Origin of the sequence: Chryseobacterium lactis, from assembly GCF_003815875.1 — a bacterium.
In the GTDB taxonomy this organism is placed as follows: Bacteria; Bacteroidota; Bacteroidia; order Flavobacteriales; family Weeksellaceae; genus Chryseobacterium; species Chryseobacterium lactis.
This window is the reverse complement of sequence record NZ_CP033924.1, coordinates 2,883,341-3,806,086: the sequence shown is the minus strand read 5'-3', so window position 1 is coordinate 3,806,086 and position 922,746 is coordinate 2,883,341. Positions and strand designations below refer to the sequence as shown.

Genomic DNA, 922,746 nt, shown 5'->3' with positions numbered 1-922,746 from the left:
GCTTACGATCCTGTTGGCCAGTATTATGTCGTTTGGAGAATTTGGAGAACGCTACGAGCTTGCCGCCATGAAAGCAGCAGGAATCCCTTTGACAAGAGTTATGACTCCTTTGCTGGGAATTGCCACAATACTTGCAATCATGCTTTTCTTTTTCTCAAACAATATCATTCCTGACTTTCAGAAAAAGGCAAAAAACATGCTTTTTAATATTGCTCAGACCAAACCGGCGATTAACTTTACTCCCGGTCAGTTTATCGATCAGATCCCCGGTTATATGGTGAAGTTTGATAAAATCTACGGTGAAAACGGTGAAAATATCGAAGGGGTTTTTGTCCATAAAAAAGCAAGCAGTTATGAAAACCAACAGTCTGTCGTTGCAGAAAAAGGAAAATTTGTACCTGCAGCGAATAAAAGTTTCCTGAAGCTTGTTCTGTACAACGGATATGTATTTGAGGATAATTTTGCAGGAAAAGGAGATAATGTAAGACAAAAGCAACCTGATCAGGCGATCAAGTTTGATACTCTGGTTTCCCATTTTGACATCAGTGAAATTATTGACAAAGCCATCGAAAAAGAACAGATTACCGATGACTACCGTTTCCAGACCTATAATCAGTTGAATGAAACCATTTCGAAAAGCAAAAAGGAAAATGAGTTATTTTTCACCAATGTGGGTACCGACGTTTTAAGCCAGACCAATTCAGTAATCAGCTATATGGATAAGGGTAACAAGCCTAAAGTTACCCCAAAAAATCAGATGAAGCTGGACACCGTGAAAGGTGATAAGAAGCTGGACATGATCTATAACTCTTATAACAGGCTGGATAATCTGAAAACAACTCTGGAATCTAAAAAGAATGAATTCAGTAATAATGTAAAATATTTCAGTAAAATTGTCATTTACCAGCAGAGGATTGTTTCCTATTCTGTGACTTGTATTATCTTTTTCCTGATTGGAGCCAGCTTAGGATCCATCATCAGAAAAGGAGGAATGGGACTTCCGGTGATCATAGCCATCATTATTTTCATTGTCTTTTATGTATTGAATGTAGGAGTTGAAAACATGTCATGGAGCGGAAAAATGAACCCTTATCTTGCGGCATGGCTTCCTAACCTTATCCTTCTTCCGTTTGGAGTCTGGATGACTTTTAAAGCACTTACCGATTCACAATTATTTGATGCTGAAAAATACAAGGCATTCTTTAAACCGGTTATCAAACTGTTTGTTAAGAATAAAGAACATCAACGATATCAGTAATTGTCATTTAAATTTCAAAATTGAAATAAATTATAAAAAAAGATTCAGAGTTTTTCTGGATCTTTTTTATTGATTTTTGTTAAATTTTTATACTTATTATAATTTTCAATATAAAAAATTATCTTTGCGAAGATTAAAAAAATAACCATGAAGAAATTACTACTTATTGCCTTTTTCGGGCTTGTTTCTTTGAACATCTACGGTCAGGAAGAAACAGATACTTATAATGGTCAGAAATTCGGATATATCATTGATAAAGCAGGAAAGAAAATTGAAGGTGTTGTTCGTCTGCACGGAAGCTCATATAGCCCTTGGCAGAACCAGCTAAAAGTGAAATTCGGAGCTGCTTCGGATATTGATAAAGTAAAAAACAAAGTAAAATTTAAAACCTTCGATGCAGATGATATTAAAGAATATATGGTGTATGAAGGAGATACTCCACGAATTTTCCAGGCTGTAAAATACTCAAATATGAGAGAAGCCCTGAACAGCTCGGAAACGTCAACCGGATTAAGTGCAGGTTTCAAAGCCCTTAATAATCTTTCAAGAACTTCTCAGTTTGCAGAAGTTGTAACAGAAGGAAAAATTATGGTGTACAAAATCTATGGATATCCTACTGCCGTAACAGCAAATTCAGCCAACGGAATTTCCCAGGCAGAATCCGACAGACTCCGCAATAACCCGGAATATATTTATTCAAAAAAAGGAGGAAAAGCAGAAGAATTGACACCCGCAAAAGCAAAAATCATTATCGCAGATTGTCCTTACACAAAAGCTAAAATGACCAAAGGCGAATATGGTTCTTTAAAAAATGAAGCGAAAAAGAGAACGGGTCTTGGAAAATTCATCAGAGATGAAATTACCAATTCTACAACAGACAAACTTTCATTGGTCAATGAGGTGATCTACGATTATAATGAAAACTGTAAATAAAATATACTGAAGGCTTTCGATTGAAAGCCTTTTTTCGGCTCATTATTTATTTTATATTTTTGCCATTCACCAAACCATCTGTTTTATGAAAGCAATATTCTTCGCAGTCAGTCTGCTTTTCATTTTTTCATGCGAAAAAGAAAAAACACATCAAAACAAATCTGATGCGGCAAACAAAAGTATTGTCAGAAATGATCCACAGCAAAATATTACAACAAGCTCCATTGATCAGATTAAAAAAGATTATGCTTTTCTCCAGACCCAATTAGAATTGAAAAAACTAAGTTCTTCAAAATTCACTTATGACTGTAACGAAGAACCTTCCGGTGAAGTTGTTTTTTATTCAGATCAAGATGAAATTAAAGTTATAGAGCATTTTTTCGCAGAGCATAGCCACTTCTCAGGTTCTGAAAAATATTTTATTAAAGATGGAAAGCTATTTTTTATTTTCAGACAGGAAACCGTATGGAATTTTGATGGTGGAACTCCGGAAAAGCCAATTACCAAAGATGATATCACAGAAACACGTATTTACATTCACAATGATAAACCATTGAAATGCATCGAAAAAAAATACAGTATACAATCAAATCAAAAAGAAAAAACTGTTCCTGATAATATTCCCGGTAAAGAGGTTCAATGTAACATTAATGAGCTTCTAAAAACCTATCAATCCTTACTAAGACATAAAGACCAGAAAGGAGCCATACAATGTCTTTAAAAATAGAAAATGTCTCCTGCATATGAGGAGACATTTTGTTTTTTAATGTATGGAAATCAGTTATCTTTTAAAACTTATAGACAAAGGCGTTAATATTCATACCGGCACCCACTGAGGCAAATAAAGCCACATCTCCTTTATTAATCTTATGATGTTCCAGCTCATCCTGTAGAATCATCGTTAACAAAGACGGAATTGTTGCTACACTGCTATTTCCCAGCTTGTGAATAACCATGGGCATAATATTTTCCGGCATTGGAGTGTCATATAGTTGATAAAAGCGATCCACAATGGCTTCATCCATTTTTTCATTAGCCTGATGAATAATGATTTTACTAAGCTCATGAATAGAATATCCACTGTTGTCCAAGCATTTTTTCATAGCGTCAGGAACATTCAAAAGGGCAAATTCATAGATCTTCCTTCCATCCATTTTAATGTATCTTGTATTCTGACATCTGTCATTATTATAAGACTTCCCGAAATACAAATAATCTTTTTCATTAAGGGTGTATGAAGCTGATAAATGAGACTTAATCCCCGAATCATCATCATTGTTCACTTCCAAAATAGCAGCTCCTGCTCCATCGGCATAGATCATACTGTCTCTGTCATGTATATCCACTACACGGGACAATGTTTCAGCACCGATGACCAAACAACGTTTAGCAATACCTGCCTTTATAAAAGCATTTGCCTGTATTACTCCTTCAATCCATCCGGGACATCCGAACAGAACGTCATATGCCACGCAGAAATTATTTTTAATCCCTAATAAATGTTTTACCCTTGCTGCCAGACTGGGAACCGTATCTGACTGAACCGTTCCAAAAGGAACATCCCCAAAATTGTGGGCAAATATAACATAGTCTAATGTTTCAGGATCTATTCCTGCATTTTCTATGGCAGCACGGGCTGCAATGAAACCTAAGTCGGAAGTTACCTCTGTAGAATGAGCATATCTCCTTTCTTCAATACCGGTAATTTTTTTTAATTTATCAGTAATGGACGTATTATCTTCTTTTAATAATACCCCTTTCTCGTTAAGAAAAACATGTTTATCAAAAAATAAGTTGGTAATCGTTTCAGAGGGTATATAATTTCCTACCCCAATAATTTTAGTCATCTCTCTTTAATGTTTTTAATTTCTTCTTTTTATGTAATAATTTCATCAACATAATGGAGTAACGTTAATAGCCACCTATATATTATTATTACGAGCATACTATTATAAAGAAATTTAAATAATTCACTAAACAAGTATGCTTTTTAAAGATAGAAAAGGTATGATTCTGAGTTATAAAAGCAAAAAGAGGTTTCCCATTGAAACCTCTTTTATATATTTCAAAAACTTAAAATTATACTTTCATAATTTCAGCTTCCTTTGTTTTAAGATGCTCTTCGCAAAGCTTTACATATTTATCAGTATACGTCTGAATTTCTTCTTCAACACCTTTTACAACATCTTCAGAAACTCCTTCCAGTTTTTTAAGTTCTTTTAATCCGTCTTGTCTTGCGTTTCTTATCGTTACTTTAGTTTGCTCAGCTTCTCCTTTAGCCTGCTTTGCCAATTCTCTTCTTCTCTCTTCTGTTAAAGGCGGAACATTAAGGATAATGTTTTCTCCGTTGTTAGAAGGTGCAAAACCCAAGTTTGAATTGATAATTGCTTTTTCAATCGCATTGATTGCTGTTCTGTCCCAAGGTTGAATAGAAATAGTCATTGCATCTGGAACGGAAACATTAGCCACCTGGTTGATAGGAGTTGGAGCTCCATAATATTCCACCATTACATCCTGCACCATACTTGTAGAAGCACGTCCTGCTCTAATTCTTTGAAATGCGTGATCCAAGTGCTTTACAGCTGCGTCCATGTCCTGTCTTACAGACTCTAATATAAGTTCTAATTCTTCCATTATTATTTGATAGTTTGATAAATTACACATTAATTGTTATAAATGATGATTGATCAATGATAAATGATTAGTATTGAATAATAAACAATAGTAATTTAACCTAAATTTTATACCTCTTGCTATTATATAATACCTTTCACTGATTACAAATCAACTAAAGTACCAACATTTTCCCCTTCTACAATTCTTTCTAAATTCCCAGCTTTATTCATATCGAATACAATAATAGGCAATTTATTTTCATGACTCAAAGTAAAAGCTGTCATATCCATTACTTTCAGGTTTTTTGCATACACTTCGTCAAAAGATAGTGAGTTGTACTTTACAGCATCTGCGTTCTTTTCAGGGTCACTGTCGTAGATTCCGTCTACTCTTGTTCCTTTTAAGATTACATCAGCATCAATCTCGATCGCTCTCAATGTTGCTGCAGTATCGGTTGTAAAATAAGGATTTCCGGTTCCAGCTCCGAAGATCACGACTCTTCCTTTCTCAAGGTGTCTTACCGCTCTTCTTTTAATGAAAGGCTCTGCTACTTTATCCATTTCAATAGCAGATTGAAGTCTGGTTTTGATTCCTGCATCTTCCAATGCTCCCTGTAATGCCATACCGTTGATTACAGTAGCCAGCATTCCCATATAATCTCCCTGCACTCTATCCATTCCTTTTGCAGCTCCGGCAACCCCACGGAAAATATTTCCTCCTCCAATAACGATTGCAACCTCGCAACCTTTCTCAACTACCGTTTTGATCTCTGCAGCATATTCCTGCAGTCTTTCGTTGTCAATACCATATTGTCTGTTTCCCATTAAGGCCTCACCACTCAGTTTCAAAAGGATTCTTTTATATTTCATCTTTTATTTTTAATAGCTTTTTAGTAAAATTGATTTCCCAAAAATTTGATTTTGCAAATATAATCATTAAAAATATTGATAGCGGAAAAATATTTAATTACAAATAATGTCAGAAATATTTTGAAAAGTACGAAAAAGGATTATTTTTGCATTAATTATAAACTGAATTGAAGAAAATTATCATTTTTTCATTATTTCTATCTGGAATTGTTTCTTATGCGCAAACAGGAACAAATGTTTATCCGTTCTTAAATGTACCTGTTTCTGCAAGACAAGCTGCCCTTGGAGGTGATGCAATTTCTATAAGAGATTATGATGTTTCCTTTGCTATTGCAAACCCGGCCCTGTTAAATAAAGATTCTGATAAACAGCTTTCTGTAAATGCTACGGCTTACCTTGCGGATTCAAAATACGGTACCATTGCCTATGCCAAAGACTTTGAAAACGGTCATATGGCAACCATCAATGCCCGTTATATGAGTTACGGAAGTATTCCAAGGACAGATGAAAGTGGTTTTCAGAACGGAGATTTCAAAGCTTCCGATGTTGCCATTGGTGCAGGCTATGCCTACCAATTTGAAGAAGACTGGACTATTGGTGGAGGGTTGAACTTTGTGACATCAAAAATTGATAATTATACTTCTTCTGCTATTTCCGGAACTGCCGGGGTTACCTATCACAATAAAAAAAATAAAGAAGTTCTCTCCCTTGTCATGAGAAATTTCGGGTTCCAGCTAAAGTCCTTCAATGGAGTGCGGGAAAACCTTCCTTTCAGAATTGACCTTGGATACACCAAAATATTAAAGAACTTCCCATTGGCTATTACCGTTACGGCACACGATCTTCAGAAGTTTGATATTTCTTCAGAATATAATGTAAACGGACAAAAGGTAAATGCGGGAAGAAAGATTATTGACCACTTTTCTTTAGGAGCAGAATTATTTCCGGAAAAAAGCTTCAACATCAGATTGGGATATAACGTAAAAAGAGGAAATGAGCTTGCAGTAGCTGATCAGAGAAACTTTTCAGGATTATCCGCAGGATTTGGAATTAAAGTTTCAAGATTCCGTATCGACTACGCACATGTAAGATATCATAACTCCTCCAATGTCAATCAGATAGGGGTTTCCATGGATCTTTCAAGCCACGCAGGAGAATAATCTATCTCTTTGATAATCTTATAGTAAGCAAGAAATTTCATGGCTTGTCTTGATTTTTAAAAAAAAATCTTGAAATTTGCAATATGAAAAAACCTGTAATAGCGATCGATGGGTACTCGTCTACCGGAAAAAGTTCTATCTCCAAAATCATTGCTGATAAGTTGGGACTTATTCATATGGATACAGGGGCACTGTACAGAGGCGTTACCTGGTATGCACTGCAACATTGTGTGAGTCAAAACGGTCAAATTGATCTGAATCTTTTGTTTTCTTCTTTAGACAAAATCAACCTTGAATTTAAAACTCATGAAGGAACACTGGTTCTTTATATGAATCATACAGATATTTCCAAAGAAATTCGTACCAATCAGGTTTCTGAGAATGTAAGCCTTGTTGCCAAACAAAAAGAAGTAAGAGATTTCTTGCTGCTATCACAGCGCACTTTGGCAGAAAAAGGAGGCGTCATTATGGATGGACGTGACATAGGGACAGTAGTTCTGCCAAATGCGGACTATAAATTCTTCCTTACTGCCAGCATTGACGAACGCACAAACAGAAGATTCCTGGAGCTGAAAGGCTTAGGAATTGAAGCTGACAAAGACCAAGTAAAGCATAATCTCGTTGAAAGAGATAAGATCGACAGTGAACGGGAAATAGCACCATTGAAGCAGGCAGAAGATGCAATCGTCATTGATAATTCTGAATTAACGAAAGAGGAAACCATCGAACTTATTCTATCTCACATTCAAAAGATTTAACAATTTTTAATAGGCTAAAAGCCTCCTTTGGTATACAAATTGTAAGTTTTATTACTGTAAAAAACTAATCTATTATTAATATTAAAAAACTTAAAATGTCTAGAAACGGAAAAAATACAGCAGGTATATTGGCAGGACTTCTTGCAGGTGCTGCAGCAGGTGTAATCTTAGGAATATTATATGCACCTGAGGAAGGAAAAGAAACCAGAAAAAAAATCAAGAACAAAACCAATGATTTAAAAGATCAGGCTAAAAATAAGTACGGAGAGGTTTCTGAAAAAGTGAAAGACCAGTATGGCAATATTTCTTCTACTTTCAAAGAAACTGCAAACAACGTAGCACATACTGTGAAAGACGGATACGACAAGTATAAAGATCAGATTGTTTCTAAAACAGCAGATGTAGTAAAGGATGTGGAAGCAGAATTAAACGATCTTAAAAAATAAGTAATTTATCTTCTTTTAAGTAAATTACAAGAAGGAACTTTTGGACGAAAGTTCCTTTTTTTGTAACTTTAAAAAAAAACAATGATAGAAACTATTAAAGAATACGCCTCGAAGAGAATAGATCTTCTGAAAATTGAAGCTACTGAAAAGTCTTCTCTTTCCGCCGGGCTCATTACCTACTTTGTAGTACTGCTTGTTGCTTTTGCTTTTTTTATTATCCTTTTCAATTTCGGAATTGCCTTCCTTATAGGTAAAGCACTGGATAATTATTCCTACGGATTCTTAATTGTCGCCGCATTTTATGCTTTGGTAATGGCTTTTGTTATTGCCTTCAAAAATAAAATCGTCAATGCTGTTGCAGATCAGGTTATTAAATTTTTAAATCATTAAACTATGAGCAGAAAATACGAAAGCATAGAAGAATTAAGAAGAAAGAAAAAACTGCTTCAGAGTGAAATACATGACCTGGAGAACCTTCTTACTTTTAAAAATACAAAAGAAAGTCTGAGTGCATTTACAAATGGTTTAAGTGACCAATACCTTCAGGAAAAGATAGATGAAGACGGTGACGAAAAAGTTGTTTTAAGAAAAGATGTCATTGCCAAACAGCTTACCTCTGAAGTTAAAGACTTACTGATCAGTAAAAATACGGCAGTAGGAATTGCCAGTTCAGCTTTTAAAGGTGGTAATGTGACCGACAGCCTTATAAAGTTGGGAGTAACGGCATTGGTTGGAAACTACGCCAAAAAAAATATGAAAAGCTCCAACTGGAAGAAAAAACTCATTGGTGCTGCTTTGATATACCTCGCTCCTATTGCGTTGAAGTATGTCAGAAAAAAAATGGAAGTATACCAGAAAAACAAAAGTGTTTCCAGTCTGGAACAGTTAATATAAGGGAATAAAGATTAGGATTTAGGAAATATTTTTTTACTCCCTAAGTCCTAATTTTTAATCTCTGTTTTCTATTTCGAAAATAATTGTCCTAAAATAATTCCTGCAGCCATTGAGACATTCAGGCTTTCTGTGGATTGTGATTTTCCGAACCTCGGGATACTGATCCTTTTTTGAAGAAGTTTTTCTGTTTCCGGTCTCATCCCATTTCCTTCATTCCCTAAAATCAGATTGATCTTTTGAGGTTTCTCAAAGGTGTAGATATTCTCCCCTTCCATATCAGTTCCGATATTAACATTTTCTGTCTTAGAAAGATATTCTACAAGATCCGTATATACAACATTGACTCTTGTGAAAGATCCCATTGTAGCCTGAATCACTTTCGGGTTATAAAAATCCACCGTATCTTCACTGCAAATGATCTGTTCTATCCCAAACCAATCTGCCAGTCTGATAATCGTTCCCAAATTTCCGGGATCCTGAATTCCATCCAAAACCAGTTGTATATTCTTGTCTTCCCTCTTTTCTTCTTCTGCCAGATAACATACGGCAACGGAATCTTTCGGGGTTTTCAGAAAACTGATTTTTTTTAACTCATTTTCAGAGATATGGGTAACAGGGATATCGCTACGGTCCAATTTTTGTGGATCGGTTGATAATATTTCTTTAACTTTAAAGTTAGAATTAAAAAGTTCACAAATGATTTTATTACCTTCAACCAAAAACAAATTGTATTTTTGTCTGAACTTCTTTTTATCTAAAGATTGTAAAACTTTTATTGTATGAGCTGTAAGCATTATAAGAATTCTCCTCAAAAATATTATAAAATTATCTCATTTGCAACATTTGTTGGTCTCCTTTATGCTTGTAGTACGACAAAAAAAGTTCCGAACGGTGAATATCTCCTTACTAAGAACAACTTTGAGTTCGAAGATAAGAGAGAATTTTTTGATGAGGAACTAAAAGATTATGTGCAGCAGAAGCCGAATAAGAAGCAGCTTCTTTTCATGCCTCTCACTTTGGCTTTTTACAATATGGCCAATCCCAAGTATGATACGATCCTGAATGAATACATGACCTACCCCAACGAAATGAGAAATCAAAAATTAAGAGATTCTTTATTTCTCAGGTACAATATGAAAAGCAGCGTGGGAAAAAGTCTTTTATTTGACCGTCTTCTACATAATTGGGGCACTCCTCCTGTTATTCTTGATCAGGCAAGAAGTGAAAAAAGTGCAGAATCTATTAAAAAAAGACTTATTTATAGAGGATTTTGGGATGCAGATGTAAAATTTAAACATAAGCTGGATTCCGCTTCGAAAAAAGCTACTGTAGATTATTTTGTTAAGCATAACGATCCAACCTATATTAAAGACTATTATTTTAATATTCCGGATCAGGGGATAAAACAGATTTATAACGATCATATTGATAAAACACTCGTCAGAGCCGGTAAGGTACTGGACCAAACTGCACTTGAAAAAGAAGTGACCAGGATTACAGATTTAATGAAAGAATCCGGGTACTATAAATTCAATAATACCAATGACGAAATCTATTTTGTAGCAGATTCCCTGAAAAACAAAAAGCAGATTCCGCTTACTTTGGAAATTCACAAAGATTCTCTTGATCGTCCTTATAAGAAAGCTACTTTCGGAAATATTGATGTCGCTATTATAGAAGAAAACGGAGATTATCCTAAAAAAACCGTTAAAGACAGTTTACGAAGAGTAAGGTTCCACAAGATGAATGATAAATATAAGTCATCTTCCTTATGGAGAGCTATTATTGTGGATAATAAGCAGCTTTTTGATCAGCAGAAACTGGACGTGACCAAGAGAAACCTGATGACAATGAACAATTTCAGTATTGTAAAAGCTAGGGATTCCCTGAGACAAGGTGGTATAAGTTCCCCTAATGACAGTATTGTAGATGTTTTATATGTATTGAAACCTCTTCCTAAGTATGAACTTAAAGTAGGAACGGATGTCAATTATTCTCAGATTTTAAATCTTGGAATCTCGCCTTCTGTGGATCTTACAACAAGAAATATTTTCAGAGGGGCTGAAAACCTTTCTACGAGTCTCTCCGGAACATTTGGTTCTATCAAAAGTACAGAGAATATTGATAAAAGAACATTAGCTTATGAAATATCAGCTCAGGCATCACTGAATTTCCCAAGGCTATTGTTGCCTTTTAATTATTATAAATTTATCCCCAAAAGATACACGCCTACTTCATCTATTTTGTTGGGAGCCTCTATCCAGAATAATATTGGTTTGGGAAGAGTAAACTTCAATACCGGACTGAATTATCAGGCTAATGTAAATGAGCAGGTATATCATAAACTGACGCTATTCAATACACAGATCAGTTTAACAAAGAATAAAAATGCCTACTATGATTATTTTGTCAATGACGGAGTGATCAGAGATGAAATGTTTGCAAATTATTTTGCAGCCAGGCCTGCAATAGGAACAGACTATTACAACGGTATACTTACCAGTGATGCTGTTTCAGAAAGACTTCTGGCTGATACGGGGTTTTTACAAGGTCTTAATCAACAAGGCAATGATCTTCTGACGACCTTCAGAGGGAGTCTTATTAATAAAGAGAGACAAACGCAGGATGCCTTAATTTCATCAATGATCTACAATTTTGTATATAACGAAATTGGTAAAAAAGAATATCCAAATGCTTTTTATTTTAACGGAAAAGTTGAGCTTGCCGGGAATATTTTAAGTTTATTCAATAAGAGAAGTAATGACGGAGGAGTCGTTAGCGGTCCACAGAAAACAATCTTCGGAATTCCCTATGCACAATTTGTAAAATTTGATATTGACACCAGAAAATATTTCAAATTCAATGGAAATCAGACCTTGGTACTTCGTCAGTTTATAGGAGTAGGTGTACCTTATGGAAACTCTCAGGATATGCCCATTATCAAATCTTATTTCAATGGAGGATCTAATGACATCAGAGCCTGGGTTGCATTTGGAGGATTAGGCCCTGCAGATTCTCAGGTAGATGAAAGAGTAAGAGCTTACATGACCAGTGATATAAAGCTTACCACCAACATTGAATATAGAATTCCGTTTACCAGCATGTATGAAGGAGCTCTGTTTACAGATATTGGAAATACCTGGAGCCTTCGTAATCATAATGATGCTCATCAGGATGAGTTCAGATTCAATAAATTCTTAGGACAAATGGGGGTTGGTAGTGGATTTGGATTAAGAGTAAACATTGCTTATATCACATTCAGATTAGATTTTGCTTATAAGATCTACGATCCTAACAAACCTGAGGGAGATCGTTGGAGAATCAAGAATATTCAACCTTTCAAACCAACTCTTAATATCGCGTTCGGATATCCTTTCTAGTCCGGAGAAACGCCTAAAATAAAATAAACTACAGCAATCACACGGGCGAGGATTTCCCTCGCCTGATTTCTGTAAAAACTCTCCGGTTTTGTGACATCCTGTGCATCAAAACCTAAAGCATTCATATCATTATTTCTGGCAAAGAATAAAGCACGGAGATTATGAAAGCCCTGAGATACAATAATCACATTTTTCTTTTTGTAAACATCTTTACAACGAAGAATACTCTTATAAGTATTAAAACCTTTAGGATCTTCTATAATAATATCTTCTGGCACTCCTTCCTGGTACACCAGATAATTTTTCATCGCAGCCGGTTCATTATAGCCTTTGCTCTTTTCCCCACTCACAATGATTTTCTTAATTTTCCCATGGTGATAAAGGAGAGCTGCAGCATCCATTCTTTTAGTAAAATAGGGATTGGATAGCCCTGATCTCATTTTTGGAGATGTTCCTAATACCAATGCAATTTCTCTTGGAGGTATTTTGGATATTTTAGTGTAGGTACGTCCGTTAGTCAGCCCGAAAACCCACACATTGCAGAAACATATCATTAAAATTCCCAATTCCAATGATATAAAGCCCAGGTTAAATATGTTCCTAATAATTCTCAACTAAGATCAAAGTTAAGCTTTATTTTTCTACTTTTCACTATCGACATACAAGCCAATATATGCCCCTGTGCTTCTTCTTTTTCGGTAAGATATTCATTTTCCAGCAGTTCCACCTCTCCTTCTTCCAGAGAACATTCACAGCTTCCACAAATTCCCGATTTACAGGAATAAGGGACGGGAAATTTCTGAATCAGGAGCTGCTGCAGAAGTTTCTCCCGGTTATCAGGAAGTTGCGTAGTATATTTCTGCCCCAACATAGTAAACTCAACTTCAATATTTTCAATAAGTGGAAATTCTTTCTCTACAGGATAAATATCATCATTATATTCTTCAAAAAGTTCAAAATGAATGTTCTTTTTAGGAATCCCGTGGTGATAGCAGGCGTTGGCTAATGTTTTTATCATTTCCCCTTTTCCGCAAATCAAAACTTCATCTACCGCATCCCAGATTGTAGACTCTTCATCCGTATCATCGAGATGCAGAATCTGATTGATGATCAGGTTTAATTTCTTTCCATCCAGCCTGCCATAGAAAAACTGATCAGCTGTTTTCTCTTGCGAAAAAAAGTAAAAAATCTGAAGCCTGTCTCCACATGTTCTGGCAAGATTATCCAACAGATCCCGATAAATCAATTCTTCAGAGCTTTTATTTCCAAAAAAAAGAAACAATCTTGTCCTGGGTTCAGTATGCAGAATATTTTTGAAGTGACTTAAAATCGGAGTAATACCAATACCAGCGGCAAAAGCAACAATGGTCCTGAACTCACTCGGCTTGGAAACCAATGTAAACCTTCCACTGGGCTCACCAACCAGCAGCTCATCTCCTGCATTATAATTCTGAAATAACTGTGAAGTGGCTCCATCAGCGGAATTCACTTTTATCCCCAAACATATCTTACCTTCATACGGTGCAGAAGTCATTGAATAATCATTAATAACCTCTTTGCCATGGGATTGAAATTTTACACTTACGAACTGCCCTGCCTCAAACTTAAAATTTTCCTTTAAATTCTCCGGAATTTCAAACTCCAGAGAAAAAGTATTTTTGGTCAGCTCTTCCTTTTTCGCTATTTTTAACGGATGAAACTGTATCAGTTTCCCTTTGTAGATTTGTTGTTCCATACTTCAATTCAAAAATAGATAAAAAATAATTTATGAAGAAGATAATTTTATCCACGTTGATTTTAACAGCTCTTTACAGCTGCAAAAAAGAAGGTCAGAAAACTGACAGCAACACAACGACTGATTCCCTTTCTGTAACTCAGAATACAAATACTGAAGGTACTTCCTATGTTCCGAAAGAACTTTCTCCGGAAAGTGTTGGACAGCATTTAGCTAAAAATAATGACACCTTATATGTTACTAATTTTTTTGCAACGTGGTGTGGTCCGTGCATAAGAGAAATTCCGAGTTTTAAAAATAAAATGCAGGAATTAAAAGGAAAGCCTGTAAAATTTACTTTCGTGAATCTTGATGATAAAGCAGAATGGAATACTGCAGTTAAAGATTTTGTGGTAAAAAATAACCTTGGAAACGATGTGATTTTATTAGACGGCCAAAAGTTGGATCAAAACTTCTTCACTAGCAATTTCAAACAATGGGATGGTGGTTCTATTCCTTTTACGTTTATGAGAAAAGGAAGTCAAACTGACGAATATCTGGGAATGATGACTGAAGAAGTATTGAATTCAAAGATCAATTCTTTTTTAAAATAAAATAACAGACTCTTTCTGAATCATGTCAAAAAGATTTAAGGTCCTGTGTTTATTGTTAATCATTGCTATCCTTATTGGTGCAGTTATTAATCTGAACACAGGATTTTTGAGCTTAGGTTTTCTGGATTTCTTCCAGGATTCTTCAAACAGCCAAATTGCAGAAATCCGCATCAATAGAGTTTTAGTAATGCTATTGGCTGGAATTTCAATTCCTACATCCGGTTTTCTGATGCAGGAATATTTTCAGAATCCATTAGCAGGACCAGATATATTGGGAATTACTTCGGTAGCCAGTTTATCTGTTGCTTTTTACATTTTCTTTTCACATGATATTCTGCTTCCGGAATTTATTCAAAACAGCTTCTTAAGCTTGTCGGCTATTGGAGGAAGTCTACTGCTGATGCTTATCCTTCTCTCAATGTCCAATAAATTTCAGGATAAATCATATCTCATCATTTTTGGTTTTCTGGTATCAGCATTTGCAGGCGCCATTGTTTCTCTTCTTCAGTTTTATGCTGAAAATCAAAGTCTGAAAAATTATATTCTATGGTCTTTTGGAGCGAATAATATGGTCAGTAGAAATCAGATTTATGTGTTATCGATATTAGTTTTGATCGGATTATTTTTCTGTTTTAAAACCATAAAACCACTGATCGGAAACTCTTTGGGGACCTCGTACGCACAGAGCTTAGGGGTAAACCTGAAGCAATTGAAACTATTGATCATTGTAGCGTCTTCGCTGCTTTCCGCTTCCATTACAGCCTTTTTAGGCCCTATTCTATTCATCGGAATTATCGTTCCGCATTTTTGCAGACTGGTGTATAATCCATCCAAATTATGGCAGCAATGGATATTGAATATGTTCCTGGGAATGCTGATCATGCTGTTTTTCTCCATTATTGCAGAAAAAACACAAATTCCTTTGAATGTGATCAGTTCTGTATTTGGTATTCCTGTGATCCTCCTGATGCTTTTAAAACAGAATAAAGTATAAACTTTTGTTGGAAACGCAAAGACGCCAGTTTTCAACTACATTACGCTTTAAGACGCTAGGATTTTATCTCCGATAAAATTGAATGCGTATACCAAAATATAATACAAAGTTATAAATATACCCTTGCTTAAAATCTTGGATTTTCTTGCGCCATAAAAAATATACGTAATGTATGATAAATCTTTGCGCCTTTGCGATTATCCAACAATAGACTTTGAATTAAAGTATATTTAAACACAAAAGATATTCTCACAATTGCTAAAAATCTATAATTTCTATTTTTTTTAACCTCTGTATTTCACCAACAATCCTTATATTTATCTGTATAAAACACTACAAATGACAGAAAATGAAATATCAAGAATTGTTTTTGATGCAGGCTTAAAAATTCACAAAAAGCTTGGGGCAGGATTATTTGAACATGTTTACGAAGAATGCATGTTTTATGAACTTAAGAGATCAGGATATCTGGTAGAAAAACAAAAATTACTTCCGATTATATACGAAGATTTAAAAGTTGAAAATGCTTTCAGACTAGATATGCTGATAGAAAATAAAGTTATATTAGAAATAAAAACAGTTGATTATATCAGCCCCATTCATAAAGCTCAGCTTTTAACATATTTGAAAATGACTGGATGCAAATTAGGAATGCTACTTAATTTTCAATCAGATATTTTCAAAAATGGAGTTACCCGAATTGTCAATCATTTATAAATTAAAAACAAAATAAAATTTGACAAAGTCAAATTCCTTGCACCTTAAAACTGTATTTTTGTAAAACAATTTGCGCCATTGCGTTTTAGCTAACTTCAGACATGCACCTACAAATCAAACAAGCCAACATCGGTTACAACAAAACACTCATTTCAAATGCAAATGCAGATCTGAAACTTGATGATGTATGCTTATTGATCGGGAATAACGGTGTAGGTAAAACCACTTTAATCAAGTCTGTTTTACATCAGATTCCTTTATTAAACGGGGAGATTTTAATCAATGGAAAAAATGTAAAGCAACTTTCTGTAAAGGAAATCGCGGAGAATATTGCGATTGTCTTCTCAAAATCCGTTGTTCCGCAGCATTATACTGTTGAAGATCTTATTTCATTAGGAAAATACATCTACTACCCTTTTTATTTTGAATTAAAAAAAGAGGACCGTGAAGAAGTAGGCCATATCATTCATGAGCTGGAACTTACTCAATATAGATATACCCTTCTTAAAAATCTTTCGGATGGTAATCTTCAAAAAGCATTTATTGGACGGGCTATCACTCAAAACGCTCCTGTTATTATTCTGGATGAGCCAACGACCCATTTGGATGAAAAAAATAAGATCATCATTCTTAAAACCCTCAGAAAACTAGCCAAAGAACAAAATAAACTGATACTGTTCTCCTCTCACGACTGGAGATTGGCCAAAGAATTTGCGGACAAAATATGGTATATAAAAGACACCCAACTATATGCAGGAATTGTTGAAGATATTTTACTCCAACATGATGAACTGATCAACCCTGCTCTATTTCAGGTGAACGAATATTTTATTCCTCCAAAAATTTCGGCACCACAAGTTAACAAAGAAATGTTGTATTCCTTACTTCAAAAAAACTTCCAAAAAGACCTTTCTTTACTTAATTTTGAATATCAGAGCGATTTTTGGGTAGTCACTACTGAATCCTCCAAACATCAATGCGAATCTTTTGAAGAAATCATTAATTTCGTTGGAAACATTTATTAATCAACAGTTTTCTTTACATATTTCATATACTATGCATGCATAGTATTATGCTAATCATACAATTTAACCTGTTTATTACCAGCTTATTAACAAAATTTAACGTTAATAAATATTATGCATGCATAATATTTATTAAATTTGGGTAAAACCATTGGCGCAAAAAATGATGGATAATAATAAGGAAAAAATAGAAAACGTAGATTTAATTTTGAAGCAAACCTGGCTGGCTGTTTCAAAGATGTACACAGAATTGGCTCAAGAGCATGATTCTACAGCTGTACAAGCCCTTACCCTTCTTAAAATTGATCCCAAAGAAGGTACACGAAGTACAAATCTTGGCCCTAAGATGGCTATAGAACCCACCTCTTTAACGAGAATCATCAAACTTCTGGAAGACAACGGATATATCTATAAGGAAAAGACCACCACCGATAAACGGGAGGTGATCATTAAGCTTACAGATAAAGGACTCAATTCAAGGAATATGTCTAAAGAAGTCGTTGTTAACTTTAATAAAAAGGTGATGGAAAAAATCGCTCCTGAAAAAATGGAAACATTTAAAGATGTGATGGCTGAAATCATGAAAATTGCAAACGAATTATTAAATAACAGAAAATAAATTATCATGAACCCAAACGGTTCATATAATCTCAAAAAATAAAATTTTACATATGAAAAGAAGAATCAAACACGTAACGGTTCTTGGTTCAGGAATTATGGGTAGCGGTATCGCAGCTCACTTCGCCAATATCGGTGTAGAGGTGTCACTTTTGGATATCGTTCCTTTTGAACTGACTGAAGCTGAACAGAAAAAAGGTTTGACCAAAGATGATAAGGTAGTAAGAAACAGAATTGCTACTGAAAACTTTGAAAAACTTAAAAAAGCAAGTCCTGCACTTCTTTATTCTCCGAAGTTTGCAGATAGAATCAAAGTGGGAAACTTCGATGATGATTTACCGAAAATAAAAAATACAGACTGGATCATTGAAGTAGTAGTAGAAAGACTTGATATTAAAAAATCAGTCTATGAAAAGATTGAACAGTTCAGAAAACCGGGAACATTAATTTCTTCTAATACATCCGGAATTCCTATTCATTTCTTAACAGAGGGAAGAAGTGATGACTTCAAGAAATATTTTGCAGGAACCCATTTTTTCAATCCTGTACGATACCTTCCTCTTTTAGAGATTATCCCTACCAACGATACTGATCCTGAGATTATCGATTTCTATATGAACTACGGAGCTAAATTCTTGGGTAAAACAACTGTTTTAGCTAAAGATACGCCTGCATTCATTGCCAACAGAATCGGAGTATTCTCCATGATGGATCTTCTTCATAATGTACAGAAACTGGGACTTACTGTTTCTGATGTAGATAAATTAACCGGTCCTGTAATCGGGCGTCCAAAATCAGCAACTTTCAGAACGGCAGATGTTGTAGGTCTTGATACCTTAGTAATGGTCGCCAACGGTGTTCGCCAAAGCGGTGCTGAAGCGAATGATTTCAACGACGTATTTGCTCTTCCCGGCTATATCCAGAAAATGATGGATAACAAATGGCTGGGTTCAAAAACAGAACAAGGCTTCTATAAAAAAGTAAAAAATGCAGAAGGTAAATCTGAAATTCATGGATTAAATCTGGATACTTTAGAATATGAACTTCAGGGAAAATCCTCATTCCCGACTCTGGAATTAACAAAAGCTATTGATAAACCAATTGACAGATTCAAAGTTTTAATTGGTGGTAAAGATAAAGCCGGTGAACTATACAGAAAATCGTTAGGAGCTTTATTCGCTTATGTTTCTCATAAAGTACCTGAAATTTCTGACGAAGTTTATAAAATTGATGATGCCATGAGAGCCGGTTTCGGATGGGAAAACGGACCTTTTGAAATCTGGGATGCCGTAGGCGTTCAAAAAGGTATTGAATTGGCTAAAGATGCAGGATATGAAGTTTCAGACTGGGTGAAAAATGTAGAAACTTTCTATAAAGTAAATGATGAAGGACAAAGCATTTATGTTGATAAAAATTCAGGTGAATACAACAAAATTCCTGGACAGGATGCTTTCATTATTCTCGATAATATCAGAAAAAACAAAACGCTTTGGAGCAACTCGGGAGCTTCTATCGAAGATCTTGGTGACGGAATCATCAACTTCGAGATTCGTTCAAAAATGAACTCCCTTGGAGGCGAAGTTCTTGACGGATTAAACAGAGCTATCGACTTAGCAGAAAAAGAATACGACGGATTGGTTGTAGGAAATCAGGGTACCAACTTCTCTGTAGGTGCCAACCTTGCCATGATCCTTATGATGGCTATTGAGCAGGATTGGGATGATTTGAATATGGCTATCGCTTACTTCCAGAAATCAATGATGAGAGTAAGATACTCCTCTATTCCTGTAGTTGTAGCTCCTCACGGAATGACTTTAGGCGGTGGATGTGAAATGACAATGCACGCCGACCGTGTAGTGGCAGCCGCAGAAACTTATATCGGACTTGTTGAGACCGGAGTGGGCGTAATTCCTGGTGGTGGTGGAACTAAAGAGCTTACTCTTAGAACTTCCAGAGAATTCCATAGTGATGATGTTAAAAATAACAGACTTCGTGAAGCATTCATGAATATCGCAATGGGTAAAGTGGCCACTTCAGCATACGAAGCATATGATATGGGAATCCTTGAAAAAGGGAAAGATATTGTTTCAGTAAGCAAAAACAGACAGATTGCAGAAGCTAAAAAAGTAGCCAAACTATTAGCAGAGCAAGGATACACTCAACCTATCGAGCAAAAGGTAAAAGTTTTAGGTAAAGATGCACTGGGAATGTTCTACGTAGGAACAGATCAGATGTTAACAGGAAACTTCATCTCTGAACATGACAAGAAAATCGCTGATAAGCTTGCCAACGTAATGGTAGGTGGAAATCTTTCTGAACCAACTGTTGTCACCGAGCAATACTTACTAAACCTTGAAAGAGAAACCTTCCTTCAACTTTGTGGTGAAAGAAAAACGTTAGAGAGAATTCAGTACATGCTACAGAATGGTAAACCGCTAAGAAACTAACGGGAAGCTCCGTAGGAGCGAACTGTTAATAGCTATGAATAATTTTAAAAGATTAGAGAGCCTCGTAGAGGCGACCTGTTAGTTAGTTTTAATGGCAAATACCTATACACAAATTTATATTCAAATTGTCTTTGCAGTTAAAGGAAGACAAAATCTGATTTCAAAAGAAAACAGAGAAGAATTACATAAATTGATTACAGGTATTGTTTCCAATAGAAATCAAAAATTATTCGCAGTTTTTGCAATGCCTGACCATGTTCACATTCTCGTAAGTATGAATCCGACAATGTCAGTTTCTGATTTAGTAAGAGATATTAAAGCAGGGTCTTCAAAATTCATTAATGAAAAAGGATGGATAAATGGAAAATTCAATTGGCAGGAAGGATACGGAGCTTTTTCTTATTCTAAAAGCAGTGTTGATCCGGTGGTAAAATATATTTTAAACCAGGAGGAACATCATCAAAGCAAAACTTTTAGAGAAGAATATCTGGAATTTATGTCAAAATTTGAAATTGAATATGATCCAAAATATTTATTTGAATGGATTGAAGAGTAACAGGTCGCTCCTACGGAGCTCCGCAAAAAAGCATAAACAAATATCTATAAACAGTTTACCTCTGTGAGGCAAAAAATCTTTCAAAAATAATTTAATTCAACAAAAAATATGAAAACAGCATATATAGTAAAAGGGTTTAGATCAGCCGTAGGAAAAGCACCAAAGGGTTCCCTGCGATTCACCAGACCCGATGTAATGGCAGCTACTGTGATTGAAAAATTAATGGCAGAGCTTCCGCAATTAGATAAAAACAGAATTGATGACCTTATCGTAGGAAATGCAATGCCTGAGGCTGAGCAAGGATTAAACGTAGCTCGTTTAATTTCCCTGATGGGTTTAAATACAGATAAAGTTCCGGGAGTAACAGTCAACAGATACTGTGCTTCAGGAAGTGAGGCCATCGCTATTGCTTCAGCAAAAATCCAGGCTGGAATGGCAGATTGTATTATTGCCGGTGGTACAGAATCAATGTCTTACATTCCGATGGGAGGTTATAAGCCTGTTCCGGAAACTGATATTGCAAAAACAAACCCCGATTATTACTGGGGAATGGGTTACACTGCAGAAGAGGTAGCCAAACAATATAATATTACAAGAGAAGAACAGGATCAGTTTGCTTTTGAATCCCATATGAAAGCGTTAAAAGCTAATCAGGAAGGTAAATTTGCCAATCAGATTGTTCCCATTCCTGTAGAATATAACTTCCTTGACGAAAATCAAAAGATGCAAACTAAAAAGTTTGATTTCTCTGTAGATGAAGGGCCAAGAGCTGATACTTCTTTAGCAGGACTTGCGAAACTTAGACCTGTATTTGCCAACGGAGGGAGCGTAACTGCCGGAAATTCATCTCAGATGAGTGACGGAGCTGCTTTTGTAATGGTAATGAGTGAGGAAATGGTAAAAGAATTAGGATTGCAGCCGGAAGCACGATTAGTTGCTTATGCAGCAGCCGGACTTGAACCAAGAATCATGGGAATGGGTCCAGTGTATGCTATTCCAAAAGCGCTTAAACAAGCAGGTTTAGAATTAAAAGACATTGAATTAATTGAATTAAATGAAGCTTTTGCTTCTCAATCAGTTGCTATCAAAAAAGAATTAGGTTTAAATCCTGACATCTTAAACGTAAACGGAGGAGCTATTGCATTAGGTCACCCGCTTGGATGTACAGGGACAAAACTAACTGTTCAGTTACTTGATGAAATGAGAAAACGTGGTAATAAATACGGAATGGTTTCTATGTGTGTAGGAACAGGACAGGGAGCTGCGAGTATTTTTGAACTACTATAAAAAAAGAGATGAAGAGATAATAGACAGATAGATAATAGACAATGTTCAACATCTATCATCTATCCGTCTATTATCTGAACAGTCTCAAAAAAAATTAAAAAATAAAATAATATATGGCTACATTAAAAGGCGGGGAATTCCTAATCAAACAAATTCCTGCAAACGAAATTTTCAGTATTGAAGAATTGAACGAAGAGCAAAAAATGCTTCGTGATTCAGCAAAAGAATTTATTGACAGAGAGGTAGTTCCTCAAAGAGAACGTTTTGAAAAGAAAGATTATGCATTCACTGAAGAAACCATGCGTAAGCTTGGTGACATGGGAATGCTGGGAATCGCTGTACCAGAAGAATACGGTGGTCTTGGAATGGGCTTCGTAACAACAATGCTTGCTTGTGATTATATTTCAGGAACTACAGGTTCATTGGCAACTGCTTATGGAGCGCACACTGGAATCGGTACCCTTCCTATCGTTCTTTATGGAACTGAAGAGCAAAAGAAAAAATATCTTCCGGACCTGGCAACAGGTACAAAATTTGGTGCGTATTGCCTAACTGAGCCGGATGCAGGTTCTGATGCCAACTCAGGAAAAACAAAAGCCAAACTTTCCGAAGACGGAAAACATTATATCATTAATGGTCAGAAAATGTGGATCTCCAATGCAGGATTTGCAGATACATTCACTTTATTCGCTAAAATTGATGATGATAAAAATATCACAGGTTTTGTAATCAACCGTTCTGAGCTTGAAAATCCTGGAAGCTTAACTTTCGGAGAAGAAGAGCACAAATTAGGTATTCGTGCCTCTTCTACACGTCAGGTATTCTTCAATGATATGAAGATTCCTGTAGAAAATCTTTTGGGTGAAAGAAATAACGGTTTTAAAATCGCCTTAAATGCGTTGAACGTTGGCCGTATTAAATTAGCAGCTGCTTGCTTAGATGCTCAAAGAAGAATCTTAAACCACTCTATTCAGTATTCTAACGAAAGAAAACAGTTTGGAGTTTCTATCGCAACTTTCGGAGCAATCAGAAAGAAGTTAGCAGAAATGGCAACCGGAGTTTTCGTAAGTGAAGCAGGATCTTACAGAGCGGCAAAAAATGTTGAAGATAAAATCAATGAATTAGTAGCTGGTGGATTAAGCCATCAGGAAGCAGAACTGAAAGGTGTTGAGGAATTCGCTGTGGAATGTTCAATCCTAAAAGTATTCGTTTCTGATCTTGCACAGCACACTGCTGATGAAGGAATCCAGGTTTACGGTGGTATGGGATTCTCTGAAGATACTCCGATGGAAGCTGCATGGAGAGATTCAAGAATTTCAAGAATTTATGAAGGAACTAACGAAATCAACAGATTATTAGCTGTAGGAATGCTGATCAAGAGAGCTATGAAAGGTGAATTGGATCTTTTATCTCCTGCAATGGCAATCAGCAAAGAATTGATGGGTATTCCTTCATTTGAAGTTCCCGATTATTCAGAATTTATGAGTGAAGAAAAAGCTATTATCGCAAATCTTAAGAAAGTATTCCTTATGGTTTCCGGAGCTGCTCTTCAGAAATACATGATGGATATTGAAAAACAACAGCATTTATTATTGAATGCTTCTGAAATCCTTAACCAGATCTATATGGCAGAATCTGCTATATTAAGAGCTGAGAAACATTTCTCTCCTGATTCTGTGGAAGCAGCAATGGCACAGTTGAACCTTTACAAAGCAGTAGAGAAAATCACTGTTGCCGCTAAGGAAGGAATCATTTCTTTCGCTGAAGGAGATGAGCAGAGAATGATGCTTTCAGGATTAAGAAGATTCACAAAATATACGAATCATCCAAATGTAGTGGCATTAACGGAAAAAGTTGCAGCTCATTATATTGAAAAAGGAACTTATTAGTCTTTTATAACATAAAATTGAATCAGGCGTCTCATTATTGAGACGCTTTTTTATTGACACCCGGCAATATGATGATATTCATATTGTTGACTCGTTTTTGAATGATGAATATTCAAAAAAAATTATTAATTTTATTTAAAATAGAAACACATATGAAAAAATAATCAGTCCCTCCTACCTGTATATTTTTTCATTTTAATGAATAGAAAAATGTAAATCTTTTTTAAATACCAATAATTACAAAACAATAATCTTAAAACAATTACTATGGGAAAATTTATTATTTCAAAAAGAACAAATGGTGACCATCAGTTTAATCTTAAAGCAGGAAACGGCCAGGTCATTTTAACCAGCCAGGGATACAATTCAAAATCTTCCTGTGAAAACGGAATTAGCTCTGTGAAAACCAATTCTCAGGATGATGCAAAGTTCGAAAGAAACACAGCCAAAGATGGCAGATGTTATTTTAACCTTAAGGCAGGAAATGGCCAGATCATAGGCACCAGCCAGATGTATGAATCGGATAACGGCATGGAAAACGGGATAGAATCCGTCAAAAACAATGCTCCTAATGCATCTGTAGAGGACGAATCGAATCTGTAAATAAATCTGAAATAATTTGAAAAAAAATGTCTTATATTTTTAGGGCATTTTTTATTTTTGTACTCTATTTTCATAGAAAATGACAAAAGAAGAATTACTCAATAAAGCTATAAAAATTGCCGACAAGGCACATAAAGGACAAACCGATAAATACCATGCACCCTACATTGCTCATGTGATGCGTGTCATGGAATACGGTAAAACAATGGATGAAAAGATAGTAGGCGTCCTCCACGATGTGGTGGAAGATCATCCTCTTGAATTCAGTCTGGATTATCTAAGAACTGAAGGTTTTCCGGAATATATCATTTTTGCAATCAGCTGCCTCACTAAGTTTGATCCGGAAGAAGACTACGATGAATTTGTAAAAAGGACGGAAAGGTCTCCTTTGGCAGTCGCGGTAAAATTAAATGACCTCCGTGATAATATGGATCTTAGAAGAGTAAACAGAGAGCTTACTCCTAAAGATATTAAAAGGTTCAACAAATACCTGAAAGCATATCGCTATCTGATCGAGAAATATTAATCCGCTCCCGGGAAATCAAAGGTTTTAACATGGTGATCCGTATCATCGATGTTGATGTTCAAAGCAAGGTAAACAAAATGTAAATTTTTGTTTCCTTTTGCTTCGAATTCACGCTGCCAGAGATATCCTGCAAGAACTCCGAAATGTTCGTCAATCTGATAACCAAATCCGCCGTAAACTCTGTTTCTGGCAAAGCTTGGTTTCATTGGAGTAACTACGAAAACTTCGTCATATACATTGGCAAAGACAGTTCCTTTCTTTATAGTTTTTGAATTTAAAGGAACACTCACATTCAAACGATAACGGTAACGCATTCTTTGGGATGTATTATCTGTTTGCGGTTCATAAAACCAGCTTTTTTCGACCCTGAAACGGTTCTCAAACTTCACAATCCCTTTTTTAAGATCAATGACATCCTGAAGCCATACCCTGAACTCTTCTCTGCTTAAACGATGGTCTTTATAATTGACATATCTGCCGAGTCCGACAAAAGGTTTATGATTTTTGGTAAGATTATACCCTAATCCTCCCTTTATCTCATAATAATCGGGGTAGGTATAATCTTCGTTACCACGCAGCTGCCCTTCTGCATAAAGGAAAAATTTTGGATGAAACTTATAGGTCAGGGTCACTGCATTGAAGCTGGAAACATGTTCCTGTGCTTTAAAAAAAGAAAAACCAAGTAGTAAACTTAAACCTAAAAGACGTTTCATAAAAAATTTTTGCAAATGTAAATGTTTTAACAATTTGTTAATATTAACTTTACTTAATATCAAATTAACATCTACTTAATATTAATTGTATAAGAAAACCCAATGTGGAACCACCTTTGCGGCATTTTCACACCAAAAGCTTCTGTATATTTTGTATTGGTAATATTGTTAATCAACACATACACAGAATAGTCCTTTTTAGCAAAGCTTAATTTCTCATCCAAAAGATTGTAGCTTCCTAAATTAACCCTTTGATTATATCGGTACACCAATTCATTGGTAAAATTTCCCAGGAATTTTGTTTCCAGTTTTGAAATAAACTGGTGCTTCAGGTTATCTAAAATGTATCTTGAAATATATTCATTAGACTCCTGATATTGGCTGTCCAGGTAAGTATATCCTACCATATATCTCAGCCAGTCGGTCACTTTGTGATTTACTTCAGCCTCTATTCCTCTGACTTTAATATCTCCAACATTTTGGGCATACCAAACCGTACCGTTCGGATCCTTTTTAACCCAGTCTATAGAATTGTTTGAATTCCTTAAAAATCCGCTTACTTTAGCCAAAATCCTGTTATTCTGATACTGATATCCAACTTCAGATGAAATGGCATTTTCAGGCGTCAGATCAGGATTTCCAACTTCAGTCGGACTTACATAATAAAGCTCTGTAAAGGTCGGAATGCGGTGTACTTTGGCAATATTTCCGTAGATTTTATTATTTCCGTTAAAATTATATCCTACGTCAAGACCCGGATAAAAGAAGTTCCCTTCTTTGGCATAATTAGCCCAAGAAATTCCCGGACTGATGTTTAATTTTTTATCAAATAACGAAAAATGATGTTCAAAGAAAACCTGTGATACAAAACGGTTTGGATTGCCTAAATTACTGCTTACCAACAACTCTTTTCTCAGTTCAACACCCACTCCGGTTGTCCCCAGGCCCCATTGATAGCTGGAGTTTACTTCTCCACCTACATTATTTCCGATATGCATATTTCTGTAGACCTCAGGTTTTTGACGGTTAAAAAGATACATATCCTGTCCTCTTCGCCAATATACGTTAGAATTCACCTTCAGTTTCCCAAAGGTCTGCTGATGAGCCAGACTTACGATTGAAGCCTGCATTTCTTCATATTGCTCGGTAGCCTTGCTGGAAGAATAAAATCCGTTAGCCCCGAATTTCTTTTCCGAAAAACCTGCCTGAAGTCGCAGATCTCCGTTTTTAATATTTAGTTTTCCCTGATAGAATGCACTTCTGATCTCATAATCCGTGTTATACATATACCCTTGTGAAGAGGATGTATTGGCTTGAAGACTGTTTGAGAACTTTTCATTGCCTATCTGAGCGTTCATTCCCAATCCGTAAGATCCGTAATCGCCTCCGTCAGCACTTATTTCCACTCTTTTTCCGGGAGTTGTTTTGGTAATGATATTGATAACACCTGCATAGGCATTTTGGCCAAAACGTCTGGCTGCCGGCCCTTTGATCACCTCAATCTTTTCTACATCATCAAGATCTACCGGCATATTCATATTATTGTGTCCCGTCTGGGAGTCATTCATTCTGATTCCGTTCAACAACAATAAAACCTGTTCAAAAGAACTTCCACGGAACGTAATGTCACTCTGTACTCCATTTGCTCCTCTCCTTCTTATATCCATTCCGGAAACCTGCTGAAGGATTTCATCAATACTTTTAGCCGGAGAATTAATGATATCTTCTCTGGTAATAACGGTGATATTCTGGTTAGCACTTTTATAAGGAGTAGAAATGAATTTCCCCTGAAATTCAACATTCTCAATATCTGTGGTCTTTTCCTGTGCATTTACCCAAAGCAAAGAGCCCAGAAAAAAAACACTTCCTATCTTTTTGATCATAATCGTTTCCGTAGTTTCTTAATAACAGGGATCAAAAGTAAGAGAGTTCATCAAGACAGGCAAATGATACTTGTCATAAAAAAAGATGTAACATTGAAATGCTACATCCTGTGTCTGAGGGAGAATTTTACCTTTTTCTCATTAAATGTGTAACTAGATCTCTGAATAATTTTCTCATTTCTATATTACATATTTATGAATACAATTTTAAATAATTTTAAAACATAAAACAATACCCTCACATAAAAACGCAATGAAAATTCTAAAATTACTTCTGTCACAATAAAAATAAACAGTAAATACAAAATAAGTCTAAAAAATATATACTATTTTCTTTGATACACATTCCCTATTTAGGATTCGACTGCGTATGATATAGGTTAATTCTATAATATTTTGAAAAAGAATTGATAGATATTTTTCACTAAAAATTCGTAATTTTGTGGGTCTTAATTTTACGTTGAAAGTATTCTTTTTCAACTGTGTTTTGGAGCATCATTTTTTAATGTTCGTTTCTCTGGCTCAGGTGAATTCAGGAATATATTAATACGTTCAATTGATGGCAAATCTTGAAAATTTCAAGATAAAACACCAGTTACTGACAGCTTATAATATGACTCAGTAGCTTTTATGAACAAACAAAATATGGCTAATACGACAGAAATAGATATAAAAAAACAGATTTACGTTAAGAATGCACATCTTAATAATCTGAAACATATAGACGTCCTGATTCCTAAAAATAAACTTATTGTTATTACCGGAGTTTCAGGAAGTGGAAAATCATCTCTGGCTTTTGATACTATTTACGCAGAAGGCCAGCGAAGGTATGTGGAAAGTTTGAGTTCTTATGCACGTCAGTTTTTAGGCAAATTAGAAAAGCCTAAAGTAGATGACATCAAAGGACTGGCTCCTTCTATTGCCATACAACAGAAAGTAATTTCTTCCAATCCGCGATCTACAGTAGGAACTTCTACTGAGATCTATGATTATATGAAGCTTTTATTTGCCAGAATCGGGAAAACATATTCTCCGATTTCGGGGGAAGAAGTTAAAAAAGATTCGGTTTCCGATGTGGTAGATTTTATTAAAGCTTCCAAAAAAGACAGTTCTTTTCTACTGACTGCGCCGTTAGAATATGATGCAGACAATTTCAAGGAAAATTTAAATATTTTAAAGCTTGCAGGTTTCACAAGACTTGAAATCAATGGAAATGTGGCTGGAATTGAAGATTTGGAAAGCTTCGGATTTGTTCCTGAAAAAGGGATGATGATCAATCTTGTCATTGACCGTTTTTCTTATGAAGAAGATGAAAGTTTCTTACAGCGTTTAGCAGATTCTATTCAAATGGCATTCTATGAAGGTCGTGGCTATTGTTCTCTGAAGAATACAGATACAGGAAAAACAAAAGAGTTTTCCAATAAATTTGAACTTGACGGCATGGAGTTTCTTGAGCCAAACGTTCATTTTTTCAGTTTCAACAATCCTTATGGAGCGTGTCCGGCTTGCGAAGGATATGGAAAGGTAATCGGAATAGATGAAGATCTTGTAGTTCCGAACAAAACATTATCTGTATATGAAGATGCCGTAGTTTCCTGGAGAGGAGAAACGATGAGCGAATGGAAGAAGGATTTCATTAAAAAAGCAGGTGATTTCCCGATTCATAAACCTTATCATCAGTTGACAAAGGAGCAGAAAAATTTTCTTTGGAAAGGTGACGGGAAAAACAATTTCCCTTCTATTAATAATTTCTTCAAAATGCTTGAAGAAAACTTATACAAAATCCAATACCGTGTAATGCTGTCCCGCTACAGAGGGAAAACCCTTTGCTCTACCTGTGAAGGCTTAAGACTGCGCGAGGAAACGAGCTGGGTAAAGATAGACGGCCACAATATTCAATCCATGATTGAACTTCCTTTGGATGAACTGGCACCGGTAATTAACGGATTACAATTGTCTGACCACGATAAAGAAGTTGCCAAACGATTGTTGTATGAAATTACCACCCGTCTAGAGTTTTTATTAAAAGTAGGATTAGGATATTTAACACTCAACAGAACTTCAAATACATTGTCCGGAGGTGAAAGCCAGAGAATTAATCTTGCAACGAGTTTAGGAAGCTCTTTGGTCGGTTCCATCTATATTTTGGATGAACCTTCTATCGGTCTTCATTCTAAGGATACTGAAAATCTGATTGAAGTATTAAAAAATCTTCGTGATCTTGGCAACACCGTAATCGTTGTAGAGCATGATGAAGATGTAATGAGAGCCGCAGATTATATTATAGACATCGGGCCGGAAGCCGGTTATCTTGGTGGCGAGCTTGTATTTGCAGGAGATTATAAAGATCTTAAAAAAGCCAATACGCTTACTTCAGAATATCTTACCGGAAGATTGGAAATCAAAGTACCGGAAAAACGTAGAAAAGCAAAAGAATGGATTCATATTAAAGGAGCCCGTCAGAATAATCTTAAAAATATCGATGTTGATATTCCATTGGAAAACCTTGTGGTGATCTCCGGAGTTTCAGGAAGTGGAAAATCTACATTGATGAAAGAGATTTTAACCAATGATATCCAGATTCAACTGGGAATGGGAGGTAAAAAGGGAGATTATGATTCGGTAGAGTTTCCAAAAAAACTGATCAAGAATATTGAATTAATCGATCAGAATCCTATCGGAAAATCTTCACGCTCCAACCCGGTAACCTATCTGAAAGCTTACGACGACATCCGTGATCTTTTTGCCAAGCAGAAAGTAGCAAAAATGATGGGCTATAAGCCGAAACATTTCTCCTTCAATGTTGATGGCGGAAGATGTGATGAATGTAAAGGAGAAGGCGTCATCAATGTTTCCATGCAGTTTATGGCAGATATTGAACTGGAGTGTGAAGTTTGTAAAGGAACTCGTTTCAAAAGTGAAATTCTGGAGGTGAAATTTGATGAAAAAAGCATCTCTGATATCCTTCACATGACTGTGGACGAAGCATTGGCATTCTTTAAAGATAATAATGAAGAGAAAATTGTAACCAAACTGAGACCTTTACAGGAAGTTGGATTAGGTTACCTACAACTGGGACAAAGCTCCTCTACCCTTTCCGGTGGTGAAGCGCAACGTGTGAAACTGGCATCATTCCTGGTAAAAGGGGTAACAACGGATAAAACGCTGTTTATTTTTGACGAACCTTCTACCGGTCTTCACTTCCATGATATTCAGAAATTACTGAAGTCATTACAAGCATTGATTGATCTGGGTCATTCTGTTATCGTTATCGAGCATCAGCCTGATATTATTAAATCTGCAGACTTTATCATTGATATTGGTCCCGAGGCAGGAAAACACGGTGGTGAAGTTGTTTTTGCCGGAACTCCGGAAGATTTAACAAAAAACAAAAAGTCGTACACCGCAAAATATATCAAGGAAAAACTTGAAAATTAAAATACAAACAGAGAGCCATTGAGCTCTCTGTTTTTTCTTCAATGACCTGATGAAGCTGGGTACTTGAACAACGCCAGTAGCTATCATCACATCTTATCCATGGTATACCGGGATTTTTCAATAATTCTCCTGTTCACTATATAATTTAAAATCCATCAATCTGATTATATTATTTATGATCATGATTAAGCTGCCTGAAATTTTAAGTTCTCCTGTCTCAAGACACTTATCAAAAAAAAAACTTTTTAATAAAAATAATCAATACATAGAAGATATATCACTCGTAAACCATTATTTCACTCAATATCATTCATATAAATAGAATAATTAATTAAAATATTTCAAATAATTGAAAATGAATCAAGTACACATAACCTCACCTTAAAAAAAGAAGAAAATAAACCAATATATTTGCCTTTACAAACATGTTATTTAACTGTAAAGCAATAATGAAAAACACAATTATTTCTGTATTTTTTTTATTTGGGATAACTATGCGCGCCCAAGTAGGGATTAACACAATCAACCCTGATCCAAGCGCAGTTTTAGATATTAAGCATTCCAACAAAGGATTGCTCATCCCAAGGGTAAGTCTACAAAACAAGACCGATCTTTCAACTATTCCTAACCCTGCAAATGGCTTAATTGTATATAATTTAACGAGTTCAACAGGAACTGGTAATAATGTAATTGCAGATAACTTCTATGTTTTTTCTGCCACCACCAATTCATGGGATCTGTTGGTAACAGATACTGTGCTGAACACAGCAATCGAAGGGCTTGGCGTTCCGCAATTACAGGTAGTAGCCAATGTTTCATCCGGCAGCAACGACACATCTTATATAGGTAATGATCTTGGAGCAAATATTAGAAGACTCTATTTTAACACTAAGGTTTTTGATAAAAACAATACCTACGATGCCGTAAATTCGGAGTTCAAAGCCCCTAAAAACGGATATTATCAAATAGATGCGTCTGTATTGCTGAAAAGTTATCAGGCACAAAGTACCACGAATATTGTGCGGCTGGGAGTAAGCAAACCCTATACAACATTTGTGTATAACGGAAATGCAACATTTGCTTTTCTAAATCAGCCGTTAAATGCAGTTACTGATGATCAGCAACCATTAACGATTAAGGTTTCCGGGGTTATCTATATGAACAAAGATGAAAAGATATGTTTTCTTACCCGATACATTACTCCCGGTACTACTGCAGGTAACAATATCTATTCAATCGATACGGAAAGTTTGGGATACAACAGATCACAAGTGAACAATATAACAATAGTATATCTCCCAATCGTAAATTAATACTATGAAAGCTTACCTATTATCAGCCTTGTGTTTCGGAACATTTTATTATTCACAAGTTGGGATCAATACAGGCTCCAATCTGGACAAAAGTGCTGCCCTTCATATTAATTCAGCTCATAAAGGATTGTTGATACCAAGAGTTTCATTATCCGGAGTTACGGATGTTACCACCATCAATAACCCGGCAAATGGATTATTGGTATTTAATCTTATGGATGGAAACAATGGGACTCCATTGAATACAAATGATGATGTTCTAAAAAACAGACTCTATTCTTTCAGCAATGGAAAATGGAATATTTTTGTCAGTGGTGAGGAATTGAATCAGAAAATAAATAATATCCTTTTAAACAAGTTGATTACTTTAGTCAATATGAAACTTTCAGGAAATGATCTAAGTTTCGTAAGCAATGATTTAGGAAATAATATTAGAAAGTTTATATTTGACAATAAAGCCACCGACAAGCTCAATACTTTTAATGTATCAACAGGGGAATTTACAGCTCCTTATACCGGATATTACTTAGTCAATATGAATATCCTTCTTAAACCATGGGGAAATAATTATAATCCTAACAGTAATATAAAAACACCACTTCGTCTGGGTTTATCTAAACCCTATACAGGATCATTCCCTTCCAATGGATTAACAGATCTGATTTTTTATGATGCCACTGAAATTCTGGATTCTGCACAGGGAAGCAATTTCATCACATATCTCAATCTAAAAAGCATTATCTATCTACAATCAGGAGAGAAAACAGTACCCCTCGTGAAATATATTACACCGGGAACAGCAGGAAATCAATACAATCTGAATACAGAAGCTAATAATTATAACAGAAGTCTTACCAATACTATTTCAATCATTTATTTGCCTACATCATAATTAGTAACGATAAATTAAATAAAACAGAGGACTATGGAGCTCTCTGTTTTATTTTGAACCATTATCATGGAATTTTCATTTTGAAATAAATAATAGGATTTCTTTATGGTAGAATATATTTTAAAATTTTGATTTCGTGAGCAAAGTAGAAGATAACAACAAGTTAAAAAAGTGTAAAATATCGCTTTATAAATTTGACTTTCAAAATTGAAAAATGTTGTTTCTGATTCTTTTAGTTAATTATGGCTGCATAATAATCGCTTTATCAAGTTGAATATTATTAAATCTATCTCAAAAAATAAACCTACTTACGTTATCTTAAATTAAATCACAATAACCAAGGCAATTTTAGTATTTTAGTTATTTAATTAAAAATAAATTTATGATACATCGAATTCTATTAATATTGTTTATTTTTCTTTCTTCTCAAATGATATATTCTCAAACCTTCGACGATTCAAGCTGCTGGGAATATTTCAAATTAACAGAAAATTTAAAAAAAGACAAGCCTCTTGACAAGAAAGTATGGAATCAGTTTTTAGAAAATAAAGCCATACAGGTTTATCTGAAAGATCAGGGTGTTGACAGTACTTTTACAGATAATTACAGAAAGATTATGGAGATCGTTTATATGCCAAAAAACGCTGCCATCTTACAGGAAAGATTAAAAGAACCAATGAAAAACTGGTGGTTTTATAATATTAATGAGTATAAAGTGAATGAGGACAACATGAAGAAATATCTCACTGATATTAAGAAAGATCCTGAAAGGTATTTTGATGCTTGTTATCAGTACACCTATGCGATGCTTCCCAAAAAATATCAGAAAAAAGCCCCGGAATATAACGTCAGCATTATCCCTATTCACAATGATGCCCATGTAGAGAATGGCTGGATGGTGTTCACGCTGATCGCAGCATATTTTCACGATGCCAATAAAATGGGAGCTATGGGCGGCCATGAGTTTCATCACGTTCTGCGTCCACAGCTTGTATTTGAGGTGGAAAACCAGGATAAAGTCCTGATAAGCCTGCTTAAAAAAATACTGAATGAGGGAAGCGCTGATCTTACAGATAAGATTTATGAAGGGAAAAATGCAATGAAGCTGCTGGAATTTCAGAGAGAAGCTGGCCCCGAATTCCTTGCAGACGGCGCAAAAGTCATTAAAAATATAGATTCCCTATTGTCTATAAAACCTTTGGACCGATCGAGTTTGAAAATCAACAAATTGATTAATAACTGGAACACCAGCGGTCACGTTCCCGGATATTATATGTCGGACATTATAGCAAAAGCAGGGTATAAAAAAGAATTAATCAAACATATTGATGATCCTTTTCAATTTGTATATCTGTATGATAAAGCATCGAAAAAAAATAAAGAAGCGTACATACTGTCATCAACTACGATGGATCTTGTTCGTGAGCTAGATAAAAAGTATAGAGCTAAAGCAAGCATTGAACAGCATCAATAAGTCTTATATTTTTCATATTTTAGTCAATAACTAATTAAAAATCAATTACTATGAAAAACTTAAAAAAATTAAAAAGAAGCCATCTGATATCGATCAATGGCGGCGATTATGCTTATGCAGACTGTGATATTGAAGGAAACTGTCCTGCTGTTTCGGGTTCATATTACTGCAGTGGCGGAACCTGCTACAGATCTACCGGCGGAGGTAACCCTGGTGGTGGCACCTGTCATGAACCTCAACGTGATTGCATGCCATGGGAAACCGGCTGCGGATGTGTATATTAATAATATATTTTGTAAAATACATTACAGAGTGGCTTTTGGCTGCTCTTTCTTATGTATAAAATTATTTTAAAAGCTTCTCATCTCACAGAAAATTCAGATTTTTGTGATAAGCTCATCTCACTATGAATTATAAAAAAATATGTTGCTTCCTTCCCGTTTTCGCCCTTTTTATTGCCTGTTCAGTAAAGAAAAATGTAACCTCATCCGGTAATTATCAAGTAAAATTGGATACTTTAACTTTATTTGATCAGAGTAGAAACCGGAGAATCCCCATTGCTGTTTATAAACCTCAGGCAGAACAAAAAATTCCCAACCAGCAGGTTGTTATTTTCAATCATGGCTATGGTCTTAACAAAGGCGGAGATTATTTTGTATATTCTTATCTGACTGAAAAACTGGCTTCCAAAGGATATGTTACAGTAAGTATTCAGCATGAGCTTCCTACCGATGCCCTTTTACCTACAGAAGGAAATTTACAACTGGTAAGAAGGCCTTTCTGGCAAAACGGCTCTGATAATATTTTATTTGTTTTAAATGAGCTTAAGAAAATACAACCTGATCTCGATTACAAGCATCTGACTATCATCGGACATTCTAATGGTGGTGATATGGCAGCATTATTTGGAAATCAACATCCTAATCTGGTCTACAAAATTATTACCATGGATAACAGGAGAATGTTTCTTCCAAGAACTTCTGTTCCTAAGATTTATTCATTGCGCTCCAATGATTATCCTGCTGATGAAGGCGTTTTACCTACGGAAGACGAACAGAAAAAATATCATATGATCATACAGCCAACCTCCATCAATCATGGACATATGGATAACAAAGGCAGCGATGAAGAAAAAAAGACGCTTAATGATTTTATCCTTACATATCTTGAAGAACATTAATTTTTCTAACTCTTTAAACAGGAATCACCATGAATGTGAATAATGACAGGTATCAAAAACGCCCGGCAGTAGCAGCTTGACAGACTTATCCACAATAAAATGTGGATAACTTGTGAATTTTAACATTTAATTCATACATCGTATTAAAAATATCGCTACATTTACTATGTAATAATAATCGAAGTGGAAACTTTATTTGCTTTTCTTACTACTATTGAAATTGCAATTAAATTTGAAATAAAAATTTAAGCACAGCATTGTCGGCTGTGCTTTTTATTGTTGTCTAATTAAAAAAATGAGATGTTTTATCTACTGAATCTGCTCCTAAAGAGCAGATTCTTTTATTGTTATCGGTTTAAAATAATGTGTAAATTTATTCCTTTAAAGGCCTCATAGTTCAATGGATAGAATAAGAGTTTCCTAAACTTTAGATCCAGGTTCGATCCCTGGTGAGGCTACAACTTTCCCTTCATTAAAAAAGCCTATAGAACATGTACCCCATTTTTACCCCCGAAACATAAAAATAATTTCTGAAGTTTAGGCTTAAGTAATAGGAATCAGTTGCATCTGCCCTATATTCACATGGAATTTTCACTTTGCTATTGATAATTAAATTATATTGTAATGAAAGCTAAGACTTTAAATACTTGCAAACATAAAATAAATTTCCATACTGCAAAATCTTTTCTTTACACTTAAAGGGAAAGGTCTTAAAATTACATATTATGGATAACCGTAATAATTTATAAGGAAAAGATTTAATTTTGGAATAACAAATATTAATTAAAACTAATAACATGAAAATAGTATTACTATCTACGGAAATTAACAAGTTAGAGATTGCAATTGCAGAAATTGATTTTCCAACAGATCCTTTGGTTGGAGATTTTATTGACATTATTGACTTTATGAGTGAAGAGCAAAAACTTATTTACAGGGCTTATTGTCAAAACGAAGGCAAAAGTGAATTTGCAAACATTAAAAGGAGGTCTTGGCATGTAAAAAAAGGAGACGTTGTAATGTATCTACATTTAGAACATATAAATGCTTAAAAATTAAATTAGTATAGTATAGCCTCTACAAATGAGGCTAATACAACTAAATTTCGTCCAGTTCTTGTCTCATATTTTTAATGAGATTTTCTTTTATGATTTCAGCTTCTGCGGCTTGCTTTATTAAATCTTGTTGATTTAAGGTCATTAAGTTAGAGTCTCCTGATAGAATAATAGTCGGCATCTTCTGAATAAGTAGATTACCCTCTTGTATTATTCTTTCATATACATATTCTAATTTATTTAGCCCGTCAATGATTTGAGAACTTGCGTGTAGTTTAATTTCGGATGTCTCATGCTTAAGTTTATTAATATCTTGCTGAGATTCCATTAATATAGATTGTGTAGCTAATTGATACTGAAGTATCCCTTCATTGTTCTCTTCATCTGACTGAGCATAGAGACAACTTTCAGTGAACTTTTGTGTCATTTCCTGCATTTTTGCTACACTCTTGACGGTCATTTCTGCATTTAATTGGTCTAATTTCTGAAAAAAACCTATATATGAGGCTTTTTTACTTTCATACCGATACTTTCTTTTCGATATATCCAACTCATAATCTCTTTTTAACCCTTCTAATTTTCTGTTAAAATCCGCTTTGATTTTTTCTGTTTCTTCAACCAATCTTTTATTATCATTCAGTAAGGCTCTTCGTTTAGATTTCTCATTTAAATAAACTACAATTCCAGAAATAACAGCACCAACAACACCAGTAAAAACCCCTTTATATATATCAGGCAAAACAGACAAATGTTCAATCATAATTATTATGTTTCTCACAAATATAACAAAAAGCCCTCTCAAAGAGAAGGCTTTAAAATATTTTCAGTTTAACTATCTGTATCTATTTCTAATCTAACAATCATTGTCGGTTTAAATTCTAAATTTAGATTCGCCCCGTAACTTGTGTGTCGATTACCCCCTCCTGTTCCAGTTGATATAAATGGGAGCTTCATTGTTAAAACATTTGGCAATCGATCGGCAATTTCTGCAAAGGGGTTTGTTAATTTGGTTAAACTGTTGGAAAGTTCCATTCCGTAATTGCTTAATTCATTCCCAATATTGACAAGCATCTCAATTTTAAATGTAATCATTGACTCTTTAACTTGTTTCATAATTTCAATCTGACATGTGAGTCATTATCTCTAATATAATGAATTAAAGTTAAATATGGAATAACTACACAGGTTTTTTGAAATTCACTTACAGAGGTTGAGCGTACAATCTGATTATTTCAACCTTCTTACCGTAACCTGAGATACAGGGCCGGAACCGGTTGTTCCGCCGCTGAGCTGTTTAATGGTATAGTTCGCCGTGTTTTGTGCTCTGAAGGAATAAGTTCTTGAGGCGAACATAGGAACTGAGGTAATAATGGTATAAGACTGAAAATTACCGGCAATAAAAAGATCATTAACATTCGTTACCCAACTTCCCGTTGTATCATCCCAAATGCCAATCATAGGATATGTATTGGCCGTTGTGGTAAGTTGCATGTTTACATAAATCTGGTATACCCCATCAGCAACTACCTGAAATGAGTTGGAGGTGGCGCTTCCGGAATAGGTGTTATTATTATCCAGTATTTCATTATTCAGATTACCGATAGGCAATGGAATTGCTGTATTGGCTGAAGCCTGCCCGGAATAGTCGGCGCTGATCTGTACCGTAATTTCCTGAGCAATTAAAAACTGCCCGTTAACAACAATCACTGTTCCCGGCTGATCAGGAGCCAGGGAGATATCTTTCCACACTGGTGGTTGCCCTGGGCCATTGGATACCAATGTTTGTCCCGCAAGTCCTGAATCTCCTGCTGTCTGTGCATCGCCGCCAACACTAATTTCATTATCGACTTCCAAATCTCCATTTACATGAAGGGTCTTTTGGGGAGTGGTTGTGTTGATTCCGAATTGGGAATACATATCTGTAGAAACACATACGAAAAAGGAGCAGCTCACTATATATAATATTCTAATCATATTCTTTGGTTTTTGGTAAGTTAAAATCGGGAAAGTCATTTTAAGCGTTTCACGGATACCTCAGAAACAGGTCCTGATCCGGTGGCTCCGGAGCTTAAAGCCTTAATTGTATAAGCAACAGTATTAGCCGCCCGGAAAGAATAATCCTTCCCGGCAGCCAAGAACAGTGAGGTCATTAAAGTATATGTTTGAAAACCGTTTGTTGGCGCTGCAAACACATCGTTTACCCTGGCTACCCACAGATTTGTAGTGTTGTCCCAAATACCAACGACAGGATATGTATTGTTAGTGGTCGACAGCTGCATATTCATAATTACTTTATATACTCCGTCTGCTGAAACCTGAAAGGTATTGGATGATCCGTTTCCAGAATATCGGTTTTCATTATCAATCACTTCATCTGTTAAACTCCCGATATTGGTTGCTATGGTTGCTCCGGGAACTGCGGGTCCGGCAAAATCTGAAGCCATGTTTACAGTGATCTCCTGGGCTACCACATACTTTCCTCCTACAACCATTACGGTTCCTGTAGAGTTAAGGCCACCCGCCATATTTTCCCATGTCGCAGGTTGTCCCGGGCCGTTTGATCTTAAAATTTGCCCCGAAGTACCGGAACTTCCGCCCAAATTAATTTCATTGGTAACCTGTAATGTCCCGTTGACATGGAGTGTCTTTTGTGGTGTCTGCGTATTGATACCAATCTGTGAGAAACAGACAGAAAAAAATAGCATATGGATTAAAAAGAAAAAGTATTTACTCATAATCATGGTTTATTATTTTTAAAATTGCCTATCAAACTCTACCTATCTTCATTTCACCCGCTTAACCGATATCTGAGAGAGCGGAAATGCTCCGCTACCTCCTTTTCTTATCGTATAATTTGTAGTGTTGGATGATCGAAACGAATAATTTCTGCCCGCCAACATATCAATAGAAGTTATCAGAGTATAAGTCTGTAATGTTCCGTTCGTAGCAGAATAAGTATCATTTACCCTCGCTACCCATTGATTATCCTGATTATCCCACACTCCTATCACCGGGAGGTTCCCCTTCGTCGCTGAAAGCTGCATATTCATAATGATCTGATAGGTTCCGTCAGCAACCACCTGAAAAGAATTGGTGGTAGCGTCGGCAATGTATTTATTTTCATTATCGATAATCTCAGTAGTAAGATTACCAATCATCGTGGTAGAATTACCTGAATTATAATCTGCTGATAATTGCACGGTAATTTCCTGAGCCACAAAAAGCTGTCCGTTTACTGCGATGAGAGTACCCACGGAATTGGGCGCTTGTAATATTTTCTGCCATGAAGGCGCCTGTCCTGAACCATTGGATTTTAAAACCTGACCGGCAATACCGGCACTTCCAGCTGTTGAAGCATTACCACCAACATTAAGCTCATTGGTAATTTGTAATGAGCCATTAACATGAAGGGTCTTTTGAGGGGTTGTCGTATTGATTCCTACTTGAGGGAAAGCCCAGAGAGAAAGAAGCATACAACTACTGAGTAGTGATCTTTTTCGCATACATTTATTTTTTACGATTTGGTTTAATCTAATTCAAAAAAGACTTTAAAAAGAATATTTACTTACGCTCTGAGATTAATAGAATAAGCCCATAATCTCTCATAAATCATAGTCTGGAAAATCAAAAAAAAAGACAATAAGATGAACTTAACCGGGTACAACAGAAAAGAACTCAATGCAAAGATTCAACCGGTTTTTGCATTCGTTCTATCACAAATTTATAGAATATATCGCCTTGTGTTTTGAACTAAATTATCACATTAGTTGTTGAAATTATAAGAAGTAATGAATATTTAAAAAGAGAAGTATATCTCTCCTATTAAAATTACCAATCGCAATCCTGACCTATTATAAGAATTAAATAAATTGTCTGGTATTATCTATAAAAATTCCTGACCTTTGTCCGATATTTTTATTGCGCTAAAAAATTAATGGAAGAATTTGAAATACCTGTAACTTATAAAGGCAAGGACCTGCTTTTCAACGGACGACTTGCAACATTCAGCTATGGTTACAAGCTCTATGTAGATATCGATGGAAATGAAGTTGTTTTTGAACGGGATGATGAAGGAAATTTGAGAGCTATTGTTCCCGAAATCTCCTCAAATCCAGCCATAGAAAAAGAACTTATTGAGTCTATTATTGAAGTCTTCAATGACCTTTAGTCTTTATAAAGGATAATATAAAGAGTAAAAAGGCGTTTGCCTTTCTTCACAAAAGATAAATAAATGCAGAAAAGGAGGCCTCAAAGGTCTCCTCTATTCTATCTATAATTAATGAAGTTCGACGAATAATTCTTCCGATGATCTTCGTATTTTTTTTAATTTCCCCCACCAGTCTTTATCTTCATCTTTATATCCCAAAGCCATCATAACAGAACTTCTTAAGCCTTGTTCAGGAAGATTAAGCAATTCATCTACCGCCTGATTATCGAAACCTTCCAAAGGTGTGGCATCAATTTTCAGATCGGCAGCTGCTAGTAATCCAAACCCTAATGCGAGGTAAGCTTGTCTGGATGCATTGGCAAAATGTTCTTCAGTGGTCTTTTTGTCCAGCATATCCAATAAATTAAGACGATAATCATCGGTGGCACTTGATGGGAGATCCCTTTCCTTATTACTAAATTCAAAGAAAGAATCTACTCTCTCCGTGGTATATTGATCCCACGCAGCAAATACCAGAATATGTGAAGCCTGTACAATTTGCTGTTGCTGGTAAGATATAGGCTGTAGCTTTTCTCTAAGTTCTTTATTTGTGATAACGAAAACTTTAAAAGGCTGCAATCCTGAACTTGTAGGTGCCAGGCGAATCGCTTCCAATATTTGTTCTATCTTGTCCTTTTCTATGGCTTTTCCGTTATAGCTTTTTGTTGCTGATCTCCAGTTCAATGCTTCTTGTAATGACATAATTGTATTATTTTTATATTTATGTTTTGAAGAAAGTATACTTCTTTTTACTTTCTTTTTACACTGCAAAGTTACTACGTTTATAGTATCAAAAAGCCACCTGTTACCCTTAAGTAACCAGTTACCTCGAAGTAACCAGATGATTTTAAATCGCTTTTTATCAACTGATTTTCTTACTTTTGAAACATTATTTTTTATCTATGAAAAAAGAAAAAATAGAACTTGACATAGAATGTAAAAACCATATCCGCGGTGTACGGGATACAATCTATCTTTTGGATGGAAAGTGGAAAACCATTATCATCAGCCATCTGTACTATACCGGAAAATTGCGTTTTATGGATTTGAAACGTCAAGTAGAAGGAATTGCATCAAAAACACTTTCCAAAGAACTTAAGGTTCTGGAGATGAACAATCTGGTAAAGCGAACTCAAAATAATACGATGCCGGTATCTGTTGATTATGAATTAACTGAGTTTGGTAAAAGCCTGCATACCATTATTGATACCATGGGTGAATGGGGAATAAAATACAGAAAGCAATTACTGCAACAGAACTGAAAAATCCGATTTTAACTTATAATATTTTAGATGACTATATTTTAAAATTCTATTACAATGGTAACTTACAAGAGCCTTAAGTAGATTTTGATTATAAATTTAAAAGTCAAAAGCAGTGCTGTTTTCGACTTTTATTTCTGTAAATAGTAACAAGTAAAGTTCCGGTTTTTCAAACTTATTTTTGCTTTTTCCTGTACGCTCCGGGAGTTAGTCCTCTATGTTTTTTGAAAAGTTTAGACAAATGACTTTCATCGCTGAACTGCAGTTCATAAGCAATTTCACTCAATCGGATACTGCTGTATTTTAAATACGTTTCAACGAGTTTAAGCCGGTAATCCAGCAGATAGTCCTGATAAGAAATCCCGGTTTGCTGTTTAAAATACTCTCCGAAATAATTCCCCGAAATTCCAAAATGTTCTGCAATAGCCTGAATTCCGGTCTTTTCTCTGTCTTTGATATGTTGCTGGATATACGTAATAATCTTCATGATGGAGAAAGCTTTTCTATTTTCCTGCAAATCTGAAGTTTCACTTTTTATGATATTGCGGGCAATGAGGTTTAACAGAATGGATATACAGTTCCGGATAATAAGATAATCTTCTGCCTTATTTTTGAATTCCTTTGCAATCTGCAAAACAAGCATTTCTGCAAAATCTTCATCGCTCTTACTGCGAAATACACATCCTGCCCTTGCATGATAATTATTGCTGATGTATTGAAGTTTGTATAGATTTTCGCAGCTTTCAATACGGTCTGCTTCCAGACGGATCTTATCAATGAATTCTATGGGACATTGTATGGAGATCAGTGAAGCATTGTCACTTTCAAAACGGTAAAGCTCCTGCTGCGGAATGATGAAAAGCTTCCCTTCTGTAAAGTCAATACAACGTTCATCATAGATAAGGCTTCCCTTCCCTTTTACTACGTAGACAAAAGAGAGAAAAGAATTTGTTTTAAGAACAATCTCTTCGCCTTTCAGTTGTATTTCTTTTACTTCGATACCTTCCAAATGTAATCCTTTCATCAGTACACCCTTATTTTTCCTCCAAAAGTACAATTTTACCAGAACATAAAGAGGTTAATTTTGCATAAAAAAATATGAACACCTATTCGAAACGATGGCCGGCACTCAATTTTCTGATTACCGGTGCATTTCTTTCACCATTGGATTATTTTATTGTCAACATGGCATTACCTTCTATAAAAAAGGCCTTCAATGCAAGTGATCATCAGTTGCAGATGGTGGTTGCCATTTACGGACTTACCTATGCTGCTCTGGTGGTATGCGGCGGAAGACTTGGTGACCTTTATGGGCGAAAGAAGATCTTTACTCTGGGATTGTATACTTTCTTAATTTCATCTCTTGGTTGTGCTTTTTCGCCTCATATTACCTGGTTAATTATCTTCAGGCTCTTTCAAGGTGTAGGGGCATCACTTCTTGCACCTCAGGTACTGGCTTCTATCAAGGTTTTGTTCAGTAGTGAAGAACAGCCTAAGGCGGTGAGTCTCTTCAGTTCTGTATTTGGACTGGCGGCGGTGCTTGGTCAGCTGCTTGGTGGCTTGCTTCTCAGCATGCATTGGGGAAGCTTTTCCTGGGAAATGGTATTTCTTGTCAATGTCCCGATAACTCTGATCTGCATTATTGGTATTCATTTTACAATGGAGAATAGTCATAAGGAAACAAATTCAGGGATTGACTTCATCGGATCTCTGCTATTAATTTTTGCTTTACTTTTATTGATTTGTCCTCTTATTTTCGGGCAGAAATATCAATGGGAATGGTGGATCTTCGGTATTCTGCTGACGGGAATAGCTTTATTAATAGTTTTTTTTAAATATGAAATGTATTTGCTAAAAAAAGGCAAACCTATCCTTATAGATCCTACCCTTTTACAGCACAAACCTTTTGCCTTAAGCCTTCTGATTATCTTTTTCTACAATTTTACAGCCGGTTTATTTATTTGTTATCCGTATTATCTGCAACAGTTTCTTCATCAGAGTTCTATGCAGACGGGAATCGCCATTGTTCCATATGGTGTAGCTTTCTTCTTGGGACCACTCATCGTGTCTAAAATTAAACTGGCTCCGCAAACGATGATCTATACCGGTTTAGGTCTGTTACTGGCAGGCTTTATTTTCAGTGCATTAGCCTTTTATACACACGAAAAACCTTCTTTGGTAACGCATATCACCTTATTTATGGCTGGATTAGGACATGGTACTATTATGCCAGTTATGATGCGTACTGCGATCACTTTTACCACCAAAGAAAAAGCAGGACAAGCCTCAGGTCTTGTAAGTATCGGAATGCAGGTCGGTAGTGTGGTGGGTGGTGTTATTGTGGGAACGCTATTTTTTAATCTGATTCATATCATTGGATTTCCGGCGGCTTTTTCAGCAGCGATTTGTACCATCGGACTCGTTCAATTAGTGGGAATAGGAATGAGCCGAAGATTACAACAATACATTTAATCTGATCCTTTAAAAAATTAAAATACTTAATATTTACATTTATGAACAATACAGAAAAAGTAACCGAAGAGTTACAGGAGTTTTGTGAAAACATCGAAAAATGGTTTCGTGGCAGTGAACAACAGGAAATATTATGTAATAAAATCCTTTCCGGTTTTGCTCCTGAATTTACAATGATCAATGGTGATGGAAATTCCGCAACTTTATCCATGTTTTCGGAATGGCTTCCCACGGTCTTTGGAAAATTCCCGGATCGCAGCGTGAAGATTGAAAATATAGAAATTGAGCATTCTGATCATCATGCTCTTGCTACTTATATTGAAATCCAGACAACCGGAGACATTGCCAACAGAAGAAAGTCATCCGCAGTCTTTCTGATAGGTGAAGAAAAAGCATTGTGGTTCCATCTGGTAGAAAACTGGATGTAAAACCAACTCAACCGAGATTGACTATAGCCCAATAATAATCCGATATTGGGCTATTTTCTTTTAAAAAAGTTTCAAGATTTTGATTCTAAATGCTTTATCAGTTTTTATTTCGGAATACCTCCATTTGTCTTGCCATGATGGCCAATAAAATTCCGAAGCAGGCAAAAAGACCGTAAGAATACCTGAGATCAAAAGCTTCCGCAACATATCCGATAAGCGGCGGTCCCATCAAAAATCCTAAAAAGGAAATACTGGACACAAATGACAGCGCAATGCTGGGAGCCACTTTACTTACTTTACCAACCGTGCTGTACACAGAAGGTACGCTTAATGAGCTTCCTAAACCAATAATCATGAAAGCAATGATACAAATCCATAACTCAGGGAAGAAAACACTTAGAAAAAGTCCGCTGCTCATCAAAATACCACAACATTGAAGAACGATTCTTTTCCCATACTTTTCGATCACACGATTGCCGATAAATCTACCTAAAGTCATCATTAAAATAAAACTTGTATACCCCAATATAACAAGCTTTTCCGGAGCTTTCACTATGGTTTGAAAATATACCCCGCTCCAGTCGAACATTGCTCCTTCAATAGCCATACTTAAAAATCCGATGATTCCCAATCCCACCAAGGTAGGATTAATGTTTTTAAAAACAGATTGCCTTTGTGGTTCAACTTTATGAATAATATTGGTTAAATTCCTTCTACTATACAACCAAAGTCCTGACACAAGCATGAAAGTCAATATAAAATGATAAAAGGTTCCGACATTCAGGGTAATCATCAGTAAGCCGAGAAGTGCACCTGCCAGTCCGGCAAAGCACCAGGCACCGTGATAAGAAGATAAAAGTGTTCTTTTTGTAATCGATTCTATTTCAATAGCCTGGGTATTGATTGCGATGTTGCACAAATTCCCTGATACACCAAAGAAAAAAAGAACAGCCGCCAGTATCCAATATGACGGAGCAAGCCCGATCAGCAAAAGAAAAACAGGATAAAACAAGAAGCACGTTTTAATAATCCGGCTGCTTCCGTATCTGCTGATGAGCTTTCCTGCCAAAACCATAGTTGAAAGCTGCCCGATCGGCATCAGAAGCAAAAGGGTTCCTAGCTGTGCTTCATTGATGGAAAGTGCCGTTTTAATGATAGGAATACGGCTCGCCCATGAGGAAAAAACAAGCCCATGGGCAAAGAAAAGTAAAAAGCAGGCTGCAGGCATTTTCGCATTATAAGATTCTCTATCTGGCATTATAACAGTGTTGGATTAAAATTTCTGCCGCAAAGTTAGTCACAGTCACCCAATAAAATATATTCCATTTTTGTCATTTTATATTCCATTTTAAACAAGATATGCAAAAAGAAAAATTAACTGACTACATTTGTCCGGAAAACAGAATATACTCATAAGCATTAAAATATTCGCCTAATCTCAGGAATAATCAGCCTTTGTCATGATAGATATTAAACCAAATTTTGAAGGGTTATGTATTGAAAAATATAAAGCAAGTACGTTAACGGACTTTCACCGGAGCGCCAATAAGCTTAATAAGCTCCTGCTTTGTTTTGTATCCCGCGGTGAACTGAAACTTCAGATCAATGGTCTTTATTTTCATAATAAAAAAGATTCGGTTATCATGTTGTTGCCCGATACCACTCTTGCAGATCTGTCCGGCAGTGATGATCTGGATCTGAATGTGTTTTTCATTTCACTAGACTTTATAAGCTCTTATAGTTTTCTGACCGTACTTTTGGCAAGTACAGAAATCAAGTTTAATCCGGGTATACAGGTAGAAAGTTCTGCCAGAAAACTGATTTGGTCTACTGTTAAGCTCATTCAGGATTATCATTCAAATACAAAAGAAGAAAGCACATTAGAATCTGTACAATATCTACTTTATGCCTTGCTGGAGCTGGTTTCTAAACTTTATTTACCGGTCATTAAAAACAACAGTCTTTTGCAAACCAGAAGCCAGGACATTATAGAACATTTTTTTGAATTGTTAAATAAACACGGCCATCTCCAGAGAAGCGTTTTATTTTATTCTGACCAACTCCATCTTTCACCTCAATATTTAAGCAGTTTAATCAAAAAAGAAACAGGAAAACCAATTAAGCAATGGATCAGTTACATGGTTATCAAACATGCAAAAGAGCTTTTAAAAACCACTTCACTTTCCATTAAAGAGGTCAGCAATCAATTACAGTTTGTAGATTCCTCTCTCTTTTGCAGATACTTCAGACGTTGTACGGGAATTACGGCCAATACCTACAGAGAAGATTATAAAATTAAAAAACAGATCCGGAGGTAAAGCTATATTTTAATTGACTTTGATTCATTTTTGTTCATTAAACATGCAAAAACAACTATACTATGATTAAAAAATTAATATTGATATCCGCCACATTACCATTATTCATTCATTGTAAAAAGGATGATACCAAGAAACAACTACAACAGGACAATCCAAGAAAACATGATGGGATATCCCTTTCAAAAAAACAAGATGAATTCCAAATTGAAACCGTCAAAAAATTTCTAAGTTGGTATCGGGACAACGAAAATCATATCTATAGTTTTAATACCGTAAAAGGAGGATCCCAGGGTGAAAATGAAGTTCCTGCCAATTACTATATTGACTTTAATCAGGTTGAAAAAGAGTTGGAATTTCTAAAAAACAGTGGCTTTTTTTCTGAAAAATTTCTGGCTGACTACAAAAACAGATATACAGAAGGAAATGAATATTTTAGACAAAATCCCGCCAATGATGGCCCACCTGTGAATTTTGATTATAATTATTTTTTTCTTACTCAGGAAGATTATGAATCTGATTTAAAGAATATTGATGGGATAAAATTTGATGTAAAATCCGTTACTGCAAAATTATGTTACGTAGAATTTTATTTAAAAAATTGCGGAATGACCTTACGTTACACACTTACAAAAAGGGAACAATGGCAAATTGATTCTATTGAAAATATAAGTAAATAAAAATACCGCACCATCATCACCATGAAAAAAAATCTTTTAACCACAGAAGCCTCTGATTCCATTATAACAAGAGTTAAAAATCTGTCTGTCAATCATCAGCCGCAATGGGGAGAAATGACTGCCAGTGAAATGCTTCTTCATTGTAACTCATGCAACAGACAAATTTTACAGGAAAGTGGAGAAAATAAGAAAACGACTTTAAAACAATACCTATTGAGGATTCTTGCCCTGTATATCGCTTCTGATTTTAAAAAGAATATTCTGGGTGAATCCAGACATGACACCAAAGGAAAGATCAACAGTGCTGAATTTGAAAAGCAGAGAACTGAGTTTATTCACCTGATCACCCAATTCCCCGCCAATACACATTCATTAACACTTCCCCATCCTGCTTTTGGTAATATCTCAACCCACGAATGGGGAATCGCCGCTTATAAACATATGGATCATCACCTAAGACAATTTGGAGTGTAAAACCATCTGCTATTTTTTAATAATTTTCTTAGAAATTGAACTTCCATTTTTTAATTCGCCCTGAAGGATATACACGCCTTTAGGAAGTTTTGATATATTAATATTGCTGGCATTCCATGTTGTCAAAACAACTTTACCGTCAAGGGAGGTAATCGTAATTTTTTTAAGGTCTTCTTTTGAGGTTAAAGTAATAAGATCTGCACTCGGGTTCGGGAATACGGAGATTCCTTCTTTTTGACCCTCCAAATCAACGGTAGAGAGCGATCCCGCCTCCGGATAAGAAATACTTTTCACAACCGTTGTATTGCCGTTTATGGTAAAAGTATTGATGGCAAAGTTGAACACAATACCAGCACTAGGGCTTACCCACATATAAGATTCATTGGTATAATTGAACGGTCCGGGTGTTTGAGTTGCCGTCCGCATTCTTTTTATTCTCAGAACATTAGGGTAAGTTCCTGTAGGCGTTGTTATCGTTCCGTAGGCATCTACCATATAATCCACCTGTCCCGTTTCTGTTGAATTTCCTACTCCTCCAGAAGCACTGTTGAATTGGTAGTTATCCGTATACTGCTGAAGATAGGTAATCGGAAACTTGAAGTTAATCAACGGATCAGTGTAGGTTATTGTCATGTCTCCGGGATTAGCGTAGGTTCCCAGCATCAGAGCCTCCGTATCAGACATAGAGCTAAAATCATAAACATCGGACAATGTCGGTCTGGCAATCCTGTTTGCTCCCGGAAATCTGAAACAATTAGCTTGTCCCGGACAAACATTTACAGTACTTGTTGATACATTGACTCCTGTATACGCAGAAAAATTCCACGAGGCATTCGCTCCTGAAGCACCGGCAGTTGTCGTTGATGCCACATCTCCGGCCCTGAAGGTAACCGGTATATTGATTTTGTCAATCGCTGCTCTTGTTACCGAAGGCTGTGCATAAGTCATGATTCCGGCAACAAAAAATAACAAAGAGTTTAGCTTTTTCATATTGTTTGATTTTAAATTTGGGTTCATATTATTGTACTACAAATCTATTTTTAGTTTCAAAAGCTATCAATCCTGAAAAAGAAGTATTTTTTTATACCTAAAATCAGGTATTTTTTATGGCGGAGTAAAATCTTATTTCCTTTGCATTCAAAAAAAAATACCCGGCATAAAGCCGGGTACTATCTAAGATTAATTTAGTTAAATGACTGTCGGTAGCTCAGAGGCGTCTCATCCGTTTTCTTTTTAAAAAGCTTATTGAACGACTGCGGATGCTCAAATCCCAGAGCATAGGCAACTTCCGATACTGAAAAACTGGTAGATGTCAAATATTCTTTGGCTTTTTCAATCAGCTTCTCATGAATATGCTGCTGTGCATTCTGGCCGGTCAGGTTTCGAAGCATATCACTCAGATAATGAGGTGATAAATGTAATGAAGAAGCCAGAAATTCTACCGTAGGAAGTCCGCTGGTTAGTGTTTCCTGTTGATTAAAATACTTTTCCAGTATCGTATCCATTTTGGTTAACAGATCATTATTGACCGCTTTTCTGGTGATAAACTGTCTTTTGTAAAATCGATTGCTGTAATTGAGAAGCACTTCAATATAAGAGATAATTACATCCTGGGTAACTTCATCGATGGCAGTGTCCAGTTCATTGCTGATATTGTCCAGAAGTCCGGTTACCATTGTTTTTTCCTGATCAGACAGATGCAGGGCTTCATTTGTATCATAGGAAAAGAATCCAAAATTCTTCATATTCTTTGCCAGAGGATATCCACGGATAAAATCAGGATGTATCAGCAATGTATAGCCACAGTATTCTGCATTTTCATCCGTGGAAAGAATTTGTCCCGGTGAAGTAAACATCATACCTCCCTCATTAAAATCGTAATATCCCTGGCCATATCCCATTTTTCCGATGGTAGAATATTTGTAGGAAATTTTATAAAAATTCAGCAGAAAGCTTCTGGTTAAGAACTCTTTATTAATCTTCATCTTCGTATTATCCACCAGACTTACCAGCGGATGAAGAGGTTTTGGAAGCTGCAACAGATCATGAAGTTCCGATATCGATGAAATTTTCAGGGGAAGATTTTCTTTCTTTTCCATGATATAAATGTATAAATTATTTAGATGAAAAGACAGCATAACACGATGTATATTACACTGTCTTTTCCTGAAGGATTAAATAAATTGCTGGCCAAACTGTTCTCTGAAAGCCTCATCACCCAATTCAATACGTTGAGCATACAATGCTTTGGCATCTTCACCCGCTACATATCTCAACTGTTTTTTACCGTCCATAGCAGCTTCATATACCACTTCTGCAATCTGTTCCGGCGTAGAGGCAGCATCCATCATTCCTTCCATTTTCGAGAACAGAGAATTGGTCATCTCTTCGTAAGCAGGACTTGATGCAGAATCCAGAGAACGGCTTACAAAATCAGTTTTGATTCCTCCCGGTGATACAGTTTTCACTTTGATTCCGAACTTATTAAGCTCAAAAGCCAGACTTTCACTCCATCCTTCCAATGCCCATTTTGTAGCGTGGTAAGTAGATCCCAAAGGAAATGCAATCAATCCTCCGATTGAAGTGGTTGATATAAAAGTTCCATTTCCTTTTTCTCTGAAATAAGGAATAAATGCCTGTGTAGCCCGAAGTACTCCCAATAAATTGGTATTAACCTGTTTTACGATCTGCTCATCTGTTAATGCTTCCAAAGGTCCGATTAGACCATATCCGGCATTGTTAAACACAACATCTATATCACCCGATTCAAGGGCTTTATGAACTGTCGTCTGTATTTGGTTAAGATCTGTTACATCCAGCGGAAGTACCATCACATTTTCTAAGGCAGCAAGTTCTGCTCCTGCCTCAGGATTTCTCATTGTTGCAATTACTTTCCATCCTTTGCTTTGAAATAATTGGGCAGTTGCTTTTCCTAATCCTGTTGAAGCACCTGTTATAAAAATTGTTTTCATTTTTTCTTTGTTTAAAAATTACAAGACAAAGGTCAGCATTAGAAAAAAGGACTGAGTTGCCAAAACGGATGAACATGTAGCCAAAATGGATTGGTATAAAAAACAGATGAAATTCTTTTATATTTTGATTTAAAAAACATTTTTTCCATCTTTTCAGCGTTAAACAACTTGCATTTTTTGTAAGTTTGCTTTCAATTGTTATGGCCGAATATATTCTTGAAAACATCAATATCAGTACACTTTCCGTATATGACCTTTTGAAGCATACTTCAGAAAGTCCCTTTATTGGGATGAAAGATTTTCATGAAATTTATCCTGTTACCATCGAAAACAATACCGGGATATTCACAAAAAAATCATCTCTTTCTGAATTTCCCATCATTACCATCAGCAGGATAGGAAATTCTCTGTTGTGTTCCTGTACCTGCGATCACTCTAAGGCTGAGCTTTGCTCCCATCAGACAGAAATTATCCATTCTGTAATCGAAGAAAAAAATTATCGTATTTTCTTTGATGATAGTCTCAGAAGAAAAATATTGTTTCCAAAGGCTAAAGCATATGGTTTAGAAAACGAACCTGATCTTGATGCTTATTTTCACCTGGAATATTCTGATGGGAAGCTTGATATCGTACCCAGCATCAAAGAAATGTTTCCTATAGATGACCTGACGCTTCAAAGAGAACTTTTGCCCCAACATCCTTCCAAACTGGATAAACTAGCTGCATCAGAAACGGACAAAAAACAAATATTGGTCATCGGTAAGCACCGTTACTACAATCATTTGATATTTTCCCTGATGGAAGCAGAAATGACACAAGCAGGAAAAATTAAAAATCCGATCACCTCTGTTGATTCAATGGATCTCATCTGGAAGGCAGAAAAGCCTTCGGAAATAAAATTCTATACTGCGATTTTAGCATTCCAGAACAATTATAACGAAGATTATAATGCTGCAGAACTTGAAGCTTTAAAGCTTATTGTACAGAATCCGCTTCATCTGAAATCGTATTATCACGACCTGGAAATCGCAGAATCTGTTTCGGCAAAGTCTCTTGTCCCAGTTGAAATTAATACTTTAGATGCCGAGGTTCAATTATCTGTATTTAAGAAAGATCCTTTTTATGAAATAAGAGGAGAACTGCAATTTGATGACCTTTCTGTTCCGTTTAAGAACGTCATACTCAGAAATGAATACTTTGTCTGTAACCGTAACACATTCAGCTTTGTAGACGATCCGGATCTATTAAGAATCATCAAATTTTTTAAAGCCAATAATGAAATTTTGCTCGTTCATGCATCAAAATACGAGGATTTCATGCAGAATATCCTATCTGTCCTTGAAGAACGTATACACATAAATTACAGCTACATACAACCTGCAACGGAAGTACAGCTTGAAGATAAAAAATATAAGACAGAAAAGGTAGTTTACCTACGCCAACAGGACAATTACATCGGGATCACCCCTGTCATGAAATACGGAGAGGTTGAAGTCCCGGTCTATTCCAGGAAGCAGATATTTGATACGGACCAAAATGGAAATATATTCAAGATCGAGAGGAATGAAGCTGCAGAGGCACGTTTTACCTCTTTAATTATGCAGCAACATCCGGATTTTGAGGAACAGATGGATGGATATCAATATTTTTATCTTCACAGAGATAAGTTCCTGGATAACAACTGGTTTCTTGAAGCATTTGAAATATGGCGAAGTGAAGGAGTGATTATTCTTGGCTTTAGTGAACTTAAGAATAATAAACTCAATGCCCACCGTGCAAAGATCAACATCCAGATTACCAGCGGACTGGATTGGTTTAATGCTAAGCTGAAAGTCAATTTTGGTCAAAAAGAAGCCACCCTGAAACAGCTTCACAGAGCAATCCGTAATAAAAGTAAATTCGTTCAACTGGATGATGGAAGTCTGGGAATCCTTCCTGAAGAATGGATCAACAAAATCACGGCTTATTTTCAGGCAGGAGAAATTGATGAAGAATTACTTAAAATTCCCAAAATCAATTTCACAGAAATATCTTCGCTTTTCGATAAAGAAATCCTGAGTAAGGAAATTCAGGATGAACTCACCTCTTATACAGCGCAGTTTTCATCCGTTAAAGACATTCCTGAAGTGAGCATTCCTGCTGAGTTAAAAGCCGAATTAAGAGATTACCAGCATGATGGACTGAACTGGTTGAATTTCCTTGACACCTTCAATTTCGGAGGCTGCCTGGCAGATGATATGGGACTTGGAAAAACGCTTCAGATTATCGCTTTCATTCTGTCACAGAGAGAGAAACGAGGTTTCGCAACCCATCTTGTTGTGGTTCCTACTTCCCTTCTTTTCAACTGGCAGGAAGAGATTAAAAAATTTGCTCCTTCCATAAAAGTCCTGCTGCATTATGGTGCCAACAGACAAAAAAACATTAGTCATTTTTCTGATTATGAAGTTGTTATTACAAGTTATGGAATGATCCTTTCCGATGTCCGTTTTCTGAAAACATTCAATTTCAGTTATATTTTTCTTGACGAATCCCAAATTATCAAGAATCCGAATTCCGAAAGGTATAAAGCTGTACGCCTCCTGCAATCCAGAAATAGAATTGTACTGACCGGAACTCCCGTCGAAAACAGTACTTTCGACCTGTACAGCCAGCTTTCTTTTGCCTGTCCCGGATTACTGGGAAGTAAACAATACTTCAAGGATATCTACGCAATACCTATTGATAAATTCGAATATAGTAAACGTGCTGTAGAACTTCAGCAGAAAATAAAACCATTCATTCTCCGAAGAACCAAGAAACAGGTTGCCAAAGAGCTTCCGGAAAAAACGGAAACAGTAATTTACTGTGAAATGAATGCTGAACAACGCCGGATATATGATGCTTACGAAACGGAACTTCGCGAATTTATCGCAGCAAATGATGATGAGCTCAACAAAAACAGCATGCACGTGCTTACGGGACTTACCAGACTTAGACAGATCTGCAACTCTCCCGTTCTACTGAAAGAAGGTTATTCCGGTGAACATTCGGTTAAAATTGAGATTCTGATGGAACAGATTCTCGGTAAATCAAAGGATCATAAAATTCTTGTATTTTCGCAGTTTGTCGGGATGCTTGATCTTATAAAGGCTGAACTAGAGAGTCATAAAATATCATTTGAGTACCTTACCGGACAAACCAAAAATCGGGGCGAAAAAGTCAACAATTTTCAGGAAAACGATGATATCCGGGTATTTTTAATTAGTTTAAAAGCCGGCGGTGTGGGATTAAATCTTACAGAAGCTGATTATATTTATCTGGTAGATCCATGGTGGAATCCTGCTACTGAAAATCAAGCGATCGACCGAAGCTACCGGATAGGACAAACTAAAAATGTGATTGCAGTGCGCATGATTTGTTCCAATACGGTGGAAGAAAAAATACTGACCCTTCAGAACAAGAAAAAGCAACTAGCTCAAAATCTGCTTACCACAGATAAAACAAAGCTCCAGGGTCTCTCAAAACAAGACCTTTTAGAAATCCTGGAATCAGATTAAACCATTCGTATTGTTCATATACAAATAAAAAAACCGACAGATAGTGATCTGTCGATTAAAAAACAAAAATTGATATGGATATGATTAGATATGTGTTTATTTTTTAATAATTTTTTCTGTTTGAATTTGTTTGTCTTTTGTCAGGATCTTAATCAGATAAGTTCCAGAAGTAAAATGATCTAAAGAAATTGTATTGGAATTCCCTTCCAGTAGTTTTTGTCCTGAAATATTGTAAATCTCATACTTCTCCAGCCCTTTTAACGCCTTGATAGTTAACGAGCCGGTAGTCGGATTCGGATAAATTCCAACTGACGAACTTTTAGACACTTCTCTTGTTGAAAGATTTTCCGGCTGGATATTGATTGTGTAATCTTCTGCCTGACCGATAAACCATCCGGAAGGACATGGTAAGTTTTGCAATATTCCCATCCACGAATTTGATTCATACGCTTTTACCAATCTGAAACGGGTATTTCCAAGCATTGCATTCACAGGAATCATGATAGGAGCTGATGTAATACCGGATTGCTGTCCCGAAACAGGATCAGAATTGTCCAAATATCCAAGATTAAAGATCTCGTCAGTATCAAACACATTATTATGATTAAAATCGATATAAGCATATGCTGAGACCGTTGTTTGACCATGAGTACCGCCTGTAACGGTAATGGGATACTCGTTTCCTCTGCTGACGTTAAAAACAGTCCCTGTAAAGTCTTCAATCACATCTGAGCCACCGTTAATAGAACTATCATTTGTAATTCCTGCAAATTCCACTTTACTGATCTCGCTTACCGTAAGACTGGTTATATTTTCAGATCCGCAATAAGGAAATGGAAAAACGGCATTGTTTCCTGAAATCATAACCGTATAATCTTCAGCCTGCCCTGCTCTTAAACCTGTATCGCAGGCCGTGTTGATTGAGCTTGCAGCATTAGGATCCGAATAGGCATTAACATTGGAATTTTTAAGAACTCTCATTCTTGTTTTTCCAGAGGCTGCATTGGCAGGTACTGCAATGGTTCCGTTGATGGTAAAGGCATTTGCCGGTGTAGCTGCCTCGAGCCTTCCTATATAAAAACTCTCTCCTGCATCATCAAAGCTTCCGTTTCGGTTAAAGTCTATAAAAACCTTTACATCACTCGGAAATGTTCCGGAAGGCCCTTTTACGGAAATTGTATAATTATTTCCCGCCTGCAGGTCTGTTGACAGTGATGTAAAATCTTCGTAAGTAGTAGTTGACCCCGACTGAAACGGTGAGGTATTATTAATATTTCCAAAAGTGACATTGGTAATCATGTTGCTGTCTGCACCATATTGAAAGGAAGGCATACAGTATTGCGCATCCATTAATGACGCCAAAATGACAGTAGAAAGAGTAGTTATTCTTTTCATTAAGTTTTTATTTTTGCTGAGACAAATTTATATTTATTTAGAATCAATAAAAATAAGAATCTAATGATTTTTATCAGTTTATTACTATTTGCCTGAAAACAATTTAACAAACATCTAATAATCAACGTTTAATTAAACTTTTAAAAATAAAAAAACTGTCTCCAATTTCATTATGAAGACAGCTGTGTGTATTTTACGGTTTCCGGGGTCAGAATTGCTAATAATTCGCGATGATTTCTCTGGACTTTCGGATGTACTCATCATATTTCTCCGTATACGCTTTGATCTTATCCACGGCAGTGGGACTTCCGAGCTTTATTCTTCCTTCTCCTCTGCCAAGCAGACTTACATAGCCTTTATCAGGATGGTCTTTATTACTATAGAGAGGCCAGGACAATTCACCTTCAAAGCCTTTCTTTGCATGAGGCAATGCGGTCTCCAGCAATGCATATTCTGCAGTATCCAGTGTTCCGATCCCAATTCGTAATTCTTTAATTTTTTTTAATTTTAAAACGGAATTAAAAGCAGGAAAAGGAGTTTTATTCATGATCGATACCAGGGTCAGAATTTCAAGATCAGGAAGTTCTTCCAGAAATGGAAAACTATCAATAGGCTGTTTCCAGTCTAATGTTCCGGTAATAAGCAGATATCTCAAATTTTCAATTCCCCGCAGACCATCAAAATCGGATACTTTTCTTAAGTTTTCGAGATGAAGGGATTGTAAAACCGGGAGGTATTGCAGTGGAGAAAGATCAGAAAACCCGGAGACATATTCAAGTGCAACTTCCTCCAAATGAATCATCGTTTTTATAAACTCCAAATTTTTAACACGTAATGATTTAATTCTTAATCTTTTAATATGCTTTAATTCACTGATCGCTTGAACCTGCTCATTACTCGGCTGATCCAAGTTTAATTCTTCAAGATGAGGACAATCAAATATTCTTTTCCAGTTTTGATGGTTTTTGCTTATTGTTAAAACCTTAACCGACGTAGTATCTGGAATTTCCTTATCTACGGAATAAACCGGTGTATGGTGAGTTGGTACCATTTCCCAATAGTCTTTTAAATTACCATAAAGGCCGTCCGGCTCTTCTTCATACTTCATATTTTCAGATGTTGGATTTGTCGTTAAAGGTAGATTTTTTACTTTATATTTTCGATAAGAATGGCAGAAGCACCTCCACCACCATTACAAATAGACGCAATACCATACCGCCCTCCTTCCTGACGCAACACATTAACCAGCGTTACTAAAATCCTTGCTCCTGAAGCCCCGATCGGATGTCCTAAAGCTACCGCACCTCCATAGACATTCACTTTATCAAGATCATATCCTAAAATCTGCTGGTTGGATAAAATGACAGAAGAATACGCTTCATTAATTTCAAAATAATCGATATCTGATAATGCCAGCCCCGATTGTTCCAGAACTTTGTTGATGGCAAGAGAAGGAGAAGTGGTAAACCATTCCGGTGATTGTGCTGCGTCTGCATATGCAATAATTTTAGCCAGAGGCTTAAGGTGATGTTGCAATACCGCTTCTTCCGATCCCATTAATATTGCTGCCGCACCATCATTCAAATTACTTGAATTGGCAGCAGTTAAATAACCGTCAGCTTCAAAAGCAGGTTGTAATAATGAAATTTTCTCAGGAATAAGTTTATCAATATCTTCGTCTTTAGTGATTACAGTGTCTCCTTTCTTCCCTTGAACAGCTATAGAAATTAACTCATTGCTAAATTTGTTGTTTGCCGTTGCCTCCTGAGCTCTTTTGTAAGACCGTAAGGCATAATCATCCAGCTGCTGTCTTGTATGACCATATTTTTTCACGCCTAATTCTGCTGCACTTCCCATATGAAAATCATGATAAACATCCCATAAACCGTCTTTAATTAAACCGTCAATAAGTGTTGTATCACCTAGTTTCTTTCCGTGACGAAGATGAGCATAGTGAGGTACATTACTCATACTTTCCATTCCTCCGGTCATGACTATATTTTCTAAACCAAGCTGGATTTGCTGAGCCCCGATCATTGCGGCTTTCATTCCGGAAGCACAGACTTTATTGATCGTTGTAGCATCTTTATCAACAGGAATTTTTGAAAAAACAGCAGCCTGCCTTGCGGGTGACTGCCCTACTCCAGCTCCAAGAACATTTCCCATATATACGCTGTTTATATGATCGGGAGAAACGGCATCGCCCTGATAAGAGTCCTGTATCACAAGAGCTCCCAGTTGCGGGGCTGTAAATCCGGACAAACTTCCCATAAAACCTCCTATTGGAGTACGCTTTGCAGCAATTATAAATACGTCTTTCATGATATTATGTATTAAAATATACCAATCGGTATATTTATATTTAAAAATTTTTATGCTCTTACCATTAAGAAACATTACAAATATAACAAAAATACCGATTGGTATATTCTTGCACATGAAAAAATCTCACTTATAAAGTAAGATTTATATTTGATTTTATGATCTGCTTAGCTGATCAAGTTTCTTTAATAAGGTAGGAATTCTATATTCTCCGTGCATCTGCTTTAGCATCTCCTGCACTTCATCCACATCAATTCCTTTGGCTGTTAAATATAGTGGTGTTTTACTTTCCCCACGATGTACATCTCTTCTTTGAGAGTCGGGTGTAGCAAATCCGTTCTTTGCAATTCCTACAATTGCATATTGTTCGTCTAAAGCTTTATACAGATGACCGCCTAAGCCAATTTTCCCATCATTATCAAGGGTAACGTAACCATCAACAATAATGACATCGCCTTTTTTTAAAACTATTTTATTCAATAAACTCAGGATACACGGCAATTCTCTTTTATAAAAAGCGCCACTTTCGTACTCTGAACTTACCGGAGTCTGTTCGGTAAAAACTTCTACTTCTTTTTCAGACATCCAGTTTTCGAATGCAATGCAAACCGTATTGGCATAGTCCTCATAATAGTAGGTATCAAATGCGTAAATCATATTTTTTATATTAAAAAAATTCACCAAAATGCCACAAAATACCAGACGGATCATGTACAAAACATTCTTTTCCCCATTCCATAGTTCGAATGGGTGTAAATTTTACATTTTCGTATTTATCCTTTAAATCTAAAGACAATATTTCCTTCCAGAACTCATCGGTATCTGCCACTTCCATAAAGATCATGGTATTTTCGATCCAGTCTTTGGTATAATAGTCCTGAAGATAAAAGCCTATTTCTTCTCTTTTAAACAGAGAAAGTCTGGGTTCAAGAATAATCTCTTCAAATCCGAGATCTTTATAAAAGCTTCTGCTTATGTTAAAATCCTGAGCTCCAACAAACGGTCTGATTGATTTAATATGTTTTGTCATTTTTTCCAGTTGTTCAAGGTTCTTTACGCTTTTATTAGTAATTGAAAAAGTGCAATTTCTAAAACCTTATCACAGATCATATAAAAATTGCACCTTTGTTGTATTGTTATTTAATTAAGATTATTTCTTATCCACCACAATCCTTTCTGCTCTGTTGGCAATATCCCAGGCTGTAGTGAAAACAAGTTGCGTTCTTTTTTCCAATAGCTGATAATCAATCTTATCCGGTTTATCTGTCGGCTTGTGATAATCTTCATGAATTCCGTCAAAGAAAAAGGCAACCGGAATATTATGCTTGGCAAAATTATAATGATCTGAACGGTAGTACAATTGCTCTGGATCATTAAGATCATCATATTTATAATTCAATTCAAGATTGTTGGTTCTCTTATTGGCTGCTTCATTAATAACTTTCAATTGAGAGCTTAACATTTCAGAACCAATGACATACACATACTGCTTTCCTCTGTTGGCAGGATCATCACGTCCAATCATGTCAATATTTAGGTCAACCACAGTATTTGCCAATGGGAAAACAGGATTTTCAGAATAATATTCAGATCCGAACAAACCATGCTCTTCCCCTGTTACATGGAGAAACAACATCGATCGCTTAGGTCCGTTTCCTGCTTTCTTAGCCTCCTGAAAAGCTTTTGCAATTTCCATTACGGCCACAGTTCCGCTACCGTCATCATCAGCTCCATTGTAAACCACACCATTTTTAACTCCTACGTGGTCATAGTGAGCTGATACGACTACAATTTCCTCAGGTTTTTCACTTCCTTCTATAAAAGCCAGAATATTTTCAGAATCGGGAAGATTTCCTCCACCTCTTTTCTTCATGAAATCAGATGGAACTTTCTGATAATAAGAACTTAAAGCCTTGGGATGAGAAATTCCCAGATTTTTATAATAGTTGGTAATATATACGCCTGCTCTTTTCTGTCCCGGACTTCCTGTATCTCTTCCTTCCATATCATCGGCAGCAATCACATACAAGTTCTTTTTTAAATCTTCAGCTTTAATGGCTTTATAAGCATTAGTAAAGGCCTTGTCATGTTTTGTAGAAACAGGAGGTGATGCATTTCCATCAGACACTTTTGCTGTTGCACAACTGGAAAGCAAAACAATAGAAAATAGCGGTATAAGTAGTTTTTTCATGTGGAATAAATTTCTTAAAAATAACAATTTTTATTTAAATCCCCATGAAATGTTATTTTCATTATATTTGGTTTAAATGCAAAAGATGAAAAGAATAAACAGTTTTACTCATTATTCCTTTTTTACGGAAATGTCTGAGCTGGCCCAAAGGCATGGGAGCTTTGATCTGTCTTTAGGTCTTCCGGATTTTGATATTGATGAAAGACTGAGATTGTTTTTAAAAGAGTCTGCGGATCTTGATACCCACCATTATGAACCTCTTTCCGGCAATCCGTTATTGATAGAAAATATTATCAGATTTAATGCAAAAAGAGAAAACAGCATCTTCCTTACCAGGCAAGAAGTGACAGTGGTTCCCTGTGCAACTTTTGCTTTACATACGGCACTTAAATCAGTTTTAAATCAAGGAGATGAAGTGATCATCATACAACCTTCCTATTATACTTATGCTCCATCAGTCGTGATGAATGGTGGGGTTCCGGTGTATTGTGATCTTGATGATAACTTTCTTATCAATTGGGAAAATTTAGAAAGCTGTATCTCTGAAAAGACAAAGGCTATTATTATCAATTCTCCCCAAAATCCAACAGGAAAAATATGGAAGCAAAGCGATTGGAATACATTATATGAGTTGATTAAAAACCAAGAAATCTATCTGATTTCAGAAGAAATTTACGATATGTATTGCTATGACGGTGTTGAACATTACAGTTCATTTATCCATCCGGGTCTTAAAGACAGAACATTTTGTATTTTTTCATTTGGAAAGATGTTTCATACTTCGGGATGGAAAGTCAGTTACATGCTTGCATCCAAAGATTTAACATCTTTATTTCAATGTCATCAGCAATATATTTCTTACAGTGCCAATGCTCCGGCGCAATATGCTTTAGCAAGATATCTTGAGGTATTTGATCCTTCTGTCAATAAGGAAATGATGCAGAGAAAAAGGAATATTTTCAATGAACTGATTAAAGATACGCCATTGGAGGTTGAACAACAGGCAGAGGGCAGTGTTTTTCAGATCGTTAATTTCCGGAATATTTCAAAAACAATGACTGATGTCGAGTTCTCAAAATGGCTGACAATCGAAAAAAAAGTAGCCTGTCTTCCACTTTCTGCATTTTATAATGAAAGACAAGATTCAGATTATATCAGGTTCAGTTTTGCCAAAAAAGATGAATTGATTATCCAGGCTTTGGAGCATCTTAGAAAAAATCTTTGACTTTAAATATTTTACGTTCTAAATACAAAAAAGCACCGCTATTGCAGTGCTTTACTTATTTTTTTGGATTGATTTTTAAAGTGCTAAAACTCTTACGTCAATTCTTCTGTTTTTGGCCTTACATTCGTCGGTGTCATTGGCCTCACAGATCGGATGTTGTGAGCCATAGCCTTCAGCTTCTACCCTGTCTGCAGAGATTCCAAGTTCAAGCAACTTAAGTTTTGCTGTCTGGGCTCTCAGATTCGATAATTTCTGATTGCTTTCTTCATTTCCGCTGTTGTCTGTATATCCGCCCAGTTTTATTTTTAAATCAGGATAAGCATTTAAAATTTCTGCCAGGTTGTTCAGCTGCATTTCATAGCCGGCTTTCAGATCACTGGATCCGGTTTCGAAATAAAGATTTTGGATGGTATACCATTTATTGGGATCAACAATGGTCTGATCTTTTTTGTTCACAGCGTTGTATAACTGGTATATCTGACTTCCTTCGCCAATCGCAATTGTTTTTCCGCCGGCGAGTTTAATTTTCTGAATAGTCCCGGTTTCATATACAAAATCACCATTTTCATTAAGATGTCCTTTCACTTCATTTGGAGTGAGTGCTAAAGAGGATTGATCAACGCTTCCTGTAGCAGAGTGATCGGTAGAAACCCCGGTTAAAGCTTCAATTTTTGCCTTTCTGTTGGCTTCAATTTTATCTTTATGCAAAACCGCTAACGTTGGCGCAATAACCAATGAAACGATTGACATTAATTTGATCAGAATGTTCATTGACGGTCCTGAAGTATCTTTAAACGGATCTCCCACAGTATCTCCGGTTACAGAAGCTTTATGAGGTTCGGATCCTTTGTAATAAGTCTGGCCATTAATATCCACTCCTTTTTCAAAAGATTTCTTGGCATTATCCCAGGCACCTCCGGCATTATTCTGAAACATTCCCATCAAAACACCGGTTACTGTTGCTCCCGCTAAAAATCCACCCAATACTTCAGGTCCGAAAATAAATCCGATCAGTAAAGGTGATATGATAGCAATAGCTCCCGGTAACATCATTTTTCTAATGGAAGCGTCTGTAGAAATAGCAACGCATTTTTCATATTCGGGCTGAGCTTTTCCTTCCAATATCCCCGGAATCTCACGGAATTGTCTTCTTACTTCTTCTACCATAGCCATAGCAGCCTGTCCCACTGCCGTTATTGCTAAAGAGGAGAAAATAAACGGAATCATTCCGCCTACGAATAATCCTGCCAGAACATCTGCTCTGTAGATATCAATACCGTCAATCCCTGCAATACCTACAAAGGCAGCGAACAAAGCTAAGGCAGTTAATGCTGCTGAAGCAATAGCAAAACCTTTTCCGGTTGCAGCGGTTGTATTTCCTACAGCATCGAGAATGTCTGTTTTTTCACGTACTTCTTTAGGAAGTTCACTCATTTCGGCAATTCCTCCTGCATTGTCTGCAATAGGTCCGAAAGCGTCAATAGCCAGCTGCATTGCTGTAGTTGCCATCATCCCTGCAGCAGCAATAGCCACTCCGTACAGTCCGGCGCATAAATAAGAACCATAGATTCCTCCTGCCAATACAATAATTGGAAGTAAGGTGGATTCCATCCCTACAGAAAGCCCACCGATAATATTGGTTGCATGGCCGGTTGAAGATTGTCTCACAATACTGGAAACAGGTCTTTTGCCCATGGCTGTATAATATTCAGTAATAATACTCATTAACGTTCCTACGACCAATCCAACCATGATTGCTCCGAAAACGCCCATTTTGGTGAATTCATGGCCTCTGAGAATCATTTTATCAGGAAGAATATAGGTTACCAGAAAATAGGAAGCTATAGCAGTAATAACAATACTTCCCCAGTTTCCTAAGTTTAATGCATTCTGTACACTGGATGTGGATGAACCCTCATTATCATTAATTTTCACAAATAAAGTTCCTATCATGGAAAAAATAATTCCTGTTCCTGCTATAAGCATAGGTAACAAAATGGGTGCAAAGCCACCGAATGAATCTACCGAAATTGTTTCTCTTCCCAACACCATTGTTGCCAGAACAGTTGCCACATAGGATCCAAAAAGGTCAGCACCCATCCCTGCAACGTCTCCTACGTTATCTCCTACATTGTCTGCAATGGTAGCGGGATTTCTGGGATCATCTTCAGGAATACCGGCCTCTACTTTCCCTACTAAGTCGGCTCCTACATCTGCTGCTTTTGTATAAATACCACCACCTACTCTGGCAAAAAGAGCGATAGATTCAGCACCCAGGGAAAACCCGGTAAGAATTTCAATCGTCTTTTCCATTTCATGGGAATCTACAGTAGCATCCGGTGCAAAAATCTGTTTAATAATCAGGAAAAGTGCTCCTAATCCTAAAACCGCTAATCCTGCCACACCCATTCCCATCACTGATCCTCCGGTAAAAGAGACTTTCAATGCTTTTGATAGGGATGTTCTTGCGGCTTCTGCAGTTCTTACATTAGCCTTTGTGGCGATTTTCATTCCTATAAAACCTGCCGAGGCAGAAAATATAGCTCCAACAGCAAAGGCGATTCCTATACTCCAATGGGAGTTGGCATTGGTGGAACCCATCACTGCCAATAGAATGGCTACAATGACCACAAAGTAGGTTAAAATTTTGTATTCAGCTTTTAAAAAAGCCATGGCACCATCAGCAATGTGACCGCTGATTATCTTCATTTTTTCATTTCCTGCATTCTGTTTGGTAACCCAGTTACTCTGAAAAAAAGTATACAGTAAAGCGATGACACCAAAAACTGGCACTAACATAAATAGATCCATAGTTTAATATTTTTTTGGTAATAGAAAATTAAATATAATAAATAATTACCATGAAAGTATTAAAAAATTTGAGAGTTCGGCGCTTATCAGTAAAAAAAAGATGGCAGAATAAAAAATATTATCATTAATAATAAGGGCTCGGAAGTTGTCAAAAAGCAACTGTAAACAGGAATATACAAAGAATTTTAACCCATTATAGATTAAATAAAGTGACAAGGATATTGAGGAAACTTTTCCCCTAAATACTACCAATAACAGGATTGATTATCAACAAAAAAGGATAAACAGTTTCCCGTTTACCCTTTGTATTGTATATCATTCTGAGAATATTATCCTCCGAATTTTTCAGCATAATCAGCCTGAGAAGCTTTGATTACTTTTCTGGCATGTTCTGCACCATATACTTCCTGGATTCTGCATTTTGCAGGCTCATCCGGTAAGTTTTTATAGGTTAAGAAGTAGTGCATCAATCTTTTTACTTCTGCTTCAGGTAATTCAGTAATATCTCTGAAATGTCCAAATGCATGGTCATTGATCATTACAGCAACAATTTTATCATCAGCTTCACCACCGTCGATCATTTTAAACCCTCCGATTGGAATAGCTTCCATCAATAAACCTCCTGCATGGATATTGTGAGAGCTTAATACACAGATATCAAGCGGATCATGATCTCCCATTGTTACATCATCAGCTCCTGCTTCTATTGCAAGTTTCATCACTTCATTATGACAATATGTTCTTGGAACAAAACCATATAAAGCCGGAATAATGTTAGAAAACTTCTGTGGCCTGTCTACCTTTAAATATCCTGTCTCTTTATCTACTTCATATTTGATAGTATCTGAAGGTACGATTTCCACAAATACGTTGACAACATTCGGTGCATCCTCTCCTGCAGAAATCCCGTGCCATGGATGTGCTTTAAAATTTGGAATCATTATTTTATCTGTTATTTTTTAAGTTATTATTAAAATTTCTTTTCTTAAATCTTCTATGGTTTCTGCAATATAATCATTGCTTTCCATGTAATTCATGATGAAAATGGTCTTGAATTCATCCAGTTCCACATTTCCTTTCACTCCGTCATAGGTTCTGTGAAGTAGCTCTATAACGGCATTTTTGGAGTCTACAATATTCTTCCAGGAATGTTTTGTAATATACAGTTGTTGTGACGAATTGTACTCAAACTCCTCATTGATAGACTTTTCCGTCAGGAAGATAAACTCATGCACTGCCAAATTTCTGTCAAATTTCTGAATAAGATTGGAAGGCTTTATCCTGTCAAGAAATAAAGTCATCCTTTCATAAGAATGGGCTTTATTTTCTGAATTTGACTTCACGGTAAGAAGTTTGATTTCCTGATTTTTAAGGGTAATATATGAATGTACAAATTGTCTGAGCAAAACCAAAAAAGGGATTGCAATTATCAATGCAAATGCATACGGTAGATATCCTGAAAAACTTGCCATAATTTTAGACTGCAAAATTACTAATTATTTTCCGTGTTCTAAAGAGTTTTTAAACATATCCACTTTAGAATTCTGTATATAGACCATAGACAGTATAATTAAAAGGTAAAAGCCTATCATCATCCTGTTGACCAAAGACGGAAAAATTAAAAATCTTAAAAAAACAGAAGCATAAATAATCACAAAAAACAAACACTGAATCTGATTTTTTCTATTTCGGAGAGAAAAATTATGAGCTAGAATAATAACAATGAAGATCAGCAAAAGCGGAAAATAAGAAGAATTGAACTCCAGCATTATATTCCTTTTAATAAACTGAAAATAGTCGGAGAAATAAAACTGATCCGGTTGTGAGATAGGATAAATCTGAACTTTTGTAAATTGATTCATGAACAACACGGACCACGAGACCTGATTAAAAAACTGAATCAGGAAAAAAGATGCAAACAGGTATCCATACGATAGAAATAATGTCTTCTTTCCGATTTGAAATCTATCACTATAAAAGTACATAAGAATATACAGAAATGAATAAAAGATAAAATACTCAGGTCTGGTTAAGATGCATAATACCGCGAAGATCGTTGCCGAAAAAAAAATCCTCTTTATTAATAGTGTATAAAAGCTTGCCAGCAATAACAGACATGATAATGAATCGGGAGAGGCATGTCTGCTCGATTCTAAAAGTGGTTTGAATAGTGAAATCAAAACCGTGATGATGAGAGCAAGGGTATGATTTTTTAGGATTTTTAATAAAAAACAAAATATTAAAATAAGAATCAGTGCATAGGAAATGACTGAAATCAGAAATGTCGCGGCAGACGCATCCAATCCAAGTTTGAAAAATAACCAATTCATAAAGTTATAGAATGGTTTTACAGCAAAAAGCGGCAATTCCTCTTCATATGCTTTAGGATTTTCAGATAGGATCTTATAGTAGGTGCTCTCCCCTTTTGCCACCTCTTCTACCATTGGATCCACTGGCCCTAATCCTGCAAAATCAGGATTCTTTTCCTTCAATTCGGAATAGACCTTATGATGAATCTCTTCAATCTTCATATCGGGATATTCTGTTTTGTAGATCAATCCCATATACGCTTCCATATCTGTATTGTAATACTGGTGGGTATACAAATAGTACGACATGATGCATACATAGATTGAAAATATAAAAACAAAAATGTTTTCCCTTTTTTTCATATTACTTTTTTAAGGTTATGTCTGGACATATATTTCCTTTCCACAGAAACAGCTCCTTTAATTATAAAAAACTCTTCCCAGTCAAAAAAAAGTAGCCTAATTTTTTCAACAGATTTTCCTTCGAATTTTCAATCACCCCATAAGGTTTAAGCTCCGGCCGAAAACCTCTGAAAAACTCTTCAATATTAGGAAGTTCACTGCCTTCAAAATCAAAGATACAGGTTTCAATTGTTTCTTGTATTACCTTATCGATCAGTATGGATGCTCCTGATAATTTCACATAGTTTTTATCGTTAAAAGTTCCCAAAAGAGCTACTGTATTGCAGTCAGAATAGGTAGCAACAGCATTGATGATTTCGTTATTATAATAAAATGCTGAAAATCTCAGACGATTTAATTCATAAAAACGCTCATAAATTCTGATAAACTCAGGTAAATCCTCATCTTTAGTTGCTCCTATAACATGAGTTTTTATAAATGTACTAATGTCACCGTAAGTAACTGCTCTGATATCCACTTTGTCTAAAGAATCTTCATCAAGCCGTAATTTTCTTTTTCTTTTAGGAGAATATCTCGCAAATACATTGTCGTAAATATCAGGATAAATCAAAAAATTCTTCTTGGTTCTGATTTCTCTTTGAAACCTGTTGGAATCATTAAATTGATATAGACTGATCAAATAATTCTTTTCCAGATAATCTAAAAAAATCTCATTGAGTTCCACATGATCTTGCTCAGAAAAAACGCCCAGCTGCTGGCAGAGTTTCGGATTATGGACTATTTTGACGCCATATTTTCTGATGAAAGGAACCGGCATTACCGCTTCGTAATCTTTATATACCAGAACTTCCCATTGTTTCTTCGAAGTAATATCTAAAAAATGTCGGGTTGCCGTATATTTTCTCTGTTCAGAACGATCCAAACATTGAGTATATTTTACAAAATCAATTTCATGGTATTTCAATCTTCTAATCATAATAATCCGGCGTCCGAGAAACTAAAGTATGAATTTTGTGTAACAATAATGTGATCTAAAAGCTGAATACTTAATATTTTTCCTGCTTCCTTAATTTTTTGAGTAATGTTGATGTCTTCCTTACTTGGTTTTAAGCTTCCGGAAGGATGATTGTGGGCAATAATAACGCCTGTTGAAAAATGGTCGAAAGCTGTTTTAAATAAGATTCTTACATCCACAATTGCCTGGCTTATTCCACCCTGAGTCAGTTGTGAAATATGGATTACCTTATTGTTGTTATTTAGAAAAATAGCCCAAAATTCTTCAGTTCTCAAATCAGACAACTGGTTTTTAAGAATAGAATACGCGTCATGACTATTGCCGATAACTGATTTTTCCGGGATCTCCTGCCCTGCTCTTCTCCTTCCGATTTCCAACGCTGCGGCAATTGAAATAGCCTTTACTTCACCAATTCCTTTAAATTTCATCAAATCTTTAACAGAAAGAAGGCTCAGCTGATGCCAGCTGTTGTCTACAGAATTGAGAATTTTTCTCGCCAGTTCTATAGCACTCTCTTCTTTATTCCCACTTCCCATAATAATAGCCAGCAGTTCTGAATCGGAAAGTGAGTTCTTGCCTTTCTGCAAAAACTTTTCTCTTGGTCTGTCATCTTCCGCTAGAAACTTTATAGGCATGGAAATAAATTATAGGTTATAAATGATGAATTAGTAAAATGCATATAAAATCATAGGCTGCTTTGATTGATCTATATACTTTGACGTTTGATTGAATGCATTCAAAGAAAGCATGGGGCAACCTAAGCTTAAACATGCAGGATTTTGAGACTCCGTATCGGGAATACATCCAAAAGAATGGAGAACGATCGCTCTCTGCATTGCATTGCTGTTGGTTTCATCAAGCCCTTTTAAACGGTACGCTTTTCCGAATTTACCAACATAACTTCCTCCAATGGCATATTTCCCAAGAGAAGACTGGTAAGAACCTTCTATATTACTAAACTGTAATGCATCAGAACGGGGAACTACAGAACCAGAACCATGAGATACAACAGCTTTCTGTAGTACTTTATCATTCTTCAAATCATAGATGAAATATCTGTATTTTCCGGAAGGAATTTTAAAATTGATAAAAACAGCCAGTTCCTGATTGTAGTCTTTTCCTTTGATATAGTTTTTAATTTCCGAAATCCTGGATTGAGGCACTCCAAAGGTATTCAACTGCTGTGATTCAGCTTTTGAGCAGGAAATAAGAATTATAAAAAGGAAAATAAAGTGTTTCATCATCTGGTTGTATGTGCTACTCTATGATCATTCCGTCTTTCATGATAAGCTTTCGGTCTGTAATTTCTGCAAGGTTCGGATTGTGCGTTACAATTACAAATGTTTGATTGTATTTATCTCTCAGGTCGAAAAACAACCTGTGAAGATCATCCGCATTCTTAGAATCCAGGTTACCTGTTGGCTCATCCGCAAAGATAATTTTTGGTGAATTGATTAAAGCTCTTGCTACAGCAACTCTTTGTGCTTCACCACCTGAAAGCTGATTAGGCTTATGATTCAATCTTTGTTCTATCTTTAAATCTTCAAATAAAGCATGTGCTTTTTCCATCGCTTCTCTTTCGTTAGCTCCGGCAATTCTTGTAGGAAGCAAAACATTTTCCAATGCCGTAAATTCAGGAAGAAGCTGGTGAAACTGAAATACAAAACCGATATTCTGATTTCTGAATTTAGAAAGCTGCTTATCATTCATATTAATAAATGATTCTCCTGCAATGGCAATTTCTGTATCATATTTATTGGATTGCGTCGGATGATCCAGAGTTCCTAAAATCTGCAGTAAAGTAGATTTACCTGCCCCGGATTCTCCTACAATAGAAACAACTTCGCCCATTTTGATATGAATATCAACACCTTTCAGTACTTCTAAATTCCCATAAGACTTATGGATATTTCTTGCTTTAATCATGATTCAAAAATAGTAACATATTGTTGATTTTACAACAAATTGTGAGAACATTATTGGCACAAAAACAAAAAACCTCCCAAATTGGGAGGTTTGCTTATTATTCAATTCAGAAAATTACAGTAACAACGTTAATGGACTTTCTAAATATGTTCTTAATGTTTGTAAGAATTGAGCACCTGTAGCACCGTCTACCACTCTGTGATCACACGCCAATGAAAGTTTCATGGTGTTTCCAACTACGATCTGACCGTCTTTAACGATTGGCTTCTCGATAATTGCTCCTACTGAAAGGATAGCAGAGTTTGGCTGGTTGATGATACTTGTAAATGTTTCAATACCGAACATTCCAAGGTTAGAAATAGAGAATGTAGATCCTTCCATTTCGTTTGCCTTAAGACCTTTGCTCTTAGCTCTTGAAGCCATATCTTTTACAGATGCAGAGATCTGAGTATAGGTCATCTGATCTGTATTCTTCAATACAGGAACTACTAATCCGTCAGGAATTGCTACCGCTACACCAACATTGATATTCCCTCTGTGGATGATCTTATCACCTGCCCAGCTTGAATTTACCTGAGGGTGTTTTCTTAAAGCAATTGCGGTTGCCTTAATGATCATATCGTTGAAAGAAATTTTTGTATCCGGTAAAGAATTGATTTCTTTTCTTGCCTCAATCGCCTTATCCATGTTGATTTCAACCATCAGATAATAGTGAGGGGCAGAGAATTTACTTTCAGCAAGACGTTTTGCAATTATATTTCTTACCTGTGAGTTTGGAGTCTCTGTATCTTCTCCCTGAACAAAGTTTACCGCAACCTGAGCAGCAGCACTTGCAGCCGGAGCTGAAGCAGCCGGTTTTGCAGATGGCTGATAATTCTCAATATCTTTTTTCACGATTCTTCCGTTTTCTCCGGAACCTTGAACGCTATTGATATCAACTCCTTTATCCTGAGCCATTTTTTTAGCTAATGGAGAAATTGCTACTCTATCAGAAGATGAAGAGTTGGTAGCCGGAGCAGCCTTTTCTTCAGTTTTAGCTTCAACTTTTTGTTCAGCCGGTTTCTCTGATGCCGGAGCAGCAGATTTTGCAGCACCCACAGCAGAAACATCTGTTCCTTCAGGGCCAATGATTGCTAATACTGAATCAACAGGAGCAGCACCTCCCTCTTCAACACCTTGCTTCAATAATACTCCATTGAATTCAGATTCAAAATCCTGAACTGCTTTATCTGTTTCGATTTCAGCAAGAAGATCTCCTTCTTTTACTGTATCGCCTACATTTTTATGCCATTTCGCCACTTTACCTTCTGTCATTGTATCAGAAAGTCTTGGCATCGTAATAACTTCTACTCCTGCAGGAACTTCTGCACCCACAGTTTCAGCAGCCGGAGTTTCTGTTTTAGGTTGTTCTTCAGATTTTTTCTCTTCAGAAGCCGCAGCCGGAGCAGCTGCCCCACCTGTCAATCCTGAAATATCTTCCCCTTCATTACCGATAATTGCCAAAACAGAGTCTACAGCAGCAGCACTTCCTTCTTCTACACCAATGTATAAAAGAGTTCCTTCTACTTCAGATTCGAAATCCTGAACTGCTTTATCAGTTTCAATTTCAGCTAAAATATCTCCTTCTTTTACTTTATCTCCTACTTTTTTATGCCATTTCGCCACTTTCCCTTCCGTCATAGTGTCCGAAAGGCGGGGCATCGTGATAACTTCTGCCATAATTTATTTTAATTTGAAAATTTAGCAATTTGAAAATCTGAAAATTAAAAAAGGATATACTATCACATTCTCAAATTTTCAAATTGTCAAATTAACTCATTATCTTTTAGTTTTCTAATTTGTCTAAGAATGGATAATCTTCCTGAGCATACACATATTCATAGATTTTTTCTGCTTCAGGATAAGGAGAGTTTTCCATGAATTCGATACACTCGTCAACGAAATCTCTTGATTTGTTATCCATAACTTCCAATTCAGCTTCTGTAGCCCATCCATTCTCCAAAATTCTGTGTTTTACCAATTCAATTGGGTCATCATTTTTGTGAACAGCTACTTCTTCTTTAGATCTGTATGGCTCAGCATCAGACATAGAGTGTCCTCTGTAACGGTAAGTTCTTGCTTCGATGAATGTTGGTCCGTCTCCTCTTCTTGCTCTTTCAATTGCTTCATAAGCAGCTTCTGCTACTTTTTCAGGATCCATTGCATCTACAGCTAGACAAGGCATTTCATATCCTAGTCCTAATTTATAGATATCTTCGTGGTTGGCTGTTCTTTTTACTGAAGTTCCCATCGCATATTGGTTGTTTTCAACAACAAATACTACAGGAAGTTTCCAGTTCATCGCCATGTTGAAAGTTTCATGTAAAGAACCTTGTCTTGCAGCTCCATCTCCGAAGAAACAGATGTTTACAGCTTTTCTATCGAAATATTTATCTGCGAAAGCAATACCTGCTCCCAAAGGAATCTGTCCTCCTACGATACCATGCCCTCCATAGAAACGGTGTTCTTTACTGAAAATGTGCATAGATCCACCCATACCTCCGGATGTTCCGGTAGCTTTACCACAAAGTTCAGCCATGATTCTCTTAGGATCTACTCCCATCGCCATTGGATGGATGTGGCATCTGTAAGCAGTAATCATACTGTCTTTGGTAAGGTCCATTGCATGTGTGAATCCGGCAGGAATAGCTTCCTGACCGTTATACAAATGTAAAAATCCTCTGATCTTTTGTTTTAGATAAAGAGAACGGCATTTGTCTTCAAACCTTCTCCACATTGTCATATCTTCATACCACTTCAGGTATACCTCTTTAGAAAATTCTTTCATGTGTTAGCTCTTGCTTTTTTATTATGAAATAGTTGAGCAAAATTATGAAAAAAACTTTGTTTTTATTGTATGCATAAGTAACTTTTCGTTTTTTCTGTGAAATCTACTTGCAGGCCAAGGTGATTATTCTTAATTTTCGAACCATAAGAGCACTCATATATCAACAGCTTATCTGTTATTTTATACGTTCAATATATAAGGAATCATCCTGTTTGTATGGCTTCTCTGAATAATGAATAAGACAGGAATCTCAAAAATATATCACATTTTATTCCTGTTCTTATTTTACCTTTAATTATTGTTAACATGCTTTTTGGTTATTTTACCAGCTGCTTTTGAGGAGAAAATTCTGTAAGTTTCAACGTTCTGTCTTCAATATTATTAACAAAATTACCATGCAGTTTTGCGGTTTGGGCTTTAATATCTTTCCATTCCTGATCTGACATAAATCCTTCCCATGCTTTTTTCATAGAAACCTCATTCTTCCATTCAAGCAAATAGACAAACTCTGCTTTATCCTTATACTCTGACTCCCAAATGGATACAATGGTAAAACCATACTTTTTCATAATTTTCAGGGCGTGGTCTCTGAAACGATCCAGGAAAACCTGCCTGTTTTCTTTGGGAATTTCATAAATCCTTAATTGGTGGATTGGAGGTTTCCCGGAAGAAGAGTCTTTTGAAGAAATCGTTTGTCCGAGAGTAATACCAGAAAGAATAATCAAGAATATGATAAATAGTTTTTTCATTGTAGTATTGGAATTTATGAGTAAAGCTTCTGTATTTAAAATTAAAAATATTAGTATACAAAACAATACAATTCTTCCAAAATCATCTTCTTATGTCATAAGAACGTACTAACATCAATCCCTCAGCCTCATTTGTTTTTTGGGGTTATAATCTTATATTTGACTTTTAAACTTGAATATGGAAGAAAAACAGTCTTCATTGTTGCACAAAATTTCAAAAATTATTTCTGATTTTTTTAATCCTTTGGTTTCTCTCATTATCTTTTTTATATACATGAGTGTCAGAGAATACACCCTTAAAGAGTCTCTTCTTTATTTTCTTCCCGTATTATTAATGGTTGTTGTTCCTGTTGTCATATGGCTGATATGGAATGTAAAAACGGGAAGGTACACCAATATGGATGTCTCCAACCGTGTTCAGAGAAAGACATTATATATATTTATTGCCGCTTGTGTCATTATTTATCTTGCTTTTAATTATATAAAAAATGGGTATGTTGACCTGGTCATGTTATTTATATTAATTCTGCTTTTTGCTCTTCAGATCAGTAATCTATTTATTAAAAGCTCCATGCACACTGCCTTTAATTTATTTGTAGCAGCATTATTTTTCACACTCGACTGGAGAATGGGAATCCTATGGTTCGGAATTGCCGTTCTGGTCGGAATTACAAGAATTATTTTAAAAAGACACACCGTAAAAGAAGTATTTATGGGCGCTGGAATAGCTTTTATGGTATCTTTTATCTATCTTTATTGCAATATTCAATTTCAACATTAAGAAATTCTATGAAAATCAATCATCTTACTGCCGCAGAGGAAAATTTTATGAAGCTGTTTTGGAAAATGGAATCGTTCTATTTGAAGGACATTATGGAGCAGCACCCGGAACCAAAACCACACCAGAACACGGTTTCCACTTATTTGAAAATATTGGTAGAGAAGGGTTACCTGTCTACTGTAAAAGAAGGAAGAATCTTTAAGTATACCGTAATTGTTCCTTTTGAAGACTATAAAAAGTTTTTATTAAAAGAACTTTCACATCATTTTTTTAATGATTCCGGAAAAGAAATCCTGGAGTTTTTATTCAGTGAAAAGTTATTATCACAGGATGATTTAAAGGGATATTTTGATCTGAAGATTGAAATTAAGCCAGCAAAACCGGCCAAGTCCGAAGAACCAAAATTCGAATACGCTGAAGAAATCCTTAATCCGAAAAAAGAAAAGGAGAAGAAAGGAAAAACTAAGGAGAAGGAGAAGGAAAAAGAAAAGGACAAGAAGAAAAAGAAGAAAAAAGAATAAATCAAAGAAACACCAAATCATGAAAACAAAATTTCGGGAAACCTTAAGCCGGACAAATGAAATCATTTTCCGTTACCCGATCGTACTTGTCATGGCTTTACTAGCTGCAGTCTCGGCCATTTGTATGATTGAAAGCAGCAATGAATCGGAATTATTTATTGTTTATTCAAAATTCACCATTTGTACATGCCTGGGAATTTCTTTGATGTTTGCTTTAAAAATGCTTTCTCAAAGAATCGGAAGAGAGCTGTTGTTGCAACTTTTGGGGATCGCTTTTCTTGTGGGCTTCTATTATATTCTACCGGATAAAAAAAACAATTTCACAGAAGTTTACGGGTACATCATTGTTATTACCGCAATCCTTAGCCACCTGCTGGTTTCGTTTATTCCATTTTTGGATAAAAATAAAGAACCCGGATTTTGGCAATACAACAAAAACCTGTTTGTCAATATTTTTCTTACGGCCGTCTTTACAGGCGTTCTTACAGGAGGAGTTGAACTAGCTATTTTAGCCGTTGATAAACTTTTCGATTTCAATTTTAAAGACAAACTGTACACAGATACCTTTTTTGTTCTTGCCATTTTTGGAAGCTCCTTTATCTTTCTTTTATTTAATGAAAAAGGATTGAGTACTCTTGAAAAAGACGGAACCTACCCCGTTGTTTTAAAGTTCTTCACACAGTTTATTTTAATTCCGCTTTTGTTAATTTATGCTGTTATTCTTTACTTCTACTCTTTTAAAATTTTGATTAACTGGCAACTTCCGAGAGGTTGGGTTTCGTATCTTATTTTAGCATATAGTGTTGTCGGAATATTAGCGCTCTTGCTTGTTCATCCTTTAAAAGAACAAAATACAAAATCATGGGTTAAAATATTCTCTAAAGCATTTTATTATACGATCATACCTTTGGTAGTCCTTCTCTTCATCGCAATTTTTACCAGAATTTTAGAATATGGATATACGGAGCCTAGGTATTTTGTTTTGCTTTTGGCAATATGGTTACTCAGTATTGTTACTTATTTTATTCTCAATAAAAAAGCATCCATAAAATTTATCCCGATCAGCTTATTTACTTTTGGAATTTTTGCACTGATCTTTCCTTATCTAAATGCATTCAGTGTTGCCAAAAGAAGTCAGAAAACTGAACTTTTGAAGATTCTGAGTGAACAACAAACGTTGGATAAAGGCTCCATAAACTTTCAAAAGAAAATTACAGATACCATCAGCAATGAAATAGCTGATAAATTTGAATTTTTGGCAACAAGAAAACAGGAAAACTTTTTATATGATTTACTCAATAAAGAGGATCGCGCTGACCTGGCAAAAAATATAAATGAAGGAGATTTCTATCTGACGCGATATACTATCCAGAAGAAATTTGTCAACCTTAATAAAACTTCAAAAGATAATACAACTGAAATAGACAGGCTTGTTATTCTTTCCGAACAGCAGGCAATAGAAATTGGCGACTACCGGTACCTGATTTCCTTTCCCCGTTATAATAACCAGGAGGCGCAAAACTTACAGGAAGATCAGTTTAAATTAACCGACGAGTTGGATCAGAAATCATCTTTAAAATTAAATTTAAATTCAAAGGATGAAGTAGATTTCGGGCCTCAGATTATGGCATTGTTTAAAGAAAATCAAGGAAAAACAGGAACAGTAAAAGTTCCGCATATTGAAATGACTGCCAATCTTGGAAAATATCGTATTAAACTTATTTTCAAACAGATTACAAAAGAGAAAGACTCTTATAATAATAAAGATTACATTTATTTCGAAGATGCTTATCTCCTGATTAAATAAAATAACAAGAGGCTGTTTCATTAAGAAACAGCCTCTTGTTATATATACAAACTTTGTATTTTTTATTTTTTAGCGTTGGGTTCCCGTACTCCAAACCGGATTAAGATTTCTACCATAAATTACCAGATTCCCGTCATTCTGTACCATAAGTTTTTCGGCTCCTTTTCCGAAAGTATTTGAACTCCAGATTGATTTATTGTATCTGTCATAAATAACGAGATTTCCATCATTCTGAAATTCTGCTCTGTCTCCTCTCCTTTCTGTTCCTGCGCCCCATATTGCATTTCCGTTACGATTTGAAAGAACCAGGTTTCCGTCATTTTGGAAAATCAGGTAATAGTTACCATTAGAAGAATAAAGTTTTTCGCCCCCACGGAGCTTATATCCTTTATTTACATAATCTCTTCTAAAACCATAATCGTTGCGGGAATTATTATTGATGGGTTTACCTCCGCTTTTAGAGGCCCATAAAGGATTTGATCCATTGTAGATAACCAAATTTCCATCATCCTGAACAGTTAATCTGTCTGCTCCTTTACCATACGTATTAGAAGTAAACGCTACTCCATTTGCAGGTGTGTATACTACCAAATTTCCATCTTCCTGAAATACAGCTTTCACCCCTCTGTCTGTTGTTTTCGTATCCCAGACCGGAGAACCATCTCTTGTATACAATACCAGATTTCCGTCGTTTTGAAACATCAGATAATATCCGTTATCTGTTCCCCAATACTTTCTATTTTGTTGCAGCGTCTGGCCGTTATAAATATTTTGCGCATTCAATAAGAATCCACTAAACACCATTACTAATGATAATAAATGTCTTTTCATTACTATTATTTTTTTGATGAATTAAAAATTCTAAAATTATGCCAAAAAATTATAAACCTACCATCACAATTACTAATCAAGTGATTCACTGAAAATTAAATTTTGATCAAAAATAGTAATCTCAATAATACTATTCGTTTTAAAATTTACTATTTCAGATGCAGATACTATATTTGTAAAAAAAAATGCATAAAAAAAGCGGCTTAAAAAGCCGCTTCATATTTTTACCAACGATTTCCGCCTCCACTACGGTTGTTGTTACCACCACCATAGCCTCCGCCTCTGTTGTTGTTGTTACCATAACCACCACCACTTCTGTTGTTATCGAAGCTTCTTCTTGGCTTCTCTTCTCTTGGCTTAGCTTCTGATACGTTCAGTGTTTTTCCGTTGAATTCTTTTTGATTAAGAGCTTCAATAGCCTGCTTCCCTTCTTCATCACCCATTTCTACGAAACCGAAACCTCTGGAACGACCAGTTTCTCTGTCTGTAACGATTTTGGCAGATGATACATCTCCAAATTCTGCGAATAGATCGTGCAACTCATACTCTTTAGTTGCGTAATTGATGTTTGAAACAAAAATGTTCATTTTAAAATAAATTAAAAAATTAATAAAAATTTGGTATATAAAAGAAAAGCAACATAAATTAATGAACAAATATTGATTCCAAATATAAACGTATGCAAGATACAATTAATAATTTCAAATCAAAGCTTTTTTTAAACATTTCTCACATTATGTTGAATCGAAAAAAGCTATTTAATCGAAAAAAAGCAAATATTTATTGTTTTTCAATAAATAATTATTGATATTTGCATCAAATTAAAATATAATTAATATGAAAACAACAAAAATTATTTCCGTACTCAACGTTATAGCCTGGATTATATTTATCGGCTCATGTGTAAAAGCTGGCGCACTTGCCTTTTCATTTATCGTAACCATCGTAAACCCTGATGGAGCAAAGAATCTTTACGAAGGACTTAATCTCTATGAACTGTATCAATATAATATCAATTCATATAAACTGATGATGTCAAGTACTATATTTTTAGCGGGATACAAAGCTTATCTGGCGTTTCTTGTTGTTCAGATCTTTCAGAAGATTAATCTGGCAGCTCCTTTCAGTGAAACGGTAATGCGACTCATTACAAAAATCAGCTATTCTGCATTAGCTATCGGCATCCTTTCTTTACTAGCAATGTCTTACAGCGAAGATTTTATTAAAAAAGGAATTCAGCTAAGCAACATCAATGATTTTATAGGATTTGGAAGTGAATATTTGTTTTTTGGAGGAATCATTTTTATCATTGCACAAGTATTTAAAAGAGGAATAGAAATACAATCTGAAAACGATTTAACAATATAGATTATGCCGATTATAGTAAATTTAGATGTGATAATGGCCAAAAGAAAAATGTCATTGAATGAGCTGTCAGAAAAAGTAGATCTTACACTATCTAATCTTTCTATTTTAAAAACCGGCAAAGCAAAGGCAGTGCGCTTTAGCACCCTGGAAGCTATATGTAAAGCTTTGGATTGCCAACCCGGCGAAATTTTAGAATATAAAGAATAATATTTATCATTAAAAAATCTGGATCTTTGTGATTCAGATTTTTAATTTTTAATAACCATCTCATTTAAATTGAAATGAAACTTCATACCACCAATTATACAAATACTCTTATTCAGGTTGCAGAAGATTGTCCCGTTTCTCAATCACAGATTCCTCCTGAAAAGAAAGAAAAGACATTAGCTCTTCTTCAATATGAAAAAATCGTTAAAAATCCTTATCAATACTCTTCTGACGATATTATCTTTGAATGTTATGCTATAAAAAACGACATATCGGAAGGTGATAAAAAGGAAGAAAGAGAAAAGTTTTTTTCCAAGGGCCAGGCGTGCCTTCGCTCTTCACCTCTTGCCAAGAGATACGGATTCGGATTCCATCATAACTTGGAAGGAAAAGTGGCTTTATTACCGGTAGAAAGTGAAGAATATCAAAAACTGCTCAATGACCTGTCTGTTGAAAAAACAAAAGCCATGCGTTCCAAAAGAAAATGATTGAGAAAATGAATAATTCTCTTTTGATCAATAAATACTATTCTTTTGATAACATCAGCTTTTAACCTTAAATTTGTACTACAAATTATTAAAAAATGAACTACCATACCAGAAAATGGGTAAAACCAGAAGATTTAAATCCCAATCATTCTCTTTTTGGAGGAAGATTGCTTCAATGGATCGATGAAGAAGCAGCGTTGTATGCAATCATCCAATTAGAAAACACAAAAGTAGTTACCAAATTCATCTCCGAAATCAATTTCGTAAGTTCTGCCAAACAAGGTGATATTATAGAAATCGGAATTGAGGCGACCCATTTCGGTTCCTCTTCCGTTACGTTAAAGTGTGATGTCAGAAACAAAATGACCCATCAGACCATTATTACCGTTGATAAAATTGTGATGGTTAATCTTGATAATGAAGGAAACCCTTCTCCTCATGGTAAAACCCAGATCGAATTTGTAAAAGATAGGTTAAACGGCAGCCTATGAAAATTTTCATAAAAAATATGGTCTGCAACCGATGTATTGCAGCTGTTGAAAATATTTTCAATACCACAGGTGTGCAGACCGACTCAATTATATTAGGAGAAGTAGAAACGAAATCTGAAATCCCTGCCGAAAAGATTCAGATCATTGAAAAACAACTGCTCGAAAACGGCTTTGAAAGAATTATGGATTCTGCGCACCAATTGATTGAGAAAATAAAAAACCTGATCATTGTAAAAGTCAGTGAACTGGATATTGATGAAGATTTTTTGCTTTCTGAATTTTTAAGCTCAAAGCTTCATAAAGATTACAGTTCTCTTTCAAAAACCTTTTCACAAAACGAAAACATTACGTTAGAACAATTCTTTATCCTGCAAAAAATTGAAAAAGTAAAAGAACTTCTTTTATATAATGAGTTCAACTTAACGGAAATTGCTGGAAAGCTTGGTTATAAAAGTGTTCAGCACTTATCTACCCAATTTCGTAATGTGACCGGATTTACCCCAACAGAATTTAAAAAACTCAAAGATCATCACAGAAAACCGCTAGACAGTCTATAGTTATCTGAAAGGTGTGAGAGTCGGAGAGTTAGTTGTACATTATAATCAACTCTCCCACTCTAATACTCTAATACACTCCCACCCTTAACCTTATCAATCTAAATTTTATAACTATTATCCTTAAATTTATAACAACCTTAGAAGTTCATTTTGGAACTTTGTAGTATAAATTTAAGAATCATGGTACAACAGTATAAAATACTCGGAATGACCTGCTCAGGCTGTCAGAAAAAGATTTCCAATCAACTGAACAGTCTTCAGGGTGTAGAAGCCGATGTCAATCTGGAAAACAATACTGCAACGATCACTTCCGATCAGAAAGTAGAACTTTCAACACTTAATAATGCTTTAGCAGAAATAGGAAAATACAGACTTGAAGATCCGAATACTCCTGAAAAATCTTTTATAAAGCCTCAGGATCGCGTATCTCCGTCATCCGTATATTATTGTCCTATGGAATGTGAGGGTGATAAAGTATACTTCAAACAGGGAGAAAGATGCCCGGTGTGCAATATGTATCTGGTTCCCATTGAAGAAAAACTGGCGAAAGATCCTCATTATAAACCAACCTACTCTTCTACTCATCTTCCTGAGAATTTTAAAGATAATATTGGAAAACATTATTGTCCGATGTTTTGTGAAGGTGATAAGGTCTATGAAGAAAAAGGCGATTGCCCGGTTTGTCATATGCATCTGGAGGAAATCACTCAAGATCTTGTCAACAATGCAGATACAACTCATCAACATTCACATTCACACCATCATGACCATAGCCATCATCATGAAGCTCCCAAAGTTACTGATGAAATGGCCGGTAAGTATTACTGCCCAATGTATTGTGAGGGAGACAAAACTTATGATTCAAATGTAGGCTGTCCGGTTTGCGGGATGGATCTTGTTAAATATCCTGAAAAGAAAACAGCCAAATACACCTGCCCGATGCATCCTGAAATCATTCGCGATGAACCTGGAGACTGTCCTATTTGTGGAATGGATTTAGTAAGAATGCCTGACAGCGGTGATGATGATGAAGATGAAACCTATAATATATTAAAAAGGAAATTTATTATTTCCCTCGCATTTACCGTTCCGGTTTTTATCCTTTCCATGGGTGGAATGTTTATCAATTTTCCTTTTTCTCATCAGGTTCAGGGATTTATCGAGCTTGCTTTAACACTTCCGGTGATGTTTTACTCCGGTTGGTTCTTATTAAAAAGAGGCTGGGTTTCTTTTAAAACATGGAACCTCAATATGTTCAGTCTCATTGCTCTTGGTGTAGCTGCAGCATTTATTTTCAGTATTGTAGCGTTGGCTTTCCCGGACATTATTCCTCATGAAATCCGGGGACATAATCATGAAATCCCATTATACTTCGAAGCAGTCTGTGTGATTCTGACACTTGTTATCCTGGGACAATTGATGGAAGCTGCAGCCCATAAAAAGACAGGCAATGCCATCAAGGAATTAATGAATCTTTCACCTGACGAAGCCAATCTTATGATAAATGGTGAAGAAAAGAAAGTATTGCTTTCTCAGGTTAAAATCGGAGATCTTCTAAAAGTAAAACCGGGTGAGAAAATTCCGGTGGACGGGAAAATAACTGAAGGAAATTCAATAGTAGACGAAAGTATGATTACCGGAGAGCCTGTTCCTGTTGAAAAAAGTGTAGATGATAAAGTTTCTTCAGGAACGATCAACGGCAATCAGGTATTTATTATGAAGGCTGAAAAGGTAGGTGATGAAACCTTGCTTTCACAGATCATCAAAATGGTAAATGAAGCCAGCCGAAGCAAAGCTCCTATTCAGAAATTAACGGATAAAGTCTCAAAAGTTTTTGTCCCTGTCGTTATTCTTATCGCAGCACTGACTTTCGTTTTATGGCAATTTTTTGGCCCGGAAGGAAAAAGAAGTTTATTTGCTTTTGTAAATGCTGTTGCTGTTTTAATCGTCGCTTGTCCTTGTGCTTTAGGACTTGCTACTCCGATGTCTTTAATGGTAGGAATCGGAAAAGGTGCTAAAAACGGTATTCTGATCAAAAACGCAGAAGCTCTTGAACAAATGAACAAAGTCAATGTTTTAATTACCGATAAAACAGGAACCTTAACGGAAGGCAAGCCGTCTGTAGAATACATTGAAACAGTGAACAGTGAAGATAAAAATCAAATCTTAAAACTAGCCTACTCTTTAAATCAAAACTCAGAGCACCCTCTATCCAATGCCGTAATCAAAAGAGCGAAAGAAGAAAATATTACTTCTGAAAAAGTAGATCAGTTTGAAAATATTTCAGGAAAGGGAGTTAAAGGAAATATTAATGGAAAAACAGCTTACCTGGGGAATGAAAGCCTGCTAACCTCCCATCAGATTCAAATCCCTGAAGACTTAAAGCAGAAAGCCATAGAAGTACAATCAAAGGCACATACCATTTCTTATATTGCACAGGATCAGCAGGTATTAGGATTCATCAGCTTTACAGATAAAATTAAGGAAAGTTCTAAAAAAGCGGTTACACAACTGATGAGTGAAGGAATTGATGTTATGATGATGACCGGTGACAATGAACATACAGCAAAAGCTGTTGCAGATGAGCTGGGAATAAAACATTTTAAAGCAAATTGTCTTCCTGAAGATAAATTGAATGAAGTAAAAAAACTTCAGCAGCAAGGTAAAATCGTGGCCATGACCGGAGACGGCATCAACGACTCCCCTGCATTGGCTCAATCGAATGTAGGAATCGCTATGGGAACCGGGACCGATGTCGCCATTGAAAGCGCAGAAATCACATTACTGAAAGGAGATATTTTAGGTGTTGCAAAAGCGAAATTATTAAGTGAGAAGCTTCTTAAAAATATTAAAGAGAATTTATTCTTCGCTTTTATTTACAATGTTTTGGGAGTTCCTGTTGCGGCAGGATTATTGTATCCATTCTTTGGAATTCTATTATCCCCGATGATTGCTGCTGCGGCGATGAGCATCAGTTCTTTATCAGTAATTTTGAATTCATTACGATTAAATTCCGTTGATTTGGATATAAAATAATACGATGAAAAAAGAAAATCTTTACATTGGATGTTCAGGATTTTATAATAACGACTGGAAAGGGTCTTTATATCCTGAGAATGCCCCAAGTAAAGATTTTCTTTCTTTATATGCAAAGACTTTTAATACCGTTGAAATTAATTCAACATTTTATAGAAAACCTACCGCCAAAACACTTCTGAAATGGTATGATGAAACGCCTGACTCATTCAGATTCTTTATTAAAATTCCTAAATCCATTACCCACCAAAGCCGGCTTTTGGATTCAAAAGAAGAAATTACAAGCTTCTGCAATCATATTCAAACTCACCTCAGAGATAAGCTTTCCGGGTTTTTGTACCAGTTTCCGCCTTCTTTCAAAAATACTCAGGAAAATATAGACCGTATTAAGGAAAACCTTGATTTTAACTATATTAATGTGATTGAATTCCGGGATGAATCCTGGTGGAGGCAAGATATATTTGACCTTTTAAAAGATATCAATATTGTTTTTTCCGGGGTAAGCTTTCCAGGTAACCTTCCGGAAGAACCTGTTACTAATCATCCTGAAATATTTTACTACAGACTTCACGGCAAGCCTGTTCTTTATAAATCTTTATACAGTAAAGATTTTTTAAACGATCTCTCCGAAAAGATTAAGCACCATCCACAAAAAATTTTTATTTTCTTTAATAACACCTGGGGAACATCGGCAATCGAAAATGCGATCTATTTAAAAGAAATTTTAGAATAAGACTAATTTACTTTAAAACGTTCATCATTCATTTGTTAAATTAAAATAATTCCCCAAAACAGGAAGAATAAGGAAATATCAATAAATATAGAGAACAACTATCGTTTTACTATTTATAAATGTTAATGATTACCGAAAACAAAATCATATCATCACAATCAATAGATCAATAAAAAACCCCTTTAGAATAAAGTTCTTAAAATAATCTTAAAAAGGAAAAATTAAAGAAATATGGCATATAATTTGTTAACATTCAAATGTTATTTTTAACAATTTTTAACAATTAAATTCCATTATCTTTTATGAAAAAAAATTTTGCGGGAAAGGCAAAAAATAAGACTTTTCTCGGGATGTTTGCATTGATGAGTGCAACTTCAGTTTTATTGAACAGCTGTAATTTCAAGAATGAAGTGAATGAAAAAGTGAATTCACAAGAACATCCTACCGCAGAAATGGTCCCCAGAATAGATGATGAGAATGTAGATCCTGATAAAAGAGTGATCTACCTTACTTTTGATGACGGCCCGAATCAGGGAACAGAAAACCTCTTAAGAATATTAAACAAAAGGAATGTGTGTGCTACCGCCTTTCTGGTTGGAAAGCATACTTATGGAAGCAAAAGACAAAAAGATGACTTTCAACTCTTAAAACAAAGTCCTCTGGTTGAACTTGCGAACCATAGCTTTTCTCATGCTCATAATAAATACACGGATTTTTATAAAAATGCTGAAGCTGTAGTTCATGATTTTGATGTTGCGAAAGACAGTCTTAAGCTTTCTGATAAAATCGCCAGGACTCCCGGAAGAAATATCTGGAGGCTCAATAATATTAATGTGACCGACATCAAAAGCTCCACTGCCGCAGCAAATGGTCTGAAAAATGCCGGCTACAAGGTAATCGGATGGGATCTGGAATGGAGACCAACCCACAAAATGACTTTGAAAGGGAGCCATGAAGCGATGCTTAAAAAAGTAGACAGTATCTTCCTTAATGATCTGGAGAAAACTTCAAGACATCTTGTTTTCCTTACGCATGATCAATACCTTAGAGACACAGACTCTATCAATGAGCTGGATCTGTTTATTGAGAAACTACAGAAAAGCAACAAATTTGTGTTTAGAAAGATTTCTCAATATCCGAAAATCAATGAGGTGCTGAATTAATTTTATAAAAAGTAAAATCAGCTCACAGCTGGTAACTGTCAACTAATTTTCGGAAATTTGCATTTATGAGTAGTAAAGAAAATTATCAGAATATAAAAAATCAACTTCCAAATGATGTACAACTGGTTGCTGTTTCAAAAACGCATCCGGTTTCTGCAATACAGGAGGTTTATGATCTGGGACAAAGAGTTTTTGGAGAAAACAAGGTTCAGGAACTGATGGAGAAATCCCCTCTTCTGCCTAAAGATATTCAATGGCACCTTATTGGCCATTTGCAGACCAACAAAGTCAAGTATATCGCTTCTTTCATCGATACGATTCAAAGTGTAGATTCAGAAAAACTATTAGCTGAGATCAATAAAGAATCCGGAAAAAACGAAAGAATCATCAAGGTTTTGCTTCAGGTAAAAATAGCAGCTGAAGATACAAAGTTCGGGCTTGAAATTTCAGAAGCTAAAAATCTGTTTCAACAGTATATCGACGGCAATTTTCCCCATGTTGAAATTACAGGCCTGATGGGAATGGCAACTTTTACAGAAGATGAGCAACAGGTCAGAAAAGAATTTTTAACTTTAAAAAGCCTTTTTGATGAATTAAATCAACTAAAAACATTAAATACCTTATCAATGGGAATGAGTGATGATTTCCCGGTAGCGATTGAATGTGGTGCTAATTCTGTAAGAGTTGGATCGGCAATTTTCGGGAGGAGAGATTATTCAAAATAGTTTTTTTAGGTACGATTTTTGCTAATAATTGAAACAAAAAATTTAAATTTGCAACTATGCAAAAAATCCTTATAGTAGAAGACGAAAAAGCAATATCGGGAGTACTTCACAGTATTCTTTCTGATGAACTGACAGATTATGAATTTGTTATCGCCGAAGACGGCCTTGAAGGCTACAAACAGGTAGAAAAAGAAGATTTCGCTTTAGTGATTTCTGACATTAAAATGCCTAAACTTTCAGGAACTGAGCTTCTAAAGCAAAGTCTTGTATTAAAGCCTGAAACTACTTTTATCATGATCTCAGGTCACGCAGACATCGATTCTGCTGTTTCTTGTTTGAAGGATGGCGCATATGATTTTATTTCCAAGCCTATTGACATCAACAGACTGATCACCAGTGTAAAGAATGCTCTGGTAAAGGAAACGCTGAAAAAAGAAAACAAAAATCTTCAGACTGAAAATAAAACGCTAAAGAAAAAAGTAAACAAAAAATACCAGATGATCGGTACTTCTCCTGCGTTGCAGAAGATTCAGGATATGATCGAAAAGGTAGCTGTTTCTGATGCGAGAGTTTTAATTACAGGACCAAATGGTGCCGGAAAAGAATTGGTAGCCCACGCTATTCATAATCAAAGTGAACGTGCAAGAGGCCCGATGATTGAGGTAAACTGTGCTGCAATTCCATCTGAACTGATTGAATCTGAACTTTTCGGACACGTAAAAGGGTCTTTTACGGGTGCTATTAAAGACAAACAGGGAAAATTCGAGCAGGCTAACGGCGGTACTATCTTCCTTGATGAAATTGGTGATATGAGCCTTATCGCTCAGGCTAAAGTATTGAGAGCCCTTCAGGAAAGTAAAGTTTCTCCAGTAGGTAGTGATAAAGAAATAAAGGTTGACGTAAGAGTTATTGCGGCGACCAATAAGAATATGCAGAAGGAAATTGAGGAAGGAAAGTTCAGAGAAGATCTTTACCACAGACTTTCTGTAATTGAAATTTATGTTCCACCATTGGATGAAAGAAAAGAAGACATCAAATTGCTGGTTGAACATTTCTCAGGTATGATTGCTGATGAGCATGGTACTGCGGTGAAAAAGTTTGATGATAAAGCTATTGATGCTTTAAAAGTGCTTTCATGGACTGGAAATATCAGAGAACTAAGGAATGTTGTGGAGAGATTGATCATTCTTGGTGGAAACACTGTTTCTGAAAGTGACGTTGCAAGTTTTGTAAGGAAATAATAAAGCTATTATTTACAATATTATAAAAATTTGCAGTGATCACTGCAAATTTTTTTTTGCGTCAATTTGAATTATAAACTATATGAATCTTAAAATATTATGAACTTTTTAAACAAAAACTATACGAAAGAATGCCTGACGTTGGCTCTACCTGTGATGCTTACCCAGGTGGGGCAAGTTTCAGTCAATTTATTCGACAATATTATTGTCGGACAACTTTTAGGTGCTGATGCTCTGGCATCGGTATCATTAGGAAATGCGGTATTTTTCTCTATATTCGTTTTGGCATTGGGATTCTCATTTGCCATTCCGCCGCTGGTTTCGGAGGCTCATTCCAAACAGGACCATGCGACGATTAATTCCGTATTCACTCATGGGTTTGTGATCAATATGTCTGTGGGAATCATTCTGATGGTCGTTCTGTTATTGGGAATGCCACTACTCTATCATTCCGGACAGCCGGCAAAAATCATTCCGGATACCGTTGGTTTTTTAAGCATTATGGTGGTGAGTATGGTACCATTTATGGCCTTTCAGACGCTTCGTGAGGTTTCAGAAGGCCTTTCCTATACCATAGGTGTTACGAAGGCTACCATTATTGCCAATATCATTAATATTGTTTTAAATTATGTATTTATCAAAGGGCTTTGGGGAATTCCGCCAATGGGTGTTAAAGGATCGGCTTTAGCGACTTTAATTTCCAGAATTTTCATGGTTGTTTTCCTTTATTTTGTCTTGCTTAAAGAGGAAAGAACGAGACGTTATATCAAAGATTTCTCTTTAAAAATGCAGGATTTCTCTAAAAAAATGTTTGATAAAATGGTAAAACTGGGATTACCAACTGCTTTACAGATGTTCTTTGAAGTTACAGCATTTGCAGGTGCGGCATTTATCTGCGGACTTATTTCTGCTCATGATATTGCTTCACACCAGATTGCGTTAAGTATGGCTTCCTTTACTTTTAACTTATGTGTTGGCTTCAGTGTAGCCTCTACGGTAATGATCGGAAGAAAACTTGGGGAACAAAACTTTGTTGAACTAAGAAAGGTTGGAATTAACAATTTGAAAATTGCATTTATATTCATGTGTATCTGCGGATTTGTTTTCATTTTGGGCAGAAACATATTACCCACTTTCTTTACTAAAAAAGAAGAGGTAGAAGTAATCACTTTAGCTTCAAAACTGATGATTATCGCTGCTTTATTCCAACTTTCAGACGGAATTCAGGTTACAGCTTTAGGAATGTTGAGAGGTTTGCAGGATGTTAAAATACCCTCTATTTACACTTTCATCGCCTACTGGGTGATCACCATTCCATTAGGGTATTTCTTCTGTGTAACACTGAAAATGGGAGCTTTCGGAATGTGGATTGCGCTCGGACTAGGGTTAACGGTGTCAGCTGTATTCCTGGTGAAACGATTTTTAAATATGTCTGCGAAACGAATCAAGCAGAATATAGAGGTGAAAGCCCCTTAATATATTAACGCAGAGTTTTGAGCTCTGCGTTTTTTTATTATTTTTGGCTGCTTTAAATAATAAACATGAAAAAAACACTAATCTTACTCGCTTTATACGCAGGATCTCTATATCAATCTCAAACCAACCGGTTTACTTACGAACTTCAATATCGAAAAGATTCGTCAAAAGAATACAGAACAGATTTAATGAATTTAGACATCAGCCCTAAGTCGGTTAAATTTTATGACAGAAAATTTGCAGATTTTGATATCAAAAATAAGGAAGCCAATCAATCGATATCCCATTATAGTACAAAGACAGATCAAGTTATAGAAAGGAAACCGGATTCTTTTAAAAACAACTGGTACAGAGATTTTTTTGATTATTTTGTGGTGAAAACAAATGATGAAATGAGCTGGAAGGTCCTTCAGGAAACCAAAGAATACAATGGTTATAAACTTCAAAAAGCCACAACAGATTTCGCCGGCAGAAGCTGGAATGCATGGTTTTCTAATGAGATTAATATCAAAGAAGGTCCTTATAAATTCAGAGGGCTTCCCGGGCTAATTTTTATACTGGAAGATAAAGATCAAAATTTTGTGTATAAGTTGGTTAACAATGAAAAACTCAGTGCAGATTATGACACCAAAGATTTTGTAGAAACTCACTATGGTAAATCAGCTATTCCGATTAGTAATGAAAAATTCAATACATATATTGAAGAAATTTACCAAAATCCTACCAGGATGTTTGCAGAAGGAATAAAGAATGGCAATAAAGCTACCTTTAAAAATGAAACCGTAGAATCTGTTGAAGAGCTAAACAAGAAAAAAGAAATGCTTCAGAATGGTATCAAGGGGCGATTTATTTATATTGAAAAGGATAAAGAGCCTGTTTTCAAAAATTAAATAAGAAGAAAACAAGAAAAGCGGTCTTAGAGGCCGCTTTTGTATTTTTAACTGATTCTCTTTCCTAAGATCTTCAGACTTCTTTCAATGCCATCCAAAACAGCAACATCCGGTAATGTTCCCCAGTCTTCAAATCCAAAATGCCTGAACAACTTTAAACTTGGCTCATTGTGAAGAAAGATAAGTGCTACCAGATTATTAACCCCGAATTTTCCTGCGTTGTCGATACAATATTGGAGAATTGTTTTTCCATATCCTTTACCCCGGCAAATTTCATCCAGATAAATACTTACCTCTACCGTTCCGCTATAAGCCGCCCTTTCATGGAATGAGCTGAAACTCACCCATCCTACTGTCTGATCTTCAGCATCTTCAACCACCCACAGCGGTCTTGTTTCAGGATTATGTTCATCAAACCACTGCTGTTTACTTTCTACTGAAACTTCTTCAACATCCGCTGTCACCATTCTTGAAGCGATTGTAGAATTGTATATTTCTACGATTTTCTTTAAATCACTTAACTCAGCATTTCTGAACTTTAATTCTCCCATTGAAACCATAATTATTCTATTGCAAAAATAACAAATTTACAAAGCACCCCCTTAAAAAGAATAAAATTTTGATTTTAGCAATAAAATAAATACCACCGCCTAAAAAATCTACATCAAAAACCTACAAACCATCATTTATCCATTACTTTTTGTAAAATTGAAATTTCAAAATGGGTTTATTTAGTAATGCTATTTGACTTTAATTATATTCAACATCCAACTTAGATTGGAAAAAAAATATTAAAATGTCTTTTCTCTTTTAAAAAAAACTCAAAATATTAAAATTACAAGAACATAATAGAGTGATCTCCTCATAAGTATTGCTTTAAGTTGGCGTAAACGCTATTTTTGATCAGAACACAATTGAAATGTAACCACACACAAATATGAAAAAAAATACCTTTTTACTTGTATTGATATAAGTGATAAGGAGAGTTGGGAAAGTATTATTAAAGGTTGTCACTTTTATGATATATACCACACTCACTTTTATCATTGCGTGGAAAGCTATTTCCCTGCCATCCTGATAGTTTCCCGGTACAATAACGAGATTATTGCTCTCCCATTTAAAATTCGTAAAATAGAAAATTCTGAATATTCTGATCTTACCTCTGTGTACGGATATTGCGGACCCATATCTAATTTATGCTTTAAAGAAATTTCAAAAGAACACTTTACATTATTAAGAAATTTCTTTTTAGATTTCTGTAAAACAAATAAAATAGTTTCTGTTTTTAGTCGTCTGCATCCAATTGTAGATTATGGTTCTTTTTTTAGTGAATTTGGAGAAATCTCAATTCTAAATAAAACTGTCGTTATTAACTTGCGGCAATCTCATGAAAAGCAATATGAATGCTATCGAAAATCTACAAAATATGAAATTAGGCGTCTTGCAAAACAAGGATACACGATTACTGAAGCCCACAAACCTGAGGAGGTTGATGATTTTATTAAAATCTATTATAAAACTATGTCAAAAGTAAATGCCTTCGAACGTTATTATTATGACAAAAATTATTTTTATAAATTTCTAAATAATATTGATTATCGCATAATGTTACTTCTAGCAAAAAAAGACAATAAGCTGGTAGCAGGAGCAATTTTCACAATAGTTGGTGACATTATGCAATATCATCTGGCAGCTACAATGGATGAATATATTAAAGATTCACCAATGAAACTAATTATTAATGAGGCTAGAAAAAAAGCGAATTCTTACAATCTTAAATATCTTCACTTAGGCGGAGGTTTCGGAGGAAAGGACAACGATAATTTATTTTTATTTAAATCCGGATTCTCTAAAGATTTTCGCCAGTTTTCAATTTGGAAACTCATTGTAAATGATACACAATATAATAAACTTGTACTCATCAGAAATCTACATCAAACAAAAAACAATTTTTTTCCTCTATATAGATTGTAATTAGCATTTAATTCAAAAAATTTCATCAGATATAAATTTTATTTGTCTATTCTAAATCCTTTAAAATCCTGTTCAAACTTCTCACAGTAATTCCCAGATACGCAGCCATATCTTCTTTTGATATCTGAATACCCTGTTTAACCTGCATTTTAAGAAGCTGCAATAAGGTATGTTCCGTTGTATACAGCTGTTGATAAGAAGCCCTGCTGGAAGTATTAATGATCCGGTCCGCAAAGACATCCAACAATAGATTATTTAACGCAATATCATTTTGAATTAAATCCTTAAAGTAAGGGATAGATACTGCATAGACAGACACTTCAGTAATTGCTTCAATACTGCACAAACAGTTGATGCTTTTAATCAATTCCACTTCGCCGATAATTTCACCGCTTCCCAGAAATTCAACGATGTATTCTTTCCCGTTTTCTTCTTCAAAATAACATTTGGTGATGCCTTCTTTTATCAGCATTACCTTCGAAGATTTTTGATTCTGCACCAATAGTTGTTCGCCTTTATCAAATGATTGTATGGCAATATCACCCTGGTGACTACCCTTTTGATAAAGTTCTTGGAAATAATTTAAAAATGTTTGGTTCGTCCGTAACATATTTACCCGGGACAAATGTCCTTGTCTGATTTATTTTTTATCATGAATTTTGCGAGTAGAAAATTACAAAACAAAAATGAATAATCATATCACCACCATTGCTTTTGATGCAGATGACACGCTTTGGATCAACGAACCTTATTTTCAGGAAGCTGAAAAGGAATTCTGTATACTGCTGGAAGATTATCTACCCCAGCACTCCGTATCACAGGAATTATTTAAAACCGAAATGCAAAATCTTCATTTATACGGATATGGTGTAAAAGGATTTATGCTTTGTATGATAGAAACAATCAACAGGGTTTCAGATGGTACAGCTTCTCTTCAGCTTGTTGGAAAAGCCATTGAATTAGGCCAGGACCTTCTTCAAAAACCTATTGAACTTTTAGAAGGCGTCACGGAAACCCTTGAAAGTTTAAAAGGAAGATACAGACTGGTAGTCGCAACCAAAGGTGATCTGCTGGATCAGGAAAGAAAACTCAAGAATTCAGGATTACAGGAATATTTTCATCATATTGAAATCATGAGTGATAAGAAAGAACATGATTATAAAAAGCTACTAAAACACCTTGACTGCCAGCCGGAAAACTTCCTGATGCTTGGAAACTCTATAAAGTCAGACATTTTACCGGTACTGGAAATTGGAGGATCTGCGGCACATATTCCGTATCATGTGACCTGGACTCATGAGCAACATGAACATCATTTGGAACATGAAAATTTTATGGAACTAAAGCATATTAATGAGATCTTAAACCACCTATAAATCAAAACTTCCCTATTATATTTTTGAATTAAAATAGGCTGTTTACGAATAAACAGCCTATTTAATTATTATTTTTTCAGACACTTTTCAAGGAACTGATCCTGTTCCCATAGAAGATGTAGAATATTTTCTTTAGCCTGATAACCGTGGGCTTCTTTTGGAAGAAGAACCATTTTTACCGGTGCACCCAGATTTTTCAATGCCTGGAAATATCTTTCCGTCTGCAGGGTAAAAGTTCCCGGATTGTTATCTGCATCACCATGTATCAGCAGCAGTGGAGTTTTCATTTTGTCAGCATGCATAAACGGAGACATAGTATTGTAAATCTCCGGAACATCCCAATAATTTCTTTGCTCCGTCTGGAACCCGAAAGGAGTCAATGTTCTGTTATAAGCCCCGCTTCTTGCGATACCACAAGCAAAAAGATTAGAATGGGTCAGAAGATTAGCTGTCATGAAAGCACCATAAGAATGCCCTCCTACAGCCACTTTCTTTTTATCGATATATCCCAACTGATCTACGGCATCAATAGCCGCCGCCGCATTAGCCACGAGCTGAGTAATGAACGTATCATTCGGTTCTGTTTTTCCTTCGCCGATAATTGGGAAAGCTGCGTCATCCAACACCGCATATCCCTTGGTCGTCCAGTAGATAAAAGATCCATAAGAAGGGAATGTGAAGTCGTTTGGATTTTGGGTATTCTGTCCTGCTGTATTTTTATCTTTGTATTCCGTAGGATAAGCCCAGATTAGCAAAGGAAGCTTTTCTTTCTTCGCCTTTCTATCATAATTTGCAGGAAGATAAAGCGTTCCTGTTAATGTAACACCATCATTTCTTTTATAGGTTATTACTTCTTTATAAACATCTTTTATACTTTCAAACGGATTTGCAAAAGCCGTCACAGCTTCTGTTTTGTTTGATTTGATATTCTTTTTAAAATAATTCGGATATTGACTTGAAGACTGCTGGGTTGTTAAAATTTCACCTTTTGAAGGGTTTAAAATATCAACAATTGCTTCTTTGCCATTTTTCAGATTAGAAGTATAGAGCCTTTTCTTTTTCAACGATGTAATATCCATTTCATCAATGAACGGATGCTGGCCATCTTTCGTAAAGCCATCTCCAATCAGGTAGGCCTTCCCTCCTTTCATGTCAATAACCATTCTTCCATACTGGTTTTTAACTGTATTAAAATGTCCCGGGTCGCTATACACATCCTGAGAATTTCTATCGTCTATAACCTTTGATTGTCCATTTTTAAGGTCTACGAGAAAAGATTTTTTATTTCTTGTATCATACCATTCTTCAGAAACCACAGCGTAATGATCATTGGTCCAATCTACATCTTCATATCGTTGTTTTGTCTTAAAAAAAGACTTTGGTGCAGCAGTGAACGGAGCTTCCCATGTAAAGATTTCATCTCTGTATTCTGCTGTTTTATGTTGGTCACCGCCGTCCAGAGCTTCAGCAAAAACTAATGTTGCCGGAGCATCGCTTCTCCATGTCATGTCTCTTTTCCCTGTTCTTACTGATGAAAACCCTTTTGGCATGATCTCATTCAAAGGAACTTCATTGATTACCTTTACAGCATTTCCTTTCATGTCATATACCGTAGTTGTCATTGGAAATCGATTCAATGGAACAATATAAGAGAATGGTTTTTTAATAACAGTGGTCATTAAATAATTCCCGTCCGGAGAAAGACTTAATCCGGCATACATATCCTGATCTTTCACTTTTTTCAAAGTTCCGTTAAGATCAACGTTTTGAATTTCAGAAGCGGTAAGAACTTCAAAATTTTTCTCATCCTGAGGATTCTTTAAAAGGTCCTGATACGTTCTGTTTTGTGAAACTTTTCCATCCGCTGTTGAGACAATTGGCCCTGTCGGAAGGTCTTTACTGGAATCAATAAGTCCCGGTCTGTTCTGAGGAAGTGTTTTAATCAATAAGCTTTGAGAATCATTATACCACAGATAAGGCATTCCTAAGTTGGCATTCAGATTATCATTCGTTATTTTCTTAGCAACAGCGGTTTCAAGATCTATTATCCAAAGCTCTACTCCTTTATTTGTCGTATTGGTAAAGGCCAGTTTCTTTTCGTCCGGCGAGAATGAAACATACGTAATCTTTGCTCCTGAAGGAAGATTTTTTACCTGTATTTCATTTTTATCATTGATTTTTCTGATTTTTAAATCATTAAAATAGGTAACAGTACTTGCAATATTGGTAATAGGATTGATTCTTAATCCTCCCAGCTTCATTTCCTGTTGGCTAAGGTCCTGCAGTGTCTTATAGGTCGGACGGTAAGTGAAAACGACCCAATCTTTTTTATTGTTCATCAAGACACTTGGTGGTCTTTGATAATCTGCCAGTTTTAAGATTTCTACAGAGGGTTTTTGATACGTAATATTCTCCTGTGCATCATAAAAATTGAGAAATGCCAAAAGGCAAATAGTCAGTTTTATCTTCATATAAATTCATTTTCCACGAATTTAGTGAATTTTAGAAGATTTATAAAATTCAAAAAAATAACACACCTAATAGTGTCATATTATATTTTTTTACTACTTTTATATAACAAAATTAAAGCAATATGAAAAATTTAAGAAAATTATCAAAGGGAAACCTAAAAACAATTCTTGGAGGAAGTGCTCCACTATGTGATTCAGGCTATATGGCTTGCAGAGTAAGAGACGAAAACGGAGCTCTGATCTGGGAATGCTTACCTAATTGCAATTATTAAAACAGAAAAAGGCACCTTAAAGGTGCCTTTCATTTATTGTTGCATCTGTGTTACCAGTCTGAAGCTCTTTTTCTTCTTTCTATCATATGATCTACAGAGAACTTTCCGGCTCCGCATGCCATCAGCAGCAGATAAACGGAAAGATATACAAGGCTTAATTCTATTTTATCAAAAGGATCTGCACCATGCACTACAAAAGCTGCCATTACCATTGTAAAAATCAGGAAGCCTAAGGAAACTCTTGTAAAAAGTCCCAATATAAGTAAAATAGAACATACAAATTCTGCAAACACTGTAAGAATCAAAGAAATCTGGGGTCCAAGTCCCATAAAATCAAAAAACTCGATTTTACCGCCTGCCAGTAACATTTGAAGTTTTGGAAACCCATGAGAAAGCATTGCAAAACCTACAAACACTCTCACGACCAATAAAACAATATCTTTAAGTATTGAGCTCGAATTTGAATTATTATAGTTCATTTACTAAAAAATTTAGACTAAGGTAATAAAAATCTTTTAATACAAAGGGGTTTACAGCATTTTTAGTTTATCTGTAACCAAAATTTTTCAAGTCACGATCGTTCTTTCTCCAGTCCTTTTTCACTTTTACAAATAGGTTCAGGTGAATTTTTTTAGAAAAGAACTTTTCCAGGTCCATTCTGGCTTCAGTTCCTACTTTTTTGATAGCCTCACCTTTATGACCGATGATAATTCCTTTCTGAGTATCTCTTTCCACGTAAATGATAGAATCTATAAAGATAATTCCCTCCTTTTCCTTAAACTGTTCGGTCACGACTTCTACAGAATACGGAATTTCTTTATCATAATTCAAAAGAATTTTTTCACGAATTGCTTCATTGACGAAGAATCTTTCCGGTTTATCCGTATACTGGTCTTTATCATAGTATGGCGGATTTTCCGGAAGTAAAGATTTTATTTTAGGTAAGATAATTTCTGTATTAAAAGCATTCAATGCTGAAATAGGAAGAATCTCTGCCTTTGGAATTTTATTGTGCCAGTCTTCTACCAGTTTTTCCAGACCAGGCTGATCGGTTTGGTCTACCTTATTTAAAAGAAGAAGTACAGGAACAGGAATTTTATTTAATTTATCAATCAGGAATTCTGAAGGTTCTGCTTTATCGGTTACATCTACAATAAACAGGAATACGTCAGCATCCTGTAAAGAATCTTTTACAAAATCCATCATCTTCTCCTGAAGACCATATTTTGGATCCAATACTCCCGGAGTATCTGAAAATACGATCTGAAGATCTTCTTCATTATAAATCCCAAAAATTCTGTGGCGGGTTGTCTGAGCTTTCTGCGTTACAATCGCTAACTTCTCACCCATTAATTGGTTAAGAAGTGTTGATTTTCCGGCATTGGGCTTTCCAACTATATTTACAAATCCAGCTTTGTGCATAAAAATAATGTTACGAACTGCAAAGTTAGTAAAACAAAATTGGTCTTTCATCTTAATCTCAATATTTAAAAGAAAAAAGAGAGTTATTGATCTCTGTAATGCATTACAAAAGGAAAATACATTATATAATTTTATGACAAATTCGCAATTTCTGAAACATTTTATTTGTCTTCCTATAAAAGATCTAAACAATTTGAAACAGATCAAATATTTTGTTGAAATTCCTTCGGAATGAAAAACCTGGTGTATAATTTTGTTCCGTACATTCTACCATGATTTTATTTTTTTCAAACTAAAGATTTATTTTCCTGCAAAAACCACAGAATTATTTTGTATTGCATTACCTAAAACTGATACTTTTGACTATTAGAATTTATCTTTATGGACATAGACCAGATTCTTGATCAGATTTACCTTCTGCCCGAAGCCTCTAAAGCAAGTTTAAAAGAACACATCACTGAAGTTTCTTATCCAAAAGGTTTTTGCCTGATGGAAGCCGACAAAGTAATACCATACGTTTATTTTATTCGTAAAGGAATCGCCCGTGCCTACAAATCTACTTCAGATAACGATATTACGTTTTGGTTCGGAAGTGAGGGACAATCTGTACTTTCTATGAAAAGTTACGTGGAAGATAAACCCGGCTATGAAAGTATTGAACTTTTGGAAGATTGTGACCTTTACAGGCTGGAAACGGAGAATCTTAAGAAGTTTTTCAACGAAGATATTCATATTGCCAACTGGGGACGAAAACTGGCTGAAGCAGAAATGATAAAATCTGAAGAGCTGATTATCTCAAGGCAATTCAAAACTTCTTTGGAACGTTATAAGGACATTATCCGATACCAGCCGGATCTTCTTAAGAGAGTTCAACTTGGACACATTGCTTCCTATCTTGGAATTACGCAGGTAAGCTTAAGCAGAATCCGTGCGGAAATTAAATAAGCGATGTTTAAGGCTGAAAGCTGGAAGTCCTTGCAGTCTATAAAATCTTATACCATCCTATTAATTAATGTAAAGTATTTTTTAAGTTTTGGCTAAAGCCAATGGAATTGTTATTTATATTGAAAGCGGACTAAAGTCCGCTCCTATTGATATTGTAGCGTAAATACTATTGACAAATTATTCATTAAGGAACAATTAATAACCAGCTCCTAACTACTTCCCCAACAATAGTTTCTTCCTGATAAAATTTCAGGATATCACACCTGCAGATTAACACAACTTCCTTACTACACTATCATTTTTTAACAATTGTAAAATTTTTTCTCCTTTAAAATCCTGAAATTTGCTGTAGAAAAATTTACAAAATGAATTGGATAATATTAGTTATCGCGGGATTATTTGAAGTAGCGTTCGCTTCTTGTCTGGGAAAGGCTAAAGAAACGTCAGGAACAGAGATGTACCTTTGGTACACAGGATTTCTGATAACGATGACTATCAGTATGCTTTTGCTTATCAAAGCTACTCAGACACTACCTATTGGTACTGCATATGCTGTATGGACGGGTATTGGAGCGGTAGGAACTGCTTTAATGGGAATTTTCTTCTTTAAAGATCCTGTAAGCTTCTGGAGAATATTTTTTATTGTAACGTTAATTGGTTCGGTAGTCGGATTAAAAGCTGTTTCGTCGTCACATTAAAAACCCTGAATAAGGCATAAACATCTATCTATATTTAAAAATGAAACCGTCTTCAGCGTGAAGGCGGTTTTGCTATTTAAAACCTTTTTATATCTTTGCGCAAATTTTTAACCATGAAAAAAACTCTACTTCTTTTACTGGCTGGAGGCTTACTCACAGCTCAGCAAACTTCCGAATTATTAGGTACTAACTGGTACATCTCCAAAATGGTAACAAGCAGCGGGCAAACTACCAATACCCCTTTAATTGATAACGGAGTTCCCGCAACCACAATTAGCTCTGCAGGTGGAACAAGCTATGTTATTAATTCCAAGTATTACAATACAGCCACGATGCTCTTTTCAATAATGCCCGGCAGTAATAACCTTATCAAAACAGCTCAATCGTTTACCCAGCTATTTTATAACGGAGGAAATGCAGGTGCTGTACGAAACTATGACCAGAAAAATGTTGATATTTATGTCAACGGAGGTTATGCATCCCTATATAATTACCAGATTACAACCAATGGCAACGTGAAGACGCTGGTTATTACAGACCCTTCCGGAAATAAGATTTTTTATAATAACACAGCTAACTTGAGTACTAAGGAAGTGGAAGCTGTAAAGAAAACATTCAAAGCTTATCCAAATCCGGTAAAGGAAATTTTATATATTGAAAATGTAGAAAGAAATCTTCCGATAAAGATCTATGATTTGTCAGGAAAGCTTGTCCTTGAAACGAAAACGAGTGACAGAAAAATGTCTGTTGATACGAACAACCTTCAAAAAGGTCAGTACATCTTAACAATAGAAAACTATCAGTCTTTTAATTTCACAAAAGAATAAATCGTAAAAGTATTTACTGTATAATAAAAACACGTCTTCAGAATCTGAAGACGTGTTTTGCTTTTATTTTTTCGAAACTATAGGTAAGATTTCATTTTGTCTTAACCCATATTTTCTTATTTCTTCTTCTGTAAATTTTTGCGAATAGAAATTCTGATCGACTTCAAAACCGGTTTTTCTTAAGCGGTCAAAATAGTCCATTCCGTACCAACGAACATGATCGTATTGCCCGAAATGTTTTTGACGCTCTTTCGGATCCTTGATGGTGAAATCTTCGTAGGTTTTTTCCAGAGAGTTTTTCATCGGAACCTGAAGAATTCCCCAGCCACCCGGTTTCATTACTCTGTACAACTCGCTCATTGCTTTTGCATCATCTTCAATATGTTCCAGAACATGATTACAAAATATAATGTCGAAGGTTTCATCTTCAAATGGCAGATCCAGAATATCAGCCTTTACATCTACGATAGGAGAATATAAATCGGCAGAAATATAATTCAGATTGCTCATTCTCTTAAATTTCCTAAGAAATTCCTGTTCAGGAGCAATATGCAGGACTTTATAATTTTTGATGAAAAAATCAGTCTCATTCTGAAGATACAACCACATCTGGCGGTGTCTTTCCAGGCTTAAAGTTCCCGGAGAAAGTGCATTTTCTCTCTGTTTCCCATATCCATACGGAAGAAACTTACGGTAAGATCTTCCATCAATTGGATCATAGAAGTCTTCGCCTTTGAAAAACTGATAGATCAAAGGTCTTGCCCAGATACTTAGTTTAATAAGCATCGGACGTGGAATTTTATTCAGTAAAAGCTTCGTGATCTTTTTCATTAAAAATCCAGTTGGAACTGCTTTTCTTCATCACTTACAATTCCCAATGCTTCATATACATATTCAAATGTGGAAAGCAATACCGGTTTACCATTGATAACAGCTACATCATGTTCAAAGTGAGCAGAAGGCATATTATCCAACGTAGTCACCGTCCATCCGTCATTATGGAATTTTACTTTTTCAGTACCCATGTTAACCATCGGTTCGATAGCAATTGCTAAACCGTCTTTGATGATTTTTCCACTTCCTTGTCTTCCATAGTTGGGTACTTGAGGATCTTCGTGCATCTTTCTTCCTAATCCGTGTCCTACAAGTTCTCTTACCACTCCGTATCCTTCTTTTTCACAATGTGCCTGGATAGCGTGAGAAATATCTCCGATTCTTTTTCCTCTGATACACTGCTCAATTCCTTTATAAAGGGATTCTTTAGTAACCTGTAATAGTTTTTTAACCTCCGGTTTTACTTCACCAATTTCAAAAGTGTAGGCATGGTCTCCTACAAATCCGTTTAAAATAACTCCACAGTCTACAGAAAGAACATCTCCTTCTTTTACCACATCGTTATTAGGAAAACCATGAACAACCTGATCGTTTGGAGAAATACACAAAGAGTTCGGGAAGCCTCCGTATCCTAAAAATGCAGGTTCAGCGCCATGATCTTTGATAAAATCATGTGCCAGTTTATCTAAATATAAAGTTGTAATCCCCGGTTTAATTTCTTTCGCCAACATTCCCAATGTTTTAGATACTAATCGGGCACTCTCCTTCATCAGACGTAATTCGTCTATCGTTTTTAATTGAATCATTGTATTAATCTTACCAATGTATTAGTGTATAAGTGTAACAATAGGTGTTGATCAATCGGTACACTTTTAAATTGTTATATTTTCTACCAGAAAAGACCTTTTTTCTTTTCCTTTTTTAGTTTTGAATAGGCAAGAACTTCTTTTCCTTCCACACGGAATTCTATTCTTTCCTGAATAATATTATAGATTTCGCCCCATCCCGGAAACCCTCCAAGGTTTCTGTCATCAATGAACCAATCTGCATCTAATTTTCTGGATTGATTTTCGGAATCAAAAACCTCTCCTTCAAAACTTGAATTCACGGCATAAAATTCTATTCCGTTTTGCTTGCAGAATTCTACAGCTTCATCTAACGTTTTTCCATGTCTATATGTCCAAAGAATGAGTCTGTACCCTTCTGTTTGCAGTCTTCTTAAAGTTTCGAAAGCGAAAATTTTAGCCTTCCCAATTGCCGGATAAGCATCATCAACAATAGTTCCGTCAAAGTCAACAGCAATCTTTTTATTATTTAACATTTTGTTCTTTTTTTAGCTTTGCAAAGATAAGAAATAAAAAAGAGTGCCAAAAAGAAAGGCACTCAATACTTTTATAATTTAAATAATAATATGAACTACTAGCTCTTCACCCAGCTAAACTGGAACTGAAGATCCGGAGTAGAAACTCTGTCGGTGATTTTCTGTAATCTTCCCGGAAGCTTCATCAGATACTCCTGAGCTTTTTCTGCTTTTTCTGTAAGACCTTTTACATGTTCAATCTTCCATTCGTCCAACAGATCTTTCATAATATTAATATAATCTTGTCCTGTATACACCATACATCTCTGTGCAGCGTCTGAAAAATGTCCCCAAAGTTCTCCTGCTTTCTGCCCTGATTGTCTCATCAGGTGAGCCGGCATTACGATTTTCTTACGCATCATATCTTCAAATGCAAGAATCATTTCTGAAGGATCAATTTCAAGGATTTTAGCAACAAAATGCTTGTAAGCTTTGGCGTGTCTTGCCTCATCTGCAGCAATTACCCCACACATTTTAGCAAGTTTTCCGTTTCCGGACTGTTTTGCCAATGTACCTACTCTTCTGTGAGAAATATTGGTTGCTGTTTCCTGAAAACTTGTATAGATAAAGTTTCTGTAAGGATCCATACTGGTTCCCAGATCAAAACCATCGTTGATTAAATATTGAGTGGTAATTTCAACTTCTCTCATGTTGACTCTTCCACACAGATAAAGATATTTGTTTAATAAATCTCCGTGTCTGTTTTCTTCTGCTGTCCATGCTCTTACCCAATTTGACCAACCTAATCTTTCTTCCTGATTGATCCCATCAACTCCCATTAGCCAAGACTCATAAGAAGGAAGAGCTTCTTCGGTAATACAGTCTCCGATCAGGGTTACAAAAAGGTCGTAAGGCATTTCACGTGCAAAAGTCTGAATTTCTTCTAAATCGTATTTAAATTCATTGCTTGAAGGATCTGGTAAATAATCGGAAGGCTGCCAGATCTTTTCGATTGGCGTTAAAAATTTCTCAAGAAAAGAACCTACTTCCTTTTCCAATATTCCCATTACTTCTTTCCTAACAAGCTTTTGATACATTTTACTATTCAGTTTTAATTAACAAAGATATGATTTATTTATTATTTGGCGCATAATAAAGTATGCAACTCATACCTTATCTGACATAAATCATAAAAAAATGCTGATCTATAAGTATAACGGCATTTTTTTAACAATATTATTGAATTTTAGTTAGCTAAAATCTCTCCGGTCATCGTATCTGGTATTTGCACACCCATTACTTTTAAGATTGTAGGCGCTACATCGCCCAGTTTGCCGGGCTTCAGGCTCCATGTATGATCTTTATCCATTACAATAAAAGGAACCAGATTCGTAGAGTGCTGAGTATTTGGAGTTCCATCTGCATTAATCATGACATCAGAATTTCCGTGGTCAGCAAGAATGAATACTGCATATCCGTTTTCATAAGCTGCGGTCGCTACTTTTTCAATGCATTGATCTACCACTTCGGCAGCTTTTACAGCAGCCTCAAAAACACCTGTATGCCCTACCATATCTGTATTGGCAAAATTTAAACATACAAAATCAGCGGTTCCCTGCTCTAATTCAGGTACAATCGCATTGGTAATGTCGTATGCTGACATTTCAGGTTTTAAATCATAGGTAGGAACATCCTTCGGACTTGGGCACAATAATCTCTTTTCTCCGTTGAACTCCTCTTCTCTTCCTCCTGAAAAGAAAAAGGTAACGTGAGGATATTTTTCGGTTTCGGCGATTCTGATTTGTGTTTTTCCGTTTCTTTCCAGTACTTCACCCATTGTTTCTGTCAAAACATTTTCGTCAAAAACAACCTGAACATTCTGGAATGTTTTGTCATAATTGGTTAATGTAACATAGTAAAGGTTCAGTTTACGCATTCCAAATTCAGGAAAGTCTTTTTGTGAAAGCACTTCTGTAATTTCTCTTCCTCTGTCGGTACGGAAATTAAAACAGATCACCACATCATTGTCAATGATCTTTGCAACCGACACTATATTTCCTGTTTCTGTGGTATGAACTAAAATAACAGGCTTTAAGAATTCGTCGGTTACATTATTATCATAAGAAGTCTTGATGGCATCCAATGCATCAGTTGTTTCAAATCCAATTCCCTCAACCAGTGCATCGTAAGCCAATTTTACACGTTCCCATCTCTTGTCTCTGTCCATCGCATAATACCTTCCTATCACTGTTGCCAGTTTTCCTGTTGTAGCATCCATATGCTTCTGAAGCTCATCAATGAATCCCAATCCTGAATGTGGATCACAATCTCTACCATCTGTGAATGCGTGTACAAAAACGTTTTCATTCAGTCCAAATTCTTTGGCAGCAGTTAATAATCCTTTTAAATGATTGATATGTGAGTGTACTCCTCCATTGGAAACCAATCCGATGAAATGTATTTTTTTATTTTCTCTTTTAGCATATTCAAAAGCATCCTGAATCACTTTTTCCTGACCCAGCGTTCCGTTTTCCACTGCCATATTCAGTTTAACCAGATTTTGGTAAACCACTCTTCCTGCTCCAAGGTTCATGTGACCTACTTCGGAATTCCCCATTTGTCCCGCAGGAAGCCCTACAGCCAGGCCGCTTGCTTCCAATGTGGTGTGCGGAAATTTTTGATAACAGCTATCTATAAATGGTGTATTGGCTTTGTCTATGGCAGAAACGTTTGGGTTTGTTCCCAATCCCCATCCGTCAAGAATTGCTAATATTGCTTTTTTTGACATTTTGTAAAACTTTTGTTATACAAATTTACCTAATTTCCGACGAACAGAAGAATTTGAGGTCCTTAATTTTATTGATTGGTGATCAACAAGCAGCTTCTCTTAAAGTCATCGACTTTAACCCTGTCAAAGTTTAAAACCTTGACAGGGGTTAAAAATTGAAATTTCGTTGATTATTTCAGTTCATTAATCAGTAAATCTTTTTAATTTTGCGGTATGGATTTACGAGATCAATTGAAGAACCTTTTTCCTGAACATGAAGAGCAGGATTTTGAAATGCCTGAAGAACAATTCAAGCAGAAGGAGCCTTTGGTATGCAAATTTGAGAAAAAAGGCAGAAACGGTAAGCCTGTAACTATTGTTGAAGGCTGGGAAGGCAGTGAGGAAGATTTGAAGAAAATATCAAAAAAAATAAAAACCACCTTAGGAATAGGCGGCTCTGAGAAGGATGGAACGATCATCATTCAAGGGGATAACCGTGACAAAATAATGAATATCCTTAAAGAAATGGGATACAAAACCAAACGTGTTGGCGGGTAGATTTAGAAATAAATCTGGGTCTCCGGCAGTAAGGTTTTCAACTTTTCAATAGTAGATTTTTCTATAGGATTTCCTGTAAGAATTAAAGTTTTCAGCTTTTTAAGGTGTTTGATTTCTACAGGAATATCTTTTAAATTATTGTTGGCCAAATTCATACTGGCTACATTTTTCAGGCCTTTGATGGCAGGAGAAATTTCTGTGATATTATTTCCACTTACGTTCAGAAATTCAAGATTCCGGGCTTTAAAAAGGTTTTCGGGAAGTTTTATAATGGCATTCTGCTGTAGTTCGAGATATTTTAAATATGTTGGAAAAGATAAATTCCCCAAATCATTAATCTGATTATCCGCCAGGTTTAAAAACTTAAGGTTTTTGATCTGATCAAGTCCATTGCTGATAAAACTGATCTGATTTCCCTGAAGATTAATTTCTTCCAAAGCAGGAATCTCCATGAGTGCCTCAGGAAAAACATTCAAATTGTTAGCATCAAAATGAACGACTTTTAAATTCTGAAGTTTTGCAATATTGGGATTAATATGGCTAAGGCTATTGAGATTCATAGAGAATGTCGTCAGTTTTGTAAGTTGACTTATTTCATCCGGAATATATGTAATGCTGTTTTCATTGATATTTAAAATCTGAAGATCTTTTAGCGCAAATATCTCCTTATCCATTTTCTCCAGTTTATTAGCCATAATATTCAAAAAGAATATCGAATTGAGCTTCACAATCTGAGGAGGCAGATTGAATAATCCTTTCTCTCTGAAACTCATACTGTAAACAGTTTTTGTACTGCTCAATGCTTCGTCAATATTAGTATACGTAGGATATTTTACAGGATCAATCTGAGCCTTGGCCAGGGAAAGAGAGGCAATACCAATGAGTACAAAAAGTTTTTTCATAAAGAGAAAAGTTCCTGCGGCAACGAAGTTGCCGCAGGAACTGATGTATTAATAGTTTATTTCTTTAAAAGTTTCACGGTCTTTTGGAAACCTCCTTCTGCTTCAATATTTAAAATTAAAACTCTGGATGATTCCAATTGCTGCGTGAAGTCAAGGCTCAATGCTTTGTTTACACCGGTAAACTTGTTTGTGTAAACAATTTTCCCATCGATACTGTAAGCCGTTACAGCAATGTTTTTCAATCCTTTTTCTGAATTGATTTTCACCATTCCTGAAGTTGGATTCGGTGCTACCGTTACGGTACTTTCTGCTGTTTTGCTTTCAATAGTTCCTAAAGAACCTTCAATTCCCAAGTTATTTTTAAGTGCAATCACGATTGTTGCTGATTTTCCTCTGTAGTCGATTGTATTACCTGTAGCATCAACATCTGTAGCAATTGTTGAGTCAGGATGCTGGATAGAGAAGAAACCGAATTTGTGATCTGGTGTAAATGTAAGCCCTGTAGGCTCTGATCCTGCCGGCATAGAGGCAAATAGTCTTACTTTTGGATTAGCTTGTGTATGATCCGGAGCGATTACCCAGATATAATTTTTACCACCATCCTGGAGAACCCAAAGGTTTCCAAGTTCATCAAAAGTAAGGTTATCATTTCCATCTCCCCATGCTTCAGATTTCATCCCTTGTGGAGTATTGAAAGAATACACAGAATTACTTCCTCCCACAAATGTTTCTACCTGTGAAGCGGTAGTTCCCTCATCTTTTAATCGGTATACTTTATCCAGACCTTTTGCTGTAAAATAGATTTTTCCATCCAATGGGCTGATATCTACATCTTCTACTCCATTGAATTTTGTACCTCCTAATGACAAAGCATTTGTTGTGGTATTATTTTGATCTGCCTGAATTTTATTAGGAACCTTTACCCATGTTGCAGTAGTTCCTGCCGGATCTCCTCCTGTCGTTAGTCCCTGATCTAGTTTCAGCACATATAAATCTCCTGAAGAAAGGTTATTTGGAGTATCCATTACATATTTATATACCATATGAGTTCCTCCGTCTTCACCGTAGTACGCTATAGTTCCAGCACTATTAATCACCACGTTTTCGTGGTTCATAATTCCCATCTGCCAAAGCTTCCCCTTAGAACCATTTGGATTTTTAGAAATCACCTGAGCAGTTGCCGGATCAATTTCAACCAGCCATCCGTAATCTTTGTATCCATCACCATTCACATCATTCGAGGTCACAGACTCTTCTGCCGTTACTACAGTTCCCCATGGAGTAATTCCCCCTGAACAGTTTCTGATAGTTTGTACCAAACTAGGATCTGAGAAACTTACCGCCCTTGATCTTGTTAACTGCCAAAGCTTTGTTGAAGCATTATAATTAATTTCCGCCATGGTAACCCCACCAGGATTTGTTTCATGGTTTACAGAAAGATATCCGTTTGTGCTGCTTCCTGATTTGGCGACGTATCCTGTAAAGTCGTTTTGTCCTCCTACTAATCCGCCACCTTCAGTGTAATTATCACCTTCTTTCAGGATAAGCTGGTATTTGTGTTCTGCCGGGATGATCAGTTTGTTGGTTTGCGCTGTAGGTACAATTGAAGTAAAACAGCTGATGTGAGTCGAATTACAAGCTACCGGTGTAGTTGTGTTAGGTGCTGTTTTCAGGTAAGCATCAATTCTAAGATCTGAACTGGTAACACTTCTGTTATGAAGTTCAACAGAAATTCTGTTAACTCCGTTTACAAATTTTGATTTTGGAATAGAAAAGATGTTATACACATTCTCCGCAGCTCCGTCAATTGTTGTGCTGGACAATGTGCTGAACGTAATTGTTCCTGCAGGCATATTGTCTCTTATCACTTCTTCTCCGTTCAGATAAACCACGATACCATCATCTCTCATCACTCCCAATTCCATATTATCGGAAAGAGTGGATAAATCTACCGTGAAATCTTTTGCAAAATAAGCTGTAATAAGCCCGGAGTTGATCGTCGTTGTTACAGGATCGCCATATCCTAACGGTCCGTTTCCGGTAGCCCAGGAAGAGACATCATAGGTTTTACCTTTCCATCCATCCGGTTGTGCCTGGTTGTTGTCTTTGTAGCTCCAGGATGTTCCTTTATCAAAGATTAAGGTTTGTGCATGCATGGTAGTGCCTGCAAATAGAGCCAAAGCTCCAATTGTTAGTAGTTTTTTCTTCATTTTACTTCTATTTTTAATACCCTGCAAAACTATTTTTTTCAGGCTGCTACTCTGTTAATTGGATTTTAAATATAGATCGGGGAATATTAATTAATTTCAAACCTAATGTTAAGGGGATTAAGTTTCTGTTAAATAATAAGAGTTTATTCTTATGTAAGGACAGAAAGAATGTTGATTATTGAGAATACCCCATTTCGTGTACAAATATAAACCTAACAGGTTTTAGAAACCTGTTAGGTTTAATTAGATATCGTAGAAAAAGCTATAGCTCAACTTCTTTGGCCCATAAACTCTCCTACTTCGCTTTACTCACATCAGTAAGTGCATTCAGGAAAGCTATAATCTGCCTGATTTCTGTTTGTGTAAGATTAAGCTTGTCCGGTGCAAGGGTCTGATTTTTCATTTTTAATCCTAATCCTTCTCCTCCACCTTCATTATAAAAGTCAAGCACTTCTTCCAACGTGTTGAATGCTCCATTGTGGAAGTAAGGTTTTGTAAGGGCTATATTTCTCACGGTAACCGTTTTGAAAGAGTAATCATATATCCAGGACTTTTCTTTTTTAACAGGGCTGTTTCCTCTTCCAAGGTCTTGATCCAACTCAACCGGAAGCTGTGCAATTGGTTTTTTCGTTATTCCCAGTACTTCAGATTCATTTTCATTGAAAAACGGAGGTACTAATCCTGAAAAATGAGGTGCAAAGTGACAGGTTGCGCAACTGGCTTTTCCCATAAACAGATTGAATCCTTTTTTTACCTCATCAGAAACATTCTTTTCATTTCTCATGAAGCGGTCAAAATCACTGTCGAAGGAATATAGTGAAGCCACGTAGGAACTCAGGGCTTTTGAAAAGTTTTCTTTACTAATCTTTCCGTCTGTGAAAGCCTTCCGGAATGCTTTTTTATATTCAGGTTTAGTCTTCAGTTTTTTAATAATCGCCTCATAGCTTGTATTGAATTCTTCTTCATTATAAATCACATGCTCAGCTTGCTGTTCCAGGTAAAAAGCCCGAAGATCGTAAAAGAATCTTTTAGCAAAAACAGCATTATAAAGACTGGGTGAATTTCTCAGAACGGTTTTCCCTTCTACATTGCTTTGAGATTTTGTTTTAAGATCCGTAAATGCATTTTCCGGAAGATGACAGGTTGCACAGCTCATTTTACCATTGCCACTTACATTTTGATCATAAAATATAGATTTTCCAAGATTGCGGAGTTCGGCATTATCTTCTGAAGGCTTCAGCAATGTGTAAAAATAAGGATCAAAAAAATCACTACTGAAGAAATTTTTATTTCCTACATTCCACCCTGAAAACTCTTTAAGATCATCAGGTCTTCCATCCCATTTTCCGAATTCTTCATAGAGTGGCTGGATATATCTTTTGTAAAATTCAATTCTGTCAAAAGTTTCAAAGTTGGTATTTTTTGAAAGATATTGGATTGCTTCTGTCAAGGTTTGATCGACCTTATTGATGTTATAATTCTTAAAATAAGGATCATCATTAATATATTTTTGGATTCCGGAAAGCGCATGACTCGTTTCTTCTGATATATTGAGTGATCCCGGAGTATCAAAACCCGTTACTCCCAGTGAATAGATTCTGACAAGTTCTATACGCAAAGGCAAGGTCTTATTGTTTCCTTTACTTAAACCGTTTTTAACCGAACTTAAGTAGAAAACTGAATAGCTGTTGTATAAAAAATCTGTAATCGTTTTGATCTTTTCTTTCTCATCACCTGCTTCCTCTGAGAAAATAAGTTCATCCAAAACCTGCAGTCCTTCCGGGGGAAGAGTGTATGCTGATGTTCCTGCTGCTTCAATATGAAATAATGGAGCGGCATTAAGATGTGTTTTGGTAAATTCAGGATAGTGATAGGCTACATAAAATTCTATTTCTTTAAATGAATTTCTTGTATTGTTCAATGATTTCTGTAATTCTTCAAGAGAAATCTGATCTTCAGAAAACCGGTAAACATCGGATTTTAGCCGTTCAAGTTTAGTTTTAAAATCGACTAACCCCTTATTTACAAATGTATTTTCACTTTCTTTTCCTTTATAAACAGGATTAAAAGACATTACTGCAAATCCTATCAGAAGGATGACAACCAGCAGTGGATAAGATCTCATGAATTTTTAGCGGCAAAAGTATTAATCAGATATTATCTCAACTTTAAGGGGAGATTAAATAATGTTTATATTTATGATATCATATTTTTCACTAATTTTAAGCCCCGAAATCAAATTCATTATTCTTAAAGAACCGGTTTATTCTTATGACCGGTAAAATAATGTAGCGAGGTTATTGGGAGAGGATTTTTTTAAATTAAATTCAAAACATCAAAAAAACTAAAATAGTATTATGAAAACAAAACTATTGTTTGCTTTTGCGGCAAGTTTCCTTTCTATAACTGCATTTACGCAAAAGAAAAAGCAACAGGAAAAACAGCCTGTAAAGCAGCAGGAAATGGCCGTTTATGCAGAGAAAAAAGGCAATGATTATTATTTGATCCGTTTGGAAAAAGACAAGAACGTTCCCAATGTATATGTTTACTCCAATGGAGAAACAAAGCCATATAAAAATTATACAGACCTGAAAGATATTGTTCTTGAATTTCCGGGAATGATGTCGTCTAACAATTCTACCAAAGAAGAATTGGTTTCAATTCTTAAAAAAGATAATCATTTCTACGAGATCACTTCACAGAGGAAAGATCCTAAGAATTTCGAAAAAACAACAGTTACCGTATATGAAGTAATGGGTGGCCAAAGAAGAATTGTAGAAGAATACGACTCTATCATCCAGGTAATGGCCTCTCCTTATAAAGAAGCAATTTTCATTAATTAAAAAACAAAAAATATACATATTATGCTCAATAAACTTGCAGCCTCAGAACTTATTCTGAATGAAGACGGAAGTGTATACCATCTTAACCTTTTGCCTGAAGATATCGCCGATAAAATTATCCTTGTAGGTGATCCGGACAGAGTGGCAAAAGTTTCAAAATACTTTGATACAGTTGAAATCAAAAAAAATAAAAGAGAATTCTACACACACACAGGAACTCTTCGTGGGGAAAGAATTACAGTAATGTCAACCGGTATCGGTACTGAGAACATCGATATTGTAATGAACGAGCTGGATGCTTTGGTAAACATCGATCTTAAAAACAAAGAGTTTAAAACTGAACACAAAGCACTTGAATTGTTCCGTATGGGAACTTGCGGAAGCGTAAACCCTGATGTACAGGTTGACAACATGCTGGTAACGCAGAATGTAGTTGGATTAGACGGTCTGATGCATTTTTACCAGGATTATAAATTCGAGAATGAGTTTTCAAAAAGCTTTGTAGAAAGATTCCCTTACGAGAAAATAAAGCCTATGTTGTACTTCTCAGAATGGGATGAACAAATGGGTGAATATTATAAGGATGCCAAATACCACGGAAATACCGCTACATTCCCGGGGTTCTATGCTCCACAGGGAAGACAGCTTCGTCTTAAGGCAGTAGATGACAAATTCCTGGAAACATTGAACGATCTTGGAATCACCAATTTTGAAATGGAAACTTCTGCGATTTATGCCTTTTCAAAATTATTAGGTCATAAGGCGATTACCGTAAATAATGTAATTGCCAACAGAAGACGTGGAGAATTCTCTTCAGACCATTATGCTTCTGAGAAAAACCTGATTACATGGGTTCTTGACAGAATTATTAAGTAATAAGTTTAATATAACTTTATAAAACAGTAAAAGCTATTCTCACTTAGGATAGCTTTTATTTTTTATAGGTTAATCTAAGCTTGTTGCTATTGATTATTTCATCCCAAATGAAACTCCCTTGGATCAGGATATTGAAAGGTAAAGTCCAATCCCGATTCTATTTTTGAAGACGAGATCGTCTTTCCCATTACTTCTCCTTCGTCAATATTTGCTTCATTATTTTGCGCATCAATAACCTGTTTTTTTTGAGGGATGAATTGAAACTGCTACATTATAAACGTCCATTATTGTTCCTTTTTGTATCATTAAAGAAATCATACGACAGATATCGGTATAATGTAGGTGATTAATAGCATGATCAGGATTGGATACCTTATAATTTTTCAAAAGTCTGTTATCACCCATTAACCCGCTTAGCCTTAATTCTATTTAAAATATTAATTAAATGATGATCTTCAAAATTGCTAATACTCTAAAAAACCACTACACTTTAGTGTATATTTTCTATCTATCATCCATTTTTTTCATCAATTCGAGTTGCTGATTTAACATTTTTTTTAAATTCGCCAAACAATAACCTTTTAAAATTAACTACCCATGAAAAACACTAAGCTATCTGATTTATCTATTGATGAATTGCACAAAGAAGAAAAAAAGCGTTCAGGCATCCATATTACATTTTGCATTCTTATCGGATTTATGGTTGGGGTTTCCATATATGCTATTGTGAAACACGGCTTTACTTTTGCCAGCTTGTTACCCCTATTTTTTATTCCGATGTATACTTTTGCGTGGAAAAGCAAAAAGGATGTCAGTAAAGAAATCATGTCCCGCAAATCCAATTAAAAATCATTTTCGGAATGCAAAGCACATGTTTAAACTGCAGCCACACACTTACCGCCGAATATTGTGGTAAGTGTGGGCAAAAAGCCAGTACACACAGATATTCTTTAAGACATTTTATCGAACATGATTTTATTCATGGAGTCTGGCATGTAGACAAAGGCGCTCTCTTTACCGTAAAAGAATTGTTTACAAGACCGGGAAACAGCGTCCGTGAATATATTTTGGGTAAAAGAGCTAAGTACTTTAGCTTTATCACCTTGTTGATCCTCACGGCTTCTATTTCTGCCATTGTTTCTCATTATTTCCCTATTGATTTCAAAGCTCTGGTACCTCAAAACGGTAGAGATTCAATAAATTCATTTGAGAAACTAATGACCTCCTATCCCAAAATAGTTTTGCTGATCTCCATACCGGTTAATTCTATTTTCAGCTATCTCTGGTTTCGGAAAGCCGGATTTAATTATTCTGAACATCTTGTTTTAAACTCATACAAAACAGCCGCAGAAATCTTAGTCGGGTTAATATTTACTGTGATCACCTTGTTTTCCGATCATGCAGCAGTAGTAGCGTCTCTATATTTACTATGTGTCTTTATGGTCAGTATACTCTATGGAACCTGGTTTTACGCTCAATTTTTTTCCCAATCAGGATATTCCAAAGGGTCTTTACTTTTCAGGAGTATTATGATTCCTGTATCATATCTGTTTTGCACGATGATTATCGGATTTCTTTGGGGTATTTTTAGTGTATTATTACGTTAAAAATAAAATGACACCCATATCATTGATGTTTTTAACAAAATAAAAAGAGCTTCCAAAAACGGAAGCCCTTAACACCATATCAACTATAATAAAACTTATTATTCTAATTAAAACTCATTAATCATGACATAAAAATGACCTGAATTCAAGCTTCCTGCACTTCCTGAAATATTGGTAAGATTAATGGTAATAGTGGAAGTTGAGGTCATTCTTGGATTGGAAATAGAGAATGTAGAGTTACCGGCAAAATCTCCGGCCGGCGAAACAACTACCACAGCTCTTGTTGAAGCTGGCTGAAATCCTGCAGGAACAGTGATGTCCAACGTTACAGATTTACCGGGAGGCATATTATTGATAGATACTCCCGGCCAGACTTCAAAACTGATTTGATTCTTTTGTACACTTCCCTTTTCACCCAATTTAAACTGTCCGTTTACATCCAGTTTTGCTGAAATATTTGGAGCCCCGGTACCAATACCTACATTTACATTATTATTCCCCAGCACAATGGTATTGGCCTGTGAGGTAGTTGCTCCATATCCTATTGCTGTTGAATATTGTCCTAAAGCATTTGCTCCGGAACCTAATGCAGTTGAATTTTCACTATTCGTAACCGCATTGTATCCTACAGCTGTTTCACTGTTTGAATTTGTTTTTGCATTGTATCCCAATGCTATAGATTGAAATCCTCCCGCAGAAGATTGATTACCTATAGCGGTGGATTCATTTTTACTTGTTTGTGCACCATATCCGATTGCCGTAGATTTGAATGCACCTGCAGATGATTTATTTCCGATAGCCAAAGCGTCATTCGCAGAAACAGATGCTGCACTACCAATAGAGACTCCCTGAAACGCTGAACTTGAACTTCCTATGGCGATTCCGTTTTGACCTGCATTGGCTCCCAATCCAAGACTTACCGAATTATCTACTCCCAATCTTCCCGCAGTAGTAGAATTTACTTTAAAAATAAGATCGTCACGCGTTTTTGTTCCTAATGATAAATTCGTATCTGCTCCACTATAATTTCCGGAATTTGTTCCGGTGGTATTCCAGCCTGTAACTGCATCACCGTCACCTTTGCTGGTTTCTGAAGTATTGGTTGAAAGCCTGTTCCATTTGGAGGTAAACCAATAATAAAATCCTGTTTCTTTTAAACTTCCACTTCCATTATTCCAAACGATCAATCCATCCGCCGGATTGGAAACTGTTGTATTATCGGTTACTGATGCCAAAGCAACACTTGGCAGCAATACGCCTTTATTTGCTGAACTCACCTGAAGCATCGCAGAACGATCCGGATCAGGTAAACCAATCCCCACCTGAGCATAGGTAAAGATATTGAGCAGTAAAAAGAGCAGGCCAAGCTGAAGTTTATAATTTCTTTGCATCACTTATGTTTTTTGCGGATGCAAATATACAAACTTTTTAATAAATCAATAAATAAATTAGTAAATTCATAATTAAAAACACTTATTTGTGAGTAATGCAATTTTTACTCACCAAACAATGAAAAGTGTTTAAATATCAACCAGTTATTAATCATAGTATTTATGAGCATTTTCAAATACACGTCTCCGAATGATTAACAACAAATTGCAGTATCACTATAAAACATCACCAAAAATTGAATAATTTAAAACGAATTATTTTCTAGTGAAACAGCTTTTAAGATGGTCATTTACCATTCCGGTAGCCTGCATATGAGCATAAACCACTGTCGAACCCACAAATTTAAACCCTCTTTTTTTCAAATCTTTTGAAATGATATCTGAAATTTCGGTTGTAGCAGGAATGTCTGCTAAAGTTTGAGGATTATTGTCTACAGGCTTTCCGTCTGTAAAACCCCAGATATATTTTGAAAAGCTTCCAAATTCCTTTTGCACTTCCATAAATTTCTGTGCATTGGTAACAGCAGCCAATATTTTAAGTCTGTTTCTGATAATTCCGGAATTATTCATGAGTTCTTCGATCTTTTGATCACCATAAGCAGCCATTTTTTTATAGTTAAAATGATCAAAGGCTTTTCTGAAGTGATCTCTTTTTGATAAAATAGTATACCAGCTCAATCCCGCCTGAAAACTTTCAAGGATCAGAAATTCAAATATAGTTTCATCATCGTATACAGGTCTTCCCCACTCTTCATCATGATATTTCCTGTACAGATCGTCTTTTTCGCACCAGCCACAGCGTATTTTTTCCATAATTACCACATTTTAAAAGATAAATTTACTACTGATTTAGAAATCTATAACAAAAGATTGTGAAAAATTTAACAGAACAACCTGATTTTAGGAATGGTTATTGTTTATTTATCTGTACCAAATTAAATTTAGAGTATTATGAACAATTCAGATTATAACAAAGCGGAAAATGCAGTGAATAATGTAGAAAACTCTTTACAGAATGCGGCAGAAAATGCAAAATGGAAAATCAATGAATTGGCAGACAGAGCCAAAGATTATATTAATGAAAAGAAGAATAATGATCAGGAAGCTAATCAGGAAGACTGGTTCGACAGGGTAAAAGCTAATGTATCCGACACCTGGGAAGACATCAAAGATAAAGCCGATGACGCCTGGGAAAAAACTAAGGACGCTGCAGAGGACGTAAAAGCAGAATGGAACAAGAAAACCAATTAAAAATTCAGTCATATAAATATTTTCAAGAAAATGGAGTCTTAAATTGATAAGGCTCCATTTTTATTATGTCATAACCACAATTATTGCTACATTTGTATCATAATAAACATTAAAAAATTATGTCATACGGTTTACTTAAAGGCAAAAAGGGAATTATTTTTGGAGCCCTTAATGAACAATCCATCGCATGGAAAGTTGCTGAAAGATGCCATGAAGAAGGTGCAGAATTCATCTTATCTAATGCGCCTATTGCTTTAAGAATGGGAGAATTGAATGGTTTAGCAGAAAAAACAGGTTCTGAAGTGATTGCTGCTGACGCTACTTCTATAGAAGATCTTGAAAAACTTTTTGATGCAGCGACCGCAAAATTTGGAAAAATAGATTTTATTCTTCACTCTATCGGTATGTCTATCAACGTAAGAAAAGGAAAGCACTATACTGAAATGAATTATGATTGGTTGGAAAAAGGCTGGGATATTTCAGCGGTTTCTTTCCATAAGGTAATGCGTGTAGCGTGGGAAAAAGACTGTATGAACGAATGGGGAAGTATTTTGGCACTTACTTATATCGCAGCGCAAAGAACATTCCCGGACTATAATGACATGTCTGATAATAAAGCATATCTGGAAAGTATCGCAAGAACTTTCGGAAATTATTGGGGAGAAAGAAAAGTACGTGTAAATACGGTTTCTCAGTCTCCTACAATGACGACTGCCGGAAGCGGTGTGAAAGGTTTCGGAGGATTCCTTGGTTATGCAGAAGATATGTCTCCTCTTGGAAATGCAACGGCCCTTGAATGTGCAGATTATTGTGTTACCCTTTTCTCTGATCTTACTAAAAAAGTGACTATGCAGAATCTTTTCCATGATGGAGGTTTCAGCAGCTCAGGAGTTACTCAGAAAGTAATCAGCAAATATGATCTTGAAAAATAGTCTCTCATCAAATTAATAAATTTGACGATCTGATTCGTTTTTTAAATAAATAAAAGCCTGTGGGATACTAGTATTTCACAGGCTTTCTTTTTCTGCTTCGATCTTTCATCTTTTGCAGGTTATATAAGATGAAATGATCAACAAACAAAATGTCCTCAAACGAATCGGCGGCCTCTTCGAGGCCGCCGATTCTCTTACAAAATAATATTAATATGATATTATAAAACTACAGTCTGTATAGAGTGTGCGGGAGCTGTTAATTTGGCAGCCATCCCTTCGATCCAAAGGTTGGCTTCAATATCACTATCCGAGTCATTCATGATTACTGTTACCAATTGTCCGTTGTCATTCATGAAAGCACTGGAGGTAAGGGCGGCTCTGTTGGAGGAGCTACCTATTCTCTGGGCATTGGGTTTGATATATTTTGAAACATGACCGATATAATAGTATTCGTAGGTGTAAAATACTTCGCCTGTTTTCGTATCTGCGATAATGGGAGCGAAACAGAAATTCCCTTTATGATTTGGGCCTCCGGTTTCATCCAGAAGAATATTCCAGTCTGTCCATAATGCATTTCCCTTATTAAAATCGTTCAGCATATTTTTACCATAAAGTTCTCCCAGGCTTACGTCATAGATTTTATCCATTTTAAACTGCTCCTTACAGCCTTCGGTAAAAGCAAGGAACTTATCCGGGAAAGCTCGATGTGTTTCTGCAAGATTATCAAAAAGCTGGGTTTTGTTATTCCAGGTTTCATACCAGTGGTAGCCGATTCCGTGAGCATATTTTGAAGTCTCCGGATCGCCTAAAGTCGTGGTAGCTCTTTGATAGATTAAATCTCTGTTGTGATCCCAGATCATTACTTTTTTATCTTTATAACCGTTTTTCCAAAGCGTTGGTCCCAGGTTATTTTTCAGGAAATCGCCTTCTTCTTCGGCGGTGTAGATGCATGACTCCCAACTCTGTGTGGCCATAGGTTCATTCTGAACGGTTAATCCCCAGATATTAATTCCCCTTTTTTCGTATTCTTTGATAAATTTAATATAATAGTCTGCCCACGTTTGGTAGTATTCATTTTCAAGTCTTCCTCCTTTGTATAAGCTCTTATTCGACTTCATCCAGGCCGGTGGGCTCCATGGAGAAAAATAGAAAGTGAAATTATTTCCTATCGCTTTCTGAGCTTCTTTAATCATCGGGATCTTATACTTTTCATCATGAGCAACATTGAATGTCTTCAGAGAAGTATCATTATCCTCAACATAAGTATAAGAATCGCTGGAAAAATCACAAGAGTTCATATTCGTACGAACTACGGTGTATCCTAATCCGTTTTTACCAAAATAGGCCTCAAGAATTTCTTTCTGCTTATTCTTGGGCATTTTATAGAATGTTTCTGCTGAAGCATCGGTGATGGCCCCTCCTATTCCGATTAATTTCTGGTATTTAAAGTTGGGCGCCACAAAAATGCAGGCTTCCGTTTCTTTAGGTTGTCCAAACTGTTCAAACTTTACGGCACCCATATCCACCATTTTCTCATTTGCTTTAGAGTTGGTAAGAATTACCTTAGCTGTTTTTCCTGCATTCTTTTTCCAATAATTCTGGGCATTAACATTCACTGCAATACCTATTACAAAACAACTTACAATTAGTTTTCTCATGATTTTTTCTGTTTTTGGACAAACTTGTCCTCTTTTTCATTATTTATTTTGATAGACCCTTACATAGTCTATATAATATTTCTGTGGAAAAATGTGGTCATCAATTCCTTCCTTTCCGCCCCAGAAACCGCCTACTGCCAGATTTAAAATAATAAAATAAGGCTGGTCAAAAGGCCATGCTTCATAGGTTTTTTCTTTATTTTCGTACGTGAAAAATTTCCGGTCATCAATATAAACATCAATTTTTTCCGGGGTCCAGTCTGCTTTATACACGTGAAACGTATCACTTGCATCCTTTACCAGCAAAGTATCCGTTTTCTGTGTTCCCTGAATATGATTGTATTTTTTGGTGTGAACAGAAGCATGGACATACCCAGGATTAAAGCCCACATGTTCCATAATATCCAGTTCACCATCATCCGGCCACTTATTCATCTTTTCACTCATCATCCAGATAGCCGGCCAGGTTCCGCGACCTTTGGGAAGTTTTGCTCTTACTTCAATTGTTCCATATTGAAAAGAGAATTTTCCTTTGGTTAAAAGTCTTGCAGAAGTATATTTACTTTTCTCCCAGTTTTCCTTTTTAGCTTCAATGATAAGGTTTCCGTTTTCCATTCGGGCATTTTCAAGCCTGTTTTTGGTGTAAAACTGAGCTTCATTATTTCCATAGCCATCACCTCCTTCATCATAATTCCATTTGGATGAGTCCGGAAGACCTTTTCCGTTAAATTCATCACTCCAGATCAGTTTTTTACCTGAATGACCTTTGGTCGAAGTACAGTTTGTCGCCGACACGGCTACTAGTATAACTGCACACAACTGAATGATATTTTTGGATTTTAAATTCATACAATGTCTATGATCATTAGGTTTTGGCAAAAGCTGTTTTATATTTTATAACTATTTCACCCAATTAATTCTTTTTGTCTGCAGATTTTGAGAATCCGTTCCGATCATGATATCAAACTCGCCTCCTTCCCAATCGAAGTTTAATTCATCATCAAAAAACTTCAGATCTTCAGTGGTAATTTTAAAATCAACCATTTTACTTTCTCCTTTTTTGACGAATATTTTCTCAAAGCCTTTCAATTCTTTTACAGGTCGTACCACTTTGCCAAAAAGATCTCTGACATACAACTGCACCACTTCTTCCCCATCATATTTTCCGGTATTGGAAACAGTTACACTCACATTCAAAGTCTGGTTTCCTTTAAGATCTGAAGAGCTTACCATCATGTCAGAATATTTGAAATCAGTGTAGCTTAAACCAAACCCAAAAGGAAATTTCGGATCATTATCAAGATCGATATAAGCTGAAACATAATTTCTGTCCGTATTATTCTTCGCCGGTCTTCCCGTATTATAATGATTGTAGTACACCGGAATCTGGCCTTCAGTTCTTGGAAAAGTCATCGGAAGTTTCCCTCCCGGATTCACGGTTCCGAACAAAACGTCTGCAATCGAATTACCGGCTTCAGTTCCCAGCCACCAGGTATATAAAATTGTGGGAATATTGTCCGCTGCCCAGTTGAATATCAAAGGCCTTCCCGCATTAATCATCAGAACAATAGGTTTTCCCGTTTTGGCAATTTCTTTCAACAAATCTTCCTGAACTCCTGAAAAACCAATATTACTCCTGCTCTTTGCTTCACCACTCATCGCATGCCCCTCACCGAGAGTCATAATTACAACATCTGCTTTTTTAGCAGTTTCGATTGCTTCTGTAAACAGAGTTTTATCCTGATCATCTACATTACAACCCTTTGCATACAATAAAGTTGAGCTTTTATCCAGTTGATTTTTAATTCCGTCAAACTGAGAAATGATTCTTTGGTTGTCATCTTTAAATGCAACAGACCAGAATCCGTGGTTGGCAACCGTTTCTTTTCCAAAAGGGCCAATTAAAGCAACTGTTTTTACTGTTTTTGAAAGAGGAAGAATATTCCCTTTATTTTTGAGAAGAACGATACTTTTAGAACCGAAAGATCTTCCGAACTTCCGGTTTTCCTGATTATTGGTCTGTTCTTTCTGTCTTTTTTCATTACTGTATCTGTAGGGATCATCAAAAAGACCAATCTCGAATTTCTTGGCTAAAATTCTTCCCGTTGCATCATCTACCCATTTAACATCTACTTTTCCGTCTTTAACGAGTTTTGGAAGTTCTGCCATATACACCCTGCTTTCCATATCCATATCACTTCCTCCAAGCACGGCTTTTTCAGCAGCTTCACCGGCATCCTTAGCATATCCGTGAGGAATCATCTCCCCGATACTTCCCCAGTCTGATACCACAAAACCTTTATAATTCCACTTTCCTTTCAAGAGATTTCTTTGAATATACCCGTTGGCCGTTGCCGGAATTCCGTTGATATCATTAAAAGAATTCATAAATGTGGCTACTCCGGCCTCTGCCGCAGCTTTAAAAGGAGGAAGATAGGTTTCGTTCAGCTGCCTGAGGCTCATATCTACAGAATTGTAATCTCTTCCGCCTACTGCCGCACCATACGCTGCAAAATGTTTTGCACAGGCCATTACCGCATCAATATTTCCTAAGCCTTTGCCTTGAAATCCTTTAATTCTTGCTAATCCTATTTTTGTACCCAGATAAGTATCTTCTCCCGAACCTTCCATGACTCTTCCCCATCTCGGATCCCTGGCAATATCTACCATCGGAGCAAAAGTCCAGTGAATACCATAGGCAGAAGCTTCTGTAGCAGCAATTCTTTCAGATTTTTCGATCATATTCAGATCCCAGCTTGCGGCTTGTCCCAGGTTGACCGGAAAAGTTGTACGGTAACCATGAATAACATCCTGACCGAATAATAAAGGAATTTTCATCCTCGACTGCATGGCCAGTTGCTGGAATGCTTTCGTTTCTTCGGCTCCCGCTACATTCAGCATCGAACCAACTTTTCCTTTTTTTATTTCATCAAGAACCGTAGCCGAATTAGAATGCTGTGGTCCCGTGGCATATTCAAAGCCACTGTATTGAATCATCTGCCCTACTTTTTCTTCCAGCGTCATTTTAGATAATAACTCCGCAACTTTCTGATCCACTGTTTTCTGTCCATAGGCAGTCATTGCAAATGCTGAGCATGCCAGTAAGAAATACACTTTTTTCATAATCTTCAATTAAAAATATAGGTTGCGGCTGATTGTCCGGAAATTGTTACAGCAGCGGTTTTACCGGCAAATTTAATATTAAAATTCTCATCTTCTTTATTGTCATTCTGAACAATTACAACTATTTTCCCAGATTGAGTCATAAAGGCTGCTGTAGAGAGATGAGCCGTTTGTGTAGAAGCAATTCTTTGTGAACCGGCCGGAACAAATTTAGAAGCATGGGCAATAATATAGTAGGACACATTTCTGGTGAAATTTTCACTATCGGAAACCGTGATGGCTCCTTTGCATTCCGTGCATCCGCCATCTGTGTGAGGACCGTACTTTGGATCATTAGCCAGATTCCATTCTAAAGCTGTTTTGCTCCAGTTTCGCATAGAACCAATGATAACATTTTTTGTATGCCAGTTCAGATCTCCATCGAAACTTCCTTTTGAACCTGTCCATTGTTCGGTAAAATAGAGATTTTTATCAGGGAAGGCATTATGAACTGTACTTAAGGCAGAAATTTCACCTTCATATAAATGGAATGCCGATCCATCTATATATTGATTCGCATCAGCATCTTTCAAAATATCAATCGCATATTCCGGTTTATTGCAGTTATGGTCATACACTACAATTTTGGTTTTGATTCCTTTTGCTTTAAAAGCCGGACCTAAGTGATTTTTGATAAAATCTCCCTGTTGAGCAGAAGGCATATATAAACTTGGATTATTTCCTGGATGTAAAGGCTCATTTTGAGGAGTAACGGCATCAATCATGATTCCTTCTTTTTGCATTCCCTGGATATATTTAACAAAATAATCGGCATATGCTCCATAAAACTCAGGTTTAAGACTTCCTCCTTTTGACTTCCCGTTATCCTTCATCCAAACCGGTGGCGACCATGGGGCTGCCATCATTTTAATGTGAGGATTAATGGTTAGAATTTCCTTGAGCATGGCGATCAGGTTCTTTTCTTTTGCCAGACTGAATTTTGAAAGAGAGGGGTCTGTCTGCCCTTCCGGTAAATCATCGTACGAAAAAACTTCTCCGTCAAGATCGGATGCTCCGATACTTAATCGTAAATAGCTGATGGAAATTGAGTTTTTATCATTTCCAAAAAGTTCATGAAGTAAAGCTTTCCTTTTTGAAGGTGACAAGCGGTTAATTACTTCCACACTTCCTCCTGTCAATGTATATCCGAAACCATCAACATATTGAAACTTTTGAGAGGCATCAATTTCAATATTCTGAAAGTTATTGGAACTATTTACAAATCTAACCGGACTTTGAGGTTGTAATTTTACACTTTCATCTCCTTTAGTAAGCCAATACTGAACTTCATTTCCTTTATTTTGAGCAACAGAGCTGCATGATAAAGGAAAAAGTACCACACCGCATAGCAGTGCAGTACCTTTAAAGAAACTATATAAGTTGTGAAACTTCATGTTTTAGTAGCCTGGATTTTGTTTTAAAGAGGTATTGGGCAATTCATTAAACGGAATTGGTAAAATTTCATTTTTGTTTGCTTTAAATCCTTTAAATGCAAGCTTTGAAGGAGCATCTCCCCATCTTACGAGATCAAACCATCGGTGTCCTTCTCCTGCAAGCTCTCTTCTTCTTTCATCTTTAACAGCTTGTAAAGACACAGGAACTGATGCCAGTCCTACTCTTGCTCTTACGGCATCCAGCAATGCCTGAGCTCTTCCTCCTGCCGCTCCTAAGGCTTCTGCTTCCATCAGATAAGTATCTGCTAATCTTATGGCAACGTAATTCTGTCTGAAATTAAGTTCTGCAGGTCCCGGAAGTGAACTTTTCAAAGCATTCGTAGGCAGATATTTATTTAAAAAATATCCGGTATCTGCAAATGCAGGACTGTAAGAAATTTTACCGTCAGTTACCAATTGTTTCGCATTAAAAACCGTTACATTTAGCCTCGGGTCTCCCTGCATAAAATTAACATAGTCATCTGTTACCGTATTAAAAGCCCATCCTGAAAAGATATCCGGAGCATCGTTATTCGGAATATTTTTTAAAGAATAGGAACGCGGACATACCATTACATTGATAGAATTTCCTTCATCTTTTCCTTGTCCCCAGAATCCCCAATCGGAGTTTCCTTTGTTGGTATGCATCACTTCAAGGATAGATTCTGTAGAAAATTTATACGGATCCGATGTTTCCGGACCCACTTTAAACAAGTCTGCATAATTGGCCACCAGTTTATATCCATACTGACTGGTTCCTCCTGGAGTACCATTCACTTCTGCAAATTGTGCTGCCGCTTCCGGCATCTTTCTATCATAAAGATATATTTTACCCAGGATGGCTCTGGCTGTTCCCTGAGTAATTCTCCCTTTATCATTGCCACTCGCCGTCATCATTAAATCAGGAATAGCAGCGGTGATATCACTTTCTATCTGTGCATACACTTTGCTTGGGTCTGCCTGTGGAATGTGCCAGTAATCATCATTTGAGTTGAAAGTTTTCAGAATTACCGGGATATTTCCAAACATTCTTACCAGTTCAAAATAGTATAAAGACCGAAGGACCTTTGCCTCGCCAATATATCTCTTTTTAAGATCATCGCTCATAGAAGCACCGGGAACTCTTTCTATTACAAGGTTAGCTCGTGCTACCCCCTGATAAAAATCCTTCCAGTAGCTGGCAGGCATGGTATTGGGATTAATCATATAATTATTGATTCCCTGGATCCCCGCACCATCACTGGAACTTCCACCACCGGAATAAAAATCATCAGACCCGGCATTAAAAAAAGTAACCGTATTTTCAAATCCGCCGGAATATTTTCTTAAAACATCATATACGGAAACCAGTGCACTAAATGACTGCTGTTCGTTCTGGAAATACAAATCAGTATTAAAAGCACCAGAATTCTGTACATCATCCAAATAGGAATCACTGCAACCCATATTTGTAAAACTTAGACCTGTAAAAAAAACAACGGCAAGTCCTTTATATAAAAATTTCTTATTTTTCATGTTGTTGATAATTAAAATTGAATATTAGCACCTATCAAAAAAGTTCTTGCTTGCGGATAGTATGCTCTGTCCACCCCTATAATGTCTTGTTCAGAATTATTTCTTCCCGCAATCTCAGGATCATATCCTGTGTATTTTGTGAAAGTGAAAACATTTTCACCGGTGATGTACAGTCTTACTTTACTCATTCCGAAACGGCTTGTAACATCGTGAGGAAGAGTATAGCCTACCTGGATAATTTTCAAACGAACATAGTCTCCTTTTTGAAGATAATAGTTTGACATCCATGAATAGTTATGGTTAGGGTCATTTCGGGTAATTCTAGGATTATCATTGGTAGAACCTTCTCCTGTCCATCGATCTAAAATCTTTGTCTGGTAATTGGCATCCGGTAAATCCAATCTTCTTAAGCCCTGAAAAATCTTGTTACCGGCCTGCCCTTGGGCAAACATCATGAAATCGAAGTTTTTATAATTTAAATTAACGGTCAGTCCAAAAGTGTATTTTGGAATAGAGCTTCCCAGATTCACTTTATCTTCTTCGTCAATTTTACCATCTCCGTTATTGTCCTGCCAGATAAAATCTCCCGGTTTTGCATCGGGTAATAGTTTGGTTCCATTGGAATTAACATAAGCATCAATTTGTGCCTGATTTTGGAACACCCCGCTGTATGTCTGACCATAGAATGATCCGTAAGGCTGTCCCACAGCAACTCTGGATACAGCTCCCATGGTCTGGAAAGAAGCAAGGTTGAAATAATTGATATCATCCTCCAGTCGAAGAACTTTGTTTTTTATCGTCGCAAAATTTCCGTTAATGGAAATACCAAAGTCGTCCCAATTCTTTTTATATCCCAGCTCAAGTTCAAAACCTGTATTTTCCATATCCCCAACATTGGCCCACGGTAAATTAGGAACTCCTACATAACCCGGAATATTAACCTGTCGCAGAATATCAACTGTTTTCTTTTTGTACCAATCTGCAGTTAGAGTGAAATTGCTGAATAATTTCAAATCTGCAGCAATATTCAGCTGACTGGTTTGTTCCCATTTCAGATTGGGGTTTTCCAGTGTACTTGGTGCATATCCTATGATGATGTTATTTCCTGAATTGGTATAGTTGCTTCCAGAAACCATAAAACTTGCAAACTTGAAGTTATCCATTTCATCATTCCCCAGTACTCCATAGCCTCCTCTAAGTTTCAAATTGTTGATCACTTTGTTTTCAGGCCAAAAGTTCTCTTTATGTACATTCCATCCTAAAGACAGGGACGGGAAAGTTCCCCAATGCTTATTGGTAGCAAATTTTGAAGAACCATCTCTACGAATTGTTCCGGTAAACAAATATTTATCTGCATAATCATAAATAACTCTACCAAAATAAGATGCCTTACGGGTCTGGATACCATCCCAACCAGTAGCTGTAATATCATCCTGCGGAATATTAAAATTAAAAGAGGCATCCTGCCAACGTTCAATAGGCAGATTACTATACGTTAAACTGGTACCACCCGCTATATTATATCGATACACTCCCTGTCCTACCAATATGTTGATGCTATGATCTCCGAATTTATTTTGATAGGTTAACGTATTCTCCATACTCCATTCAAACTTGTTTTCGTCTATCTTATTCAGGCTGTTAAAGCTTGTATTATTGTAGTTTGGACTTAAATAATATTTCGGAGTAAAGGTGCGGCTTCCCCAATATGATTTCTTACCATTTAAACTTGATTTAAAAGTAAAGTTTTTAAGAAACTTAAGCTCTGCAAAAACATTTCCCACAAAATCATCGGACCAGTTGTAATTTCCCTGCTGAATCCGGCGAAAAGCCTGAGGGTTTGTCATTTCATTGTTTACATAACGTGAAATTCCATAAGGATTACCATTAGGATCACGAATGATATAAGGGTTGGTATAGCCACTCGGATCTACTGCAGACCAATCCGTTACCACTACCGGAGTGGTAGGATCCAGATTCACTGCGGAAGCTAGAGGGCCACCATATTCTTCGTTGGCACTTATTCCCTGAGACTTGGTATGAGTATAAGCAAAGGTTTGCCCTATCGTTAAATAGTCTGTTACTTTATGCGTCGAGTTAAATCTGGCATTGATCCTTTTATAATTGGAAATATCAGTCATTACGATACCCGTCTGATCAAAATACCCAAAGGATGTATAATAACTGGACTTGTCATTGCCTCCGGTAATACTTACTTCATGTGAAGATTTTTCACCGGTTCCGAAAATAGTATCCTGCCAGTTGGTTCCTTTCCCCAATGATCCGGGGTTGGAAAATCTTGGTGCTCCTCCATCATTTACCAAACCTTCATTAATGATTTGCGCATATTGGGAAGCATTCAGAAGGTCAATTTTTTTTGCAGTGTTTGAAACGCCGTAAAAACCATTATAAGAAAGGGTTAACTTTCCTTTTTTCCCTTTTTTAGTAGTAACCAGAATTACTCCCTTTGCCGCAGAAACACCATAAATTGCTGATGATGCACCATCCTTCAGGACTTCAATACTTTCGATATCCGACTGGTTAAGCCATCCGATATTGTCTACCACAATACCGTCTACCACCCATAACGGACTATTACTTCCGGCTCCGAAACTGGTAATTCCCCTTACACGTACCGTCGCTGCAGCACCGGGTTGCCCGGAATTTGTAACTACAGAAACACCGGCGGCTCTTCCCTGTAATACCTGTTCCGGTTTACCGGCAGGAATATTTTCGATATCGCTGGCTTTAATACTTGCAATCGCTCCCGTTACATTACTCTTTTTCTGAGTACCATAACCAATGACTACAATCTCATCTATTTTGTTTTCTTTAGAAAGCGTGTCCTTCACATTGGTCTGGGCACTGAAGTTGGCCGTAAAATAGAGAACAGCCACCAATCCTAAGCTTCTTGATATTGTTACATTCATATACAGTTATTGTTTAATTCTCAAATTGAGACAATAAAAATATATTTTTTTCCAATTAATTAACATTATATTCATAAATATTTTAATTTTTCTTTTATTTTTGAGGGTTAGAAGCCCTATCTTCGCACTAATATTTCTTAAAAAATTAGAAAAACATAAAAAAGTTAATCCCCAAAATGACCTCCAAGCTTTCTCATATTTCACTTCCGCTCAAACTTAGTTTTCTTATTTTTTCGATGGTTTTAAACTGTATGGGCCTTGTCATTTTGCAGCTTGCTGAGGCCAAAATCACTTATAGTGAACTGGGATTTTTAGAATCATTCAAAGATTTACCTATTGCTTTTATTTCTCTTTTTGCGGTAAGCTTCATTAATAAAACGGGAACCAAAAAAGCACTTATCTTGGCATTAATCATTGTCGGATTTTGTTCCTGTCTCCTTCCCTTCATCGCTGACTTTTGGTTTTATAAAGTCTGGTTTGCTATTATTGGAGCTTGTTTTGCCATCGGTAAAATTTGTGTATTCGGGATTATCCGGAATAATATTTCGGATGAAAAATCACTGGCAAAAACAATGAGCAATGTTGAAGCGTCATTCATGATTGGAATTTTTGTAGTGAATACCGGCTTTGGCTGGGTGATTTCCAGTCAATATGCCGAATTCTGGAAATTCGGATTTTTAATGATTGCCGTTTTATCTGCTGTAACGATATTTTTGCTTGTAAAGGCTGACATTTCAGAATCTAAGCCACTGGAAAATAAAAACATCATTTCTGAACTATCGGGATTTACCAAACCTGCCGTACTCCTGTTTCTGGCCGTTATTTTTTCCATTGTTTTTGTTGAACAGGGATTCAATTCATGGCTTCCTTCTTTTTATAAAAATCATCTGAAGGTCAATTCATTTTTTGCTTTGCAGGCGACTTCTTTTTTAGCATTATTTTCTTATGCAGGAAGGACCATTACAGCAAATGTTATCCGTAGATTTCCATTACATGGCTATTATATTTCATGTATGTCTTTCATTGTAACTTTACTGATTATTATTGTTGGTATACAATATTTTGAGTCGGAAGACTCCAGGTTAATTCTCTTTTTATTTCCGGTAATTGGATTATTTTTATCACCGCTCTATCCGGTCATCAACTCCAAAATGATTGCACAGGTTGATAAGGATAAAATTAATCTTTTCACCTCCCTGATTGTCATTTTTTCATCTTTAGGTAGCTCTGTCAGTTCTATTATTATGGCAATTTTATTTGAAAAACAACTTTTACACCTATATCCTTTATACATTTTATCTTCTGTAATTCTACTATTTGTGATTAGTTTGATATATTTTAATGTATCGAAAAAGAAAATATAGAAAATAGTTTTATTTTTACTGCCATGAAAATCAAAGACACAAAAAGCAAAGAAACACTTCGGGAACTGATCGACACCAAAGATTTTGTCGCCCATATATCAGTGGACTGCACCATATTCGGGTTTCATAATAATATTTTGAAGGTATTGCTTTTGAAATATCATGACCTTGATTTGTGGTCGCTTCCGGGTGGTTTTGTTTTCAATGATGAAGATCTGCGGGAAGCTGCGGAGAGAGTTCTGTATGAAAGAACCCAACTTAAAGACTTATTTTTAAAACAATTTCATACGTTTGGAAGAATAGACCGTACCGAAAACAATGTTCACCAGATTCTTCTTAAAAATAAGGGAATTGAAGTTCCCGGGGAGCACTGGATTTTTCAGCGATTCGTTACAGTCGGCTATTGCAGTCTGATCGATTTCTCGTTGGCCAATACTTTTCCGGACGCATTCAATGAAAGCTGTGAATGGTTTGAAGTGAGCAAACTGCCTAAAATGGCATTTGATCACGACAGAATTATAGAAACTGGTCTTGAATATTTAAGAATGAATATCAACACTGAAGTTGCAGCCAGCAACCTTCTTCCTGAAAAGTTTACGATGAAAGACCTTCAGTCTCTTTATGAAACTATTTTAGGACAAAAATTCAGAAGAAATAATTTCCAGCGAAAAATTTTAAGTTTAAATATTCTGGACCGGTTAGAAAAGCTCTATGACGGTTCTGCCAATAAGGCTCCTTACCTGTATAAATTCAAAACTAAAGTTCACAATGCTACCAATCAGTACCCTATCTCAAATGATGAGGAAGTCTGAAATGATGCAACAAAGCACTAAAATGGCTTCGGAAGGCGTTATATAATTGAAAACCAACATCAATATAAGTTTTCAAAAAAATTTTCAGAACACCACGAAAAATGTTATTTTTAACAAAATCAAAAAATCATGTCATATTATCCTCTTACAAGCATCCCTGATTATTATGGAATTGATGCTTTACTTACTGAAGAACACAAACTGATTCGCCAATCTGTAAGAGACTGGGTTGAAAGTTTTGTAATGCCGCAGATTGACCAGGCTGCTCAAAATCATACAGATATTCCCGGACTTATGAGAGAATTAGGGAAAATCGGAGCATTAGGTCCTTATATTCCAGTGGAGTATGGAGGTTCAGGATTAGACCAGATTTCTTACGGTTTGATTATGCAGGAATTGGAAAGAGGAGATTCTGCAGTACGTTCTGCTGCTTCCGTACAGAGTTCTTTGGTGATGTTCCCAATTAATGAATTCGGTTCCGAAGAACAGAAAAAGAAATACCTTCCTAAGCTTGCTGCGGGAGAAATGATCGGATCTTTTGGATTGACAGAGCCTAACCATGGTTCCGACCCAAGTTCTATGGAAACTTATTTTAAAGATATGGGAGATCATTATCTTTTAAATGGAGCTAAAATGTGGATCACCAACTCTCCAGTTTGCGATATTGCAGTAGTTTGGGCAAAAAATGAGGAAGGAAAAGTACAGGGATTGATCGTTGAAAGAGGAATGGAAGGCTTCACAACTCCGGAAACTCATAATAAATGGAGCTTAAGAGCTTCTAAAACAGGAGAATTGGTATTCAACGATGTAAAAGTTCCTAAAGAAAATCTTCTACCGGGAGTTACAGGGTTGAAAGGACCTTTATCTTGTCTGAATTCTGCCAGATACGGAATTTCATGGGGCGTAATCGGTGCTGCTATTGATTGCTATTGCACGGCAGTTCAATATTCTAAAGAAAGAAAGCAGTTTGGTAAGCCGATTGGTTCTTATCAGCTTCAACAGAAAAAATTAGCTGAATTTTTAACTGAAATTACAAAGGCTCAGTTGCTATGTCTTCAGTTAGGAAATCTTAAAAATGATCACAAAGCTACTCCTGCTCAGATTTCAATGGCAAAACGCAATAACGTGAAAATGGCTATTGACATTGCAAGAGAATCAAGACAGATTCTTGGAGGTATGGGTATCATGGGTGAATTCCCAATGATGAGACACGCAGCCAATTTAGAATCAGTAATTACTTATGAGGGAACTCATGACGTTCATTTGTTAATCACCGGTTTAGATATTACAGGAATCAACGCTTTTTAGATAAAGCAAAAATATATTGAAAGAGTCTGGTCAGGTGATCAGACTCTTTTATTTTACTCACTTTCCAGAGAATTGATATTCATTGAATAATTATTAATGTCGCAATTTTATTATATTTTCATTAAATACATTACTTTAATACCATTAAAAAAATGAAAATATGAAAAAAAATTACGACTTTTTTATTAGGCCTGGCTGCCCCGCTGTACTTTGCCCAGCAAGCAGGTGATCTTATAAGTGCCGAGCAAAAACTTGACCTAACCCCGCAAGGAGTTGCTAATTTCATTGCCAATAATCTGGGGGAACAAAATGCTCCGGATTTTGTAAGTTATCTCAACAACTTCAATGTAGGATTAAAAGGATATAAAATCACTTATTACACCAAAAATGAATTTAACAATCTTGTAAAAGCTACGGGAATGCTTATGTTTCCTAACGTAGGTTTTAAGCTTTCAACCGTAGTATCGGATCACGGTACAACAGACAGCAGGGAAAATGTTCCTTCAAATTTTAAGGGAACTATGACAGCAGGTTTTGTTGTTGAACTTTCTTATGTCCTCAATGGTTATATTTTGATGGCTCCTGACTACGTTGGGATGGGAACCGGAGACGGCGTTCATCCATATGTAGATTATGCTACTGAAGCAGGAGCTACGATTGACTTTGTGAGTGCAGCCAATAGAGTCCTTGCCCAGTTGGGAGTGAAACGCTACGATGAATATTTTATAGCCGGATATTCGCAGGGAGCTCATGCGGCAATGTCTACCATCAAAAGGTTAAGTGTATCCAACCCCAACAACTTAAAATTCAAATATGCCTACATGGGAGACGGACCTTACGATTTCTCTGATGTCACCCTCAATAAAGGAGTTCTTCAGAAAGATATTTATCCTTTTACCGCCTTCCTGGCCAATGTTCTTAACAGCTGCAACACAACGGGATATAAAACGTATACGAATGATATTTCGGAAGTAATTTCTGCAGAATATCTGGATCGGTACAACTATCATGTTGTCCAGGATAATGGAGGTTTATTATGGGGGCCTTTTATATGGAGAAAATTATTTACCGACAATTTCATCAAAGATGTCACCAATAATCCCAATAATAATCTCAGAAAATGCATGAAGCAGAAAGATGTGTATGACTGGTACAATAAAATGCCAATGACATTGGGACATTCTACTGTAGATCTGGCCATTCCGCCGGAAAACACTTCCAAAACCATTGATGTACAACGTGGTTATTATTCCTGGTGGGATTTGAATAAATATAAATTAGAAGCCTTTTATTGGGGACCATTAGGCCATGTAGGCGGCATTGTACCTTTCGTGATTGCGTCTAATGCCAAATTCAATACGTTGAGAAGCGGAGGACTCCTTAACCAATGGGCTATTGCTGGTTCTATTTTTGGCAAAAAGGCTCCAGGCAATGTTGCATCAGAAATCAATCCTTTGTCTTCTTCCCAGATTAAACCGGATCTTGGAAATATTCAGCTGGTGGAGATTACAGATTTTAATAAAGAAAAAGCTGCCGGCAGATCGGCTGTTGCGCAGAATCTATCTTCTTTAAAAGACGGGGTGTATCTATTGAAGGTCTCAGAAAACAATGAAAATAAAATGATTCCTTACATTAAAAACACACCTAAAGAAGTCGCTGAAAATGAGATTGTACAGTCAGAGAATAACTCTGTTTTAAAATTAAAAATTGACCAGGATGAACTTTCCTCTGTTAATATTTTCGATAGCAATAAAAATCTGATCAGAACCATTTCCAAAGAACAATATCAGGAAAACGGAGGAATTAATCTACAGAATCTTGATCATCAGAACTATACATTTGAAGTCGTTACCTCTTATTATAATCTTCAGTTTAATAAAGTTTCCGGCAATGAAACCCGTTTATCAGGAAACGATGCAGCTATTTTTGCCGAGAACCGACAGGTTAAGGTGAAAGCAGACAGTGGTATAAAAAACATCAGTATCTACAGTATTTCCGGAGCTTTAGTTCAGCAGCAGGAGGTAAATCAGCCCCGCTTTGAATCGGGAAGCTTAGAGTCGGGAATTTATTTGGTACAGATCACACTTTCTAATGGGAAGACAGTCAATAAGAAAGTAAAATTGTAACATCTAATCCATTCTATAAATATCATTTCAAGTTAATTTTTGGCGCTTCAGCAATGGAGTGCCTTTTTTATTCAATTAAACAAAATAACTCTAAAAAATACAAAGGGAAATAATCAACATATAAAAACGGAACAATCTGTTAAAAAGCCTTATGGATAAAGATTATTTCAAAACAAAACACTTATTAAAGTTAGTACATATCTCTCCTATTCTCTTCAATTTTTAAAATGATTTTCGTCATTTATTTTAAATTATTCTAAATAAAATTAGCAAACTTATTCTGAGGCTCCTAACTTTGCCGAAAGAATAATGCCAGATGGTAGATAATGATCCTCAATTTCCTTTTAAATTTCAATTTTTCACTCTTTTCTTTTTCTTTATCGGTCTTACAACAGTCAAGTCGCAGGACAGATTGATTGTCATTACTTTTGAGATTAAAGACAATCAATCTGACCTGATTAAAGACTCGGAGATACAAATATTTTCCACTGAAAATAAATATTCTGTTAAAACCAATGACAAGGGAATCGCAACTCTATCTGTTGTTTCGGGCAGCTATCAGGTAGAAGTTCACAAGAATGGCATCGTTGAGCATTCTGCCAGCATATCTGTTACAAAAGCAAAAACATATACCCTTTCTCTGTCACAAAAGGTAAACAACATTGAAGAAGTTGTGATTACTGCCAAAGAAGGTAAAGGCCTTACCTCTTCCTCATTGATCAATCAGCGTGCGATGCAACACTTACAACCTTCGAGTTTTACTGATCTTTTGGAATTACTTCCTGGAGGAAGATCCGGGGATCCCGTTTTGAATCAGGTCAATAAGATCAGTCTTCGTGAAACAGGAAATCCCGGCAGCGATTACAACACCTCTGCCATGGGAACGATGTTTCTTGTAGATGGTGCTCCGTTGAACTCGGGAGCCAATCTTCAGTATACCTATGATTTTTTAGACAAAACCAATAACGGATTAAAAAGAAGGTTAAATATCACGAGCGGCGTAGATATGCGAACCATTTCTACAGATCAGATTGAAAAGGTAGAAATCCTTCGAGGAATTCCGTCTGTCATTTATGGAAATCTGACCTCAGGAATTGTAAAAATCACCAATAAATCAGGGTATACAAGATGGAAAGCCAGGTTCAAAGCAGATGGGTACAGTAAGCTTTTTGCGGTGAATAAAGGTTTTGAAAATAAAGAGAAAGATCTGAAAATCAATGTCGGAATCGATTACCTGAATGCCAAATCCGACCCGAGAGACAGGTTGGAAAATTATAAAAGAATAACCACCAATTTTGCTTTAGTAAAGGAAAAAAAGCATGATCACGGAAATTCCAGGTGGCAAACAAGCTTTAGTTATACCGGATCTCTGGATGGCTCAAAGTCTGATCCTGATGCCGACCTTTCGGATTTGAATTCATATAAAGTGAATAACCATCTGATAAGTCTTTCCAACTCATATACTTACACAAGAGAGAAATCTTCATTTTTCAAATCCACAGAAATTCAGGCAACTGTTAATCAGAGATTTGATAAAATAAAGCAAACCAAGTTTATACAGCTTGAAAATGCAACGGCTTTTCCTTTATCCAGAACTGAGGGAGAACATGACGGCTACTATCCTGAAGCACAATACATTTCCGATTATATTGTGGATGGAAAACCACTTGATGTATTCGTAAAGATGGTGAATAATTTCCAGCTCAATTGTAAGCCTTTCAAAACAGATATCAACGCAGGATTTGATTGGCAATTGAGTAAAAACTGGGGCCATGGACAACAGTTTGACGTTGTAAGGCCGATAGATCCGAAGGCTACTTTCAGACCTCGTCCTTATCGGAATATTCCTGCTTACATTACGTCAGCATTATTTCTGGAAACCATCAGCTCGACAGATATCGGAAGGCATCAACTGACCCTGGCGCTGGGAGTGAGAGGGAATATGATGATGAACCTTCCGTCCGGATTCACCATGAATGGAAAGATGTATGCAGATCCGCGGGCCAATCTTCAATGGAATCTTCCCTCATTTAACATCATTAACAAAAGGGCACAACTTGCATTAACATTGGGTTATGGAAGACAAAGTTTATTCCCTGATCTTAATCTGCTCTATCCGGAACTGATTTATAAAGACCTTCAGCAGCTGAATTATTTCCACAATAACCCGGATTACAGAAGGGTTAATTATAAAACGATGATTTATAATCCACAGAACCCGGAAATAGAACCTGCTATCAATGAGAAGTTGGAAGCAAGAATCGATTTCAGCCTTGGATTGCACCAGTTATCGGTTACTGTCTTTAAGGAAAACATGCGTAACGCTTTCCGTTCAATGAATGAATACGCGGTATATCAGTACAAAAAGTATGATACTTCAAACCTTGACCACAATACCCTGACCTCTCCACCGGATGTAAACAAACTGCCTTATCAGAATATTAATGAAAATTTCACCTATTCAACGCAGCGAAATGGCAGTAAAATAGATAAGGAAGGAGTAGAATTTCAATATTCATCCAACCGGATTCCGGTAATAAACACCAGGTTTACCATCAATGGCGCCTGGTTCCGTACAAAATACGGAAATAGCCTTCCGGTCTACAGGGGACGTGATCTGGTGATCAATGGAAGACCTTACCCTTATCTCGGGCTCTATGAAGGCATGGAACCGAGCTCAGTGAACGAAGTGCTGAACACCAACCTGATGCTAGATACTTATATTCCAAAACTGGATCTTATATTTTCCTCTTCTTTTCAGTTTTCATGGTATTCTATGAGAAAATTAGATCCGATGAGCGGAATTCCCAGCCAGTATGTAGATCAGGACGGTAATATTTTCCCTTTTAACGCTGATGCAGCACGGGGAGCAATCCTCGAAAATCTGATTATCGCTCAGAATAACGATTGGTATAATGCGTCCAGAAGGCCTATGGAGATGAACCTTAACCTTAAGGTGACTAAAAGTTTCAGAAATAAAGCGATTGTCATTTCCATGTTTGCAAACAGGCTTTTCAGTTATTATACGCCTTACAATATCAATGGATTTACGATCAACAGAAAAGGTGCTTATGATCCTTATTTCGGAATGGAAATCAATTTTAATTTATAACAATTTCAATTTAATATATTATGCTAAAACATTTATTAAGAACACTATTGGTATGGTGTGCTTTCATCAGCTTTGCATCATGTTCGTCTGATTCCGACAGCCCGGAATCACAAGCACAAACCACTTTAAAACTGGAACTGAAACTGGTTCCGGAAACGATTCAGGTTAAAGAATATAAAAACCTTACGGTAAACTTTAAAGAACTGAACACCGGTTTTACGACAACCCGCGAACTAAAAAATACAAATTCTTTAACGACTGTTCTTCCTACCGGAACTTATCAGATCTTCGTGGAAGGAAGTATTATATATTCTGATACTACCGGATCTACAGAAGCCAAAGTCGGCGGAGCACAAACCGGAGTAGTTATCAACGGTACCGAACAGTCCAAAACCATTGACATTGCTTTGAAAGCAGGAAGTGGAGATCTTATTTTAGAAGAAGTATTTTTTACCGGTTCTAAAACACCACAGGGAGCGATGTACTTTGGAGATCAATATTTTAAGATTACCAACAATACAGATCAAACTCTCTATGCTGACGGAATGCTATTGATTCAGTCCAGCTTTATGACTAACGAAAAACAGGATTATAGCCCCAATATCATGGGAACTACTTTTTCTGCCGGTGCTATTATCAGAATTCCGGGAACAGGAAATACATATCCTGTAAAACCGGGAGAATCTATTATCATTGCTGAAGATGCAATTAATCATAAAGAATTCAATCCGTCATCCATCAATCTTTCACACGCTAACTTCCAGATATTTAAGGAAGATTCTGATGACATTGATAACCCTTCAGTTCCAAAAATGATTAATGTTTTTGAAAAAATGGTCATTCATACACAGGGATATTATGCTTATGCTCTGGCTCGTATGCCACAGGGAATGACGGACACCACCCTGATCACTCAGAATACTTACACCTATACTTATCATCTTAGTTTTGGAGGAGATGTGTATCCTATGGACGGTACAGCCATCAAAATCCCGAATGAATGGATCACCGATGCTGTAAATCTCAGTGTACAGGATTCTTTCCAATGGCTGGTGACATCTCCTGCCATAGATATGGGCTGGACTTCTGTGGCTTCTTTTGACGGAGATAAAAACCGTTTCGGAAAAGCTGTTCGTAGAAGAGTTGTTGGAAAAACAATGGAGGGCAAAAATATTTTAAAAGACACCAACAATTCAACCGCGGATTTTGAACATGGAGTCAAACCTTCATTATTCAATTAAAATGAAATATTTTCTATCCTTATCCACTTTGTTTCTATTTCTATCAGGGACTTATCTTCACGCTCAGACTAATGATACAATCGTTGAAAAGATTCGTGAAGAATACAGCTATGAAAGGCTGCTTAAAAAAGAAATTACTGTAAATCCTGCTAGTATGCAGGGAGCAAGAAAATACAGTATTACCACCATGGCTTTGTTTACCCAAAACAATGATACACCTAATGAAATACAACAAAAAGGTAAAGGAAAAAATTTGTGGGGTGCGGAAGCCCGTACCCTGCAAATAATAGATCCCAAAACAACAGTGTGGGGCAATGCATCTTATACTCAGGGTAAAAATAAGCAGGTTCTATGGAACGAAAATTCAGATTATGATATCATCTACCCTTTTGTAGCTGCAGACAGCGTAGGCGGAGATATGAAGTTTGAAAATTATGCATTCTCCGGAGGATATTCTAAAAAACTGAATTCTTTCACTATCGGTGTGGCTGGAAGTTATAAAGCAAGTTTGAGTTATCGTGATGTGGATCCTCGCCCCAAAAACACAACAGCCAGTTTTTCACTGGCATTGGGAGCTGATAAATTGATGTTTGGAAAATTTAGAATAGGTGCCTTTGCAGATGCTGAAAAATATACCCAAAAGCATTATTTAAGTTTTGTCAGCAATCAGGGATTTCCTATGATCTACAATATGAGCGGGTTGGGAAATTACAACGAATTACTTTCGGGAAAACTTCGTCAGGCTTATTATGAAGGTTGGTCTTACGAAGTTGGTTTACAGGTATTTGAAGCGGAAAGCAGAAACTGGTATTTTAATGTTGGATTTAAAAAGTTTAATCTTGATAAACTTCTGACGGAATATATGGATCTCAATGCTTCCAGGATTGATGAACAGCAGTTTAATTTTTCATTGGGAAAGCTTTTTACTACTAATAAAATTTCCTGGGGACTTTTCATTGATGGAAATCATACAATGAGAAAAGGTACTGAAAACCTGTTTTTAAATGATAATTCCAGAAATTATATACAAATAGGTTCTGTAGAAAAGTACAATCATGAGAGTACGAATATGATATTCAAAGGGCTTTTGCAGCGAGAAAATGGAAATGTAAAATCATCGTTACTGCCTTATTTCGGTTTGATCCAGGGAAAAGAGAAATACGCCAACCCTCTTTCTGTAATAGAACTCAACAAAATTGTATATGGCGCAGATTACCAGTGGTTCAAAACATTTGATCCTGATCTGGCTCTTTCTGTTTCTCTTGGCTTTTCGGTGACGGATGTGTATAGGAAAAATGCAGTTTTCAACAATTCGGGAAAGCCCTCAATTAATCAGATGTTGCAGGACAATTACAGGTATCAGTCTTCGGATTTCTGGCAGGCAAAGCTTGATATCAATTTTCACTTCTCCTTTCCTGTGATAAAAAATGCCTATGTGGGAGGCAAAATGATGTATAGTAACTTCCAAAATAGTAGTAATGTATTATTTGCAGCTACTATCGGGGGTATTTTTTAAATGTAAAAAATAAGATGAAATTTTCAGATTTTAAATTAATAGCATTGCTCGGAATTATCGCACTGTTTTTTATGCAATACACCGTACAGAAATACAGTGTAGACTATGGCGAAGTAGCAGAACAGTATAAAAAACCTGTAAAATACTGGCCTAAGCCTTCCATAGATTCTGATGTTAACTGGAAGGAATTTGAAGCTATAGAATGGGATTCCAATTATTATGATACCCAGGAACTTCCTGAGGTGATGCTTGGAAAAAAACTATTTTTTGATCCTAAACTCTCTTCATCCAGCCAGATCTCCTGCAGCAGCTGTCATAATCCTGAACTAGGCTGGAGCGATGGTCAGGAGGTTGCTTTAGGGAATGACCACTTGCAAGGTAAGAGAAACACACAGTCCCTTTACAATATTGCAGAACGCAAATCATATTTCTGGGATGGAAGGGCAAAAACATTGGAAGAACAAATGCTAGGACCGATCTCAGCGCATAACGAAATGAATATGAAGCCGGAAAAGCTGGCCGGAAAACTATCAAAATTAAAAGAATACAAGCAACTTTTTAAAGAAGTATATCAAACAGACAAAATCACTTTTGACGAAATTGCCCGGGCACTGGCTACCTTTCAAAAAACCATAAGAAGTCAGCCAAGTAAGCTGGATAAATTCATCAAAGGAAATTATAATGCAATGAGTGATAAGGAGCTGTACGGAATGCATCTGTTCCGTACCAAAGCGCGCTGCATGAATTGCCACTATGGAAAATATCTGACGGATGAATCTTTCCATAATATTGGATTAACGTATTACAAACGTGAATATGAAGATCTTGGTTTGTATCACATAACGAAAAAGTCCGGAGATGTCGGAAAATTCAAAACTCCGTCTTTAAGGGATCTTGACTACACTGCCCCATGGATGCATAACGGCCTGATGGATGATATGCACGGCATTGTCAATTTATACAACAGCGGAATGCAGATGATTAACCCAACTGACGATGAAAAGAAGGCGGACCCTAATTTCCCTGTAACGGATCCACTGATGAGACCTCTGCGCCTCACTGAACAGGAAACCGATGCTATTGTCGCTTTTTTAAAAAGTATGTCAGGAAGTTATTACAAGATGCCACGTCCGGAAATCCCGAGAAAATAAGAAGTTCTGGCTGGAAGATAGAAGATTTCATCCAACAATCCAGTTCTCTCTTCCAGCTTGTTACTTGATTAAAATTTAAATCCGACGCTAAGGTATATCCTTGAAAAATCGAGCTGATTATTCCTGGAAACATTAATATTAATAGGCCCTATCAGAGATTCATATCCCAGGTTCAGACCATAGCCAAACATATTAAAAGTGTTTGTAAAAGGAGAAAATTCATCACTGATCTTACCATAACTGAAAGAAGGTGCCAGATATAGTCTTTTCATGATTCTGTACTGTAATGATACGCCCATTTTAGCTATTGAATTTGTAGGTAATTCTTTCTGCCGAAGTCCGTTGAATTCAGGATTCATCAGATCACTATTGTATTCACTGCCACCGATATTGTACTTTTCATTAAGAAAAAGATAAGGGATCTGATCTTCTTTTACTGAGCCAAAACTTGCTCCTAAAAACAGATTAATTTTAGCTGCCAGCCTTCTTGTAATAGGATATGCAAAATTTTCATTTAACGTAAATGAAACCAGATTTCTGGGTTTAAAATAGTAGCTCTGTTCAGGATTTAATATAGAATACAGTAATGGCTGCACCGTATCCAGATCATATAATTTGTAAGTATCACCGTAATAAACACGTGTATTGACCTGAAGGTGATTTCCTTTTGTAAAGTAATATTTCTTATTAAGATTATTCTGTTCAAATTTCAAAAAAGTATTGAAATTACTATGATTGTATAATTTTTTATTAAAGTTTTCCGTTTTTGCCTGATCGATCTTATCCAGTAAAGTGTACATTCTTTCTGAGTTGAATTCGGTTCCCAAAGAAAAAAATGCATTGGGTGAAATGTTATAATTTAATGCAATTTTGCCGGTTATATTCCTGTACATATGGTTTGGAAATCTCGTGCTGCTATCGTCATCACTAACGCTATTCAACCTGAAAGTTAAATCATTACTTTTAAGATGACTCATTTTCGCTTCAACATCAAACCACCAACGATCACCTTTACCCAAAAACTGCTGATATGCCAATCTGGCTTTGAAACGTTCTGAAATATCCACCGTTGCCAGAAATCTTGATCTGTTCAAAAGAATGTTCCTGTAGGTATAGTTAACAATAATCCCTACCGATTGTTCATTATCATAGTGAAGCGCAAGCTTGAAAGCGCCCTTTTTTGCTCTCTTAACAAAAATATTCATCACCAGGCCATCTCCAACATTAGTGTACGTATAATATACTTTTACATACTGACGCATACCGAATACTCTGTCTATAGCTGCATTCACGGTCTTTACATCATAGTACTTCCCTTCTGTAAGCTCCAGCTGACGCTTTATGACTTCAATTTCAACTTCATCTTTAATGGGGGTACCATCTTCTTCATTAAATGTAAACTTTGTAGTGGGTAGTTTTACTTCCTCAATCATTTTATGATCGTATATAATACCCAATTTCCTTTGAGTTTCCGCCAATGCTACGAATTCAGGAAGGTGTTTTTTAGCTTCTTTTTCACCGATTTTAATAATCCTTCTATATCTGGCAAAATCCTTCGTTGTAATATCTCCCAGAGGGTCTACAAAATCTACAAGAATATCAGATAAAGCTTTTTGATGTTTAAAATCTTCTACAGAACGGATGGCATGGGTCTGATAAATCATTTTCATCGGATTTTCCATTTCTTTTTTCGTAAATAACCTGAAACCCGTGTAGCCGCCAATAACGAAATCTGCACCCATCTGATGGACTTCATTAGCCGGGAAATTCCGATCCAGCCCACCATCTACCAAAAGTTTTCCATCAATATAAACCGGAGCAAAAGCAGCCGGTATTGCCAAAGTAGCGCGAATAGCCAGAGGTAAAGATCCTTTCTTTTGCATAATAAGGCCTCCGTTTTCAATATCAGAAGAAGTAAGTTGCACAGGTATACGCAACTTACTGAAGTCATTGATATGCTTTGCGTTAAAGGTAAGCGTATTCAATACCTCACCCATATATTGTCCTTCAATGTACGAACTGGGAAGCGTAGGAATTCCTTTTACGACAGGGAATTCCAGAATATATTTATCATATTCGTCTTTTTCGCTGATATTAACTTTACTGTAAGGAACTTTATTACTCAGAATTCTGTTCCAATCTACTTTATAGACGGTTTGTTTCAGCTGATCAGCATTATATCCCATTGCATACAATCCACCTAAAATTCCTCCCATACTTGTTCCTGTAATATAATCCACCTTTATTCCTAAAGAGTCAATCATTTTCAGAATTCCGATATGAGCAAAACCTTTTGCTCCGCCTCCACTCAGTGCAAGACCAAATTTAGTGTCTTTGGTTACGTTTTGCAGTGCGATATTCAGAGAATCGTTTCTTTGCTGGGATTTAATAATAAAAGAGAAAACTATACCTAAAAGGATCAGAAGCTTTTTCATGAGGCAAGCCAATTTATAAAGTAAAAAATGAAAAAAAATTTACGGTAAATATACGATTATGCCTTAGAAATCAGCAAAAAACACATTTTATTTTACTGTTAAAGAAAGATTAAAAAAAATATTCATTATCAGAGTTGTTCAGAATTTTTCAAAATAATTAATTTCTTCTTCTTTCAAATATCTTAGTTGATTGTAAAAAAGACTCTTAATAAGCTTTTATACTTTCCACAAAATTAACATCAGGGTTCAGAATTTCCTGAATAAGACTCTTCACAGACCTCATCGCGTCATCAATATTTCCTTTATCAAACTGTAAAGACACCATTCCTTTTTTAGCATCTGCAAAACTCCAGATTCCTGTTTCAATCGGAAAGCCCCAAAACTCTGGAAGATGCTGCACCACATAATGGTAAATACAAAGCTGAAGAGCCTGCTTTCTTTCACTGTTGTGAAAATATTCTGCTACATTATCCTCATCAATTTTCACATTGAGATTTTTAATCTTGGCTGTTTTATAGTCGATAATTCTTAGCGTTCCATTCAACTTATCAATCCTGTCTATGAAGCCGAAGAAAGAAATTTTGTCATTTCCATCCAGATAAAAATCAATATTTTCGAAACGTCTTTCTATATCAATTATTTCTAATTTATTCCCTTGTCTGATCAGTTCAAGATCATGATTAAGGACATTCTCAATCACCTTTTTAGCAATAGCTTTATGAATGTAGTTCATGCCTTTTTCATAAAATTCAGGCTGATGTTTCAGTTTCTCAATGGCAATATTTATGTATTGATCTATAGCTTTAACTGAAGCCTCCAAATCACTTTCTTTTAAAACCTTACCCTTAAGTATCTCATATACTTCTTGAAGTGAATAATGCACAAGATTTCCGTAATTTTTCACAGACAGCTCTTCTTCAATTTCATCCGTCTCGGAAGTATTTAAAATCTTGGAAAGATAAAAATCAATAGGATTATACAGGTAGCTCGTCAAGTGAGAAGCAGATACTTTTTCTTTCCATTTTAAAAGGCGTTCCTGTACAATTTTGGTCTTGGTAATTTCTATCGGTTTACTTACAATGGGTTCAGAAGAATTCTCAATAATCAAGTGCTCAATGTCGTGAGAACTTTCCATTTCAATCTGTGTAATAAACCTGCTCTTCTCTCCGGTATTTACCCCTGAGCTTAAAGCATTGTACAGCAAATGAACATTCTTTGCATCCTGAATCAACCGGTAAAAATGGTAGGCATAAATACTGTCGTTTTCCAGAAAGGTATGGAGATCAAAAAATCTTCTGATATCAAAAGGAATATAAGTATTCTGAGAATTCCCCAATGGCAGCTTGCCTTCGTTCACAGAAAGCAGGATAACGTTCTCAAAATTTAAAAGACGTGTTTCCAATAATCCCATGATCTGAAGCCCTCGTAAAGGTTCTCCTTGGAAGTCTATACTTTCTGAATTAATATGCTGATTGATAAGAATTTCAAGCGTCTCCATCCTGATCTCAATTTGGTATGGAGTGAGCTGATTTTTAATAATTCTAAAGGCATTCTCAAAGTGGGAAATATTCTCATACTGAATATCATCTATTTCAAGCCATTTTACATCCCGGCAAAACTGAATAAGCATATCCAGGTAAACGCCGGTATTCACAGCTTTCTGAAGAAGTGCAAAATAAGACAGCCCGCCTAGCAATTCATCCAGCAACTTTTTAGAGATATAAACAATGTTTCGTTCTTCTACTTTTGCTTTAAAGTCATTGATCAGCTGTTCATCTTCGGCAGATTTTGGAAGTTCCTCCAGAATTGGAAAAATATCCCTGTAATAGTAAGAAGACTTATTTTTTTCCAATTGTTTTTGCAGATAAAACAGTCGTTTCACTGCATTTGAAAAGGATAGATTTTTCAGCGGAAAACCCATCGTAATATTCAGATTTTCAACTTCATGCATGACATCAAGGCTTGCAGGAAGGAGATTTTCATCCAGCAGTACAACCGCCGTATTGGAATAGGTTTTATTATTGATTTCTTTAAAGATTTCCGGTAAAACTTTTGTTTGCGTTACATTTCCGGAAACTTCATATACTTTGATCTTTTTAGGCTGGTTAAAATCATCTTCAATCCATTGAAAAGCTCTGTTGTCATCAAACTCTTTCCACATTTTGTGGCTTCTGAGAAACTTTCCGGCTTCCTGTCGTTCGTCATTGAAATAATACCGATCTGCCTGGAAGAAACACTGCGCTTTATTCCATTGCAAAAGACTTCTCACAAGCTTTTCTTCAACGGGTGTAAAGGCGTTAAAACCACAAAATACAAATTGTTCTGAAGCATTTTTAGCAAAATCATTAATCTTAGCTTTCGCTGCTTCATGGATCATTCCTGAAGTTGCCCAGTTTTTCTCTTGTAACTTTTCCTTTAAAACCGGCAGGAAAACGTTCATATTCTGCCAGAAATTAAGAAACTTTTTACGTGGCACATCATCCTCCTCTCCTAGGTCCTGAGCCCATTCTTTGATCCTCTCTTCGTCAAACATATATTGCAGAACCGCCACATCACTATCTGAAAACTTCAGAATATCATCCCAATCTTTCTGCAAGGTTGGAAACCACTTTAAAAAATCTGAGAAATCATCTCTGGGAATAAGATTTAAACTTCTGTATACATCAAAAGAAAAAAGCCATAGCGGAATTCCCTGAATAGGCTGTTTATCAGCAATCGTATTGATAAGTTCCTCAACGGTAAAAAAATTGGGAAGAAATCCCGAATAATTATTCTCCTCCAGAATCTCCCTGATAAATACAATCGGCCGTTTCCCGGGCAGAATAATATTAAACGCAGAAAGATCCGGGTTTTGCGCTAAGAGTTCGTGAATGATCTTGTTGAGAAATTTCAAGGGGCTTTATAGCTTTTTAAATGTTCTAATTCTTCAGAAATGGCAGCATTATATTCTGCCTGTTTTTCTTTATTCATCCCATGTTGAGTATCTCTGTCATAGGACATCTGATAGTTTTTATACTCGTTGTGTATCCCGTTATTAATGGTTTTAAATAATCGGTCATAGTCTCCTGAATTTTTTATTTTTTCAGAAACAGCTTTTCTGAATTTCCTTACAAACAACTCGGCAATATCAAAGTGCTTTTGCTCGTGTAAAAGAATATAATCATTGATTTTTTTTACATCCTTCCAGGATTTATCTTCACTGAAAAAAGTCTTTATTTCAAAGGTGACAGGAGATTTTGGGTTAGTCGATTTTACAATAGAATATTCCCACCCGCAATGGGTATACGCGGCAACATCCGCATTGTTTTTTCTATTGACCGGACTTTTAAAATTATCCCAAATCAATTTTTGATTTTCTTTCCAGATAATTTTTTGCCCCGATACCATTTGTAAAGCCAGTAAGCAGAAAACAACGATTAATTTCATTATTGAACTACGATTGTTTTGGTGATCCAATTATCTCCACCGTTCCAGAATTTAAAAGTATAAGTACCTTTCTTTTGCGGATTGAAATTAATCTGGCTGGCTCCTACTGTATTTTTCTGAGCACAAGGCCCGTTGGTAATATATTTATAAGCGGTCACCTGTCTTTGAAGGTTATCATTGTAAACATAATCGTACCCGTAAAACCCTTCACAGTTGGATGGATAAGTCGAATAGGTCTTTATACTCTGAATCCCGAGGACATCCATCGTATCACTGACCACCTTTACGCTATCTATCTTAATTTTATCTATGGATTCAACGGTTTGATATTCGTCATCATTACATGAAACCAGAAATAAACCTAGCGACAACATCAAAAATCCAATATTTAAAACTTTTTTCATGACCTTTGATTTTCCGATTATTAACAAATAATTAGCAAAAATTATTCCTTATTCATACTAAATCAGGAATTGAAATTACCTTTTGATACATAAACTACTTTTTTAGTATCAAAAAATTCTTCATCAAAATAGCTTTTAAGATTATAAATTTCACATTTAAGTCCGGCAAGCTCCTCTGCAAGGTCTCCCCCTTTTAAATATAAAATTCCGTTATGTTTGGGATTAAACTGTTCTTTTTCAAATTTCCCTTTCAGCCATCTTAAAAATTCCGGCATCTGGGTAACTGCTCTGCTGACTATAAAATGGAATTTTTCTTTCAATTTTTCAGCTCTTCCGTGAATACCCGTAACATTGGTAAGTCCTATCCCTTCTGCTACTGCATTCACTACACTGATTTTCTTTCCGATAGAATCAATCAATGTAAATTCTGTTTCAGGAAACAAAATAGCTAAAGGAATTCCGGGAAAACCACCACCGGTTCCGATATCCAACACCTTTGTTCCGGGAGCAAACTCCATTACTTTCGCAATTCCCAATGAGTGCAGAATATGTTTTTCATACAACGATTCCATATCTTTTCTGGAAATTACGTTGATCTTTTCATTCCATTCATTATACAGGCTTTCCAGTTGTGCAAACTGTTCTAACTGCTTTTCTGTAAGATCCGGAAAGTATTTTAATAGTAACGATGTAGACATGTGAATTATTATAATCCGCAAAAATAAGTTTTATTTCTTTTGTATTCAAATCTACTTTTTCCAAGCAGAGCCTGAATCCATCTTTCAACAGACCTATTTTTTTGCAATTCCAGGAATTACAGGTACACTTAAGTTTCCTGATTTACTGACTGTTTGTACTGCAAAAATATAATTATCCTTTGAAAGCGGAATTTTGATTGAAAGACCTGCAGTAAATATTTTTTTCTGCCAAACTGCACTATCCGTTTCTCTTACCAGCACATAGTATCCTACCGGAGTTCCTGATTTTGGCTTTTGCCAATGAAGACTTGTAGAGTTAGTAAGCTCTTTAACATCCATTTCTACCTGTTCAGGTTTTGAAGTTGATTTTGCAAGATTGGCCAGCACCGCAATGTTAGCCGCAACATTTTTCTTCAGATATTTAAAATCTATAAATTCAGGCAGATCACCATATTGTTTATTGCCTTCCATTCTAACATCCTGATGCTGATGATCATAGTTTTCATAATACTCAGTAAGCCTCACGGACGGAAATCCGTTGTTAACAAAGCTGGTATGATCTCCGCCTCGTAGAAACCTGTCATTTCTGTAGATTAATTTTACACTGAGTCCTTTCACATACTCCTCAACAGTTTCTTTAATATACCGTGCCAGTTGTCTGGACTCGCTATCATTTTCATAACCCAAATTCCTTATAGTCATTGCCTTTTTGTCAAGATCAACGAATGGCAGCCCTTCACTAAATACACGAAGTACCCGGGTATTTATTTCCCCGGTTTCACCTGCTTTGGGATTTCCGATCATATCATTATTCAAAACGGCTTCCAGTTGTACATTTTCTTTTTTGATTTTATCTGAAAGGAGCTTAGATCCCAACAAAGACTGCTCTTCCCCGGAAAAGGCTACAAAGATTATCGATGCCGGAAACGAAGACTTGCTTATTATTCTCGCAGCTTCTATTACAGCGCTTACTCCACTGCCATCATCATTAGCACCGGGAGCTACAGAAGTTCTGTTCATTACATCTGTAACCCTTGAATCAAGATGTCCTCCAATCAGGAAAACTCTTTTATCATTAGGATCGGTACCTTTTAGAAAGGCTACGGCATTTCCAATATTGACCACTTTATCAATACGTTTACCATCCGGTTGAAGATCTTCTTGCTGCAGGTACACTTCCATTCTTCCACCGGAATTTTTAGCGTAATCTTTAAACTTTTTTAGCACCCAGTTTCTGGCGGCTCCGATGCCATGCTCTGAATCGTCTGCAGCACTCAAAGTATGCCGGGTTTGAAAACTTACAAGTTGGGTGATATAGGATTTTAAAGAATCTTCATTAACCTGCGAAACATATTTCTTTACTTCAGCATCCTTTGAATGTGTTTGAGAAAAAACAGCACAGGAAATCAGTAATAAGAAGACAGAAAATTTCATAGAATGGATCTTTGGTTTAAAGATACAAAACCTTCAGTTTTATCTGATCATTTTCTTCTTTATACAATATAGACCACCTTTAAAAGCATCAGATTATCCAATTTTTCACAAAAAAGCTTATTATTCCAAGTGAGGTAATTTCCTAAAAACCTGACAAAAATCTTTAAAGCAACCTCGTTTTTATTGCTTCCGGAAGACGTTTTTATTTTATATTTGTTAAAATTCAAAAAATACATGGATAAACTTTCGGATAGAGTAAAAAGATTAGGATACTCGCAGACTTTTGTAATGTCTAACAAAGCCAGAGAAATGAAAGCCAACGGAATTGACGTGATCAGCTTAACTCTTGGTGAACCGGATTTTGATGTTCCGGATAATATCAAACAGGCAGCTTTCGATGCTATCAATGAAAACTACAGCCACTACTCTCCGGTTCCGGGATTCCTTGAATTACGTGAGGCGATAACATATAAATTAAAAAGAGATAATAATCTTGAATATAAACCTACACAAATTTGTGTTTCAAACGGCGCAAAACAGGCTATTTTAAATGTACTGGCAGCTATTATCAATGACGGAGATGAAGTACTTCTTCCTGCTCCTTACTGGGTAAGCTATGACGAAATGGTAAAAATGATGGGAGGAAATTCTGTAATGCTTCCCACTTCTTATGTAACCGACTTTAAAATTACAGCCGAACAGCTTGAAGAGGCGATCACCGATAAGACTAAAGCTATACTTTTTAGTTCGCCATGTAATCCTTCCGGAGGTTATTATACGTATGACGAATTGAAATCTTTAGCCAAAGTTATTGCAAAATATCCTCAGGTTACTATTATTTCAGATGAAATCTATGAATTCATCAATTATGAGACAAAAACGACCTCTATCGCACAATTTCCTGAAGTATACGAGCAGACTGCGGTAATCAACGGAATGTCAAAAGCCTTCGCTATGACGGGATGGAGAATCGGATATTCTGCATGTCCTGAATGGCTGGCAAAAGCTTGTGAAAAAGTGCAGGGCCAAATGACAAGCGGTGCCAATACGGTAGCTCAAAGAGCATCTATCACCGCGTTAAAAACAGACCCATCGGAATACAGATATATGATTGATGCCTTTAAAGAAAGAAGAAATCTTATGTATGAACTGATTCAGGAAATTCCTGGATTTAAAGTTTTACTTCCTAAAGCAGCATTTTACTTCTTCCCGGATATTTCATATTATATCGGAAAGACTTTAAATGGAACTACAATCAACAACTCTGACGACTTTGCCATGTTCCTGCTGGAAAATGCTCAGGTAGGATGTGTTGGAGGATTCTCTTTTGGAAGTCCGGAATGCATCAGATTCTCATATGCAGCTTCTGAGCAGGAGTTAAGAGAAGCAATGAGAAGAATTAAAGAATTACTGGAAAAATTTAATTAATACTAATAACTAAAATAAAACACAACAACATGAATTTGTTAAAAAAGCTAACCATTGCTACCAGCATTGCCGCAGCAAGCTTTGCAGGCTATGCATACGGACAGGATTTCCAATGGAAGGAAGCAACTTCCAACGGTTACCAGTACAAGTACGTAACCAATGATCCTACTTCAGCAAGGTATTATACTTTAAAAAACGGATTAACGGTTATTCTGAGTCCCACAAAAAAGGATCCGAGAATTCAGACGTATATTGCCACGAAAGCCGGAAGCAAAACAGATCCTGCTGATCATACGGGTCTTGCCCACTATCTGGAACATATGCTTTTTAAAGGAACGGATCAATTCGGTTCTAAAGACTGGGCTAAAGAAAAGCCTCTTTTGGATCAGATTGATGCTTTGTACGAAAAGTACAATCAGACCAAAGATGAGGCGAAAAGAAAAGAAATCTATAAAGAAATTGACAGAGTATCCGGAGAAGCAGCCAAATTCGCCATTGCCAACGAGTATGATAAGATGATGGCCGGTATGGGCGCAGACGGATCAAATGCCTTCACTTCTTTTGAGCAAACTGTTTACACCGAAGACATCCCTTCTAATGTTATCGACAAATTTCTGGCTTTGCAGTCAGAAAGATTCAGAGAACCGATTCTGAGGTTATTCCACACAGAACTGGAAGCGGTATACGAGGAGAAAAACAGATCACTTGATGACGATGGAGATAAAGTTTATGATACCATGTTTGCCAATCTTTTCCCTAATAATAATTATGGAAAACAGACGACCATCGGGACCATTGAACACTTAAAAAATCCATCTCTGCATGCCATCAGAGATTATTATAACAATTATTATGTTCCCAACAATATGGGAATCATCATGTCAGGAGATTTTAATCCGGACGAAGTCATTGCTAAGGTTGACAAAGCCTTCTCTTACATGAAGTCCAAACCGGTTCCTGAATATATCGTTGGTCAGGAAAAAGCTATTGCTTCTCCGGTAATAAAAGAAGTCGTTGGTCCTGATTCAGAAAGTGTAATGCTTGGCTTTAGATTTCCCGGCGCTTCGACAAAAGATGCAAGATTGTTAAATTTCGTTGGAAGCATGCTTACCAACGGACAAGCCGGATTGATTGATCTGGATCTGGTAAAAAAACAGAAGTTACTGGCAGCTTATGCCTTTCCTTATACTTTAAAAGATTATTCCGTTTTACTTTTGCAAGGGAAACCTACTGAAGGACAATCTTTAGATGAAGTGAAAAATCTTCTTCTTCAGGAAATCGAGAAATTAAGAAAAGGAGAATTCTCTGATGATCTTATTCAATCTATCGTAAACAACGAAAAGAAGAATACCATTCAAAAGGATGAAAAATACTCTTCAAGAGCAAGCATTTTAATGGATGAATTCACTTCTGATGTTGACCACAAAGCCAACCTGGAGTATATTGAAGAAATTTCCAAGCTGACTAAGAAAGATATCATGGATTTTGTTTCTAAATATCTTCAAAACAATAATTATGTAGCGGTTTATAAGAAAAAAGGAGAAGACAAGAACATTGTAAAGGTTGATAAACCAACCATCACTCCTGTTTCTGTAAACAGAGAAGATCAATCTTCTTTCCTTAAAAAGATTGACGAGATGCCTGAAAAAGCAATTGCTCCGGTATGGTTAAACTATGACAAAGACATTGCTAAAAACAAATTGGGAGATGTAGATGTACTTTCTGTGAAAAATACGGACAATGCATTGTTCAGAATGTATTATCATTTTGATTCCGGAAAATGGAACAACAAAATGCTTCCGCTTGCAGCAGAATATCTGCAGTACTTAGGAACAAACAATAAGTCGTCAGAAATCATCAGCAGAGAATTCTATAAACTGGCATCAAGCTTTAAAGTAAGTGCAGGCAATGAAGAAACTTATGTTTCACTGGAAGGTTTGAATGAAAACTTCGATAAAACAATTGCTTTATTTGAAGATCTGATTAAAAACTGCAAAGCTGACCAAACTGCCCTAGATGCTTACAAAGCAAGATTAAAAAAAGCCAGAGCAAATGCCAAGCAAAACAAAGCAAGCATCATGGCCGGGCTAAGAAGTTATGCGCAATATGGCACACAAAACCCATTCAACAATGTTTTGAGTGATGCTGAACTTGATGCATTAAAAGCTGAAGACCTGGTGAACATCCTTCATGATCTATTCAACTTTAAACATAAAGCACTTTATTATGGGCCAAAAACAGGAACTGAAGTCGTAGCTTCATTAAAACCTGTACATAAGCTACCTGCAACGCTTAAAGAGCTTCCAAAGACAAAAACCTTTACACAGATTCCGACAGATAAGAATAAAGTATTATTTGCCCATTATGACATGGTACAGGCTGAGATCTTCTGGGCAAGAAACTCAGAACAATATAGTCCTACGATTGCTCCTACGGTAAGTTTATTCAACAACTACTTCGGAGGCGGAATGGGATCTATTGTTTTCCAGACCATCAGAGAATCCAAAGCATTGGCTTATTCTACCTATTCTTATTTTGCGCTTCCAAGTAAAAAGGAGGACAAAAATAGCATTATGGCTTATGTGGGAACCCAGGCAGATAAATTCAATGAAGCTTCTTTTGCAATGAATGAACTTCTGACTACCTTACCAAAGTCTGAACAATTGTTTGAGACTGCAAAAAGTGGTTTGAAAAAAACGATCGCTTCTGAAAGGATCACTCAGGATGGCATTATCTTCTCTTATCTTAAATCCCAACGACTTGGAAACAATTTCGATATGAGAAAGAACGTCTATGAACAGGCGCCTAAACTATCCTTTGCAGACATCAATGCATTCCATGATAAGGAAATGAAAAACAAGAACTACACCTATTGTCTTGTGGCCTCTCAAGATAAAGTAAGTGAGGCAGATATGCAGAAACTGGGAGAAGTAAAAAAACTCAACTTAACTGAAATATTCGGTTATTAAATAAACAAGAAAGCCCTGAATTCAGGGCTTTTTAATTGATAACACATCAAAAACAATTATAGATTTTATTTATCAATATTCATTTGTTCGATAGATAAATCTTTCTATATTTGCATTAGAAATTTAAATATAAAAACAAGAAAATTATGTCTTTAGTAGGAAAAAAATTCCCGAATTTAACAATTGACGCAATGTCTGAAATGGGTGACGATTTAAGAATCAACATCCTTGATGAAGCAGTAAACAACCAGCAAAAAGTTCTTTTATTCTGGTATCCAAAAGATTTCACGTTCGTTTGCCCTACTGAGCTTCATGCTTTCCAGGAGGCTTTAGGTGAATTTGAAAAAAGAAACACTAAAGTAATCGGTGCATCTTGCGATACAAACGAAGTACACTTTGCTTGGTTAAACACTCCAAAAGACAATGGAGGTATCGAAGGAGTAACTTATCCGCTTTTAGCTGATACTCACAGACAATTAGCAAATACTTTAGGAATTGTAGATCAGGATTTCGAATACAATGAAGAAGGAGAAGAAGTTTTCACAGGTTCTAACGTAACTTACAGAGCGACTTACCTTATCGACGAAACTGGAAAAATCTTCCACGAAGCGGTAAACGATATGCCTCTAGGTAGAAACGTAAAAGAATTCTTAAGATTAATCGACGCTTACACTCACGTTCAAAAACACGGTGAAGTATGTCCTGCAAACTGGGAAGAAGGTAAAGATGCTATGAAAGCAGACAGAACTTCTACAGCAGAATACTTAGCGAAGAACTAATGTAATATGTTAATTTGAAAATGAGATAATTGGAGAATTATCAAAAGTTATCTCATTTTCTTCTTTACAAAGCATTTTCAAATTAATAAATTTTCAAATTACAATCATGTACACAGAATTAACCGAAGATACATTACAAAATATCGTAAATGACAACGAAAAAGTAGTTGTTCAATACGGCGCAACATGGTGCGGAAACTGCAGAATCATGAAGCCGAAATTCAAAAAATTAGCGTCTGAAAATGACTCAATTCCATTTTTATATGTAGATGCTGAGAAACTTCCTGAAAGCAGAAAATTAGCAAAAGTAGATAACCTTCCCACTTTCGCCATCTTTAAAAACGGTGAATTGGTAAACCAGGTTCAATCTAACCAGGCAGATAGTTTAATTAACCTTTTTAACGAATTAGCATAATGAAATTACCGGTAATCAGACAATTTTATCAGAATCAAACTCCTGAAAATCTTGAAAAAACATTGGAAGTTCTGGAAAGTTTCAGCGAGTTCAGAGGAACAAGTGAAGAAGACCTTAACGTAGCAGGAGAATTAATTACAAATATTTGCGGAGCTCTAGAAGTTCATGCCAATGTACAAAACGGAATGAGCGAAAAAGATGCCTTAAACTCTTTTGCCCAAAAGGTTTTAGGATCTATCGACAAGTAAGTTTTTAGCATAAAAACACAAGATATCTGAGGTTTTCCTCATTACTATATTTTTTCCCTATTCTTTAATACATTATATTTTTTCAACATCTATATGACTTCAAAAAGCTATTAAAGCTTATCTGAAGCTGGTTGTTGCATGGTTACATATTAAAGAATATCCAATAAAATCCCGGTGGAATGTCATCAGGATTTTTTGGGTTTAATTGATAAGCGGACTAAAGCCCGCTCCTATTGATGCTAGTTTGTGTCATTCGTGCAATCATTAGCGTTATTTGTGGTTAAAAAAAGCGATCTGTGTGAGAAATAAAAAATCCCGATGAACATATCACCGGGACTATTATTAAAAAGACAAGATCAACTTATCATTAGTTTCTTCTGCTCATCAATATATTCAGGATATACCAGAATAAAAGCATAATTGATGCAAAAAGCTGTAATGCTGCTCCCACGTACTGATTGGTACCATAAGAATCTTTTAGCTTACTTGTTTGATATAAAATCGTTGCTGAGGCCAGAATAACCATTCCTACAGAGAACCATAGCCCTAAGTTGAAACCGAATAACATCCCGCCAACAATTAATCCGATGGAAATAAATCCTCCGATTACGATGATATTTCGTAAAAAAGAAAAATCTCTCTTAGAAGTAAAAGCAACCGCAGAAATCCCGGCAAACATAGCAACCGTTAAAGTAGCAGCCTGAAAAATCACATTAGGCCCACCGGTCATATTCACAGCGATAAAAAGCAAAGGCATAAAGATTACCGCCTCCAGAACGATATAAAATCCAAGTCCTAAATATTGTGTTGACTTACTTTGTGAAAGTGACCATTTGGAAGCTAAAATTGAAGCCAGCCAAAATACACCAATAATCAGTAACCAGATATATCTTTGTCCGAACATCATGGCAATAAGCTCCGCCGGAACTATCTTCAGTAAAATGGTTTCAACGCCAATAAACGCAAGAATTGATAAGGCAACGTGCAAATACGTTTTCTTGTAAAAATTCGCTTTATCCACTTCCGAGGATTTAGCGACTAAAACATCTGTCATCATAGTTAATATTTTTTGTTAATCGAAAATAAATTTATTTATCCTTCTTGGCCGGCAATACTCCCAGAATCTTACCATCCTCCTCAAATACAGCCGTAATAACCTCTTTCGAAGAGTTCTCTCCTGCATATTTATATCTGATACTAGGGTGATTGACTCCGTCCATTGTTTTATAATATCCTGCCTTCAAAACCTCAAGCTTTTTATTTGAATCAATACCTGCTTTTACTTTTTTAAGGACATCATCTGTGACAATCTCCTTTACTTTATCAGAAAGCAACCCGTCAATCGTTTTGCGGTCTGATGATTGCAGAGCAGCCATGAACGCCTGGAAATTATCATTATACAAATTGACTTTTTCCGTGCTTATGGTAGCCTGTTGTTCTTTTTTCTGAGGTTTCTCAACTTGAAGACCCACCACTTTCTGAGCAAACATAAAATGCGCTCCGATAACAGCGAGTCCTAAAAATAATTTTTTCATAATCCATTTTTGTTATTAGTGAAATAAGTCATGGAAGATACGAAAATCAGACCAGTTCCAAAAATTTCATGGTATCAACATTATCAGCATAAGTATCAAGGCCTGGATTCTGAGCTTCGCCAAATTCTATAGAGTTCAGTTCCAGCTCATTTTTGGCAACAATACACTGAATATCCTCTTCGTTTTCAGCCATAAAGTTTTTAACATCGTCCAATGATTCATACCTGCTGAAATTAATTACAGAAAGCGGACTGAACAATTTTTCATCTTCCTTCAGCATCACAAAATTATTATCCCAGAACTTATCCTGGTTCAAAAGATAAACCGCTCTGTTATAATCATAATTATTCGCATACTTATTGTGGTTGATAATATCCTGGAAATTCAGGAAATTTTCAAATAATCGGTCGATGACAAAATCCTGAGGAATAAAAATTCTCGTTACATTTCTACATCCCAGTCCAAAATACTGGAAAATATCATTGGCCAACAACTGTAATTCTTCATTTGTCTCATCACCCTTTAAAACAGCCACAGAAGTTCTGTTTTTGCGGATAATATTGAGATGATTTTTAAAATAATACTCCAGATATCGGGCAGTATTGTTACTTCCAGTAGCGATTACGGCATCAAAATTTTCTAATTTTTCTACAAATTCAAATGCTACATTGTCATCAGAAAACTCCTTCCATTTATTTAACAGAAAAGGAATCAGTCGTTTATCTTTTGAAGACAGCTTAATCACAGGAATATGGTTACTTAAAACCACAGAAATAACGTCATGAAATCCTACTAAAGGAATATTTCCCGCTAAAATCAGTCCTACTCTTTTCGAAATCTTCGAGATGGAATAATTTTTCAACCAGTTTTTAATATTCTCTTCAGTCAGAAGATCAGACCATTGCAATAAAGCAAATTTCTGATTATCAACTGTAAACCACGGATTCTCTATTTCAGACTTCTTTAATAATAATTCAATATTAACATCATCTTCATTCTGTTCTTTCGGTTTTTTCGCTAAAAACGCTTTTATATAGTCACTTAATTTAATAAGTCCTAAAACTTGATTTTCGGTATTCATAATTACTTTAAAATTGGGGAATATTTTGTAATTTTGTGCAAATTTAAAAAAAATTAGCGATGGCTATTAAAATAACTGATGAATGCATTAACTGTGGGGCCTGTGAACCGGAATGCCCAAATAATGCAATATATGAAGGAGCCGTAGATTGGAAAGCTTCAGAAGGCACTGCCCTTCAGGGTACAATAACTCTTCCTTCAGGACTTACTGTAGATGCTGAGGCGCCTCAGGAGCCGGTAAGTGATGACGTATATTTTATTGTAACCGATAAATGTACAGAATGTAAAGGATTCCATGAAGAACCACAATGTGCCGCTGTATGTCCTGTAGACTGCTGTGTGCCTGATGAAGATCATGTAGAATCAGAAGAAGCACTGCTTAATAAAAAAGCATTCTTACACGGCGAATAAACAAAACACCGTCTCATGCTCTGTGAGGCGGATTTTTTTGACCAAAAGCTTAATAATTTTAATTGAAAATCAAAATAAGGCTAAAAGAATAAAATAATTCCGGCAGCTACCAAAAAATAAAAATATGAACAAAAAGCACAACTTCAGCGCAGGGCCATGTATTTTACCACAAGAAGTATTTGAAAAATCGGCACAGGCTATCTTAGATTTTAACGGAATCGGACTATCTCTTCTTGAAATTTCTCACAGAAGTAAAGATTTCGTTGCTGTAATGGACGAAGCACGTGCGATTGTAAAAAGATTAATGAATCTTGGAGATGACTATGAAGTTCTTTATTTAGGAGGTGGTGCAAGCCTGCAATTTGCAATGGTTCCTTACAACCTGATGAAAGTAGGTGGAAAAGCAGCTTACCTGGATACAGGTACATGGGCAGCCGGAGCTATTAAAGAAGCAAAAAAAGTAGGAACAGTAGATGTAGTAGGATCTTCAAAAGAAGAAAACTATTCTTTTATTCCTAAAAATTATACTGTTGGTGCAGAATACGATTATTTCCACTGTACTTCCAACAACACAATTTACGGAACTCAAATGAAATCTTTCCCTGAAGTAGATACCCTGATGGTTTGTGATATGAGTTCTGATATTTTCTCAAGACAGCTGGATTTCTCTAAATTTGATTTGATCTATGCCGGAGCTCAGAAAAATATGGGACCTGCAGGGGTAACTTTAGTGGTGATTAAAAAAGAGATTTTGGGTAAAACAGGAAGAGAAAACATGTTCTCTATATTGGATTATTCTCAGCATATTGCTAAAGAATCAATGTACAATACTCCACCTGTATTCCCGGTATATGCATCTTTACTGACTCTTCAGCATCTTGAAAATAATGGTGGCATTGTTGCTGCAGAACAAAGAAATGAAGCTAAAGCAAAGCTTCTGTATGGTGAAATCGACAGCAATCCGCTATTCGAAACATTCTGTGTGGAGGAAGATCGTTCTTTAATGAATGTTTCTTTCAAAATTACGGATGAAAGTAAAAAAGAAGAATTTGATAACGCATGGAAAGCTGCTGGTATCAGTGGATTAAACGGACACAGAAGCTTAGGCGGATACAGAGCCAGCCTATACAATGCCTTGCCAATTGAAAGCGTACAGGTTTTGGTGGATGTCATGAAATCTATCAAATAATTTAAACAGTAAAAAATTCAAAGATTGGAAGATTTAAAAGCAGTTAATTTAAATTCATTAATTTGCACCCTAGTTTTAAAATGTTGAAATATTTAAATTTTTCAATCTTTAAATCAAATAACACATGAAAGTTTTAGCAAACGATGGAATTTCAAAAGCAGGAGAACGGGTTTTAAAAGAAGCCGGAATTAATATCCTGGACAATAGAGTGGCCCAGGATCACGTTATTAATTTTATCAACGATAATAATGTGGACGTTCTCCTTGTAAGAAGTGCAACGAAAGTAAGACAAGATCTGATCGATGCATGTCCAGGCCTTAAAATCATCGGAAGAGGTGGTATCGGAATGGATAATATTGATGTTGAATATGCAAAAAGCAAAGGAATAAAAGTAATCAATACCCCTACTGCATCTTCAAAATCAGTTGCAGAATTGGTATTCGGACATTTCCTTTCCCTGGCAAGATTCCTTCACGAATCAAACAGACTTATGCCATTGGAAGGAGAAACCCATTTCAATGCCATGAAAAAGTCATTCAGCAATGCATATGAGCTTTCAGGAAAAACATTAGGAGTAATCGGCTTTGGAAGTATTGGCCAGGAAGTCTTGAAAATAGGAATCGCTTTAGGAATGAAAGTAAAAGTTCTGACAAGAAATCCAAAAACAAAAGTTCTCACGCTGAACTTTTTTGATGGACAGGCTGTCAATTTTGAAATCAATTCTACCAATGATATGGATGAATTTCTCAAAGACACGGACTTCATCAGTATCAATACTCCTAAAACGACTGGATATATTATAGATACCCCTCAGTTTGAAAAAATGAAAGACGGTGTGTATATTGTCAATACTGCAAGAGGCGGAGTAATCAATGAAGTAACGCTGATCGATTTTATCGAATCAGGAAAAGTGGCCGGAGCTGCCCTGGATGTTTTTGAAAATGAACCCAGCCCGGAACTTCCTCTGTTGATGAATCCGGCATTGTCCCTATCCCCTCATGTAGGAGGAAATACGGTGGATGCGCAAGAGAAAATCGGTATCGAACTTGCAGAACAAATTATTAAGCTACAAAAAGAAACTATAAGATAAATATGCCTGTTTTTAAACCTTTCCGTGGAATAAGACCTCATAGAGATATTGAGAGTACCTTCCCTACCCATCCACTGGATAATTTTACCCAGGAAGAGATTGCTGAGAAGGCTCAAGTCGAAAATACTTACATCAACATGATTAAGCCATACGTTGTGAGTAAATCTAAAGATATTGACCGGAACTTACGAAAGATCCGATCTACATTTGAAGAACTTCTGGAGGAAAAAAAATTAGTCCAGGACAATTCTGCCTACTATCTTTATGAGCAGATCTACCCCAACAAACAGGTTTTCAGAGGACTTCTGGGATTAGCAAGCATCGAAGATTTCTGGAATGGAAAAATTAAAAGGCACGAAAGTACCATTCCCCAGAAAAAAGAAAATCTGGCTCATTACCTTGAAAAAGTAAATCTTCAGGCAGAACCTGTATTGCTTACTTATCCCGCCAATTCAAAAATTGAATTGCTGATGAACCATGAGGAAAAAAATGTTCCTATTTTCAATCACACAGACTCTATCGGGATCAGACACAAAATCTGGAGAATAGACAACCGTTTGAAACTACAACAGTTTAAAGAAGTAATTGACCAGATTGATTCATTTTATATTGCAGACGGACACCATAGAATCGGATCTACAGCATTGAATGCAAAACGTCATAAAGACAAAAACAAGAGACATAACGGCACGGAGCTTTACAACTTTGTATACAGTTTTATTGTTTCTAACCAGTCTATTAAAATTCATGACTACAACAGGATTTTACATGACCTGAACGGTCTTTCCACTGAAGAGTTCCTAAAAAAACTTGATCACTACTTCCTGATCCATGAAAAAGGAGAAACTCCTTATTATCCATCTCAGAAATTCCATATTTCAATGTATATGGACGGTAAGTTCTACTCACTACACGTAAAACATGACCTTCGTTCCAAAGAAATGTCTCTGGATAATCTGGATCACCACCTTTTAGACAAATATATTTTTAAAGATATCTTAAAAATTGAAGATCCGGACAGTTCGGAACAAATATCTTACGTAAAAGGAACTTCCAACCTTAACGGAATCAATCTTTTAAAAGAAAAAATCGATAGTGGTGAAGGTAAGGTAGGCTTTGGGATTTATCCTGTGAGTTTTAATGATATGATTAAAATTTCAGATTTAAAATTAAGTATGCCGCCAAAATGTACATTTATTGAACCAAAATTGATTACAGCACTGTTAATGTACGACATGAAACCTTAATAAATTCCTATTTTTTCCCTACTTTTATCATCGGAAAAAGAAAGGTAAATAATAAATGAAAAAGATATTCATTATACTTCCACTCTTTTTGAGTGGATTTTTATTTTCTCAAAAAAAAGCCCAGAAAAAGCCTGCCGGAAGAGCAGCAATTCCTGTAAAATTAAATTATCACAAAGAATTTGAAAATATCTCGGACGAGATTATGGTCAACGGCAAGGCCTATGATAACCTTGGAGAACTCACGAAAGGCATTGGTTCCCGTTTCAGTGCAACTCCCGGTTATGCAAAAGCAGTAGAATGGGCAGAAAAAAAGTTCAAGGAAATAGGTATCAACATGATCTGGCGTCAGGAAGCTAAAGCTCCCGTCTGGATCAGAGGAAAAGAATCTTTACAAATAAAATCCGGAAACGGAGACTGGAAGAACATAAGAATGTTATCCTTCGGAAACTCTGAAGGAACAGGCGGAAAAGACCTGGTAGGTGATATTGTTTTAATTAATACCACTTCCGAGCTTAATGCGATGTCAATAGGCCAGTTAAAAGACAAAATAGTTTTCGTAAATGTTCCTATGGATCCGAAAATTATTAACACCAGTGATTCCTATCTATTGACGGCAAAATCAAAATTAATTTCGGCTTCTGTGATCTCTAAAACAGGTGCAAAAGCATTAATTATAAGATCACTAACCACCGCTAATGACGATACTCCTCATGCTAAAATGATTTATTACGAACCGGATGATAAAGTTAAAATTCCTGCTTTATCAATAGGCGTAAAATCAGCGGATGAATTGGAAAAAATACTTAAAAAACAAAAAGTTACCGCTAAAATCAACATGACTGCCGAATCAAAAGGCGACACTACAAATCCAAATATTATTGCTGAAATCCAGGGTAAAAAAGATTCTAAAGTGATTGTTTTGGGTGCTCAGCTTGATTCCTGGGATATTGGTGAAGGCGCTATTGATGACGGAACAGGAGTTGTCCAGTGCATCGAGGTTTTAAGAACATTGAAAGCACTCGGATACGAAAATAACCACACCATCCGGGTCGTATTGTACGCCAACAGTGAAAACGGAGGACAGGGACGCGAAATGTATGCCGCCTACGTGAAAAAGAAAGACGAAAAGCACGTATTCGCCTTAGGTACAGATGCCGGAGGTTATTCTCCACGAGGATTTTCTTTGGATATGTCGCCTCAAAGAAGAAGATTGATTAATCCCTGGAAAGAATATTTTCTTCCCTATGGAATTTATGATTTTGATCAAACCGATGCAATTCAGGATATTTCACCTTTAAAAAAACTTGATATCCCTCTGGCAGAGCTTGTTGTAGATACACAAAGATATTTCGATTACCATCATTCCGAACAGGATACTTTTGATAAAGTAAACAAAAGAGAGCTTTTGTTAGGAGCGGTGGCAATGACTCAATTAATTTTTATGATTGATAAAAACTGGTAGTATGAAGAAGATTGCAAACTTATCGTTATTAATTTTAGGAGTAACCTTTTTATCCGGTCAGGCCAAAGAAGACTCTGTACAATTCAAAAGAATTTCTACCGAAATCCTGAATAACGGAAAGGGATACCACGAACTGAAAGAGCTTACAAAAGGCATCGGAAACCGTTTAAGCGGTTCAGAAGCTTATGAAAAATCCGTACAATGGGCAGCTCAGAAACTTCGTGATGCCGGAGCTGATAAAGTATGGCTTCAGGAAGTGATGATCCCGGTCTGGATAAGAGGAAAAGAATCCTTACACATCAAAACTTCCGGTGGTAACTGGAAAAATATAAAAATGCTTTCCCTTGGAAATTCTGAGGGAACCGGCGGAAAAGATGTTTCAGGCGAAATCATCATGGTAAAGTCATTGGAAGAATATGACAAACTTCCCGCAGAAAGGGTGAAAAATAAAATTGTTTTCTTCAACTATCCTTTTAACCAGGAACATGTGCAGACTTTCATTGCCTATCGTGAAGCCGGCGCTTACAGAAGAACCGCAGCTTCTCTGACGGCCAAAAAAGGTGGAAAATTTGCCATTATAAGATCTCTTTCTTCCGCATTTGACGATGTTCCCCATACCGGAAATATGCGTTATGATGAAAATATTTCTAAAATACCTGCCATCACCATCGGAAATACTTCAGCTGATGAACTGGAAGCGATATTAAAGACTCAGCAGGTCACTGCAAAGCTCAATTCCAACTGTGGAATGAAAGGTGAAAAAAGCTCCCATTCTGTGATTGGTGAAATTACAGGCAAAAAAGACCAAAGCGTCATTGTTGTAGGAGGTCATTTGGATTCATGGGACGTTGGTGAAGGAGCGCATGATGATGGTGCCGGAATAGTTCAGAGCATTGAAGTCATCAGAACTTTTAAAAAATTAGGATTACAAAATAACCATACGATCAGAGCTGTTTGTTTTGCCAATGAAGAAAATGGAACAAAAGGTGGCAAACAATATGGAAAAGTCGCTAAAGAAAATAACGAAAAACATCTTTTTGCTATAGAATCAGATGCAGGCGGATTTTCTCCGCGAGGCATTTCCCTTGAAATGGATGATCCCCAAAGGAAACAGATCCAAAGCTGGGGTAATCTGTTTTTACCTTATGGTGTTTATAATTTTGAAGGAAAATATTCAGGCTCGGATATTGCGCCACTTCACGAAATGGGTGTACCAGCAGCAGAGCTTGTACCGGATCCGCAGCGTTATTTTGATATTCATCACACGGCTGAAGATACTTTTGAAAAAGTCAACCGGAGAGAATTGCTCCTGGGCTCAACTGTGATGACACAACTTATTTATATGATTGATAAAAATTGGTAACAATGAAAAAGATATTAGGAACCTCCTTATTAGTTTTTGGTATGGCTGTTTTTGGTCAGACTAAAGAAGATTCTATTCAATTTAAAAAAATTTCCACCGAAATTTTAAACAACGGAAAAGGATATAATGAACTACGCGAACTCACCAAAAATATTGGGCATCGTTTAAGCGGTTCAGAAGCTTATGAAAAATCCGTAAAATGGGCGGAACAAAAACTTCGTGATGCCGGAGCTGATAAAGTCTGGCTTCAGGAAGTGATGATTCCAGTGTGGGAAAGAGGAAAAGAATCCCTACACATTAAAACCTCCAATGGAAGTTGGAAAAGCCTTAAAATGCTTTCCCTTGGAAACTCTGAAGGCACAGGCGGAAAAGATGTTTCCGGAGAGATTATTATGGTAAAGTCCATGGAAGAATATGACAAACTTCCGGCAGAAAAGGTAAAAGATAAAATTATATTCTTTAATTATCCTTTCAATCAATCCTTTATCGAAACTTTTAAAGGATATAGTGATGCAGCGAAGTACAGAACGACAGCTGCTTCTTTAACTGCCAAAAAAGGCGGAAAGTTTGCGATTATCAGATCTCTTTCTTCAGCTTTTGATGATGTTCCTCACACCGGAGCCATGCGGTATGAAGACAAAGTATCCAAAGTTCCTGCGGTAGCCGTTGGAAGCACTACTGCCGATGAACTGGAAGCTCTATTAAAGAATCAAAAGATTACGGCAAAACTTAATTCAAATTGTGGAATGAAGGGCGAGAAGCTCTCCCACTCTGTAATTGGTGAGATTACCGGTAAAAAAGACCAGAGTGTAATCGTTGTAGGTGGCCACCTAGATTCCTGGGACGTAGGTGAAGGTGCTCATGACGACGGAGCAGGAATTGTACAAAGTATTGAAGTATTGAGAACCTTCAGGAAATTGGGAATTCAGAATAACCATACGATCAGAGTGGTTTGTTTTGCCAACGAAGAAAATGGAGTAAAAGGTGGTATTCAATATGGTAAAGTTGCTAAAGAAAAGAATGAAAAACATCTTTTTGCCATAGAATCTGATGCCGGCGGTTTTGCGCCGAGAGGGATCGCTTTAGATATGGACGATGTCAAAAGAAAGGAAATCCAGGGTTGGTCGAAACTTTTCCTGCCTTATGGAGTATATAACTTCCAGGAAAAATTTTCGGGAACAGATCTATATCCTTTGCATGATATGGGAGTTCCCGCTGCTGAGCTGATGCCGGATTCACAACGTTATTTTGATATTCACCATACGGAAGAAGATACTTTTGATAAAGTAAACCGAAGAGAGCTTTTATTGGGAGCTACAACATTGACTCATATTATTTATATGATTGATAAAAATTGGTAACATCATAGATAAGTATCAACTTTAAAAAAGAGCCCGTGGAAATCTTGAGAAATCAGAATTTTTATGGGCTTTTCTAAACACAAATGCCACAAATGATTTCACAAATAACACTAATTAATTCAATAGAAACGGACTAAAGTCCGTTTCTCTAATAGATATTATCCAACGGCTTTAGCCTAAACCTGAATTATTCGTTAAACTTTTTCCCTCTGACTTTACGTTTGTATATAAAGCTTTTAAACAAAAAATTCTACCATGCATGATTAAATCCTCCACCCGATTCCCAATTGACATCAAATTTAATAGCTTCTTCTGCATAAATAGGCATAGTAATTTTGGAATGAAACATCGGCGGAGTATCTTTAACCAAAGCAAAATAATCTGGATCAAAATTCGATTTCCTATAAAACCGGATTTCTATAATAGTTTCTCTTTTAAATGATCTGAAAATATATAAATTAACATCATAGAGATCAGAGTATTCCTTACTTAACAGCTCTGCTGCCGAGTCCAAATCAAGCAGTTCTTTGGAGTTATTAATTCTTTTTCTGAACTCATCCCGTTCTTTGAGATTTTCTCCGGTAAGTTCGTTAGAGTCGGACAAAATATAAAATACATTTGTTGGAAGTGGTATTCCGACAATATATTTTTACCAACTGCATGAGATTATCAGTACAGCATACAATATTTTCTTTCAAATCCGCCATCTTCTTACGATAAAGTTTATTTGGTTTTTTAAGAATAACTTCGTTAATACTTGTTCTAAAATACCATTTTTTTCTGCGTTTAATGAAATAATTTCTTTAGCCAACTAAAAAACAACGACTTACACCCTTCAAAAACGAAGTGTTAATCGCAAAAATATCACTTTGGCATGATATTGGCATGTTCTTTTTCGAGAAAAAATTAAAAAAAGCACTAAGGATGAGAAAAAAGGTTTTCTGTGGATTTTCAGTTTTCCACTGATTCAAGTTCATATTGATGTATATGAATCCTTTTTTTTCTACGATGCCGTAACAGATACGGGAATGTGATCAATTAACCCTCGGTTGATTTTTCACAGCAGTTTTATGCCCCGTATCTAACAGGTATCATCTACCCTCGAATCATGTAGCAGTGATTCAAAAGATTGTGAATATATCCGGATATTGTATCCGGTATACTATATTGAATAAATGGCAATGCCATCACGAACCTTAGCCCAGTAGGAGAATATGCCATTCTTTTTACCGTGATGAGTATGCTTATTTATTCTGTCGAATTAATTAATGTATAACCCTTAAAATGTTAGTAATGATGAGAGCCTTTTTTGAAATGATTTTTAAGAGAAATGAAGATGCTGCAAAAATGCATATCTGGAGCTTGCTTTTGGTATTAAGTTTTGCTGCCTTTTCGGTATTGGTATACACCTTAAAACCAAGCTTTAACAGCTTAATAATATATCTGACCGCATTTGCCGCTTATATCGGCTTTGGTCTTGTATTCATCAGTTCCCTTGCAGGAACCAGTATGAAGAACAGATCCGGCAGAAACATATAACTTTTAATTCTTTCTTTTACTGAAAAACCGCCTGAAATGGGCGGTTTTTTTGTAATAACCACAATAATATAATAAATCTTATTATCAACAGTTAACGTTTATTTTGTTGTATTTGTAGATCTATTAATTCATTTATAAGTTTAATCCTATAATTCTGGACTTCAGATGAATCACGTTTATTCATTTTCCGCAGAAGATTTTGATACTTATTCATAAGTGGATTGATTTCATTATTAACTTTTGTGCTTGACAACTCTTTCGTAACACCCTTCTTCACCCAGCTTTGCACATTATTCAAAATAATCACCGCTTCATCTTTTTTAATTTTACTTGAATCCGTAATAGCAATTACTTCTGCCCTATCACTCTTTTCTTTCTGATTACAAGCAACCAGTAAACTATATGCGATTAAAATAATCATTTTCTTTATCATAACTTTTTGATTTAATATTTTTTTAAATCTAATCAATGTAGTAGTCCATCTCCTTACGGAAAACCGTAGAAATTATTTATTCACAAAAAAGCCACCTCTTTCGAAGCAGCTCTATTGATAACAACAGGTCATTATCATTATCACATCGTACAAAATTTATTCTTTAAATATATCTCTCATCATCTGATCAAGCATCCTGGTGGTTTCTTCTTCAATCATCTTTTCAGATTTCTGAACCAATTCTATCCTGAAAGGATCACAACATGCTTTTATTCCGAATCCTTCATCTGTTTTAACAAATTCAGGATGCAGACCATGTTCTTTGCATACCTCTGCTTCAACTTCTTGTTTTATCGCATTATAATTCAGATCAAACATATTTTTTATTGTATTACTTGTAAAGAATATAAAGATATGAGTTATAAGACATTGCGAAAATCCGTATTTATACGGTATTTTACACCAACAAAAAAACCACCTCTTTTAAGGCAGTTTTTTATATAAGATTCTAAAGCCTGAAAAAATTATGCTTCAGTGTTGGCTTTAAATAATATATCCTAGAGTTTTTCAAGAATTTTTTTCGGCAAAATTTGAGCGAGTTCGGATTTATAATTATTTTCAATAATGACAAATTTCCAATCTTTTTTATCTCTTGAAACAGCACATGCTTTCATATGAGCATTGATCATATACTCATCTTCATTACTAGAATAGGTAACATTATCTTTTCCATACCTGGAAATTACCGCCTCATTCATTTTTTGTTTTACAGATTCTGCATCATGAATAACTTTCCAATCCACTTTAAATTTCATGATAAATGAATAATCAACTATTGAAAAGTATTCACCATCGATCAACTCAGGTTTTTCAATATGATCAACTTTAAATTTTTGAATATCCGTTGTAAAAGCAGGATTATTGTAAGAAAGATTCAGGATGGTAATCATTTTCTCACGTGTTATCGCGGCCAGATATTTCGGATAAATAAAGTTGGCGGCCTTTTCAGTATCCTTTACTTTTATATTTTCAAAAAAATGGGTAAAATCTTTTTCTACCCCAACTTCATGATCTACTTTTTTCGCCTGACCAAAGGACAAAGCTGAAAAAAGCGACAGCATACATACGATTAATTTTATTTTCATCTCTTAGCATTAAAATCATTCACAAAAAAACCACCCCTATCCGGGGCGGCTATATATCTTAAAAAAGATTCAATTATTTCACTTTTACAAGCTCAACATCGAAAACTAACCAGGAATTTGGCGGGATCACCCCTCCTGCTCCTCTTTCTCCGTAACCCATTGCAGGCGGGATCAATAATGTAGCAGTTTCACCTTCCTTCAATAACAGGATACCTTCATCCCATCCTTTGATAACTCTTCCCATTCCGATTGGAATTTCGATCGGCTCATTTCTTTTGAATGAAGAGTCGAATTCAGTTCCGTCCACTAACTTACCTGCATAGTGTACAGATACGTTATCACCAGCTTTTGGAGCTTTACCGTCAGCTGTCTTTGTAATTTTATAATAAAGACCTGATTCAGTTTTCTGCATTCCAGCTTTTAAGTTTTCAACTAATTTTTCCTGGTTTGCTTTGAATTCTTCTTCTTTTTTCTTTTTTTCCGCTTCTTCTTTAGCAATAATAGCTTTATTGTTTTCTGCGATTTTACCCTTTCCTTCGTTGAAAGTCTTGGCAGCATCGTAGTTCTTGTACTCATCACCTTTACCGAAAATAGAAACTTTTTCTAAAACGATATCTGTTTTAGGCTTGTCCTGAGCTCCTTTTTCAACATTAGCAATGGCATCAATTACATCATTACCTTTTACTACTTTTCCGAAGATCGTGTGTCTACCGTCTAACCAAGGAGTCGCAACTTCAGTGATGAAGAATTGTGAACCATTGGTATTTGGTCCTGAATTCGCCATAGAAAGGATTCCTTTCCCTGTATGCTTAAGGTCATTCTTCTCATCCTCGAATTTATATCCAGGATCTCCCATTCCTGTTCCCTGAGGATCACCTCCCTGGATCATGAAATCTTTGATTACTCTGTGGAAAATAGTTCCGTCATAATAAGGAACTCCCTTAGCCTTAGCTTTGTTGTCGATTTTCCCTTCCGCAAGACCGATAAAGTTGGCTACAGTTACTGGTGCTTTCTTGTCTTCAAACTTCACGATCAGGTTTCCTTTAGTGGTTTGAAGATTTGCATAAAGTCCGTCATTAAGACCTTCGTAAGTTTCTTTGTCTACGTTCATTTTTTTATAAATTGGGGTACAACTCATCAGCGAAATACTTGCCGCTGCCAGAATTATATTCTTGTTAAACAATTTCATTTGTTATAAAGCTTTTAATTTGATGATTAATGGGATATCGTTGTCTATTTTCTTTTCGTCTCCAAAAGTTCCATACGCTAAAGAAGATGGCACCAAAAGCGTCACTTCCTCCCCATCATGTATAAAACGCAAAGCATTTTCTACAGCCTTCAGTTCATCAAAGTGTCCAAACTTAGCATCTCTTCTTTCAATCGGCTGATTGTAGATTTTGGTTTGATCAAAATCATACAGATCGTAAGAATAAGAAATCGGACTGTTATCTGCCCTTCTTTCTCTCTGATCATAGCCGTCAACATTTACCCAATAATTAAGTTGTGTAGGAGAATACTTTACAGACTGACCATTGATCCAATCCTGGATTTGTCCCCTTTCTATGGTATTCAGATTTTTCATCCTGTTCCTGGAAACATCAAGATCTTGCTGGCTCAAAACACCACCCACCGGAGGGTGTACCGTCTGTGTATTCCTGTTACAACTCAACAGGCATATTGCTGATATGAAGACTAATTTTCTCATAAACATTTGCGAAAATACACATTTCAAGAATCAATTACAAAACTTATATAGGATTTACAATAACAATTTACAGATAATAAAAAGACAAGCCTCTACTTCCGCAAATTGATTTAAAATATTAATTTGAATTTAAGCTTTTAAGAAAATTGGAAAATCCTTCCGTTCTTATTCATTTACCAATCATCTTTGCATAAAAAAAGCCGGGAATTATTTCCCGACTTTAGTATAGTTTATTTAATGTAATCTTAAACTGTTTCCAATTGGTGATCAACAACTACTCTCCATCCGAACGGATCTTCAGATAGGTTGTTTTGAAGATCTACAAGGTCTTTCTTAAGAATAGCTGCAAAGCTTTCTTCTTCAGATAATCTTGGAAGCTCCAATTTTTCACCCTGGAATCCTAAAGCCTGGAACTGAGTAGTTACAACTGCAGTACCAACTCCCCATACTTCTTTAAGAGAACCGCTCTTTAACGCTTCAATTACTGTTTTCACAGCGATAGCCTCAATTTTTACTTCAATCCCTCTTTTCTTAGCCAATTGAATAAAGCTGTCTCTTGTAACTCCGTCAAGGATTTTCTCAGAAGTCGGAGGTGTATAAATAGTATCGTTAATTCTTACAAATACGTTCATAGTACCACTTTCTTCAAAATACTCGTGTGTAGCATCATCAGTCCAGATAATTTGCTCATATCCTTCTTCGATAGCTAGCTGTGTAGGATAGAAAGAAGCGGCATAGTTTCCAGCTGCTTTAGCAGAACCTACTCCTCCGTTAGCTGCTCTTGAGTAATGATCAGAGATTTTTACAGAAACCGGCTCAGAATAATAGCTCTTAGCTGGTGTTGCAACGATGGCGAACATATATTTATTAGAAACTCTTGCTTTCAAAGCTTCCTCTGTAGCAAAAATCAATGGTCTGATATATAATGACATTCCTTCTCCCTGTGGGATCCAGTCTCTGTCAAGATCTACTAATGCTTTTAATCCGTCTAAAAACATTTCCTCAGTCACTTCAGGCATAGCTAGACGCGTCGCTGACTTATTGATACGTTCAAAATTCTTTTCAGGCCTGAAAAGGAAAACCTGCCCGTCTTTGTCTTTATAGGCTTTCATACCTTCAAAACAAGCTTGTCCATAGTTTACTCCCATCATAGCGGGTGTAAATGGAATCGGACCGTAAGGAACTAATTTTACATCACCCCATTTTCCGTTTTCATACTCACAAATAATCATATGATCAATGAAAGTACCACCAAATGAAAAATTGTTTGGGTCAAATGTAGAAATTCTGGAGTTTTCAGTTTTTTGAATTATCATTTTTAAAAATTTTTACGATGTTCTACAAATTTAACATAATTTTCTAAATATAAAAATTTTAGAGTAAATTTGACAAAAAAATAGCTTGAAAAGAGAAATTAAGACCACAAACGACGGTAGTAAAACATTGTTTATCAATGATTTAAATGAAAATTACCATTCTCACCATGGAGCACTCCAGGAAGCAGAACATGTGTTTATCAAAAATGGACTAAATTTAGTTAATGATTACGAAATTAATATTTTAGAACTCGGTTTTGGAACAGGTTTGAATGTTTTAGTAACAATTAATGAATATTTAAAAACTGACAAAAATCATGTCATTAATTATTTTTCACTCGAAAAATATCCCATAAATGAATCTGAAGTTAACGATTTGGCTTATTTTGAACTTTTTGATAACCCGGAGTTAAAAAATATTTATCAGAAAATTCATCTGGCAGATTGGGAAAAACCAGTTGAAATCATTAGTGGATTCAACTTAAAAAAGATAGAATGTGACTTTTTCGACCTAAAGGCCATTGATCTCCCTAAAATAAACCTTGTATACTTCGACTGTTTCGGAGCCAGAGTACAGCCTGATCTTTGGGAAAAGCCGCTGTTTGAAATGGTTTCTGACAAAATGGCCATTAACGGATTATTAACTACCTACTCTTCTAAAGGCAGCGTCAGAAGAATCCTGCAGGAACTCAATTTCCAGGTGGAGAAAAAGCAAGGACCTCCAGGGAAAAGAGAGATGATTAATGCCGTGAAATTATAAGAGAACACTGAGAAAATTAAGAAAGCAATCTCATTTTGCATTCTTAACCTTCTTACGTTTGCCTCACAAAAATTCCTTACATTAGCTATACAAAATATTATACATTATATATATGATAGACAAGATCAACATTAGAGTGTATGCTTGTGCAGTAAAAGATAAAAAAGTCCTTACTCTGTTTGAGGAATATGCCGGAGAACATTTAGTGAAATTCCCGGGTGGTGGATTAGAATATGGAGAAGGAGTATTAGAATGCCTGCACCGCGAATTTGATGAAGAACTGAATGTGAAAATAGATGTTATAGAACATTTTTATACCCAGGAGAACTTTCTTGTTTCCCGATTCAGAGAGAATGAACAACTTCTTACCATATATTATATAGTCAATATTACCAACGAAGAAGACTTCCTTATTATGGATCCTTGTATCGAAAAAACGGAATGGATGGAGATTGACAGACCAGACAATCCTTTTCCGCTTCCAGTAGACAAAATAGTATTTGATAAATTAAAAGAAAAATACCTGTAAGAAGACTTACAGGTATTTTTATATTTTAAATTTTATTTTTTAACTTTAAAATCACTTGCACCCGGATAAGGTTTTAAATAACCGGAATTCCAATTGGACTGAAGTAGTGATTCTACAAATTCATCTGTTCTGTTTTTATGCGGATCATATTGTTCTTTCAAATCAATATCAGCCATCTTTCCTTTTACATTCCACCAGAAAGCACTCCATCCACCTCGTAGTTCCTTGATAATTTCATAGACATTCTTCCCGGTAGCCCTATTCATAAGTTTTGCAAATACTTGCCCTTCCGTTGTGGTAAGATCTCTTAATTGTTTTTCATACTGATCAGCAAGCATATTTTGTCTTTCTCTCACAAATTTTCGTTTTGCTTTGCTATCCATATCATTCATATCCTTCTGAATATCTCTGTACTGCTGTAGTGCCGTTACAAACAAAGGATAAACCCTATACAATTTCTTATTGAGAAAATAATAGTAATTCTTATCCAGCTGATTGTTGAACCTCGGTTTATTGACCAGAACCAGCTCATCTAATACAACGACCGGCTCTCCATTGACTTCATAAATCTTGACCTTCTGCTGCTCGTCGTAATAATATTTATTGCCAAATTCATCCACTTTCAAAGATTCAGGTGGGTATTGGTTGAGAGGTTTTGCCACGATAGTATCCTGCTGACCAAAAACACTGACCCCAAAAAAGAAAATAAAAAGACAGATAATCTTACTAAAATTCATTATTTTTACACTTATAAGAACAAAAATTGAACGCAAAAATCATTCCTTTTTATGAAATTTGAAAAGAAATCTTTGAAATTTTTAGAAAAATATTTAAACACATCATCACCAACAGGTTACGAACACAAGGGACAGGAGGTCTGGATGGACTACATCAGGCCATATGTTGATAAAATAGAAGTAGATCATTACGGAACCTGCTACGGTATCATTAACCCCGAAGCTGAATTTAAAGTAGTGATTGAAGCCCATGCAGATGAAATTTCATGGTATGTAAATTATATTACTGATGACGGATTAATCTACGTCATCAGAAACGGAGGTTCAGATCAGACGATTGCTCCCTCAAAAGTAGTTCACATCCACGGAGAAAATGGCATTGTAAAAGGAGTATTCGGATGGCCGGCTATTCACACAAGAACCAATCAGAATGAGCCTACTCCTAAAATTGAGAATATTTTCATCGACTGTGGTGCTACCACGAAAAAAGAGGTGGAAGAAATGGGCATCTATGTAGGTTGCATGATTACTTATCCGGACGAGTTCTTTGAAATGAATGACCGATATTTTGTTTGCAGAGCCCTGGATAACAGAATCGGTGGTTTTATGATTGCTGAAGTTGCAAGACTTTTAAAAGAAAATAAAAAATCTATTCCGTTTGGATTGTATATTACCAATTCTGTACAGGAAGAAGTAGGTTTATACGGAGCTGATATGATTGCTGACACCATCAAACCTAATATCGCCATTGTAACTGATGTTACCCACGACACCACTACCCCAATGATCGAAAAGAAAAAGGAAGGTGATCAAAAATGTGGTGCAGGGCCGGTTGTATTCTTCGCGCCAAGTGTACATCACACCATCAGAGAATTGATTATTGATACCGCTAAAGCAAAAAAGATCCCTTACCAAAGAGCCGCAGCCAGCAGAGCTACAGGAACTGATACTGACGCATTTGCCCACTCCAACGGCGGGGTACCAAGTGCCTTGATTTCCTTACCTTTGCGTTACATGCATACAACGGTAGAAATGGTATCTAAAGAAGATGTAGCCAATGTCATCAAGCTGATCTATGAAACAGTTCTGAAGATTAAGCCGGAAATGAAACTGAAATATCATTAAAAATGAACTCAATTTCTGATTTAGTTAGAAAACCAACTTTCATCTCTGTCATATGCATTATACTGGCCGTAATTGGAATTCCTTTAATTGTTTATCAATTCTTTACAATTCCTGAAAGCGGAAGTCTTGGAATTACAATTGAGGTAATATTTCTTTTAATTATGGTTGGATTTTTAGTGATTGACAGGTTTTTAGTCAGAAATATTGATAATAAAAAATTATCTGTCATAGAAGCAGTTTTAGTAACTGGATATTTAACCTACTATTACTTCACTAATGATCGTTCATTTTCAATAGGATAATATTAAGTAAAAGTATAAAAAGTAAAAATGAAAACGAAGCTTATTGCTCCATCCCTTTTATCTGCAGACTTTGGGAATCTGCAAAGAGATATTGAAATGCTAAACAGATCTCAGGCCGACTGGTTCCATATTGATGTAATGGACGGAAGATTTGTGCCTAACATTTCATTTGGTTTCCCTGTGATGAAAACTGTTCAGCAGCACGCTAAAAAATTCGTCGATGTTCACCTGATGATCGTTGAGCCGGAAAAATACGTTGATGAATTCATCAACCACGGAGCAGATCTTATTTCTATCCATTATGAGGCTTGTACGCATCTTCACAGAACCATTCATCATATCCAAAGTAAGGGAGCGAAAGCTGGGGTTGTTTTAAATCCTTCTACGCCTGTTTTAATGCTTGAAGATATTATTGCTGATGTGGATCTTGTATTATTAATGAGTGTAAACCCGGGATTTGGGGGACAGAAATTCATTGAGAATACCTACAAAAAGATTGCTGAGACCAAAGATCTTATTTTAAGTAACAATTCTACCGCTTTAATCGAAGTAGACGGTGGTGTCAATCTTGATAATGCCAATAAACTTTTTGAAGCCGGAGCTGATGTTTTAGTTGCCGGAAATGCAGTATTCTCTGCAGAAAGCCCGGAAAGAACAATTGAATTATTAAAAATATAATCCTGATTTTGGATTCATATACAAGACAGCTTATTCAGGCTGTCTTTTTCTTTTAAAAAATAAAAAAGACAGCACTTGGGGAGCTGTCTTTTTCTCGTCGGAATGTGAGTCGCCGTGGTTATTATCTTTTTAAAAAAAATCTTTAAATGTCTTAATTTCCCTTTGCTAACTACACAAAGATCTGAATAAAATCACATTGCATGCATCAGTAGAAATACTGAATTTAATGATAAGTATTTCCACTTATCATTCTGTTTTTTAAACCTCTTTATTCCAAATACAGGCGCAGACCACCAGAACGATTGTCACTACTGAGAAGGCTGTTCTTATATTATTCAGAAAATTCCATCTGTTCTCAAAATTATCACGCATTTGTTTCAGAGCTTCTGCAGAAGAACCGGAAATATCGAATTTATCAAGTATATCATTCATAGGAACATTTCCTCCTGTTGTTACACCAAAAACACCGATGAGATAGGTTAAAGAAGCCAGTAAAAGGAAAATAAAAGCCGGTTGCTGGCCACGGAATACAAAAGTAGATACCGGGAGAAGAATCGCAGTTCCCATGAAACTCATAAAAAATATAGGATTAAGAATTTCCCGGTTGATATTCTGCATCGCTTTCAGGTATTCTACATCAGATAATTTACCCAATCCCAGGACTACGGAACATGAATACGCATAGAATAAGCCGGCTATCAGAGCTGTAAGTACAGCAGTAATAATTAATAATAAAGTTGCCATTTTCATATAATTTGATTTGTGGTTATCAGAATAGTTTTTTTAATAGGGATTCCATTTTTTAATGATATTTTGAGCGGTCAGTATCATTTCCGGATCCCAATTTTTAGTATTAAAATAATGAAAATCCTGGTCTTTGACAGTCTCAATCTCTGCACTATCAAATAAGAGCTTTGTAAGTTTTGATTGTTCTTCATACAAAAGCAAATCTTCAACAGGAGCATCCAAAAGGTTGTTTTCTTTCTTTACCCAATCTCTTTTCTGTAAGTAACAACCCTCCAAAGAGCCAATTATTGATTTTACTTTCATAAAATCATTAAAAAAAGATCTCTTTTCTTCATCTGACTTTAGCGTATGACCAAGCCTTTCAATAATGATGTATTCCAGATTCGGACAGAGCGATACTACAGCAGGCAAAACGGCAAAAATTTCTTCAGGGATCACATCATCATGTGTATCTCTCCGGATCAATCTTTTTCCATACACACTCTCCTGCCAGCTACCGCCTGAAAGATGAATTTCTTTAACTTTTTCCAACGGATACAACCCGATGATTTCGTGCATATCTATTCCAAAATTACAGGCCTGGCAATATATATTATGAAGATCAAGAATTAAAAAGCCATCAATATCTTCAATTAACCGATCAAGAAAAACACCTTGTTCCTTCACATCATCAATTGAAAAAGAAAAAGCCAGATTCTCTATTCCCACAGGGATCTCCACAGCATCCTGAAGTCTGGATAATCTATCTTTCCCAATTTTTAAAGTCGTTGGATGCAATGATACAGGCAACGGTATACCCTGATGAAAATTCTCAGTATTCATAAAACCAAAGTGTTCCGTAATATGATTATATTTCCTTTTACAAACTTCTTCTTTTAATTTTTTAAGCCAGATTTCCTGCCTCCCGGTCCATTTTGCATCCAATAAAGAATAGTAAACTCCATGACCGATCAATCGATTATTTTTAGCAAAAAAATTAAGCAAATCACAGAGCCAATCCGGCTCATCAGTTTGATATAAGCTATCAAAAGACCATTCCAGCACTGCAACCTCTTCATTTTGTAACAAAGGTAAAATAGCAGAAACAAACTCTGCTTCCGCCATCATTGATAGTCCAACTAACGGTTTTCCCATATTTTACCCCATTCCGCAGGCCGGGCAATTAAAAGGAGCCCGTACAAGGGTATCTTTTTTGGTCAGTACTTTAGGAGTAGTAGGCTTTGGCTTAGCTGGTGTTTCAGGATCCGCTGCTTTTCTTACTTTCTTAACAGGCTTCTTGGTCTTAGAGACAGGCTTGGTAGTTTGCGCCGACACTCCTACTGCCAACAAGCTCGCCATTATTATTACTGGAATTTTCATAATCGAATTTTCATTTAAAATTTACAATAAACGTTCCATTATTTTCACCATAAAAATACAATTTATTATCACCAACACTATATAAACCTTGTATCAATAAAAAATCGTGAAATTAAAACCTTCTAATATTAAGCAAATTCATCTTATTTGAATAAAAAAATTCATCGTTTTCAATTATGTTTAAAAAATTGCAATTTCGAAACTTTAAATAACAAAATTTAGTTCCTGTACTGAAAAAATAGATATTCTTTAGTTATATTTAACATTAAAAAATAAAAATGAAAAACAAGCTGTTCAAAGCAGTTTTCCTTGGATTAGCATTATCAACATACAGCATACCTGTGCAAGCTCAATCTGTTCCCAATAATCAGAAAATGGAATGGTTTAAAGATGCCAAGCTGGGGATTTTTATCCATTGGGGAATTTACTCTGTCAATGGAATTTCCGAGTCTTGGTCATTCTTCAACAATTATATCAATCATGAAAATTATATGAAGCAGCTGAACGGTTTTTCTGCTTCCAAATATCACCCGGAGCAATGGGTAGATCTGATTAAAGAATCGGGAGCGAAATATGCCGTTATTACCACCAAACATCATGACGGTGTTGCCTTATGGGATTCAAAGGCTCAAAATGCGATCACTGTTCCCAATAATACCCTGGCAAAGAAGGATGTTTTGAGTCCTTTTGTTTCTACGCTTAAAAATTCAGGATTAAAGACCGGACTTTATTTTTCGCTTCCGGACTGGAGCCATCCTTATTACGACGTTAATACCAGAACAAAAAAAAGGTACGAAATTAAAAATGACCAAAAACGCTGGCAAAATTTTGTCAACTACTATCAGACCCAGCTCACCGAACTCTCCTCTCAATATCATCCGGATTTATTATGGTTTGACGGTGATTGGGAACACACCTCTGATGAATGGCAGGCACCAAAGACATTAAGCCTTTTAAAAAAATATAATTCTAACATTATCATCAACTCGAGGCTCAATACTCACGGTGATTACGAAACTCCTGAGCAAGGCGTTCCCGTAATTTCTCCCACTACTCCATTTTGGGAGCTGTGTTATACAATGAATGATTCGTGGGGATATCAACCTTATGACCTGAACTACAAAACGCCTAATATGATCGTCCGGACCCTGGCCGATGTGATTAGTATGGGAGGTAATTTATTATTGGATATTGACCCCACATCGGACGGAAGTATTCCGGAAAAACAGGTTGAGATCCTTAAAAACCTGGGAAGGTGGACTTCAAAGAATACAAAGGCAATCTATGAAACGGATCATGGAATTCCTTTTGAGAATTACAAAGGAAAATCGGCACTTTCTAAAGATAAAAAATCACTTTTCCTTTATCTGGAAGAAGCAAAAAGCCTGACGAAAATATATGGTCTTGAACAAAAACCCAAATCTGTAAAAATTCTGGGAGACAATCAGGCGGTCATCACCATGGACTATAATCAGGACAAAACTTTGACCTTAAATTTTTCTAATGTAAAGTTTGATAAAGATGTCACTGTTGCTGAACTGATCTTTGAAACTCCACCCACATTGGTCAAGAATCTTAAGAAAGAAGAATATTCCTTAACCGGACTATTAGAAAATAAAAGTTCCCAGCTCGCAGCTTATGACATCGCAAACGCTTTACATTATGGCAATAACATCATGACCAATTCGGGACTAACAAGTGATGGCCTTACTATGACAATTAAGAAAACGGCAAAAACCAATCCCGAAACGATCAACTGGATCAGTAAGCATGCCGAAGCTCTATTCGAAACAGAGAAAGGATTGCCCGACGGACATTATTCAGGGATGAGTGCTCTTTCAAAAGATAAACAAACTTTATATCTTTTTGTGGAAGGAACACCAACCGGTCCCGTTGCTTTAAAAGGAATTAAAAATGAGATCGCCAGAATAAGGATCGTAGGTGAAGGCACTTTACTTGATCATAAAATTTATAATAAACTGTACTGGAGTGAAAGACCCGGCATTATTTATATCGATATTCCGAAAGACAGGCTTGATAAAAACATGACCGTAATAGCAGTATTGCTTAATAAACCCATTGAACTATACAGAGAGAAAGTTGGAGCAATTGAAAACAACCTTTAGACTGATCTGATCATGCTATAAAAAACAAAATCCGGAGAACAGTCTCCGGATTTTTATTTTGTAAGATGATTTTCTTAGAAAATCTCTCTTCCTGAAAAATGGAATTGAGCTTCGATCAATGCATTCTCGTCAGAATCTGAACCGTGAACTGCATTTTCTCCGATGCTTCTTGCAAACATTTTTCTGATAGTACCTTCTGCAGCTTCTGCAGGATTAGTAGCACCGATCAATGTTCTGAAGTCTTCCACTGCGTTGTCTTTTTCTAAAACAGCAGCAACGATAGGACCAGAGCTCATAAATTCTACCAATTCTCCGTAGAAAGGTCTTTCAGCATGTACTTCATAGAATTTTTTTGCGTCAGCAACTGTAAGCTGAGTTAATTTTAAAGCTTTGATTTTAAAACCTCCTTCAGCGATCTTACCTAATATAGCACCGATATGTCCGTCAGCAACAGCATCAGGCTTAATCATAGTGAATGTAATGTTAGACATAAATGTATATTTTTTTAATGGCGCAAAATTACAAAAAATATCTTTGATTTTTATTTTAATTTTTTTTTAACATAAAAATAACTTTTATTAAGAAATCGTGAACCAAACTTTGGCACAGTAATTGTTAATTCTATTACGATTCTCATGTTTAATTTGAGTTTTCATGGTTATTAGTTTTTACCCAGCTTCGGCTGGGTTTTTTATTTGTAAAAAATCAACCAATTTGTTACGAATTTGATAAAATAAAAAAGCATCTAAAAGTATATTAACAGATTATTGCTTCTATTTCAATCAATGAAATAATGAGATTTTTTTGATATTTTTTTTCTGAATACTATTTTATATCAAAAAAGACGGATTTCCACTTAAAATCATGATGACAAAAGACAAAATATTCTACAATCCGACTCTTATATCTGAAGAAAGTAAAAATTCGTTTGTACGAGAAATGAATTGGAAATAGGTATGAAATTCAAGGGCCTTAAAAAAACACTTCTTCTTTCCTAAAATGACCTTTCGATTATAATAAGGATAGAAAAGTTCTTAACCGGCTGCAATTTTTATTAAAAATAGATCTTTTGCCATTTTGGCAGGAATTTATATGACAAACAGAAAAGCTTTTGGCCTCAAAATATATGACAAAATGTACCATTACTCTCTGTGTTGAGTAATTAAAATATTTTACCGGTGTGTATTTTGATTATTTGTGAGCAGCTTCTTCTGCCTCGTCCATTAATTTGATATAGGTAGAATATCTGGAATCTTGAATCTCTCCTGTTTCAAGAGCATCAATTACAGCACACTTAGGCTCATTAATATGAAGACAGTTATGGAACTTACATTCTTCTCTTTTTTTGAAAATCTCCGGGAAATAGTGCTGAACTTCTTCTTTTTGAATATCAATCATGGCAAATTCACGGACACCGGGAGTATCGATTACATTTCCGCCAAAGTCCCAGAAATGCATTTGCGCAAAAGTTGTGGTATGTTTTCCTTTTAAGTGAGTATCGGAAATCTCAGAGGTTTTAATATTTAATCCCGGCTGTAATGCATTAACCAAAGTAGATTTCCCACAACCTGAATGCCCGAAGAAGACCGATGTTCTATCTTTCAGCAATTCCTGTAGTTGATCTAGGTTTAATCTTGAATACGATGAAATTTCCAAGGTATCATAACCTATCTGTTGATAAAGAAACTCAACATCTTTTACAATTTCAATCTCTTCTTCATGCAGAACATCTATTTTATTGAAAAGAATCAACGGTGTAATATTATATGCTTCGCAGCATGCCAAAAACCGATCCAGAAATCCTAAAGATGTTTCCGGGTGCTTCAGGGTAAATATAAAACAGGCGAGATCAATATTGGAAGCAATAATATGCGCTTCCTTTGAAAGGTTCACTGATTTTCGGATCAGGTAGTTTCTTCGCGGATCTATTTTTGTAATCCACGCAATATCATCCTGCTCAAGCTGAAACTCGACAAAATCTCCTACAGCAAGCGGATTGGTAAGTCTTGTTTTGATCAATTTGAATTTCCCCCTGATTCTGGCTTCGAAAATTTTATTTGTTTCCAATTCCAAAACCTGGTACCAACTGCCTGTAGATTTAATGATTTTTCCTTTCATAGATAATACTGGTGCAAATATAAGCAATTAGGGCTTAGCATTCAGGAAATAGGTTCAAAAACAAATGTTTCAAGCCCTTCAAACCCTAAATGCCAAGCCCTATTACTATGATCTTCCGGCTGTAAAATTATCTTTCGATCATAATACTGTTCTGAACCTCAATAGATTCTTCGTGGATCGCCTTAAATATTTTTTCAATAAACTCCTGAGACATTCCTGTTTCTGTAGCTTTCTGACTTGCGTATTCTGTGATCACTTTCCAACGTTCAGGCTGGAAGATGGCAATATCATTCTCTTTTTTAAGCTTACCAATCTTTTCAGAAATTTTCATTCTTTGAGAAAGAAGTTCTATTAATTGGAAATCAAGGTCAGAAATTAATGTTCTGTGTCTTCCCATTTCTCCTTCGAAACCTGCAAGATTAGAGTTTCTTACTTTCAGGTTGCCAATAAGGTCTGCAAGAACTTCCGGTGTAATCTGCTGAGAAGCATCACTCCAGGCTTCATCAGGGTTGCAGTGTGATTCAATAATAGCTCCCTGGTAACCTACGTTAAGGGCTTCCTGAGTAATATCTGCAAGACCAGTTCTGTTTCCACAGATGTGAGAAGGGTCGATTAACATTGGAATATTAGGAAACTGGCTTTTGAAATCCAAAGCAATTTGCCAGTTCGGGTTATTTCTGTATTTCGTTTTCTGGTAGGTTGAGAATCCTCTGTGGATCGCTCCAAGGTTTTTAATGTCCTGTCCCAAAAGTCTTTCTAAAGCTCCGATCCATAATGCAAGATCCGGATTTACAGGGTTTTTAACGAAAACCGGCTTATCAGTACCTCTTAATGCCATTGCAATTTCCTGGACTGTAAAAGGGTTTACTGTAGAGCGAGCTCCAATCCAAAGGACATCAACATCAGCTTCTAAAGCAGCGAATACGTGGTGTGCATTGGCAACCTCTGTAGCTGTTTTAAAACCGTATTCTTCTTTTACTTTTTTCAGCCAGTTCAAACCGATTACTCCTACTCCTTCGAAACCATTCGGTTTTGTACGTGGCTTCCAGATTCCTGCACGGAATACCGATACCTGAGCATTGGATTCTTTAATTCTTTTAGCCGTTTCAAGCATCTGAGCTTCACTCTCTGCACTACACGGACCAGCGATCATTAATGGTTGTGTAAGCTCATTGATCCACTCGTTTTTTAAATCTTTTAAATTCATATTCTAAATTTTATTGTTTTTTTAATTTATTCTAAAGTTCACAGCACAGCCCTTTCATTATAAAATTTATTTTATAATTCTTTTCAAAAAATGCCGTTCAAAGTCTTTTAAAGGAATCAGGAGAATAAAAGGGCTTTACTCCTCCTGTATTTTTTGGAAAGAAATTCAGTTAACAGTACCAGTAAAATCGGTAATACGTTCTGAAATTTCTATAATAAGAAGCAGAAAAGCTAAAATAACCGCTAAAATAATTAGCGGGTGTAAAATAAGACAGATATGTAGTAAATAAATTTTCCATTTTTCTTCTGGAAATGTCTTGTTTTAGCGTTTCTGATTACGATTTGTTTTTGTCAAAAAGATTTTTTCAACAAAAATATTTGACAAATATATAAAAATTATGTCAAATCAAACTTCATTAAATCATCAAGATCTTTTAAAAGTGGATTTTTTTCAATAAATTTTTCGAATATTTTTCTTTTGGTAACGACCTCAATCTTCAGATTTTCAACATCTCTCACGTATTCTACCTCAATACTATGGTTCTGAACTTTTCTTCTGAAATGATTTAAAAATTCTCCACTTATTTTATCAAATTCCACTTTTGCAGAATCAGACGGGAATAAAACCTTGATTTTATGCTCATCCGTTTTTTCGAGTTTAAAGGTTTTCACAGCATTAAAAACGAAGTTGTCTTTTACCTGCAATTGTTTAAGCATAATCTTCCACTCCACCTGCAGATCTGTATCGGTAAAATGGTTCTGAGGCAGATTTTCAGTTTTCACAGAGACATTTTCTGCGACTTCTACTTTTTCTTCTTTATTTAAGAAAGAATTAATGCTGAATCCGGAAGAGATTCCCGGTCTGGATAATGGCTTGGTTGTTTTTGCGATGCTTGCTTCCTGCACATTCACGGAAGTTGTTGTAGGTTGCTCTGTTTTAACTTCTTTTTTCTCAGGAGCTTTTTCAGGAATTTTCACTTCCTGCTTCTCACTGAGAAACGGAGCCAGTATTAAGAATTTTTTTTTTTAGTATCGCCTGAATTAGCTGTCAGAGAAGACAGCTGCATCAATGCAATTTCAACCGTAAGTCTTGGATTCTTGGAATTCTTATAATTGATATCGGCATGGTTACAGATCTCAATGGCATCAATCAGTTGCTGAGCGACCCATTTCTGCCCTTGCTCTATAAATTTCGATTTTGTTTTCTCTCCTACTTCGATCAGATCAATGGTTGAAGTATTCTGAGCCATCATTAAATCCCTGAAGTGATTTCCTAACCCTGCAATGAAAATATGAGGATCGAAGCCTTTTCTCACAATATCATTAAAGGCGGATAGCACCTCCGGTATTTTATTATCTTTAGCAAGATCAACAATATTCAGATATTGATCATAGTCTAATATATTTAATACTTCGGCTGCTTTGGCTAATGTGATATTCTTTTGGGAAAATGTAGAAAGCCTGTCAAAAATTGAAAGTGCATCTCTCAACGCTCCGTCTGCTTTTTGAGCAATCAGGTACAAAGCATCATCTTCGTATTGAATATTTTCTTTATGAGCAATATTCTTTAAATGTCCCTGGATATCTTCAATGGTAATTCTCTTGAAGTCATAGATCTGGCAACGCGATAAAATAGTAGGAATAATTTTATGCTTTTCTGTGGTTGCCAAAATAAAGATGGCATGTGCAGGCGGCTCTTCCAGAGTTTTCAGGAAAGCATTGAAAGCGGCAGAAGACAGCATATGTACCTCATCGATAATGTATACTTTATATTGACCTACCTGAGGTGCAAAGCGTACCTGATCGATCAGTTCCCTAATATCATCTACAGAGTTATTGGATGCAGCATCCAACTCGTAGATATTATAGGCAAAACCGTCTTCTGAAACCGAGCCATCTTTTTCATTGATCTTCCTTGCCAGAATTCTGGCACAAGTAGTCTTACCTACTCCACGAGGACCGCAAAAAAGTAATGCCTGAGCCAATTGACTCTCTTCAATCGCATGTTCTAAAGTATCCGTAATATGAGATTGCCCTACAACTGTATCAAACTCTTGAGGACGATATTTTCTTGCAGATACTATAAAATTTTCCATTGGCCAAAAGTAAGAAATATAGTTTTAATTTGAAAATTAAAAGTTTTCAAATTATCAAAAAAAGTCTTATTTCTGGACAAATCGGAAAACTTCTAACGATGATTATTTCTGATAAGCAAAATCGATGATTTCTACAATTGCTTTTTCAATTTCGGATCTACCTTCCTCACTCTTCATATCTAAACCACAGAAAGTACTTCCGTTAGCCGCTGTATGAATGTTCAGATAATAAGCTCCTGAAATCATCAATGCCATTATAGCCCTGAATCTTTTAGCTTTATCTTCTCCGAAATAAGGATCTGTAATATTTTTAAACATTACGTCTCCCATTTCTTCACGCTCATCAGCCAGTCTTCTAAGGATCGGTTTAGGTTCTGAAAGTTCCCAAAGAATAATTTTCTGAAGTTCCTTATTCTTTTTTAAGCTTTCAAATTGATTGATTAAAGCAATTTTAGACAGTTCTTTTCCTCCATCTGAAAGATCGATTTCAGCACTACTGCCTGCAAGGTTATTACTCCAGTAATCCTGAGATTTGATATACTCATCAATCAACTTATCAGTACTTCCAAAGTACTCGTAGATTAATTTTTTATCAAAACCAGCTACTGCTGCAATTTTGCTTACTTTTAGGCCAGAGTAACCTTTTACTCTTAAAATCTTACCAACTGCGGCCAACAGTTTCTGTTTGGTCTTCTCCTTATCTCTGATAGGACCTTGTACAACTTTCCTAGGCATGGTTGTTATTAAATTTTTTTGCAATATGCAATTTATTATTGATATCTTCAAATGCATTTAGCGTTTTGTCTAAATGTTTTCTCTCATGAGTGGCCATTACAGCCATTCTGATTCTAGCATCTTTCCTCGCTACTGCAGGATACAGGATGGGATTGGTATATACTCCGTGCCCTATTAGAAGCTTTCCTACATCTCCGGTTATATTGGGATCTCCAATTTTTACCGGAACAATTGCAGAACAGGTATTTCCCGTGTCTAATCCTATATCGTTTAATCCTTTTTTAAAATAATTTATATTTTCCCAAAGCTTCATGCGCCACATAGGCTCTTCATCTACAAGCTCGATAGCTTTTGTAATTCCCATTACAGAAGGTGGTGCTGTGGCAGAAAATATTTGCTGACGGGACTGAAACCTTATAAATGCAGCCATCTTTTTGTCGCAAATCACATATCCTCCTATATTCCCAAATGTTTTACTAAATGTTCCTGTAATGAAGTCTACCTTATCCATCAGTCCAGCTTCTTCCAGCGCTCCCCGCCCTGTTTCTCCTAAAATACCAACACCATGAGCATCATCTACCATTAAATAGGCATTGTATTTTTTTACCAGGTTATAGATCTCTTTTAAAGGAGATACATCACCATCCTGGGAATAGATACCGTCGATAATGACTAGCTTTGTACGGAATTTACTTTCAGATGTCTTCAAAATGTGTTCCAAAGCATCAAGACTGTTATGAGGAAATGTTTTTGTATTGGTAAAAACGCATCCTTCATGTACACTTGTGTGCACTGCCATGTCTATAATAGCGATATCTTCTTTTTGCAATAAAATCTGAAGAGTTGCACTATTAGCCGTATATCCCGTAGTAAATATTACTGCTTCTTCTTGTTTCCTTCCAAAAAAAGACGAAATTTTCTTTTCCAGGTCATCATGAAAAACAAAATGTCCTCCGATTAGCGGAGACGCTCCTGCTCCTGTACCATATTTCTGGATTCCCTCAATAGCAGCCTGTTTCACTTTCGGATGTTGGGTAAATCCAAGATAATCATTGGATACAAAACTTACATAATCCTTCTGTGTATTCTCTATATCTACATTCATTACAGAGTTGCATCCTGAATTATTTTTCAATCTGTAATTCATATGCCCGTTAGACTTCATATAACCCAAAAAATCATAAAAAATTTCTGCTCTCTGGGTCATATCATATTCAGGAATATTCTCGAAATCCCTGAATGTTGCTGTTGTGAAATTGATGCTCATCCTTAATCTTGTTTGTTGTGGTTCGAAGAAACAAATATATAACTATTTAAAGGCCTTAAGCTCCCTTATCTGATTAAATGTTATTAACGGCACAGTAATTACATTGTTACCCATTAGAAACTAAACTTTTTAAATATTTCCCTTACTTTTAACTTATATTTTTCTATTGAGTTATTAGTTTTTGTTTACCTAAATTTAATAAAAAAAAGTAAACAATAAAGAAATATTTATAAATAAATAATAAAAAAAGACGGTTATTTTGCACAACCATCTCATTTATAAAAGATTATTTTTTCCATTTCCTCATTTACAGTAAATAAAAATAATCTTATTCCTATTATTTTTAATAAAATTACAGTGTAAAATAGTGAATAATCTTTGCAAAAATACCGATAAATACTGAGTTTATAAAACAATATTTCACAAAACAGTATTATTTTTTATCAGAAAGTCTGAACTCTCCCGGAGTAAAGCCTGTCATCTTCTTAAAGAATTTTGAAAAATTGGAAGGATCATAAGTAAATATGCGGGCAATTTCCGCGATTGATTTATCTGAAGTGAGAAGCATCTGTTGCGCTTCCCGGATAATTTTCTGATCATAGAAATAACATGGATGTTGTCCTGTTTCTTTTTTAACAGTATCTGTAAGGTGCTTATGGGAAACGGCAAGTTCTCCTGCAATTTCATTGACTTCCATAAATTCAGGAACTATTCCCGAAATTACATCATGAATATGTTTCTCCAAATAGGCAAAATATTGGTTGGTAATTTCCTCGCTTCTTTTCATTGTGTTTTATTCTAAATTGATTTAATCTATAAATTTAAATATAAGAATTAAAACAAGATGGTGAACTTTTCGGATTTATTCAGAAAAACACTAGTGAAAACTATCTTTAAATGCCTGGGTAGAATTTTTAACTTTTAATTTTTCAAGGATATTCTGGCGATGTCTGCTTACGGTATTGATGCTTATTGAAAGAAGATCTGCAATTTGTTTACTGGCATACCCTTCCCCCACAAACTTTAACACTTCAAGTTCCCGCGGGCTCAAAATATTTTTATAATCTAACTTATCTTTTACCACAACTTCTCCTTTAATCGTATTGATAATCAAAAAATCGGAAGCTACAGATTGCGTCAGTGAAATATTATAAAGACAAAGCGCAAATCTTAACCTGCCGTTATCCGGAGAATACATATAGAACATACGATGTTTTACCCATTTATATTCGTCATTTTTATCTTTCATCCTGATTTTAGACAAAACACTGTAATCAGGACGTTGCTCTTGCTGTATTGAATTTAATAATTTGAAAAAGCGAAGTTCATGGATGTATTTTTTCACCCTGTCATCGGGATGTATTTTCATTAACATTTCTTCCTCCCAGATGGTATCAATCTCTGCTGGATTTTCGTTAAGGCTCAACCCGAGTTCTACAGCTGCCATAGATTTGTAAATGTAACTCTTATTAGCCTGCATATCACTAAGCACAGAAACCGATCCTTCCATTTGAGAATAGGTAAGCGCTCTCTGTTTATACGTTTCAATATCGAGCGTACATTTTTTTGAGCTATTGTCCAATAATTTATGACTCAGTTCTTCCCGGATTTCCATAATGGTTATTTATCAGTATTGACGTGAAATGTCTTTAATTATACATTTGCTAAAATAATAATTTACCCTTAGAATTTATCCGAAAAAGAATGAAGAAGCTGATTTTAAGTTTTTGTGTATTATCTCTTATTCAGAAGATTTCTGCTCAGACACTGGAAAAAATGACCTGGTTTAACGAACCCCAAAAATGGGAAGTCAAAAATAACAGTTTATCTATGTTTGTTACTCCACAAAGTGATTACTGGAGAGTTTCACATTATGGATTTACAGTAGATGATGCTCCTTTTTATTACACCACTTACGGTGGTGAGTTTGAAGCAAAGGTGAAAATAACAGGCAGTTATAAAGCCCGATTTGATCAGATGGGCCTGATGCTCCGGACTGACAAAGACCACTATATCAAAGCGGGTGTTGAATTTGTAGACGGAAAATACAACCTCAGCACCGTGGTAACCCACCAGAAAAGTGATTGGAGCGTCATTACATTAGACAAGACACCTTCTTCAATTTGGATAAAAGCAGTCAGAAGACTGGATGCGGTTGAAATATTTTATTCTTTTGATGATAAAAATTATATCATGATGAGAAATGCTCCGTTCCAGGACAATACTCCTGTAATGGTTGGATTAATGGCTGCATGCCCTGATGGAGAAGGATTTAATGCTGTTTTTGAAAATTTTAAAGTCAAGCATCTTCCTGATCAACGAAGGCTGAATTGGCTTGAAAACAACAAATGATTGAATTACTTCAATATACAGTCAATTTTATTCGCCTCCCACTTTGGGAGGTTTTTTTACAATAAAAAAGAGCTATGATAAAGCTCTTTTGTATTTTAGTTATTATCCGAAAAATTGTTTGTATTTGGAATCTTAACAGAGATTGGGATCAGCTGCGGTTAAAAGTTTTATACAAATCTATACCTGCAACGTTTCCATCTTTAAAATGTAAGGCTAAAATAATCCTTCTTCCTATCCAGGTCCTCCCTAATTGGTAAGTCCAGGTATCATCGGTAAAAAAATTGAAGCCGTCACCCAATTCTTTTTTAATCTCATGACGAGTCTTCCCCATCAGATGATTGAAGTTTTCCTTTTTCATAACTCTTGTGTTTTATTTTAATCAACAAAATTGAGGCCATTAGTGTGGTATCAATTTCGGTTTAATCATCATGACAAGCAGATTTTTATTCAAAAAGAAAAAAAACACTTACAATAATAACCAAGTTTTTAGTGGTAAGATAGTAAAGGTTATAAAAGCAAAAAAAAGACCTCGTTGAAGAGATCTTTGTTTCCGAGGCAAAATCTTTTGTGTTTTCAGAATCCTAATTTTAGCTAAAAGGCCTCTTCATCGCGGTTGGGAATTATTTTGCAAAAGTAGGAATATGCTTTAATCCGATCAATATTTCACTGTAGAATTAACCTCATATTTTTGTACAACTTTTACTACAAACAAGGTGCAAAATCATAATAAGTGTGAAAAACCTAATAAATCAATAGCTCGTGAAAATCAAACACTTCCGACGCCCTACACATCCGACAGGTGCGTAAAAGCTCTTTCCAGCAACGTTTCCTGATCTTTTGCAACTTAGAAACAATATGATGCCATCATCATTATAAAGCCTTTTTATTGAAGAATAATTTTTCACATATAAATGAAATATTTTAACAAAAAAGCAGCTATATCTGATTCAGAATCAATAAATACAGATAATATTCACATGAAAAGAAATTAAAAAATACTGGTTTATGTGCAGAATTTCATTATTTTTACAGCATCAAACAAATCTGTTTAACGCTAAAACACAATGACCAAAAAGCTTAATGATAAAAATTTATTTTCAATCGTTCCTACCCTTTAAAAAAACTTCGGCTTGTACACAAACTATTATTAACCGTTTTTTGCAATAGTGCAAAGAACACAGATCAGTTTTGCACATATGAGAGTTTGGGCATTTTTTTTTGCTTTCTTGTATTTAAACATTTACGGGCAACGTCATACTTCTACCTGGTATAATATTGACAACGGATTACCGCAAAGCAGCGCTAAAGCCATTGTTAAGGACAAGTATGGATTTATCTGGATTTCTACAGAAAACGGACTTGTACGGTACGATGGTGTTTCGTTTGTGACCTTCAATGATTTTAAGGTTAATAATCTACGTTTTGGAGAATTCAATGGGAATCCTCTTGTGGATAGCATTACTGTGTTGAATAATTTTCAGGAAAATAAAATTATTATTAAAAACAGATTTCCAAGGTTGACGAAGCTTCAGAGCAGTGATAAAATAACTTTTTCAAAAGGAAATGATGTCGTATACAGAATTGCCAACAATATAATCTCGTCCAATTTTTATGATGACATCCATTATTTTATCCAACTCGAAAACTCTACCTATCGTTTTACAGAGAAGAATGCAATTATTTACAGGGATGAAAAAGGAAACGACACAAAAATCAGCATTCCTTTCTCTAACAGAGATCTGAATAATATTTTTATTTGTAATGATATTCTGTTTGTAAATAATCTCAGGACCAGAAAAACGTATTCTATCGACAAAGGAAAGTTAACCGTTTTTGAAAAACCAACTTTATTCAACGATCCCGAAACAAGAATATACTGGCAGCAGATTACCGATCAAACCTTTATTATCAATCGTAATAATATTTATCTTGTTGAAGGTAAGGGCAATGAACTTTCCCTAAAATTCCTTGTAAAATACAATGAAATAGGCAGCCATTCTTATTGCTCGATGTATTACGGCAAGAGTTTTAATAAACTGTATTTAGGTACACTCAACAATGGGCTTAATGTACTTCGGCTCTCTAACTTTTACGTCGCAAAAAAGGAAACTGATTTTTCAAATAATGTGTATTACAACTCCCTTCCATCGGGTAAAAACACAATCATTGCAGAAGATGGATCAGAGTTTGGAAAAGACGGTATTATCAATCAGTATGCTTTCGGAAATAATGATAATTATCCCATGATGTATGACAATTCCGGGAATATTTTAATTCGAAAAAGAAATAGCATTGTCAGATTTTATAAAGATTCCAATTACAGAAAAAAAGATTCTACTTTTATAAAAAAAGGATTCGATGCTTTCATAAAAAGTGGAACCCTTTACGGATCAACATTTTCAGGCCCTTCCGGTACACAGCTCAATATTTTCAAGAAAGATTTGTTTTCAAAACCGGATTTTGTTTATCCTTTTAAAAGTTTTGTTACAACTTTTTTCCAATATGGTAAAGATGAAATTTTAATGGGCGCCAGTGATGGACTTTATTCAATTGTTTTGGGAAAGAAGGCGATTACTCCTATTTTTAAAAATATTCATGTTAAGACTATTCTCAAAACGAAAGATGATTTAATCTGGATTACGACCAACAACAGTGGCTTTTACCTTTTCAAAAACCAGAAGCTTATTAAAATGCCGACTGACAGGAACAATTATCTTCAATCGGCTCATTATATCCTTGAAGATCAACAGGAATCTTACTGGATATCTTCAAACAACGGTTTATTTAAAGTACCAAAAAAGCAACTTTTGCAATATGCGGAAAATAAGAAAAGTCCTGTTTTTTATTACCGTTTCACAAAACGGGATGGATTTCTGACCAATGAATTCAATGGGAGTTCCCAGCCTAATGCTTTTGCCCTGGAGAATGGTGAATTTGTATTCCCGTCAATGGATGGATTTGTATTTTTTAATCCCAAGGATATTAAAACTTATTACCCCGATAAAAATAAGATTTATATTGAAAGAGTAAAAATTGGAAATTCTGATACTCAATATTTTCATGGCACTCTTGATTTAAAGAATGATTATAAAGCGGCAGATATTTATATTGACCTTCCTTACTTTTCTAATCTGGAAAATCTTTACATAGCTACCAGAATTTCGGGCCATGAGAGTTCTGACTGGGAACAGATTCCTGCAGGAAAAGAATTGAAGTATACGATCAGTAATCTTTCGCCCGGAGAGTATATTCTCAGTGTAAGGATGCTGATATCTCCGGATGGAAAATTTCAAGAAAAATCTGTACGATTCAAAATCGAACCGTTTTTTTATCAAACCTTATTATTCAGGGTAATTGTTTCCATTATTATTCTGATTGTCATTATCTTAATCGTTCAGCTGACAACCAATTTTTTACGGATAAAAAATAAAGCATTAAAACAGATTGTTCACAATAAAAATTCGGAACTCAAGGAAACCTCTTTGAATCTTGAAGTGGTAAAAAGTGATTTGCAAAAAGAAACAGAGTACCAGAAAAAGTTGGTAGAAACGATCAGCCATGATATTACTACTCCTATCCGATTTATTGCGATGCTTTCTCAAAAGCTTTATGAATCGGATGATCTGGAACTTCAGAAAAAATATTTTGACAGTATTTATAAGTCTTCTGAACAATTGTATCAGTTTACCCTTAATTTAAAGGAATATACAGAGCTTTACAAGGCTAAAAACATTGTTGAGGAAAAAGAATATGTCCTTAACGGGATTCTGGAAATTAAGAAAAAATTATTCTGTGAAATCGCAAAGGAAAAAGGTACTCTTATTACCAATGCAGCTGCAGAAGAAGTTCGTTCAAAAGTAAATGAAAGTATTGTTACAGCGATTATTCATAATGTGCTTGATAATGCGGTAAAAAATACTTTTGACGGAGAAATCATCCTCAATATCAAAGAAAATAAATATACGACCATACTTACAATAGCCGACACAGGAGCCGGAATGTCTGATGAGCAGATTACCATTTACATGAATTTATTCAAAAACCCCAGGCTGGAGACCCCAAGCTTTAAAGGAAGAGGATTGGGATTGCATATGGTTATTCACTTAATTAAAAAAATTAAAGCAGAAATACATTTTAAACAAAATTATCCTACAGGAACTATTGTGGAGATAACGCTCAATAAAAACTAACTTCTATGAACGAAAGAATCTTAATAGCTGATGATCATTATGTTGTAAGAGCAGGAACAGCTCTCGTGCTGGAATCAGCGTATCCGGCACTTACGATAGACTTTGCAGAGGACTATAATCAGGTCACCAAGATGTTGAGTGCCCAGCGTTACGGGCTTCTTATTTTGGATATTGATATGCCGGGGACTCAGTATAAAAAAATGATCTCTGAGCTTAAAAGCATACAGAAAGACTTAAAAATCCTTGTCTTCTCCGGATACGACAAAGATGTTGCCATTCAATACATCAGAGAAGGAGCGGAAGGTTATCTCAACAAGCAAAGCAGTGAGGAAGAAATCAAAAATGCCGTGAAAACGGTTATTGAAAAAGGGTATTTTTATCCGGCAGAATTAATAGGCCTTATTATCCAGAATAAAAGAGACAATCCCGCGGAGAAACTTTCGTCCAGAGAATATGAAATTTTCAAGCTTCTGGCCGATGGAAACGGTAATCTTGAAATAGCCAACAGACTCAATATACAAATGTCTACGGTAAGCACCTACAAAAAAAGAATTTTTCAAAAGCTTGATGTCACCAATATAGCAGAACTGATTAAGGTCTATGAAATGATGCATTAACTATGGATCCGGAGGTTAATTGAGTTTTCAATTTCTAACTTCGTTTGATAAAGATGAGGGTGAATTTTGATTTTTACTTTCCGGATAGGCCTTCATTCCTAATAACCGACACCTATTATAACCATTGAGATAATGATTTTTAAATTCAAAAAATAATCAGGAAATTTACAGAACCTAAGATTTCTATAAACCACAGCATTGCAAATTGCGAAAATCATGAATCAATCTGAAAAAGCAGATCAGGGAAGCCGACGTTTCCGATATATAAAACTTTGTATTTTCTTTTCCGGGCTTTCGGTATTTGCACAGCTCTATCTTTTTCAGCCTATGTTGCCCATGGCAGCGGAGTATTTTAAAGTATCGGTTGGTGATACTTCCCTGCTCGTGTCTTCATCAACAATCGGTATGGCATTGGGATTATTATTTTTCGCTTTTAAAGCAGACAGCTATTCGAGAAAGGCATTGATGACCTTTTCTTTACTTTCTTCAGCATTGCTCACAATTATTTCTACCTGGATTCCCAGCTTAAGTTTATTAATTGCGATCGGAATCTTCAAAGGGTTTGTTGTTTCCGGCGTTTCGGCTGTGGCTCTCGCCTATCTTACCGAAGAAGTACACACAGCGGTCATAGGATCTGCTATCAGTATGTATCTGAGTGGAAATACAATCGGAGGAATGAGTGGAAGAATACTGGCTACGATTTTTGCGGGAGAATTCGGATGGCGAAATGCCGTTTTGCTGATCGGGATAGAAAGCTTACTCCTTGGGATTATCTTCTGGAAACTATTTCCGGAATCAAAATTCTTTAATCCCCAGAAAACGGATTATCACCTTAAAGTAAAACAAATGAAGTTCTTTCTGACGAATCCATACATGCTTCGTTTATATTTCATTGCCGCTTTATTAATGGGTGTTTTTGTAAGTGTCTACAATTATCTCACATTCAGGTTAGAAGCTCAGCCATTTTCTTTAAGTCATTTTATCATCGCATTTATATTCCTAATGTATATTTTCGGAGTTTTTGGAACTATGATCGTAGGACGGCTGTCCAAAAGATTCCGTATGAATGATATTTTGAAAGGTTCTATTTTGTTTATGCTGATAGGAGCATCTTTATTGCTTTCAGAAAATATTTACATTCTTATTTTCGGGCTTGGTCTTTTTACCTTATCCTTTTTTGCAGCCCACACCATGGCAAGTCAGATGACTGCCCTTTATGCAAAACGCGGAAAATCTTCGGCAACTTCTATTTACTGGCTGTTTTATTATTTCGGATCCAGTATTTTAGGAAGCGGCACAGGATATCTTCTTCATGCTTATGCATGGACCAGTTTCATTGCTGTTCTTCTTTTTTCCATTATAATTGCCCTTTTATTAGCCACTGCCAATTCTTCTTCGCAAGAAAAAAAAGCTTTCTGATACCACACCGATACCATGTTTTTAAATACCAACAAATGACTGCAGCCTGCTGTACCTCGGTATTTTAACATAATATTAAATATTATATGTAAAAAATTAACCTAATCTTCACTGAAACACCCTCTTACACTTCGATGCAAGGCATAGTATTTGCTATTTTATAGACTACCATATCATCCTTAAAACATCAAAATATTATGAACGTTGCAGATCTTAAAATCAAAAACTTAGTCGAGTACAAAAATCAGATTTATACGATCACTGAAATTTTTCAGAGTATAGAACAGGCATATTTTGTTCAAATTGAAAATGATATTCACAGTATCTCAGTTCCGGCAGATACTATTAAACCCATTAAAATAACGGAAGAATGGCTTGAAAAGCTTGGGTTTTCAAGAACATACAGTTCGGATCAGAGAATACGATACGAAAGACCGGAAGCATTCATCAAGTATGATATAGACCTAAGCTCCAGAAAAATACTGGAAGGATTGAAAATATACGGGAATGCTATCAAATGTAAATATATTCACGAGTTTCAGAACATCTTCTCGTGTTTGTTCGGAAAAGAACCGGCTTTGCATTTTGGTTATCTGAAGACAGAATCGTAATTAAATAGTTCTTAGTTATTGTGGAAAACCACAGCTTATTCAATAGGCTGTGGTTTTCTTTTTACCATGGTAATGAGAAATACACAATAGGATAAGAACTTCCGAAAAATTCACCATTCATACGTCATTCATTTCGTGCATATTTGTATAGATAAATATTTTTTTAAAGTACCACTGAGTGCAATAAAGAAATAAACCACATAAAAAACATTCAAAATGATTATAAAGATTATTAACTCCATACTAATACTGATCGCTGTTTTCATGGGCTTTAAGCAAGGGATTGCTATGTTTTCCGGAAAACCTGAAATGACTGAAATGTTTGGAAAATGGGGTTTTGACAAAACAGGACTGATGATTAACGGCGCTGTTACAATCCTTGCATCCATCCTGATTTTATTTCCTAAAACATTTATCTGGGGAAATTTTTTAATGGCTGCCGGAATCTTATTAATTATCTGTTTTCATCTCATGAATAAAGATATCAAAGGAGCTATGATTGAACTGCCATTTCTCTGTTTAAACTTGCTTATCATTTATCTTCAACACCCTCTTAAAAACTAACCGCGTATGAAGAAATACAGCATCATCACAATATGTACCATAAGCCTTTCATCTTTGGCTTGTGGACAAAATACAGGTAAAGAACAAAAAAAATCAATTCAAATCTCAAAAAAACAACACAATATGGATCTATCAAAAATCACAGATACTACAGTACAACAAGCCATAGAAGCACTTCAAAGCGGAGACAAAAGCTGGTACAGTTTCTTCATTGACAGTCCAGCTATGACTGATGACGGCAATACAGTTGATTTTAAGTCTTTTTTTGCTAAAGCGTTAGGCAAAGAGATGTTTCTCACCATAGACAGGGTAGAAAATAACGGAAAAGATGTTTATGGAGATTTTAAGGCAGGACAATGGGGTACATTTCCTGTATTTTTCAAATTTCACAAAAATTTTGAAGGGAAATTTGAAAGGCTCGACATAGGACAGGCAAAGTGACAATATGCTTCTAAAGCCAGTTTATTTAAAAAAGAGAACAAAAACAAAGAGAGACTATGAGGGAGTCTCTCTTCTTTTATGCACGAAAATAAACAAATCGTGTCGTAATGCTAATGAAGATTGCTTTACTTATTACTTTTAGCTTTTGAAGACCAGCTTATTGGCTAGTTTTAAAGTGTAAGAGTTTTTTACTTTAGTTAAATGATATTTTCCTTTCTTATACACTACCGCTTTCTTTGAATTTACTTTATCCAGTATAAGACTTCCTTCTGATGAAGGTAAAAATAATTCTGCTTTCTGCTCATCTTCACTAAAGATTACCGTAGCGTTAGAAGTATATGATTTTTTAGAGTCTACTTCTTTCAATTGGATTTTTTGCTCAAAAAGACGAATACAATCATTTTTCAATACTGAAAACGTAAAGCCTGCAGATCCTTTACATCCATGCTTATCTTTATCAGAACCTACTCCACCTTTAGGGACAAGCTGAGCAGAAACTGTTGATGAGAACAAGACAACAGTCATTGCTGTGATTAATAATTTTGCGTTTTTCATATGTTTAATGTATTTTAAATAATTACTAAATATAAGCTTATTTCCCTCTTCTAAGAACTATTTTTCAATTAAATTATTTCTCTTTTCATCACTTACTTTTATCATGAATCTTTTACAATAAAGAGGGGTCAAATCATTGTGTGTTTTTAGAATCTTTAGTTTTTGGTATATATTTTTTTGCCCCTCTTTTGATTTTGCAAATTTTAAAAACTTATCATAAATAACAACAACATCATCATACTACATACATACCTCATTTGCTGCTACATTGATAAAAAGGGCTTTTAAGCAGTATTTTACTATTATAATAACGTAAGGCTGTATTGTAATCTTTTACTGCGTAATAATAGTCTCCATAAGTAAGGTATACAAAGCCACTCTGAACATTCACCTTTCCGGTATTAACAATTCTGGCCGAAGCTTTCTGAAGATAGATCAGAGCCGAATCTAATCTTTTCGTATAGGATAAATGATGTTTAGCCAAAAGTGTGTTCAACAAAACTCCCTGACTATCAACCATTTTTCCTTTTTGCAAATAAATATAAGCAGAATCCGGATTGTTTGCCTTGTATAAAAATTCAGCTCTATTCGCATATAACCTATATAAATAAAACTTTCTTCTCTCCTGATCAGAGGTACTTTTCAGATAATATAATCCTTTTGCATTGAACTCAAGGGCACTTTTATACAAACCAATGACACCATTTAACTGGCCGTGTTCCTGATAAAGTCTGGCTTTTAATACAGGATTGTTTATTGTTTTCAGTTCTTTCTCCGCTAAAGAAAGGTAAGATAAGCCCCTTTTATAGTTGCCGATCGTTGCTGAAATATTGGAAATATTGATATAGCAAAGAATAATACCTTCCTTGTATTTTTTTTCTTCCGCTATGTTTAAATAATCTTTATTAAGTCTTACTAAATTTTCATAATCCCCCTGAATACGAAGCGATTCGGTTTTTTTGAGTAACAGACTGTCGAATTGTTTGGGAGAGAAAGAACCCTGTCCATATAATCCGGTAATGAAAATACTGCATGACAGAAGTGTAAAAAGTCTATAAAATAAATGGTAGAGTTTGTTTAATTGAGATTGAGGGGGGAACATGTTTTTATAATTTTTTAATATGGTAATTACTTTTAAATTTTAAATCTTTTGTCATTCAGATATTCATATTTGACTGTTAATAAATTTTCTCATCAGAATTTCAATATTGCATTACAAATAGTATTCCAATTCTTTTAAAAAGATCCTTTTCAACTGAAAAAGAAGCAGATACATCATTTTAAAACGTTAAAATTCTATTAAAAGTATGAGATTCAAAAGAATAAACAAAAGGTCACCTCAACATTGAAATAACATTTTTTCTCCTTTTTACCTGATCTTATGTTTTAATTACATAATTATTAAAAATGTTACTATTTTATTTTTTTAAATTCAACATTATAAAGACTTACGCCTGATAACAAAAATTCTGTCATTTTGTTGTTTTTGTCATATTTGAATAGCTGAAATAACAAATGGTTATCTTCCATTAAGAAATCATTGAATACTGCTTGGGATTCAGTCCAAAATGTTCTTTAAAAACTTTTGAAAAATGGCTTAAATTGGTAAATCCCATCAAATATCCCACTTCAGAAACCGCATATTTTTTTTCTTTCAATAAAAAAGCAGCTTCCTTCATTCTAAACTCTTGATAGTAGCTGAAAATACTACTTCCAAAGATCTGTTTGAACAGACGTTTCAGCTTTGTAGGACTCATTCCTGCTTCGGTTGCCAGATTTTGAATAATCGGAGGTATCTCAAGATGTTCGAGAATTTTTTCCTTCACTTTGTACATAGCTTCAACATCCTTACTATTCAGCGCATACAGACGTTTTTCCTCCCGTTTTTCCAGTTCCATCAATAAGTTGCAAATCAACTCTTCAGCTTTTACCCTTAGAAAAAACAGTTTAAAAGTCTCATCTACCTGCTCAGAAATAATCTCATCTACAATACGTTGTAAAGAGGGATATATCATTTGTTCAAAAAGAAAAGGCTGTGTATTCTGTAGAAGACTTTGTAAAAGCGGTGATTGCTCCGATGTCTGAAACAATCCGTTAAGATACGAAGCGTCTGTTTCTATATTAATGGTAGCGGTATTGCTGTGAATCGAAATAACTTCGTCAGTGTTGATACGGCTGGTTCCTATTAATACTGAAGGTAGTGCTGATATATATCTTCCTTGCTGTAATGTTTCAGTATCAGGAAACACATTCTGAAACTTAAAAAATATCATTTTCTTCGCTGTAGTAAGATCAGAATTCTTAATCTGTATATCTTCATTTAATTCATAATTACTGATCAACATTCTCATGTGTTGATTAAAAATGAATCCCGAGCAGTATCCGCTTCCAAACTGAGAAGGAATGATCAGTTTTCTGTCTTTTATTTCTGTTCCCAGTAAACCGGCCAGTTTCTTTAAAACATCCGGAACTGTTTGATCATCTTTTTCCATAAAAGTCTTTTACAGCTATTTTTAGGTCTAATATAATTATTTTATTCCTAAAATGTCTCGCAATTTTGTACTCATCAACAACATTATAAAAATTATGATCTTAAAAGATAAAAAAGTGGCTATTATCGGAGCCGGTCCGGTTGGACTGACAATGGCCAGATTGCTTCAACAGCAAAATGTGGATGTTACCGTTTACGAAAGAGATGAAAATCCTTCCGCCAGAATTTTTGGAGGAACATTGGACCTTCACAAAACCTCCGGTCAGAAAGCTATGAAAAAGGCCGGATTACTGGATTCTTATTACAAAATGGCAGTACCAATGGGCATCATTATGACCGATCAACACCTTAACATTCTTTCTACGAAACAAATAACTCCGGAAAATCAGTTTGATAATCCTGAAATCAACAGAAACAATCTTAGAAAAATATTACTGAACAGTTTGGCAGAAAATACAGTGGTCTGGGATTGGAAATGTACTGAACTTGAAGTGGGCGACGACAAATGGCTTTTATCTTTTGAAAATGGTTCACAAGCTTCTGCCGACCTTATCATAGTAGCTAATGGCGGAATGTCCGGCATCAGAAAGTACGTTACGGATACAGTGGTTGAAGATACCGGAACCCTAATTATTCAGGGCGATATTCCAAATCCTGAAACGGATTGTCCTGAATGGTATGCATTATGTGACGGCAAAAGATTAATGACCGCTTATCAAGGCAATCTGATTGTAATCAATCCCAATAACAATGGTGCTTTGACTTATGGTATTATTCTAAAAAAAGATGAAAACTATCCATTTAATCCAAAAGACACCAATACTATCCATGAATTTCTATTGGAACAATTTTCACAGTGGGATCCTCGCTATAAAGATTTATTTCAATCCACCTCAACTTTCTGGAGCTTGCCCACAAGAAAACTACCGTTGAGTACACCGTGGAAGCATAACCGCCCTTTACCCATTACACTGATAGGAGATGCCGCTCACCTGATGCCACCTTTTGCCGGCCAAGGCGTCAATATCGGATTATTGGATGCTTTAATTTTATCCAACAATTTAACGGACGGGAAGTACACCTCTCTTCAGGATGCCATTGCCAATTACGAACAGCAAATGTTTGTCTATGCTACCGAAGCTCAACTTTCATCATCCAAAAACGAAACAGAGATGCATGATCCTGGCTTTTCTTTTCAACAATTGATTCATTAATGACAAGCAGAAGAACTTATTCTGATGCCAGCCAAAAGCTATTCAGTATATTTAATTTTAAAATCTGTCCCTTTCTTAAAAAGTCAGTCGTTATGATTATGAATTAAAAATTGAATACAATGAAAGAATTCTTATTAGTCTTCAGAGCAGACTACAAATCTATACCTAAGACATCACCTGAACAAATGCAGGCTAATACCCAAAAATGGATGAACTGGATCGCCAGTATCGCTGCACAAAATAAATTGTCAGACAAAGGTAACCGCTTGGAAGCTTCTGGACAGGTTTTAAAATCGGGAGGGATATTGTCAGACGGCCCATACACAGAAATCAAAGAATCCATAATGGGCTATACTCTGATCAACGCAGATTCCCTTGAGGAAGCAACGAATTTATGTAAAGAATGTCCGATTCTTGTTTTTGGCGGAAGTGTTGAGATCAGAGAAATTAGTACATTATAAAATTGTACGTTTCGGAAGATGTAAGGCTAAAAAGGATTTTATATATTTGATTTTATCCTCAAATTTTGATAGGGTCTATTTATTATTGTTATGAATCCGAATGAAATAACTCCACATTTATTCAGAACTGAGTACAGTAAGATTGTTGCTGTACTTTGTAAAACCTTTGATATAAAACATATTGAAATTGCAGAAGATATTGCCAGTGAAACCTTTCTCAAAGCATCAGAATATTGGGCTATCCACGGGTTGCCTGAAAATCCGACGGCATGGCTTTATACGGTTGCAAAAAATAAAGTAAAAGATTACTTTAAGCATCTTGCCGTCATTGAAAAGAATATCAAAACTGAATTAAAAACAATAAAATCAGAACAAGAACAAATAATAGAATTTGACACCAAAAACATATCCGACAGCCAGCTGGAAATGATTTTTACGATCTGCAACCCTATTAATTCCCGGGAAACACAAATATGTCTCGCACTTCAGATTCTTTGCGGATTCAGTGTAGACGAGATTGCCAATGCATTTCTTTCAAAGCCTGAAACTATAAAGAAGCGTTTACAACGGGGGAAAGACGCGCTCAGGGCATATCATTTTAAAATAGAATCATTACAAGAAAAGGACATTCTTCTTCGTCTGGAAACGGTATTGAAAACATTATATTTATTATTTAATGAAGGTTATTTTTCCCGGACCCATCCTCTTTTAATCCGAAAAGATCTTTGTCTGGAAGCCATTCGACTGACACTGATTTTGATAGATCATTCCATTACCGATACGCCAGATACTAATGCTTTGCTTGCTCTGATGTGTTTTCAAAGTTCGCGGCTGGAGGCAAGAATAAATAATCAGGGTGAAGCCATTCTTTTTGATGAACAGGATGAAAGTCTGTGGGATCAGACATTAATAGAAAAAGGAAATTATTATCTCGTACGGGCTTGTGACACGAGCAATACCCAAGTCTCAAAATATCATCTGGAAGCCGCTATTGCCTATTGGCACACCTCATCATTAAGTCCCGATAAATGGCATGCTATTTTAGACCTGTACAATCAGCTTGTTATTATGGAGTACTCCCCTATTACTGTATTAAACCGAACCTTTGTATTTTCAAAAGTATATGGAAATAAGAAAGCCATTATTGAAGCTAAAAAGCTGAATCTAACTGAAAATGAGTATTATCATGGATTGTTGGGTTATTTATATACAGAAATAAATAAGGAGCTGGCGATGAAACATTTTGAAGAAGCTATTCGTCTTACGTCATCAAAATCAGAAAAGCAAACTTTGCAAAAACAGATCAATGGCTTAAAACAAACCATGTAACAAAGCCTCCAATATCTTTAATTTGGAGGCTTTTAATAATCACTAAATAACTTTTTGCACTATCTTATATCTTGATATAGCCGTCTTAATTGTTCAGCATTCACCTGAACAATATCACCATTTCTAACTCTATGTTTCTTTTGCAAAGCTCTTCCATCAACGGAAATGGCTTCTTCATTAATTAACCGATCCAGTGTACTTGAAGAAATCTTCAGACATGTTCTGATAACAGATGAGATTCTAAGATTAAAATCAAAAAGGTTTTTAATGGTAAATGTTATCATTTCATTACCGGAACAAATCGTGTCTTCTGTCCAAGTATCATCATACAGTATTTCATATTCAACGCTTTCCAGATCAGCGTCTACATTATTTTTCCGTCTTGTTTCATGGGAAAACGCATATTCCCAGGCTGTATTTGCATCATTTTCTGAAAGTTGATTAAACAATTCTTTGCTTATAGATTCTGTTCTGATCCTGGAAAACAAAGTCATATTATATCGGTTGTTACATTGTACACATCTGTAAATTAACCAAATATCTATATTTTTTTTCTGGGCATTTAATCTGAATTTATCGCTGCAACGGAATCTACTGCTATCACAGTGATTGCATTTCTTTTTTAGAAGAGGGGTATTTTTCACTTTCACCTCCCATATATGTTGACTCATGACTTATTATCGTGCTTAGTATTCTTTATTAAGTTTTAGATATTATGAGTGCTTTCCAGTTTATAATCAAAAAATTGTTACAACTGGACTCGCTAAAGCAATTCCTTTTTCAAGCAATGCAATTCATAATATGATTCAATGAAAACCTGTTCAGGTAGAATTACCTGAACAAAAGAATGATTAGCCTGTGGTTTCTGAGGCTAATACTAAGCTATAATAAGTTTAAGAGTCGTTCTCAAAACGAGTTATTTACTTGGTTAGTGTAAAAATAAACAATTTTATATTATGTATTTAAATTTACGTTTGGAAATTGTCTTTTCCATTTTGTTACAGAGTTTCTGCTTAGCGAAAAATATTGAGCCAGTTCTGTATTATTTAATTGATTTTTTCTCTGATAATCCAACATTTGCAAAATGTCAGACTCTGTATACGAACGATATTTCTGACTGCACTTCTTGGTAGAACCAAATATCCTCTGGTTTAGTTCAATTACTTCTAAAACTGATAAATGCTGTTTTTCCAACAAGTATTCACAGACATCTTTTTTATCAGGATATTTTTTGTTGATAATATCAGAGTAAATTTTCTGATAATCCGGGCCTATTTTTTGTTTCTGCTTATCCATTTGTGAAGGGTGGTTTTAGGGATTCTATATTCTTTTATAATCTGATATTTGTCTTTTTCTCCTGTCTCGATCAACTCTAATATAAATTCGATGATTTCCTGAGTATAAATGTTTTTTCTAAAGCTTGGTTGCAGTAATGGTCCTTCTGGACTTTTTTTATTGCCCATACAAGCCGATAATGAGGCATGTACGATCAAATGCTGAGTATATATCCTAAAGAAGTCATATTTTAGTAATTTGCTCCAACGCAGCAAGATTTCCGTATCTAGACTTTGAGCCTCATACATCACTTCTATTTCTTCTTCAGTACATTTAAAAAAATTACAGATTCGGGATATTTTCATTTCACTTTCTAAAACTTTTTGTTTTATGAAAGTGCCAATGTGTATATTTTTAAAGTTCATCATGTGTTCATTTTTTCAATTAGTATAAAAAGTTCAATAGAAAGAATTGTAAGCACGGGATAGTAGTATCCCGTACTACAAATCTTCTATCTTGTGTTTTTGTTTTTTATTTGTATATTTCGCAGAGTGAATCCTCATCACTCCATTTGTTCCTAAAGATCCAATCATTTTATATTCATATATTTAAGAATACCACTGTCCCTGATAACAGGATTGTTGCATTTATTCTACAGGTGCCTGAATTTTTTAGATAAGAATGGATATATGTACCCTCATCTTTTACCCTCAAATTTCGTTTAATAGTGAATTAATAAATAATTTAGACAACAACAATTTATATACATATGAAAATTTTAATATATACAAAACGTTTACAAAACAGACTTCACTACACAAAATAAGGCTTTGTGATAGATAATAATTAAGTAAACAAAGAATATTCTATCTTTCGATTATTATAAATCTTAAATTAGGAATAAACTATATTTTATATTTAAACAAACACAAACAATAGATAATTTTAAATCAATCTCTGAAAATGAAAAGGTATATTTCAATATTAATTTTGCTCCTTCTACCCGTCTTTTCTTTGGCTCAAAGTGATGTCGACAAAGATCAGCAAGAGTTGTACTCGTATTTATATAGTGGACAATTAGACAAGGCTAAAATGCTGATTGAAAACAATTTTTTGAAATCCGGGAATAAATCACGACAAATTATTGGTTACGCTTATCTTACACAATATTATACATTGACTGACGCAAGGAATAAAGATATCGAAGTAATAAATTCCATAAAGAAGGCAAAAAAAATTGCGACCGAAACCGGAAAGGAAATTGATGAAGCTTATGTTGAGTATGCTAATACTATGTATTATGCTAAGATCAATAAGTGGGATTTGTATGTTAAATCATTTGTAAAAAGCGTAAATATATTTAAGAAAAATCCCCATGAGAATTTTGTGCTTGCTGTACTTTATATAGGAAAGGTTAAAAACACCTCTATGAATCGTCTTGAAACTGTTAATCTTTCTGATTGTATTTTAGCCAATAAATTTGCTCTTCTATCTGGAAATAGTTTGCTGATTAGCGCTACCTATTATGACATAGGTACTTTCTACAATACCTTTGCTCCTAAACAGAAACACGTTGATTCCACCATTGCAGCTTATAACAAAGGCTTTGAAGTATCTTTAAAAATAAAAGACATTGAGGTACGGAAAAAAGTACAGTTCTATTATTATAATAATGTGGGAATAACTTACGCTAACAACAAAGAATATTCGAAAACACTACAAATTTTCAACAAGGGACTACAAACTTATGATTATAAAGATAAATTCTACATATGGAGTTTACTTACTAACATAGGTTACCTTTATGTTCTTATGCAGGATAATGATACGGCATTGAAATATTATCAAAAAGCGGAAATAGTGAGTACAGACAAACAAGTTACTGATCAAAATAGAATTGGACTCTACTTGAATATATCAAAATTATATGAAAAAATGCATCTTTTCGATAAGGCTTTAGTTTATGACAAAAAAGCCAGAGAAACTATTATCAAAGAAGATAAACGGCTCTATGAAAATAATACTAGATCTTTGGATACCTTTTACCAGACAGAGCAAGAAAAAAATATTCTGGAAGAGAAAAACAAATCTTATAAGAAGTATGAAATATGGTATATAAGCGCTATTATCTCTATAGTTTTAGGACTTATTTTGCTTTTCTTTACTCTCGATTATAGACAGAAACTCAACAAAAAAACAACCAGCCTTTTAGAATCAGAGAAACAAAAATTAAAAATGGAAAATGAACTTTTTATCATGAAACAGGAGCAGCTTCAGAGGCAAGCTCTGGCCACATCCATCCAACTGGAGCATAAAAATACGTTCATCAATGAACTGAAAGTAAATTTGCCAAAGGACAAAAAATTCAATCATTTGCTAAAGGATGAACAACTGATGGACAATAATTTCAACACGATCCGGGACATTATACAGGAAACTCATCCTAATTTTTTTAAACGTCTCAACGAACTTGCTAAAAACAGATTAACCAATCTTGATCTGAAATATGTCGCTTATATTTATCTGAATATGGATAACATCCAGATTGCAACCGCTTTAAAAGTAGATCCTAAAACCGTCAGCGTTACAAAATATAGATTAAAACAAAAACTAGGCGTCAGGAAAGGACAAGATTTGAATACCTTCATTCGTACCATGAACTATTAATTCCCAACGCATAAAAATCAAAATCCATCTTATAAGAAAGAAATTTTTTCATTTTTTACTCGCATACAAGCTACCTGAATTTTATCTTAACAAAATATTATATTAAAAAAAACAATTTATAGATAGTCTAAATTTAATCCGAGAAAATGAAAAGGTATATTTCAATATTAATTTTGCTTCTGCTTCCTGTCTTTTCTTTAGCTCAAAGTGATACAGACAAAGATCAGCAAGACTTGTATTCGCTTTTATTTGTAAGAAAATTGCCAGAAGCTAAAATTTTTATAGATAGTAGGTTTCTTAAATCTGAAAGCAGATCCAGGCAAATCATTGGCTACGTCTATCTCATACTTTATTATAAAATTAATGATGAGCAAGATGGTAATGATCAACTACTGAAAACCTTACAGAAAGCACAAGATATTGCAAAGGAAACTGGGAATGAGATTGATGAAGCTTATGTGGAGTACGCTAACACAATATACTATCAAAAAATAAATAAGTGGGACTTGTATATTAAATCATTACAAAAAAGTATAAGCATTTTTAAAAAGCGCCCCCATGAAAACTTCATGTTAACGCTACTTTATTATTCAAAACTTATGAATACGGAAGCCAACCCTCTTGAGAACAGGAATGTTACTGACTATACTTTAGCTTTAAAATATGCCCTGCAGTCTAAAAATAAATTTCTCATAAGTTCAGGCTATAATTTTTTAGGAGGCTTTTATGCCTATCAAAATAATACCGCAAAAAAATATAAAGATTCCGCAATAACTGCTTTTAACCAAAGCCTCAAAATAGCTCAGCAGGTGCAAAATTCTTATGTAAGCAAAAAACTGCAGTTTTTTTATTATACCAATATCGGATCAATTTATACCAATGATCGGGAATATTCCAAAGCTTTAGCAAACTATAATAAGGGATTACAGTTGTATAATAATGACAAAGACAAGTTTTATTTATGGAGCTTATTTAATAATATAGGCTATACCTATGCACTTATGCAGGATAACAACCTGGCATTAAAATACTATTTAAAGGCAGAGTCAATGAATGCGGACAAACAAATTACAGATAAATATAAAGTTAAACTGTATTTAAATATATCTGAAGCGTACGAAAAATTGCGGATGTTGGATAAAGCTTTAGAATATGAAAAAAAATGTAAGGAAACAATTATCGCATTAGATAAGCGACTATACGACGACAACAGCAAATCTCTGGACACTTTTTATCAGACTGAACAGGAAAAAAATATTCTGAAAGAAAAAAACATAGCTTACAAGAAGTATGAAATGTGGTATATCAGCGCCATCATTTCTACAGTTTTAGGACTTATTTTACTTTTCTTTACCCTCGATTATCGCAAGAAGCTCAACAAAAGAACAACCAGCCTTTTAGAATCGGAGAAAGAAAAATTACACATGGAAAATGAACTCTCTATCATGAAACAGGAGCAACTCCAAAGGCAGGCCCTGGCCACATCTATTCAGCTCCAACATAAAAACACATTTATTAATGAACTGAAAGTAAATATGCCTAAAGACAAAAAACTCAATCATTTATTAAAAGATGAACAACTGATAGACAATAATTTCAATACCATCCGAGATATCATACAGGAAACCCATCCTAATTTTTTTAAACGCTTGAATGAGCTTGCCAAAAACAGATTAACCAATCTGGACCTGAAATATGCAGCCTATATTTACCTGAATATGGATAATATGCAGATTTCAACAGCCCTAAAAGTAGATCCCAAAACCGTTAGCGTCACAAAATATCGGTTAAAACAAAAGCTTGGTGTTGGGAAAGGGCAAGATTTAAATACCTTCATTCGTACTATGAAATACTAATTTCTATCACATAAAAATCAAAATCCATCTCTTAAGAGGTGGATTTTATTGTATTTACACTCAAACCTTCCTATAATTTTTTTTAATTAAAAAAAGAACATTTTATTTTATAAATTAACTTTGATTTTGTATTAGTAAAATATTATATTTAAGAAACACAAATTATAGATAATATTTAAATTTAATTCCCAAAAATGAAAAGGTCCATTTTAGTCTTTATTTTATTGATATTCCCCATTTTTTCTTTGGCTCAAAGTGATACCGATAAAGACCAACAAGAATTATATGCGCTTCTTTTCAGTAACAAATTGGAGGAAGCTAAGATATTTACAGAAAATAGATTTTTAAAATCTGAAAACAAATCCCGACAAGTTATTGGCTACATTTATCTTGCCTATTATTATAAGCTTATGGATGAAAAGGATAGTAATGCTCAGTTGTTAAAGATGATTCAGAAAGCAAAAGACATAGCTGGTAAAACAGGAAATGAAATTGACGAAGCTTATGTAGAGTACGGCAATACCATCTATTATCAGGCAATCAATAAGTGGGATTTGTATATTAAATCTTTTGCTAAAAGTGTTACTATTTTCAAAAAGCATCCTCATGAAAATTTTATGCTTGCAATGCTTTATCACGCAAAATTTATTGCTTTAAGGAAAAATCATTTTGAAAAGAGAAATATTGCAGAATTTAGGTCAGCCATTAAGTTTGCTGAAGAATCAAAAAGCGGCCTTTTACTAAGTATAATTAATACTGATACAGGTAATTTTTATATTGATCAATCCGTCAGTACTCAAGATACAAAGTATAGTGATTCTGCCAAAGTTGTCTTTAACAAAGCTTTTGCGGCAACTTCACAAATGCCAGACTCTGACATCAAAAAAAGATTACAGTTGCTGTATTATTGCAATATAGGAGCTACCTACCTCAATCATCAGGATTACAACAAAGCCTTAGAATATTACAATAAAGGATTCCCTTTATATGAGGATGTTAAAGATAAGCGTTATTTATATACCCTTCTCAATAATATTGGCTGCGCCTACTCTCTTATGGGAGATAGCACTACTGCATTAGAATATTATTTAAAGACTGAAGCTTTTATTAATGATAAACAAATTCCTGCAGCATACAAAATTACGTTGTACAGAAATATAGCTGATGCCTATGAGAAATTACACAAGTTGGATAAAGCCTTAGCCTATCAAAAAAAATTGAGAGAGACCATTACAGAAGAGGATAAGCGATTATATGAAAACAATACAACGTCTTTGGATACTTTTTACAAGACTGAACAGGAAAAAAACATTCTGGAGGAAAAAAATAACGCTTACAAAAAGTATGAAATATGGTATATCGGGGCCATCATTTCTACAATTCTGGGACTTATTTTTCTTTTTTTCACCCTTCATTACCGTCAGAAACTTAACAAAAGAACAACAAAATTTTTAGAATCTGAAAAGGAAAAATTGAAAATAGAAAATGAGCTTTCTATGATGAAACAGGAACAACTCCAAAAGCAAGCTCTCGCTACATCTATCCAGTTGGAACATAAAAATACTTTTATCAATGAGTTGAAAGTAAATATACCTAAAGATAAAAAAATCGAGCATTTACTTAAGGATGAACATTTAATGGATCGTAATTTCAACACGATCCGGGATATTATACAGGAAACTCATCCTAATTTCTTTAAACGCCTTAATGAGCTTGCCAAAAACAAATTAACCAATCTTGATCTGAAATATGCCGCCTATATTTACCTGAATATGGATAATATGCAGATAGCAACAGCCTTAAAGGTAGATCCTAAGACCGTTAGTGTCACAAAACACAGATTAAAGCAAAAATTAGAAGTTAATAAGGAAGACGATTTAAATACTTTTATCCGTAACCTGAACTACTAACTAAATAATTCAAAACAAAATCCATCTAGCGCTAGATGGATTTTGTTTTGAATTCTATTTTTAAAATTTTCAATTCGTTTCAATAGGAGAAAGAGTTCAACATGATAAAATGTAAAAAATATTCATATTAATTGGCTGCAGGATCAACGAGTTCTGTTGTAATTCCTATAGATTTCAAAAGATTCTTGGCATCAAAAAGCAAGATTGTATAGTGATTTCCTTTTTTAAAAACCAGCTTTGAACCTCCTGAAAACTCACTGTCATCACCAAGTTTTTGAGTTTTAGTATTGTATTTACTGAATGTCGTTTTGGCTTGTTGTAATGTCGTTTTATTCAGAACAAGCCCATAAGGTAGCCCTTCAATAGCCAAAACTTTATGGTCTGGTACATCAAAAGACATTTCGTTAATCACATTATTTTTCCCAAGGCTGCAATACAATTCCAGCCCTGTTGCCGTAATCCACTTTGCATATTTTTCATCGTTGGCATCCTCATAAAAAATAGTTTTGGCATGAAGTGCTTTTGAAATTTTATCGGGGGTTTGTGGAAAAATAAATTCAGAATTTTTGTTTAATAAAGAATGTAAGTCTGCTGTTTTCTGCGAAAATGCTGTTACGCTTAACAATTGAAAAAGTACAGTTAAAAATAATGTTAAAGGTTTTATTTTCATGAGGAATAATTTTTAATGATTTAGGCATTAAAGATATTAAAATTAACCTGGCAAATAAAGGTGACGTAAAATATATCATGTGAAGAAGAAAATCATTTTTCAATGTTTATTAAAAATAATTCAAATATTTGTGAATATGATTCCAGTCATAATAAAACGAAAATTTAATGTCTAGCTTTGAATACCAAGTAGATCTATTTTAATTTACCATTCATATCCCTTCAACCTTCCTTATTTACCGGGAAGGTTGATTTATATGCGGTCAATATTCACTATTTATTAAAATCTTATCGCCATAAATAATGTAAATTTGCCCTGTCCTATTCTGTAAAGGATTGATTTTAGTTTAAAATATTATGAAAAAATTAGCAGTTTCTTTATTTGCTCTCATTGTACATACTGTCTGCCAGGCACAAAGCTTTGATATTATTCCATTGGGTATATACGGAGGAGAGCAGGAAGATAACCTATCGGCGTATCTGGTAGGAGCACCAAAAGGGAATGAATATCTTTGTCTTGATGCGGGTACCATCAATACAGGCATTCGAAAAGCCATTCAATTGAAAAGTCTCAACGGATCAGAAGAAACTGTTCTGAAAGATCAGATCAAAGGATATTTTGTATCACACGGTCATTTGGACCATGTATCAGGACTTATTATCAACTCTCCGGCAGATTCTAAAAAAAATATTTTCGGTATAGCTCCGGTACTTCAGATTTTGCAAAATCATTACTTCATCAACGATACCTGGATTAATTTTGCTGATCAGGGGCAGAAACCGATTTTAGGTAAATACCACTATAATGAACTGCAGGAAGGAGTAGAAATACCTGCACCTCAAACTCCGTTCTTTATAACAGGTTATGAACTCAGCCATGTGAATCCTTATAAAAGCAGTGCCCTACTGGTGAGAAATAACGAAAATTATCTGCTTTACTTAGGAGATACGGGAGCTGATCGAATTGAAAAGTCTGATAGACTTAATATCCTTTGGAACAACATCGCTCCGTTAATACAAAAAAAGCAACTAACTACCATATTAATCGAGGTTTCTTTCCCAAACAGCCAGCCTGAAAAATCATTATTTGGCCATCTTACGCCTAATCTCTTACTGGAAGAACTAGAAAACCTTAAAGAAAAAACAGGTCAGAAGAACCTGGAAGGGTTACAGATCGTGATCACCCATAGAAAACCAACCGGAGACAATCCTGAGATTATAAAAAAGGAGTTATTGAAAAACAATCCTTTAAAAGTCAATTACATTTTCCCTGAACAAGGTAAAAAAATAAGTTTATAAAATACCGGCCTTCCAAAGATTATGGAAGGCCGCTATTTTTATGATTCTATTTTTAAAGGTTAATTGATAATTTCCCCTTCACTACTCTCCAGTTTTTCACGAAACTTTTGAAGTTCTTCAGGATTTGGTTTGTGCCAATCCGTGGCCTCTCCAATAATTTTCAATGGTGTCTGTGAGCGATAAGACCGTGTTGGATTTCCGGGAAATTTTTTATCTGTAAGATTTGGATCATTCTCATAAACTCCTGTCGGCTCAACGATATATACCCGTTCACGACCTTCTCCTTTTGCCAAAGCGGCAGCAAGCCCCGCTCCATTCACCAAAGCTGTAAAATAAATGTGATTCATTTTGAATTCTGATTTATAATTAGAATTACCTCCTGCAACAAGCAGATCACCAATCTGAAGAGCAGCTTTGGTACCATGATAAAAAGGACCTTTATCGGAAGGATTATTTTTAAGCTGTATCGCCGCTAATTCAGAATTTTCTTTTGCTTTTTGTGGATCAGACAAATCTTCATAGCATTTTGCAATATTCAGATAAAGGGCCGGAAGAGCACTTTCAACAGTACTATCATTTATTTTTAAAGCATACTGTAACGCTGTTTCAAGCCATTTTAACTTGTCGGAAACCGTTTTCTGATGTCGGGATATATAGTATGCCGAAAGAAATTTTTCATGATCATTTGTTGCTTCATCCCAACCTTGCATGAATAATTTACGAGCTTCTTCGTGATGATCTTTTTCTTCCATGCTCATTCCCTGAATGCAGAGTTTGACCACATGATTGAATGGTGAGAATTCCATATTTTAATTATTTTAATCCTTGATGTTTCAATTTTTAACCCATAACAAATTTACTCAATAACTTCAGATTTTTGATTTTGTTAATGACTATCGCTTACATTAAATCGTCTTTCCTGAAACTGATCTGTGGGTATCCCATATTTCTGAAAATCAGCAATCACCATTTCTTTAAGCTGTTGAAATCTTTCAGCAGATATTCCGTCCTGTTCTTTTGCGGCTATATAAAAGAATGTACGTTTATATTTCTGGAGAACCGAGCGGGTTGATGCATAATCCATCGTATTAAGAATATCCTTGTTGATCTCTCCTTTAAGAGGAAGGTCAATTGAAGTATTAAACTCGATGGGTCTGAATAAAGTATCTTTCGATCCGCGGAATCCTGACTGCGGAAGTGATTCATGAGGATTATATATGGTTAAATACACAGGAACCGTATTTGCACGGTCTTCCCTAAAAATACTTTTACTCATCACAGAAAAGAATTTCATAGGTTTATTGATGATCGCCATTTGATAGGCTACACTATCGGGATGTTTTATATATTCTTCAAGGATTTTATTGTCCTCTACCCTTCTTATTCCGAAAATATTTATTTTTGAAGCATACGGATCTCCGCCGATTTCAGGGGCAAATTCTATCACAGCCTGCGGATCGTTCGTAAAAAGTGATACGGGCCCAAACTTCAAAGAATAGTCTGTTGCAACCTTTTCTGCCTGCTGCCTATTTTTTTCATAGTCAGATTCCATTTGAAACATTGCATTTGTAAATTCCCTTGCCTCAGTTTTTCTTTTATTCTCGATAAAATCTGTACCGCAGGTACGGACAAAGATCAATATACCGGCCAGTCCGGACAATGGAATGACGAAATATCTGTAATCCCGTCTTTTTGATCGCTGCAATTGTACAACCAGATTATGTGAAAGCCCATCAATCTCTCCATTTACTTTTGAAAGCTCTTGAGCTTTTAGTTCAAGGTTTTTAATAAGCTCATTTCTGAATTCAATGAATGCAGCAACATCTTCTGCCGACTTTCTATTTTGAGGATTAAACTGCCAGATCAGCTTTTTCCTATTTTTCAGTTTTATCTTCATGGAAGGTGGCGGAGCCTGTAGAATATTGAGTAGCGGAATACTGGATATATCTTCGTAGCGAACACGACCATAGCTTTTCGAAGTAAAACCATCCTCGTCTGTGGTAATGATATCGAAATCGCTTGATATTTTGATGAACCTCATCATACAATAGATGACTGCTCCGATTCCAAGAGGTATCGTTATCCAAAAGTTCCAAGGGACATCATTCATTAATGTAATACTTAACAGAATTACAACTAAAGGAATTATAAAAAACGATAACAATACATACAAACCTCCTTTGCTGTTTTGATATTTGAATGTAAATTCTTTCATGAAATGGTATTTTTTGTCACATTAAATACTGATGCTCTATAAATATATCTATCAATTTTTTATCAGTGTATAATTGCCGCTTCTTTCATCTTTCATTATCTTATAATCATCAGTCAATTCAAGGATCCAGCCATCACCGGATATTTTTTTGCTTTCTATCTTAATGGGATTTGATATAGATATTTTATCCCACTTTGGACTCATCAATGCGCCATTCTCAACCGTTAAAATCCCCCATACATCTGTAACCCTTATTGCTGGATAAACCGTTCCCTTATCTTCAACCGGCATAATATTTCTAGGATCAAATGAAACGTTCATTTTTACAAATTGTATTTCAAAATGAGGTTGATCAATGAATTTAAGCTTGTATTCAGCAATACGTTTTTTTGTCTGCTCTTCCCTTTCTGATTCCTCTTTAATAATGGATTGCGCATTATACTGACCAGAAATCTTTTCCACTGCTTTTTTTAAGTCAGCAGAAATTTTGATATTAAAGGCCTGGATAAAATAATTTGTCAAATCAGTTTTTGCACTAATTTTCTTATTCCAGTCTTTATCTTTATTATATAGTAAGTAGCCGTAAACGGAAGTCGTATAATAGGCAAATGAGCGGACAAATGTGGGATTTTTCAAAAAGCCATCTATTCCATTCAAAAAATATGACCGGGTTTGTTTTTTATTTCTTCCGCTTAGTATCAGTCCTGTAAATTCTGCTATACCTTCATTTAATTCCAATAAATTTTCAGTACCTGCCGAATTCTTGTAAAGTGTATTTCGATATTTCCTAAAAGTCATCGCATTGACCAGATGTTCTTGTAATTCTTTTTCTGAAGATGATCCGATTGCGTTCTTCAACGCTTCCAGTTCTAAACGCAGATAAATTCTTCCTTCTTTTTGATCAAGATGATTATTTTCATCATTATTAAGAGTAAAGCCTAATGCAGGCTGTATACGATGGAATGATTCATGTCCCAGTAAATTGACTCTGTCAGATTTATCGTTAGGAAGTGGAAGCATGATCATTGCCCATCTTTTTCCATTCCAGTCGATTGCTGTATTTGCAATATTGATTTTTTCCGGTAAAATTCCTGTATATACATTACCATCAGACTTTAAAATACCTGCTTCATCCGGTTCATTTGCGAAAAGCACTCTTGTTTTCGGGTCAATTAAAATGGTAGGACCATAAATCTCTTTATCCCAAAGTTTAGTATTCTTTTCAGATGTAATTTTAATTTCATCAAAAAAAACAGAAATACTGTCACGAGAAATAGATTGCGTTTGTCCTTTTATACCTTGTACGAACAAGAAAAACAAGGATATCAAGATAGTTTGCCTCATTGTCAAATTCATGGTTATGATATTTACCGATGTCAGGTAAATCGTTTTTTACTTAGTCTGCTATTCTTTTAAAATAGCTTTAGAAAGCTAATATAAGGAATTACCTGATTTACTGCATCTTATTTTACAATGATGAACCGTATTATATGATAATTTAATCTGAAGCATTGGTATAGTTTTAAAATAACATTAAAACATAATCCATTATTATTGAAATATTTACAATAACAATTGCGTTATATTTGTTTAATAAGGTTCTACTTAAAAAACAAATAAACTTACCATGAAAAAAGGGCGTTATTTATTGTCGGATTATACCTGAGCTTTTCTCTTCCTGCTTTCGCACAAAACTCAACAAATGTTATTCAAAAAAGAGTGAGGGAGTACTGTCGAGCACATCATCACAAAAACCGGCTCTTCAATAATAATGAGATTCGAGTTTTTATTATTTTAGAATATAGGTTTCTAAATAATTCAGCCAATTTTCCTTGTAGCTAATTCCAATGGGAATTTCTACAGAGTTTATTTCAATTTCGTTTTTAGTGTAAGCGGTTATTTTTTTTGTCTGAATAATAAAAGAACGATGAATACGGATAAACTCAGAATTCAATAACTTTTCAAAAACCGAGATATTCTGTTTTACATGATGTGATTTTCCATTTTCCAAATGAATAGTTATGTAATCTTTCAGGCTTTCAATATACAAAATTTCATCAAAGATAATTTTAATATTTTTGTTGCCACTTGTTACAAAAATATGACTTTCAGATGCTGTATCACTTTCTTTTCCGGGAGTTTGAAATTGCTTAAATTTTTCTATTGAAACAAAAAAACGGTCAAAAGTAATCGGCTTCAAAAGATAATCAATCACATTAAGTTCGTAGCCCTCAACGGCATATTCTCTGTAAGCAGTTGTAAAAATTACTTTAGGTGGGTTTTTTAGTTTTTTCAAAAAATCATTTCCTTTCATCAAAGGCATTTCAATATCTAAAAAGATAAGATCAACAGAATGATGCTCTAAAAAAGAATATGCTTTTAATGCATTTTCAAAAGAATCTATTACCTCAAAATTGTCAAAATGAGCCAAATGAGAAGCGATTAATTCCCTCGCAAAAGGTTCGTCGTCAACAATAATACACCTATGTTTCATTTAAGATAAGTAGTTTGAATTCTAAAAGCTAATTTAATGATTTTGAATCGTCTGTTGCCAGTCTTATAAAAGTTCTTTTCTGTTTTGGTTTTTCAAACAAAGTTTAACTTTATAAAACATCTGGGTTTCTTCAATTTCCAGCTGATGTCTTTTTGGATATAATAAATCCAATTGTTTCCGGACGTTTTCTAAGCCAATTTTAGATTTGTTTGTCATTTGAGCCAGTTCATTTTGAGGTTTTGTATTCTCAATACTAAAAATAATCTGTTCTTTTTTACTTTCCAAATTCAGTCTGATTGTTGCTTTTTCAGTTTCATTAATGACACCATGCTTAAAGGCGTTTTCGATAAACGTCAATACAATCAAAGGCGAAATTTTATTGCTTTCCTGAATATCTTTCGTCAATAAAATATCCAATCTGTTTTCGTCATAACGCAATTTTTCCAAAGCAATATAATTTTCAATCAGCGCTATTTCTTTTTCAATAGGAACATAATCTTCATTGCAACGGTATAAAACAAAGTCTAAGATCTCAGATAATTTAGCAATTATTTCAGGCGCTCTATCGTCTTTTTTTAGTGTTAAAGCATATAGATTATTTAAAGTATTAAATAGAAAATGAGGATTTAGTTGATTTTTCAGCACCTTTAATTCGATTGATTTTTTTTCTTCTTCCAATTTTAAAAGCCTCTGTTGTTTGCGATTAAAACTGATAAATCCTAAAATAATTGCAGGATATGTGATAAAAGAGGACTCTCTTATCATCAGACTGCCCGAAGTAAGACGTTCAACAAGCGTCATTTTATGTCCAAGCCAATCATTGAAGAAAGTTGGGAATTTGGGTTCGAGATAATAAAATTTTAAAATCATTAAAAAAGCGAGAATAATATAAATCCAGCCTAAAGCAAAAATGACAAAAAGTAAATATTTTTTTTTATTTAATGTTTCCGGCACAATCCAATAGATTAAACCATAGGCAACAGCTGCTTGTGCTAAAGTTTTAAAGGAATAAATAAAAATGAATGCATAAGAATCTTCATTGTCAGATTTATTTGAAAAAGAAAACAGCAAAAATAAAATCCAGTATAGACAATGGAGAGCCATTCTTTTTAAGTCAATTCTGTTGATAAAACTCATATCCTATTTTAATTGACAGCAAAGTAACAAAATATAGAAATAAAGTTCACCAATTAATATGAATAGTCTGTTTTAGCTTATAAAAACTATGTTTCAGCATATGAATTCGATAAAATGTAAGAATCTATTATTTGAATGCCCAAATGGGCTCTTCATCTGTGCACAAAACAAGATCATAATGACGTGATTATATTCGCTTAAAATAACCAAAAGGATCAGATTTATTATTCTATTGGCCGCTCTGTTAAGTAATATTCGAAAATAAAAACCCTATTTAAAAAGAAATAATTAAACTAAAAAAAATGAAAAAAACACTTGCTATTCTCATGCTAATGAATACTTTAAACTTGTTTTCGCAAGTAAGCAAACAAGAAATAACCTACAATAAAAATTCTAAACTCATCAAGCCAACCCTGTTTGCTGATCTGGGGGAAACTTGCCAAACACCAGACGGAATGGCTTTAGATAAAAAAGGAAATTTATATTTATCGATCACAAACCCAATTACATTTGATAAACATGGCAGCAAAATTCTCACTTTTGATAAAAATGATAAACCCGTAGTTTGGTTTGACAAACTCCCATTGCATCCTATTACTAAAAAAGTACATCCAATGGGAATGGAGTTTGGTCCCGATGGGAATCTATATTTCATGGATAATCAGTTTTTTACCGGAAAAGAAAATTTCTCAAGATTGATCAGAATTATTGTAAAAGACGGAAAACCTTTACATGCTGAAGTTTTGGTTGAAGGATTTAATTTTGGAGAAGCCGTAAGGTGGTTTAAGGACAGGGTTTATATAACAGATGCATTATTTAAAAACAGAAGAGAAAGCGGAATTTACAGTTTCTCATTGAAGGAATTAAATGCTAAAAATATCCTTTTAGATTCAGTTAACAAGAAAAATTATCTTATTGCAACTTTTACCTTAAAACCAGAAGTTACTAAATATACGATAGGAATTGACGGGATCGCTTTTGATAAAAAAGGGAATTTGTATGCAGGAAACTTTGGAGATGGTGTTATTCATAAACTGGAATTTGACAGGGACGGAAAAGTAAAATCGAATACAATAGTTTTCGATTCAGATGAGCTAAAATGCTGTGATGGATTTTTTTATGATGAAAAAAGGAATTCAATTTTTATTGCCAATTATGAAAATAACAGCGTACATCAACTCAACTTAGATACCAATATCATTTCATTGATTTGGGAAAATGACAATGCAGACGGTTCCGATGGAAAACTGGATAACCCTTGTGAAACTATTATCTATAAAGGCAAATTATTAGTCGTTAATTATGATACTTTTCAAGGCGAAAAGAATACAGAAATAGATGCCTTTCATACGATATCAAGCTTTAATCTTGATAATTGAATTGAAATTTATAGAAAATAAAAAAAACCTACTGATAATCAGTAGGTTTCATTTGTTTCTGCGGAGAGTGAGGGAAATGAACCTTGTTAAAATTAACATATCTAATTTTGTATAAGTATCCTATTTATCAATATTTTAAGTATATTTGTATCAATGAAAACAAGTTGTTTTTATGTTTAATTATGAAAGTATTAGCACCTAATTTAGCACCTTATGAATTCTACCTTCAAACTTAAAGAACCCAACAGCGAAAAGGAAACATTAATTTACTTCCGTTCTTATTTTGGAAATGAAAATAAGAATTTTATCTATTCTACTGGTGAAAAAATTAAACCCGAAGAATGGGATTTCGAGAACCGACAACCTAACGATCTAAATGGAAGAACAAAAAGAGCCGAGAGCCATAGAAGTATAAAAAAACAACTCGATAGATACATCGGTTATTTCACCGAAATTGTCAATCGTTACAAGAACATCGGAGAAGAGATAACAATTGATATTATAAGACAACGATTTGATGAAGAATTTAAAAAGATCAAAAGAAAGGATGATTTTTTCAGAATCTACGATGAATTTGTTCAAGAAAAAGAAAATGATTATTCAGGAAAAGGAATATCTAAATCAACAAAAAACAGATATGAATATAACAAAAAGTTGTTAGAGAATTTCCAAGAGGAATATAAACTAAAATTAAGCTTAGGGAATTTCGATGAAAAGATTTATAATAAGTTTCTCAAATACTGTATTGAAGAAAAAGACCATTCTGCCAATACCGTCCATAGAAACGTGGGATTGTTAAAAACGTTCTTTTATTGGACTTTGAGCAAAAAATACACTTACAACAATGGTTTTATCAATTTTAAAAAACCTCCTAAGTTCCGAACGGACGAGATAGCACTTAACTACGAGCAGGTAGAAAAAATCCATCAATATGATTTCAGCACTAGTAAGAGATTGGAAAGGGTCAGAGATCTATTTGTATTTGGTTGTGTAACCGGAATGCGTTTTGGAAACTACAGCTCTATTTCAAAAGAAGATATTCAAGGAGACTTTATACGAGTGATTGATCTGAAAAGTAAATCCAAAAATTTGGCAATTCCTTTAAACAGTATTTCCAGAGCAATTCTTGAAAAATACGATTATGAACTTCCAAATATTTCCAATCAAAAGATGAATGAATTTATTAAAGAAGTTTTCAAGAAAATGGACTTCACAGAGGATATCAAAAAGACAATGAAGTATGGGGATGAACTTGTCGAAAAGAAAACTGAGTTCTGGGAAAGAATATCTTCACATACCGCCCGAAGAAGCTTTATTACGATAATGAAGAACAATAAAGTTCCGGACAAAGTGATTATGAGTTACACAGGACATACGAGTTTAGAGGTCTTCAATGCCTATTACAGACCAAGTGAAGATGATAAAGTTAATTATATGAACGAAGTTTTTAAATAATTATTAATTTAGTTTATGGATCAGAAGAAATTATACGGACAATGGAACTTTTGGGAAGAATTTGTAGGTTATCCTATGATGATTTATTATCGGATCAGAGGAGAAAGAATTCAAAAGTTGCTATCAAAAAGAATTGACAAAGCCAAACAGAAAGCTGGCAAAATTGTTCTTACTGAAAAAATGAAAAATGAGTTTTTGATTCGGTACGAAAAGTTGGATAATTTTTTCAGTTTTCACTTCAAAGACATTGACGCATCCAGAAATCATAATTTTGAAGAGAAGATCCAATACTGTTTAGGCCAATACAGAAAAGAATCTAACACCCTAATAAGTTCAAGTAATATGATGAAGTTGCAGGGGAATTTTCTCAACGGTGCTGAAGCTACCCTTCTTCTATATTTTGCTTTAGAAAGCAAAACAAAAAGAGAAATTCGCCTATCTGATATTATGATAGGTGAAAACAGTTCAGAAATTTTCATTGATTTTTTGAAAGACAAAAAATTCATTGATGAAAATCACAATCTACTTGTAGATCAAAAATCTTCTTTTATCAGAATACACCGATTCTTGAAGGACAATCATATTATTAATCCAGATTTTCAGGATACCAGGATTATTGAAGCTATGGAAAATGAATACAATTCCACCTTTGACAAAGGAACATTTTCAAGAGCAGTCCTTGTGAAACCCAATGATTTTGAAGAGATTATCTATCAGGAATTATCTAAACTATTTAATATCAGCTATTAAACTTTACGCAATTGAGTAGAATTGTATGATTAGTTATTCCAATCATACAATTTTGTCTGCAAATAAAACAATATCGTTATGCAGACAAGCAATCCATTCCAAACCATTCTTGATGAATTAGGGGAAGTAAAAGAGATACTTTATTCTCTTAAAAAAGAACCTGAAATCGAGTTGAAAAAGAAGCTGTACTCTATCAAAGAGTGTTCAGAAATTCTTAAACTTGATTATCAGACCGTACGCTCGCACATTTTAAAAGGAAACATTAAAGCGGAACAAATCGGACGATTCTACCGAATCAGCCATTTGGATCTAATGAATGCTTTAAACGATGTCAAATCTCTAAAGTATAAAAGATAGACGAACTCATTTGTTTATCCGAATCACTATTGTTCAACCTTTCCGTAACATCCTTACGGAAGCAAATCTTTTTAAAATGAGCGAAAAAATTCCTTATCTAAGAGTAGGAACAACGTACTATAAAACGATTGAAAAACCATTAATTTCCGGAGATAAGATCTCAATATTAGTTCGCTGGAATAAGGAGACCATTATCAGCGACTACGGAAAAGTATATGTTTCTAAAGTTCCCAAGTATGATGGCTTCTGTTGCATCCCCTCCCATCTGCAATACCAGCAGATCATTCAAGGATTCTACAATACTTATAATGAAATCCCTTACCAGCCTGTTGAAGAAAATATCAACTTTGAAGCTTTAAAAGAAAAAAATCCATTTTCCTTGAAGTTTATGGAACATATTTTCGGAGAACAGTTGGAACTGGGTTTAGACTATATTAAAATATTGTTGCAATATCCCATACAAATGTTACCAATCCTTTGTCTTGTAAGCAAAGAAAGATCTACAGGAAAATCCACATTCATTAAATGGCTGAAATCCATCTTCGGGCTTAATATGACCTACATCAAAGGAGATTCGTTCAGCAGTCAGTTCAATTCGGATTGGACATCGATGTTGATTGTTGCTATTGATGAAGTATTCTTCGACAAAAAGGAAATTACCGAACGCCTAAAATACCTTTCCACTACTGATAAAGATAAGAAAGAGGCAAAAGGAAAAGACCGTGAAGAAGTAGAATTCTTTGGAAAATTCATTCTCTGTTCCAACAATGAAGATAACTTCATTCAGATTGATGAAAATGAGATCCGATTCTGGATTATTAAAGTAAGATCAATCAAAAGCGAGAACACTGAATTTCTACGCAATCTCAACAATGAGATTCCCCATTTCCTTCGATACCTAATCCAAAGACCATTTCACAGCCGGAAGGAGACAAGAATGTGGTTCACAGATTCCGAGATCAGAACCAAAGCCCTTCAGAAATTGGTTTGGAAAAACAACAATAAACTCGAATCAAAGATCACTGAACTGCTATATGAATTTTTTGAAAGCACAGAAGACAGCAAGATTCATTGCGTACCGCAAGATATTTTCAGTATGCTGGGTAAAATGTTCAGAAATAATTATTGGACTGTTAATGATGTCCGAAAACTCCTAAAGGAAATCTGGAAGCTTGAGCCTCAAAACAATTCATTAGCCTATATCAAATACGACCTAGATTATGGTTTAAGTTTTTTCCAACAGAACAAAACAGGGCGGTATTTTACAATAGAAAGAAATTTTATTCTCCAAAAATTTGATGAAATGATGAATTAACAGATAATGAAAAGAAAATCAATCTGTTATCTCTCATTAAAAGCCTCATCAAATTTTGGAAACCTTGTTTTTGATGAGAGAATGATGAGTAAAACATCTCAAGTTTGATGAGATGATGAGATTTTGATGAGGATGTAAAATACGATAATTCAATTAATTACAAGGTTTTCTCATCAATTCATCAAAAATTAGTCAAAACCAAACCCGTCCACTTAAACCGACAGGACACCTGCTATTTATTACTAAAAAACATTAAAAATTACAAAATGAACTGCAAACAATTCAACAGCATATCGCTGGAAGAAGTCCTCCTTTCTCTCGGACACCTTCCCACGAAACAAAATGAAAAAGAAGCTTGGTATCTCAACCCCTTTGCCAGCGAATCCCAAGCCTCTTTTAAAATCAATAAAAGTTTAAACAAATGGTACCTATTTTCAGAAGGAATCGGTGGAAACAATACCGACTTTATGAAGAAGTACCTGAACGCTTCGGTCAATGAAGTTTTGGTTTGGGCAGAGAAGCAGAGTTTTTCTTCTTTTCAAAAGCAAAATATTCCTGATCAGAAGTTCGAAAACCCTAGCGAAAATTATGAGATACGTGACGTGAAAGAAATCCAGCACCCTGCACTTTTGGAATATTTGAGAGAAAGGAAAGTTGAAAATCAAACTCAGTTCTTATACGAAATTCATTACCGAATGAAAGATAAAAATAATTTCGGAATTGGTTTCAAGAACGATTCTGGCGGTTATGAAATCCGCAATAAATATTCAAAAATCTGCTTGGGTAAAAAAGATATTTCAACCATAAAAAACGATTCAGAATCGCTTCGAATTTTCGAAGGTTTTTTCGATTTTCTTTCCTTTAAAAATGTAGAGAAATTTTTACAAAAAGACACTTCTGATTATATCATTTTGAATTCCGTATCGATGATTTCCAACATTAAAAACTCTCTCGGAAATTATAAAAATATTGAGCTTTATTTTGACAATGACGAGGCAGGAAACAGAGCTATTGAAATGATTAAAAACGAAAATGAAATAGCAGAAGATTGTCGTGTTTTGTATTCAGATTTTAAAGACTTGAATGATTGGCTGGTTTACAAAAATCCAGCCAATGAACGGCAAGTGATACACAGGAGAAGGTGAGTAAAATAAACACAGGTGAAATATGGTGGGTAGTTAGTGCAAAAAGTACCCAATGTTTACAAAAAGCGTGGACGCTAATTGTAAAATTGGAACTTTTTGGTTTTTTCCTATCGTCAAAAACGTCTTGAAAAACAAACTGAATGTTGATAAATAATAAATACACAAAAATATGGAGAATGATTTTTTGAAAAGTTTTGTCCTGAAAGTCTCCCGTGAGCAGGAACAAAAAAAAGAGACGGAAAAAAGGAAACAATACTTCCGTGAACTCGGAAAAAAAGGAGGGCTGAAAAAGAAAAGTGCGAACCATCTTTTACGAGTTGTTTCCGTGCGATTTACCGAAAAGGAATTTAAGTTTCTGGAGGACGAAGCTAATAAATACAGTTTGAAAATTTCGACCCTTCTTCGAATGGTAGCAACAAAAGAGGAGTTGAAAGCTAAGGAATTTGAAACTGATAAAATCCTTTTGGAATATGGCAATAACTTTATCCGAATCACCAACCTTTTGCGAAATTCCGAATGGTCTGCTTTTGAAAATAAAAAAAATATCCTGCTGGAAATCGAAACCGTTTTGACATTGATAAAACAATACCTCTATCAAAAGATTCACGAACGGGAGAATCTGATGAATGAAGAATTATGAATAATTCGGCAACAACAAGACTGATTTCCAAAATCGCTTTGGAATACAACGGAACTGACAAAGGAACGGCGAAGATGCTTGGAACAAACAATCTTCTCGGAAGCAGTCCTGAAGAACAATTTTTGGAAATGAAAGCAATAGCAAAAAGAAATTCCAATGTCAAAAAATGGGCTTTGACAGGTTATATCTCACCACCAAAAGAAACAGGCGACCAACTTTCTGATGCAGAACTGGCGAAAATCACGATACAGGCTCTTGCAAAAGTCGGAGTTTCGGAAAACAACCAATATCGCTTGGATGTCCACAATTCTACGAAACAAAAGCATATTCATTTCGTGGTAAACCGGATTGACACTTTTGGAAAATGTACGGTCAAATCCCACAATATCGGGGAGAATTTCGGTAAGGCTGTAAGGGAAATCTGTAGAGATTTGGGTATAAAGACAGACATCGAAACAGGCATTGATAAAAGAAATGAGATGTATGAGAATCTGGTTGCCAGTATCGGAAATTCTAAAAATTTTGAAGAGCTGGTTTTGGAAATGTCGAATCGGGGTTATTTGGTTTCATTGTCGAGCAATGTCAAGGTCGGGATTTCGGGAATGAGAATCGTTCTTAAAACAGATATCAACGATGAAACCTCACGTCAGTATAAAGCAGGATACAAGCTTTCGGAAATTACTAGCAAGCTGAAAATATCGGAAATAAAGAAAATCTTTGAAGATAAAACAAAACGCTCGGAACAATTGAAAACATCAAATGATTCGGAATTTCTTAGACAAAATAAACGGAATGAGGATTTGAGAAATAATGAAATGAAAATAGAGAACAATAAAAAATTTAAACGTTAAAAATTATGGACAATACACAAAAAGACGGAATGGAGATTTTGAATCAAGTTATAGAATCCTGTAAAGCAAATATTGAATCTAACACAGAAACTAAAGCTTCAGTTGAAGATTATATGAATGTATCTTCAGAACTTGAACAATCTGTATCGGCTTTGATAAATATAATCGATGAAACATCAAGAACTTATCAAAAAGAAAATGAAATATTTAAGAAAACCGTAAGTCAAATCCCGAAAATAATTATTGCGGAATTATCTCAGCAAAGTATTGAAGCTTTACGAAAATCGAATCTTGTTTGGGGTATTTTTGGTGCAATTTTACTGTCATTTTCGACAATTCTAATAAGTGGAAATCTTGCATTCAAATGGTATTCCGAAAGTATCCGTTCCAAAAGCGAGCTTAGAGAGGAAATCCTTTCCGAATTTGAAAAGGATGGAAAACTGCTATATCCTAAAGACGACATTCAAAAATTAGAAAACAACACCGAACTTGTACAAAAATGGATTAATAAAAACCCGAAAGATGCGGAGAAATTCCTGAGATTCAAAGATGGTTACGAAGCTAAATAGGTCTATTGTCTTTATTTTTTTTAAAGTTTGGAAAACAAAATAGTAAGTGGGTTGGAAAATATTAAAAATAAACAGAACCAAAAGAGTAGATTAAAACGGTAAATATTTGAAAATTTATTCTTAATAGTCTTAAATCATACATAATAATTTATATAAAAATTGCACAATTAAAAATTTATTTTAAATTTGCTATAGTCAAATTTTATAAAAAAATATTATGAATGCAGAAAATTTTACTCAACTAGATCAAGAAGTTGAAAAAAATGAATTATTAGAAAATTTCCAAATGGAAGAATTGGAACAAAGATTTGAAATGAAGGCTTGGGACGTAAGTGTATCTGCACCTACAATGTTTGATGCTGGTGAAACAATTGAAACCAATACTACTGCCGTTGGAGGTAGTGCCACTTGGACATTTTAAAAAGTAACAGCTAATACAATCTATGTATTAGCTGTTTTTATATTTCAATTTTTATGAGAGTAGTTTTTTTTACAACAATTTTGTTGATATCCTCACAAATTAACGCACAGTTACTTCCAAAGTATACTGATTCTCTTAAATATAAAAAAGATACTGCAATATTAGGATTAAGCAACAAAAAAGAAATAGTAATAGATTTTAAAAAACCACAAAAAAAGAGTGGTTTTAATTTTTCTCTTGGAAAAGAAAAAGAAGTTATTTACAGAGATAATTTTACAAATCGGATTTATTTTCAAAATGGATTTGATAGAACATTAATATATCAAAGAGATAATACAACTAAATGAAGTCCATATTATTTTTAATAGCCTATTTGGGGTTATCATTACAATTTTATTTTCCTCAAAATATCAAAGTAAGAATTATTGATTCTGAAGAAAACAAACCTCTTCAAAATGTTAGAATTATGTCTGATAATGTGGTGCTGTATAGTAACGATGATGGGGAAGTAGAACTAAAAAATGATAAGAAACCACTGAATATTTTTGCTCAAGGATATGAAGAGTTAACATTGGAGTCTTTAACTCCTATTATAAAATTAAAGCCATTATATAAAGATATTGAAGAGGTGAAAATATCCAAAATAGATATAAGGCAAATGTTTCAAAATGCTTTAAAAGATTATCTAAGCATATATTACAGTAAGCCCTCTCTATATCAATCTACAATAAAGCAAAAAGGTTATATTGATGGGAAAATGATTAACCTTTTAATAGCCAATATTGACATATGGGCTTTAGCAAATGCCTATAATTTTAAGGCACAAGATAATGTCGACTCTTTTGTCCAAATCGGCTTTAACAACATTAAATATTTTAAAACTAAAGTATCTTCTAATGATTATCCCTTTAATACAGATATTCAAATAACTCCCAAAAACTTTATTCAGAAGTTATTTTTTAATAGTGAAATTATTGGTTTTTTAAATGATACAAAAAATAGTGTATTTGTTTCAAAAATACTTTCAGAAAACCAGAACATTCAAATTATTTATTTTGAAACAAAAGATGAAATAAATACATATAAAGGAAAATTTACATATAGCAAAACAGACAAAGTCATTAGTAGTTTTGATCTTTATATAACAAATATGTCTCAGTCGTTCAAGAACAAGAACAAACGAGGAGAAGCTTACGAAGGTGTAGCCACTTCAAATAATATCAAATATGATTTTTATAAAAAAGACGGAAAATATCTACCAGCTTTAGTTTATACCGAAATTAAAGGTTATGCGCTATACAAAGAAAAAAAGTATCCCGTTTCATTTATTCAAGAAATAAATTTTCAAAAATTTTTAGAATCAGATAAAAAAGGATTGAAAAATAAAATTGATTTAAATAAAAATCTAACCGAAAATATTGCTAATAAAGAGATTAAAGAAAATAATACTTTACTTTCCAAAGAAGAACAGAAATTTATTGATGAGCCATAAAAAGAAATCTCCAGAATTTTACGAATATTATCCTAAACTATTTCACGATTATTTTCCAGATATAGATAAGGTGACAATAGACCTGCTTTCAAAAGCAGGCTTTTATTTTTATCAATCTATTTTGCAATTAGATGCTGTTATTGATAATCAAGAAAATCATAGAATATTTAATGTTTTAGATTTACAAGAGAATGCAATAAAAATTTTATCCACAATATATGAAGATGGTAACAATTTTTGGAATCTTTGGGAAACAAGAAAAAGAGAGTTTCGCAAGGCAATATCATTAGAAAAAAACCTTTGGAATAATCCAAGTGAAGAGAATTATAATAAAGTTGCAGATATGAAATCTGCCTTTGGAAAAGTAGCTATTGATAGTTTATTTATTTTTTCAGAAAATAGTAACAATAGCGAAATTTATAATTTACTGCTCGAATCTCATAAATATTTTTCGATAGGGTTTCAATTATATGATGATATTATAGATTTCACAGAGGACTTTAACAAAAAACAATTTAATTGGGCGGTATATGAATTATCCAAAACATTAGACTTTTCCAAATATAAATATGATGTAAATATTTTAAATAAGTTGTTTTATATAGATGGAACAAGTGTTATTCTTTTTGAAAAATCAATTTATTATTTGGAGAAGGCTAAAAAAGTAATTGAAAAATTGCCACCGGATAGTTTGTGGCTGGATACAATCTGCGACTTTGAAAAAACAATTCTTCAAACCAAGGATTCAGTTAATGGTTATGTCAAAACAATAGAAGAAAAAGCAAATACAAAAAGAAAATTAATTCAAGAAGATTACTTTTTTGATTTTAATAAAGTCACAATAGACTTTTTTTTTAAAGGCTTGCAATTCATTAAGAGTGATTTTCTTCAAAATTATGTTGATTTAAAGCATTTTATGTATTTAGGAGGTATGGAAGGATTCGAGAATGAAATTGATATCCATTCTTCAGATACTTTTCAAAGAGCATTATTGAATGATTGTTTGTTGGAAATTGCACATTCTTTTAATCTTAATCTTCAAGTTTTTATTGAAAAAGAAAATCAATATATAGAAGGAAGACAAAATAAGGACAATATTGGAGCTTGGTCTTATTTTCCAACTGTTCAGGAAATAGCAGCAGATATTGACGATCTAGGGCAAATTATGCAACAGTTTATCAAAACAGGAAATGGGAAATTGGTAGATAAATATTGTATAAAAGCAATTAGTATTGCCGTATCTGAAAGAACACAGCCTAGTGGTGGAATAGAAACTTGGATTCTTCCTAAAGTAAATCTTACTGAAAAACAGAAAAAACAGGATTTATTCAATTCTACCAAATGGGGAAAAGGGGCAGATGTGGAAGTTGTAGCCAACTTTGTATATGCTTTAACCTTATTAGATTCAGAAAAATACAAGTCCACCATAGAAAAAGCAATCAAGTATATTATTTCAGAGCAAAAAGAGCAAGGGTATTGGGAGAGCAGATGGTACTATGGTAAACTTTATGGTACATATGTTTGTCTGAGGTTGCTTAATGAGTTTCCTACACAATATGGAGCTGTCAAGCAGAAAATAAAAGACTTTTTGATTGGTTTCCAAAATGCTGATGGAAGTTTTGATGAGAATCAATATAAAAATTTGTCAACTTCTTTTGCTATTTTTTGCATGAATTTATTAGAGTTTCCTGAACTTGAGAAAATGAAAAATAGCGCACAACAATTTTTAATAGAACATCAGCATGAAAATGGTAGTTGGAAGGCGGAAAATTTTATTAAACCTAAAGCCCATGAGCCTTACAAAAGTAAGACGCTTACTACTGCTTACGCATTAAAGGCTTTACTATAATGGAGGAAAGCCCTGTATATAAACTATCATCAGATATTGAATTTTCAAAATTCAATGAAAGTGAATATTTACTGCATAATGTAAAACTTAATAAATATACTAAACTGAATCAGAAATACTATGATTTATTAAGTTTAGCAGATGGGAGCAGAACAGTATCACAAATTAATATGGATTTTCAAAAAAGCCATAAAGTACCTATTTCAGATTCACAAATTATATTGCTTTTTGGTCAGCTAAAACAGTATGGAACTTTTGGTCACGATGATTCAATAAAAGAACAATCAAAAATTCCGGACTATATAAAATATGGTTTCATTTTTCTTAAACCAGAAGTAATTTCAACAATAGTTCCCTTCTTGAAACTATTGTTTGTCAGGAAAGTTTTTTATTCGGTTATTTTTTTTTCAATCATTATTTTTGGATATAGTATTTATACAAATTATTATAATAATCCGACTCTCAACTCTAATACTTTTGTGCCATATTTTATATTGCTACTTTTTATAAGTACTATTTTTCATGAGCTGGGACATGCAAGTGCATCCCATTTTTTCAAGGCAAGACATGGAGGAATTGGCTTTGGTTTTTACTTGTATTTCATACCAGCATTTTTTGCAGACGTGACGGATATATGGAGATTAAGTAAGTGGAAAAGAATTATAGTAAATAGTGCAGGTATTTATTTTGAAATTATTTTTTGCTTATTACTATTAATTATTGGTTTTTTTATAAAATATCATATACTGGAAATTTTGGCATTGGCTATTTCAGTAAAAGCATTATACAATCTAATCCCATTTTTGCGAGCTGATGGATATTGGATATTGTCAGACTTGTTGAACAAGCCTAATCTTAATTTCCATGCCATGAACAACTTAAAATTGATTCTATTATCTACTTTTAAAAATGAAAAGTCTATACTAACGAAAAAGGATTATCTTATTGCTTTATATGGGGGCTTTAACATTGTAATGATAGCTCTGTTTTTCTATTATCAAATATTTTTAAATTGGTATTCAATTATAAATTTTCCCATAACAATTTATAAAATAGTTATCTCAATCTTTCAATGGAAGTTTAATTTAAGCTTTAATGAATTATTCAAACTATTATCAGTCTTAATTTTTTACATTATAAGTGTCAAGATAATTTTAGGAATAATGAAGAGATAATTATTGTTTTTCAAACACACTAAATAATTGCACAATTTAAAGTTATAGAATTGACTTTTAAAATGAAATTTCATATAGAAAAATTAGCACCTAAATTAGCACCCGAAAATTAAAAAGCCTATAAACACGTTGTTTATAGGCTTTTTTTGCGGAGAGTGAGGGATTCGAACCCCCGGACCTGTTACAGTCAACAGTTTTCAAGACTGCCGCAATCGACCACTCTGCCAACTCTCCTTCAACTCCGATTGTATCGTCGTTTTCAGTGGTGCAAATATAGAAACTTTTTTATTACTGACAAAATATTTTTTCAATAAAATTCGTATTTCTGCGACTACCAACAGGCTTCCACTTTCAACAAAGCGTAAAATTGGCTTATTATCAATATTTTAAATCAAAAATAAAAATTCACTTTTATTTCAGATTATAGATCAGATATACCTTCATACCTTTTAGCCATAGTAATATTCGGTTGTAAGGTCTCCGTTAAAAACCGGTTTTGTATCCTGACCTTTCATATTTAATTCAAAAAGTCGCTCTCCGTTTTTCATTCCGGCATATATTTTCATAGAAAACCAGCCGTTTTCCAAAGAAAGTGTAATGCTGTTTTCTTCATTAATGGATGTGATATCTTTTAAATAACCAATTCCTACAATTTTCACTTCATTATTGGTAACCTCAAATACCCAGTCTTCGGACTGAACAGCTACTTCGTCATGATTGAGAGCCCGTTCATCGTTTTTTGAAATGCAAAATGAATAATACCCATCCTCTACTCCTATTACCGGGATCGCAATTCCTGATTTTGTGATCTCATCGCCATGATCATTTTCAACGAAATATTTCAAAATATTAGTTCCGGGCAAATGATGATCCTGCAAATATTTTGTTAAAAGTTCCGGATTGTATATCACAAAACCTTTAAGTTCAGAGAATATTTTTTTCATATTATTTGATAAGATTTAGTTTATTATTTTATTTTTCAGAAGGCTACATTGTATTACCGGACCAGGGATTTCCTTTTCCTGCTTCATAGAGTATTTAAACTTCTCAAAAATTGTCCTCAGATATAATTGTATTCAATAAACATTAATGTTTCCGATCTCCGGTTATCATGTTAAAAAATCAACGAAGTTTCTATATTACTATTCCGATACTCTGCCGGGCCACTTAATCATTTCAAAAGGAAACAGCTTTTATCCTTTCAATAAAAATCAATCCAACTCTGCTCTTGAAAATAAATCTTTAATTACATCTTCATCTTCGCAGGCTTTTTTAAAGTCAAGAATAAATTCTTTCAATTGCTCTCCATTGGATGAATAGGCACAAAACATTCCTGCTTCCGGATCAAAACGTATATTCTCTCCTAAATCAGGTCGTTTCTCCTCAATAAAGACGTTTGCTAATGAAGCCCAGTCGTAGCCGTTACCTTCAAAACCTTCATCTGCTCTGGTATTGAAAATTTCATCTTTATACCCTCCGGCATCTAAACACACCGAAAAGCTATTGCTGTGTTCTACCCAGAAAAAGGGCTTAATTTGTTCTTTTAAATTATTAATGTCCATATTGTTCTAATTTATTGAAAAGTTCATCTGCAACAATGGTTATATTATTTAACTACAATAAGCGGAGCTTTATCATTATAAAAATCGGTTTTAAAAATCTTTTTACCCACTAAATTCTTTTGATAAAAATAATTATTGTGAAGTGCTGAACCTCCTTCAATGCCCATTCCAATAGATTCGTCTTTTTTCAATTTATTCTTAATAGCGCTGAAAATTTTACTCGTATTTTTTTCAGGATTTTTTGAAAGCACTCTCAAATTAATACGCTCGATACTATCTTTTTTTTCACGTCCTCCTTCTCCTACTATTACAAAGGGCGCAAAATCGTCTTTATAAATCATACTTTCATCCACTTCCTTATCTTCAGAAAAAATAAAAAATCCTAAATTCTTTTCCCGGTCATCATTTATTTTTTCTTTGAAGTTTTCGTGAGTTACTTTTTCAATAAAGAAATCGCCTTTATTATTTTTGCTTTCAATATAAAAAGCACCATTGTTCTTTTCTATAATTTCTTCTATGTATGGATAAAAATCCACCAATGACATTACTAAATTTGTATACGACATTTATTTATAGTATAATCAACAGTCTTTGTCAACACTTCTATTAATTATTAGTGTCCGTATTGTTCTAATTTACTGAAAAGTTCATCTCCATTCTGCTTAATTCCATCTTTATATTTTGCGGGTATTTTTGATTCACAACGAGAGAACCAATCATTAAATACAGCTTTCCACTCCTGTATCTTCTTTTTTTCTAACAATAAATTAGCATCTGTTGTATATTTTTTAGCAAAGACTAATAACAAATCTATATTGGCTAAAAGGGGCTGTGCCACGTTGTCATTCTTTTTCATCCAATCTATCACTCCTTCAATAGTAGAAATAGCAAATTTTATATAATCAACTCCAACATACTGTGCTAATTCATTGCCCTCAGGGGCTGTACTAAATATTTTCATTCTTTATAGTTATATTATTTATATTTTTCAACTTTTCTAGGTGTCTCAAGCATATCCTCTTTAAAATTATCTAAAGGATTTTTTGCTGTCCAACGTTCTTCCAACCTTCCACGATTTAGATTTAATAATCCGGCTTTACTTAGCTGATCTTCTACAGATAAGTTCATTCTATCCATCAAATTTAAGCGTTCATTCATTCTCTTTCTGATCAAGGCCCCTTCTATAGATCGGGCATCTCCATGATCCAATCCTTCAGCTAAAACTTCCATATGAGAAAACTGTCCTTTTTTATTTTCAGATCTTAAATGTTCCAGCAGCCTTTCTCTATCTGTTCTGTTAGTTATACCATAATAAACTACTTCACCATCAGAATTAACGAGTTGATATACTAATTCATCTTTATTCAGTCCAAATATATCGACCCAATTATTCGGGTCATAGACATACGTATAATGAGACAATCCTCCTTTTAACCCTATTGGATCTTTACTTATATATCTTCCACTTTCTGCATCGTAGTATCTGAATCTATTAAAATATAAGCCATCCAGCTCACTGTCCTCATACTGACCCAACTGCCTGAAAGGAATGAAATTTTTATCACCTTTTACATTTTTAAGATTACCATATATATCATATTCTGAACTCCAAATGACCTGACCGTCTTTGTCATAAGATTGAATAGGTCTTCCTATGTAATCAGAAATAATACTGTAGCTTTCATCATTTATTATTTTGGCACATGGCACAAATGTATTTTTTTCATATACCCATGTGACCAGATTTTCGACAGGTTCTTTTCCGGTAATAATATTTCCATCATCATCAACGACAGTTACAGGATTTTCCTCAATATCATAACTCCATTCGTGTAAAAGGTTATTACCATCCCAAATATACCGAGTTATTTTCTTTGCACCAATTTTTGAAGTTCTTCTTCCCAGTGCATCATATTCAAAATTTACAACTTTACCATCAGGTCGTTTTACATTGGCCAACATGCCATTGCCACTCCATGAATACGCCCAATCTCCGGATTCCCATTCCAAACGTAATATCTCTTCTGATGAATCTTCGTTGACATTAGGTAAAACAGTGGCATCAGGGAGTTTTGGTACACTCAGCCAATCTGATGCAATATTTTTATAGTAAGGATGGCTGTTATTTTGCTCTTCCTGATGTTCCGGTTTAACATTATTAATTGGTCGTTTACTTTTTAACAGTAAATTCCCTTCATCATCGTAATGATAAAACCAGCTTTTATCCCGCATCAGTTTCCCGCCTTTATCATAAACACGGTCGTTTCTTTTTGCACTTTCGTATACGCAGCCTGTTTCATCAGGATTTTTATATTGAATCTCTCCATTAGAATATTCTGCAGCCACAAGACTTCCGAAAGCATCATAATCAAACTTTGTTCTTCCTCCTGTAATTCTATCCAAAACCTGCAATAACTGGCTTTCTGAGGTCCAATGATAATCTTTATGAAAAGCAGTAGTTTTTTGTACAGTTACCTTCTGGCTTACCGGCATTCCGATGTGATCAAATTCAAAGGTACTTTCTATACCACCTGTCATTTCACGGGACTGAATTTGCCCGTTATTGCTGATATCGAGATTCATTTGCCATGGCAAATGAACATCCCGGGTTACCGCAGTCATATTTTTAAGCTGGCCGAGGTCGTTGTAGGAATAATCAATTTCTGCTCCCAGACTACTCTGCAGTCCAATCAGATTTCCCTGACTGTCGTATTCGTACTGGATAAGGTGCTCCCCTTGTTTCTCACCGGTGACCTGCCCTAATTTATTTCTTTGGAAGGCAATACTGCTGTTTTCGTTATCGGCTTTAATCAACAATCCTGAAGTATCATATTGATAAGCCTCCCAGGTTCCATCAGGATAATGTGCCTGCGTTAATCTTCCTCCTAAATCATATTCATAAAAAATATTTTTCCCCTGAGGAGTTCTTCTTTGGGTAACAAACCCGTCTTTATCTCTTACAAAAAACTTTTTCTGACCATCAAAACCTGTCTCACCAACAACTTCATCATTATTGTTTCTTTCAAATTGATAGACTTCTCCTTTTTCATTGGTAATGCTCATTAAGTTTTCATAGGCATTATATCCAAAGGCTAAAGTTTCTTCTTTTTTATAGGTTAGCGAATTTCTACGTACCTGTCGTTTCAGACTTCCCATTGGGGTGTAGCTCATCAGCCACTCTGAGCGTCCATCGGTAGCATATACCGGAAGATCATAGGCATCATACCGGAATTTTAACGGCAGTTGTCCCTGTTCGTTCAATTCCACAACTCTTCCCATTCTATCTCTGTTCCAAAGAGTTCTGTTAAGTGGTTTCGGACTAAAAATCAACACCCTTCCGTATTCATCATATCTCCAGTATTGTTCAGCTCCTACCGTATTCATTAAACGGATAATCTGCCCTCTCTGATTATATTCATATTGGGTGATAACATCCTTCCTTCTGCTTTTTTCAGGTAGTCTTTCACCCTGAGGATATTCATAAATAACAGTTTCTTCTGACGGATCTGTATAACTTATCAATTTCCCTTCCTCATCATAACTCCACGTTTCCGATGCTCCTGATGGTGAGAAACGCGCGATAATTTGTCCGAATTCATTGTACTGATACTGATATTCTTCCCCATCAGGATGGTGAGAAATTGCAATATTCCCCATGTCATCGTAGGTATATCCCTGTACTCTACCTTCCGGAGTTCCTATCATTTTCAATTCATTATAGGAAGTATAATCGTACCAGGTTTCTCCTCCTTCACCATCTACTTTTTTGTAGACGAGATAATCTTCCTCATAGAAATATTGTTCTGTTTTATTGTTTTGTCTTGGGTAAATAACTTCAGTATAGCCTTCTTCTTCGTCATAACGAAGTCTGCCTTCCATAAATCCGTCAAGGCCTTTCGTGTGTACTACTCTGCTTTTTTCATCATATTCCCAATGGTAAGCCATCCCGTTTCGGTTGGTTCTCCTGATCATACGGTTTTCACCGTCATATTCAAAGGCAATGGCCTTTTTATGAATATCCCATACATGGGTAAGATTTCCACGTTCATCATAATCATAACGAACCTGCAGGTCTCTTTGGTTTTTATAACAATAATAAACTTCCGATATCTTTTTAAGTTCAGGATGAAGAACCGTTTCAATATGGAAGCCGCTTTTTACATCTTTAATGCTTTTAAGAGCGATATTCCGGTCCTGATACTCATATTCTCTGATGGTACCGTCGCCATATTCAATATAAACAATTTTGAAAATCGTTCCTTCCGTACTATGATGGAAACGTTGGTAGGTATAGACATCTGTCCCTTTACGAATAATCCAGGTTCTGTTATCCGGCCTGTATTGCCATATTTTTTGACTTCGGTAATAGGTAGGTTCTTCTCCTACTTCAGGAAAAGGAACTGCCATAGGCTGAAGTTCATCAGGATGAATCCATGCCGCAATTTTATCATCTTCATCAGGAACAATATAGAGGTCGTGGTTATTAAAAATACCATTTCCAAGTATTCCGTTTTTATAGGGTCTGTCGCTGTACCATGCATTTTCCCAGGATAAAGGTGTACTTCCTTCTATTTTAAAATCATCCCATTCAAACAACATTGCTCCGGTAGCAAAGTTGACAGGTTCCAGTCCCACTTTACACAGAGCCTTTGAAACAGGATTGGTTTTTCCGAATTTTCCTTGTAAAAAATGGTTGAATTTGGTAATTCCTTTTCCTATTTGTTTGGTTAAACTTCTCATTAAAAACATTCCTGCAAACCGCATCAGCATTTCTCCGGGAGTATAAACATGGGGAATGAAAGCACCTCCTACCAATACAGGACCTCCCGTGTTGATCTGGATGTACATACTTGAGAAGTTATTATAGAAGGCAAAATAGGCAAGTGGATTTTTCTTTGGCTTATTGGGCATTGCAGGCAGCATCGTCATTCCGAAAGGGAATCCCATACAGGTAAGAACCTGCTGTGGCTGGTTGCCACTCATCTTGCTTCCCTGAGCCAGAACAGTCTGTGAACCATAATAAACTTCACCCTCATGCGGAGCTTCCTGCAGAAATGGGATCATATACACAGGAATCAAAGAAGTTACATGTTTGAAAGGAATAATCACTCCCATAACACTGGTCGTTGTGGTTGCTTTGTGCCTTCCATGCACATATATAGAGCCTCCCATCGGAATACCTTCCGGAAGATCCGGTTTCATATTTCTGATAAACTGAGGAATGGGAATCGTAAATTTGATATAATCCATGATATCAAAAACAATCCCGATAAACGGATGTGGCAATGGTAACGGAATCAGCATAAATGATGGCGGCGGCGGGATCAAAGTCCAGTGAATATCGATAGCCAGCACAATATCAAAATGCTTACTGGTATGTTGAATAGCTGTAGAAGTAAGTGTGGGTGGAGTGACTTTAATCAGTTTCACCTTACTTTCCGGTGCCGCTTTTTCTGTGGTAACAGCTCCGCCATCGCCGCCTCCACCACTGCCGCCGTCTGCCGGATGGCTATCATCGCCTCCAACGACAGATTTAACCATAGAAACAGGATTCAGGGACTCCGCATTGTTCTTCATCCCGTTTTTCCATCCCTGTTTGGTTTTGTCCCAACTTACCGAAGTAACATCAGCATTCACCTTCCAGGAGCGATCCGGATTCATATTAGGTTTGTCAACCTTAATTGTCTTTATTTTATTTTTATTCTGATCTGCCATGATACTTTAATTTGAGATTAACCTGCTTTTGGTCTTTCTACGCTCACCTTCCAGTCATCACCAAAATAATTTTTCATTTCCTTATCCAGTCCGGTTTTCTTTTCGTTGTCTCCTTCATAGGTAAGAAACAGCATTGAAGCTACAAATCGTAAGCTGCTCTGCTCTTTTGCTGCAGGTTCCATCAACCTTGCTATTTCCAGACACTTTTCAAAATACCTTATCATTTTATCTTTTGTCAGAATCGTATCATTCAGGGTTCCGATGATTCTGTAACATTCAATTGCCATGGCATATTCGCCTATTTTTTCTGCTACTTGTGCAGCTTTTTCAAAAGCTTTTTCTGCCTTAGCCTTTTTTGAATTCCCTAGTAAAGAACTTCCGTAATTCATGTACATCTGAACTTCCAAAGGCGAATCGGGCTCTACTTCTTCAAATATGATTCTGTAAGTATCTTCTGCTTTATCTTTTTTCTTATCTGCGTTATAAGCTTGTGTAAGCATAAAATAGGCAGAGATCTCGGCTTGCTTATTTTTTTGTTCTTTGGCTAATTTTACAGCAGTTCTCAAAGCATTTTCTGCTTCCTTAAACCTTCCTTTGCTTAAATGGTTGCTGGCAGTAAGAATCTGCTGCTGAAAATCTGTATCTGCACTGTTTTTCTTTCTATTGGTATGAGCTGCCGTATTCTGCATCAGCTGGTGAATATCCACTTCAACCCTGAAAGTATGTGCCCATGAGTTTTGAGGTAGTGTTTTATGGGTGTGATGTTCCGCCCACACCAGTTTAATATCTTTATTTTCTGACATTGTGCTGAGGTGACACCATTCTTTTACCCATAAAGAAAGCTCTTCAATATCACTGATTCTCACCGGGGAAATGTAAAGATAGATTTTAGCATCCCTGATGTTGGGAAACTTTTTCTTTAATTCCAGCAAAGGATAAAAGGCCTTGTACGCATCTGTTTTAAAAGTCTGATCCGGAGTTTTCAGCTTCCATTCAGGAATATTATCTTCGCTTTTTTCAAGCATCTCATAAAACTCTTTCCATTCGTCCCATAAAGTCTGACCGAAAGAACTCATGCCATTGAATTCCTGATAATGAAGCAGAAAAACATCTTCACCTCCTTCATCTTCAGATAATCTTGATTTTAAAAATCCATCAAAGAGATCGGTTTCGTGTTGTTCTCCTGTGCAGATCAGCATCGGCTTTTCTTCATTCTTTGAAACAACTTTTTTCCATTGTCTTTTTAACTTTACTAACTCCAAATCTACCGGGTTCATCAGTTTTAATTCAGTTTTACAGTTCCACTTACGATATTGGTCTCGCTTCCACCTCCTATATTGATCTTTTTACCACTCAGGTTCGCTTCGGTTTCGGCGCCCATTGAAAGTGTCTTTGTTCCAACATCCAGTGTTTCAGATTTAATTCCGATTCCTGAAGTAGGATCTCCGTCTTCCGGCCCTACGCCAATTCCAACACTTGTAGTTCCTCCAACACCAATATTTTCGCCCTGTACTAATATTTCTTTTCCTTTAATCTGAATATTTCCATCTTTATCCATGAAAACAGAACTTTGTCCACAGGTCAGAGTGATGGTAATTTTACTTTCTATATTTATATTTCCTGCGCCATCAAGGAAAACAGAGTTTTGATCTTTATCTTTCACCGTAATTCCACCTCCGTCGTCAAGACTTACCGTGTGACCGCTTTTACTGCTTAAGCTTTTAATATTATTTCCTGAGCCTCCGCCTCCGCCTACTCCGCCATGGAACATTCCTCCCATTACAAAAGGCCGGTCCGGATGCTGATGGGCAAAATTCACAACTACCTGATCTCCAACTTCCGGAATCGCCATAAACCCACGGTTTTTACTTACTTTTTCACTTCCTCCTCCGTCCGGAGTCATCACGCGGATATATTCTGTGGTGGTAGAACCATTTTGCCAGTCAAACTGTACTTTCACTCTTCCCTGATTTAACGGATCTGTATTGGAAATAACTTTAGCAAACTGAGCATCTGCTTTCGGAGTCTGAAATTCCGGACGTGGAATAAATCCCGTATCGGAAGCAATGGCATCAAATGTCCCTGAATAATATCCCCGGGCATCCACTTCATGATACATATCTGTGATCATTAGCTTGGTGAAATAGGTCGTTTCATTGCTTTCCGCTTTTCGCATTTCAATATCAGCGATACAGCCGGGATAAAGAAACGGAACTGTTGTTGTTCCGGAAATTACAAATACTTGTGAAGCTTTACTTCCAGCTGTACCTTTCTGAGAATTTTCGACATCCATGAAAGAAACTGCTTTTATGGGAGCAACTCTTAAAGAAGGTGTGGTAAAGGTTTTCTCTGAAATTTCATAAGCTCGTTTGGCAATATCCGAAGTATGATTGATCTTTGAATTTCCTGTTGTTAATTTTTCATTTTTACTGCTGTTGTAGCCATAAAATGTTGGATTAACATGTTGAGCCTTCATTCTTATTTTCACGTCACTTACACTGCTGCCGTACGTTAACTTCACAGGTTTTTCCTGCGGCGGAAGTTTTCCGAAGTGAAGAACCTCACCGTCATAGTAGAACTGCTCGCCATATGCTTCGGCAATTCTAGCCAGATAATTGTAATGCGTTTCTTCGTACTGAGAACTGTAAGAGATATTTCCATGCCCTGCATCTACTCTGAAATCAAATGAACTTTGTCCTAATCCTTCTTTAATCACCTGATCGGCAATACTGTTCAGACTTATTTCCTGCCCACCGCCAAAACTTTGAATGTGAGGTGCCGCATCCAGAAGAACTGTAGGACTTGATCCCGTAAGCACAATATTTCCAAGACTTCCTTTTTCCTGGCTGAAACCTACTTCAGTAATGACTCCTACGAAGTTTCTTTCAGGTCCGTCTTCAACATCTTTGTACCTGAATATGACGGTGATTCGTTTTCCAAGAAAATTCTGAGCTTCTTCCAGATTATGGTTTTCAGAACTTCCTAAGGTATCATGAGCCAACATCAGATCAAATTCATGATGTTTGACAGCGCTCTGTTTTAATTTAAAATGTTTAAAATGTTTGATAACTTTTCCGTCAATTACAACTTCAAGCTTTACGACACGATTGATTCCCAACATCTGGTTTCCGGGAATTGTACTCGCATTGTATATTCCTGATGTAGGCTGTTTAGACCATACTTTATCTTCTACCAAAGTGGGTGGATTCGGCTGCTTAACCTGATTCATAAACATCTGAGAGGTACTTTGCACCATGCCGGTGTAGGCCTGAGCCTGAGCCATTTTCTCGGTAGTTTTTTTTACTGTTCCACTGGATTTCTCCTGTATTTCACGGGTAGCCTTATTGATAGCTTCACCCTTTATGGTTTCCTGCATTTTAGTTGCAGCTGGAATTTCAGTTTTGGAAACAGGGATTTTCGGGGATTGATCATCCTGAAACATAACGTTATTATTTTGATGAGTTGGTGTTGTATATAATGTCCTAAAAATTCATCTGAAAAAAGTTCAGATAAATCTTCTTTACCGGCATATTCAGCACAATGAAATGCAGATAATCAATTCAAAACAAATGATACTGTAATCGGTAAATAGAAAGGCAGAATAGTCTGTAAGTTGATGGCTATTCTGTATGGTTACTATCTACGGGTGATTAAATATTAGTTAGCTGCCGGCCATATTCCATCGTAGGCGGAATTTCCATAGTCGATCTTCTCAGCGCTGACAACAAAGCTGATGAGCATATTGTTGCTGTCTATGGCTTCAAATTCAACTTCATGCTGAATTACATATCCGTTTTCCCAGTTTAAAGTAATCAAAGTTCCTTCTTCATGGGATTTGTTGAATGTAATCTCTCCGTTTGTCGGTTTATATTTTCCGTTCAACAGGCTTTCAAGAATATCAGACTTTTCAGTAGCTTCTACTGTCAGTTTGATCAGTGCGTTGGAAGGATCTGATGCTACACGTCCAGATACATCTATAGATCTGGATACATGATAGTTGAGTTTTAATAACTTTTGTCCTTCTCCTCCATTGAATTTTAAGATTGCTCTCGAGTTTTTTTCAGCCATGATTAGTACATTTTAATCATTAATAATATTCGGTGATTGGTGATTGTATCACAAAGATAAAACGGTTATTTGTATTCAAAAAATATTCAGGCATCAATCTGAAAATTTGTAGTAATTCTACGACTTTTCAAAAATATTTCCATTTTTTTTGATTTAAAACAGAAGATAAAAACCTCTATAACAACTAATTATATTAAACAATACATTTTACATTAAAAATAGATTTTACACTTAATCGAGAAATAATAAAAAAGAAATACAACTTTTTGATCTATATGCTGTAAATTCCAGCCACAAAAAAAGCAGCCGTAAATTAATTATTTACGGCTGTTTTTTATTTATGATTTTTCTTTTCGAATTTCTGCTAATTTTTTCAGATAAACATCCGTTTGATCCAAAAATTCCTGATCCGTTTGCTGAATTTTAATGTTTGGAATAATTCCCTGACCTCTTTTCTGATCGGAAAGTTGCTGAGCATCCTGAATCACATGTACAATTGAAAACCCGGTCTGAATTCTGGTATTGGGAAGCTCATAAACAACCGGAAAATGTCCGTTATGTTCATAATATCCCCCAACAGTCTCTTTTCCTATGACAATAGCATTGGTGTATGATTTTATTAAAGATGCCAGATGGGAACCTGCAGAGGCCACATTTTCATCGGCAAACAGATAGAGTTGTCCTTTAAAAGTTTTATTATTGGGTAGAATTAAAGAATTTTTATCATCCGCCCAGTAAAATTTTCCCTGAGCCTCCTTGGGATATTGTTCTTTCAAATATGCATTTAGCCCATTTTTGTCTGTAACTCCGTTGGATAGGAAAAGAGGTGTAATCACCAGCCTTTCTGCCATGGGCACTACGTTAAATTTAGAATAAGCGTAATGACTGTCACGAAAAGGTCTTTGGGTAAGATAAGTGAATACTTTTTCATACAACTCTCCGGTTCCGCCAGGATTTCCCCGCAGGTCAATGATAAGATGTTGTATTTTTTCTTCGTCTAAGGTCTGTATCATGTGATCAAGAAAATCACTGAACTTTTTATATGCAGGGTCTTCCGTTCCGGTTGCAAAATCAAAAGATCTTATCGTCAAGCGGTACATACCCTCACCTACCTTGTCAAGGCTATATTTTTCGGAAAACACTTTTTTGGAGGCAACAGAATATCGTGATTCCTGAAGTTTTTTAGAATTTTCAAATGATATTCCCGGTAAAGTAACCTGGTGTTTCTGATTATTTATTTGATAGGTGATGATATAATTTTTATGAGTTCCGAATTCAATATAAAATTTATCCAGCATTCCTTTTTCAAATCCTGCAGTTTCTTTATATGGCCTGGAAAAGCCGTCGGAGAAATAATATTGAGAAAACCGGCTGATGATTTCTCTGGCAGGAATATCGTTAACAGACAAAATTTCAGCACCCAGCGGAATGGCAACATTCTTTGAATTCTGCAACAAACGCCCATCAATATTCTTTAGAGTAATAGGCAGATACTCCAGCTTTTGAGGCAAATAATAAGAGGCATCATTCGGAAGATGGGTAAAGTTGTGGCAACTTCCTTCAAAATCAGTAAGTTTAGCAATCACTTTATAGAAATTGAACAGGTTTGTTGTATTTTTTACCTCTGCTTCTGCCCAATTGTAAATGCTGTCTATTTGTTTTTTAGTTCTGTAAACAAACAATCCTGAATTGGCCTGTTCCCTGATAGTACGGAAAACATGAAGATCTTCTAAAAGTTCATCAGAACTTAGCTTATCACTTAAAACAGGTAAACTTCCGGATTCCGTAATTGAAACTTTAGCTGTTTTACTTTTTTCGACATAAGATTTTGCCCAGATTTTAAGTTCATACTTTTTACCTTTTTCCGGGGTAAAATATAATCGTTCAACGCTTTTAATTCCTCGGGAATCGTCCTGTTCTTTTGCTTTCTTTCCGTCAACAGACATCGATACCGCAAGATTAGCATCGCCGGACTGAACTGAAATCCAGCCGGGCTTTTTGGATTGGGGAGTATATTTTAAAGTGTCTCCTTGTTTTAGATCGGAGTACGTTTGTGCATATGCTGAATTGATTACCAATAAAAGAGGGATCAAAAGGGCTTTGGTCATTATTATTTTTTTTGAAAAGCTAATATACAAATTAACTTTATCCACTAAATTGTTAAAAATAATTGTTTTTTTTAACCAAATCATAACTTGACACTAAGATCCTGAACCTCTTCTGCTGAGAACCCAAAAATCTGCGGTGTTTTTATATCTAAAAGGTTCAGGTAAATATATATTTCGGCCCGATGGTGGATCTCATGTTCTACCATTGCCCGAAGCCATTTCCAGACTGAAATCTCACTGTTGGCGGGAGTAAGGCATTTAAGGTTAAGATCTTCATCAGACAGACCACTAATGATTTCTATAGTCTGCCGGTGCATTTCATTGAAATATTGTACAATATTTTCGTATCCATCTGCTAATTCTTTACCACATCCCGGGTAGGCACTCTTCCTTCCTGAAATAGTTTCTCCATACATATATCGCTCAATTGCCGCAATATGCCTGATTTGATCACCAATCGTAAATTTTCCGGGTTTATACGAAAAATCCAGATATTCGGGTGGAACAATTTCTATTAAGCGATTGGTTCTTGCCCTTATTTTCTCATAATAGTCGATGAATGAGGCTGCAGATTTTATTTCCATGTTGTCTATTTTTTGAATCCACGAAGATCAAATTCAATATTGTGAATATAGGAAATCCTGAAAGAAAAGTCGTACTACCATATAGAGATAAAAAAAGACAGTGATCAGTAGCAATAATATTTGCAGACTTAGTAAATATCTGATATTTTAGTTAAAAAAACATAACCATGAAAATCTGGATTTCTTTGAGCATTATTTTGCTCGGGCTCATTAATATCTCTGCACAAGGCGTAAAAATCGACACTGAAAAGCTGCTTGGATTTTATGAAACACAACGCTATGCAGATGCAGCCCAATATCTTCAAAGTATATATCCTGACAATACACAGGACCTGAAGGCATTAACTCAAATCGCCTACTGCAATATGATGGCCGGAAAATTATCGGAAGCAGAAAAAAGTTATCTAAAGGTTTATGCCATTCAGCCTGATAATCTGCCAGTTTTATTCAGCTTGACGAGTATTAATTCCAGAAGAGGCAATGCATCGCAGGCAAAATCTTATCTCCAAAGAATTATTGAGCTGGATAGCCTTAACTTCAGTGCTTATAAGCAAATGGCAGCTTATGAAGATACACCGGACAGCAAGCTGAAATACCTTAAAAAAGCCAACACTCTTAATCCGACCGACCCTGATGTGGCTTATGATCTATCCATGGTCTATCGTGAACTCAAACAGTATCAGCAGGCTTATGATATTTTAAAAACAGCAATTGCTGCCGATACGGAAAACTTTACCCTTCAACAGGCTCAGTTGCCACTGTCGAATCAATTAGGTAAATATCAGGAAGTGATTGAAACGGGCGAAAAGCTTTTGAAAAACCGGGCAGATGCTAATGTTATGAACGATCTGGGCCAGGCTTATTTCTATGTGAAAGACTATCAGAAATGCATCGATCTTTATAAAGCATTGGAAGTGCTGGGTATTCAGAATGAAGGCACTTTGTATTATATGACATTGAGTTACCGTGAATTGAAAGATTATAACAATGCTGCGGTATATGCTCAAAAGACTATCGACGAAGCTATTTCAGAGCATACACCAATTTATTATGCAGCGTTGGCAAGTATTTACGAAGCAAAAAATCAATATAATGATGCTGCAACAACTTATAAAAGAGGATTAACATTTGCCAATAACAATATGATATATTACCGTTTGGGACTTCTCTACGATCTTCATCTTAAGCAGGCTAAAAATGCAGTTACGTACTATCAAATGTATCTTAAAAACAAACCTGATCTGAAAAAAGAAAAAGAACAGATTGAGTATGCAAAGAGTAGAATTGCTGCCTTAACAGGAATAAAATAGATATCAAATTTGGTTTTCGGACAGGAGTAATAATATTTTATTTTTCCACATAAAAATTTATTATATTTAAATTAAATTTAATCATATTATTTTTTATAAATATTTATCATAACAAAATGATCATTTATATGAAATTATGTTTCGAATTAAATCCACAAAAAAACCATAAACCTTATGAAAACAAACTTAATTACCAAAATCTATTTCCTGGCTGCATTATGCATTTTCTCTTTTTCTTTTGGAAAGAATATGATCGCTACAGAAAGGAGCAATATCTATGAAAATACAATAGAGAAAGAGCATCTTCCTTCGATCAATACTCTCAGACATCCGGTTGGCAATCTTTACCAAACTTCGATGTCTGTTAATACCTCTCAATATGTAAACGGACCTGTTGATTTAATATCTGTCCTTCAAGATCTGGGACTTTTCAACCTGATACCAATTGACACATCCTTAAAACTGTTGAGTATTGTCAGTGATTTGAATACTTGTTTAGCAGGCATAAATTCTACGACCATTGATACGATCAATCAAATTATCGCTTCCATTATATCAAGCTTTCAACCTATGTTAAATGTTCTTGATCAATTAATATCGAATGGAGCCACTACTGATATTATTTCTAAAATGGCCAAAACTATAACCATGTTAATAAGTGTCAAAACGGTTCAGACTATTATGGCTACAATTAAGAAAAGTCTTAGTCAATCACAATGGACATGCCTGGTAGATGCGCTTCAAAAGCTAAACAACCTTTAAACCAGTTGAACAATTCTTATTTTCCATGTTTAAAAATGATATTCACTACTTTTTGTGACCATCGTCACAAGAAGATTCGCTTTTGATCTGTTAATTTTGTATCAATAAAAAAACAATATTTATGAGCAATACTAATCCAAATGTAGCTGAACAGTTTATTCATTATTTAAATGAAGAAGATTTTGATAAGGCAGAAAGTTGTCTTGATCCTGATTTTAAATTCATTGGAGTATTAGGAACCAGAGAAAAAGCTTCGGTCTACATTACAGATATGAAGAAGATGAAATTCAAATATCAGATTCTTAAAACTTTTACATCCGGCGAAGATGTTTGCATCTGGTACAATATTGATATGGGTGAAAAAACAATATTATCCTCCGGATGGTATGAGGTTATTGAAGGAAAAATTCATTCATTTAAAGTTCTGTTTGACCCAAGACCATTATTAAATAATTAATTTTTCTCATTATATTACTCCTTGATCTGGAAAATTATAATGACCTGCTATAAAAAACTTAACCGGTTTGAGAGTTTAATAAAAGAATTTTCTTTCATTTTAATCTGAGATTTAAATAAGTTTGTCCTTATTTTATCTTCTTAATCGTCATTAAGGGAAATAAAAAAAATTTACAATGAAAGAATTTACATTAATCTTCAGATTGAAAGATATTTCAGATTTTAAGCCTTCACCGGAACAGATTCAGGAGCGTTTGAACTGGCTGGGAAGCATTGCTGCCCAAAACAAACTTGTAGATAAAGGAAATACTCTCTTACCGGGTACCGGTGCGGCTAAAACTGTAAAACCCAACAATATTGTTACCGACGGACCGTATACGGAAATCAAGGAGTTTATCAGTGGGTATATTATCGTAAGAGCCGAATCTATTGACGAGGTTGTAGAAATGGCCAAAGGAAATCCTATTTTTAAGATGGGTGGAAATATTGAAATCCGGGAAGTGATGAAGATGAAAGAATAATCGGAACTTTTTTGCACTTTGCAGGATCCAACTATATTTGTCGGGATTGATTATTTCAATTTTGCTGAAATAAAGAATTGAGAAAGTTCTGAAAAGATCCGTCAAATCCATCCTACCTTTTTCCTCCAATCATTATATTCCTGATCTCTGCTATCGATTTCAGGAATATCTTTAGAATCATGAATTTTGTTAATTTCTTCTGCTGATAATGGTGGAAGATATACTTTTAGTCGTTCCGCGTTGAGCCTTTCTTTATTTTCTACCGGATAAATTCCGTCAGCAGTAAGTTGTGTACCAAATTTTTGCGGCTTGCTTTGAAACACCTGAATACGGTCGTATAAATAGGCTTTATTGGTAGGATTGATATCATTTTCATTGGCATCCATCATCTGGTAACAGTCTTTCATAAACTCCGGCTCTCCGATCGCATGCTGGATAATCAGCCATGCTGCATCACTAGCTTTTTTACCAACTTTTGAGATGGTCGGAAATCCGATTTCTGCTATAATTTCACGCAGCCGTTGGGCATTTTCCTTGTGGACCTTTTCCATTTCGGGGTGATATCCGCCTGACAATTTCCCCTGAGCAGCCAGATTTTCCCTTACCAAAAGATCTTTATCGGCAAGCTCTATAATTTCTTTTTTAAATCGTTTATTCATTTCTAAAATTCATAACTTTATTTTAATGAATAGTAAGATAAGCAATTTATGATTTTCTTTTAATGAATTCCATGATAAATTGGGTCCTTTCTTCTGCTGTAATTTTCGGGACTTCAATTACATGATAGCCATATTCAAGATAAATTTCCTTCATACACTCAAAAGTAGCAATGGCTACTTCAAAAGTTTGTTTTCTTTCCTCATCATTTTGATAAATTTCTTTCCATGGCGGGAGAATAAAAACGTTCTTTTGATAGATCAGTTCCTTTGCTTTTATTTCCATTTCCTCAGGAACCAGAATGTTTTCAAGTTTAAGATATCCGAGGGTATCTAGTATTCCACGATCAAAGAAAATCGCTTCCGCAGCTGAAATTGAGCGCATTTTTTCATAGGTTTTTAAAGATGCTTCAAACATCAGCTCTGCAAAATATTTTCTGTCGATCCATGGCAGGCCGGTTCCATGACTGATAAGCTGTTCTTTAATAATTCGTCGCCCTTCTTCAGGAGCGGTGATAAAATTCTCCTTACTTAATTCCTCCAGCAAGGTTGTTTTTCCGGAACCAGGTCCTCCGGTGATAATGTATAAATTTGAACTATTCGGTTCCATCAGGTTTTATATTTTTTAAAATTAATAACCCATAGAACGTCCTATTCTTTAAGGTTACTGATTATTTTTAATGATATGTTTATAGGTATTAATGCGGTTTTCTTCCTTGTGCATATTGGATAGGATCAGAATATCATCGGTATCGTAATGTTCTGAAACATGTTGTAATCTTTGAGAAATAGATTGAGGAGTTTCAATGATAATCCTGTCTAAGATAGTAAAAAACTCGTCTTCCATCTCACTTCCTGCAATTTTTCGTTCCACTATTTCAGAAGAATGAAGCGCCTCAGGGTTTATCAACTGCCGTGACTGCAAAAACTGATAAGCCATTCCATAGGCATTATAGCGGGCTTCTTTAAGAGTATCTGCAACAGATACTGCAACAGCAACTTGTAAAGATGATGCCGAAGTATATTGGGTGTGATCGAATTCTTTCAGATAAGCTTCTGTATTTTCCGATCCGCTATCACTGTTCATAAAGGCTGCAAAAGAATACCCAACTCCATGCTTAGCAGCTTCTTTTGCGGATGTCATCCCAGAACCTAACCAGACAATTTCCGGTACGGCTTGCAAATGAGAAGGTTGTGCAATCAGTCCTTCGTATATCCCTTTTTCTTCTTTTATATATTGAATAATCTCCTCCAATTTTGTTTCCATATTGGATAAAATGACCGGCTTATGATTATTGAGCGCCATGACAGCATCTTTTAATCCACCCGGTGCTTTTCCCAACCCAAGTATAAAACGTCCAGGATAAAGGGCACCCAGAAATTTGGTCCATTCTGCAATTTTATAGGCAGAATAGTTTCTCATCATAATCCCGGCTGTTCCAACATTTATTCGTTTTGTTTTGCTTAAAACAGTAGTGGCTAAAAGTTCCGGACTTGAACTTCCGTACGCCTCCACTCCATGATGTTCGGAATACATAAGGCTATGAAATCCTGTTTCTTCAGCCAACAGAGCGAGACGGATACTATTCGTTAATCCCGTTGTCGCAGGCTCTCCTTTTGTAACCGGAGACTGGTCTAAAATACCCAATTTCAGCTTCATATTTTGCTATGAATTTTATGGTGAAGGTATAAAAAACCTTTGAATCAAGATTTAAATTGATCTTATTCTTTGGGCGGAAAAACAATTCCTTCATCTTTCATCAGATCATACCCGAATTGCATAATTGTCTCTATGACAGGTATTGATTTTTTCCCTTTTTCAGTAAGGCTATATTCTACTTTTGGAGGAACGACGGGAAACACTTCACGGTGGATCATTTCCTTGCTTTCCAGTTCACGGAGTTGGCTGGTCAGCATTTTATCGGTGATATGAGGAATATCCTTTTTCAACTCGCTAAAACGCAAGGGCTTTTCTTGTAATCTCCATAAAATAGGCATTTTCCAGGTCCCACCGATATGGCTTAATCCAAATTCAATAGGGGTATAATAAAGTCTTTTATCGTGAAAAAACTGAGGCATAATCTTAATTTTTTAGTATTGCACTTTCAAAAAAGTAAGTATAGAACCAAAAGGTAAGTATATCGCTTTCTGATAGTTCATTTTGCAAATTTGCACAAAAAAATTATGAATCTGAACAGAAATCTGTATGTATTGGCTTTAGGTGTTTTTGGAATTACCACCACGGAATTCGGAGTGATTGGAGTATTACCGGAAATTGCTTCCTCTTTTCACATCAGTATTGAAAAAGCAGGATGGCTTTTAAGCGCTTTTGCCTTGATAGTTGCTCTATTCGGGCCATTTATGGTGATTTTATTTTCATCTTTTAAAAAGAAAAATCTACTGATTGTTTCACTGCTGATCTTTGTTATAGCAAATATTGTCTCTGCCTATATTAACCAGTTTTATCTGTTGCTGATTGTTAGAATGATTCCTGCATTTTTTCATCCGGTGTATTGGTCTATTGCTTTATCTATTGCTGAAAAAACTTCTAAGCCCGAAGATAAGTCAAAAGCCATCAGTATTATTTTTTCAGGGCTTACCCTAGCCACTGTTTTGGGAGTCCCGCTTGCAACATTGATGTCTGATGTATTTTCCTGGCAGGCATCTTTTCTTCTTACTGCCTTTATCAATATTGTAGCATTAATAGGAGTTCAGGTCTTTTTACCGGTTATTGAAAAAGTAAACGAACCCCGAGTTGCTTTTAACATCCGAATATTTCGTCATAAAATTCTATGGTTCAACTTATTTCTTGCCTTTTTTACTATTGCTTCTATGTATTCTACTTATGGTTATATGGCTGATTTTTTAAAGAAAGTAACTCGAATGGATGGTAAGCAGATTAGTTTAATGTTATTCATGTTTGGTACGATAGGTATTTTGGGAAATAAAATTGCAGGAAAATACATGAGCAGGTTTCCGTTTTGGACAACTTTTATTTTTCTTATGACATTATCTTTCATTCATGTATTGATCTATTTTTATGGAAGTTCTCTGTTTCCCATGATATGGATTACCGGTTTTTGGGGACTTATACATTCCGGAGGTTTTTTGATCAGCAACATTAATGTTACCTCTTCTGTATCAGATTCTTCAGAATTCATCAACAGTATTTTTACTTCTTGTGGAAATTTTGCGGTGACGGCAGGAGCTCTGTTTGGAGGATTCTGGATTGCTCATTATGGCATTGAAAATGTGGTCTGGTCAAGTATAATCGGTATAATAGCTGCATTGATTATACTTTTGCTTCGCAGCAGGCTGGAGATAAAATAAGATTCTGATCTTATGAATAAATTTATAAAAAAATCCTTCCGTTACGGGAAGGATTAATAGTCTTATCTAACACACTGAACGTCGCCACAGCCACCTCCGCCGCCATTTCCGTTTTTGTAATAACATACGGTTGTTCCGGCAGGGCAACCACAAGCTTCACAATCGCTACCTGCTGGCGGACGTCCTCCGCTAATTGATTTTAAATTTTCTCTGTTGATTCTCTTTAAATTTTTCATAATAGATTAGGTATTAGTTTGTAGTCCACAATTTAAATGAAAAAATAAGACAACTAAGGATCTGTACTATAAAATCCGCGAACTTTAACAAATTTTCACATTTATTATTCGAAATCATTGATAAAAGCAGCATTAAATCTTATTATTTTTAAAAACGAAAAAGCCTGTAAAATAGGATATTTGAATAGCAAAAAGCTTGATAACAGGACTCTATTTAATCTACATTTTGTAATTTGTAACAGATATTTTCATAACTAAAATATTCATAAAAATATGAAGAAAATACACCATATCAACTGTGTAAAAATTACAATACCTATGAATGATGATGTTATTGGCCATTGTCTGCTGATACAGGAGGATGACAAATTGCTGCTGATCGATACCGGATTAGGCATTCAGGATGTGGAATACCCCAATGAAAGGCTTGGTACAGAATTGATTGAAGCCGTAGGTTTTCAATTGAATATGGAGCTAACAGCTTTTCGTCAAATTGAAAAACTTGGGTTGAACCCTGCCCAGGTGAAGGATTGTGTTTTAAGCCATCTGGATCCTGATCACACCGGCGGACTGGCAGATTTTCCTGAAGCAAGAGTACATGTTTCATCAGAAGAATTGATCAATTTTTACAGCGAAAATCCTCGTTATCTTGAAAAACATCTGGCGCACAAACCTCTTATTACCGAATATTTGGTTTCAGATCAAGAATGGTTTGGCTTTGAAGCCCGAAAAATAAGAACTTCATTACAAACAGAAATCTTACTAATTCCTTTATTTGGACATACTTTGGGACATTGCGGAATCGCCATCCAATGGGAAGGAAAATGGATACTATATGTGGGAGATGCCTACTATCTAAGAGCTGAACTGGAAGACAGCCAGCATCCTGCAGGAGAACTTGCAGCTGCACGAGCAGATGATAACACAAAACGCCTGGAATCTATGGAAAAAATAAAAAAATTCATCAATGATCACCCGGAAATAGAAGTTTTCGGATATCATGACCGGGAAGAATTTTTGAGATATACCGCCTACCAACTTACATAATGCCGAAAATATTTGAATATAAAAACAAAACCCTCGCTTGTTGCAAGGGTTTATTTTTATATTATTTATTCAATAAGAATTACTTCATTATTATTCCCTCATAATCTTATTCATCTCATCAAATTCACTTTCAATAACCGCATCAGATTTATAAGTGAATGATGAAACTATAATATTGGTTAAAAGAGAAAACACGAATCCCGGAATGATCTCGTACCAGTCTTTTAACGGATGCTGAAGATATACCCAGGCCAGAACTGTTATTCCACCGACCAGCATTCCTGCAAGGCCTCCCTGCCATGTGGTTTTTTTCCATAAAAGAGAGAGAAGAATCAATGGCCCGAATGCAGAACCGAAACCTGCCCATGCATTTCCTACGAGATTAAGAATACTGTCTTTAGGATTCAATGACAATAAAACGGCAATAACAGCGACTAATAAAACAGAAAGTCTGCTGGCAATCAGTAATTGTTTTGAGGTTGCTTTTTTGTTCACAAAAGCTTTATAAATATCTTCCGTTAATGAACTGGAAGTTACCAGTAACTGGGAAGAAATAGTACTCATTACGGCAGCAAGAATCGCCGTTAATAAAAATCCTGCAATGAGTGGATGAAATAATATACGGGAGAAATAAATGAAAATAGTTTCTGCCTCGGTTTTTGAACCATCAAATTTCATCATGGTTGCTACATCAAACTTTTGCAGATAAGCAATTCCTATCAAGCCAATAGCTAAAGCCCCGGCAACGGTGAAAATCATCCACGTAATTCCTATCTTTCTTGCTTTTACTAAATCTTTAGGCTTATCAATGGCCATAAAACGTACTAAAATATGTGGTTGCCCACAATATCCAAGTCCCCATGCCAATAAAGAAACAATACTCACGGTCGTTGTTCCTCTGAACAAATCCAGGTATTTCGGATCCTTAGCTTCTATCAATGAAAGAGTTTCGCCTACGCCTCCGATTTGGGAAATCGCCACAATGGGTACAATCACTAGTGCCAACACCATAATGGTTCCCTGTACAAAGTCCGTAAGGCTTACCGCCAGGAATCCTCCGAGGAATGTATATAAAACGACCACTAAACTTGTCAGCAGCAGACCTACCGTATAATCCATTCCGAAAGCTGATTCAAACAGCTTTCCTCCTGATACCATTCCCGCTGAAGTGTAGAGGGTAAAAAATACCAGAATAAAAATAGAAGAAGTGATCTTTAATAGATGGTTTTTATTTTTAAATCTGTTTTCGAAAAATACGGGTAAGGTAATAGCATTTTGAGCAACCTCGGTATAAATTCTGAGTCTTGGCGCTACGATGAGATAATTGAGAAAAGCTCCGATTGTTAATCCGATCGCAATCCACGAACTGGAAATACCGGATAAATACATTGCACCCGGAACTCCCATCAGCAGCCATCCACTCATATCAGCAGCTCCCGCGGATAATGCTGTTACTGCCGGACCCATTTTTCTTCCGCCTATTAAAAATTCTTCTGAATTACTTGTTGATTTTCTATAAGAATATATGCCTATACCTATCATTAATAATAGATATAACCCCACAGAAATCCCTTCATATACTTGCATATCATTTTTTTTATGAAGCCGAAGATAACCATTTTTTAAAAAATGGAAGGATTGTTTCAGTAAAAGGGCCGGGTAGTAAATATAAGAATCCGGATAATTAATCCAGGTTCCTTTTTATTATTAAGTGACTTAAATCGGATCAAGTGCAAACGTTAGAGATAAATACAAAGTTGATAAACATATGTTAAAAGCTATCATTTCCAACTATACTTTTTCTTGAAAAAAAGTATACAAATTCAAGACCGGAATCATCCGCTAAAAATTGACATTGACTCCTAAAATCTCCAAACTCGCATGGAATCAAACGATTCTTCTTCGTTTCAAAATCCCAGCCATGCTCAGACAGTGGAAATTTTTTAACGGATTCAATCTCAATTTTATTAACGCTCCTGCTTCCTAAGTCATTTAATTATTACCTATTAAACTATTTGTTCATCATCACAATATGTTCTTTTTGTGACTGATTTCTTAATTAGCATTATTTGACAAGTACTTGAGCCCTTTTCAGATTATCTGTTGCCTGCAAAATTTTATTTTTCAGAATGGCATTATAGTCAGGATGCTGTGACAAAAACTGATTAACCACATCAAGTGCTTTTGGATTTTGATAATTACTGAATGTAGAACGAAGCCAGTTATCCGGGAAAAAGATATCTCCTGTTTTCTGGATTTCCTGTAGCATATCTAAACTTTTCGGAAGATAATGAATAGAAGTCTGTTGCCTTAAAGGATGGTGTAAATAACTTAATGCAGCACCCACCGCTGATTCATTGGCTCTGTTTTCTTTTTGAGTAAGACTGTTGAAAAAATCGTCACGTATTTTTTGATCTGAAGAAGCAGCTTTCATGATAATTTTAAAACGATTCACCCGATCCTGATTCTTAATTCTCGCCAACTGTTCCTGCAATAACTGACTATTATTTTTGTTCCGAAGGGATAAAGACAGGGCTAGATTTGTGAAATCTTCGTCATTGAGAGCTACATCCTGAGGAGGTGTCTGAGATTTCCAGATTGTATACAGATTATCATAGGCCTGTTGAGACTGAAAAATCCCCTGATAACTATCGAAAAGAATTTTCTTATTATTTTTTGCTGTTTGAGACTGAAGGGCTTTCCACAGCATGCTTTCTATACTTCCGGACTCTTCAAGTCTTTTCTTTTCTGGCAAAAATTCCCAGTAGATAGCAGAAATATATCCTGTAATCAAGCGAAGATTCAGCTCTGTAGTTTCTTTTTGAAGCTGGTCAGTATAAAAATGTAGTACCTCCAGTGGGGCAACACCAGATCCGCTCAGCATATTTTCATATAAAGAAATATAGGCACTCGCCCGGTTGATCGGATCTTTCACCAATGCAAAATCAGGCATGATCACCTTATCGGTTTTAAATACTCCATATCCGATTCCTGATGAATTCTGTAAGATAAAAAGAGGTTTCACTTTTCCTTTTAATTCCGGGACTTCCTGTTGGGTTCCGGATAATTTCACCTCAACCTTTTCAATTCTATCGGGATAAAAAAGGCTTATTTGAAATTGTTGTGGCCATGATTTTTGTTCTTTTCCATATTCCGGATGCTGTGAGATCGCAAATCGTTCAATAGCATTCCCTTTATATTTTACATCATAATCAATAACCGGTCTTCCGGGATCATTAACCCACACTTTGTTCCAGCTTTGTAAATCCTGTGAGGTGTTGTTATCCAGAATGGTAATAAGATCCGGCCAGCTTGCGTTGCTGTAGGCATATTTTTTAAGATACTCACCCACTCCTTTCCTGAAGTTCTCTTCCCCGATCAAAAGCTCCAGCTGACGCATCATGATGGGTGCTTTGTTATAAATAATCGGTCCATACATCATTCCGGCATTTTGGAGATTATCCAGAATCTGTCTGATGGGATTGGCTCCTGAAGTACGATCTACAGAATAGGCAGCCGGGAAATGGGTCGTTAAAAATTTTAAATCATAAATACTTTTATCCGCTGATGCTCCGGTACTTTTATCTGCCATAAAATTGGCAAAAACTTCCTTCATCCAAACGTCATTAAACCAATCCATGGTTACCATATCTCCAAACCATAGATGAGCTACTTCATGAGCAATAAGGTTGGAGCGGTTATTCAATTGATTTTGAGTCGCAGTTTTATCTAAAAATAAGGTGGAATTCTGAAAAAGGATAGCTCCCGGATGCTCCATTCCTCCAAATTGGAAATCGGGAATGGCAACCATTCCATGTTTTTGGAAAGGGTGTTTTATTCCCGTCCATTTTTCATAATAATCCAGTGAATTTCGGTAGAGTGTAAAAATAGAATCCATACTGGTTTTGATTTTCACAGAATCAGTCTCGCGGTATAAAATCCTGGAATCCTGCTGGCTGATTTTCTCTGTAAAGTTTTTAAAGTCTCCTGCTGCAAAGGAAAATAAGTACGTAGGAAGCAGATCTGACTGGGCAAACTTCAAAGTTTTTTGTCCTTGTTGTGAAATCGTTTCTTTCAATTGACCATTGCTAATCCCACTCCACTTTTCAGGAATGGTTAAAGTTAAAGAGTAATTCGCTTTTAAATTAGGCTGGTCAAAACAAGGAAACATTGTTCTGGCACGATCCGGAACAAATAAGGCATATAAATATCCATCACGTCTGTTCAATGCTCCGTTACCGGCAAGAAAAGTAATATTAATCTGATTGGCTCCGGATGTCAGGTATTTTGCATCGATAACCACATGTTCGTTTTCAAGGACAGGCTTAGTGACTTGTCCGTTCACAGAAATAGCCATTAAAGAGGAAGGATCTTCTTTAAAATCTATTAAAAGAGGAGCTTCATTCTGTTTTTTATAATTGAAAGTAAGGGTTTCTGTTCCGGCAATCCTTTCCGATTTACTTTCCGGAATTTTTAAATCGAGTTCGTACTTAATTTGGCTTACTGTATTCTTTCTCAACTGAGCCAGTTCGTAAGATACTCCGGATTCAATCTTTGGTAAAGATTTCATTTGTGCACGATATCCGGTATTAAAAACGACTAAAAATATTGCTAACAGACCTGTCTTTTTCATAGATCAAATATAGGGATTGGAATTGTGATGTAAAACAAAACTCTTGCGTTTGCAAGAGTTTTGTTTTTTTATTCTGGCCATGAGCAAGGTACTCGAGTCAGCAAATGGTATCGGTTGCTTATATTTTATAAATAAATCTATCAACAACTCTAACCTTACTTTTTCTTAAGCTTATCAATAAATCCCTCTTCAAAAAGCTTTAGCTCTTTGGGATAATCGTCTTTGTTTTTATGAACTATATTTAACATTTTTGATTTAGAATCTAATACAACCTGAAGCTCTATATAAGGTTTATCACCATATTTACTGGATTGATTTTCATCTATACTTGTTATAAAGATATATTTAAGAGAATCTTTGCCTAGAACTACATATCTACTATCTAAATAAGTATCTTTCTTTTCTATTTTCTCTATTCTTTTCTCCAACTCCTTATAATTCATATTAGGAAATGTATACTCTGCAGTAGGTTCAGGCTCTTTCGTAAAATAATAAATAAAAACAAGGTATGAGCCTACACCCAAAAAGATACTAACCAGTGCAATACATACAAATATTTTAAAAAATCTCATCTATAATAATTTTATGGGTTTACATACCAGTACTAGTTCTTTCGGATACCTTCGATGCCTTTGTAGCAGTCTCTTTTATACGATCAATAACTTTATTAGCCTTAACCCTAGCTTCCTTTTGCTTTATTAATGGTTCGAATGCACGTATTACCATCCTAGCTCTTGCTTTGGTGGCAGGTGTAATACCTTGACCTTTTACCGAATCTTTTCCCCTCTGCTAGCGCGAGCATCTTGCTCGCTCATCAAACATTCTTTATAAATTTACATCTATTTCCAATATCTCCTGACAATCATCACAATAATTTCTGGCACTACTGTACTTCCACCCCATGGATCTATGACAAAACCAATTTCAACAGGATTTTAATGGATATAATTTAACTTCTGTTCAAACCCTTTTAAAGACCATACTTCTATTGGCTTATTACTCTGTTATCAAAATTGGTATTTCTTGACATTTGAATTTTTCTTACCAGCTTTCTCAAACATCCAAAGCAACCATTCCTTTCTGCTTTCCTGAGAGTTTTCTTCAATTGCTTTTAACAATGTTCTTGCTGTAAATCCTTTAAAATCTCTTATTAATTCTGATGGTTCTCCTTTCTCTGACCGAAAAAGCAAGTGAATATGATTTGGCATAATACAATATCCTAAAATAGACATGCCTTTATTCTTTCTACAATAATCTAATGCATTAATAACAATAGCAAAATACTGCATTCTGGTAAAAACATCAATCCAGAATACCATTACAAAACTTATAAAGTAAGCTCCCTCTTTTTCGTGAAATTTATATTTTCTGCTTATAGTATAAAATTAAAGAATTGGGTTAAATAACAAAACCCTCGCTGTTACAAGGGTTTTGTTTTATTCTGATTACGAGCAAGATGCTCGCGCTAGCGAGGGGGGGGGGGAATTCTTTATATTACAAACATAAATGAATAAATAAATATTAATAAAAAACAGCCAAAAATAAATAATTCTATCATCAACAAAAAGTACATCCATCTATAGTACTTAGTATACTTCCATACAAAATAAATACAGATTAAATTATTAACCAATAACAGGATACCTATTAATCGTTTAACAAACAGCTGATTATTTATTCCATCCATATAGTTTTCATCAATACTATAAACTACATCATTTTTAGGCGTTGTATATTCGCCATATAAATAAATGATTAAAATAAATATTACTAATAATGTATGTGAGACTATAAATTTTATTTTCCTTTCCATTCCTCCGTTTTAGTTTTAGTAACTTGCCATGTAGTTCCCTTTGTCCACTCAGACAATCTTGTTAAATAATCTTCCCAATGCTTTGTCTGGCCTTCAAATCCTCCCAAAAACCTGTATGCTTTATCTGTAAAGAAATTTGAAGATCGAGATCTACTGCTTATTGTAAAGCTTATTAGACCTGGCTTTTCTTGCTTTGTAGTAAATGATATTTGCCCCGATTCAACATGCCCTTTCCAAGTTCCAAATGTCATACTAAAGACTTGATTTTTAAAATCAGTTTTAGTATCTGTAACTGTAACTCCCGTAGAAATTGCAGCCGTATAGACATTTCCTTTTGAGTCAATTCTTTCAGCCGGAATAAAATCACTTGTAACTTTACTCAACGGTTTTACATTAAAACCTGGACCTCCTTCAATCGCTAATTCATCTCCTTTTGACAGAAGTGGGCTTGAGTTACCTTTTATTCTTTCAAAATATGAATTATCTCGTGTATAATTAGTAAAGTTCTTATTAATTTCTGTAAATACTTGATAGGCTGTTTTATTTGATCCATCAATATATAAAGTGTATGATCGTTTAAATAATGTTCCATATCCATCCGCAGCCGTTTGTAATTTATTTGTATCAACCTGTTTTCCATTTGGATCAATAAATCGTACTGGACTATTATAAGTATAAATATATGGATTGTTATTCCCTGAATTGTACACTCCTCCATTATGCTCCCCATTAATATAAGCCTGATCATTATAGAAAGGATTATAATCTGCCAACGGATCCACATTCAACCAAAGACTCACTCTAGGATTATAATATCTCGCTCCATAGTAATAATATCCGGTTTCATCATCCTGTTCCTTACCATTAAACTTATAAGGAGTATTATAAGAATTCTTATGGTTTTCTACAAAGACTTCACCGCTTGGGAAATACTCTATATTTTGTGTGACTTCGCCATCTAAACCTGTAATAAAAGAACTACTGCCTAAGTGATCAGGATGATACCAGTAAGTATCCTTCTCTTCCACTCCTGTATACGAAGATACACAATTTTCGGTATAGCCTGCATTCTGTCCGTAGTTAGGTGGTGGAGTGATTCCATTGGCTGCCATAATGGCCAGACTGGCTGCTGTGTTGGCATCTAACTTTTCTTTGGCTACGGCTTTTTCATTAATTGCCGCACTTCCGCTACCGAATGGAATGATCAACCATGCACAATTGAATAATCCAACGTCTTTTCCTTTGCCCAATTTACTGTTGATACGCTGGCTTCCTGCATAGTAATGTTTGGTATAATTCAGGTTGTATTTTCCTGTTTGCTGATCTAAAGTAAGGGCTGCCGAAAGCATTCCGTTCGGATAGATCGTATATCTGTTATTGTTTACTATGATTTCACTGGATCCTGTATTAATAACGACTGCATCACCCAGAACGTTTTTAATAATTCTTTCTCCTCCCGCATCATACGTATAAATCGCTGAACCGTCTACTTCCGGAGTGGAAGGATTTGTATCTACAAAACGCATACGGTTTTCTTCATCCCATAGATACTTGGTCTTAGGTTCCGTTACTTTGCAGGTTTGCTGTGCAATCGCCGCAGGATTTCCTTTTTTATCATAGGTATAATTCTGGAATTTCACTTGAGGATTATTGGCATCACAACATAGAGCACCCGGTACATTAGGCTCATCTACAATGGTCGTTGGGGCATGAGGTTTGGTTCCTTCATATCTGTAGTTTAAGCGGTATGAAGTAGCTTCAATATTATTCCAAGCATTTCCGGTATTCCCCATAGCTCTTTCATGTTTCTGCGTTTTGCTCATCACATTGTGCATATTATCGTAAGCCATGGTAGTGGTATAGCGTTGACGTTCTTCCTGACCCTGTGCATTGATGCCGCGCCAGTTCCCGTTTGCAGAAGTTAGTCTGTATAAATCATCGTAACCATAGGCATGATTGGTACCTCCGCCCAGTAACCCTGCTTGGGCAACAGGTGCATTGTTATGGATTTGAAGAACATTACTCACCACATCATATTGATATAAGTTCTTCATGAAGTATCTGTTACTAGGAGTTTGAGCATTCATCTTTAGGAGTCTTCTTCTCTTCGTTTCATACTCATAGTTTGTTGTGGTTCCGTTTCCGTATTTCAGGAATACTCTTTGGTCAAACTTATCATAGCCTAATTCATTGATGATATTTCTGGCAAAACCATCTTTTACGGAAGCCATGTTTTTAAGATTTCCAGCCAGGTTATAATGGTAATTCACTTTTTCACCATCGGGATAAGTAATTGTTTTCACACGGTTCCAGGTATCATATTCCCATTCTGTACCGAACCAGTAGACTCCAGCTCCCGGAACTGCCACAGAACGACGTTGGTGAGTAAGTTCACCTAATCTTCCATATTTCAAATATTGAGTACCTGCAGCATCAGTCTGATACCAGAGCCTCCCAACAGCATTATTATCCATTGCAGAGGCATCCATTGCCAGACCATAATAATATTTGACATTATTTTCCGGGTATTTCGGATAATTAACCGCTTTTAAACGCTTATAATCATACTCATAGGTAGCTGTTTCATTTTCCGAATTGGTTCTGGAAGTCATATTACTCGCAGGATCATAAACGAAAGCTGAAGTACCGCTATCCGGATGAGTCATGGAAGTTCTTCTTCCCAGATCATCATAAATACTGGTTGTCAAATTATTCTGAACATCTCTTACTTTTAATAATTCTCCAATGGCATCATGAGTAAAGCTTGTGAAGATATCTCCTGTATTGGATGGCTCATGTACTGTAGTGGTACGGCCTTTAATATCCGTATAGGTTTTCTTGATAGTTCCCAACTCATCAGTCATAACGGTACGGAACATCTGTCTTCCTTCACGGTCATTTCCAAAACCATATTCTACTTCTGAGACCAGGTCTTCATCCGGTAATTTAGTGGAAAGAACCCGATCTAAAACATCATAGGTGTTAATCGTAGGAACGATGTTGTCTACTGTAGTATCATAGGTATTGCCTGAGGCTTGTGCTTCCGTAGGATAATATGTTTTCAAAACTCTTCCAAAAGCATCCTGCTCCATTTTTCCGGATACCACATACTTCAATCCTTTCTGATAAAGATCTGCTGTCTTCTTCACCTGAATAGGACTTCCCAGACCATCAGAAATGCTTACCGTATTAATGGTATTATTAGCATTATCAGGATCATAATGACGGGTTATCGCATAAGATTGTGCTCCTGTTGCATTCAATGGTGCATCAGTGATAGGTTTATACTCAAACTGTATGGTCCATGGAATATCGTTGAACATTTCATAAGGCCCTGTAATTTCAGTGGTTCTTCCGGCGGCATCATATGCATACTGGGTTGGTTGCAGGTTAATATCTTCAGTAAAGACAGGTATTCCGAATCGGAAGTCATATTCTGACTTACTACTGTATCCGAAAGCGTCTTTTACCATTGTCGGATAGGTTACAACATTAGGATCATAGGTGTACTCATGGAAGAAGCGTTGTCCCTGATAATTGGCTGGTCCGATTGCTTTTTTAATATTTCCATAGGTATCATATTCATAATTATTGACAGGGTTTCCAGGGCCTACCATTGTAATTGCCGTTACATTACCTTTAGAATCATATTGGGCTTTTCTTTCTCTTACCATGCCTGCTGCCGTTGATTTCACTCCTGTTGGCAGGATAAGATAGTTGGAAGAATTATCTGTAATCTGATAGGTAATATCTGAAATAAGAACCTCATTAGCACCAATTTGAGTATCTCCAAGGTCTTTATTTTGTTTCAGATTGCCATAATTATCGTACACCATCTCCGTGGAAGTAAATTTACCTGCGACAGCCTGCCCTTCATAGAAGTTAGAAGTAGTTTTATCTAATGCCGTAAAGTAGGCATAGTTGGCCAATCCTTTCTCACCTTCTTTAACCAGAACATTTGTTACTGCTACTGCTGAGTTATTAATTGTTCTTAAAGAAAGCGTATTGATCTTTTCCGTCCATTTTTTACCCGCAGCATCATAGAGAACTTCAGATAATAAAGATCCTTTTAAAAAGTATGAATTATTGTTAAAAGTCTGCAATGTATAACGGTATATTTCTGTAGCTGCAGCTCCTCCGTTTCCGGTATTGATCTGATTGGTTTTTACTTTTTCAAATCCATAAAAAGCTCTTTCTCTTCGGCTATGGTAAGGATTTTCATAAGTAACTGTAATTTTAGAAAAATCCGGTTTGAACTGGCTGTCTCCGGTAAACCCGTCATTGGATACCACCGAAGTCATGATCCATTTGTTTTGAGGTAAATCATATGTATTCCCCGCTCTTTCATAGGAAACCTCCCAGGATCCTCCCATTGGGGTCGTTACTTTTTTAAGAAGATTCGTCGTTCCAATGGTTGAATATTTCACCAACGCTGTAGTATTACTAAAGTTACCGTCACCATCTGCCTGTGATCTTAACAAATCCGGGAATCCATCTCCGTTCAGGTCTAATATCTGCTGTTTAACGTTGCTATCTCCTTCACCAAAACTGGTACTTGGATTGATAGAAATTTTAAGAGAATTTCCGGTAGTTCCTAGTGGAATTAGAATAGACGCTGTAACTCCCACATTCATATTATATCCTCTGGAAATATCCTGTTGAATATTTGATGAAGCATTCCATGGTATGGAAACAAACTTGTTTCCCGTATTGATTTGCACACTCAGATTTCCTCCGGAATTGGTAACTAAGTCTGCAAGGCCATCATTATTAATATCGATCAGCGTTGTTTTCTGATCATTAAGTGTTTCAGACTTTCCTGCTCCAAAGGCTATACTTCCGTTAAACATACTGATTCCTTTCGGTAATCCGTTTGTAATTGTTCCTCCGATAGACGCTCCGGCTCCAAGATTCGTGGATGAGCTTGTTCCATCTCTGAAATTACCATAAGAAAGGCTTTCAGCCGCAGCATAAGAGTATCCCAAATTAAGCTGAACTTGTCCGTCATTTGCTACTCTATCCAATAATCCGTCTCCATTGATGTCTATATAGCTGTAATTAGAATAATCTGTTCCATCAGAAGATCCTGCAGAGAAATTGAATCCAGGTTCAACGGCTTTCAGTGCATTTTTATTACTGGATTCATTAGATTTTCCAGATAGAGGATAGCTTTGTCCTACTCCCACTCCGGAATTAGAGTGATTTGTTCTATGCGGATTATCATTCGCTCCCGGCAAAGTATTTCCGGAAAGCATACCGATCATGTTGGTATATTGAATATTATTTCCATTCAATACATCCGGATAGCCATCACCATTCATATCAAAATAATCCAGGGTATTGATTGTTTTACCGGTAGACGTTGTTTTATTCAATGAGAAAACAGAAAAACCACCTGAAATCCCCGTATTAGTATTAGTTGTTTTTGATTGCTTAACAGGAGCGTTAAAGACTCCGGGAGTGTTTGCAGTTGTACCTTGTGAAAGAATATTCATATCGTTCATTCCCATTCTTGACGATGACACGTCCGTGCCTTGTACATAAGTGGTTTTACTCATCCCGGTATATCTCTGAACATAAACAGTACTATTTGGGGCATTAAAGTCTCTTCCATTATAAGGATTCATCATAATGAAAAGCCTTTCATTCAAAGGAGTAGAATCATTTTCATTGCTCGGTGGAACTAATTTAGCCGGATCTATCGGCTGACTTCCATAATCTGTTAACTGACTTTGTAATTGACTGCATGTAGCCGGCAGTGTTCCATATCCTCCATGATAAACAAATTGTCCCCAGCTTCTGTACATCGCTCCAAATCTTCCATTATCTAAAGATAGATCTGTAGCAGATCCTGCCTGATATATATTATCGGTATCTTTTCCATAAACATTGATACCATGGGTTTCAAATACTGTTGGAGCCGCAGGGTTTATATTGACAGATTCACGGATTTCCACTTCCAGATTAGGAACAGGCCCATCTAGTCCTGCATCTGAAGGAAGATCCGTATAGCATTCTACATAATAATCATTCCAACGAATAATCGGTTGTGAAATAGAAAGTTCCTGCATAGAGCTTACACTTCCTGTCCAGTTGATTGTAGTAATAACAGGATCAACAAAATTTCCTCGCTGCATTACTCTTTTTCTAACGATATAGGTATATCTTCCAGCTGGTTTCCCTGTTAATTTTGCATACAATGAGAATTTAGAGTCACGACCACGCATATCAATCCATTGCTTGAAAGTGGCAGTCGTATTGTTTCTTAAATTATAAAACTGCATATCAGGAATTACAGGAAATTCGATATCACTTCCTTCATAATTGATGGTTAGTTTTAAATTATTAAAATTTAAGTTTTCCCATTTTTCATTCAAATCAGATTGTACCTGGAAATAGAGGATATCATTTTCAGCTAAAGCACCTGTATTAAACTGAAGAGTTTGAGTACCCACAGTTGCATAAGGATATTGCTGACTTCCTATCGTTGTTACCGTTCCATTAGCTTGTTTTCTTACAATTTTAACGGTAATATCCCTTACTGTGAGAGGTTTAACGAATATTCCCGTAATTGTCCCTGAATTTGCACTGACAGGAACTCCGGTTCCATTTTTACTGCTTACCAGGCTCACATTACTGAATTGTCCAAGAGGCGTTTCTGATGAATCTCTATACCAATCTGAAAGAGCACCTGGATACGGATAAGACATTGGAGCTGTCAAATAGTTAATATATACGGGAAGATCCATAATATCACCAACTCCATTATCTCTTGAGTTTACCCTAAAATAGATATAATCCCCTTGCTTTACCTGTAAGGATGACTGGTTAATATAATAACCGGTCGTTCCGGTAAACGTCATAAACGGAATTAAAAAACTGGAAGTATTTGTCCCGGCCTGGTAATGTTGTACACTGAATTTAACTCCATCCGGACTTGATGAAGGGTTCTTTAGCTTAACTGTTCCAGTGATAGAAACAGCTCCATCATAAGGAGCCCTCCAGACTTTAACGGCATCGTGGAGCGGTGAGTTTTTATAGTCCTCGAGAATATCATTACAATCCACGGCAGGAGTACTTATTGCTGCTCCTTTGTTTATCGGATTGGAAGTAAGCAAAACATCTGTACTGTATTTTAAAACTCCATTTTCTACTCTTCCAAAATAAACCTGCCCATTGCTTACAATATCCTGAATTCCATCACTGTTGGCATCTGTAAAGTAATTGTAAGTTAAGTCTTTTGTTTTAGATGTTCCGGTAGATACTCCGGCAGAAAACAACATCGAAGCTGTAGCCTGAAAACCAAAACTATTGGTATAGCTTTTTGAATATGAAAAGGATTTTGAATTTTCCGGTGTCAGTAAGCTATTTCCAAACGCGCCCATATCGGGACTTTTCTTTCTGTATTTAAACACAGAATCGGGCGAACTCCATTCGTTCTTTAAAATTTTATCCGGCAAGCCGTCTCCATCAACGTCTGTGATGGTAAGTCTACCGCCCCCTTCTCCTTCTGTGTATTGATAATCACCTCCAAGGGTTGCACTTTTGGTGATCGGGTTATAGGCTTGAACATCTCCGGCCTTCGCAATACCAAAGGTAAGTGCTCCACCAACCGTTGTATTTTTTGAATCGCCGTGGCCCAATAATGAAGAGCTCTTAATTCCTGCATCATTGGTAACCGCATCAATGGTGGTTTCCGGTGAATACTGTGTGGTCTCTATAGTATTAAAATACTCTACTCTATTGGTATAAAACACATTATCTTCTGCATTTTTCTCAGTAATGGTTTCTAACAGTGATTTGGAAAATGCTCCGGTTTTATACTTGAAGTCGTAGCTTCGAACTTTATTTCCATCATACAATACCTGAACGTTTCCTAACCTCTTTGAAGTTACCCGTACAAAACCAAGCCTTGCATCCACCTGTACATCATCTCTTTGTGCCTGATCATATCCAAAATTAACACTGTATTTTTTCAGATCCGGATTGGCGTCATTAAGGGTATATTCAATGGTCCTGATATACATTTCTTTTCCTCCATTCCCGATAGCTCCAGACGAAGTATAGGCCGGGGTGTCATAAGTATACTTTACATAATTACCATTGGTATCAATTGTTTTGTAAAGAGCCCAATGCCCAATATTATTGGTTCCAACTTGCCTTTGGACAGCATTTTCAACAATTGCATTTCCATCACCACCAAAAAAGCTTCTGGTACCGTCTTTACTGATGACTTCCCACCAATAATTAGACGGGCTGCTTCCATGCCTGATGATTTTGTTATAAGAACCTTCAATCCTTGGATAAAACTGCCTTTCTGCTGTTCTGTTTTTATCAAAACCTTCTGTACGATGTGGTAAAACATATTTATCTCCATCTTTAAAAGTGAGCTGTTCACCTCCAAAGGAATAGATTTCTGTTTCTTTGGCACCATCGTATCTTGGAACTCCCCATCTGGTATCGATACTGATCGCAGGAATGGAAAGATCCCAACCTAATCCCATCCAGCCATTTCCTCCTTCACTGCTGTAATTGACGGACAATGAAGGCTGCATCCCTTGCCTTCCTGCAGGAAGTTTAATGGGAAAACCGGTATTCACTGTTCCCATATTATTAGGAGAAGGCGCACCAATACTTACGATTCCTGATGACGGATCGGCGGCTTTTATATCTTTAATGGAATTGGGAGCGTAATTGCCTGTTTCCGGAGATTCAGGGACTTTGATAATCCCTGTAATCATATCCGTAAAATGGGTTGTTTTGGAAACTAAAAGCTGTTTTTCACTCATTAAAGAATCCTTTTCCAGGGCGATCCATTTTTTCTGAATATCATCAAAATAAAAAGCCCGGATATCCTGCTCTGTATATCCCGCAGGGATTTTAGACTTATCATAAGCCATTGATACTTTTGCAGGAACGCTGAAATGCTCTCCATGAGGAAGGAAACGATAGGCAAAATGTTGCTTGGTGACATTCACAAATTCAGGAGTTATCGCCGGGATGTCTATGTCTCTCAATGGAGTTACTGAGAAATTTTGGGAGCTTTTCAAAATGCCCTGCCCTATTGTAAGGCCTGCTCCTTCCCAATGTAATTCTCCGGCTTCTCCTGCTGCTATGTTTTTTATGAGTGCTGAAGAAGATTTTGCTTCAGTTTTATAGGATGAAGAAACTGATTGATCCATTCTGATACGGACTTTGCGGACTTTGTATGTATATTCTGCGTCTGACGGAATAGTAAAAGTAATTCTATTTTTGCCCTGCAAAATTGCAGAAGCCGGCAATGCCTCGGAATGAAAAGTCCATTCGTTATTTTTTTCCACATTTTTCCCTCCCGTTGCCAGTTCATCATTGATATATTTACTTACTCCGGAAGAATGCGTTACCCCATACAATTCATATTCCAGCCATACGGAAGAATTTGATTTTATAGTATGATCAACTGCTACTGTAAAAATATTATCATACACCTGATCTATCGGATGTTCTTCATCCTTACCAATAACTCCTTGTTTTATATCTGAAATATAATAACGGGAGCCATAAATGGCATTTTTAGCAAAAGTCATTTTCTCTGGAATTGAAAACCCTTTTGGAATTATTTGTCGATCAGCTGATATATTTTCCTTAGTATCTGAGTTTGATAAAGATTCATCAGATTCTGATATTTTTTCGCTGGTAGAAAAAGCAGGTTTAACCTCTTTTGGTACTGCACTTTTATACTCCTCACTTTCCGCTGGTCTGTTTTCTTTATTGAAAAAGAGACTATTGGCCTGAGCATGTATCTGCGACCATGAGATAAGAAAGATAAAAGAATTGACTAACTTTTTCTGTTTTCTGATTATGTTAAATAAAGATGTCTTCATGGTCGTTACTAGTTAATGATGAGTTTAAAAGTTTTTTTCTGAGTCAGGGTCTCCACAATCACGACATATGTTCCGCCCACAAGAAGTGACTCTTTAATTTCATAGAAAGATTTCCCTGATTCTTTTCTTTCTTTAGCCAGCCTTCCGGACATATCGAAAATTTTGATATTGATATCTTCAGTTTTTGAAAGGCGGGCACGAATCGTGAAGTTTTCTCCGGCATGTGTTGGATTGGGGAAAATAATAATCCCACTTTCCAACGACTGTGTTACCGTTATTTTACTTATTTTCACACAACCATCTGAAGCTGTTGCTTTAATGGTATACTCTCCCGGCTCATAGAGTTTCACATTGGGACGGGTGCTTGTAAATCCATTATTTGAAGACCATTGATAATGGGTTCCTCTGTTGTCGATATTTTTAGAAGCATCCAGTTCAATAAATCCATTCGGTGGTAACGTATAGTTTTCTGCAAGTCCGCCGTCAAGCGACGCAAAATTGTTGATATCAAAGCTGAAACGGGACGAAGTATTCGTTTTGTCCACAATTTCTATCGTATATTTTCCAGCTTCAAGATTATTAAAATTCACTTTCGGATTCTGAGAACTCTGATTCTGTACCGACACATTATCTTTCGTAAGAAGGATCTTGTAAGGAGCCGAACCACCCTGAATATTAATCTTTAATGAACCAAAATTATTATTACAGCTGGCTTGTATAATTTCCTTTGCCAATAATAGTTTTGAACCTAACGCAAAGGTGAAGACATCTGTACCGGAAAGGTCTTTGTCAAAAACAACGTCTTTGAAATGGGCAAATCCTTTATCATCGATGGAACCTGCAGAATACGTCTCCAGGTCTGTGCTATTGAAATCTCCTTTTCCTGATCGGTCAATAACCAGCGAAATGTTCTTTCCTTCAGGAATAACAGGAATAATGTCTTTGATATAAAAAACAACTTCTGTTGGGAAAGATTCTTCTTTCTTTTCCCCAGACAAGCGGATTTTCCATTTTCTTTTTAAAAGTTGCTGGCCCAACATTTCATGACCCAACTCCAAACCATCCCTGCTGTTTCCCCAGATCAAAAAAGTCTGATCAGGGAATTGGGCGGTATTTACCTTATTATTGTCAGCCAGAACTTTACCGGCAATAATCAATCGTTTATTTTCCGAAGTACTTGTAGATTGTTTCTGATACAACCCTGAATATTGGTCAATTCCTATTCCTGCTACATTTTCGGGATAGTCTGCATAATCTTCTTTTTTCCATACTTTTTTGCTCTTTGAACTCAGATATTCTGTCATCGGTATTGTAATTCCGTATTTTATGGCCAAATAAGAATTTACCCGATCACGTTCATTCTGAGTTAAAATCTTACGGTATATAAAAAATTCGGGTAATTTTCCTTTGAATGCTGACCAGTTTCTGGTTCCTGCATCTTTTCCGATATAAATATTACTTTTCCCTGAGCTTCCCAGCACATCACCTATCTTCCCTGAGGGTACGTCAAATTTGGAATACATACTTAAGGAAGCTGTACTGTCCAGCTTTCTGGGCTCAATGTTATTAATTTGTTCGTTATTATACCTGTAAAGATTGGCTGTACTGTAATACATTTCCTTTTCCCCTGAGAAATCTGTCGAAAGCAGTGCACTTTCCCTGTCAGTATTTTTATTCTGGTAAATCATGAATAGGTTAACCTTATTCAACGTTTCCATGACGTAAGGGATCTTCAAAAAATTAGAAGTTCCGTCAAAATCCAGGGCATCATTATAATTCAGTAAACTATATTTGGGCTTATTTTTATCTGTTTCAACTGATATAGTATGTTGATTATTACTATAATCTTTATACGAAAGTGTTGCACTTCTTCCTGCATCTGATTTCAGCCAAAGACTTACTTCTCCCACACCGCCCGGGCTTTGGGAAAATGCCATGGAACTGAAAGATAAAAAGATGATTTTATATAAGTGATTCATGGTTTTCGTTATTTAATGATTAATTTTTTACCTGTTTTCTGAGCTGCTGTTTCTACATACAGGATATATGCTCCACCTGGTAACCCTTTTACATTTAAAGTTTTCATAAACTCTCCAGCAGGGAAACTCTGAGAACTTTCCTGTCGCAATACTTCTTTTCCTGATGCATCATACAATGCAATAACTACTTTGGAAGGATTTTCCAGTCTGAATTTGACATTCACCTCTTCATAAGCTGGGTTCGGATAAACCATTATCTCTTCCGGTTTTTCAACTTTCTGTTGTTCTGCTCTGATTGATGCCGGAGCCTTACCTGCTGTACGGGCAACGGATTGAGCTTTATACAGCAATGGAAGATCTACATTTCCACAATCCGGATCGATATAAGCAAAAAACTTACTTCCTAACTCTGTTTCAAAACCTGCTGTTTTACTGCCACCCGATGCATCAGGTAATAATTCCACTGTTCTGGAAGCTTTATACGTAACATCTGCCGCAATTTTTATGACATTGGATGCTTTAATTTGTTTTGCTGTCCCTACAAAATTGGGAGCATCAATATTATCCTTTTCACGAACCAACACGTACAAATCATCAGAATAACAGAAAGATACTCCTGAAATAATCAGCGAAAAATTCTGATGACCCTGCAAAAGATTTCCTTTGTGTCTGATGATCACCTGATATAAACCATTGGGATTTTCAATTTCAACTTTTTCGATATTGTCTACGGAATTGGCAGAATTTCGGGTAGCATCAGCAGTGTAATTAGTAATACCGCCTAGCTTCCATGGATAAAAGGTTTGCGTATTTCCTGAATTATCTTTTTTAACGATACTAATGTCCAGATCATTAATCAGTGCTTTGGTCTCATCATCGGTCATTGTATTCCCTATATTTCCGGCAGGATCTGTCCATGCTAAAGTAGCAACAAGTGGCTGTTGATCAGCTTTTCCTGCTACCACATATAATCTGTATTCTTTCCCATCAGCCAGATTTTCTTCTTTTACCAATGTATTTTTATGATTACTATAGACCAACTGAGAAGCTCTTTCTGCATTGAGCAATCCCCATCCATATTTATAATCCGGACCTAAACTTCCTTTATCATTGGCGGTATGTGCTAAAATTGCTCTTACAGAAGACGACCACATATAATTGGGATTCAACGTTTTCCAGTATTGTTGCAGTAAAGTCACTGCTCCGGATACTACCGCCGCTGCTGCTGAGGTGCCTTTATACACCCCATAACCGGCGTTATACGTTTCTATAGCTGAAAAAATTTCCTCACCGGGGGCAGTGATATCCGGTTTTATCCTCCCATCATCCGCAGGACCATAGCTGCTGAAAGAAGAAATGGTAAACTCATCATCCGTCATCATATTTTCATTCTTTTTAACAGATCCTACAACCAAAACATTTTTGGCAATTCCAGCTCCTTCCAAAAGATCATACCCTTGTTTTACACTCACCTGTGGTACAATTGCAGGATTAAGATCACGGGCATTCCCTACTGCTTTTACAATCTGAAAATAGGGATTTCCGTACATAAGTGCATCCCAATTTTGGGCAGTAGTATTGTACTTTCCAAATTGATAAGTCTGTAAATACATGGGATCAAAACCATAACTGTTATTTGCTGTGAGCACTCCTTTTCCAGCCTCTACAAGCATTTCTGATACATCATCTACCCAGTCGTAGGCATTTAATGAAGCATTGTAAGCAATTCCCCGGGCATTGGTATTCGAAGTATTATTTCCGACAATTGTTCCTGCTATATTGGTACTATGTCTTGAGATCGTTTGATTCTGGTTTGAAGGATAAGTGATTTTTCCTGCTAATAACTGGTGGTTAAGTCTTGGTTTTGAAAAATCCCACTGACCGATCAACATATTCTGTCCGGAAATATCCAATCCTAATCCTCCGCCATTATACATTTTTGTTGTTTTCACCATCTTGGAAGCTCCTGCATTAAGGGTTGTATAATACATCGGTCTGCCTTTCTCATCAGCACCCATAAGCTGTTTATAGTTGTCATTCTCAATCATAAATTCTTTATGACCTAAAGCTTTGAGCCTTTGAACCTCATCTTTCTGTCTGGCGGATTCGGATGAAAACCTGACGGCTAAATCCCGTATGATAGCCTGCTTTTCTACCGGTAAAGTATCAACTTTGTGCTGTGCTGAAAGATAACCGGAAGATAAAAGCCCTACCAGAAGTATTTTGGCATGCAGTATATTTTTTTTCATCTTTGTCTTTGATTGTTTTCAATGGTTACCATTCTTTGAACCAGATCGTCTATGACCGCCTGTTGTTTGCTGTTTTTATCTTCCTGGTCTTTAAGCTTTTTCTCCTGTTCTATAGAATACAGAGTCAGCTCCTCAATCTTTTCCAACAGCCTGCTATTCATTTCTCCCAGATCAACACCATTCTTCACCACTTCTGATGCTGATGGAATATTGGGAAGATGCCCCTTATTTCGTATATGTTTTTCCACCTCAGATAAAGACATCAGCGGATAGTCTTTTTTAAATACATAGTCAGCCCAATTGTTGGCTGAAGCAATATCTACCTTTACTTTTTCGGTTCTGATTCCGTCTTTCACAAAAAGCTTGTACTTCTGTCCATCTGAAGAAACTCCGTTAGCCGGAAGCAGGCTCGTAAACTCTCCGATACCGATTGTTCCATTGTTTCCGACAATCCAGTTTCCGATGTTCAATTCATTGGAAGGGCTTGTTCCAACCGCAGCAATATTATTTCCAATGTAAATATTGCTGTTAGCATTATTGACTAATGGAGCAATATTGGCTCCTATTACAACATTATAACTGGCATTTACGGTTCTCAGAAATGAGTTATGCCCCATTATAGTATTATAAGACCCGTTATTAATATCCATTAATGCACTGTTTCCTATTGCAGTATTTCCTACCAGAGGAACTGAAGCAGTACTTCCCCAGGTACGCATTGCTGAAAATCCAACTGCCGTATTGTACTCCCCGGCAACCATACCTCCTAAGGTGTTGTGTCCTACTCCCACATTATTACTCCCTGTAATTGAAAATTGCATAGAATTGATTCCCAGAGCGGTGTTCAGAGAACCTGTCGTGCTGTTTGTCATCGTATTGAACCCTAAGGTCGTGTTTCCTCCTCCGGATATATTAGAACTCATTGCCCCTAAACCCACAGAAACATTTCCTGACCCGGCTACATTTTCATTCCCTCCTCCTACGTACAAATTTTTTTCCCAGGTCTGAGCATTAATGTTATAAAACACCAACCTACCTGTTGGTGATAATTTCATTTTTTCAGAACCGTTAGTTTTAAAAATTAAAGGCTGATTATCCGTTGTCCCGATAAAATCAGTGGCAGGATTCGTTCCTGCATTTCCTGCAGTATTCCATGTCTGTGCTTGCAAATAGTTACAAGAAACAGCAAGCATTGATAAAATAAATAAGTGTTTTTTCATGGTATAGTTTTATTTTTTGATGAGATTGTTTTCCTATCAATAGTCTGTTTATCTGATACTCTGATAGAATAACAGACAGGTATATTCAGAAAACTGAATATTGTCGTTAAAAGAAGTAATTAGGGTAAAAAAAGTGCTACTCGTCTTGTTTTAATAGAATAAATAACGAGCCAAAAAATCGATGTAAATATTTGTTTTTCATGGGGTGTTTTTTTTCGCTAATAAATCTATAGCAAACCTTTGATTACCTCCAACATTATGCCTTGCATATTCCGTTAAATTAATAAATACAATTGGTAAAAACTTAAAATTTACAGGTAAAAAAAGACATTAAAAATTCACAAATAGTTTAAAATCAAAAGTTTGCCAGATCGATTGAATTTTGTACTTTTATAATAATTAATTCATCTGTATGAGAATTTATTTACTCTTTTTATTTGCTACCGTTATTGCTTTTCAGGCCTTTGACAATAGGCCTTTTGAGATGGTGGATGCTATTTTGAAAAGTAAAAATAAATGGGTCAGTAAGGCTGGTAAAATTCAACCAAAATATGATGCAAAAGAAGAAATAACCTGGAATGATGAACTGGAAAGAGCGAATAAAGAGAATTCGCACCTCAAAGAATCACATGCTACGGAAAAGAGATTATATTCTGTAGTGATTACGACAATATTGATCATTCTTGCGGGTCTTATGCATATTATTTTCACTACTTATCATAAAAAAATATACTATAAAGGTCTTTATCTGGAAGTGATCAGAAAACGGGAAGGACAAAACAATGTTCAAACAATACCTGAATTAAAAAATGAAGGCGATATCTTCGAACTTAAGGATATCAATCCTTTGATTGTTGAGCGTATTCTTTGTTCTCTTGAAGCCTTTGAAAAGGAAAAAAAGTATTTGAATAAAGGGGCTTCACTCATCAATCTGGCTAAGGAATGCGGAACCAATACTTCATACATGTCAAAAGTTATCAATCATTATAAAAAGCAGAATTTTGCGTCTTATCTTAATGATTTAAGGTTAAAATATGCGGTGGAACTATGGGAGAATCATCCCAAACTACGGTACAAAAGTATTCAGGGAATGGCAGAAATGACGGGGTTCAATACTGTACAGAGCTTTTCTAAAAAATTTCAGGAAAAATATAAAATACCTCCTACGCACTTTCTTAAAAATCTAAGCCAGAATATAAAGGCTAGCTAGAGCAACTTTGACTGTAAAATGAGAATTTTTTGTCTATTTATATTAGTTCCAAATAATTTCAATTCTTTCCATTTATTCTCATAAATATTTAATACTTTAGCGTGATAATTTGAAATAATGGGAATAGTCCTTAAACCAATTGATATTGTAGATGATATTTCACAAGAAGATTTCCGTGAAAAATATCTAAAGCCATGTAAGCCAGTGGTAATCAAGAATATGGCAAGAAAGTGGCCAGCCTATCAAAAATGGACGATGGAGTACATGAAGGAAGTGGTAGGCGATGTTGAAGTTCCTTTGTATGACAGTTCCAAAGCAGATCCTGCAGCCCCTATCAATACCCCGACGACAAAGATGCCTTTTTCAGACTATCTGGACCTTATTCAAAGGGAGCCTACTGATCTGAGAATTTTCTTTTTTGATCCTATTAAATTTGCCCCTAAGTTACTGGACGATTATATTCCGCCAAAGAATCTGATGGGTGGATTTTTGGATAAATATCCGAGTATGTTCTTTGGAGGTAAGGGTTCTGTAACTTTCCTTCATTACGATATTGATATGCCACATATTTTCCACACTCATTTCAATGGAAGAAAACATGTTCTTCTTTTTGAATACAAGTGGAAAACCCGTTTGTATAAGCTTCCGTATGCAACTTATGCATTGGAAGATTATGACATTGCCAACCCGGATTTTGAAAAATTCCCGGCTTTGGATGGTATCGAAGGTATTGAATGTTATCTGGAACACGGTGATACTTTGTTTATGCCTACCGGATGGTGGCATTGGATGAAGTATCTGGATGGATCTTTCTCCATCTCACTTCGTGCATGGGACAAAAGCTGGGCTGTAAAAGCACATTCTCTTTGGAACCTGGCTGTGCAGCGTAATTTCGATAATTTCATGAAAGGCCGTTATAAGAAAAGATATATGGACTGGAAAGAAAGAAAAGCAATTGAAAAAGCTCATGACGCCTTAAAAAAAGGCTTACCTAAATAAAAGTTTAAAACCGGCAGGAAGATTTTTCTTTCGGCCGGTTTTTTTGATATCTATTTTTCTACTGTTCTATTTGTATTTTTAAGATTCATCTATAAATGCTGATATACTATTTAAAAATTATTTAAATTGCATATTCAATATTCCCTCATCTCTTAATATCAGATACATATGTTCGAAAAATTGATTGACAGCTTTGAGAAACTGTGCCTGCAGATTATTATTGAAATCCTCTTGGTTCCGGTAACCATTTTCAAATTGTTTCAGCAGCCTGCCCGTTGTTATGATTTTTCGGTGCAGGAAATGGAAAAAGAAGAAACCGAGCGTTTCCGTGATTATTTATCTCCTATCAAGTTGTCTGTCTATACTTCGGTTATCGTGTCTGTACTTTTAATGGATTACAGTGGCGAACAAAGTTTTATTTCCAGAATCAAAGGATTAAGTATGGTAGAAAAAGCGTTGTTCATATTTCTGATTAATAATTTTACGGCAGTTTTATTCAGTGTCATTTTATTATGCTATAAAAGAGAAAAAGTGAATACTGTCACCTTCCGCACTTTACTTTTTTCCTTCATTTACACAACGGTATACACTTCTACACCTTTCTTTTTGTTAATCATATCGGCTATGTTTTTGGGACAGACTATTGATGTACAATCCTATCTTAACCATCTTGAAAAATTACAAACGTATGGAACAAGAGATTACGCATTTTTTGGTGTTTTTCTAGTATTTATCGTTGTCGGAATTATCGGTCTGGTAAAATTACTCAAAGCTTTACATTATATTCTAAAGGAGAACTTCCGTTATCATCCTTACGTAGTCTGGATTTTCACCTTATTATTTTTCTGCATACAGCTTTATTATGCAAGAGGTTTCGTGTAAAATGCAACCAGAATCTTTTCCTTGTTTTGTTACAGTTTCTTAAAGTCTCAAAAAGATTATTTTAAGATCCAATTAACAACCGAACCAGTCTGTTCATTTTTTACTTAAATTTGCTGAAAACAACGTATGTCTAAACCCCGCGAAAGAATATTAAGTACTTCCATGGTACTTTTTCATCAACAAGGCTATAACAGTACTGGTATTAATCAGATTATTGATGAAGCAAAGGTCTCAAAAGCTAGCTTTTACCAGCATTTTAAATCTAAAGATGAACTTTGTATTGAGTTTTTTAACAAAAGATTCGATTATTGGGTGTCTGAATTGGAAAACTTTACTTCGGATGCAAAGACTGTGGAAGAAAAGTTCATGAAGTCATTTGATTTTTTGGTTTACATGAATAAGAAAGAAGATTTCAGAGGTTGCAGTTTTCTCAATATCATGTCTGAAATCCCCGGTGATAAAATAGAAATTCATAATGTCATCCGTAATCATAAGTCGAAGCTTCGAGAAGCTTTCAATGAAGATCTTAAAGATGATTTGCTGTCCGCTCATATTTATCTGCTTTTTGAAAGTTCAATATTAACCAGTCAGCTTTACAAATCCAACGAACTTATAGAAAAATCCAAATTAATTACACAGCAATTGCTCAAATCTTCAACTTCACACTAAGGGAGATTCAAAATATACTCACATAATCAGCTATTAAAAAAACTATGAAAAAGGTAAAATCTAATATTAAATTAAGATTTTTTACTCTTTAATTATTTTTTATTTTCCATTTACAATTGTTATCGTTTTGACGTTAATTTCAGAAGTAAATTTGAATTACAATTTAAAATTATGAGAGATTTAATACAAAACGTGTTCAGGGAAATCCTTGAAAATCCTGAATTTGACCTGATATTAATCGAAAAGTATTTTTCTAAAGATTATATTCAGGTAGTAGATGACAAACAACTTAATTACGATGAATTTGTACTCCACATCAAAAAGCTAAAAGAAAAGGTTATCGCACAAAAAATGGAAATCCTGAACTACGCAGAAAATGATACCGTCATCTTTACCCATCACACCGCAAGATCAGTATTAAAAAATGGCAATACCGTCGTTCATAAAGTATTGGCAGAATTTACCGTTCAAAATAATAAGATTACAAAATGTAATGAATTGACTTTATTGCTGGAAGGAAATCATTCTGAAAAGGATCTGGCTTCTGAAATGTAAAGCAAAGGAGCGTCATAAGCTCCTTTGTTAACAAATATTAAAAAAACCTTAATTTTAATTTTAAGCCTTTCCCCAAACAGACGTTTAATTTTGTTACGTTTTTTAATCTAATTGAACGAAAGTGAAGAAAATTTTTACATCTGTCTTACTTTGTGCGTCTCTATTTTTCTATGCACAAACCGGTTCTCTTTCCGGAAACATTAACGACGACTCTAAAATTGCCCTGCCGGGAGCCAAAATCTCTCTAAGTCCGGGAAATATTTATACCACTTCTGATGAACATGGAAATTTTGTTTTCCTGAATGTTCCACCCGGAAGTTATACCATGAAGATTGATTATCTGGGCTATGGAATTCATGAATACAAAGTGACCGTTGAAGCGGAAAAAAATACGAGACAAAACATTGTCTTTGACAAAAAAGAAACCACCATTGCTGAGATTGTAGTATCTGGTGCTACCTTAAAAAACCAGGCAAGAGCTTTAAACAAACAAAAAAATAACGCCAATATCACGAATGTAATCTCCTCGGATCAGATCGGACGTTTTCCTGACGCCAATATCGGAGATGCCCTGAAACGTGTTCCCGGAATTACCATACAAAACGACCAGGGAGAGGCTAGAAATCTTATTATCAGAGGACTTGCTCCCAACCTTAACTCTGTAACGCTGAACGGAGACCGGATTCCTTCTGCTGAAGGCGACAATCGAAATGTACAAATGGACCTGATTCCTTCGGATATGATCTCCACGATCGAGGTGAATAAAACCTTAACTCCGGATATGGATGCTGATGCCATCGGAGGTTCTGTCAATCTTATTACAAGGGCTTCCCCTAACGGACAAAGAATCTCTGCGACGTTGGCAGGAGGCTACAACCCTATCCGTGAAAAAGGAAACTATACTGCCGGATTAGTGTATGGAAATCGGTTTTTAAACAAAAAATTGGGTGCTGTATTCAGCTTTTCTTATAACAATAATAATTTTGGTTCGGACAATATCGAACCGGTATGGAGTTTGGCCAATGATGCTGCACAAACTGCCTATATCAGTAAAATGGGGGTTCGTTATTATAATGAGCATCGTATCAGACATAGTTTTGATCTTAATATGGATTATGAATTTAATTCAAAAAATAAAATCTATGCTTCTGCGATGTACAATTTCAGGAATGATAAAGAAACCCGCTTTGCACTGGGCTACAAAGTAAAACCGGTCTACAATACTGACGAATCTGAAATCACGGGTTGGAAAGGCAGTATTACAAGACAAAACAAAGGTGGAGATGCAGGAAATGACAACACTCGTCTGGAGAAACAGAAAGTGCAGAACTATGCATTGAGAGGAGAACATTTATTGGGTTCAAAGGTAGATCTCGACTGGTCTATGAACTATGCCATCGCAAGTGAAGATAAGCCACACCAGCGTTATATTGAGTTTGAAAACAGCAAGATGAATTTTTCTCCGGATCTCAGCGATCCACGCAAACCTATGCTCAATCTTCTGGCCGAGGATAATCTGGGAAGCTATAAACTGAGTGATCTTTCAGATGCCAACAGCTTTACCCAGGAGAAAGAATTCGGAGCAAGAGTGAATGTACGTTTTCCTTTTTCTGTAGTCGATGGCCAGAAAGGAAGACTTCGTACCGGTTTGCGTATGCGTCTGAAGGATAAGGAAAGAAATAATGATTATTATTCTTTTACTCCGATCAACAATATGGGAAGCCTCCTTTCTGTTCCAACGATTTATCTTGATGGACAAAACTTCCAACCCGGAAATTATGTTCCCGGAACTTTTGTTGATCCTTCTTACCTTGGAAATTTAGATCTGTATAACGCCGGTCAGTTTAACGGCCAGTTGAAACCTTCAAAATACCTTTCGAGTAATTATACGGCAAAGGAACAGATTTATGCAGGATATGTTCGTTGGGATCAGGATTTCAATGACCAACTCTCTATGATTGTCGGAGCCCGCGTTGAAACAACCCAAATTGATTACACCGGAAACTATGTTTTGAATGAAAAAAATCTAGTCGGAAAGATCAATAATACGAATTCTTATACCAATGTGCTTCCCAATATCTCCTTCAAATATGTTCCGGTACAGGATCTTGTACTCCGGGCAGCGTTTACTACAGCTCTTGCCCGTCCTAATTATTATTCTTTAGTTCCTTACCTCAATGTAATCACGGAAGACGAGGTCATTTCATCCGGAAACCCGAATTTAAAGGCAACTTATGCTTATAATTTTGATTTTATGGCTGAAAAATATTTTAAATCCGTAGGGATTCTTTCGGGAGGTATTTTTTATAAAAACCTGAATGACTTTATTTATACCTATTCCCGAAGAAACTATACGGCGAATGACTTTGCCAATGATTACGCAGGACAATCCAATCCGATTCCTGCTGGAGAAAGCAACTGGAAATTTACCCAGCAGCGTAATGGTGATAATGTAGATATTTACGGTTTTGAGGTGGCTCTGCAGAGACAGCTGGATTTTATTCCGGGTGCTTTCTGGAAAGGATTAGGAGTATATGTGAATTATACCTATACTCATTCAAAAGCAAAAGGGATTACCAATGAAGAAGGTATCGAAAGAACCGATGTCGGATTTCCGGGAGCCGCTCCACATATGTTCAACGGATCTCTGTCCTGGGAGAACAAACGTTTTTCTGCCAGAGTTTCCATGAATTACGCTTCTCATTATATTGATGAATTGGGTGGTAAAGCTTTTGATGACCGTTATTATGACAAACAATTTTTCCTGGATGCCAATGCTTCGTATAAAATCACGAACCAGCTGAGAGTCTTTGCTGAAGCCAATAATCTGACGAATCAACCGTTAAGATATTACCAGGGAATCCAGAGCAGAACTGCACAGGCAGAATATTACAGACCAAGATTTACCATGGGGTTGAAATTTGATTTTTAAAATAAGAATGAAAAAGTTTATCTATTATAAGGCTGCACTGGCCGTTATTCCTTTTGTGATCAGTTGTACAGGACAGAAGCAGCTGGGAGAAAAATTAAAACCAACCGTTATTACGGAAACCGTCGTTCACGATACTGATGATCCCGCGATATGGATCAATCCTCAGGATGCGAGTAAGAGCATTATTGTAGGAACAGATAAAGATTCTGACGGCGGATTATTTGCTTTCGACCTGAATGGAAAGATCATTCATAAAGTGACAGGTTTGAAACGTCCCAATAATGTGGATATTGAGTATGGGTTTATTTTAAATGGTAAAAAGATTGATATTGCCGCAGTAACGGAAAGAGAAACGAATAAAGTTAAACTCTATTCTCTTCCGGAATTAAATGAAGTGGGCGAATTTTCAGTTTTTGACGGTGAATCAGAACGTGGTCCGATGGGAATCTCCATGTATAAAAAACCTGAAACCGGCGAAATCTATGCTGTTGTAGGAAGGAAATCCGGACCAGCTGACGGCTATCTCTGGCAATACAAGCTTGCAGAAAAGAATGGCAAAATCACCGGAGAAGTCATTCGTAAGTTTGGAAAATACAGCGGTTTGAAAGAGATTGAAAGTATCGCTGTGGATGATGAAATGGGCTATATTTATTATTCAGACGAACAGTTTGGAGTTCATCAATATTATGCAGATCCGGACAGAGGAAACGAAGAATTACTGGTTTTCGGGAAAGGTGACTTTACCTCTGATGTAGAAGGAATTTCAATCTATCCGACTTCAGGAGCAACGGGATATATTCTGGTTTCCAATCAGCAGAATGATACTTTTAATGTCTATCTGAGAGAAAATCCCTCCAAAGGAAGAATTGCAGAAATTCCTGTTTCGACCAGTGAAAGTGACGGCTCTGAAGTCACACCTATCAATCTCGGTCCAAAATTTCCCAAAGGAGTATTTGTGGCCATGAGCAATGGCAGGGTTTTTCATTTGTATGACTGGCGAATTATCGAAAACAGAATAAAAGAAGCTGTAAAAGCAGCCGGTAAATAATATATTTTAATTAAACCATTAAGATGGAAAAAGTTGTAAGAGAAATATTTCTCATTGACTTTCCAACTCTTAATGGTTTAATTTTTTCCATCCTGCTGAATATGTTTTCTTAGAAACTCAGCGGTAAATGATTCTTTATTTTTTAATAATTCTTTCGGGCTTCCTTCAAACAAAATTTTTCCGCCGTACTTTCCGGCACCGGGACCGATATCAATAACCCAGTCTGCCTGAGCAATAATATCCAGATTATGTTCGATTACAATTAAAGTATTATTCTGATCGATAAGTCTGTTAAAAAAAGACAATAATTTCCGGGTATCATCGGGGTGCAGGCCAGTACTTGGCTCGTCCAGAATGATGATCTGATGGGTATTTTTCAATTCTCTGGTCATTTTCAGACGTTGACGTTCTCCTCCCGAAAAACTGTCCAGACGTTGGCCTAAAGTCAGATAATCCAGGCCTAATTGTAATAACAGGTCAAAGTGGGTCAGGATTGCTTCCTGTTTAAAAAAAAGAGCCGCTTCAGAAACCGTCATATTCATTACTTCTACAATGGTCTTCCCATCATATTGATATTGCAGAACATCAGGATCAAATCCGGAACCGCCACAAACTTCACAAGGCTGTTCAATATCATCCATAAAAGCAAGGTCTATCTTTTCCACTCCCAACCCCTTGCAGTTTTTGCAGGCACCATCACTGTTTCTGCTAAACAACTTTTCTGAAACATGGTTCACCTGAGCAAAAAGGCGGCGTACAGTATCAGATATGCCTAAATACGTAAGGAGATTGGAACGGACACTTGCGGCAAACAGAGATTGGTCTATTACCGTTACATCAGGATAAATTTGAGGTAATACCCGATTAATTAAAGTGCTTTTCCCTGATCCCGCCACTCCGGTTACTACAGTCATTATTCCTGTGGGAATATGTACACTGATATCTTTAAGATTGTAGAGGCTGGCATTTTTTATCTCCAGATATCCTGAAGGGCTTCTGACTTTTTGTTTTACAACGGGTTTTTTAGAAAAATAAGATCCTGTCTTTCCTGCTGATGTTTTTAAATTTTCAAATGTTCCTTCGTATACGATTTTCCCTCCATTCTTTCCTGAACCGGGTCCGATATCGATAATCCAATCTGCGGTTTTAATAAGATCAGGATCGTGTTCTACGATTAAAACCGAGTTCCCTTTATCTCTTATTTGCTGAATAATTGTAATAATGTTTTGCAAATCCTTAGGATGAAGTCCGATACTCGGTTCATCAAAAATATAAAGCAAATCAACCAGGCTGTTTCCCAGACTTCTGACCATTTTTATCCTTTGAGATTCGCCCCCGGAAAGCGTATTGGTACTTCTGTCCAATGTCAGGTATTGGAGCCCGATAGTCACAATATTCTGCAGTTTCATTGAAAGCTCCTTAACGATGACGTTATACGCCCCGGAATCCAGTGAACCTATAAATTCCAGGAGTTCATCAATCGAAAGCGCCGTACAATCTGCAATGCTTTTTCCTTCAATTTTACAGGAGAGAATCTTTTTATTCAATCGTTTTCCGTGACATGACGGGCAGGTTTTCGTCACCACCACATGATTCAGGGCATCTTTTCTTGTTATATTTTCTTTGGAATCTTTTTTCAGAAATGCTTTTTCAATTCTGGGAATAATCCCTTCATATTTTACTGTTTTTCCCCATTCTTTATGAGGATGTCTGGGTTTATGCTCTTCAGCGTACAACAAGGTATCCCATTCTTTATCAGTAAAATCCTTTAATTTTTTATCATTATCAAAATAGCCGGATAAAGTATATCTCGTTAACCGCCAGCCTCCGGGCTGAAAAGTCGGAAAACGGATAGCTCCTTCATGTAACGATTTATTTCGGTCAATTAAAGTATTAATATCCAAGGTCTGTACAAAGCCCAGCCCTTCGCATTCCGGGCACATTCCCTGCGGATTGTTAAAGGAAAAAACATTGGAATATCCCACGAAAGGTTTCCCCATCCTGGAAAACAGTAATCGTAAGGAAGCATAGACATCAGCGGCCGTTCCAACGGTAGATCTGGCGTTTCCGCCTAATCTTTTCTGATTGATGATGATCGGAACATTCAGGTTTTCAATTTTATCTACGTTGGGTACTCCGTAATGCTGTAAGCGGTTTCTGATAAAGCTGTTTTGTGTTTCATTAATTTGTCGCTGAGCTTCCGCCCCAATGGTCTCAAAAACCAGGGAAGATTTTCCGGAACCGGATACTCCCGTAAACACAACCATCTTATATTTTGGAACTTGTATGGAAATATTCCTGAGATTATTTTGCCTCGCGTTGGTAATTTCTATATTTTCCATTTTAAATGATTAACTTTGTTAATAGTTAACTAAGTTAAGTAATTTCATTATGAAATCTATTGAAAAAGAGTTTTTTAACACCTTTACGGATTTTCAATGTCTTATTCTCGCTCATATGAATAAGGGGGATATCAATGGAATAACCGCAACTCATTACAATATGATCGAATTTATTCTTCGAAAAGAGGAAGTCACCGGAAGAGAAATAGCAACTGCCTTTAACATTAGCCAGGCTGCTGTTTCCAAGCAATTAAAATTTTTGATAGGTCATGATTTCATTATTCAGAAACAGGATGAATCCGACCGCAGGAAATTCAACCTTTCTGTGACGGAAAAAGGGCGTTTTATCATCGAAAATTCAGAAACTTTCCGAAAGAACATCACCCGGCAGGCTGCCTCTATACTCACTTCCAAAGAATTGGAAAACTTTAATTCCCTCCTGGCTAAGGTGTTGAGTCATCTCAAGCTTTAGTAAAAAAGGGAAATTATTATTGCTCATCATTTTTAGCGAGCAAAAGCAGAATCGATTTTCATGTTCCAGCCCCTTCTAAAATTCTATTTGTAAGTCCTAAAGAGCCGATCCCAAATTGAAGTATAAAACCCGAAGTTCTTCGTTTCATCCAGATGATGCTGATTATGAAATCTCGTAGTTCCTACAAGAAATCTATCAAAACTGGCTGGAAAAAATTCTCTGTTAAGATGCCCTATTGTTCCCCAGATAAGGTTGATCAACAAATAAATTGAAATGGAAACAACAGAAAAATTATAGCACATTAATAATATCAACATCATCACTCCAAAACCGATAGTTTCTAAGGGATGCAATACAAAAAGGCTTAAAAAATTCGTACTTACATGTTCATGATGTTTACCATGCAGCATTTTATAGACCATCGGCCAATGTGCCGCATAATGAAAAAAGTACATACACAAGTCCATCAGCAAAAGCAGCGCAATGATCTCTAAGCAGATAACACCAGCAGACAAATTCTGACCTATTTCAATCCATCCGTTTTTCCATAAAAAAACACCGATCAATAAAACAAGACTGTTGCAAATCACCGTAAACAGGCTGAGAAAGAAATCAGATGTAGTGACAGGATGATTTTTTTCCTGTAACAGGCTTTTCCTGCAGGTTTTATCAATAAAAGTATAAAGTCCTATGGAAAATAAATACAGAAATAGATTAATGACAAGACTGAATGCCATCCATTCCGGCCAGGAAAATTGCCAAAACATTGCTAGATATCCGGAAAGTTCAGTCTCATTAAAATTCATAAATTCGTCATCTGTCAATTTGATGAGATAAATGTATGAATTTCGTGATAAACACTGGCAACAAAACCAATTATTTCTGCCTTGTTTTTCTCTTAAGTTCGCGGTATCTCAACGTAAGTCTTTTTCTTAGATTCTCATGATATACCTTGTAGTTTTTAATGCTTTGTTCAAGGTTCTTTTTATTGGATAAATAATCTTCATAGAGACTGCTCAATTCTGAAATCTGCAGCATAATATCAGAAGACCGGGATTCGGGATCTTCCAAAGCTTCAATTAGCAGTCGGTAATTTTCAATACGACTGGTGAGGCTTGTGTGAAGTTTTGGTTCTATTCCCTGCATAATTTTATTTTTTAAAATGGCTTAATAGATAAAAGTTGAAAAAGCAAATATATCCCCTACCAGCCCTTCCCTTCTATGCCGGGTACATCACTTTGATATAAAATTCTAACTTCCTTATGTGCTGTTGTTTTTAAATAAGCATTATTAAGCGCCGATGAGATCAATGTTTCACCAGGATCACCCAAGGGAAGTAACGGCAATTCCATGTATTCATTCACTTTGACCTGAGGGACAATTCCCTTGTTGTATTCCCCTATTCCATTGGCATTATATACTTTATAAATAACAGGATGAATCTGCCAGGAAACTTTTCTGGGTTTACGTTTATCTTCCACTGTAAATCCTGCCATATCTTTACCTAAAGTAATGTCTCCAATCTGGATGACCTGTAAGTACGGTTTAAGGTTATTAACAACGATTTCTGCAGCAGATGCTGTACTGTTTGAGGTAAGAATATACACTTTATTCAGCCCCAATGCATTCGCCCGCAATGTATTAAAACCAAGTGCTTTGGGATCGTAGGCAATCTGTTCGGCAAATGTTCTTTTTACTTCGCCTCCATTTTTATTTCCTTTAAAAAGGATGAATGGAGAACCTGATGTTATTCCCGAAGGAATCAGGGAACACAATGCTGCTGCAGATGATACCGAACCTCCATAATTGTAGCGGAGATCAAGAATCAATTGCTGTACACCTGCTGATTTAAATTCAGCAAATTTTTGATTAAGTACTGATGTCATTCCATCCGGAAAATCATAAATATAAAGGTAACCTGTCTTTTTACCGTTTTTCTCAAAAATCTTAGATAATAAAGGCTGTTCAAAAGAGTATCCATAGTAGACTTTTACGTCTTTTTCATCAGCAATGGTCCCGTTTTTCCAATTTCCCACTTTAAGATCTAAAGCCGTTTGGTCTTTCATTGATGAAGTAATGGATTCGGCATTATTTGCGGTAATTAATTTCCCATTGATTCTGGTAATCATCATCCCTCTTTCTAAGCCTGCATTGAATGCCGGAGAGTCTTTTAATACCAATTTCACAACAGTTACAACTTCCCCATTGGCAAGTTGAATAACCGTATAGTCGAAGCCATACATATTCCGGATGGAACGAGGATAACTGGATGAATCTTCTGTATTGACTATAAAAGAAAAACGATCCTGAGGAGCCAATAAACTGTTGAAAAAATCTTTTACCGGAAGATGATAATCCGGCTTGGAAGGCATTTGATCTGCCCAGTAATAATACCGTTTCATGCTGTCCTGGACCCAAAGATTGACAGATTCGGTACTTCCTTCAGGGAAAGAAGGAGCTCCTTCGTCATTATTTGTACATGAAATGAGAAAGGCCGCTATTACGATAAGTAGAAATTTTACAAATTTTCTCATATTTTACAGATATCCAGCTATATCAATGTCTCCTTTTACCGTCCATTTTCCATTTTCCATTTTTTCCTGAAGAACAATCATGTTAGCACCTGTGTGCTGGTTTATTTTAACTTTAATCATTTCAGATCCTGCATAGGGTTCTGTGGTTCCCTTTTTGTATAATTCCAGGTAGACCGGAGCTGTAGAACTGAATGAATTATACATTTTTACTGCTGTAAAATTATCCTTTCCGATCTCTTCAAATTCTGCCAGAACGACTCCGTTTTCTCTTTTCAAAATACCTTTAACATTTTTAAGAGAGGTTCCTGAAAATTCTCCCAGGTTTGGAAAAATAAATTCAAATCCTACTTTTCCCAGGTTAACCTGAGGTTTTACGGCATAGGTTTGCAGGAAAATACCCGGAAGATTAAAGAAATACAGGTTTTTATAATCCTCCACATTGTTGTAGGTAATTGTATAGCCGGCAATTTCGGATCCTGTTTCGTTATTATATATTTCCAGTTTGTTGGTTTCGCCTTCGTCCAATACAAACTGAAGCTGGGTTTCTATTTTATTGGTATAGGAAGTATTTCCGTTAATGGATACGGGAACCCCGTTAAACCTCAACTGAAGGACATCCGGTTTGGAGAATCCTTTTATAGATACTTCTCCTGGCTTTTGTGCCTTATCATACTTTTCCATTATTGTGTTATCTGCACAGGAAAAAAGTATGGTTAGTAATAGAAATGCAAAGATCTTATTCATCTTTCTTGTTTAAATTATGTCATTTAACTTTAAAAATATTGCCCCGCCCGATGAGCCGGGGCAATATATAATTATAAAAAAACTAGTTGGATATGCTCTGGATGACCTTCTTCTAATAGTCATCCATAATTGTATATTTAAAATTTATGTTTTCTTTCTAAATGAATTTTCTAAGGGTTCTTTGATTATTTTTTAATAAATTTTAATTGCTCTGTAGTTTTTCCATCTGAAATTTCCGTGATGTAAATCCCGGCTGATAATCCCGCAACATTGATCGATTTTGAATACTGCGTGGTAAGAACTTTTTGAGCCGTAGTATTGTAAATGGTAACTATTGTATTGTTTTCTTTTAATTCCGGATTAAGCTTTACATATAAAGTTTCTTTTACCGGATTTTCTATAATTTGTGTTACGGTTTTGTTTCTTTTTACCTCTTTTGTACTTAGGAATGAATAAGCATAAATACCCATTTCATCAATATTGATATTTTGAATATTATTACCGTTTGGTTTTCTGTTGGACCACATTCCGATATAAATTTTCTTTCCGGCGAAAGCTGAAAGATCTACAAGGTTTTCTACAAATTGAGTAAGATCTGTTGGAAAAGGATTGGTGGAACCTCCTACCTGTAATTTATAAGGACTTGGAAGATCATTACCTGCTCCATCTACCGTCATTGCCTGGAAATCAGCTATAGTAGGAATCGGTTTTTGAGGAGTGCTTACAAAAATATAAAGATCGCGCCCAAGGACTGTGTGTGTCGTTCTCTGTCTTCCGATAGAAGCAGTAAGTGTTAACGTTCCGGTTGTATTGGTCAAATCAATTTCGGGAGTAATGATCCAGTCATTTTCTGTTGCAAATCCTGTAGCACTTCCTGTCGGAACCAGACTCATGGAATGACGGAGAACGCCAGCTGTTCCATATACCATAGAAGTACCGTTGTGATAAATATTCTGCCCCTGCAGCCATCCGTTGCTATTGTTATTCAGGTCATGGAAAGTCCATCCCTGAAGAGAAGCCGGAGTATCAAAAGTATTACCCCATACCAGAGTTTGTGCTGTTGCTAGCTGAGATAAAAACAGAACAGAAGATAAAATTATTTTTTTCATGATACTTAATTATTTAGATTTTTTTGAATAGAAAAGCAAGGAATCAGCATATGCCGTTCCCTGCTTTTTAAAGTTTTTTATTCTACAATAGAAAAATTGTATTTTGTCCAGATTCCCTGGAAGTTTCCACAATTTCTAGGTGATACATTCCAGCTTCCTTCGTTGAAGAATGGCTGGCTCATCCCCCAAGATGCAGCGGTAGTTCCTGTAAGAAGGTTAGCAACCGGGATTCCTGCTGTACCTGCTCCCATTACAGAAGTTGTAAAGCCATGAACCTGAATTGAACCTAAGTTAGAAGCAGCAGATAATTCAGAACCTGTACCTTCTACTCTGATTCCTGTAGGATATCCTGTTACTACAGCATCATTTAAGGTTAATTTACCGTTTCTTCTGATGTGGATACCGTTTTCGTAGGCAGCATCTTGTCCTGCAGTACCAAACTTAGCTCCAATGATCGTAAGATTGTTGATCACAGGGTTTGTAATTAATGGTGTAGCAGTACCTGTTGCGTTATTATCCAACTCAATACCGTTAGAATCCGGGCTTCCACCGCTTACCGTGTGAGCTGAATTGTAATCTGCCAAAGAAAGTGCACATGTAATAGTCCCGGTATATCCGTTATCAAAGTCGAAGTTATCATCTTCTGCAGCAAAAGAGATTAAGTTTGAAGCGTTTACCGTACCTCCGAAGAACTCGAAAGAATCATCCTGACCGTAAGATACCTGAATATGATCCAATGTAGTACCGTTTCCAACTCCTCCTAAAGATAAAGCGTTAACTTCATTCCCGGAATTAGCTCCTACGAAATCGTACCCTGCAAATTCAATACGCACATATTTCATAATTCCCGCATTGTGAGAAGGGTTTGTACCACCGAAGTAGTAATCACTTCCGGTAAGACCTTCAATTGTTGTTGTAGAAGGTACATTGGTAGGCGCATCTCCTAAAAGGATTACTCCTCCAAAATCTCCTGGAGTTGCCGTAGTGTCTTCATTTCCGTCTAATAATCTATAGCTGGTGAAAACAATTGGTTGAGACTCTGTACCTGTAGCGTTAATTTTACCGGTTTTTGTAATTACTAAAATTCCAGAACCTTCTCCTGAAGCGTTTGGTTTAGCTTTGATAAATGTTCCCGGCTGAATTGTAAGGGTAGCTCCATTTTTAACAGCTACAGTACCATCGATCTCTATTACTCCACTCCATGTAGTGTTTGAGGTAATAGGTCCGCTAACAGTAGTAACAGGAAGAGAAGAAGCTGTAAGATATTCAGCAGAAGTAGATTTCATGTCAAATGGAGCAGAAGAATCTGCAAGGTTATCATGTTGACAAGCAGTAAGGGATAATGCAGCAGCTGCAATAAGGGTTAATCTTTTCATTGTTATAATTTTTGATGCATCCGGTTGTTTTTTATGACCGGAAGTTTTAATATTCAGAAATATTCACCTCTATATTTCTGCGATTTGGTTTTTAATTCAGTATGCATTCCATGAGGAGCTGGACTGCATATGTTCCCTTTGATCCGTTATTGTCCGGGAAAAGCAATAACGCCCGTTTTTCAGCTGATCCGGTACTGCTGTGCGCTTCATCAGTATTCATCCGGCTCATGTTCAGGATTCCGAAACCTGTACATCTCTCTATCAAGAGCTCTTAATTTTTATCGTATCGGTTGATTAAAATGTGTAATTCACGCTCAACCCAAATATTCTTCCACTGTAAGCACGAAATAAGATTTTATCAATATTCTTATCGTATTTACTGGTTGCCCCCGGCAATAGTTCAAGGGATTCTCTTTCCGTCTCCAGCCCGCTTCCGCCCCCGTCTTTTCTAGCTACGTAAGAATTAAAATTGTTATAATATTCCTTGACCCTGTTGAATAGGTTTTTAACATTCAATTTAACTTCAAGGTTTCTGTTTCTAAGGAATTTATAGGAAATCTGGGCATCAGCCACTGCGTAAGGACGTTGAATTTCTTCCCCGTTATAGGAATATCCCACCGTGATGTACTGGTCTCCCTTGGCGTTGTATAAAAAACTTAACCCCAGCCTTTCGCCATCATACATTAAACCGGCATTATAAGCATAAGGAGTCTGTCCGTAAAGAGGCCTCGACACTTCGTAGGTTGCATCATTATCTCCGGTTTTTTCCCGGTCTTTAAAAGCAATGACTTTTGTATCATTAAACGTAAAGTTTCCACTTACAAAAAGGTTGGAAAGAAAAGAGTTATCAGCAATAAAACCCAGATTTTTTCTTACTTCCACTTCAAATCCTTTCAGTTTTGCATTTTTTGAATTGCCATTATACAGATAAAGGTTTCCTTCGTTGGAAAGGTATCCCTCACGTTCGATAGGATGATCTATATCTTTATAATAGATTCCGGCTGAAAAAATTTCACCTAAACCAGGAAACCATTCCAATTTAAAATCATAATTATTGACTACAGAAGACACCATCTGTGTGTTATAAATCAAGCCATTGGCTACAGGATCAAAATAAGGCAGTCCTATTCTTTCATTGAACTGGGGACGGATTACGGTTTTGTTATAAGCCAGTCTCACATTCATTTTATTGGTTGGGCTGTAGGTAAAATTCGCAGAAGGCATCCATTGCCAGGGTTGATCATCAATACCCGGTTTGTTAACATTCCTGGAATCATCCGTATCAAGCTGCTGCGAAATAAGATCATACTTAAAATATTCTGCCCGTAATCCCCATACCAACCTGAATTTATTTCTCCATCGGTTATCAAACATCACATACATGGCATGCTGTTCTACTTCACCTTCATATTTTTCATTTTTATATAAGGGTCTGGTTTCCCATCCGATTCCTCCGGGAGCATAGTGAGAACCGTCAAACCAATCAGAAAGGGCACCGTACATCTGTAGTATTTTACTGTTGGGTACATTTCTTTTTTCATCAACTCTCAGTAGAAATTTCTGCTGTTGATTAGTATTCGTTTTTGATGCCCCTGCATACCCGATTTTAATATCATTTTTAAAGGCTTCCCGGTCAAAATTCCACTTGAAAGAGGCTCCGTAATTGTAATCGGTTTCTTTACTGGCAATATATCCTCTCGCAAAATCACTTGAGGAGTTGTTGACCTCATGGTAACTTAAAATTTCACGGCCTATAAAATTATACAAGGTCTGATGCAGCGTATAATCTTTTGTATCGGATGAAACGCCTGTTCTAGCAGCAAACCAATTGACTTCCATATTTCCGATTTTGTGGTTTCCCTCCAGCTTATTCTGCAGAAACATCTGATAAACGGGATAATCTGTATTCCCTGTGAAAGGTTTGTCTAAAGATTTGATCTGTGAGGGATCATTATTAGGAACAATTCCGTTATAAAAATAGTTGTACGAAGCCTCTGCATTAGCCGGTAAACCGCTTCCGCTGGTGTATTCATTCCATCCTGTAATTCTTGTGAGCGTATTATCATAAATATGGGTGTATGAATTACGGAATGAAATTCTGCTTTTATTAAGCTGCAAACCGAAATTAAGCATCGCGGCTACCGTAGAATTATAATTGTAGGAAGCTCCTGTATTTTTAAAATTGTAAAAAGGAATTTGCCCGTTGGCATCAAGAGGTCCGGTAGTATCCAGCCAGTTTCCTCTTCCTGTATGATCAATATCCAGTTTATTCTGTTCATTTTTAATGATAAAAGCTCCGGCAAAACCCCATTTGTTGTTATTTTTAAGAGCATAGGTTCTTCCCAGTGCCAGCTGCATATTCGAGCCCATATCCCCTCTTGTTTTATAGGTTGTAAAGTTGTCATTGACAAACTGTCTGGACTGTTCAAAGAACATAGGATTGTTGACTCCCATTGGTTCAAGACCTTTCGGAAAGTCTCTTGTTCCGTCATCATATCCGAAATAATCGTATTTTCCGCGTTTACGGGTCAGAAATTCTTTAAATGCTGCCTGATCATTATAAGAAGTTCCCAAAGTCACTGTAGTAAAGTTCTCATTAGGAATATCTTTCGTACGTACCTCAACATACCCTCCAGCAAAATTGGCATTCATATCTGGAGTAGCCGATTTGCTAACGACTACACTTTCTACCATTGCGGTAGGAATAATATCAAAAGAGAAATTTTGATTATAAGCTTCCGTACTCGGCAGGTTGATACCATCCATCGCAGCAGTGTTCCATCGCTCTCCCATGGATCGCACCACGACATATTTATTATCTATTGTGGTGATCCCTGTTACTCTTTTTAAGGTTCCACCTACGTCGCTGTCCGGTGTTTTGGAAATCTGTTCCGCAGAAATCCCGTCGCTCATCTGGGCTGCTTTTTTTTGCTGAGTCAGTAATCCGGCCTGCGTATCTGCTTTACGGGTAGCCGTCACAACGACCTCTTTGATATCTGTAATCTTATCCGAAGCTGCATTCAACGCGAAAGACACCGTATTGGTTTCCTTATTGGTGACCGATAATTTTTCAACCCTAAGGCTGTTATATCTGGAAGCTTTGATGGTCAGATTATATATTCCAGATGGAAGATCTACCGTAAAATCTCCATTATTATCCGTTACGACAGTTTTCTGGGCGATAGTAACTTCTGCGCCAACGATCGGATTTCCCACTTCATCAACGATTTTCCCGGAAAGGCGTCCGTTTCCCGGTATTGATAAACCAGAACCTTCATATTTAATGGAAATAAGATCTCCATGCAGCCTGAATAGTACGGGAAGACCATTGGTAATATCTTTCAGGCAGCTGTTTATTGTTGTATTTTCACACTTAACGCCTTTTACCTTCAGCTCTTTAATATCTATTTTTGAATAGGCCAGCCTCATACCGGTTTTCCCTGCAAATTCTTCCAATACTTCAATTAACGGTCTGTTTACAGGTTCAGAAAATGAAACTTTCTGAACCAATTCCTGGGCTTCTGTGGCTACAGTAAAAAATAACGCTGCTATGGTAAAACCACATTTCAAACTTCTCATACGTCGGTGTTCTCTTTTTTGATTAAGGGTTATCTGATTATTAATTTTAATAGTTGTCTGATTTATTTTTTAAGGATATAAGTATTCTCTTTTCTTTCTACTTCCAGTCCCAGAATGAAGGCTAGTGATTCTATATTTTCAGCCACTTTTCCACCTGTAAAATCTGCAGTGATCTTCCTGTCTTCAGTTTCTTTAGGATAATAGATTTTTGCATGATAGTTGGCCTCCAGGACGGTAATAACTTCTTTCAGAGGTACATCATTAAAGCTTAAAGAAAGCAGTTCAGGAGTCCGGTTTCCTGTAGTCTTTCCCATGGAAATAATAGCAGTAGTATGGGCAACCCCGAAATTGGTCCATTGCTGATGCGGTTTCAGATAAGAAACAGGTACTCCTGCGGATGATACGGCAACTTTACCTTCATAAAGATCTACCGCTTTTTTCTGTCCGGACTGCGATATTTTAAATACGGTTCCCAATACTTTAGTACTGAAACCCTCAGCATTCACAATAAAGGGATGGATTTTTGATTTGGCAACAGAAAAAATGGCGTTTCCTTTTAGATCTACCACTCTGGTAGAAGCAGGAAATGATTGAGCCACGGTAAGTTCAGCACCTGGAAGAAGCGTTACAACAGATCCGTCCGCCAGCTTTATCACCTGTTTTTCCGATTTTGCAACATACATATCAGGCTTAAAGAAAGTAGAATAAGTAAACCAGCTTCCCAGCGATAATAGCAGAAGGACAATTGCAGCAGCCTTATATGCATATTTTCTAAAGCTGCTGATGTGATTTCTTTTTTCAGAAGCTATAAAATAATGTTCCAGGGCAGACAATATTCTTTCCTTAGATTCTTTCATATGGATAGGATCCAGATCTCTTTCTATCCCGGTTCTCCAGTTTTCTAAAATTTCATTTTCCTTTTCAGAAATTTTTTCCCCGGAAACTTCTCTTGTCCACAGCCTGAAAACAAAGGCTTCAATATTTTTATATGTCAAACGTTTCATAAAATAGTTCATCGTATTCACAGATACTTCTATCTATAAGACTATGAAAATGAAAAACTTCCCCAGCCAATTCTTAACATTCTATTCATATTTAAGCTGTTTTTCCAATCATTTTTAACTTTTTTTACATTTATTCAACATTAGATTAATATTTAAGCTTTGTTTAAAAGAAATATTTAACCTTACCATAATTAAAGTTCACAAAAAGTTAATTTTCCTTTAGGTAATTTTGTTGCAACATTATGAATCTGACAGACCATAGTTTATTAAAGAAAATAAAATCAGGCGATCGTCCTGCATTTATGCTGCTGTATGACCGATATTGGGACAGCCTGTATCGCTTTGCTTTTGCGCGTACGAGGGATAAAGAGGTTTCTGAGGAACTGCTTCAAAATCTATGGATGAAAATCCTCGAAAATACCGATACCATTCAAACTGACGCCGCAGAAAGTGCTAAAGGATATTTACTTCGCTATCTTCATTACCGCATCCTCGATTACTATAACAGCTATAAGAAAGCACCGCCCACCTTGAGTATTGACGAGATTGATTTCCCGTCAGAAACAGACCTCACAGACACCGAATATTTTGAAATTATTGAAGAGAACGAAATTTCGGTTTTATTATCGATGATTGACGAGGTGGTATCTACACTTTCTTCAACAGAACAGCAGGTTTATGATATGAGAATCAGGAAAAATATGTCCGTAAATGAAACGGCAGAAGCTTTGGGAATAAGCAATAAGACAGTAAGTAATAAACTGAGCAAGGCATTGGGAGAAATCCGTGAACAATTAAGCTCCGAATACCAGCCTTCTAAAAAACTGGTATCAATTGTGATGTTGATGGAGATATTAACCAGCTACTAATCTTTTAAACAAACGATATAATTGCTATTTGATTATTAGTTAAAGACATAACGCTAAAGAATGTTTGATCAATTAGAGTGTATTTTATATTTATCAACTGTTTGAAAAAGGGGAAGTCTTCACAAAGATTATAAAATATAGTCCTTCCGGATTATAGAATTTATAATTTCTACTCATCACTATCTGTTTTAGATAAAGATATAAAAATGAGCTAGTTTACAAAAAGTAATGATTAATAAAATGCCACACGAAAGGATTCGTGTGGCAGCGTCGTGGAACCCTTTTATTCTAGCTCTAAACATTATCCAAAAGATTTATTTTTCTTGTTCTGTTTTGTAAATGAAAACAGAACAAGAAAACCACTGCTAAGGCAGCGGTTTTGCTTGTATCTACAACTAAGTCAAAAACTCGTAGACTATAAGTATTACCTTTTAATTATTCGTTTGACATTTCTTCTGGTCTTTAGTAAACGACTTTTGAACTCTTTTCATTGTTCCTCCAGGATATTCATAATCATATGTATAGGCTTTTCCTGGCAAAGGATTGTAAATGTTTTTATAATTCTTATTGTCTGTATTATAAATGTAAAGAATAACATATGGCTGATCCAACCAACTTAATTTAAAATCCTCTATTTCATAAAGTTTTGATGTTAGGTCATCTTTACATTGTAAGTTACTACTCAAAACTAATTTTAAAGAAGATGAATTATCCTTATGTAACAAATCCTGATAATCTGCTTCTTTTATTACAAACTTGCCAGGAAAATAACTGATATAATACTTTTGGTCTCCTTTCAAAATATACATATTACTAAGAGAAGGATGTACATTTTGATCTACTGTTATAATTATATTTCCTTCTTTACTCTGCGATGAGATTTTAGATGATAAAAGGAATACTAATATTAATATAAGGTTTCTCATTATTCTAATATTTTTTCAACGGCTTTTTTAGTAAGATTTACAGATGATGTTGTATTGGCACCACTATAAATAGAAATTCCATTTGGATTAGCATTAGTTGTTACTTCCATTTTTCCAGTTGAAGGATTGATACCCTGTTGCCCTGTAGAGTAACCTTGAGGTCCAACAATAACATTTGTCCCATATTGAGCAAAGGTTGTTGTGTCTGTTCCTGATGGTTCTTGCGCATTACCACTGTAAACTTTTTCTCCAATAGCTTCCGTTTTTGTAGGGTGAGAATGTATCGTTGCTGCTGCATCAGCTGGGGTTTTACCCGAAGGTAGGTCAGGTAACGTAGCACCTGCATATGCATCTACGCCATATTTAACTTCCGCACCTTGTTTTCCTTGTATAACAGTTCCATCTTTCATTACAATGGAACTTTCTTCTTTTTTGCCCCCATTCTTCACTGTTCTATCCAAAACATTTAAACTTTCTTTCAATACAGCTGTGCCTGGAAGGGTAACACCCGACGTAACAGAACTTGCATCAACATTTCCTTTTATTTTTGAAATTGATTTCGCCTCATCCTTGTCAGTAACTACAACTCTAACTCCATTATTTACGCCATCTGTACCAATCTTTTTCCCATTTAAATTGTAAAAATCAGTAAGAGGAGCTCTTCCATCTGGATCAATAAAACGTATTGGATTATCAAATGCATAATTGTACGGTGACCAACGGCGCATTAATTCTGCTTTCGGATCCACAACTCCCCATCTTCCTAAATCCGGCATATAGAATCGTGCTCCGTAGTCATACATACCCGTCTCCTGAAGCTCCTTTCCGTTGTACTTATACTGATAAGCAGCATTCCCGCTCAACGTATTATACCCTTCATGCTTCAACCCAAACGGGTAATAATTACTTTCCTCAATGATCTCTACTCCTGATCCCCCGTTCATGTAACTTAATCGTACATTTCCTAAGTGATCTGTATAATTGTAAATATACTTAATTTTTGAATTGTCAAAATAACAAAATGCCACACGAAAGGATTCGTGCGGCAGCGAGGGACTATTTAATTTTTTTAATCATATCTTTTATTTTATCACAAAGCACAATGACTTCCCTCCATTTTTCATTAGTTTTTATTAAATCTATTTTCCATAAATCCAATTCTTGCAATTCTAATACTTTCTTTCTTAATAATAAACATCTATCATAAGAGAGGTTAAAAACCTTTCTCAAAAAGAGATTTGCACGGATTCGGGTATTCCACAAGGTCAATACTCTAGGATTGAAAATGGCAAAGTAGAACCGTCTATTTCTACATTAGAAAAATTGGCTAAAGTTTTCGGAGTTTCTGTAAGTGAATTTTTTAATGACAACGATTTGCAGAAAGAACTCAATTTACCGCTTTTAGAAAAAATAAAATTGATTGATCTGCTTCCTGAAGATGAACAACAAGCCTTGCTTAAAATGATTGACCTAGCAATTTCTAACAAAAGAATGAAAGATAATCTACAACAGATTATCACACAATAAAACCCCTCGCAAAATGCGAGGGGTTTGCTATTACTTGCATATTCCAGTATTTATATGAAGTCCACTTTTATGAAAGTCTACGATATAAAGTTCTTTTGATTTGCAGTATTTTTTTCTGTATTCTTTTTTATCTAGATTGTAGATTTTTATAATCAGAAAAGAGGTATCATTAAATAGACCCGCTTCAAGAGGTATATTATAGCTGTAGCGTTTAGTTAGGTTTTCTTTGTCTCCATACGCATTAAATTGCAATATCATATTTTCTTTAAAAATATCACTAATATCAGTGTCGACTTCTTTTCCTGGAGAATAAGTATACTTGTATGTGTTAGTGGAAGTATTATTGTGAAATTCTAAACCTAAAGGACTTGTGATAATTTCATCATTTATAAAAATTATCAAATTAACTTTTTGACTGTAAATTGTAATTGATACAAAAAATACTAGTAAGCTTATGGTTTTATTAAGGTTTGATTTGACCATTTTCATAATTAGATAATATTTTATTAACTGTAGATGATTCAATTCTCATAGTTTCACTTCCGCTTCTGTCATAAAATACAGCACCCTGTTTATTATTTGGATCAGCGAAAGAACCATCCGCATTTACCTGTACTGTATTTTTTTCCAAGTTACCTGCAATAATATTCGTATCTCTCTTAGCAAAATCTGCCGTATCAGCAGCAGAAGGATCTGTTGCAGTCAAAGTATAAACTTTGAATTGCCCCGCAGTAGCGGTACTTTCTACTGTTGTTGCTGTAGGATGGGTATGAAGCACAATATCAGATTTTATATCGTTTTTAATACCGTGTTGACTCATTATATCAAAACCATTAACTTCTGCACCTGCAACACCGCCACTTATAGAAGTTTTACCTCCTTCTGTGAATGTTGTTCTCTTTCCTGCTAAGTCAATATCTGCTCTAACTTCGTGATGTCCGCCTTTAGAGTCAGGGCTAATTTTATGGTTTGAAGGAGAATTTGTCATACTTAATGATCTAGAAATAGCACTTAAAGAAGCTAATCCTCCAGCAACTTCTTGCTTGCCCGCTGTTAAATAATTACTTTTATTTCCTTGACTTAAGTATACTTTTCCATCATTTTTTCCATCACTACCTAGATACTTTCCTGAAGTACCAAAGAAGTCTCCGAAAGGAGCTCTTCCGTCTGGATCAATATATCTTATTGGGTTGTTGTAAGCATAGTTATAAGGCGACCATCTTCTCATCTTCTCCGCCAGCGGATCTACCACACCCCATCGTCCAATATCCGGCATATACATCCTCGCTCCATAATCATACATTCCCGTCTCCTGGAGCTCCTTTCCATTGTACTTATACTGATAGGCAGCATTCCCGTTCAAAGTATTATACCCTTCATGCTTCAACCCAAACGGATAGTAATTGCTTTCCTCAATGATCTCTATTCCTGACCCGCCGTTCATGTAACTTAATCGTACATTTCCTAAGTGATCTGTGTAATTGTAAATATACTTATTTTTCACATAATCAAAATAGCCTTCTGAGGTTGGGAAGAATTGTAATGTATTGTTCTCATACTGGAAACCGGTCAGATAATCTACGACTTTACTTCCTGCCATTTTTTTCACCTTTACTCCATCAGCACTGTATACATAAGATGTATTTCCTTGTGGAGAAAGGATATTTTGAGGCAGGTTCAGATAATTGTACCGGATGGTGAGTCCTTTGTCTTCCTGAACCGTCATATTTCCGTTATCATCGTAAGCAAAGGCTTTTCCTCCAATAGGATATCCTGAAGGGTTTTCAGAAATATCACGTACTTTGGTTAAGCGGTTTCCTGTGTACTCGTATGCCAGATCATCCATGTTTTCGGGAGCGGTATATCCTGGGAACTGTCTGCCTTTTCTTTTCAAACTACCAATATTCCCGTTAAGATCGTAGGTCAGGTTTTCGGTATATTCTCCCCGGTCTAAGTTCATAGCATCCCAAAGGCGGCCTTCTTTCAGTCGGTTTAAAGGATCATATTCGTAGGAATAATTTCTCAGTACGGCATCAGTTTGGGTAATCCAGGCTGCCTGGGAAATATTACCGTTGTATTTGGCCGTTCCGCTGAACTGGGCATTAGGATTGTTGTATCTTAACTCGTATGCAAAAAGCTTGGTAAGCAAATTGGAAGGCTCGTTAATTTTGGTCAGCCAACCCCGGATGTTATAGGCATAATTAACACTTTGTAACGGGCTTCCTGTGGTGTTTCCTACATTTTTAGTCTGCAGTTGTCCCAGCTCGTTATATACATTCTCGGCAAGAAGTTCCTTGTTGGCTCCATTTACCTGATGCCAGTGTCTTACCATTCTTTCCTGATGATCATACTCAAAAGATTCTTTAATACTGATCTCGGTATCATTCTGAGTTCTTTTATGAAAACTAAGCGTATAGTTTGGTTTTCCTGAGAACTTCAGCAGACTTTCCGTTCTCGCATAGCCACCCAGATGGTTGATTGAATGCGATCCTATCGCCCTTCCTTTGAGGTCATAATAGGTATAGTTTTTTGTCCAGTTATCATCTTCAATATTTTTCACCAGGCTGACAAGAGGAAGGCTATTGGTACTTCTTCCGTCAGAGGTTGGTGTTGCCGTTAAAACAGGTTCTCCCTGTATTGTAGCAGGAAATGAAGGATTGAAACTGTATCCCGGATAAGAGTCATAATAATTCAAAGACAATAAGGTAACCCAGGTAGGAGACTTAGGATAGGTGATGTCGGAATTACTATAATACACATCCATTCCCTGTCTGTTAAAAAATGAAGAATTTCCCCGATCTACACTATTGCTGCCAAATGTATTGGCTTCAGTTTGTTCCTGAGACCTTGTTCCGCCGGTGTTTATCCCTGTATAGGCCACTCTTCCAAATTTATCGTATTTGGTATACAGCCAGTGACCTTTTGCATTTAAATTGGCATCCTGGGTAGCTACTAATCTGTCTTGCTTATCATAGACCATGTATTCCCAGCCTTTTCCCGGAAGCTTTTTCTCTACAAGTCTACTCCTTCCGTCATAGCGATATTGATAACACAGATCACTCAGTAAAGTCTCTGTAATGGGTTTGTTGATTGCCTGAGGTGGAAGAACAAAAGCCAGCTGGTTATATTCATTATATACATAGTAGGTGTCTACATGGGTGTAAACATCCAATACTTTTCTGACGAGTATGGTTTGGCCTTGTCCGTTTTTAAATTCAATAGTTTCATTTCCTTCTTCATCTTTTATCGTGTTTTTATATAGCTGATTGGGTAAGTAGGTTGGAGAAGGAGCTAAACTCAATACCGTTTTAGTGGCTCCATTCTCCCATGTTGTAGAGGTAACATGTTGATATACTTCACCAGCTACATTGGCATCATATCCAAAGGTAACCGGCTTATTCTGCCAATCGGCTCCTGGATTTTTAACATTTAAAACCCGGTCAAGAGGGGAGTTTTCCAGTGTTTTATGAGTAAACGGAGATGAATCATTAATTCCATTGGATTGATAATAAGCAGTAGCACTGCCTTCTACTCCGGACTGGATATTCCCATTTTGTGAAGACATAGGTACCGGAAGCCAGGAATCTACCTGACGGCCAAAATTGTCATACGGAATGGAAGTAACAAGATCCTTTCCTCCAGAGGTGGATTTGATGCCAATATTTTGCTTGGGTCTTCCCAATCCGTCAAAAAACTGGATGTTTTGTATCTGTTGTAATGCCGGATTTGAAGTCGTGGTGGGAACCAGATATTCCCGGGTATAAATATAATTTTCACTACCGGATATATTGGTCGTGGGATCTACCGTCACAGGAACATACGGGTTGTTCCCTGAGTTATTGGTGGATCCCAGAAAGCCTCGGAAAGTTCCGCTCGCAGAACCGAAACTGAATCCCGGAAGCAGCCGTATGCTGTGGGGGTCTGAGACCTCTGTATTAGGAGTGGGTGAGGAATTCAGAACGATCTGGCCGTAATGAAGCACACTTCCTGCTAATAAAAGGATTGTACCTATTTTTTTATTCATGGTGATTAGTGATTGGCTTTAAGGGTAAGAAATTGCTTTTTTAGCTGTTCTACTTCCTGATGTAGTTTTTTAAGTTCTGCATTTTCTGTTTCCAGTTGCTGGATTCTTTCCTGCTGATTTTTCAGTTGTTTGTTTTGTTCGATGCTGTATAAAGTCAGTTCTTCAACTTTTTGCAACAACTGAATCTGAAAGCTTCCGATGTTTACTCCTTCTTTTTCCATTACTTTTCCGGAAGCAATTTCCGGAAGGTGTTTTTTCTCTTTGATATGCTTCTCCACATCTTCTAATTTGGGAAGATCGTAGGTACTTTCAAAAACGAAATCGGCAGTTGGAGTATGGGTAATTTTAATTTCTTTGGCTTCCAGTTTTCCATTCAACAGAGCATTTCCGTTGGGAGAAATCTTCAGAAGTTCATTCAGGGATACCGGAGCGTTTAAGGCAGCTTGCTGAGCAGGGGAGGCAAGAAATCTTAACCCTTCATTGTCTAAGGTAATTGCGGTTTTTGCAAAATTCAATGTTCCGTTACTGGATAGCCATCCTAAATTTGATGGATTAGCTTTGGCTCCAAAACTCATATACGTAGAAGCTGAGCTGCGTAAGGCTCCCCAGTTACTCAAAGAACCATCCTCATATCGTATGGCAAAGGCGTTAATCCCTGCTGTGGAGCTGCTGGCTCCTGCAATAATGTTTCCCGAAACATCTAGTCTTTCAACAGGTGTAGAGGTTCCTATTCCTACTTTTCCGTCTTGCAAAATTGAAAACCTTTCAACAAGGTTGGTAGCACCGTTGTTATCATTCACTAAAATCGAAAATTTGGAACCGTTTGTGTTTCCTGTCTCTTCTGTAGCTGTTATTCTTACTTTGGGTGAATTCTGGTATCCTGCAAATTCTAATGTAGGATATTTGGGATTGGAAGAAGAAGCACTCCATCCTGCTGTAGAAATCGTTATTTTACCTCCATTTTGGTCTCCCACTTCTAAATTGGAATGAGGATTATGAATTCCGATCCCAATGTTATTGGAAGCGGGAGTTGAGCTTTGATTGACAACACCTGCAGAGGTGTAAAGTTGTGATGATGCAAATTGAAATGTTAATATACCTGCTATGAATATTACTTTTTTCATAATTCCTGTTTTTTTATTGTTTGTAGTTGTACTTAAATTCTTTTAATAAGTTGCCATCTGCATTGATCACTTTTTCAAGTCTGCCTGCGGAATCATAGAGGTAACTCTCCCTAATTCCCGAAGGAGGAGTGATGCTTCTGACTCCGATCAGCGGGTCGTAGCTGTAGGTAGTGATTTTGTAACCTGATAAATTGTTTTTAAATGTTTTGAAAGCATTCAACAAATCAGTTTCATCGTTATTAGCCCCTGCCGCAGCATCCGTCTCAGAAGCCGCGACAATAGCATTGATAAAGGAAGGATTAATATCTGCTAATTTTACATTTTCAATTTTGGCAATCGGCTGAGTATTATTGTATCCCCAGATGATTGTTGTTGAAATACCGTCTTTTGTGGTGTATTGCTGGAGGTTGCCTTTAGAGTCGTATTTATCGTAGGTTACTTCTGTTGTTGAAGTACCAGGATTTTGAAGATCAAAGGATTTTATCGATAGTGGCAATACTAAGCTTCCTGTTTGAGAAGTTGGAATGGAGACAGGATAAATAGTTTCCTTTTTTGAAATTGTTTTATTGTTTTTTTTTGTCTCTTCAATTACAGGAATACCGACCATATAGGCATCAGCCATCGCCTGGTTACTTATATCCCAAGCATAGCTATATATTCTCGTATAATTATTACTTGCATCTGTTTGTGTCTGGCTGATAAGCGTATTGTAAATATTGTTATAAATGTTTGTTTCTTTAGTTTCAACCCCGTCAAAAAAAGTCTTCTTCTCAGACAAGAAACTCGTATTGAAATTTATCTGATGCGCATCCAATAAAACACCATACCATGTTCCTGCATTTGTAAAACCATTACTTCCTAAATTTTGACTAAAACGCTTATAAATTGACGTATAAGATCTAAGATGATCTTGCTGTTGAGTATAAATATAATTGGTTTCACTTACCTTTTTGATATCAGACCATACAATTTCTTTTAATGGTTTACCTCTCATTAAAGAAAAGGATGTGTAAGGAAGTTGTTTAAATAAAGCCGGAATTTCCCAACCAAGATATTTTACTCCAATTTTATCATTCGAACCTGCACGATCAAAATTGGTAAAATAAGTTTCTTTTTTTCCGCCATTATCATCAATTTCAGTTACCTTGCTATATCCTACACTATTATCCTCGTCCTTAAGAGTTTGGTAAGAATTATAATTAAAATCCCAGAAACTATAATTCATGTTTGGTATTCCACCTTCAACTACATAGACTGCTTTGTATGGAAGGATCCCGCTTGAAGAGACACCATCATCGTTAACGTATGAATACATCTTGCTAAAACAATTGCTATTTTCATTACATGACTTTATTTTTTTTATCCTTAATCCACCAGAGGCTTCCTTAATGGCAGGAGTTGTATACAACAGTAATTCAGTTTGATTCATATTCTTCTCTCCATATTTCGAATAATCATTGAGTTCATATTCAAAATATGTTTTTCCACCCGTCGGGAAAGTGATTTCCTCCAAAGTTTGTGCTTTGGTCAAAGTAAGATTAGGCTGTTTATAACTCGGATAAACATTTTGAAACACATTTTTTTGCTGCTCTGAAGACATTAAATATAGAGAGAAATGATCAGGTTCAAAATTGTTTCCATTATAGTAACCCCATCCATCAGTTTGATCTGTTGTATATTTGGGTAGTTTTAAATTATTATACTGAAAGGTATACTTCTCTATTGTATTTATAGATAGATTATTGAGTAAAAGACGGTCATTTGGGTCATTATTATAATTAAAAGCTATATTTTTGATAACATTTCCTGCCTTATCAGAAACTTTGATCTTGTCAAGTTTATACCAATGCTTATGATTAGTATAACTCTTTATATGATGGGTATATTGAACGACCCATTCACTTGACGGGAACTCCAGCTCATCATATTCTTTCTGATTTGTTGCAGATCTCTCAAGATTGACAATAAAGTCTTCCCCTTCCACCTTTGTCAAAAAAACATTATTTAAGCGGTTACTGCTAATATTATAAATTTGTCCTGAAGATGATGTATTATCATTACTCGTATTACTAAATAATGAACCATTTTTATCCCATGAAGCATTACCACTTCTGTTCATCACAAAAACACTTCGCTCGTCTCTTACATAGGTAAATTTTGTATTCTTTCCATCCGGGTAAATAATCTCCTTTATTTGCCAAGAAGCCGGAATAATATGTGGGTTAAAGATTGTATCTACCTGCTCTGGCGGTGAAGAAAATTCTATAGCAGTATCATCTAGTCCAAAAATATATTTTGTGCCATCATCCATGATAATATTGAATCCATATAAAATTCTTTTCAATGTAGTATACTTTGGAATTGTTGTATATTGTGTCCCTACGATAACCGTTTCAGGAAGTTTGTAATCAAACTTATATTGATGTTCAACCTTAAATGTTCTCCCCTCTTTGGTACGCCCGACCCATTTTCCTTTTTCATTCATGTAAAAACTACCTGTTATACCATTTATGTTAATAATAAATTCATCAGGTGAAGGAACTACAGTTGGAAAGCCATTGATTATGGTATTATCAAAATTAATATTATAATAATTAACCATACCATCAAATGTATTCCAATTGGGGTTGTCCAACATAGAATAATTGTCCAAATAAGAAAAATGATTGTAAGGAATACTAGGACTATAAATTCCCGTATATACTTCATCCACTCCTCCATTTACAATTCTTGTTACAGAACCTCCAATGTTAAGATTCCAGCCGAGTCCTGTCCATGTAGGAATAGTAGATGGTTTAATTGATTTTACATTATAATCTAAAGATATTACAAAATTACTTTGCCCTTTTTGTTGACTGAATAAAGGAATACTAATAGAAGGAACCCCTTTATACATATTGACAGGATACTTTCCAGCCAATGCAAATGGAGTTGCATTAGGGCTTTGAGGAAAGAAATTATTCTTATAATTCATATAGTTTTGTACACCCTGAGCATTAAATAAGCAACTCAATAGTGTTGAAACTAAGATTATGTTTTTCTTCATGGTTTATTATTTCTTTATCAATTTAGCATTTGCCGTTTTATCACTATCCGTTTTTATCACCACCAGATAAGCACCTTGCACCAAAGCCTGTGTATTAATCTTGGTCACTTTATTCTTCGTTTTCAAGCTCTGAAGCTGTCTTCCACTCATGTCATACAATAAAATATCCGCTTCTTTAAAATCAAAACCGATTTCTACGTAAGCATAATCTGAAACAGGATTTGGGTAAATCTTGATATCATATTTCGGGGTCAGCTGATCTACTTGTTTGTCGCCCAGTTTTATAATCTTCCAGTTTTCCTTTCCTAATTCCTTGGCACTGGTTCCGGCTAATATAATCGAACCGTCTCTGTTCAATTTCAGGTCTGCCAGTCTTTCCTCTTTTTGTCTGGATTCTCCATTTACATGTTTTCTCCATTGTTCATTTCCGTTTCCATCCAAATACAACATCCAGAAGGTTTCATCGTCTTTTTCAACTCTTCCTTCGGACTGAGTATAGCCGCCTAATAGAATCCCTTTTGAAGATTGATCATCAGCCGAATGAATAACATTCATTCCCATTAGAATATCTCTTTTCCCAAAATTGTAGGATTTCTGCCATTGCTCATCGCCTCTTTCATTCAAAGAGATTAACCACAGATCAGTTCCATCTTCAATACCTACTGATTTATTTCCGGATCTTTCCGATCTGGATTCTCCACCGATAATGAAACCGCTTGATGTTAAGGCTAAAGTTCTGATGTGATCATCACCTTTGCCACCAAAGTTCTTTTCCCATTCAACTTTTCCGTTTTTGTCTAGTTTTACAATCCAGTAGTCACCTTCACCAAAATTGCTGCTGGCTTTTGGCATGTAGCTGGTAGCTACTGAGGTCGATTTTGTACCAGACTGCTCTTTATTGCTCATTACTGATGGCTGATTGCTAATAGTAGTGCTTCGGGAATAGATTCCCAGTAATGCTCCTCCGTCTTTAGTAGGAATCATTTTCTCCACTTCGTCTAAACCTCTTCCTCCTAAAATCAATTGAGAAAGTTCTTTTCCGTCTTTGTCAAGCCTGGTAATCAAAACATCTTTTGAACCATAACCTTTCAATTTGGAATCCTGAGCGGAGACGAAGGATCCGGCAACAAAAAAACCCAAATCTGTGGTTTGAATAACTGCCCGCGCTTCTTCATCCGAAGAGCTTCCCAATGTTTTTTGCCACAACTCATCACCAAATTCATTGATTCTGATCAGCCAGATATCAGATCCTCCTTTCGAATCCTCTTTTTTATCAAGTCCCTTTCCTGAATAAGAAGTTCCGGCAAGCAGGAACCCACCATCCTGAGTGGTCACTGTAGCTGATAAATAGTCGTGGTTTGATCCTGAGAAATATTTTTCCCAGACCTGCTCACCTTGCTGATTGAGTTTTACCAAATGAAAATCATAACCGTTATTGAGCCGCTGGCTGCTGGCATTTGGCGATTGGCTTTTTGACTGGATACTACTTCCTGTAATAAGGTATTGTTGATCAATAGTTGTAGTCACCTGGCTTAAGAAATCCTGGGTAGAGGATTTGATGTCTTTTTGCCAAACGACTTCCTGGGCAGACAGACCCCAAAATGCACATAAAGTATATGCGCCGAGATAAAGTTTCTTCATTCCCGTATTGTTTTTTTAATTTAAATTTTTGCGAATTTAACGTTTTTTAACACTTCCCCAATCTCTTGTTAAAGTGAATTAATATGAATTATATCACAGGCTTAAGGCTTAATATTAGGGTTAAAATTGATTAATGCGAATTTATTAATGTGGTACGTCAAAACTTGTCGTATTATATATGATGATGTAAATTGTTGAAAAAAAGTTGGAAATAAATCGGAGAATATTTATTACGGCAAATATGCAATAAAAAGAGTGATCATATAAATACATACTCCATAGATTCATGAATTTATAAATTTAAAACAACAACCTCTTAAATCAAATAATTAAAAATCAACAACTTATATATTTTAATTATTTTTTTCACATACGTTGAAATGGGTATTTAGATCTGTTTTTAAAAACCAGATGAAAAGATATTTAGTATGAGCCTAATACATTTATAGGGAAATAGAAGAATCCAATATCTTTCACAGGATCCGTCTGGAGAAAGTACTTCAAAAAACAAATGATGTTGTAAAGAAAATGTGAATATACATCCCTTCAAAATTAAGATTGAAGATGAATATGCTACCTAAAACTGTTTTGTTTAGCCAAACAGAGGCAATAAAGTTTGTTCAAAATTTAAAATTCTAAAATCTGCATTATCAAAATCAATACTTTCATCATTATTGGTGAATACGATGGTTTTCATTCCTGCTCCTTTTGCAGCAAGCAATCCGGAATGGCTGTCTTCTATAGCAATGCAATGTTCAGGAGGAACACCAAGATTTTTTGCCGAAGTTAAATAAACCGCCGGATGAGGCTTTCCTTGTGTTTCAAATTCGGATGAATGAACAGTGTCAAATAAATCCCTGACCTGAAGTTTTTCGAGAACTGCATCTGCTACCTGTAAAGGGGCATTGGTTGCTAATCCTATTTTATAGTCTTTGCTTTTAAGATCTTTAATAAAGCCCTGTACACCAGACATCGTACAGTCTTCTGATTGTATATATTCGATCACTCTGGTAATGACTTTCTGCTCTACTGAAGCAACATCCAGGTTCTCCCACGGAAATCTTTCATACCAGAATTCAGTAACTTCCCGGGTTGTCATGTATTTTGTGTTTGCCGCCAGCTCTTCGGTTACCTGAACTCCATAAGAAGAAAATACATCCAGTTCTGCTTGTGCCCAGAAACCTTCGGAATCAACGAGAACCCCGTCCATATCAAATATTACTGCCTGTAATGCCATATTTTTGAATGATGAATTATATGAAATTTATTGAGTGATCTTGTAAACACAACGTTGACCACCGGAAACAATATGATCTACCCTTTCAACCTGGTAGTCCTTCCCTATCAGAGATTGGAAATTAGATAATTCGGCACGGCAGAATCCCTGACATTCGGTTGCTGCAGCACAGATCGGACAATGGTTTTCTATTAAAAAATAGTCTTTCCCTTCTTTTTTCCATTCTGCCATATATCCTTCTTTACTGCGGACTTTTGCCAAAACGTCGAGACGCTGCTCCAAAGATTTTGTCTTCGAAATCTCCTTCTCATATCGGTCGTGGGTATTTTTTTCACGATCACTGATTAATAAATCCAGTGCATTTTCTCCTAAAAGATTTTTTACAGATTTTAAGAGCTGAACCGTTACTTCAGCATGGGTATCCGGAAATTGAGACATCCCTTTATCAGTAAGTATATAATAGGTTGACGGACGGCCTACCCCTTCACTCTTCACGATTGGTTCGATAAGTCCTTCCTGAGCAAGATTCAGTAAATGCTTTCTAGCACCTTCTTTGGTGATGGATAATTCTTCAGCAATAAGAAGCGAGCTCGCCTCGCCCCTCATCTTCAAAAACATCAGAATACGGTCTGCTGCCGGCTTTTTCATTTGACAATAATTAGGTTGTTTTATTTTCCAACAACAAATATAGTCATTTTCTATAATCTTTAAAATTACTGCTTAATCCGATTATTTACAACTATTTAGCTTTATAGCAGATTAACTCTATAAAACAACCAAAAAGTTGTTTTATTCAAATATATTATTACCTTTGCGATACATTAATCAAAAAAATAAATACAATGAAACCGTTTACCTTACCTCAATTGGCTTATGCATATGATGCTTTGGAACCATTTATCGATAAAGAAACAATGACTATTCACCACCAACGTCATCATCAGGCTTATGTTGATAATCTGAATGCTGCTTTGGAACAAACCAACGAAACAAACCCTGACTTGGATTCTTTGCTTCAGAGAATAAGCGAATACAGTCCGGCAGTAAGAAATAACGGAGGTGGTCATTACAATCATTCTTTATTCTGGGAAATTATTTCTCCGCAACCCAAACTGACTCCGAACGGTAAGTTGAATGATGCTATCACAACAACTTTCGGAAGCCTGGAAGATCTTAAAGCCGAAATGAAGAAAGCCGGTCTTGGGCAATTCGGATCCGGCTGGGTCTGGCTGTATGTGAAGTTCAACGGTTCACTTGCTGTAAGTTCTACGCCTAATCAGGATAATCCGATGATGGATATTCTTTCCATGAACAGAGGTTTTCCGATTCTTGGAATTGATGTGTGGGAGCATGCGTACTATCTGGCTTATCAGAATAAGCGGGCAGACTATCTTGATTCATTCTGGTCTGTTCTCGACTGGTCAGCCGTAGAAAGAAAATATGAGGAAGCACTTTCAAAAATCAGATAATTCACATCGATTATAAAATGATTATGAATCAGGAAATTTTCATCAATAAAGCAAAAGCTTCGGGTATTATTGCCCTTGATCTTTTAGACTATAAACCTTGTACGGAAATTGTAGAACTGGATATTAAAGATCATCTTTTCATGGGAATGATTGTGAAAGAGAAAGAATTTAAAGAATCAATTGCTTCAGTGGATTTTTCCGTGTACAACGAGAAAGCAGTAGGAATTATCTGTTCTACGGATGCAATTATTCCACCCTGGGCTTATATGTTACTCATGGAAAAATTATCACCTTATGCTGTCTATGTTGATCTGAACAGTGCCAAGGCAGTTCTTCTTGATCTGTGGAAACGCCGTCTCACGTATGCCGATCTTAAGCATTTTAAAGATCAGAAAGTGGTAGTCAGGGCAAATGCAGATCATGATTCTTCTTTGTATCTGCTGGCAGCCTGGCTTTTGAAACCCATCGTTAAGAGTTTGATGTATGGAGAAATAGGTTTGCCTAAAGTAATTTTCAAAAAATAAACAACATGAAAGCAATCATATTTAACGGATCCCTGGAAAGAAGAGCGGAATCTACCTCAGGATTTATTTCCGGTTATTTTGCCGAAAGTCTTCAGCTATTGGGCTTTCAAACGGACATTTTCACCCTTGCCGATTCCGGAATTCCATTGTTTGATGTCACCCTTACTAAAACGCCTTTGGCAGTAGAGCGTATGACACAGATGTTTACAGATGCTGATCTTCACATCTGGCTCGCTCCCCTTTATCACGGAAGTATTCCGGGAGTGATGAAAAACTGCCTGGACTGGCTTGAGGTTACAGCTAACCGGTATGAACCCTATCTTACTGATAAAACAGTAGGGTTAATATGTTGGGCAGACGGGTTGCAGGCCATGCAGGGAATCAATGCGATGGACGCCATTGCCAAATCATTGCGGGCATGGCCGCTTCCCTTTAGTGTTCCTATTGTTAAATCTGCCTTATTTGACAGCAGTCATCCAACAGAGATATCATCTCTTTATGCAGGAAAGTTTGATAAGCTGATCAGCATAGCAACGACCAAAAGAATTGAAAAACTATCATAAATTAATCATTACACAGTATAGCAGCAACGATCAATTGATTCTCACGAAAGATGCAATGACAATGACAGATCAAACTGGTTAAAAATATATGCTAACCTGTTTCTTAGGAGCAAAAAGTTTATTATCGGAACTTTTTACTTCTGATTTTACCAGCAGATTAGCCTGCCAGATTCATATGAAGGCTCAGATGGATGGACTGTCTGTAAAAATTGCTGCAGATTGATGGATTTAAAATAAAAGTTTGCACAGTTTATGATGTATAAATTGTTGAAACTGCTTTAATTAAGTTTAGCAGGGATTTCCAAAACACAGGTTGTTGAAGAAATCCCTTTTTATTCCCTTTTAAAATAAATAATATGGCTATAAAAATAACGGATGCCTGTATCAATTGTGGCGCCTGTGAACCGGAATGCCCCAATTCAGCCATCTATGAAGGTGCCATCGACTGGCGTTGGCAGGATAAAACAAAGCTTTCGGGAAAAGTAACTTTCCCTGATGGAACGGAGGTAGATGCCAATGCTTTTAATGAGGCTTATTCCGATGAGGTGTATTATATTGTATCCGGAAAATGTACCGAATGTAAAGGCTTTCATGAAGAACCACAATGTAAAGCCGTTTGTCCGGTAGATTGTTGTGTGGATGATCCTGATCATCGTGAATCGGAAGAGGTATTATTAGACCGACAGAAATTCATGCATGGCTCCTAAACTTTTCTGACCGATTATCATTATTCGTTTTTGTAACAAGAATGAACAATATTCTACTTATAGAAAAATCAAAATATCACGATAATTTAATAATACCCTGTAAGTTATGAAAACGATATTGTTATTTCTCGCCTTATTACCCGCCATGTGGTCTGCCCAAACGGATGTTCAAAAGCTTAAAAAAGAATATAGCCAACTTACGGAGAAGTCCAGTTATGGAAATAATCCAAAAGCAGGGCAATATTATGACGTCAATGGGATAAAAATGTATTGCGAAACCTATGGCCAGGGTCAGCCTTTACTGCTGATTCACGGAAATGGCGGTTCAATCGTTGACTTTTCTAAGCAGATTCCATTTTTTTCAAAACATTATAAAGTAATTGTAGCTGACAGCAGAGCACACGCAAAATCATTAGATAAAGGAGATGCATTGACTTATGAGATGATGTCTGATGATTATGCTGAGCTGCTGAACAAGATGAAAATTGATTCCGCCCTGGTTATTGGCTGGAGTGATGGCGGAATTAACGGTCTTTTGCTAAGTATAAGGCATCCTGAAAAGGTGAAAAAGCTAATTGTCACGGGTGCTAATTTACGTCCGGACTCTTCTGCCGTAGAAACCGATATCTACAAAAGAGTCAGTGCCAATTATGCTGAATTTAAAAAGCAAATGGCCGTTAAGAAAAATAAAAAAGATCTGGATTATACGGTTCTCAAATACAAAAGATTATTAAGCGAACAGCCCAATATCAATACAAAAGATCTTCATCAGATTAAAATCCCTGTTCTTGTTATCGGTGGAGATTATGATGTGATAAAACCGGAACATACCCTGGAAATATTCAGAAATATACCCAAAGCCAATCTATGGATTCTACCAGATTCAGGTCACAGTACTTTGGTTGTATATACCGATGAATTTAATGCTAAAGCTGATACTTTCTTTAAAACGAAATTCAGAACAATCAGGGATAGAGATCGGGAATTTTAATTGAAACAATAATGTATATACACAATCTACGCACATGTAAGTTGCGTGAGATTTCAAAATCTTTATATTTAAATTTCTAGCACACCAAATCAAAAGAGGCCGTCTCAAAAGTGTCATTCTGAATGAAATGAAATGTAGTGAAGAATCTTAAATAACAGATAAACAATAAGATTCTTCCTTCGTCAGAAATCGAAGATTCGGCGTAGCCAATGACAAAAGCCAAATTATTTGACTTTTGAGACAGCCTCTTTTTCTGTAGAGTTATGTCCCTCATGTGAACCAAAGACTTAGATTTCTTTAATCTTCATATAAATTTTTTGGGTATAAGGAGTAGATATTCTCAATTCAGTTCCGTATTTTAAAATGGCCCCGGCAAACAACTCCAGCTCATTATCTTTTTTTCCTGAATGAATATCCAACTGTAAAGACGTTGGGGTTTCAAAAGGAAATGTGGCTGCTTTTTCAAATGTTTTTTCAATGATATCGTCCTGAAGATGAATTTCTTTTTTATCTGCAATCAGCTTCATTTCTTTCATAATTTCAGTGGCTTCCTGTTTCTGCTGTTCATCGGTATACACTGTTCCGATTGACGAATTATGCTTTGCGGTTACCAGCCCGAAACTTGCGATAAAGAAAAACTTAGTCCAGATATCGATTAGTGAATTGTCTTTACAATCAAAATCAATTTTGCTTTCTTCAAGTACATCGGTAACCCATTTCACATCCGTTGAAAAATGTTCCGGATCACGTCCTACAATCATTTTCCCGGGCTTTCCTTTATGTTCTACAGTTCCTTTTTCTTTAATATGAGAAGCTACATAAATGCAGGTAGGCAAAATAACATTTTCAGGAATTATTTTTCTGATTCTCTCGTAGATATCCGCTCCGTTCATCATAGGAAGAAGTATAGTTTCTTTATTAATGACAGATAAAAGCTGTGTGCACACGTTTTCAAGATCATATTCTTTAACACAGATCAGAACCAGATCAGGATTTTTTATATCTGCAATATTTTGCTCAAGAGCATTGGGACATGTTTGTTGGCGTGCATGTTCCGGAGAAAGTAAGATTAATCCGTCTTTTTTTACCTTTTCGTAGGTTTCTCCTCTGGCCACAAAGGAAACGAAATACTTTTCTGAGGTTTCATTGGTCTGATTTATTTTAAAGCCAAAATATCCGCCTACACCTCCTAATCCAACAATGACAATATGTTTTTTGTTCATGAAATTATTTTTAGCAAAGATCAATGACAACAGTGAAACGATCACTTGACAAATGAAAAGAAATTACATTTTATGGATATCTTTTCTGATCCGGCTCAGCGAACTGTCTTTGATTCCGAGATAGGAAGCAATAATCTTCAGTGGAACATGCTGAAAAATGTCAGGATCTTTTTTCATCAGGTTAAAATATCTCGTTGAAGCTTTCTGACTGGCCATTTCTATCAACCTGTCATGAATCTTGTAATAATTAAGTACAAAAAGAAGGCGGCTAAATTCTCTGAATTCAGGGATATTGTGAAAATTATCCTGAACATTTTCCAGGCCCGTTTCCCAAAAAACACAATCTGTGATGGTTTGATATATTTCTTTGGTAGGCTGTTGTCTGAAAAACGATAAAAAATCATTCACAAAGCACGGTGCAGCATAAATATTTGTTGTAATCTCTTCATTATCTTCATTCAAAATATAAGACCGGACATACCCTTTTTCCAGAAAATAGGTTTTGGTACTGATTACATTTTGGTCCAGTACAACGGCATTTGCTTTCAGCTCAAAACGATTGAATTTTTCGGTAATTTTTTCAACCACCTCATCTTTGATACTGAACAAGGAATGAAAATAATTGTTGATCGATGATTTATCCATTAAATTATAATGCTATCTATTTGGACCGTCTAAAATAGGGATAATTCTGTGAATTTATCAGCCGTTCTTATGAGATATCAAAAACAACCCTGCTATCAGTATCGAGCCTGCTGTCCGCCTGCTGATTTCTCGTCTTAAATTCTGATTATTTTTAATATATTGCCTTTTATATTCCATAAAAAACAGGATACTTAAATGAACGACCTTATATTAAAATCAAATCGGTTAACCTTACGTACATTCAAGGAGAGTGATGTTTCCAATGTACATGAAATGCTTTTAAAACCAGAAATTACGGCATTCAATCCCACTTCATACGCCGATGACGAAAAGGAAACCCAAGCATTGATAGATGCCTGGAGGTCAGAATCAGAAGCCCAACAGAACCGGAAAAAGTTTACTTTTTTAATAGAAACCACCATCGACTTTACATTTGCAGGTATCATCGGAATTGATCTTATTAAGCTTCATTACAAAAATGCAGAAACATGGTATAAGCTTAGCCCTGAAGTCTGGGGAAAAGGATATGCAACAGAAGCCCTTGAAAGAATTATTCAGTTTGGTTTTGAGGATTTGAAACTCCATAGAATTGAAGCAGGCTGCGCTGTTGACAATATTGCCTCTTATAAAGTTATGGAAAAATCCGGAATGATAAGAGAAGCACATCGCAGAAAACTGCTTCCACTAAAAAACGGTTGGAGTGATAATTATGAATATGCTATTCTTGAAGAGGATTATTTTTCAAAATAATAAATCCATAATTACAATGGTCAGTCATCTTTTTCAACATTCTTATTGACCTATCAAAACTTAAAAACCATCTCAAAACACACATTAACAAATTAATTACCAATATAATATATATTTAAAAAGAAAATTAAAAAGCGATTTTCATTATATTCACAGGCTTCTATTTCATCCTGATTTTGAACATTTTTAAAAGGTTTTTGGTAAGAACAAAAGCCTGAAAAGGGGCTAAATTTGCATATCAATGAAGAAGTCTTTCCACATATCACTTATCTTTTTGTTTATCCTGTTTATGAGTACCATGATAGGACTCTCAAACAACAGAAAAAGTATGAGTCCAGTAGATTCTTCAAAAGATCAAATGAGTTTGAAAGCTTCCGGATCTGCTCTTCAGCATACTAGCTTATTGGTAGAATCTGTTGCAGAAAATGATTTTGATGCAGACAAAACTTTCTTTGATCTCCCTTTTACTTTCTTTGTAAAATACATTCTGTTTTGGGGTTCAGATGCCAACTCCGGCGCAATGATTACTTCTGCTGCAGAGTTTGTACATCATTATCACCTTCCCAAATATCTTTTATTTCATAATTTAAAGATCAGGATCTGATCCATCTTTCCTATAAATCGGTACATCTCTATTGTAGAGAATTTGCCCCTTTTCAAATTAAGATTATCTCAACTACTCTCAGATAGTCCGTTTCACCTTTAAAAAAATATAAGCTATGCATGAATTAAGTATAGTGAAGGATATTTTTGACACCTTGGAATCTCATTATGATGCCAAAGTAGAAGATATTCAGCAGGTTCAGGTAACGGCAGGACTGCTTTCCAATGTTCAGCCTGTCCTCATCCAGAACGCATTCGATGCCTTTATTACCGATCATCCATACTATCAGGAAATGGAACTTGAGGTTCTTGTAAATGATATTATTGCCCATTGTGAACGGTGTGATAAGGATTTTCAGGTCAGGTATCATACGTTTGTCTGTGACGACTGCGGAACTCCTTCCGCCCATATTGTTCAGGGTAATGAACTCTTTATCTCAAAAGTAATTTTTAAACAAAAAGACCATTAATATGTCAACAGCTAATCCAAAAAGTTTAGGAAACCGCGTAGGTTCGGTTCAATGTGATAATACCACTCTTCATTTATTAAAAGCCAATGATTTTGTGGCTAAAGCCATCAGAGAGCGTTTAAAAGACGTTTGTGTCATCAACGTCTGCTCATCTCCGGGATCCGGAAAAACAACGCTGATGCAGGAAACAGGAAAACGTCTTGCGCAGGATCTAAATATTTCAATTCTTGTAGGCGACCCGGAAACAGAGCGTGATGCAATCCGTATGCGTGAAGCAGGAATTAATGCTCTTCAAATTGTAACCGGCGGAATGTGCCATATTGAGGCACAGATGATTTTGCAGGCTTTAGATCATATCGAACTGGAAGGTGTTGATTTACTGTTTATAGAGAATGTAGGAAACCTTCTCTGCCCGTCTGCCTTTGACCTGGGAGAAGATTATCGGGTTACCCTTCTGGCGTCTACCGAAGGGGATGATAAGCCTAAAAAATATCCACGTATGTTTTTAACAAGTGAACTGATGCTTGTATCAAAAGCAGATTTACTTCCTTACGTTCCATTCTCGGTGGAAGCGGTGACGAAAGATGCTCATGAAGTAAACCCGAACCTTGAAGTCATGACCATCAGCACCTTAAACGGAGACGGAATTGATGAATGGTGCAACTGGCTGAAAGAGAAAGTAAAATTGAAAAAAGCAAGTGCTCTTCAGGAAGATTAATCTATGAATATCATACAACCGGTCGTAATAGATGAAGTAAAAACAGACGAAAATCGAAGTGATTGCCAGGAAGTCTTAGAACTCGAATGGTTCGAAAATAAAAAACAAAAGCTGACCCGGGCTACATCCTCCGGGTTGGTTTTGGAACTAAGACTGCCCCATCAGCAAGAATGGCAGCAGGGAGATCTTTTATACAGTAATGGCAAATTGGTTGCTACAATCAGTATCAAAGACTGTCTTACCATCTGTTTTCCTGCAAAAAATGATCAGGACGCTGCAGATTTCTGTTATTTCATTGGCAATCAGCATTTGCCTGTATTTCTAATCGGAATACAAGAATTTGCAGTTCCGTATGACGGTCGTCTCTACGAACAGCTCTCGCTAAGATATAACGGACGTATTGAATTGAGAGATACTCAGTTGCTATCCACTCAATCACTACGTCATCTGACAAAAAATAAAGCACATGAAAATTAAAAACTGGGGTATCACATGCCTTTCCGCTGTGATACTCATCGTACAAAGCTGTAACAATCCGAAAAGTTCGAATCAAAAAGAAACTTCATCCAATATATCAGTCTCTGCAACAGACAGCAGAGGCAAAACCATTACCCTTCCTCATGAGGCAAAACGGATTGTTGTTTTATACAATGCCCTCGTAGATGATGTCTATATGCTTCAGGCAGGAGAAAAAATTGTAGGTATTCCACAGCAGATCTATGAAATGGAGGATACTTACCATTTTCTTTCCAGGCTTGATGACCGTATTAAGAATAAAAGTATTGCCACACCTACTTTTGGGGGACAATCCAGTAATGCAGAAAGTATAGTAGGTCTGAAACCTGACTTAGTACTGACTTTTAATACGGATGAAGATAACATCAATCAAATTGAAAACCTTGGCATTCCGGTATTTACTTTTTCATCTTTGAATGATGAGAAAATTTTAGATGAATTAAAAAATGTAGGAAAACTCCTCGGAAAACAAAAACGGGCCGAAGAAATTACAGGCTATGTATCAGAGGAAGTGAAGAAAATGAGAACTTCTCACGAAGCTTCTCCCAAAAAAATCTATTATGCCTGGTCAAAGGGACGTATCATGTCTACTTCCGGAAAAGGAAGTTTAATTGATATGGCGATTACATTATCCGGCGCCCAGAATGCCTGTCCGGTTCCTGTAGAAGCCCCGAATATCAGCGCAGAAACACTATACAAATGGAATCCTGACCTGATTATTTTATGGAATTCCAAATTGTCAGATGTGTATAGTTTAAAGGAGCTGACAGCCCTTCCTGCGGTAAAAAACAAGCAGGTCTTTGTAATGTCTCCTTCTTTTCCGTACGATCCGCATACTGTGAAATTTATGTTATTTGCCAAGCAGCTTCGTCATTGGTGCATGCCATCATATACCCAAGAACAATTGGATCAGGATGTGAAAAAAGCTTTTGAAATAATCTATGGTAAAAAAGGATTGATCTGATGGTGAAAGGCAGCAAAATAATCTTCCTCCTCATTCTTTTACCCATTGTGTTGGGAGTGATCTCACTGATTATAGGTTCCAGTGAAAATATAGGATTAGGAGAACTTTTCCATCACATTGCTGTGGTATCAGGATTTTCCGAAGATCCGACTGTTCTGCATGGAAGTTTATCTACCATTTTGTGGCAGGTACGACTGCCGCGGATTGTACTTACCTTTTTGGTAGGGGCTTCATTGGCTTCTTCAGGAGGAGTATTACAGGCAGTATTCAGAAATCCCATTGTTGATCCGTTTACCCTGGGAATTTCTTCAGGTTCGGCATTCGGTGCTGCCTTAGCCATGTTGTTTCCGGTAATGGCTGTTAATATTTCTGCTTTTATTTTTGGAGTTATAGCGGTCGTTATCACTTACCTTGTCTCATATGCCGGGGCTAAAACTTCCATTGTGAGTATGGTTCTTGCCGGAATGATTGTTTCAGGAGTATTTACAGCTTTCCTCACCGTCCTTCAGTATTTGAGTGACCCTTATAAATTACAGGCTATCGTCCAATGGACTATGGGTAATTTACATACCGCTTCCTGGCAGAAAGTATATACCGCAGTATTTCCCGTTCTTATTGGATTATTTGTTATTGTTATCCTTCGGTGGAAACTCAACCTTCTGGCATTAGGAGATCATGAAGCAATGGCAGTCGGGGTAAACCCTACCCTTCTGAAGCTGGTTCTGATGGCTGTTGCCACAATGATTACTGCTTCGTCGGTAGCTGCTGTAGGAGTCATTAGTCTGTTCGGATTGATTGTGCCTCATATCAGCAGGATGATCTTTGGCCCCAATAACAATATTACCGTTTGGGCCAATATCAGTATCGGAGGAACATTTTTATTATTGATTGATGACTTTTCACGTACTGTAATGCCGTTTGAAATTCCGATCGGGGTATTTACCATGATTATCGGAGCCCCGATTTTCATTTATCTAATGCGTAAAAACGCCATAAACTGGAACTCATGACCTCAATAATTTCTATAGAACAATTGTCTTTTAAGTACGGAAAAGATGAGGTATTAAAAAACGTACGTGCTGAATTTCCAAAGGGAAAGCTTTCCGTTATTCTGGGAAGGAACGGAAGTGGTAAATCAACTTTATTTAAAATTATTGCCGGACTTGAAAAGGAGTATACAGGAAAAGTATTCATCGCTGATAAAGAACGCCGAAAAATCAAAATAGGAACCGGTTCACCTGTTCGTGTCGGATTTTTAACCCAGTTTCATCAAACGACTTTTCCATTTAAAGTAATGGATGTGATATTGACCGGTCGAGCCTCTTTTTCAAGGTTTTCGCCTAAACAACCGGACTATGATGCCGTGGAGGAAATTCTTCACAAATTTAATTTAATGCACTTAAAAGATAAACCCTACACCGCTCTTTCCGGTGGGGAACGCCAATTAGTTTTGCTTTGCAGGGTTCTCGTTCAAAAACCTGATATTTTAATGCTTGATGAACCCACCAATCATCTGGACCTGCATTATCAGGTAGCTGTACTGGAAGTTATCCGTCAGCTGGTCAATGAAGGGACTACAGTTTTATGTGTGATGCATGATCCGAATCTTGCGTTTCTCTTCGGTGATGAATTTTTTGTCATGCGACGCAATGAGTTAGTTCCTGTCCAATCATTGAAAACAGATGAACTGAAGCAACTTCTTGAAGATACTTACCAGGTTCCTTTATTAGCCTTAGACAATCAGGGAACCCCAATGTTTGCACCTCAATTAAAATAAAATATATGAAAAATCATGAAGAAATAACAATTTCGAAGGTAGAAGACTACCATGTGTTTGAAGTATTGCCTTACGTCATGGAATTCAGGCGTCAGCTGTATCCGTTGCTTGATCCGTTGATCGTACCCAAAGACCTCGTTAATTTTGAACAAAATTATCTTCATTCTCCATCGGGAGCTTTTTTACAAGCCCGGACAACAGACGGAAAACTTATAGGTGTTATCGGAATGATGCCGTTTGATTACCGTTTTCCTCACCTCAGTATTGATCAAGAAACCACGGTAGAAGTTGCCCGGCTATTTGTCAACCCGGATTACCGCAGATCAGGTATTGCCACCCGTCTATTTCAGGAGCTGGTCATCACGGCAGAGCAAAAAAATATCAAACGTCTCTACCTTCACACCCATCCTTTCCTACCGGGAGCCTATGAATATTGGCTTAAACAGGACTTTAAACTTCTTAAATCCTGCTATGAAGGAACCTATCCTACACTGCATATGGAATTAATGATTTGAGAAGATAACTACGTAATACAGAGAAGAAATATACATGAATGCAACAAAGAAAGTGTTATACATCAATGGTATAATGCTCTTACTTCCTTTTGCCTTATCGGCTCAGGAAACCCACTCTATTTTTGGAAAAATTCTGAACCAGGAAGGCAGAATAATTTCTAATGCAACGGTCTCCATCAATGAGGGAAACACTACTAAGACTAGTAAAGACGGTAGTTTTAAGTTTGAAACACCGGTTCAGTATCCGGCTCAGTTAATGATCGATGCCAAAGGGTATCCAGGATCCCATATTACATTGGATTCGCTGTCCTATGATGATAAAAACGGAATCACGATTCGTCTGGCAGAAAATCAAACCCATATTCAGGAGGTTCTGATTACGGCCCGAAGAAATAACTCTTATCTCACCAACAACCTTGAACTGGGTGGAAAATTTTCGGGAAATTTAAAAGACCTTCCTCAATCAGTTTCAATAGTAAGCAGTGAGTTTATGGAAGACAGGCAGGCTTATACAACCCGGGAAGTCGCACAGGATCTGGCAGGAGTAACAACGGCTTCTTCTTATGATGATCTGATTATCCGTGGTTTTAAAAGTGGCTATGAAACAGGAATTCGCCTAGTTAATGGCTTACGTTCAGGATATAGCTATGGAAACAGCTATTATCGCTCGCCTTTAACGATTAACCTGGAAAGTGTTTCTGTTTTAAAGGGTCCTGGAGCTTCTTTATTCGGAGATATTACTCCGGGAGGGACAATTAATATGGTAACTAAAAAGCCATTGGAAACCCAGAAAGGATCTATCAATTTTTCCGTGGGAAGCTTTCAAACGATACGTACCAGTATTGATTTGGGTGGTCCTTTAGACAAGGAAAAGAAAATTTTATATCGTTTGAATGCAGGTTATGAAGACAGTAAAACCTTCCGTAATGTAAATCAACAGAAGAATTTTATGATAGCACCATCATTTACTTTCAAACCGTTTGACGGGACGCAGGTGGATATTGATCTGGTTTATGATCAGTTTCATGGCTATCTTGATCGTGGAATGGGACTCAGAAATAATGATTTCTATGCACTTCCCCGCTCTTTTACTTTAAGCCAGCCTTCGGATTTTTATAATACCAAAACATTGTCATTCAGTGCGAGACTAAACCAAAAACTTACTCATAATCTTTCATTGAATGCCAGCTATATGAAGTCTATCTACCAGGAAGATGTTAACGAACATCGTACCCTGAACAGTTACGCTGATGCTCCCACTAATACGATCATGAATATGCGTTTCTTTGACCGCCATGGAAAAGACTATACTGATAATTCTGTCGTCTATCTGAAATGGGATTTACCCGGCAGTACCATACAGCACCATCTTATAGCCGGTGTTGATTATTCTCAATATGAAGGAGACAGCAATAATCAGCAACGCGAAGCGAGACAACAGAAAATCGACGGAAAGATTGTTCCTCTGACCTTTGATCTTAATAATCCTACCTACACCACCCACGATCTGAGCAATTATGTTTGGCTGCCACAGGGAAATTATCCTTTTTTAAGTCCTTATAAAACAACCGGAATCTATGTGCAGGATCAGATTTCATTTGCTGAAAGATTGAAACTTATTCTAGGATTGCGTCATGAACATTATTACTCGGAAACCGTAAGTTCTGCCGACCGTTATCATGCGACACAAAATGCATGGCTTCCCCGAATCGGATTAACTTATCAGGTTAATGATCAGATCAATTACTTTGCAAGTTATTCTCAGGGATTTGCTCCTGTTGGGGCCAATTTCATTCAGAATTATCAGGATTATGGGGCAGACAAGGCGTTTACTGCGGAACATAGTTTCCAGATTGAAACAGGTCTTAAAACCGGATTCTTTAAAAACCAGCTGCAAATGGACCTTTCTCTTTTCCAGATTGAACGTAAAAATATGCTGATTGCTACAGGCGAGATCAGTACCACGGGTTTTCCGGTGTACAGACAGTCCGGGCAAGCAGTATCAAAAGGTATTGAACTTGACATCCGCGGTCAGCTGACCAAAGAGTTCCAGATCATGGGAAATTATACATTTAACAAAACAGAAGTAAAATCCTCTTCTATTGCGTCTGAAGTGGGACAAGCTTTACCGGGAGCTCCTAAAAACATGGCAAGCATGTGGTTAAAGTATGTTTTCTCCACCACTGCTTTAAAAGGACTGGGATTCGGAGCCGGAGTCTATTATGTAGATACCAGACGTATGGATAACAGTATAGGAAAAGACGGTTCCGGAAATGCTCTTTGGGGAAAATGGCCATCTTATACCACTGTAAATGCAGCTGTTTATTATCATATCGGAAAAATGAAAATGGCAGTGAATGTCAGCAATCTTTTTGATACATATTACTTCCTGGGAGGCTTTGATTATACGAGAGGCTTTCCGGGAGCTCCCAGAAATGTGACGGTTTCTGTGGGGTATTCATTCTAACTTATTTTTTAATTTTGTGGAGACCTGGGCTATTTTTTGATAGTCCGGGTTTTTTGTTGATGAAAGCCAAAATGTCATGTATTTTTATGACACTAAATATTGCGATACAATCTCTCGCTAATCTTGCGGATAACGCAGATTGTTATGGAGAAATCCTTATACTAAAAACTCTATTCTCTAATTACCGTAAATGCACGACTCTTTTAATTCTACTTTCAATCTGTCATTTTTTGTATCTTCATTGTATTAAAAGCTTATACAATCAATTATGAATAATGATTTCTCTTACCATTTCACGGAACCTGACAAGGAAATTGCTGATTTTGTAGAAAGTCTGGGAACATTTCATAATGCTTCGTCTGAATCCAAAGAAGTGGTTATTATTCCCGACGGAAGAATTGATCTGTTTTTCTCTCGATCCCCCTCAGAGCCTTTTCATATTACGCTTCTTGGATTGGAAACCTATCCGGAACAACGGCAGATTCCGTCACAGACTACAGCTTTTGTTATCAGTTTTAAACCTATCGCTGTTGAATATATTCTAAACACTTCTGTTGCGGATTTACTGAATATAGGAAAAGAACTTCCCAATGATTTTTGGGGATTTAAAGCTGAAGACTTACAGGATTTTGAGCTTTGTTGCCAGCATGCTACACAAAAAATAAAAGCACTGCTTCCCGAAAAAACAGACGAAAGAAAACGAACCCTTTTTGAATTGATCTATTCGTCAAAAGGGGAAATGAGTGTGAAAGAACTTTCGGAAAAAGTGGGTTGGAGCAGCCGGCAGATCAACCGTTATTTTACCAAACAATTAGGGCTTTCTTTAAAAGCCTACTCTACCATTTTACGGTTCAGAGCCTCATTGGAGCATATTGCGAAGGGAAAATTGTTTCCTGAGCTTAATTATACGGATCAAAATCACTTCATCAAAGAAATTAAAAAATTCTCCGGAGTGGCTCCTAAAGAATTATCAAAAAACAAAAACGACCGATTTGTACTATTATCAGTGTTGAAAGAAAAATAAATTTGCATAGTAAAATTTAAATAAACATGCTGATAGATAATAAATCAATAGCAATCGTTGGTGGAGGTCCTGCCGGACTTACACTGGCAAGACTTTTACAATTGAAAAATGCTCATGTAAAAGTATACGAAAGAGATGTTAATAAAAATGCCCGGGTGCAAGGCTCACCACTTGATATGCATGAAGATTCGGGATTGGCGGCTTTGCGTAAGGCTGAATTATTGGAAGAGTTTAAGAAGAACTTCCGTCCCGGCGCCGATAAAACTCTTATTCTCAACGAACAGGCAGAAATACTGTACAGTGATCACGATACAAAGCCTGAAGAGGATTTTGGCCATGAACATTTTCGTCCGGAAATAGATCGTGGTCCACTGAGAAATATGCTGCTGCAATCTTTACACCCTGAAACAGTGGTTTGGGACAGTCATTTTATTTCCATGGAGCCTAAGGATAAAGGCTGGCTGCTTCATTTCAAAAACGAAACGTCGGCGTACGCTGATATTGTAATTGCTTCAGATGGTGCCAATTCAAAAATCCGCCCTTATCTAACGGATATTAAACCAGTTTACTCAGGAATTATTATGCTGGAGGGAAATGTTTCAAAAGAAGCAGCTCCACATATTGATGCTTTAATTAAAGGTGGTAAAATTATGGCATTCGGCAATACTCAAAATATATTGATCGGGCAGAAAGGTAATGGTGATCTGGGATTTTATGCAAGTTTTAAGGCTGATGAAAATTGGGCAACCAGAAGCGGTCTGGATTTTTCAGACTCTACGCAAATTCTCAGATGGTTTAAAAAAGAATATGCCGAGTGGAGCAACATCTGGGATGAGTTATTTGAGAATGCAAAATATCCATTTATTCCCCGCCCGATTTATTATATGCCTTTAGATCAAACCTGGGAATCTAAATCTAATCTAACTTTGATTGGTGATGCCGCACATGTAATGCCTCCATTTGCCGGTGAAGGGGCTAATATGGCTATGCTTGATGCTCTCGAATTGAGTGAACATCTGACCGATCAACAATATAAAACCTTACAGGAAGCTATTTTCCATTATGAAAACAATATGCGCAACCGGGCTTCCGCCGTTACAAAGGAGTCTCTTGAAAACGGAGAACGAATGCATTCTGAAAAAGCGTTATCAACTATGGTGGAATTTTTTACAGCCCATTTGGAATGATCAACAAAAGGCTGCCTCAAATTGAGACAGCCTTGACTAAAAATGATTTTCTCTCCATTAGATCCTGAATGGAAGAGACTTGTGTACTAAAACGTCTTTATAATTTTTATACTAAATATTTAAGGTTTATTAAACAGACACCATGCAATACAAAGTATGAGCTTCATAGATTTATAAGAAATTTCCGCCAGTATAAGAGCCTTCTTCTGATAGCATAATGAAAACTGAATGATATCAATGATAAAAAATTGCAATTTATCAGATATTTGTTCAGACCATAGCACATACATCAGTAAAAATTTTTCCCTCATAGTTTATAAAATTTATGTTTTTATTTTCAGATAATTTCTTTTGTATAGTGATTATATAAATTACTTGGTTCCATTAGTCAAATGTAAAATATACATTTAAAAAAATAAAAAAAAGCAATACTACATGAATACAACACATCGTCAAACAACTGAACAACAATAAATTAAGCAAGAAATCCAGAACTCACTATTCCAGCATATACTTTACCTGACAAGCCTAAAAACATCCATACAAAATCCATACAAGCACATTAAATAAAAAATAGTTTTTATCAGTTCAAGCAGTTCTATGAGCTATCAGACTTAAAAAACATTTACACTAATTCTTGGTGCTGGGGAATTATATAATAAAGGCTACCTCAAAATTGAGATAGCCTTTTCCCTCTATAAAAAAAATAAATTTTTCTTCCGTCTCTATTAGATCCTGTTGAGAGACTCATTTGTGTTATTTCTTAATTACTTTGTGTTATAGATCTTTTTACTATTTCTTCTATTAATGATTTACATTCCTTTTGCCAGTGAAGCATCATTGATCTGGCTTCCTAATTTACCTTCTTGATCTACCCCCCCTGCTATATTGATTTCATAACTTCTAACATAGGTCTGATTTCTATAGCCCAAGCTCTCATCAATAATTTTTCTATCTCCATTAATGTGTATTTTTTCATGTTTATTCCCTGATTATTTACAGAGAAAATTGTTTACCTAAGCATCTGGGTTAATTATCAAGCTAAACTTTCCAGCAAATGTATATTTTATAATTTCAATAATGGAATAAAGGTAATACTACACAGGTACAACGTGCGCATAACCAAAAGAAATACAACACATTAAATGAAATAATTCTTATATTAAGGCTCTCAATAAAAGATTTGTTCACAAAATGTAAAAATCAATACAAAATCGCTACAAACAAAAGAGTATATAGTGAACAAATAGTATAAAAAATGTATGATTAGTTGATGAATAAAAAAACCAGAAAGTTTAAAAGAAGATAAATATCAAGGTTTATCAATAAAAAAGTTAAAAATTCGGAGTCAATCACAAAAATCTAATTATCAACAATTTAAAAAAAAATTCAACAGCTGTAGTATTCATGTAGTAGGTCTTTTTTTTCTTATTTGCTTAAAAATTTTCAAATTTGATAAAAGACCACTGAAAAAAACAAGTGGCGAAAAAAGAATATTTCGAATACTGTCTGATGTGATGAATCAGACAGTTTTTTTTTAATATAATGCATCCAAAAACTGATAGATATCCGTTTCAGTCGGTATATTCAATTTTTTTCGAATTCTGTATTTTTTTTGTTGAACCGTTCTATGCTGAATATGAGCATAACTGGCAATTTCTTTAGAGGTAAAATGCAACTTTAACATGGCACAAAAAGTTAATTCTGAATTTTCAAGATCAGGATTAATCAGTAAAAGTTGTTCTATAAATTCAGGATAGGTTTCTTTAAAGTGAGTTAAAAATGTTGGATTATTTTCTTTTGCCATCTCCATCAATATTTCCTCTTTTTTATTATTCATTTTGGATTTAAGCTCTTCTGATTCTATCTTAAGTGCTTTCCTTCTCTTTCCCAAATAATTTATAATTCTCCAGGAATATATTCCTAATAACGAAAGGCCTGCCAGAGACAGAAAAACCACCCATCGTACCTTATTTTCATGTTTCTCAGAATCCTTTTTTGCACCTGTAATAAAGGACTCCATATCTTGATTGATTGTTGCCAGTACGGATGTATTTGTTTTTGAATAAGCATCTGTATAAGCCTTTAGATAAAAATAGGCCTTGTCTTTATCTCCTGTATTCTCATACACTTTCCGGAGATCGTTGTAGATGTACTTCCCATAATATGCATAAATGCGTTTGGTTTTCTCATTTATTTTCAACGCCTGCTTAAGGACTTCCTCAGCCTTACCATACTGTTTATCAGCCAAATAATATTCTCCCATAATGGTATTGGCATACAGTGCGATCCCATCTTCTTTTCCTCTTTCATTCGTTTTATCATAGGCACTCATTATGTATTTATACGCTGAATCTTTATTTTTTCCCATATAGATATAATCGCTGATGGCACAATCTATATAGCCTGTATTATCCAGTTTTCTTGCTTTTTGAAAATATTTTAATGCTTCCGTATCTTGTTTCTTTTCCATAAGATAAGTCGCCTGCCGAAGATAAATATTGAATAAAAGATTATTTTTAAGTTCAGATTGACCACTTTTTTGTATGTACTTCAAGGCTTCATCATTATATAAAAAGGCCTTATCAATTCTTCTGAGTTCCAAGTTGAAACGTCCATACACATTATAAAATCTTGCTTGATGAATATTATTCTCGGAATCATTGAGAATTTCCTTTGCTTTGTCAAGAAGAAGTTGAGATTTCTGATAATTTTCCAATGAAATATTAAGTTCAGCCAAATTGATATAGCATAAAGCTTTTCCTTCTTCATACTTCATTTCATCTGCTTTTTTATAATATTTTTTGTTGAGATTAATGAGAGAATCATAGTCTCCGGAAAGGCGAAATGCCTCATTCTTCTTCATTAGGGGAGCATCAAATATTTTCTCATACTCCTTTTGAGAACGTTGGTTACACGAAACTAAAACAACGAGTAAGATAGAAAGGAAAAAACGTATCATAGTGCTTTCTATTTTTAAACTTTAATTACCAGCATAAGTTATTATTAAACATCAATTTCCAGACCTATATTCTTATTTTCTTTAAGAAATTTGATCCAAATTTTATTCTTTTAAATTATCAAAAAAAACATAAATATCTTCATCACCCTGAATATTTAATCTCTTTCTGATCCTGTATTTTTTCTGTTGAATAGATTTGTGCTGAACAAATGTATAATCCGCTATTTCTTTAGATGAAAAATGTAGTTTCAACATTGCACAAAAAGCAAGCTCTGAATTTTCAAGATCGGGATTAATCACCAAAAGCGCATTGATAAAACCAGGATTCAATTCTTTAAATTTCATTAAGAATGAAGAATCATTTTTCCTTGCAAGTTCTGTTACTTCATTCAATTTTTTATGGTATACAGTACTTTTTAACTCATCAGTTTCCTGTTTTAAGTTTCTCTTTTTAGCTTTCTGATGCTTTATTATTTTCTGAACATATATTCCGGAAAAAGTAAGTGCAGCAATAGATAATGCCATGAATAACGGAAGATCACTTTTATGCCAATTTGATTCTTTTTTTGTTTCTAAAATGAACTCATCAGTAGTTTTATTCATCGTTATAAATCTCTCCCGATCCAGCCTACCCTCCTCATCCATATACTTCTGTAAATAATAATAAGCCTTGTTTCCATCATTTTTCTTTTTATAAACCTCGGATAAAGATTTGTAAACTCCACTGATGTGAGAAGAATAAGTACGTCTTGTTTTTATATTAATTTCCAATGCTGTTTTAAGCTCTTTTTCTGCTTCATCAGTATTATTGATTTCATTATAGTAATACCCCATGGTATAATACACCCAGAGAGATTCTACATCACTGGTTTTCTGACGAAGCATTTTCTCATCTGCTGCGGAAATATATTTCCCGGCATCAGCTAATTGATGTGTAAACAGATAATACTGAGCAACCATACAATTGGAATATGCCGAGTTTTCTAATGCATTACCTCTAAGAAAACTCTTTAAAGAGGTTCCCATCCATCCTTTCCAGGCGAAGTAAATGCCACGATTTATGTAGAGTCTTGGTAAAAGACTGTCATTGAGTTCTGTTTTTTTTGCTTGTTTTAAATAATAAAACGCTTTATCGTTGTATTGTATAGCTTTGTCATATGACTTAAGATGAGAATAATATAAACTGTAATCGTTATAAAATATCGCCCTGTGATAAGCATTTTCTGAATTAATCAAGTCTTTTTCTGCCTTATTGAAAAAGAAAGCTGCTTTTTCATAGTTTCCTGCAGAAACGTTGACTCCGGCTATATTGAGATAACAAAGGGCTTTTCCCTCCTTGTATTTCATTTTGGCAGCCTTTTTAAGGTACTCTGAATTAAGTCTGATAAGAGCTTCATATTGCCCGGAAAGCTGAAGATCTGAATTTTTATTTAGTAAAGACACGTCATAAGCCTGTCTCTCTTTATCAGGAGATTTTTGATTGCATGAAATCCAAGAAAATAATAACCCTATACAAAGTATATAGATTATAATTTTTCTCATGACTATTGAATATTTATTTTTATTTTCAATGGTTGCCAAATTGTATTGTTTCATCATCAATTCCAACATTTTTCATTGTGTGTTACCTAATAGCTATAAAACATTATACAAGGTTATTTCTAAATAATTTGTTTTTTGCCATGGGTTCCTGTTATAAATATACGTAATTATCAACCTAATATGCAAAAGCATTATTAATCTTCAAAAAAACACAATATATCTTTCTTTAGGGATAAATATCTAAAGAAAAATAATTTCAGTACTATATTTCGTTTTAATTTTTCATATTCTCTGACTTTCTCTTTCTGGCAAAAAAAATAACAAATCTTATTAAGCCATATCGTTAGAAATAAAATAAATTATTTGCATTTTTGCCTATTATTACCTACCTCAATGATCATGAATATTGAATATCGCAAGCTTTTGCCTGAAGAAAGTAAAATGTATCGAAAAATCCGGTTGGAAAGTTTAGAAAAATTTCCTGAAGCATTTGGTGCCAATTATCAGGATGCTCTGAAAATAGAAAAATTTAGAATTGAAGAAGATATAGAAAATGAATTACCTGAAAGATTCGTATTTGGAGCATTTTCTGATGGTGACCTTATTGGCATCTGTACTTTTGTGAAAGACGAAAATCAAAGAGGAAATCTTTATCAGATGTATGTGAAAAAAGATTTTCAGGGAAAAAATATAGGATATGAACTGATCCGGAGAATTATTAATGAAATTAGAGGCCATTTTAATGATCTTGAAATTTTCTTGGAAGTGGCTCCTCACAATGAAAAAGCGTATTCTTTGTACAGAAAAACAGGCTTCAAAGAGGTAGTCAATAAAACAGGAGGATCAGCAAATGGATCTACGATGATGCAATATTTCATTGAGAATTAGTACATCATAATTTATAGGTTCATAAAAACAAAAAAAATCACCAAAATCGGTAATTCTTTTTGTTTGTGAACTCATTCTCGAAGACCAAAATATATTCACAGCAAAAGGTAAACATTAAAGTAAGACAACAGTCCCGATATTAATTTTCCCTTTTTAATAGATCGTTTTTATCTAACCATTCAAGAGTAAAAGAAATGATTGAAAATAAAATTGACTTTAATAAGTTCTGCTTTAAAATATTTTTATTTTAAAATAGGGATTTCAATAAAACTGTCGTTAAACCATTTGATGTTCAAAGGTTCCCTGCCATCAAGAATTGTTTCCTCACTAACCTCTTTACCTGTTCCATAATTAAGCTGAGAAAAAGGATTTTTATTAACATTAAGTACAATAGCCAGCCTGCTTCCTTTTTGGAGTTGCTTGCTTATCAGGTGGGTATTTGAAAAAGGTATTGTTTCTTTTTTTCCAGGGTTCAGTAGAGCGCGATTGGTGGGGTCTTTTGCATAGCTTGCGCGACCAATATAATAAGACAAGTGAAAATATTTACCCTCCGTAGTAACTTCATATAACGTGACACCTATATCAAGATCTTTTTTATTACAGATTAAATTGATTTGTCCAAGAAAGGAGCCATTAATAAGAAAAGGCTCTTTAAAGGGTTCAGTTACAAAAATAAAACCATTATCATCAATATTGTCTCGAACAATTGGGTCCGGATAATAATTGTTATTCATGCTCTTTCGGTCGGAAAAATCAACCTCTTGTTTAAAATATTCTGAGTTTTTCGATGGATGAGAGCTTAAAGAATAGAATTTACCCGATTTCTTTTTGCTCAAATAGAATTTCAGATATGTATTGTGCATGGCATCTAAAGAGGAGGCACTACTCCATTGGTCTGTACCTATAATCTGATAATTAATTTTATCTCTTAAAAAATTAGGTTTTTTACCACTTTTTAATATGAAATTAAACCATTGATAAGTATAGTCTTTGATATTAAATCGGGCCACGGGATCTATTTTATATCCATTGATCAACTCTTCACCTCCGATCTGAGTCCCAAAATGTCCATAAGGTCCAATCACCAGATATACTGGGGTCTCCGGACTATATTTGTTAAGTTCCCGTAAATAGTATAGGCTTGAATTTTGGGAATCATTATAATAACCATCAAAAGCCAAAACTGGAATTCTTATCTGAGCAAAATCTTCTTTATAGGGAGCCATCTTTTGCCAGTAATCATCAAAATCAGGATGGTTTATCCAGCGTTGAAACAATCTGTTGGACGCTCCATCAATACTGTCCATTTTTGTATAGGCTGCTCCGGATTCCCACCATTTAAACATCATAGTTCTGAACCGGTTTCTATTGTTACCGGTTTCTGTATCCAGATATTTGTTGTTGCCAACATAAAAAGACCATTCATAATTTGGGTTGATAAAAATGTTATTTTCCATAGGCAGTCCCATTCCAGGTCGGTTAGCAACATAGGGAACAATAGTTTTCAGTGCAGGGTGAACTTTCTTGGTAGCAGCCCATTGTGTAAATCCATTATAACTTCCTCCGTACATTCCGACACTTCCATTACACCAGGGTTGTTTACTAATCCAGTCAATAACATCGTAGGTATCGTTTCCATCGGTTTCATATGGATATATTTCATTGGGGCTGTATCTTTTACCTCTTGTATAAGCAATCACACCAATATAATCTCTATCTACAGCATCTTTAAGCGATTCTAAATCCCTGTCTTTATCACGAACATAAATGGTAAATTGCAGTATAACAGGTTTAGGTCTTGTATCACCTTTCTTATGAACAGCAATAGCAGAGAGCAAAGCGCCATCACGAGTTCTGATCATAATGCTATCCTGAATATCGTAATCATCATCTTTATTACCGAGACTTAGAGATAATGTCTTTTGAGCATTAACATTAATCACAGCCAATATAATAAACAACAAAATAAAAATTGTTTTGTAACTCATAAAAACGGATAATTTTGATTAACAGCTATTTGTTATAAGACAATTATATCCCCAATTTATTACATATAATGGAGCAAAATATTTAAAATGATATTCTGATCGGAAATATTTACTCAGTAGTCCATCTTATCTATCAGAATAACAACAAATTAAGGAGCAAAAAAAAAGGGACAAATCTAGCTTTTGTAGATTTGTCCCGATAAGTGACCCGGCTGGGATTCGAACCCAGGACCCATACATTAAAAGTGTATTGCTCTACCAGCTGAGCTACCGAGTCGGCCAAGTACTTTTTCAAGTAAATCCCTTTGTTTAAGGGACTGCAAAGATAGAAATTTTTCTTTTAACTCCAAGTTTTTTCGCACTTTTTATGCGAAAAATTCCATATTAATTTTCAAAAAACTAAACGCAGGAATGGATCACATTAATCCAAATTTTCTTAAGTATCTGTTTATGAAATTATTTACAACTTAAACGGTACGAAAAACCTTCGCATACCGTTTAAGTTGTACTTTATTATTTTAGAATAAAAAAATGGTTACCCGCCATAAGTTTTGACTCTCATTTATTAAAATTAATACTAATTTGAAAAAATCACCAGAGAAGCGGCGCTTTGTCTCCTCTTTTATTTTCTGCGTAGTACAACGAAGGAAGAGCTTGCGAGAGATAGGTAAACTCACTGTAGCAATGTTCCATCAAGCCAAAACCAATTTCGTCCGGTAGTTGATGATCTGTATTTGCAGTTAGTGCACCAAGAAAAAAATGGCTTCTTAATGTACATCCCTGGGTAGTATCCCGGGCAACATGTATCATATACCCATCTATAGGATCACCATTGATATCTGTAGGCGTATTCTCTCCAAAACCAATTCTGCCATAAACGACCGCACTCACATTTCCATTCGCATAAGATTCTTTTAAAAGATCAGGATTAAAAATTTCAGCCGGAGCATGGAATTTGATCGTAGCAGATACAGGAGGAATATTCCCCAGTGATTCTGTAGCATGGATGGTCGCTCCGATATAATTTTTATGTTTAATCCATTGATCATCCCAGCCGCCATGTTCAACATGATCGTGCGGATGCCATAGCTTTAAATCTGCCGTTGTTTCAAAATAGGTAAACCACCAATCCAGCATTCTGCCCTTGCAATTATGCAGAACATTTCTCATCGCAACGTGCAGCATTCCATTATCCAATCTTTTGATACCAGCCTCAAGAGCTATTGGTTTAGGAGATAAAAGAGTGTCTATATCCTTAAACATCAGCTTTTCAATTTCTTTTGTCAATTCCATAATTAACTTATTTTATGTGTGAATTTTTCGACTGGAGTTTTATTCCTGAGAAATAATCTTCCTTCAGTCTTAGGACAAAGTTAGATGAGACCACAATAAGTTTACTTGTACAATCTCCTAATCCAGTTGTACAATTTGGAAATGTTATTACATTGAAATGTAAAGTTCTAAGTTTTATGGATTCACATGATGATTTTTAAAATCTTCGGGTGATTGTCCTGTTTGCTTTTTATAGAATCGGGAAAAATAAGCCGGATCATCAAAATTTAAGTTAAAAGCAATTTCCTTTATGGTCAGTTCATCGGTCATCAACATTCTTGTGGCTTCAACAGTTAGTCTTTCATGCAGCAGTTGGGTCAGTGTCTTATTCATTTTTTCCTTAAGAATCTGATTGATCCTCTTTTCACTGATTCCCATTTTTGAAGAATAAAAATCTGCTTTCCGTTCCGATTTATAGTATTCATCCATCAACATGATAAACTGATAGACCCGCTTTTGATTGATATCCTGATACAAAAAATAATTTTGGCTCATCCGGATCAGGTTCAAAAGAAAAACTTTCAATAACGATTTTAAAACCAGATAAGTTCCCATTGGATTATGATATTCTTTATCGATCAATAGTCTCAGGTATTGCAACGTTTCAGTTGTTTCATTATCCAATCCGAAACCGGTATATTGCCCATGCATATTGAAAAGATTGAAAACGTCTAATGCATATTCTTTATTATCCTCTTCCAGATACTCTCTTTTAAAAGCAATGACACAGCCTTTTTGACCCTCCAGATTCAGTTTTGTAAAGCGATAAGGCGGGATCAGGTATATATAATGACTTCCATCGCTATCCTTTGAGGTTTCTCCTTCATAATTTATTATCCAGATCATTTCGAAAAAGTCGGCGCGTTGGGGATTCAGAAGATAATTGTCTGGCAAATTGGATAACTCAGAAAAAATAAATTTTGAAGAATCAATGGGGTGGATAAATTTCATATGCCGGGTCAATTTTTATGAAAACACACAAATATACAATACTCCTGTTTTAAGATACATAACTAAAAAAGAGCTATCAAATTTTGATAGCTCTTTTGCTTGTGACCCGGCTGGGATTCGAACCCAGGACCCATACATTAAAAGTGTATTGCTCTACCAGCTGAGCTACCGAGTCGGCCACTTACTTTTTCAAGTAAATCCCTTTGTTTAAGAGGCTGCAAAGATATACAAATCCCTTTTAAATCCAAACTTTTTCGAAGATTTTTACTCTAAAATTTTCATCTATTTTCTTAAACGCTTGTTTATAAAATATTTACATTAAATATTTTTTTTCCATGTATTAAATGAATTTTGGTCACACCCCTGCTTTTCTCATCCTTACAGAATATTTACAGAGATCAACTGTATACATCAGCTATTTTATGGAATTTAATCAAGAGTATATTTAAAATAGGTTTCGGCGGCTTTCAGCCGCCGAAACCAACCCCACTAACAATCATAAATATTAACCTTCACATTTTTCAAATTATTGATATTCGAAGAGCTCAATAATGGTTTCTACCACTTCTTGTCCCTGATGCTTTCCTACAAGATAAAGAGCAGCGTCAATTCCTGCTGTAATCCCTGCCGTTGTAATCAACTGTCCTTCGTCAACATAGCGTACACCTCTTTTAACACTACTTGCAGGATTATGTTGTTCCAATGCATCCAGCAGCATACTATGGGTGGTAATATCATAATGATCAAGTATTCCTGTTTGGGATAAAAGCATGCTTCCAGTACACACCGTAAAAATAACCGTCCCATTATTACTATGCTCTTTTACCCAATTCAATACCTTATTCTGGAAATCATCATCAGTAAGATATTGCATCACCTGATCAGGGTTGGTTCCCGGAATTACGATTATATCAGGTTTTGGAGAGGTAATTATAACGGCATAGCAATGATAGCTGCCCGGCTATATTACATTGGCTTTTACGAAATTTCTGGCTTGACCACAATGAAAGAGACTGCCTTTACCAGACAGTCTCTAACCACTCTAACTATAAAATTAGCTGAACCAGCTACACTCTTTTTAGTTTAAAAACAAAGTTTACCTATCCATTCCATCCTATGCTGGAGATAATCTTCTGGATTTTAAGTACAGTGCGGTTCGGTTTAAATAAGGAAAAATGAAAATTAACAGTAAAACACCGGCTAGTAGCCATACCATCATCTCATAATAATCCATAGCAAAACGCACATGATTCTGAATATTAACTTTTCCAATTAATAGTTTTTGAGAAGCTTTTACAGCATGATCTTCAAGCATTCCTTTTGCAGTAAGTTTACCTGTCTGCCGATGTAAAAAATTTTTAACTGCAGGATCTACAGCACTCAAATGATCCTGAAAAGCATTATAGTGACGGCTTTTTTCGAAAAGTTCAAAATAATTGATTAATGCAATACTCGCACAGAATCCAAGATATCTTACCGCAAGTGCCGTTGCAGCGGCAGAAGGGCCGATATAAGCAGGAACTGAAGATATAATGTAGATAATGGTAGGAACCATAATTAACCCCACTCCCAATCCCTGAAGAAATAAGGGAATATAATAATTGAATTCATCGGCCTGAACATCAAATGAATAGTACATTAATGCATGAAATAGCAGCAACATCAGAAAACCAGGACCCCAGATATATTGGATTCTCTTTTTCTGAAGCACCATACAACAAGCAATAATAACTCCCACTACAAGCCCACAAAGATTAAAAATATTAATATAGGAAATATAAAACGGGTCAAGATGCAGCTCCGTTGCAAAAAAGTTGTTGGTAATTCCGGAAGCAAACCGACAGATATACATGACAAAAAGAATCAACAAACCAACTTTAAAGTTTCGGTATTTAAAAACCCGAAGGTCGATATAAGGCCTTTTAATCGCATTCTGACGAAATACAGATATTGCTGTTAAAACAATAATTCCTATGACACTTCCCATAATCCGGTAGTCTTCCAGCCAATAATATTCCTGGCCGAAAATCATGATATATCCGATCAAAACCAGCATTGTACTAAAAACTGCAAAACTTTGCCAATCCAGTTTATACAAATGGAATCTTGCACCGGTTCTATAATTACTCATCATAAGAGTCAGGAAAACAAGTCCGGGCAGATATGAAAATATGGCAGTCTTATAAACAATATTAAAATTATATGAATCAATAAGATCTGCCGTAATCAGGTTATTGAAAGGAGTTGCACAAATCAGAATTCCGAAGAATACTGAAAAACTGATCTCCCGTCCTCTTTCACTGTTCAGTCTGGTAAATATCTGGCTAAGAGAAAGGTTCACATTTCCTGCAAATAACATTCCCTGGATAAAACGTACCGGGAAAAGAATATAAATTTCCTGAGTAAAATAACAGATCAGGCAAGCTACTATCTGTAACGTAGTAAATAACAGAAAATATTCCTTAGCAGCCAGAAAACTGAAAAACCGTCTTTCCAGACTGTAAAATCCTACATATCCTGCATAAAACAAAGCCACAGAAAACTGAATATCAGCGGGCTCACATCCATAGTACCCTGCTGCTGCATTCACATTTGCTAACGGTAGAAAGAAAATAATAATCCCGGGCAATGTCATAGCGAAAAGAATGATCTTGACTAACCATTCGGGAGCCCAGCTTTTAAAAAAAGGCATTTTTCTATTAGCCATTAGAATGCTTTTTATTAGCGTACACATTGACATTCATTCCCAGCTTCAGGATATCAATATCTTTTCTTTTTCCGTCTAATCTGATTCTTACAGGAATACGCTGTACAATTTTCACGTAATTTCCTGTTGAATTATCAGGAGGTAAAAGGGAAAAGCTTGAGCCCGTGGCCGGCGAAAGAGAAATAATAGTACCCCGAAATTCTTTATCAGGATAAGAATCAGCAACAATTTTCACCTGATCTCCAATATGCATCTCCTTAATTTGAGTTTCCTTGTAATTGGCCACTACCCATTTATCAGTTTCGTTATTGACAATAAAGGCAAGTGTTTCTCCGGCATCAATCATTTGTCCCACTTCTACGGTTCGTCTCCCCATTCTACCGTCATAAGCTGCAACAACTGCCGTGTAGCTTACATCCAGCTTATGTCGGTCTAATAAAGCTTCCAGTCTGGAAATTTCTGCTGCTACCACTGTTTTCTCTGCCTGAATATCATTAATTTTTGATACAGAAGCGGCATAATTATCCTGAGAAGATTTATACTCACTTTCATTGACGTCCAATGTGGCTTTCACATCCTCCAATCGTTGCTTTGTTGCAGATTCTTCATTATACAATTTTTCATATCTGTTATAATCAAGTTGCTGTTTCCACACTTTTGCCTTGCTGGCATCTACCTGAGCCTGAGCTGAAGCGGCTTCTTTTGCCGTAGTCCCTGTATTGCTTTCCAATACTTTCAGTTGTGCACGGGCTTTCTGAAGTGCTGCCTGGGTTTGTTTTTGTTGAAGAACATATTCACGGTTGTCGATCAATAAAAGAGTATCTCCTTTTTTAACTTCCTGGTTTTCTTCAAATTTTACGGCAACAATGAATCCACCGGCTCTTGAAATAACGGGGTTTACGTATTCCTGAACCTGAGCATCATTGGTTTGTTCATAACGATAATAATTTTTAAGGGTAAAACCGCCCCAAACAACAAGTGCGGCTACAATAAGAACTGAAATCCATCCTGTAATCTTTGTGATCAATCTATCGGTAGGGGTATATTTTTTTTTCATTGTATTATAAAGTGCCTGTAATATTTTGTAGTAAATAATAATTGTTTTGTGCCATTATCTTTGCAGCTTCCAGCTCGAATTTGGTTTGAAGGAGCTGTATATCAGCATCCAGCAGTTCGGTAATCAATGAGGTTTGATTGAAATAAGTATTTTTTATGATTCTTGCATTCTCCGTAGCCTGGGTCACATTGGTTTCCGCAACCTTGATCTGTTCGAGCGCTTCTTCATATCTCAGGTAAGCTTCTTTCACCTGTTGCCTTACTTTGTCTTCCGTATCTTTATGAACCTCTTCTTCTTTTTCAAATTCCAAAGCCGCAGCCTTTACTTTTTGAGTATTGTGATAAAGGGATGATATGGAAAAAGATGCTTTAACACCTACTATTCCCAACGAATACCAATACGGGTTATACGGATACAGAAAAATCTGTGGGTTGGCATAATAAAACTCTCCGTACATTCCTATTTTAGGGCTTACATTGGCTTTTACCTGCTTAAGTTTAATCTTACTTAATTTAGTCTGCTGTTCTGAAACATGGAAATCAAATGAATGATCTAATGCCAATGTTAAATATTCTGCATATGTTGTATTTTCATTCCACTGACCGGATGGAGCTTCAGGAATAATCACCTGTTCATCAGGAACGCCTAAAATAATATTCAATTTCTGCATTGCAATAAGAATATCATTTTCAATGGTAGTCAAGGTCATTTTACGTTTTGATAATTCCAGTTCTATTCTTAATACATCACTTTTTAAAACTACACCATTTTTATAAAGAGCCTGTATTTCTTTAAGTTGCACCTTTTGATCGGCAATATCCTGTTGTATCAGATTCTTAAAAATTAAAGTCTTCTGGAGTTCAAGATAAAGTGCCGCTGTTTTGTAGTGAATATCAGAAATTGATTGTTCTTTCCTGATTTCTTTCACTTTCTGTAACGTCTGATTCTCTTTGATTTTGAGATTCAGTTTGTTTCCGTTATAAATATTCAGATAAAAATCGGCTCCTGCTCTGTAAAGAGTATGGATCACTTCATGTTGAGAAGGCTTTGAAAATATTCCGTTTTCGTAAATGGGAATATTGGAGGCCTTTTCCACAGATCCTTTCACTCCTATTTCGGGAAGCCGTTCTCTTTTGGCATCTTTTACTTCGGCTTCAGCAATGTCTACGTTAATTGTGTTGATTTTGATATGACGGCTGTTTTCTTCAGCTCTTTGCCAGGCGTCCTTAAGAGAGAGACGCAGCGTATCATGTGCTGGATTGCCTGTCTGAGCTGATATAATGCAGGAAGTCCCCAGCATCAGCAATCCGGTAAGATAAATTTTCATCGGGATTTTTCGAATTATTGCAGTGCAAATTTACTCTGCAATTCCCTGAATATTTTTATCTAAAATAGTCAAGTTTTACATGATTCCGGCCAAATGATTATATTTGCATTTCTATACTATTTATTTTTTTTCATGGGATTAATTGCTGCACTTCCGGATATCGACAAACATGATAAAAGTGTATTTGTAATGCACGAGAAATCAGAAAAACTGATTCCTTTTCATAAGCATACCAAAGGCCAGCTGAGTTATGTAGAAGGCGGTATCGCTTATATTACCATCAATAACAGAACCTATGTGGTACCCGCCAGACACTTTTTCTGGATTCCTCAGGGGATGGAGCATATTTTAGAAATAGGACATTCTGCAACCGTTTTACGGTCCCTTTATTTTTACGCGTACGATGATGAAACCGATCCCTTTTATGGTAAACTCGGAATTTACCCGGCTTCAGAATTATTGATTCAAATGATCAAGTACACCGAAATATGGGATGAAAAGCATGTGACTGCCAAAGATGAAAATTTTGAATTTTTAATGGCTTTAAAAAAAATACTGCCTAAAACACACAAACAACCTCTCCCGATTATTCTTCCGTCTACCCATAACAAACAGATGATGAAAATAGTATCTCATTTGGAACAGAATATTGGTGAAAAACATACGCTGACAAATGTAAGCACCAGATTCGGCCTGAGTGAGCGGTCTATGTCACGGCTATTCAAGGCTGATATGGATATTTCTTTTCTTCAATATCTGAAAACATTGAGAATTATTAAAGCCATCGAACTTTTGTTAAATACCGATAAACCGATCAATGAAATAGCAGACGATGTAGGCTATAGCTCGATCAGTGCCTTCAGTGATACATTTCACGAATTTACTCAATCCAGACCCTCTGATCTTAGAAAAAGTAATAAAGCTTTTTAATACCGGATGCCCTGGAACCCTTCTTTCCCTGATCTTTATCAACCTCCATAAAAATAAAAGACTTTTTTATCTTTTATTTAAAATAAGTTTATATCTTTGTCCTGTAAAATTGATAAAAAATGTTTTCCAAAACTTGCGAATACGCCTTAAGAGCTTTAATCTACATCGCCCAGCAGTCTAAAAATGAGGGAAGAGTTGGGATTAAAGACATTTCTAAAAGCATCAATTCGCCGGAACATTTTATCGCTAAAATTTTGCAGGATTTAAGCAGAAAAGGATTTGTACAATCTGCCAAAGGTCCCAACGGGGGATTTTATATGGATCAGAAAAACCGGGACGTAAGCATTGCCGATATTGTTAAAGAAATTGACGGCGACAAACTCTTCACAGGATGTGGTCTTGGACTTGAGCAATGCTCTGAAACGCATCCGTGTCCCCTTCATGATCAGTTTAAAAGTATCAGACAAAATCTTCGCATCATGCTTGAAACTTCTAAAATACAAGCATTCGTCGATGATCTTGATTTAAGTGTAACCTATCTTAAGAATTAAAAAAATTTTATTTAATAAAAGATAAAAAGGTCTTAATGTATTAAATTAGAAAAAAATGAAATTATATGTCAAAAATCCAATTGTATTAGCACTTTTCTGTGTAATGGCAGGAATGTTTATGACGGTCAGTTTTTTGGAAACACCCATGAAGTTTCAGGTGCAGGGAATGACACTTCCTGTTGCCTTAGAATTAGGAAAACTGATGTTCGCAATTTCAACCAATATACAGGCAATACTTTTGATTTTGATTGTCATTTCCATGCTGATGAGTCGCAGCGTCTATACCAAGGTCGATTTTTCAATCATTAGCATTTTGATTTTCATTCTCCTTTTAGAAAAGTTCTGGATGCTTCCGGTTTTAGATGAACGCGTTGATCTGTTGTTATCAGGGAAATCTCTGTCTCCTACTCCACTGCATGATTATTTTATTGATGCAGAGATAACAAAGGCTATTATGATAACAGCTGCCATTTTTTTCCAGTTTAAAAAAGCAATTTAAATCAATCTATTATGAAAATACGATGTATACATACTATTATCATTCTGAGTTCTTCAGTAATCCTATGGTCTTGTTCCAACAAAAATGAAACAACGCCAATCCCTATACCGGTGCCCGTCACAGAACAATCAACTCAAGCGCCTGCAGAAATCCCCGCTCCTGTTGTTTCTGCTAACACTTCCGGTAATGAAGGATTACAACTGATTGAAGGAGCCGACTGTCTTGCCTGCCATAAGATAGATGCAAAACTCATCGGACCTTCTTATCAGGAAGTTGCTAAAAAATATACCGATGCAGATATTGACCAGCTGGCTCAGAAAATTATTGAAGGCGGAAAAGGAAATTGGGGAGACATCCCGATGACCCCTCATGAAGGACTTAGTAAAGACCATGCAAAACAAATGGTTAAGTATATTCTTTCCCTAAAATAACAAGAAAAATTTTTAAAATAATAAAAGATAAAAAGGTATTATATTATGAACACAAAAACAGACTTTATCGGAAATATGGTAGCAGAAGACTTCAGAACAGCAGCTATCTTTAAAAAACATGGAATCGATTTCTGCTGCAAAGGAGGACGAACCATAGAAGAAGCATGCAGCAATAAAAAGCTAAGCCCTGAAAAGATCTATGAGGAGCTGGAATCCCTTCCGGGAAATGAAGGATCCTCCATTGATTTCAACAGTTGGCCACTGGATCTTCTGACCGATTATATTGAAAAAACACATCACCGGTATGTAGAAGAAAAAACTCTGGTTTTACAGGCTTTTCTTGATAAATTATGCAAAGTTCACGGCAACAGGCATCCTGAATTGTTTGAAATCAATACTTTGTTTAATGAGTCTGCTCATGATCTGGCAGCTCATATGAAAAAAGAAGAACTCATCCTGTTTCCCTTTGTAAGGAATATGGTTAAAGCCAGAATATCAGGTCAAGCGCTTCCACAAGCTGTTTTCGGAACTGTAGAAAATCCGGTTCATATGATGGAGCATGACCATACTGTGGAAGGAGACCGCTTCAGAAGAATTGCCGAAATCACCGGCGAATACACTCCTCCCGCAGATGCCTGCAACACATACAAAGTAGCTTTCGCCATGTTACAGGATTTTGAAAACAACCTGCATACCCATATTCACCTGGAAAATAATATTCTTTTCCCCAAAGCAATCCGACTGGAAAAAGAATTTGCTGTTAATCCTTAAAACTGACCGGAATGACTCCTAAAAAACTTTGGAAATGGCTTGCTATAGTCATGATCGCTTCATTTGCGGTATTACTATTTTACGGAAATGAAATTTACAGAAATATACCTCCAATTCCTGATAAAATAACGACTACGACCGGAAGAACACTTGCTACCGGACAAGATATCAGGGACGGCCAAAATGTCTGGCAGTCTATCGGAGGACAAACAGTAGGAAGCATTTGGGGACATGGTGCCTATATTGCACCGGATTGGACTGCAGATTATCTCCACCGGGAATCACTTATTTTACTGGATGAATTGGCAAAAAAGGATGGAAAAATCTATAAAAACCTTCCGGATGATGAACAGGCAAAATACCAGGTATTGCTGAAAAAAGAACTTCGTATCAATACCTATGACAGGAATAAAAATGAAATTGTTTTTTCTTCTGAAAGAGCAAAGACACAAGAGCAACTGGCTCTTTATTATTCCAGATTATTTATGAATGATCCTTCCATGGCCCGCTTGCGTGATCAATATGCAATCCCGAAGAATACGATTAAAGATTCAGGAAGAATGGCAAAAATGAATGCTTTTTTGGCATGGAGTACATGGGTATGCATCACGGAACGGCCCGGAGAAAAGGTTACCTACACCAACAACTGGCCTCATGACGAATCTGTGGGGAATGTTCCTCCTCCATCACTGCATTTATGGTCCGGCTTCAGTATATTACTGCTTCTTGCCTGTATTGGTCTTCTGGTATTTTATCACGCAAGAAATAAAGAAGAGGAAATCAGTGAAGAACTTCCTCACGAAGACCCTCTCCGGAATATGAGCCCTACCCCTTCGATGAGAGCTACTTTAAAATACATCTGGGTGGTGGCACTATTAATTCTGGTTCAGATGCTTGCAGGAGTTGTCACAGCTCATTACGGTGTAGAAGGAAGTGGATTCTATGGAATTCCTCTGGATGAGTTTCTTCCACAATCGGTTTCCAGAAGCTGGCACGTACAATTGGCCATATTCTGGATTGCCACGTCATGGCTGGCTACAGGCCTTTATATTGCCCCGGCAGTTTCAGGACACGAACCCAAATATCAGAAACTTGGAGTTAATATATTATTCGGAGCTCTATTAATTGTTGTATTAGGATCTTTAACCGGACAATGGCTGGGTGTCATGCAGAAATTAGGGTTAGTGGATAATTTCCTGTGGGGACACCAGGGATACGAATATGTGGAACTGGGAAGAATATGGCAAATTCTATTACTCATCGGGTTGATTCTGTGGTTAGTTTTAATGGTGAGAGCACTTCTTCCTGCTTTACGACGTAAGGATGGCGACCGCCATTTACTCCTGTTATTCACTCTTTCTTCTGTAGCAATTGCCTTATTCTATGGTGCAGGATTGATGTATGGAAGACAAACCCATATGGCTATTGCTGAATACTGGCGATGGTGGGTGGTTCATCTTTGGGTAGAGGGGTTCTTTGAAGTTTTTGCCACTGTGGTAGCTGCATTTCTGTTTACACGACTAGGTTTATTACGGTTAAAATCAGCCACCAATGCGGTTTTATTCTCTACCATTATTTTCCTTGCAGGAGGTATTTTAGGGACTTTCCACCATTTGTACTTCAGTGCTACTCCAACTGCAGTATTGGCTTTGGGAGCGACTTTCAGTGCGCTGGAAATTGTACCACTTGTTTTAATCGGATATGAAGCATATCAAAACTACCAGCTTAGTAAATCCACCCGGTGGATTCAAGCCTATAAATGGCCGATCTATTGTTTCATTGCCATGTGCTTCTGGAACTTTCTCGGGGCAGGGATTTTCGGATTTGCAATTAATCCACCCATTGCGCTGTATTATATTCAAGGTTTAAATACAACTGCCGTTCATGGCCACGCTGCTCTGTTTGGCGTATACGGAATTCTGGGAATCGGATTAATGTTGTTTATGTTAAGAGGCCTATATCCGGACAGACAATGGAATGATAAACTCATAGGCTGGGCATTTTGGCTGACGAATATCGGATTGTTGGTGATGGTTACCATCAGTCTTCTTCCTATAGGAATTATGCAGTCTGTAGCTTCTATTAAAGAAGGATATTGGTACGCGCGCTCAGCAGAATTCATGCAGACAGACATCATGCATTTTCTAAGATGGATGAGAGTTCCCGGAGATATTTTACTGGCCGCCGGTGAGCTGTTACTGGTGATTTTTATTATCGGTCTGAAGTTTGGCTGGTCTTTAAAAGAAAAACGTTAATCTGTTTTATCATTTAAAATCTCCTGGATTTATAAGAATAAAAGTCTTTAAACATGATGTTTAAAGACTTTTATTTTACTTTCAGGTCGTTATTGTGTCGCTTTTATTATGGCAGTAGTGATCTGATTTTCTTTCTTTTTAGAATAGGTAGAATCAAAAGGTTCCATTACATCAAACAGATACTGGTAAAAAGGGGCAATCTGTTGTACATTTTCAGACTCTTTTATTGCTTTTTCCTTACCCATCTGGTGAAGTCCTTTTATAAAAATATTGAATTTCCGATCAATCGGCTCAACAGATTTAAGGAGATAAGCATATGCTTTTTGATGTTGGTTCAGTGTTTTGTAAGCATCTGTAACCGCTGCTACCACAAGAGCGTATTCCATAGGTTTTGGCCTCATCTGCTTGCGTGCTGCCCGTTGAAAAGAAGGTGAAAGTTTTGCATAATAATCATATTCTTCAAATATTTTCTTTTTAAGTGTTTCTGCCAGTTTCAATCCTTTTTCTTCCTGTCCTGCTACAATATATCCGGTAACAATCGAACTCAATGACCGTGGATCATTGTACTTTTCAACAGGAATTTCTTTAGAAACAAGATCCAGCAATTCCAGTGCTTTCGCTTTTTGCCCACTTGCCACAAGTGCCGAAACAGCTCTGCTTACCGAAACTCTGTAACTCAAAATATTTGAAGTCGCTGTTTCATCATAATAAATACCGAGATCTTTAAAATTCCCCCATCTGAAATTTTTCACTACCTGATATAGACCATTTGCATCTACCCTGCCTTTATCACCATCCGGAGCCTGAGGCGTGTGAATAGGAACCAGCCTGTAGCTGAAACCGTCAAACTGAAGATATTCATCCAGATAAAAGATATTTTCACCTTCATACATTCCTCCTGAGGAGAAGCTAATAGGGCGTTTCCAATCAAAATTTGCCAGCAAATCAAGCATCATCAGGTTATTTTTGAAAAGCGTATTGCCTTTGTAGGTAATGGTAATCTGATCTACAGCCTTTGAAAGGTCTGCAGGATTGATGATTCCCGACTTTATGGCATTTTCTTTGTTAACCGGAAGAGTAAATTTGTTAACCGGAAGAATATTAAACCCTTCGTACTTTTCTTCCCCGAAATACATTTTCAGAAGTTCGTCTTTTTCAGGAGATTTTAATTTAATAAAATCAATCGCTTCCTTCATGGTTAATGAATCCTGGGTAAGAAATTTTCTGAATTCCTGAAAAGCTGTTTCAGGAGCACCCTGCTCTTTCAACATAGCAAAAAGCCCTTCCCAATCTTCTTTCTTCATCAGATATACCTGGTCATTGATGCTATCTCGGTAGTCTTCATGGGTTAACTGACCCGGAATTCCCATCGCATTGTACGTTCTTCTTTTTACCTGATCAATACTCCATGGCATGGCCAATAATGTAAAATTAACCGTTTTAACATCACTCCTGAATTGTTCCGTTTCCTGAATCGCCCAGACCGGAAAAGTATCGTTATCTCCATAAATGAAAATAATATCATTTTTAGGCAGAGATCTCAGGAATGAATAGGCATAATCCCTTGCTGCAGACTTTTTACTACGATCATGAGACGTATAGTTTTGAAAGCCCATCATGAAAGGAATACCCAGCAATACAACTCCCAGTATACTATTGCTGACAACTGACTTTATTTTAGATTGAAAAAAACATAGTACAGCTCCGGCTCCTAATCCGATCCAAATGGCGAAAGCATAGAATGAGCCGACCATTGCATAATCTCTTTCTCTCACTTCAAATGGCTTCACTCCTGTGTAAAAAACAATTCCTACGCTGGTCAGAATGAATAATGAAAGAAGTGCGTAGAAACGGCCAAAATCTTTATTTAACTGGAAAAAGAAACCAATCAAACCTAAAATCAATGGAAGGAAGAAGAATTTTACGGTACTTTCATTGTTGAATTGGGCCGGCATTTGATCCTGATTTCCCCACAATGTATTATCAATGAAAGAAAATCCTGAAATCCAGTTGCCACGGGTATTATCCATATACCCCTGAAGATCATTCTGTCTCCCAACAAAGTTCCACATCAGATATCTTACAAAGTAGTAGCCATTTTGGAATGTGATAAAATAATCCATATTCTGGGCAAGAGATGGTTTTTGCACATTGATGAGATCATAAGGCTTTACTTTGAGATAATCTGCAGCGGTAATAGAATCGTCTTCATATTTCGCCCTCAATTCATTATAAATCTGCTTTGCCTGCGGGTTATCTGCCACCTCTTCATTCGCATCATTAAATGTGAAATCAGGCGCTCCATACATTGCCACATAATTACCCATAACGTCTTTGTCCTCATTGAACATCCTGGGCATAAAACTGATCTGAGATTTGCTAAACACATAATTGAAACGGTCTCCGGTTTTTATATACCTTCCGCTCTTCTCATCTTTCTCATAAATATCACCGGTTTTCTCTGTTTTATAGCTTCCGTCTTCATTTTTTTCAATTCCTTTCGCATCGAGAAAAGCGGTGTAATTTTGGCCGTAGATAGTTGGCCAGTCTCCATACTGAACTCTGTTGTAATAATCTCTCATCCCGATTGCCGTATCAGGATCATTAAGATTCATCGGAGGATTGGCATTGGCTCTGATCGGAATTACCATCCAGCATGAAAAACCAATCATCATAAACACGAGAGATAAAGCAATCACCTGATAGAGCTTCCGTTTTGCTTTTCTTGTATACTTAATGATGAAGTAGCTTAGTATAATCATTAAGACAAAGGCAACAACGGTCCCCGAATGGAAAGGAAGCCCAAGCCCGTTGACAAAGAAAATTTCCAGTTTCCCAAACAGGGTCATAACGAGAGGAAAAATAAGTTTAAATACAAATGCTAAAATGATCAGAGTAATTACATTAGCAGCGGCAAAACTCTTCCAGGAAAACTGATAATTTCTCGCATAATATACCAGGCACACCGCCGGAATGGACAGCATACACATCATATGTACCCCTACGGAAAGTCCGATAATAAAGAAAATCAGGATGATCCACCGTTCATTATCCGGTGCTTTATACTCGTTTTCCCATTTGGTAATGAGCCACACCAACAAAGCAATAAACATAGATGCCATAGAATAAACCTCTCCTTCTACTGCTGAAAACCAGAATGTGTCTGAAAAAGTAAAACACAAGGCTCCAATCACCCCGGCGAATAGAATTGAGATCTGTTGGGATTTGTTTATTTCTTCAAAATCTTTTTGTAAAAGTCTTCTTAAAAAGTGGGTAATCGTCCAAAACAAAAACAGAATCGTCAATGCACTGAATAACGCTGACATGGCATTGATAACAATCGCATAATTCTGTTCGTTTCCCAATGCAAAAATACTGGCCACGGCTCCCATAATCTGGAACAAAGCTGCCCCCGGAGCATGTGTTACTTCAAGCTTTACAGCTGATGAAATATATTCCCCACAATCCCAAAAGCTCAGAGAATGCTCAATGGTAGAGAGATAAGTAATTAATGCAATAGCAAAAAGGAACCAACCCAATACGGTGTTCCATTTTTTAAAAGACCAGTTTTTCATATACTATTTTCCAATAATTAATAGACAATTGATGGAAAGGGTTTATTACATGAAAACTTAAAGATTACCTTTTTTTATATGAAAAAATCTTTTAAATATAGAATCTGACAATTATTTTTTGTCAAAACAATTGATTTATTTTTTAATATGTATTATTCAATCCCCCATCCAAAGGAATACTTGTTCCTGTAAGATAGGCTGAGTATTCTGAGGCAAGAAAAGCAACCAGATGCCCATATTCTTCGGGTTTTCCCAGCCGTTTCATTGGAATTTTATTTTCTCTGGCTTTTTTAATTTCTTCTTCGGTCTTTCCGGTTTGCTGGGCTTCGTGGTTGATCAGATTTTGTATTCTTTCTGTATCAAAATATCCTGTAAGAATATTGTTAATGGTAACCTGATGTTGCGCCACCTCGTTTGATAATGTCTTTGCCCAGGCAATGACCGCTGAGCGGATCGAGTTTGAAAGAGCCAGATTTCCGATAGGTTCTTTCACCGACAATGAAGAAACATTGATAATCCGGCCGTTTTTCTGACTGATCATATGAGGCAAAGCTAATAAGGTGGTTTCACAAACGGTTTTAAACAGCAGATCGAAGGCTTTTTGGTAGTCTTCTACTTTTTTATCCTGTGCCAGTCCCGGTTCCGGGCCATTGGTATTATTCACAAGAATATCGATGGAATGGGTAGCAAAAAAGGTCGTTATAATTTCTTTATAATTTTCAAAATCAGAAAAATCGGCAACCAGGTATTGGTGTTTCTGATCGGCATTCACAACAGGCAAAGAAGATACTATATTCTGCAGTTTGCTTTCATTACGGGCCATTACGGTAACGTTGGCTCCGCATTTTGCCAGTTCAATGGCTATTCCTGCTCCTATTCCCTGAGTGGCTGCTCCTACTAAAGCGTTTTTTGAAGAAAGTTGAATGTTCATATGCTTGCTAATGATTTGTATAAATGTAAGAAAAAACCTTCAAAAAGATTTTGAAGGTTTTTATGCTGAAATTATTTAACTACTGTTGCTTCCAGTTCTACAGTGAGGGTTTCAAATAAGCCGGTTACTTCAAGCATCGTAACTGCCTGCTCAATCTGATGTCTGGTAATCCACTCCTGGAGAATCGGAAAATGAGGCCAAAGCTCCCGGGTAGAAGTGGTATAGATATTTAACCTTACTATTCCGCTGCATTGGTAGCCTGCAAAAGTAATAACCTCTTCCAGGTTGGCAATTGCCTGTTCCAGCTGCGATTTCATATCCTTATCACTGGATGTTCCGTCAGGATCGATGGCTGCCTGACCTGAGCAGTACAAAGTACTTTCTGCATTTTTCACTTCTACAGCCTGGGAATAGCTTCGCTCTTCCTGCCATTTCCACGGATTTACTGTTCTTTTTTCCATTGTCTTCGTTGAATTTTATTAAACATTTACCCTGCAAAATTGCAGAACATATGTCCTAAATTCATGTGATCGGAATCACCATTATGAAGTGATGGAAATCACAGTTTACAACGAAAGCCTGCTTAAAGTTTCCCGGGAAACCCCTAAATAAGCTGCAAGAAGTGATTTTGGTACTCTTTGTATTAGAGAAGGATGTTTTTCCAAAAGCTGTTCATATCTTTCTTTTATTCCTGTTGTCATTGTTGATATAATGCGTTGCTGAGCCGAAATAAATCCCATATATGCTTTTTCAAGAAAGAAATGTTCCAGTTTGGGAAATGCAGCGCATAATTTCCGGTAATCTTCCAGCTTAAGACATAATACCTCTGTATCCTCCATACATTCCAGAGACATGGTCGCTTTTTTCTTTAGGTAATAAGCTGAAAAATCGGTTTCCCACCAGTCTTCCATTGCAAAGCCGACAATATGTTCTTTTCCGTCTTCATCAGTATAGACCAGCTTCAAAAGACCTTTCAATACAAAATAATTGTATTCTACCGATTCTCCTTCCTGTATTAAAAACTGATGCTTTTTATATTTTTTATAGGTGAAATGTGATGATATTAATTCAAATTCATCATCATCAAGGGGAATAATTTTTTCAATATGGGTTCTTAACTGGTTCAAGGTTCGGAATAATTAAAGTTTTGATTAAGAATACTCAAAAAGGATTCCCGAATATTGGAAATTATATTTTTTGTTCTATTTCTATGACATTCATGCTGATTATGTATTGCGTTCCATACAGATATAAATTTCATTTTCCTTTTCATAGAAGACTTCTATGAAAGGTTCGTCCTGTAATCCGATTTGAAAAAGAAAATCCAGGTCTTCATTCCATTGCATAGGCTCGTCATCTTCAGGCCAGATCATTGCCCAACCTCCTTCATAGGCAAAAATTTCATCATTGGAATACATAGGATGTGAATCCATCCAGAGATCAATGTATTCATCCGGTGCGAAGGCTGCCAAACTGGATAAATCATCTTTATCACCGTCATTTTCAGTAATCCAGGCTTGAATTTTCACGTCACCGTAATGCATTAAAGTTTCAAAAGGCGGATATACCTCTGTTGCCCGTTTAGTTAATGGAATATATTTGCTTGTATCGACAGTTTCTATCATAACCGGGCTGAAACTGAATTCATCATGATCTTCCTTCAATCCCATCCATTGGTCTGCATGCTTTACCACAAAACGTAACGACTCATTTTCACTAGCATAGGCTAGTATTTCATCTGAATCTTGCGCAGATACAAAAAGTAAAACCTTACGGATCAGCGGTTGTGCTTTCTCCCTCAATTGTTCTATATTCATAGGTAATATCAATGGTTTGATTAGACGTACTTTGACTCAAAAATAGGCCATTTTATCGGGTCTTACAACCTTTTAAATACTTAAAATTATACTAAAAAGGGATAATTTTCTTCCAGGTCAGGATGAGTGGTATTTCGGGAAAGGGAAAATCTATGGCCTTTGAAAAGTTTTGCTGGGTTCTTTTTTCTTTCAAAATCTCAGATTCAATTTCTTTAATGGTGGATATTTTAAAAAATATCATCATAAAACGACCATTTTGTGAAATTACTGGTTTAAAAGCTGATCAATCTGTTTGTAAAAAGATTCTTTGCTGTAATCTGCCAACCCTTTATGATGGAGTCTTATTTCGCCCTGCTTATCCAATACTACGGTAGTTGGCAATGTTCCGTCATAGATTTCTTTCGGAATGGAGCCGGCAGGAATCAGAAATGGCAATGTAAAGCCTTTTTCTGTAAGATATTTTTTACCTGATACCGGATTATCGTCGAGATTAACTGTCAGGAAAATAATTTCCGGCTTAGAGCGATACTTTTCATAAAAACGTTGAACAGATGGAAATTCCGCACGACACGGAGGGCACCATGATGCCCAAAAATTGATAAAGACCACTCTTCCTTTTAATTCTGAAAGACTGATCATCTTTCCTTCTTCATTCTGCAGGGTAAAATTATAGGAGCTTGCTGATTCTGTATTTTTCTCTTTAGTCTTTGGTTCGGATATGCTGGAGTTTAGAAATCCGGTAGAGGCCACCTGCCTCATCAGCCATGCTTTGGCATCGGGACTGACAAGTAATATAATAAATACGATCACCAGGATCAGCGTTGACCAGTTGCTTCTGATCCATTTTTTCAGATTCTCCATACTCTTTTCTGACAATTCATTACAGCAATATAAGGCTAATATTCTGATCTAAAGAACCGGTAAAGGGTTTTCAAGAGAAAAAAGCCTTTAAATCCAAAGATTTAAAGGCTTACCTCCACATGTGCTAATTCTTCCGAAAAAAATAGCCCTTCTCCACTCACTTTTAGCATAAATTAAGGATAGTTTTTACTTTCCGACTGAGTGTTTTTAAAGATGTCACATATTATAGTTTATCATGGTAATGCTGTTTGAGAAATTACCTCCCTTTTATTTAGTCTTTTTCTGAACAGGAATAGTAACGAACTGAAAAATAGTAAATAGGCAATATTGAATATCGCTCCACCAACCCATCCTGAATAAGGAAGCGGTAAGAAGCCTTTTAAAGGAATGATCAGCAATGTCAGCACAAAAGGTGTCATTACCGCCATCCATCTCGGAAGGAAAGTTTTATTTAACAGGATACAAACCGCAAATGAAATCCAGCCGACGGCCAAAACACCAATGGCCGCTCCCCAGGCAATATTCAGCATTTTCATAAAACTTTTTCCGGTTTCTAAAAGGTATGGATGGGAAGCAGGATCTGTATGGTAAACCGCTTTATAAATCTCGCCTACGTAAAAGAATCCGGCATGACCTAAAGGAGATAAAACCGCTCCTGCCAATAAAACCCAATACACAAAGATGGCATACCACTTTTGGGTATCTTTAAAAAACTGATACACCAGCCAGGTGGCAGGAAGCAGCAACGGACCGGTGAGAGCGCCGATTAATGCTCCAAACATTAATCTTGGAGTAGATCCTTCCAGCATCAAAGTAGCAAATACAACATCTACCTGATCGGCATATGTTTTTGAAAATAAGGGATAATCAGCCGGGTTCGGATCAAATCCGGCCACAAAAATATCACCGATCAACCAACATACAGATACTGCGATTGCTGCTGCAAAAGACCAGTTTATTTTATTTGAATATTTCATTTTTTGTAATAATTATGTTTCAATCTGATTGTATATCTAGTATCAGATTTGTAAAATATCTTCGATTTTTAAATTATACCAGAATGGCTTAAGTATTATTTTATTCGGCTCCGATTTCTGCATTTTCTTTATGCCGGTCTGCTGCAGATTTGTCTTCTGCAACCCCGGATTTCCAGTAAGAATAGGCATACAACTCTTCCTGTTTCCATTGTTTTTCTTTTCTGAGATAGCTTCGGATCTCTTTGACGGAAGAAAATTCTGCGGCTACATATCCTGAACGTGATTCTTCCGGTAGTATTTGCTGTTTCACAACTTCGGAAAGTTTGCTTCCTTCTTGGGGGTGCTGATTATGTAACCAAATGAAATCAAAGTCTGCAAGGGTCTGCAAGTCCTGTTCGTCTTCTTTACCATGAACTTCAATAATACAGATTCCTTTTGCTGTAGCCGGAAGGTCTTCTAAAATTGCTGCTAATACAGGAATTCCTGTAGCATCCGCTACCAAAAGATAGTTGTCGGCTTTACCATAAAGTTCTGTTTTCCCATCTTTCATCAAGACGCCCAGCAGATCCCCCACTTTTGACTCAATGGCCCATGCAGAAGCAGGACCTTCATCGCCGTGAGCTACAAAATCGATCCAGATTTCATTTTGTTCAAGGTCAATTCCCCGATGGGTATAGGTTCTTATGCTCGGACGCGTTTCTTCAGGTTGTGGCTTCCAAACCATTTTATCATAATCAAATTCCGGAAAGTGGATGGCATTGACTCCTTTAGGTGGAATCAGAATCTTATTGTTAACGCCCACCGTAGTATTGGCTATTGAAGGTACCTGATCTCCGGTCAGAAAAATTCTGATATAGTGTGGAGTTATATATTCTTTTCTGGTCACCGTAAGTTCCGTTTCTATGGCTTTAAAATTTTTCATAATACGATTGTTAGTGAGTAAATCTTCTTGTTATCATTTCTCTTCTGTTCATTCAAATTATACGGGTATGTTATTTTTGATCGCTTTTTGGATGAATTTTCCACGAAAAACAAACTCAATTATTATTAAGAATGATTCTAAATAATCATTACCTTTGTGCAAAAGTAGTGCGTACATTCAGTAGTTTGGGTATGCAAGACGGAATAAAAAGTCCGCAAAAAGGAAATTCTAACTAAAGCAAGACAAATGACATTACGACTATACGATGAAACCTTTGGAAAAGTACTGATGGAAAAGAGTTATCCGAATACCTATTATGAGGATGACGGGGATATCCAGGAATGTATTACTCAGCTTGTTCCCCCTTATGGGAATGGCTTTTATCATGAAATATGTTTTACCAATGTACATATCAGCTTCGGAAATATTGTATTAACCAACCGGTTACAGCTTTATTTTGAGAGCGATTTTGATACGGTAGAAATGCATTTTGCCCTTAAAGGAAAAAGCATGGCCACTTCAGGAAATTTCCAGAAAACAGTAGCATTTGACAGCTATCAGCACAATATCATCTATGCTCACCATATGCAGGGTAAAATGGAATTTGACGGACCGGATATGAATATTCTGGAAATCAATCTCGCTCCTGAGTTTTTTAAAAAGTTTCTTCCTGATCAATCGGGATTGTTTGAAAAATTCAGAAACGCAATTGAAAAACAAAATTCATCCCTGATTCAGCCTGATCACAACCGTATCAGTCTGGAAATGTATCAGATCCTCAACGACATTATCCACTGTGACAGAAAAGGAACTTTCAAACGCATTTATCTTGAAGCGAAGGTAAGTGAGCTTCTTTTGCTTCAGCTGGAACAACTTTTTAATGACAGCTCTTCCCCATCCTCTCTGCAAAAAAAAGATGTGAAAAAGATCTATGCGGTGAGAGATTATATCATCAATAATCTCAGTACCCACTGTTCTCTGAATGATCTTGCTCATCAGGTGGGAACCAATGAATTTACTTTAAAGAAAGGCTTCAAAGAGCTTTTCGGAACTACTGTTTTTGGATTCTGGAATGATATAAAAATGGAACAGGCCAAAAGAATGCTCCTGGACAGCGACCTAAATATCAGCGAAATTTCGGATATCATCGGATACAAAAATCCAAGGCATTTTTCGGCGGCTTTCAAAAGAAAATACCATGTATTGCCGAGCAAAATAGCCAATAAATAGCATTATACATCTTCTACTTTTGTGCTATTGTTCAGAAAAAGAATAAAATTTATCAAAAATGCTTAAATAATTTATTTTTTATAGACACTGTTAAAATAGCGATCAATAAAACAATATTCAATGCATAATATTAATGTTTATGCAACAATCAGGGCTTATCCTTGGATCTAAAGATTTCCAGAAACCCTTTTTTACACGGATTTCTTTCATAATTACAGCTTTAGGTGTAACTAATCCGGTTTCTCTTCAACTAATCGAGCATCAATAAACATAATAAGCATCGAGCAAAGTCTACTACTTTAAACAAAACTAATGCAAACATCCTTTTTAAAAATTACCGCAGCCACCGCTGCGCTCTGTTTCAGTACTTTTGTGCTTGCGCAACAAACCTACTCTGTAAGTGGAACGGTGAAAGATAAAAAAAATGGCGAATTACTGATCGGAGTATCCGTAAAAGTAAGTGAAGATCCCAAGATTAATGTTGTTGCCAATGAGTATGGATTTTACTCTTTATCACTACCGGAAGGCAGCTACACTCTTATTATTTCCAATCCCGGTTACCAGGATTTTGAGCAACAGATTAAAGTTGATCAGAATATAAAAGTTGATTTACCGCTGATCCCTCAGGAGCAAATCTCAAAATCCATTGATGAAGTGGTGATCACGGGTATTAAGAAGGATAAGAATTTAACTTCTGCCCAAATGGGGACAGAGACATTAAGCATTAAAAACATAGAAAAGCTTCCTGTTTTATTTGGAGAAAAAGACGTCATGAAGACGATCCAGCTTTTACCGGGTATTAAAAGCAATGGCGAAGGAAGCAGCGGATTCAGTGTGAGAGGTGGTGCTACCGACCAGAACCTTATTTTGCTGGATGAAGCTCCTGTTTATAATGCCTCTCACCTGCTTGGCTTTTTCAGCACCTTCAACAGTGATGCTTTGAAAGATGCAAGTATCATCAAAGGAAACAGCCCTGCTCAATACGGCGGACGTCTTTCTTCCGTTCTGGATGTTAAAATGAAAGACGGAAATAACCAGGATTATAATGTCAATGGAGGAATTGGGTTGATAAGCAGCAGACTGAGTGTGGAAGGGCCTATTCAGAAGGAAAAATCTTCATTCATTGTTTCGGGAAGAAGAACCTATGCGGATTTATTCCTGAAGACCTCGAACGACTACAAAGACAATAAGTTATATTTTTACGACCTGAATCTGAAAGCCAATTATCAGATCAATGAAAACAACCGACTTTATCTGTCCGGATATTTCGGAAGAGATGTATTGGGATTAGGTAATACATTTTCTACGGACTGGGGGAACACTACAGCTACATTGAGATGGAACAGTATTATCAACAGTAAGTTGTTTTCCAATACATCATTTATTTACAGTGACTACGATTATAAAGTTAGTTTAAAGAGTAATGATAATAATTTTGGTCTAAATTCAAAAATCAAGGACTGGAATCTTAAACAGGATTTTACATGGTTTGCAGGAAATAAGCATTCTGTACGTTTCGGGCTACAGTCTATTTACCATACCATTACTCCAAGTACGGCATCAGGAACCAGTGTAAGCAGCTTCCCTAGAAATCCTAGAAAATCGTGGGAAAATGCGTTATATATTAATGATGATTTTAAAGCTACAGATAAGCTGACCGTTAATTATGGAGCGCGACTTTCTATGTTTAGTGTTTTAGGTGGTGATACTTTTAATACGTATGAAAATGGAGTTCTTACCGACAGCAAATATGTTGAAAAAGGGAAATTCGGAAAAACGTATGTTAATATTGAGCCTAGAATTACAGCAAACTATAGAATCAATGAAGTAAGCAGCGTAAAGGGAGGTTATTCCCGAAATACTCAGAATCTACATCTTTTAAGCAACTCAAGCAGTGGAAATCCTACTGATCAGTGGATTGGAAGCAGCCTGACGGTAAAGCCTGAAATTGCAGATCAGGTGAGTTTGGGATACAGCAGAAATTTCAATAATAACAATTATGAATTGAATGCTGAAGTCTATTATAAATCTATGCAGAATCAGATTGACTTTAAAAATGGTGCTCAGATCACTTTTGATACGGCAGCTGATGTAGAAAGTGAATTGTTATTTGGTAAAGGAAGAGCTTACGGACTGGAACTTATTGCAAAAAAGAAAAGTGGAAGGCTTACCGGATGGATCTCCTATACCCTGTCTAAAACTGAAAGAAAGATTAACGGGATCAACGATAATCAATGGTATAATGCAAGAATGGACAAAACTCATGATCTGTCTATTGTTGCTACTTATCAATTGAATCCAAAATGGTCTCTTTCAGGATTATTCGTTTACAGTACAGGAAATGCAGTGACATTTCCTACCGGAAAATATGAGCTGAACGGACAAACGGTCTTCCAGTACAGCAGCCGAAATGCCGACCGTATGCCGGCATATCACAGAATGGATGTAAGTGCAACCTACGAACCTTCTTCCAACAAGCGTTTCCGTGGATCATGGACTTTCGGAATCTATAACCTGTATGGCCGTGAAAATGCCTATGTTATTAATTTCGAAGACAATCCTAACAATCCGGGAACAACCCGTGCTATGCAGACTTCGTTATTCCGTTGGATTCCTAACATCACTTACAATTTCAAATTTTAAATCATGAAAAATACTTTTCTTATTATATTATCCCTGTTTTTAGTCACTTCATGTCAGAAGGAGATCAATCTTGATCTGGATGATCAAAGTGGAAAAATAGTCATTGAAGGCAATATAACCGATCAGACAGGTCCTTATATTGTTAGAATTACAAAATCGGTAGCATTTACAAAACAGAATCAATACCCCGCAGTAGCAGGTGCACAGGTTGTTGTAAGTGATAATACCGGGCAGACTGAAACGTTACAGTATGTGGGGAATGGCCAATATCAAACGACCTCATTTGTGGGGGCACCGGGAAAAACATATACTCTTAAAGTACAAGCCGAAGGGCAGCAATATACAGCTCAGAGCACAATGCCACAACCGGTTGATTTTGAAGGTTTATCACAGGATTCTTTTAAATTTGGGGATAAAACCAGCTATACTCTTTTGCCAATTTTCACCGACCCGTCTGTCTTAGGAAATCGTTATCTATTTTCTTTTACAATCAATAATTTATCTAAAAAATATATCAATGTATTTTCTGATAATCTTAATAACGGATTGCCTAACCAACGACCTTTAATACTTCCCAATGATGATAATGACGGTGCGGATCATGAAGTTAAACCTGGAGATACCATTCATGTGGAGATGCAAAGTATTGATAATAATATTTTTACTTTTTACAGCGCTCTTCTTGATCTTTCAGGTGCAGGTGGTGGTGTAACGCCTTCCAATCCTCCAAGCAATATCAGCAACGGAGCTTTAGGATATTTTTCTGCTCATACGGAGAGTACAAAAAGTTTTGTGATTCAATAAAGATTACAATATTTTGTTAAAAAAAGGCTGTTCAGGAAATCCTGAACAGCCTTTTTCATATAGCTTATTTTTTTTAATAGGTAATTCGTCTTTTAAACTAATAATGTACTGATACTTTCAAAAATCTCTTTCTTTGAGCTTTCAAATATTTCTCCACCAAACTCTTCATTATCTAAAGACAGGATGGTTATATCTTTTACTCCCATGATCCCAAAAATAAATTTCAAATAAGTGGTCTGAAAATTCATGTGTTCATTTTTTTCATTCTCTCCATAACCGGTATCTCCCCTGCTTGACAATATAAACATCTTTTTATTTTCAAGTAAACCTACGTAATCACCATCCGGAACTCCTGACCTGAATTTCCAGGTTTCTTTGTACCTCATAACCTGGTCTATATACGATTTTAATCCACTGGGAACAGACCAGTTATACATCGGCGTAGCAATGATGTATATGTCATGCTCTTTCAACTCTTTCACCAGCTCATCACTGAGCCTCAATGCTTTTTGATGAACTTCAGTCCTGTCCGTTGGTTTTATAAAAGCTCCTGCAATCCAGGACTCATCAATACCCGGAATTATTTCAGTTCCAACCTCCCGGTAAGTAATCAGATCCTGATGATTTTTTACTTTCCAGTTTTCAACAAAAAACTGTGAAAGCTTTCTACTATAAGACCTTTCATTTCTAACGCTTGCGTTAATAATCAATACTTTTTTCATTTGCTTCGTTATTATTATGAAGCAAAATTCCTTATTATTACACGTAAAAAAATTGATCTAGTTCAAGATGATTTATATTTTTTTCGTAATCTACTGATAAATTCAGCAGACACTCCTAAATAGGAAGCTATAGCATATTGAGGAACTTTGGAAGCAATACTGGGATAAGTCTCTAAAAAATCGAAATACCTGTACTCTGCATCATATATATTATTATAAATGATCCTTTTTTGTAAGGTACCCAGATATCCTTCCAATATAATCCTGAAATATCTTTCCAATTGTGGAATTTCGCGTAAAAGCTGCTGAAAAGAATGGTAATTAATCTGTAAAACCGTTGTTTTTTCCAACGCTTGTATATTATAAACAGAGGCTTTCTGTCTTGAAAAACTATTGATATCAGAAGCCCACCAATCATCCATGGAGAAATAAAGAATTTCTTCGTTTCCGTTTTCAGCATTGATATAATATGCTTTTAATAACCCTGAAACCACGTAATTGTCATACCGGCAAATATCTCCGTTTCTCAAGAGATATTCACCTTTTTCCCATGTTTTTTCAACCCAGAAATCTTCAAATATTGCAATTTCTGCTGGTGTTAAACTTACAAACCTGGAGATATTTTTTATGAGAGCGTGGTGTTTCATAGATGTGATTTACTTAGTTATTCCTTTAACAAAATTAAAAGAATATTCTCATGTTCATAACAGTGATTAACCTTTTTTAGACCCTTACTATAGGAATTAAAAGGACGATTGGCCAGTACAATTTAAAAGGCGGGCTTTTCATGCTTTTGGAGCATACTGAACTGATCGCGAAGCCTCGTCATCGGCGCTTCATAAAATTTATAGATGACCGTAGAAAATAAAAAGGTAATTCCCCAATACAGAGTATACATCACCGGAATTATGATGTTATAATTCTTAGTAAAGCTTGTCCATGGAATGCTGTATAGGATCATATTCTTAATTAAAGTCATATGAATAAGATACATTGAATAGGATAAGATACTGATGATGGTGATTATTTTTCCGATGGCGTATTTTCTATCTTTTAAAGTGGTTAAATAAGGAAGTAGCAGTAAAGTACCTAAAGATGTCAGGCTAAATTCAAAAATGATTTTATAAAGACCGGTCAGATCTGGGAACGTATTGCTCAGAGAGAGGTACTTTTGCAATGCGAATATCCCAATCCCGGTCAGAAATAAATAACGTGGGATTAAATTCCAGTATTTGAGATAATAATAATTGATATAGGCTCCTATAACACCATACATAATGCTGTCCAGTCTGAAAATAACGATATGATGAAATGTCCGTGCTTTTTCTTCATCATGATCCAGGCAAATAGTATATCTTAAAAAAGTGACACCACAAATTACAATACATACAACAACAGGAATCGAAATTTTAGGTTGTAGTTTAAAAACAAGGATTAATAAAAAAATAAAAGACGGTATCAATATATAAAACCATTCCTCTACGCTTAAGCTCCATGCTTCAGGAAAGTACAAATATGGAATGTGAAAAAAATTCTGAATAAAAAAGTAATACCTGCTCATTTTATAAAATGTAAAGGATTCTTCTTTAATACTATAACAAATTACCAAAATCGATAGTATCAGGAAATAAGTGGGTAAAGTACGAAACCACCTTCTGATCCAAAAATCCAATAATAGCCTGAAACTGACTTTATTATTTTCTACCTGTTTAATTAAAATTTTGCCGATCAATAATCCACTGAGAACAAAAAAGACCGTTACCCCATCAAACTGTATATAGTTGTGCAACTCTACAATCTTTGGGGGAAACATAAATTTACCGTGATCAATAATGACTACGATAATTGCAAAAGCCCGCAAAATATCCAATCCGAAAATTCGGTCGTTGGCCAGTTCTTTTGAAAATAAAAAATAGGGATTAATTAAATTAATCAGGTTTAATTTTTTTTTCATGGATGATTATTTAGGAAAATCTGTAAACAGGTACATTTCAAATATGAATGTTATATAGAATTAGCTAAGACTGCAGATGTAATTGCAAAAGGCAGTGGAACTTTCCAGACATGTTTTAAAGCTTTCAAATGGGTCATTTTACGATTATCATTACATGGCAAATAAAAATAAATCTGACCTGTTTTTTTTTAATATATATGAAAAAATGTCTGATGGACCGGACAATATTCAGCTAAAGCACAAACAGAAAAACCGCCTTCAACAATAGTGAAGGCGGCCAATGGAAATGTACGAATAAATTGATATTAAAATCCTGATTCCATTATTTTCAGGAGTTCTGTCTGCAGGATCACATCATTTTTGCTATTGATCAGATTATAATTGGCCTGGAGCCATCCGTTCCGGACAATAAAAAATGAATATGCATCGATTAATCCCTCTTTATATTTCTCTTCAGATTTCTGAAATGAGCGTTTTTGATTTTCAAAGTTGGCATCCAACAGATTATATTTTTCCTGAGCGTTTAAAAACTGAGCTCTGATAGAATTGATATTTTGGGTAAGATCATTGATGATCAATTCTTTGTCGTATCTCGAATTAATGACATTTAATTTTGCAAGTTCTACATTGGTTTTCACCTGTAGCTTATTAAAAACAGGAATGTTAAGCCCAAAAAATACAGACTGATTCTTGTTTTGGGAAAGCTGATCAGAAAAACTCATGTTGAAACTGCTATCTTTTCCCAGCACTTTATTATAAAAAGTAGACCAGCTGTAGCTTCCGTTTAAAGTGGGCAGGTACCCTGCTTTTGCAACGTCTTCTTTCTTTTCCTGTGCCTTAATTTCTGCAATCACAGATTGGTAAGCAGGGTTTTTCTCCAATAATTTTTTTGTAAAATCAGGATCGTGGAATTCTGCTTCAGAAGAAAGTGTATCACTATTCATCACAAAATCCATGGAATCCTGAGTAACTGATAACGCATTCAGCAAATTTATTTTCGCCTGATCACGCTGGTTTTTAGCAGACACCCACTGCTCCTGCAACGTCCCCAGATTTGCTTTAATATCATAAACATCGCTTTTAGGCCTGTTTCCGATTTCTACTTCTTTTTCAGTACGTTTGATCTGATCCTGTATCCCGGATATCTGGGTTTCCAGCACTTCAAGCCAGCTTCTGCTGTTCTGGTAGGCAAAAAACATTTGAATGACATTCAGTTTTACCTTATTCTGAGCTAATTTAAGCTTATAGGTGCTGGTTTCCTTATTCAATTTAGATAAAGAAATATCCAGGATATTTTTCCAGTTAAAAAGGTTCCAGTCTGCCTGAGCAGTAAGCTGATCATACTGTGTATTAAGCGCCTCCCTCTGATTGCTTAACTGATTAATGGAAGAACCAAAACTATAGGTGTGCTTCACCTCTGCTCCTACTGAAGGCAACAGCATTCCTTTGGCCCCGGTAATCAATTTATCATTTTTTGTTACATTCACCGTAGCCTGCTTAATTAATGGATGATGCGAAGATGCATAGTCGAGACATTGTTGCAGGTTCCATGTTTGCTGTGCCGGAAAAAGGCCAACAAAAAATAGAAAAATGAAATTTTTCATGAGTACGTTCTGATTTAAATAATTAAAAATTGAGATGAGCGATGAACCCGGTTACTCATACTTCAGGTATTTTATAAGATCCACTTTGGTTGCTTTATATGCTTTGATACTTACTACTGCAAAGGTAAGCGCCAGCAATACCAGGAAACTGACCACAAACGGCCAAACCGGCATATCAATTCTGTAGGCAAAATCTTTCAGCCATTCATCCATCAGAAAATAACAGATCGGAATGCTTATCAGTACAGCAATTACAGTAATCCAGAGGAACTGGCGGGTTAATCCGAAGACAAGGGTACGATCTGAGGCACCTAATGTTTTCCGAATCGCCACGTCTTTCAATTTTTGCTCAATCATCAGGGAAGAAAGGGCAAATAATCCCAATAATGCCACCATCAGTACCATCGCATTCAGAATGGTAAACAAAGTCTGTTGCTTTTGATAGACTTCAAAAGTTTTTGCAAATTTCTGATCGATAAAATAATAGTCAAAAGGAGAGCCCGGTTCCACCGATTTTCCCCAGAGCTGTTTTATTCTGTTAACCGTTCCTTCAATATCATCCGGTTTTATTTTCACCTGAATATTGTAGACATTGAATCTTTTCCAAGGGGTTTGTTTATAATGAAAAAACATAACCGGTTCTACGTTGTATTTAAGACTTTTAAGATTAAAATCTTTTACAATTCCCACCACCTTATATTTTTTTCCATTATCAAATCCGGGATAAAGTTCGCGTTGAAAAATCTGATCATCCGTCCAGCCAAATTTCTTTACAAATGCCTCATTGACAATAATTGTATTGATGGTATCAGAAGCAAGGTTAGGATTCAACCAACGTCCTTTCAATAATTTCACCCCCATAAACTGAAGATAATTATAATCCATAGACCCACTTTCTGCATTAATACTTTCCTTCTGATAATCGATATTAGAACTACTTTTCTGCCCGCCTACAACAGCCTCTCCATAAGAAACCTCTTCTACTCCGTTGATTTTTGAAATTTCTGTTTTAAGACGTTCATATCGCAACCATGACTTAGGAACGGTTTCATTGAAATAAATCAGTATAATCTGTTTTCCGTTAAATCCAAGATCCTTATTCATCATATGTTTAACCTGACTGTGTACAATGAGCCCTCCAATGATAAAAAATGAAGAAATAATAAGCTGCAGCGTAAGGATTCCGTTTCTAAGCCAGACGCCATGTCTGCTTCGGGAAAAATTTCCCTTCAGGGTTTCAATCGCTTTAAAATTAGAAAGATAAAAAGCAGGAATTAACCCGGACAATAAGGTGACCACAATAACCATTGCAAAAGAATATGCATAGATATGCCAATCGTTTAATTGTATTTCCTTATTAAAAAATTTATTAAAAGTAGGAAGCAAGAGCTCCGTAAGTGCCAAAGACAACACATAGGCGAGCACACAGATGATGAACGTTTCTAAAAAGAACTGTATCATTAACGAAAGTTTTGTTCCTCCGAGTGCTTTTCTTACTCCCACTTCTTTGGCTCTTTGTGATGCTTCTGCTGTTTTCAGATTGATAAAATTAATTGCAGATAAGACAACAATCAGAACCGACAGGGAGAAGAGGATCATGATTGTTCTGAAATCTCCTGCTCCAAACCAGGATGCTTTTGCATGGAGCTTAAGCTGATCTAAAGGAATAAGAAATGCCACATTAGGTCCATAAAGATAAGAAAACTGCTGGGCACTCATCCCCGATGTTTTCGCAGAAATAGCGGCTCTCTGTTCAAGAATTTCTTTAAATTTTTTTTCAAAAACTGAAGGATCAACTCCTTTTTTAAGCATAAAAAAACATCCGTAATTGAAATTATTCCATTGAGTTTTATCATATTCAAACCGTTCTGCGGGCTTGAAAATAAACTCCGGTTTGATCTGGCTATTCCCTTCAGAAATCTCATAAACAGCGGTAACATTATAGATTTTATCATCAAATTTTATTGACTCACCGGCAGCATTCGCTGTTCCAAATAATTTCATAGCCGCCTGCCTTGAAATAGCAATGGAGGTATTTGATTTCAGAGCATCCTTTGCATTGCCTGATATAATTTTATAAGGAAAAAAATTAAAGAAGCTTTCTGAGGTAGCAAAACCTCCTTGTTGGAAAGTCGTCGTATATTTTGTGGTCATCTTGGCTCCGATATTAGAACCGCTGAACAAAAGGTAATCTTCAACTTCAGGAATTTTTTCCGATGCAGTAAAGGCTAGCGGATAAGAAATATTTTCTCCGTAAAAATGTATTCTTTTATACAGACTCTGAAAAGCATAAATCTGATCTTTTTTGGGATTCCGTTTCTCATAAGATTCCTCGTCATTCCAGTGCATCAGGATCAGCATAAATCCGGTAAGACCTACGGTGAGTCCAAACAGATTGATAAAGGTAGACAGTCTGTTCTTTTTATAATTGATTAAGGCAATTTTAAGCCAATTGGTAAGCATCATAATAGTATTATAATTAATGGTATTTATTTAAATGCTCCGGCATCGGCTTTTGCGAAGACATCTTTTCTTTCGGAAGCATGCTCTTCATTAAAAATCTGACCGTCTTTCATGTTGATAATCCGCGAAGCAAAGCCGGCATCGTATGAAGAGTGCGTAACCATGACGATGGTAGATCCTTCTCTGTGAAGTTCTGCCAGGAGGTTCATCACCTCATTTCCGTTGGAGCTGTCCAGATTTCCTGTAGGTTCATCGGCAAGAATCAGTTTAGGTTTAGTCACCAATGCCCTTGCTACTGCTGCTCTTTGCTGCTGACCTCCGGAAAGCTGCTGTGGATAATGCTTTGCACGGTGAGCAATATTGATCTTTTCCATAATTTCTTCTACTTTTCTTTTTCTTTCAGCAGGAGAAACGCCATTGTAAATCAGGGGCAGTTCAATATTTTCATAGACGGTCAACTCATCAATCAGGTTAAAATTCTGGAAAATAAATCCTATATTTTTTTTACGGACATCCGATTTTTTTCTTTCACTCAGTCCTGTCATTTCGGCTTCTTCAAATTGGTAAGAGCCTGCTGAGGCTGCATCCAGAAGTCCGAGAATATTTAAAAAAGTAGATTTACCACAGCCTGAAGGTCCCATTATGGCAAGAAATTCACCTTCTTTTATGCTCAGGCTTACCTCATGTAAGGCGTGAGTCTGCACCTCTTCTGCTTTGTATATTTTTGAAAGATTATGTATATTGATCATGATAGTGTCTGTTTGTTGTTATCGTTAATTAATTTTGTTTTTAAAAATTAAGAGAAAAAATTAAAAATATTCATCATTTTACTTTTTAATATCGAGCATTTCATATTTTTTGAGATCTGAATAATCTGAAGTAATAACAGTTTCTCCAGCTTTCAGTCCTGAAACCACCTCATAGTAAAGCGGATTCTCTCTTCCCAGACTGATTGCTCTTTTTTCTGCTTTATTTCCTTTGACTACAAAGATCCACTTTCCATTCGTATCTTTTGAAAAATTTCCTTTAGGAATCATAATACTGCGGGTATCTGCAGAAAGTTTGAGCTTCAATCCAAAAGTCATCCCTATTTTCAGATTTTCAGGCTTCTTTTCTGTAAAATTAAGCTCTGCCAGAAACTGACCGTCCTTTACTTCAGGCAGAATTTTGGTGATGATGACTTCATAGGATTTATCATTATTATCAAGTACTCCTTTTACTCCATTCTGAAGCTTATTGATATAATATTCATCCACCTTGGCCACCAGTTTATACCCATCCATCAGATCAACTTTTCCGATACTCCGCCCGCTGGTAAGGTTTTCGCCCAATGAAATAGCAAATGAGGACAGCCTTCCTGAAGCCGGAGCCATGATCAGAAAATTATTTTTATTGGAACGTAAAATCTGAAGACTTTTATCCATCTGGCCTATTGATGTATTGATCGCCGACATCTGCGCATTTCTTGAATTCTTTTCTGTCGAGAACCCTTTTTCAATAATTGATTTTCTTTGTTTCTGATAGGTCAGATTCTGCACACTGATGTCATAGTCTGTTTTTTTTCCAATCTCCGCATCGTAGAGCCTTTTCTGTAAGTTAAAATTCTGAAGTGCCGTATTATAGTCATTTTGAGCCTGTAACAATTCCTTATCTTGTACCAGTTCCTGATTTTTCAGCTCAAGAAGAGTACTTCTCATCTGGCTGATCTGCTGCATGACACCCGTCTCCTGATTCATATAACTGAATTCCGTATTAGGATTATACACTCTTGCAATGGGCTGACCCTTGGTAAGCATTTGCCCGTCTTCTGCAAAAATCTCCTTTACAGCTCCTCCTTCCAGAACATTGACTAATGAAGAATTAAGCGATTGAGTTTGTGCTGTTACCATCAGCATATCTTCAAACTTCCCTTGCGTAACCTGATCGGTTTGAATATCTTCAGCAGAGATATTATATGTTTTTTTCTGTTTATTGAAATACATACCGGATAGTATGACTAACACTAATATGACCAATCCGATTAAAACAAATTTTAATTTCGATTTCTTTTTTACTATTTTCGTATCCATATTAAAGATAACTCATTTTATTACAATGGATTACACAAGGCAAGTGCCAGAAAAATATAAACCTGTAAGTCCTTGAAAATCTGTGACCCTATCTTGAATACCCTTCCAACAACTGTTCATTACCGGACACTTTTTGTTCGAAAACGAACAGTTTTAACAGTAAATAGTATATTATGCGCAAAAAAGAAGCTCATATTTTGATCGTAGATGATGACGAAGATATTCTGTTCTCGGCAAGAGTCTGGTTAAAAAAGTTTTTCTCAGTGGTAAGCTGTCTGAGTAAACCGGCTGAAATAGTAAAATTTATAGTTGAAAATCAGATTGATGCCGTAGTATTGGATATGAACTTCCGGAAAGGTTTTGAAAACGGACAGGACGGCCTATACTGGATGAACGAAATCAAAACCCTCGAACCACAACTCCCGATTATTCTGATGACGGCCTACGGCGAAGTAGAACTGGCGGTGGAAGCTTTAAAAAACGGGGCTTCAGATTTTATTCTAAAACCCTGGAATAATGAAAAATTGTATGCCTCAGTGAGTCTGGCCGTAGATATTTCACGAAAAAATAAAAAGCTCAGTCAATGGGAAAATGTAAACCAGAAAAATAATCAGTATCAGCTGGAAAGTCACTCCCTGAAAATGAAAGAGGTACTTGAACAGATTAAAAAGGTGGCTCCTACTGATGCCAATGTCTTATTATTGGGTGAAAACGGAACTGGAAAATTTGTACTTGCGGAATCCATCCACGAGCAATCGGAAAGGAAAAATCAACCGTTTGTACATATTGACTTGGGAAGTATTTCGGAGAGTCTTTTTGAATCTGAGCTTTTCGGATATAAAAAAGGAGCATTTACGGATGCCCATCAGGATTATGCCGGAAAAATTGAAAATGCCCAAAATGGAACCGTCTTTCTTGATGAGATTGGAAACCTGCCACTCCACCTTCAGACAAAATTATTAAGCCTGATTCAAAATAGAAAATTGTCCAGGCTTGGAGAATCCAAAGAACGAATACTGGATGTACGTTTTATTTTTGCTACCAATGAAAATTTAAAAAAGGCAGTTGCTGAAAACCGTTTTCGTCAGGATTTATATTACAGAATCAATACGGTGGAAATTCAAATTCCGGCATTACGGGAAAGACCGGAAGATATAGCATTGCTGGCCCAATATTTTTTGGATCGTTATAAACAAAAGTATCATAAACCCAATCTGGAACTTACAGATGATCTGTTGACAGCGCTCGCCCATTTTCCGTGGCCGGGAAATATCCGGGAACTGGACCACTGTCTGGAAAGAAGTGTTATCTTGTCCAATGAAAATAAATTTCAGTTATTAATCCCTCAGCTGGAAGAACAGGAAAGCACAATAACCAATCTCAATATTGAAGAAATGGAAGAAGTACTGATTAAAAAAGCTTTAAAAAAACATACAGGAAATATTTCTCTGGCCGCAGAAGCGTTAGGTCTTTCAAGAGCTGCCCTGTACAGAAGAATGGAAAAATTTGGATTATAAAACCATGACTAAAAAAAATACACCGGGATTATTGTACAATCTTCTGGCAATCGGTAGCGGAATTGCCGCTTATCATTTCTTTTCAGAAGGAAAATGGCTCACTGCTGTGCTGTTTGTATTAGTCCTGATTTTTTTTGTGGTTTTACTGTATTTTTCACTGACTTCTCAGGCTTCAAAGGTTGAAAAGATCATTTCTTCTATCCGAAAGAAAGACTTTTCTTTATTTCCTCAGGAGGAAGGAAGTGAACTTTTAGACAGTAGTATCCGGTTATATTATCAAAGCAAAGATGAGCAGTTTTCTTTATCCTCTTACAAACTGCTTTATGAAAGCATTCTGGATCAAATGGAAACGGGGCTGATGATTTTGTCTGAAAAAGATAAAAACTGGGAAGTATTTTATGTGAATGCAGCTTTCCTTGGTATTTTACAGGTTCCCAAATACAACCGCTGGGAGCTGTATGCTTTGAAAATACCGGAATTTTATACGATTATTGAAAAAACCGGTTATCAAAGTTCACAGGAGTTTTTTGATATTTCAATCCATGGAAACTCCGGGCAATCGTTCTCACTCAGAACCAAGCAGATCAAAAGTGTACAGCATCATTTTTATGTCATTACTCTTGAATCGGTTCAGAAAATCATTGAACAAAAAGAAAAACTAGCATGGAATAATCTGATGAAAGTGATTTCCCATGAGCTGCTGAACACTCTGACGCCCGTGAACAGCCTTATTCAAAACCTGGAATACATCAGTAATCAGGAAACAATAGACAAAGAAGATCAACAGGAAATGAAAGAAAGCCTGATGATCATCAATTCCAGATCAAAACAACTTTTGAATTTTGTGGATCACTACCGTCAGGTTGCCGAACTGCCCAAACCTGTTCTCCGTCCTATTTCTCTGAAAAAAGTGATTGAATCAGCCTCCCTTTTTCTGAAATCCGAGTTTGAAAAACACCAGATCCAAACGATTTTAAATATCGAAGATTACCTACTATCAGCGGATGAAAAAATGATTGAACGCTGCCTGATTAACCTTTATCTCAATGCAATTCATGCAGTTTCCGAAAAGACAGACAAGGTCATTACAGCCACTGTAAAATCTCACAACAATCGAATTATTGTAAGCATAGCAGACAATGGCTCCGGAATTACCCCGGAAATTAAAGATAAGATCTTCCTTCCCTTTTTTACAACAAGAGCCAACGGTTCAGGAATCGGATTGACCCTGGCCAAAAGTATTATGGAAGCGCATGGCGGATATCTCAATTATAAAGCATTGGAAGAAGGAAGTAATTTTGAATTATGGTTTTTACAATAATCTCATAGAATCCTGTAGTAATTTTTTACATATTTTAAAGCTAAAAGATGAAATTTTTATAAGATAATTTCAATATTAAAAAACTATTGACAATCAATACTTTAAATTAATGACATATTATTTAACATACATTTCATTAGGTCAAAAGCTTTTGATATCTTTTTAAATATTAATTTTGTCCTATATATTATTTTATGGAATTGAGTGCATATCTTGAAAAGGAAGGAGGGCTACCTAAGGAAATAATCACATTATTAGATGAAATATTTGATTATCAGGAATTGCCAAAAAACCATATCCTATTAGCAAATGGCAGTCGATCCAAACAAGTTTTTTTTATCGAAGAAGGCTTGCTACGTATTTTTTATTATAAAGACGGAAAAGATATTACCGATTATTTCTTTAAGGAAGATATATTCTTTTTATCAGTAGAAAGTGTATTTCTAAATCAGGAATATCATTACAGTTATGAATTACTGGAAAACTGTAAAATCCGTGTCGCCAATTATTCCAAAATAGAAGCTCTTCTCGATGCTTTTCCAAAGCTTAATGCTTTTGTCATCATGGTGATGGCTTACCATATCAAGATACTTTCTGACCGTGTTTGTGATTTGCAGTTTCAGTCTGCTCAAAACAGATATAGGGATCTTATCACTTATTCTCCGGATCTTGTACTACGAGCTCCACTGGGCTATATCGCCTCTTATCTCGGAATAACACAGCAAACCCTGAGCGTCATCAGAGCCACTACAAAGTTCTGATAAACTGATCATTCCTGTCCTTATTGCTGCCTGTATTTTTTAAGATATATTAAAAAAATACAGGCCAAAATGATTTTATTTTGTCAGATAAATATCATCCATGCAGGTTTATTCACCCATCAAAAACCCTTTTTCGTCCAGAATATCTTTTTTATTTTTTTTAATACTGGGATTCTCTTCCAGCAGCCTGAAATCCCAGGAGCTTCTGAATAATGAAAACAAAAAGTTTATTTTTGATTTCGGAGGTACATTTGGTGCTTTCTTCCCTTATAACGGTGAAGACGGATTTAAAAATACCATAGGATCAAACGCGATGACAACTTTGCAGGCGACTTATAAAAATTCCTATTTTGTAAGGTTTAAATTCGGGCAAACTACTGTTAATTATAAAACTCATGTTTCCTTCAACTCGTTACAATCTAAAGTCGATGTAAAGAGCAACAGTACAAGTATCGGTCTGGATATCGGATATCAAAGACTTTATGGCCGTTGGCAACCTTTCGTATTTGCGGGATCGGGTCTTGCCATTATCGAAGAGCCTAAGATTAGCTATCATTCATTTAATAATCAAATCGATTACGGGACAAAAAGTTCTACCAATCTTTATATCAATGCCGGTTTTGGGGTAAATTATATTATTTCCAAATCATTTATCATCCTGGGAGAATGCCAGTTTTATTCTGTTCCCGGAATATCAAAAAATTCACTGACTCATTTAAACGGAGTGAGTCCCGTCATTGGGATAAAAGCTCTTTTGTAGTTTCATTTTCAAGTATTTACATTTAAAATTCACCTAAAAAACATGAAGAAAAAAATTATTATAGGTACAGCTGTTTTATGTATAATCATAAGTGCCGTATTTTATTTCAAAGAAAAAATCAGCGATATTCTGGTCCTTAAAGAATATGCTGCTGTATTTGACAAAGACCATATTGCAGAAAGTTTCCGGACATTGCAGGAACAGTATCCTACCATTAAGTTTAATAAGAGTATAAGCCCCTACATTATTCCCAGAAATAATACAGAAGCCAATATTTTCCCTGTAGAATTTATGTTCAAAGGAAAAAAATATTTTCCTTTAGAAGAAATAGAAACCAGAGGAATTACTTCACTTTTGGTCATTAAAGACGGAAAAGTAATATTTGAAAATTACTACAGAAACAATCAGAAACAAAAACCGGTAATTATATTTTCAGGCACTAAATCTGTTGTCGGCTTACTAACGGGAATTGCCTATGAGAAAGGCTTCATTAAAAATCTGGAAGATCCTGCTGTAAAATACGCACCTCAACTTAAAGGAACCGTCTACGAGCAAGTGAAAATTCAAAACCTGCTGGATATGGCTTCGGGAGTAAAATGGTCTGAAGATTATTCAGATATGAATTCAGATGTGGTACAGTCTATTCTTTTTTCATTAAAGGGATCCCTTAATGATTATCCAAAAAGAATGACAAGAATGCGTCCTCAGGGAACTTTCAATCAATACATCAGTATGGACACTCAGGTACTGGGCATGGTCATAACTGGTGCCACAAAGCAACCTCTTCAAACATTTTTTACAGATTTTTTGTGGAATAAGATTCATGCAGAAGATGATGCGTATTTTCTGACTGATAAAAAGGGTAATCTTCTGGCGTATGGGGGATTAATTATTTCCACGAGAGACTGGTCTAAAATCGGGTTACTGATGTTAAATGCCGGAAAAAATGAAAGAGGAGAAACTGTTTTTTCAGAAAAATGGATCAAAAAATCGATTACCCCTATAGAGAGTTATTCAATACAGGGGAAACGAAAAAATTCAGACTCGGAGGAAGGCTATACCAATCAATGGTGGATTCCTATCAATCGTGACGGAACGGATTTTTCCGCGATAGGCGTTTATGGACAATCTTTATATATAAACCCCGAAAGAAAAATCATTATTGCCTCAAACTCAGCCTATGCACAATACAATGAGGATCCTGAAGGAGATTCACGCAGAACAAGAATGTTTCAGGCAATCGCTCAACATATTGATTCAATTTTAGTACAAGATAAGAAATGAAAAGAATAGTATTTCTATTCAGTATGATGATTATGTTTCTTTGCTGGGGACAAAATATAGTAGATAACCGTCTGAATTTTAGAACGGCCGGTTCTGCATACCGTCTTAAAGGTAAGATTCTGCAGGTAAATTTCTTTGTGTCCTGTCCGGGATATCCGGTATGGACCATGGATCAGAAAAATGAAATCATGGAGCTTTTACCTGAAGGTACAGGCTGGTTAAAAAAAGAAGCAGCCCGATATGGCCAGCCTATTGATTTTAAGTTTAAAAATTATGGCTACAAGACAGATATCATTTCAAATTCCACTCCACATGATGTTGATAATCCATTCTGGCAAAATGATCTTATAAAACAACTGGGATATCCGAGTATGATGGATTTTTATAATGAATTGAAGCGGAATAATGACTTTGACCAGGTTTATGTGGTATTCTTTATCAATAGAGAAGGCGTTTCCTATGCTAATCTCACGGATAGGGATTATGTCAAAGAAAATAAAGATTCTTTCCTGGAAACAGCTATTCTGTTTAATCAATTTGAAGGCAAAAGTCTGGTGGGAAAAGGTGAACGATATACCCTGCCCCATGAAATATTACATCTTTTTGGCGCCCTGGATTTATATGAAGGAGACGATCAATCTGCCTACAGTGAAGATGTTGCCATTCAAAAAATTCCCAATTCTATTATGCTGGGATCTGTAAGATTTCTGGATGAAGATGAACCCCAGTACGAACTACCGGAATATAAGATCGATGAATTTACAGCCTATTTTTTATCGCTTCATCACGAATACAAAAAATGGTATAAAACGCTATCAAATAAATGTAAGACTGAAAACTCGGAGTGATTTTAAACCTATGCTATACCTCATCTTTAGACCAGACGATCAATCCTGACAGACTGTTGTCACTTCCCGCTCCTACCTTTGCCTTATTAAAAGCAAGACAAAATGAAATTAACATCATTAAGAATTATCACTAAAGACATCAAACAGTCTGTTGAATTTTATGAAAAAGCAATCGGCTTAACCGCTCAATGGTATACAGAAGATTTTGCTGAGCTTTCTGCCGGCACAATTACCATTGCCATCGGAAGTACACGTACCCTGAAAATGTTTGGAGAAAATATGGCAGATTCAACAGGAAGTACGAACATCATTATAGAATTTCTGGTCTCTGATGTAGATAAAGAATATGAAAGGATTAAAACCATCACTGAGGATATTGCTCAGGAACCAACAACGATGCCTTGGGGTAACCGTTCCCTTCTGTTCCGTGATCCGGAGGGAAATTTAATTAATTTCTTTACTCCTGTAAGTATGGAAGCGATTCAAAAGTTTAGCTAAGACCCTTTATTTCAATAAAAAATACTGCCTGATTAAAGCAGTATTTTTTATTGTATGGTTTGTATTTTATCAGAATTTATTTAATCAACCACATCGTTTCGTTGATATCGTCTCCCCCCGGATATTGTTTATTGATTGCCTGAGTGAGATTATTATCGTTATTGTTAATTTCTGAAGAAGGGTACATCCATCTTTTAGGAATTTTCCCATTATTCAGGATTCCTTTTCCATCGGTGTTAAATTTAGGAAATCCCGTTCTCCTCTGATCATAAAATGCTCTCCATCCGGTATTAAAAAACAACGCAATATGCTTTTGATCCATAATCTGCTCTATTTCTTTTCCCGGCTGCAGATTAATTGTTGATTGGCCCAAATAAGCGTTGGTATCAGTCGTATTAACTTTGTAAAAATTCATAGAAGCATTGATTGCTTTTAAGTAATATGCATTTGCATTTCCGGCGATCCATCCACGAACAGTAGCTTCTGCCAAGATAAATTGTAATTCGGCATATCCCATTAGTAATCCCGGTTCATTGATAGGATCATTAAAGTACCTCGGATTAATTCTTGAGGCCAGTCCATTAGAAGCTCTGGTGGAGTTCTCTCCCAAATCACCACTTCCATATAAACCATCATAGTAACTATATGGATCTGAAGGGTCCGTTCCCACTGTACTGGTTTTCTTTTCTGCTATTTTAAATAACCTTGGATCTTTGGTATTTTTCAGCTTATCCATAAAACTCTGTTCCATATAATAAGCTGTTTTGAGATCATTACTATTAAAATATGGATAGCGGTTGTTCACCTGATTGTAGAAAGGAAGAGCTCCACTATCTTCACCTGTTTCCATAATGGGATTTTGAAGAGGATTATTGACAATATCTGCAAAAATCTGCTTTACATTCAGGTCCGAATCATCTGCTCTTTTTGAGAGATCTATCAGAATTCTCAATCGATACGAATTAATCAGCTTTCTCCATTTTAAAATAGCACCGTTATAAATAAGATCTCCCGATATAGGAGTATTAAGATCAGAAAGTTCTGTATTGGCCAGCGCAAGCTCATTAAGCACATTTTTATAGATAATTTTCTGATCATCATATTTAGGGTAAAAATTATCTGTCTTTATCGCTTCACTATAAGGAATATCACCAAATGTCTCAGATAATGAAATAAAATAATAAGCTTTAAAGAAGCGAGCAAGTGCAATATATTCTTTTACTCCCTTTTTACTGGCTTCTCCCACCATCTTATCCACCTGTTTGATATAATCATAGGCTCCAAAGGATCCTCTCTGCCAATTGTAATACTGCTGGGCATTAACACCATTGATATAGGTTAACTGTCTTGATGCCAAAGCAGCTTCAGCTTTGATCGTACTAAAGGCATTGACCTCAATTCCTGGAAGGATATTGCCCGCATCTACACTTGTAGGACGGTTCGGGTCATCCTGATAATCTTCAACTCTGCTACAGTTGAGTAAGCTTAGTCCAATCATCAATAAGGATATATAAATTCTGGTTGATTTCATTTCAATTGTATTTAGGGTTAGAATTTCACATTGAGGTTTACCCCAAAGCTTCTTGTTGCCGGAGTCTGTAGCTGATCCATACCGGAATCCGGATCTACATTTTTAATATCAGAAGCCAACCAGAGGTTTCTTCCGATCAGAGAAATACTTGCCGAAGATACGTTCAGCTTATTCACAAAGGATTTTTCAAAATTATAGGTCAATGTCACTTCCCTTAATTTGATGAAAGTCTGCTTGTAGTAATGATAATTACTCTCAAAAGCATTACTTGTACTTTGCATATAAGCATTATAATTGACCGCAATATCATTGGGAGCAAAAATGCGGGTATCTGATTTTATAGTTCCATTCTGATTATAAGTAACAGATCCACTCACAACTTGCACTCCCGGTGCGATATATGTATTATGTCCTGCGTTGGCATCGTCCCTGTACTGGTTGACAGTTCCCGGGGCAATCCCTCCCCACCACATTTTTTGATTGGTTGTAGAATACATCGTTCCGCCAATTCTACCATCAAAAAGTAAAGAGAGTGAAAAATTGCGATAGCTAAAATTATGGGAAAATCCATACGTCCAGTCCGGATCAGAATATCCCATTTTGCTTTCAAACGGAGCAGTGGAATTTACCGGATATCCGTTTTTCAGTACCAATTGCCCATCCGGGGAAGTTTCATAAGGCATAGCAGTAAGTTTATCCATCCTTTCTCCCACCCGGACAAAATTTTCCCGACCATTGGCAGGATTGTAAACCGTAATATAGTCTTTACCGCCATAGGCTTCTTTTAAATATTTTCGATACCTGCTAAAATTAAGCTGAGAACTCCATTTAAAATCTGAATGTTTGATAATATCTGCATTCAGGGTAAATTCTACCCCCCTTCTTTGATATACATTCCCGTTTGTAAGGTAATATTTATAACCTACGCCTTCTGATAAAGGAATTTTTGCAAGGTTATTGTAGTCACGGGTTTGAAAATAGGCAACATCTAAACTAATCCGGTTCTTCAGCAATCCGATATTCGTCCCCACTTCCCATGAGTCTACGGTTTCAGGCTTGATATTCCCATCAATCAGAATGTCTCCGAAATAAAATGAAGATTGTCCGTTCCAATTGACATTGCTTTTTTCAAAAGCTGAAATATAGCCGTAAGTGTTATCTGCTATTTTTCCGGTAGAAACCTGGGCAAATGATCCCCGCAACTTGGCAAAATTGATCCATGAAGGAAGAGTAAGCAGTTGATTCAATAGTAAAGATCCTGAAATGGAGGGATAGAAGTATTCATTATTTCCCTTCGGCAGGGTTGAAACTTTATCATAACGGGCAGTCATATTCAGGAAGAATGTTTTATAGAATTCCATATCTACATAGCCATATACACTATTAATCTGTTCATATTCTTTTCGGTTTCGGCTTCCATCCGTAGGTAAAAATAAAGGGCCTATACTGTTGAATAGATTATACCATCCCGGAGTAACCAGACCGTCAGTCCGTATTTCACTATTCTTAAGTTCTCTGTAAAAATTAGAGATATACGCTTCCCCGCTTAATGTAAAGTTATCAGAATAATGATTCTGATACTTAAGTCCTAATTCTGAAGTCATATCAAAATAATTTCCGGTAACCTGAGTGTAATTCCCCAGTGATTTATTACCATATCCAATATAACTTTTGGGCTCCCTGAATTCGCGATTCAAACTGTAGATATTAGCGCCTACCCGAGCTTTCGCTGATAAATTCGGAACGATCTGGTATTCCACATTAACATTCCCCAGTACATTATCCTTATAATATGGCCTTAGGTATTCATAAGCCTGAAAATAAGGGTTGTTATAATAAGACACATTATAATGTCTTTGCTGATAGCCTTCTTTTCCTGCTACCCAATAATTTCTCAGGTCTCTTACATCGACATCAGCTCCGGTCCACAACACGAGATTATACAGATAATTGGTTGGCCCATAGCCTACTTCCGGAAAATTGGAAGTATATTCTTTATTATAAGTTAATGTAGAATTAATCATTAGATCCTTAATAGGATTTACAGATCCGGCCAAGCTGATGGATGTTGTTTTCAAATCGGTATTCGGTACAATACCTTTCTGATAAATATTGGAAAAGGAAAGTCTGAAAGTCGCCTTTTCGCTTCCCCAGTCAACGCTTACATTATTTGATTGAATCAATCCGGTTTGAAAGAAATTTTTAATGTTATCTTTTCCCCGTGAAATCCATGGCAATGGAACCAGTTTTCCTGTTACAGGATCCACCGGGCTGTTGTACTGAGGTGTCTCAAAATACCCGCTGGGTGTGGTGGGGTCCTTTTGATCCAGCTTGGGTCCCCAGATCCATCCGCCGCCTTCACTGCCGGAGCCTTCTCCATTCATATAGGCATACTTCCCATTATTCCCGCCTCCGTAGACTGTTTGAACTGTTGGAATACGGATAAAAGAAGTCTGAAACATTGTAGAGTTGTTAAAGGAAACAGTCATCTTTCCTTTTTTCCCTTTTTTTGTGGTAATCATAATGGCTCCGTCCTTACCAACAGATCCATATAATGCTGAAGCAGTAGGACCTTTTAATACACTGATGTTATCAATATCATCTGCATTTACCCTCCATAAATCAGCAGTTCGGTCCGGTACTCCGTCAATAACAATAAGAGGTTTTGCACCTCTCAGATTAATGCCCGGATCCTGAAAAAGATCAGTGCTGTTTTTAATATTCAATCCGGCAACACGTCCTGAAAGTGAGTTGATAAAGTTGGGTTCCTTCGCTTTTTCAAGAACATCTCCTTTTACCTCCTGCACAGCATAGCCTATGGCTTTTTTTTCTTTTTTGATTCCTAAAGCTGTAATAACAACCTCATCAATCTTTTTTTCATGGGCTTTCAGGGTATCAGCATCTCCAATTTGGGACACTTTTTGGCCATACGCTTCCCAGCTGACGACTAAGCCCAGCCCAATTAAAATTTGTAATTTCATGAGTATATTCCTTTATTTAGTGTGTGTATTGATCCAGGTATTCAGGAAACCCTCTTTGGTTTTCAGAACAATTTTATAGATATCGGAATGATCGGTTTTCAGCGGATAGGTAAACTGCCCGCCACCAAGTTTTGTTTTTCCCAGCAGTTGATAGGCATCTTTACCCTTATTTTTGAAATTATTGGTCTCTGTCATGTAAACTTCTGCCCATTCATCAGAAGGATTTGTTGTTTTCCAGGTTACCTTAAGTACTTTATCTGATAATTGAGCATTCAGGTGATAAGCTGTCCTGCTTTTAAGTAAGTCAATACCATCTATTTCCTGTTGAATCTCTACAGGAACCTTCAAATCCAGAAAATTGGTAATTGTCGGTAGTATATCTGTGACTGCTACGCGATTATTCTTTGCATATGAATTGATATTGGGTTTGTTAATGGCAATCCATGTATTACGTTCTCTATCGCTCTGTCCGCCGTGGCCTTTACCATTGCTTGCGGACCTTCCATGATCTGTAGTTACTACAAATAACCAATCCTCTCCAAATTTTGCCTGGCGCCCTTTTACCGCATCGTATATCTTTCCGATGAGACGATCTTCAAAAGAAATTGCTTTATACAAAATGTCACCATCTCCGTGACGGTGTCCCATATCATCTGTAAATTCTAAATATACCCAAGATACATCCGGAGCATTTTCTGTAATATAGCTTGCTGCCTTTCCGGCTACAAGGCTGTCGATTTTACGGATATATTTGCTTTGTTTGTCATGGGGAAAATTCAGGGTATCCTTTTCCATTCCATCATAAGAAAAATCCATTTTCACTTTCCCCGTAGCTTCAAGATTTTCGCCAATCAACTTGGTACGGTTGTCTTCCCAGGTTGAAAACACGGCTGTTTTTTTATCCGGAAACTGATCTTTAAAGAGTCTGAAAATCGTCGGATAGCTATAATTAGGATTTTTGATATCATTGTCATAAACGTTATGTTTATTAACCCACGTTCCCGTCAGCAAACTATTATACCCTACTGCCGAAATGGTGGGGGTCTCACTATACCCTCCTTTTTCTCCACCAACGTAAGCTTTCAGCAATGCTCCATCCTTTTTAATCCTGTTAAGATTTGGAATTTCAGCTTTATTCAACATATCTTCAGCGATACCGTCTACAATGATAAAAACCACTTTTTTTCCGGCTTTATGATTCTGGGCAAACGCGCTACAACTGATAAAAGAAATGAGAATAAACAGAATTTTTTTTAAGGATTTCATATGGATTTTTTTATTTTGGCAAAATTCTATAATAAAACGGGCTTATGTCTTAACAAAATATTAACAAATACACTGAAAATATTAACTTTAATTAAAATTTTTGTTCTTAACAGCTGACAATAGCCGCAATTATTGATTATTATTCAATTTTAATAAAAATATAATTTCAGCAAAAGAATAGTTTTAATTTATTATTATCTCTAAAAGTATTTTTTCATCAAAAATAATTTACATAAACTCACAAAATACCTTAGTATGAACGGTTCTTTAACGAAATATTTTCTGTAAACACTTATATTTGAAATCTGCATTAATAGAAAACAAGCGATTAAATCATGAACTTACAATCGTATTTAGAACTTAAAGTAAATAATTTTGAAGACGAATTATTTCAATTTCAAATTAAAGGATCAAACAACTATTTTTCGGGAACAACTATTTTTTATGAAGATGTTGAATTACTCAAACATTTAAGTAGCCGATTAATTGATTTTCCAAAACATGAAAAGTTTATTTTCTTTGAACTTGGAGATAAAGATTCGGGATTTTCAATAAGGTTTTATCCTGCTGATTCACTTTCCCATATTGGTGTTAAGATAACAATAGCAGCCGAAATGTTAATTCGTGCTGAATCTCAATGCAGAGTAGAATTTGAAATAATGGTAGAACCCAATGCAATTGATGATTTTCGAAAAGCAATTAATCAGATTATTTTAAAACGATCGGGAATAGCAATTCTGTACGGAAATGATAATAGACTTTCCTAACAAAATTTGTCTATTGCTGTCATTTTTCAAAGGAATAAATTTATTCTCTAGATTTTATATTCATTTCCATCGAAATTGACAAACCAATTACCCCGGCAACTTCGTTGCCGGGGTAATTGGTTTAGAAAAATAATCTCTTTAATAAAGATAAATGTGAAAGTTGAAAAGAGAGAAACAGTATTTTTCTTTACTTTATTTAATAAGTTTAAACATTTTCTTTTCCTGAGTTGGACTCGGTTTATTTACTTAAAAACTCAATAGCCTTGCTTACAAAAGCCCCATGATTCTGAAAAAAAGAAGCATGGCCTGAATCCGGCAAAATCACCAGTTCTGCATGTTCTATATTTTGAGCCGTATTTTTCGCATTCTGAACAGAAACCGGAAGGTCATTTTCGCCATGAACGATAAGTACGGGATTTTTAATATTCTTCAGCTCTGTAAGCGCATTGGTGTTAGGCTGTGCCCAACTTAAAACTGCTGTAAACTGCGAATTTGAAGACGCATCGCTTAATGGAAGATCTCTTTCATGGGTACGAAGCTGAATTCTCGCAAAAGAGGCTTTCCCCGCCGCGATACTTGTTGCAGACTCTGTAAAACCAAACTTCAGAAAGGAAGCTTCAGGACTTAATCCGGCTGTTCCAGCAATAATATTCGGTAAGTTGGATAACCCGATTGCTCCCTGTGGGCCGGTTCCTGTTAAGATTACTTTATTGATTAAAGAAGGATTGGTCAAAACCAGTCTCTGAGCCACAAAACCACCCATTGAAAATCCCATAATATTAACTTTATTCAGATTCAGGGTCTGAATAAAATCGATGGCATCATCAGCCATGGCCTGAACCGTATTCGGTGTATCTCCTTTTGAAGTGGCAACTCCTTTATTGTCGAAAATAATTACTTTATATTTTTTGGACAGTCCATTGGTTACCGCAGGATCCCAATCATCCATAGAGCCTCCCAATCCGGGCAATAATACCAATGGAATTCCATCTTCTTTTCCCAGCACACGGTAGGCAAAAGCAACGCCTTTAACATTTACCCATTGGGTTTTGGCTGTTTGGTGGTCACGATTTTGTATCTCCTGTAACGTGGGAGGCTCATTTTCTTCCGTACAAGACATGGTCACTACGGTAAAAAGACTTAGACATAAAAGGCTTGCCACGGAAATTTTTCTGATTGTTTTCATTGCAGTTTATTTTTGTTTGATTATGATGCAAACCTACACCTCAAACATAAACGGAACACTCGAAAGCTTATCCAACAAGGCATTTCAGGGAGTCAATCAGACATTTGGAAGGGTGAAAATTTAAAATAAATCTAGGTTGTTCTCAGCAGATTCAAAGCTGTCATCGCTTTATCGGCATCCTCTGTTGAAACAAAGATATGATCGTGATAATAAGCCGCTACCACATTACAACTTATATTTTCCTTTTTCAAAGCATTGGCAAAAGCGGCTGTTAAGCCCACTGCCTCCAGTGAAGAGTGAATATTCAAACTAATCCAGGAAGCAATATAGGTATACTTCCACTGCCATTGATCTGCAATCTTCTTTTCGACAACAACGGTAATTGCTTCAGCTTCTCTGAAGAAAAATAAAATCTGTTTTATCTCTGGAATCTGGCTCAGATCTTCAATAGTACAAAAAACATATTCTCCCGGATTCAATATGGGCTCCATATGTTGAAGCAGTACTTTTAAATCTTTTTCTCCTGACATCTTTTTTATGCAAAACTAAAGGATAGGTTTGAGCATTGATTTATCATTTGATAAAAAAAGAGTCTCTTTAATCTGTTTTTTAAAGTATATGTAAAAAAAGAAATCTCAAAAACGATAGCATATCATTAAAAGTTATAACGAGTTCCCTATATTTTAAGGCACCAGAAAAGGCCTTGATTATTAGAAAATAAAAAAAGGAGGCCTCTCTCGCCTCCTTTTTGGGAACTTGCCTTATAAGACCTTTTTTTCAACTTCTTTATGTGTATTTGTGTTTTTTTGGCTTTTTTTCCAAGAAGTCGGTAAGGTCACATACGCTTCTATATATTTCTTTTCATCATTTGTATTCGTATAGTACTATAGTTTATTATTCTAATAGTCATAATCATTTACCTGGCTGCAAAAAAGTAAAATAATCATTTAATTTTGCGTTTTTCTCATTAGGTAAATTTTCTACTACAAAGTAACGACATTACAGAATATCATCACCTACGATACCCATCGATACATCTCGGTGGTTTTATAGATATTTATCGATATCGTATTTTGATGATGAAAAAGAGTATAAAAAGGCTAGATTTTATGGTGTGTTTTGATCAGATCAACCAGCTCAACAAGATTTTCTATTTTTAGCTTTTCAAATATATTTTTCTTGATTGTGCTGACGGTATTTTGCTTGATATTCAATTGATTGGCAATCTCAAGATTTCCGTATCCTTCCGCATACAATTCAGCAATTTCCAACTCACGCTTTGTTAAAGAGCTTAAGGGACTGATTAAATTCGGGTTATACATAAACTGAACCAATAATTGCCGGGAAACATCCGAAAAATATTCCCCTTTCTGAATAAAATGTAAAAGCGCTTCCTTTATTTCGTCTTCCTCACTCAATTTACTAAGGTAGCCATTGGCTCCTGCCTTGATAAATTTAAGCGCGTAGAGTTCTTCTTCAAGCCCTGTGAAAATCAAAATTTTAATATCGGGGTGTGCACTTTTTATCTGAGGTAAAATGTGTAAACTGTTTCCATGCGGGAAATGAGCATCGATAATTGCCATTTCGATTCCCTTCGATTCTATCAGTTCGGTGATCTGTTCCAAAGAGGAAGTATGATATACCTTTGCATTGGGAGCAATTTCATTGATGACAATCTCCATCCCTTGTCTTACGATACTATGATCATCTGCGAGAAGGAATATAATTTCTTTATTCTCAATTTTTAACTCCATTATTATTAGTATTTAAAATTAATCTGAACGTAATCTTTGTTCCTTTATGCAACTTACTGGAAACAGAAATATCACCATCAAAAAGCTCTACAATTTCTTTACATAAATTAAGCCCTAACCCTGCACCAAGATTATCCACCTCATCAGAAACCGTACCCTGGTAATAAGGCTCAAAAATCTTTTTTAAATCTGATTCTGAGATTCCGATTCCTGTATCAGTCACCGTTGTTGTAAGTGCAATCCTGTTTTTATCCATCGGTTCGGTGATCATGGTAAGATCAATCTGTCCGTTTTCGGTAAACTTGTTGGCATTTCCCAAAATGTTCATAAAGATCTGATTGATTCTGATACTGTCAGAATGCACTATCATATTTTCAGGAATCATATCAGACACCACAAACTTATTATTTCGGGTTTCAATATAAGGAGTAATGACTTTTACGATAGAATTCACCTCTTCTTTAAGATTAAAAACCGTGTTGATAAGCTTTTTCTCAGCATCCTGGTTTTTGGTATACTCCAGAATCTGATTCGATTGCAGAAGCAAAGTACTGTTGGTAAACTTTATGGATTTCAGATAATCCTTAATTGTCTCATCCTGTGTAGTCCTGTAGATTTTATCGATGAAAATATTTATAATTTTTAAAGGAGATCTCAGATCATGACTCAGCATTCCCAATATTCTGTTTTTGAAATTAAGGTTGTTATTAATTTCCTCATTCGCTGCATTAAGCTTCCTTTCATAAATAAAGGCAACCCTTGTAAAGTACATGATCAGAATGGAAACAATAAACATCAGAACCATCAAGCCTAACACCAGATACCTTCTGATCTTATTATTGTCTGAACTTTGCTGATTGTATTCTTTTTCCAGTTCCGATTTAAAATCCTTGATAGCATTTTCATAAACTTCTATCAAACCGTTGCTATATACCAACAATTTGCTGAAATTACTGTAAAAACGGACATTCTCTTTTTGGTTTTTAGCAGCGTACAACTGAACTTTTTTAACTTCAGCAGCATAATGCTTATCCATAGACTTCATTACATTATCCATCTTTGATTTTAAGTTCGAAAGATCTACGGCTTTGTTATTGGTCATTGTAACCACGGTACTTTCCTTCTGAACTTCCACATTACCTGTAATCGCATCTTTCAAACGACCCATGAAACCTTTCTTTTTAATAGTATCAGCATAGGTGCGGGTTTGAATATTGAAATCTTCAAAATTATTCTTATACTTCTCCGGCTCATACTGCTTGTCCTCTATTTTTGCCGGCGGGTTCAAAGAAGTTTTATATACAGAATCGATCAATGTTTTCAGCCTCGTTACTTTTATAGTATCTTTCTTGCGCTGAGTAAGCATATCTTTCAGCCTTGGACTTGTATTTTCATACGCACTTATTCTGTCGAAATTATTTTTCAATTTCTGAAGTGACTGAAAATAAAGCTGTAGATCTTTATTGTCCTGGGTAGCCATATATTTTTGAAGATGTGCCTGGGCTTCCATAAAATCTTTTCTGGAATTATCCGTCAATCCTCCCAATGCCCTGCTTTCTTCCAGCTGATTTTTAATAAATTTCAGCTTTCTCTCATTGACAAATTCGTTGTAAAAAAAGATGGCTATGATCACCTGTATCAATAAAATACACAGGATCAAAGAGTAATGAACAACTTTCCTCAATTTAAAATTTAAGAATTTATATTTCATATCTACCTGTCAGCTAAATTAATTTTCTGTTTATTGAAGTTCTCTGGTATTAGTTTTTGAATAATATCACTTTATTACTTAAAATTATGCAAAAGCTGTATATGATTCATTTTAGCAAAGTTAAGTTAATTTTCGTCTTCTTATAATAGTATTTTTTTAATAAAAATTAAAAAATTCAATTCTACTCCACAGTAAATTACGCATAAAAATTCAAATTTCATTAACATAAATATATTTTCTAGCTGAGATACAAAAAAATTGAGATTACGTAAAAAAATTAATATTTCCTTAATATTCTCTTTTTTCATGTTTTATCATGCGTTATGCCTTTACCCATCGCAGGAATATTGTCCCATCCTGAACAAAAATTCACAATCAATGTCAAAGTTCATTAACAATAAGTAAAGCCTCAGATTTTTCTGAGGCTTTACTACTATACAAGTATGGACAATTCGTTAATATGAGTATCTATTTATCCTGATATGGTGTATTTTTAGTTCCTTTATTATATAATCTTTCAGTCAACTTATCCAATAATAATCTCCATACCTTTTTAAACCATGCAGTTTTACCAAACCACCGTATCATAATTGGGCTAGTTTTATAATAAATCGAAATAAAAAATTTTCCATACCATGTTTTATCTGATCTCTAAATCGTCTTAATATCCAAACTTCAGAACAGTCATAAGAGCCATAAACTGCAGTAGCAATGTAACAGGCCCCTTGCGATATATTAAAAACAGGGGCTTGATAAGATGCATCATGCTTTTTTATTTTTTCAACGTATTGATTAATTAAATCGTTATTTAATTTCTTGTTTTGAAGTAAACTCATATATTCACAATGCATTTTGACTCCAACTTTCCATGCCGCTGACGAAAAATCACCATAGACATCATCAAATACTACACTCAGGCGATCACCAAATTTATATACAATATTTGCGCATGAAGAAGCATTATTGATATACTGCTGAGTGTACTTATTTCTAATTTGAGCATCAATGGAATTGTAATTATTTTTTGCTGCATTGTAAAGCATTTCAGAAATAGAAGATAAACGCATATTGAGTTCTCTAATAACAATCCTCTGCTTATCATTATCTGCAATATTACTTTTAACTAAATTTAAAGTTGAGTCTATACAATTATTAACTGACACAGCTCCTATTTCAATTTCACCAATTTTGCATAACATTGCCTTACAATAAACAACATAAAAATTAGCTTCCCAACTGTTTGGATCTTTAATTAGAATCATATCATAATATCGAAGAGCATTTTCATTATTATTACTTTCTTTCGCTCTTCTGGCAATTTCATAAAGATTTGTCAATTCAGATGACACATCAATTTTCACAGTTCCTGTAACTTCGAGAGTCTCATCAGATACTGTTTTTTCGACTTTATCCGTCGAAAACGTGGCACCACAGGATTGACACGTTATAACATCTTGTTCTTTCACCAAATTGGTGCTATTACACATTTCACATACTAGAATTTTCATTATTTTTCTTTTATTTTTATTCTTAAACTTTATTATTTTAAATTAAAAATCAACTTGATCTATAATCAAATATATAAACAACAAAGGAGCGTCAATTACGGAAAACCACATTCTCAAAATTGATCGTTCTCAATTCTCACAATATTCCAAATCCATATCATCATGATTAGTATTATCTATTTTCCTTTGATGTTCTTCAGCCGATATTTTCCTAACTTTTCAGTTTGAAACGAAGTAGTCTTTGCCAATACTCAATGAAATTGAAGAAATACGTTAAAGCCTCTATCTTCAATGATAACGGTAAGGATTCAAAAGCAAATAACAGCAAAACAGCTTCATTATCTTATGACTAGTAAAGAATTTAATTCTAAGCAAGGCTTTACCTTCAGTAAACATGTCCCCGAAGAATTATCAAACTTCGACCGGGTCTTTGATATTTTCAAAGATTTGCTCACCCACACTTCCGGAGATATCGAGGAAGCTTTTGAATGGCTTGACATGCTTGATAAAGAATATGATATTTTCAATGACGAATATACCCTTCAGGATTTTGAAGAAGATTTGAAAAAGCGTGGCTATATCAAACAGGAAGACCCTGAGGAAGGCAATTCCGGACAAGGAAAAGGAAAAAATGTGTTGACGCCCAAACTGGAAGCAGCATTACGGGAATATGCATTAGATCAGATTTTTGGAAAACTGAAAAAAAGCGGCACAGGAAATCATCGCACAACAAAGACAGGAGTTGGAGATGAACGCGATGGCGAAAATCGTTCTTTTCAATATGGAGATGATCTCTCGGTAGTCAACATGACCGAAAGTTTAAAAAATGCCCAGATCAATAACGGAATCGCTGACCTTCGTTTAACCGAAGACGACCTTATAGTAGAAGAAACCAAGCACAAGGCTCAAATGAGTACAGTGTTGATGATTGATATTAGTCACTCCATGATTTTATATGGTGAAGACCGCATCACTCCTGCTAAAAAAGTGGCTATGGCTTTGGTAGAATTAATTAAACGAAAATATCCCAAAGATTCCATTGATATTATTGTATTCGGAAACGAAGCGTGGCCTATTAAAATAAAGGATCTTCCTTATCTCAAAGTCGGGCCTTATCATACCAATACAGTGGCCGGTTTGGAGCTGGCAATGGATATTCTTCGCAGAAAAAGGAATACCAACAAGCAAATTTTCATGATTACTGACGGAAAACCAAGCTGTATTCAGCTTCCTACCGGAGAATTTTATACAAATAGCTACGGTTTGGATGAAATGATTGTGAACCAGTGTCTCAATAAAGCGGCACAGGCCAGAAAATTGAAAATTCCGATCACAACCTTTATGATTGCTCAGGACCCTTACCTGCGTCAGTTTGTGGAAGCATTTACAGCTCAGAACAAAGGAAAAGCATTTTTAACAGGTTTATCCGGTTTGGGGCAAATGATTTTTGAAGATTACGAAAAAAACAGAATAAGGAGAATATAACCGAATGCTGGATTAAAGATTTTAAAGCATTCCAATTATATTTCTCATCAGATAATTATTATTACTTACAAGAAAATGAAAAACGATATTACATTCAAAGAATTAAAAAAATCCGGGTATACTGATCAAACAATCAATGAAGAAATCCAGGCTAATTTAATTTCAAGAATCAAGGCAAAAGAACCTGTATTCGAAGGACTTTGGGGGTATGAAGATACCGTAATTCCACAGTTGAAAAAAGCAATTCTGGCCGGTCATCACATCAATCTGCTTGGCTTGCGCGGACAGGCGAAAACAAGGATTGCAAGAAGCATGGTAGACCTTTTGGATGAATACATGCCTATTGTAAAGGGATCTGAAATTAATGACAGCCCGTTTCACCCTATTTCCAAATATGCCAAAGACCTGATTGCAGAAATGGGTGACCAAACTCCTATTTCGTGGGTACACCGCTCCGATCGTTTCTTTGAAAAGCTAGCCACTCCCGATGTAAATGTCGCTGATCTAATTGGAGATATTGATCCCATTAAAGCAGCAACTTTAAAATTGCCTTATTCGGACGAGAGAGTTCTTCACTACGGAATGATTCCCCGTGCCAACCGTTCTATATTTGTACTCAATGAACTGCCGGATTTACAGGCAAGGATTCAGGTTTCATTATTTAACATTTTGCAGGAAGGAGATATTCAGATCCGTGGATTCCAGCTCAGAATGCCTCTTGATATTCAATTTGTCTTCACGGCCAACCCGGAAGATTATACCAATAGAGGAAGTATCGTAACCCCGTTGAAAGACAGAATCGGGTCACAGATCTTTACTCATTATCCTAAAACGATTGCTCTTGCCAGACATATTACGGAGCAGGAAGCCAGGATTTCAGCTGAAGACCAATCACAGATACAAGTTCCCGATCTTGCAAAAAACCTCTTGGAAGAAGTTGCTTTTGCAGCCCGCGACAGCGAATATGTTGATGCTAAAAGCGGTGTAAGTGCACGTTTAACCATCAGTGCTATGGAGAATTTAATAGCTGCTGCAAAGCTGCGTTTAATAGAATCCGGTACTGAAAAAACTACAGTTCGTTTGCTTGATTTTATGTCAATTGTTCCGTCCATTACAGGAAAAATTGAACTGGTATACGAAGGAGAGCAGGAAGGAGCAGATTATGTCGCCAAAATGTTAATTGACAAAGCCGTTATACGACAATTTGAGAATGTATTTCCACGCATTCCGAAGTTGGAAAAAGAGGATATAAAAACCCCATATACAGACCTCATCAGATGGTTTAATAAGAATCACCTTCAGCTCAATTATAATGATACAGACGAAGAATTCTATGCTAAACTCAACAAAGTAGGTCCTTTGACAACAATTATTGAAGAAAATGCAGCAGACCTGAGCATCGAAGACCAAAATTTCTGCAGAGAACTGGTGTTATGGGCATTAACCATCAGCAGTAAAATAGACAAATCTGAAAACCAGTCCACCTTTACTTTTGATTCTGCAGGGATTGGTCAGTTTTTGAGAAATTAAAGGAATCATCAATTTAGAAATAAAGTCCTTCAGCCAAAACCTGAAGGACTTTTCTTTTTTATGTTGCGTTGAGATGAAGAAATAATCTCACAATTATTCAGAAAACACATTGCCTCCCAAAGCCAAATAAATTACATAAAAATGACTGCTGGAACTACATTTTCTGTACATTAAATACAGTACCAGCCGGATCGGTAATCCAATGCATATTTTCGGGAAGTTCCTCAATTTCGTCACAGGTTTCCACACCATTTGACTGCAGATATTTTGTTGCTTCTTCTACATCAGGCACAGTAAGCTGTAACCAGGTTTCGGAATGGGTATAATTGTCGACACAATCCAGCCAGATGACGTTATGCCCGAATTTCACCTCGTGAGTTCGCGAAACAGTGGGATTCTTAATCGGTTTTTCTTCAACAGGTAACTTCAGAATGTCCCTGTAAAAAGCAACTGTTTTTTCATATTTACTTTTCGGAATCTTGATTGCAATATTAATTCCTGCCTGAAATTTATTATCCATAGGTTATGTTTAAATAGTATATAATGTAATTAAATAAACGAGTTAAATCTTTGTCTTACATTTCAATTTCACCGGTCACAATTTCACCGGCACGTTTGTAATGGGTGATGAGCACTCCTTTTGATGTCAGATGACTTTCTGTTAAGGTAAAAGCTGAAGGAACCGAATGACTGTCAAACAATTTTTTCCCTTCACCAAGGATCAATGGGTAGATTTTAAGACGGAGCTCATCTACAAGATCATGTTGCAACAACAGATGAATAAGCTCACTACTCCCCCACACCTGAATATCTGCACCCTGAGATTGCTTTAACTTTTGTATATCTTCCACATCTTTAAGGAAAACGGTATTTTTCCAGTCCGATTGTTCCAGAGTCTGGGATAGAACATATTTAGTTCCTTCATTAATAGCCGGCCAAAAATCATCGTGATGCGGCCAGTATGAGGAGAAGATATCAAACGTTTTTCTTCCCAGCAGATAATCCGCAGGTTTCAATTCCTCCTGCATGATTTTACCAAAAAGCTCATCCCCATAAGAGACCGTCCAGCCTCCATATTTAAAATCTCCTGATGTATCTTCTTCTGATCCACCGGGCGCCTGCATGACTCCATCTAACGAAATCATTGATAAAACAGTTATTTTTCTCATTGCCAATATTTTATGTGATTGATAATTTATGTATCAGAAATTATTTTAAAAAGTTATTCAAATAATTTAAAATCGTTGCCGTCTGCATCATCAGGCTTACATGGCTTTGTCCAGGAACAATCGCCAGTTGAGATTTCGGCATCGGTGCCATATCTGCGGCTATATTACCTCCCAATAATTGATAGGTCTTCATAAGTTCCGGTTTATCCAATCCGTCATTATCACCGGCAATAATCAAAACCGGGGCGGAAATTTTAGCAATATTAGCATCACCCAGATCAAATGGTGTTCCTGCGGAAGCAATCATCTGTTCCAGGAATTTTGTCCATTTTGTCTTATCCGGCGCAACCGCATCATAAGCAGTATGCATAGGGCTTTTATCGAAAAAGGCCGGCTTCATTGTTTTCATTGCATTATTTATTTCAGGAAGCCATCCCATATTTTTATAAGTGGAAGAAATAATTACTAAATTCTTAAGCCGTTTCGGGCTTTGAATAGCAAACTCATAGGCTACCGTACCGCCAAAGCTGTAGCCCACGATATCAGCAGTCTCAATTTTCAGTTGATCCAGGACACCTTCCACATCTCTCGCTAACGTGGAATGAGATAATTTTCTGTCTGAAAACGGCGTGTGCCCGTGGCCTTGTAATTCGATTGCAATCACTTTTCTTTTTTTTGACAGCTCAGGGATTAATTCTCCCCAATTCAGATCAATGGTCATAAAGGCACCATGCAGCAAAACTACGGGGCTTCCTTCTCCATAGACCTCATAATACGTTTTAGCTCCGTTTACATCCGCATATCCGCTTTTCGAAGGTTTCATTTTTTGTCCGTATAATGATGATCCTGCCAATACAATAATCATCGTAATCAGTAATGTGTTAAAAAGATTTTTCATAATATGATGTGGATTTAGGTGATCAAAACTTAGATTCAAAATTAGTACGTAATGATGAAAGCAGGCTTGCCAAAGGGCAAGATTTTTATGTAAATGAATAATTCCATTCTTGATTTTTTTTAAAGCCCATTTACACCTCTTTGGATTTATTATAATTCACTTTATTTCGGGGAATTAACAGTAAAATACTTTATAAAAAGCTTATTTAAAAATAAATATTCTACAATAATTCCATTATAGTTGATAAAAATTTATTAATTTCGAATAGAACTAAAGTTAAATATTATGAAAAATTTGAAAAAAATTGAAAGACAGGAATTGAAATCTATTAAGGGAGGAATTAACTGCCCAGGAGGTCAGATTTGCTTAATCGGTGGAAAGTGGCAATGTATGCCGTTCGACGGATGTGGCGGTGGAAACCAGCCTTAATTTCTTCGTTTAACCCAACTTATTAAGTATGAAAAATACCAAAAAAATTTCAAGAGATCAGCTGAAAGCCATTAATGGCGGAGCATCAAGTTGCTCTCAAGAATGCTGTCCGCCTCCGGGAATAAAAAAATGTCCCTGGGTGATCTGTATTGCTCCATGTGATATATTGAGTTAAAAATTAAAAGGCCTTAGAATCTCAAGTTTTAAGGCTTTTTTGTATCTTTTTGTCGAGAATTCGAATCTTGTTCTAGTCGAAGGCTTACCTATTTACGAAAGAAATTATAGTATGAATACCAACAGTAAACAGATTTTAGAAAGTGCCAATTCAGCGATTACCAAAGGAGATTATGAAGGGTTTCTGTCTTTTTGCGCTGATCATGTAAAATGGAATTTCATCGGAGATCAGATTCTCAATGGAAAGGAAGAAGTAAGACAATATATGGCAAAAAACTACCTGGAGCCTCCAACATTCAAAGTAGAAAAACTAGTTGCTGAAGATGATATTGTTATTGCAGTGGGCAAAATAAGTATGAAAAATTCAGATGGAAAAACGGTTGATTATTCCTATTGTGATGTCTGGCGTTTTCAGGATAATAAAATGGTAGAACTGGAAGCCTTTGTCATTGAGGATTAATTAACAGAAACAACCAATTTCCACTCAATATCATTTCAATTACCTAAAAATAAGTGGTCACTCTGCATTTTTTTTAACCACATCAATCATGTGATCAATATCAAAAGGTTTTTGGATAAAATCATCAGCCTGACATTCCTGTGCGGTCTTGGCAACATTATGGGCAGTAGAAGTAAGAACGGACGAAACGTCCTCTGTATTGGGATCAGACTTAAGCTCTTTAATAACCTCTGAGCCTTTTTTCGATCCTTTGATATGATCATCTACTACCACAACATCAGGATCAATTTCTTCAATATTTTCGATAGGTTCTGTCGTCAAAGAAGGTGTTACATCAAAACCTTCATCTTCCAGCACTTCATCCATAATATTCAGGATGGCTTCGTTCTCCTGGATAAGAACAACCTTTTTTTTCATGCCGTGTAATTTTGGATAAATATATGAAGGATTATTGAATAATGAGATAAGAAATAATTTCATCAATTTTAAGGTAGAAAGGGTCTATTAAAAAAAAAAGGCAAAAACTCGTAAAGGATTTTGATAGGAAAAAGCCCCTTACTCACAACCAACGACTCCTAAAAGGTACAATAAAAAAAACGAATAAAACACAATATAACAGACTGATTATCAAAAAGATATTTGTAAATTTATTGTAGCTGAATTGTTTGCATGTTGCGGATGATTTTAAATTCTATACAAATGCATACATCATTCGCCTTAACGCATCCTCATTCTCAAACTTTAGATTCCCATTCTACACCTCAAGTAAGAATTGCCTACTTTATTATGGTGCATCATCAACCAGACGTATTTAAAGAAATGTTTGAGAAGATCTATACAAGGGATCAATTCTACCTTATTCATATTGACCGGAAAGCTCAAGCGGAAATGACAGAGATAATACAATTGTATCTTATACAGTTTCCTAATGTATATCTTTTAGAAAGTATGAATATTGTTTCGGGCGGATTCAGTATGATTCAGGTAGAGCTGAATGCAATGGAATATTTGTTGAATGTAAGCCACGAATGGGACTACTTCATCAATTTAAGCGGTGAAGATTACCCGCTTAAATCACAGAATATTATCCGTCAATTTCTGACCGTCAATAATGGAAGAAATTATCTATTTTATTATGATCAGGAGTTTTATAGACCCGATACGTTACGAAGAATACAAAATCATTTTACTGAATTAACGCATAAAATTTCTTCATTTATCTATAAAAGAGAATTTATGAAAGGGGTTACTCCTTATATTGGCAGAAAATGGTTTATTCTTACCAGAGATGCATGTGTCTTCATGACGAATAATAAAAGAGTGATAGATTTTGAAGATTATTATTTGCATACACTTTTACCAGCTGAATCATTTTTTCCGACAGTCCTTATGAACACAGCATTTAATGATATTATAGTCAATGATGATAAAAGAGCAATCATTGAAAAAACTTTTTTTTATAAAGAGCAATATATTGACAATTTAATTGAATCTCTGAAATCCGGCAATCATCTTTTCATTAGAAAAGTAAATAAGAAAACGAATATAAATATTCTTCAATATATACAGGAAAGTTACCTCGTACCTCTACCCCAGATTAATGAAATTGAAAGAGAAATTAAAAGAAATGATCGCCAAAATAATTAATTTTAAGTGGATCCGAATTTACGTTGGCATACCCTAATTCTAAAAGATCATCTTTATACTTTTTATAAGTTTGTGCATCACCCAACCAACAAAATACCGACAGCATTTTACAAGGCTATTCAAGTAAAAAGTTGTTATTTCACCGAGTAAACACAGAAGTTTAAATTAACTTTTCATAGGCGAATTAAAATGAATAGTCTTTATATACTGTTGTGATAAGTTCTTCAGACTGCAGATTTCTTGAAAAAATGGGATAATGAAAACGATCCAGTTTGTTAAGAATCCGGATCAGATCCATTTTTTCGTTGTATGTAAGATTTCCGGCAACAATATTGGTCGCCTGACGGATTTTCTCCATCTGTCGCTCCAAAGCCTGCAATCCGGCTTCCGAAATATGTATGAGCTTACTTCGTTTATCAATATCAGATTCGATCTGCTCTACCCAGCCCTGACGAAGCAAACGGGTAATAATCAACATTCCGACAGGTTTGTCGTGAATATTCTTCTTAATAAGCTCCATCTTGGTCATCTGGCCAAAAGCTTTAAGGTTGATTAAATAAATAAAATCTTCCTGTGTAGAAAACTCAGAATTTGAAATGGCAGATTTGGAATAGGTTTTTGCATATCGGTTGAGATGAACCAGCAACGTATTGATGGCACTTTCTGGTGTTCTTCCATTCTCCTTTCCTTCCCAGTATGGTTCATCAGAACTTCCGGGCTGCACGGGATTCTCTTTGTCAAACATCCATGTTTTAAAACCCTGCAACGTTCCCGGATAAGAATCGGGAGAAGCCAGGGTTTCAGTTTCAAACTGCTCCAGCAGTCCCATAAAATCTTTGATCAGTGTGTAATTCATTTCAATTAAATAGTTTACAAATATACTTTTTTAGAAATAAATAGTTGATTTAGACTTAAAAATAAAATGAGATACAATTCTTTTTTGACAAGAATCAACTTCCTTGATTTATGCCAGATAAAATTGGTTGAGCTGCTCTTCACACAACGTCTGAATCACCTTAATCCAACGGTCTTCATCATTTAAACACGGCAGATAGGTAAAACTTTGTCCTCCCGCTTCCAGAAACTGTTCTTTTCCTTCCACAGATATTTCTTCAAGGGTTTCAAGACAATCGGAAACAAAGGCAGGACAAACTATTGCCAGGTTTTTAATTCCTTTTGCCGGAATAGTTTCCAATGTATGATCCGTATAAGGTTCTATCCATTTGTCTTTTCCCAACCTCGATTGAAAAGAGACGATGACCTTATCTTTGGGTAATCCTAATTTATTAATTACTGTTTCGGTGGTATTGAAACATTGATGACGGTAGCAAAACGAATGGCTGGGATTGGTTTCTCTGGAACAGCAGTCATTAAGATTACAGGTTTTGGTAGGGTCTGTTTTATAAATATGCCTTTCAGGAACACCATGATACGAAAATAATAACGCATCAAAGTTTGCAGGTAACTTCTCCCGGATACTTTCTGCCAGACAATCCGTATACAGTTGCCGATGATAAAAAGGCTGGATATAATTGATTTTTACTTCTGGAAATTTTTTCTTCCTTACTTCTTCAGCTTTTTCAATAACGGTTTCCGTAGTACTCATCGCATATTGCGGGTAAAGCGGAAACAGAACGATTTCCGAAACTCCTTTTTCAACCAGATTTCTGATCCCCGTTTCAATACTGGGTTCTGCATATCTCATCCCGATTTCTACCGGTACATTGACGATCTTTTGAAGTTTTTGCTGAACTTTTTTGGTTATCACAATCAAAGGAGAACCTTCGTCTGTCCAGACCGTTTTATAAGCCTCTGCTGATTTTGCAGGACGCGTTTTCAAGATAATGCCCTGTACCAGAAATGCTCTGAAAATCCACCGATAATCGATTACTTTTTCATCCATCAGAAATTCATCAAGATATTCTTTTACATCTTCTACAGCTGTTGATCTTGGGGAACCAAGATTAATCAATAAAATTCCTTTTTTAGCCAATGTTTTTATTTTAATAGTCAATAATTTAGTCTGCCAATGCTTCTTTGTACGTTTTCAATGCACGCTCTCTGGCTTTTGAATGTTCTATAATGGGTTCTTCTTTATAGTCTTCCGGGAGCCATTTCTTAATGTACTGAGCATCTTTATCAAACTTTTTTGTCTGTTCATACGGATTGAAAATTCTGAAATAAGGAGCCGCATCGCAACCGCAACCTGCTGCCCACTGCCAGTTTCCGTTATTGGCTGCAAGATCGTAGTCCAATAGTTTTTCAGCAAAATAGGCTTCGCCCCAACGCCAATCGATGAGAAGGTGTTTGGTAAGAAAACTTGCGGTAATCATTCTTACCCTATTATGCATAAATCCGGTTTCGTTGAGTTCCCGCATTCCGGCATCAACCATCGGATATCCCGTTTTACCTTCACACCAGGCTTTAAATTCTTTTTCATTGTTTCTCCAGGCAATATTCTCGTATTTCTTTTTAAAACAATGATGGACAACGTTGGGAAAATGAAACAGGATTTGCATAAAAAATTCTCTCCAGATCAGCTCGTTAAGCCAGACTTCGCTATATTCCAACGCATATTGAACGCATTTTCGGATCGAAATGGTTCCAAAACGAAGGGCAATTCCAAGATGGGTGGTGTGATTCATTGCCGGAAAATCCCGGTACTTTCCATAAGAATCTATTATGTTTTTATTCAGTGTAGGCTTTACAAAATCAATATTTGTTTTTTCAAATCCGATTTCTTTCAATGAAATAATCTCTGAAGGTCCTTTATATTTTGCAAAATGTGCCCAGTCGATCGTGACAGATTCAATTTTTTTCAGATTCTCCTTCCATTTTTTTGAGTACGGTGTAAAAACCGTGTAAGGGGAATGGTCACTCTTTAGGATATCATTTTTTTCAAATATAACCTGATCTTTGAAATCTTTAAATTGAATATGTTTTTTTGAAAGCCAATCCTCCACTTGCTTATCCCGCTGTATAGCCTGCGGTTCGTAATCCCTGTTGCAAAAGACGGTATCGATTGTAAAACAGGCTGCTATTTTTTCAAAAACTTCTTTTGGAGTTCCATGATATATATGCAATCCGCTATGGTACTTTTGTAATTCCTGGTGAATGCTTTGCAATGCCTGATGAATATAATCTACCCTTTTATCATTCTTATCCTGAAGTTGATCCAATATCCCTGTATCAAAGATAAAAATTGGAATTACCTTCAGGCCGGAACTGAGAGCCTGGTGAAGTCCGATATTGTCTTCGAGCCTCAGATCTCTTCTGAACCAAAAAATATTTACTTTATCCATTATCTATTCAATACTAATTAAAATTCCATATTCACTTATATCAAAGGAAACACAAAACAATAGGTCACAAATATACTATTAAAATAAATTAAAAGTTTATTAATAAACCAATTATTTTTAAGACGGTATAAAATTTGTAAATTAAATAGTAAGACTAAAAACAACATGATGGATAATATAGAAACTGATCGGGTACACTTGGAGAGAGATAAACATATTATTGATGAATACTTCAATTTAACTGTAAAAAAGGAATTGAACATTGATATTGATCTTGCTAATGAATATGTTACGGCACAGAATATTGTCTCGAAAAAGTTAATATTGGTCAAAACATTTTCGGACATCATTATCATGAATCCGGATCTGTATTTCTTAATGCAGTCACTGATTCAAAAGATAAATACTGAAGTTGTGGGCAAAAATCAGGTTCTGAAAGCTATAGACACGCTCAAACAACACCAATAAAAAATCCCTCAAAAAAACTTTGAGAGATTTGAATGTATAATGAATACCAGGTATTTTACACCTGTTCTTTCATATGTTTTGCCACTATTTCCTCAAGATCATCCAGATTAAAAGGTTTTGAAACATAATCATCCGCCTGAGCTTCTGCTGCCAAAGCAACAATATCATTATTAGCTGTTACATAGATTACCGGAATATGCTTGAATTCTTCTGTACTTTTAAGAAGTTTTGTTGCTTCCACCCCACCAATTTTCGGAATCCAGTTATCCATTAAAATAACATCCGGCTGATAGTCTGCCACTCTTTCCAGGATGTCATGTGACGTTTCTGAAATTTTAACGTCGTAGCCATTCTCTTCAAATATGATGGTCACTACTTCCAAAATAGCAGTATCATCGTCAAAAATTAAAATTTTCTTTTTACTCATCTTATTTAAATTATCTTTATTCAGTTTATTACAATTGATTAATATAATCTGCTAAGTTAGCAGGTCTTATAATTAAATCATATTCAATTTCTTCTATAGCATGTCTGGGCATATAGTCCACTTCAGCAGTTTCAGGATCCTGGATCCATACCTTGCCATTATTCTTTTTAATATAACTTAACCCTTCCACTCCATCAGCATTGGCTCCTGACAAAAGAATGGCGATCATATTCTCACCATAAATCTCTGCGGCAGACCTGAAAGCAACGTCAATAGACGGACGGGAATAATTCATTTTTTCAGAGCTGTCCAACGACATATTCTTTCTATTCTCAAAAAGCAAATGATAATCTGCAGGAACAATATAAATGGTGTTATTCTGAATCTCTGTTTTATCTTCAACTTCCGTTACCGGTATTTTAGTAAACTGCTGCAGCAAAGTCTGCAAGATATTACCGGATTGAGCTTTGCGGTGAAGTACAAGTACAATTGGGGCTTTTAAAGTATCATCCAATTTTTTGATCATCTCAATAATAACCTGTAAACTTCCTGCTGACCCTCCGATCATGATCAATTCTATGTTTGTTTGTGAATTCATGGGGGAAAGTGTTATTGGTGATCCTGTTTTTTCCAGATTTTCTGATCTTCTACCTGATGATAATTCTTATCAATAGTGGAAAACTTAAGTGTTTCCTTCGCACCCAAAGCAAGAAAGCCGAGATGTTCCAGACTGTTATCAAAAAGCTTAAAAACCCTTTCCTGTAATTCTCTGTCGAAATAAATCAAAACATTCCTGCAAACAATAAGCTGAAAGCTGTTGAAAGAACTATCTGACACTAGATTATGGGTAGAGAGAATAAGTTTATCCTGTAAGCTTTTATCAAATTTAACACTGTCATAATTAGCCGTATAATAATCGGAAAAGTCCTTTATTCCACCCGAAAGCATATAATTTTCAGAATACAGTTTCATCTGCTGAAGAGGGAAAACACCTGCTCTTGCAGTTTCTAAAACCGAAGGATTCAGGTCTGTGCCATAAATCAGCGATTTATGATAAAGGCCGGCTTCTTTCAACAATATAGCCATAGAATACGCTTCCTCCCCTGTTGAGCAACCCGCAATCCAGATTCTGATTAACGGATAGGTACCGAGCTGCGGTAAAATTTTCTCCCGTAACGCCTTAAAGAATGAAGGATCGCGAAACATTTCGGTAACGTTTACGGTAACTTCTTCTACAAAACGCTTTAAATATTCCGGGTCATTCATGATGGTATAGCGAAGCTCGGCAAAACTGGTAAACCTGTCCAACAGGCAGATTCTGTTTACTCTTCGCTTAAAAGAAGCCCTGCTATAACCAGAAAAGTCATAGCCATACATCTCATAGACATCATTAATCAGATTTTCTACTTCTTCATCTTTTACAATACTCGGTTCCAGCATTTATATCAATTTTTCTATAGCTGTGATTAAAAGATCCACATCGATCGGTTTTGACACATAATCATTGGCTCCCGCATCGATGCATTTCTGACGATCCTCAGGCATCGCCTGTGCCGTAACGGCAACAACCGGAATATGCTTTATTTCCGGGGTATTCCTTATGATCCGAACTGCTTCATAGCCATCTATTCCGGGCATCATCATATCCATCAGAATCACTGAAAACTGTGGATCCGACTTCAGGATTTCAAAGGCTTCCTGAGCCATGATACAGCTTTCAATTGCATATCCACGAGCCTTTAAGGTCAGTTTTAATGCAAATATATTACGTGGATCATCATCCACGATTAAAATTTTCTTATTCATCAGAATTCTATCTGTTTAACTTTCATACAACCATACACGGAGCAGAGATAACAACTGATCAATATCTACCGGTTTTGAGATATAATCCGAAGCGCCTGCCGTAATACATTTTTCACGTTCTCCAATCATCGATTTTGCAGTGATAGCTATGATCGGCAATCGTTTATATTCGGGCATTTTCCTGATTTCCTTAATCGTATCATACCCATCCATTTCAGGCATCATCATATCCATTAAAATAACATCTACATCAGGATTTTGCTGAATTTGCTTAAGGGCATCTTTTCCATCCATGGCCACAATAACCTCCACTTTATATTTTTCCAGCGCCTTTGTGAGAGAAAAAATATTGCGGACATCATCATCGGTGATCAGCACTTTTTTCCCGCTCAAAACCTCTGTTAAAGATCCCAATACTCTCCCTGAATTCCCCTCAGGGGAACTATTTTTTTCTTCCACCAAATGTAAGAATAAACCTACTTCATCTAAAATTCTTTGATAAGAATGTGCAGTTTTTACCACAATAGAATCCGCATACTGTTTGATCTTCAGCTCTTCGTCTCTGGATAAATTCTGTTCTGTAAAAATAATGATCGGAAGGTTTTCCAATCCGTCGTAACTTTTTATGGATTCAATAACCTGATATTCATTTCCTTTTGAATTTCCAATATCCAGAATAACACATTCCACAAGATCAGAGGTCAAAGCTTCCACACTGTCTTCTACATTATGTACCACCGACAAAGAAATATTAAAATTGCTCAGGAAATACGATAATGCACTGGCATGTTTGGCATTTTCCTCTACAATGAGAACTTTCTGAGGGCCTTTCTTTAAGGCATCTTCAATTTTTCTGAATACATCCGTCATTTTATCCAGAGCTACCGGCTTATTGATAAAGTCTACAGCACCTTTCATAAGACTTTCCTTTTTAAGGTGTAATACCGACATCATGTGAACAGGAATATGTTTGGTATCAGCATGAGATTTCAATTCATCCATCACTTCCCAACCGTCTTTTACAGGCAACTGAACATCGAGTAAAATAGCATGCGGATGATACTTCTGTGCTGCAGAAAGCCCATGATCTCCTCTTACTACTACAATTCCTTTATAATTCTGTAAGTGAGCAAACTTCAGAAGTGCTTTTGCAAAATTAATATCATCTTCTATGATCAGAATTACTTTGTCTCCATCTTTAATATGATCCCTGTCGTCAGCAACATCTTCAGGAATTTCCAGGGTATTTAACTGGAAAGATTCGGTTTCTCCTTCACCCAAAATGTTTTGAATCTCTTCAACATCTTCCTGTATGATTTTTACCAGATCCTGATCAGTTTCATTTTGAAGAATTTCAGTGACCTCATGTACAGGAATGATAAAACTGAACTCACTTCCTTTATTAAGCTCACTTTTCAAAACAAGCTCACCACCGAGAAGTCTTGCAATTTCTCTGCTTATGGATAATCCTAAGCCGGTACCGCCAAATTTTCTTTTCGTCGATCCGTCCGCCTGTTGGAATGCTTCAAAAATAATTTTTTGTTTATCTTCTGCAATCCCGACTCCCGTATCTTTTACTGAAAAGATAATAAAATCAGGTTTCTCAGCATGTTTACTGATATGTAAACCAATGCTGCCCTTTGTGGTAAATTTCAATGCATTGGACAATAAATTTCTCAATACCTGGTCAATTCTCAAACGGTCGCTTTCAATCACTTTCTGAACATTGGAATCGATCTGAATATTAAACTGAAGTGCTTTCTCCTGGAATACCGGATTAAAAAGGCTTTTTAAATCCTTTACCACTTCTTCGACCACAACATCCTGATATTCCAGAGTCATTTTGCCGGATTCAATTTTAGCCAGATCCAGAATTTCATCAATCAGGGTTAATAAACTTGTGCCTGAACTTTGAATCACCTTTGCCGATTCTACCTGATCTTCATTAAGATTCTCATCCGGATTTTCTGCCATCAATCGTGATAAAAGAAGAATAGAATTCAATGGAGTACGCAGTTCATGAGACATATTCGCCAGGAATTCCGACTTATACTTGGTACTGAGAGCCAGCTCCTCTACCTTTTTCTGAATTTCGTTGTTTCGTTCCGCAATCAAATGATTTTTTTCTTCCAATAGTCTTGAACGTTCTTCCAATTCTGCATTAGCCTGCATCAGCTCTTCCTGCTGTACCTTTAATTCTTCTTCAGAGGCCTGGAGTTTCTGGGTCTGTGCTTCTAATTCCGTATTGAGGTTTTCAAGCTCAGAGTGCTGAACCTGTAATTCCTCAGACTGAGCCTGGGTTTCTTCTAATAACTGCTGTTCCTTTTCTCTTCCTTTAGCAGCATTTAATGCAATTCCTATATTGACACAACATTCCGAGAAATAGCTGATTCTGTCTTCCTCAAAATTGGATGTAGAACCTAATTCCAGGACACCAATAGCATTACCATCTGCAAAAACCGGAATCAGTAATATTCCGTAGATCTTAATGGTGCTGCTGGCAAAGGTTACAACAAAATCTTCTTCATGGAGGTTATTATATACCTGTGTTTTATTTGTGATAAAAGCCTGTCCTACCATTCCTTCTCCCGGTTCAAAGGCCTTTTTCATATTGGCTTCCAGCCCAAATGCCTGATTAAGTTTTAAAATTCCTTCATCATAAAGATATAGTGATCCGTTGATGCAGTTTCCGTACTCAATAAGCTGACTTAAAGCCTTGTTAGAAACTTCTTTCACCGATTTATTTCCTACAAGGGATTCATTGAGTAAAGCGAGGCCTTTTTGACGCCAGTCGCTTTTGTTTATTTTGTCAAAAGAAGTTTTTAGAGATTCTGTCATATGATTCAATGACTCTACCAGGTCTCCAAGGTCGTCTTCTGTATTATCAATGACTTTTTCACTGTAATCTCCATTGGATACTCTATTGGCAATCTTTTGAATCGCACTTACACGTCTTGTCATTTCCTGGTCTTTATCTTTCAGCATTTTCTCGAGTTCATCTCTTCTGATCAGGTCTGCCCGCATTTTAAAATAGAAAAACGCAGTAACGACTATCGCTGCCAGTGCAGAAAAAATGATAAAAAGGACCGTTGTTCCTGAAGAACGTGCTAAATCTTTATTCTTGATTTCAACCTGATTTTCTTCATATTGTACAAAATCCCTTACAATTTTGCGGCATTCATCCATATAGGCTTTACCGGTAACAATTTGCTGTTGGGTCATTATAATACCTCGGCGTCTGTTTTCAACCAGATTTTGCAGATTATCCATTACCTGATCCACTGCGGTCTTTAAACCGACAAGTCTTTCCTGCTGGTTTTTATCCTTTACTCCTAGCGATTCTGCAAGTACCAGGGCTTTCGAATATTCTCTCACCCCTCGTTTGTAAGGCTCCAGAAAATCTTCCCTTCCAGTCAGCTGATATCCTCTGTTTCCTGTTTCCGCATCCAACACGGCAACCAGAACGTCTTTAACAGCCGTTACAGAACGCCTGCTTTTGGAAAGGCTTTCCCTGTGACTCATCTGATTCTGAATACTCCAATACGAAGCCACTGAACTGGCTATCAGGATCAAAAGTGAAAGACCAATTCCGATCTGGAGATTTCTTATAATTTTTTTTGGCATAAAAAATTAGTTTAATGGTAAGGTGAAATAAAAGGTAGACCCTTCATTCATTATGCTCGAAACACCCACATTTCCATGGTGTTGTTTGATAATTTCTGAGCAGATAAAAAGCCCGATTCCCATTCCCTGGAATTGCAGTGAAGATTCTTCTACGCGATAAAATTTCTTAAATACAGCTTCCTGCTTAAAATCAGGGATACCAATTCCAAAATCTGTTACATTGACTCTCACTTCCTCTGCTTCTTCATCTACGAAAGTCGTGACAATAACCTGGTTGTTATTCGGAGAATATTTAATAGCATTAGTCAGAAAGTTAATTAATACCTGCTCTATCCTTATTTCATCCAATGGAATCAATATGTCCGGTTTAACCCCGTGGCGTTCAATTTTTACTTTGTTTTCATCATGGGTCTGAAGAATTGTATCAATAGCATTACTGATTACATTTTCCAGATTAACAGGTTTTTTGTTGATTTTCAGTTTACCGTTTTCTATTTTGGAAACATCCAGCAGATCTGTGATCAGGGTATTGAGCTTTTCAATCTGGTTTTGGGCTTTGGCCACAAATCCAGCTTCAGAACTGTCTTTATCTAATTTTAATTTCCTGTCTAATAATTGAATGTACGCTTTAATACTTGTTAAAGGCGTTTTTAATTCATGGCTTGCGATGCTTAAAAACTCATCTTTTTCCTTTTCTGCTTTCTTTTGACCGTCAATATCAGTGAAAGTTCCCACCCAGTTTTTAATACGGCCTTCATCATTCACGGGAGTAACACGAAGCAAATGATAACGGTAATCCTGGGAGTGAACATTTTTAATTCTTATCTCCAATTCTAGAGATTTTCCTTTCTTTCTGGCTCTTTCAAATTCTTCCAGGATATTCAAATCGTCCGGATGGGTTTCCGGAAAGTCTTGTTCAGAATCAGAATATTCATACCACTTACCATTCACAAAATCAATATTTCCTTCAGCATTGACAGTAAATGCAATCTGAGGAAGCGATTCCAGCATCAGATGAAAATGATCGATCTGAGATTTCATCGTCACCTGAGACTCTCTTCTTCCTTTTACTTCAAGTTCCAGATTCTGCTGAGTCTTTTTCATGGCCATATTCTGCTCCTGAAGATTATAAAAGGTTTTCACCTTTAGTAAAAGAATTTCAGGGTCTACAGGTTTTGTCACATAATCTTTTGCTCCGGAAGCATAGCCACGGGTTATAAACTTTTTATCTGTATTGACAGCGGATAAAAATATAATGGGAACTTCTTTGGTTTTACTGTAATCGGAAAGTGTTTCAGCCACTTCAAAACCATCCATATCCGGCATTTGAACATCCAAAATAATTAAGGCATAGTCGTTTTTCAGTGCTTTACCAAGAGCTTCTTCACCGGAACCTGCTGTATCAACATGGAAGTTCTTAGATTCAAGTAATTTTTGCAATGAATACAGGTTACTTGGGTTGTCATCAACAATTAAAATCATAGAAGTTAAAATCAATAATTAATTATAGGTAGTTTAGGTTCAAAAATACTGACAATATTTGAAAAAACAGTAATTTTTAAACCATTATGAATAGGCAATCCATACCACATTTTATAATAAAAACATGAATGGCATAAGGATTGAAATCGTTAATCATATTTGAAAAAAAAGTATATTTCTCTTATCTGAAAAAAATACCACTATGAAAAAAACAATAAGCTGCATGAATATCGATGAAAATACACTGCGTTCTTTTGGCGGGGAAACCATCAGGTATAAACCTAAAGAGTTTGTTTTCAAGGAAAATGAACACTCACTATATTATTTTCAGATTACCAGTGGTAAGGTAAAACTGAACACCTATAATGAGAATGGAAAAGAATTCATTCAGAATATTTTGGGGAAAAACCAGAGTTTTGGTGACCCACTTTTGTTTATTGACAGGTTATACCCCACCAATGCAGTGAGCCTGGAAACTACAGAAGTCATCAGAATTCCTAAAAATAACTTCCTGGAAATGCTGGAAAAGCATCCTGATATTTCTTTGGAAATGAATGCATGTTTATCCCAAAGATTGTATTACAACAGCCTGATGGTTCGCAATATGGCTTCTCAAGATCCCATTCACCGCCTTCAGGGTTTAATGGATTATCTGAAAAGCTATTATGACGGAGATTGTCAGCACTGTTTTCCCGTAGAACTTACCCGCCAGCAAATTGCAGACCTTACCGGTCTACGGGTGGAGACTGTTATCAGAACAGTAAAAAAAATGGTTAATAACCAAACGATAAGACTTGATGGCCGGAGGATTTTCTACTAGAAACAATCTGCAAAAAGTACATAAATATACTATTTTACAAATAATAGAAAGGTGAGATATGCTGTATCTTATTTAATTTTGAAATAGTATTCATAAAAAATCAGGACCATTACCGGTCCTGATTTTTAATATGTATAGAAGAAAATTAATTGGTTTTTTTCTTCCATTCTGCTTTTACATCTTCTGCAGCATCTTTTGTTTTTTCCCATGCATCATCAGCTTTATCTTTAATATCTTCCCACGCATCAGAGACGTTTGCCTTCACTTTATCCAGCCAATCTTCCTGACTTGCTTCCTCATCATTATTTCTTTTTTCATTGATATAATCCCTCGCCTTATCTGCTAAATCACTGATCTTCCATTTTGCATCACTAGCTGCATTTTTTAAAGAGTTTTCTGTTTCATTAACTGCTTTTTCCGCTTTGTTGTAATCTGAATTGTTCATAATATTTATAATTAAGTATTTGGTATATAAATACACAATATCCGTACCTAAATTGACAGCGTAATGTTAAAGTTTTCTTAATTAGATACCACATATTATGAAGAATAAATGTAATTGACTCAACTACAATTCTTTATGAGACATACAGCTCAATCTGTATATTGTATACCTTCAGATTTTCACAAGCAGAAGTGATTTTGCTTTAAATATCTCAAAACAATAAATTGAAAGTATCTTTTGCATTAAGCAGTGCTACTACTTTCGGAGACCACGTATTAAGGAGTATACATACAGTTACTTTTTGCTTTGGAAAATAATATGCTTTCCCCCCAAACCCAAATACATGCCCGTCATGCCCTAAGGCCACTCCCTGGTTTGTATCCAGTTTCATTACTCCCAATCCGTACTGCTTATTGTATTTAAGATCCGGCTCAAGACGATTAGGATCATTATCCACGAAAGTTTGAAGTTGCTGCATTGAAGCAGGAGAGAGTATTTTATTCGTTAAGAGACTTTCTACAAATAGGGCAATATCAGAAGCTGTTGAAATCATTCCACCATCGATTGCGCCCTCACCTCCGATACCGTTATTGTCTATATTGGTTACATCAGTCAGGGTTTCATTAACGGTTTCGGCATAATAGGATCTGGTAAGTTTATCCGGAAGTGTTGTGCTGGCAAATGTATTTTTCAATCCCAGCGGATTGATTACTTTTTCATTAATCACCTGGTACGACGGCTTTCCTGTTACTTTTTTAATGATCAGAGAGAGTAAAAGATAATTGGAATTACTATAATATCCTTTTCCAACCGGATCATCAGCAGGCTTATCATAAATCAGCTGAAGAGTCTGCTCTGCAGAATAGTTGACAATACTCCCGTCAAAAACACCGGCAGAAATATCCTGTAAATAATTTCGGATCCCTGCTCTATGATTAAGACATTGTTCAATCGTTACCTCGTTGGCATTTGCAATACGATCTGTAATACTATGAGGAAGATATTGATTGATTTTATCTTTGATATTCAGCAGACCTTCTTCCTGTAGCTTCAGAATAGTGGCTGAAGCAAACATTTTGGTCATGCTTCCAATACGAAGCCTGTTATCAGGTAACATTTTGATATTTTTTTCCCTGTCGGCCAATCCGCCGGATCCTGTCCATGTTCCTTCGGGAGAAATTACAGCAACGTTTACGCCTACAGCACCGGCAGCCATAAATTGATCAACAATTCGCTGATACTTTTCAGCGTTAGGTTGCGTAACCGGTGCCTCTGCAGGCCGATCATTTTCACAGGAATTCATTGTAACAAAAACAACAGTCAGAGCTGTTAGAAACCATAGTTTTTTCATAGAAAGATTTTAATAGATTACTATTCATTAAATTAAAAACATAATAAATTTCTCTCCTTATGGTATTCTTTTATATTTTTTTAAGATATCAATCACCGTTTGATGAGGAAGCGCATAGGATTTGTTTCCATTAACACCTTCCATTGTTTCTGCGGCGATCATTGCGTTAATGATAGATTCTTCTACAGCCTGTACAGTCGCTTCAAACAAGGGATCCATCGAATCATTGGGAAGTGATTTTACAGTTGAAAGATCCTTTCTTTGAAAAGCTTCAGGATTAGCGGTAGAAAAAGCAATAAAAATATCTCCTGAACTATTCATGCCGTATCCACCTACTTTACCGATTCCAAGTGGAACCCTGGAAGCAATACGCTTTAGCTGATGTGGAAGTAATGGTGCATCTGTTGCGATAACCACTATTATAGAACCATCGCCTTCTTTCCGATATGATTGAGAAGGCAATTTCAATTCACTCCCTATCGTATCATCGAGTTCTTTCCCAATTGGCACACCAGAAATAGTCAATGACTCTTTTCGTCCAAAATTAGTCTGCACAAGAGCACCAACTGTATACTCATCATCTCCTATTTTCACTATTCTTGATGAAGTCCCTGTTCCTCCTTTAAAACCAAGACACATCATTCCTGTTCCGCCTCCTACATTTCCCTCCTGAAGTTTGCCTGATTTTGCCGTATTAAGTGCTTCATACACATTCTTTTCCTGAATCTGGAAGCCATAAATATCATTTAAAAATCCATCATACGTTTCTGCAACAACCGGATAGGTATACCACCAATCTTCTTTATACCAATGCTTGTCAATAAACCATTTAAGAACAGCATCTCTCACTATACCTACACTATTGGTATTGGTAATCATAATTGGTGTTTCTAAAAATCCTGATTCTGTTACCCAGGTTGTTCCTGTCATTTCACCATTTCCATTAAGTGAATACCAATTGGCAAAAACGGGATTATTGTTTCTTCCTCTGGGCAGAATTGTGGTAACACCTGTTCTGACAGGTCCTTTCCCTATATTATTTTTACCCTGACCTGAAATAATAGTACTATACCCCACTTCTACTCCTTTTACGTCTGTTATTGCATTGAATTTTCCTATAGTTCCACTAAATGGAATTCCTATATCCCTTGCTCGTGGCTTTTGCCCAAATATAAAAAGTTGCATATATATTAGTAAATAAAACAATATTAAATTTTTCATAATTATCAAATTTCTGTGTGTGTGTGTGCACACTCATTAAGGCATTGATTTTAGTTAGTTTGTTTTTAAAATAACTGACATTATAGCACAATGAATATCTTAGTTAAGAAATTGTAATAGGCTTTTTATAAATGCACCCGGATTTTCCTCAACGACCCAATGGGCGGTTTTAGGAACACGTATTGATACAACGTTATCAGCCACTTCTTCCATCATTTCTTTCATAAATGGTCCACTGGTACTCATTTCTCCTCCGACTGCCAGAACAGGAATAGATAGTTTTCCATTTTTTGCCATGCTCTCTTTATTGTCGAGTATATCCTGGTCAAATGCCCGATAAACTTCCAATCCGGCTTTTATAGCACCTGCTGCCGAATAGGCCTGACTAAAAATATCCATATCAATTTCAGTAATGGCAGCCGTGTTATAAATACGATAATTGAAAAAATACTGTAAATACTGCCGTTCACGGCCAGAAATCAGCATTTCAGGAAGATCCCGCACATTATGAAATGCAAAATGCCAGACTCTGTGATCTGTTCTTATTTTGTCAAATACTTCTGTCCCGGGTAAAGGTGCATCTATGACAACCAGTTGAGACACTGATCTACGATATTCCTGTGCATAGGCATATGCAATCATTAATCCGATATCATGTCCAATAAGAACGACAGGGATTTGTATTTTAAGATGATCCGTTAATAAAGAATATATATCACTGGCCATGGTACGTTTATCATAACCATCTGCCGGCCGCCAGGAATCGCCGGTTCCGCGATAATCTATGGCAATGACACGAAAACCATGATTCACCAATACAGGTATCACAAACCGCCATTCCCACCAAGTTTGTGGGAAACCATGTATCAGAACAATGACTTTTTCGCCATCTCCTGCCTCCACATAATGCATGCGCAATGTACTGTTAATAACAGCCATTCCATGGATCAAATTAATATCTCTAGTGAGTTCTTTTTCTCTCATGACCTTGTTACACGTTTTAGGATTAATTTTTTATATTTACAAAGATCTGCAGAGGCATCATCAATCAGGCTATCATTTCAATAGAAATAGATACCTGAAACTTTCGAATCAATGTTTTTTTATTTTTCATCTCTCTATGCAATTAGACAAACTACATTATGCAATATTAAATGAGCTGCAATCAGACGCCAGATCAAGTAATGCTGCAATAGGCAGAAAAATAGGCCTTACCGCTCCGGCCGTTGCAGAACGCATCAAAAAATTACAGGAAGCAGGCATTATAAAAGGATTCTCTGCTGTTGTGGATTATTCAAAACTGGAATACATACACAATGTATTAATTGCCGTAAAGTTGCAGCCCAATATGATTGCATCCTTCTTAAAAGAGACTGAAAAAATAGAAGGGATTGTAAAAATGATTCATACCACAGGGGAATATTGTTTCTTTTTGCACCTTTTTCTGAAATCTGTAGAAGAGCTTACCGTACTCTTAGATCGCTTCGGTAAATTCGGAGATACCATCACTTACTCCATCTTGTCAGTACCTATTGATTATAAGCCCATTCATTTCTGATTAATAATTCATCAATTTAATTAGGGATTTAATCAAATTAAACACCTATTAACGTATTTATTTCAATGGGTTTTCAACGGAATCAAAAGCACCAATGGAAATTTATTTATTTTTATATTGTTGAAGATTAAGAACCTAACTCTCGATAATAATGGTAGTTTTTAAAAATAATTATATTTCCGTCAGACTGTGGCTTGTGATGTTTATCTTATGCTCATGTGGCACATTTAAAGCTAAAACCATAGTAGCAAAGGACTCAACGTCAACAATAATAACCTTAAACGGGCCATGGAAATTCAAGACAGGCGACCATATGGAATGGACTGCTTCAGATTTTGATGATTCAAAATGGGAAACGGTTGATCTTACAGCCCCTGTCGGAGCACACGATGGAGATGTAGGACTTTCCGGATATGTTTCTGGTTGGGCTACCAGAGGTTACCCACGATATTCTGGTTATGCGTGGTATCGGATTAAAGTTTCATTGGAACAAGTCAGGGGAAATGTACTGGCCTTAACCGGTCCTCCTGCCATTGATGATGCGTATCAATTATTCGTCAATGGAGTATTATTAGGCAGCGCAGGGGATTTTTCAGATCCGGTTCCCACTGCTTACAGTATACAGCCACGGATGTTTCTGCTGCCGGCAAATGTAAGAAAGGAAAAGTGGATTACAATTGCTTTCAGAGTGTGGATGAGCGAGGCTACATTAAGTCAGCTCCCTGATGCAGGAGGGATTCATATTGCTCCGGAGCTCGGTGATAAAAGCAGTATTGAATCAAAATACAGACATCAATGGGGACAAACAATCAAAGGATATATTGTGGAAGTTATTGAACCAATACTCTTCATTTTATTGGCTATCATGATCTTTGTTCTGAAACCCGTCAAACATTATCGATGGTTTATTATTGCTTTACTATTGTTGGCTTTAGTACGGGCTAACCAGGCTTTTTTCTACTGGTTTCAATGGGAATCTGCCCACGAAATTGATATTGTTACAACAGTAATTCTGATGCCCCTAGTACTCGGTTCCTGGATAATAGCATGGAAAGACTGGTACGGATTAGACAGAATAGACTGGATTACCAAAATTGTGGCAGTACTCACCTTAGTGTATATGAGCACACAGCTTTTAGGTCTTCCGTGGCTATTCAAATCTATTCCTTACAGTTTATTTCAGAAAGCGTCCGAATATATAAGACTATTTTTTGTTTTGTTGATGATCTATACATTATTCCGGGGGATCCGACAGGAAGGAAAAAAAAACTTGATTTATTTACCTGCCGCATTGCTGCTTTCTATAGGCTTATTCTCACAGGAAGTATCAGCTCTTCATATTCAGGGAATCTGGTTTCCATACGGTGTAGGAGTATCCCGTACTCAGTACGTTTATGCTGCTTTTGTAATCGTTATGCTTTTAGTATTAATTTATAAGAAAAGGTCGGAAACCAAAACTGTGTGACAAAGCTGCTGATGAAGCAATTACTCTTATTTGTAATACTAAAATAAAAGAATATTGTAAGGAACCCTTTATTCACGGTAGATTTGTTGTGTGTCATAACCCGGATTTAATAATTGATGAAAAATAATTCCCTTGATTTCTAGTCTATTATTAAGTTTTGTTAAAATTTGTTCTGTAAAAGTTTTGCAGAAATTAAAAATCGTTCTATATTTGCACCACTGAAAACAACGATATAATCGGAGTTTAAGGAGAGTTGGCAGAGTGGTCGATTGCGGCAGTCTTGAAAACTGTTGACTGTAACAGGTCCGGGGGTTCGAATCCCTCACTCTCCGCCAAAAGCCTCGTAAATTATAAATTTACGAGGCTTGTTTTTTTATATTCTTCATGGTTTTTCTAGCTGGAATTGCATCAGTTACAAACGTTTTGGGTAGAATATTATTTGTACTCATGCAATCTAGATTTCACTCTAAAAAAACGCAAATCCAATAATAAAGAGAATACATTATATTTGCAGCGTTCATCCAACCATGAACATAACTAAAACCAATACCTATTTTTCACATGTTTACTCAATCATTTATTAAAAGATCGGTTCTTACTGCATCTGTATTTTTATATTCTTCAGTGGCTTTAGCCCAAAAAACACCCTTACAAATACTGGCTTCAGGACATATGCTGGTGGAAGCCGAGATAGAAGGAAAAAAAGGAAATTTCATTTTTGATACGGGAGCCGGCATCAATCTGTTGTTGGGCAACTTTTACAAAAGCCTGGGTCAGAAAGAAACGTATAACTACCTTACTGCTTTTCGCGCTACCGGTGAAAAAATGACGGTTCCTTTATTCAAATCTAAAGAGATTACGCTTAATGGCAAAAAGTTTAAAGATACCTGGTATGCAACTTATGACACGGAGATTAAGGGAATTGACGGTCTTATTTCTTTGGCCATGCTTTATGATACGGAATTCATCATCGATTATACCACTAAAGAACTTATATTTCCAAAAGAAAAACTGAAAAGCAATAAGGTAATGGATATTCAGCTATCAACCAATGCTGATCAATCCCTTGATATTTCAACTTATATTCTTTTGAATAATACCTATAAAGTTAATGTTCTTTTGGATTCCGGATCAGGTAATGATTCATTCTGGTTCAGTGATCGACTTATCAGTACTCTGGGATTGAAAAAAGAAAATTTACAGCTGCGTGAGCAAAAGAGCGAATTTAATCCTGACCTGATTACTAAATTTTATGTAGGGAATATCCCTTCTGTTTCAACTCCTTTTGTAACCGTTGAAAAGCCCAAAGTATCTTTTGTAGAAGGACTTATTTATGAAGGTAAAACAAGCATCAACTGGTTGGGTAAAAAACTTGGATTTAATCTTAAAGAAAAGAAAATCTATATTTTGGATTAATTATTTTCAATTTATACATAAAAATAAGACCTGTCTCTAAACAGACAGGTCTTATTTTTACCGGAAATCAGTAAGTTCTTATATTTTCACCTCAATATAATTGACCCAGACCTGCTCCCGGTCCTGAGTATTGTAAAAATTTTTAAGTAAAAAATCCTGGTCATATTTTATTTTTTTGTCGAAATAAAGTTTTCCATTAACATATACTTTTACTTTTTCTTTCAGATCAACGGCTTCAGGGGAGATATTGATTGAAAAGGACTTAATGTCGGATGTCTCAATATGGAAAACATTACGATCATATTCAGCTTTTATTTTACCTGACTTCCTTGGAAAATCAAATGCATTTTTATCAACGTCCTTCACCATTAAGCTATCATTTTCATCATAAACCAACCACTTATTGATCTTAAAGTTCAGTTCTTTACGTTCGTTGATATTCTTACTTAAAGTATCTAATTTTATATTGGAAATCCAATCAACATTTCCATATCTGTCGTCATCGAATTCCCATGAAATCTTTTTCGGAAACGGATTTCTTTTTCTGTCTCTCAAATCTTTAAAAATGATCTGATAGGCAGGCTCCGATTCACCAAACTGTGGAAACCAATGTGGAAATCCATTGTAACGATATTCTTTGTAATCAGCAGATATTCCTTTCATCAGTTTTGTAAAATCATCATTCGCATTGGGCGGATAATAATAATCCTTATCTGTTGAAAAATTGATAAACGAGCGGTTTTTAATATTCTCTACAAAAGTTCCTCCTGTAAATACTTTTGGATATGTATTAAATCCATAAAACCCTGCAAATGGCGTCGATTGCTTCATCAGATAAGAAAAAGAACCTGTTCCTCCATTGGAATGTCCTGAAATAAAAACATTATTATCGTCAATATTAATTGTCTTTTTGATCTGTTTAAGCATTTCCGGAATCATAGAAAAACCATCATCAGACAACATCCAGTTATATTGCTTACTAGCCCTTGGAAAAACCAAAATCACATCATTCTGATCTGCATATTTTGTATAATATCTGTTCCAGCCTCCTAAATTCCATTCAGCCATCTGGTAATCTATTAATTCATTATTTCTTACCGCACCGTGAAGAAAAAAGAGTAAAGAATATTTTTTCTCAGGATTATAATTTTGAGGTAAATGGATAAAAAATGAAGTTGTAACCGAATCACTTATTTTGAATGAAACTGAATAATCACGATCTTTCTTTGGCCGGTAAGGATTGAAATTTCTGATCTCTTTATATAAAGCTTCAGGACTTCCGATATTATTCAGTGAACTTTTATTGGTACTATAAAATTCATTTTCCTTTGTTTGTAACTCATTATAGAATTGCTTTTTGTCCCCTGCAGATTTCTGCTTTAACGTATTCCATCTCGGATCTGAAAGCAGATCTTTATATTCTTTTTCAGGATTTTTTCCAATAATATAACTCCAACCAGGAAAATTGACTCCATCTCCTTTTATTAAAGAAAGTGAGGTAAGATATTGAAATGCTTTATCTTTATTTTTTAATTTTAAAGCTAAAAGCGATGCATCATGCAATCCTTCTCCATCAATATTTTTAGGATACAATCTGAATGCCTCTTCATATAGATCCAGTGCTTTTCTGTAACCTGTTTCGTCTTTAGCCTCTTCCATTACCCCGAAGGCTTTACCAGTTAATGCAGCGTAATTTTCCTGTGCCTTTGAAAAGAAACCAAGCAGAACAAGAAGCACCGTTATATAATATTTCATCAATTAAATTTAAGGCAAAAATAAAAATATCTATTCAGAAAACCTTATAAAAGTGGGACATCCTAAATTGAAATTAACGTAGGCAAAGTCATTTCCAGATATTTCCAGAAATAAAAAACGAAAGCTGTTTCATTAAAAAACAGCTTATATATATTACACAACAGACTTCTACTCTCCTGCCGGTTCAAACAATTCAATCTTGTTTCCTTCGGGATCCATGATGTGTACAAATTTCCCGTATTCATAAGTAGCTATCTCATCAAGCATGGTCACCCCTTCTTTTTTTAACTCCTCTACCAAAGCTTCAATATTTTCTACGTGATAATTGATCATAAAGTCCTTTGCAGAAGGTTCAAAATATTGAGTAGACTCTTTAAAAGGACTCCAAAGTGTATATCCTTTTTTATCGGTATCAGCATCTATCCAATCGAATTTGGCTCCGTAAGGGCTGGTTTCTACGCCAAGATGAGTTTTGTACCAGTCGTTTACTTGTTCCGGATCTTTGCATTTAAAGAAAATCCCTCCGATAGCGGTTACTTTTTTCATTTTTTATTCGTTTTTTGTTAAGCTTTTATATTAAATCAAATACAGATTCAGAATATTTTGCAATTCCACAAATATATCAATGTTTTCATTACTTATTTCATGAATTTAATTGAATCTTTACTATTTGCAGAATGTGTATAGTTGGATAATAGTAAGAGGGTAAATAGAATTAAAAAGGCTATTATATGGCGTAAGGATTTTTATCTGCGATAAAATTGATAAGTTTTCATCTTTGCTAAAAATCTCTGATTTTTTTTGCGTTTTAAAAGCAATGCAACAATAAAAACTTTGCGTCCTTGCGATTTCCAACAAAAAGTATTTGAAAAATCACACAAATGATCCGTTGGATAATCGCAAAGACGCAAATTAATTTTAAAAAAAATATTATAAGGCGCAAAGATTTTATCTGCGATAAAATTGATAAGCCTTCATCTTTGCTAAAAATCTTTGATTTTTTTGCGTCTTAAAAGCAATGCAAAACTAAAAACTTTGCGTCCTTGCGATTTCCAACAAAAAGTATTTGAAAAATCACACAAATGATCCGTTGGATAATCGCAAAGACGCAAATTAATTAAAAAAAGCTATTATATGGCGCAAGGATTTTTATCTGCGATAAAATTGATAAGCCTTCATTTTTGCTAAAAATCTCTGATTTTTTTGCGTCTTAAAAGCAATGCAACACTAAAAACTTTGCGCCTTCGTGATTTCCAACAAAAAGTACCTGAAAAATCACACAAATGATCCGTTGGATAATCGCAAAGACGCAAATTAATTAAAAAAAGCTATTATAAGGCGCAAAGATTTTATCTGCGATAAAATTGATAACCCTTCATCTTTGCTAAAAATCTCTGATTTTTTTGCGCCTTAAAAGCAATACAACAATAAAAACTTTGCGCCCTTGCGATTTCCAACAAAAAAAAGCGCACCTTATCAGGTACGCTTCGTATTTTATAAACTAAATTGTATTAGTGTAATTCAGCTAAATATTTTTCAGCATCCATAGCAGCCATACATCCGCTTCCTGCAGCGGTAATCGCCTGTCTGTAGATATGATCCTGAACATCTCCTGCTGCAAATACTCCAGGAAGATTTGTTCTTGAAGAACCTTTTTCAGTAACAATATATCCGTTTTCATCAAGATCTACCTGACCTGCGAAGATATCTGTATTCGGTTTGTGACCAATTGCTATGAAAATTCCTTCAACCTCTACTGTAGATTTCTCCTGAGTTTGGTTGTTGATGATTACCGCTCTTTCTACTAAGCTATTTTCACCTTCAATTCCGATTAATTCATGGTGGAACTTCACTTCAATATTCGGAGTGTTTTCTACTCTGTGAATCATTGCTTTTGAAGCTCTGAAAACATCTTTTCTCACTAACAATGTTACTTTCTTACATAATTTCGCAAGATAAGTAGCCTCTTCAGCTGCCGTATCTCCTGCTCCTACTACCACAACATCTTTTCCTCTGTAGAAAAATCCGTCACAAGTAGCACAAGCAGAAACACCTCCTCCCGCATACTTTTTTTCGTCATCAAGACCAAGATATTTTGCAGTAGCTCCTGTAGAAATAATAACCGATTTTGCTAAAATTTCTTTATTCCCTGCGTATAATTTATGAACACCGCCAACCTCTTTAGAAAACTCAGCTTTAGTGATCATTTCGTAATGAACTTTAGTATCAAATCTTTCCGCCTGTTTTTGCAGATCCATCATCATTTCAGGACCTGTAATTCCTGCCGGATATCCTGGGAAGTTGTCAACTTCTGTAGTTGTAGTTAATTGTCCGCCCGGCTCCAAACCTGTATATAATTCAGGTTTCAAGTCTGCTCTTGCTGCGTAGATAGCAGCTGTGAAACCAGAAGGCCCAGATCCAACGATCACACAATCTAAAATGTTTTGCTCCATAATCTATTTGTTCAAAAAAGATTTAATTAAATTAAGACTGCTAATTTCGTAATTTTTAATGTCTTTTTAAAGTTATTTTAATGATACTTGTCAATATCTGATATGTTGAATTTCAATGGTGATTTTGCGAGTTTTGGGATTCGAGGTTCATTGATAAATTGAATTTGTATCTCGCATCTATCTGCTAGACCTTCATTTTAATTTTATCAACGTTGATGATCTTATACACCAGTTCTTTAATCAACTCGGCCTCTCCCATATTTACGGCTCCAAGCCCCTTTCCTTTCATATCAAATTCTCTTAAAATAGAAATGACTCTTGTGGCATGCTTCAGAGGATACAATCTGGCGCTTTCCGCATAATCCTTTACAAAATACGGATTCACGCCCATTTGAGATGCTATAGTTTGAGGGGATTGCCCTGCCATTGTCTGATAAATAATAACATTTGAAAAGTAATTGTACAGACTTGCCAGCATCATCACAAAAGGATTGTTCTTCGGATTTTTACCCATAAAATGAGCAATTTTAAAAGCCGCATTGGCATTTTTTGTTCCTAAAGCCTTTTGCAGTTCAAAAACATTGTACTCTTTACTAATTCCGATGTGATTTTCAACAATATTACCGTCAAGAATTTCTCCTTCTTTAAGGATAATTTTCAGTTTATTCAGTTCATTGGCAATTCTTGAAAGGTCATTCCCAAGATATTCTGCCAAAAGATGTGAAATATTGGGAGCTGTTTTAATTTTCAGCTTTACACATTCGTCGGCAATCCATTTTGGAAGATTATTGTCCCTTACAGATTCGCTCAGGAAAAGTGCATTTGATTTATCTAAAGCTTTAGCAGCCTTTTTCCGGCTATCCAGTTTTTTATGCTTGTGGGCAAAAACCAATACCGTGGAAGGAACAGGATTTTCAACATATGCTTCCAGAATTCGGTTTTCATCTTCATTAAATTTAAGATCCTGAGCTTCTTTAACGATGATCACCTGCTTATCTCCCATCATAGGAAACTGTCTTGCCAGAGAGAGAACTTCCTGATAAGAAGAATCTTTTCCGTAAGTAACGGTTTGGTTAAAGGCTTTTTCATCCTCCTCCAAAAAGTTGTGTTCAAGGGCTTTTACAGCGAGATCAATAAAGTAGGCTTCTTCTCCGTGGAAAAAATAAATAGGTAAAACTTCTTTATTTTTAATATTTTTGAGGATTAAATCTAATTCTTTCATCTTATTAATGGAACTTCCAAAACTGAATTTTCAGGAAACTTTTGATTTTAAATTCAAGAAAGACAAAGATAAGTTTTTTATTTATGATTTGGTTCGTAAAACTTATCTTCTGCTCACTCCTGAGGAATGGGTAAGGCAGCACTGGATTCATTATTATCTAACGGTAAAATCCTATTCTGCATCGGCATTGATCACCGAAAAAAAGATCGTTTTAAATGGATTAACAAAGAGAGTTGACCTCCTTGTGACCGAAAAAACAGAGCCCATAATCCTGATTGAATGTAAAGCCCCTCAGATCAAATTAACGGAAAAAACATTCGAGCAAACGGCAAGATATAACTCCATTATCGGAGCTAAGGAAATTATTCTGACCAACGGATTGCAACATATCAATGCCTATTATGAAGATGGGCAATATCAGTTTTACAGACCGGAATAAATTGAAAGGAATTAACTTTCTCCACAAATATTGAATTGAAATCGCGATAATTGCCCTTCTCCGTAGGGATGGCAAAAATTCTAAGAATTTTTGAAGGGGTGGTTAAAACAAACTCAACAACACATACATATGAACATAAAAAACATCATTTTCGACTTCGGAGGCGTCCTTATGGATTGGGATCCGAGATATTTTTTCAAAACCTATTTCAATGATGATGAAAAAATGGAATACTTCCTGGAAAATATCGCCCAATCTGAATGGAATGAGCAACAGGACAAAGGAAGAAGTCTTGCAGAAGGAACGGCTATTCAGATCAAGAAATTTCCGGAATGGGAAAAAGAAATCAGAGCATTTTATGATAACTGGACGGTCATGCTGAAAAGCGAAATCCCCCAAAATGTGGAAGTATTGAGAAAATTAAAAAATACCGATTATCAATTATTCGGACTGACCAACTGGTCGGAAGAAACTTTCCCGTATGCTCTTGAAAACTATGATTTCTTCCAGATTTTTGACGGAAAAATTGTCGTTTCCGGAACTGAGAAACTCATTAAACCTGATCCAGAAATCTGGCATGTATTATTAAACAGATATCACATTCAAGCCGGTGAGTCTGTTTTCATCGATGACAATCCAAAAAATATTGAGATGGCCAAATCACTTGGATTTACAACTATTCACGTTTTACCGGATACAGATTTAGAAAAAGAATTGGCAAGTGTCGGTGTAAAAATTTAAACCACGGCACCATAAATACATTAATAATCCTCAATTAAGTTATTTTTCATTAATTTAGTTGAGGATTTTTTCATGATCATTGAGAAAATAATAATGAGACCATCTCCTATTTTCAACTAAAAAAGTCACATCAAAATAACAAAATATGATACGTTCCATCTTATTAACCACAGTTCTTATGGCTTCAGGAACCCTTTTCAGTCAGAAACTTAAAACCGTTTCCTATCAGGACGGCTCTCAAAAGCTGAATGGTTTGATTACCTCCAACGCAGGAAAAAAGCTTCCCGGTGTTTTAATTCTTCCAGCCTGGAAAGGGATTGACGACGAAGCAAAAACGGCAGCCATTGAGCTTGAGAAACAAGGTTATATTGCTTTTATTGCTGATATTTACGGAGAAGGAAAAATTCCGGCGGACAATGATGCAGCCTCTAAAAGCTCAGGATATTATAAGCAAAACTATCAGGAATATCAGAAAAGAATATCATTGGCACTGGAACAGTTAAAAAAGAACGGAGCTATTTCTGACAAAACCGCCGTTATCGGATACTGTTTTGGAGGCACCGGAGCTCTGGAGTCTGCCAGAGGACATCTGCCGGTTGCAGGAGTAGTCTCAATCCATGGCAGCCTGGGAAGAGATCAGACCAGAAAAATTGAGAACTTAACGGCAAAAATTTTAGTAGAAAATCCGGCTGATGACAAAAGTGTTTCACAACAGGATTATGATAACCTCATTAAAGAAATGAATGAAGGAAACGCCGATTGGCAAATCATTACCTATGCTCATTCAAAACATACATTCACAGACCCAAAATCTCCGGATTATAACGAAGTAATGGCCAAAAGAGCCTGGAATCATACGTTGATGTTTTTAAAAGAAATTCTGAAGTAATCTTTTAATCAATATACAGGTATAAATATCTATCAATCTGCTTGGTAGAATGCTTTTGCACCTATTATAATGGAATAAAATATTTCGCATACTAATTATGTGAAAGTCAACGTTGTTATATAAAAACCAGATATGAAAAAAGCTATATTTATTCTTTTTATAGGTTTGCTATGTTCCCATTTTTCTTTTGCACAGTCCTCCGTTTATACTCCCGGAGCACAAAACCTGAAAACCCGTGAATGGTTTACCAATGCAAAGTTCGGAATGTTTATTCACTGGGGACTATTCAGTATTCCCGGCAGTGGTGAATGGGTCATGAACGAAAGAAATATTACCGTAAAAAACTACAGCAGGCTGCAGAACTTTTTCAATCCTATTGACTTTAATGCCCATGAATGGGTAAGTCTGGCGAAAGCTTCCGGAATGAAATATATAACGTTAATAACCCGCCATCACGACGGATTCAGTATGTGGGATACCAAATATTCTGAGTTTAATATTATGAATACCCCGTATAAAAAGGATATTGTAAAAATGATCGCCGACGAATGCCACAAACAGGGAATAAAATTGTTTCTATATTATTCATTACTTGACTGGCGCAGGACCGATTATTCTTATTGGACAGGAAGAACAGGACAAGGTACAGGCCGTACCGAACGTGGTAACTGGAATGACTATATTCAGTTTATGAAAAACCAGCTGACCGAACTTTTGACCAACTACGGAACAATTGATGGAATTTGGTTTGATGGATATTGGGATCAAATGGCATCGGAAAGCAAAGATAGAAAAGACAATGATGTTCGTATAGACTGGCATACGCGTGAGTTGTATGATCTCATCCACACCCTACAGCCTCAATGTATGGTAGGTAATAATCATCATATGACTCCCCTTCCCGGTGAAGACTTTCAAATGTTTGAACAGGACGTTCCGGGTGAGAATACTTCGGGTTTAAGCTTTCAGAAAATATCAGATCTTCCTCTGGAAACCTGTGCAACCCTTAATAACAGCTGGGGCTTTAATTTAACGGACTCTGCTTATAAAACCCCTGCACAAATTGTTAAATTACTGGTCGCATCTGCCGGAAACGGAGGTAATCTTCTTTTAAACATTGGTCCGATGCCGAATGGACAGATCCAACCTGAATTTATTGATCAGTTGAATTGGATGGGGAAATGGTTAAAAACCTACGGGGAAAGTGTATACGGAACCAAAGGTGGTTATATTAAACCTCAAAAATGGGGATCTCTCACTCAATCCGACAACAAGGTATATGTTCATATATTGCAGAAAGATGCAGGGACCATACAACTCGAAAAATTCCCTTACAAGAAGATAACAAAAGCTTATCTGTTGAAAAATAAAGTACCTGTACAGACCGTTTTGAAAAACGGAACTTTGGAAATACCTCAACAAACAGTCACTGCTGAAGATCCTGATCAGGTTGTTGTTCTCGAAGTCGCTTGATCATAATACCTTATAAAAAACAAATCCGCTGGCTTGCGGATTTGTTTTTGTTTTTATAGATTATGGTTTAGCTTCCAGCTCTACCTCATATTTTTTAGGAGAATATTTAGTTAATGATCCTGTTGCAGCATCGATACCAACTCCGATTGCTCCACCGAAAAGGATGTTTAATAATGTTACCGGATTAAAAGTCTTTGTCAACTTTACCTCTTTGTTATTAAAACCTTCTTTTTCAAAGGTAACCATTTGCTTGCTTAGCGATCTTGGAATTTCAGCAGTACAAGGTGTGATACATTTTTCGATGCCTTTGTGAAAGACTTTAGCTCCTTCAGGACTCGAGTTGAAAGATATCTTATCTTTACTTCCCGTAAATATTGTCGCACAAGAAGTTACAGAAAACATAGCTCCCACTAACAATACAATTGATAGATTGTTTTTCATATATTTTTTTAAAGTTAATTTTTTTAAGCCCGCGAACTTACAAAATAATTGGAAACAATAAGCACTAATTGTATGAAAAATGTAGGATTAATGGTACTTACAAAAAAAGTAACCTCAATATTGAGGTTACTTTTTATCGTGATATCATATTTTTATTCTTAATCAACTCCTTCTACTTCCCTATGTACCAATCCCATGGAAAAGGCAGGCAGGCAAATCGCAAGATACTCACAAGGCTCTGAAAATGGATTGCTGTAGCGGATTCTGGCTCCTTTTTCAATAAGAATGCTCTGTCCCTTTTCCAATACTACAATTTCCCCATCAATTTCAAATTGCTTTTTACCGGAAATGATATAAGTAAATTCATCAAATTCTGGAGTCTGATGGGGCTCGCTCCAATCCGGAGGTGCCACCATATGAGCAATCGAGACATTAGAGTTTCCTATAGAATTTCCCCAATGTTCTTCAATCAGTTTCCCATCTGCAGTAGGAACTATAAACGGAGATTGCTGAATTTTATATTTTCTCATACCCAATCTTCTTTTTTGATTTCGTACACAAAATTGGTTCTCGTTGGCTCTGCAAAATAGGCAACCTCTTCTTCGGCAATTTTTTTGCCTCCGAGTCTTTCTAAAGCAGTCTGTGAACGGAAATTCTCTTTCCCAATATGGAAATGAACCTTATCCACAAACTGAAAGATGTAATCCAACATCAGTTTCTTGACTTGCGGATTGATTCCTTTTCCCCAGGATTTGGTTCCATAGAAAGTATAGCCAACGAAAATGTGATGATCATTTTCATCAAAATTATAGTAACGGCTGCTTCCCAGGATGTCACCTGTAGCTTTTTCAACTATTTTAAAAGCGCCACCACTTTCCATCGCTCCCTGGAAGAAGCTTTCAAAAACTTCTCTTTTGTAACGATCTTTGTTGGGATGTTGTTCCCATACTTTCGGATCAGAAGCTACTTCATATAAAGATTCAAAATCCCCTTGCTGCAAGGGGATTAATTGAAGTTTATCATTCTCTAAAACGGGCTGAACAGAAAAATTCATTGCTTAGCTTTTTTTAGTAGAATCTGATTCTATTTTCTTGATTTCCTTTAATTTATCAGAAATCTTGATTACGGTATCCAATTTCGATGGTTTTAATGGAACTTCTGCTTGAGCCATATCCCATTTAATCACCAGGTTTCCTGAATTTTCGTCCGAAGGGTTCAATGTAATTTCGAACCACTCCTGTTTGTCAGCTAATTTATTAACCGGTACTGTCACGTCTACTACATCCTGTTTTGGATCATAAGTGAAAGAACCCCACTGCTGGAAGTCTTTGTTTAATATTACTTTCCATTCTTTTTCTGTAGGAATAATAAATAGGCCATATGTTCCTGCAGGAACAACTTTCCCACCGAAATTAACCGATTGTCCAAACGTAATTTTTGTAGAAGAGTTAGCTCCTGCTCTCCAAACCTGACCGTAAGGAACAAGATCTCCGAAAATTTTACGCCCTTTTACTCCCGGTCTTCCGTAGTCGACAGAGATTTTAGACATAGAAAATTGTTGTTCTACCTTCTGGCGAGGGCTTGCCGCAGGTACTGAATAATCCTGTGCAAAAGTGAATACTGAAACTGAAATGCAAACTGCTGCTAATAACTTTTTCACGTGTAAATTTTTCTTTAAAATTACAAAAATCAAAATAAAATAGCTTTCTCTAGTTCCAATAATTTTTGCTTTCTCCAGATTCCGCCACCATAGCCTGTTAGCTGCCCGTTGCTTCCAATTACCCGATGACAGGGTATGATAATGGATATTTTATTTAACCCGTTGGCATTGGCTACAGCACGTACAGATTTAGGATTTCCCAGGATGTCAGCCTGTTCCTGATAGCTTCTGGTAGATCCGTAAGGAATTTCTTTTAAAATGTCCCATACCTGCTTCTGAAAAGCAGTTCCTACAAGAGAAAGAGGAACAGTAAACCCTGTTCTTTTTCCTTCAAAATATTCGGAAAGTTCTTTTTCCAGCGTGATAAAATGAGGATTTTCACCTTGTACAATATTGGCATTATAATGTTTTGAAATTGCTTTTAGTTCTGTAGGCAGAGCTTTTCTGTCTGAAAATTCCAGCAGGCAGATTCCATTCTCATCAGCACAGGCTATCATGGTTCCCAATACCGTTTCTATCCTTTTCAGATCGACGATTTTTTCCATTTTATTATTTTTTGGAGAGACTCCGAAAATATTTTTAAAGCTTTCATTGAACCCGCTCAGGCTTTCATACCCCATATCAAAAGCCACTTCTGTTACAGATTCACCTTGTTGAAGTTTCTTAAATGCGGTATTCAGTTTCGACATTCTTTGAAAGGCATGAAATGTAATTCCATGGTGTTTTACAAACCACCTTCGGACCGTAGCGGGTTCCAGACCTCTTTTAACCAAATCATAATCTTTTAATTTCAATGATGGATCTTCGGATAATTCCAGCAACAATTCCCGGATATACGAAGGAGTTGCATTAAGATTTTCCAGCGGTTTACATACTTTACAGGGGCGATATCCTTTCAATATTGCCTCTTTTGTATTGGAAAAAAACTCCACATTTTGAAATTTAGGTTTTCTTGCGGTACAGGTCGGTCTGCAAAATATCCCGGTCGTTTTCACAGCCATCCAGAATATTCCTTCAAATGAAGAATCCTTGGTATAGGACGCTTCGTACATTATTTTTTCTGTCAGTTCCATAATTAAGTAAAAAGTGATACGAAACTTTGTTGATCTGAAATATTTCCAATCGTTTTCTCCAGTTCCTTATAAATATATCTGTTTAAAAAGGCTCCTGAAGTAATTCTTTTCACTCCTAATTTTTTAAGCGTATTAAAATCCGGAAGCTCCGGCAAACACATCACATTAACCGGGAGGAAAGTGGCATCCACGACAGTTTTAATATCATCTACTGAAGTCATACCTGGAACAAAAACTCCGTCAACCTTAAGTTCTTCAAACAGTTTTATTCTTTCTAAAGTTTCTTCCAGTGCATTTTCAATTCCTAATAAAAAAGGGTCTGTTCTTATGTTGATAAAAACCTCATCTCGGCTTTCTCCCAGTTGTGAAATGATATCCTTTATTTTTTTAAAAAAGACCTCTCTGTCCAGAAGCTTTCTCACTCCATCAATCAGATAGGTATCTTCAAGATTAATCCCCGATACGCCTATTTCTAAAAGTCTAAAAATATTGGATACAATCAACTCGGTGGTATTCCCGTACCCGGCTTCCAGGTCAACAGACAGAGGAATTGAAGTTGATTCCTTAATTCTTTTGATGATATAAAAATACTCTTCAAAAGTCATCTGCTCGCCATCTTCATATCCCAAACTATGGGCGACTGCAGAACTTGAGGTTGCCAGCGCCTGATACCCTGATTTTTCATAGACACCCGCACTCTGCACATTCCATACATTGCCCAGCAGCAAAGGCTCGTCATTGTAGTGTAGATTTTTAAAACTGATCATTGATTATTTTTTATTCAAATGTATCCCTATTGTTGAAGTGCGTGCAACCGAAAAATGGACAAGTATTTTTTGAATTAAAAAAAATGATAATTAAAAGTTAAGAGAAGGTATGAACCTTAGCAACGCTATATAAAATCTTTTTTGGATTAAAAGAGAATAGCTTTTTCCAGTTCCAATAGTTTTTGTTTTCTCCATATTCCACCGGCATAGCCTACCAATTCACCGTTTGAACCAATTACCCGATGACATGGAATTAAAATGGCAATTTTATTGATCCCGTTAGCGGTTCCTACCGCTCGTATTGCTTTAGGATTTTCCAAAAATTCAGATTGCTGTTTATAGGTTCTCATCTCTCCCATCGGAATTTCCCGAAGAAGCTGCCATACTTTTTCCTGAAATTCGGTTCCGGTTGTATATAAAGGTACCTCAAAATGATTTCTGTTGCCCTCAAAATACTCTTTTAATTCGTTCTCCAATTGTTTAAAATGAAAATGTTCTTTTTCTACAATTTCAGCATTCAAGGTTTTTGATAAAGCTTTGAACTGTTTTTCAATATTCTTACGGTCCGTAAACTCAAGCAAACAGATTCCGCGGTCCACAGCACATGCAACCATATCTCCCAACGGAGTTTTTATCATTTTTTGATGTATGATTTCCATTGGTTTAAAATTAATCATTTTTTGAAAATGACGGTTGTTTTAGAGCGATTTTAAAATTCGTTCTGCTTGTGCAATATGCCAATGGACTATGATTTAAGCGTCTTCATTCCGTTTACTTTTTCTTTTGAAGCATCATATTGGCAAAATAGTTCCCAAGAATTTCTGATTTAAAAAGGGGTTTTGAAGGATTTCCGAATAAAGAGATCTTGTGACTGATTTCAGGGATATAATTTCAGTATATTATTTGGTGGTTCAAAGATAATGGGTAATTTTAAGGCTTAATACACTAATCACCATTCATGCTAAAAAAAACAGGTCTTTTATTGCTGTTTTCTGCCGGATTTTTAAGCACTAAAGCTCAGCAGACCATTCCTTTTCGAATAACAAAGTACAACAATATTATTGTAAAGACAGTAGTCAATAAAAAGGATTCGCTGGATCTGATGTTTCAGATCGCCATGAAAGACGGAGCCATTTCTCCTGAACGCAAACGAAAAGCGGATCACATCATTTTCAATAAAGAGGAAATCAGTGAAAATAATACGGTCGACATCGGAAAACTAAGTTTTAAAGATATTCTCTTTACCGACAATCAGCTGACAGGTCCTGAAGCAGACGGAAAAATCGGTACAGGTCTTTTTGAAGGAAAAGCTTTTACAATAGATTACGACAACAACCAATTCGTTATTTTTGACAAAATGCCGGATCTGAAAGGTTTTCAACCTATCCAGACCATTTATGATCAGGATGCTTTTTATGTTGTTGGTGACAATGTTATTGACGGACATCGGCAAGAAGAAGGTCATTTTGTTCTTCAATCCGGGTATTCAGGAGGTATTTTGTACAGTAATCCATTTGCCGAAGAAAAAGATCTGAATAAAAAACTAAAGATCACCGGAGAAAAAACACTGAAAGATTCTAAAGGGCGAAGTCTGGTAACCAAACAGGCCGTTCTTCCGTTTTTCAAACTCGGTGATATGGTTTTCAAAAATATTTCTATTGCCTTTTTCGCTGGAGAAATTAAGACTCAAAATGTCAGTTATTTAGGTGCAGACATGCTTCGCAGATTTATCTGGGTTTTTGATGCAGACCGAAAGACAGCGTATATCAAACCAAGTAAATACTATTCGGAACCGTATTATAAAATCAATTAAACAATATCAACATTTAACAATAAGAAAGCTTATGAAGATCAAAACAGCTGTTGCGCTTTTATTATTTCCACTGGCTATTATCAGTTGTCGGAAAGAAGAAAAAAAGACCGTTGAAAGCCCTGCAAAACTCCCGGCAGACTCTGTCAGAACGGCAAAGGTTGAAGATAAAATAGACTATAGCAATTTCAATATTTACAGTATCGCTGTTATCTCTTCTGCACAGAAAGATGCCCGGGCGGATGTGTTTATCTCAGTGTCGGATATTTATAAAGATCCCAACCCTATACAGGAAGATATCTTTAAAAAACAAAAGAGTATTCCTTCTGATCAGCTACAGTATCTGGAACTTGATCCCAAACACAGGAAAAAAATGCTGGATGGTCTTCATCTTACGGAGAACGATTCACTTTACCTTTATAACTATCAATTCAACAAGCTTCAGAAAATGCCATTGCATAAGCTTAAGGCAGTTGCCTATTTAGACGGCTATTCTCTGGACAGCGAGGAAGTGGATCCAAGCTCTTATATGGTGGGATTTCAGGTAGCAGCTCAACAGAACAATGATGTTTCTGAAAAATATTATAATGCAATTGCTTATTTTGGAAATAAGAACCCGTTCATTGAAGGAAAAATGCAAGCCATCGCATGGAAAAAAACGGGCAGCGATATCTCAAAAAAGTACTTTACAGATTCAAAGCTGAAACCTGGGAATACTTTTCAGGCTCAATATGAAAACCTGAAATATTATTTGCAGGATTATCTGGAAGATGAAGTTGTAATAGAACGCAAACTGGTTGTCATCAATGATCAGAATGAAAAAATATTTGAAAAAACAATCACAACAGCAGGAATGGATGCTGAATTATCACCGCTTAACGGAATAGATACAGATGGAGCTAATCCAACTCAGTGGACAGGTTCTCTTTTCAAAGGAAAACCACCGGTAAGTTTCGGTTTCATTGCTCATTATTTTGGTTGTTCATCCATCACGTTTCTGGATAAGAAAGAGAAACCAATTGTAATTAATTGTGATAACAGACATTAAGATTTGCAGAATTAATTTATTATCAATACAAGAGGCTGTCTCAAAAGTCAAATAATTTAGCTTTTGTCATTGACTACTCCGAATCTTCGATTTCTGACGAACGAAGAATCTTATTGCTTATCTGTTATTTAAGATTCTTCACTACATTTCATTTCATTCAGAATGACACTTTTGAGACAGCCTCTTTATTATTTTCATGTGAAAAAAAAGCAAATCTGCGAAGGGCAAATTTGCTTTTATTACTTGTATATTTTTATTTTTTAGGATAGTATCTGTTCTTCATATTCATAAAATAGGCTTCCGATTCTTTAAAATCATTCGTTTTCATAAATGTAAGTACTACATTCAAATAAGCTTCTGAAGGGGCAAATTCTGCGCCTAGTTTTTCAGACAAATTCTTATAATCTGCTTCAAGCTGCTTCGGATTTTTGGCCAACTGCTTTATATCTGTTCTAAACCCTTTAAATATAAATTTTAACGCTTCATAATTCCCAGGATATGAAACGGTTCCGTGGGTTTCTCCTTTAAAAAAGCTGTGTTTATAGTTCAGTGATCCGTTTTTTTCTATAATCTCTTTAAATTCCTCAATAGCCTGTGTCATATCAGAATTCCAGTTTTTCTGCTGTTCTTCATTATCTGCCTGAGAAACATACAATGATTTACCGGCCGGAAATTTTTTATTTTTCTCTACATAATCTTTTGTTCTGGAAATAGTTACTTTATTATCCCACCATAAACTGGGGTCATTCGCAACATAAGCTTTGAAATACTCAGGATGAGTGAGGAAAGTATTAATGGCAAATAAGCCTCCGAATGAATGCCCTACCAAAATAGAATATTCCTGAGTTCTGTAATTTTTACTGATCATTGGTTTTAATTCATCCTGAAGAAATTTAACAAAGTTTTCACTTCCGCCACTGTCAGCAAAAAGGGTTACATCAGGATTTACCGGACTTTTCTTCTGGGATTTTGTTGGAGTAAGGTCTCTTGTTCTCTCGGTATTTTTTATTCCTACTACAATACACTCCGGAATATCAGCATAAGGAGTTCGGGCGATAAAATCGGTCATTCCTGTAAAATATTCAAAATTAATTTCTCCGTCCAGGAGATAAATTACCGGATACTTTGCAGGAGTAATTGTTGTATCATTATATGTTTTTGGAAGGTGAATCCAGATCTCCCTTTTTTCATTTAAAATTTTTGAAAATAATGTCTGCTTCTCTCCTATTGTCAATGTCTCCTGAGCTCTTCCGGATGTAAAAAATAGAAATACGGACAGATATAAAAATTTAAACCAGTTGTTCATGATGTTCTTTTCTTTGTTGATGAATATTTTTAATTTCTTTTTTCTTTTTTGGTGATTTATTTCTTCTTCCCCACCAGATCAGGAAGCCGGTAACCGGGAGGCTGGTACAGATAATTCCGATAACGAATGTGAATATTTTCCCAAACATTCCGCCCCAGTAGCCAACGTGGAGATCGAAATTCATGTGTTCAATGACTTCGTGCATCTGTACTTCTTTAGGGTAATTAATTTCATCTCCCGAATACTTATTAACCTCCCTGCTTTTTCCTTTTGTAATGCTTTTTAACCCAATAAATTTAGCGGCAACAACATTATAAACTGTAGATGAATCATTTCTGGGAACACTCATCCTAATCTGTTTTGCTTCAGGAACTTCTTTAAAATTTCTGTCTATGAAATCGATAAATGGTAAAGCTTTTTTCTCAGGATCAAATTTGGGTTCATACTTTTCCGTAATTTTATGAGGATCTGCTATGCCTCCAAAAGCTTCCTGCGTGAGATCTGTAAGAACTTTATAGGCCATAATCAATCCGGTAATTGTAATAAATACCGCCGGTAATAGTGAGTAAAAACCAAAGACATTGTGGAAATCGTAATTTTTCCTTCTCCATTTTGTTCCTGATTTTATTTTAAATGCAGTTGTTCGGGTGGTTTTATTCCATTTTTTTGGCCACCAGAGGATCAGACCGCCGATCAGTTGAATAAAAAAGATGATGGAAGCTATTCCAACCACCGTTTTTCCAAATTTACCAGCTAATAACTGGGCATGGATATGAGCTACCACATAGAAAAACTCGTAGCTTTTTGTAGAACCTACTACTTTTCCGGTATATGGATTAAGATAATGATAGGCAAAAACGCCTCTCGGGCCACGACCCTTACCTTTAGGTTTCGCAGCATTTTTATCTTCAGGTGGTTTGGTGGCAGAAGCTACTCTGAAACTTCTGTCAGCGTCTTTATAGGTATCAAAATAAAAGGCTCTTCTGTCCGGAACCTGTTGCTGGAATTGAACCAATAATTCTTCTGGGCTCATTTTTTTCGTATTGGCCGGAACCTCAATATATTTGGCACTTCCGCCGCACCAATCGATGATTTCGTCACAAAAGACAAATACGGTTCCTGATAAAGTAACGGTTAGTACAATAATTCCGGAAACGAGTCCCAGCCATAGATGCAGCCAGCCTGTAATCCTCTTTGTGAGAGATTTGCCTTGTTTTTTCTTGGGGTTAGTTTTTTTATTTTCCATATCTAATGATCAGATCATCTATCAATAGAGTTGTTGGAAAACGCAACAGCGCAATGGATTTAATATACAAACCGCTTCAAGGCTTAAAAAAATCATCAAAAGCCAATTTCTTTATGCCTCTGCGTTTTCCAACAACTACCTATATTTTGAAATAGTTTTTGTTTTTTTATTAAAATTTGAATGCGAAGTTGGCCAGGATTTCTCTGGGTTTTTGTGGCTGTCCGTAGAAGTTCCAGTACATCTGGTTCAATGCGTTATTCATTTTCAGACCGATTCTGTATTTCTTTTTATCGTAGAAAACAGTCGCACCTACAGTTGTGTATGATGGAGCAAGAAAATGATTGGTGATGTTGATGTATGTTTTATCTACAAAATTAAATCCTGCTCCAAAGCCTAATCCTTCATAGGCGCCATCCATAATTTTATAACTCGTCCAGAAATTCGCTACATGTTTAGGTGACCATGCACTTCTTTTTCCTGCATCTTTACTTCTGTCATCATATTTGTTGTCGTTATAACCATAACCGGCTACAATATTCCATCCTTTAACAGGATTGGCGACTAGATCAATTTCAAAACCCTGATTTTTAATATTCCCATCCTGAATATAAAGCCCGGTAATACCTGATGGATCCGGCATCAGACGGTTTTTGATCCTCATATTATAATAACTTATTGTTGTAAGAAGTTTCTTACCCAACAAGTCCAGTTTAAATCCTGCCTCAAACTGATTTCCCTGTTCCGGTTTGTATTCGATATAAGTATTTCTGCTTGTATCTCTCGGGTCTACTGTTGGAGCCACATTTTTAAAACCATTTACATAATTGGCAAAGAAGGAAACTTCATTTTTAACGATCTCATAGACTAATCCCAACTTAGGAGCAAATTGAGTTTGTGTATATTTTCCTTTTCCTTCCACTCCATTGGAAATAATATTATTGTTTTTATAATTATCCATTCTTAAACTTGCCATCACCAATAGATTATCGGTAATATTAAGAACATCGGAAGCATATACACTGAATGTACTTACCTTATTGATATCATACATCGTTCCGCTTCTGGGAAGTCTTTTAACGACATCTCTTGATATAGAAGTCCAGGGTGAGCTTTCATCCAACATGACAATGTCATTTCCTTTTGGTGTACCATAATCGTCGGTAAATACTCCATTTAAAGGATATGGTGCAAAAACTGATGAAGAATTATTACCCACCTTGAACATTGGATATTGATTTTTACTAGTCTGCTGAAAGTAATCTACCCCTACAACCAAACGGTTTCTCAGTTTTCCAATTTTAAAATCTCCGATAAAGTTCTGTTGAATGTTGTCCGTGGTTATTTTATAGCTGTCAAAAGGACGAATACTTCTGCTTACAGAATTATTATTTAAATAGTTTAAAACTAAAAATACAGATTCATTTTCATTGGCCTCGCCTCTTTGATATGAAGTTCGGGAAGTCCATTGATCATTGATTTTATGGGTTACCTCAGCCATTGTCACAAAATTAGTTCTCTTGGAACCGATATCATTGCTGGTAAATGATCTGTCATGGGCTCCGGCTAGGTCTTTCATGGAATGAAGGGTCAATTTTTCAGACTGTCTCACATAAGCGTTCAGCGTTTTTTCCGGTGCATGAAATTCTGTATCCAGAGTTACCGTTGTTCTATCGCTTACTTTATACAGAATACTTCCTGAAAAAAATACTCCTTTATTATAACCCGCATCCTGAAAAGAATCCTGAGAATACGCCGCTACATTAAATCTTGCCAGTGCTGTTTTTTCTTTATTCAGCGGAGTATTTACATCTGCTGTAATTCTGTTCATTCCCCAGCTTCCGGTGGTATAATTGATGATTCCACCAAAATTTTCCTGAGGTTTTTTGGTTACTACATTCACTACGCCGCCATAATTGGCGAGAGTTCCGCCGAATAAGGTTCCTGAGGGGCCTTTAATTACTTCTACCCTTTCAATATTGGCTATTTCGGCCTGTACTCTAGGGTTTTGGATCAGCCCGTTTCTGAAGGTTGCATTCGAACTGAAACCTCTCATAAAAATATCATTCCCGCTGTCGTTTACACTGTTGCTCACGACGACTCCGGGAGCCGAAGCCATCGCAGTATTGAAATCCACAGCGTTCATCTCGCTGATAATTTCCTTTGGAACAAGGTTATAGACAGTTGGATTTTCAAGGTTTTCCAAGGGAAGCCTTGCCACGGATTCTGATTTTTTGGTTCTGTAGTTGTGAGTTCCCTGAAGCGATACGGATTGAATTTCAGAAATTTTAAGAGTATCACTTTCCTGGGCACTGAGCATGGTAACTGCTAATAAGGATGCAGAAATAATAGTTTTTTTCATTTTTATAATTAAGCTTAGTATCGCAAAATTACTTTATTTTTATTAATTCTAAATAAAAACATGATAGAAGTCATAAAACTATTTTTACGAAAAAGCCCATAAACAAAGGGTTATTGAATAATCAAAAACCCTTTATTTCATCAAATGATGATATTTTATTTCTATTTTTCGGTTACTTCGCTCTCTCGGGATTCATAATTCGTGTCCCAGCCGAAAAATTTACCATTCTTTTATATTACCGCGGACATTATCATCGACATATAGTAATTAGCACAATGTAGAGCATTGATCAGTACAAGGTCTTTATCATAATCTGTTTCAAAAAGTTCGCTGGTGGTGATGGTATATTCGTAATTTAAACTGGTCCATTTAAAATTTGGCTTTATAACCAAAAGCTCAGTTCCCTCCGGATCTGTAAGTACAAATGATTCTTTAAAAATGCCTCTGTGTTTGAAAATATATCCTTTTTTTATTCCGTTAAAATAGGTTTGGACTACAATTTCTCCATTCCAGTTCATTCTGAACTTTAAGAGCACTTTTTCTCTGTCTTTCAATTCAATTGTAGTTCCCCAAAAACCTTTTGGTTCAATCTGATAGTGCTGATGATCTGCAGTTTCAATTTCGGCATTAAATGTAAACCAACTTTTGTAAGTAAGCTTTCCTGTCAATTGGTCATCTTTTGTAATTTCAAAAGATAAAGAATTGTTTGATTTTGCATGATATTCTGCCATGGTTTTATTTTAATTTGGTGGAATTTTTATCAGTTTTTAAATCGCATTAACAGCTTGAATTTTAACGCTCTAATTTATAAATAAATTGGCAAAAAAGTAACCTAAATTTAAAATCCGTTTTTTCAGGATCTCTTTTAACGAAATACCATCATCTTCAGAAAATCTCTCACAACTCCTGATTCATTTTCAGCTTTCGATTTTTCAAAATATTAATGAAGAAAAAAGGAAAAGAATTTTGGTTGTACATTCTCTTATGGCTGATGATCAGACAAAATCCACTTCATTGATTTACAATAATTTAAAATACGAACCACCTTATAAGATGGAGCGCAGGGGTCAAATAACACCTGTATTTTTGCCTCATTATCCTTTAATAATTAAATCATAACAATTGAAAACTAAAACTCATGGACAAATATTATATTGCTTGTTTCAGTCTGTTACTATTATTTTTAACGGCTTGCCGGGAAAACGAATTTGATAAAGAATCTGTAAAAGAATTTACACTCAGCTCAGCTATTAACGGAAGTAATTATCATATAAAAGTTGCATTACCTAAAAATTATCCTTCCGCTTCGGAATACAAAACCATTTATGTTTTGGATTCAAAATGGGATTTTGATTTTGTGGCAAGGGAAGTACAAAAGCAGTCAGAGAATTTTCATCGTGATGATGTTTTGGTTGTAGGAATCGGATGGGGTAATGACCGGCTGGACGATTATCTTCCTGTTCCTTTTAAGAACGGAAAAGGTCTTGCTGATGACTTTGTAAAGGTGATTAATAATGAATTGATTCCCAAGTTAGAAAAAGACTTTCATGCTGCTGATTCCAGAGAAGACCGGGTAATTCTGGGGCATTCTGCCGGAGGTTTATTCGGAGTATATTGTTTTACCAATTATCCTGATATTTTTGGCAACTACCTCTGTCTGAGTCCGTCACTTTGGATAGGAGATCAGATTGTTCTCAGTAATGAAAAAAAAAACAGAATCGCCAACCAAACCCGAAATGGTAGATTCTTTCTAGCTGCGGGTGAAGTTGAAGAAGGCGGAATACGACCGCCTATAGAAGCACTCCGACAGATCCTGGATCGGTATTACAAAGGCTTTTCCCAGGAATATAAGATCGCTAAGGGACTCGATCATCTTGGTTCTAAAAAGCCGAATATCAGAGAGGCTATTTCCTTTTATTTTCAACAACATTAATATGTAGTATGCGTCTAATATTTACTTTTCTTTTTATCACGGCCTCATGTATGCAGGCTCAGGATTCTGCCAAACAAAAATCAACTTTTGAAATAAAACCGGCCGTCGGAGCAACTGGGACTCCGATAAAACCTACTCTATCAGTTATGGTTCTCCATTCGCTTGATCATAGATTTTCAATAGCTTCACATTCAATGCTAAGCTTTTTGTTATTCGAAAATACGCCGGACTATATCACAACCAATTATAATTATTCATTATCACAAAAATTTGGCGTAGGGTATTCACTCTATGGAAAAAGGAGAAAAGCACGCCATAGCTTATTTGTGTTGGGAGGCATCAGACATATCACCTTTAAAGAAACCATGGAAAATCCTGATCTGGATAAAATAACAGTGAGTACCCGCAGTACAGTCGCGGATTATGGCCTGATGTATGAATTTTCATTGGGTAAAAAAAGATATACATTTGATACAAGAATTTACTGTCCATTAAGCCCTATTCAATATTATCCACAAGGAACTTTAACGAATCTCGTGTATCTTGAAATGGGAATAGGCATTAAATTATATTAATAAAAAGCAGATCAATGACAACCTCCTGATCAGAGATTCGTTTATCAAAAAAAAATTATTACAGCCTTTTATTTACTACTTTTACTTTTTGATTTGTTATAATAATGGCAACAGGCTGGCAACTTATTTACGTAGCTGGAATTTCAATTTCGCTTTTTCTTTTCATCATGTTGATCAGTAAGCGGAAGAAAACCGGTGCAGACAAAATTTTGAGCATTTGGTTTTTTTTCGCCTTAGTGCATTTGATCTTTATTGCATGGTACGCTTCAGGATTGGCATATAAAACTCCGGTACTCGTAGGATGGGAATTACCGTTACCGTTCCTTCATGGTCCTTTTTTATACCTGTATATTTTATTTTTAAGTGGGCAGCAGCGTTACAGAAGGTTTTATCTGCTTCATTTTATTCCAGCTATTTTGGTGGCATTTATATTGGCTTTTGTACTCCCTGAAGTACACTCGAGTACCTCAGCATTATCAGCTTTCACCCCTCTATTTCATGGGATGGTTACCTGTATTATGATTTCAGGTGTTGTGTATGTAATCCTTTCACTAATCCTGCTTAACAGACATCAACGGAATATTGTGGGGCAATTTTCCAACACAGATAAAATTACACTTAACTGGATGCGATATCTTATTTCGGGAATGGGTGTAATTTGGATCGTTGTGATTTTTACCCAATCGGCACAAGCTCTGTATGTTGCAGTTGCATTATTTATCTTCTTTATCGGATATTTCGGAATCCGACAGACAGGAATTTTTTCAGATATATTATCACCACACGAAGTATTCCTTCCTACAATTCTTGAAACATCTGTTCAATCGGAAGAACCTGATCATATTGCAGCATCTGCGGACCGCATTAAGTATGAAAAAACAAAAGTGGATGAAGATAAGGCTTCTGAAATCCAAGCCCAACTGGTGGTTTTAATGGAAGAACAGGAATCTTATAAGGATCCTGAACTCACTTTAGGAGATCTGGCCGGAATGCTGAACATTCCGCCGGGAACTCTTTCACAGGTCATCAATTCAAAAGAAGGCAAAAACTTTTATGACTATATCAATACTTTCAGGATAGAAGCTTTCAAACAATTACTATCAAAACCCGAAAGCCGGCAATATACCCTGTTGTCACTGGCCTTTGAGTGTGGATTTAATTCTAAAACCAGTTTTAACCGGAATTTTAAAAAAATCACGGGTATATCTCCGAGTGTTTATGCCAAGAATATTACCATTGATATATCATCCGGAGAATAGCCAGATAGTTTAACATCTTTGTAAGAGTTTAAAATCCAGGTTGAATACCATACTGTATCGCATCTTCAAGAATTTCAATATTGATCTCTTTCAATGCTTTAAATTTGATGCAATATCCGGTTACGGTTGCCTTACCTATTCTTTTTCCATAAGTTTGAGGCAGATAATTTTTATCGCTGATTCCCATAATATATACTGAAATTCCGGTTGTATTGGCACTGATCCCGATACGGTAGAATTCTTTGGTTGTGCCGTCAGCATATTTTATGAGGTACGAGCCGTATCCTATATTAGAATTGGAAACCAATTTACCTTGCTCGTTTTTACCATCCAGAAACCATAATTTACATGAGGGTAGAATTTGTAATATGCGCTCATGAAGTCCCTGCATATCATTACGTTTGGGCTCTGGTTGGGCGATAATGTAGTTTTCTATTTGTTGCCGGATATTCATACCACTTTCTTTTATTTATGTTTTCCAAACAACCATTTCGGTATTTCTTCTGTTAATAAAAAAGGAATAACAATATTATTGTGATTGAGATGATTGAAAGTCGTGAAAATCACATTAGGATCTAACGAAAGTTTGTTGAATAGCTCAACACTTCCGACGTAAGGATTTTCTTGATCCTTTGCACCATGAATCAACCAGATATTTTTCTTATTTACTTTCTCAAGATGGGAAAGATCCGGAACGGCTGCCACAGAAACTTCGGCAGCAAAAGTATCAGGTTGAAGACTCATCAAGTTCTGCGCTGTTGAAGCTCCCATTGAATATCCTATTAAATAAATTCTATTCTTATCAATATTTGGATATTCCTTTTCTACATTTTTTATTAAATCCAATACTGCAACAGCTTCATCTGATGGTTTTGAAATCAGTATATTTTCAGCATTATTCTCATAATTGGAAGAACGTTTACTGAATTGTGGTGCTATAACATAGCATTCATATTTGCTGTAAATATCATCTCTTAACCAGATTTTAGCAAACGGTTCGAGTTGATTTTCGTTATCCGTTCCGATTCTGGTTGAATTATGAAACGTAATAACCAATGGAAATTTTTTAGTCTTTACATTATTTTTTGGAGTTAAAAGCCTGTAAGGGATTTGTAAATTATCTTTTGAGAATATCTTTTTCAGGAAAGGCTCAGTATTAAGACTATTTACTATTTTCCGGTTGTTGACAAACATTAAGGTATCAACTTTGTCATCGCGGAATTCTTTTTTCTGGGCAAAAGCTGAATTTGTACTGAAAATTAAGATCAATAATAAAATATAAATTTTCATAGGATTATTAGGTTTAAACAAAAATGAAATATACTACTTAAGACCGAAAATATCATATTATTTATTTCCAAACCAATACTCCCATTTTTCCTGATCAATTCCAAACTTTCCCTGCCACCATCTGGCAGGATAGCCGACATCATCATTTCTTATCGGTCTCTGCTCTCTGTCCGGATAGGTAGCGTACTGATCGGCATATCCAAAATGTTGGTCATCATGTAAAATTCCAATGACTCCTAAAATCTCCAGCACTCCTTGCCGCTCTTCATCATTGGATTTGAAAGTTTTAGAGATTTTCTTTTTAAGTTTAGATATTCTATCGTCAGATTCTGCCGTTTCAATTATTTTTTTTAGTTCATCCAGGATTTCGCGGTCATTTTCGTTTGGTTTAACAGCAGAAAGCTCCGGGAATTGTTCGAGATCAAACAAGACCTGGATCAGATTATCAAAGCAAGCTCCGTCTTTATATTTAAAATAATTGATGGTATTGAATTCAACCGGCTGTTCAAATTCATAAGTGTGAAGTCCACAAACGGCACAAATTCCTTCATTAGGCTTCGGACTTGCAGCAAAGCTATGTTCCGGTAACGATTTTCCAATACAATAACTTGACAAAAAAGAACGGTATTCTAATTGTCTTTTGGTTAAACTATAAAGAAATGCATTCACAACGTCTTGCTTATCAATCCTTGCAACAGCTATTTTAATTCTTCTGCAAATTTCGTCGTGACTGACATTTTCTTGATCATACATTACCGAATGTTTCTTTGCATATTCAAAATCTTCTTTGGAAATATATTGTATGTAGGTATCCCAGTAAAACCAGTCGCTTAAACTTTCTGTTTGGGCCTTTTTTATTGTTTCAAGTAAAATTTGTATTGCTTTTTTGTCCATCTGTTAAAAAAGTTATTACGTTTCAAACATTATGTGTTTAATACAAATTTATCAAATAAACTGTAAAAAACTTACGAAGCTACACATTTGAATTATCCTAAAGTTGCTTTGCAAAGTATAAAACCTAACAGGTTTTAAAAACCTGTTAGGTTTAAATATTCCACAAAATAAAAAACGCACCCTAAAAAATAAGGTGCGTTGTAAAAAATATTTTAATCCGAAATTACATCGTCTCCATTTTGAAGCTCATGCTTTCGATTACTTTCAGAATGGCTTCTACCGTATCCATCGAAGTTAAACAAGGAACACCGTTTTCCACACTCATTCTTCTGATCTGGAATCCGTCTCTTTCAGCTTGCTTCCCTTTTGTAGTGGTATTGACTACATACTGAACTTTTCCTTTCTGGATCAGGTCGATAAGGTTTACACTTTCTTCGCCGATTTTGTATCCTATTTTACAAGGAATTCCTTTTTGTTCGAAGAATTTTGCAGTTCCTTCCGTCGCCCAGATTCTGAATCCTACTTCATGGAATCTTGCTGCCAGATCAGCTGCTTCTTCCTTATGCTTGTCTGCTACAGTAAACAGGATAGAACCATGCATCGGAACTTTTCTTCCTGCTGCAACCAATCCTTTATAAAGTGCCTTTTCAAGTGTTGTATCTTTCCCCATAACCTCTCCTGTAGACTTCATTTCTGGTCCTAGAGAGATATCCACTTTCGTTAGTTTTGAGAAAGAGAACACAGGAACTTTTACAAAAACGCCTTCTTTATTTGGTACTAAACCATCTTTATATCCAAGATCTTTCAGTTTTTGTCCTAAAATTGCTTTTGTAGCAAGGTTCGCCATCGGAACTTCTGTGATTTTAGATAAGAAAGGAACCGTTCTTGAAGAACGTGGGTTTACTTCGATCACATAAACATTTCCTTCAAAAAGAACGTACTGGATATTCATCAATCCGATCACCTTCAATCCTTTTGCCAGTCTTTTTGTATAATCTACTAAAGTATCGATTTCGCTTTGTGAAATATTCTGTGGTGGATACACTGCGATAGAGTCTCCGGAGTGAACTCCCGCTCTTTCGATGTGTTCCATAATTCCTGGAATTACTACTGTTTCACCATCACAGATTGCATCAACTTCAATTTCCTTTCCAACCATGTATTTGTCAACCAAAACAGGATGTTCAGGGCTCGCATCTACCGCATTTTCCATATAATGGGCCAGTTCTGCTTCTGCATATACAATTTCCATTGCTCTACCTCCAAGAACGTAGCTTGGACGAACCAATACCGGGTAACCGATTTCGTTCGCAATTTTTATAGCTTCTTCTTTCGAAGTGGAAGTTCTTCCGTTTGGCTGAGGAATTCCCATCTCCTGAAGTGCTTTTTCGAATTTATCTCTGTTTTCAGCTCTGTCAAGATCTTCCAGCGAAGTTCCTAAGATCTGTACTCCGTGAGAAGCTAATTTATCTGCAAGGTTGATCGCTGTCTGTCCTCCGAACTGTACAACTACTCCTTTAGGTTTTTCAAGCTCGATGATGTTCATTACATCTTCTTCCGTTAATGGCTCGAAGTATAGTTTATCAGAGATTGAGAAGTCTGTAGAAACTGTTTCAGGGTTATTGTTGATGATAATTGCTTCGTAACCCATTTCTTTGATCGCCCAAACCGAGTGAACTGTCGCGTAGTCAAATTCAACTCCCTGACCGATTCTGATAGGTCCTGAGCCCAGTACAATGATCTTTTCTTTGTCTGAAACAACACTTTCGTTTTCTTCTTCGTAAGTTCCGTAGAAGTAAGGGGTTTCAGATTCAAACTCAGCGGCACACGTGTCTACCATTTTGTAAACCGGCATTATTCCGTTTTCTTTTCTGAAGTTGAAAACTTCACGCTCTTTTACATCCCAAAGGACCGCGATATTGATATCTGCAAAACCTAATCTCTTAGCCTCGATTAATGTTTCTTTATCGAATTTATTTTCAGCGATAATTTTTTCGAAGTCTACTAATTTTTTTAGTTTCCAGATGAAGAACTTATCAATTTTGCTCCATTCTACGATTTGTTCCCAGTCGTATCCTCTTCTTAAAGCATCTCCTATGATGAATAATCTCTCATCATCACAAACTCTGATTCTTCTTTCGATTTCTTCAGCAGTAAGTGCCTGAGCTTGTTTTGTCTTTAATCCTAAATGCTTGATTCCTGTTTCCAGTGAACGGATTGCTTTTTGTAAAGATTCTTCAAGGTTTCTTCCGATCGCCATTACTTCACCAGTCGCTTTCATCTGTGTAGAAAGTCTTCTGTCTGCAGTTTCGAATTTATCGAATGGGAATCTTGGGAATTTCGTTACTACATAGTCAAGAGCCGGCTCAAAACATGCGTATGTTTTTCCAGTTACCGGATTCATAATTTCATCCAGCGTCAATCCTACAGCGATTTTCGCAGCGATTTTTGCAATCGGGTATCCTGTCGCCTTACTTGCTAGTGCTGATGATCGGGAAACTCTAGGGTTTACCTCGATGATATAGTATTCGAATGAATGTGGGTCTAATGCCAACTGTACGTTACATCCACCTTCAATTCCTAATGCTCTGATGATTTTTAAAGAAGCATTTCTCAACAATTGATACTCTCTGTCTGAAAGTGTCTGAGAAGGCGCTACTACGATTGAATCTCCTGTGTGAACTCCAACCGGATCTATGTTTTCCATGTTACAAACCACAATGGCGTTGTCGTTTGCATCACGCATTACTTCGTATTCAATCTCTTTGAAACCTGCGATTGATTTTTCGATAAGACATTGTGTAACAGGGCTGTATTTTAACCCAAGTTCAGCAATTTCTTTTAATTCAACCTCATTAGAAGCGATACCACCTCCGGTACCTCCCATCGTAAAGGCAGGACGAACGATCACAGGATATCCGATATTCTCAGCGAAAGAAAGCGCTCCTTCCACCGTATTTACGATATCAGATTCAGGAACAGGTTCGTTCAATTCTCTCATCAACTCACGGAAAAGATCTCTGTCTTCAGCTCTGTTGATTGCAGAAAGTGTTGTACCTAATACCTCCACTTTGCATTCTTCAAGAATTCCTGATTTTTCCAACTCAACTGCCATATTCAATCCTGTCTGCCCTCCCAAGGTTGGTAATAATGCATCGGGACGCTCTTTTCTGATGATGTGGCTTACAAACTGTAATGAAATCGGCTCGATATATACTTTATCTGCGATTTCTACATCCGTCATAATTGTTGCAGGGTTTGAGTTGATCAAAATTACCTTGTAGCCTTCTTCTTTCAAAGACAGACAAGCCTGCGTTCCTGCGTAGTCAAATTCAGCTGCCTGACCAATGATGATAGGTCCTGAACCGATTACTAAAATTGTTTTTATATCTGTACGTTTTGCCATTTTTCTTTTTAATTAGAGTTAAGAATCAAGAGTCAAGATCCTAAACTTTGTAGTTTTTACTTTATCAGACCTATATTGTATTTTGTCATTCCGTAGGAATCTAACCTGTTATTGTTGAGATTCTTCACTCCGCTGTCGCTTTGTTCAGAATGACAAAAAGCCGTCTTATTTATTTTTAAAGTCCTCCATTAATTGAATGAACTCATCAAACAAATAGTTTGCATCTTCAGGACCCGGGCTTGCTTCAGGGTGATACTGAACAGAGAAACAAGGGTGAATTTTATGTTTCAGACCTTCGTTGGTTCTGTCATTCAAAGCGATATGCGTTTCGATAAGGTCTGTTCCCTTCAAACTTTCCTGGTCTACTGCATATCCATGGTTTTGCGAAGTGATAGCCACTGTGTTTTTCTCTAAGTCCAGTACCGGATGGTTTCCTCCTCTGTGTCCGAATTTCAATTTGAAAGTCTTTGCTCCACAAGCCAGACCAATCAACTGGTGTCCTAAACAGATTCCGAAGATCGGAACTTTTCCTAATAATCCACGGATCATATCTAAAGCGTGTGGTACATCTTCAGGGTCACCAGGTCCATTTGAAAGCATGATTCCATCAGGATTCATCAACAGGATTTCTTCAGCCGTCGTATCATGAGATACTACGATGATATCACAATTTCTCTGTGACAACTCTCTGATGATTCCCAATTTTGCTCCAAAATCTACCAAAACTACTTTAAAGCCTCTGTTTGGGTTCGCGTAAGGTGTTTTTGTAGACACCTCTTCAACCTGGTTAGTTGGGAAATTGGTTGACTTCAATTCTGAAGCTACAGCATTCTCATCAGCATCAGCGTTTACGATTTTTCCCTTTACAACTCCGGAGTTACGAAGAATTCTTGTCAGTCTTCTCGTATCGATTCCTGAAATTCCTGAAAGGTTTTTCTTTTTAAATAATTCATCTAAAGTAATCTGAGTACGGAAGTTGGAAGGAAGATCGCAAAGTTCTTTTACGATAAGCCCTTTAATTGCCGGCTCAATACTTTCATAATCATCACGGTTAATACCATAATTCCCGATAAGCGGATAGGTCATACAAACTATCTGGCCACAATATGATGGGTCAGAAATCAATTCCTGATACCCTGTCATTCCGGTATTGAAAACTACTTCACCTGCAGTTTCCAATTCTGCTCCGAAACCTTCTCCATGAAACACTTCACCGGACTCCAGTATTAATTTTTTCTTCATTTTTTCTATTTAGATTTTCTTTTTTATTAACAGGTCGCCTCTACGAGGCTCTTTTTTTATTATTCCCAAGGGTTTCACCCATGGTTATTAATAGGTCGCCCCTTCGGGGCTTATATAATCTTTGAGGGTTGTATACCTCATGGCTATTATCAGGTCGCTCCTACGGAGCTCACTACCTTTTAACTTGGCTCTTATTTAAAGGCGAATCCTTTTTCTTCCAGCGCTTCTTTCAGAATGGCCATTCTTGCGAAGACTCCGTTTTGCATTTGCTTGAAGACTCTTGATCTTTCGCATTCCACCAGATCAGAATCTATTTCCACTCCTCTGTTGATCGGTGCCGGGTGCATGATGATTGCTTCTTTTTTCATTGCTTTCTCTCTTTCTTTGGTCAGGCCATATCTTTTATGGTATTCCGAAGCGGTAAAGCTCATGGCAGAATCGTGTCTTTCGTGCTGGATTCTTAATAACATCAGGACATCTACTTCAGCGGTCAATTCATCTACCGAAAGATAGGTTCCGTTGATTAAAGCTCCTTCATCAAACCATTGTTCGGGTCCTGAGAAGTATACTTTAGCGCCTAATCTTCTTAATGCCTCTGCATTTGAATTGGCAACACGACTGTGCTTTACATCTCCTACAATTCCTACTTTTAACCCTTCAAACTTTCCAAACTCCTGATAGATCGTCAGTAAATCCAGCATACATTGTGAAGGATGATTTCCTGTTCCGTCTCCTCCATTGATTACAGGAATCGTTATATTTTTTAGTTCTTCAAAATATCTGTCCTTTTTGTCACGGATCACTACCAGGTTTACTCCTATACTTTCGATAGTCTTCACTGTATCATAAAGACTTTCTCCTTTATTTACCGAACTGTGTGATGCATCAAAAGGAACTACCTGAAGTCCCAGTTTTCTTTCTGCAAGATCAAAACTTGTCTTTGTTCTTGTGCTGTCTTCGAAGAAAAGGTTTGAGCAAAAAACTTCTCCTTCAATTTTAGCAGTTTTTCCGTTTGCAAAAGCTAATGCTTCTGTCAGTATACTGTTGATTCTCTCGGTGCTTAGTTCTGTAATCGTAAACATAATTCTTATTTTTGGGCATAAAAAAAGCGAAGACAACAATCTTCGCTAATAACAATAAATATCGTAAAGGGCGCTTTCGCCTGGTAAATCTAATGATATAAATGCTTTTTTATTCATTAGGTGCAAAGATACAAAAATTTTATGAACCTCCAAAAACAAAGTTTGAAATAAATTAAAAACGTCAGTATTTCCTTATTCTCATTTAAAATTAATATTTTTGTTACCATTCAAATCAGTTCTATGGATTTAAAAGACAAAATGATTCTCAGCATTATTCAGGAAGACTCTACATTATCAGTTAAGGAAATATCCGAAAAGATAGGTCTTACCTTCACTCCTACGTATGAAAGGATCAAACAATTGGAGAAACAGGGAATTATTGAGAAGTATGTAGGGCTTTTAAACCGTGAAAAACTGGGTTTGAATATTATTGTTTACTGTAATGTTCGTCTGAAAGAACAATCCAAAAAAGTATTGGAGACTTTTGAGAAAAACATTTCCAAATACGATGAAGTTCAGGAAATAACCAGCCTTTCGGGCGAATATGATTATATGTTGAAAATTATCGCAAAGGATATTAATTCCTATAATGAATTTGCTGTAAGCGTAATTTCCAATCTTCCTAATATCGGACAATACCACAGTTCTATTGTGCTTCATGAGGTTAAAAAATCTACTAAATTCAAAATTGATCTGGAGTAATCTTTTTATTTTAAACTAGTAAGAATCGTTAAGCTATTAGGGATAGCTAAGAAAATTCGCAAGCGAATTACAACGAAATTTTTGTTATAAAACACAAAGACGTAAAAGAACGTACTAAACTTATGCTTTAAGGCGCAAAGGTTTTATCTCCGAGAAAATTTTGGTCAGTATATTCAATCTCAATTTTCAACGATACTCAATCGTTTCAGAAATCAATCATCAAAGTCAAAGAGCGGAATAAAATCAAACCATTAAGATCACTTAAGCCGTTAAGATTTTTTAAGATTAAGGATTTACAAACGAATGCAAGGCAGTAGCTAAAAGTATTTTAAAGACTTCGCAACTTCAGCCTAAGTGTTTTATTATCTTAATGGTTTTAATTTTAACCCAATAATTTATTCTTCAGTTTATTGAACTGGTATTCTATTTTATCCAGGCAAAGGTTTCCTATACTTCCCTGGTGTGAATGATTCAAAGCGCCCGGCTCGAATTCAAATTCATTGTTTTCAATCTCCTGTCCTACTTTTACATATGCATCACGGAAAGAACTTCCGTTTTTCACTTCCTCATTGATCTTCTCTACACTAAACAGATACTTATACTTTTCGTCTTCAAGAATTCCGTCTTTTACCTGGATATTAGGTAAAGTATAGCTTAAGATTTCCAGACATTCCTTTAACGAATCAATAGCAGGGAAGAGAATTTCCTTGGTCAGTTGTACGTCTCTGTGATATCCTGACGGAAGGTTATTTGTAAGCAAAATAAGCTCATTCGGAAGCGACTGTATTCTGTTGCATCGCGCACGAACCAATTCAAAAATATCAGGATTTTTCTTGTGTGGCATGATGCTACTTCCCGTTGTAAACTCTTTTGGAAAACTGATGAAATCAAAATTTTGATTTAAATACAGACAAACATCGTACGCAAATTTGCCAAGTGTTCCAGCTAAAGTTGCCATGGCCATTGCCAGTAACTTCTCGGACTTTCCACGAGTCATCTGAGCATAGACCGAGTTATAATTCATCGACTGAAATCCTAAGTTGTACGTTGTACTCTCACGATTGATCGGAAAAGATGAACCATAGCCTGCTGCTGATCCCAAAGGATTTTTATTAATGATATTTTTTGTTGAAAACAGCATTTCCACATCATCCAACAAAGCTTCTGCATAGGCTCCGAACCACAATCCGAAAGAGGAAGGCATTGCAATCTGCAAATGCGTATATCCCGGAAGCAGAACATTTTTATGCTGATCTGCCAGTTGAATTAAAATCTGGAAAAACTCATCCGTTAATGCCGTTATTTCACGGATTTCATCCAATAAATACAGTTTAATATCCAATAGAACCTGATCATTTCTTGATCTTGCGGTATGAATTTTCTTTCCTGTATCTCCTAATTCTTCAATCAAGATCGCTTCTACCTGAGAATGGATATCCTCAGCTTCTTTATCAATTTCAAAACTTCCGTTTTCAATTTTTTCTAAAATAATATGTAAAACAGACAGCATCTGGTCTGATTCTTCATTTGAGATAATCCCGCTTTCTGCCAGCATTTTACAATGGGCCATTGAGCCTTTTACATCGTATTTTGCCAGACGCTCATCAAAATCAAGGTCTTTCCCGACCGTGAATTGAGTTACTAATATATTGGTGGCAAGGTCGTCCTTCTGCCATATCTTTTTCATATATAATCTTTTTTAACAGCCATCTTTAATTGCAGTTTTCATTTACCGAAAAATTGCGTTTATGGCGATTTTATAATAATTTGATTTAAAATAACCGATTGGTTTTGACATGCCCAGCAAAGCATTCCTTATTACTATTAACTATAAAAAAACATTTCCTTAGTAAAGCTTTCATTTCTAATTTTCTTTTTGCATAAATCCTTATTAAAAACTTAAACTTTGTGCCTGCTGAGCAAGGTCAAAACATATCTTAACCGGAAGTCTGAATTTGGATTTCAGAATAAATTACAACCTGCAATAAGTTTCTTTCGTCCTTCTTCCCGCTTCCATCTGTTATAACACTTTTTCTAAAATCCGGATATAGATTTCAATTCCTTCTTCTATTTCATTAATATAGATGAATTCATCCGCAGTATGAGAGCGCCTGCTATCTCCGGGACCCATTTTCACCGATGTACATGGAATGATTGCCTGGTCCGAAGAAGTCGGCGAACCATAGGTTGTCCTCCCTATTTCAAGTCCGGCCTTTACAAACGGGTGATCCATTTCAATTTTTGAAGAATTCAATCGGAAAGACCTTGCAGTAAGTGAAGATTCCATTTGTGACTGAATAATTTCAAAAGCCTCTTTATTGGAATATTCATCGGTTACCCTGACATCCAGTGTAAAATTGCATGACTCAGGCACCACATTATGCTGTACTCCAGCATGGATTCCTGATAAAGTAATTTTAACCTCACCCAGATATTCTGAGACCTTTGGAAATTTAAAGTTTAAAATATTCTGCAGATCCTGCATACATTTTACAATCGAGTTATCATTGTTAGGATGAGCGGCGTGAGAAGGAGTTCCTTTCATCTCTCCATCAATCACCAAAAGTCCTTTTTCTGCAATCGCCAGATTCATCTGCGTAGGTTCCCCAACAATAGCGAGTTCTATATTAGGCAGCTGAGGAAACAGAGTTTCAATTCCATCAAATCCTGAGATCTCTTCCTCAGCTGTCAACGCAATAACTAAATTATATTTTAAATCTTCTTTATCATAAAAATGTAAAAAAACCTGTGCCATAGACACGAGAGACGCTCCTGCATCATTACTTCCCAATCCATACAGCTTTCCGTCCTTCTCAATCGGTACAAACGGATCCAATGTGTAGGCTTTATTCGGCTTTACCGTATCATGGTGGGTATTCAACAAAACAGAAGGTTTGAACACATCAAAGTTTTTATTAACTGCCCAGATATTGTTTTTAAAACGCTTGGTTGGGATCTGATGTTTCTTAAAAAAGTTTTCAATTTCTACCGACGTATTGAATTCATCTTTACTGAATGAAGGAATTTCAATCAGATTTTTAAGCAATCCGATCGCATTATTTAATAATTCCTCTTTATTATAAACAGATTTCAGTTCCTGCATGATGATTCTCTATATGGTTTTTTAATTCGGTTTCTTTAATCAGAAACACCTTATTTACATTATTTTTAATCGCTCCCAGCGCATTTTCTAATTTGGGTAAAATCCCTTTGTGAAGTTTACCTTCCTCCTTCAGCACTGTAAATTCTTGTTCTGAAACACTTTTAATGACAGATTTTGGGTCGTTTACATCTTCCAGCACCCCTTCTTTATCAAAACAATACAACAATTCAACTTCATATTTTTCCGATAAAGCCTGTGCCATCACAGAAGCAATGGTATCCGCGTTGGTATTGAAAAGGTTTCCTTTTCTGTCGTGGGTAATGGCAGAAAACACAGGAATAAGATCAAGTTTGATTAGTTTTGAAAGCAATTTCCTGTTGACACTTTTCTTATTGATATCTCCCACAAATCCGAAATCAATTTCAGGATGCTCTCTTTTTTTAGCTTTAATCAAATTTCCATCTGCCCCTGAAAAGCCTATTGCATTACATTTTTTCTGCTGTAGCTTTTCAACAATATTTTTATTGATACCTCCTGCATATACCATCGTTACAATATCCAGTGTTTCCTTATCCGTAATCCTCCTTCCATTAATCATTTTCTGCTCAATACCGAGTTTATCAGCTAATATTGTAGCTAACTTTCCACCACCATGAACAAGAATCTTCTTTTCCTGAATTTCAGAAAACTGATCTAAAAACTGATCCAGCAACCGCTCATCATCAATGAGTGCTCCACCTATTTTTATGATGTATATTTTCTGTTTCATTTTTATTCTACATTTAGAATTGATAGGAATAGATTCCTACCTTGGGGTTAAATCGTCCCTCCGGGACTCTGTAAGAGTTATTTTATATTGTCTAATATTTCACTAAATACGGCTTGCGCTGAGAAAATACGATTTTTTGCCTGCTGGTAGATGATTGAATGACCTCCATCCATTACCTCATCACTTAATTCGACGTTACGACGAACCGGCAGGCAGTGCATTACTTTCCCATCATTAGTATGAGACAGTTTTTCATTGGTTAACATCCACTCGCCTTTTACTTCAGGCATTGCTGCATAATCGTCAAAGGAAGACCAGTTTTTAACATAGATAAAATCTGCATCTTTCAACGCTTCATCCTGATCATGAATTACCTGTACATCTTTTGTAAAGCTTTTATCCAGATCATAGCCTTCAGGATTAGCGATTACAAAGTCTACGTCCATTTCCTGCATCCATTCTGCAAAAGAATTTCCTACAGCCTGAGCAATCGGCTTGATATGCGGTGCCCATGTCAGTACCACTTTGGGTTTGTGATCTTTTTTCCAATTTTCTGTAATGGTAATACAATCTGCCAGACTTTGCAGTGGATGACGTGTCGCGGATTCCAATGAAATTACAGGAACTTTTGCATGTTGCTCGAACTGGCTTAAAATACTTTCGTTCACATCATCTTCCTTGTTCTTCATTCCTGCAAAACAACGTACGGCAATGATATCACAATATTGATTTAAAACTTCAATGGCATCCTTGATATGTTCTACTGTATCACCGTTCATTACAGCTCCGTCAGCAAATTCAAGATTCCATGCTTCCTGGGCTGCATTTAATGTTAATACGTTCAATCCTAAGTTTTGTGCTGCAATCTGGCTACTCAAACGCGTTCTTAAGCTTGAATTTAAAAATACAAGTCCTATGGTTTTCCCCTTTCCTTTTTCTGTTTCTGTAAGTGGATTTGCTTTAATTTCTAAAGCTTTTTTTATGATTTCCTGTAAGTTCTCAACGTCGCTTACAGAGGTGAATTTTTTCATTTTAAATTGATTTTAAAGATTTTTAACCCATTTTTGAGATGTAAACGCAATGACGAAAGTTTCTTTAATTTCTAAATATTTTTCCGTTCAAAGGCATTTCACTCAGCAACCGGAAAGAGTTTGTCATTCTGACGAAGGGAAATTATTTTGTACAGTTTTATATCCTTCATTTTTATTTCTTCAGAATGACAAAACAACATTTCATTATTACCTCTTTCTCTTTTTGCCATTTTATTCTTTCACATTAAATATTTCCTAATACTTCTTTCAAAGCATTGATGAAAAGATCGGTCTCCTCTTTCCTGATATTAAGTGCCGGAAGAATCCTTAAAACACTTTTATCATTAGAGTTTCCTGTGAAAATATGATGATCAAACAGTAAGCTCTTCCTTACTTCTGAACAGTCCCTGTCGAGCTCTATTCCGATCATCAAACCTTTCCTTCGGATTGATTTAATATGTGGTAAATCCTTAATTTCATTTTCAATATATCCGCCCATTTGTTGAGCATTTTCGATAAGATTTTCATCTTTCATTACATCAAGAACAGCAATTGAAGCTACACACGCTAAATGGTTCCCTCCGAAAGTAGTTCCCAATAGCCCGTTGCTTGCCTGGAATTTCGGATGAATTAAAACTCCTCCGACAGGAAAACCATTTCCCATTCCTTTTGCCGTGGTAATGATATCCGGCTCAATCCCAAATTCCTGATGGGCGAAGAAATATCCACTTCTGCCATATCCCGACTGTACTTCATCCAGAATCAAAACGGTGTCATATTTTTCACACAATTCTTTTATTTTAGCCAAAAACTCCGACGTTGGAATCATAATTCCTCCCACTCCCTGAATTCCTTCGATAATGACAGAAGAAATTTCACTTCCGTGAAGTTCAAAAGTTTCTTCAAGTTGTTGGATGTCATTCCATTCAGATTTAATGAATCTTTCTGAAAAGTTTACCGGAGCAACAATCTTTGGATTATCCGTCACAGAAACTGCTGCAGACGTTCTTCCATGGAAAGAGCCTGAGAAATACAATACTTTGCTTTTTCCATTGTGAAAAGAGGCAAGCTTTAATGCATTTTCATTAGCTTCAGCTCCTGAGTTGCATAAGAAAAGATTATAGTTTTCGTATCCTGAAAGCTTTCCTAATTTTTCTGCCAGTTCAGTCTGTAATTCATTTTGAACCGAATTGGAATAAAAAGAAATTTTTTCCAGTTGATCTTTCAGTTTATTCTGATAATGAGGATGGTTATGACCAATGGAGATTACGGCATGACCTCCGTAAAAATCAAGATATTTTTCTCCTTTATCATCCCAAAGAAAAGATCCCTGAGCTTTAACCGGGTTTATGTTGAATAATGGATATACGTTGAATAAATTCATTTTTTTGTTTTTTTATTTTTCTTTTGTCTTAAAACAAAAGAAACAAAAGTTCAAGACCTGGAAACTTCCGCTAAAAATTAGTTCGATTCTCTAAAAATTCTAAAACTTGTGCAAATTCAAAATCATTTCTTCGATTCTATATTTATCTCGCACTTCGAACAGTAGAATTTTCTTTACGTTCATCGAATTAATTTTCTTAACGCTCCATTTTCCTAAGTCGGATTTAATTCCAGTTTTTAAAATTCACAATTGGCTTATTGACCATTCACATTTAAAATGCTATCGGCTTCAGATTCAGTCCTGTATTTTCTTCCCAGCCCATCGCGATATTCATATTTTGTACCGCCTGTCCTGAAGCTCCTTTTAACAAATTGTCAATCGCTGAGTGTATAACGACAACATTTCCACTCTTTTCGATCTGAATCACACAGCGATTGGTATTGACAACCTGCTTTAAATCAATTGCCCTTTCACTGATCGTAACAAAAGGCTCCTCCTCATAAAAATCCTGATACAATTGTTCTATTTCCGCCAGCTCCAAATCCGTCTTCATAGTGGAACTTGTAAAAATCCCTCTTGCAAAATCTCCTCTCCACGGAACAAAATTCAAGGCTACTTCTTTATTATTATATGAAATCAACTGTTGTAAAATCTCATCCACATGCTGATGTGTCAAAGTTTTATAAGCTGATACATTATCATTTCTCCACGTAAAATGTGTTGTTGCCTGCAAAGATTGGCCGGCTCCTGTAGAACCTGTAATCCCTGTGGTAAAAACCTCATTTAACAATCCTTTTTCTGCCAATGGCAATAATGCTAACTGAATTGCTGTTGCAAAACATCCCGGGTTGGCAATACTTTTTGAGCCTGCCAGTTGTTTTTTATTAATTTCCGGCAATCCGTAGATAAAATTTCTGTTTTCAAAATTTCCTTCTAAACGGAAATCATTTCCCAGATCAATCACCAGAGTTTCCTCATTAGCCGGATTTTGAGTTAACCAATTCTGACTTTCCTTGTGTGGAAGGCATAAAAAAAGCACATCCACTTCGTGAGATTCATTCGTCAGAACCATTTCACAAACCGTCGTTAAATCCGGGTACAAATCCGATATTCTTGTTCCCGAATTCGAACGACTATATAAAAAACTCAATGTCACCTGGGGATGAAAAGCCAGTAAGCGTATTAATTCGCTTCCTGTGTAACCATTGGCACCAACTATTCCTACTGTTTTCTTCATGTTTTAATCTGATAGGACTGCGTCCTATCTTGGGTTAAATCGTTCCTTCGGAACTTTAGTTGATATTTTGATTGATTTGATGATATATATTTAAGGAATTGCTTACAATTTTTGTATATCCTTTTACATCTTCTCCTGTCCACGCTCTGTTTGCCTCGCCATAGCTTCCGAACTTGTCAGACATCAGGTCATGGGCAGATTCAATTCCATTTAAAACAAATCTGTACGGATGAAGCGTCACAAACACTTTTCCACTTACGGTTTTCTGAGAATCCAGTAAGAAAGATTCAATATTTCTCATGACAGGATCTAAGAAGAGCGCTTCATGAAGCCAGTTTCCATACCAGTCGGATAGCTGGGATTTCATCATTTGCTGGTATTTTGAAAGCGTGTGCTTTTCCAGTAAATGGTGCGCTTTGATAATTACCGAAGCAGCTGCAGCTTCGAATCCTACTCTTCCCTTAATTCCCACAATTGTATCTCCAACATGGATATCACGGCCAATTCCATACACAGAAGCCAATGCTTCTATTTTTTGAATGGCATATACAGAATGTTCAAAGTTTTCCCCATTCACCGAAACTACCTCCCCGTTTTTGAACTCAATTTCTAATTCTGAAGGCTGAGTTTCTTTAATTTGAGAAGGAAAAGCTTCTTCAGGCAAGTAATTTCTTGAAGTCAATGTTTCCTTTCCTCCTACAGAAGTTCCCCAAAGTCCTTTATTTACAGAATATTGCGCTTTATGGAATTCCATTTCATAGCCGTGACTTTTCAAGAATTCAATCTCTTCTTCACGGGACAAAGCCATATCACGTATTGGTGTGATAATCTCAATATTCGGGCACATCACCTGAAAAATCAAATCAAAACGAACCTGATCATTTCCGGCACCGGTACTTCCATGAGCAATAGCCTCCGCATTAATCTCCATTGCATATTTTGCAATTTCCTGAGCCTGAATGGTACGTTCAGCACTTACAGAAAGAGGATAGGTATTATTCTTTAATACATTTCCAAAAATCAGATACTTCACACATGAATTGTAATAGTCTTCCTGAGCGTCTACGCACCTGTATTCTTTTACCCCAAGGTTTAAAGCTTTTCTTTCCAACTCTTTTTCTTCTTCTTTGGAAAAACCTCCGGTATTGACAGTAACCGCATACACATCATATCCTAATGTTTCACTAAGATATTTAGCACAGTAGGAAGTATCTAAACCTCCACTAAACGCTAAGATGACTTTCTTTTTCATCTGGACTCTTTTTATTTTTATTAATGGTCATATGGAATTCACCGGCAGATTTTCGTACTGAATATGTAAAATCAGTTTGGCTCACTCCATTATATTTATTTTCAGGCTGATTTTCCACAACCTCATTTTTTTTTTCATTATCCGGAACAAATAGCATGGCTGTACACAGACAGTTTTTACGTTCCTTCATCATTAAGATTTCGTAGTTTACACAGTTTTTACAACCATTCCAGAACTCCTCATCCTGAGTCAGTTCAGAATAGATTACCGGTTTATAGCCTAAATCACTATTGATTTTCATCACTGCCAAACCTGTAGTCAACCCGAATACTTTCGCTTCAGGATATTTTTCTCTAGATAACTGGAAAACTTTATGCTTAATCTGAGTCGCTACTCCTCCATGCCTGAATTTCGGGGACACAATCAGTCCCGAATTAGCAACAAACTTCCCATGTGACCAGGTCTCTATATAACAGAAACCTACCCATTCGCCGTTTTCAGTGGCTACCACAGCATTGCCCTCTGAAATCTTTTTACTCAAATATTCTATGGAACGTTTTGCGATTCCCGTTCCTCTGCGCTGTGCAGAATCATACATTTCCTGCTGTATTTCACTCACATACATTAGATGTTCGCATGAGGAAATTTCTATTTCCATTTATTTATCTAATTTTTTTGGCAAATTTAAAATATATTTTCTTTTAAATCCAAATAAAAAAGATATTTTTTTTGTTTTAAAAATTTACACAGGTAAAATTATCTTTATTGAAAAATATATTTTTGCTAATTTATTATATATTTGCTAAAATACTATAGTTATGGAAAATACATGTCCGAAATGCAATGGTAATAAAGTCGTAAAAAGTGGAATAGTCAATGAGAAACAACGTTTCCATTGCAAAAGTTGCAACTATTATTTTACCGTAAAAAAACTAGGAAAACAGATTGACGATTATTATGTTACGAAAGCATTACAGCTTTATCTTGAAGGCTTAAGTTACCGCGAAATTGAAAGAATCATCGGGGTTTCCCATGTCACCATTAGCTCATGGATTAAAAAATATAACATTACAAGACCTCCTCATTCTGAGTTTCATCCGGTCTATAAAATCTTAAAACAAAATGAGCTTATTGAGTATATTGCACAGGAAGATAATATTAAAAATTCCGGGATTATCATTACTCAGTTTGCAGATAAGTATATGTTGATTAAATGGGAAAGATTTAAGAAATAGAGCGTAGAATAAAGAGAAAAGACTGATAGATAATAGACTTTGCAGTCTGAATTTTATACTTCATATTTTATATAACTATACTATTACCACTAATATATATTAAATTTTCATAAACAAATTATTAATTACAATTTGGCTTTCACAAAAAACAACGCCAAAAATTGATAATTTATGAAGAAATTACTTACATTTATTGGAGTAGCCCTAATCAGCAGTTCTCTATATGCACAAGGTTCTCCTGACTATGGCAGTGGCTTAAAAATCAACCTTAATCCGGAGGGAGATAAATTTATCAGATTTATTCTCTGGGATCAGCTCTGGTTAAGGAATACCTCAATGAATCCCGGAAGCATGGTTGGAGGTGAACCTACAGATAATTCATGGAGCATCGGAAACAGGCGATTACGTGCTTTAACGTATGCACAAATCTCCAAAAGATATATGATCCTCCTCCACTTCGGGATCAATAACCAAACTTTTATTAACGGTGGCGCTTCCGGCACATCAGGTACAGGAGGTTATGGAAACGGCAAGAAAACCCAACTCTTTTTTCATGATGCCTGGAACGAATATGCAGTTATTTTACCTGGAGAAGCGGGAAAATTCAGTTTATCTTTAGGAGCAGGACTTCATTACTATATGGGACTTTCCCGAATGACCATGGCATCTACTTTAAACTTTCTTACCGTAGACTCACCCGTTTTTTCATGGCCTTTGATCGACAATTCGGATCAATTTGCCAGACAACTTGGAATGTTTGCCAAAGGTAAATACGGAAAACTAGAGTATCGTTTCAGCTTAAACAAACCTTTCGCAACCGATCTCACCCCTGTGAATGTCACAGATCCTTCCAAAGCTGTTGCTGTAGATAATAACGGTAACCCAAGCTTCTCAAAGGCAGGATATGTCGAATACCAGTTTCTCGACGAAGAATCCAATACCCTACCGTTCAAAGTAGGATCTTATCTGGGAACCAAGAAAGTTTTCAATGTAGGTGCAGGATTTTACCATCAGGCAGACGGAACCAGAACATCGGTCAATTCAACTGTTGAAAAACATGATATTACGCTTTTTGCGGTAGACGCTTTCGCTGACATTCCGTTGGGCGAGGCAAAAAATAAAATGGCAGTTTCCGCTTATGCCGGATATTACAACTACAATTTCGGACCCAATTATGTAAGAAATCTGGGAACTATGAATATTGCCGCTACTGATCCTAATTTTATCGGGAATAAAGCTATAGCCGGCCCCGGAAATCTACAACCCACCATTGGAACAGGTAATATTATCTACGCACAGGCCGGCTTACTATTGCCAAGCCAGGCAGAAAAACCCAAGATCAGAATACAGCCCTTTGCAGCGTATACACACAAAAGTTTTGACGCATTCGACAAATCTTCTAATCAGTTTGATGTAGGAGCCAACTGGTTTATCGATGGGCATCATGCAAAGATTACTACGCAATATTCAACACGACCCGTTTATACAAACCCTACGGAAAGCCCATCTTCAAAAGGAGAATTTATTGTACAGTTTCAAATCTACTTGTAAAATTTGAACCATTAAGAATAATAAAGATTGTAAGATGAATTAGGGATATATTCCCAAAATTCAAATAATTTGACTCTTGTCATTCTAACGAAGGAAGAATCTTACTAACAACCAATCACACATGAGATTCTTCACTACATTTCATTTCATTCAGAATGACACTTTTGAAATAGTCCCAAAGCATTAAACTTAATCATTTAAAGCCCTTAATGGTTCAAAATATTCAAATTAAAATTCTATTCCAATAACATCAAAAACAACCCATATGAGCGAAAATCATCACGAAAGCTACGAAAATATGACCGACAGGCAGAAAAACCGCACCATCTGGAGCGTCATCACCGCCTCATCACTCGGAACCCTTATAGAATGGTATGACTTTTATATTTTTGGAAGTCTGGCTATCGTTTTAGCCACAAAATTTTTCCCGGCAGATAATCCTACCGCCGCATTTTTATCTACACTGGCAACTTTTGCTGCCGGATTTGTGGTAAGGCCTTTTGGAGCTTTATTTTTCGGAAGGCTGGGTGATATTATAGGAAGAAAATACACCTTCCTTGTCACTTTACTGATTATGGGATTCTCCACTTTTCTGATCGGATGTATTCCGAGTTATGAAACCATTGGATTTATGGCTCCTGTTTTAGTTTTAATTTTAAGATTATTACAAGGATTAGCTCTTGGAGGAGAATATGGAGGGGCTGCCACTTATGTTGCAGAGTACGCCCAACCTCATCGAAGAGGGTATTGGACTTCATGGATTCAGACTACCGCAACGGCAGGACTTTTTATTTCATTAATAGTTATTCTGATTACAAAAAACACACTTTCTACAGAAGAATTTGATAGCTGGGGATGGAGAGTTCCTTTCTGGATCTCTATTCTAATGGTAGGAGTTTCTTATATCATCAGAAAAAACATGAAGGAATCACCGCTTTTTGCCAAAGCTAAAAGTGAAGGAAAAACTTCGAAAAACCCTTTAAAGGAAAGTTTTGGAAATAAGTACAACTTCAAATTTGTTCTTCTTGCACTTTTTGGAGCAGCAATGGGACAAGGAGTCATCTGGTACACAGGACAATTCTACGCAATGAGTTTCCTCCAAAAGGTAATGAATGTAGAATCTGCACAGGTAGACTCTTTAATGGCTACCGCGTTGTTTTTAGGAACTCCTTTCTTTGTATTTTTTGGCTGGCTCTCTGATAAAATAGGACGAAAAGCGGTGATGATGACCGGAATGCTGGTTGCTATTTTAGCATACAGACCTATTTATGACAGTATGTTTAAAAGCGTTAATCTGGAAACTAAAACCGTTGCCACTAATGGAATTACAGAAAAAAGAACTGCAAAAACACACAATACCGTTGCAACAGATAGCCTGATCACCTTTCACAAAGAAACGCTTTATACAGATGGGACTTTGATCAAGAAAGACAGTATCACGCATTGGTCTCCGGCAGGCCCTGTTATAAAAGACGGAAAAGCCGAAGAACCAAAAGTTTCTCAAACCGTAAAATTAAGTGATGATACAAAATGGTATCTGATTTTCCTGATATTCATCCAGGTAATTTTTGTAACGATGGTCTATGGCCCTATCGCAGCCTTCCTGGTAGAAATGTTCCCTGTCAGAATCCGTTATACGTCGATGTCTTTACCTTATCATATTGGAAACGGAGTATTCGGAGGTCTTCTTCCGGCAGTAGCAACCTATCTGGTAACAACCGGAAAGGAAGCCGGACACGCTACATGGTATCTTGAAGGGCTTTGGTATCCGATCGGAGTTGCCACAGTCTGTTTAATCATCGGATTATTTTATCTTAAAAATAAGAACAATAATATTCACGATTAACTACTGAATCATTCAATTTTTTATTAATTTTAAAACTACTAAAATGAACGGACTAAAAAAAATATTAGGTATTCTCTGGATTGCTATCGCAGTGATTGTAGGATATTTCGGAATTACAGTATTGGGAATTCCAAAGATTACTTCCGGAAAGCAGGAAGATCTGGTATTCGGGATCATTATTTTATTTGTACTGATGCCGATTATTTCAGGCGGAATGGCCATTTTCGGTTATTATGCATTAACCGGAGAATATTCTGACGACAAAGTATAATTATAAAGATACATGATAATTGATGAATGATCAATACTACAGGATCTGTTCATCAATTATCTTTTATCCATCATCATTTATGAAAAAGAGACACGAACAAAAACTGATTATCCTGAGCATCGGATTAATGATTGCTTTCAGCATCCCTATTTCATTACTTTTCAATAGTGAAAAAAAAGTATTGGGTTATCCTATGATGCTTGTTTATCTGTTTGCTGTCTGGATGGCATCTATCGTGATTTCGTTTGTAATTGTAAAAAAGCATGATGAATAGTTTTGCATTATTTTCTGTAGTCTTATTTTACCTGGCACTTCTGTTCTTAGTTGCTCATTTGGCAGAGAAGAAAAGAAGCAAGCTCTGGATCAATAATCCCTACATTTATGCATTATCCCTGGCAGTTTATTGTACAGCATGGACGTATTACGGAAGCATCGGTGTAGCAGCAACAAGTGGATTGAATTATCTGCCTATCTACATTGGTCCTATCATGATTATTCCGGCATGGATCTATATCAATACACGAATTGTACGAATTTCAAGAGTGAATAAAATAAGTAGTCTGGCAGATTTTATTTCATTACGCTATGGAAACAGCAGAAGCTTGAGCGCCATTATCACTGTCGTATGCCTTCTTGCCATTGTTCCATATATCGGCCTGCAGATCAAAGCGATTTCTGAAACGTTTCACCTTGTAACGGAGACTCCAATGTCAAAAGATATCCTGACAGACAACGCCACTTTTGTTGTGGTATTGATCGCTTTATTTTCTTCATATTACGGAACCAGATATGTAGATGCTTCAGAAAAACGACTGGGAATCATTTCTGCTATTGCCCTGGAAAGCTTTTTAAAACTATTTTTTATCATCATTCTTGGCTTTTTTGTTATTTACTATGTATTTGATGGGTTTTCCGACATCTATGAGAAAGCCAGCAGGTTTAAAGATTTTAAAGAAAAAAATACATTTAACGGGATTGAAGGAGCCTTGAACTGGATGGTTCTGTGTATGATTTCAGCTACCGCTATTTGTATTCTTCCCAGACAATTCCACACGGCTATCATTGAAAACAGGCAGGAAAAACACATCAAGACAGCTATTTGGTTTTTTCCCTTATACCTGTTAATTTTTACGGTTTTCATTTTCCCTATTGCCTGGGGCGGAAGATTGATTTTTGAAGGACAAAAAGTAAACCCTGAGTTCTACTCTATTCTGATTCCTCAGCATTTTGACAATACCTTAATTACAGTTTTGGTTTTTCTCGGTGGGTTAAGCTCATGTATTTCCATGATCATTATTTCAGCGATTACCTTATCCATCATGCTTTCCAATAATCTGATTATTCCTTACGGGCTGCTTGGGAAACTTAAATCTGAAAATGAAGAGCAAAACACCCGAAGCATCACCAATATCAGAAAATTCAGCATTTTCGCCCTGATCATTATGGCATTTGCTTTTTATAAATATTTTATTCTTAAAACTTCGTTAGACTCAGTCGGACTGATTTCGTTTGTGGTGATTGCACAATTGGCACCTGCATTCTTCGGAGCTATATTCTGGCGAAGAGGAAGCTATAAAGGAGCCGTTGCAGGGCTTGCTGCGGGATTGGCCATCTGCTATTTCGGATTAATTATTCCACAGTATTATTTCTCCTACAACCAGGAGTTCAAAGGAGTTTTGAGAGTTCTCTATGATGCTTTCGGATTTTTCACTATTCCTTACCTGGGAAGAATTCCGCAGATTTTTTTCTGGTCTTTACTGGTGAATACAGGCTTGTTTACGATTATTTCTGTAAGTATCAAAGGGAATTACCGTGAAAGAAACTTTGCAGAACTTTACGTAGACATCGACAAATACATTCAAAATCACGAAAATGCCTTTATCTGGAGAGGAACAGCTTATGTTTCCGACATCAAGAACATCCTTGAACGATTTTTAGGCAAAAATAAAACAGAACAGGCGTTACGGATTTTTAATCTAAAATATAATATTGATTCCCAAACCGAAACTGCGGATTCCAGATTTATTAAATTCTCCGAAAACCTTTTGGCAGGGAGAATCGGTACTGCATCAGCAAAAATTTTAATTGAAGGAGTGACTAAAGAAGATAAAATATCTTTGAAAGAAGTTTTAAATATCCTTGAAGAATCTAAAGAAAATATCAGCTTAAATAAAAAACTCACCGAGCAATCCGAGGAATTACAGAAGCTATCAGATGATCTCCGCACCGCCAATGAAAGCCTGATCGTAAAAGACCGTCAGAAAGATGACTTCCTGGATTCTGTTGCCCATGAGTTGAGAACTCCCATTACAGCGATCCGTTCTGCAGGAGAAATTCTAGCCGATGATGATGAAATTCCTTTCGAAATTAAACAGGAGTTTTTGAATAACATTGTCACAGAATCCGACAGGCTAAGTGAGATTATCAACGATATTCTTTATCTCGATAAGCTTCAGCATGGTGAAATCTCTTTACATATCAAGGAAAATAACATCATTGAAACCTATAAAAAAGCACTGAATCCGATTCTTCATCTGATTCAGCAGAAAAATATTCATTTAAGTGAGGTCAATCTTTTGAATCAGTTTATATTTGATTATGATGAAGCGAGGATGATTCAGCTGTTTCAGAATATCTGGGGAAATGCTTTAAAGTTTACGGATGATCAAGGCACTATACAAACCAAAATATTTGAAAAAGACAACCAGCTGTTTATTTCCATTTTTAATACAGGGAAACACATTCCTGAAGAAGACCTGGAAATGATATTTGACAAGTTTTATCAATCCAAAAACCAAAACATTTTAAAACCTACCGGAAGCGGACTTGGACTGGCAATTTCAAAAAAAATAGTGCAAGCCCACAAAGGAAATATAAAAGCTGAAAATAGCGGACTGGGTGTAACTTTCACCATCAATATTCCGAAAAAAAATATAAAAGAGATTAAAAATGAAGTTGAACACGCTTAAAACCCATTTATGAGAAAGATAATCATTGCGGATGACGAACACAAAATATTAATGTCACTGGAGTACAGTTTTAAGAAAAACGGCTATGATGTTTATATCGCACGGGACGGAACAGAGGTTCTTGATTTTTTAAAAACAATGGTTCCCGATGTGATTCTCCTCGATATTATGATGTCCAATCTTGACGGGTACAGCACACTGGATCTTATCAGGCAGGATGAAAAACTGAACGATACAAAAGTCATCTTTCTGAGTGCAAAAAATAACCCAAAAGATATTGAAAAGGGATTGGAAATGGGAGCTGATGCTTATATAACGAAACCCTACTCGATTAAAAAACTGATGCAGCAGATTGAGGAGATGTTTGGATGATCTGACCTGGGCCCTGTAATGGTTTCAAACCCCTAGCCTTGTCAAGGTTTAAAACCTTGACAAGGCTAATTAAAAACACACCAACATTAATATGGACACTGATACATTATTTAAACAAAGTATAGAAAATAAAGAAGAATTCTGGAAAGAACATGCCGCAGAAATCAACTGGTTTGAGTTCCCCAAAAATATTCTTTCAAAAGATAAAAACGATTATCCACAATGGTTTTCTGACGGAAAGCTCAATATGTGCTATTTATGTATTGACCAACATATTGAGGATGGCTTTGGAGAGCAGATCGCTATTGTGTACGACTCCCCTGTTACGGATCAAAAAATCACCTATACTTTCAATCAGGCAAAGGAGGAAATCTCGAAACTTGCCGGAGGACTGGTTTCTTTAGGATTAGAAAAAGGAGATACCGCAGTAATTTATATGCCGATGATTCCCCAAACACTTTTTGCCATGCTGGCCTGTGCAAGAATTGGAGTGATTCACAATGTTGTTTTTGGAGGTTTTGCACCTCATGAATTAGTGGTAAGAATTGATGACTGCAAGCCTAAGGTTTTAATCACCGCTACTGCAGGAATAGAGATTGCCAAAAGAATTCCTTATCTCCCGCTGGTAGAAAAAGCAATCGAACTGGCACAGGATAAAGTAGACCATATTATCGTTTATAATAGAAAATTAGTTGATAACAAGGACGAAATGTTCGACGGACTGATCGATTATGAAGAATTGGTTCAAAAATCTGCTCCAGCTGACTGTGTATCTATAGAATCAACCCATCCACTGTATTTACTTTATACTTCAGGAACGACAGGAAAACCAAAAGGAATTGTACGTGATACCGGTGGTTATGCCACGGCATTAAAATTCTCCATGAAGTATGTATATGGAGTTGAACCGGGAGAAACGTATTGGGCTGCTTCTGATTTCGGTTGGGCGGTTGGTCACAGTTTTTCTGTCTATGGGCCGCTAATCAACCGAAATACCACTGTTATTTTTGAAGGAAAACCCATTATGACCCCTGACGCAGGAACATTCTGGAAAATCATTTCGGAGTACAAGGTTTCTGTTATGTTCACCGCTCCTACGGCGATCAGGGCAATTAAAAAAGAAGATCCTCATGGAGAACTGGTCAAAAAGTATGATTTATCCCATTTCAGAAAACAGTTTTTAGCGGGCGAAAGATGTGACGTAGCTACCCTGGACTGGTTCGCAGAGCACATCGGAGTTCCGGCCATTGATCATTGGTGGCAGACAGAATCGGGTTGGCCAATGCTGGGATTAATGACCTTTAATGATCAGTACAAAATCAAAAGAGCCTCCGCAGGAAAACCGATTCCGGGCTATGATATTAAAATTTTTGATGAAAATGGGCTTGAACTCGATCCTCATCATGAAGGTTATCTGGTGATCAAACTTCCGCTTCCTCCAGGTGCTATGCTTGGAATATGGAAAGATCATGAACGTTTTCAGAACAGTTATCTGTCTCAATACAATGGATATTATTTTTCCGGCGACGGCGCAATACAGGATGAAGACGGCTATATTTTCATCACAGGAAGAGTGGATGACGTCATCAATGTTGCAGGCCACAGACTTTCTACTTCAGAGATGGAAGAGATTGTTTCCTCGCATCCTGATGTAGCCGAATGTGCCGTAGTAGGTATTGATGATGAATTAAAAGGACAGATTCCTTTTGCAACGCTTGTTTTAAAGAACGGATCGACTATTTCTGAACAGGATGTTGAGAAAGATATCATTCAAATGGTAAGAGAAAAGATAGGCGCTGTGGCTTTCTTAAAAAATGCAATGGTAGTCAAACGATTACCAAAAACGCGATCAGGAAAAATCTTAAGAAAACTGATCAGGACATTATTGGACGGAAAAGATTTTCAGATTCCATCTACCATTGATGACGAAAAAATCATTGATGAAATTCAGGAAAAAATCAATGAATATAGGGCTTAAGCCAGAAATTAAACATATATTTAAGTATCAGTTTTTAATCTTTAAACCATTAAAAAACGGTTCAGAAAAATATAAAACAAAAATTATCAAATACAATTCAAATTTCAAAAAACGAAAGGGATATGAGAAATTACTTAATAGAAGATCTACCACATTATTTTGAAGAATATAAAAAGTCTATCAAAAATCCCAAGAAATTCTGGGATAAGGTAGCTGATCAAAATTTCGTGTGGTATCAGAGATGGAGCAAAGTCGTGAAATATGATATGAATGAAGCTAAAATCGAATGGTTCAAAAACGCCAAACTCAATATCACCAAAAATTGTATCGACAGGCATCTTTCGGTAAGAGGAGACAAAACAGCAATCATCTGGGAACCTAATGACCCCAAAGAAGAAGCACAACATATTTCTTACAACGAACTGTATACACGGGTTAACAAAACAGCCAATGTACTCAGCGACATGGGAATTGGAAAAGGAGACAGAGTCTGCATTTATCTCCCTATGATTCCTGAGCTTGCCATTACAATGCTGGCTTGTGCAAAACTGGGAGCCGTACATTCTGTAATTTTTGCTGGTTTTTCCGCCTCTGCCGTCGCTTCAAGAGTTAATGATTGTGAAGCAAAAATGGTGATTACATCAGATGGAAGTTATAGAGGAAATAAGGTGCTGGATTTAAAAAGTATTGTAGATGATGCATTGGAAAAAACACCGACGATCGAAAAGGTACTGGTTGTGAAAAGAACGCACAACGAAATCACCATGAAAGAAGGTAGAGATTACTGGATGGCTGATTTATATGAAAAAGCCTCTCCTGATTTCGTTACTGTTATCATGGATTCTGAAGACCCTCTATTCATTCTCTATACTTCAGGCTCCACAGGGAAACCTAAAGGAATGCTTCATACCTGCGCAGGATATATGGTTTATACCGCGTATACTTTTAAAAATGTATTTAATTATAAAGAAAATGACATTTATTGGTGTACTGCAGATATCGGATGGATTACCGGGCACTCTTATATTCTTTATGGCCCATTATTAAATGGGGCCACCACAGTTATTTTTGAAGGAGTACCTACATACCCTGAACCGGACCGTTTCTGGGAAGTAATTGAAAAACATAAAATCACACAGTTTTATACCGCTCCTACTGCGATCCGTTCTTTGGCAAAAGAAAGTACAGAATGGGTAGACAAGCATGACCTGAGTACTTTAAAAGTAATCGGATCTGTAGGTGAACCTATCAACGATGAGGCATGGCATTGGTTTAATGACCACGTTGGAAAGAAGAAATGTCCGATTGTCGATACCTGGTGGCAAACAGAAACAGGAGGAATTATGATTTCACCGCTTCCATTTGTTACCCCTACAAAACCTACTTATGCAACATTACCATTACCAGGGATTCAGCCAGTATTGATGGATGACAAACGCAATGAAATTACAGGAAACCAGGTAACAGGAAACCTTTGCATCCGTTTTCCTTGGCCGGGAATTGCAAGAACAATCTGGGGAGATCATCAAAGGTATAAAGAAACCTATTTTACAGCATTCCCCGGAAAATATTTCACAGGTGACGGAGCCTTGAGAGACGAAGTAGGCTATTACAGAATTACAGGACGTGTTGACGATGTGATTATTGTTTCAGGACACAATTTAGGAACAGCCCCTATTGAAGACAGTATCAACCAGCACCCTGCTGTGGCAGAATCCGCTATTGTTGGCTATCCGCATGACATCAAAGGAAATGCATTGTACGGCTATGTGACGCTGAAAGAAACCGGAGAAGGTCGTGACAAGGAAAATCTTAAAAAAGAAATTAACCAATTGATTTCTGAACAGATCGGGCCTATTGCCAAACTGGATAAGATACAATTCGTTTCAGGGCTTCCTAAAACACGTTCAGGAAAAATTATGCGTAGAATATTGAGAAAAATTGCAGAGGGAGACTTCAGCAATTTCGGAGATATTTCTACTCTTTTAAATCCTGAAATTGTAGAAGAAATTAAGAACGAAAGAATTTAATTCGAATTTAAATAACAAAATAAAGCCCTGGAAATATTTACTTCCGGGGCTTTCATTTTATCAGATAAATCCTGCACAAACCCTCCTTACCCGTACAATCCAAAGCGGTAAAAGTAGAATTTAATAGAAACATCAGTATTTAATCTTCTCATAATTAAGCAGTAAGACTTCACAAAGAACCATAGAACTAACATTACGCAATCATCAAAATTAAACACCCGTTCAATAAATATTTTTAACAAAAGTCTTTTTATTATATCAATGAAATGTTAATTAACAAATTTTATTGATTTAAACATAAATAAAATAAGAAAATAATGATTAACTTTAATCATAACTTTTAAACCTATTAATTATGTCAAATATACTAGCTGGACTATTTGAACATCGCAGCGACTACAAAAAACTAGAGAGTGATCTGGAAAATTCAGGATTTGAAAATGAAGATTACATTGTATACCTTAACAATGATTCTCATCATTCCCAATATCTGGCAAGTGTTACCGTAAAGGATATGAGCCAGATTGATCTTGCACGGAATGTTTTCATTCAAAATGCGGCCGTAAAGTCGTACTTATTTGAAAATATGAGTCTTGGTGAAACGAATTATGACACGATCAAAAAATATATCGACGCACGAAACAGAGCAGAAATTCACAACAGCCCTGATATTAAAATTAAAACGTCAAGTGACGGTATGAATTCAGAAGTAAAATTTTAAACGACATAAAGACCTAATAACAACAAGAGATCCGTAGACCGTTCTACGGATCTTTTATCTTTGAAAAAACTAAAAATTTTCGTATTTTCGTTTAATTATAGGCATCTGCACAAATGAGTTACGACTTAGAACAAGAGAACAAAGAGATCCTTGCGAGGTATAAGGATCTGATTTCGAATACATACAGGACTTTGGATGAGGAAAATAACAAACTTATCCGAAAGGCATTTGATATTGCATTAGATGCCCACAAAGATCAAAGGAGAAAATCCGGAGAACCTTACATCTACCACCCCATTGCTGTTGCTAAAATTGTAGCGACAGAAATTGGTCTTGGAGCTACTTCTATTGCGTGTGCCCTTCTGCATGATGTTATTGAAGATTCTGATTATACTTACGAAGATATCAAGAAGATCTTTGGTGAGAAGATTGCCAATATCGTGAACGGATTGACTAAAATATCCATCATGAATCATCAGAATATCTCCGTACAGTCTGAAAATTACAGAAAACTATTGTTGACGTTGTCTGAAGATTTTAGGGTTATTCTGATCAAAATTGCGGATCGTCTTCACAATATGAGGACGCTGGAAAGTATGGCACCCGATAAGCAAAAGAAAATTGCTTCCGAAACCGTCTATATTTATGCACCGATGGCTCACCGTCTGGGGCTCTACAATATCAAATCCGAACTGGAAGATCTTTCGCTGAAGTACAATAATCCTGAAATCTACAATGAAATTACGGAAAAATTGGAACTAGCTAAGGAAAGCCGTGAGAGATATATTGAAGAATTTAAAAAAGAAGCATCAGAAAGACTCCGGGAAGAAGGATTAAATTTTAAAATTAAAGGTCGCGCAAAAGCAATTTCTTCTATTTACAGAAAAATGCTGAAGCAAGGAGTTTCTTTTGAAGAGGTATTTGATAACTATGCCATCAGAATCATTTATAAGTCTGATGCTAAGAATGAAAAGTTCCTTGCCTGGAAAATCTACTCTATCGTTACGGATGTATATCACAGTAATCCTTCGAGAATGCGTGACTGGATCACACAGCCTCGTTCAACAGGATATGAAAGTTTACATTTAACCGTTTTAGGGCCGGACAGAAAGTGGATCGAAGTACAGATCCGTTCAGAACGAATGGATGAGATTGCCGAAAAAGGGGTTGCTGCTCACTACAAATATAAGGAAGGTTACAAGCAGAGTTCTGATGACCGTAATTTTGAAAAATGGGTAACGGAAATCCGTGAAGTGCTTGAACAACAGCAGAATCTTTCTACTTCTGAGCTTTTAGATAATATTAAACTTAATCTGTACTCAAAAGAAGTATTTGTATTTACCCCGAAAGGAGAAATCAAAATTTTACCTACGAATGCTACCGCGCTGGATTTTGCATTTTCCGTTCACTCGGATTTGGGAATGAAATGTTTAGGGGCTAAAATAAACGGTAAACTGGTTCCAATTTCTTATATCCTTCAAAATGGGGATCAGATCGACATTCTTTCTTCACAGAATCAGAAACCAAAATCCGACTGGCTTGAATTTGTAGTGACTTCAAAAGCGAAGTCCAAAATTAAAAGTTACCTGAACTCCCAGAAAAATCAGCTGGTAGAGGAAGGAAAAGAAATTCTGCAGAGAAAACTTCGTCATGCAAAAATCAATTTCAATGATGAGGAAGTTAATAAACTTCAGAAATTCTTTAATTTAAAAAGTTCACAAGAGCTGTTTCTTAAATTCCAAACCAACGAACTGGATGCCAGCAGCTTAAGAAAATACATCGAAAGTAAAAACGTATTTAATAATTTACTTTCAAGATTCAGAAAATCACCTACAAAAAATACTCATTTCGAAGAACCGAAACAGCAGAATCTTGACATGATCGTCTTCGGAAAAGATGAGGAAAAACTCAACTACACGTATGCAAAATGCTGCACCGTTATTCCGGGAGACAAAATTTTTGGGTTTATCACCATTTCAGACGGAATTAAGGTTCATAGTGACAACTGTCCGAATGCCATCAACCTGAGAGCTCAGTACGACTATCGTGTAATACCTGCCAAATGGGTGAACGCCGAAAGCTTCAAAAACAGAGTGAAAATTGAGATCGAAGGTCTTGACAGAATGGGAATGATCAACGATATCACTACCGTAATCAGTGGAAGTATGGGAATGGATATGAAAAGTATGTCCATAGAATCCAACAACGGAGTTTTTACAGGAAATATCAACCTTGAAGTTAAAAACAAAGGCCAGTTAGAAGAAACTTTTAAAAAGCTTAAAAGTATTAATGGAGTCTCCAGAGTGAGACGACTACAATCGTAAATATGAATTTATCTCTTTATTTTAAAAAATTTTTCAACAACAGCCAGGCCTCAGGAATTATTCTTATTTTCTGTGTGCTGGCTTCATTACTTATTGCTAACTCATCAGCTGCAGAGGCTTTTCAGCACTTTTTAGATAAAGAAGTGGGTACTCACCTGTTCGGACTGGAATATCCTGTCAGCATCTGGATCAATGACGGATTAATGGCTGTTTTCTTTCTTCTCGTAGGTCTTGAAATCAAAAGAGAACTTGTAGAAGGAGAACTTTCATCTTTTAAAAATGCGTCATTGCCTATTTTTGCTGCTGTGGGAGGAATGCTTGTTCCGGCAGTGATATACAGTATTTTCAACTCAGGAACTGAATACGGAAACGGCTGGGGAATCCCCATGGCTACCGATATTGCTTTTTCTCTGGCTATTATTTCGATGCTTGGAAAAAGAATCCCTAATTCAATTAAAATATTTCTGGCGGCATTAGCTATTGTAGATGATTTGGGAGCCATTCTTGTGATTGCCATTTTTTATACTGAACAGATTCATTGGACTTATTTATTCCTTTCTCTCGGAGTAACAGGGCTCTTATTTTTGCTCAACTTCTTAAAAGTAACCCGTATTATATTTTATATTATTCCTGGATTGTTTTTATGGTATTTCCTTCATCATTCGGGGATTCATGCTACTATTGCAGGGGTATTACTCGCATTTTCTATTCCTACCAATGCTTCTAATGTGGAAATTTCTCCGTTGGAAAAACTGGAACATAAGCTTCACATTCCTGTCAGCTTCCTGATCATGCCAATATTTGCTTTAGCCAATACCAATATTACTTTTACAAGTCACATGGTGGCGGGTGTTACAAGTACATTAGGATTGGGAATTATTGGCGGGTTGATCCTGGGAAAACTGATCGGAATCAACTTATTCTCCATGATTGCTATTAAATTAAAACTAAGCTCACTTCCTCAAAATAGTAACTGGACTCAAATGATCGGAGTAGGATTACTTGCAGGGATAGGATTTACTATGTCCATTTTCATTGCTCTTCTATCCTTTAAAGGTGAAATTGAGATTCAGGACGAAGCCAAATTTGCTATTTTAATTGCTTCTTTTATTGCTGCAATTTTAGGTTTTACCATTTTAAAAATAAGCTCAAAAGAAAATCCGGAGTTGGAAGAAAATTAATTATTCTTCCGGCTTTCCAGTTTTCTTCTGTGTTCTTCATTGCTCTCAAAATCAGGCTCCGTAATAGCGGTATGATATTGAACGGCTTCCCTTTGAATTTCATCAGATAGAAGCTTTTCAATTCTAAGCTTTCTGATGGCCATATTCAACTCATTTCCGAAAAGGAGAAGGTATACATTAACGTTCACCCATACCATCAGCAGAATCATACTTCCGATGGAGCCGTAGAGAACGTTATACCGGGCAATATCTTTTACATAAATGGCAAAAATATAAGTGGTAAGCAGAAACAGGACCGTGGTCAGAATAGAACCGGGAATAGCCTGTCTGAATCTGGCAATTTTTACAGTCCCCAACCAATAAAATAAGGTCAGAAGAATAAAATAAAACAATGGAAAGGAAACAAATCCGATAATACTTGAGAGGTTGTCTACCAGCCACGGAACATCATATGCCGGCGTAAAGAGCTTCATCACAACTTCCACATAATACACCCCGAAAAGCGTTAAAAATACAATAGTAATAAAGCCGATGGTAATAAAAAATGAAAGAATAAACTCTTTAACATCACTCAGCTTTTCATCTGAATTTTCATTAAATCCATTGATCAGAGAAAATGTTCCGTTGGTTGCAAAGATGAGAGCCAGCACAATCGTGAGATTACTGATCCCTTTCATATTGGGAATGATATTGTGCTCGATATAGCCTCGTACATCGCTTTCCATATTGGAAGGAAACACATTATGCATCAACACGTCAAATATGTAAAATTGCAGTTTATCATAATGCGGCATATAGGGTAAAACCGAAAGCAAGAACAAGATAAAAGGAAATAAACTCATGGTGAAGCTCCAGGAAATAGCAGCCGCCTTTCGTCCTATTTTTCCTTTAAAAATTCCTGAAATATAAATCTGAAACATCTGCCAAAGCGATATTCCTAAAACAGGAATATGTATGTTGTCAAAAAATTCTTGAATTTTCCGGATAAATCTGGGAACTTTTATACTCATTTATGATTTGTCATTTCACAATTAACAGGAAGAATTAAAAATACTTAAAGAATTGCGATTTTCAAATCCCTTTTTCAAATATTTTAAGTCTCTCTATCTACAAATATAAACATTTTCCCTTTCCTTCTACTCAAGGTGAATTACACAGAATGCAGCCCTGCTCCTTCATACAAAATAAAATCCTATATTTTCCGATTTATAGGGCTATTGCTTCTACATTAATCCGCAGAATACTTAAGATACTTTAAATAAAATATTACTTCCCGCACTTGAAACAGCTCCATCATGACTGATCAACAGAAGACTCGTAAGCAAACCATATAATGAGCAAAAAACAGTATCTTTGCCGCCTGAAACTTCTTATAATGCGAATCAGTTTACTTTGTATCGGCAAAACAGACGATAAGGAAATCACTTCTTTAATTAATTACTACCTTAATCGACTTCCCAAACACTGGAATTTTGAGATTACAGAAATCCCTGACGTAAAAAATGCCAGGAACCTTTCTCCTGATCTTCTCAAAAAAGAAGAAGCCAAATTATTTCTGAATCATATCGACAAGAATGATCTGGTAGTGATTCTCGATGAAAAAGGAAAACAATTTACCAGCAGAGAATTTTCTCAGAAAATTGATACCTGGATGAATTCTTCCGTTAAAAAAGTTCACGTTCTGATTGGCGGTGCTTATGGTTTTTCAGAAGAAATGTACAATAGAGCCAATGAAAAAATGTCACTATCCAAAATGACATTTACGCATCAGATGATTCGTCTTTTTATTGTAGAACAGCTTTATCGTGCAGATCAGATCCTGCAAGGGAAGCCGTATCATAATGATTAATTTTTTTTCTAAGACCGTTGTAAATCTATCTGCCTTTTTGCCTCTCCTACTACAAAAGCAACAGAATTCGCAATATTAAAGCTTCTGATTAATTTGGACATAGGAATTGTTAAATGATGATCGAAACGAGCCAGAAACTCCTGACTTAAGCCAACACTTTCCTTTCCGAAAACAAGCCAGTCGCCATCCTGAAAATCATTTTCCAAATACGATTTTTCAGCATGTGAGCTCATTAAGAAAACACGGGATACATCCGGAATAATTTTTACCCATTCTTCCACATTTGCATATTCTGTAACATCAAGGTGTACCCAATAATCCAGCCCGGAACGTTTCAGGTTTTTATCATTAATAATAAATCCAAAAGGATGAATAAGGTGCAGCCTACTTTCGGTTCCGACACATAATCTTCCGATATTCCCTGTATTATTAGGGATTTCGGGTTCTACAAGAACAATATTTAACATCTATTTCTCTTTTCGGGTTTTAAAAAGCTAAGTTCGGTATTCATTGAAAACATGAGCTTCTCATAGCCCTAATTTTATAATTAAGGATAAATCCTTCCCCGGAATTTAGTTTTACAGAGAAGGAATCTTATGGGTAATAATTAAATTATTTCTTTATACATTTTGCGTAGTAACTTTCCAAAACAGCCTTTTCATAGCCTAAGTTTACAGCTTTATCAAGATTTTCACAAGCTTCTTTGGGCTTTGCCGTATCAAATAATACCAGTGCTTTTGTTACGTACGCCTGAGCAAATTTCGGATCAATAGAAACTGATTTATTGATATCCGTAAGAGCTTCCTTGTATTTTTTCATTTTCAAAAATACATCTGCCCGGCCATTGTACAGTAATGATTCCGGTTTCTCACTGATAAGCTGATTGTAATCTTTTAAAGCACCTTCAAGATCACCGCTGTTTTTTTTAAGATTCGCTAAACCCGTTTTGGCAAAAGCATTATCGGGTGCAAAAGTAAGAATCTGGTTAAGATCTTTCATGGCCAGATCCTTTTTTCCCTGAATGTCATAAATTTTGGAACGGGTAAGATAGAAATCTGGATTTTTATCGTCTATTTGAAGGCCTTTTTCAATATATTCCAATGCCTTTATCTTATTGCCTTTCTGACTGTGTAATGAAGCCAGATTTGCATAGACCGGAGCAGACATCGGATTTGACTTTAAAGCGGATTCATAGGATTTAAAAGCCAGTGCCGATTTTCCCAGCCTTCGCTGAGCAGTCCCCAGATTGTTGTAATATTCAGATTGAAATTTTTGAATTTGTTCTTTCTCTGCCAGTTTCGAATATTGTTCTTCAGCACATTTATAATCTGCCTTATTAAAACATTCTTCTGCCCGTTTTTTATCCTGGGCATGACCGGTAAAAGAGAAACAAATGGAAACTACAAGTAATAAAGTTTTTTTCATGAGGTTATTTTTTGTTTGTTGATGACTTTTCTTGAGAGTACACCAAATATCACTCCCAATAAAGTTCCAACAAACGCCCCCACCAAAATATCTATCGGGAAATGCACTCCTAAATATATACGGCTGTAGGAAACCACTATAGCCCATACAAATATAGCATATGGAAACCATTTTAGTTTATCTTTTAATAAAATACTTAAAAAAGCCGCTAAAAAGAAGGTGTTGGAAGCATGGGCCGAATAAAACCCAAACTGTCCCCCGCATTTCACAATTCTCATGTGATGTTCCAAAGTAGGATCATGACATGGCCTCAACCTCGCCACTCCATACTTGAAAACACTGGCCAACTGGTCAGAAACCGTTGCACCAAGAGCTAAAAATATAAGAATAAAAACTAAAGATCTTAGTTTATAATTTTTGTATAAAAAATAAAGGAATATAATGTACAGAGGAACCCAGATCCATGTACTGGAAATCAACATCCAGAACTGATCAAAAGATGAATCTCCCAAATTATTAAGATATAAAAATACCTTTTTATCTTCCTGAATAATCTCCTCCATCGTTATCTGCTTACAGGTCCTTCATAAGTTTCGTCTTCAGAAGGTTTTGGTTTTGGAGGTTCGTTAGAAGGAGAAGGCTCTGTCACAATATCCTTTTCAATATCTTTCATCGGATTGAAATCTTTGGCAGCATCTTTCACCTTTTCAATTTCACGTTTGATCTCAGACACAGGGTTATCTGTCTCTTTCATAATCTCAGTTTTGATGTCTTCTACTGCTCCACGCATCTTTCTAACGCCCGCACCTAAGTCGCGCGCAATCTGAGGCAATTTATCCGGTCCGAATAATACTACGATTGCTATTGCAATCAATGCCATTTCTCCAATGCTTAATTCCATGATGTAAAATTACAAAAGATTATACATTTATTTTACTGTAAATTAAAATTTTAAACAAATTTTAAGATTTATAGCCTTGAACACGGAAAATTGTCTTGATTCCTGGTCCATGGCTCTTCACTCAGCGGTCACATTCAATAGACACACAATGTCTTTCTTTAATCCACAGCAATACCCCACCTCACTAGATAATTAACAAATAATTAATTCAAAATATTGAGAATTATTTAATATTTTATTATATTTACTACACACAACCTAAATCATATTATTATGAAAAAACTAATTACTGCTTTTAAAATTTTAGCGGTATTTTCAGTATTGGCACTTAACAGCTGCCGAGATGAAAATAGTGAAATGCCTGCACAAGAGGCAATTCAGGCTAAAGTATCTACTGCTGATCTCCAAAAAGAGACCACTGCTATCTCTTCAATTGTACCGGAAACCGTACAGACCCAGCTTAATGAATCACAGAAAAATCTTGAGAAGTATCTAAAAGGTGAGCTACAACTTACCGGAACCCGTGTCATCGGAAAGATATCTACTCAGAAAGGAATTGAGCTTTCCAAAAATTTAGTAGCCGATAAAGATCAGTTTATTGCCTTTGGAAACATCATGGACCCTTCTACCGTAAAAATCGGAAAGATTGGCAATTTGTACACCGAAGACGACTTGACTACAGCCCAAAAAGGATTGGCAGAAACGATTACTGAAGAAATAAAACCGGGCACCAATGTCATGGAAGTAAGCTGGAACGGTAAAAACGGAGCCTTTACTACCCTATGTTTTTACAATGATTCAGGAATTATCTGGGATAACATTTTTGGAGGCCTTGTGATGATGGATACAAGAGGAGCAACTCAGACTTCCGATGAGGGGCAAGCTGCAAAAGTTGCTTCTAAATGGTATAAGGAATGGTGGACAGCAAAATGGCTTTGGGGTTCTAAAAGAGGAGAAATCGGATATCAGATCACCATCTATTACACAGGGTCCAGCGTTTCCAATGCTGACGTAAGCGACTGGGGGAATATTTCTCTTGGAAAAGCTAAAAGTGAAAGTAAAATCCTAAGACGAACAGGAGCTTATGGACAATGCCAATATGCTCTTGGACTTTGCACGCCAACCGGTTCTTTAAGCTTCAATTCCAGTAATTTCTCAGTATCTTTTTCAGGATTGGGAAGTAATATCGTAAGTAACGGAACTAAATCACTTTATCCATAATTTTTCATAAGAATCTAAGTTTTTAAAAAAACGAAAGGAAGTCAGAGGGCTTCCTTTCGTTTTCTATAACAGCAATAAATCGGCAACTATTGCTTTTCTATTTTTTGTTTTAAAAGCTCAACAGCATTTTCTTTCAGTCCGAAAGTATCCTTCAGCATTTGAAACAATTGTTCGTTATTTTCGATAGGAATGGATTCTTTTTCTCCGGCTCCCCATCGGATATTTAACAGATGATTACTGAAAGTATACCTTGCCTTCTCATCTACTTTTGAAAGGATCAGATTCTTTTTAAAATTGGATTCCGGATGTGTAGAAAGATACCAGTTGGCAATTTCAACATCTACAGGATCTACGTGTTCCAGAGCAAACCGGTATATCGGCAGCCATTTCTCTTTCCATGTCCAAAGCGCATTAGTATTACCTATCCTTGAAATCATAAACAAGCCATTCGGAGTCTGTTGTGGGCCTTCTTCGTTTAAAAGTAAAGGAGTTGTAAGTGTTGCTGTTCCAAAGCCACAATCTACAAGATATTTTTGCTCATCCATCTCTACAATCAGCAGCAAATGCGTTCTTGCGGCAATACTCTCCACTTCCCTTTTCCAAACTACCCTTCCCAGCTGTAATTCAACTTTAAATCCAATATATTTCAGAACTTCACTTAAAAGCAAATTCTGCTCATAACAGTAGCCACCTCTCGATTCCATCACCAATTTCTGAAAAAGATCATCTGAGTTCAAAGACGGAACAATTCCCGTATAAGGATCTATGTTTTCAAAAGGAATATATTGAGGATGAAGCTGATGAATTTTCTTTAAGGTACCCATATCCACTCTTGTTTCTCCGGAATAATGAATTCTTTCCAGATATTTTTCCAGTTTTGACTGATTCATAATTTAGAATTTTATTATTAATCTTTATGCATATTATTCCTGTGAGATATCCATTGATCAACCGACAATTTCCCTCCCCCTTCGATAAGCAAAGTTACAACAATCCCGATTGCAAGAATATCAAACTGACAACCTTCCCCTTTCTGAGTTCCGAACCAGTTCATAAAAAAACCGTTTTCAAGATGAGTGGTCAGCATAATTCCGGTTAATAATCCAATAAATGACAGTGCCCATAATCGCGTTCCCAAACCCAGCAACAGCAAAATTGAACCTACAAATTCTATTAAAATCACTGTAAAAGCAACCATCCCGGGAAGATGAACATTTTCTGTAAAAAAGGACATTGTTTTTTTGAATCCCATTCCATCAAACCATCCTAGTGTTTTTTGCAGTCCGTGGGGAATAAAAACAATCCCAATTGTCCATCTCAATATTGTTCCTGTCCAGGAATTATTTGTTTTAAAAATAAACTTTTTCATAACGATAAAATCTAATGATTATTGATACTGTATTGTTTAATGAAATAATCTAAAGGCCGCAAATATCCCATAGTTTTCTTTGCTTTCTTTATATGGCCCATACCGATCCCAATTGCCACCCAATCCAAATGTTATAACCTTGTAGCTTACTCCAACTCTTACCATCAGGTAGCTGCGGGCATGCTCTCCGTCTTTTATGGTCTCAGAATATAAAGCCTGAATACGGGAATATCCTTGCCAACGATCGTTGATTACCGGTTTATATTCAATCAATAAAAAACCTTCTGCAATGCTGCTTTTTGAAAAACCAATAAACCTGGGATTAATCGTAAAGAGAAAGTTTTTCACAGTCAATGAATACAATAATCCGCCAGTTGGCCTCAATCCTGTGGCAGGAGTATAGTGCATACCCCCTACCAGACGGATTTTTTTAACCAATTCAAAAGTTAAATTGGCCTGGATCATAGCATCCTTCGAAACCTCTTCTGACCATTTCGAGGAAATATTTGCCACGCTAAAAAATCCAAGACCTTTAATATCCTGAAACCCTTTGTTGATGGTCATCTGAGAGGCAAATCCCCGATTTCCCGTCAATGCTTCAAATATAACAGGTGGATTGTTTTGAGAAAGATATAATACAGGCAATAAACCCAATGTAAAAAGCAGTAGTTGTTTCATGTTTGTGACCTTCAGATTGTTTTTTCAAAATTCTGAAATACAACAAAATAAAGGTTAGAACATATACACCCATTAATAGGACAAATCAATCCTCTTCCGATATTCCGATGGGCTGATACCGGTATGTTTTTTAAAAAACCTCGAAAAATAAGACATATCTTCAACACCTAATGTAAACGCTACTTCCGAAACGGTATATTGAGGTAAAGAAAGAAGAGCCTTTGCTTCCATCAAAAGAGCTTCATTGATAATTTCGGAAGCAGTTTTACCGGTCACTTTTTTTATTGATTTATTCAGATGATTGGGCGAAATATGAAGTAAATCTGCAAATTCCTTTACAGAATGTATATTTTGAATTTGAGTGGTAATCAGTTTCCGAAAGCGAAAAACCACCGTTTCGTTGATGGATAAATTTTGTTTCGGAAGCTTTTCTACGTGATATCGGACTTCTCCCAGTAAAGTAAAAAGATAGAGCCTGAGTAACTCAGGATTATCGTCTGTTTCATAAAGACTTTCCATTTGTTGCAAAATAACTCCAATCCTTTTTTGAAGCGTATCGTCCAGATAAAGTGTAGGATTATTCCAAATATCCATATAATTCAAAATATCCTGCAAATATTTCAGACCCGGGCCTTCTGCAATAAACTCATCAGAAAAATGACAGTAAAATCCTTCAATATCAGGTGTATTTCTAAGAAATGTCCGGATTTTATAAGGCGGTAAAAGGATCACCATGCTTTCCTGTACTGTAAATACATCTGAACACACCATCTTTTCCAGCGATCCTTTCTTGATAAATACAAAGTCTGTTACTGTTTTACGGTGAGGTTGTGAGGGTGTTTCCGCTTCTTTGAGTACGTTAAGAGGTTCTATAAAGAATTCATTCAATCCTTTTTTGATGATACTTTTGCCTGCCCAATCAACATTAAGAATTGGATTAAACTCATCGGGTTTGTATTGAGGAATACGATTCATAGGCCATCTGATATCCGGAATTAATTATCATAAAGACAGAACAATGTACGCAAATATTTCAGACAGAATATTAAAAAAATAAGGTTAAAATGATGACCATCTTAACCTTATGTATTTTATTTTCTATTTTTATTACAGTTCCTTTATCTCTTTCTTTTTCTTATGAAAGGCCGAATAGGTTACGATCACACTAATCGCCATTAATATAAATGCCAGGAAGAACGGCGCTCCCGAAAACTTAAAGGGCGCTTCATCATGAGTGAAAAAGTAAAACAGATTGGTCATCATAGGAGGACCGATGATTGAAGTAGCACTCATTAAACTGGTTAAAGCTCCCTGAAGTTCCCCTTGTTCATTAGAAGGCACACTTTTCGTAATAACCGATTGTAGTGCCGGGCCACAGATCCCTCCAAGGCAATATGGAATGAGGAAAACAAACATCATCCAGCCTTCTGAAGCGAAAGCAAATAACAGCATACCGACCGCATATAAAGCTAATCCGTAATAAATACTTTTCTGCTCACCTAATCTTGGGGTAGTCCATCTGATAAGACCACCTTGTACGAGCCCTACCAATAAACCGACTACTCCTAATGAAATACCTACCATTCTTTCTGTCCAGTTGAACTTGTACATGGTAAAGAAACTCCAGTTACTTTGCACGGCGTGGCCCGCAATGTAGATTAAAATTAATGAAGCAATCAGTCCTGAAATTTCCGGGTGTTTCCCTAAAAACTTAAATGAACCAATCGGATTGGCTCTCTTCCAGTCAAACTCTCTTCTTTTATCTTTATCCAAACTTTCAGGAAGAATGAAATATCCGTAAAGGAAATTAAGCAGACACAGGCCTGCCGCTGCATAGAAAGGCACTCTCGCACCATAGTGTCCTAGTACACCCCCAAGAACCGGCCCGATGATAAAACCTAATCCAAAGGCAGCTCCTATCAATCCAAAGTTTTTAGCCCGGTCTTCATCTGTAGAAATATCTGCGATGTAAGCACTGGCAGTAGTTACACTTGCCCCGGTAATCCCTGCAATAATCCTTCCCAGGAATAGCCACCATATCGTTGGAGCCAATGCCAGAAAAATATAATCCACAGCAAAACCGAAAAGAGAAATCAGAATAACAGGTCTTCGTCCGTACTTGTCGCTCAGATTCCCTACCAGAGGCGAGAATATAAATTGGGTGAATGCATAAGCAAAACCAAGCCAACCCCCATATTTTGCGGCTTCGCTGATATCGGCATGAATTAATTCTTCAATTAATTTAGGAACAACGGGAATAATGATTCCCCATCCTGTAATATCAATCAGTAAAGTAATAAATATAAAGCCAATGGCTGCTTTTTTCTTTGAATTTTCCATGATGGTGCAAAATTAATCAAATAGGAAAATATAATGATTCTAAATTATGATAAGTTAATATTTAAAATAGAAATAAAGTTAAAAATCAAAATCCCATAAAAAAGGCCGCTTCAAAAAGAAACGGCCTTTACTAATTTATTGTAGTTTGTCTTACTTTGAAGCAAGTACTTCTTTACTGGAAGTTGTCTTACCATGTACTTCCTCTTCTTTTCCTTTTTTAAGGAAGTCATAAGCAATTGCCGATGCAATAAAGATAGATGAATAGGTACCGAATCCAATACCAATTAACATCGCAAACATGAATCCTCTTAAGTTATCACCACCGAAGATGAAAATCGCTAAGATTACCAAAATCGTAGTAAATGAGGTGTTGAATGTTCTACCCAGTGTACTGGAAATAGAGTCATCAAATAATCCTGCTAATGTTAAAGATTTCTTCTCTTTCAGATATTCTCTAATTCTGTCGAAGATAATTACCGTATCATTGATTGAGTAACCCAATACAGTAAGGATCGCTGCAATGAAATCCTGGTTGATCTCCATATTGAACGGCATATATTTGTGAAGTAATGAATACGTACCCAAAATAATAACCGCATCGTGGAATAATGCCGCTACTGCACCTAAAGAGAACTGCCATTTTCTAAATCTGAATAAGATGTATAAGAAAATACCTCCTAAAGCAGCAACTACAGCAAGAATACCGTGAGTCTGAATATCATCAGCCACTGTAGGGCCTACTTTTTCAGAAGAAATAATACCTGCGTGGTCTTTATCTGCAGACTTAAAGTCTTTTAAGGTAATGTTAGCAGGAAGATCTCCTTTTAACCCTTCATATAATTTCTGCTCGATAGTCTGGTCAGCTTTTAAAGATTCATCTTCAATAAGATAATCAGTAGAAATTTTCAACTGGCTGGCATTTCCGAAAGTCTTAGCTTCTACGGAAGAATTCTTACCATCTTCAGTTTTGAATATCTTTACTAATTTTTCCTCAACATCATTTGCATTTACCGGCTTATCAAATCTTACGACATAGTTTCTACCTCCTGTAAAGTCAATACCGTATTTGAATCCGTGAGTAAACATAGACACAAGGCTAATTACTGTTAAAACAGCAGAGATGATATATGCATATTTTCTCTTTCCGATAAAATCAATCCAGGTATTTCTGAATAGGTTTTTCGTTGGAGGAGTCCATACAGAAAGGTGTTTTCCTTTGTTTAATCTGCTAAAAATCATCACTCTTGAAAGCAATACAGACGTGAACAATGTCATGATAATACCGATCATCAATGTCAAAGCAAAACCTTTGATAGGTCCTGTTCCGAAGAAGAACAATACAACCGCCGTCAATAACGTAGTCGAGTGACCATCGATAATCGCGCTTAATGCATGTTTGAAACCGTCTTTATAAGCTTCTAAGATATTCTTACCGGCAAATAATTCTTCTTTCGTTCTTTCATAGATGATTACGTTCGTATCTACTGCCATGGCCATCGTTAATACGATACCGGCAATACCAGGAAGCGTAAGGGTAAAGTCTCCGGAATCCATAATTCCGAAAATATAGAATAAGTTAATAATCATCGCAATTACAGCGTACACACCGGCACCACCGTAATAGAAAATGATATAAACAATGATAATTAAAAATGCAATTGCAAATGAAATCATACCTGCGTTGATAGACTCCTGTCCTAAAGACGGACCTACCTGAGTAGCCTGAACTACTTTCGCTCCTGCAGGTAATTTACCAGCTCCTAAAACATCAACAAGTTCTTTAGCTTCTTCCTGAGAGAAGTTACCAGAGATCTGAGTTCTACCGTTAGGAATAGCATTTACAACGTTCGGAGCAGTATATACTCTACCGTCAAGCGTTACAGCAACCGGTTTTCCTACGTTTTTCTCTGTTAAAGTTTTCCATTCTTTAGCACCTTTAGAATCCATCTGCATGTCTACAACTACTCTGCTCAGCTCATCATAGCTGATATTTGCGGATTCTACAGCACCATCTACCGGAGCTTTTTGATTGATGTTACTTCTGATTGCATACAATACCAAATCATCAGGGCTTGTAGCTTCAGGTTTGTAACCCCACATAAACTGTGTATATTTAATGTTTGCCGGACGTAAAGCCTGTCCTACTTTGCTATTTAAAATCTTATTAATAGCTGCAGTATCAGATAATTTTACATTAGCAACACCATTACTTCTTAATTTGTCAAGCTGTAAAAGGTTCATGAAGTTTACATTCTTTGAAACTCCCATAGAATCTCCTTTTGCAGCAACCATAGTTGTCAAAGTCTGGAAATAAGGTGCCATTTCCTGAATCTGCTGTACTTCCCAGAACTGAAGTTTTGCAGAAGTCTGAAGCATTTTCTTCACCTTATCGATATCTTTCATACCAGGCATTTCCACAGAAATTCTGGCAGTACCAGGTACTCTCTGAACGTTTGGCTGGATAGCTCCAAGCTTATCAATTCTCGTTCTGATTACCTCGAAAGCTGTACCTACAGAAAGATCAACTCTTCTTTTTACAATACTTTTTACCTGCTCATCAGTAGTATTGTACTTGATTTCAGATAAATTGGTATTTCCAAAAAGTTCCGGATCTGCAAGCTTAAGGTTTGTACCTTTTGCTTTGTTGATGACATCGAACTGCTCAAAGAAGTTATCGATGTACGATTTTGTTGAGTTTTTCTGAACTTCATCAGTCTTGTTTAAAGCCTCAATAAGAATAGGATTGGTAGAATAATTCGTTAAATCATTTACCAGGTCTCTTTGGTTAATTTCCAAAAGAACGTTGATCCCTCCTTTTAAGTCAAGACCCAATTTCATTTCCTTGTCTTTAGCTTTTGAATAATAAAGCTTTGTATACCCAAGATTAAGAGTATCTTCCTTGATCCGTTTGATCTCTTTCTCGTTTCCTTTCGCAGCTTCGATCTGCGATTCAATTTTGCTGGCGTACCAGGTTGGTAAAAGCTCGTTTAAGCAAATCAACCCCAGGACAATAGCAACAATTGTAATAAGTCCTTTTCCTTGCATTTTGTTATAACTACGTTAAATTAAGTCGGCAAATATAATGATTTTCTTGTATTTTATGAATTTTTAACAACAGAAATGGTTTATTTTCAGATATATTGACATCCTGATTTCTATTTAAGATTTAACAATTTTATCGTGGTATCTTAATAAATTTTTCAATTTTTAATTGGTATAAAATTTTCATTCTTATTTTAACGCTTTAAATATCAAAATATTATGAAAAATCTACTTTTTACCATTATTATTTTTTCTTCCCTAATCGTTAATGCCCAAAGCATTAATTTGGAGGAATTTGCCACCGGATTAACGAGTCCGGTAGAGATTACAAATGCCAACGACAGCAGGTTGTTTGTCGTACAACAGAACGGAATTATAAAAATTGTTCAACCCAACGGAGCCATCAACAGTACAAATTTTCTGAATATTTCCTCGAAAATTCTTTTTGGTGGCGAAAGAGGCCTTCTCGGACTGGCATTTCATCCACAATACTCTACTAACGGGTATTTTTTTGTGTATTATAACAACACGGCAGGAAATGTTGTAGTAGCCCGATATACCGTAAACGCAACAGATCCGAATATAGCTGATCCAAATTCAGAAAAGATTCTTCTGAACATTCCTAAACCCTTTGATAACCATAACGGAGGAAGTATTCATTTTGCTCCTGACGGAAAACTATGGATCATTACAGGAGATGGAGGAAGCGGCGGAGACCCGAATAACAACGCTCAGAATAAAAACGCATTTCTCGGAAAGATGCTGAGAATAGATGTAGATGCTACAGGACCTTATAACATTCCTCCAGATAATCCTTTCGCAGGAGCCGGTGTTGATGGATTAGACGAAATCTGGGCATACGGGCTGAGAAATGCATGGAAATTTTCTTTTGATCTTACGACCGGAAATGCCATGATTGCAGATGTTGGACAAGGCGCAATTGAAGAAATTAATAAAATGCCTATCACACAAGCCGGACTTAACTACGGATGGCGCTGCTATGAAGGAAATACTGCATATAATACCACCACAGGATGCCCTGCACAGTCTTCTATGACATTCCCGATTGCAGTTTATGACCATTCCGGAGGCAGATGTTCTATTACAGGAGGCTATGTGTACAGAGGAACCCAGTATCCATCGCTTCAGGGGAAATATTTCTTTGCGGATTACTGTTCCACCCAAATCGGAATTTTGGACGCTGGCAATGCCATCACATGGACTTCTCCTTCCAGTGGAAACAATTTTTCTACTTTCGGACAGGATTCACAAAAAGAATTATATGTAGCGGCTGTTAATAGTGGGAAAATTTTCAAAATCACTACCGGAACTTTAAGTACTCAGGAAACCAATAGTTTAGAAAAAATAAGCATTTATCCCAATCCGGCAACCAAAGAAGTTTTTGTAAAAGGAATTAAAGATAAAAAAGTAACTGCAGAAATCATCAGTGCAGAAGGACGAAAAGTAGTAGAAACAAACCAGCTCACCAACGGACAAAGCATCAATATTTCCGGAATCTCCGCTGGAGTTTATTTTATTAATATAAAGTCAGGGGATCTGAAATCGTATAGTCAGAAATTGATTATCAAGGAGAAATAGTTTGTTTTAAACGTAAAAGAAGCGCTAAGCTTTTTAGTATCCTTATACAAAAACGATCACAAAGGTTTTTCACTCAACTACGATAAGCTCACCCTGCAAAATAAAGTTTTATTGCGCAAGAAAGATTAGTTAATTGAACATTTTATAAAATAAGAAGTGGAATTTGATTATTTCACTTCTTATTTTTTATTAAATATTTAACTTATATCATTTAAAACTTCTCAGCAATAATCAAGTACAATTTGTTTCCTGTACTGGGTCCTGAAATATAAAATGTCACTCTGTAGTAAGCGTTTTGATCAACATCTACAATGTGCATAATATTAAACTCATATAAAGCCATTCCATTCATATTATGATCATATGAAAAATCTCTGAAAGAATTATTATTGGTTGTGAACACTTGAGTAAAATTATCATATTGATAGCCATTAGAAGCATATTGTTGATTCATCCCAACATAAATAGTTTTATTAGCAGGATCTTTAAGTGCAAACTCTGGATTACCAAAAGCATTTGAATGACTGTTTATCCTAAAAACCATTCCACCAATCGTTACTGTTTTATTGACATCTGGTTGTCCAGCAGCATATAAAACTTTTGTAACCTGAGAGCCTTCAGTTGTACTGCTTATTGATAGTCTTAGCCATACAGTACCATCAAAAAAATAATACCCTGGAGAGGTTACATTAATTCTTTGTCCGGAAGCGTCTCCTCCAGATACATCCGTGATATATACCATACTCCCTTTTTGACTTATACTGTATTTAGCCGTATTAGATGTAAGTTCAGCCCGTGTTAACCTGGGAGCTTGCAACCCATGTGTTTTACTGTTATCAATGATATTTCCATTTATATCTCTATTGATACTTACATCTAATGTTGTAGCTGGTATAGTAGTACCAATACCTACTTGTCCGAATATGGTAATCCCTGAGATCATTGCGATCAAAAACATATTTTTTTTCATAAGATTTGTGTTTTTTATTTATTTTTTCATTGCAAAAGTATTATAACTGAAAAAAAACAACACAAATAAATTCACTACACAGATACTACATTCCAAATATTTACATATACAATTTATTATCAAGGTTTAAATTTTGAAATTATCATTCTAGAAAAAACAATCAATTTGTAAAAATCTTCAAGAACAGAATTTATATTTCCTGATACTTTGTTAGAATATATTTTAAGTATAAAGATTTAAAATAGTAGCGTCAAAAATTCAAATTATCAAGCAACCACTATTGAATATTTCAAAGCAATTTTCTAGATAAAAAAAAGAAAATCACAATAGAAAACTTTCTATCCTGATTTAAATACATTTGAATTATAAAAATAGTCAAGCTTTTTCAGAACTAAAAAAAGCGGTTCAACACTGAACCGCTTTTATTTTATATTGTCATCGAGAAAATTCTCGTTTCAGGTTTATTCCTCATCATCCGAAGGTCAAAAACCATGGCTACATTTCTAGTGAAAGCTCTTCCCGCTTCTGTAATCTTGATTTCGTGACCACTGATTTCAACCAATCCGTCATTTTCCATCTCTTTCAACATATCCAGGGCATTTTCAAGTTCCGGGAAAGAATTATCGATAGTGAAAGTTGTTTCAAGCTGGCACATCAAATTTAGAATATGTCTTCTCACCGTCAAGTCTTCTTCATTCAAGACATGCCCTTTCACAACGGGAATTTGTCCTTCTTCAACCATTTTCTGGTAATCCTCTACTGTTTTCACATTTTGGGCAAAAGCATACCACGAATCTGAAATAGCAGACATTCCGAGTCCTACCATCAGTTGGGTATTGCTGGAAGTATATCCCATGAAGTTTCTGTGAAGTTTTTTATGGATTAAAGACTGATAAAGATCATCATGTTCCAGCGAGAAATGATCCATTCCAACTTCAATATATCCTAAATCCTGAAGTAATTTTTTGCCATCTTCGTACAAACGACGCTTTTCTTCTCCACTTGGAAGGTCATTTTCATCAAAACCTCTCTGGCCAACACCTTTCACCCATGGCACATGTGCATAAGAATAAAATGCGAGTCTGTCCGGCTTTAATTCCATCGTTTTTCTGATGGTATGCTCCATCGCTTCCCAATTCTGATGCGGAAGTCCGAAAACCAAATCATGACTGATTCCTCTGTATCCAATTTCCTTAGCCCATTCTGTCACATTCTTTACGTTTTCAAAAGGCTGGATTCTGTTGATCGCTTTCTGCACTTTAGGATCATAGTCCTGAACTCCGAAGCTCACTCTTCTGAAGCCTAAATCGTATAATGTCTGAAGATGTTCTTTCGTTGTATTATTCGGGTGACCTTCAAATGAGAATTCAGGATGCTCTGCAATCTCCACCGTTTCAAAAATTCCACCCAATAAAGTCTTTAAATTTTCAGGAGAGAAAAACGTTGGGGTACCACCACCTAAGTGAAGCTCCTTCAGCTTTGGTTTTTCATTAAAGAGCTCAAGATAAAGTTTCCATTCCTTTAAAACACTTTCCAGGTAAGGCACTTCAACACTATGTTGTTTTGTAATTCGTTTATGACATGCACAGAATGTACACAAAGCCTCACAGAAAGGCAAATGGATATAAATAGAAATTCCCTCCTCTGCATTGGTTTCATGAAAAGATCTGATTACCGTCTCCTTCCATTTTTCCGGTGAAAATGTTGATTCATCCCAATAGGGAACGGTAGGATAAGACGTGTAACGCGGCCCGGGAATATTATACTTATCTATTAAAGAGTTCATTTGAAAAATTAAAATTTTATAGAATGATGAAATTTAACATAATTAAAATTTCATCCTACAAAATTAACCATTACTTGTGAATTATGACCTATGAATTATATTAGGTTCTATTTTATAATGAGTCTAAATACGCAGTATCAAGTCATTCAGTTAATAATGATAAATTCTATTCCTGCCATTTAAAATTTTAATTTCATTATCATTACTCTGTTATTGCCTGCAAAAACAAGTCTGTTGTAATCAATCCATTGACACACGAATAATCCTTTTTCATCGGAAATTTTCTTCCACGTCTTTCCAAAATCTGCAGAATAGCTGATGTGCCGGTCTCCTACTGCAATGATCTCTTTTCCTTTGGAACCGGGCTTAATCTTTACACAAGTCATATAACCTGCATTATTCTCTGACGCCTGAATCTGCCAGGTCTGCCCACCATCATGCGTTGTAGCGATATTATTGATATTGGCTTCCTGTTTTGTATAATCTCCACCTACGGCAATACCAAACTGATCATCCGAGAAATCCACCGAATACATTCCCTGGGAAGATTCTCCTTGTATGAAAGGGGTTTCAAAAACCTCAAACTTTTCATTTTTAAAATTCAATCTTACAATCCTTGATGCCTTTCCTCCCGTTGCAATCCACATATAATTTTTGGTGGATGAAATATTGGTGTTACTTGCAGCAAAAGCAGCTTCTCCAGGGTTTAAAGCTATATTATTTTTAAACATTCCCCATTTTCCGTTTTTATATACAGCCAGTTTTAAGAGGTTGTCTTTATCTGCATCACTGAAAGTGTAAGCAAGTTTATCATTCACAAAATGCAGTGCATCATAAAAAGCAGTTTTTGTGGTATCAGTAAAAACAACCTGTGATTTTAAATCTTTTTTATCAATTTTAAAAAACTTTGCCGGACTTTCAATATTGATGGCATAAAAAGAGGTTTTATCCTGTCCCAGGGTTCTGAACTGAAGTTTAGTTTCTGATAATTTAATCTGTTTTTGATTTTTTGAGTCTTTTAAATCAATAAATCCGAACTTGGAATCGGTTCCGCTGTACCAGACTTTGTTATCATGGAGCTCAAGGGCTCTTACACTTATTTTATCATTGAGAACCGTTTCAAAGCTTTCAACCTGTTGAGAAAACACACAGATTCCTGCGAGCATAAACGTGATGGAAAATATCTTTTTCATATCAATTTTATTTACAAAAAAAACCGCCGAAGCGGTTTATAATATTAGTTTTCATCCTGATATTTTTCAGGATTATTAAGTTTACTGTTTGATTTTCCATAAAGGAAATACACTAAACCTCCCAGGAAGAGCCATACTGCAGAAAGTTCCAATGCATGAGCACTCAGGTTAAAAATTAAGTATATGTTAATGATTACTCCTAATGCAACAACGATCTTATAAGCAGGCACTTTGAATGGTCTGATCAATTCCGGTTCTTTCTTTCTCATCACCCAAACTGCGATACAAACCAACGTAAAAGCAAATAAAGTTCCGAAACTTGTCATATCTGCCAAAGTAGAAATCGGTGTAAAGGCAGCAATAAGTGCCACTACAATTCCTAACAGAATAATTCCTTTGTAAGGAGTTTTTGTTTTTGGATGAAGTTGTCCGAAAAATCTAGGAATCAATCCGTCTTTTGCCATTCCAATAAATATTCTGGACTGCCCCATCATCATTACCATTACTACAGAAATTAATCCTATGGTAGCAGCAATGGTTACCACATTACTTGCCCAATGTTTACCTGCAATTTCAAAAGCATATGCTACAGGAGCTTTAATCGCATCAGGATATTTCCCTTCCGGGTTAAAGTCCGTATAATGCATCATCCCTGTCAATACAAGAGATACACAAATATACAAAGCAGTACAAACCAATAGTGAAGCAATAATGGCGAAAGGCACATCTTTTTTAGGATTAATCGCCTCTCCTGCCTGTGTAGAAACAGCGTCAAAACCAATATAAGCAAAGAAAATCGCGGCAGCTCCGGAAACAATTCCTTTAATACCATAGGCTGAGACCATATCTCCTTCCGAATTCTTAATCTTTATCGGATCAGGAATAAAAGGTTTCCAGTTTTTAACTCCGTCAACGGCATTATAAAGATCCGTGTTAGAAAATATGATATAAACACCTGCTATAATTACAAAAATAACTGCAGAAGTTTTCATTAAAACAATCAGGTTATTAGCTCCTGCTGCTTCTTTAGTTCCTTTTACCAACAATGCAGTAATTAATAAAACAAGAATAAATGCAGGTAAGTTCATTGAGAAACCGTCCCCTGTATAACTTGACGGATCTGAAGTCAGGTAAGCAGGCAAATGAATATTAAAAATTTTCAAAAACTTGTTAAAATATCCGGACCAACTCACCGAGACGGCCATACTTGCCATGGCATACTCCAGGATGAGGCACCACCCCATCGCCCAGGCAAAAATCTCACCTACCGTTCCATAAGCGTAAGCGTAAGCCGACCCTTCAACAGGAATAATAGAGGCAAACTCTGCGTAGCACAATGCTGCAAAAACACAGGCAATACCTGCTATAATAAAAGAGATTGCCAGTGCCGGCCCTGCATGATAATAGGCTCCGGTTCCTGTAAGAACAAAGATTCCGCCACCAATGATAGCACCTACTCCAATTGCTGTTAAACTCCATTTTCCAAGGACTTTTTTCAGCTCACTTTTCTTCATATCTGCCTCATAGGCACTTAGCGGCTTCTTAACCCAAATTTTCGACATGTTTTTTTATTTAATTAAGGATTCACGAAAATATAAAAAATTTAGGAACTCCCACGTTTATCGTTAAACTTTCATCATTTATTTTACATTAAAGCCTTTAAAAGTATAAACAACACATTATAAAATTCATTTTAAAATGTCCTATTTTTTGCTTATTTTTGATCACATGAATTTATATGATCTTTTTGTAAAGCCTTATGAAAGCTACGATTCTTTACAGATTATACTTGAAGCTTCGGGTGCTATTTTCGGAACTTTGAGCGTATATTTTTCCATTAAGAAAAATATATGGGTCTATCCTACGGGTATTATTTCAACCCTCATCTATGTGTATATTCTGTTCAACTTCGGGTTACTGGGAGATTGTTTAATTAATGTATACTATACAATAATGAGCGTTTATGGCTGGATTTTGTGGGCAAAAAATTCTGAAGATCATATACATGTAGATGTTACCTGGGCTACTAAAAAGGAATGGAACTATGCCATTATTCTTTTCATTCTAAGTTTGGGGCTCGTTACTCTTATTTATTATTATAAACCTTATATTGACAATCATTTTTCAATGGAGAGAACCAACCTTGGATTATATCATTTGGATTGGGCGAATTGGATGGACGTTTTTACCACTTCAATATTTTTAGTGGGAATGTGGTTTATGGCCAAACAGCGCATTGAGAACTGGATTTTCTGGATTATCGGAGATTTTATTTGCATCCCGATGATGATTTTTAAGGGTCTCGGAATCACTTCGGTTCAATATTTGGTATTTACTATAATGGCTATCTTAGGATATCTAAATTGGAAAAAAAGTTTTAAAGAAAAAAAAGTACAATAAAGTCATGAAAAATTTATTAAAAATAGCATTCAGCATTATTGCTATTAGTAGTTTAACATCTTGTTTGGCATATTCAGACGGATACGGGTATAATGGCGGTTATGGCGATCCATATTATAACAATGGATCTTATTACGCTCCTTCCGGATATTATGGAAGCGGTGGATATTACGGAAATGATGGATATTATTACAGAAACAATGTCAACTATTATTATGACAACGGTGTTCCTTACTACTACTATAATTCTAATAATTCAAGAAGAAAAGTATATGTAGAAAGAAGATCAGGATCAACCTCAAGACCTGATGGTTTCAGAGGTCAGACTAATAGTGGTAGCGGTTTCTATAACAATGGAGGCAGCAACAATGGAAGCGGTTTCTATAATAAAGGTAATACTAACAGCAATAGAAGCAACAGTGGCGGTTTCAGAAACCAAAACAACAGCGGTTATCAGAACAATCAGGGAAATCAAAATAACGGAGGGTACAGACAAGGAAGTGGTTTCCAAAATAACCAGAGAAGTACAGAGTCCAACAGTGGGGGATTCAGATCAGGAAGTAACAACAGCAATTCGAACAGCAATAATACTTACAGATCAGAACCATCAAGCGGTAGCGGATTCCGAAGCGGATCAAGCAGTTCAGGTAATTCGGGCAGCTCCGGCAGTTCAGAAAGACAGAACAGCGGAGGCTTTAGATAAAACGATTATAAATAAGGAAACGAACAGTTAACACTGTTCGTTTTTCATTTTAAATATATTAATTTTGCTTCTTCATTTAAGACAAAAAACAATATGGAATTTTATAAATATCAGGGAACGGGAAATGATTTTGTAATGGTAGATAACCGTGACCTCCAATTTCCTAAAGATCAAAAAATCATCGAGAAATTATGTGACAGACGTTTTGGAATAGGAGCCGACGGCCTTATTCTATTGGAGAACGATCCTGACTATGATTTTAAGATGGTTTATTATAATTCTGATGGTGGCGAAAGTACCATGTGTGGAAACGGCGGAAGATGCCTCGTTGCCTTTGCTTTCTTCCTTGATATTTTCGAAGATAAATGTAAGTTCATTGCAACAGATGGTGAGCATGAGGCAGAGATTCATAATGGAATTATCAAATTAAAGATGATCAATGTAGATACTGTTTCTCATGACGGAAATGATTCTGTTCTTAATACCGGCTCTCCTCACTATGTAAAATATGTAGAAAACCTGAATGACCTCGATGTTTATCAGCAAGGATACGGCATAAGAAATTCAGAAAATTATAAAGAAAAAGGAATCAATGTAAACTTTGTAGAAAAAATTTCTGAAAATGAAATTTTCGTAAGAACCTATGAACGAGGCGTTGAGGATGAAACTTACAGCTGTGGAACCGGAGTTACGGCTTCTGCTTTAACCTTTCTACAAAAAGATCATCTAACTTCTGTAAAAGTTAAAACTTTAGGTGGAAACCTTAAAGTATATGCTGAAAAAAACGGAGAATCTTTCCAAAACATTTGGCTGGAAGGTCCCGCAAAGCAGGTTTTTAGAGGCAAGGTAGATATTCTTTAAAAACAAAAACTTTTAATCAATAGTATAAGAATGAAAAAAGGTATTCTCATTGTTATTCTGCTTGTATTTGTAGTGGCAGGATTTTTTGGTTTGAGATTTTATAATAAATATTACGGGAACAATGTAGAAAAAGACGGCTACATTTTGATTTCTCATAAAGCGGGATTCAATCAGATTCTGGATTCTATTGCTCCTTATATTAAAGATAAGGAATCTTTTGAAGCAGTAGCTAAAGATAAAGGTCTTAATGCTCATTTCAAAGCGGGTCGTTATCATATCCAAAGTGGTAAAGGAAACACGGATCTTGTCAATATGATCAAGGCCGGAAACCAGACTCCAAATTCTTTCAGAATCGGAGATTTTGGAGATATGTACCAGATGATTGGCAAGGTGACAAAAAAAACAGAGCTGGACTCTTTGCATTTTGTAAGTGATCTTCATGGTATTGCTCAGGAGAAAGGTTATAAAAATGTTGAAGATTTAAAAAAATATTTTTTCATCGATACTTACAACTTCTTCTGGACAGTAAGCCCAAGAGAATTTTTCGCCAAGTTTGAAGATCAGTATAATGACTTCTGGACGAGTGAAAGGAAAAACAAAGAACAGCAATCGGGTCTGACAAGAGATCAGATATATGCCCTTGCTTCTATTGTATATAAAGAATCCGGAGGAAAAAAAGATGAAATGAAAACGATTGCAGGATTATATTTAAACCGATACAGAAAAGGCATGAAACTTCAGTCTGATCCTACGGTGATCTATGCCATCAATAAGCAGACTAATTTTAAGGAATCCATCAAAAGGGTTTTATATAAGCATCTGTCTACTCCATCTCCTTACAATACCTATGCAAATGCTGGGATTCCTCCGGGACCGATTTGTGTGGTAGATAAGAATTCAGTAGATGCTGTTTTAAATGCAGAAAACAATAATTATATATTTATGTGTGCCGATCCTGCAAGATTTGGATATCACAAATTTACAGCAAGTGCAGAAGAACACGCTGTGAATGCAAAAGCCTATCAGGACTGGCTTAATTCAAAAAATATAAAATAGGCTCAGCAAGCACCTAAAACTTATACAGCTAAAAATAATAAACGATCATAATATTTTGAAAATCAAAACACTAAGGAAACTCAAAGTATTAGGGGTTATCCCTTCATGATTTTATACAAAAAAATAACCTATGAAGAATAAGACAGAAATTGTCAATATTTTCACCAGAAAAACTTTAGGACTTACGTTGGTACTTTCGGCAGCAGCAATGGCTTTTGCGCAAGAAAAGGCAGGAATTTCAGGAAGTATTGTTAACAAAAAAAATCAACCGGTACCCTATGCCTCTGTGACTTTTAGCAATAAAGCCAACAAAACTTTGAGTGACGCTGTACTGACTGACGAAAAAGGACAGTACAAGCTACAACTGGCTCCGGGAGATTACGACATTACGGTAGAGGCTATTGATTACAAGAAAAGTGTAGTCAGCAAAAACATTACGGCAAGCGGAAACATCGGAGCATTATCCATCGAACCCGAAGCTACAACAACTTTGGACGGAAAAACCCAGGAACTACAGGGGGTTGTTATCACAGCTTCTGCAACAAAACCTTTTAAAGTAGAACTTGATAAAAAAACCTACGATCCTTCACAGGATATCGTAAGTAAAGGAGGTAGTCTTCAGGATGTATTAACCAATGTACCTTCCGTTTCTGTAGATACTGACGGTACTGTATCTATGCGTGGAAGCACTAATGTAAAGTTTCTGATCAATGGAAAGCCTTCTGCCCTTCTTGGCATTGATGACGGAGCCAATGCATTGCAAAGTATTCCTGCTGATCAGATTGAAAGAATTGAGGTAATCACCAACCCTTCTTCAAAATTTGAAGCCAGTGGTACTTCGGGTATTTTAAATATTATTCTTAAAAAGAACAAAAAAATAGGCTTTAATGGGAGTGTCGTAGGAACTCTGGGATATTTTCCAAGGACAGCTCTTAATACGAATTTAAGCTGGAGAAAAAATAACTGGACGTGGTTTGTGAATGGCGGCGGCGGCTACACAGAAAACAGAACTAAGAATAATTCGGAAACGACTTATCATAATATAGCTTTCCCGACCATTGTAAAGGAGAAAATCCCAAATGACGTCCCTGTACACCAGCTGCAAAATTCAACCAATAAAACCTTTAACAAAAATTATAATGCAAGTGCAGGTTTTGTATATGATCTTTCTGAAAAAACATCCATCAATTTAACAGGATTAGTGCGAACATTTGAGGGAGACGGGAATGAATTATTGGATACCTATGACAGTTTCTACCGATTTTTCAGAGATAATCCACTGGATCTGCAGACTGTAGCAGGAAAATGGAGCCTTTTGAACCCTCATGGATTAAGGGATTCCAAGAGTGTATTTAACAACCTGGCATTTCAGGGAGATGTAGGACTGGATCATAAATTTGATGATAAGGGACAGAATTTATCTTTATCATTAAGTGTACAGAGAAACAGAAGCAATAATAATGCAGACATTCTTGAAACCAATGATCTTAGACCCGATATACAAGATATTACCAGAAGACATTCTGTAAGTAAAACAATTATCGGAAAAGCTGATTACGAGTTACCGATAGGAGAAAATTCCAAATTTGAAGCAGGATATAGATTAGATGTTAATGATAATACATATGATAATTTTGTAAGCAGTACGTCTGATAATCCATTTATTCCGGATTATAATAACAACACTGATTACAGAGAGATATTCAATGCTTTTTATCTTCAGTTCAGAAGTAAAATCGGAAACTTTGGATATCAGTTAGGTTTGAGAGATGAGCTTTCGAATGTTAAGATTAATTACGCCAATCAAAACCCTAATACACCCGCAATAGATAAGACAAAGAATTACAACAATCTGTTTCCAAGTGTATTTTTAAGCTATGACGTTTCCAAAAACAATCAGATTTTGGTTAACTACTCCCGTAGAATAGACAGACCGAGATCGTTCTTTATGGTCCCTTTTCCAAACTATAGCAACAGTCAGAACATTTTTGAAGGAAATATTGATCTGAATCCATCCTATGTAGACTCTTATGAGGTTGGATATAACATTACGAGAAAGAAATTCACCATCAATCCTACTTTGTATTACAGACATGCTACTGATGATACTAAAATGCTTGTATACAGACCTGATGAAAGTAAAAGTGTTTTCTATACAAAACCTATCAACCTTGGAAATGATGATCGTTATGGTTTGGATCTTAACTTTACTTATGACCCTTTTGCATGGTTGAAAATAATGGGTAGTTTGGATATGTTCGGATACAAAACGACTGGAATTGCCTACTATGATGCAAAAGATGTAAATGGCGTGGCAAAAACAGGTTCTATGAACTTTACAGGGAACGGTTTCTCTACGAGAGCACGTCTTAATACAACATTTAAGCTTGATAAAACTTTAAGTGTACAATTGCAAGGATTCTACAGAGGGGCACAAAAAACAGCGAATCAGAATACACAGGATATGTATGCACTGAACTTTGGAGCTTCAAAAACCATCTGGAAAGGAGACGGAACGCTCTCTTTTAATATCCAGGATATCTTCAACACCAGAAGCAGAGAAGTATTGAGTTTCAACAGCGATTATACACGAAGCAATTATATGCAATGGCAGCCAAGACAATTTTCTATTTCTTTAACCTACAGATTTAAACAGGGAGAGAAAATAGAACAGGCTAAAAAGAAAAAAGATATTAATTCTAATGCAGCAGGCGACGACCAACAAGGTGGCCCAATGTAACAAAATAAAATCCCGAAAATTACTTCGGGATTTTTTTATTCTTTTATTTTACGGATTCAGGTTTTGAATATTTATCCTTTTCTGCTTCGTAAATTCTTCTTCTTAAATCACTGGTGGAAAACCTGTGGTCTCTTTTGTTATAAAAGATTTCTATTCCTTTTTCTTCACAGTATTGTTTACCTGTAAAATCTCTGTCCATATAATCATCACCGATAATTCTTACGTCAATGACGAAAGACTTTAAAATATCCTGTAAATCTTCTTCTGTATAGTAAGGAATAATCTCATCTACAGCGTTTACCGCTTTTAGCTGAATATAACGCTCAACAATAGTCTGGCTTGGCTTATTCTTGTTGGGGCGATCATGTGAAGGATCGATCTGAAGTCCAACGATTAAATAGTCGCAAACGGTTTTAGCTTCTTCAAGCATTTTGATATGTCCTGCATGTAATAGATCAAATGAGGAAAATGTAATACCTATTCTTTGTGTCTTCATATTAATGTGTAAATTAAAACTTCGCTGAAATAAATGTTCTTTTAAAAGGATAAAAGACCGGTGATTCAGGGAAGGTGTTTTGTAATTCGTTTTTATACTCTTTTTTAAATTGTTCTTTCAAGTCGTCCGGAAGATTTTCAATGTACGGAAGCATAGCTGTTCCGGAAGCCCAGGTAAATACTGCTTCAGCATTTTCCAGGACATGAGGAAACACTTTCTCAAATACGGTAATTTCTCTTCCGTTGTGATCAAATAATATACGGGCATAATCTTCAATTTTCAAGACCGTATATTCTCTTTCCCAGGAGTTATAAGCTGTTTTATAAGGTTCTGTACCTGCAATTTTTCTCAGCAGTTGATGTACGATATACTCATGGTTGGATGGTATTTGTACCGCCAATTGTCCGCCTGGTTTAATTTTACTGATAATCCTTGGAAAAAGTTCTTTATGATTGCTGCACCACTGTATGGCGGCGTTGGAAATAATAAGATCATAAGCATCTCCAAGATGAAGTTGCTCTTCGATGCTTCTTTTATCAAAATGAAGTCTGCTTGTTGCAAAATGAGCTGCTTTTTCAAGCATTTCTTCTGAAGAATCTATGCCCAACACTTTGGAATCTTCCAGGTAATCCAAAAGCTTAGAGGTCAGTTCTCCGGTTCCACATCCTAAATCGATGACGGATAAACCGGTCTTTGACTCAACAAGTTTTAATAAATCAAAGAAAGGCGCTGAACGCTCTTCTTTAAACTGATCGTATACTTCAGGATTCCAAGCCATAATGATAATATTTTTAGTTTCTTGAGTTCAGGTATTTTTGCCACTCCCAGACAGTTCTCAAAGATTCTTCCAATGAGGTTTCAGACTTCCATCCAAGCTCCTTTTCTGCTTTTGCAGGATTTGCATAAGCAATGGTAATATCACCATCCCTTCTTTCACAAATCTGATAAGGAACCTCTACATTGTTTGCGTTTTCAAAAGCTTTTACCACTTCCAGTACTGAAGAACCTTTTCCTGTTCCTAAGTTGTAAGTATCAATCACCGCTTCGGAAGACTGATCTTCTATCAGTTTTTTTAGAGCTGCAACGTGAGCCTTTGCCAGATCTACAACATAGATATAATCACGAACTGCTGTTCCATCTTCCGTTGGATAATCATCACCCCAAATGCTTAATTTATCACGCACTCCCGAAGCAGTCTGCATAACGTAAGGTACTAAATTATTAGGAATCCCAATGGGTAATTCCCCTATTTTACCAGATGGATGGGCTCCGATCGGGTTAAAATATCTTAAAATTGATATTTTGCGATTATATGCTTTTGCAAAATCAGCCAGGATTTCCTCTCCCATCTGCTTTGTTTTGCCATATACACTTTCAGGCATTTTCAAAGGAGTATTTTCATCAATTGGCATTGTATCTGCCTGTCCGTATACGGTACATGATGAACTGAAAATGAAATTGGAGATTTCTCTTTCTTTAAATTCCTGAAGGATATTGATCAGCGAAAATAAATTATTTTCGTAATAATCCACAGGCTTTATCTGGCTCTCTCCTACTGCCTTTGAGGCTGCGAAATTAATACAACCCTCAATTTTATGAGCTTCAAAAACCTGAGTAAGAAGCTCTCTTCTTTTTAAATCAAAAGGATAAAAAACGGGTTTTTTGCCTGTAATTTCCTCAATATTATTTAAAATAAACCTTTCTGAATTGGATAAATCATCTACAATAACAACATCAAAGCCGCTATTGATAAGTTCTACCACTGTATGGGAACCGATATATCCAAGTCCACCTGTAACAAGTATTGCCATTTTTTAATCTTCGTGTTTTCCTATATTTTCTATTTCATTTTTTTCTATTTCTCTATGATTTAAATAAAAGATATAAAAAAGAACAAAACCGATAACTAATGTATTAAAAATAATTACAAAGTTGTAATATGAATTGTTAATGTAACTTTTAATTAAGGTATAATTAGCAAAACAAACCAAAATAAGGATTACTACTGCAAAAAAATTGAGAATAACCTTTGTATATTTTAATTTGCAAAAAATAATTATTCCTGCAATTAGGTTCACAATTATGTAAAAAGAGTATTTCAGAATATTTTCAAAAATACTCTCTTTATAGTATTTAGAATAAGATAAGGAATTGTAGGACATTACCGTATTTATCAAATAGAGTAAATAAATTCCTACTATAAAAAGATGAAACCCTAAAAAGAATTTATACTTTTTACCTTTAAGAAAAAATTCCTTCATCTTTTTTATCCCATAAACTCAAGCACTGCATCTGTAATATACTTCAACTGCTCTTCATCCAATTCAGTATGCATTGGAAGGGAAATTACCTGATCCAATAACTTATCTGTATTCACAAAATCAGCATCGTTACTTTCCTGGAAGTATGCTTTTTGTTTTCTTAATGCTACCGGATAATAGATCATTGCCGGAATTTCTTTCTCTGTAAGGAATTTCTGTAGCTCATTACGTTTTCCGTTCAGGATTCTTAATGTATACTGGTGAAATACGTGGGTAGAGTTTTCAGATCTTTTAGGAGTAAGAATGTTTGGATTCCCTTCGAATGCTTCATCATAGTAATCTGCAGCCTTTCTTCTTGCTTCGTTGTAAGAATCCAGATGCGGAAGCTTTTTTCTTAAAACCGCAGCCTGAATGCTGTCTAAACGGGAGTTTACTCCTACCTCATCGTGGTAATATCTTTCGTACATTCCGTGGTTTACAATTCCTCTTAAACGGTGAGCCAGCTCATCATTATTGGTAAAGATCGCACCACCATCACCATAACATCCCAGGTTTTTTGAAGGGAAGAAAGAAGTTGTTCCTACTGTAGACATTGTTCCGGCTTGTTTTACTGTTCCGTCAGAAAATGTATAATCTGAACCAATTGCCTGTGCATTGTCCTCAATAACGTACAGATTATGCTCTTCAGCAATTTTTAGAATTTCTTCCATATTAGCACATTGTCCGAAAATATGTACCGGAATAATGGCTTTAGTTCTTGGAGTAATCGCTTTTTTTATTTCTTCAGTTGAAATCGTAAATGTATCGTAATCAACATCCACCAATACAGATTTTAATTTTAGCAAGTGAATGACTTCCACTGTCGCTGCAAACGTAAAATCAGCAGTAATGATTTCATCTCCTTCTTTCAGATCTAACGCCATAAGGGCAATCTGTAGTGCATCAGTTCCATTAGCACATGGAATCACATGTTTCACGTCTAAATAAGACTCCAATTCATTCTGGAAAGACTTTACTTCAGGACCGTTGATAAAAGCTGCCGAATCCATTACATTTAAAACTGCATTGTCAACATCATTCTTTATTTTGTAATACTGACTTTGCAAGTCAACCATCTGAATCTTTTTCATATAATAAATATTTCTGTAAAAATAAGGAATTTAAAATCCTATCAAAAATTTTATTGATTTTGTTTTTATCTTTATACAAAATAATGCTATGAAAAAACTTTTACTCTTTTGTTTCTTAACAGGTTATTTCGGTGTATCGGCTCAAACAAAACTGGTTTTTGTACATTTTACCGATAAGCCTAATAAAGCGGCTTTTTATGCCAATCCACTTTCAGAGCTGAGTCAAAAATCCCTCACCAGACGCTCTACGTTGGGAATTCCATTAAACGACCAGGATGCTCCTATCGAACAATCTTATCTTCAGAATCTTCAGAATCTAGGTTTTACGGTGACGGATTATTCCAAATGGCTCAATGGAGCGGCAGTGAATGCTACTCCTGCACAAATAGCCACATTGCAGGCTCAACCTTTTGTGTTATCGGTAGAAAGTTTTGCCAGAAATAATTCTACAGGTGTAAAAATGTCACCAGCTCAAAAGTGGAATGATAATATAACAACTCATAAGACACTGACGAATTTTAATTATGGTTCCGGTACTACACAAATTGATCAGGTTAATATAAGACCACTTCATCTGGCAGGCTATACCGGGACAGGAATCTCAATCGCAGTGATTGATGCGGGATTTCCAACGGTAAATACAGGAGCTGCATTTTCAAGATTATGGGCCAACAATCAGATTAAAGCCGGTTATGATTTTGTTACCAAAACTACGGACATCTACAACAGCACTTTAAGCGCACATGGTACAGCCATTTTGGGTGCTATGGGAGGCTATCTTGAAAACCTGTTTGTAGGATCGGCTCCGGATGCAGAGTTCTATCTTTATCGGACTGAAAATTCTTTGGTTGAAGTCCCGGAAGAGGAATTATATTGGATTGAAGCTGCTGAAGAAGCAGATAGAAAGGGCGTAGAAATCATTACCTCATCCCTAGGATATAATGTTTTTGATGATCCTCAATACAGCTATACCTATGCAGATATGAACGGAAGCACCTCCTTCATAGCAAGAGCTGCCGGGATTGCCGTGGAAAAAGGAATTTTTGTACTGGTAGCAGCCGGAAATTCAGGCGATAAGCCATGGCATTATCTTTTGACTCCTTCAGACAACGCCAATGTTTTTTCTATCGGAGCAGTGGATTCTGCAGGAAGTTCTTCAGTATTCTCTTCTTATGGACCTAATTCTCTTGGAGTAATAAAACCTGATGGAAGTGCTCACGGAACAAATACGACAACCGTGGTAGATAATGCTACCGTAACCGTTAATGGAACTTCTATCTCCACTCCCATTGCTGCAGGAGGTGTCGCTTGTTTCATTCAGGCATTTCCCAATATGAACAGAGAACAAATCAGAACAAAGCTAAGACAAACGGCTTCTCTTTATCCAAATCATACAGACCAAATGGGATACGGTATACTCAATTTTGGCAGCATTTATAACACCGTTCTGAATACTTCTGAAATTTTGAAGAAAGAAAAGTTCAGTATTTTCCCCAACCCTGTTAAAAATATTTTGAATATTGCTACAGAACATGAAGTTCAAACATTGGAAATCTATGACAATCTGGGAAGACTGATCAGAAAAAATAAGAATCAAAAAACAATAAACATAGCAGATTTTTCAAAAGGAGTTTATTATCTGAAAGTTCAGATTAAAAATAAGTCGTATTATGAGAAATTCATCAGAGAGTAAAAATATTTTTTAGCACTCATATCTTCACAAGTCTGGACTCTTCAATGACTACCCGAAAATATGTTTTGGCTAAAGCCAATGGATTTGATTAATAATAGAAGAACGGGCTAAAGCCTAGTGGTGGTCGGAAGAATGTCCGACCATTTTATTTTAAGTTTTAAAGACTTTATCAGGATTTCCACCTGCCCCTATTATTAATATGGATATGGCAAGGTTTCTTATCTCCATAGCAAATCTTCTTTTGGCTGTTTTATATCCTATATTATTTGCTTTTTTATAGATCAGTATAAGCATAGCTGTAATAAGAGTCATGTAAATCATTACTTCTATACCATTTTTATTGAGTGAAAGAAGATGACTTGCATGAAGTTCCTGTTTTAGAAATCTAAAAAAAACTTCAATATCCCATCTTTTTCGATAATAATTCGCAATATCTTTTGCAGAGATTTGAAAGTCATTGGTCAGAAACCAAAATTCTTTTTCAGGTTGCTGTTTGCTGCTTACTACAACCAATCTGAAATGTGTTTCAATTTGTTCCTCTTTATTATAAGTTTTCCCTTTTTGAGTTGGGACAGGTTTTGACGAATATAGCTTTACTAAACTGTCTTTTATCAGTACAATTTCTCCTAAGTCGATATTCTGATCTTTTTCAATAAAAGACTTTATTTCTTCATGTTTTCTATTTTCTTTAGATCTTATAACAAAAAACACCCCTTTATCATCAAATTCTTTCATTCTTTGGGCAGAACCCAATCCTTTATCTATAATATAAATATTGGCATGTTCTTTTTCTCTTTTCACATGTTGCAATACAGCTTCAGAAAGAGCATTATCTTCTGCACAGTATTTGGGAGTATTGTAAATTTCAACTCCACAAGGAAGTAGTCCATCAAATAAGACACTGTACTTAATAAATTTCTTACCTCCGTTTTGAGCAATGCCTTCTTTTAATTTTCCAGCGGCTTCACCAATAACAGTGCTATCTGTTCTTATTAAATCATATTTTTCTCTTTCTGCCGGGTTATAGGAATCACAGAACATATTATAAATACAATCGTAGATTTCTTTAAAGTATCCTGAATCGATTTTCGAAAGCCTCTCAGAAATAGAACTGCGTCTGACAGTTTCAGTTTCATCAAGATTGAATAAAGCCTTAAATACAGGATCTTTAAATGTGTCTTCCAGTGTTCGCTGGCTTAATTTTTCACTGCTGGTAATGGCAAATAACAGAAGATAAAACATCTTTCTGCCTTGAAGAACTTTAGAATAATGATCTACTTTAGTATTGGCTGAAAGATGGGATAAAAGGGCTTCAGGAATAAAGCTTAACAACTGGGAAACTGAAATTTTGTGTTCGTTGAAAATGGACATATTAATAAGTATACTTATCAAAGATAAAACTTAAGTAACCAAAAATGAAAATCGGAAGAAAAAATCTTCCGACCACCACTAGGCTTTAGCCCACTCCTATTGATACATTACATCGTGTTATTGATAAATATTATTGGTATTTAACAAAATTAAGCTGAGTTTCTGCTCGCATTAATATTTCCAAACAGCGATCTCGTCACCAATTTTTCATAAGCTTCTTTATTGCCTTCACCTTTCTGAATTTTCATCAAGGCATACTGCTGGATACTGAGCAAAGGAAGTACTATTTTTTCACGGATTTTCACAGATTTTCTGGAAAGCGGATCTTCTTCCTGAAGTATTTTAAATCCTGTCAATTCAAGCATAATTTCTCTTGAAAGCTCATATTCATCAAAAAGGACATTCCAGAATGCTCCGAATTTCGGGTTGTTTTTAATATAATAAGTCAAGGGAAAGTATGATTTATTCATACTCATCATGGAGTTTAATACTAAGGTTTTAAAGAAATCCGAGCCTTTGTACAATTCTCTTACTTCCTCAAACCTTCCCTGTTCTTTCATCTGCTGCATGGCATATCCAAAACCGAAAAATCCGGGAACGTTTTGTTTTAACTGAGACCATGATCCCACAAACGGAATTGCCCTAAGGTCTTCGAACTTCAGCTCGCTTCCATTTCCTCTCTTGGAAGGACGGCTTCCGATATTGGTTTTCCCATAATATTCCAATGTACTCATCTCCTGAAGATAAGGAACAAACATAGGATGAGCCTTTAAATCTGAATATTTTTTATAACTGATTTCAGCCAGTTCAACAATCAATGTTCTTTCTTTCTCTGTGAGTTCTTTCTTGGCATTTTTAAAAACATCGTTTTCAACTCCGGCAGTCAGAAGTTGTTCAAAATTATATTTTGCCTGTTCTTTATTTCCAAAAATACTGGTTATCGTTTGCCCCTGAATGGTTAATTCAATTTTATTATTGGCAATCGTTTTCCCCTGCGAAGCATAGAAATCATGGGTTTTGCCTCCACCTCTTGCAGGCGGGCCTCCTCTACCATCGAAGAATACTACTTTAATATTATTTTGCTCAGAAAGCTTTGTCAATAACTCTTTCGCTTTATAAATTTCCCAGTTGGCCTTTAAATATCCACCATCTTTTGTTCCGTCAGAAAAACCTAACATAATGGTCTGCTGGTTTCCTCTTCTTTCAAGATGTTTCTTGTAAACAGGATTTTGATACAGCTCATTCATTACATGTTCAGCATTGGCAAGACCTTCCATCGTTTCAAAAAGGGGAACAATATCCATATTGATCTCTTCATCTTTGTATCCACAGATTTTGAAGAAAGCATACACATTCATCACATCTTTCACGGCATCAGAATTGGAAATGATGTAGCGGTTCATCCCTCTCAATCCATTTAAATTCTGAATTTCTGAAACCTGGGAAACAGTCAGGAGTGTATCTTTTACAATATCTTCAAAATCCTGTGCATTGACCGGTTCTGTAGATTGAATCAGTTTATTAAATTTCTGCTCATGATTGGCACCTTCATTTCTATACATCTTAGCAAATACCTCATCAATCACCTGCTGATGAATCCTGCTATCCTGACGGATATCCAGCGTCGCAAAGTGGGTTCCGAAAATCATCACCCGATCTCTGAAATTAGCCAAAAGATCAAGGAATAAAGAATTGTGTTCACTAATCAGTATTTTCTCGGCTTCATCCGTTTTCTTTAGAATATCTTCTGCCGTAATATTTTGCCCATTAAAAATCGCAGCATATAGCTCTTCACTTAATTGCGTTAATACTTCTGATACTCCTCTGAAGCTCAATCTTCTTCTGATAAATTTCAAATGACTGTAATAGGATTTTAAAATCGCGGAACGAAGCTCTTCTGCAACTCTTTTGGTAACATCTGCTGTTACAAAAGGATTTCCGTCACGATCTCCTCCAGGCCAGAAACCAAGCTGAATAATATCTTCATGCAAATGAAAATGTCCGTTTCCAAAGGTCTTTTTTATTTTTGTAAAAAGCTCTCCGATGGTATCATAATATACATATCTCAGATACGAAATAATACTCAATGCTTCATCAATCGGAGTCGGTTTTTCTTTATTCACAAAAGGTGTTTTTCCCAACTGCTGCAAAAGCATGTCGATTTGTGTTACAGAATCGCTGGTAATGGCTCCTCTTAAATCCTGAATAATTCTCTGGACCGAACTTGGATAAAACTGTGTCGGGTGTGCTGTGAATACAACTTTCACACTAAAATCTTTCAATTTTTCACGCACTTTTTCAATCTTATGATCCTGAAAAGAACGTTCAAAAAGATTGGTTACCGTTCCACTGTCGCTTTCCGAGTGAAGGTTTGGAAATGCAGCATCTTCAATACTATCAAATAAAACAACCTGTCTTTCTATATATTGAATAATTTTAAAAAGCAATTCTAATTTTTGTTCTTCCGTCTGAAGATCAGTATGGTTTTTAAAGAATTCTTCGACAATTTCTTCAGGTGTTTTTCCTGCGTCATAACCGGTTCTGCTTTCTTCGTAAAGAAACGGAAGCAACATTCCGATATTTGTCATTTTATCATAAGGCAGGCTCATAAATAATGAATTGTAGATCTGGAACTTATTTTCCACGATCTGCCTGAATTTTTCTGCGCGTTGGTCGTGTATCATAGTAACAAATGTAAGCGATTTTCAAATTAGTTGAATTGACAAATGGCAAAAATTGAGTACCAAAAGTAAAATATAGTATTAATTTTTGTTTATAAATTGGATAAAAACTGGATATCGTATGAAATTTTTATAGTTTTCAAAGTATTGACGGACCCTTTAATTTTTTGTAAATTTGCTGGAAACACATTCTCTATGAAAGCAATCATCATTTTTTCCCTGATCTTCTCCAATCTGCTTTACAGTCAGATCAAGGTTCCTGATGATTATAAAAAAATCCCTGATATTCTGGATACGGTCGACTATCTATATCCATTCATTGTGCCGGATAAAGAATACCAATACTGGCGGGTACTCAGCAATGATGCTGATTATGAAAAGGCCGTACTTTACGAAAGCCAGGCCCCTGATTTCATGACCATCAATGAACCTGCTCCTGAAAAAGGTTTCTTTCAGAAATGCGTTGGCAATAATTGTTTTTCATACATTCTTGCCTGTAAAAAGGAAAGATCAGTTTATTTTTCCACAGAACAACAATTGAGAGATTTTATCGGAACTGTTGACAACCTTCCTGAAGCTATTCTATTGGCGAAAACATATGGTTATTCAGTTGACACAAGCAATCGCTTTACCGGGGCTTATAAAATTGAAGACCGTCATATTTCATTGTATGTTATGCAATCTAAAGGCTGTCCTGTTACTAAGGAATCATTCCTGGTGAAAATCAACAGAAAGACCGGAAAACTGGAAGCTAAAAGTAATGGTATCTATTCAAAAAATGAGGATTGTTCTGTTTTATGAAACAAGCTTTTAATTGTTGGAAAATACAAAGACACAAAAGGAATCACAAGCTATACCGCTTTAAGGCGCAAGGATTTTATCTGCGATAAAATTGAATAATGCATATTTTTAAATTATAAAATACACCATTTGCTTGCTGAAAATCTTCGATTTTCTTGCACCTTAAAATAGACACAATGAAAATAATCTTTTGCGCCTTTGCGCCTCCTAACAAAATAAATATTAACGGCTCCTTGTCCGGAAGCAATAAAAAAATGAGGATTGTTCTGTTTATAAATGAGCTTTTTAACTGTTGGTAAACACAAAGACGCAAAAGGAATCACAAACTATGCTGCTTTAAGGCGCAAAATTTTATCTACGATAAAATTGAATGATGCATATTTTAAATTATAAAATACTTCATTTGCTTGCTGAAAATCTTCGATTTTCTTGCGCCTTAAAATAGACACGATGAAGATAATCTTTTGCGTCTTTGCGCCTCCCAACAAAATAAATATTAATGGGTCCCTGTCCAGAAGCAATAAAAAAGTGAGGATTGTTCTGTTTTATAAAACAAGCTTTTAATTGTTGGTAAACACAAAGACGCAAAAGGAATCACAAGCTATACCGCTTTAAGGCGCAAGGATTTTATCTACGATAAAATTAAGAATTGAATAAATAAACCATTAAGAATTTTTAAGCTGTTAAGAATAATTAAGGTAATAGCTAAAGCTATTTTTTAGCGACCTGCTTTATTTCTCCATCAAAGATGGAGCTTAATCATTCTTAATATCTTCATTGATCTTAATGGTTCAATAATCTAAAATTAAATGAAGCGTATTTTAAAATTATAAACAAAATCTTTTGCTTGCTGAAAATCTTCGATTTTCTTGCGCCTTAAAATAGACACGATGAAGATAATCTTTTGCGCCTTTGCGCCTCCCAACAAAATAAATATTAAATATTAACTGCTCCCTGTCCGGAAGCAATAAGATACGCTTCTTTTAATGTTTCGGAATAGGTTGGATGCGCATAAGAAATTCGGAACATATCTTCTGCCGTCACTTCATATTCCTGCGCTATGACTCCTTGTGCAATCAGATCTGCGGCTCTTGCTCCAATGATATGAACACCGAGCACTTCTCCATACTTAGGATCAACCAATACTTTGGCAAATCCGTCCGTATCCATTGAAGCCCGAGCTCTGGCACTGGCAGAAAACGGGAATTTTCCAACATTATAAGGAATGTTATTTGTTTTCAGATATTCTTCAGAGTACCCTACAGAAGCTACTTCCGGCCATGTATATACAACTGAAGGAATCCGGTTATAGTGAATTTTATGATGTTGTCCGTTAATTGTCTCTGCTACAAACACCCCTTCTTCTTCCGCTTTATGTGCCAGCATCGCACCACCGATGACGTCACCAATCGCATAGATATGAGAAACGGAGGTTTGATTCATTTCATTCACCTTAATAAACCCACGGTCATCAAGCTCTACATTGGTATTTTCCAATCCAAGACCTTTTGTGAACGGGCTTCTTCCAACTGCTACTAAAACATAATCAGCAGCAAGTTCACCTTCTGTACCATTTTTATCTTTAAAAAAAACGTTGGCCTCTGAGCCTGTATTTTCAGTTTTATAAACAGCATGTTGTAAACGGATATCAATTCCTTCTTTCTTCAGGATTTTCTGAAGATTCTTTCCTAATTCGTGATCCATCGCAGCAATCAGATGATCGGCAAATTCAAGGATGGTAACTTTTGTTCCGATTCTGTTAAAAATAGATGCCATTTCTACTCCTATCACTCCTCCCCCAATAATTATCATGGATTTTGGTTGTTCACTTAAAGCAAGAGCTTCTGTTGAGGTGATAATTCGTCTTTTATCAATTTCCACACCGGCAATGGTTGAAGGCTTTGAACCTGTTGCGAGAATATAATTTTTGGCGGTAATATCTGTTATTTCAGTTCCATTAGTTACTTTAATAATAGAATCACTTATAAAACCTGCTGTTCCTTTCAAACGGGTGATCTTATTTTTACTCATGAGAAAATTAAGTCCATCGGTATTTTTTGAAACGACTTCTGATTTTCTTTTGTACATCTGAGTAAAATCAAGCGATATCTGATCCAGCTTAATTCCGTGTTCGTTAAACTTATGCAAGGCATCTGCATAATGATGAGTACTGTCCAGTAAAGCCTTTGTTGGAATGCAACCTACGTTTGTGCAGGTTCCGCCCAACGTATCATATTTTTCTATAATTACGGTTTTGTATCCAAGTTGTGCACTTCTTATCGCAGCTACATATCCACCGGGTCCGGAGCCGATTACTGCTATATCATATTGTTCCATTTGATTTATTAATTTTTTATGATTAAATTTACTTGCAAAATAAAAGCAAATTTAAAATAAACACTTTTATTTTGCAAGTATTATTTACATATTAACATCATGAATAAGAAAAGATCAGACTGCCCTATCAGTTGTTCTCTCGAAATCTGGGGCGACAAATGGTCATTATTAATTATCCGGGATCTGATGATCAAAAAGGAATGCACCTACGGAGAACTTCAGAAAGCTGATGAAAAAATAGCTTCTAATATTCTTGCCTCCAGACTTCAACATTTACTGGAGAACGGCATTATTGCCAAAAAGGATCATCCAGACAACAAATTGAAAATCCTGTATCATCTTACTGAAAAAGGTATTGATCTGGTTCCTCTGATTGTTGAAATAAATCTTTGGGGCGACAAGTACCTGACGATTCCCGATGATCGGAAAGAACTACTGGAAAATATAAAAAAGGATAAAGAAAGTTTTATCAAGAGAGCAAAATCTTACTTGTCTGCAAGATAATCTGATGATTGAGGTATTATCAGACCTATCTTGATAGCTTTCATTAAATATAGATATAGCAATTTTAAAACTTCGTTAACTTAGTTTTCACTTTTCATTCCGTAAATTTGGGTTACTAAAAAAGTAAGAACAATGCTTAATTTCGAGTTTAAAAATCCAACAAAAATACTTTTCGGGAAAGGTGAAATCGCTAAAATTTCCAAAGAAATTCCTAAAGACGCCAGAATATTAATGATCTACGGCGGTGGAAGCATCAAAAACAACGGCGTTTATGATCAGGTAAAAGAAGCTTTACAAAATCATGAAGTGTATGAATTTGGCGGAGTACCTGCCAATCCTGAATATGAAGTTTTAATCAATGCATTAGCATTCATTAAAGAAAAAAATATCACCTATCTTCTTGCTGTAGGAGGCGGATCGGTAATTGACGGAACAAAATTCATTTCTGCAGCTGCCAACTATAACGGTGAGCCGTGGGACATTCTGAGAAAACAGGTAAGAACCTTTGAAGGAGAAGGAATGCCGTTCGGAAGTATTTTGACACTTCCTGCAACCGGTTCGGAAATGAATTCGGGATATGTAATTTCAAGAAGAGAAACCAACGAAAAACTGTCTTCAGGTGGTCCGGGGCTTTTCCCACAGTTTTCTGTGCTGGATCCTGAGGTAATCAGATCTATTCCTAAAAATCAGATTGTAAATGGAATTACAGATGCTTATACTCACGTACTTGAACAGTATATGACAGCTCCGTCTTCCGCTGATCTTCAGGAAAGAATTGCGGAAAGCATTTTAATCAGCCTTCAGGAAACAGCTCCTAAAGTACTGGCTGATGATTTTAATTATGATGCTGCCGGAAATTTTATGTGGTGCTGTACAATGGCTTTAAACGGCCTGATTCAGAAAGGAGTGATCACCGACTGGGCTGTACATGCCATGGGCCACGAATTAACGGCTTATTTCGGTATTGATCATGCAAGAACACTGGCTATTATTGCTCCATCTCATTATCGTTACAATTTTGAAGATAAAAAAGGGAAACTGGCCCAATATGCTGAAAGAGTTTGGGGTATCAAAGACGGAAGCGTAGAAGAAAAAGCAGAACTGGGGATCAAAAAAATGGAAGAATTTTTCCATAGCCTGCATATCAAAACCAAACTTTCAGAATATACAGAAGACTTTAAAGGAACTGCTGAAAGAGTAGAAAATGCCTTTACAGAAAGAAACTGGCTGGGACTTGGAGAATATAAAAAACTGACTCCAAAGGATGCCTATAAGATTGTAGAGATGAGTTATTAGAAACCATTACCAGAGCGTTTATAATAGAAATATACAAGAAGAGGTTGTCTCAAAAGTCAGATAATTAGGCTTTTGTCATTCTAACGAAGGGTGAGTCTTTGATTTCACTCAGAATGACACTTTTGAGACAGCTTCTTCCTTTTGATAGGTATATCGGCTATTTTTAATCTAATCATAATTTCTAAAATCTTGAATTTCTTATTTTTTTCCCTTGAAAACATGTCGGTTCAGTCAAAATTATTTAATTTATAAACATTCGTTTAAAAAGTCATCATTTCATTACAGATATTTCAAATTTATTTATATTTTAGCATATTCTTAAATTTGTGAAAATGAAAAAACAACTACTTTTATTTGCCTTTTCAGCTTTGGCACTGACTTCTTGTAAAGATGACGATCTTCAAGCTTATGAAATGGATATGATGAAAGGAGATTGGAAAGAAGTGAAGACAGAGGTTATTTCCGGAAAAGATAATAAAACGGTTCTTTCTTCTTCTACTCCAACCGGATGTGCCACTAAAAATACACTTTTCTTCAGAACTGATTTTTATGTAAGCTATACTGCTTTTACAGGAACTGGAGCAGACTGTCAGATGGCTCAAAAAAATGAAGGAAAATATACTTATGATGCTGATTCCAAGATTCTGGGTATTCAGTTTAATAATGACGGTAACAGAAATTTCAAAATTGATATTCTGACAAGCCGTGATCTTAGACTCGCTCAACAATTTGGGAACTATGATCAGGATGGAGACAAAATACCTGATGTCACTTATGTTACTTACAAAAGATAAATGTTAAGCTCCCTTTAATAGGGAGTTTTTTATTATTTTTACTTTCAATTTTAAATATGAATATAATGAAGAAGATTCTATCGGCATTTGTATTGCTGTTTTTTACCATTGCCTTTTCACAGGAAAAAAAGCCGATGTTCTGGCAAGACATTCAACATTTCAAACAGGAAGATCAACAAACCCCGCCTCCTAAAAATGCTATTTTATTGATAGGAAGTTCATCTTTTACCAAATGGACTGATGTTGCTGATTATTTCCCCGGCAAAACAATCATCAACAGAGGTTTTGGAGGCTCCAGGCTTACTGATCTTAATTATTTTGCAGATGATCTTTTAGCTCCTTATCAGCCCAAACAAATTATTATTTACTGTGGAGACAATGATTTTGCTGACGATCACAATCTGAAAGCAAAGGTAGTCGTTGACCGATACAAAACGTTCTATAAAAAAGTACGTGCAAGATTTCCTGATATTGAGGTAGATTTTATTTCTATAAAATACTCTCCCAGCAGAGAGGAACTTTGGCCTCAAATGAAAGAAACCAATAAAAAGATTGCTGCTTTTATGAAAAAACAGCCTCACTCAAAGTTCATTGATATTACCAAGGCTATGGAAGATGCCAACGGAAATGTAAGAAGAGATATTTTTCTGGACGACATGCTTCACTTAACTCCGGAAGGGTATAAAATATGGACTAAAGTGATGAATCCTTATATGAAATAAAAAATGAAGCACTCGCGGAATTTACCCATTTACAAAAAGGCCGAAGAAATCTACAAAACACTGCAGACCATTACCGATTTGTTTCCTGAAGACAATGATTATCTTCAGCATTTGAAATCGAATGTTTTGGGAGACATAATGATTATTCAGGCAAAGATTTCCGGAGCAGAGGCTGTGAAGCTGTATGATATTAAAATGGAAAATGCTGCCATTATACGAAAAGCGGCGAGGGAAATTATGGTGAGTGGTAATCACCTTGAATTACTGGGATTTTCTGATGCCAAATATTATAAGATTATCCGAAATCTGATTGAAGAATTCCGTCTTTTATTTATCGACTGGGTTGCCACGTTCAATCCGAAGCATTATATTGTAGATAGTTGGGGGCTTTTCAATCCTCCGGGAATAGCACCGGATTATATACAGGGAGATGATGAATTGGATTTTCTGGATGAGGAAGAAGACGAAAGTTAAACCTAATACATAAATAAAAAACGATTCCTGATTTAGGAATCGTTTTTTATTATTTCTTTCTCTTTGATTTAGATATCGCTTTTTGTTGGGCTCTGTTGGCACCAAACTTCTTAGGTGTCTTTCTTTTGGATGGACCACCCCAGTTTTCTTTGGTGTTTTTGGCTTTTTTCTCATGGAAAGCTCCTCCTCCGTCGTTCAGTTTTACCTGTGCCGGATTCTTCATCACCACTTCATCTTTTTCAGAAGCGATTTTGTTAGGATTGATTTTTACTGTTTCCGGGAAATCATTGAACTTCAAATCCTTATCCATCAATAATTCAATATCCAGAATCGAAGGTTCTTCTTTTTTCGTTACAAACGCTAATGCTTTTCCTTCTTTATCTGCTCTACCGGTTCTACCAATTCTGTGAATATATTGTTCCGGAATTTCAGGGATTTCAAAATTGATAACGTGAGTAATATTTGAAATATCAAGACCTCTTGCCATTACATCGGTAGTAATCAATCCTCTGATCTCTTCATTTTCAAAACTTTTCATCGCCTTAAGCCTGTAGTTCTGAGATTTATTAGAGTGAATCACATCAAACTGTTCAGGGAAAAGCTCATCAATTTTAGTAAAAAGAAGATCGGCGTGTTTTTTATTATTATTGAAAATCAACACCTTGGACATATCTGTATTATTCTTCAACAAATACTCCAATAGATTGATTTTGGTATTAAAGTTCTCAACTTTATAGGCAGTCTGCTCAATTTTTTCAAGTGGTGTTCCGGATTTTGCCAATGAAATTTCTATCGGGCTTGCAAAATAGACATCCAGCATTTCATCCACGGCTTCTGTCATGGTTGCAGAGAAAAGAATATTTTGTCTCTTCTCTTTCATCATTTCAAAAATATGGCTCAATTGAGGTCTGAAACCTAGGTTAAGCATTTCATCAAATTCATCGATAATCAACTTCTGAACTTCTTTCAGAGAAATAGCATTATCGATAGCAAGGTCCATTACCCTACCCGGCGTTCCTACTAAAATATCACAACCATCGTTGAACAATAGTTTTTGGGTGTTGATATTTTTTCCTCCATATATTCCGATAACTCTTGCAGTAATATTTTCTGTCAGTTTTTCAATGATTTCCGCCACCTGTACCACCAATTCTCTTGTAGGAACAAGGACTAAAACAGTTGGATTTCCTGTTTTACTGTATTTCCATGTTTTCAAAACCGGCAAAAGATACGCTAATGTTTTTCCTGTTCCGGTCTGCGCAATACCCATTACATCTCTTCCGGAAAGAATAGGCTTTAAGCTTTTCTCCTGGATAGGTGTAGGCTCAAATAATTCCAGATCCGCTAAAACATCAAGAATTTTAACCGGCAGGTCAAAATCTGCAAAAGTGAGTTTTTCCATTTTGCAAAGATAGGTATTAATCTGAATAATGGAAAATGGAAGTGAAAAGGTGTCTGGCTTCAGGGATTAGAGATGGTGTGAGAAAAGATTCTTGACACTCATATCCACATGCCTACTTTAAGATACAGCGTTAAATTTTCAACTTTCAACTCGCCATTTTCACTTAAGTTTCACGCTTTTGGTTGTAATTTTAATATCATCGTCTTTCCATTCACTGGAAGTAATGATTACATTTCCTTTTATTTTGGGGTCTTTCCTGATCGGAAATTTATCTTCTTCCCACTGATTGCAATGTGTAGAAATAGAAGGAACCAACAGCTTCCATCCTGTTTTATCTAAAGTATAGGCAAGGAAAGCACGCCAGCAACTGGTACACCACCCGGGATAAATACCGATTTCATCTTTTCCATCTCCATTGAGGTCTCCAAGATTATACAACGTTCCGTCATAAGCCGGCGAAACAATGAATGGCTTTATTTTTTTATCACTGAAATAAATAGTGGTCTCACATTTACCATCACATTCGTCTGTACAATCACTGACCTTAGTATAGGCAAATTCTTTTGTTCCGTTGCCATCAAAGTCTCCTGAAACTTGTTCGCTGTTTTTTTCCTGAGCGATTAAAAATGAGCTGCAGCAGATCAATGCTGACATAATAAGTATTTTCATTGGTATTTTGTTTTTTTGAATTGCAATTCAGGTTCGGATTCTGGGCGATAAAATTATAAAAACCCTTACAAAGGAGTCAAAAAGCCTTCATCTGATAACTTCTTTACTTTCTGGTAACTCTTAGTAAAAGTATTAAAACTAAAATGATGGAAAAAACAAAGCCCAGTACAGCAACTACTGACAGCTCCCCGATTCTCGGTCCTGATTCTGAAGTGAAAACAATCGATGTTGCAATGATATTTGCACCTAAAATCATGGCGAGAATCAAGTTGATAACACTCGATTTTATCAGTTGGTTGGTTTTTTCTATATTTTTAATTTCACTCGAAACGGTAAACTTGTTTTCGTCCAGTTTCTGAAGAACAGATCTCAGTTCTCTTGGTATTTCGTCTACATTATCTGTGAAATTCATCATTCTGTCCATCCCGGTTTTCAGAAGATTTTTGGGATTTATTTTTTTGGTGAATATCTTTCTGGTGTAGGGATGAAGACTTTTAACAATATCCAGATCAGGATTAATATTTCTGCCAACTCCTTCTATCAGACTTATTCCTTTAAATAAAAGATAGAAATAATCCGGCATATACAGCCTGTTGTCTTTCAGAATATCTTTCATTTTATTAATAATAACCTGAACATTGATTTCCTGAAGTGAAGAGCTGTGTACAAAATTCAGAATATCTTCTACATCATTTTCAAATCTTCTTTCATCAGGAATTTCATAGCTTACAGCCATTTTTTTAAGGTAACGGACTATCTTATGTGGGTTTTTAGCCACAAAGCTTACAATCAGATTTTCCAGAATTTCTTTATCGTTTGGTTGTATCTTGCCTACCGCTCCAAAATCAATAAACACCACCTTTCCATCTCTTTTTACCAGAATATTTCCAGCATGTGGATCTGCATGAAAGAAGCCGTAATCTAATATTTGAGATACAAAGAGTCTCAATCCTACTTCAGAAACTTTTACAGGATCAATACCATTGGCCAAAAGAACAGACTTATCGGTAACCTTTATTCCATCGATGAATTCCATACAAAGGATATTGTTATTGGAAAGCTCTTCATAGACTTTCGGTACGTAGGTTTTTTTATTATTTTTAAAATTAAGACGGAATTGCTGAATATTATTTTTCTCGTTAATCAAAGAAACTTCTTCCAGTAAAGATTTTTCAAAAGTCGAAATAGCCTGTTTCAGATTCAGCTTGTCTCCTATTTCGGAATAGGCAGACAATAATTTTTCGAGATCTTTTATTAACAATAAGTCATCTTCAATAACCGATTGTACATCCGGCTTTCTGAGTTTTAAAATGACGGGACTTCCATCCTTCAAAACAGCTTTATAAACCTGTGCAATAGAAGCCGTTGCCAGAGGCTCTTTTTGAATTTCAAGGAAATAATCTTTAACGGAAATATCAAATTCACTCTCCAGCGCATCTTCTACATCCATGTCCACGATTTCTACCTTATCCTGCAGTTTTTGCAGCTCCTGCAGCAATTCCGGCGGCAATAAATCTTCTCTGTTACTGAATGACTGTCCGAGTTTTACGAAAGTAGGTCCCAATTCTTCCAAAGCCAACCGGATTCTTTCATACACCGTACCTTTTGAAATAATTTCGTCTGAACTGCCTGTATTTTCTTCCGGTTTATTCCCGCCATTCATTCTTGCGAGCATGTCTTTAAAACCGTATTTACTCAATACAGAAATCAGTCTGGCGGATCTTTTCAGTTTTCTTTGCTGTTTGTCGAACATAGTGTTTGTCAATAATGAATGCAATGTACTCCAAAAACTATTCCCAACCAGACCCAAAAAGGACTGAGTGAGAAAAAGTTTTTCATTATATCGTTATTTGACATATTTTTTTATCTTTATGAAGTACAAAATATTAAAATTAACCAATAAAAAATTTTAAAATGAAAAATTTACGTAACAGCAAACTTTCAAGAGAGCAATTAAAAGGAATTTCAGGAAACGGTATTATTATCGGTGGTAACTGTTCAAGAGAATGTTGCCCTACTGATGGAAGACCAAAATGCCCGGGAATGATTTGCCCGGCGGTAGTTTGCCCTCAGTATTTGTAAGACTGAACTTATTTTTGCCCAAATGGGCCATATTAATCCGAAGAATGATTCTTCGGATTTTTTTGTTTTCACCACATGGAGAATTTAGAACAATAAAAAAAGATTTTCAGATAATAAAGCTCTTTTTAAACTGTCCTACTTTTGGAAAAGAAACATTAATACAAAAACATCACAAATTATGTTACGAAAAATTTTTTCAGCTGGCTGTATTATAGCACTTTCTTTTATGACCAGTTCATTATTAAAAGCACAAATAGCTTCTGTAAGTACAATTGCAGAAACGATGACCACAAATCTGGATTATTTGAACCTTACCGATAATCAAAAAAATAAGGTATTGTATTTTAATAAATTTGCCGCAGATGCTCTAAATGCTCTTGATAAAAAAGTTGGAGATAATTCTAATATTCTCAACAATAAAGCCATTACAAGCGAATTAATTGGAATTATGGTGCAGCGTGACACTTCTCTTAGAGACATCCTTACTCCTGACCAGGAAAGTCAGTTTGAGAAAAACAGAGTTAAAGAACTGACCAGCTTCAGAACGTTGGTTATGGTTCCTTTACTGGATCTCACTGACCAGCAAGTTCCTAAAGTATATGATATCAATCTTAAAAGCGTTCAGGCGATGCAGGATGATTTAGATAAGCGCAATAAAAGCAAAAGAGCAACCAGTGATCAGGATGCGAGACGTATTATCACCAATCAATTTAAAAATGCAGATAAAGATTTTGAAGCGATACTAAGTCCTTCACAAATAACAATATATAAAAACAATGAACAATTGCTTATTGATGCAGTAAGAAATAATAAAAAGGTACAAGCAAAATAACATGTTTTTTATTCATCATACTTATTCCCCAAACTAAGTCTTTCTCGGCGAGGCAACCTTCTTTAGGTAGCCTCGTTTTTTATGCATGTTTAAGTATTTTGAAAAAAATAAGACCACCTTTGATCTGGTGGTCTCATTTTGTATTGTTTTTCTATTTCAGATAGGTTTCATACAGGTCTTTTCGTCTGTCTTTCATTACCTGAACGGAGCCGTTGTGGTGAAGGTCTTTCAACAGATTCAAATCAACATCAACAATCAGTGTCATTTCTGTATTCGGAGTCGCTTCTCCTTTCACCGCATTGGACGGAAAAGCAAAATCAGAAGGAGTAAATACTGCGGCCTGGCCAAACTGAATGTCCATATTATTAACCTTCGGTAAGTTACCGACACATCCTGCAATGGCAACATAACATTCATTTTCAATTGCCCGTGCAGCGGCACAGTGACGTACTCTCATATACGCATTTTGAGTATCTGTGAGGTAAGGAACAAATAATATCTTCATTCCCTGGTCTGCTAAAATTCTTGGTAATTCCGGGAATTCAACGTCATAACAGATGACGAGTCCTATCTTTCCGCAGTCGGTATCAAAAACTTTTATTTCATTACCTCCTTTCATTCCATAATATCTCTTTTCATTTGGGGTAATATGAATTTTTCGGTATTCGTCTACGCGGCCATCACGATGAAGAAGATAGCTTACATTATACAAATCACTTGTATCATTGTCAAAAACAGGCATACTTCCTGAGATAATATTGACATTATAGCTGATGGCCAGCTCAGAGATTTTCTTTTTAATTTCTTCAGTAAGCTTTGCCAGTTCAATCATACTATCTCTTTCTGAAAGATTATTGAAAGGAGCTAATAATGGTGTATTGAAGAGTTCCGGGAAGAGAACAAAGTCAGATTTGTAGTCTCCCATTACATTGACGAAAAATTCTACCTGCTCATAAAAGGCTTCTATATCTTTGAAATGCCTCATCTGCCACTGTACCAATCCAAGACGGATAATACTGTCCTGCATGGTATTTGGGTTTTTGCTGTAATAGATATTATTCCATTGCAAAAGAACCGCATTCTCCTGAGAAGCCTCATCTTCGGGAAGGTATTTTTTCAATACTCTGATCGGCAGGAAATTATTGGAAAGCTGAAAAGACAACACAGGATCATAAATTTCCTTATCTCTTACTCTTCGTATATATTCTCTTGGAGAAAGCTCGTGGCTGTGTTTATGATAATTCGGGATTCTGCCACCCAGAATAATTGATTTTAAGTTTAATAATTCACATAATTCCTTTCTCGCATCATAGAGTCTTCTTCCCAAGCGCAGTTCACGGAATTCCGGGTCTACAAAAACTTCTATTCCATATAAAACATTTCCTTTTGAAGTATGGGTATTGAAGGTATAATTCCCTGTAATATCGCTATAGGTATGATCATCACCGAATTCGTCATAGTTCACAATAATAGAAAGCGCCACTGCAGCCAGTTTTCCATCTACTGTAATACAGATTTGCCCATCAGGAAACATTCTCGTCAACTTTTCAATACTTTTCTTAGACCATATCGATTCCGACATTTGCGGATAAGCCCTTTTCATCGTTTGTGCCAGTTCATCATAATCCTGAACGTTCAGGGGTCTTGTTTCTATTTGCATTTGATGTAATTTTATTTAAATTTAGTGAAAATTTATTTTGATAGGCTATTACCAAGCAAAACATTAACCAAAATATCAAATAGAAATGGCAATAATTTTTCTAAATCTAAGTGAATGTCCTATTTGTAAAAAAACTTTAGACGATGGACAGGATATTGTCCTATTTCCACCTTTTACCTCAGATAAGAACCATAAATTTTATCTATTTAATGATGAGGGCGTTCACCGTTCTTGTTTACAGAAAACTACACTTGGACTAGAAGCATTACAATTTTTAGAAACACAATTGTCCATATAAAAAATCCCACCCAATCGGGCAGGATTTATATGTAAAATTCAAGTCAAAGATTATTCCCACTCAATCGTTGCAGGTGGTTTGCTTGAAATATCGTAAGCTACTCTGTTGATCCCTCTTACTTCGTTGATGATTCTGCTGGAAACAGTATCAAGGAATTCGTAAGGAAGTCTGCTCCATGTTGCTGTCATAAAGTCGATGGTGTTGGCAGAACGAACCACTGCTGTGTATTCATAAGTTCTTTCATCACCCATAACTCCTACAGATTTTACAGGGAGAAGAACTACGAAAGCCTGAGATACTTTTTCGTAAAGATCATTTTTGTATAATTCTTCGATGAAGATATCATCAGCTTCCTGAAGGATTCTTACTTTTTCTGCATCTACAGCTCCCAAAATTCTGATTCCTAATCCAGGACCCGGGAAAGGGTGTCTGTATACCATATGATGAGGAATTCCTAATTCTTCACCTACTCTTCTTACTTCGTCCTTGAAAAGCTCTCTTAACGGCTCCAGTAATTCGAATTCCATATCTTCAGGAAGTCCTCCAACGTTGTGGTGAGACTTGATTACTGCAGATGGTCCATTAACAGACTGGCTTTCGATAACGTCAGGATAAATAGTACCCTGAGCCAGGAATTTAGCGCCTTCAATTTTGTGAGATTCTTCGTCAAACACATGGATAAACTCATTTCCGATAAGTTTTCTCTTCGTTTCGGGATCGTCTACCCCAGCCAATTTTGAAAGGAATCGTTCCTGAGCGTCTACCATTTTAATGTTCATATGGAAGTGCTCTCCATATTGATCCATTACTTTCTTACCTTCATCTTTTCTCAATAATCCTGTATCAACGAAAATACAAGTTAACTGATCTCCGATTGCTTTATGAATTAAAACTGCTGCAACAGAAGAGTCTACTCCTCCTGAAAGACCAAGGATTACTTTGTTGTCTCCTACTTTTTCACGGATTTCCTCAACTGTTTTTTCAATATAATTGGTCAGTTTCCAGTTCTTATCTGAGTTACAGATTCCGAAAACGAAATTCTCAAGCATTTTTCCTCCTTCTTCCGTATGGGAAACTTCCGGGTGGAACTGAACACAGAAGATCTTTTTATCTTCGTCAGAGATTGAAGCAATTACGCCTGACTTTGCATTTAATTCAAATCCTGCCGGTAACTCTCCTACTTCATCAAAGTGACTCATCCAAACTACAGAGTTCTGAGTAACCCCTTTTAATAAAGAGCTTTCTTTAACGATTTCAAGATTGGCTTTACCATACTCTCCTTTCTCTCCTTTGTTTACTTTTCCTCCTAAAAGGTGAGCCGTCATCTGCATTCCGTAGCAAATTCCCAATACAGGAACGCCTTGTTCGTATAGTTCTTTTTCAACCAGGTGAGCATTTTCTGCATTTACAGAGCTTGGTCCACCAGAAAGAATGATTCCTTTTGGTTGTTTTGCTAAAATATCTTGTAATGGTGTATTGTAAGGTAAGATTTCAGAATATACTCCCATCTCACGGATTCTTCTTCCGATAAGTTGGTTGTACTGGGATCCGAAATCTAAAATAATAATACCGTTGTTCATTTTTTGAATTATGATTTATAAATTATAAATAACGAGTTAGTCTTTTGATTGTTCCATTGCAGCAGAGTTTCATTGTACTTTTGTCATTCCGTAGGAATCTAAGCTATCCGATATCTCCTTACAGTTGAGATTCCTATGGAGTGACAAAGCCTATGTTACATACATTAATCAAAGCGTCACTCAAAAATTGTTTAATCAATTTATTAGGTTTTGGCTAAAGCCCATTCTATCTCTGCTTTTTTATAACCAATCGGGCTAAAGCCCAATTCTATTGATGGAATATAAAACCTAAAAAATATATGGCTTATTACTAAAGCCTATTGTCTATTCAATTGTTTTACAAAAAAAGACTTGGAATGTCTCCAAATCTTTTTTCGTGATTTTTATTAAAACTTTCCGATGTCTTCTCTGTAGAAGCCGTAATCGAAATGTACGTGTCCGGCATCTTCGTAAACTTTCTTGCGGGCATCTTCGTAGGTAGCTCCTGTAGCCACAACGTTCAATACTCTACCACCATTGGAAACCACTTTATCTCCTTTTTTAGCAGCACCTGCATATAATAGTTTACTATATTTTAATTTGTCTTCGCCTACGATTTCGAAACCTGTTTCGAAGTTTCTCGGGTAACCTCCTGAGCACATTACCAGACAAACTGCTTTTTCGTCTTTAAACTTCAGTTCGATCTCTTTTCCATCCATACAATCCTGGATTACATCTAACAGGTTGTTTTCCATAAGAGCCATCAATACCTGAGTTTCAGGATCTCCGAATCTCATGTTGTATTCAAGAAGGTAAGCTCCGTTTTTAGTTACCATTAATCCGAAGAAAATGATTCCTTTAAATCCGAAACCTTCTGCTTTAAGACCTTTAACAGTAGGTTCTAAAATATTTTTCTCGAAATCTGCATAATGTTCCTGCGTGAATTCCGGGCTTGGTGCCACTGAACCCATACCACCTGTATTAGGTCCCGTATCTCCGTTTCCTGCCTTTTTATAATCTTTAGCAGCGATACAAGGGAAAAGTTGATCTCCATTAGAGAAAGCAATGATAGAAGCTTCAAAACCTTGTAAATATTCTTCAATAACTAAACGAATACCAGCATCTCCATAGATTCTTCTGATCATGAAATCATGGATGGTTGCTTCAGCTTCTTCAAGATTGTCGCAAATAACAACCCCTTTTCCACCTGCTAAACCACTAGCCTTGATTACTAAAGGATATTGTTGTTTCTGAACATATTCTTTAGCTTCGTTATATGAATCAAATACTACAGCTTTAGCCGTCTTGATATCATAGGTTTGCATAAATTTCTTAGAGAAAGCCTTACTTCCTTCCAGGCTTGCTACCTTTTGAGTAGGGCCAAAAACTTTAAGATCGTGTTTTTTAAATTCATCCTTCAAACCAGCTACCAATGGAGCTTCAGGACCTACGATCGTAAGATCAATCTTTTCTTTAATAGCGAAATCTCTAAGTTCTTTGATTTCTGATAAATGAACATTTTTCCCTATTACATCGGTAGTAGCATTCCCGTTGGCAAAAAACATTTTAGAAATTCTAGGGTCATTCTGAAGTTTTGCCGCTAAAGCAGATTCTCTACCGCCTTCACCTATGATTAATATTCTCATACTTTATTTATTATCTAGTCTAATTTACAAATATATAATTTTGAATGCTAAAAATACAATCCCTAATTATTTTTTAATTCTATTTTAATTAGTGGAAAAAGTGTCTAACACCAGTAAACATCATAGGAATACCGTGCTCATTAGCAGCTTCTATACTGTCCTGATCTTTTACACTTCCGCCAGGTTGTATGATCGCCTTGATACCTTCCTGAGCGCAGAAATCTACCACATCACGGAAAGGGAAAAATGCATCAGAAGCCAATACTAAATCTCCTGTGAATTTTTCTTTCGCTCTTTCAATAGCCTGCTGAGTTGCCCAGATTCTGTTGACCTGTCCGCCTCCGATACCAAATGCCTGGATCCCGTTGGAAACAACAATAGCGTTTGACTTCACATATTTTACTACTCTTTGTGAGAATAATAAAGCTTTCTGCTGCTCTTCCGTCGGTTGAGTTTCAGTAACGACTTTAATATCATCAGAGAAGTGCAAATCATTATCCTGAACCAGGATACCACCGTCAACTTTCACCCAAGTTTTCTTATCAGAAACAGGGTTTACGATTTTTATGATTCTTAAATTTTTCTTTTTTCTTAAAACTTCAAGAGCTTCTTCGTCGAAGGCAGGAGCCATTACGATCTCCAGAAAAGTTTTGTTGAGTTCTTCAGCTGTTGCGGCATCAATCTTATAGTTCATAGCAACAATTCCGCCAAAGATAGAAACGGGATCACATTCGAAAGTTTTTTGATAAGTTTCCAATGCTGAAGTACCGATAGCCACTCCACAAGGGGTAGAATGTTTTACAGCACAACAAGCCATTTCTTCTTTAAACTCTGTCACTACTTTCCAGCAAAGATCCATATCACGAAGGTTGTTGAAAGAAAGTTCTTTTCCTCCAAGCTGCTCGAAATCTTTCATTGCTCCGTTTTCAAAAGTAGAAACGTAGTAAGCTGCCGTCTGGTGAGGATTTTCACCGTATCTTAAGTCAGATACTTTTTTGTAAGAAGCATTTAAATAGGTAGGATATTCCTCATCTAAAAGCATTCTTGAAATAGCAGCATCATAAGCAGAAGTAAGGTTGAATACTTTTCCTGCAAGTTTTTTACGGGTTTCAATATAGGTGTCTCCGTTTTGTTCCATTTCAATTTTTACTGTTGTATAATCTTCTACATCAGTAATCACGGTAACAGAATCAAAGTTTTTTGCTGCAGAACGAAGCATTGAAGGACCTCCGATATCGATAAACTCTACTTTCTCATGTAAAGAAATGTCTTTGTTTACATTTTCAAAGAAAGGGTAAAGGTTTACGATAACCATGTCGATCAGATCAATTCCGTGTTCCTGAACGGTTTTCATGTGCTCTTCGTTGTTACGAACAGCCAGAAGACCTCCGTGAACTTTAGGGTGCAATGTTTTCACTCTTCCGTCCAGCATTTCAGGGAAATTGGTTACCTCATCAATCTGAATTGGATTTAAACCAGCGTCTTTCAAATGTTTGAATGTTCCTCCTGTAGAGATCAACTCATAGTTCTGAGCTTCCAAAAACTGTGCGAATTCGATTAATCCACTCTTGTCAGAAACACTGATTAAAACTCTCTTTTTACTCATTACTTTCAATTTTTACTTTTCACAGTTATTTCAAACTGTATCCGGGTCTTTCACTTCCGGATTACTTTTTATTTTACTTAGATTTTTTTTAAATCAATGTAACAATGAGATTCTTCGCTATGCTCAGAATGACAATTACAATTATTTGTACACTGGTACATTGTTATATTTATTTATTTCCCAGGACCTTATTGATCGCTATCGGAAATATTTCATATTCAATCTGGTGAACTTTCTGAGCTAATGTTTCAGGAGTATCATCAGCTGTCACTTCAAAAGATTTTTGAAGTATCGCTTCTCCTTCATCAATACCGGGAGTCACAAAATGTACAGTGGCTCCACTCTCTACTTCTTTGGCTTCAATAACGGCATTGTGAACGTTCATTCCCCACATTCCTTTTCCTCCGAATTTCGGAAGTAATGCAGGATGAATATTTATTATTTTACCATTCCAGTTTTCACAGAACTCAGATTTTAAAATGGATAAGAATCCTGCCAATACAATCAGATCTGTATTTTGTGGAATTACTTTAGCCAATTCACTACTGAAATTCTTTCCTCTTGGAATAAGTATGTTTTCTATATTGTGATTCTTTGCTCTTTCCAGTCCAAAACATTCTCTGTCAGCAACTACCAAATTTACTTTTGCATTCTGAATTTCTCCAGCTTCAATGGTATCAATGATTCTCTGCAGATTGGTTCCTGAACCGGATACAAGTACAACGATGTTCTTCATGTTTGTTTTCTTAGCCTTCTCAAGATTTAGAACCTTGACAAGGCTTTTTTAATTAGCCCCGATTGCAGCGGCATCCTTTTTCAAAAAATGGCTTTGTAAAAAAGCGTTTGGCGAAAAAGATATAGCGGAAAGCGGGATTAAGCTTCTAAAATTTTAAATCAATTTTCTCTGCTCCTTCAGTGATTTCTCCGATTTCGTAAGCATCGTCCAAAAGGTGCAATACTTTTTCAGCATGCGCGGCATCTACTACGATGATCATTCCTACTCCCATATTGAAAGTTCCGTACATTTCTTCGCGGGTAACGCCACCTCTTTTTTCTAATTCAAGCATTACGCTTGGAATTCTGATTTTTGCACCGTCGACAGAAGCACAAAGTCCTTCGGGAATAATTCTCGGAACGTTTTCATAAAGACCTCCTCCTGTAATGTGAGCGATACCGCTTACTTTTACTTCTTCCAATACTTTATGAATATCCTTATAATATAATCTGGTAGGAACTAAAAGCGTTTCATATAAAGGTTTTCCTTCAAATTCTTCTTCGAAGTCAGGGAATACTTTTCTTACTAAGGAGAATCCGTTGGAATGGAATCCTGAGCTTGGTAATGCTATAATTTTGTTACCCGGCTTAATATTAGACCCATCAATAATCTGGTCTTTTTCTACGATTCCTACACAGAATCCTGCAACATCATAATCTCCCGGCTGGTACATTCCCGGCATTTCAGCAGTTTCGCCACCGATTAACGCACAGTTGTTGTCTTTACAGGCATTCACCATTCCAAGAACAATTTCTGCAGCAATTTCAGAATCAAGCTTTCCACAAGCCAGGTAATCTAGGAAGAACAAAGGTTTGGCACCATGACAAAGGATATCATTGGCACACATCGCGAAACAGTCGATCCCGATAGAGTCATATTTTTTGGTATCCAAAGCTACTTTCAGCTTTGTACCTACTCCATCTGTTCCTGAAACCAGGACAGGATTTTTGTATCCTCCGATTTCATAGAAAGCACCAAAGCTTCCCAAATGATTCAATACATTGGAATTGTGGGTTTCGCCAACTGCTTTTTTGATCTTGTCAACCGTTTTGTATCCTTCTTCTTTGTCTACTCCTGCTGATTTGTAAGTGTTGCTCATGTCTGCTTAGATTTTTAGATATTGGATTTCAGATTTCAAATTTTTGTATCTGATGTCTGGCGTCTTTTTATCTTTTATATTTTTACTTTTTATTTCAAATTTGGAAAACAAAAAAGCCGACAATCTTTTCAGATTATCGGCCGTTATTTTATCTCAGAATTTCAGAGCCCACAATTTTCCCTTTATGAGAAAAACATTGTTTATAGGAGGTCTGAATTTTCATCTCTTTTCTTTTTGCAAAAATAGTAATTTTAAATGAATATTCAAATTCTATTTTTCAAGGATCGTTTCGATGGCCGCAATCTTCTTGATTTTATGCTTTAATTCGTTGTTTTTCTCTTCGTTAGAAATTTTTTGCTCTGCTTTATCAAAGTTATCATTAAAGAAAGGAAGTGAGAAAGTTTCTACCACATTTCCACCATGGAAAGGGAAACGCTTTGAAGCAGCTTCCAAAACTCCTGCTCCACCTCTACCTCCGGGAGATGTAGACATCAATAGCATTGGCACTTCATTCCATACCGTTCTGTCTTTAATTCTGGATACCCAATCGAACACATTTTTAAATGCTGTAGAGTAAGTTCCGTTATGTTCTCCTAATGAAACCAACAACAAGTTTGCCCCGTCAATTTTAGCAGCAAAATCATGCGCTTCCTGTGGCACACCACCTGCCAATTCTCTTTCATGCTTATAGATTGGCATTTCGAAAGGATTTAAATCGATTACTTCTACTTCTGCATTTTCAAATAGTGTTGATGCATAGGCCACCAACTGCTTGTTCATGGAAACTTCTGAGTTACTTCCTGCTATTGCTAAGATTTTCATACTTTGATAGTTAATTTTTAAGTTGATAACAACCCGTCATCCTTATTTTATTAAATTTAATGAATAACGGGTTGATATTATTTCTGATTTTAAGAATACAAATTTAGTTTTATTTAAGATAAGATGGCAATTCCATTGGTACTTCCATCAATAATATTTCAGTGTCTTCCACTGCTTCAATATTAAAGCTCTGGGTATCCCAGATTCCCAATCCGTCTCTTTCGTTGAGAACGCGGTCTCCAATTTTTGCGCTTCCTTTTAAAACAAAAGCATACACTCCGTTTCCTTTTTTATTAAGCATGTAATTTTTACCGTTTCCTTTTTTAAAGTTGGCTATGTTGAACCAAGCATCCTGGTGAATCCAAACTCCGTCATCATTTTTATTGGGAGATAAAATCTGTTGGAATCCGTTTATTTTTTCGCCTTCTTTAATACTTTTCTGGTCGTACCTTGGCTCAACATCAAGTTCTTTTGGAAAAATCCAGATCTGAAGGAATTTTACTTCTTCATCTTTATTTTTATTATACTCACTGTGTTGTACACCGGTTCCGGCACTCATCACCTGGATTTCACCTTTTTTAATGACTGCTGTAGTTCCCATTGAATCTTTGTGTTCCAAATCTCCTTCCAAAGGAATAGAAATAATTTCCATATCCCGGTGTGGGTGAGTTCCAAATCCCATTCCCTGAGAAACGGTATCATCGTTTAACACTCTTAATGCCCCAAAGTTCATTCTGTCTTTGTTTTGATAGTTGGCAAAACTAAATGTGTGGTAAGAGTTTAACCATCCGTGATTGGCATGGCCTCTTGAATCTGCTTTATGATATACTGTTTTCATTTCTGTGATTATTTATGGTACAAATGTACGGGATGTGGGTGTTGCAAAATGTTGATGTAGGTTAAGAAAGGAAGTTGAGTTAAAATTAAACGTGGAGACAGCTTCCAGCCATGTCAAGGTTTAAAACCTTGACATAGTTGGATTAAAAGGCATCTTTAATCTTCGAGCCTCGTTTAAGATAGAAAAACAAAGCACTTATCACCAGCATCAGAAGGATTAAAATTCCTAAAATAAAAGAAATATGATTGGAAAAATGTCCTAAGATATTAGTTACAGTACCTGTTCCTATTTGATTTGCGGCCATCAGAAAACCGGATACCAGAACAGAATATGCAGGAAATTCTATGGTTCCCCAACCAATAGATCCGGGAAATATACTTCCCATAAAAAAGCCAATCAGAAACATCATAAGTAAAAGGATATTAATATTGGGATAAACAAGTAATATGAACAGCAGGATTCCTACGCAAAGTGGAGAGACAAGAAAAAAAGAGGATAGATTCCATCTTTTTGAAAGGATACCGAATAAGAGCCTGTTTAAGGCAACTCCACCCCAGAACAGAGAGAGACCAAGATTTGCTGCATTATTGTCTAATCCTTTATTTTTAAGAATAATGCCACCAAAACTTCCAAAAGTTCCTTCTATGCATCCATACAAGATAATGGCAATAAAAAAGATCCATAATTTATCCGAGATTTTAAAATGGGCAGGTAAATTAAAAAATGTTCCTTTTTCAATTTTTAAAAATAAAAAAGCCATCAGTACAGCACTTACAGCAATGAATATGGATCCGGGAACATACATCCAGTTTTTCACATCTCCGATCAGGTTCATCAGTAAAGGCGATGTAGAGGTTCCTAATCCTACTAAAAACTGAAGAATTAAAATAGCAGAAGAGTTTTCCTTTTCAAACAAGCTTGCTGCCAAAGGGTTCAATGTGGTAATGGAAAGACCGAAGCCTGTTCCTGTAAAAGCGACCATTATCATCAGGAGAGAGAATAATGATGATTTTGCTTCTATAAAATAATGCAGTATCCATAAAGAGCCTGTTGAAATAAGCATCAGCAGAACCCCAAAAGTTAAAATAATTTTAGGGCCCCACTTATTCACCAAAAACGGAGCCGCCAGGCATGAAATAATAATACAGATCACCTGTGGAATAAATAAATTACCAAACTGAGATGACGAGAGCGCAAACAGAGAAGGATCAGTAAAAGCTGTTCCCAGTGCAGGAAAAATCACAAAATTCACTCCGGTAAGAAAAGCCAGAAGGAAAATGACAATAATAGTGATTCGTTTGACATTCATTATTTTATTTCAAAACATGATTTTTAAGATATTCTCCTACTCTTAATGCCATTGCAATAATTGTCAGAGCGGGATTTACCGCTCCGCTTGAAACAAAAAAACCACCGTCTACAATATATAAATTTTCCAGATCGTGTGCTTTACAATAAATGTCAACTACAGAACTTTCAGGGTCAAGTCCCATTCTTGTTGTGCCATTTTGGTGTGCCGGTGAAGCAATATCCATTCCTTTACTGAAATAATAGCCTTTGAATAAAAAAGTTTCAAATTTGCCTGATGCTTTTAAGGCTTTGATCAATTCGGCCTTTAAAAATTCATGCCCTTTTTGGTTATTATCGGTGTAACTAAGTTTGATCTGTCCATTCTCGACGGTCACTCGATTTTCAGGATCCGGAAGATCTTCTGAGGTAAGCCAGAAATCAACCGCATGCTTAGCCATTAATTCAAAAGTAAAGCCCGGAGCCGGAATGGGGCTGTCTGCCTTAATCTGATTTTCATCTGATTTCCCCAACATTTGCACGTGACCTAAAGGAAACTCATATCCTCTGGCTGCGTGGTAAAAATCATTAATCCCAAATGTTTTTCCGAATTTGGTTGGATTGGGCTCTGTGTACAAGGCAATTAAAGCGGTATTCTGATGAAACATGTAGTTTCGGCCTACCTGATCTGAGGTATTAGCCAGACCATTGTGAAATCTTTCACTTCTGCTTTCCAGCAATATTGCTGCTGAATTGATAGCTCCTGCTGAAAGGATAACAAGATCTGCAGTTAGTATTTTCGTTCCTTCGTTCTGTTCAATTATCACCTCAGTAATCCTCTTTCCTGAACTGTCTGTGTTTAGCTTTACAACTTTTGCGTTGGTCATCAATTCAACATTGGGATACTCTAGTGCCTTTGATAATGCACAAAGATGGGCATCTCCTTTTCTTTCCGAAGCATCTGGAAATCCGTCAAAACGATCTAATGTATAGGGAGCATTCGCAGTTGCATGAGGTTGAAAATTGACTCCGACAGGCAATTCAAAAGGATGCAGCCCATATCCTTTCAATTCATCAAAAATTTCCTGAATCCTCGGTTCGTGAGGCAATGGCGGATTAGGATAAGGTTCAGAATCAAAAGGCTCCGTAGGGTCTGATCCTCTTTTGCCATGTACATGAAATAGTTTTTCAGCTTCCAGGTAATAGGTCTTCAAATCTTCATATTGAATTGGCCAAGCCGGCGATACTCCTCCATAATGCTGTATTTCCTTAAAATCTTCTTCTCTTAAACGAAATAATGCCGCTCCATAAAATTTTGTATTTCCTCCAACATTATAATGCATTCCGGGGCGAAAAGGCTTCCCATGCTTATCCAGCCAAAAATCGGTTGTTGTATACCTGTTTTTCTGAAAAACTTCCGTGGAATCCCAATTTTCTTTTTCCACAGGAACATAGTCTCCTCTTTCCAGAATCAGTATTCTTTTTCCGGTGTCTGCCAATTGATATGCCATGGTTGCACCACCGGCTCCGGTGCCTATAATGATAATATCATACATTTTCCTACAATTTGGTGTATCTAATGTAAAGATTTAAAAACCAGAAACAGCTTAACAAATTGTTAAATTTCAATTGATTGAGCAAATGGAAATATAAGATTTAATTTATATGTTGGATAACGCGAAGACGTTAGGAATAATATTAACCTGATATTTTTAAGGCGCGAGGATCTTATCTGCGATAAAATTTCATAGTGGATGCAAATCTCACAGATATATGGTTATGATTCAATCGTAAAAATTTTTTCAACTATGCGTAATAATGTGCTTTATCTAAAAAATCTGCGAGAGTTTATTAAATATTAATATAAAATAAGTTTTGGCTGAAGCCAGTGGATTGTTATTTATATAGAAAGCGGGCTAAAGCCCGCTCCCATTGATGTTTTGAGGTAAAACATTATTAAATCAAGCGTTTAATAATTTTCAACGCTCCATTTTCAATTTCCTATTCTTAAAAATGCACCTGTTGAATTTCCTCTTCTATTTCTTTAGGGGTTTCGTCCTCTGATTTTACAAAGATCATTGTTACTAAAGCTCCGATCAGCATACAGATTCCGCCAACCACCACATAATCCATGGCTTGTTTTCCGAAGATACCGCTTACGATGGGACCTCCAAACAACCCATTAATAATCTGAGGAATTACAATAAAGAAATTAAAGATTCCCATATAAACGCCCATTTTCTTCTGCGGAATCACTTCAATCAACATGGCATAAGGCATTGCCAGAATACTTGCCCAAGCAAATCCCAATCCAATCATTGAAATCCATAGATTGTTGACATCTTTTATAAAATACATTGAAATCAGTCCTATACCTCCACAAAGCAAGGCTAAGGCATGGGTTTGTTTCTTTCCGATCCATTTTGCAATGGGTGTTAACATAAATGCAAAGGGAATAGCCCACAGGTTGTACATTCCAAAGAGCTTACCTGTTAAGTCTCCCGCATCATTAAATCTTTTGGAGTGAGTATCTTCCGGTGAAAGTCCAAAATGGTGGGTTGCCAAGGCACTTGTGGTAAATACCCACATTGTAAATAATGCAAACCATGAGAAAAACTGTACTGCTCCCAGCTTTTTCATTTGTACGGGGATGGCAGCAAAATCTTTAAAAATATCTCTCAATTGAGAAGGTTCTTCTTCTTTTTCACCTCCTCCAAACTCGATAAACTCCTGTGGAGAATATTCTCTGGTTGTCATGATGGTGTAAACAATTGAAATGATCAGTAAGGCTGCTCCTAAATAAAATGAGTAAATCACATTATCGGCTACAAAACCTTTAGGTGCTTCATTAGAAATCCCTAATTTGGTAAGCCAATCCGGCAGATAAGAACCAAACACAGCACCGATTCCTATGAGAATAGTCTGCACTGAGAACCCTATTGTTCCCTGATGTTTGGGAAGCATATCTCCTACTAAAGCTCTGAAAGGCTCCATGGCAATATTGACGGAAGCATCCATCATGGCAAGGAAAATAACCGCCAGCAAAAGAGCATTTGCTGCAAACATCTGAGTTACTGTAGCGGCATTTGGCAATAAAACCAGTCCTATCGAGCATAAAACGGCTCCGATTAAAAAATAAGGCTTTCTTCTTCCCAGCGGACTCCAGGTATTATCTCCCATATGCCCGATAATCGGCTGAACAATGAGCCCTGTAACAGGAGCTACCAGCCAGAACCATGATAATTCATGTACATCTGCTCCTAAATTACCCAAAATACGGCTTGCATTCCCGTTCTGAAGGCCAAAAGCCATTTGAATTCCCAAAAAACCCATGCTCATATTAATAATCTGAAGCATGGAAAGATTGGGTTTTATTTTTCGTGAAAAAGTACTATGCGAGGCGTTCATTCTTATTTCTTTAACTTCTGAATCAAAGGATCTTCAAGGGCTGTTTTTTCATTAACCACTTTGTCCACTACGTCATTAGGAATTGTCATAGAAAGCACATATTGTCTCACTTTCCATTGGCCGTTGATTTTTTCCACCACACCGGAACCTCTGCATATTTTCATTTGGGTATCCAATAGTTCATCAAACCATGCCAGTTTCCCGTCTTTGCTGAAATAAATATTTCTTTTCAGGGCAGTAAAATTCCAGGTCTTCTTTTTATCGAAATGGGGTTTAGCCCAAACCATGAAGGCTTTTTTATCCCAGACTTCTGTAGCATCTGTTCCAATAAATGTAGATTCATCGGCAAAATAATTGAAATAGCCACTGTAATCAGCCTTTGCAGCAGCTTCATTAAAGGAGTCCAGCATGGTACTGATTTCTGACTTTTCTTTTTCAAATGTATTTTTTGATTGTGCCGAAAGAACAGTCGATCCCAATAAGAAAAGGATCAGTGTATAAGCAGTGATGATATTTTTCATATAGTTAATAATTTATTTTTCAAGTTCAATAATTAATGAGCTTTTGGCGGGAACAACAATTTTGTCTTGCAGCATCCATTCTTTTCCTGAAATCACCTCTTTTCCTTTTGAATATCCTTTTAAGGATTCTTCAAAGCGTTTTAAATCCAACGTCTGATCTGTCTCATTATTGTTAAGGATCACCATTACACTTTCTTTTTCATCATATCTGAAATAAGTAAAGATCCCATCCTGAGGAATATAATTTTTAGTTTCACCCGTATGAATCACTTCTTTACCTTTTCTCCAGTTTAATAATTTTTGAGTAAACTGAAAGAATTCCTTTTGTCCCGAAGTCTGTGTAGCGGGATTCAATGCGTTTTGAGGATCTGACTTCCAACCTCCCGGGAAATCTCTCCGGATATCAGCATCGCCACCTTTGCTTTTATCTCCTCTCATGCCAATTTCTGATCCGTAATAAATCTGCGGAATACCTCTAATCGTTGAAATCAGGCTCAGAGCCATTTTATAAGTCTTAGGATCAGCATTGAAGATTTCGTTCCATCTTTCGGTATCATGATTTTCAAAAAAAACCAATAGATTGTTAATGTCCGGATAAAGAAAGTCGCTGGTAAAGGAATCATAAATTTTAACAAGTCCTGTGTTCCAGCCTTCTTTTTCTTTCAGTGCTTTAGGTAAATCGGCGAACAGCATAAAATCCATTACCGAAGGTAAATTTGAATTGTATCCTGCAGCTTCTCCGGTTTTAGAGTTTTTCTGCCAGGCTGAAATCTGACCCGCTGTATACAACCAGGTTTCTCCAACGATATTAAATTTCGGATATTCATCGGTAATTGCTTTGGCCCATTTAGCCATGGCTTCTTTATCGTTATAAGGATAGGTATCTACCCGGAAGCCTCCTAATTCTGCATATTCAATCCACCAGATGGCATTCTGAGTCAAATATTTTAACACTAATGGGTTCTTTTGATTAATATCAGGCATCGTTTTATCAAACCATCCGTCCAATGCATACTTTTTATCAATTTCAGCTGCATTGGTATCGAATTGTGTGGTGGTTTTATAATTAGAGCGTTTAAAACCATTGTCACCGTCATTAAACCAGTGAATCCAGTCTTTCGAAGGAAGATCTTTGATCATCCAGTGAGAAACTCCCCAGTGATTGGTTACATAATCCATCACCAGTTTCATATTCCTTTTGTTCAGTTCTCTGGAAAGATTTCGGTATTCTTCATTGGTTCCGTAACGGGCATCTATTTTATATAAATCTGTTTGTGCATATCCGTGATAAGAGTAAACCTTCTCGTTGTCTTCATTTACCGGAGTCAGCCACACTGCAGTGGCACCCAGATTTTGAATGTAGTCAAGATTATTGATGATTCCTCTAAGATCACCTCCGTGTCTTCCGTTGGGCAAAGTCCGGTCAGCTTTTTCAGTTAAAGCCGGATTGGAGTCATTTTTTTCATCTCCGTTGGCAAAACGATCAGGCATGATAAGGTACATCACATCTTTTGAGGTAAAAGATTCCCGATCTGCAGATCTTGAATTTCTCTGTTTTAATTCATAGGTATAGTTTCCAAGATTCTTTTTACCTTTTTTGATATTGATGCTGAACTTTGGAACATTGATTTCGTTGGTATTGACGGTAATAAAAGCATAATTTGGATTGTCAACTTTTTGGATCCCTTTAATGGGTATCTGATCTGAAAGTGTAATCTCATTATTAGCGATATCCTTGCCATACACCAAAATCTGAAGTTCAGGATTTTTCATTCCTTTCCACCAGAAAGCCGGTTCTACTCTCTCCAGTACTTTCTGGGAAAAAGCAGCAGAGGCTATGGAAAGGGCTAGCACTGCATATATTATTTTCATATCAATGTTCAATTTAGCATTAAATTTCCAAATATACAGTCAAAACCTATTTGGAATGTATGTTTTCCTACCCTTTTGGGGCAAAAAAATCTACATTTATTTGTTTTATCTTAAATTTTATTAAAAACATATAAAACTTTCACAAAAATTTCATCTAAAAATGGGGCTTCCCATTGTTTTTATCTTTAGTTTTACAGAAAAAATGTTTGACTTCAGTAATATGTTCAAAACTGAGGGCCCGGATGTTGTTTACACCTGGACAATCCCTGTGTTTGCTGCTATTATTTTTATAGAAATGGCTTACAGCCACTTTAATAAAGAAAAAATTTATGAAACTAAAGATGTAGCAACCAATGTCCTTTTTGCCCTTCTTAATTATGGGTTGGACATTATAATGAAAGGTTTTTCTTTATTTGTGATGATGTTTTTTTATCATCATCGTATTTTTGACTGGCAGGAAGGAATATGGTATTGGATTGCAGTTTTCCTTGCTCAGGATTTTGCCTATTATGTTCACCATTATGTAGACCATCATTCCCGTATGTTTTGGGCCGTACATATTACCCATCATAATTCCGATTATTTCAATATCAGTACTGGCTTCAGAAGTCCTGTATTTCAGCCGTTGTACAGATATTTATTTTTCTCGCCGCTGGCATTTATGGGGTTCCATCCGTGGCATATTTTAGTGGCTTACTCCGCGATCCAGATCTACGGTACATTTGTACATACCCAATCTATTAAAAGCATGGGATTTCTGGAATATATCCTGGTAACTCCTTCACATCACCGTGTACATCATGCCTGTAATATCAAATATCTTGACCGAAATATGGGAATGGGATTAATTATCTGGGATAAAATTTTCGGAACATTTGAAAAAGAAGACCCTGAAGTTCCTGTGAAATATGGCATCTATCCTAAAATGGAGTCTAAAGATCCGGCAACTACTCTATTCTATGAGTGGCGAAGAATAGGCAAAGATATCAGGCAGCCCGGAATTTCATTTAAAACCAGATTAAAATATCTTATTTATCCTCCGGGATGGAGACATGACGGCACCGGAAAAACGGTAAAACAATTTCAGAAGGAATATTTTGAGAAAGTAAAAAACAGAGTTCCTGTTAAGAAACAAGAACCGTCTCCCGAACCAGAATATGAATATTCAAGCAATTTAAGTCAGGCAGAAGATAAATAAAATCAATTGACGAATAAGGAAACATCTTTATTCCATTAAAAAGATAGCCCCGGCCATTGAAACAATGAACCGGGGTACCTTAGTGTTATTTTCAAATTACTTTACAGGTTTTATAGAAACCGCGAAACCGCCACTTCTTACCATTTTAAAGTTAATTTTTGACTTGCTCGTAATCTCTTTTTTGTAGATGTTATAGCTTTGAGGATTATCAATATAATCTGCATCTTTTCCATCTTCATAGATTGTTGCCTCATATTTCTTTCCTTTATCAAGAAATGAGAAATCTACACTGTATTCACGTTTGTTTTCATCGGTAATACCTCCTACAAACCAGTTTTCAGTACCTTTTGCTTTTCTGGCAGTGATCACATAATCTCCGGGTTCTGCCGATAAGATCTTCGTATCATCCCAATCTGCCGCAACATCTTTGATAAACTGGAAAGCATCCATATGCTTTTTGTAGTTTTCAGGAAGGTCTGCTGCCATCTGAAGAGGCATATACATCGTTACATATAATGCCAACTGTTTTGCCAGGGTAGTTTTTACAAAACGATTATCTCCAGGGAAATAATAATCTAACTTAGTCTGGAAAATCCCCGGCGTATAATCCATTGAACCTCCCATCCATCTTGTAAACGGAAGAACGGTCTGATGATCCGGTTTATTCCCTCCAAACGCTTCATATTCTGTACCACGGGCTGCTTCAGCAGAGATGTAGTTCGGATAGGTACGGCTTTCTCCTGTAGGACGTACAGATTCGTGAGAATTAACCATGATTTTATAATCGTTGGCCTTTTCAGCTATTCTGTAATAATGATTGATAGTCCATTGAGAATAATGATGCTCTCCTCTTGGGATAATATCTCCTACATATCCTGTTTTTACCGCATCGTAACCATATTTATTCATGGTCTGGAATGCTTTATCTGCCCATCTTTCATAGTTCGTTGCTGAACCGGATGTTTCATGGTGCATGATAAGCTTAATTCCTTTTGAATGAGCGTAATCATTTAACATTTTGATATCAAAATCCGGGTAAGGGGTAATGAAATCAAAAACATATTCTTTAGAATGCCCGAACCAGTCTTCCCAGCCAATATTCCAGCCTTCGATCAACAGACCCTGAAATCCGTTTTCTGCTGCGAAATCGATATATTCTTTCACCTTTGTATTATTGGCAGCGTGTTTACCGTTGGGAGTCAGTTTTGTAAAATCAGTTTTTCCCAGGTGAACGTTTTCTGCCGTAGAATACGCCCACTGTGATTTCCCGATGATCATTTCCCACCAAACACCCATATATTTTGTTGGATGAATGTAAGACGTATCCGTGTATTTTGTAGGTTCATTAAGGTTAAAAATCATTTTTGAATCCATCACCTCTTCTGCTTTCGGCGCTACGATGATGGTTCTCCAAGGGGTTACTGATGGGGTTTGAATATATCCTTTCGCTCCTTGTCTGTCCGCTGTTAAATGCGTTTTGAATTTAAAATTCTGCGCGTCTACTTCAAGATGAGAAGCCGGGTAATCTAATACTGCAGCTTCAGCAACGTTGATATATAGAGGATTTTTTCCTTCTTTTTTAAGCATCAACGGAGACTGAACAGCATTTTTCACCAAAGTCTGAGAGGCATTGGCATCGAACGCTTTATCCCATTTTGCAGGAATTTCAGAAACTTTTGTTTCCTGATACTGATATTCCTGAGAATCGTAATCTGCCACTATCCACCAGGCTTTCATATCGGTCGGAAAATCAATTTCTGAGTCTTCTTCTCTGATCACAAAATAGTTCAGATTTTTCTGTTGGGGGAACTCATACCTGAATCCCAGTCCATCATTAAACAATCTGAATTTTACTACAATACTTCTTTCTGTAGAAGCCTGATTCAGCGTCACTGCCAGTTCATTGTAGTTGTTGATATAGTTTTTCTTTTCTCCTAAAACCGGCTGCCATGTTTCGTTTTTGGAATCTCTTTTTTCATCAACCTTTGCAAAACCATTATTCAAATCGAATTTTGCATCTTCCGGTTTTGCTATTTCGGAAGCAAACTTTACGGCTGTGTCTTTAAATAATCTTAATCCTAATTTAGAATCTTCAACCACTACTGCCCCGTTGTATTTAAGGTTATAGTAAGGTACTCCTTCTTTTAACTGGAAACTCATTTCAAATTTCCCATCCGGAGATTTTAAAGATTGTGCTTTTACGCCTACAAACATCATTGAGAGCAAAAGAGCTCCAACTGTAATTTTCTTCATAATGACTATTTATTAACTTTAGTAAAATAAAACGCTGCCAAGAGCAGCGTTTCACTCTTTATATATTCTGTATTTTATTAGTATCCAGGGTTTTGGATCAGGTTAGGATTTGCAATAAGATCTCTTACCGGAATCGGGAAAAGGTTTCTGTAGCTATCTACTGCTTTTCCTTCTTTTACATTCCCTTTCCATGGCCATACATAGGCACCTGTAGTATACTTTCCGAACCTGATAAGATCTGATCTTCTTGTCATTTCCCAGGATAATTCTCTTGCTCTTTCGTCTAAGATAAAATCAAGGTTAATAGAAGTTACATTACCGCTGGTGTTTCCGTAAGCACGCTCTCTCAGCTTATTGACATATTCAATAGCCGTAGCCTGGCTACCTCCGCTTCCGCCTCTTAGCACAGCTTCTGCATACATCAGGTAAATATCACCCAAACGATATAAAGGAATATCAGCTTCTACCCAGTTATTATGAGCACCGGGAGAACCGTTACTTTTAATATTTTTATATTTGATAAAGGCATATCCATCGTTGAAAGAAGCAAGATCATTAATTTCCAGATTTTGTTTTGTGGTAAAAAATCTACCTCTTTTGTCACTTCCATCAGCCGGGAATAAACCTACAAATGATTTTGTAGTTCTCAAACCGGACCAACCACCGTTGATTCCGTAATCGGCAGCTTTCATTTCTCCACCAACAGCCGCGTGTACCAAATAAGTAGTACCACCGTTGGTTTGTGTATTAATTCCGTCAAAGTTTACACTTAAAATCTGTTCAGAATTGCTGACATTATTATCTGCTAAAAACAGATCTTCATATTTTGGTTTTAAAGAATATCCGGCTCCGATGACTTTGTTACAATACGTGATACAATCTGTATTTCTCTGGGTTCCCGTATAGACTTCAGCATTTAAATATAATCTTGCCAGCAAAGCCCACGCAGCGGCTTTATCTGCTCTTCCGTATTCGTTTGTTCGGGAATCTTTTAATTCACCTTCGATTGCTAAAAGTTCAGTTTCAATATATTTAAACAAATCCTTTCTTTCAATTCTGCTTGGCGGGTTCGGTGTTCCCGGAATATAAGTCTCGTCTACAAAAGGAACATTTCCAAACATATCCAACGCATGAACATACGATTGAGCTCTTAAGAAACGGGCTTCCGCTCTCATTAATTTTGCCTGAGTAAGGTTATCTCCGGTAATATTGTTTGTACCTAGCTTTTCATCCGTAACATTTCTTAAAAACTCATTACAATAAGCTATTTCCGTGTATATTCTGTAATACGTTGCTGCAATGAATTCGTTGGAAGCATCCCATGTCATTTTGTGTATGGTATGGAGGTTTCCATCATTCCAGCCGATTACGGCTTCATCTGTAGTTAGTACATTAAGGGTATACATCAATCTGGTGTATTGAGAAAACCCTCCATTGATCCCGTTAATATCACTATCCGGCTGATCTCCGTCACCGCTGATCTGTCCGCCCATGGCAAGACCACCGTACAGTTTTGCCAAAACATTCTTATAATTGGCAAAATCCTTATATATATTGTTTCCAATCTGATCTGTTATCGGTTCTCTTTCAAGATCCTTTAAACAGGAAGCTGCTGTTGTTAGCAAAAATGCAGCAGAAATTGGTAATACTATATTTTTAAGTCTAATTTTATTAAATCTCATCTTACTTTTATTTAAAATTGAAAGTTAAAGCCTATAGAATAAATTTTAGGCATCTGATAATATCCGTTGTCTATTCCGCCATATACTTCAGGATCTAAGCCTGAATATTTTGAGATCACAAAAACATTCTGTGCCATACCATATACTTTCAGATTACTTCCTTTTGAGAAAACTTCCCCGAAATTATATCCGATATTGATATTATCCAATCTGAAAAACGATGCGTTTTCTACATAAATATCTGATCTGTACTGGAAATCGGAGAACTTATAATCAGCAGCTGATGAAAATACGTTCTGTAAATATTCGTTGGTAGAAGCAGACTTTAAAGAACTATTGGATGCTGCATTATTATAAACATAATTACCTAATACTGCTCTTGCACTTAATGCAAAATCCCAGTTTTTGTGAGATAATTTGGTTGAAAAACCTAGAATAGCGTCAGGAGTAGTCGATTTGTAATAATACATATCTTTTGTATTGATGACCCCATCTCCGTTTCTGTCTACATACCCTCCACTGATCGGGTTTCCACTTGCGTCATATGCCTGTTGATATACCCAGAATGAATTAGGAGCATATCCTACAGCATGTGCCTGAATTCTGTTTCCTGAACCTCCTTCAATTCCTCCTACTTCCATATTAAAGGATTCTCCTCCTCTGTCTTTCAATTTTGTAACGACTGGCTTATAGTGAGTTGCATTAAAGTTGACTTCCCAGGTTGTATTTTCATTTTTAACTGGTATCACAGTGATGCTTCCTTCAATCCCTTCATTCTTCATATCTCCGATATTCTGCCAGCTTGCGTTGCTTAAACCTCCAGCCGGTTCATCTGCAAACACCAACAAATCTTTGGTATCTTTTCTGAAAAGGTCAATAGATCCCGTTACTCTGTTTTTAGCAAAACCAAAATCTAACCCAATGTTTTTGGTAACGGTAGTTTCCCACGTAAGATTTGGATTGAAATTAGCAGGGCGGAACATATAATAATATTCATTTCCAAACTGATAATAAGCTCCGGGATTACTTGGGTTATAAGCCCCCAGTGCAGGATAATTATTCGGTTTGTTACCATTGACACCAAGTGCTGGCAATTCCTGTTGCCCGGTTTTACCCCATCCGGCTCTCAGTTTCAAAGTACTGATCGCTGAAATATTTTTAATGAAATTTTCTTCATTTAATTTCCAGGCTAAAGATAGCCCCGGGAATACACCCCATACGTTATCTCTGGTCAGGTTATAGAATCTGGAAGAACCGTCTCTACGGATAGATCCTGAAATGATGTATTTGTTAGCAATGGTAAAAATCGCTCTACCATAGAAAGAGATCAATGTATTTCGGCTTTCAAAATCCACATCTTTGGTATTATTACCAATTCCTCTGTTCGTAAGAGCACCGGGAATGATGATGTTAAAATCCTGATAAGAATATCCGGCTGTAAGATCTACTCCGGTATTAATGGCGGAAATATTTTTAGTATAATTAAAATAAGTTTCCAACAACTTATTTTTCTTTTCCATCGAATAGAAGTTCTCACTTCCTTTATCTTCGTAACCTATTCTATATCTGCCATCTTTTACTTTATGCCCCTCACTTTTGGTATAATCATATCCTGCGTTTACATTAAAATGCAAATCAGGAAGAAAGTGAAATTTATAGTCTAACTGAATATTTCCTAACCCTCTGGTTACAGAAGAAACATCGCGAAGACCATCGATCATTCCCATCGGATTTGAACTGGCATTCACATTATATCCGTTTGGAGAATTGCCATCCAGCCATTCATAATACCCTCCATATTTAGAATTTCCTGAATATACAGGCTGTGTAGGATCAAAGTAGGTAGCCGCTTTTATCACTCCCGGATCGACAAATCTATTGTCGGTGAAAGTTCCTTTTGCATTTACATTAACTGATAAATGGTTATCAAAGAATTTAGGATTCAAATTCAAACCTACAGAAGTTCTTCGGAATGAATTTGATCTTACAATACCATTCTGTTCGTTATATCCGATTGATAAACGGTAAGGTAATGCTTTAATACCTCCTGAGAAGGCCACATTATTATCCGTTCCCCACGCTGTTTGATAAATAACATCCTGCCAGTTGGTATTGGCATTTCCCAATTTAGTTTTATAACTGTCCGGAGCATAGGTGTTTACAAATTGTCTGAATTCATCAGCATTTAAAACATCGACATTGCCCATTTTTGTTGAAAGTGAAGTCACTGTTGAGAAGTTAACCTTAAATCTTCCGGCACTCCCTTTTTTGGTAGTAATCAAAATTACCCCGTTAGAAGCTCTGTTACCGTAGATTGCTGTTGCGGAAGCATCTTTCAGGATATCAAATGTTTCAATATCATTAGGGTTAATTAATGATAATGGGTCAGAAACACCATTTACACCTACAAAATCCTGAGGCACTCCATCAATAACAATCAATGGAGAGTTTTCTCCACCCAAAGACGATGTTCCTCTGATTCTGATTTTTGTTCCGGATCCCGGAGCTCCACTGTTGTTGGTAATCTGTACCCCGGGTGTTTTACCCTGGATCAATTGTCCGGCAGAAGTTGCCCCTCCATTGAAGTCTTTAGCCGTTACAGAAGTTATGGAACCGGTAAGGTCAGATTTTTTCTGTTTCCCGTACCCGATCAATACAACTTCTTCGATCTTCTTTTCTTTGGTGACAGAGTCTGTTGTCTGCGCATGCATTATTGTACTGGCCAATAAAAAAGCGGGCGCCACTTTTAATATCGTTGTAAAATTCTTCACAATCTTATTTTTAATATAGTTTCGTTTTGTACATTATTTTGGCATAAAGCCTGTGTCGCAATTTATAAAAAAAATAGAATTATCATAATTTTAATATAATTTAAGTTAAAATTCTGTATATTACGAAACGAAAATAGGTTAGTTCTTTAAAGTCCAATAATTTATTCGATAGTATGCTTTGCATAATATTATCTTACGTTTTAATAATTTGTTAAACATTTGTTTAACTTTATTTCATATTCAAGCCCGTAAAATTCACTAACTATCATAATAAGTCCACAAATAGCGGTATTCAACAGATAATCCTTATCTTTGCAGTTAAAACTTTACTATAAATGTCAAACAGAAAGATGATTACGGCAGCTTTGCCTTATGCAAACGGGCCGGTTCATATAGGGCATTTGGCAGGTGTTTATATTCCTGCGGATGTTTACGCAAGATTTCAGAGAAGATTAGGAAAAGATGTAGCGTTTATCTGTGGTTCAGATGAGCATGGGATTCCTATTACCATAAGAGCTAAAAAGGAAGGAGTAACTCCACAGGATATCGTTGACAAATACCACGAGATCATTAAGAAATCCTTTTCAGATCTTGGGATTTCATTTGATGAATATTCGAGAACAACTTCCAAAAAACATTATGAAACCAGTCAGGATTTTTTCAAGGTTTTATATGAAAAAGGGAAATTCACAGAAGAAATTTCTGAACAATATTTTGATGAGCAGGCAGGAGAATTCCTTGCTGACCGTTATATTGTAGGAACCTGCCCGAATTGTGGCAATGAAAATGCTTACGGAGATCAATGTGAAAAGTGTGGTTCTACCCTTTCGCCGTCAGAACTGATCAATCCGAAATCAATGCTAAGTGGAAATGTTCCTATTTTAAAAGAAACAAAAAACTGGTATCTTCCTTTAAATGAGTATGAGGACTTTTTAAATGAATGGATCATTGAAGGCCATAAAGATGACTGGAAACCCAACGTTTACGGACAGGTTAAATCATGGTTAAATGATGGTTTAAAGCCAAGGGCCATGACCAGAGACCTGAACTGGGGAGTTCCTGTTCCACTTCCGAATGCAGAAGGAAAAGTTCTTTATGTATGGTTTGATGCCCCTATCGGGTACATTTCTTTTACAAAAGAATGGGCTGAGAAAAACGGAAAAGACTGGAAAGATTACTGGCAAAGTGAAAACAGCGATCTGGTACATTTTATCGGAAAGGATAATATTGTATTCCACTGTATTATTTTCCCTGCGATGATGAAAGCGCATGGAGACTATATTATGCCAGCGAATGTTCCGGCATTTGAATTCCTGAATCTTGAGAACGATAAAATTTCAACGTCAAGAAACTGGGCAGTATGGGCTCATGAATATGTACAAGACTTCCCTGGTCAACAGGATGTTTTAAGATATGCTCTTCTTTCTTCGGCTCCAGAAACAAAGGATAATAACTTTACTTGGAAGGATTTCCAGACGAAGAATAATTCTGAATTGGTAGGTATCTTTGGAAACTTCATCAACAGAGTTGCCGTTCTTATTCATAAATATTATGATGGAGTTGTTCCACAAGGAGACGTAGATAGTCCTGAATTAAAGGAAATCAACAAAGCTGCAAAAGAGATTTCAGGATTCCTTGAAAATTATGAATTCAGAAACGCTTTAACGGCCTTGATGAATCTTGCTCGTTTTGGAAACCAGTATCTTCAGACAGAAGAGCCTTGGAAAACAATAAAGGATAATCCTGAAAAGGCAGCACAATCTCTGTTTGTTGGCGCTCAGATTGCAGTAGCATTAGCTCAGTTATGTGAACCATTTATCCCTTTCAGTTCTGAAAAGTTATTGAATATGTTCAATGTTGAAAAGAAAACCTGGAACGAAGTTGAAACACAATCTGTTTTAATTGAAACCGGTCACAAAATCAACGAAGCATTTCTTCTTTTCTCAAAAATTGAAGATAATGTAATTGAAGCTCAGATTCAAAAATTAGAAGACACTAAACAAAACAATAAAAAGACAAACCCTAACGCGAACCCAATGAAAGAAGAGATCACTTTTGATGATTTTACTAAAATAGACCTTAGAACAGCAACCATTGTAGAGGCTGAGAAAGTAGAAAAAGCAGATAAATTATTAAAACTGACTGTAGATACAGGAGTAGATGTAAGAACTGTGGTTTCAGGGATTGCCGAAAGCTTTACTCCGGAAGAAGTAATTGGTAAGCAGGTGATGATTTTATTAAACCTTGCCCCAAGAAAAATCAGAGGAATTGAATCTCAGGGAATGTTGTTACTGACAACTAAGCCAGACGGAAAATTATCTTTCGTAACACCGGACGACAGCAATGTTGAAAACGGGATTGAGATCGGATAATTAAAATCCTTATAAAGATCACAGGCTGTTTCACTAGAAGCAGCCTTTCTTTTATATACAGCTTATGGTCAGTAAAAATGTTTTAAGAAAGCTTTCCAATCAGGAATTAGAGAGCTATTTGAAAGAAGGCAACCGCTTTGTTCCGGAAGCCGTTCAGATTGCTTTTGAAATTCTGGAAGAAAGAGGACGTATTTTCAGTGAACAGGAAAAAACAGCCCTTCAGCAATTGATTCAGAATAAAAAAGAAGAAGAGGTAGCAAAACGTATAGAAGAGGTAGAAGTCTGGAAAGACCATATCACAGAAGATCCGGAGGCTGTTAAGCTTTATTCTCGAAGGACTATTTTTGTCAGTTCCGTTTTTTTCTCTCCGATTCCGGGGTCTATTTTATTGTTCCTTAATTTAGTCAAACTAAAAAAATACCTTGCAAGCTTCTTAGCACTGGCATTTGGTTTTCTTTTTTTTATGTTTCAAAAATATGTTCTGGCTTCCCATTTTGACTTTGGCACCACTTCCAGATACAGTCCCGAAATTGGAGTCATTGCAGTAGGTGCTTTGGGTTTACTTGTCATCAGCGTTTTGGCAACTCCAAAAAAACTTCCTTACCGTGCAGAATCCTATATCCTTCCAGTGATTTTATGTGCCGGAACTGCTGTTCTGATGTATTTTTATTTTCAGGAATGGTTTTCTTTCTATCCGTTTGCAAGAGCTATCCATCTGTTCAGACAATAATAAGGAGCTGATTCCCGCTATCCACTTTTACTCCTCGCGCCGAACTTTCACCCTGAAGAGTGTCCATCCTATGCTGCGGGGTAACCGTTTCTATCGGGGCTAGGAAGAGGTCCCAAAAACAAAAATTGCCATCCTTTTTACAGAATGACAATCTATTATTTGTTGAGATTGCTTCGCTTTCAGCTCGCAATGACACTATAAATTATTTCTTAGTGAGCTTTGCCAAGTATGAATCCTCATCTTTCAAAACTCTTTCTATTTTGACGCCATTATTTTCAGCCGCATTTTTCAAAGTATTGAAATCAAGGTACAGCCAGGTAATCGGTTCTTCAGATTCTCCTTTATAATGAACTGTGTAATCAAGTTCTCCGTAATATCCTCCTGCAGGAATATACACTCCGCCATCTTCATCACGATCAAACATATAAAGGATATCTGTACTATCGATTAAGATCTGCCCGTTATCATTTAGTAAGGTATATAGCTTTTTAAGATAGGTATCAATTTTTGGAAGACTTTCAAAGATACCTGTCCCGTTCATCAACAACAAAATGGTATCAAAAGTTTCTTCTGAAAAATCAAGAATATTTGAACAAATTGCCCTTTTAATCCCTCTTAATTTGCAAATTTCAATGGATTTTGGCGAAATATCCAATGCCAGAACATCAAGATTCCTTTCATTCTGTAGGTACAATGCATGAGAACCGGCACCCGCTCCGATATCCAGGGTTTTTCCTTCAGATAGCTGCAAGGCTTTTTGTTCTATCTCATTCATTTCATCAAAATCTCTGAACAAATAATCTACAGGAAGTTCATCCAGTTCGGAAATCGAGGTTTCAGTCTGCAAATCTTCAGGATTCTCGTTGTGATAATAATCCCAGATTGCTCTGCCCATTAAATCTTTCATAATAATTTTCAAAGGTACAAAGATACTGCTTAAGGGTTCAAAGTTCAAAAGTTACCTTTTAAAGTTGACTACATTATTCATCGCTATTATTAACTCCACTATTATTTTGAATTTTGCCTAAAATCAGAGAAATTCACAGCAATAATAAAAGCGGGCTTCCTTTGACTATGCTAAGAATATGCCCGCTCCTATTGAATCTTAATAGAATTTTTATTTAATATTGATCCTTATTTTACTTTCCGTTTCTAAAAATCAAATGTATAAGACAAATTAAATGTTCTTCCTCTTCCTTTGTAGTTAAACAATTCCGGTAGTCCGTACGAAGAATATAAAACCTGAGACCGTTTACTCCATATCGTTTGATAATCAGTATTGAACAGGTTCTGGATTCCTAAGTTAAATTTCCCCCAGTGAAAACGATACCCAACCATCAGGTCAGAAGTATTATACCCGTCAATGACGTTATTAAGCTCATCTGTCAATTTGAAATTCTGAAGCGACTGGAATCTGAAAGACCAGTTCTGGATATTATATCCAATATACGTCACTAATTTTGATGGTGAAGCATTATAAATTTCCTGTTTCTTCCACTCCCCATTATTATCCACTTCAGATTTGATTAAAAGTCCACTTGCTCCGAAATAAACGCCATTGTTCATCGAATAAGAAACCTCGGCTTCGATACCCATATTTCTTAATTTCAAATCATTAACAAGAATCTGGAAGGTCTTTTTATCTACAGTCACACTTTTGTCCGAACTGCTTAGGAAACCGGCAATCTGAGCTCTTAATCCTCCTTTATTAACACGATACCCTACTTCAAACTGATTGGTTTTGATCGCCTGCAAAGGTTGATCTTTTACATTGATACTGGATACTACGTCCCAGTTTGTCCCATTAATGGCATACTTCCCGATTCCGTAATATTTAGCCGGATCCGCCAAACTTGCTCCCTGGGAAAACGTTCCCCAAACCTGATGTTGCTCATTGATCTTATACAACAACCCGGCATTGGCCAAAGTCACGTTATAAGAGCTTTTACCACCGGGAATGGCAGATGCTGACTGCAGATAACCCATTGCTACCTGTGTCTGCTGCTCGGATCCTACAAAATCGTCCATTTTAACAGTGATGTTCTGATAACGAACGCCAGCGTTGATCTGTAGTTTTGGGATGATATTATATTTTGCCTGAACATAACCTGCGTAACTTTGGGAATTATTCGTGGGATATCTGCCGAGTCTGTATTGAGTCTCATTGATCAATCCACCACTAGACATGGTTTTGGCAATATTATATACAGACTGATTTCCTTCAAATCTTTCAAAATCGATATCTGCACCATAAGTAACGTTCAGTCCGCGCCAGGATTTGGATAACAAAGCCTTGATCCCGGAATAATAAGTATCCTGCTGTGAAGAAGACATGTAAGCCACTTTTTGACTATTTTGTAAGGTTACATTTCCGGGAAAAGGATAAAATCCCAGTTTTTCACCTCGGGTAGCGAATTGTACATACAAATCCTGGCCACCTAAAATTCCGTTTCCGGTATAGGCAACCGTTCCCATATAACGTTCCGTACCTACATTTTTGTCGGAATAGAATCCGTCTCTCATTTCCAGCAAACTTGCATTTTTGGTCGTAAAGGCACTTAGATTCTGACCTAAAAACAAGCTTCGGTCTCCATTGAACTTGGAATTATAATATTGAAGTGAAGCGGTTATTTTATGTTTGTTATTAAACTGATATCCTCCCGTAGCTAAGATGTCGATTGATTGATTATACTGAAGGTCAGTTTGAGTAATATCTGTAAAAAGTTGTTTTTCATCTGCCCCATAAGCACCACCATTCTGTTGGTAAGCAATCCCGAGTCTTCCAAAGAACTTCTCTCCTTTTCCGGCAATAGATTGTGCAGCACGGAAGTCATGGTCGTCTTTTCCCATAAAACCTGTACGTACTCCTAATTCTGTTTCCCCACTGATTCCTTTTTTGGAAGGTGTTTTGGTGATAATATTGATAATTCCACCTGTTGCATTTCCTCCATAGATAGAGCTGGCTCCGGAAAGAACTTCAATTCTTTCGATATTAAAAGGATCGATAGCATCCAGCTGTCGGCTGATGGCACGAATACTGTTCAAAGAAACTCCGTCAATCATAACCAGAGCAGAACGTCCTCTCATATTCTGTCCGTAATTGGTTCTTCCCTGAGGGCCAATATCCATACTCGGAATTAAAATAGAAAGCATTTCTTTAATCGGAACTCCACTTTTGGCTTGTTCCTGGATTTTTTCTTTCTGCACAACCCAGACTGTACCTGGAATTTCTGAAATTTTTGTCGGTTTTCTTGAAGCTACGATAACCACGTCTTCAATACCTTTAGAGGTTATAGAATCTTTTGTTGTCTGGGAAAACATCAATCCCGATGCCAACAGACCTATGAATGCACACTGCTTTTTCATTCTTTCTACTCAGAGTTTTTATAATTCCGCAAAGGTAATTCTTATTTAGAACCAATAAAAACAATAAGGGATGAAATTTTTCATAGTTTTGATTTAAAAGTTGGAAGCCGCCGGGTGGCATCTAATTTTCTTCTTTATTCTTTACAAAAGCGTAAAATCCCAGCCCTATCAATAAGGACCAGGATTTTACTAGTGAAAAACAAGGTATCTTTACATCGCAGGTCCTGCTGCGTCTTTTATTTCTTCTAATAATTTTTTACGTTCACGAAGTCTTCTTCTGGCAATCACCGATTTACCACCCAACACTCTTACAAATCTGAAATATTGGAATCGTTTTGCACCGAAATGATGGGTAATCACATAGATCAACACGCCAAAACCAACCAGGGTAATATACCCGAATATTTTTTTAGTTGCGATGATAATCGCATTCAGCTGTATGGCTTTCATATTGGCTGCAACATTCTGAGGAGTAACCGTCATGCCATCCATATAAACCGCCAGATCTCCTATTGCAGTAACCTGGAAACGGTATTGAAACCATGAATACAGCGTTGAAAAAATACCAACTGCCAGGAAAGTTCTCCATACCAGTACCAATCCGATTGCTGCCAGCATTTCATCCATTTCAAGTTTATCTAAAGTATAGAACCACACGGAAATAAATAATGAACACATTCCGTAGCCTTTTAAAAACATAGGAAGGTACCAATTGTCGTAGCTGAATTCCAAAACCATAGAAAAATACATGATCATGGCATATCCTATCATTGCTGCAAAACCGGAAAAAATATACATTTTCAGAGGTTTTTCTTTTTTAAACCAAAATACCGCAATAACTCCTGCTAAAATGATCCCGGGAATCATCAGTAGGTTCAGCCTGGCATTTGTCACCTGATCGTATCCCAGAACTCCGACAGCAAAAGTAGTCTGAAGTGAAGCTGTACCTAAAAACATTCCCAACCAAAACAACATAAACAAACCATGCTGTACATTATTTTTAGTGAAAATTTTGAATGATAGGTATGGTCTTTTTAAGGTTAACTGACGAATAGAAAGCAATGCAAAACTTACAAAAGCAGCAATACTTGCATTGATAATATTCTTAGAATTCAACCAGTCCTGCTGCCTTCCAAAGGAATAGACATATGCTGAAAACATAAAAGTTGATACGAAAAGTAAGATGCTCAACCAATCGATATAATGCAACGGAACTTTCAGGGCAAAGTATTTATTATGCATAAAAATCCAGTGTATCAGTGCCAAAATAAAGCATAAAACCGAAATAAGAATGTAAAAATGCTGCCAATTGTATAGAAGAGCAAAGTCTGCTGCATAGTAAGCGGCCACTTGATTCATTACCAGAACAAATGTGTAGAACAAGCCGTAAAACATTCCGCGGTTTCCGATCATCACCATCAATGGTAAGAACAATTCTATGGTGACCATCATTTTCATAAATCCGATCAATAAAGAGGTAGATACGAAAATCATAGGTTGTAAGGTTGTTGCATTAATGTAGCTTAACAAACCTAAAAGCACCAACAGCAGTACCATCTTATTTCGTACTTTAAATCTCATTTTAATTCTTAGAACGACCGGCATACAAGCACCCATTCCGATGGTAGTAGCATAATTGGCCCACATAAAATATTCTGTCAACCCTCCGGTACTTCCTACCAAATAGCTGATATTCCCGGTAAATACCCCACCAATAGGCATCACTACGGCAAGTAGCAGTACTATCAGCAGAAGCTGTACGGGTTTGGGTACCCAATCGTTATATAATCCTTTGTTGTACATGATTTTTTTAGATAATAGATTTCAGATATCAGATAACAGACTTTTTATAATCATCTTCAGTTTTCATGCCCAGCATTGAGTCTGAAACCTGATATCTTCTATCTTTAGTCTTATTTAATATTTACATTCATGTTCATTCCTGCACTTAGTTTATCCAGATTCTCTTTTTTATTGGAAGCTGTAAATTCTATTCTTACGGGAATTCTTTGCTGAACTTTAATGAAGTTACCGGTAGAGTTATCTGTTGGTACACTTGAATATCTTGATCCCGTCGCCGCGGAAATAGCAGTTACCACTCCTTCAAACTGCTGACCGCCCAATGCGTCGGCTGTCATCATCATTTTTTCTCCCACTTTAATATTAGGCATCTGACCTTCAAGAAAGTTGGCAGTTACCCATTTCTGACCGTTTAAAACAATAGTAGCGACCTGTTGTCCCGGCTGGATCAGCTGACCTTCAGAAATCGTTCTTCTTCCCATCACACCATCATAAGGAGCTGTAATAACTGTATAGGAAAGGTTTATTTTTGCCATATCCAAAGCAGATTTTGTTCTTTTGATCTCTGCATCATTGATTCCCAATCTGCTTTTTACTTCAGTTGTAGAAAGGTTAGCCGACTGTTTCTGGTTCACTAAGGTTTCATAAGCTGCTTTCTGGGCATCATATTCAGTTTTTACCTGATCATATTGTTGTCTTGTAACGGCTTCTGCCGACAATAGATTTTTGTAACGGTTTAAGTTCTGTTCAGCGTTCCAAAGTCTGGCTTTTGCTCCAGCAATATTGGATTCCATTACGTTGATATTATTGGAAACTGTATTCACGGAAGAGCCGGTTGCTGTTTTCTGAGCTATTGCATTTTGGTAAGCCGCTTCAGACTGTCCCAACTGTGTTAAGATCTCGCGATTATCAAGGATAACCAAGGTATCTCCTTTTTTTACTCTTTGGTGTTCAATGAATTTTATTTCTTTTATATAAGCTGAAACTCTTGTATTAATTGGGTTGATGAATTCTTCCACCTGTGCAGCTTCTGTGTAGGTTTTACTTCCGATATGAAAATATTCACGTACCAGCCAGAATAATCCGAAACCGATCACCAGAAAAACGATGATGTTTGAGATAATGGCTCTGATTTTATTGGTCTTATTTTTCTTTTTATTGCCTTCTCCACTTGTTTTCACCGGAGTTGGTGTTGTATTTTGAGTTTGTTCCTTGTTTTCCATTGTGTTGATTTTCAGTTTAAAAAATTAAAGTGTCCCTGTAGATTTCAAAAGGTTATAATACTGATACAAAACATTGATTTCTGCATTGGCATAATCAAGCTCTGATTGCAGCTTCTGGTTCTGGGCATCAATCATTTCCGCCTGTACAGCCAGTTGATTCAGATATTTGGCTTCCGTAATTTTGTAGTTTTCTTCCGCCAGCCTTTTGGAATCATTGAGAATATCCGCCTGTTGAATAGCTTCCTGATACTTTGTATAAGCTGCATTCACTCCCATGTCTACATTTTGCTGTACTAAAGTCATAGCATCATTGGCCTGATTTTTCTGAAGTTCTCCTAGCTTTACTTTTTCTTTTGTTTTGTAAAGGTTATCGATATTGTAGCTTAAAGAAACTCCGGTTTGCCATCCACCTGAATACATATCCAGAACAGGGTTTCTTGTAGTGATGGGTCTTTGCAGTGTATATCCTCCAAATCCTGCTACGGTAGGCATATTATCAGTTTTTATAATTTCAATATTTTTATCTGCAACATCAATATTCTTTTTGGCAGATTTCAGAACCGGATTGCTGTCATGGGCCATGTTCATATAATAATCCATTCCGATTCCTGCTTCTTTATTGTCTAAACTTTCTGTAGGAACAATTTCCGTATCAGAGGATAAACCCAAAGCAATATTTAAATTATAGTTAAGGATTTTTCTATTATTCGTTAATGTCAGAATTCCCTGATCCAGGTTTTTAATGGCCAACTCACCACGAATCACTTCATTTCGTGTTATCATACCCTGCTGATAGAACTTTTGAACATTTTTAAGACGTTCTTCCGCCAGTTTTTTATTGTTTTGAAAAACTTCTTCCTGGTTCATAATTTTATAAACATCGAGATAGTTTGAAATCACTAAAAATTTCACATCCTGCTTATTTTTTTCCAGATCAAGCTCAGAAAGCTGCTCACGAAGCCCTGCCATCTCAACAGACTTATTCACCAATCCTCCTTTGAAAATCAGTTGTGTTGCCTGTACTGCGTACGAACTTCCATAGTGAGGCATCGGAACTCTGGTAGAGTTTGAAAAGTCTTTGTCTATTGCTACGGCATCTCCCAGATAAAACTGGCTTGTAGAAGCTGTAATGGTGGGAAGTTTCTGAAGTTTTACAACATTCGTATTCTGCCTGGCAATATCTATATTCTGAGCAGAAACTTTTAATTGCTGGTGATTTCGGACTGCCAGTTCGGCAATCTCACCTGCAGTAAGCTGTTTGATTTGTTGCGAAAATAACAGCGCAGGAAAAGCTGCTATCAATACAGATAGTGCTGTTTTTATTTTCTTTGTCATTTTACCTTGTTTTACGAATGCAAAGTTAGGTGAACAACAAAATCAATCAAATGTTTGATTTTTGGAAAAAGATGTTCAAATGTAGGATTTTAACTTTCGAACTGATGTCTGTACTGTGTAGGACTTACTTCAAGATGTTTTTTAAAAAAGTGAGAAAATGAGTATTGATCACTAAATCCGAGAATTGAAGAAACCTCCGAAACCGGTTTATTGGATGAGTTTAAAAGGACTTTGGCTTCATTAATCATAATCAAAGCAATGATATGGCTTGCCGACTTCCCTGTGATTGATTTCACAACGGAGGAAAGATGTCTGGTTGTAATCGACTGCCTCTCGGCATAAAACTCAACGGTTCTTTCCGTAAGGTGATGCTCTGCAAGATCTGTAAGAAATACAAAAACGATTTCTTCCTGTCTTGACATCTGGTTCATAGAATTATTGTCTTCTTTAGAAATAATTCCAGCCATCTGATAACAAAATACGGAGAAAAGATGCTCTACCATTTCTTTCTTGTATAACATTTCGGTTTCAGAATCGAGAATATACTTTAGAAAGTTGACGCTTTTCCAGACTACCTCCATTTCACTTTCGGGAAAAGGAACTCCTTTATTCATCTGTTGTCTGAAATAACGGTAAGTAATTAATCTATTGAATTTTAAAGATAGGGCTGAAATAAATTCTCTTTTATAAGAAACCATCCGCGATTGAAAATCATCGCTTACAGAAACCACTTCATAGATGGTTTGGGGATCGGTTACCATAAACATATTAGCCGAAACTTCAAGGTCACTGAAATGCTGCCTGAGTTTTATGGTTCCGGATTTAATAAAAATAAATGCCGGGTTATCCGGTCGAAAAGGTTTATCGACAGCGATTCTCTCAAAAATGTTACGTTGTGTAAAAATCTCAACTCCAAACTTTTCCAGGGCAGACATAACACAAATGTAAGCAAACTTATCACCGAATACAAAATTTTATTATTTTAGCAAATATCAAATTCCCTGACTATGAGAAAGGTTGATTTATTATTTGCAGAATACAGTAAGAGCCATAGAAATGCAATTAACAAGTTCATTCACTGGATTTGTGTTCCGTTGATTTTCTGGACTATTTTAGGCTTTGTATCTCTTATTCCGGCGCCTCATATCTGCATTTCATATTTTGGCTGTATCAGTATCGTAAGCCTGATCATTATTAGCCTTATTACTTTATTTTATGTAAGGCTTTCTTTATTAATCGGAGTAGTTATGATTGTTATTATGATACTGATGGAACATTCTATTTATATCAGTAATATTAATTTAGGCAATCAGTCCTGGATTTTGTACCTATCCGTTTTCATTATCACCTGGATTTTCCAGTTGATTGGCCATAAAATAGAGGGCAAAAAACCTACATTTCTTAAAGATCTTCAGTTTCTGTTAGTAGGTCCTATCTGGCTTTTAACCTATATTCTCAAAAAGGTGGGGATCAAATATTAACTTCACAAATCCATTTCTAAAAACAATTTTGAGGTATTGATCTGTCTGAGCATAGTTTTTGATGGTATTCATCAAAACTAACGTTTCATGAGAACACTACTGTTACCTTTATTTTTCATTACTCTAATTAACTGCAGTAAATCCGGTGGTGAAAAATATTCTGCCGATGCGGCAGTGTCAGAAATAATCACAGAGGATAAGGCTCTACCGCCACCTTCCTCTATTTCCGAAAAGCTTGCTGATAACAAAGCTTCCCCTAATTCTGAAATGAAAACAGATACCATATCGAGGAAAATCATCAAAAACGGAGATATGAGAATTCAGGTGGGTGAGATCAAAAAAGCCCAGGCTCAGGCAAATGAGATTTTAAAAAAGAACAATGCCTATATCCAAAAGGAAGAATTTCAAAATTCCGATCTGGATGAAAATCTTAATCTGACAATTCGTGTTCCTCATAAAAACTTTGATGCCTTAGTCAATTCATTTTCCGATGGAATCGGCTCTGTTCTCTCAAAAAATATTTCTTCTGACGATGTCACTGAAGAATACACTGATATTTCTATCAAATTAGCAAATAAGAAACTGTATCTTGAAAAGTACCGGGATATGTTGAAAGGTGCAGCTACGACAAAAGATATGCTGGAAATCCAGGAGAAAATCCGTGGGCTGGAAGATGAAATTGACGTTGCGGAAGGCAGACTTCGGTTTATTGACGACCGTGTGAATTACAGCACGTTGAATTTAAATTTATATAAAGAAAAGGTAAGAAGTTCAGCCACTTCTAAAATAGGTTTTGGAAGTCGTTTTATAGATTCTGTTACTGAAGGTTGGAACAGTTTTGTAAGCTTTATGCTGGGACTTATTTCCTTATGGCCTTTCTTTTTACTGATTCCTGTTTTGGTTTTTCTCTGGAGAAAATGGAAATCAAGGAGGAAAAAATAGAAATTCTGCTTTAGATGATACTTCAAATAATTTTATATAAAAATCCGGGCATCTTCGATGCCCGGATTTCTACTGCATTATCAACAATTCAATATCTTAAAAGATCCTCAACGACCTCCTGAATCTTGTTATTGTATATTTACCACAAAACAAGAATAGTGCAATACTCTAGTTAAGGGACTGTTAAATAATTTCCGACAAGAAAAAGCCGTTCAATGATAAAGACGGCTCTATTGATTTTTTGTATTGTTATAGCTTACTTTCTGATTGTTTTAGTACTATTACTTCCATCCTTATAAAGGATTTTTACAAAATATATTCCGGATGGAAGGCGACTGATGCTCATACTATTTTTCCCAGGATTAATAAACGTCATAATCTGAAGTCCTTGGGGCGTAATGACATCTATTCTGCTTATTTTATTATAATAGCTTTCCGGTGCAAGATTCATCATATGTTCAGAGACAATCACTGAAAGATCATTTTCTTGATGGGCGAGATTTGATGTTTTACAACTTTGACCTTCACTGCAATCGCTTACTATTTTCCAGACAGCATTACTTCCCGGCGTATCTCCCGGATTTGCATACCATTTATTTTCCCATATTTTACAAGCATGGAAAACCTTTGCTCCTGCTGTAGAATAAGTTTTTACCGGATTATATTCCTGTGCTCCACAATATGTCACCGGACCGCTCGATTCACAACCAGGCCCCTCCGTACATATGCTTACTTCCTCCCATACCATATTGATTCCGGGAAGTTCTCCAGGATTTGCATACCATTTGTTTTTCCAGATTTTACAGGAGTAGAAAACTTTCGCTCCGACTGTAGGATATGCATTAGCTGCGATATATTGCTCTGCTCCACAATAGGTTTGACCGTTCCCTGGTGTAATTTTCTTAGTTCTGATTTTTAATTCATTACTCATATCAGAAATCTGATCGTTCATTGCAGTGGATCTTACGGTATAACGGTATTCCGTATCTTGTGCCAATCCGGTTCTTAAAAAGGTTGTTTGTACTGTTTCTCCTACTTTAATCCCATTTTCAAAGACCTGGTAGTTTTTGATCCCCTGCGAATGGGTCGAAGCCATCCACATTAGTGAAACTGAATTTTCAGTAACTTCCATTGAGTGAAGATTTGAAGGCAGTGTAGGTCTTTCAGGGATGCCCTCGCTATTTGTTTTTACGCTAAGAAGTGCGCTTTTCGCTGAAGTTAGTCCCGAAGAACCTTTCGCCTGTATTTCGTAAGTATACGTTGTATTAGCAGCTAAGCCGGTATCTTCAAACATAGCTATATTCACCTGCTGGATGTTTTGTCCGTTGCGGAAAACAGTATATGAAACAGCATCTAACTGTGGTGTCCAACCTATTTTAGCAGAAGAACCGGTTACTCCCAGCTGAGTTAATCCTGAAGGAGTGGCCGGAGGTGTAGAAACTGTTCCGGAGGTTACATTAACATCAATGACATTATAAAATGCATTGGTTGTATCTGCTACATCCCAAACCGCTAAAATAATATGATAACCAGCACGGTTTGAAGGAACAGTAATCTGATGAGAAACATTATCCTGCGGTGGTGTTCCGTTATGAGCAACTGTCCCAATAAGTTCAAGATCCTGACGGGTAAGCGGCTTATTAGGATCCCAACCCTGTTTGGTCATATAATAATGCCATTTGGCTGTTGCATGATAAGCCAGGTATTTCCAGATAAAGGCATTGACACCAGTACTGATATTGGTTTTCTTCCATCGGTCAGCAGTTTGAATATCGAGTGTAGTATCGCCTCCTATACTTCCATTAGCGGAAGCAATCTTCCCATCTGCCGGACCCAATGCAGGAAAACCTTTTGGAGCTTCCAGAGATCCGGGTTCATTAATGATAGACCCATATATTCCGAATGCGGCGGAATAACCCAGTGCAGCCTTATCCAGGCTTCCCTGATATCCTCTTGAGGCAGGGCTCAATACATATCCATGTGCAGATAAGTGAATTAAAGAAGGTACCAGTATGGCCAGCATCAGCAATACCGGAAAAAAAATTTTACGTGTAATCATATTTAAATATTTGGTGTCGATTTGATTTTCAATTTTTATTCAAAACTGAGTTTTTAAACTAATGCATTCTCAATAGTAAAAGAAATACAAAATATATTAGTTTAAATTTACGAAAACAGTTTAAATTATAAAGTTTATAATAAAAATTAATTAAAACAACACAAACAAGTTAATATTATAAATTATGAAGCAAAATATTAATTCATAATATATTATATTTAAATATAATTATAGAATATTATTCAAGTTAAAAATAACAAAATTTATCACACAATGTAGAAATATTGTGAATTTAAGGCAAGATAGAATAGCTGGCAGAGAAAAAAATCTATGCTTAGAATTATTAAAGCATGGGAGTAATATCTATTTCCCCAATACAAATACCGCCGGAATTTTATGAAGTTCCGGTTTTTGTTTTTGCCAGTCTTTTATCGTTTGGGTCTTGATAAATTCATGCTCCGGATCATTGATATTAGCAGCAATACACAATTTTGTGTTGGGTGATAAGAACTTACATAAATCTTCAAAAAGCGGATTGTTTCTATAAGGCGTTTCCATAAAAATCTGAGAATAGCCGGTCTTTTGAACCAATCCTTCCAAATGCTGGATTTGTTTTTTCTTTTCTCCTTTATCGATCGGAAGGTAGCCATGGAAAGTAAACTCCTGTCCATTAAATCCACTCGAGATCAGTGCTAAAATGATGGATGAAGGTCCTGAAATGGGAATTACCCTGATATTTTTTTCATGGCACCATTTTACCATCAGATTTCCCGGATCTGCAATACAAGGTAAGCCGGCTTCTGAAAGCAATCCGAAATCCTGCCCTTTCAGCATTAATTCCTGGGCTTCTTTGATATCAGTATTTTCGGTGTATTTGTCTAATAAAAAGAGTTTCAAATCTGCCTGCTTCTTTTCAGGAGCAAAAAATTTCACCACCTTTCTTGCTGTCTTTTCATTTTCTACAAAGAAATAATCCGTTTGCATGATATAATCTTTCAAGATTGGAGAAAAATGAGTAACTGGCGTGTTTTCTGATAGATAAGCTGGAAGTAAAAAAAGCATAGAAAAATTAATTAAAAATTATGAATTAAAAATTACAAATGGGATGGATTAAGCTGAGCTGCTATTCGGTCACAGCCTTTATCCAACAACTGGAAAACATCTTCGAAATCCTTCATATCACCCCAATATGGATCCGGAACCTCAGCATTGGTTTGATCACCTAAAACCTCCAGGAATAAAGAAACTTTCTGGCGTTCTTCTTCATTTTTAGTTTTGGAAACCACATCTTCAAATACATCGATATCCATACAGTAGACTTTATCAAAAGTCTTAAAATCGTTTCGTGTAATAGGTCTTGATTTCTGTTTAGAAATATCAATATGATGATTTGCGGCAGTTCTGACAGCCCTTTTATCAGGATGTTCTCCTTCATGCAAAGAAATCGTTCCCGCAGAATCTACAGAAAAGCTTTCGGGAAGTTTTGTTTTCATAATCCCTTCAGCTAAAGGACTTCTGCATATATTTCCTAAGCAGACCATTAAAATTTTCATGATTGTACAATTGAAATATTAAAAAGGTTATTGATTTTCGACAGGACAAAACTAAATAAAAAATGAAGAATATACCTATTCTTCATTTCATATTATTGTAACATCCGGAATCTTATTGCTTGATTCTTTCTGTAAGATCTTTTACGTATTTCTTGATTTCTTTATCAATTTTTGAAACATCTTTGATGGTATCACAAGCGTACATTACTGTTGAGTGATCTTTTCCTCCCATTTCTTCACCAATCTTAGTAAACGTAGAATTGGTAAATTCTTTTGAGAAGTACATGGCAAGTTGTCTTGGCAAAGCAATCTCTCTCTTTCTTGTTTTTGATAAAAGCTGTTCTTTTTTGATTCCAAAATAATCGCAAACCACTTCCTGAATATAAGGAATATTGATGATTTTTTTCTGGTTTGCTGCAATTCTGTTAATGGTTTCCTTTAACAATTCAAGACTCAGATCTCTCTTATATACAGTAGAATATGCAATAACTGAGTTGATAACTCCGATCAATTCTCTTACATTCGTTTTAGTTTCCACCGCAAGGAAATCCAGCATATCTCCTGGAAGAACTATTCCGTCTCTGCTTAGTTTATCTTCAATAATCTGTCTTCTTGTAGATAAGTCAGGAGATTTTATTTCCGCAGAAAGTCCCCATTTGAAACGGGATACAATCCTGTCCTGAATATCCATAATATCTGCAGGAGCCTTATCTGAAGTAAGGATAATCTGCTTTCCGTTTTGATGCAAATGATCAAAAATATGGAAGAAGCTATCCTGTGTTGCAGATTTTCCTGATAAAAACTGAATATCATCGATAATCAATACATCCACCATCTGGTAGAAATTCGCAAACTCAGTTTGCTTATGTGCTTTTGCAGCAGAGATAAACTGCTGAATAAACTTTTCTGAAGATAGGTAAAGAACTACTTTATCCGGAAATTGATTTTTCACTTCAAGACCAACTGCCTGACCTAAGTGGGTTTTTCCGACTCCATAACCTCCATATAAAAATAACGGGTTAAATGCAGTAGCTCCGGGTCTTTTAGCAATAGATCTGGCAACAGTAGCTGCAAATTTATTGCTTTCTCCTTCCACATAACTATCAAAAGAGTAGTCAGGTTTCAGGTTAGAATCTATATTTACTTTTCTTATTCCAGGAACCACAAAAGGGTTAACGATATTAGCAGAGAATCCTTGAGGCATTGTTTCCTGTGTTTTTGGAGTGGGGACACTTTGTCCCTTCATATTCATGGTAACCGGTTTTTCTTCACCTTTGGGTCTGTTTTCCATTACGGAATACCATAATTTAACTCCTTTTCCAACATTTTTCTTCAGGGCAGCAGAAAGTAAGGACAAGTAGTTATCCTCTATATATTCCTTGTAAAAATCACTCGGTACGATCAATGTAAGGTTGTTGGCTACCAGTGAAAGCGGCTGCACCTTATCAAATAGCATATCGAAAGATTTCTCAAGCTTTTTTAGATCAGAATTATCTTCAGCTGCGTTGAGATTATCACGCATAAACTGAAGGCACTTCTGCCATATCATCATTAAATTGTCATCCATTTTTATGCCCCGATTATTCTTTGTTTGTACTGTTTTTAGAAGGAAGACAAAGGTCTAATTTTTTCTTTTCAAAAAAAAATATTGCGGGTATTGATTATTTAAAAATATATTTGTATGTATAATTTAACATCTAAAATGATACATACAACACACTCAATACGAGTACGTTACGCAGAAACAGACCCTATGAAATATGTATACTACGGAAACTATGCCGAGTACTTCGAAGTTGGAAGAGTTGAACTCTTCAGAAGTATAGGAATTTCATACGATGAAATTGAAAACCAAGGAATTTGGCTGCCTGTTTCCGACTATAAAATCAAGTATTTACGCCCTGCTTTATATGATCAAAAATTAGAAATCCATACCTATGTTAAAAAAATTCCCGGTGTAAGAATTGAATTTGAGTATGAAATTTACAATGAAGAGCATATCAAAATTACAGAAGCTTCCACTACCCTTTTCTTCCTGGACGCTAAAACCAATAAAGTCATTAAATGTCCGGATTTTCTAATGAAGTTTATTAAAGAAAATTGGAAAGAGGTCACCGATGACAAGTAACAGCTGCTGGCTAGTGGCTAATATATATCACAAAACGATCACTTGAACTTTAAACTTTAATTCGCACCTTTGCCTATTATTATAATAACACCTTATATATTTACGATTTATGAAGATTGCATTTTTGGGGCCTCACGCCAGTTTTACTCAGCTTGCCACCACACAACTTTTTCCGGAGAACGAACTTTTACCACAGGCAAGTATTCTGGATTGCTTTAATGCGGTAGAAAACGGAGAGGCAGCAAAAGCAGTAGTTCCTTTAGAAAATTCTATTGAGGGAACGGTTTCCATGACGTTGGATTATTTATATAAAACTCCGTCGATTAAAATTGAAGCAGAAGCCGTAATGCCTATTGCTCACCATTTAATGATTCATCCTAAAAATTCTATTGAAGATATAGAAAGGATATATTCTCATCCGCAAGCTTTAGCCCAAAGTTTTCATTTTATAGATACCCATTATAAAGGAATTCCAAAACAGGATTTCTCATCTACGGCAGCGGCAGCAAAATATGTATCGGAAAATCCTGACCTTAAGATTGCGGCAGTTGCCAACCAATTTGCAGCTAATTTATATGGATTAAAAATCATCAACCGAAACATTCAGGATTTTGAACAAAATCATACCCGGTTTATTATTATATCTAAAGAGCATCATCTGTACGAAAACAGCAACCTCGAGGTTTTAGGAGAAAAATCAGGAATACTTGTAAATCTGCCTGAGGATCACCCGGGAGGATTGCATCAGGTATTGTCTGTATTTGCCTGGAGAAAAATGAACCTCAGTAAAATTGAATCGAGAACATTAAAGACAGGCCTCGGTAATTACTTCTTCTTCATTAATGTAGAAGGACCATGGGAAGAAGTTCTGCATGGAAATGCACTTAAGGAACTGGAGTCAATTAAAGCTGACGTTGATTTTCTTGGGAATTACAAAGAGTTCCTGCTTGAGAGTTAAAATTCTTATGTAAAAACAATAAATATTATTATAATAATAGGCATTTTTTCACTTTACTTTAATAGAGAGTGAAAAGATAACAGCATCATACATATTAATATTTTACACCTAATACTTTTTCACAACGATAAAATAAAATATCGCTCTTTACTTTTTTAAAATAAAATAAACCTATCATCTGAAAAATCCACAAGGAATAGTAAAATAGACGTGAATTATAATTCAAATATTTGTGATTAATTATTGTATTTTTATAACAACCTAAAATAAATACAATGAAAAAAACTTTACAATTTACGTTCCTGTTTATATTCATGCTTAAATATGCCCAAGTAGGGATTTTAACAGGTGATCCTCAAGCAACACTGGATATCAATGGAAATACGATGATAAGACAAGTTCCTCAAACTACGAATTTGTCCGGGTATCAATTTCTGTTGCTTAATCAAAACAATTCTGAAGTTTCACAAATTGACCAGGCTAATATTACCTTTTCTGATCCTATCAATCCGTCAGTTTATGCTGCAAAGAAAACAACAGGTATCAGCCTGCTCAATCTAAGCCTTTTCCCTCCCGGGTTTCAATCTATCAATTTCACAACCGTTGAAAAGACGATCGGAAATCCGGATTTATTTTCAAATACAGATAATGCTTATGTTGTGCCTTCCGACGGAATTTATTTCATAGGATATACTTTTCGCTATGGTACGGGATTACAAGCTGCGGTACTTTCGAATAATCCCGGCATTGGAGTAATCCGGACGCGAAATAACACAGCAGAAATAATCGACAACCGGATTTTCAGTGGTGTTAATTTGTCCAGAATATTAAGTTTAACGATCTCGGAATCTACTATAAGTTCAGTATATGCCTTACAGGCAGGAGATAAGATTTCCTTTGGTCTTCTGGGTGGAGGTCTTTTAGATCTTGGACTTCTAGGATCCAGTAGCTCCTCTTTTTATATTTTTAAGATATCGAATTAAAAATAAGCTCTTCAACAACAAAAACTGAATGTAAAAACACTTCATCTATAGTCCAATCAGACTTACAATCACTTACAGTTGCACTGCCTTTATGGCAGTGTTTTTTATGTTTTTGCTACACTCAATAAATTAATAGACAGCTAAATAACATAGTAAAAAATAGCCTTAAATATTTTTCAACATAAAACGACTATAACAAACATAATTTCACCATAATTAATTTTAATTTATTATTAATCAAATAATAACGCAGTTTTAATTAAAAAAAATATTTCAAATAATAGAGACTTAGTGATTTTTTTTATTACATTTGCGATGAACATCAATTTAAAAAATATTAATATGTAATAACATTATGAAGAACAATAAGGCAAAATATAAACGTATGTTTAAATATTTTACATCATAATAATGTTAAAAATAAAAATTTTGCAATACAAAGCATTTTTTTTATTATCTTTAATCTCAGAAACTAATTAAAAATCTTGATCATGAAAACTAAAATCTACAGCCTAATTTTAGCATGCGCAACTTTACCACTATTTTCACAAGTAGGTATTAATACTGCAACACCAACTGCAACACTAGACATTAACGGAACTTTAGTAGTTCGGGACACCCCAATGGCTACAGCATTACCTGGCTACCAGCTTTTAGCAAGCAATATAGGAAGCGCAGAAGTTTTCGCAATGGACCCACAGCTTGTAATAGGCGCCTCCAATACAAACACCTCTGTTTATGTTGCCAAAAAAACCGCTGGTATCAGTCTTTTAAGCCTTGGACTCTTCCCTTCCGGTTTTAGAGCAGTCAATTTCCTTGCAGCCGAAAGAACTCTTGGATCAGCAGCATTATTCAATGACACCGATAATACTTATACGATTCCTTCTACAGGTCTTTATGCAGTAGGATTCAGTTTCCGTTATGGAACAGGGCTACAAGCTTCTATCTTAGCAAATAACCCGGGAATTGGTATCGTAAGAACCAGAGCCGGAGTTGCTACAACGATTGATAGCCGTGCTTTTAGTGGAGCCAACCTGATATTGTTAAGTTTAACAATTTCTGAAAGTTCACTTAGTTCGGTATATTCATTCCAGGCAGGTGACAAAGTTTCATTTGGACTTGTAGGATCTACCGCTCTTGATGTAGGATTACTAGGTTCCAGTGTCGCTTCATTCTCTATTTACAAAGTTTCTAATTAGTAAAAAACATATTGTTAGTTATCTATATCTTTAACCCGTCACTTTTATTGTGATGGGTTAATTTTTTTCAACACTTCAAATTTCTCTATATTTGATAAAAACTAAATAATGAATGAGTTTCTGGCTGTCATATTAATTGTAGTAATCATTATCATTTTCAACAATCTGAATAACAAAATCAGAAAACTTGAAAAAGAGATATCGGATCTCCATTCTAAAATAGGTAGTCCGTCATTACAGAATGATGAAGTGATAAAAGAAACTCCAGATGAGAAAATTCAGCCACAACCTACACCGGTAACGTACAGGGAAGAAGTAAGTCCAAATCATGAAAAGCTTCCGCCACCGCCTCAAAAAGATTGGCTGGGTCCTGTATTTGACTTTTTAAAACAGAATATTCTTACGATCGTTGGAATCTTCACCCTTGTTCTGGGAATAGGTTATTTTGTAAAATATGCCATTGATAAAAACTGGATTGGCGAAACTGCAAGGGCAGGAATAGGCTTTTTCATCGGAGCCACCATTATCCTGATCGGACATTTCCTAAGAAAAAATTACACAACTTTTGCCTCCATTATCACAGGCGGAGGAATCGCTGTTTTGTATTTTACCGCAACAATTGCCTTCCGGGAATACCACCTTTTCACCCAGAATACGGCTTTCCTCATAACTATTCTTATCACCGCCATCTCCATCATTCTCTCCTATTATTATAAAAGTGAAATATTAATTATTTTCTCATTAATAGGTGGCTTCTCAGCACCTTTAATGATCAGTACAGGGCAAAGTAATTATCTTTTCCTTTTTATTTATCTTACTCTTCTTAATATTGGGATGCTAGCTGTAACCTTCTTAAAACACTGGAAAAGCGTTGGATGGACGGCCTATGTATTTACCACTCTTTACCTTCTTTTCTGGACTTCTGAAAAACCGGAACTTCTGAGTATTGTTTTTTATATCATCAGTTATATTATTTTTTACATTTTTGCGCTGTATGATTATATCAAAAAGAATGTACTTTCCACATGGGATATTTTAATGCTTGCTTTAATTAATTTTACAAGTATTATAGGTCTGGTTTATACTTTTGATGAGTTGAAATACGAGCCTGCTACTATTTTCCCGATCGGTTTCGCACTGATTAATACTATACTTTTATTCAGAGAATATAGAAAAAAAAACGCAGGAACTTCATTTTCTGTGTTCGCAGGAATCACCGTCAGCCTTATTACCATCGCTGTTGCCTTACAGTTTAAAACACATTTGATTACCAGCGTTTGGGCAATAGAAGCTACTCTACTTCTCTTTATCTGGAAAAAGACCGGGCATAAAATCTTCAAAACATGCTTTCATATCCTTTTCCCGTTAGTAATTATTGCCCAGATGATTACCTGGACTGAATATTTCAATGCTAAAAACCTCAGCATTATACTCAATCCGGTATTTTTAACAAGTTTAGTTACTGTTTTCTCTGCAATCGTTAATTTATATTTATTAAAAGACGTTCAGAAAGACACCTCAGCAAACGACAATAGCTTTTTTGAAGATCTCATTACGGTTGCCAGCTATGGAATTATTTACACAGCATTGCTCCTGGAAATCATTTACCATATTCAAAACATGCATTGGGCTGCCATTACCAGTGTAGCATTACTTTTCAGCATGTACTATATTTTTATATTATTGCTTTTCCGAAAAGTATTACATATCAACATCGGCTTACAAATAGTATTGATCTACTTGTTTCTATTTCTTTTGATCATAAACGTATCCATCACCACTTCATCAGTTGTGACCAGCATTTTAACAAAAAATTTGGGATCTTCATTCTATCTGCTACACCTGCTTCAGTGGATACCTTTTATATATATAGGATTTAAAATAATTCCTTCTTCAGATTTTCATAAAAACAAAATTTCTTACTGGGCCTTATCCCTGGCATTGATCACCTCTGTAAGTTGTGAACTGCATCACGCCTATGTTCTGACCGCTTCCCGTGATTTCGCTCATTCTTTCGAAATAAAAAAACATTTCAATATTCTTTATTTACCTATTATATGGACTATTCTGGCCAGCATCCTCATTTATACAGGTTTAAAAAAGAATATCCAGGAATATAATAAAATTGGATTTGCTCTGGTTGGTATTATGGTTTTAAAACTTTATGGATATGATGTCTGGCAGATGGACAATATCTCAAGGATCAGTGCCTTTATCGTATTGGGAGTTATATTATTATTAAGCTCATTCACCTTCCAACGACTTAAGAATATCATTAAAAATATGGTTGACAAAAAGGATAAAAATGAAGAACCTACAAGCTTATAATTAAGGCAAAAGCCTATATTTATAGATAAAATGCAAAACATTTTAAGAATACATTTAAATTTTACAAAAAATAACTATATTTATCACGTTTTTAACACCTATATATTCTGATTATGAAAAAATTACTCTACTCTTTTTTAATACTGTCATCTGTAACTTTATTTGCTCAACAAAAGTTTGCAGTGGCTGATAATGTTATCGGAACAGTGAATCTATTCAATTCAAAAAAATCTGTGTTGCAGGTTTCAAAAACATACACCGCAGCTAATCTTCCGGCAAGTCTTAAAAAATACAGCTCTATTTTTACTAAAGGTGTAACTGAATATAAATTTAAAAACGGAGAAAATGTAATGGACAGAATGCCTCTTAATCAAATAAACGTACAATATGGTGTTCCGGAAAATACTCCTGTATTTATTGGAGGATATGAATTTACTGACACCAGCACAATGATATACCCTGAAATCATTAATAAAGGAGAAGTAAAGGATGAAAATGGAAAGAAAACTCTCTATGTAACACTTAAATAATTGAGTCAACATAAAAAAAGGATACTGTAAAAACGGTATCCTTTTTCTTTAATATTTATTTCCCCACTTTTTCTTAAGCTCCTCATGAATTTTCTTTTCTGTAGCATTGCTTCCCGGTTCATACAATTTTGTATCTTTAATTTCTGCGGGCAGAAAATCCTGCTCTACGAAATTACCTTCATAAGAATGGGCATATTTGTATTCTTTGCCATAATCCAGATCCTTCATCAGTTTTGTAGGAGCATTTCTAAGATGGAGCGGCACAGGAAGATTCCCGGTTCTCTTCACAAGCGCCAACGCCTCATTAATTGCCATGTAGGTAGAATTACTCTTAGGAGAGACTGCCAGATATACTGCCGTTTCACTTAAAATAATCCTTGATTCAGGATTCCCGATCACGTTGACCGCCTGAAAACAATTATTGGCAATAACCAATGCATTGGGATTTGCCAAACCGATATCTTCAGCAGCCAGAATCAGCATCCTTCTTGCAATAAATTTGATATCTTCTCCCCCGGCAATCATTCGGGCCAGCCAGTATACAGCTCCGTTAGGATCTCCACCCCGCATTGATTTGATAAAGGCTGAAATAATATCATAATGCTGTTCTCCGTTTTTATCATAGAGTGCCATCGTCTCCTGAAGCACCTCAAGGACATCAGAATTGATAATTTCTTTGGTGCTTGAATTTTTATATTGATTTAAAACCAATTCAACGGAATTAATCAGTTTTCTGGCATCTCCACCCGAATATTGAATAAAGGCTTCCTTTTCCAGGATTGAAAAATCAGTTCCTTCATCCTTGTTATATCTTTCCGAAGCTGTATCAATAAGTTCTTCCAGTTTTTCATAGCTCAATGCTTTTAAAATATAAACCTGACTTCTTGACAACAAGGCAGAAACCACCTCAAAACTTGGATTTTCCGTGGTAGCACCTATCAGAACAATCCAGCCTTTTTCTACGGCATGTAACAAAGAATCCTGCTGAGATTTATTGAAACGGTGGATCTCATCAATAAATAAAATGGGTGATTTCCCGGAAAACAAATTTTGCTTTTTGGCATCGTCAATTACATCACGAACATCTTTTACTCCCGAGGAAACCGCGGAAAGCTTATAAAATTTCCTTCCGGATTTTTCAGAAATAATTTCCGCCAATGTAGTTTTTCCTGTTCCCGGCGGTCCCCACAAAATCAATGAATTGAGGCTATCATTTTCGATCATTTTCCTGATCGTCCCCTTTTCACCGGTCAGATGTTCCTGCCCCAGCACTTCGTCCAGGGTTTTGGGTCTCAGTTTTTCAGCTAATGGAATATTTTGATTCAAAGTAATTCTATTTTTTAAGATAAACGCTTCAGGTTTTCACCACTGAAACTTCTAACAAAATTAAACTAATTTTCATTTTTTTACCCTATTTTTGCATTGTTTTGAAACTTACATTCAATAAAATCATCACATTTCCGTTGGTAATTTTGATAAAATTTTACCAGTGGTTTATTTCGCCCCTACTTCCCAAAAATTGCCGTTACCAACCCACCTGCTCGCATTATATGATCGAAGCATTACAGGTTCATGGTATATTTAAAGGATTCTGGATGGGTTCCCGAAGAATACTGAGGTGCCATCCCTGGGGAGGAAGCGGCTACGATCCCGTTCCACCAAAACACAAAAATCAATAAACAAACTATTAAATCAATAGAAAAATGAGTACTATTTTTTTCAGAATTTACCTTGTAATATTTGCATTGATGACGCAATGCTTTTTTGCTCAACAATATTCTGATGGATTGTCAGACGGTTCACTAAAAGTAAACGGAACTGAGGTTCCTGTAAAAATCTTTTCCACCACAGAAATGGGTGACCTGAACGCATTCCCGGAAAAAGCAATTAACAATAATGTTCTGGTAATCCTTAATGAGTCAAATTTCGAACCTGCATATTATAATTATGGAGTATCCACATTGGCAAAATTTAAAGATGCAAAATATCAGTTTTTTGATAAAAACTTCAAATTGATAGATACTTCTACTACCAAAGATAACATCACTACATTCAAATATGCTGTAAAATCAGCAAAGCCATTTGCTTCTTCTGATACCGTAGAACTGGAAACTCCTTTTAAAATATGGGATCCTTCCAAAGGTATTCAGCTGGGACCGGTTACGTTGCATTTTTATAGTTTGATGTTTGTATTTGCATTTGGTTTCGGATATGTCCTGATGACCAGAATATTTAAAATTGATAATGTAAACCAAAAATACCTGGAGCCTCTTTTTACCTGGACATTAATAGGTACCATCCTTGGAGCCAGATTAGGACACGTTATTTTTTATCAACCGGAATTATTTAAAGAAGATTTCTGGAGTGTATTTCTTCCGATCAGTACTAAAAACGGATTAAAGTTCACAGGATTCTCGGGCTTAGCCAGCCATGGTGCTACAATCGCCTTGATTTTCACCACGCTTTATTATTCATTTAAAATTATCAAAAAGAATCCTTTCTGGGTCTATGACCGATTAGGAATTGTGGTAGCTTTGGGTGGAGCATTTGTAAGAATGGGTAATTTCTTCAATTCTGAGATTGTAGGAAAACCAGCCGATCCAAACTCTCCTTTTGCATTACTTTTTCCTCAGCAAAGCAGCGAATATGGGATCACCGTTCCTCGTTATCCAAGCCAGTTATTTGAAGCTGTAGGATATGTTGCTCTTTTTGTTTTATTATGGATTTTATATAGAAAAACGGATAAAAAATATCAGCAAGGCTGGTTATTCGGATTGTTCTTTATTATCCTTTGGGCCATCAGATTCTTTGTAGAATTCCTGAAGGAACCTCAAGGTGACGAATTTATCCAGATAGGAAGCTTAAATACCGGACAGGTACTTTCTATTCCGTTCATGATTGCCGGAGTTGTGATCATGGTGATTTCTAAGAAATTTAAAATTACTCAGGCAGAAAACGAAAAGCCGGAATAAGTATACAGATAAAATATTGAAGGGGGCAAATTGGCGAATCAGCGAATTTGCCCTTTTTCTTTTCACCTCCTTTATAAATCTTTCTCTGTTCTTTTGTTAAGTTCTTTAAAAACACTTCCCAACTCATTGATCACATCTGTGGGGAGCATCGATTCTTTTGAGTATTTCTCTGAAGCAAAATCAGCAGCTTTCCCATGCAGCCAAACTCCCAGAATACAGGTATCTTCTTCGGAATATCCTTGCGCCAATAATGACGTCAGGATTCCTGTAAGAATATCTCCACTTCCTCCTTTGGCCAGGCCGGCATTTCCTGTGATATTGTAATATACCTCTCCTTTCGGATTAATGATTTGGGTATGATGATCTTTTAATACAATATAAACATGCAGTTCTTTTGCCTTTTCTCTTGCCAGTTCCAATCTATCAAAAGAATTATCAGTTTTTCCAAAAAGTCTTTCGAACTCTTTCGGATGGGGAGTCAGAATTGATTTTTCAGGAATGAACTTAAGGTTTTTCGAATCTTTGGAAATCATATTGAGTGCATCTGCATCTAAAATCAACGGAGTATTATATCCTTTCAGGAAATTCAAAAAACTCTTTTCAGTTTGAGGGTGAGTTCCAAGTCCGGGACCGATTCCACACGTCATATTTTCGTCAACATCGAAATTCTCTATATGTTCCTTTCCACCTGCGAAAAACATAGCTTCCGGGCAGGAAGTTTGCAATATTTCGTAGCCACATTCCGGAGCCAGTGTAAAAGTTAATCCCGCTCCGGTCTTTAAAGCTGATTTCGTAGCTAATACAGCAGCACCTACCTTTCCATAACTTCCGGCAATCATCATCACTTTACCATAAGTTCCTTTATGTGAAAACTCTTTTCTGGGTTGAAAAATAGAATCGATGAGATGATCATCAATCACATTATATTCTGCCGCAACTGATTCAGCGTATTCTTTACTTAAATCTATATCGAGAATAAAGACTTTTCCAGTATATTCTCCAGCTTCGGGATGAAGAAAGGTTCGTTTCCAGGATTGAAAACTTAAAGTATAATCAGCGTTGAAAACACAGTCTTTATTTTCAATTATCTTATCCGTTGGCAAACCCGAAGGAACGTCTATGGATATTTTTATATTCTTTTTTGCATTGAGTTGATTGACTACTTCTTTATACTCACCTTCCAAGGATCTTGACAATCCCGTTCCAAAAAGGGCGTCAACAATCATTGTTTTATCATCAAAATTATAATCATCAATATCACTGAACTTTTTAATAGAAATCCCCGAAATATCACGAAGCCTTTTAAGATTTACCAAGGCATCATGTGAAAACTTCTCTTTTAGATTATTCACAAAAACATCTACATCAAACCCTTTTTGATACAACATCCTTGCAACAGCAATACCATCACCACCATTGTTTCCGTTACCGCAAAAAACAACGGCTTTTCTATGATATTTGCAATTTTCAGAGATCCAGTGGGCTACAGCTATCGAGGCTCTTTCCATCAACTGAATGGAAGGGACAGGTTCATGAGAAATGGTAAACTGATCCCATGCACGTATTTGTTCTGCGGTAAAAATTTTCATAATATAAAATCAAACTTTAAGCAAATTACAAAAGATTTTCGATTACAATAGGGGCTTACTAATAAAAATACAAGGTCATCATTAATGAGTTAAGAGATTGATACAAAGTGTTTGTTTTCGTTAAAATCACAAATATGAATTTAGAATAAAATTCAACGTTTATGGAATAAAAAACTATAAAAAGTAATGTTTTTTACATTTTTAAATTATATTTTTGTGTAAATACAATTAAAAAAATATAAATTATGGGATTTGTTAAAGAATTTAAAGAGTTTGCTTTTAAAGGCAATGTACTTGATCTGGCTGTCGGTGTTATCATTGGAGCAGCATTCGGTAAAATTGTAACATCATTGGTAGAAGATGTTGTAACTCCATTGCTATTAAATCCGGCATTGAAAGCTGCAGGCGCTGAAAATATCGCTAAACTTAATTGGAATGGTGTTGCCTATGGAAACTTCCTTTCTGCAGTAATCAGCTTTTTGTGTATCGCTATGGTTCTTTTCTGGATCATTAAAGGTGCAAACAAAATCAGCAAGAAAGATGCTCCGGCTCCTGCAGGTCCAACAGAAGATCAGAAGTTACTGACTGAGATCAGAGATCTTTTGAAAAGCAAAAACAATATATAATCAATGTTTAATGCCAATTACGTGGCATGGCATATCTATAAAAAACCGGAATAGTATAAACTTTTCCGGTTTTTTTATGCGTCAATTTAAACTTTTTAACTTCATTGAAAATTTTATTTCATTTACCCCCAACTCCAACACTATTTAAAGACAATCTAAAATAAATAAGAATTCTATACACAAATCAACAATTAAATCACTTAATATTGATATATAAAAAATAAAAAGGTTAATTTCACAATGATATCAAAAAAAGATACATTATGAAAAAACTACTTATTTTGGGAATATCTGCATATGTTTTTGCAGGTATATTGTCTTGTAAAGGTGTTGATAACACTATTCCGGTCGTTGAACAACCTGTCATGACAGAAGGAACGGTAAATGTAAAAACATTCAATAAAGTAATGAATGCATTTGGAGATGGATTGTCTCAAAGTGCAGAAGGAACATTTACACTTCCTACAGACATTGCCAACGTAAAAACGATTAAAATGTTTATTAAAAATGATTGTCCTAATAAAACATGTGATGAATGGGATCGTTACGCAAATGTATATGTAAAAAACAAGAGCACTGGTGAATGGTACGAAATCGGCCGTTTTATTACGCCTTACTGGGTAGGGACAGAGAAGATGCCACGTGGATTAGAAATTGATGTTACGGACTTTAAATCTCTTCTGACTGGAAAGACTGAATTAAAAATTTATACTGAAACGTGGCTAGCTAAAGGAAGAGAATATAGTTTAGATTTCGATTTTATTTATGGTACTCCTGATTACAAATATTCAGCAGTGATTCCTGTCATTCAATACAACAAATCTTCTAATGAAGGCATCCCATATGGTAAAACTCACAGTCTGAATCTTAAAAAAAATATCCAACTCCCTGCTAACACACAAAAAGCTTATCTGAGAACTATTATATCAGGTTGGGGACAGGCTACTCCCAGTGACGCAGGAGGAAGAACATGTGCAGAATGGTGTTTCAGAACCCACAATATTGCAATCAATAATGTAAACACATTTCCCCATCAGCTGGCTCCTTTAGGATGTGCTAATAATCCAATCGATAATCAGGCTCCGGGAAACTGGAAACCGGATAGAGCCGGATGGTGCCCGGGAATGATAGTACCCACTCGAATTGACATTCTAAACAACGCCTTGATTCCAAACAAATTCAGTTATGAATACAAATTACAGGACTGGACCAATAACGGATCTAATGGTAATGCATTTTATGCGATCTCTACTTTTGTAATTGCAAAAAGCAATACTCCCATAAATGCTCCAGTTGTTACCGATTAATATCAAATAAAAAAGCAGTCCCGATAGAGACTGCTTTTTTATTTCAATTAGTGAATTTGTAAAATACTTGAAATCTGCTCTGCCAGAGAAAGACCTATTCTATCCTGGGCTTCAAGGGTAGAAGCTCCTGTATGAGGAGTCAGAGAGATTTTAGAGTGGTTTAAAATTTCTTTGGATGGTGTAGGTTCGTTGATGAAAACATCCAAGCCTGCAAATCTTAGCTTTCCGGAATCAAGGGCTTCAATTAAAGCTGTTTCATCAATCACACCTCCACGGGAACAGTTGACAACAGCGACGCCGTCCTTCATCATTTCAAATTCATTTTTACCAATCATATAGCCTTCCTTCTGAGCGGGAACGTGTAATGTGATAAAATCTGAGTGCTTTAAAACATCCTGTAATGATTCTGTTTCTATATCAACATTGATAAACTGGTTGTTATAGAATTTCACTTTGATACTGGCTCTTCCCACATTGTTATCAGCTGCAACTACTCTCATTCCAAGTCCAAGAGCGATTCTTGCTACCTCCTGTCCTATTCTTCCCATACCGATAATTCCAATGGTCTTTCCTCTTAATTCGATACCTGCAGCATACGCTTTTTTAAGTCCGGCAAACTCTGTATCACCTACCAAAGGCATCTTTCTATTGGAATCCTGAAGGAATCTGGCTCCTGAAAACAAATGAGCAAAAACAAGCTCGGCCACCGATTCCGAAGACGCAGAAGGTGTATTGATCACATGGATTCCTTTTTCTCTTGCATAATCTACATCAATATTATCCATTCCGACTCCACCTCTACCGATGATTTCGATGGACGGGCATCCGTCAATAATATCTTTTCTTACCTGCGTAGCACTTCTTACCAGTAAAGTACGGATCTTGTGCTCGTTAATATATTCCACCAAAAACTCCTGTGGAACTTTTGTCGTAATGACTTCAAAGCCTTTTTCTTGTAATGCATCAATTCCAGATTGATCCAGGCCGTCGTTTGCTAAAACTTTCATAAATACTCGTATATTAAAAAGTAAAAAGATTTAAAAATTAAAGTATACACATTTAATCTTTAAATCTCTCAGTTATAATTTTATTCTCCGTCTTCCTTAAAGACTTCGATCGTTACTTGCTTTTCTACCAAATCTGTAAATCTGCCTTTATATCTTGTAGCTCTTACCAGGTGGTTATCTATCCAGTGGTAATTTCCGCCTCTCGGTTTTCCGCAGAGTACGCTATGGTATTTAAAACCATGTTTATCCAGCCAGTCGATGGTGATTTGCTTCAGATTTTCAGTTCTTGAAGTGAAAAAACAGATCTGATGTCCTTCATCATACCATTTGTTGATGGTTTCCAATGCGTCGGGATAAGGCTCACAGGTAACCATTCTTTCCGGTTCTTCATTGGGAACATCGTCTGTAATGGTTCCGTCAATGTCTATTAAGTAATTTTTTACTCCATCCTTAAGAATAGGACTCAAATGTTCAATGTATTCTAATTCCATCTGTACTTGTTAAGTAACAAAGTTAAGGTTTTTAGAAGTACAGGACTTATTAATCTTCATTTATGTTAAAATTTTACTATAAAAACAATTATTTAATGAATAATATCAATATTTTATCAATCATTTCACTAATTATGGTTAAAAATTTTCGTTTTCAGGTTTTAAATATGTTTAAAAAATAAGAAGCAGGAAACGGCAAATCGGCAAAAAGTGAAATCCTTATCTTTAATTTACCTTATATAAAGCTGTGTATTCCCTTATTTTTAGATTTTGTCTTTTTCATTCAAAAACATGATGTTTATCTAAAAATTTCCAAAATACATTTATTACACTTACATTTGTAGGAATGGAAGAATTTGTAGTTTTAGTAAATCCTGAAGATAAAGTTTTGGGTCTGATGGAGAAACAGCAGGCTCACATCAATGGCCTTTTGCACCGTGCTTTTTCAGTATTCCTCTTCAACAGCAAAGGCGAAATGCTTCTTCAGAAAAGAGCTTCAGGAAAATACCATTCTCCCAGTCAATGGACCAATGCAGTATGCTCCCATCCCAGAGAAGGAGAAACTTATCTTGCCGGAGCACAACGCAGGTTGCAGGAGGAATTGGGAATAGAGACCGAACTTTCAGAAAAATTCAATTTTATCTACAAAGCAGATGTTGGCGGTGGTTTATGGGAACATGAACTGGACCATGTATTTGTAGGAAATCATGAATCGGATTTTAATCTAAATAAAGATGAAGTGGAAGAAGTAAGATTTATTTCTCCAGAAGATCTCGACAAAGAAATTGCAGAATCTCCTGAAAATTTTACAGAATGGTTCAAAATCATTCTTGAAGAATATAAACACCATTTTTAGATGAAAAAAATATTGCTTTTATCCGCTTTTTTAACGGTAAGTCTTTTTTTTGCTCAAAAAGTATACGACAGCCCCAATTATTCCATTAACGTTCCTGAAGGTTGGAAATCTACCAATGACAGTGATATTGTCAATATTTTCCCAACCAATGAAATCGGAGCGATTACCATTTCGGAGTACCACGATCTGGCCCTGCCGAAAGGGGAAATGAAAAAATTCATCCTGGCTCTTTATAAATCGGGCGATGAAGAAAGCAAGATCAAGCAAAGCAAAAGCAAAAAAGGGTATACAGAATACTTCTACGAATATTTTGATCAAAAAGAAAAACTGTTCTGGATTACAAGAGCCTTTCAAAAGGATAAAGATCTGTATCTGGTAAGCATCAATTGCGGCCAGAAATTCTGGAACGGAAACTATATGACCCTATTCAATGAGACTTTCAACAGTTTTAAAATAAAGAAATAAAAATTAAATATGAAGAAAACAGCCTTGTACGACAAACATGTTTCTTTGGGAGCTAAGATCGTACCTTTCGCAGGTTATGAAATGCCTGTACAATATTCAGGAGTAACAGAAGAGCATTTTGCAGTAAGAGAAAAAGCAGGATTATTTGATGTTTCCCACATGGGACAGTTTTTCATCGAAGGGCCGGGTTCAAAAGACCTTTTACAATTGGTAACGACCAATAATGTAGATGCTCTGGAAAACGGAAAAGCTCAATATTCTTGTCTTCCGAACGAAAACGGAGGAATTGTAGATGATCTTATCGTTTACAAAATGGAAGATGACAAATATTTCGTGGTGGTAAATGCTTCCAATATTGATAAAGACTGGAATCATATTTCAAAATACAATACTTTCGGAGCCAAAATGACGAATGCCTCTGATGAAATGTCATTATTGGCAATCCAGGGACCTAAAGCTACCGAAATTCTACAAAAGCTAACTGATGTAAATCTTTCTGAAATTCCTTATTACCACTTTACAGTAGGTAGTGTTGCAGGAGTAAATGACATCATTATTTCCAACACGGGTTATACCGGAAGCGGAGGTTTTGAAATTTATTTCAAAAATGAAAGTGCTGAAAAACTTTGGGATGAAATCATCAAAGCAGGTGAATCAGAAGGGATTGTTCCTTGTGGATTGGCTTCCAGAGACACATTAAGATTAGAAAAAGGATTCTGTCTTTACGGTAATGATATCGACGATACGACTTCTCCTATTGAAGCAGGTCTTGGATGGATTACAAAGTTTGATAAAGATTTTGTTTCCAAAGATGTTTTTGCAAAGCAGAAAGAAGAAGGGGTTACCAGAAAATTAGTTGGTTTCGAACTTACTGACAAAGGAGTTCCAAGACATGATTATCCTGTGGTAGATGCTGAAGGTAATGTGATCGGAAAAGTAACTTCAGGAACTCAGTCTCCAATGAAAAAAGTGGGATTAGGTCTTGCTTATGTAGACAAGCCTTATTTCAAATTAGGTTCTGAAATTTTCATTCAGGTAAGAAATAAAAACATTCCGGCAAAAGTAGTGAAAGCTCCTTTTGTATAATTGTTTAAAAATACATTAAAAAGGATGCTTTCTACTGAAGGCATCCTTTTTTGTTTGTTTTATTACCGATATACTAAAATATTTTTTACAATCCTGGTTCCGTAAAATCGTCTTTCAGAGTCAGAAAAATAAAATTTATTTCTTTGATTATTAAAGCTTACGGTTTTATAGGGCAATTGTGATTCCCACGTAATCATCATTTTGGTTTCATTCATCACAGGATAATTAATATCCGAAAACCTGAATAAAGACCTTGTAACCACTGTACTATCTCCTGAACTCGGAACGCTCCAGATTGTTTGAGGCTGCATCTTATCCATTTTTGATAATAAAAAGGAAAAGCTTTTGCCAACATATTCTTTTTTATTGGCTTCAAAAGCTTTAAGATAGCCTAATGTATCCACTATCTTGCTATTTTTAGTAGATTTCATCTGGTTGACCGCCTTATTCTGAGCATTAAAACCAATGTTCAAAAAACAAAATACGATTATTAAAGTTCCGGTTTTCAAATGTCAATTATAAAAAATATACAATTTCAGATATTAATTGACACCGAAAAATTCCTGTAACGCTTCTACGTTCTTTTTATCATTTCCTACAAAAATCTCCTTGTCAGTAAGGAAAACGGGTCTCTTTAAAAAGGTATAATGATCCAATAACAGGTCTTTAAAATCCTTTTCAGTTAAAGACTTTACATCAAGTCCTCTTAGTTTGATCTGGGTAGATTTTTTACTAAATAAGGCTTCATACGATTTTGTTTTCTTATGCATTTCCGCCAGCTCTTCCTTTGTGATCGGTTCTTTTTTAATTTCACGAAGTTCCCAATCGGTAAGGTCAAATTGTGCTAAAATTTTTCTGCAGGTATCACATGTATTAAGGTGAAATACTTTCTTCATTATAGTTTCTATTATTTATTAAAAATCTCTTCATTATGATTTCGTCTTTCAAAAGTAGGATTTAATCTAAAACTTTGAAAATTATTAAATAACTTTATTAAAATTTTATAAAGATGCAGAACAAGCCTATTACTTTTCAGTTTATTTCAGAGCCTTCAGATGTTAATTACGGAGGAAATGTACATGGAGGAAGCGTAATGAAATGGATTGATCAGGCCGGGTATGCCTGTGCTACCACATGGAGCGGAAATTATTCAGTAACGGTTTATGTGGGAGGAATCCGCTTTTATGAGCCTATTAAAATCGGAGAAGTCGTAAAAGTAGATGCTCAGGTCATCTATACCGGAACTTCAAGCATGCATATTTCGATCAACGTATTTTCAAGAAACCTAAAACAACCTACCTTTGACAAGAAAACACACTGTATTATTGTATTTGTGGCCGTAGATGAAAACGGTAAAAAACTTCCGGTTCCGAAATGGATCCCTACTACAGAAGAAGAAAAGTTGCAGGAACAATACGCCAAAAGACTGATGGAACTGAGAACGCAGATTGAGGATGAAATGAAGCCGTTTTTATAGGGTAGGCTGGGCTAAAGCCCAGCCCTATTGATGTAGCCAAGCACATTTTGAGATTTAACGATAATATCTTTTATCTTTTATCTTTTATCTTTTATCTTTTATCTTTTATCTTTTATCTTTTATCTTTTATCTTTTATCTTTTATCTTTTATCTTTTATCTTTTATCTTTTATCTTTTATCTTTTATCTTTTATCTTTTATCTTTTATCTTTTTATCATAATTCATATATTTGCATTATTCAAAGGAAATGGTGTTCTTCCTTACCCAACCGCTTTACAAAAGCTGATGACGCCTGATTAAGAGATTATTAACAATAACTGATCAGGATTATTATGTCAAAACATCAACGAACACTTGGTAAAAAAGCAATTTTTCATACCTATTTTTTCTTCAGAAAATTTCCGGCTTTGCCTTATATTTTGAAATGGCTGTCGATCAGCATTATTATCGGAGCATTGGTAGGAACAGCTTCTGCGGGATTTTTACAGTCTTTAGAATGGGCTACCAATTTCAGAGAAAATCACTTGTGGCTTATCGCATTGCTCCCTGTAGCTGGTTTTCTGATCGGGCTTTTATATTATTATTGGGGTAAAGATGTTGAGGCAGGTAATAACCTTCTGATTGACACTATTCATGATCCTAAAGGAATTATTCCCTTTAAAATGGCTCCTTTTGTGTATCTTGGAACGATTGCCACGCATTTCTTCGGCGGTTCTGCAGGTCGTGAAGGAACCGCTTTACAAATGGCCGGAGCTATTGCAGATCAGCTTACAAAACCTTTCAAACTTGATAAAAACGAAAGAAAAACACTGATCATTGCTGCTATTGCCGCAGGTTTCGGATCAATTTTCGGAACTCCTTTGGCGGGAGCTATTTTTGGGCTTGAAGTTTTTTTAATCGGAAGAATACGTTATAACGCCATATTTCCGGCCTTTGCTTCTGCTATTTTAGCAGATCTGGTCACTAACCTCTGGAAAGTGAAACACACACATTATCACATCGATTTTATTCCTAAATTAGAGTTTTTACCCATCTTATATAGTATTCTGGCTGGAATAGCTTTTGGAATCTGTGCAGCAGCTTTTAGCAGAATTATCCATTGGGCAGGCTCTGTTTTTAAATCAAAAATTAAATACCCTCCACTTCGTCCCGTTATTGGAGGTACTATCATCGTTTTGGCAGTATTGATTATGGGAACTACCCGGTATATCGGATTAGGAGTTCCGGTCATCCTAGAATCTTTTGAAAAACAACTTCCCTTATATGATTTTGCGTTGAAAATGGCCTTTACCATTATAACGCTTTCAGCTGGATTCAAAGGAGGGGAAGTCACTCCTTTATTTTTCATTGGAGCTACCTTAGGAAGTGCATTATCATTGTTTATTCCACTACCTTTCGGTTTGTTGGCAGGAATGGGTTTTGTGGCCGTATTTGCGGGAGCAACCAATACTCCTTTGGCCTGTATGCTGATGGGAATAGAATTATTCGGAGTGGAAAGTGGCGTCTATATAGCCATCGCTTGTGTTGTTTCTTACCTTCTGTCGGGACATAACAGTATTTATACTCGACAAAAGATTGGAGAAGCTAAGAACCGCAGATATGAAAGTCAACAGGATAGATCTGTTTCAGATTTTCTGTAAGGGAGGTTTTGAGATTAAAGCTCAAATGATTATTCAATCCCACGCAGATTTTTAAAGCTCTATAAAGCTCTCCTCTCTCGCTCTCAAACCTTCAAAAATCTCCGGTACTTTCACTGTTTCAAACAAAAAAAGCGGCATACATTACAGCTATAATATGTATTTTTGCAATATGTTCGATTACAGATTAAAAGTTTTTCATACTGTGGCATCCAGGCTAAGTTTTACCAAAGCTTCGGAAGAACTCCATATTTCACAACCGGCAGTCACAAAACACATTAAAGAAATTGAAAACCAATTAGGTACAAAATTATTTAATCGAAAAGGTACTTCTATTCAATTGACACAAAGCGGAAAGATTTTGTACGAGTATGCTGAGAAAATACGAAATATTTACCGTGATCTTGAATTTGAAATCAGTCAGATCAATCAGCAGCACAAAGGAAAACTGATTATTGGAGCAAGTACAACCGTTGCACAATACATCTTACCTGAACTATTGGCAAAATTCAAAACCTATTATAAAGATATTAAAATAGAACTCCTTACAGGAAATACTGAAGCGATTTCGGCTCTTTTAAAAGAAGGAAAAGTTGATCTTGGCATTATTGAAGGAGAGTCGCAGTCTTCTTATTTTGAGTATAAAACTTTTAAAGCTGATGAAATTGTATTGGCCGCAAAAGCTGATCATGCACTCGCCCATAAGACTTTAAATCTAAAAGATCTGTATGATCTCAATCTGATCTTCCGTGAGCAAGGCTCTGGAACATTGGAATTCATTCAAAATCGTTTTAAGGAAAAGGAAGTGAATATCAATGAATTGAACACCGTCATACAACTTGGAAGCAGTGAAAGTATCAAGAACTATCTTCTGCATTCTGATTGCATGGCATTTCTCTCAATCAGCACGATTCTTAATGAGTTAAAAAACAATACCTTAACTGTCATCGACATCAAAAACTTCAGTATTGAGAGGGATTTTCATTTTATTCTTCCTAAAGGAGAACAGTCAGAGTTGATAGAGCTATTTTTGAAATTTGCAGAGTAAATCCTTCCAGGTTTTGGCTAAAGCCAATGGAATTATTTGTTTGTTTTATTTGTTTTGGCCGGGCTTCCTTCGTGAACTTCGTTCGTAAGCTTTCAGCTTATGCTCAGGATCATAGCCCAACCCTATTGATGTAGCCAAGCAAACATTGAAATTTACTTTTTACCAAAGTTATAACTTTTAGTTATTCAACATAACAAAATACAATTTACTTTGTAATACTATATTGCCGAATTTTGACCCATATTTTAAAGTTCGCAATATGAAAGATTTCATTCAAAATGAAACTACACGAAAAATAGTTTTTATTGTACTGGCAGTTTTATGCCTTACTCCGCTCATTTCTTCTCCTATCGCTCTTGCATTAGGTTTCCTTTTGGCTGTGTTTATAGGAAATCCATTTGAAAAACATCTCCATCGATATATTCATCTGTTATTACAAATCTCTATTGTTGGTCTTGGGTTTGGATTAAAGCTTGATGAAGCTTTACATGCCGGGAAAACGGGATTGATGCTGACTGTGGTCAGTATTGTTACCGTAATGGGATTGGGATTTATTCTGGGAAAAATATTTAAGCTTGAAAGACCTTTGTCTTACCTCTTATCTGCCGGAACTGCAATTTGTGGAGGAAGTGCCATTGCTGCTGTGTCACCTATTATTAAACCAAGTACGAAACAAATTTCTCTGGCTTTAGCTATTGTTTTTACCTTAAACTCTATTGCACTATTCATATATCCTGCCATCGGACATCTGCTGAATCTTTCTCAGGAACAGTTTGGATTATGGTGTGCAGTAGGAATTCATGATACGAGTTCTGTGGTAGGTGCCGCCGGTAAATACGGCGATGAGGCGTTAAAAGTAGCCACAACAGTGAAATTAGCCCGTGCTTTATGGATTATTCCTGTTTCATTGATCACGATGTTTATTTTTAAAAACAAAGAATCAAAAATAAAAATCCCATGGTTTATCGGTTACTTTATCCTGGCGATCTTGTTGAATACTTATTTTCCTGTTCTTGAACAGTTCAGCACTTCCATCACCGTTTTGGCAAAATCTGGATTAAATCTGACTCTATTCTTCATTGGTTCTACTCTATCTCTTCAAACATTGAAATCTATAGGATTTAAACCTCTACTGACAGCTGTATTGTTGTGGGTGACCATCAGTATCGGCAGCTTGCTTTACATTATTCATTAAAAGCAGCGGAACCCTCTTGAAATCAAAAGGGTTCCGCTTATTAAATGTGGAAATGTTTATTTCGTGTTGAAATAAGTTCTTACACTTGCCCGCAAGTATATACCTGAGGACAACCGATATATTGTACGCAATACCATGGTCCGGTTACCGAACCTGAACAGCTGCATCCGCAAAGAGATAAATCGGGATTTCCGCTTATTCCTCCTGCAATGTTCTTAAGGTCTGCTTTGTTAAGCTTTTTAGCATTTCTCATAATTTTCATGTGATTTGATTGTTATTAAATAATCTAGTTTTAGTTACCTCCCAAAGTTAAACAAATATTAATTATTCGCAACATAATTTAATTAAAATTTAAATAACGTTCTGATTATAGCCTTATTAATGTATTAAAAAACCATATAAATCGACTTTTATTATTTAAACAAAGTAATAATTTACCAAATAAAAGAGTTCAGATCATGCAAAAACCGAATGATTCTTATGGGTAGGCTAACAAAAACAAAACCTTCCAATTTCTTGAAAGGTTTCTGGTGATTAATAATATCTTTATCAGCAGGTCATTACCTGAAGACATTTTTTATATTTACTGCAATAGGCCGGTCCCGTAACTGCACCTGTACAACTACAGCCGCATTGTGAAAGATCAGGAGTTCCAGGCCCACTTACTCCTCCTATGATTTCTTTAAGATCATTCTTCCCTAGCTTTTTAGCGTTTTTAAAAATTTTTTGTGACATGATGGTTTGATTTTTAGTTGGTTTACTTTCAAAAGTAAATAAATAATTAATATTCAAGGCATAAAAAAATGTTAATTAACTCATTTTCTTATCTTTAAATGATAAAAATACAATTGAATTATTCTGTAAACTCAAGGTCTTTATTATGCGTTTCAGAAATGGTAAAGGATGAATAAAAAGCAAGTCCAAATACCACCACTCCTACAACAGCAGCACTTTCTATCACAGAAAAATGCCCTTTAAGTGAATCGAAAGCTAAAATCATAACAGGCACCAATCCTCTTACCATATTCGGAACGGTTGTTGTTGCCGTATTTCTGATATTGGTCCCGAACTGCTCAGCTGCCAAAGTAACAAACATTGCCCAATACCCTGTTCCAAAGCCCAGCCATACACAGAACATATAATATTTGCTTTCCGTATTTGTATTTCCGAAAAGCATAATCGCCACCCCAATCAATGTAAAAATCAACATATAAAATATAGCCATTTTACGAGATTTCAGAGCATGAGAAATAAAACCACTCAACAAGTCTCCGACGGAAATACCTACATAAGCCCACATAATGGCTTTCCCGGGATTAATATCCTTTATTCCTAATTCAGGGGCAAATTGATTGGCTAAAACGGCCAGAATACCAATACAGTACCAGGTTGGTAATCCTACGGCGATACATTTTAAATATCTTATCAATCTGTCTTTATTCGTGAAAAAGGATAGAAAATTACCTTTAGAAACACTTTTATGTTCAATATTTTTATAAATCCCCGATTCTGAGACACTTATTCTTAACAGCAATAACATTACCCCCATAATTCCACCGATGATATAAGAAATATTCCATCCTCCGGCCAATTCTACGGTAAGTTGAGCTACTACTGCTCCCATCAGTCCAAAACCGGCTACAACGGAAGTTCCGATGGCTCTTAAATTCTTCGGTAAACTTTCAGAAACCAGTGTAATTCCTGCTCCCAGCTCTCCGGCCAAACCAATCCCCGCAATGAATCTAAGACCGGCGTATTGGTACAACAGATGCTCTTTTGGAAAATACGGCAGAAAACCGCAGGCAATATTCGCTAAGGAATAAACCAGAATAGATCCGAAAAGTACAGAAAGCCTGCCTTTCTTATCTCCAAAAATTCCCCAGAAAACACCTCCGATTAATAATCCTATCATCTGACAATTCAGAATAAAGGTTCCATCCGCATCTGGATTCAGCCCTAACGCCTTCAAACTCGGGATCCTTACAATCCCAAATAACAGGAGATCATAAATGTCTACAAAATAGCCCAGGGCAGAAATAATAACGGGAATTGAAAAAATGTACTTCAATTTTGAAGATAATGACAGTTCTTGCATTTTTAAGTTTTGATAAAAATAAAAAACCTTTCAATTTCTTGAAAGGTTTTTATAAAATATCTTTGTCTGATTATTATCTTGCAATATTCACAGCTCTCGTTTCTCTGATTACTGTTACTTTTACTTGTCCAGGATATGTAAGTTCATTCTGGATCTTTTCAGAAATGTCGTAAGATAGTTGAGAAGCTACTTCATCATTTACTTTTCCACTCTCTACCATTACTCTTAATTCTCTACCCGCCTGGATTGCATAGGCACTTGACACTCCGTCAAAGCTTAACGCAGCAGATTCAAGGTCTTTTAGTCTCTGGATGTAAGATTCCAATACTTGTCTTCTTGCTCCCGGTCTTGCACCTGAAATTGCATCGGCAACCTGAATGATCGGAGATAAAAGCGACTTCATTTCAATTTCGTCGTGGTGAGCTCCAATAGCATTTACTACTTCTGGGTTTTCACCGTATTTCTCAGCCCATTGCATTCCTAATAATGCGTGAGGTAATTCAGATTCCTGCTCAGGAACTTTACCAATATCGTGTAACAGACCTGCTCTCTTGGCTAATTTTACGTTTAGTCCCAATTCAGCAGCCATTGTTGCAGCAATATTAGCTACTTCTCTTGAGTGCTGTAGTAAGTTTTGTCCGTAAGAAGAACGGTATTTCATTCTACCTACGATCTTAATCAATTCAGGATGTAATCCGTGGATTCCCAAATCAATGATCGTTCTTTTACCCACTTCAATGATCTCCTCTTCGATTTGTTTTCTTGTTTTTTCAACAACTTCTTCAATTCTCGCCGGGTGAATTCTACCGTCTGTAACCAATCTGTGTAAAGATAATCTTGCGATCTCTCTTCTTACAGGATCGAAACATGAAAGAAGAATAGCTTCCGGAGTATCATCAACGATAATTTCTACTCCTGTTACCGCTTCCAAAGCACGGATATTTCTACCTTCTCTACCGATAATTCTACCTTTTACCTCATCAGATTCAATGTTGAAAACTGATACTGAGTTTTCAATTGCCTGCTCAGTTCCGATTCTCTGGATCGTTTGGATAACGATTTTTCTGGCCTCGTTTTTAGCGTTCATCTGGGCTTCTTCCATGATTCCCTGAACATGCGCCTGAGCTCTTGTTTTAGCCTCTGCTTTCATGGTTTCTACCAATTCTGCTTTAGCTTCATCAGCAGTATAATTAGAGATTTTCTCAAGTATTTCAACTTTCTTAGCTGTCGCTGTGTCTAATTCCTGCTGCTTTCTTTCCAGAATTTCATTTTTCTTAGAATAATCTCCAATTTGCTTATCTAAATCCTTTTCAAGCTTTCCAACTTTACTAAGCTCATCATTAAGCTTGTGTTCCTTATCCTTCGTTCTTTTTTCAACTTCCTGCATTTTCTTTTCGCGGGACTGGATGTCTGCATCATGCTGAGATTTCAGTTCCAGGAATTTTTCTTTGGCCTGAAGGTTCTTTTCTTTCTTTATGGATTCAGCTTGTACGTTAGCTTTTTCTATAAGGTTTTCGGCGTTTTTCTTAGCATCATCTATAATAAATTTTGCCTTAGTATTCAGAGAGCTTTTGGAGAAAACCATCCCCACTACAGCTCCGATTACTAAACAAACAACCCCGACTATAACTTCTATCATAATGTATATTGAGTTTTAATTGTATTCATATTGTTTAAAATAAAAAAGCCCACAACAATTCAGAGATTGAGAGTAAACTCCTAATCAACACGATTTGAACTGATTTCCACTATCTGTAATCCGGAAATCCGGCACGCCATTTAATGGACATTCGTTCGGCAATTGTTTAGCGTTGAGTTTACCTTTAATGTGTTAGAATTATTGTAGGCAGTCTTTTTCCGGGAAAAAAAATCTATTTCCCGATTTCATTCAACGTCTGATTAATTTGAGTTAATCTGTCGTTGGTTGAATTAATATTTTTTTCGTAGTTAAGAGAAACTACTTCAGCGTTGGTTCCCAATTTCAGGGCACACATAGCCAAAGCATCCTGTTTATCTCTTACATCGAAGTTTTGTTCAAAATCTTTAATCATATTTTCGATCTGCTTCCCGACTTTACGCAAAGTTTCTTCCTCTGCTGCCGGTACGTTCAGCGGATATACCCTTCCTGCAATGTTTATGGTTATTCTCCTTACCTCCATTATAGTCCACTGTTTTGAAGCTGAGCAATACAGAAATCAATTTCTTTCACCAATCTGTTGATATGATTTTTCATTAACCTATTGTGTTCAGGATTTCCTGATATTGCTGAATAAAGTTTTATATTTTTTTGTTCTTCTGCTAATACCTGATTTCGTCTTCTTTCCTCATCATATTTCTTCTTCAGGTCCTCATGCTCAGTATTTAATTCCGTTAACTTTTCAGTAAGACTTTTGTAATTCTTTTGAAGAGCCAAAATCTTTCTCTCTAATTCTGAAAAATTGTTTTCTAAATCTTGAAGCATTTCAGGTTTGTATATTCTAACTAGAAGCAAAAATAAAAAAATATTGACACTAACAAAAATAAAAAGCCCTATATTTTGGTATACCAACAAAAAAGGAGATGCAGAAGCACCTCCTTTGTATTTTTAATCTGATATTTTTTATTCAAATTTAAGAACAAACATGATCGCTCTTGTTTGCAAAGTAGATACTGCTGCTGCCCAATAAGGAGGTGTAGTGGCATTATCTGCAACTTTTTCATTATTCATAAAGAATGTACCTCTGATTCCCGGAGTCAGTTTAAATTTGTTGAAATAAAACTGAATCCCCATTTCTGCAGACCATGCGAAATTATGAGTAGTAGATCTGAAGATCCCCTGCATGTTATCATCAGTAGAACTTGCATTAGACTGAAGGTTTACGATATAGTTTACCCCAGCTGCAACATAAGGCCTTGAATTGTACCATCTTTGCCCATGAAGTTCCAACATTACAGGAATATCAACTAAAGTAGATTTAACTTCTCTTACTTTATCTTTTTCCTGCAGAGGAATCGGCATGAAAGGAGGATTTGTTAAAGATCCACCGGCATAGAAGTCATTTGATTGCGTATTAAAAGTCAACTGTCTTTGAGCAAACTGCAAACCAGGTTCTATTCTTACATCAAGATAGTCATTCAGTCTCCATTTTGCGATAAGTCCCGCACCGAAACTGTAACTGTCTTTAGAGGTAACAAGATTCTGATTATCCTTCATCCCATAAGTGGGATTGAGTACAATGCGGTAATCCAGTCTGTTCCCGTTCAAGTAAAACCCCCAACTGAATTTTTGTTCGTCAAAGTCTTCCAACTTATCCATTCTGTTTCGGGTTCTAAATTGCGCGTTTGCAAAAACGGCAACATTTACTGAGGTCAAAACCAGTGCTTTTAATAGAAATTTATTCATAGGTTACTTTGTTGCTTTGTAAATTGTGGCTATACCTAAACTTAATTTTTTATATTCTACTTTCTTAAATCCCGTATCTAAAAGAATTTGTTTCATCTTTTCCCCGAAAGGAAAAGCATTTACAGAATCCGGAAGGTATGTATATGCCCTATTATCCTTAGAAACCAATCTGCCGATGGCAGGCAATATATTTTTAAAATAAAACATATAAAATGGCCCCATGAACCCCTCAACCTTTGAAAACTCCAGTATATAAACACTTTTGTTATCTTTAACTACTCTTCTTAACTCTGCCAAACCTTTGGTAAGGTTCTCAAAATTCCTTACTCCAAATGCAACGGAAACAGCATCAAATCTATTGTCCTCGAAAGGTAAATTTTCTGCATCTCCTTTTAGCATGGAAATTTTGCCGTCTAATTTAAGTTTTTTTATTTTAATAACGCCAACATTCAGCATTTGTTGTGATAAATCTAAACCAACTACTTTCGAACCTGTTCCTTTTTCGATCGTAATCGCCAGATCTCCCGTTCCTGTAGCCACATCCAGCACTTCCTGCGGATTATCATTTTTCATCCATCTTACCAGTTTATTCCTCCATAAAACGTCAATTTTCATGGATAAAACATGGTTCAGAAGGTCATACTTCGGTGCAATATTGTCGAACATATCCTCTACCTGGCTCTTCTTTGTAGCCTCTGAATTGTAGGGAGTAACTTTGGTGATATCTTTTGTCAAAACTTAAAACTTGTAATATTCTTTGTAATAATTTAGGTAATCCTGCTTTCTGAAGATTTTGGATCTTGATTCCACTTTCTGGATATTCTTGATCACTTTGTCGTAATCTTCATCTACATTGTAGTAAAATTCTTCTGTGTAAAGCTTGCTAAATCGCTTTGCCCCTCCGACGTAATCCTTTCCGTCAATTTTAGTCTTATCAAGTACCGTCAGTAACGAATCTTTTTTAAGATTGTATCCGTAATACTGATCGTTCACATAGTAATCCTGATGTGCAATATTAATCAAACCACGAAGCTTGTTCACTTCAAATGCCGAATCGTAAAGCATTTTTTTATTTTGATCGAAAACCTGAATAGAGTTTTTCCCTTTATTCAAATCCACATGCACATACTGCCCCGCAGAAATGATTCCCTCGGAACCATTATTGATTTTAAAGTAATACGTATTCGGGGTAGGATTATCTACAACATAATAATTCTTCTTGGCTAAAAAAAGGAAGTAGATCCCAAAGGCAACGATAAACGCCACAGCTGCAATAAGTAAGCCTTTTAAGGACGAGTTGTTTTTCATAGATTGTAAAGTACAATTTTTGCAAATTTAATAATATTTTTAATTCTCCGTTATTAATATTAATTATTAACTTTGCATCTTTAAAAAAATCATATAAACGAATGCCGAATACGATCATTATTGGCTCTGGATCTTACATTCCGAACAGAGTTATTGGTAGAGATTACTTCATGAATTCCGAGTTTTATACGGAAGACGGAGTAAAGATTGAAAAGCCTGCAGAAGAGACCATTGCGAAGTTTGTAGAAATTACAGAAATCGAAAACAGGAGATTTATTGAGGATGATCTTTCTAATTCACAAATCGGATATGAAGCCGCAAAAATTGCCCTTGAGGATGCCAAAGTAGACGGTGAGGAACTTGATTATATCATTTACGCAAGTAATTTTGGAGAAGTTACGGAAAACGGATATGCTGACTTTATGCCGACAATGGCTGCGAGAGTAAAGAACAAGCTAGGTATCAAAAACAGAAAATGTGTAACCTATGACATGATTTTCGGATGTCCGGGATGGGTGGAAGGTATGATTTTAGCGGATAATTTAATTAAAGCTAAAGTTGCCAAAACTATTTTAATTATCGGAGCAGAAACATTAAGCCGTGTAACCGATCCACATGACAGAAACAGAATGATCTTTGCAGACGGTGCCGGTGCCGTAGTGGTAAAAGCGACTGGTGAAGAAAATGTAGGAATCATCGCTCACAATACGATCTGCGATAACGGACCTGAGCTAAACTACCTTGAGAACCAACCTTCTATCAATAAAGAAGTAGATCAAAAACGTCTTTATGTAAGAATGCTGGGAAGAAAAATTTACGAGTACGCTCTTAAAAATGTTCCTGTAGCAATCAAAGATACTATCACCGATGCAGGTCTTTCTATTGAAGACATTGATAAAATTTTAATTCACCAAGCAAATGCCAAGATGGATTATGCAATGATTGAAAGACTTCACAGACTTTATGACGTGAAAGAATATAATCATGCGATCTCTCCAATGACAATTCAAGACCTTGGAAATACCTCTGTTGCTACCATTCCTACAATGTATGATTTAATAATTAAAGGAAAAATGGAGGGTCAAACGTTTAAAGATAATGGTAACATTGTGATGACTTCGGTAGGTGCCGGAATGAACATCAATGCTATCGTTTACAGATTTCCTTAAAAATATTTAAACAACTAAAAATATAAAAGCACAAAGGAAGTCTTCTTTGTGCTTTTTTTACATCAGATTATGCAAAAGAATCTTTTAATTATTGCCGGAATTTTCCTGTTTTTGGAGATTTATATTTATCAGGCTGTAAGAACACTCACTGATAATTTCTGGCTGAGAACCGGCTACTGGGCTGTATCTTTAATCATTTACGGAATTTTCGCTTATGAAGTGACCCATTATCAAAAGTCAGATCGTAGTATGATGAGACCTCAGATTATGATTTCATTGTTTTTAATATTTATTCTTCCCAAAATCTTTGTGGTTTTATTTTTATTAATTGATGATATTTTCAGGCTGGGAAGTTATGCCGTAGGGTTCACCCAATCCACAGACAATTTTTTCCCTGAAAGAAGAAAATTCCTAAGTCTGGTAGGACTGGGAATGGGCGGAGTGCTCTCTGTGCTGTTTATTGATGGTATAACTTTCGGAAAATACCGCCATAAAGTGAGAAGAATAAAAGTAAAACTCGGCAATCTTCCAAAAAGTTTTAAAGGCTATAAAATCATTCAGATTTCTGATGTTCACAGCGGAAGCTTCTCTGACCCTGATAAACTGCAACACGCCATTGATCTGATTAACGAGCAAAATCCAGACCTGGTACTTTTTACCGGAGATATGGTCAACAATGTCGCAGATGAATTCAAACCTTTCATTCCTTTATTTTCAAAAATCAAAGCGAAAGACGGCAAATTTGCCGTATTAGGAAACCATGATTATGGAGATTATGTAACCTGGGCTTCCCTTGATGCCAAAAAGAAAAACCTTGACACCCTGATTGATTACGAAAAGCAGGCAGGTTTTGACATGCTGAGAAACGAGCACCGCGTTATTGAAAAAAACGGAGAAAAATTATATATTCTTGGAGTAGAAAACTGGGGTTTGAAACCATTCCCTCAATTCGGTAAGATTGACGACGCCCTACAAGACATCCCGGAATCTGCTACAAAGATTTTAATGAGCCACGACCCTACCCATTTTGATTATGTGGTTAAAAAACATCCGGGAAACATCCATCTGACCCTTTCGGGACACACTCATGGAATGCAGTTTGGCCTGGATCTTAAAAATATAAAATGGTCACCGGTTCAGTACCGCTACCCAAAATGGGCAGATTTGTATGAAAGTGAAGGGAAACAACTGTATGTCAACAGAGGTTTTGGAGTGTTGGGATATCCGGGAAGAGTTGGCGTATTGCCGGAGATTACTCTTTTTGAGTTGAGTTAAAAATTAATCGTAAGCACCTTCCATTCCATAATACCGTATTGCATTTTGCTTTATCGGATTAGTACTCCACTCTTCCCATTCTGCAGTATAAGGATTATAACCACATTTAAGAGGCTTGGAAACATCCAAGCCTTCTTTGTCAAGATGAATAAGTTCTGTATAAGCTCTACAATCCGTACAGATGTATCTGAACTCACAATCTTTACAAACCTCGATCTGATCCTTACTAAGTTTCCAATATTTTTTAAAATCTTTATGATTAAGAGCTTCTTCCAAATTCGTTTCTTTTATGTTACCAAAACTCTGAGTCATTGAAGGACAATTTTTAATGTTACCATACTTATCTATAGAAATTTTTCCTGCAAGACATGAATTAAAACAATGAGATTCTGAATACAAATAATCATTGCAAGAAAAATAATCACTCTTTATTTGCCCACAAGATTTAATGGAAACTTGAGCCTCTAAAGTATAATGAATATTTAAAAATTCCCCGTAAACACTTTTCTCAAAAGGAGAAGAATAAACAAATAATTGACTAAGAAAAGGGTAATTATATCCCAACTTTAATAGATCATTTTCTTTAATTCCCCTATTATACATCAACAATAGTGAAACAAACTTTATTGAAGTATTGTTAAAGATTGGATTTAAAAGTTCTTCTATCTGCGTTAAATCTATTTTTGAATAAGTATTAATATGCAGCGCTTGAACTTTTATGGTTTCAAGTTGAGAAACAATTGTATTATAGTCAACAATACTGGAAGAAAATTCAATAATACAGTTATTGGACGGGATATCAATTTTTTCATAATCAAAATAAATAAAGTTATTAGGTTTATCTGTAATAAAACCAAATTCATTCTTGACTAAAAAAACAATATATGAATCAAAAACCTCTTTATCCTCTTCATCTACATCATGTCTAACGCTTTCAATAGAACTGCTATCTAGGTTCTTGATCACAAAAAATAAAGTATTTGGAATAGAAACATAAGAATCCCTCTGAACATCCAATATTATAGAATTTTTTGCACCTAATGTAATCTTACAACTAGAAAAGAGCTTTAGATACATTCTTTATTAAAAATTTTTTAAAATTGGTTTGTAATATGTTCCAACATATTTTTCTTCATTATTTTTCGTAATCGATTTAACGGCTAAAATTGGAGCTTTTTGTGCTTTTCTATACACTATTGAATAATCAATGTTATTAAGTCTCATTATTTATTTATCATTTTCAATTAAATAATTTGCTATATCTTTCTCAATATTTAATCCATACTCTTTTAAGCCACCAAACTGGCCTTGCGGATTTACTTCTAAAAAATAAAAATCTTCATTTTTGTTTTTAATTATATCTATTGAGCCAGTGTGTAAATTCAATTTTTCCATCAAATAAGTCAACTTCATTTTGAGATGCTTAGGTAATTCATATTTCATAATTCTATTAGGATGATTATAATCATAAATTCTATAATCAATATTCGTCTGTACATTATTAGATGAAAAAATTGCGTAGCTATAGAATTGTCCTAAGAAATAAAAGGCTCTAATTTCAATATTCTTATCAATATTATTTTGAAATAAAGATGGAAAAAATAAAGGTTTTCCGCTTTCGATATCATCTTTTTCAACATGTGTTGTATACGTTGCGTACTGTTCTTCATTCTTTTTAAAAAAATAGGGATCACTTAAGTTTTTCGAAATTATATTCTGCTTATTTTCTAAATAAAACTTCTTTAATGCAGAAGAGTTGTTGGTAACCATTGTATTTGGAATCTTCAACCCACATTTTCTAGCCTCTTTTAACTGACAAGCTTTAGATGGATATGGATTTATAAATGGCGGAATATTTAACCATTTTTTAGTAGATAAATTAAACATAAAATTTGACGATAATTCTCCAAATTCACGTTTTAAATATTCATGTTCTTTGGCATTATTAGAAAATTCGAATAAACTATATAACCACCTTCTATACCAAACAATATTAAAATTACCAATCTTTTTATTATTCAAATAAAGCAGATTTTTTTTAATATCAATAGAAAAAGACTTTTCGAGAAGATCAGCGCCACAAATAATCTGATAATCTGCATTTTGAACTTTCAATTCAGAAACAACATTTTTGGTAGGTACATCAAATTTTTCAGAAAGAATCAGGATCATATACCGTTTTTATCAAATTAAATTCTATAACTTTATTGTTAATTGTGGTAAATATCATACGTACAAAACCATATTCAGCATTATAATAAAAGACAGATGTAGTTTCTCCTAGATTAGGGATTTTTGTTGAAGCCAGTATCAGAGTACATTCTACCTCTTTTTTTTGAACAATATAAAAAACAGGGGTTTCGTCATGTATATAATTACTGAGTGATGTTCTACTACCTTTCCACTGTCTCCATTTTTCATCTGCCCAAGTATCTCCAAAATTAAGTACGTACTGCCACTCTTTCTTATTCTTTATATAAAAAGGGAATGCATTGAGTTCAAGAATTTTAAAAGAATCAGCTCTAGGCGGATGAAGCCATAGTGAATCATTTTTGGAAATATATCCTGTCATTTCATAATGCTCAAAAGATCTTTTTCCATTTTCAATACTCATATAACTCCTTTCACATTCTTTAATGGATTGGCAATAATCGTAAGAGATCAATTTTTGCCCTGCCTCAAGTGAAGAAACATTCGAAAACATCTCTAACCTTACTATTTGGGCATCAAAGATAGGATCATCCGATTTAATCTGATAATACAAAACAGTATTACCTTTTATATTTTGTGTAGTAACAAATTCATTTTTTTTCTGACCAAAATAGAATATGGTAAGAAATAGACAAGCAAAAGAGAGGACTCTCATCAAATCCATCTCTTTAAGACTCTTACATTTATAGATCATATAAATTTCTAACTAATCTGGGCTCCAATTTCCACTTACATATCTTGGACCTTCTTCTGTCATGACTACTCTACATCCACCACCAGAACATGTACATGTACTGGAAGGAGAAACCGGAGATCCAGCATATATACTTTGCTTTTTTCCGTTGTTTAATCTAAATTTTTCTAAACTTTCAAGTTTTTTGATAATAGGAGTTTCAATTTTTTTCATAAGATTTTTTTTATGTGTTATTTGTCATTTTTGACACACCTAAAATATCAACCTGTAATAAAAAAAGCTAATGAATTAAAAAATAAATATTAAAAAACATCAAATTCGTCATTCCAAAACAAAAGCAATTATATTTATCAACTATTAATAATATAAGTAAAGAAATAAATTCACAAATTCAAAACAAACAACTGTATGTCAACAGAGGTTTTGGAGTGTTGGGATATCCGGGAAGAGTTGGTGTATTGTCGGAGATTACTCTTTTTGAGTTGAGCTAATCAGGTTTGAGTGTGAGAGAGTTTTAGGGTATGAGAGAGGAAAATTGACTATTACTCATTTCACTTAAAAAATATAATCTTTCATGCGGGAAGTAGCCATTTCCCTGGTATTGAGAAAAGTAAGGAGGGCATCTAGTTTGTCCTCCATTTTTTTGCCCGAAAATAGGGTTCTGTAAAAAGGAATATCAAAACAGTGTTTCTTAAAGTCTGTAAACTGCCATGTGTTAAGGTAAATCAACACAAATTCTTCATTTTGCAATGTTTCCAGCACCATATTCTGATAATATTTCATCGGAAGAATCTGGAACACAAAATCATTGTAAGGCAACTGACTGTAGGGAGAAATACTTTCAGGAACAATACTCAGTCCATCCTCCTCGGTAATTTCCGTATCTCTTTTGAGACGTTTAAACGGAAAAAGGATATTGGCATTATCGATATTGGAAACATAATTAAACTCCAGAAGTTTCAGATCTCCTTGTGGAATCTTTACATCCTTTTGGCGAATTCCTCTGATCTGTTTTTCTAAAAGATCCTCAATATTCTTTTTGGCATTTTCAATTTCCGGAAGTTTTGAGCCTTTATTATAAAAAGCAATTTCATGCCCTTTGGATGAAATTGCTTTTATAAGATTTTGCAGTTTTTCAGTAAGGGAAACCTCAACAAAAAAGCTTGCTTTTATATCATGAATATCTAAAATTCTGAGAATCGCTTTTGTATTCTCTTCTGTAATTTTTAATCTTTCTTCATCAGTAATTTGAAAGCCATTTTTTGTCTCCGCCTCCATATTGAGAATGTTGAAAGTCAATAAAACCATTTAAATTTAATTTTAGATAAAAGTTATAAAATACTATTAATCAAGTGTTAATTAATTATTTAATTAAAGTATTACTTTATACAATTAATTCTTACCCAATTTTACTTTAAGATTCTTGATCATATCTTTTGACATTTCAGAAATCCCGAAGTCATACGTCAATCCCCAATCTTTTTTAGCTACAGAATCATCAATTGACGCCGGCCATGAATCAGCAATCGCCTGTCTGAAATCCGGGTTATAATCGATGGTGAAATCTGGAATTTCTTTCTTAATTTCTTCTGCCAGTTCAGCCGGAGTAAATGACATTCCACCCAAATTATATGAAGAGCGAACGGTTACTTTTTCCTTCGGAGCATCCATTAATTTTAAGGTTGCATTGATAGCATCATCCATATACAACATCGGCATTCCTGTGTTTTCAGAAATGAAGCTTGTATATTTTCCTTCTTCGATTGCTTTGTAGAAAATTTCCACAGCATAATCAGTTGTACCTCCTCCTGCAGGAGTTTTCCAGGAAATCAATCCAGGATATCTGATGCTTCTCACATCTACTCCATATTTGTCAAAATAATATTCACACCATTTCTCACCTGCCATTTTAGAGATTCCGTACACTGTTGTCGGATTCAACACCACATCCTGTCCTACGTCATGTTTAGGAATTCCTTTTCCGAATACAGCGATAGAACTTGGCCAGAAGATCTTTTTAAGAAGCCCTTCTTTCGCCATTTCACAAAAATGAAGGAGAGGCTCAAGATTTAATTTCCATGCAAAAATCGGCTGCTTTTCCGAAGTTCCGGATAAAAGAGAAGCTAAGTGATACACGGTAGTAATATCATAGTCTTTAATAACCTGTCTTACTAATTGTGTATTAGTGACGTCCATTCTTTCATAGTGTCCTGCAGAGGTAATACCTTCCTGCCATCTGTCCAGTCCTGAGGCTACAACATTTTCAGCTCCGTGAATTTCAACAAGTCTGTTGGTAAGTTCGGTGCCAATTTGCCCCAAGGCACCAGTAATCAGTATTCTTTCCGTATAGGATTCCATTTTTCAGATTTTTTTTAGAATTGTACAAAAGTAAAAAAAACATGTCAACCATAATAAAAAAGGTGTATTTAAAAATACACCCATAGTTTCTTGTAGGAAATTATTTTTAAAACTGACGTTAAAACAGACTAATTTCAAATATCTGTAATTAATTTGTCATACATTTTTATTCTATGATTCCTTCATTTTGATTACAAGCTTAAATTCAATCTTACAAAGAGAAATCTGCCATTCATTCCAAACTGAGAAACGTTTCTGGAGTATATAAACTGATCCTGATTAGAAAGATCTATACTGGTTATCGGTTTTCCCGAAGCATCCACAGATGGTACTTTTAGTGATCTGAGTCCATAATTTTTATCCGGATAAATATCAAATAAGTTATTCGCCCCAATCGTTACTCTAAATCCTTTTGTGAATTTATACCCAATAGAAAGATCGGCAATCACCTTAGCTGCCCATACCGGATGCTCCGTAGGAACCATCTGCCCGTTAATCATGTTACTATCTACTACTCCATCTCCATTTACATCTGTTGTGTTCGGATCCGTAACTTTTCCAAAATACACATTCCTTAGAAGGACACTGAAGTTATTGAATTCCAAAGAATTATTAAGTGAAGCTTTAAATCGCGGTACCGCTTCTTCAAGGTAAACACGGCTGGTTTCGGAATAATAACGATTGATCTGCCCGGCATTAATTAAAACATCCGAACCTTTGATATCTCCTACCCTGTTTGTTTTAGATACTGTTACTGCCAAATCAGAATTCAGAGAAACTTTTTCAGAGGCTTTAAAACGATGGGAAATCACCCCTTCTATCCCTTTTGTCTGCGTATCAATAGCGTTAGCAAAGAATGTTGCCGCATTGGCATTAGCCTGGTCAAAGCCTTGCTGAAGGTTGTACTCGGGACTTCCGGCTGGAAAGGTACCGACTGGTCTTGAAAACTGATCGGTCAATACGACTCTGCTTTTTATTTTGATATAATAACCATCTACTGTAAAAGTAAGATTAGCCTGTGGAATTTTAGCTGTAAAACCTGCTGAAAAGCTCTTCGATTCTTCTTGTTTTAACTGCGGAATCCCTAAAATATTCGCAACATTAGAATCATTGGAAAACGTTCCAACCTCATAAGCTGTTCCACCAACAAATTGAGTAGCTGTTGCATTGAAGTAAATCTGCTGAAGAGAAGGTGCTCTGAATCCAGTAGAATGAGCAGCCCTGATATTGATATTATTGGTAAGCTTATATCGGGTAGCTACTTTATAATTAAATGTAGAACCAAAATCTGAGTAATTCTCATACCTCAATGCTGCACTCACCAACCAACGATCAGTAACATCTAATTCAGTATCGAGATAAGCCGCCACAGAGCTTCTTCCTTTTTTCAAAGCATTCTCAGGTCTGAAACCAGGAAATACCTGTGCACCTCCTGGCCTTGTTGCTCCCATAAAATCCGTAGGTTTCAGCGAGGCAGAAGTTCCCGGAGTCTGTATATTTCCATTAATATCATAAAGCGCCCAGGAAGCTTCTTCTCCATTTTCAATTTTATACCTTTCTAATCTCACTTCTCCACCAAATGCAACGTTAAAACCTTTCAGCCAATCAAACTTAGTGTCAAAATCTGCATTGATGGTATTTTGCAGAAACCCTAAACCTCCTGCTCTGAATTCGCTTTTCTTTGAGCCCAACATCGAAGCATTGGCTGTATTCTTTATCGTATAATCAAAGGTATTTTGTCCAAAAGTATTACTAATATCATAGCTTACTTTACCGATCTTCCCTTTAAAACCGGCGGCAAGTGAAAGATCAATTACATCTGAAGCAATCTCCGGCAGGAAACCGTTTGGGTAAAGTGATGTAGGTGTTCTACTCTGATTTGGTCTTCTGTAAAATCCTGCAGCATTTCCTTGTCTGTATGAAATCCCCCCGAATGCATATCCGCGGACGGACGGAGAGATATCAAATTCAGAGTTCATGAAAAACTGCCCTGAACCCAACTTAGACTGCCCTACCCGCATATTGAAATCATTTCTTTCAAGTCTTCTGTAGGATAATTCATTCCCCGTAACATCAGCTCTTAAAATCGACTGTAATTCAGGAATTGTATTGGCATTTTGTATACTTGCCAACATAGCAGGGTTAAAATAACTTACATAAGGAGCATATTGATGAATATAATTAATAATCTGCTGGGTATTGGATGTATTATTGATATTTCCAAACAAAGAATTGATATCAACTCCGTTTTCACGTGCTCTCTGTTCGATAGCATTATATGCATTAAAGATATCTCCTGTCGCGGTTCCTGCTCTCCCTGTAGCACCTCTGTTCAGAAAACTTGCTGTAAAATTCAGAAATCCTGTGGCACCCAATTTTGCACCATAATTCAAATCTACCTGATACTTTCCTCCATCCCAGCCCCCACGATGATCATTTGCTCCTTTTGAATTAAATCCACCTCCTGTAATAGCAGCTGTAAGGTTATTTGTATTTTTTTTCATGATAACATTAATCACCCCTGCGATGGCATCAGAACCGTATTGTGCAGAAGCTCCATCTCTCAACACTTCCAATCTTTCAATGGCAAAAGCGGGAATTGCATTAAGGTCTGTGCCAACCGAACCTCTTCCCGGCGAACCATTAATATTGACCAGAGATGAAGTATGCCTTCTCTTTCCATTCAATAAAACCAGAACCTGATCCGGACCCAAACCTCTTAATTGAGCAGGATCTACATGGTCTGTACCATCTGCTACTGTTGTTGAATTGGATGTAAAGGAAGGAGCCGCATAATTCAGGATCTGATTAAGATCCATCTGAGGACTAAGTACAGATTGTGAACCAATATTGATAACATCTACCGGAACGGGCGTATCAGTTGCTACTCTGCTTTTATTTCTGGAACCTATTGTAATTTTTATCTCATCTACAGTTTTAACCTGTATTGAATCTTTTGTTTGTGCATAGACATTTACAGAAACAAAGAACAGAACTCCCAGGGAAGTAATTTTTTGGTATTTTTTTCTCATGTGCTTTTTTTCAAATATAGCAAATAACACACTCAAAACATAAACATTATCAACCAAAACAAGCAATTAATTAATAATAATTTAAACAAATTTAATTTTTACTAAATTTAATTTTATGTTATTTAAATTTTGATACAAATTGAATAAAAAATAAAAATATTTTCACTTTTATAGCATTTACAATTTTACAGTCTGATTTCCTGTTATCATATTCTTAGATTTTCCGGTAACTTTAAATACAAGAAAAGGAGAAAAAAGAATCATTAGAACAATCATGATCAACGATTTACATAAAAAATCAATAATTTTGTAGTAAAGAAAATTATATGAGGAAGTTTTTAATTGTTTCGATCCTGTTAGCCAGTCAGTTAAGCTGGGCTCAATTTACAAATTTCAATATTGTGAAAGAGGTACAGGTAAAAAATAAAGGCGTAGTAGTATCCGCCCACCCATTAGCCAGTGAAGCCGGTGCTAAAATCCTGAGAATGGGAGGAAATGCCTACGATGCTGTTACAGCTACTCAATATGCATTAGCAGTTGTCTATCCACAAGCTGGAAATATCGGTGGTGGCGGATTTTTAGTAGGTGTAAAAAATAATGGGGAGAAATTCACTTTGGATTACAGAGAAACAGCTCCGAAAAAAGCTTCCAGAGATATGTACCTGGATAAAAGCGGAAAGGCGAATACTGATCTGTCCCAAAACGGCCGATTGGCTGTAGGTATTCCGGGAAGTATCGCCGGATTTTTTGCCACCCTGAAATATTGCAAACTTCCTATGGAGAAGATCATCCAACCTGCAATTGATCTGGCAGAGCAGGGATTTGCTATTACAGATAAGGAAGCCGATATGCTTAATAGCCAGAGAGAGAAATTCCAGAAGCATAATAAATCGTCTATTATTTTTGTAAAAGATAATCTGTGGAAGGCAGGTGATATCTTAGTTCAGAAAGATTTAGCCGAAACATTAAAGCTGATTCAGAAATCAGGAGCAAAAGGATTCTATGAAGGAAAAACAGCTGATCTCCTGGTTGCTGAAATGAAAAGAGGAAATGGAATCATCACTTTGGAAGATCTTAAAAACTATAAGGTTGCAGAAAGAAAAGCTTTAGAATTTGAGTATAAAGGAAATAATGTCGTTTCAATGCCATTACCTTCAAGTGGCGGACTTCTTTTGGCTCAAATGCTTAGAATGGCAAGCTTTGAAAATCTTGAAAAATATCAACAGAACTCTACAAAGGCAGTTCAGATCATGACTGAAGCAGAAAGAAGAGCATTTGCAGACAGAGCTGAATATATGGGCGACCCTGATTTTATAGAGGATAAAACAACTTATCTGATTTCAGATGACTATTTGAAAAAAAGATGGAAAAGTTTCAGTTTTGATAAAGCAACTCCGAGTGCGGAAGTTGGAAAAATCATACCGCAACCTAAAGAATCAACCCAAACAACACATATTTCCGTTCTGGACAAAGATGGAAATGCAGCTTCTGTAACCACAACATTGAACGGCTATTACGGAAGTAAAGTTCTGGTTTCCGGAGCAGGATTCTTTTTAAATAATGAAATGGATGATTTCTCCATCAAACCGGGTGTACCCAACATGTTTGGAGCAGTAGGCGGCGAAGCTAATGCTATTCAGCCTAACAAGAGAATGCTTTCTTCCATGACTCCAACCATTCTGCTTAAGAACGGAAAGCCTTTTATGGTAGTAGGAACACCTGGCGGAACAACGATTCCAACTTCGGTGTATCAATCTATCGTTAATGTGGTAGATTTTAAATTAAACGCCAATATGTCTGTCAATGCACCTAAGTTTCACCATCAATGGCTTCCGGAAACAATCAGCGTAGAAAATAATTTTCCTCAAAGCACCATTTCGGAGCTTGAAAGCAAAAATTACGTCATTGAAAAAGTAAAATATATCGGAAAAACCGAAATGATTGTTCTTGATGACAGGGGTAATATTCATGCTGTGGCCGATGGCCGGGGCGATGATTCTGTTGCCACTGAGTAACATATTATCATTTTGAATGAAATGGAAGCAATAAGATTCTTCCTTCGTCAGAAATCGAAGATTCGGCGTAGCCAATAACACAAATTATAATCATTTAGTTTCGGCGGGGCTTTCAGCCCCGCCGAAACTTTTCCATGACGTTTGTCATGTTTTTATAAAAAATTCATATTTTCGCACTTTCGAAATCTTAAAAAACCAGTTATTTTGAAAGGGAAACAACTTTATCAGCAACTTTATTTCCAGGTTATTATCGCTATTATCGGAGGTATTCTTTTAGGTCATTTTTATCCTGAGCTCGGAGAAAAGATGAAGCCGTTTGGAGATGGTTTTATCAAACTGGTAAAAATGATTATTGCTCCGGTTATTTTCATTACTCTTACATTGGGAATTGCCCATATGACTGATCTTAAAAAAGTAGGAAGAATTGCGGTAAAGGCAATGATCTATTTTTTTACCTTTTCAACATTGGCTCTTATTATTGGTTTAATTGTTGGCAATCTGCTGCAACCCGGTCACGGCTTAAATATTGACCCTGCTACTCTTTCCGGAGATGTTTCCCAGTATCAGCAAAAAGCTCATGAATCAACTCTTACGGGTTTCATTATGAATATTATTCCTGAGACTCTGTTTAGCCCTTTGGTGGGTGAAAATATACTTCAGGTTCTTCTTGTAGCTATTTTAATGGGGATCGCGTTGGTTTTAACCAAAGAAAAGAGCCAGAAGGTTACGGATTTCCTACAGGACTTATCGACTCCGATATTTAAAATTGTTCATATGTTGATGAAGCTTGCCCCGGTCGGAGCTTTCGGGGCTATGGCATTTACCATTGGAAAGTATGGCCTTCATTCTGTATTAAATCTAATATTTTTAGTAGCTACATTTTATATCACATCAATTCTCTTCGTCATATTAGTACTGGGAGCCGTTGCATGGTATAATGGATTTAATATTTTAAAATTATTATTTTACCTCAAGGAGGAACTTCTGTTGGTGTTGGGAACCAGTTCTTCAGAATCTGCATTGCCGGGACTCATGGAAAAGCTTGAAAAAGCGGGTTGTTCAAGGGCAATAGTCGGCTTAGTGGTTCCTACCGGATATTCTTTCAATCTTGATGGAACAAATATTTATATGACATTGGCATCTCTGTTTATTGCACAGGCTTTAAATATTCATCTTCCTATTGAAAAGCAATTGATGCTGTTATTAGTAGCGATGTTGAGTTCTAAAGGCGCAGCCGGAGTTACCGGTGCCGGATTTGTTACATTAGCAGCAACATTAGCTGTAGTCCCGGAAATCCCTATAGCCGGAATGACCTTGATCTTAGGAGTTGATAAATTTATGAGTGAATGCAGAGCACTTACCAATGTCATCGGAAATTCTGTAGCAACGGTAGTAGTTGCCAATTGGGAAAAACAATTAGATAAAGACCAGCTTCAATATTGTCTGGATCATCCTAATGAAGTAGAGAAAAAATTAGAGGTTTAAATATTTTTAATCGGATTCAGCTCGTATTTGTAATATGAGATTGCTTCGTCGCTTCGCTCCTCGCAATGACAATTAAACCAAAATATTAAGGCTTGCAGGCTGTACTTTTACGTGAACGGGAGATTTTATCTTATTAAACTCACCGTCAAGGTGCCAGTTTTTGGTATTTACCTTGAACTCAATTTCAGAAACAGGAAGATACGTAACGTAGTCATCATCTTTCAGCCTTTTGGTAAACATTCTGAATGCAAAAAGTGCAGAATAGGTTAATGGAAATTTTTTCACCAATACCATATCTACCAGGCCATCACTTTTACTGGCTTGAGGAGCAATGTAAGCGTTATTTCCAAACTGACGGGTATTCGCAATATTCAACATTAAATATTTGCCGTTGTATTGCTGGTATTGTTCGTCAGAAAACTTTACTTTGATAGGTTTATAATTGAAGAAAGTCTTCAAAGAAACTTTAATGTAATTTTTGAAACCTCGGCTGGTTTTCTCAAATTCTTTAACCACTTTCCCATCAAAACCGGTTCCCGAAACATTGATTGAGAGTTTATCGTTAACAGTAAATGTATCAATCTTTCTGGATTTTTTTTGTTTTATCTTTTCCAGCAGCTCATCCAGATTTTTGTTGAAACGAGTTTCGTTAGAGAATCCATTTCCGGAACCTGCCGGAAAAATAGCCAGAATTTTTTCTGTATTAATCAGATTTTTAGCTACCGTTGAAATGGTACCATCTCCTCCAATGGCTACAAAAATATCCACTTTATCAAAATAATTCTGAATAAACTCGTCTGTTCCCGCAATAGATTCGGAGACATAATATGATGGATTACTAACCTTTTTTTTCAGTTCATTCAAAAACGGCTGATAGTTTTTTTTTGCCGAAAAAGGGTTAATAATAAAAGCTACTTTTTCCATTACCGCAAAATTAAAAAATGCTTCCGAATCGGAAGCATTAATTTATTTAATTTTCATTCTTTCTTTAAATTCGGCATTTAAACTCCCATTTAACTCATCCCATGAGATAGGGATTACGATGTCACCAGCGGCAAAAGCAGCAATTTCATAGGGACTGTAATGGAAATACAGGTTTTTATCATCAAAATAAAAGTTATCTGATGCCGGAATTTTATCCACCAAAAGCATTTCCGAGTTCTTCACTTCCCCATTTTGATCTGTTGTTCCACTTTTAATTGTGTTGATATTCTTCATAAGCAGAGCCTCAATTTTATTTTTTGGCATCGAAGTAATATCTTTTAACTCCAGTTTCTTATTATTTTTAAGATCAAAAACTCTTTCAGAGAAACCATATTCGTCATGTGCTCCACCAATATAGGCACTACTCAGGTATTCAATATGCATATATCCGTTTGTATTGGATTTCAGATTCATTTTGGAACTCGAATACCAAGTCTGAGAATAAGTAATATCCGAAAGCCAATCTTCATTATCTTTTTTTACAGAAGTAAAATAGTTTTTTTTCGCATTTTCAAGATAAGCCTGCAGGCCCGCTTTCGAATAGTCCTTGATTCTATCATCATGAAAATAGATACTGTCCAGGAGCTTTTTATCCTTTATGGAAGGAAAAACCAACAATTTTGAAGTATAAGTAACTTTCAGCGAATCTGTAATCCTTGTAGAATCACTCACCTTGACGGAGTCTACAACAAACTCATCCGATTGTTTATTTTCAGTTTTTTCTATTCCTGTTCCTGCCTTTTCATTTTTCTTACAGGCAGTAAAAGTTAAGAGTGATAATGCCAAAACGGCTATCGTATTTCTCATGATTTATTTTTTGATACTTTATGCAAAAACCATTCAAAAGATGAATGGTTTTTAGAAAAATATTGTTTTTTATTAAATGAGTTCTCGAAATCTAAGATTTTTTAACTAAGCTAATTACCTGATTTTCGCATTTTGAAGCAACACCCCAAATTTGTTTGAATGCCGGATAATAGTCTTTAGGGTAATCTGCACTATTTATTTTTGTGGTGGAAATAACTTCCAGTTTATTCCCTTTATTTTCAATAATATAACTATACTCAATCTCTTTATCTTCTGTTACAATTTTTTTGTTTTTAGGCATTTCTTCAATAACGTACCCTTCAGGAATTTCAAGAACTACTTTTTTGATTTTTGTCGTTGGGGCTCCAAAATCGATCATATACTTTCTTTCGTCGGTCTGATCAAATTCATTAGAATTTTTACTTAAAAATAACATGGGATTGATAATTATTTTCTTTCCAATCTTGTCGATCAAATTCGTGGAAGAAAATTTCATAGTACTTTCAAACGCTCCGCTCTCCAAAACTTTGGAATCAATTCCTGTAAAATCTATTGAAAAGTTTTCTTTGTATTGTTTTTTATATTTTTCCGGGTTTTCATCATACTCGTCTTTTACAAACATAGCAAAAGCTCCTGTATCTTTATCCGAATAACCACCTGAAATGCTACCATCATCATTGATCTTCGCATCTACCGTCAAAAATGTATTACTTACTTTAGTATTGGTCATCTGGATCAGTACCGCCTTATCTTTGTTCACCACAACTCCATACTGATTCCAATCTTTTAAAGGAAGTTCATCTAATGAAGATTGTTTGGAAGTAGCATCATAAATATGCAACTTACCTCCTATTTCCATTGATACCAGTACAAAATTCATGTTCGAAACATTGGGAGACGTCAGATTGATGAGTCCATTGGCTACGGTTGAAATGATCATCGGATCAGCTTTAATTCCTGCTTCACGAAGCAGCATAACCAGGAAGAGATTAATTTCTGCGCCATTCCCAACCTTAGTTTCGATAAGTTTTTTTATGCCCTCGTCCGTATAAATACCTCTGTCCTTGTTCCATATAAAATTTTTCTGAACATAGGAGAAAATAGCATTGGCTTTTTCAAGATCTGTTTTCATTTCCGAAACACCGGCAGGCATGTTTTCCTTTGCTAGTTTTGTTCTTTTCAGCTCACCCCCGAAATCTTCATCTTCATACAGTCTTTTACTGATTTGATCCCATGATGATGAATACAATTTAAGTTCTCTGAAATTTGTAGAATGTAGTTCAGCACTGATTTTTGTTCGATTGTTTCTGTCATTCCTTACAAATTTTTCGGTTTTGAAACCTTTTACATTTTCGAAACCAAATCTGTATATTTTATATTGCGATCCGTAGCTGCTCTTTTCTTTAACGTCTCTATATTTAGGCAATAAAGCTCCGGTATAGTTGATATTATATGAAATATTAAGCGGAGCGTCTAACGCATATTCGGTGTATAAAGAAGGAGTATCCGTTTCTATTAAAAACTGAGGAATCGAATATAAAAATGGGGATACGATTTCATACTGATATTCTAATACCGAACCATTTTTCACATTTGGAAAAGCAAATTTTGTAACGGTTACATTTTTACTTTCCTTACTTTTATATTGAGAGCTCTTTTCTACTTTTACAGGTGTTGCAACTCCATTTTCAAGATTATAGGTAAAAGCCTTAAATTTTCCTAGCGATTCACGGTTATTGTTATTACTCGTATAAAGAGGAATCTCAAGATTTAACCAATCTTCCGCTTTATCTTTATCATAGATCTTAATTCTGTAGAAATATTTTTTATGCAATTCTCCATTAGTACCATCTATAAAAAAATAAACAGACTTATACAAAATTTCTGCAGGACTATTTTCATCCAACAATGACTTTTCCTTTGACAAATCTGCATCATTAAATTTAGGAGCGGTCAAAAACTCATATTTCTGCCCATTCACCAGCATCGAACAGGCACAACCGATTACTATATAAATTATTTTTTTCATGGTTATATCTTTGTTATTAAAATTTTTGAGTTATCAAGATTGATGATTTTTCTTCTGAATCCTACATATTCATTGTACTTTTCTTTTGGGTAAGCTCCTTTATTAATCTGAACCTTTCTGACTACTTTTATTTCCTCTCCATTTTTTGCAAAGGTTAAGTTATAGTAGCCAAACTCAGATTTAAGGTTAATGTTATCGGGCGTTTCATCAAACTTGTACCCTTTAGGAATAGTAAAACCTATTTCGTACTCATCTTCAAAAGATTGTCTGATTTCAAAGGGAAGATCTCTATTTTCATCAGCCTTGTAAACATTATCAGAAAATATCGGAACAGCTCTGAATATCATACTATTCCCAGCGTTTTTACAAAAATTATTCGTTTTAAAGCCTGCATCGAAAGTAATAACAGCCTTATCCCTATCATTCACGAAATTTTTCATTTCGACTTTTTCAAAGTTTAAAACATCAAATGATTTCTTTAATGCTTCATTTCTCTCCGTGGGAGTAAGCCCCATAAATCTTAAATTATAATCATACTGACTCCCTGTGTAATAAAAACTTCCTTCTCCTGTAATACTATTGTCTTCACCAATTTTTATGGTGAGTTTCTGCTTTTCTTTATTTTGTTCAGCTGAATATACCGGAGTATTAATCAGTTCTATTCCATTTTTATTGATTGAAAGTACATTCCTGTCTGTTGTACTATATCCGAGGTGATTAAACGCAATCTGTTGTGAAGTATTTTCAAGCCAGATATTTCCTTTTTCCGTTGGAACCATTAAAATGGCATGATTTCCTCCCATTTTAGGAAAATCGGGATCAAAAGATACGGAAGAAAGACCTGAATTGATCACACAATAATTGGAAGGAATTCCCGCTTCATCCAGCAAAGTTTTCATATAATTGGTAAGCCCTTTACAGTCACCATAACCCTTTTTATTCACCTCTTCAGGCATCATCGGAAGCCAGCCACCAATTCCCAAACCAACATATATATACCTTGTTTTAGCCTGCATATATTGATAAATCTTCCTTACTTTATCTTCCACAGAACCCTGAAGTTGTAAAGCAGCCACTTCAGCTTTGATAGAAGGAGTAGAAACAGCGACCGGTTCTATAAGATTTTTATAGTACCATGTTCCGAAATCTGTCCAATTATTTAAAGTCCCCTGTTTTCCGGCTAAATTGAATTTTGCCAAAACAAAACTTACCTTGGGCAAGATTTTAACAGGTTGTGGAATCAAAGATACATCATCAATTGCAGGAACATTTTTATAGGAGTAAGTCTTTTCATTTCCACTACCACTTTCCGCAACAGTTGTGTAATTATATTTTGATGGATAGATCTTGGATCGCAAGTCAATTCCTGAACTATTGATAATTTTAAATTCTCCTTCCTCCAAAGAGGTATTAGTAGAAGTAAACGGCACAAAATCCGGGATAAAAATCGTATTTTGATCTTCACTTTCATACGAGAAATCTATAGTATAAGGATATTGAACCGGGGTATATGAAAAAACCAGAACCCTATTATCAGAATAGAAAACGCCCTGATTGTTATTGGCAAAGTCCCCAAAATCAGATTTGGACAAGCTTTTCAATTTCTTTCCCGACTCATCATAAATAGTCACTTTTATATTTGAAATGCTTCTCGTTTTATCATAAGGGATATAAGCAATCGCTTTTTCATTGCCATCTTTATTTAAAACTGTGGTGACGGTATTATATTGATATTTTATTTCATCAACTTTATTAATCCTGGCGATTGTGAAATCTTTTCGAACTACAACGTCAGCATTTTTCTTTAAATTTTCAGGAATTGCAGAAACAGGAAAAGTTTGAGCAAAATAAATGGAAGCTGTAGACAACGCTCCAAGAAGTAATATTTTCATCATAGTTATTAAAATCATACAAAAATAACAAAATCTTAATAACTGTTAAAAAATAATTCAAAAACTTTAAATTGAGCCTGATCAAAAGAGGTTTGAACATAAAAAAAGACCTCATTAATGAAGTCTTTTATTTTTCTTTTTAATCGTTTGGAATCCTTTTACTGTCAAATGTATCACTTCCCAGTCCGAGAACGGGAATAAAAATAAATCCGAGGAAAAACAGCAAAATCGTATACAGAGGAGTTTCTTTAGAAAAACCTTTCGCAAGCCTGTCATTCAATACCCAGATAATAAAGATGTTCACCAAAGGTATACATAACAAAATAATCCACCATATGGGTTTTTTCACAATCTCCAGAAGGACAATCGTGTTATAAATTGGAATAAAAGCGGCCCATGCATCCTGTCTTCCAGCTTTTTGAAAAATTCTGTACACGCAATATGCATAGAAGATATAGAAAAAAAGACTGACGATCATCGTACCGATCCCGAATCCTGCAGCCGCTGCACTATTAGCTGCATTCATCCCGTCATAAGAATCTGTTTGTAAAAGAGTTAACATATTATTGTTTTTATTTGGTTTCACCAAATATAAAAAAAGCTTCTAAATAATTAGAAGCTTTTTTTATATATTTTAAATATGTTTATGCATCAATTTTTGCATATTTTGCATTCTTCTCGATAAATTCTCTTCTTGGCGGTACCTCATCACCCATCAACATTGAGAAAACACTGTCTGCTTCCACTGCATTATCAATAGTTACCTGCTTCAGAATTCTGTGTTCAGGATTCAAAGTAGTTTCCCACAACTGCTCAGGGTTCATTTCCCCAAGACCTTTATAACGTTGCACTTCTACTCCTTTTCCATCCGGAGAAATCTCTAATGTAAACTCTTCACGCTCTTTTTCGTTGTAAGCATACACTTTTTTGTTTCCTTTTTTCAATAGGTATAAAGGTGGTTGAGCAATATAAATATATCCGTTCTCAATCAGTTCCTTCATATATCTGAAGAAGAATGTAAGAATCAAGGTAGAAATGTGAGATCCGTCGATATCGGCATCGGTCATGATCACAACCTTATGATATCTCAGCTTTGCCATATTTAAAGCCTTGCTGTCTTCTTCAGTTCCTACAGAAACCCCAAGAGCGGTATAGATATTTCTGATCTCTTCATTATCATATACTTTATGAAGCATTGATTTTTCAACGTTAAGAATTTTACCTCTTAACGGAAGAATTGCCTGGAAATGTCTGTCACGTCCCTGCTTAGCTGTACCCCCTGCGGAATCTCCCTCTACAAGGAAAAGTTCAGATTCAGCCGGATCCTTAGATGAACAGTCAGAAAGTTTCCCAGGAAGACCTGAACCTCCCATCGGAGATTTTCTCTGAACCATTTCACGGGCTTTTTTAGCAGCCTGTCTTGCCTTGGCAGCTAAAACAACTTTTTGAACAATTACTTTAGCTTCATTAGGATTCTCTTCCAGGAAATTAGTAAGCATTTCCCCTACAATTTTATCCACAGCACCAGAAACTTCAGAGTTTCCTAATTTCGTTTTGGTCTGTCCTTCAAACTGAGGTTCCATTACTTTTACAGAGATTACGGCCGTTAACCCCTCACGGAAGTCGTCACCGGTAATTTCTACTTTTTCTTTTGCCGGAAGTCCCAATTCATCGGCATATTTCTTAAGAGTTCTCGTCAAAGCACGTCTGAAACCTGCCAAGTGAGTACCTCCTTCATGAGTATTGATATTATTAACATACGAGTGAAGATTCTCGTTAAAAGAGGTATTGTAACGCATCGCTACCTCTACAGGAATATCATCTCTTTCTCCTTCCATGAAAATCACGTGCTCCATAATAGATTCACGGTTTCCATCGATATAAGCAACAAATTCCTTTAATCCTCCTTCAGAATGAAAAACTTCTGTTCTGAAAGACCCGTCTTCCAATTTTTCTCTTTCGTCGGTAAGGGTAACGGTAATTCCTTTATTAAGGTAAGAAAGTTCTCTTAAACGACTTGCTAACGTATCATAGTTATAAACTAATTCTGTAAAAATGGTATCATCCGGCTGGAAAAACTGCTTTGTCCCTCTTTTGTCACTGTTTCCAATTTCTTCTACTCCAGTTTGAGCTTTTCCTTTAGAGTATATTTGCTGATACACATTTCCGTCTCTGTAAACGGTTGTGATCATTTCATTAGAAAGTGCATTTACACACGATACCCCTACTCCGTGAAGACCACCGGAAACCTTATAAGAATCTTTATCGAACTTACCTCCGGCTCCGATTTTCGTCATTACTACCTCAAGAGCAGATTTTTGTTCTTTTTCATGGAAGTCAACCGGAATACCTCTACCATTATCGCTTACTTCAATTCCGTTTCCTTCTTTAATGGCAACAAAGATCGTATCGCAGTATCCTGCCAACGCTTCGTCAATAGAGTTATCTACTACTTCATAAACCAAATGGTGCAGACCTCTTGTCCCTACATCACCAATGTACATTGAAGGACGCATACGAACGTGCTCCATCCCTTCTAATGCCTGAATACTACTAGCTGTATATTGTTTTTGACTCATATTAATTTTTAAAAATCTTGCTGTATGCAAAGACTTACAAATATCGTGATTTTTTTCGAGGTATGAAAGTTAAAAAATGTCAAAAAAGTATTGTTATTAACATAAAAAAAGAAGACTAAAATGGAATGATATTTTTAGAGTTAATTGTTTTCAGATCACTATCATTTCAAAATCAGTTTTTTATCTTTTTGAAGGCTGCACTTCCACCTATACTTACCTGATTTTATATAAAAAACATTTTAATCTAAAGATCCGGCACCTTAAATTAAGATATAAAAAAACAAAGTTAAAATCTATTCACAAAACCTGTGCTGTTGTAAATCATATTCTACATCAATAATTTATACGTAAATTTATTTACTGAAAAGTTGATATTATGGATGATTTTATAGCAGCCCGCGCTCAGATGGCGCTTTCTCTGGGCTTTCATATCATATTCTCCTGTGTGGGGATGGTAATGCCTTTTTTAATGGCTTTTGCCCACTGGAAATACCTAAAAACCAATAATGAAGTTTACAAGGGACTCACCAAAGCCTGGAGCAAAGGGGTAGCTATTCTATTTGCAACGGGAGCTGTTTCCGGGACGATGCTTTCCTTTGAGCTTGGGCTTCTGTGGCCAGGTTTTATGAAACATGCTGGTCCCATTTTCGGAATGCCTTTTTCTCTGGAAGGAACGGCCTTCTTTATTGAGGCCATTGCCATTGGATTCTTTTTATATGGCTGGGAAAGGTTTAATAAGTGGTTTCACTGGTTCTGTGGCTTTCTGGTCGGAGTAAGCGGGTTAGCATCAGGAATTCTTGTGGTTGCCGCCAACGCCTGGATGAACTCTCCCACAGGATTTGACTATATTAACGGGCAATATCTGAATATAGATCCTATTAAAGCGATGTTTAATGATGCGTGGTTTCCACAGGCTCTGCATATGACGGTAGCGGCATTTTGTGCGACTGGATTTGCTGTTGCAGGAGTTCATGCTTTTTTAATTATGAGAAGAAAAAATGTTGAATTCCATACAAAAGCATTCAGAATTGCAGTTGGCTTTGCTCTTATCGGGGCATTTGGTGCTCCTTTAAGTGGTGATGTGGCGGCAAAATCTGTCGCAGAAAGACAACCCATCAAATTAGCTGCTATGGAAGCGCATTTTGAAACAGAAAAAGGCGCTGCATTCGTCATTGGTGGAATTCCTGACGAAGAAAAAGAAGAAATTAAATATGCTGTTAAAATTCCAAAAGTTTTAAGCTTTTTGGTAAGTAATGATTTTAATGCAGAAGTAAAAGGTCTTAAAGATTTTCCCAGAGACGAATGGCCTCCGATTGCAGTTGTTCATTATGCTTTCCAGATTATGATTTTCTTTGGAGTCATTATGATTGGTATCGGAGCTGTTTACCTTTATGCTTTCTTCTTTAAAAAGGAATGGCTGAGTAAAAACTGGTTGTTAAAAACATTTTTAATGGCAACTCCATTCGGATATATTGCCTTGGAAGCAGGCTGGACCGTGACTGAAGTGGGGCGTCAGCCCTGGATTATTTACGGGATTATGAGAACGGTTGACGCAGTAACTCCAATGCCGGGAATACAGTATTCATTCTATTTCTTTACAGCGATCTTCGTTTCCTTATCATTAATTCTTGTTTTCCTCTTAAGAAGGCAAATACAAATGGTACCCAGGCTTTACGATCCTACAGATCCACAGTTTAACGATAAAAACCAAAAATCATGATTTACATTGTTATAGGCTTTCTATGGCTTTCCATCTGTCTTTATATTATTCTGGGCGGAGCCGACTTCGGAGCCGGTATTGTGGAGCTTTTCAGTAATAAAAAAGCCCGTCATAAGACTCAGGAAATTATGTATGAATCCATAGCTCCCGTCTGGGAGGCCAATCATATGTGGTTAATCATTGCTATTGTAATTCTTTTTGTAGGGTTTCCTGAAATCTATACAACGATGTCTACCTATCTTCATATTCCTTTGGTACTGATGCTTGTAGGAATTATAGCGAGAGGAACGGCCTTCACTTTCAGGCATTATGATGCAGTGAAAGATAACTGGCAGGTGTTATACACTCAGATTTTCTACTATGCCAGTCTCCTGACTCCTTTCTTTTTAGGATTAATTGCTGCTGCAACCGTTTCACATTCTATTAATCCTGATGCAGTAGGCTTTCTGGATCTGTATATTTTCAGCTGGTTAAATTGGTTTGGAGTTTCTGTGGGATTATTTACTGTAGCGCTTTGTGCTTATCTCGCCTCTATTTTCTCATTAAGGGAGACCCGCGATAAAGCTGATCTTTTATTGATGATCAGAAAATCCAAACAGACTATGATCTTTGTAGTCATCACAGGAATTCTTGTATTTGCTACCGCTTATATTTCAGATATCCCTCTTTTGATGTGGGTATTTTCAAAACCTTTGGGAATTATGGCCATTGCTTTTGCCACCATAGCTTTACTTCTTATTCTTAGAGCTTTAAACAATCAAAAACTACTTCCTGTACGTGCGCTCGCGGGTTTTCAAATGGTGATGATCCTTGTCGCAGCGACGTATCAGCATAATCCGAATATTATTTTATTAGGAAACGGACAGCACCTTTCACTGCTGGAACATATGGCTCCTGAAAAAACCATTGCAGCTCTGGGATGGGCTTTAATGCTGGGCTCATTGTTTATTCTTCCGTTTTTATTCTATCTGATGGCTTCGTTCAGTAAATTGAGGAAATAAGTCCAGATGCAATCTTTCGGAAATGGAAAAAAGAAACCGGTACAGAATAATTCTATACCGGTTTTATTATTATTTTGTTTACAACTAAGCTAGTTTCATCAAAAGATTTTCATCAATCTTCTCTACTTTCACTAAGTTGTTTTTAGTTAAAGTTTTAGAAGCTTTATCCCATTTCTTACCTGAGAGCTGGCTTCTGTTCTTGACTTCATTTAAAGCCATCGGCTCTTCCTGAGAATTAAGGATTTCAAGGATTACCTTTTCATCTTCTCCTAATTCAATCTGCGGAACAGTCTTTTCCGGTCTCATCTGAGGGAAGAATAATACTTCCTGGATAGAAGCATTGTTCGTTAAGAACATGATTAATCTGTCCATACCGATTCCTAATCCTGAAGTTGGCGGCATACCGTATTCTAACGCTCTTAAGAAATCCTGATCGATGAACATTGCTTCATCATCTCCTCTTTCCGAAAGAGCCATCTGAGCTTCAAAACGTTCTCTCTGATCAATCGGATCATTAAGCTCCGAATAAGCGTTTGCGATTTCTTTTCCGCAAACCATCAATTCAAAACGCTCTGTCAAGCCCTCTTTGCTTCTGTGTTTTTTCGTTAATGGAGACATTTCGATCGGGTAATCTGTAATGAACGTCGGCTGAATGAAGTTTCCTTCACACTTTTCACCGAAAATCTCATCAATTAATTTCCCTTTACCCATTGTTTCGTTCACTTCAATTCCGATAGACTTTGCAAAATCATATAGTTCCTGCTCAGTTTTTCCCGTAATATCAAAACCAGTGAATTTCAGGATAGCTTCCGTCATTGAAACTCTTGGATAAGGAGCTTTAAAGTCAACATTATGCTCTCCAAACGTTGCTGTTGTAGTTCCATTTACCTGAATAGCACAGAATTCCAATAATTTCTCTGTGAAATCCATCATCCAGTTGTAGTCTTTATAAGCTACATAGATTTCCATTGCTGTAAATTCCGGGTTATGGGTTCTGTCCATCCCTTCATTTCTGAAGTTCTTTGAGAATTCATATACTCCGTCAAAACCACCTACGATCAATCTTTTCAGATACAATTCGTTGGCAATTCTTAAATATAAAGGAATATCTAAAGCATTATGATGCGTAATAAAAGGTTTTGCTGCCGCTCCACCAGGAATAGACTGTAAGATTGGAGTTTCCACCTCAAAATATCCGGCATCGTTAAAGAAAGTTCTCATCGCATTGAACAATTTTGTTCTTTTTACGAAAATCTCTTTCACCTGTGGATTTACTGTTAAATCTACATAACGTTGTCTGTATCTTAGCTCAGGATCTGTAAAACCGTCGTGTACAACACCATTCTCATCAGTTTTTGCCTGAGGAAGAGGACGAAGTGCCTTGGTAAGAAGAGTAAAATTCTTTACCAAAACCGTCTTCTCTCCTACCTGGGTCGTAAACAATTCTCCTTCAATACCGATAATATCTCCGATATCCAAAAGATGCTTGTATACTTCATTATATAGTTCTTTATTTTCTCCCGTACAGATCTCGTCTCTGTTGAAATAAACCTGGATTTTTCCTTTAGAATCCTGCAATTCTGCAAAAGAAGCTTTCCCTTGAATTCTTCGTGACATCAATCTACCGGCGATCTTCACCTGTTTACTTTCAGAAAAGTCCTGTTTTATAGATTCGGTAGTATCTGTAATTATATACTCCTCCGCCGGGAACGCATTAATCCCCATTTCAGTCAGCTTATTAAGCTTTTCTCTTCTAATGATTTCTTGTTCTGATAATTGCATTTCTTATTTTTCTAAAAGCGTACAAATTTAGGCATTTTTGCCTTGCCCGTCAATTGATTTTTTCAGAAATTTTTAAAATGTAGACCTGAAATGGAGTTGAAATGCGTGATACGGGGTATCGGGAGTGCTGAATATGAACTATCGTCCTATTAACTTTAAACCTTGAACTTTAAACAAACCACCTTTTCCTTTCCTTTTGAGGAATAAACGTCCAGGCTAGCATTCTGCTTACTTTTTGTCCCTGCGCCATATCAACTGTTTTAAAATCTGCCACTTTTGCCTTCTTTAAAAGAGCAGTCAGTTTAGGAAGATTGTCTTTTTTTGAAACCAGGCAGGTAAACCAAAGAATCTGAGATGAATACAGACTGCTTTCATTTATCATTTTGGTAATAAAAGCCAGTTCACCACCTTCACACCACAATTCAGACTGCTGCCCCCCAAAATTAAGCAGGGGCTTTTGTTTCTTTGAGTGGTTAAGATTTTTTGTTTTCCTTATATTTCCTTTGATCATAGATTCCTTAGAATCATGAAAAGGAGGATTGCACATTGAAAATGTAAACCGATCTTCAGAACTTAGTATATTTTTAAATATATAATGAGAATCAGGCTGATGCTGTAGTTCAATTACCGATAGTAAATCCGGATTTTGATCCAAAATATGCTGAGCATTTTTCAATGAATCTTCATTGATATCTGTCCCAAGCATCTTCCAACCATAGGATTTATGAGCAATTAAAGGATAAACAAGATTGGCTCCTACTCCCACATCTAACCCTTTCACAGAAATACCTGTCGGAATGTCACCTTTCTGTTCTGCCAAAAGATCGGCAATATAATGAATATAATCAGCTCTACCAGGGATGGGAGGGCATAAGTTGCTATCCGGAATATCCCAGTTTTTAACATTATAAAAATGCAAAAGTAAAGCTTTGTTGAGTAGCTTAACTGCTTCAGGAATACTGAAGTTAATGGTTGCCGTTTGATAGGCATTTACGAAAACATAATGTTTCAGTTCCGGCACACAAGAAATAAGCTGCTCAAAATCATAGGGATTACGATGCAGATTTCTTGTGTGCAGACTGGATTTTTCAGTAGACATTTATTTTTTTTGGCTTAAAATATATTCTACCATCTTTTTAGCATCTTCTTTAGATACCTGTGGATGGGCAGCCATAGGGACACCTCCCCAAACTCCACTTCCGCCTTCGATAATCTTGGAAGCCAGCAGTTCAACATCCTTTTGAGAGTATTTGTTGGCGATTTCCTGATAAGAAGGTCCTATCATTCTTTCAGTAGCAGAGTGACACCCTGAACAATCTAATGTTTCGATGATCTGATCACCTGACAGATTAGATTTTGCAGGTTCTGAAACAGTATTGGTCTCAGAAGAAGTTGCCACTTCAGCTGTATTTTCTTTTTTAGAACAGGAAACGGTCAAAAGACCCAGCATTCCTGCCAAAAATATTTTTTTCATTATTTCTTCGCTGTAGAATCTTTTTTAGCAGATGCAGGTGCAGCAGGTGTTGCAGCAGCAGGAGCAGCCGGTTTAGCAGTAGAATCTACAACAGTAGTTGCTGCCGGTTCTTCAAGCATAGTGTTGCTATCTTGTAAAGAATGATCTGCTTTTTTAGAACAGCTAGCTAATAATAAACCTCCGATAAATGCGATTGCTAATACTTTTTTCATTTTTTTCTAATTTGATAGCAAAAATATAAAAAATAAACTTTTAAACTTATGACAAATGTTTTCTTTGAAGAATATTTTTTAAGCTTGAATTTTAATTAATAAAATCAAAAAAATAATTCATTTACTAGGGAAATTTAAATCTGGTTATTATTTTTGTGGAATGGATAAGTAAATCCATAAACTAATAATGTATACCTATGACAAAAAGAAATTTATTTGGTACAGCCTTACTTGTTGTACTTTGTACCCTCATTCTATCGTGTGACAATTCATCATCTGATAATCAAAAATCAGAATATTCCGATAAAATTGAATCTGTTACCCTCTTAAAAACTTCCAAATCCTGGGAAGGAACCCTCTACCCCGCCTATCCCACGGGACAGCCTGAAATATCGGTCCTTAAAATCTCTGTACCTCCCAACAAAGCTTTAGATTGGCACAAGCACCCTGTGATCAATGCAGCATATGTAGAAAAAGGCGAAATCCAGATAGAAGTTAAAGAAAGTGGTAAAATCCAATGGATAAAGCAAGGACAGGTACTTCCGGAGATGGTTAATATTGCCCATAGAGGTAAAACCGGAGACAAAGGAGCCACTTTGATTGTTTTCTACAGCGGATCTCCTGATCTGCCACTTTCGGAACCCGTGCATTAATAAACCTTTAACGATATGTTTGCTAAAATATTCCATTAGAGCCGGTCAACGTCAATTCATTTAACAAATGATACTGTAAGAAAAGCCTGCCTGAAGATGTTACAATAAGTAATTGATTAATTCTTTGTAAACTAAGCGTTTAAAACAATAATATTTCAAAAGATAATAGTACATTTAAACATGGTTTTAATCTCAAAAATTCTGTTTTTCACCAGCCATCATGGTTTTTATACTGTGATACTACTTATTTTGTTCTTTGGATTCATTTATTACATCACAAAAAAAGCACGGTTTCTGATTCCAATCATTCCTTTAGCCATTTTGAATGGAATTTGTGGCCAGTTTTTAAACGCTTGGTTTTTAAATCAATATGGCGTTGAAAGCACTGCTACCGTCACCTCCGATGTTGAAACCAATTCTACGTTAAATGAAAGCTATATCCATGATTACGAAGCAATTGTAAAGAAACAGGATGGAAAATATACAACTACCTTTTTTTCCACTACCAGTGCGACGATCTACCCTATCAGCAATTCAATCAGAATCCCTGATGAAAAGGATTTTCCCGTAAAATACATTCCCGGATATGAAAAAAACATCGTTATCCTTTATGACCAATCCAGAGAAGGGAAAATTTTATCAGAATATGAAAAACAAGCTCCTGTAAAGTCTGCAAAAATAAAATATGAAGCAGACAGAACCAACAAGGAATTCATTGAGGAATATATTGCAGCTTTAGAAGATTATGTAGAAACCTATGATGATGCGTCTTACAAAGCAAAAATTCAGGAATTGAAAAAAGAGCTTGGACGGCTTAAGTAAATGCTTTTGATGTTAAGTTTTTTTATTTTTTGATATTTTTTATTTTTTGTATTAAAAAAATTTCTACATTTGTCCCATGTTTAAAATGAACAACAATATTTGGTGGTGGCTTTCAAACTCTTCGTCGGGTCTGAAGGTATTGTCATGTTGTTAATTGCACAGCAGAAATAATAAAACAAACAATATATAGGCTTTGACGGATACCGTTAAAGCCTTTTTTTATTCCTTTACTCTAACAAAAAATACAACTCCAGATGTTTACTGATAAAATTAAATTAAAGACTGTTTCGAAAAAGACCTTAGGAGATCTTCATACTCCTATGAATATCTATCTTAAAATAAGAGATAAATTCCGTGATACTATTCTCCTGGAAAGCTCAGATTCCAAAAGTATTGATAATAACTTTTCCTTTATTGCAGTGAATGCCATCGCAGGAATTGAAGTTAAAAACCTTAATGAATATGAGATCAAACTTCCTACTTCTGCCCCGGTAAAGCAGTTCATCATGGAACGCAGCATCATTGATATTTTTGAAGAATTCCGTAAAATATTTGAATGTAAAGAAACCCTTGATCCTATTGAACAGACAGCTCAAAGTCTTTTTGGGTACACCAGTTTTGAAGCAGTACAATTTTTTGAAAATATCAGTCTTAAAGCGCAAAGTCCGGAAGTAGAAATTCCAATTCTCAGATACAGACTCTATCAGTATGTAATTGCCATCAATCATTTCAATGATGAAATGTACATTATTGAAAACCAAATCGATGGTATAAAATCTGAACTTCATCTTTTAGAAACCTTAATTAAAAATCAAAATACTCCTGTCTATCCTTTTGAGAAAAACGGGCAGGAAACCTCTAATATCACCAGTGAAGATTATATCGAGTTGGTAAAAACAGCTCAGAAACACTGTATGAGAGGAGATGTATTTCAATTGGTACTGAGCAGAAGGTTTGAGCAAAAATTCAAGGGAGATGAGTTTAATGTATACCGTGCGTTGAGAAATATCAACCCTTCTCCTTATCTTTTTTATTTTGATTACGGAAGTTATAAATTATTCGGATCAAGCCCTGAAAGTCAACTGATTATTAAAAATAACAAAGCTATTATTCATCCGATAGCCGGAACTGCCAAAAGAACAGGGGATTTTGAAGCTGATCTCCAGGCTATTGAAAGCTTGCAGGCAGATCCTAAAGAAAATGCCGAACACACAATGCTTGTTGATCTTGCGAGAAATGACCTGGGAAAACTGGGGAAAAATGTAACGGTTACCAAATTGAAAGAAATCCAGCTTTTTTCCCACGTTATTCATATGGTAAGTGAAGTGACAGCAGATGTTGCCGCAGATATTAATCCTCTTGAAATGGTTTCTGCCACTTTCCCACAAGGAACATTAAGCGGAGCTCCCAAACATAAAGCCCTTCAGCTGATCAATCAATATGAAAAAGATTCACGCGGTTATTACGGAGGCTGCATCGGGATGATCGGATTAAACGGAACATGCAACCAGGCCATCATGATCAGAACCTTTTTAAGCAAAAATAATACACTTTATTATCAGGCCGGAGCCGGTCTTGTGGCAAAATCAGTTCCTGAAAACGAATTACAGGAAGTCAACAATAAACTGAACGCACTGAAAAAAGCAGTAGAAAAAGCAGAAAAATTAGTAGAAAACTAAGCGTTGAAGAAACTGCTATCAACAAAATTAATTCATAAAAAATAAAAAAATGAACAACAATATAAATACCCAGCAACCTCAGTTTAAAGTTCTTGTTTTCGACAACTATGACAGTTTTACCTATAATCTTGTTCAGATTATTGAAAGAATTCTGGACCAAAGAGTGGATGTCGTAAGAAATGACCAGATCACATTGGAAGAAGTTGGGAAATACGATAAAATAATTCTTTCTCCCGGACCGGGAATTCCCGAAGAAGCAGGAATTTTACTGGATCTAATTAAAGAATACGCTCCTACTAAAAGTATCCTTGGAGTATGCCTTGGACAACAAGCTATTGCAGAAGCTTTTGGGGGAAGCCTTATCAACCTGTCCGAAATCTTCCACGGAGTGGCTACAACTACCGAACTGGTAAAGGAAAACACAAAATTGTTCAGAGAATTACCCTCAGGAATTGAGGTGGGAAGATACCATAGCTGGGCCGTAGATCCGGAAAGTTTCCCTGAAGAACTGGAAATTACAGCCGTAGACAAAGACGGAATGATCATGGCTCTACAACATAAAACCTATGATGTACATGGCGTACAGTTCCATCCTGAAAGCATTTTAACTCCTGACGGAGAAATGATCATCAAAAATTTTCTTTTACAATGAATACCACAGAAATCCCATCAACAATAAAAACTCCACAAATGAAAGAAATATTGCAATACCTGTTCAATCATCACACCTTATCAAAATCTGAGGCCAAGGCTACAATGATTGAGATTGCTCAGAATAAATTCAACACGGCAGAAGTAACTGCTTTTATCAGCGTTTTTCTGATGCGTAATATTACCTTGAAAGAGCTGGAAGGCTTTAGAGAAGCTTTGCTGCAAATGGCAGCACCTGTAAAGATCGATGCTAGCGATGCTATTGACATTGTAGGAACCGGAGGTGACGGAAAGAACACAATCAATATATCAACATTGGCCAGTTTTGTAGTGGCCGGAGCCGGACAAAAGGTGACCAAACATGGAAATTATGGGGCTTCTACCACTACAGGGTCGTCCAATGTACTTGAAGAGCTGGGCTACCAGTTTAAAAATAATTCAGATCAGCTGAATGAAGATCTTGAAAAAGCCAATATCTGTTTCTTACATGCGCCCTATTTCCATCCTGCACTACAATCGGTAGGCGCATTGAGAAAATCGTTAGGATTAAGAACTTTCTTCAATCTTTTAGGTCCTTTGGTAAATCCTGCAAAACCTCAATATTCAATGATTGGAGTGTATAACCTTGAAATTGCCCGAATTTATCAGTATCTCCTTCAAAAAGAAAATCGTGATTTTATCCTGGTACATGGTTTAGACGGATATGACGAAATCAGTCTTACCCACGATAGTAAAATCATCACCAAGAGCGGAGAAAACATCTATTCTGCAGAAGATCTGGGGTTCAACCCTGTTACCTTAGAAGATATTAAGGCTGGAAATACCATTCAGGAAACAGCAAAACTTTTCATGAATATTCTGGAAGGAAAAGGAACTGAACAGCAGAATTCGGTCGTTCTGGCCAATGCATCTGTTGCCCTTTACAACACTCATAAATTCGGAACGTATGACAACTGCCTGCTTATGGCTCAGGAAAGTCTGGAAAGTGGAAAGGCACTGCAGAGCTTTGAACTTTTAATTAATTGAAATTAAAGTAGATCAACAAAATTTTCTAACATTTACTATTTAAAAATGACCATACTAGATACAATTATTGAAAGAAAAAAAGAGGAAATCGCTGCAGCCCGATCCAATATTTCCATTGACCAGTTGAAAAATACTCAGTTTTTTGAAAGGAAAACCTATTCTTTGAAAGAATCTGTAAAAAACAAAAGCGGGATTATTGCTGAGTTTAAAAGACAATCGCCTTCCAAAGGGATTATCAACGATCAGGTTTCACCTCTTGAAGTTACATTCGCTTACGAAAATTTTGGAGCCAGTGGAATTTCTATCCTGACGGATAAAGACTTTTTTGGTGGAGATTTTAATGATATTCTGAGTGTTAGAAATTCTATTACTATTCCAATCCTTAGAAAAGACTTCATGATTGATGAATACCAATTCTATGAAGCAAAAAATATGGGTGCGGATGTAATTTTATTAATTGCTTCCTGCCTTTCACCCGATCAGGTTCAGGAATTTACCGAACTGGCTCATGAACTAAAGATGGAAGTTCTGTTGGAAATTCATACTGAAGAAGAATTGAAACATTTTAATCCAAAGATTGATCTGGTTGGAATTAATAACAGGAATTTAAAAGATTTTAAAGTAGACCTGCAACATTCTGTTCAGTTAAAAAACCTTCTTCCAAAAGGAGTCGTATCGGTTGCAGAAAGTGGAATCTATCACCTTGATGATTTTAACTATTTAAAAGAAAAGGGATTTGACGGTTTTCTGATGGGAGAATATTTTATGAGAAATACAGATCCTGCCAAGGCATTTGAAGAGTTTAGCTCACAAATTTGACAATAATCCTCAAAAAATTCTTATGAAACATCCATCAACAGGTATTTTTTCACCATCCCTCAAGGTTTGTGGTTTAACAAATCTCAACCAGATTCAGGAGTTAATCACCATGAAAGTAGATTTTCTGGGATTTATCTTTTATGAAAAATCACCAAGATATGTCGGAAATCATCTGAAGTTCGAAGAAATCTCAACCATCAATCATCAGGGAAAAGTAGGTGTATTTGTTAATGAAGAGGTTGACAAGATAATTGGAATTGTTAAAAAAGCCGGTTTAAATCTTGTGCAGCTTCACGGCGATGAAAGCCATGATTTTGTTGTTGAATTAAGAGAAAAATTAAATCCGGAAATTAAGATTATTAAAGTCATCAGGGTCGGCAATGATATTCAGGAAAATAAAACCAAAATAGTACAGACATTAAGTTCTGTAGGCTCCGATCCCGCCACCTATTATTTATTCGATACAGACAGCAAGGCATTCGGCGGAACAGGAAAACAGTTTGATTGGACTATTTTAAATGAACTCAACATTCCACTTCCCTATTTCCTGAGCGGCGGCATCTCAGAAGAAAATATCAGAAATATAGAAACCCTGAATCAAAAACCTTTTGCATTGGACATCAATTCAAAATTCGAAATATCACCTGGTAATAAAGATATTGACAGAATTAAAAAATTCAGTTCAATCATTCAAAAGAGTCCCGAAGGGACGATTTAACCCAGCATTGGATGCAATCCAATCCATATAAAAATAAAAAAACACAACGAAAAAAACACCATATATCCCAATCATTAGTTAAAAATTACATTCACATCGTATTCAGCACAAAATACAGGAATGATTTTATAGATGAAAAAATAGAAAAAGAATTGTATACCTATATTGCCACATTATGCAAAGATTTTGAAAGTTATGCATTACAAATAGGTGGAACAGATGATCATATTCATATTCTTTGCAGGCTGTCCCGGAAGATTGCATTGATGAAATTGGTTCAGGAAATAAAAGCCCATTCGTCAAAATGGATAAAGACCAAAGGTGAGAAATACGAAAATTTCTTTTGGCAGAATGGTTACGGTGCGTTCTCGGTAGGAGAAAAGGATGTTCAGATGATAACAAACTATATCAAAAACCAACGTCAGCATCATCAGAAACAAGATTTTAAAACCGAATTCATTGAAATTTTGGAAAAACATAAAATTGATTATGATGAAAAATATATTTGGGATTGATTGAAAAATGCAACTACCAGCACAGAATTGCATCATTTGCCGGAGATAAATCGTCCCTTCGGGACTCTTTATTAAATTTGACTACAATTTAAAATCATGAAATATCAAATAAAAAAAACAAACGAATTAACAGAAAAGGAAATAGAACATATTCTTCAGCTTTGGGATATTTCTGCATGGAATACAATGAAGTCAGCCTATTTCCGATCTTTTTTTAAAGATTCTGAATTTCATTTTCTGGTAGATGCAGAAGATTCAATATTAGCGATTATTCGAGTTAATTTTGATTTCATCCTGGATATTTCAGGAGAAGAAGTTTCCTTTGCAGAGGCGGTCGGATTAGTGGCTGCCCAGAAGAAAAAAGGATATGGAGCCAGATTGGTTGAATATTTTACAGAGAACGTTAAGGAGAGAAATATTGAAACGATTGGATTTTGTCACACAGACCTTCGTCCGTTTTATGAAAAGTGCGGGATTGAAATTTTATATGATAAAGCAAGGATGATCAAGGAAAACGTCGACTCCGAATGGGTCAACTCTGAAGATGATGATATTTTACTCTTCCATATATCAGATAAAAGAAAAGAATCGCTCATCAAGCTGAGTGCTCAGAATAATGCTTATTTAATTACTAAAGAATAAAAAAATGAATTATAAAAACCCCGATGATAACGGATATTATGGAGATTTTGGAGGCGCCTTCATCCCTGAAATGCTCTATCCGAATGTAGAAGAATTGCAACAGAATTATCTTAAAATTATTGAATCTGAAGACTTTCAGAATGAATATCAGGACCTTCTTAAAAACTATGTAGGTCGTGCTACACCACTCTATTTTGCTAAAAATTTAAGTGAGAAATACAAAACTCAGATTTATCTAAAAAGAGAAGACCTTAATCATACCGGAGCTCATAAAATCAATAATGCACTTGGACAGGTTTTGCTGGCAAAGCGTCTTGGAAAAACCAGAATCATTGCTGAAACGGGAGCCGGCCAACATGGGGTTGCAACCGCTACGGCCTGTGCCTTGCTTGGGCTTGAATGTATTGTATATATGGGTGAAATCGATATCCAAAGACAGGCTCCGAACGTAGCAAGAATGAAAATGCTGGGGGCAGAAGTTGTAGCCGCTACTTCAGGTTCTAAAACACTTAAAGACGCAGTGAATGAAGCATTAAGGGACTGGATCAACAATCCTGTGACTACTCATTATGTTATCGGAAGCGTAGTAGGACCTCATCCATTTCCTGATCTTGTAGCCAGATTTCAAAGTATTATTTCAAAGGAAATCAGAGAGCAGCTTAAAGAAAAAATAGGAAGAGAAAACCCTGATTATGTCATTGCATGTGTTGGTGGAGGGAGTAATGCAGCAGGAACATTTTATCATTTTGTAGAAGAAAAAGACGTTAAAATTATTGCTGCTGAAGCCGGAGGTCTGGGTATTGATTCAGGAAAATCTGCTGCTACTACATTTTTAGGAACCTTAGGAGTTCTTCACGGAAGCAAAAGTCTTGTAATGCAGACGGCAGACGGACAGGTTATTGAGCCTCACTCCATTTCTGCGGGATTGGATTATCCAGGAATCGGCCCTTTTCATGCCCATTTGTTTAAAGAAAAACGGGCAGAATTTTTCAGTATTAATGATGATGAGGCCTTAAAATGTGCCTTTGAACTCACAAAACTCGAAGGAATTATTCCCGCTTTGGAAAGTGCTCACGCATTAGCGGTTTTAGACAAAAAGAAATTCAATGAAAATGACATTGTGGTAATTTGTCTGAGTGGTCGTGGAGATAAGGATATGGAAACGTATTTAAAAAATTTGTAGAAAACCGGATATCGATACAATAAAAAATGAAAAAACTAAATATATACTTCACAGCGGGAATTCCTCAATTGGAAGATACCACTGATATTATAAAGCTCATTCAGGACTCCGGAGCAGATATGATTGAGATCGGAATGCCTTATTCTGATCCTGTGGCTGACGGACCTGTGATTCAAAAAGCACACGAACAGGCCTTACAAAACGGAATGACAATAGAAAAACTATTTTCACAGCTAAAAACCATTAAAAATGAAATAAAAATTCCGGTAATTTTGATGGGATATATCAATCCTGTACTGAGTTTCGGATTTGAAAATTTTTGTGTTGCATGTTCGGAAAGTGGAGTTTCAGGATTAATTTTACCTGATCTTCCACCCATTGAATTTGAGAAAAACTATCAGCAGATTTTAAAAAAATACAATCTTAATTTCACTTTCCTGGTCACTCCGGAAACGTCCGATAAAAGAATTCAGTACCTGGACTCTTTAAGCTCAGGTTTTCTGTACGCAGTAAGCTCTTCCTCCACCACAGGAAATGATAATACTATTCTGAAAAATGAATACTACCTTTCCAGGGTAGCTTCTCTTCCATTGAAGAATCCGGTGATGATTGGGTTTGGAATCAAGTCAAAAGAAGATTTTGAAAATGTAACGGAAAAAGCTGACGGAGGGATTATCGGAACAGCCTTTGTGAATATTTTACTCCAGGATAAAGATTGGAAGAAAAGTGCCATAGATTTTATCCATTCCATAAAAGGGTAAAATTCACTAAATTTGTATATCAAAAATTGAAATGAATACAAATCAAAATAAAGCAGTAGAATTTGAAGATTTAGGGATAAAAGAATATCAGCCTGCCTGGGATTACCAGGAGCAACTGATGAAGTCTATTATTGATACTAAAATAAAAAACAGAGATCTTCCTGCAGAGCAACATATTACCACTCCGAATCACCTCCTTTTGGTAGAACATCCTCATGTTTACACATTGGGAAAAAGCGGACATGAAGAAAATATGCTTGCCGGCATCGATAAATTAAAGGAATTGGAAGCAACCTATGTGAAAACCAACCGGGGCGGTGATATCACCTATCATGGGTACGGACAAATTGTAGGTTACCCCGTTCTGGATCTTGAAAACTTTTTCACGGATATTCATTTGTATATGAGAAATCTGGAAGAAGTAATTATCAGAACCATTGGTGAATATGGTCTTAAAGGGGAACGTTCCCCGGGAGAAACCGGTGTATGGCTGGATGTTGGAAAGCCTTATGCCAGAAAGATCTGCGCTATGGGGGTAAAAGCTTCCCGATGGGTAACATTGCATGGCTTTGCTTTAAATATCAACACTGATATGCGTTATTTTGAATATATCATTCCGTGTGGAATCAAGGATAAACAGGTAACCTCTTTAAAAAGAGAACTGGAAAGGGAATTGACGCCTGAAGAAATGGAAGATATCAAAGCTAAAATCAGAAAACACTTTGCTGATGTTTTTCAGGCCGAGTTGATTTACAAATAAAACAGAACATCGATATATAATAAGAACCAGTTTCAATTGAAACTGGTTTTTTAGTTTAAAATATTCTGTACATCGCCATCTCATACAAGTTCAATATTCTCATATATAATATTATTTTACTATTAAATATTCCTCCATTTCAAAGGGAAATATTAAAAAAATTAAATTAATTGTTAAAATTTTATTAAAAATAATTTGCAGATATTCTAATTTTTTCTACTTTTAATATCACAAAATAGTGAACTATAAAAAATCCATAGTCCACATTCAATAACCACCAAATTATAATATTATGAGAAAATTTTTGTTATCCATGATGGTATTTGTAACCGTCTTGTCATTTAATTCCTGCGCCGACTCAAACGCCAACCAGGATCAGCAGTTAACATCCAAAGAGTCTAAAGTTACTGTGAAAGACTTTGGAAAGACTGTTCCGGTAGGGATAGATCAGGAAAATGGCAAATTCAGAATTGCTTTGATGCTTAATGCTCAACCTTTTGAAATAAAGGACACAAAGGAAAATGAAGCCTACATTTCCATGATCAAACAGGCTGTAAAGAATGAAACGCCTCTTCATGTTTTCACTAAAGCCAATACAAACGAGATTGCTAAAGTAGAAAAAGCAACCGAAGAAGATGTTCGTTACTTTAAATCTGTTTTAACAAAAGAAGTAAAAGCTGATGCTGCAACCAGCAAATTAGCGAGTGTGATTCCTGATTTGGCTACCTTAAACAGTTTATTTACACAAATCAAAAACCAGGCTTGCGGAACTTCTACCGCTTCTTCACCTTGCATCACGTTCAGATATCCTGTAGACGGATGCTATGCAAGAGCTCATAAAATGAGACAAATTCTGAATAATGCCGGATATGAGTGCGAAAAACAGTTCGTATATGGTAACCTGAGAGCATCTACCGGTACGTGCTGCGTATCATGGGTATATCACGTAGCTATCCTTGTAAGCTTTAAAAATGCTTCAGGAGTGGTTGAAAAAAGAATCATTGATCCTTCATTGATCTCCACCGGACCAGTAACTGATGTTGCATGGAGAAGTGCTTGTACAAATTCAACCTGTGGTTCAACTTCTGTGTCTTCGTTTGCAAATACTGCAGGAAACGTATACTACAGAAACCCTGCCGGTTCTTTGCTATATGACAATAACTACGTCAATACAAATTGTACATTAACGGCATTCTCATCTCTTTCAGGATGTTCAGCGCCGGTACCTAGTACAGCACATTGCGGATTTTAACTAACTTTTTTATAGAGCTCCTGCATTTTTTTTATATTGCAGGAGCTTTTACTTAATATTTTATGCTATGAAAGCCTGGACTTATTTATTATTAATATTCACCATGATCACATCCTGTTCGTCTCATTCGGAATCCCAGAAATTAACCTGGTATAATAATGCTGCCATCAACAATATCCTTGAAGATCCGGATAAACCGGAAGAAGTTGTGCGTGTCGCCATTGGAATCAGTGCTCAGGTTTTTTATATCTCAAAAAAATCTTCCGATTATAAAACATTCATGGAAAAGGTCAATTTAAGTTTAAAAAAAGGCAAGACCTACAATATAGGTGTTGAAAGTAAAACTAATATGATCAAAGAAATCAACGAAGTAAAGTAATCTTCAACTTATTATCTGATCACGGAAATTCCGGCGTCTACCTTTAGCTCTGCTCCATGGATATAGGATGCCTCATCCGAAGCCAGGAAAAGTACTGCATTGGCAATTTCTGATGCTTCACCCTGCCTTTTAAAAGGAATGGTAGGGATAATATCCTGTACTGCAGTTTCAATCTGATCCGAGCTTAAACCTGTATTATTAAAAATATTGGTTTTAATGTGTCCCGGACTTATTCCATTCACACGAATTCCCTTTTCTGTAAGTTCTACAGCAAATGTTTTGATAAAAGACTGAACAGCTGATTTTGCTGCAGAATATACCGAAAAATTAGGCATAGCTATCTCAGTAGCTACTGAGGTATTAAAAATAACCGAACTCCCCTTTTTCATCAATGGCAATATTTGCTGAACGGTAAAGAAAGGACCTTTTACCAGCATATTGAAGAGCTCGTCAAAGCCTTTGCCATCCACATATTCAATAGGAGCAAACCTTCCATATCCTGCATTGGCAAATACAAGGTCAACATGATCGGTATATTTTCTTACTTCCTGTTGCAAGCTCATAAGATCTTCTATATTTCCAGCATCGGATACAATTCCAAAAGCATTCTCTCCTAGTTTCTCTAAAGCTTTAGTAACGGTCTCTTGACTTCTTCCTGTAATAATTACCTTCCCTCCTTCTTCAATGAATTTTTCAGCGGTGGCAAACCCCATTCCGTTTGTTCCTCCGGTAATTAAAGCTGTTTTGTTTATAAATTTCTGCATTGTTTTTGGTTTAAAATTCTATAGCAAAGATTGGAATACTTAGCTTTTTAAAAAATCCGAATCATGCGGAAAAAGATGAAAAGCTATGGTATCTCTCTTCATTTGTTTTTTACTTTGTAAATAATTGTCATCAATAAAATTTATCAAAATTAAATTGTACACAATTTAATTGGCTATATATTTGCATTGTTATTTTAATTTGATCAACATCAGAGATCAACAAGAAAGTAGTTTAATTTTAAAAAAATATAAAAAATGTCATTATTAGAAAACTTAAACTGGAGACACGCTGTAAAAGCATATGATCCTGCCAAAAAAATTTCAGAAGCCGATTTGCATACTATCTTAGAAGCAGCAAGATTGGCTCCTACCTCATCAGGACTGCAACCATTCCGTATTATCGTGGTTGAAAATCAGGAACTGAAAGAGAAAATGGTAGCAGGTGCTTTAAATCCTGAAGTGATGAGAGATTCTTCTCATGTATTGGTTTTCGCAGCCTGGGACAGTTATTCCAATGAAAAAATTGACAAGGTTTATGATCATCATACGGATGTAAGAGACCTTCCAAGAGGACGTTTTGGAAGCTACACCGATAAAATTAAGGAAATGTATGGAGCACAAACTCCTGAACAACACTTTGCCCATACCGCACGCCAGACGTACATCGCATTAGGAATTGCATTGGCACAGGCAGCAGAGCTTAAAATCGACAGTACTCCCGCAGAAGGATTCAATAATCAAGTGGTAGATGAAGTATTGGGATTAAAAGAATTAGGATTAAAAAGTGTAAGCCTTTTATACCTTGGATACCGTGACGAAGCCAATGACTGGCTATCTTCTATGAAAAAAGTCCGTATTCCAATGGAAGAATTTATCATAAAAAAGTAATACCTTCATCGAATCTTTCGTACTTAAACTTATGGAAACTCCAAACACCCCCAAATTAGAAAACCAAATCTGCTTTCCTTTATATGTGATTGCCAAAGAGATTACCGGACTTTATCGTCCTTTTCTTGATGAGCTTGACATTACATATCCTCAATATCTCGTAATGATGGTATTGTGGCAAGGTGATGGATTGACTGTTAGCCATATCGGAGAAAAATTATTTCTCGATAGCGGAACTTTAACACCTCTTCTGAAAAGACTGGAATCTAAAGGGTTTATCGTGAGAAAACGAAAAAAAGAAGACGAAAGAGTTGTGGAAGTATTTTTAGCAGAAGCTGGCAAACAGCTGCAAAAAAAAGCATGCGAAATTCCGGGAAAGATCCAGAAAAAGATTGATATTCAACCGGAAGAATTGCTGCAACTTAAAGACATAGTACTAAAAATATTAAGCAAAATAGAAAAATAATGAAAACTTTATATACAACAAAAGTAACGGCAACAGGTGGAAGAAATGGTCATGTAAAAAGTGAAAACAATGTTCTTGATCTTGAAGTAAAAATGCCAAAAGCTTTGGGTGGCGCCAATGATGATTTTGCCAACCCTGAAATGCTTTTTGCAGCAGGATACTCAGCTTGTTTTGACAGTGCTCTGAACAGAGTGATAAGCTTGTCAAAAATAAAAACCGGGGAAACGACTGTTACTGCACAAATCAGCATCGGTCAAATCGAAAACGGAGGTTTTGGACTGGCAGCTGAACTGGATGTTAATATTCCCGGAGTTTCTATTGAGGAAGCGCAATCTTTAACAGAAAAAGCGCACCAGATTTGTCCTTATTCTAATGCTACAAGGAACAATATGGAGGTTAAACTTTCTGTAACCAACAACGATTAATCCAATTTTTTTAAGCATAGTTATAACGAAAGGAGCTGTTTTCGCAATGAAAACAGCTCCTTTTATGATTTTTAACCACAGATTTTCCCAGATGAACACAGATGATGATAGTCCTGAAAAAATTGAAAAAAATAAATACTAGTTTTGTAGAAAGCAGTTCAATAAACAACTACTAATAAGAAGCAGATAATCAAACCACTATGACACCATGGAAATAACCAAAGATATTATATATCAGGTCTATGCAGGAAAAAAATCACGAAAGATTATTGATCTGATACTTGCAACATTTATTCCTGATTATGAAAAGCTTAATCCAGACTATGCTTGTAAACCGAATGATCAGAATTACATTTTTAAAACAGAAGATGAAATGGTCAATTATTTCATTGGGAACACTGGAATTTCACAAACTTTTTATTGGAACAAATATCAGGACAATCCTTATCATATAATGGTTGGCGCAAATATTACCGATGACGATCAACTTATTATCAGTTTAACTATAGCTGGTAACGATGAAATTGGAGAAAAATATTTTAGTCAGCTTAAAGAAATATTGCAATCTAACATTGGTATAATCTCATACATTGATCCGGTAGAATATGAGAATGGAAAAGATTTTATTTCAAAATACAGCGGATCACATTTGTGATATTAGTGCAGATGTTAGTGTCATTTGTGTTTTCATTAAACGCAAAGACAATAAATGGCACTTCGAAATAGAGGAAGCAAAGAGATTAATCGATAAATCGATTTGATAAAGCTAAGATTATACAACCTTCATGGCATTGCTCATTGCTTATTACTCATTACTCATTACTCATATTTTTATCTTCTACTCAGGTCACTCTTCTGATATGCATCTACTTTTTTGTAAGAATCATTCTTTTCTTTTTCCTTTTTATCGGAGATCAGAATTCCGAAAAGATGGTCGATTTCATGCTGAAAGATAACAGCTGTAAACCCTTCCACAATTTCTGAATATTTCTGTCCTTTTAAATCCACATATTCCAACTGAATCACTTTGCTTCTGTAAAACTGATCTCTGAAATCAGGAATGGATAAATCTCCTTCCGGACCTAGGTTCTGTACATCGGATTTCCATGCAATCACCGGATTGATGAAATATTCTAGTGGTGTTCCTTCTTTATCAAAACGTTGTACCCAAATCACTTTTCTGTTGATGCCTACCTGGGGAGCCGCAATTCCTACTCCTCCATCTGTAGAAAGAAGTGATTCTTTCATTCTTTTTACCAAAACAGCAGTATTAGAATCTAACGGATCAATTTCTGTAGAAAAGCTCAGCAGTGTTTTATGCTGATGTGCATCTGTAGTCTGATAAATTGGCAAGGCAGAATTGATCTCTCCCTGATTGATTACCGAAAGCTCAGTTGGGGTTAGCTTTTGAGCATTGATTAATCCTATAAAAAAGATCAGCAGAACAGGTAGTTTTTTCATATTTTCTGAATGTGATACAAAGGTAAATATTGTCCTTTAAAAATGCTTCATATGTATGATTAATTCCGGTAAGGGTTTCAAATTATTATTTTAAGTTTGGGCTGAAGCCGTTGGAATTTTTAATATAAAAAAACGGGCTAAAGCCCGTTATTATTGAATTATAATGACTTTTATGAATATCAATCTCACATAAAAATCTGCCAGATCTGTTTAATCTGCGAGCTAAAAACTCACTGTTATAAACCTTAAAGATTAAAAAGTCTTTGTCATATCACTCGGAATGATCAGGTTAAAATCTGTCGGAACATAATCCTTTGCAGGAACTTTCAATTCCGGATCTTCGGATTCAAAAACGGAGATGACAGCCATTTTCAGGCTTGGATTTTTCTGCTTGATATACCAGTAAATCCCTCCGAATTCTTTGCTGTGGTAATTTCCGTTATAATGAATAAAAGTCTTTCCGGGCTGCCTATTTTTTAGAATAGATTCTGCCATGGTAGCATCTTTCGTTGCCTGTGCAGAAATAAAATTCATCACTTTGGTTCCTTCTGCATGATCTCCCATCATTGCCTTCATTTCCGTATAGCCGGGAGTGTCTAATGTTACTTTAATAGGCAGCTGAGCAATATATGTTTTTTCTTTATCACTTAGCTTATTTAAAGATTCCAGTCCTTCTTTTGCAGTCTGGGAGGCATATTTTCTTGGAATATTGGTCGCAATAAAATTCAGTTTTTTGTTTTTGGCAAAATCAACCAAAGGCTTATAATCTGTTGCATAATTATTCCATAAACGTGCTGAATCTTTCAGGGTTTTGGCATCAAATTTCCCATTTAAATATTGGTTCAGCTGAGATTGATTATCTCTTTCAAACATTTCTGCTCCTAAAATAAGCTGTCCGTTCTTTTTTTGATATAAAGCTTCTGTAATTTTTAATTGGAGCCAGTGATTCACCGAGCTGTTATGATTTTCTCCAAAGAAGACCACATCATAATCTGCCAGCTCTTTAACTATTTTATCTGTCTGTATCTCCTTCCCTTTTTTATCATAAAACTGATATGCTTTAAAGTCCTGTGCCTGTAATGAACAAAAACCGGTAAGCAAAATCATTATGAGAATATTCTTCATTTTTTATCTATTATTTAAATTAACCACAAATTACACAAATATCTTAGCACAACTATCACTGGTACACCAAATTCTCTTATTTGTCAATTTGTATTTTCATCTTTTTACCATAAAAAAGACCGCTTTGAATTTTACAAACAAAACGGTCTTATTCAAATCATCTAATTATTATTTCTCTAATGTTGCCACAAGATCTTTCCATTCCTGAAGCTCCGGAATTCCAGGTTTTCTTTTACCGAAAAACTGAACGATAAAGTCTCCTTCTTTGTTGAATACTTCAATAGCTGTTACCTCTCCATCCTCAGTTGGCTTTTTAACGATCCATGCTTCTGCAATTTTCGTTACATCCAGATGCAGGTTGAAGTCCGGATCCATTACATTGAACCATTGCTGGTGCCAAAGTGTTTTCTTGATATTTCCTGTGTGAATCTGGATAATCCCTCTGTTTCCGACAAAAGCCATAATAGGAGTATTTTTTTCAGAAGCTTCTTCCAGCACATTCACTACTTTAGCATTATCAATTTTCTTTGTGAAACCTTCCGGAGCCAATCTTAAGGCCTGTGTTCTGCTTACTCCGAATTTTCTGGTCATCATAAAGAAATCATGAGTATCTTTTAATTCTGTCCATGCTTTTTTGAATCCCTCTGTATCGATTTCAGAATCTGCCTTTTCAGCTTGTTTTGGAGCTACCGCTTCAAATGTTAAAGTCTGATTCTGATCTTCTGCCTTGAATTTTGCCACAATTGCATCGAAAGCTTCTTCATTGCTGTTTTTAGTCAAATAGATTTTGTGAAGTGCTAAACCGTCTTTTCCAAAAAACTGTAAGCTTTTCTTATCTCCTTCTACTACTGCAAAAGCAAATTTCCAGTGATTAAGGAAAATTCTAAGGTCAATATCTTCGCCTACAAAAAGCTGTGCATGAGGGCTTGAGAAATCACCATTCTGGTAAACTCCTTTTCTTTCATGAACACATTCATCATTACGGGTAAGAGCCATTACTTTTCCTAATTGCTCAGCCTCAGTAAGGATACCAGGAAAATCCGGGTTCAGGACAGTTACTCCTTCACCGATACTGGTTGCTAATAATTCTGCTTCGCTCACTTCTAATTGTGCCGCTGCATTTCTTATTCTGATATGTGGATTTTCTGCTTTCAGAGCTTCCCATTTTTCCTTTAAATCATTAACTAATGTGCTCATTACTTATTTTTTTATGGTTAAAATTGTATAAATTCTTTGTATTGTTTCTTCTCCCGTTTTACTTTTTATTTCTTCTTCCTTTTCAGAAGTTTTCATCCTTTTGAATTGACTTTTGGAAATCAGTTCCTCCATTTCATTATTGTTGTACAAGGTAAAATCGTAAGCTGTAAAGGGCAATTTCTCCATGAAATCGCGCTGTCCGAAAGTAAGAACAAAGGTTCCGTCATCTTTCAGTACTCTGTAGATCTCATTTAAAAACTCAACCGGATTTTCCCAGAAGTACACGGTATTAACAGTGAAAATCTTATCAAAAATCCGGTCTTCAAAAGGAAGCTTCTTACCTTCATACAACACAAAATCTGCGTGATTTTCAAATTCTTTATTTAATTTTCTGGCTTCGTTGTGCATCGTTTCAGAAATATCAATCCCTGTATAGCTCAGATTTTTGGCCAGCTTGAAAATACTTTTCAGGTGACCTGCATTTCCGTGTCCTATTTCAAGGATATTCTCATGATCTTCTATCACAAGTGCTTTGATGCTCTCCAACGTCATACTGATGTTGGTGGCATTCATCATTTCACCTATTTCTACCCCTTTTTCTCCCTGAGGATTAGCGAGGTTTTGAGCGAGGATTTTTAATTCTTCTTTTTCCATGGTTATCCAAAAATGATCATTGGGTTATTGGTAATAGGGTGGTCGCAAATGGTACAGGGAAAATTATAAGCTTTGCTAATCGTTTCTGCCGTAAAAACTTCCTGTGGTGTGCCATATGAAAAAACTTTCCCTGATTTCATCAATAAAATCTTATCGGCAAATTGTGCAGCAAGGTTCAGATCATGTAAAACAACAATAGCACTATTGGCTTTTTTGGTGAAATTTTTGATAATTTCCAAAGCTTTATATTGATGTTTTATATCCAGATTATTCAAAGGTTCATCCAGAAAAACCAGCTTATGGGCAATTTCATTCTGCAATTGAGCCATTACTCTTGACAGATGCACTCTCTGTTTTTCACCTCCGGATAATGTATTATAATCTCTTTCTTTAAGATGAAAAATATCTGTTTCATACATCATATTATTCATCGCTTCAAGATCTTCTTTACCGGGTTGAGCATCAAAATAAGGATATCTCCCCATCATCACTACATCTTTAACCTGTAAAGGGATTTCATTGGAATTATGCTGAGAAAACTTGGATTTGTGCCTGGATAACTCCTTTACTTCCCAATCTGCGATAGGTTTATCTTTAAATATAATTTTTGGTTTTCCCTCTTTCACTTCATTAGCCAAAACACTTAAAAGGCTCGATTTACCTGCTCCGTTGGGACCAACGATTGCTAAAAATTCGCCGTAACCCAAAGAGACATCAACACTATCAAGAATTTTAAAGTCCTTGTGAAGATAATTAATCTGATGTGCTTTTATCATTACAAAGATTTCTTAAATTTAATTAAAATAGCAATAAAAATCGGCCCTCCAATAAGAGAGGTTAAAATACCAATTGGCAATTCTGATGGTGCTACAATACTTCTGCTGATGGTATCGGCAATCAAAAGTAAAATACTTCCCAGCACGGCAGATAGTGGCAATATGAAAACATAATTCGATTTAAATAAAAGCCTTAAAATATAAGGTACAATAAGCCCTACAAAACCAATCGTCCCCGAAAATGCCACACAGGTTCCTATCATTAAAGAAGTAATAATGACGATCTGCTTCTTCAATCTTTCCACATTAATTCCCAGATGTTGTGCGTCTCTCTCTCCCAGCATCATTGCGTTCAAAGCCTTTCCTTTCGGAAGTAAAATGGCATAAGAGATGATAATCACAAATGTTAAAACAATATTTTTCGTCCATGTTGCTGCAGCTAAGCTTCCCATATTCCAGAATGAAAGGTCTCTTAACTGCTCATCTTTAGAAAGATAAATAAGAAAACCTGTAATGGAAAAGCCTATTGAGGTAATAGCTACACCGCTTAACAACATCATGACCACATTTGTTTTGCCCGCACTGGTAGAAATTCTGTACACCAGCATCATCGCCAGCAAAGCCCCTAAAAAAGCTGAAATACCTACCAGTGAAAACTGTACGATTTCAGGAAGATACTGTTTAAAATGTCCTCCCAAAACAATCGCAAATGCTGCAAGTAATGTAGCTCCCGATGTCAGACCTATTGCTTCTCCTGTAGCTAAAGGATTTTTAAATAATCCCTGTAGTGTTGTCCCGGAAACGGCAAGCATACTTCCGATCAAAATGGTCATAATAATTCGGGAAGTTCTTACATCCCAGATTACATATTTATCACTTAGCGACAAGCTTGGATCTCCCTGAATATATTTACTTAAAACCCTGAACGGCGACTCTCCGTTAAAATCATAGACGCCGATATAAAGTGCCACAATTGCCAGGATACCCAGCACTATGGCACTTATTATAAGATAAAAGTATAGTTTACTTTGTGTTTTCAATTAAAAGTTTATTTAATCCTACTGCTGCTTCTCCTAATCTCGGTCCGAAACCTGAGATTAAACCTCCATCCATTGCGATGATTTTCTTATTTTTCCCTGCATTGGTTTGGGAAACCCCCGGCATCTTAAGAGCACCTTCGTTTCCTCCTGCTCCCTGCAATCCTGTTTCAAAGAAAAACAATACATCAGGATTAGCTTTTACAACCGCTTCCGGAGTTAATGGCTTGAAGTCTTCGAAATCATTCACTGCATTTTCTCCACCGGCAAGTTCAATAATGGAAGCCATCGGAGTATTTTTTCCAGAAACCATCAGCATATTTCCTCTGGCATAGATGAATAATACTTTTGGCTTTTTAGCAATGGGCTGCACTTGTTTTAAATCGGCATCGATTTTATCATTTAATTTCTGATAATCTGTATTTCCGATAGCTTTTGCAACGTCAGCAATTAGTTTTTTAGTTCCTTCAACGGTATATTCCTGTTTGAAAACCTCGGTTTTAATACCTGAAGATTTGATTTTCCCTAATAATTCAGGATTAATATCTTTATCAGAAGCAAGAATCAAGGTAGGGCTAACGGCCATAATCGGTTCAATGGTCATTGATCTTACGTGTCCAAGATCCTTAGCCGTAGTTTTTAAGCTAGCAGGATAAGTACTTGTAACGTCAGTTCCCACGATTTCTTTTTCGTGACCTAAAGCACTTACGATTTCTGTAATACCCCCACTTAATGTTACAATTTTATTATTGGTTTTGGGAGCTTCAGAAGTGGCTTCCGTTGTATTTTCTTTTGCTGAGCCTTCCGCTTTTTTGCAAGAATATACCGCTACCAGAACAGAGGCTGCAAGGATGAATTTTTTCATGATACTATTATTTGATTATTTGTAATGATTATTATAAAGGTTCAAATTCAAAATTGGAATAACCACGGTTTCCTTTTTCATCCTTCATTCTATTAAACCTCAGCTTAAAGTAAAAACCTTCCGCATCTTTTAATACAAAAAAGCGGTCTGAATATACAAATGGGATAGGATTTGCCGGAGTTCCGGTTGTTGTTCTCCATTTATCACCAATCGCCCGGTGGTCGTTGAAAACGAATTTAGTGGCATCAACATCCTTTAATTTAAAAGCATTGTAAGCCTGATCCAGACTTCCTGTAACATTTACCTGATATGCTCCCACGCCACTTAGCGTATTGGTCGTTATAAAATCAGCATAAAAATAGCTTCCTGCACTGTTCGTAGGCGATATAAACACCTCGTTGGTAAATGTTGTAAATGCAAGATCCCAATTTTTCTTTTTAGGTTGAATTTTTATCGGTGAACCTGTTTTTAAGTTGAAGAATGAAAAATTATATTCTGTATCTTTCGTAATAACGTATTCTTTGATATTGGCAGCATCTGCATTCAGGTCTGCATAACGGATTTTGTAACCGTTCTGTGCTCTTAGAATCTGCATTTTTTTCCATCCTCTCGGGTCTCCGGACAATGAAACTGAACCCGCTCCGATATTAGATGAAGAAGGTATTTCTCTTCCCAAATTAACCAGGTAAATAGGATTTTCTGCGTCATTTTCCTTTATGGCAGCAATTCCCGATGTCTGAGTTAAAAAATTACCATTCGGATTATCGATATACTTCATATTTTCAGCATCAAATGTTCCCACCTGAGCAATGTCTTTCAGATTTTGTACATCTGCTTCCTTTACTTTACTGATATCTGTAGCATTGGGTATTTTAATCACGGTCATTGCCAGGGAGCCATTCATAATTACTCTGAATTCTTCTCCTGTATAGAAACCAAGATCCCAATCGGTTCTTTTGTTGATGCTTCTGTTTTGATAGTCGCTTAGATCAATCCACACCTGGTTAGGTTCTGTAGGTCCTCCCACTTCAACATTCACTTCAGATCCTGTCATCGGAGGAACTGACACCGGATCCTCGTCAGCAGAAAGACAAGACTGAGTGGCAACCATAACGGAAAGAATAGAAAATATTTTTAAATACTTCATAATAGTAGCTTATTTAAAATTGAAACATTAATCGGGCAAAATAACTTCTGCCATAATATAAATTCACGGTACCTGATGCTCCGTTATGAGCTGAAGTTGCCGTAGCGCTTGAGTTTAATCTGGTCACATCAAATATATTTTTCACTCCGGCAGCAATTTCAAAATGATTGTTCCAGAAAGGTTGGCTTACGATGAAGTCCATCATATGGAAGCTGTCTACTTTTCCAAGGCGGAAGCCGTTAGTACCATCTGCTACATAAATTCTATCCGGTCCTGTAAACTTGTAGTAGAGTGAAAAATTGGTATCTGTATTTTTAAGTTTGTAAGTTGCCGAAGCTCCTGCCTGTACCAGATACTGGAAGTCTGTAGGTGAAGAAGAATTTAAAGTATTCATGGATACAGAAGTTCCGTTTACAGATCCCCTGAGAGATAATGCAAACTGATCTTTTCTAAAATCTACATTGGCAGATAGCAACATATTCCTGTACTTATTGATATTCATATATTTATAAGTAGAAGGTTCCTTTATCACCACCATGTCTATCCGATCTTTTACGTCAAGATATAAAGCATCTATATTATAAGCGATTCTCCAACCGTTGGTTCCTACGTTAAAATTCTGATCCCAGAATAATCCTGCAGAGAAACCTTTCTCCGGTTTTAAATCCGGATTTCCCTGTACATCGTGATTAAGGTTAACAAAATAAGTATAGAGCTCGTCGTATTTTGGGAATCGGTTTGCCGTTCCGACAACGGTTCTGAGGTTTGAATTTTCTGAAGTTTTATATCTTGCAGAAACAGAGTAATTATATTGATCATTAAAGTTTTCGCTCAGGGAAAGTCGTACTCCCGGTCTCACGGAAAGCTTATCTGAAATATTCCATTCGGCAGAAAGGAAATTGGAGTAGGTGAAAATCTTTCTTTTCACAGCTTCTCCGAAGAAATCACCGGCGATCAGAGCGGCATAACCATTGGTATAATCTAATTCATATCCTAACTGGAAATCAAAAGTTTTGTTGTCCAGGAAATTACTGAACATCCCTCTTGAATAAATTACATCTGTTTTATAATAAGATTTCTCTTCTTGTTTGCTTTTTGTATTTCTGTTGGGGATATCATAGTTGTAATCAAAGTATTTTCTATCCTGATTCTGGTATGAAAAATCTCCCATATAACGGACATGTCCGAAGTTGGTCTGAATATTAAACTGATGAATCCAACGATTGGTATTATACTCACGATCCCTGCTTTCGTAGGCAACTCCACCCATTCCGTCATTAAGCGGATTTCTGCTTACTTCAGGATTGTAGAAATTGAAATTTTCGTACAGGTAAGACAATTTATAGTAAAACGTTGTTTTATTTTTCGTGTATCGAACTAATGCTGAAGTATCAAACTGGTCTTTCGGATTCCATTCGTACCCTCTTTTATTATCTTGTCCGAAATATTTATATCCTTTGCTCTCGCCCTCATAGCCCATAAACTGGTTATGATTAAAACTGATATTGGCAAACCAGTTGTTGTCGATATTATAATCTACATTTAGATTTTGGATGTGTCTTCCCTTTCCTCTCTTTTTAAGATCATAATTATCTCTTACGGTTTCTTCCTGAAGGCTACCTCGTACACTTATTTTCTTAGAAGTATTTTTTCTTGTAATAATATTGATAACACCGGCTACGGCTCCGTTACCATACTCCACTCCCATACTTCCTTTTACAATTTCTATTCTTTCGATATTGTTTAAAGAAATTTTGGTAAGGTCAATATTACTTCCTAATCCTGTGTCTCCTACTACCGGAATATTATCAATAAGGATTTTTACATAATTCCCGTCAAGTCCCATGATATTAGCGGTTGAATTTCCCGATCGGGTATCTGGCGTAACCTGAATATTAAGGCTTTGATTCAAAACATCTGCTACGTTGGTAGCTGCCATGTTTTTGATCTGCTGGGCATCAATGACATCAACTTTATAGATGGATTTATTAACTGACTGTTGAGTATACTGTCCTGTAATGACAACTTCTTCAATTTTCTTTTGACTAAGAGAATCCTTTTCTTGTGCATTCATCCAGAAAGCCACGGATAATGATAGAACGGAAAGCACTTTCTTCTTCATAGGAGGTACAAATTTTCGACAAATATAAAACTTTATTTAGAATCATTAAAAATAAATGTATATTTTTGTGGAATAATTCTAAATAAAAATAAAGTTATGAAACTAAAACTATTCTTTGGAGCTTTACTTTTTACAGCTTTCACTGCGAATGCTCAGGTTGCGAGCATTAATGAAAATTTTGATAACTTCACTGCAGGAAATACTACGTTTCCTCAGTTTGGATGGTCTGCTATTGTAGCCCCTATAACCGGAGAGTTTCCTCCTGTTCCTCCAAGAATGATTGTTGCAGGAGATTCTAACAGATTTATACAGTCTTATGCAGGTAATAACGCCAGTAGTTCTTCATATCTGATCACTCCGCAGATTGAAACTCCAACTGGAAACAAAACATTAACGTTTGATACAACACTGGTATCACCGTCTCCTGGCCCTGGTAACATTCAGATTGGAGTAGCATCAAATCCTTCGGACATGTCTACATTTGTTCCTGTTGGAAGTCCTATTACTGTAGCTACTATCGGAACAATTCAAAACATAAGCGTAGATATCCCTTCTTCCACAGGTTCTTATCTTGTTTTTAAATTTACCCCTACTGCAACGCACGTTGCCATCCAGATTGATAATGTACAATATAAGACAACGGCTTCATTAGGCGTTACAGATTCCCGCAAATCAGCAGATCAGATAAAATTCGCCATCAATGCCAACCAAACTGCTTTGACATTTGTAGCGAAAAAAGATCCTAAAGCAATTCAAGTATATTCTGCTTCAGGACAAAAAGTAGCTGAAGGTAAATTAAACGGGCAGCAATTTGACATCAGTTCTCTTCAGACAGGGGTTTATTTTTTGAATATTGAAACTACGGATGGCAAAACCGTTCAATCAAAATTCGTTAAAAAATAAGATACATCAGACTTTTATTTATATACAAAAAGCCGGTAGGTCCTTTCCTATCGGCTTTTTATATTGTATTAATCGTGATTTTAATTTATAAACACGATAAAAATCATGTTTTTATTTAGAATGATTAAAAATAATTATATACTTTTGTAGAACAATTCTAAATAAGGATCTAAAAAATAATTTATGAAAACAAAACTATTATTGGCTTCAATGCTTGCTCTTACCGTTCAACAGACCGTTATTGCGCAAACAGATGCATTAGGATACACGCAGGTGAACATGTCGATGGGATCAGGATACCAAAACCGTGTATTTGTTAACATGGCAGATGGAAATATGATTTCACAGCCTGCCAATACATGGGATGTTGCATTCTTCAGAAATTCAAATTACTCAACAGGAACAAGAATTAACGATGCGAAAGATATTGAAGTGTATACTGCATCGACAAATTTAGCAGACTGGGATAATATCAGCATCAGCAATGAAGCATCATGGGGAGAACCTCTTTACAATCCTGACCAGACAACAGACTGGACGCAGGGAGCTTTTGAACAGGGACCTGTCACTTCGCCTAATCCTAATCTTCCTTCTACAGGATGGGGAACTTATAATGGGCTAACACACCATGTGGACGGAAAAGCGATTTTTGTTTTGAAATACGCTAATGGGACGTACGTTAAATTTGCAATCCAGGATGCGTTTGCAGGATATACTTTTAAATATTCAAAATGGAATGGTACAACATGGGATCCAACGGAAACCAGAACGATAGCTAACGGAAGTGATGATTCTTTCTTTAACTATTTTTCATTTGACACCGGAGCAAAAGTTCCTAACCTGGAACCCTCAAAAACAGCATGGGATCTAATGTTCACCAAATACTACACTTTCTATATGGGCCTTCAGATGTATCCTCTGTCGGGAGCAATCCAAAGTCCGAACATCAAAGTAGCAATGGTACAGCCTGAAACTCAGGAAACGGCTAGTAGCTCAGTACCTGCCAGTACAGCATTTTCATCCAATATTACTACAATTGGTCATTCATGGAAAGGTATCGGAACTGTTAAAAATGATGTAGTTTATTACATTAAAAAAGGAAATGACTATTACAGAATGTACTTTACAACCAATGGTGGAGCAACGACTGGAAATATGTACTTCAAATACAAAAAAATTACTGAAACTTTGGGAACTACTGAAGTTGGCAAAAAGGCATCATTTGGTATTTATCCTAACCCGACAACAGCTGACAAAAAGGTTACTGTTCTTTTCGATATTAAAGAGAAAACAGGCAACAAAGGCAGTGTAGAAGTCTACGATCTTACCGGGAAAAAGGTATATACGGCAGAACTAACCAATCAGGCAGGTTTCTACAAGCAGGATATGAATTTATCTCATCTTTCTGCAGGAAACTATCTGGTAAAAATTACTTACGGAGGCAATACGGAAACGAAAAAGCTTATCGTAAAATAAAAAACTTTTATTTTAATACTTTCTATTTTTTCTAATAAAAAGGCGGTTTCAAATATTGAAATCGCCTTTTATAATTTTTAAATGAGAGAGATATTCAGAGATCACTGATTTTATCCATCCATTAATTTCTTAATTCATTAGTATATTTTAAACCCTTTATACACTTCTGTGGAACTTTCCATCATTCTGGAAGAATCTCTTCGGAAGTCCAGCAAGTGATCCTGCCCGATATGTCTGTTGTGATGCTCTACACTTTCCCATAATTCAATCAGGAAAAAAGTACCTTTATTATCTTTATCTTCAATAAGATCATATTGCAGGCAACCTTCTTCTTTTCTGGTCTCTTTCACAAGGTTCTGGAACAGCTCTACCGCATCCATCAAATAATTTTCATTAAACTTAAAAAGTGCAATGATATGTAAATTCATGTTTCAATATTTAATGATGTAAAAGTAAAATATTTTCAAATCCGAATATATTTTTTGATCTTTTATTTTCAAACGTTCCCGATATTTTTTAATTGAATACTGATTTATAAATAGTTATACAACTCATTATAATCACCAGCGAACCTATCACAACAAACATTTTCTTCACCGGAAGCTTAGCGGTAAGCATCGCTGAAAACGGGGCTGTAATAATTCCTCCGATTAAGAGTCCTAAAATAATGTTCCAGTGCTGGATTCCCAGGGTTAAGAAAAAAGTAACGGCAGCAGTTATCGTCAGAATAAATTTGGCAACGGTAGAACTTCCCACTGCAAATCTTGGGGTAAAAGCATTTTTGATGAGGGTACCGGTTACCAAAGGACCCCAGCCTCCTCCGGCAAAAGAATCTATAAAACCACCAATGACAGCCAGTCTTGTCAGATTCGTTTTTCTTTTCAATGCTTTACTTTGTTTTTCTTTAAAAGCATTGGATAAAATCTGAAATCCCAGATAAAGGGTATAAAAAGCAATGATTGTTTTGGTTATCTTGGCATAGTATTCTCCAAAGTAGGTAAGGCTTACTGCACCAATAACAGCACCAATGACAGCAGGAATAGCGAGCTTTTTAACTAAGCTTTTACTCACATTTTTCAGTTGGATGTGGCTTAGACTTCCAGCAGCTGTAGTAAAGCTTTCTGCGGAATGTATACTGGCACTTACAATATGCGGCGGGATATTAAGAAACATAAGTGTTGTAGTACAGATTACGCCATACCCCATTCCCATTGATCCGGCTACAATTTCTGCGAATACTCCCACAAGAAGCATCCAGTAAAAAATATAATTGTCTTTTGCGAGGATGTTGAGCAGCTCATCAAGATAGCCCAATTCATACATGGAAAACCCTGCAATTCCCAAAACTGCGATGGTTACAAAAAGTACATTAAGTCTTACCTGAATTTTTCTTGAAATTACCATATCTATCGTTTCGGTGTATTTGTGTCTTCGTTTGAAATCATCATGTATTGATTTGAAGTGGTACAAATATCAGATAAAATAATTATCCTACCAAACAAGTAGACTAATAATTCAAAAAAAAGGATCGGGTTAATCAACCAAATCCATTAAAGTTTTTTTCTCCAGAATATTCAGGGAAGCATCGCGAACCTCGATCAATACATCATGCAGACCACAATGATCTTCATTACAGTCTTCACATTTTTCATAAAAGTTGAGACTTACGCAAGGAAGCATTGCAATAGGACCGTTAACAAGGCGGATAATTTTGGCCAGTTTTACATTTTCCGGATTTTCTTTTAAAAAGTATCCTCCCCCTTTTCCTTTTTTACTGTCCAGGATCTCCGCTTTTTTAAGCTCAAGAAGAATATTTTCTAAAAACTTTAAAGGAATCTTTTTATGTTCCGCAATTTCAGAAATAAGAATGGGCCCTTCATTTCTCTTTTCTACAAGATATGAAAGTGCCTTAAACGCATATTGAGATTTTTTTGAAAGCATTACGACAAAAATAAGAAAATAGTTTCACATGTTTAAATGAAAAGGCAAAATAGCAAAATGATGGATAAACCCATTTGCAAATTTGTCCTTTTGCAGCCTTAACCTTGCCTTTCTCCTATTAAATTGCTATGTTTGTCATATGTTCAGTAAACAAGAAGCCCAACAATTAAAAAAAGAATTTTGGACAGCTTTTGGAAAATCGTTTCCGAGAAAATGGATCCTGTATGATACTAAAGTAAAGGATCTGTCATTTAAATTTACCGCCGATAATAAAAAAGCAGAAGTTTCTCTCGATATCGAAATGAAGGATGAACTCTTTCGAAATGCCTATTACGAAAAGGTTTGGTCTTTAGAGGACATGTTAAAAGAGGAAATCGGAGATTTTTATAAAGAGGAATATTTTACACTTGATAACGGCAAGGTAATCAGTAGGATTTGGGTGGAAAAACATGGAGTTTCTATTTTTAACAAAAATTCTTGGCAAGAAATTTTTGAATTCTTTGTTGAAAAAATGAATGGATTTGAACGTTTTTACTACGAGTATGAGGATTTTATAAAGGATATATAAAATACTTACGAAATAAATACCGTTTTCAATGTCTCGTTATGATAAAAAAGAAACTTATATTTGTTCACCACTTAAACTAATAGATGAAACTAAACATGACTAAAAATGAGAAAAGTGTACAAAAACATTTTTGGAGAAGTTATCTCCAAAAGCAATGCTGCGAAGCTAAATGAATATCATCTTTATTATTATGAAGAAGGTTCAGATTTTCTAAAAGAGGTTGAGTTCATCAACGAGGATAGTGTGTATAATATCAACTATTTCCTTAATGAAGAAGAAAATGAAGATCAGGTTCTTGAATATCTGAAAGAAAAATCAGATTTTTTTGATATTGAAAAAAGAGAAACTACTGACGGAATTACAATTTCTACCAATAAATTGTATTCTTTATCAGTTGACGAACTGCCATTAATTTCCAAGACCGTTTTTAAAACAGACGATCTTGAAAACTTTATCTGTTCTCAGGTAATCGATAACGAAACCGGAAAACCCCAATTGGAAAAAACGGTGAAATGCTGGTATACAACAGACGGAAACGGTGAAAAGTATGCTGCCATAGAATTCAGCTACGAGGATGACGGGAAACTTGAGCTCGCTGTAGACAAAACATCTGATCCTGAGAATGAAGAAAACTGGTCGCACTATGATTATGACACCTTCCAGGATCTTCAGGATAAAATAGAGACTGATATCACTTACTACAAAACAGCGGCTTTATTGCCTAAGGAGACGTATCAGGTATAATTTTCCTGTAAACATTTATTAAATCAAATTGTTATTGGAGAGCTAGTTTATCAAAATAATAACGAAAATAAAAAAAGAGAAGCATACACTGTTTCTCTTTTTTTGCCTGTAAATTCAGGAACATACTCATTAATTAGTATAAAGCTTCCCAATTATTTCTTATTTTTGCACCAATTAAAAACATGAAAAAATCTGACATCCCTTCATAAGATGGGTCCGGATTAATTTTCAAAACATTATTTCAAACTTTAACCATGAAAAAAACATTATTTTCTATCGCTATGTTTGCGACAGGCCTTGTCTTTGGCCAGATCAATTTAATCCACACATTTCCGACTACTGAAGACGCTGCCATGTACATCAATGATACCCAGCTGGTGTATTGTACACAGCTGGATTATACCTCGGTGCTTAAAATCTACAATCAAAGTTACAACCTTCTGAAAACAGTTAACATCCCAGTACCAGCAGGGTATAACGGAGATATGCTTTTTATCAAAGATGAGAGTTATCAGATATCCAAAAACATTTTCAATACCAATGACAAGTTAGAGTTTATCGTGTATTTCAGAGCTCCCGGAACACAAGCCTCCAAATTACTTATTGTAGATGAAGATGCTGCTGTTGTTAAAGATTTCCCCGGTACTTACAGATCGGAATTCACGAAAATCTATCATGACCCGACAGACAACACCAATAAATTGAAACTGTTTAATGAGACTACACTGCAGACAGAAATTTATTCACTGCCGACTTCTACTCTCGGCAGTAAGGAAATTACGGATGCTTCTAAAAATAAATTAGTAGCCTTCCCTATCCCTGCCAAAACAACGCTGAAGATTACCAATCCGAAAAACAGTTCTAATAAAGTTGAAGTTTATGATACTACAGGAAAACTGGTTTTAAACAAATCATTTTCAAATCATGAGGAAGCTATCACATTGAACGTTGAAAGCTTAAACAGCGGGCTTTACTTTTATAAAATCGGCGAACTGAGTTCAAAGTTTATTAAGGAATAAGGCAACGTAAATTATATTACAATAAAAAAGAGAAGCTCCAGGGCTTCTCTTTTAGTTTTTATCCAAACTTCTTCTTTCTCAACCAGAAGAACAATCCTCCAATCAGACCGATAATGGCCAATGGAAGCAATAGGTTCAGCCACTGCCAATTGGCTTTTTCTTCGGTAATTCTATGTCTGTCGAGAAGTCTTTCTTCTATGTTTCGGTTTCTTAATTCCATCAGGTTGCTGTCGTCCAACAGATAGTCTAAAGCATTTCTCAGGAATTGTTCGTTTCCGAACTGCTCGTTGGTCAATAGGTCTACTCCCAGAGGAAGCGGTTTCCCTTTGATGACTTTATTTCGTCCTACGTCCCCGTCTGCAATCACGATCATCTTATTTTCCGGGCTTGATGTTTTGAATCCCGGGTAAGATTTTCTTTCAATTCTTGAAGCATATGCAGAATTGAACTTTCCTTCTAAAGATACCGCAAAGATTTTTGGAGTACTGGGTTTCTCCATTTGTCCAAGACTGTCTACACTTGATATCTCTTTTAAATCTACATAATTGGGAACCTGCTTCAGCAATGTTCTTTCACTGGATTCGAAAAGTACTTTAGTTTTGATATTTTTTCTTCCGCCCAACGTATCAATAGAAGTTGGGAATTCAAACTTGACAGGGTTGATATTTTTGGTAATCGGATTATTGTTCTCGGCAATTCCCAGCGGGTAATAAGGCCAAGGCAAACTTGTATATTGTGGATTTCCACTCACCTCACCTGTCACCAGTCTCAATAAAGCAAATTTCTTTACATCTTTTACCAATGCAGGATTAATTCTTATTCCGTAATTGAAAAAGAAATCTGTCATATTGATATCGATCGGGAAAGGCATTACCTTTTTGGATCTTGTCAGGGTATCCATTTCGGCATTTACCGCATCGATCATCCAAAGCGTTTTCCCACCGTTCATGATGTATTGGTCAAGAATAACTTTTTCATTATCAGTAAAAGCCTTTCTCGGTTTTGCAATCACCAAAGCACTCATCTGCTTTAATAATGGAACATCTTCTAAACTTAATTCAGTCTGATTTTTAGGAATAATGGGTCCTGCGTCATAATTTTCCATTGCCAGATGCACAAATCCCTGGAATTCATCAGGGCTCAGCTCATCCTGATTGACCAGAATTCCTATCTTTTTCTTTTTATTAGCAGCAATATTTTTGATGTTCGAAACCAGGTTATATTCCAATCCTTCAATAGATCTTGTAAGCTGCTGATCGGCATCAATACCGGCCTGCTGTACAACCAAAGGAATAGAAACCCCGTCATTATTATATTTTATAACAGCGTAAGGAAAAAGGGTAATCTGTGAGATCTTTCCATCTTTCACATCCGGAAGAATCGATGGCTGCATGCCCATTGCCATTAAAGTGTCCTGGGACATTTTGGTCTTAATCGGATCGATGAATTTAAAATCAATCTTCGGATTAATCTTTCTGAATTCCTCCAACATAAACTTCGTCTCACTCTGAAGCTGTTTAAAGCTTGCCGGAAAATCTCCTTCAAGATAAACTTCTACAGTCAACGGTTTTTTAACGGATTCCAATACTTTGATCGTATTGTCAGAAAGGGTATATCTTTTTTCTTTTGTTAAATCTAATCTGATTCCCGAATACACCAGGATAATTACCAAAGGAATAATAGCAAATAAGAAAATTCCCAGTGGTGATTTAGCATTAATCTTCTTCATACTCTACTTCTTTTTGTTAATAAAATGATTGGATAATACTAATGAAGCGCCGATCACAAGGATAAAATAGGCCACGTCTTTAAAATCAATAAGCCCTCTTGTAAAGCCTAAAAAGTGTTGATAGAAACCTATATTCTGAAGAATAAAATCGGCACCGCCTAATAACTTATAACTGGCCAGCTGTTCGATTCCAAAATACATAATAAAGCACATGAAAACGCCCATCAAATAAGCCATAATCTGATTCTGTGATAATGAAGAGGCTAAAATTCCAACTCCTGAAAATGCTGCAATTAAAATAATCAACCCTATATAACTTCCGAAAGTCATTCCCAGGTCAATATTCCCCTCCGGAACACCCAAAACATACACTGTATAAAGGTAGATCAGTGAAGGAATCAGGCATAAAACCCCTACAATCCATACAGAAAGAAATTTTCCTGTAATAAGATCTGAAACTTTCAAAGGTTGTGAAAATAGCCAGTTTAAAGTTCCTGTTTGTTGCTCTTCCGCAAAAGTCTTCATAGAAAGAGCCGGAATAATAAACATCAGCAGCCATGGAACTAAAACGAAATAGCTCTGCAGAGAGGCCATCCCGATCTCAAAAATATTAGAGTCGTTGTCGAAAAAGAACAGGAAGAGCGTTGCGATCAAACTGAAAGCCGCGATAATTACCCATGCGCTCCAGTTTCCGAAGTAACTCCAAAGTTCTTTCTTTAAAATTGCAATCATAGTTTTTTTATAAAATGTAAAAAGTATCCATGTATGAATCTATACACTCTACTTCACAATTATTTGTTTTTTTTATTTTTATTAACGAGTTTGACGGTCATCATAATCAGAAATACAAGAACGAAAAATCCTGTAATTAATTGCCACCAGTATTCAATTACCATTGATTTTAAGATCACAGTAAATACGACAAGAAACAAAATAAAGGTTGCAATTTCATTGGCCTGCCTTAGTTTGATATTGGCAGTTTGCAAAGTATTCCCGTTTAAAGCCTTTAGTTGAAGGACTTTCTTCCAACACCAGTAATGATAAATGGCAAGGCCAATAAGGAAAGTTAGTTTCAAGTGGAACCATCCCATTTTCATCAATCCCGGATTTAAAAAAATCATCACCAATCCACATACAGCCATAATTATTCCTGCCGGAACCGTAATGATATTCCACAGCCTTCTCGCCATGAAAGTATACTGCTCTCTCAGAATTTTCTTCTTCTCATCCGGAAATTCATCAGTATCCTTATAGTAAACAAAAATTCGTACGAGATAAAAAATTCCCGCAAAATAGCTTACCATAAAAATAATATGCAGCGCTTTGATTATTGTATAAAGCATTCAGAAAAAATTAACAGCAAAGATAAGCTTTTATATAATTTTTAAAAATAATTTTCTTTTAATCAGGAAAATATAATCAAACTGTTTGTATATAAAAAAATTGTTCGGCTCGGGGCAGCGAAGCTGCCCGAGCCGAACATTATATTTTCATGATTAAGATCAATTCAATCTTAAGAGATCACTCCCAGCTCTTTTCCAACTTTTTCAAAAGCAGCAATTGCTTTATCCAAGTGTTCTCTTGTATGAGCTGCAGATAATTGTACTCTGATTCTTGCTTTTCCTTTCGGTACTACAGGATAGAAGAATCCGATTACGTAGATTCCTTCATCCATCAACTTTTCGGCCATTTTCTGAGAAAGCGGCGCATCATAAAGCATTACCGGAACAATCGCTGCATCACCATCAGGAATATCAAAGCCTTTAGCCTTCATTTCTGTTCTGAAATAGTCTGCATTTTCCATTACCTGATCACGAAGAGTCGTATCATCAGAAATCATATCCAGAACTTTCAAAGCAGCACCTACAATTCCCGGAGCCAGTGAATTAGAGAATAAATAAGGTCTTGAACGTTGTCTCAGCATATCAATGATCTCTTTCTTACCGGAAGTAAATCCTCCCAAAGCACCCCCTAAAGCCTTTCCTAGAGTAGAAGTAATAATATCTACTCTACCCATTACTTCATTGGCTTCGTGAGTTCCACGACCTGTTTTTCCGATAAATCCTGTTGCGTGAGAATCATCAACCATTACCAATGCATTATACTTATCAGCTAGATCACATAATCCTTTTAAGTTCGCTACAATACCATCCATTGAAAAAACACCGTCTGTTACAATGATTTTGAAACGGTGATTCTTCTCAGAAGCAGCGATCAGCTGAGTTTCAAGATCAGCCATATCATTGTTTTTATAACGGTATCTTGCCGCTTTACAAAGACGTACTCCATCAATAATTGAGGCATGATTCAGTTCATCTGAAATAATAGCATCCTCTTCAGTAAACAAAGGTTCAAAAACACCTCCGTTGGCATCAAAAGCCGCAGCATAAAGAATCGTATCTTCAAGACCAAGGAAATCAGCGATCTTTTTCTCCAGTTCTTTGTGAATATCCTGTGTTCCACAGATAAAACGTACGGATGACATTCCATACCCGTGAGATTCAATCATATCCTGAGAAGCTTTCATCACTTCAGGATTGTTGGATAATCCCAGATAATTATTTGCGCAGAAGTTTAAAAGCTTTTTACCATTGGCCTCAATCTCGGCACTTTGTTGGGAAGTAATGATTCGTTCTCTTTTAAAAAGCCCGTCATTTTCAATATTTTGAAGTTCGTTCTGTAAATGTTGAAGGTATTTTTCAGAAATCATTTTTTGTAATTTTTTAGATGTGCTAATTTACTAAAAAGGCGGTAAAATATACTCTTTTGGACATGTAATTCTAAAAATTTGATTTTTAATTCAGTTTTAACATTAATAGTCTACTAATTTAGTAGGATAATTTTTATATTTGTTTAAAATTGGAGAATATGAGATTGAAACCGGTACAAAAAGCAGATAATATGCATTCAAAAAATTTTATCAACAGCTATATGAAGCCTAATATTCCAGTTATTCTTAACAATTTTGTAGATCCTAAAAGTCCTGCCTTTAAAAAATGGGATTATAACTACTTCAAAAAAATAGCAGGCAATCAGGAAGTGAACATCTATGGAAGCGAACTTGAATCCCTTGACAAAGTAGCAAGTAAGCCTGTTGACAAAACTACATTTTCAGAATATCTCGATCTCATTGACACCACCGCAACTGAACGCCGTCTCTTCTTATTTAATTTATTAAGCCTTAAGCCGGAGCTTAAAAATGATATTTTTTATAACGATGTCACCAATGGTAAAATTCTGAAATGGCTGCCTTTTATGTTTTTCGGTGGCCAGGGTTCAGCAACAAGAAATCACATTGACATTGATATGTCACATGTCTTTATCACTCAGTTCCGTGGCATAAAAAGAATATGGCTTTTCCCGTGGGAGCAGTCGGACCTTATGTATAAACTGCCTTATAATTTTCATAGTCTGCCCAATATTAAAGACCCGGATTATCGCAAATATCCTGCACTCCTTTATTTAGATGGATATGAAGCTGTTCTTCATCCTGGTGAAACCCTTTATATTCCATCGGGATGGTGGCATTATATTCAATATGAAACGGAAGGCTATTCTGTGTCTGTAAGAGCACTTCCTGCAAGTATTCTTGAAAAATGGCGCGGCTTTAAAAACCTCGTCATTATAAGGAATTTTGATAATATAATGCGCTTTCTTTTCAAGGAAAAATGGTTTACTTATAAAATTAAAACCGCCGAAAAAAGAGGACACAAAATGTTTAAAAAGCAAAGAAGCTTTCAGATCTGAAAGCTTCTCTATATTGAACCAACAATAAAAATATAATCACAATGGAAATAATCTATGCAATGACCTCTCCAGAACGTCCTTTTTATTTTTTCTATCCTATCTTATTATGATCTGATGGATATTTTTAGTGTTTAATAAATTTAATATTCTTCTCTTTTATTGTTAAAATATAAGTACCGGGAACCAGTTCGGAAATCCCAATAGATTTCCCCGGCTGATAGTTTCCTTGTCTTATTAATTTTCCATCTATGGCGTGAATTGAAAATTCTGTTGCTTTGTTTAGTCCTTTCAGGTACAATTCATTTTTGGCAGGGTTAGGATATAAAGCAAACTCTTCTTTCTTGACAGAAGAAACACTCAGTGTATTATCCTGAGTAACGGTTGAGTTTTTTTCAAGAATCTGATATTCATAATTAAACTGAACACTGGCAACCGGGAAAGATATCGTTTCCAGGAAATTTTGATTATTAGTAGTATTGTTCAACACTAAATAAGCAGTTTCTCCTCCTGTTCCATTTACTTTTATTGGTAAAGGCATTTCATAAAAATTGACTGACGATGGCATACTCTGCGTTTGTGAAGCATTTAGCAGAAGTTGGCTTCCGGTTTGTTTCCATTTGATCTTATAGGTTGGATAGCCTTCCCCATAGATCCAGTCTTTAAAAAACTCCGTAAAGTCTTTTCCTGTAGATTGAAGTAATGAAGCATTCAGATCTGAAGTTTGTACATAATTATAAGCTAAATTTGGTCTGCTATGGTAATCTTTAATCGCTTGATAAAAAATGTCATCTCCTAAAATCCACTTCAACATTCTTACCACATACCCTCCTTTTGCATAGGTTAATCTACTGCTAAAAATTCTATTTATATTATTGAGACTAGTATCAGGAACATAAGTGCTTCCATCCGGCATACTTGTTATATCATTAATCTGACCTGATAAATAAGTCATAAATTGTGTATTGGTCATCAACAGTTTTTCATTAGCTAAATGCGCTCCAAATGCAGCAAAGCCTTCATTCAGCCAAATGTCATTCCATTTACCGCAGGTTACTTTATCTCCAAACCATTGATGAGCTAGTTCATGAGCAATAATTCCCTTACCCCAGCTTCCCATAGAAGACATCGTTTGATGTTCCATTCCTCCACCCCATGTAAATTCCATATGACCGTATTTTTCATTTCGGAAAGGATAGGCTCCAAAATAAGTTTCAAATACATCCATAGCTTGTTTGGTCCATTCAATATTGGCCATTTTTGCAGGATTCGAACTAGTGGAAGGATACAAATAATTCACAAATGGAAAAGGAGGATTTCCGATGACGTCATTTTTTTTGACAAAATTAGTAATTGAAAGAGCAGCAAGATAAGCGGTCATAGGATACATTGTTCTCCAAAATGTCAACTTTTTTCCGTTAGGAAGGATTGTTTCAGACATCAATTTTCCATTTGCAGCAACATTATATTGTGCCGGAGTGGTAATCTTAAAGTCAAACTTTTCAATTTTATCATTTAAGCTCTGCTTGGTGGGAAACCAGTCCTGAGCACCATAAGGTTCATTTAATGTAGAAAGAACCGGAGTTCCCGATTGAACTTCAGTGAAAAACACCTCATTATTAACAGGTGATCCGGAGTAGTTTATAGTTAACGAATCCAATGTATTAGCAGTAATAGAAGCTGGAAAATCTATTTTTATCTCTTGTGTAGGAAGTCGCTGAAAAGTAAGATTAGAGCCATGATATTGTACCTTAGAAACCGCCAATGCCGTAGTGAAATCAAAATAAATACTACTTAAATCTTGCTTAGTTTTAAAATGGGAAGTTACCGATCCTGAAATATTTTGAACAGCAGGATCCAGAGAAACGTCCATTCTTTGGTATTGCAGATCGTAATTTAAGGTATTTGGATTAATATTCCCGACCAGCATTTTATTGGCGAAAGATTTCTTTTCATGTTCAATTAAACCTTTCATTTCAATATTCTGATGGGCTTCCTGGCCATAAAACAAGTGAGATAGTAACAGTCCCAATAGTAAGAAATAAAACTTGCTCATATATATTGTGATTTATGCAATCAAATATATAAAAATAACTCATAACCAACTGATTATGAGTTATTTTTATGCAAATAAAATGTTTTCATGAAATGATTAATACAATTTTATAAATTCATAATAGCATATATTATAAATAGTATAAAATTAAAAATATTTTTCCGCCACATCGTATGCATATTCATTGGTAAAACCAACAAAATACTTCCTCTCAATTCATTTTTATCAGGAAAAACATTTTAGTATTTAATGAATTTAATATTTTTCTCTTTTACTGTAAAGACATAAGCTCCCGGAACCAATTCTGTAATTCCAATTGTCTTACCCGGCTGATAAATTCCCTTTCTTATCAATTTTCCATCTAAAGCATGAATAGAAAATTCTGTCGCTTTGTTTAGCCCTTTCAGATACAATTCGTTTTTGGCAGGATTCGGGTATAAGGCAAACTCTTCTTTTTCCACGGAAGAAACACTCAATGTATTATCCTGAGTAACAGTCGAGTTTTTTTCAATAATCTGATATTCATAATTAAACTGAACACTGGCAATCGGGAATGTCACTGCTTCCAGGAAATTCTGGTTATTGGTAGTATTGTTCAGTACTAAATAAGCTGTTTGTCCACCTGTTCCGTTTACTTTAATAGGTAAAGGCATTTCGTAAAAGCTTACCGAAGCCATGCTCTGGGTTTGTGCAATATTCAATAAAATCTGATTTCCCGTTTGCTTCCACTTGATTTTATAGGTTGGATAACCTTCACCATAGATCCAGTCGTTAAAAAACTCCGTAAAATCTTTTCCCGTAGACTGAAAAAGAGAAGCATTTAAATCTGAAGTTTGCACATAATTATAAGCTAGATTGGGTCTCACATGATAATCTCTAAGCGCCTGGTAGAAAGCATCGTCTCCCAAGATCCATTTCAGCATTCTTAAAACATATCCACCTTTAGCGTATGATAATCTGCTGTCAAAGATTCTGTTTACACTGGAAAGTCCACTATTAGGAACATAGGTAGCTCCTCCTACACTTCCGGTAATATAATTAATCTGACCTGATAAATAGTTCATAAATTCGGTATTGGTCATCAGTAGTTTTTCATTGGCTACATGTTCTCCAAATGTTGCAAAGCCTTCGTTCAGCCAGATATCATTCCAGGTACTGCAGGTTACTTTATCTCCAAACCATTGATGGGCAAGCTCGTGGGCAATAAGTGTTTTGCTCCATCCGCTCACGGATGACATGGTCTGATGTTCCATTCCACCCCCATTAATATATTCCATATGCCCATACTTTTCATTACGGAAAGGATAAGCTCCAAAATAGGTTTCATAGGTATTCATAATCTGCTTGGTCCACTGAATATTAGACATACTTGTCGAATTTGAATTAGTGGATGGATACACATAATTGATGAAAGGAAACGGTGGGTTACCGATAGTATCATTTAACTTGACATAATTCGTTATACCCAATGCAATCAAATAAGCAGGTGTAGGATACATCGTTCTCCAGAAAGTAAGTTTCTTGGCGTTGGGAAGAGCCGTTTCAGACATCATTTTCCCGTTGGCAGCCACATTATATTGAGAAGGTGTCGTAATTTTAAAATCAAATCTTTCAATTTTATCATTCAGGCTTTGTTTTGTCGGAAACCAGTCCTGTGCACCGTATGGTTCATTTAAAGTAGAAAGAATCGGTGTTCCTCCCTGGCTTCCCACCATAACGGTACCATAAACAGGATCGGGAGTTCCGGAATATTGAATGGTAAGAGAATCTAATGTATTTGCAGGAAGAGAAGCCGGAAAATCAATCTTCACCTCTTTTGTAGGAAGCTGCTGAAAAGCAATATTGGAACCGTGGTATTTTACCTGGGAAACCGTAAGACTGGTAGAAAGGTCAAAATAAATACTTCCCATATTCTGAGTGGGTTTGAAATGTGAAGTCACAGACCCGGAAATAGAATTCACCGCCGGATCTAAAGCCACATCCATCCTCTGATATTGAAGATCGTAATTAAGCGTGTTAGGATTAACATTGCCTGCCGCCATTTTGTTGGCAAAGGATTTTTTTTCCTTCTCAACCAATCCTTTCATGTCAATGTTTGAATTTTGTTTCTGGCTGTATAACGGTTGAGATACCAACAATCCCAAAACTAAGAGGTAAAGTTTTTTCATTCTAAAAAATTGTGAGTCAAATATAAAAAAAACCTTTTAATCGTTAATTAAAAGGTCTTTATAATATATAAAATAAAAATATGTTAAAGATTTAATGCAGGTTCAAGAATTTTCTCCATTCTTTTCTTCACCATATCTACTGATCCTGCGTAATTATTAACCATTAAAGAAAACACCAACGTTTTTCCTGAATTTGTTTTCAAATATCCTGCTAAAGTTTTTACTTTATTTAAAGTTCCTGTTTTAGCAAAAACCTGTCCGTTTCCTTCACCGATGAACATTCTTTTCAAAGTTCCTGACTGTCCTCCTACCGGAAGAGAAGTTAGGTAAGACTTGTAATATTTCTCATCCATTAAAGAAGTTAAAAACTTCACCTGAGAAATTGGAGTTACATTGTTACTTCTTGAAAGACCGCTTCCGTCGATATAATTCAACCCGTTCATATCAAACCCTGCATTTCTTAAATGTTCCGTTACCACCATTCTTCCTGATTCAGAAGTCTGATCGCCCATTCTCTGGAATCCAACAGTTTTTAATAAAGCTTCTGCCAATGAATTATCACTATGCTGGTTTGTATAGAAAATAATATCACCTAACGTTGGAGATTTATAAGCTGAAACCATTTTTCTGTTCTCCGGAGACGGATCAGTCATTTTCGGGCTTACTTTCCCTGTCACAGGAATTCCGCTTTTTACCAAAGTAGTTCTGAAAGAATTGGCAAGGTAGGCCGGAGCATCCGGAAGTTTCGTCGTTAAAACGCCTTCTCCATCATACTTCTCAGCATATACCATCTGATGAGCATACGGTGAAACATAGAAAAATTTCTTTTCTGAAGAGAAACCACCTTTCTTTACGATCAGTTTTTCGTTCGCCGGATTAATTCCATTGGTTGTACCAGCAGGCAGATAGTAATTATTGTTCTCTAGCCATACAACATTTTCCGGAAGCATTGAAATATTGCCTTTGAAAAGCGCTGTCTGAATAATAATATCACCATTTACCTTTCTGATTCCCTCACGTGAAAGTCCTCCTACGAAGTCTGAAATAATATCCCTGTAAGACCATGCTCCTGCTTTATTGGTTCCTAAAGACGGGTCACCGCTTCCTACGATATACAAATTTCCATTTAAAGTTCCATTTTCATCAACAGTTCCTGAATATTCCAGCTGGGTCATCCATCTGTAGTTTTCCCCTAATAAATTCATTGCTGTTTCTGTGGTCAACAGCTTCGTCGTAGAAGCCGGTACCAGTGGAGTACTTTCATTGTACGAAGAAATAACTTTCTTCGTTTTCGGATCATACACTACGAATCCCCAGGTTGCATTTTTCAGCATAGGATCCGCCATCATTGTGTTTACATTAATGTCTACAAGTTCTTTAGCCGACAAAACAGCTCTCTCCGCTACCGAGCTAACGGGTGAAGGAAGGTTTAAACTGCTTTTCTGATTGTCATAATTTTGAGAATAAAGAACGGTAGAAACGGTAGATTGAGCCAGGAAAAGACCAGAAGCCAACACTGCCGCACTTGAAATATATTTTCTGAAATTTACCATCTATCCTTTTTTTTGTTCTATAGTTTGGACACTATAAAAATGACAGGTAGAGTCATTCAATTACAGAGCCAAACACTTAATCAACGTCCAAAAGTAGAAATTATTGTCATAAAACAGACCATAGCTGCCTTATAAAAGAGTGTAAAATTTGTTAAACTTTGTTAAAAATCAACAAAAACGTCTTTTTTAATGCTTTGATAAGCAGTGATTTCATCGAATTCTTTTAAACTTATCAAAACCATCTTCTTAAACTTCTCGTAGTTTTTCCCTCGAGGCAACTTAAGTAAAATTTGGAATTGATATAAATTATTCAGCCTCGCAATCTGAGCTCTTTCAGGTCCCAAAACACAATCTTCCGGCAGATATTTTCTTAAAACAGAACCTAAAAACTGGGAAGCACGGTTTACCTTATCTTCTTTTCTGTGTTTAAGCTCTATCATAATCAGCTTTGTAAATGGCGGATAGTGAAATTTCTGACGCTCTGTAAGGATATATTTATAGATTTTCGCGGGATTATTCATCTTGATCAACTGAAATACAGAATGATCAGGATTATAGGTCTGAATCAGGATTCTCCCTTTTCCGGAAACCCGGCCTGCTCTCCCGGAAACCTGTGTAATCAGCTGATATGCCCTTTCTTCGGCTCTGAAATCCTGTACATATAATAAGGAATCTGCTTTCGGAATTGTTACCAGTTCAATATGATCAAAATCCAATCCTTTGGAAATCATCTGTGTACCTACTATAATGTCGGTTTCACCTTCTTCAATCTTTTCATAAAGTTTTTCGTAGGCAAATTTCTTACGCATAGAGTCCACATCCATTCTATCCACTTCATTCTCCGGAAATAGCTTGGAGACTTCTTCATGAATTTGCTCCACACCCACTCCTCTTTCGTTCAGTTTTTCAGAATAGCATTTCGGACAGGTTTTAGGCTTTGAAGCTCTCTGACCGCAATAGTGGCATTTCATTTCATTGGCAGCTTTGTGATAGGTCATTACCACATCACAATTGGAGCAGTAATTAACATAACCACAGCTTTCACATTCTACCACATTCGCATAGCCACGGCGGTTGTGAAGAACTATTGCCTGATTTTTTTCATCTATCGTTTTCTTGATTTCCTCAATAAGTCTCAACGAAAAATTTCCGGAAACCTTTTTGGAATCCTGGGCTTCTTTGAAATTGATCAGCTCATATTCCGGCAGATTTACATTTCCAAATCTTTCTTCCAGGAAAACATACTTCATCTTATCTTTTCTTGCCCGATAATAGCTTTCTACGGAAGGAGTGGCCGATCCAAGGATCACACCTGCCTCATAAAAACCACCAAGAACCAATGCGGCATCCTTTGCGTTAAAATAAGGAGTCGCTTCCCGCGGTTTATATGCAGAATCATGCTCCTCATCTACAACGATTAATCCCAAATTCCGGTAAGGCAAAAACATGGCATTTCGTGTTCCGATAAGAATTCTAATGTCATTTTGTTTAATTCTTCGCCATACTTCTACCCTTTCAAAATCAGTCAGCTTTTGATGATAGAAACCAAGCTGTCTGCCATATTTCTTTTCTAACCGCTGAGTAATCTGTTTGGTAAGAGAAATTTCCGGAAGTAAAAACAAGACATTCTTTCCTTCCTCTATACATTCTTCTATTTTCTCTAAATAAATATGGGTCTTTCCTGATGAAGTAACTCCATGCAGCAAGACATTTTTCCCTTCTTCAAAAGCTTCATCAATTTCTGCTTTTGCAATTTTCTGCTTTTCAGAAAGTTCCTCAAGTTCTTCTATTTCCCCTTCATAGCTTTCTATCCTGTCTTTTTGCATATAATATTCCTCCACAAGGCCTTTATCAGCCAATGCTTTGAAATGGGAGCTTCCAAAATAGCCATCTTCAAACAGCTCTGCCTTTTTTATAGGAAGTTCAGGGTTTTCTGTCTGTTTATCGAGGATGCATAGGAACAGGTCTTTCTGTTTTGGAGCTTTATTTAATTTTAAAAGAATTTCGGTAAGGTTTCGGTTTTCTAAGACATCACCGTTAATCTTTACATAAGCAACTTCCTTGGCTTTATATTTTTCTGCAATTTTTTCATCAATTTCAATATACTGAAGATCAATCAGTGAATTGATGGTTTTAATAATTTCTTTTTTAGGAACAAAAGCTTCAATATCTGTCAGATTGATCAATTGCCGAACTTCCAATGCCTGAATAAGGTACATTTCATTGACATCAAGGTTTTCAAAATCAACAGTGACACCGGGCTTTATTTTTAAATAGGTTTCACTTTCCAGTTTTAAAGAAGATGGAAATGCAAAACGATAAATCTCACCCAAACTGGACAGATAATAATCCGAAAGCCATTTCCAGAAATCGATCTGCTCTTCGGGAAGAATCGGCTGATCATCCAGAATACTGATCACTTCCTTCGCTACAAAATTTTCAGGGACATTATCATGAAGATCAAAAACAATCCCGGTATAAATTTTCTTTCCTCCAAAAGGAACCAACACACGCATTCCTAACTGGATTTCAGACATCAGTTCTTCCGGAACTTTGTAGGTAAAAGATCCTTTTAAATTTAGTGGTAAAACAATTTGAGCGTACTGCAAAAGAAATATTTAAAGTGTAAAATTAAATGTTTCTTTAGAGAACTGCAATTTTTTATTGATGATTACTTCTTTTTTGTCTTACCTTTATTTACTATTTTTTCATGGAAAATTATACTTTGTTATTTTTTATAGGACTTATAGCCGGAGCTCTTAATGCGGCGGCAGGTGGCGGATCATTCATCACTTTTCCAGCGCTTATTTATGCAGGAGTTCCTCCGATTCAGGCCAATGCTTCAAGTACCGTGGCTTTGTTTCCCGGTAGCTTAGCCAGCGCATGGAAATTCAAAGAATATATTCAACCTTTTCCTGCTATTTCAATAACAGCAATGATCGCTCTCACCTTATTAGGAGGATGTGCAGGAGGCTTGCTGCTTTTATATACACCATCAGCAGGTTTCAATCTGGTTGTCCCATGGTTGCTGTTACTCGGTTCTCTCGCATTTGCATTTGGAAAACAGGCCGGCCATTGGCTTAAGAAAAGAATTCAAATTGGTACCGGCTTGGTATTGGGTGCTCAGTTTCTATTAGGAATATATGGCGGTTATTTTGGTGGAGCAGTAGGAATTATGATGATGGCTGTATGGACATTATTCGGATTATCAGACATTAAAGTCATTAATGCCAACAAAACTCTTTTTACAGGAATTGCAAATGCTGCTGCAGTTATTTTATTCATTGCAGCAGGTAAAGTATACTGGCCGGACACTTGTACAATGATGGTAGCAACCATTTTAGGCGGCTATTTTGGCGCTCATTTCACTAAAAAGCTTGATCCCGTGAAATTGAGAACCGGAATTGTCATATTTAATTTTATAATTACGGTCGTTTTCTTTATTAAAACCTATTTTTAGGATTGATTAGAAAATAATATCGATTACTTCATACCAAACAGCACTGGTTAGAAATCCGACAATAATACTGACTCCGATAATCAGATTAGTCAGTTTGGTATTCAGCCTGAACTGCTCTGCAATGATACTTGAAGTCACCAATGTAGGCATGGCAGCTTCAAATATGGTGATTTTGGCAACATCTCCTTTTATACCTAAAAGTAAAGCTAATCCTAAAACAATTGCCGGTGCTAAAATCAGTTTATAAAGCATGGAAGCAGACATTTGTGGAATCAGTTTTCTCCAGCCGTTAAATTTTAATTGTAATCCTACAGAAAATAGCGCCAAAGGACTTACGGTAGCCGCAAGTTTATCAAAAAAGGGTTCCGCCGGTGTAAAATCAATAAATTGTGATAGCACCAAAGCGGACACACAGCCAATCAGTGGCGGAAATGTGATCAGTCGTTTCAGGATGAATACGGCACTTACCTTTCCTGATCTACTTCCTCCTTTCACGGCGGCGATAATTCCTAATGTTGAAAGAGCAAAAAACATGGTCTGATCACAGATAATTGCGATGCTCAGAAGACCTTCCCCGTAAAAGGCACTAATTAAAGGAAAACCGATAAAGGAAGTATTGCTGTATCCGCTCGCCAGTTCCAAAGTACTCCTCGATCGCCGCGAATATCCTTTGCTCTTACTATAAAACATTACATAGAAGAAACAAAAAACAGAAACCAGAAAAGTAGCCGCAATCGGAAACAACATTTCTGTTGTCCAGTGTACCTTGGGCAGATATTTGAATGATACTGCCGGCAGAGCAAGATAAAGAATCCAGGTATTGATCCCCTTATGGGCATCGGGGTGGATAGATTTTGTTGCTTTGAATACCATTCCTGCAATAATGCACACTACAATCAAAACAAAATTCACCATAATTGTAAAGAAATATGATGCAAATTTACGGCTGATTTTTGAGTTGGAAAGGTAAAATTTATCTTTTTTTGGGTAGAATTTCTTCTCAATACTATTATATAGAGAAATTATTTTTTCAGCTTTAAAAACCTTATAGGTTTCAGAAACCTATAAGGTTTAATGATTTTACCTTTTAATCATCATTAATTCTTAAATGTGTTCCAAAGGCTCATCACTTCAACATTTTCTAAAGGCTGAGAAAGAGTAATCCTCTTTGCTGTTTTAGGTAACAAATCAAAAAAGTTATCACTGAAATGCGTATTACCGATCAGATAAACATCTTTTGCTAAAACGTCAGTTGATACTTCAATTTCTGTTGATGATATCTTTTTAATTCTAAGAGTCGGTTTAGATAATTTTAAATCTTTCGGTTTATTGAAGAAGAAAAGTTTTTCATTTTTCAACGATTCATTACCGAAATAGATTTTTAAAACAGCTGATGATAAATCGAATTTTGAAAAGCTTTCTTTTTTAATTTCCAAATGCTTCTCCGCTGAATTAGCAGATAAACGATCTGTAGCACCTGCTGCCCAGAGCACTTTACCATTAAAGTCAATCAGTTCAACTCTTGAATTGATATTTGCCTCCTGAAGCAAATCATTGATAAAATAAATATCATAAGCTTCTGCCGTTTCGGAAACAGAAATTAACATTGGTTCAAAACTTCTTTTTGCCTGATAGTGGAATGCTTTCCAGTTGCCAAGATAATCTATGGATGACCATGAAACTACCGGCCAGCAATCATTCAACTGCCAATATAAAGTTCCCATATTATAAGGTCTTGCCCGGCGGTGAGCCTCAATCGCGATCTGCATTCCTCTTGCCTGTAACAATTGAGAAACATAATTATATTGCACAAAATCTGTCGGAATGTTGTAATCCCGTTTCATATATTCATTGATAATTTCCCAACCCCGACCATGCTTTTCATGAGCTTTAATCGTTGAATTGTTCAAATTCAAATCCGGAGTTCCGGCAAACATTGATTTTGTGGTTTCCAACGAAGGCATTCCCTGAAATCCATATTCAGACATGAACCGGCCTACTTTTTCATTATAAATTTCAAAAGGCTGCTCACCCCACCATACTCCCCAATAATGAGAATCTCCTTCTGTAAGGCTTTCTTTATGCCCCCACCCGATGGACGGAGAACTGGGCCAGTATATATTTTTATCAGCAGTAAGATTTTCTTTTAAAGTATTAGGAATCACTTCGTGGAATAGTTTTTTATAATCTTTCCAGACCTGTAAGGAATCATTTTTTGAATATTTAAATTGCTTCTGATATCCCCAATTGACAATCGCTTCATCTATTTCATTATTTCCACACCATAAAGCTACTGAAGGATGATTCTGAAGTCTGTTGACCTGATCTTTCACTTCTTCTTTTACGGTATTTAAAAACTCTTCATCTGCCGGATAAAAGCTTCCTGCAAACATAAAATCCTGCCACACCAGAATTCCGTTTTCATCACAGGCTTTGTAAAACTCGTCATCTTCGTAGATACCGCCGCCCCAGATACGGATCATATTCATATGGGCTTCTTTGGAATCTTTAATCAGTTTTTGATACTTTTCTTTGGTAATCCTGGGTGAAAAACTATCCGCAGGAATCCAATTGGTTCCTTTGATATATAATGGATTACCATTGACTTTAAAATAAAAAGATTTGCCTTTCTGATCTTTTTCCTGAACGAGTTCAACCGTTCTTGCACCGAATTTTAAAGCTTCGGAAGACAATATGGTTCCTGTTTTCTGCAGCGAAACTTTTATATCATAGAGATGAGCTTCTCCCCAACCGTTGGGTTGCCAAAGTTTGGGATTCTCAATTGCAAAAGGAATATCAATCTGATTTTTTCCTTTTTTTAATTGAACGGCAGTTGATGTATTATTTACTGTAATGCCATATTTCCCCTCCTTATCGACAATAACTGATGTATGGATATTCAGGCTGGCACTTTTTTCAGACAACGCTTTTTGCTCAATCTTTACATTTTCAAGTTTGGCATTATTCCAAAATTCAAGTTTCACATCTTTCCAGATACCGGCTGTTACCAGTCTTGGCCCCCAGTCCCATCCAAACTGATATTGTGCTTTTCTCACAAAACTTCTTGGAGACTCAGGCATCGTAAACGGAACTTTTTTTGCCAGTTCTTTTCCTGTTTTAACAGCTGATTTAAATTTAATTTGCAACAGATTATCTCCTGCTTTAAGATTCTGTTTCACAGGAATAGACCATTTTCTGAACATATTATCTGTTTTCTTCAGCAATTTCCCGTTGAGATAAATTTCTGAAAAGGTATCCAGTCCATTAAAAACAAGATCAATATTATCATTTTTCAATTCTTTTGGTGATACATTAATATTCACCTGATAATCCCAATCTTCATTTTCTATCCATTGTACTCTTTTTTCATTTTCATCTTTAAAAGGATCCGGAATTACTTTGTTATTCATCAGATCCAGATGAACCGTCCCCGGGATTTCTGCCGGCAGCCAGCTTTTATCTTTAGCATTTTTAAATTGCCAGCTTTCAGAAGACAAGCTCCTTTCAGAAAACTGTGCCCAAAGAATATTCTGTATAAAAAGGAAAGCAAAAAGGATAGGTTTATTCATCAATAGCTTGTTTTTGTATGACCATCTAACAGTAGTTTTTTGTCATTCCGAGCATAGCAAGGAATCTCAACGTAGATAACAGAGATTCCTTCGTTCCTCGGAATGACAGGTATTTTTTTATTTATTTTTCAAAGCAACAACCTCATCGGCATTGGCAAAAGCACCTCCATCTGTAATTGCGGACGAGTGAAAATAATTGGCCTTTGTAAGTTCTCTTATTTCTTCAATATTGGAAGAACGCAGGCCGCCTCCTACTAAAATTTCAATTCTTCCATTAGAAAGCTCAACCAGTTTTTTCAGGTTTTCTTTACCTTCAGAAACATTAGGTTTTTGTCCTGAAGTAAGTATGGTTTTAAAACCGCATTCAATTACCTTTTCCAGTGTATTTTCCAACTCTTGAGCTCTGTCAAAAGCCCTGTGAAAAGTACATGGTAACGGAGTAGCCAATTCTACAAGGATTTTATTCTGTTCTATATTTACTTCGTCCTGTGGATCAAGAATACCAAATACAAAACCATCTACACCTAAGCTTTTCAAATGAACCAAATCGTCTTTCATCTGTCCAAATTCTGCCTCCGAGTAAGTAAAATCACCTCCTCTGGGACGGATCATAACAAAAATCGGAATGTTTATTTTTTCTCTAAGAACTTTAGTTGTTTCAAAATTCGGGGTTGTTCCACCCTCGCTTAATCCGTCGCATAACTCAATTCTGTCAGCTCCATTTTCGAAAGCGATTATTGCTGATTCCGGATTAAAACATGCTATTTCTATTTTTGACATCTTCTATACAAATTAATTAATTCAACTTAGGTTCTTTCTGCCATACATCCGCAATCAGAAAAGAATTGTGATCTTTTATGACACTCACGGTAATCGGGTATTCAGCGTTAAGTTTTTTATCGGAAAGTACAATATTAAATAAAAAATCATGTTGCCCTTCTGCGAGTAGTTTACAGCTTGAAATTTTAATATCTTCCCAATCCTGACCGGTGATTAAAAATCCGTAACCCACCCCTGCTTTCTGAACATCAAATTTAGTTTTCCATTTATCCTGAAACTCCTTTAGAGTAAGGCTTCCATCACCATCCATATCAACGTTTGTAGCATCTGTTTTATAATCAAAATAGTCTTTAGTGGTCATCTTCTGCATTTCCTTTTCCTGGTTGACAAGATCTGCCTTAAAGTAATCTTCAATGCTTTGTTCGAGCCATTTCTTTGCTTCTTCAGTTTCACTGGATTTTTTGTCCGAAACAACAGTTTCCTCTGCCTGTTGGGGTTCTGCAACCGGTTGTACCTCCTTCTTTTCTTCCTTACAAGCTATGATTAAAAATAAGGAAGCGATAATCGTTCTTTTCATATTTCGTTTTGGTCTATAATTTTGGCTAAAATGCGGGTTGAAAAATTATTTTAAGGCAAATTCAGGTTTCTCAAGACGGTTTCCTTTCTGGTCATAGACGGCATAGTTAAATCCGTCCTGAATACAATAAGAACCATATTCACCATTTTTATTGATGGCAATGAAACCAACCTGAATATCTTTTAAATTTTTATTTCTTCTCTGCGTAATCTTTACAATTCTATCAACAGCTTCTTTACAGGCTTCCTGTGGGCTTCTGCCTTGTCTCATCAATTCAACGACGAGATGAGTACCTACAGTTCTGATGACCTCTTCTCCATGACCAGTTGCTGTAGCAGCTCCCACTTCATTATCTACAAATAGTCCGGCTCCAATGATGGGAGAATCTCCTACCCTGCCATGCATTTTGAATGCCATTCCACTAGTGGTACAGGCACCCGACAGATTTCCTTGTGCATCCAAAGCGATCATTCCTATGGTATCGTGATTTTCAATATTGGCAATAGGTTTATACTGGCTGGTCTTCAACCATTCTTTCCATTCTTTTTCCGATTCGGGAGTAAGAAGATTTTCTTTTTTAAAGCCTTGTGAAAGGGCAAATTGCAATGCGCCATCACCTACCAGCATAACGTGAGGTGTTTTTTCCATGACAGCCCTTGCTACAGAAATCGGATTTTTAACGTATTCCAGAGATGCCACTGAACCAATATTATAATTGTCATCCATGATACACGCATCCAGCGTAACCCTTCCGTCTCTGTCAGGACGTCCACCATAGCCTACACTTCTTTCTTTGGGATCTAATTCTACAAGCCGAACTCCTTTTTCAACTGCATCCAGCGCTTTCCCTCCTTTACCCAGAATCGTCCAGGCTTCTTCATTAGCTTTTAAACCGAAATTCCAGGTGGATAGAACAATTGGTTTATTGACGGCTTTATTATTTTTTGGTAATTCCTTTGCCATTAAATCCAGAGGATTTACTGCAAGTGCTGCTGTTGCGATTCCCAGCTTTTTGATAAAACTTCTTCGGTTATTGCTCATTGTATCTAAAGATTATATAATACCTGGCAAATATCTAAAAAAAAATCAATGAAATCCTTAATACGATCCAACTAAGGCTTACATAATTTTTATTTATCTTTACAAGTGTAATGGATATGTTTAAAATTTTCAGAAATATTGTTTTCTTTCAGGAATTATCTGATGAAGAAATTAATATTCTGATCAGCATCAGCACACCCAGATTACTTCTTAAAAAGGAAAAACTCCTGGAACCCGGTCAGTCTCTTAATGATCTGTTTATTCTTTCCAGTGGACTTTTGAGATTTTACTTTGACGATGAAGACGGAGTAGAAAGCAATCTGTTTTTGCCTTCAGAAAAGGAAGCAACCATTATGGAAAGTCCGGAATCGTATTCAGATAATCACGAAAGACAATACACGATAGAGGCGGTTATTGAGAGTCAGATTTTCCTTTTTAACAAAGCTGAATTTGAAGAAATAGCTTTCCAGCATCGTGGAATTTACAATATGTACCTGAAATCTTTTAAACAGATTATTGGCATTTTAAAATTGCGTACAGAACAGTTTTGTTCTACCTCTCCTCATTCACGATACGAAGAGTTTCTGGAGGCCCGTCCTTTTACTTCTCAGAATGCCAATAGAAAATATATTGCTAATTTTCTGGGCATTACCCCCAATTCTCTTTCACGCATGACGGCGCGTATTCATAAAAAAAGGAACGAAAGAAAAAAATAACTTAGGAATACTTTTTCCCACTTTATTCGGTCTAATTTTGCTTACTCAAAATACAATTACATCAATCAGTAAGTAAAATGAAAGAAATATTATCCCTAAAATCAGTATCTATTGAATAATCTTTAATCTTACCCAAGATTCAAAGTGACCGGCCGGATATGCATTAATGGTAAGGTTACAACCTTGTTTTACACCTAAGTTCATTATAACCTTATACAATTATTTATGCAAAGAATATCCTTACTTCTTTGCCTGTTATTATCATGCAATTATGTGCAGGCATCAACAGGCAATATGGAAGACAATATAGCGAATGCCGCTTCATGGCTGATTTTATTTATTCTACCCATTGCGGGAATTTATCTTTTCTGGAAAGTTCATATTTATCCGGAAAAGGTAGCCGAAAAAAAGAATCATCCTCAATTAAAAGCCATAAAAAGCATGTGCCTCCTTTCCCTTGTTTTCGGAGGTCTGCTATGGCCGGTTGCTTTAATCTGGGCCAACTACGATTATGTAGATCAAAAAAAAGAAACAGATACTGAAGAAGAGCCTGAAACAATAGAAAATTAACACATATGCTGGAATTACTCATCGCAATATATGCCGGAATTTGCTGGCTGCTTATCAAAAAATTAAAACTGATTCCCTGGACATTTACAACACAGGTAGTTGTTTATTCCCTTCCTATTTTTGGGTCTATCGCATTAATATTAAGTCTTAATTACTACTGCCCTATTACCTCCGACGTTAAAGTTGGAAACAGAAGTGTAGATATTACTACCCAGGTTCTTGGGAAAGTGAAAAAAGTATATGTCAGTACCAATCAGGAAGTGAAAAAAGGGGATACCTTATTTGTATTAGACAGGGAACCTTATGTACAGGAAATTAAATCCCTCGAAGCCAAACTTAGCAATATGAAAGCTACCGTAAGCTCTTATGGCACGGATATCTCTGCTTCCACAAAAAATATTGCAGGTTTACAATCACAATTAAATCTGGCCAATAAAAGAGTTTCTCAATATCAGGAATTAGTAGAGGCCGGAGCTGCCAATAAATTTGACCTGGAACAAGCCATAACGAATGTTCGTGATCTGCAGTCCCGTATCAGTGCTGCAGAATCTCAGAAACAATCATTAGAAACAAAATCTACGGCATCTTACGGAGGTGAAAACTCATCTGTTTCAGAAATTCAGGCCAAGCTGGATCAGGCAAAATGGAACCTGTCTCAAACTGTTGTACTGGCACCTACAGACGGCATTATTCCTAACGTCCAGTTGAACGAAGGGGCTATTATGGCACCTTTTAAATCTGCCTTTGTTTTGATTCAAAAGCAACAGTCGGTTATCGGATTTTTTGCACAGAATGAATTGGAAACTGTAAAGAAAGGGGACGAAGTGGAATTAGCACTTAAAACAGAACCCGGAAAAGTGGTCAAAGCCAGACTTGAATATGTTATTGATGCCACGAGTCAGGGGATTATGAACAATGCCGGAGGAATGCTTGGAGGAAACGGTTCTGTAGCCGGGCTTCCAGATACTGCAAGACAATTACCGGAAACGGATGGGAAACTTATTGCCAAGTTCATACTGGAAGATAATCAAAAGCAGCTTACTGTTGGAGCAAGAGGAACTGCTGTAATTTATTCTGACTATATCAAACCCCTTCATCTTATCCGAAAAGTAATGGTACGTGTAAGCAGTAAAATCAATTTCCTGATCCCAAAACTCCATTAAGATGTTTAAAAAAATAATAATATCCGGAATCTTTTTCATTAGCTTAAATTCCTGTATAGGCTATAAAGAGCCTAGTAAAGAAACGACAGATCAGCTTAAAGAGAAAAGTAAAATCACAGCTCATATAGAGATTCCTGATGACTGGATATTTGACCGAAATGCCAATGCAAGGTCTTTATCCTATGATTGGGTTTCAGATCTTAAAACACCCCAGCTTGAAACATTGATTAATGAGGGAATGTTGTATAATGCAGACCTTATTATTGCCAAGGAAAAACTTAATCAAATTGAACTGGCCATGGAAATTGCTGGAAGCAACCTCTATCCAAGCATCAATGCTATAGCCAATACTTCCAATAATTTGGTAAGTGACGCTCAAATCCGCAGACTTGCCGTAAAGGCCAACTGGGAGATTGATTTATGGGGTAAAAATAAATCGGCACAGATGGCCGGTACAAGTGAGTATTTTTCTTCCAAATATCAAAATATCCTCCTGCATCAGTCTATAGCTGCTATGATTGCTAAAGCCTATTATCTGAATATCGCAGGTAATATTCAGGAAGATAAAATTGAAAGTTATATCCGGCAATCAAAAGAGCTGGAAAGACTATATACCATTCAGAAAAAAGTAGGAACTGCCAATGCATTAGATGTATCCAATATTACTGCGGAGATTACTTATCTTGAGGGATATCTGGAAAAAGTAAAAAATGCAAATATCCAATCCAGAAGGTCACTGGAACTACTTACAGGAAAATACCCTGAAGGAAAACTGGCCACACAGAATTTCTTCGCTCCTGTAAAAAATGATATTCCTGAATCTTTTCCTTTACCGCTGTTAGAGAACAGATCAGACATACAGGCGTATCATTTTCAGATAGAAAAGGCTTTTTATGAAGTACAACAGGCTAAGGCAGCTAGGCTTCCTTCATTGAATATAAGTTCTTCCCTGGGAACAGCCGGCAGTAATGTAGAGTCTATTAATTCTCTATTTTCAAATCCTTTATTAAAAGTAGGTGGTGGATTGGTTTCTCCGTTATTTAATAATGGAAAACTGAAAAAAAATGTTGAAATAAAAAATTCTCAGCAAAAACAGGTCATTGAAGAATATTCAAAGGCGGTTCTGAATGCGTTGAATGAAGTTGAGTCATCATCGTCCAATCTCCATTCTATCGAGAAACAAATTACTTATAACCGTAAGGCTATAGATGAGCTGCAAAATAATATCAATCTTACTCAAAAGCAAATTAAAGTAGGTACAAGCAACAGTTTTGTCCTGATCCGAAAGCAAAGGGATCTTCTGAAAAATGAAATGAACCTTATCAATCTCGAACTTCAGGACAGAATGGAACGCATTAATCTTTACATGGCTTTAGGAGCACAAAACTTCATTTTTTCATAATTTTATACAAAAGACTGCAGGGTATTTCTCTACAGTCTTTTTCTTTTAATTTTTATCCGTTAACAATCAATCATTGCTTTTACATCTCTCCATTTATTAGGTTGTTTGTAAGAATTTTTGATATTCCTTAATGTGGTAATTTATCTCTCAAATATCCGTATACCCACGTTCCTGCGACAGCACTCAACAGCGTAACGGACACTGCAAGCGCACCGGTTCCGATTTGTGCAAAAAGTGGTCCGGGACAGGCTCCGGTAATGGCCCAGCCAAAACCGAAGATCAGCCCACCATAAATCTGGCCTCTGTTAAACTTTTTAGGAGCAATACTAATGGGCTCGCCATGAATTGTTTTAATATTAAACTTTTTGATCAGCCACACCGAAACTATTCCCACCAACACAGCACTTCCAATGATTCCATACATATGAAAAGATTGTAAACGGAACATTTCCTGTATCCGGAACCAGCTGATCACTTCTGCTTTCACGAAAATGATTCCAAATATAATTCCGGCTGCAAGGTACTTCGACTGAGAATACCACTTATCCTTCACGATACTTTCTGTTGTAATAACCTCATCGTGATACAGGCTATTTTGTTCTTTTATCATTAATTTATTCATTTTTAATATTAGACTTAAAGAGAAAGAATAACAGGTAAGATAAGATTAGCCATCAAAAAACCTCCGACCATAAAGCTGATCGTTGCTACAAGAGAAGGCCACTGCAAATTGGAAAGCCCCATGATCGCATGGCCACTGGTACATCCACCGGCGTAACGTGTTCCAAAACCTACCAAAAATCCACCGATGACCATGATGATAAAACCTCGTAATGTAAAAATACTTTCAAAATTCATCAGTTGTGCCGGCACAAGATTGCTGTAATCGGTAATTCCGTATGAAGCCAGTTCTTCTTTTAAGTTAGGATTAATAGCAATTTCTGATGAACTGGTTAAAAATTGGGTACTGATCATTCCGCCGAAAAAAATTCCCAGTACAAAAAATAAATTCCAGGATTCTTTTTTCCAGTCATATTTAAAAAAATTGATATTGGCTGGTACACAAGCTGCACATATATGCCTCAGCGAGGAACTTATTCCAAAAGATTTATTTCCCATCAATAATAGTGCGGGAACAGTCAATCCTATCAACGGGCCTGCAACATACCAGGGCCACGGTTCTTTTATTATCTCCAACATATTTAATTATTTAAAAATTTTAGTTTGACAAACAAAATCGCTTTTGGGAATACCTGTGAAAACAATGGCTTTAAAACCTCCTTTAATTTCTGTAAAATTCCTGTAACCTCTCGCCTGAAGGATACTTGCGGCTATGGTACTTCTATAGCCACTGCCACAATGCATATAAAAATGTTCATCAGGATTCAGCTGAGACATCCATTCATTGATATAAGCTAAGGGCTTATTGAATGCTTCCTCAATATGCTCTGCATGGTATTCACTTTCTCTTCTGATGTCTATTACTTTTATATTTCTACCTTTTATTTCCTTTTCAAATTCTTCTGCAGAAATCCTGTTCACTGAATCAATCTCTTTTCCGGCACCTTTCCATGCTTCAAAACCTCCTTCCAGAAATCCTAAAACCTGATCGAATCCTACTCTGCTTAATCTGGTCATGGTCTCTTCTTCATCTCCTTTTCCGGTCACTAAAAGAATCGGTTGATTCACATCTCTAACTAAAGCTCCAACCCACGGGGCAAAATCACCATCCAAACCTATATTTACAGATTGTGGGATAAAACCTTCAACAAAGGTACTGTTGTTTCTTACATCCAGAATTAATGCTCCGGAAGTTTCCGCAACCTTTTCAAACTGTTCAGGGCTGAGCTTCTGCAAACCTCTTGCTAATACTTCATCGAAGCACTGATACCCTTTTTTATTCATCATTACATTCATTCCGAAATAAGCAGGTGGAGGTAAAAGTCCGTCTGTTACCTCTCTTATGAAACTTACTTTATCTTTCTGATTGAGTGCATAATTTGTTTTCTTTTGATTTCCCAGGGTATCAAGAGTCTCCTTCTGCATATTCTTTCCACAGGCAGAACCTGAGCCATGAGCCGGATATACGATAATATCATCAGGTAGAGGCAGAATTTTTTCATATAAACTGTCATAAAGCATTCCTGCCAGATCTTCTTTTGTCAGACGTTCTGTCTCCTGGGCAAGATCCGGGCGTCCTACATCACCAAGAAATAAAGTATCTCCACTGAAAAGAGCTCTTTCAATTCCATGCTTATCAATCAGCAGATAAGAAGAACTTTCCAGCGTATGTCCGGGAGTATAAAGAACTTTTATCGTAACATTTCCTAATTTGAATATCTGATTATCTTCTGCTACGATGGCTTCAAATTCGGTTTTGGCTGTTGGCCCATATACAATCGGAGCTCCTGTTTTTTTGCTTAAATCGATATGTCCGCTTACGAAATCAGCGTGAAAATGGGTTTCAAAGATATATTTTAATGTGAGTCCGTCTTTTTCCAATTTTTCGAGATAAGGAGCCGTTTCCCGTAAAGGATCAATAATTGCGGCCTCTCCTCCTGAACTGATGTAATATGCTCCCTGCGCCAAACATCCCGTATAAATCTGTTCTATTTTCATTCTACTTATTTTTTTGATTTTGTTCTTTGATACAAATTTCCTGCTTTCCCTATTTTCCCACAGCTACTTTTGTTACATAAGAATTTTAGCAATCCGATCAATATATTGGAGCAGCATGTAACTTTTCACATTATATATCTGACTTATTGAATATTAAAGCTGAAACTATGAGGAAAATATTATTTATTTTCAGTTCTATTCTGTTAATCCTTATTTCCTGCAAAGGAAAATCTGAAACAGATATTGTGCTTGATTTTCACAAAAAAGGTAAGCTCAACGGCAATGTTCTTATTATTAAAGAAGGAAAAGTAATTTGTGATACAGCTTTAGGATTTAAAAACTTTGAAGAAAAAATTCCTTTAACAAAAGAAACTCCATTTTGTATTGCTTCTATTACTAAACCTTTTACTGCAGTAGGAATTATGTTGCTGCAACAGGAGCATTTATTGTCGTATGATGATAAAGCAAGCCATTACATTCCCGAACTTCCTGCTTATTCCCAAAATGTTACCATAAGGCAATTGCTAACCCATACTTCCGGTTTGGCAGATTACGAAAATATTTTGAATTTAAATCGCAAAATAACCAATGATGACGTCCTGAGCTTTTTAAAAAAGCAACCCGGATTAAGGTTTTCATCCGCAAGCAGGTTCGAATACAGCAACAGTGCTTACATTATTCTGGGACGTATTATAGAAACATTGTCGGGGCAAACGTATAGTGAGTTTATGAAGAATAAAATATTTACGCCTTTAAAAATGCAACATTCATTTGTGTACGATATCAAGACAATTCCTCCGACTTCCAGGGCTAAAGGTTATGATGCAAATAAAAAACCCGATGATTATGACCTGCTGACAACCGGTGACGGCAGTATCTATTCTACAACATGGGATCTCTATAAATTTGATCAGGCCTTAAGAAAACACCAGCTATTAAACAAAACCAATTCTAAACTTATATATGAACTGCCTGTTTTAAAGAATGGTAAATTCAGTGAATATGCCTTTGGGTGGTATGTTTCTGACAACTCCGCTATGCATACGGGAGGCGTGAACGGTTTCAGATGCATCTTCTGGAGAAATTTAAACAGCAATACCTGTATTATTGCATTAACCAACCAAGGTGACGCTTTCCCGGTATATAAATTTCTGGATGCTGAAAAGAAAGCGTTACTGAGAAATCCATAAATCATTTCTTAAAATATCCAATGTGTTTCTTTGGTAATAATATAAATTCCCATTATTAAAATAAACCATCCAAATGCAGGCTTCAATTTTCTACCATCAATTTTCTTTGACAATTGAGAGCCTATCAGAATTCCTATGATGGCAATGGCCGTAATGGATATCAGTATATTCCAGTTTATTTTTGTACCGTTGACGGATGAAAAAAATCCGATCAGAGAATTTAAAGAAATAAGCACTAATGAAGTTCCTATTGCTATTTTCATGGAAACTTTCAACAAATTGACTAATGCCGGGATGATCATAAAACCTCCTCCTGCTCCTACTAACCCTGTTAAAATGCCAACAACAGCTCCTTGTACCATTGCCCATAAAGTCTTATTTCCTTCCTGCTCAACCTCTGAAGGGGCCTGAATTCTGATCATTTTATAGGAGGCCAAAATCATTAAACCTGCAAAAAGTAAAAGTAAAAACACACTTCTGGTTATGGTAAAATCATGAATGGTAATGATAGTATCGGGTATGAAAGGTAAGAGATAGATTCTTGTTAGAAAAATTGAAATAACAGAAGGAACTCCAAAAATCAAAGCAATTTTAAAATCAACCAATCCTTTTTTAAAATAAGAAAAAGAACCTACAATACTGCTTACCCCAACAATAAAAAGGGAATATTCCGTGGCAAGCAAAGCATCCAACCCGAAAAGATAAACAAGAACCGGTACCGTAAGAATACTGCCGCCACCACCTATTAAACCAAGTGAAATACCTATTAACACTGATGCTGTATATCCTAAAATTTCCATTCTACTGCTCAAATAATTTCTGATACAAAAATGAGATTGTTTCAGGAGGGCTACAGCTACTTTTGTTACATAAGGATGTGTTTAACACAAAGTATTTTGTGAAATACTGATTATATAAAAAGGCTCCGGCAAATCGAAGATTTGCCGGAGCCTTTTTATATAACAGATGATCTTATTATGAATTGAGCGTTCTCAGAAGAAGTATTTTATTTCTTCCCAACTTCAGTTTTCCTTCTTCTTCAAGCTGCTTAAGGAGTCGGGAAACCACTACTCTTGCGGTTCCTAATTCGTTAGCAAGCTGCTCATGAGTTGTCTGTATGGTATCTGATTCTGTCAGTTCGGATTTCTTCTGAAGCAGATTCAAAAGTCTTTCGTCTACTTTTTTGAAAGCTATGGCATTGATCATATCCAGAAGTTCTTCAAAACGCTTATGATAAAGTTTGAAAATATAATCCAGCCATTCCGGATGTTCTTTGATGAATAAAGAAACCTTATCTACGGGAAGAAAAAGTATCTCTGCATCCTCTTCTACTTCGGCTTTTACGATACTTTTCTCATTGTGCATTCCTCCCAGGAAAGACATGATACAGCTTTCTCCCGCTTTAATGTAGTACAGCAGGATTTCTCTTCCATCCTCTTCTGTTCTGATCACTTTGATCATTCCTTTCATCACAATGGGAATTGAGCGAATAGAAGCATTTTCATCTAAAATAATATCACCTTCCTGGTAGTTTTTTGTTATTCCATATTGATATAACTTTTCAACAAGCTCAGGTGAAGAAGAAAATTCTGAAGAAAGTATGGTATCCGGCATTGATTGGTAAAATTCTGTTGATGCTAATTTACGCCAATTTCATCAACAAAAAGCCATGCTTTAGAATCTGCTCCCGGATTTCCGGCAGGGATTATGCCTGCATTTTCTATGATAAGCTTAATATATTTTGCGCTTTGTTTCCCAACATTTACCTGTATTTTTCCTTTAGCATTCTGAATTTCTTCTTTTCCGATTTCTTTAATCATTTTAAAATTTTTATTATCATCGGAAATAAAGATCTTCGCCGATTTGGCAAGGTGAATCCAGCTTCCTTTATTTTCAAGGGTGTTAAAATAAACCCCTGAAAAATTTGTTTTTTGTCCGAAGTCTATAGTTGCCACAACATCTTTTCCGTTAAAACCAAGCCATGTTTTTCCCAATTGTCTGGAATTTCCAATAATCCCATCCACTAAAGTTACAGCACCACCAAATGAATAATTTTCGCTTGGCTGATTTTCAAGACTTATTTTTTTACCGGTTGTTTTTGATATGGTAAATTGCTGGGAAGAAACTGAACTTTTCAACTGGCCGTTGTCAAAATAAGCTGATTTCACAGTCATCGACTTGGGAATTGAAATAGAACCCTGATATGTTTTTGAATTGATCGTTGGTTCTGATCCATCAACCGTATATCTGATACCGTTTGAGTTTTGTGAAGTCGACAGCTCATATGTAATGCCATTATTGCCCGGTACTACTTTTCCTGAAACATTGTAAATACTTTTAGCATAATTCACTCCCATTTTATCTAACACTTTGAACTGGCTGATCACTCTGTTTTCAAACTCTTTATAGTTTTTAGGATCCGATGTTCCCCATCCTACTTCTGAAAGTGCCATTAACCTTGGAAATATCATATATTGAACCTGTTTAAAATTATCAATATACTCAGTCCACAAGTTGGCCTGTACCCCTAAGATGTATTTTGCCTGCTCCTGAGTTAATTCAGCAGGAATCGGATTGTAGGAATAAACTTTATCTAATGGTGTAAAACCTCCAAAAGCATTAGGTTCTGATTGCGGATCTCCCTGATAATGGTCAAAATAACAGTATGCTCCAGGAGTCATTACCGCAAAATGTTTTGCTTTTGCAGCTTCAATACCTCCGTTCACCCCTGTCCAGCTCATTACGGCAGCATTGGGAGCTAATCCACCTTCTAAGATTTCATCCCAACCGATAATTTTCCGACCTTTACTATTGACATATTTTTCAATTCTCTGGATAAAATAGCTTTGCAAACCATGTTCGTCCTTCAAATTGTTTTTCTTTATTAATTCCTGGCAATGTGCACATTCTTTCCATCTTGTTTTCGGGCATTCATCACCCCCGATATGAATATACTGGGAAGGAAACAGCTGTATGACTTCACTCAGAACATTTTCCAGGAACTTAAATGTTTCATCTTTAGGACAAAAAACATCATCAAAAACGCCCCATTTTGTAGCCGCTTCAAAAGGACCTTTACTACATGCCAATTCAGGATAAGCTGACAATGCAGCCAACGCATGTCCCGGCATTTCTATTTCAGGAACTATAGTTATATGTCTGTCCTGAGCATATTGTATTACCTCTTTGATTTGCTCCTGAGTATAAAAGTAAGGACCATAGGGCTTTCCGTCAAAGGTGTTATCAGCATAAGCCCCTATCATGGATTCTTTGCGTTTTGAACCGATCTGAGTGAGCTTCGGATATTTTTTAATTTCAATTCTCCATCCCTGATCGTCTGTCAAATGCCAATGAAACGTATTCAGCTTATACATTGCCAAATAGTCGATATACTGCTTCACCTCATCAACTGTGAAAAAATGACGGCAAACATCCAGATGCATTCCGCGCCATGCAAATTTTGGTTGATCTTCAATTTTCAAGGCAGGAATTTTTCTATCCGACTGGTGTTCTTCAAATAATTGAATCAACGTCTGAAGCGCCAGAAAATAACCTTGCGGCGTATAAGATTGTATCTGAATCTGATTGGGAGAAATATCAAGACTATAAAATTCTTCCTTTCCGGCCGGAGCTTTAGGAAGCTTCACGTACACCAATTGTGCCTCTGATTTCTTAGAATCCTGAAATTTTACAATTGAGTTGAGACGCTTTTTTAAATATTCCGTTTCATTTTTAGGTAAATCATTATTTAACTTTAAAACATCAGGAATAATAAAATTTCCATCTTTTGTCTGTAGATTTTGAGGATAAGGGATTAATTTTTCCCTATTCTGAGAAAAAACAACATTTGAAAGCATTAAAAAAAGAGCTAAAACTGTTCGTACCATGGAAATTTGTTAACGTTTAAGCTAATATAATTAAATTTTAAAACTCTTTTATTATTTTTTTTAAAACAACAATATTTCATTCTATTTACTGTTCTTAAAATAATAAAAAACAACTATTTCTTTTATGGTTTGCTTTTTGCTAAGTGTAAGCCATTACAAAAAGAAATATTTAAATTTGTAAAAAAAATACGATGAAAAAAAGCATTTTACTAGCAGCCGGATTATTGTTTTCAATCTCAACACAGGCACAACTCCTGGACATCTTAAAGTCTACAGTTAAAAATAAAACAGGTGTTGATCTTGATAATCCCGTAAAAACAAAAGGTACCACAACTGCAACTACCACCAACCCTTCAACCTCCTCAGGAATTTCTACAACCGGTTCTAATACTTCTCCTGTTAATCTGGGAAGTCTTACTTCAACACAGATTTCATCAGGATTAAAGGAAGCTTTAAATCTTGGAGTGACTGACGGCGTAAAAAAACTGGCCTTAACAGATGGCTTTCTGAAAAATGAAGCGGTAAAGATTTTAATGCCTGAAAAACTAAGAAAAATCGATACAACATTACGTTCTATCGGTATGGGAAGTCTTGCTGATGAAGGAGTAAAATTACTAAACAGAGCTGCTGAAGATGCTGTAACGGAGGCTGCTCCAATTTTTACCAACGCTATTACTTCCATGACCATAACTGATGCTAAAAACATCTTATTAGGAACTGATAACGCAGCAACCAATTATTTACAAACCAAAACCCAGAGCCAGTTATTCACCGCTTTCCAGCCAAAAGTAAAAGCTTCGCTAGGTAAAGTAGGTGCCGATACCGTATGGAAAAATCTGATCTCAAAATACAATACGTTTACAGGGCAATCGGTAACCACTGACCTTAACGAATATGTAACTACAGAAACCATCAACGGGGTTTTTAAAATGGTTGCCCAGAAAGAAAGTGGCATCAGAAATACGCCTGCTATGAGAACGACAAGCATTTTACAGAAGGTTTTTGGAGCGCAGGATAATAAGTAAGCTATAAAAGTTAGATTGAAAAACTAACTGTTTTAATGTAAAAGACTACTTCTTGATGAAGCAGTCTTTTTTATTTATTATTTTTCTTTTGTCTTGAAACAAAAGAAACAAAAATTCAAGACTCGGATCTCTCCGCTAAAAATAAATTCTATTCTCTAAAAATTCTAAACTCGTGCGGTAAGCAATCTATATTTATTATCCGGTTTTGGACCCGCACTTCAAACACCAGAATTTTCTTAACGTTCACAGAATTGATTTTTTTAACGCTGCGAGTTCCTATGTCAATACTAATCCATTAAAAAAAACCTGGTCAGTGACAAGGTTTTAATTTTATTTAAAATTGCATTTCAGGAATTTCACCTTCAATGATCAGATCTGCTTCTGTAGAGTTGATGATATGTTCAACCGAAACTCCCGGTGCTCTTTCCACCAATTTGAATCCTTCCGGAGTAACATCCAATACCGCTAATTCAGTAACCACTCTTTTTACACAATTGACGCCTGTAAGCGGAAGGGTACATTTTTTAAGAATTTTACTTTCTCCTGCTTTATTTACATGCATCATGGCAACGATAATATTTTCCGCAGAAGCTACCAGATCCATTGCTCCTCCCATTCCTTTCACCATTTTTCCTGGAATTTTCCAGTTGGCAATATCTCCCTTTTCTGAAACTTCCATGGCGCCAAGGATGGTAAGGTCTACCTTTTGTCCGCGAATCATCCCAAAGCTGAATGCTGAATCAAAAAATGATCCTCCGGGCAGAATGGTAATCGTTTGTTTTCCTGCATTAATGATATCTGCATCTTCTTCTCCTTCGAAAGGAAAAGGTCCCATTCCAAGGACTCCGTTTTCACTTTGGAATTCTACGGAGATACCTTCCGGTACATAATTGGCAACCAAAGTAGGAATACCGATTCCCAGGTTTACATAATAACGATCTTTCAGTTCTTTTGAAATTCTTTTGGCAATTTGTTCTTTTGTAAGCATAATAAAAACTTAGACTGCAATTTAATTATTTTCAACTGAATATAAAAGGGCTTTGTCGTAGATAACAATTAACACTGTTAGTTAAAATAATATCTGTAATTTTGCCTCATTATTTTAACAGAATGAAAATACTTTTTAAATATCTTAAACCTTATCAGTGGCTGATTGCTATTTCTTTATTTTTGGCCACTATCAATCAGGTTTTTTCTTTATTTGCTCCGGCTATTACAGGAAATATCCTGGATCAGCTGGTTACGCATCCTAACTTTTTTGATAAGGAAAAGCTTTTATCAAGAAATCTGAATGAATATTTATACGGAACCGGTGTATATCACGGGGCTTTTTATTTTTTAGGACTGCTTATCGGAACAGCCATGATAAGCCGTATTGCCAAAGCTTTTCAGGATTATGTGGTAAGTGTGATTACCCAGAAGTTTGGGGCTAAAATCTTTACAGATGGTTTGCAACATTCCATGGCATTGCCATACCAGGAATTTGAAGATCAGAGAAGTGGTGAAACCTTGTCTATTTTAACCAAAGTAAGAGAAGATACGGTAAAGTTTATTACTAATTTTATTAATATATTTTTCGGAATTCTGGTAAGTATTATTTTCGTTTCTGTATATGCAATCCGCTTACATTGGTCTATTATGCCGGTGTATATCTGTGGTATTTTTTTGATTGCCTTTGTGACCAATTTACTGAGCAAGAGAATAAAAGTCATTCAGAAAAACATTGTTTCGGAAACAACGGCATTAGCTGGAAGTACTACGGAAAGTTTGAGAAATATCGAAATTGTTAAAAGTTTGGGATTAACCAAACAGGAAGTTATCCGTCTCAATAATAATACGTATAAGATTCTTGGACTTGAGCTTAGAAAGGTGAAAAGTATCCGTTCTCTAAGTTTTATTCAGGGAACGATGGTTAATTTTCTTCAGCAGATGATTACCTTAACTCTTTTATTTTTAATTTTCAAAAACATTGTGACTCCCGGTCAATATCTGTCCCTTATGTTCTATGGATTTTTCATTTTCGGGCCTATGCAGGAAATCGGGAATATTATCATTTCTTACCGTGAGGCTGAAGCGTCCCTTTTTAATTTTGACCGATTAATGAAGAAGGAAGTGGAGGAAAAACCATTACATCCAAAACAAATCGGAGCGATCGAAGAACTGGAATTTAAAAATGTTTCTTTTAAACATCAGTCGGCTCAGTATAAGGCTTTAAATAATATTTCTTTTGACGTTAAAAATGGAGAAACCATAGCTTTCGTAGGACCAAGCGGCTCAGGAAAAAGTACCCTGGTTAAATTACTGGTAGGACTTTACCGGCCTCAGGAAGGAAATATACTTTATAATACCATCGATGGGAAAGAGTTTGATTTTGATGAACTGAGAAATCAGATTGGTTTTGTGACTCAGGATACTCAGCTTTTTGCAGGAACGATTAAGGAGAATCTTCTTTTTGTAAACCCTAAGGCTACAGAGCAGGAACTGGCCATCGCTTTACGGAAATCAAGCTGTACCGGATTATTGGAAAGGGCAGAAAAAGGAATAGAAACAGTGATCGGCGAAGGAGGCTTGAAGTTAAGTGGTGGTGAAAAGCAAAGAATTGCCATTGCCCGTGCACTTTTAAGGAAACCTCATCTATTAATCTTCGACGAAGCTACCTCAGCCTTAGACAGTATTACTGAAGAGGAAATAACAACTACTATAAAAGACATCTCCAGGGAAAGAGAACAAATAACGGTGCTTATTGCCCATCGATTGAGTACTATTATGCATGCTGATAAAATCTATGTTCTTGAACGTGGACAAGTCATAGAAACAGGATCCCATGTTAATTTAATTGCTGAAAAAGGATTGTATTATGCCATGTGGCGACAACAAATCGGAGAAAGAAAAACACTTACTCCACAGGAATAAACAAAGCGCTGAATATGAATTCAGCGCTTTGTTTTTATTTAAATATTTTTTAACCTTATTCTTTAGTTCGAACTGTTCTCTGCTCGATTCTTTTTTCAAATTTTTCTCCCTGGAAGATTCTCTGGATCATAATCCCCGGGATATGAATTTCGTTGGGATCTAATTCTCCCGGAGCTACCAGTTCTTCTACTTCAGCAATGGTAATTTTTGCAGCACCAGCCATCGGATGGTTGAAGTTTCGGGCAGATCCTTTAAATATAAGGTTTCCTGCATGGTCTCCTTTCCAGGCTTTTACGATAGAGAAATCTGCATCGTAGGCATGTTCTAAAATATGAGGTTTTCCTTTAAATTCTTTAACTTCTTTTTCTTCTGCAATTTCAGTTCCATACCCTGCCGGTGTATAAAAAGCGGGAATTCCAGCCTGAGCGGCTCTGCATTTTTCTGCTAAAGTCCCTTGTGGAGTTAATTCAACATCCAGTTCACCGGAAAGCATTTGTCTTTCAAATTCTGCATTTTCTCCTACGTAGGAAGAAATCATTTTTTTTATTTGTCTTTTGTGAAGAAGCAGTCCTAGTCCGAAATCATCTACTCCGGCATTGTTTGAAATGCAGGTCAAATCTTTCACATCACTTTCCACCAAGGCATTAATTGAGTTTTCAGGAATACCACAAAGGCCAAATCCGCCAAGCATCAGCGTCATTCCATCATTAATTCCGTCGATGGCTTCCTTTGCATTTTTTACTCTTTTATCTATCATGATAATATTAGATTTTCTATTGCCTAAATTTAATAAATTTTCTTTGATATCCTATGATCAGAAATAATCCCGAAAAGAGAGCATTAATAAAACATCATACTTCAATATTTAAAAGTCTTATAATCAAAATATTAATCACAAAAATGAACAAGTCTGTTCATTTTTTTATATATTTCTCATCAAATAGACTTATATTTGAGCCTCCAAATCGAAAAACTCTTACCTATTTTCAGTCTTTGGAAGTAATTTATTTTAAACACAATATTAATGTAAAAGTTATTTTGCAGCGATTAATTCCTGCTCTTCTTCTTTTGGCTGTTCATGGTCATCAACTTTCAATATAAAAAAACCAAATAATTCAGAACATAAAAATCAAACTTAATGAAAAAATTACTTACGTCGGCGTTACTTGCATTAGTACTCAGTATCAACGTATATGCACAGGAAAAAACTTATTTTGATGAGAACTGGGAAAAGACGACCCAGGATAAAATGGAATATTATCGTGAAACTTCCCCTAAGGGTAAACTCACTCTGATCAAAGATTTTTACAAAGACGGAAAGCTCCAAATGGAAGGTCTAGCTTCCGACACAACCCCAAACAATGAAGTTTTTGACGGTAAAGTAACGTGGTACACTCCTGAAGGAAAGATAATAAGTGCTACAACATTTTCCAATGGCAAACAGCTTGGCTCTTCCCAATCTTACGATGCCGCTGGGAAACTGTTAGAAGATATGGTTTATAAAGCTGATGGCACTTTCAGTGGAAAATCTTTCGGCTATAAAGATCCCGAAAACGAATATTATTACAACAGTATTACTACTTATGAAAATTCTTCACCAGTAAAAACAACTATCTATGATGAAGATATTAAAGGGATTCGTTATGAAACGATCATGGGCAAAGACAGCAACTACGAAACCAAATACTACGGTGAAAAAGGAAAATATCTTGGTAGTTCTACTTCAGCATCAGACAGTGAAAGTACTCTGGTCGAGTATTATTACAATCCGATGAGAGTTTCTAAACTCGAAAAACATAAGAGTGACGGCAGTATAAAAGAAGGGGTAATATACAGCAAGAACGGAAAGGTTTTACAGGAGCAGAAAAGGAATAAAAAAGACGGCTATAAAACAACCTATGACGAGGCTGGAAAAAAGCTAGGACATCTTGTATATCAGTATGACAAGGCAAATGATACCTACAGCCCAATGGATGGTGAAGATTATCAGCTTAATTATGAGAATACTTTGGTTTCATCAATTGATATCTACAAAAGCGGTTCGATTGTAACTAGTAAATATTTTGATGAAGATGGAAAACTTTCAAGTGAAACATTCTTAAAAGACGGCTCAACTCAGGAGATTAAATATTATACTCCCGATGGAAAATTAAAATCAACACTAACGTATAAAGATGATCTTCCTTTCAATGGTACTGCTTATGAAGGGCAAAATGAAAGACAATTTAAAGATGGCGTTTTAGTCAACTTAAAAGCTTATTCTGAGGAAAAAAAGCTCAAATCGGAGAAAAAATTAAATGCTAAACAAGATGCCTACGACGGTACTATTTATGATCATAAAGGAGTAATTCTATACACCTTTAATCAGCCGGTAAGTGAGGATGGAAATGATGATTACAGCTTTACAGCGCAGGTTGTGCAATATGTAAAGGGGAAACCGGTGAATAAAGCCTCTGTAAAAGAAGGTATTCTTCAAAGCGGAAAAATCAAATTAAAAACAGCCAATGGCTCTAAGGAAATTGAACGAAGCGGAAAATGGGTTATGCTAAAGGTATATAATGCAGACGGAAAACTGATGCAGGATACGAAGATCCTTGGAGATGCCGGCAACGATCTGTTCTATGATGAAAACCCAACTTACATTCTGGAAGAGCATTTACATTCTGACTTTGATTAAAAGACAATCATTATAATAACTAAAGCAACTTCATTTTTTGAGGTTGCTTTTTTCTTAATGATCATCGGATCATCATAAAAAAGACCGTCATTGCTGACGGCCTCTGATTTTTATATTCAATTTACTATTACTGAATAATCAGTTTTAATGTAAACAGCTTTCTTGCATGAACTTTCACGAAGTATACTCCTTTCGGAAGATTTTCGTTCACCAAAGAGAAACGCTGATTATTGATATTTTTTGATTCGTAAAGCAAATCTCCCGTTGCGGATACCAATTCAATTTTCTCAATCGGATAATCACTTTTGATAAATGTCGGCTCGCCCGGTTTCGTAGGGTTTGGATATAATATTACATTTTTCTCTGTACTTTTTGATGTTTCATCTGTTCCTAAAGTGGATGTCACCTGAAACTGTACTCTGTTGGAAACCTCTGTATAAGAATCATTAGTAAACATCACCATGTAGTAATTTCCCGGTGTTGTTGGTATCGCCGTTCCCTGAATAGTTTTCGTTCCTTGTGTCACTCCGTCAAAATAAGTATAAGAAACAAAATTATCATCCGGTACCGGAACATTCTGAGGATAAATTCCCAGCCAGTCTTTGATAATTCCCGGAGAATCTGTCCATGAAGCGGTAATATTTTCACCTAATGTATAAATCGGCTTATTCGTCCATAATTCGGTAACGATATCTCCTACTTTAAAGAAAACTTTATTTCCAATTCCGTTATAACCGTCTTCAAGCAAGTATTGAGCATAGTAATATCCTTTTGGAAGTCCCGTAAAATTAAGTGTTCCTGATGCTGCATTAACGTAACTCCATTTGATAGAAGGTGTAGGTCCCGGAGTTTGCCCCATTTTATAAATTCCTATCCAGTCTTTCTGCAGATTAGGACCATCAGTGAAATTGATCGTCACTGTTCCGCCTACCGGATAAGTATCTGCGGTTGCGATCAGCTTGACATTCGGTCCTACATAGAAACTTTTTCTTGGAGCAATTTCCGTGTATCCGTTATTGGCAAAGAATCCGGCAAAATATTGTCCTTTATTAGCCAATCCGTTGGCAAAGGCGGCAGTACCGGCTGTTTGTCCGTTGGTATAAACATATCCCTGAGAAGTAACAGAAGCACTTGGTGTTTGTCCTTTTTTATAGATTCCTACCCAGTCCTGCTGATTTCCAGGACCTCCAGTATACGTAGCTGTGATCTGTTCATTTTGAAGATATTCAGTCTTATCTAACGCAAATGTAGGATTGGACACAATACTTCCTGTGATTTCAAATTGCTTTACATCACTCCAGTCACTCCATTCCAGGTTTCTGTCTCTGTATCGCACTTTTACATAATAAATTCCGTTTGTAATAGAATTGTTTGGTAAACTGGCTTTGGTAATATCTACGCCGGCATTTAAATTCTTTGCTACATCCGGATTTCCATTTCCATCCTGGCCGAACCAGTTTTCAAAATCGCGGTAAAATTCTTTTTCAATAACAGAAAAATCTGCCGCTTTACTGATCAGGAATTGGGTTGTATTCAACAATTCTCCGTTTGAAGATGAGAATGTGCTTCCATTCAAGGTCAACGGCAAAGTAGTTGTGCCTGAGAATGTATTGGTAATAGATGGTTTTGCCGGTTTTGGCTGATTTTTATACCTGTGGAAAGAATCAATCAACACATTGTTTTTCTTGGTATACTTTCCACCGATCGAATAACATTCGATATCTACTTTTCCTGTCGGAATATCTACTTCAACAATCTGATACGTCCAGTCTGTCAATGTTTTCTGTACATCATCGAAATCCTTCTCATTAGACATTCCCCAATACTGGTCCCACGCCGTTCCACCCGAAATAATCTGGTAATTGGGTGTATCTTTCAGCTGGCCTCTGTGATACAGGTGATGGTGAGCTCCTACGTGCATCAAATATTTATCGGAATTCATTAACATGGGTACTGCGGTTTCTCTCACCCATGTAGAAATATCTCCTACATATTGTTCTGCCTGGTACGGTCTGTGGCTTAAAGAAATAATCCAGCCTACTGTTGGGTCATTATTAGCCTCGTCTAAAATCTGTTGAAGCCACAATTTCTGAGCCGGCCCTGTATGCTCAGAACTTAAACTTATAAACAATACATTTCCTGCCTGCTGGGCATAGTAATTTTCATTTCCGGAACTGATGTTTTTATATTTAATTTCATCAATATAAAAGTGAGCATAATAAGAATTCATCCCTAAAGTCCCATAAGTCTCATGATTTCCTACCGTAGTCTGAATAGGCAAATAAGGCGATAACTTAATATTCTTTTTAAAATGAACATTTTCATAATGATCCAGTGTACCGACGTCTACCTGATCACCCACCATAAAAGTAAGTGCAATATTATCGGAAGGATCTGTATTGGCACCGAACTTTTCCTTTAACTTTTTATAAGCATTTAAAGTCAGCGTATCATACCTCGGCTCTGCTTTGATCTGATTGTCTCCCATAATCAGGAAACGAATCTTCCCGTTGGCAGTTACAGCCTGTCCCGGCAAAGGAAGTGTTCTGAAATTGTACACTGCAGATTCACTGGTTCCGGTTTTAATCTTATAATAATACTTGGTATTAGGCTGTAGATTGGTCACCTTCGCCGTATGGTAATAATAGTTATTATTGTATCCGGTATCCGAAAAGATATTGGTGGTTCCGGTTACTGTAACATTCAGATTCGTGGGAGAATCTCCGTAGATCACAGTGGTTTCATTATTGGAAGCGGTCTTCCAGTTCACGATCATAGAGTTCGGGGTCGGGTTTTGCAGATAAGGGAACAAAACCTGTCCGAAAGCCATCTGGACCGCGAAACAAAAAAAGAAGAAATAATGTTTCATAAAAGCTTTATTTTAAATAGTGTGTATTGAGTTTCGAATTGCAAATCAGGAATTTAAAAATCACTATCCTGATTTTTATTTCGGGCAAAAGTATGCTTCTCATATAAACTCTACCTGATGGAAACTTAACGAAACTGTTAATTTTTTAACAAAACCGGAATGAAAAAATTATAGTTTTTAGTACATTAATTATTTGGTAGTTTCAAAAACTATTTTGTACATTTGCAACCTGTTATTCAACCTCTGACGAAGAACGTGTAAGTTGCTTAGCTTTAACATTTTATTTTATTAATAATGGATTTATTAAAGTACGTACAAGACAAGTACATTGCGAAAAAAGAATTCCCTGAATTCAAAGCAGGTGATACAATTACTGTGTATTACGAAATTAAAGAAGGACAAAAAACAAGAACTCAGTTCTTCAAAGGAACAGTTATCCAATTAAGAGGTACTGGTTCTACAAAAACTTTTACCATCAGAAAAATGAGTGGTGATGTAGGTGTAGAAAGAGTATTCCCTATTAACTTACCTGCTCTTCAAAAAATTGAAGTTGACAGAAGAGGTAGAGTTAGAAGAGCTAGAATTTACTACTTCAGAGACCTTAGAGGTAAAAAAGCAAGAATCAAAGACGCTGCTTACAAGAAGAAATAATTCAGACAACAATAAATACAAAAAGAGGCTGTTTACCACGTGTAGACAGCTTCTTTTTTATAAGTAATGGGCAATGAGTAATGAATAATATCTGCTGGTGTATTTTTCAATTAAATAATATTCAGGAGCTTTATCGCGCTATCCACTCATACTCCTCGCGCCGGGTACTCCAACACTAATGCCTTCAAACCCCTTCCACGCCTGCTGCGGGGTAACCGTTACTATCGCGGCTAAGGGTATAAGTAATAACTCACTGTAATTTCGCCAAAGGAGATGAGTAATATTCTATATACAGGTTTTATAACATAGCTTTGTATTTCCTACAAATTTTGTCATACTGTTAATGTAGAATATTTTTCTTTTATTTCACTTATACTTTTGTCTTGAAACAAAAGTGTACAAAAGTTCAAGACTGAAATTATCCGCAAAAAAATTTAAATGTACTCCTGAAATCTCCAAACTCGCATGGATCATCATTGCTGCTTCGATTCAAAATGCAAGCCATGCTCAAACAGTGGAAATTTTTTAACGGATGACGTTCAAATTTTCTTAACGCTCCTAATTCCTAAGTCGATTGAGGAGCCTGCTTACTTCTATTTCCAAGCATCTGCGAAAATCTGTGTCATCTGTGGTTAATAGCATGAGTAATAAGTAATAGGCAATATTATATATATTAGCTTTACATCTTAATATTTCTTATTATAATTTTTGAATACTCATTTTAGAATATAATATTATTCCTTGTATGGGGCACCTTTTCCACTTTCCAGGAGGAGTTTCAGGCTATCCAGGAATTGCACCCAGCCATTGGAACAGATATTATAACATTCAATATCGGGGTTTAAACCGATATGGGTAACCTTTATTTGTGTATTTCTGCTGGTTTGCTTAATCTCCCAAACGACGGTTGTTCCAATCCATTCTGTCTGATTTTTTAATTCAGGAAGAGCTATCAAAGAATCTATAACATCCCACACTATTTTTGAACCGGATATCAGTTCCTTTACCTGCATCGTTTTGTGAATTTTAGCGCCGAATCTGATTGTGAACTGATCACCGATATGCAAAGATGATCCTTCAAACATTTCCGTCCACCAAAGAGGAATTTCACGAGTTAAAGCCTGGTAAACTTTATCTGTTGTAGCTCTAACTTCAATGGTATGGGTATAATTTTGTGTATTATTTTCGTTCATGGTTTTCATAAAAGATGGTATTTGGTCATACAATTTTATGAAAATTATTTATCAGCAGGCTTTGCATAAGGCAAGAAAACCTATTTGATTTTCATATCTATACTTTTGCCTTGAAGCAAAAGTATACAAAAATTCAAGACTGGAATCATACGCTAAAAATTTACATTTACTCCTAAAATTCCCAAACTCGCATGGATCATTATTGCTGCTTCGAATCAAAATGCAAGCCATGCTCAAACAATGGGAATTTTTTAACGGATTAAATATAAATTTTCTTCACGCTCCTGATTCCTAAGTCAATAAAGCGTTTAATACTCCCTACCAATCATAATAAACAATCTTGGAAAAATAAAATTCATCTTTAATACTCTTAAAATCTTAATCAATCTTAATGGTTCAAAATATTCTGTTGATTTCACTCATTTTTCATTAGATACTGTAAAGGAGTGGATCCCGTATGTTTTTTGAAAAACTCAATAAAAGCACTGTCTGAGGAGAAATCTAAGATGTACGCTACTTCCCCTATTGAATTTCCTTCTACCAGCAGCTCAATTGATCTCTGAAGACGCCATTGCTGTCTCCAATCCTGATAAGATAATCCGGTTTCTTTCTTAAAAATACGACTGATTGTTTTCTCCACCGCCCCACTCTCTTCAGCCAGTTTTTTCAGCATAGGCGGCATAGAAAGTCGTGTCGTCCATTCTTCTGCAGCTTTTTTAAAACGCCTGTCTTCCGGCATCTTAAGCGCTAATTTTTCTTCCCGGGCACCATTCATTTCATTCCAGAACACCTTTAAAATATTTTCCTGATTGCGATCCGGAGCCGACCAATCCCAAAAACAAATCCTTTCAATAATCTCTTTCAATAACGGATTTACATGCAGGACTTTAAGACTCGAGTTCATATATTTCTCTGCATAATCAGTATCAAAATAAATCGATCTGTAGGCTACAATATTCCGGAAATTAACCCTATGAATTTCATTAGAAGGGATCCAAAGCATCCTGAACGGAGGTAATACAAACTGCCTGTCTGAGGTCGTAACAGTCATACAGCCGGATGGTGCGTACAACAGTTGTGCCTTCCGCCTATGTAAATGAAACCCGGAATCATGCATCACCATATCAGAAGCAATTCCTATCACTTTTTTTTTAAGATTATCAGCTTCAAATTCTTCAGACTGCTGTAATATAGCCATGTCCTATTTTTGATATTTTTTGTTTTTATATCATTATAAATATACCTTGTTTTTTTGGAAACTTTGCAGAAAAAAAAATGAAAAAGACAAATCAACTGTGGCTTTTGACTTTACTGGTTATGCTTCCACAGTTTGTAGAAACCATTTACAGTCCGGTTTTACCGATGGTACAGGAAAAATTCGGAGTGAAAGAAGAATCTGCAACTTTGACGATCAGCTTGTACTTTATTGCTTTTGCGATAGGTGTAGCATTCTGGGGAATACAATGTGACAGAATCGGAAGAAAAAAATCATTGGAATATGGACTGATTACCTATGGAATCGGAACTTTGGCTGCTATTATAGCTCCTGATTTTATCATTTTACTGGGTGCCAGAATCATTTCAGCTTTTGGGATTTCTGTCGGTTCCATTGTCACCCAAACGATCTTAAGAGATACCTATGACAAAGATAATATCAGCAAAGTATTTTCCTGGATTGGCATCGGTCTTTCCATAAGCCCGATTATAGGAATGCTTACGGGATCATTACTGGCTGTATCCTCCGGACATCAGGGAGTTTTTATTACCTTATGCTTGCTGGCTGTGCTATTTTATATTCTTTCTGTAAAAAGAATTTCAGAAACCCATCATTCAAAGAATGAAGTTAGTTTTCAAACCTTATTGAGTCTGTTGAAAAGAATGCTTAAAGACCAGGAAATCATCCGATGCTGTTTATTGATCATGAGTTTCAATGTTCTGTTATTTTCTTATTACTCATTGGCTCCGTTTATTTTTAAAGAACGGCAATATTCATCTTATGTTTTCGGATACAGCAGTATTATATTGGCCGCCGGTACATTTGCAGGTGCAAGGCTTAACAGGTTTTTATTATTAAAGAACATACAATCACAAACTTTAGTTACCATAAGTACTTTGGGAACATTTATAGCCTCTGCATTTGTCTGGCTCCTGATTGATAAAGACATTTACTTTTTAATTCCTTATTTCTTTATTGTGATGGCCTTCAGCATTGCCATTCCTAATATTTTAAGTACGGCACTGATCAGTTATAAAACCGAAACCGGAAGTGCAGGAGCTGTTTTAGGACTTATCTACTATGTTTTGATAGGATTGGGATTGATCGGTATAGGACTTATCCAAAATCTGGGAATCTCCTGTCTGATTTTTTCCGGAATTGGAGTAGGTGCTGTATGGATATTCAAATCAAAAAGAGATTAATAATTTCAGATAGCAAAGGTATTAACAGGTATCGATCTTTAATGAATAATGATGTATATCCTAACCAGTTATGCGGGTAGGATTTTAATAGCAAGGAATTCCCTAGGTTTTAGATAAAAATATTTTTAATATTCTATTTTATAAAATCATACAAAGCTTCAAAAAACTTAGGGTATACTTCAATATGAGGAATATGTCCCACATTTTCAAGTTCAACAAGCTTTGATCCTGCAATTTGCTGTTGGGTTTTCTTTCCCAATTCCTGGTACTGCCCCATTTTCGGCTGAAGTTCTTTGGGCGCTCTATCCTTCCCTATAGCTGTTCTGTCTCTGGTTCCGATAATCAGTAAAGTGGAAGTTTTTATATTGTTGAATTCATAACAAACAGGTTGGTTGTAAATCATATCTGAAGTCAGAGCAGCATCCCATGCCACCTGAGGATAATCTTTATGCAAGGTCCAGCCTGCAATCAAATCCAGCCATGGTTGATATTCTTCTTTCCAATGGTTGTCATAATAGAATTTTAACTGATAATTTTTGTACGTTTCGGCAGTATTTTTCAACTCAGACTGATAGGCCTGATCAATGGTCTGATAGGCTGCAAATGTTTTATAATCTTCCAGTCCGATCGGGTTTTCCAGGATTAGTTTTTGAACTTTTTCCGGATATAGCAATGTAAACCGGGTAGCGACCATCCCTCCCATAGAATGTCCTAATACAATTGTTTTTTCAATCTTGAGCTCATCAAGAACTGCTTTTGTATTTTCAGCCAATTGAGAGAATGAAAATTGATAATTATGGGGTTTAGAAGACTTTCCAAAGCCAATCTGGTCCGGAATTACCACACGAAATCCTTTGTTCACCAAATCTCGCGTCGTTTTCTCCCAATAAGCTCCGTTAAAATTCTTCCCATGAAGAAGCATAATTGTTTTTCCGTTGGCTTTTTGTGGTTTCACATCCATATACGCCATTTTCAACTCATTGTCCTGGGATTTGAAATTGAGAAAATGAACTTCATAAGGATATTTGTAATCGGATAATGTTGCATCCAATGGTCTAACCTGCGCAGATAAAGCAGAGGTAACGACGAATATCAAAACAACCATTGTGCTTCTGAAATATTTCATGAAATTTTAATTTAGATGTTTAAAATTAAAAAAACCGCTCCAAAAGGAACGGTTTTCAACTGTTATTTTTATTTAAATATTTTTTAAGATAATTCCGCTACCGGAGTTTCTTTCTCTTTTCTGGAAGGCAGATTCATTAAAACAATAGCAAAAAGAATCAGAACGATCCCTGCCCATTGTATTAAAAACACTTTTTCACCTAATAAAACAAAGGCCATGGTCACGGAAACCGGCAACTCTAATGAAGAAACAATACTTCCTAATCCTAGCCCAGCATTCGGAAATCCAATATTGAACAAGATTGGAGGAATGATCGTTCCAAACAGAGCTAATATAAGCCCATATGTCCAGAATATTGAGTAGTTAAAAGAATGAATGTGTTCTGTATTTTCTGTAAAATTTAAATACAATGATTTTAAACCATCAAAATACATCGGTCCTATTTGGGCAAAGAATAAAAATGCAAAAATAACGATTGCTCCACCAATAAGCATAATAATGCTTTTTCTGAAAACCGGTAAATGGGTAGCCAGCGTATTGGAAGTAAACATCGTCAATGTATAGGAAGCTGCTGCCATAAGTCCCCAGAAGATTCCGTGCCAATCAAGCTCTATTTCCATATTAATAAGGTTGGTAGCCAGTACGGTTCCCAGCAATACTATGATTACAGAAATGACTTTTCGTGCATTGGGAAGTTTTCTTGCCAGAATACTTTCTACCACTACACTGAACCACACAGACTGCATCAGCAAAACAATAGCAATTGACACATTAATATATTGAACCGCGATATAATAAAATAAACTGGTTCCCCCCAATGAAGTTCCTGCCAGTATTAGCATTCTGACTTCTTTGGAATTTGGCACTGATAATTTTTTCTTTGAGGTAAGGGTTTGGATAAAATTCAGGATCAAAAGCCCGATTAAACCTAATACAAATTGGGAAGTCGTAACTTCTGAAGTTGTAAAACCGTCATGGTAGGCCATTTTCACAAAAGTGGCCAACATACCATATATACTAGCTCCAATCCCAACAAATAAAACGCCTTTTAGTATATTTTTCTTCTTCATAATTTTTTTAACAGCCGGCAAAGTTACAACTTAAAAATTAAAGTAGTCGGAAGTGTTATGGTAATAGATAAATAAAATCGCCACAAGCAAGCTTGTGGCGATCCTAAATATTGGTGATATAAGTTTATTTTTTTACGATTACTTTAGATGAGGATTCAAAACCTAATCCTTTTACTTTTACAAGATAGGTTCCGTTCACTAAAGCGTTTGTAGAGATTGCTTTTTTAGCATCCGGTGAAATTTTATCTTCTGAAGAAACCAATTTACCTGACATGTCATACAATTCAACACTTACTTTACCAAGAGTATTGGTTGGGAAACTGATGAAGAATTCATCTTTAGCAGGGTTTGGATAAATAGAAATCTTATTTTCTTTAACAGATTTCACTTCACTTGTTGCCAGAGTATTACATTCTGCCGGCACTGTGAAGTCTTGTACCTGATCATTAATATTCGTTTTTGATCCTGGTGAAGCATTTACTCCTAAACCTCTTTTTGCAAAAACATTCCAGATCATACATTTGTCCTGTCCAAGGTTACTGTTTACATCTGCAGCTAATATAGCATTTCTTCCATCAATAAATGTAGGATTACATCCCTGAAGTTTTAAAGCATCAGTTACTATCTGCAGTACTCTTGTACTTCCATTTGTCGTATTAGCCAGTACATCAGATGAATATCCGTATTTTTCAACATATTTCCAGTGAAGATCCCAAAGCATTGTAGCCCATACAAAACCGATAGAGTGAACATCAGGAACGATAGCAGATCCGTTATTATACTCCATTCCGTTTGTATTTCCATAAGTAAAACTATTGATTCCAAAATCTGGAGAATATTTTGCAGGTCGAATTCCTATACCAGTGGTAGGCTGACCCATTACGTAGGTTCCCATTCCTCTTGGTACGGAAGCATTATCACCTGCTTTATTCGTCAGCATCAAGGCAAAGAAATCAGACCATCCTTCACCCATTTGTTCTTTATCAGCTCCTGAATTCAGACAGTTGTATCCGGTACCCGTTAATCTGTTGGATATTCCGTGGCCGTATTCATGGGTTACAATTCCATTATCGAAACTTCCATCCGGAGTGATGCTTGTTGCCGGATCATTTTTCAATGTAACATTTACTGTTGTATTAGCCGTAAGCAAGCCTTTAATGTAAGTGCCTTCAGATCTTCCGATAAGTATAGTAGGAATTATAACGGTAGGATCAACTCCTGTCATATTATTCAATGTATCTCCGTTAACATCATTATTATAAATAATAGTAGCAATAGCGCCCGCATCCTGGAGATTTTTAGACTTAATCACAAATGAACATGTTCCTCTTTCCACTAACCCGATCTTTTCCGTTAGTGAACCTGCCGGTAAAGCTGTACAGCCGTCGGAAACCGGAGATAATTTTATATCTCCTGTAGTTCCTGCAACACTTAATGCCGCTCCAAAATCTGCTGTTCCTACTACTGGTTGGCGGGGAATTGCTGCACCAGGAGCATTATAATAGAATTTTCTGTTTACGGGCGACCAAAGATACATCTGCATTCTAGGGTTATAACTATCCGGAGGGGAAGCAAAGTTAGCATTATTTGTACCTCCGCCATCTTGTGCTTCTGCATATACTGAGTCATCATCTAATCCTCCTTTTCCAAAGTTGTTTTGCTGGAAGTTTTTCGCTGATTCTGTAAATCCGAACTGATAGAAAACATCATGAATTCTATTGTTTAAATAAAACAAGTTCGTAATTGCTGCATTTTGATTAGCTGCAGGTGTTCCATTGATGCTGAAAGGGAAATCAAAATTTCTTGTTACTCCACCATCCGCAGTATTTCCAATAGCATTGGTACCTGCTGTATCTTCATAGGTATACACATTGTTTCCTCTGGTATAAGTATAATGATTGGTTCCGTCAGAATGCCAACCTTCTGGAGACGCTGCCATAATCCAAGGGTTCGTAATAATTGATCTTGAACCAAACGTTGGAGACTCAATCGGCATTGGGAATACATTATAGGAAGCATTATCTGGTAAAAGGAACGAGAAATCGTTTTGCTTCTGCTGATTCACCGGACCAATAGCCAGGTTTTTCAGATGATCGGAATGATCATGTCCAATTTCTGATGCATAAGAATCAGGGCGGAAATTACAAGATAATGTTAAGTTATTCTTTTCAAGAATCTGACCGTTATTAGCATCTACAACAATATTCCAATAATTGGAAGACTTTGGCTCCATTAGAACATATTCGTAAGCTAATCGTAAATTTCCGTTTTCATCATTTACATATACCAATCTTTGATTTGCAGATGAATTTTTATTTTTCTCTAAAAAGCCTTGAATCGTAAAATTGGCAATATCAGAATTTTTTAACTCGGAAGCTATCTTTTGAAGAGCGTCACTTTTATTGATTACGGCGTTACCCGAAGTAGCAACTTTATAATCTTTCACAAAATTATCCGTATAATACACAACCTTGTTATCCTTAATCAAGGCAGTTCCTACAGAACTATGGATTGGCAGGCCATTATAGGTTTGCAGAAATTTTACAACATTCCCGTTTAAAGATTTTGACTGATCTACATTATCTACAATAAAATTATTAAGATCTGACTTCTTATATTCTCTTATTTTATTTTGAGAAATATAACTTTTTATTACACTTTCATTGTCTTGACCAAACAATATCGTTGGAAATGCAGAAAATACCGCAAATAAAATAGGTAGAGTTTTGTTTTTCATATTCACTATTAAAGCCGCTAATCTACAAATAATCAATATAAAAAAAGCATTTTTAATTTTTTTTTAATATAAATAATCAATATAAACGAAAAATAGAAACAAATAAATGAATTAAAAATTATTCAAAACACTATTAATACAGCATTTATATTAATTATACCTTATTTAACAATAATTAAATAATTGAAATTTCAGGTTAAAAAATAAAAAAGGCTACTCCTTTGAGCAGCCTTCATTATAATTATTTTTTAATAATTTTCCCTGTAAAAATTTCATTTTTATCTGATGTAACTTTTACAATATATATGCCCTGTCGCTGGGTTCTTAGATCACTTTCAAACATTTTGCCCTTCATGGTTTTTGTAGAAATAATATTACCATTAAGATCCAGTATTTCTAATTTTCCGGATGTTACTTCTTTATTCAACATTACCGTAAAAGCTCCTTCTGTAGGATTAGGTGTCATAGCAAGACTCCCTGTTTCAGGTCCAGGTACACCTCTTGTACATGTACCTGCCAAATCCAGATCATATGGAAAGAACGGATAATGATTCCAGCTAACAGCTTCCTCAACTCCTCCTCCAGGAGTAGAATACTGAACAGTCATGATGAATTTATATTTATCCGTTGATCCTGTAGGCACAGAGATATCTGAAGGATAAAAATGAAAATAAATCTGATTTCCTGAGATCATAGGTGTTGTAGAAACCCCGTAATCAGCACCTGTATTAATATTTCTTAGCACCAGCTTACCATTCGTCACTGTAGATCCGGCAGGTATAGTGAAATAACCGTATATATTGAAGTCAGATGGCGTACCACAATTAAACTCATAATAGAATTTAAGACTTCCTACTTCCGGTGAAGGACTGCATATATTCTGAACTAATTCGTCAAAGTTCGGCATATCTGATACAGAATCAAAAATGAAAGAGTAATTTCTAGGGTAATAAAGACGCGGCAACATTCCATTATCAGGATCATCAGTATTCGTTTCAACCGCACCGTTGTAAGATCCTCCTGCACTTGCTATAGAAGCTGCTGCTGCCGTAGCCTGAGCATTGGGGCTCATGTGTATCATCGCAAATTTTGCTCCTCTGCCTACTTTAAACTTGGTCACATTTTTAAAGGCACCAGGAGCATTCATTGTTGTATCATAATAATTAACCAAATATGAACCTGTAGATAAGTCACCACTATTTCGGGAACCATCAGAAATTACGACTACTACAAGTTTAGAACCTGGGTTTTGATGTAGAGATGTTTGAGGACTTACAATTTCAGAATTATAGCTTCCATCTAATGCATTTCCAATTAATCCTAAGGCTTCATGAAAATGCTGCCCATAATTAAGCCTTCTCGTTACATATGGATCCGGATATGAACCGTTGACAAAGTCACTTTCAATATAAATTCTGGGAATAAGGCCTAAACTTGATCCGGTGTTGAAACCGGCTCCATAATGAACGACCGCATATCTGTTCTTAGGATGACAGGCAACAAGGCGTTCAATTAATTTAATAGCTGTAAGTCGCATATCCTTGAAACGTGCATCAGTGACCGTGGATCCATTGTCGAGACAGATAATATAATCCGTCTGGGCCTTTAGAGAATTCCAGGACACCAAAAATGCAAACAGAAAGAATAAAAATGTTTTTTTCATGGTTTTAAAATTAGATTTGTATAAAAATAATATTATTACCATCAATAAATGAATATTTTAAACTATTAACTTTTTATTAACTTTAAAATATTCATTAAATATTAATAAAAACGAAATTGTATAAACATCATTTTTTTTTAAGCCACAAAAAAAGCCGCTCAAAATGAGCGGCTCCTTATATTTCAATGGTTCAAAGATTATTTACCTTCTTCCATTTTTCTTTTCAACTCTGCTAATGCATCGATGTCTCCAAGAGTAGATCTTTCTTCATTGTTTGAAGAAGAAGATACGTTTCTAGAAGAAGATTCTTTAACGTTTTTCTTTTCTTCGTCTCTGAAGATACCTGTGTGAGAAACTACAACTCTCTTGAATTCTTTGTTGAATTCGATTACTTTGAATTGAGCATCTTCACCTTTCTTGATTTTAGATCCATCTTCTTTCTCTAATAATCTTGAAGGGCAGAAAGCTTCAACCTCAACATCTTCGAATTGTACAGAAGCTCCTTTATCGTGAACTTCTACAGCTTTACCAGCGTGGATAGTTCCTTCAGCATATTTAGTTTCGAATTTATCCCATGGGTTTTCAGTCAATTGCTTGTGACCTAGAGATAATCTTCTAGCTTGGATATCTAATTCAAGAACTACAACATCTAATTTATCACCTACTGCACAGAACTCAGATGGGTGCTTGATTTTCTTAGTCCAAGAAAGATCAGAGATGTAGATTAATCCGTCGATACCTTCTTCTAACTCTACGAATACACCAAAGTTAGTGAAGTTTCTTACAGTTCCTACATGCTGAGATCCAACTGGATACTTAGCTTCGATGTTTTCCCATGGATCTTTAGACAATTGCTTGATACCAAGAGAAATTTTTCTTTCTTCTCTATCTAAAGTTAATACTTCAGCTTCTACTTCATCACCTACTTTTACGAAATCTCCTGCAGATCTTAAGTGAGTAGACCAAGACATTTCAGAAACGTGGATTAATCCTTCAACACCTGGAGCGATTTCTACGAATGCGCCATAGTCAGCAAGAACTACTACTTTTCCTTTTACTTTGTCACCAACTTTCATGTCAGCAGAAAGAGCATCCCAAGGATGAGCTTCTAATTGCTTCATACCTAACTGGATTCTTGTTTTCTCATCATCGAAGTCAAGGATTACAACTTTCACAGTTTGTCCGTCCTCAAGGATTTCAGATGGGTGGTTCACTCTAGACCAAGAAAGGTCTGTAATGTGGATCAATCCATCTACACCACCTAAGTCAATGAATACACCGTAAGAAGTGATATTCTTAACAGTACCTTCAAGAACCTGACCTTTTTCAAGCTGAGCGATGATTTCTTTTTTCTGACCTTCGATATCTGCTTCGATCAATGCTTTGTGAGAAACTACTACGTTTTTGAACTCAGGGTTGATTTTCACAACTTTGAACTCCATAGTTTTTCCTACGAACTGATCGTAATCTTTAATTGGCTTAACGTCAATTTGAGAACCAGGTAAGAATGCTTCGATTCCGTGAACGTCAACGATCATACCACCTTTAGTTCTTGATTTAACAAAACCGTTAACGATTTCTCCAGTTTCGTGAAGTTCGTTTACTTTATCCCAAGCTTTAAGCGTTCTAGCTTTTCTGTGAGATAATTGTAATTGACCAGTTTTGTCTTCTCTCTTGTCAACCATTACTTCTACCTCGTCACCTACTTTAAGGCCTTGGTTGTAACGGAATTCGTTAAGAGAAATAACACCTTCAGATTTGAAATTGATGTCTACGATAGCTTCTTTGTCAGTTAATCTTACTACTCTACCAACTAAAACGTCATTATCGTTTAGGCTGTTAAGAGATCCGTTGTAGATTTCTTCTAAGTCGCTTTTTTCTTTTCTCGCATCTGCATCAAGACCTGATTCGAAAGAATCCCAATCAAATTGTTCTGGTGCTACGTTTTGGTTTAATAAAACCTCTGCTGAATTTGTCTCTTTTGACATTTTCTAATAAAAATTTGTATTCCTTCTTTTTTAACGGTTTGAATAAATGCGGATTAAAAAATACGGAAGTAATTAATTATAAGTAATTTACCCATCAAACCTTTTCGCCACAAAAGTGGGTGCAAAGATAGAAATTTTATTTGAGATAAGCAAGAGTTTCATATTTCCACATTAACTCATTAAACAATTGGTTATCAATGCAAATCCACTATATCCTATTACGTAACAATTTTAAATTTATGATAAATAAAAGGCTTCGACTCCGCTCAGCCTGACAATATATATTAATAGTAAAGCTAAGTACGAACCATCACTCCATATTCGTCATAATAATTTACCACCAACCTATTACTCTGGCGTTGTCATGCTGAGCGGAGCCGAAGCATCTCTATTTTAATTTTACAAAAAAGAAAAGTATCTATTGAAATTTTCAAAAACTGCACATTGAGATTCTTCACTTCGCTACGCTCCATTCAGAATGACAGAACTCAAATGAAAAGACAACATCTAGTACTCTAAAACCCTCTCACCCTAAAACTCTCAAACTCCAGCACTCTCCCACTTTCAAACTCGAAAATTCACTACCTTTGCAGCATGGAATTAGAATCAATTTATCAAAAACTGCAGATTCAGGATATGAATCAAATGCAGAAATCTATTTATAAAGCGTCTGAAAAAGGAACAGAAGACATCGTTCTTCTCTCTCCGACCGGTTCAGGAAAAACACTTGGATTTTTATTTCCTGTTCTTAGAAACCTGAAAAAAGAAACTTCGGGGATTCAGGCATTGATTTTAGTTCCGGCAAGAGAATTAGCATTACAGATCGAGCAGGTTTTTAAATCTATGGGAACAGATTTCAAAGTTTCAGTTTGCTATGGCGGACATGATAAAAAAATTGAGGTCAATAATTTAATTGAAGCTCCTGCCGTATTAATAGGAACTCCGGGAAGAGTCGCTTACCATTTGAGAAATAATAATTTTGACCCTAAGACAATTAAAACCTTAGTTTTAGATGAGTTTGACAAAGCTTTAGAACTAGGATTTCATGAAGATATGGAATTCATTACAGACTCGTTAAAAGGTCTTTCTCAAAGGATTCTAACTTCTGCTACCGCGATGGATGAAATTCCAAAGTTTACTGGCCTGAAGAATGAAAAGATTATTGACTTTTTAAAGTTGAGTGAAATAAAACCCGATCTTCAATTACGAAAAGTAATGACAATTTCTGAGGAAAAATTAGATACTTTATTTAATTTAATCTGTAAAATAGGAAACAAAAGAACATTAATCTTCTGCAACCACCGTGAAGCAGTAGATCGTATATCAGAACTTCTTCACCAAATGGGAATCGACAGGGAAACCTTTCATGGCGGAATGGAACAGGATGAAAGAGAACGTGCTTTACTGAAATTCAGAAATGACTCGGCAAGAATTCTTATCACAACTGATCTTGCCGCCCGCGGACTTGATATTCCCGAGGTTGAATCTATCGTGCATTATCAATTACCTCCAAAAGAAGATGCCTTCATCCACAGAAACGGTCGTACCGCAAGGATGAATGCCAAAGGTTTTGTATATCTGATTATGACAGAGGAAGAAAATTTCCCGTTCATTAAAAATAATACGCCGGAAGAAAGTGTTGCCGGATTTACTAAGGTTCCACAAAAAACACCTTTCCAGACTGTTTATATCAGTGCAGGAAAAAAAGATAAAGTGAATAAGGTAGATATTGTAGGTTATTTATTGAAGAAAGGAGAGCTCCAAAAAGAAGATGTAGGAATTATTGAAGTAAAAGACACTACGTCCTATGTGGCAGTTTCAAGAAATAAAGTAAATGCTCTTTTAAGAAAGCTTCAGAACGAAAAATTAAAGGGTAAAAAAATAAAAATGGAGGTTGCTTATTAAAGCTTATACTCAATAACATACAGTCATTGCGAACGAAGTGAAGCAATCTCAGATTTTATAAGCCACAAAAGCTTTAAACACTTAAGATATTTAAGTTAGTAGTTTGCATATATAAAGTACACTTAAGCTTCGTGAAAATCTGCAATTTTCACAGATACCGTAATAAAACGGCCAAGAATTCCCCTCCTCTGGAGGGGTGGCGAAAATTCAAGGAATTTTTGACGGAGTGGTTTACCATAGTAATACAAAAGCGTTGACAACATCTTGTTGTCAACGCTTTTGTATTACTTCTTATATAATTACTTTATCCCTCTCACTCTCATCGGGAAAGTGTATACTGATTTCGATGCGGTAATAAATAGCACATCATGGTTTTCGCCTCCAAAAGTTACGTTGGAAGTCCACTTTTCAGGAATAGAGATATGATAAATTTTCTTACCCTCACGGTTAAAAACATGCACACCATCTCCTGTTAAATAAAGATTTCCATGCTTGTCCAGTGTCATTCCATCTGAACCCATTTCACAAAATAGTCTTTTCTCAGACAATCTTCCTTCACCCAGAATATCATACACATAAGTTTTTCCGGCATCAATGTCTGATACATACAACTTTTTCAGCTTTTCACTACCGGTAATTCCGTTAGGCTGTGTGAAGGTTTCAAGCTTAACAATTTTTCCCGTTTTATTCCTGTAATAAAGACTTTTATGTGATAGTTCCTGTTTAAAATTGATCCAATAATCTCTCTCATATAACGGATCTGTAAAATACATTCCTCCAAACGTATCATTCCACAAGTCATTGGGACCATTAAGCCTTTTCCCTTCAAAGCTCTGAAGTAAAACCTCTACTTTTTTATCTTTTGAAATTTTCCAGATTTCTCCCTGATCATCCGAACAGGTAATCAGAAAACCTTCTTTGTCAAAATGAGTTCCGTTTGCTCTTCCGGTCTTATTTAAAAATTCAATGATTGTATTGCTTTTCCAGTCCCAATAATAGATTTTATCGTTAGGCTGGTCTGTAAAATAGACATTCCCTTCTTTATCCGTTGACGGTCCTTCTGTAAAGCTAAACTGATCAGACACTCTTTCCGGTTGTACACCTTCATAAAACATTTTACTATTATTTACTGATTGACAGTTTATCAATGCGAAAACCAAACCAATTAATCCAATCTTATTAATATTCTTCATTCCTCATTTTTTAAAACGGCAATTTACGATAAGCTCAACAGCATTCAAAATATATTCTCATTTTGATACATTAATACACCAAAATTAAAATGTCCTAATTGTCCTATTTTTGAAGTAGATCATATTAGTAATTTTTCAATATAAACCGGACTTTTGTACCACAGGGATTGATACTATTTGTACTATAAAAAAACAGCACAAAATCAGCGATTGATCTTGTGTCAAAATACTACCATAATACTTTTATAGCATAGATAATGAGTACAGAGTCCAACAACATAAAATCTTTAGATATTGAAAACGAAGATTTTAGAAATTCAGTAGGAACCATGGATGAAACCGGAAAAAGAAAATGGATTTTTCCGCGAAAACCAAAAGGAAAATATACGAATTATAGAAATTACACCAGTTATTTTCTGCTTGCTTTATTTTTTGGGTTACCTTTTATACAGATCAATAATAATCCATTTTTTCTTTTTAATGTTATTGACAGGAGGTTCTTTATCCTCGGACAGCCATTTTATCTTCAGGATTTTTTCATCCTTGCCCTGGGAGCTGTTACATCCGTAATCTTTGTTATGCTGTTTACAGTAGTTTTCGGAAGAATATTCTGCGGCTGGCTTTGTCCGCAAACCTTATTCATGGAAATGGTTTTCCGTAAAATCGAATACTGGATTGAAGGGGACAGAAATAAACAAATGAAACTTGACCGACAGGATTGGGATGCTGAAAAAATAAGAAAGAGATTGACAAAATGGTCCGCTTTTATTTTAATTTCAATGATCATATCTACTTTTATGTTTATGTATATTGTAGGGTATGAACAGGTCTTTCAGATTATGACCGAAGGACCAGCAGAGCACCCTTTAAAGTTTATCACCATGATCTTTTTCACGATGACTTTCTATTTTGTTTTTGCGTGGCTCCGCGAACAGGTATGTACATTAGTTTGCCCTTACGGACGGCTTCAGGGTGTATTGATTGACAAACAAACTATTAATGTTTATTATGATTTTAAAAGAGGCGAAGGCCGTTCAAAATGGAGAAATAATGAAGACCGAAAAGCGGAAGGAAAAGGAGATTGTATTGACTGTAATCAATGTGTAGTGGTTTGTCCTACGGGAATTGATATCAGAAACGGACAACAATTAGAATGCGTCAACTGTACCGCCTGTATTGACGCTTGTGATGAAGTGATGGAAAAAGTGGGATTGCCTAAAGGTCTGGTAAGATATGCAACCGAATCTGAAATTGAAAATCGTGAAAAGTTCAGGTTTACTCCAAGAATGAAAGCCACTACAGTTATTCTGGCTCTTCTTATCGGATTTCTGGGATTCCTGATGTATGACCGTGGATCTATGGAAGCGAAATTTATTAAACCTGCGGGATCTACTTTCTTTATTAAAAACGGCAAAATCACCAATACCTTCATCTATACCTTATTAAATAAATCTAATGAGAAAAAGACCTTAACCATCAAAGTTATAACTCCGGCTCATGCAGAGATCACTTATTTCGGTTCTGAAAAAATCATTTTAAAAGGAGATGAAATTCTGAAAGGAAATATCAACATTACCTTCCCTGAAGAAGATATTAAATTCTCAAAGCAAAACATGGTGATTGGTGTTTTTGATGAAAAAGGAAAATTGGTAGACAAATTTGAAACCACATTTGAAGGTCCATTTAAACTGGCATTGTAAGCAAAGGCAAGTTGAAAATTAAGAGTTTTTAATCATATAATTAACCACAAAAATTTTCAATCATCAATTATCAAATTCATTTAAGCCTTATATTTCCTCATAAACTGAGTAGGAGTCATTCCGGAACTTTTCCGGAATACTCTTACAAAGTAGGAATATTCTTCATATCCTAGTCTGAAGGCTATTTCAACAAGGCTTTCGTCGAGATACATCAACATTCTTTTGGCTTCCAGCACTACTCTTTCAGTAATGACATCTGTAGCTGTTTTCTGAACCACTGTTTGTGCAATCCTATTCAGATGTTTGGATGAAATTCCTAGTAATGAAGCATAATACGCAATTGATTTTTGTTTGGCAAAATGCTCCTCAATAAGGCCTTCAAAGTCCTGATAATGCTTAAAATAAGAAAGTCCGGCAGACGATTCCAGCGTTTCAAAATCCCTCGAAAACAATCGGGTCGCATTAATAAATAGCTGAGACATTAACGAAAGAATAAATCCTTCTTTCATGCTATTTTTAGACTGATGCTCCTTTCCTAGGGCTTTAAACAAATTAATATTTTGCTGTAAATCTGTAGCTTGCAACTGAAGTTTTCTGGGAAAAGATATAGATCCGAAAAAGGGAAAATTCCTCAATTTCTGGTTCACATAATGCATTTCATAAAACTCCTGTGAACAAAAGAAAATATAACCGTCTATATCCTCAGAAAGCTCCCAGCTATGGATCTGTCCTGGTGATAAAAAGAAAAGACTTCCCTCTGAAACCTCGTACTTTTGAAAATCAATCTCATGGATCCCTTTTCCTTTGGTAAAAAGAACGGCAGCATAGAAATCATGTCTGTGAGGTTTTTCAATATGCCTATGCCCTACCACCAAATGATTTTTCATGGTGTTAAAATAGAAATCAGCGGAGTTTTTACCAGCCTGAAAAAGATCAATATGAAGTACAGATATAGAGTTCATCGACTATAGAAAACGTAATAATGGTTTTATAAAAATACTGGAAATAAAACCAAGTTGCAAATTTATAAAAAAAGGACCGACACACCGGCCGATCCTTATTTATAGACTGAAGGGTCATTTTACTTTATAACCAACTTACTATTGTATACTCCTTTTTGAGAGTTGATGCTGATTACATATACTCCTTTAGGAACATTTACATTAAATTCTTTGGTATTATTGCCTTCACCTTGATAGTTGGAAGAATATATCAACCTACCACTTGAGTCAAACATATTTACTTTAACCTGTCCTTTTATATTTTGAGATTTGATAAAGAAATTACCATTACTTGGATTTGGATAAATTTTAATGTCGCTTGCTAAAGGCGAAACCACCTCTTTGGTTCCCAAAGTCTGGGTTTGTTGAGTACATACTTCCAGAGACCAACCCGTGATGGTTCCAGTGGTCCCTTTGGTATTATCTGATGCATACAATTTCCATTGTCCCTCAGCATTATGGCCTTTGAAAACATCTAAAGATTCTTTTGATTTGATTTCTCCCTGAATAGGTGAACTACAAGTTACAGCACTTCCCGTATTACTGAATGTACCTGTGATTCCTGAACTATTGTTACATTCACGGTTCCAGATAAGAGCAGAAGTTCCTACCGGACTTTCTATTCCAACAGCTATATCCCTTACGTTGGCATGAGTAATTGCAGGGGTCACTTTAATTTTAGTTATTGTTCCATTATTGTTGACCATTAATGGCGCTGTCACTTTAGGTGCCGAAATAGCTGATCCTCCGGGACCATCTGTAATTGTGACTGGAGAACCGCTATACGTATATGTTGTACAGGTTTCTCCCGTTACGGTATAATCAATCACAAAACTAGGGCTTACAGTATAATAAATATTTCCTACCGCTTCAACCATGATAAAAGCATTTGCAGATGTAGATCCAGCAGGAATAATAATCTCTTGTGTACCATCATTAGGTGTATTGGCTACAACAACAGTAAATGTCTGCCCTCCGTCAATGGACAATTTTATATTAACATTAGCCGTATTAATCGGAGCCTGATTGGTATTGGCTATATCCCATGTTACAATCATTGCATTTCCTGAAGTGGATGATTGCCCAAATGTAGGAGCAGTTATCTGGAAAGGACCCGCTCCGGCATTCACGGTCACCACCATTTCATCTTTGCTGGTTTGCGGGGCAATAGGATTATTACTTCTGGCAGTGAACGTAAAATTCATATTTTTTGCAACACTTGAAACGGATTCCCAACGTGTTGTCAGTACTCCTGCCAATACTTTATTAAAATCAGGGAAATATCTTAGAGGAGCACTTGCCGGAGATAAAGATCTGAAATTAGGTCCTGCCGGTTTGGTTGGATATGCAATAGAGTTTGCATATGTTTCAGCATCTCCGGCAGGGTCCATTTGTTCCCATGTATATGTATACGAAGAAGCATTAGCATCTGTGGTAGTTCCTTTTAGCAGATAAGGAGTTGATTTTGGAATAATATAGTCTGCTCCGGCACTGATCGTAGGAGCAGGATTGGAAAAAGGAGTTGTAATACCACAGCTAATATCGTTGATTGTATTTTTAATTTCCGTAACATTAACGGTATGAAAGTAGTCATTCGAATTATACTGAATATCATTATCTCCTCCCATAATGCCGGTGTAGGCCATAATAGTAGTCCCTCCTCCCGGTTCCACTTCTGATGTACCCGATCCGTCAAGATAACGAGAAAATGTGTGATTTGCTCCCATTTGATGCCCCATTTCATGGGCAACATAGTCTATATCAAAAGTATCCCCTTCCGGAAAATTACATGCAGTCCACCCACGGGCTTTAAAACCGGAATAACATATAACCCCTAACCCTGCTGCTCCATTTCCTCCCCGTCGATCCACTAAATGTCCCATGTCATAATTCTCACTGGGAATAACTGCTGATATATTTGTATTGGCCTGGCTCGGTCCCCAGCTTGCATAGGGATCTGTTGCAGGGTCCAGATATATAATAGATTCGTTACCCGCGATCAGATTAAAGTGTAATGACAAATCTTTTTCGAAAACACCATTCAACCTGGTTAAGGAAGCATTCATAGCTGCCAGAATCACTGCTTTTTTCTGAGCATCTGTAGCAGTAGTAGGAGTTCCGGTAGTTGTTAAATGATATTGAGCATATTCTCCTGTACAAGAAAGTGCCAATCTGAAAACATTAAAACCTGCCGTTTTTTTATTGACAACATTGTTTTTTTTTTCTGTGGTAGCTTTTTCGGCAGCTTCCATAGTGGAACATTCAAAAGGTTCTTTGTCCTGTCCTCTTCTTGCATTGGAATCAAAAACAGCATAAACAGACCTGTCTTCGGTATAAGGTTCAATAAATTCCGATATCCCGGAACGCGTAATCATGGAAGAAAAACCTACCGGAGACATACTGAATCTTAAATATACCGTAGGATCTTCTAATGCTGTTCCTACGTACGATTTAATATCAGGATATTTTGCCTGAAGTTTCGGAGCCATATTGGAAAACTCCCAAACCTGAAATTTTTCTAATTTCCCATGAGCTGTAGGAAGAGTAATAATAGTTCCTTTGTTATTTGAAAAGCGGGCTGGTGCATTTTCCAGGGATTGCTTAAGCTGACCTGTATTCAGTGAATAAAGGCCTGAAAATTCTAATTTTTCTTGTGACTTTTTAACCTTCTGAGACTTGAGCTCGGTTCTTGTCCATTGTGAAAACCCTAAGAAGGGGATCATTAGTGTTAAAATAAAGAAATAATGTTTCATAGAATGTGGTTTTTTAGTTTTACTAAATTAACAATAACAATCAAATTAATTTAAAAAAATCACGTAAAAATTAAATAAAAAATAACAAAACACAAATAAAACAATTTTATATTTAAAAATTAATATAAATGATTGCAAATAAATAAATTATTACATTAATATCTCCACAATTTAGAAAAATATTAATGACGCAAAATAGTATCAAATTCATCTTTTCACCATAGTAACCAATTAAACAACGAGTTACATATTTCAGATTAAAAAAAAATTGTACATCAATTCTTTTTATCTATAAAAATCAACATTCAATATTTGATCGTAAACGTACTATTGTAAACTACTTTGAAAGATATATTTGGATGAAACTTCAAAAAATTTCTATCTTTGAAGTTTAGGATTCGTAAAATGAAAATAAACTTACCCGATAAACTGTATTATTCTATAGGAGAAGTGGCCAAAGCCTTTGATGTAAACACTTCATTAATACGTTATTGGGAACAGGAATTCCCTATCATCAAACCTAAGAAAAACAGAAAAGGTAACCGATATTTCACCCCTGAAGACATTAAAAATCTTCAGATGATCTATCATTTGGTCAAAGAAAAAGGATATACACTGGATGGAGCGCGGGTTGCCTTAACGACCAACAGCAGAATTTCAGAAACCATCACCATTATTGACCGTCTTGAATTCGTAAAAGCTGAACTTATTAAACTGAAAGAATCTTTGGGCGAAAGAGATGCTGAAGAATAAAGTTATAGCTACCATTAGGGCCCGATATAAAATTCTATTTTTTTTACGTTTTATGTAATATTATAAATCATACTTATCAAATATTATATAAATAAAATATAAATGTGAATTTTATTGCGAATATCATAAAAAAAACAAATAATTTTATAAAAAAAAATTAAATTTGTTGTAATAAAAAAACACATTACAATGAAATTATCTATTTTATTACTCGCAATAGTTGGTAATGCATATTTATCAGCACAGGTAGGCATTAATACACAAACCCCAGACAAATCAGCAGTACTTGATATAAATAGCTCTAACAAAGGAGTGATTTTTCCTAAAATAGCCCTTACAAGTTCTACTGATGCTACTACAATATTAAGTCCCGCAACAGGGCTTTTGATATACAACACTGGCTCCGGAGGGTTATCCCCAGCCGGATATTACTATAATACAGGAACTCCTGCCGCTCCAGTATGGGGGAATTTTCAAGCTGTCACAAATACATCGGGTTCACAAGTACAAAAGATAATATACACTGGTACAACCGGAGATCCTTCTAAGACCGTTACCATTGGAGATCTTATATTCAGATTTTCTGCAGGAGCACCTAATACCACTATTCCACAAGTTGCCTTAAATCAAAGTAAGAATAAAAACTTAAATGTAGGAGTTAATCAACAATACGCCTCAAATGGTTATGAATACGCAAATAATGCCCTTGGTTTTACAACAGCTAATTATTCTACCTTTCAGAATATTCCTTCAGTAGGAGCTGGCATTGCCAATAACGAATTAAATATCTGTCATATCATCGATGCTGCTGAAAACAAATATTACCGAGTTACTTTTTATATCTCTAATAATAATACATTTTTGATTATCGCAGAACTATTCTAATTTTTAGAAAATTTTTATATGACAACCATATTATCAAAAAATCAATGCTCTTTTGAAATGTATTGATTTTTTGATATAGAGTAAGATTTCAAAAACTTTTGGTAATTTATACTTATTTCAAAACCCTTTTAATTAATTTTATCAGCAGGTTTATTCAATCTGTATTCTAAACTCCAGCACTTTATCTCTTCTCATTGCCACGCTTTATTTTTATCGGTAAGTTTACCCGATGATGAGAAAAAGCTATTACCAAAAACTGGCATTCATGGGTATACTGCTGACGATTTTATTTGTCTTTCAGAAATATACCAGTAAAGAAAAGGAAACTTTCCCTGATGTCAAATTTATTATGAACTCTTCAAATTCTGTCAATATCACAGCGTTTGATCCGAATTCACTCAATAATGAGCAGTGGCAAAATATTGGTTTTTCTGAAAAACAGGCAGCAACGATTCTCAAGTATAAAGATATTGTTGGTGGAGACTTTACTTCAAAGGAACAATTAAAAAAATGCTATGCCATTTCAGAAGAGAAATTCAATGAAATAAAAGCCTTTATACTACTTCCGGAAACAGGCAGGAAATCTTCATCTGTCTTCAAAAGTTTTGAAAAGAAGGAATTAATTATTTCCAAAAAATTTAACCCTGATCAGTATTCTTCGGTAGACTGGATAAAAATGGGTTTTAGTGAAAAACAAGCTGAAGCCATTTTAAAATATAAAAATTATCTGGGTGGAAGCTTTATCAGCAAAGAAAAATTCAGGGAATGTTTTATTATTTCTCCTGAAAATTACAGCAAAATACAGCCTTATTTGCTATTGCCTGCAAAAACACCTGAAAGTTTCAGAAACTTTACTAAAAACAATTCTGAAAAGAACAAAATCCAGTATCATCCTTTTGACCCGAACAGTCTTAATTTAGAAGGCTGGAAAGCACTAGGTTTTTCTGAAAAACAAGCCACTACCATTGTTAATTATCGTGACAGAAACCTTCGTGGAAGCTTTAAAAGTACAGAAGATCTACAAAAGTGTTTTGTTATTTCCACGGAAAAATTTCAGGAATTAAAACCTTATATTCAACTTACAACAAAAAAGCAGGACGCCCAGGAGCAAAAAACCGATTTTTCAAAAGTTGATTTAAATGTGATCACCTTCAAACAGCTGCTGGAATTTGGTTTGGATGAAAAAAGTGCCGGATCGATGATTGGCTTTAGAAAAAAGCTGAGAGGTTTTGTCAATAAACAGCAGATTTTAGAAACCTATAATATTGATAAAGATCTCGTTCAAAAATTAATTTCAATAGCACCGCTGGATGTTTCAAATGTTCCTAAATATACTTTAACAGGAGCTCCTGAAGAATGGCTGAAAGATCATCCTTACTTCAAATATTCTGCTGATAAAATCATCTTTTACCGGATTACCTACCCTGATGATAAGAAAATTTTGAAGTTTTTAAAATTAAAACCAGAGTATGAGGAAAGAATGAAACTATATTTAAAATAACTGGGAAGATGCAGTAAAAACCATCCAAAACAGTGTTGCTATTTTGGACAGTCTCTCGTCTTAAACATTTTCAAATTTTAGTGATGCATGTAACTGCTGGGACCATTGGTTCCTTCAATTGATTCAGGAAGCATTCCATATCTGGAACGTAAATCGACTGTACCTAACGTTTTCCCCGTCTCGATTTCAATAACATTAATGGTGCCGGAATTTAAGTTAGGAATATTCAACAGGTTATTTTGTACCGCTACCACTTCTTTTCCTTTTTTGGTCTTAAAGAAAACCATATGATGCGCTCCTTTATCTGCGGTAAGGGTTTTTAAAAGTTTTAGTTGAGGAAGGTTACTTATATCAAAGACCAAAACTTTTCCAGGATCAGCAAAGCTCACATAGAGTCTGTTATTATCATCAATGTACATTTCGAGAGTCCAGCCTAATCCTTGTGTACTTCCGTCAAATAATTTGGTGAAAGCATCATATTTCTTCGTTGTGGTATTGTATGGAGCAATCCAGATATCGCCGCCGAGCATTGTTGTGGCAAGGGCATATTGTGGAAATTTCCCACGGAGTAATAAAACCTCAACAGGACTGGACATGTCCGTGGGTGAGTCTGCAACCTGATAGGTCTCTTTTAATTCATAGGTATTTAGATCCAATAAGGTACAAGTGTTTCCCATGCCAGTCGTGAGATCAGGATGAATGGTTGAAGTTACCATCATAAGCCCTTTTTCTTCATTAACAGAAATACCATGCGGGTACATAATGAATTTATTGGGATTGTCCTGAATCGGTGCTTTAATGGTTTTAATAAGCTGGTTATTGTTTGCATTAAAAACACCTATACTGCCATCTTTTGGTCCTCCGGCACCTCCCATAAAGGTCATAAAATATCTTCCGTCATTGGTAAAAAACAAATTTTCTCCCACCGTATTCTCACCGGTATCAATCGGTGTTGCATTCACTAATATCGGTTGTCCGTTTTTGTCCTTTTCTGTTTTTATCTGATAGAGATAGCTCCCTCCTAAAGCGGTGGTGAATAGTTTGTTTGCACTCTGATTGTAATAAAGATGGTGAGGCAGCACACCAACACCTAATTCAAGTTTACTGCTGATATTTCCAAAATTTGGAGCTTCAGGATCGAGTTCTATGACAGCTATACCGTCCGATTGCCCTGTCAGACTTCTATAGTCAATATAAAAAGCAGTGTCGTGTGGAAGTTCCGAATTGTGATTGTCATTTTGACAATTAGCAAATGTTATTAAAATAATAATGAACGGAACCGGGTTAAATTTTAATTTCATGGTTTTCAGTTTTTTAGCTATTACTATTATAAATATAACACATTTACACTAACAAACTGAAAATATTACACTCATATGTGAATATTATTAAAAAATCACATAATAAATATCTTTTATAATTAATTTTCATATAAAAATAAAGACAATCAATAGCAAAAACCACAAATAAACCAAGACAAAATCACTGCAACTTCACTTACAATTTTCAAATGGATTAATCACAGATAAAAATTCTAATTTCACGACATAAAAGGCATAAAAAAAAGTAAGCAGGAAATATTTCCTGCTTACCATCTTATTATTTAATTATATAATTTTAATCGTCGATTGTTTTGCTTGAATCTGTCAGTAAAGAATTAAGGGTACTAAGTTCTTCACTTGTTAAATCCCTCCATTTTCCAACCGGGAGATCCAGTTTAAGGTTCATGATACGGATTCTTTTCAGCTTTTTCACCTCATATCCGAGAAATTCGCACATTCTACGAATCTGTCTGTTGAGCCCTTGTGTAAGGACAATTCTGAAGTTCATGTCATCAATCTTCTCAACTTCACATTTTTTGGTAACGGTATCGAGAATTGGAACTCCGTTTCTCATTTTGTCTAAGAACCTCGGAGTAACAGGTTTATCAACCCGTACAATATATTCTTTCTCGTGGTTATTTCTGGCACGAAGGATTTTATTAACGATATCACCATCATTGGTTAAAAGAATCAAGCCTTCACTGGGTTTATCCAACCTTCCGATCGGAAAAATTCTTTTGGGATGATTAATATAGTCTACAATATTATTTTTTTCACGTTTCGTATCTGTTGTACAAACAATTCCTACAGGCTTATTAAAAGCGATATATATAGGTTCTTCCTGCTGTTCTCTGATAGGTTTCCCATCAACTTCTACAAGATCTTCATCAGATACTTTAGTTCCCAGTTCAGGAATTTTCCCGTTTATTGTTATCCTTCCTTCTTCCAACAATTTATCTGCTGCTCTTCTCGAACAGTATCCTGCTTCTGATAAATATTTATTGATACGTGTCTTTTCCATTGGTCTTTTCCTTAACCGGTATAATTTTTATTAGTAGAAATAGTAACCCAGTAATTGGATTTTGCAAAGATAAGGAGTTCTTATCAGCTTTGAAATCTGTAGTCGTTATTTAGAAACTGATCTGTAGCATCTTCAATATTATAATCTCCGATTTTTGTGCGTCTCAATTGGGTCAGATAAGCACCTACCTCCAACGCTTGTCCGATATCATGAGCAAGGCTTCTGATATAGGTTCCTTTTGCACATCCAACGGTAAAACTTACCAGAGGGAAATGAATTTTAATATCTTTAAGATAATGAATAGTTGTCTTTCTCGACTTCATTTCTACCTCTTCACCTGCTCTTGCAAGATTATAGGCTCTCTCCCCATCAATTTTTATTGCAGAATAGATTGGTGGCTTCTGCTCGATTTCTCCTACAAATTTTTCCAGAACTTCCTTTACCTGCTCCTCCGAAATATGGGAAATATCCTGATGAAGGATTTCCGGTTTTTCGGTATCGTAGGATTCTGTTTGTACTCCGATTTTAATCTCTGTCCAATACTCTTTCGGAGCATCTTGTATCTCAGGAATTTTCTTGGTAAATTTTCCGCAGCATACGATAAGAAGTCCTGTGGCTCTCGGATCTAAAGTACCGGCATGCCCTATTTTGAATTTCTTGGGAAGATCAAATTCCCTTTTGAGTTTATATTTCATTTTATTGACAGCCTGGAAGGAAGTCCAGTCTAAAGGCTTGTCTAATAAAAATATGTATCCTGATTTCAGTTCTTCAGCAGTCATGAATGGGTTTAAATGAATTTTCTATTTAAAGAAATAAAAATAAATTAACAAAGCGATTCCTACAAAAATACGGTACCATCCCCAAGGTTTGAAACCATATTTATTAAGTACTCCAATGAATGCTTTGATTGCAATAAGAGCAACAACAAATGCTACAACATTACCCACTACAAAGATTAAAATATGATCCTGAGATTCCATAATCATTTCATATCCTTTCTGAGGATTCGGAGTCTCTTTTCCCCATGTTTTAACGAAAACAGAGTATACTGTTACCGCCAGCATGGTAGGAACTGCAAGGAAAAATGAAAATTCGGCAGCCGCTTTTCTTGTCAGCCCTTGTGTCATTCCACCAATAATAGAAGCTGCACTACGGCTAGTTCCCGGCATCATTGCCAGACACTGCCAGAATCCAATTGTCACAGCCTTTTTTATGGTAATTCCTTTTTCATCATCAATCGTAGGATTTTTAAACCATTTATCTGCAAAAAGCAAGACTACTCCACCTAGCACTAACACTGAAGAAATAGCAATCTGATTTCCGAGAATCGCTTCAATTTTATCATCAAACAAATATCCCAACACCAATGCAGGAACTACTGCAAAAGCCAGCTTAAAATAAAACTGAATATTATTTAAATCAAAAAACTTTTTCCAGTAAGCGACCACAACTGATAAAATAGCTCCAAACTGAATGGAAACCTGAAACATTTTCAAAAATTCGGTTTCTTCCAGCCCCATCAGGTTGGCAGTGAACCCCATGTGTGCAGTAGAGGAAATAGGAAGATATTCTGTAAGCCCCTCTATAATGGCAATAATAATTGCTTTGATTAAATCCATATTCTTTTAAAATTAAAAGATTAAGAGATCCGAAAATCCAGAAGGTTACCCTAAATTTTCTAATCTCTTAATCCTTAAATAAAGTTATTTTATTTATTTTCTTTTTAAAATCGCGTAAACTTCTATGACAAAACCTATCACCACAAACAATGGAGCGATTCTGATTCTTCTGATAGAGAAGACGTCATCATTCCATGAGTTGGGATCAAATTTACCGTCTACGGTATTAGCATCCGGGCCCATCATCAGAAGGAAACCAACCACAATAAATGCCAATCCGATCAGCATCCATTTGAAATTCTGCTGTCCGAAATAGAACGTATTTTCTTGTGGTACTTCAGCTTCATTTCCAAAATCTGAAGCGGAAAATTTATTTGTTTTTTTGCTCATTGTTAAGAGTAATATAAATCGTCAACGTTTGATTTTAAGAATCTCCATGTTGCAATAATGGTACTTAAAACCGTAATAAAAATCCCTACACCCACAACCAATAGTACCAACCATACATATTGCTGATTATCCTGTACAAATGCTGATCCGATCTGATTGGTAAAATAATACCAAACACCAAATAACGCCATAAGACCTATAAATGCGCCAATAGCACCTAAAACCACAGCTTCTATAATGAAAGGTTTAAGAATAAATCTTCTTTTGGCTCCCACCAGCTGCATGGTTTTAATAATAAATCTCTTGGAGAATATTTTCAGACGGATTGAGTTATTAATAAGAACAACCGCCAATACTAAAAACAGAATTGAGAATCCTAAGATCCATCTCAAAATTCTGCTCAGGTTATTATACACATCTACCATCAAGGTACTGTCATTCTTCACATCGATAATTCCCGGAACAGATTTGATCACCTTGATCGCTTCATCAATTTTCGCAGGATCTACATATTCCGGTTTAAGGGCTATTTCAATAGACGAAGGGAAGATATTTTCTTCAAATAATGCATCACTGTCAATCCCCATGCTTTTTTTGGCTTCCGTAGCTGCCATACTTCTTGAGATATAAGTTGCTTTTTTTACCGGAGCTAACGTCTGGATTTTTTTAAAAGTTTCTTCCTCTAGTTTTGCAATTTTTACAGAATCTTTAGCGTCATAATTTTCATCAAAGTAGGCATTCACTACCAGTTGTTCCTTGATATAGTCGGAATACTTTTGAGCATTAATTAAAATAAGCCCCATTAGCCCCAACAAAAATAACACTAAGGCAATACTTATCACTACTGTAATATTGCTGGACCGAAGCCTTTTCTTATTAAATTCATCTACAGATTTAGCCATTAATATTAAAATTTTTGGCTAAAATAGAAAAAATCTTCCGAAATTTGGGACGAAATAAAGAAAATCATTGTTAATAAAATCATAAAAAACTTTGAGTGTAAAAGCAAAAAAACATCTTGGTCAGCACTTCCTGACAGATGAAAACATCGCAAGGAAAATAGTAGAAGGTCTTAGTTTTGAGAACTATAATAACATTATGGAAGTAGGTCCCGGAATGGGAGTTCTTACCAAATATCTTCTTGAAAAGGAACAAAATATCTACCTTGCCGAAATCGATACAGAATCGATCGAATATTTGAAAAACAACTATTCCAGAATTACGGAAAACACTTTTGTAGGAGATTTTCTGAAACAGGATTTCAATTTTATAGGAAACGAGCAGATTGCTATTATTGGTAATTTCCCCTATAATATTTCTTCGCAGATATTATTTAAAATCGTTGATCATTATGAATTGATCCCTGAAATGGTAGGAATGTTTCAGAAAGAAGTCGCTGAAAGAACTGCGGCAGTACCGAGAACTAAAGATTACGGTATTCTTTCTGTCCTGATTCAGGCCTATTATGACGTATCTTACATGTTTACCGTTCATGAAAATGTCTTTAACCCACCTCCAAAGGTAAAATCCGGAGTTATAAGACTGACAAGAAGTCCAAAAGAAGGCTTAGCCGGAAATGAGGTTCTCTTCAAGCAGATTGTAAAAACAGGTTTTAATCAAAGAAGGAAAAAGCTTTCAAACGCATTAAAATCCTTAAACATTCCTGAGGCATTAAAAGGGCATGAATTCTTAGACAAAAGAGCTGAAGAGCTTAGCGTATCAGACTTCATTAATTTTGCCAATCTCTGGAAAGAAAACCAGTAAGAAATAAACCAGAAAGCTCCTGAACAAGGAGCTTTTCTATTGGATACATTTTATTTTAATCTGAATTAAAAAAGCCTTTCAATTGACTTGAAAGGCTTTTGATGATTTTATATTCAGTTATTCTCTGTTCTTAAGCATGATCCATCCTGACCAGTTCATCTGGGCTTTTGATTTCGGATATTCAAAATTAAACTTATACCAATAGGTGGATGAAGGAAGACGCTTGCCTCCTACTGTACCATTCCAGATTGGTGTGTCTTTTGAAAATTTAAACATCTCCACCCCATATCTGTCATGGATAGACCCTGTAAAGTTTTTAAACTGACCCAGAGAGGTTAAATCCAGTACATCATTAATTCCATCATCATTAGGCGTAATCACGTTATTGATCTGCAGGGTAAAGAATTCTAAACTACCCACACAATGAGTCCCTACTCTTCTTACCAGAATAGTATACGTTGTATTGTCTAAAAGGCTGCTAAATATATTTGACTGCTGCCATGTAATTCCATTATCAATAGAATATTCCAAACTACTTGGCAAATTATTCATTGGCGGATTCTCTGCAGTAATCACTAATGTTTTCTTAGTACTCGAATAATCCAATCCGATAACGTAAGGAGTAGCAGCTCCCATTACTTTAGCACTAAACATTTTTTTACAGATTCCATTATCGATTTCCACCGTATAAATGCCCCACTGATCTACATCAATCTTCTGGGTAGTGGCACCTGTGCTCCACAAATATTTATAACCCGGACCAGCTCCTGCATCTAAGGTAGCCTTATCCCCAACGCATATTTCAACATCTGTTAAAGGTGATGTAATTTCAGGAGTTACTTCAACTCTTACTGTTGCAGGATTCAGAGATTTACACCCCTTCGTTCCTAAGGCATATACAGTAAAAATAGTTGTCTGATACAAAGTAACTGTCTGCATATTGCCTGTTCCAGGGAAATTGCTCCATAAATAAGTATCTCCACCTTCTGCCGTAAGTGTTACGGATTCTCCCGGGCATATCTTTATTTTTGATACTTTCACCTTAGCGGTTGGAGTTGCTTCCTTCAATAAGGTAAGTTCTACAGTCTTGCTACAGAATCCTCCGTTGGAAACAACTACATAAAGGATCTGACCATCATTACCGTTATAATTTAATATATTTTGGATATAGTTGTTATTCTGAGCAATTGCATCAGCCTGATTTTCGTAAAACTTAAATACTGCACCCGGAGTAGTACTTATCGATGGTTTTATCGACTCAAGATCAAAAGTCGTAATATCCGGAGTGGTACAAAGAAGTAAGGTAGCATCATTAGCTTGTGGTGTGAACCCACCATGAATTTCTATGGTAGCTTTACCAGGACATGGATTTCCCGGAACACTTACTTCAATAGTATAGGTTCCCGGCTGTGTAGCAGTAATCGTATTGGTCGTAGCACCAGGAACAAGAGTACCATTAAGAAACCATTGGTATACTAAATTCGGATCACTTACAGACGCTGTGATTACCTGAGGCACATTATCACAAACATTGATATCAGAAGGCAGCTGAGCTCCGGCAGGATCTAAAAGTTCTACTCCGATATTGAAAGATCCTCCTTCTAAAAATACAGCAGAATCATAATTATGGTCACTATAATCGGCGATTACCATTTTAAAGTGATACTGTTGCCCTGCAGTTACAGTAGCCGTAGCAGTAAGAGGAATCGTTCTTCCGTTAAAATTGGTTTCTACATTCGCGGTGTTGTAACCTGCAAAATATTGTTCATTAACAGCACCACAAATACCTTGTACTGCCGGGTGAATATTTGTAATACTTACCGGCCCTGCTGAGTTTGGAAGAACAGCCATATTGACATAAGGTCCTCCCGTTGTAGGTCTTAGTAAGATCGCAAATGCGTCCGCAAAGGTACAGGGAAAAGATCCTGTATATTCTTCAGAGGCTATTAAATAATTAAATTTAATTTGAGTCGTTGTAGGTACAAAGTCAAACTCTAAAAGTACAGCATCATTCAATCTGTTTTCCTGTACTCCGATAACTTGTGCCAAATCAGGATCAGAACCACCTCCATTGGTATCCCCTAGCGTACTGCTTTCAAAGCTGTTTCCCGCTTTTCTGGCGAATCCTGTCGAAAGAATGATACCATCTTTGAACGGAAAATTAGTAGCTGCTTTATTAAAATATCCCCAGGCTCTGTTTGCATCACCTACCGCATGGTTAGGAGTGATTTTCACATTGCTTACATTGGGAGTAACACAAGTATTGGTTCCGGATGAAATTAAGACATCTTTTACCAATTTTTCTATATCGTAATTGGTTTCCGTATATGCGGGAGCATTCACATCTATGAAAGCGCCTGCTCTTGCAGATAACGCGGATTTATGTTCCTTTACGGACTTTCTTGATTGTGGAGTTTGTGAAAATAAGAACGTTGAGACAACTAAAAAAAATAGACAAAGCGGTAGGTTTCTTATCATAATATTTTTGTTTCAACAAATTTAATTTTTTTTTGAATATACCATATACATATTTCACTTTTTTGATACAAAATAATAAAATTATAAAGTACTTATGAAAATAATCGATGATTTATTAACTTTTGAAAATACTGAATTAAGCTTCTTAATTCTGCGGTAAAAGCACCTTTTAATAATCAAAAAAAAGCCCTCCAAATAAACTTGGAAGGCTTTTTATTTTATTAAATTCTTTCTAATTTCTATTTTTCAACAAGATCCAACCTGAACGTTGCTCAAGCTTGTTGCTTGCCGGATTCTCCCATTGAACCCTATACCAATACGTACCGGTAGGCAGGTTGATTCCTTTTAATGATCCTTTCCAAACGACATCACCTTTTGTAGCTTTGAAAACTTCTGCTCCATATCTATCGAAAATAGATGCTGCAAAATTCTTATAACCACTAATTCCTGTGAAGTCTATCGTATCATTTATACCATCCATATTTGGAGTAATAGCATTGCTGATAACGAGTGTAAAGTAATCCAGCGAAGTACCGCATTTTGCACCTTTCACTCTTACCATCAGACGGTAATTTGTATTATTCAGAACACCTGAGAATATATTAGAATCCTGCCATACGACTCCACCATCAATAGAGTATTCTAAAATACCTCCTGTCGGATTACTTGCCGTAAGCGTAAGGATATGGTTTTCATAAGTAACATTGGTAAATTGTGGCAGATCCGGATTGATCAGCTGGGCTGTAAAGACCTTGGAGCATACTCCGTTGCTTATGGTTACAGAATAGGTACCGGCAGTAGTTACCGTTATGGTTTGACTTGTAGCACCGGTACTCCACAGATATGTATAATTTGGTCCGGCACCCGCATCTAAAACAGCTTTATCTCCGGCACAGGCATATACATCTTTTAATGTAGAAACAATAGCAGGAACGACTTCAATCTTAATTGTAGCAGGATTCACTGAGCTACAGCCGTTTCCTCCCAATGCATATACCGAGTAGACAGTTGTCACTGTAGGAGTAACAACCTGAGTATTTCCGTTACCAGTAAGATTTACCCAATTATAAGTAATCCCTCCGGTAGCAGTAAGGGTCACAGATTCACCGGCACAAATTTTTGATTTAGAAGCGGCAATTCCAGCGATTGGAGGTCCTACCTGAACCGTAACGGTTGCAGGTGTTGCAGAAATACATCCGTTTGCTCCTACTGCAAATACGGTATACGTTGTTGTATTTGTAGGTGAAACCACCTGAGTATTTCCATTTCCGGTAAGACCATTCCCCCAGTTATAAGTAGCTCCTCCCGAAGCAGTAAGCGTTACGGATTCGCCCACACATATACGTGGCTGAGATGAAACAAGTGCAGCTACCGGTGCCACCCTATCTTCCTGCACTGTCACAGTGGTTGTGTAAGTACAGGTTAAATTTCCAGGTTGAGACACATTGGTAACCGTTAGTGTATAAGTACCTCCGGCACTTACTACAGGATTAAGAGTAGTTCCTCCGGATACAATAGTTCCTCCCGTCCAGGTAATGGTAGACCCGGCCGGCACCACAGAAGCCGAAGCATTGATGGTAACCTGAGGTGTTGTACAGGTAATTGTCTGCGGTGCAGCAACCGTTAATGTTGTTTCAGCAGTTCTCAGCAATTGCAAAGAAACTACATACTTACAACCTCCGTTGCTCACCAGAACATATATAGTCTGATTGGCTGGAGGTGCATATGTTGTTGGATTGGGAATCGAATTTGCATTCCCGGCATTGGCATCAGCCTGGTTGATATAATAAGTAAAAGTTATTCCAGCTGTAGAAGTCGTAATCTGACTTTCCGCTTCCGTTAAGTTATACGTTAGCCCCGGCTGATAACATTTATGCAAAGTAGCATTCTGAGCAGTAAAAGGTTCTGAAACCTCAATTGTTATGGTTCCCGGATTTTGAGATACACACCCGTTCGCTCCTACGGCTGTTACCGTATAAGTAGTTGTCGTCGTAGGGGAAACCGTTTGTGTATTTCCTGTTCCCGGAAGGCCTCCACCCCAGTTATAGGTAACACCTCCTGAAGCAGTCAGGGTTACTGATTCACCTTTACATATTTTTATTTTAGTCGCAGTAAGTCCGGTGTTCGGTGGTGCACTGTCTCCTGTAACCGTTACATTGGCAACAGCAGTACAAATCGTATTTCCTGGCTGATAGGTTTGTGATATGGTTAAAGTATAGGTTCCCGGCGCATTGATAACAGGGTTTAGGGTAGTTCCTCCTGAAGCAATATTCCCTCCCGTTGTTGTCCAGTTAAAAGTAGCACCAGCAGGATATACAGAAGCTGATGCATCCAAAGTAATCTGAGAATTGCTACACGTCAACTGTACCGGAGGAACAATGGAGGCTGTCATCTGTGGAGCCTTTATCAGTTGTAGTTCTGCAACTTTAAAACAGAAGCCGTTTCCAACTCTTACGTACACCGTTTGTCCTCCGGGACTTGGATAAGCTGTTGGGTTGGGAATCGTATTTGTGTTCCCGGCATTGGCATCTGCCTGTGTTGCATAATATGTAAAATTGGCCCCGGGAGTTGTACTGATGGCAGTCTGGGCTGATGTTAAATTAAAAGTTGCATTCCCAGCAGTATAGCAAGCGGTTAACGTAGAATTCTGTACAGTAGGAGATGTTCCTCCTATTACGGTAATGGTAGCTTCTCCGGGACAGCTATTTCCCGGAACATAAACCTTAACAGAGTATACTCCCGGCTGTGTTGCAGTGTAACTTGCAGAAGTAGCTCCTCCAATCGGATTATTATTTAAAAACCACTGGTAAGTCACATTAGGTGCCTGAACAGAAGCAGTGAAAGTTTGTGGAGAATTATCACACATATTTACTGACGTAGGAAGCTGTACTCCTGCAGGATCCAGAATTTTCACTCCAATATCAAATGATCCGGCTTCCAAAAATACCGCTGAATCAAAATTGGAATCCTGGTAATCTGCCAATACCATTTTAAAATGATATGTTTCTCCGGGAATTACAGCAGCTTTAGCTGTTAATGGAATAGTACGTCCATTAAAGTTGGTCTCAATCTGAGCCGTGTTGGTTCCGCCGTAATAGGATTGATTCTTTGGTCCGCAATTAGGATATCCCGGATGAATGTTGGTAACACTCACAGGCCCTCCACCTGCAGGAAGTACTGCAAGATTCGTGTAGGTAGGATCACTGGCTTTCTTTAATAACAGAGCAAAACCGTCTGTAATGGTACATGGGAAATTTTGCTGATATTCTTTAGAGGCGAATAAATATCTGAATGTAATTTCTGTAGAAGCTGCAACAAAATCAAATTCTATAGAAGTTGCATCTCTCAGGTCAGAATTGGGTATATTCAAGGCTGTAGCGAGATCCTGATCTCCTCCTGATGATAAAGCATCACTTAAATCTGCATAATAGGTATTTCCAGCTTTATAGGCATAGCCCGTTGAAAGTACAATTCCTTTGCTGAAAGGGAAATTAGTATTTGCCTTATTAAAATATCCCCAGCTTCTGTTTTGATTGCTAGGCGGTAAATTAGGAGATACTGTTACATTGCTTACATTGGATGTAGCACATCCTCCTCCTGATATTAGGACATCTTTTACTAATTGAGTAATACTATAGCTGGATTCAGGATAGCTGAGTGCATTAACATCAATAAAAGCACCCGCTTTCATAGAGGCAGCACTACGCTTGATAGTTCCCTGTGTTTTTCCTCTGTTCTGAGCAAAAACCAGCACCCCGATAAAAGCAAAAACTAAAGTTAAAAATAAATTTCCTGTCCTCCTATTTAACATTTTATAGTATTTTAAACAAAAATACTATTTTTTTTGATTGAAATTCATCTTAACATAATTTACATTGCTACTAATGCAAATTTATTTATCGTAAAATATCAACTTAATTTATTCCGATATCATAAAAAAAGACTGACAAAATAGTCAGTCTTTCAAATATAATTTAAAATTATTCTATATTTTTAAGCAAGATCCATCCGGTCTTTATCGTGAGCTGCTTACTCGCAGGATCTTCAAAGGTTACCTGATACCAGTATGATGAGGTTGGTAAACGTTTTCCCTGGAAAAACCCGTCCCAGTAAGGTCTTATTTTTTCTGCTTTAAAAACTTCTTTCCCATAGCGGTCAAAGATTTGCCCTTTAAAATCTTTATAGTCACTTATTCCTCGGAAATCAATGATATCATTAATGTTATCGCCATTAGGAGTGATCACATTTTTCATTACAAATGTAAAATACTCAAGGAAGCCTTCACAACTCGTAAATTTAACTTTAACGCGAATAGAAATGATTTTGTTTGGAGGTACATTGGTAAATACATTCGATGCCTGCCATGTAATCCCGTTATCTATTGAATACTCTAAGACCCCGTTACTTGGATTGCTTGCCGTAAGAACCATAGTTCCTCTATCGTTATAATCAACTTTGATGATTTGTGGAATAACAGCCTGAATCACCTGTGTTTTAAATTCTTTTGAACATACTCCATTGCTGATCGTCACTGCATATTCACCCGGAGTATCAACGGTAATCGTTTGAGTTGTTTCTCCCGAACTCCACAGATAGGTATATCCCGGGCCGGAACCTGCATCCAGAAGGATTTTATCTCCTTTACAGATGTATCCTCCTTTAATATTGGAAACAATAGCAGGAATCACCTCAATGGTAATACGCGCCGGCTGTAATGATTTACATCCTTGTGCCCCGATCGCATATACAGTGTATGTTGTTGTTTGTGTTGGATTAACAGTTCTGATTCCTCCTGTACTGGAAGAATCTCCCCACTGATAAGTCACCCCTCCGGCAGCTGTTAACAGTAATGATTCCCCTGCACAAATCTTCAACCTTGGAGCGGTAAGTTTTGCAACCGGAGTTTCTTCTTTCCTTAAAGTAAGCGTGGCAATTTTGCTACAAAACGCTCCATTAGAAACAAGTACATATATTAATTGTCCATCGGTTCCCGTATAATTGGTAAGATTGGTAATATTACTGTTATTTTGAGCCTGAGCATCAGCCTGATTAGCATAGAACTTGAACACCGCTCCTGTCGTGGTACTGATCAGAGGCTTTGCATCTTCTAAATTAAAAGTAGTAAGATCCGGTGTTGAACAAAGCTTAAGTGTGGCATCATGTACTGTAGGACTTGTTCCCCCGACAATAGTAATAGAAGCTTCCCCAGGACAGTTATTTCCCGGAATCATTACTTTTACGGTGTATACTCCCGGTGCGCTAGCGGTATAAGCAGCAGCGGTAGCTCCCGGAATAAGAACTCCATTTTTATACCATTGAAAAGTCATTCCCGGAATTGTAGCTACCTGCGCTTTCAATACTTTTGGGGTATTGTCACACATATTAATACTACCCGGTAATGCTGCTCCTGCCTCGTCCACAATCTTAATCCCGATATCAAAAGACCCTCCTTCCAGAAAAACGGCAGAGTCATGTCCTGTGTCTATTGCGTCTGCCAGAACCATTTTAAAATGATAGGTCTGTCCCGGGATCACATCTGCAACAGCAGTTAACGGAATAGTTCTTCCATAATAATTGACCTGCACGTGAGGACTGTTTATTCCTGCAAAATAAGTGGCATTAGTCGGTCCACAGCTGAATGCCCCTCCTCCGGGCACAATATTAGTTACACTTACCGGCCCTGCTGTTCCCGGTAATATTGCCAAATTGGTATAAGTGGGATCTCCAGCCTTCTTCAGTAAAAGTGCAAAGGCATCGGAGAATCCACTGCATGGATAATCGTTCGTCGGCTCATATTCTTCAGAAGCAAATATATAGTTGAACTTAACCTGAGTAGAGTTGGGAACAAAATCAAATTCGAGAGCTACAGCGTCATTTAATGTAGAAGTATTACCGGTAGCTGCCACAAGGTCGGCATCACTTCCTGTACCTACACTTTTACTCGCCATGCTGATAAAAGAATTTCCAGCGTCTTGTGCATGTCCTGTCGTCAATACAATTCCATCTGTAAAAGGAAAATTTGTAGTTCCTTTATTAAAGTACCCCCAAAATCTGTTGACATTATCTACTGCATGACTAGGACTTACTGTAACGTTGGTTACGCTGGCTGTTGTACAGGTAGTTCCCCCATTGATGAGAACATCTGTTACCAGCTGTGCCGGTGAATAGCCTGAAGGGGCATAGGAAGCCACATTGACATCTATAAACGCTCCCGCTTTGAGACTTTCTGCTGAAGGTTTTATTTTTGAGACCTTTCTGTTACGAACGCCTTGCGAAAATACAGAAACAGAAGCCAACAAAAATAGTACAAGAAAAAAGTAGCTTTTTAATCTATAATTTGACATTTTGTTTTCATTTTCCCAAATGTAACAAAAATATATGTAACATTTTAACCTTAAAAGCCAATTAGGTTCATTTTTAGACAATTATCAATAACAAAAGTTTCTTATTTTTATGCTTTTCACAAATAAACAGATAAAATTTCACAAATAAAAAACAGATCCATGTAAAATGATCTGCTTTTGTTATCTCGTTAAAATAATATATCTCCGACTTTTTGCTTAGTTCTCATCTTTTTTTAGCTGATCAATCTCATTTTGCAGCTGGGTGATGATATCTTTTAAAGCTTTTATTTCATTCTTATTCGAGCTTACATTGCTTTTCAGAATTACATTTTTTGCTCTTTCAATGTGATGTTCCTCTTCCTCTTCTTCATTTATTTCTTCGATATCTTCCTGAATATCTTCAATATCCTCGTTGATTTCTTCAATGTCTTCACTGATCTCCTCAATATCTTCGCTGATTTCCTCGATATCTTCCTGGATGTCTTCTATATCTTCACTGATTTCTTCAATATCTTCCTGGATATCTTCAATTTTCTCATGACTTTTATTGACTGACATTTGAATAAAAATAGCCAGATAAATAGCTTCCAGGGAAAGTACAGTTGTAAGAATCAGCAACATCTTGTCAAATGAGACAAGGTTAACCATCGGAAGCAGAAAAGAGGTAAGAAAAAGCAATGTGTGTACAATCAGTGACTGGATAGACCCAATCCATGAGGTAATGCTATCTGCTATTTTCTCCAGAATTTCTGTTTTCTCATTATATTTTTTCATCCTTATCTTTTTTTACAAAAGTTCCTTAGTCACTCCCAGTCCAAACAATGCAAAGTCATATTTTGCGGGATCATTCTCATCAAACTTTCTTATAGCTACATCTAATTCTTCTACAGTTTTCCAGTCATTCTGAGTTCTGGAAACCAGTCCTAATTTTCTGGAAATATTTCCGGTGTGAACGTCCAGAGGAATCGACAGGTATTTCTGATCTATATTTTCCCAGATACCAAAATCTACACCTCGTTTATCTTTACGCACCATCCATCTCAGAAACATGATAATTCTTTTGGCAGAAGAATTTTTATAGGGCGAGCTGATGTGTTTATGGCTTCTATGCTTTTCAGTTTCCAGGAAGCTGTTTCTGAATCGTTCTATCGCATGTAAAAAATTCACTTCAGGTTCCTGTACTTTAAACAGATTTTCCAGACTTTCGTGTTCTGTATAAATTCTGTTGAATTGTTTAATGAAATAAGAAAAATCCTGCCCGTTAAAAGTCCTGTGAATACTTTTATCCTGTATATTTTCTAAATCTTTTTCTGAGTAATTCAGTACAAAATCATAAGGTGAGTTCCCCATGATATCCAGTATTTTTTCCGCAGACTTAATAATTGATTTCCGATTTCCCCAGGAAATTGTTGCCGCTAAAAAGCCTGCAATTTCAATATCCTGCTTTACAGAGAACCGATGCGGAATCTGTATGGGATCATTTTCTATAAAATCAGGAGCATTATACTGGTCTGCTTTCTCGTTCAGAAAATTTTTAAGTTCTTCAAAATTCAGCATATTCATTTCAAATTTTCACACTTTCCAATGCTTTTGGTAAAAATGAATTGGGAAATATATTTCTTGCTTCATCGGTAAATACGGTAAGATCGGCATATCTGTTGGAGAAATGTCCTAAAATTAATTTTCCTACCTGAGCTTTCTGAGCAATAGTTGCAGCTTCCAGAGCTGTTGTATGTCCTGTATAATCTGCCATTTCTTTCAAATCATGTAAAAATGTAGATTCGTGGTATAAAACTGTTACATTTTTAATAATCGGAATCACATTTTCCAGATAACGGGTGTCACTGCAAAAAGCATAGGATACTGAAGGAGCAGGTTCAACAGTAAGAATTTCATTTTTAAGAACATATCCATCGCTCAATACAAAATCTTTCCCTGCTTTTATATTGTGATAATCACAGGTCTCAATTTCACTGTATTTGGCAATTTCTTTCATGTTGAGATGCCTGTCTTTCGGTTTTTCTTTAAACAGATAACCATTACAATAAATTCTGTGATCGAGAGGAATAGTATATACTTCTACCCTGCTATCTTCATAGATCTTTTCTGAATAATCTTTATCCAGCTCATGATAAACCACTTCAAAACCACGGTGTGTTTCGGTAATCTGAAAAATGGTTTCCATCATCTTTTTGATTCCTTTCGGTCCATAGACATGGATTGGGTTTTCCCTTCCCAAAAGGCGGAAAGAAGCAATAAGCCCCGGAAGTCCAAAGCAATGATCTCCATGAAGATGGGAAATAAAAATATGATTGATTTTTGAAAATCTTGCTTTTGCTTTTCTCAGCTGAACCTGTGTACCTTCTCCACAGTCGATAAGAAAGTGTCTTTCTTCCATTTCCAGCAATTGTGCTGTAGGAGAAGAATTGATGGTCGGAATAGCTGAATTAAAGCCTAATATCGTTAAATAAGTACTCAAATCAATAATTTATTCTAACAAATGTACGACAAATTTAAAAAAGGAAGCGGATTAAAATATCCCGTTAAATCAGAGGTTTATCCCCTTTATCGAACAGGAATATCTCCTCTTAATTTGTTTTTATTTTACTATTTCACTTTCAGAAAATCCATAAAAAGGTCTAATGCCTGCTTACGGTGACTAATTTTGTTTTTGTCTTCAGGATTCATTTCTGCAAAAGTCTTATCATATCCTTGTGGAACGAAAATCGGGTCATATCCGAAGCCTTTAAAGCCTTTATTTTCTGTCAACAGGTTTCCATGAACTCTGCCTTCAAAATATTGAGCTCCGTTTTCATCATAATAGCATAAAACAGTGATGAAATAGGCCTTTCTGTTTTCTATTCCCTTCATTTCTTCAAGAACCTTTTCAATATTTTTAGCAAAATCATGATCTCCCGCGTACCGGGCAGAAAATATTCCAGGCCTTCCGTCTAAGGACTCTACTGCCAAACCACTATCATCTCCTAAACTAGGGATACCTGTCTTTTCAAAGCAGTATTTTGCCTTAATTAAAGCATTAGCATGAAAAGAATCTCCATCTTCTACAATTTCTTCGTGAATATTATAATCTGTAAGACTTTTTACAACACAATCATTTCCTAAAATCTGTTGAATTTCTTCTTTTTTGTGCTCATTGTGTGTTGCTACCAATAATTCCATATCTATATTCATTTTCAATTTTACTTTTTAGCCTGTTGATTAAATTTCTGCATAATGTACTTTATACTTTTTCATAAAAAGATAGTAGAATAAAGAGAAAAGTACAACCCCTGCAGCTAATATCAACCATTCTGAAACATTTAAAACTTTTGCAAAGCTTTCATCTTTACCGTAAAGCACCAATAAGGATAAGGCCAGGTTATTAAAAGCGTGTAACAGTATCGGCATCAATAAAGATTTTGTTTTATGATAAACCAATCCCAGCACACAGCCCAGCATTACGGCACTGATAAACTGCCATGGATTTCCGTGTACTACTCCAAAAATAATGGAGGCATATAAAATAGCCTTCCATGGCTTTATTCCTTTATTGATCAATCCTTTCTGAATAATCCCTCTGAAAATAACTTCCTCAAAAACAGGAGCCAAAACCGAAGTCATCACGATCATAATTACGGGATCATCGGTAAGTTGATTCATAAGTCGGGTAAAATACTCATAAAATTCACCGAAAAAGGGTCCTGAAGTGGGAATTAATGATGCTACAAATTCTGAGATCAGCATCATGCCTGCCATCATAGGAAAAATCAAAAGATAGGTATAAAAATTAACGGATGATAAGTTAAAATTAAGTTTCTTTCCGGTAGTTCGTCTTACAATGAAAAAGTCAAAGAAAGCAATTGCAGCTAGAAATCCTACAGAATTTGCTACCATAAAAAACCAGTCTTTAAGCTCCAGATTTTCTCTGAAAGCCACTTTCCAAAAGAGACTGAATAAAGAAACAGCCATTGTTCCTATAAACAAACCCACCACCAACGTAACAGCACCCCACCATGTGAAGGTAAATTTTGGATATTTGCTATTTTCCATTCTTTTTTCTGTAAAAGTTTATCGAAAACAAAGATAATTTTTTTGAATGCCACAGGCAACTAAAATGGAGAAGGAAATTGGAGAATCCGGAATCAGGAGATAAGATTTAAGCCGGGAGACTTAAAGATAAGCGATAAAACTTATAGTTCCTGAACTTTCTTTCATCGATCTCAACCCTAAACCTGGATTATGCCATTAACATTATTATAATTTATTTGAAAACCTCGTAAAAAATCCCGATTTTTGCAACTTCAAAATACGATATGTCAGACTTAATCAAAGAAATACAAAAAAGAAAGACCTTCGGGATCATTTCCCACCCGGATGCCGGAAAAACCACTCTTACGGAAAAACTACTTCTTTTCGGAGGAGCTATTCAGGAAGCGGGTGCGGTAAAATCCAACAAAATTAAAAAAGGAGCTACTTCCGACTTTATGGAAATTGAGAGACAGAGAGGGATCTCGGTAGCGACTTCCGTATTGGCTTTTGAATATAAAGATCATAAAATCAATATTCTCGATACTCCCGGTCACAAAGACTTTGCTGAAGATACTTATAGAACATTAACTGCCGTAGATTCTGTAATCGTTGTTATCGACGTTGCAAAAGGGGTTGAGGAGCAAACTGAAAAACTGGTTAAGGTTTGTAGAATGAGAAACATTCCGATGCTTGTTTTTATCAACAAACTAGACCGTGAAGGGAAGGATGCTTTTGATCTATTGGATGAAGTGGAGCAAAAATTAGGTTTAAGAGTTTGTCCGCTTTCTTTGCCAATTGGTATGGGAAGTGACTTCCAGGGAATTTATAATATCTGGGAAAATAATATTCAGCTATTCTTAGAAGAGAAAAAGCAGAAAGTTGGAGATTCTATTAAGTTTGATGATATTAATGATTCTTCTATTGACGAAGTGATCGGTGAAAAAGCAGCAAAAACTTTAAGAGAAGAACTTGATCTGATCCAATCTGTTTACCCTGAATTCAACCGTGAGGATTATATGAATGGAGACCTTCAACCGGTATTCTTCGGTTCAGCGTTAAATAACTTTGGAGTTCGCGAATTATTGGATGCTTTCATTGAAATTGCACCGATGCCTCAGCCTAAGGAAAGTGATCTTCGTATGGTAAAGCCTGAAGAAAGCACTTTCACAGGATTTGTTTTCAAGATCCATGCGAATATGGATCCTAAGCACAGAGACAGACTTGCATTCGTGAAGATTGTTTCAGGAACATTTAAAAGAAATGAAAACTATTTATTGGTAAGAGAAGGCAAAAAAATGAAGTTCTCTTCTCCAAATGCTTTCTTCGCTGATAAAAAAGAAGTTGTAGAAGAAAGTTTCCCTGGTGATATTGTGGGTCTTCATGATACAGGAAGTTTCAGAATCGGCGATACTTTAACCGGTGGTGAGAAATTAAGCTTCAAAGGAATTCCAAGCTTCTCTCCTGAGCACTTCCGTTATATTAATAATAATGATCCGTTAAAAGCTAAACAATTGGCTAAAGGTATTGATCAGTTAATGGATGAAGGGGTTGCACAGCTATTTACTCTGGAAATGAATAACAGAAAGATCATCGGAACTGTAGGAGCACTTCAGTACGAGGTTATTCAATATCGTTTAGAGCATGAATATGGCGCTAAGTGTACATATGAGCCTCTATCCATGCACAAAGCATGTTGGGTGGAAGCGGATGAAAAATCTGAAGAATTTAAAGAATTTGCCAGATTGAAACAAAGATTCCTGGCAAGAGATAAGTATAATCAACTTGTATTCTTGGCAGATTCATCATTTACCATTCACATGACGCAGGAGAAATTCCCGAATGTGAAATTACATTTTATCAGTGAATTCCGAGATCATTAATCTCGTTTCTCATAAAAATAACCCGTTCAATATGATATTGAACGGGTTTCTTATAGTAAGTACTTGTGTTTTTATTTTTTAATAAGCAGTTTTCTAGAGATCTTTTGTCCTTCTTTATCTAACTGAATAATGTAAGTACCCGTCGGGAGATGTGATACATTTACTTCTTCATGAGTCTTACCACTTGTAACTTCTTTTTTAGCAGTAACCAGTTTTCCGTCTATCGCAAAAATAGTGTATGAAAAGCCCTTTCCGGATTCTGTTTCAATGGTAAAGATTCCTTTGGAAGGATTAGGATAAATCTTTATTCCGGTTTTTACTTTTTCAACTTCACTGGTTCCTAAAGTAGAATTAATAATAAAATTGGTTTTATTTACATTTAAAAAGATATTATCAATTGCTTTGATCATGATTCTTGCATTTGAAGTAGCTCCCAAATTACCCGGAACATTAAATGTGTAGGTCCCATTATTGGGTGTGCTTGCCACTAAGACATGAGGAAAAGTAAGTCCTCCATCTGTAGAAAGTAAAATTCTGACATTGGCAGTATTTACTGGAGAAAGATTGGTACCGGCTACATTCCATGTAATTGTTTTAGATTCTCCTATATTCCAAACTGTTCCTGCAGTATTTTGAGAAGTCACAACAAATGGGCCTGCCTCATCTGACACCGTTAACTTAATGTCATCCCGACCTGTTTGTCCACCCACCGGGTTATTATCCCTCACAAGTAATGAGAAGTTTAATATTCTCTCAACAGATGGCAGCTTTTCCCAGGTTCTGAAATCAGTAACATCGATAACATTGGGATCATATCCTTGTACGATCGTAGATAACCTCGGAAAATATCTGGAAGGGTCACTTGTAGCCAATATAGATCTAAACATAGGACCTTCTGAGCTTATTGGTTTAGGTGGCATAGATCTCTGCTCCTTATCCATTTGTTCCCAGTTATAGGTAATTGCATCATTATCTGCATCTGTACCGATTCCTGTGAGTACAAATGGAGTATTTACAGGAATTGTCTTATCAAGGCCCGCATTTGCTGTTGGGGCATGATTATTAGTTGTTGTGTTTACTCCACAATTTCCACCGCTTGTGATCCATGTATTAATTTCCTTAATACTGATCGCATGAAAATAAGGATCAGAATGAGATTGTACATCAGGAGGGTTGATTCCCGCATATCCCATAATTGTACTTCCGCTTCCAGGCTCCATAGCAGATTCAGGATTACTACGATACACATTATTAAATGAATGATTGCCACCAAACTGATGTCCTATTTCATGACTCACATAATCTATTACAAAAGGGTCTCCTACCGGATTAACAGAACCTGTAACGCCTGAAGCTTTATCATTAGTACAGACTGACGGCGTGCTTGCTAAGCCTTGATTTTCGGTCCACTGAGTAAAAACATGTCCAATATCATAGTTGTTCAATCCAATTATATTATTAGTAACTATAACATTCTGATTAGTCATTTGATCATCGTCACCAGCAACAAATGTATCAGTTCCTATAAAGAATAATTGATCTGTATTGGCAATGAGTTGTAGTGTTACAGAAAGTTCTTTTTCATACACTTGATTAATTCTGTTAACAGCTGTATTTACTGCGGATAATACTGCTGCTTTTTTCTGAGTATCCGTTCCTGATCCTACACCTGCCTGCTGTGCTATATATGATGTGTACCTCGCAGTAGAAGTTATTGCAAGTCTGTATTTTCGTAACAACCCATCATTTATTGTTTTCCCAACAGTATTACCATTTATTTGATTCGATAACGGCTGATCATGGTTGTCTTTAAATGAGCATTTAAATTTCTCTTGAGACTCAGCCTCTTTTCTTTCATACAAAACATAGATTTTATTATCATAAGAATAAGAATCAATATACCTTATGCCCGTTGTACTTTGTATTGTTGCATTTAATCCAAAGTACGGATCATAAGTAAAGCTAATTTTAGTTGCTGGATCATTAACCTGGCTCCCAACATATGATCTTATGTCAGGAAATCTTTTTTGCAGATCGGGATGCATGGTAGATGCTTCAAAAACTTCATAGGTATCAATTTTCCCTTTTCCATCAGGAAATTTGATAAAAGATCCTTTTACTGATTTTTTTTCACTTCGTTCCGGAGTATTTAGCAATTGTTTTCTAAGCCCATCATCGTTTAAATTAGCTAATTCATAATGAGAAAGACGTATTGATTTTTCTCTTATATTTTTCAAATCTTTTTGAGATGCTCTACTCCAAAGATTTTGTTGTGCAGTAATCATTTCCGATAAAGTAACAAAAACTGTAAGAAGTACTAATTTTATTTTCATTTCCTATTGAATAAGTAAATTTTACTTTTTCAAAATTCTCAAAAAGGAATGGTTTATTTTTTCATATATATTAAAAAGCGTATTTGCCTTTATTTTTTTGTAAAATTCTTGTAAAATGATTATAAACAACTGATTTAAAATCAATTATAATTTACCAGCAGAATACATCCTATTTACAAATGCTTAGAAGTCTTCATGCCTAATTTTACTTCATCAAAAAAATTAATGTTATGAAAAAGTTCATATTACTGGTTGCTGTATCAAGCACTTTTATCATGTGTAAAAAGGGTGGCGTTTCACAATCTAAAGCTGAAGAAGCTCTACACACTATAGACAGTACAGCCACTATTGCAACAGATGCTATTGATAATGCTGGTGCAACAGTTGATAAAGCCCTTGACTCAGCCAATATTAAAGTAAAAGATTTTGAAAATACTAAAAACGATATCCGGGAGAAAATACAAAACACGTCAAAAATCGTTGATTCCCTAACTGATAAAATCGCTTCTACTAAGCTGGAATCAAAAGTGGAAAAAAAGGATTCAACAAAAAAAGCTGAAAAAATCATTGTCAATGTACCTGCTCCCAAGGTTATCAAAGAAACCAAAGTTGTTTATAAAGAAAAGCCTAAAAATGACAGCTATGAATTGAATAGGTCAAAAGACAGAATGGTAAAATCCGGGCAAATCTCCATCAAAGCCGATAATGCAGAAACAGTAAAGGAAATCATCAAAGAAGAAGCCATTAAAAACAATGGTTACATCAAAAGTGAAGATCTTTCTTACATTGAGTCAGCCGATCGCAGACGCGAAGATCAAAAGGTATATAGTATTGACATCAAAGTTCCGATCCAAAATTTTGATTATCTGATGAATGCCCTCAGCGATAATATTGGAGACATTGAAAGTAAAAACATTCAGGTTTCCGGAAATAATTATACCGATAATACCATTTGTAGTATTTCAGTAAGCCTTACTGATAAAGCAGATATTGAAAAACAACCTACTACTTTCGGGGAAAAATCCTTTGCCGCAGTTTCATCCGGCTGGGAGGTGATTACATCCATCTTTCTATTTATTCTACCGCTATGGCCTTTATTCCTGATTGGTGGTATCGGTTACTATTTTTATAAAAAGAAAAGTAAAAACGTTTCTGATAAGGGTTCAGATCAGATTTAACACTTAAAGTCCATCTGCATAAGGTGGATTTTTTGTTTATATTTTTTAAATCATCGAAATTTAAAAAATATTATGCAAAAGTTTTTTGATGGGCGTGGTTGAGATCCTTACAGGATGACAAAACGAGTTGGTAAAACAAATAATGTAACATAACAGATAAAGATCATCGTGTTATTTGTGTTTTCTTGTAAGTTTTGGCTAAAGCCAGATGAATTTTAATTTTATATTGATCGAGTGGGCTAAAGCCCACTCCTATTGATATAAACAGGTAAATATTGAAATGTAAAAGGAATATAATCTAATTACATCAATACCTATCTTAATAGAAAAGGCTTCCAATTTTCATTGAAAGCCTTTTTGTTATTTCATATTCACAATTTTATCTACGACAAACTTTGTGTTTCCTCTCCAGGGAAGAGCGCCGTTGTATTCTTTGTAATGAAGATCGAAGGTCTTACCACTGTTGGTTTCCAATTGCTTGAAAACTTCAGGGTCATCTACAGAAAATTCAAACTCATAGCTTGTAATACCTCCTGCTTTTCCTTTTCCGAAACCTTCCTGAATCAGTTTACCTTCATACGTTTTGAAGACATAACCTTTCTTCATGGCATAATTCAGATAGCCTGACTTCACTCCTTCTCCAAAAACGAAGAAATATTTATACCATACAAATACTCCTAACAATAGCAGTACGACACCAAGGGTGATCCACAAAGATTTTTTCATAGTAGTGTGTTTATAATATTTTTATTTTGCGATACTTCTTGAGATCACGATTTTCTGGATTTCAGAAGTTCCTTCGTAGATCTGAGTGATTTTTGCATCTCTCATTAATCTTTCTACGTGGTATTCTTTCACATATCCATATCCACCATGAACCTGTACTGCTTCAATAGTAGTATCCATTGCTACCTGAGAAGCGTATAATTTTGCCATTGCTCCGCTTTCAGAGATATCTTTTCCTGCATCTTTTTCACATGCTGCTTTGAAACATAACATTCTTGCTGCAGTGATCTGAGTTGCCATATCAGCTAATTTGAAAGCAATCGCCTGATGGTTGATAATTTCAGTTTTGAATGCTTTTCTTGTTTTAGCATATTTCAAAGCCAATTCGTAAGCTCCTGAAGCAATACCTAAAGCCTGAGAAGCGATACCGATTCTACCACCATTCAATACAGCCATTGCAAAATTGAAACCAAAACCGTCTTCACCGATTCTGTTTTCTTTAGGAACTTTTACATTGTTAAAGATCAAAGAATGCGTATCACTTCCTCTGATTCCCAATTTGTCTTCTTTTACTCCAACTTCAAAACCTTCCCATCCTCTTTCTACGATGAATGCATTGATTCCTTTATGTTTTTTCTCAGGATCCGTCTGAGCGATTACGATATAATAAGAAGCTGTTCCACCGTTTGTGATCCAGTTTTTAATCCCGTTTAAAAGGTAGTAATCTCCTTTGTCTTCAGCTGTTGTCTTCTGAGAAGTAGCATCAGAACCGGCTTCCGGCTCAGATAAAGCAAAAGCTCCGATTACCTGTCCGCTTGCCAGAGGAGTAAGATATTTTACTTTTTGTTCTTCGGAAGCAAATTTTTCAAGACCGGCACAAACCAATGAATTGTTTACAGACATTACAACAGCTGCAGAAGCATCTATTTTTGCAATCTCCTCCATTGCCAGCACGTAAGAAACGCTGTCCATACCTGCACCTCCGTATTTTGGATCAACCATCATTCCCAAAAGGCCCATTTCGCCCATTTTCTTCACCTGCTCTGTAGGGAATTTCTGGTCGCGGTCTCTTTCAATAACTCCAGGTAATAGTTCATTTTGTGCAAAATCTCTTGCCGCCTGCTGAATCATCAGCTGTTCTTCTGATAAATTAAAGTCCATAAAAAAAATAATTAGATAGCCGTAAATTTACACTTTTTAAGCAAATATGAAAAATAAATTAAAACTTGGAAAAACGCCTGAAGAAAGCAAATTGGAAGCTCCTGTGAATTCGGGTGATAAGAGGCTGCGCCAATACAAAATGTAAAAACAAAATTCCATAAAACTCCACTTTTATAGACATTTTCTGATTGAAAATTTTAACTATCACAACTTCCTTCTAAAAGCTTCAGGCACTCTTTTTGATAAAAAGTATTATGGTAGGCATTTAACTAATTTTCAATTATTAAATTCAAGTTTTTGCAATTAAAAAAAATGCTTATATTTAGATTTCTTTATAAATTACATAAAAAATCATGACGATCAAGAGATTATTCGATATTCCGCATTACGCTTTAGAAAAATATCCTAAAACGGACATGTTCGTAACCAAATATCATGGGGAATGGAAAAAAACTTCTACGCAGGAGTTTATAAATGAGGGAAATAAAATATCCCGAGGATTACTAAAGCTAGGTATAAAACCGGGTGATAAGATCGCTTTGATAACCACCAACTCCCGTACAGAATGGGCCATAATGGATTTTGGGCTTTCTCAGATCGGAGTTGTTTCAGTACCGGTTTACCCAAGTATTTCTCCGGAAGATTATGAATTTATTTTCAACAATGCAGAAATACAGTATTGCTTTGTATCTGATAAAGATTTGCTTAATAAGGTAATGAAGGTAAAACATAATATTCCCAGCCTGCAGGGTATTTTTACTTTCGATAATATAAGCGGAGCTGCCAATTGGAGTGAAATTCTGGATCTGGGCAAGGATGAATCCACGCAAATTGAAGTAGATGATTTGTCTAATGCTATCAATACTGAAGATCTGGCTACTATCATTTATACTTCGGGAACCACAGGTAGACCAAAAGGGGTTATGTTGACCCATAATAATATCGTTTCTAATGTATTGGGTTCTATCCCTAGAATTCCAAAGAAAAAAAGTTTAGATTATAAGGACAGCAGAGCATTGAGCTTTCTTCCCATCTGCCACATCTTTGAAAGAATGCTATTTTACCTTTATCAGTACAATGGTTTTTCCATCTATTTTGCCGAAAGCATCGAAAAAATGGGTGAAAATGTGAAAGAGGTAAAGCCTCATTATATGACTGTAGTCCCAAGGCTGGTAGAAAAAGTATACGATAAAATCTACAATACAGGTTCTTCTGCCGGCGGATTGAAATCAAAAATATTCTTCTGGGCATTAAACTTAATATCCAAGAAAAAAGGCATTTCAAGACCATCCGGAATTCAGGAAATTATCGCCGACAAATTGGTATTTTCCAAGTGGAGAGAAGGTCTGGGAGGTGAAATCATCACCCTTGTCTCAGGATCAGCAGCTTTATCTACAAGGCTTAATTTAATCTTTCAAAACGCCGGAATTCCGATTTTGGAAGGATATGGATTAACGGAAACATCTCCCGTAATTTCTGTAAACAGTTTTGAAAAAATGAAGGTAGGAACTGTAGGAGTACCATTGGATAATTTAAAGGTAAAAATCCAGGAAGATGGTGAAATTACGGTAAAAGGACCCTCTGTCTTCAAAGGCTATTTCCAGAATGAGGAAATGACTAAGGATGCATTTACAGAAGACGGATTCTTCAAAACCGGAGATATCGGACACATCGACACGGACGGCTTTTTACAAATCACCGACCGTAAGAAGGAAATGTTCAAAACTTCCGGTGGTAAATATATTGCCCCACAAACGATTGAAAATTTAGCAAAAGCTTCAAAATTTATCGAACAGATTATGGTAGTAGGTGATGGTGAAAAAATGCCTTGCGCATTGGTACAACCTGATTTTGACTTTGCCAAAAGCTGGGCGATGAGAAACAATTTGAATATCGGTTCCACACCTGAGGAAATTGCAAAAAGCCCCGAGCTGAAGCAAAGAATTGAAAAGGAAATTGACGGAATCAATGAGCATCTTGGAAACTGGGAAAAAATTAAAAGAATAGAGCTCACTCCTGAGGTATGGAGCATTGAAGCCGGACTTCTTACTCCTACTTTAAAGCTGAAAAGAAAGGCTGTAAAAGAGAAATTTATGGATCTTTACAATAAGATGTATGAGCATCATGAATAAAAATACTAACCGCTTCTTTTGGAGCGGTTTTTTTATGAGTTTAAATTGGGTTATTGGGCATATTAATCATTGAATGGGCTTTAGCCTATTCCTATTGATGTGAATTTGTGTTATTCGTGTTTCAGCATTCAACAAAACAAAAAAGCTGTCTCATTTCTGAAACAGCTTTGTATTGTAAAAATCAATAATTAGAATTTAATTACAGATTTCATTCTTTCGTTTTCTTCCATTACCAACTCATCGTCAACAAGGATTTTCCCTGAGTGCTCATCGATAATGATTTTCTTTCTCTGAGCAATTTCCATTTGCTTTTGAGGTGGAATCGTAAAGAAAGATCCTTTTGGAGCTCCTCTTTCTAATCCTACTACTGCTAAACCATTGATAGAGCTTGTTCTGATTCTGTTGTAAGAAGCTAATAATCTCTCGTCAATTTTACCAGCGAACTCTTTAGATTGCTCTAAAAGATATTCTTCTTCTTTTTGAGTTTCAGAGACAAGACCTTCTAATTCTTCTTTCTTGAATTTCAAGTGATTTTTTAAATCATCAATCTTTGCATTCAATTCGCTTAAAGTTTCATTTTTGTGAGCAATTTTAACTCCGAATTCTTTAATTCTTTTTTCAGCAAGTTGAATTTCCAAATCCTGGAATTCCATTTCTTTTCCTAATGCTTCAAACTCTTTGTTGTTTCTTACATTATCCTGTTGAGATTTGTATTTCTCAATTAAAGTTTTCGCATGGTTAATAACTTCATGCTTTGTTTTGATCTGATCATCCTGATCTTTGATATCTGCATGAAATTTTTCAGCTCTTTTTTCAAGACCTTCAATCTCGATTTCAAGATCTTCAACTTCAATTGGCAACTCTCCTCTGGTATTTCGGATTTCATCCAATCTTGAATCAATGATCTGTAAATCGTATAAAGCTCTTAATTTTTCTTCAACTGAAATATCGTTGGTTTTTGCCATATTTAAATGAAATAATTTACTGGGTTTGTTTTTTCAATAGATTTTGAAATTGCAAATGTACTAAATTTTTGTGATAAAATTTCAAATAATTGTTGACTTACAAATTGTTCTGATTCATAATGTCCTATATCACAGATCATCATTTTAGACTCTGCTAAAAAATAATCATGATATTTAATATCTCCGGTCAGGTAAGCGTCACATTTTTTGGAAATTGCGGATCTGATTCCACTGGCTCCGGAACCTCCCAGAACCCCTACTCTTTTAATTTTTTTACTGTCAAAAGAAGAATGTTTGATCACTTCAAGATTGAATTTTTCTTTTACAAACTTCAGGAAATCCTTTTCATCCATTTCTTCTTCCAGATCACCATACATACCCAATCCTACATGCTGATTCTTATTATCAAGGCTATAGATCTGATGTGCCACTTCTTCATAAGGATGAGCTGCTTTCATTGCCCCAACGATTTGTCCTTGTTTATAGCTTTCAAAAATTACAGAAATCATGTCTTCGTCGGCATTTTCACGAATATTCTGCTGTCCGGAAAAAGGATTTGATCCTTCTACAGGTCTAAACGTTCCGTTTCCATTAATCTTGAAACTACATTCGTCATAAAATCCAATATTTCCAGCTCCTGCAGAAAATAAGGCTTCTTTCACTTTTTCAGAATAATCTTTTGGTACAAAAACCGTCAGTTGCTTTAAATTATTTTCTTTAGGCTGAAGAATCTTCATATTCTTTAATCCCAGTTGACTGCATATTCCGTGGTTTACCCCAAAGAAATCGTTATCAAATGCAGTGTGGATGGCATAGATGGCAATTTTATTTTCGATGGCCTTTAAAACGGCTCTTTCGACATAGTTTTTCCCTGTTAAAGATTTTAATCCTGAAAAAATAATGGGATGGAAACATACGATCAGGTTACAATTTCTTTCAATCGCCTCATCTACTACATTTTCCAGGGCATCATGACAAACGAGAATTCCCGATACATTACGATCCGGAACCCCGCACAACAATCCTACATTATCAAAATCTTCTGCCTGTTGTAACGGAATAAGCTTATCTATTTCTGCAATTACTTTTCTTATTGTCATTTTATTCTGTATGTTTGCTACGAAAATAACGATAATTTGTTAATTTAGAAAAAACATTAAACATGGAAAGAGAGCACAATCTTGTTCCTGAAGATGCCCTCTGGAAAAGATTTCTTTACCGAATCATCTATCGTTCCGATACCAGACTCGGAAAACTCTTCGACATCCTATTATTATCACTGATTGTTGCAAGTACCGCCATTATCATGATGGAAAGTGTACCTCAGCTCGATAAAAGATTTCATTATATCTTCCTGGTTCTGGAGTGGATCATATCTATCTTTTTCACTCTTGAATATTCTATGAGGATTGCTGTAGTAAAGAATAAGAAGGGTTATATTTTTAGTTTTCTGGGGATAATAGATTTTCTTGCATTGGCACCGTTCTTTCTGAGCTTCTTTTTTCCGATTACGAAATACTTTCTGATCTTCAGAATGCTGAGAATGTTGAGAATCTTCAGGATTTTCAACTTAATGGATTTCATGAACGATGGTTACCTCATCGTAAGGGCGTTAAAAAACAGTTCCAGAAAAATATATATCTTCCTTTTATTTCTGATCATCTTTTCTGTCATTGTAGGTTCACTGATGTTTATGGTGGAAGGTGGAAGACAAGGATTTGAAACCATTCCGCAATCTATTTATTGGGCCGTAGTAACCGTAACTACCGTTGGATATGGCGATGTATCTCCTATCACGCCATTGGGAAAGCTTTTTGCAGTTGTCCTGATGTTGGCCGGTTATTCTATTATTGCAGTTCCTACCGGAATTGTAACAGCAGAGATGAGAAATAAAAGACAGAACCTGGAAAAGATCTGCGAGCGTTGTGGAAATGAAGATATTGATGATGATGCACGGTATTGCAAGCAGTGTGGCAAGAAATTAGCTTAATATTTGATATCAATTAAATTTATTCACCAAATACCACAAAATCATGGAACCAGAAAAGAAAAACAAACCAAATAGTTTAGTCGTCATTCTTTTTGCATTAGTCGTGCTAATGATTATCGTTTATTTCATTCTTGCAATGTTCTTCCCTACTGTTTTCGACCTTATGAATAAAGGGGAAATACAGCCGGTACCTAACAAATGATAAAAATAAGCAATGGATAATGAATGATAAGTGATATGTAGAAAGGATACCATATAAAGCTGAGCGAAATTTTGCTCAGCTTTTTTACGTACAAAAAAAGACGGATCAAATGACCCGTCTTTGTATTTTCTGTAAATAATCAATTATTTTTTAATTGCTTTAACCGTCTGTCTTTTCCCATCTTTCATCTCTAAAGTTACCATATACATTCCTTGTTGTAAATCATTTAAATGTATTGTAGAACCAGGATTTGTAATGGTTTTTAACAATCTTCCCGAAACATCCGTTACCGAAATACTCTTGATGTTTTTTACATCAGAAATATTCAGTACATCTGTAAATGGATTAGGATATACTTTGATCTCATTATTCTTCTGACCAACTTCTGATGTCGCCAGATTTGAATTGGTAATACTGATATCATCAAGGTAAAGCCTGTACTGATTAGCATCTGAATATGCATTAAATCCAAAATAATACACTCCTGTTGCAGGAACAGTAAATGTTAAAGATTCTGTATGGGCAGTATTATCATCAATTGATGGATAGTCTGCCACCGGATTCGTCATTGCCGATGCATCTGCGGAAGTTCCAAAAGCAACCTTTAGCTTTTCAATATAGTCTGTCGAGTTATTTCCATATTTATAGCTAATGGTATACTGTACTCCTGCCGTTAAGCTCACTCCCTGAGTAAAGAACCAGGCATCTGCCGGATTAGAGAAACTATAGCTATATTTCAGAACATTGGTAGAGAACCCCTGAATATCTGTAGGTGCAGAATCTGTTTCCCAATTATTTCCTGACCCTGCATTTACATTAGTAGTACAGCCCGGGAGATTCGGAGTGGTAACATTTTCAAAATCCAACGTATAAGGAAGACCTGAACTAGAACATAAAGTAGTAAATGTAGCATAATCACTCCATGAACTTTTATCAGATGCACTGCACGCTGATCTTACCCATACATAGTAAGGAGTAAAAGCAGATAAAGATGGTATATTATAAGTGGTAGCCATAACTCCTGTTGCATTAGGAACGCTTGTTGCACCCGGAGCCGTGTTAGTAGTGCTGTAATAAACATCATACCCATTGGCTGGAACAGGATTCGCTGCTGTCCAGGAAACTGTAGCGCCTGCCACTGTAATATTTGAAATAGTTAATGCACCAGGCTCACTACATGTAGGTGTGACATCAATTTTAATATCATCAACATACAGGCTATTCATATTGGCATCAGAGTAAGCATTAAATCCGACATAATAAACACCGGTAGTCGTAGGCGTAAAATCTACAAAAGTATTTGTTGCTGTACTCGTAGTAATATCCGGATGGTCTGCTAACGCGTTGGTCATACCCGCACCTGTTGCTGAAGAACCATAAGCTACTTTTAATTTTTCTGGATAAACGGTTGTACCTGGAGAATTTGCATATTTATATTTAATTCTATAGCTAACTCCTGCGGTAAGATTTAAACCTGGAGTAAAAAACCAAGTATTGGCCGGATCTGAATAACTGTATGAATAACGAAGTGTTTTACCTGTAAAGCCATAGTCATTATAGTCCTCAGTTTCCCATTCATTACCAGAACCTTCATTAACAACTTCGGTACAAAGTGGTACTGCCGGCACAATCGAATTTTCAAAATCCTGAACATAAGGCAGATTCACACTAGTACAAGCTGTAGCAAATGTTGCCATCTGCGACCATGAACTTCTATCGGTTGTACTACAAACCGATCGTGCCCAAACATGATAAACTGTACCTGCGGCCAGTGATGACAGGTTCGCTGTCAGTGTACTGCTTGTTCCTGAAGCAGGAGTATTTGCAGTAGGAAATGTACCTGATGAAGAATAATAGTATTCGTATCCGCTGCCCGGAGCAGATGAAGGAGCTGTCCATGCGACCTGAGCAGAGTTTGAGGTAATTGCAGAAACAGTTAAAGCCGTTGGAGCAAAGCAAGTAGGAACGGCCCCGATCACTACGGTGTAATCATGTGCCTCACCAAACCCATCTGTATTACAAGGAATGGGCTGTTCTAAAAACCGATCCCCCACTCTCATTCTGTACGTTCCGGGATTAACCGTAGCAGGAATAGTTATAGTAGCTGAAGTAATGTTCTGCCCAGTGGCACCATCACTACTTCCTGAAGCCACAAGTTCTGGATCCGCGTCGTCAAAAGTTCCGTCATTGTTGTAATCAATCCAGATACGTACATTCTGGCTGCTATAGCCATGAGTAATCATAAAGTCATAGCTTACACCTGCATTCAGATTAATAATCATAGAAGTATAATCTCCGTACGATCCTGAAGAACAGCTTGTGTTTTGATGACTGAATCCGGCTGAAGGAATTACAAAGGAATCAATTTCATCCCCGCCGCTACAGCCACTGGCGAATGCTGGTGTGCAATAATTTTGCGCAAAAGAAAAAATACCAGCCATTAAAAAATTAATCAGTAAAATCTTTTTCATATAATAATATTAATCAATCAAATCTAGTAAAATTCAATAATAAAAATATTAAAAAAATAAATTAAATACATTGAAAAATAAAATTTAATAAACAAACAATAATATATAAATTGAATTTATTATCTCAAAAACCCAATTACATTGAATTTTTTAAATTAACACAATAAAAAAAGAGACTTCCCGGGTAAGGAAGTCTCTTAAGCTATTTTACTAAGAATTTATTTCTTAATTGCTTTTACGGTTTGTGTAGTTCCGTCTTTCATATTCAATACTACTAAATACATTCCTTCTTTTAAATCTCTTAATTGAAGAACTGAAGAAGGTGTTTCGATTGTTTTCACAACTCTTCCCGCCACGTCAATAATAGAGACAGATTTTACTTTAGAAATATCAGAAATGTTTAATGTATCTGAGAATGGGTTAGGATATACCTTAACTTCGTTTTTAGCTGTTTTAACTTCAGAAGTTGACAGGTTACCAAACTGATAAACAAAATCATCAAGGTAAACACTATTTGCAGGTGATCCTGTATGTTTCAGCACAAGCTTATTAACTCCTGCAGGAACTCCTGTAATATTCAATGAATAACTATCCATAGTACTGGTACTTGTTGATGTGTAAGTTCCTAATACGACAAAAGAAGAAGTATTTGCAGGATCTGTCAAATATCCGATCTGAACAACTCCACCTATTGTAAAGTTGGCTTTTCCTTTGAAATTAAGTGTATAATTATTAGAATCCAAATTAAGAAGTTCCGGAGTCGCTACCATTCCTACATTAGTAGTACTTGTGTAAAGATACAGTGCATTTGGTGCACTCGATACTCCTCCTGAGTAAGCAGATACTTTTGCATAAGAAGTCATAGAACCAATACTTGTCCAGCATCCAGGAAGCCCATCAACAGCTGTAGTATCAAAGTTTTCACTCAATGTCTGTACGGCTACGCAAGCTGTTGTAAAGCTTACAGAAGTAGACCAGATACTCTTATCAGTAGCACTACATACTGATCTTACCCACAGATAATAAGTGGTAGCAGGTGATAACCCAGATAAAGGAGCCGAAGTAGTGGCACTATTTCCGGATGCCGTTGTTGAAGCTGTAGGCGCTGTATTGGTAGTAGAATAATAGTATTCGTATCCAATTCCTGGTGTAGCTGTAGGCGCAGTCCACGAAGCATTAGCTCCTGTAGTGGTAATAGCAGAAACAGAAAGAGCTGAAGGTTCAAAACATGTAGGAGTGACATCTATATTAATATCATCAACATAGATTTGATTCATATTAGCCGCAGAATAAGCCTGGAATCCAAAATAATAAACTCCTGTTGCCGTTGGTGTAAAGTCTGTATAGGTACCTGTAGCTACTCCACCGGTTGCAATATTTGAATGATCAGCTAATGTATTTGTCATCCCTGCACTTGTTGCAGAAGACCCATAAGCCACTTTTAATTTTTCAATATATGTTGTTCCTGATGAATTGGCATATTTATATTTAATTCTGTAGCTAACTCCTGCGGTAAGGTTAAGACCTTGGGTAAAGAACCAAGTATTGGCCGCATTAGAACTATTGTATGAATAATTAAGGGCTTTACCTGTAAAACCGGTTGGAGCAGTAGCTGTTTTCCAAAGATTTCCTGAACCACTGTTGATCACTGCTGTACACATTGGTAAAGCCGGTGTAGTAACATTTTCAAAATCTAATGTATAAGGTAAGTTGGTTGCAGTACACACGGTCTGGAATGATCTCACCGTACAGGCAGTAGCAGGCCCTGCATTGGCAGCAGTATATCCTGTTACAGAATAGTAATATGTACTTGAATTATTTAAAGGTGTTGTTAAAGTATACGTATTATTGGTACCACCGGCAATGTCCGTATCAAGAACATCATTTCCTCCTGAAGTGGTTCCTATTTTTAATTTATAACCACTGACACCGTTTATTGCGTTCCAGGTTATTGTAGGGGTAGTGCTTAATCCGCTTGCATTAGATGCAGGTGCAGTAACGGTAGGACAAAGTCCCAATGTTGTAAAGTTTGCAGAACTGGACCATACCCCTTTATCTACTCCGTTACAATTTGCTCGTACCCAATAATAATACTGAGTAGCAGGAGTTAAACCTGATACATTGGCAGTCGTTACACCGGCTCCTACAGAGCCTGAAGGTGTAGCAGCCGCACTTGGAGCCGTTGAAGATGTTGCGTAATAGTATTCATAACCATTACCCGGAGCTGATGTAGAAGCTGTCCAGCTAATCGTTGCTGTTTCCGGAGTTAATGCAGACGATGAAAGGCCTGTTACAGTACTGGCACAATTAAGAGCTGTGGTAAAAGACCCAGCAGTTGCATATCCATTACCGCTTCCTGCTGCATTGGGAATATGAGAATACATGGACTGAGCAGAACCATTTAAAGCTTGAACCTGAACCTGATAGGTTGTATTTTGAGTTAATCCGGAAATTGAAGCCGTGGCAGCTGAAACCGGATTACCAGCAAGATCAGTCCAATCGCAGCTTCCTAAAGCTCTGTACTGAACATTGTAAGCCGTAGCACCTGTTGGGGCAGTCCAGTTTACAGTAGCACCATTATTTGTTATTCCGGTTGTAGCGGCAAAAGTCCTTACCGGCAACAAAGTCCCCGGAGTCCAGGAATATTGTAACCCCGTTGGGATTTTAACATTTGCGTTTGTTGTGCTTGAAAAAATCATTGCACTGGTGCTGGCGTTCCCGGTTACTGCTTTAGACCAATCACATGTCGTTCCGGATGGTACATTACCAATCATCAGAGCGCTTACGTTGCTGGCAAAAGTAGTACTATTTCCTCTAATCCCTACCTGTGGTGTACTATTCGTAGTACTGGTTCCGGGATCCGTACAGTTTCCATATATCACCTTTATTTCACCCGTAGCATACACTAAACGGATCTGAAAATTCAGTCTTTCACTAGATCTGTTGCTGTAGTTGGCATGATCCTGCCATTGTACAACAAATTCGGTTCCTAAATCCTCATATCTAACCTCATGGTTACCGGGAGGCTGTGTTGTATCTGCCGAATAAAAACCTCCATCCTGTCCAAAAGCAGAAATTGCGCCCGTCGTTGACCCCAAGCTTGATAGCGGAGTATAGTTTGTTCCTACCGGTGCTGCTCCAAAGGTTATAAATCCGTTGGCACTTACATAACATGTTGTCATGGCAACGCCACCGAAGTTAAACGGTGAGGACAGTGTAATTGCTGCTGAAACATCATTATCATAAGTAGTATTCGCCCCAGAAGGAAAAAGTTTTGTTCCTCCCGTAATCGGTACGTAAGTTTGCCCCGTACTTTTGGCAAAAGAATAATTGGCGACATTTGTTTGTGCATAGGCTCCCATACTCAGGAGTGCCATGCACGATAGTAAAAGTTTTTTCATACAATAGTAAAATAAAAAATTAGGGAGTAAATGTAATCAAATATTCAATCGAAAATCATAATAAACTTTAAAACAATAACTATTAAGCAATGAAATGTTATTATTTTTAACTAAAATTAAACAATTATTTAATTTTAACATTTTATCATTAATTTTTGATTAAAAGTAAATAACTGATTATCAAATCATTACAAATCATTAAATTTAATTTCATTAAATCCCAATCCCTATTTAACATAAAATAATTTTTGAAAAAATTTCATCAATATAATTTTATACCAATAAAAAAAGTGGCAAAAAGCCACTTTTTCAGTTTTTAATATGTTAATTTTTACTAATTCAAATAAAATTCATATTTATTGAGAAGTTGAATTTCTTTAATAAGATCTCCATTCAAATCCACGGAATGCTTCATCGACTGAACTTCAATCTGGGAATCATCTTCTATATTTTTAATGAAGAATTTAAGCTTCTGATTCCCTTTATTTCTGTCGAGTACGGTTCTGAAAAAGTCCAGATCTTCAGGTCTAACATCCATCACATCCATCACCAAAGAAATACTTTTAGCAAATCTCTCAAAAGCTTCCTGCAGTTCTATCACATCATTTACATTAACGAAAACTCTACCGTCCTTCACCTGAGCAAATTTTATTTTAAAAATAACAAACCTCTGAACTTCGAGCTTTTCTTTTAATCTCATATAATCACGATCTCCCAACCTGAAAGAGTATGAACCGGAATAATCTTCCAGGGTAACAAAAGCAACCTTTTCACCACTTCTGAAGCCATCCTGAACTCTGTATTCCGTGATCAAGCCTGCAACAGTGTACTCTTTTCCGCCACCGCCGTTCTCTCTTTCTTTTTGAATTGTTTTCCAGTCTTTTTTCTTCTCTTCAAATAATTCTTCCTGTTTGTTAGCAAACGCCTGTTCTTTATAAGCATCCACCTCATCCAGATTCAGGAATAAGAAATTACCTTTTGGCTCTGCTTTCTTGGTCACCTCTTCCACCACCTCTTCTTCTCCGGTAGCCAATTCGTCAGAAACAATTTCAACAAGATCAACCGTTTCCTCTTGTGAATCTTCTTCTAAAACAGGAACTGTATCTGTTGTTTTTTCTTCCTCTCCTTTTTCAAGAACCGCCTTTTTGGAAAGCTGTCCCTGCATAAACTGGAAGTGATATTTAAATTCATCCAGCGGATGGGCAGAAAGATAGAAACCGATGATTTCTTTTTCCTTATTCAATTTATGCATATTAGGCCATTCAGGGCAAGGTGCCAGCTTCGGCTGCTCAATCTGAACTTCTTCAGCAAAATCTGCAAATAACGAATGCTCCATCTCGTTTTTACTTTCCTGAAAACTCTGACCGTATCTGATCAGTCTTTCAAGATTTGTTTTTCCAGCTAAATCAATATCAAAATACTGACCTCTGTGGAAAGAGCTTAACTCGTCAAAAGCTCCGGCCAGCACTAAACTTTCCGCCACTCTTTTATTCATTTGAGAAGGCAATATTCTTTCAAAGAAATCGTAAATATTTTTAAACCTTCCGTTTTCCCTTTCTCGGGTAATTCCCTCACTTGGTCCTTCACCAATTCCTTTGATAGCTCCTAATCCGAAACGAATCTGTCCTTTTTCATTTACTGAAAATTTATATTGAGATTCATTAACATCAGGCCCCAAAACATCAACTCCCATACTTTTACAATCCTCCATGAACATGGTAATCGAATCCGTATTGTTAATGTTATTACTCATTACACTGGCCATATATTCTGCCGGATAATTAGCCTTCAGATACGCCGTTTGGTAAGCAATGAAAGCATAGCAGGTAGAGTGAGATTTGTTGAAGGCATATTCTGCAAAGGCTTTCCAGTCGTTCCAGATTTTTTCCAGCCTTTCTTCGTTGAGGTTATTTTTTCTTCCGCCTTCGATGAATTTAGGATACATTTTATTCAGAACATCAATCTGCTTTTTACCCATTGCCTTTCTCAGGGTATCGGCTTCCCCCTTCGTAAAGTTAGCCAGTTTCTGAGACAGAAGCATTACCTGCTCCTGATAAACGGTAATCCCGTAAGTTTCCTTTAAATATTCTTCTGTTTCCGGTAAGTCATAAACAATCTCTTCAATCCCATGCTTTCTATTAATAAAGTTCGGGATATATTTGATCGGACCCGGACGGTACAATGCGTTCATGGCAATAAGGTCGGCAAAAACCGTAGGCTTAAGCTCCCTCATATATTTTTGCATTCCGGGACTTTCATACTGGAAAATCCCGACTGTTCTTCCTTCCTTAAACAACTGGTATGTTTTGACATCATCCAATGGAATAAGATCCGGATCAATATCTAGCCCATATCTTGCTTTAACAAGTTTTATAGCATCTTTAATAATTGTCAGAGTCCTAAGACCAAGGAAATCCATCTTCAGAAGTCCCGCACTTTCCGCCACAGAGTTATCGAACTGCGACACCAAGATATCAGCATCTTTTGCAGCAATAGTGACCGGTACCAGGTTACTCACATCTTCCGGAGTAATAATTACTCCACAGGCGTGAATCCCCGTATTCCTGATACACCCTTCCATTTTCTTGGCACTGGCAAGTACACCATGTCGGGCATCATCAGGACTCTGAAGAACATACCTCATCTCGTCGACAAGCATCTGTTCTTCAGGTTTTAATTTATCATATTTCGCCAACGCTTTCGCAATATTCATCCCCGGTGTAGAAGGAATCAGCTTGGCAATATTATTCGTATCAGGAATCGGAACATCCAGTACTCTTCCGGCATCTTTAATTGCCGATTTCCCACCAAGCACCGAATAGGTAATAATCTGCGCAACCTGGTTCTGACCGTATTTTTCAATTACCCATTTAATTACCCTGTCTCGTCCCTCATCATCAAAGTCGATATCAATATCGGGCATCGAGACTCTTTCCGGGTTCAGGAATCTCTCAAAAAGGAGATCATACTTAATAGGGTCAACATTGGTAATTCCGATACAGTAAGCAACTGCAGATCCTGCTGCAGATCCCCTTCCGGGACCAACCCATACTCCCATATTACGGGCTTCATTACAGAAATCCTGAACAATAAGGAAGTATCCGGGATAACCGGTATTGGCAATTACTTCCAGCTCAAAGTCCAGACGTTCTTTAATCTCGTCTGTAATACCCGTATCGAGGTATCTTTTTCTCGCTCCTTCGTAGGTAAGATGCGTAAGATAAGCCATCTCCCCTCTTTTCCCACCATCCAGATCATCCTCTACATGAATAAATTCTTGTGGAATATCGAACTTCGGAAGAAGAACATCTCTTTTTAAAGTATAAGGTTTAAACTTGGCAAAAAACTCTTCATACGCATCAAATGCATCAGGATAAGCCAGAAATGCTTCTTTTATTTCATCAGAATTTTTAATGTAATACTCGCCTGTTGCAAGTCCCCTTCTTTTTCCAAAGCCTTTTCCGATGGGTGTTGTCTGCTTTTCACCGTCTTTGATACAACTTATAATATCCTGGATATTGGCATCATCTTTATTGGTATAGAAGGTTTGATTCTGCGCTAAAATCTTAACATTATATTTATCTGCCAGATACAAAAGAACCTCATTCAAGTGTTCTTCTTCGGGCAGTTTATGATTTTGAAGCTGCACATAGAAATCATCTCCAAAGGTATCTTTCCACCATTTGAATAACTCTTCCCCTTTTTGCTCACCGGTATTCAGGATCGCATCTGGGATATCTCCGAGGATGCCCGATGTCAGAGCAATAATTCCTTCTTTATACTGTGAGATCAATTCACGGCTAATCCTTGGAACTCCAAAATAGAATCCTTTTAAGAAACCGATACTCGAAAGTTTTGCTAAATTTTTATATCCGTTAAAATCCTTTGCCAAAAGTACTACTTGTGTTCTTCTGTCCGGATCATCTTTGGTAAACTGTTTTTGTTCGTAACGTTCTGAAATATAAAATTCACAACCAACAACAGGAATCAAGGGCTCAGAAACAGGTTCTTCTTCATTGAATTCAGTCCCGTTTTCTTCTGCTTCCTGCTTTTTGGCTACATATTCTTTATGTTTTTTAGCACGATCACCATTGGCTCCTTCCACGGCAGAAACAAACTTGAATGCTCCCATCATATTCCCAAGATCCACCATTCCGACGGCCGGGAAATTTTCATCAGAAGCTTTCTTTATCAAGTCATTAATACTTGAAGTAGCCGTTAACGTTGAAAAAACACTATGATTATCAAAATTGAAATACTTTCCTAAATCAATTTCATCGATACTTCCAAAATCCTGTTGCTTTTTCTTATTATGAAAATCTGCAACCTGTCTTCGGATAACAATTCCGAATGGCTTAATCGGATCAGGATAAAGACTTTTGAAATAACTTAACTGGTCTTCAGAAATCTTCAGTGTTTCTGCGGGAACAACCCCGATTCTCATCATTTCAAAGAAAACCTGAGCTGTAGCATTTACGTCGGCTGCTGCATTATGGGCTTCATCAAATTTATTTCCGTACAACTTTTCATAAAGTTCCTCCAATTTCGGGGGCTTAAATCGGCCACCTCGGCCACCTCCCAATTTACAAAAGTCAGTTCCTAAAAGCATCGTATCTGCTCTTGGTTTTTCCTGGAGATTATCTTGTAAATTTTTTCTGTAAAATTCTGCGCCTACGATATTGTAATCAAATTCTACGTTGTGTCCGGAAACGACTCTCACCCTTTCCAGAACTTTGGAAAATTCTTCTAAGATTTCTTGCAGATCGCGCCCTTCTTCATTGGCAATTTTAGTGGTAATTCCATGAATTCTTGCTGCATTAAAGGGAATATCATAGCCCTCTGGCTTTATAATATAATCCTGGTTTTCAATCAACGTTCCATCATCATTATGCAATTGCCATGCAATCTGAACCATTCTTGGCCAGTTATCCGAGTCTGAAAGCGGTGCGTTGAAATTTTTTGGTAAACCGGTTGTTTCTGTGTCAAAAATTAAATACATATAATTTTCTAACTTTTTTAAGAAAGAGAACGTAAAGTTACTTCATTTTTTCTAAATATTATTTTAATGAAGAAATAGAAAACATCAATCAAATTACGGATTAAAAAAACCAATCAAAAAGTAAAATTCAAACAAAAAATCTTAAACAACTAAACATAATATAATTTAACATTAAAAAAGTAGAATTATTTACTACAAATAATAGATTTTAAAATATTTCGCCATACATTTGACAAAATACAATTTTTAATATTTTACTAATCATTATGAAGAAACATTTACTTTTGGTCAGTACTTTAGCCATCACAATGCTAAGTGCGCAAAACAATGAAGGATTACAAAGAGCGTTTGAGAAACAAAGCAAAGAAAACAGCGCAAAGTTTGACACTTATGTGGCAAAACGCTACGGAACGACAAGTAGAGATCTGAAAGTTCAGCAGGAAATTGAAGAACAAAAGTCTACTTTAGCTGGGTTTACACCAGATGGAAAGCCATTTTTCAACAAGAATGAAGATATGGATCAGATCAAAAATTCAAATTCTGATTTTCTTCAAAACGGAACCGTAACCGGCCTTACAGGATCTTTTAACGGTGAAAATATAAAATATACAATATTTGACGGAGGAAGAGCTTTTGCAGGACACGTTTTCTTTAATAACGGAACCAACAGAATCACCAATAAGGAAGCTAGCACCATGAACTATTCAGCTCATGCCACTTCTGTTTCAGGATTTATCGGAGCTAAGCCTTACACCCAATTAGTTACTTTTACAAACGGGACTTCCAGAACAATTAACTTTCAGGGAATCGCTAAAAACTCAACTATTGATTCATATACTTTCCGCGATTCAATATTGCCGGGAGATACAGCTGCCAGTACAGTATTCCAAAAAATACTGACTGCACAACCCAAGATTTCAAATCACTCGTATGGTTCAAACGCAGGTTGGGATGTAAAAACTGTAAACGGAGCCAACGCATGGGTTTGGGGAGGTCTTTTTAACAGTCCAAACACTTCATTCGACCTACAGGGAACTTACTTTACCAATGATCAGAATTATGATGCAATTGTATACAATAATCCAACCTATATCATTGTAAAATCATCAGGAAACTATTTTGGATATGGCCCGGATTATCCGACACCAACTCCACTTCCGACCTATTATACTGATAATACCAACACTCCGGTTGCGTTTGCTGCTACAGATACAACACCGACATCAAACTGTTCACAAGGATTTGATTGTATCGGACCTGGTTCATTGGCAAAAAACATTATCGTAGTAGGTGCTACAGACATTATTACAGCCAATTCAGGAAGATATACCGTTCCGGGAGATGTCGTTCATTCGGATTACAGCAGTGCCGGTCCTAGAGATGATGGAGGTATCAAACCAGACATTACAGCAGTGGGAACAAGTGTAGGAAGTGCTTCAACAGCAGAAGATACTACAGGTAGCCAAAGTTTAACAGTTGGAGACGGAACTTCTTATTCAGCACCGGTTGTTACAGGAGTAATTGGTCTTTGGACACAGATTAACAAGCAATTATTTAATAATGCAGAATTAAATGCTGCTGCTGCTAAAACGTTGATGATTCACTCAGCTGCAGAAGCTGGAAATGTAGGACCAGATCCATGGTTCGGATGGGGATTCATTGATGCTAAAAAAGGAGCCGAATTATTAGTAGGAAAATCTAATAATACCGTAGTTTTCAACAACGAAACATTAAATAACGGAACGGTTAATACCAAAAGTATTGTAGCAACAGGCGACACTCCAATTAAAGTGACTATTTCATGGATTGATCCTGAATACAAATTACCTGCATCTGGATTAACATGGAATGATGCCTATAACAACAGAACATCAAAACTGGTTAATGATCTGGATCTTAAAATTACTGATATAACAACAAATACAGTATACATGCCTTGGAAGCTGAATGCTACCAGCCCAATGACTCCGGCTACTAAGGGAGACAACACGGTAGACAATGTAGAGCAAGTAGTTATTGATGCCCCTGTTGCTGGAAGAACTTATAAAATTGAGATTTCACACAAAGGAACATTAAAGAATAATGCTGTACCAAGCGCTACAGCTCCTCAGGATTATTCAATTATCGTAACCGGTTTCAATCAGGTATTGGGAACTCAGGATGCAAAAGCTAGTGTATTCAATGAACTAGCCATTGCACCTTCGATAACAAAAGACATTACCAATATCCTGAAAGCACCTAGAAAATCAACATTCACAGTGTATGATACATCAGGTAGAAAACTACAAAACGGTGTTGTGAACAGTGAGAAAGAGGCAGTTGATTTATCTACATACACAAAAGGAATTTACATCATTGAAATAAAAACAGGAAAAGATGTTATTTCTAAAAAAGTAATTAAGGAGTAATTATTCCGTACAAATAAAACAGAGCGCAATACCGGATTGGTATTGCGCTTTTTTTATTCTCATTTCTACACAAAATATAGCAATCCAATTCTAGCTATAGTAATCATCTGCATTAAAAAGGATAAACCTGCCAGTATTTTTGGCGTTTTCCACTTCTTTTTCAAATAAAAACAATCGTTCGATATTCAGAAATTATTAAAATTATTAATTAAAAATAAAATTAAAATCAATAAATTAAACAAAAACACACATTTAACACGCTAAAATAGAAATAATTTTAAATTATTCATATATTTGAAAAAACACTATAATTCTTAAACATTTAATAAATATTATGAATAAAATTTTTATTTCGATCAGCACATTGATTATTTCATTAGCAAGTGCGCAAAACAACAATGAGTCTCTGAAAAGAGAATTTGAAAAAATGAGAGCGGAGGACATTCAAAAATTTGAGACCTATGTAGCCAAAAAATATGGATCAAACAGAAACCCTGAAATCTCAAAAGAAATTGAAAACCAACGAACCAGTCTAGCAGGATTCACCGATGGCATTCCCTATTTCTACACGATTCATGATACAGATCAAATTAAAAACTCTAATTCCGATTTCTTACAAGATGGGAATATCACCGGATTGACAGGGGCTTTTAATGGTGAAAATATTAAGTTTACTATTTTTGACGGAAGTCAGAAATCTAGTACTGCAAGAGTTTTTGGTGATCATGTCTTTTTTAATAATGCTTCCGGTAGAATTACCAATAAAGAAAGCTCTACTCTCGACTACGGAGACCATGCAACAGGAGTTGCCAGTTTCATAGGTGCTAGAGATTATCCTTTCACCGTGACTTTTGTTGACGGGACCAGCAGACAGGTTAACTTCAAAGGAATTGCCCCCAATTCCAAAATAGATGCCTACTCATTCGGTAACTCTACATTACCCGGAGAAACAACTTCCAGCAATGTCTTTCAAAAAATAATAAAAGCACAGCCTATCATCTCCAATCATTCCTATGGTATTAATGGAGGATGGGATATTGTCAACGTTAACGGTTCTAACGCCTGGGTCTGGAGAGGAAACTTTACTTCCTCCAGTACAACACGTGACATGCAGAGTGCCTATATCATTGATGATAAGTATTATGACTATATTGTTTATAATAATCCATCATATATTATTGTAAAATCTGCGGGAAATTACTTTGGAATGGGAAATAATGCTTACTCCACAGATACAGCTAACTATAAAAAATATTATAAAAACAGTTCCGGAAACTGGGTAGAATTTACAGCTACGGACACCCTTCCTCCTGTCAACTGTTCACAAGGATATGACTGCATATCTCCCGGATCCGTAGCCAAAAATATCATTACTGTTGCCGCCTCAGATAGAATCACAAACAATGATGGCAGATACACTACTTCAGCTGATGTTATTCACTCATATTACAGCAGTGCCGGACCAAGAGATGACGGTGGTATAAAGCCTGATATCACAGCAGTAGGAACTGATGTTGCAAGTGCATGGACTGATAATAATTCAACTGGAGGTAATAAAATTAACGTCGGAAGTGGTACCTCTTTCTCAGCTCCTATAGTAACTGGTATTATCGGGCTTTGGACACAAATCAACAAACAATTATTTTCAGGAAATATACTGAATGCGGCATCTGCAAAAACGCTAATGATTCATTCTGCTTCAGAAGCTGGCAACATTGGACCTGACGCACAATTTGGTTGGGGATTTATTAATGCTAAAAAAGGAGCAGAGTTACTCGTAGCAAAATCTAATAACACCATTATTTTGAATGATGAAACATTAACAAGCGGAACTCCAAACAAAAAAACAGTGATAGCCTCTGGAAGCGAACCTTTAAAAGTTACCATTTCATGGATAGATCCGGAATATTCAAATGTAGCTGTTAATCCTCCGTTAGCAGATTTGTACAATCAAAGGAATTCAAAACTCATCAATGACTTAGATCTTAGAATTATCGATACGACAAACAACACAGTTTATCTCCCGTGGAGGCTTGATTATAATAGCCCATTAACAGCAATAAAAGGAGACAATACAGTAGACAACGTAGAGCAAGTAATAGTAGACACTCCGGTTGCAGGCAGAACTTATAGAATTGAAGTCACCAACAAAGGTAACCTAGTAAATGATACAGGAGGAGCAACCCCTCAAAACTACTCTATTCTGGTAACAGGCTACTCTTCTTTTTTGGGAACAAAAGAAGTTGGGAATTCAAACAACAATATAGCTATTGCTCCTACCATAACAAAAGACATTGTAAAGGTATTAAAAGCACCTAAAAAATCTACTTTCAACGTCTATGATATGACAGGCAAAAAACTACAAAGTGGAACCGTCAATAATGATCAGGAATCCATTGATTTATCAACGTACACAAAAGGAATTTACATCATTGAAATAAAAACAGGAAAAGATGTCATCTCCAAAAAAGTGATCAAAGAATAATCGTAAAATACATAGATTTTTCACAAAATACTAACAGTTGTTAGTATTTTGTTTTTTTATGTATATTTGCTTTCTATGGAAAATACACTTCACGAAAAAGTTTCTCAGGATATATTACTCAAAGCCTATAATCATATGATGCTGGCCAAAGCGATGGCTGATATTTATGAAGAAAACAGAAATGTCTGTAAATACGTTCATAGTACCTCAAGAGGCCATGAAGCAATTCAGCTTGCCACAGCCTATCAATTAAAGAAAGAAGACTGGGTTTCTCCTTATTACAGAGATGAAAGTATTCTATTAGGAATTGGTTTTGAACCTTATCAACTGATGCTTCAATTACTGGCAAAAGCTGATGATCCTTTTTCCGGAGGAAGATCTTATTATTCCCACCCTTCCAGCAGAGATGAAAACAAACCTAAAATCATTCATCAAAGCTCTGCTACAGGAATGCAAACCATCCCGACAACAGGAGTTGCACAGGGAATTAAATACATCCAGGATTTTAATCTTCAGCAGTTTGAAAACAATCCTGTTGTAGTGTGTAGTCTTGGAGATAATTCAGTAACAGAAGGTGAAGTAAGTGAAGCTTTACAATTTGCAGCCCTGCATCAACTTCCTATTATTTTTCTTGTTCAGGATAATGAGTGGGGAATTTCTGTAACGAAAGACGAAGCAAGAACTTGTGACGCTTATGATTTTGTAGCAGGATTTACAGGATTAAGCAGAATGAGAGTAGACGGTACTGATTTCGTGGAAAGTTTTGAAGCCATGAAAAAAGCTGTAGACTTTGTAAGAACCGAAAGAAAACCTTTGGTAGTCTGTGCAAAAACAGTACTGATTGGCCATCATACTTCAGGAGTAAGAAGAGAATTCTATAGAGATGAAGAAGATTTAACAAAACACCGTTCAAAGGATCCGGGAGAAATATTAAGAAAACAACTCCTGGAATCAGGAGCAGATGAAGATCTTTTAAAGCAAATCACCAAAAAGGCACGTCTTGAAGCTGAAGAAGCTTTTGAAAAAGCTCAGAATGCCGAAGATCCAAAGCCTGAGACGGTGATGCAACATATTTTCGCTCCTACTCCGATTACTGAAGAGGCCGGAACTCGTGAACCAGCCAATGGAGAAAAGATTGTAATGGTAGATGCTGCCATTCATGCAATACAGGAATTGATGTGGAAACACCCGGAAGCTCTTCTTTACGGTCAGGATGTTGGCGAAAGAATTGGTGGAGTTTTCCGTGAAACAGTTACTTTAGGAAAGAAATTTGGTAGTAAAAGAGTCTTCAACACAGCTATTCAGGAGGCGTACATTATTGGTTCTACTGCCGGGATGAGTGCGGTAGGATTAAAACCTATTGTTGAAGTTCAGTTTGCCGATTACATCTATCCCGGAATCAATCAGCTTATCACTGAAATTTCAAAGTCAAATTATTTAAGTGGAGGAAAGTTCCCTGTTAGCAATATCATCCGTGTTCCCATCGGAGCTTATGGCGGCGGCGGTCCTTACCATAGTGGAAGTGTAGAAAGTATTTTAGCGAATATAAAAGGGATAAAAATAGCCTACCCAAGTAATGCTGCTGATTTCAAAGGTCTTTTAAAAGCAGCTTATTATGATCCGAATCCGGTAATCATGCTTGAACATAAAGGATTATACTGGAGTAAAGTTCCCGGAACCGAAGATGCAAAAACAATAGAACCTGCTGAAGACTATGTTCTTCCATTCGGAAAAGGTAAAGTTGTGATTGAAGCGGATCAGAATGAAACTGAAAAAGGCAGAACCCTACTGGTCGTAACTTATGGAATGGGTGTTTACTGGGCAAAAGAAGCTGTTAAAAATTTCAACGGAAGAGTTGAGGTGATTGATTTAAGAACTTTAATTCCTTTGGATGAAGAACTCGTTTTCGAAAGAGTAAAAGCACATGGGAAATGTATTGTTCTGACAGAAGAACAGCTTAACAACTCTTTTGCAGAAGCATTTGCTCATCGTATTTCAAAAAACTGTTTCAAATATCTGGATGCGCCGGTAGAAACAATGGGCTCGCTAGACACTCCAGCAGTTCCTATCAATCTGATCCTTGAAAAAGAGATGCTTCCTAACGCAGAAAAGCTCTCTAAAAAGATTGAAGAAATGTTACAATATTAAAAAATTAAACCTCTAAAAATTTTTAGAGGTTTTTTTATGCATTTTTTTACTATTTTTATTTAAGATTATCAATCTCAATGTTAATACCTTATAACGAAAGTAATTTAAACATCCCTCAATCCGCAAACATGATTAACCCGGCACACCTGTAGTTTGGTATTCATTTTGTCTGCAATGCAAAAACACATTCTCTTTTATGATCACTACAAAATATGTTAATTATAAACAGGTTCTTAATTTATCAGGCACTCATCTTATTTTAATCTCGATATGGTGTACACTGATTGTTGTCCTTTTTTATTTCTTTAATTGGGAATGGATGACTATTCCATGGGTTCCGGTTGCTTTGATCGGTACTGCAGAAGCTTTTTTGGTAGGTTTTAAAAATAACCAGGCTTACGATCGACTTTGGGAAGCAAGAAAAATCTGGGGCGGAATTGTGAATTCCAGCCGTTCATTTGCATCTATGGTCTACGCTTTTGATACTCAAAACGAAGAAATCGGTACTTTTGATCTGGAAGATCGTAAGAAAAGGATTGTTAATCGTCATATTGCTTGGCTGTATACATTCCGTGAGCAACTTTTGATTCCTACTGAATGGGAACACATTGGCGCAGAAAACAAATTCGGAAATATCAATCTCAAACGAAACAGACTCATCAAGGCCGGATTTCCTGATTACGGAAGAGCCCCAATTTTCCTTCACAAATACCTGTCTGAAGAAGAATATGAACTGAAAAACACCTATAAAAATTTTGCCACTTACCTGATTTCTCAGCAGGCAAAAGATATCAATGAGCTTAAAAATATGAATGCCATCACCGATTTCAATCAGACACAATTACAAAACTGTCTCAATGAATTTTATGGCTTTCAGGGACAGGCAGAGAGAATTAAGAAATTCCCTTCACCAAGGCAGTTTGCCAGTACTGCATTTGTTTTTAATATTCTCTTTATTTTGCTACTTCCTCTTGGACTAGTAAACGAATTCGCGAAACTGGGAGACTGGGGAATATGGACTTCCATCCCTTTCTGTATTACCATCGGATGGATCTATATTATCATGGAACTCGTAGGAGATTATTCTGAGAACCCTTTTGCAGGGCTGATGTTTGACGTACCAATGCTGTCTATTTGCAGAACCATTGAAATTGATTTACTTCAAATGAGTGGCGAAACAGATCTTCCTGAACCCATTGCATCCAAAAACGGAGTATTGGTATGATAAATACAGGATTTCCAAGCACAAAAAGACTCTGCTATTTCATTGATGAGGTAACAAAAATCACCAATAGTCTTGTAAAATAGTGTTTAAATAATTTACAGGACTATTGCCGTTGTATTTTTCACTTCGGAAATCATAAAAGAACTGTGTGTACTGGCAATATGCTGCAATGTGGTGAGTTTAGTCAACATAAAATTACGGTAATCTTCAATATTTCTTACACCGATTTTAAGGATATAATCATAATCTCCGCTTACATGGAAACATTCCGTAACTTCCTGAAGATTCATCACTTCTTTTTCAAATTGCAACACAAATTCTTTTTTATGCTGGGTTAATTTTACATGACACAACACAATAAAATTACGGTCAACTTTGTTCTTATCCAATAAGGCTACATATTTGGAAATAACGCCGGAGTTTTCCAGTTTTTTAACACGCTCATAAACTGCCGTTACCGACAATCCAAGCTTTCCGGATAGCTCTTTGGTGGTTTGCTTACAATCCTCCTGCAGAAACAAGAGCAGTTTTTTATCAATTTCGTCAAGTTCCATAGATATTTTTTTGGTAAAAAATTAATATTCTACAATATACCAAATATTTTTTCTAAATAAACAAAAATTTACAGTTTTATATTCTATAAATTCAAATTTATATTGTAATTATTAGGAAAATAACGCAAATTGGCCAGATAAAATAAAAACATACTCATATGGAAAATTTTAATGCAGCCAATGAAATCCAGGATCTTCAGTATTTTGGTGAATTCGGAGGAGTAAATCCTTCTATTTCGGATAGTTCTACCTACACCTTCCTTTCAGCGAAGACCATGTTTGACACTTTTGAAGGAAATGCTGAGGGATGTTACTTATACTCCAGACATTCATCTCCCATGAATCTTTATCTGGCACAGGCATTGGCCAAAATGGAAAATACAGAATCGGCCAACGTTACCGCATCCGGAATGGGAGCCATCACTTCTGTTTTAATGCAGGTCTGCAAAAGCGGAGACCACATCATATCAAGCAGAACCATCTATGGAGGAACCTATGCTTTCCTTAAAAACTTTCTGCCTCAATTCAATGTAGCAACCACATTTGTTGACATTAATAATTTTGATGTTGTTGAAAATGCAATTACCCCCGATACAAAAGTAATCTACTGTGAAAGCGTAAGCAACCCGCTTCTTGAAGTGGCTGACCTTAGAAGACTGTCGGAAATTTGTAAAAAACATAATTTAAAACTGATTGTTGATAATACTTTTTCACCACTTTCAATTTCCCCAACACTATTTGGAGCAGATGTTGTTATTCACAGCTTAACTAAATTCATCAATGGAAGCAGTGATACTGTTGGTGGTGTATATTGTGCTTCACAGGCATTTATCGACGATACAAAAAATGTGAATTCCGGAGCCTGTATGCTTCTAGGTCCTACAATGGACAGCCTGAGATCTTCAAGTATTCTGAAAAACCTGAGAACACTTCATATCAGAATAAAACAGCATAGCCACAACGCTATGTATCTTGCTGAAAGATTTGAAAAAGACGGGTTAAAAGTATCCTACCCTGGTTTACCTTCTCACAAAAATCATGAATTGATGAAAAGTATGCTCCATGAAGAATATGGATTTGGAGGCCTGCTGACTTTAGATGCGGGAACTACAGAAAAAGCAAATGAACTGATGGAAATGATGCAGGAAGAAAATCTTGGATATTTGGCAGTAAGCTTAGGTTTCTATAAAACATTATTCTCATGCTCAGGAAAATCCACCTCATCTGAAATTCCTGAAGAAGAACGTGAAGCCATAGGTATTTCTGATGGATTGATCAGATTCTCTATAGGACTTGATCACGACATTAAGCGAACATACCAAAAAATGAAAGAATGCATGCTGAAAACAGGCGTTCTTAACCATGAAAACATTTCTATATCTTAAATTTTATTGTACAGATAAGGCTGTTCATTTTTGAACAGCCTTTTTTATTTTAAAATGCTAAAGTGTAATTAAATTCAACAGGAATAGGCTTTAGCCAAAAACCTATCAATATTTTACTTTCAGTATTTTTTATTTCTTATAATAATGATCTGGGAAAGCCTCTTCAGGTTTCATCCTTGCGACATTCAGTAATATCCAAGATTTTAAAAATCCATATCCGTACGAAAACATCTGAATATAGGTGGAAATAACCGCCATACCTGCAATGCTTATATTTTTAGTCAGCAATAATGCGTGGAAAAATACCAGTACGGTATACAACCCATAAAAAGTAAGGATAATTCCTCTTCCCATCATAAAATACTCTAAAAAGCCCATCATGTATCCCAACATGAATAAGGTAGGAAAAGCAAAGGAAATTTTCACGTAATTCGGATGCCTCTGATTAAGAATAGGCCTTGCGCAACCAAACTGATATACCTGCTTTGAGAATTTACCAAAATCTACTCTACGTTTGTGATACACTGCAATATCATCAAAAAAAGCAGTTGTAAAGCCATTTTCCCAAAGAGTCATTGATAAATCAGGATCTTCTCCTATTCTCATCTCTGAAAATCCTCCCACTTTTTCAAAAACCGATTTTTTCACGCCCATATTAAAACTTCTGGGTTGAAACTTTGAAACCGCTTTCTTACTTCCCCGAATTCCACCGGTAGTAAAAACAGAAGTCATAGAATACGAAATGGCTTTTTGCATCAGATTAAAACCCTTATGAGCTTTATCTGCTCCACCAAACGCATCACATGGGATTGTCAGAATATCATTTTTAATATTTTGAATATAATCTTTCTCTACAATCACATCACTGTCTACAAATACCAGCCAGTTATTTTCCGCTCTTGCTGCCCCATAATTTCTTGTAAGCCCGGGTCCGGAATTGTCCTTCCTGAAATATTTAATATTTAGCATTCCTTCAAAATTCCTGATGGTTGGCTTCAGATCGATAACAGAACCGTCATCAACGATCATCATCTCAAACTCCTTATCTGTCTGCTGGGTAAGAGAGGTCAGCAACTCGAAAAGTTCATCCTTTCGGTTGTAAATGGCAACAATAATGGAAATACTAGGTTTCAAATTGAAAATTTTTCAAAATTACTTATTCGTGAAGGAAACCACAAATGGTTTAACAGCTTATTCGGAGAAATTAACTTAGTCTAATCAGATAAATATTCCTGATTTAAAATAAATACACAAAACAAACGATATAAAGAATGCAATTACTGAGCAACTAAAAAGTAGTAACTTAAAAATATTTTTAAAATAAAAACACTCAAATACATGCAAAACAAAAAACACTACAAAAGAGATCGCTATTCCTATTAATGAAGCTACAATTAAAGTTTGCACATAGTTTTCTGCCCGCAACGGATTCTTAAAAATAATAATAAAAAGAACTATTGCAGCCAGAATAAATCCTGCACTTATCTTTTCAGTATAATATTTAGATCTTACTACTACCTTGCTCTGAACCCTCTCATCATAATTCAGACTCTTTCTTTCCGAACTTGATTTTGAACCAGATCCTGAACTAAATAATTCGAGAACATCAAAGACTCCTTCTAAAACATCAAGAAAATTCCAGGACATCTGTTTGAATGTAAATTAGTTTCTACTTTTTATCTTCTAGTTTATGTACTTTCTTCGTTCCCTCATACATTTCATACTGTAAGAATCTTGTTTCCAGCTTTCCATTGAATAGTTTGATTTTTCTTGAAGGACGCAAACCGATTTTCTTTACCGCTTCCAGGTCTGATGAAATCAGCCATGCTAAGGTATTTGGATAATGTGTTTTAAAAGTATCGCCTATTTTTTTGTAGAAGTCATCATCATTAATTGAAATTCTCTCATCATATGGAGGGTTGAATACCATTAATAATGGGAAAAGTTCTTTTTTAGACTCAAAGAAGTCTTGTTTTTTAATCTCAATAACATCTTCCATTTCTGCGGCTTCCACATTCATTCTCGCAGCGTTCAACATTCTTGCATCAATATCATAGCCAACGATTTTCCCATCAAACTGTCTGACTCTGTTCACTCTGAATTCTTTTATTTTTGAAAACAAATCCGAATCATAATTTTTCCAGTTCTGGAATCCGAATCGATTTCTGAAAATCTGAGCCGGAAGATCCATCGCGATCATTGCCGCCTCGATTAACAACGTACCGGAACCGCACATCGGATCAAGAAAATTACCTTTTCCGTCCCAACCTGCTAACTGAAGCATACCACTGGCAAGAACTTCATTGATCGGAGCCTCACCTTGCTCCCTTCTGTATCCCCTTTTGAATAAAGGATCTCCGGAAGAATCCATTGAGATCATCACCAATTCACGGTCGATATGAAGGTGAAATTTGATATCAGGATTTCTCGTTTCAACATTCGGGCGTCTTTTGAACTTATCCTGAAAATAATCTACGATCGCATCTTTCATTTTCAACGTAACAAATTGAGAATGTTTGAATGTTTCAGAATTTACAGTAGCATCAATCGAGAAAGACTGATCAACATCCATGAATTCTGCCCAATCAAACTTAAACAACCTGTCATAAAACTGATGTTGATTAAAAGCCTTGAACTCATGAATCGGAACAAGAATTTTTAATGCCGTTCTCGCAGAATAATTGATTTTGTATAAAAAACCAAGATCTCCTTCACAATTGACTGCCCTGTTTTTAATTTCAACATTTCTTCCACCCAATTTCTTGATTTCTTCCGCCAGAATCTGCTCCAGTCCGAAGAATGTTTTTATCTGTATTTGTAAATTTTCTGTATCCATAACTAAGAATTAAAAGATTTAAATATTTAATAATTAAAAGATTAGCCCTCCAACGTATTGATCAATTGAATTTCTCAATCATTTAATGTTGTAAAATACTTTGCTTTTAACCGCACAAATTTAGTTATTTTTGCATTATGGAATGGTTTGAATCTTGGTTTGATACCCCTTATTATCATTTATTGTATAGCAACAGAGACTATACTGAAGCTGAAAACTTCATTACAAAGCTGACTGCGGACCTTCAGCTTCCACCTCAGTCAAAAATCATAGATCTTGCCTGTGGTAAGGGAAGACACTCTGTTTTTCTCAATAAATTAGGGTATGATGTACTAGGCCTTGACCTTTCAAGACAGAGTATTGAATCTGATAAACAATATGAAAATCAAACTTTGATTTTTGAAGTTCATGACATGAGAAACCCGATTGATGCAGATCCAATGGATGCCGTTTTCAATTTATTCACAAGTTTCGGGTATTTTGACAATGAAAATGATGATAAAAAAGTTTTTCAGTCGGTTTACAACGCTTTAAAACCTGGAGGATTCTTTGTCCTTGATTATCTGAATGAAGAATATGTAAGAAAAAACATGGTTCCTGAAACAATAATTACCCGTGGTGACATCGATTTCAAAATTCTGAAAAAGATTGAAGGAAGGCATGTTATTAAGGATATTCGCTTTGAAGCAGACGGGAAACCTTTTCATTTCTTCGAAAAAGTAAAACTCCACACGTTAGAAGCCATTAATGCCTATGCCTCAGAATGCGGTTTTGAAAGAATAAAAATCTGGGGAGATTATCAGCTGAACGAGTTTACAAAAGAAACTTCTCCACGTTGTATCAATTTATTTAAGAAAAAATAATGATAGCAGTACTTTTACTGATTTTAAGTGTCATTTCCGGAGTCTTTCTGGGAAAGCATTTTGGTAAAAAAGAAAAGCTGGCTAAAAATCTACTGATATTAAGTGCCGGTTTTCTGATCACCATCTGCCTGAATGAAGTTTTCCCTCAGGTCTACACTTCCGGCGAAAGCAGTAGTCTGGGAATTTTTGTGATCGCAGGGGTTCTTTTACAAATGATTCTGGAAGCTTTGACCAAAGGTTTTGAACACGGACACTTTCATCATCATAATGAACACAATATTCTGCCGGTTGCTTTAATGGTGGGATTATTTGTTCATGCTTTTATCGAAGGAATTCCTTTGGCCAATGAAGAACATGAAATATCACCTTACCTTTTAGGAATTGTATTTCATAACCTGCCTATTTCATTTATTCTGGGAGCATTTTTATTCAATGGAAAGAAAGATTCCAAAAGTTCGTCCTATCCTTCTTTACTGATTGTAGCTTTATTTGCCCTGGCTTCTCCGATGGGAATGTTATTAGGTAATTACTTTAATCCGGATTTGCAGCCTTATTTCCTGGCTATTGTTGGAGGTATTTTCCTTCATATTTCATCAGTTATTATTTTTGAAAGCAATAAAAATCACAATATTGACTGGATGAAAATAGGATTGGTGATTGTTGGTGTTTTACTGGCTCTTTTAATGCATGTTTTCCATACTCATCCTTCTGCTCACAATCATTAAAAACAGTTTATATTTTTGTCTTTTGATTTGCTGTATTTGTATCCAGGTCACATAAAATTAGTCCTAAGTATCTGAAAATAAATCCATTTCATTACAAATTCACATTTCTTAAAAATAAATATTTTCACAAAATAAATATCATATCAACAAAGAGAATTATGATATTATAAATTATTATCATTTTTTACACCACATTACTATTGATGTGGTTTTTTTTGTACATTAGCGAGCGTCACCAAATCACTTATGTATGAATAAAAAAACTAACCGTTTGACGACGGGTGGGTATTTCTTTTTAGTATGCGGAGTGTTATCTGCTCAAACTACCGTAAAAAAAGATACCCTTCAGGAAAACAAGATTGAAGATATTGTTATAGTAGGATACAAAGCCCAGAAGAGGTCCAGCTTAACAGCAGCCGTTTCAGTTATTTCTGATAAAAAGCTAAAAGACTCCAATACCCCGGATGTAGCAGGTCTTTTACAGGGAAAAGCGGCAGGCGCTCAAATTTTGCCTGGAGGTGGCAATCCTGGATCCACAGCAAGTGTAAAAATCAGAGGAACCTCAACGATTAATGGTCCTAGTCAGGCTTTATGGGTAGTAGACGGCGTTATGATGAATGGAGTACCCAATCTTGACCCCAACCAGATTGAAAGTATTAACATTTTGAAGGACGCCACCTCCACTGCTCTATATGGTTCCCGTGGAGCGAACGGAATTGTACAGGTCTTCACAAAATCCGGAACCTCAGGTAAAGGCTCTCTTAATATTTCAGTAAATAACTCTTTCAATACATTCAATAATGGGCGCTTTAAACTGATGGATGGCACTCAATTGTACGATTACTTTACCTCTCTTAAAAATGCTCCATCTATTCCCGGAGGACTGAGAAATCCCGGTTATAACTGGCTGAAAGACGGCACGCAGACAGGAGCCGTACAAAACTACACCATAGACTTCAGAGGAGGTTCTCAAAATTCCAAAACCTATATATCAGGTAATTATTATGATGAAAGCGGAACAGTAAAAAGCTACGATTATAACAGACTGTCTTTCAGAATCAATCATGAACAAACAGTAAGACCCTGGTTAATTTTAAGACCCAAACTAAGCTTAGCATATACAGAAAGGAAAAACAGACAAGGCTCCCTTGAAGAAATGTATCTCAATATGCCCTGGGACAATCCAAGAAACTCTGAAGGAAATTTAATAAACCCCAATACCTTTAACGGAACATGGTACGGAAGAGACTACGCTAATTATTTATATGACCTGCAGTGGAATTATAGCAAGAGTAACCAATTAGACCTTATTGGAAATTTTGACGCAGAAATTAAATTGACAGATTATCTGAAATTTATTACCACAAATAATGTCACTTATAAAAATTACGATGACATGTCTTATACAGATCCAAGATCAATAGCAGGCGAGAGTATTAAAGGCGGACTGACTGAATCTTATGTTAAAGATATCAGTAAATTTTTCAATCAGATGCTGAGATTTGATAAAGATTTTGGGGTTCACAATGTCAATGCCCTGGCAGCATACGAATATACGGACCGAATCTACAAAATATCCAAAGCAGGGGTTTATGGTATTGTTCCGGGATCAGAAATCTTCGATAACGGAGCTACAACAGGACAAAAGCCATCAGGAAAAAAATATGACAAAGCCTATAATGCATTCTTATTCAATGCCGAATATGTATATGATAAAAAATATTTTGTTCAGGGATCTTTACGAAGTGAGTCTTCATCGGCATTTGGTCTTAGCCAGAGAAATGGACTTTTTTATTCATACAGTGCCGGATGGAATATTCATAAAGAAAAATTTTTCCAGGTAAAGCAAATTAACGAATGGAAGCTAAGAGCCAGCAGAGGCCTTGTTGGAAATACCCCAAGCCCCAATTATGGGTGGCAGGATTTATATGCTTTAACCCAGGTGTATAACGGACAAATTGGGGCAACATGGAATCAATTGGGCAATAAAGATCTGACCTGGGAATCTATTTACCAGAATAATATTGGTACCGATATCAGAGCTTTTAACAACAGATTAAGCATCAATGTTGATTATTTCAATAATAAAACCAAAAACCTGTTGGTATTGGTCACCCTTCCATCATTAACAGGCGTTGACAGGCAATACCTGAATGTTGGAGATGTAAAGAATGAAGGATGGGAATTCAATTTCAATTATGCATTGATTAAATCCAAAGCGGTTAACTGGGATGTAGGTTTTAATATAAGCACCTACAAAAACAGGGTTCTTTCAACAAGAAATAACAGTACCCAGCTGCTGTCTAATAATCAGGTGGCCATAGTAGGCAATGACGTCACTTCTTTCTATATGAGGAAATGGATGGGCGTAAACCCTGATAACGGCGCAGCTCAATGGGAAGTGGTAAACGCTGACGGAAGTAAAAGCATTACCACGAATTACAATCAGGCCACCTTACAGATCGTAGGTGCGGCCACGCCGGATTATTATGGATCCTTCACGACCAACCTTAGTATCAATAATTTTTATCTTAACGCTAATATTTATTTCTCACAGGGAGGACAGATCTATAATTCTTACAGGGAATTATTTGATTCAGATGGTGCTTATCCGTATTATAATCAAATGGTGCTACAAAATGGCTGGAGCAGATGGGAAAAACCAGGAGATGTAGCAACACATCCTGTAGCCACTTTTAACAACAATACTTTAACCAATAAGCCTTCTTCACGTTATCTGGAAGATGCCAGCTATATGAAACTGAGATCTTTGAGACTGGGTTATAATTTTCCTCAATCTTTGACGGAAAAGCTACATGTAAGGTCTTTAAGTCTATATATAATGGGAGAAAATCTATTTACTATTACCAAGTTTTCAGGTGTTGATCCGGAAGTCGGCCCTTCTGATGCAGATAAGAGGGATGGCAATCCTTATTCGGGAAATGCGGGAGCTATTTATCCTATCCCAAGAAGATTTTCTTTAGGCCTTAATTTTTCTTTTTAAAATGTACAAAATCATGAAAAAAATATTCTTACCATTACTATTATTATCAATAACCGCCTGTAATATAGACCGGTCACCTTATGATTCTCAAGAATCAGAAATAATACTGAACGACCCAACAGGATTACAAACCATTACGCTTGGAAACTACGCTCTTTTAAAAGGAGATGCATCTGGTGGAGGATTTTTCAATAACCTTTACAGAATTGGCGAATATGGCGGCGACAATATTGATATCAGCGGAACAACCACTGATGAGTTTTTCTATTATTATAATTACAGAAGTATTAAAAATAATGGCCGTTCAAATGCAATATGGAATGCAGGCTATAAATCAATTATTGGCTGCAACAAGGTCATTTTAAAAATTCCTGAAGGAAAAGATGCAGCAACAGATCAATTGATTGGGGAAAATTATTTTCTGAGAGCTTACGTGTACTTCTCTCTGGTCAATGTATTTGGCAAACCTTACAATCAAGGAACCAGCAACCCGGGAGTGCCATTGAAAATATCTGACGATGTGAACGATTTACCTGCCCGGGCAACAGTAGGACAAATTTACGATCAGGTAGTTAGTGACCTGAAAAAAGCAGAACAGCTGATGACCGTGGATAAAGATAATATTTATGCATCTAAAAAGGCTGCACAGGCACTCCTTTCCCGGGTATACCTTTATATGGAAAATAATGATAAAGCCATTGAATATGCTGAAAAGGTGATTAATTCAGGAAAGTATTCATTATTATCTAATGCTGACCTACCGTCTTACGCAACTAAAACGCCGGAAACAAACAAAGAGACGATTTTCGCTTTTAAATACAATAGAGATGGCGATTATAGTGACGGCTGGTATACCATAGGATCTATGTATGCCAATATTCAAAATGTAGGCTGGGGAGAAATGTATGCCTCTTCTTCCTATTTAGATGTAATTAATCAAAACCCTCAGGATGCAAGATTAAAATTCATTTCACCCAAATACAACAGCCCTACAACACCCGTTGCCTATTGGGTGCAGCAAGGTACCAATTCCACGGGTGGAATAACTTATAACTACATTTTCCAGAAAACCTTTCAACAGGGAGGAAATACCTATTTCACCATAAATAATGTGAATTATCAGGTGCTATCAGAAGTTTTGCCATCCAAAACCAGTTATTATTTCATGAATTCAAATAATACTAAGACGTATATTAACCTGGATAATGATATGGATAAAAGAAACGGATATCCGAAATTTTATATCCTAAAATGTTCACTACAGGAAGGAGTACCCCAATTATGGTCACCGGTCATTTTAAGATTGGCTGAAATATATCTTAACCGGGCTGAAGCTTACGCTAAAAAAGGAAATTCTGCAGCTGCACTAACTGATATTAATGTGATCCGAACAAGAGCTGGAATTCCCGTGTATTCTTCTGTTCCTTCTGGGCAAACCATTTTAGATATCGTTCTACAGGAAAGAAGACTTGAATTAGCTTTTGAAGCTCATAGAAAATATGACATATTCAGAAATAAACTGACCCTTGACAGAAATTATCCGGGAACGCATTTAAACGGAAATAATCCTTTTTACACAGTTCCTTCTACCAACAACAGAATTATTGAATATATTCCGGAACAGCAAATACAGATACAGCCTAATCTGACTCAGAATCCGGATTAATCTCGATTTAGATTTGAAAATAAAAAAGCTCCGAAAAATTTCGGAGCTTTTAATTGATATATTGACAATAAAATTAGAACTTCCATCCTACGGTAAGGAAGAAATTATTTCTATTGTTTTTCACATTACTTACTGCATAATCAGGGTTTTGGTAGATTGATTTTGATCCCACTGAATAATACGCTGCATCAAAATCATCACCAGTCACTCCTCTCATAAAAGGATTACTATATTTAGAACTTATATTCTGATAAGAAGCGTCAATATAGAATGATTTGAAATCATAACCTACACCAAATGAAATCAGGTTTCTGTCACTTAGCATAAGATTGCTGTACGATTGGTCTCCTATATTACCTGCAGTATCAAATCTACTGATCGTAAGTGCGTCAAGTGGATTAGATAAATATGAGTATCCACCTCTTAATCTCAACTGCTGAATTCTGTACTCCGCTCCTACTCTTACTTCAGACATGTTCTTATAATTATCCTTAAAGAAATTATTTATTTCTCTCTCAGGATTCCCATAAACTTTATAATCAGGTTTTGTAAGACCTAATGTATAATCTACGTTTAATGAGAAATTCTTACTGGCAACAAAGGCAGCACTTACTGTCGCTTTTAAAGGCGAAGTGAACTTTCTGTTCTCAGTTCCTGTCCCGTTTCCGTAAGTAGGGTGATTATAAAATTGAAAATCACGATCTATATTCCAGAATGTAGGTGTTTCAATAGATGCTCCCAATCTGAAATTAGGGCTTAATTTACCAATAACCCCCAATGATGCTGAAAAACCGGAAGATCTCTCATAATATGGAGAATCCTGTTTATCAAAAGTATCGATATAATTATTATTAAGCATTCTGAAAGCCAATCTGTCAGCTTGATCAATTGAAGCATTGAAAAAGTTCAAACCTGCTCCAATATATAAGTTATGATTATAATTAGCTCCCACACCAAAACTCATCTTTGAAAGATTTCCATACCTGGAATAAGCATGTCCTGCTAATGAAGCTTGTCCGTCCGGTAAAGTCGCAGAAATGTTAGCATTCCCGGGAGATTCTATAACATTATCAAGAGATTGGTTTGAAAAATTAATCCCGATATTAATAAACTTCCATCCGGTTTCAGTCATTAACGGAAAAGCGATGATTCCACCTGCATTCCCCAGATCTCCTTTTGTTTTACTGTAATCTACCGTAGAGCCCCCTAAAGAGCTGCTGTTTTTATTACCTGATATTGACAAAGTTCCGGAAACCTCTCCCGAGATAGCAACCCCTAAACCAGCAGGGTTGGTAAGCAGAGAGTTGGCATCACCACCTAACGCTCCGTTTGCACCAGCCATCCCATTAAACTTTGCCGATCCCACCATAGGAGAACCAGAGTATACTTCTACAGAATTTCTCAATACAGAAATATCCTGAGCCTGCGCAAAAAATGCAGCAGAAATACTCATGAATACTAAAGATTTTTTTAACATTATTTTTTAATAGTTTATTAGATTGATATTATCTGAAACCGCCGCTACCGCCGGATCTGAAACCGCCTCCGCCACCGGAACCGCCTCTAAAGCCACCGCCTCCACCGCCGGAATTGAAACCTCCTCCGGATCTGAAGCCACCGGAATCCATAGATCTGAAACCTCCGTTGTTTCTTGGTTGCTGATAATTATAGTCTGGTCTCGATTGAGGAACTGAATTACGGAATCCTCCGGAATTACCTTGTCTGAAACCACCAGAGTTCCCATCTCTGAAACCTCCTGAATTTCCTCCTTGTCTGAAACCACCGGAATTTCCAGAATTACCCTGTCTGAAACCTCCAGAGTTCCCTTGTCTGAATCCGCCTGAATTACCGTCTCTGAAACCGCCACCGTTATTATTTCCGTTTCTAAATCCGGAACCTGTATTAGCCGTGTTCGTTCTGTATACCGCACTACCTATACCAGGATTGCCAACAAAACCACCGGTTGATCCGCTTCTTCTATGGTATACAGGTCTGTTGTAGTAGCCACCACCCCAGTAACCTCCATAACCCCAGTACGGATTACCATATCCTCCCCAGAATGGATCATAATATCCACCCCAGTAAGGAGAATATCCCCAGTATGGACTTCCCCATCCGAAAGAGCCTCCCCAGCCCCATCCGAATGATCCGCCCCAACCCCAGGACATATTCATACCCCAGCCCCAGCCACGGTTCATACCCCAATATGGACTATAACCTCCGTACCAGCCCCAAGGTGATCCCCAGGAATTGTCATAATAATTGGTTTGGGAACCAGCATATAAGCCCCAGTCCGAATCTGTTGCATTGCTGCTCCAGCCCGGATCCGTACCTCCCCATTCATTATATTTATTTTGTTGTTCTCTTGAATTTGTCTGTGCGTTTTGGATTATGTTAGAATCCTGATAGTAGTCGTAATATTCGCCTACTCTGTTTCCGCCACCATTAATGATCACTCCTTCTGGCAGCGTATCCTTGTTGGGGTCATAATACACCCCATCTGTCTCGCTATACCCTCCCATCTGAGCACCACAAGACATAAGCAATAATCCGCCTGATATTGCTAAAACACCTTTGGATCTTAGCAAGCCAAGCAAATTTTTATGTATATTTCTTTTCATGATAACGTAAAAATTTTTAATTTAAATTATATTTGCAATGTGTACCAAAAATGTACCAAAATACCGGTTAAAAAATCTATCAAAAATAGATTTTTATTTTTAGATAACAATATTGTGTAAAAGTTAAAAAAATTTTAAAGAATAATGGCAAAATTAACCTCAAGAAGCGAAGATTACAGCAAATGGTATAATGAGCTGGTGGTAAAAGCTGATTTAGCTGAAAACTCAGGAGTGCGTGGATGTATGGTAATCAAACCGTATGGCTATGCAATCTGGGAGAAAATGCGTGATGAAATGGATAGAAAGTTTAAAGAAACAGGTCACGTTAACGCATACTTCCCGCTTTTTGTGCCCAAGAGCTTATTTGAGGCTGAGGAAAAGAACGCAGAAGGTTTTGCAAAAGAATGTGCTGTTGTTACCCACTACAGATTAAAAACTGATCCGGACAATCCTTCAAAACTAATTGTAGATCCGGATGCTAAACTGGAAGAAGAGCTTATCGTTCGTCCTACTTCAGAAGCAATTATCTGGAATACTTACAAAAACTGGATTCAATCGTATAGAGATTTACCAATATTAATCAACCAATGGGCGAATGTTGTACGTTGGGAAATGAGAACCCGTCTTTTCTTAAGAACTGCAGAGTTTTTATGGCAGGAAGGTCACACTGCTCACGCTACAAAAGATGAAGCTATTGAAGAAGCAGAGAAAATGAATAAGGTATATGCAGATTTTGCTGAAAACTTTATGGCAATGCCTGTTGTTCAGGGATTGAAAACTCCTTCTGAAAGATTTGCAGGAGCTGATGAAACGTATTGTATCGAAGCATTAATGCAGGATGGAAAAGCACTTCAGGCAGGTACATCCCACTTCCTGGGTCAGAATTTTGCAAAAGCATTTGATGTGAAATTTACCAACAAAGAAGGAAAAATTGAACATGCATGGGCTACATCATGGGGAACTTCAACCCGTTTGATGGGTGCTTTGATCATGACACACTCTGATGATTTCGGATTGGTATTGCCTCCAACGCTGGCTCCGATTCAGGTGGTCATTGTTCCGATCTTTAAAGGGGAAGAGCAATTGGAACAAATCAGCGAAGTTGCATTGGAAATCCAGGCTAAATTGAAAGCAAAAGGAATTTCTGTGAAATTTGACAATGACACTCAGAATAAGCCGGGCTGGAAATTTGCAGAATATGAATTGAAAGGAGTTCCTGTAAGAATCGCGATGGGACCAAGAGATCTGGAAAACAAATCTGTAGAAATCGCAAGAAGAGATAATCTGACGAAAGAAGTTCGTTCTATCGACGGTTTGGATTCTTACATCGAAGATTTATTGAAGACTATTCAGCAGGATATTTACAACAAAGCTTTTGAATTCAGAAAAAACAATATCACGAAAGTAGATAATTACGAAGAATTTAAGAAAGTATTGGAAGAAAAAGGTGGATTTATCTATGCACACTGGGATGGTACGGCTGAAGAAGAAGAGCAGATTAAAGACGAAACGAAGGCAACTATCAGATGTATTCCTCTGGATGATGACATCGAAGAAGGTATTTCATTGATTTCTGGGAAACCTTCTAAGAGACGTGTATTATTCGCAAAAGCGTACTGATAATTTTAACGATTTTAAAAAATCTCGTTAATTTTTAAAGAAATATTCAAAAAAAAGTGACATTTGGACAGATTTTTGTTTAAATTTATCTCAACATTAATCTAAAAAAATTTATTATGTCTTTAAATGTCATTGATTTAATTAAAGGACAATTAGGTCCCGCTTTGGTTTCACAGGCTGCATCACAGTTTGGAGAAAGCGAATCAGGAATTTCTAAAGCAATTGGTGGCTTATTACCTGCTGTGGTAGGTGGATTAGCCAATAACGCAGACAATCCTGGTGTTGTGGATGCTATTACAAAAGCCTCTTCAAGCGGAATTTTAGGAAATTTATTAGGTGGATCATCTAGTAATCCTATTATTACGAACTTGTTATCTTCACTTTTTGGAGATAAGGTAGGCGGATTAGTAAATTCCATAGCCAGTTTTTCAGGAATCAGCAATAATTCTGCAGGTTCTTTGTTAAACCTGGTTACCGGGGCTACAGTAGGCACTGTCGGAAAATACGCAGCAGACAATAATTTGGGTGCTTCGGGTATTTCCGGCTTACTGAATGACCAGAAAGGCATTATCTCTTCTTTATTGCCAGCAGGTCTTTCTCTAGCTTCTTTTGGATTAGGAGCAGAGAATTGGTTTGGACAGGCTAAGGAAACTGTTTCTTCCGTAACGTCTACCGCTAAGGACAATATCGCAGAAGGTGTTGCTACAGCAAGAGAAAATGTTTCAGAAGGAGCAAGAGAGGTAAGAGAACAATTTAATAACAATAATAACAATCAAGGCGGGGGATCAATCTGGAAATGGTTACTTCCGCTTTTATTGTTAATAGCAGCCGGATATTTCTTATGGAAACAGTGTGAGAAAAAGCAGACTACCACTACAACAACGACAGCTGATTCTACAGGAACAGCCGGATCGTCTGTAGATTCTGCAACTACTCCACCAGCATCTGCTCCTACTGCAACACCAGTAGCTAAAACTGATGAAAACATTGATCTTAACGGAGTAATGTTAAAAGGTTACAAAGGTGGTATGGAAGATCAGATGATTTCCTTCCTGAAATCCGGAGGTTATAAAAACGCCGCTGACGATGCTGCATTGAAAGATAAGTGGTACGATTTCGACCATGTAAATTTCAAAATGGGAAGTTCTACAGAATTAGAAGCAGGTTCACAAGGACAAATGGAAAACCTGGTAGCTATTCTTAAGGCATTCCCGGATGCTAAAATCAAAATCGGTGGTTATACTGATAAAGTAGGAAACGAAGCTTCTAACGTAAAACTATCACAGTCAAGAGCTGATTTCATCAAAGCTGCTTTAGCTAAAGCGGGAGTTGGTGCTCAGGTACTTGGTGCTGAAGGGTACGGAAGTAAATTTGCTACTGTTGATGCAAAAGCTTCAGACGCAGAAAGAGCTGCTGACAGAAAAATGTCTGTAAGATTCTCTAAATAATCTTTAGACTCAATACAAATAGAATCCCGGAACGTAAATTCCGGGATTTTTTCTTGCTCTGATTTTTGTGTTTACATTTATTTAATTAAATTTGTTAGTCATTTCTAACATTTATGAATTTCAATTTAAAAAGCGCCTGGCGAAAAGATAAAACAGACCATTCATTATCAGAAGTTTATTCCTCTATAAAAGTCCCTAGAAAGGCTTCATTTTGGAGGAAATATCTGGCTTATACAGGCCCCGGATTAATGATTGCCGTAGGATATATGGATCCTGGAAACTGGGCTACCGATATTGCCGGGGGAGCACAATTTGGCTATACATTGCTTTCTGTAATTCTTATTTCAAATATTTTTGCAATGATTTTGCAGCATTTATCGGTAAAACTGGGAGTCGTTACAGAAAGGGATTTAGCACAAGCCTGTAGAGACCACTTTAGTCCTACAACCAATTTTATTCTTTGGATATTATGTGAAATAGCCATTGCCGCCTGTGATCTAGCAGAGGTGATAGGTTCTGCTATTGCTCTTAATCTACTATTTCATATTCCGCTTACGTGGGGAATTGTCATTACTACTGTGGATGTTTTGGTTATTCTTTTACTTCAGGCCAAAGGATTTCGATGGATTGAAAGTATTGTAGGAGGGCTTATCTTTATTATTCTTGCCTGTTTTGCCTACGAAATTGTTATCTCAAAACCTGCTTTCAATGAAATTCTGGGAGGATTGGTTCCCCAAAAGGAAATTATTACGAATCCTGCTATGCTTTACATTGCGATAGGAATTCTTGGAGCAACCGTTATGCCTCACAATCTGTATCTTCACAGCAGCATTATCCAAACCCGGGATTACACCCGCGACAGAGAAGGAAAAAAAGAAGCTATTAAATTTGCTACTTTAGACAGTACAGTGTCCCTGATGCTGGCTTTTTTCATCAATGGAGCAATATTAATTCTATCTGCAGCTACCTTCCATACCACAGGAAATCAGCATGTGGCAGATATTCATGATGCCTACAAAATGCTAACACCGATTTTAGGTGCTTCTATGGCAAGTATTGCCTTTGCTATTGCGCTTTTGGCTTCAGGACAGAATTCAACACTAACGGGAACACTAGCCGGACAAATTGTAATGGAAGGCTTTTTAAATATCAGATTAAAACCCTGGTTACGAAGATTGATTACAAGACTTATTGCTGTTGTTCCTGCATTAATTGTTACCATTCTTTATGGTGAAAAAGGAACTACGGAATTACTTGTTTTAAGCCAGGTTATCCTTTCTATGCAACTCAGTTTTGCAGTCGTTCCATTGGTTATGTTTACCAATGACAAAGCTAAGATGGGAGAATTTGTCAATAAACCTTTTCTGAAAGTCTGTATATGGATTATTTCAGCGATTATTATTGTATTAAACTTATACTTGCTTTACCAGACGTTTACGGGAGAACAGTAAAAGTATCAATTTCCAACTTTCAATTCTCAATTTTCAATTTCATTATTCTGCCTTAATGTCTTGATTTTTCTATTTGGCAGACTCTTTGTCAAACAATTCTGTAAATAAATATTGAATTATGGAAAACCAGGATATTAACGAAGAAAGCATCAATAATCAGGAAGAAAACAATGTTCAGAATGAATCAACATCTCAGGACAATGTGACAGCTACTCCTTCTGCAGAGGAACTTTTGGCAGAGGAAAAAGACCGTTACATCAGACTGTATGCTGAATTCGAAAACTATAAAAAGAGAACTTCTAAGGAAAAAATGGAATTCTTCCAATATGCCAATCAGGATATGATGGTTTCTATGTTGGGTGTTTTAGATGACTTTGAAAGAGCATTAAAAGAAATCGCTAAAAACGGAAATCCGGCTGATCTGCAAGGGGTAGAATTAATCTATCAGAAATTCAAAAATAAACTTACTGAAAAAGGATTAAAAGTAATGGAAGTAAGAGCTGGAGACAGTTTTAACGTAGATTTCCATGAGGCTATTACTCAAATACCTGCTCCGTCGGAAGATTTAAAAGGGAAAATCGTAGATGTTATTGAAACAGGATATACTTTAGGTGATAAAGTAATTCGTTTTGCAAAAGTAGTAACAGGAAACTAAAATTCATAAATGATAAATGATGAGTGATAATTGATAATGTTCACTTATTAAACTTTAAAATATCTTTTATCATTTATCAACAATCAATTATTAAATTGTCATGTCAAAAAGAGATTATTACGAGGTTCTTGAGATCAGCAAATCTGCATCTGCCGACGAAATAAAGAAAGCATACCGTAAAATGGCCATTAAGTATCACCCTGACAAAAATCCGGGAGATAAAGAGGCTGAGGAAAAATTTAAAGAAGCTGCTGAAGCCTATGAGGTATTAAGCGACGATCAGAAACGTGCGAGATTCGACCAGTTCGGGCATGCCGGAATGGGAGGAAACGGAGGTTTCGGAGGCGGAGGCTTCGGAGGCGGAATGAACATGGAAGACATTTTCAGCCAGTTTGGAGATATTTTCGGTGGTGGTTTCGGAGGCTTTGGTGGTGGCGGTGGCCGCCAGCAGGTGAAGGGTTCTAATTTAAGAATCAGAATCAAGCTGAACCTCGAGGAAATGGTAAACGGAACTCATAAAACCATTAAAGTTAAAAAAATGAAGATGGCAGAAGGTGCCACTTCAAAGACTTGTCCTACGTGTAACGGATCAGGTGTTCAGCTTAAGGTAATGAACACTATGTTTGGTCAAATGCAGACTCAGACAACTTGTTCTACTTGTCAGGGAATCGGAAAAGTTGCAGATAAAATTCCGGCCGGTGCCAATGCACAGGGTCTGATAAAAGATGAAGAGGAAATCACAATTAATATTCCTGCGGGAGCAAGAGACGGAATTCAGCTTAATGTAAGAGGAAAAGGTAATGATGCTCCTTTTGGGGGAATCCCTGGAGACTTATTAGTAATTATCGAAGAGGAAGTTGATCAGACAATCAAAAGAGAAGGTGACAATCTTCACCAGGAATTGTATGTATCGTTTGCTGAAGCAGCGTTAGGAACTAAAAAAGAAATTCCTACTGTAGGTGGAAAAGTGAAGATTACCGTTGACCCGGGAACACAGTCCGGAAAAATTTTAAGATTAGCCGGAAAAGGACTTCCAAGTATTGATAGCTATGGAAAAGGTGATATGTTTATTCACATCAATGTTTGGACACCGCAAAAGTTAAACAAAGAACAAAAAGATTTCTTTGAAAAACAGATGTCCAGCGGAGAAATGGTTGCAGAACCTTCCGGAAAGGAAAAAACTTTTTTTGATAAAGTAAAAGATTTATTCAATTAATACAAGAGACCTTAGGGTCTCTTTTTTTATGACCAATTTTGTATATTAGTTTTCTATAAAAAGTGTTGAAAATGAGAAAAATATACTTTCTAATCATATTCTTTATTTTCCAATTAAAAACATTTGGCCAGCAAGCCGCAGAGGAAGAGTTTAATCGGGTAATAAGTCACTGGTTTTCCGCCTGGACATTGGTTTATAAGGACATTTATAAAATTAATACCATTCAACCCGTACAATTTGTGTTCTTTGATGATAAATACGTGTACTCTACCTCTTCTATTTCTGTAAGAAATGGTGAATCTATAAAAGGGCCAAATCTTTTAAATTTAAAATTACAATGGAAGAAGGCAATCCATAATGATACTCTTACTTTGCCTGATAAAACAAAAGTACCTGTTGGAATACTATCTTTCGCTTCTGAAATACCAGCGAGTAATCATCAATCTTTTTTTGTAATGCCTTTACCTAGTTTTTGGGAAAAAGGAGGGATCCAAAGCAAAGAACTTGGACTGGATAATTTAGTTACCGGTGTTTTTATCCATGAATTCTCTCATTCACAACAGATGGAAAGTTTTGGAACAAAAATTTCACAGTATGAAAAGAAAAATAATTTCGGACTCGATTTCAGCGACGACATTGTTCAAAATATCTTCAGTAAAAACAAGGAATATATTGATCTTTATAATTCTGAAGTCAATAATTTTTACAATAGTATTTCTGATGAAGAACTTAATACAAAGGAGGTATTAAAAGGATTTAATTTAATGGATCGAAGGCAAAAGAATTATTTTAAAAATCAATATCAAAGTCTATCCGAAATTGACGATCTATTTCTTACAATGGAAGGTCTTGGACAATATTCCATGTATTTATGGCTCATTGATCCCAAAGGAGGTAAAATTGATAAAAATATTGCTATCACAGGAGTCAGGCGAAATAAAAAGTGGTGGTCTCAGGACGAAGGACTTGCTCTTTTTTTAATTTTAGAACGATTAATGAAACCTGAAATCTGGGCAAAAAAAATGTTCGGAACAAAAACAGCAACAGCCACTGAATTGATACGCTCAAATTTACAGCATTAAAACAACGAATCCTGCTTTACATGAAGCAGGATTCTCTATTTATATACCTTCAGTTTATTTCTTTGTTGCCAGCGAATATATTGCTTTTCCTACGGTAAATACAGCCACTGCGGCTAATCCGCCAATAATTCCAAGCATAACCTTTTTCAAAACATCCGGCCAAGTTGGAAGTAATCCATGAAAAAATTCTATTCTATGCAGAAAAATTTCACCAGCAACCATTATTAAGGCAATTGTCCCTACAACTCCTAATATTTTAATAACAATAGGTAAAGCCTTCACTAATACATGCCCAAGCTTTCCAAAAAAACCTTTATCATTACTTTTCTTTATTAATTTAAACCCTGCATCATCCATTCTTACGATCAAAGCTACAATTCCATAAACCCCAACGGTCGCAATAAATGCAACCAGGCTCGTTACTAAAATCTGTGTAATGAAAGGATGGCTTTCTTCCAATACGGTTCCTAAAGCAATAATAACGATCTCGATTGATAAAATAAAATCCGTTGTAATTGCCGATTTTACTTTTTGTTTTTCTATTTCTTCAGAACTTTTTTCTTCTTCTACAGTTTCCTCTATAACTTCATGCCCTTTTTTGTCACGATGAAAAAGAAATTCTATTATTTTTTCAACTCCTTCAAAGGCCAGATAGAATCCTCCAAGGATCAATACATAATTAATAGCCGGAGCATACAACCAATTGAGTAAAAAAACGATAGGAAGAATGATCAGTTTATTGATAAATGATCCTTTGGTTATCGCCCACAAAACCGGAAGCTCCCGGGAAGAAAGAAAGCCAGTGGCTTTTTCTGCATTCACAGCCAGGTCATCGCCCAAAATACCTGCTGTTTTCTGTGTAGCAATCTTACTTGTTACTGCTACATCATCCATCAATGCTGCAATATCATCTAAAATTGCAAAAAAGCCTGACGCCATATTTTAATATTTTTTTAAGATCTGTTAAGTTCAGCAAAAATAAATATTTAATTCTACTTTTTAACAGTTTGCAAAATAATAATTTTACAGATACTGAAATCAAAAATATGTTATTTTCACTACATTTGACTTATGAAAAGGCTGGTTATTAAGTATCATTTTTTCGTTGTGGGATGCATCAGTTTTCTACTTCAATCCTGCAATACAAAATTCAAAGTCTGGGTAGGCCCCGGTGGCCAGCAAAAAATCTATAATTTAAAATATGGAGAACACAAAAGACAGAAGATGGATATTTTTCTGCCTAAAGATTATCCACAAGATTCTCCTGTTCTTCTTATTGTACATGGAGGTGCCTGGACGCTCGGAAAAAAAGAGCATATGATACAGGTTCAGAAAATGCTTTTTAAGAATAATATTCCGAGCATCAATATGAACTACCGACTGGTTTCTAAAAAAAAGAAAATAACATATAAACAGCAGCTTGAAGATATCGGTTTAGCTATTGAAAGATTCAATTCTTTGACTGATAAAGCAGAACTCCTTCCTAATAACTATATTATTCTAGGAGAAAGTGCCGGCGGGCAACTCGCCCTTTTATACGGATACCAACACCCTGATCAGATTAAGAAAATCATTTCCCTTAGTGGGCCAACGGATTTCTACAGTTCTGAGTATTTAAATTCATTTTATTCTAAATATACTTCACCCACAATTCAAAAAGTGGTAGGAACTCCGTTTGACAGGAAGAATCTTTCTGAGGCATTTAAGGAAGCCAGCCCTATTGCTAATATTACGAATGTTCCCACGCTTCTTTTCCAGGGAAATCAGGACTTTTTGGTTAACCAACATCAGGGTCTTGCCATGGACTCGGCTTTATCCCGATTGAATATTCCGCACAAACTTGTTTTCATGGAAAGAACAGGCCATGTACCGCGGCTTTTCAACAAAAGAAAAAGAGACAGTATTATTTACCCCAATATTTTAGAATGGATAAAAAAATAACCCGCTAAAAGCAGGTTACCTATACTATTTTTTATTTATTTCTTATTCAGAGTCGTTGTTCTCGTATTTAGATAAATCATCTTTTTTTCCGAAAACAAACTTAATAATAACCGGAAGTGTTGTTACCAATACAATTACAATAATAATGTATTCCAGTTTTTCTTTTAGGTTGATTCCAAACTGCTCCATGAATAGTTTATCCAGGTAATGTCCGGCAAAGATCAAAAGAAATGACCATAATACAGCTCCGATTACATTATCTCTTAAAAATTCTTTCTTATCCATTTTAACAATTCCTGCCACAATCGGCGTAAATGTTCTTACGACAGGTAAAAATCTGGCCATAATAATGGCTAATGCGCCGTGTTTTTCAAAGAAATCATGAGCCTGATAAAGATATTTTTTCTTAAAAAGCATTGAATCCGGTCTTTTGTACAGAGCAGGTCCTGCTTTTCTACCAAAATAATACCCAACTTCATTTCCAATGATAGCAGCAAGGGCAACTCCGGATGCTAGGATTGTGGTATCCAGAAAATCGCTCCCTGTGGAGCTGAATGTCTCTTTGATGATTTCAACAGCATAAATTCCTGAAACGAATAATAATGAGTCTCCAGGGAGAAAAAATCCTACAAACAAACCCGTTTCAGCAAAAACAATAAATAAAATCAGCCAAAACCCTCCCATTTTAATATAAAATTCAGGGTTTAATAAATCCTTCCAGCTATTGAAATCTTCCATATATATCGATGTACAACAAAAATAAGTCTAAAATACCTGATACAAAAATTAATTATAAGATTTTAACTAAAATTCGCACATGATATTCTATAGGTCGAGATCATCGTCGGAAACCGCCGTCCCATCAGCCATCAGGAACGCTTTTAAGAATGGAGTAATATTACCATTCATTACAGCATCCACATCTGATGTTTCATGGCCTGAGCGTACATCTTTTACCAGTTTGTAAGGATGCATCACGTAATTTCTGATCTGGCTTCCCCATTCGATCTTCATTTTATTGGCTTCAATCTCATTTCTGGCTCTCATACGTTCTTCCAGTTCCATTTCATACAATCTTGAACGAAGGAGCTGCATTGCTTTTTCCTTGTTCTGAAGCTGAGAGCGGGACTCTGAGTTTTCAATAATAATTCCGGTTGGTGCGTGTCGAAGACGTACCGCTGTTTCTACCTTATTTACGTTCTGCCCTCCTGCTCCTGAAGATCTCATAGTTTCAAAACTGATATCGGCAGGATTAATGTTGATTTCAATGGTATCATCAACCAAAGGATAGACATATACGGATACAAAACTTGTATGACGTTTTGCATTGCTGTCAAATGGTGAAATTCTTACCAGTCTGTGTACTCCGTTTTCTCCTTTCAGATATCCGAATGCATATTCACCGTCGATTTCCAAAGTAACGGTTTTCACACCAGCGACCTCCCCTTCCTGGAAATTGAGTTCACGGATTTTATAACCTTGCTTTTCCGACCACATGGTGTACATTCTCATCAACATGGATGCCCAGTCACAACTTTCTGTTCCTCCTGCTCCGGCTGTAATCTGAAGTACGGCAGAAAGCTCGTCTCCTTCATTGGAAAGCATATTTTTGAACTCTAAGTCTTCAATTTTTTCAACTAATTTCGGGAAGGTTTCATCCAGTTCTTTTTCAGAATCGGGATCTTCCTTTGCAAAATCGGCTAAAACCTGAAGATCTTCAAATTGCGTATTGATTTCTTCATAGTCTTCTACCCATTTTTTCTTGGAACGAAGCTGCTTCAAAAACGTTTCTGCAATTTTTGGGCTATCCCAAAATTCAGGTGCTGCCGTTTTTTCATCATCATTGGCAATTTCTATCTTCTTTTTTTCAATCTGAAGGTATCTGTGTAATTCACTAATTCTGGATTGAACTTCTTTTATCTGGTCGTTGTTGATCACGAATATTTCTTTTATGCAAAAATAAGGATTTCTTTTAGAGTTAGGGATTTTGAATTTTAAGTAGATACTTTTTTAAACCCGACCTATAAATCTATACGAGAATGGTTAATATTTATTCACTATTTTTTTAGCTTCAAAATTCTTTTCGAGGTATTCCATTGATTTTTTACTTTCACTTTTAAAACCATACATTGTTATGGCATAAACAAATAATATCATGAATGTAGGGAGAAAAAAATCCAAAGACTTCAAATCTTCAATGGTTAAAGTAGTTATTAAGGAATATATAATAAATCCACACCAGAAAATTAAGAAAGCAAACACAATCCAATGTAATTTCATAGTAATATTTATTTGTGTTTCACCATTGCTTTTTTGAATGTTCCCGTTTATTTGGGGAATAAAAGAATTTCTTCCTTTGATAATTCTATTGATTTCAAAATGTTTATCACCCACAGAGCCTTCGTATTCTTTGGTGTGTATGTTTCCAAAACCGTATTTTTTGGGTTCAACAAAACCGGAAAGCCTTGCCATTACTTCCTGTTCGGACAAATCTGTTCGATAAGTAATGCGTTCAAAAGGTAAGTATTTCATTGGTACAAAAGTTTTAATCTAAATCATCTCAGCCACCATTTCCCCGATCTTTGGCGCCAATGCTACTCCCATTCCGGAAAGTCTAACGGCACAGAATTGTCTTTGTGAAAGTTGTTTTACAATAGGTGTTTTTTCTGATCCCATAGCCATTATTCCTGACCAGCGCAGTGCAATTTTAAACTCCTGATCCGGTAGAATGACATCTTTTAAAAAACTTTCTAAATGATTTTGCAAAAATTCTGTGGTTTCAAGTACTGCGGTTTCTTCGGTTTTAAAATCCTTATTTCTTCCTCCGCCTAACAAAACCCGGTTTCCTAAATTCCGGAAATAGTAGAACCCTTCATCATAATGAAACGTTCCTTTTAATTTTAAACCTTCAATGGGTTCGGTTAAAAGAACTTGTCCACGGGCAGGAATTATATCTTCTTTTTCTAAAAATGTTGTGCTAAAGGCATTTGTACAATAAATAATCTGTTCTCCCTTTATAGATAAGTTTTCCGACAGATAAATATTCACCTCATCGGATATTTCGTGAATATTCTTTACTTCTGATCCAAACAAAAATTCTACTTTCAACTCCTGACATTTTTCCAGAAGTTTTTGCAGCAATTTTCCGGAATGAAGACTTCCCTCACAGGAATTTTCGATTAAATATCTGGATTTACCCAAACCGAATTCTTCTATTTTTTCTTGTTTAAGAGCATAAGTATGTTCTAATCCGGTTATAGATTTCAGCTTTTCATTAACAAAATTAATGTGTTGTATGGGCTCGGCATCATTAACAATTTCATAGCCTCCGCTGAGTTCAAAATCAATTTCATCACTTTTAAAATAGCGTCTGATCTTTTGAAGTCCTTCAAACCTCATCCTGACCAAATCCAGTGTTTTATCCCATCCCATTTTCTGAGAATCAGCAATTACCTCCGTCAGGCTTCCGAAACAGGCGAAACCTGCATTTCTGGTGGAAGCCCCCAAGGGAATAGGAGTTCTGTCGATAACCAATACAGATTTCTCAGGGTATTTTTCTTTCACAGATAGTGCAGTCCACAGACCTGAAAATCCTGATCCGATAATTATTATATTTCTTTTTCTGTAAAAGGTTTCAAGCTCCCAGATGCTGTTCATTGGTAATAAGTAATGGGTAATGAGTAATTAATAATGGTGCCATTTTTAGAAAGTGAGTTTATAATAAAGAGACCATGAAATTAGAAAGCGGAGACCTTCAGATTCCAGATTCTGTGCGGAACCCGGATCTGCATCTCGTCCCATTTTCATTCTCTAAAATACCTACTCCTCTTTCTCGCCGTTATGATGAAAGCCGATTGCTCTTCTAGGTTCTTCCACTACTTTATAAGCTTCCAATTCCTTTTTCAGCGCCTGAATTCTGAATTGAAATTCCTCATAATTATTAATGATAACATCCGCTAAAAACCGGGCAACCTGATCGAGGTATTCTTCAGTCAGTTTTCCGGCGGCGTCCCGTAAAGCTGAATTGATAAGATTCTGATCGATTTTAAGCTTTTCGTTTCTGGTTCGCTGATAAAGATTTTTAATTCTTTTTTTAAGGCTCTGGGTAAAGTCAATCAACATGGTATTGCTGAAAGCTCTCATTCTTGATGAAACTTCATGCCAAAAAGGAACTTTATCTGCTTTATTGTTTTTGAGTATTTTATAAAGTAAAGAATCTTCTTCAAGACCTTTTGTCATTGAGTACAAAATAATTTCTGAACGTTCTGCTGCATTGGGAGGAAATATAGGAATCATCACATCAAATCTTCCGGGAGCCAATATTTCTTCATCAATCTCTGAAACAGAATTGGCCGAGCCCACCATCAATACACCTTCTTTTTCAAATTTTCCGATATAATGAAGGATCAATTCCTGAGCTTCCAGATTACAGGATGCCACATCGGTTTCAGCCTTTCTTTCCATCATAATATCATCAAAATCATCAAGGAACAGCAGTACCTTATTTTCCTTCATCATATTGAGCAGGAAGTCATTAAAATTGGTTTCATTTCCGTCAACAAATGAAATCCCCAGATAATGCTTTTTCACTTCTTTAAATTGATATCCGATAATTTCTGCGATTTTATTGCCCCAAAAAATTTTCCCGCTTCCGGGAGGGCCATACAATATAATCCCTGCAGGCTTGTTGATTCCCCAGTCTTTAATCTGTTGTGGGTTCAGAAACGGTTCCAAAGCTGCTGATGTATAGAAAAACAAATCTCTGTATCCTATAAAATCTCTTTGCTGAAGACTTGTTTTATGACCAAAATAATCATAGACAAACTGGTAATTTCCGCCCAGTTTATTATCGATTCCATAGCTTGAAATAGAGGATTTAAAAAAACCGTTGTCAAATATATTCGGATTATTTTCTTTCAGCGCTTTTTCAACTTTATCTTTAGGCTGATTGATGACTTCCGCAATCTGCTCTACTGTTTTATTTTTATCCAGATCTTTTTCATATAATCGTAAAAAATCTATGTTTTCACGAGCAAATTTTTCAAAATCGTCCTTTACTTCGAAATTGGTACTGATACAGTCTACGAGTTCAAGGTCAAAATCCTGTATAAACTGTTTGATGGCTTCGGCAGAGACATTCAGTTCTTCCGCCAGTTCGATTAACTTCATAAATCCTTATTAGTGCTATCAAATTTAATATTTTAATCTTAAAAATATAATGAAAACGAATATCTTTTTCATTATCATCAATTGTATTTCCGATGATCTTCGGTTCATCCTTATCGATTTCGCTTAAAAATTGCCTTATTCAAAAAGGGTAATCTTTTTTTATTACTTTTATAAAAAACATAAAGTGAGAAAAATATATTACGTACCCGGGCTGATCAGTGCTATATTGATACCTGTTTTATTTTGGTATTATGGGAGCCAAAAGGCTGAGGAAATTAATATTTCAGTAATAGATATAGGCCTTCCTGCCAAAATAAGAGACAATAATGAAATGTCATATATTACCTTTGAGCCTCTTAGAAATTGGGATTACAAGAAAATAAATATAGCCTCTGGAGCAGCCAAGGAAAATTCAAAACTATATGTTTCTGAACTAAAGAACCTCCAAAAAAGAAATGAGAAAGAAACAGGAATAGAATTTATTTTAGATCAAAATAATACATATGGTGATTTTGTTTCTCTTCTCAACGATATGTCTATTGCAAAACACGGCACCTATGCTTTAGATATTGAAAAGACAGGTCATCTTTTTGCAATAGTTGAATACGAAGATCCTAATCGTACAGATCCAGAATTTGAATGCCTACTCTGTAATGACAATATTTCCATAACTGAGGAGGCTTATGACCCCAATCTTTTTGACAAAATGCAACAAATTTATACAGACATTCCCAAAGATGTCTATTACTTCATTTTTGGGTTTCTATTATTTTTGAATATATCCATGTTGAGTATCAAAGAAAATCTTCAACTCATTCCTAAAAAACTAGCATGAGAAAAATATATTATGTACCCGGACTTATAAGTGCGCTATTAATTCCTGTTTTATTTTGGTATTATGGGAGCCAGAGAATTCATCCAGTCTATTCAATCATAGATCTGGGACTCCCTGCAAAAGTTATTCCTCAAACTAGCTTAGATAATACCTTTGAGCCATATAGAAATTGGAATTACAAAAAAATCATAGTTAAGCCAAACACCGCTTTTCAAAACCGGGATTTTTATGTTTCCGAGCTTAAAGAGCTACAAGCCAAAAATGAAAAGGAAACAGGAATTGAATTTGTTATAGAAAATCAAAATACTTATAGAGACTTTATAGCCCTAATTGACGCTATGATTCTGTCTAAACAGGAAGCTTATTGTGTTGATCTCGAAAAAACAGGACATTTTTTTGCAGTACATTTCTATAAAGATCCCAGTCAAATTGAAAGAGGATATGATGTTGTTGGAGGTGAATATCATTATGATAATAGACCTTCTTATCGAGGTTTTGAAAAGATAAAATATTTACTTGAGCTTCCTAAACAGGCCTATTACATTATTTTTGGACTTTTGTTATTCGTAAATATATCCATGTTGAGTATTAAAGAAAGACTCTTACTCTCCAAGAGGAATTACACTTTTCATTAAAAAATAAAAGGCTGCCAATTGGCAGCCTTCCTTTCAAATTACTTTTTATCTAACAACGGAAGGTATTTTCCGTATCCTTTTCCTTCCATCTCCGCTTTTGGAATAAACTTCAGAGAAGCACTGTTGATACAGTAACGTAATCCGCCTTTATCCTGAGGTCCATCAGTGAAGACGTGTCCCAGGTGGGCATCTCCCGTTTTACTTCTTACTTCCACTCTGTCCATACCGTGGGTACGATCTAGTTTTTCATCAATCAAAGTTTTTGTAATCGGTTTTGAAAAACTCGGCCATCCACAACCTGATTCAAATTTATCGGTAGAAACAAATAAGGGTTCTCCTGTTGTAATATCTACATAGATTCCTTCGCGGGTTTCATTCCAATATTCGTTTTGGAAGGGCTTTTCTGTATCGTTTTCCTGAGTTACACTATATTGTTCTGCAGTCAACTTTTCTTTTAAAACCTTTTTATCCTGTTTCTGATAGGTTGTTGTTTTGGGCTTTGCCGGAAGTGGGTTTGCTTTTTTGGCCATTTCAAATAATCCGGGTTCAATATGACAATAGCCTCCAGGGTTTTTATCCAGATAATCCTGATGATAATCTTCTGCTTTATAGAAGTTTTTCAAAGGGATAGTTTCTACCAGTATAGGTTTATTATAATTTTTAGCAAGCTTCTGAACTTCATTTTTCACCACCGCTTCATCAGTTTTGTCCGTAAAATAAATACCGGTTCTGTATTGGTTTCCTCTGTCATTTCCCTGCTGATCTTTACTTGTAGGATCAATTGTTTTAAAATACAGATCAATTAATAATTTCAGATCTACCTGCTCAGGATCATATTTTACCTTTACGGTTTCAGCAAAGCCTGTTGTGTGGCTTACCACTTCTTCATAGGTAGGATTTTTACTATTTCCATTGGCATAACCGACCTCAGTTCCTACAACTCCACGAATTTGTTGAAAGAAATGCTCTGTTCCCCAGAAACATCCACCTGCAAAATAAATTTCTCTAGCATTTTTATTATCCATAATTTCCTGATTTTCTTTTTCTTTTCCTACTTCTTTGGACTTTGTATTTTTAAAAAGTCCCGATCCTGCAGCAAATACTGCTATACCCAGAATGATTCCGAGTACAATTAATATATTTTTCATTTTATTCTTTTTATTCATTATTCTTATTTTGAAATAGCATTAATCCAAATCCAAGCAACATCAAATCTTTTAAGATAAAGAAGTCTGTAACAGGAACTCCATCTACCGTTTTCCACATTCCCGGAGTCGTAAAAAGATAACTTAATGTCACCGTAAATGTTACTACCATTCCTATTCCTGCATATCTTTTTAGTACAGCAAATTTCGCACTAAATATGAGGAGTAAAGCAATGATAATTTCTATCGCTCCGATAAGATTTGACACTGCCTGGACGCTCATAATCTTATATACGAAAAAGGTTAGAAAATGGTTTTCAACCAAGGGTTTAATTCCTGCTGCTTCAGTTGGGGTAAATTTGAATATACCAATCCAGAGTAAAATAAGTGCAGCTCCGAAAAGTGAGATATAATATCCTGACTGATACGTTAGATTTTTGTTTGAAGATTTTGTTGTTCCGACCATTTTTTTAGATTTTAAATGAATACTTATATTATTTTCAAAAGTATAGTCGGAGCTATTTTAAAATCCTGACAAAATTTTATTAAAAATCTAATTTTTCAATCATTTTATTTTTAAAATCCTGAATTTCAACTTCATCAATTTCAGCATTTTTTTGGGAAAAGGTCTTTTTAAAAACAGAATCAAGAAGAGCTAATTTCTTGTTGTACATTTTACACCATTTACAGATCATCAAATGCAGACTGAGCTTCCGGTTCTCTTTAGAAGAAATGGAATGTGCATTTCGTTTTTCCATGAGTAGAGTTGCTTCACTGCATGGTAAAAATAAGATATGTAGAATTTTTTTTATCATTTTAAACATTTATCTTCCTGAAAACCAATTAAACTCGAGACATTCTCTAAGCTGCATCCGGCATCTCTGTAAGATCTTCCAAAGGTTAGTCGTTGAAACATCCAATTCCTGACTTACTTCCGGTGCTTTTTTTTCTTCGAGGTAATACATTTTAAGTAAGATTTTCCATCTGGCCGGGAGTTCTTCGATGCAATCTTCTAAGGTTTTATTAAAATCATCATTATCTAAAAGTTCAGGTTCCTTTCCGGAAACGTCCCAGTCATTTAAAACATCATTATTTTTCCAGGATCCTGTTTCATCAAAAAAGTGATCAAGTCTGATATTAGGCTCTGATTTATATTTTTTCCTATAAAAATCTGCAATTTTTCTATTCAAAATCGCCATCAGCCAGGTCAGCGGCTGGCTTTTCCCTTCAAAAGAATCATAACTGGAAAATGCGGCAAGAAAAACTTCCTGAACAACATCCTGCGCATCTTCTTTATTGGAAAGCATATACAACGCTTTTTTTAATAACGGGCCGGAATATTCATCTATCCACTTTTTAAGAGTCTCATTTTTCATCACCATGAGGAAATTATAAACGAAGATAAGATTTTTTAAATTGTAGAGTTAAAAGTGCAGAATTTACTGTCTTCAATTGGTTCTAAACCTAACAGGTTTTGAAAACCTGTTAGGTTTCAATAGAACAAATTATCAGATCCATTAAAAACTATGATGTATTATTATGTCAGATATTTGATAAAACGTACTTGAAAATATCAAATAGTAGACATTAAATCACCTAAAAATCTTAAATTTGCATCTTATCAAAATTTGATATTAAAAAAAGCAAAAGCAATACTATGACATCACAAGAGATACGTCAAAAATTTTTAGATTATTTTAAAAGTAAGGATCACCTCATTGTTCCTTCGGCTCCTATCGTGCTGAAAGACGATCCTACCCTTATGTTTTCCAACTCAGGAATGACTCAGTTCAAAGACTTTTTCTTAGGCTACAAAACGCCTACGGCCCCTAGAATTGCCGATACACAAAAATGTCTGAGAGTTTCAGGAAAGCATAACGACCTGGATGATGTGGGTAGAGATACTTATCATCACACTATGTTTGAAATGCTGGGAAACTGGTCTTTCGGGAATTACTTCAAAAAAGAGGCTATTGCTTTTGCCTGGGAATTACTGACTGAAGTATACGGAATTCCAAAAGAAAATTTATATGTTACTATTTTTGAAGGTGATACTTCTGAAAACCTTGACAGGGATCAGGATGCATTTGATTTCTGGAAATCTCATATTTCAGAAGACAGAATCATTAACGGAAATAAAAAAGATAACTTCTGGGAAATGGGTGCAAGCGGACCTTGTGGACCTTGTTCGGAAATCCATATCGATTTAAGAACTCCAGAAGAAAAAGCTAAAGTTTCTGGTTTAGAATTGGTGAACAACGATCATCCTCAAGTGGTGGAAGTTTGGAATCTCGTTTTCATGGAATTTAACAGAAAAGCAGATGGTTCTCTGGAAAAATTACCTGCTCAGCATGTAGATACAGGAATGGGCTTCGAACGTCTTTGTATGGCGCTTCAAGGGAAATCTTCCAACTATGACACTGATGTTTTCACTCCATTAATTGCTAAAGTTGAAGAACTTTCAGGTAAGAAATATACCGGTATTTTAAAAGACGAAAAAGATATTGCAATCCGTGTGGTAGTTGATCACATCAGAGCGGTTTCTTTTGCCATTGCAGACGGACAATTGCCTTCAAACGGAGGAGCTGGTTACGTTATCAGAAGAATTTTGAGAAGAGGGATTTCTTATTCTTATCGATTCTTAGATATGAAAGAACCTTTCCTTTACAAATTGGTTGCTGTTCTTCAGGAACAAATGGGTACCTTCTTCCCTGAACTTGGAAAACAAGGAAAATTGGTAACAGAAGTAATCAAAAGTGAGGAAGAATCGTTCCTGAAAACAATTGAAAACGGACTGATCAGAGTTGAAAAGCTAATTGAGCAAACGATCGCAGACAATCAGAAAGTATTGCCTAGCGAAGAGGTGTTTGAATTGTACGATACCTATGGATTCCCGGATGATTTAACAAGAATTATTGCAGAAGAAAAAGGGTTAACGATTGATGAGGAAGGATTTAAGGCGGAAATGGCCAAGCAAAAACAGCGTTCCAAATCTGATTCTGCTCAAAAAGTATACGATTGGGTTGTTTTGGAAGAAAAACCTGAAACATTTGTTGGATATGATCAGATTGAATCTGAAACCTATATTACAAGATACAGAAAAGTAGAAAATAAAGACGGAGAATTCTATCAGGTTGTGCTTAGCAACTCTCCTTTCTATCCTGAAGGAGGAGGACAGGTTGGTGATAAAGGAGTATTGGAAAATGCTGCTGACAGCTTTGAAGTATTGGAAACCAAAAAAGAAAACGGATTAATTGTTTCATTAATCAACGGTCTTCCGAAAGATGCAGGAGCTCTTTTCTATGCCAGAGTAAATGCTACTGAAAGAAAAAATTCACAAGGAAACCACTCTGTAACTCACCTTTTACACGAGGTATTAAGAGAAGTTTTAGGAACTCACGTAGAACAGAAAGGTTCTTATGTAGGACCTGATTACTTACGTTTCGACTTCTCTCACTTCAATAAAATCACAGAAGAAGATCTTGCTTTAATTGAAGATAAAGTAAATAAAAAAATCAAGGCTGGCATTGCTTTACAGGAATTCAGAAGCATCCCGATTCAGGAAGCTTTAGAGAAGGGAGCAATGGCTTTATTTGGTGAGAAATATGGTGACAGCGTGAGAATGATCCAGTTTGGAAGTTCAAAAGAACTTTGTGGAGGAACTCACGTGAAAAACACCAGCGAAATCGGTCATTTCAAAATCGTTTCTGAAGGTTCCGCAGCAGCAGGAATCAGAAGAATTGAGGCCATTTCCGGAGATAAATCTGAAGAATACTTCAACAATATTGAAAAGCAAATGGCTGAACTTTCTCAGTTATTAAAATCTAAAGACATTGTAAGATCTATCGAGAAATTAATCGAGGAAAATGCTTCGTTAAAAGCTGAAGTAGATGGACTGAAGAAAGAAAAAGCAAAAGGAGAAATCAGCGATTGGAAAAATGCTTACGAGCAAAAAGGAAACAAACAGCTTCTGGTAAAGAAAACTTCTTTGGACGCCGGTTCTGTGAAAGACATTGTATTCCAGTTGAAAAAAGAAATTCCGGGTTCAGTAACGATTATTCTTTCAGATTCTGACGGAAAACCTATGATCACTGTTGGAGTTTCTGATGATCTGGCTGCAGATTATCAGGCTGGAGCTATCGTCAAAGACCTTGCGAAAGAGATCCAAGGTGGTGGTGGTGGAAACCCTGGTTTTGCTACTGCTGGTGGTAAAAACCTTGCAGGATTGGAAAATGCATATCAGAAAGCATTAAGTATCTAAAAAATAGAAAATCTATTATATAAACAGGCTGTTTCAGATTTGAGACAGCCTGTTTTTTTGCCACTAATGCACGAATTCCTTTATAAATCTGTACTTTAAAATTGTGACATTTGTGTTTTTATATTTGTGGTATTTGTGTTTTAGAAAAAACATTTTGCATTCATTCTTAAATCTATCAATAAAATTTTCTTCGAAAGCAGCATTTTTATTTATATCCATTCTAATTATTGACCTTCGCTTAACAAACCATGACCTAATCTTAAACTAATTGTTTCGTCTTCTTAAAGCCCAGTTAACAATAGACCCTTAGTTTTGTCTCATCGAAATTCAAAAAAACAATTATGAAAATTCACAAAACTATTGGTGCTCTATTCTTTGCTGCCCTTGTTTTTCAAGGCTGTAATGATGATAACAACGGAGACGGAAATACCCCGGTTAATAACCAGATTAAACTTGAAAACTTTTCTAAAGAGTCTGCTTTCGTCTACGGAATGCAGGGTTTTGAAAACTTAAACATTACGACTCTTATTTCAAGTTCTGATATACTTTCAGGATCTCCAGACTTCGTTTTTGGGGGTCAGCCGGATGGAATGGGAATTATGAAAGATCCCAATTCTGACGGTTATTTAATGATTACCAATCACGAGATTAAGCAATCGGTATCCAGAGTCTATTTAGATAAAACATTCAAACCTGTAAAAGGAGAATACATTTTAAACGGAACCGGAGGAATGACCAGATTATGTTCTGCAACGTTGGCAACGCCTGAAACTCACGGTTTCAGTGCATTTCTTACCGCTGGAGAATCCGGAGAAGAAAGTATGGTTCATGCTATAAATCCTTTAGCTCCTGCATCTCAGGCATCTGACAAAACAAGAGTAAAACCGGCTTTGGGAAAAGCTTCCATGGAAAATGCAGTTCCGCTTCCTAAAGATGTGTCTAATGGAAAATCTTATATCATTATTGGTGAAGACCAGTCTTATTCTTCGTCTCACCAATCTGCGGGTCAATTGATCATGTATGTAGCCAACACTCAAGGAGACCTGGATAACGGAAAATTATATTCATTAAAAAGGACCAACAACAACTACACAGAAACTGACATGACAAAAGGTAGCAGTTACGATGTAGAATTTGTTGAAATCACCAACGCGAAAAACCTTACAGGAGCTCAAATCAATCAGAAAAATATTGATAATAATGCCATTCGTTTTTCAAGAGTTGAAGATGTAGATTATAGAAAAGGTGCTGGAAAAGGAAGAGAAATCTATTTTACGGCAACCGGAGAATCTTCTGACGGAATTAGTCCAAAACCAGGATTAACCATGTGGGGAAGAGTTTACAAACTTGTTCTTAATGCTAATAATATGCTGACAGGAAAACTGGAAGTTGTTGCAGAAGGAGATTCTAATCCTGGCCACAATCTGATTAATCCTGATAACCTTTGTGTTACTGAAAACTTTGTTTACATCCAGGAAGACGGAGATTCTTATTATAAAGCAGCCGCTCACGATTCTTATATCTGGCAGCTTAATATTGCTACCAAGCAATACAAACCATGGTTAAACATGAAACATAACAGAAACGATACTGCATGGCAGACTGCTTACAACCAGTCCGGAGATCTTCAGAAATTCGGCTCATGGGAATTTGGAGCGATGACGGATATTTCTGACATCATAGGAGTTCCTAATACATTTACTGTAAACATTCACTCTCATACATGGCAATTGGATAAGTTTAAAAATCCTGACGGATCCGGAGTCAATACAAACAAAGAAGGTGGACAGGTTGTCATCATCAGAAACGTAGAAAAATAGCTTTTAATTACTCATAAAAATCCTAAGTATCAATAGAAATTCTTCTGTTGATACTTTTTCATACTATGAAGAAACTATCAAAATATCCGATACTTTTGTTTTTATATGCTGCAGCAGCTCTTCTTATCCTTTCTTATTGTAAAAATGAAAAGCCACAACCGGTATACGAAGATTTAGGTTCTGTAAAAAAAGAAATCATCAAAAACAATTCTGAATTCGAAAAGCAGATCAATGAACTGATCGGCCTTGTTCAAAAAAATGCAGACCAAAAATCCCTTCAGAAAAAATTTGAAGACCTTAGAAAAACCTACAAAAAAATGGAATGGGCGGTAGAATACTTCCTTCCTAACTCGGCAAGATTCATCAATGGTCCCGCACTTCCGGAGATTGAAATGGATGAGCATACAGAAATAGAAGCTGAAGGGCTACAGGTTTTGGAAGAAATGTTTTACCCGTATGATCAGGCCAATAAAGAGGAAGTCATCAGGTTTCTCAAAAAACTTATCAATAAAAGTAATACCATCGACACCAACTTCCAGGTAATTACCGTTAGCAAAAATCAGGTTTTTGATGCAGTGAGACAGGAAGCTTTCAGAATTTCAAGTTTAGGAATTTCAGGGTTTGACACTCCGATTTCCGGTACATTTTTACAAGAAATCCCCTATTCTCTTGAAGGCATAAAGCAAACGTTGCAACAGATTTCTACTGATCAGTCGAAAGATCAATCATTAAAAAGAATCAACATCGAAATCAGCTCTGCTATTAAGGTGCTGAAAAATAATACCGATAAAAATACTTTTGATTATATCAGTTTTATTCCTGACCACCTCAATAAAATCACTTCTCTTCTCCTGAAATTTAAAAAGCAGGAACAAATCCCGGACATTGAAGTAACCACTGCCTTGAATAAAAATGCTGCTACTTTTTTTTCAAAAAACGCTTTTAATCCTGATGCTTTTACTCCGGGAAAAGAATTTGCGTTTTCTAAGGAAAAAGCAGCCCTGGGACAACAGCTTTTTAATGATAAAATCCTCTCCAACAATAATAACAGAAGCTGTTCAACCTGTCACAACCCTGAAAAAGCATTCACTGACGGACTCGCCAAATCTATGTCTCTCGACAATGCAGAGCTTGCAAGAAATGCACCTTCATTGAATTATGCAGGATTCCAACACGGTCAGTTTTGGGATATGCGTAAGGATGATCTGGAAGGACAAAGTTCAGATGTAATTTCCAATAAAGAAGAAATGCATGGCGATCTCAATGTTATTCTGGCTAAAATTAATCAGGATAAAAAATATCGTGAGGCATTCAAAAAAATATATCCCTCGCAAAAAACGGAAGTCTGGCAGCTCCAGAATGTATTGGCAAGTTATATCCGCTCATTGGCAAAATTCAATTCTGATTTTGACGAGTATATGAGAGGAAATAAATCTGCCATGACAGAAAATCAAAAACGTGGTTTTAATCTTTTTGTGGGGAAAGCTCAATGTGCCATTTGCCATTTTGTACCTTTATTTAACGGAACGGTTCCTCCTACCTTTAAAAAGACAGAACAGGAAGTCCTGGGAGTTGCCATAAATGGAGATAATAAAGTATTTGACAGGGATTTGGGAAGAGGAAAATTCCATGAAACGGTTCCTACATTACAACATTCTTTTAAAACACCTACGCTTAGAAATATCAGCAAAACTGCTCCTTACATGCATAACGGAGGATATAAAACATTGAAAGACGTTATGAATTTCTATAATAAAGGAGGGGGAAAAGGCTTTGGATTTACAGTAGAAAATCAGACACTTTCCGATGCTCCTTTGCAACTTAGCGATCAGGAAATTGATGATATCATTGATTTTATGAGGGCTTTGGATGACAGATAAAAAAGGTGAAAACCGGAAAATAAAAGTAAATCGGATAATTATATGCCTGCAATATAAACGGCGAGACTTACCAGATTTCATGGTAAATATCATTTATAGAATTTTTTCCGGTTTAAATTATCCATTTAAAATTTAGATTAAATCAATGTTATACTATGTTAAAAACTTTTCTAACACAATAAATATGATTATTTTTGACATAGTTTTTCCACATGAAAAAGGGTTTATTATTATTTTTTTTTCTGATCTGCTTTTTGGGATACTCACAATCGAAAATTAAAATTGTTGATGATACCAGTCATAAGCCTATCTCAAATGCTAAAATATCCTGTGACAATCAAATTCTGGGTTATACAAACGCTCAGGGTGTTCTTGAATTTAAGACGACTTGTAAATCCATAGATATTGAAGCGGACGCTTATCAGGCAGAAACCGCATCTGTAGATAGCAGTATTGAAGTTTCAATGCTGAAAAAAACGTCAAAAATCACTACTTCTATTGAAACTGTAGTTATTGAGGATAAAAGTGACCCCAGAGCACTGGAAATTCTTAAAAAAGTAAATAAGTTATTCAATCAGAATTCTCCTAAAAGTTTAAGTTCTTATTCTTTTAAATCTTATGAGAAAGTGTCTTTGGACATTGATCAGGATAGTCTTACTCAATTCAATCAATATTTTAATGACATGAACCTTTTCAAGAAAAAAAGGGAGAAAGATTCATTAAATAACAGCAATGCAAGAAAGATATTTTCAAAAAGCAAACTCTTTCTTTGGGAAAGGGCTCAGGAGTTTCTGTATTCAAAAAAATACGGTGAGAAAATTAATATTCTGGACAACAGAATTTCCGGTCTGAAACAACCGGTCTATGAAATGATTGCTCTTCAGCAAAGCAACAGAGATGTTGTGCCTGAACAGCTTAAACAGGAAAACAGAGGGTTGTACAGATTCTTTCTTTCCGATACGATAGAACTTGACGGAAGGAAAAACTTTGTGATCCGTTTTCGTGAGGTAAATTATAAAAACCCGGATAGAAAAAGAAAATACAACGGTGCCATCTATGTAGATACTGAAACCTACGGGGTCAAAAAAATTGAAAATTTCAGTAAAAACAAGAATGACGGAATTATTACCAGTACATGGGTATTTTACAATAATAAATGGTTCCTCGCCCATGAAACGGCAAAGCTTAAAATGGGGAAAATGGCGATGGATGATAAAGACAGAGGGGAAAAGAAGGATAAAAAAAGCTTCGGCACCTACGCCTTTCTGACCTCAAAATATTTTGATTTCCAATCTCCTATTGAAGAAGATCCCAAGGAATTCAAAGGATACACCTTTGATATCAAAAGTATCGACGGGCATTCGCTTGAACATTACAGAACAGATCCGTTGACGGAAAGAGAAAGAAATACCTATAAAACGATCGACAGTTTAGGTAAAAAGTATAAAATTGACAACAAAGCCCAGATCATTTCAGGGCTTCTTAACGGCCAGATAAGGGTTAATTCTGTGGATTTTGCCGTTGATGAAATAGTCAATTTCAACTCTTATGAAGGCTTCAGATTGGGGTTAAAAGCTAAAATGAATGAAAACTTCAACCCATATTTCTCCCCTGATTATTATTTTGCCTACGGAGTAAAAGACAGAAGATGGAAGTATGGAATGGGTCTTGACGTAAAGACTACTCTGAAGAAAAATTCGTTCTTCAGATTTGAATTTTATGATGATGTAACAGCTTCCGGAGAGTTCTACAGAAGACTCTGGACCTTTAAAATGAGGATGATGAATTTTGGGAATAACCTAAACAATGATAAGTACTTTCATTTTAAAGGAACTTCCTTATCCTATCTGAATGACGTGACCAACGGGCTTACTCTTGCTTTTGCAGCAAGAAGAAATATTGAGGAAGCTGAGTTTGATTATCAGTTTAGAAATGCAGGGTCTTCATTTAAAAACTTTAATACGCTATTCACTTTAAAATATTCTCCGAATTCTACCAATATCATGACGCCACAGGGTAAATCTCTGATTGATCAGAAGTATCCTGAGTTATATTTTAATTACGAACAAAGCTACAAAGCATTGGGTGGAAATTTTAATTATTCCCGTTTTGATGCCCTGTTCCTTTATAATTTTAAAACACCTATTGGAACAACCGGTTTCAGATTATATGGAGGAATGGTTTTGGGAGAAGCTCCTATCTGGAAAAACTTCACCATGAACGGGCTTGCTTCACCAGGTAAAGATTTCAATTTCAACCTTACCTCGTTCCTTGGTTTTGCAACGCTGGAAGGTGGAAAGTATTATAATGACAGATTTGTAGCCTACTACTTTACCCACAGGCTTCCATTTTATTTTAAAAGTTTTGGCCACAATGTTTCCAGCTTCGATTTTGTACTAAGAGGAACCATTGGAGATATGAAGCACCCGGAATACCATCAGTTTAAATTCAAAAAACTCGATCACCTGTATCAGGAAGTCGGATTGGAGTGGAACAACTTCCTTTCCAGCTACTTCAATTTAGGATTCTTCTATAGAGTCGGATACTACGCAACGCCCAACTTCAAACAGAACTTTGCTATTCAGTTTAAGCTGAAATTCTTGGAGTTCTAAACCCTTTTAAGAATACATTATACAATATCATTACATGCAAAAAATCGAAATAAAAGCAGAACAGTTTTTTGAATTATTAAAATTAAAAGATACTTCCATGTGGGAAATTTTCTCACAAATGATCGATGGAAATGAGAAGGAAATTATCTTTTTAGACCATGAAGATAAAATTCTGTTCAACTATATTTTACCTTCTGCCCCTGAAAAATTAGAAGAAGACAGAAAAGAGTTCTCCAAACAATTTTCTGATAAACTTTCTTACTTGAATTAAAAAAAGAATGAATAAAAATTATATTTTTTCACTGCTAAGCTTATTCCTGTTTAGCCTCGGACATGCTCAGAGCTACAAAAAGCCGTTGATTTCAGCCATCAAAGAAACTGATCTCAGAAAAGACATGTATGAGATGGCTGCAGACCAATTCTGGGGACGCGAAGCCGGAACTTTGGATGAGCTTAAAGTTTCTATGTGGCTTGCCGACAAAGCTAAAGAAGCAGGAATGCAACCTGCCGGCGATCACGGAACTTTTTTCCAGTTTTTTGAGATGTACAGACATCAGATCACTTCCCAAAGCAGTTTAAAAATCGGTGATAAAAACCTCAATCTATGGAAAGACTTTCTGGTTGCGGAACCAGTCAATACTTCTGTAGATGGCGAAATTGTGTATACCGGAAATACTGAACCTGAAGATCTTTCTAAATTCAATATCAAAGGAAAAGTTCTTGCTGTAAATGCTTCTGATAAAAATATAGACAAAGAAATGACTCTTTTTGTAAGAAGATATCCTGGTTTTGTGCGAACTAAGTACTATAATAAAGCCTATGAACTGGGAGCAAAGGCTATTATTTTTATCACAGATGATATTTCTGAAAAAAGCTGGGTAGAAGTTCTGCCTCAAATGACCAGAGGAAGTTACGGAGTAGAAGGTTTAAGAGAGAAAATCACCAACAATATTCCTATTTTATGGATTAAAAGAGAAAATGCAAGCTGGGTAAAAAATAATCCTAAACTCTCATTAAATCTGATCACTGAAACGTATAAATACCCTTCTGTAAACGTTATCGGAAAAATAGAAGGAACAGATCCTGTCCTTAAAAGTGAATATGTTTTATTGAGCGGACATCAGGATCATGACGGCATCCGACATCCTGTAAAAAATGACACTATATACAACGGTGCCGACGATAATGCAAGTACCTGTGTAGCCATGCTCGCGATGGCCAGAGCGTATAAAAAGCAACCTGGAAAAAGAAGTATTTTATTTGTTTTCCATGGTGCTGAAGAGAGAGGATTACTGGGATCCAGGTGGCACGCTGCTCATCCCGTAGTTCCGAAAGAGAAAATTGTAGCCGTTCTGAACGGAGATATGATCGGAAGAAATGATAATAATGAAGCGGCTTTACTGGGAGGAAATGCTCCCCATAAAAATTCTGAAGAGCTTGTAAAAATGGCTGAAGACGCCAATAATGAAAGTACAAAATTCAAGTATTTAAAAGATTGGGACTCCCCGAATCATGCTGAGTATTTTTATTTTAGAAGTGATCATCTTCCTTATGCTAAAATTGGAATTCCGGCTGTGTTTTTTACTAGCGTATTACACGATCAGTACCATACACCACAAGATGAATCCGAAAATATCAACTACAAAAAGTTATATAAAATGACTGAATGGATGTACAGAACATCCTGGAAAGTTGCCAATGAAACAGAACGTCCGAAAGTTATTGCTAACTTTTCGCTTGAAAGATAAATAAAAAGCTTCACAAATTTTTGTGAAGCTTTTTTCATCATTGTGTTTTTAGAATCATGAACTTAACGAATAATCTTCTCGCCGATTAAGCAAATCCGGCAGATGATTGGATTTTAAAATCTGCATAATTTCCTTGATCAGCGTGATTTCTTAAAATAAATTCTGAATTTTCGGTATCAATATTTTATATGTATATATTCTTTTTAACGCAGTGCTTAAATGATTAAAAATGTTCTTTTACCTTGAAGCAAAAGAACCAAAAGTTCAAGACCTGCAAACTTCCGCTAAAAATGAAATCTGTTCTCTAAAAACTCTAAAACTCGTGCGGTAGCACTCTAAGTTTAGAATCAGAATTTGCCCCGCACTCAAACATAAGAGTTTTTTTAACGTTCACAGCGTTCATTTTCTTTACGCTCCAGTTTCCTATGTCATTGAAAATCTTTCTCAAAATTTGAAAATATAAGTACACTCATTAGCTTAAGTTGATTCTTTAATAATTGCCAACAACCAAATGTCTCACGACTAATAGTAACTCTCCACTTCCCTCTTCCAGCTTCCAGATTTTTTAAAGCAAATCCGGCAGATGATTGGATTTTAAAATCTGCGTAATCTCCTTGATCAGCGCGATTTCTTAAGATAAACTCTGAGTTTTCGGCATCAATATTTTACCTATATGTATTCTTTTTTAACGCAGTGTTTAAATGATTAAAAATGTTCTTTTACCTTGAAGCAAAAGAAGCAAAAGAACCAAAAGTTCAAGACCTGGAAACTTCCGCTAAAAATGAAATCTGTTCTCTAAAAACTCTAAAACTCGTGCGGTAGCTCTCTAAGTTTAGAATCAGAATTTGCCCCGCACTCAAACATAAGAGTTTTTTTAACGTTCACAGCATTCATTTTCTTTACGCTCCAGTTTCCTATGTCATTGAAAATCTTTCTTAAAAGTACACTTCCGGCCTTCCTAAATAAGTAGATTCATTAAGGAAGGGTCATTGTTCAGATAGTTTACAAAGAAATCATATTGTTTCATTTTTTGGAGCAATGGAGTAAAATCCTGCCTTTGTTTCAAGGCAATTCCCACAACAGCAATTCCTTTTTCTTTTGAATTTTTTTGAGTGTATTCAAAATAAGTAATGTCATCATCAGATCCCAGCACATCCATCACAAAAGCTTTCAAAGCCCCCGGACGTTGCGGAAATCTTACCAGAAAATAATGTTTTAACCCGGCATACAAAAGAGCTTTTTCTTTGATTTCTTCCATACGGGTAATATCATTATTGCTTCCACTGATTACGCATACCACATTTTTCCCTTTGATCTCATCTTTGAATTTCTCAAGAGCGGCAACAGAAAGGGCTCCCGCAGGTTCTACGACGATAGCATCTTTATTATACAACGATAATATGGTTTCACATACTGATCCTTCGTCCACCGTAGCCATATCGTAAAGCACATTTTTGCAAAGCTCAAACGTAAGATTTCCTACTTGTTGAACGGCAGCTCCATCCACAAAACGACTTATCTTTTCCAAAAGCACAGGACTTCCTTTTTCCAGTGCTCTTTTCATGCTGGCAGCTGCGGTGGGTTCCACGCCAATAATTCTGGTTTGTGGAGACAATTCCTGAAAAACAGTACAAATCCCTGCAGCCAGACCACCACCTCCAATGGGTACAAATAGATAATCGATGGGTTCTTCTGCCTGTTGTAAAATCTCCAACGCAGTTGTAGCCTGACCTTCGATAATAGCCGGATCATCAAAAGGATGAATAAATACTCCGTCCCGGTCTTTACAAAACCTCATCGCAGCATCTTTAGCCTCATCAAAAGTATCGCCATGCAAAACAATATCGATCTCATCACCACCAAACATTTTCACCTGCTCCAATTTTTGTCCCGGCGTGGGCAAAGGCATGAAAATAGTCCCTTTCAATTTCATAGCACTACAAGCAAAAGCTACTCCCTGAGCATGATTTCCTGCACTGGCACAAACCACTCCTTTAGCAAGATTTTCCGGAGACATAGTAGCCATTTTATTATAAGCTCCCCTGATTTTATAGGATCTTACCCTTTGAAGATCTTCTCTTTTAAAGTTTATTTTTGCTTCATAAATTGCCGACAGATTATTATTGACGGCTAAAGGGGTTTTTACAACAACCTTTTTAAGTCTTTCCTCCGCTTTGTAGATATTCTCTAAAGCGGAGGAACAGACTACTTCTTCTTTCATCATTGTTCATGTTGATTAATTGTTTTCTGGACGCAGACTTCGTACTGTCTTTCCTGCTCTCCACATTTCACTTTCTCTCAACTCAGTCAATTCTACTTCCAGTTTTTCTCTGTAATCTGGTTTGCTGTTGCTGTCGATGGATCTTTGAGCTTCATTTCCTTTGGCAACATTGTCGTACAACTCTTCAAATAAAGGCGAAGTAGCATCTCTGAAACGTTTCCACCAATCCAATGCTCCTCTTTGTGCTGTTGTGCTGCAATTCGCATACATCCAGTCCATTCCGTTTTCTGCAACTAATGGCATTAATGATTGGGTAAGTTCTTCTACCGTTTCATTAAAAGCTTCGGACGGGCTGTGTCCGTTTTTCCTCAACACATCATATTGTGCTGCAAAAATCCCTTGTACTGCACCCATCAGAGTTCCTCTTTCACCTGCCAAATCGCTGAATACTTCTTTTTTAAAATCAGTTTCAAATAAATAACCGCTTCCGATCGCTATTCCTAACGCCGTCACTCTTTCTCTGGCCTTTCCTGTTGCATCCTGATATACGGCAAAACTGGAGTTCAATCCTCTATCCTGCAGAAACATTCTTCTCAATGAAGTTCCTGATCCTTTTGGAGCAACCAGAAAAACGTCAACATCAGCGGGAGGAACAATTCCGGTGCGTTCATTGAAAGTAATTCCGAAACCATGGGAGAAATACAATGCTTTTCCGGCAGTAAGATGTTGCTTTACTTTAGGCCAGTATTCAATTTGTGCAGCATCACTTAAAAGATAGCAGATAATGGTTCCTTTTTGCAAAGCTTCTTCAATTTCAAATAAAGTCTCGCCCGGAACAAACCCGTCTGCTACCGCTTTATCCCATGATTTTGAGTTTTTTCTTTGACCAACAATCACATTAATACCATTATCTTTCTGGTTAAGTGCCTGTCCCGGTCCCTGTACACCATACCCGATTACTGCTACTACTTCATCTTTTAATGTTTCCTGAGCTTTTTGTAAAGGAAATTCTTCTCTTGTTACTACGTTTTCTTCAACTCCGCCAAAATTCAATTTTGCCATTTTTTTTGATTTTATTTATTATGTATTATTTTGATTAATAAAGATTCTTAAGTCTTATTTTTCTTCCTGCTTAACAGTTTCACTTTTATATTTAACTGGCATATTCCATTGCCGTAAAATGTGGATTTTTATGATAATGAACTTCCAGTACATCCACCTGTTTTTCCATTTGTCTTGTAATTTTCTGAACAGATTCTTCCGTTTCCTTAATGACGATGATGAATTTTTTAATTTTTTCTGTTTCGGAAGGCCCCACATTAAAAGTGACCATTGAGATTCTTCTTCTGGAAAAAATAGCATTGATCCGGCTGATCAATCCCAAATAATCTTCTGTGTAAGCTGTAATTGTATATTCTTTATGTTCTGTTTGCATCTTTTTCTTTTTTAAAAATTATTATTCAGTACTATTTCTGAAACACTTTTTCCCTGAGGAATCATGGGAAATACATTATGTTCTTTACCGGTCATGACTTCGAGAAGAAAAGTTCCCCGGTGGTCAAGCATTTCGAGAAGTCCATTCTCCAAATCTACTCTCTGAGAAACCTTTCTTCCAGGAATATCATAGCCTTTGGCGACCTGTACAAAATCCGGACTCTTAATATCTACTGACGAATATCTTTCTTCGTGAAACAATTCCTGCCACTGCCTTACCATACCGAGATAACTGTTATTAAGGATCAAAATTTTGATCTCTGGACGATACTGCATAATGGTTCCCAATTCCTGAATATTCATCTGGGCGCCTCCATCTCCCATGACCGCAATAATCTGCCTGCCGGTATCTCCATAAGCTGCTCCCATTGCAGCGGGAAGACAAAATCCCATCGTTCCCAATCCGCCACTTGTAATATTTGTTCTTGAATTATTAAATTTTGAATAACGACAAGTTGCCATTTGATGCTGTCCTACGTCAGTTACAATCACTGCTTCTCCTTCAGTCATCTCGTTGAGACATCGGATAACTTCTCCCATCGTGATCTCTCCTTCTTCAGGGTACAATTCACGATTAATAAGATTAATGCTTTCAATTTCATAACAATCTTTGAATTTTTTATGCCAGTCAGGATGTTGCCTTTTCTGAATAAGCTCAGTAAGAAGCGGTAAAGTATGCTTACAGTTCCCAAGAATCGGTACATCAACAATCACATTTTTATTGATCTCCGCTTTATCAATATCGAGATGAATCACTTTAGCTTGCTTCACATACTGGTCTAATCTTCCTGTAACACGATCGTCAAAACGCATTCCTACAGCAATCAAAACATCACATTGATTGGAAAGAACATTGGGTCCGTAATTTCCGTGCATTCCTACCATTCCTACTGCCTGCGGATGATCTGTAGGAATAGCGCTCATTCCTAAAACCGTCCATGCTACAGGAATTCCTGACTTTTCGGCAAACTCTAAAAATTCTTTTTCAGCTTTCCCTAAAAGAATTCCCTGACCTGCAATAATGAAAGGCTTCTCTGCTGTATTAATCAAAGCAGCCGCTTTTTCAATACTATCCATGCAAGGAACAGGATCAGGTCTGTAGCTTCTCAATGAGTGACACGGCGTATATCCTGTATAAAGAACATGCTGCAACTGGGCATTTTTCGTGACATCAATCAATACCGGACCGGGACGTCCTGATCTTGCGATATAGAATGCTTTAGCCAAAACTTCAGGAAGCTCATTGGCATCGGTAACCTGATAATTCCATTTGGTTACCGGGCTTGTGATATTCATGACATCGATTTCCTGAAAAGCATCTGTTCCCAAAAGATGGTCAAAAACCTGTCCTGTAATGCATACAACAGGGGTATTATCCAATAATGCATCAGCTAATCCTGTCACCAGATTGGTTGCTCCGGGACCACTTGTAGCCATTACCACACCTACTTCTCCTGAGACCCTGGCCAATCCCTGTGCTGCATGTACAGCTGCCTGCTCATGCCGCACCAGAATATGTTTCAGCTTTTCCTGATAATCATAAAGAGCATCGTAAATGGGAATAATGGCACCACCGGGATATCCGAAAATGGTTTTCACTCCTTCCTGAAGAAAAGCTTCAAGGATAATCCGGCTGCCGCTAAGCTCTTTTTCTATTGATAAATTCGGGTTCTTCATTTATGATTTTATTAAGTGATTTCGTCTGTTACGCAGCCTTCGGCGGCTGATGATACGGTAAGGGCATATTTGTACAAGAGTCCTTTTTTTACCTTAAGCTCAGGCTTTTGCCATCCTTCTTTTCTTCTGGCTATTTCTTCTTCAGAAACTTTTAATTCAATGGTATTGTTTACTGCATCAATTTCGATCAGGTCATTATCTTTCACAAAAGCAATCAAACCTCCTTCATGAGCTTCAGGAGTAATATGTCCTACCACAAAGCCATGCGTCCCTCCACTGAACCTTCCATCTGTAATTAAAGCGACACTGTTTCCTAAACCCGCACCTATCAAAGCGCTGGTTGGCTTCAGCATTTCAGGCATACCCGGTGCTCCTTTTGGGCCTTCATGACGGATTACAATGACATCGCCTTGTTGTACGGTTCCGTCTTCGATGCCCCGGATCAGGTTCTTTTCTCCATCAAATACTCTAGCTTTTCCCGTAAAGCGTTCACCTTCTTTTCCTGTGATCTTGGCAACACTTCCCTGTTCTGCCAGATTTCCATACAGAATTCTCAGGTGTCCTGTTTCTTTTATCGGGTTTGATAAAGGTCTGATAATCTTCTGCTTATTAAAATTCAAATCAGGAACATTTTCAAGGTTTTCGGATAAAGTTCTTCCGGTAACCGTTAAACAATCTCCATGTAATAATCCCTGCTCCAATAAGTATTTCATAACAGCCGGAGTTCCTCCATGTTCGTGCAAGTCCTGCATTAGGTATTTTCCGCTTGGTTTAAGATCAGCCAAAACAGGTGTACAGTCGCTCATTTTTTGGAAATCATCCTGGGTAATTGATACTCCGACGCTTTTAGCCATGGCAATAAAATGCAGGACTGCGTTGGTACTACCACCCAGAATAACAATTATGCGAAGTGCATTTTCAAAAGCTTTTCGCGTCATGATATCAGAAGGTTTGATATCTTTTTCCAATAATATTTTCAGATACTTTCCGGCTTCCAGACATTCTTCTTTTTTTTCTTCGCTCAAGGCCGGATTAGAAGAAGAATATGGCAGGCTCATCCCCAATGCTTCTATTGCTGATGCCATCGTATTGGCTGTATACATACCTCCGCATGCTCCGGCTCCGGGACAAGAATTTTTAACTACACCCTCGAAATCTTCTTCAGAAATTTCTCCGGCTATCTTTTTTCCCAGCGCTTCAAAGGCAGAAACAATATTGAGGGCTTCTCCTTTGTAACATCCGGGAGCGATTGTTCCGCCATACACCATGATTGAAGGCCTGTCAAGTCTTCCCATGGCGATAATAGTTCCCGGCATATTTTTATCACACCCCGGTAAAGCGATAAGTCCATCATAATACTGGGCACCACAGATGGCTTCAATGCTGTCTGCAATAACGTCCCTGCTTACCAGAGAATATCGCATTCCATCAGTTCCATTGCTCATTCCGTCACTTACACCGATGGTATTGAACACCAATCCTGCAAGACCTTGAGCCCAGGTTCCTCTTTTTACAACTTTAGCCAAATCATTCAGGTGCATATTGCAGGTATTTCCGTCATAGCCCATACTTGCAATTCCGACCTGAGCCTTCTGCATATCTTCTTCTGTAAAACCTATCCCGTACAACATGGCTTTTGCTGCGGGCTGCTCACTGTTTTGTGTGAATGTTTTTGAATATTTATTTAACATATTGTCTTGCATTTTCTTTTCTTCTTTTCTCTCAGTCCGGCATTAAAAATTTCCATTTTTCCGAAATTCATACATGAAGTTTTTATTTAATTTTGATCCAAAACTACAGCTTGTAATATTGTTTTAGTTTTAACTTTCCTGAAAACTACAATACTCAATCGTTTGAAAAACAGATGTATTTATTTGATAATCAATTGTTTAATTTTTAAAAATTTACAATGACAGAACTCTTACCATTTTCAAATAAGCCTGTTGTACTTTTTTACTTTGTGTATCTTCCCAGCTTCTGGTAAAAGGAACATCGTCCAATGAATCAAGGGCAACGATTTCGGCAGCGGTACCACAGAAAAAGCCTGCATCGGCACCACGCATTTCTTCAGGTTTAAAAAATGTTTCCTGCACAGGAATATCCAGCTCAGTACAGATCTCCATAACCGTTTGCCTGGTGATTCCAGGAAGGATACTTCCTTTAGCAGGAGTGAATAATACACCGTCTTTTTCATAGAAAACATTTGCCCCCGAACTTTCCGCAACATTTCCGTTTTCATCTAAAACAAGAGCTTCATCATATCCTTTGTCTTTGGCATCCTGGCAAGCCAGAATAGAATTTACATAATGACCTCCTACTTTAGCTTCAACCTTGAAAGCTTTGGGATTCGGGCGCTGGAAATCTGACGTCATGATTTTCATTTTATCAGCCAGATAACCGTTGCTCCATTCCCAGGCAAGTAAAGACAGGTAGGATTTTTTACCTTTGGAAAGAGACATATTGGGAGAACAGGTTACCAGTGGACGGATGTAAGCATCTGAGAATCCGTTACGTTCTAAAAGCTCATAGGTAAGTTCTGTAAGCTCATCTGCAGAATAATCAAAGGGAATATGCATCAGTTCTGCAGAGTTTCTCAGTCTTTCGTAATGTTCTTTAGCTTTAAAAATTTTGGTTCCATGATCTGTACTGTAGGATTTTATACCTTCAAAAACGGAATATCCATAGTGGAGAGATTGTCCGTAAAGATCTGTTCCGGCGTCTTTGGCTTTCATAAAGTTTCCATCAAAATAGATGACAGTGTCGTCGTTATAATACATGCTATAAAGGTTTAAAAAATTAACTAAGGGAATAAAAAAAGCCCTCTCACGCTGTGAGAGGGCTTCATATATGTACAGTCATACACTTTCCTTCTCACAGACGCAAGGGAATAATAATGACGATAATAATTACTGCTAATAACTGATACATACTTTGTACAATAAAAAATTAAAACAAAAAAGCCGTTTCAACGATGAAACGGCTTGTATATAATTTAAATTAAATTCTATTTAAAATGCCGCTTCCTTACTGTTGTTAATGACAACAGCAATAATAGAAATGACAATGATATTTTTCTGATTCGTAAAATTCATAGTGCAAATGTATAAACTTTTTAATTACTCACAAGTTTTTTTAACACTTTTTATTTTTTTCGTAAAAACTGAGTCAACGTTTCCTTTGCCGCAGCGACCTCATGAACCCTTAGAATTTTAGCCCCTTGTTCTAAAACTTTCCTATGAAGTTTTTGTGTTTCCTCATTGATATCCAATGGTGATTTTCCCAGTGGCTTATAGATAAATGATTTCCTGGAAATACCTATTAACAAAGGAAACTTTCTAAAACCAAGATATTCTACTTCGTTCATCATTTTCATCTGATCATCGACTGTTTTACCAAAACCGAATCCCGGGTCAAGGATAATATCTGTTACTCCTTTTTGTAAAAGCTCTGTTGCTTTTTGAGAAAAATATCTGTTAACTTCAAGAGTAATATCTTTAAATTCAATTTTATCATGCATGCTTTCATAAGATGGATTGACATGCATCAAAATATAAGGAAGTTTTGTTTCTGCTGCAATGTCAAACATCTTTGCATCGTACTGACCGCCTGATATATCATTGATCATATCAATTCCTTCATTAAACCCAAATTTTATGGTTTCTGCATAAAATGTGTCGAGTGAAATTAGTGCTTCCGGAAATTCTTTTTTAATCCGGGAAATAATATTTCCAATTCGGTTAATTTCTTTTTCAGCACTCAAAAATTCAGCATTCGGGCGGGTAGATTGTGGCCCGATATCAATAATTTCGGCACCTTCCTTCAGTAATTTTTCTGCTTGAATCAGGGCTGATTTTTCGCTATTAAATTGACCTCCATCTGAAAAAGAGTCTGGAGTAAGATTGAGGATTCCCATTATTTTTGGAATATCGAGCTGTACAAGACGACCATTACAATTAAGCGAAAAGGTAGCAGAGTCAGATGGTTTGTCTATAGAAAGGTTTGAGAGCATGGGATGTTTATAAATGATGAATGATTTTTGTAGGTTACAAAATTAGTGACTAATTTGGAATTGTAGCTGAGGAATAAAAAGAAAAGATGAGAAAAAATCTGATTCTTTAAGGGCAAAAATTGCTGAATTATCAAATACATACTAGAGTCTATTTTTTCAAAATATCCGAATCATTAAGATCTTTTAAGTGTTTAAGAAGAGTTAAGAACATAGCTAAAGCTATTAATATAGCCACATATTACCCGTCTTTGGTTAAAATTATAAAGGGCAGATAGTCTTTGTAAATTATCTCCTTCTACGCTCTCAACCCTTTGCTCTCACTCGTAAATATCGAACCTAATTCGTATATTTGGAAGATTAAGAAAACTTATGTTACAAACATCAATACAATTCGAGAAAATTATCAGTCAGTGTCGTGATCTTTTCGGTAAAAAGCTACAGGATTATGGAGCAGCGTGGAGGGTTTTAAGGCCGAGTTCCATTACGGATCAGATTTATATCAAAGTCAATAGAATCCGTACTTTGCAGATGACTGATAAAAAAATGGTGGATGAAAGTGAGGAGGATGAATTTATCGCAATTGTCAACTACTCTATCATTGGACTTATCCAGCTTGAGAAAGGTCTATCCAATGATTTTAATGAAAATAAAGAAGAGATTTTAAGTCTGTATGACAAATATGCCAACGAAGCGAAAGCTTTAATGGAAAGAAAAAATCATGATTATGGCGAGGCATGGAGAGATATGAGAATTTCTTCTATTACAGATCTTATTTACCAGAAAGTATTGAGAACCAAACAAATTGAAGATAACCAGGGGCAAACTATTGTTTCGGAAGGCCTGGATGCCAATTATTTCGACATGCTGAATTATGCTGTCTTTTGTCTGATTAAGTTCTCTGAAAAAGAAAATCAATTCGAACCCAAAAATATTTAACATGATCAAAGGTTTATTACGCTTTATTATTGCTGTCATTTTTATCCTTTCAGGCTTTGTAAAAGCTGTGGATTTGGTAGGATTCTCTTTCAAAATGGAAGAATATTTTTCACCTGCTGTATTCAACATGCCATTTTTTGAAAAATTCGCTTTGCTGTTTTCAATTATTGTGGTTGTATTAGAGCTTTTCCTTGGGTTTATGTTGCTGCTTAAATTAAAGCTTAAATTTACCTTATCAGCGCTAATAGCACTTTGTGTGTTCTTCGGATTTCTTACGTTCTATTCTGCGTATTTCAATGTAGTAACGGATTGCGGTTGCTTTGGAGATGCCATCAAGTTTACTCCTTGGCAAAGTTTCTTTAAAGATGTTGCTCTTCTGGCAGGACTTATCCTATTGTTTGTTCTGTATCGAAAAGACTTCCGTAAAAAGGATGAATATAGCAGCGACAGAAAGGAATCATCGGGCAAATTCAAATATTATTTACTCGCTGCTTTCGCTGTGGTAATGATCTACATTATGGCTCAGGGAATTATGCATGAACCACTTATTGATTTCCGGGATTATAAAATCGGAACAGATATTAAGGGTGAAAAAGATAAAATCAATAAAAATCCTTCTGAATATAAAACTTTTTATTCGCTGAAAAATCAGAAAACCGGCGAGGCTGTAAAGGTTAACCAGGATGATTATATCAAAGAAACAAAATATTGGGCAGAAGGTTCTCCATGGAAAATTGAAGAAGGGAAAAATGAATCTGTTCTGATAAAAGAAGGCTATAAATCTGAAATCGTTAAATTCAAAATTGAAGATCCTACAGGAATAGAACTTACGGACGAGATCATAAAAGCTCCGAAAGCTATTCTTGTTTTCTCCTATCATCCAAAAGAGGTTTCAGCTGATCTTCTTCAAAAAGTAGAAACTAAGGTAAATGCCCAGAAAGGAGTTCTTATCTATGGTGTTTCAACGGATCAGAATACTTTTAAAACCATCAAAAATGCCATGATGGACGGAACTGCCATTAAAACCATTGCAAGAAGCAATCCTTTTGTATTGATTCTTGAAAATGGAAAAATTGTAGACAAGCAACCTGCAAAGGACTATGTCAACTAGAAAACTTAAACATTAAATTTTAAACTGTAAACAACATGCAAAAATCAAATAAATCAATTGCCGGATACCACTTATTAATGATCTTATCTTCTGTAGACGGAGAATTTGCTCCGGAAGAAGGAATGCTTGTACAGCAGTATATGGCTGATGAATTTCCTTTCAGAATGAATCTTGACAATGAACTGGAAACTCTTGCCCTTTTACAACCTGAAGAATGGAAAGATCACTTTGAGTTTCATGCAAGATGTTTCCATGATGACTCTACGGAAGCTGAACGTGTAAAGTTTGCAAAATTTGCAAAATCATTAATCAAAGCAGATCATAAAGTAACTGAGGAGGAGCATACCTTCTATATTCTTTTGAAAAACCTTTGGGGATTAGCATAGTTATAAGCTCGCAGATTTTGCAGATAACGCAGATTATTTCTAATGACAGAAAATGAAATTTCATATATCGTAAGAAAATGTGTTTTTAATGTCTATAACCAGTTAGGACCTGGTTTATTGGAATCAGTGTATCAAAAAATACTGATTTACGAATTAGAAAATAATGGGTTGAATGTTAAATCAGAGGTAATGCTTCCTGTCTATTATGATAAGAAAAAATTTGATATTAATTTTAAAATTGACATTTTAGTAGAGGATAAAGTTATCTTAGAATTGAAATCAGTAAAGGAGTTGGATAATGTTCATTATAAACAATTGTATACCTATTTAAGGTTATCTGATAAAAAATTGGGATTATTAATTAACTTCAATACGTCCAATATTTTAGACAATATAAAGAGAGTCGTAAATAACCTATAAAATGTGTATTGTGACTTTATTAATCTGCTAAATCAAACTAATCAGCGAGAAAAAATAGAGCACGCAGATTTTGCAGATAACGCAGATTCATCAGTGGAAAGAAATAAAAAGTAAATAAATCAATATAATAAGTCTTATGAGAAGAAAAATAGTTGCAGGCAACTGGAAAATGAACAAAAATGTAATTGACGCACAACAATTGATGATTCAGTTACTAAGCTATAAGAATAACAATGCAACCAACTGTGAGGTTTGGATTGCTCCACCATCTTTATATCTGATGATGGCAAAAGACATCTTTGAAAAGGATGAAATCGGAGTATTTTCTCAGGATATGAGTGAGCATGAAAGCGGTGCGTACACAGGTGAAATTTCTGCAGATATGCTGGAATCGATTGATGCAACCGGTTCATTAATCGGGCACTCTGAAAGAAGACAGTATCACGGAGAAACGGATTCTCACTGCAACAGAAAAATCAAATTGGCTCTGGACAAAGGTCTTATTCCTGTATATTGTAACGGAGAAACTCTTGAACAAAGAAAAGCAGGACAACATTTTGAAGTGGTAAAAAATCAGACTGAAGTCGCATTATTTACACTTTCTGCTGAAGAAATTAAAAAGGTAGTGATCGCTTATGAACCTGTTTGGGCTATCGGAACAGGAGAAACAGCAAGTCCTGAGCAGGCTCAGGAAATTCATGCTCACATCAGAAGTATCATTGCTGCTAAATACGGACAGGAAGTTGCTGATGAAATCTCTATTCTTTACGGAGGTTCTGTAAAACCGGATAATGCAAAAGAAATTTTCTCTCAACCTGATATCGATGGAGGTCTGATTGGAGGTGCAGCCTTGAAGTTGGAGGATTTCTCTAAAATCATTGAAGCTTTCAACTAATATTGAGAAGAGCCATAAACATATAGCTTTGATTTCTTTAGAAATCTAAGATTCGACATCATTGTTGATATAAAATATGGAAAACAAAGTCCTGGAAAATTACTTCCAGGACTTTTTTATTATCAGTTTTGACTAAAGCCAATGGAAAATCGTTATTATCTTTTAAACGGGCAATATCCTAAGATCTTATAATGGATAGAATCGGTTGCCTTGCTTATTGAGTATAAAATTAATATTATTTTTTCATTAATCACTTGATGATCCAAAAGAAAGATATATTTTTGTAATTGAAAACATAAGATCCGTTATTAATGATTTTATTGTTTTCTCATAAAAACTAAAACCTAAATTTAAAAATCAACTCAACCATGAAAATCAACAAAACTATTTATATTTCATTTTATTAATTCATCAACATTAATTGTTTCAAACAATTAATAATAATTCTTTATTTTTTCAAGTCATAAGGAGTATTTCAACAATACAACTTGTACGGTTATTTCTTAAAATCTCCAACAATAACTTTCATGATACTGAGAAAGTTAAGATTTCATGATTAATCATCAATATTTGATTGCCAAAATACATTCCCATTAATTTCATCCATTCATTAACTCTAATTTCTTGTATGAATTAATTTGATCTTGAAAAAATTCATTTTTATGGAGTTCAGAAACCATTCAAACGAAGCGAATCCGAAAAGCTAAATGAGTAGGAAAATATTATAAAACTTATCTATGAAAAAACAATTATGCTTTCTATTTATCTTCATTATAATAAATAGTTTCTCTTATGGACAATGTTTCAAGGAAATCAGTGCTGGGAATGACTATTCATTGGCCATAAAAAATGATGGAACATTATGGGCATGGGGATTTAATAGTCTGAGTCAATTGGGCGATGGAACCACAACAAGTAGATCGGCTCCGGTTCAAATAGGAACAGCTACTGATTGGAAAACCATCTGTGCTGGTTCCAGCTATTCAGCAGCAATAAAAACAGATGGGAGCCTTTGGATGTGGGGATTTAATTCTTCCGGGCAATTAGGTGATGGAACCAGTAGTTCCAGGCTAGTTCCAACACAGATAGGGACATCAACGAATTGGAAAAGTATAAGTACTGGAGATGGAATTTCGTTAGCAATAAAAACAGACGGAACACTGTGGGCTTGGGGACGTAATACTGATGGAATATTGGGGGATGGTACAACCATCGACAGAAATACACCAACACAAATCGGAACTGCAACGAATTGGAAAAGCATCAGTGTTGGATATAGTCATTCACTGGCAATCAAAACAGATGGAACTCTATGGGGATGGGGACACAATGGCTATGGACAAGTAGGCAATGGATCAACAACAAACAAAACCATCCCGGTACAGATAGGAACAGCTACTGATTGGCAAAGTATTGATGCCGGTTATAGTTATTCTGTAGCCACAAAAACAAACGGAACCCTTTGGGCTTGGGGATATAATCACTATGGACAACTCGGAGATGGAACATTAGCTGATAAGCATTCACCAGTACAAATTGGAACAGGAAACAATTGGCAAAACATATCTGCTGGGGGGCGTTCTGTCTTTGCTATAAAAACCGATAAAACATTATGGGCATGGGGAGAAAATGGTTTCGGTCAATTAGGTAATGGTACCATGTATACGAGCGTTCTTGTACCAACACAAAACGGAACGGAGACTAATTGGCAAAATATATCATCCGGTACGAAACATACTTTCGTTACCAAAGCAGATGGTACATCTTGGCTATGTGGAAGCAATGGCAGCGGGCAATTAGCAGATGGAACTACCACCAATAGAAATACCCTTATTTCTCTGGCTTGCCCCACGGCTACCTTAGCAGTTGATGAGACTTCAACAACATCAGACCATCTAAAAATTCACCCTAATCCCGTACATGACAACTTAAATATTTCGTTTGACCAAAAGATTCTTACAGTTATGGTCTACAATATGGCAGGACAACAAATACTTACTAAAGCAATCAATGATAATAAAGGAACAGTGGATATTTCTTCTTTAGGATCCGGAACGTACCTGGTTAAGATAAATACAGATAATGATATTGCCAAAACGATAAAGGTAATCAAACGATAAGTATCAACAAAAACCTCTAAAACAAGCAATAATGCAATAAAAACGGCGGAATCTTCGATTCCGCCGTTTTCTTTAAAAAAATCTAATTATTGAATATCGACTACGTACATAGTTCCTTTGTCTACTTTACCTGTTTTAGGTAAAATTTTGGCTTTTGGGTTCCCGTTTCCGTCATCTACTACTCCGAAGTCATCATCATTGAAGACAGCCAGTTTATTATTTCCGAGATAAACAATCCCTTCAAATTTATCATGTTCATACCCTAGTTTTGTAACAAGATTTACTGCTAATGTTTTTGAAACTGCTTTGATTCCTGCAGTGGCAAGTTCATCCCAGGTACATTCTTCCAATGCTTTATTATTCACCTTCATTCCGTCAACGGCAGTAAAATCAGATCCGGTAACATCGGTTGCTCCGCCGATGTTGATTCTGTATACTTTCTTGATTCCTCCCTGAGATCCAAAGTTTCCATCTCTTTCTATCACTAAGAATTCGGTATTGCTTAAAGCTGTAATATCACAGACAGAATCCGAAGCACCACCATCCTGCTTGTATAAAAACTGCTTAGTCTGGCCGGTAACCGTATCGAAAGTCACAATTCTCGTTAAAGTTGTATTCTTTGCGGCAGTTTTATTGGGAACATACATCATGGATTGCATAGTACCTACCAACGTTCTTCCATCCGGTGTTAAGCAAAGTCCTTCCATTCCTCTGTTGGCTCTTCTTTTTGCTAAAACCGCAGGCAGTTTTCTCGTTCCTGTATTTACTCCAACCGGACTTATTCTTTCCATTTCTATGCCTTCAGCGCTGTAATGAACGATATGCGGACCATACTCATCAGAAACCCAGAAAGTACCGTCTGGAGCTGCCACAATACTTTCACTGTCCAATCCATATTTATCTGTTCCCAAGACATTTCCTGTTGCATCATAAGCAACTTCTCCGGTACTTCCCATTCCTACAGGGTTTGGTAATCCAGTAATTGGTTGCCCGGATGGATTTTTAAGTTTAATATATTTGATTACCTCAATATTTCCTTCGGCATTAATTTTAAAATGCATAATTGTTGGGGTAAAATTGGGGGTCAAAAACTTTTTACCGTTCAGATAATCTGTATTCGGGCCACGGTCGGTAATGACATAAAACTCTCCTTTCCTGGATGGATGAGCCGCTGCACCGGAACCAAATCCGCCATTGATCACATCTACTCCATTGATGGTTGCCATTTTTGTAAAAGCAAACTCCTGAGGAAGCTTCGAATAATTGATATCCTGGTTATTTGCATTGTCATCATCTTTATTACAAGAGAATAATGCGGTCATAACCAGCGCCGGTAATAGTAGTTTTTTCATATTAACTTTTATGGCGCGAAAGTATAAATTGATTGTAAACTGATCTTAAATACAATGATAATTATATTTTAACAATAGAATCTCCAAAATGAATTCAATATAAACAACAAAAACTCAAAATTAACATAACAAATAAAGCATTTAACTCCAATTCATTAACAATCAGTCAAATTAAAAATTTCAACTGTACTCAACGATCCGAACATTCGGGGAAGAAGAGAAATAATTCACAAAACGGTTCCGGAATTTATATGATATATTTGCGGCGTTTTAAGGTTGAACATTGTTCATTAATAGGGAATCAAGTGAGAATATCAATTCTTGAGCTGTACCCGCAACTGTAAGCTGTTTTACCTATAGTTACATCATACCACTGGCCCAAAATCCCGGGAAGGTTTAGTATAGGATGCGAGCCAGGAGACCTGCCTTGGAAAAACTTTTAATTTGAGGATTGAGGATATTAGTCCTTTTCCATTTAATAAGTTTCGGGAATAAAACTTTAATTTAATTATATCATGAGAAAAATCTATTTCTTTTTCTTACTGTTTTGCATGCAGTTTTTATGGGCTCAATTTACAGAAAATGACATCCGTTTTTGGGTGGGAACAGGTTCTAAAAAAGCTTATTTTGTCACTGATTTTAATGACAATAATACTCCAGAATCTTATGCCTGGGGATATCGTTTTGACTCCAACAATTTAACCATGGAGGACATGATCAATGCTATTGTAACGGCAGAACCTAAAATGGCTGTTGACATTCCTACCGGCTTCCTTTTTAGCCTTACTTATAATGATCACACTCCTTCTACCGATGATTATTGGATTACCTGGTCCGGACCCGGCGCAGAAAATATGACCTGGAATAATGGTGTTGGCTATACTCCGCTAGTTGATGGAAACTGGTATGGGGTGACTTACGGATCTGATGATACCGTTATCAATACTCCGCCATCTGTACCTGTTGCAGCTTATAGTTCTCAATGGTACAAATCATCGCAGATTACTAACTGGATTGGAACCGGAAGTAATAAAAGTCTTGTGGTGATTGATTTTGGAACTGACACTACCACCGGAAATGCCAATTCTTTTGTCTTTGGAATTCAATACAACGGAAGTATAAATGCAGAACAGGCGCTGCAACTCATTCAAAGTCAAAGTTCTTATTTCAGTTTTACCGAAGGAAATGGTCAGATTTCTAACCTGTCACTTAATAGTTTTACCGGAAATACTTCCGGATCGGAAAGCTGGAAACTGTACAAAGGGAAAGACCTCTCAAGCTGGCAACAGAAAGCTGATCTTTCGCAGATCCAGTTGGGAAATAATGACTGGCTGGGCTTAAGCTTTGGACAAAGAAGACCATTTATCCCTACAGAAGCGATTGATGCAACACTTGGTACCTCAACGGTGAATAAAAAAGTTTTTAATATTTACCCAAATCCGGCCAGTGATTTTATTCAAATCGACACTACCGATAGCCTGAAAGAAGTAAATATTTATTCGGTTACCGGACAAAAAGTAATGACTTCCCAAACTGCAAGAATTAATATTCAGTCTTTACACTCAGGAGTGTATTTTGTTGAGATTAAAACAGCCAAAAACTCTAGTATTCACAAGGTTGTAAAGAAATAAGTATTGGTTAACCACCCCGTCAAAAATTCTTTGAATTTTTGCCACCCCTCCGGAGGAGGGGAACATTCACCTCTTCAATTCGAGGGATGCAGATAACAGGACTGATACATTGACCGTAGATAATTCCTAATGAAACTGACAGTTTGATACAAAAAGAAACGCACCGGATTGGTGCGTTTCTTTTTTATGATTTTACAATCAATTATTTTTTCTCTGTAGATCTCTGTAAAACCTCATCTACCATTCCGTAGCCTTTTGCTTCTTCAGAAGTCATCCAGTAGTCTCTGTCAGAAGATTTTTCAACCCACTCATATGTTTGTCCTGAATGGTGACCAATGATCTCATAAAGCTCCTGCTTTAATTTCAACATTTCTCTCAGGTTGATTTCCATATCAGAAGCAACTCCTTGTGCTCCTCCTGACGGCTGGTGAATCATTACTCTTGAGTGCTTAAGAGCAGAACGTTTTCCTTTTTCTCCGGCAACCAATAATACAGCTCCCATTGAAGCGGCCATACCTGTACAGATTGTCGCAACATCCGGCTTAATGATCTGCATTGTGTCATAAATTCCAAGACCTGCATACACGCTACCTCCAGGAGAGTTGATGTAGATCTGAATATCTTTAGACGGGTCTGCACTTTCTAAGAATAAAAGCTGAGCCGTCACGATATTGGCAACCTGATCATCAATACCTGTTCCCAGGAAGATAATTCTGTCCATCATCAAACGAGAAAAAACGTCCATTTGAGCAACATTTAATCTTCTTTCTTCCATGATGTACGGAGTAAGATTCGTTGGGCCATACATTCCCATATACTGATCGGTAACCAAACCGTTATTTCCTAAATGTTTTACAGAGAAATCTCTGAATTCCTTTTTAATGTCCATATTTCTATTATGTATTATTTTAAATTTTTTCAAAGTTTAAATTACAATATTTATTCCTAAAAATTTATAGGACTTTTTGTCACAGAATACAAAAAATTGTATTTAAACTATCTTTTTCGATCTCCATAAATGCCTTTGATAGGAGAATATTCGATCATATTGCTCAATCGTATGGAAGCCTGTTTCAATAAAGTAATCTTTTTGATCAGTTCAAAGTATTTCGTTTCATCTGTACTACTATGCTGATCAAGTTCTTTTGCCGTTTCCTTGATTAAATAGTCAATATATCTGTATTTGTGCAGCAGAACATCACCTTTAATCTGATCTGCCACTTTATCACCATAATTAGGGGGATAGATATTTCTGGAAGCCCAGTTTTCAAGCTCATCCAAAGGAATCAACGCATCTACAACCTTTGTTGTAATTTCTTCATCCATAAAAGATACAAAAAAGTTTCCACTTCTCAATTCTTCCTTCTGAATTCCCTCCTTTACCTGGTTGATAATAATTTCATTTTCTTTCACTAAAAAGGCATATTGTTCCTCGTCAAAATGATGGAGAATTTCTTCAATAACCGTAATCTGGTATTCTTCATTCTGATCATTTTTTCTCTTCAATACGATGTCGCCAAACATCAGCATATGATCTACCAGTTTATTTTCCATAAACAGAACATCATACAGAAAAGGGTCTTCTTTCTCCTGATCCAGAGGAACAATCTCCATCTTCGGAGCCGCTTTTTCTTTTTGCTGCTGCTGAACATGATGAGTCTGGTTCTGCGTGATCTGCTTCTGAACATCCAGTTCATTAAAAAGACTCTGCTCAGAAAGGCCGAATTTATTGGAAACTTCCTTAAGATATACTTCCCTTTTCAGCGCATTCTGTACAAAGGAAACCGATTTTACGATATCACGTATTGCTTCTGCCTTTTTAATAGGATCATTTCCGATGTCCCTTAACAGGATTTCCGCTTTAAAGTCGATAAAATCCATCGCTTCATTTTCGATGTATTTTTCAACATATTCCTGCGGATGCTTTCGGGCAAAGGAATCCGGGTCATCGCCATCAGGGAAGAGCAATACACGAATGTTCATCCCTTCAGTAAGCAACATATCAATACTTCGGAAACTTGCTTTAATACCGGCATTATCACCATCAAAAAGAATGGTTACGTTTTCCGTAAGCCTTTTAATCAACTTAATCTGCTCTGTAGTGAGAGAAGTTCCGGAACTCGCCACCACATTTTCAATGCCTGACATATGGAGTGAAATAACATCCATATAACCTTCCACAAGAAGACAGGCATTCTTTCTTGAGATGGATTGTTTACTCTGGTTTAATCCATAAAGAACATTGGACTTATGGTAAATCTCTGTTTCCGGAGAGTTGAGATATTTCGCCGTTTTGACATTATTCTTTAGAATTCTGGCCCCAAAACCCAACACTCTTCCTGAAAAACTATGGATCGGGAAAATAACTCTTTCCCGAAATCGGTCGACTCCTGCAGGTGTATTTTCCGGAAAGATAGATAATCCTGATTTTTCAAGAATCTCTTTGCTATAACCCTTTTCCAGGGCATATGTTGTAAAGGCATTTTTCTTTTCAGGGGAATATCCAAGCTGGAATTTTTTGATGATATCATCTTTCAGCTCTCTCTCTTTAAAGTAAGCAAAACCAATATTTCTGCCTTCTTCGTCATCCCAAAGTATCTCCTGAAAGTAGGTATTGGCAATTTCATGAATCTTATACAGCAGATCTTTTTCGGTCTGCGCATGTTTTGCTTCTTCAGAAATCTCACGCTGATCTTCCTCAATTTCAATTCCATATTTTTTGGCAGCGTGGCGAAGAGCCTCAGGATAAGTAAAGTTTTCAATTTCCATTAAAAAGGAAATAGCGGTTCCCCCTTTTCCTGTGGAGAAATCCTTCCAGATCTGCTTGCTTGGTGAAACGACAAAGCTTGGAGATTTCTCCTCATGAAACGGGCTGAGTCCTTTGTAATTAGACCCTGCTCTTTTCAACTGAACGTACTCTCCTACTATTTCTTCTACCCGTATCGTTGAGAAAATTTTATCTATACTCTGCTTGGAAATCATGCTGTAAAATTAAGTATTTTTATATAGATTCCGTAAGGTTTTGAGAGATCTCGTTGGAGAGCCGGAGATAAAAGGTTTCATCATATATTGTTAGGTGTTTAATTTTTATTTTAAAGAAAATAAGAGTTTATAATACAAAAAAGATCTCCATGACGGAGATCTTTTTATATCTTAAAAATAAAATTCAGGATTATTTTTTAATAAATATTTTGGTAGACGTCGTTCCTGCTCTGTCTGTAAACTCCACAATATAACTTCCGGTGCTAAGGCTTTCGATTGATATTGAGTTATTATTCACTTTTGGAGTCTGTATTTTTTTACCTTCCATGGTATAGATTGTTGCAGATGTGATCTCTTTTTCTGATTTAAAATTTAAATCTCTCCCTGCAGGATTAGGATACACTCCTGTTTGTTTCTTCTTCATTTGTACATCATTTACGGAAAGCGTAAGAGAAGTTACATTTAAAGTATAAGGAACTGTTTGTGGATCCGGCCATGAAGAAATCAGTATATAATAGGTCTGCCCTGCCGTGACTGCAAAATTGTCGACAATGATATTATCACCATCACTAACACTTCCTTCACAGGCAGCATAATTTAAACCAATATTGGCACAGTCGTTATAAACAAACAAACCGGTCCAGCCGGTTGCTCCGGGAATTTCAATTTTTATGGTTCCGGTAGAGGTGGCAGTGTAAGAGTAAATGACATCATTTCCACCATGGTAATAATTCCCGAATTCATCCGCAGATCCACTACATGCGGGGCTGTTATCAGGATCCGGGTCATAATTGTCTGCGTAATTTGCTGTGTCGTCCGTAGTGGTATACGGTAAAGAGCTTATAACAATAGGATTACTGCAAAGAGTTCCTACCTGCGCGCTTGTTATTCCAAAAAAAGAAATTAATAAAGCAGAGTAAATGTTTTTCATAATAAATAATTAGTGTCCAATCAAATATACATATTTATTGATAAAAACAGGAAAAACATTCACAAAAACTATTAAAAACGCATACAAACCAAAACAAATATTATCATATTACCAATTAACTTTATCTTGAAAAACATAATTTAGATTTAAATTTGACGAATGAAAATACAATCGTTACAAGAATGGCAGCAAATTGTAGATGAAGTCATTCCTAGTTTAAAACATAATATCCTTTTATTAAAGGGAAATCTTGGTGCAGGGAAAACTACCTTCACCCAATTTTTGCTTAAAAGCCTGGGAAGTACGGATGAAGTAAACTCACCTACTTATTCTATTGTGAATGAGTATATGACTTCAAAGGGGAAAGTATATCATTTTGATCTGTATCGTTTGAAAAACATTGAAGAAGTCTATGATATCGGTATCGAAGAGTACCTGGATAATTCCTTTCTCTGTATTATTGAGTGGCCGGAGGTTTATGAAGACGAACTGTACGGACTCAACTACCACACAATGAGTATTGTGAACAATGGTGAAAGCAGAGAAGTTTTATTCGACTAAATATTATGTATCTTTGCTTCCAAATACAATGTAAAATAACAATCTGTAAGACATAATTTAATTTAAGGATGAGTACAAATATTTTTACTCCTTTCACAGAAGAAGAATTGATGCCGAAAGAAGAAAAATTGGAGGTGATAAAAAAAGGGAAACAATTCAGTATTGGAATACCTAAAGAAACCTGTCTTAATGAAAGGAGAACCTGCATTACTCCTGACGCAGTACAGGTACTGGTAGAACACGGCCATGAGATCATTGTAGAATCAGGGGCCGGAGAAGGATCTTTTTTTACAGATTTACAGTATTCCGAATCAGGAGCAAAGATCACCAATGATCCTAAAGAAGCTTTTGGACAGGATCTTATCCTGAAGATCAACCCTCCTACAGAGGATGAGATTGATTTTATGAAGCCCAATACCTATTTGGTTTCAGCCCTTCAGATCAACCTTAGAGATAAAGGATATTTCCTAAAACTTGCAGAGAAAAAAATAAATGCCATCGCGTTTGAATTTATTGTTGATGAATACAAACAACTTGCATTGGTACGCTTAATCGGCGAAATTGCAGGAACTGTATCTATTTTGTATGCCTCAGAATTATTAGCCTTATCTAATGGGTTAATGCTCGGTGGTATCACAGGAGTACGACCTGCAGAAGTGGTCATCCTTGGAGCAGGTATCGTAGGTGAATTTGCCACGAAGGCAGCCATAGGTTTAGGAGCCAGCATGAAAGTTTTTGATAATTCACTTTCGAAATTAAGAAGACTTCACACCATGGTTGACAGCCGCGTTCCTACCTCTATTATTGACCCGAAGGAACTTAGCAAAAGCTTGAGACGCGCCGATGTAGTAATAGGAGCCCTTCCAAGATTAAATATGACACCTATTGTCACTGAAGATATGGTGATGAAAATGAAAAAAGGCAGCGTCATCATCGATATTACCATAGACAACGGTAAAGTAATTGAAACTTCCGAGCTTACTACTATGGAAGATCCTTATATCATCAAACACGGCGTGATCCATTGCGGACTGCCGAACCTTACTTCAAGAATGCCGAGAACCACCACAAAGGCTATCTCGAATTTCTTCCTTTCCTATATTTTAAATTATGATGAGGAAGGCGGATTTGAAAATATGCTTATCCGCAAAAATGAAATGAAGCAGAGCTTATATATGTACAAAGGAAGACATACCAAAAAGATCATCTGCGACCGTTTCGGACTAACGTATCATGATATCAATCTTTTAATTTTCTAATGAAGAAACTGAAATTTTATGCAATAGGCTTCATTCCGGGGCTGTTGATCGTATTTTTTATTTTAAACAAAAAAGGAGCAAGCTGCAGCGGTTATCTGCCCAACAGTCGTGTGATTGCAGAATCACTCTCCAAAGAATTTAAATATTCTGAAGAGGCCAAACAAGCGATGATCACTTACAAGATTGATGAAAAGTTTGTAAAAGACAGCATTGTTACCCAGGGAAAAGTAGATTTTGACCGAAGTCATGCACAGAAAAAGCCATGTCCGGATTATCTTTTACTATACCCGGAAAAAAATCCGGCCTACGAAATCTCTTTTGAGAAATGTGAAGAAACGGTGACTGTAAACAGTCTTAAGAAGCTTAAATAGTTTAGTAAAAAAACCATTTATGGGAGGCAATTACTACATGATTCATGATTACCTGATATTCATCGGAGTTTTTGCCATTTTCTTTTTTCTGACTACGAGTATTTATCTTTTCAGCCAGAATCAAAAGCTGAAACAGAGAAATACCAAACTGTCTGAGACGAATAAAATTATTGAACAGCGCCTGAATGAGGTTCGTCTGGAGCATATTGGCACCAAACTAAATCCTCATTTATTTAAAAACATACTCAATTCTGTTCAGTCTCATGCCTACCAGACGTATATGTCGCTGGACAAACTAGCCAATGTGCTGGATTACATTTTATATGAAAGCAATAATAAATATGTAAGCCCAAAGGAGGAACTGAATTTTGCATTAAGTCTTATCGAGATCAATAAAATCAAGATCAATCCTCTTTTCGATTTCAGGATCAAATCCAGGGTTAATAAGTCTGATTCTGTATATGAAGAAAAGGTTTTTGCCCCTTTGATCTCTGTCGATCTTATCGAAAATGCGTTTAAACATACGGATTTCCTTGCTCAGGACTCTTTTATTTCAATCTATCTGGAGCTTGAAAATGGTATTTTCACCATGAAAGTCAGCAATAAATCGTCATTAAAAAATATTCTGGAAAAGGAAAAAAGCGGTTTCGGAAGCCAGTCTTTGGATCAAAGGCTTAAAATGATTTACAGTACTCATTATCAGCTGGAAAAAAGTTCAAAAAACGGTATCTTCACTGCAGAATTAAAAATCAACTTAGGAGAATTTTATGATAAAGTGCGTTATTCTGGATGATGAATTACTGGCTATCAGTTATTTAAAACTTTTATGTGAACAGGTTGATGACGTAGAAGTGGTAAAGGCATTTAATGATCCTAAAATATTTCTGAACGAAATCAATACACTCGATTGTAACCTCTGTATTCTCGACATCGAAATGCCCGGAATGACAGGGCTACAGGTTGCTGAACTGATCTCCGGAACCAAAAAAATCATCTTTACAACTGCTTATAAAGAATATGCTGCTGAGGCCTTTGACCTCAATGTGGTGGATTATGTCAGAAAACCTATTAAAAAAGAGCGTTTAATCCAGGCTTTCGAAAAAGCTAAAGAACAGATAGAAGTACCACAGAAGAAAGCCTTCATCGAATGGAATACCAATATTGGAAAAACCATTATCCTGACCGAGCAGATTGCTTACATCAAAACTTCAGAAATCGACAGTCGTGATAAGGACATTACCCTCAATGACGGAACAACGATTGTCTTAAAAAATCTCAATTTTAAAAATCTCCTTGAAATGCTTCCCGCCAGAGATTTTGCACAGGTCAACAAAAAAGAAATTATCGCGTTGTCTTCCATTAAAGTATTTTCAACCAACGAAATCATTACCACCATCCCTACAGAAAATGAACACTTTTTGAAGCTTCAGATTGGTGATGCCTACAAAAGTTCTCTCCTGGAATTGTTTATAAAATAGCAATCTGTTATTTTATGTACCCCATCAAATCAAAGACTATTTCTAAGATATTACATTTTATTACATTTTTTGAAGCATTTGTTACATTTAAAAAAAAAGAGTATTTAACATAACTATATTCTTATCAACTTTGCATGAAAATATTGGAATCATGAATTGGGGAAAATACAGAAATTTAATTTTCTACATTATAACTATAGCAGTCTTTTCCTGTCTGATGTACTTCTTTATTATAGAAGGTCAGACATTAGAAATAAAAGAGAATATTATCACCAAAACCACTACAGGATCCACCTGGGAAAACTTTCAGGAGTCTTTTAAAACCAATCTTCATCACCCGCTTGCTTTATTATTGGCACAGATTGTCACCATCATTCTGACCGCACGACTTTTTGGATGGATCTGCATGAAGATCAAGCAGCCTACTGTAATCGGAGAAATGATTGCCGGTATCGTACTGGGACCTTCTCTTGTAGGAATGTACTTTCCTGAATTTTCAGCTTTCCTTTTCCCAAAAGAATCTCTGGGCAACTTACAGTTTCTAAGCCAGCTAGGTCTTATTCTTTTCATGTACATCGTAGGAATGGAGCTGGATTTGAGTGTTTTAAGAAAGAAAGCTCATGATGCCGTAGTGATTAGCCATGCCAGTATTATTATTCCTTTTGCTCTGGGAATTGGTTTGTCTTATTTTATTTATCGTGAATTTGCCCCTGACGGTATTCAATTTACCTCATTTGCTTTATTTATTGCAATTTCTATGAGTATCACAGCTTTTCCGGTATTGGCAAGAATTGTACAGGAGAGAAATCTTCAAAAAACAAAACTGGGAACTATTGTTATAACCTGTGCTGCAGCTGATGATATTACGGCATGGTGTATTTTGGCAGCTGTTATTGCCATTGTAAAAGCAGGTTCTTTTACCAGTTCTATCTACGTCATCCTGATGGCAATTGCTTATGTATTTTTAATGATTAAAATAGTAAGACCTTTCCTGAAAAGAATCGGAGATCTTCAGGCCGGAAAAAACACCATCAGCAAACCGATGGTTGCCATTTTCTTCCTTACTTTAATCTTGTCATCTTATGCTACGGAAGTCATTGGAATCCATGCTTTGTTCGGAGCATTTATGGCAGGAGCTATTATGCCGGAAAATGCCAGATTCAGAACATTATTCATTGATAAAGTGGAAGATGTGGCATTAGTACTTCTTCTTCCTTTGTTCTTTGTCTTTACTGGACTCCGCACTCAAATAGGCTTGTTGAATGACAGCCACCTTTGGATGACTGCAGGATTTATTATTTTAACTGCTGTTGTTGGGAAATTTGCGGGAAGTGCATTAACGGCTAAGTTTGTTGGGATCAATTGGAAAGAAAGCTTAACAATTGGTGCTCTGATGAATACCAGAGGTTTAATGGAGCTTATCGTTTTAAATATCGGCTATGATCTTGGGGTTTTAGGACCCGAAATCTTTGCGATGCTTGTTATTATGGCTTTGTTTACTACATTTATGACGGGACCTGCTTTAGACTTTATTAATTTTATTTTTAAATCTAAAAAAGATGAAGATCAACCTCTTCATGAAAACGACTCCAAATATCGTGTTCTTCTATCATTTGACAACCCCGAATCCGGAAGCACTCTTTTAAAACTAGCTCATGATTTTACCAATAAAATGAATGGTAATAAAAGCATTACGGCGATGAATATTGCTCCGGTGAACGAAATGCATGCTTATGATACGAATGAATATGAAAACTCAAAGTTTCAAAATGTTATTGAGAAATCTCATGAACTAAATCTGGAAGTTACCACCCTTTTCAAGGCTTCTACCGATATAGAAAATGATCTTACCAGTATTAGTAATAAAGGACATTATGACCTCCTACTGATTATGCTTGGAAAATCCATGTACGAAGGAAGTTTACTCGGACGATTACTGGGATTCACTACCAAGATTATTAACCCTGAAAAATTACTGAACACCGTAAAAGGTAAAGGAAGCATCTTCAACAACTCTCCTTTTGATGATTTTACACTGCAGATTTTAGATAAAACCAATATTCCTGTTGGAGTGTTGGTAGAAAAAGATTTTCATGCCGCAGATAAAGTATTTGTTCCGATTTTTAACCTGAGTGACTTTTATCTGCTGGAATATGCTAAAAGACTCATCAACAATAATAATTCACAGGTAATTATTCTGGATGCCGCCGGACAAATCCGTCATAATATTGAAGTAAAAGAACTGATCAGAAGCATTGAACAGGTAGCCCCGAATCACATCACTTTATACAACGAAAAGAAAATTGAAAAAGAATTTTTGAACTCCCAGGATCTGATGCTGATCAGCAGCAAAAGCTGGAAAAACCTTATTGATACGAAAAGTCTGTGGCTCTCGGACATTCCTTCCACATTGATTATTTCAAACCCATAAACAGTCCGTAGTTCTATATATTTTTTACCGGTTTTATTGATAATCCCAATTATCAATAGACTGATAAGTATAAAAAGCTACATAAGTCGGCAGTATTTCTTTAGTGAATACTGTCGATTTCTATTTTTCCGGTAGTTTTTTCTGCCGGGTTCCAACCAAAAAGGGTCAAAAAGATTAGCCTCATCTATTCTTGATTCAATAAAATGAGACTCAAGGATTAAAATACCACAATTACATTATTAAAATACCACAAAATTTTATATTTTTACATTGAAATAAATACTAATATCAACGAAACACTAACGATTAAACAAAATACAATGTGTCGATATGCCATGATGGTTTACAAAGGTCATTATGCCTGTTTTAACTGCCAGAAAACGTTCAAACGCCGGGTTTTAAAAGATGTAGACAGAGACGCACAGGTTTCTGTCGAAGCCAAATGTCCTGAATGTGGAAATCTGATGGCCAGTATGGGCCTGGATTTTGAATCACCGGCAAAAAATGACCATAAACAGTGGGCACATATCAAAGACTTATATACAGTCGGAATTACCTTTCATTCCTGTGGATGTTCCGGTCCCGGATATATTCCCCAAGACCGCAAAGCTATTATTTCTTATCTGGAAAAAATTCGCTCAGAATATATGCATTCTCTGGTATTCTGGAGATACCGCATTGAACCTGAGAATAAAAAAGAGCGTGAACTGGAATATCAGAAAAACGGTTCCAAATTATGGACAGTCAATCGCAATGCTTTTAAACAAACGGTAACGAATCAGGAAGGAATCAATTTCTGGCTTACCAAAATTAAAGAAGTAGAAGAACAGCTCAGCCTGATCCGTGAGAAAAAATCTAAGGCTTAGTTGTCGGATTAAAATATTTTTGTTTGAAGTCTTTTAAAATCCTCGATGATTCTTTTTTCTTCCTCCCTCACATAATCTCCGCTGAAAGGAGCACCACAATCCTGACTATTGACAATATGGATCAAATTTCCCTTTTCAAAATAATTCCGTGTTTCCGTGATCTCTGACTTTTTAAAATCAAAAGCCTCTGTATCATTATTCTCCTTCATTGCTTTTTGATCATAAAAGAGCGGACGGTTGTATTTATATTCTTTTTCAAAAACAAAAGATAATTTCCCGTTAAGCAGATAGTATTCTACCAGCAACTGCCCCATTTCACCATAATGCCTGGCAATAATCTTTTCCAGACGCTTGTTTTGGTAATACAATCTGGCTTCTCCTCCTTCGGCCGATTCACCTTCAATGTTTTTGCTTTTGACAGCCGACCAATTTTTTATAGAATTGATTCGCTTAAAATTTGTTTGAATAGGCTTCAGACGGTCTTTTAAATATTCATGAGCTTCAGTGTCTTCTTCATTGAAACTTGCTTTTATTTTCAGTGTATCTTCCACTGAATTTTGAACTAATCCTTTGGCAGAGCTGAAATGACAAGTTATTAACAGAACAGATAACAAGTATAAAAATCTATTTTTCATGATTCTGTGTTTTTGAATAAATGTTTCTTTAAAATTATTAAAAAAGCAACATAAAAGGAAATGAAATGCCATAATTACTTACCAATTTTCATGATTTTAAGCAGAAAAAACGTATCTATGTCTCACCTATTGATTCTGCTAATTTTTTAATTATAAAACCAAATGACTATGTGCTGCCTGATTCTATTGCTATTTTTAAGCCTCATCTCTTGCAGGAAAAATACAGATCCGGTTGAAAATCAACTTAATTTAGTTCAAGACACTATTACACTCAATGATTCCATCATACGAATGAGAAATCACGCGTTGAGGCAAACTATAACAGGCCAATGGACTTTTGACACCTATTCAGATTCCGACAAAGCAATGTTTGAGCATTTTGTTTTAGATTTAAAAAACGAGGACGATTCTATTAAGGGACGATATTGTGCAACAGCTGATGAAGGAAAAAAACTGGACTGCAGCACCACTGAATATAATATCCATGGACGCATCGCTGATGGTAAGATAACAGCAGAATTTTACAGTTTTTTAGGTTCCAAAGACAACAAAGGAATCGCAGAAATTAAACTTATCAATACCTATCATTTGGAATGGAAAATTATTAAGTCACCCCGGCCTCCATTTCATTTTCCAAAACATACCCTTTTTGACATAAAAGTCACTTCAAGAGGTTGTGTTTATACCGTTAGAAAAACTGATAAATAAGCAATTTAACTCATTATCCTTAACAATAAGCTTAGTCTGCCACTTATTAATTTTCTTCAAAAATTTCTTAAGTTTAAAAAATATTTTATAACTTCGCCTTGTGAATTTTAACAACGAAACATATTATTATAGAATTTTTAACTCAGATCTGGGATAGGGATTCTTATGAACATAACTTAAAACCTCGTCCTTGACGGGGTTTTTTTATTTTAAAAAAAATTAAAGATGAAAATAAGTATTATAGGAGTCGGATTAATCGGAGGTTCGATGGCATTAAAATTAAGAGAAAAAGGAATGGCCAGCTTTATCTACGGAATTGATAAAGACAAGCAACATATCATTGAAGCTCTGGACCTCAAAATAATTGATGCAGAAGCAACCCTGGAAGATGGAATTAAAAATTCTGACCTTGTCATCATTGCCATTCCGGTGGATGCTGCCAGAAAAGTATTGCCGGGAGTACTGGATCTTGTTTCTGATCATCAGACGGTAATGGACGCGGGATCTACCAAAGCAGGAATCGTAGGTGCTGTTAAAAATCATCCCAACCGTGAAAGATTTGTGGCCTTTCACCCGATGTGGGGAACAGAAAATAGCGGCCCTAAATCTGCCATCGCCGAAAGTTTCGCAGGAAAAGCGGGAGTTATCTGCAATAAAGAAGAATCTGCAACGGATGCACTGTATACCGTTGAAAAGGTTGTGAATGCTCTTGACATGCACATGATTTACATGAATGCCGAGGATCATGACATTCATACCGCCTATATTTCCCATATTTCCCACATTACTTCGTATGCTCTGGCCAACACCGTTCTGGAAAAAGAACGTGAGGAGGAAACCATCTTTCAATTAGCCAGTTCGGGTTTTTCAAGTACGGTACGTCTCGCCAAATCTCACCCTGAAATGTGGGTTCCTATTTTCAAACAGAATAAGGAAAATGTACTGGATGTATTGAATGAGCATATTACTCAGCTCAGAAAATTTAAGTCGGCGCTAGAAAAAGAAAATTATGAATACCTGCAAGAACTAATCAGTAATGCTAATAAAATAAGAGGAATCCTGGATAAATAATCCGGGATTTTTTGTTTTACTATTCATCTAAAAAACTTCAATACCAAGCACTCTTTATTTAAATTCGTTTCATATTTTTTTAATAAAATTAAAAATTATTTTAACTTTATTAAAAATTAATCCTATTTTTGTCAAAATACTTATCCATGAAACTACCCATAGTCTGCCCAAGTTGTGATCATACTCTTAACGTAAGCCAGATGACATGTTCAAATTGTAAAACAGAAGTAAATGGTGATTATGAACTTCCGGTTCTCTTAAAACTCAATCGTGAAGAACAGGATTTTGTTCTCAGTTTTTTTCTGTCGAGCGGAAGCATTAAAGAAATGGCAAAACAGGCAGGTCTCTCCTATCCCACTATGAGAAATAAAATGGATGACCTGATCAACAAAATCACTCAACTTAAAAACTAATCTGTAAACTCAATGCCATGAACTGGAAAACAATCTTTAATCCTTTTGAAAAATTTGATGAAAAATTACTTCTTTTTATAGGACTTTTAACAATACCCTTGTCTATTGGAATCGGATACTGGACTGAAAGCAGTTTCAGCAGCATCTACAAAATCAGCAGTTTGGAAGAAACCTCTCTTCAAACCGTTGCAGTGCTCACTTTGATAAGTTTTACGTCTGCCATAGTGGTTCTTTTCATTTTAGGTAAAATCTTCAACAATAAAACGAGGCTTATAGATATCATCAATACCGTTTTAATTTCACAATTGATTTTAATCTTTTTACAGCCCATAGGAAAATTAGCTTTTATCAACGAAGCAAAAGAGAGAATGATCAGTTATCAAAACCATTCCGGTGGGTCATTTCCTTTTTTGGATACCGCCATTACGATGGCAATGGCTATGTTTTTTATTGTCATTTTAATATACAGTATTATCATTTATTACAATGGCTTTAAAACGGCGACCAATATAAAAAAATGGCAGCATATTGTCCTCTTTGCGTTCGTTTCACTGATTACTACTTTAGTCTGCCAAATTTTAACAACTCAACTAATTTAAATACTATGAAAACCAAATTAATCGTCGTGCTGGTATTGCTGGCACAGCTTTGTTACGCCCAAATTGAGGGTATATGGAACGGTGAACTTGACACCCAAACCATGAAACTTCCCCTTATCCTGAAAGTAAAAAAAGAAAAGAAAGGTTATAGCTCCTTGCTTAATAGCCCTAAACAAAGCACTCAGGATATCGGAGTCGATAAAATATCATTCAATAATAATGAGCTCAATTTTGAAATCCAGAAGATAAATGTTTCCTACAAAGGAATCTATCAAACAGATCACATAGAAGGAACCTTTACTCAAAATGGCAAAACATTTCCTTTAAACCTATTCCGAGAGCTCAAAAAGAGCGCTGATATCCCTTATCTTAACGGTAAAGCAATCAATATTCAAAAAATTGATGAATTTTTAGATTATTTTGTTAAGAACAATCAGGGAATTGGAAGCCTGTCGATTTTCAGAAATGGTTCGGAGGTTTATCACAAAAACTTTGGACAACAGCAGCTTAAAAATATTACTTATGATCAAAACACTCAATACCAGATAGGCTCCATCAGCAAACTTATGACGGCTGTGATGCTGCATCAGTTAATAGAAAAAGGAAAACTCAATATCAATGAAAAGTTATCGAAGTTTTATCCTGACATGCCGAACTCTCAGAATATTACCATAAAAAACATGTTGAATCACACCAGTGGATTGGGAAATTACGTCGGAAGTTCAATTGAAAACAATTGGCTTTTTGGAAAACCTATAGGTGATAAAGCCATTATCGACGCGATTAAAAAAGAAGGAATCAGCTTCCAGCCCGGAGAAAAGGTAAAATATTCCAATTCAGCTTATTTTCTACTGAGCAGGATTTTAGAAAAACTACACCAAAAGCCTTACAATATTATTTTAAAAGAAAACATCCTGGCAAAAGCCAATATGAATCATACTTTTTCTGTGCTCGACAATCCTAAAAATATTTTTAAATCATACGAATATAAAGATAGTCAATGGGTGGAAGTGAAAGACTTTGACTTTCATAATTGCATAGGTTTAGGCGACATTGTCTCTACCACCGAGGACTTGAATATTTTCATCAATGCTTTGTTTAACGGACAATTTACCCAAAAGAAGAATCTGGAAATGATGATTTCAGATAAAAACGAAAAACTTTTTGGCAGTGGAATTATAAAGATGCCTTTCTATAATATTATATCTTACGGACATGGTGGTGATACCGCCGGCACGCATTCAACCGTATCCTATGAACCTATCGATCAGTTATCCTTTGCCTCGACCATTAATGGAGAAAATTTATCTCATAATAACTTTTTTCTGGCAATCCTTAATCTGATCTATAACCAGGACTATAAATATCCCGTATTGGATACCGTTCAAATTCCAGTCGCCCAACTTGAAAAGTATTCCGGAGATTATTCTTCAAAAGATATTTCTTTAGGCTTAAAAATATCAACCAGGAATGGAAATCTTTTTGCCCAGGGAGATAATCAGCCGGAGTTTATGCTCGAGTATGTTGATAAAAATCAATTTAAATTTGAAAAAGCGGATCTAACAATCACTTTTATGCCGGAAAAAGACCAACTACAACTTATACAACATGGAAAAACATATCTTTTTAACAAAAAATAATTCTCTTTAATTCAGATAAAAAAAATCCTTAGACTTCATTGCCTAAGGATTTTGTATTTTAAATTATTGTTGACTATTAACATTCCGGAACATTGACAGCTATCGCAAGTCCTCCTTCGGAAGTTTCCTTGAAACGATCACTCATCGATTGTGCAGTTTCCCACATCGTCTGAATCACCTCATCTAACGTTACTTTGGCCTTGGCAGGATCACTTTCCAGCGCAATATTAGCTGCTGTAATGGCTTTCATGGCTCCCATTGTATTTCTTTCGATACATGGAATCTGTACCAGTCCTTTGATCGGATCACAGGTTAACCCAAGGTGATGTTCCATTGCAATTTCTGCCGCCATCATTACCTGTCCTACACTTCCGCCTAAGATTTCAGTAAGACCTGCTGCTGCCATCGCTGATGATACTCCGATTTCTGCCTGACAACCTCCCATCGCGGCAGAGATTGTTGCATTTTTTTTGAATAATGTTCCAATTTCACCTGCAACAAGCAGGAATCTTGCAATGTCATCCTCACTGGTAAACGGGGTAAATGCCTGAGCATACATCAAAACTGCAGGAATCACTCCACTTGCGCCATTCGTAGGCGCTGTAATAATTCTTCCAAAACTTGCATTTTCTTCGTTTACAGCCAGTGCAAAGCAGGCTATCCACTTATTGATATTGGTGAAATTCTCTTCTGCATCTACCACAAGCTTGAACCACTCGTCGATATTTTTATATATTTTATCTCCTAAAAGCTTTCTGTTAAGTCCCGCTGCCCTTCTGGAAACATTCAATCCTCCCGGAAGGATCCCTTCTTTATTAACGCCTTTATAAATACATTCTTTGATTTGCTGCCAGATATAGAGTGCTTCCTGTCTCGTTTCTTCCTGAGTTCTCCAACTTTCTTCGTTAATGAAAATTAAATCTGAAATTCGGTCAAACCCCAGTTTCTGGCAATATTTTGCAAGATCTGAACCATGATGACAAGGATATAAAGTACGTACACAGTGTTTTTCAATCGAGTTTTTTTCCTGGCTGGCGATAAAACCTCCACCTACAGAATAAAAATCCTGCACAAGCTCGGTACCATCTTCAAAAACAGCCTTAAAGATCATTCCATTGGGATGAAAATCAAGTGATTTTTGCATATTTAAAATCAAGTGATGCCCATAAATAAATGGAATAACTTTCTCTCCTCCGAGATTAATGGTTTGAGTATTTTTTATATAATCAATTTTCTCATCAATTTTTGAAGTATCGATGATCTTAAAATCTTCACCATTCAAACCGAGCATTCCCGCAATATCTGTTCCGTGTCCAATTCCCGTTTTGGCAAGTGAACCAAAAAACTCAAGAAAAACTTCTCTTACCTCAGCTATTGATCTTTCTCTCTTTATAATTCTGATAAATGCTGATGCGGCATTCCATGGCCCCATCGTATGCGAACTGGATGGGCCTATCCCTACTTTAATAATCTCAAAAACCGATATTGATTCCATAAATGATTCGTCATTTTCCTCTAACGCAAAGATACATGATAAATCTTAATAATAATCAGGATTTCAATGAGGTTTAATGATAATGTAAGAATAGAAAAGGTCAGCTGAAACTTTCCTCATGTTGAGAGAGATCAAGCCCCTTATTTTCAGACTCTTCAGAGACCCTCAACGTGATTATCGAATCGGTTATCTTATATAAAATCAATGATCCGAAAAATGTAAAAACAGAAACAAGAACCAGCGCTGCCATATGGTGAAGAAAAACTTCAAAACCACCATGCAGAAGACTTGCCTTTTCACCATGGGCAAAAATGGCAGTCAGGATCATTCCCATAATTCCACCTACTCCATGACAGGCAAAAACATCAAGGGTATCATCTATCCTTTTTAAGCTTCTCCAGTTGACCATCACATTAGAAACTATGGCCGTGATAAACCCGATAAAAAGGCTTTCCTGAATGCTGACAAATCCACAGCCGGGAGTAATCGCCACCAATCCTACAACGGCTCCGATGCACGCTCCCAATGCAGAAACACTTCGCCCATTGATCCTGTCAAAAAATATCCAGGTCAGCATTGCCGATGCAGAGGCTATGGTAGTTGTTCCAAAAGCTGTTGCAGCAGAAGCAGAGGCACTCAATGCGGATCCTGCATTAAATCCGAACCACCCAAACCACAACATTCCCGTTCCTAAAAGTACATAAGGAATATTAGAAGGTTCATGATGTGGATTTTTTCTGTTTCCTACGACTAATGCTCCTGCAAGTGCGGCAAAACCGGCACTCATATGGACTACTGTTCCACCGGCAAAATCTTTCACTCCAAAATATTTATTCAGAAGACCGTCAGGATGCCACACCATATGACAAAGCGGAGCATAAATAAAAATACTGAAAAGGACGATAAACAGGAGATAGGAAATAAAACGCACCCTCTCGGCAAAAGAACCGGTGATGATAGCAGGAGTAATGACTGCAAATTTCATCTGGAACAAGGCAAAAAGTATAAATGGAATGGTAGATGCCATCATTTTATGAGGGAGAATTCCTACTCCGGAAAAAAAAGGATAGCTCAATGGATTCCCGATAATTCCGTAATGCTCTCCATTAAGATTAAATCCCAATGATTCGCCAAAAGACAGAGAAAAGCCTACTACTACCCATAAAATAGAGATAACGCCCAGTGCAATAAAACTCTGCAGCATGGTAGAAATCACATTTTTTTTGCCAACCATTCCTCCGTAGAAGAAAGAAAGCCCGGGAGTCATAAGAAGTACAAGTCCTGCAGCTGCCAGAATCCATGCCACATCTGCTCCTACAATTTTATCTTCGGTAAGAAACTCCGTCGTATTGGCCACATGTGAAGCAGGATTCCAGAACAATCCTCCAATTGCAACTAAAGCAATGATTGAAAAAGAAACGATCCATTTTAATCCGATTTTCATAATAATTTATATTTAACCCCTATCAAATTTAAATATAAATTATTAAAAAAAATGTTTTTCAACAAAACACCCCTATAAAAAACTATTCAGAAAATAATATTTTATTTTTCATCATTAAAAACTGTATTCAATATTTTAGAAACTTCCTTGTATTTTGTAGCCGGAAAAAGGTGGGTTCCTCCTTTAATGGTATAATCCGGCTTTGAATACCGAATGGGAAAAACAATATCCTTATCACCCAATATCTGAATCACATTGGGATTTTCTTCAAATTTCCATTCTGCAACTTTTTCTACAGACCATTTCAGATAATAAGGGTCTTTCACCCTGAAATATTGAAGAAGCCTTGGATTTTTAGGATCAAAAAGCTTTCGGACCACGGCATATACATTGGCAGCTCTTTCGTTAAAAAGTCCTACAGGCAGTATTCTCGGGATTTTGGTAACTTCTCCTGTTTTGATAAACCTGGACTTCTCTTTATCAGATTTTATACTTCCCAGAATCACGACTTTCTCTGCCGGCTTCAGCTGGTTGATCTCCTGTACAATAATTCCTCCGAAAGAATATCCCAGCAGATAGAATGGTTCAGAATCATCTACTTTCTCAGCCATTCTTTTCACATAAGCATTAAAAGGTTCATTTTTTTCCGGAATAAGCCAGTCAATAAAAACCAGCTCATAATGCTTGGGAAATTCTAATCTTTCAAGCACTTTAAAGTCTGCTCCAAGCCCGCTTACAATGTAAATCTTCATAGTACTAATTTATAAAAATTACAGCAATCGATGAATATTCTGAATCAAAAATTATTTACTTTCAGTGGTGCTATAACGACAAATACTTCAATCTATTTAACCAAAAAAAATGAGCAACTCTAATAGAATTGCTCATTTTTTATCAATAGTATATTTAATCTTATTTCTTCTTCGCAGGGACTCTGTTGTCATTATCCAACTTTTCAGTAGATAATTTAAACTGAATATCCATTTCATTTTTGATGAAATAGTCTTTCAATGAAGATTGATAGAATACCTTGAAGTCTCTTCTGTTTAAGGAAAACTTCGCGGATTCAATCACCACTGTAAACTGAGTTACGTATACATTCGCAGGGAAAGAGATCGTTTTTCTCACTCCTTTAAGAGTAAGATCTCCATATACTGTAGAATTAAATTCGCTGTTTGCTAAAGGAATAATCTTAGTCAAATGGAATTTTGCAATAGGGAATTTTTTTACTTCAAAGAAGTTGGTACTTTTCAGGTCATTCGTAAGTTTGATCTGATCCTCATCAGAAACATCTCCTGCCATCATACTTCTCATATCTATTACAAACTCTCCGTCTACCAAAACAGTATGGTCAAAATTAAATTTTCCACTTTTCAGCTTTATTGTTCCTGAGTGGGAGGATGCTTCAGTTTTTACAACCTTATATCCCCACCATCTGATCTCTGACGAAGTCACTTTAGACACTTTATCAAATTTCTTCTGGGCAGAAACAAATGAAATGCTTGCGCACACCATAGCAAACAATAGTAATCTTTTCATTCTTTTTTATTTACAATTCAACAAAAATAAAAAAAAGTGTAGAACTTCTACACTTTTAATAATCTTTTTTTGATTAATTTATTGAGCAGTCACCTTTACGACCATATCAATATCATCTTTCACAAAAACATCCTGCATTGTAGACTTGTAAGCTACATCAAATTTCTGTCTGTCGAAAGAGAATTTGTTGGATACTAAACTTACTACTCCTTTGCTGTAAGAAATTTTCGCAGGGAAAGTAACCGGGTTTGTTTTTCCTTTTACTGTAAGGTTTCCTGTTACCAAAGAGTTATAGATTTTATCGCTGTTTTTCTTTACTCCTGTAATTTTGAAACTAGCAGTAGGGTGTTTTTCAACTTCAAAGAAGTCACCGTTTTTAAGGTGTCCGTTCAATTTTTGCTGATATTCTCCTGTAAGGTCAGTTGCATTAATAGAAGTCATATCCAAAACAAAACTTCCGCCTACCAATTGGTTTCCTTTCATCACCATATCTCCTGATTTCACTTTTACAGTTCCATCGTGAGAACTTGCCTCAGATTTTGCTACTTTATATCCCCACCAGTGAATATCAGAAGCTACTACTTTTTTTGACTGTCCGAATGCTAAACCACCAGCTAATACTGCTAATAAAAATATTTTTTTCATTGAATAGAATTGTTTTACTTATTTAATAACACAAAGGTAGCCATCTTATCTCATAGATTTCATTGATGTATATCAAGAAATTTGATTATTTTTATGAATAATATCATCTCCATAAAAAAACTCCGAATTTCTTCGGAGTTTGTATTTTATAGCTGATAGTAGGCTGTGTAAAGTGCAATACCTTTGAGTGCCGTATGATTTTGCTTAATCAGATAAATCGGAATGTTCTTAAACATATCTTCCATTTTGTCACTGATTTTAAACTTCTCATAAAACTTGTCCTTATCTATATATTCTCTTACCATTTGAGGAATATCTCCTGCAATGAGTAATCCTCCGGTAGCTTTTAATTTTAGCGTTAAATTATTCGCTTCTCTTGCCAAAAACTCCAGGAAGGTGTCTAAAGCAATTCTGCAGATCAATACATTCTCTTCAACAGCCGCTTTATAAAGTTCTTCTACAAAGTTACCACTGGCAAGACGTTCTCCTAACCATTCCGGTTCCGGATGCCTTTTTACATCTCTTAAGAATCTGTAGATATTGAATAAACCGGATTTAGAAAGTACATTTTCCCAGCTTACAATTCCATAAATGTTATTTAAAAACTGGTAAAACTCGACCTCTACATTGGTTCTTGGTGAAAATTCAGAATGCCCGCCTTCAGTCGCGAATGGTCTCAGGTATTGTCCGTCAAAGAAATAACCGGCTTCTCCAAGTCCGTTTCCGGGTGCAAGAATCGCTACATTTCCTTTTTCAAGATGCCCGCTTGTGTAAATGGCCTCAAGATCGTTATCTTCAAGAAGTGCCATTCCGTAAGCAGAAGCTTCAAGGTCGTTCAGCATCTCTGCTTGTTCAAACCCGAATTCTCTCTTGTACTCTTCAACATCTAAATGCCAACCTAATCTCGGAGGTGTACTCTTCCCGTCAAATACAGGTCCCGGTACTGCCATTCCAAGGCGTTTTACATTTTCCAGCTGATTATCGTTGATAAATGCTTTTAAAATATCTGCAAAAGAAGCATATTCCTTTGTTGCGTATGTATTTTGTTTTTTGATCTCAAGACCTCCGTTCCCGGAAACAAAATAGCCTAAGATTGTTATATCTTCACGGAGGCTTGCTCCGATGATAGAGATATTATCATTATTACTGTTCTCTACTCCTGGTAAATAAAGTGGAAATTTTGGATTCAGAATCATAACCTCAAATTTTATCAAATATAATAATTGTTTTTGTAAATCTTGCAGAGATGAAAAAAACCTTTTCACTTTTGTGAAAAGGTTTGGTTAATAATTGTTTATATTAAATCTAACTACTTTCCTAATGGAATATTATAACCGAATCCTACTCCGATATTCCCCACATTATAATCCTGTCCTGGCAAATCTCCTTTAGTTCCCACAAAAACCTTTTGGTATTGTACAAAGAAATTCCAGTCTCTGTTGTGGTATCCGATCTCCGGCTTAAGGTAAAAACCTCCGCTTGCTCTTTCAACATTTGTATTAGAAGCTACCTGCTTGTCTCCAACCAAGAAACCATATCCTAAGTCTGTTCCGAAATAGAAACCTGTTTGTTTAGGATAAATTCTAATTAAAGCAGCTACAGGAACTACACCTACATCATTGTTTTTATAACCGTTATTTTCTTTTCCGAAATAATGAGTATATCCTGATGCGATACCTAATCCAAATCCTGGAGTAATCAGGTTCTGGTAAGCTACATCTACTCCAACTGCTGCAGAAAGATTATCTGCGGGAACTGCTAAACCAACATTAGCGCCTACTTTAAGCATATTATTCATTTGTGAACTTTGGGCGCTTGCTATACCTGCTGTCAAAATTCCAGCCAGCAATATTGCTTGTTTAAACATTTTCATAACTCTAATTTTTAAATTTTACTAAACAAGAGGATGTAAAAATCATGCCAAGCAAGGCTTTTTCCGTGATTTTAACACGCAATAAAATCATAAACAAATGAATATCAATAGATTATTTTTAAGAAAAATTAAATATTTGTTTAACAAAAATTATCAAAAAATGATCTTAAAAAGTGGACTTAAATGAAAAACAATGAGTGGAAGCTCGAAGAAGGTTGCTACACTTAAAAACAGATTCTATATAAAGTAGAAGACAAGATATTACCTTTATTATAAGAAGCAATTTTTTCTTCCGTCAATACATCTGCCTGTCTAACAATATTAACAATCTTTAACCCGTTATTATTTTAACTTTTTTCCATCAAAAACATCAAAAAGCAAATAACCTCATCATGGCTGATTCATTAGTAAAAAACAAACATCTTCTCTGGCGTGCAGGATTCGGGATTGGAATCAATCAGATTGACGATCTGAAAAATAAGAATATAAAAACGCTGATGAATGAATTATTTAAACAAGACAGCTTCACAGAGGTCAATTATGACACTCCCGATACAGATCCCACCGCAGATTATATGAACAGCAATGCTCCCGCAGAAAAGAAAAAGGAAATGCAAAGGATTAACAGGGAGCAAAACAACGAACTCAACCTGAACTTTCTCGATAAAATGGTGAACAGCAAGGAACAGATGAGAGAGAAAATGGCATTTTTCTGGCACGGACATTTTGCATCAAGGGTGCTCAATCCTAAATTCAACAGACAGCTTTTAAATACTATCCGAAAAAATGCATTGGGTAATTTTAAAGATTTGCTTTTTGAAGTAAGCCAGTCGCCCGCCATGCTCAACTTTCTGAACAATCAACAGAACAAGAAAGATCATCCCAATGAAAATTTTGCCCGTGAAGTAATGGAACTCTTTACCATGGGAAGAGGCAACTATACTGAAAAAGATGTGAGAGAAGGTGCAAGAGCTTTTACAGGCTGGAGCTATGATAAAGAAGGCAATTTTAAAGAACGCAAAAACCTGCATGATGAAGGAACCAAAACCTTTTTGGGTAAAACAGGTAATTTTTCTGGTGCTGATGTTTTAAATATTATTTTAGAACAAAAAAGTACCTCCCAATTTATTACCACCAAGATCTATAAATTTTTTGTCAATGAAAATGTAGATAAGGATATTGTTGACAAGCTCAGCACAGGCTTCTACAATTCCGGTTATGATATCAAAAAGCTGATGACAGAGATATTTTCAAGTTCATGGTTTTATGATCAGAAGAATATTGGAAACAGGATAAAATCTCCTGTAGAGCTGATGGCCGGAATAATGCGGGTACTTCCCATGCACATTCAGAATCCGGAAAACCTCATTGTTTATCAGAAGTTATTGGGGCAGATGCTGCTCTACCCTCCCAATGTATCCGGATGGCCAAACGGAAAATCCTGGATCGACAGTTCTACGCTGATGTTAAGACTTCAGGTTCCCCAGATTTGGTCAGGGCTACGTCCTTTAGAATATAGCCCAAGACAGGATGATGACATTGATATGGGGATGAAATCCCGCGAAACGGCTTTAAACAAGACTTTTAAAAACCCGAATATCACAATAGACTGGGATCGGGTCGATAAGATTTTTACTTCTAAAAAATGTGAAGATTATTTAATTCAAAATTCCAAAAGTCTGGATATGAATACTGTAAATAGTTTTTCTGATAAGAGTATAAAAATGACTGTCATCAACCTGATGTCCACTCCGGAATATCAGTTAATGTAGCTTTAAAATAAATGCTATCGACATGTAACCTATTATCGGCAACCTAAACTCAAAAGTTATGTTAATCAAAAGAAGAGACTTTCTCAAAATAAGTTCACTGGCCACCGCCTCAATGCTGATGCCCAATTTTTTAAAGGCAATGACCTTTGATGAAGCATTGGCTCCCAGCCAAAACATTCTGATTGTTCTTCAGTTTACAGGAGGAAACGATGGCTTGAATACGATTATTCCCGCGAAAAATGATATTTATTTCAGGGAAAGAAAGACCCTTGCCATTCAGGATTCTCTAGCTCTGACAGATGAAGCGGGGATTAATCCTTCTCTTTCCTATTTCAAGGAGCTTTTTGACAACGGAGAACTATCGGTTATGAATAATGTAGGCTATCCCAATCCTGATAAATCGCACTTCCGAAGTATGGATATCTGGCAGTCGGCAAGCAGAAGTGACGAATTTCTGGAAACAGGATGGCTCGGGCGTTTTCTGGATGAAGAATGTTATCGCTGTGAGCATCCTACCCAGGCGCTGGAAGTGGATGATATGCTGAGTCTCGCTCTCAAAGGGGAAAACAATAAAGCATTTGCTTTTAAAGATCCAAAGAGGTTGTACCAAACAAGCCAGGAAAAGTATTTCAAATCTCTGTATGATCATCATCACGATGATGAAACAGTGTCCTATCTTTACCAGACCTTAGGTTCCACAATCAATAATGCCGGTTATATTTTTGACAAAAGCAAGGCAAAAAAAACGGAACAGGTTTATCCTAATTCTCAGCTGGGAAAGGACTTTAAGACAGTCGCTTCTCTGATAAAATCTGATATTAATACTCAGGTTTACTATCTTTCAGTCGGAAGTTTTGACACTCATGTTAACCAGAGTGACAGGCAAAGTAAACTCTTCAGTGACATCAATGAAGCCGTAAAATCTTTTGTTGCCGATATGAAAAGTAACGGCTTATTCAATAATATCCTGTTGATGACATTTTCTGAATTTGGACGACGTGTTGCTCAAAATGCCAGTAATGGAACGGATCACGGAACCGCGAATCAAATGTTTTTTGTCAGTGGAAACCTTAAAAAGAAAGGTATTCTGAATAGTCTTCCCGATTTACAAAACCTGAATGAAGGCGATCTGATCTATACCGAAGACTTTAGAAAAGTATATGCCACCATTTTGAAAAACTGGCTGAAAGCAGATTCTTCAAAAGTATTGGGCTGGAAAAACGGAATCTACGATTTTATATAAATCAACCGGGAGATCATGTGACAAACCTGATTGAAACGAAATATACTTAAGTTTTTGAAAATCTCTAATTTCCGGAAATAGTATAGTGAATATTCCAATTGAAGGGCTGCACATTCCCCTCCTCCGGAGGGGTGGCGAAAATTCAAAGAATTTTTGACGGGGTGGTTCACTCAAAAAAAAGAGACTGTACATGATGATGACAGTCTCTTTTCAATAATTTTAAATTCTAACTACCTATAACTTTATGCAGTAATCTGCTTAGGTTCCTTGTCTTTCTTTTCTTCTTTTTTATCTATTTTTTCAGATATTTTTTTAACGATATATTCTATCGCCAATGGGGCTATAATTGCAATTAATGCTTTAAATATTCTTGATTTCATAATGTGATGTTATTGATATAATACTACAATTTCCAAGCCAAGATAAAAAACGATACATGAAATTTTATTATATAATTCTCATAAAATCTATTGATTATTTCTATATAACCGGCTCCCAGCATTATTTATCATCCGGAACAATCAGATTTTGATAATTTTTACTTCCCATGATAAATTTCTCTTCCATTCTCAATCGTAGTCTTCTTGGTTTATGAACGACCAGAGAGTCTCCAAATCCCAGCAACAGTCTTTCCAATTCAAAATTGATTTGTACACAGATTTTAAACAAAGTACCTTCATCCGATTCATTAATGATTTTCTGGCTTCTGTGCAGTGGTTTTGTTTTTACATAAGGAGCATTATGAGCATCCACCCAAAAAACAACATTTTTAGGTACCATGGACTCTGCCACGGTAACGCCCACAATATCTTTAAAATATTCATCGCCGTCCAGATCTTTATCAATGTAAGGCAGGTTTTCTGCGATTTCGATACTTTCCATTCTGTCGAGGGCCAGATTATACATTTTTTGCTTATGCAGACAAATCAAAAACCAACGGTTATTAAATTCCTTTAATAATTGCGGATGAACCGTATAAACACTTGATTCCCTAGCCGTAAAACTTTTATATAAAATTTCCAAAACCTTCTTACTAGCAATACTTTCATACAGAATATCAATATGTTCCAATCCTTTCAACTGTTCATTTTTATCCAGATGAATAATGGATTTCTGATTTGTTGCATGGATGGAATCTTCCAACTTCTGAATCACCCCGTTCATGTCTTTAAACATGGAAAAATCCTTGAATTGTTTTAAAATCTGAACAGCATTATTCATCGCTTTCAGATCACTTTCATTCACAGAAATATTATGGATGCTGTAATCGGGATCACTGTAATGATAATATTTCCTTTCATAAACCTCAATAGGAGCTTCATACCCAAATTTCTCACTCCGCATATTCTGCAGATCAAGCTGGATCGTTCGTTTGCTGACAAAAGATTCTTTTCCTTCAAATTCAAACAAAGCTTCAGAACATTCATCGATAAGATCTTCCAGTGTATATTTCCTGTACTTATTTTTAAGACACTTATCTAGCGTTTTGTAGCGGATCAGAGCGTTTTTATTGGATGACATGACAGTAGTTTTAGCGAATTTCCGTATTAATTTCTTTTTAAGAAAATTATTTTTTTTCTAAAGCATCTCCGTCAAAGACAATACCTTCCCTCCCGAACTTTATAAAGTTTCTGATATTCTGGTGATCGTCGCCACCAGGGTTTGTCAGGACATCTATTCTATAAAAGTCTCCGAAAAGGAATAACGTCTCCTCTTCGGCTAATCCCTGAAGCTTTGCAAAACTGAAAACTTTACATGAACCATTATTCTGTCCTGCCTGGTTGGTGGTATCTCCATTTTTAAATGCTGTAGGGGTGAAATTGTAATTTTCATCAATATATGCAATGACTTTACTGAATTGAATCGTTTCCGGAGAATTTTTTAATTGTTCTAATAATATCATAAATATTGTCTTTTTTTTAATTCTTTATATCTTAGACAAATTCGGCTTTTGACCTTACGCGTTTTTGCCTTTTTAAAAATTTTTGTAAAATAATTAAAAATTTTTCATCTACGCAAAACTATTGCGCAATAAGTAAATTACTTTGCATTATCAAAATGAAACAACAGATGGAATTTAACGGAAATCACTTAATAGAATTAGGATATAGACCAGCTAAATGGTTTAAAGATGCCATCGCCTATATCAATGAAAATAATCTGGATGAAATTCAGATCAAAGAATATCTGGAACAGTTCAAACAACCGGAATTGATTCCGCTTCATGAAACAGCTAAAGATTTTATCATCAACATTAAAGCTGAACATGAGAATGAAAATGACAATGTAGAAAAAGTAATTAAAACCATGAAAGTTCTGATGAAAACACCTACATTAATCAATGGAGCCTTAATGCCGGATGCCTGTCCTACAGGTCCTGAAGGTCAAATTCCCGTGGGAGGTGTGGTAGTTGCCAAAAATGCAATTCATCCTGGATTCCATAGTGCAGATATCTGCTGTTCTGTAATGCTGACAGATTTTGGAAAAGCTGATCCTAAAAATGTTTTGGATGCTGCTCATGCTGTGACTCATTTCGGATACGGAGGAAGACCCAGAGGTGAACAGATGCCTATGTCTCAGGAATTGATGGATGCTTTCAGAGAAAATGACTTCTTAAATGATGAAAAACTGATCAGCATTGCCCGTTCTCATATGGGAACTCAGGGTGACGGAAATCATTTCTTATTTGTAGGAACATCCAAAAATACAGGAAACACCATGCTGGTTACTCACCATGGATCCAGAGCACCGGGTGCTGCATTATATGATAAAGGAATGAAGGTAGCCAACCGTTTCAGACAGGATATTTCTCCTGAAACATTAAGAGAAAATGCATGGATTCCTTATGATACCGATGAAGGGAGATCTTACTGGGAAGCTCTTCAGTTAATCAGACAATGGACAAAAGAAAATCATACGTCCATTCATGATGCTGTGTTAAACAGACTGGAAATAGAAAAAGAAGACCGTTACTGGAATGAACATAATTTCGTTTTTAAAGATGGTGATCTGTTCTATCATGCAAAAGGAGCTACTCCGCTGGATGAAAAGTTTATGCCTGATATCACGGGCCCAAGACTGATTCCTTTGAATATGGCAGAACCGGTATTAATTGTTCAGGGAAAAACGACTGAGAGAAACCTGGGATTTGCACCACACGGTGCAGGAAGAAATTTCAGCAGAAGTCAGCATAAAAAGTCTATGGCTCATAAAACAACTGAAGAAATCTTTAATGAGGAAACTGAAGGATTAGATATCCGTTTCTATTCCAATGAAGTTGATATTTCTGAGCTGCCAAGTGCCTATAAAAGTGCCAAAAATGTAAGAGCACAAATTGAGGAATACGGACTTTGTGAAGTATTGGATGAAGTGATGCCTTACGGATGTATTATGGCCGGTGATGTTCAGAAAAATGCACCATGGAAAAGAAAAAAGAAGTTTAGAAAAGCATAAAACTGAATTCTGATTGATAAGCCTGACAGGTTCTGAAAACCTGTTGGGTGATTAAAAACTAATAAAAATAACTAATAATCATGGACGGGCAGTAGCTCAGCTGGTAGAGCAACAATAACTTTCCGCTATTGGCCAACAAAGTTCCTATACTTGTGGGACGCAGGTTCAATTCCTGTCTGCCCGGCAGAAAGATGGAAAATATTTATTTCTGTCGATACAATATAAGGCAAAGGGAGTTCCTATAAACATTTGGATTTTACTCCCCGCTTTTTCAAAAATTATAGGTAAAAGGAGTTCCTATATCATTTTTCTTTAAAAAAACTACTCCTCACTTATTTAATTTTTAACATTATGAAAACACTTACCCTATTCAATGCCGTACTGGCAAAGAGATCAGATAAGCAACCGTTTGTTTCTATGGACGGATATCTTATCGAACCTGATGCTCTTTGGGCAAAAAAAGAAATTATCAGCTATTATTCAAAGGAAAAATTAAATGGTAATGATCTGAATAAAACCTTCCATAAATCATGGGAGAAAATAAAAAACAGTACACGATTTGAGCTGTTGCTGGAACAAATCAATCATTATATTTCGACATACGGAAGTAATTTTCAGGATGAAATATACCTCCCTGACGAAGTATTGAATGTTCCTGGAATGAAGCTTAGTTTTAAAGTGGTGAAAGCTTATTCTGCTGATGAAATGACAGAAAAATGTTTGTCATTGCTGAGATCCGGAATCGCTTTAAAAGAAGCAACCATTAATGATCTTTTATATATTCTGACAGAAGAACTGGATTATGAATTTACAGGAAAGGAAAATATCAGAAATAAAGAAGCGATTATAAAAATTGCAGACCTGTATGAAATCTATCCGGAAAACCCTGTAGAATTCTTAAGGTATGTAATTTTTAAAACTACCGGAACCAGCCTTTTGATCAAAAATGACGAATTGATTGAAAATATTAAGCTAAGTAAATTTGATCCTTCCGATTTGTTTGAAAAGTTTGGGTTGGAAAGACTTGCTGAAATCTTCAACAGATTTAAACCTCTGTTTTTGGCTTACAAAGGGAGAGATTCAAAAAACATTAATAAAATTTCAAAGCTTTCAAAAACTCATCATCAACCGTTGGTATCTAATCCATTAAATGATGCGACCAGTACATTATTAATAGAAAGCGATCTGCACTGGCTGAAAAATGCAACTCCGTTTGCTTTATTCAAAGCTTTGTCAGCTTGTTCTCAGAGAATGTACGGTCAGGATACTTTCGTCTACAGGATCAGAAATGGAAAGTCATGGGTAAAAAAAGGGAAGATCACGGATGTCAATGAGATGAACTATGATTTTATATTAAACTATTTACAATCAAAGTTTAATTTTTCCGGAAAGAAGTTTTATTTCCCTGAAAATGTAGAATTCGGGCTTCCTACTTCTGAAAAAATGTTTGTAGGAAATATTCCCACAGGAACAAGATTTTCAGGTGAGAAACTTGCGGTAGGCATCTATTGGGAAAACGCATGGGGAGCAAATGATCTTGATCTTTCAGGATTGAATATCGCAGGAAAAACCGGTTGGAACGCCGCTTATAACCAGGGAGACGGAACCCTGATGTATTCAGGAGATATGACTTCCGCACCTAAAGGAGCTGTAGAATATTTGTATGCCAGCAGAGGATTAACTACGCCTACTCTGGTCATGAACAATGTGTACTCAGGAAATGCCGATTGTGGTTATAAAATTGTAATCGGAAAAGGAGATCAGATTTCGAGAGAATATATGATGAATCCCAACAATCTTTTTGCGGAAGCCAAATGTAATTCTGTTCAGAGACAAACCATCCTCGGAATGCTATTGCCTAAAGGTGAAAACCAGTGTTTTGTCCTGTTGAACTTTGGAGCCGGCCATTCTCATGTTTCCGGAAGTTCCAAAATTGCTGCCATGGCAACAGATGCGCTGTATCAGCAGTGGTATCAACCGATGTCTTTTAATGATCTTGTAAAAGAGCTGGGAGCAACAGTGACTACAGAAAAAGCAGAAGCCGATTTTGATTTTTCTCTGGATAATCTGGAAAAAGATAGTTTTATCAAAATTTTTAAATCATAACTACGCGCCATTTAATCCCATTGAATGGCGCTTTTTTATTTTGTAAGTAAAGACACTTAACAAACTCAGCAACAAGTATATCACTATTTCTAACAAGTAATATACTTTTTGTTTATATTTGCCAGCCCTAATTTTATAAAACTAAATAACTTAAAAAACTTTTATTCATGAAGAAAATATTATTCGTATTTCTCTGTGTCCTTACCCTTGCTTCTTGCGGATCAGACAGCAACAGAGATAATGACAGCAATGGATCATCCAATAACGCCAATGCAGCTCCAAAAGTTGTAACCGGTACTCCTATTATTGCCAATGCACAGTTTAAATTTGCTGGAACGGTAACATCTGCCGGATCAGGATATTCTAAACGTGGATTTTGCTGGAGTAAAAATATCAATCCTACCATCGGTAATTCTAAATACATCGAGGAGTATACCAATACTACAGGAGATTACCAACTTATGGCGACTTATAGTACAGATTTCGACAAATCCACTACCTACTACGTAAGGGCTTATGTTCAGGCTTTTAACGGAGATGTTATTTATGGAGATAACGTATCATTTATCACGCCTGCAAAAATGGATATTACCTTCAAAATGGCTAAAAATGTGTATACCACTTCCGCTACTCTGGTTACCAATGATATTGCCGTACATTATCTGGAAGCTTTCTATCCTGATGAAAAAGGATTCTGCTACAGAACCAGTGCCGGTGTGGATATTGCCAATGGCCAGACTGTCAAGATATCAAATCCTAATACCTATTCGGCATACGAACTCGAAGCGACAGCATTACTTCCGAATACGACCTATTATGTAAAATCTTACGTAAAAGAAGGAGCTCAGGTTTATTATTCTCCGGAAAAAACATTTAAAACAGCCGGAGCGATAGGTGCTTCAGGCGGGTATGTCTTTTATGACAAGGGAGAGTTTACAGATGGTTGGAGATATTTGGAAGCTGCTCCTGATAACCTTCTTACCACCAACGGATCTGATAAAATTCAATGGGGATGTCCTTTCGACATTGTCAATCAAACTCAGTCAGTAATGGGATCAGGTCCTGCTAATACAACCAGAATTATTTCTCAATGCTCAGACGCGAACTCTGCGGCAAAGTTATGTGACAACTATGCAATCAATGGTCTGACGGATTGGTTCCTTCCATCACAAGAAGAAGTAATGGCATTCTTTAAAAGTGCAAAGAATGTGTACAATATTGCATCAAATAATGTATCACAAAAATACTACTGGAGTTCTACAGAAGTGCCCGGAAGCAATCAGGTTCAGATTCTTGACGGATATAATGGATATATGTGGAGCTACACCAAAGATTACAATATGGTTAGGGTGAGACCTTTCAGAAGATTTTAAAAAATATTTCATAAAAACTAAAAGAGGCTGTCTCAAAAGTCAAATAATTTGGCTTTTGTCATTGGCTACGCCGAATCTTCGATTTCTGACGAAGGAAGAATCTTATTGTTTATCTGTTATTTAAGATTCTTCACTACATTTCATTTCATTCAGAATGACACTTTTGAGACAGCCCCCTTTTATATTGTAAGGCATCTAAATATTTATTTTTTTAATTGAAAATAACTGATCATCAACCGTTACGATGACTTTCTTTCCATAATCAATTTGGATATTGAACATATTTTCAAGAGGAAACTTCAGAATTGTCTGAAGGATCAGGCGAATGACTCCGGCATGGGTAATGATCAAAACTTTACCATTATTCTCCTCTGCAATTAATTCATTCCAAAAACTGAGCACACGGGTCTGCATTTCGAGCAAATTTTCACCACCTGAAGCTTTTATATTAACAAAATCATTATACCAAGGATTGATTTCTTCTTCGGGAATTTCACTCCACTTTCTAAGTTCCCAGTTTCCGAAATTCATTTCCCGGATTCTTTCATCAGTTTTATAGGTAAGCTTAAAATATTCTGCCAAAAGGCAACAGCGGCTTGCAGGACTTGAAATCACCAGATCGAAATCATTATCAAGATCTATGCTTTTAAAATCCTCGAGATAGCCTTGCCGCAAAGGCATATCAGCAAAACCATAACACAGGTTTTCCGGGTTTTCTACTGCGGTATGACGAATCAGATGAATTTCCATACAATCATTGTTCCCAGATAAAACAAAACTTCACAAACCTGCTGTACGGAGCCCAGACAATCTCCGGTATAGCCGCCGATGTGCTTTTTAAAGTACCAGCCCATATATATTTTTCCTAAATAGGTCATTGCAAAAGCCAGTATCAGACGCCAGTCCGGAATCAGGGCAAATGAAACCAATACCGCCAGAAAACCTACCACTAAAGCAGTTCCATCCAATGGTTTATTAGCCAAAGGTTTGGATTTGCTTACATCTATATCAGTCACATATTGATGGGTATAAATCATTGTTCCGGAAATAAACCGGCTTGAAGTGTGCGCCAGGATAATGATGGCCAACGTTTTAGCAATATCAATCGTTCCCAACGCCTGAATGCTGAAGAATTTTAAAGCAAACAAAAGGATAATCCCAATAGTTCCATATGCACCTACTCTGCTGTCCTTCATAATGGTGAGAATCTTCTCCTTTCCGTAGCCGCCTCCAAAGCTGTCGCACATATCCGTGAAACCGTCCTCATGAAAAGCTCCTGTGAGTAAAACACTGCTGATCATCATCAGTACAATCCCTATTTCAAGGTTAAAAAGCTGGGAAGAAAAATACAGAATTACAGCATTGATCAAACCTACCACTAATCCGATCCAGGCAAAATATTTTTGTGATTTGTTCATGATCTCACTCGAATAAGGAACCGTAAACGGAACCGGAATTCTCGTGAAAAACATGAGTGCTGTTGCAAAGTATATTAGTTCATTCTTAATAACTTTCATCTATTCTCTATTTGATACGTTAGCATCTTCAAAACTTGACATTTCATTCAGAAAGTTGACGGCACTCTGAATAATCGGATATGCCAGTGCACAGCCCGTTCCTTCTCCCAAACGTAAATTCAGATGGAGTAAAGCTTTCTGTCCCAATAGCCCGATCAGCTGATGATGGGCATTTTCATCACTTACATGACAGAAAATACAGTTATTCAGAATTTCAGGATTCTTTTTCCACGCTGTAGCTATTGCAACCGTCGCAATAAACCCATCCACCATAATCAGCATATTCCGGCGGAAAGCTTCTTCCATAGCACCGATCATCTGGGTAATTTCCAATCCGCCAAAAGTTTGGGCAATTTCATCAGTATCTTTTATACCTGAATATTTTTCAATTACCGCAGAAAGAATATTGATTTTATTTTGTAATTGCTCGTCATTCAAACCGGTACCTCGCCCGATGCAGCTTACAATCGGCAGGTCAAACAATTGGCTCATCATCAGTGAAGAGGCAGAAGTATTTCCTATTCCCATTTCACCAAAACCAATAATATTGCAGTCTGTTTTTGCAATCTCATTGACCACAGCTTTTCCATTTTCCAGGGCTTGCTGATATTCTTCAGAAGTCATGGCAGGTTCTTCCAGCATATTACGACTGGATTTCCTGACTTTTTTATTGATTACCTCCAAGTCTGCTGGAAAATCAAAATTAACTCCGGCATCTACAATTTTAATATTAATATGATGTTGTCTGCAAAAAACATTGATGGCAGCTCCACCACTCAGAAAATTCATGACCATCTGATAAGTCACTTCCGGTGGATAGGTACTCACTCCCGCGGTTGCAATGCCGTGATCAGCTGCAAAAACAACCATATGCGGATTCAATAACTTTGGAGAGGTTGTCTTCTGAACCATTCCTATTTTATGAGCTAAATGCTCAAGATATCCTAATGCACCTAAAGGCTTGGTCTTAAAATCAATTGTATGCTGTAATTCGTTTGTTAACATGAAGATAAAATAATGATGTTTAATAGAGAAAGTGCAATATTAGTAAATTGAAGAGTATTTTTTGTAATGTTTGTCTTGTATTTGTGATGAATAGGGAGAAAATGGATAAGGATAAGATAATAGATAATAGACGAATAGATAAGAGACCTTAAACCAATCACTCAGTAAATCGAAACCTTCCATCTCGTATTCAGAATCCTCCGGACGCTCCTACTCCCACTCACCCTCAAACTCTCAAACTCTCAAACTTAAACAAGTCTACGTAATAACACTGCGCACTCCTGTATTTACTTTGCAGTATAAAATCGAAAACAATGACAACAAAAATACTGGAAAAAATAAAAGAAGTTGAAGCAGCACGGGGCGTAGAAGTCCTTCTGGCTGTAGAATCGGGAAGCAGAGCATGGGGTTTTGCCTCTCCTGATAGTGATTATGATATACGTTTCATATACAGACATGAGAAAGACTGGTATCTCTCGCCATGGGATAAGGATGAAACAATAGAATTTATGACAGAAGATGATCTGGATGGCTCCGGATGGGATCTGAGGAAGACTTTTCACCTTTTGCTTAAATCGAATGCCGCATTATTGAGCTGGTTCTACTCTCCTATCGTTTATAAAGCAGATACAAGGTTTGTAGAATTGTTCAGGCCGTTGGCTGATGCATGCTTTTCTCCTGTGGCTGTTTCTTATCATTACCTAAGTATGAGTAAGAAATACCTGGTGGCCTGCAGAACTGATGACGTAAAATTAAAAAGTTATTTTTATTGTCTCCGAACTACATTGACGGGAAAATGGATCATAGAAAAAGGAACGGTACCTCCGGTATTGTTCAGTGAATTATTGGTTTTAGTAGATGATAAAACCAGAACAAAAATAGAAGATCTGATCGCTTTAAAAGCTACCAAAGGAGAAGCTTATTATCACCCAAACGATTGGGAACTATTCAGATTCCTTGAGAAAACAATCGCCGAAAATGAAGAAAAGTCGAAAAGTCTTTCAGCAGGAAAGACAGATAAAAACGAGATGGAAAGGGTTTTTAGAGAGATACTCAACATAAAATAAATCAGAACACCTGAAGAAGAAAGTATGAGGTGACCATTACGCCTCAACTTTCTTCTTTTTGATTTTACTTTCTTAACAATTATTTATTCAAAATTCACGTTATAGGGATATTGCAATTCAATAATTATCAATAACTTTAAATTGCCTTATCAAAAACATACAAATGGAAAACAAAAACTTTAGTCCGGTAGAACAATCATTTTTAAACAACATTTCCAAAAACAGCCAAACCAATGTCCCCTATATCGCTGTGGACAACTTCCCTACTTTAGGAATGCTTACAGCCTTCAGGTTCCTGGAATGGGCGTCGGAAAATCCTCATGGAGTCATCAGTCTTCCCACAGGAAAAACTCCCGAACATTTTATCTACTGGACAAAGCATATCCTTGAAAACTGGGATAGAGAAGATATTTTTGAGCTTAGAAAAAAACATCAATTAGTATCTCCTCAGAAACCATCACTTGCTGATCTTCATTTCGTCCAGATCGATGAGTTTTATCCCATCAAATCCTCTCAGGCCAATAGCTTTTATCACTATGTGAACAAATATTATATTGAAGGATTAGGATTAAAAAGGGAAAATGCAATCCTGATCAATTGTGATGAAATTCCTCTTGCCGACGGGAAAAGCTTTGAAGAAATTTTCCCCGATCACAAAGTAGACCTTGAACTCAGATATATTGAACCCCGAACACCATTGGAAAAATTACAAAAAGAATCGGTTTTTCTGATCGATAACTGGTGCTCGGATTATGAGCAAAGAATTCGTAAACTGGGTGGTATCGGTTTCTTTTTGGGAGGAATCGGCCCTGACGGCCACATTGCTTTTAATGTTAAAGGTTCTGATCCGTATTCAACCACAAGATTAACGGCGACAAATTTTGAAACACAAGCCGTTGCAGCCGGAGATTTGGGGGGAATTGAAATTTCAAGAGAACGACTGGTAATCACCATCGGCCTCGAAACAATTACCTACAATAAAGATGCAGTAGCCATCATTTTTGCAGCAGGTGAAGCCAAAGCACCCATGATAAAAAATGCACTGGAACTTCCCCCGTCCAATTTATATCCAGCTTCCGTACTTTCCAAACTTCCGAACAGTAGATTTTATATTACACTGGGCGCTGCAAGCATGCTGAATGATTTAACTGATGATTATTACCAGTCAGGAAGCTGGTCACAGGAAAAAACAGATAAGGCTGTTATGCTTTTAACCCAGAAACTTAATAAATACGCTGAACATCTTACTTTGGAAGATCTTCAAGCCGATGAATATACCCGGTTAATTCCCGGTCTTGATGAGAATACAGTACAATCTGTAATTACTTCTATTGAAAACAAAATAAAAAAAGCAACGGATCAGCTTACCCATGAAGTTTTTTATCATACAGGTCCGCACCATGATGATATTTCGTTGGGACTTTTGCCTTACATTCATTACCAATCCCGTAATGAGACCAATGAATCCCATTATTCGGTTCTTACTTCGGGTTTCACAGCGGTGACCAATAAATTTTTAACCGATATTCTCCGTGACACCCTTTCATTTGTTGAAAAAGGAGAAGTCGAAATGCTTAATTATCCTGACTTTTTTGAAGTTGGATATCAGAATAAAAGAGATAAGGACGTTTACCATTACCTGATCAACATTGCCTCCGAAAATGCTATTGAAAGATCAAGAGCGGTATCCCACAGAATGGTAAGAAATATTGTAGAGCTTTGGAATTTAAAAACCAAACAGGAACTGGAAGAAAAAATTCACAATATCTCCTCTGTTATTCATTCCAGTTATGACGGGCAGAATCCTGAACCTAAAATTCAAACTTTAAAGGGCATGATCCGGGAGTACGAAGAAGAACTGGTTTGGGCTCATTTCGGGGTGAGAACGAAGAACGTTTCCCATCTGAGGCTCGGTTTTTATACCGGTGCTATTTTCACAGAAAAACCTAACAGGGAAAGAGATGTGTATCCGATATTACAACAATTGAAAGAGATCAATCCAACAGTCATAAGCTTAGCATTTGACCCGGAAGGAAGTGGTCCCGATACCCATTATAAAGTTCTGCAGGCTATTGCCGCCGCGGTAAGAGAATGGGGTAAAGAAAAAGATCTTTCACAGCTCAAAATATGGGGCTACAGAAATGTCTGGTATCAGTTCAATGCAGCTGATGTCACTCATATTTTCCCGGTATCCCTCAATGCGATGAGTACCATGGATGAAAGCTTTACCAACAGCTATTTGAGCCAGGTAAATGCATCGTTCCCAAGCTATAGGTATAACGGAAAGTTCAGTCACCTGTCTATTCAAACATGGGTAGAACAACTTCAGGCTGTCCAGTTGATATTAGGCAAACCGTATTTTTATGATAACAACAGTCCCCGCCTCCGTGCAACGCATGGATTGCTTTTCTTTAAAGAAATGGATGTGGAAGAATTTCTGCAATCTGCCCGGGAACTGGAGCAATCGACGGAAGGTGTATTTTAATCCTATTTCAATAACTTTGAACAATAAATTCAATACAGTATAAAAGGTATATAGTATGAGAGCGTATACCTTTTCAATAATAATCAATGACCATACAAGATTTAAAAACTAAAAACCTTATCCTTTTTGAAGCTGTTTCGGGAAGCCGGGCATTTGGATTGGATACAGAAACCTCAGATACGGATATCCGTGGAATCTATTATCTGCCTAAAGATGATTTCTTTGGACTGAATTATATTCCTCAGATTTCGAATGAAACCAATGATATTACTTACTACGAAATCGGAAGGTTTGTAGAACTGCTTCAGAAAAACAATCCTAATATTCTGGAAGTTCTCGCAAGCCCGGAAGATTCTATCCTTCATAAAGATCCTGTAATGGATCTGTTGAAACTTGAAGATTTTTTGTCTAAACTGTGTAAAGACAGCTTTGCCGGCTATGCCATTTCTCAGATTAAAAAGGCCAAAGGTCTGAATAAAAAAATTTTAAACCCTATCGATAAAGAAAGAAAATCGATCCTTGATTTCTGTTTTATCCTTGAAGGGCAAAATTCTGTTGAGCTAAAAAAATGGCTTTTTGAGCATAAAAAAATTCAGAAAAACTGTGGATTAGCAAATATTGATCACACCAAGGGAATGTTTGCTTTATTTTATGATGAATCCGGGACTTTGGGATATAAAGGTGTTATGCATCATGAAGAAGCCAATCAGGTTTCTGTATCATCAGTTCCCAAAAGTGAAAAACCTGTCTCATATATGTTCTGCAACCTGGATGCTTACTCTGTTTATTGTAAAGATTACAGAGAATACTGGAAATGGGTCGCTGAGCGCAATGAAGACCGTTATAATGTGAATCAGACTCATGGACAAAATTATGACAGCAAGAATATGATGCACACTATCAGGCTGTTGCAATCCTGTGAGCAAATTTTTAAAACCAATTCTTTGACTATCCGTGTAGAAAACCGGGAAGAATTGTTAGATATTAAAGCCGGAAACCGGTCTTATGAAAATGTCATGCTTATGGCAGAAAACCTTATACAGTCAATAGAAGAGTATTATTGTGCTTCCCATCTTCCGGATTATCCCGATCTGGAAAAAACGACAAAAATCTTAATTCAGATAAGGAAAATGTTGTATGACGGTCATTACAAATAAGGAGTTATGAATTGTGGGTCTGGTGTATATCATCATTCCCACTCAATCTCCTTCACTCTCAAACTCTCAAACTCACCTTCCACTCAAAACGCTCCGATCCTCAAACGCTCCCACTCTCTTACTCTCTTACTCTCTTACTCTCAACCCCTCTACCCGCCATTCTCACTTCTTCTTCGAAGCCTTCGCTATTTTATTATACTCCAGACAAATCTTCATCCAATATTCAAAATCTTCCGGTTTTTGAAAGCCGATAGGTTCTACGTAGCAGTATTCCATTAATTGCTTTCCTCTCATAATCATAGGAAGAAATCCCAGTTTTTCGGTAACTTCTTCTTCCTTTTCGGGATTGTAGCGGCACATCAGATTATCGTGACTGATATTGATACACATCTTTTCATTCACCAGAAATGCCAGCCCACCGAACATTTTCTTTTCTTCAACCTCAATATTTTCTACCATTGAAAGTCGTTCACGTACGCGGTCGGCGAGTTCAATACTGTAAGCCATAATTTCAACTTTTTATTATTTAAATTTAATTAAAAGCTGCGATTGTCACAATATTGATAACACTTTAGAGCATCGTTCGCAATCATTGAAATAAAATTTTATTTAAATTAATTATTGTTTTACGATAATTAATTATACATTTGCAATATCAATTAATGATCGTGACATGAACCAGACCAAAATTATTTCAAAGATTTTATTTTATATCTGCACCTTGCTTTCCGTTGGATATCTGATAACATTTGTATATTCCATCCTTTGTCTGACCACAGATTTTTCTGTTACTCCTTACAAAGACGGGCAATACCTTCATATCAATTATCCTTTTACAGAACAGCCGTTTCTGAATATTGAGAACAACTATCCGTATATTATCTTTTCTTTTCTCCTGGTTTTAATTTCGTATGGAATTTTTTTCTGGCTTTCCGCCAAGGTTTTCAAAGTATTTTTTCAGGAAAAATTGTTTACCCGTGATCATATACAACAGCTCAAGAGATTTTACCTTTATAATATTTTTATTCCGCTTCCTGTGGTGGTGGTCGCCAGTTTCTTTGTGGAGGTTGAAAGTATTATCTGGGGACTGGTGTTTATTCACTTTATGCTTGGAATTTTCTGTCTGTTTCTTGCGAATATCTTTAAGCAAGGACTACATTTGCAAAACGAACAAGATCTATTTATATAAAATGCCAATTATAGTCAACTTAGATGTCATGCTGGCCAAACGAAAAATGCAGAGTAAAGAATTGGCAGAAAAACTGGGAATCACTCCTGTAAACCTCTCTATTCTTAAAACAGGTAAAGCCAAAGGTGTACGTTTTGATACCCTGGAAGCGATCTGCAAGATCCTGGAATGCCAGCCGGGAGATATTCTGGAATATAAAGAGGAGTGAGTTGGAAGGTTGCGTGATTCGTGATTCGAGTTGATCCTTTAAAAGAAAGGAATCCAGTTCCAACTTCCAACTGTAAAAATCAAATTACCTATTATTTATATTAGCGACCGAAAGGTGGCCAGTCATTGTATTATCCAAACACAACATTATGAACACCTTATCAATTAACAATCTTAGCCTGACTTACAAAAATGGGTTTCAAGCCATTAAAGACATCACCCTGGAAATCAGGAACGGTATGTTCGGTTTACTTGGGCCAAACGGAGCCGGGAAATCATCCTTAATGAAAACCATTGTAGGACTGCAAAAGCCCACTTCAGGCATCCTGTCTTTTAATGGGCAGGATATTATAGAAAATCCTGATTATATCAAGCAAAACCTTGGTTTTTTGCCACAGGATTTCGGAGTATATCCTAAAGTTTCTGCTTACGATCTTCTGGAGCACATCGCAATTCTGAAAGGAATTACAGATAAAAACCAACGCAAAACCCAGATTAACGGTCTACTGGAAAAAGTAAACCTTTCGGATTTCCGGAATAAGGAAGTACATAGCTTTTCAGGAGGAATGAAACAACGTTTTGGAGTTGCACAGGCTTTACTGGGTAATCCTAACATTATTATTGTAGATGAACCGACGGCCGGCTTAGACCCTGAAGAACGTAACCGTTTCAACGCGCTCCTAAGTGAGATCAGCCAGGAGGTGATTGTTATCCTCTCCACTCATCTGGTGGAAGATGTAAGAAATCTCTGCTCAGAAATGGCAGTGATGAATCACGGGCAGATCCTTCAACAAGGAAACCCCGGACAATTAATAGCAGAACTGGACCATAAAATCTGGTCAAAACCTATCGACAAAAATGAATTAAAGAACTATGATTCCAGGTACGAAATCATCAGCAGGCAGCTGATAGAAAGAGAACTCCATATCACTATTTTTTCTGAAGAACGTCCACAGGACTTCATCTATGTAAACCCTCTACTGGAGCATGTTTACTTCCATAGTTTAACACAAAAACCTTAGTCATGAACGCCATATTTTTATTTGAAGCCAAGCGCAATATCAAGCATTGGCCCGGTTACCTTATTCTCTTAATTCTGGTATTTATTGGTACTTTTTGCGGGAATCAGTTCAATCTTTCTGTAGGACAAGGTATTTACCTTAATTCACCTTACACCATTGGATTTATGACTGGTATGCTGAGCCTTTCCATCATTTTTTTTGCGACGGTTTATGCATTGCAGTTGCTTTTCAAGGATGATGATACCCGCTTTTCTATTGTTCTCTTTTCTCTTCCGATTTCAAAACTGATGTATTTAAAAGGAAAATTCCTTCCTTATTTTTTACAGACATTTTTGAGCTTTTTTGCCCTGATGACGGGTTTTATGATCGGTCAGATGATGCGTACCGGAAGCGAAATGCAGGATGGATTCAATGGCATTGCCTATTTATATCCGATAGTCCTCTTTGGATTGATTAACAGCCTTCTGGTCTGTAGTTTTTTGTTTTTTATTTCATTAATCCTACAAAAAAAATTATTGGTTGCTGTGGGTGGGTTATTTCTGTATATATTTTATATGATTGTGTTATTATTTTCCAATTCTCCTTTTATGGCGGGAAGTATTCCGCAATCATTGGAAGGTCAGCAACTCTCTGCCTTGATTGATCCTTTTGGACTTTCTTCTTATTTTCTGCAAGCCAGAGAATTTTCTGTTCATCAGAAGAATGTACAGATTGTGCCTTTTTCCGGGTATGTATTGTTGAACAGACTTTCTTTTTTCATCCTATCTGTAGGACTTCTCTTTCTTTCTTACCGATTATTTTCTTTCTCTTATATTTCAAAACAAAAAGTAAAAAAGAATGCGACCGTCAAAGACTCAATATCACAAGTAATCATCTCAGAATATATTGCTGTTTCCCCTAATTTAAGACAAATAGCTTCCGTAAAATCCATCCTCTCCTTTGTAAAGATTGATTTGATTTATTTATTTAAAAGTATTACAGTTCCGGCAGCATCTATTCTTTTACTTTTCTTCGTCGGAATGGAAATGTATGCCGAAATTGAAAAGGGAATCCGGCTTCCACAGAAATATGCCGGTTCAGGGCTGATGGCGACTACTATTTCAGAAAACTTCCATTTATTTGGATTGTTAATCGTAGCCTATTTTCTGAATGATCTGTATTGGAGATCTCAGTTATCAGGATTTTTCGTTATTGAAAAAACTGCTTTTTTCTCTAAAAATAAACTGAGCGGACATTTTATTTCTATCAATATCTTACTCTTTTTTTTCACGGTAATTCTAATCATTCAGGGAATTATTTTCCAGATAGGGTACCAGTATTTTCATATTGACTGGAATGCTTATCTGGCCGTTTTTCTTTTTAATACTTTTCCCCTCATCCTGTTTTCCGGCTTTATATTGCTTATCAATGACAACATCCGGAACAAATTCATTGCCCTTGGAATATCTGTTCTTGCTGTTTTAGTACTGACCGGACCTGTTTCAAATAAAGTTCTACCTTATCCCCTTTTCAGAATATTTTCTGACTTTAAAGGCAGCTACAGTGACTTCAATAGATACGGAGTATACACAACTGCTTTTGCACAAAGACTTCTGTTCGGAGCCGGTGTTATAGCTTTGTTATGGATATTGAGCAAGGTTATTAAAACTAAAAAAATCAGTCTGATCCCTGCTCTTTTTACCTTGTTTCTACTCACTTCAGGAATATATGCCGGAACTTATTTCATGAAAGGTTATCTTCCCAGAAATGAAGAAAAAGTACTGATGAATTTAGCTCAGTATGAAAAAAATTACCGGAAATATAATAACCTTCCCCAACCTGAAATCAATGAGGTCATAACTGACATTCGGTTGTTTCCTTCTGACAACTCGTATCAGATTGTTGGAAAATACAAACTTAAAAATCAAACAGATCAGCTCATCACTAAGGTACTTGTTAATTTTAATAATGATTTAGAACTTAAATCTGCTGTCTTCACATCAAGCTCTGAAACAACGAAAATTAACACCCATGTTACCGAAATCATTCTAAAGCAACCTATGCTGCCTGGCGAAACGGCTTTTCTGGATTTTAAATTGTCTTACAAATGGTATCCCGTTAATGGGCATCAATCTTTCAATGCGATTATAGAAAATGGCTCTTTTATGAGGATCAGCAGATATTATCCCACTATTGGTTATCAGAAAGTCAATGAAATTCAGGATCAGAAGCAGAGAGATAATTTCAGGCTCGGCAAAGCAGAAATGTTGAAAAAACCGGAAGCTCCGGAAGTTTTTAGAAAAGACTTTATCAATCTGGATATGACGATTTCAACTGAAGGTCATCAAACTGCAATAGGAACGGGAGATCTGATCATGAGCTGGACAAAAACGGGGCGAAATTTTTTCAGGTATAAAGCTACCGGCATCCCTTTCCGTTTTGCTGTTTCTTCAGCAGAATACAGTGTAAAAAGTACCATTTACAAAGGAATTCCAATTCATATCTTTTATCAGAAAAAACATTTCGAAAATGTAAATCATCTTCTTGAAAATGCTAAGCTTACTTTGGATTACTGTCGGCAAAATTTTGGACAATATCCTTTTAAAGCCATCAACTTTGTTGAAATTTCATCCTTTACAAGAGGTTTTGCCGCTACCGCTTACCCATCTGCTATTTTTATGCCGGAGGACATGGTTTTTCACGCCAATATCCATGCTGATAAGAAACAGGATGTCATTAATGAACTTGCAGGACACGAGCTTTCACATCTCTGGTGGGGAAACAGCCAGATTGATCCTGATGACAGAGAAGGAGCTGTTATGCTTACAGAAACATTGGCGATGTATACTGAAATGATGTTGTATAAGAAAATGCATGGGAAAGAAAAAATGTTGGAAAGAATAGCTGTACATCAGCAAATTTATGATAACGAAAAAGGGCTTTCAGAGAATCGTCCTATTTACAAAGCCACTGGTGATGATCCTCATATTTCCTATTCTAAAGGTGCGGTGGCAATGGTAAGATTAAGTGATTTACTGGGCGAGGAAAAGGTAAATAAAGCTTTAAATCATTTTTTACAGAATAACTCATATCCCAAAAAACCAACCTCGCTGGACCTTATTAATGAATTGTATAAAGTCTCCCCCAATCTCAATACCAAAAAACAAATTGATCTGCTTTTTAAAACCACAGAAAACATAGCCGTAGCTAATAAGTCTAAAAGCGCTTCTACAAAAGAGAAAACAGATAATTCAACCGGCAGTTTTTAATTTTTATAAAAAATATTTTTAAGGAATTGTAACAAAATATAATTGTATTCAACAAATTAATTGATATATCAATAATTGACATATCATTTTAATTTAAAAATATGGAAAAGTTAAATTCAATTATATTTTACAACATAGACAAAGCTATCAGAGCCTATAGAAACTATGCACAACGCCAACTGAAAGCGAATGGTTATACCATCACTATTGATCAATGGCTGATCATCAAAGCTATTCTGGAAAACCCGGGAATTACCCAGAATGAAATCGGTGATCTGGTTTTTAAGGACAATGCCTCTGTGACAAGGATAATTGATTTAATGGTTAAATCAGAATACGTCAAACGGCAAATTCACCCTGATGACCGGAGAAAAACCAATCTGGAAGTAACAGATTCCGGAAAGAAAGTCATTCAGGAAGTTCAGGACATTGTAGAAAAAAACCGTAAGGTTGCTTTAAAAGGTGTCACAAAAGATGAACTGGAAATGATGTATTCTGCTTTGCTTAAGATTTCAGAAAACTGTCTTAATCCTTAAAAATTAATCGCTATGATCCGAATATTCTCACTTCTATTGATCTGGTTGCTGATTTTTTTCAGCAGTACGTTTTCCGCCCAGACTACACAGAATTATTCATTGTCCGGAAATATAAGTTCCGGCAAAGCAGAACAGATGGAGATCAACCTTCTGGACGCCAATAACCAATTGATCAAAACAGAAATTCCAGATCCGAACGGAAAGTTCAGTTTTAATGATCTTAAAGGAGGAATATACCAGGTAAAGATCAGTAAAAACGGTTCTGAACTCTATCAATCAGATCGTATCTCTTTATCTGAGAACACAACGCTTCCAGCTATTGACGTAAATATAAAATCCATTGAAGGCGTCACGATCACCAAGACAAAACCTTTGATTGAAAGACAGGACGGTAAAATGATCATGAACGTCGAAAACAGTATTGCCAGTACGGGAAATTCTGCTTTTGAAGTACTGGAGAAAGCTCCGGGAGTCAATATTGATAACAATGATAATATCAGTCTTCGTGGTAAGGGTAATCTTCTGATCCAGATTGATGGTAAAAACACACCTATGACCGGCAGTGACCTTGCCAATTATCTTAAAGGAATTCCTTCGTCAACCATTGAAAAGATAGAATTTATTACCAATCCTTCATCAAAATACGATGCAGCAGGCTCTTCTATCATTAATATCAGGCTTAAAAAAGAACAGAGAAAAGGTACCAATGGTAGTATTTCGACTTCTTTAGGAAGCGGAAAATATATAAAAAATAATAATAGCTTTAGCATCAATCACAGAACTAAAAAGTTAAATATATTCGGAAATTACAGCTTTGCGTACAGGGAAGCTTATAACGGGTTGGTTCTGGACAGAAATTTTTATGAGGGTAATAATTTTATAAAGGCTTATATCCAGGATAATTATCTGAAGTTCAAATTCAACAATCATATTGCAAAAGCCGGTATGGATTATTATCTGAATGATAAAAATGTACTGGGCTTTTCTGTAGGTTTTGTTTCGAACAAATTTAATCTCAACGGGAATAATTCAAACACAACATTAGGAAGTAATTACCTCCCTGAAAGTACATTCAACACTCAGAATACCTCCAATGACAACTGGACTAATGTCTCTGTAAATCTCAATCATAAATATACACTCGATTCGTTAGGCTCTGAAATATCTACCGATTTTGATTATATTAATTATTCAAACTCTTCTTTACAAAATTTCAACACCAAGACGCATGATATAGCCAGTGGGCAGGATAATCTCGATATACAGAGAGGGGACCTGAACGGAAAACTCAATATCTATTCTTTAAAATCAGATCTTACAAAAAATTTCAAAAACGAATGGAAGCTGGAAAGTGGAATTAAGACAAGCTTTGTGAAGACAGATAACGATCAGAAATTCTTCAATGAAAGCTCAGGAGTTTCTATTCCTGATGTCACCAAAACCAATCATTTTATTTATGAAGAAAACATCAATGCTGTCTACGGAAATGTTTCTAAAAAATGGGATAAATTTAAAGCTACAGCAGGCTTAAGGGTTGAAAACACTAATGTAAAAGGAACTCAACTTGCGACTAATCAGGTCAATAAAAGAAATTACACCCAGTTATTTCCAAGTGCTGTTTTTGCCTATGATCTAACGGAGAAAAGCAATCTGGAAATCAATCTCAGCAGAAGAATTACAAGACCCAGCTATAATCAGCTGAATCCTTTTAAACTTTATCTTGACCCAACCACTTTCAGAGCAGGAAATCCCGATCTGAATCCACAAACCACGATGAATTATGAATTAACGTACAGCCTGAGCAATAAATATTTTGCTACTTTAAGCTACAGCAGAACATCCGATAACATCACCGATATCATTAAACCGGTCATAGAAGACGGCCAAAATGTAACTGTACAGACCTTTGAAAACCTGAATTCCGCCTCCTATTTTGGTGTATACCTGATTGCCCCCGTAAAGGTTACCAAATGGTGGGATATGAACAACAGTGCCAACTTCTACTACGGCTCATACACAGGAAATGTTTCCGGAACCCAGATCAATAATAAAGGAAATTTTACATTTAATATCAACAGTATTAATTCCTTTAAATTAGGAAATGGCTTCACTGCTGAAGTTACCGGAAATTATAAGGCAAGGGAAGTCTATGCCTATCTGAATATGAGCCCCAACTGGTATCTGAATATCGGAGCACAAAAGAAATTCAAAAATAACAGCATTCTGAAATTTTCTTTCACGGATGTATTCTTTACCAGTAACATTAAAGGGCAAACCATTTATAACAATTATTTAGAAAACTTTGCAGTGAAAAGAGATACCCGTGTGGTAACGCTTTCCTACACTTATAATTTTGGTTCTTCTAAAAACGGGCAACCAAGAAAAACCGGAGGTGCGGAGGATCTTAAACAGCGGGTAGGAAGCTAGGCCACGTTGGAAAACGCAATGTCGCAAAGAAGATATGAGAAATAACGTTTTAAGACGCAAGGATTTTATCTGCGATAAAATTAATTATGAATACATTCTCTCGCTGATCTTGCTGATTACGCTGATCTATAATATGGTAACATAAAACAGTTCTGTTGTTATTGCGAGTAAAGTGAAGCAATCTCAATCTCAATTTTAATATAAGTATAAACCTTATACCTTCGGTTCGCAATGGCATAAAAACAAAAAAAAATCCCTCAAAGTTGAGGGATTTCTGTATATCTTAAGAATACATCTTATGCTTCAGTAGAAGGTTCCTGGTTTTCAGCAGGTCTTTCACCTTGTGGTCTATCCTGTCCTTCCGGTCTTCTCTGACCCTCAGGTCTACCTTGTCCTTCAGGTCTTCTTTGTCCTTCTGGTCTTCCTTGTCCTTCCGGTCTCTCAGGTCTTGGAGGTCTTGGTAAAAGAACTTTACGGGAAAGCTTCATTTTCTTACGATCATCATAACCCATAAATTTAACTTCTACTTCGTCGCCTTCAGCATAAGGAACTTTGTCTAAACGAGCCCACTCAATTTCTGAAATGTGAAGAAGACCTTCTGTTCCTTTAGCAATAGCTACGAAAGCTCCGAAGTCCATTACTTTCACTACTTTACCTTTGTAAACTTCACCTACAACCGGTACGAAAGTAATCTCGTTGATCTTAGCAACAGCAGCATTGATTTTCTCTCTGTCTGTTCCTGCAATCTCGATACGACCAATCTCACCAACTTCTTCAATAGCAATAACCGTATCTGTATCTTTCTGCATCTGCTGAATGATTTTTCCTCCAGGTCCGATTACAGCACCAATGAAATCTTTAGAGATCTCCATTACCACCATTTTCGGAGCGTGAGGTTTCACATCTGCTCTTGGTTCAGAAATAGTTTCTGTAATTTTATTTAAAATATGTAATCTTCCGTCTTTAGCCTGCATCAAAGCTTTTTCCATGATATCCATAGAAAGTCCCTGGATTTTAATATCCATCTGACAAGCTGTGATACCATCTGCAGTACCTGTTACTTTAAAGTCCATGTCTCCAAGGTGATCTTCATCTCCTAAGATATCAGAAAGTACTGTAAATTTACCTGATTTTGCATCTGTAATCAATCCCATTGCAATACCGGAAACAGGTTTTGTAATCTTAACCCCGGCATCCATTAATGCCAATGTTCCTGCACAAACTGTTGCCATTGAAGACGAACCGTTTGATTCTAAAATATCGGAAACAATTCTGATAGTATATGGGTTTTCTTCAGGAATAACTGCCTGTAATGCTCTTTGAGCAAGGTTTCCGTGTCCTACTTCTCTTCTTGAAGTACCTCTTAAAGGTCTTGCTTCACCTGTTGAGAATGGAGGGAAGTTATAGTGTAGGAAGAATTTTTCGTCATGCTGAGAAATAACGCTGTCTACCATGTTTGCATCTTTCACAGAACCTAAAGTTACTGCTGTTAAAGATTGAGTTTCACCTCTTGTAAACACTGCTGAACCGTGAGCTCCCGGAAGGTAATCAATTTCTGACCAGATCGGACGGATCGTCTGAGGATCACGACCATCAAGACGGATATTGTCTTCAAGGATCATCTGACGCATTGCTTCTTTTTCTACGTCGTGGTAATACACTTTTACGAAAGGAGTTACTCTTTCTAATTCTTCTGCATCTTCAGCATATTGAGCAAGAAATTCTTCACGAAGTGCTTTGAATTTTTCTCCTCTCTCTTCTTTACCAGATGGCGTTCTTGCCACTTCATATACTTTATCGTAAGTTTCTTTCCAAACTTTTTCACGAATTTCTTCATCGTGATTTTCATGAGAGTATTCTCTTTTAGGGAAAGCCTTACCTACTTTTTCTGCTAATCTCTCCTGAGCTTCAATTTGCTTTTTAATTTCAGCATGACCAAAATTAATAGCTTCTAACATTTCCTGCTCAGAAATCTCCTTCATCTCTCCTTCTACCATTACGATTGAGTCTTTAGTAGCTCCAACCATAATATCCAGTTCAGAACTTTTCAGTTCTTCATAACTTGGATTGATAGAAAGTTTTCCGTCAAATCTTACAACTCTTACTTCAGACATAGGTCCGTTGAAAGGAATATCAGTAATTGCAATAGCTGCAGAAGCTGCCAAACCTGCTAAATCATCAGGAATAGTTTTTCCGTCATAAGAAATTAGGGAAATCATTACCTGAACTTCAGCATGGAAATCTTCAGGGAAAAGCGGACGTAGAACTCTGTCTACCAAACGCATTGTTAAAATTTCCTGATCTGAAGGTCTTGCTTCTCTACGGAAGAAATTTCCAGGAATTCTTCCACCTGCATAGAATTTTTCTCTATAATCTACTGTTAATGGTAAAAAATCTACACCAGGATTTGCTTCTTTATTGGCTACAACAGTTGCTAAAAGCATTGTTCCACCCATTTTTACTACCACAGATCCATCAGCCTGCTTAGCCAATTTCCCTGTTTCAATAGTGATTTCTCTGCCATCAGCAAGAGTAATCAATTCTGTAAACGCTTGAGGTATACTCATAAATTTGTCTTCTTAATACTCCGTATTGAGTATGAATTAATATTTAAACTCTTTAAATTTTCGTTTGCAAAGGTACTAATAATAATGATATATTAGATTTTTTCACTTGCATAAATAGGCGCTCAAAATACAAAATTTTGGCTATCAGTTTCATTAAAGATTCAAAAATTTGCATCAGTAATCAAAACTTATTTCTTATTTGAGAAAACAAAAACCATCATTTCTAAAAATATTATATTGAAAAATCCTCTCATTTTTGTATTATTGTCTCAAAAAATGAAAATAATATTTTGATCCGGTAAAAAGTATACATCTCATTATAAAAATCATTAAAATAATTGCAAAAACAGGGGTTGATTCCTATATTTGCCCTACTTCAGAAAATACAATGCTGTAGCAAAAAAAGATAAGGAATTTTTTATCCTTACCACAGATAAATAAATGTTTATGAATAAAGAAGTACAACCACAGAGCAGGAATTATACGGTTCCGTTGATTACCATCACCCTGCTTTTTTTTATGTGGGGATTCATTACTTGTATGAATGATATCCTGATCCCCTATCTGAAACAACTTTTCAAACTCACCTTCTTCGAATCCATGTTGGTACAGTTCTGTTTCTTCGGAGCGTATTTTATCGGATCGTTGATTTATTTTCTGATTTCTATTTCTAAAGGTGACCCCATTAATAAAGTGGGATACAAAAAAGGAATTCTGTTTGGAATCGGTTTAGCAGCATTAGGCTGTATCCTGTTTTACCCGGCAGCAACATTCTCTTATTATCCTTTATTTCTGGGAGCTTTATTTATTTTAGGATTAGGATTTACAGTGTTACAAATTACTGCCAATGCTTATGTTTCTTTGCTTGGTTCAGAAGATTCTGCATCCAGCCGTTTAAATATGACCCAAGCGTTCAATGCTTTCGGAACAACGATTGCGCCAGTGTTGGGTGGACACTTAATTTTCGAACTATTTTCTGAGCCGGACGGAACATTCAGTGCAGTTGCCACCAGAATACCCTATTTAATTTTTGCTGCTATCCTTTTATTAGTAGGATTATTAATTTCAAGAGTAAAACTTCCTTCCTTTCAGACGGAAACCGAAGAAACCGTACAGGGCTGGGGGGCTTTAAAATTCAACCACTTAAAATTTGGAGTTTTTGCAATGTTTTGTTACGTAGGGGGTGAAGTAGCTGTAGGAAGTTTCATCATCAGTTTCCTTGAAGAAACTATGAAATTCAATGAAACCATCAGTAAAAATTACCTTTCCTTGTATTGGGGTGGAGCGATGATCGGTCGTTTCTTAGGAGCAATTTCTTTAAATCACTCCATTAGCCAGGCTAAAAAAGCAATCTTCATGCTAGGTACTGCAACATTAGTATTCCTAGTCATCTTCAGTATTGTTAACCTTAGCTTTGAGCAAATCAGCTTCTTCTTAGTATTTATATTATTGAATTTTGCAGCATTTTTTGTAGGTAAAGCAGCTCCGGCAAGAACACTTTCTATCTTTGCTGCCATCAATGTCATTTTATTAATTTCTACGATGGTTAACCACGGTGAAATGGCCATGTACAGTGTTTTAGGAATCGGAATTTTCAATTCAATCATGTTCTCCAACATTTATACGCTGGCAATTTCAGGATTAGGAAAATATACAAGCCAAGGTTCATCCCTAGTCGTTATGGCTATTTTGGGAGGTGCTATTGTTCCTATTTTCCAGGGGCTTTTAGCGGATCAGTTTGGAGTGCAGCATTCATTTATTATTCCGGTCTTCTGCTATCTGGTTATTCTGATTTTCGGAGCTTACTGCACCAAATACCTTTCCCATGTGGAAAGCACAGAGGCCAAATCAGGGCATTAAATAAAACAACATACAATATAAACAGAAGGCTTTCTCATATGGGAAAGCCTTTTTCCTGATCATCACCCAAACATGGAGCATAAAATTAGAGTAAAGTTTTTCTAAAACGCAAAGGCAAAATTCAATACAATTATTGATAAGGAAGCCAAGAAAGCAATAAAGTCGCTGATGGAGCTATATGTTTATGCAATAGCTTAGGAAAAATCAATGCAATTGATTCCATCTTTGCCTCTTTTAAAATATAGGACTATACATATAAATCTTCGTGAAATTTAAACTGCTTGAAAACAAATAACATTTTTTCCTCCAGGTTTTACACTGGAGCATTTATTCACTATCTGAATAAAAATTATTCGTAAAATTATAATGTAACTTTCAGTAAGAACATTCTACTTATTATAGTACCACTCAAACCTATTTATTACAATGAAAATACAGTTAAAGCTTGAATATGCAGCATTTCTATTGTTAGGACTCTATGCTTTTGCACAAACGGGATATTCATGGTGGTGGTTTACCGGACTTTTCCTTGCACCGGATATTTCCATGTTGGGATATACGGTTAATAATAAAGTGGGCGCTTTTTTCTACAATCTCTTCCATCATTTCGGAGTGGCTATTATCGTTTATTTTACAGGAACTGCTCTATCTCTACCTTATTTGCAAATGATTGGAGCGATCTTATTTTCTCACTCTGCTTTTGATAGAATATTGGGGTATGGACTGAAATATCCGGATAGTTTTCAGAATACGCATTTGGGGAAGATTGGGAAAAAAGCCGACAAACTATAATTACAAACTGTTTACAACCACTCCGTCAAAAAATTAAAAATTTTTGCCACCTCTCCGGAGAAGGGGAATATGCAGTTATCCAGCTGTAATATTGATGCATAGTACTATTTTTAAGCATCAAAAAACTTTTGTGGCTTTGTCAGAAAAGAAATGTATAACAACAAAAAAGCAACCCCTTTCGAAGTTGCTTTTTATTTTGAAAATCTTTACAGATTATTTTCTTAATCCTAATGCAGCAATAATTGCTCTATATCTTGCGATATCTTTTTTCTTAAGATAATCTAGTAAACTTTTTCTCTTACCTACCAATTTCACTAGAGATCTCTCTGTGTTGAAATCGTGACGGTTAGCCTTTAGGTGTTGAGATAAGTGATTAATTCTGAAAGTGAAAAGAGCGATTTGTCCTTCTGCGCTTCCTGTGTCTTGTGCAGATTTTCCATGTTGTGCGAAAATTTCCTGCTTTTTGTCTGTTGTTAAGTACATTCCAATATTGTTTAATGATTATTATGTAACGGGTGCAAAATTACGACTATTTTTTGATTCTGCAAACATTATTGATTTCATAAATCAAAATTGATAGAAAAAAATGTTAAAAATTTCTTAATTAATTTGATGAAATCCAACGAAAAGGCAGTAATTTTGCATTGGAATTACAAATGAGAAAAATTATATTCTTTACAGCCCTTATTACTTTCTTATCAGTGAGCTTTATTTCGGTAAAAGCACAGAAAAATGCTGATGATAAAATAAGAAAAGTTCTATACTTCAATCCCGAGGTAGAGCCTGATATTGATGAAATAAAGGAGCCTACCAATAATGCTTTTTTCAGTGCTGTTTCCGACAACTTCAGCGGAAGAAAAAACAAAATGCTCCGGGCAGAAGTTCAGGTTCCTTTTGACAGTATCGACAAACAAACGATCGTGGACTACTGCGTCAACAACGATGCTGATTTTGCTATTGTTTCCAAAGTAAGATATTTTAAGGTAGGTCTGGGCAAATATGTCTTTTCCAACCAGGTTGTTGTCAGCATGAAACTTTTCGGAGCAGATGGAAATCTGGTAACCGAAACCGACCATGATACGTACCGAAAAAACATGCGACTGCTGGGTTCTACTGTCAATTCTGTAAAAATAGGAACTGAGGGAGCGATAAAAGGGATTATCAAGCAATTGAGAAAACTGAAGCCTACCGAAGCTGAACTTTAAATTAAAACCTAACCTTCTCTAGCTTTTTGCATCTTTCCTTACTATTCAAAATTATCTATGAATCTCAATCCAATTGATTCATAGTACTTCTTCTCCGTTATTCGCAGACGTTATCGTGTAAAATATATCTGGCTTTCTGAAAACCGGACTCGTTTTATTAGCTTAATTTCATATTCAATTATCAGGAAAAGCACAGATTAAAAAAACTGAGCCAAGACAGCCAGAAACTGATTTTGGAATTACCAAAGAGGTCTTCAAAAGTGTAATTATTCTTTTGAATGTCCGGATCTCTACTATTCTTTACTTTTTAATTAATTGCTTTCCACCAGAACTACCTATTATTAAAAACACACTATAAATAACTGTATTTCAATTAAATATTTTCACCAAATAAGGAATAATTAAAAAATATTTACTATTTTAGTCTTACATTAAATCTAAATCTTATGAAAAATTTAAAGAAACTCAGCAGAAACGCCGCTAAACAGATCAATGGAGGAGCGGTTCCAAAGTGTGGTGAAAATATACCTTGTACCATCGGATGGTGCTGCCAAGGCATATGCAGTCCTCAGAGATGTAGAATTGATTAACATAAACCTTTTAAAGCATTAAAATCCAGATCTTATGAAAAATCTAAAGAAGCTCAGCAGAGAGGCAACAAAACAAATTAAAGGTGGAGGATTCCGCAGATGCAGTGAAACAGATCCTTGTACAGTGGGATATTGCTGTGACGGGATGTGTAAAGAATTTATCTGTATAGAATAAAACCTATCAATATTAGCAAATAACACCTGTTTTAGCAGGTGTATTTTTTTAACACAAATTAAAATAATTCAATATAACACTGATAATCAATTAAATATTTTCACTAAATAAGGAATAATTAAAAAATATTTATTATTTTAGTCAAACATTAAAATCTAAACTACTATGAAAAATTTAAAAAAACTCAGCAGAGAAGCTTCTAAGCAAATTAAGGGTGCAGGACCAAAAAAATGTACAGAACACACACAATGTATCTACGGAATGTGCTGTAAAGGTGTTTGTATGGAATATGCATGTATAGAGGATTAAAATCATATTACCTTAATTATTAAAATCAATTGCTATGAAAACTTCAAATTTCAAAAAACTGAACAGAGCAGAGCAAAAAGGAATTAAAGGGAGCCTGCAAATGAAAAAATGCAGAAATACTTATCCTAAATGTGATTCCGGTGAATGTTGTACCGGAGGATTCTGCCTACCCTCTCCTATTACAGAATGTGAGCCTATTTTTGATTAATAGACATACATAAATTTTAAAATTTAATTTTTGAACATCCGTCCCGGCGGGTGTTTTTTGCTTTATTGGAAAGCCTTACACTTTAATTAATCCTTAAATTTCCCAGTTTACTGGCCAGTCTTAAAAATTTGAATTATTTTTGCATATCCTAAAATTTCACGTATTGAACTCTAGAGACGAACTTATCTTCAACCCTGCCGACATTGCCGAAACCCTCAGCGAACTTCCAGCTGACGAGAGGCTGCTCGCATTCCTGAAAGTTCCGAAGGAGTATAAAGCGGAAGTTTTTTCTCACCTTGATCCGGATTTTCAGGAAGATACCATCAGAAGCATTGGAAGTGATGATGTTTCTGAAATTCTGAATGCAATGACTCCGGATGACAGGACTGCCCTGTTTGAGGACTTTCCGGATGAGCTTATTAAGTACTCGATCAATCATCTTAATCCGCAGGAAAGAAGGATTGCTTTAAAACTTTTGGGTTACAATTCAGATTCTATTGCCCGTCTGATGACTCCTTATTATATCCAGATCCGTAAGGAATGGACGGTAAAAAAATGTCTTCAGCAAATTAAAAAGGTAGGAAGAAGAGTGGAAACCATGAACTACCTGTACGTAGTTGATGAAAGAAATCGCCTGATTGATGACCTTGCGATCGGAACTTTACTTCTTGAAGAAGAAGATACGTTGGTTTCTGATATTACAGACAATCACTTCGTTGCCATCACTACAACAACGTCCAAAGAGGATGCGGTAACGTATTTCGAAAAGTATGACCGTGGTGCTCTTCCCATTATTACGGAAGCCGGTGTTCTGGTAGGAATTGTAACAATCGATGACATCCTGGATCAGATTGAGCAACAAAATACGGAAGATATCCAGAAATTTGGGGGATTGGAAGCATTAGACCTTCCCTATACTCAAACTTCATGGACTGAAATGATCAAGAAAAGGGCTACCTGGCTGATCATTCTTTTTGTTTCGGAAATGTTGACAGCTTCAGCGATGGGGTATTTTGATAAGGAAATTGAGAAGGCAGTTGTTTTAGCCTTATTTGTTCCTCTTATTATTTCCAGTGGTGGAAACTCAGGTTCACAGGCGGCTACTCTTATTATCCGTGCGATGGCTCTTCAGGAAATCAGTTTAAAAGACTGGTGGTATGTGATGAGAAAGGAAATTATCTCAGGACTATGTCTGGGTGCTATTTTGGGAATCATTGGTTTTATCAGAATTATGTTGTGGCAAAAAATAGGTCTTTTTGATTATGGACAATATTGGGCCTATGTAGGTTTGAGTGTTTCTGTTTCCCTGATTGCCATTGTATTATGGGGTACCCTATCCGGATCTATGATTCCATTTGTTTTAAAGAAATTAAAACTTGACCCTGCAACTTCTTCGGCTCCATTTGTAGCTACTTTAGTTGATGTAACGGGACTTATCATTTATTTTACGGTAGCCGGACTTTTCTTAACCGGAAAACTTTTGTAATTTTAGGCATCATCTAACATGCCAATATGAAAATCGTTTCTCTTGTACCCTCTATTACCGAGGCTTTATTTGACTTAGGATTAACTGAACATGAAATCGTCGGCAGAACAAAATTCTGTATTCATCCACACGATAAGATAAAAAATGTACCCATCATCGGGGGAACAAAGAATATTAATATTGAAAAAATAAAAGCTCTACAACCTGATCTTATTCTTGCCAACAAAGAAGAAAATGTAAAGGAACAGGTGGAAGCCTTAATGGATGACTTCAAGGTAATGGTCACCAACGTTGAAACGGTTGAAGATAATTATTACCTGCTCAAAAACCTTGGAAAACTTTTAGGTAAGGAAGAAAGAGCTCAGCTTTTCAATCTTAAAATTTATGATGTACTCAATCAGGCAAAGTTAGAAACGAGTGTTAAAGCGGCATATCTTATCTGGAAAAATCCGTACATGACTATTGGATCCGATACTTTCATTCATAAAATTTTATCAGAAATTGGTTTCGAAAATATTTTTAAAGATAAAACCCGATATCCTATCATTACACCGGAAGACCTTGCAGCAGCAGATGTCATTATGCTTTCTTCTGAACCTTTTCCTTTTAAAGAAAAACATATTGAGGAACTGAAAGTTTTTTATCCTGATAAAAAGATTATGATTGTGGATGGTGAGGCCTTTTCCTGGTATGGAACTCATATTGCGAAATGCGAAAATTACTTCAAAGAATTACTGATAGAAATACATTCTGTGCAAATCTGATATTTTTAACCACAAAAAGATTCAAAAGCTATTTTAACACTTAAGTTATTTTTAAGTGGCTACTAACTGTTTGAAAAGTGCACGTAAGGTTTTGAAAATCTCGGGTTTTCTTATTATTTTAAAGATTTGATACTTCTTTTAAGAAAAGACTTTACTGGAAATTCATTTGTCTTTTTGCTCATTTTTTGGTACATTGAAGTCTAATTATTACACTAATATTCAACATATGTCCGGTACCGTTATATTATCTGAAGGAGTAGAATTTGACCACGTTATACAGGAGGTTTCAAAGTATATTCACCTGTATGTTATGGCATTTGAAAAGGAGGAAAGAGCCATCACGCGCATTGATAAACGTGAAAATATGTATGGTGGTAATGGAACTGTCTACCTGATACAAATGTTTGATCAGAAAGAACTGGCCAATAACCGCCTGGCTGCTTATATGGTACTTCTGAATAAGGGTGATGAATCCGGGTTTCACACTCACAATGAAAGGAATGAACAGGAGTTATATATTGTCATGCATGGCACCGGAGAATACCGTGAAAGAACAGGAACTGAAGGTGCAGTGCGTACAAAAACTCTTCAAAAAGGTGACATTACAGCTATCAATTCCATAGGCTACCATTCTGTTGAAAACACCAGTGATGAGCCTTTAATCATGTTTGTGATCACCACCAATAATCCATAAGACTTCAGGAAAGGTCGCTTATATTCATAAAAAAACTCCAACTATAAAAGCTGGAGTTTGTATGTATTCTGATGCGTTTCAATTATAAAATCTTGGAAACTTCATTACAAAGCCATTCCAGCAGTTCACGATCTTCATCGGTGAAAGGATTGATTTTATGGGAATCGATATCAATCTGGCCAATATTTTTTCCGTCTTTAAAAATCGGAACTACAATTTCAGCTTTGGTATCAATTGAACAGCTTAAATAATTGCTTTCTTCATTCACATCAGGAACAACAAATGTTTCATTGGAAACAGCAACCTGGCCACAAATACCTTTTCCATAAGGAATAATGGTATGATCTGTAGTAGCTCCCACGTACGGTCCAAGGATCAATTCGTCCTTATCTCCGTTTTTAAAATAGAAACCTGTCCAGTTGAAATAAGAAATCTCCTGATCCAACAGGTGGCAAACTTTCTCTAGTTTTTCTTCCGTATTATGTTTAGGACTTTCAAGAATTGAGGAAAGCCTTTTTTTTAATTCTGACATTATATTTATTTTTTAGGAGAATTGTTTTAAGGAAAGTTCTTCTTTATAACCAAACATTCCACGTTCTTTTATCATTTCAGCAACGCCTTCAGGAACCTGGGTTTCCCATCCTTTAACGCAACCTGCAATTTTTCTTAATATTTCTCTTGAATAAATTTCCAAAAATTCCGGATTATAGTTTGTAATATCTACAATACGATCATTTCGTTTGAAATATTTATATAATTCTTTTAAGTTTTCTTCTACTTTAAGGTTCGAAGAGTCCAGTAATTGATGGGTTTCAGGATCTTTATAAGGGTAAAGATATACTCTCATTCCGTTTCTGAAGAACTTACCGAAAGCTTCAAGAATCCCTCCTGACAAGTCTTTATAATATTTCTCATCAAATACCATCAACAGGTTATTTACACCCATCGCCACTCCGATATTTCCACTTGTATAGGATGCAAAATAGTCGATAAGTCTGTAATATTCTGAGAAGTTTGAAATAATAACGGTATATCCTAATTTGCCTAAAATATCTACTCTATCAAGGAAATCCCTTTCGTCAATATCTCCGTCTGCCCTAAGGTTGGAAATCGTAATCTCGATAAGAACTTCTGTTTCTTCATGGGTACAGATGGCATCTTTTAAAAACATATCCAACCCGTTCTGAAGCATATCAATATTTACTTTGGTCACAGGTCTGAAACTTCCTCTTACCGCGAAAATATTTCTCTTGTACAATATATCTGCCGGAAGCATATTACTCCCCTGAGAATTGAAAATTACCGCATCTGTCATTCCGTTTTTCACTAACTGAAGTGACATCAACCTGTTGTCAACATACGCAAAAGCAGGTCCGCTGAAATCAATCATATCAATTTCCAGGTTATCTTTTGCAACATCATCATACAACGATTCAACTAATGTTCGGGGATTATCAAAGTAATTAAAAGCTCCAAAAATAAGGTTTACTCCAAGGTTTCCTAAAGTTTCCTGTTGTAAAGTAGCATCATTTTCTTTGAATTTTACGTGGATTACGATCTCATTGTAATCTTCATTTTCTTTGGTCTGAAAACGAATACCTACCCATCCGTGGCCTCTTACCGTTTTATCGAAATTAATAGTAGTTACCGTATTGGCATAAGAGAAAAATTTTCTATCAGGATTATTATCTCTTGAAATTCTTTCCTCGATCAATGCTACCTCATAGCGGAGCATTTTACGAAGTCTGTTTTGGGTAACATACCTGTTTTTTACTTCTTTTCCGTAGATGGCATCACTAAAATCTTTGTCGTAGGCAGACATTGCCTTAGCAATCGTACCGGAAGCCCCCCCTGCTCTAAAAAAGTGACGAACAGTCTCCTGCCCTGCTCCAATTTCTGCGAAAGTACCATAAATAGTAGGATCTAGATTAATTGTTAATGCTTTTTGTTTGGGAGTTAGTTTCTGATACATTAGGACATGAAATTTTTTGTAAATTTACCAAAATTAAACCAACCTCAAAACAAAATGAAGTTGAAATTTTTAGGAACCGGTACTTCGCAAGGTGTACCCGTTATAGGCTGTACATGTGAAGTGTGTACTTCTGAAAATCCCAAAGACAAACGCTTACGTTCTTCCGTGATGATTACCACGGAGGAAAATAGAAAAATACTCATCGATTGTGGCCCGGATTTCAGGCAGCAAATGCTTGTTAATCATGAACATACAGTAGATATCACCCTGATTACCCATGAACATAATGATCATGTGATCGGGCTTGATGATATGCGGCCTCTTATTTTTAAAAGTGGAAAGGATGTTCCACTTTATTGCTATTCCAGAGTTGCGGGTGAGATAAAAAACCGTTTTCCGTATGCATTTGCGGATGTAAGATATCCCGGAGCCCCTGCTTTTGAACTTCACGAAATTGAAAATAAACCTTTCACCGTTCTGGATACTGAAATCACCCCTGTAGAAGTGATTCACTATAAGATTACCGTATTCGGATATAAGTTTAAAAATCTTGCGTATATCACGGATGCCGGTTTTATTTCAGAGACTGAAAAGGAAAAACTGAAGAATCTGGATGTATTAATTTTAAACTGTATCAGAAAATTTGACCCTCATCCGGCCCATTTTATCCTCCCGGATGTCATTAAATTGTTTGAAGAACTACAACCAAAAAAATTATTTTTAACCCACATCAGTCATCATTTAGGACTGCATGACATTGAAGATAAGCAGCTTCCGGCCGGAATACACCTTGCCTACGATGGTTTGGAACTTAATTTTTAAAATTTTTTATTCAAAAAGCTTTTGAACATTGAAAAAAGTTCCTATATTTGCACACCAATTTGAAACAAACATCACGTTTGGAGTAAACATCAAGCCCAGGTGGCGGAATTGGTAGACGCGCTGGTCTCAAACACCAGTTCTTAGGAGTACCGGTTCGATCCCGGTCCTGGGTACAAAAAGCCTTGTAAACGCTGTTTACAAGGCTTTCTATTTTATAATCTATTGCTGTTATATCGCAACGTGTAAAAGATCGTGTAAATTAATTTCAAATCGCAGAAACAAACACTAAATATTGAGAATATAAAAACCGTTTATTCTTTTTCATAAAAAGTAAGTATTAAATTACTAAAATATCATTATATTTAAAATGTAAAAACTAAAAATTACCTATGAAAAATTTAAAGAAAATCTCGAGAGAAGAGTTAAAGCAAGTAAAAGGAGCGGGCCCAAATGTTCCGGCATGTCCTCCGGGAGCACTATGGAAATGTGAAGCACTAGGAGACTGTTCCGAACCTATGGATCAATGGAACTGTCTTTGTGGTTGCTACCCGGTAGATAAACTTCCTTTTCCAAGATAAATCAAAGCCCTCTTTTTTAGAGGGTTTTTCTTTCTATACCTATCGGTTTTCAATTAGATATAATTTTCCATTGAAATTTATTATCACCCTTAAACCCTTTGCTCTCAGTATATCTTCTTATTAAATTTTATAAGATCAATAACACGGTTCATTCTTATTAAAAATACAATGAGGAAAACGAACATCGACAGCATCTTTTAAAGTATAAGTTTTTATACTGTCCATTTTACCTTCCTTATCATAGTATTTCCATTCTCCAACTTTGTAATTGCTCTTCACTTTACCTTCTTCTTTTAAAACTTGTTTGTCTTTAATAGAATAAAAATCTTTCCAATAGCCATTACCTTTACTAAATGTTGCATTATAATTTTGTACAGAAAAATATCCATTCATATTTCCTCGTTCATCATAATGTATATCCATTCTACAGGTAACTCCATCTGTAAAGTCACAATAGTGTCCAAATGGTAATCCATTTCTAATTTCCACATCTTCGCCTTTAAAATCGTCAGTCTGTAAAACTAATTTAAAATATGGAATATTGTTATTTGTTTTAACAGTAATTAATCTCCCATTACTAATTTTAAATTCTTTTTTAACTTCAGACAATGAGATTATCTTTTCTGAAGTTTTGAAATGGTCTTGTCGCCAAAAAATAATTGTATCCATAGTAGAAAATTTTGCTTCGGATATAATTTTAGGTTTTGGAGGCGTGATCTGTGAGGAACAACCTATCATTATAAAAAGAGTATAAATATTTATTATTTTATTCACGGTAGTATTGTTTTGCTTTCTATTACAAAATCACAAGAATGTATAAAGGAGGATCAATTTTTTCCCGTTTTACTTTATACTTCCTTTTTCAGAGTCTGGATTGACAAGATTAAGCTTCTGTATATCTTTTGGAAATTTAGAATAGTCTATTTTTTTTACTCTTTTCAGTTCCGACGGAAACCATATTGGTCTAAATTAGGATCATTAAAATGATAATCTTCTGGCTTTTTACTTTCCCTTCGGTATGTATTATCTTCTTCAAAATATCCTCATAATAATTTACTATCTGCATTTGATAGATGAGTATGGTTAACTACTTTTTTGATTTCCATTTATATAAAATTTTGAGGTTTTCCATAATGGTATATAATCCAAATCATTTAGTTTCTCAGTTTCAATATAAAGAAAAGAGATAGGTTCTTTTTCCTTATATACATAGTCATTATTGAATGCCCTATAAATGGCTTTATCCTTTTGCACCTCTAAAGTACAATATGCATATTTAGAATTAATTTCAGCTGCATTATCATTGTAATAATATTCATAATATTTTACTGAATTACATGACATTATCGTTAATAGCAAGCATACAAGAATTATTTTTTTCATCTGTTTAATAACACGGTTCATTCTTATTAAAAATACAATGAGGAAAACGAACATCAACAGCATCTTTTAGAGTATAAGTTTTGACACTGTCTATTTTCCCTTCTTTATTATAGTATTTCCATTCACCAACTTTGTAGTTATTTTTTACTTTGCCTTCTTCCTTAATTGTAGCTTTTTTGCCTGGTTTATCGTAATCTTTATTTTTGAAATATTCTACTACATAGGTATCTATCCAATATCCACTGCCTGTTTTGAAAATGTTCAATTGCTGCTTCATAGGAACCATTCCTCCGTTATCTGAAAACAAGTATGATGGTACTTCTTTAATATGATATAAATATTCATCATCAGGCAATCCTTTTTCTATAATAATACTTTTACTATAGTTATCATCTACATTAAAATTAATATATACCCTGTCTAGCAATTTTCCATTTGAGTATAATTTCCCATTTTTTATTGAATATTTCTTTCTAATCATAGAAACGTTCTCTATACTAGTCACTGCTTTATTATTTTTTAATATGGGATAATATTCATTGGTGCTCCAATATAATACGTTATCGTATTTTGTATCTGGAGTATTAATCTTTGCTTCAACTTTTTGAGGAATTGGAGCTAAAATCTGTGCCTTTGTACCACATTCTGATAAAGTGAGTACTAGGCTAAAATAAAACCAAGTTAATGATAATATGTTTTTGCTTCGTTTTGTATAATTTTCCATTGAAATTTATTAAATGATAATTTATCTGCAATACCTCTTACATCGATTGTACCGTCACAATTAGTATCATCTCCCCAGTAATCCATAATATTTTCTGTATAAGCTCTTTGAAAGCGAACATTATTTTTATCAATCAGACTTTTTTCATCATTTTTAAGCCCCTGATATTCAGTAAATTTCCTTGTTAATTTTTGTTTAGCATCTTCATAAGGTTTCTTATACTCTCCTTCCTTATCAGGATGTTGAGTAAAATAAGCTAGATTACTATTTCTATATCTGGTCCATTGACCATCTATATCAGTTTTGGCTCTGTTTACTTCTCTACGATACTTCTCTACTTCGTTGTCTGCATTTCTTTTTTCGTCTATTAAACTAACTAAGTTACAGGACGAATCTTTTGATAAGAAACTATGCTCTAGCCCCAAAGTATGAGCAATTTCATGAGCATAAGATTGAGGATCAAAAAGATTGGTTCCAAAAATAATACAATGCTTATTATTTAAAGGAATTGTATATGCAGATCCACCAGCATCTTTTGTTTTTAGTGGGCATAAATAGAGAAGTATACATTTTTCTTGATTAAAGTTATATAATTTATTCATTTGTTTATTAAATAGATTTACACTTTTCCCTGAATCCACTTCAAAACTTGTAGGACCAATACTAGTAATAATTCCCTTTAAACTTTCATATTCATCATCTGGAGTGTTAGTTCGTGGGTTAATCCCCCTATTAACAAGATTAAATGTATTTGTACTTAAATCAATTTTTAATGTTTTTGAATCTTTTTTATCAATTAATTTCACTTGTATTAATCCTTGATTAAGACTGTTCTCATTAAGATATTTTTCAAGACCAGACAATCCACCTATCTTTGCAAATTCAGTATCAATAACCGCCTCTCCAAAAGTAGTATTATCACTAATAAATGCCTTTATCACATACACATTAATAGTATACTTAGACTGATCACTATTCTTCATCACCATCATCTTCCCTACTTCTTTTTTATCATCTGTTCCGGAGGCCGCATCTTTAAGTTTTGCAAAAACTTTTATCTGCTCATTTTTTATCAAAGCTTTATTACATTTTACTTTTACCTGATTGGCCGCTATATAATAATCTCTGGAAGTAGTTCCCCCCAAAGGTTTATTTTTCTTCCCACCTGCTATTAATGTACTTAATGGAATGCTTGAAGGATTGATGGTAAGATCAGGACTGCTGCTTTCAAAAATAATTTCAGTAGCATCGGTTGCCAAAGTTTCGAGTTCCTCTACTTCTATGTCTAATTCCGCCTCCTGATTTAACATTAAATTCAGAAATGAACAGTAATAATCTTTTCCATAAGGAGAAACAGGATTTAAAACATCTGTTGTTTTATACTCTGTTTTCAATTGTGCAGGATCCAGACTTAGTTCTTTATTTGCGCCACCGACGGCTGTCATAGGATAAATATATTCATCTCTCATCCAATCAAAACCGAATTCTCCCTTGTATGATGCATTTCTCCTGAAGTGAATCATAAACTTTTTTAAAACCTCAACTTTATTGGGGATCGGCGCGCCCTTCGCATCAATACTTTCCGGAACATTCACCTGTCCGGAATTCACAAATTCAACCTTTCCACTTTCCGGAGGTGTTCCGGGTATAGCACCCACTCCTGGTAAAAATGACTGTTTCAACAAAACTTTGTTGTCCTGTACTTTTACCGTTCCGAAATTTTGCCATTCTGTAGGTTGTGTCAGGATGAAACCATCCTCAAAAATAAAATTGGGAACTAGTTTTTCTACAATAGTTCCTGTGAGCTTGTCCTGAGTGGTTGGTACATCATGTAATACTTTAAATGTTCCCGAATGTGCATTGAATTTTATTTTTGCACCATCTATGGCCAATAATAAACCTTCTTCTTTTTTATCTTTCTCCTCGTTTTCCGCACGTTTTTCTTCCATCTTCTTTTGATTATCCGCCTTCATCTGATCCTGTGCAGGAGTCTGATTCTGCGTTTCGGAATTGTTTCCGTCTTGATTTAAAGTATCCATAGTCATGAATGTTTTAATGAGAGAATATTACAACAATGAATTAAGTTTTACGTACGCAAAAGTTAGTTTATTACTTCTGCTCAAATTCTTAAAGAATTTTAAAATAGATTCTGTCTCTTAAAATACTATTCCTTAAATATTTGTTCCTCATTTAGAAAAAGCAGATTAGTGCTTTGATACATTCTTCCATCTTACTTATATACCAAAAACTTATCTTCATAAGATTTCGTAGATGTGTTGTCTTTTATCGAAGTAATTATTTTTTCAATTTTATTCTGATTGTAATAATACTTTCTTATATAAGTAAAGGGAGTATCTAGATATGTGGCTTGTAATTGCATTTCATCTAATTTCCCTTTTTCCATCTTTACTTTGATTGAGGTCACACTTGAATTATTAGGCCAATAGGGAAGTTCATTACTTTTGGGAAATATAAAATCACAATTACTGTATCTATCATTTGTATATTTACAGTTCTCTCTGGCAATGCCTTCTATTTCAAGATCTTTTTTAATAAAATTAAATTTATTTACCGGAACCTCATCCATTGAAAAGGCATTTTTTGATACAACTATATCTGAAAGTTTACCATAATAATTGATATATTTGATATTTCCTGTAGATAATCTTTTCTTCTGTTTATCATTATATTTAAATTCATTTACAATTAAATCATTACGCTTTTTTGTAAAAGTTACCGAATCATCCTTTGAAGTTCCTCCATATACTCTTGCATATTCAGTATTGTCTGAATGAAAATAATGAGTTGTCTTAATATCATTATTACTCCAATAAATCACTTTATAGTTGTGATTTTGAGACTGGCAGTTTAGATAAAAAAAGAACAAGATAAAATATAAATTATTTTTTTTCATTGGGTTTCTTTTTTCTCACTAAAAATAATCAATCAAAATATAAGCTTCCCATCATTAACCCATCTGCTTTGCTTATTCCATTTACCACCACAATCACCCTGTAATTCAGTTACTACTTTCCTTTTAGCCACATCCACAATAACACACAAATAATTTTCGTACAATATCTTATTGACCCCATCATCTACATAACCTTTTGAAATATAATCCAGAACAATATATTTTTTATTTGGTGAAATGCTAAGAATTTTTCCACCAGAGTAATTAGCATTATGATAACCTTTTATTTTATATCTTTTACCCCCTTTTAAAATATAAGGATTCTGGTATAGTTTAAATTCCTTATTATATTCAGTAAAGCCTAATTGATAAGATTTAGATATAGAAATAGGAATTATATTACTTTTAGTTTGTGAAAAAATAATATTTATCGTAAATAGTAAAAATAGTATTATACTTTTTTTCATAATTTTGTTTTTAGTTTTGTATATCTCCCACTTGCATCTGTCATTGTATAATTTCCTTTTCCTCTAAGAGGTCCATAAATTTCTAAAATCTCTTTTTCGTAAATAGAATGATTTCCTGTCCAATCAACCGGGTTTTTTGAAACTTTTTTATTTGAAGCAAAAAACTGATTTAAAGCGTCTCTAAAGCAATCTGAAACATGTCCTGGCCTATTGACATCATGATCTAATACTGTAGCTTTTCCTAACTTTGACTTTACAAAATCTTTAATGGGGTTAGAAAACCCTGTTGGCTTTTTGTTAATTGCACTATTAAGTCTTTTAATAAAGTCTACAATTTGTCTAGATTGAAAATCCGGATCTTTACATGCATTGATAAAAGATTCCATAGGTATGCAAATTACTTTTTGTTTATTTTTTTTTGCTTCAAATCCTTTCCTAATTAAAGCTTTCAGATCTTTTCCTGTTTTATCATTATAGTAGGCTTGATACTTTTTTAGTACTTTTTTATTCTTTTGAGGAATTTCTATTTCTTTTACATTCCAGCCACAATTTTCAAAAAGTTCTTTAAATTTATCTGGATATTCTTGCTTAAATTCCCAAAGTTGTATTGATAACTCGCCATAACCTTCGGGATTGATCGTTTTTTGCATAGCTCCCGCTGTTATAATTTCACTATCATAAGATTGAATAGCATCCATATTTCCTTCATTTTCTGACATAGCTAAAATAATTTCTTTTTCGTCAGTTGTTACTTTCCCCGATAAAACTATTGTATCCCATTTTTTATAAGATGCAAGCTTTATTGACCCACTATATAATGGGCCATAAACAGGATTTTTTGAACCATATTTCACACAAGTAATATCGTTTCTATATTGTATACCACAAGTCTCCTTTTTCTGCTCCGGCACCGGAGCTCCCTTTGCATCAATACTTTCCGGAGCATTTACTTGTCCGGAGGTTACAAATTCTATTTTCCCAGTTTCTGGCGGTACGCTTCCCGGCATTTTTCCTGTTCCCGGTAAAGTAGATTTTTTTAACAGAACATAGTTTTCCTGAACTTTTGCAGTCCCAAAATCCTGCCACTCCGTAAGGGTAATCATCAGAAATCCATCATCAAAAATAAAGTTGGGGATTTGCTTTTCAACAATAGTTCCCGTCAGTTTATCCTGCGTGGTCGGCACATTACTCAACACTTTAAATGTTCCCGTATGATCATTAAATTTTATTTTTGCACCATCTATGGCCAATAATAAACCTTCTTCTTTTTTATCTTTCTCCTCGTTTTCCGCACGCTTTTCTTCCATCTTCTGTTGATTATCTGCCTTCATCTGATCATGATCAGGTGCTGAGTTCTGATTTTGGGTTTCCGGAGCATCTCCTTCTCCGTCATTCTTTAACCTATCCATAATAATGAATGTTTTAAATGAGAATTCTGTTTTTTGATTTCTATATAGCCTTCTTCATACTGATCTCCTTTGCAGACAAATACCCCTCTGAAATCGTCCACTTCTGTTTGTTCAAGATTTTGAGCAGATATTTTTAAAATCATTTTATCGCCCACTTTCACAGGAGTCATTATTTCTGTAAATCCTTCTGAAGATTCTCTTTTCCTTTTTGTTTCAAATGATTGCAGCAAGCCATTAAAAAGCAATCCGAACATATTATATCCTCCTAAGAAATCGATTAATTTTGTTTCATCTTCAAGCAGGCTGCTTACCCTACTGAAATAGTTATCAACAGCCTCTCCTTTATGCGTTTTTGCTAATTCAGTTTGAATTTTAAGCCATCTCATCCGTAAGAAAAGCAGGTTATCGACTGCTGTAATATTTCCTTCCGCATCTACTTTACATTCCAGTTCATCGAATAAATAACTGATTTTTTTGATCAACTTACCCATTGTTTCATCGTCGTCAGAAAAATCGAAATCAACCACTAAAATCTGAAACTGATATTCATCCTTTACTTTTCCATAATAATAAACCTCAATTTGTCTGGCATAGCTTTTCGTGATGCTATATGCCGGATTTCTTTGTTCCTTGAAAATCGTTTCCAGCCTGTATGTTTTCTGATGAAGGTTTTGCAATAGGTTAAGCATCATTACGGATATATTACTCTTTCATAATTACTGTTAGGGTCCATCCCCATCCAGTCTCTGTTGGCAGACCAGTGAAGATACTGATTACGGATAACCCTCAATAAGGTTTGAGGATGGTAGGCTGTAACTGTAACTTCTTGTAAAGTGGTCGTTTTCATCTTATTGCCATTTTCGTCTAGCGGTGGATCAGGCACCGGTTCCTGTATCGGTTCAGGGGTATTAAGTCTTCTTAATGCTCTTTCTTGCTTTTCTTTTTCGTATTCTTCATCTGTCTGGAAACTCCATTTTTGTCCATCCTCAAAAACATAATGATGCAATAAATCTTTTGCAGAAGGCAGATATTGATCGTGCTCTATGGAATAGCTTGTTTCTGTTTTTAACATCAATTGATGATCATACAATTCCTTCCCTTGTTCTTCCATGAAATGAAGTGGAATATAACTGTATTCCTTTCTCAGAAAGCGAATGCCTGTAATTTTACGATATACTCCTCCCAACGTTAAAACGTTCAGGAAGCTATTATTAATTTCAATTTGCTTATCTGTAAACCAATGCTCATCGATCAGATGTTGCATACGTTTATTTAAAAACCATACCGGTTTATGATTAGATGTCTCTATTTCATCAACAGTTTCCATTCCGTTTTCATAAGCTCCGCCGATATCACAATGAACTCCCGGAAACTCTTTTTCAATACTACCGGGGAATCTCGTTAATGAAAAGTTTTCCCTATGTTCATTACCTGCCGTAAAGTGAACCGCTCTGAAATAAGATCCCGGATTCAGCAACTGTAACTGCTCTACATCATCTCCAAAATTGTACGAAGATCCTAAGGTAGAATGTTTCATCCCTTCCCATCCTACACGTCTGATTCCTCCCATATCTCCATATTCTTCATAAGAGGATACCGTATCATATACCCCGATAAAACGAACATCCAGATCTAATTCTTCAAGTTGTTCCTCTGACAGAATTCTCTTACTTAAAAGGTAATATCCTAAAAAACCAAACTTTGGAAGCTTACCATCTTTAATGTATTTTGGATCTACCTCCGTATTATCTTTATCTATCCAGATATCTCCATATTCGGGAACCATAAAAGATCCTTCAGGAGAATCCATTTGAGTATAGCCAATAATTTTTCTTGATTTTTTTATCTCAACGTCTTTTAGTCTTTTATTATACCCGTTGATTTCGTAAGAAAAATTTCTTGCTGCTGCCGCTCCGCGACTAAAACCAAAGGTATCAATGGTGATTCTGGTCAACCTCTTTTTATCACGCTGTTGTTTTTTTAAAACCCCAATTCTGTCAGCGGTCATTTCGCACCCCCTCCTTACTTTCCCCCGCACTCCGGTTTTACCGGAACCATATTGAAAGCCATCATCCACATCCCTGCTATTATCCAGTGTCCCGATTCCTTCTACATATACTCCATAAGTGGTCTGTTGGCTGCATTTATACATCCTGGCCACATTTGTATAATCATTACTGAAACTATTATCAACTCCCTGTTTGTCAAGCCATCCCCTATGGCTGGCCTTGAGGTACCGATCATATTCAAGATCATTATCAGTTATGTCTTTATTGTCGAGCTTTTTATATTCTTTTTCCTGTTGGGCTCTCGTTTTTTCGATCGCTTCTTCTTTTTTCAGGATCTCATCATTGGTATCAGTACTTTCCATTTTATTCTTTCCATCTCTGTACTTTATCCTTAACTCGCTATTTTTCAAGTTATTCAAAGTACCATCAAAGAACACTCCTATTTCCAGATGTATTTCATCTACAGGAGGTTTAGCATTTCCCGTGTTGTATACGAAAGTTTTTCCCATAGTTGTTGTTTTTAGAAAACTTCTATTTTGTCTGCCTTTATAAAGGCTTCTTTACCATTTTCACCTTTTAGCTTTATTGTAAAATAGCTGTTAGCCTCATTAACCTTAACAATAATATCAGCTTTAGTTGAATTAGGGTTATCACCAAACACAGCTTTAAAAGCCTCAAAACCCGATTGTTCATTCAGATCACAATCTGCTCCATATTTTTTATTATCAGCACCAATAAAATCAAATCCAATACTTCTGGGTATTGCTCTTAATTCACTTCCAGCTACAGAAATTTTCGATGCATCAAGCTGCTCCCATTCTCCATTAATTGCCGTTAGCCCAACATCTGTCAATGGATTGAGCTTTGCATTTTCCGGTAGCTCAAAAACAGGTTTCCAGCTGTATCTTATTCTGTAAGTATCCCACAAACCAAATGGAATTTCTTTTCCTTTATTTTTCTCTCTTACTTCAGCAGGGATTACCTTGCCATTATTAAATACTTCATTAAGATAATCTTTCCGCCAGAAACGGTTTTCATGGCTATCCAGCTTAGCAATTTCTGATTCAGGAATCGTTACTTTTTCCCCCTGATATCGCCCTACTTCTTTCTGTACTCCAACACCTGCGACCCAGATCACAACCACACCTCCAGGTGCCATACCCACACAAATTTCATTATAATTTAAATGCTCAATTTCACCACTGCCATTTGTTACTTTTACCTCATAGCCTTTACTGAAATACTCCTTAATTTTAGCGGTGTCAATTGCTGTATCAATCATATAAAACTGGTTCTCCATATAAGACATCCAGACAAAATCCAACCGGGAAGGAAGGCTTTTAAAACCATTTCCCATCCCATGGTTGATAGCGCCCCAAGAACCATCTCCTGGTATGATACCAAAGCTTAGTCCTACCCATTCTCCACCTTCGCATTCCATTCCTCCTTTGTATACTTCCATCGGGTATCCCAAGGGAGCAGAAGTCCCTTCAGTCCATTCATATTTTGTCATAGTTTTAGTTTTTTTATCGTCTTTTTTCTCCTGACACGAGATCTGGGTAAAAAATAAAAAGCTTAATAGATATTTTATTATTTTATTCATTCTTAAAATCTTATAAAGTAATTATGCCATCATGACGATGCATAATTAGTTTTTATATTTTTGATATAGTAATTTTTGTTTTCAGGAGCATAACCAAGGAACTATAATCAATAAGATCACTGATATGATGATAAAGCCAATACAACCTGAATAGATACAGAACAATGTAAAATCACTTATTGTTTTTTTCTTCTTTTGAGCTGCTATTATAAACGGCAGAAAAAAAAGAATGGGAAAAAATGCTCCGCAAAGCCATACAGCCAACCATCCGCAATCCCCGTGACTATATCTTGTAAGATCCAAAACACTCAATGTAATAATACCTGTGAGTATAACAGAAAATACGGATGAGAAGAAAGCTATTAATCCCTTTTTCCACATAATTTATCCTTTATTCACCTTAGCATCTATTTTCCCCAACATCTTGGCCACTCCTGAACTTTGTAACAGAATATCACCATTTTTTGCTTTGTGAGTAGTGGTAGAAGTCGTTTCCTTCAAGTCACCAGTTACATTAATGGTTTTATTTTCGTTGACAGTCTGCTTATAATTCTTTGAGGCAAAACTGTGATTATTGATAATATTAATCGCATTATCATTTCCTACACTGGTCTTCATATCTTTTCCTACATTAATATTAAGGTTTTCACCAGCATTAAACGTCATATTCTTTGGAGCAGTGACTACAATATTGCCTTTTCCATCCATAAAATAATTATTCCCGCTGGGATCAATAATATTAACACTACCTTGTTCATCATTCATCAAAATTCTGATCCCGCTTCTGGTCTGTATTGATTTTAAATGATTATTTACTCCGCCACCTAATGCAGTTCCACCATGAAACATTCCTCCCATCACAAACGGACGATCCGGATGATTGTGTACAAATCCTATCATGACCTGATCTCCAACTTCAGGAACTGCCACATATCCTCTGTTCTGAGTAATCTGATCTGTTCCACCAGCATCAGGAGCCATCATTCTGATAAAATTAGTGGTGTCATGAAGCTGCCAGTCAAATCTTACACTGACTCTTCCCTGTTCCAGAGGATCTGTATTGGAAATGACTGTGGCTATCTGCGGCTGTGCAATAGGTATTGTAAAATCAGGAGTAGGAATATACCCGGTATCTGAAGCTATCGCCTCAAATCTTCCTGCATAACGCCCTAATCCATCAACTTCATGGATTACTTCTGTCATCATTAATTTGGTAAAATAGGAAGTACTGTTGGTATCTGTTTTCCTCATATTGATATCTGCAACACATCCCGGATGTAAAAACGGAATGGTAGTACCACCTGAAACCGTAAAGACTTCTACAGCTTTACTTCCTGCCGTACTGGTCTGGGAAATCACAACATCCATATCAGTAGCTGCCTTTATAGGTGCTACCTGCAATGAAGGAGTTTTGAAGATTCCGTCATTATTCTGATACGCTGTTTTTGCCAAATTCCCAACATGTTTTATAGGTGTTGCTCCTGATGCCAGTTTAGCATTAGAACTACTGTTGTATCCGTAAAATTGAGGTTTGATATGTACCGCTTTTAACTCAACATTTACATCGGAAACATTACTTCCATACACCAGTTCCAATGCCTTATTCTGAGGAGGCATATTTCCGAAATGGAGAACTTCACCGTCATAGTAGAACTGTTCACCATAAGCTTCTGCCATTCTGCAGAGATAGTTGTAATGGGTTTCGTTGTATTGAGCACTATAGAGAATCTGGGAAGATGCTTTGGCATTGACTTTCACATCAAATTTGCTGCTATCAATTCCCTGTTTAATCACTTCGGAAGCAATAATTCCCATATTCACAGGTTTTTCACCACCAAAACTCTGAGTATGAGCTGCAGCATCTAATAGGATGGTAGGGCTTTGTCCTTTTAATACAATATTTCCAAGACTGTGATTTTCCTGACTGAATCCTACTTTTGTGATCACTCCTACAAATGTTCTTTCCGGGCTTCCGTCTACATCTTTATATTTAAAAACTACGGTTAAACGTTTGCCTAAAAACTGCTGGGCTTCTTCCAGATCATGATTTTGGATCCCACCTAGGGTATCGTGGGCTAATGTCAGTTCAAAGTCATGGTGTTTTTTTACGCTCTGCTGTAAACGGAAATGCTTGAAGTGTTTAATCATTTTCCCTTCAATGACAATATCCAGCTTCACCACACGGTTGATTCCGGGAATATGATTCTCCGAAATCTTTTCAGAATTCGAGGTATTTTTATTCATATTATTTGAGGTGTTTGGAAAGGCCCTGTTTTTTAAAAAAATTTCTAAAAAAATGGCCTTTTATAAAGTTATAAATTTTTTACTATACAAAACCAACTTTTACTACCTATATCATAAAAATAACGGCAATTTAATAATGTTATAACATTAATAAGCAAACATTATTCTGACAAAACGATTTCAGACGAAAAAACAGAATAGTATCCTTCATTACGAATGGACTATTCTGTTTTTATATGTACTTAATTGTAGTGATTATGTTCTTATGCTGAAGGCCATGCCCCATCATAAGCAGAGTTTCCAAGATCAATTTGCTCTGCACTTACAACAAAAGAAATATACATACTGTTTTCATCCACTGCATCGAAGTCTACCTCGTGCTGGATTACATAACCGTTTTGCCATTTTAATGTTGTTAAAGTACCTTCTTCGTGAGACTTATTGAAAGTTACCTCTCCTACTGTCGGTTTGTACTTTCCGTTAAGAAGACTTTCCAGAATATCAGATTTTTCTGTTGCTTCTACCGTAATTTTGATCAATGCATTGGAAGGATCTGATGCTACACGTCCTGAAACGTCTGTAGATCTTGCTACAGTATAGTTTAGCTTTAATAATTTTTGACCTTCACCGTTGTTGAATTTTAAGATTCCTCTTGAATTTCTTTCTGCCATGATTGTAAATTTTAATCGTTAATATTTTTGTGATTTGTTGTTGGTTATGTCACCAAATTTAGATGTATTAAATGAACCACAAGCATCTTTTTCAACAAATATGAAAAAGTGTCGTATTTCTACTACTAACACTTGTTAGGTAAAATAATCTCTGTAAATCAAAAACTTACCGATAAAACTTATCTTGCACTAATGATAAATCTGACCTTATTTAAAAAGGAATTTAAGAAACATTTACTCCAAAAAAATGCCCTACCAAAGCTGTAATTCCCATCGCTACGGTTCCCCAAAAACAAATTCTCAACATAGCCACCCCGATATGGGAGCCTCCGGTTCTAGCTGAAATTGCTCCTAGAAGCATTAAAAATATGATTGAAAAACCATACTGAAAGTAAACCATTTGTTTGATGGGAGCAAGAAGAGAAACAGTAAACGGTAATAAAGCCCCTACCGCAAATGACCCGAATGAAGCCATAGCGGCCTGTAAAGGTTTTGCTTGAGTGATCTCATTAATACCCAGTTCATCACGTGCATGGGCACCCAACGCATCATGTTCGGTGAGTTCTATAGCAACCTGCATGGCAGTTTCTTTAGTACAACCTCTTTTTTCATACACTTTTGCCAACTCATGCAGTTCTATTTCGGGCATCTCTTCAAGCTCACGTTTTTCCCTCATCAAATCTGCTTTTTCGGTATCTTCCTGAGAACTTACAGAAACATATTCTCCGGCAGCCATCGACATTGCACCGGCAATCATTCCGGCTAAGGCGGCAAGAATAATGATATGACGTTCCGGCTCGGCGGCGGCAACACCTATTACAATACTTGTAGTGGATAATAATCCGTCATTAGCTCCCAGTACAGCTGCCCGAAGCCATCCAATTCTGTTTACATAGTGCTTTTCTAACTGATGATGCATATTAATTTTGTGTTGATGATGCTTAAAGTTATAAAATGTTTCTTCAAGAATCATTTTAAATTACACCCTATTTTACTGCGGATAAAACCTCATCTGCTCAAAAATATAATTGGAATTTGATCTCAGCACATCGATCAGCTGCTTAAGTTCTGATTCTTCCCAGTTCTTTTGAAACATTTCATCGTGAATCAGCATAACCACATTATTTTTTGTAAATGTTTTATCTGAAGTACAAAGCCTCTGAACAGCAGTATACATCTCGGTAACACTTTGTATCGGGCTGCCATCAACCGGACGGTGCTGCCACTCTATATCCCAGCCAACTACCTTATAACCTAAAGCTGCCAATTGATCTGCCGTTTGTATGCCATTGGCAACATCATTCTTCGAACGCCCGCCAAGACGCCACATATTACGCCCGGGAAGACGTACTATTTTATAAGGTAACTTCAGTATGGTCTGATTGTACAAAATATCCTTTACCGATTTGTCCACGTCCTTGTAAAATGCTTCATAATGATCATTGGCATGGGTAAAGCTGTGATTATATTCGTCGATATAAGGGTTCTGATCATAATATTTCGCATACGTATCCATCTGCTTGTCTTTGATAACATGCTCTCCTACCATAAAAACACTGATTTTAATTTTTTCCTTTAAAATAATGTCATTTATATTTTCACTCCCATTCAGAGGACCGTCATCAAAAGTGAGATAAACAAAACATTTATCCTGAGTCTGGACAAGCATCTTTTGTGAATACAGAACCTCGGAAATCGTTAAAAAAACAGCAATCAAAACCACCAATACTCTATTCATAGTGAATTATTTATTACAAATATAGCAAGGCTAATGATATCAGAAAAGTTAAAATTATATCCTGAAAAAACATTTTTCTCTTACCATTGGCGGCTATTTTAGAATTAAAATTAATGATTACCTGGATAAAAATGATCATAAACATTGAAATGCACATTAAGAGAATCAATATATAAAACTCTATCAATCAAATAATAACACTTTAAAAATCTAACAAAATTCTAAAACTTCTCATTTCCGTATATTTGCATCTTTAATTTCGATAACAAAATCAATGAATTTACTGTACATCAACTGGGATATCAATCCTGAAATCATCAATATATTAGGCATTCCTTTAAAATATTACGGCCTGTTATTTCTTGCGGGACTTGTTTTATGTTTTAATATTTTAAAAACTGTTTATAAAAAAGAAAACTTAAGCATGCAGGCACATGAAGCTTTATTTTCCTATGCGCTTATAGGAATTTTAGTGGGCGCCAGATTGGGACACTGCATTTTTTATGACTTCGATTATTACTCCCAACATCCGCTGGAAATATTCCTGCCTATTCAAAAGGGTGTAGATGGGGCTTATCATTTTACAGGATTTGCAGGGCTTGCGAGTCATGGAGGTGGTATTGGATTGATTATTATGCTGCTGATCTATGCAAGAAAATATTCTATTCCGTTTATGACTGTTTTGGATGCGATTGCTATTGTACTGCCTTTAGGAGGTACTTTTATCAGATTAGCCAACCTGATGAATTCAGAAATAATAGGAGTTCCTACCAATGTTCCGTGGGCTTTTATCTTCCGACAGGTGGATGATTTGCCAAGACATCCGGCTCAGTTGTATGAGGCAATCTCTTATTTAATCATATTCTCCGTTGTTTATTTCATGTATAAGAAAAATATCATCAGCATCGGAAAAGGTTTTTACTTTGGAATGAGTATTCTTTTGATCTTCATTATGCGTATCCTGATTGAATTCATCAAGGTAGATCAGGTTGAATTTGAACACGGAATGCAGCTTAATATGGGACAAATTTTAAGTATTCCATTTATCCTGCTGGGATTATTTTTCATTGTTAAAAGTATAATGGAAAAGGGAAAAATAAAAACTTCATAATTTTCCCGATTTCCTTATCATATAAAAGCTCACTGAATTTTTTCCAGTGAGCTTTTTTAATAAACTATTTTAAAGTTGTATTTATCTGGTTGTATATCCACCATTGGCAAAAATGGTCTGCCCGGTGATCCACCACCCGTCTGTTACCAGGAATTCTACCAACGGAGCAATATTTTTGATATCGGTAAGACCTCCCAACGCAGCAGCAGACTTGTGATACGCTACAGCATCATCTGTTTCCTGTCCGTAAAAGAAAGGAGTATCCATAGGGCCTGGAGCAACTGCAGTAACCGAGATTCCTCTTGCACCGAATTCTTTGGAAGCAGCTCTCGTAAAGTGTTCTACAGGAGCTTTTGCACCGGCATAGGTAGAATACAACCCTGTGTAAGCAGCCAATAATGAGGTTACGATCGTGCAGATCTTCCCATTATCATTCAGTTTTTTGCCTGCTTCCTGCAAAAAGAAATAAGCAGATTTTGAGTTCACATTGAACATCGTGTCGTATTCTGCTTCTGTAGTATCCGTAAAAGGTTTTTTCAATACCATCCCTACTGTGTTGATTGCAATATCAATTCCGCCATATCGTGAAATTGTTTCATCAAAAAAACGGGTCAGATTCTCTACTTTCGTCAGATCTCCCTGAAACAAGAATGCTTCGGCTCCCAATGCCTGAACTTCTGCAAGTGTTTTTTCACTTTCAGCTTTAGAACTTTCACTGTTGTAATGTATCGCGAGTTTTGCCCCTTTAGCAGCAAAATCTTTGCTTAATAATCCTCCGAGATTTTTACCTCCTCCGGCAATTAAAACAACTTTTCCTTGTACATCTTGTGTTGACATTATTTTTCTTTTTTAAATGTTAATAAAACAAAGATGAAGAATAAAAGCCATCCCAACATGGTGAATTTTTCGGGAGTTGTGTATTATACACCAATTGGAGTCTTTATTTTTTTTAAACAAAATTGAATATTTTAAAAAATTCAGTTTTATGATTATGATATTATTTACCAGACAGATACAATTTATAAGGCTCCTTTGTTGTGAATTTTACTTTATATATCAGTGGTATCAGCGAATTTTAGGCATAGCATTTGATACTTTCCCGGCGTACCGTACACCACATTCATTTTAATATATATTTTTTTTCATAATCCTCAGCTTGCTGAGGATTTTTCATAGAATCCCTTTTTAATACAGCTTAACCTTCATTATAATGCATTTTTGCCATATTCTTAATGAAAAGCTTTTCTGATAATCAATCATTTAAAAGGGATTATTCATTTAATTGTTGTATATTTGCATATTAATTAACCAAGTCAATACTTTGTTTTCTGTAACGGCTGGAATATTTTTATTCAGTCCTTGCTTTTTGAGCAGTCATATTTTTAACTTTTATTTTTCTATTAAGAACAATACTTGTCGGAATTTTAAAGCTCTGGATAATTGGGAAAATCCAAGACAGGAAACATCGGCGGGCTTTATAAGGTCTACAACAGACCAGATTGAACCAACTTAATTTATAGAAACTAAATACTAAAAATAATTTATGGCAGATTCTTTTTCTAAAAAGGAAAATTTCAAGAAAAAAATTCAAAAGCAAAAAGAAAAGGCGCTAAGACGCGAAGAACGTAAAACGAACAACAACAAAGGAAAGGATATGGAGGACGTATTCATGTACGTCGATGAATTCGGAAGATTAACTTCTACTCCACCTGAACAAAGGCAAGAAGTAAACCTTGAAGAAATTCAGCTAGGTGCAGCTCCAATCATTGAGGAAGATCCAAGAAAGACAGGAATCATTACTTTTCACAGTGAAAAAGGATATGGTTTCATTACTGAGGATAGCACTAAGGAAAATATTTTCTTCCACAACAACAATTGTACAGAGCTTGTAAAAAAGGGGAACAAAGTTTCTTTCGAAAAAGAAAAATCTCCAAAAGGATTCTCTGCAGTTAATATCCAGATTGTTAAATAGATCGTATATCATCTATTATAATATAAAAGCCACCTTTTTTAAGGTGGCTTTCTTTATACATCGTAAAAAATAAAAATGGGCCGGTTTCAACCGACAAAATAATATTGTTAAACCATTAAGATAGTATAAGATGATAAAGCGTTACAGAAAGCTGTTCTCAAAGTTGAGGCTGTCTCAATCCGTACCGGTTGCTATTACTTTATAATCCCAATATCTTAATGGCTATCTGTACAATTAATCCAGCTTTCCACCCAATGCTTTAAACAGCAACACATTATTTCTGGTGTTCTGATGCTGAAACTGCAGGAGATCAAGTTCTGCCGTCAGTTTGCTTTTCTGGGAATTAATCAGTTCAAAATAATTGGCATATCCTGTCAGATATAGATCATTGGATACTTCAACCCCGCGATCCAGAAAGCCGACTTCTTCGGATTTTAATTTTAAAACACGTTCATAAATCTTCGTTTGTTTCAAAATCGACTGAAGTTCATTAAAGGCTGTGGTAATGCTTTTCTGATAGTTTAAAAAAGCAATTTCCTGCTCTTTGCTGGCGACTTTAAATTCATATTTCAGCTGCCCTTTATTGAAAACAGGAACCATCAACCCACCGAGCAGCTGCCCTGCCAGAGAACTGGGTTTAAATAATGTTTCAACAGAAAAGGAATTCAATCCGAAACCTGCTCCAAGATCTATTTTCGGGTAAAATGCAGCTCTAGCAGCTTTTGCATCTGCCTGAGAGGCTTCCAGCACATAATAATTGGCTGCCACATCCGGCCGGGAATGAATAACCGATTCTACATTAATGGTTTTATTTAAAACATCCATATTAGTAGGCATCAGTACGTTACCTCGTTTTACCTCTCCCCCATAACTCCCGGTAAGAGTGGTAATCGCCTGCTCTACAGTTACAATCTCAACTTTGATATGTTCAATCTCCGCAAGCCAGTTATTATTCTGAGCCTTAAACTGTTGCACCGCGAGTTCCGTCGCTTTCCCGACTTCACGCTGAGCGAGAACAATTTCAAAAGCCCTCTGCTGAAGGTTGTAATTTTTTTGATAAATAGCCAGGCGATTGTCTAAAGCGACCAACTGATAATACAGATTAGCAATATCAGTAAAAAGTTCTACCTGTAAGAGTCTCAACCCTTCTGTGGAAGCGAGAAATTTCTTTTGGGCTGCTAGCTTTTTATTTTTCAGTTTACCCCACACATCAATTTCCCAGCTGCTTCTTCCTCCCAGCCAGTAATTGGGAGCAAAATCACGATTGATCTTCTGTTCTTCAGTAATATTGGGAGAAAGATTGGTATCATAATTTCCAACTCCTTCCATGGTATATTTTCCATATCGATTTCCGGAGACTTCTACCCCCACATCAAGTGAAGGCAGAAGATCCATTTTTGATCTTTGGAGAAAACTGTTTGCAATTTCTACTCTTTGCTGTGCAATCTGAAAATCGGGGTTAGCCTGAATCACTTTATCAAAAAGTTCAAGCAGACGAGGTTCTGTAAAGTAGGCTTTCAGATTGAGTTGTTGAAATTCTTCTGAATCCGTCTTGTTCCCGGTTTTAATAAGATGCTCCGGTAGTGCTTCAGCTTTTTTCAAATCGGTAACTTTTGGTACAGCACATGAGACAAAACTTAAGGCGGCAATACCTAATATTATATTTCTATGGTTTAATCGTTTCATTTTTCTTCTTGTTTTCAAGTTTTGCAAAGAATATATAAAGTCCGGGAATTACTACCAATCCGAAGATTGTTCCGATGAGCATTCCTCCGGCTGCGGCAGTTCCGATAGAACGGTTTCCAATTGCTCCTGCTCCCGAGGCAATACACAGAGGAATAAGCCCTGCTACAAATGCAAAGGAAGTCATCAGAATGGGGCGCAGTCGTTGCCTTGCTCCTTCAATAGCTGCCGGGATAATGTCAAAGCCCTGTTTATTTCTGGCCACAGCAAATTCTACGATAAGAATAGCATTTTTCGCCAAAAGACCAATCAGCATTACCAAAGCCACCTGAGCATAAATATTATTATCGAGACCTGCCAGTACCAGCGCGATATAAGAACCAAAAATTCCTGTCGGAAGGCTTAGCAGAACCGGCATCGGAAGAAGGAAACTTTCATATTGTGCTGCTAATAAAAGGTAGACGAATAATAAACAGATCATGAAAATATAAATGGTCTGATTCCCTGATAAAATTTCTTCCCTGGTCATTCCCGACCATTCGATATCAAAACCCCGGGGAAGAGTTTCTTTGGCCACGCGTTCTACTGCCGCAATAGCATCTCCGGAACTGAAACCATCTGCCGCTTCTCCGTTGATCATGGCAGACATATACATATTGTAGCGGGTCAGCACTTCAGGTCCATATACTTTTTCCATAGTGATGAATGTTGAAAACGGAACCATCTCTCCCTTATCATTTTTTAAGTATAAATTCAGAATACTTTCAGGGGTATCTCTATGTTCCGGACTTGCCTGCACCATCACTTTATACATCTGACTGAAACGGATAAAGTTGGTGGCATAATAAGAACCTAGCATCGTTTGCAGTGTTGACATGGCATTGTCTACAGATATTCCTTTTTTTGCAGCCATATCATAATCCACGTTGATCATATATTGCGGGAAAGTAGCATCAAAACTGGTAAAACTATTCTGCAGTTCAGGAGTTTCATTTAACTTTTTAACAAAATCCTTAGTGATTTTATCTGTATTTTCAATAGTTCCTCCGGTTCTGTCCAGCAAGCGTAATTCGAAACCACTGGTATTTCCGAATCCCGGTACCGTTGGTGGCGCGAATATTTCAATCTGGGCATCTGCAATCCCTTTTGTCTTTTCTGAAAGCTCGGCGATCAGATCATTCACAGAGATGCTTCTCTGTTTCCAGTCTTTAAGGTTGATCATGGCCATCCCGTACGATGATCCGGCAATCTCTGTTACGATGCTGTATCCTGCAAGTGTTGTTACATTTTCTACACCTTCAATTTTCTTTGCCATTACCGTAACTTCATCCAAAACTTTTTCTGTTCTTTCCACTGTTGCTCCCTGCGGAGTGGTAACACTTACATACACCATTCCCTGGTCTTCCATCGGAATGAAGCCTGTTGGCAAAAATCTACTTGTTACAACAGTCAACACAATGAACAAAAATAAAAGTCCAAAGGTAACGGTAGTTCTTGTGGCGAATTTTGATAAAATACTCACATAGCCGTTTGTTAACCTTTCAAAACCTGTATTAAAACTCTGGAAGAATCTATCAACTATGGTTTTTTTCTTATCATGAGCATGAGGTTTTAAAATAATAGCACAAAGCGCCGGTGTCAGAGTCAAGGCATTCACCCCGGAGATCACAATACTGATCGCTAATGTTAATGAAAACTGGCGATAAAAAACGCCTACAGGACCATCAAGAAATGCTACAGGAATAAACACTGCAGACATTACAATCGTAATTGCTATTACGGCTCCTGCAATTTCTTTTGTTGCAGTAACGGTGGCATCCATCGCATTCATGCCTTCTTCCATTTTAACATGAACCGCTTCTACAACGACAATGGCATTATCAACTACAATCCCGATGGCAAGAACCAGGGCAAATAAGGTCAACAGATTTACAGAGAAATCGAGCATATTCATAAAGGCAAAAGTTCCTACCAATGCTACGGGAACTGCCAGAACAGGAATTAATGTGGAACGCCAGTCCTGAAGGAAAATAAATACAACAATTCCCACAAGGATAAAGGCTTCGATAAGGGTCGTCAATACGGCACTGATCGAAGCATCAAGGAATCTGGAAACATCATAAGCCATAT

Annotated in this window: 798 protein-coding genes, 6 tRNA genes, 4 pseudogenes and 2 riboswitches (2 of these 810 only partly in view); of the genes and pseudogenes, 370 read left to right on the top strand and 438 right to left on the bottom strand. The window is 36.0% G+C overall.

From position 1 onward, the window contains the following. The 3 genes from EG342_RS16875 to EG342_RS16865 form a co-directional block, all read left to right on the top strand. Positions 1–1,258: the 3' portion of an LptF/LptG family permease gene (locus EG342_RS16875; RefSeq protein WP_103292632.1), read on the top strand. Its footprint begins 200 nt before the window's first position; the window shows 1,258 of its 1,458 coding nt (coding positions 201–1,458); its start codon lies off the left edge, out of view; its stop codon occupies positions 1,256–1,258. Between the two features lie 147 nt (positions 1,259–1,405). Next, positions 1,406–2,191, top strand: coding sequence for a hypothetical protein (locus EG342_RS16870; protein ID WP_103292633.1), 786 nt, complete (start codon positions 1,406–1,408; stop codon positions 2,189–2,191). An 85-nt stretch (positions 2,192–2,276) separates the two neighbouring features. Further along, positions 2,277–2,912: a hypothetical protein gene (locus tag EG342_RS16865; RefSeq protein WP_103292634.1), complete on the top strand. Its 636-nt coding sequence runs from the start codon at positions 2,277–2,279 to the stop codon at positions 2,910–2,912. 67 nt (positions 2,913–2,979) lie between these two features. Here EG342_RS16865 and EG342_RS16860 read toward each other — a convergent pair whose 3' ends face one another. From EG342_RS16860 to pyrH, 3 genes are all read right to left on the bottom strand, one after another. Continuing rightward, entirely contained in the window at positions 2,980–4,038 is a 1,059-nt protein-coding gene (locus EG342_RS16860) for a 3-oxoacyl-ACP synthase III family protein (protein ID WP_103292635.1), read from the bottom strand. A gap of 232 nt (positions 4,039–4,270) precedes the next feature. Continuing rightward, positions 4,271–4,825, bottom strand: a complete 555-nt coding sequence (gene frr / locus EG342_RS16855) for a ribosome recycling factor (protein ID WP_103292636.1) — start codon at positions 4,823–4,825, stop codon at positions 4,271–4,273. A gap of 143 nt (positions 4,826–4,968) precedes the next feature. Beyond that, positions 4,969–5,676: a UMP kinase gene (gene pyrH / locus EG342_RS16850; protein ID WP_103292637.1), complete on the bottom strand. Its 708-nt coding sequence runs from the start codon at positions 5,674–5,676 to the stop codon at positions 4,969–4,971. Positions 5,677–5,843: 167 nt separating this feature from the next. On the opposite strand from pyrH, the gene porQ reads away from it, so the two are divergent. From porQ to EG342_RS16825, 5 genes are all read left to right on the top strand, one after another. Continuing rightward, the gene (porQ, locus tag EG342_RS16845; RefSeq protein WP_103292638.1) at positions 5,844–6,836 is read left to right on the top strand and encodes a type IX secretion system protein PorQ; all 993 of its coding nucleotides are present in this window, start codon (positions 5,844–5,846) and stop codon (positions 6,834–6,836) included. Between the two features lie 83 nt (positions 6,837–6,919). Then, the gene (gene cmk / locus EG342_RS16840; protein WP_103292639.1) at positions 6,920–7,594 is read left to right on the top strand and encodes a (d)CMP kinase; all 675 of its coding nucleotides are present in this window, start codon (positions 6,920–6,922) and stop codon (positions 7,592–7,594) included. 95 nt (positions 7,595–7,689) lie between these two features. After that, positions 7,690–8,040, top strand: a complete 351-nt coding sequence (locus EG342_RS16835) for a YtxH domain-containing protein (RefSeq protein ID WP_103292640.1) — start codon at positions 7,690–7,692, stop codon at positions 8,038–8,040. 81 nt (positions 8,041–8,121) lie between these two features. Then, positions 8,122–8,430 carry a phage holin family protein gene (locus EG342_RS16830; protein WP_103234809.1) on the top strand — a complete coding sequence of 103 codons (309 nt, stop codon included), beginning with the start codon at positions 8,122–8,124 and terminating at the stop codon, positions 8,428–8,430. A gap of 3 nt (positions 8,431–8,433) precedes the next feature. Continuing rightward, positions 8,434–8,934: a phosphoribosyl-ATP pyrophosphatase gene (locus EG342_RS16825; protein ID WP_103292641.1), complete on the top strand. Its 501-nt coding sequence runs from the start codon at positions 8,434–8,436 to the stop codon at positions 8,932–8,934. A 68-nt stretch (positions 8,935–9,002) separates the two neighbouring features. Here the strand turns inward: EG342_RS16825 and EG342_RS16820 are convergent, their stop codons facing one another. Next, positions 9,003–9,728, bottom strand: a complete 726-nt coding sequence (locus tag EG342_RS16820) for a TrmH family RNA methyltransferase (RefSeq protein WP_103292642.1) — start codon at positions 9,726–9,728, stop codon at positions 9,003–9,005. On the opposite strand from EG342_RS16820, the gene tamL reads away from it, so the two are divergent. Further along, positions 9,714–12,314 carry a translocation and assembly module lipoprotein TamL gene (tamL, locus tag EG342_RS16815; protein WP_103292643.1) on the top strand — a complete coding sequence of 867 codons (2,601 nt, stop codon included), beginning with the start codon at positions 9,714–9,716 and terminating at the stop codon, positions 12,312–12,314. The two genes, EG342_RS16820 and tamL, sit on opposite strands and share 15 nt — an antisense overlap. On the opposite strand, the gene EG342_RS16810 is transcribed toward tamL, so the two are convergent. Both EG342_RS16810 and EG342_RS16805 read right to left on the bottom strand, forming a co-directional pair. Then, entirely contained in the window at positions 12,311–12,868 is a 558-nt protein-coding gene (locus EG342_RS16810) for a SanA/YdcF family protein (RefSeq protein WP_394338006.1), read from the bottom strand. The two genes, tamL and EG342_RS16810, sit on opposite strands and share 4 nt — an antisense overlap. Positions 12,869–12,924: 56 nt before the next feature. Next, positions 12,925–14,049 carry a ferredoxin--NADP reductase gene (locus tag EG342_RS16805; protein WP_103292645.1) on the bottom strand — a complete coding sequence of 375 codons (1,125 nt, stop codon included), beginning with the start codon at positions 14,047–14,049 and terminating at the stop codon, positions 12,925–12,927. Between the two features lie 32 nt (positions 14,050–14,081). Here EG342_RS16805 and EG342_RS16800 point away from each other — a divergent pair, with 32 nt between their 5' ends. From EG342_RS16800 to EG342_RS16750, 11 genes are all read left to right on the top strand, one after another. Next, the gene (locus tag EG342_RS16800; protein ID WP_103292646.1) at positions 14,082–14,642 is read left to right on the top strand and encodes a TlpA family protein disulfide reductase; all 561 of its coding nucleotides are present in this window, start codon (positions 14,082–14,084) and stop codon (positions 14,640–14,642) included. A 22-nt stretch (positions 14,643–14,664) separates the two neighbouring features. Further along, entirely contained in the window at positions 14,665–15,636 is a 972-nt protein-coding gene (locus EG342_RS16795) for a FecCD family ABC transporter permease (protein ID WP_185126910.1), read from the top strand. A gap of 339 nt (positions 15,637–15,975) precedes the next feature. Further along, complete coding sequence (locus EG342_RS16790; RefSeq protein ID WP_103292648.1) at positions 15,976–16,353, top strand: GxxExxY protein; 378 nt, start codon at positions 15,976–15,978, stop codon at positions 16,351–16,353. Between the two features lie 101 nt (positions 16,354–16,454). Continuing rightward, entirely contained in the window at positions 16,455–17,378 is a 924-nt protein-coding gene (locus tag EG342_RS16785; protein WP_103292649.1) for an ABC transporter ATP-binding protein, read from the top strand. 166 nt (positions 17,379–17,544) lie between these two features. Next, the gene (locus EG342_RS16780; RefSeq protein ID WP_103292682.1) at positions 17,545–17,997 is read left to right on the top strand and encodes a MarR family winged helix-turn-helix transcriptional regulator; all 453 of its coding nucleotides are present in this window, start codon (positions 17,545–17,547) and stop codon (positions 17,995–17,997) included. Between the two features lie 52 nt (positions 17,998–18,049). Next, positions 18,050–20,443 carry a 3-hydroxyacyl-CoA dehydrogenase/enoyl-CoA hydratase family protein gene (locus EG342_RS16775; RefSeq protein ID WP_103292650.1) on the top strand — a complete coding sequence of 798 codons (2,394 nt, stop codon included), beginning with the start codon at positions 18,050–18,052 and terminating at the stop codon, positions 20,441–20,443. A 91-nt stretch (positions 20,444–20,534) separates the two neighbouring features. Then, on the top strand, positions 20,535–20,999 hold the full coding sequence (gene tnpA, locus EG342_RS16770) for an IS200/IS605 family transposase (protein ID WP_103292651.1): 465 nt from the start codon (positions 20,535–20,537) through the stop codon (positions 20,997–20,999). 108 nt (positions 21,000–21,107) lie between these two features. After that, entirely contained in the window at positions 21,108–22,286 is a 1,179-nt protein-coding gene (locus EG342_RS16765; RefSeq protein ID WP_103292652.1) for a thiolase family protein, read from the top strand. A 113-nt stretch (positions 22,287–22,399) separates the two neighbouring features. After that, entirely contained in the window at positions 22,400–24,175 is a 1,776-nt protein-coding gene (locus tag EG342_RS16760) for an acyl-CoA dehydrogenase family protein (RefSeq protein ID WP_103292653.1), read from the top strand. 267 nt (positions 24,176–24,442) lie between these two features. Further along, the gene (locus EG342_RS16755) at positions 24,443–24,778 is read left to right on the top strand and encodes a YegP family protein (RefSeq protein ID WP_103293614.1); all 336 of its coding nucleotides are present in this window, start codon (positions 24,443–24,445) and stop codon (positions 24,776–24,778) included. Positions 24,779–24,857: 79 nt separating this feature from the next. Beyond that, on the top strand, positions 24,858–25,304 hold the full coding sequence (locus EG342_RS16750; protein ID WP_047099411.1) for a phosphohydrolase: 447 nt from the start codon (positions 24,858–24,860) through the stop codon (positions 25,302–25,304). On the opposite strand, the gene EG342_RS16745 is transcribed toward EG342_RS16750, so the two are convergent. Continuing rightward, entirely contained in the window at positions 25,301–26,017 is a 717-nt protein-coding gene (locus EG342_RS16745) for a DUF2490 domain-containing protein (RefSeq protein ID WP_103293615.1), read from the bottom strand. The genes EG342_RS16750 and EG342_RS16745 overlap by 4 nt on opposite strands. Before the next feature lie 71 nt (positions 26,018–26,088). Next, positions 26,089–27,900 carry a TonB-dependent receptor plug domain-containing protein gene (locus EG342_RS16740; protein ID WP_103293616.1) on the bottom strand — a complete coding sequence of 604 codons (1,812 nt, stop codon included), beginning with the start codon at positions 27,898–27,900 and terminating at the stop codon, positions 26,089–26,091. A 645-nt stretch (positions 27,901–28,545) separates the two neighbouring features. On the opposite strand from EG342_RS16740, the gene uvrA reads away from it, so the two are divergent. The 8 genes from uvrA (at position 28,546) to EG342_RS16700 (ending at position 37,249) form a co-directional block, all read left to right on the top strand. Then, the gene (gene uvrA, locus EG342_RS16735) at positions 28,546–31,338 is read left to right on the top strand and encodes an excinuclease ABC subunit UvrA (RefSeq protein WP_103293751.1); all 2,793 of its coding nucleotides are present in this window, start codon (positions 28,546–28,548) and stop codon (positions 31,336–31,338) included. Between the two features lie 494 nt (positions 31,339–31,832). Next, positions 31,833–32,651 (top strand): hypothetical protein, encoded by an 819-nt coding sequence (locus tag EG342_RS16730; protein WP_123868124.1) that lies wholly within the window; start codon positions 31,833–31,835, stop codon positions 32,649–32,651. Positions 32,652–32,655: 4 nt separating this feature from the next. Beyond that, positions 32,656–33,543, top strand: coding sequence for a hypothetical protein (locus tag EG342_RS16725; RefSeq protein ID WP_103293618.1), 888 nt, complete (start codon positions 32,656–32,658; stop codon positions 33,541–33,543). 382 nt (positions 33,544–33,925) lie between these two features. Next, the gene (locus EG342_RS16720; protein WP_123868123.1) at positions 33,926–35,017 is read left to right on the top strand and encodes a DUF5700 domain-containing putative Zn-dependent protease; all 1,092 of its coding nucleotides are present in this window, start codon (positions 33,926–33,928) and stop codon (positions 35,015–35,017) included. Between the two features lie 50 nt (positions 35,018–35,067). Further along, positions 35,068–35,301, top strand: a complete 234-nt coding sequence (locus EG342_RS16715; RefSeq protein ID WP_103293620.1) for a hypothetical protein — start codon at positions 35,068–35,070, stop codon at positions 35,299–35,301. 122 nt (positions 35,302–35,423) lie between these two features. Next, a complete protein-coding gene (locus EG342_RS16710) occupies positions 35,424–36,197 on the top strand; it encodes an alpha/beta hydrolase family protein (RefSeq protein WP_103293621.1) in 774 nt (257 codons plus the stop codon). A gap of 386 nt (positions 36,198–36,583) precedes the next feature. Continuing rightward, positions 36,584–36,655 (top strand) — tRNA-Arg (locus EG342_RS16705). 339 nt (positions 36,656–36,994) lie between these two features. Beyond that, positions 36,995–37,249 carry a hypothetical protein gene (locus tag EG342_RS16700; protein WP_103293622.1) on the top strand — a complete coding sequence of 85 codons (255 nt, stop codon included), beginning with the start codon at positions 36,995–36,997 and terminating at the stop codon, positions 37,247–37,249. 46 nt (positions 37,250–37,295) lie between these two features. On the opposite strand, the gene EG342_RS16695 is transcribed toward EG342_RS16700, so the two are convergent. The 5 genes from EG342_RS16695 to EG342_RS16675 form a co-directional block, all read right to left on the bottom strand. Next, complete coding sequence (locus tag EG342_RS16695; protein ID WP_103293623.1) at positions 37,296–38,012, bottom strand: hypothetical protein; 717 nt, start codon at positions 38,010–38,012, stop codon at positions 37,296–37,298. Between the two features lie 68 nt (positions 38,013–38,080). After that, on the bottom strand, positions 38,081–38,365 hold the full coding sequence (locus EG342_RS16690; RefSeq protein ID WP_103293624.1) for a hypothetical protein: 285 nt from the start codon (positions 38,363–38,365) through the stop codon (positions 38,081–38,083). A gap of 114 nt (positions 38,366–38,479) precedes the next feature. Further along, positions 38,480–39,226 (bottom strand): hypothetical protein, encoded by a 747-nt coding sequence (locus tag EG342_RS16685; protein WP_123868122.1) that lies wholly within the window; start codon positions 39,224–39,226, stop codon positions 38,480–38,482. A 35-nt stretch (positions 39,227–39,261) separates the two neighbouring features. Next, on the bottom strand, positions 39,262–39,987 hold the full coding sequence (locus EG342_RS16680) for a hypothetical protein (protein ID WP_123868121.1): 726 nt from the start codon (positions 39,985–39,987) through the stop codon (positions 39,262–39,264). 48 nt (positions 39,988–40,035) lie between these two features. After that, positions 40,036–40,755 carry a hypothetical protein gene (locus EG342_RS16675; protein ID WP_123868120.1) on the bottom strand — a complete coding sequence of 240 codons (720 nt, stop codon included), beginning with the start codon at positions 40,753–40,755 and terminating at the stop codon, positions 40,036–40,038. Between the two features lie 431 nt (positions 40,756–41,186). Here EG342_RS16675 and EG342_RS16670 point away from each other — a divergent pair, with 431 nt between their 5' ends. Next, complete coding sequence (locus EG342_RS16670; RefSeq protein WP_103293628.1) at positions 41,187–41,420, top strand: hypothetical protein; 234 nt, start codon at positions 41,187–41,189, stop codon at positions 41,418–41,420. Between the two features lie 108 nt (positions 41,421–41,528). Here the strand turns inward: EG342_RS16670 and EG342_RS16665 are convergent, their stop codons facing one another. After that, on the bottom strand, positions 41,529–42,161 hold the full coding sequence (locus tag EG342_RS16665; protein ID WP_103293752.1) for an NAD(P)H-dependent oxidoreductase: 633 nt from the start codon (positions 42,159–42,161) through the stop codon (positions 41,529–41,531). 200 nt (positions 42,162–42,361) lie between these two features. Here EG342_RS16665 and EG342_RS16660 point away from each other — a divergent pair, with 200 nt between their 5' ends. Next, entirely contained in the window at positions 42,362–42,721 is a 360-nt protein-coding gene (locus EG342_RS16660) for a winged helix-turn-helix transcriptional regulator (protein ID WP_103293629.1), read from the top strand. A gap of 175 nt (positions 42,722–42,896) precedes the next feature. Here EG342_RS16660 and EG342_RS16655 read toward each other — a convergent pair whose 3' ends face one another. Continuing rightward, the gene (locus EG342_RS16655) at positions 42,897–43,745 is read right to left on the bottom strand and encodes an AraC family transcriptional regulator (RefSeq protein ID WP_103293630.1); all 849 of its coding nucleotides are present in this window, start codon (positions 43,743–43,745) and stop codon (positions 42,897–42,899) included. Positions 43,746–43,819: 74 nt separating this feature from the next. Between EG342_RS16655 and EG342_RS16650 the strand changes: the two genes are divergently transcribed. Continuing rightward, on the top strand, positions 43,820–45,193 hold the full coding sequence (locus tag EG342_RS16650; protein ID WP_103293631.1) for an MFS transporter: 1,374 nt from the start codon (positions 43,820–43,822) through the stop codon (positions 45,191–45,193). A 41-nt stretch (positions 45,194–45,234) separates the two neighbouring features. Beyond that, entirely contained in the window at positions 45,235–45,621 is a 387-nt protein-coding gene (locus tag EG342_RS16645; RefSeq protein WP_103293632.1) for a hypothetical protein, read from the top strand. Between the two features lie 97 nt (positions 45,622–45,718). On the opposite strand, the gene EG342_RS16640 is transcribed toward EG342_RS16645, so the two are convergent. Beyond that, entirely contained in the window at positions 45,719–46,879 is a 1,161-nt protein-coding gene (locus EG342_RS16640; protein WP_103293633.1) for an MFS transporter, read from the bottom strand. Positions 46,880–47,081: 202 nt separating this feature from the next. Here EG342_RS16640 and EG342_RS16635 point away from each other — a divergent pair, with 202 nt between their 5' ends. From EG342_RS16635 to EG342_RS16625, 3 genes are all read left to right on the top strand, one after another. Beyond that, positions 47,082–47,939 (top strand): helix-turn-helix domain-containing protein, encoded by an 858-nt coding sequence (locus tag EG342_RS16635; protein ID WP_246008643.1) that lies wholly within the window; start codon positions 47,082–47,084, stop codon positions 47,937–47,939. A 62-nt stretch (positions 47,940–48,001) separates the two neighbouring features. Beyond that, entirely contained in the window at positions 48,002–48,619 is a 618-nt protein-coding gene (locus EG342_RS16630) for a hypothetical protein (protein ID WP_103293634.1), read from the top strand. Between the two features lie 21 nt (positions 48,620–48,640). Beyond that, positions 48,641–49,093 carry a DUF1569 domain-containing protein gene (locus EG342_RS16625; protein ID WP_103293635.1) on the top strand — a complete coding sequence of 151 codons (453 nt, stop codon included), beginning with the start codon at positions 48,641–48,643 and terminating at the stop codon, positions 49,091–49,093. A gap of 9 nt (positions 49,094–49,102) precedes the next feature. On the opposite strand, the gene EG342_RS16620 is transcribed toward EG342_RS16625, so the two are convergent. From EG342_RS16620 to EG342_RS16610, 3 genes are all read right to left on the bottom strand, one after another. Continuing rightward, entirely contained in the window at positions 49,103–50,083 is a 981-nt protein-coding gene (locus tag EG342_RS16620) for a T9SS type A sorting domain-containing protein (protein WP_123868119.1), read from the bottom strand. 194 nt (positions 50,084–50,277) lie between these two features. Next, complete coding sequence (locus EG342_RS16615) at positions 50,278–51,192, bottom strand: helix-turn-helix domain-containing protein (RefSeq protein ID WP_103293637.1); 915 nt, start codon at positions 51,190–51,192, stop codon at positions 50,278–50,280. A 75-nt stretch (positions 51,193–51,267) separates the two neighbouring features. Further along, on the bottom strand, positions 51,268–52,065 hold the full coding sequence (locus EG342_RS16610; RefSeq protein ID WP_103293638.1) for an SDR family oxidoreductase: 798 nt from the start codon (positions 52,063–52,065) through the stop codon (positions 51,268–51,270). A gap of 200 nt (positions 52,066–52,265) precedes the next feature. Between EG342_RS16610 and EG342_RS16605 the strand changes: the two genes are divergently transcribed. After that, positions 52,266–55,601: a DEAD/DEAH box helicase gene (locus tag EG342_RS16605; RefSeq protein WP_103293639.1), complete on the top strand. Its 3,336-nt coding sequence runs from the start codon at positions 52,266–52,268 to the stop codon at positions 55,599–55,601. 96 nt (positions 55,602–55,697) lie between these two features. Here EG342_RS16605 and EG342_RS16600 read toward each other — a convergent pair whose 3' ends face one another. From EG342_RS16600 to EG342_RS16575, 6 genes are all read right to left on the bottom strand, one after another. After that, on the bottom strand, positions 55,698–56,996 hold the full coding sequence (locus EG342_RS16600; protein ID WP_103293640.1) for a T9SS type A sorting domain-containing protein: 1,299 nt from the start codon (positions 56,994–56,996) through the stop codon (positions 55,698–55,700). A 217-nt stretch (positions 56,997–57,213) separates the two neighbouring features. Beyond that, positions 57,214–58,104: a leucine-rich repeat domain-containing protein gene (locus EG342_RS16595; protein WP_103293641.1), complete on the bottom strand. Its 891-nt coding sequence runs from the start codon at positions 58,102–58,104 to the stop codon at positions 57,214–57,216. A gap of 38 nt (positions 58,105–58,142) precedes the next feature. Beyond that, complete coding sequence (locus tag EG342_RS16590) at positions 58,143–59,318, bottom strand: acetyl-CoA C-acyltransferase (protein ID WP_103293754.1); 1,176 nt, start codon at positions 59,316–59,318, stop codon at positions 58,143–58,145. A 156-nt stretch (positions 59,319–59,474) separates the two neighbouring features. Continuing rightward, positions 59,475–59,975: an endonuclease V gene (locus EG342_RS16585; RefSeq protein ID WP_103293755.1), complete on the bottom strand. Its 501-nt coding sequence runs from the start codon at positions 59,973–59,975 to the stop codon at positions 59,475–59,477. A gap of 10 nt (positions 59,976–59,985) precedes the next feature. Then, entirely contained in the window at positions 59,986–60,348 is a 363-nt protein-coding gene (locus EG342_RS16580) for a VOC family protein (RefSeq protein ID WP_103293642.1), read from the bottom strand. 120 nt (positions 60,349–60,468) lie between these two features. Further along, positions 60,469–61,509 (bottom strand): M28 family metallopeptidase, encoded by a 1,041-nt coding sequence (locus EG342_RS16575; RefSeq protein WP_103293643.1) that lies wholly within the window; start codon positions 61,507–61,509, stop codon positions 60,469–60,471. 85 nt (positions 61,510–61,594) lie between these two features. On the opposite strand from EG342_RS16575, the gene EG342_RS16570 reads away from it, so the two are divergent. Continuing rightward, positions 61,595–62,734, top strand: coding sequence for an aminotransferase class I/II-fold pyridoxal phosphate-dependent enzyme (locus EG342_RS16570; protein ID WP_103293756.1), 1,140 nt, complete (start codon positions 61,595–61,597; stop codon positions 62,732–62,734). 75 nt (positions 62,735–62,809) lie between these two features. Here EG342_RS16570 and EG342_RS16565 read toward each other — a convergent pair whose 3' ends face one another. From EG342_RS16565 to EG342_RS16515, 11 genes are all read right to left on the bottom strand, one after another. Next, positions 62,810–65,545 carry a sodium-translocating pyrophosphatase gene (locus tag EG342_RS16565; protein WP_103293644.1) on the bottom strand — a complete coding sequence of 912 codons (2,736 nt, stop codon included), beginning with the start codon at positions 65,543–65,545 and terminating at the stop codon, positions 62,810–62,812. Positions 65,546–65,874: 329 nt separating this feature from the next. Then, the gene (locus EG342_RS16560; RefSeq protein WP_103293645.1) at positions 65,875–66,486 is read right to left on the bottom strand and encodes an inorganic pyrophosphatase; all 612 of its coding nucleotides are present in this window, start codon (positions 66,484–66,486) and stop codon (positions 65,875–65,877) included. A gap of 18 nt (positions 66,487–66,504) precedes the next feature. Then, a complete protein-coding gene (locus EG342_RS16555) occupies positions 66,505–67,017 on the bottom strand; it encodes a DUF7935 family protein (protein ID WP_103293646.1) in 513 nt (170 codons plus the stop codon). A 24-nt stretch (positions 67,018–67,041) separates the two neighbouring features. After that, entirely contained in the window at positions 67,042–68,217 is a 1,176-nt protein-coding gene (locus EG342_RS16550) for a hypothetical protein (protein WP_123868118.1), read from the bottom strand. 61 nt (positions 68,218–68,278) lie between these two features. After that, positions 68,279–69,193, bottom strand: a complete 915-nt coding sequence (locus tag EG342_RS16545; RefSeq protein WP_103293648.1) for a hypothetical protein — start codon at positions 69,191–69,193, stop codon at positions 68,279–68,281. Then, a complete protein-coding gene (gene radC / locus EG342_RS16540) occupies positions 69,190–69,867 on the bottom strand; it encodes a RadC family protein (RefSeq protein WP_103293649.1) in 678 nt (225 codons plus the stop codon). Before radC ends, EG342_RS16545 begins: the two co-directional genes overlap by 4 nt. Before the next feature lie 30 nt (positions 69,868–69,897). Beyond that, positions 69,898–70,476 carry a murein L,D-transpeptidase catalytic domain-containing protein gene (locus EG342_RS16535; RefSeq protein ID WP_103293650.1) on the bottom strand — a complete coding sequence of 193 codons (579 nt, stop codon included), beginning with the start codon at positions 70,474–70,476 and terminating at the stop codon, positions 69,898–69,900. Between the two features lie 13 nt (positions 70,477–70,489). Then, complete coding sequence (locus EG342_RS16530) at positions 70,490–71,158, bottom strand: ABC transporter ATP-binding protein (protein WP_103293651.1); 669 nt, start codon at positions 71,156–71,158, stop codon at positions 70,490–70,492. Between the two features lie 114 nt (positions 71,159–71,272). After that, entirely contained in the window at positions 71,273–72,877 is a 1,605-nt protein-coding gene (locus EG342_RS16525) for a pyruvate dehydrogenase complex dihydrolipoamide acetyltransferase (protein ID WP_103293652.1), read from the bottom strand. Between the two features lie 106 nt (positions 72,878–72,983). Beyond that, positions 72,984–73,985, bottom strand: a complete 1,002-nt coding sequence (gene pdhA, locus EG342_RS16520; protein ID WP_103293653.1) for a pyruvate dehydrogenase (acetyl-transferring) E1 component subunit alpha — start codon at positions 73,983–73,985, stop codon at positions 72,984–72,986. Positions 73,986–74,302: 317 nt separating this feature from the next. Beyond that, on the bottom strand, positions 74,303–74,734 hold the full coding sequence (locus tag EG342_RS16515) for an NIPSNAP family protein (RefSeq protein WP_103293654.1): 432 nt from the start codon (positions 74,732–74,734) through the stop codon (positions 74,303–74,305). A gap of 178 nt (positions 74,735–74,912) precedes the next feature. Between EG342_RS16515 and EG342_RS16510 the strand changes: the two genes are divergently transcribed. Genes EG342_RS16510 through EG342_RS16500 form a run of 3 tightly spaced genes read left to right on the top strand, consistent with a single transcriptional unit; the run spans position 74,913 to position 77,843 of the window. Next, positions 74,913–75,515: a phosphatase PAP2 family protein gene (locus EG342_RS16510; RefSeq protein WP_103293655.1), complete on the top strand. Its 603-nt coding sequence runs from the start codon at positions 74,913–74,915 to the stop codon at positions 75,513–75,515. 8 nt (positions 75,516–75,523) lie between these two features. Next, complete coding sequence (locus EG342_RS16505) at positions 75,524–76,036, top strand: BlaI/MecI/CopY family transcriptional regulator (protein WP_103293656.1); 513 nt, start codon at positions 75,524–75,526, stop codon at positions 76,034–76,036. Between the two features lie 19 nt (positions 76,037–76,055). Then, positions 76,056–77,843: a DUF4153 domain-containing protein gene (locus tag EG342_RS16500; protein WP_103293657.1), complete on the top strand. Its 1,788-nt coding sequence runs from the start codon at positions 76,056–76,058 to the stop codon at positions 77,841–77,843. A 69-nt stretch (positions 77,844–77,912) separates the two neighbouring features. On the opposite strand, the gene EG342_RS16495 is transcribed toward EG342_RS16500, so the two are convergent. Continuing rightward, on the bottom strand, positions 77,913–78,674 hold the full coding sequence (locus EG342_RS16495; protein WP_103293658.1) for a curculin domain-containing protein: 762 nt from the start codon (positions 78,672–78,674) through the stop codon (positions 77,913–77,915). 224 nt (positions 78,675–78,898) lie between these two features. After that, complete coding sequence (locus EG342_RS16490) at positions 78,899–79,261, bottom strand: RNA recognition motif domain-containing protein (protein WP_103293659.1); 363 nt, start codon at positions 79,259–79,261, stop codon at positions 78,899–78,901. A 250-nt stretch (positions 79,262–79,511) separates the two neighbouring features. On the opposite strand from EG342_RS16490, the gene EG342_RS16485 reads away from it, so the two are divergent. From EG342_RS16485 to EG342_RS16430, 12 genes are all read left to right on the top strand, one after another. After that, a complete protein-coding gene (locus tag EG342_RS16485; protein WP_103293660.1) occupies positions 79,512–80,042 on the top strand; it encodes a DUF2975 domain-containing protein in 531 nt (176 codons plus the stop codon). Positions 80,043–80,045: 3 nt separating this feature from the next. Next, on the top strand, positions 80,046–80,249 hold the full coding sequence (locus EG342_RS16480) for a helix-turn-helix domain-containing protein (protein WP_027375204.1): 204 nt from the start codon (positions 80,046–80,048) through the stop codon (positions 80,247–80,249). A gap of 74 nt (positions 80,250–80,323) precedes the next feature. Continuing rightward, positions 80,324–80,737: a DUF6157 family protein gene (locus EG342_RS16475; protein WP_103293661.1), complete on the top strand. Its 414-nt coding sequence runs from the start codon at positions 80,324–80,326 to the stop codon at positions 80,735–80,737. A gap of 95 nt (positions 80,738–80,832) precedes the next feature. Further along, positions 80,833–81,228 carry an acyl-CoA thioesterase gene (locus EG342_RS16470; protein ID WP_103293662.1) on the top strand — a complete coding sequence of 132 codons (396 nt, stop codon included), beginning with the start codon at positions 80,833–80,835 and terminating at the stop codon, positions 81,226–81,228. Continuing rightward, positions 81,225–81,785 carry a helix-turn-helix domain-containing protein gene (locus EG342_RS16465; protein ID WP_103293663.1) on the top strand — a complete coding sequence of 187 codons (561 nt, stop codon included), beginning with the start codon at positions 81,225–81,227 and terminating at the stop codon, positions 81,783–81,785. Before EG342_RS16470 ends, EG342_RS16465 begins: the two co-directional genes overlap by 4 nt. Before the next feature lie 180 nt (positions 81,786–81,965). Beyond that, a complete protein-coding gene (locus EG342_RS16460) occupies positions 81,966–84,821 on the top strand; it encodes a heavy metal translocating P-type ATPase (RefSeq protein ID WP_103293664.1) in 2,856 nt (951 codons plus the stop codon). 4 nt (positions 84,822–84,825) lie between these two features. Further along, positions 84,826–85,554: a DUF72 domain-containing protein gene (locus tag EG342_RS16455; RefSeq protein WP_103293665.1), complete on the top strand. Its 729-nt coding sequence runs from the start codon at positions 84,826–84,828 to the stop codon at positions 85,552–85,554. 302 nt (positions 85,555–85,856) lie between these two features. Beyond that, on the top strand, positions 85,857–86,717 hold the full coding sequence (locus tag EG342_RS16450; RefSeq protein ID WP_103293666.1) for a polysaccharide deacetylase family protein: 861 nt from the start codon (positions 85,857–85,859) through the stop codon (positions 86,715–86,717). A gap of 65 nt (positions 86,718–86,782) precedes the next feature. Beyond that, complete coding sequence (locus tag EG342_RS16445) at positions 86,783–87,442, top strand: YggS family pyridoxal phosphate-dependent enzyme (protein ID WP_103293667.1); 660 nt, start codon at positions 86,783–86,785, stop codon at positions 87,440–87,442. A gap of 56 nt (positions 87,443–87,498) precedes the next feature. After that, positions 87,499–88,683, top strand: a complete 1,185-nt coding sequence (locus EG342_RS16440) for a sigma-54-dependent transcriptional regulator (RefSeq protein ID WP_103293668.1) — start codon at positions 87,499–87,501, stop codon at positions 88,681–88,683. 99 nt (positions 88,684–88,782) lie between these two features. Next, positions 88,783–90,159 carry an MATE family efflux transporter gene (locus EG342_RS16435; RefSeq protein ID WP_103293669.1) on the top strand — a complete coding sequence of 459 codons (1,377 nt, stop codon included), beginning with the start codon at positions 88,783–88,785 and terminating at the stop codon, positions 90,157–90,159. Between the two features lie 65 nt (positions 90,160–90,224). Further along, positions 90,225–91,049, top strand: coding sequence for a GLPGLI family protein (locus EG342_RS16430; RefSeq protein ID WP_103293670.1), 825 nt, complete (start codon positions 90,225–90,227; stop codon positions 91,047–91,049). A 47-nt stretch (positions 91,050–91,096) separates the two neighbouring features. Here the strand turns inward: EG342_RS16430 and EG342_RS16425 are convergent, their stop codons facing one another. Beyond that, on the bottom strand, positions 91,097–91,600 hold the full coding sequence (locus EG342_RS16425) for a GNAT family N-acetyltransferase (RefSeq protein ID WP_103293671.1): 504 nt from the start codon (positions 91,598–91,600) through the stop codon (positions 91,097–91,099). Positions 91,601–92,213: 613 nt separating this feature from the next. Here EG342_RS16425 and EG342_RS16420 point away from each other — a divergent pair. Continuing rightward, positions 92,214–93,023: a GNAT family N-acetyltransferase gene (locus EG342_RS16420; protein WP_164465197.1), complete on the top strand. Its 810-nt coding sequence runs from the start codon at positions 92,214–92,216 to the stop codon at positions 93,021–93,023. A 46-nt stretch (positions 93,024–93,069) separates the two neighbouring features. Here EG342_RS16420 and EG342_RS16415 read toward each other — a convergent pair whose 3' ends face one another. Continuing rightward, positions 93,070–93,633, bottom strand: coding sequence for a Crp/Fnr family transcriptional regulator (locus tag EG342_RS16415; RefSeq protein WP_103293673.1), 564 nt, complete (start codon positions 93,631–93,633; stop codon positions 93,070–93,072). Positions 93,634–93,709: 76 nt separating this feature from the next. Between EG342_RS16415 and EG342_RS16410 the strand changes: the two genes are divergently transcribed. Then, positions 93,710–94,399, top strand: a complete 690-nt coding sequence (locus EG342_RS16410; RefSeq protein WP_103293674.1) for an HAD family hydrolase — start codon at positions 93,710–93,712, stop codon at positions 94,397–94,399. Positions 94,400–94,467: 68 nt separating this feature from the next. Here the strand turns inward: EG342_RS16410 and EG342_RS16405 are convergent, their stop codons facing one another. Continuing rightward, entirely contained in the window at positions 94,468–96,870 is a 2,403-nt protein-coding gene (locus EG342_RS16405) for a S9 family peptidase (RefSeq protein ID WP_103293675.1), read from the bottom strand. A gap of 122 nt (positions 96,871–96,992) precedes the next feature. On the opposite strand from EG342_RS16405, the gene EG342_RS25210 reads away from it, so the two are divergent. Then, on the top strand, positions 96,993–97,142 hold the full coding sequence (locus EG342_RS25210; protein WP_164465196.1) for a bacteriocin-like protein: 150 nt from the start codon (positions 96,993–96,995) through the stop codon (positions 97,140–97,142). A gap of 50 nt (positions 97,143–97,192) precedes the next feature. Here EG342_RS25210 and EG342_RS16400 read toward each other — a convergent pair whose 3' ends face one another. Both EG342_RS16400 and era read right to left on the bottom strand, forming a co-directional pair. Continuing rightward, positions 97,193–97,621, bottom strand: coding sequence for a DoxX family protein (locus tag EG342_RS16400; protein WP_103293676.1), 429 nt, complete (start codon positions 97,619–97,621; stop codon positions 97,193–97,195). Between the two features lie 67 nt (positions 97,622–97,688). Next, positions 97,689–98,564, bottom strand: a complete 876-nt coding sequence (gene era / locus EG342_RS16395) for a GTPase Era (protein WP_103293677.1) — start codon at positions 98,562–98,564, stop codon at positions 97,689–97,691. Positions 98,565–98,945: 381 nt separating this feature from the next. Here era and EG342_RS16390 point away from each other — a divergent pair, with 381 nt between their 5' ends. From EG342_RS16390 to EG342_RS16380, 3 genes are all read left to right on the top strand, one after another. Next, positions 98,946–99,509, top strand: coding sequence for a Crp/Fnr family transcriptional regulator (locus EG342_RS16390; RefSeq protein ID WP_103293679.1), 564 nt, complete (start codon positions 98,946–98,948; stop codon positions 99,507–99,509). Between the two features lie 365 nt (positions 99,510–99,874). Next, positions 99,875–100,207 carry a DMT family transporter gene (locus EG342_RS16385; RefSeq protein WP_034736545.1) on the top strand — a complete coding sequence of 111 codons (333 nt, stop codon included), beginning with the start codon at positions 99,875–99,877 and terminating at the stop codon, positions 100,205–100,207. Between the two features lie 113 nt (positions 100,208–100,320). Continuing rightward, positions 100,321–101,034, top strand: a complete 714-nt coding sequence (locus EG342_RS16380) for a T9SS type A sorting domain-containing protein (RefSeq protein ID WP_103293680.1) — start codon at positions 100,321–100,323, stop codon at positions 101,032–101,034. A 63-nt stretch (positions 101,035–101,097) separates the two neighbouring features. On the opposite strand, the gene EG342_RS16375 is transcribed toward EG342_RS16380, so the two are convergent. The 5 genes from EG342_RS16375 to gpmI all read right to left on the bottom strand — a co-directional run bounded on the left by EG342_RS16375 (position 101,098) and on the right by gpmI (position 105,956). Beyond that, a complete protein-coding gene (locus EG342_RS16375) occupies positions 101,098–101,865 on the bottom strand; it encodes a class I SAM-dependent methyltransferase (protein WP_103293681.1) in 768 nt (255 codons plus the stop codon). Continuing rightward, positions 101,865–102,674 carry a type I methionyl aminopeptidase gene (map, locus tag EG342_RS16370; RefSeq protein ID WP_103293682.1) on the bottom strand — a complete coding sequence of 270 codons (810 nt, stop codon included), beginning with the start codon at positions 102,672–102,674 and terminating at the stop codon, positions 101,865–101,867. Before map ends, EG342_RS16375 begins: the two co-directional genes overlap by 1 nt. A gap of 83 nt (positions 102,675–102,757) precedes the next feature. Next, positions 102,758–103,189 (bottom strand): BT0820 family HAD-type phosphatase, encoded by a 432-nt coding sequence (locus tag EG342_RS16365; RefSeq protein ID WP_103293683.1) that lies wholly within the window; start codon positions 103,187–103,189, stop codon positions 102,758–102,760. A 98-nt stretch (positions 103,190–103,287) separates the two neighbouring features. Continuing rightward, the gene (locus tag EG342_RS16360; protein WP_103293684.1) at positions 103,288–104,265 is read right to left on the bottom strand and encodes an acyl-ACP desaturase; all 978 of its coding nucleotides are present in this window, start codon (positions 104,263–104,265) and stop codon (positions 103,288–103,290) included. A 149-nt stretch (positions 104,266–104,414) separates the two neighbouring features. Beyond that, complete coding sequence (gene gpmI, locus EG342_RS16355; protein ID WP_103293685.1) at positions 104,415–105,956, bottom strand: 2,3-bisphosphoglycerate-independent phosphoglycerate mutase; 1,542 nt, start codon at positions 105,954–105,956, stop codon at positions 104,415–104,417. A gap of 213 nt (positions 105,957–106,169) precedes the next feature. Here gpmI and EG342_RS16350 point away from each other — a divergent pair, with 213 nt between their 5' ends. Then, the gene (locus tag EG342_RS16350; protein WP_103293686.1) at positions 106,170–106,493 is read left to right on the top strand and encodes a translation initiation factor; all 324 of its coding nucleotides are present in this window, start codon (positions 106,170–106,172) and stop codon (positions 106,491–106,493) included. Positions 106,494–106,495: 2 nt separating this feature from the next. On the opposite strand, the gene EG342_RS16345 is transcribed toward EG342_RS16350, so the two are convergent. The 3 genes from EG342_RS16345 to EG342_RS16335 all read right to left on the bottom strand — a co-directional run bounded on the left by EG342_RS16345 (position 106,496) and on the right by EG342_RS16335 (position 111,730). Continuing rightward, positions 106,496–107,395 (bottom strand): leucine-rich repeat domain-containing protein, encoded by a 900-nt coding sequence (locus EG342_RS16345; protein ID WP_103293687.1) that lies wholly within the window; start codon positions 107,393–107,395, stop codon positions 106,496–106,498. A 56-nt stretch (positions 107,396–107,451) separates the two neighbouring features. Then, positions 107,452–109,605: an alkaline phosphatase PhoX gene (locus EG342_RS16340; protein WP_103293688.1), complete on the bottom strand. Its 2,154-nt coding sequence runs from the start codon at positions 109,603–109,605 to the stop codon at positions 107,452–107,454. Between the two features lie 295 nt (positions 109,606–109,900). After that, on the bottom strand, positions 109,901–111,730 hold the full coding sequence (locus EG342_RS16335) for a cytochrome-c peroxidase (protein ID WP_103293689.1): 1,830 nt from the start codon (positions 111,728–111,730) through the stop codon (positions 109,901–109,903). A gap of 232 nt (positions 111,731–111,962) precedes the next feature. Between EG342_RS16335 and EG342_RS16330 the strand changes: the two genes are divergently transcribed. The 4 genes from EG342_RS16330 (at position 111,963) to EG342_RS16315 (ending at position 114,931) form a co-directional block, all read left to right on the top strand. Continuing rightward, the gene (locus tag EG342_RS16330) at positions 111,963–112,448 is read left to right on the top strand and encodes a hypothetical protein (protein ID WP_103293690.1); all 486 of its coding nucleotides are present in this window, start codon (positions 111,963–111,965) and stop codon (positions 112,446–112,448) included. A gap of 21 nt (positions 112,449–112,469) precedes the next feature. Beyond that, positions 112,470–113,324 carry a nucleoside phosphorylase gene (locus EG342_RS16325; protein WP_103293691.1) on the top strand — a complete coding sequence of 285 codons (855 nt, stop codon included), beginning with the start codon at positions 112,470–112,472 and terminating at the stop codon, positions 113,322–113,324. 597 nt (positions 113,325–113,921) lie between these two features. Continuing rightward, positions 113,922–114,170 (top strand): hypothetical protein, encoded by a 249-nt coding sequence (locus tag EG342_RS16320; RefSeq protein ID WP_103293692.1) that lies wholly within the window; start codon positions 113,922–113,924, stop codon positions 114,168–114,170. Between the two features lie 14 nt (positions 114,171–114,184). Continuing rightward, entirely contained in the window at positions 114,185–114,931 is a 747-nt protein-coding gene (locus EG342_RS16315; RefSeq protein ID WP_103293693.1) for a DUF3667 domain-containing protein, read from the top strand. Between the two features lie 107 nt (positions 114,932–115,038). Here the strand turns inward: EG342_RS16315 and EG342_RS16310 are convergent, their stop codons facing one another. Continuing rightward, the gene (locus tag EG342_RS16310) at positions 115,039–116,322 is read right to left on the bottom strand and encodes a hypothetical protein (RefSeq protein WP_103293694.1); all 1,284 of its coding nucleotides are present in this window, start codon (positions 116,320–116,322) and stop codon (positions 115,039–115,041) included. Between the two features lie 255 nt (positions 116,323–116,577). After that, the gene (locus tag EG342_RS16305; protein WP_103293695.1) at positions 116,578–117,135 is read right to left on the bottom strand and encodes a DNA-3-methyladenine glycosylase I; all 558 of its coding nucleotides are present in this window, start codon (positions 117,133–117,135) and stop codon (positions 116,578–116,580) included. Positions 117,136–117,273: 138 nt separating this feature from the next. Here EG342_RS16305 and EG342_RS16300 point away from each other — a divergent pair, with 138 nt between their 5' ends. Both EG342_RS16300 and EG342_RS16295 read left to right on the top strand, forming a co-directional pair. Further along, positions 117,274–117,573, top strand: a complete 300-nt coding sequence (locus tag EG342_RS16300) for a DUF883 domain-containing protein (protein ID WP_103293696.1) — start codon at positions 117,274–117,276, stop codon at positions 117,571–117,573. 119 nt (positions 117,574–117,692) lie between these two features. Beyond that, entirely contained in the window at positions 117,693–118,505 is an 813-nt protein-coding gene (locus EG342_RS16295; RefSeq protein ID WP_103293697.1) for an enoyl-ACP reductase FabI, read from the top strand. Positions 118,506–118,723: 218 nt separating this feature from the next. Here EG342_RS16295 and EG342_RS16290 read toward each other — a convergent pair whose 3' ends face one another. The 6 genes from EG342_RS16290 to EG342_RS16265 are packed head-to-tail and all read right to left on the bottom strand — an operon-like array spanning position 118,724 to position 129,203. Then, a complete protein-coding gene (locus EG342_RS16290) occupies positions 118,724–120,163 on the bottom strand; it encodes a glycoside hydrolase family 30 protein (protein WP_103293698.1) in 1,440 nt (479 codons plus the stop codon). Positions 120,164–120,202: 39 nt separating this feature from the next. Next, positions 120,203–121,012: a glycoside hydrolase family 16 protein gene (locus EG342_RS16285; RefSeq protein ID WP_103293699.1), complete on the bottom strand. Its 810-nt coding sequence runs from the start codon at positions 121,010–121,012 to the stop codon at positions 120,203–120,205. A 51-nt stretch (positions 121,013–121,063) separates the two neighbouring features. Next, on the bottom strand, positions 121,064–123,286 hold the full coding sequence (gene bglX, locus EG342_RS16280; protein WP_103293700.1) for a beta-glucosidase BglX: 2,223 nt from the start codon (positions 123,284–123,286) through the stop codon (positions 121,064–121,066). Positions 123,287–123,291: 5 nt separating this feature from the next. Next, positions 123,292–124,719 (bottom strand): glycoside hydrolase family 30 protein, encoded by a 1,428-nt coding sequence (locus tag EG342_RS16275; RefSeq protein ID WP_103293701.1) that lies wholly within the window; start codon positions 124,717–124,719, stop codon positions 123,292–123,294. Between the two features lie 3 nt (positions 124,720–124,722). Then, entirely contained in the window at positions 124,723–126,273 is a 1,551-nt protein-coding gene (locus EG342_RS16270) for a RagB/SusD family nutrient uptake outer membrane protein (protein ID WP_103293702.1), read from the bottom strand. An 11-nt stretch (positions 126,274–126,284) separates the two neighbouring features. Then, complete coding sequence (locus tag EG342_RS16265; RefSeq protein ID WP_103293703.1) at positions 126,285–129,203, bottom strand: SusC/RagA family TonB-linked outer membrane protein; 2,919 nt, start codon at positions 129,201–129,203, stop codon at positions 126,285–126,287. 176 nt (positions 129,204–129,379) lie between these two features. Here EG342_RS16265 and EG342_RS16260 point away from each other — a divergent pair, with 176 nt between their 5' ends. From EG342_RS16260 to EG342_RS16225, 8 genes are all read left to right on the top strand, one after another. Next, positions 129,380–130,567: an MFS transporter gene (locus EG342_RS16260; RefSeq protein WP_103293704.1), complete on the top strand. Its 1,188-nt coding sequence runs from the start codon at positions 129,380–129,382 to the stop codon at positions 130,565–130,567. Between the two features lie 23 nt (positions 130,568–130,590). Further along, on the top strand, positions 130,591–131,379 hold the full coding sequence (locus tag EG342_RS16255; RefSeq protein ID WP_103293705.1) for an NUDIX hydrolase: 789 nt from the start codon (positions 130,591–130,593) through the stop codon (positions 131,377–131,379). Between the two features lie 129 nt (positions 131,380–131,508). Next, complete coding sequence (locus EG342_RS16250) at positions 131,509–132,687, top strand: acyl-CoA dehydrogenase family protein (protein ID WP_103293706.1); 1,179 nt, start codon at positions 131,509–131,511, stop codon at positions 132,685–132,687. 419 nt (positions 132,688–133,106) lie between these two features. After that, positions 133,107–134,813 carry a T9SS type A sorting domain-containing protein gene (locus tag EG342_RS16245; RefSeq protein ID WP_246008641.1) on the top strand — a complete coding sequence of 569 codons (1,707 nt, stop codon included), beginning with the start codon at positions 133,107–133,109 and terminating at the stop codon, positions 134,811–134,813. Positions 134,814–135,129: 316 nt separating this feature from the next. Further along, positions 135,130–137,925, top strand: a complete 2,796-nt coding sequence (locus EG342_RS16240; RefSeq protein ID WP_103293708.1) for a TonB-dependent receptor plug domain-containing protein — start codon at positions 135,130–135,132, stop codon at positions 137,923–137,925. 20 nt (positions 137,926–137,945) lie between these two features. Beyond that, positions 137,946–139,166, top strand: a complete 1,221-nt coding sequence (locus EG342_RS16235) for a DUF4876 domain-containing protein (RefSeq protein WP_103293709.1) — start codon at positions 137,946–137,948, stop codon at positions 139,164–139,166. 1 nt (position 139,167) lies between these two features. After that, entirely contained in the window at positions 139,168–140,682 is a 1,515-nt protein-coding gene (locus EG342_RS16230) for a DUF6850 family outer membrane beta-barrel protein (protein WP_103293757.1), read from the top strand. A gap of 14 nt (positions 140,683–140,696) precedes the next feature. Then, positions 140,697–141,833, top strand: a complete 1,137-nt coding sequence (locus EG342_RS16225; protein WP_103293710.1) for a cytochrome-c peroxidase — start codon at positions 140,697–140,699, stop codon at positions 141,831–141,833. Between the two features lie 68 nt (positions 141,834–141,901). Here EG342_RS16225 and EG342_RS16220 read toward each other — a convergent pair whose 3' ends face one another. From EG342_RS16220 to EG342_RS16195, 6 genes are all read right to left on the bottom strand, one after another. Then, positions 141,902–144,268 carry a patatin-like phospholipase family protein gene (locus EG342_RS16220; RefSeq protein ID WP_103293711.1) on the bottom strand — a complete coding sequence of 789 codons (2,367 nt, stop codon included), beginning with the start codon at positions 144,266–144,268 and terminating at the stop codon, positions 141,902–141,904. A 205-nt stretch (positions 144,269–144,473) separates the two neighbouring features. Further along, the gene (locus EG342_RS16215; RefSeq protein ID WP_103293712.1) at positions 144,474–147,161 is read right to left on the bottom strand and encodes a PD-(D/E)XK nuclease family protein; all 2,688 of its coding nucleotides are present in this window, start codon (positions 147,159–147,161) and stop codon (positions 144,474–144,476) included. Next, complete coding sequence (locus tag EG342_RS16210) at positions 147,158–147,694, bottom strand: DUF922 domain-containing protein (RefSeq protein ID WP_103293713.1); 537 nt, start codon at positions 147,692–147,694, stop codon at positions 147,158–147,160. Before EG342_RS16210 ends, EG342_RS16215 begins: the two co-directional genes overlap by 4 nt. Further along, the gene (locus EG342_RS16205; RefSeq protein WP_103293714.1) at positions 147,694–148,098 is read right to left on the bottom strand and encodes a hypothetical protein; all 405 of its coding nucleotides are present in this window, start codon (positions 148,096–148,098) and stop codon (positions 147,694–147,696) included. Before EG342_RS16205 ends, EG342_RS16210 begins: the two co-directional genes overlap by 1 nt. A 62-nt stretch (positions 148,099–148,160) precedes the next feature. After that, positions 148,161–148,796, bottom strand: coding sequence for a 16S rRNA (guanine(527)-N(7))-methyltransferase RsmG (gene rsmG / locus EG342_RS16200; RefSeq protein ID WP_103293715.1), 636 nt, complete (start codon positions 148,794–148,796; stop codon positions 148,161–148,163). Positions 148,797–148,889: 93 nt separating this feature from the next. Continuing rightward, positions 148,890–150,230, bottom strand: coding sequence for a M20/M25/M40 family metallo-hydrolase (locus EG342_RS16195; protein ID WP_103293716.1), 1,341 nt, complete (start codon positions 150,228–150,230; stop codon positions 148,890–148,892). A 234-nt stretch (positions 150,231–150,464) separates the two neighbouring features. Between EG342_RS16195 and EG342_RS16190 the strand changes: the two genes are divergently transcribed. The 5 genes from EG342_RS16190 (at position 150,465) to EG342_RS16170 (ending at position 156,069) form a co-directional block, all read left to right on the top strand. Then, positions 150,465–151,658: a pyridoxal phosphate-dependent aminotransferase gene (locus EG342_RS16190; protein ID WP_103293717.1), complete on the top strand. Its 1,194-nt coding sequence runs from the start codon at positions 150,465–150,467 to the stop codon at positions 151,656–151,658. 29 nt (positions 151,659–151,687) lie between these two features. Continuing rightward, a complete protein-coding gene (locus EG342_RS16185; protein ID WP_103293718.1) occupies positions 151,688–154,627 on the top strand; it encodes a M16 family metallopeptidase in 2,940 nt (979 codons plus the stop codon). Positions 154,628–154,773: 146 nt separating this feature from the next. Next, positions 154,774–155,406, top strand: coding sequence for a peroxiredoxin (locus tag EG342_RS16180; protein WP_047098363.1), 633 nt, complete (start codon positions 154,774–154,776; stop codon positions 155,404–155,406). 106 nt (positions 155,407–155,512) lie between these two features. After that, entirely contained in the window at positions 155,513–155,821 is a 309-nt protein-coding gene (locus tag EG342_RS16175) for a thioredoxin family protein (protein WP_103293719.1), read from the top strand. Further along, the gene (locus tag EG342_RS16170; protein WP_027375263.1) at positions 155,821–156,069 is read left to right on the top strand and encodes a DUF6952 family protein; all 249 of its coding nucleotides are present in this window, start codon (positions 155,821–155,823) and stop codon (positions 156,067–156,069) included. Before EG342_RS16175 ends, EG342_RS16170 begins: the two co-directional genes overlap by 1 nt. A 367-nt stretch (positions 156,070–156,436) precedes the next feature. Here EG342_RS16170 and EG342_RS16165 read toward each other — a convergent pair whose 3' ends face one another. From EG342_RS16165 to EG342_RS16155, 3 genes are read right to left on the bottom strand one after another with little or no spacing between them, the layout of a single operon-like run. Next, entirely contained in the window at positions 156,437–157,126 is a 690-nt protein-coding gene (locus EG342_RS16165; protein ID WP_103293720.1) for a Bax inhibitor-1/YccA family protein, read from the bottom strand. A 31-nt stretch (positions 157,127–157,157) separates the two neighbouring features. Continuing rightward, entirely contained in the window at positions 157,158–157,604 is a 447-nt protein-coding gene (locus EG342_RS16160) for a peptidylprolyl isomerase (RefSeq protein WP_103293721.1), read from the bottom strand. Between the two features lie 46 nt (positions 157,605–157,650). Beyond that, a complete protein-coding gene (locus tag EG342_RS16155; RefSeq protein WP_103293722.1) occupies positions 157,651–158,685 on the bottom strand; it encodes an acyl-CoA reductase in 1,035 nt (344 codons plus the stop codon). Between the two features lie 59 nt (positions 158,686–158,744). On the opposite strand from EG342_RS16155, the gene EG342_RS16150 reads away from it, so the two are divergent. The 7 genes from EG342_RS16150 (at position 158,745) to EG342_RS16120 (ending at position 166,807) form a co-directional block, all read left to right on the top strand. Then, entirely contained in the window at positions 158,745–159,095 is a 351-nt protein-coding gene (locus EG342_RS16150; RefSeq protein ID WP_103293723.1) for a 4Fe-4S binding protein, read from the top strand. Between the two features lie 124 nt (positions 159,096–159,219). After that, entirely contained in the window at positions 159,220–160,284 is a 1,065-nt protein-coding gene (serC, locus tag EG342_RS16145; protein WP_103293724.1) for a 3-phosphoserine/phosphohydroxythreonine transaminase, read from the top strand. 124 nt (positions 160,285–160,408) lie between these two features. Beyond that, complete coding sequence (locus EG342_RS16140; protein ID WP_103293725.1) at positions 160,409–161,374, top strand: D-2-hydroxyacid dehydrogenase; 966 nt, start codon at positions 160,409–160,411, stop codon at positions 161,372–161,374. 2 nt (positions 161,375–161,376) lie between these two features. Beyond that, a complete protein-coding gene (locus EG342_RS16135) occupies positions 161,377–162,621 on the top strand; it encodes a DUF1015 domain-containing protein (protein WP_103293726.1) in 1,245 nt (414 codons plus the stop codon). 55 nt (positions 162,622–162,676) lie between these two features. Further along, positions 162,677–164,083: a M28 family peptidase gene (locus EG342_RS16130; protein ID WP_103293727.1), complete on the top strand. Its 1,407-nt coding sequence runs from the start codon at positions 162,677–162,679 to the stop codon at positions 164,081–164,083. Between the two features lies 1 nt (position 164,084). Then, the gene (locus tag EG342_RS16125; protein WP_103293728.1) at positions 164,085–165,446 is read left to right on the top strand and encodes a M28 family peptidase; all 1,362 of its coding nucleotides are present in this window, start codon (positions 164,085–164,087) and stop codon (positions 165,444–165,446) included. A gap of 2 nt (positions 165,447–165,448) precedes the next feature. After that, positions 165,449–166,807, top strand: coding sequence for a M20/M25/M40 family metallo-hydrolase (locus tag EG342_RS16120; RefSeq protein WP_103293729.1), 1,359 nt, complete (start codon positions 165,449–165,451; stop codon positions 166,805–166,807). Positions 166,808–167,057: 250 nt separating this feature from the next. On the opposite strand, the gene EG342_RS16115 is transcribed toward EG342_RS16120, so the two are convergent. Beyond that, a complete protein-coding gene (locus tag EG342_RS16115) occupies positions 167,058–167,411 on the bottom strand; it encodes a hypothetical protein (RefSeq protein ID WP_103293730.1) in 354 nt (117 codons plus the stop codon). A 689-nt stretch (positions 167,412–168,100) separates the two neighbouring features. On the opposite strand from EG342_RS16115, the gene EG342_RS16110 reads away from it, so the two are divergent. After that, positions 168,101–168,346, top strand: coding sequence for a hypothetical protein (locus EG342_RS16110; protein WP_123868117.1), 246 nt, complete (start codon positions 168,101–168,103; stop codon positions 168,344–168,346). Between the two features lie 91 nt (positions 168,347–168,437). Here EG342_RS16110 and EG342_RS16105 read toward each other — a convergent pair whose 3' ends face one another. The 6 genes from EG342_RS16105 to EG342_RS16080 all read right to left on the bottom strand — a co-directional run bounded on the left by EG342_RS16105 (position 168,438) and on the right by EG342_RS16080 (position 172,945). Further along, a complete protein-coding gene (locus EG342_RS16105) occupies positions 168,438–168,779 on the bottom strand; it encodes a hypothetical protein (protein WP_123868116.1) in 342 nt (113 codons plus the stop codon). Positions 168,780–168,935: 156 nt separating this feature from the next. Next, positions 168,936–169,157, bottom strand: a complete 222-nt coding sequence (locus tag EG342_RS16100; RefSeq protein WP_103293733.1) for a hypothetical protein — start codon at positions 169,155–169,157, stop codon at positions 168,936–168,938. A gap of 179 nt (positions 169,158–169,336) precedes the next feature. Further along, positions 169,337–169,924: a hypothetical protein gene (locus tag EG342_RS16095; RefSeq protein WP_103293734.1), complete on the bottom strand. Its 588-nt coding sequence runs from the start codon at positions 169,922–169,924 to the stop codon at positions 169,337–169,339. Positions 169,925–169,997: 73 nt separating this feature from the next. Further along, the gene (locus EG342_RS16090) at positions 169,998–171,035 is read right to left on the bottom strand and encodes a peptidylprolyl isomerase (protein ID WP_246008799.1); all 1,038 of its coding nucleotides are present in this window, start codon (positions 171,033–171,035) and stop codon (positions 169,998–170,000) included. Between the two features lie 81 nt (positions 171,036–171,116). Beyond that, positions 171,117–171,629, bottom strand: coding sequence for an FKBP-type peptidyl-prolyl cis-trans isomerase (locus tag EG342_RS16085; RefSeq protein ID WP_103293759.1), 513 nt, complete (start codon positions 171,627–171,629; stop codon positions 171,117–171,119). Between the two features lie 245 nt (positions 171,630–171,874). Then, positions 171,875–172,945, bottom strand: a complete 1,071-nt coding sequence (locus EG342_RS16080; protein ID WP_103293735.1) for a branched-chain amino acid aminotransferase — start codon at positions 172,943–172,945, stop codon at positions 171,875–171,877. Between the two features lie 85 nt (positions 172,946–173,030). On the opposite strand from EG342_RS16080, the gene mnmD reads away from it, so the two are divergent. Both mnmD and EG342_RS16070 read left to right on the top strand, forming a co-directional pair. Beyond that, positions 173,031–173,705, top strand: coding sequence for a tRNA (5-methylaminomethyl-2-thiouridine)(34)-methyltransferase MnmD (gene mnmD, locus EG342_RS16075; RefSeq protein ID WP_103293736.1), 675 nt, complete (start codon positions 173,031–173,033; stop codon positions 173,703–173,705). Positions 173,706–173,817: 112 nt separating this feature from the next. Next, positions 173,818–174,234, top strand: coding sequence for an NUDIX hydrolase (locus EG342_RS16070; RefSeq protein WP_103293737.1), 417 nt, complete (start codon positions 173,818–173,820; stop codon positions 174,232–174,234). A 32-nt stretch (positions 174,235–174,266) separates the two neighbouring features. Here EG342_RS16070 and EG342_RS16065 read toward each other — a convergent pair whose 3' ends face one another. Continuing rightward, on the bottom strand, positions 174,267–174,971 hold the full coding sequence (locus EG342_RS16065) for a DUF4294 domain-containing protein (RefSeq protein WP_103293738.1): 705 nt from the start codon (positions 174,969–174,971) through the stop codon (positions 174,267–174,269). Positions 174,972–175,022: 51 nt separating this feature from the next. Between EG342_RS16065 and chrP the strand changes: the two genes are divergently transcribed. From chrP to rpe, 3 genes are read left to right on the top strand one after another with little or no spacing between them, the layout of a single operon-like run. After that, entirely contained in the window at positions 175,023–176,096 is a 1,074-nt protein-coding gene (chrP, locus tag EG342_RS16060; RefSeq protein WP_103293739.1) for a chryseobasin maturation metalloprotease ChrP, read from the top strand. Positions 176,097–176,098: 2 nt separating this feature from the next. Further along, positions 176,099–176,398 (top strand): hypothetical protein, encoded by a 300-nt coding sequence (locus EG342_RS16055; protein WP_103293740.1) that lies wholly within the window; start codon positions 176,099–176,101, stop codon positions 176,396–176,398. Positions 176,399–176,425: 27 nt separating this feature from the next. Further along, complete coding sequence (gene rpe, locus EG342_RS16050) at positions 176,426–177,076, top strand: ribulose-phosphate 3-epimerase (protein WP_103293741.1); 651 nt, start codon at positions 176,426–176,428, stop codon at positions 177,074–177,076. A 258-nt stretch (positions 177,077–177,334) separates the two neighbouring features. Here rpe and chrI read toward each other — a convergent pair whose 3' ends face one another. The 3 genes from chrI to chrA are packed head-to-tail and all read right to left on the bottom strand — an operon-like array spanning position 177,335 to position 179,182. Then, positions 177,335–177,820: a chryseobasin maturation helper ChrI gene (chrI, locus tag EG342_RS16045; protein ID WP_246008640.1), complete on the bottom strand. Its 486-nt coding sequence runs from the start codon at positions 177,818–177,820 to the stop codon at positions 177,335–177,337. 39 nt (positions 177,821–177,859) lie between these two features. After that, entirely contained in the window at positions 177,860–178,957 is a 1,098-nt protein-coding gene (gene chrH / locus EG342_RS16040; protein WP_103293743.1) for an MNIO family chryseobactin maturase, read from the bottom strand. Positions 178,958–178,960: 3 nt separating this feature from the next. Then, on the bottom strand, positions 178,961–179,182 hold the full coding sequence (chrA, locus tag EG342_RS16035; RefSeq protein WP_103293744.1) for an MNIO class RiPP chryseobasin precursor ChrA: 222 nt from the start codon (positions 179,180–179,182) through the stop codon (positions 178,961–178,963). 278 nt (positions 179,183–179,460) lie between these two features. Here chrA and EG342_RS16030 point away from each other — a divergent pair, with 278 nt between their 5' ends. Then, positions 179,461–181,308 (top strand): alpha-L-fucosidase, encoded by a 1,848-nt coding sequence (locus EG342_RS16030; RefSeq protein WP_103293745.1) that lies wholly within the window; start codon positions 179,461–179,463, stop codon positions 181,306–181,308. A 74-nt stretch (positions 181,309–181,382) separates the two neighbouring features. On the opposite strand, the gene EG342_RS16025 is transcribed toward EG342_RS16030, so the two are convergent. From EG342_RS16025 to EG342_RS15985, 9 genes are all read right to left on the bottom strand, one after another. Beyond that, entirely contained in the window at positions 181,383–181,799 is a 417-nt protein-coding gene (locus EG342_RS16025; RefSeq protein WP_034687444.1) for a nucleoside-diphosphate kinase, read from the bottom strand. A 700-nt stretch (positions 181,800–182,499) separates the two neighbouring features. Next, the gene (rsgA, locus tag EG342_RS16020; RefSeq protein ID WP_103293746.1) at positions 182,500–183,426 is read right to left on the bottom strand and encodes a ribosome small subunit-dependent GTPase A; all 927 of its coding nucleotides are present in this window, start codon (positions 183,424–183,426) and stop codon (positions 182,500–182,502) included. Positions 183,427–183,553: 127 nt separating this feature from the next. Next, positions 183,554–184,633, bottom strand: coding sequence for a chorismate mutase (locus tag EG342_RS16015; protein ID WP_103293747.1), 1,080 nt, complete (start codon positions 184,631–184,633; stop codon positions 183,554–183,556). A 395-nt stretch (positions 184,634–185,028) separates the two neighbouring features. After that, positions 185,029–185,610: a hypothetical protein gene (locus EG342_RS25515; RefSeq protein ID WP_246008639.1), complete on the bottom strand. Its 582-nt coding sequence runs from the start codon at positions 185,608–185,610 to the stop codon at positions 185,029–185,031. A 32-nt stretch (positions 185,611–185,642) separates the two neighbouring features. After that, a complete protein-coding gene (dnaX, locus tag EG342_RS16005) occupies positions 185,643–186,728 on the bottom strand; it encodes a DNA polymerase III subunit gamma/tau (RefSeq protein ID WP_103293748.1) in 1,086 nt (361 codons plus the stop codon). Positions 186,729–186,830: 102 nt separating this feature from the next. After that, positions 186,831–187,463, bottom strand: a complete 633-nt coding sequence (locus tag EG342_RS16000) for a TetR/AcrR family transcriptional regulator (protein WP_103293749.1) — start codon at positions 187,461–187,463, stop codon at positions 186,831–186,833. Next, complete coding sequence (locus EG342_RS15995) at positions 187,456–188,730, bottom strand: aminotransferase class I/II-fold pyridoxal phosphate-dependent enzyme (RefSeq protein ID WP_103293750.1); 1,275 nt, start codon at positions 188,728–188,730, stop codon at positions 187,456–187,458. Before EG342_RS15995 ends, EG342_RS16000 begins: the two co-directional genes overlap by 8 nt. A gap of 433 nt (positions 188,731–189,163) precedes the next feature. Next, positions 189,164–189,517, bottom strand: coding sequence for a helix-turn-helix domain-containing protein (locus EG342_RS15990; protein ID WP_103294145.1), 354 nt, complete (start codon positions 189,515–189,517; stop codon positions 189,164–189,166). A 90-nt stretch (positions 189,518–189,607) separates the two neighbouring features. After that, entirely contained in the window at positions 189,608–190,345 is a 738-nt protein-coding gene (locus EG342_RS15985) for a response regulator transcription factor (protein WP_103294146.1), read from the bottom strand. Positions 190,346–190,434: 89 nt separating this feature from the next. Here EG342_RS15985 and EG342_RS15980 point away from each other — a divergent pair, with 89 nt between their 5' ends. Continuing rightward, entirely contained in the window at positions 190,435–191,082 is a 648-nt protein-coding gene (locus tag EG342_RS15980; RefSeq protein ID WP_103294147.1) for a DUF1349 domain-containing protein, read from the top strand. A gap of 148 nt (positions 191,083–191,230) precedes the next feature. Here EG342_RS15980 and EG342_RS15975 read toward each other — a convergent pair whose 3' ends face one another. Beyond that, a complete protein-coding gene (locus EG342_RS15975) occupies positions 191,231–191,440 on the bottom strand; it encodes a hypothetical protein (RefSeq protein ID WP_103294148.1) in 210 nt (69 codons plus the stop codon). A gap of 808 nt (positions 191,441–192,248) precedes the next feature. Between EG342_RS15975 and EG342_RS15970 the strand changes: the two genes are divergently transcribed. From EG342_RS15970 to EG342_RS15945, 6 genes are all read left to right on the top strand, one after another. Then, a complete protein-coding gene (locus tag EG342_RS15970) occupies positions 192,249–195,272 on the top strand; it encodes a sensor histidine kinase (protein ID WP_123868115.1) in 3,024 nt (1,007 codons plus the stop codon). Between the two features lie 5 nt (positions 195,273–195,277). Then, on the top strand, positions 195,278–195,889 hold the full coding sequence (locus EG342_RS15965) for a response regulator transcription factor (RefSeq protein ID WP_103294150.1): 612 nt from the start codon (positions 195,278–195,280) through the stop codon (positions 195,887–195,889). A 216-nt stretch (positions 195,890–196,105) separates the two neighbouring features. Continuing rightward, positions 196,106–197,308 carry an MFS transporter gene (locus tag EG342_RS15960; protein WP_103294151.1) on the top strand — a complete coding sequence of 401 codons (1,203 nt, stop codon included), beginning with the start codon at positions 196,106–196,108 and terminating at the stop codon, positions 197,306–197,308. A 197-nt stretch (positions 197,309–197,505) separates the two neighbouring features. Beyond that, positions 197,506–197,919, top strand: a complete 414-nt coding sequence (locus EG342_RS15955) for a hypothetical protein (protein ID WP_103294152.1) — start codon at positions 197,506–197,508, stop codon at positions 197,917–197,919. 216 nt (positions 197,920–198,135) lie between these two features. After that, on the top strand, positions 198,136–198,483 hold the full coding sequence (locus EG342_RS15950; protein WP_103294153.1) for a DoxX family protein: 348 nt from the start codon (positions 198,136–198,138) through the stop codon (positions 198,481–198,483). Positions 198,484–198,489: 6 nt separating this feature from the next. After that, positions 198,490–198,924: a hypothetical protein gene (locus tag EG342_RS15945; protein WP_103294154.1), complete on the top strand. Its 435-nt coding sequence runs from the start codon at positions 198,490–198,492 to the stop codon at positions 198,922–198,924. A 138-nt stretch (positions 198,925–199,062) separates the two neighbouring features. Here the strand turns inward: EG342_RS15945 and EG342_RS15940 are convergent, their stop codons facing one another. The 3 genes from EG342_RS15940 to EG342_RS15930 form a co-directional block, all read right to left on the bottom strand. Then, the gene (locus EG342_RS15940) at positions 199,063–199,479 is read right to left on the bottom strand and encodes a hypothetical protein (RefSeq protein WP_246008638.1); all 417 of its coding nucleotides are present in this window, start codon (positions 199,477–199,479) and stop codon (positions 199,063–199,065) included. Between the two features lie 253 nt (positions 199,480–199,732). Then, positions 199,733–200,581 (bottom strand): tetratricopeptide repeat protein, encoded by an 849-nt coding sequence (locus tag EG342_RS15935; protein ID WP_103294155.1) that lies wholly within the window; start codon positions 200,579–200,581, stop codon positions 199,733–199,735. Between the two features lie 427 nt (positions 200,582–201,008). After that, positions 201,009–201,971: an AraC family transcriptional regulator gene (locus EG342_RS15930; RefSeq protein ID WP_103294156.1), complete on the bottom strand. Its 963-nt coding sequence runs from the start codon at positions 201,969–201,971 to the stop codon at positions 201,009–201,011. A 52-nt stretch (positions 201,972–202,023) separates the two neighbouring features. Here EG342_RS15930 and EG342_RS15925 point away from each other — a divergent pair, with 52 nt between their 5' ends. The 3 genes from EG342_RS15925 to EG342_RS15915 all read left to right on the top strand — a co-directional run bounded on the left by EG342_RS15925 (position 202,024) and on the right by EG342_RS15915 (position 204,974). Next, positions 202,024–203,184, top strand: coding sequence for an FAD-dependent oxidoreductase (locus tag EG342_RS15925; protein WP_246008637.1), 1,161 nt, complete (start codon positions 202,024–202,026; stop codon positions 203,182–203,184). 119 nt (positions 203,185–203,303) lie between these two features. Next, a complete protein-coding gene (locus EG342_RS15920; protein WP_103294158.1) occupies positions 203,304–203,645 on the top strand; it encodes a YciI family protein in 342 nt (113 codons plus the stop codon). A gap of 90 nt (positions 203,646–203,735) precedes the next feature. Beyond that, positions 203,736–204,974: an RNA polymerase sigma factor gene (locus EG342_RS15915; protein ID WP_103294159.1), complete on the top strand. Its 1,239-nt coding sequence runs from the start codon at positions 203,736–203,738 to the stop codon at positions 204,972–204,974. 59 nt (positions 204,975–205,033) lie between these two features. Here the strand turns inward: EG342_RS15915 and EG342_RS15910 are convergent, their stop codons facing one another. From EG342_RS15910 to EG342_RS15900, 3 genes are all read right to left on the bottom strand, one after another. Beyond that, complete coding sequence (locus tag EG342_RS15910; RefSeq protein ID WP_103294160.1) at positions 205,034–205,645, bottom strand: DUF1062 domain-containing protein; 612 nt, start codon at positions 205,643–205,645, stop codon at positions 205,034–205,036. Positions 205,646–205,928: 283 nt separating this feature from the next. After that, a complete protein-coding gene (locus EG342_RS15905; protein WP_103294161.1) occupies positions 205,929–206,270 on the bottom strand; it encodes a transposase in 342 nt (113 codons plus the stop codon). Further along, positions 206,246–206,677, bottom strand: a complete 432-nt coding sequence (locus tag EG342_RS15900; RefSeq protein WP_317126821.1) for a transposase — start codon at positions 206,675–206,677, stop codon at positions 206,246–206,248. Before EG342_RS15900 ends, EG342_RS15905 begins: the two co-directional genes overlap by 25 nt. A 535-nt stretch (positions 206,678–207,212) precedes the next feature. On the opposite strand from EG342_RS15900, the gene EG342_RS15895 reads away from it, so the two are divergent. From EG342_RS15895 to EG342_RS15885, 3 genes are all read left to right on the top strand, one after another. Beyond that, positions 207,213–208,916, top strand: coding sequence for a LuxR C-terminal-related transcriptional regulator (locus EG342_RS15895; RefSeq protein WP_103294162.1), 1,704 nt, complete (start codon positions 207,213–207,215; stop codon positions 208,914–208,916). A gap of 146 nt (positions 208,917–209,062) precedes the next feature. Further along, positions 209,063–210,772 carry a tetratricopeptide repeat protein gene (locus EG342_RS15890; RefSeq protein WP_103294163.1) on the top strand — a complete coding sequence of 570 codons (1,710 nt, stop codon included), beginning with the start codon at positions 209,063–209,065 and terminating at the stop codon, positions 210,770–210,772. A gap of 194 nt (positions 210,773–210,966) precedes the next feature. Beyond that, positions 210,967–212,682 (top strand): tetratricopeptide repeat protein, encoded by a 1,716-nt coding sequence (locus tag EG342_RS15885; RefSeq protein ID WP_103294164.1) that lies wholly within the window; start codon positions 210,967–210,969, stop codon positions 212,680–212,682. 127 nt (positions 212,683–212,809) lie between these two features. Here the strand turns inward: EG342_RS15885 and EG342_RS15880 are convergent, their stop codons facing one another. After that, on the bottom strand, positions 212,810–213,352 hold the full coding sequence (locus tag EG342_RS15880; RefSeq protein ID WP_103294165.1) for a hypothetical protein: 543 nt from the start codon (positions 213,350–213,352) through the stop codon (positions 212,810–212,812). Between the two features lie 356 nt (positions 213,353–213,708). Here EG342_RS15880 and EG342_RS15875 point away from each other — a divergent pair, with 356 nt between their 5' ends. Then, the gene (locus tag EG342_RS15875) at positions 213,709–214,650 is read left to right on the top strand and encodes a 3',5'-cyclic-nucleotide phosphodiesterase (RefSeq protein ID WP_103294166.1); all 942 of its coding nucleotides are present in this window, start codon (positions 213,709–213,711) and stop codon (positions 214,648–214,650) included. A gap of 59 nt (positions 214,651–214,709) precedes the next feature. Here the strand turns inward: EG342_RS15875 and arr are convergent, their stop codons facing one another. The 5 genes from arr to EG342_RS15850 all read right to left on the bottom strand — a co-directional run bounded on the left by arr (position 214,710) and on the right by EG342_RS15850 (position 220,496). Continuing rightward, positions 214,710–215,117, bottom strand: coding sequence for an NAD(+)--rifampin ADP-ribosyltransferase (gene arr, locus EG342_RS25730; protein WP_394338017.1), 408 nt, complete (start codon positions 215,115–215,117; stop codon positions 214,710–214,712). A gap of 419 nt (positions 215,118–215,536) precedes the next feature. Then, complete coding sequence (locus tag EG342_RS15865; protein WP_103294168.1) at positions 215,537–216,865, bottom strand: hypothetical protein; 1,329 nt, start codon at positions 216,863–216,865, stop codon at positions 215,537–215,539. 51 nt (positions 216,866–216,916) lie between these two features. After that, entirely contained in the window at positions 216,917–218,221 is a 1,305-nt protein-coding gene (locus EG342_RS15860) for a hypothetical protein (protein WP_246008636.1), read from the bottom strand. Positions 218,222–218,654: 433 nt separating this feature from the next. Beyond that, entirely contained in the window at positions 218,655–219,359 is a 705-nt protein-coding gene (locus tag EG342_RS15855) for a LytR/AlgR family response regulator transcription factor (protein WP_103294170.1), read from the bottom strand. 63 nt (positions 219,360–219,422) lie between these two features. Continuing rightward, entirely contained in the window at positions 219,423–220,496 is a 1,074-nt protein-coding gene (locus EG342_RS15850; RefSeq protein ID WP_103294171.1) for a sensor histidine kinase, read from the bottom strand. Positions 220,497–220,798: 302 nt separating this feature from the next. On the opposite strand from EG342_RS15850, the gene EG342_RS15845 reads away from it, so the two are divergent. The 14 genes from EG342_RS15845 (at position 220,799) to EG342_RS15780 (ending at position 233,894) form a co-directional block, all read left to right on the top strand. Continuing rightward, entirely contained in the window at positions 220,799–221,875 is a 1,077-nt protein-coding gene (locus EG342_RS15845; protein ID WP_103294172.1) for an SMP-30/gluconolactonase/LRE family protein, read from the top strand. 213 nt (positions 221,876–222,088) lie between these two features. Then, on the top strand, positions 222,089–223,330 hold the full coding sequence (locus tag EG342_RS15840) for a tyrosine-type recombinase/integrase (RefSeq protein ID WP_103294173.1): 1,242 nt from the start codon (positions 222,089–222,091) through the stop codon (positions 223,328–223,330). A 15-nt stretch (positions 223,331–223,345) separates the two neighbouring features. Next, positions 223,346–224,080 carry a hypothetical protein gene (locus tag EG342_RS15835; protein ID WP_103294174.1) on the top strand — a complete coding sequence of 245 codons (735 nt, stop codon included), beginning with the start codon at positions 223,346–223,348 and terminating at the stop codon, positions 224,078–224,080. 78 nt (positions 224,081–224,158) lie between these two features. Beyond that, positions 224,159–224,437, top strand: coding sequence for a helix-turn-helix domain-containing protein (locus EG342_RS15830; protein ID WP_103294175.1), 279 nt, complete (start codon positions 224,159–224,161; stop codon positions 224,435–224,437). 76 nt (positions 224,438–224,513) lie between these two features. Further along, positions 224,514–225,752 carry a primase-helicase family protein gene (locus EG342_RS15825; RefSeq protein ID WP_103294176.1) on the top strand — a complete coding sequence of 413 codons (1,239 nt, stop codon included), beginning with the start codon at positions 224,514–224,516 and terminating at the stop codon, positions 225,750–225,752. Positions 225,753–226,018: 266 nt separating this feature from the next. Beyond that, complete coding sequence (locus tag EG342_RS15820; RefSeq protein ID WP_103294177.1) at positions 226,019–226,897, top strand: toprim domain-containing protein; 879 nt, start codon at positions 226,019–226,021, stop codon at positions 226,895–226,897. 169 nt (positions 226,898–227,066) lie between these two features. Further along, positions 227,067–227,537, top strand: a complete 471-nt coding sequence (locus EG342_RS15815; RefSeq protein ID WP_028123568.1) for a hypothetical protein — start codon at positions 227,067–227,069, stop codon at positions 227,535–227,537. Then, positions 227,534–228,388 carry a relaxase/mobilization nuclease domain-containing protein gene (locus tag EG342_RS15810; RefSeq protein ID WP_051259716.1) on the top strand — a complete coding sequence of 285 codons (855 nt, stop codon included), beginning with the start codon at positions 227,534–227,536 and terminating at the stop codon, positions 228,386–228,388. The genes EG342_RS15815 and EG342_RS15810 overlap by 4 nt, the downstream gene beginning before the upstream one ends. A gap of 5 nt (positions 228,389–228,393) precedes the next feature. Next, positions 228,394–228,957, top strand: a complete 564-nt coding sequence (locus EG342_RS15805; protein WP_028123567.1) for a hypothetical protein — start codon at positions 228,394–228,396, stop codon at positions 228,955–228,957. A 217-nt stretch (positions 228,958–229,174) separates the two neighbouring features. After that, complete coding sequence (locus EG342_RS15800; RefSeq protein ID WP_028123566.1) at positions 229,175–229,378, top strand: hypothetical protein; 204 nt, start codon at positions 229,175–229,177, stop codon at positions 229,376–229,378. A gap of 53 nt (positions 229,379–229,431) precedes the next feature. Further along, positions 229,432–229,725, top strand: coding sequence for a hypothetical protein (locus EG342_RS15795; protein WP_028123565.1), 294 nt, complete (start codon positions 229,432–229,434; stop codon positions 229,723–229,725). After that, the gene (locus EG342_RS15790) at positions 229,722–230,870 is read left to right on the top strand and encodes a hypothetical protein (protein ID WP_028123564.1); all 1,149 of its coding nucleotides are present in this window, start codon (positions 229,722–229,724) and stop codon (positions 230,868–230,870) included. The genes EG342_RS15795 and EG342_RS15790 overlap by 4 nt, the downstream gene beginning before the upstream one ends. After that, positions 230,860–232,719: a prenyltransferase/squalene oxidase repeat-containing protein gene (locus EG342_RS15785; RefSeq protein ID WP_034975277.1), complete on the top strand. Its 1,860-nt coding sequence runs from the start codon at positions 230,860–230,862 to the stop codon at positions 232,717–232,719. Before EG342_RS15790 ends, EG342_RS15785 begins: the two co-directional genes overlap by 11 nt. Beyond that, complete coding sequence (locus tag EG342_RS15780) at positions 232,719–233,894, top strand: zinc metalloprotease (protein WP_028123562.1); 1,176 nt, start codon at positions 232,719–232,721, stop codon at positions 233,892–233,894. Before EG342_RS15785 ends, EG342_RS15780 begins: the two co-directional genes overlap by 1 nt. A gap of 149 nt (positions 233,895–234,043) precedes the next feature. Here EG342_RS15780 and EG342_RS15775 read toward each other — a convergent pair. From EG342_RS15775 to EG342_RS15725, 11 genes are all read right to left on the bottom strand, one after another. Continuing rightward, positions 234,044–234,128 (bottom strand) — tRNA-Ser (locus tag EG342_RS15775). A 215-nt stretch (positions 234,129–234,343) separates the two neighbouring features. Further along, positions 234,344–234,838, bottom strand: coding sequence for a hypothetical protein (locus EG342_RS15770; protein ID WP_103294178.1), 495 nt, complete (start codon positions 234,836–234,838; stop codon positions 234,344–234,346). A 267-nt stretch (positions 234,839–235,105) separates the two neighbouring features. Further along, positions 235,106–235,456 (bottom strand): immunity 51 family protein, encoded by a 351-nt coding sequence (locus tag EG342_RS15765; RefSeq protein WP_103294179.1) that lies wholly within the window; start codon positions 235,454–235,456, stop codon positions 235,106–235,108. 44 nt (positions 235,457–235,500) lie between these two features. Further along, entirely contained in the window at positions 235,501–236,001 is a 501-nt protein-coding gene (locus EG342_RS15760) for a hypothetical protein (RefSeq protein ID WP_103294180.1), read from the bottom strand. 68 nt (positions 236,002–236,069) lie between these two features. Further along, positions 236,070–236,417: a hypothetical protein gene (locus tag EG342_RS15755; protein WP_103294181.1), complete on the bottom strand. Its 348-nt coding sequence runs from the start codon at positions 236,415–236,417 to the stop codon at positions 236,070–236,072. A gap of 14 nt (positions 236,418–236,431) precedes the next feature. Beyond that, on the bottom strand, positions 236,432–241,171 hold the full coding sequence (locus EG342_RS15750) for an RHS repeat-associated core domain-containing protein (RefSeq protein ID WP_103294182.1): 4,740 nt from the start codon (positions 241,169–241,171) through the stop codon (positions 236,432–236,434). A 17-nt stretch (positions 241,172–241,188) separates the two neighbouring features. Beyond that, positions 241,189–242,448: a tetratricopeptide repeat protein gene (locus tag EG342_RS15745; protein WP_103294183.1), complete on the bottom strand. Its 1,260-nt coding sequence runs from the start codon at positions 242,446–242,448 to the stop codon at positions 241,189–241,191. 5 nt (positions 242,449–242,453) lie between these two features. Continuing rightward, on the bottom strand, positions 242,454–244,613 hold the full coding sequence (locus tag EG342_RS15740; RefSeq protein WP_123868114.1) for a type VI secretion system Vgr family protein: 2,160 nt from the start codon (positions 244,611–244,613) through the stop codon (positions 242,454–242,456). A 215-nt stretch (positions 244,614–244,828) separates the two neighbouring features. Then, positions 244,829–245,239 carry a type VI secretion system tube protein TssD gene (gene tssD, locus EG342_RS15735; protein WP_103294185.1) on the bottom strand — a complete coding sequence of 137 codons (411 nt, stop codon included), beginning with the start codon at positions 245,237–245,239 and terminating at the stop codon, positions 244,829–244,831. Positions 245,240–245,577: 338 nt separating this feature from the next. After that, positions 245,578–247,347 carry a S41 family peptidase gene (locus EG342_RS15730; RefSeq protein WP_164465195.1) on the bottom strand — a complete coding sequence of 590 codons (1,770 nt, stop codon included), beginning with the start codon at positions 247,345–247,347 and terminating at the stop codon, positions 245,578–245,580. 80 nt (positions 247,348–247,427) lie between these two features. Beyond that, a complete protein-coding gene (locus tag EG342_RS15725) occupies positions 247,428–247,931 on the bottom strand; it encodes a DinB family protein (protein ID WP_103294187.1) in 504 nt (167 codons plus the stop codon). Between the two features lie 167 nt (positions 247,932–248,098). On the opposite strand from EG342_RS15725, the gene EG342_RS15720 reads away from it, so the two are divergent. From EG342_RS15720 to EG342_RS15705, 4 genes are all read left to right on the top strand, one after another. Further along, positions 248,099–249,241, top strand: coding sequence for a tetratricopeptide repeat protein (locus tag EG342_RS15720; protein ID WP_103294188.1), 1,143 nt, complete (start codon positions 248,099–248,101; stop codon positions 249,239–249,241). A gap of 174 nt (positions 249,242–249,415) precedes the next feature. After that, the gene (locus EG342_RS15715; RefSeq protein WP_103294189.1) at positions 249,416–250,003 is read left to right on the top strand and encodes a hypothetical protein; all 588 of its coding nucleotides are present in this window, start codon (positions 249,416–249,418) and stop codon (positions 250,001–250,003) included. A 121-nt stretch (positions 250,004–250,124) separates the two neighbouring features. Further along, complete coding sequence (locus EG342_RS15710; RefSeq protein ID WP_103294190.1) at positions 250,125–250,460, top strand: nuclear transport factor 2-like protein; 336 nt, start codon at positions 250,125–250,127, stop codon at positions 250,458–250,460. 175 nt (positions 250,461–250,635) lie between these two features. Continuing rightward, positions 250,636–250,980 (top strand): YciI family protein, encoded by a 345-nt coding sequence (locus tag EG342_RS15705; protein WP_103294191.1) that lies wholly within the window; start codon positions 250,636–250,638, stop codon positions 250,978–250,980. A 101-nt stretch (positions 250,981–251,081) separates the two neighbouring features. On the opposite strand, the gene EG342_RS15700 is transcribed toward EG342_RS15705, so the two are convergent. From EG342_RS15700 to EG342_RS15685, 4 genes are all read right to left on the bottom strand, one after another. Beyond that, on the bottom strand, positions 251,082–251,639 hold the full coding sequence (locus tag EG342_RS15700) for a DUF6624 domain-containing protein (RefSeq protein WP_103294192.1): 558 nt from the start codon (positions 251,637–251,639) through the stop codon (positions 251,082–251,084). 46 nt (positions 251,640–251,685) lie between these two features. Beyond that, positions 251,686–252,246: an AAA family ATPase gene (locus EG342_RS15695; protein WP_103294193.1), complete on the bottom strand. Its 561-nt coding sequence runs from the start codon at positions 252,244–252,246 to the stop codon at positions 251,686–251,688. Positions 252,247–252,300: 54 nt separating this feature from the next. Then, positions 252,301–253,296, bottom strand: coding sequence for an MsnO8 family LLM class oxidoreductase (locus EG342_RS15690; protein WP_103294194.1), 996 nt, complete (start codon positions 253,294–253,296; stop codon positions 252,301–252,303). A gap of 62 nt (positions 253,297–253,358) precedes the next feature. Continuing rightward, positions 253,359–253,715: a winged helix-turn-helix transcriptional regulator gene (locus tag EG342_RS15685; protein WP_103294195.1), complete on the bottom strand. Its 357-nt coding sequence runs from the start codon at positions 253,713–253,715 to the stop codon at positions 253,359–253,361. Positions 253,716–253,820: 105 nt separating this feature from the next. Here EG342_RS15685 and EG342_RS15680 point away from each other — a divergent pair, with 105 nt between their 5' ends. Beyond that, entirely contained in the window at positions 253,821–254,966 is a 1,146-nt protein-coding gene (locus EG342_RS15680; protein WP_103294196.1) for an MFS transporter, read from the top strand. 62 nt (positions 254,967–255,028) lie between these two features. Here the strand turns inward: EG342_RS15680 and EG342_RS25205 are convergent, their stop codons facing one another. Then, positions 255,029–255,202 (bottom strand): bacteriocin-like protein, encoded by a 174-nt coding sequence (locus tag EG342_RS25205; protein WP_164465194.1) that lies wholly within the window; start codon positions 255,200–255,202, stop codon positions 255,029–255,031. A 273-nt stretch (positions 255,203–255,475) separates the two neighbouring features. Here EG342_RS25205 and EG342_RS15675 point away from each other — a divergent pair, with 273 nt between their 5' ends. Next, positions 255,476–256,249 carry an MBL fold metallo-hydrolase gene (locus tag EG342_RS15675; RefSeq protein ID WP_103294197.1) on the top strand — a complete coding sequence of 258 codons (774 nt, stop codon included), beginning with the start codon at positions 255,476–255,478 and terminating at the stop codon, positions 256,247–256,249. A gap of 90 nt (positions 256,250–256,339) precedes the next feature. Here EG342_RS15675 and putP read toward each other — a convergent pair whose 3' ends face one another. From putP to EG342_RS15635, 8 genes and pseudogenes are all read right to left on the bottom strand, one after another. Next, a complete protein-coding gene (gene putP, locus EG342_RS15670) occupies positions 256,340–257,836 on the bottom strand; it encodes a sodium/proline symporter PutP (protein WP_103294198.1) in 1,497 nt (498 codons plus the stop codon). Between the two features lie 478 nt (positions 257,837–258,314). Further along, complete coding sequence (locus EG342_RS15665) at positions 258,315–260,882, bottom strand: M1 family aminopeptidase (protein WP_103294199.1); 2,568 nt, start codon at positions 260,880–260,882, stop codon at positions 258,315–258,317. Positions 260,883–261,037: 155 nt separating this feature from the next. Further along, positions 261,038–261,454 carry a hypothetical protein gene (locus tag EG342_RS15660; RefSeq protein ID WP_123868113.1) on the bottom strand — a complete coding sequence of 139 codons (417 nt, stop codon included), beginning with the start codon at positions 261,452–261,454 and terminating at the stop codon, positions 261,038–261,040. Positions 261,455–261,707: 253 nt separating this feature from the next. Continuing rightward, positions 261,708–262,258: pseudogene (locus tag EG342_RS15655) on the bottom strand (transposase). Positions 262,259–262,679: 421 nt separating this feature from the next. Next, positions 262,680–272,558 (bottom strand): DUF1990 family protein, encoded by a 9,879-nt coding sequence (locus tag EG342_RS15650; protein ID WP_103294201.1) that lies wholly within the window; start codon positions 272,556–272,558, stop codon positions 262,680–262,682. An 8-nt stretch (positions 272,559–272,566) separates the two neighbouring features. Further along, entirely contained in the window at positions 272,567–274,537 is a 1,971-nt protein-coding gene (locus tag EG342_RS15645) for a T9SS type A sorting domain-containing protein (protein ID WP_103294202.1), read from the bottom strand. Positions 274,538–274,545: 8 nt separating this feature from the next. Next, complete coding sequence (locus EG342_RS15640; RefSeq protein ID WP_103294203.1) at positions 274,546–276,786, bottom strand: S8/S53 family peptidase; 2,241 nt, start codon at positions 276,784–276,786, stop codon at positions 274,546–274,548. Beyond that, positions 276,783–278,006, bottom strand: a complete 1,224-nt coding sequence (locus EG342_RS15635; RefSeq protein ID WP_123868112.1) for an autotransporter outer membrane beta-barrel domain-containing protein — start codon at positions 278,004–278,006, stop codon at positions 276,783–276,785. Before EG342_RS15635 ends, EG342_RS15640 begins: the two co-directional genes overlap by 4 nt. Positions 278,007–278,418: 412 nt before the next feature. Here EG342_RS15635 and EG342_RS15630 point away from each other — a divergent pair, with 412 nt between their 5' ends. The 7 genes from EG342_RS15630 to EG342_RS15595 all read left to right on the top strand — a co-directional run bounded on the left by EG342_RS15630 (position 278,419) and on the right by EG342_RS15595 (position 286,301). Next, positions 278,419–279,216, top strand: coding sequence for a helix-turn-helix domain-containing protein (locus EG342_RS15630; RefSeq protein WP_103294205.1), 798 nt, complete (start codon positions 278,419–278,421; stop codon positions 279,214–279,216). Between the two features lie 117 nt (positions 279,217–279,333). Continuing rightward, entirely contained in the window at positions 279,334–280,215 is an 882-nt protein-coding gene (locus EG342_RS15625; RefSeq protein WP_103294206.1) for a cupin-like domain-containing protein, read from the top strand. 168 nt (positions 280,216–280,383) lie between these two features. Then, the gene (locus tag EG342_RS15620; RefSeq protein ID WP_103294207.1) at positions 280,384–281,097 is read left to right on the top strand and encodes a hypothetical protein; all 714 of its coding nucleotides are present in this window, start codon (positions 280,384–280,386) and stop codon (positions 281,095–281,097) included. Positions 281,098–281,223: 126 nt separating this feature from the next. Further along, positions 281,224–281,766, top strand: a complete 543-nt coding sequence (locus EG342_RS15615) for a TetR/AcrR family transcriptional regulator (RefSeq protein ID WP_103294208.1) — start codon at positions 281,224–281,226, stop codon at positions 281,764–281,766. A 171-nt stretch (positions 281,767–281,937) separates the two neighbouring features. After that, a complete protein-coding gene (locus EG342_RS15610; RefSeq protein ID WP_103294209.1) occupies positions 281,938–282,321 on the top strand; it encodes a hypothetical protein in 384 nt (127 codons plus the stop codon). A gap of 121 nt (positions 282,322–282,442) precedes the next feature. Continuing rightward, positions 282,443–285,253: a TonB-dependent receptor gene (locus EG342_RS15600; RefSeq protein WP_103294210.1), complete on the top strand. Its 2,811-nt coding sequence runs from the start codon at positions 282,443–282,445 to the stop codon at positions 285,251–285,253. A 7-nt stretch (positions 285,254–285,260) separates the two neighbouring features. Then, positions 285,261–286,301, top strand: a complete 1,041-nt coding sequence (locus EG342_RS15595) for a phytase (protein WP_103294211.1) — start codon at positions 285,261–285,263, stop codon at positions 286,299–286,301. 77 nt (positions 286,302–286,378) lie between these two features. Here EG342_RS15595 and EG342_RS15590 read toward each other — a convergent pair whose 3' ends face one another. Beyond that, entirely contained in the window at positions 286,379–288,643 is a 2,265-nt protein-coding gene (locus EG342_RS15590) for an ATP-binding cassette domain-containing protein (RefSeq protein ID WP_103294212.1), read from the bottom strand. A 49-nt stretch (positions 288,644–288,692) separates the two neighbouring features. Between EG342_RS15590 and EG342_RS15585 the strand changes: the two genes are divergently transcribed. Beyond that, positions 288,693–289,115, top strand: a complete 423-nt coding sequence (locus tag EG342_RS15585; RefSeq protein ID WP_103294213.1) for a MarR family winged helix-turn-helix transcriptional regulator — start codon at positions 288,693–288,695, stop codon at positions 289,113–289,115. A gap of 83 nt (positions 289,116–289,198) precedes the next feature. On the opposite strand, the gene EG342_RS15580 is transcribed toward EG342_RS15585, so the two are convergent. The 9 genes from EG342_RS15580 to EG342_RS15545 form a co-directional block, all read right to left on the bottom strand. Continuing rightward, positions 289,199–289,921, bottom strand: coding sequence for a sterol desaturase family protein (locus EG342_RS15580; protein ID WP_103294214.1), 723 nt, complete (start codon positions 289,919–289,921; stop codon positions 289,199–289,201). Between the two features lie 70 nt (positions 289,922–289,991). Next, positions 289,992–290,261 (bottom strand): hypothetical protein, encoded by a 270-nt coding sequence (locus tag EG342_RS15575; RefSeq protein ID WP_103294215.1) that lies wholly within the window; start codon positions 290,259–290,261, stop codon positions 289,992–289,994. A gap of 56 nt (positions 290,262–290,317) precedes the next feature. Continuing rightward, on the bottom strand, positions 290,318–291,649 hold the full coding sequence (locus EG342_RS15570; RefSeq protein ID WP_103294216.1) for a S41 family peptidase: 1,332 nt from the start codon (positions 291,647–291,649) through the stop codon (positions 290,318–290,320). 3 nt (positions 291,650–291,652) lie between these two features. Further along, positions 291,653–292,393, bottom strand: coding sequence for a hypothetical protein (locus EG342_RS15565; RefSeq protein ID WP_246008635.1), 741 nt, complete (start codon positions 292,391–292,393; stop codon positions 291,653–291,655). Between the two features lie 185 nt (positions 292,394–292,578). Beyond that, positions 292,579–293,502 (bottom strand): T9SS-dependent choice-of-anchor J family protein, encoded by a 924-nt coding sequence (locus EG342_RS15560; protein ID WP_103294219.1) that lies wholly within the window; start codon positions 293,500–293,502, stop codon positions 292,579–292,581. 77 nt (positions 293,503–293,579) lie between these two features. Next, the gene (locus EG342_RS15555; protein ID WP_103294220.1) at positions 293,580–294,878 is read right to left on the bottom strand and encodes a hypothetical protein; all 1,299 of its coding nucleotides are present in this window, start codon (positions 294,876–294,878) and stop codon (positions 293,580–293,582) included. A gap of 91 nt (positions 294,879–294,969) precedes the next feature. Then, positions 294,970–295,143, bottom strand: a complete 174-nt coding sequence (locus EG342_RS25200) for a hypothetical protein (protein ID WP_164465193.1) — start codon at positions 295,141–295,143, stop codon at positions 294,970–294,972. Positions 295,144–295,172: 29 nt separating this feature from the next. After that, on the bottom strand, positions 295,173–298,457 hold the full coding sequence (locus tag EG342_RS15550; protein WP_103294221.1) for a TonB-dependent receptor: 3,285 nt from the start codon (positions 298,455–298,457) through the stop codon (positions 295,173–295,175). 62 nt (positions 298,458–298,519) lie between these two features. Beyond that, positions 298,520–299,461, bottom strand: coding sequence for a FecR family protein (locus tag EG342_RS15545; protein WP_246008634.1), 942 nt, complete (start codon positions 299,459–299,461; stop codon positions 298,520–298,522). Between the two features lie 242 nt (positions 299,462–299,703). Here EG342_RS15545 and EG342_RS15540 point away from each other — a divergent pair, with 242 nt between their 5' ends. Next, positions 299,704–300,330: an RNA polymerase sigma factor gene (locus EG342_RS15540; protein WP_103294223.1), complete on the top strand. Its 627-nt coding sequence runs from the start codon at positions 299,704–299,706 to the stop codon at positions 300,328–300,330. Between the two features lie 431 nt (positions 300,331–300,761). Here the strand turns inward: EG342_RS15540 and EG342_RS15535 are convergent, their stop codons facing one another. Then, on the bottom strand, positions 300,762–301,256 hold the full coding sequence (locus tag EG342_RS15535) for a hypothetical protein (protein WP_103294224.1): 495 nt from the start codon (positions 301,254–301,256) through the stop codon (positions 300,762–300,764). 659 nt (positions 301,257–301,915) lie between these two features. Then, a pseudogene (locus EG342_RS15530) lies at positions 301,916–302,272 on the bottom strand (RHS repeat domain-containing protein); the annotation flags it as partial. Between the two features lie 184 nt (positions 302,273–302,456). Here EG342_RS15530 and EG342_RS25640 point away from each other — a divergent pair. Next, positions 302,457–302,783, top strand: a complete 327-nt coding sequence (locus tag EG342_RS25640) for a helix-turn-helix domain-containing protein (RefSeq protein ID WP_103294226.1) — start codon at positions 302,457–302,459, stop codon at positions 302,781–302,783. 30 nt (positions 302,784–302,813) lie between these two features. Here the strand turns inward: EG342_RS25640 and EG342_RS15520 are convergent, their stop codons facing one another. The 7 genes from EG342_RS15520 to EG342_RS15490 form a co-directional block, all read right to left on the bottom strand. Beyond that, positions 302,814–303,272 (bottom strand): hypothetical protein, encoded by a 459-nt coding sequence (locus tag EG342_RS15520; RefSeq protein WP_103294227.1) that lies wholly within the window; start codon positions 303,270–303,272, stop codon positions 302,814–302,816. Beyond that, on the bottom strand, positions 303,247–306,807 hold the full coding sequence (locus tag EG342_RS15515) for a DUF6443 domain-containing protein (RefSeq protein ID WP_123868111.1): 3,561 nt from the start codon (positions 306,805–306,807) through the stop codon (positions 303,247–303,249). The genes EG342_RS15520 and EG342_RS15515 overlap by 26 nt, the downstream gene beginning before the upstream one ends. Positions 306,808–306,812: 5 nt before the next feature. Beyond that, positions 306,813–307,931, bottom strand: a complete 1,119-nt coding sequence (locus EG342_RS25505) for a hypothetical protein (RefSeq protein ID WP_246008632.1) — start codon at positions 307,929–307,931, stop codon at positions 306,813–306,815. Between the two features lie 13 nt (positions 307,932–307,944). Beyond that, the gene (locus EG342_RS15505; RefSeq protein ID WP_123868110.1) at positions 307,945–310,977 is read right to left on the bottom strand and encodes an RHS repeat domain-containing protein; all 3,033 of its coding nucleotides are present in this window, start codon (positions 310,975–310,977) and stop codon (positions 307,945–307,947) included. A 6-nt stretch (positions 310,978–310,983) separates the two neighbouring features. Further along, positions 310,984–312,618: a T9SS type A sorting domain-containing protein gene (locus EG342_RS15500; protein ID WP_103293282.1), complete on the bottom strand. Its 1,635-nt coding sequence runs from the start codon at positions 312,616–312,618 to the stop codon at positions 310,984–310,986. Positions 312,619–313,210: 592 nt separating this feature from the next. Then, positions 313,211–313,855 carry a hexitol phosphatase HxpB gene (hxpB, locus tag EG342_RS15495; protein WP_103293283.1) on the bottom strand — a complete coding sequence of 215 codons (645 nt, stop codon included), beginning with the start codon at positions 313,853–313,855 and terminating at the stop codon, positions 313,211–313,213. 27 nt (positions 313,856–313,882) lie between these two features. Continuing rightward, positions 313,883–314,503, bottom strand: coding sequence for a helix-turn-helix transcriptional regulator (locus EG342_RS15490; RefSeq protein WP_103293284.1), 621 nt, complete (start codon positions 314,501–314,503; stop codon positions 313,883–313,885). A 194-nt stretch (positions 314,504–314,697) separates the two neighbouring features. Between EG342_RS15490 and EG342_RS15485 the strand changes: the two genes are divergently transcribed. The 6 genes from EG342_RS15485 (at position 314,698) to EG342_RS15465 (ending at position 318,109) form a co-directional block, all read left to right on the top strand. After that, positions 314,698–315,324: a superoxide dismutase gene (locus EG342_RS15485; protein ID WP_103293285.1), complete on the top strand. Its 627-nt coding sequence runs from the start codon at positions 314,698–314,700 to the stop codon at positions 315,322–315,324. A 23-nt stretch (positions 315,325–315,347) separates the two neighbouring features. Then, on the top strand, positions 315,348–315,848 hold the full coding sequence (locus EG342_RS15480) for a DUF2480 family protein (RefSeq protein ID WP_103293452.1): 501 nt from the start codon (positions 315,348–315,350) through the stop codon (positions 315,846–315,848). 5 nt (positions 315,849–315,853) lie between these two features. Next, positions 315,854–316,411 (top strand): NADPH-dependent FMN reductase, encoded by a 558-nt coding sequence (locus EG342_RS15475; protein ID WP_103293286.1) that lies wholly within the window; start codon positions 315,854–315,856, stop codon positions 316,409–316,411. An 88-nt stretch (positions 316,412–316,499) separates the two neighbouring features. Beyond that, on the top strand, positions 316,500–316,634 hold the full coding sequence (locus EG342_RS25635) for a hypothetical protein (protein ID WP_260232376.1): 135 nt from the start codon (positions 316,500–316,502) through the stop codon (positions 316,632–316,634). 133 nt (positions 316,635–316,767) lie between these two features. Next, positions 316,768–317,118, top strand: a complete 351-nt coding sequence (locus EG342_RS15470; protein ID WP_103293287.1) for a 4Fe-4S dicluster domain-containing protein — start codon at positions 316,768–316,770, stop codon at positions 317,116–317,118. Positions 317,119–317,224: 106 nt separating this feature from the next. Next, positions 317,225–318,109 (top strand): alpha/beta fold hydrolase, encoded by an 885-nt coding sequence (locus tag EG342_RS15465; protein WP_103293288.1) that lies wholly within the window; start codon positions 317,225–317,227, stop codon positions 318,107–318,109. 287 nt (positions 318,110–318,396) lie between these two features. Here the strand turns inward: EG342_RS15465 and EG342_RS15460 are convergent, their stop codons facing one another. Both EG342_RS15460 and EG342_RS15455 read right to left on the bottom strand, forming a co-directional pair. Next, entirely contained in the window at positions 318,397–319,332 is a 936-nt protein-coding gene (locus tag EG342_RS15460) for a ketopantoate reductase family protein (RefSeq protein WP_103293289.1), read from the bottom strand. A 63-nt stretch (positions 319,333–319,395) separates the two neighbouring features. Further along, the gene (locus EG342_RS15455) at positions 319,396–319,977 is read right to left on the bottom strand and encodes a Crp/Fnr family transcriptional regulator (RefSeq protein ID WP_103293290.1); all 582 of its coding nucleotides are present in this window, start codon (positions 319,975–319,977) and stop codon (positions 319,396–319,398) included. A 195-nt stretch (positions 319,978–320,172) separates the two neighbouring features. On the opposite strand from EG342_RS15455, the gene EG342_RS15450 reads away from it, so the two are divergent. The 12 genes from EG342_RS15450 (at position 320,173) to EG342_RS15395 (ending at position 330,968) form a co-directional block, all read left to right on the top strand. After that, complete coding sequence (locus EG342_RS15450; RefSeq protein ID WP_103293291.1) at positions 320,173–320,727, top strand: GNAT family N-acetyltransferase; 555 nt, start codon at positions 320,173–320,175, stop codon at positions 320,725–320,727. A gap of 328 nt (positions 320,728–321,055) precedes the next feature. Continuing rightward, positions 321,056–321,331, top strand: a complete 276-nt coding sequence (locus EG342_RS15445; protein WP_123868109.1) for a hypothetical protein — start codon at positions 321,056–321,058, stop codon at positions 321,329–321,331. 115 nt (positions 321,332–321,446) lie between these two features. Further along, a complete protein-coding gene (locus EG342_RS15440) occupies positions 321,447–321,800 on the top strand; it encodes a hydrogenase maturation nickel metallochaperone HypA/HybF (RefSeq protein WP_103293293.1) in 354 nt (117 codons plus the stop codon). A 1-nt stretch (position 321,801) separates the two neighbouring features. Then, positions 321,802–322,518, top strand: coding sequence for a hydrogenase nickel incorporation protein HypB (hypB, locus tag EG342_RS15435; protein WP_103293294.1), 717 nt, complete (start codon positions 321,802–321,804; stop codon positions 322,516–322,518). 3 nt (positions 322,519–322,521) lie between these two features. After that, complete coding sequence (locus EG342_RS15430) at positions 322,522–322,995, top strand: urease accessory protein UreE (RefSeq protein ID WP_103293295.1); 474 nt, start codon at positions 322,522–322,524, stop codon at positions 322,993–322,995. Next, on the top strand, positions 322,985–323,998 hold the full coding sequence (locus EG342_RS15425) for an ABC transporter substrate-binding protein (protein ID WP_103293296.1): 1,014 nt from the start codon (positions 322,985–322,987) through the stop codon (positions 323,996–323,998). The genes EG342_RS15430 and EG342_RS15425 overlap by 11 nt, the downstream gene beginning before the upstream one ends. Next, complete coding sequence (locus EG342_RS15420; RefSeq protein WP_164465192.1) at positions 323,998–325,008, top strand: FecCD family ABC transporter permease; 1,011 nt, start codon at positions 323,998–324,000, stop codon at positions 325,006–325,008. The genes EG342_RS15425 and EG342_RS15420 overlap by 1 nt, the downstream gene beginning before the upstream one ends. After that, positions 325,005–325,775, top strand: a complete 771-nt coding sequence (locus EG342_RS15415) for an ABC transporter ATP-binding protein (protein WP_103293297.1) — start codon at positions 325,005–325,007, stop codon at positions 325,773–325,775. The genes EG342_RS15420 and EG342_RS15415 overlap by 4 nt, the downstream gene beginning before the upstream one ends. Before the next feature lie 5 nt (positions 325,776–325,780). After that, positions 325,781–326,290: a GNAT family N-acetyltransferase gene (locus EG342_RS15410; protein WP_103293298.1), complete on the top strand. Its 510-nt coding sequence runs from the start codon at positions 325,781–325,783 to the stop codon at positions 326,288–326,290. Positions 326,291–326,324: 34 nt separating this feature from the next. Beyond that, positions 326,325–328,757, top strand: coding sequence for a TonB-dependent receptor (locus tag EG342_RS15405; protein ID WP_103293299.1), 2,433 nt, complete (start codon positions 326,325–326,327; stop codon positions 328,755–328,757). Positions 328,758–329,025: 268 nt separating this feature from the next. Further along, complete coding sequence (locus EG342_RS15400; protein ID WP_103293300.1) at positions 329,026–329,781, top strand: helix-turn-helix domain-containing protein; 756 nt, start codon at positions 329,026–329,028, stop codon at positions 329,779–329,781. Positions 329,782–329,807: 26 nt separating this feature from the next. Then, complete coding sequence (locus EG342_RS15395) at positions 329,808–330,968, top strand: FAD-dependent oxidoreductase (protein WP_103293301.1); 1,161 nt, start codon at positions 329,808–329,810, stop codon at positions 330,966–330,968. Between the two features lie 1,537 nt (positions 330,969–332,505). Here EG342_RS15395 and EG342_RS15390 read toward each other — a convergent pair. Next, complete coding sequence (locus EG342_RS15390; RefSeq protein WP_123868108.1) at positions 332,506–333,930, bottom strand: tetratricopeptide repeat protein; 1,425 nt, start codon at positions 333,928–333,930, stop codon at positions 332,506–332,508. A gap of 102 nt (positions 333,931–334,032) precedes the next feature. Beyond that, the gene (locus EG342_RS15385) at positions 334,033–335,472 is read right to left on the bottom strand and encodes a tetratricopeptide repeat protein (protein ID WP_123868107.1); all 1,440 of its coding nucleotides are present in this window, start codon (positions 335,470–335,472) and stop codon (positions 334,033–334,035) included. 399 nt (positions 335,473–335,871) lie between these two features. Between EG342_RS15385 and EG342_RS15380 the strand changes: the two genes are divergently transcribed. Further along, on the top strand, positions 335,872–336,360 hold the full coding sequence (locus EG342_RS15380) for a GNAT family N-acetyltransferase (RefSeq protein WP_103293454.1): 489 nt from the start codon (positions 335,872–335,874) through the stop codon (positions 336,358–336,360). Between the two features lie 242 nt (positions 336,361–336,602). Here EG342_RS15380 and EG342_RS15375 read toward each other — a convergent pair whose 3' ends face one another. The 9 genes from EG342_RS15375 to EG342_RS15335 all read right to left on the bottom strand — a co-directional run bounded on the left by EG342_RS15375 (position 336,603) and on the right by EG342_RS15335 (position 345,722). Then, positions 336,603–338,348, bottom strand: coding sequence for a CocE/NonD family hydrolase (locus EG342_RS15375; protein WP_103293305.1), 1,746 nt, complete (start codon positions 338,346–338,348; stop codon positions 336,603–336,605). A gap of 204 nt (positions 338,349–338,552) precedes the next feature. Then, positions 338,553–338,625 (bottom strand) — tRNA-Lys (locus tag EG342_RS15370). 314 nt (positions 338,626–338,939) lie between these two features. Continuing rightward, positions 338,940–339,641, bottom strand: coding sequence for a DAPG hydrolase family protein (locus EG342_RS15365; RefSeq protein WP_185126918.1), 702 nt, complete (start codon positions 339,639–339,641; stop codon positions 338,940–338,942). 174 nt (positions 339,642–339,815) lie between these two features. Then, positions 339,816–340,631, bottom strand: a complete 816-nt coding sequence (locus EG342_RS15360; protein WP_103293306.1) for a helix-turn-helix domain-containing protein — start codon at positions 340,629–340,631, stop codon at positions 339,816–339,818. A 102-nt stretch (positions 340,632–340,733) separates the two neighbouring features. Then, positions 340,734–340,806 (bottom strand) — tRNA-Lys (locus EG342_RS15355). Positions 340,807–341,157: 351 nt separating this feature from the next. Beyond that, complete coding sequence (locus tag EG342_RS15350) at positions 341,158–341,541, bottom strand: DJ-1/PfpI family protein (protein ID WP_260232377.1); 384 nt, start codon at positions 341,539–341,541, stop codon at positions 341,158–341,160. Between the two features lie 204 nt (positions 341,542–341,745). Further along, complete coding sequence (locus EG342_RS15345) at positions 341,746–343,338, bottom strand: efflux MFS transporter permease (protein ID WP_103293308.1); 1,593 nt, start codon at positions 343,336–343,338, stop codon at positions 341,746–341,748. After that, on the bottom strand, positions 343,331–344,395 hold the full coding sequence (locus tag EG342_RS15340; RefSeq protein WP_103293309.1) for an HlyD family secretion protein: 1,065 nt from the start codon (positions 344,393–344,395) through the stop codon (positions 343,331–343,333). The genes EG342_RS15345 and EG342_RS15340 overlap by 8 nt, the downstream gene beginning before the upstream one ends. A 4-nt stretch (positions 344,396–344,399) precedes the next feature. Next, on the bottom strand, positions 344,400–345,722 hold the full coding sequence (locus EG342_RS15335) for a TolC family protein (protein ID WP_103293310.1): 1,323 nt from the start codon (positions 345,720–345,722) through the stop codon (positions 344,400–344,402). Positions 345,723–345,854: 132 nt separating this feature from the next. Here EG342_RS15335 and EG342_RS15330 point away from each other — a divergent pair, with 132 nt between their 5' ends. From EG342_RS15330 to EG342_RS15305, 6 genes are all read left to right on the top strand, one after another. After that, entirely contained in the window at positions 345,855–346,652 is a 798-nt protein-coding gene (locus EG342_RS15330) for a helix-turn-helix domain-containing protein (RefSeq protein ID WP_103293311.1), read from the top strand. A 119-nt stretch (positions 346,653–346,771) separates the two neighbouring features. Continuing rightward, on the top strand, positions 346,772–347,203 hold the full coding sequence (locus EG342_RS15325; protein ID WP_103293312.1) for an RrF2 family transcriptional regulator: 432 nt from the start codon (positions 346,772–346,774) through the stop codon (positions 347,201–347,203). 55 nt (positions 347,204–347,258) lie between these two features. Then, positions 347,259–347,702 (top strand): hypothetical protein, encoded by a 444-nt coding sequence (locus tag EG342_RS15320; RefSeq protein ID WP_103293313.1) that lies wholly within the window; start codon positions 347,259–347,261, stop codon positions 347,700–347,702. A gap of 11 nt (positions 347,703–347,713) precedes the next feature. Beyond that, positions 347,714–348,133 (top strand): c-type cytochrome, encoded by a 420-nt coding sequence (locus tag EG342_RS15315; protein ID WP_103293314.1) that lies wholly within the window; start codon positions 347,714–347,716, stop codon positions 348,131–348,133. A 45-nt stretch (positions 348,134–348,178) separates the two neighbouring features. Continuing rightward, positions 348,179–348,904 (top strand): iron-sulfur cluster repair di-iron protein, encoded by a 726-nt coding sequence (gene ric, locus EG342_RS15310; RefSeq protein ID WP_103293315.1) that lies wholly within the window; start codon positions 348,179–348,181, stop codon positions 348,902–348,904. An 11-nt stretch (positions 348,905–348,915) separates the two neighbouring features. Next, the gene (locus tag EG342_RS15305) at positions 348,916–351,159 is read left to right on the top strand and encodes a nitric-oxide reductase large subunit (RefSeq protein ID WP_103293316.1); all 2,244 of its coding nucleotides are present in this window, start codon (positions 348,916–348,918) and stop codon (positions 351,157–351,159) included. Between the two features lie 89 nt (positions 351,160–351,248). Here EG342_RS15305 and EG342_RS15300 read toward each other — a convergent pair whose 3' ends face one another. From EG342_RS15300 to EG342_RS15265, 8 genes are all read right to left on the bottom strand, one after another. Beyond that, complete coding sequence (locus EG342_RS15300) at positions 351,249–354,734, bottom strand: glycosyltransferase family 117 protein (RefSeq protein ID WP_103293317.1); 3,486 nt, start codon at positions 354,732–354,734, stop codon at positions 351,249–351,251. Positions 354,735–354,876: 142 nt separating this feature from the next. After that, positions 354,877–355,665, bottom strand: coding sequence for an SDR family oxidoreductase (locus EG342_RS15295; RefSeq protein ID WP_103293318.1), 789 nt, complete (start codon positions 355,663–355,665; stop codon positions 354,877–354,879). 71 nt (positions 355,666–355,736) lie between these two features. Continuing rightward, complete coding sequence (locus tag EG342_RS15290; RefSeq protein WP_103293319.1) at positions 355,737–356,126, bottom strand: RidA family protein; 390 nt, start codon at positions 356,124–356,126, stop codon at positions 355,737–355,739. Positions 356,127–356,231: 105 nt separating this feature from the next. Further along, entirely contained in the window at positions 356,232–356,792 is a 561-nt protein-coding gene (locus tag EG342_RS15285; protein ID WP_103293320.1) for a Crp/Fnr family transcriptional regulator, read from the bottom strand. A 99-nt stretch (positions 356,793–356,891) separates the two neighbouring features. Further along, the gene (locus EG342_RS15280) at positions 356,892–357,482 is read right to left on the bottom strand and encodes a hypothetical protein (RefSeq protein WP_103293321.1); all 591 of its coding nucleotides are present in this window, start codon (positions 357,480–357,482) and stop codon (positions 356,892–356,894) included. A 264-nt stretch (positions 357,483–357,746) separates the two neighbouring features. Then, positions 357,747–358,343 (bottom strand): TlpA family protein disulfide reductase, encoded by a 597-nt coding sequence (locus EG342_RS15275; protein ID WP_103293322.1) that lies wholly within the window; start codon positions 358,341–358,343, stop codon positions 357,747–357,749. Between the two features lie 233 nt (positions 358,344–358,576). Further along, on the bottom strand, positions 358,577–359,320 hold the full coding sequence (locus EG342_RS15270; protein WP_103293323.1) for a DUF6796 family protein: 744 nt from the start codon (positions 359,318–359,320) through the stop codon (positions 358,577–358,579). 100 nt (positions 359,321–359,420) lie between these two features. Beyond that, positions 359,421–360,242, bottom strand: a complete 822-nt coding sequence (locus EG342_RS15265; protein ID WP_103293324.1) for a siderophore-interacting protein — start codon at positions 360,240–360,242, stop codon at positions 359,421–359,423. Between the two features lie 246 nt (positions 360,243–360,488). Between EG342_RS15265 and EG342_RS15260 the strand changes: the two genes are divergently transcribed. The 3 genes from EG342_RS15260 (at position 360,489) to EG342_RS15250 (ending at position 364,919) form a co-directional block, all read left to right on the top strand. Continuing rightward, entirely contained in the window at positions 360,489–361,472 is a 984-nt protein-coding gene (locus EG342_RS15260) for a helix-turn-helix transcriptional regulator (protein ID WP_103293325.1), read from the top strand. 312 nt (positions 361,473–361,784) lie between these two features. Further along, on the top strand, positions 361,785–364,115 hold the full coding sequence (locus tag EG342_RS15255) for a TonB-dependent receptor (protein WP_103293326.1): 2,331 nt from the start codon (positions 361,785–361,787) through the stop codon (positions 364,113–364,115). A 3-nt stretch (positions 364,116–364,118) separates the two neighbouring features. Further along, entirely contained in the window at positions 364,119–364,919 is an 801-nt protein-coding gene (locus tag EG342_RS15250; protein WP_103293327.1) for a DUF4249 domain-containing protein, read from the top strand. Positions 364,920–365,011: 92 nt separating this feature from the next. Here the strand turns inward: EG342_RS15250 and EG342_RS15245 are convergent, their stop codons facing one another. The 7 genes from EG342_RS15245 to EG342_RS15215 form a co-directional block, all read right to left on the bottom strand. Continuing rightward, positions 365,012–365,641 (bottom strand): FMN-dependent NADH-azoreductase, encoded by a 630-nt coding sequence (locus tag EG342_RS15245; RefSeq protein ID WP_103293328.1) that lies wholly within the window; start codon positions 365,639–365,641, stop codon positions 365,012–365,014. 62 nt (positions 365,642–365,703) lie between these two features. Then, positions 365,704–366,288 carry a Crp/Fnr family transcriptional regulator gene (locus EG342_RS15240; RefSeq protein ID WP_103293329.1) on the bottom strand — a complete coding sequence of 195 codons (585 nt, stop codon included), beginning with the start codon at positions 366,286–366,288 and terminating at the stop codon, positions 365,704–365,706. Positions 366,289–366,410: 122 nt separating this feature from the next. After that, entirely contained in the window at positions 366,411–367,595 is a 1,185-nt protein-coding gene (locus EG342_RS15235) for an acyltransferase family protein (RefSeq protein WP_103293330.1), read from the bottom strand. 305 nt (positions 367,596–367,900) lie between these two features. Further along, positions 367,901–369,199, bottom strand: coding sequence for a TolC family protein (locus tag EG342_RS15230; RefSeq protein ID WP_103293331.1), 1,299 nt, complete (start codon positions 369,197–369,199; stop codon positions 367,901–367,903). Positions 369,200–369,250: 51 nt separating this feature from the next. Then, complete coding sequence (locus EG342_RS15225; protein WP_246008631.1) at positions 369,251–371,665, bottom strand: ABC transporter permease; 2,415 nt, start codon at positions 371,663–371,665, stop codon at positions 369,251–369,253. Positions 371,666–371,688: 23 nt separating this feature from the next. Further along, complete coding sequence (locus EG342_RS15220; protein WP_103293332.1) at positions 371,689–372,411, bottom strand: ABC transporter ATP-binding protein; 723 nt, start codon at positions 372,409–372,411, stop codon at positions 371,689–371,691. Positions 372,412–372,489: 78 nt separating this feature from the next. Continuing rightward, positions 372,490–373,731 (bottom strand): efflux RND transporter periplasmic adaptor subunit, encoded by a 1,242-nt coding sequence (locus EG342_RS15215; protein WP_103293333.1) that lies wholly within the window; start codon positions 373,729–373,731, stop codon positions 372,490–372,492. Positions 373,732–373,904: 173 nt separating this feature from the next. On the opposite strand from EG342_RS15215, the gene EG342_RS15210 reads away from it, so the two are divergent. The 7 genes from EG342_RS15210 to EG342_RS15180 all read left to right on the top strand — a co-directional run bounded on the left by EG342_RS15210 (position 373,905) and on the right by EG342_RS15180 (position 380,720). After that, on the top strand, positions 373,905–375,248 hold the full coding sequence (locus EG342_RS15210) for a sigma-54-dependent transcriptional regulator (RefSeq protein ID WP_103293334.1): 1,344 nt from the start codon (positions 373,905–373,907) through the stop codon (positions 375,246–375,248). Positions 375,249–375,252: 4 nt separating this feature from the next. Then, complete coding sequence (locus EG342_RS15205; RefSeq protein WP_103293335.1) at positions 375,253–376,569, top strand: sensor histidine kinase; 1,317 nt, start codon at positions 375,253–375,255, stop codon at positions 376,567–376,569. 194 nt (positions 376,570–376,763) lie between these two features. Then, positions 376,764–377,330: a Crp/Fnr family transcriptional regulator gene (locus EG342_RS15200; protein ID WP_103293336.1), complete on the top strand. Its 567-nt coding sequence runs from the start codon at positions 376,764–376,766 to the stop codon at positions 377,328–377,330. A gap of 100 nt (positions 377,331–377,430) precedes the next feature. Further along, positions 377,431–378,090, top strand: coding sequence for a hypothetical protein (locus tag EG342_RS15195; RefSeq protein ID WP_103293337.1), 660 nt, complete (start codon positions 377,431–377,433; stop codon positions 378,088–378,090). 42 nt (positions 378,091–378,132) lie between these two features. After that, entirely contained in the window at positions 378,133–379,374 is a 1,242-nt protein-coding gene (locus EG342_RS15190) for a serine hydrolase domain-containing protein (protein WP_103293338.1), read from the top strand. After that, positions 379,371–380,222 carry a hypothetical protein gene (locus tag EG342_RS15185; RefSeq protein ID WP_103293339.1) on the top strand — a complete coding sequence of 284 codons (852 nt, stop codon included), beginning with the start codon at positions 379,371–379,373 and terminating at the stop codon, positions 380,220–380,222. Before EG342_RS15190 ends, EG342_RS15185 begins: the two co-directional genes overlap by 4 nt. 102 nt (positions 380,223–380,324) lie before the next feature. Then, entirely contained in the window at positions 380,325–380,720 is a 396-nt protein-coding gene (locus EG342_RS15180; protein ID WP_103293340.1) for a VOC family protein, read from the top strand. Positions 380,721–380,796: 76 nt separating this feature from the next. On the opposite strand, the gene EG342_RS15175 is transcribed toward EG342_RS15180, so the two are convergent. The 3 genes from EG342_RS15175 to EG342_RS15165 are packed head-to-tail and all read right to left on the bottom strand — an operon-like array spanning position 380,797 to position 386,498. Next, complete coding sequence (locus tag EG342_RS15175) at positions 380,797–382,251, bottom strand: SusD/RagB family nutrient-binding outer membrane lipoprotein (RefSeq protein WP_103293341.1); 1,455 nt, start codon at positions 382,249–382,251, stop codon at positions 380,797–380,799. 17 nt (positions 382,252–382,268) lie between these two features. Further along, complete coding sequence (locus EG342_RS15170; protein WP_103293342.1) at positions 382,269–385,232, bottom strand: SusC/RagA family TonB-linked outer membrane protein; 2,964 nt, start codon at positions 385,230–385,232, stop codon at positions 382,269–382,271. Positions 385,233–385,244: 12 nt separating this feature from the next. Further along, positions 385,245–386,498: an alkaline phosphatase family protein gene (locus EG342_RS15165; RefSeq protein WP_103293343.1), complete on the bottom strand. Its 1,254-nt coding sequence runs from the start codon at positions 386,496–386,498 to the stop codon at positions 385,245–385,247. Between the two features lie 335 nt (positions 386,499–386,833). On the opposite strand from EG342_RS15165, the gene EG342_RS15160 reads away from it, so the two are divergent. Beyond that, positions 386,834–387,265: a hypothetical protein gene (locus tag EG342_RS15160; protein ID WP_103293344.1), complete on the top strand. Its 432-nt coding sequence runs from the start codon at positions 386,834–386,836 to the stop codon at positions 387,263–387,265. Positions 387,266–387,503: 238 nt separating this feature from the next. On the opposite strand, the gene EG342_RS15155 is transcribed toward EG342_RS15160, so the two are convergent. From EG342_RS15155 to EG342_RS15135, 5 genes are all read right to left on the bottom strand, one after another. After that, positions 387,504–388,451: an alpha/beta fold hydrolase gene (locus tag EG342_RS15155; RefSeq protein WP_103293345.1), complete on the bottom strand. Its 948-nt coding sequence runs from the start codon at positions 388,449–388,451 to the stop codon at positions 387,504–387,506. Between the two features lie 131 nt (positions 388,452–388,582). Then, positions 388,583–388,981, bottom strand: coding sequence for an ACT domain-containing protein (locus EG342_RS15150; RefSeq protein WP_103293346.1), 399 nt, complete (start codon positions 388,979–388,981; stop codon positions 388,583–388,585). 570 nt (positions 388,982–389,551) lie between these two features. Continuing rightward, positions 389,552–390,205, bottom strand: coding sequence for a LuxR C-terminal-related transcriptional regulator (locus EG342_RS15145; protein WP_164465191.1), 654 nt, complete (start codon positions 390,203–390,205; stop codon positions 389,552–389,554). Continuing rightward, on the bottom strand, positions 390,189–391,916 hold the full coding sequence (locus EG342_RS15140) for a sensor histidine kinase (RefSeq protein WP_103293347.1): 1,728 nt from the start codon (positions 391,914–391,916) through the stop codon (positions 390,189–390,191). The genes EG342_RS15145 and EG342_RS15140 overlap by 17 nt, the downstream gene beginning before the upstream one ends. A 584-nt stretch (positions 391,917–392,500) precedes the next feature. Next, positions 392,501–393,424 (bottom strand): hypothetical protein, encoded by a 924-nt coding sequence (locus EG342_RS15135; RefSeq protein WP_103293348.1) that lies wholly within the window; start codon positions 393,422–393,424, stop codon positions 392,501–392,503. A gap of 345 nt (positions 393,425–393,769) precedes the next feature. On the opposite strand from EG342_RS15135, the gene EG342_RS15130 reads away from it, so the two are divergent. Then, the gene (locus EG342_RS15130; protein ID WP_103293458.1) at positions 393,770–394,909 is read left to right on the top strand and encodes a vWA domain-containing protein; all 1,140 of its coding nucleotides are present in this window, start codon (positions 393,770–393,772) and stop codon (positions 394,907–394,909) included. A 75-nt stretch (positions 394,910–394,984) separates the two neighbouring features. Next, a complete protein-coding gene (locus EG342_RS15125) occupies positions 394,985–396,439 on the top strand; it encodes a sigma 54-interacting transcriptional regulator (protein ID WP_103293349.1) in 1,455 nt (484 codons plus the stop codon). Between the two features lie 154 nt (positions 396,440–396,593). On the opposite strand, the gene EG342_RS15120 is transcribed toward EG342_RS15125, so the two are convergent. From EG342_RS15120 to EG342_RS15110, 3 genes are read right to left on the bottom strand one after another with little or no spacing between them, the layout of a single operon-like run. After that, positions 396,594–396,959 carry a VOC family protein gene (locus tag EG342_RS15120; protein ID WP_103293350.1) on the bottom strand — a complete coding sequence of 122 codons (366 nt, stop codon included), beginning with the start codon at positions 396,957–396,959 and terminating at the stop codon, positions 396,594–396,596. Between the two features lie 55 nt (positions 396,960–397,014). Continuing rightward, on the bottom strand, positions 397,015–397,608 hold the full coding sequence (locus EG342_RS15115; protein ID WP_103293351.1) for a dihydrofolate reductase family protein: 594 nt from the start codon (positions 397,606–397,608) through the stop codon (positions 397,015–397,017). Positions 397,609–397,648: 40 nt separating this feature from the next. Next, positions 397,649–398,506 (bottom strand): alpha/beta fold hydrolase, encoded by an 858-nt coding sequence (locus EG342_RS15110; RefSeq protein ID WP_246008630.1) that lies wholly within the window; start codon positions 398,504–398,506, stop codon positions 397,649–397,651. Positions 398,507–398,791: 285 nt separating this feature from the next. Between EG342_RS15110 and EG342_RS25195 the strand changes: the two genes are divergently transcribed. The 3 genes from EG342_RS25195 (at position 398,792) to EG342_RS15105 (ending at position 399,569) form a co-directional block, all read left to right on the top strand. Next, on the top strand, positions 398,792–398,935 hold the full coding sequence (locus tag EG342_RS25195) for a bacteriocin-like protein (protein ID WP_164465190.1): 144 nt from the start codon (positions 398,792–398,794) through the stop codon (positions 398,933–398,935). Positions 398,936–398,963: 28 nt separating this feature from the next. Next, the gene (locus EG342_RS25380) at positions 398,964–399,110 is read left to right on the top strand and encodes a bacteriocin-like protein (RefSeq protein WP_213084021.1); all 147 of its coding nucleotides are present in this window, start codon (positions 398,964–398,966) and stop codon (positions 399,108–399,110) included. Between the two features lie 111 nt (positions 399,111–399,221). After that, the gene (locus EG342_RS15105; protein ID WP_103293352.1) at positions 399,222–399,569 is read left to right on the top strand and encodes a nuclear transport factor 2 family protein; all 348 of its coding nucleotides are present in this window, start codon (positions 399,222–399,224) and stop codon (positions 399,567–399,569) included. 57 nt (positions 399,570–399,626) lie between these two features. On the opposite strand, the gene EG342_RS15100 is transcribed toward EG342_RS15105, so the two are convergent. After that, positions 399,627–399,986, bottom strand: a complete 360-nt coding sequence (locus EG342_RS15100) for a response regulator (RefSeq protein WP_164465189.1) — start codon at positions 399,984–399,986, stop codon at positions 399,627–399,629. 282 nt (positions 399,987–400,268) lie between these two features. Between EG342_RS15100 and EG342_RS15095 the strand changes: the two genes are divergently transcribed. Then, complete coding sequence (locus tag EG342_RS15095; protein WP_246008629.1) at positions 400,269–401,216, top strand: beta-1,6-N-acetylglucosaminyltransferase; 948 nt, start codon at positions 400,269–400,271, stop codon at positions 401,214–401,216. A 184-nt stretch (positions 401,217–401,400) separates the two neighbouring features. Here EG342_RS15095 and EG342_RS15090 read toward each other — a convergent pair whose 3' ends face one another. From EG342_RS15090 to EG342_RS15080, 3 genes are all read right to left on the bottom strand, one after another. After that, complete coding sequence (locus tag EG342_RS15090; protein ID WP_103293355.1) at positions 401,401–402,072, bottom strand: MarR family winged helix-turn-helix transcriptional regulator; 672 nt, start codon at positions 402,070–402,072, stop codon at positions 401,401–401,403. Positions 402,073–402,180: 108 nt separating this feature from the next. Continuing rightward, positions 402,181–403,209: a ferrochelatase gene (gene hemH, locus EG342_RS15085; protein ID WP_103293460.1), complete on the bottom strand. Its 1,029-nt coding sequence runs from the start codon at positions 403,207–403,209 to the stop codon at positions 402,181–402,183. Positions 403,210–403,234: 25 nt separating this feature from the next. Then, positions 403,235–404,518, bottom strand: coding sequence for a cryptochrome/photolyase family protein (locus tag EG342_RS15080; protein ID WP_103293356.1), 1,284 nt, complete (start codon positions 404,516–404,518; stop codon positions 403,235–403,237). Between the two features lie 165 nt (positions 404,519–404,683). On the opposite strand from EG342_RS15080, the gene EG342_RS15075 reads away from it, so the two are divergent. Beyond that, positions 404,684–404,986 carry a hypothetical protein gene (locus EG342_RS15075; RefSeq protein WP_103293357.1) on the top strand — a complete coding sequence of 101 codons (303 nt, stop codon included), beginning with the start codon at positions 404,684–404,686 and terminating at the stop codon, positions 404,984–404,986. A gap of 55 nt (positions 404,987–405,041) precedes the next feature. On the opposite strand, the gene EG342_RS15070 is transcribed toward EG342_RS15075, so the two are convergent. Genes EG342_RS15070 through EG342_RS15045 form a run of 6 tightly spaced genes read right to left on the bottom strand, consistent with a single transcriptional unit; the run spans position 405,042 to position 412,325 of the window. Then, a complete protein-coding gene (locus EG342_RS15070) occupies positions 405,042–405,413 on the bottom strand; it encodes a response regulator (RefSeq protein ID WP_103293358.1) in 372 nt (123 codons plus the stop codon). Between the two features lie 28 nt (positions 405,414–405,441). Further along, a complete protein-coding gene (locus EG342_RS15065; RefSeq protein WP_103293359.1) occupies positions 405,442–406,011 on the bottom strand; it encodes a chemotaxis protein CheB in 570 nt (189 codons plus the stop codon). A gap of 11 nt (positions 406,012–406,022) precedes the next feature. Then, positions 406,023–406,853 (bottom strand): CheR family methyltransferase, encoded by an 831-nt coding sequence (locus EG342_RS15060; RefSeq protein WP_103293360.1) that lies wholly within the window; start codon positions 406,851–406,853, stop codon positions 406,023–406,025. Continuing rightward, positions 406,854–407,219, bottom strand: coding sequence for a response regulator (locus tag EG342_RS15055; RefSeq protein WP_185126920.1), 366 nt, complete (start codon positions 407,217–407,219; stop codon positions 406,854–406,856). 15 nt (positions 407,220–407,234) lie between these two features. After that, positions 407,235–410,843: a response regulator gene (locus EG342_RS15050; RefSeq protein WP_103293362.1), complete on the bottom strand. Its 3,609-nt coding sequence runs from the start codon at positions 410,841–410,843 to the stop codon at positions 407,235–407,237. A 6-nt stretch (positions 410,844–410,849) separates the two neighbouring features. Further along, positions 410,850–412,325, bottom strand: coding sequence for a hybrid sensor histidine kinase/response regulator (locus EG342_RS15045; RefSeq protein WP_103293363.1), 1,476 nt, complete (start codon positions 412,323–412,325; stop codon positions 410,850–410,852). A gap of 202 nt (positions 412,326–412,527) precedes the next feature. Here EG342_RS15045 and EG342_RS15040 point away from each other — a divergent pair, with 202 nt between their 5' ends. Beyond that, a complete protein-coding gene (locus EG342_RS15040) occupies positions 412,528–413,145 on the top strand; it encodes a Crp/Fnr family transcriptional regulator (RefSeq protein ID WP_246008628.1) in 618 nt (205 codons plus the stop codon). A gap of 145 nt (positions 413,146–413,290) precedes the next feature. Here EG342_RS15040 and EG342_RS15035 read toward each other — a convergent pair whose 3' ends face one another. The 4 genes from EG342_RS15035 to EG342_RS15020 all read right to left on the bottom strand — a co-directional run bounded on the left by EG342_RS15035 (position 413,291) and on the right by EG342_RS15020 (position 417,101). Further along, positions 413,291–413,590, bottom strand: coding sequence for a hypothetical protein (locus EG342_RS15035; RefSeq protein ID WP_103293365.1), 300 nt, complete (start codon positions 413,588–413,590; stop codon positions 413,291–413,293). Positions 413,591–413,801: 211 nt separating this feature from the next. Continuing rightward, positions 413,802–414,941, bottom strand: a complete 1,140-nt coding sequence (locus EG342_RS15030; RefSeq protein WP_103293366.1) for a serine hydrolase domain-containing protein — start codon at positions 414,939–414,941, stop codon at positions 413,802–413,804. A 57-nt stretch (positions 414,942–414,998) separates the two neighbouring features. After that, the gene (locus EG342_RS15025) at positions 414,999–416,126 is read right to left on the bottom strand and encodes a DmpA family aminopeptidase (RefSeq protein WP_246008627.1); all 1,128 of its coding nucleotides are present in this window, start codon (positions 416,124–416,126) and stop codon (positions 414,999–415,001) included. 135 nt (positions 416,127–416,261) lie between these two features. Then, positions 416,262–417,101, bottom strand: coding sequence for an alpha/beta fold hydrolase (locus tag EG342_RS15020; protein WP_213083886.1), 840 nt, complete (start codon positions 417,099–417,101; stop codon positions 416,262–416,264). Between the two features lie 181 nt (positions 417,102–417,282). Between EG342_RS15020 and EG342_RS15015 the strand changes: the two genes are divergently transcribed. The 4 genes from EG342_RS15015 (at position 417,283) to EG342_RS15000 (ending at position 420,601) form a co-directional block, all read left to right on the top strand. Continuing rightward, positions 417,283–417,720, top strand: coding sequence for an Lrp/AsnC family transcriptional regulator (locus EG342_RS15015; RefSeq protein WP_164465188.1), 438 nt, complete (start codon positions 417,283–417,285; stop codon positions 417,718–417,720). Positions 417,721–417,871: 151 nt separating this feature from the next. Further along, positions 417,872–419,185 carry a glycoside hydrolase gene (locus EG342_RS15010; protein WP_103293370.1) on the top strand — a complete coding sequence of 438 codons (1,314 nt, stop codon included), beginning with the start codon at positions 417,872–417,874 and terminating at the stop codon, positions 419,183–419,185. Positions 419,186–419,432: 247 nt separating this feature from the next. Next, positions 419,433–419,520: transfer RNA gene (locus EG342_RS15005), tRNA-Ser, on the top strand. Positions 419,521–419,746: 226 nt separating this feature from the next. Next, a complete protein-coding gene (locus EG342_RS15000; protein ID WP_103293371.1) occupies positions 419,747–420,601 on the top strand; it encodes an aspartyl protease family protein in 855 nt (284 codons plus the stop codon). A gap of 78 nt (positions 420,602–420,679) precedes the next feature. On the opposite strand, the gene EG342_RS14995 is transcribed toward EG342_RS15000, so the two are convergent. The 4 genes from EG342_RS14995 to holA all read right to left on the bottom strand — a co-directional run bounded on the left by EG342_RS14995 (position 420,680) and on the right by holA (position 426,031). Beyond that, positions 420,680–422,356, bottom strand: coding sequence for an alpha/beta hydrolase (locus tag EG342_RS14995; RefSeq protein ID WP_103293372.1), 1,677 nt, complete (start codon positions 422,354–422,356; stop codon positions 420,680–420,682). 168 nt (positions 422,357–422,524) lie between these two features. Then, positions 422,525–422,902, bottom strand: a complete 378-nt coding sequence (locus tag EG342_RS14990; RefSeq protein WP_103293373.1) for a VOC family protein — start codon at positions 422,900–422,902, stop codon at positions 422,525–422,527. Between the two features lie 965 nt (positions 422,903–423,867). Further along, positions 423,868–424,809 (bottom strand): thioredoxin-disulfide reductase, encoded by a 942-nt coding sequence (gene trxB / locus EG342_RS14985; protein WP_103293374.1) that lies wholly within the window; start codon positions 424,807–424,809, stop codon positions 423,868–423,870. Positions 424,810–424,993: 184 nt separating this feature from the next. Next, positions 424,994–426,031, bottom strand: coding sequence for a DNA polymerase III subunit delta (holA, locus tag EG342_RS14980; RefSeq protein ID WP_103293375.1), 1,038 nt, complete (start codon positions 426,029–426,031; stop codon positions 424,994–424,996). Between the two features lie 7 nt (positions 426,032–426,038). On the opposite strand from holA, the gene EG342_RS14975 reads away from it, so the two are divergent. The 4 genes from EG342_RS14975 (at position 426,039) to EG342_RS14960 (ending at position 429,573) form a co-directional block, all read left to right on the top strand. Beyond that, positions 426,039–426,470 (top strand): type I restriction enzyme HsdR N-terminal domain-containing protein, encoded by a 432-nt coding sequence (locus EG342_RS14975; RefSeq protein ID WP_103293376.1) that lies wholly within the window; start codon positions 426,039–426,041, stop codon positions 426,468–426,470. Positions 426,471–426,599: 129 nt separating this feature from the next. Beyond that, positions 426,600–427,211, top strand: coding sequence for an HAD family hydrolase (locus EG342_RS14970; protein WP_103293377.1), 612 nt, complete (start codon positions 426,600–426,602; stop codon positions 427,209–427,211). A 145-nt stretch (positions 427,212–427,356) separates the two neighbouring features. Further along, positions 427,357–428,100, top strand: a complete 744-nt coding sequence (locus tag EG342_RS14965) for a dienelactone hydrolase family protein (protein ID WP_103293378.1) — start codon at positions 427,357–427,359, stop codon at positions 428,098–428,100. A gap of 132 nt (positions 428,101–428,232) precedes the next feature. Continuing rightward, positions 428,233–429,573: an alpha-L-fucosidase gene (locus tag EG342_RS14960; RefSeq protein WP_103293379.1), complete on the top strand. Its 1,341-nt coding sequence runs from the start codon at positions 428,233–428,235 to the stop codon at positions 429,571–429,573. Between the two features lie 60 nt (positions 429,574–429,633). Here EG342_RS14960 and EG342_RS14955 read toward each other — a convergent pair whose 3' ends face one another. The 7 genes from EG342_RS14955 to EG342_RS14925 all read right to left on the bottom strand — a co-directional run bounded on the left by EG342_RS14955 (position 429,634) and on the right by EG342_RS14925 (position 434,173). Then, the gene (locus EG342_RS14955) at positions 429,634–430,014 is read right to left on the bottom strand and encodes a PEGA domain-containing protein (RefSeq protein ID WP_123868106.1); all 381 of its coding nucleotides are present in this window, start codon (positions 430,012–430,014) and stop codon (positions 429,634–429,636) included. 158 nt (positions 430,015–430,172) lie between these two features. Further along, a complete protein-coding gene (locus tag EG342_RS14950; protein WP_103293381.1) occupies positions 430,173–430,544 on the bottom strand; it encodes a cupin domain-containing protein in 372 nt (123 codons plus the stop codon). Beyond that, on the bottom strand, positions 430,541–431,068 hold the full coding sequence (locus tag EG342_RS14945) for a GNAT family N-acetyltransferase (RefSeq protein ID WP_103293382.1): 528 nt from the start codon (positions 431,066–431,068) through the stop codon (positions 430,541–430,543). The genes EG342_RS14950 and EG342_RS14945 overlap by 4 nt, the downstream gene beginning before the upstream one ends. A gap of 3 nt (positions 431,069–431,071) precedes the next feature. Then, positions 431,072–431,674, bottom strand: coding sequence for a DUF2911 domain-containing protein (locus tag EG342_RS14940; RefSeq protein ID WP_103293383.1), 603 nt, complete (start codon positions 431,672–431,674; stop codon positions 431,072–431,074). A 29-nt stretch (positions 431,675–431,703) separates the two neighbouring features. Beyond that, on the bottom strand, positions 431,704–432,747 hold the full coding sequence (locus EG342_RS25700; protein WP_103293384.1) for a bifunctional transcriptional activator/DNA repair enzyme AdaA: 1,044 nt from the start codon (positions 432,745–432,747) through the stop codon (positions 431,704–431,706). Between the two features lie 2 nt (positions 432,748–432,749). Then, entirely contained in the window at positions 432,750–433,514 is a 765-nt protein-coding gene (locus EG342_RS14930; protein ID WP_103293385.1) for an isocitrate lyase/PEP mutase family protein, read from the bottom strand. Between the two features lie 146 nt (positions 433,515–433,660). After that, on the bottom strand, positions 433,661–434,173 hold the full coding sequence (locus EG342_RS14925) for a methylated-DNA--[protein]-cysteine S-methyltransferase (protein WP_103293386.1): 513 nt from the start codon (positions 434,171–434,173) through the stop codon (positions 433,661–433,663). Between the two features lie 299 nt (positions 434,174–434,472). On the opposite strand from EG342_RS14925, the gene EG342_RS14915 reads away from it, so the two are divergent. Both EG342_RS14915 and EG342_RS14910 read left to right on the top strand, forming a co-directional pair. Next, the gene (locus EG342_RS14915) at positions 434,473–435,327 is read left to right on the top strand and encodes a hypothetical protein (protein WP_103293387.1); all 855 of its coding nucleotides are present in this window, start codon (positions 434,473–434,475) and stop codon (positions 435,325–435,327) included. A gap of 31 nt (positions 435,328–435,358) precedes the next feature. After that, the gene (locus EG342_RS14910; RefSeq protein WP_103293388.1) at positions 435,359–436,372 is read left to right on the top strand and encodes a hypothetical protein; all 1,014 of its coding nucleotides are present in this window, start codon (positions 435,359–435,361) and stop codon (positions 436,370–436,372) included. 253 nt (positions 436,373–436,625) lie between these two features. Here the strand turns inward: EG342_RS14910 and EG342_RS14905 are convergent, their stop codons facing one another. The 4 genes from EG342_RS14905 to EG342_RS14890 all read right to left on the bottom strand — a co-directional run bounded on the left by EG342_RS14905 (position 436,626) and on the right by EG342_RS14890 (position 442,014). Continuing rightward, a complete protein-coding gene (locus EG342_RS14905) occupies positions 436,626–437,678 on the bottom strand; it encodes an alpha/beta hydrolase (protein WP_103293389.1) in 1,053 nt (350 codons plus the stop codon). Continuing rightward, entirely contained in the window at positions 437,662–438,924 is a 1,263-nt protein-coding gene (locus EG342_RS14900) for a PepSY-associated TM helix domain-containing protein (protein ID WP_103293390.1), read from the bottom strand. The genes EG342_RS14905 and EG342_RS14900 overlap by 17 nt, the downstream gene beginning before the upstream one ends. Positions 438,925–439,093: 169 nt before the next feature. Then, a complete protein-coding gene (locus EG342_RS14895) occupies positions 439,094–441,283 on the bottom strand; it encodes a TonB-dependent siderophore receptor (protein ID WP_103293391.1) in 2,190 nt (729 codons plus the stop codon). 230 nt (positions 441,284–441,513) lie between these two features. After that, positions 441,514–442,014: a hypothetical protein gene (locus tag EG342_RS14890; protein WP_103293392.1), complete on the bottom strand. Its 501-nt coding sequence runs from the start codon at positions 442,012–442,014 to the stop codon at positions 441,514–441,516. A gap of 407 nt (positions 442,015–442,421) precedes the next feature. Between EG342_RS14890 and EG342_RS14885 the strand changes: the two genes are divergently transcribed. From EG342_RS14885 to EG342_RS14875, 3 genes are all read left to right on the top strand, one after another. Beyond that, positions 442,422–443,216: an alpha/beta hydrolase gene (locus tag EG342_RS14885; RefSeq protein ID WP_103293393.1), complete on the top strand. Its 795-nt coding sequence runs from the start codon at positions 442,422–442,424 to the stop codon at positions 443,214–443,216. An 8-nt stretch (positions 443,217–443,224) separates the two neighbouring features. Continuing rightward, positions 443,225–443,791, top strand: a complete 567-nt coding sequence (locus EG342_RS14880) for a hypothetical protein (RefSeq protein WP_123868105.1) — start codon at positions 443,225–443,227, stop codon at positions 443,789–443,791. 104 nt (positions 443,792–443,895) lie between these two features. Next, positions 443,896–445,050: an AraC family transcriptional regulator gene (locus tag EG342_RS14875; protein ID WP_103293395.1), complete on the top strand. Its 1,155-nt coding sequence runs from the start codon at positions 443,896–443,898 to the stop codon at positions 445,048–445,050. 28 nt (positions 445,051–445,078) lie between these two features. Here EG342_RS14875 and EG342_RS14870 read toward each other — a convergent pair whose 3' ends face one another. From EG342_RS14870 to EG342_RS14845, 6 genes are all read right to left on the bottom strand, one after another. Further along, positions 445,079–445,504, bottom strand: a complete 426-nt coding sequence (locus EG342_RS14870; protein WP_103293396.1) for a DUF1801 domain-containing protein — start codon at positions 445,502–445,504, stop codon at positions 445,079–445,081. Between the two features lie 11 nt (positions 445,505–445,515). Beyond that, entirely contained in the window at positions 445,516–446,340 is an 825-nt protein-coding gene (locus EG342_RS14865; protein ID WP_221408185.1) for a carboxylesterase family protein, read from the bottom strand. 57 nt (positions 446,341–446,397) lie between these two features. Beyond that, positions 446,398–447,234, bottom strand: a complete 837-nt coding sequence (locus EG342_RS14860) for a hypothetical protein (protein WP_103293397.1) — start codon at positions 447,232–447,234, stop codon at positions 446,398–446,400. 223 nt (positions 447,235–447,457) lie between these two features. Continuing rightward, positions 447,458–450,640, bottom strand: a complete 3,183-nt coding sequence (gene carB / locus EG342_RS14855) for a carbamoyl-phosphate synthase large subunit (protein ID WP_103293398.1) — start codon at positions 450,638–450,640, stop codon at positions 447,458–447,460. Between the two features lie 165 nt (positions 450,641–450,805). After that, positions 450,806–451,882, bottom strand: a complete 1,077-nt coding sequence (locus tag EG342_RS14850) for a carbamoyl phosphate synthase small subunit (RefSeq protein ID WP_103293399.1) — start codon at positions 451,880–451,882, stop codon at positions 450,806–450,808. Between the two features lie 191 nt (positions 451,883–452,073). Further along, a complete protein-coding gene (locus tag EG342_RS14845; protein WP_103293400.1) occupies positions 452,074–452,964 on the bottom strand; it encodes an aspartate carbamoyltransferase catalytic subunit in 891 nt (296 codons plus the stop codon). Between the two features lie 240 nt (positions 452,965–453,204). On the opposite strand from EG342_RS14845, the gene EG342_RS14840 reads away from it, so the two are divergent. Then, a complete protein-coding gene (locus EG342_RS14840; protein WP_103293401.1) occupies positions 453,205–453,666 on the top strand; it encodes an Lrp/AsnC family transcriptional regulator in 462 nt (153 codons plus the stop codon). Between the two features lie 382 nt (positions 453,667–454,048). On the opposite strand, the gene argH is transcribed toward EG342_RS14840, so the two are convergent. The 8 genes from argH to EG342_RS14800 form a co-directional block, all read right to left on the bottom strand. Continuing rightward, positions 454,049–455,353 carry an argininosuccinate lyase gene (gene argH, locus EG342_RS14835; RefSeq protein ID WP_103293402.1) on the bottom strand — a complete coding sequence of 435 codons (1,305 nt, stop codon included), beginning with the start codon at positions 455,351–455,353 and terminating at the stop codon, positions 454,049–454,051. Positions 455,354–455,686: 333 nt separating this feature from the next. Beyond that, complete coding sequence (locus EG342_RS14830; protein WP_103293403.1) at positions 455,687–456,769, bottom strand: M20 family metallo-hydrolase; 1,083 nt, start codon at positions 456,767–456,769, stop codon at positions 455,687–455,689. After that, a complete protein-coding gene (gene argB, locus EG342_RS14825) occupies positions 456,744–457,538 on the bottom strand; it encodes an acetylglutamate kinase (protein ID WP_103293404.1) in 795 nt (264 codons plus the stop codon). The genes EG342_RS14830 and argB overlap by 26 nt, the downstream gene beginning before the upstream one ends. A 77-nt stretch (positions 457,539–457,615) precedes the next feature. Next, positions 457,616–458,569: an N-acetylornithine carbamoyltransferase gene (locus EG342_RS14820; RefSeq protein WP_103293405.1), complete on the bottom strand. Its 954-nt coding sequence runs from the start codon at positions 458,567–458,569 to the stop codon at positions 457,616–457,618. 244 nt (positions 458,570–458,813) lie between these two features. After that, on the bottom strand, positions 458,814–459,953 hold the full coding sequence (locus EG342_RS14815; RefSeq protein WP_103293407.1) for an aspartate aminotransferase family protein: 1,140 nt from the start codon (positions 459,951–459,953) through the stop codon (positions 458,814–458,816). A gap of 271 nt (positions 459,954–460,224) precedes the next feature. Then, positions 460,225–461,190: an N-acetyl-gamma-glutamyl-phosphate reductase gene (gene argC / locus EG342_RS14810; RefSeq protein ID WP_103293408.1), complete on the bottom strand. Its 966-nt coding sequence runs from the start codon at positions 461,188–461,190 to the stop codon at positions 460,225–460,227. Between the two features lie 55 nt (positions 461,191–461,245). Then, entirely contained in the window at positions 461,246–462,442 is a 1,197-nt protein-coding gene (locus tag EG342_RS14805) for an argininosuccinate synthase (protein WP_103293409.1), read from the bottom strand. Continuing rightward, positions 462,414–463,100, bottom strand: coding sequence for a GNAT family N-acetyltransferase (locus EG342_RS14800; protein ID WP_103293410.1), 687 nt, complete (start codon positions 463,098–463,100; stop codon positions 462,414–462,416). Before EG342_RS14800 ends, EG342_RS14805 begins: the two co-directional genes overlap by 29 nt. Before the next feature lie 160 nt (positions 463,101–463,260). Between EG342_RS14800 and EG342_RS14795 the strand changes: the two genes are divergently transcribed. The 12 genes from EG342_RS14795 to nhaA all read left to right on the top strand — a co-directional run bounded on the left by EG342_RS14795 (position 463,261) and on the right by nhaA (position 478,920). Continuing rightward, a complete protein-coding gene (locus tag EG342_RS14795) occupies positions 463,261–463,677 on the top strand; it encodes an IS1/IS1595 family N-terminal zinc-binding domain-containing protein (RefSeq protein WP_103293411.1) in 417 nt (138 codons plus the stop codon). A gap of 171 nt (positions 463,678–463,848) precedes the next feature. Continuing rightward, complete coding sequence (locus EG342_RS14790; RefSeq protein ID WP_103293412.1) at positions 463,849–465,228, top strand: porin; 1,380 nt, start codon at positions 463,849–463,851, stop codon at positions 465,226–465,228. A 265-nt stretch (positions 465,229–465,493) separates the two neighbouring features. Next, positions 465,494–467,074 (top strand): MFS transporter, encoded by a 1,581-nt coding sequence (locus tag EG342_RS14785; protein ID WP_103293413.1) that lies wholly within the window; start codon positions 465,494–465,496, stop codon positions 467,072–467,074. 43 nt (positions 467,075–467,117) lie between these two features. Then, on the top strand, positions 467,118–467,345 hold the full coding sequence (locus EG342_RS14780; protein WP_103293414.1) for a DUF6814 family protein: 228 nt from the start codon (positions 467,118–467,120) through the stop codon (positions 467,343–467,345). 79 nt (positions 467,346–467,424) lie between these two features. Next, complete coding sequence (locus EG342_RS14775; protein WP_103293415.1) at positions 467,425–467,619, top strand: hypothetical protein; 195 nt, start codon at positions 467,425–467,427, stop codon at positions 467,617–467,619. Next, positions 467,612–470,314, top strand: coding sequence for an ATP-binding protein (locus tag EG342_RS14770; protein ID WP_164465249.1), 2,703 nt, complete (start codon positions 467,612–467,614; stop codon positions 470,312–470,314). The genes EG342_RS14775 and EG342_RS14770 overlap by 8 nt, the downstream gene beginning before the upstream one ends. Positions 470,315–470,323: 9 nt before the next feature. Then, the gene (locus EG342_RS14765) at positions 470,324–470,686 is read left to right on the top strand and encodes a response regulator transcription factor (protein WP_103293417.1); all 363 of its coding nucleotides are present in this window, start codon (positions 470,324–470,326) and stop codon (positions 470,684–470,686) included. A 91-nt stretch (positions 470,687–470,777) separates the two neighbouring features. After that, entirely contained in the window at positions 470,778–472,664 is a 1,887-nt protein-coding gene (locus EG342_RS14760; RefSeq protein WP_103293418.1) for an AMP-binding protein, read from the top strand. A 122-nt stretch (positions 472,665–472,786) separates the two neighbouring features. Continuing rightward, positions 472,787–474,694, top strand: coding sequence for an acetate--CoA ligase (gene acs / locus EG342_RS14755; protein ID WP_103293420.1), 1,908 nt, complete (start codon positions 472,787–472,789; stop codon positions 474,692–474,694). Between the two features lie 355 nt (positions 474,695–475,049). After that, on the top strand, positions 475,050–475,415 hold the full coding sequence (locus EG342_RS14750) for a hypothetical protein (protein WP_103293421.1): 366 nt from the start codon (positions 475,050–475,052) through the stop codon (positions 475,413–475,415). 113 nt (positions 475,416–475,528) lie between these two features. Continuing rightward, the gene (locus EG342_RS14745; protein WP_103293422.1) at positions 475,529–477,739 is read left to right on the top strand and encodes a RelA/SpoT family protein; all 2,211 of its coding nucleotides are present in this window, start codon (positions 475,529–475,531) and stop codon (positions 477,737–477,739) included. A gap of 2 nt (positions 477,740–477,741) precedes the next feature. Continuing rightward, positions 477,742–478,920: a Na+/H+ antiporter NhaA gene (nhaA, locus tag EG342_RS14740; RefSeq protein WP_103293423.1), complete on the top strand. Its 1,179-nt coding sequence runs from the start codon at positions 477,742–477,744 to the stop codon at positions 478,918–478,920. Here nhaA and EG342_RS14735 read toward each other — a convergent pair. Beyond that, positions 478,917–479,930, bottom strand: a complete 1,014-nt coding sequence (locus tag EG342_RS14735; protein ID WP_103293424.1) for a YihY/virulence factor BrkB family protein — start codon at positions 479,928–479,930, stop codon at positions 478,917–478,919. The genes nhaA and EG342_RS14735 overlap by 4 nt on opposite strands. A 365-nt stretch (positions 479,931–480,295) precedes the next feature. Here EG342_RS14735 and EG342_RS14730 point away from each other — a divergent pair, with 365 nt between their 5' ends. Beyond that, positions 480,296–480,769: a 23S rRNA (pseudouridine(1915)-N(3))-methyltransferase RlmH gene (locus EG342_RS14730; protein WP_103293425.1), complete on the top strand. Its 474-nt coding sequence runs from the start codon at positions 480,296–480,298 to the stop codon at positions 480,767–480,769. An 8-nt stretch (positions 480,770–480,777) separates the two neighbouring features. Here the strand turns inward: EG342_RS14730 and EG342_RS14725 are convergent, their stop codons facing one another. From EG342_RS14725 to EG342_RS14710, 4 genes are all read right to left on the bottom strand, one after another. Further along, on the bottom strand, positions 480,778–481,236 hold the full coding sequence (locus EG342_RS14725; protein WP_103293426.1) for a tRNA (cytidine(34)-2'-O)-methyltransferase: 459 nt from the start codon (positions 481,234–481,236) through the stop codon (positions 480,778–480,780). A 145-nt stretch (positions 481,237–481,381) separates the two neighbouring features. Continuing rightward, the gene (locus EG342_RS14720) at positions 481,382–482,194 is read right to left on the bottom strand and encodes a tetratricopeptide repeat protein (RefSeq protein WP_103293427.1); all 813 of its coding nucleotides are present in this window, start codon (positions 482,192–482,194) and stop codon (positions 481,382–481,384) included. Next, entirely contained in the window at positions 482,191–482,757 is a 567-nt protein-coding gene (locus EG342_RS14715) for a phosphatase PAP2 family protein (RefSeq protein WP_103293428.1), read from the bottom strand. The genes EG342_RS14720 and EG342_RS14715 overlap by 4 nt, the downstream gene beginning before the upstream one ends. A gap of 2 nt (positions 482,758–482,759) precedes the next feature. Then, positions 482,760–483,095, bottom strand: a complete 336-nt coding sequence (locus EG342_RS14710; protein WP_103293429.1) for a Sec-independent protein translocase subunit TatA/TatB — start codon at positions 483,093–483,095, stop codon at positions 482,760–482,762. A gap of 273 nt (positions 483,096–483,368) precedes the next feature. Here EG342_RS14710 and EG342_RS14705 point away from each other — a divergent pair, with 273 nt between their 5' ends. Beyond that, a complete protein-coding gene (locus EG342_RS14705; RefSeq protein WP_103293430.1) occupies positions 483,369–484,316 on the top strand; it encodes a hypothetical protein in 948 nt (315 codons plus the stop codon). A gap of 86 nt (positions 484,317–484,402) precedes the next feature. Here EG342_RS14705 and EG342_RS14700 read toward each other — a convergent pair whose 3' ends face one another. The 6 genes from EG342_RS14700 to secD all read right to left on the bottom strand — a co-directional run bounded on the left by EG342_RS14700 (position 484,403) and on the right by secD (position 491,748). Next, complete coding sequence (locus tag EG342_RS14700) at positions 484,403–485,206, bottom strand: arylamine N-acetyltransferase family protein (protein WP_103293431.1); 804 nt, start codon at positions 485,204–485,206, stop codon at positions 484,403–484,405. 17 nt (positions 485,207–485,223) lie between these two features. Further along, the gene (locus EG342_RS14695) at positions 485,224–485,685 is read right to left on the bottom strand and encodes a DoxX family protein (RefSeq protein ID WP_103293432.1); all 462 of its coding nucleotides are present in this window, start codon (positions 485,683–485,685) and stop codon (positions 485,224–485,226) included. Positions 485,686–485,721: 36 nt separating this feature from the next. Beyond that, positions 485,722–486,363, bottom strand: coding sequence for a hypothetical protein (locus tag EG342_RS14690; RefSeq protein ID WP_103293433.1), 642 nt, complete (start codon positions 486,361–486,363; stop codon positions 485,722–485,724). Between the two features lie 72 nt (positions 486,364–486,435). Continuing rightward, a complete protein-coding gene (locus EG342_RS14685) occupies positions 486,436–487,338 on the bottom strand; it encodes a helix-turn-helix domain-containing protein (protein ID WP_103293434.1) in 903 nt (300 codons plus the stop codon). 132 nt (positions 487,339–487,470) lie between these two features. After that, a complete protein-coding gene (locus tag EG342_RS14680; RefSeq protein ID WP_103293435.1) occupies positions 487,471–488,703 on the bottom strand; it encodes a TCR/Tet family MFS transporter in 1,233 nt (410 codons plus the stop codon). A 150-nt stretch (positions 488,704–488,853) separates the two neighbouring features. Then, complete coding sequence (secD, locus tag EG342_RS14675; RefSeq protein WP_103293436.1) at positions 488,854–491,748, bottom strand: protein translocase subunit SecD; 2,895 nt, start codon at positions 491,746–491,748, stop codon at positions 488,854–488,856. Between the two features lie 216 nt (positions 491,749–491,964). On the opposite strand from secD, the gene EG342_RS14670 reads away from it, so the two are divergent. After that, the gene (locus EG342_RS14670; protein WP_103293437.1) at positions 491,965–493,344 is read left to right on the top strand and encodes a PQQ-dependent sugar dehydrogenase; all 1,380 of its coding nucleotides are present in this window, start codon (positions 491,965–491,967) and stop codon (positions 493,342–493,344) included. Between the two features lie 211 nt (positions 493,345–493,555). On the opposite strand, the gene EG342_RS14665 is transcribed toward EG342_RS14670, so the two are convergent. The 4 genes from EG342_RS14665 to EG342_RS14650 form a co-directional block, all read right to left on the bottom strand. Next, a complete protein-coding gene (locus EG342_RS14665) occupies positions 493,556–494,302 on the bottom strand; it encodes a hypothetical protein (protein WP_123868104.1) in 747 nt (248 codons plus the stop codon). Positions 494,303–494,741: 439 nt separating this feature from the next. Next, on the bottom strand, positions 494,742–496,100 hold the full coding sequence (gene hemN / locus EG342_RS14660) for an oxygen-independent coproporphyrinogen III oxidase (protein WP_103293439.1): 1,359 nt from the start codon (positions 496,098–496,100) through the stop codon (positions 494,742–494,744). Positions 496,101–496,279: 179 nt separating this feature from the next. Further along, positions 496,280–497,293 (bottom strand): WD40/YVTN/BNR-like repeat-containing protein, encoded by a 1,014-nt coding sequence (locus tag EG342_RS14655; RefSeq protein WP_103293440.1) that lies wholly within the window; start codon positions 497,291–497,293, stop codon positions 496,280–496,282. Positions 497,294–497,337: 44 nt separating this feature from the next. Beyond that, positions 497,338–498,855, bottom strand: a complete 1,518-nt coding sequence (locus tag EG342_RS14650; protein WP_103293441.1) for an amino acid permease — start codon at positions 498,853–498,855, stop codon at positions 497,338–497,340. A 166-nt stretch (positions 498,856–499,021) separates the two neighbouring features. Here EG342_RS14650 and pnuC point away from each other — a divergent pair, with 166 nt between their 5' ends. From pnuC to EG342_RS14625, 5 genes are all read left to right on the top strand, one after another. Continuing rightward, a complete protein-coding gene (gene pnuC / locus EG342_RS14645) occupies positions 499,022–499,693 on the top strand; it encodes a nicotinamide riboside transporter PnuC (protein WP_103293462.1) in 672 nt (223 codons plus the stop codon). Positions 499,694–499,697: 4 nt separating this feature from the next. After that, positions 499,698–500,396, top strand: coding sequence for a hypothetical protein (locus tag EG342_RS14640; protein ID WP_103293442.1), 699 nt, complete (start codon positions 499,698–499,700; stop codon positions 500,394–500,396). Positions 500,397–500,489: 93 nt separating this feature from the next. Further along, the gene (dapF, locus tag EG342_RS14635) at positions 500,490–501,257 is read left to right on the top strand and encodes a diaminopimelate epimerase (protein ID WP_103293443.1); all 768 of its coding nucleotides are present in this window, start codon (positions 500,490–500,492) and stop codon (positions 501,255–501,257) included. Between the two features lie 30 nt (positions 501,258–501,287). Further along, complete coding sequence (gene mltG, locus EG342_RS14630) at positions 501,288–502,313, top strand: endolytic transglycosylase MltG (protein ID WP_103293444.1); 1,026 nt, start codon at positions 501,288–501,290, stop codon at positions 502,311–502,313. Positions 502,314–502,443: 130 nt separating this feature from the next. Then, positions 502,444–505,053, top strand: coding sequence for a TonB-dependent receptor (locus tag EG342_RS14625; RefSeq protein WP_103293445.1), 2,610 nt, complete (start codon positions 502,444–502,446; stop codon positions 505,051–505,053). 43 nt (positions 505,054–505,096) lie between these two features. Here EG342_RS14625 and EG342_RS14620 read toward each other — a convergent pair whose 3' ends face one another. The 4 genes from EG342_RS14620 to EG342_RS14605 form a co-directional block, all read right to left on the bottom strand. Further along, positions 505,097–505,549, bottom strand: coding sequence for an adenylyltransferase/cytidyltransferase family protein (locus tag EG342_RS14620; protein WP_103293446.1), 453 nt, complete (start codon positions 505,547–505,549; stop codon positions 505,097–505,099). A gap of 13 nt (positions 505,550–505,562) precedes the next feature. Further along, positions 505,563–506,327, bottom strand: coding sequence for a methyltransferase domain-containing protein (locus EG342_RS14615; protein ID WP_103293447.1), 765 nt, complete (start codon positions 506,325–506,327; stop codon positions 505,563–505,565). A 13-nt stretch (positions 506,328–506,340) separates the two neighbouring features. Continuing rightward, positions 506,341–507,360, bottom strand: coding sequence for a UDP-glucose 4-epimerase GalE (gene galE / locus EG342_RS14610; protein WP_103293448.1), 1,020 nt, complete (start codon positions 507,358–507,360; stop codon positions 506,341–506,343). A 455-nt stretch (positions 507,361–507,815) separates the two neighbouring features. Beyond that, positions 507,816–508,940 carry a DegT/DnrJ/EryC1/StrS family aminotransferase gene (locus EG342_RS14605; RefSeq protein WP_103293450.1) on the bottom strand — a complete coding sequence of 375 codons (1,125 nt, stop codon included), beginning with the start codon at positions 508,938–508,940 and terminating at the stop codon, positions 507,816–507,818. Between the two features lie 88 nt (positions 508,941–509,028). Between EG342_RS14605 and EG342_RS14600 the strand changes: the two genes are divergently transcribed. Continuing rightward, positions 509,029–510,633: a S8/S53 family peptidase gene (locus tag EG342_RS14600; RefSeq protein ID WP_103293451.1), complete on the top strand. Its 1,605-nt coding sequence runs from the start codon at positions 509,029–509,031 to the stop codon at positions 510,631–510,633. Positions 510,634–510,783: 150 nt separating this feature from the next. On the opposite strand, the gene EG342_RS14595 is transcribed toward EG342_RS14600, so the two are convergent. Both EG342_RS14595 and EG342_RS14590 read right to left on the bottom strand, forming a co-directional pair. After that, entirely contained in the window at positions 510,784–512,004 is a 1,221-nt protein-coding gene (locus EG342_RS14595) for an IS4 family transposase (RefSeq protein WP_103294394.1), read from the bottom strand. A 149-nt stretch (positions 512,005–512,153) separates the two neighbouring features. After that, on the bottom strand, positions 512,154–514,688 hold the full coding sequence (locus tag EG342_RS14590; RefSeq protein WP_103292865.1) for a phosphoenolpyruvate carboxylase: 2,535 nt from the start codon (positions 514,686–514,688) through the stop codon (positions 512,154–512,156). A gap of 192 nt (positions 514,689–514,880) precedes the next feature. On the opposite strand from EG342_RS14590, the gene EG342_RS14585 reads away from it, so the two are divergent. Next, positions 514,881–515,486, top strand: coding sequence for a hypothetical protein (locus EG342_RS14585; RefSeq protein ID WP_103292866.1), 606 nt, complete (start codon positions 514,881–514,883; stop codon positions 515,484–515,486). 936 nt (positions 515,487–516,422) lie between these two features. Here EG342_RS14585 and lpdA read toward each other — a convergent pair. After that, complete coding sequence (gene lpdA, locus EG342_RS14580) at positions 516,423–517,823, bottom strand: dihydrolipoyl dehydrogenase (protein ID WP_103292867.1); 1,401 nt, start codon at positions 517,821–517,823, stop codon at positions 516,423–516,425. Positions 517,824–517,922: 99 nt separating this feature from the next. Between lpdA and EG342_RS14575 the strand changes: the two genes are divergently transcribed. The 5 genes from EG342_RS14575 to EG342_RS14555 all read left to right on the top strand — a co-directional run bounded on the left by EG342_RS14575 (position 517,923) and on the right by EG342_RS14555 (position 521,613). Continuing rightward, positions 517,923–518,327: a winged helix-turn-helix transcriptional regulator gene (locus EG342_RS14575; RefSeq protein ID WP_103292868.1), complete on the top strand. Its 405-nt coding sequence runs from the start codon at positions 517,923–517,925 to the stop codon at positions 518,325–518,327. Between the two features lie 132 nt (positions 518,328–518,459). Then, positions 518,460–519,623 carry an iron-containing alcohol dehydrogenase gene (locus EG342_RS14570; RefSeq protein WP_103292869.1) on the top strand — a complete coding sequence of 388 codons (1,164 nt, stop codon included), beginning with the start codon at positions 518,460–518,462 and terminating at the stop codon, positions 519,621–519,623. 332 nt (positions 519,624–519,955) lie between these two features. Continuing rightward, on the top strand, positions 519,956–520,417 hold the full coding sequence (locus EG342_RS14565) for a lipocalin-like domain-containing protein (RefSeq protein WP_103292870.1): 462 nt from the start codon (positions 519,956–519,958) through the stop codon (positions 520,415–520,417). Positions 520,418–520,482: 65 nt separating this feature from the next. Continuing rightward, complete coding sequence (locus tag EG342_RS14560; protein ID WP_103292871.1) at positions 520,483–521,139, top strand: GDSL-type esterase/lipase family protein; 657 nt, start codon at positions 520,483–520,485, stop codon at positions 521,137–521,139. A gap of 3 nt (positions 521,140–521,142) precedes the next feature. Further along, a complete protein-coding gene (locus tag EG342_RS14555) occupies positions 521,143–521,613 on the top strand; it encodes a hypothetical protein (protein WP_246008626.1) in 471 nt (156 codons plus the stop codon). Between the two features lie 49 nt (positions 521,614–521,662). On the opposite strand, the gene EG342_RS14550 is transcribed toward EG342_RS14555, so the two are convergent. The 3 genes from EG342_RS14550 to EG342_RS14540 all read right to left on the bottom strand — a co-directional run bounded on the left by EG342_RS14550 (position 521,663) and on the right by EG342_RS14540 (position 525,437). Further along, positions 521,663–523,015 (bottom strand): DEAD/DEAH box helicase, encoded by a 1,353-nt coding sequence (locus EG342_RS14550; protein ID WP_103292872.1) that lies wholly within the window; start codon positions 523,013–523,015, stop codon positions 521,663–521,665. Between the two features lie 159 nt (positions 523,016–523,174). Beyond that, on the bottom strand, positions 523,175–523,684 hold the full coding sequence (locus EG342_RS14545; protein ID WP_103292873.1) for a hypothetical protein: 510 nt from the start codon (positions 523,682–523,684) through the stop codon (positions 523,175–523,177). A gap of 103 nt (positions 523,685–523,787) precedes the next feature. Next, on the bottom strand, positions 523,788–525,437 hold the full coding sequence (locus tag EG342_RS14540) for an ABC1 kinase family protein (protein ID WP_103292874.1): 1,650 nt from the start codon (positions 525,435–525,437) through the stop codon (positions 523,788–523,790). 161 nt (positions 525,438–525,598) lie between these two features. Between EG342_RS14540 and EG342_RS25190 the strand changes: the two genes are divergently transcribed. Both EG342_RS25190 and EG342_RS14535 read left to right on the top strand, forming a co-directional pair. Then, positions 525,599–525,766, top strand: a complete 168-nt coding sequence (locus EG342_RS25190) for a hypothetical protein (protein ID WP_164465187.1) — start codon at positions 525,599–525,601, stop codon at positions 525,764–525,766. 178 nt (positions 525,767–525,944) lie between these two features. Continuing rightward, positions 525,945–526,598, top strand: coding sequence for a hypothetical protein (locus tag EG342_RS14535; protein WP_123868103.1), 654 nt, complete (start codon positions 525,945–525,947; stop codon positions 526,596–526,598). Positions 526,599–526,749: 151 nt separating this feature from the next. Here the strand turns inward: EG342_RS14535 and EG342_RS14530 are convergent, their stop codons facing one another. From EG342_RS14530 to EG342_RS14470, 13 genes are all read right to left on the bottom strand, one after another. Then, complete coding sequence (locus EG342_RS14530) at positions 526,750–528,258, bottom strand: carbon-nitrogen hydrolase family protein (protein ID WP_103292876.1); 1,509 nt, start codon at positions 528,256–528,258, stop codon at positions 526,750–526,752. Between the two features lie 348 nt (positions 528,259–528,606). Beyond that, positions 528,607–530,136: a glutamine-hydrolyzing GMP synthase gene (guaA, locus tag EG342_RS14525; protein WP_103292878.1), complete on the bottom strand. Its 1,530-nt coding sequence runs from the start codon at positions 530,134–530,136 to the stop codon at positions 528,607–528,609. A gap of 386 nt (positions 530,137–530,522) precedes the next feature. Next, entirely contained in the window at positions 530,523–531,761 is a 1,239-nt protein-coding gene (purD, locus tag EG342_RS14520; RefSeq protein WP_103292879.1) for a phosphoribosylamine--glycine ligase, read from the bottom strand. An 88-nt stretch (positions 531,762–531,849) separates the two neighbouring features. Continuing rightward, positions 531,850–533,367, bottom strand: coding sequence for a bifunctional phosphoribosylaminoimidazolecarboxamide formyltransferase/IMP cyclohydrolase (gene purH / locus EG342_RS14515; protein ID WP_103292880.1), 1,518 nt, complete (start codon positions 533,365–533,367; stop codon positions 531,850–531,852). A 169-nt stretch (positions 533,368–533,536) separates the two neighbouring features. After that, positions 533,537–534,103: a phosphoribosylglycinamide formyltransferase gene (purN, locus tag EG342_RS14510; protein WP_103292881.1), complete on the bottom strand. Its 567-nt coding sequence runs from the start codon at positions 534,101–534,103 to the stop codon at positions 533,537–533,539. Between the two features lie 145 nt (positions 534,104–534,248). Continuing rightward, positions 534,249–535,241: a phosphoribosylformylglycinamidine cyclo-ligase gene (gene purM / locus EG342_RS14505; RefSeq protein WP_103292882.1), complete on the bottom strand. Its 993-nt coding sequence runs from the start codon at positions 535,239–535,241 to the stop codon at positions 534,249–534,251. Positions 535,242–535,511: 270 nt separating this feature from the next. After that, positions 535,512–536,063: an NADPH-dependent FMN reductase gene (locus tag EG342_RS14500; protein WP_103292884.1), complete on the bottom strand. Its 552-nt coding sequence runs from the start codon at positions 536,061–536,063 to the stop codon at positions 535,512–535,514. A gap of 109 nt (positions 536,064–536,172) precedes the next feature. Then, a complete protein-coding gene (locus EG342_RS14495; protein ID WP_103292885.1) occupies positions 536,173–536,901 on the bottom strand; it encodes a pirin family protein in 729 nt (242 codons plus the stop codon). 142 nt (positions 536,902–537,043) lie between these two features. After that, a complete protein-coding gene (locus EG342_RS14490; protein ID WP_103292886.1) occupies positions 537,044–538,210 on the bottom strand; it encodes an MFS transporter in 1,167 nt (388 codons plus the stop codon). A gap of 4 nt (positions 538,211–538,214) precedes the next feature. Next, a complete protein-coding gene (locus EG342_RS14485; protein ID WP_103292887.1) occupies positions 538,215–539,744 on the bottom strand; it encodes a GMC oxidoreductase in 1,530 nt (509 codons plus the stop codon). Positions 539,745–540,195: 451 nt separating this feature from the next. After that, the gene (locus tag EG342_RS14480; protein WP_103292888.1) at positions 540,196–541,596 is read right to left on the bottom strand and encodes an MFS transporter; all 1,401 of its coding nucleotides are present in this window, start codon (positions 541,594–541,596) and stop codon (positions 540,196–540,198) included. Positions 541,597–541,598: 2 nt separating this feature from the next. Beyond that, positions 541,599–542,117 (bottom strand): nuclear transport factor 2 family protein, encoded by a 519-nt coding sequence (locus EG342_RS14475; RefSeq protein ID WP_103292889.1) that lies wholly within the window; start codon positions 542,115–542,117, stop codon positions 541,599–541,601. A 12-nt stretch (positions 542,118–542,129) separates the two neighbouring features. Further along, entirely contained in the window at positions 542,130–543,989 is a 1,860-nt protein-coding gene (locus EG342_RS14470) for a glycoside hydrolase family 13 protein (RefSeq protein ID WP_103292890.1), read from the bottom strand. Between the two features lie 202 nt (positions 543,990–544,191). Here EG342_RS14470 and EG342_RS14465 point away from each other — a divergent pair, with 202 nt between their 5' ends. Beyond that, the gene (locus tag EG342_RS14465) at positions 544,192–545,187 is read left to right on the top strand and encodes a sterol desaturase family protein (protein WP_103293065.1); all 996 of its coding nucleotides are present in this window, start codon (positions 544,192–544,194) and stop codon (positions 545,185–545,187) included. 96 nt (positions 545,188–545,283) lie between these two features. On the opposite strand, the gene EG342_RS14460 is transcribed toward EG342_RS14465, so the two are convergent. The 3 genes from EG342_RS14460 to EG342_RS14450 form a co-directional block, all read right to left on the bottom strand. Continuing rightward, on the bottom strand, positions 545,284–547,440 hold the full coding sequence (locus EG342_RS14460; protein WP_103292891.1) for a glycoside hydrolase family 97 protein: 2,157 nt from the start codon (positions 547,438–547,440) through the stop codon (positions 545,284–545,286). A gap of 77 nt (positions 547,441–547,517) precedes the next feature. Then, positions 547,518–549,122, bottom strand: coding sequence for a RagB/SusD family nutrient uptake outer membrane protein (locus tag EG342_RS14455; RefSeq protein WP_103292892.1), 1,605 nt, complete (start codon positions 549,120–549,122; stop codon positions 547,518–547,520). A gap of 11 nt (positions 549,123–549,133) precedes the next feature. Further along, on the bottom strand, positions 549,134–551,893 hold the full coding sequence (locus EG342_RS14450) for a SusC/RagA family TonB-linked outer membrane protein (protein ID WP_103292893.1): 2,760 nt from the start codon (positions 551,891–551,893) through the stop codon (positions 549,134–549,136). Positions 551,894–552,228: 335 nt separating this feature from the next. Between EG342_RS14450 and metG the strand changes: the two genes are divergently transcribed. Both metG and EG342_RS14440 read left to right on the top strand, forming a co-directional pair. Next, on the top strand, positions 552,229–554,265 hold the full coding sequence (metG, locus tag EG342_RS14445) for a methionine--tRNA ligase (protein ID WP_103292894.1): 2,037 nt from the start codon (positions 552,229–552,231) through the stop codon (positions 554,263–554,265). A gap of 64 nt (positions 554,266–554,329) precedes the next feature. Continuing rightward, positions 554,330–554,995, top strand: coding sequence for a hypothetical protein (locus EG342_RS14440; RefSeq protein ID WP_103292895.1), 666 nt, complete (start codon positions 554,330–554,332; stop codon positions 554,993–554,995). 202 nt (positions 554,996–555,197) lie between these two features. Here EG342_RS14440 and EG342_RS14435 read toward each other — a convergent pair whose 3' ends face one another. From EG342_RS14435 to EG342_RS14410, 6 genes are all read right to left on the bottom strand, one after another. Further along, entirely contained in the window at positions 555,198–555,902 is a 705-nt protein-coding gene (locus tag EG342_RS14435) for a class I SAM-dependent methyltransferase (protein WP_103292896.1), read from the bottom strand. 245 nt (positions 555,903–556,147) lie between these two features. Beyond that, the gene (locus tag EG342_RS14430; protein WP_103292897.1) at positions 556,148–558,361 is read right to left on the bottom strand and encodes a TonB-dependent receptor; all 2,214 of its coding nucleotides are present in this window, start codon (positions 558,359–558,361) and stop codon (positions 556,148–556,150) included. 210 nt (positions 558,362–558,571) lie between these two features. Then, on the bottom strand, positions 558,572–560,164 hold the full coding sequence (locus tag EG342_RS14425) for an MFS transporter (RefSeq protein ID WP_103292898.1): 1,593 nt from the start codon (positions 560,162–560,164) through the stop codon (positions 558,572–558,574). Between the two features lie 110 nt (positions 560,165–560,274). After that, on the bottom strand, positions 560,275–561,384 hold the full coding sequence (locus EG342_RS14420; protein ID WP_103292899.1) for an HlyD family secretion protein: 1,110 nt from the start codon (positions 561,382–561,384) through the stop codon (positions 560,275–560,277). Between the two features lie 24 nt (positions 561,385–561,408). After that, on the bottom strand, positions 561,409–562,719 hold the full coding sequence (locus EG342_RS14415; protein ID WP_103292900.1) for a TolC family protein: 1,311 nt from the start codon (positions 562,717–562,719) through the stop codon (positions 561,409–561,411). Between the two features lie 89 nt (positions 562,720–562,808). Then, on the bottom strand, positions 562,809–563,654 hold the full coding sequence (locus tag EG342_RS14410; RefSeq protein WP_103292901.1) for a helix-turn-helix domain-containing protein: 846 nt from the start codon (positions 563,652–563,654) through the stop codon (positions 562,809–562,811). A gap of 72 nt (positions 563,655–563,726) precedes the next feature. Between EG342_RS14410 and EG342_RS14405 the strand changes: the two genes are divergently transcribed. Next, complete coding sequence (locus EG342_RS14405) at positions 563,727–564,200, top strand: Mpo1 family 2-hydroxy fatty acid dioxygenase (RefSeq protein ID WP_103292902.1); 474 nt, start codon at positions 563,727–563,729, stop codon at positions 564,198–564,200. A gap of 87 nt (positions 564,201–564,287) precedes the next feature. Further along, complete coding sequence (locus EG342_RS14400) at positions 564,288–565,142, top strand: DUF4349 domain-containing protein (RefSeq protein WP_103292903.1); 855 nt, start codon at positions 564,288–564,290, stop codon at positions 565,140–565,142. A 256-nt stretch (positions 565,143–565,398) separates the two neighbouring features. On the opposite strand, the gene EG342_RS14395 is transcribed toward EG342_RS14400, so the two are convergent. The 4 genes from EG342_RS14395 to dnaA all read right to left on the bottom strand — a co-directional run bounded on the left by EG342_RS14395 (position 565,399) and on the right by dnaA (position 570,321). Continuing rightward, entirely contained in the window at positions 565,399–567,201 is a 1,803-nt protein-coding gene (locus EG342_RS14395; RefSeq protein WP_103292904.1) for a lytic polysaccharide monooxygenase, read from the bottom strand. Between the two features lie 363 nt (positions 567,202–567,564). Continuing rightward, on the bottom strand, positions 567,565–568,263 hold the full coding sequence (locus EG342_RS14390; RefSeq protein ID WP_103292905.1) for an SAM-dependent methyltransferase: 699 nt from the start codon (positions 568,261–568,263) through the stop codon (positions 567,565–567,567). A 32-nt stretch (positions 568,264–568,295) separates the two neighbouring features. Continuing rightward, positions 568,296–568,754, bottom strand: coding sequence for a low molecular weight protein-tyrosine-phosphatase (locus EG342_RS14385; RefSeq protein ID WP_103292906.1), 459 nt, complete (start codon positions 568,752–568,754; stop codon positions 568,296–568,298). Positions 568,755–568,866: 112 nt separating this feature from the next. Next, on the bottom strand, positions 568,867–570,321 hold the full coding sequence (dnaA, locus tag EG342_RS14380; protein ID WP_103292907.1) for a chromosomal replication initiator protein DnaA: 1,455 nt from the start codon (positions 570,319–570,321) through the stop codon (positions 568,867–568,869). 135 nt (positions 570,322–570,456) lie between these two features. On the opposite strand from dnaA, the gene EG342_RS14375 reads away from it, so the two are divergent. The 6 genes from EG342_RS14375 to EG342_RS14350 all read left to right on the top strand — a co-directional run bounded on the left by EG342_RS14375 (position 570,457) and on the right by EG342_RS14350 (position 576,880). Next, positions 570,457–570,882, top strand: a complete 426-nt coding sequence (locus EG342_RS14375; RefSeq protein WP_103292908.1) for an acyl-CoA thioesterase — start codon at positions 570,457–570,459, stop codon at positions 570,880–570,882. A 109-nt stretch (positions 570,883–570,991) separates the two neighbouring features. Continuing rightward, complete coding sequence (pheA, locus tag EG342_RS14370; RefSeq protein WP_103292909.1) at positions 570,992–571,840, top strand: prephenate dehydratase; 849 nt, start codon at positions 570,992–570,994, stop codon at positions 571,838–571,840. A 275-nt stretch (positions 571,841–572,115) separates the two neighbouring features. Next, complete coding sequence (locus EG342_RS14365) at positions 572,116–572,823, top strand: hypothetical protein (RefSeq protein WP_103292910.1); 708 nt, start codon at positions 572,116–572,118, stop codon at positions 572,821–572,823. A gap of 491 nt (positions 572,824–573,314) precedes the next feature. Then, positions 573,315–574,022 carry a hypothetical protein gene (locus EG342_RS14360; protein ID WP_103292911.1) on the top strand — a complete coding sequence of 236 codons (708 nt, stop codon included), beginning with the start codon at positions 573,315–573,317 and terminating at the stop codon, positions 574,020–574,022. Between the two features lie 108 nt (positions 574,023–574,130). Continuing rightward, complete coding sequence (locus EG342_RS14355; protein WP_103292912.1) at positions 574,131–576,350, top strand: DUF2339 domain-containing protein; 2,220 nt, start codon at positions 574,131–574,133, stop codon at positions 576,348–576,350. A 113-nt stretch (positions 576,351–576,463) separates the two neighbouring features. Then, a complete protein-coding gene (locus EG342_RS14350; protein ID WP_103292913.1) occupies positions 576,464–576,880 on the top strand; it encodes a hypothetical protein in 417 nt (138 codons plus the stop codon). 48 nt (positions 576,881–576,928) lie between these two features. Here the strand turns inward: EG342_RS14350 and EG342_RS14345 are convergent, their stop codons facing one another. After that, positions 576,929–578,206 carry a replication-associated recombination protein A gene (locus EG342_RS14345; protein ID WP_103292914.1) on the bottom strand — a complete coding sequence of 426 codons (1,278 nt, stop codon included), beginning with the start codon at positions 578,204–578,206 and terminating at the stop codon, positions 576,929–576,931. A 101-nt stretch (positions 578,207–578,307) separates the two neighbouring features. Between EG342_RS14345 and yidD the strand changes: the two genes are divergently transcribed. Beyond that, positions 578,308–578,559: a membrane protein insertion efficiency factor YidD gene (gene yidD / locus EG342_RS14340; protein ID WP_185126914.1), complete on the top strand. Its 252-nt coding sequence runs from the start codon at positions 578,308–578,310 to the stop codon at positions 578,557–578,559. 426 nt (positions 578,560–578,985) lie between these two features. Beyond that, positions 578,986–579,852 carry a prolipoprotein diacylglyceryl transferase gene (gene lgt / locus EG342_RS14335; RefSeq protein WP_103293067.1) on the top strand — a complete coding sequence of 289 codons (867 nt, stop codon included), beginning with the start codon at positions 578,986–578,988 and terminating at the stop codon, positions 579,850–579,852. Positions 579,853–579,923: 71 nt separating this feature from the next. On the opposite strand, the gene EG342_RS14330 is transcribed toward lgt (EG342_RS14335), so the two are convergent. Further along, positions 579,924–581,441 carry an NAD(P)H-hydrate dehydratase gene (locus EG342_RS14330; protein WP_103292915.1) on the bottom strand — a complete coding sequence of 506 codons (1,518 nt, stop codon included), beginning with the start codon at positions 581,439–581,441 and terminating at the stop codon, positions 579,924–579,926. A gap of 245 nt (positions 581,442–581,686) precedes the next feature. Between EG342_RS14330 and mscL the strand changes: the two genes are divergently transcribed. Together mscL and EG342_RS14320 are read left to right on the top strand one after the other, a co-directional pair. Further along, entirely contained in the window at positions 581,687–582,067 is a 381-nt protein-coding gene (gene mscL / locus EG342_RS14325; RefSeq protein WP_103292916.1) for a large conductance mechanosensitive channel protein MscL, read from the top strand. Positions 582,068–582,330: 263 nt separating this feature from the next. Continuing rightward, on the top strand, positions 582,331–583,374 hold the full coding sequence (locus EG342_RS14320) for a peptide-N-glycosidase F-related protein (protein ID WP_103292917.1): 1,044 nt from the start codon (positions 582,331–582,333) through the stop codon (positions 583,372–583,374). Between the two features lie 47 nt (positions 583,375–583,421). Here EG342_RS14320 and EG342_RS14315 read toward each other — a convergent pair whose 3' ends face one another. Together EG342_RS14315 and EG342_RS14310 are read right to left on the bottom strand one after the other, a co-directional pair. After that, positions 583,422–584,381 (bottom strand): D-2-hydroxyacid dehydrogenase, encoded by a 960-nt coding sequence (locus EG342_RS14315; protein WP_103292918.1) that lies wholly within the window; start codon positions 584,379–584,381, stop codon positions 583,422–583,424. 80 nt (positions 584,382–584,461) lie between these two features. Next, entirely contained in the window at positions 584,462–584,872 is a 411-nt protein-coding gene (locus tag EG342_RS14310) for an LNS2 domain-containing protein (RefSeq protein ID WP_103292919.1), read from the bottom strand. A 346-nt stretch (positions 584,873–585,218) separates the two neighbouring features. Here EG342_RS14310 and idi point away from each other — a divergent pair, with 346 nt between their 5' ends. Genes idi through gcvT form a run of 3 tightly spaced genes read left to right on the top strand, consistent with a single transcriptional unit; the run spans position 585,219 to position 587,279 of the window. After that, entirely contained in the window at positions 585,219–585,728 is a 510-nt protein-coding gene (idi, locus tag EG342_RS14305) for an isopentenyl-diphosphate Delta-isomerase (protein ID WP_103292920.1), read from the top strand. Beyond that, complete coding sequence (locus EG342_RS14300; protein WP_103292921.1) at positions 585,729–586,193, top strand: hypothetical protein; 465 nt, start codon at positions 585,729–585,731, stop codon at positions 586,191–586,193. A gap of 9 nt (positions 586,194–586,202) precedes the next feature. Further along, complete coding sequence (gcvT, locus tag EG342_RS14295; protein ID WP_103292922.1) at positions 586,203–587,279, top strand: glycine cleavage system aminomethyltransferase GcvT; 1,077 nt, start codon at positions 586,203–586,205, stop codon at positions 587,277–587,279. 62 nt (positions 587,280–587,341) lie between these two features. Here gcvT and EG342_RS14290 read toward each other — a convergent pair whose 3' ends face one another. Both EG342_RS14290 and EG342_RS14285 read right to left on the bottom strand, forming a co-directional pair. Beyond that, positions 587,342–587,710 (bottom strand): hypothetical protein, encoded by a 369-nt coding sequence (locus tag EG342_RS14290; RefSeq protein ID WP_123868102.1) that lies wholly within the window; start codon positions 587,708–587,710, stop codon positions 587,342–587,344. Between the two features lie 111 nt (positions 587,711–587,821). Then, entirely contained in the window at positions 587,822–588,175 is a 354-nt protein-coding gene (locus EG342_RS14285; RefSeq protein ID WP_103292924.1) for an arsenate reductase family protein, read from the bottom strand. A gap of 113 nt (positions 588,176–588,288) precedes the next feature. Between EG342_RS14285 and EG342_RS14280 the strand changes: the two genes are divergently transcribed. The 4 genes from EG342_RS14280 to EG342_RS14260 all read left to right on the top strand — a co-directional run bounded on the left by EG342_RS14280 (position 588,289) and on the right by EG342_RS14260 (position 592,636). Next, the gene (locus EG342_RS14280) at positions 588,289–588,756 is read left to right on the top strand and encodes an acyl-CoA thioesterase (protein WP_103292925.1); all 468 of its coding nucleotides are present in this window, start codon (positions 588,289–588,291) and stop codon (positions 588,754–588,756) included. A gap of 234 nt (positions 588,757–588,990) precedes the next feature. Next, positions 588,991–589,058: riboswitch (Fluoride riboswitch) on the top strand. A 30-nt stretch (positions 589,059–589,088) separates the two neighbouring features. Next, positions 589,089–590,396, top strand: coding sequence for a voltage-gated chloride channel family protein (locus tag EG342_RS14270; protein ID WP_185126915.1), 1,308 nt, complete (start codon positions 589,089–589,091; stop codon positions 590,394–590,396). 169 nt (positions 590,397–590,565) lie between these two features. Then, a complete protein-coding gene (locus tag EG342_RS14265; RefSeq protein ID WP_103292926.1) occupies positions 590,566–591,441 on the top strand; it encodes a LysR substrate-binding domain-containing protein in 876 nt (291 codons plus the stop codon). Between the two features lie 259 nt (positions 591,442–591,700). Then, positions 591,701–592,636 carry a YeiH family protein gene (locus tag EG342_RS14260; protein WP_103292927.1) on the top strand — a complete coding sequence of 312 codons (936 nt, stop codon included), beginning with the start codon at positions 591,701–591,703 and terminating at the stop codon, positions 592,634–592,636. A 79-nt stretch (positions 592,637–592,715) separates the two neighbouring features. On the opposite strand, the gene EG342_RS14255 is transcribed toward EG342_RS14260, so the two are convergent. From EG342_RS14255 to EG342_RS14215, 9 genes are all read right to left on the bottom strand, one after another. Then, entirely contained in the window at positions 592,716–592,898 is a 183-nt protein-coding gene (locus tag EG342_RS14255) for a hypothetical protein (protein WP_103292928.1), read from the bottom strand. A 287-nt stretch (positions 592,899–593,185) separates the two neighbouring features. Beyond that, on the bottom strand, positions 593,186–593,371 hold the full coding sequence (locus EG342_RS14250; RefSeq protein ID WP_103292929.1) for a hypothetical protein: 186 nt from the start codon (positions 593,369–593,371) through the stop codon (positions 593,186–593,188). 118 nt (positions 593,372–593,489) lie between these two features. Next, positions 593,490–594,731 (bottom strand): MFS transporter, encoded by a 1,242-nt coding sequence (locus EG342_RS14245; protein ID WP_103292930.1) that lies wholly within the window; start codon positions 594,729–594,731, stop codon positions 593,490–593,492. A 73-nt stretch (positions 594,732–594,804) separates the two neighbouring features. Continuing rightward, positions 594,805–596,370 carry a ribonuclease Y gene (rny, locus tag EG342_RS14240; protein ID WP_103292931.1) on the bottom strand — a complete coding sequence of 522 codons (1,566 nt, stop codon included), beginning with the start codon at positions 596,368–596,370 and terminating at the stop codon, positions 594,805–594,807. Between the two features lie 232 nt (positions 596,371–596,602). Further along, complete coding sequence (locus EG342_RS14235) at positions 596,603–596,890, bottom strand: cell division protein ZapA (protein WP_103292932.1); 288 nt, start codon at positions 596,888–596,890, stop codon at positions 596,603–596,605. Continuing rightward, positions 596,890–597,192, bottom strand: coding sequence for a hypothetical protein (locus EG342_RS14230; RefSeq protein ID WP_103292933.1), 303 nt, complete (start codon positions 597,190–597,192; stop codon positions 596,890–596,892). The genes EG342_RS14235 and EG342_RS14230 overlap by 1 nt, the downstream gene beginning before the upstream one ends. A gap of 138 nt (positions 597,193–597,330) precedes the next feature. Further along, the gene (gene porT / locus EG342_RS14225) at positions 597,331–598,113 is read right to left on the bottom strand and encodes a type IX secretion/gliding motility protein PorT/SprT (RefSeq protein ID WP_103292934.1); all 783 of its coding nucleotides are present in this window, start codon (positions 598,111–598,113) and stop codon (positions 597,331–597,333) included. Positions 598,114–598,116: 3 nt separating this feature from the next. Then, positions 598,117–598,848: a bifunctional demethylmenaquinone methyltransferase/2-methoxy-6-polyprenyl-1,4-benzoquinol methylase UbiE gene (gene ubiE, locus EG342_RS14220; protein WP_103292935.1), complete on the bottom strand. Its 732-nt coding sequence runs from the start codon at positions 598,846–598,848 to the stop codon at positions 598,117–598,119. A gap of 3 nt (positions 598,849–598,851) precedes the next feature. Further along, a complete protein-coding gene (locus EG342_RS14215) occupies positions 598,852–599,421 on the bottom strand; it encodes a hypothetical protein (protein ID WP_103292936.1) in 570 nt (189 codons plus the stop codon). 101 nt (positions 599,422–599,522) lie between these two features. Between EG342_RS14215 and EG342_RS14210 the strand changes: the two genes are divergently transcribed. Further along, on the top strand, positions 599,523–600,590 hold the full coding sequence (locus EG342_RS14210) for a 3-oxoacyl-ACP synthase III family protein (protein WP_103292937.1): 1,068 nt from the start codon (positions 599,523–599,525) through the stop codon (positions 600,588–600,590). A 69-nt stretch (positions 600,591–600,659) separates the two neighbouring features. Further along, on the top strand, positions 600,660–601,865 hold the full coding sequence (locus EG342_RS14205; protein WP_103292938.1) for a metallophosphoesterase: 1,206 nt from the start codon (positions 600,660–600,662) through the stop codon (positions 601,863–601,865). Between the two features lie 3 nt (positions 601,866–601,868). Here EG342_RS14205 and gwsS read toward each other — a convergent pair whose 3' ends face one another. The 4 genes from gwsS to EG342_RS14185 all read right to left on the bottom strand — a co-directional run bounded on the left by gwsS (position 601,869) and on the right by EG342_RS14185 (position 604,983). Then, positions 601,869–602,942 carry a grasp-with-spasm system SPASM domain peptide maturase gene (gene gwsS / locus EG342_RS14200; protein ID WP_103292939.1) on the bottom strand — a complete coding sequence of 358 codons (1,074 nt, stop codon included), beginning with the start codon at positions 602,940–602,942 and terminating at the stop codon, positions 601,869–601,871. Between the two features lie 150 nt (positions 602,943–603,092). Continuing rightward, on the bottom strand, positions 603,093–604,037 hold the full coding sequence (locus tag EG342_RS14195) for an ATP-grasp domain-containing protein (protein ID WP_103292940.1): 945 nt from the start codon (positions 604,035–604,037) through the stop codon (positions 603,093–603,095). Next, a complete protein-coding gene (locus EG342_RS14190; RefSeq protein ID WP_123868101.1) occupies positions 604,018–604,770 on the bottom strand; it encodes a hypothetical protein in 753 nt (250 codons plus the stop codon). Before EG342_RS14190 ends, EG342_RS14195 begins: the two co-directional genes overlap by 20 nt. A 12-nt stretch (positions 604,771–604,782) precedes the next feature. Then, on the bottom strand, positions 604,783–604,983 hold the full coding sequence (locus tag EG342_RS14185) for a hypothetical protein (RefSeq protein WP_103292942.1): 201 nt from the start codon (positions 604,981–604,983) through the stop codon (positions 604,783–604,785). 89 nt (positions 604,984–605,072) lie between these two features. Between EG342_RS14185 and EG342_RS25725 the strand changes: the two are divergent. Beyond that, positions 605,073–605,261: pseudogene (locus tag EG342_RS25725) on the top strand (hypothetical protein); the annotation flags it as partial. A 64-nt stretch (positions 605,262–605,325) separates the two neighbouring features. Here EG342_RS25725 and EG342_RS14180 read toward each other — a convergent pair. The 3 genes from EG342_RS14180 to EG342_RS14170 form a co-directional block, all read right to left on the bottom strand. Continuing rightward, entirely contained in the window at positions 605,326–606,048 is a 723-nt protein-coding gene (locus tag EG342_RS14180; protein ID WP_246008625.1) for a polysaccharide deacetylase family protein, read from the bottom strand. Between the two features lie 114 nt (positions 606,049–606,162). Beyond that, a complete protein-coding gene (locus tag EG342_RS14175; RefSeq protein WP_103292944.1) occupies positions 606,163–607,128 on the bottom strand; it encodes an NAD-dependent epimerase/dehydratase family protein in 966 nt (321 codons plus the stop codon). 191 nt (positions 607,129–607,319) lie between these two features. Continuing rightward, positions 607,320–610,160: a TonB-dependent receptor plug domain-containing protein gene (locus EG342_RS14170; RefSeq protein ID WP_103292945.1), complete on the bottom strand. Its 2,841-nt coding sequence runs from the start codon at positions 610,158–610,160 to the stop codon at positions 607,320–607,322. Positions 610,161–610,486: 326 nt separating this feature from the next. Between EG342_RS14170 and ggt the strand changes: the two genes are divergently transcribed. Beyond that, on the top strand, positions 610,487–612,175 hold the full coding sequence (ggt, locus tag EG342_RS14165) for a gamma-glutamyltransferase (protein ID WP_103292946.1): 1,689 nt from the start codon (positions 610,487–610,489) through the stop codon (positions 612,173–612,175). A 204-nt stretch (positions 612,176–612,379) separates the two neighbouring features. Next, the gene (locus tag EG342_RS14160) at positions 612,380–613,660 is read left to right on the top strand and encodes a dicarboxylate/amino acid:cation symporter (protein WP_103292947.1); all 1,281 of its coding nucleotides are present in this window, start codon (positions 612,380–612,382) and stop codon (positions 613,658–613,660) included. 72 nt (positions 613,661–613,732) lie between these two features. Here the strand turns inward: EG342_RS14160 and EG342_RS14155 are convergent, their stop codons facing one another. The 6 genes from EG342_RS14155 to gyrB form a co-directional block, all read right to left on the bottom strand. Then, positions 613,733–614,584 carry a diacylglycerol/lipid kinase family protein gene (locus tag EG342_RS14155; protein WP_103292948.1) on the bottom strand — a complete coding sequence of 284 codons (852 nt, stop codon included), beginning with the start codon at positions 614,582–614,584 and terminating at the stop codon, positions 613,733–613,735. A 42-nt stretch (positions 614,585–614,626) separates the two neighbouring features. Further along, complete coding sequence (locus EG342_RS14150) at positions 614,627–615,451, bottom strand: RsiV family protein (RefSeq protein WP_103292949.1); 825 nt, start codon at positions 615,449–615,451, stop codon at positions 614,627–614,629. A 91-nt stretch (positions 615,452–615,542) separates the two neighbouring features. Next, a complete protein-coding gene (locus EG342_RS14145) occupies positions 615,543–617,480 on the bottom strand; it encodes a transglutaminase-like domain-containing protein (RefSeq protein ID WP_103292950.1) in 1,938 nt (645 codons plus the stop codon). A 2-nt stretch (positions 617,481–617,482) separates the two neighbouring features. Further along, positions 617,483–619,375 (bottom strand): DUF3857 domain-containing protein, encoded by a 1,893-nt coding sequence (locus EG342_RS14140; protein ID WP_103292951.1) that lies wholly within the window; start codon positions 619,373–619,375, stop codon positions 617,483–617,485. Between the two features lie 136 nt (positions 619,376–619,511). Next, a complete protein-coding gene (locus tag EG342_RS14135; RefSeq protein WP_103292952.1) occupies positions 619,512–619,934 on the bottom strand; it encodes a DUF5684 domain-containing protein in 423 nt (140 codons plus the stop codon). 82 nt (positions 619,935–620,016) lie between these two features. Beyond that, a complete protein-coding gene (gene gyrB, locus EG342_RS14130) occupies positions 620,017–621,951 on the bottom strand; it encodes a DNA topoisomerase (ATP-hydrolyzing) subunit B (RefSeq protein WP_103292953.1) in 1,935 nt (644 codons plus the stop codon). 376 nt (positions 621,952–622,327) lie between these two features. On the opposite strand from gyrB, the gene EG342_RS14125 reads away from it, so the two are divergent. Together EG342_RS14125 and EG342_RS14120 are read left to right on the top strand one after the other, a co-directional pair. Beyond that, complete coding sequence (locus EG342_RS14125; protein WP_103292954.1) at positions 622,328–623,671, top strand: cytochrome ubiquinol oxidase subunit I; 1,344 nt, start codon at positions 622,328–622,330, stop codon at positions 623,669–623,671. Continuing rightward, on the top strand, positions 623,668–624,672 hold the full coding sequence (locus EG342_RS14120) for a cytochrome d ubiquinol oxidase subunit II (RefSeq protein ID WP_103292955.1): 1,005 nt from the start codon (positions 623,668–623,670) through the stop codon (positions 624,670–624,672). Before EG342_RS14125 ends, EG342_RS14120 begins: the two co-directional genes overlap by 4 nt. Positions 624,673–624,756: 84 nt before the next feature. Here EG342_RS14120 and lysS read toward each other — a convergent pair whose 3' ends face one another. From lysS to EG342_RS14100, 4 genes are all read right to left on the bottom strand, one after another. Next, a complete protein-coding gene (gene lysS / locus EG342_RS14115) occupies positions 624,757–626,454 on the bottom strand; it encodes a lysine--tRNA ligase (protein WP_103292956.1) in 1,698 nt (565 codons plus the stop codon). Positions 626,455–626,623: 169 nt separating this feature from the next. Further along, positions 626,624–627,553: a 23S rRNA (adenine(1618)-N(6))-methyltransferase RlmF gene (gene rlmF / locus EG342_RS14110; RefSeq protein WP_103292957.1), complete on the bottom strand. Its 930-nt coding sequence runs from the start codon at positions 627,551–627,553 to the stop codon at positions 626,624–626,626. Next, positions 627,554–627,928, bottom strand: a complete 375-nt coding sequence (locus tag EG342_RS14105) for a c-type cytochrome (RefSeq protein WP_103292958.1) — start codon at positions 627,926–627,928, stop codon at positions 627,554–627,556. After that, positions 627,928–628,140, bottom strand: a complete 213-nt coding sequence (locus EG342_RS14100) for a hypothetical protein (protein ID WP_103292959.1) — start codon at positions 628,138–628,140, stop codon at positions 627,928–627,930. The genes EG342_RS14105 and EG342_RS14100 overlap by 1 nt, the downstream gene beginning before the upstream one ends. Before the next feature lie 197 nt (positions 628,141–628,337). Here EG342_RS14100 and EG342_RS14095 point away from each other — a divergent pair, with 197 nt between their 5' ends. The 14 genes from EG342_RS14095 to EG342_RS14030 all read left to right on the top strand — a co-directional run bounded on the left by EG342_RS14095 (position 628,338) and on the right by EG342_RS14030 (position 640,000). Beyond that, the gene (locus EG342_RS14095; RefSeq protein ID WP_103292960.1) at positions 628,338–628,793 is read left to right on the top strand and encodes a cupin domain-containing protein; all 456 of its coding nucleotides are present in this window, start codon (positions 628,338–628,340) and stop codon (positions 628,791–628,793) included. Positions 628,794–628,973: 180 nt separating this feature from the next. Further along, positions 628,974–629,615, top strand: coding sequence for a hypothetical protein (locus tag EG342_RS14090; protein WP_103292961.1), 642 nt, complete (start codon positions 628,974–628,976; stop codon positions 629,613–629,615). A 254-nt stretch (positions 629,616–629,869) separates the two neighbouring features. Further along, positions 629,870–631,294 (top strand): anthranilate synthase component I family protein, encoded by a 1,425-nt coding sequence (locus EG342_RS14085; protein ID WP_103292962.1) that lies wholly within the window; start codon positions 629,870–629,872, stop codon positions 631,292–631,294. Positions 631,295–631,343: 49 nt separating this feature from the next. After that, positions 631,344–631,946, top strand: coding sequence for an anthranilate synthase component II (locus tag EG342_RS14080; RefSeq protein ID WP_103292963.1), 603 nt, complete (start codon positions 631,344–631,346; stop codon positions 631,944–631,946). 38 nt (positions 631,947–631,984) lie between these two features. Next, a complete protein-coding gene (gene trpD / locus EG342_RS14075) occupies positions 631,985–632,971 on the top strand; it encodes an anthranilate phosphoribosyltransferase (protein WP_103293069.1) in 987 nt (328 codons plus the stop codon). A 45-nt stretch (positions 632,972–633,016) separates the two neighbouring features. Beyond that, a complete protein-coding gene (trpC, locus tag EG342_RS14070) occupies positions 633,017–633,790 on the top strand; it encodes an indole-3-glycerol phosphate synthase TrpC (protein WP_103292964.1) in 774 nt (257 codons plus the stop codon). A 22-nt stretch (positions 633,791–633,812) separates the two neighbouring features. After that, complete coding sequence (locus EG342_RS14065; RefSeq protein WP_103293070.1) at positions 633,813–634,508, top strand: phosphoribosylanthranilate isomerase; 696 nt, start codon at positions 633,813–633,815, stop codon at positions 634,506–634,508. An 11-nt stretch (positions 634,509–634,519) separates the two neighbouring features. Next, positions 634,520–635,023, top strand: coding sequence for an IS200/IS605 family transposase (tnpA, locus tag EG342_RS14060; RefSeq protein WP_213083885.1), 504 nt, complete (start codon positions 634,520–634,522; stop codon positions 635,021–635,023). Between the two features lie 96 nt (positions 635,024–635,119). Further along, positions 635,120–635,665 (top strand): GNAT family N-acetyltransferase, encoded by a 546-nt coding sequence (locus EG342_RS14055; RefSeq protein WP_103292965.1) that lies wholly within the window; start codon positions 635,120–635,122, stop codon positions 635,663–635,665. Positions 635,666–635,669: 4 nt separating this feature from the next. Next, positions 635,670–636,848 (top strand): tryptophan synthase subunit beta, encoded by a 1,179-nt coding sequence (gene trpB / locus EG342_RS14050; RefSeq protein WP_103292966.1) that lies wholly within the window; start codon positions 635,670–635,672, stop codon positions 636,846–636,848. Between the two features lie 26 nt (positions 636,849–636,874). After that, positions 636,875–637,609: a tryptophan synthase subunit alpha gene (gene trpA, locus EG342_RS14045; RefSeq protein WP_103292967.1), complete on the top strand. Its 735-nt coding sequence runs from the start codon at positions 636,875–636,877 to the stop codon at positions 637,607–637,609. Between the two features lie 31 nt (positions 637,610–637,640). Further along, entirely contained in the window at positions 637,641–638,369 is a 729-nt protein-coding gene (gene lipB / locus EG342_RS14040; protein ID WP_103292968.1) for a lipoyl(octanoyl) transferase LipB, read from the top strand. Between the two features lie 292 nt (positions 638,370–638,661). Beyond that, positions 638,662–639,621 (top strand): protein-glutamine glutaminase, encoded by a 960-nt coding sequence (locus EG342_RS14035; protein ID WP_123868100.1) that lies wholly within the window; start codon positions 638,662–638,664, stop codon positions 639,619–639,621. Positions 639,622–639,688: 67 nt separating this feature from the next. Beyond that, entirely contained in the window at positions 639,689–640,000 is a 312-nt protein-coding gene (locus tag EG342_RS14030; RefSeq protein ID WP_103292970.1) for a hypothetical protein, read from the top strand. Positions 640,001–640,011: 11 nt separating this feature from the next. Here EG342_RS14030 and EG342_RS14025 read toward each other — a convergent pair whose 3' ends face one another. Next, positions 640,012–640,764, bottom strand: coding sequence for an SDR family oxidoreductase (locus EG342_RS14025; RefSeq protein WP_103292971.1), 753 nt, complete (start codon positions 640,762–640,764; stop codon positions 640,012–640,014). 255 nt (positions 640,765–641,019) lie between these two features. On the opposite strand from EG342_RS14025, the gene EG342_RS14020 reads away from it, so the two are divergent. The 4 genes from EG342_RS14020 to EG342_RS14005 all read left to right on the top strand — a co-directional run bounded on the left by EG342_RS14020 (position 641,020) and on the right by EG342_RS14005 (position 643,198). Continuing rightward, the gene (locus tag EG342_RS14020; protein ID WP_103292972.1) at positions 641,020–641,652 is read left to right on the top strand and encodes an NAD(P)H-dependent oxidoreductase; all 633 of its coding nucleotides are present in this window, start codon (positions 641,020–641,022) and stop codon (positions 641,650–641,652) included. A 31-nt stretch (positions 641,653–641,683) separates the two neighbouring features. Further along, on the top strand, positions 641,684–642,118 hold the full coding sequence (locus tag EG342_RS14015; protein ID WP_103292973.1) for a MarR family winged helix-turn-helix transcriptional regulator: 435 nt from the start codon (positions 641,684–641,686) through the stop codon (positions 642,116–642,118). Next, positions 642,118–642,543 carry an organic hydroperoxide resistance protein gene (locus EG342_RS14010; protein WP_103292974.1) on the top strand — a complete coding sequence of 142 codons (426 nt, stop codon included), beginning with the start codon at positions 642,118–642,120 and terminating at the stop codon, positions 642,541–642,543. Before EG342_RS14015 ends, EG342_RS14010 begins: the two co-directional genes overlap by 1 nt. Positions 642,544–642,751: 208 nt before the next feature. Beyond that, positions 642,752–643,198: a hypothetical protein gene (locus EG342_RS14005; protein WP_103292975.1), complete on the top strand. Its 447-nt coding sequence runs from the start codon at positions 642,752–642,754 to the stop codon at positions 643,196–643,198. 176 nt (positions 643,199–643,374) lie between these two features. Here EG342_RS14005 and EG342_RS14000 read toward each other — a convergent pair whose 3' ends face one another. The 9 genes from EG342_RS14000 to EG342_RS13960 form a co-directional block, all read right to left on the bottom strand. Next, positions 643,375–644,004, bottom strand: a complete 630-nt coding sequence (locus EG342_RS14000) for a peptide deformylase (protein ID WP_103292976.1) — start codon at positions 644,002–644,004, stop codon at positions 643,375–643,377. Positions 644,005–644,256: 252 nt separating this feature from the next. Continuing rightward, a complete protein-coding gene (locus tag EG342_RS13995; protein WP_103292977.1) occupies positions 644,257–645,129 on the bottom strand; it encodes a ChaN family lipoprotein in 873 nt (290 codons plus the stop codon). A gap of 168 nt (positions 645,130–645,297) precedes the next feature. Beyond that, positions 645,298–646,326, bottom strand: a complete 1,029-nt coding sequence (locus EG342_RS13990; RefSeq protein ID WP_103292978.1) for a hemin-degrading factor — start codon at positions 646,324–646,326, stop codon at positions 645,298–645,300. A 3-nt stretch (positions 646,327–646,329) separates the two neighbouring features. Continuing rightward, positions 646,330–646,980 (bottom strand): class I SAM-dependent methyltransferase, encoded by a 651-nt coding sequence (locus tag EG342_RS13985; RefSeq protein WP_103292979.1) that lies wholly within the window; start codon positions 646,978–646,980, stop codon positions 646,330–646,332. Between the two features lie 2 nt (positions 646,981–646,982). Beyond that, a complete protein-coding gene (locus EG342_RS13980; RefSeq protein ID WP_103292980.1) occupies positions 646,983–647,756 on the bottom strand; it encodes a heme ABC transporter ATP-binding protein in 774 nt (257 codons plus the stop codon). Then, the gene (locus EG342_RS13975; RefSeq protein WP_103292981.1) at positions 647,756–648,796 is read right to left on the bottom strand and encodes a FecCD family ABC transporter permease; all 1,041 of its coding nucleotides are present in this window, start codon (positions 648,794–648,796) and stop codon (positions 647,756–647,758) included. The genes EG342_RS13980 and EG342_RS13975 overlap by 1 nt, the downstream gene beginning before the upstream one ends. Beyond that, positions 648,780–649,658: a heme/hemin ABC transporter substrate-binding protein gene (locus EG342_RS13970; protein ID WP_103292982.1), complete on the bottom strand. Its 879-nt coding sequence runs from the start codon at positions 649,656–649,658 to the stop codon at positions 648,780–648,782. The genes EG342_RS13975 and EG342_RS13970 overlap by 17 nt, the downstream gene beginning before the upstream one ends. 31 nt (positions 649,659–649,689) lie before the next feature. After that, the gene (locus EG342_RS13965) at positions 649,690–650,805 is read right to left on the bottom strand and encodes an HmuY family protein (protein WP_246008624.1); all 1,116 of its coding nucleotides are present in this window, start codon (positions 650,803–650,805) and stop codon (positions 649,690–649,692) included. A 13-nt stretch (positions 650,806–650,818) separates the two neighbouring features. Further along, positions 650,819–652,927, bottom strand: a complete 2,109-nt coding sequence (locus EG342_RS13960; protein ID WP_103292984.1) for a TonB-dependent receptor plug domain-containing protein — start codon at positions 652,925–652,927, stop codon at positions 650,819–650,821. Positions 652,928–653,023: 96 nt separating this feature from the next. On the opposite strand from EG342_RS13960, the gene EG342_RS13955 reads away from it, so the two are divergent. Then, positions 653,024–653,830 carry a T9SS-dependent choice-of-anchor J family protein gene (locus tag EG342_RS13955; RefSeq protein WP_103292985.1) on the top strand — a complete coding sequence of 269 codons (807 nt, stop codon included), beginning with the start codon at positions 653,024–653,026 and terminating at the stop codon, positions 653,828–653,830. 183 nt (positions 653,831–654,013) lie between these two features. Continuing rightward, positions 654,014–655,306: a T9SS type A sorting domain-containing protein gene (locus EG342_RS13950; RefSeq protein WP_103292986.1), complete on the top strand. Its 1,293-nt coding sequence runs from the start codon at positions 654,014–654,016 to the stop codon at positions 655,304–655,306. A 137-nt stretch (positions 655,307–655,443) separates the two neighbouring features. Here EG342_RS13950 and EG342_RS13945 read toward each other — a convergent pair whose 3' ends face one another. The 3 genes from EG342_RS13945 to EG342_RS13935 all read right to left on the bottom strand — a co-directional run bounded on the left by EG342_RS13945 (position 655,444) and on the right by EG342_RS13935 (position 657,247). Beyond that, the gene (locus tag EG342_RS13945) at positions 655,444–655,734 is read right to left on the bottom strand and encodes a putative quinol monooxygenase (RefSeq protein WP_103292987.1); all 291 of its coding nucleotides are present in this window, start codon (positions 655,732–655,734) and stop codon (positions 655,444–655,446) included. An 88-nt stretch (positions 655,735–655,822) separates the two neighbouring features. Beyond that, positions 655,823–656,710: a sulfite exporter TauE/SafE family protein gene (locus EG342_RS13940; RefSeq protein WP_103292988.1), complete on the bottom strand. Its 888-nt coding sequence runs from the start codon at positions 656,708–656,710 to the stop codon at positions 655,823–655,825. Positions 656,711–656,839: 129 nt separating this feature from the next. After that, a complete protein-coding gene (locus EG342_RS13935; RefSeq protein WP_076353981.1) occupies positions 656,840–657,247 on the bottom strand; it encodes an RrF2 family transcriptional regulator in 408 nt (135 codons plus the stop codon). A gap of 139 nt (positions 657,248–657,386) precedes the next feature. On the opposite strand from EG342_RS13935, the gene EG342_RS13930 reads away from it, so the two are divergent. The 3 genes from EG342_RS13930 to EG342_RS13920 all read left to right on the top strand — a co-directional run bounded on the left by EG342_RS13930 (position 657,387) and on the right by EG342_RS13920 (position 659,578). Further along, positions 657,387–657,815: a DUF4268 domain-containing protein gene (locus tag EG342_RS13930; RefSeq protein WP_103292989.1), complete on the top strand. Its 429-nt coding sequence runs from the start codon at positions 657,387–657,389 to the stop codon at positions 657,813–657,815. 105 nt (positions 657,816–657,920) lie between these two features. Continuing rightward, the gene (locus EG342_RS13925) at positions 657,921–658,559 is read left to right on the top strand and encodes a hypothetical protein (RefSeq protein ID WP_103292990.1); all 639 of its coding nucleotides are present in this window, start codon (positions 657,921–657,923) and stop codon (positions 658,557–658,559) included. A gap of 254 nt (positions 658,560–658,813) precedes the next feature. Further along, positions 658,814–659,578, top strand: coding sequence for a T9SS type A sorting domain-containing protein (locus EG342_RS13920; protein ID WP_103292991.1), 765 nt, complete (start codon positions 658,814–658,816; stop codon positions 659,576–659,578). Positions 659,579–659,636: 58 nt separating this feature from the next. On the opposite strand, the gene gldG is transcribed toward EG342_RS13920, so the two are convergent. The 4 genes from gldG to kbl form a co-directional block, all read right to left on the bottom strand. Continuing rightward, on the bottom strand, positions 659,637–661,307 hold the full coding sequence (gene gldG, locus EG342_RS13915) for a gliding motility-associated ABC transporter substrate-binding protein GldG (protein ID WP_103292992.1): 1,671 nt from the start codon (positions 661,305–661,307) through the stop codon (positions 659,637–659,639). A 3-nt stretch (positions 661,308–661,310) separates the two neighbouring features. Beyond that, entirely contained in the window at positions 661,311–662,039 is a 729-nt protein-coding gene (locus tag EG342_RS13910) for an ABC transporter permease (RefSeq protein ID WP_103292993.1), read from the bottom strand. 59 nt (positions 662,040–662,098) lie between these two features. Then, positions 662,099–662,650: a CopD family protein gene (locus EG342_RS13905; RefSeq protein WP_103292994.1), complete on the bottom strand. Its 552-nt coding sequence runs from the start codon at positions 662,648–662,650 to the stop codon at positions 662,099–662,101. Positions 662,651–662,820: 170 nt separating this feature from the next. Further along, the gene (gene kbl / locus EG342_RS13900) at positions 662,821–664,017 is read right to left on the bottom strand and encodes a glycine C-acetyltransferase (protein WP_103292995.1); all 1,197 of its coding nucleotides are present in this window, start codon (positions 664,015–664,017) and stop codon (positions 662,821–662,823) included. 158 nt (positions 664,018–664,175) lie between these two features. On the opposite strand from kbl, the gene EG342_RS13895 reads away from it, so the two are divergent. Further along, positions 664,176–665,054, top strand: coding sequence for a cupin-like domain-containing protein (locus tag EG342_RS13895; RefSeq protein ID WP_103292996.1), 879 nt, complete (start codon positions 664,176–664,178; stop codon positions 665,052–665,054). A gap of 124 nt (positions 665,055–665,178) precedes the next feature. Here the strand turns inward: EG342_RS13895 and EG342_RS13890 are convergent, their stop codons facing one another. From EG342_RS13890 to priA, 4 genes are all read right to left on the bottom strand, one after another. Further along, a complete protein-coding gene (locus tag EG342_RS13890; protein ID WP_103292997.1) occupies positions 665,179–667,107 on the bottom strand; it encodes a M1 family aminopeptidase in 1,929 nt (642 codons plus the stop codon). A 239-nt stretch (positions 667,108–667,346) separates the two neighbouring features. Beyond that, positions 667,347–669,275: a M1 family aminopeptidase gene (locus EG342_RS13885; protein ID WP_103292998.1), complete on the bottom strand. Its 1,929-nt coding sequence runs from the start codon at positions 669,273–669,275 to the stop codon at positions 667,347–667,349. Between the two features lie 83 nt (positions 669,276–669,358). Next, entirely contained in the window at positions 669,359–670,828 is a 1,470-nt protein-coding gene (gene dacB, locus EG342_RS13880; protein ID WP_103292999.1) for a D-alanyl-D-alanine carboxypeptidase/D-alanyl-D-alanine endopeptidase, read from the bottom strand. Between the two features lie 161 nt (positions 670,829–670,989). Beyond that, positions 670,990–673,437, bottom strand: coding sequence for a replication restart helicase PriA (priA, locus tag EG342_RS13875; RefSeq protein ID WP_103293000.1), 2,448 nt, complete (start codon positions 673,435–673,437; stop codon positions 670,990–670,992). 101 nt (positions 673,438–673,538) lie between these two features. Between priA and EG342_RS13870 the strand changes: the two genes are divergently transcribed. Beyond that, complete coding sequence (locus EG342_RS13870) at positions 673,539–674,288, top strand: sulfite exporter TauE/SafE family protein (RefSeq protein WP_103293001.1); 750 nt, start codon at positions 673,539–673,541, stop codon at positions 674,286–674,288. Positions 674,289–674,294: 6 nt separating this feature from the next. On the opposite strand, the gene EG342_RS13865 is transcribed toward EG342_RS13870, so the two are convergent. The 5 genes from EG342_RS13865 to EG342_RS13845 form a co-directional block, all read right to left on the bottom strand. Continuing rightward, positions 674,295–675,203, bottom strand: coding sequence for an AEC family transporter (locus tag EG342_RS13865; RefSeq protein ID WP_103293002.1), 909 nt, complete (start codon positions 675,201–675,203; stop codon positions 674,295–674,297). 182 nt (positions 675,204–675,385) lie between these two features. Beyond that, the gene (locus EG342_RS13860; RefSeq protein WP_103293003.1) at positions 675,386–677,857 is read right to left on the bottom strand and encodes a beta-mannosidase; all 2,472 of its coding nucleotides are present in this window, start codon (positions 677,855–677,857) and stop codon (positions 675,386–675,388) included. 117 nt (positions 677,858–677,974) lie between these two features. After that, complete coding sequence (locus EG342_RS13855; protein WP_103293004.1) at positions 677,975–678,637, bottom strand: copper homeostasis protein CutC; 663 nt, start codon at positions 678,635–678,637, stop codon at positions 677,975–677,977. Positions 678,638–678,653: 16 nt separating this feature from the next. Continuing rightward, a complete protein-coding gene (locus EG342_RS13850) occupies positions 678,654–679,214 on the bottom strand; it encodes a hypothetical protein (RefSeq protein WP_103293005.1) in 561 nt (186 codons plus the stop codon). Positions 679,215–679,259: 45 nt separating this feature from the next. Beyond that, positions 679,260–680,255, bottom strand: a complete 996-nt coding sequence (locus tag EG342_RS13845; protein ID WP_103293006.1) for an isoaspartyl peptidase/L-asparaginase family protein — start codon at positions 680,253–680,255, stop codon at positions 679,260–679,262. 116 nt (positions 680,256–680,371) lie between these two features. Here EG342_RS13845 and EG342_RS13840 point away from each other — a divergent pair, with 116 nt between their 5' ends. From EG342_RS13840 to EG342_RS13825, 4 genes are all read left to right on the top strand, one after another. Continuing rightward, positions 680,372–680,971, top strand: coding sequence for a Crp/Fnr family transcriptional regulator (locus EG342_RS13840; RefSeq protein WP_246008623.1), 600 nt, complete (start codon positions 680,372–680,374; stop codon positions 680,969–680,971). A 294-nt stretch (positions 680,972–681,265) separates the two neighbouring features. Continuing rightward, complete coding sequence (locus EG342_RS13835; protein WP_246008622.1) at positions 681,266–681,541, top strand: DUF3302 domain-containing protein; 276 nt, start codon at positions 681,266–681,268, stop codon at positions 681,539–681,541. A gap of 5 nt (positions 681,542–681,546) precedes the next feature. After that, a complete protein-coding gene (locus tag EG342_RS13830) occupies positions 681,547–682,704 on the top strand; it encodes an HlyD family secretion protein (protein WP_103293009.1) in 1,158 nt (385 codons plus the stop codon). Position 682,705: 1 nt separating this feature from the next. Continuing rightward, positions 682,706–684,106 carry a TolC family protein gene (locus EG342_RS13825; RefSeq protein ID WP_103293010.1) on the top strand — a complete coding sequence of 467 codons (1,401 nt, stop codon included), beginning with the start codon at positions 682,706–682,708 and terminating at the stop codon, positions 684,104–684,106. Between the two features lie 127 nt (positions 684,107–684,233). Here EG342_RS13825 and EG342_RS13820 read toward each other — a convergent pair whose 3' ends face one another. Genes EG342_RS13820 through EG342_RS13810 form a run of 3 tightly spaced genes read right to left on the bottom strand, consistent with a single transcriptional unit; the run spans position 684,234 to position 686,725 of the window. Then, the gene (locus EG342_RS13820) at positions 684,234–684,716 is read right to left on the bottom strand and encodes a DUF6691 family protein (protein WP_185126916.1); all 483 of its coding nucleotides are present in this window, start codon (positions 684,714–684,716) and stop codon (positions 684,234–684,236) included. A gap of 26 nt (positions 684,717–684,742) precedes the next feature. Further along, positions 684,743–685,306 carry a YeeE/YedE family protein gene (locus EG342_RS13815; RefSeq protein ID WP_103293012.1) on the bottom strand — a complete coding sequence of 188 codons (564 nt, stop codon included), beginning with the start codon at positions 685,304–685,306 and terminating at the stop codon, positions 684,743–684,745. Between the two features lie 6 nt (positions 685,307–685,312). Continuing rightward, positions 685,313–686,725, bottom strand: a complete 1,413-nt coding sequence (locus EG342_RS13810) for an MBL fold metallo-hydrolase (protein WP_103293013.1) — start codon at positions 686,723–686,725, stop codon at positions 685,313–685,315. A gap of 167 nt (positions 686,726–686,892) precedes the next feature. On the opposite strand from EG342_RS13810, the gene EG342_RS13805 reads away from it, so the two are divergent. Then, complete coding sequence (locus EG342_RS13805; RefSeq protein WP_103293072.1) at positions 686,893–687,915, top strand: serine hydrolase domain-containing protein; 1,023 nt, start codon at positions 686,893–686,895, stop codon at positions 687,913–687,915. An 8-nt stretch (positions 687,916–687,923) separates the two neighbouring features. Here the strand turns inward: EG342_RS13805 and EG342_RS13800 are convergent, their stop codons facing one another. The 3 genes from EG342_RS13800 to EG342_RS13790 all read right to left on the bottom strand — a co-directional run bounded on the left by EG342_RS13800 (position 687,924) and on the right by EG342_RS13790 (position 691,802). After that, entirely contained in the window at positions 687,924–688,715 is a 792-nt protein-coding gene (locus EG342_RS13800; RefSeq protein ID WP_103293014.1) for a sulfite exporter TauE/SafE family protein, read from the bottom strand. 175 nt (positions 688,716–688,890) lie between these two features. After that, entirely contained in the window at positions 688,891–689,529 is a 639-nt protein-coding gene (locus tag EG342_RS13795; RefSeq protein ID WP_103293015.1) for a Crp/Fnr family transcriptional regulator, read from the bottom strand. A 23-nt stretch (positions 689,530–689,552) separates the two neighbouring features. Then, positions 689,553–691,802 carry a glycoside hydrolase family 20 protein gene (locus tag EG342_RS13790; protein WP_103293016.1) on the bottom strand — a complete coding sequence of 750 codons (2,250 nt, stop codon included), beginning with the start codon at positions 691,800–691,802 and terminating at the stop codon, positions 689,553–689,555. A gap of 191 nt (positions 691,803–691,993) precedes the next feature. On the opposite strand from EG342_RS13790, the gene EG342_RS13785 reads away from it, so the two are divergent. Beyond that, the gene (locus EG342_RS13785; RefSeq protein ID WP_103293017.1) at positions 691,994–692,827 is read left to right on the top strand and encodes a DUF4197 domain-containing protein; all 834 of its coding nucleotides are present in this window, start codon (positions 691,994–691,996) and stop codon (positions 692,825–692,827) included. Between the two features lie 334 nt (positions 692,828–693,161). Here EG342_RS13785 and EG342_RS13780 read toward each other — a convergent pair whose 3' ends face one another. Beyond that, on the bottom strand, positions 693,162–693,815 hold the full coding sequence (locus EG342_RS13780; protein WP_103293018.1) for a CoA transferase subunit B: 654 nt from the start codon (positions 693,813–693,815) through the stop codon (positions 693,162–693,164). 122 nt (positions 693,816–693,937) lie between these two features. Between EG342_RS13780 and EG342_RS13775 the strand changes: the two genes are divergently transcribed. Then, positions 693,938–695,740 carry an ABC transporter ATP-binding protein gene (locus EG342_RS13775; protein WP_103293019.1) on the top strand — a complete coding sequence of 601 codons (1,803 nt, stop codon included), beginning with the start codon at positions 693,938–693,940 and terminating at the stop codon, positions 695,738–695,740. A gap of 55 nt (positions 695,741–695,795) precedes the next feature. Here the strand turns inward: EG342_RS13775 and EG342_RS13770 are convergent, their stop codons facing one another. After that, the gene (locus EG342_RS13770) at positions 695,796–696,497 is read right to left on the bottom strand and encodes a CoA transferase subunit A (protein WP_103293020.1); all 702 of its coding nucleotides are present in this window, start codon (positions 696,495–696,497) and stop codon (positions 695,796–695,798) included. A gap of 381 nt (positions 696,498–696,878) precedes the next feature. On the opposite strand from EG342_RS13770, the gene EG342_RS13765 reads away from it, so the two are divergent. After that, positions 696,879–698,417 (top strand): toxin-antitoxin system YwqK family antitoxin, encoded by a 1,539-nt coding sequence (locus tag EG342_RS13765; RefSeq protein WP_103293022.1) that lies wholly within the window; start codon positions 696,879–696,881, stop codon positions 698,415–698,417. Between the two features lie 127 nt (positions 698,418–698,544). On the opposite strand, the gene EG342_RS13760 is transcribed toward EG342_RS13765, so the two are convergent. Continuing rightward, a complete protein-coding gene (locus EG342_RS13760; RefSeq protein WP_103293023.1) occupies positions 698,545–701,286 on the bottom strand; it encodes a fibronectin type III domain-containing protein in 2,742 nt (913 codons plus the stop codon). Between the two features lie 294 nt (positions 701,287–701,580). Between EG342_RS13760 and rplS the strand changes: the two genes are divergently transcribed. Then, positions 701,581–701,937, top strand: coding sequence for a 50S ribosomal protein L19 (gene rplS, locus EG342_RS13755; protein WP_068942389.1), 357 nt, complete (start codon positions 701,581–701,583; stop codon positions 701,935–701,937). Between the two features lie 734 nt (positions 701,938–702,671). On the opposite strand, the gene EG342_RS13750 is transcribed toward rplS, so the two are convergent. Both EG342_RS13750 and EG342_RS13745 read right to left on the bottom strand, forming a co-directional pair. Next, a complete protein-coding gene (locus EG342_RS13750) occupies positions 702,672–703,139 on the bottom strand; it encodes an SRPBCC family protein (protein WP_103293024.1) in 468 nt (155 codons plus the stop codon). A 406-nt stretch (positions 703,140–703,545) separates the two neighbouring features. After that, positions 703,546–704,328 (bottom strand): AraC family transcriptional regulator, encoded by a 783-nt coding sequence (locus EG342_RS13745; protein ID WP_103293025.1) that lies wholly within the window; start codon positions 704,326–704,328, stop codon positions 703,546–703,548. Positions 704,329–704,405: 77 nt separating this feature from the next. On the opposite strand from EG342_RS13745, the gene EG342_RS13740 reads away from it, so the two are divergent. Beyond that, a complete protein-coding gene (locus tag EG342_RS13740) occupies positions 704,406–705,548 on the top strand; it encodes an MFS transporter (protein WP_103293026.1) in 1,143 nt (380 codons plus the stop codon). 133 nt (positions 705,549–705,681) lie between these two features. Here the strand turns inward: EG342_RS13740 and EG342_RS13735 are convergent, their stop codons facing one another. From EG342_RS13735 to rpsA, 5 genes are all read right to left on the bottom strand, one after another. Beyond that, positions 705,682–706,674 (bottom strand): alpha/beta fold hydrolase, encoded by a 993-nt coding sequence (locus tag EG342_RS13735; protein WP_103293027.1) that lies wholly within the window; start codon positions 706,672–706,674, stop codon positions 705,682–705,684. Positions 706,675–706,757: 83 nt separating this feature from the next. Beyond that, the gene (locus tag EG342_RS13730) at positions 706,758–707,744 is read right to left on the bottom strand and encodes an EamA family transporter (RefSeq protein ID WP_103293028.1); all 987 of its coding nucleotides are present in this window, start codon (positions 707,742–707,744) and stop codon (positions 706,758–706,760) included. Positions 707,745–707,868: 124 nt separating this feature from the next. After that, positions 707,869–710,481: a T9SS-dependent M36 family metallopeptidase gene (locus EG342_RS13725; RefSeq protein ID WP_246008621.1), complete on the bottom strand. Its 2,613-nt coding sequence runs from the start codon at positions 710,479–710,481 to the stop codon at positions 707,869–707,871. 241 nt (positions 710,482–710,722) lie between these two features. Beyond that, positions 710,723–712,144: a T9SS type A sorting domain-containing protein gene (locus tag EG342_RS13720; RefSeq protein ID WP_164465186.1), complete on the bottom strand. Its 1,422-nt coding sequence runs from the start codon at positions 712,142–712,144 to the stop codon at positions 710,723–710,725. Between the two features lie 197 nt (positions 712,145–712,341). Beyond that, positions 712,342–714,132, bottom strand: a complete 1,791-nt coding sequence (rpsA, locus tag EG342_RS13715) for a 30S ribosomal protein S1 (RefSeq protein WP_103293031.1) — start codon at positions 714,130–714,132, stop codon at positions 712,342–712,344. 594 nt (positions 714,133–714,726) lie between these two features. Between rpsA and EG342_RS13710 the strand changes: the two genes are divergently transcribed. After that, a complete protein-coding gene (locus tag EG342_RS13710; protein ID WP_103293032.1) occupies positions 714,727–716,037 on the top strand; it encodes a DEAD/DEAH box helicase in 1,311 nt (436 codons plus the stop codon). 299 nt (positions 716,038–716,336) lie between these two features. Here EG342_RS13710 and EG342_RS13705 read toward each other — a convergent pair whose 3' ends face one another. After that, positions 716,337–717,230, bottom strand: a complete 894-nt coding sequence (locus tag EG342_RS13705) for an SMP-30/gluconolactonase/LRE family protein (RefSeq protein WP_103293033.1) — start codon at positions 717,228–717,230, stop codon at positions 716,337–716,339. Positions 717,231–717,487: 257 nt separating this feature from the next. On the opposite strand from EG342_RS13705, the gene ccoG reads away from it, so the two are divergent. Beyond that, positions 717,488–718,930: a cytochrome c oxidase accessory protein CcoG gene (gene ccoG, locus EG342_RS13700; protein WP_103293034.1), complete on the top strand. Its 1,443-nt coding sequence runs from the start codon at positions 717,488–717,490 to the stop codon at positions 718,928–718,930. Between the two features lie 80 nt (positions 718,931–719,010). Here the strand turns inward: ccoG and EG342_RS13695 are convergent, their stop codons facing one another. Both EG342_RS13695 and EG342_RS13690 read right to left on the bottom strand, forming a co-directional pair. Further along, a complete protein-coding gene (locus tag EG342_RS13695) occupies positions 719,011–719,817 on the bottom strand; it encodes an AraC family transcriptional regulator (RefSeq protein WP_246008620.1) in 807 nt (268 codons plus the stop codon). Between the two features lie 194 nt (positions 719,818–720,011). Next, positions 720,012–722,684 (bottom strand): reprolysin-like metallopeptidase, encoded by a 2,673-nt coding sequence (locus tag EG342_RS13690; RefSeq protein ID WP_103293036.1) that lies wholly within the window; start codon positions 722,682–722,684, stop codon positions 720,012–720,014. Positions 722,685–723,089: 405 nt separating this feature from the next. Here EG342_RS13690 and EG342_RS13685 point away from each other — a divergent pair, with 405 nt between their 5' ends. The 3 genes from EG342_RS13685 to EG342_RS13675 all read left to right on the top strand — a co-directional run bounded on the left by EG342_RS13685 (position 723,090) and on the right by EG342_RS13675 (position 725,823). After that, complete coding sequence (locus EG342_RS13685; protein ID WP_103293037.1) at positions 723,090–723,437, top strand: MerR family transcriptional regulator; 348 nt, start codon at positions 723,090–723,092, stop codon at positions 723,435–723,437. A gap of 189 nt (positions 723,438–723,626) precedes the next feature. Then, positions 723,627–724,322, top strand: a complete 696-nt coding sequence (locus EG342_RS13680) for a hypothetical protein (RefSeq protein WP_103293038.1) — start codon at positions 723,627–723,629, stop codon at positions 724,320–724,322. 229 nt (positions 724,323–724,551) lie between these two features. Continuing rightward, positions 724,552–725,823 carry a helix-hairpin-helix domain-containing protein gene (locus EG342_RS13675; RefSeq protein ID WP_103293039.1) on the top strand — a complete coding sequence of 424 codons (1,272 nt, stop codon included), beginning with the start codon at positions 724,552–724,554 and terminating at the stop codon, positions 725,821–725,823. Positions 725,824–725,900: 77 nt separating this feature from the next. Here EG342_RS13675 and EG342_RS13670 read toward each other — a convergent pair whose 3' ends face one another. From EG342_RS13670 to EG342_RS13645, 6 genes are all read right to left on the bottom strand, one after another. Further along, complete coding sequence (locus EG342_RS13670; RefSeq protein WP_103293040.1) at positions 725,901–727,124, bottom strand: YncE family protein; 1,224 nt, start codon at positions 727,122–727,124, stop codon at positions 725,901–725,903. Positions 727,125–727,440: 316 nt separating this feature from the next. Then, positions 727,441–728,166, bottom strand: coding sequence for a 23S rRNA pseudouridine(2604) synthase RluF (rluF, locus tag EG342_RS13665; RefSeq protein ID WP_103293041.1), 726 nt, complete (start codon positions 728,164–728,166; stop codon positions 727,441–727,443). 83 nt (positions 728,167–728,249) lie between these two features. Continuing rightward, the gene (gene truB, locus EG342_RS13660) at positions 728,250–728,945 is read right to left on the bottom strand and encodes a tRNA pseudouridine(55) synthase TruB (protein WP_103293042.1); all 696 of its coding nucleotides are present in this window, start codon (positions 728,943–728,945) and stop codon (positions 728,250–728,252) included. 21 nt (positions 728,946–728,966) lie between these two features. Then, positions 728,967–729,785: an undecaprenyl-diphosphate phosphatase gene (locus tag EG342_RS13655; RefSeq protein WP_103293043.1), complete on the bottom strand. Its 819-nt coding sequence runs from the start codon at positions 729,783–729,785 to the stop codon at positions 728,967–728,969. A gap of 93 nt (positions 729,786–729,878) precedes the next feature. Further along, positions 729,879–730,175: a DUF3098 domain-containing protein gene (locus EG342_RS13650; protein ID WP_103293044.1), complete on the bottom strand. Its 297-nt coding sequence runs from the start codon at positions 730,173–730,175 to the stop codon at positions 729,879–729,881. A gap of 2 nt (positions 730,176–730,177) precedes the next feature. Further along, positions 730,178–731,077 (bottom strand): cell division protein FtsX, encoded by a 900-nt coding sequence (locus tag EG342_RS13645; RefSeq protein WP_103293045.1) that lies wholly within the window; start codon positions 731,075–731,077, stop codon positions 730,178–730,180. 91 nt (positions 731,078–731,168) lie between these two features. On the opposite strand from EG342_RS13645, the gene rsmA reads away from it, so the two are divergent. After that, the gene (rsmA, locus tag EG342_RS13640) at positions 731,169–731,939 is read left to right on the top strand and encodes a 16S rRNA (adenine(1518)-N(6)/adenine(1519)-N(6))-dimethyltransferase RsmA (RefSeq protein WP_103293046.1); all 771 of its coding nucleotides are present in this window, start codon (positions 731,169–731,171) and stop codon (positions 731,937–731,939) included. A 117-nt stretch (positions 731,940–732,056) separates the two neighbouring features. Here rsmA and EG342_RS13635 read toward each other — a convergent pair whose 3' ends face one another. The 8 genes from EG342_RS13635 to EG342_RS13600 form a co-directional block, all read right to left on the bottom strand. Next, positions 732,057–734,417 carry a choice-of-anchor L domain-containing protein gene (locus EG342_RS13635; protein ID WP_103293047.1) on the bottom strand — a complete coding sequence of 787 codons (2,361 nt, stop codon included), beginning with the start codon at positions 734,415–734,417 and terminating at the stop codon, positions 732,057–732,059. 232 nt (positions 734,418–734,649) lie between these two features. Next, complete coding sequence (locus EG342_RS13630; protein WP_103293048.1) at positions 734,650–738,228, bottom strand: choice-of-anchor L domain-containing protein; 3,579 nt, start codon at positions 738,226–738,228, stop codon at positions 734,650–734,652. Positions 738,229–738,397: 169 nt separating this feature from the next. Next, positions 738,398–740,761 (bottom strand): choice-of-anchor L domain-containing protein, encoded by a 2,364-nt coding sequence (locus EG342_RS13625; RefSeq protein ID WP_103293049.1) that lies wholly within the window; start codon positions 740,759–740,761, stop codon positions 738,398–738,400. 216 nt (positions 740,762–740,977) lie between these two features. Next, entirely contained in the window at positions 740,978–741,535 is a 558-nt protein-coding gene (locus tag EG342_RS13620; protein ID WP_103293050.1) for a DUF1003 domain-containing protein, read from the bottom strand. 12 nt (positions 741,536–741,547) lie between these two features. Further along, positions 741,548–742,318, bottom strand: a complete 771-nt coding sequence (locus EG342_RS13615) for a TIGR02757 family protein (RefSeq protein WP_394338005.1) — start codon at positions 742,316–742,318, stop codon at positions 741,548–741,550. Positions 742,319–742,325: 7 nt separating this feature from the next. Then, the gene (locus EG342_RS13610; protein WP_103293051.1) at positions 742,326–743,240 is read right to left on the bottom strand and encodes a ribonuclease Z; all 915 of its coding nucleotides are present in this window, start codon (positions 743,238–743,240) and stop codon (positions 742,326–742,328) included. Between the two features lie 128 nt (positions 743,241–743,368). Next, entirely contained in the window at positions 743,369–743,953 is a 585-nt protein-coding gene (rdgB, locus tag EG342_RS13605; protein ID WP_394338004.1) for an RdgB/HAM1 family non-canonical purine NTP pyrophosphatase, read from the bottom strand. Positions 743,954–743,980: 27 nt separating this feature from the next. Beyond that, complete coding sequence (locus EG342_RS13600; RefSeq protein WP_103293052.1) at positions 743,981–744,811, bottom strand: CPBP family intramembrane glutamic endopeptidase; 831 nt, start codon at positions 744,809–744,811, stop codon at positions 743,981–743,983. 263 nt (positions 744,812–745,074) lie between these two features. On the opposite strand from EG342_RS13600, the gene EG342_RS13595 reads away from it, so the two are divergent. Beyond that, complete coding sequence (locus EG342_RS13595; RefSeq protein WP_103293053.1) at positions 745,075–746,670, top strand: peptide chain release factor 3; 1,596 nt, start codon at positions 745,075–745,077, stop codon at positions 746,668–746,670. 71 nt (positions 746,671–746,741) lie between these two features. Here EG342_RS13595 and EG342_RS13590 read toward each other — a convergent pair whose 3' ends face one another. Beyond that, positions 746,742–749,003 (bottom strand): reprolysin-like metallopeptidase, encoded by a 2,262-nt coding sequence (locus tag EG342_RS13590; protein ID WP_103293054.1) that lies wholly within the window; start codon positions 749,001–749,003, stop codon positions 746,742–746,744. Positions 749,004–749,233: 230 nt separating this feature from the next. Between EG342_RS13590 and EG342_RS13585 the strand changes: the two genes are divergently transcribed. Next, on the top strand, positions 749,234–750,181 hold the full coding sequence (locus EG342_RS13585) for a DUF4349 domain-containing protein (RefSeq protein ID WP_103293055.1): 948 nt from the start codon (positions 749,234–749,236) through the stop codon (positions 750,179–750,181). Between the two features lie 360 nt (positions 750,182–750,541). Here the strand turns inward: EG342_RS13585 and EG342_RS13580 are convergent, their stop codons facing one another. Both EG342_RS13580 and EG342_RS13575 read right to left on the bottom strand, forming a co-directional pair. Further along, a complete protein-coding gene (locus EG342_RS13580; RefSeq protein ID WP_103293056.1) occupies positions 750,542–750,907 on the bottom strand; it encodes a hypothetical protein in 366 nt (121 codons plus the stop codon). Positions 750,908–750,928: 21 nt separating this feature from the next. Beyond that, the gene (locus tag EG342_RS13575; protein WP_103293057.1) at positions 750,929–752,068 is read right to left on the bottom strand and encodes an acyl-CoA dehydrogenase; all 1,140 of its coding nucleotides are present in this window, start codon (positions 752,066–752,068) and stop codon (positions 750,929–750,931) included. Positions 752,069–752,421: 353 nt separating this feature from the next. Here EG342_RS13575 and EG342_RS13570 point away from each other — a divergent pair, with 353 nt between their 5' ends. Further along, entirely contained in the window at positions 752,422–754,200 is a 1,779-nt protein-coding gene (locus EG342_RS13570; protein WP_103293058.1) for an AMP-dependent synthetase/ligase, read from the top strand. Between the two features lie 188 nt (positions 754,201–754,388). Here EG342_RS13570 and EG342_RS13565 read toward each other — a convergent pair whose 3' ends face one another. Next, positions 754,389–755,165, bottom strand: coding sequence for a zinc ribbon domain-containing protein (locus tag EG342_RS13565; protein ID WP_103293059.1), 777 nt, complete (start codon positions 755,163–755,165; stop codon positions 754,389–754,391). Between the two features lie 2 nt (positions 755,166–755,167). Further along, a complete protein-coding gene (locus EG342_RS13560; RefSeq protein ID WP_103293060.1) occupies positions 755,168–756,265 on the bottom strand; it encodes a Nif3-like dinuclear metal center hexameric protein in 1,098 nt (365 codons plus the stop codon). A 62-nt stretch (positions 756,266–756,327) separates the two neighbouring features. Here EG342_RS13560 and EG342_RS13555 point away from each other — a divergent pair, with 62 nt between their 5' ends. After that, positions 756,328–757,155, top strand: coding sequence for an ion transporter (locus tag EG342_RS13555; RefSeq protein ID WP_103293061.1), 828 nt, complete (start codon positions 756,328–756,330; stop codon positions 757,153–757,155). Between the two features lie 345 nt (positions 757,156–757,500). Here EG342_RS13555 and EG342_RS13550 read toward each other — a convergent pair whose 3' ends face one another. The 3 genes from EG342_RS13550 to dnaE all read right to left on the bottom strand — a co-directional run bounded on the left by EG342_RS13550 (position 757,501) and on the right by dnaE (position 768,228). Continuing rightward, the gene (locus tag EG342_RS13550; protein ID WP_103293062.1) at positions 757,501–759,828 is read right to left on the bottom strand and encodes a GEVED domain-containing protein; all 2,328 of its coding nucleotides are present in this window, start codon (positions 759,826–759,828) and stop codon (positions 757,501–757,503) included. A gap of 218 nt (positions 759,829–760,046) precedes the next feature. Beyond that, positions 760,047–763,229 carry a fibronectin type III domain-containing protein gene (locus EG342_RS13545; protein ID WP_103293063.1) on the bottom strand — a complete coding sequence of 1,061 codons (3,183 nt, stop codon included), beginning with the start codon at positions 763,227–763,229 and terminating at the stop codon, positions 760,047–760,049. Positions 763,230–763,563: 334 nt separating this feature from the next. After that, entirely contained in the window at positions 763,564–768,228 is a 4,665-nt protein-coding gene (gene dnaE / locus EG342_RS13540) for a DNA polymerase III subunit alpha (RefSeq protein ID WP_103294136.1), read from the bottom strand. A 266-nt stretch (positions 768,229–768,494) separates the two neighbouring features. Between dnaE and EG342_RS13535 the strand changes: the two genes are divergently transcribed. The 4 genes from EG342_RS13535 (at position 768,495) to EG342_RS13520 (ending at position 776,494) form a co-directional block, all read left to right on the top strand. After that, the gene (locus EG342_RS13535) at positions 768,495–770,636 is read left to right on the top strand and encodes a S8 family peptidase (protein ID WP_103294135.1); all 2,142 of its coding nucleotides are present in this window, start codon (positions 768,495–768,497) and stop codon (positions 770,634–770,636) included. Between the two features lie 334 nt (positions 770,637–770,970). Beyond that, a complete protein-coding gene (locus EG342_RS13530) occupies positions 770,971–773,121 on the top strand; it encodes a S8 family peptidase (RefSeq protein ID WP_103294134.1) in 2,151 nt (716 codons plus the stop codon). 75 nt (positions 773,122–773,196) lie between these two features. Further along, the gene (locus tag EG342_RS13525; protein WP_103294133.1) at positions 773,197–775,269 is read left to right on the top strand and encodes an alpha-ketoacid dehydrogenase subunit alpha/beta; all 2,073 of its coding nucleotides are present in this window, start codon (positions 773,197–773,199) and stop codon (positions 775,267–775,269) included. 196 nt (positions 775,270–775,465) lie between these two features. Beyond that, a complete protein-coding gene (locus EG342_RS13520; RefSeq protein ID WP_103294132.1) occupies positions 775,466–776,494 on the top strand; it encodes a bestrophin family protein in 1,029 nt (342 codons plus the stop codon). A gap of 95 nt (positions 776,495–776,589) precedes the next feature. On the opposite strand, the gene EG342_RS13515 is transcribed toward EG342_RS13520, so the two are convergent. Next, entirely contained in the window at positions 776,590–777,048 is a 459-nt protein-coding gene (locus tag EG342_RS13515; RefSeq protein WP_103294131.1) for an Lrp/AsnC family transcriptional regulator, read from the bottom strand. A 158-nt stretch (positions 777,049–777,206) separates the two neighbouring features. Here EG342_RS13515 and EG342_RS13510 point away from each other — a divergent pair, with 158 nt between their 5' ends. Continuing rightward, positions 777,207–778,433, top strand: a complete 1,227-nt coding sequence (locus EG342_RS13510; RefSeq protein WP_103294130.1) for an aminotransferase class I/II-fold pyridoxal phosphate-dependent enzyme — start codon at positions 777,207–777,209, stop codon at positions 778,431–778,433. 129 nt (positions 778,434–778,562) lie between these two features. Here the strand turns inward: EG342_RS13510 and EG342_RS13505 are convergent, their stop codons facing one another. Together EG342_RS13505 and EG342_RS13495 are read right to left on the bottom strand one after the other, a co-directional pair. Continuing rightward, entirely contained in the window at positions 778,563–779,567 is a 1,005-nt protein-coding gene (locus tag EG342_RS13505) for a glycosyltransferase family 2 protein (RefSeq protein WP_103294129.1), read from the bottom strand. A gap of 535 nt (positions 779,568–780,102) precedes the next feature. Next, positions 780,103–781,269 carry a THUMP domain-containing class I SAM-dependent RNA methyltransferase gene (locus EG342_RS13495; RefSeq protein WP_103294127.1) on the bottom strand — a complete coding sequence of 389 codons (1,167 nt, stop codon included), beginning with the start codon at positions 781,267–781,269 and terminating at the stop codon, positions 780,103–780,105. Positions 781,270–781,406: 137 nt separating this feature from the next. Here EG342_RS13495 and EG342_RS13490 point away from each other — a divergent pair, with 137 nt between their 5' ends. The 4 genes from EG342_RS13490 to EG342_RS13475 all read left to right on the top strand — a co-directional run bounded on the left by EG342_RS13490 (position 781,407) and on the right by EG342_RS13475 (position 787,527). Beyond that, positions 781,407–782,132, top strand: coding sequence for a class I SAM-dependent DNA methyltransferase (locus tag EG342_RS13490; RefSeq protein WP_103294126.1), 726 nt, complete (start codon positions 781,407–781,409; stop codon positions 782,130–782,132). Between the two features lie 2 nt (positions 782,133–782,134). Beyond that, the gene (locus tag EG342_RS13485) at positions 782,135–782,857 is read left to right on the top strand and encodes a ZIP family metal transporter (RefSeq protein ID WP_103294144.1); all 723 of its coding nucleotides are present in this window, start codon (positions 782,135–782,137) and stop codon (positions 782,855–782,857) included. A gap of 250 nt (positions 782,858–783,107) precedes the next feature. Then, positions 783,108–785,861, top strand: coding sequence for a SusC/RagA family TonB-linked outer membrane protein (locus EG342_RS13480; protein WP_103294125.1), 2,754 nt, complete (start codon positions 783,108–783,110; stop codon positions 785,859–785,861). Positions 785,862–785,874: 13 nt separating this feature from the next. Further along, positions 785,875–787,527 (top strand): RagB/SusD family nutrient uptake outer membrane protein, encoded by a 1,653-nt coding sequence (locus tag EG342_RS13475; RefSeq protein WP_103294143.1) that lies wholly within the window; start codon positions 785,875–785,877, stop codon positions 787,525–787,527. A 73-nt stretch (positions 787,528–787,600) separates the two neighbouring features. Here the strand turns inward: EG342_RS13475 and EG342_RS13470 are convergent, their stop codons facing one another. Then, positions 787,601–789,004 carry an OmpP1/FadL family transporter gene (locus tag EG342_RS13470; protein WP_103294124.1) on the bottom strand — a complete coding sequence of 468 codons (1,404 nt, stop codon included), beginning with the start codon at positions 789,002–789,004 and terminating at the stop codon, positions 787,601–787,603. Between the two features lie 28 nt (positions 789,005–789,032). Further along, positions 789,033–790,148, bottom strand: a complete 1,116-nt coding sequence (locus tag EG342_RS25695) for a prolyl-tRNA synthetase (RefSeq protein WP_103294123.1) — start codon at positions 790,146–790,148, stop codon at positions 789,033–789,035. A 144-nt stretch (positions 790,149–790,292) separates the two neighbouring features. Here EG342_RS25695 and proS point away from each other — a divergent pair, with 144 nt between their 5' ends. The 6 genes from proS (at position 790,293) to EG342_RS13435 (ending at position 797,620) form a co-directional block, all read left to right on the top strand. After that, entirely contained in the window at positions 790,293–791,768 is a 1,476-nt protein-coding gene (proS, locus tag EG342_RS13460; protein WP_103294122.1) for a proline--tRNA ligase, read from the top strand. 116 nt (positions 791,769–791,884) lie between these two features. After that, positions 791,885–793,216: an OmpA family protein gene (locus EG342_RS13455; RefSeq protein WP_103294121.1), complete on the top strand. Its 1,332-nt coding sequence runs from the start codon at positions 791,885–791,887 to the stop codon at positions 793,214–793,216. Positions 793,217–793,329: 113 nt separating this feature from the next. Continuing rightward, positions 793,330–794,667 carry an Nramp family divalent metal transporter gene (locus EG342_RS13450; RefSeq protein ID WP_103294120.1) on the top strand — a complete coding sequence of 446 codons (1,338 nt, stop codon included), beginning with the start codon at positions 793,330–793,332 and terminating at the stop codon, positions 794,665–794,667. Positions 794,668–794,785: 118 nt separating this feature from the next. After that, entirely contained in the window at positions 794,786–795,322 is a 537-nt protein-coding gene (locus EG342_RS13445; RefSeq protein ID WP_103294119.1) for a nucleotide exchange factor GrpE, read from the top strand. Between the two features lie 100 nt (positions 795,323–795,422). After that, positions 795,423–796,538: a molecular chaperone DnaJ gene (gene dnaJ, locus EG342_RS13440; protein ID WP_103294118.1), complete on the top strand. Its 1,116-nt coding sequence runs from the start codon at positions 795,423–795,425 to the stop codon at positions 796,536–796,538. A gap of 71 nt (positions 796,539–796,609) precedes the next feature. Next, complete coding sequence (locus EG342_RS13435) at positions 796,610–797,620, top strand: hypothetical protein (protein WP_103294117.1); 1,011 nt, start codon at positions 796,610–796,612, stop codon at positions 797,618–797,620. A 54-nt stretch (positions 797,621–797,674) separates the two neighbouring features. On the opposite strand, the gene EG342_RS13430 is transcribed toward EG342_RS13435, so the two are convergent. Beyond that, on the bottom strand, positions 797,675–798,559 hold the full coding sequence (locus EG342_RS13430) for a DUF808 family protein (protein ID WP_103294116.1): 885 nt from the start codon (positions 798,557–798,559) through the stop codon (positions 797,675–797,677). Positions 798,560–798,691: 132 nt separating this feature from the next. On the opposite strand from EG342_RS13430, the gene EG342_RS13425 reads away from it, so the two are divergent. Then, on the top strand, positions 798,692–799,561 hold the full coding sequence (locus tag EG342_RS13425) for an alpha/beta hydrolase (protein ID WP_103294115.1): 870 nt from the start codon (positions 798,692–798,694) through the stop codon (positions 799,559–799,561). A 42-nt stretch (positions 799,562–799,603) separates the two neighbouring features. Here the strand turns inward: EG342_RS13425 and EG342_RS13420 are convergent, their stop codons facing one another. The 5 genes from EG342_RS13420 to EG342_RS13400 all read right to left on the bottom strand — a co-directional run bounded on the left by EG342_RS13420 (position 799,604) and on the right by EG342_RS13400 (position 804,730). Continuing rightward, positions 799,604–800,299 carry a DedA family protein gene (locus EG342_RS13420; RefSeq protein ID WP_103294114.1) on the bottom strand — a complete coding sequence of 232 codons (696 nt, stop codon included), beginning with the start codon at positions 800,297–800,299 and terminating at the stop codon, positions 799,604–799,606. An 87-nt stretch (positions 800,300–800,386) separates the two neighbouring features. Further along, positions 800,387–801,499, bottom strand: coding sequence for a peptide chain release factor 2 (gene prfB / locus EG342_RS13415; protein ID WP_103294113.1), 1,113 nt, complete (start codon positions 801,497–801,499; stop codon positions 800,387–800,389). 105 nt (positions 801,500–801,604) lie between these two features. Next, positions 801,605–802,093 (bottom strand): hypothetical protein, encoded by a 489-nt coding sequence (locus tag EG342_RS13410; RefSeq protein WP_103294112.1) that lies wholly within the window; start codon positions 802,091–802,093, stop codon positions 801,605–801,607. Between the two features lie 18 nt (positions 802,094–802,111). After that, a complete protein-coding gene (locus EG342_RS13405; RefSeq protein WP_103294111.1) occupies positions 802,112–803,218 on the bottom strand; it encodes an NAD(P)/FAD-dependent oxidoreductase in 1,107 nt (368 codons plus the stop codon). A gap of 162 nt (positions 803,219–803,380) precedes the next feature. Then, positions 803,381–804,730: an ATP-binding protein gene (locus EG342_RS13400; protein ID WP_103294110.1), complete on the bottom strand. Its 1,350-nt coding sequence runs from the start codon at positions 804,728–804,730 to the stop codon at positions 803,381–803,383. Between the two features lie 184 nt (positions 804,731–804,914). Here EG342_RS13400 and EG342_RS13395 point away from each other — a divergent pair, with 184 nt between their 5' ends. Further along, a complete protein-coding gene (locus EG342_RS13395; RefSeq protein ID WP_103294109.1) occupies positions 804,915–805,565 on the top strand; it encodes a hypothetical protein in 651 nt (216 codons plus the stop codon). Further along, the gene (locus EG342_RS13390; RefSeq protein ID WP_103294108.1) at positions 805,562–806,200 is read left to right on the top strand and encodes a hypothetical protein; all 639 of its coding nucleotides are present in this window, start codon (positions 805,562–805,564) and stop codon (positions 806,198–806,200) included. Before EG342_RS13395 ends, EG342_RS13390 begins: the two co-directional genes overlap by 4 nt. Before the next feature lie 38 nt (positions 806,201–806,238). On the opposite strand, the gene msrB is transcribed toward EG342_RS13390, so the two are convergent. The 4 genes from msrB to EG342_RS13370 form a co-directional block, all read right to left on the bottom strand. Beyond that, on the bottom strand, positions 806,239–807,348 hold the full coding sequence (msrB, locus tag EG342_RS13385; protein ID WP_103294142.1) for a peptide-methionine (R)-S-oxide reductase MsrB: 1,110 nt from the start codon (positions 807,346–807,348) through the stop codon (positions 806,239–806,241). Positions 807,349–807,358: 10 nt separating this feature from the next. After that, positions 807,359–807,811: a DUF417 family protein gene (locus EG342_RS13380; protein WP_103294107.1), complete on the bottom strand. Its 453-nt coding sequence runs from the start codon at positions 807,809–807,811 to the stop codon at positions 807,359–807,361. 79 nt (positions 807,812–807,890) lie between these two features. Further along, on the bottom strand, positions 807,891–808,160 hold the full coding sequence (locus tag EG342_RS13375) for a hypothetical protein (RefSeq protein WP_103294141.1): 270 nt from the start codon (positions 808,158–808,160) through the stop codon (positions 807,891–807,893). A 9-nt stretch (positions 808,161–808,169) separates the two neighbouring features. Beyond that, the gene (locus EG342_RS13370; RefSeq protein ID WP_185126931.1) at positions 808,170–808,727 is read right to left on the bottom strand and encodes an RNA polymerase sigma factor; all 558 of its coding nucleotides are present in this window, start codon (positions 808,725–808,727) and stop codon (positions 808,170–808,172) included. Positions 808,728–809,002: 275 nt separating this feature from the next. Here EG342_RS13370 and alaS point away from each other — a divergent pair, with 275 nt between their 5' ends. The 6 genes from alaS (at position 809,003) to EG342_RS13340 (ending at position 819,666) form a co-directional block, all read left to right on the top strand. Beyond that, a complete protein-coding gene (alaS, locus tag EG342_RS13365; protein WP_103294106.1) occupies positions 809,003–811,606 on the top strand; it encodes an alanine--tRNA ligase in 2,604 nt (867 codons plus the stop codon). Positions 811,607–811,947: 341 nt separating this feature from the next. Next, entirely contained in the window at positions 811,948–813,426 is a 1,479-nt protein-coding gene (locus EG342_RS13360; protein ID WP_103294105.1) for a hypothetical protein, read from the top strand. A gap of 65 nt (positions 813,427–813,491) precedes the next feature. Further along, positions 813,492–815,306, top strand: coding sequence for a cytochrome-c peroxidase (locus EG342_RS13355; RefSeq protein ID WP_103294104.1), 1,815 nt, complete (start codon positions 813,492–813,494; stop codon positions 815,304–815,306). A 212-nt stretch (positions 815,307–815,518) separates the two neighbouring features. After that, positions 815,519–817,918, top strand: a complete 2,400-nt coding sequence (locus EG342_RS13350) for a hypothetical protein (RefSeq protein ID WP_103294103.1) — start codon at positions 815,519–815,521, stop codon at positions 817,916–817,918. A 34-nt stretch (positions 817,919–817,952) separates the two neighbouring features. Beyond that, positions 817,953–818,189, top strand: a complete 237-nt coding sequence (locus tag EG342_RS13345; protein ID WP_103294102.1) for a hypothetical protein — start codon at positions 817,953–817,955, stop codon at positions 818,187–818,189. A gap of 7 nt (positions 818,190–818,196) precedes the next feature. After that, positions 818,197–819,666 carry a M20/M25/M40 family metallo-hydrolase gene (locus EG342_RS13340; protein WP_103294101.1) on the top strand — a complete coding sequence of 490 codons (1,470 nt, stop codon included), beginning with the start codon at positions 818,197–818,199 and terminating at the stop codon, positions 819,664–819,666. Positions 819,667–820,624: 958 nt separating this feature from the next. Here the strand turns inward: EG342_RS13340 and ilvA are convergent. From ilvA to folP, 7 genes are all read right to left on the bottom strand, one after another. After that, positions 820,625–821,890 carry a threonine ammonia-lyase IlvA gene (gene ilvA, locus EG342_RS13335; RefSeq protein ID WP_103294100.1) on the bottom strand — a complete coding sequence of 422 codons (1,266 nt, stop codon included), beginning with the start codon at positions 821,888–821,890 and terminating at the stop codon, positions 820,625–820,627. A 12-nt stretch (positions 821,891–821,902) separates the two neighbouring features. Further along, positions 821,903–822,949 (bottom strand): ketol-acid reductoisomerase, encoded by a 1,047-nt coding sequence (gene ilvC / locus EG342_RS13330; protein WP_103294099.1) that lies wholly within the window; start codon positions 822,947–822,949, stop codon positions 821,903–821,905. A 91-nt stretch (positions 822,950–823,040) separates the two neighbouring features. Further along, positions 823,041–823,322 carry an ACT domain-containing protein gene (locus EG342_RS13325; RefSeq protein WP_103294098.1) on the bottom strand — a complete coding sequence of 94 codons (282 nt, stop codon included), beginning with the start codon at positions 823,320–823,322 and terminating at the stop codon, positions 823,041–823,043. Between the two features lie 11 nt (positions 823,323–823,333). Further along, complete coding sequence (gene ilvB, locus EG342_RS13320) at positions 823,334–825,058, bottom strand: biosynthetic-type acetolactate synthase large subunit (protein ID WP_103294097.1); 1,725 nt, start codon at positions 825,056–825,058, stop codon at positions 823,334–823,336. A gap of 11 nt (positions 825,059–825,069) precedes the next feature. Next, on the bottom strand, positions 825,070–826,749 hold the full coding sequence (ilvD, locus tag EG342_RS13315; RefSeq protein ID WP_185126930.1) for a dihydroxy-acid dehydratase: 1,680 nt from the start codon (positions 826,747–826,749) through the stop codon (positions 825,070–825,072). Positions 826,750–826,962: 213 nt separating this feature from the next. After that, the gene (ilvE, locus tag EG342_RS13310) at positions 826,963–827,835 is read right to left on the bottom strand and encodes a branched-chain-amino-acid transaminase (protein WP_103294095.1); all 873 of its coding nucleotides are present in this window, start codon (positions 827,833–827,835) and stop codon (positions 826,963–826,965) included. A gap of 365 nt (positions 827,836–828,200) precedes the next feature. Next, complete coding sequence (gene folP, locus EG342_RS13305; RefSeq protein ID WP_185126929.1) at positions 828,201–829,067, bottom strand: dihydropteroate synthase; 867 nt, start codon at positions 829,065–829,067, stop codon at positions 828,201–828,203. Positions 829,068–829,436: 369 nt separating this feature from the next. On the opposite strand from folP, the gene EG342_RS13300 reads away from it, so the two are divergent. From EG342_RS13300 to EG342_RS13275, 6 genes are all read left to right on the top strand, one after another. Beyond that, positions 829,437–830,003: a DUF1599 domain-containing protein gene (locus EG342_RS13300; protein WP_103294093.1), complete on the top strand. Its 567-nt coding sequence runs from the start codon at positions 829,437–829,439 to the stop codon at positions 830,001–830,003. Between the two features lies 1 nt (position 830,004). Beyond that, positions 830,005–831,114: a BT_3928 family protein gene (locus tag EG342_RS13295; protein ID WP_103294092.1), complete on the top strand. Its 1,110-nt coding sequence runs from the start codon at positions 830,005–830,007 to the stop codon at positions 831,112–831,114. Between the two features lie 35 nt (positions 831,115–831,149). Further along, a complete protein-coding gene (locus EG342_RS13290) occupies positions 831,150–831,500 on the top strand; it encodes a tellurite resistance TerB family protein (protein ID WP_103294091.1) in 351 nt (116 codons plus the stop codon). A 42-nt stretch (positions 831,501–831,542) separates the two neighbouring features. Continuing rightward, complete coding sequence (locus EG342_RS13285; RefSeq protein WP_103294090.1) at positions 831,543–831,920, top strand: GxxExxY protein; 378 nt, start codon at positions 831,543–831,545, stop codon at positions 831,918–831,920. A gap of 136 nt (positions 831,921–832,056) precedes the next feature. Next, the gene (gene tpiA, locus EG342_RS13280) at positions 832,057–832,815 is read left to right on the top strand and encodes a triose-phosphate isomerase (protein ID WP_103294089.1); all 759 of its coding nucleotides are present in this window, start codon (positions 832,057–832,059) and stop codon (positions 832,813–832,815) included. Between the two features lie 737 nt (positions 832,816–833,552). Beyond that, positions 833,553–834,935 (top strand): T9SS type A sorting domain-containing protein, encoded by a 1,383-nt coding sequence (locus tag EG342_RS13275; protein ID WP_103294088.1) that lies wholly within the window; start codon positions 833,553–833,555, stop codon positions 834,933–834,935. A gap of 86 nt (positions 834,936–835,021) precedes the next feature. On the opposite strand, the gene EG342_RS13270 is transcribed toward EG342_RS13275, so the two are convergent. Further along, on the bottom strand, positions 835,022–836,287 hold the full coding sequence (locus EG342_RS13270) for an esterase-like activity of phytase family protein (RefSeq protein WP_103294087.1): 1,266 nt from the start codon (positions 836,285–836,287) through the stop codon (positions 835,022–835,024). A gap of 256 nt (positions 836,288–836,543) precedes the next feature. Then, a riboswitch (cobalamin riboswitch) is annotated at positions 836,544–836,731 on the top strand. A gap of 71 nt (positions 836,732–836,802) precedes the next feature. Here EG342_RS13270 and EG342_RS13265 point away from each other — a divergent pair. Beyond that, positions 836,803–837,918 carry a T9SS type A sorting domain-containing protein gene (locus EG342_RS13265; RefSeq protein ID WP_103294086.1) on the top strand — a complete coding sequence of 372 codons (1,116 nt, stop codon included), beginning with the start codon at positions 836,803–836,805 and terminating at the stop codon, positions 837,916–837,918. A gap of 202 nt (positions 837,919–838,120) precedes the next feature. Here EG342_RS13265 and clpP read toward each other — a convergent pair whose 3' ends face one another. The 3 genes from clpP to EG342_RS13250 form a co-directional block, all read right to left on the bottom strand. Next, positions 838,121–838,807 (bottom strand): ATP-dependent Clp endopeptidase proteolytic subunit ClpP, encoded by a 687-nt coding sequence (gene clpP / locus EG342_RS13260; RefSeq protein WP_027373257.1) that lies wholly within the window; start codon positions 838,805–838,807, stop codon positions 838,121–838,123. Between the two features lie 107 nt (positions 838,808–838,914). Further along, the gene (gene dnaG, locus EG342_RS13255; protein ID WP_103294085.1) at positions 838,915–840,900 is read right to left on the bottom strand and encodes a DNA primase; all 1,986 of its coding nucleotides are present in this window, start codon (positions 840,898–840,900) and stop codon (positions 838,915–838,917) included. Between the two features lie 190 nt (positions 840,901–841,090). Beyond that, positions 841,091–841,831, bottom strand: coding sequence for a T9SS type A sorting domain-containing protein (locus tag EG342_RS13250; protein ID WP_103294084.1), 741 nt, complete (start codon positions 841,829–841,831; stop codon positions 841,091–841,093). Between the two features lie 159 nt (positions 841,832–841,990). Here EG342_RS13250 and tsaE point away from each other — a divergent pair, with 159 nt between their 5' ends. The 7 genes from tsaE (at position 841,991) to EG342_RS13215 (ending at position 848,797) form a co-directional block, all read left to right on the top strand. Next, positions 841,991–842,392, top strand: a complete 402-nt coding sequence (gene tsaE / locus EG342_RS13245) for a tRNA (adenosine(37)-N6)-threonylcarbamoyltransferase complex ATPase subunit type 1 TsaE (protein WP_103294083.1) — start codon at positions 841,991–841,993, stop codon at positions 842,390–842,392. Between the two features lie 68 nt (positions 842,393–842,460). Continuing rightward, a complete protein-coding gene (locus EG342_RS13240; protein WP_103294082.1) occupies positions 842,461–843,651 on the top strand; it encodes an alanine dehydrogenase in 1,191 nt (396 codons plus the stop codon). Then, a complete protein-coding gene (locus EG342_RS13235; RefSeq protein WP_103294081.1) occupies positions 843,651–844,022 on the top strand; it encodes a DUF4258 domain-containing protein in 372 nt (123 codons plus the stop codon). Before EG342_RS13240 ends, EG342_RS13235 begins: the two co-directional genes overlap by 1 nt. 19 nt (positions 844,023–844,041) lie before the next feature. Next, positions 844,042–844,815 (top strand): histidine kinase, encoded by a 774-nt coding sequence (locus EG342_RS13230; RefSeq protein WP_103294080.1) that lies wholly within the window; start codon positions 844,042–844,044, stop codon positions 844,813–844,815. After that, positions 844,790–845,500 carry a LytR/AlgR family response regulator transcription factor gene (locus EG342_RS13225; RefSeq protein ID WP_103294079.1) on the top strand — a complete coding sequence of 237 codons (711 nt, stop codon included), beginning with the start codon at positions 844,790–844,792 and terminating at the stop codon, positions 845,498–845,500. The genes EG342_RS13230 and EG342_RS13225 overlap by 26 nt, the downstream gene beginning before the upstream one ends. 151 nt (positions 845,501–845,651) lie before the next feature. Further along, a complete protein-coding gene (locus EG342_RS13220; RefSeq protein WP_103294078.1) occupies positions 845,652–847,931 on the top strand; it encodes a cation:proton antiporter in 2,280 nt (759 codons plus the stop codon). Positions 847,932–848,251: 320 nt separating this feature from the next. After that, positions 848,252–848,797 carry a hypothetical protein gene (locus EG342_RS13215; RefSeq protein ID WP_103294077.1) on the top strand — a complete coding sequence of 182 codons (546 nt, stop codon included), beginning with the start codon at positions 848,252–848,254 and terminating at the stop codon, positions 848,795–848,797. Between the two features lie 8 nt (positions 848,798–848,805). Here the strand turns inward: EG342_RS13215 and EG342_RS13210 are convergent, their stop codons facing one another. After that, complete coding sequence (locus EG342_RS13210) at positions 848,806–849,432, bottom strand: hypothetical protein (RefSeq protein WP_246008619.1); 627 nt, start codon at positions 849,430–849,432, stop codon at positions 848,806–848,808. A gap of 291 nt (positions 849,433–849,723) precedes the next feature. Here EG342_RS13210 and EG342_RS13205 point away from each other — a divergent pair, with 291 nt between their 5' ends. From EG342_RS13205 to EG342_RS13185, 5 genes are all read left to right on the top strand, one after another. Further along, the gene (locus EG342_RS13205) at positions 849,724–850,140 is read left to right on the top strand and encodes a hypothetical protein (RefSeq protein WP_165787497.1); all 417 of its coding nucleotides are present in this window, start codon (positions 849,724–849,726) and stop codon (positions 850,138–850,140) included. Positions 850,141–850,365: 225 nt separating this feature from the next. Then, positions 850,366–851,211: a prephenate dehydrogenase gene (locus EG342_RS13200; protein ID WP_103294075.1), complete on the top strand. Its 846-nt coding sequence runs from the start codon at positions 850,366–850,368 to the stop codon at positions 851,209–851,211. 146 nt (positions 851,212–851,357) lie between these two features. Next, positions 851,358–851,624 carry a DUF2089 family protein gene (locus tag EG342_RS13195; protein ID WP_103294074.1) on the top strand — a complete coding sequence of 89 codons (267 nt, stop codon included), beginning with the start codon at positions 851,358–851,360 and terminating at the stop codon, positions 851,622–851,624. A 17-nt stretch (positions 851,625–851,641) separates the two neighbouring features. Then, positions 851,642–852,223 carry a YIP1 family protein gene (locus tag EG342_RS13190; RefSeq protein WP_103294073.1) on the top strand — a complete coding sequence of 194 codons (582 nt, stop codon included), beginning with the start codon at positions 851,642–851,644 and terminating at the stop codon, positions 852,221–852,223. A 5-nt stretch (positions 852,224–852,228) separates the two neighbouring features. Beyond that, a complete protein-coding gene (locus EG342_RS13185; protein ID WP_164465184.1) occupies positions 852,229–853,863 on the top strand; it encodes a serine hydrolase domain-containing protein in 1,635 nt (544 codons plus the stop codon). Between the two features lie 76 nt (positions 853,864–853,939). On the opposite strand, the gene EG342_RS13180 is transcribed toward EG342_RS13185, so the two are convergent. From EG342_RS13180 to EG342_RS13150, 7 genes are all read right to left on the bottom strand, one after another. Further along, complete coding sequence (locus tag EG342_RS13180) at positions 853,940–855,358, bottom strand: L-serine ammonia-lyase (RefSeq protein WP_103294071.1); 1,419 nt, start codon at positions 855,356–855,358, stop codon at positions 853,940–853,942. Between the two features lie 100 nt (positions 855,359–855,458). After that, positions 855,459–856,802, bottom strand: a complete 1,344-nt coding sequence (locus tag EG342_RS13175) for an ammonium transporter (protein ID WP_103294070.1) — start codon at positions 856,800–856,802, stop codon at positions 855,459–855,461. Between the two features lie 101 nt (positions 856,803–856,903). Continuing rightward, positions 856,904–857,554, bottom strand: coding sequence for an alpha/beta hydrolase (locus tag EG342_RS13170; RefSeq protein ID WP_103294069.1), 651 nt, complete (start codon positions 857,552–857,554; stop codon positions 856,904–856,906). 160 nt (positions 857,555–857,714) lie between these two features. Next, complete coding sequence (locus tag EG342_RS13165) at positions 857,715–858,341, bottom strand: YceI family protein (protein WP_103294068.1); 627 nt, start codon at positions 858,339–858,341, stop codon at positions 857,715–857,717. A gap of 78 nt (positions 858,342–858,419) precedes the next feature. After that, a complete protein-coding gene (locus tag EG342_RS13160) occupies positions 858,420–858,986 on the bottom strand; it encodes a YceI family protein (RefSeq protein ID WP_103294067.1) in 567 nt (188 codons plus the stop codon). 146 nt (positions 858,987–859,132) lie between these two features. Beyond that, on the bottom strand, positions 859,133–860,182 hold the full coding sequence (locus EG342_RS13155; protein ID WP_103294066.1) for a glucokinase: 1,050 nt from the start codon (positions 860,180–860,182) through the stop codon (positions 859,133–859,135). A gap of 113 nt (positions 860,183–860,295) precedes the next feature. Continuing rightward, the gene (locus EG342_RS13150; protein ID WP_103294065.1) at positions 860,296–860,859 is read right to left on the bottom strand and encodes a hypothetical protein; all 564 of its coding nucleotides are present in this window, start codon (positions 860,857–860,859) and stop codon (positions 860,296–860,298) included. Positions 860,860–861,251: 392 nt separating this feature from the next. On the opposite strand from EG342_RS13150, the gene EG342_RS13145 reads away from it, so the two are divergent. Continuing rightward, entirely contained in the window at positions 861,252–862,631 is a 1,380-nt protein-coding gene (locus EG342_RS13145; RefSeq protein WP_164465183.1) for a DUF1800 domain-containing protein, read from the top strand. Between the two features lie 58 nt (positions 862,632–862,689). Further along, a complete protein-coding gene (locus EG342_RS13140) occupies positions 862,690–863,874 on the top strand; it encodes a DUF1501 domain-containing protein (protein WP_103294063.1) in 1,185 nt (394 codons plus the stop codon). A 242-nt stretch (positions 863,875–864,116) separates the two neighbouring features. On the opposite strand, the gene EG342_RS25185 is transcribed toward EG342_RS13140, so the two are convergent. From EG342_RS25185 to EG342_RS13130, 3 genes are all read right to left on the bottom strand, one after another. Continuing rightward, a complete protein-coding gene (locus EG342_RS25185; RefSeq protein WP_164465182.1) occupies positions 864,117–864,254 on the bottom strand; it encodes a hypothetical protein in 138 nt (45 codons plus the stop codon). Positions 864,255–864,375: 121 nt separating this feature from the next. Then, positions 864,376–865,395 carry a helix-turn-helix transcriptional regulator gene (locus EG342_RS13135; protein WP_103294062.1) on the bottom strand — a complete coding sequence of 340 codons (1,020 nt, stop codon included), beginning with the start codon at positions 865,393–865,395 and terminating at the stop codon, positions 864,376–864,378. A 46-nt stretch (positions 865,396–865,441) separates the two neighbouring features. Further along, positions 865,442–865,777, bottom strand: coding sequence for a HopJ type III effector protein (locus EG342_RS13130; RefSeq protein WP_185126928.1), 336 nt, complete (start codon positions 865,775–865,777; stop codon positions 865,442–865,444). 749 nt (positions 865,778–866,526) lie between these two features. Between EG342_RS13130 and EG342_RS25720 the strand changes: the two genes are divergently transcribed. The 4 genes and pseudogenes from EG342_RS25720 to EG342_RS13115 all read left to right on the top strand — a co-directional run bounded on the left by EG342_RS25720 (position 866,527) and on the right by EG342_RS13115 (position 870,806). After that, a complete protein-coding gene (locus tag EG342_RS25720; protein ID WP_394338016.1) occupies positions 866,527–867,327 on the top strand; it encodes an RtcB family protein in 801 nt (266 codons plus the stop codon). An 85-nt stretch (positions 867,328–867,412) separates the two neighbouring features. Then, a pseudogene (locus EG342_RS25180) lies at positions 867,413–867,511 on the top strand. A 167-nt stretch (positions 867,512–867,678) separates the two neighbouring features. Next, positions 867,679–869,433: a hypothetical protein gene (locus EG342_RS13120; protein WP_103294061.1), complete on the top strand. Its 1,755-nt coding sequence runs from the start codon at positions 867,679–867,681 to the stop codon at positions 869,431–869,433. Between the two features lie 167 nt (positions 869,434–869,600). Then, the gene (locus tag EG342_RS13115; protein WP_103294060.1) at positions 869,601–870,806 is read left to right on the top strand and encodes a hypothetical protein; all 1,206 of its coding nucleotides are present in this window, start codon (positions 869,601–869,603) and stop codon (positions 870,804–870,806) included. Positions 870,807–871,001: 195 nt separating this feature from the next. Here the strand turns inward: EG342_RS13115 and cobC are convergent, their stop codons facing one another. From cobC to cobT, 3 genes are read right to left on the bottom strand one after another with little or no spacing between them, the layout of a single operon-like run. Beyond that, the gene (cobC, locus tag EG342_RS13110) at positions 871,002–871,556 is read right to left on the bottom strand and encodes an alpha-ribazole phosphatase family protein (protein WP_103294059.1); all 555 of its coding nucleotides are present in this window, start codon (positions 871,554–871,556) and stop codon (positions 871,002–871,004) included. Further along, on the bottom strand, positions 871,541–872,323 hold the full coding sequence (locus EG342_RS13105) for an adenosylcobinamide-GDP ribazoletransferase (protein ID WP_103294058.1): 783 nt from the start codon (positions 872,321–872,323) through the stop codon (positions 871,541–871,543). The genes cobC and EG342_RS13105 overlap by 16 nt, the downstream gene beginning before the upstream one ends. Continuing rightward, entirely contained in the window at positions 872,324–873,328 is a 1,005-nt protein-coding gene (gene cobT / locus EG342_RS13100; RefSeq protein WP_103294057.1) for a nicotinate-nucleotide--dimethylbenzimidazole phosphoribosyltransferase, read from the bottom strand. Between the two features lie 314 nt (positions 873,329–873,642). Here cobT and EG342_RS13095 point away from each other — a divergent pair, with 314 nt between their 5' ends. The 3 genes from EG342_RS13095 to EG342_RS13085 all read left to right on the top strand — a co-directional run bounded on the left by EG342_RS13095 (position 873,643) and on the right by EG342_RS13085 (position 878,037). Further along, positions 873,643–874,395: a nucleotidyltransferase domain-containing protein gene (locus tag EG342_RS13095; RefSeq protein WP_103294056.1), complete on the top strand. Its 753-nt coding sequence runs from the start codon at positions 873,643–873,645 to the stop codon at positions 874,393–874,395. Between the two features lie 163 nt (positions 874,396–874,558). Beyond that, positions 874,559–876,880, top strand: coding sequence for a glucosamine-6-phosphate isomerase (locus tag EG342_RS13090; RefSeq protein WP_103294055.1), 2,322 nt, complete (start codon positions 874,559–874,561; stop codon positions 876,878–876,880). A gap of 86 nt (positions 876,881–876,966) precedes the next feature. Continuing rightward, on the top strand, positions 876,967–878,037 hold the full coding sequence (locus EG342_RS13085) for a nucleotidyltransferase domain-containing protein (RefSeq protein ID WP_103294054.1): 1,071 nt from the start codon (positions 876,967–876,969) through the stop codon (positions 878,035–878,037). Positions 878,038–878,199: 162 nt separating this feature from the next. Here EG342_RS13085 and EG342_RS13080 read toward each other — a convergent pair whose 3' ends face one another. Then, positions 878,200–878,544 (bottom strand): TfoX/Sxy family protein, encoded by a 345-nt coding sequence (locus EG342_RS13080; RefSeq protein WP_103294053.1) that lies wholly within the window; start codon positions 878,542–878,544, stop codon positions 878,200–878,202. A 166-nt stretch (positions 878,545–878,710) separates the two neighbouring features. On the opposite strand from EG342_RS13080, the gene EG342_RS13075 reads away from it, so the two are divergent. From EG342_RS13075 to EG342_RS13050, 6 genes are all read left to right on the top strand, one after another. Next, positions 878,711–879,226, top strand: a complete 516-nt coding sequence (locus EG342_RS13075) for a DUF2975 domain-containing protein (protein WP_103294052.1) — start codon at positions 878,711–878,713, stop codon at positions 879,224–879,226. A gap of 1 nt (position 879,227) precedes the next feature. Then, on the top strand, positions 879,228–879,434 hold the full coding sequence (locus EG342_RS13070; RefSeq protein WP_103294051.1) for a helix-turn-helix domain-containing protein: 207 nt from the start codon (positions 879,228–879,230) through the stop codon (positions 879,432–879,434). Positions 879,435–879,582: 148 nt separating this feature from the next. Next, positions 879,583–880,455, top strand: coding sequence for an ABC transporter ATP-binding protein (locus EG342_RS13065; RefSeq protein ID WP_103294050.1), 873 nt, complete (start codon positions 879,583–879,585; stop codon positions 880,453–880,455). A gap of 2 nt (positions 880,456–880,457) precedes the next feature. Continuing rightward, complete coding sequence (locus EG342_RS13060; protein WP_103294049.1) at positions 880,458–883,703, top strand: ABC transporter permease/M1 family aminopeptidase; 3,246 nt, start codon at positions 880,458–880,460, stop codon at positions 883,701–883,703. Between the two features lie 101 nt (positions 883,704–883,804). Continuing rightward, positions 883,805–884,239 carry a MarR family winged helix-turn-helix transcriptional regulator gene (locus EG342_RS13055; protein WP_103294048.1) on the top strand — a complete coding sequence of 145 codons (435 nt, stop codon included), beginning with the start codon at positions 883,805–883,807 and terminating at the stop codon, positions 884,237–884,239. A gap of 12 nt (positions 884,240–884,251) precedes the next feature. Then, positions 884,252–886,666, top strand: coding sequence for a TonB-dependent receptor (locus tag EG342_RS13050; RefSeq protein ID WP_103294047.1), 2,415 nt, complete (start codon positions 884,252–884,254; stop codon positions 886,664–886,666). 296 nt (positions 886,667–886,962) lie between these two features. On the opposite strand, the gene EG342_RS13045 is transcribed toward EG342_RS13050, so the two are convergent. After that, positions 886,963–889,233, bottom strand: a complete 2,271-nt coding sequence (locus tag EG342_RS13045; protein ID WP_103294046.1) for a polyribonucleotide nucleotidyltransferase — start codon at positions 889,231–889,233, stop codon at positions 886,963–886,965. Between the two features lie 447 nt (positions 889,234–889,680). Here EG342_RS13045 and EG342_RS13040 point away from each other — a divergent pair, with 447 nt between their 5' ends. Both EG342_RS13040 and EG342_RS13035 read left to right on the top strand, forming a co-directional pair. Continuing rightward, a complete protein-coding gene (locus EG342_RS13040) occupies positions 889,681–891,093 on the top strand; it encodes a sugar MFS transporter (RefSeq protein WP_246008618.1) in 1,413 nt (470 codons plus the stop codon). A 426-nt stretch (positions 891,094–891,519) separates the two neighbouring features. Next, positions 891,520–891,885, top strand: coding sequence for a DUF4260 domain-containing protein (locus EG342_RS13035; protein ID WP_103294044.1), 366 nt, complete (start codon positions 891,520–891,522; stop codon positions 891,883–891,885). 213 nt (positions 891,886–892,098) lie between these two features. On the opposite strand, the gene rpsO is transcribed toward EG342_RS13035, so the two are convergent. Next, positions 892,099–892,368 carry a 30S ribosomal protein S15 gene (gene rpsO, locus EG342_RS13030; RefSeq protein ID WP_045494446.1) on the bottom strand — a complete coding sequence of 90 codons (270 nt, stop codon included), beginning with the start codon at positions 892,366–892,368 and terminating at the stop codon, positions 892,099–892,101. Between the two features lie 173 nt (positions 892,369–892,541). Here rpsO and EG342_RS13025 point away from each other — a divergent pair, with 173 nt between their 5' ends. The 8 genes from EG342_RS13025 to EG342_RS13010 all read left to right on the top strand — a co-directional run bounded on the left by EG342_RS13025 (position 892,542) and on the right by EG342_RS13010 (position 897,316). Continuing rightward, positions 892,542–893,090, top strand: coding sequence for a pyruvate decarboxylase (locus EG342_RS13025; protein WP_103294043.1), 549 nt, complete (start codon positions 892,542–892,544; stop codon positions 893,088–893,090). A gap of 446 nt (positions 893,091–893,536) precedes the next feature. After that, the gene (locus tag EG342_RS25175) at positions 893,537–893,680 is read left to right on the top strand and encodes a bacteriocin-like protein (RefSeq protein WP_164465181.1); all 144 of its coding nucleotides are present in this window, start codon (positions 893,537–893,539) and stop codon (positions 893,678–893,680) included. Between the two features lie 34 nt (positions 893,681–893,714). Then, positions 893,715–893,855: a bacteriocin-like protein gene (locus EG342_RS25170; RefSeq protein WP_164465180.1), complete on the top strand. Its 141-nt coding sequence runs from the start codon at positions 893,715–893,717 to the stop codon at positions 893,853–893,855. A gap of 165 nt (positions 893,856–894,020) precedes the next feature. Next, positions 894,021–894,164 carry a bacteriocin-like protein gene (locus EG342_RS25780; RefSeq protein WP_407919919.1) on the top strand — a complete coding sequence of 48 codons (144 nt, stop codon included), beginning with the start codon at positions 894,021–894,023 and terminating at the stop codon, positions 894,162–894,164. A 34-nt stretch (positions 894,165–894,198) separates the two neighbouring features. After that, complete coding sequence (locus EG342_RS25165) at positions 894,199–894,372, top strand: hypothetical protein (RefSeq protein ID WP_164465179.1); 174 nt, start codon at positions 894,199–894,201, stop codon at positions 894,370–894,372. 163 nt (positions 894,373–894,535) lie between these two features. Continuing rightward, on the top strand, positions 894,536–895,858 hold the full coding sequence (gene mgtE / locus EG342_RS13020; RefSeq protein ID WP_103294042.1) for a magnesium transporter: 1,323 nt from the start codon (positions 894,536–894,538) through the stop codon (positions 895,856–895,858). Positions 895,859–895,884: 26 nt separating this feature from the next. Further along, complete coding sequence (locus EG342_RS13015) at positions 895,885–896,622, top strand: ABC transporter substrate-binding protein (protein WP_103294041.1); 738 nt, start codon at positions 895,885–895,887, stop codon at positions 896,620–896,622. A 226-nt stretch (positions 896,623–896,848) separates the two neighbouring features. Next, complete coding sequence (locus EG342_RS13010) at positions 896,849–897,316, top strand: cupin domain-containing protein (RefSeq protein WP_103294040.1); 468 nt, start codon at positions 896,849–896,851, stop codon at positions 897,314–897,316. Positions 897,317–897,398: 82 nt separating this feature from the next. On the opposite strand, the gene EG342_RS13005 is transcribed toward EG342_RS13010, so the two are convergent. Together EG342_RS13005 and EG342_RS13000 are read right to left on the bottom strand one after the other, a co-directional pair. Next, entirely contained in the window at positions 897,399–897,848 is a 450-nt protein-coding gene (locus EG342_RS13005) for a GAF domain-containing protein (RefSeq protein WP_103294039.1), read from the bottom strand. Between the two features lie 12 nt (positions 897,849–897,860). Next, on the bottom strand, positions 897,861–899,288 hold the full coding sequence (locus tag EG342_RS13000; protein ID WP_103294038.1) for a nicotinate-nucleotide adenylyltransferase: 1,428 nt from the start codon (positions 899,286–899,288) through the stop codon (positions 897,861–897,863). Between the two features lie 54 nt (positions 899,289–899,342). On the opposite strand from EG342_RS13000, the gene EG342_RS12995 reads away from it, so the two are divergent. The 3 genes from EG342_RS12995 to EG342_RS12985 all read left to right on the top strand — a co-directional run bounded on the left by EG342_RS12995 (position 899,343) and on the right by EG342_RS12985 (position 900,688). Continuing rightward, positions 899,343–900,110: an MBL fold metallo-hydrolase gene (locus EG342_RS12995; RefSeq protein WP_103294137.1), complete on the top strand. Its 768-nt coding sequence runs from the start codon at positions 899,343–899,345 to the stop codon at positions 900,108–900,110. Positions 900,111–900,203: 93 nt separating this feature from the next. Then, positions 900,204–900,283, top strand: a tRNA-Leu gene (locus tag EG342_RS12990). Between the two features lie 216 nt (positions 900,284–900,499). Then, positions 900,500–900,688 carry a bacteriocin-like protein gene (locus EG342_RS12985; protein WP_103294037.1) on the top strand — a complete coding sequence of 63 codons (189 nt, stop codon included), beginning with the start codon at positions 900,500–900,502 and terminating at the stop codon, positions 900,686–900,688. Positions 900,689–900,823: 135 nt separating this feature from the next. Here the strand turns inward: EG342_RS12985 and EG342_RS12980 are convergent, their stop codons facing one another. The 14 genes from EG342_RS12980 to EG342_RS12915 all read right to left on the bottom strand — a co-directional run bounded on the left by EG342_RS12980 (position 900,824) and on the right by EG342_RS12915 (position 915,850). Then, positions 900,824–901,357 carry a hypothetical protein gene (locus EG342_RS12980; protein WP_123868098.1) on the bottom strand — a complete coding sequence of 178 codons (534 nt, stop codon included), beginning with the start codon at positions 901,355–901,357 and terminating at the stop codon, positions 900,824–900,826. Positions 901,358–901,771: 414 nt separating this feature from the next. Then, the gene (locus EG342_RS12975; RefSeq protein ID WP_123868097.1) at positions 901,772–902,071 is read right to left on the bottom strand and encodes a hypothetical protein; all 300 of its coding nucleotides are present in this window, start codon (positions 902,069–902,071) and stop codon (positions 901,772–901,774) included. Between the two features lie 4 nt (positions 902,072–902,075). Continuing rightward, complete coding sequence (locus EG342_RS12970; RefSeq protein ID WP_103294034.1) at positions 902,076–902,795, bottom strand: hypothetical protein; 720 nt, start codon at positions 902,793–902,795, stop codon at positions 902,076–902,078. Continuing rightward, positions 902,753–904,834, bottom strand: a complete 2,082-nt coding sequence (locus tag EG342_RS12965; RefSeq protein ID WP_123868096.1) for a zinc metalloprotease — start codon at positions 904,832–904,834, stop codon at positions 902,753–902,755. The genes EG342_RS12970 and EG342_RS12965 overlap by 43 nt, the downstream gene beginning before the upstream one ends. A 191-nt stretch (positions 904,835–905,025) precedes the next feature. Continuing rightward, positions 905,026–905,709, bottom strand: coding sequence for a hypothetical protein (locus EG342_RS12960; protein ID WP_103294032.1), 684 nt, complete (start codon positions 905,707–905,709; stop codon positions 905,026–905,028). Between the two features lie 32 nt (positions 905,710–905,741). Beyond that, on the bottom strand, positions 905,742–906,176 hold the full coding sequence (locus EG342_RS12955; RefSeq protein ID WP_123868095.1) for a hypothetical protein: 435 nt from the start codon (positions 906,174–906,176) through the stop codon (positions 905,742–905,744). After that, entirely contained in the window at positions 906,173–907,585 is a 1,413-nt protein-coding gene (locus tag EG342_RS25375) for a hypothetical protein (RefSeq protein WP_213083884.1), read from the bottom strand. The genes EG342_RS12955 and EG342_RS25375 overlap by 4 nt, the downstream gene beginning before the upstream one ends. Next, positions 907,573–908,277 (bottom strand): hypothetical protein, encoded by a 705-nt coding sequence (locus EG342_RS12945; protein WP_103293463.1) that lies wholly within the window; start codon positions 908,275–908,277, stop codon positions 907,573–907,575. The genes EG342_RS25375 and EG342_RS12945 overlap by 13 nt, the downstream gene beginning before the upstream one ends. Further along, positions 908,277–910,103 (bottom strand): phospholipase effector Tle1 domain-containing protein, encoded by a 1,827-nt coding sequence (locus tag EG342_RS12940; RefSeq protein ID WP_123868094.1) that lies wholly within the window; start codon positions 910,101–910,103, stop codon positions 908,277–908,279. The genes EG342_RS12945 and EG342_RS12940 overlap by 1 nt, the downstream gene beginning before the upstream one ends. Positions 910,104–910,114: 11 nt before the next feature. Beyond that, positions 910,115–911,197 (bottom strand): DUF2931 family protein, encoded by a 1,083-nt coding sequence (locus EG342_RS12935; protein WP_103293465.1) that lies wholly within the window; start codon positions 911,195–911,197, stop codon positions 910,115–910,117. A 384-nt stretch (positions 911,198–911,581) separates the two neighbouring features. After that, positions 911,582–913,441, bottom strand: a complete 1,860-nt coding sequence (locus EG342_RS12930) for a type VI secretion system Vgr family protein (RefSeq protein ID WP_103293466.1) — start codon at positions 913,439–913,441, stop codon at positions 911,582–911,584. A 263-nt stretch (positions 913,442–913,704) separates the two neighbouring features. Further along, complete coding sequence (gene tssD, locus EG342_RS12925) at positions 913,705–914,112, bottom strand: type VI secretion system tube protein TssD (protein ID WP_103293467.1); 408 nt, start codon at positions 914,110–914,112, stop codon at positions 913,705–913,707. Positions 914,113–914,335: 223 nt separating this feature from the next. Then, complete coding sequence (locus tag EG342_RS12920; protein ID WP_103293600.1) at positions 914,336–915,031, bottom strand: VIT1/CCC1 transporter family protein; 696 nt, start codon at positions 915,029–915,031, stop codon at positions 914,336–914,338. Positions 915,032–915,103: 72 nt separating this feature from the next. Further along, entirely contained in the window at positions 915,104–915,850 is a 747-nt protein-coding gene (locus tag EG342_RS12915; protein ID WP_103293468.1) for a polysaccharide deacetylase family protein, read from the bottom strand. 274 nt (positions 915,851–916,124) lie between these two features. Between EG342_RS12915 and lgt (EG342_RS12910) the strand changes: the two genes are divergently transcribed. Continuing rightward, positions 916,125–916,961, top strand: a complete 837-nt coding sequence (gene lgt, locus EG342_RS12910; protein ID WP_103293469.1) for a prolipoprotein diacylglyceryl transferase — start codon at positions 916,125–916,127, stop codon at positions 916,959–916,961. Positions 916,962–917,042: 81 nt separating this feature from the next. On the opposite strand, the gene EG342_RS12905 is transcribed toward lgt (EG342_RS12910), so the two are convergent. Continuing rightward, complete coding sequence (locus tag EG342_RS12905) at positions 917,043–917,798, bottom strand: SDR family oxidoreductase (RefSeq protein ID WP_103293470.1); 756 nt, start codon at positions 917,796–917,798, stop codon at positions 917,043–917,045. A gap of 706 nt (positions 917,799–918,504) precedes the next feature. Here EG342_RS12905 and EG342_RS12900 point away from each other — a divergent pair. After that, entirely contained in the window at positions 918,505–918,933 is a 429-nt protein-coding gene (locus EG342_RS12900) for a cold shock domain-containing protein (protein ID WP_103293471.1), read from the top strand. 234 nt (positions 918,934–919,167) lie between these two features. On the opposite strand, the gene EG342_RS12895 is transcribed toward EG342_RS12900, so the two are convergent. After that, positions 919,168–920,619, bottom strand: a complete 1,452-nt coding sequence (locus tag EG342_RS12895) for a TolC family protein (protein WP_103293472.1) — start codon at positions 920,617–920,619, stop codon at positions 919,168–919,170. After that, positions 920,600–922,746, bottom strand: partial view of an efflux RND transporter permease subunit gene (locus EG342_RS12890; protein WP_103293473.1) — the 3' portion only. Its footprint extends 976 nt past the window's final position; only the last 2,147 of its 3,123 coding nucleotides appear in the window; its start codon lies off the right edge, out of view; the stop codon is at positions 920,600–920,602. Before EG342_RS12890 ends, EG342_RS12895 begins: the two co-directional genes overlap by 20 nt.

Excerpts from the sequence above, each read along its gene's own strand:
- EG342_RS16270 (WP_103293702.1), bottom strand. The coding sequence starts at position 126,273 with ATGAAAAATAAGAAATTTTTATATAAAGGACTTGCCGTTGTTTTTTTT.
- EG342_RS16305 (WP_103293695.1), bottom strand. The coding sequence starts at position 117,135 with ATGGAAAAAATACGCTGTGGCTGGTGCGAAAAAGACGATCTGTACAGG.
- EG342_RS15850 (WP_103294171.1), bottom strand. The coding sequence starts at position 220,496 with ATGAGTTTTATCAACAGAATTGACTTAAAAAGAATGGCTCTCCATTGT.
- EG342_RS15595 (WP_103294211.1), top strand. The coding sequence starts at position 285,261 with ATGAAAAAGTTTATCTATTATAAGGCTGCACTGGCCGTTATTCCTTTT.
- EG342_RS14460 (WP_103292891.1), bottom strand. The coding sequence starts at position 547,440 with ATGAAGAAAATTACAGTTGGAGCTCTTTTGCTCTCAATGATGTTTGTA.
- EG342_RS15635 (WP_123868112.1), bottom strand. The coding sequence starts at position 278,006 with ATGAAAAAACACTTATTTATTTTATCAATGCTTGCTGTTTCTTGTAAC.
- msrB (WP_103294142.1), bottom strand. The coding sequence starts at position 807,348 with ATGAAAAATATATTAATTGTACTCGGAATCATTCTGGGTATAGCAGTA.
- EG342_RS15020 (WP_213083886.1), bottom strand. The coding sequence starts at position 417,101 with ATGGCTGTTATTAACAGTACATTGCGCATGCATTATGTGGAGGCAGGA.
- EG342_RS13375 (WP_103294141.1), bottom strand. The coding sequence starts at position 808,160 with ATGATAAAAAAAATTCTACATATCTTATTTTTACCATGCAGTGAAGCA.
- EG342_RS15035 (WP_103293365.1), bottom strand. The coding sequence starts at position 413,590 with ATGAACAATTCAGATTACAACAAAGCGGAAAAAGCAGTTAATGAAACA.
- purH (WP_103292880.1), bottom strand. The coding sequence starts at position 533,367 with ATGAGTAAAAAGAGAGTTTTAATCAGTGTTTCTGACAAGAGTGGATTA.
- EG342_RS16325 (WP_103293691.1), top strand. The coding sequence starts at position 112,470 with ATGCTCAATAAACTTGCAGCCTCAGAACTTATTCTGAATGAAGACGGA.
- EG342_RS15265 (WP_103293324.1), bottom strand. The coding sequence starts at position 360,242 with ATGAAAAATTTTAAAGCCATAGAAACGGAACTTACGGTGACCAGAAAA.
- porT (WP_103292934.1), bottom strand. The coding sequence starts at position 598,113 with ATGAATAAATTTCTATTAAAAGCACTGGTTTTGACCTCAGTAAATGTT.
- EG342_RS14670 (WP_103293437.1), top strand. The coding sequence starts at position 491,965 with ATGAAAAATCTACTTTTTACCATTATTATTTTTTCTTCCCTAATCGTT.
- rsgA (WP_103293746.1), bottom strand. The coding sequence starts at position 183,426 with ATGAAAGGAAAAATCATTAAATCTACAGGCAGTTGGTACCAGGTTTTG.
- EG342_RS16625 (WP_103293635.1), top strand. The coding sequence starts at position 48,641 with ATGAAAAAAAATCTTTTAACCACAGAAGCCTCTGATTCCATTATAACA.
- EG342_RS25375 (WP_213083884.1), bottom strand. The coding sequence starts at position 907,585 with ATGGATAGGTTAAAGAATGACGGAGAAGGAGATGCTCCGGAAACCCAA.
- lpdA (WP_103292867.1), bottom strand. The coding sequence starts at position 517,823 with ATGGAACAATATGATATAGCAGTAATCGGCTCCGGACCCGGTGGATAT.
- EG342_RS14845 (WP_103293400.1), bottom strand. The coding sequence starts at position 452,964 with ATGTTTACGATTACAGAACTAAGCACCGAGAGAATCAACAGTATACTG.
- EG342_RS13985 (WP_103292979.1), bottom strand. The coding sequence starts at position 646,980 with ATGGAAAAAGAAGAATTAAAAATCCTCGCTCAAAACCTCGCTAATCCT.
- EG342_RS13745 (WP_103293025.1), bottom strand. The coding sequence starts at position 704,328 with ATGGCTATATTACAGCAGTCTGAAGAATTTGAAGCTGATAATCTTAAA.
- EG342_RS15640 (WP_103294203.1), bottom strand. The coding sequence starts at position 276,786 with ATGAAAAAAAATATACTGCATGCCAAAATACTTCTGGTAGGGCTTTTA.
- EG342_RS14640 (WP_103293442.1), top strand. The coding sequence starts at position 499,698 with ATGAAAAATTTATTAAAAATAGCATTCAGCATTATTGCTATTAGTAGT.
- hxpB (WP_103293283.1), bottom strand. The coding sequence starts at position 313,855 with ATGGCATTACAGGCAGTAATATTTGATATGGACGGGGTTCTCGTTGAT.
- EG342_RS13135 (WP_103294062.1), bottom strand. The coding sequence starts at position 865,395 with ATGTCATCCAATAAAAACGCTCTGATCCGCTACAAAACGCTAGATAAG.
- ilvD (WP_185126930.1), bottom strand. The coding sequence starts at position 826,749 with ATGTTAAATAAATATTCAAAAACATTCACACAAAACAGTGAGCAGCCC.
- EG342_RS13785 (WP_103293017.1), top strand. The coding sequence starts at position 691,994 with ATGAAAAAAAGCATTTTACTAGCAGCCGGATTATTGTTTTCAATCTCA.
- EG342_RS15930 (WP_103294156.1), bottom strand. The coding sequence starts at position 201,971 with ATGGAAAAAGATGATCAAACAGTTCCGGATGTTTTAAAGAAACTGGCC.
- EG342_RS13185 (WP_164465184.1), top strand. The coding sequence starts at position 852,229 with ATGAAAACCAAATTAATCGTCGTGCTGGTATTGCTGGCACAGCTTTGT.
- EG342_RS14600 (WP_103293451.1), top strand. The coding sequence starts at position 509,029 with ATGAAAAAACTTTTACTCTTTTGTTTCTTAACAGGTTATTTCGGTGTA.
- EG342_RS15535 (WP_103294224.1), bottom strand. The coding sequence starts at position 301,256 with ATGAGAAACCTTATATTAATATTAGTATTCCTTTTATCATCTAAAATC.
- uvrA (WP_103293751.1), top strand. The coding sequence starts at position 28,546 with ATGGCTAATACGACAGAAATAGATATAAAAAAACAGATTTACGTTAAG.
- EG342_RS16535 (WP_103293650.1), bottom strand. The coding sequence starts at position 70,476 with ATGATGAAACACTTTATTTTCCTTTTTATAATTCTTATTTCCTGCTCA.
- EG342_RS15915 (WP_103294159.1), top strand. The coding sequence starts at position 203,736 with ATGAATCCGAATGAAATAACTCCACATTTATTCAGAACTGAGTACAGT.
- EG342_RS16785 (WP_103292649.1), top strand. The coding sequence starts at position 16,455 with ATGCACCTACAAATCAAACAAGCCAACATCGGTTACAACAAAACACTC.
- EG342_RS13035 (WP_103294044.1), top strand. The coding sequence starts at position 891,520 with ATGAAAATACAGTTAAAGCTTGAATATGCAGCATTTCTATTGTTAGGA.
- EG342_RS13940 (WP_103292988.1), bottom strand. The coding sequence starts at position 656,710 with ATGGTAATTTCAAGAAAAATTCAGGTAAGACTTAATGTACTTTTTGTA.
- EG342_RS15120 (WP_103293350.1), bottom strand. The coding sequence starts at position 396,959 with ATGGATAATAAATTTCAGGCAGGAATTAATATTGCAATCAAGATTCCG.
- EG342_RS13635 (WP_103293047.1), bottom strand. The coding sequence starts at position 734,417 with ATGATAAGAAACCTACCGCTTTGTCTATTTTTTTTAGTTGTCTCAACG.
- dnaG (WP_103294085.1), bottom strand. The coding sequence starts at position 840,900 with ATGATTTCCAAGCAGAGTATAGATAAAATTTTCTCAACGATACGGGTA.
- EG342_RS13495 (WP_103294127.1), bottom strand. The coding sequence starts at position 781,269 with ATGGATACAGAAAATTTACAAATACAGATAAAAACATTCTTCGGACTG.
- dnaX (WP_103293748.1), bottom strand. The coding sequence starts at position 186,728 with ATGGAAAATTTTATAGTATCTGCAAGAAAATATCGTCCTCAAGAGTTT.
- EG342_RS13810 (WP_103293013.1), bottom strand. The coding sequence starts at position 686,725 with ATGAAAATAGAACAGATTTATACGGGATGTTTGGCGCAGGGAGCATAT.
- EG342_RS14665 (WP_123868104.1), bottom strand. The coding sequence starts at position 494,302 with ATGTTTTTGATCGCAATGATCTCAGGGATTACCATATTCGGACAAGTA.
- EG342_RS13200 (WP_103294075.1), top strand. The coding sequence starts at position 850,366 with ATGAAAATAAGTATTATAGGAGTCGGATTAATCGGAGGTTCGATGGCA.
- EG342_RS13775 (WP_103293019.1), top strand. The coding sequence starts at position 693,938 with ATGAAAATACTTTTTAAATATCTTAAACCTTATCAGTGGCTGATTGCT.
- EG342_RS14300 (WP_103292921.1), top strand. The coding sequence starts at position 585,729 with ATGAAAAAAATATTGCTTTTATCCGCTTTTTTAACGGTAAGTCTTTTT.
- EG342_RS16120 (WP_103293729.1), top strand. The coding sequence starts at position 165,449 with ATGAAAAAGATATTAGGAACCTCCTTATTAGTTTTTGGTATGGCTGTT.
- tamL (WP_103292643.1), top strand. The coding sequence starts at position 9,714 with ATGAGCTGTAAGCATTATAAGAATTCTCCTCAAAAATATTATAAAATT.
- EG342_RS12960 (WP_103294032.1), bottom strand. The coding sequence starts at position 905,709 with ATGAAAAAAAATAATTTATATTTTATCTTGTTCTTTTTTTATCTAAAC.
- EG342_RS14955 (WP_123868106.1), bottom strand. The coding sequence starts at position 430,014 with ATGAAAAACAATCTATCAATTGTATTGTTAGTGGGAGCTATGTTTTCT.
- EG342_RS13095 (WP_103294056.1), top strand. The coding sequence starts at position 873,643 with ATGACAACAAAAATACTGGAAAAAATAAAAGAAGTTGAAGCAGCACGG.
- EG342_RS16150 (WP_103293723.1), top strand. The coding sequence starts at position 158,745 with ATGGCTATTAAAATAACTGATGAATGCATTAACTGTGGGGCCTGTGAA.
- EG342_RS12930 (WP_103293466.1), bottom strand. The coding sequence starts at position 913,441 with ATGAATAAAAATACCTCGAATTCTGAAAAGATTTCGGAGAATCATATT.
- EG342_RS14605 (WP_103293450.1), bottom strand. The coding sequence starts at position 508,940 with ATGAAAAAGATTCAGATGGTTGACTTGCAAAGTCAGTATTACAAAATA.
- EG342_RS13980 (WP_103292980.1), bottom strand. The coding sequence starts at position 647,756 with ATGATAAAAGCACATCAGATTAATTATCTTCACAAGGACTTTAAAATT.
- EG342_RS14065 (WP_103293070.1), top strand. The coding sequence starts at position 633,813 with ATGAAACATCCATCAACAGGTATTTTTTCACCATCCCTCAAGGTTTGT.
- EG342_RS13050 (WP_103294047.1), top strand. The coding sequence starts at position 884,252 with ATGATCCGAATATTCTCACTTCTATTGATCTGGTTGCTGATTTTTTTC.
- EG342_RS16670 (WP_103293628.1), top strand. The coding sequence starts at position 41,187 with ATGGAAGAATTTGAAATACCTGTAACTTATAAAGGCAAGGACCTGCTT.
- EG342_RS13285 (WP_103294090.1), top strand. The coding sequence starts at position 831,543 with ATGACAGAAAATGAAATTTCATATATCGTAAGAAAATGTGTTTTTAAT.
- EG342_RS13120 (WP_103294061.1), top strand. The coding sequence starts at position 867,679 with ATGAAAACACTTACCCTATTCAATGCCGTACTGGCAAAGAGATCAGAT.
- EG342_RS13840 (WP_246008623.1), top strand. The coding sequence starts at position 680,372 with ATGTTTAAAATTTTCAGAAATATTGTTTTCTTTCAGGAATTATCTGAT.
- EG342_RS15815 (WP_028123568.1), top strand. The coding sequence starts at position 227,067 with ATGGAGAATGATTTTTTGAAAAGTTTTGTCCTGAAAGTCTCCCGTGAG.
- EG342_RS25635 (WP_260232376.1), top strand. The coding sequence starts at position 316,500 with ATGCTAACCTGTTTCTTAGGAGCAAAAAGTTTATTATCGGAACTTTTT.
- EG342_RS15805 (WP_028123567.1), top strand. The coding sequence starts at position 228,394 with ATGGACAATACACAAAAAGACGGAATGGAGATTTTGAATCAAGTTATA.
- EG342_RS15745 (WP_103294183.1), bottom strand. The coding sequence starts at position 242,448 with ATGAACCCGGTAGATTTGGAGTTAGTAAAGTTAAAAAGACAATGGAAA.
- EG342_RS14765 (WP_103293417.1), top strand. The coding sequence starts at position 470,324 with ATGAGAAAGATAATCATTGCGGATGACGAACACAAAATATTAATGTCA.
- EG342_RS14140 (WP_103292951.1), bottom strand. The coding sequence starts at position 619,375 with ATGATGAAAATATTACTTCTTGGAGCGTTGTCTACAGCTTCCATTTAT.
- EG342_RS16495 (WP_103293658.1), bottom strand. The coding sequence starts at position 78,674 with ATGAAAAGACATTTATTATCATTAGTAATGGTGTTTAGTGGATTCTTA.
- EG342_RS15375 (WP_103293305.1), bottom strand. The coding sequence starts at position 338,348 with ATGAGTTACAAAACAATTTTTATTTTGTTGTTTATTATATTGGCTGTG.
- ilvC (WP_103294099.1), bottom strand. The coding sequence starts at position 822,949 with ATGGCAAAATTGAATTTTGGCGGAGTTGAAGAAAACGTAGTAACAAGA.
- EG342_RS16475 (WP_103293661.1), top strand. The coding sequence starts at position 80,324 with ATGAAACTTCATACCACCAATTATACAAATACTCTTATTCAGGTTGCA.
- EG342_RS14730 (WP_103293425.1), top strand. The coding sequence starts at position 480,296 with ATGCGAATCAGTTTACTTTGTATCGGCAAAACAGACGATAAGGAAATC.
- EG342_RS15705 (WP_103294191.1), top strand. The coding sequence starts at position 250,636 with ATGAAAGAATTTACATTAATCTTCAGATTGAAAGATATTTCAGATTTT.
- EG342_RS14910 (WP_103293388.1), top strand. The coding sequence starts at position 435,359 with ATGAAGATCAAAACAGCTGTTGCGCTTTTATTATTTCCACTGGCTATT.
- EG342_RS16025 (WP_034687444.1), bottom strand. The coding sequence starts at position 181,799 with ATGTCTAACATTACATTCACTATGATTAAGCCTGATGCTGTTGCTGAC.
- EG342_RS14080 (WP_103292963.1), top strand. The coding sequence starts at position 631,344 with ATGAACAACAATATAAATACCCAGCAACCTCAGTTTAAAGTTCTTGTT.
- EG342_RS13115 (WP_103294060.1), top strand. The coding sequence starts at position 869,601 with ATGAAGAAAATATTATTCGTATTTCTCTGTGTCCTTACCCTTGCTTCT.
- EG342_RS15965 (WP_103294150.1), top strand. The coding sequence starts at position 195,278 with ATGAACGAAAGAATCTTAATAGCTGATGATCATTATGTTGTAAGAGCA.
- EG342_RS13955 (WP_103292985.1), top strand. The coding sequence starts at position 653,024 with ATGAAACTAAAACTATTCTTTGGAGCTTTACTTTTTACAGCTTTCACT.
- EG342_RS13130 (WP_185126928.1), bottom strand. The coding sequence starts at position 865,777 with ATGATATTATTAGAACAATTAAAAAATTCTCCGGAAACGATTCAATTC.
- EG342_RS14195 (WP_103292940.1), bottom strand. The coding sequence starts at position 604,037 with ATGATCCTGATTCTTTCTGAAAAATTTGATGTACCTACCAAAAATGTT.
- EG342_RS16795 (WP_185126910.1), top strand. The coding sequence starts at position 14,665 with ATGTCAAAAAGATTTAAGGTCCTGTGTTTATTGTTAATCATTGCTATC.
- EG342_RS13470 (WP_103294124.1), bottom strand. The coding sequence starts at position 789,004 with ATGTTAAAAAAATCTTTAGTATTCATGAGTATTTCTGCTGCATTTTTT.
- EG342_RS14590 (WP_103292865.1), bottom strand. The coding sequence starts at position 514,688 with ATGATACACGACCAACGCGCAGAAAAATTCAGGCAGATCGTGGAAAAT.
- EG342_RS14760 (WP_103293418.1), top strand. The coding sequence starts at position 470,778 with ATGGACACTGATACATTATTTAAACAAAGTATAGAAAATAAAGAAGAA.
- EG342_RS14480 (WP_103292888.1), bottom strand. The coding sequence starts at position 541,596 with ATGAACGCCTCGCATAGTACTTTTTCACGAAAAATAAAACCCAATCTT.
- EG342_RS16190 (WP_103293717.1), top strand. The coding sequence starts at position 150,465 with ATGGATAAACTTTCGGATAGAGTAAAAAGATTAGGATACTCGCAGACT.
- EG342_RS15885 (WP_103294164.1), top strand. The coding sequence starts at position 210,967 with ATGAAAAGGTCCATTTTAGTCTTTATTTTATTGATATTCCCCATTTTT.
- kbl (WP_103292995.1), bottom strand. The coding sequence starts at position 664,017 with ATGATTTCTGAAAAATACCTTCAACATTTACAGAACGAACTTCAAAAT.
- EG342_RS15830 (WP_103294175.1), top strand. The coding sequence starts at position 224,159 with ATGCAGACAAGCAATCCATTCCAAACCATTCTTGATGAATTAGGGGAA.
- clpP (WP_027373257.1), bottom strand. The coding sequence starts at position 838,807 with ATGGACATTAAAAAGGAATTCAGAGATTTCTCTGTAAAACATTTAGGA.
- EG342_RS13210 (WP_246008619.1), bottom strand. The coding sequence starts at position 849,432 with ATGAAAAATAGATTTTTATACTTGTTATCTGTTCTGTTAATAACTTGT.
- EG342_RS16835 (WP_103292640.1), top strand. The coding sequence starts at position 7,690 with ATGTCTAGAAACGGAAAAAATACAGCAGGTATATTGGCAGGACTTCTT.
- EG342_RS14205 (WP_103292938.1), top strand. The coding sequence starts at position 600,660 with ATGCAAAAGAATCTTTTAATTATTGCCGGAATTTTCCTGTTTTTGGAG.
- EG342_RS14540 (WP_103292874.1), bottom strand. The coding sequence starts at position 525,437 with ATGTTCGACAAACAGCAAAGAAAACTGAAAAGATCCGCCAGACTGATT.
- EG342_RS16450 (WP_103293666.1), top strand. The coding sequence starts at position 85,857 with ATGAAAAAAAATTTTGCGGGAAAGGCAAAAAATAAGACTTTTCTCGGG.
- EG342_RS15725 (WP_103294187.1), bottom strand. The coding sequence starts at position 247,931 with ATGGAAATAAAATCTGCAGCCTCATTCATCGACTATTATGAGAAAATA.
- EG342_RS14100 (WP_103292959.1), bottom strand. The coding sequence starts at position 628,140 with ATGAAAAAAGTATTAGCAATCGCATTTATCGGAGGTTTATTATTAGCT.
- EG342_RS15515 (WP_123868111.1), bottom strand. The coding sequence starts at position 306,807 with ATGAATAAAAAAATAGGTACAATCCTTTTATTAGCAGGAAGTGTGCTT.
- EG342_RS14945 (WP_103293382.1), bottom strand. The coding sequence starts at position 431,068 with ATGAATTTTTCTGTTCAGCCCGTTTTAGAGAATGATAAACTTCAATTA.
- EG342_RS15860 (WP_246008636.1), bottom strand. The coding sequence starts at position 218,221 with ATGAATTTGACAATGAGGCAAACTATCTTGATATCCTTGTTTTTCTTG.
- nhaA (WP_103293423.1), top strand. The coding sequence starts at position 477,742 with ATGAATTTATCTCTTTATTTTAAAAAATTTTTCAACAACAGCCAGGCC.
- EG342_RS14430 (WP_103292897.1), bottom strand. The coding sequence starts at position 558,361 with ATGAAAAAGCAGTGTGCATTCATAGGTCTGTTGGCATCGGGATTGATG.
- EG342_RS13150 (WP_103294065.1), bottom strand. The coding sequence starts at position 860,859 with ATGAAAATGTTTAAACAAGCAATATTGCTGGCTGGAATTTTGACAGCA.
- EG342_RS13545 (WP_103293063.1), bottom strand. The coding sequence starts at position 763,229 with ATGAAAAAACTTTTACTATCGTGCATGGCACTCCTGAGTATGGGAGCC.
- EG342_RS15170 (WP_103293342.1), bottom strand. The coding sequence starts at position 385,232 with ATGAAATTACAAATTTTAATTGGGCTGGGCTTAGTCGTCAGCTGGGAA.
- EG342_RS14250 (WP_103292929.1), bottom strand. The coding sequence starts at position 593,371 with ATGTCACAAAAAATTTTTAAAAACGCTAAAAAGCTAGGGAAGAATGAT.
- EG342_RS15490 (WP_103293284.1), bottom strand. The coding sequence starts at position 314,503 with ATGAAAAAGCCGGCAGCAGACCGTATTCTGATGTTTTTGAAGATGAGG.
- EG342_RS15300 (WP_103293317.1), bottom strand. The coding sequence starts at position 354,734 with ATGAAAAACTGGTCTTTTAAAAAATGGAACACCGTATTGGGTTGGTTC.
- hypB (WP_103293294.1), top strand. The coding sequence starts at position 321,802 with ATGTCAACAGCTAATCCAAAAAGTTTAGGAAACCGCGTAGGTTCGGTT.
- ilvA (WP_103294100.1), bottom strand. The coding sequence starts at position 821,890 with ATGATGAAAGAAGAAGTAGTCTGTTCCTCCGCTTTAGAGAATATCTAC.
- EG342_RS13080 (WP_103294053.1), bottom strand. The coding sequence starts at position 878,544 with ATGGCTTACAGTATTGAACTCGCCGACCGCGTACGTGAACGACTTTCA.
- EG342_RS14990 (WP_103293373.1), bottom strand. The coding sequence starts at position 422,902 with ATGAAAAAAGTAACCGCTATCGGAGGGATTTTCTTTAAATGCAAAGAT.
- EG342_RS14490 (WP_103292886.1), bottom strand. The coding sequence starts at position 538,210 with ATGAATGTCAAACGAATCACTATTATTGTCATTTTCCTTCTGGCTTTT.
- EG342_RS16650 (WP_103293631.1), top strand. The coding sequence starts at position 43,820 with ATGAACACCTATTCGAAACGATGGCCGGCACTCAATTTTCTGATTACC.
- EG342_RS16205 (WP_103293714.1), bottom strand. The coding sequence starts at position 148,098 with ATGAAAAAAGTTTTAAATATTGGATTTTTGATGTTGTCGCTAGGTTTA.
- EG342_RS14710 (WP_103293429.1), bottom strand. The coding sequence starts at position 483,095 with ATGGAATTAAGCATTGGAGAAATGGCATTGATTGCAATAGCAATCGTA.
- EG342_RS14625 (WP_103293445.1), top strand. The coding sequence starts at position 502,444 with ATGAAGAATAAGACAGAAATTGTCAATATTTTCACCAGAAAAACTTTA.
- EG342_RS14905 (WP_103293389.1), bottom strand. The coding sequence starts at position 437,678 with ATGAACAACTGGTTTAAATTTTTATATCTGTCCGTATTTCTATTTTTT.
- EG342_RS16385 (WP_034736545.1), top strand. The coding sequence starts at position 99,875 with ATGAATTGGATAATATTAGTTATCGCGGGATTATTTGAAGTAGCGTTC.
- EG342_RS13675 (WP_103293039.1), top strand. The coding sequence starts at position 724,552 with ATGATGAGAAAAAGCTATTACCAAAAACTGGCATTCATGGGTATACTG.
- EG342_RS16000 (WP_103293749.1), bottom strand. The coding sequence starts at position 187,463 with ATGCCTAGGAAAGTTGTACAAGGTCCTATCAGAGATAAGGAGAAGACC.
- EG342_RS14000 (WP_103292976.1), bottom strand. The coding sequence starts at position 644,004 with ATGAAAAAACTACCTGTTCTGCTGATCTTTTTTATAGGATTAATCAAT.
- EG342_RS25780 (WP_407919919.1), top strand. The coding sequence starts at position 894,021 with ATGAAAAATTTAAAAAAACTCAGCAGAGAAGCTTCTAAGCAAATTAAG.
- EG342_RS13325 (WP_103294098.1), bottom strand. The coding sequence starts at position 823,322 with ATGCAAACAGAACATAAAGAATATACAATTACAGCTTACACAGAAGAT.
- EG342_RS16435 (WP_103293669.1), top strand. The coding sequence starts at position 88,783 with ATGAACTTTTTAAACAAAAACTATACGAAAGAATGCCTGACGTTGGCT.
- EG342_RS14790 (WP_103293412.1), top strand. The coding sequence starts at position 463,849 with ATGAAGAAATTACTTACATTTATTGGAGTAGCCCTAATCAGCAGTTCT.
- EG342_RS16240 (WP_103293708.1), top strand. The coding sequence starts at position 135,130 with ATGGTAGATAATGATCCTCAATTTCCTTTTAAATTTCAATTTTTCACT.
- EG342_RS15040 (WP_246008628.1), top strand. The coding sequence starts at position 412,528 with ATGAAAAAAACAATAAGCTGCATGAATATCGATGAAAATACACTGCGT.
- EG342_RS15790 (WP_028123564.1), top strand. The coding sequence starts at position 229,722 with ATGAAGTCCATATTATTTTTAATAGCCTATTTGGGGTTATCATTACAA.
- mltG (WP_103293444.1), top strand. The coding sequence starts at position 501,288 with ATGAAAAAAGGTATTCTCATTGTTATTCTGCTTGTATTTGTAGTGGCA.
- EG342_RS16260 (WP_103293704.1), top strand. The coding sequence starts at position 129,380 with ATGACCTCCAAGCTTTCTCATATTTCACTTCCGCTCAAACTTAGTTTT.
- EG342_RS15660 (WP_123868113.1), bottom strand. The coding sequence starts at position 261,454 with ATGAGATTTTTTAAAATATTTGTATGTATTGCACTGGTTAGTATCTTT.
- cmk (WP_103292639.1), top strand. The coding sequence starts at position 6,920 with ATGAAAAAACCTGTAATAGCGATCGATGGGTACTCGTCTACCGGAAAA.
- EG342_RS16755 (WP_103293614.1), top strand. The coding sequence starts at position 24,443 with ATGGGAAAATTTATTATTTCAAAAAGAACAAATGGTGACCATCAGTTT.
- EG342_RS15825 (WP_103294176.1), top strand. The coding sequence starts at position 224,514 with ATGAGCGAAAAAATTCCTTATCTAAGAGTAGGAACAACGTACTATAAA.
- EG342_RS16430 (WP_103293670.1), top strand. The coding sequence starts at position 90,225 with ATGAAAAAAACACTAATCTTACTCGCTTTATACGCAGGATCTCTATAT.
- EG342_RS16660 (WP_103293629.1), top strand. The coding sequence starts at position 42,362 with ATGAAAAAAGAAAAAATAGAACTTGACATAGAATGTAAAAACCATATC.
- EG342_RS15030 (WP_103293366.1), bottom strand. The coding sequence starts at position 414,941 with ATGAAAAAACTATGGTTTCTAACAGCTCTGACTGTTGTTTTTGTTACA.
- EG342_RS16585 (WP_103293755.1), bottom strand. The coding sequence starts at position 59,975 with ATGATTTACGCATTTGATACCTACTATTATGAGGACTATGCCAATACG.
- EG342_RS15445 (WP_123868109.1), top strand. The coding sequence starts at position 321,056 with ATGAGTCCAGTAGATTCTTCAAAAGATCAAATGAGTTTGAAAGCTTCC.
- EG342_RS14815 (WP_103293407.1), bottom strand. The coding sequence starts at position 459,953 with ATGAATTTATTCAACGTATATCCATTATTCAACATAAACCCGGTTAAA.
- EG342_RS13520 (WP_103294132.1), top strand. The coding sequence starts at position 775,466 with ATGATCACTACAAAATATGTTAATTATAAACAGGTTCTTAATTTATCA.
- EG342_RS14805 (WP_103293409.1), bottom strand. The coding sequence starts at position 462,442 with ATGAAAAAGAAAGTCATCTTAGCGTTTAGTGGAGGTTTAGATACTTCC.
- EG342_RS13935 (WP_076353981.1), bottom strand. The coding sequence starts at position 657,247 with ATGCTTTCAAAAAAATCTCAATATGCGTTTAAGGCACTTTCATATCTT.
- EG342_RS16675 (WP_123868120.1), bottom strand. The coding sequence starts at position 40,755 with ATGCGAAAAAGATCACTACTCAGTAGTTGTATGCTTCTTTCTCTCTGG.
- EG342_RS14975 (WP_103293376.1), top strand. The coding sequence starts at position 426,039 with ATGGAACTTCCAAAACTGAATTTTCAGGAAACTTTTGATTTTAAATTC.
- EG342_RS12895 (WP_103293472.1), bottom strand. The coding sequence starts at position 920,619 with ATGAAACGATTAAACCATAGAAATATAATATTAGGTATTGCCGCCTTA.
- EG342_RS13735 (WP_103293027.1), bottom strand. The coding sequence starts at position 706,674 with ATGAAATATTTCAGAAGCACAATGGTTGTTTTGATATTCGTCGTTACC.
- EG342_RS16665 (WP_103293752.1), bottom strand. The coding sequence starts at position 42,161 with ATGTCATTACAAGAAGCATTGAACTGGAGATCAGCAACAAAAAGCTAT.
- dapF (WP_103293443.1), top strand. The coding sequence starts at position 500,490 with ATGGAATTTTATAAATATCAGGGAACGGGAAATGATTTTGTAATGGTA.
- EG342_RS13270 (WP_103294087.1), bottom strand. The coding sequence starts at position 836,287 with ATGAAAAAACTACTATTACCGGCGCTGGTTATGACCGCATTATTCTCT.
- EG342_RS16635 (WP_246008643.1), top strand. The coding sequence starts at position 47,082 with ATGATAGATATTAAACCAAATTTTGAAGGGTTATGTATTGAAAAATAT.
- EG342_RS15205 (WP_103293335.1), top strand. The coding sequence starts at position 375,253 with ATGACTAAAAAAAATACACCGGGATTATTGTACAATCTTCTGGCAATC.
- EG342_RS16195 (WP_103293716.1), bottom strand. The coding sequence starts at position 150,230 with ATGAAATTTTCTGTCTTCTTATTACTGATTTCCTGTGCTGTTTTTTCT.
- EG342_RS16860 (WP_103292635.1), bottom strand. The coding sequence starts at position 4,038 with ATGACTAAAATTATTGGGGTAGGAAATTATATACCCTCTGAAACGATT.
- putP (WP_103294198.1), bottom strand. The coding sequence starts at position 257,836 with ATGCAAGTATATGAAGGGATTTCTGTGGGGTTATATCTATTATTAATG.
- EG342_RS14145 (WP_103292950.1), bottom strand. The coding sequence starts at position 617,480 with ATGAAAAAAATAATTTATATAGTAATCGGTTGTGCCTGTTCGATGCTG.
- EG342_RS14965 (WP_103293378.1), top strand. The coding sequence starts at position 427,357 with ATGATACGTTCCATCTTATTAACCACAGTTCTTATGGCTTCAGGAACC.
- EG342_RS13795 (WP_103293015.1), bottom strand. The coding sequence starts at position 689,529 with ATGCCGGATACCATACTTTCTTCAGAATTTTCTTCTTCACCTGAGCTT.
- EG342_RS15290 (WP_103293319.1), bottom strand. The coding sequence starts at position 356,126 with ATGGAAAAAAGAACAGTAAATCCGTGGAAATGGCAGGAAGAGCGAAGC.
- EG342_RS14215 (WP_103292936.1), bottom strand. The coding sequence starts at position 599,421 with ATGAAAAACAACTCGTCCTTAAAAGGCTTACTTATTGCAGCTGTGGCG.
- trpA (WP_103292967.1), top strand. The coding sequence starts at position 636,875 with ATGAAAAAACTAAATATATACTTCACAGCGGGAATTCCTCAATTGGAA.
- ilvB (WP_103294097.1), bottom strand. The coding sequence starts at position 825,058 with ATGAAGAACCCGAATTTATCAATAGAAAAAGAGCTTAGCGGCAGCCGG.
- rplS (WP_068942389.1), top strand. The coding sequence starts at position 701,581 with ATGGATTTATTAAAGTACGTACAAGACAAGTACATTGCGAAAAAAGAA.
- gwsS (WP_103292939.1), bottom strand. The coding sequence starts at position 602,942 with ATGTATCTAAAGCTCTTTTCTAGTTGTAAGATTACATTAGGTGCAAAA.
- EG342_RS15305 (WP_103293316.1), top strand. The coding sequence starts at position 348,916 with ATGACTCCTAAAAAACTTTGGAAATGGCTTGCTATAGTCATGATCGCT.
- EG342_RS13595 (WP_103293053.1), top strand. The coding sequence starts at position 745,075 with ATGTCAGACTTAATCAAAGAAATACAAAAAAGAAAGACCTTCGGGATC.
- EG342_RS16500 (WP_103293657.1), top strand. The coding sequence starts at position 76,056 with ATGAAAACAAAATTTCGGGAAACCTTAAGCCGGACAAATGAAATCATT.
- EG342_RS12940 (WP_123868094.1), bottom strand. The coding sequence starts at position 910,103 with ATGGGAAAAACTTTCGTATACAACACGGGAAATGCTAAACCTCCTGTA.
- EG342_RS16600 (WP_103293640.1), bottom strand. The coding sequence starts at position 56,996 with ATGAAAAGAATAACTACTCTTTCTACTGTCATTTTGGCGTCATTAATG.
- EG342_RS16715 (WP_103293620.1), top strand. The coding sequence starts at position 35,068 with ATGAAAAACTTAAAAAAATTAAAAAGAAGCCATCTGATATCGATCAAT.
- ric (WP_103293315.1), top strand. The coding sequence starts at position 348,179 with ATGAACACAAAAACAGACTTTATCGGAAATATGGTAGCAGAAGACTTC.
- EG342_RS14320 (WP_103292917.1), top strand. The coding sequence starts at position 582,331 with ATGAAAAAACTACTTATTTTGGGAATATCTGCATATGTTTTTGCAGGT.
- EG342_RS14365 (WP_103292910.1), top strand. The coding sequence starts at position 572,116 with ATGAAAAAAACTTTACAATTTACGTTCCTGTTTATATTCATGCTTAAA.
- gyrB (WP_103292953.1), bottom strand. The coding sequence starts at position 621,951 with ATGAGTCAAAAACAATATACAGCTAGTAGTATTCAGGCATTAGAAGGG.
- EG342_RS13405 (WP_103294111.1), bottom strand. The coding sequence starts at position 803,218 with ATGAACAGCATCTGGGAGCTTGAAACCTTTTACAGAAAAAGAAATATA.
- EG342_RS12965 (WP_123868096.1), bottom strand. The coding sequence starts at position 904,834 with ATGGATACTTTAAATCAAGACGGAAACAATTCCGAAACGCAGAATCAG.
- EG342_RS16265 (WP_103293703.1), bottom strand. The coding sequence starts at position 129,203 with ATGAATGTAACAATATCAAGAAGCTTAGGATTGGTGGCTGTTCTCTAT.
- pnuC (WP_103293462.1), top strand. The coding sequence starts at position 499,022 with ATGAATTTATATGATCTTTTTGTAAAGCCTTATGAAAGCTACGATTCT.
- EG342_RS14680 (WP_103293435.1), bottom strand. The coding sequence starts at position 488,703 with ATGGAAAATTCAAAGAAAAAAGCAGCCATTGGCTTTATATTTATTACT.
- EG342_RS14735 (WP_103293424.1), bottom strand. The coding sequence starts at position 479,930 with ATGAGTATAAAAGTTCCCAGATTTATCCGGAAAATTCAAGAATTTTTT.
- EG342_RS15685 (WP_103294195.1), bottom strand. The coding sequence starts at position 253,715 with ATGCCTCAGTTTTTTCACGATAAAAGACTTTATTATACCCCTATTGAA.
- EG342_RS13710 (WP_103293032.1), top strand. The coding sequence starts at position 714,727 with ATGGAATTAGAATCAATTTATCAAAAACTGCAGATTCAGGATATGAAT.
- EG342_RS14620 (WP_103293446.1), bottom strand. The coding sequence starts at position 505,549 with ATGAAGACACAAAGAATAGGTATTACATTTTCCTCATTTGATCTATTA.
- EG342_RS16805 (WP_103292645.1), bottom strand. The coding sequence starts at position 14,049 with ATGGAACAACAAATCTACAAAGGGAAACTGATACAGTTTCATCCGTTA.
- EG342_RS15995 (WP_103293750.1), bottom strand. The coding sequence starts at position 188,730 with ATGAGCATCAATTTCACAACAGCAACATTCAGGGATTTCGAGAATATT.
- EG342_RS14565 (WP_103292870.1), top strand. The coding sequence starts at position 519,956 with ATGAAAAAACAACTACTTTTATTTGCCTTTTCAGCTTTGGCACTGACT.
- EG342_RS13105 (WP_103294058.1), bottom strand. The coding sequence starts at position 872,323 with ATGAAAGTTATTAAGAATGAACTAATATACTTTGCAACAGCACTCATG.
- EG342_RS14235 (WP_103292932.1), bottom strand. The coding sequence starts at position 596,890 with ATGGAGGTAAGGAGAATAACCATAAACATTGCAGGAAGGGTATATCCG.
- EG342_RS16210 (WP_103293713.1), bottom strand. The coding sequence starts at position 147,694 with ATGAAATTAATCGTTGTTTTCTGCTTACTGGCTTTACAAATGGTATCG.
- EG342_RS14470 (WP_103292890.1), bottom strand. The coding sequence starts at position 543,989 with ATGAAAATAATATATGCAGTGCTAGCCCTTTCCATAGCCTCTGCTGCT.
- EG342_RS15560 (WP_103294219.1), bottom strand. The coding sequence starts at position 293,502 with ATGAAAAAAATAATTTTATCTTCTGTTCTGTTTTTATCTCAGCTAGCA.
- EG342_RS12915 (WP_103293468.1), bottom strand. The coding sequence starts at position 915,850 with ATGAATAGAGTATTGGTGGTTTTGATTGCTGTTTTTTTAACGATTTCC.
- EG342_RS14690 (WP_103293433.1), bottom strand. The coding sequence starts at position 486,363 with ATGAAACAACTACTGCTTTTTACATTGGGTTTATTGCCTGTATTATAT.
- EG342_RS16810 (WP_394338006.1), bottom strand. The coding sequence starts at position 12,868 with ATGATATGTTTCTGCAATGTGTGGGTTTTCGGGCTGACTAACGGACGT.
- EG342_RS15210 (WP_103293334.1), top strand. The coding sequence starts at position 373,905 with ATGCGCAAAAAAGAAGCTCATATTTTGATCGTAGATGATGACGAAGAT.
- EG342_RS16870 (WP_103292633.1), top strand. The coding sequence starts at position 1,406 with ATGAAGAAATTACTACTTATTGCCTTTTTCGGGCTTGTTTCTTTGAAC.
- EG342_RS14840 (WP_103293401.1), top strand. The coding sequence starts at position 453,205 with ATGGATTTAAAAGACAAAATGATTCTCAGCATTATTCAGGAAGACTCT.
- EG342_RS15235 (WP_103293330.1), bottom strand. The coding sequence starts at position 367,595 with ATGAAAAAAAAATTAAACCTGATTAATTTAATTAATCCCTATTTTTTA.
- EG342_RS16525 (WP_103293652.1), bottom strand. The coding sequence starts at position 72,877 with ATGGCAGAAGTTATCACGATGCCCCGCCTTTCGGACACTATGACGGAA.
- EG342_RS14390 (WP_103292905.1), bottom strand. The coding sequence starts at position 568,263 with ATGCTTTTTTTACTTCCAGCTTATCTATCAGAAAACACGCCAGTTACT.
- EG342_RS16555 (WP_103293646.1), bottom strand. The coding sequence starts at position 67,017 with ATGGCAAGTTTTTCAGGATATCTACCGTATGCATTTGCATTGATAATT.
- EG342_RS15990 (WP_103294145.1), bottom strand. The coding sequence starts at position 189,517 with ATGAAAAGAAGCGAGGAAATTACCAACCAATATTTTGCCTATTTGGAG.
- EG342_RS12985 (WP_103294037.1), top strand. The coding sequence starts at position 900,500 with ATGAAAAATTTAAAGAAAATCTCGAGAGAAGAGTTAAAGCAAGTAAAA.
- EG342_RS14860 (WP_103293397.1), bottom strand. The coding sequence starts at position 447,234 with ATGGACAAAAAAGCAATACAAATTTTACTTGAAACAATAAAAAAGGCC.
- EG342_RS13805 (WP_103293072.1), top strand. The coding sequence starts at position 686,893 with ATGAGGAAAATATTATTTATTTTCAGTTCTATTCTGTTAATCCTTATT.
- EG342_RS13590 (WP_103293054.1), bottom strand. The coding sequence starts at position 749,003 with ATGAAAATAAAATTAGTACTTCTTACAGTTTTTGTTACTTTATCGGAA.
- EG342_RS12980 (WP_123868098.1), bottom strand. The coding sequence starts at position 901,357 with ATGGATACAATTATTTTTTGGCGACAAGACCATTTCAAAACTTCAGAA.
- EG342_RS15695 (WP_103294193.1), bottom strand. The coding sequence starts at position 252,246 with ATGGAACCGAATAGTTCAAATTTATACATTATCACCGGAGGACCTGGT.
- EG342_RS13075 (WP_103294052.1), top strand. The coding sequence starts at position 878,711 with ATGAACCAGACCAAAATTATTTCAAAGATTTTATTTTATATCTGCACC.
- EG342_RS15105 (WP_103293352.1), top strand. The coding sequence starts at position 399,222 with ATGAATACCAACAGTAAACAGATTTTAGAAAGTGCCAATTCAGCGATT.
- EG342_RS15335 (WP_103293310.1), bottom strand. The coding sequence starts at position 345,722 with ATGAAAATTTATCTTACCGGATTGCTGATGCTGGGGACTTCCTGCATT.
- EG342_RS14350 (WP_103292913.1), top strand. The coding sequence starts at position 576,464 with ATGAAAAAATTACTCTACTCTTTTTTAATACTGTCATCTGTAACTTTA.
- argB (WP_103293404.1), bottom strand. The coding sequence starts at position 457,538 with ATGAAACAGAAAATATACATCATAAAAATAGGTGGAGCACTCATTGAT.
- EG342_RS14915 (WP_103293387.1), top strand. The coding sequence starts at position 434,473 with ATGCTAAAAAAAACAGGTCTTTTATTGCTGTTTTCTGCCGGATTTTTA.
- EG342_RS15765 (WP_103294179.1), bottom strand. The coding sequence starts at position 235,456 with ATGGACATTAATAATTTAAAAGAACAAATTAAGCCCTTTTTCTGGGTA.
- EG342_RS13530 (WP_103294134.1), top strand. The coding sequence starts at position 770,971 with ATGAATAAAATTTTTATTTCGATCAGCACATTGATTATTTCATTAGCA.
- EG342_RS16765 (WP_103292652.1), top strand. The coding sequence starts at position 21,108 with ATGAAAACAGCATATATAGTAAAAGGGTTTAGATCAGCCGTAGGAAAA.
- EG342_RS14270 (WP_185126915.1), top strand. The coding sequence starts at position 589,089 with ATGTCAAAACATCAACGAACACTTGGTAAAAAAGCAATTTTTCATACC.
- EG342_RS15135 (WP_103293348.1), bottom strand. The coding sequence starts at position 393,424 with ATGAAAATTCTAGTATGTGAAATGTGTAATAGCACCAATTTGGTGAAA.
- EG342_RS14290 (WP_123868102.1), bottom strand. The coding sequence starts at position 587,710 with ATGAAATCTACTAAAAATAGCAAGATAGTGGATACATTAGGCTATCTT.
- truB (WP_103293042.1), bottom strand. The coding sequence starts at position 728,945 with ATGACTGCTGAAGAACTGAAATCAGGATACATATTTTTATTAGACAAG.
- EG342_RS16605 (WP_103293639.1), top strand. The coding sequence starts at position 52,266 with ATGGCCGAATATATTCTTGAAAACATCAATATCAGTACACTTTCCGTA.
- EG342_RS15440 (WP_103293293.1), top strand. The coding sequence starts at position 321,447 with ATGCATGAATTAAGTATAGTGAAGGATATTTTTGACACCTTGGAATCT.
- EG342_RS15250 (WP_103293327.1), top strand. The coding sequence starts at position 364,119 with ATGAAAAATACTTTTCTTATTATATTATCCCTGTTTTTAGTCACTTCA.
- EG342_RS16550 (WP_123868118.1), bottom strand. The coding sequence starts at position 68,217 with ATGAAAAAAAGGGAAAACATTTTTGTTTTTATATTTTCAATCTATGTA.
- EG342_RS14895 (WP_103293391.1), bottom strand. The coding sequence starts at position 441,283 with ATGAAAAAAACTATTATTTCTGCATCCTTATTAGCAGTTACCATGCTC.
- EG342_RS14310 (WP_103292919.1), bottom strand. The coding sequence starts at position 584,872 with ATGGAATTAGAATACATTGAACATTTGAGTCCTATTCTTAAGGATGGA.
- EG342_RS13600 (WP_103293052.1), bottom strand. The coding sequence starts at position 744,811 with ATGGAAAATAGCAAATATCCAAAATTTACCTTCACATGGTGGGGTGCT.
- EG342_RS15060 (WP_103293360.1), bottom strand. The coding sequence starts at position 406,853 with ATGCTGGAACCGAGTATTGTAAAAGATGAAGAAGTAGAAAATCTGATT.
- galE (WP_103293448.1), bottom strand. The coding sequence starts at position 507,360 with ATGGCAATACTTGTTACAGGTGGACTTGGATATATCGGTTCCCATACA.
- EG342_RS13380 (WP_103294107.1), bottom strand. The coding sequence starts at position 807,811 with ATGGTCGGAACAACAAAATCTTCAAACAAAAATCTAACGTATCAGTCA.
- chrP (WP_103293739.1), top strand. The coding sequence starts at position 175,023 with ATGAAATTTGAAAAGAAATCTTTGAAATTTTTAGAAAAATATTTAAAC.
- EG342_RS13990 (WP_103292978.1), bottom strand. The coding sequence starts at position 646,326 with ATGAGCACATTAGTTAATGATTTAAAGGAAAAATGGGAAGCTCTGAAA.
- EG342_RS14530 (WP_103292876.1), bottom strand. The coding sequence starts at position 528,258 with ATGCAAATAGAAACAAGACCCCTGAACGTTCAGGATTATGATGAACTG.
- EG342_RS15780 (WP_028123562.1), top strand. The coding sequence starts at position 232,719 with ATGGAGGAAAGCCCTGTATATAAACTATCATCAGATATTGAATTTTCA.
- EG342_RS15520 (WP_103294227.1), bottom strand. The coding sequence starts at position 303,272 with ATGAAAATGGTCAAATCAAACCTTAATAAAACCATAAGCTTACTAGTA.
- EG342_RS25195 (WP_164465190.1), top strand. The coding sequence starts at position 398,792 with ATGAAAAATTTGAAAAAAATTGAAAGACAGGAATTGAAATCTATTAAG.
- chrA (WP_103293744.1), bottom strand. The coding sequence starts at position 179,182 with ATGAAAATTCCAGTAATAATAATGGCGAGCTTGTTGGCAGTAGGAGTG.
- EG342_RS13550 (WP_103293062.1), bottom strand. The coding sequence starts at position 759,828 with ATGAAAAAGATTTTACTGATTAATTTTTTAATGGCTGGTATTTTTTCT.
- EG342_RS15545 (WP_246008634.1), bottom strand. The coding sequence starts at position 299,461 with ATGAAACGTTTGACATATAAAAATATTGAAGCCTTTGTTTTCAGGCTG.
- EG342_RS13065 (WP_103294050.1), top strand. The coding sequence starts at position 879,583 with ATGAACACCTTATCAATTAACAATCTTAGCCTGACTTACAAAAATGGG.
- EG342_RS14415 (WP_103292900.1), bottom strand. The coding sequence starts at position 562,719 with ATGACAAAGAAAATAAAAACAGCACTATCTGTATTGATAGCAGCTTTT.
- EG342_RS14885 (WP_103293393.1), top strand. The coding sequence starts at position 442,422 with ATGGACAAATATTATATTGCTTGTTTCAGTCTGTTACTATTATTTTTA.
- EG342_RS25165 (WP_164465179.1), top strand. The coding sequence starts at position 894,199 with ATGAAAACTTCAAATTTCAAAAAACTGAACAGAGCAGAGCAAAAAGGA.
- EG342_RS14405 (WP_103292902.1), top strand. The coding sequence starts at position 563,727 with ATGAGAAAGGTTGATTTATTATTTGCAGAATACAGTAAGAGCCATAGA.
- EG342_RS14155 (WP_103292948.1), bottom strand. The coding sequence starts at position 614,584 with ATGGAAAAAGTAGCTTTTATTATTAACCCTTTTTCGGCAAAAAAAAAC.
- EG342_RS14725 (WP_103293426.1), bottom strand. The coding sequence starts at position 481,236 with ATGTTAAATATTGTTCTTGTAGAACCCGAAATCCCTAATAATACAGGG.
- EG342_RS15075 (WP_103293357.1), top strand. The coding sequence starts at position 404,684 with ATGATGGATAATATAGAAACTGATCGGGTACACTTGGAGAGAGATAAA.
- EG342_RS15720 (WP_103294188.1), top strand. The coding sequence starts at position 248,099 with ATGAAAATCTGGATTTCTTTGAGCATTATTTTGCTCGGGCTCATTAAT.
- EG342_RS13895 (WP_103292996.1), top strand. The coding sequence starts at position 664,176 with ATGAGATTGAAACCGGTACAAAAAGCAGATAATATGCATTCAAAAAAT.
- EG342_RS15715 (WP_103294189.1), top strand. The coding sequence starts at position 249,416 with ATGAAAACAAACTTAATTACCAAAATCTATTTCCTGGCTGCATTATGC.
- EG342_RS13580 (WP_103293056.1), bottom strand. The coding sequence starts at position 750,907 with ATGAAAAAATCTTTGTGGATCACCCTTGGTGTCGTACTGCTATTGTTA.
- EG342_RS13870 (WP_103293001.1), top strand. The coding sequence starts at position 673,539 with ATGGAAAATTATACTTTGTTATTTTTTATAGGACTTATAGCCGGAGCT.
- EG342_RS15295 (WP_103293318.1), bottom strand. The coding sequence starts at position 355,665 with ATGAACATTCAACTTTCTTCAAAAAACGCTTTAGTAGGAGCAGCCACT.
- EG342_RS13690 (WP_103293036.1), bottom strand. The coding sequence starts at position 722,684 with ATGAAACATTATTTCTTTATTTTAACACTAATGATCCCCTTCTTAGGG.
- EG342_RS15895 (WP_103294162.1), top strand. The coding sequence starts at position 207,213 with ATGAAAAGGTATATTTCAATATTAATTTTGCTCCTTCTACCCGTCTTT.
- EG342_RS14900 (WP_103293390.1), bottom strand. The coding sequence starts at position 438,924 with ATGGAAAATAAAAAAACTAACCCCAAGAAAAAACAAGGCAAATCTCTC.
- EG342_RS15100 (WP_164465189.1), bottom strand. The coding sequence starts at position 399,986 with ATGAAAAAAAAGGTTGTTCTTATCCAGGAGAACGAAGCCATCCTGAAT.
- EG342_RS16230 (WP_103293757.1), top strand. The coding sequence starts at position 139,168 with ATGAAATATTTTCTATCCTTATCCACTTTGTTTCTATTTCTATCAGGG.
- EG342_RS16760 (WP_103292653.1), top strand. The coding sequence starts at position 22,400 with ATGGCTACATTAAAAGGCGGGGAATTCCTAATCAAACAAATTCCTGCA.
- EG342_RS15160 (WP_103293344.1), top strand. The coding sequence starts at position 386,834 with ATGAACTTACAATCGTATTTAGAACTTAAAGTAAATAATTTTGAAGAC.
- EG342_RS14440 (WP_103292895.1), top strand. The coding sequence starts at position 554,330 with ATGGTCAGTAAAAATGTTTTAAGAAAGCTTTCCAATCAGGAATTAGAG.
- purM (WP_103292882.1), bottom strand. The coding sequence starts at position 535,241 with ATGAGCAACACTTACAAATCAGCAGGAGTAGACAAAGAAGAAGGATAC.
- EG342_RS15405 (WP_103293299.1), top strand. The coding sequence starts at position 326,325 with ATGAATGCAACAAAGAAAGTGTTATACATCAATGGTATAATGCTCTTA.
- EG342_RS15485 (WP_103293285.1), top strand. The coding sequence starts at position 314,698 with ATGAAACCGTTTACCTTACCTCAATTGGCTTATGCATATGATGCTTTG.
- EG342_RS15390 (WP_123868108.1), bottom strand. The coding sequence starts at position 333,930 with ATGATACGTTTTTTCCTTTCTATCTTACTCGTTGTTTTAGTTTCGTGT.
- EG342_RS13630 (WP_103293048.1), bottom strand. The coding sequence starts at position 738,228 with ATGTTAAATAGGAGGACAGGAAATTTATTTTTAACTTTAGTTTTTGCT.
- EG342_RS25210 (WP_164465196.1), top strand. The coding sequence starts at position 96,993 with ATGAAAAATTTAAGAAAATTATCAAAGGGAAACCTAAAAACAATTCTT.
- EG342_RS14055 (WP_103292965.1), top strand. The coding sequence starts at position 635,120 with ATGAAATATCAAATAAAAAAAACAAACGAATTAACAGAAAAGGAAATA.
- EG342_RS14930 (WP_103293385.1), bottom strand. The coding sequence starts at position 433,514 with ATGATCAGTTTTAAAAATCTACACTACAATGACGAGCCTTTGCTGCTG.
- EG342_RS13225 (WP_103294079.1), top strand. The coding sequence starts at position 844,790 with ATGATAAAGTGCGTTATTCTGGATGATGAATTACTGGCTATCAGTTAT.
- serC (WP_103293724.1), top strand. The coding sequence starts at position 159,220 with ATGAACAAAAAGCACAACTTCAGCGCAGGGCCATGTATTTTACCACAA.
- EG342_RS15960 (WP_103294151.1), top strand. The coding sequence starts at position 196,106 with ATGAATCAATCTGAAAAAGCAGATCAGGGAAGCCGACGTTTCCGATAT.
- EG342_RS15795 (WP_028123565.1), top strand. The coding sequence starts at position 229,432 with ATGAGAGTAGTTTTTTTTACAACAATTTTGTTGATATCCTCACAAATT.
- EG342_RS16560 (WP_103293645.1), bottom strand. The coding sequence starts at position 66,486 with ATGATTCCAAATTTTAAAGCACATCCATGGCACGGGATTTCTGCAGGA.
- EG342_RS15065 (WP_103293359.1), bottom strand. The coding sequence starts at position 406,011 with ATGAATTCACAAACAAACATAGAATTGATCATGATCGGAGGGTCAGCA.
- bglX (WP_103293700.1), bottom strand. The coding sequence starts at position 123,286 with ATGAAAAAAGTGTATTTCTTACTGGCATGCTCAGCATTTGCAATGACT.
- EG342_RS12905 (WP_103293470.1), bottom strand. The coding sequence starts at position 917,798 with ATGTCAACACAAGATGTACAAGGAAAAGTTGTTTTAATTGCCGGAGGA.
- EG342_RS15380 (WP_103293454.1), top strand. The coding sequence starts at position 335,872 with ATGAATATTGAATATCGCAAGCTTTTGCCTGAAGAAAGTAAAATGTAT.
- EG342_RS14360 (WP_103292911.1), top strand. The coding sequence starts at position 573,315 with ATGAAAACTAAAATCTACAGCCTAATTTTAGCATGCGCAACTTTACCA.
- EG342_RS15050 (WP_103293362.1), bottom strand. The coding sequence starts at position 410,843 with ATGCCAAAAAAAATTATAAGAAATCTCCAGATCGGAATTGGTCTTTCA.
- EG342_RS14775 (WP_103293415.1), top strand. The coding sequence starts at position 467,425 with ATGAAAAAGAGACACGAACAAAAACTGATTATCCTGAGCATCGGATTA.
- EG342_RS13420 (WP_103294114.1), bottom strand. The coding sequence starts at position 800,299 with ATGGAAGATTTCAATAGCTGGAAGGATTTATTAAACCCTGAATTTTAT.
- EG342_RS25205 (WP_164465194.1), bottom strand. The coding sequence starts at position 255,202 with ATGAAAAATTTAAAGAGAATCAACAGAGAAAATTTAAAATCAATTAGC.
- EG342_RS14455 (WP_103292892.1), bottom strand. The coding sequence starts at position 549,122 with ATGAGATTTAATAAAATTAGACTTAAAAATATAGTATTACCAATTTCT.
- EG342_RS13970 (WP_103292982.1), bottom strand. The coding sequence starts at position 649,658 with ATGAAAAAATTCATCCTTGCAGCCTCTGTTCTGGTAGCGGTATATTCT.
- EG342_RS15360 (WP_103293306.1), bottom strand. The coding sequence starts at position 340,631 with ATGAAATTTATCCACCCCATTGATTCTTCAAAATTTATTTTTTCTGAG.
- EG342_RS13490 (WP_103294126.1), top strand. The coding sequence starts at position 781,407 with ATGGAATGGTTTGAATCTTGGTTTGATACCCCTTATTATCATTTATTG.
- EG342_RS14750 (WP_103293421.1), top strand. The coding sequence starts at position 475,050 with ATGTCAAATATACTAGCTGGACTATTTGAACATCGCAGCGACTACAAA.
- EG342_RS16100 (WP_103293733.1), bottom strand. The coding sequence starts at position 169,157 with ATGTTTGATCTGAATTATAATGCGATAAAACAAGAAGTTGAAGCAGAG.
- EG342_RS14575 (WP_103292868.1), top strand. The coding sequence starts at position 517,923 with ATGAATAAGAAAAGATCAGACTGCCCTATCAGTTGTTCTCTCGAAATC.
- EG342_RS13265 (WP_103294086.1), top strand. The coding sequence starts at position 836,803 with ATGAGAAAAATCTATTTCTTTTTCTTACTGTTTTGCATGCAGTTTTTA.
- EG342_RS15425 (WP_103293296.1), top strand. The coding sequence starts at position 322,985 with ATGAAAATTAAAAACTGGGGTATCACATGCCTTTCCGCTGTGATACTC.
- EG342_RS15625 (WP_103294206.1), top strand. The coding sequence starts at position 279,334 with ATGGGAATAGTCCTTAAACCAATTGATATTGTAGATGATATTTCACAA.
- EG342_RS15540 (WP_103294223.1), top strand. The coding sequence starts at position 299,704 with ATGAATCTGACAGACCATAGTTTATTAAAGAAAATAAAATCAGGCGAT.
- pdhA (WP_103293653.1), bottom strand. The coding sequence starts at position 73,985 with ATGAAAGAATTTTCTAAAGAGGTATACCTGAAGTGGTATGAAGATATG.
- EG342_RS13180 (WP_103294071.1), bottom strand. The coding sequence starts at position 855,358 with ATGGAATCAATATCGGTTTTTGAGATTATTAAAGTAGGGATAGGCCCA.
- trpD (WP_103293069.1), top strand. The coding sequence starts at position 631,985 with ATGAAAGAAATATTGCAATACCTGTTCAATCATCACACCTTATCAAAA.
- chrI (WP_246008640.1), bottom strand. The coding sequence starts at position 177,820 with ATGGCAACTTTATTATTAATTATTACTGCTGTACTTACAGCTCTGATA.
- EG342_RS15500 (WP_103293282.1), bottom strand. The coding sequence starts at position 312,618 with ATGAAGAAACTTTATCTCGGCGCATATACTTTATGTGCATTTTGGGGT.
- EG342_RS15165 (WP_103293343.1), bottom strand. The coding sequence starts at position 386,498 with ATGAAATCCTTAAAAAAAATTCTGTTTATTCTCATTTCTTTTATCAGT.
- EG342_RS14615 (WP_103293447.1), bottom strand. The coding sequence starts at position 506,327 with ATGGCTTGGAATCCTGAAGTATACGATCAGTTTAAAGAAGAGCGTTCA.
- EG342_RS14420 (WP_103292899.1), bottom strand. The coding sequence starts at position 561,384 with ATGGAAAACAAGGAACAAACTCAAAATACAACACCAACTCCGGTGAAA.
- tsaE (WP_103294083.1), top strand. The coding sequence starts at position 841,991 with ATGAAAATACAATCGTTACAAGAATGGCAGCAAATTGTAGATGAAGTC.
- EG342_RS16595 (WP_103293641.1), bottom strand. The coding sequence starts at position 58,104 with ATGAAGTATGAAGAAGAGCCGGACGGCCTTTATGGTAATTTAAAAGAC.
- EG342_RS15430 (WP_103293295.1), top strand. The coding sequence starts at position 322,522 with ATGAATATCATACAACCGGTCGTAATAGATGAAGTAAAAACAGACGAA.
- EG342_RS14210 (WP_103292937.1), top strand. The coding sequence starts at position 599,523 with ATGCCGAATACGATCATTATTGGCTCTGGATCTTACATTCCGAACAGA.
- EG342_RS13430 (WP_103294116.1), bottom strand. The coding sequence starts at position 798,559 with ATGGCGTCAGGCTTTTTTGCAATTTTAGATGATATTGCAGCATTGATG.
- EG342_RS15985 (WP_103294146.1), bottom strand. The coding sequence starts at position 190,345 with ATGGAAATCCGGGAAGAACTGAGTCATAAATTATTGGACAATAGCTCA.
- EG342_RS13435 (WP_103294117.1), top strand. The coding sequence starts at position 796,610 with ATGAGAAAAATATACTTTCTAATCATATTCTTTATTTTCCAATTAAAA.
- EG342_RS16465 (WP_103293663.1), top strand. The coding sequence starts at position 81,225 with ATGAAAATTTTCATAAAAAATATGGTCTGCAACCGATGTATTGCAGCT.
- EG342_RS13215 (WP_103294077.1), top strand. The coding sequence starts at position 848,252 with ATGTGTCGATATGCCATGATGGTTTACAAAGGTCATTATGCCTGTTTT.
- holA (WP_103293375.1), bottom strand. The coding sequence starts at position 426,031 with ATGAAAGAATTAGATTTAATCCTCAAAAATATTAAAAATAAAGAAGTT.
- EG342_RS16615 (WP_103293637.1), bottom strand. The coding sequence starts at position 51,192 with ATGGAAAAGAAAGAAAATCTTCCCCTGAAAATTTCATCGATATCGGAA.
- mscL (WP_103292916.1), top strand. The coding sequence starts at position 581,687 with ATGGGATTTGTTAAAGAATTTAAAGAGTTTGCTTTTAAAGGCAATGTA.
- EG342_RS16300 (WP_103293696.1), top strand. The coding sequence starts at position 117,274 with ATGAACAATTCAGATTATAACAAAGCGGAAAATGCAGTGAATAATGTA.
- EG342_RS15785 (WP_034975277.1), top strand. The coding sequence starts at position 230,860 with ATGAGCCATAAAAAGAAATCTCCAGAATTTTACGAATATTATCCTAAA.
- EG342_RS14475 (WP_103292889.1), bottom strand. The coding sequence starts at position 542,117 with ATGAAAAATATCATCACTGCTTATACACTGATCCTTTTCTTATTGGGA.
- tpiA (WP_103294089.1), top strand. The coding sequence starts at position 832,057 with ATGAGAAGAAAAATAGTTGCAGGCAACTGGAAAATGAACAAAAATGTA.
- EG342_RS15650 (WP_103294201.1), bottom strand. The coding sequence starts at position 272,558 with ATGAAGACATCTTTATTTAACATAATCAGAAAACAGAAAAAGTTAGTC.
- EG342_RS15045 (WP_103293363.1), bottom strand. The coding sequence starts at position 412,325 with ATGATTTTAATTGTTGATGACAACCCAAGTAACCTGTATTCATTGCAA.
- EG342_RS13155 (WP_103294066.1), bottom strand. The coding sequence starts at position 860,182 with ATGATTCTGAATCCAAAATTTCCACTTTATTTACCAGGAGTAGAGAAC.
- EG342_RS15255 (WP_103293326.1), top strand. The coding sequence starts at position 361,785 with ATGCAAACATCCTTTTTAAAAATTACCGCAGCCACCGCTGCGCTCTGT.
- EG342_RS14135 (WP_103292952.1), bottom strand. The coding sequence starts at position 619,934 with ATGTTAACTCTTTTACAAACAGATTCTTATGACGGGATGAATGCAGCT.
- EG342_RS14035 (WP_123868100.1), top strand. The coding sequence starts at position 638,662 with ATGAGAAAATTTTTGTTATCCATGATGGTATTTGTAACCGTCTTGTCA.
- EG342_RS16335 (WP_103293689.1), bottom strand. The coding sequence starts at position 111,730 with ATGAGATCTTATCCACTGCTGGTTGTCATCCTTCTGATAGGATTTGCA.
- EG342_RS14435 (WP_103292896.1), bottom strand. The coding sequence starts at position 555,902 with ATGAAAGATTTAATGGGCAGAGCAATCTGGGATTATTATCACAACGAG.
- rluF (WP_103293041.1), bottom strand. The coding sequence starts at position 728,166 with ATGGAAAAGACACGTATCAATAAATATTTATCAGAAGCAGGATACTGT.
- EG342_RS13705 (WP_103293033.1), bottom strand. The coding sequence starts at position 717,230 with ATGAAGAATATTAATAAGATTGGATTAATTGGTTTGGTTTTCGCATTG.
- EG342_RS13175 (WP_103294070.1), bottom strand. The coding sequence starts at position 856,802 with ATGAAAATCGGATTAAAATGGATCGTTTCTTTTTCAATCATTGCTTTA.
- EG342_RS13525 (WP_103294133.1), top strand. The coding sequence starts at position 773,197 with ATGGAAAATACACTTCACGAAAAAGTTTCTCAGGATATATTACTCAAA.
- EG342_RS15925 (WP_246008637.1), top strand. The coding sequence starts at position 202,024 with ATGTCTCGCAATTTTGTACTCATCAACAACATTATAAAAATTATGATC.
- alaS (WP_103294106.1), top strand. The coding sequence starts at position 809,003 with ATGACATCACAAGAGATACGTCAAAAATTTTTAGATTATTTTAAAAGT.
- EG342_RS13360 (WP_103294105.1), top strand. The coding sequence starts at position 811,948 with ATGAAAATTCACAAAACTATTGGTGCTCTATTCTTTGCTGCCCTTGTT.
- EG342_RS13350 (WP_103294103.1), top strand. The coding sequence starts at position 815,519 with ATGAAAAAGGGTTTATTATTATTTTTTTTTCTGATCTGCTTTTTGGGA.
- EG342_RS15800 (WP_028123566.1), top strand. The coding sequence starts at position 229,175 with ATGAATGCAGAAAATTTTACTCAACTAGATCAAGAAGTTGAAAAAAAT.
- EG342_RS16545 (WP_103293648.1), bottom strand. The coding sequence starts at position 69,193 with ATGATTAGAAGATTGAAATACCATGAAATTGATTTTGTAAAATATACT.
- EG342_RS13685 (WP_103293037.1), top strand. The coding sequence starts at position 723,090 with ATGAAAATAAACTTACCCGATAAACTGTATTATTCTATAGGAGAAGTG.
- EG342_RS13535 (WP_103294135.1), top strand. The coding sequence starts at position 768,495 with ATGAAGAAACATTTACTTTTGGTCAGTACTTTAGCCATCACAATGCTA.
- EG342_RS15345 (WP_103293308.1), bottom strand. The coding sequence starts at position 343,338 with ATGGCTAATAGAAAAATGCCTTTTTTTAAAAGCTGGGCTCCCGAATGG.
- EG342_RS25695 (WP_103294123.1), bottom strand. The coding sequence starts at position 790,148 with ATGAAAAGAAATATACATAAAAATTTGCTTGGCTTGCTAAGATCCAAA.
- EG342_RS12970 (WP_103294034.1), bottom strand. The coding sequence starts at position 902,795 with ATGGAAAATTATACAAAACGAAGCAAAAACATATTATCATTAACTTGG.
- EG342_RS13845 (WP_103293006.1), bottom strand. The coding sequence starts at position 680,255 with ATGAGCAATAACCGAAGAAGTTTTATCAAAAAGCTGGGAATCGCAACA.
- EG342_RS15190 (WP_103293338.1), top strand. The coding sequence starts at position 378,133 with ATGAAGAAAAAAATTATTATAGGTACAGCTGTTTTATGTATAATCATA.
- EG342_RS15450 (WP_103293291.1), top strand. The coding sequence starts at position 320,173 with ATGAACGACCTTATATTAAAATCAAATCGGTTAACCTTACGTACATTC.
- EG342_RS15675 (WP_103294197.1), top strand. The coding sequence starts at position 255,476 with ATGAAGAAAATACACCATATCAACTGTGTAAAAATTACAATACCTATG.
- EG342_RS16470 (WP_103293662.1), top strand. The coding sequence starts at position 80,833 with ATGAACTACCATACCAGAAAATGGGTAAAACCAGAAGATTTAAATCCC.
- EG342_RS16425 (WP_103293671.1), bottom strand. The coding sequence starts at position 91,600 with ATGGGAGAATTAAAGTTCAGAAATGCTGAGTTAAGTGATTTAAAGAAA.
- EG342_RS14260 (WP_103292927.1), top strand. The coding sequence starts at position 591,701 with ATGAAAGATTTCATTCAAAATGAAACTACACGAAAAATAGTTTTTATT.
- EG342_RS16175 (WP_103293719.1), top strand. The coding sequence starts at position 155,513 with ATGTACACAGAATTAACCGAAGATACATTACAAAATATCGTAAATGAC.
- EG342_RS13340 (WP_103294101.1), top strand. The coding sequence starts at position 818,197 with ATGAATAAAAATTATATTTTTTCACTGCTAAGCTTATTCCTGTTTAGC.
- rlmF (WP_103292957.1), bottom strand. The coding sequence starts at position 627,553 with ATGTCTACTGAAAAATCCAGTCTGCACACAAGAAATCTGCATCGTAAT.
- EG342_RS13560 (WP_103293060.1), bottom strand. The coding sequence starts at position 756,265 with ATGACAATAAGAAAAGTAATTGCAGAAATAGATAAGCTTATTCCGTTA.
- EG342_RS15875 (WP_103294166.1), top strand. The coding sequence starts at position 213,709 with ATGAAAAAATTAGCAGTTTCTTTATTTGCTCTCATTGTACATACTGTC.
- EG342_RS13445 (WP_103294119.1), top strand. The coding sequence starts at position 794,786 with ATGGAAAACCAGGATATTAACGAAGAAAGCATCAATAATCAGGAAGAA.
- secD (WP_103293436.1), bottom strand. The coding sequence starts at position 491,748 with ATGCAAGGAAAAGGACTTATTACAATTGTTGCTATTGTCCTGGGGTTG.
- dnaA (WP_103292907.1), bottom strand. The coding sequence starts at position 570,321 with ATGGATGACAATTTAATGATGATATGGCAGAAGTGCCTTCAGTTTATG.
- EG342_RS15245 (WP_103293328.1), bottom strand. The coding sequence starts at position 365,641 with ATGAAAAAAGTATTGATTATTAACGCAAGCGTTAGAAATGAAAGGTCT.
- EG342_RS14175 (WP_103292944.1), bottom strand. The coding sequence starts at position 607,128 with ATGGAATCCTATACGGAAAGAATACTGATTACTGGTGCCTTGGGGCAA.
- EG342_RS12955 (WP_123868095.1), bottom strand. The coding sequence starts at position 906,176 with ATGAAAAAAAGTATAATACTATTTTTACTATTTACGATAAATATTATT.
- EG342_RS13650 (WP_103293044.1), bottom strand. The coding sequence starts at position 730,175 with ATGAGCAAAAAAACAAATAAATTTTCCGCTTCAGATTTTGGAAATGAA.
- EG342_RS13040 (WP_246008618.1), top strand. The coding sequence starts at position 889,681 with ATGAATAAAGAAGTACAACCACAGAGCAGGAATTATACGGTTCCGTTG.
- EG342_RS13240 (WP_103294082.1), top strand. The coding sequence starts at position 842,461 with ATGAGTACAAATATTTTTACTCCTTTCACAGAAGAAGAATTGATGCCG.
- EG342_RS16610 (WP_103293638.1), bottom strand. The coding sequence starts at position 52,065 with ATGAAAACAATTTTTATAACAGGTGCTTCAACAGGATTAGGAAAAGCA.
- EG342_RS13060 (WP_103294049.1), top strand. The coding sequence starts at position 880,458 with ATGAACGCCATATTTTTATTTGAAGCCAAGCGCAATATCAAGCATTGG.
- EG342_RS13165 (WP_103294068.1), bottom strand. The coding sequence starts at position 858,341 with ATGAAAAGATTACTATTGTTTGCTATGGTGTGCGCAAGCATTTCATTT.
- EG342_RS16445 (WP_103293667.1), top strand. The coding sequence starts at position 86,783 with ATGAGTAGTAAAGAAAATTATCAGAATATAAAAAATCAACTTCCAAAT.
- EG342_RS13765 (WP_103293022.1), top strand. The coding sequence starts at position 696,879 with ATGAAAAAATTACTTACGTCGGCGTTACTTGCATTAGTACTCAGTATC.
- EG342_RS13890 (WP_103292997.1), bottom strand. The coding sequence starts at position 667,107 with ATGAGCAAGTTTTATTTCTTACTATTGGGACTGTTACTATCTCACTTG.
- EG342_RS16250 (WP_103293706.1), top strand. The coding sequence starts at position 131,509 with ATGTCATATTATCCTCTTACAAGCATCCCTGATTATTATGGAATTGAT.
- EG342_RS14385 (WP_103292906.1), bottom strand. The coding sequence starts at position 568,754 with ATGAAAATTTTAATGGTCTGCTTAGGAAATATATGCAGAAGTCCTTTA.
- EG342_RS13025 (WP_103294043.1), top strand. The coding sequence starts at position 892,542 with ATGAGAAAAATTATATTCTTTACAGCCCTTATTACTTTCTTATCAGTG.
- EG342_RS12975 (WP_123868097.1), bottom strand. The coding sequence starts at position 902,071 with ATGAAAAAAATAATTCTTGTATGCTTGCTATTAACGATAATGTCATGT.
- EG342_RS15090 (WP_103293355.1), bottom strand. The coding sequence starts at position 402,072 with ATGAATTACACACTGATCAAAGATTTTATGGGACTGCTGGAGCAGTTT.
- EG342_RS16380 (WP_103293680.1), top strand. The coding sequence starts at position 100,321 with ATGAAAAAAACTCTACTTCTTTTACTGGCTGGAGGCTTACTCACAGCT.
- EG342_RS15330 (WP_103293311.1), top strand. The coding sequence starts at position 345,855 with ATGGGATTAATTGCTGCACTTCCGGATATCGACAAACATGATAAAAGT.
- EG342_RS16390 (WP_103293679.1), top strand. The coding sequence starts at position 98,946 with ATGGACATAGACCAGATTCTTGATCAGATTTACCTTCTGCCCGAAGCC.
- EG342_RS15575 (WP_103294215.1), bottom strand. The coding sequence starts at position 290,261 with ATGCAGGGAATAGAACCAAAACTTCACACAAGCCTCACCAGTCGTATT.
- EG342_RS15760 (WP_103294180.1), bottom strand. The coding sequence starts at position 236,001 with ATGTCATTGGTGGATTTTTATCCATACATAGAAGAAATTATAGAAAAG.
- EG342_RS15015 (WP_164465188.1), top strand. The coding sequence starts at position 417,283 with ATGCAATTAGACAAACTACATTATGCAATATTAAATGAGCTGCAATCA.
- EG342_RS16695 (WP_103293623.1), bottom strand. The coding sequence starts at position 38,012 with ATGATTGAACATTTGTCTGTTTTGCCTGATATATATAAAGGGGTTTTT.
- EG342_RS15225 (WP_246008631.1), bottom strand. The coding sequence starts at position 371,665 with ATGATGCTTACCAATTGGCTTAAAATTGCCTTAATCAATTATAAAAAG.
- rpsA (WP_103293031.1), bottom strand. The coding sequence starts at position 714,132 with ATGTCAAAAGAGACAAATTCAGCAGAGGTTTTATTAAACCAAAACGTA.
- acs (WP_103293420.1), top strand. The coding sequence starts at position 472,787 with ATGAGAAATTACTTAATAGAAGATCTACCACATTATTTTGAAGAATAT.
- EG342_RS13450 (WP_103294120.1), top strand. The coding sequence starts at position 793,330 with ATGAATTTCAATTTAAAAAGCGCCTGGCGAAAAGATAAAACAGACCAT.
- EG342_RS16690 (WP_103293624.1), bottom strand. The coding sequence starts at position 38,365 with ATGAAACAAGTTAAAGAGTCAATGATTACATTTAAAATTGAGATGCTT.
- EG342_RS15820 (WP_103294177.1), top strand. The coding sequence starts at position 226,019 with ATGAACTGCAAACAATTCAACAGCATATCGCTGGAAGAAGTCCTCCTT.
- trpC (WP_103292964.1), top strand. The coding sequence starts at position 633,017 with ATGACCATACTAGATACAATTATTGAAAGAAAAAAAGAGGAAATCGCT.
- EG342_RS15975 (WP_103294148.1), bottom strand. The coding sequence starts at position 191,440 with ATGAAAAAGGAAAACTTCAATCATCTGATGGGGAAGACTCGTCATGAG.
- EG342_RS25185 (WP_164465182.1), bottom strand. The coding sequence starts at position 864,254 with ATGAAATCAAGAATATTTAAAGCATTAATTGCAATTATAGCCCCATTG.
- EG342_RS13965 (WP_246008624.1), bottom strand. The coding sequence starts at position 650,805 with ATGAAGTATTTAAAAATATTTTCTATTCTTTCCGTTATGGTTGCCACT.
- EG342_RS13860 (WP_103293003.1), bottom strand. The coding sequence starts at position 677,857 with ATGAATAAACCTATCCTTTTTGCTTTCCTTTTTATACAGAATATTCTT.
- EG342_RS13960 (WP_103292984.1), bottom strand. The coding sequence starts at position 652,927 with ATGAAGAAGAAAGTGCTTTCCGTTCTATCATTATCCGTGGCTTTCTGG.
- EG342_RS16820 (WP_103292642.1), bottom strand. The coding sequence starts at position 9,728 with ATGCTTACAGCTCATACAATAAAAGTTTTACAATCTTTAGATAAAAAG.
- EG342_RS16740 (WP_103293616.1), bottom strand. The coding sequence starts at position 27,900 with ATGATCAAAAAGATAGGAAGTGTTTTTTTTCTGGGCTCTTTGCTTTGG.
- EG342_RS15505 (WP_123868110.1), bottom strand. The coding sequence starts at position 310,977 with ATGAAGAAAAACATAATCTTAGTTTCAACACTATTGAGTTGCTTATTT.
- EG342_RS16455 (WP_103293665.1), top strand. The coding sequence starts at position 84,826 with ATGAAAAAAGAAAATCTTTACATTGGATGTTCAGGATTTTATAATAAC.
- EG342_RS16655 (WP_103293630.1), bottom strand. The coding sequence starts at position 43,745 with ATGAAAGGATTACATTTGGAAGGTATCGAAGTAAAAGAAATACAACTG.
- EG342_RS13565 (WP_103293059.1), bottom strand. The coding sequence starts at position 755,165 with ATGGCAAAAACCAACGATATTTCAGTTGAAGAAAAATTAAGAGCTTTA.
- EG342_RS16015 (WP_103293747.1), bottom strand. The coding sequence starts at position 184,633 with ATGAATTTAAAAGATTTAAAAAACGAGTGGATCAATGAGCTTACACAA.
- EG342_RS16490 (WP_103293659.1), bottom strand. The coding sequence starts at position 79,261 with ATGAACATTTTTGTTTCAAACATCAATTACGCAACTAAAGAGTATGAG.
- EG342_RS15665 (WP_103294199.1), bottom strand. The coding sequence starts at position 260,882 with ATGAAAAAGACAGGTCTGTTAGCAATATTTTTAGTCGTTTTTAATACC.
- EG342_RS13510 (WP_103294130.1), top strand. The coding sequence starts at position 777,207 with ATGGAAAATTTTAATGCAGCCAATGAAATCCAGGATCTTCAGTATTTT.
- EG342_RS15610 (WP_103294209.1), top strand. The coding sequence starts at position 281,938 with ATGAGAGATTTAATACAAAACGTGTTCAGGGAAATCCTTGAAAATCCT.
- rsmG (WP_103293715.1), bottom strand. The coding sequence starts at position 148,796 with ATGTCTACATCGTTACTATTAAAATACTTTCCGGATCTTACAGAAAAG.
- EG342_RS13945 (WP_103292987.1), bottom strand. The coding sequence starts at position 655,734 with ATGAATTTACATATCATTGCACTTTTTAAGTTTAATGAAAATTATTTG.
- EG342_RS15455 (WP_103293290.1), bottom strand. The coding sequence starts at position 319,977 with ATGGATAAATCATCGATCAACAATTATTTTCATTCCTTGTTCAGTATC.
- EG342_RS14695 (WP_103293432.1), bottom strand. The coding sequence starts at position 485,685 with ATGAAAAAGTTTATTTTTAAAACAAATAATTCCTGGACAGGAACAATA.
- EG342_RS14830 (WP_103293403.1), bottom strand. The coding sequence starts at position 456,769 with ATGCAGGAACTGAAATCTGTTTATAATAAAGAGGAATTATTAAATAAT.
- EG342_RS14995 (WP_103293372.1), bottom strand. The coding sequence starts at position 422,356 with ATGAAATATTATATAACGGTGCTTCTTGTTCTGCTTGGTTTCTTTTCA.
- EG342_RS16180 (WP_047098363.1), top strand. The coding sequence starts at position 154,774 with ATGTCTTTAGTAGGAAAAAAATTCCCGAATTTAACAATTGACGCAATG.
- era (WP_103293677.1), bottom strand. The coding sequence starts at position 98,564 with ATGCACAAAGCTGGATTTGTAAATATAGTTGGAAAGCCCAATGCCGGA.
- EG342_RS13855 (WP_103293004.1), bottom strand. The coding sequence starts at position 678,637 with ATGTCAAAAATAGAAATAGCATGTTTTAATCCGGAATCAGCAATAATC.
- EG342_RS15155 (WP_103293345.1), bottom strand. The coding sequence starts at position 388,451 with ATGAAAACAATCAGAAAAATTTCCGTGGCAAGCCTTTTATGTCTAAGT.
- EG342_RS14970 (WP_103293377.1), top strand. The coding sequence starts at position 426,600 with ATGAACATAAAAAACATCATTTTCGACTTCGGAGGCGTCCTTATGGAT.
- EG342_RS16400 (WP_103293676.1), bottom strand. The coding sequence starts at position 97,621 with ATGAACTATAATAATTCAAATTCGAGCTCAATACTTAAAGATATTGTT.
- EG342_RS15565 (WP_246008635.1), bottom strand. The coding sequence starts at position 292,393 with ATGAATAAGATCTTTGCATTTCTATTACTAACCATACTTTTTTCCTGT.
- purN (WP_103292881.1), bottom strand. The coding sequence starts at position 534,103 with ATGAAGAACATCGTTGTACTTGTATCCGGTTCAGGAACCAATCTGCAG.
- EG342_RS13010 (WP_103294040.1), top strand. The coding sequence starts at position 896,849 with ATGTCCGGTACCGTTATATTATCTGAAGGAGTAGAATTTGACCACGTT.
- EG342_RS14535 (WP_123868103.1), top strand. The coding sequence starts at position 525,945 with ATGTTACGAAAAATTTTTTCAGCTGGCTGTATTATAGCACTTTCTTTT.
- EG342_RS14850 (WP_103293399.1), bottom strand. The coding sequence starts at position 451,882 with ATGAAGAAAAAATTAATACTGGAGTCCGGTGAAGTGTTTCATGGAGAA.
- EG342_RS14745 (WP_103293422.1), top strand. The coding sequence starts at position 475,529 with ATGAGTTACGACTTAGAACAAGAGAACAAAGAGATCCTTGCGAGGTAT.
- purD (WP_103292879.1), bottom strand. The coding sequence starts at position 531,761 with ATGAGAATATTAATCATAGGTGAAGGCGGTAGAGAATCTGCTTTAGCG.
- ilvE (WP_103294095.1), bottom strand. The coding sequence starts at position 827,835 with ATGTATTATAACGACGACACTGTCATCTATTTTGATGGAAACTTTATG.
- EG342_RS16480 (WP_027375204.1), top strand. The coding sequence starts at position 80,046 with ATGCCGATTATAGTAAATTTAGATGTGATAATGGCCAAAAGAAAAATG.
- EG342_RS16750 (WP_047099411.1), top strand. The coding sequence starts at position 24,858 with ATGACAAAAGAAGAATTACTCAATAAAGCTATAAAAATTGCCGACAAG.
- EG342_RS16155 (WP_103293722.1), bottom strand. The coding sequence starts at position 158,685 with ATGAATACCGAAAATCAAGTTTTAGGACTTATTAAATTAAGTGACTAT.
- EG342_RS15470 (WP_103293287.1), top strand. The coding sequence starts at position 316,768 with ATGGCTATAAAAATAACGGATGCCTGTATCAATTGTGGCGCCTGTGAA.
- EG342_RS14555 (WP_246008626.1), top strand. The coding sequence starts at position 521,143 with ATGAAGCACTCGCGGAATTTACCCATTTACAAAAAGGCCGAAGAAATC.
- EG342_RS16485 (WP_103293660.1), top strand. The coding sequence starts at position 79,512 with ATGAAAACAACAAAAATTATTTCCGTACTCAACGTTATAGCCTGGATT.
- EG342_RS15955 (WP_103294152.1), top strand. The coding sequence starts at position 197,506 with ATGAACGTTGCAGATCTTAAAATCAAAAACTTAGTCGAGTACAAAAAT.
- EG342_RS15475 (WP_103293286.1), top strand. The coding sequence starts at position 315,854 with ATGAAAGCAATCATATTTAACGGATCCCTGGAAAGAAGAGCGGAATCT.
- EG342_RS16440 (WP_103293668.1), top strand. The coding sequence starts at position 87,499 with ATGCAAAAAATCCTTATAGTAGAAGACGAAAAAGCAATATCGGGAGTA.
- ggt (WP_103292946.1), top strand. The coding sequence starts at position 610,487 with ATGAGGAAGTTTTTAATTGTTTCGATCCTGTTAGCCAGTCAGTTAAGC.
- EG342_RS13480 (WP_103294125.1), top strand. The coding sequence starts at position 783,108 with ATGAATAAAAAAACTAACCGTTTGACGACGGGTGGGTATTTCTTTTTA.
- EG342_RS16310 (WP_103293694.1), bottom strand. The coding sequence starts at position 116,322 with ATGCAAAGAAATTATAAACTTCAGCTTGGCCTGCTCTTTTTACTGCTC.
- EG342_RS16110 (WP_123868117.1), top strand. The coding sequence starts at position 168,101 with ATGATGAGAGCCTTTTTTGAAATGATTTTTAAGAGAAATGAAGATGCT.
- EG342_RS16125 (WP_103293728.1), top strand. The coding sequence starts at position 164,085 with ATGAAGAAGATTGCAAACTTATCGTTATTAATTTTAGGAGTAACCTTT.
- EG342_RS15935 (WP_103294155.1), bottom strand. The coding sequence starts at position 200,581 with ATGTTCCCCCCTCAATCTCAATTAAACAAACTCTACCATTTATTTTAT.
- EG342_RS13575 (WP_103293057.1), bottom strand. The coding sequence starts at position 752,068 with ATGGACTTTAATTTATCAGAAGAACAGCTGATGATTCAGCAGGCGGCA.
- argC (WP_103293408.1), bottom strand. The coding sequence starts at position 461,190 with ATGAAGAAAACAGTAGGAATAGTTGGTGCCAATGGTTACACAGGAAGC.
- EG342_RS16135 (WP_103293726.1), top strand. The coding sequence starts at position 161,377 with ATGCCTGTTTTTAAACCTTTCCGTGGAATAAGACCTCATAGAGATATT.
- EG342_RS15275 (WP_103293322.1), bottom strand. The coding sequence starts at position 358,343 with ATGGAGAATCTGAAAAAATGGATCAGAAGCAACTGGTCAACGCTGATC.
- EG342_RS16245 (WP_246008641.1), top strand. The coding sequence starts at position 133,107 with ATGCTTATGTTTCCTAACGTAGGTTTTAAGCTTTCAACCGTAGTATCG.
- EG342_RS13910 (WP_103292993.1), bottom strand. The coding sequence starts at position 662,039 with ATGATTGCAATTTTAAAGAAAGAACTTTGGAGTTACTTCGGAAACTGG.
- EG342_RS14120 (WP_103292955.1), top strand. The coding sequence starts at position 623,668 with ATGATTTACATTGTTATAGGCTTTCTATGGCTTTCCATCTGTCTTTAT.
- EG342_RS14585 (WP_103292866.1), top strand. The coding sequence starts at position 514,881 with ATGAAAGCAATCATCATTTTTTCCCTGATCTTCTCCAATCTGCTTTAC.
- EG342_RS15630 (WP_103294205.1), top strand. The coding sequence starts at position 278,419 with ATGAGAATTTATTTACTCTTTTTATTTGCTACCGTTATTGCTTTTCAG.
- EG342_RS15865 (WP_103294168.1), bottom strand. The coding sequence starts at position 216,865 with ATGAAAGAATTTACATTCAAATATCAAAACAGCAAAGGAGGTTTGTAT.
- EG342_RS13235 (WP_103294081.1), top strand. The coding sequence starts at position 843,651 with ATGAAGAAACTGAAATTTTATGCAATAGGCTTCATTCCGGGGCTGTTG.
- EG342_RS15150 (WP_103293346.1), bottom strand. The coding sequence starts at position 388,981 with ATGTCAGGAGAAAAAGATTTAAAAGTACTGCTTCAACATATGGAGCCC.
- EG342_RS13055 (WP_103294048.1), top strand. The coding sequence starts at position 883,805 with ATGGAAAAGTTAAATTCAATTATATTTTACAACATAGACAAAGCTATC.
- tssD (WP_103294185.1), bottom strand. The coding sequence starts at position 245,239 with ATGGCTGAAAAAAACTCGAGAGCAATCTTAAAATTCAATGGAGGAGAA.
- EG342_RS13070 (WP_103294051.1), top strand. The coding sequence starts at position 879,228 with ATGCCAATTATAGTCAACTTAGATGTCATGCTGGCCAAACGAAAAATG.
- EG342_RS16255 (WP_103293705.1), top strand. The coding sequence starts at position 130,591 with ATGAAAATCAAAGACACAAAAAGCAAAGAAACACTTCGGGAACTGATC.
- EG342_RS16140 (WP_103293725.1), top strand. The coding sequence starts at position 160,409 with ATGAAAGTTTTAGCAAACGATGGAATTTCAAAAGCAGGAGAACGGGTT.
- EG342_RS13740 (WP_103293026.1), top strand. The coding sequence starts at position 704,406 with ATGAAAAAGACAAATCAACTGTGGCTTTTGACTTTACTGGTTATGCTT.
- EG342_RS13615 (WP_394338005.1), bottom strand. The coding sequence starts at position 742,318 with ATGCTGAATTTTGAAGAACTTAAAAATTTTCTGAACGAGAAAGCAGAC.
- EG342_RS12995 (WP_103294137.1), top strand. The coding sequence starts at position 899,343 with ATGAAGTTGAAATTTTTAGGAACCGGTACTTCGCAAGGTGTACCCGTT.
- EG342_RS15215 (WP_103293333.1), bottom strand. The coding sequence starts at position 373,731 with ATGGATACGAAAATAGTAAAAAAGAAATCGAAATTAAAATTTGTTTTA.
- EG342_RS16030 (WP_103293745.1), top strand. The coding sequence starts at position 179,461 with ATGAAAAACAAGCTGTTCAAAGCAGTTTTCCTTGGATTAGCATTATCA.
- EG342_RS13670 (WP_103293040.1), bottom strand. The coding sequence starts at position 727,124 with ATGAAATTAAAATTTAACCCGGTTCCGTTCATTATTATTTTAATAACA.
- EG342_RS16415 (WP_103293673.1), bottom strand. The coding sequence starts at position 93,633 with ATGTTACGGACGAACCAAACATTTTTAAATTATTTCCAAGAACTTTAT.
- EG342_RS15185 (WP_103293339.1), top strand. The coding sequence starts at position 379,371 with ATGAAAAGAATAGTATTTCTATTCAGTATGATGATTATGTTTCTTTGC.
- EG342_RS13345 (WP_103294102.1), top strand. The coding sequence starts at position 817,953 with ATGCAAAAAATCGAAATAAAAGCAGAACAGTTTTTTGAATTATTAAAA.
- dacB (WP_103292999.1), bottom strand. The coding sequence starts at position 670,828 with ATGGTAAATTTCAGAAAATATATTTCAAGTGCGGCAGTGTTGGCTTCT.
- argH (WP_103293402.1), bottom strand. The coding sequence starts at position 455,353 with ATGAAAAAGATATGGCAGAAGGACGACCTTGCCACCAATATATTAGTA.
- EG342_RS14800 (WP_103293410.1), bottom strand. The coding sequence starts at position 463,100 with ATGGAAATAGAAATTTCCTCATGCGAACATCTAATGTATGTGAGTGAA.
- EG342_RS15855 (WP_103294170.1), bottom strand. The coding sequence starts at position 219,359 with ATGAAACATAGGTGTATTATTGTTGACGACGAACCTTTTGCGAGGGAA.
- EG342_RS13800 (WP_103293014.1), bottom strand. The coding sequence starts at position 688,715 with ATGGAAATTTTAGGATATACAGCATCAGTGTTAATAGGTATTTCACTT.
- EG342_RS15645 (WP_103294202.1), bottom strand. The coding sequence starts at position 274,537 with ATGAATCACTTATATAAAATCATCTTTTTATCTTTCAGTTCCATGGCA.
- EG342_RS14375 (WP_103292908.1), top strand. The coding sequence starts at position 570,457 with ATGATACATACAACACACTCAATACGAGTACGTTACGCAGAAACAGAC.
- EG342_RS14185 (WP_103292942.1), bottom strand. The coding sequence starts at position 604,983 with ATGAAAAAAATTGAAACTCCTATTATCAAAAAACTTGAAAGTTTAGAA.
- EG342_RS14315 (WP_103292918.1), bottom strand. The coding sequence starts at position 584,381 with ATGAAAGTTTTAGCAAACGACGGCCTGGATCAATCTGGAATTGATGCA.
- EG342_RS13090 (WP_103294055.1), top strand. The coding sequence starts at position 874,559 with ATGGAAAACAAAAACTTTAGTCCGGTAGAACAATCATTTTTAAACAAC.
- EG342_RS15125 (WP_103293349.1), top strand. The coding sequence starts at position 394,985 with ATGAAAAACGATATTACATTCAAAGAATTAAAAAAATCCGGGTATACT.
- EG342_RS16530 (WP_103293651.1), bottom strand. The coding sequence starts at position 71,158 with ATGATTAAAGCAAGAAATATCCATAAGTCTTATGGGAATTTAGAAGTA.
- EG342_RS15770 (WP_103294178.1), bottom strand. The coding sequence starts at position 234,838 with ATGAAAAAAATATTCTCTGAACTTAAAGGTTTTGTGATATACAATCCG.
- radC (WP_103293649.1), bottom strand. The coding sequence starts at position 69,867 with ATGCCTATAAAGTTTCTAGCGGAAGATGACAGACCAAGAGAAAAGTTT.
- tnpA (WP_103292651.1), top strand. The coding sequence starts at position 20,535 with ATGGCAAATACCTATACACAAATTTATATTCAAATTGTCTTTGCAGTT.
- EG342_RS13170 (WP_103294069.1), bottom strand. The coding sequence starts at position 857,554 with ATGAAGATTTACATTGTAAGCGGGCTTGGAGCAGACTTTAAAGTGCTT.
- EG342_RS14230 (WP_103292933.1), bottom strand. The coding sequence starts at position 597,192 with ATGCTTCAAGATTTAGAAAACAATTTTTCAGAATTAGAGAGAAAGATT.
- EG342_RS16510 (WP_103293655.1), top strand. The coding sequence starts at position 74,913 with ATGGAAGAAAAACAGTCTTCATTGTTGCACAAAATTTCAAAAATTATT.
- EG342_RS15710 (WP_103294190.1), top strand. The coding sequence starts at position 250,125 with ATGAGCAATACTAATCCAAATGTAGCTGAACAGTTTATTCATTATTTA.
- gcvT (WP_103292922.1), top strand. The coding sequence starts at position 586,203 with ATGAAGAAAACAGCCTTGTACGACAAACATGTTTCTTTGGGAGCTAAG.
- EG342_RS14395 (WP_103292904.1), bottom strand. The coding sequence starts at position 567,201 with ATGATTACACGTAAAATTTTTTTTCCGGTATTGCTGATGCTGGCCATA.
- EG342_RS13825 (WP_103293010.1), top strand. The coding sequence starts at position 682,706 with ATGTTTAAAAAAATAATAATATCCGGAATCTTTTTCATTAGCTTAAAT.
- EG342_RS13730 (WP_103293028.1), bottom strand. The coding sequence starts at position 707,744 with ATGAAGAAGAAAAATATACTAAAAGGCGTTTTATTTGTTGGGATTGGA.
- EG342_RS12920 (WP_103293600.1), bottom strand. The coding sequence starts at position 915,031 with ATGCATCATCAGTTAGAAAAGCACTATGTAAACAGAATTGGATGGCTT.
- EG342_RS13905 (WP_103292994.1), bottom strand. The coding sequence starts at position 662,650 with ATGCTTTATACAATAATCAAAGCGCTGCATATTATTTTTATGGTAAGC.
- EG342_RS15940 (WP_246008638.1), bottom strand. The coding sequence starts at position 199,479 with ATGAAAAACGCAAAATTATTAATCACAGCAATGACTGTTGTCTTGTTC.
- EG342_RS13195 (WP_103294074.1), top strand. The coding sequence starts at position 851,358 with ATGAAACTACCCATAGTCTGCCCAAGTTGTGATCATACTCTTAACGTA.
- EG342_RS16620 (WP_123868119.1), bottom strand. The coding sequence starts at position 50,083 with ATGAAAAAGCTAAACTCTTTGTTATTTTTTGTTGCCGGAATCATGACT.
- EG342_RS16160 (WP_103293721.1), bottom strand. The coding sequence starts at position 157,604 with ATGAAAAAATTATTTTTAGGACTCGCTGTTATCGGAGCGCATTTTATG.
- EG342_RS15845 (WP_103294172.1), top strand. The coding sequence starts at position 220,799 with ATGAAAAAAACACTTGCTATTCTCATGCTAATGAATACTTTAAACTTG.
- lysS (WP_103292956.1), bottom strand. The coding sequence starts at position 626,454 with ATGCAATTATCAGAACAAGAAATCATTAGAAGAGAAAAGCTTAATAAG.
- trpB (WP_103292966.1), top strand. The coding sequence starts at position 635,670 with ATGAATTATAAAAACCCCGATGATAACGGATATTATGGAGATTTTGGA.
- EG342_RS16225 (WP_103293710.1), top strand. The coding sequence starts at position 140,697 with ATGAAATTTTCAGATTTTAAATTAATAGCATTGCTCGGAATTATCGCA.
- EG342_RS13045 (WP_103294046.1), bottom strand. The coding sequence starts at position 889,233 with ATGAGTATACCTCAAGCGTTTACAGAATTGATTACTCTTGCTGATGGC.
- EG342_RS15140 (WP_103293347.1), bottom strand. The coding sequence starts at position 391,916 with ATGAAATATAAATTCTTAAATTTTAAATTGAGGAAAGTTGTTCATTAC.
- EG342_RS16350 (WP_103293686.1), top strand. The coding sequence starts at position 106,170 with ATGGATTTACGAGATCAATTGAAGAACCTTTTTCCTGAACATGAAGAG.
- EG342_RS16185 (WP_103293718.1), top strand. The coding sequence starts at position 151,688 with ATGAATTTGTTAAAAAAGCTAACCATTGCTACCAGCATTGCCGCAGCA.
- EG342_RS14875 (WP_103293395.1), top strand. The coding sequence starts at position 443,896 with ATGGCAACAGGCTGGCAACTTATTTACGTAGCTGGAATTTCAATTTCG.
- EG342_RS15460 (WP_103293289.1), bottom strand. The coding sequence starts at position 319,332 with ATGAACAAAAAACATATTGTCATTGTTGGATTAGGAGGTGTAGGCGGA.
- EG342_RS15340 (WP_103293309.1), bottom strand. The coding sequence starts at position 344,395 with ATGAAAAAAAAATATACCCCTACCGATAGATTGATCACAAAGATTACA.
- EG342_RS14770 (WP_164465249.1), top strand. The coding sequence starts at position 467,612 with ATGAATAGTTTTGCATTATTTTCTGTAGTCTTATTTTACCTGGCACTT.
- EG342_RS13230 (WP_103294080.1), top strand. The coding sequence starts at position 844,042 with ATGGGAGGCAATTACTACATGATTCATGATTACCTGATATTCATCGGA.
- EG342_RS15415 (WP_103293297.1), top strand. The coding sequence starts at position 325,005 with ATGACCTCAATAATTTCTATAGAACAATTGTCTTTTAAGTACGGAAAA.
- EG342_RS13645 (WP_103293045.1), bottom strand. The coding sequence starts at position 731,077 with ATGGCTAAATCTGTAGATGAATTTAATAAGAAAAGGCTTCGGTCCAGC.
- EG342_RS13190 (WP_103294073.1), top strand. The coding sequence starts at position 851,642 with ATGAACTGGAAAACAATCTTTAATCCTTTTGAAAAATTTGATGAAAAA.
- EG342_RS15195 (WP_103293337.1), top strand. The coding sequence starts at position 377,431 with ATGCAGGTTTATTCACCCATCAAAAACCCTTTTTCGTCCAGAATATCT.
- EG342_RS14095 (WP_103292960.1), top strand. The coding sequence starts at position 628,338 with ATGACAAAAAGAAATTTATTTGGTACAGCCTTACTTGTTGTACTTTGT.
- EG342_RS13555 (WP_103293061.1), top strand. The coding sequence starts at position 756,328 with ATGGAAAGAGAGCACAATCTTGTTCCTGAAGATGCCCTCTGGAAAAGA.
- EG342_RS14485 (WP_103292887.1), bottom strand. The coding sequence starts at position 539,744 with ATGTATGATATTATCATTATAGGCACCGGAGCCGGTGGTGCAACCATG.
- EG342_RS16285 (WP_103293699.1), bottom strand. The coding sequence starts at position 121,012 with ATGAATTTAAAATCCAAAAATATCATTCAGTTGTGTGCAGTTATACTA.
- EG342_RS12935 (WP_103293465.1), bottom strand. The coding sequence starts at position 911,197 with ATGAATAAAATAATAAAATATCTATTAAGCTTTTTATTTTTTACCCAG.
- EG342_RS25380 (WP_213084021.1), top strand. The coding sequence starts at position 398,964 with ATGAAAAATACCAAAAAAATTTCAAGAGATCAGCTGAAAGCCATTAAT.
- EG342_RS16640 (WP_103293633.1), bottom strand. The coding sequence starts at position 46,879 with ATGCCAGATAGAGAATCTTATAATGCGAAAATGCCTGCAGCCTGCTTT.
- EG342_RS13295 (WP_103294092.1), top strand. The coding sequence starts at position 830,005 with ATGATCAAAGGTTTATTACGCTTTATTATTGCTGTCATTTTTATCCTT.
- EG342_RS14125 (WP_103292954.1), top strand. The coding sequence starts at position 622,328 with ATGGATGATTTTATAGCAGCCCGCGCTCAGATGGCGCTTTCTCTGGGC.
- EG342_RS15620 (WP_103294207.1), top strand. The coding sequence starts at position 280,384 with ATGTTCGAAAAATTGATTGACAGCTTTGAGAAACTGTGCCTGCAGATT.
- EG342_RS13410 (WP_103294112.1), bottom strand. The coding sequence starts at position 802,093 with ATGAAATACTTACCTTTTGAACGCATTACTTATCGAACAGATTTGTCC.
- tssD (WP_103293467.1), bottom strand. The coding sequence starts at position 914,112 with ATGGCAGAAAGAAATTCAAGAGGAATCTTAAAATTCAACAACGGTGAA.
- EG342_RS13140 (WP_103294063.1), top strand. The coding sequence starts at position 862,690 with ATGTTAATCAAAAGAAGAGACTTTCTCAAAATAAGTTCACTGGCCACC.
- EG342_RS13865 (WP_103293002.1), bottom strand. The coding sequence starts at position 675,203 with ATGGTGAATTTTGTTTTGATTGTAGTGTGCATTATTGCAGGAATGGTA.
- EG342_RS14560 (WP_103292871.1), top strand. The coding sequence starts at position 520,483 with ATGAAGAAGATTCTATCGGCATTTGTATTGCTGTTTTTTACCATTGCC.
- EG342_RS16865 (WP_103292634.1), top strand. The coding sequence starts at position 2,277 with ATGAAAGCAATATTCTTCGCAGTCAGTCTGCTTTTCATTTTTTCATGC.
- EG342_RS15680 (WP_103294196.1), top strand. The coding sequence starts at position 253,821 with ATGAATCTGAACAGAAATCTGTATGTATTGGCTTTAGGTGTTTTTGGA.
- EG342_RS15570 (WP_103294216.1), bottom strand. The coding sequence starts at position 291,649 with ATGAGAAAATTTGTAAAATTTCTACTTATCGTAATAGCGGCCTTTCTC.
- EG342_RS13015 (WP_103294041.1), top strand. The coding sequence starts at position 895,885 with ATGAAAATCGTTTCTCTTGTACCCTCTATTACCGAGGCTTTATTTGAC.
- proS (WP_103294122.1), top strand. The coding sequence starts at position 790,293 with ATGGCAAAATTAACCTCAAGAAGCGAAGATTACAGCAAATGGTATAAT.
- EG342_RS15280 (WP_103293321.1), bottom strand. The coding sequence starts at position 357,482 with ATGAATATAGAACAATTGAGGGAGAAAGCACAACCGCTGATCCGTAAG.
- EG342_RS14030 (WP_103292970.1), top strand. The coding sequence starts at position 639,689 with ATGAAAGCCTGGACTTATTTATTATTAATATTCACCATGATCACATCC.
- EG342_RS14890 (WP_103293392.1), bottom strand. The coding sequence starts at position 442,014 with ATGGCAGAATATCATGCAAAATCAAACAATTCTTTATCTTTTGAAATT.
- EG342_RS13920 (WP_103292991.1), top strand. The coding sequence starts at position 658,814 with ATGAAAAAAACATTATTTTCTATCGCTATGTTTGCGACAGGCCTTGTC.
- EG342_RS14090 (WP_103292961.1), top strand. The coding sequence starts at position 628,974 with ATGGTTTTAATCTCAAAAATTCTGTTTTTCACCAGCCATCATGGTTTT.
- EG342_RS25170 (WP_164465180.1), top strand. The coding sequence starts at position 893,715 with ATGAAAAATCTAAAGAAGCTCAGCAGAGAGGCAACAAAACAAATTAAA.
- EG342_RS14550 (WP_103292872.1), bottom strand. The coding sequence starts at position 523,015 with ATGGAAAAACTCACTTTTGCAGATTTTGACCTGCCGGTTAAAATTCTT.
- EG342_RS15230 (WP_103293331.1), bottom strand. The coding sequence starts at position 369,199 with ATGAAAAATTTCATTTTTCTATTTTTTGTTGGCCTTTTTCCGGCACAG.
- rpsO (WP_045494446.1), bottom strand. The coding sequence starts at position 892,368 with ATGTACTTAACAACAGACAAAAAGCAGGAAATTTTCGCACAACATGGA.
- EG342_RS14870 (WP_103293396.1), bottom strand. The coding sequence starts at position 445,504 with ATGAATATCCGGCAACAAATAGAAAACTACATTATCGCCCAACCAGAG.
- EG342_RS15220 (WP_103293332.1), bottom strand. The coding sequence starts at position 372,411 with ATGATCAATATACATAATCTTTCAAAAATATACAAAGCAGAAGAGGTG.
- EG342_RS13720 (WP_164465186.1), bottom strand. The coding sequence starts at position 712,144 with ATGAAAAAAACATTTTTATTCTTTCTGTTTGCATTTTTGGTGTCCTGG.
- EG342_RS15325 (WP_103293312.1), top strand. The coding sequence starts at position 346,772 with ATGTTTTCCAAAACTTGCGAATACGCCTTAAGAGCTTTAATCTACATC.
- EG342_RS15810 (WP_051259716.1), top strand. The coding sequence starts at position 227,534 with ATGAATAATTCGGCAACAACAAGACTGATTTCCAAAATCGCTTTGGAA.
- EG342_RS25190 (WP_164465187.1), top strand. The coding sequence starts at position 525,599 with ATGAAAAATTTACGTAACAGCAAACTTTCAAGAGAGCAATTAAAAGGA.
- hemN (WP_103293439.1), bottom strand. The coding sequence starts at position 496,100 with ATGAACTCTTTAATAGATAAGTATAATATTCCCGGGCCGCGTTACACG.
- EG342_RS15905 (WP_103294161.1), bottom strand. The coding sequence starts at position 206,270 with ATGGATAAGCAGAAACAAAAAATAGGCCCGGATTATCAGAAAATTTAC.
- EG342_RS16080 (WP_103293735.1), bottom strand. The coding sequence starts at position 172,945 with ATGATAATTCAAAAAACTGAAAACTCCAGAATTTCTACATTTGACCCA.
- EG342_RS16170 (WP_027375263.1), top strand. The coding sequence starts at position 155,821 with ATGAAATTACCGGTAATCAGACAATTTTATCAGAATCAAACTCCTGAA.
- EG342_RS25175 (WP_164465181.1), top strand. The coding sequence starts at position 893,537 with ATGAAAAATTTAAAGAAACTCAGCAGAAACGCCGCTAAACAGATCAAT.
- EG342_RS16290 (WP_103293698.1), bottom strand. The coding sequence starts at position 120,163 with ATGAGAAAACTAATTGTAAGTTGTTTTGTAATAGGTATTGCAGTGAAT.
- EG342_RS15835 (WP_103294174.1), top strand. The coding sequence starts at position 223,346 with ATGGATCAGAAGAAATTATACGGACAATGGAACTTTTGGGAAGAATTT.
- EG342_RS16055 (WP_103293740.1), top strand. The coding sequence starts at position 176,099 with ATGAACTCAATTTCTGATTTAGTTAGAAAACCAACTTTCATCTCTGTC.
- EG342_RS13725 (WP_246008621.1), bottom strand. The coding sequence starts at position 710,481 with ATGAAAAACAAAACTCTACCTATTTTATTTGCGGTATTTTCTGCATTT.
- EG342_RS15115 (WP_103293351.1), bottom strand. The coding sequence starts at position 397,608 with ATGAGAAAAATAACTGTTTTATCAATGATTTCGTTAGATGGAGTCATG.
- EG342_RS13995 (WP_103292977.1), bottom strand. The coding sequence starts at position 645,129 with ATGAAGAATATTCTCATAATGATTTTGCTTACCGGTTTTTGTTCATTA.
- carB (WP_103293398.1), bottom strand. The coding sequence starts at position 450,640 with ATGGCAAAACGTACAGATATAAAAACAATTTTAGTAATCGGTTCAGGA.
- EG342_RS25505 (WP_246008632.1), bottom strand. The coding sequence starts at position 307,931 with ATGAAAAAAGTAATATTCATAGCAGGTATATTAACATTTCAATTTGCA.
- EG342_RS14010 (WP_103292974.1), top strand. The coding sequence starts at position 642,118 with ATGAAAACTTTATATACAACAAAAGTAACGGCAACAGGTGGAAGAAAT.
- EG342_RS15095 (WP_246008629.1), top strand. The coding sequence starts at position 400,269 with ATGCATACATCATTCGCCTTAACGCATCCTCATTCTCAAACTTTAGAT.
- EG342_RS13570 (WP_103293058.1), top strand. The coding sequence starts at position 752,422 with ATGACGATCAAGAGATTATTCGATATTCCGCATTACGCTTTAGAAAAA.
- EG342_RS14170 (WP_103292945.1), bottom strand. The coding sequence starts at position 610,160 with ATGAGAAAAAAATACCAAAAAATTACTTCCCTGGGAGTTCTGTTCTTT.
- EG342_RS16800 (WP_103292646.1), top strand. The coding sequence starts at position 14,082 with ATGAAGAAGATAATTTTATCCACGTTGATTTTAACAGCTCTTTACAGC.
- EG342_RS14105 (WP_103292958.1), bottom strand. The coding sequence starts at position 627,928 with ATGAAAAAAATATTTTTGGCAGGAATGCTGGGTCTTTTGACCGTTTCC.
- EG342_RS16345 (WP_103293687.1), bottom strand. The coding sequence starts at position 107,395 with ATGAAAAAACTTTTTGTACTCATTGGTATTGCCTCTCTTTCCCTGGCC.
- EG342_RS12900 (WP_103293471.1), top strand. The coding sequence starts at position 918,505 with ATGGCAGATTCTTTTTCTAAAAAGGAAAATTTCAAGAAAAAAATTCAA.
- EG342_RS16720 (WP_123868123.1), top strand. The coding sequence starts at position 33,926 with ATGATACATCGAATTCTATTAATATTGTTTATTTTTCTTTCTTCTCAA.
- EG342_RS15420 (WP_164465192.1), top strand. The coding sequence starts at position 323,998 with ATGGTGAAAGGCAGCAAAATAATCTTCCTCCTCATTCTTTTACCCATT.
- EG342_RS13425 (WP_103294115.1), top strand. The coding sequence starts at position 798,692 with ATGAAAAGGCTGGTTATTAAGTATCATTTTTTCGTTGTGGGATGCATC.
- idi (WP_103292920.1), top strand. The coding sequence starts at position 585,219 with ATGGAAGAATTTGTAGTTTTAGTAAATCCTGAAGATAAAGTTTTGGGT.
- EG342_RS13815 (WP_103293012.1), bottom strand. The coding sequence starts at position 685,306 with ATGTTGGAGATAATAAAAGAACCGTGGCCCTGGTATGTTGCAGGCCCG.
- EG342_RS14960 (WP_103293379.1), top strand. The coding sequence starts at position 428,233 with ATGAAAAAAGCTATATTTATTCTTTTTATAGGTTTGCTATGTTCCCAT.
- EG342_RS16515 (WP_103293654.1), bottom strand. The coding sequence starts at position 74,734 with ATGAAAAAACTATTTATCATATTCTTGATTATTCTTTCTGGTATTACT.
- EG342_RS15200 (WP_103293336.1), top strand. The coding sequence starts at position 376,764 with ATGGAATTGAGTGCATATCTTGAAAAGGAAGGAGGGCTACCTAAGGAA.
- EG342_RS14705 (WP_103293430.1), top strand. The coding sequence starts at position 483,369 with ATGAAAAAACTAATTACTGCTTTTAAAATTTTAGCGGTATTTTCAGTA.
- EG342_RS16580 (WP_103293642.1), bottom strand. The coding sequence starts at position 60,348 with ATGACAAAACATATTAAATCAATCAGACCGTTTGTTGGAGCTCAGGAT.
- EG342_RS15910 (WP_103294160.1), bottom strand. The coding sequence starts at position 205,645 with ATGAGTCAACATATATGGGAGGTGAAAGTGAAAAATACCCCTCTTCTA.
- EG342_RS16165 (WP_103293720.1), bottom strand. The coding sequence starts at position 157,126 with ATGATGACAGATGTTTTAGTCGCTAAATCCTCGGAAGTGGATAAAGCG.
- EG342_RS15840 (WP_103294173.1), top strand. The coding sequence starts at position 222,089 with ATGAATTCTACCTTCAAACTTAAAGAACCCAACAGCGAAAAGGAAACA.
- EG342_RS13220 (WP_103294078.1), top strand. The coding sequence starts at position 845,652 with ATGAATTGGGGAAAATACAGAAATTTAATTTTCTACATTATAACTATA.
- EG342_RS15260 (WP_103293325.1), top strand. The coding sequence starts at position 360,489 with ATGACATTACGACTATACGATGAAACCTTTGGAAAAGTACTGATGGAA.
- EG342_RS16780 (WP_103292682.1), top strand. The coding sequence starts at position 17,545 with ATGGATAATAATAAGGAAAAAATAGAAAACGTAGATTTAATTTTGAAG.
- EG342_RS14795 (WP_103293411.1), top strand. The coding sequence starts at position 463,261 with ATGGAAAATACATGTCCGAAATGCAATGGTAATAAAGTCGTAAAAAGT.
- gpmI (WP_103293685.1), bottom strand. The coding sequence starts at position 105,956 with ATGTCAAAAAAAGCAATATTAGCAATTCTTGACGGATGGGGATTGGGA.
- EG342_RS15000 (WP_103293371.1), top strand. The coding sequence starts at position 419,747 with ATGTTTACTCAATCATTTATTAAAAGATCGGTTCTTACTGCATCTGTA.
- EG342_RS16070 (WP_103293737.1), top strand. The coding sequence starts at position 173,818 with ATGATAGACAAGATCAACATTAGAGTGTATGCTTGTGCAGTAAAAGAT.
- EG342_RS14865 (WP_221408185.1), bottom strand. The coding sequence starts at position 446,340 with ATGAAAATTTATATTTTATTATTGATCTTAATTTTCAGTACAAATTCA.
- EG342_RS16710 (WP_103293621.1), top strand. The coding sequence starts at position 35,424 with ATGAATTATAAAAAAATATGTTGCTTCCTTCCCGTTTTCGCCCTTTTT.
- EG342_RS14190 (WP_123868101.1), bottom strand. The coding sequence starts at position 604,770 with ATGATCTATAAATGTAAGAGTCTTAAAGAGATGGATTTGATGAGAGTC.
- EG342_RS15410 (WP_103293298.1), top strand. The coding sequence starts at position 325,781 with ATGAAAAATCATGAAGAAATAACAATTTCGAAGGTAGAAGACTACCAT.
- EG342_RS16330 (WP_103293690.1), top strand. The coding sequence starts at position 111,963 with ATGAAAACAAAACTATTGTTTGCTTTTGCGGCAAGTTTCCTTTCTATA.
- EG342_RS16645 (WP_103293632.1), top strand. The coding sequence starts at position 45,235 with ATGAACAATACAGAAAAAGTAACCGAAGAGTTACAGGAGTTTTGTGAA.
- EG342_RS13145 (WP_164465183.1), top strand. The coding sequence starts at position 861,252 with ATGGCTGATTCATTAGTAAAAAACAAACATCTTCTCTGGCGTGCAGGA.
- EG342_RS15690 (WP_103294194.1), bottom strand. The coding sequence starts at position 253,296 with ATGAAGCTGAAATTGGGTATTTTAGACCAGTCTCCGGTTACAAAAGGA.
- EG342_RS13625 (WP_103293049.1), bottom strand. The coding sequence starts at position 740,761 with ATGTCAAATTATAGATTAAAAAGCTACTTTTTTCTTGTACTATTTTTG.
- EG342_RS13355 (WP_103294104.1), top strand. The coding sequence starts at position 813,492 with ATGAAGAAACTATCAAAATATCCGATACTTTTGTTTTTATATGCTGCA.
- EG342_RS14495 (WP_103292885.1), bottom strand. The coding sequence starts at position 536,901 with ATGAAAACAGTATATCATAAAGCAGATTCAAGAGGCCATGCCAATCAC.
- EG342_RS13005 (WP_103294039.1), bottom strand. The coding sequence starts at position 897,848 with ATGTCAGAATTAAAAAAAAGGCTTTCCTCAATTCTTGAAAGTCCTAAA.
- EG342_RS16575 (WP_103293643.1), bottom strand. The coding sequence starts at position 61,509 with ATGAAAAAACTACTTATACCGCTATTTTCTATTGTTTTGCTTTCCAGT.
- EG342_RS15555 (WP_103294220.1), bottom strand. The coding sequence starts at position 294,878 with ATGAAAAGATTAACCCTTATTGCAGCTGCTGCATTATCCCTTACTGCT.
- EG342_RS14700 (WP_103293431.1), bottom strand. The coding sequence starts at position 485,206 with ATGAATCAGTCAAAACTGGAAAAATATCTGGAAAGAATTCATTATTCC.
- EG342_RS15070 (WP_103293358.1), bottom strand. The coding sequence starts at position 405,413 with ATGAGTAAAAAGAAAATTTTAATTTTTGACGATGATACTGCTATTTTG.
- EG342_RS25720 (WP_394338016.1), top strand. The coding sequence starts at position 866,527 with ATGGGAACTCAGGGTGACGGAAATCATTTCTTATTTGTAGGAACATCC.
- EG342_RS16085 (WP_103293759.1), bottom strand. The coding sequence starts at position 171,629 with ATGAGAAAATTAGTCTTCATATCAGCAATATGCCTGTTGAGTTGTAAC.
- EG342_RS14925 (WP_103293386.1), bottom strand. The coding sequence starts at position 434,173 with ATGGAAATCATACATCAAAAAATGATAAAAACTCCGTTGGGAGATATG.
- EG342_RS16725 (WP_103293618.1), top strand. The coding sequence starts at position 32,656 with ATGAAAGCTTACCTATTATCAGCCTTGTGTTTCGGAACATTTTATTAT.
- ccoG (WP_103293034.1), top strand. The coding sequence starts at position 717,488 with ATGAGTACAGAGTCCAACAACATAAAATCTTTAGATATTGAAAACGAA.
- EG342_RS16065 (WP_103293738.1), bottom strand. The coding sequence starts at position 174,971 with ATGAATTTTAGTAAGATTATCTGTCTTTTTATTTTCTTTTTTGGGGTC.
- EG342_RS15585 (WP_103294213.1), top strand. The coding sequence starts at position 288,693 with ATGAAATCTATTGAAAAAGAGTTTTTTAACACCTTTACGGATTTTCAA.
- EG342_RS15400 (WP_103293300.1), top strand. The coding sequence starts at position 329,026 with ATGAATAATGATTTCTCTTACCATTTCACGGAACCTGACAAGGAAATT.
- EG342_RS15055 (WP_185126920.1), bottom strand. The coding sequence starts at position 407,219 with ATGAATAAGAAAATTTTAATCGTGGATGATGATCCACGTAATATATTT.
- EG342_RS16460 (WP_103293664.1), top strand. The coding sequence starts at position 81,966 with ATGGTACAACAGTATAAAATACTCGGAATGACCTGCTCAGGCTGTCAG.
- EG342_RS16830 (WP_103234809.1), top strand. The coding sequence starts at position 8,122 with ATGATAGAAACTATTAAAGAATACGCCTCGAAGAGAATAGATCTTCTG.
- EG342_RS15025 (WP_246008627.1), bottom strand. The coding sequence starts at position 416,126 with ATGCAACTTTTTATATTTGGGCAAAAGCCACGAGCAAGGGATATAGGA.
- EG342_RS16360 (WP_103293684.1), bottom strand. The coding sequence starts at position 104,265 with ATGTATCAAAAGCTTGTTAGGAAAGAAGTAATGGGAATATTGGAAAAG.
- lgt (WP_103293469.1), top strand. The coding sequence starts at position 916,125 with ATGAATTTACTGTACATCAACTGGGATATCAATCCTGAAATCATCAAT.
- rny (WP_103292931.1), bottom strand. The coding sequence starts at position 596,370 with ATGATAGAAGTTATAGTCGGGGTTGTTTGTTTAGTAATCGGAGCTGTA.
- EG342_RS13750 (WP_103293024.1), bottom strand. The coding sequence starts at position 703,139 with ATGAAAACCATGAACGAAAATAATACACAAAATTATACCCATACCATT.
- EG342_RS13770 (WP_103293020.1), bottom strand. The coding sequence starts at position 696,497 with ATGATAGATAAAAGAGTAAAAAATGCAAAGGAAGCCATCGACGGAATT.
- EG342_RS16700 (WP_103293622.1), top strand. The coding sequence starts at position 36,995 with ATGAAAATAGTATTACTATCTACGGAAATTAACAAGTTAGAGATTGCA.
- EG342_RS13585 (WP_103293055.1), top strand. The coding sequence starts at position 749,234 with ATGAAAAAGTTCATATTACTGGTTGCTGTATCAAGCACTTTTATCATG.
- EG342_RS15320 (WP_103293313.1), top strand. The coding sequence starts at position 347,259 with ATGAAATTATATGTCAAAAATCCAATTGTATTAGCACTTTTCTGTGTA.
- EG342_RS15395 (WP_103293301.1), top strand. The coding sequence starts at position 329,808 with ATGCTGATAGATAATAAATCAATAGCAATCGTTGGTGGAGGTCCTGCC.
- EG342_RS14545 (WP_103292873.1), bottom strand. The coding sequence starts at position 523,684 with ATGAAAATACTTATTATGTCAGCATTGATCTGCTGCAGCTCATTTTTA.
- EG342_RS15270 (WP_103293323.1), bottom strand. The coding sequence starts at position 359,320 with ATGAAATATTCAAATAAAATAAACTGGTCTTTTGCAGCAGCAATCGCA.
- EG342_RS15755 (WP_103294181.1), bottom strand. The coding sequence starts at position 236,417 with ATGAAAATATTTAGTACAGCCCCTGAGGGCAATGAATTAGCACAGTAT.
- EG342_RS14500 (WP_103292884.1), bottom strand. The coding sequence starts at position 536,063 with ATGAAAATCTTAGCAATAGCAGGAAGTAACTCAGAAGTTTCCATGAAC.
- trxB (WP_103293374.1), bottom strand. The coding sequence starts at position 424,809 with ATGGAGCAAAACATTTTAGATTGTGTGATCGTTGGATCTGGGCCTTCT.
- EG342_RS16825 (WP_103292641.1), top strand. The coding sequence starts at position 8,434 with ATGAGCAGAAAATACGAAAGCATAGAAGAATTAAGAAGAAAGAAAAAA.
- EG342_RS14655 (WP_103293440.1), bottom strand. The coding sequence starts at position 497,293 with ATGAAAAAGATATTTTCCATCACGTTTATGCTCGCAGGAATCTGTGTG.
- EG342_RS15180 (WP_103293340.1), top strand. The coding sequence starts at position 380,325 with ATGAAATTAACATCATTAAGAATTATCACTAAAGACATCAAACAGTCT.
- EG342_RS13780 (WP_103293018.1), bottom strand. The coding sequence starts at position 693,815 with ATGCTTACAAAAGAACAAATTGCCAAAAGAATTTCAAAAGAACTGAAA.
- EG342_RS15465 (WP_103293288.1), top strand. The coding sequence starts at position 317,225 with ATGAAAACGATATTGTTATTTCTCGCCTTATTACCCGCCATGTGGTCT.
- EG342_RS15740 (WP_123868114.1), bottom strand. The coding sequence starts at position 244,613 with ATGTTTCAGGATGATCAATCCCCGAAAATCCCTGTTTCCAAAACTGAA.
- EG342_RS13455 (WP_103294121.1), top strand. The coding sequence starts at position 791,885 with ATGTCTTTAAATGTCATTGATTTAATTAAAGGACAATTAGGTCCCGCT.
- EG342_RS16590 (WP_103293754.1), bottom strand. The coding sequence starts at position 59,318 with ATGAAAGACGTATTTATAATTGCTGCAAAGCGTACTCCAATAGGAGGT.
- EG342_RS14245 (WP_103292930.1), bottom strand. The coding sequence starts at position 594,731 with ATGCAAGAACTGTCATTATCTTCAAAATTGAAGTACATTTTTTCAATT.
- EG342_RS15580 (WP_103294214.1), bottom strand. The coding sequence starts at position 289,921 with ATGAATTTTAATGAGACTGAACTTTCCGGATATCTAGCAATGTTTTGG.
- EG342_RS15010 (WP_103293370.1), top strand. The coding sequence starts at position 417,872 with ATGGTAGTTTTTAAAAATAATTATATTTCCGTCAGACTGTGGCTTGTG.
- EG342_RS16220 (WP_103293711.1), bottom strand. The coding sequence starts at position 144,268 with ATGAAAAAGCTTCTGATCCTTTTAGGTATAGTTTTCTCTTTTATTATT.
- EG342_RS14880 (WP_123868105.1), top strand. The coding sequence starts at position 443,225 with ATGCGTCTAATATTTACTTTTCTTTTTATCACGGCCTCATGTATGCAG.
- EG342_RS13300 (WP_103294093.1), top strand. The coding sequence starts at position 829,437 with ATGTTACAAACATCAATACAATTCGAGAAAATTATCAGTCAGTGTCGT.
- folP (WP_185126929.1), bottom strand. The coding sequence starts at position 829,067 with ATGCTCTCAAACCTTTCTATAGACAAACCATCTGACTCTGCTACCTTT.
- EG342_RS14005 (WP_103292975.1), top strand. The coding sequence starts at position 642,752 with ATGGAAATAACCAAAGATATTATATATCAGGTCTATGCAGGAAAAAAA.
- EG342_RS14400 (WP_103292903.1), top strand. The coding sequence starts at position 564,288 with ATGAGAACACTACTGTTACCTTTATTTTTCATTACTCTAATTAACTGC.
- EG342_RS16405 (WP_103293675.1), bottom strand. The coding sequence starts at position 96,870 with ATGAAGATAAAACTGACTATTTGCCTTTTGGCATTTCTCAATTTTTAT.
- EG342_RS16375 (WP_103293681.1), bottom strand. The coding sequence starts at position 101,865 with ATGAAAAAGATCACGAAGCTTTTACTGAATAAAATTCCACGTCCGATG.
- EG342_RS13370 (WP_185126931.1), bottom strand. The coding sequence starts at position 808,727 with ATGGTGATGAAAAATGAGACTCTTAAAAAGTGGATAGATGAATATTCC.
- EG342_RS15945 (WP_103294154.1), top strand. The coding sequence starts at position 198,490 with ATGAAGAAATACAGCATCATCACAATATGTACCATAAGCCTTTCATCT.
- EG342_RS13760 (WP_103293023.1), bottom strand. The coding sequence starts at position 701,286 with ATGAAACATTATTTCTTCTTTTTTTGTTTCGCGGTCCAGATGGCTTTC.
- EG342_RS14685 (WP_103293434.1), bottom strand. The coding sequence starts at position 487,338 with ATGAATCGTATTCCTCAATACAAACCCGATGAGTTTAATCCAATTCTT.
- pheA (WP_103292909.1), top strand. The coding sequence starts at position 570,992 with ATGAAGATTGCATTTTTGGGGCCTCACGCCAGTTTTACTCAGCTTGCC.
- EG342_RS15750 (WP_103294182.1), bottom strand. The coding sequence starts at position 241,171 with ATGGCAGATCAGAATAAAAATAAAATAAAGACAATTAAGGTTGACAAA.
- EG342_RS13850 (WP_103293005.1), bottom strand. The coding sequence starts at position 679,214 with ATGAAAAGAACGATTATCGCTTCCTTATTTTTAATCATAGCTTGTAAG.
- EG342_RS15365 (WP_185126918.1), bottom strand. The coding sequence starts at position 339,641 with ATGGAATTGACAAAAGAAATTGAAAAGCTGATGTTTAAGGATATAGAC.
- EG342_RS13290 (WP_103294091.1), top strand. The coding sequence starts at position 831,150 with ATGCAAAAATCAAATAAATCAATTGCCGGATACCACTTATTAATGATC.
- EG342_RS13790 (WP_103293016.1), bottom strand. The coding sequence starts at position 691,802 with ATGGTACGAACAGTTTTAGCTCTTTTTTTAATGCTTTCAAATGTTGTT.
- EG342_RS14015 (WP_103292973.1), top strand. The coding sequence starts at position 641,684 with ATGGAAACTCCAAACACCCCCAAATTAGAAAACCAAATCTGCTTTCCT.
- EG342_RS15615 (WP_103294208.1), top strand. The coding sequence starts at position 281,224 with ATGTCTAAACCCCGCGAAAGAATATTAAGTACTTCCATGGTACTTTTT.
- dnaE (WP_103294136.1), bottom strand. The coding sequence starts at position 768,228 with ATGTATTTAATTTTTGACACAGAAACAACCGGTTTACCAAAAAATTTC.
- EG342_RS15480 (WP_103293452.1), top strand. The coding sequence starts at position 315,348 with ATGAATCAGGAAATTTTCATCAATAAAGCAAAAGCTTCGGGTATTATT.
- EG342_RS14465 (WP_103293065.1), top strand. The coding sequence starts at position 544,192 with ATGTTTGACTTCAGTAATATGTTCAAAACTGAGGGCCCGGATGTTGTT.
- EG342_RS14650 (WP_103293441.1), bottom strand. The coding sequence starts at position 498,855 with ATGTCGAAAATTTGGGTTAAGAAGCCGCTAAGTGCCTATGAGGCAGAT.
- EG342_RS15130 (WP_103293458.1), top strand. The coding sequence starts at position 393,770 with ATGACTAGTAAAGAATTTAATTCTAAGCAAGGCTTTACCTTCAGTAAA.
- EG342_RS16275 (WP_103293701.1), bottom strand. The coding sequence starts at position 124,719 with ATGAAGTTTCACAACTTATATAGTTTCTTTAAAGGTACTGCACTGCTA.
- map (WP_103293682.1), bottom strand. The coding sequence starts at position 102,674 with ATGATTCAATTAAAAACGATAGACGAATTACGTCTGATGAAGGAGAGT.
- EG342_RS14330 (WP_103292915.1), bottom strand. The coding sequence starts at position 581,441 with ATGAAAATTTTTACCGCAGAACAAATACGTGCATGGGATCAGTTTACC.
- EG342_RS16745 (WP_103293615.1), bottom strand. The coding sequence starts at position 26,017 with ATGAAACGTCTTTTAGGTTTAAGTTTACTACTTGGTTTTTCTTTTTTT.
- gldG (WP_103292992.1), bottom strand. The coding sequence starts at position 661,307 with ATGAAGAAGATTAATGCTAAATCACCACTGGGAATTTTCTTATTTGCT.
- EG342_RS14180 (WP_246008625.1), bottom strand. The coding sequence starts at position 606,048 with ATGGAGGCGGAGACAAAAAATGGCTTTCAAATTACTGATGAAGAAAGA.
- EG342_RS16570 (WP_103293756.1), top strand. The coding sequence starts at position 61,595 with ATGAAAAGAATAAACAGTTTTACTCATTATTCCTTTTTTACGGAAATG.
- EG342_RS16565 (WP_103293644.1), bottom strand. The coding sequence starts at position 65,545 with ATGGATCTATTTATGTTAGTGCCAGTTTTTGGTGTCATCGCTTTACTG.
- EG342_RS14150 (WP_103292949.1), bottom strand. The coding sequence starts at position 615,451 with ATGAGAAATACGATAGCCGTTTTGGCATTATCACTCTTAACTTTTACT.
- EG342_RS15110 (WP_246008630.1), bottom strand. The coding sequence starts at position 398,506 with ATGAAAAATCTTTTTAACACATTACTGATTACGATGATTATTGTATTG.
- EG342_RS13275 (WP_103294088.1), top strand. The coding sequence starts at position 833,553 with ATGAAAAAACAATTATGCTTTCTATTTATCTTCATTATAATAAATAGT.
- EG342_RS15980 (WP_103294147.1), top strand. The coding sequence starts at position 190,435 with ATGAAGAAGCTGATTTTAAGTTTTTGTGTATTATCTCTTATTCAGAAG.
- EG342_RS16730 (WP_123868124.1), top strand. The coding sequence starts at position 31,833 with ATGCGCGCCCAAGTAGGGATTAACACAATCAACCCTGATCCAAGCGCA.
- EG342_RS13930 (WP_103292989.1), top strand. The coding sequence starts at position 657,387 with ATGTTCAGTAAACAAGAAGCCCAACAATTAAAAAAAGAATTTTGGACA.
- EG342_RS16105 (WP_123868116.1), bottom strand. The coding sequence starts at position 168,779 with ATGATAAAGAAAATGATTATTTTAATCGCATATAGTTTACTGGTTGCT.
- EG342_RS14720 (WP_103293427.1), bottom strand. The coding sequence starts at position 482,194 with ATGAAAAAAACTTTATTACTTGTAGTTTCCATTTGTTTCTCTTTTACC.
- EG342_RS15145 (WP_164465191.1), bottom strand. The coding sequence starts at position 390,205 with ATGGAGTTAAAAATTGAGAATAAAGAAATTATATTCCTTCTCGCAGAT.
- EG342_RS13400 (WP_103294110.1), bottom strand. The coding sequence starts at position 804,730 with ATGAAGTTAATCGAACTGGCGGAAGAACTGAATGTCTCTGCCGAAGCC.
- chrH (WP_103293743.1), bottom strand. The coding sequence starts at position 178,957 with ATGGGAAAACCGTTAGTTGGACTATCAATGATGGCGGAAGCAGAGTTT.
- EG342_RS15900 (WP_317126821.1), bottom strand. The coding sequence starts at position 206,677 with ATGATGAACTTTAAAAATATACACATTGGCACTTTCATAAAACAAAAA.
- pyrH (WP_103292637.1), bottom strand. The coding sequence starts at position 5,676 with ATGAAATATAAAAGAATCCTTTTGAAACTGAGTGGTGAGGCCTTAATG.
- EG342_RS16340 (WP_103293688.1), bottom strand. The coding sequence starts at position 109,605 with ATGAAGAAAAAACTACTAACAATTGGAGCTTTGGCTCTATTTGCAGGC.
- EG342_RS15590 (WP_103294212.1), bottom strand. The coding sequence starts at position 288,643 with ATGGAAAATATAGAAATTACCAACGCGAGGCAAAATAATCTCAGGAAT.
- EG342_RS16410 (WP_103293674.1), top strand. The coding sequence starts at position 93,710 with ATGAATAATCATATCACCACCATTGCTTTTGATGCAGATGACACGCTT.
- EG342_RS15890 (WP_103294163.1), top strand. The coding sequence starts at position 209,063 with ATGAAAAGGTATATTTCAATATTAATTTTGCTTCTGCTTCCTGTCTTT.
- EG342_RS13680 (WP_103293038.1), top strand. The coding sequence starts at position 723,627 with ATGAAATTATCTATTTTATTACTCGCAATAGTTGGTAATGCATATTTA.
- EG342_RS16315 (WP_103293693.1), top strand. The coding sequence starts at position 114,185 with ATGCAAAGCACATGTTTAAACTGCAGCCACACACTTACCGCCGAATAT.
- EG342_RS13695 (WP_246008620.1), bottom strand. The coding sequence starts at position 719,817 with ATGAAAAATCATTTGGTGGTAGGGCATAGGCATATTGAAAAACCTCAC.
- EG342_RS15240 (WP_103293329.1), bottom strand. The coding sequence starts at position 366,288 with ATGAAACACCACGCTCTCATAAAAAATATCTCCAGGTTTGTAAGTTTA.
- EG342_RS14085 (WP_103292962.1), top strand. The coding sequence starts at position 629,870 with ATGTTTACTGATAAAATTAAATTAAAGACTGTTTCGAAAAAGACCTTA.
- EG342_RS14025 (WP_103292971.1), bottom strand. The coding sequence starts at position 640,764 with ATGCAGAAATTTATAAACAAAACAGCTTTAATTACCGGAGGAACAAAC.
- EG342_RS15385 (WP_123868107.1), bottom strand. The coding sequence starts at position 335,472 with ATGAGAAAAATTATAATCTATATACTTTGTATAGGGTTATTATTTTCT.
- dnaJ (WP_103294118.1), top strand. The coding sequence starts at position 795,423 with ATGTCAAAAAGAGATTATTACGAGGTTCTTGAGATCAGCAAATCTGCA.
- rdgB (WP_394338004.1), bottom strand. The coding sequence starts at position 743,953 with ATGAATATAGATATGGAATTATTGGTAGCAACACACAATGAGCACAAA.
- EG342_RS14570 (WP_103292869.1), top strand. The coding sequence starts at position 518,460 with ATGCTTAATTTCGAGTTTAAAAATCCAACAAAAATACTTTTCGGGAAA.
- EG342_RS14355 (WP_103292912.1), top strand. The coding sequence starts at position 574,131 with ATGAATGAGTTTCTGGCTGTCATATTAATTGTAGTAATCATTATCATT.
- EG342_RS13000 (WP_103294038.1), bottom strand. The coding sequence starts at position 899,288 with ATGTATCAGAAACTAACTCCCAAACAAAAAGCATTAACAATTAATCTA.
- frr (WP_103292636.1), bottom strand. The coding sequence starts at position 4,825 with ATGGAAGAATTAGAACTTATATTAGAGTCTGTAAGACAGGACATGGAC.
- EG342_RS14820 (WP_103293405.1), bottom strand. The coding sequence starts at position 458,569 with ATGAAAAAATTCACCTCTGTAAGCGACGTTGAGAACTTACAGGAAATC.
- guaA (WP_103292878.1), bottom strand. The coding sequence starts at position 530,136 with ATGAACAACGGTATTATTATTTTAGATTTCGGATCCCAGTACAACCAA.
- EG342_RS16630 (WP_103293634.1), top strand. The coding sequence starts at position 48,002 with ATGATTAAAAAATTAATATTGATATCCGCCACATTACCATTATTCATT.
- EG342_RS15730 (WP_164465195.1), bottom strand. The coding sequence starts at position 247,347 with ATGACCAAAGCCCTTTTGATCCCTCTTTTATTGGTAATCAATTCAGCA.
- metG (WP_103292894.1), top strand. The coding sequence starts at position 552,229 with ATGTCAAACAGAAAGATGATTACGGCAGCTTTGCCTTATGCAAACGGG.
- tnpA (WP_213083885.1), top strand. The coding sequence starts at position 634,520 with ATGCAATCCAATCCATATAAAAATAAAAAAACACAACGAAAAAAACAC.
- EG342_RS14285 (WP_103292924.1), bottom strand. The coding sequence starts at position 588,175 with ATGAAGAAAGTATTTCACCTTAATACATGTGATACCTGCAGAAAAATT.
- EG342_RS13950 (WP_103292986.1), top strand. The coding sequence starts at position 654,014 with ATGAAAACAAAACTATTATTGGCTTCAATGCTTGCTCTTACCGTTCAA.
- EG342_RS14780 (WP_103293414.1), top strand. The coding sequence starts at position 467,118 with ATGAACGGACTAAAAAAAATATTAGGTATTCTCTGGATTGCTATCGCA.
- EG342_RS13885 (WP_103292998.1), bottom strand. The coding sequence starts at position 669,275 with ATGAAAAAACTTTACCTCTTAGTTTTGGGATTGTTGGTATCTCAACCG.
- EG342_RS16090 (WP_246008799.1), bottom strand. The coding sequence starts at position 171,035 with ATGAACGTAGACAAAGAAACTTACGAAGGTCTTAATGACGGACTTTAT.
- EG342_RS12945 (WP_103293463.1), bottom strand. The coding sequence starts at position 908,277 with ATGATGCTTAACCTATTGCAAAACCTTCATCAGAAAACATACAGGCTG.
- EG342_RS15315 (WP_103293314.1), top strand. The coding sequence starts at position 347,714 with ATGAAAATACGATGTATACATACTATTATCATTCTGAGTTCTTCAGTA.
- EG342_RS13655 (WP_103293043.1), bottom strand. The coding sequence starts at position 729,785 with ATGGATTTAATCAAAGCAATTATTATTGCCATTATAGAGGGGCTTACA.
- EG342_RS16295 (WP_103293697.1), top strand. The coding sequence starts at position 117,693 with ATGTCATACGGTTTACTTAAAGGCAAAAAGGGAATTATTTTTGGAGCC.
- EG342_RS15700 (WP_103294192.1), bottom strand. The coding sequence starts at position 251,639 with ATGAATAAACGATTTAAAAAAGAAATTATAGAGCTTGCCGATAAAGAT.
- EG342_RS16775 (WP_103292650.1), top strand. The coding sequence starts at position 18,050 with ATGAAAAGAAGAATCAAACACGTAACGGTTCTTGGTTCAGGAATTATG.
- EG342_RS13835 (WP_246008622.1), top strand. The coding sequence starts at position 681,266 with ATGGAAGACAATATAGCGAATGCCGCTTCATGGCTGATTTTATTTATT.
- EG342_RS13925 (WP_103292990.1), top strand. The coding sequence starts at position 657,921 with ATGAGAAAAGTGTACAAAAACATTTTTGGAGAAGTTATCTCCAAAAGC.
- EG342_RS16790 (WP_103292648.1), top strand. The coding sequence starts at position 15,976 with ATGACAGAAAATGAAATATCAAGAATTGTTTTTGATGCAGGCTTAAAA.
- EG342_RS13390 (WP_103294108.1), top strand. The coding sequence starts at position 805,562 with ATGAGAAAAATATATTATGTACCCGGACTTATAAGTGCGCTATTAATT.
- EG342_RS15880 (WP_103294165.1), bottom strand. The coding sequence starts at position 213,352 with ATGAAAATAAAACCTTTAACATTATTTTTAACTGTACTTTTTCAATTG.
- EG342_RS16365 (WP_103293683.1), bottom strand. The coding sequence starts at position 103,189 with ATGTTAAATAATAAAAAGATTGCTGTTGACTTTGACGGAACTATTGTT.
- EG342_RS14715 (WP_103293428.1), bottom strand. The coding sequence starts at position 482,757 with ATGGAGGAGATTATTCAGGAAGATAAAAAGGTATTTTTATATCTTAAT.
- EG342_RS15175 (WP_103293341.1), bottom strand. The coding sequence starts at position 382,251 with ATGAAATCAACCAGAATTTATATATCCTTATTGATGATTGGACTAAGC.
- EG342_RS13085 (WP_103294054.1), top strand. The coding sequence starts at position 876,967 with ATGACCATACAAGATTTAAAAACTAAAAACCTTATCCTTTTTGAAGCT.
- cobT (WP_103294057.1), bottom strand. The coding sequence starts at position 873,328 with ATGTTAACAAACGAATTACAGCATACAATTGATTTTAAGACCAAGCCT.
- EG342_RS14950 (WP_103293381.1), bottom strand. The coding sequence starts at position 430,544 with ATGAGAAAATATAAAATTCAGCAATCTCCGTTTATAGTTCCTACTGCA.
- cobC (WP_103294059.1), bottom strand. The coding sequence starts at position 871,556 with ATGGAAATTCATCTGATTCGTCATACCGCAGTAGAAAACCCGGAAAAC.
- EG342_RS14265 (WP_103292926.1), top strand. The coding sequence starts at position 590,566 with ATGTTCGATTACAGATTAAAAGTTTTTCATACTGTGGCATCCAGGCTA.
- EG342_RS16095 (WP_103293734.1), bottom strand. The coding sequence starts at position 169,924 with ATGAAAATAAAATTAATCGTATGTATGCTGTCGCTTTTTTCAGCTTTG.
- EG342_RS15080 (WP_103293356.1), bottom strand. The coding sequence starts at position 404,518 with ATGGATAAAGTAAATATTTTTTGGTTCAGAAGAGATCTGAGGCTCGAA.
- EG342_RS16680 (WP_123868121.1), bottom strand. The coding sequence starts at position 39,987 with ATGAGTAAATACTTTTTCTTTTTAATCCATATGCTATTTTTTTCTGTC.
- EG342_RS14785 (WP_103293413.1), top strand. The coding sequence starts at position 465,494 with ATGAGCGAAAATCATCACGAAAGCTACGAAAATATGACCGACAGGCAG.
- EG342_RS14410 (WP_103292901.1), bottom strand. The coding sequence starts at position 563,654 with ATGTCTGCCCTGGAAAAGTTTGGAGTTGAGATTTTTACACAACGTAAC.
- EG342_RS14255 (WP_103292928.1), bottom strand. The coding sequence starts at position 592,898 with ATGAAAATTATGAGAAATGCTAAAAAGCTTAACAAAGCAGACCTTAAG.
- EG342_RS16505 (WP_103293656.1), top strand. The coding sequence starts at position 75,524 with ATGAAAATCAATCATCTTACTGCCGCAGAGGAAAATTTTATGAAGCTG.
- EG342_RS14595 (WP_103294394.1), bottom strand. The coding sequence starts at position 512,004 with ATGTCCATTTTCAACGAACACAAAATTTCAGTTTCCCAGTTGTTAAGC.
- EG342_RS14020 (WP_103292972.1), top strand. The coding sequence starts at position 641,020 with ATGTCATTATTAGAAAACTTAAACTGGAGACACGCTGTAAAAGCATAT.
- lipB (WP_103292968.1), top strand. The coding sequence starts at position 637,641 with ATGAATACAAATCAAAATAAAGCAGTAGAATTTGAAGATTTAGGGATA.
- EG342_RS16235 (WP_103293709.1), top strand. The coding sequence starts at position 137,946 with ATGCTAAAACATTTATTAAGAACACTATTGGTATGGTGTGCTTTCATC.
- EG342_RS15920 (WP_103294158.1), top strand. The coding sequence starts at position 203,304 with ATGAAAGAATTCTTATTAGTCTTCAGAGCAGACTACAAATCTATACCT.
- EG342_RS13475 (WP_103294143.1), top strand. The coding sequence starts at position 785,875 with ATGAAAAAAATATTCTTACCATTACTATTATTATCAATAACCGCCTGT.
- EG342_RS13820 (WP_185126916.1), bottom strand. The coding sequence starts at position 684,716 with ATGATAAAAGAACAAAATAGCCTGTATCACGATGAGGTTATTACAACA.
- EG342_RS13160 (WP_103294067.1), bottom strand. The coding sequence starts at position 858,986 with ATGAAAAAAATATTTTTATTAGCAGTATTAGCTGGTGGTTTAGCATTC.
- EG342_RS14425 (WP_103292898.1), bottom strand. The coding sequence starts at position 560,164 with ATGTACAACAAAGGATTATATAACGATTGGGTACCCAAACCCGTACAG.
- EG342_RS15950 (WP_103294153.1), top strand. The coding sequence starts at position 198,136 with ATGATTATAAAGATTATTAACTCCATACTAATACTGATCGCTGTTTTC.
- EG342_RS13515 (WP_103294131.1), bottom strand. The coding sequence starts at position 777,048 with ATGGAACTTGACGAAATTGATAAAAAACTGCTCTTGTTTCTGCAGGAG.
- EG342_RS16685 (WP_123868122.1), bottom strand. The coding sequence starts at position 39,226 with ATGATTAGAATATTATATATAGTGAGCTGCTCCTTTTTCGTATGTGTT.
- rpe (WP_103293741.1), top strand. The coding sequence starts at position 176,426 with ATGAAAACGAAGCTTATTGCTCCATCCCTTTTATCTGCAGACTTTGGG.
- EG342_RS13620 (WP_103293050.1), bottom strand. The coding sequence starts at position 741,535 with ATGAAAAAATATAATGAGAAAACAGAAATTCTGGAGAAAATAGCAGAT.
- EG342_RS13830 (WP_103293009.1), top strand. The coding sequence starts at position 681,547 with ATGCTGGAATTACTCATCGCAATATATGCCGGAATTTGCTGGCTGCTT.
- EG342_RS25700 (WP_103293384.1), bottom strand. The coding sequence starts at position 432,747 with ATGGAACTGACAGAAAAAATAATGTACGAAGCGTCCTATACCAAGGAT.
- EG342_RS14280 (WP_103292925.1), top strand. The coding sequence starts at position 588,289 with ATGCAGAACAAGCCTATTACTTTTCAGTTTATTTCAGAGCCTTCAGAT.
- EG342_RS16130 (WP_103293727.1), top strand. The coding sequence starts at position 162,677 with ATGAAAAAGATATTCATTATACTTCCACTCTTTTTGAGTGGATTTTTA.
- EG342_RS16320 (WP_103293692.1), top strand. The coding sequence starts at position 113,922 with ATGAAAAACACTAAGCTATCTGATTTATCTATTGATGAATTGCACAAA.
- EG342_RS15550 (WP_103294221.1), bottom strand. The coding sequence starts at position 298,457 with ATGAGAAGTTTGAAATGTGGTTTTACCATAGCAGCGTTATTTTTTACT.
- EG342_RS13250 (WP_103294084.1), bottom strand. The coding sequence starts at position 841,831 with ATGAAAAACATTTACTCTGCTTTATTAATTTCTTTTTTTGGAATAACA.
- EG342_RS13205 (WP_165787497.1), top strand. The coding sequence starts at position 849,724 with ATGAGAAATCACGCGTTGAGGCAAACTATAACAGGCCAATGGACTTTT.